A 922,746-nucleotide genomic window follows, 5' to 3' on the forward strand; every position below is an offset into this window, starting at 1 on the left:
AAAAGAGATTGGGGCGGCAGACGGAGGGTGCATCCACGAGCTCAGCACGAGTCGAGGCAAAACGCGACCAGATCGCACGTGCGGAGATGCTGCGTGTGTGATCATGAACGCGATGCGAACGCGGCTGAGGATGAGAACTCATGAGCAGCATACGACGCACCCCCAGAGAGGTGGCGAGATTATAACCCGATTTCTGGAAACGTAAGCTGAATTTATGTTGCAGGCGAGAGTAGTTCCGGAACGGCGGAATGCGATTGTGCTTATCTTGCCGCACGCGGCCACGGTTCCAGCATTCGGAGTTCAGAGTACAATTCCGCGGGTGCGGAGAGCGTCGATGAAATGCTTCCCCGGTGAATTGCACGTGTGGTGGATCGATCTGGATGGACCGGCGCGAACAGATGCGTCGCTGAGAAATTGTCTGTCCCAGCAAGAACGAGCCAGGTCGGAACGGTTTCGCACGGTCGAGTTGCGCGAGCGCTGGACGGTAGCACACGGAGCATTGCGCACGATACTGGCTCAGTATGCCGAATGCGATCCGCAGGAATTGGTGTTTGACTGCGGGCTTCACGGTAAACCCGAGCTGGCCGGAGATATCGGACGCAATCTTGCTTTCAACATGACGCATACGGGCGGATTGGCGTTGGTCGCCGTCACCCCGGGAATACGGGTTGGAGTGGACGCCGAACAAGTGCGCGCAGGAGTCGAAGTGAAAGACTTGAGTCGCCGATTCTTCGCGCCAGCCGAAGCAGCAGAAGTCTTGAGCATGCCCCAGGACGAGCAGGTTGCAGCCTTCTTCCGTTGCTGGAGCCGCAAGGAAGCACTGTTGAAAGCGATGGGAGGCGGGTTGTCGGTTGGACTCGATCATTTTCGGGTGAGCGTGCGAGCGAATGAAATTCCGCGCGTCATTGAATCGAACGGCCAAGTCCAAGACCAATGGACGCTGCTGGAACTTAGTAAACAGGGCGTTGCTGTGGCTGTCGCGCTTGAAGGCGGGAACCTCGCTTTGCGCCAGTTCACTTTCAACTGCATGAATCAATCCATTCCCAAATCTGGGCAGACTCGTTCAAGCTGAATTCCCTGATTGTGCAATGCCTTGCATACCGATGCTTGACGAGTCGCTAACCCACTCAGAAATTGCGAGTTCCAATTGGACAAACGTTTGCACGTCAGCCATGTGGCTGGCTGTAACAGCGACATAATCTGTGCTGCTTGTGATGCAAGCAAAGGCAAACGATCCGCCTTCGAAAGGACCTCGTGAATCTGCTAGGGATTAGCGGCTTGGATGACTCGGCTCCTTACAAGCAGGAGCACTGGCCAGGACTCGACCCCAGAGAATATCGAATCGCGCAAGGATACGATTCGGCTGCGGCCCTGGTGTGCGATGGACGGATCGTCGCAGCGGCGGCACAGGAGCGCTTCAGCCGAAGGAAACATACAGGTGAGTTTCCGATCGACGCCATCCACTACTGTCTCAGCGAGGCAGGACTTTCGATCGATGATATAGACGGAATTGCACACGGGTTCGATTACAGCCCATTCCGACAAATGTATTCGCTGAATGCCGATTCAGCAGGACTGTACGAAAAGGTCTTTTCGAAAGAAGCGTTTGTCGGGCACGTGCAGCAGTGGTTTCCTGAGTTCGAAGCACAAAGAGTGCATCCCGTGGGACATCACCTGGCACATGCAGCGAGCGCAGCATTCACCTCAGGATGGGATGAATGCCTAGTGATGATCAACGACGCCATGGGGGAGGTGCAGAGCCTCTCGGTGTATGAGTTTGTGGATGGACAGTTGAACAAACTGCACGAACTCTCAGCCAACGACTCAATCGGGATTCTGTATTCGTTGGTAACGCTGCATCTGGGATTCGATTTCAATTCGGACGAGTACAAAATCATGGGTCTGGCACCGTATGGCGATCCGGAGCGCTTCCGCGCGTTCTTCGAGCAGACGGTTGAGTTGAGGTCCGACGGATCCATCCGAATACCGATATTGCGACTGAACCGGACGAGGGATGAGCGCGAGAACTACCTCGCAACGAGAGCGTATGTCGACGAGCATCTGATTCCACGCCGCTCACCCGAGGCGGAAATAACGCAGGAACACAAAGACGTCGCGGCGGCATTGCAGGAATGTCTCGACCGTGTGGTGCTGCATGTCTGTGGACACTTTGGAAGAGAGACTGGACTGCGGCGCATTGCACTTGCCGGAGGTGTGGCGCTGAATTGCACGGCCAACGGAAAGCTGATCGACTCGGGACTGTTCGATGAAGTGTATATCCAGCCCGCCGCAGGAGATGATGGAATCGCATTGGGAGCGGCGCTGTACCGAGCATCACTTTGCGACGAAGTACAGAACGAGCGAATGCCTGTGCCGCTGCTCGGACCTTCATACGCGCATCCGTGCGTAGAACGGGCAATCGCGAAATTCGCGGACAGAATCACGGTGCAGCGGTTCAAGTGCCTGGACCAGACATGTATGGAGGCGGCGAAACTGATCGCTGCGGGACGAGTCGTGGCGTGGTATCGCGGACGAATGGAATATGGGCCGCGAGCACTCGGCAATCGGTCGATTCTGGCTGATCCGGGCCATCCGGCGATGCGCGACCGGATCAACGCAATGGTGAAAATGCGCGAGGCGTTTCGTCCATTCGCTCCAGCGTGTTCGGAGGAGGAGGCGCATCGCTGGTTCTGCGTGGCTCCCGGAACCAAGATGCCATACATGATCACGGTTGTCGATGTAAGACCGGAGCATCGCGCATCGCTGCCAGCGATTACGCATGTGAATGGATCGGCGCGACTGCAAACCGTCTCGGAAAGGGATAACCCCGAATTCCATCGCCTGCTGCAAGCTGTGGGACAGACCACAGGGAGAGAGATGGTTCTGAACACAAGCTTCAACGTAAAAGGTCAGCCGATTGTGAACAGACCGGAAGAGGCGATTGGAACGTTTCTCGGCACCGGCATTGAGTATCTCTTCCTGGAGGACCGCCTTGTCTCCCGCAGAAACAGTTAAGAGCAAACTAGAGCCCGGATCGCAGGCGACGACAATTGCGCAGACCTTTGAAGCGCAAGTAGAGAGCACGCCAGATGCAGTGGCACTAGTGTCGGCAGGAAGAAGCATCACTTACCGTGAACTCGACGAGCGCGCGAATCAGCTTGCGCACTATCTGCAGGAGATGGGCGTCGGGCCGGAAACACTAGTGGGAATCTGCGTGGAACGGTCGCTGGAGATGGTCATTGCGCTGTTGGCGATTGTGAAGGCAGGCGGCGCTTATGTACCGATGGACCCGGAGTATCCGGAACAGCGAATTGCATGGATGATCGAGGACTCGGGAGCGTCGATTGTCATTGCGACTGAGCGCACTCGAGCGGGAATCGCATCGGCGAAGAATGTCGTGTGCATGGATCGAGACGCTCAAGCGATCGCCATGCGAGATCGCAATCGCTTCGCATCGGCAGCGCGAGGGGAAAACCTCGCATACGTAATGTACACGTCGGGCTCGACGGGGAAGCCGAAAGGTGTGATGGTCGAGCATCGGAACGTACTTAACTTTTTCAATGGCATGGATCGCGTGATTGGATCTGAGCCGGGCGTATGGCTTGCGGTGACGAGCATCTCGTTCGACATATCGGTGCTTGAGTTGTTCTGGACGCTTGCACGCGGATTCACCATCGTGATCCATGGCGACGAAGGTACCCAAACCATCGCGGAGGAGATTCGCCGTTACGACGTCACTCATATGCAATCAACACCTTCGCTCGCGCGCATGGTAGCCATGGACGCGAACGGATTGGCTGCGCTGGGATTGCTGAAGAAGTTGCTTTTGGGCGGAGAGGCGCTGCCGGCATCGCTGGTACGAATGCTGCGATCGACGTTCAGTGGAGAGCTGCACAATATGTATGGACCGACCGAGACTACGATTTGGTCCACCACATGCCCGGTGGTCGGGTGTCCAGAGACGATCTCGATTGGCGCGCCCATTGTAAACACTGACGTGTACGTGCTCGATTCGGAGATGGGACGGGTGCCAGTGGGAGAAGTTGGCGATCTGTACATCGGTGGTGATGGCGTTGCTCGCGGATATTGTAATCGTCCGGAACTGACGTCAGAGAAATTCGTCGAAGATCCGTTCAAGCCGGGTAGCCGCGTCTATCGCACGGGAGATGTCGCGCGATTCTTACCCAATGGAAAACTGGAATTCCTTGGGCGTCAGGACTTCCAAGTGAAGTTGCGCGGACACCGCATCGAGCTGGGCGAGATTGAGTCGGCCCTTGAAAGCCAGCCAGCAGTCGCACAGGCGGCAGTGGTCGCACGGCAGTTCAGGGAAGATGACACCAGGCTCATTGCTTACATAGTTCCGCGACAAGGTGCCTCCATCAGCGCGACAGAGCTTCGCACAACATTAGGTGCCATGTTGCCGGAATACATGGTGCCTGCGAATTTCATTATGATCGAGCAGTTCCCTCTCACTGCAAATGGAAAGATCGATCGCAAAGCGTTGCCGGATCCTACTCCAACTGAGAGATCGGAAACGACTGCAGAACCTCCGCGCAGTGAGTTGGAACGCGTGATCGCGACTACATGGAAAGACGCACTCGGTGTGGACGGCGTTGGACTCGATGAAAACTTCTTCGACCTCGGTGCACATTCGCTGATGGTTGCCGAAGTACATATTCAGTTGCAGCAGCAATTGGGGCGGGAATTTTCGCTCGTCGATCTGTTTCAGTTTCCTACCGTAGCAGCACTGGCAAATCACCTCAAGGGCGTGCAGCCCGCTCCGGCGCTGTCGAACCGCACAGCACGGCGGCTGAACGCGAGGCAACGAGTACGGGCAGCATGAGCGATTCAGCAATTGCGATCATCGGAATGGCCGGACGGTTTCCCGGTGCACGCAATGTGTCCGAGTTCTGGCAAAACCTCAAGAACGGGGTTGAGTCGATTCGGAGCTTGAGCGACGCGGAGTTGCTGAGGGCAGGTGTTTCCGCCGAGGAACTCGCACAGCCAGAATATGTGAAACGCGGCGTAATCCTTGAAGACATGGACATGTTTGACGCGGGATTCTTCGGCTTTAGTCCGAGGGACGCGGCGATCATGGATCCACAGCATCGTATTTTCCTAGAGTGCGCATGGTCTGCACTGGAAGATGCTGGACACGTGCCGGGAGTGCGCGAGGAAGGATCAATAGGTGTTTTCGCGGGCTCGGGAATGAGCTCGTACATGATCCACAACCTGCTGACGAATCCTCAACTGGTAGCGAGTGCCGGGCTGTTCCTGATTCGCCAAACGGGAAACGACAAAGATGTGCTCGCTACGCGAGTGTCCTACGAATTGAACCTGCATGGGCCAAGCGTTAGCGTGCAGACGGCGTGCTCGACGTCGCTGGTTGCGGTTCATATGGCCTGCCAGAGTCTGCTCAACCAGGAATGCGACATGGCGCTCGCTGGTGGAGTCACGGTGGAGTTTCCGCATGGGCGCGGATACTTGTATCGCGAAGGCGAGATCTTGTCGCGCGATGGACACTGCCGCTCGTTCGATGCGGAGTCGAGCGGGACAGTGTTCTCCAGCGGCGCTGGGATTGTTGTCCTGAAGCGTCTGGAAGATGCAATTACTGATGGTGATTGCATTCGTGCTGTGATTCTGGGTTCGGCAATCAACAACGATGGATCGCGAAAAGTCGGATACCTTGCACCAAGCGTGGATGGACAATGCGAGGTGATTGCAGAGGCCTTGGGAGTGTCTGGGGTTTCCGCAGAAAATATTTCCTATGTGGAGACGCATGGAACTGGAACAAAAGTCGGCGACCCAATCGAGGTGAAGGCACTGACACAAGCTTTTCGCCAAAGCTCGATTGCGAAAGGCTATTGTGCAATCGGATCACTGAAGACCAACATCGGGCATCTGGATACGGCTGCGGGGGTAGCGGGATTGATCAAGACGACGCTCGCGCTTGAGCATCGACAGATTCCGGCAAGCCTTCACTTCAACAAAGCCAACCCGCTGATTGATTTCGAAACGAGCCCGTTCTTCGTGAATACGCAATTGCGAGAATGGAACGCTAAAGGGATACGTCGCGCAGGGGTGACTTCGCTCGGCATTGGCGGAACAAACGCGCACGTGATCCTCGAGGAAGCGCCACCAAGCAACGCGAGCAGTGACGAATCACGGCGCGCTCAGCTACTCGTGATATCGGGCAAGACCGCATCGGCAGTCGAGCAGGCGAGCAAGAATCTGAGCGCACATTTGCGGCAGCATCCGGAGATCGCGCTGCGAGATGTGGCGTACACGCTGCAGATGGGACGCAAGCACTTTGCGCATCGGCGAGCGGTCGTGGCGACAACCGTCGAGCAGGCGGCAGCAATGCTGGCGGGGGAAGATGCAACCGGAGTTGTGAGCGGTCAGGCTTCGACAACGCCGCTGAGTCCGGTATTCATGTTCTCAGGACAAGGATCGCAATATGTGAATATGGGCCGCGACTTATATCAAACTGAGCCCATGTTCCGAGAGGTTATTGATGATTGCGCACTGCGGCTAATTCCCTGCCTTGGTTTGGACCTGCGCAACCTGTTGTACCCGGAACAGAGAGATGAAGCGGCGGCGGACTCTGCTGATCCCAGAGTTGGAAATTCGCCAACACTGGGCCACCCTGACAATGCTCTAGATGAAGCGGACGCGCAGCTATCGAATACCCGATACACGCAGCCTGCATTGTTCGCCATCGAATACGCGTTGGCACAGTGGTGGATCTGCCATGGCGTCAACCCATCGGCAATGATTGGGCACAGCATTGGCGAATATGTTGCGGCTTGCGTTGCTGGGGTGTTCTCGCTGGAGGATGGGCTGAGACTGAGCGCGATCCGCGGGCGCATGATGAGCGAGATGCCGACGGGTTCGATGCTTTCGGTGGCGGCGGCGGTCGGGGCTATGCCTTTGGCGCCCGAGTTATCGATAGCTGCGATCAATGGTCCGGAGCAATTCGTGGTATCGGGCGAGGACGATGCAATCGACGCGTTTGCAAGCGAGTTGCAAGGGCGCTCGATTACGTGTCGAATGCTCCACACCTCTCACGCGTTCCACTCGTCGATGATGGATCCGATGCTCGACGCGTTCCGAGCGCAGGTGCAGGGCGTCAAGTTGCATGCGCCGAAGATTCCGTACATCTCAAACGTGACAGGGACGTGGATCAAGGCTTCAGAAGCTACCGATCCCGAATACTGGACGAAGCACTTGCGGCAAGCCGTCCGCTGGGCAGATGGTGTCTCTGAGTTGTTCCGCGAATCGGGACGAGTGTATCTGGAAGTTGGTCCGGGGCAAGTGCTCACATCACTGACACGAGCGCGTGCGGATCGTCCTGCAGCTTCTAAAGTGATCGCATCAATGCGACATCCTCAGGAGAGCGCAAGTGACGCCGCGGTGTTGCTCAAAGCTGCAGGACAACTGTGGGCGTCCGGAGCACCGCTTGATTGGCGCGGTTTTCACACACATGAAGAGCCACGCAGGGTGCCGCTGCCAACCTATCCGTTTGAACGACAGCGCTACTGGATTGAGCCTGGAAGAACACCCGTCACCGTAGATGCTTCGCAAGTGAAAGAGACATCGAGCGAGGAACAGTGGTTCCATCGGCGGGTTTGGAAGAAAGCTCCCATTGAGCAACAACCTGCGTCAACGCCGGAGTGTTGGCTACTTTTTCTGGATGACTTAGGGCTGGGAGCGGATGTTGCGAAGCAACTGAAATCCGCTGGCCACGAGGTGATCGCCGTCTCTGCAGCGAACAAGTATCGACGGAGATGGTCGGGGTCGTATCTGGTCAGGCCGGGAGTGCGCGAGGACTTTGACGCATTGTTGAAGGACATCGGCAAGCATGAGCACATGCCAACGCAGGTTGTGCATCTGTGGTCCGTTACCGACAACGAAGGTTGCCATTGCGTCGATCGAGAGCTGGACTTGAGTTTCTACAGCTTGATTTTTTTAGCGCAGGCATGGGGTGAGCAGGACCTTGGTCCGGTGAACATTTCATGCGTATCAAATGGATTGCAGTCGGTGGCAGGCGAGCACGTCGTCGATCCAGCACGGGCCACGTTGACCGGGCCCGTGAGAGTGATTCCGAAGGAGTTCCCGGGTGCGCTGTGTCGCAATATCGACTTCGATGGTGAGCTCAAAGAGCGTGAGAGAGCCGCTGCCTCGATAATCAGCGAGTGTGTTCATCGCGATGCCGAAAGCTGCGTAGCGTATCGAAATTCAGAGCGCTGGGTGGAGAGCTTTGAGACAGCAAACGTTAAGCCGAATGCGGCAGGCATTCGACTGAAAGAGAAGGGCGTGTACCTGATCACCGGCGGCATGGGTGGAATTGGGTTGGAGTTGGCCGAACATCTGGCGCAGGCTGCACACGCAAAATTAGTGCTGGTAGGACGCACAGCGTTGCCCTCCGCAAAAGAATGGCAGCGCATACTCCACGACAAGAATGGTGCAGTCGAGATCCGCGAGAAGATTGCGAAATTGCGCAGGATCGAATCGCTAGGCGGTGAGGTTCTGACAATCACTGCAAACATCACTGATCGGGAACAGATAGAGGAGGCGCTGGAGGCGGCGCGTGCGCGCTTTGGAAACATTGATGGTGTGATCCACGCAGCGGGTACGATCGATGATGGTCCGCTGCAGACCAAAACACGAGAAGCTGCAGGGCGAGTGTTGGCCCCGAAGGTTCAAGGCACGATCGCGCTAGAGAGAGCTTTGCGCGGCAGCAAGCCCGAATTTGTGATTTTGTTTTCGTCGATCAGTTCGATCATGCCGCCTGGGGGACAGGTGGACTACGCCGCAGCGAACGCCTTCCTGGACGCTTTTGCTTTGAGTGGCACAGAACAGACGTTCACGGCTGTGAACTGGGCGAGGTGGGGCGAGGTTGGACTGGCAGTGCGCGATGAGCAATTGCCAGGATTGAGCAGGCGGTTGGCGCAGAACTCGTCCGAGATGGTGTACGCCGCGAACCTGAGCTGTTTGAAAGATTGGCTCGTAGCGGAGCATCGATACAAGGACGGCGAGGCGCTGATTCCGGGAACTGGTTACATGCAATTGGCCGCAGCGGCTTTGATCAAAGACAGATTCGAGAGCGGAGTCGTGCTGGAGGATGTGTTCTTCGTCGCTCCGTTGAAGGTTGCCGCAGATGAAGCCAGGGACGTGCGGGTGCGTCTGAGACGGCAGCAGAACGGCTATCAATTCTCAGTGCTCGCCAAGGCAAATGGCTGGACAGAGCATGCAACAGGGCAGGTTGCACGTAATCGGCAAAGCGCTCCTGCGGACAGAGACGTGGATGACATTCGCCGCAGATGTTCGCGCAAGCGAATTGATTTCGATGAGCAGCACAGAACCAAGCAAGAGCGGTATTTTGATTTCGGCCCGAGGTGGCGCAACCTAAGGAGCTTACACGTTGGGCAAGGGGAAGCACTCGCCGAATTACAGCTTGGCCAAGAGTTCACCACCGATCTCGACAAGTGGTGGATGCATCCCGCAGTGCTCGACCTCGCGACAGGCTCGGCTCTGTATTTGATCCCTGACTACGAGAGTTCCGATGCTCTCTACCTGCCACTGTCGTACAAGAGGCTCACTCTATACCGACCATTGCCAGCGCGGTTCTTCAGCCACATACGCTCCGGCGCAGACAATAACGCGCAGCGCGATGCTGCGGTATTCAACATAACCCTACTCGATGTAGAAGGCCGGGTTCTGGCCGAGATAGAAGAGTTTTCGATGCGTCACATCGCGAACAGCGCTCAAGCTGGCGAGCAACTTCAGCCCACACTGATCGCTAACGTGGACGATGCTCTCGAATATCAGGGAATGTCGACGGCAGAGGCGATCAGGGCTTTCGATGCAATCCTCTCGTTGGATATGTCACCGGGCATCATCGTTCATCGTGGAGCACTTCGAGAAAATGTGCCTGCAATACCGGTGGCTGTCCCACCAGAACGCAAGACTGCAAACAACGGCAATAGCGACATTGAGAGCATGTTGGCGGAGTGGTGGCAGGAGTTGCTGGGCGTGGAGAAGGTCGCCCCCGACGACGACTTCTTCGACCTGGGCGGACACTCGCTCGTTGGGGTTCGTTTGTTTGCCAAAATCAAGAAGACATACCAAGTGGATCTGAATCTCGCGGTACTGTTCGAGGCTCGCACAGTGCATCGCCTGGCGGTGCTGATTCGCAAATCGCTCAAAACCGAAGCTGCTGAGCCGAAGAAGTGGACGGCGCTGGTTCCGATTCAGCCGAAAGGATCGAGGGCACCGATTTTCTGTATGCACGCGGTAGGAACGAGCGTGATGTTTTACCAGAACGTAGCGAAGTATCTCGGGCAGGATCAACCGCTGTACGCTCTCCAGTCGCCGCTGGTCTCGGACGGCAGAGCGCGCGAAGTTACTGTGGAAGAGCTAGCCTCGATCTATGTGAAAGAACTTGAAGAGTTCATTCCAGAAGGAGATTTCGTTCTGGGAGGATGGTCTTTTGGTGGCATGATCGCGCTCGAAATGGCTCAGCAACTCAGTGCACATGGCAGAAAGCCCAGCGCTCTTATCGTGTTCGACACCATCATTCCGGGCAGTTTCCAATATCGAGACGCAAGTGCTCAAGTGCAGCGACACTGGGAGAACTTTCTGGAGAACGGACCGCTATACCTGCTTCAAAGACTTCGATCAAAAGCTGTTTACTTGTCCTCGCGAGCGGCGCTGAGGTGTTGGAAGCGCGCAAAAGCCTTGGCTTGTGATCTGTACGATAAGGCGGGTCGCGAGCTACCAGCAGCGCTGCGCACCTTCCAGATTGAGGAAGCGCACTACCGGGCACACGACCTCTACAAACTCAGTCCTTATGCCGGGAAAGTAACGCTACTGCGAGCAACGGACGTGGGCCAGACGGTCGCGACCCTCAAAAATATGACGCTAGGCTGGGACAAAATAGCCACGGAAGGGCTCGAAATCCACGATGTACCCGGCTGGCACCTGACAATTTTTGAAGAACCGAACGTGCAAGTTCTAGTAGAAAAGCTCAAACTGTCCCTGCCAGCGTAATAGCACTCTCATTCCTTCAATGAACAAGCCGGGTTGCGGGTTCAATTGGCGCGACCGTAGAATCGAAAGTGCGAATCTACAAGGCTTATCTGATCTGATTTCCTACGAAGGAAGACAATGGCGCTCGATCTGTATAACTCTCTAAGCGGCAGAATTGAAGAATTTGCTCCGGCGGATGACAACACTGTTCGGTTCTACGCGTGCGGCCCCACTGTGTACGATTACGGCCATATCGGCAATTTCCGCACGTTCGTAGCGGTGGACATGTTCCGCCGCTACATGCGCCAGAGCGGGCTGAAGTTGATGCACGTAATGAATATCACTGACGTGGACGACAAGATCATCAAGAACGCGAACCAGCGCGGCGTGCCGATTGGCGAGTACACCAAGAAGTTTGAGAAGGCGTTTCTGGAGGACATGGAAACCCTCGGTATCGAGATGCCCGAACGAATCTCGCGCGCCACGGAACATATCACCGAAATGGCGCGATTCATTCGCAAGCTTGCCGACAAAGGGTACGCTTACCAGGCCGAGGATGGTTCGTGGTACTTCCGCATCGCAAAGTTTCCTGAGTACGGCAAGCTGAGCAAGAAGGATTTCGGCGGGATGATTGTCGATGGCGGCGGAAGAACCGACGCTGACGAGTACGAGAAGGATGACGCAAGAGATTTCGCGCTCTGGAAAGCTCCGAAGGAAGGCGAAGCGAGTTGGGACACGGAGATTGGGCGCGGCCGTCCGGGCTGGCACATTGAGTGTTCGACGATGGCAATGGAGTATCTGGGCGAGACATTCGATCTCCACGCGGGTGGCGAAGATCTGATGTTCCCGCACCACGAAAACGAGATTGCGCAGAGCGAGTCGCTGACGGGGAAAACGTTTGCTCGGCACTGGATGCATGTTCGTTTCCTGCTGGTAGAAGGTCAGAAGATGTCGAAGTCGCTGGGAAACTTCTTCACCCTGCGCGACCTCGTACTTATGGGACACAAGCCCTCATCGATCCGTCTGCTATTGTCGTCAGTTCCCTACCGCAAGCAGTTGAACTTCACCTTCGATGGACTGGTACAGTCGGCGAATTCGGTGGAGCGCTTCAGAAACTTCAAACTGCGGCTTGAGACCGATCACTGGCCCGAAGGCTCGAACCCGGAGATTTCGGAGATGGCGACGAAGGCTGTCGCCGAAATGCAGAAAGCGCTGGATGACGATCTGAACACGGCGCAGGCGCTGGCGGCGATTTTTGACTTGGTGCGCGACGTGAACGCTGCGGCCGATCACGGCAAGGTGAAGAAAGACGACATTCCGGCATTGCTCGACGCACTGGCAAAGTTCGATGAAATCTTTGCTATATTGAAAGATGAAGACGGTGCCCATGTGAAAGCTATTGTGGACTGGGCCAAGGCAGAAGGTCTGGAAGATAAGATCAGCCCGGCAACGCTGGAGATCGCGAAGAGTGCAGCATTGAGCGATGCGCAGGTCGAGGAACTGGTCGCCAAGCATTCGGCTGCGCGCAAAGCTAAGGACTTCAAGACGAGCGATGCAGTCCGTGATGAACTTCTGGCTCAAGGCATTGTTCTGGAAAACACCAAGGATGGTGTGAGGTGGCGCCGCAAGTAAGCGCAGTACGCGATTATCAAGAAGAGCGGCCTGAGGGCCGCTCTTTTGCTGGTGCCGGTGGCTGGTGACCTTGAATGGTGGCGCAGATTGGAACTGTGTAGGGGGCCTTCGCTCCGCTCAGGATGACACTGGTTTTGCGAGACGATCAGATGCCCATTTTTAGCTAGTCGCCATTGGGTTCGACGGGTTCGAGTTCGAGAGCGTCTTCTTCAGTCGCCTGGTGCTTTACCTTTGCTCCTGTTACGAGGATGACAGACAGGATGACGACGACAGAGCCGGCAAGCATGTAGCGATCCATCTTTTCGCCATGGAAGAAGCAGCCAAGAATCAGAGCCACGATCGGGTTCACGTATGCGTAGGTCGCCACCTTCGTAATCGCGACATTCTTCAGCAGCCAGACGTACGCCGTGAAGCCGATGAGGGATCCGGCGAAGATAAGGTAAACGACAGCCCAAAGAGAACTCGCGGCCCAGGTTGCGTGGCGGAAGTCGCCCGACACGATGGACAGTAAGGTGGCGATGAGTCCGGCAAAAAGCATTTGCCAGCCGCTTGCGGTGTAGGGATCGACCGTGATGTGCCAACGCCGAGTAAGAATCGAACCGCTTGCCCAACTGATGCTCGAGAGCAGGACGAGCACAGAGCCAAACAGCTGACGCGCTCCAAAACTGGTGTGGCCGGAGATGTCGGGCCAGAGCAGAATGGCGACTCCTAGGACTCCGAGTGCAATGCCGGCAATGCCACGGGCGGAAAGCTGGTCGGAACTGTGGCTGAGGCGCTCAAGGATCAGAAACCAAAGCGGCGTGACGGCGATGAACATGGCCGCAAGACCAGTCGGCATGTAGGTCTCTGCCCATCCAAGGACAATGTTGGATGTGACAAGAAGCAGGATTCCGATTACAGCGAGCCGAACCAGATCGCGGCGCGGAATCATGATGCGATTGCCACCAAGTGCACGAATGCCGAGCATCATCAGTCCGGCGACCGTGAACCGCAGACCTCCCATAACGAGAGGCGTCAGGTGGTCAACCGAAAGTCGAATTGCGAGATACGTCGAGCCCCAGAGCACATAGACCAACGCAAAAGCGATGACTACATGCAGACGTCTGGGAGTTGTGTTGAGAGTCATGGGATACATCAACTTTATCAGGTTTGAGGGCGGGCGTAGGAGCGCAGCACAACAGAGCGCATGAGCACTTGTAAGTTGGACTTGCAAGCGGCAGAATCATAACGACATGCATGGACGTGGGTTCGAAGAAGGTTCGACTGTTTTGCTTACGCTGCATTCCCCCCGGCAGAAGTACTTTGGCATTCTGCTCAGGCTGGCTGCGGCAGGCGTGGAACTGCGCGGCGTGTCACTGGAATCATTGGACGATCTGGCGAGACAGATCAAGGCAGGCGAACGGGCGGGAGCCATGACCCTTTTCTTCCCAATGCACAGGGTGGAGCAGATGGAACTGGACATGGCGGCAGGAGATCTGCCATCGCTGGCCGAAAGCTTTGCCGCAAACGCCGGACGCACAGTGGAGGAAGTTTTCGGGACTGGAGAGAAATGGGACTAACGAACCAGTTCTGGACGGCTCCAAACCAGTTGACGCTGATGCGTCTCTTCTTCATACCGTTCATCAACATTTGCATTGTCGACAGGAAGTACCAGACTGCGCTGATTCTGGTGGTGATTGCCGGATTGAGCGATGGACTGGATGGGTTGGCGGCGAGGCTTCTTCATCAAAAGACCAAGCTGGGCGAGTATCTGGACCCGATTGCCGACAAACTGCTGCTGAGTTCGTTGTTCCTGGTCATGAGCTTTAATCAGCTCATTCCGTGGCACTACACAGTGTTGGTGTTTTCACGCGACCTGTCGATTCTGGTCATTTCGGCTCTGCTATATATCGTGGGGCTCAGGGATTTTCGACCAGGGATTTTCGGGAAAGCTAACACGGCTTTTCAGATTGCGGCGGTGTTCGTTGCGTTACTCGCGAAGGTTTACCGGACAGACATCATCCTTATGATTCGCCAAGTGCTGCTGTATGAGGTATTTGCATTCACGCTGGCGTCGGCGCTGCACTACGTGTTGCTCACGGGACAGAGGTTGAAGAAGCTGCCGACGGTGAAGTAGAAGAGTTCCCAGAAAAGTCAAAAGCCCCACATCTGCTGACTGCGGCAGATATGGGGCACCTTGTACCTAAGATTCTTCTTGCTACCAGGGCGAGGGGCCGGGGTGGTATGAGTGGCCGTCGAGGACGTGGTGTTCGCCTTCATTTGCCGCGTCAATGATCTTGTACGGGGCTGGAATCTCGAAGAGCGGCGCGGGTTGATCCCCACGCGTAACCCGAGTAATGGTCGTGACGATTTCGCCTGCCCACGGGTCGCGATGCATGCTGCGCATGACAAGTTCGAGTTCCGGCGAGAACCACTGTTCACTCACGATGTCGATGGGACGGTCGTTGCCGATTTGTCCAGCAGGCAGCGTGGTAATCACCCGAGTGCCGACCGTGCGGAAGCCAAGGATCTTCTGCTCCCCGAGGTTCTCGGTCCGCACTGGATTTGGAGCGGCCAAGAACGGCTGGTCGATGCGCATGGCTGGCGGGCTTGACTCGGCGGACTCGGCCGGGAGAAAGCTGGTGTTCAACTGCGCGGGGACGGCCCCATTGGGCGCGTCAGGCGCACCGTGATGCCGGGTTGTGAATCCGTGCAAACGCCAATGGGATGTCCCACTGGCCGGTGCGGCTGAAGCTGGGGTGGTCGAGCCACTTGCGGCTGGCTTGGCTTCGGTCGAGAGCAACGGAGTGCCCGCGCCTTGTGTATTCAAACGTGCCACGTAAGCCGGGCCAGCATTGAGTTCGTATCGGTGCGCGACCATCTCTTGCGGATCGAGCACATAACCATAGCCGAGCTTCTGATCCACGATAGTGATGAAACTCGCGGCCGTTGCTGTGGCGGATACTCCGGGCATGGAGAGCTGTGATTCGCGGCGAATCCGACCGATGGCATCGCGATAGATGGTCGAAGTAGTAGAGCGCGAGATGCGATTGCCGTCAGTAAAATTCTGGTGATGCTCGGTTCGAAATTCAGCAAATACAGGCTTGCCAATGGTCGCCTGGGCGCCCAAGGGGCTGGAAAGTCCGAGTAAAGCCGAAGAAATAGAGATAGGCGGAGGCGCGATCTGGACGGTAATGGGAGGAGCGTTGTTGTTGGAGGTCGAAGCAGTCGATGCCTCACCGGTGGTCACTGGAGAAGCGGAAACCTGTGCAGCGGAATCCTGGGCCATCGCCAACTGAGGCAATGCAAGCAAACATGCGAGCGAAAGCGAAGCTGCGTTAATCAGACGGACATTCATTTCCGTGGAACTCCTGTAACATTCGCGACGATCCTACAAACACTGTTCACGATACCCGTTCGCGACATAACTTCCATAACCTCAAAACTGCAGTCCATCTTTAACCTTCTTCAACTACCCTCGTACCCGCTTGAAACTAGAAAATTAGTTGGCCACGCGAATCGCGCGAGCCACGCCGTCGGGACCAACTACAACCTCGGCATTCACAAACGCATTGCCTACAGTCTGACCGACGTTGGGCTTAACCTGCCCAACCGGAACTTTGATTTTTACCACCTGCATCGGTCCGGAACAGATGACCGGATCGCAATACATAAGATTGGAATAACCGGGCCACGTCGAACTGGCAGACTGCGCAACACTGGTTGCTCCGGTGCTGGCAAGTCGCATCACTGGTGCGGCGTTCGGGGACATCTGCGTCACGGGTGCGGATTCGTAGTTCTGCCCTCCGGCATAGGCCATGACAGGTCGGGCCGATGCGCGCACCGCAACCGGAGCCGAGGACGGCGCGGAACGGAATGCTACGGAAGCAAGTTCTGACTGTGCGGCCTCAAGCTGCGAACCGATGGAGCGAGAACGCTGCTTCGTCGGGCGTGCCGAAGGCTGGGCAGCACGAGAACTAGAATTCGAGGCAACAACTGCCTTGGCAGACTCTGGCACGGATTTGCTGGGCTGAGCGGGGGCAGGCGATGTAGCGATTGTAGGCGCGCTGACAGTCGGAGTCCCTGTCCACAAGTGAACCGCCGAACCGAATACGGCAAAGACTAGGGCTGCGGCAGCGGCTCCGCTCAGCCAAGTGCGCGATATCGAGAAGCGTTCTGACCAAGCACGCGGTGACGCCCACTCCAGAATGGGGCGGTGTGCCGGAAGCGTGTGCAGGCGGGTAGCCGGAGCAGCGTCAGAGACAGGCGTTGCGTTCCAGGCGGCGCGCCGTTGCTGAAGTCGGCGATAAGACTCCATTACGGCGCGGTCCGTGGCACGCGAAGGCCCGGCAGGCCCCGCCGCAGCCAACTTGCGAAGGTTGGCTCGGAGGCCAGTACGGGCACGCAGATGCGAATTGCACCGTTCACACCGCTGTGCATGCTGGTTCGCCTCGGGATGGAGAACGCCGGAGAGCATCTCGTCAATTTGAGCGTCGAAGTCTTTGCATCTCATAGCAAACACCCTTGAATGAGTCCACCAGCCTGTTTGCCAGAGGGCTGGATACGAGTTTCGAGTTTTTTTGCGAGCAGGCTGTGAGCGCGATTCAGGCGCGAGCGTATCGTTCCTAAATTGCAGCCGAGCTGGGCACTGGCATCGGCATAGGACATTTCACAGAGGTCGCAGAGGACAATTACTTCGCGGTAGTGTGGCGGCAAGGACTGTACGGCTTCTCGGACCAGGTCGACAGTTTCACCTCGAAGGACCTCGGCGATCGTGTCATGCGAACTTTCCAGAACAAGCTCGACCTCTTCTCCCTGCTCGTTCTCAGAGGTAAGCGACTCTTCCCGCGCCTCAGAACGATAGGCACGGCGGACAAAGTTGCGGGCAATGCCAAGAAGGAAGGACACCACCTGGCCCTTGGTTTCGTCGAACTTCTGCCCCTCCTCCATCAAAGTAATGAAGGAGTCGTGGGTAATATCCTCAGCCAGTGACACCGAACCGGTCATATGCAAGGCGAATCGGTACACATTCCCTTTCAAACGCTCGTAGAGCGCAGCAAAGGCTTGCTCGTCACCAGAGATGGCGAGGCGGAGGAGTTCGGGCTCCGATAGGACATCGGTCAAGGGCATCGAGCTCACGGCGTTGCGGACAACGTTAGGTCCTACCAGTATTACCGAGAAGGCAGGGGTTAGTTCCACAAAAGTGAGATGAATTACAGGAAATTTACGGGATCAGATTGAGCAAGGCTGAATAACCAGAGCAGGAGTAGCGCACAAATCAATTGGAGACCTGCGAATCCTAAGTGCCCACTGCAGGTCTCCCTATCTTCTTTATCTCGCAGTCCTCGGGAGCCGCAATGGTTCGAGAAGAACTCTCGGTACGAGGTCGGAACCAGGTTTCCTTCCTTCTCTTACAATCTTCTTCTTTAACCCCGACGCATCCATACTGCAGAACCTCGCAAATCCAGATTGCCTGAAACACCTGACACCCAGCGCGAGAGTCAGTCGCGGTAAACAGCATCCGATGTCCACAATTCGCGGAGGAATCGTCAAAGTCAGTACGAAATGCGAAAGTTCATGACCACATAATGCATGGACTTGCATCTTCGCTGGCAAACACCCGCTGTTTACCTGCATTTAGGACGTGTAACTTCGGTTATAAAAGTGCACGTATCGCGCACAAGTCGTGCCGTTTCGAACGGAGCGTCAACCACAAACATGAACGAATCTACACGAAAGTCAGTTCCCCCAGGGCCTGAATGCATGTCGATGAACGCTATTGATCACCGCACCGCCGCTCGCTTTCCACTGCAGATTCCTGTCGAGGTGCTGTTTGACGATGGCGCAAAAGTCAGCGTCTTCACGCGTGACATAAGTGCAAGTGGAGTGTTTTTGCAGGTAACAAAAGATCTGGAATTGAGAGACTCCGTCCGGTTTCTTGTCACTTTCCCAAGTGAGATCACTACGTCCTGCAGGATATTGACACTCTGTGACGGAATGATCGTGAGAAAAGAATCCGCAGGAGAATGGGAGGGAGTAGCAGTAAAGATCGAACGTTACGAATTCCTAGGCTCGACTCCATAGACCCTCAGAGTACCTCCTAGAAACGACGAGCAACTTCGGTTATGAGAAATCGGCTTCTGCTAAAGAGCTTTCTAGCTGATAGATGATACTGTCTCCCCTTCTGCACGCATAACCAATGCGGGCACGCTCCTTGCCCTCGCCAGTGATCTTCCATTCCCCTTTGTCGCAAATGAGACTGAGTTGATTGCGAGTGCGCCACCAATGGTTTATCTCACCGGGCTTGGCATGCCACGCGTTCTGTTCTGTGATGAACTTGCTGACGTGTTGAAGCAGCGCGTGGTACAGCTCTTGTCCCTTCTCACTCTGAATGTAGTCGGGATGCACGAGAATGCTGATCATTCCGTGCTGCTTGCGGATGAGTTCGATCTCTTGAATCCAGAGGTCGATTGAATGCTGCTCAAGTATGTGGAGCAGAGCGTAATCCTGAGTCGTTGTAACTGGAATCTCAAGCATGGCATCAACGAAATATGGGAATACAGTGCAGCATCCCCCCTGCTGTGGGTCCAGGTGAGCTACATTCGGCACCGACATGTCGTATTCAAACTCTAAGGCGTGGAACCACTGCTGATTCCGATACATTGCCCCAGAGCGGAATCCCTTCGACTTGAATTCCTGTCCGTAACGGTTGATTGTGGCGACGCGCTTCGTAAACTCGTGCTGGTCGAGGAAGAGGTTCCCATCATGGTTGAGATCGTGAACGTTGATCTCAAACCCGCGTCGACGGATGCTATCAAGTAACTCAGTTCCGACTGGATATCGCGACTCCGGAATGATTTGGAAAGATCCGGTGATCCCATACGACTCGTCGATCTCCATCAGCGCAGAACAAAAATCCGCACCAGAACGCGTCTCCACATCGTGCGTTACAACCAAACAACTTTCGTGCCCGTCTGGCCAAAACCAGATGAACGGCATGACCTCAAGTCCCTGTGACTTCATCAGGATTGCAAGCTGCCGCTTTCGCAGGTGCTCGACGGTGCAGTCCACTGGCCAATGCGGAAAAGGATTCGTTTCCCATCCGGAGAAGTACAGGCGCTGAATGTGCTTTCTGATGTTAACGGGCAGTAGTGGCCGGAAGGTGTAATAGATGGAGCGCAGGACAGACTCCATCGCAACCGAGCGCTCACTCGATGGATAACGCTCCAGCAACAGGTTATCTATGAGTTCGTCCGGATTGTAAGGAAAAAGGGAGTTCGGGGAGGAGACTGTGTGACCAACTGAAGATAAGAGGGCTTTAGCAGTAGGAGCGCCGGCGCCCAGCGATGACGAGCCATAACAAACTGTTCCGTCCTCAAGCTTGAAGAAGCCCGGCGGACTGGTTACAACATTGTTCGAGGTTCCAGGGAGATTAGATTCCGGGATCCGAAAATGCTCAATTAGTCGTCGCATGCATCCATGGGCCGCGGTTTGCCGTTTGCAACCGGGACCCGCATTTTCGGCTTCAGAGTCGCACCGATCAGGCACAAACGATTAGATGCCCGCACTAGCCGAGGTGTCTATACAGAAATCTGCCAGACGCAGCCAATGCGGCGTCTGGCAGATGAGCAAAGATCTGCGATGTAACGTGCGAAACCCATTCCGGATACATGGGATTCTGACGTTCGTGCCCACCCTGACGGAAGTAGGTCAGTTGCGTACGAACACCACCAAGACGGTCTTTGAACGTCGCCAGTCCTTCGTTGTGAATATCCGATCGTCCAAGGTCGAGCGTACGCATTCCATTCTCAACGGACTCCTGTATCGTCTTCCAGAACAGAAACGGCACGCCGCCGAGATGATTGAATCGATCGTTGCTGCAACCGTACTTGTACGTGACCGTCTTACCAAACGTAAGAGTAAGAAGTGAGGCGACTGGAATGTCGTCTTTCCACGCTACGCGAATTGTAAGGCTTTCACCGAGACAGCTTATGAGATTGCGAAACCAGTCGTACGGTTGAGGGGGAAGGCTATGTCTTCTGCGCGTTTGCAGCAGCAAGTGATAGAAAGCCGAAAGCAGGTGTTCAGAGCGTCCGCTCTCGTATCGCAGTGCCTCTCGATCCGCTCGGCGAATCTTTCGCTGTATGCAGTCCTTGTGCATTCTGCGAAAGATGTTCTCTATCGAATCTTCAAGCGACAACGTGTGAAGGTAGAATCGCTCCGATGGATTGAGCCCCGCGGAATTGGGAGAGTTCGCTAAAGTGAGAGGGCGGAACTCGACGTACTTGATTTCTCGACTGAGAACTTGAGTACGGATATGGTTGAGGAGCTCCGTTTGCGCTTCGGCGCCTCCCAGCAGCTCACAATGATCGGAAAATGGGAGCGACACCAAGCGCCGTCCGGTAATCCAGCTATCCACAGTACAAAACACAAAACCGTTTTTGAGTCGACTGCCGGGCGGGGTAGTAGTGAGAACTAGAGGGACATACTCATATGTCCTGCGCAGCGCTTCCAGCCACGCGGGAGAATGAAATGCCCCTGCACGCGGGTGTTGTGATACGAATTCACTCCACCTACTATCCTGCAGCGGATTGATCTCGTAAACGGCCATATCTTCATAACCGCAGGACTACAAGCGCTAGATGTTATCTGATGCCATGAAGCTGGTAAACCCATAATCGGTGTTCGCAACACCGGTTCCCCCAAGGAAAATACCCATTCCCGGGCTCCCGCTACTATAGGTGCTGTCGGTGGCTTGCAGAACCTGAACCCCGTTGATATACGCGGTGATGACGTTCCCTACAATCGTCGCCTTTACTACGTCGCCTTCCTTCACACCGAACTGAGCACCGCCTGCTGAATTTAGGTATGTGAATTTCCCAAAGGCACCGTCCCAACGCACGATCTGAGTATAGGCATTGGAGGTTTTCAGGCATCGGAAATTGATTTCGTAGCCAGTAGAAAGGTGAGCGGAGAGTGAGCTACGAAGTCTTATTTCTACCTCTTCGTACACAGCCTCACTTTGGTTGACGCTATGAACCGTTGCTTCTGCCACTTGGTTTGCGCCCCAGGTTCCGGTCAACAATGCAGTGGAGTCATCGTAGCTTGCAGTGCCGGATTCGGTACCGTAGGCGAGGCCGGGCTTAGTCGCGATGTCTGCCCAGTCAAGTCCGACACCCTTGCCACCTATCCATTGACCATTCTCAGAAATCGGGTTTTCGGCGGCGGCGAAATTTGTTGTGTAGGTCCTTGGCGTGGCAGGCGTTGGAGTTGGAGTAGGGGTGGGCGTTGGAGTTGGAGCTGGCGTGGTGGGAGGGGTTGGGGCAGGACTCTCAATCGTACCCGTGTTTGAACTGGTTGCCGAACTTGCACCGCGACCGCAATACAAGCTCAGGCAAACCGTCATGACTACCACGCCCAACACCACGTACGAGGAACGCGCCAGCCGAGGCAATCTTTCGTAATTGATCATTCAACTTCACCTGATCTTCGGATGGTGCATTTGCCCTCGATTCTTACGCCACTAGAATCTCGCCATCGAGGGGTGCAGGTTTCTGAAAGCTTCGGAAGAGACCCACGTAAAATGACTTCTGCCCCATCACAAATAGCAGGATCGTCAGGTAGGTGCAGAAGAACACAAACACACCTACAAGAAGCCGTGGAAGTGGAAGCAGGTGAGGACCGTAAAACAGTTGTAGTCCACCCGCTACTGCGGCGGAAACGAGCCCTGCCGCAAACGGGCGAGCAATGACATGTAGCAAGTCGCGGAGAGATATTACGGTGCCACGGGTAGCCCAGCTCATCAAAGGAATGACGGAGAGCATCATGACACAGGAATACGAGAACGCGACACCAATCGCTCCGCGAGCAAGCCCGATGGAGAATCCCGTAATCATGAGCGGAGCCAGCACTAAGGCAATCTTCAGACTGCGTCCGACCAAGCCAATTGAAGGCAGCAGCCACCCTAGCGGATTCAGCATTGCGAACGCGAGGGTGGTTGGTGCAAGCAACCGGAATACGACAACTGCCGCACTCCACTTCGCGCCGAGAACTACCCGAATCATGTCTTCGGCAAAGAGCGCGCAGGCAAACGTGATTGGAATCGAAAGCGAAAGGATAATCGAATAGCCTTTTAGAAAAAAGTTCCGAAGGCGTGACGGCTCATGCTGGACACGCGAAAGCGCTGCGAATGCGACCGCACCCGCAGCAGAATTCAGATTCTCAGAAGGAATCGTAATCAGTTGATACGCCCTGCCATAGATTCCTAGTGCCTCGACTCCACAGAAGCGACCCAACAGAACCTTGTCGGTATTGTTGGCCAGGTACATGACGAAGCTGTTGAGAGTGACAGCACTCCCGAAGCGCATCATCGAACCAATGCCGATGTTCAGGTGCGCTCTGCCCGGAACCCACCGAGTCAGCGTCCATACACACACTGTATATACGAGCGGAGTAACCGTCGTTGTCGCGACCAAAGACCAATATCCCAAACCATGGGTCGCCATTGCCACGCCGCTTCCGGTGCTGACCAACAGAGAACAGATTTCGAGGATCGACAGTGTGGTGAATCGCACCTGTCTCTCAAGTATCGCCGTATGCTGAACGCTAGCTGCATTGAAGACAAACGCTGTCGCGAGAACAGCGGTGACTCCCAGCAGCCGCGGCTCATGGTAAAACGCGACCACAAGTGGCGAGACGGCTAGAACCACGCAACAGAGAACCACGCCGACTCCCAAGTTTATCCAAAATAGAGTGGACGACTGTTCTTCGGTTAGGGTCGTTCGCTGCACTGCGGCCGCAGACAGACCAAAGTCTCGGAATACGGTAAACACTCCGAGCACCGATGTAACCATGCCGACCAATCCAAAATCCTTCGGATCGAGGAGGCGCGCGAGGATCATCAGAGATCCCATTCGCAATGCGAAGTTCGCTGCCTGCGCGCAAATCTTAGCTGCTCCGCTCCGCAGCGCGCGCTCTTTCAGATCCTGCATGCTTGACCCCAACTGCTTAACGTCATAATCCTGTGCTCCTTTTGAAGTATTGTCGGGGCTAGAGAATCATCTTGCGGCAGTAGAAAGCTTCGGCAAATCCACTGGGAGCATTGCACTCCATACCCCGAAGACGCATAAGCGCAAGGAATGTGTTCTCCTCAAACCAACGTTTCGTTCGCTGAGAGGAAAAACTCTCCATCAAGATCGCGATCTTCTTCTCATACTGCTCCGTCCGAAGTGGAACGAAGACACTCGGTCTTCCCATGTCGCCGTCATACTTCGGTATCTCGTACTCAAGAATGAAATGGTCGCGGAATGTGTTCCACGTCAACTCCGAAATGAGTCGATGATCCTGATGGGCATCTTGGCTGTTGTGAGTAAAAATGAGGTCGGGCGAGATGGGCTTTAGTTCTTCGAAAAAGCTCTTAACGTGGGCACCGACGAATGGCATGCAGGTGTCAGGAAATTCCTTCAACAGCAATTGCTCGAGGCGATCGGCACCGACGAAGCAGCCAGCAGCCTTTTGTGCCTCCGTGCGGCGAATTCCGCAGGCGCTGAATACGACCCAATGGAACACTGCATTTGGATACTGTCGAGCTAATCGAAGAATCGTACCGCCACAGCCGATCTCGATGTCATCGGAGTGTGCGCCGAGGCATAGGATCTTGATCGGAGCGTCACTACCACCGGGAAAACTGAGATTGATCATTCTTAACTAGGCGCTTTCAGCCAGATTCACAGCAGCACTGCTCAGACTACGGGGCCGGTCGAGTCCGGCGAGCGCGCGTTGCGCAGCACCCTCACCACTCTTGAAAGCCTCATCGGTCCAGAGATATCCCCACTCGCCGTAGCGACCGCAATACGAAATGCCGATGTCATCAAGGTAACCGTGGACGGTCTTCACGGCCTCTGCACGTTCAAGATCAAAAATGATGTTGGCGTGTTTGAGATACATCGCCTTCGAGAATAGGATCTGGTCGTCCTCATGGAGGAGTCCGGCACGGCGAAGATCGCGAATAACCGGCTCGATCCAGTCTTCAACCTTTCCGGAGAATGGCCTGTATTTATCTGAGAAATACACCTCGGCCTGGATGCTCCCAGTACCGGGAGGTGCGTTTCTCGACGTAAGCATGTGCGGGAATCCAAGGCGAGTAAAGCAGATGTCCTCGTCATAGAAGTACGTCATGTGCGCACGAGAGATGTCTTCGCGATTGATGCCGAGGTTCACCAGCACACATGACGAGCAGGCAAGACGCTTGGAGGCCTCAACAACATCGCTTGGCGCGCTGGGAATCATGCGGACCAGATCCGGAAGAGGAACCGATGACACAAGCGCGTCGTATTGGGCCACCGCACCATTGGCGAACCGGACCTCTCTCGCATTCGGGTCTATATTGACGACCTCGTGATTGAGATTCAGATTCCCCATGGGTACGAACTGGCTGAGGTAACGCACAAAACCGCCATCGGTCGGGTAGCGGAAATGAGTAATGTAATGTACCTGCGGAGGAACGGACGAGATTGCGCCACGCAACATTTCCTCGAGGCTGGGCCGGTGAATGCGTGGTCCAAGCCAATCGGTGCTGAGATTTTCAGCGCTGGTCAGGTGATACTTTCGCGTGTAGCGCATTGGAAACTGTTCGGCGAAAGTGCGGCCGAAGCTTGCTAGCAACCAATCGGCATAATTTCTGATTGGTCGTTCCGGGGCCTGGCGCTCCTCCACAAAGTCTTCGATCGACTTAATCACGACGTCATCAGGTAGGCCGCGAAGATTGACTTGTACCGGATGAGTTGGCCAGTATCCACGCCAATAATTGTTCAGGTGAATCTGGATCGTCTCGTACCGTTGATCCACGCTATTCGCAAAGAGTTCCTGGATGCGTGGGTCCTTGGTGTAAGAAATGTGCGGCCCCACATCAAAGATGAATCCATTGTCGTGTCGGAACGAAGTAGTATGGCCACCATAGTATGAGTTCTTGTCATACATGACAGGGGTGACGCCCTCGGAATGGAGTCTATGTGCGGCTCCGAAGCCAGCCATTCCGGTGCCCAGAATAAGAACTTTTGGCGTAGACATCCTTCGCACCTCTACAGCCTTGGATGAGAATTGTGCTCACAATTGTTGGTATTAAGGTTGGAATCTCTTGCATCCTCCCCAGGGCGATAGTGCTCGCACGCTTTTGAACTTAGTGATTGGAATTCTTCGATTTGGTTACGCGTGAACGCCGCGATATCCTCTCCCCTGCTGCAGGAGCGATACCAGTCCGTAATCCATTTCAGAGCTTCTTTCAATGTAAGGACGGAACTCCATCCAAGAATCGTTCTTGCTTTCGAAGCGTCCAACTTAAGAGCATGCGCTTCGTGTGGATGGCTTGACTTGTCTTGCACCCAACGGGCATCGTCGCCCCACTGCTGTACCAATTCATCGGCAATCCACGAGACGGGCTTCGTGTCAGAATCAGGCGGGCCGAAGTTCCATCCGGAAGCGAACTGCGCGCCGTCTTCCAGAAGTCTTTCAGCGAGCATCAGGTATCCGTAGAGTGGTTCCAATACAAACTGCCATGGGCGATAGGCCGCCGGATTCCTGATGAGGCACGGCTTGCCACACATGAAAGCCCTCATCAAGTCAGGAATTAGTTGGTCGTACGTCCAATCCCCTCCGCCAATTGCATTACCCGCACGAGCGCTGCCTACGGCGATTCCGTGCTCAGCAATCAACTCGGGAGGAAAGAATGATTCCCGATAGGCATGGGTCACAAGCTCCGCACATCCTTTGGAATTTGAGTACGGATCTCGGCCACCCATGGGTTCGTTTTCGCGATAACCCCAGGGCCATTCGCGATTCTCGTAGCATTTGTCGCTGGTGACATTGACGACAGCACATGGCTGCTTCAGTTGCCGCAATGCCTCGAACAGGTTCACAGTTCCCATCACGTTAGAGGAATAATTCTCGATGGGATCTGCGTAACCTCGGAGAACGCTGGATTGTGCCGCCATGTGAATGACGACTTCAGGACGACACTCGGCTAGCGCGCTTTTGAGGCGCGCATAATCCCTGATGTCACCACGTATGGAGTGGATTGCCGCGCTTACGCCAGCCTGTTCGAAAAGGCTTGGCTGCGTGGGAGGATCGAGTGCGTAACCGGTAGTCTCGCAGCCAAGAGAATCGAGCCAAAGGGACAGCCAGCTTCCCTTAAAGCCGGTGTGTCCGGTGACGAACACTCGACGCCCTTTCCAGAAGGAACGATTGATCATGTTTTAAGTTGCACGACACGCAATCACCCGGCGATAGCGGGCGTGCGCTGGAAGAAATTAGCGACCGAGGGGTGCCGGTTCAGGTGATTCCTGCGTCTCTTCAGAATGCGCAGGCCATAGTTCAAACTGCTGCCGCCACAGCGTCTCGACCAGCCCCGAGGGCTTAGCTTCTAAGTCCCTGAACGAGAGGACCTCGTCTTTAGCAACATCACGCATCAGGATGCGACCTTCTGAAAGCGCGATGGGCAAAGCAGAAATGCTTCGGGCCTCTGTCGTGTTTTCGATCAGCCCATAGGTGCAGAATCCACCAATGCCGTCGAGGCGCTCGCCTGCCTTCAGGTCGCGTTTCGCAACGGCAACCACCTCGCAGACGGGACCACCGATCGGAGCGACGGTTGCGTCCTGATGAATCATTGCTCGGCCGATCGTTGAGGCGATCTGTAGATGAGGCAAATGGAAAGGCGTGTAGAACGTATAGAACGGTCCATCTCCCAGCTTGTAATAGCTCAACTGCACTTTTTTCAGCGGGTTGTCCTCATAAATGACAACGAACGCTCCAGTGTGAGGAGCAGCTCCGAGGGCATAGTCAACCAATCCTGTTTCGAGCAGTTGTTCAGGCGGCAGAAGCCCAGAAATCTCGCGAACGTCTGTGCAGCTAGGACCGTACATTCCGCGCCGTCCTGCATGGAATCCAGTTGCGTTGGCCAGGACAGTCGTTTCCATGGACAACTTTGTGGAATCTGCAAATGACGTAACCTTCTTTACGTCCTGACCGTTTCTTTCGGCAAATGCTCGCTGCGTGTCAGGATTTCTGTAGTAGTCCACCATGCCCTTGATGTTTCCGGCAGCAACGGGGCGCAGCCCCAGCGTGCGGAGATAACGGAGCAGAGTCATGGCAACTCCGGGCTCGTCTCCGTCCGTGTGGGTCAGCACCACACCCGCCTTGTCGGCCTTTGACTTCAGAATGGGACCGATTAGTGAATCGAGTTCAGCGTTGACCAATACAACATTCTTACCATGATCAACTGCATCAAGCACGACCCGAGTCGCAGGTTCTACCGATCCAGTCACTTCGAGCACGATGTCAATGCAATCGCAACGTGTGAGCACCAAAGGATCGTCGGTGATAACAGGAACTCCGCGCGAAATGGATGATTCCGCCGCGCTCGCCGAATCGGCGCGATTCCACTTCTCGATGCCCGCTTCTCGGAACGCACGCTCCCCATGTTCAGGAGTGCGGTTTGCGATCGCTACGAGCCGCATGCCGGGAACGGGGGTTCCGAGTTGCAGTGCTACCGCTCGCCCTGTCGCACCGGCCCCAATCATTCCAACGCGAATCGGACGGCCGTCGATCTCCAATTGCTGAAGCGCTGTATCAACGTTCACAAGATCCTCCCAAGGTTGGCCGTTCAAGCGGCAGAAGAGCTCACTACGAGTTTTCCTGCCAGTGCCGCGTGATGGTTTCGTGCATCTCCATTTGTTCTCTTCCACAACGCCCACGGACCCGACGACGCGGTATAGAGACTCTCAAGGTGTTGTCTGTCCTTGAAGGTATCCATACTTGCCCAGAAACCGTCGTAGCGATAGCCAACCAGTTGCTGTTCGTTCACAAGTCTTTGGAACGGCTCAGCGACAAGTTCCTCATCCTGGCGGATGTAGTCGAAGATCCTGTTCTTGAAAATGAAAAAACCACCATTGATACGCATATCGACATTGCTGATGGCGTCGATGTTGGAGACCAGATTTTCATTTCCCTCTTCGAGCGTTACCACATGGTAGCTGAGATTAGGCCGCACGCAGAGAAAGCTCGCGACCTTGTCATGCTCGTGAAAGTGCTCCAACTGCGATGGAAGGTGTAGGTCAGTCAGTCCGTCGCTGTAATTGGCGAAGAACTCTTCTTCACCTTCAAGGTATTGTTCTACTGCCTTCAGCCGTTGGCCGATATTGGTATTCAGTCCGGTGTCGGCAAACGTGATCTTCCAGTCCTGGATATCGCTGTTGAGTAGCTCCAACTTCTTCCCGCCACTGGAAAGGACAAAATCGTTGGAGACACACTCGTTGTAATTGAGGAAGTAATCCTTAATCACATCGGCGCGATAGCCTAGACAGAGTATGAAGTCGCGATGCCCGAAATGAGCATAGTACTTCATCACATGCCACAAAATCGGACGATACCCAATTTGCACCATCGGCTTCGGGATGTTTTCTGCGTCTCGAATCCGGAGTCCCAAGCCTCCACAAAATAGAACCACTTTCATTGTTGCCCCCCAATTCCACTAATCCTTTTGCATCCACGCCGGAACAATCTCTTTGCCACTCGAAGTGGCTTTCTTCTGAACAACCCGATACTCGCCAGATGCCCGGGTCAGCGCGATTCGCTTCCGAAGTTTCTGAATTGCCAATCCTGGGTTGATCGCTTCTTCAAGGATCATTGCGACGCCTGCTCTGAGAAGGTCGGTTCGATGAAGCGGGTACCCGAGTTCCTCAAGTCTGCCGCGGTGGTATCGCCAGAACTCCTGATCCCGCGATTTCGACCACAGGTTCACGACGAGATAACGATGGTATGCGTGCAGCGTCTTGCGAATTTGATCTGTTACTTCGTGTGGCGACAGGTAATAGCGCCCGTACTGAATCAGGTCATTGAGCGCAGCTGATAAGTAGCGATTGATCTTGAGTGATTCGGCAGTTTGCGTTTCACTGTGGATCCGCTCGAATGCCAACACCTCGTACACAAATCCGAAGTCCGAAGTTTGTAGACAGACATAGCACGCACTCGTGTCTGAATGCGGCGAAGAGTTGGGATAGAACATCGGGCTGTTACGAACCAGGTCACCGCGGTACATCAGTGAGGTCGGACTCCCGATCCCGAACACAGGCTGTCCATCTACGAATACCTGATTTTCGAGGAAATACTGACGACCGATGCTGCGGCCATCGAAGACTTGTGTCGGGTAACGAAACCCTTGCCACTTCACGACTGTTCCGCTGACTTGGAAACAACCAACAATTCCTACCGACGGGCTTGCCTCACACAGTTCGACTAATCGCTCAATGCACTTGGGAAAGATCGCGTCGTCGGCGGAAACCACTTTGCAGTACTTGGCTTCCGGCGAAATCAGGCCAAATGCCTTGTTGTGATTCGAGATGACATCCAGAAATTCGTCGTTGGAATAGACGCGAATCCTTTGATCTATCTCCGCGTACTTATTCGCGATTTCCAGCGTTGCATCTGTGCTGCAGTTATTGACGATGAGGTATTCGAAGTTTTGATAAGTCTGCTTCAGAACACTCTCTATGCACTCCCCTAAATAGGAAGCTCCGTTGAAGACCGGGGTGACGACACTAACCAGCGGTTGGTCAGGTGTTTTCATATCTGATCTCTAGTCCGAGGGATTGTTCAGCGTGCGACGCAGCTTTCGACTAAGGGCCAGTTGCAATCCTGTTGAGATATGGCGCTGACAGGCAACGGCCAATGGATTTTGAAGGCGGGATCATCAAAGCGCACGCCGCGAGCTTTATTTGGCGTATAGACGGCTGATGCCATGTAATGCATCTCGGTGTCGTTTTGCAGTGTTTGATATCCGTGCGCACAACCTTCAGGCAGATACATCATTCGACCGTTCTGTTGCGTCAACTCCATTGCATACCACTTCCCGTAAGTCGGTGAGGTAGGCCTCACGTCGAGTACAACGTCGAACATTGCTCCGCTGGTGCAACGAACGAGCTTTGCTTCAAGTGCTGGTGCAATCTGATAATGCATACCCCGCAGTGTGCCCTTCTTAACGCTTGATCCAAAGCTGGCCTGCAAGGGAACAAAGTTGATGCCATGATCTGCGAATTCGTTCAGACACCACGCTCTCATAAAGTGCCCACGATCATCGCTCCTAACCACAGGCTCAATGACGAATGCACCGGGTATTCCCGTCTCAATGAATCGAAGTGAATTGCTCTCGTTAGCAGCCATGTATTGCACCAGTGGTGAGGTAAATGCGGAATTCACATGCACGAAGAAGGAGCTGTTGCAGCACCCTCGAGCTCGGACTTTACTTCCGGAGCGCTCGAGTTAACTCTTTCCAGCCAAATCTCTCTCCAATACGGATACATGCTCTTGGGACAGAGCATCCGGCACGGACTGTAACGCGCCTGACAGACCACGTCATCAAGCACAATGCCGGGGGTTTTCATCTCGACCATGTTCGCAGTCTTTTCATCTATAAGACGGGATATGCTCCTAAGAACGCGATAGGTCTTGCCACAATAAGGTACGAGCTCAGCGTCCCAGTACATTCCACGATTCCGGTTAGAGCTATCCACGGTCTTCAGTATCTCCTCCTGCGTCTTGATGCGAACCAACTCACCTGGCTGCAGATTGAGTTTGAGGGATGGCGTCGGCTCACCCTCAGGAATACTGCCGGAAGTGCGGGGAAATGGAGTGCCGCCCCACAATTTATGGAATTTGTTGTAGAACCATCGCATGGCCGGACCCAGTCCAATGCCTGCTTGGCAGAGATGGTAATAACAGGAGTAGACCAGCGCATCTACTACGCGCCGCAACGGTACATTTCCAGAGGTGTAGTCCTCGATGTACTGATTGATGTCCCACCACGCCAAAGGCTTGGTAGCGTTCCGGATGCGTGTGGCCTGACAGATATATTTCGGAGCCGCGCCCGAGTAGACCACCTTGGTGTGCGCCCAAACTGCTGCTTCGGTACAGCCAGGGTTCACACTGCTCGAGCCTATATCCACCAGTGTTGCGGTGTGGTCCTGTGGCGCGGGGATGCGCTTCAACCAGGCAGTCTTCCAGTACAGCAGACATCCAGCTTGGCAACCATCATGCGCTTCTCCATCACAACGCGTTTTCAAGTGCACAGTGTTCTCAAGCCGCCGCGTGTGGTATGGGTACGAAGTTGAGTAGTCGCAGGTCTTATGCGCTCGCTTGTGGACCTGGAACCTTTGTCCGCAGAAGCGAAACATCTCCGGCATAAAAGTCATTCCCTCCAACTCTCCGTTCTCATCGAGAGTTTTCAGGACCTCCTCCTTGCCGAGGACCTCTACCCAATCACCAACACGCAGTTTCTTGATCATGGATGCGCGAAGACTCCGATTACGCGACCTTCTTTTGCGCAATGCCCACGGACGACGGTGCCGCCATTGTCTTTTCGGCGTATTCGCCCACTGCCTGCACCACGTATCGTAGCTGTTTATCGCTGAGCTCTGGGTACACAGGAATTGCTAATGACTCCTTCGCCGCCTTTTCACTTTCAGGGAACGCGCCTTCCTTGTATTCGAGGTAGGCGAAACACTCCTGAAGGTGCATAGGAACTGGGTAGTAGACTTCGCTGCCGACTCCCTTGTTCTTTAGGTGTGCCTGTAGCTCGTCGCGCGAGGAACTGCGAACCACGCATTGATTGAAGATGTGACGATTGGTCACAACAGACGGCAATTCGATCGGAAGATCAAGTTCACCAAACAGCTTGGTGTACTTGCGGGCATTCTCCTGACGCGCGGCCGTCCAAGAATCAAGATGTGGCAGCTTTGCGAGTACAACGGCTGCATGGATAGCATCGAGCCGGAAATTTCCGCCGACGATCCTGTGATAGTACTTTGGCTTAGACCCGTGTCCGCGGAGGATTCGCAGCTTCTCCGCACGCTGCGGATCATTGGTGACGATCATTCCACCATCGCCAAAAGCACCCAGATTCTTGGATGGAAAGAATGAGAAGCAGCCGTAGTGCCCGATGGACCCGGCGCGCCTTCCCTTGTACTCAGCACCAACGGCCTGAGCTGCATCTTCGATCACCACCAGATTGTGCGCGCGAGCGAGATCCATGATCGGATCCATATCTGCCATTTGACCAAAGAGATGAACCGGCAGGATCACCTTGGTTTTCTCGGTGATCTTAGAGGCGATCTGTGAAGGCTCCATGTTGTACGTGAGTGGATCGATGTCAACGAACACCGGCTTTGCTCCGAGCCTAGAGATCGCACCCACCGTAGCAAAGAACGTGTAGGTCGTGGTGATCACTTCATCACCCGGACCAATACCTTCCGCCATCAAGCAGGCCAGCAACGCGTCGCTGCCAGATGAGACACCGATGCCGAAGGCACACTGTGAGTAGGCCGCAATTGCGCTCTCGCATTGCTCAACTTTGGGACCGAGAATGAAGTGCTGCGTATCGAGCACCTCAGCAATGGCCGAATCTATTTCATCTTTGATAGTTGCGTACTGAGCCTTAAGATCGAGCAGCGGAACATTCATATTTTGCTTTCTCTTTTGTCTGCTTGTAGGACTTGATTCCAACTCTTAACTCGGCAGGTAGAGGAGCTTCTTCATCGAGGTCAAGACAGCGCAACACCCCGGGGTCAACCTCTGAGTACCTGTACCCGCTTTCTGGACAACGCATGACGCCAGCCGAGTCCGGGTCCGTGAGTCGATGACCATGCCGACTCATCCAACCGACCTGGCGCGCGGGGTTTCCCATGACCAACGCGAAGTCCGGAACATCCTTTGTTACAACTGAGCCTGCGGCAATAAAGGCGTAGCGCCCAATCGTGACGCCGCATACGATGGTTGCATTTGCACCGATCGTGCAGCCTCTCTTCAATGTTGTTGGCTCATAGAGCGAGTGGCGATTTACTTGAGAGCGGGGATTCGTGACATTGGTGAGAACGCAAGATGGTCCTAGGAAAACATCGTCTTCGATCACGGCACCGGTATAAACAGAGACGTTGTTTTGGATCTTCACATTGTTGCCAATGACTGTTCCACCATCTACGTTTACGTTTTGGCCGATAACGCATTGCTCACCGACCTCAGCACCTTTCATGACGTGAGAGAAGTGCCAGACCTTCGTCCCCTTGCCGATTGCTGCACCATCATCGACAAACGCCGAGGGGTGCACAAAGTAGGGACGCTCTGGCCTGACTTCGATCACAGGCATTTGAATGCTGGTACCGGGCCTGCCCAGCGCGCGTTCGCACGCGTCCAGAACGCGAAGCACCCGCAAGCCTTCCGCTCCGTTGCTTACCGGTGACGTTCTGCTTTCAATGCAGTCCAGGAAATGCAGGCATTCTTCCCGCAGTGGTTCCTTGTTTTCGATCTCGACGACTTCGCCATTAGCTTTGATTGCGTTCGGAATTCGGTTCTTCCACTCAACCTTATGTGGATACAGGACCAACTTGTGCTCCGCCGTATCATCGAACACTGCCATCTTTTCCGAGCCGACGACGACCAGGCGCTGCTCTTTTATTGGATGGAGCCAACTGACGAAGATATGTGCCTGCACTCCGCTGGGGAATTCGAAATGACTGAGAGTGACGTCGGCAATAGCCGAGTTTAAGTAGGCGCCACCATGGCAGGTCAAGCGCGTCGGCATCTCATCGAGCAGAGACAGAATTACTGAAATGTCGTGCGGCGCAAAGCTCCACAGAATGTTCTCTTCGCTCCGAATCTTCCCGATGTTGAGGCGGTTTGAGTATAAGTAGTTGATCTTGCCGAGTGTTCCATCACTGATTAGCTGCTTCAGTTTCAGAATCGCTGGGTGATAGCGGAGAATGTGACCGACCATGAGGATGCGCCCGTTCGCTTCCGCGATACGCACGAGTTCTTCTCCCTCATTCACATTCACTGCCAGGGGCTTCTCAACAAGCACATCCTTCCCTGCAAGCAGGGCTCGCTTGGCCAAGTCATGGTGAGTCACCGCAGGGGTTGATAGTGCCAAAGCCGTTATCGATTCATCTGCAAGAAGTGCCTCAAACTCGCGATAGAACTTGATTCCCGAGTACTGGCTGAGACACTTCTGCTCGACTGCCGCTTCTCCATCACATAGCGCCGCGAGTGCATTCAATTCATAAAAGTTCCGGACCAGGTTTTTGCCCCAGTAGCCCACTCCTACCACGGCAACCTTGGGGCGCGAGTTTATGGTCGGCGTAACATTCATCGATTCGTGTCTCCAGTAACAAATTCATAGAAGCGAACTGAAAAGCGGTCAGCGCGCCAGATCATTGCGGTTCGAGAACGCTTGGGACATTTGAAGATGTTGCAAGCTAGGCGGGTACCTTGATGCCGGTTGACTGAACAGGCTCGACAGAGTATCCGGTAATCGCAAGTTCCAAGGATTGCTGAATTAGCTCAACGGAGATCACAACGCTGTCTCCGTTTTTATGTCGTTTCAGAATTCCTTCCACGCCATCGAGTGCGCCTCCGCGAATACGAACTCGCTGGCCGATCTGAAGGTATTCGCAGGATGACAGAGGAACTCCATTGGCGAGGACTGTCTGAATGCTCTCAATCTCGGATTCCGGTACTGCCGCAGGCATCCCATTGACGCTGACAAAGCGAAACACACCAGCGGTCCTCAGGATTTCAAGGCGCTCCGTCGGGTTCATGCTTAAGTTCACAAACACGTAGCACGAGAACAGTGGCAGCTCTACCGTTTTTGTCCGGTCGCTCCATCGATGCTCCTGTTGCAACGTTGGGACGTATGCCTTGATGCCTCGTCGCTGGAGGTCGTGGCAGATACGCTTCTCGTGCCGGGCACGCGTTTGAATCGCATACCATCGGGGTTCCACCGTGAAGCTATGTCCGGTTGCTGATACAAAGGCAGCGACATTATCTTTGTGCCCTTCCATAGCTTCGCCCTCTGAGTCACATGTCGTGACCCAATTCCATAGAATTCGCGAACCGCCTGACCATGGGTTATCCGCCCAAAGGACTGCCTTATTTCGCAACATCACGCGGCAGAAGCCATAGTGCAGTTGAGCAGCCAAACCAACACTTTTGTTATTAGGTTCAGGACGCAATCAGAGTGGGCGTACTCAGGTCGGAACAGCGCCATGTTCTGCACCAACTCCGGGGATCAGCTCCAGAAGAGCTGCGGAATGGTCCCGAGTAGGCAAGAATTTGCATTCCCAAGCGAAAGTCGGTGCCTCAGGTACCACAACGCAACGGGAAATCCTCGGTGTTCATCCGAACGCGTCCTCAAAAACCCCGGATGGGGTGCGTCGTGTGCCTTAGCCCGTTTGGGCTGGTGGGAAATCGAGTGACTCAAAGGTAGGAAAAACTTTTCACAATTGCCTATTGCGTTACTCTTTTGCGCTCCTGCTCAGGACTGCATCATACGGGTGGTGGGTGTCTGTTTCCATTCGGTCGCATGTTTTGCTGGATATAAAGGAAGCTATTTTAGCTATGCAAAAACCAAAGGCAGAGTGAATTGGCAACCACCTTGCAGTCAGAAAGCGTATGGAAGAAGAAGAGCAATCAATCAGTTTCGAGAAGCTCCTCGGAGTATTTCGGCGACGGTTCTGGTGGATAACCGTCCCGGCCTTGCTTGGGCCAATATGCGCCATAGCCCTTTCCTTCGTGGTGACGCCGGTCTATACGTCGCAGGCGTTCGTGCTTGTTGAGCAACCCAAAGTCTCGGACAAGTTCGTTACCCCGATGATCACGGACGAACTTGATGCGCGCTTAATGACCATGAAGGAGCAGATTCTCAGTCGAACCCGACTGGAGCCCATCATTCAATCTCTCGCACTCTATAAAGACGCTCGCAAAGCTTCCATGGAAGACAAGGTCGAGAAGTTGCGCCGGGCGGTTGACGTCAAGACGATTCGCAATGAAAACGGTAGGGCTCCGTCGGGCTTCTACATTATGGCTGAGACCGACAACCCTCGTACGGCGCAGGCCGTGTGTTCCGAGATTCTGTCGATGTTTATGAGCGAGAACCTGAAGGTACGTCAGCAACATGCTGCTGGAACCACTCAGTTCTTGGCCGACCAGCTTGCGGAAGCAAAGAGCAGGCTTGATGAACAGGACGCCAGACTCGCCGAGTTCAAGAGAAAATACATCGGGCAGTTGCCAAGTGACGAGCAGCGCAATCTGGAGATGCTCACTTCAACGAGGGCTCGCCTTGAATCTGCAAACCAGGAACTTAGCCAGGCACAGCAGCAGCGCATCGTGCAGGAATCCGTACTCTCGCAGCAGTTACTCGCTCGGAAGCCATTGCCGAGTGGCGCAAACCGCAGTGAGCTTCAAACACAGATCGCGGTTCAGCAAACAGCTCTCGCTGGGTTGAAGGCAAAGTACACTGATGCACACCCTGACGTTGTCAAGGCAAAAGCTCAGCTTGCTCAACTTCAAGAACAGTTGAAGGGTGCCGCTAATGCCCCGCCAGATCCCGCCCAACAGAAAGAAGACTTGGCGACCGAATCACCCGAAACACGCCAGGCACGTGTGTCCCTGAGACTAACGGAAGAGATGATCCGCAGTAAGAGAGCCGAGCAATTGCGGCTTGAGCAGGACGTCAAGACGCTGCAGGGGCGCTTGCAACTAAGCCCGGGCGTGGAAGAGCAATATAAGTCTCTGACGAGAGATCATGACGCTGCGCTGCAGTTCTACAACGAGATTCTGAATAAGAAAACACAGTCAGAAATGGCAACGGACCTGGAACGCCGCCAGGAAGGCGAGCAGTTCCGGATGCTCGATCCTCCAGATTTGCCCGCTAAACCCACCTTCCCTAACCGTCTGAAATTCATGGCCGCCGGGCTTATTTTCGGTCTGACCCTCGGGTCCGCATTTGCCTATGGGATTGAGCGCAGGGAGAACTTTATTCGTACCGAGCAGGATGTTGTAGATGTTCTCGGACTCCCTGTTTTGGCTGGAATTCCAGAAGTAGTACCACGGGAAACTGACAAAGTTGCATCAGTTCCGTTTAAGAAGGCGAAACGCGATATTGGTTCTGAACAGAATCACCGGATCAGGGCGTGATCATCCATGTACGAAAAACATTTCAAGCTCACGAGCGCGCCATTCAACCTGAACCCTGATCCACGGTTCCTCTACGTGACGGAACCAATCAGGGAAGCTCTGGCGACGCTCGCCTATGGAATTACAAATCGCAAGGGATTCATTGTTCTTACCGGAGACGTTGGAACAGGTAAGACTACCTTACTGAATGTCTTCATGCAGTGGTTGACGAAGCAGGCCGCCGACAGCGCATTCATCTTCAATCCCAGAATGCGCCCTGATGAGTTTCTTGATTTCATGATGGCCGACTTTGGGATTTCCTGCGATGCGGCGATGAAGAGCCGACGCCTGCTTGCCCTGAACAGTTGGCTTTTGGAAAGGCACGAACTCGGACGTCCAGTGGTTCTGGTCGTCGATGAGGCACAGCAAATGTCTGCGGACACGCTTGAGGAGCTCAGACTGCTCACCAATCTCGAGACTCCTACGCAAAAGTTGCTGCAGATCGTGCTATCCGGGCAAACAGAACTGGAAGAGATCCTCGCACGACCGTCGCTGCGACAATTGCGGCAGCGGGTCACCTTGCGTTGCCGAACGTTGCCTCTTTCCCAGTCTCAGACGGCAGAGTACATCATGCGCCGCATTCGAGTGGCGGGTAGGCAAGACAACGATTCAATCTTCTTGCCCGAAGCGATTGCCCTGATTCATCGATATTCAATGGGAATCGTGCGCCTGATCAACTTGCTATGTGATCACGGAATGATTGGTGCTTTCTGTGATGGTGAGCAAAGAGTTTCCGCCCGGCACATCGAAAACGCGGCGAGTGAGCTCCAGATTAGTAGAAAGCATAGTTCGCTTCATGTGACGAATGATGACTTCACAGAAGCTTCCGTGAGCACAACGTTGAAGTCGCACGACTACGACCCGCTGGTGAAGGGAATCTATAAATGAGCCGCATCCACGAAGCTCTGCAAAAAGCTCGTCAGCAAGGCGTGAGCATTAGCTCGGATATTCCGAACGTTGACGATATTATTGCCGCAAGATTAACTTCCCCCGAACCAGAACCGGCTGGCGATATCACAGCCAACGCCGTCCCTGTCGGAATGGTTGAGACCGTCAGCGATCCCGTACCAAACGAAAGCAGTGCGGCAGTCAACGTCAGCTCGATTGTTGGAAAGTGCCCAACTCGCAACTGGCCTATCCATGGCAGGAATCTTGTTTTCCTTGGCAACGACTCTCAGGTGGCTGGACAGGAGCAATTCCGCACGCTTCGCTCTCGCCTATATCAGATTCAGCGTGCGGGATCATTGCAAGTACTTTGTGTGACCAGTGCTGTTCCAGGGGAAGGCAAGAGCTTCGTATCCGCCAATCTAGCGCACGCCTTTGCGCTACAGGGTGAGCATAAGGTGCTTATCATCGACGCCGATATGCGGCGTGTCGGGGGCCTGTCAAATATTCTGGAGTGTCCAACCGGCCCCGGCCTTAGTGATTACTTGGCAGGAAGTATTAGCGCTGAAAGCGTAGTTCAATCTGGATCGCTGGAAGGTCTTTACCTAATTCCTTGCGGAACGCACGTAGCCAACTCCGGAGAGCTCGTGGGTAACTCGAGATTCCATCGATTGATTGAGGTTATGAGGGCTTCGTTCGACTGGATTCTCATCGACACGCCGCCGGTCGTTCCTTTGTCGGACGCCCGAGTTATCTCCGAAGTGAGCGATGGCGTGCTGCTCGTCGTGGGTGCGCGATCTACACCTGCAACACTGGCGAAACGTGCGATGCAGGAATTTACGCGCGACAAGCTACTGGGTGTTGTATTGAACCGCTCGGCTGAAGGATCAGCGTCCTACTACTCGTCATATGGATATGGGTATCACTATGGAAAACCAGCAGCCAGCCAGACGGGTAAGGCTGGCTAAGGCCTACCTGTACTAGTGCGCGCCACTACCTCCGAGGACGGCGAGCGGCGTCTGCAGCAGGATTTTCACATCAAGCCACGGTGACCAGTTTCGTGCATATTGCAGGTCAAGCCGGACCATGTCGTTGAAGCCGATACGGCTTCTTCCGCTAACCTGCCATAGTCCTGTTATCCCGGGCTTGAGTTCAAGAACCCTACGCTGGTGCCAAAGATCGTAGCACTCAACTTCGTAAGGGATCGGGGGCCTTGGGCCTACGAGCGACATATCGCCGCGCAAAACGTTCCAGAGTTGAGGGAGTTCATCCAAGCTCGATTTCCGCAGAAACTTGCCAATGGGAGTTACGCGAGGATCGGTGGTGAGTTTGAAAACGCCTTCGCCCTTGTCGTTTTTGTTCTTGGACGCTGTGCCCCTGATGAAATCCTTCACGTAGTTTTCGTGAAGCGACGCGTCGTTTTGCGCCCTCATTGAACGAAACTTCAGGAAGGTGAAAGGCGACCCTCCATAGCCCACCCTCGTCTGGCGAAACAACACTGGCCCTCGAGATCCGCATTTTACGGCCAGCGCGATCGCAGCCATCAAGGGCGATAAAGCAATGAGCAAAGCTGCGGAGCCCACTATGTCCATCAAGCGCTTCACACGGAGTAGCAGTCTCGTCTTCCTGGACGGAACCGCCGTTTGCCCATAGATGCTCTTTGTTAATTCATCAACTTTGTGGACCGGACTGGCTAGATCTATTGGAAGTATGTGTACGGAGGCACCCATAATCTCCGTTACTCCACTTTGCTTAAGTGCAACCTTCAGCTTTTGCAGGATGGCTTCTTGAGCAAGCTCCGGCGTTGTATTCCCGAGCTCTGGGAACAGAACTCCAAGAACGGAATTCTCTTCATACCATCCTAGAGAGTCCGTCTCCCGAGTAGTCGTAGAGAGCGCAGTCGCGATGGGCAGCACACTGGTCTGCTGGCGTTCGAACCCGGCGAGCAGCCCCAGAATGAACCGTTTCTTCGATCGCTCTGCGCGACGACACTCAATTGCGATCTGGTGCAGGAACTGCTGCTGCGACTCTATCGGCTTCACGTGGAAGGCGAGCGTCGGCTTGGGAACAGAGGCATTCACAGTTATGTCCTTTTGACGACGGTACTGCGCGACGAGCATTACAAAGAATGCAATTGCACTTCCATAGTTCTGCTTGCGCAGTGATCGACAGCTCAGGGTTCCAGAGGGCGCTACCTGAAGAAACTGAAGGACATGCAATCACCTCTGTTTTGACGTCCTGCACTTGTGCCGGGTTTTTGCCCAACGGCTCGGAAAAGTGCTTTCCGTTGCTGCAACTCGTTTCCTACTCTCTTCCTCTATTGGAGTATCGAAATGCACCAGATTTTCGATCGGCAGGTTTGTTCGGCAATCGATGTGCACAGGATTGAACATGAAAGGAGGGCCAGGTGGGAATTGATATTCACCCGCGGCCACGACTGTTAATCCATCACGCGACATTCGCCATCATTTGCGTAATTGCGGCAGCGAATATTCACGAAAATCTGCTTGCATGGTTCGCAGTTTCGCGAACAAGTGAGCAATCATCCAATCTGTGGTTGATCCCCCTGATCTCTGCTTTTCTGCTATTCCAAAAGCGACGGGAGATATTCGCAAACACACAGGCTACTCCGTTGGCGCTCGGTCTGGTCCTGGCCGGATTGGCAATGGAGACCATTGGATTGAGTTCATTGCCGCAGGTCACCGCGTCGGATCAAATCGTCCTGGCGGTTGTTGGATTCCTGATAGCGGTTGGTGGTGCCTTCGTCGCCTGCTACGGCAGCATAGCGTGGCAAAAAGCGTGTTTTGCTCTCGGCTTTTTGCTCTTCGCGGTTCCCTTCCCTGACTGGATACTGAATTCTGTGGTGCGGTGGCTACAATGGGGATCGTCCATCGTAGTCAGTGCTCTTTTCTGGATGCTAAGGGTTCCCTTCGTGCGTGAAGGAACAAGCTTCTACCTAAGCAGCGGGCTGGACATAGACATTGCGCCTGAGTGCAGTGGAATACGCTCCAGTTACGCCCTGCTAGTACTGTCGTCCCTACTCGCCTACTTTTTCCTCCGAAAGAGGTCATACCGATTTCTGCTCATAGCGGCCGTTCTTCCGCTGGCCCTGATCAAGAATGGCATCCGCATTGTCACCCTGTGTCTACTGACAATGCACGTGGATCCTTCCATCATCAATGGGCCGCTGCACCAGAAAGGCGGATTTGTATTCTTTGGGTTGGCTCTAGCTATGGAGGGCGGACTCTGTTGGTTCCTGCAAGATCGTGAGCGCCGGAGCGAAAAACTCCTGAGCCGATAACAACGAAAAACTCGAACAGTGCCGCAGGTTCACGTGCGCTGTTCGAGTTATTGAAAGCCCGGAGTTTGGTCTAACGCACGGTTGCTTTGCGCTTCAAAGATGAAGCACCTAACAACATCGCTGTCCCAAATGCCAGAAGGCTGCCGGGTTCCGGAACTGACTTTTGGTGACCTGGAGGATCGCCATGGCCGATTCGACCTAGGCGACCATTCCAATGTCCACCACGCGCCTCAACTCTGTACATGCTCGTCGAAGCTACATCAGTTCTGACCGGGAGCCCCTTATTCCCAAGGGTATGCGCCTCTCTATCCGCGAATGCGGTTAGTGATAACGCAAGAATGCAAATAGCAACTGCTTGGGTCTTTTTAAGCATTTGCGGCTCCACAACTGCAAGGTACATCACGAACCTATGATGCAACTTACGTGCCAGAAGGTTTGTATCGCGATTTGAATGACTTAGGTGTCCAGGCCGTGTTTCAGTATGCAATCATTTGCGGAAGAAGAACGTAATCCTGCCTGCTTAGACCGCTTCTGAGTTTTCGATTGTCTGCTCTATTTCAGTAGGTTCGGAATCAACGGCGGCTGCCTTCTGCGTTACCGCACGAAGCCGCGGAATACCGTTGTCGCGGATTTTATACATAAGAGCGCGATAGCTGATCTTCAAGGCTCGTGCGGCGCTAGTCCGGTTTCCATGATGTGCGAGCAAGACGCGGGAGATGATTTTGTATTCCAGTTCGCGCACCGCACGACGAGTAATCTGCTTCAGGGAGATGTCGCCGTCCAGCGGAATTTCAGGCGTGTAGATTGCGTTTTCTTTACGACTGACGTCCGCAAGCGACGCATCTTCCTGCCCGAAAATCACATACCGACGAATCACATTCTCAAGCTCGCGGATATTTCCGTGCCACTGGCATTCCATCAGCTTCTTCATACCAGCTTCGGAGAAATGCGGAGTCCTGCGGCTGAACACGCCATTGTAGTGATCGACAAAGTAGTTAGCCAGCATTGGAATGTCGCCACGTCGCTCCGCCAATGACGGCAGTGTGATAGCGATTCCATCAAGTCGATAAAAGAGGTCTTGTCGGAAAATGCCGCTCCCCATGTCGTCTTCGAGGCAATGATTGGTCGCGGAGACGATGCGTACCTCAACTTTGTGCTCCGTCTCTCCGCCAATGCGGCAGAACTTTCCATCTTGTAACACCTGCAAGAGCTTTGCCTGTAAACCCGCATCCAGATCCCCAATTTCGTCCAGAAAGAGAGTTCCAGTATTGGCAGCCTCGAAACGCCCCGCCTTCCTTGTGTATGCACCGGTAAAGGCGCCACGCTCATACCCGAAGAGTTCGCTTTCCATCAGGGAGCCTGGAATCGCCGGACAATTCACTTTCACGAATGGACCGTTGCTCCATGGAGAGTTAACGTGCACAAGTTTTGCGATGATCTCTTTCCCAGTACCACTCGCGCCACGAATCAGAACTGGGATATTTGTCCTTGCAGCTTGCTCCAACTTAGTCCGGACAAGTTGCATGGTCGGCGTCGATCCGAAGATCACATCCAAGGGCGGCATGTCCTGGCCTGCGACAAAGTAACGCTCTCCTCCATCCGCGGTTCTGAGCATGCGGCAATAGCCTCCCACGCGGTTTGGAGCACGTTTCAAACCAAACCAAACACATCTCCGGAACCAGAACCAGCCGATTTTCAGCAGATTACAGCGCTACCTCAGATTTCTAATTGCACGATGTCCTTCTGAACAGGCACACACGTTACGCAGTGGGAACTTTTTTTCCACTCTCGAAACCAAAAATGTATCCACGATTCGCGAGCTATGGACTTGGCACTACGGTATGAACCTCCGAAGAGAAAGCGCTTTCCTCGCTGTCGCTCCCCACTGAAGTCACAACATAATAGTATGTAGTCCCTGCCTGAACATTTAGATCCGTATAGCTTATTCCGCTAATCGCACTCGAAGTTTGTTTGGTGTATGGTCCGCCGGATTGGAGTGCCCGGTATGCGTTGTATCCGAGCACCGGAGACGGCGAGGCCACCCAACTGAGAATCACTTCGTGAGAGGACGATACCGCGCCAGTTCCACTCACCGGTATGGACGCAACATAAGCGCCGCCATTCTTAATATAGATTGCGCCACTGACGTCTCCAGCCGCTGAGGGAGCAAATTGCACTTGCGCCGAGGTGCTTTGATTTGGAGCAAGCACCAGAGGGAGAGAAACCCCACTCAGGCTGATTCCTGCTCCGCTTGTAGAAATCGAATCGACTGTAATGTCTTGCCCTCCGTCGTTCGTCAGCGCAAGGGCTTGAGCGCTGGCCTGCCCGACCGCGACCGTTCCGAAAGACACAGCGGAAGGTGCTGCCGTCAACTGTGCTGCAGTTACACCAGTTCCACTCAGCGCAATAGTCTGCGGACTCTGTGAGGCATTGTCGGCTATGGAAAGCGTGCCTGTCCGGATGCCTAGACCTGTTGGCTTGAATGTTATGGCAACGGTGCAGGTTGATTTCGGAGCCAGGTTCGCTCCGCAATCATTCGATTGCTGAAAGTCGCCTGTAATCCTCACCCCAGAGATGGATAGAGTTTGATCTCCGCTATTTGTAAGCGTCGCGCTCGCGGATGTGCTCATTGAATTCAACGCTTGGCTGCTAAACGTCACGCTCGTCGGGGACACTGCTGCCACAAATGACTGGGCGCTACTGTTACTTGCAGGAGACGATGCTCCCCCGCAACTCGCTAAAACAAAGCTAGATATAACTGCCAAGAACGACAGAAGACGGTTCTGATGAAAGCGGACGAACTGCATCATCACCTCAGGAATCCTGAACAGCTGGGCAAAGCTGATCAACTTGTAATTGCGATCTAGAGTTAACTCTGCATTCAGGAGGGCCGACAACTTACGAAAGGGTCGAGGAGGTAATAACGCGTATGCGTGAACTTAAGTTAGCCGTGTTTCCAGGTGCTTCATTTCCCTGTCGTAATCGTCGCCCCTGCCCACAAACAGAGCAGTAGAGCCCGAATCGACGAGTTGCGCATTTGTACCTGCTAAGTAGCCTGATCATACATGGCGCAAGCGCAAATGCGATCCAAAGAGACATCCCCAAGGTACATTGTTCGTACACTTAGGGACGTTTCCCGGATCGCTTTAAGGTATTACTTCTAGGTGTTTACGGAGTCGGAACAGATGCGGCAGCCTGCGTCGAGTAAGTGCTTTCGTTACCCGAAGCATCTACAGCCGTCACCACGTAGTAGTAAGTCTGACCGGCGGACACGGTGGTGTCCTTGTAAGACAGACTGGAGTTGAGGCTGCTGTTGATCTTCGTGTACCCACTACCTGACTGGGTCGAACGGTACACGTTGAATCCGTTCACTGCCGATGACTCCGTCCAGGACAGTGCTACCGAGTGCTGCACGGCCTGTCCAGTACCACTGAGCCCAACCGAGAGTGTCGGATTTGACGCATTGCTCTGGATGGCAAGCGTGCCTGAGAAGGTTCCGGTCGTATTTGGCTTGAAGGCCACGGAAAGAGTGATCGATCCGCCCGCAGCGACTGTTGCAGGCAGAGTGGCTCCGGAGACCGTAAACGCCCCATTCCCAGTACTGATCTGTTGAATGGTTGCGCTTGCGCTGCCGGTGTTGGAGATCACAATGTTCTGGGTGCCTGTACTGCCAACGTTCACACTGCCGAACGAAAGCGAGGTGGCACTTGCTTGCAGCGTTCCAGTTGGAGCTGAGGATCCGGTACCCGTCAGCGATACCTGCTGCGGGCTGGATGCTGCGTTGTCCGTAAAGGTGATTGCTCCAGTTCGGGTGCCGGTAGCAGTTGGAGTGAATGTGACCGTGATTTTGCAGCTCGCCTGCGAGGCCAGGCTCGTGCCACAACCGTTTGTCTGCGCAAAGTCACCCGAGGCGGCAATTGCGCTGATCGAGAGTGAGCTCGATCCGGTATTCGTGAGCGTGATCGTCTGCGCCGCACTAGTCGTATTCACGACTTGGCTGGCAAAAGTCATGCTGGTGGGCGAGATAGTGATTGTCGGCGTCGTCGCTCCAGTCGCGCTACCCGTCAACGAGATCTGCTGTGGGCTGGACGTAGCATTGTCGACGATCGAGATGGCTCCCGTGCGCGTACCGGAGGTGGTCGGAGTGAAGGTGACCGAGATGGAACAGCTGCTGTTTGCAGCCAAGGTCGACCCGCAATTGTTGGTCTGAGCGAAATCGCCTGAGCTAGTGATGCCGCTAATCGAGAGTGGAGCAGACGATGTGTTGCTCATGGTGATCGTCTGCGCGACGCTCGTCGTGTTAACCACCTGGCTGCCAAAGGTCAGGCTCGACGGCGACACAGTCACGGTGGGAACAACCGCCTGTCCAGCACCGGAGACGTTAACGGTTGGCGAACTTGAAGCATTGCTAGCGACGGAAATGCTGCCCGAGATGGTGCCGGTTGTTGTGGGAGCAAAAGTCACCGTCAACGTGGCCGACTGTCCTGCGTTCAACGTCAGCGGCAGGCTGATGCCACTGGTTTGGAAGCTGGTGTTGTTGCTGTTCACCTGCGAGATTGTGACGCTCGCGCTTCCGGTATTGGTCAGAGTGGTAGTTGAGGTCGCCGTTTGGCCGACCGTAACGTTTCCAAAGGATAGGCTGGACGGGGATGCGCTCAGCGTTCCCGCCGTAGTGGCTTGAGGAACGGATTCATAAGCGCCGATGTCGTACCCCGCGCCTTGTGGCCGCTGCGCGCCGGCGTAATCTGTCGAGAGGCTTACAGTAGTGCCAGCGTCGATTGCCGGACTACCTGACGTGAGACTGTAGTTGTTATTCGTCACGCTTGTGAACAGAGGGTCTGCAGAGACGCTGGAGGTGAACACGCCAGGGGCGGTGCCGCCACCATAGAACAGGTTGTTCGAACCCGTGACCACGGACTGATTCGTGTCTGAAGATAGATACTGTTGTCCGCTCGCCACATCCACAATGTTGTTTGTGAAGTTCACGGCGCCAACCGCGCGCAGAGCTCCAGCCATCGTGCCGCCAAATGATCCCGCGTTGTAGATTGTGTTGTTGTAAATCTGAGCAGGCGAGTCGGAACCACCAATCAGGATCGCAGCATACGAGGGTGTCTGTGCTGTGCCGGGTGCCGGGCCGTTGCCTGAATTCACCAGAATATTGTTGTAAATACTAACGGCGCCAAGCGATGGATCGATTGTGCCCAATGCGATAGCAGTGCAACGCGTGTCGTGAATGTAGTTGTCGTGGATGTTCAGCGAGGACTGAAGCGTGCTGGTTGCATGCGCAGCGACTGCGTTACAGCCGCGCGTGTTGGCGACTGTGTTCCAGCCGATCTCAACTCCAGTTGTGTCGAGCAGGTACAGCGAAGCGTAGTAGACCTCACTCGTGCTTGCAGTGGTTCCGTTATCGTGAAGGTTGTTCCCGAGGAATGCCAGCGCAGTTCCGCTATTCGTGTTAACGCAGGCTCCAGTCGTTGATCCATTCGGACAGGAAATATCGTTACCCACAATACGCAAGCCAGTGGCATTGTTCGTGGCAATAGCAGCCTGCGCACCACGAAGTGTCAACCCTGAGAGGACCCAGTAATTGGCAGTGACGTTGATTCCGGTGGTCACGGCGGTTGTGGAACCGACTGTAACGGCGCTCTTCGGATAGGCAACGATCGCCATGGGGGCCGCTGCCGTGCCAGCGCGCGTGAGATTCAGCGCACTGCTATTTGACTCGACTGCGCTGTCGACGTATCCATTCTCCAGGTACACGATATCGCCAGGCTGCATCGTGTTCTTCGCATATACAACCGTTCGCCATGGTCTGGAGTACGAACCTGATTGCTTGTTGCTTCCGCTCGTGGATACGAAATAGATCCTGCCGGAACGAACGGTGAACGGAACACTGTTACTCGCTATTCCGCCGACGGTAACGACGATGTTTCCCGACTGTGCCGATGATCCAAGTTGGAAGGTAATTGAAGTGTCAGTCCAGGACTGGTAGCTGGCTGCATTTCCACCACCGATCGTTACGGCCGATGCCCCTTGCGCGGTGCCGAATCCTTTGCCATAGATTGTGACAAAAGCGCCAGCATTGTTCTGGCCACCTGTATTTGGACCGGACTTGAGGTTCGAATAGAAGATGGTTGGAGACACGCTTTGCGCAAGCGCAATGGATGTCAAAAATATAGAAACGGTGAATACAAGGAAAACTTTCTTCAAGACGTCCAACTTCCTGTCGGGATGCGAAAGCCTTCTGCTTATCGCCGGTCACCGAAAATAGAGTTTTCGACGAGCCGGTTCCCAGACCGAGGAAAGCCGACTCATTCCGTTGGCGAGACACACTTTCACTGCTCGGCTCCAACAACAAAGGTCGTTTGAGAACGACTTTGCGTGGGTGTGCCTACCCGGGTCGATTCGCTTCGCAGGATGCCTGCGTCAGCTCACGGCCGCACGAAGTGGCACGCGCATTTGGTGTGTTCGCAAAGTGACAGTAACAGAGAAGGGATTAGAGGTATTAAGAATACCAGAGTACCTTGAACGCTAAAGTGCTATGCACTTCGACCAATGGGTCGTGTCCAAACAACCTATGCTATTGGGGTGCCAGTACGGCGAGGCCCTTACAGCACGGTACCGCTCACAATAGAGGGTGTGTGCACTATGTATAGGTATTAATCTCTATCTTACTGGCCTTCAATTAGGAGATTACCCCGAGCGCTTATGCACAGGTGCCGTTGAGCCGGTCATAAGTCACCGGAACACTAGAGCTAATAGGCAGACGCACGCTCAGCATGCCGCTCGGAGATTTTGCGTTGATTAACCACTGATCCATTGTAGCTAGGTGATTAGGGCTTTGCCCCATAGGATCTGCAGATGGTTCTCAACATGTCCGGATGGTCACCAACATTAATTTCAGATGAATGAGAGCCGAGTTCGGCCGTTAGTCGAGAGAAATGTGGTGAACCATCTGGGAAAATAGTTGCACACCAGAAGCCAGCGTAGTAGGACCACCGATTCCGGTTTTCGAAACTGCGCTGCTCCCCAACACCGCAATTACTGAACAGCAACATACGTTGTGTGGCGCAGTGGCACGCCCCCCACTCTCTTGGTCGTTGGCACGAGTCTTGCTCCATCAGGACAGAAGAGGATTTCTGCCTCGTCTCACGGCTTCAGGCGAGGCGAGAGGAGCAGGCGTAAATGAAGAGAATCGTTCTAGTCATGTTGCTCGCCGTCGGGCAGATGTGGTCGCAATCGTCGTTCGCTCCGTCCAGTGAAGGAAAGACACCTAATTCGGCAACGAACCCACAAACGCTGCTGCCAGCGTCGGAATCTCAGTACCTGATTGGAACCGAGGACGTCCTTCAAGTAAACGTGTGGAAGGAGCCAGATATTTCGAGCACGGTTCCGGTCCGTCCGGACGGCAAGATATCTCTTCCCTTGCTTGGTGACGTACAGGCCGCGGGACTGACTCCGCTGCAATTGTCTTCTTCTCTTGTCGATCGCCTCAAGCAGTACATCTCGGAGCCACGTGTCACCGTGATGGTCACGGCGATGAATAGCCGTCGTGCTTATGTCATGGGGCAAGTCACCAGACAAGGGGCGATAATCCTTGTCTCCAGACTGACAGTACTCCAGGCACTCTCGGCCGCTGGCGGCCCATCACAGTTTGCAAGAACGAAGAAGATTTACGTCCTGCGTGCCGACGGCAATAAACAACAGAGAATTCCATTCAACTACGACGAAGTGATCAAAGGTAAGAACCCAGAGCAAAACATTGTTCTCCAACCTGGTGACACGATTGTCGTACCGTGAGGCGATTATCCGTGACAATCCATGAAGCAGTCCGACTCGTAGTGATGGCTTCGTGCTTCGGCATCGCGCTACAACTCCCAGCGCAAGACGTGCCAGTTCCACCGACGCAGGGGACTCTGACCCCGGTACTCGTAAACGAACCAGCCTCCACCGAAATCACCGCTGATGACCGCCCGCTCTCAGGCGGACAAATCGCCGGGATCGGTTCCTGGGGAGAGCGACACAGTTTCATCGTTCCATCGTTGCGCGTTTCCGAGACATGGGACGACAATCCACTACTGCTCAGCAATACCAAGGAAACTTACAGGTCCTTCACCGACCTCGGCGCCACACTGCAGTGGCGACAGTTACTCGGCAACACGATGGAGTTTCGCTATTCCGGAGCATTTCGATACGACACGAGAGCTCGCCTCCAAGGCTATGACCAGATAACTCATGCTCATGGAGTTGCACTCTCGAAGACGATTGAGACTCGGCGATGGCGCGTGCTGATAGATGATGAGGCGTCTTACTCTCAAGGTTCTGACTTTGGAAATGTCGGCATGGAAGGGATGGGCACCATTGCGGCTATCAGTGGCCAATGGGGAAACATCAACAACATGCAACTGCCATCGACAGCACTTCGCCCTGATGTTCAACCCGACCAAAGCATCCTGACGGGTCGAGCGGGAAGAATTGCAAATACGACCCTAGTAGAACTGGATGCCAGGCTGAATCCACGCAACACCGCGACCATCGCCGGTTCGTACGGCATCTTGCGCTTCAACACGCACGGCCTAAGGGATATCAGTCAAGCTTCGGCTGTTGCAGGTTTCAACCGAAAGCTATCGCCTCGAGACTCAATTGCGATTGAAGGCGTGTTCACAAGGTTTGATTTTGCAGGCACCAGCAACTTCATCTCGACTGAGTATGCCTCGGCTGTTTACGGTAGGCGAATATCTGGAAAGTTCAGCATTCAGCTAGGCGCGGGACCACAAGTGATACAGTCGCACTTCACTCCTTCAAGACATAGCTATGTTAGCTGGGAGGGCCGGGCCCTCGCAGAGTATCGAGTGCGGCGTGTAACTCTCACCGCCAGTGCGCTTCGTAGTGTTTCGGCTGGAGCTGGCGTTCTTGAAGGCGCGATGGCGAATACAGCGTTGGTGACGGCCAACATCGAGCTCGCCAGACATATGTCTATGGCGCTTGAAGGCGGTGTTTCTCACAACGAGCAATTGGACTCGTCGCAGAGGTACAACACTCAGTTCACAGGCATCGTCCTCAATCGCGAGTTTGCACGCTACCTTAGTTTTTTCTTGAGTTATGACTTTCAACGCCAAACAACGAACTCCTCTTGTGTCGGACCTTTCTGCAGCTATACAGGATCGCGCAATGTCTTCGGAGTCGGCTTTGCCTGGACACACAGGCCGATCGGAATTCGTTAACTGGAGCAATCGTCTCAATTTGCAGCAGGGGCAATGTCGAGCCACTTGCTTTCCCAGATGCGCAATGCTTTGCAGAGCATCGCAGAAGCAGATTGAGTGAGTTGGAGCGCATGCGCCACTTAGTCTACGTTGCGCTCTCATCGTCGGTGTGAGTTGCAGCACTCAACGGGTTCCTTATATCTGGCAGACGAATTGCACTTCGCTGTGCGGCCACGTTGGCGGTTGGGCTGAAGCTCTGCTTTCGCCATGATACTGAGGAGGAAAAATGGAAAAATCACGCGCAGCCTCGGCTCTGCGAATTGTCAAAGAGACGCAGCAACCGCTTGAGATAGCCGAGTCTAAGCCAATTGTTCCATTGCTATCTGCCAACCCAATCACGAACCTGCGCATCTGCCGCGCCGAAAAAAAGGCATTGTCAGTCGGCGTCATTGGCTTTGGATATTGGGGACCGAACATCGTCCGCAATTTCAATTTACAAGATGAATCACGAGTCTCAATCGTTTGCGATCGCCGCCCTGAAGCGCTGGCAAAGGTTGCAAAGTCATATCCCGACATGGAAGTCACATCGGACGTTCTCAGCGTTCTGCGCTCTCCTGACGTCGATATCGTGGCGGTTGTCACTCCCGTATGGACTCACTTCGAACTTGCGAAGGCTGCACTCGAGAACGGCAAGCACGTATTCGTGGAGAAGCCGTTTACTTCCACATCTGAACAGGCAGAGCAACTGATCGAACTTGCTGAACGCAAGAATCTGAAGATCATGGTTGATCACACGTTCCTTTTCACCGGCGCAGTCCGCAAGATCAAGCAACTCGTTGATGCTGGTGAACTCGGTGATCTCTACTACTACGACACCATGCGAGTAAACCTCGGCCTGTTCCAGCACGATGTGAACGTTATTTGGGATCTCGCGCCGCACGACCTCTCCATCATGGACTACATCCTTTCGAACAAGCCTGAAGCAGTAGTTGCCACAGGACAGAAGCACGTCAACGGCGTCGAGGATGTTGCCTTCATCACGGTGTACTACAGCGACAAACTGATCGCACATGTCAATGTGAACTGGCTTTCACCGGTGAAGGTGCGAACGACTCTCGTGGGCGGCGATAAGAAGATGTTGATGTGGAATGATCTTGAGTCCGACGAGAAGATCAAGATCTACGACCGCGGCGTGCAGATGAACACGCGCGAGGGTGTTTATGACCTGCTAGTAAGCTATCGCTCCGGCGACATGTGGGCGCCACAGATTGAAACCACGGAAGCGCTCAAACTCGAACTCGGATATTTCAACGAGTGCATCATGCAGGACAAGACTCCGATCAATGACGGACAGGCAGGACTCCGCTGCGTGAGAATGCTGCAGGCTGCCGACGAATCTCTTCGGAACCGTGGAGCGCAGGTCATCCTATGAGTGAATTCATCAGCATCGCCCCGGATGTAAAGCTGGGCGAGGACGTCAAATTATCGAAGTTCATCAACCTCTATGGCTGCAGCATCGGCGAGGGGACAAAGATCGGTGCGTTTGTCGAAATTCAGAAGAATGCTGTCGTGGGCCGAAACTGCAAGATTTCGAGCCATACCTTTGTCTGCGAAGGTGTCACCATCGAAGACCAGGTTTTCGTGGGCCACGGTGTCACCTTCGTAAATGACTCTTACCCGCGCGCGACAACTTCAAATGGCGAATTGCAGACCGAGAAGGATTGGGCAGTTGAAACCACTTTAGTGAAGATTGGTGCCTCGATCGGTTCTGGCTCGACCATTCTTTCCAACGTGACCATCGGGGAACATGCGCTTGTCGGCGCGGGGAGTGTCGTCACCAAGGATGTTCCGGCTTACTCGATCGTTGCGGGCAATCCGGCCCGCGTGCTGCGTTATCAAAATTCCGAGGCCGTCGCAAAATGAACAAGTCAATTCCATTCCTGGATCTTGTAGCCCCTCATGTTGAGCTTGAGTCAGAGTTGCTGGCCGTACTTAGGAATGCCATTCATGGCGCAGCCTTCGTCGGCGGTCGGCCGCTCCTCGATTTTGAGGAACGCTTTGCCGTATTCACCGGCGCTAAGGAATGTATCGGAGCAGCCAGCGGGACCGATGCTCTGCTGTTCGCGCTGATCGCTGGCGGCGTGAAGCCCGGGGATACAGTCCTCACGGTCGCTAATACATTTATCGCTACGGCGGAGGCGATCACCCAGGCTGGAGCGTTCCCTGAGTTTATCGATGTCGATGAACAGACCTACAACATGAGTCCAACCGAGTTGCGCGCCTACCTTGAGGTCTGTGCAATCGACGCAGGCACTGGCCTGCGCCTCGGAAGAAGGACGGGCACACCCATCACCGCTGTGTTGCCGGTCCACCTCTTCGGCCAAGTTGCCGACATGGATCCTATCGCTGAGATCGCTGAAGAGTTCCACCTGATGCTGTTCGAGGATGCGTGTCAGGCGCACGGTGCCGAGTACTTCTCTAAGCAGCAGAATCGTTGGCTCAAAGCAGGCTCAATTACGAAGGCAGGCGCGTTCAGCTTTTACCCGGGAAAGAATCTCGGGGCGTGCGGCGAGGCTGGGGCGATCACGACGGATGATCCAGACTTGGCGCACAAAGCTCGAATGCTCCGCGATCACGGACAGCCCAATAAGTACTACCACGACCTAGTCGGATACAACGGCAGAATGGATGCAATTCAGGCCGGATTCCTGAACGTAAAGCTGAAAAGGCTGCAACAGTGGAACGATATGCGAAGGACCGCGGCAGCTCGCTATACCGAAATGTTCAGTTCGGTGCCCGGCGTCGTCACTCCGTTCGTACCAGCAGGGTCTAGGCCTGTATATCATCTATATGTCATTCGGGTAAGCAATCGGGACCGCGTCCAAGGCGAACTCGCGAAGGCAGAAATTGGCACAGGAATTCACTACCCGGTGCCTGTTCACCTGCAGATTGCCTATTCCGAACTTGGCTATGACAAGGGCGATCTACCGACTACCGAACATCTTGCATCTGAGATCCTTTCTCTTCCAATGTTCCCCCACATTTCGGAAGAGGATCAGTGCCGGGTCGTCGAAGCCGTAGCGAATGCGATCGAGAATGAACGGCACTTCTCGGTGGCTAGCTAGGTACTCTCCCGATTCGGGAAGCATATTGCTCGCCATGGTCCCTACTTCGCCCCGTCTTCGGGGCAAAGTAGGACAATGGCCTCAATCAATTTGGGCACAGATGGTGTGTGGGCAATCAGGTTAGAAACGATTTTCCTGGTATGTGCACACGCTTGCATCCTTCTTTCTCTGGTTGACATCTTATCTACTCTGAAATAGAGTGCTGTGCCCACGAATCTGAAATGACTCTCTCCCCCTTGCCAAGGATCAATATGTTTTGCAGCACGTTCATGGGTTGGCTCGCAAAGGTCACATGCTTTAACGGCGGAATTTGATTTGAGGCGTTTATGACAACGAATTCGAACGAGAGCTCACAAGCCTGGTCGTCCCGTAGCAAAGGCCAATCACCCAACTCGTCTGGTCGGCACTTGGTAATTGTGGGCAATGAGTCTGGCGTGTTGTCCTATTTGCGCGGTGTGTTCGTGCGCGATGGCCTACAGGTTATGCTTCTCAACCCGGAACAGGCCATCCTGAAACTGCAAAAGGGATTTGCGCCTGATGTCATTCTTCTCGAAATGCTGGGAAGCCAAGCGCTCCAACGACTGACAAGTCTCCGTGAGGCCCTGCCCACGGTTCCCATCATCGTTTTCTCCTGTTTTCACAATTCTCAATTGATTGTTAAGGCAATGAAAACGGGAGCCTCTGACTACTTTCAACTTCCCTTTGACATCACCGCACTGAAAGAGTCAGTGCGACGCTTCATTGCTCTTGTTGAGGGCGACCAGGATCACCAGGCCACAAACGAGACCTTACTCTTCAATGACACATCTTTTGTGTGTGCCAGTCCACGAATGAACGAAATACGTGGGCAGTGTGCAATCCTCGCCCGCGTGGACCTTCCTGTTCTCATCATGGGCGAGAGCGGCACGGGCAAGGAGATCATCGCGCAGTACATTCACAAGATGTCTCCCCGCTCTCATCGTACGTTCCTGAAAGTGAATTGCGCCGCAATGCCTGCCGACCTGCTCGAAAGCGAGTTGTTCGGATACGAGCAGGGCGCCTTTACCGGAGCGGTTCGCTCGAAACCTGGCAAGTTTGAGATATGCAATATGGGCATGATCCTCCTGGACGAAATCGGGGAAATGCCCCCTCCACTGCAATCGAAGCTGTTACAAGTCCTGCAGGATGGAACCTTCTCTCGCCTTGGTGGCCGTACCAGTATCAAAGTTGACGTGCGGGTCATTGCTGCTACGAACATCGATATGAATGCAGCTATTGCGGCCAAGACCTTCCGCGAGGATCTGTACTACCGCCTGAATGGATTCTCGATCCACATGCCACCACTTCGCGAGCGCAAGGAAGAGATTCCGGTCATGATTCGTCACTTCATGCGCAAGCTTTCGGCTAAGTATGCCCGCCAGCCACTCACGATGTCTGAGCAGTTGTTGCAGGCGTACATGGAACACGACTGGCCCGGGAACCTGCGCGAACTTGAGAACTCCGTCAAGCGATTCCTGGTCTTGGGCGACGAGAAACACATCTTAGCCGAGCTGAGAAACTCCCCTCGGAACCGTTTCACTGCTGCCGCCCCGCAGACGACCGTGAACGTGGACGCGGTTGGTGGACTGAAGAAGCTCGCCCGGAGCGCCATGAACGAAGCAGAAACAGAGGCCATGGGCGAAGTATTGCGTCGGAATAATTGGAACAGGAAGCAGGCCGCAAGTGAGTTAAAGATCAGTTATAAAGCACTGCTCTACAAAATCCGCCAGTACGGGCTAACACCTAACCGGGATTCCGAGCCGCGTGCTAAAGCGGTTGGCGAATGATGATGAACATGAACGCCCAACGTGCCATTGCGATTGATACTGCAGCGAATAAGCACAAGGTTGTAATCACGAATCAGGATGGGAGTGTCATCAAAGGGTATCTTTGCATTGACACCCCTACGGATCTGAATTCGCTTGCTCGCAACTTGCATACCTCTTTCCACACAGGGTTGAGAGCTTGCTTCGTTCCAGAGGACGGCGCATCGCCTGAAGTAGATTGGGCGCAAGTAAAAGCGGCCTTCTTCGTATGCTCATTTCAAGGTGACACTGAGCATGAGATGGTGCGCTTCTACTCCAGTGGTCCCGAAGTCCAGGACATATGGGTTGAGATCGGTTTTGCTGACGGCGAGATACTCGAGGGTTGCATTCGAAACTCAATCGATCACTTGAAGGACGATGGATTCTTTCTCTATCCCTCTACCCCAGACAGTAACAACCTGCTGGTTTATGTAAACAAAGCTGCGATCGTGAGCTATCGAGTTCTTGGATTCCACATGCTTGGCGATGAGGAGTAAGAGACTCTCGGTAAGCAAAATACAAAATCCCTGGGGGCGATCCCCAGGGATTCTGTTTTTGTGGCCTGTGTGGAGCTAATTCGCAACTGCACTGAGTCCGCTTGGAGGAGTCAGTGTGCTTGCGCTTGAGGTGGTGGTGCTGTAACAGTTGTCCGCATTGAACGTCAGCAGCCCGCTTGATCCTGTCGTTGAGCCCTTCATAACGTTCAGGTAGCAATCCTGCGCCGGAGTTGAATAAGCATGTCCCGCGAGGTTTGCCACGTTACCGCCCGTCACGTCCGGTCCAATTGCCGGCCAAGCCTTGCTGGAAGGCCACCAACTGGGCTTCGAGGGCAGGTAGAACGACGCCGGCAGCGCTTGGCTCGATGGAACTGGGTTTGAATAAGAACTCAGTCCACTTGGCACTTCCGAGGAGTTCCAGCGAACGCCCGCTGTCACCGTGTCGTAATTGCCCCAACGCATCATCGTGCTAGCAACCATTGTGTCATCGGGAATGGAGCCTGAACCGCAATTTCCACCCCAGCCCAATGCAAAGATCGATGTTTCACAACTGTTCGAACTCGGAGTCGCGGAGGTGTAGTTGTTGTGATACCCCGGAGTTCCCAGCACGTTTCCAATGACGTTGTAGTACCGGTTGAAGTCATTGAGAATGATCGCGTTGGTCTGCATGTCTTTCTGCACGCCATTCGTCAATGCCGTATCGCGCCCGTTCCAGTAGTTGCGGAACGCCGTGCCGAAGTTCGACGTACCATGCACGTTATCGCTTGTCATGCCGACGCCCACGTTGCCCTCATATAGAAGGTAAGCGTCGCCTACTGAGTGCTGATAGGTGCTGGCCTGCTGCCAATCGTTGGCACTTCCCGCCGGAGTTCCCGAATAGTAGTCGTCGACGGCGTAGTTGTAGGCGGCAACTGATCCGATGCTTCCCTCATTCATGATCGGGAAACCAATATGCTGGAAGATGTTGTTCTCGATCAGGTTGTCACCACCGACAAAGGTGTCAGTCGCATAGTGATCAGAGGTTGGAGGCGAACCGTAGAAGTAGCTGTCACGAATCGTCGTATGCGTGGTCTGATACATCCACACGTGCTTCTGTGCCACGTTCACCGAGCGCACATTCTTGATCCAGTTCTTGTAGCCGTTCAGGATAAAGACGCCGTTCGTACAGCAAGCTGAGTTCGGAGAGTTATCGATTGTAAGGTTTTCAATGCCATCTCCCTGGATTGGCAAGCCGTTATCCCACCACGCCTGCGGAGACTTGCCAGACGAGATGTTCGGCATGCGGACGCCTGGAGTAATACCAATCGTCCAAGGGCCAGAACCGGAGATAGACGTAACGGTAACAGGCTGCACCTGGCCCCGGCCGGGGCGCCCATTCGCGGAACTTCCTGACGTGCTGCAAACTCCCGACGTACTGCAGACATAAACATTGCCGGTGTCGCTCGAGTCGTCGAGCTGATCAAGGAATATCTGACTGCCTACCTGAAGATTGCTTATGCTTCCTTTGCTGAATGAACTCAGCGTGATTGTGGTCGTGCCCTTCGAGTACCCAGCACTCCATGTCGCCTGGTTGCTGTAGTTCTGATCTCCGGCATCGCCCGTATCAGCGGTCATCAAACAAATCAGAGCGCCGCTCCATCCTGCACATCCGCCGCCTGCGGAAAAGGACAGGATCGTCTTATCGGGACCGGCCCCTCGCAGAGTCACATTGCTTTTGTTATTAAAGACAATGCCAGCACTCAGGTTATACGTGCCTGCGTTCAGCATGACGACTTGACCAGCCGGGCAGGCCGCAATCGCTGAATTAATCTGAGATGCCGTTGCACCAGGACTCAATGTCGAACAGATCGTGGTGCGACTCGGAATTGTTCCGGCACCGGCGCCTGACCAGTCGATAGCGCGACTGGAAGCAACGACTCCAGACCAGTTCTGTGCAAGGGAGTACCCCGACAGACAGAACAAAAATGTTAAAAACAGGAGCGAGCGTTTCATATGACCTCACTGAACAGATTGACTTCTCCGCTCCGCGTCCAAACTCCTCCAGACGAAGAACAACAGAAGCAGCGTCATAGATGGAACACGCAACGTTCGCTAGAACGCGCGTCAGAATACGGCTTCCATCTGCCAAGCAGCTGACGTTCAGTCATACTATTTTGCGAATGCTGGCTCCGATACGGGCCCTACGTCTTAGGTGCACACGTGAAATTACCGTAGGTGAAGACCGGGAAGTAAGTAAGTCAACCTTATCTGAGGAAAAACATCCTGCAACAACTCTGCTTTGCCGTTTCAGCAACTTACAATTCACCGCGATCGATTGTTTTCGAGTGCCGAAACTCCGTCGCGAAAAAGCTTTCCTCCTAGGCAATACCTCCTCCAACTTGAGTTCGATCCGAAAGCATCTTGTCCCACGCCCTTTTTACGTACCATTTCATTGCAGGCAAAACCACCTGCACTCTTTTCGCGGAGAGGCGTCCAAACAGTGCGTCGATCCAGGCGTACTTCCACGACAGCCGCGGGATTTCTAGTTTGCCGCCGAAACTTTCGGCCATGTTTTCGGCCTTGTTTACGATGTCGGGCCTTTCTGGATAGAAGTGTGACAGCCAATTCTGCAGATATCTGACGCACACCCTGTGCACTCTGGGGCTGTCCTCCAAGCTCCGCAGACACGAAACATGCAACTCCATCGAATGCCATTGAGCGTCCATCTTTGCATTGGAGCGCCCAATGTAGCTCAGCGAGTTTGTTCCGGTCGAGCGATAGTAAACATTGGCATCGGGCACGAATCGAACGCCATCGCTCTTGAGCAGTACTCGGCAGAAGTACTCCCCGTCATCATCCACCACCATCTTCGGATCCCAAGGTCCTGCAGCTTCTGTTAGCTCGCGACTTACCAGCCATGTCGAAGTCTGCATGAAGATGTTCTGCTCCATCTTTCTGATCAAAAATTCAGCAGGCGAAAGATCTGCCCATAGCTCAGTCGGAACAAACTCCGCGCGTTCAGGCCTGTACATGAATCGGCCCCACGGTGAGGAAAAGAGCGTGCGAATACTGGGAGTACGCGCCACAACCTGCATCTGGCGTTCTATCTTGTCCGGTGCCAACAGATCGTCGGCATCAAGCCACTGGATATAATCGCCGCGACAAAGTTCGAAAGCAGAGTTTCTGGTGGCCGCCGCGCCCCGATGCTTCTGCGCTGAGACTTGCACCCCGTAATGCTCAAACTGCCGCGCAACTTCGACTGTGCGGTCGCTCGAGCCATCGTCCACCACGATGATCTCCTTTGGCTCCCACACCTGCGCAATGGCCGAGCGAATTGTGCACGCAATCCACTCTTGCGCGTTGAATGCGGGAATAAGGATTGAAACGAGCGGTCTCAATTACGTGCCTCGCAGCCTGCCTCTAGCAAGTCGATGCACCGAGTACATCCAGAGCTCGATCGACTCGCAGAATATGTGCCCCGGAAGCTACTGAAAGTCGCACGACCTCCTCGAAGAACGCAGGCGTGCAACCGTAAGGTGTGGGAGTGTCAGACACATCGTGTGTGGCGAAGATTAGCCATCCTCTCACGCTCTTGTTTTGGTGAATGATGTCGCGAATTGCCTGTATATTGTCACGGCTCTTCTCCAGAAAATATGCAGAAAGCTGATTCAGATCCGCAACACCCGTATTGATATTCTGGCCACTTCCCCGGCAGCTTCGAAAGTACTTCGCGATTCTTGCTTTCGTGAGCGGTCTGGGGGGACTGATCGGATACGAGAAGCTCGTAAACTCCGCACCGGGTATCAACGCTTTCAGCGCATCGCGGTTCTTGATAATGGAATCTTCGAAGGCGTCGGTATCTGTCTCCCACGCATTGCAGTGCGCGTAAGTATGGCACCCCAGTTCGTGGCCACGTTCTTTTACCGTCCGCAGATCCGCAATCGAAAACATCCGTCCAGATGGCTCCTGCGCGCCTTCCAATCCCAGCGACACATAGTAGGTGCCAAACAAGTCGTAATGGTTCAGGATCTCTCCACCAGCAAGAATGGCCGAGCGGGGGAAATCGTCAAATGTGAATGAAATCAGCGGGCGCTGCGTACCAATCGCCAACTGGCGTTTGAATACAAAGCTGGCAGATTTTCTCTGATAAAGTCCACGGACTCTCGTGCTCAGATTATTCAGAAGCATGCGATCTCACCACCCGCTGTTTTTAGCTCCGTGCCATCTCTGGGAATACAATCTCACCGAGCGACCCAGTGGAGTCACAGGATAGGGCTGCAGTCTCGGTACCGCTCCTTGTACGGGCAAGGGCTTCGATTCAGATACGGAGCGATCGGGAACCCGCTCTTTCTCAACCCAACTCGAAGGACTGTCCATGGCCGCAAGCAGCAAGAAGAACCACATCGGATTGAGTATTCGGATAGAAGATTCCGTGAAGTTATATACAAGAGCCACGACGAAATATGCTGCCCTCAGCCCAATCTTGTCTGGATTCTTTGGCAGTGACATCATGATGTTTCGATATGCCTTCACTATGACAACACCCAACAGCGCAAGACCTATATAGCCAAGATTCAAGTAAACTTCGAGATAACCGTTGTGCGCTTCGTTCGGGTGCCACCAGTAGTGGGCCCAGATCTTGTCGAGTCGTGACCCCATCCAGAAGCTCTCAAATCCGCAACCGATCAGCGGATTTCGATTCATCGGGATGATCAGCGTCCAGAGATCAGTTCGACCGGTAAGGGTCGGATCTCGCCCCATGCTCTGCACAACCTCGGCACCCATACTTAAGAAGAGCGTCGAAGCCGCAACGCACAACATCGCGGCCATCGCTATCGCAACCAGCGACTTTGACCGCGCGAACGCTCGAACCCTTGTCAGCAGTAAAAACCCGACAGCCATCAAGAAGCACGACAGCGAAGTCATCGAGTCGGCAACTTTGAACAGGTATGCCACAAAAACAAGAATTACGCCGTGTGCCAGGAGCGTTCTGGTCTTACGCATAGCTTTCGGATTGCGTAGCCATTCCAGTATCCGCCACACACTAGCCAAGCCAAATAGCAGGACGAGCAGTCCAAGTTCTTGCTTATGCGTGGCCACCCCGGTGTAATACGACTCGACCGACCAGTGACTGTAGCCTCGCCCAATGGCCGGATAGTACTTGCAAAACAGCACCGAGGCCGGAATCAAAACGAAACCGGCACGCGAGAGAAAACGCTTAAGAGCAGCGAGTCCCCCCGGGTCCGTAAGGACAATCAGCACCATGACAAAGTCGCCGAGTGACTTGATCCAGCGCTTAAATGCCACGTCCGGTGAGTCGGACCAGAGAATGCTCAAGGCGCAATAGGCGAAGAAGACAAGGACGGGAACATTGGATCTCAGCAGTCGCTCGACCCTTCCCCATCGTCGCGAGAGCATGAATAGCCCAAGTAGCAGCAATGCTGTCAGAAGGTTTCGATCAAGAGGGCTGCCATCAGATGAATCTAACGTTACGCTATATCCACCCCACCCAAATGCCGTCAACCACTGCGACACCATTCGCGAAGACGCAATCGAAATCCAAACGACTGGAATCCAGAGTGCGCCCGATGTGCGCGCCTTCTTATCCCTGTTCAGATGAAATAGGCCAAGGACCCCGACTATGAATAGAGCAGTGGCAGTGTTTACCGACACTCAACAACTCCCAGGAAAGACTTCTGTGGAACATTTGGCTGCGAGTCTACAAACAAGCGATGGATCAGTTCCAGTGTGAGAACCTTATGAATCTCGGAGGTATAGTTCCGGTCTCCCTTGATGTGGTGCCGCACTAGGCGCTCGACGTTTCTCGCCTTCAGATATGGCCGCGATAGCGTGCGTGGGTCGAGCAAGATTTCTTTCACATACAGAGAGAGAAAGTCTCGATACCACACTCTGAAGTGAGTGAACTTGTGCCTGCCTAGAAACAGCTTCTCCAAATGCAGTGGTGCGAGTAAGTGATCAACTCGAGCTAACCACTGCGGCATTCCGACGTCGTACGCGTACTCGGCTTTAAACGTAAAATCCAAAAGTCTTCTGGACATTGCCGAATAGGTTCGCCCGTGGCTCCCGCTCAGACCGCGATCTGTTCGGATTCGAGCCAACGCAGGGTTGCCGTCCGCAATCAAACGCAAGCTGACATCATTGCTCCGAGCCGCCGATTCTGGTGCACGGAACACCGTTTTCACAAACTCGTTATCAAGATAAGGCGAACGCAGACATAGTTGTGTCTGCTCTAGTGCAAGCAATCCATAGTGCGACCACGGAGCCTGCTTAAACACCGCAAAAGAGAGAGGATGTCCCTGAACCATCTTTGAATATGTATTGCGGGCCTGCTCAACAAGCGAAAAGAATCCTGTATCAAACCATTCTGCACTGGGCTCCGATGGCTTAAAGGCACGAACACGGCGAAGGACCTCGCCGCCATAGTTGCCAGTCATTCGAACTGGTGCAATCTTTGCGGCCTGTTCGTTAATGTACAAGTCTGGAGCGTGGTTGACGGCCACACATCCATCCGTCAAATTAACCGTGCGCTCTGCGTAATCGCCGAAGTTCGACAGAAAGTTCGAGCCTACGGTCACGACACTATGCGGCTGCTGGCACGACTGCGCAACCAGCCTCGAAATAACAACGTCCTGAGAGTCGCGAAATGACCCACCGAACGAATAGCACGGCAGAGAACCTGGAGGCTCTCTCATCCATGCCATGATCATTCTTGTATCGAGCCCCCCGGTCAGCGACATTCCAACGTTCTGTCGCCCACCGAAATATCGTGGCAAGCTACCAACAAACGCGTCACGCAGTTCGCTGTAGTAATTTTCTGGTGAAAGTGTCTCTTGCTGTTCCCATTCTCGCGCTGCGAAATACGTCGCGCGTTCCACGCGTCCTCTACGGAATACCCATGCTGATGCGGGCGGCACAAGAGAGACGCCCTTGAACAGGGTCCTGTTCTCCAGAACGCATCCACACGAGACGAATTCTCCTAACCCTTGCGAATCTATCTGCCGTAGTTCAGGGCGTACCGCCAGTATCGCCTTGGCCTCGCCCGCAAAGTAGATTCCATCGCCCGATTCATGCCAATACAGACGGTGCATTCCATATCGATCATTGAAGAGCATCGATATTCCTCGCGCTTTATCAACCACGAGGCCATGGAATCTTCCATTAAGGCTCTTGGGAAATTGCGAATCCTCCTCGTATCGCTCCATCAGATACTGAAGCTCGCTACCGAAACCCTCAGCGTCAGATCGTGTGCTGTTCGGCTGCGAGTAGTCTTCTCCTGAAAAGATCAGGACTACATCGTTGTTCCCATTCCGGACGGGCATGTGCTCTGCGAAAGCGCCTTGCAGCACCGACCAGCCCACATATACGCCGCTGTCCTCATCAACCCATGTGCCAGTCACATAGGACTTCCCATGCCGCATGGATTCGAGCATCTGCAGCAGTTGCGGCTCCGCGATCCTTCGCGGCAACCGCGTGATGAGGCCGACAATCCCGGGCATCTCTCTAGGCCACCTTCGTGTCTGGCTGTAGCTTCCTCGTGTACCAGCTCGTTCTGAGGTCTCGCAGCTTCTCCACCAGAGGTTCCGGCAGGCGCTCAACGAGCCGATGATGCAAGCCAAGTCTCAGTGCGACGCTTCCCAGCGGAGTCAAAGGAATGTAATAACGAGGCAATTCGCAGCGCTGAAATCCGTTGACGTCCTTGAAATTCGTCAGGCTATCTGGACGTTTCCGGCCATAGGTGAAGTTCTGATAAGCAAGAAACTGAATTCCCCGTGCAGCACACGCGCGAACCGACTCGGCGATCAGCGCGTTCGTTGTTGCCGTGTCCCGATGTTTAATCATGGAAACGATATTCATCAGATTGGCGTGCGTTCGATTCTGATCAGTAACAATCTTCACGAAGCCTATCAGCACATCGCCCAGATATCCCCCGATAAAGATACTGCGATCAAGGAACGTTGCTTCTTCACGGCGCACCGTCTCTAGGTCCTTACCGAAATGCTTGTTCGCCTTACCTTGCCGAATCGGACTCTCGTTGTAAATCGCCCAGATGCCGCGAACGAGATCATCGTCGAAAGGAACCTCGCGGAGTACGACTCCTCTCTTTGCTGCCTGACGTGCACGATTACGAGCCAGCGTGCGGATCTGATGATTCCACCAGTGATCGAACGTGGAGACCGGGATTACTGCCATGTTGTCCCATTCCATCACGTATTCGAACTTGGGCGAGGTGTGCGGCATGATTTGCATGAAGGTGAAGATATCGACCCTCTCGCCTGATTTCCGCAAGCCATCCAGCATGATCTCTGGATTGTCGAGGAACTCATATTTGTCCAATTCCGGGCTGCAAATCCTGAGGATCTGCCCTCGGATGAGAACGTCTTTGTCACACACTTTCACAGAATTTCTCTCCTCTTATGCTTCGCCGACCATGCTCTGTGGTGAACGTTGATTATTGAATGAGCGACTCATGCTCTCGAACACTTGCACCAAGCTGAGAAAAAATGGAGTCCATAATCTTGGCCGTTAAAATGATCTCCCGGTACGGAATCGGCACAGGAGTGCCATCCGTAATCGAGCGATAGAATGACTCGATCAACGTCTTCATTCCGGCTTTCATGTGAAAATCACGAACGAGGAAGCTATGTAGGTTCGTGAAGAGATTGCCGAGATGTTGCCCCGCAAAGATTACCGGCGGCAGGAAATGGTCAGCATAGCTCTTGAACTTTGCTCCCCGGAGTTTGAGCAGGATCTCATGATCCTGGTCTAAGATGAGCCCGTTCTTGTCGCCATAGATGCGAAACACATTGATCGTCGGTCGCATCTGCGACGAGAACGTGAAGTATGCCGTAGTACCGCTCTCCTCGCTGATGATCACCCGCAACTCATCGACGATCTCCTCCTCGCCCATATTGCGAAGAAATGGACTCACTAATCCGTGCGCGATGACCGTTGGTGAGTCGCTCGTCAGAAACTCGGCGATTCTAGCGATGCCGTGACTAATGATGTTGTGTAGCAGCTTTCCTGGCAGCTTGCGCACCCAGTGTTGCCTGTCGCCCAACAGCGCTCGTGCATAGGCCTGTCCGAACTCGTAACAGTAGTAGCTCTCCATGTGCACTGGGCCATTTCCGAGATATCCGTTGCGCACCAAGGAGCGCATTCTCTCAGCAACGTGGCTGAACTGTGCGTCGTGTCCCGCCGTGATTTTGACGCCACGCTGATTCGCAAGATCGATCAGCGATTGGGTTTCATGCGCATAGAGTGTGAAGGGCTTCTCAAGATAGACGTGACATCCCCACTCAATGCATGTCTTCGCAATACTAAAATGCGTTTCAGGCGGAGTGGTTATATGCACGACATCGGGCCGCGCCTTCGCGAGTAATTCGTTCAAATCGGCATAACATTGCTCAATGGGGAAACGCTGAAAGAGCTGAGCTGCCATGAGCGGCTCTCTGTCGCAGACTCCAACAATGCGGCATCCCTCTATTCGCTGTATCTGAGCCGCATGTGAATCCGCAATCTTCCCACATCCAACGATCGCAACTCTAAGCATTTGATCTCCGGGTACGGCAGTATTGGAAGAAGCGGCTAAGTCCTTCCGCCGTTGAGACCGCAGGAGTCCAGCCTAACTTGCTCTTGAGTCTTTCATTGCTGTACCGAGTCCTCCTCCAATACGCGTTCCAGCTTTTGCGATTGAACGCCGGAGGCAACTGTCCCTGCGACCAGTTCGAATATTTTTCCCACAGATAACACAGTGCGTAGCTTGCGAAGTGAGGAACGTATATCGACTTGAAGCTTCTTACCTGGCGTTTATATTCCCGCAGAAACTCGCGACTTGATGGAAGATCGTCATCCACGACGTTGAAGACTTCGCGGTCGGCTCCGGCCATTACACCCGCCAACGCAATTGCGTCCGCACAGTTGTCCACGTATGTGAGCGGGATTGAGTTTGATCCACCAAGATGCACAAAGAATCCAAATGTGTCGATCCCAACTCGATTCGTGACCGAACTCTTACCTGGCCCATAGACGCAACCGGGGCGGAGAATCACATAAGGGATCTCGACCTTGTCACAATACTCGGAGACGAGCTGCTCCTGTCTAAGTTTGGCGAAGCAGTATGCTTCTCCACGGTCTTCCGGATGCTCCTCTACCGGACAGGTTTCATCCAGCCATCCCGGACGTGTTCTATGAGTGTTGCTATAAACTGCAAACGAACTTACGTTAACAAAGCGCTGAATGCGTCCTTGGCGATGTGCGGACTCAAGTAGGTTTCTCGTGGTCACCACCGAGTTCATGAAGGCATCAGGGAATGACTTCTCTCCCGTGCCAGCCGCAAGATGAAGAATCACGGCTGCCCCTGCAGTAGCTCTGTCACAATCTGCGGGCGATAGTAGATTCCCCATCATGATCTGAACGTTCGCCCCGCTTTGATTGATGACAGCTCTCAGATCTGCTGTGTTACTTGATGGCCGAGCGAAGCAGCGCAGATTGCGAAACCCTGCATTCAACAAACTCCTCACGACGCGAGCTCCGATGAATCCGGTCGCACCAGTCACAAGCAGAAGATCATCCGGTCCGACGATATAGGTGCTGTCGATTCCCATTTCCTTCACTCTGTTACGTACTGTCCCTTTATTGGATTGATACCGACGAAAGCACTTAGCTTACCGAGATGATCAAACAGCTTCAGCAGAACGCTCATGAATCGGTGGTGCCCCATCAAAAGCATGAACGGAAGCGCAACAACATATACCAACACTGCGACAACCGATTTTGCAGCCCCGAGCAAATTGAATGTGGGATGAAGACGCGAACTTGCGCCCTGTAGCAACGCCCGTCGCAGCATGAATGTTCGCTTCCAACGAATCGGAGGCACAACCTCGTATGCCAGTGCCTCAGAACACCAAACAAACTTATGCCCCTCAGCGATCATGCGTCGAAAGAAATCCTGATCTTCTCCCGTGCGAAACTCCGGTCTGAAGTTCTCGGAAGTAGCCGACAGCACCTTCTTACTCAGCAGGAGATTTCCGGTCCGCCCTTTTGGCCAGTCGATCACGAGTCCGGTCTTGTAGTTTGGTCGATCGTAGAAGTGCCCTCTTACAACCCAGCTTGGAGGCTTTTGGTCAAATCGCGCCAGCACAGGACCAAGTGAGCCATCGGCATCGCAGTCGACACAAGTCTGAAACAAGTTCAGCAACCAATTTCGGATTGGCAGCTCATCATCGTCGATGAATGCGACGTAGTCTCCATCAGCGTTCGCTATCGCCCTGTTGCGAGCCATGGCGATATTCTGCTGCGGCTCCATGCAATACTTTGTGGGAACCATCGACTCTTTCGAGAATGCCAGAACCTCAGCCTCGGCTGATCTCAGTCTGTCGTTATCGACCACCACTATCGACAGTGTGAACAATCCGCCAGTCTCCTGCCGAGCTAGTTCCCTCAACAGTGGGCCGAGCAGTTCTGGCCGTTTGTAGGTGCAGATACAAACGCTAATGTGTTTCACGCTCATGACCTTCAGGCTTGCATGCGAAGTTTTTCTTGAGACCGCGTAACCGAGTTTGCTCGCGCGACGTCGCGTTGGTTATAGCTGTAAGGGTGAAATAGCATATCTTTCAGGCGCTGTATTTGATCCCTTCTCCTCAACTGAATGAGATCCTTCGGCATGCTCGGCGTCACTCCCCGGATGATTGCGCCATAGTATCCATAAAGCATCAGCAGCCCGCCTATGATGTACGGCCTGTTCTTCATCTGCAGAATGCTGCGGAAGAGTTCAAAACCCGGATGGCTGCCAAGGAGGTAGTCTTTCTTACCGCGATTGATCAGTCTTTTGAGAATGTCCGCATGGTCCCCACTGCCGACATTGCGATGGTGGAAGCAGCTCTTTTCTTCGAAACGTCTGGTCTGCCACCCTTTTGCCTGCGCACTCAAGACAGCGATAAAGTCGATCCCACCCGTCTTAATGGCGAGGTATCCACCAATCTCTTCGAGGCATTCGCGGCGAAACATCTGGCATGCGCCTGAGACGTGCGTACAGCTCTTGAAGCGATCGTCGTGCGAAGCATGGTCTTCGCGATACGGTGTGCCAGCCACACCAAGATTTGGATTCTCTGCGAACTTCCTCACCAGAAACTCCAGGTAGTCGCTCTCGAACGACACATCCGCATCAAGGTTGCCGATAATTCCGTAGTTGATCGAAGCAACACTCGCAACGCCAAGATTGAAGGCCGCCGCCTTTCCTGCAAAGTGTCTCTGCGATCGGTCAGAAAGCTGTATCAGATGGATCCAGTCATGTTGCGCCGCATATCTGCTGACGATACTGTCCGTAGCATCGGTAGATCCGTCGCTCACGATGACCCATCGCGCCGGTCGAACCGTCTGCGAGATAACTGACTTTATCGTCTGCTCAATGAATTGCGCCTCGTTCCACGCAGGAGTAATCAGCACATACGGCGGCAGAGTAGCGCTGCCGCTGGGAGTGATAGCTCGCGGACCCATCTCTGTTTCCTGCTTTGAGCGATTCACTATCATGACTACCTCTGCGTCGCTTCTTTCTCTTCTGCCATACTCTCCGCGGTGCTCGCCTCGCACGCCCCAGCAAGGTTATCGACCACATCGAGATATCGTTTCTTCATGATCTCCCAGCGAATGGGTTGATATTGCTCTTTAGCTCTGCTCGCCAGTTGTCGACAAAGCGTCCGATCGTTGTAAAGCCGTACCATTTGCCGTGCGAGATCTTCCGGGTCGTTCGGCTCGAAGTATGCGAGTGAGTCCTTATCGAAATAGTGACGTATCGCATTGAGCCTTGAAACAATGACCGGCATCCCCATCCAGATGAACTCTGGCAGCTTGTTGGGGAATGCAAAGTCGAGGAACACATCTTGTCTTATCGGCAGGACTCCGACGTCGCATTGACTCAACCAGTTCGGAATCGCGTTTGCCGGAACTTGCCCGACCAGCCGAACTTTCGAGCTGATTCCCAGACTTTGCGCCAGTTCTCCCAATGCATCCTTTTCGGTTCCACTGCCTAGAATCAGCAACTCCGCCCCAGGCATGATGTCGTGAACCAAGGCGAATGCCTTGATCGCGATGTCCAATCCATAAATGGGTGTCAGCGTGCCGTGATACGTCATGACAAAGCGGCTTGGATCTGTAAGGGCCATCACAGCTCTGCTGCCAAACCTTGCAGTGTCGACCGAATTCATCACCACCGTTGAGTTCTGGCGTGACAGCCCACGGCTTACCAGGAGATCTTCGATCGGCTCATTGATTGTCAGCACATGGTCGGCGAATTTGAAGCTAATCCTCTCCAGAAACGTGAGCAGTCGAATGACTGGGGACCGTCTCGGAATCCCATACTTCGACATGTAGAACTCGGGAGTAATTTCGTGCATGTCGAGGATCAGTTTCGCGCCCAACACTCGCGTGAACACCCCGGCAAAGACTAGGAAATCCGGAAGAGTGTTGAAATCTATGACGCTGTAGCCTCGTCGCAACATCAACAACGGCAAGCGAACCGTGGCCCATGCAAAAAACACTCCGTACTCAAACGCGTATCGGAGCAACGAACCGCGAAGCTTGCCCAACGAAATCGTGAAGACGTTAACGCCATTCAGCGTGTATTTCTTCTTCCCAGAGGAAGGACGTAGCGCGAGAACATCGACGGTGTATCCCGCCGCAACCAACGCCTCGGCTTTGCGCCTCACTCTGGAGTCGGAATCATAGACATTCTGCACGACCAGACAGACACTCTTCATAGGCATCAATCTCACGACGCAGCACGGTTAGATAGGTTGATGTCTCTCTTCTGTAGGCGGGAACTGAACTCCACGTCCTCGCCATTCCACGGAAGGTCAATGAAACTGGAGCCCGTCTGACGGTCTTCACACGATTGAGGCGAATGAACTCTGAGCCTCAAGGCAGGCGTGCTGCCATCGTCTTCGCATTGCAGATAGCATCTGACACCGTCATCTTCCAACAACTCAAATCGCACATTACGGCGCTTGGAAAACCACGACACCGCCTGACTTCCACTGGCGAACCACGCATGTGAGAACCGCAGGGTTTCCACAAGCCTCTTGTAGAAATCGCCCCAGAACCTCTCTGGGCCATGGCTTCTGTCATGCCATAGCAGGGTGAGCACTCCGCCATTCGCGCGAGCATTCTCGACGAGCTCTTCGCATCGTTCCCAAGCCTCAGCTTCCGAAAGGTCCAATTTGTCTGGATAGAACAGTGCACCATCCTGAATGTGCATCGGCAACTCGAGTAGCCTCGTTGCACTAAGTGGCCGAAAGACCTGCACAGTTCCGTTCCGATATCCGATCGTATCGTTGTAGCCTGACGTTGAGTCGTACGCAAAGCCACACTCTTCCAGCACGCGATGCGTATGAGCGTCCTGCAACAACCAGTGCATACGAATGCCCACATGCGACGACTTTGTCGCATGTGCGATCTTTGAATACTCAATGCGCCCCTTTACGACGCTGTGCCATGCATCGATCCCGTGCACACCAATCTCGCACCCGTTCGACTTCAGTTCACCAAGTCGCGGCAATGCATCTCCAATGTCGTATGCACAGCCGCGCCGACTAGCTGCAGGGCTCTGCACTCGGTCGCCAGCGCATCGCTTGATCGGTATCAGAAAGTACGTCGCGGGCAGACCTTTCTCTGTCTCCAGGTACCATCCGAACGGCTCCCAATAGTCGCGAACAAGCCCCAGATGCACAAGTGGTAGAGTTGCTGCTGCTTTCCAACATTGCAGGACTCGTTTCAACGACATCCTGCCGCGAAGGAATTTTCTGACAGCCCCTACCGTTGACCTATACAAGAAGCCCCACATCGTGTGGTCAAACTTGTGATTGCGAATTCCAAGAAAGTCGATGTCGTGAGTGAGACACACAGTGAAGTCATACTCTGCCGGGACCGGGGGAACTTCCATCAACGGCACGCCCGAAGCGACGATGCATTGTCTGAGAATGTCAATCTGCAGGTCGAGAGACGGAACATCCGCGAAATCGATTTGTTGGCCATCTCGCAACAGGTTCCGGACTTCTTGGAACAAGTCGAAGCCGAAGCGGAACATCGACGGTCTGCTCTCGTGGTCGATTCGCGCTGCGGCAACAGCGCCGTTCACAAAGGCTGTTTGCGACATCCTCTCAGTCACATGGAACGTCGCACAGTCTCCACTGATCGGTACCTCAATTCCCTGCCACTCCAGCATTCCTCCAAGACAACGCGCCTGCACTGCCAATCCGTACTCTTGATCGACGTTCTTTTCCTTCGCCCCGTACACCACTAGCAAGGCCGTATCGACCTTCGGCAGTACATCAACGGTCGCCAGAACGACGTCGTAGTATCGTCCCTCTTCATACACACTCCACGGTGTCTTGAAGAGCTCGAAGAACTCTCGGACTACATCGTTTTGGTCGGGATTGCAGATGACTCCGATCAAGTCAGAATCTCCGTGGATTATCAGTGATGCAGTTGATTGGGTGACAGATCACGTGAAACAAGAGGAGGAATCGTCAGTGCGACGTTCAGGCCCTTTGAACCTGGGTTTTGGTATCGAACACCGAACTGATCAGATCGATACACTTTTCTGCCGCTCTGCCATCGCCATAGAGCATTGGGCGTGTCTCAGGGGGATAGAACTCGCGGACGGCATTCTGAATCCTTGCCCGATCGGCACCGACTAATCGGTTCCAGCCAGCCTCGACTGTTTCTATCCATTCAGTCTCGTCGCGCAACGTGACGCAAGGAACGCCCAGCCAGTACGCTTCTTTCTGCACTCCGCCCGAATCCGTCATAACCATACGTGCATAGCTCGTCAGCGCTACCATCTCAAGAAATCCCAGCGGCTCTAGCAACAGAAGATTCGATTGGGTCTTAAACCCACATTCATCAATGATTCTTCTCGTCCGGGGATGAACTGGAAACACCACTTGCTCATCGAGTGAATTGAAGGCCTCGAGGATGCTGGAGAGCCTCGATCGGTCATCCGTGTTTTCGCTGCGATGCACCGTAGCCAGGAGATAACTACCTTTGCTCAGTTGCAATCTCCGCAAAATGTCCTGCGCATCCGCCTTGGTCCTGGCCCAGTTCAACACGTCCAGCATTACGTCACCAACCACATGCACGTTTTTGGAAATGCCCTCAACCGCGAGGTTGTTCACTGCCGTTTCGCTCGGACAAAACAGAAGGTCAGAAAGATGGTCCGCCACCACTCGATTGATCTCTTCCGGCATGGTCCGGTTGAAGCTTCGCAGCCCTGCCTCGACGTGAGCAATTGGAACCGACAGCTTCGAAGCGGCAAGAGCCCCGGCCAGAGTTGAGTTCGTATCGCCGTAGATCAACAGGCAGTCGGGACGTTCTGCCACGAGTACCTCTTCAATCTTTCGCAACATTTCGCCAGTCTGGAAGGCGTGGGATCCTGACCCGACGCCAAGGTTGAACTCCGGTGGCCGTAGCCCTAGGCCGTCGAAGAATACTCCCGACATCTCGTAATCGTAGTGCTGCCCAGTGTGTACCAGGATCTCCTGATGGCGTTCTCGCAGCTTGTTGCTGATCGCAGCTGCTTTTACGAATTGGGGTCTAGCTCCAACGATCGAGACAATCTTCATCACACACTCTTGTTTGGATTGAGTAACGGGACTACAGGTTTGTTTTGCTTCCAGAAGAAGGCGTTCAACATCAATTCACAGCTTCGCCCTCTGAGTCCCAGACGGCAGGACCCCATAAGGCACAGCGGTGCATTGAGCACTGCCGTAGAAGTCAGTTGCACATTCGGTACCAAATTCCCGGACCTGCTATTTAGCTGGTTGCCCTGCGTTGAAGATCAACCTGCTTCACAATTGCCCGGCTTATCGCGATCCTTTACTCAAACTCTGCCCTTCAGGGGAGCTCTCAGCACCATTTATGAGGCGCTTACAGCCATTGCGGATTGGGAACGAACGCATTTGCCATGGAAAGCGCTGGCTCGGGTGGAAAACATTTTCTCCCGCTTAAGGTAAGTTCACGAGCATCGAACAACGCGCAAGCAATTCTGGTTCAAGCTTGTGCAACTGTTTGCATAACAGAAACGCTCCTCCGGAACAGGTCCGTTGGAGCGCTTCTTAATCTGTTGGCTGAATTCATCAGTCGTTGAGGGTCTCGAAGCTAGTCCTTCCCCATCGAGATCTCCTGATGACGCTGTAAGTACGTCCACGCGCTACGAACGATCTCCTCTAACTTAGTATGCTTCGGTTCCCATCCAAGCTCTGCGCGAATCTTTTCTGAGCTTGCGACAAGCGTGGCTGGGTCTCCAGGCCGCCGTGGCTCGACTGTTGCAGGAATCGCATGCCCGGTCACCTTTCGTGCGCATCCGATGACCTGTTTCACGCTGAACCCCTGTCCGTTGCCCAGGTTGTAGATCAGCTTCGTTGGCTGATTACGCGAATACAACGCATTCAGTGCCAGCAGATGAGCGCTCGCGAGATCTGACACATGAATGTAGTCCCGCACGCATGTTCCATCCGGCGTGTCGTAGTCCTCGCCAAAAATGCTGACCCGTTCGCGCTTTCCACTTGCCACTTGGAGAATGATCGGAATCAAGTGCGTTTCCGGATCGTGATGCTCGCCGAGAGTCTCCGTCGCTCCTGCCGCATTGAAATACCGCAAGCTGGCATACGACAGCCCGTACACGCGATTGAACCAATCCAGCATTCGTTCTACAAGCAGCTTCGATTCGCCATAAGCATTCGTAGGCAGCAGTTTGTCTGTCTCTCGGATTGGCGTTCGTTCCGGGTCTCCGTACAGTGCAGCGGTGGAGGAGAAGACAAATCGCCGAACCTTGTGCGCCAGAACTGCTTCGAGCAGGGTGAGAGCATTCGCCGTGTTATTTCGGAAGAACTTCGCCGGATCGCGCATTGACTCCCCAGCCTCGATCCACGCGGCGAAATGCATCACGGCTTCCGGCTTATGTTTTTCGAATACAGCATTTAAAGTCGTGCTATCGCCTACGTCTCCCACCTCGAGCGTTGCGCTCGAAAGCACTGATTCGCGATGCCCTTTGCTCAAGTTGTCATAGACTACGACTTCGTGGCCGGCAGCGACCAGTTGCGAAACAACCACGCTGCCAATGTATCCGGCACCGCCGGAAACCAAAACTTTCATTTCTTCATTCCTCCGCAAGAGCTAATAACGCCAGCTGGTCAAATCAGCTCCGGCCGGTGCAGTCTTAGCCATGCGTTCCAAGATTTTGTCCAGGTACATTGTGTTGTAGTGCAGGCGAGTCAGGTAGTTCGGACGTGTCGGATCGCCGTTCCAGCAGTGTTCTGCGCGGTCTCCATATTTGACTTCGCCTTCGTACGGGGGGTTTGTCGTCGATTTCAGGAAATCTTCCATGAAGTAAACAGCGTCATTCAGAAAGTAAGTATCCGCGCTGCCACAGTACAGATGCAGTTTGCCGCGCAGTTTCGGGCCAAGCGTCGCCCAATTCTTTTCTAGAATTGCCCGAAGATCATAATGCTCGCGCCAATACTCAGCCACATCGTGATCGATCACACCCGTTCGCTTGTCAAAGATCTGCTTCGGATACCCGTCGTCACCCACCGGCGAATACACAGCCTGCCAAATGTCGAACTGTTCTCCCGAACGCCCGTGACTTCCCAGCGCGAGTTCGTAAGCGTTGTTCTCCTCCAATGTGAGAGTCGTGTGGCCAAGGTAATCGCGCATCGCAGGTTGCGCCACGCGCTTATGCGCTCCTTCAATGTAGAACGCGTTTTTGTCGTCGTACAGATTGATCACCTCATATGCACGGAAGTCCACCGGGTCGGGGCATGCTGCAAATGCTCCGTTATAGTGATCGGGATAGAAGATCTGCACGGCCAACGACTCCCAACCTCCCGTTGATCCGCCATAGAGGAAACGAGCCCAGCCCTGACCAATCGCGCGAAACTTCTTCTCGATCGCCGGAATCAGCTCTGTCTCGATTGCATCTCCGTACGGCCCCACATTGGCCGAATTCACGGCATATGAGTCGTCGTAGTAGGGGTTCGCGTGTTGGATCTTAACCACAAGGAAGCGCGGGAAGTCCTTCGAGATCCACTGCTGATAGTTCTTGTACGACTCTTCCTGCTGAATGCGGTTATAGCCCGAGATGCGAAACCGCTCGTTGTAGTCAGGTTTCAGATTCGGGTCTGGCGGCTCAGTTCTGAAATCGCTGAACTCACTCACAAAGTGGTCGTGCGAGATAAACAGCGGATAGTGCGCCTCTGTATGCTCATCGAATCCCTCCGGCACCAGCACCAGCGCCGAAAGATACATCGGTCTTCCCCAGAACTTAGTCAGCAGTTCGCTCTGAATTCGAAGGTGCCTCACATACTTTGTGTCCTTCGGTTCAGGAATCGGCGGAATCACCTGATCCATGACAATCTGAACCGGTGCAGAGTCCGCTCCAATCACAACCTTGCGAGGTTTGCTGTAGAGGTTCCCCGGAGCCAAATTCCAATGCTGCCCCTCCCCACGATCCATCGGCAGCTTCACTGTTTTTCCATCTGCACGATGAAACGTTTCATATCGATGCAGAACAGCTTGCACGTAATACTCGCCCTTGGGCAGGTCGCGCAAACTCCTCACCGGATATCCGTCGGCGCGAGCATCCACTACAACAGCCTGTCCAGTCTTCATTCCATCCACGTCCACGCCAAACATGATCTGAGACTTCGGCGTGTCGTCAATCTGCATTCGCGGCTCATCGCTCGGGTCCGTCGAGAGTAAAACGTACAGTCGCCCGTCGATCACATCCTTTGTCCCGGAAAAGCTAACCGCAAATCGTGGAGAGTTCGGCTGCGCCCATGCGGCAGTCAGAGATGACATCGCCAGCAGGAAGGAACAAAGCGTGCGTACGCAAATTCGTGAGCTCAAGGTCATGCGATAGTTTAACTCCAGGGTTGCTTCCCGACGGCACGCGCCAAAACTGAGGCGAGAAAACGCGACAATTCTCGATCATTTACCGCCGAGTTTCTCCCGAGTAACCGATGTAGTAGAGTAACCCCACTGTGTAGAAGGCCGCGAAATTCCACCGGCCACCTTGGAGCAAATAATCATGGCAGTCAGCGCAGTCGCACGATCCGTGTTCTCTTCCGCGCAGCTCGTCTCTATGCTTTCTACCATCGTCGATCAGCGACGTATTTTGACGCGTCCTCTCGACCTCATCGCATACGCATCCGACGCCAGCTTTTATAGGCTCATTCCCAAAGCAGTCGTGCTGGCGGCCAGCGAGCAGGAAGTCGCGAAGCTTTTTCGATTCAGCCACGAACACGGCATTCCAATTACCTTCCGCGCTGCTGGGACAAGTCTCTCGGGACAATCCATTTCCGATGGCCTACTCGTCGAGGTCGCACGCGGATTTCGCGATATGGAGGTACTCGACAATGGTGCCCGGATCCGACTTCGCCCAGGTGTCATCGGATCTCAGGCAAACCGCGTGCTGGTTCCCTACCGAGCTAAGATCGGCCCTGATCCTGCTTCCATCGCGACCTGCACCGTCGGAGGTATTCTCTCCAACAACTCCAGCGGAATGTGTTGCGGCGTCGATCAGAACGCATACCACACCCTCGCGTCACTGCGATTCGTCCTGCCCTCGGGCACGATGATTGATACCGCATGGAGTGACGCGGAGGAGAAGTTCCGCAGCCTCGAGCCCGCTCTCGCACGCGGCATCCTCGAACTGAAATCCCGGATCGAAGCTGATCCAGCATTGGCCGACCGCATCCGTCGCAAGTACCGCACCAAGAACACCACCGGGTACGGCATCAACGCCTTCCTCGATTTCGATCGCGCCGTCGACATCTTCGCCCACTTGCTGATCGGCGCTGAAGGCACGCTGGCGTTCATCTCCGAAGCCGTTCTGAACACCGTTCCCGACTTGCCGGTAAAGTACACCGGGCTTCTTCTTTTCCCCGATCTCTATGCAGCCTCCGAATCCATCGTGCCCTTACGTCAGGCGGGAGCAAAGGCGTTAGAGATTATGGATCGCGCTTCCCTGCGCTCGGTCGAAAACCAGCCTGGCGTTCCCGCGATACTAAGAACTCTCGATGCAAAAGCCGCAGGCTTGCTTGTTGAGTTCCAGTCAGCCAGTGAATCCGGACGTGCGGAACTTGAAGCACTTGCTGGGGATTCCACCTCTCGTCTGCGCCTGCTTGAGCCTGCCGAGTTCACTCACGCGCCGGCCGCGCAAGCAGCACTCTGGAAGATTCGTGCCGGAATGTTCCCCTCGGTCGGCTCCGTGCGCAAAAGCGGAACCACCGTCATCATCGAAGACGTTGCGTTCCCGATCGAGTACCTCGCTCCCGCCGCTTCCGACCTCACTGGCCTATTCCATCGTCATGGATACGACAACGCCATCATCTTTGGTCATGCGAAGGACGGAAATCTTCACTTCGTTATCACGCAGTCATTCAACAATGAGGCTGTTATCGACCAGTACTCGCGGTTCATCGATGACGTGGTAGAACTCGTCGTCAACCGCTACGACGGAGCGCTCAAGGCGGAGCACGGAACGGGCCGCAACATGGCTCCATTCGTCCAGACCGAGTGGGGAGCCGAAGCCTACGACATCATGTCCAAGCTGAAGTTGTTGGCAGATCCCACCGGCCTGCTAAATCCCGGTGTCATCATCAACGACGATCCGCATGCGCACATTCACGATCTAAAGCAGTTGCCCACGGTCGAGCCCGAAATCGACAAGTGCATTGAGTGCGGATACTGCGAACCCCGCTGCCCTAGCCGTGACCTCACCACCACTCCACGTCAACGCATTGTGGTGCGCCGCGAAATGAAGCGACAGCAAGAGCTTGGTGGCAGCGAGTTTCTCGTGCAACTTGAGCGCGACTTCCCTTACATGGTGCTCGATACCTGCGCTGCCGACGGAATGTGCGCCACCACTTGCCCCGTAAGCATCGACACCGGAAAGCTCACAAAGCGCTTCCGCTCCCTGCGCAACTCTCCATTTTCAAAGCGCGTTGCCATGTTCACGGTCAAGAACTTTTCCCTGCTCGAATCTGTCATTCGCTTTGGACTTCGCGCCGCACACTTCGCCCAGCGCATCATTGGTCTCCGAGCGATGCAGGTGATCACGCGTATCATGCGCAAGGTCATCGGCCCCAACATGCCTGTGTGGACGCCCGACATGCCTTACGCTGTCCGCGGCGGCATTCCACGCACAAGCCGCAAGAATGCTCAGGCCGTCTACCTTCCGGCATGCATCTCGCGAACGATGGGCAGCCTTCCTGGTGAGCGCAGCGAGAAATCGCTCATGCAGACCACCATTGCTGTTGCCGAGCGCGCAGGCGTTCATCTCTGGATCCCCGAGGACGTTGCCGGAAACTGCTGTGGTACGCCGTACTCGTCTAAAGGTTTCGACGATGCCTTCCACGCCATGGTCAATCGCACCATCGAAAATCTATGGCGGTGGTCCGAAGAAGGTCGTCTGCCGGTCATGATCGATACCAGCCCATGCACCTACGGACTAGTCCACGCACGCGAGCACCTGACTCCAGAGAATCAGCTTCGCTTCGATCGCCTGAAGATCATCGACAGCATCGAGTTCATGCACGATCTCGTTTTGCCAAACCTGCATGTGACGCGGCCGGAGACTTCGGTTGTGCTGCATCCTGTCTGCTCCGCGATGAAGATGAATCTGACACCGAAGCTCGAAGGCATCGCACGCAAGTGCAGTGCAAGTGCTTATATTCCGCCCAATGCCGGATGCTGCGGTTTTGCAGGAGATCGTGGATTCATGTACCCCGAGCTGACTGCCTCTGCAACCGCTCCCGAAGCTGGAGAAGTCAGGGCACACGCGCACGACGGCTGCTACTCCAGCAGTCGAACCTGCGAAATTGGTATGACTCGCTCTACTGGCGAGATCTACCGCTCCTACATGTATTTGCTTGAGAAGACAACGCGAGCGTAGCTTGTAAAACGAAAGGCGGTTCCCCGCGGACCGCCTTATCTTCTATCCTGCAGTTTGCTCATTTTGCGCTAGTACTTCTTCCATAGCGCAAATACAGCGCCGTACAATCGTCCAACAGAGGAGCTTTCTGGCGAAATTCGTGAACCGCGCCAAAGAGCTTGCTCAGCGAGAACTCTGTTTTCAGTGCAGCTTCTAGGCCATCGTTCCCGAAGAAATTCCCCACCTGATCCTCTGCCTCGACCACACCATCCGTGAATAGCATGATGCGATCCCCATCGCGCAAATGCGCACGCCCGCTCGTAAACTTCACAGGCGAGAGCAGCCCGACCGGCAAATTCTCGTTGTCCAGCGCTCGAATCGCGTCACCGGAGCGAAGTAGGGGTTTCACGTGTCCGCAGTTGATGTACTCAACCACGCCATCCTCGAACAACTTCATCATCACTAGCGTCGCGTACTTCTGGCCGACGATCTTGTCATAGACGTACAGGTTCAGGGCTTCCGCAATCTGCTCCAGTCGCAACCCCTGCTGCAGTTGAGGATAGATCGCTCCCTGTAGCACCGAAGCCAGCAGCGCGGCCGAGATTCCCTTGCCCGACACGTCGGCGACCACCACCGCAACACAACCCTCCAGCCGAATGACGTCGTAGAAGTCGCCCCCAATCTCCTTACAGGAGATGTTTCTAGCCTCGACTTCCGCGAACGGCAGCGACGGAATTTTTACCTCCATCAAGCTGCGTTGAATACCTGAGGCAATCGCCAACTCTCGCTGATACGCCAGTGCTTCCTGCTCCGACTTCACGAGATATGCGTTTTCGACCAGTGCCGCAGCCTCTCGTGCAATGGCGCGAATCAGTTCATGGCTCACATCAGGAAGCTTGCCTTTTTCGATTCGGCTATCCAGGTACAGAACACCCATTGCGCCGGTAGCATTGCACCCCACTCCACGGAACTGCGATTTGCGCAGCGGGATACAAACAATGCTGCGAAGATCGTGGGCAATGATGCTTTCGCGGCCCGTCATTCCGGGATCGCCCATGCTCATCACAAATTCCGAAGCCGACGAAATCACTTCATGCAGCACCGATTGAGAAATTCCCTTTGCTTCCGTCAGGGTATCCCCGCGCTCAGTTCGCCCTGCGGCCAGCGACAGCGTACCGTCTTCGTTACAGAGAAACACAAATCCGCGCTCCGCTTTCGTCAGACGCAGCGACGCTTCCACCAGCGTCGACAGCACTTCGCTCAACACCGAGGAGTTGTTTAGCGCGCGCGCACCTTCGATAAACATGCTCAGCAGATGCAGCTCTCCGGGTTTATCCGAGGATGTCTGCCTTGACATGATCATGGACAGCATTTCGCCTCGCGGATCTGCCATCAACCGCTCGCCTGTGGGATGCCGCGAGTCTTTGAACACCAGATAGCTTCCGCCCATCGTGCCGAGTTCTATTCGGTCACCACCCTGCAAACAGTGTTGCTGCACGGCTTTACCGTTGACGAATGTCCCGTGGCTGCTGCCGAGATCCACAAGGTAGTAATCGGAGACGCGACGTTCGATCTGCGCGTGATTCCGCGAAACATGGGGTTCAGCGATGACTATGTCACGATCGGCGCGGCGCCCAATCGTCACTACCGGCTTCGTCAGCGGATAACGCGATTGCGTGCCGTCGAACACAATGAGTAACTCAGCCTCTGCCGACTCTCCAACCGACGCACTGGTCATCAAACCACCTCCACCCAGAATTCCCAGCCCCAAGTGCTTCTTGTGAATCGTTGGATGCCGTCCCACATATCAGGACGCTGCCGCGTTGCCCCGACATTTACGGCCAGCTCCGCTTCCGAACCCCGAATTTGCTCAGCTCTAAATTGCTGCGTACATTACAACTTTTCCGAGATGCTGTATCCTGAAGAGCCAAATCAATGGTCGTCGTCACAGTCGTGAAGCGGCCGGATGGAACACTGTTTCTCCGAAACCGCTCGTAGTGCGTTGAAGGAAGAACATGGAACACAACTTACTCACCGCCCGGCTCACTCGCTCCGTGCTTCTCTCGGAGAAAACCAAACACCTCGAGTTCGAGGTGGAGGACGTCCCCGAGTTCCCCTTCTTAGCGGGACAATTCATTTCCGTTCGCGAACCTCGCGGCGAAAAGTTCGTCACCCGCGCCTATTCCATAGCCTCTCCACCCCGAAAGAACAACACCTTCGACCTTTGCCTAAACCGCGTGGACGAAGGCTTCATGTCCAATTTTCTTTGCGACCGCACTGTCGGTGAAACCGCGCACTTTCACGGCCCGCACGGCCTCTTCGTCCTCAAGCCCGAGGTCCAGGACGTGATTCTCGTTTCCACGGGAACCGGGGTGGCACCGTTTCGAAGCATGGTGCACCACCTCTTCGGACTGGATGGGACAGGAGAACAGCGTCACAATGGCCGCCAGGTCTGGGTCGTCTATGGAACGCGTTATCCCAGCGATGTCTATTACCAGGAAGAGTTTGAGCAACTCGCCGCCGAGCAGCCCAATTTCCACTACATTGCCAGCCTCAGTCGAGCGCCTGAAAGTTGGACAGGAGCCCGGGGCTATGTTCAGGAGCACGTTCGCCGCATCGTTGGAGACCGCAAAGATATGCATGTGTATATCTGCGGACTCAACGAAATGGTTTCCGCCGTTCGCAAGCTGCTAGTTGAGGAATGTGGCTGGGACAAGAAGCGCGTCATCTACGAACGCTACGACTAAGAACCGAAACAAATAGCGGCGACCTTGAAGGGGGAGAAGGTCGCCGCATTGCGAGTAGCCGTTCATCGGCTGCTCAGAGCCCTGAACTCTGGATGCCGCTTACGCCTGTGCTGAGCCAGGGCGTGTTCCAGCGGCTAATACTGCAAACTGCAGTTCTTCGCGCTCCATATCCAGGTGTTCATGCAGCCACTCCCTGCACAAGTTCCTGAGACGCAATGGAGCTGAAGCCTCGTCCCTACTGAGGTCCAGTTCAAGCTTGAACACCTCGGCCATCATCCCCAGTTCAGCTTCACAGTGATCTTCAAGCAATGGGAATGACATCTTCTCCAGAAACTCTTGCTCGTGAGCAAGATGGAGCAAAATCGCCCGTGTTAGATTTTCGGAAACCAATCGAATCTCGCCCAAGTCGCTTCCATACAGAATCGCCCTATCAAGTTCCGAGTACCTCCGCTCGATCTCCGAATGTTCCTCGTCAAGAATCCCCAACCCCACAGGCATCGTTAACTCTTGGACCTTGCTTGCCATCTGGTCTCCTCACGCCCTACATGTTGCAATTGAGCTTCCCATTGTCTGTGCCCCGTCTTAGCCGCCCCTCGTGTCTACAAGCGATTCATGTTTAACAACTTACCTGCAGGAGCCACATCGGATCGATCCGGAGCGGCCAGCTGAATCGGCAAACCTTACCTTATTAGTTGGAACAACTTTCCTCTGTCCTCAGTCCCAGCAACGTTGCGTGGCTTCTCCTTGCATCCTCGGCACGAATCGCCTCATCTATTAAGTTGACAGTAAGTCACTCAGGTTCTATCATCGCAACCATATTAGGTCTGAGTTGGCGTCCAGCAGGGCGCGCTGTCGGGTTCGGTACTCCTGTGGAAGTGCCAACCTCAACATAGCCAATGATTTACCGCAGGAGGCAAAGGAACACATGGCAAAGATTATCGGCATTGATCTGGGAACGACGAACTCGGTTGTAGCCGTCATGGAAGGTGGCGAACCGAAAGTCATCCCCAACGAAGAAGGTGGCCGGACTACCCCATCGGTTGTCGGTTTCACCAAGAACGGGGAACGTCCTGTCGGCCAAGTAGCCAAAAATCAGGCAATTACGAACCCGGAGAACACCGTCTTCTCCATCAAGCGCTTTATGGGGCGCCGCTACGATGAAGTTAGCGAAGAGATGAAGATGGTGCCGTACAAGGTCGTACAGTCGGGCGACCACGTCGCTATCGAGGCTCAGGGCAAGGAATACACGCCTCCCCAGATCTCGGCCATGATCCTGCAGAAGCTGAAGAAAGCTGCAGAGAACTACCTGGGCGAGCCTGTGACCGAAGCCGTCATCACTGTGCCGGCATATTTCAATGACTCGCAGCGCCAGGCCACCAAGGACGCAGGCAAAATCGCTGGCTTGGATGTCAAGCGCATCATCAACGAGCCCACGGCAGCGGCACTGGCCTATGGCTTGGACAAGAAGAAGGATGAAACCATCGCCGTTTACGACTTCGGCGGCGGCACCTTCGATATTTCGATTCTGGAAGTCGGTGAAGGCGTCATCGAGGTGAAGTCCACCAATGGGGACACTCACCTCGGCGGCGACAACATCGACCAGCGCGTTGTTGGCTGGCTGGCTGACGAGTTCCGTAAGGAATACGGTCTCGACCTGCGCAGCAAGGGCAATGAAATGGCCATGCAGCGTCTGCGCGACGCCGCTGAGCGCGCCAAGATCGAGCTTTCGACGACCATGCAGACCGAGATCAATCTGCCGTTCATCACGGCTGACGCTTCCGGTCCGAAGCACTTGGTCAAGACGCTCACTCGCGCCAAGCTCGAAGAGATGGTCCGCGACTTGATCGACAAGTCGATCCAGCCTTGCACCCAGGCTTTGAAGGATGCTGGTATCGAAGCCAACCAGATCGACGAAGTCGTGCTCGTCGGCGGTCAGACGCGTATGCCGATGATCCAGCAGCGCGTGAAGGAGTTCTTCGGACGCGAACCGCATCGTGGCGTGAACCCCGACGAAGTCGTTGCCGTGGGTGCTGCCATTCAGGGCGGCGTGCTCCAGGGCGAGGTCAAGGACCTGCTCTTGCTCGACGTGACTCCGCTTTCGCTCTCAATCGAGACCTATGGTGGCGTGGCGACGGTCATGATTCCCCGCAACACGACGATCCCGACGCGCAAGAGCGAGGTCTTCTCAACCGCGGCTGACAACCAGACCTCGGTAGAGATTCACGTCCTCCAGGGCGAGCGTCCGATGGCAGGGCAGAACCGTACGCTGGGCAAGTTCCATCTGTCCGGCATTCCGATGGCGCCTCGCGGCGTGCCTCAGATCGAGGTCACGTTCGACATCGACGCCAACGGCATCCTGAACGTAACGGCCAAGGACACTGCGACCGGCAAGGATCAGAAGATCGTCATCACTTCTTCCAGCGGTCTCAGCAAGGAAGAGATCGACCGCATGGCGAAGGAAGCCGATGCGCACTCGGCAGAAGACAAGGCGAAGCGTGAAGAAGTCGAAACGCGTAACCAGCTTGATGCCATGGTTTACCAGGTTGAGAAGATGTTGAAGGAGAATGGCGACAAGATCTCTGGTGGCGAACGCGGCGAAGTCGAGAACGCAGTCGGCGATGCCAAGAAGGCCCTCGAGTCTGGCGACCACAAGCAGATGCAGGTCGCGCGCGATCGCCTGCAGGCAGCATCCCACAAACTTGCGGAAGCGATGTACAAAGCCACTCCCCCGAGTCCCGAAGCCGGTGCGCAGCAGCAGGCTGAGCAACCGAAATCGGAGGCGAAGAAGGATGATGGCGTAATCGACGCCGAGTACGTGGATGTGGAGGACAAGAAGTAAGTTTTCAGATGATCGCGGCCGGAGCGATCAGTCGCTCTGGCCGTTTTGCAAGCGGGCAGTTTTACGCTCGCGGAAGGGGAATTTAATGAATTTTGAAGTCAACGGCATCCCGTACTATCTGACGTTCGACCAGGGACAGGCGGAGTGGTTTTTGTTAACGCCGTCTCGCGCGGGCATCGAGTCAGTGGACATCTACCATGACGGAGCGCTGCTGACTGGGCCAGCAAAGCCAGAGCAGTCCAGTGGCGGCGCAACCTGCATGAATTAGAGTTCCCCGAATCGGTGTTATGAAGTGAGACTGCCCCTGCCGGCAGCCGCCTGCATGGTGAGCGTCCGGGCAGGGGCATCGTTTTGGAGTAAAAAGTTTGGGCTTAACGACGAGTTCTGACGATAGATAGAGCAAGCCAGTCCGGAACGAAGAATTCCTTGGTGCAGATGCCACGGAGAAGTATTCTGGACTGCAAGGATTTGTCCACGGAGACGAGCGAGTAAACAACAATGGCCGCAACGGATAAAAAAGACTATTACGCCATTCTCGGATTGAAAAAGACGGCCACGGCTGATGACGTGCGCAAGGCGTTTCGCAAACTTGCGCGCAAGTATCATCCCGACGTAAATCCGGGCGACAAAAAGGCGGAGGAGAAGTTCAAGGAGTTGTCGGAGGCCAACGACGTCCTGAGCGATCCCAAGAAGCGGAAGATCTACGACCAGCTCGGCTTCTACTCGGACAATATCGACCCGAAGGCTGCCGAAGCATACGCCCAAAGTGGCGCGGGTGCGGGCAATCCTTTCGGCGCCGGTAATCCGTTCGGTGGCGGGAATCCGTTCGGCGGATTCAACCAGCGTGGCCAGAATGTCGAATTCGATTTGCGCGATTTCGATTTCGGTGGTGATTCGCAACGTGGAGGCCATGCTGGCGGCTCCAGTTTCCGCGACATCTTCTCCGGCATCTTCGGCGGGGCCGCGGCACAGGAACCGATGCCGTCCTCCGGCTCCGATGTCGAGTACAAAGTTCAGGTACCTTTCTGGGAAGCGATTCGCGGCGGCGAAATGAAGCTCAATATCCAGCGCCCGTCGTCCATGGGGCGCATGACGCCCGAGCCGATTTCGTTCCGCATCAAGCCTGGCACCCGCGATGGACAGCGCATCCGGCTTGCAGGAAAAGGAAATCCCGGAGCGCGTGGTGGCGCTGCCGGCGATCTTTATATCATCGTGCAGATCGGCGAACACCCCGTTTTTCAACGTGAAGCCGACGACATTTACATCACAGTCCCGATCCTGCCATGGGAAGCCGCGCTCGGAGCAAAGGTTGAGGTGCCGACAATCGATGGCCGCGCCATGTTGCGCATTCCACCCGGTACCCAGAGTGGACAAAAGCTGCGCATGCGCGAGAAGGGTGTGCCCTCAGCGACGAAGCCCGGCGTGACCGGAGATCAGATTGTTAAGATCCGCATCGTTGTGCCCGAAATACCGAACGTCGAAGCCAAGGAACTGTGGCAGAAGCTTGAGAAGCTGCATCCCGACAATCCGCGCGCGGAGCTGTGGAGCAAGATATAGCTTCAGGATAGGCAATCAGCAACTCGCAAGCTAGAATGTTAAGCAAATTCGACCTATGACGAAACGAAAAGGCAAAGGCGCATACATGATTTCGGTGGTGGCCGAGATGTATGAGATCCACCCCCAAACATTACGCCTGTACGAGCGGGAAGGATTGCTGAAGCCATCGCGAAGCGACGGAAACACACGTCTTTACACCGAGGATGATCTCAAGCGCCTGGAATTCATCCTTTCTCTTGCGCGCGACCTCGGCGTCAACATTGCTGGCATCGGAATCATTCTCAATATGCGCGAGCGCATGGAGCAGATGCAAGTTCAAATGCAGGAATTCGTGAAGTACGTTCAGCAGGAAGTCATGACCCGAGCCAATCAGGCGATGCCGAAAGAGGGTCTTGTGCCTCTCCGCCGCCCTGTTGTGATTCCGCCCGGCAAAAAGAAATAGCAGGGTTTAGCAAAAAACAAAAGGGTCGCTCTCGCAGCGGCCCTTTCTCTATTCAACCTCGCGAAACTTTGCGTTCTACTTGATCCACCCAACCCACACGGGTTTCCCTTTTTCGTCGCGCATCACCATCACGTCGCCTTTGCGAGTCACTTCGCGCACGAGCATCAGTTGATTGCCATCCACCGTCACTGGCGCGGCTACGACTTGGACTTCATCACCTTTTTCGAAGGTGATCTCCATTTCCTTCAGGAATTTCTGCGGTGCGACCCACAGGTCAACTGCGCCCTTGTCGCTTGAGATCAAAAGGTGGACAGTGGAATCTCCGTCCGTTTTAACTTCCTGCACAACGCCCTTGATCTTAATTTCGCTGCTCTTGTCGTATTTGAGCGTCGTCGTCGCACTTGCCAACGTGAACGCGATCAGAACAGTCACTGCGATTACCAATACCGATTTGAAGGAAGCCGGCCGAAACATGGTTTACTTCTCCTTTCGGAGGCAGGTATCGGGCAGTCGCAGCACGTTTCTGCTGAATACTGCGGCGCGCGGGTGGTTGGGCTTTCATTCCTGTCTCCCAACCCGGCGGGCGACGGACACATCCATCATCGCTCGTTTCAGGTCGCAAACAACGTAGTCCGCAACTCTATTTTGCTCAGTGAGGCCTATCACATCGGCCCGTGATCATGAACCTGATTGGCCGATCACTGCAAGCTGCTGTTGATCTTTTCTTCTTACCCTTCGATCTCCCTACCACGTGTAGTGAACCGTGTAAATCACGGTCTGCGAACCCTCGGCCGCGATCTGCACTGGAAACTCGATCGTATTGCTGTCGCGCTTATTGAAGGGTGCCGATTTGGAGGTGATGTCCCAGTTAGCGCTGCGGTATAAGTGCTCCTGGACGATTACTTCCACCGGCTCCTTACGATGATTCTTCACCGTGATTTCAAACGATTCGTCGGCCCACATGTGGGCATTCTCAACCTTGAAGTCCGTGCGCCGTCTCTGGCCGGTGATGTCGAATGCGTTCCCTGTGTAGAGACGCAAAGTCTCACCGCGAGGCGTGTGGTCGATCGTGTTTTCACCAATAAACTCCAGTTGGCCACCTTCGTCCTGACGGTAGAACCGCACCCTGCCTTTCGGCAAAGGCATGCCGAGACCGTTTTGCTCCGTGTTGAGAATCTCGCGCATTACCCAAACCTTGGGCTGCGAATCGACGCCGAAACTACGTTGCTGCATGAAGTATTCCGGCTGCAAGTACTGGCCCGGCTGCGGCTGCCAACTGAATCCCGAGTAAACATAAACACGCTTGCTGGGGACATGGCTCTTGTGCAGGAATTCAACCTGTTTGTTTTCGCCATCCTTGATCGTTGCGGGACGTTCAAGCGTGTACAGGTGATATTCGTCGAATTCCTTCTCCGTGACTTGCGGTTGGGCTACTCCAGCTATTACCGCCCCACGGGGTATTCCGCCACCCACGCCCCCGCCAACGCCCTGGGGCTGAATCTTGCTGACGTCACCTGCCATGAGTTTTATGCGTGCATTATCGAAGGATTTTCCGCTGTGGTTGTTGAGCGAAACCCATCCAATCAAATCCAGTGCGTCACCCGTCGCAGGGGCGATAGCGTTATAGTCGGCCTCCCAAGTCATTCCGCCGCTCACATAACTGAGTTCGCAGGTTGTGCTGCCCGCGGTATCGCTTTCCAGTTGCCAGTTGATCTGCGGATGCAGAATCGAGGGGTCGGCAGGAGGTGGAAACAGCGGTGTACCGGGCATCGAGAAACGTAGCTGGCCGTCGACCTGGAAAATTGGCTCATCAGCATGCGCCGTGGGCTGCCCGTAGTAAGTACCTTGAGCGGGAGTGTTCCCATAAACGCATGGAGTATTCGGAGTGCAAAGCCTACCTGCTCGTATGATTTTTGCCGGAATGATCTTACTTTCGCCACCGCTGCAGGCAAGGAAATTGATAGTCTGGCCTTCAAACATTGAAAGCATCTGCTGTTGCGAAATAGGCGGCTGATAGGTCTGCTCAACCACCCGAGGCGCACGCCGTGGCGTACAGTCGCGCAACATCACGGAGCCGGGTTCGAGTTGCGCGGTAACTCCGCCGAAGTGGACCGTATTGATGCCTGCTTTGAGGTCAAGCTTGATGTGGTCGCGGATAACAGCGAAGTTCTGGTTATAGACGGTAAGGGCTGGGCCGTCAGAATCTGGAGTTGCCGCTTGTGCGCCAAAAAGTGGGGTAAGGACGAGCAGAATTGGAAGCCAAGGCTTCATCGTTCTCTCCTGTTCAGAAAGTGGACACCGAACCAGAGTTGAAACGACTATACTCCCGCGAGAGCGACGTGCGTAGTCGAGACAGATTCCTGATTCCTATTCACCGGCCAAGCCAGTCCTGTTACGCGACATAAACACACGTTGAGTAAGTTCGCGGAAAGATTCACTCCAATCCAACACCTCCGCAGCGCGTCCAATTAAGTCCAAATTGATCCGGAGCTTCATTCAGGGTTGCTCGCCCGCTGAATTCAGGAAATAATCACACATTGAGTTTTCCCCAAAAGCAGGAAACGATAAGTGCGCTGGCCTTTCTCCTACCGTTACCTCACGCGCCTCGACGTCCCCACAACGGCGTCCGAGCGTACTCGCGTGGAATCGGTGCTTGGAGCGTTGCGCGCGGTGCTCGCTGTACTCGCGCTCATTGCCTTCTCCATGGAGACGCCCGAGCCCGCTAGGTTTGCGCGCGTTGTTTATGTCCTGCTCGTCATCTGGGTACTGCACAGCGTTGCGGTTTACATCTGGGTTTCGAATCGCCCCATCACTCGAGTCGCCCTGGTTGCGCTGCACATAGGCGACATCGTCTGGCCTACCCTGATTACCGCTTTCTCCCACGGTTCCAGCTCTCCGTTTATCAGCATGTACTCTTTTGCGTTGATTGCGGCTGGCTTTCGCTGGGGCTTCCCTGAGGCGCTTTTGACTTCCGTATGTGGCAGCATGGTTCTGGAAATCGAGGCCTTCTGCTTGCGCGGCACTCCCTGGGGAGAATACGAAGGCAATCGCCTTCTGGCTCGTTCCGCTTATCTTTTGGTTCTCGGATACCTGATTGGAATTCTCGGCGAAAACGAAAAGGAACGCCGCGCTGAATCCGGCGTAGTAAACCGATTGCTACACGCTGCCCGCACAGAACACAGCATGGGCCTTGTTGTGCAGACGATCTGCGATGAATTCCTGAACCTGTTTTGCGGAAGGCGAGTTTTTCTCGTCACACACGATCTGACTACCGACCGGGTTTACCTTTGGGAAACCGACACCGACCACGGATACGATACCAAGTCGTATTTCAGGGAAATCGATACTGACGATCGTCTGCAATATCTTTTGCCCGACAAACCTTCAGCATTCTTCTGTAGCAAAATCTCACCGACCGCGCTCCGCATGCTCACCCTCAGTCCGAAGGCGCAAGCTCACGTGGTGAACGAATGCATTCCCGAACTTCCGTTCTTGCCAGAGAACACGGATTCACTTCTGGGCGTACGTTCTAAACTCGGCCATGAATGGAGTCTGCGACTGTTTATCGCTGATGCCAAGTTGGGGAGAAATATGCTCCAGGAACTGGCCTTTGCCAGCGCCCTGTTCGAGCAAGCGGCCACCGCCACATACGGTGTCTATCTCACTCGGCGACTTCGCGCCCGAGCCGGGGCTCTTGAGCGTGCGCGTGTCGCGCGCGAACTCCATGATGGCGTTGTGCAATCGCTGATCTCGGCAGAGATGCGAGCCGACATTCTCCGACGCCGCGCAGAAAAACAATACCCGCCCATTGCACCTGAGGTAGGCTCTCTGCAAAGCCTGCTTCGAATTCAGGTCGCCGAACTCCGCGAGCTTATGCATCAACTGAAGCCTGTCGAGGTAGAACCCGATCAGTTGCTCGATCACCTCGCCGAACAGGTTGACCGGTTCCGCCGTGACTCAGGAATTTCTGCGCGCTTCGTCTCTACCGCTGAAGATATTCACCTCACGACACACGCATGCCGCGAAATACTGCTGATCGTTCGCGAAGCTCTGGTCAACGTGCGCAAGCATGCCAAAGCCGAAGACGTGCTCGTCACCTTCGGGCGACAGGACGGCTTCTGGAGATTGAGCATCAGTGATGATGGCGTTGGCTTCGGCTTTGAAGGTACACTGGCGGGAGCAGAGTTGATGAGATCCGCCCGGGGCCCGGCAATCATAAAAGAACGCGTTGCCAATTTAGGCGGAGAACTGTGCATCAATTCGCAGGCTCCACGTGGTTCGCAGTTGCTGATCAAGCTTCCACTGAAAAGCTACATCTCACATGGACAGTAAACGATGGATAACAAAGTAACCCTGATTATTGCCGACGATCACACGATCTTTCGTGACGGCCTACATCGCCTGCTCGATCTGGAAGAAGGTTTCGAGGTAATCGGAGAAGCTGCCAACGGAGCCGAAGCCGTTGCCATGGTGAGCAACTTTCACCCTTCGATTCTGCTCCTCGACCTCGCCATGCCCAAGTTGCCGGGTATCGAAACTCTGCGCGAGCTTTCGCAACAGAATCTCTCCACCCGTTCCATTCTTCTGACTGCCGCAATCGAGCGCCGACAAATTATCGAGGCGCTGCAGATGGGTGCTTGGGGTGTGGTGATGAAGGAGTCCGCGACAGAGCTCCTCCTCAAGGCGATCCGTTGCGTCATGGATGGCAAATATTGGGTTGGTCGTGAGCCTGTAACCGACATGGTCCAGTACCTTCGCGAACAAACCGCGCTACTCACGCCGTCGAAAGCCCGCACCATGGGCATCACTCGTCGCGAAAGCGAGATTCTGAGCGCCATCGTGGCTGGTCTCAGCAACAAGGAAATCGCACAGAAGTTCGCGCTCAGTGAAGACACTGTGAAGCATCACCTCACCAATATTTTCGACAAAGTTGGTGTATCCAGCCGCCTTGAACTTGCTCTATTCGCAATCAACAACCAGCTCATTGAGAACTGATTTCGGGGCCTTAGTTCTGTAGTGGTAGCTCCAGATTTGTCACGTGGTGGCGTGAGTTCCATCACATCCTGAACCCGCCCGCTGCGCCACACTTTACGCGATTGGAGGATTCCATGCCCCCGACCGTGAGTGACACGCTGCAGGTACTCCGCTACGAGCTAAATTATTTGGAACTAGGCGGTATGGAGCGAAACTTGGAGTTAGCTTCTGCTAAGTCGCCATTCCAGGGGACTTTCGCTTGCCTGAACTTCAAGGATCCCGTCCGGGCGCACGCCTGCACAGAATGTGCTCTCTTTCAATTCGTTCCGGAACATGAACAATCTGAGGAATTGCCCTGCCACTACATCCCTCTCAACGACCTCGGCGAAACCGTTGCTGGGCTTCTCGTCCAGGATCGTCGCAAGATGATCTTTGTGCTTGAACAATGGCTTCGGAAGACAATCGCGACACTCGAAGCCTCTGAGACTTCAAATGGGAACGGCACAGTGCAGCAGCAATAGCTCTATCCTTCTCCGCTCGCAAATAAGGGGAGCCGCATGGCTCCCCCCTTTTTTGCTAATTCCAACGCAGCTATTGCTGCTGAGAACTCATTGACCCTGCGCTCTTTTTGCCCGTGCTGGCGCCCACCTGCGATGCAACCTGCTTTGCTGTGGACAGGTGCTGCTCAAGAATCGGCAATGTCTTCTGCGCCCAGGCCTTCACTTCTGGATCCTTGCCATTCTGAGCTTCCTTCCGGAACTCAGACACGTCGGACTCGTGGTCTTTCACCATTCCCTGCATGTACGACTTGTCGAACTCCGCTCCAGTCTTCGATTGGAGCATCTTGGCTTCGTGCTTGTCTTTCATGTTTGGGCTTGTCGGCAGCGTGATCCCCTTCTTGTCCGCGATCTGTTTCAGTTCGCTGTTCGCCTGAGAGTGATCCGTCACCATCTTGTCGCCAAACTGCTTTACCGCATCACTGCCACCGTTCTGCTTTGCGAGATTCCCCAGCGTAACCTCAGCCACTCCGCCTTGCGCAGCCTTGGTGATGAACGCGTGATCGGGGCTCTTCGCTGCGCCTCCACTCATGCTGTCGGGCATCGTATTGGTGTCTGCCGAAGCGTTGCTGCCCATCGTGCCCGGCTGCCCCATTGTTGTTGACTGGCCTTGCGGCCCCATTCCCTGCTGTCCCATGCCCTGCTGTCCCGGACTTGCTGTGCCGCTCTGGGCCATACACATACCGCCCAGAGTAGCGACAGCCAGAGCATGCAAAATCATTCGTTGTGCCCTCATTCGGACTCTCCTTTTGTATCTGTTAAGACGAGTGGTTTGTCCCTTTAGAGAGGCTTGTAATGCGGCGTGTTGCACAGGGAAACGGCATTGCAGATGCAATAGCATCAGCGACACCTGTCGCTCGGGCAGTGAATTCAGGAAGCAGGATTTCGCTACTCTTTGCTGCTGCTGGCGCCCTTCGTGGCGTTTGGTTCCACATCCTGCGGGAAGGACCTGATGGTCAGCGCCTCTGACTTTTCAGTGTCTTTGCCGTCAGCAGTCGTATGGTGCACAGTCAATTTGCCCTTGATAATCCAGTATCCTTCGTCAGCGGGCGTCTTTGCCGGCCCACGTTCAACGTTTCCAGAGAATTGGTACCAAACTCCATCGGCCGACTTTGTTCGGAAGCTCAATACGTTGCCGTCCAACTTCGCCTCGGCGAAAAACTGGTCGATGAACTCAGCCTTCTCCAGGTCCTCATCTTTGAAGTGCGAAACCAGCCCTGTCACTCTGCCATCGTTCACTTCGATCTGTACAAACTCGCCTTCGTGAACAAACGAGTACAGCCCAGTGATGTCTCCCGGCTGTGGCTGCGCCGCCGAGGTTCCCTGTGCTACTGCACCAAGAACCAGTAAGAATAAAGCGATTCCAAGAGCTTTCTTCATGTTGCAATTGAGTATAGTCGAGCACCGGAAATTCAGCGCTATTCAAGGCTCGCGATATAATCCCGAACTTACACGTGGCACCCAGATCTCAAATCCGGAGCCAGAACAGCACTCCTGTCCAGGGCGCAAGCCTGGATCGCGACCAAGTGCGACTCCTGATCGCTTGGCCCAATCCTTTTGCTGTATTCGCCGAGAACCTTATCCAGCGAATCTCCGGCCGGGTCACGCCGCGAAGGTTGACCACCACGGCTCCTGCATACGATTTCTGGAGCGGCGTAGACCTCGCTACCCCAATCCCGGCACGCGGTCTGCTCGACTCCGTTTTCGTCCACGCTGTCCTGCTCGGAGCGCTCTACTCTGTTTCGATCTGGCCCCATCCGAAGGCGCATCTTGCCTCTCCACTCGCCCGCGCTGCACTGAACGGTTACACCATCAGCGAGTACCTTCCCGAGTTGCACGGCGCGGCGCCTTCTCGCCCAGCAGCCAAAGGCAAACACGACCCTGCTCCCGCAAAACAGGAAATCGTTTCACTCCCCGAGACGCCGGACAATTTTCGCCAGACCATCGTTGCGCCTCCGAAGGTGAAGCTCGATCGCGACATCAGTCTCCCAAACATCGTCGCCTACATCCCCGCAGCTCCGGTTCAACCACTCAGTGCCAGTCAGCAGGAATCGGCCAAGCTTCGCCTTCCGGCCTTCATGCCCCAGGTGGTTCAACCCGCCGCCGACACCAGTTCCCTGCGTTCCACGTCGAAGCTGCCGACATTCCAAACAGTTGTCATCGAACCCACGCCCGACGTGGCTACCGCCTCACCGCGTCTTGCACTACCCAGCTTCCAGCCCAAGGTGATCGAACCCGCCCCTGCTGTTAGTAACCTCGACCGCCGCGCCACGAACCTTGCGCACCTAGCCCCTTCGATTGCTGAGCCCATCCCTGAGTCGCCACAAGTCGCCAACGCGCAACGTGCTTCCGGCCAGATCATCGCTCTCAATCTGCATCCCGTAGAAGTTCACGGCCCGGTAGATATTCCTTCGGGCAATCGAAGCGGCACGTTCGCTGTTTCCCAAACTGGCCGACCCAATGCAACCGGAACTCCCGGAGCAGACGCCCCGACTGGTGCAGGGTCCTTAACATCGAAAGCGGCCGCGAATGCGCCAGCAGGAATCCACGTCTCTCCCGCCCTGCCGTCTTCTCCTGTCGCCGCTCCGAACTCAAACGGCACACATGCAGGTGGTGCCGACGCTGATACGCGCGCCAAACTCATGGCCGCAATGCATGCTCCGCTCGCCTCGATTCCACGCCAGCCGCTCGCCCACGAAAGCACAGAAGCTCGCAACGATGTCGAAAAGCGCGTCTTCGCCGGACGCCGGTCCTATTCCCTGCTCGTGAACATGCCCAATCTCAACAGCGCTACCGGCAGCTGGATCATTCACTTCGCCGAACGCGCTGCCAGCACACCGCACACAGCAATCGCCGCTCCGGAAGTCATCCGCAAGCCCGATCCTGCCTATCCAGCCGATGCAATTCGCGATGGCGTACAGGGCACGGTCATCCTCACGGCAGTGATTCGTGCAGACGGCAGTGTCGCCGATGTCGCTGTTGCGAAGAGTGTCGACCCACGACTCGACCGGACCGCCGTGCAGGCACTCTCGCACTGGGTATTTCGCCCTGCGCTCAAGGATGGTCACGCCATCGACCTGGAGGCAGTGTTCACTGTCCCATTCCGAACAAGTGCCGTTGCTAGGTTTTGATCAGAGAATTTGCTGTCCCGCCGCAGCGCCCGCGCGCTGGCTTTCGATCCTTGCGATCAGTTCGGGATTCGCACACACTTCGTAGTAAATGTAGTCGGCCCAGCGCACGAATTTGAAATCGCGCACTTCGACCTGTGCCGCTCTTCCCCTGCGCACGATAATCGGATGGAAAACGCCTGCGCTCACCGGAACCAGGCCGCGATAAAGTTGCACGTGATCCGATCCCCATGGCATCGGCAATTCCATCTCAAACTCTTCCAAAGAAATTTCGTTCTGCATCTTTTCAAATGCAGCCCTGGGCAGATGAATGCCGCCCACGTTATACGTGAGCAGAAAGTCTTCCAACGCTCCCGCCACCGCTTCTTCATCAGCAGTCTGAAACACAAACACGTTGAAGATCGGGTTGCTGTCCTTGACGTGGTGGCGCGCACGCTTGTGGCACGCACTCAAACGGTCACTCAGGTTCAATGCTTCCGAAATCATGACCTGGTGACTGCCATCCATCAAATACATCGGCGGAGAGCTTTGATACGCGATACCGATTCCGATCTCCAGCTTCGGCAACCCGCTTTGAGCCGATGTCCTGTTGTATGCCCGAACAACCTCCAGAATCTCCCGGGCCAGCACGCAAGTTTGAGCCACGCCAAATCCGCGCTCGCCTTCTTTCTCCATCATCGCGAGAATGACTGCGTCGCCCTCGATGAACACTTTCTGTGCCCCATACTTCGGCAACAGCTTGTTCACTGGCTCAAAGAAGTTCAGGCTGAAAAACGACGCCGGGTTCAGTCCCCGCTCCAGCAATGAGCGGGTCAGGAAACTTGAATCCCTCACGTCGGCCTTGAGCACCACATGGTTCTTGACGCGCTGTTCGACCGGGCGTTCCTCTTCCGGCAGCAAATACTCGTACAGGGTTCCGTTGATTTCCGAAAGCTCGCGCAGCCTTGAGTTGTGCAGCAGATTCACAGACTCCAGCGCACGCTCCAGCACTTCTAACTTCTTCACATCCCGGTGGAAGCGCGATAGATCGATCAGGTATCGTGCGGCGTATCTCATTCGCTCGTTGTTTCCCGCCGAGCGTACTCGCTGTGCCGCTGCCCGCAGTTTCTCCTGAGAGCGGCCCGCATGAGTCTCCAAAACCTCCTCGACCCTGCGCAGTTCGTCCTTCATGATCAGCGCACACTTCAACTGCTGGGGTGAAATCACCGCTCCATACTCTTCGATGATCGGCACCGTTTCATATGCTGCAACTACATACTGAAGCAGGTCCGCCTCTTCCAGCGCATCCACCCATGCTGAAGTAATCGCTCGCTGCGCCTTGGCCCGTGGCGAATCATCAGCCAGTCCGCTGAACATCAGTGCTTTTGCATTCTCAGGATTGTTCAGCAGTCCTTCAGCCGCATCTTCGCTTTCCGCCACATCAAGATCTCGCAGGAAGTGCTTTGCCAGCGAAGCCACTCGTATAAACTGGTCTCGGTCTCGGTCGAAGCTGCCAAAGAGCGCGTAATTCGTCGCCCTTATGAACGGATCGTTCCACGCATCGGGAAATAGCAGCCTGTTTGCCAGCACCTCGTATCCCGGCGGATCATGATCTCCAAAAAGCGAGTGCCTTGTGCTCGCCACGGTCTCGCGCTCGACCTCTGCCATTGTCGAAAGAACGTCTTCCGCAACCCGGCGCAGCACTTGTCGTTTATTCACCTGGAATCGCAGAAACCGGTCGCGCAGCACCATCTGGTGCAACTCCAGATGCCTCTCTGCGCGTTTCTTCAGCGTTTCGCGACAGCGTTCCAGGACGTTGCTGAATTGCAACACCAATTCCGTGCGCAGGAACTTTATCAGTCCCACGCGGCACAGCAGATCGAGCTCAATATCGTCTGCTTGTCGTGCGCGACGTAGAGACGCAAGCTGCAGTCCGCTTAGAGCCTGTTTGAATTCTGCTGGGTAATCGACTTCCGTTTTGGGTAGGGCGTCGCTCTTGATATGCGCGCGTCCATAAGGAGAATCCCCAAACGGATTCTCATCCTGCACTCGCGCCAGTTGTTGAACATCCCCGTGCTGCTCGATCAGGTTAGAAAGGTGAACGGACGCAATCTCAGCGAACTTCCCACTGAGATATACGTCCGATCGAAGATTATCGACACCCGCCACCAGCCCCCGAAAAGTGAGTTCCGGAACATACGGAGTCAGCGTGAACTGACCCGCAATTTCAGATATCTTCACCCGTCCGAAAAACGGCAGCGGCGACATGCGACCCTTCTGCTTCGCAGGGAATTTGTAAGCTGACTGTGCGACTTTACCACATCACATCCTTGGACGGGAGCAACAGTTTCACCGTGCTACCGAGTCACCTTACTGCTGTCCCAGAGCTTTTCGTGCCTTTTCGAATTCGTCTCCGGATTTCCACTGAACCATCTGCTTTTGCTCCGCCGCCCGATAGCCCAATGCAATCCCGAACCGTGCCATCACTGCGTTCGAGCGATAGTCGTAAGTGTCCTTGTATTCATCCGTCGGCTGGTGATAGCTCTTGTCCATTGCATCGCTGTTCGCCTTTACCCACGACTCCGGATGTCCACCAAAGTGGTCACCGGTTTCAATCGAGAAGGCCGGCACGCCCAATTTGGCGAAGCTGAAGTGGTCCGAGCGATAGTACCCGCCGTTTTCCGGATGCTCCGGTTCCAGTATCTTCAGCTTGAAGTCTGCCGCCGTTTTCTCAAAGATGTGCGTGAAGTCCGTACGCTGATATCCCTCAGCCTCCACTTCCTTCGGAATTCCCAGCGGCTTGATCGAGTCATAGTTCAGGTTCAGCACGATATCCGTTAGCGGCAGCGGCGAATGCTTGCCCAGGTATTCGGATCCCCACAATCCTTGCTCTTCGGCCGTCACGGCAGCGAAATACATCGACCGCTTCGGCTTTACCGGAGATTCTGCAACTGCACGCGCCATTTCGATAATCATCGCCGTACCGCTCGCGTTATCCAATGCGCCGTTGTAGATGTTGTCTCCCGGCTGATTCGGACGAATCCCCAGGTGGTCATAGTGCCCGGTGTAAACAATCGCCTGCTTCTTCAGCTCCGGATCCGAGCCGGTCACTTTGCCGATCACATTCTTTGACTCAAAATGCCGGATGTTCGTGATGACGTGCGCGTTCACCTTCAGCGGCAGCGGCATCGCCCGAAAACCCTTCTGCTCCGCCGACTTCATCAACGCATCCAGATTCTGTCCGGCGTCGGCCAGCATCGTGCGCGCCACATTCAACTGCACCCACGAAGCCATCGCCAGTTTTGGATCCCTATCGCCGGCCAAACCTGCGCGTTCTCCTGACCACGAACTGCGCACCACATCCCAACCGTAGCTTGCCATCTCGGACTTGTGGATCAGGATCACGCCTGCGGCTCCCCGCCGACCTGCTTCCTCAAACTTGTAAGTCCACCGCCCGTAATACGTCAAAGCCTTGCCGCCGAAATACTTCGGATCATCCGATGTCGGCTCGTTCACCAGCATCAGCAGGACCTTGCCCCTAACGTCCGCTCCGGCATAGTCATCCCACCCAAATTCCGGTGCCGTAATTCCATAGCCCACAAAAACAACGTCCGCATTCAGATCCGTCGTCTCATGCTGGTCGAGATTGAACACCACCACGTCGTCGAGCAGCTTCAGATCCATCACTTGCTTGGGAGTCTTCACTGCGACGGTCGTTCCGGGCAGCGTCGTCATGCCCACCATGGGAACCCGCTGGAAATACGTTCCGCTCTCGCCCGCCGGTTCTACGCCAGCCTTCTTGAACTGCTCGGCGATATACTGCGCTGCCAGTTCTCCGCCCTTGGAGCCGGTGCCGCGCCCTTCCAGTTGATCGCTCGCAAGATATTTCACGTCCGCGCGGATTCGTTCTTCCCGCACATTGTGCAGCGCCCCAAACATTCCGCTGGCCTGCTGACCGCCAGATACAACATGTCTTGCACGCGTGTGTTTAGCCGTACGAGCTGCCCCCACGCAACTCAATGCGATACAAACCAGAAAAACACCCAACACTCTGCGCATAGAAATGGGACTCCCAGTCCTCAGAATCTGAATGTACATTTTCGTGTTTATTGTACGCTGCTGCTGGCCTGTGGCGTGCCAGCCATCTTCCGCAAGATCTTCCTCGTCAGCCCCGTAATCGGCAACTCAAACGCTCGATTGCGTGCGACCCAGCGCCCATTCATTTCGCCGCGAGCACACAACGCTTTCAAGCTCAGTCGCACAACGCGCACCTCGTAGTCCGTGTCGGTGATCGAGTGCCTCACTGAACCAACCGTCTCCACATTGTCATCGGCCCCCGGCGTCCATTCCGGAAGCTCCCACATGCCCGCCATCTTCTGCTCATGCGATGCCCGCTGAACAAGGTACACGTGTCCGTTGCGCTCAATGAGCGCTCGCGTCAATTGAACTCGCTTCCTGGGCGCCTGCGCCTTGCTCGTTTCCATCCCCGGAGCCACGCACCACTTTCGCACCGGACACATCAGGCACTGCGGATTCAGCGGCGTGCAAACCGTGGCTCCCAACTCCATCATGGATTGGTTCCAGTCTCCGGGAGCACATGGGTCCAGCAATTCCTGTGCTCTCCGCCACGCCGTGCCATCAGTTCTTGGCTCGCCATCGAACCGAGTCAGCACGCGCTCCACATTGCCATCCACTACTGCGACTGGTTCGCCATGCGCGATACTCGCAATCGCCGCCGCCGTGTAACGCCCCACTCCGGGCAGGCTCCTGAGGCCTTCAGCAGTTTCCGGAATCTTTCCCCGAAGCTCCGAAACAACGACCTGAGCTGCACGATGCAGCATCCTTGCGCGCCTGTAGTAGCCCAGGCCGCTCCATCGCGTCAGGACACTTTCCTCGCTCGCCTGTGCCAGAGTTTGCACATTTGGAAACGCCTCCATGAACGCACGATAGTGCTCCAGGACGGCTGTTACCCGTGTCTGCTGCAGCATAATTTCCGACACCCAAACCCGATATGCGTCGGTATTTTCGCGCCAAGGCAACTCGCGCTTATGTTGTGCATACCAACCAAGAAGTGCATCGCGCAGCTCCGTCACGGGAGCCTTTTTCTTGATCTCTGGTTTTGCTGTTTCGTTTGCCATCCGTGAGCAGATTGTAACAAGCGCTGATTGCCCGAAGCTGTCCACCATCAACCAACTTTGCTCCACAAGAGGCTTTGTGTTCTGATGCTTTGTATGAAAATAAATTCAACCGCGGTTCTCTTACTTACTGCCAGCATGACGTTTGCTGTCAGCGCCATCGCCCAACAGACACCCGCCGCTAATGCGCCCGCAGCCACACCTTCCAGCACCCTGTCTGACAAAGACAAGGCCAGCTATGCCGTGGGTATGAGCGTCGGCCGTACTCTTGAGCGGGACGGGATGGATGTCGATCCGGCCATGGTGACCCGCGGCATGCAAGACACACTCAGCGGCGGCAAGGTGCTATTGACCGACGACGAAGCTCGCACCGCCCTCGCCAAACTTCAACAAGACGCACACGCCAAGCAGGAGACAAAGATGAAGTCAGCCGGTGACACCAACAAAAAGGAAGGCGAAGCGTTCCTCGCCGCCAACAAAACCAAGCCCGGCGTAAAGACGCTCCCCGACGGCCTGCAGTATAAGGTCGAAAAAGAAGGCACGGGCCCCAAGCCCTCCGCCACCGACACTGTCGAGTGCAACTATCGCGGCACCCTGATCAACGGCAAGGAATTCGACAGCTCCTACAAGCGCGGACAGGCCGCCACCTTCCCCGTGAATGGCGTCATCAAGGGATGGACCGAAATCCTTCAGCAGATGCCGGTCGGCTCCAAGTACCAGGTCTTCATTCCCTCCGAACTAGCCTACGGTGAGCGCGGCGCCGGTCCCGACATCGGCCCCAACTCTACCCTGATCTTCGAAATCGAACTCCTCGGCATCAAGGGCAAGTAAATCAGTTCTGCAGCAAGAAAAAGAGCCCGCCAACCGGCGGGCTCTCTCTTTGAAACCTTGAAACCTACTTATCGATCTGGACAAACTCAAACCGATCCAACTGCTCTTCGAAAGGAATCGAGAATTTCTTTTCGATCTTTTCGCGGTAGGTCGGGCCCGAGTTGTACGTGCAGAACGGATACAGCTTGCCGTCCGGCGCAGCGTAGTGAATCACGCAGCGCTTCACGCGCTCCACATCGTAGTTGTAGTTGTCCTGGAAGTGCATTCCGGCAACCAGCAGTGTGCGGTAGGTGAACGTGCCGTCCATACCGTCGCGGCCCAGCTTCTTGTTCGTCATGCCCTGGATCGTGTTGAGGAACTTCTCAAAGGTCAATCCCGGAGGTGCGAGCTCGGCCTTGAAGTGCTTCTTCAGATCCATCCAGCCCTTTGCGCCGTTGTAGTACTTGGCAAGGCCGGTGAACTTCTTGCGCGACAGTTCTTCGATATCCTGCAGCATCGAGGGAATGTCCACAAACTGCGTAACCGGAACAGCCTTCTTCGACTTTTCATCGACGAACATGTAGGTCCCGAGCGAGCAGTGCGGGTGGCTTGAAATCGTTGGCACGCCGCGCTGTTCAACCGCCGCAATCAGTCTGCTGAAAGGCACAACCGCGGTCAGCGGGAACCAGTCGTTATACTTATCGAACATCCCCGTCTGATCGCTCAGAGAGTGCGCTAGATCGGTCAGAGTGAAGCGCTTTGCTTCAAGTTCCTTCTTCGAGATACGGCCCGTAAACGCCACCGGCTGGAAGCTGATACCGCTCACCGTGTCGACGTTTTCGATCGCCAGCCGCAGAATGTCGCCCAACTGGTGATCGTTCAAGCCCTTCACAATCGTCGGCACGAAGACGATCTTCATTCCCGCCTTGCGGCAGTTTTCAATGCAGGCCAGCTTCTTATCCAGCAGCGCCTCGCCGCGAGTCTTCATGTAAACGTCGTCGCTGACGCCATCAAACTGCAGATACAGTGTCGCCAGTCCGGCTTCCTTGCACTTCTGCGCGAACTCCAGGCTGCTGCCGATCATGATGCCGTTCGTTGCGGCCTGCAGGTGGGTGAAACCCATTTCTTTGGCCATTGCCAGGATTTCAATGAATTTCGGGTGAATCGTCGGCTCGCCGCCTGAGAACTGAACCACGCGGCCATCCACCGGACGCTCGTTGCGCAGCGCCATCAACATCGTGCGCACCTGCTCCATATCCGGCTCGTACAGGTAACCTGCGGCGTTCGCGTTGGCGAAGCATACCGGGCAGGTCAGATTGCAGCGGTTCGTCAGGTCAACGTTCGCCAGTGCGCTGTGCGAAGTGTGCAGCGAGCACAGTCCGCAATCATCCGGGCACGAAGCCTCAGCGCCATTGTCCACTGCCGGATTGCTCAATCCCGCGTTATCGCCGAACTCCCACTCTTCCATCTTCAGATAGAGAGCAACATCCGAGTACACGCAATCCTTGAAGTCGCCGTGTACCGGGCAGGTCTTTTCCATCATGACCTTGCCGTTCTCTTCGAAAATGCGCGCCGGGATCTTCTGCACGGGCTCGCATTCCGGGCAGAGCGAGGTCGTCGTCTTTGGTAACCCCTTCTGCAACTTCTGAATTGCACCACCAGTCAGCGTCTTTTCAGGTTGCAAAATCTTAAAATCCGGCCGTTTCGCCGATGCAAATGGGGTGCTCAAGGCTTGTCTCCGCTCTACTTGAATTAGTGGGTAGTAGATATACTCCCGCGTGTAACCAGTGTGCATGTTGCGTTGAACCCGGCACAGTGGCAGCGGTCACTTCCTTCAGTGAGGTCACTTTTCAGCGAATCGCAATTCTGAGCATTGAGTGGCGATTTCAGGAACCTAACGAACGCCTTCGGGGTCATACCTTTCAGCAGCAGAAAGTTTGAGTATCCAGGATGCGTTCATCGCCAGCATTTTCTCTTCGCCCTGAACGCTCCCTGGTCATAGGATTAACCCGATCCAAGGAGACTGCATGAGACGATCGCTTGTTACCCTGCCCCTGGCCCTACTCGCTCTGCTCACGTCCGCTATCGCTCAACCCGCTGCAAAGTCGGCGAAGCCTACCGTGAAGCCCCCATCTCATGCCGAAGCCTCAGAAGCCACCGAGCTTCCCATCCACCGCGTCGTCCTCTACAAAAACGGTGTCGGCTACTTCGAACATCAGGGCCACGTCACCGGCAGTCAGGAACTGAACATCCGATTCACCACCGCCCAACTCAACGACGTCCTCAAGTCCCTTACCGTCGTCGATCTCAGTGGCGGACACGTCGGCGGCGTCCGTTACAACTCCATCGCCCCCCTCAGCCAGCGCCTCAGCAACCTGCGCCTCCCGCTCGATGGCGACACCGACCGCGACGGATTCCTCAAAGCCCTTCGCGGCGCTCGCGTCGAGGTCCACGCCTCTGCCTCCTCCGCCACCGGACGCCTCCTTTCCATCGAAGAGGTCACGCGGACCGATAAAGAAGGTAACGAGATCAAGATTTCGCAGCTCTCGCTCATCTCCGACTCCGGAGAGCTCCGCACCTTCGACCTGACGCCCGCCACCTCCGTCCGCATCCTCGAAGGCGACATGAACCGCGAAGTCGGACGCTACATGTCTCTGCTCGCCAGCGCCCGCGATAAAGATGTCCGCCGCATGACCATCTCCACCACCGGCGACGGCCCCCGCGATGTTGTCGTCAGCTATATCAGCGAAGTCCCCGTCTGGAAATCGACCTACCGCATCGTCCTCCCGCAGAATGCAAACGGCAAGCCCCTGCTGCAAGGCTGGGCCGTGGTCGATAACACCGTCGGCGAAGATTGGCGCAACGTCCAACTCTCCCTCGTCGCCGGAGCGCCTCAATCCTTCGTCCAGCAAATCTCTCAGCCCTACTATGTCCGCCGTCCCACCGTCGAACTCCCCAAAACGGCCCAACTCACCCCGCAAACCCATGAAGGTTCGTTGGAACCTCAACAATCGGAAGCCTTGAACGCACCAGCCGCCGTCCCCAAAATAGTGACGCCTGACAGAAAGGACAAATCAAGTGGCTCGGCAGGTGGTGTGGTTGGTGGTGTTCTAGGCAAGCCTGGTGCAAGTCATTACGACCGCCTCGAGCGAAACGCGATTTTGGCAGCTACTACGGACACCGAAGCCTATGCGCAGTCCGTCGATTCCACCGCTTCCGGCGAAGCCCTCGGCGACATGTTCGAGTACGCCATCAAGCAGAACGTGACAGTCCTTCAGAACCAGTCTGCCCTCGTTCCCATCGTCCAAGCCCGTGTCGATGCCGAAAAGGTCACTCTCTGGAACGCCAACGACCACACTCCAGTTCGTGCCCTCTGGCTCACCAACTCCAGCGGCCTCACCCTCGATGCCGGCAGCTTCAACATCGTCGAGGGCGGAGCCTTCGCCGGAGAGGGCCTTCTCACCGAAGTCCACCCCAACGAGCGCCGCCTTCTCTCCTACGCTGCCGACACCGCCATTCGCATCAAGTCCGAAGGCGCATCCGAGCAGCGTCCCTACACCCGGCTCCGCGCCGCTCGCGGCATCCTCTATCTCACCCGCGAACTCCGCGAAACCCGCACCTACACCGTCTCCAACTCCGACACCATTGACCGCAACGTCGTCATCGAACACCCCGCCCGCTCCGGCTGGCACTTCCTGAATGCCGATCTCAAACCCGAAGAGTCCTCGAACTCCTATCACCGCTTCCGCGTCAAAGTCGCTCCTTCGACCAGCCAGAAACTGGTTGTCGCCGAATACTACCCGCAGCAAACCACCTACGCCCTGACCAACCTCGACGACAACACCATCCTCTTTATTCTCAAATCCGGAAACGTCCAGCCCGACGTCGAATCCTCTCTTCGCAAGCTTCTCGCCAAGAAGGGCGAAATCGCCGCCATCCAGCGCCAGCTTGAAGATCGCCGCAACCAGGTCGAGCGCATAAACCGCGAGCAGGCCCGTATCCGGGAAAATATGAAGTCCCTCAAGGGCAGCACCGAGGAAAGAGCACTCCTCCAGCGCTACGTTTCCGGCCTCAACCAGCAGGAAGATCAGCTCGCAAAATTAAATTCTGAAATTTCTGCAAAAGAAGTGGAACTTAATGCCCGCCAGAGCGAATACGAACATATGGCTGAGTCGATGACATTCGACCAGGCTTCGTAGGTTCCTCCTCCTAAACGACGTTTCGTCCGCCGACGCTCGGCGGACATTTTTTTGCTTCGAGGTTCGGCACCCGCTCCAGCGCCGCCATCGAGTACCCCGCCACATGCGGCTGAAAGATGACGCGATCCGAATAAATCGCCAGAATGATGATTAGCGCATAAACCACCACCGCGGTTGTCAGCAGAACTCGCACGCATGCGATCATCACTCTCATCAGTCCTCCTCGCGTAATCAGGGAGTATAGATCAGCGCAAAACAAAACCGCCGGAGTCATCCTCCGGCGGTTCTTATTAGACTTGAGCTCTTACTAATCGCCCATCACTTCCTCAGTCTTCTCTTCCTTCTTCACCGCAGGCTTGCCGAGCGCGTCAAGCGAAACGAATCCACCTACCTCCGGAGCCTTCTCGCCCAAAACGTGCTGTTTGTACAGAGCCATCATCTTTGCGTTTTCGGCTTCCTGCTTCAGCTTGGCATCGCGCGCCCGCATCTTCTCTTCCCTAGCGGTCTTCGCCACGCCCAGCTTATCCAAAGTCGTATTGCGACCGGCGTGCACGTGCTCTTCGTTTAGCGCCAGCGAGTGTTCCGTACTTTCCAGACCCACCTTCTTGCCGCCTGCGAAAATCTCATGCCGTCCATGCTCCTCGTACCACTTCGTCAGCGTGGCCGTCATGTGCATCTTTTCGATGATGTTTCTCCAGCCCACACCCGTGTTGTACGCGCAGAAGCTAATTTCGCCTTCCTGCGTCGCGTACGGAATAATGCACTGCTCCGTGCGCCTGAAGTCGTAGTTGAACAGATCCTGGAACCACATTCCCGCGATGAACAGGAAGTTCCAGCGATCCGCCCTGCGCTTCTTCACGTCCTCAAGCGTGCGATCCGGACTCGACTTACCGTACTTGGCCTCAGCCTTCTTCGTAGCCGCAAACGTCTTATCAAACTTCTTCAGCAGGTCGGTAAACTTGAAGTGCGTCGGCGACTGGAACGGATCGTAGTTCCGCGCCAGCGCGAGCGCCATGCCCAAATTCGACCAGAACGGGCTGCGCGCGCCGTCGCTAACCTTCGCTACGTCCTTCGCAACCTGGTCGGCGTGGATGAATTTCGTGACCGGCACCGCTTCCTTCGTTTCCTTGTCGATCATCAGCGCCATGCCCACGCCGCAGTTCGGATGGCATCCGCAGTTCAGCGATCCCCAATCCTTTTGTCCGCCGTGCACCACGTCGGCCCAATCACTGAACGTGCCCATGAACGAAATCGGGAACCAGTCTCTTGCGGGTTCACCCAACCCCGTCTGGCCTTTCACGTCATGCGCCAGATGGCTCAACGTGTACCGCTGCGCCAACCGCCGCTCCTCCGTGATCCCTTCGTCGCGTCCCGTAAACGATACCGGCTGGAACGACAGGAACGAAATCTTCTTCGGATTATCCAGCGCAAACTGAATGATGTGCCCCACCTGCTCGTTGTTCACGCCGTTGACAATCGTCGTCACCGGAACGATCTCGACGCCCGCGTTGTGCAGGTTTTCAATCGCCCTCAGCTTCACGTCAAACAAATTCCCTACCGCGCGATGCGAGTTTGCCGCATTACCAATGCCGTCAAACTGCAAATACGCATACCGAAGCCCGGCTTCCGCTGCTTTCCTCGCAAACTCCGGAGACTTTGCAAACTCGATGCCGTTTGTCGCCGCCTGCACCGAGTTGAATCCCACCTTGCGCGCATACGACACCGCGTCCAGGAAGTACGGAGACAGCGTAGGCTCGCCGCCAGAGAACTGCACGCTCATCTGTCGCTTCGGCTTGATCGTGATGGCATCGTCCAGCAGCTTTTTGATTTCTTCCCACGAGAGCTCATGCACAAAGCCCACCTGGTTCGCGTCCATGAAGCACGGATCGCACATCATGTTGCAGCGGTTCGTCAAATCGATCGTCAGCACCGAACCACGTCCATACTTCACCGTCGAAGTGCCGTGGTTGTGCAGCTTTTCGTCGTTGTGCGCGCGCATGTCGCGGCCCGGAAACGACTCTTCCAAATGCCGGAAGAAATCCACATCCATCGCCATCAAATCTTCGAAGTGGCCATGCTTCGGGCAGTCCTTCACCATCAGGATTTGCCCGTCGCGCTCGATGATTTGTGCCTTGATCTCGCCAACCTTCTCGTTCAGCAGAATCTCGTACGGCAGCTTGCCATCCACAATCTGCTGTCTTATTTCCGGCACGCACTTCGGACACAGTGAATCCGTGGTTCGCGGCCATCCCAGTGGCGGCTTTGTCTTCTGGTAGGACTTCAGCAGCGGCTTATCCGCCCACCGAGGCGTAACCGAAGGATTGGGGTTGATGCTGTTCAGCTTGTCAAAGACCACCCACGCACCCTTCGCAACATACGTGAAAGCCTTTTCTACATACTTGATCGGCTTATGCATGAACCGCTGTCTCCTCTGCTCTCTGTGTAATTTCCTGGAACAGATCTGCCCTGCTCTCAAAGCAGTGCTACAGATCGACAGCTTCATCCTAGAGCGCTCACTCTAGATACCCAATTCCTATTCCACGAACTGCTGGATTAAGCGGTTGACCTGCGAATTATCACATCAAGCGGTGACCACGATCACACCTTAACCGCTTGAAAGCAGACATCTTCCCCATCATCTCCGCCCCTCCGCCCCATGGAACTGCCACTCCCAAATTCGCGTATCATCTCCTGAAAGCTTGCTGGAGTGCACAACCTATATATCTGTCCAGCAATCAAGGGAGAAGCCATGTACTGCTCAAACTGCGGCAAGAATCTTGGTGAAGGCGCAGCTTTCTGCCAGTTCTGCGGAACGCGTCAGGCCCCGCTGCCGCCTCTGCCACCCCCGGCTGTGACCCGCCGTTTTGCCCGCTTCAGCTCCGATAAGAAAATCGCCGGAGTCTGTGCTGGAGTGGCCCGCTATTTCGACCTCGACCCTACGTTGGTCCGTGCTGTATGGCTTCTTTGCGTTCTGCTCGGCGGAACCGGCCTGCTCGCCTACCTGGTTCTCTGGATCGTCATGCCACTCGATCCCGAGTACCCCATGCTCCCCGCATAAAACGAAAAGCGAAGGTGGCCCAGAGTTGGCGCCGTTCCAACTCTGGGTGCTAGCGCTCATGCACGCCGATGGTGGCTGGGAGATTTTTGTACAAGCAGTCCGATGCGTGCCTGAAATGCCGACACATTGGTACTTACGTATGCCTTCTGTCGGCATATGCGCGGTAGCAACAAACTCCGCCTAACTTCTGCTCACCCGCAATCCCCAATTCACCATTGACCATCGGTGTTCCACTTTATTGACCACCCGCGCCCCAGGCTGCAGAATCAAACTGCCGTGGATACCGCTGTGTCGCAGAACATCTTTGTTTCCAATGCTTATCGCCTGCGTTTGGCGATCGTGTACTCCGTGCTGTTCACACTTGCCCTGCTCGCCGTAGGATGCGGCGGCAAGAAGCAGACTGCGCGCAACGTTCCCCCCACCCCGTCCATCTCGACCGAGAAGTCGTCCAAAAAATCTAAGTCCGACGACAAACTTGCTCGCGATAGCGCCCCGTTGCGCTCGGCTCCCGGCATCCACGTGGACCCCAATGCCAAGGTCATCTGGACCGAAATAGGCTACGCAAGCTGGTACGGCCCCAACTACCACAATAAAAAGGCAGCCAACGGCGAAATCTATAACCAGTACGAGATGACCGCCGCTCACAATACCCTTCCCCTCAACTCCATCGTGCGCGTCGTCAACCTCGACAAGAACATCTCGACCGTAGTCCGCATCACCGACCGCGGCCCTTTCGTCTCTGATCGCATCATTGATCTATCGGTCGCCGCCGCCAAAGCCGTAAACGTGTACCTGCCCGGCACTGCCCGCGTTCGCCTCGATGTGCTTGAAGCCCCGCGCCCCATCGAGAAAGGTGGACGCTGGTGCGTCCAGATCGGAGCCTTTCAAACCCAGTCAGCCGCCATTCACCTGAAGCAGCACCTAATGCACCGCTACCCCGACGCACAGGTGCTCCAGTTCAAGGGCCCTACCGGCTACTGGGTCCGTATCCGCATGCCGCAGGACGATAAAGAAAAAACCCGCGACGTCTATGCCCACACCCAGGTCGACGAAGGCGCCGTCTTCATGGTCCGCCTCGACTAACAACTCGACTCATAAGTTGTGTCATCCTGAGCGCAGCGAAGGATCCCTACCTCACCAATATGCCGCACAGGTGGCCCACTCAACGCTCTTTTCGTTCAGTGGGGCTTCTGACTTTGCCTTTTGTGGTAGATTTCTCCCATGAACGACTGCCTGTTTTGTCAGATCATCGCTGGCAAGATCCCCTCGAAGAAGGTGTACGAAGACGACAAAGTCTATGTGTTCGAGGACATCAAACCTGCCGCGCCGACGCACGTTCTCATCATCCCCAAGCGGCACTTTGCTGGATTGAAGGAAGCAACTCCCGAAGATGCCGAGATCATCGGCTATTGCAATCTTGTTGCTGTCAAGATCGCTCGCGAGCGCAATATCGAAGACGGCTACCGCACGGTGCTCAACGTCGGCCCACGCGCTGGACAATCGGTCTTCCACCTACACCTGCACCTTCTTGGTGGACGCGACCTCACCTGGCCTCCAGGCTAATCAAGTGAAAAGAACACGAGGGTGCCCCATCCTAAACTCGTTCCTTTCGAGTTTAGGGTGGGGTTTTTGACTTGCTCTTGCAGTTGTTTTTGATCTTACGAAGTCATCCTGAGCCGCAGGCGAAGGATCCCTACCACCGCACCAGTCTCCACCGCCGCCCAAGGTCACCCGCAACGTTCGATTCCATGCTGTCGAGAAGAAAGCCTACGCCGCTCTCACCGTCCTCGAATCGTAAAAAGACCTGCGCCACACGACCGAAAGCAACGCCAGTGATGGAACGGTTCTCACGAATTCGTCCACGGCTTCCCGCACATCTCGCGCCTGATCCGGAGTCAATTCGTCGAGAAATGGTCTGTGGTCGCCGACAGGAATTCCGTGCAGCAGCGACCTTGCGCGATTCGAAACCGCCTCGCTCGCCATCTGAAATTGTCTATCCCCGAGCACGCCCTTCGAGTCCACCCATGCCGAAGCCAGATAGCTCGGGAACGGCGATAGCGCCCGAAACAGGCTCATCACTCGCTTGGTCTTCATCGTGCGCCGAATATCGGCATAGATGAGCCACACGCGTAATCCCGCATCGCGTTCGTTAGGAACATGCAGCGTGATGAGTCGTGAAAGGGCGGGAGCCTGCTTGCCCGAAGTGATTCTTCCCCGCTGTCCGCCTTCCAAACCCAACCGCATCAGTTGCGCAAACAGCAACAGTCTCGGCAATGTGCGCACGAAGATCCCGACCACTCCGGCAAGCACCGGCATATCGTCGGTAGCAATCTTCTGCTCGGCCAGCATTCGCTCTTGGTCGCGCAATTTCCATGACCCGACCATCGCCTGCGTACGCACGAAATCGTCGAGCGTAGCCGATGCTGCGCAGAATTCGCGCGACGCCGCTACTGGACCAAGATCTCGCCACATCTTCTTCAGATAAGGCGGCACAACTGTGAGAGTTTTAAAAAGACTCGGTACAAACGGAAGGTCGAAGTTTGTCCGGATCTCCGCATATAGTCTGCGTAGTTCCGGCCCCACTTCATTTTCTTCGTAAACGCGGGAGAAAGACATTTCGGGAAATAGCGCTGTGCACACGCGCTCTCTCCCGCTTGGATACGAGAATACTGCGACTGGTTGCCGCCAAGCTGCGCTACCCTTCCGGCGCAACCGGAGGATCAGCGTTTAGAACTGTCTAGTATTCCTGAAGCTCAGCTTCGCTCGTCGCATGGCGTCGCAGCAATTGCGGCAAGTTCTGCGAAAACGCCGAACGCGGCAGTACCATATCGCAGCCTGACTCTTGAGCTTTCATCTTCAGCTCGCCTTGCAGATGCGACAGGAAGCCGATAATGTTCGTTTCTTTCTTGAACTTTGTCTTCAGCTTCGAAATCAAGGTCAGCGGTTTCAGCGTGTGATGGTTCAGGTCGACGATGATCAGCGCAGGCTTTTCTTCGGTGTTCGCGACGTGCTCAAGCACTTCCTTGTCGCTCTTCACGAAGTTCACTTTCACATTCAGCTTGCGGGCCGTTTCCTGAATTTTCGCCATGAAGAAAAGGTCATCGACGAACGCAAAGATCGGACGCGACACGGTGTTCTCCCCGACTGGCACAGCTTCGTACCCAAGTCGTCCGTTGCTGTTATCACGCTGAAGCGTGCGGTACGAGTGGTCCATCGGAGCGCTATATATGCTCGCATCCGGAGTCTTGTGATTCACCACCGACCGAAACGCGTGCTTGTTGCCGTTCCCGTTTCCATTGCTGTTCCCGTTGGGCTCGGCAAACCGCTTGCGCGGCTGTGGCTTTGATTTGAACTGTCTTTTCATTGCTTGCTTCCCTTGTTGCGCTGGCTTATGAGAAGCATGGGGCTGGCCTTGGTTGGACTGCCCTGATTCGCTCTGGACTGGGTTTGCGTTCTGCGATGCGGTTTGCGCTCCCGCACCCTGACCACTGCGACGTCCACGACGCCGCTTGCGTCCTCTCCCGCCATTGGGAGCGGGATGGTTCGATCCACTATTCATATTTTCAGGCTTCTCTAGTTTCAGCTTCGAACTCGTCAGCGGCACACGATGGTATTACGGTTTGTTTTGGCGCCGTCTGGATGTGTTTTGTTTCTAAGTGTTGCGGCTATGGCTTGGATCAGCAGCCGCTAACCCAGATTAAGTTACTTAACCCGGAAAGGATACCCGGATACTACTTAACGCTCCTTGGAATGAGCAAGCCGAATGTTACCTTCGGTTGTGGATAATTGGCTGTTTTTTACGGCTGCCAACCAACATCCTTTAAAGATGCCAAAATCGCGGTACGCGTCGCTAAGGAACTGAAATTGTTGTCCGTTCCTCTGAGGTACGTGCCTAAGGTGAATCTGTGAACCACTCTACCGGGGTGGGAGTGGTGGGCGCTGTAGGATTCGAACCTACGACTTCCACCGTGTGAAGGTGACACTCTACCGCTGAGTTAAGCGCCCATCTACTGCTCACATCGGATTGTAGCAAACCCGCCCGATTTGGCAAAACCGCCCCTGTGAGTTTCCGAAGGCAAGTTTCCTGCCGTTCGGGCATAATAGCCAAGTAAGACCCACTCGAATGCTCTGGAACCGCGGCAAACCTAAAAACCCGGCCCCCGAACAACCGGCACCTGAATCCGAAAATGCCCCGCAACTTTCGGACCCACCCCGTGTTCCAAATGACATGAGTAGCATGGCCATTGGCGGTGCGTATCCCACCTCGGGCAATGTCCGTGATGAGCAGCAGCTTCGCTACAGCGATCCCGCTTCTCTCTCGCAAATGGACGACGCCCAGGTCATGCTCAGGGTTCGGGACGGCGATGATGCCGCTTTCAACTACCTCGTTGATCGCTATCGCAAAGCGATGATCGGCTTTATGTTCCGCATGGTTCATAACGCCGCGATTGCCGAGGAGTTGGCGCAGGAAGTCTTTCTGCGCGTCTATCGCTCGCGTTCAAGCTACTCGGCTGATGCCAAATTCACGACCTGGCTCTATCGGATCGCGACCAACTTGGCCGTCAACCACGCGCGCGACAACAAGAACGAACGTCCCGAAGTAAAGGCCAGCCTCGATGAGACTGATGAGGATACCGGCCTGTCCATTGATGTTGCCGACAACCGGCCTAACATCGAGCAAGACATATTGCGTCAGGAACGCCTTCGGGCGATCCGTAAACACGTCGAGGCACTGCCGGAGCGCCAACGGCTTGCAGTGATGATGCACAAGTACCAGGAAATGGATTACCGGCAGATAGCCGAGGTGCTGCACCTCAGTGAGTCTGCCACGAAGAGTCTTCTCTTCCGCGCCTATGAAACGCTACGCGAAAGCTTGAAAGATTTCGTATAGAGGCCGCCATGAATTGCAGAAGTATTCACGATCAACTGCCTGACGTTGCACTGGGCACAAACCCGGCACCGCCTGAGGTCGAAGCTCATCTCGCCACTTGCCGCGAATGCACCGACACCCTCGAAGCGTTGCGCTCGACCATGCACCTGCTCGATGAGTGGGAAGCACCCGAGCCCTCCGCTTACTGGGATGTCCGCATGCAGGCCCGATTGCGCGAAGAGCAGCAGAAAGCACCTTCTGGATGGTTGCAGTGGCTCCGTCGTCCTGCCATCAGCATGGCTGCTGCCTTGAGCCTTGTGCTCGGCATCGGCCTCTATCAAGCCGGACGCTTTATGCGCAACAGCGAGAATCCGCCACAGAACGCAACGGTCCAAAAGATCGTGCCGACCGGAACCGCTGTGGCCGATTTGCAATATCTTGATAATCATTCAGATATGCTGCAGAATTTCGACGCCCTCGATGATCTCGACGGCGACGATGATGCGGATACGAGCAATTAGCTCGAAGGAAAGTTGAATCATGCGCGCCAGGTTTCTGACCATTGCTCTGCTAACGCTTGCTGCTGCAACGCCTTCATCGGCGCAGCACTGGCGTCAGCAGTCCGGTGCGCCTCAAGCGGCCCAGAGCGCTCATCCGGAGCACAACCAGCGCTCTGCGCCAGCTTACCGGGAATCCTCTCGCCCAGAGTACAGCCAACCGGCCTATCGCGAGCCTTCCCGACCGCAATACGGCAATGGCGAACCTTCCCGACCGCAGCAGCCATACAGGGAACCCTCGCGTCCGCAGCAGCAGCAACCTTATCGTGCGCCTTCTCGGCCCCAGCAAACGTATCGTGAGCCCTCGCGCCCGCAACAGCCCTCGTATCGTGAGCCAATGGGCCCGCAACAGACGTACCGTGAGCCAATGCATTCGCCGCAGAATGCCCAGCCCGGTTACCGCGAGTCTGCTCGTTCCCAGTACGGCCAACCTGCATACCGCGACAACGGACAGCGCCCGCAACCGATGCGTCAGCCTCAGGCCCGCGCTCCCTACGCTCAGCACAATGGTCCGGATCGACCCGCCGTGCGTGCGCCTCGTCCCGGCATGGAATCCCGCCCCGTGGCACGTCCGCCCGTAAGGTCCAATATCGCGCCGCGGATGCCTTATCAATCGGCCGCACCGCAGCGCAACGCGGCTCCTCCGGCGCGCGATGGATACCAGCAGCAACCGCCGCGCAACTTTGACGCACAAAACAACGTGCCGCGCCCGCCCACCGCTGCGCCTCGACCATTCGTCCGAGGACAAGGCCCGCACAATGGCGATTGGCTGCGCAACACCCTGAAAATGCCGCCACAGGAGCAGGAGAAGCGGCTTGAGCAGGATCAGCATTTCCGCCAGCTTCCGCCACAGCGGCAGCAGGCGTTACGTAACCGCCTGCAGAATTTCAATTCCATGCCGCCCCAGCAGCGCCAGCGCGTTCTCAACCGAATGGAGATGATGGAGCACCTCCGCCCCGAGCAGCAGCAGCAAGCTCAGCAGCTCTATGGACAGTTCCGTTCCCTCAACCCTGATCGTAAGGACGCCGTCCGCCGCACCCTGCGCGAGATGCGCAGTATGCCACCCGACGCACGTGAGCGCATGCTGAACTCGCCCGACACTCAGACCCAGTACTCACCGCAGGAACTCCAAATGTTGCGCGGCTTCAACGCCCTCGGCTTCGCCGGATCGGACCACTGATTTTCGGTGCTTGATCATCTACAGGTGCCCCAGGTTCACGAAGCGAAGCGAAGTTAACCTGGGAACAGAGTTAACTCGGAACAGCAAAAGCGCGCCCCGCAGGACGCGCTTCCCTCTTTCCGCTGATAACTCCACCTATCCCTTGAAGTAGTTCTTGGCCAGGAACAGCACGTTCGCCGGACGCTCCGCCAGTCTCCGCATGAAATACGGATACCACTCCGTCCCAAACGGGATATAGCACCGCACGCCCCATCCATCCCGTGCCAAGCTTTCCTGCAAATCGCGTCTTACTCCATGCAGCATCTGGAACTCGAATGCCGACTTCGGAATCCCTTCCTTGATCGTCCATTCCTTGATGGTGTTGATGATGAATTCGTCATGCGTCGCCAGTCCATGAAACACGCCGCTCTTCAGTATCTGCTTTGCCACCCGAATGTAGTTGGCGTCCACATCATGCTTGCTGGGGTAAGCAATCGCCGGAGGCTCTTTGTACGCACCCTTGCATAGCCTGATCCGAATCCCTTCCTCGCACAGCAACTTCGCATCGTCCGCCGTGCGGTAGAAATACGCCTGCAGCACCGTCCCAATATGCCCTGCAGCACCCGGCCGCCTATGCAGTTCGCGCACAAAATCCAGCGTCCTCTGCGTATAGGCCGAGCCTTCCATGTCGATCCTTATAAAGCTGTTGATGGCCGTGGCATGATCGAGCAGATCGATTACCGTTTCGCGCGCCAACCCTTCGTCCACATCCAGCCCCATGTGGGTCAGCTTCAGACTGACGTTGGCATCCAGGTTGCGCTTCTCGATCTCGTCGAGCAACTGGTGATAGAGCGCTTTGCTATGCAGCGCCTCTTCGCGGTTGGTTACATTTTCCCCGAGATTATCGACCGTAACTCGCACGCCCACGCGGTTCATTGCCACGGTTGCGTTGATCAAGTCCTCCACGGTCATGCCCGCGACAAAACGCTTGGAAACCTTCTGCCCGAAAGCTGAGTTTTCGGCGATTGAGCGAATGCCTTTGCTCTCCGACATCGCTATAAAAAAGGAACGCAGCATGCTGCTCCCTCCGGCCCGGTCGATATGAAAAACCCTGAGTGCATCGCGGCAGCCCAAACCGCGCCAACATCCCGGCGCGAATCTGCTCAATCACGGTGACTCTGCTACGTATCATAACTCCGGCCCAAGCTGCTGCCATCCGTAAAAACCTCTAGTGTTCCAATCAGCACTAGTCTTGGGTTTTCTCTCGCTCTCTTGTGTCACCTTGAGCGGAGCGAAGGTGGGTGGCCCGAGTTGCGTTTTTCCAACTCTGGGACTCGCACATCTGCACGACGTTCTTCGCTCATCCTTGAACATGCCCTTACGACTCAGTTTTACGTTGGCCCGTCATCCTGGAATTTCTGACATCCATTCACACAATGTGAAAGAATCAGTTAGCACTGACAAACTCCCGTGAAAGTGGATAGCCTGCGGCATTCGTGGCGGCGTTCATCCGCGTTCAAAATGGGCACCAGTGGGAACAACTTCTAGATGCGAAAAGGCTTTACGAGAAATCCACAAGCGGACGAGCCCGCGACACACGTCAAGAACTACATAACGCCGAGCGGACTGCAGCGTCTCAGAGATGAGCACCGGTTTCTGCTTACCAGGGAACGCCCGGCCGTAGTGGAGGTGGTGGCGTGGGCTGCCAGCAACGGCGATCGCAGTGAAAACGCCGACTATCAGTACGGCAAGCGGCGACTGCGCCAGATCGATGGACGGATTCGCTTTCTTTCGAAGCGAATCGAAGCCGCGGAAGTAGTCGACCCCGAAGCTCCGAGAGCGGGACAGGCGCAGACGAGGGCATTCTTCGGAGCTACCGTGCGCTATGAGAATTCTGCGGGAGAGGAACGAGTGGTCAGCATTGTGGGCGCCGACGAGGTCGATCTCAACCGCAACCACATCAGTTGGATGTCACCTCTGGCACGCGCGTTAATGAAGTCGGCAGAGGGCGACAGCGTCGTTCTTCGAGCGCCGGGCGGCACAGAATACCTGACCGTGCTGGAAGTGTCTTACGAGCGCATTCCGGTGGAACCGTTCCGCGAACCACCTGGATCCCAGGCCTTGGCGAAGGGACTCCCTCCCGACGCCGATACACCTGACGAGGACGATACGAACCCGCAAACGTAGCGAACACCTATCACGCCGGGTGGCCCAGAGTTGGCGTTTTTCCAACTCTGGGAATCACGCACAGAGCACACTGCTCGAGTTTCAACACAGCAACCCAACAGTAACGGCGCTTACAGATTGACATCCTTGCAGCCCATCATGATGCCAACGCCCAACCACTCGCGCCGCCTCTGTCAACCCCCATTCCGTGCTCCCTTCCGTCCAAACCACTGATTCGACTTTAAATAGAGTTCCGGCCCTCCTGAGGGGATCACCCCTCCCCATTTGCTATTCTGGATTTAGCACATCAATTCATCCGATCTAACTACTCTGTTTTCAAATTTTTGCCGGGAAATATTGGGGGGTACCCACCGCACCATCGTGCGCGGTGTTTCTGTTTATGCTCAACAAGAAGAAAAACTGCGGACACGTTCTCGCCAACGGAGAAATCTGCCAAGCCGTTCCCATGCGCGATTCAAACTTCTGCTATTGGCACCACAAGGCTCGCGCGCGCAACCGCCGACACGACCGCATCGCCGGCCCGATCAGCAGTGACGCAAACTCAGGAATCGAGCTGCCCCTTCTCGAAGACGCCAACTCCATTCAAGTCGCGATTCAGGAAGTCATGCAGGCCATTCTCGACCGCCGCATTGATAGCAAGCGTGCCGGACTCCTGCTTTATTCCCTCCAACTCGCCAGTTCCAACGCGCGCAACCTCGACACCTGCCCGTCTGATTTCCGGGAAAGCATCGGCACGATTGGCAGCAACGACGAAGGCCCAATCGATCACATCGGCCACGATGACCGAGAAGAATCATGCGATGGAGATTGCGATTCCTGCGCCGAGGAAGATTGCAACGAGCGCGAATCCGACGAAACACAGGAGTCGAATGACGCCAGCTCTGATCAGGATAATCAGGCCAGCAATGCACAGCAGAAAGTCTGTCAGGATGATTCCTCTAGCGATCCCGCTGCGTCCAACAATCTCGCTTCGCTTCCGCCAAAGAAGCCGCCCGTTTCCGTCAAGATCCCAAATCCAACTGGGCGATCATCACGCAATTCCCGAACGCAACCGTAGCTATCTTGGAGCAAACTCCGCAGCAAAGTAGTCGAGATTTGCGCCGTTTGCGGATTGCGTCCGCACGATGCGGCAGTTCTGGAACATATTCTGGCCGCCCTCAATGTAGTGCAACGCAATCGTCAACGGCGTTCCAGGACTGAACTGCTGCATGCTGGCGAAGAACACGCCGCCGCGGCTCATGTTCAGCACATCCACGACTATCGCGTCCTTCGCTGTGCGCACGCAGGCCTTCACGTTCCTACATGGAATTCGCGGATGACGCCGCCGTTCCTGCTTCTGCTCGGAAGAGTGGACCAGGTAATGATCCGGTCCAAGAATGATGTCGTCCGACAGGCGTCCGGAATAATTAGGAGTTCTCTTGCTTTGTTCCCACATGCGCAACGCCCCTCAAGCGATTCGGAATGAGGCCCTGAAACTGTGGGTAGATGTTACTTCGAAATGCTCTTCGCGCATCCAGAGAAGCCGCAGGAGTATCAAGGTAAGCACTGCAACGAGCGAAGGAGCGCATCTCCAGCAAGCAGGCGATATCTGCATCTCTGGCCGCGAAGCTATCTTGCGCGCGCCAGCACAATCGTCATATCGTCCGGCTGCTCTTCCCCACCGATCCAATCGGTCACCGCGTTGAGGATCGCTTCCGAGATGCGTGGCAACGGCAGATCGCGGTTCTCATGGACGATCTGTGCCAACCGCTCCTGCCCGAACTCGCCGAAGTCGTTCTCCGGCTCCGTAATGCCATCGCTGTAGCAGACCACGATGTCGCCCGGATTCAGCGTTACGCGCCCCTCGGGATACGTGATGTCGCCAAACAGGCCAACCACCGTTCCACCATCCTCCAACAGGCGAATCGAGCCATCGGAGCACACGATGATTGGCGGCAAGTGTCCTGCATTGGAGTATGTGAACAGCCGCTTCTGCTGGTCATAGAAGCCCAGGAACATGGTCGCGTACTTCTGTGCGGGAGTGTTGCGGTAGAGCTGCTGGTTCAGCAGCGCCAGCACCGTCGCAGGAGATGGGCAGCAACTGGCGTCGTCGTTGAGCATCCTCAGCGTCCGGCTTCCCTGCGCCGCTGCCATCACGGGAACCTGCTCAGCCAGAGTATGTGCCCTGACGAATGCATGCACCGTGGCCATCATGAGCGCCGCCGAGATACCTTTGCCGCTGATGTCGCCCACCGCGAGTCCCACTGCGTTGGGCCCAACGCCGAGGAAATCGTAGTAGTCGCCGCTCACTGTGCGCGCTGGCAGGCAGACGCCATGCAGTTCCAGCCCATCCAGGTCGGCGACATCCCGGGGGAACAGCAGGTCCTGCACTTCCTTGGCAATCGACAGCTCGCTCTCGATCCGCTGCTTCTCCTTCTGCTCTGCCAGAAGCTTCTGGAGCGACTCGGTCATGGAGTTGAACGAGGACTCCAGTGATGCAAGCTGGTCGCTTGAGCGGACTTGGATGCGGTGGGAGAAGTCGCCTCGGTTCACGTGTTGCGTGGCGTCGTAGAGCTTAGCCACAGACGAGGTCATTGTGCGCGTTAGCCGCACACCAATGATCAGCGCTACCACCTCAATCAGGGCGAAGATGACAGCAACAGCCACCAGCACAGCCACGATGCCATTCGTCAGGTCTCCTAGCGTGCGGAACAGGCGATTGTAGAGCAGTGATGGCCTCGTGCGAACCGTCAGGAGCATGCTCGTCGGCTTGCCCGTCTGCCAGTGAACGGCTTGCATCGTGGCAGCCAGTGCGACCTCCAGATCCAATCTGGAGGACGCCTCTGGCATCAGTCCAGCACTGACCTTTGGTGACTTGGCCGATGCCTGATCCTTATCCCCAAACAGGGTGATCACGCCCATGTTGGACACGATGGTCTCTAGATGCTGCGGGTCCAGAGGTAGGCTCGAGACCAGCACGAGGTCGCCGCCGTCCGGCAGCCGCGACCGGTTCACTGCGCGCAGGTACAGCTCACCATCATCCAGGATCAGCGCGCTGTCCGGGACGTTCGACGGAGGAGGCGGTGGCGCACTGTACTTACCGTCACCCACCAGAGTCTGCACTTGGCCCTTGTAGTACGCCGTAACCTGGCGCCCGGGAAACACCTCATTGCTGATGGAGAGCTGACCCGAATCCAGTGCTCGGCTGCGGCGCAAGGCTGTCGCCGCCTCGGTCACCAGGGTCCGATTGGCACTCTCCAGCCGCCGTAGCTCACCCCGCACGTCGGTGGTCACCACGAACGTCGAGAACTGCCCGGCGAACAGGTAGCCTGCCGCGATGGCCATGGTGCCCAGCAGCACCAGAGGGATGACCCCTATGAATACGTATGTGACGATGAGGCGGTTACGTAGCCGCCACATGAACCGGTGCCTGAATCCCCGATACCCGATCACCAGCAGCATGCCCACGAATAGCAGGAGCAGTAGCCGGTACAAGCCGGTGGATCCGTGAACCCCAACTAGGGTCCACAGGGCAAGGACTCCCCCGGCCCCCGCACACAGCCGGGCCAGCCGAGATCGGGGCACCAGCCCCCACCCCTCTAGGGTCCCCCTCACGGATTTGAGTGACATTTTCGCCATGCTCGTCAGACTGCCGCATTATAGCTGTAACCGGGTGGGCAGTTTGCCTGCCCGGTCATTTACAATCCTGCGGTGCGGGATTTTGCTCCAAAATCGGCTTTCTGGATGATCCTCGTCATCCATACGCTGGGGCACGGGTCTCTGGTTCCGCTAGCAGCACAGCAATCCAAGCCTGCGAGGGAAAAGCCAAAGTTCCAGGTAAGCTTTGTGAATAGCTGCCAACCTGCTCAGTCGGATCTGGAAGAAATGGGGAAAGCTCTGGCGAGAGTAGAGGATCGACCGGCATTCTCCTCAGACTTTGAGGTCGCACGAGGGGTGACGACACTGACCGAAGAAGAGGCACGTGCGACTGGAGCTCCGGAAGGCACCGCAACTGTACCCTCGAATTGGGTGCGGATCCGTAAGGAGTTTCCGGAAAAGTCAGACCTGACGACGGCTCAGTACTCCCTGATTGTGGATGGCAAGATAACAAGTGAAGTGCTGGCCATTCACTTGCGCCAGAGCAAGGGGGGCGAGGATGGTGACATCCTGCAGATCCTGATCTCGAATTCCGTTTCAGCGACTCCGGCAATGGCTTTGAAAGCGAACACAGCCGCAGATCGGATAAGGATTGAGCGCTTTGGAAAGTCGTCCCTTATGCTGACACATTGCACAGGAATAGATCAGTCCGCATACGAAAAGACCTTTACGCTCGCAAGCTCAGTTCTGAAGAAATACCGCGCTGCACTGGAAGTGAGAACCGTGGTTCCCGCCGAACTGGCGCATCTGCCCCGGGGCAAAGAATCCAAAGCCGCCGCGGGGAATCATTAAAGAAGTAGGACTGTGAGAGAACGATGACAGATGAAATTCGTAATGTGGTCATTCTTGGTTCGGGTTGTTCGGGGCTGACCGCCGCTATTTATGCGGCGCGAGCAAATCTGAAGCCTCTTGTACTTGAGGGACATGAGCCTGGAGGACAGCTCTCGATGACAACACTCGTTGAGAACTTCCCAGGCTGGCCTGAAGGGATTCATGGGCCAGAGCTGATCGAGAACATGCGCAAGCAGGCGGAGAGGTTCGGCACGGAGTTTCGATTGGGACATCTCGAGGCCATCGACGCAAGTCAGCGTCCATTCCTGTTGACCGTGGGCAAGGACCAGTACAGGACACACTCAATCATCGTTGCCAGCGGAGCGAGTGCACGGTGGTTGGGCTTGCCAAGTGAACAGGCACTCATTGGGCACGGCGTTTCGTCATGCGCAACATGCGATGGATTCTTCTTCAGCGACAAAGAAGTTGCAGTGATTGGCGGCGGCGACTCCGCAATGGAAGAAGCACTCTTCCTTACGCGCTTCGCCAGCCGGGTAACCCTGATTCATCGTCGTGATGCGTTCAGGGCCAGCAAGATCATGCTCGACCGAGCGAAGGCGCACGACAAAATTCATTTCATGACTGGCACGGTCGTTGAAGAAGTGATGGACGTGAATGCAAAAGAAGTTACTGCGCTGAAGCTGCGTAACCTGCTCACGGGCAAAGTCTGGGATTTTCCAACCAGCGCAATGTTCCTGGGAATAGGACACACGCCGAACGCTGCGATGTTCAAGGGCATTCTTGAAACGGACGAGGACGGATACTTGAAAACTCGCGATTACGTTCACACCGGCGTGCCTGGAATCTATGCGTGCGGAGATGTCGCGGACCGGCGTTATCGCCAAGCAATCACCGCGGCGGGAACTGGATGCATGGCCGCAATCGAGGTGGAGAAGTATCTGGAAGACACCGGGCACTGAGCATCGGAAATACATTTACAAAAGTAAACGCCCCGTCCTGACCGCATGATTCCCACTCAGGACGGGGCATTGCATTGTGCATCAAACCTGTTCCATCTTGGCCGTGAAATGTCTGAGGAATGGTGGCTCATAGGTAAGGTGCAGACCACGGATTTGCTCGCGCTTGTTCCAGACCTCAGTTATGACTTCGATGACGTAGTCAATATGGCTCTGGGTGTACGTACGACGAGGGATTGCGAGCCGCACCAGATCCATTTTCGCCGCCTTGCCAAACATCAATGTACCGATCTCGACAGAACGGATACCGCCTTCGAGATAGAGTTCTGCAGCGAGCGCCACTCCCGGGAACTGTTCTAGAGGAATGTGCGGGACGAAGCCGCGCGCGTCAAGATAGACCGCATGGCCACCCGGCGGGAGCACGATTGGAATTCCCTGCTCCGCCAAGTGGTTTCCCAGATAGGCGGTCGATGCGATCCGATAGCGCAGATAGTCCTCATCAACGGCTTCCTGCAATCCTACGGCGATAGCTTCGAGATCTCGCCCGGCCAAGCCGCCATAGGTGGGGTATCCCTCAGTGAGAATCAGCAGGTTCTTCTCCTGTTGAGCGAGGACATCGTTGTTCGTGCAGAGGAATCCGCCAATGTTCGCCATACCGTCTTTCTTGGCGCTCATCGTGCAACCGTCACCCAGCGAGAACATCTCCTGAGCGATCTCTTTCGGAGTCTTCTTGTCATATCCCGGCTCGCGCAGCTTAATGAAGTATGAATTCTCCGCAAAGCGGCAAGCGTCAAAATACAGCGGGATCCCGTGTTTTCTGCATACTGCGCTGACCGAACGCGCGTTGGCCATTGACACTGGCTGCCCGCCTCCAGAGTTGTTGGTTATGGTCAGCATTACGAGTGGGATGCGCTCGCGTCCGAAACGGGCAATCGTCTCTTCAAGCGCGACGACATCCATGTTTCCCTTGAATGGATGCACAAGGCCAGGTTTCTTGCCTTCAGGAATGACGAGGTCGACCGCTTCGGCACCGACAGCTTCGACGTTTGCACGAGTAGTGTCAAAGTGTGTGTTGTTTGGCACGATGTCGCCGTGCTTGAGCATAGTGTTAAAAAGTATGCGTTCAGCAGCACGCCCCTGGTGGGTGGGAATCACGTGAGTGTAGCCGAATATGCTCTGGACGGAATCACGGAAGCGGGTATAGCTACGACTTCCAGCATAGCTTTCATCCCCTTCCTGAATAGCGCCCCACTGATACGTGGACATCGCACCGGTGCCGGAATCCGTTAGCAAATCGATCAGCACATCCTCGGCAGATAACAAAAACAGGTTGTAATGCGCGGCACGCAAAAAGCGCTCTCGATCTTCTCGCTTGGTCCAGTGGATTGGTTCAACACTCTTGATTCGAAACGGTTCGATGATTGTGCGAATGGGCATGAAAAGTCCTTTTTAGGCAAACTGGACATTGTAGTGCGAGGAAGAAAAAGGGAGAAGAACTCTATGTGGGTCAAAACAATTGGCCTGTAGACATCAGTCCACAGGCCCGTTGTACTCGTAATTCACGCTATTCTCTGAAGTCGAAGTTGATGACACAGAAGTCACCTTCAAATTTGGCTTGCTTTACGGCTTGTTGCGCTGCAGAAGCCAAAATTGGATTTCCGCCCAAAACCTTAACCTCGCGGACGCTTCCAGAAGGAGTGAGCTGAAGTTGCAGACGTACGGTGCCAGAGATCCGCATTTTGCGGGCTACATCTGGGTAGGCCACTTTGATGGGGCCGCTTTTGCTTCTGCAGGTTGGTTCTTCTGCAAAGGCCACGGCCGATAAGAGAACGAGGGCCGTTGCCATGATGAAAATAGCCTTTTGACAGCTCTTAAGCAGTTTCTTTCTATGAATTGTCATGGCCCTGAGCCTGAAGAGTAAGTTCCTGAATCTATGATAAGGCATTCTCGGCTCTTACCTTCATTACTTTAGGCCGTGCACTATCAAGCTTGATTCCCCCAACGGACTATGAGTCAGAGGTCTTGAGAGATCAAGGCTTGGTACTGCTCCTCGGAGAGAGGCACTACCGAGAGGCGTCCCTGGCGCAACAGAGGTGAATCGGAAAACAATGAACTCTGCTTAATCTGGGACAGAGCAACTGGAACATGGATGGGAGCTCCAGCCTTAATCGTCACGATGGGAGTTTTTGGGTCGCTGGCATCTACCGAGAGTACCTGTGCGGTGCCGACTGCTTGGCGTTCTTCCCCTGTGTGATAGATCACCAATTTGTCGTCCTTCTTCATCTCTCTCAGATGTTTGACTGCGGCAGCATTTGTTACGCCGTCCCAAACGGTTTCTTTGTCACGCTGCAGTTGCTCAAAGGAATAAACGGTGGGTTCTGTCTTTAGAAGGTAGAACATAGTCAGCATTTGTAGCACAGGTTCGTGCATCGCCGGACGGAATTCCTCATCTTTAACTCAGGTATGAGCGTGGACACATTTTCCGAACAGGCAATTCGTGAACGGCTGGCAGCCATTCCGGCGGTAAAGACCTTTGGCTATCAAATCGAAGAATTGGCCATTGGGCGTGCGGTGCTAGTCGCGCCTTACGACTCCAGCCTCGACGGCATTTACCAGTGCTTTCATGGTGGCCTACTCGCGACATTGGCAGATTCAGCAGCAGCAACAGCTGTGCTCACTGTGGCCGGAGCCGAAGCCAAGACAACTACTACCGATATGAATATTCGTTTTCTCGCGCCCTGCCTGACGGATGCTCGCGCAACGGCTCAGATCGTCAAAGCCGGAAGAACACTGTTGCTGGTTGAGATCAACATCCACGATCTGCGAGGCAATCACGTAGCTGTAAGCCACGCCAGCTATATGCGATTGCGCAACGGTGCGTAAGCTGCAAGCTTGTTACTGCACTCGGTCTTTCGGAAGTGGAATTCGCAATACGAGCCGCTGCACTTGCGGCACCAGTACATTGAGCTGTTCCTGAAGTAAGCGCCATTCCTGCAGCGCATCCCGATGCTGATTGCAACGGACAGCTATTTCCAATGCTTCCGCCGTCATCGAAACACTGCCAACTCCGAAAATCATAAGGCTGTTTCGCAGCTGGCGTGCTGCTTCATCAACTTCCGGATGAGTGCAGTTTTGGATTCCAGAGCGCATGGAATTCATGCAAGCCGGCAGCTCAGACAGAAACCGAAGGCAAAGCTGAAGCAGCAATTTAGGATCGCCTCCTGCGTGAGCAAAGAGGTGATCACAATCCACGGTGATGGAATCGGCTGTAGCGGACTCCACTTGCATCAGCTTCGAGAGATTCTCATTCATAAGCAATCTGTTGCTACCGGGTTTATCGGCAGAACAATTTGAAATCTAAAGCGGTTGCGGGCAGACAAAGAGAAAGCCGTGTGCACTGAATCTCTTATAATGCGCAACTTTTCACTTCGGCCTGAGTTCTTTCAATCAACTTCGGATTCTGAAAGCTTTTCAGACGGTGCTCTTGGAGGTGGCACGACCGAGGTAGTAGTATCGGATGCAACGGCCTTAGGATGGCCTCAGGGGTGAAACTGATTTCCAGGAAGTGATCTGCTCGGAGAGGGGATTTGTATTCTCCATTCCTGGCATGCGTTTTGCCTGTACACACGGCATAAGCCGGGATACCCGGCGATTACGACACACTAGGAGACGATTCAGTGAAACGCTTAATGACGATTACCGCTATGCTTGCCCTGAGCACGGGCATGCTGTTTGCTCAAGATGGCGCAACTATCTACAAGAAATGTGCTATGTGCCATGGTGCTAATGGTGAAGGCAAGTCTGCTCCCGCCATCAAGGGCAAAGACGTGACTTCCGTCCTTACAAACGGCGGTAAGAAAGCACCTCATGCCAGCCGTTACGGTGGACTTACCGACGACCAGGTCAAGGCAGTCGCAGCGTACGTCAAGAACTTGAAGTAGTCACTTATTTCGCGCTTCGTCCCAGGCCAGCCATCTTCGGCTGGCCTTTCATATTTCCGCTGTTCTGGTCGCAATAGAAAAGAGCCGGCGACCGACCGCGCCGGCTCTCTCAACTCGGAAAAGGCAGTTACTGCATTCTTACTCTGCGGCTGCGCTGCTGCAGCAGAGAAGGAGGTACACCAAACTTTGCGCGGAAGAGGTTGGAGAAAGTTGGCGCGCTGTGGTATCCAACTGCACGGCAAATCGCGGACACAGGAGTGTCGGTCGTCTCAAGAAGTCTATGCGCCATCTGCATGCGCCGGTCTGCGAGCGCACGTAACGGCGTGATGCCATAAACCTGGCTGAACACGCGATGGAAATGATGTGGTGACATACAGGCCACGCGCGCAATCTTTTCGAGACAGAGCTCTTCGTTGTATGCGTCCTGAATGTAAACGTAGGCACGCTGAATGCGGCGATACAGTTCAGCCCGCGTTCCAGGTCGCACGCTGTCGATTGATTCAATCTGTCGGCTGGCTGCGCTGTAGACCAGCACAACACATTCGGCCACGGCGCGGAATTTGTCTGCCACGCTTTCGAAACTGTCGCCTCGCAGACAAGCACTGCTCAGAGAACGAAGCTTTGGGCCGATCTCAAACGCGGTTTCGTGTTGAATGCACTCCGGAAAACGCACCACGATTCCATCGCGATCAATATCGAGCGAAGCAGTGAGCGGAGCGCTGAAACTGCGCGCAATTTCCGACATGTACTTCTGTTCAAAGACCAGAGACACAGCACGAGGCGATGCACTGGACTCCACGGTTGTTTCGCCCCGCTGGCCCTCATTAAGCACAAGGAATGTAGTGGGGGAAATATCGTAGTGGCCACGGTCGGTACGAATCTTGTAACGATCCTGCAGCGAATAGCGCAACGAGAGCGGGCTGACAAACGACTGTGTGCCCGGGCGCAGAAGTCCACTGGCGAAAAGATTCTTGCCCACCACAGTCTGGTCGGTCACCTTTCTGGCGTCGTGATCTTCTACACAAACCATGTTCAAATCGTTCATCTGCAATGCTTCGACTTCAAGTCCGTTCAACATTCTGCTACTCCCAGGCTTAGTGATCTTTGTGATCATGTTCCCTACCCATTGGATTGCCGTCAGACTTTCTCAAAGTTCCCGGAAGATTGAAAAATCGCAATTCTTTACAAAGTCTTTACATTTGCGACTTTCGTGCCTATGAATGCAGACCGCAGAACAACACCAACTCTGCAAATAGCGCTATGTCCATAAACACGGTAATTGCGAGAAAGTCGCTAGTAAGAAGACGGGAAAAACAGGCGCAAAGTTTACGGGCCGGCGCGCTAAAAGCAAACCGGCCCGAAACAATTCCAGCAATCGAAAACTACTCAGTGCCCCATGTGCACATCGCCCGCCTTGGGCTTTCGCGCGAGCAAAACCAGCGGCATGACTGCTAAAGTGACGACCGCCATAATGAGGATCGTATCGCGATATGACAGCACTGCTGCCTGTTGCTGCATTGTGCCGTATATGGCTCCATAAGCGCGCTGCATCGCTCCTGGCCCGGAACCCACCTGCGCCGCATACATCGCGCTCATATTTCTGAGCATGTCCTGCATGTGAATAGTGTTTGCTGTGTGGGAGGCGAGATTGGACTGATGGACCTGCATCCTTCGAGCAAGCATGGTCACAACAAATGAGATTCCAAAGCTGCCGCCAAGGTTGCGCGTCAGATTGATCATCGCCGAAATCTGGTTGTTCTGCTCCTGCGGCACACCCATGTACGAAATCGTATTGATGGGTATAAAGAGAAACGCCAACCCTATCGACTGATAAACCCGGTACATCATTGCAGTCTTGAAGTCGATGCCAACGTATATGGAGCTCATATGAAACATCGAGAGCGCCAAAGCAATGAATCCCGCCGTGATGAGTTTGCGCGGATCGACTCGAGAAACAAGAAAGCCAACTACGGGCATCATCGCCATTACGACAAGACCACCGGGTGAAAGTGCCATTCCCGCAAGCTGAGCGGTGTAACCCAGCACAGTTTGGAGGAACTGCGGAATGAGCACGGTTGTTCCGTAGAGCACCGCACCAAGCGCAAACATCAGCATATTGCTGACGGCAAAGCTACGATTTTTAAGTAGTCTCAGGTTGAGAATCGGATGTTCTTCTCGCCACTCCCAAACGACGAAAGCGATAGAGGCGATTATCGTCATTGCCGTGAAGAACTGAATGAAGTGCGACGACATCCAGTCTTCGCGTTCACCCTTATCAAGCACAACCTGCAGCGCTCCGAGTCCAACCGAGATCAGCGCCAATCCCATGTAATCCACGGGCGCATGTTTTGCTCGCTCACGTGCATCATTTATCCACGGTGGATCTTCGACCATGCGCGACGACAGGAACAGGGAGAGAATTCCGATCGGCACGTTTATGAAGAATATCCAGTGCCAGGAATAGTTGACGGTAATGTAGCCGCCGAGCGTCGGTCCAATTGCAGGCGCGAGAACCACAGCCATTCCGTACATGGCGAATCCCATGCCACGCTGCTCGGGCGAAAATGTGTCGGCGAGAATCGCCTGCTCGCTTGGTCCAAGCCCTCCGCCGCCCGCGCCTTGCAGGACGCGGAAAAAGATCAACATCGGAAGCGAGGTCGATATTCCGCACAAAAGAGAGCTAAGCGTAAAGAGTAGAACGCAGGTCATGTAGAAACGTTTGCGTCCCATTCGATCACTCGCCCATGCGGAGATCGGAAGCACGATGGCGTTTGAAACCAGATAGCTGGTCAACACCCACGTAGATTCATCCTGTCCGGACGATAGCGAGCCAGCGATGTGTGGCAATGCTACGTTTGCAATAGATGAGTCCAACACTTCCATGAACGTAGCGAGCGTTACCGTCATCGCTACTGCCCATGGATTGTGACTGGGGCGCCATCGGGGGCTGGCGCCTACCGAAGAAACTTCACTCAACGAACTCGCACCTCGGGAACCACGGAAAGCCCTGGACGCAAACGAGCATCGCGGTTGAACTCAGACTTGTTTCTGTCGTCAAAGTCAATGCGGACGGGAACGCGCTGCACAACCTTCACGTAGTTGCCCGTTGCATTTTCAGGCGGAAGCAGGCTGAACTTCGCTCCGGTCGCGCCACCTACGCTGGTGACGTGTCCACGGAACTTCTGTCCTCCAAGGGCGTCCACGCTAACCTCAACGGCCTGGCCTGGTTGCATATGTTCAAGCTGCGTTTCCTTGAAGTTGGCCGTGACCCAAATATCGTGGAGTGGCACGATGGAGAGCATCTCCTGCCCAACCTGCACGTTTTGTCCGACCTGCGCGTTGCGATTACCGACTACGCCGTCAACAGGCGCCACGATCTTTGTGTAGCCAAGATTGAGTTCGGACTGATCGAGTGCAGCCTTTGCGCGTGCAGCCTGAGCTTCACCAGCGCGCGCACGAGCTTCGGTGACGGATATCTGCTTAGGCGTGACTTTTGCGTTAGCAAGGTTGGCCTTTGCCTGCGCCAATCGCGCCTTGGCTTGGTTCACGACTTCCTGTGCAGAATGAATTCCGGCTTGGGTTGCGGTCACTGTAGCGTTAGCAGAAGTAGCAGCAGCGACAGCCTGATCGTACTGTTGCTGCGAAATCTCCTTCTTGGAAACGAGTTGCTGATAACGCTGCAGATCAGCATTTGCCGTTTTCGCATTGGCCTGAGCTTGAACAAGGCGCGCCTGCGCTTCTTCAACCTGCTTGGTAGCACCTTGAATGGCAGCTTCAGCATTCAGCACATCTGCCTGTGCGGCGCTAATCTGACTGCTGGATCCCACCTGTGAGATGGGCACGTTGAAGCGTGCCGCCTCAGAACCGGCAACCGCATCCATGTAGTCAGCTTTCGCGCGCTCGACGGCGACCTGATAATCACGATCGTCGATCTCGACCAGGACGGTACCAGCTTTTACAAACTGGCCTTCCTCGACATTAACCTTCGTAACATGGCCGCTTACGCGAGCGCTGATGGGATAAATGTAGCCATCGACCTGAGCATCGTCCGTGTTCTCAAACTTGCGACTGTGCCACCAATAAACAAGGGCTCCGATTACGGCCACAACTACAAGGACGCGAAGCACGGTGGAAAGCCACGGCTTGCGCTCGAATAGTCCAGCTTTACGCTCGGTCTCGGCCGGTGGATTTTGTTGTTCGTTCGCCATTCAATTTCTCCAAAGACTATTAAGGCGGGCTGCCATTCGGCGCCGCAATGAATTCAATCTCTACTTCGTAGGAGCAGGCGTGGGCTGCGCTCCGGGAGCGGCAGCATCGTCACCGAGCACCTGCCGCAATGTCTGCTCAGCAGCACCTATGGATCGCGCCAACAGGACCTTCGCGATGTTGTGCGCATAGAGGCTGCTAATGTACTGCTGATTCGCTGTAGCCAAGGCTTCTTGAGCCTGGATTACTTCGATATTGTTAGTGACGCCAGCCGAGAAGCGATCCTGAGACTGTGTCAGCGTCTGTTGCGCGTAGTCGAGCGTTGCACGGGCGACCTCAACCTGCTCGGCCGCGGCTCCAACGTCGAGAATCGCATTCGCCACATCTTGCTCGATGCGTCCCTTGAGATCGTCGCGTTGCGCTCTGCGCTGCTGCAGCACAGAGTCAGCCTGCCGGATATCGGCCTCGATCCGTCCGCCCTCAAAAATGGGAACACGCAACCCCGCAGTAACAGTCCAGGTCGAGAACGCATTGGAAGGATGAGTGCCGAGGGCACCGTAGTCGCCGCTCAATCCAATCGTGGGAAGGCGTTCAGCTTCGGCAGCTCTTTTCTGTAACTCGGCCGCTTTTACCTGCTGGTCTGCAGCGAGGAAGTCGGGCCGCGATGCGAGAGCACGTTGCAGGGCAACGTCTTCTGACAATGCCGGAAGCGGCTTGTATGGCACTCGGCTCACCAGCTTGATTTCTTGGTGTACAGGAAGCCCGAGCACGCGCAATAACGTGATGCGTTGCTTTGCCAGATTATTCTTCGCTTCGATCAGGTTCTGCCTGCGCACCTGCAGTTCGACACGCGCGCGAAGTGTGTCCACGTTAGGACTCAACCCAGCGTTCTCGCGATCAGTTGCGAGTTGGAAGAGCGCCTCAGCGGTTTTCAGCTCCGCAGTGGTGGCATCGACCTGACTTTCAGCGGCGATCACGAGCAGGTAGCTGGCGGCAACCGCGAGCGTGACTGTTTCTTTCGCAGAAGTAAAGTTGTATCCCGCAGCACGCACATTGGCAGTAGCTGCACGAGTGTTCTCGATGTTGTGAAAATCCAAGAGGCTCTGGGTGGCCGAGATTCGCGCATCAGAGTTGCTGACACGAACCGAAGGAGGGACATTCAATCCTAAGCCTGACAGATTGAAACCTTGTGCCTGAATGTTTCCCTTGATGTTGCTCTCTCGCAGCGAGCCGTCAATGTGAGGCAGCATGTTGCTCAATTCACGAAGGCGAGCGGCTCTGGCTTGGGAGGTCGCTTGACCGCTGAGCACAATTCCGAGGTTGTAACGCAGGCCCCTGTTGATGGCGTCTTCGACAGATAGATCCAACACACCGGGCTGAAGCTTCCCCTCCGGAACGCTGCCGGAAAAAGGACTCTGAGTGCCGGACGCGAGTAGTTGGTCCAGCGATTGCGGAACATTGAGTGAGGAAGCACCACCGGAAAGTTGCTGAGCGCTGGCGGGGACAGACAAAAGCGAGAAAAGCAGCCAGCCGTGAATAAGTCTTCCGTGCATCATTGAATCTCCAACCGACTTCGACTATCCTAGAAAATCATACGCTTGATTTAATTGTCAAACGAATGGATTCACCATTGCCGTACAAAGATTCTGAAAAGCGCGAAGGAAATGCCCAAGCCTGAAAAACAAAAATGCGCCCTTGGACGCTCCGCGTGCCAGGACCGAAGTGAACGAACTCGCCAACGCCTTATCGAGGTAGCCGTAGAGGTGTTCTCCGAGCTCGGCTATGAGGCCGCGAGTACACGAACGATTGTAGAACGGGCACAGGCGAACCTGGTCTCGATTCCCTACTATTTTGGCAGCAAGTTGGGCCTTTACCATGCAGTCGCCGAGTACATCGGATCCAACATCATCCAACGTTTTGGTCCGACGTGCGAGCGTGCACGGCAGGGCCTGTTTAAGCCCGGCCTGACCAGAGCTGAAACTCTCGACATGTTCATTGATTTCATGGTCGAGTTCGCCCAGATGATGCTGGGCGAAGATACGCCGAGTTCGTGGGGACAATTCATTTACCGCGAACAGTTTGATCCGACCGAGGCGTTTGAAATCATTCACGCCAAATTTTCACCGTTGCTTGATACTGGATTCGAGTACGTGTCGCGCCTGACGAACCGGCCAGCAACGGCTCCTGAGACCCGCATCCAATTCTTGGCTATTCTTTCAATGATAAAGTTCACGCGGGTGGATCGCGCCTCTGTGCTTAAGACAATGGGCTGGAAGAGTTTCGGCAAGGAAGAGACCCGGATCGTGGAAGACATGCTGCGCCACAACATGCACGCGTTATTTGCCCATTCGGCTTGAGTTTGCGAGCATTGAACGGCCGAATTTGCCTGCCCGGTTCTGCATCTGATTCCGAGGTCGGCAGAATCAGTTACCATACAGATGGAGGATGTTGCTAAATGGCAGTTCCAGTCTCTCAAATGTGGGCGGTGAGCAGTTATGTGCTCAAGAACCGGCTGCAAGGGCGTAAACACTACCCGCTAGTCGTGATGCTGGAAGTGCTCTTTCGTTGCAATCTTGCCTGCGCCGGATGCGGCAAGGTGCAATACCCCGCTCACATCCTGAAAAGCCAACTCACACCTGAAGAATGCTTCCGCGCGGTCGAAGAGGCCGGCGCTCCCATCGTGAATATTCCGGGAGGCGAACCGCTGCTGCATCCGCAGATCGGCGAGATCGTGCAAGGGCTGATCGATCGTGGCAAGTACGTGTACCTGTGCACCAATGCGCTTCTCTTGAAAGAGAAGATGCATCTGTTCAAGCCCAGCAAGTACTTCACCTTCACAGTGCATCTGGATGGCGAGCGCGACCACCACGACTTTTCGGTTTGCCGCGAAGGCACATACGACATCGCGGTAGCCGCCATGAAAGAGGCCATCGCGAAGGGCTTCCGCGTGACGACCAATTCAACGCTGTTTGATGGGGCCGATCCGGTGAGCGTGCGGCGCTTCTTCGACGACATGATGGAGATGGGCGTCGAAAGCATGATGGTTTCGCCGGGCTACAGTTACGACAAGGCCCCCGACCAACAGCATTTTTTGGCGAAGGAACGCACTCGCGAGTTGTTCCGGCAGATATTGAGCAATCGCAAGCGCAGTTGGAGATTCAACGCGACTCCGCTGTTCTTCGAGTACCTGATGGGCAAGCGCCAGTACGACTGCACGCCTTGGGGCATTCCGACCTACACGATGTTTGGCTGGCAAAAGCCCTGCTACCTGCTGCAGGACGGTTATGCGGACAGTTTCAAGGAACTGATCGAGGGAACGAACTGGGACAACTACGGGGAAAAGAGCGGCAATCCGAAATGCGCGAATTGCATGGTTCATTGCGGGTACGAGCCCTCGGCAGTGAACCACACATTCGGCTCGCTGGGCGGACTGGCGGCAACCGTGAAGGGAATGCTCTCAACGTACGACGATCCCGAGGCGCTCGCGGCGTTGCAGGCTCCACGCAAGGCACAGCAACCATCGCTGGTGCAAATTGAAGACGCTCCGCAGGAGACCCGATGAGCACCCAAGAAATGACTACGCAGGAGATAGACGACGTGACGCGCGAGACATTGCAGGGATGGGTTCCGGCACTGGCAGATGAAAAGGAATTACGCTCCGCACTCGAACAGGCGTTTGATTACCGCGGCGATGTGACAATCACACTGAGGAGCGGAGAAACAGTTGTAGGATTCGTGTTCGATCGCCGACCGGGCGACACACTGGCAAACTCGTACGTTCGCGTGCTGCTGCAGGACGGCCCCCATAAACGTGATATTCCTTACGCCGATATCGCAGGCCTAGCATTCTCGGGACGCGACACGGCGGCCGGCAAGAGCTGGGAAGCGTGGGTAAAGAAATATACGGAAAAGAAGGATGCGGGCGAGACCGACATTGGCCTACATCCGGATGAACGCGAGTAGACGCGAGTTCTCCACAGCTTTGCGTTACGCGTTCATTTTGTTATATTGAAGCTGGTTCCTGTGGCGCTATCGTCTAGGGGTTAGGACGTGAGATTCTCAATCTTAAAACCCGGGTTCGATTCCCGGTAGCGCTACCAATACCTCTTCCAAGGACTTCCAAGAACGTCCAAGCAAGTCCAGAAAATACTGAAAAACAAAGAGATTGATGCTTCGATGAGTCCATCGGGGTGCAACTCTGTCCGTTGACAGCCGGGGGCAACTGGGGCAACATTCTGGGGGCAACTGAATTTTGCCCAAGGAGTTGCCCCAATGCCCCTCACCGACGTCGCGATCCGCAATGCCAAACCAGCGGCCAAATCGTTCAAGCTCTACGACACTGACGGGCTCTATTTGGAAATTTCCCCTTCCGGCGGAAAATGGTGGCGGCTGAAATACCGCTTCAATGGCAAGGAGAACCGGATCTCGCTCGGCGTCTATCCCGACGTGAGCCTGAGCAACGCTCGTGATCGCCGGGCTGATGCACGAAAGAAGCTGGCGAACGGCATCGATCCCAGCCAGGACCGCAAGGAACAGAAGATCGCCCAAGCCGAGCGGGCTGAGAACTCTTTCGAAAAGGTGGCTCGTGAGTGGTTCGAAAAGTTTTCGACGGTCTGGGCGCCGGCGCATTCTGCAAGAAAGCTCCGCCTCTTCGAGCGCGACATCTTTCCATGGATCGGGAAACGCCCGATCGCGGAAATTGCAGCCCCAGAATTACTGAGCGTCTTGCGACGGATTGAGAAGCGCGGTGTGCGGGAGACGGAACGCCGTGCGCTGGTCGCCTGCGGACAGGTATTCCGATACGCAGTCGCCTCCGGTCGCGCAGAACGCGACCCTTCGCGGGACCTGCGCGGTGCACTTCCCCCTGTGAATGCAGAGCACTTCGCCGCGATTACAGAGCCTGAGCAGCTCGCTCCAATTCTTCGAGCGCTAGATGCCTACGAGGGGACGCCGACCGTGCGCTGCGCCTTGCGCCTGATGCCCATGCTCTTCGTGCGCCCCGGCGAATTGCGGACAGCGGAGTGGGCGCACATCAACCTGGAGACGGCCGAGTGGCGTTTTCTGGTGACGAAGACGAAACGAAATCATATCGTGCCGCTGTCGAAACAGGCGGTGAAGCTCCTGAAGGAAGTTCAACCGATCACGGGAGAGGGAAAGTACGTTTTTCCAAGCCCACGAACCAACACCCGGCCGATGAGCGATAATGCAATCCTTGCTGCCATGCGAAGCATGGGAATCCCAAAGGACGTCACGACTGGCCACGGCTTCCGTGCCACAGCTCGAACAATTCTGGATGAAGTGCTTGGCGTCAGGATTGACTTAATCGAACATCAGTTGGCCCACGCGGTGAAAGACCCAAACGGGAGAGCTTACAACCGGACCGCATTTTTACCGGAACGGCGTCAGATGATGCAGATTTGGGCCGACTATCTTGACCAGCTGAAAGCTGGAAAGGCGCTGCCCAGCTCTGAAAAGCGTCAAAAAACTGCTCACTCCAGACGAGGCGGAGCGATTCCGATCACTGTGAATGAGGGGCTAGGCGGCGCGCTCGGAAAGCACAGTTCGCAGGTTCGGACGAGACTCAAGGACGCGGTCGCGCGCCCAGTTTGAGATCTCTTCTTCAACCCATCCCACTGCCCTGCCACCGAGCTTGACCGGGGCAGGAAAATCCCCTGTCTTGATCCGTAAATAGATCGACGACCGAGAAAGTCCGGTACGGCGCTTTACTTCAGGAAGGCGCAAGAACGCCATTGGCAAATCTCCCTTCATTTCGTCGCCCTAGATAAAGGCGTCCTAGGTTCACGGTTTGAATGTGGCGCGAGCGAAGCCGTCTGTCTAATGAAATCCATGCACCACGCTATGCACTGCAGGAATAACGGTGCGTATCGCAGCTTCCGACAAATAGTGATCCCGCTCACATACAGCTCCGATCGGCCCATATCACCGTAATTTGTGCAACCGCCAAATCCAGAGCAGCATCGAAAGTGCATCTCGGGTATGTAGCCGCTGATGGAGCGCAATACATACATCCCCCCAAGGGTTCTTGTTTGAGAATTGGCCATGGTGCTACCCGAAATCCGCTTGCTTCACGCCGCTATCGTATTGGCGGAAGAGCTCAACTTCTCTCGCGCAGCTGAGCGACTGAGAATCGATCAATCCACGCTCAGTAAACGGATTATGGAGCTGGAAGGTCTGGTCGGGCTGCGCCTGTTCGCTCGCAATCATCAGGTCGTAGAGCTGACTGAACCTGGTCGCCATTTTGTGCAGGAAGCTCGAAACGCTTTGCTGCATGCCGAGCGCGCGGTCCTGAACGCCACGGCTGCATCGCGCGGTGCCGAAGACGTTCTAAACATCGGGAAGTCTGCCTACGTTGACCCATACATTGTCACCACGCTGCTGTCCATTCAGCTTCCCCTATTTCCGGGATTGAAGATCAAGCAATGGAGCAATTACTCGCATGAACTGGCGCATCAGGTCGCTTTGGGAAAGCTGGATCTAGCGCTGGTCATTGCGGTTCCCGATTCAGCCAAGCTGAACCTTCTCACCGTCTCCGACGCTCCGGCTTACATTGCACTGTCGAGAGAAAGCCCACTGACGGACAGACCAGAGCTTCGCCTCGAAGACATCTGCGAGCATGACTGGATCTTGCCCGCGCCCCACGTGAATCCGTTTTTGCAAGAAATGCTTCAGAGTGTGAGGACCGAGAGGAAGATCAAGCCTCCGGAGGTGCATCACTTCATGAGCGTCGATGAAGCATCGGAGCTGATTTTGGCGCACAAGGGAGTCGCGTTCTTGACGCGCGGAGGGGCATGGCGGATCGCTCGCGACGGAATCACAATGCGGCCTTTGGCGGAGGATCGCCTTCGCTTGCAGACGAAGCTCGCGACGCGAGCTGATAACAAGTCGCGTCTCGTCACTGAATTCGTCCGCGCCGCCGGACGAAGACTGGCGGGCACCCGTCCGGCGCAGCAGGTCCGTTTGCCTTTAGCGGGATGAAAATCTGCCAGGAGCACTGCCGCCCGATTGTGCGCCTTCGTCTTCCCGAATCACTACATTGAGCGGACCTTCGAGTCCGCATTTCGGGCACAGATAGACGCCCGAAGTAAGCGCCCTGCCTTCATATTCTTCTCTTCTGAATGCGCTTCCACAATGAATGCATACATGGAAGTGGTGCAGTCCCCGCTTGTTTCCATTCGAATCGCTCACGGCTGTACTCCTTATCTCCCGCTCGAAACGTTTGCGGGTAAGTTCTGTTCCCTCAGGTACATACCGGGAATATTCAAATTGTATGCCTGAATTGTCGCTTCCCGTAAGCGAAACGCCCGTGACGATCGCGGCTCAAAGGTGAGATTGGGAGGGATGGACTGCTGTGCGTTCTTCAGTCTGAGTCAAAGAAAGGCCGAGGATGTTGAACCCTCGGCCCGTGCGCAGGTCAATGAGTCGATCAAAAACTCCTACTTGTTGGTACCGAAAACGTAGTGCAGTCCGAATCGCACCTGGAACGGCTCCTCCGGATGCGAGACGTTGGAGAATGTCGATGCGGCGCTCGGAGTGATTCGAGATTCGTAGGCGTAGGTGATGTCGTCGTCGCGGCGGTTCAGTAAGTTCAAGAACTCCGCCCCCAAGCGCCAAGACTTGTTAATCCGATAACCGATATCCCCGTTGAGCAACGCTGTCCTTTTCGAGCGAAACAACCCGTCCGAGGTCAAATCGCGCGGACCGAAGTAGCGAAGCCGCAAGCTCCCCGAGAACCGGTTCACGTCGTGCATCGTGATACCCGATGAAATTACCAACGCAACCGCTTCGGGTACACGCCTGCCACCGGGACTGTTCGGCGCGGCATCATCTCCATCGATCTCGGTAAACAGAGCTTTCGAGTTTGCAAGGTCAAAATCAAAAGCGAAGTGTTCGAACGGAGTGTAGTAGTTCGCCCATTCGATGCCGTAGCGGTCGCTCGGCTGCCGGGAAGCAGTCGTGCCTCCGGTGTCGCCGGACTGCTGCAGTTCGGAGGCACTGTGGAGATACCAGACAGAAACCGTGCTTTGCATGTGCGGGACGGCCAGAGTCCGCACGCCCACTTCCGCGCCTTTGGTGGGGATCATGGGCGGGATCTTGTCGGCGGGCGTGTTGGGGTAAGGATTCTCGCCTGAGATTGGTTCCACTGTTTGCGTCGTGCCGCGCCCGTCGTTGCTATGAAAACTAGCGCCACCCTGAACGTAAAACTCGGTATTCGACCACGGGCCAAAGATCAAACTTGCCTTCGGGCTGGGGAGCGTCTTTCTGGCGATGCCGTTATTGGCTGCCGTCACGAGACTGGTGACATCGAAGCGTTGCACGTCGCCACGCAGCTCCACAACCGAGCGGAGTTTGTTTGCCCACTGAATCTTGTTCTCCGCGTAGAGGCCCAACTGCGTATCGGCGAAGCGATCCTCTTGCGTGGTCGCGGGCAGAGTTGTTCCTGTCTCAGCGTCAATCTTGTCTACGCGCAAGCGATTCTGGGCCTGGAAAAGTCCGTTGTGTATCCAATCGTTGCGGAGTTGAAAGCCGATTGTGTTTTCTACCTTGCGGCCAAACCACTGGCTATAGATCGTGTGACGTGCGTCCAGCCCAGCCACCCAGCGCTTGTCCGCCTGTTCGAACTGATCGCCTCGAACGGGATCGTCCAAGTAGTAGGTGAAATCAGAGAATAGGTCGAGGTCGTAACGGAAGCCGTATGCCATGATCTTCGTCAGGGAGTTCGTTCCCTGGCGATGCCATTCCGCCTGCATGCTATAGCGACCTGAGTTGCCACCGTCGGTCGGATTCAACGTGCCGTAAAAACCAACGAGGGATTGAGCGGCTACGGGAATTTGATCGCTCGAATGCCAGTTCCCGTGATACGCACGCGCCGTGATGCTGAAGCCTTTCGCCTCTTCGCCCTGGCTATAGGTCAAAAGACCATTGAACTTGTAATAGTTGTCCGGATGCGTCCATGGACCATCATCGTGGTACGCCTCGCCTCCATACAGCAAGTTGCCTTTGCCGAGTTTCTGCGACACCCCGAACACCGCCCGCCCAAAGCCATACATGCCGCCTTCCACGTTGAAGAAGTTCTGCGGCAACGTCTTGTAGAAGATCAGGTGCGAGTTTCCCGCGGAACCATAGTTGCCGACATCAGCGGAGTAGGGGCCTTTCTGAAAGTCCACTCTCTCTACAAACTCCGGGATGACGGTGTTCATGTCCGCATAGCCCTCGCCATGCGCGTGCGACGGCAGGTTGAGCGGCATGCCGTCGAGGAAAATGGCAATGTCTGTCCCGTGGTCGAGGCTGAAGCCGCGAAGGAAGTACTGGTTCGCCTTACCTCCTCCAGCGTGTTGCGTGATGATGACGCCGGGGATTGTCTCCAAAACTTCTCCCGAACGAAGAATGGGGCGGTCCTGAATCTGGGTTGCACCCACTGTTCCCTGTGTGGCTGAATTGGCGATTCCGATGAGGCTGTCCTCGCGCCCCTGCACTTCAACGGTGGTGTTCACAGAACCTACCGCGAGGGATATACGCAATGGTGCAGGTGCCTTGCCGGATTCTATGGTGAAAGGGAGTTCTTTGGTTTCAAAACCAGAACCAGATACCAAAAGCCGGTAGCGGCCTGCCGCAAGCCCGGAAACAGAGAAAGAGCCACTCGCATCGGACACTGTCGCTCTTTGTAAAGTGCCGTCTACGCTTCGAACCTGAACCGTAGCCCCGGCAATCATTGCGCCGGATGCATCAACGACAGTTCCCGTGAGCTGGCTATCGGTGGCGGCGGTGCGATGGGCGTGCTGCGATTGAGCGGAGGCGTTGAGCGCCGAACATAGGAAGACAAATGAAATTGCGCACGAGATGAGCGCGGATCTGAGACTACGACAACGACTGCCTTGAGCCATCTACGGTGTTCCTTCGGGAGCCTCCGCCGCGACCGACCGCAAAGAGATCCCGAAGAACCCATTACGTCAGACTAGGCTCGCACGAGGAAATCCCGATCACTGACAAATTCTCTTTAAAAGGAATGTTCCCACACGTAACACGATTTTGTACATCGTATGCGACACAACGTTTCGAATATCGTGCTACGACGCTTTGAATCTCGCTGGCGCACTAGAGATCCTTGCCAGTTGAGGTCATCACCAGTTTGCCGTGCTTCACACCTTTTAGGCTGAGCATGTGATCGGCCATGTGTTTCACCTCTCCTGCTGGGCCTTTCATGATTACAACTTCAAAGCAGTTTTTTGGGTCCAGGTGCACGTGCGTTGCCGCAAGCACATTGTCGTGATGATGATGCTGCGCTTCGGTGAGTTTCTGCGAGAGCTCTGGGCGGTGATGGTCGTAGATCATGGAAAGCGTCGCCACTACCTGCTTGTTCTCGTTCACTTCTTCGGCCACCAGGGTGTCGCGGATGAGATCCCGCAACGCTTCCGAGCGATTGCCATAGCCCCGCTTCGCAATCAACTTGTCGAACTTCTCAAGCAGGTCCTGCTCAATCGAAACCCCAGTTCTGACCAGTTCAGCAGCCATTCCAGTTCTCCTGATCCCAATTCTATCGGAGCATTGCATGAGAGAACGAACACTCCCGCTTTCCAACTACGTGCTCCTGATCTCGCACGTCGGGTGGGTCCAGAGAACGACCTTCCGTCGTAACGGAAGCACCAAGGAAGGGTGGGAAGACGGGCTGCGCACAGAAAAATGCGGAGCCGTGAATCTCTGGCTCCGCACGGGAATTGAATTGGCGGTCTAGGCGGCGGCCTTCTTGCTGGTCTTGGTGTTCGGCTTCGGTGTCGACTTCTTCGTCTCCTTCTCCTTTTCCTTTGCCGCAAATTCCTGTTTGACTTTCGCGGCGATAGCGTCCGTATCAACCTTGTAGGCAGTAGCCGCATCGCGCAAGACCTTCGAGGCGTTGCCGCGCGAAGCCGAGAGCAGAATGACGGACTCGACCACGACACGGCCAAGCGTGCCTTCCTCGGAGCGGCGGAGGAAGGCCAGAAAGAGCTTTCCGATGGACTCGCTTTCCTTTGCCTTCTTGATGCCGTGTTGACGTGCCAAAACCGTGATACGGTTCTCGTCGAGCAGGCCTGTGAGCCGTTCTGCCGCAAACAGGAGATCACGTTTCGTGAGCCGCAATGGTACCGCCGCAGCGATTGCGGACAGAACTCGCAATCCAGTGGCGTTGGCGATAGCTTCCTCCTTTCGCCGTTTCTCCTGCTCTGCCTTCCATTGCGCATCGCTGGTGCGTGAGCTAACGGACGGTTTGGTATGGTGCACGGGGCAAGAAGGATTGGCACACACCTTCTGGATTGTGCCAACGTCGCTGCCTTCGGTGATGATGGCCTCCTTGGTGTCCTTGCACACCTTGAATTCCGGGCGCTTGGCCTCGTCCTTCGACTTCGGCTTGTCATCCCGAATTGCGGTGTACTTGTTGCGCGGCAAAACCGGGCTGCCTTCCTTCTGCACCCCGTAGGCCGTGCTGACTTGAACAAGCTGCGGCTTGGCGGCAATCAGCTGGGCCACATGCGCTGCGATCTTCGCCCGATAGCACGCCGGATCGGTGCAGCGGTCGCCCTGCTTTCCAAGGTCGTCCCCGAAAAGCAGTTTGTTGTGTCCTGTGCGCTTCGGGCACTCGCCGCAAGTTCCTGCTGTCGAGACAAGCTGCGCATCGCGCTTGTCGAACGGCGCGTCCTTGAGAACAAGCAGAACGTTGTTCTCAATCCAGAATTGGAGGTTGCGGAGCGGTAGCAGAATGCGCGTCGGCTTCTGCTCGCCGTTATAAACCTCCTTGAAGCAGGCCGAAAGCGCGGCCTTCTGCTGCTCGGGTGGTAGCTTCGCCAAAAGAAGCGCATGGCCTACGCCGATTTCGTTGGCGTAGAAGGCGTCCACGGCGGCGGGGATAAGCTCAGTCAACTTCAACCTTGCTGCAACGAACGAAGGCTGCTTGCCAACGCGAGCGGCAATCTGTTCGATGCTGTATTTCGGTTCCTCCAGACTGAGCAAGGCGCGAAATCCCTCGGCTTCCTCCATCGGGTGAATCTCGGCGCGAATGAGGTTCTCGACAAGCTGCGCCTCCAAGACCTCAGCATCGGACAGGTGAACAATGCGTGCCGGAACGGTCGAGACTTCTGCGATCTGCGCGGCACGGTAGCGACGCGCTCCAGCCACGATCTCGAAGCTGTTCTCGGCGAGTGGCCGAACGAGCAGAGGCGAGAGTACGCCTTGGCTGCGGATGCTGGTGGCGAGTTCTTTCAAAGCCGCATCCTCAAAGATGCGGCGCGGATTGGTTTTCGATTCGTTCAATGACGCAAGAGGTAGGTCGCGGTACTCGCTGGCATTCAGAACAGTGGTATCCATCACAAGCTCCTTTCGAGCGGTTGAAGGGTGAAGGCGCACGGAGCGGAAAGAAGATCCGCTCCGCAGGGGGAGCGGACTAGCCGCGAATCGAGCTTTCCGCTGGAACGATGCGTTCTTCGGCTGCTTCCTCGGGGAGAATGGCTGCGAGGATTGCGCCAGAAGTGCGTTGAATGACTTCAAGACTCTCGGCCAATAGCGCCGCATTTCCGGCGTACATCTGGATGTAGTCCGAAGATGCGGTTCCCATCTCAAGGCCGATAGCCTGACCGACAATGAAGGCGACGGCTTCGGCTTCCGTCTCGCGCACGGTGGCCGTGGTCATGGTGCGGCGTTCGGTCTTGTGCAAGAGTTCGTGCGCAGTTTCGTGAACGAGCGTGGTAAATTCCTCGGCCTGAGACTGGCCGGGCAGAAGGGCGATTCGTCCGCCGTAGCTGACGCCAAGAGCGGGGGCAATCCTCTCGTTGAATTCGAGCGCGATATTCTGCGCGTTCAGGAAGTCAATCAGGCGTTCGCGGTGTGCGCCCACTTCGCCGTTGATGGTGTGCTCGAACTTGGGAAGCTCTGCGCCTTCGGTCTGCGCAAGGTCGAACACGTAAACGGCACGGAAGCCGATCAGGAAGGGCGCGGGCTTCGTCTCCTGATTGGGAGTGAACCCCTGCTCTGTGCCGTCCTTCTTGCGCCGCTTGGCAATCATGGGCGCGAGAATCTGAATACCTTTCTCGCCTTTCTTGACGAAACGGCCCAATTCCTTCCATGTCCCAAAGCCAGCCACACGGGTTGCTGTCGGGCGCTGCCGTGCGATGGCGAGAATGTTGCCAAAGCTGTAGCGGTGGAAGCGCGCCATGGCGGCGAGATAGGCGGTGAGTGTCTCGCTCTTGCCTGCTTCAAGCTGCTGAATCAGGAAGTCAACGGCTTGCTTGATAAGCTGCTGCGCGGGGTTTTCGCGGTCGGTCGTGCGCTGCTGATAGGGCGACTCGCTCGTGCTGCGGAGCGCCGCATTTTTCCTGTGCGGCGCGTTGTTGTTGGTGGTCGCTGCTGCGTTGGCGTAAGGCATCGTGTTCTCCTGATGGCCCGCATGGGGCGGATTTGAAGGAGGGCGTCTGCCTCAAACCAAATTTCTTTGTTTGAGTGCCCCCGCTTCATGGCTTTTTGCAACGGGCGGGGGCGGGAGGGTTCGGTCAAGGGCGCGTGCGGTTGGCGTTCATCGGAGCGAAGCGGAGATCCTTGACGGGTTCATCCCGCCCATGCGAGACCGTTGCCTGAAGCGGGAGCACTCGGGAACGAAGAAGAAATTAGGTCCCTTCCGCATCGTTTTCAAGGGGCGGCGTTGCGGGCAGGAACAGGCCCGCAGAGGTGGGGAGCGGAAGACGCCAGAATCACCGGCGGCTGAAGCGAGGGTAGGATGCCTCCTCCCTACTATTCACACGAGTGCGGAAAATATACTCTTGACGGAAAAGCACTACCCCGCTCTTGTTGTTGTAGGGCTGGAATAGGAGATTGCCATTGGTCAACCTATTGGAGTTACGAGAAGGTTGTCGCTTTGAATCTTTCTGCAAAGCATTGCTGGTCGAGAAATATGCGCGCTTTCAAGCGTTTTCGCCGCCGGACGGAGGTGTCGATGGCTACGACGAAGATTCAGAGACCGTCTTCCAGTTCTACTTTCCCGAACAAGCACCGCGAAAGGACAAGATTGTCGCAGATATTGGAAAGGCTCTGAATTCTGGGGGCCGCTTCAGAGCATGGGTGCTGATCCTTCCCAAAGACCCAAGCCCAAACCAAACGAAATGGGTACAGACAGCTTTTTCAGGAACCTCGATTCAGGCAACTGTATGGGGGAAGACGCAGATTGAGAAACTGCTACGGGACCATCCCGCTGTTCGTGATGCTTTCTTTCCCTCCGAGGTAAAGAAAGCTATCAGAAGTCTTGCGAAGGGTAAGAAGCCGTGTACTGGAGATGCCGAAGAATGGCAGGCGGTCAACGCAGAGGAGTGTGAAGAGCTGAGAGCACTCATGGAGCGTCTGGCGGAAGAAGGTGCGAAAAGAAAACGCCGTGAGGTGTCGCGCAGTGACTTTGGGCGTGAATACGGAGAGTTTAAGAGCCATTTCAGACTATCTTCTTATGACCGACTCAATCGGAATTTGATGGGCGACGCCAGGCAGTATCTTGAACAGAAGTTGTATGCACGTCGCCAGGGGGAACCGAAGTCAGCGCAGCGCAAGCGAAGGATTGATGGTATTCACGGTATCAAGCAAGCATTACGACTTTCCGAACTTGAATATCGTCGCGAGCTGGCGATTGCTGCTGGTGCTGACTCATTGAGAGAGATGAGCTTGGAACAATTGGAATCGGTGTTTCAGCACCTTAAGAAAAGGCAAAGGCTGCATGAATCGCAACGATCCTGATGTCCACTTTGTAATTCTATTACTCGCCAACCCCTCCAGGAGAGTTTCGACGGACGCTCTATGAATACGGATGGATCACATCTCAATGAAATCCGGGTCAAACTTGCGCGAGCTGAAAAGCATCTTGGTGATGTCCTAAGCGCGTTGGCGAACCACAAACGAGGCGAGGTTACGATTGCGATGGAGAAGGACGAAGCACTCCAGATGGCAGTTCAGCGAGTCCATCTGGTTCCTAATTTGTCGCCCGAAATAAGTGCAATCGCTGGGGACTTTTTCTCGAATGTTCGCGCCGTTCTAGATTACATCGTCTGGCAACTCGTTCTAAGCAATCCGCCCAACGAGCCGGGGCCAAGCAATCAATTTCCTGTCACAGATTCAGCCAAAGGGTTTTCAGATCAAGTCGATCGAAAGAGGTTACGAGGAGTTCCGGAAAAGGCAATAAGGTGACAAGGCGCTCCCCGATCTTGAACGATTCGACACGCTCGCGATGCGACTGAACTCGCTTAACGCGCAGCATACAGAAGAGCTGCACAGCTTTACTCAGACTTACGAAGACGAGCTTCATGGAATTCTCGACGTGTTTATGGACGTCATCATTGACGTCGTGGGCCAAATGGCTCAAGCAAAATATGGTGCAGGGCATCAGCTCAGTTCTGAGCAACGAAAAGAAGAGGGCCGGCAACTCCATAATCTTCTATTCACAGCGTTCAAAAGCGAACGAACCAAAGATGTAATGCCGACTCTTCACATTCTGGCGAGCATCCATGCGGCCATCAGGTGGAACCGGCAGCAGCAGTTCAAGGCGAACGACTTCTTCGACTTTCAGCACGCTGCTGCCGCCCTGGGATATTGCGATGCGTTCTTCACCGAGCGATCCTTGCGAGCACTCCTTACCGCCAGCCATATTGCTCTGGACCGAAGGTACACGTGCGTTGTCATTGCGAGCCCTGAGGAAGCAGTCTCCTACCTGCATGCAATACTGGACCCAATTGGCTAGTATCGATAGCTGGGTCGCTTGGAGGGCAACCCCCGTTGCGATTCTGACCAAGGTGCTACATAATAGGTCAAGAAAGTGGACCTATTATGAAAGTAGCAAACGAGCCGGAAAGAGAGCTGTATCGGATTGCGGAGGCCCAGGGTGGGTACTTCACGACCAAGCAGGCAGCTTCTCTGGGGTATGGCAGCAACAAGCGGGCTTACCATGTTCAGGCAGGCAACTGGCTCCGTGAGCACCGTGGCATTTATCGTCTAGCCCTCTTTCCAGAGCCGGAACGAGCTGATCTGATCCTGTGGTGGCTATGGTCTCGCGATCGTAGCGATGAGCCAACCGGGGTTTACAGCCACCTGACCGCCCTGAGTCTGCACGAGCTCACAGACGCAAATCCGTCACGTCTGGATATCACAGTTCCGCCTTCATTTCGGCGAGGAGTACCGGTCCCAAAGATCCTGCGCCTTCACTACGGTCAGGTCCCCGATGCGGAAAGGGAGAATCTGTTTGGCGTTCCTGTCACGAACGCCCTGCGCACGATTATCGATGTGTGGGAGGACGGGGCGCTTCCAAAGGCGACGCTGCGGCACGCGTTTCAGCAGGCGAGGTCAACCGGGAAGATCACGAGGAAGCAGGCAGCGGATCTACAGCATGATTCCAGGTTCGCGTCGGTTGCGCGGGATTTGAACGCATCATGAACGAGAAGAACAAATACGCGACTGGCGCTGCGCTGCGTGCAGCTCTTGAGGAGCGGCTGAAGCAAATTGCGAAGGCGGAGGGCACGGACCTGCAGAGATTGCGACGCCAGGTCGCCTTTGACCGTTTTCTTGCGCGGCTGTTCGACAGTGCCAACACACAATGGGTTCTCAAAGGTGGCTATGCGATGGAACTTCGTTTCCGTCTTGCTCGCGCCACAAAGGATCTCGATTTCACGGTGCGCACAACGTCTCCTTCATCGGAGGACGCGGTGCTCGACCATCTGCAAGAGGCTGGGCAACGCGACTTGAATGACTTCTTTTCTTTCCGAGTTGGCGCTCGCATGAAGGACCTCGACGGTGCACCGTATGGCGGCTCCCGGTATCCGGTGGATGCGATGATGGCGCAACGAACCTTTGCGTAGTTTCACCTGGATGTGGGAATCGGGGACGTGGTGCTTGATCCCTTGGAGCATATTCAGACACGAGATTGGTTCGGTTTCGCCGGGATTCCTCCAGCATCGGTGCCGACCATCCAAAGAGAACAGCAGTTCGCTGAAAAGCTACACGCCTACACGCTCCCTCGCGCAGGAGCAGTGAATAGTCGAGTTCGCGATCTGGTTGATATGGTTCTCCTGATACGGTCTGGTGCGCTGGATACAGCGGTTGTTGTCGAAGCAGTTCGACGAACTTTTGATCGCAGAGGAACCCACCCGCTTCCGACCACATTACAGCCGCCCCCACCCGATTGGGACAAACCGTTTCAAGCACTGGCTGAAGAATGCCAACTCGACCTTTCACTGGGCATGGCATTTGCGGAGCTATCGCAGTTCGTGGCAATAATGTTGCAATGATGCGGTCGAGTAGAAACGGGCAGTGTGTCCAGTCAGTCCGTATGTGGTTGCTGTAAAATGGCGTCCGTGCGGCTTATCAGCAGAATTCTGGTTCTTCTCGTCACCGTAGCAGCTCTGCAGGTTGTGGCGGATGCTCGAGAGGTTGAGGGTACCGTCCCGCTTGTGCGAGGGGTACGGCACCGGGTATATGGTTCCTTGAGGAATTCAGTGCTGATTGTCTCGAATGGTCAGGAACAACGAACCCTGATGGTTGATCGCCACGGTCGCTTTCACGCCGAACTGCCCGAAGGAAATTGGAGAGTAATCGATGTTGCTCCCGAGGACCGTAAGCGGGTACAGACTGGTCAGACATTCGAAGTTCCTTCCGGTCAGCACACCCTGAAGATCAGAATCCCAATGCGGCTACGCTGAAGCCCCTTCGTTCGGGTCACTCCCTCCTCGATAATCGATGCTCGTAGGTGAAGCTCCCACCTTTTTCTTTCTTTGCAGTTCCCGGTGCGTGCGAGGTTGCTTTCGTTGTCGTCAACAGCGGCTTATGCTATTCACATGCAGGGGGCACATTGCGCATCCTGATTATCGAAGACGAACGGAGACTGGCGGAGAACATCGCACGCGGCGTGCGAGAGAGCGCCGGTTACGCGGTGGATTGTGCCTTCGATGGTAAGGATGGCCTCTACATGGGCGAGTCGAACGCCTACGATCTGATCATGGTGGACCTGATGCTGCCGTATGTAGACGGATTGACGGTCGTCCGAAGCTTGCGCGCGAACGGTTCTACCGTTCCCATTCTTGTACTGACGGCTCGCGACGAAAAGGAATCTGTCGTAAGGCTGCTCAACGCCGGCGCCGATGATTACGTCACCAAGCCCTTCGACCTAGGAGAACTAATCGCTCGGGCCAAGGCACTGATCCGGCGGGGTAAGGGCAAAAGCGATGCCGTGCTTCGGTTTCAGGACGTCGAGATCAACGTCGCGAACCGCGCGGTCACCCGCGGGGGGTCGCCAGTTCTTCTGACCGCGATGGAGTACCGAGTACTGGAATATCTTGCCTATCGACATGGTGCAGTAGTCTCCAAGTCTGAGTTGCTGGAACATCTCTATGATTTCAACTGGGAGAAATTCAGCAACGTCATTGAAGTCTATGTTTCTGGACTGCGCCGTAAGCTGGGAGATGCCGGTAACGAGAAACTGATTGAAACGCTGCGTGGGCAGGGTTACGTCTTGCGAGGATAAGTGCGGGATACTTCGATACGACGGCGATTGCTTACGGCCGTGCTGGTTACCCAAGTCCTGCTGACAGTAGGGCTGGTGCTGATCGCTGTTACCCTCACGCGCCGACAACTGCGAACCGCATTCGATGCCGGACTGCATGGCCGTGCGATGAGCGTTGCCGCACTGGTGCGCTATTCCGAAGAAGCGGCACCCATGCTGGTATTCGATCAGGAGATGGTTCCGCCTCCGCTCGACCGACAACATCCCGACCTGTATCGCATACTCGATCCAAACGGAAAAGTACTGGCTATCTCGCCGAATTGGCCGGCCGGATTTGATCCTGCTCCAAGGCAGGGTCGCGAGTACTGGAACTTTCGCGTAAATGGAGAAAGCTACAGGGCACTGCGCCTGGCAAACGTCCCTGTGCTGGACCGGGAGAGCACCGATCCGGGAACGAGTGCGACCCTGACAGTCGTCTATGCGGCGCCTACCGAGGAATTGCATGAATCAGTCTGGCGTGTGGAAGTGCTGTTCGGCGGAGCTAGCTTGGTGCTGCTTGTCGTTGCGACTTTCGCAGCGGTGTGGGCCATCGGGCGCGGGTTGTCTCCGCTAGCCACGCTCGCTAGGAGCGCTGCCAAGGTCTCGTCGTCGAATTGGGAGTTGCGTGCCCCTCCAGAATCCCTTCAAACAGCCGAGTTGGCTCCGCTGACGCAGGCGATGACCGCAATGCTGGCGAACTTGCAGCAGGCGTTCACGTCGCAACGGGAGTTCCTGGCAGATGCGGCTCATGAACTGAAGACGCCCGTGGCGATCCTGAAATCTACGCTCCAGTCGCTGGTGCAGCGGTCGCGGACCGCTGACGAATATCGCGCCGGCGTCGAAGCCGCTCTCGAAGACACTACGCGTCTCGAGACACTCGTGCACTCGATGTTGCGGCTGGCGCGGGCCGAGCAGAGGGCGACTGGAAATCTGCGGCGCGACCTGGAAGAAATCGATCTGACGTCGACTTGCGAGATGTCGATCGCGCACGTGCGAAAGATCGCGGAGGCTCGCGGCATCCAGCTGGAGCTTTGTCGTGACGGCGAGCCGAAACTGCGGGCTGACGCCGAGGACATGGAATTGGTGTGGGGAAATCTGCTGGGCAACGCCATCCAGTACAGTCCCGCTCATTCGACGGTTTGCATGACCATCGGCCGTGACGGCGACTACGCCGATGTCGCCATCAAAGATGAAGGGCCGGGGATTCCGCCGGAACAGGTCGAGCGAATCTTCGACCGATTCCACCGCGCAGATACGTCGCGCGCCCGGAGCACGGGAGGGTATGGTCTCGGACTCGCAATTTCCAAGGCGATCGTCGAAGCTTATGGCGGAAGCATCACGGTCAAGACTGCGGCTGGAAATGGTACGACCATGATCGTCCGTTTGCCGCTGCATTCCTGATTTCAGGGTGGCTTAAGCTGCCGTTTTTTACCTTGGGGGCGTCGTTCAACACAGGAAGGTAGGACCCTTCCGAAAGGACGCCTCATGAACCGTTACTTCGTAGCATTGACCTCCATCACGTTGCTTCTCGTCACCACAGGCTGGGCGCAAAAGTGCAAGCGGTCCGATCTCCAGAAGCAAGCAATTGTGACTGAAGCACAAGCGACCAAGACCGCGCTTGATCGTGTTCCGAATGGCACGATCAGGGAGTGTGAATTGGAGAAGGAAAAGGGGAAATTGGTTTGGTCTTTCGACATCTCCCAACCCAGCACCAAAGACATCACAGAGGTTCAGGTGGATGCCAAGACGGGAAAAGTCGTTTCCGTAGAGACGGAGTCAGCGGCGGCGGAAGCGGCGGAAAAGAGTAAGGAGGCACCCAAGCCGAAGAAGTAACGACAGCATCGGCACGACACTGCGGTTGGGAGCGGCAACGCCGTCGCCGCTCCCAACCGCTCGAAGCAAATTCAGTTTCGCTTAAGGTTTCTCGTACTATCGTCATAACAGCGAAGTGTGAGGCCAAAAGTGAAGCTACGCTGCTTATCCCCGATCGTTGTGGTCAGCATTTCTGTGTTGTCCTGGTGCCAGACCGCGCGTCCAACCATCACGTTTCAAGACGCATTGCAGAGGGCGAAGGCAAACAGCGTCCAGTTCCGAGCGGCCATCACTGAGGCCGGACTCGCGCGCGAAGACCGCGTGCAGGCGCGCGCTGCTCTGCTGCCGAATGTGAGCTACACCACGGGCGCAATCTACACTCAGTCCACACGGGAGAACTCTCCGCGCTTCATCGCCGCCAACGGCGTGCGCGAGTACATCAGCCAAGGCAATACGCACGAGAGCATTGGCTTCACGACCGTGGCCGATTATCGCCGTGCTCATGCCGCAGAAGCGCTTGCGAAAGCGAAGGCCGAAATCGCCACGCGAGGGCTGGTTCTCACCGTGACCCAGAGCTATTACGGCGCAATCGCCTCCCAACGAAAGAGGGCGAACGCCGAGCAGGCCGCCGCCGAGGCGCAACGCTTCCTCACCATCAGCCAGCAGTTGGAAAAGGGGGGCGAGGTCGCCCACTCCGACGTGATCAAGGCGCAGCTTCAGGCCAATGATCGTCAGCGCGATCTGCAGGAAGCACGACTAGCGGAAGAGAAAACGCGCCTGGATCTGGCGGTGCTCGTGTTCCCGGTTTATACCGAAGAGTTTGAACTGGTAGACGACCTCCGATTTGCCGCACCGCTTCCACAGTTCGCCGAAGCCCAGGGACTGGCAGCGAAGAACAACCCTGAACTGAAGGCGGCACTCGCAACCGTGCAGGTCGCGTCCAACGAACTCCAGGCGGCCATTGGCGGTCACCTGCCAACACTAACGCTGGACTACTTCTACGGCATCGACGCTCCGAACTACGCAACACGCACCGATGGAGTCCGCAATCTGGGATATCAGCTCTCCGCGACTTTGCAGCTGCCCATCTTCAACTGGGGCGCGACGCAGAGCAAGGTTCGCCAAGCGCAGTTGCAACGCAAGCAGGCGCAGGTGGAAATGAGCGCCGCGCAAAGGCAGGCCGTGGCCGACCTGCGGCTGTTCTACTCGGAAGCTTCGGCCGCCAAGGATCAGATCGAAACTCTGCGCCAATCTGCCGATCTCGCGGCAGAAAGCCTGCGCCTTACGACGCTTCGCTATCAGGCAGGCGAAGCGACGGTGCTTGAGGTGGTGGACGCGCAAAACACCCTGACCCTGGCCCGCAACAATTTCGACGACGGTGAAGTTCGCTATCGAGTCGCGCTCGCTAATCTGCAGACACTGACAGGTACTTTCTAGGATGAACATTCAAAGCCGTACACGAATCTCGATCATTGCTGGTGTCGTTGTTGTAAGCGCGGCAGCCATCGCCTACATCTCGCGTTCGAAGGAAGCGCCGGCACCCGAGCCGGTTGTAGCGGTCCAAATGGCGAAGGCGGAACGCAAGTCGATCGAACAGGTGATCTCGACCGAGGCCATCCTGTTCCCGCGAAATCAGGCGGCAATCACGCCCAAAATCGCCGCGCCTGTCCGCAAGTTCTACGTTAATCGCGGTTCGCGCGTTCAGGCCGGACAACTCCTAGGCGTTCTGGAGAACAGCGATCTCGCCGCCGCTGTCACCGAGAACAAGGGCGCCTACGAACAGGCGCAAGCGACTTACGAAACTACCACCGGAGCAAGTCTGCCCGAGGACATGCAGAAGGCCGAACTCGATTTGAAAACGGCGCAGCAAGCCCTCGACGCCGAGCAGAAACTCTACGACAGCCGACAACTTTTGTTCAAAGAAGGAGCGCTCCCCCGCAAAGAACTCGACCAAGCGGCAGTGTCGCTAGTGCAGGCCAAGGCGCAATACCAGCTTGCCGAACATCATCTCGCGGCAGCGCAGGCCATTGGCAAGCCTCAAACCCTCAAATCCGCAGCCGGGCAACTTAGTTCGGCGAAGGGCAAATTCGAGGGCGCCGCAGCACAACTGAACTATTCCGAAATCCGCAGTCCGATCGACGGTGTAGTAACCGATCGCCCAGTCTATCCGGGAGAAACGCCGGCTGCGGGCACGCCGTTGCTCACGATCATGGACACATCGTCGGTGATCGCCAAGGCGCACATCCCGCAGGAAGAGGCCGCCGCGCTGCACGTAGGTGACGCGGCAACGATCATCGCCCCTGGCGAAGTAAAGGCCGAAGGAAAAGTAGCGCTGGTCAGCCCGGCCCTCGACCCGAACAGCACGACCGTCGAAATATGGATCGAGGCTCCAAATCCGCACGCGACGCTGCGCCCTGGCACTACGGTTCAAGTCCAGATGGTGGCGCGCGTCGAGAAGGATGCGCTCACGATTCCGGCTTCCGCACTTCTTAAGAGCCCCGAAGGTGCGACCAGGGTGATGGTGGTTGGCGGTGATGGTCTTGCCCACCAGCGCGAAGTGCAGACCGGCATTCGCGACGCGAACGACGTTCAGATCACAAAGGGACTGGACGCGGGCGAAACCATCGTCGCGACCGGGGCATACGGGCTTCCGGACAAGACCCACGTGAAACAGGGTGAGGCCCCCGCGGCGGCTAAGCCGGAAGCGGAAAAGGAGTGACGAGCGAATGAGCTTCCGATCACTGCTGGACCGAGTCCGAACCTTCGGCGCGCAGGATGAACGCTACTGGTACACGCGCTACGCAAAATCGCTCGTCTTCCTCATCGTCATACTCGCGTGCGTTGGCGCTTATCTTGCGTTCACCATACCGGTGTCCGTTTTTCCCACCACGGATTTCCCCCGCGTGGTGATCGGCGTGGACAACGGCGTGATGCCCATCGATCAGATGACGGTCACGATCACCCGCCCGATCGAAGAAGCCGTGAACAGCGTCCCCGGGCTTCGGGACGTGCGCTCAATCACCAGTCGCGGTTCCGCCGAAGTCGATCTCTTCTTCGATTGGCACGTGGACATGGTGCAGACGTTGCAACTGGTTGACGCCGCACTCTCCCGCGTCCGCACAACTCTTCCGGCGACCGCGAACGTCGAGACGCATCGCCTGACTTTCGCCAGCTTCCCCATCATCGGCTACAGTCTGACCTCGGACACAATGCCCCAGACGCAGCTCTGGGAAATGGCGACCTACGATCTCAAGCCGCGCCTCAATCGTCTGAATGGCGTCGCCACGGTGGTCGTGCAAGGAGGGCAGGAGCCCGAGTTTCATATCACGCCCGATCCGGCGAAACTTCTCGCGGCAAACGTCACGGTCACCGACATCCTCGATTCGGTGAAGCGCACCAACCTGATCGATTCGCCCGGATTGCTGGAGCAGAACCATCAGCTCTACCTGGGGCTCATCAACGGACAGGCTCGCGATCCAGAGCAAATCGGACAGATCGTCGTCAAGAACACGCAGGCGGGCATCCCCGTTCGCATCGTTGATGTCGCGACAGTCACGCCGGGAGTCAAGCCTGTCTATACCATCGTCACGGCAAACGGCAAGCCAGCTGTGCTGCTCAACATCAGCCGTCAGCCCGACAGCAACACGGTCGATGTCGCCAAAGAAGTGCACGCGGAAATCGAGCGCATCCGCGCCTCGCTTCCACCCGGCATCAAGCTGCAGCCTTTCTATGATCAATCGGAACTGGTGAGCGAGTCGATCAAGAGTGTGCGCGATGCCATCCTGATCGGGTTGATCCTGGCCTCGGTCATCATGGTGCTCTTCCTGCGCGACTGGGGCACGTCCGTCGTCGCGGCATTGGTGATTCCGGTCACGGTGCTGGTGACGTTCATCGCGCTTAAGCTGCTTGGCGAGAGCTTCAATCTGATGACGCTTGGCGGGCTGGCCGCAGCGGTGGGACTCGTCATCGACGACGCCATCGTGGTCGTCGAGAATATCGCGCTTCACCGCGAAGCCGGTCAAGGACGTCTCGAAGCCATCCGCAGCGCACTCTCGGAAATTACGCCGCCCTTGATCGGATCGACGATAACACCCATCGTCGTCTTCCTGCCGCTCATTGCCGTAACCGGTGTCACCGGACTCTTCTTCCGCGCGCTGGCCATTACCGTGGCGGTCTCGCTGCTGACCTCGCTTATCCTTGCCTTGACCTGGACACCGACGCTAAGCCAGTACTTCATTCGCAAGGGACACGAATTAGAGCAGGGCGCCAACTCACAAGACGCCGCGCACCTGCTTGCCGCCGAAGAGGCCACACTCGGCGGAAGATTCCGCAAGCTACTCGACTTTTACGAAGGCTGGCTGCGCTTCGCCCTGGAGCGTCCACGGTGGATCGCGCTGTTCAGTGCCGTCCTTGTTATCGCGTCTTTTGCCTGTTACAAGGCGCTGGGTTCCGACCTGATGCCGGAGATCGATGAAGGCGGCTTCATTCTCGACTACCTCACCCCGGCCGGCACCTCGCTGCAGGAAACGAATCAGATCGTCGGGCATCTGGAACAGATGATTCGCGAGGTTCCGGATGTCGAATCTGCATCGCGGCGAACCGGTCTGCAACTCGGCCTTGCTGCCGTCACGGAAGCCAATAGCGGTGACATTGCCGTCAAGCTGAAGAAGAATCGCAGACAATCAACCGAGGAAATCGTCTCGGATCTCCGGGCCCGTATTGCGAAGGAAGAGCCGCGCGCCGAAGTCGAGTTCATTCAAATCCTGCAGGACATGATCGGAGATCTGTCCAACGCGCCCGAACCGGTCCAGATTAAGCTGTTCTCCAACGACGCCGCCGCGCTCGAGCAGTGGGCTCCGCGTGTCGCCACCGAGATTGAAAAGATCAAGGGCGTGGTCGATCTCAAGAACGGCATCGAGAATACGATCAGCGGTCCAGCCACAGTCTTTCAAGTGAATCCGACCACCGCGGCTCGCGCTGGATTTTCGCCGGCCGAAGTGGCAACGGATTCTGCAGCCATTCTCGAAGGCGAACCTGCCGAGACGCCCGTGATCGCCAACGACCGCGCCTATACGATTCGCGTGCGTTTCCCTGAGGCGAACCGTGCCTCGCTTGCCGCGATGAGCAACACGCTTCTGGTCAGCAGTGCCGGGCATACGGCCACGCTGGGCTCGCTGGCGTCGGTTACGGAACTGCCTGGTCAGACCGAGATCCGTCGCGAGAACTTGCAGCGTGACGTCGTTGTCACTGCGCGCCTGGAAGGCCGCGATCTCGGCAGTGCCATCGCAGCCGTACAGAAGGCCGTCAATGATCTTCATTTGCCACCCTCGATTCGCGTGGTTTACGGCGGCACCTACGAAGAGCAGCAGAAGTCTTTCCATGACCTGATGTTCGTGCTCGTGCTGGCGATCGTTCTCGTCTTTGTGGTACTGCTCTTCGAGTTCCGAACCTTTGCCGCACCGCTGGCGATCCTCGCGTCGGCTTTGCTCTCCACCTCGGGCGTGCTGCTGGCGCTTCTGATCACCGGCACGACATTCAACATCTCCTCCTTCATGGGCCTCATCATGGTGATCGGCATCGTCGCCAAGAACGGCATCCTGCTGCTCGATGCCGATCAGAAATTCCGCGCGCTCGGATACTCGCCGCACGACGCCATGATCCAGGCAGGTCGCCGACGCCTGCGCCCAATCGCCATGACCGCCTTGGCAGCGATCGCCGGCATGTTGCCGCTCGCGCTCGCACTCGGCGCCGGGTCCCAGATGCTGCAACCTCTTGCCATTGCCGTAATCGGCGGCATCACCATTTCGATGGTGCTGTCCTTGATCATCACTCCCGCTGTTCATTTCTACCTCAGCCATGCTGAAGGAAGGTGAAGTCCCAAATGAAGAGATCGGTCGTTTGCATTGTTGCAGTTCTCATCGCACTGACGGCGGTTTTATCCGCGCAGAACGCTACTTACAAGCAAGTCGCGAAGTTTACGATTGGCGGTGAGGGCGGCTGGGACTACATCACCTACGAACCCGAAACCAATCGCCTGTTCATCGGCCACAACAGCGCTATCTATGTTGTGGACGCAGCGACCGGCAAGAAACTGGGAGAAGTCCCCGCCGCCGGGGCACACGGAGCAGCCATTGCTGCCGAAAAGGGCCTCGGCTTCAGTTCCAACGGCCGTGCCGGAACCGTGACGGTATTCGATGCCAAGACGCTTGCGCCCAAGACAGACATCAAGGTCGGCGAAAATCCCGATGCCATCATTTACGACAAACACTCGAAGAAAGTGATCGTCATGAACGGCCGTAGCAAGGACCTGATGGCGATCGATCCCGACACGCTCAAAGTTGTCGCAACCGTTCCGCTGGGCGGCAAACTCGAATTTGCCGCCGCCGACAGCGGCCACGTGTACGTCAATGTTGAAGACACGGGCGAGATTGCCGTGGTTGATTCCAAGACCTGGAAGCCAACCGAGCGATGGAAACTCCAAGGCTGCGAAGAACCGTCCGGCCTCGCTATAGACGACAAAGCAGGACATCTGTTCTCGGTGTGCGGCAACAGCAAGATGATGATCGTCGATACAAAGACGGGCAGAACCATCGCGACCCTTTCGACGGGAAATGGCACCGATGGCGTCGCCTTCGATCCCGCTGCCGGTCTTGCCTTCTCGTCCAACGGCGAAGGAACGATGACAATCGTCCGCGCCGCCAAGGGTGGGAAGTACGAAGTGGCGGCAAACGTCCCGACCGCGCGTGGTGCTCGTACCGTCACCGTCGATCCAAAGAGCCACCGCGTCTATTTGCCAACGGCTGAGTTCGGTCCGCCAGCAGAGGGACAGAAGCGACCCAGCATCAAGGCGGGAACGTTCACGGTTCTCGTGTACGCGCCGGAATAGAAGTGAATCCCTCTAGCTGCGCACAGGACTAGACGATCCCGTACCTTGATCTCGACCGGGTGTGGATTGTGCACTACAGCTCAAAACAGCACGATGATAGCGCTCCTCGGGTTCTTCCTTTCGCAACATGGAGGGACTCTAGCAATGGAAGGCGCTGAACGGAGAAACTAGAAAATGCGTGACGCACATCCGCAGTTTTTGCACGTTAACAAAGCGGACGTGATCACGCATTTCATTTTTTCAGATTCGCAATTGTCGATTTCTGAAAGAATCTGGGAATCGTATCGATGACACGGAAAGGCGTGGGGGCAACACCTGGGGCAACAAAAAGCGAACAAAAGGCGAATTGCTCAATATTTACAATAGCCTAGAGATACCCCCTTGTGCCCGGTAGCGCTGCCAGCTAATCTGAGTTTCTTCGGTTTCCATCTCGACGCGACCATCATCGCTTCAACGCAGCAGTCGCACGTTCGCCATCGGGAATGTTGTCAGAGCTGGTCCTCCGACTTCGGCCTGTCATAGCCGATAGCAGTGTACTTGCTGCCGCGGAATAACAGGGCAGAACAGCAGATGGCCTGCCGCCTGGCTGAGGCAATCACAAAGAATGTGATGAGCATTCTGCACTATGGAGAGGAGTCGGTCTCTGCACCGTGCTCGTCGTGCCCAAAAGGCCCACCTCGCGACAGCAATGTCAGCCTCTCGGCGAGGATGCGGCGAGCACGAAAGAGGCACGCACGTGTTTAGTGCTAAATTCATCTACTTGTTTCGTCCATTCTGGCGTAAAACTTCCCCAATTTTGTGACGAGGCTTTCGCTGCGGAGGAACGCATATTTCCTCTTCTCTGACAGTCTTTATCGTTGACGACGAAACTCTAATCGCAGACACGTTAGCTGTGATCCTGCGGAATTCTGGGTACACTCCTCACGTCGCGTACAACGGTAGACAAGCTCTCAAACTCTTGGACACCGAAAGTCCGCATTTGCTTATTGCCGACGTGATGATGCCGGGGATGGACGGTGTCGAGCTTGCAATTGAGATTAAGAAGCGGTGTCCGGAGTGCAAGGTACTGCTGTTCTCGGGTGCGGCTAGCGGCGACGTTGTTATTGCGAAGGCACGTAACGAGGGCCATGAATTCACCTTCCTCTCCAAGCCTATTCACCCAGCCGATTTACTGAAGTCAATTGGGAAGACGTACTAGCTACTGACCTGTCTGACCTGAACACCGAAATGAAATCAGTTGGCCTGTCTGTGAAAGATAACGCCAACAGTTAGCTGCTTTGTTTGGCTTGATCTGGCAAAAACACGGAGAAGCATGTGCCACCTTGTTGCTTGCTGCGGACATGAATCGTTCCGCCCATGCGCTGAACAATCGCATTCACGATCCAGAGTCCGAGGCCAACTCCCTGCTCGCCTTTGGTCGTAAAAAACGGGTCGAAGATGCGCTCACGAATGGCCGCAGGCATCCCCGAACCATTGTCAGCTACAGTAATGCGAAGACCATGTACCCCGGGGCTATTCAAACGTCGCGAGCGGGCAGCCCGTACAGTGATCGCCCCCTGACAGTTCAGAGAGTCAATAGCGTTGGCGATCAGCGTCGTGAAGATCTGCCGAATCTCGCCGGGATATCCAACGACGGGACCATCCAAAGAGTAGCGCTTCGTGATTGTCACGTCTTTCTTGCGAAGGTTCTCCCCATGGAACTCCAGGACTCTGTCTAACAGTTCCTCGATATTGATCGAGGTTGGTAACTGTGATTCCCGATAAAAGCTTAGAGACTGCTTGGTCAGGTAAACAACCCGGGAAAGCAGCTTCTCGGCCTCGGATACATGCAGGCGATCTTGTTCGCTGATTCCTGCGGAACTTCCCACTAGCGCCAAGAAATTCGTGATTCCCTGCAACGGATTGTTGATCTCGTGAGCCAAAGACGCGGCCATGCGTCCGGCGACGTTCAGCTTTTCCGATCTGATTAGAGCAGCTTCTGCAAGCTTGCGTTCCGTGATGTCCTCGATCGCGACGAGAATCATCGGTGGAGCATCATCAGCCTGGATCAGCGCTCGGGCATTGATCAGCATGATCCGGCGCCCGATGTGCGGAAAGTCGTGCTCCACATGAAAGTTGGAAATTTCAGATTTGCTCTCCAGCAGGGTTTGGAGCGATCTGCGGAGATCCGGAATGTTCCAAGCCCCGTCGGCCAATTCATGGAAGAAATGGTTGACTGCTGCTCCGTGCGGCACATTGAATGCACGCAGAAAGGGAGTATTGGCGGCGATGACGCACAAGTCGGGATCAAGCACGAGCAGAGGCTCTCGCACTGTATCGACAATTCCGCGAAGAAATGCGCTCGATTTCTTGAGCTGCTCGTTGAACTTCTTGATAGCGTCAATATCGATCAGGTTGAGCACAACCCCGTCGATCCTGTTCTCGATCGTGCGATAAGGGTGGATCTGCAATGAGTACCAGTGTTTCCGCTCATCCTCCACTTCGTGCTCAGTGGGCTGGAGACTTTCGATGACCTGACGAATCGCCGGTTCAAGGTCAGGCATCGTCACATTCAGCCTGAGGTCAGAAATCGGCCGCCCAATATCACTGGCAGCCACCTTCAACATCTTTTCTGCGGTTGGCGTAAAGCGGCGGATGCGCAGGTCCCCGTCCAACATGACCACCGGCAGGCGGGTGCTGTTCAGCAGATTGGAAATGTCATTGCTCAGTTCGTTGAGTTCAACATTGCGGTGACGCAGTTCCTCGTTTACGGTGTTCAGTTCTTCGTTGGTGGATTGCAGTTCCTCCTTGGATGTCTCCAACTCCTCATTCGTGCTTTGCAGTTCCTCATTCGAAGATAAAATCTCTTCGTTAGCCGACTGAAACTCCTCCCGAGTTGCCTCTTCCGATTCGATGGCATCATGCAGCGCCTCTTGCGCCGCAGCTAGTTCCTGTCTCAGCTTCTGGACTTCGCGGCCGTTCACGGAGTCGGTGCTTGTGCCCTTGCGGCGTGATTCGGAGACGGCCGCCTTGGATGACTTTCCGACCTCGAAAAGTACCAGGTAGAAATGTTCCTCAGGAGAAGTTCGAGTTCCCGCCAGTGGAGCCACAGTGATGTCCAGAAGGCTCTTCTGCCCATCTTCCTCGAAAGCCACGTTACTCTTGCGGACGGGGAGCCCTTTCTTCTTGGCACCATTGATCAAGGTGCGCAATTCGCGAGCTAGCCCCTGCCGCGCCAGTCTTAGAACGTTGAGAGTGGGCCGACCGGGTGCGGGCTCCAAGTATGGCGCTGTACGTCCCCTGAACTGGACAACCTCCAGCGCTCCATTGATTACGACTCCTACCGGCGCACGATTCCTCAACACAAAACGGTCGGCTTCGGCTTGCACGTCTAGCTCGTACGGGGAAGTCCCCTGAACCTCCGCCCGCCCGAGGGCTGGGAGCACTCCGCTCTCGACGGGTGATCGTAGCTGCGAGAAGTCGTAATGCAAGCGCGAAGCGACTGGATTCTTGGCGAATACCTTGTGTTTCTTGTCAGTGGCGGAGAACAGAGAGGAAACGCGGAGACGCTTTCTGAATTGCCTAAGAACAGAAAGCCGGTGGGACGCAAGGCGTAATGCAGAATCGGGATCATTCGCTTCTGCAGGGCCGGTCCCATGTAAATGAGCATGTTTCGGCACGCCACGAGGTCCATTTGGGAAAACGGCGGGTCGTTGGCCACATTTTGCCGTGCGAAGACGCACATTTCGCGAACTGCCTTGACCACCCGATAGCCTTCATCCGTCTTGATAAAGAAACGCCGCAAACGCTCAGCGGACACATCATCGACAATGTGCTCGCTGGACACTCCAGCCCGCGCCTTCTGAATTCCTTTCTCGTTCAGGTCTGTGCCGAACAATTGAATCTGAAAGTCTGCGGCCCGGTCGCCCAGAAACTCGAGCAGCGTTATCGCCAGCGAATAGGTCTCTTCGCCGGTAGAACATCCCGGCGCCCACATTCGAATCGAACGATTGTCGCCTTTAGCCTTCAGGATAGCGGGATAAATATGACTCTTCAAAAACTCGAAGCTCTCCGGATCACGGAAAAAACTGGTCACATTGATAAGGATGTCGTCGTACAGGTTCAGAACTTCTTCCGGGTGATCCTTCAGGTGTTTGGCATATTCCGCCAAGGACTCATACCTGAGAATTGCCATGCGGCGTACGGCGCGTCGGTGGATCGTATTCGGCTTATACTGGCCGAAGTCAACGCCCCCGCTTCTCTTGAGTAGCTCGGTGATCTCTTGGAACGCGTCCTTTGCGGCGGGCGCTGGCTTTTCCTTCAGACCGCCTTGTTGTTTGGCATAGGGATGGCGCTTTATCCGTTCGAGTTCGTGTGCAATCTCCCGGGGTGGCAGCACGAAGTCAATGCAACCGGATGCAATAGCGCTGCGAGGCATGCCGTCGTACTTCGCCGTGGCTGGGTCTTGGGCAAAGTTCAGTCCCGCTTCTGCCTTGATGGCCTCCACGCCGAGAGCGCCATCAGAGCCGGTTCCTGAAAGGATGACGCCAATCGCTCCGCTCTGCCGGTCCTCAGCCAGGGAACGCATGAAAAAATCAACCGACAGATGCTGCCCTCGGTGTGATTCCCGCGGCGACAGAACGAATCTGCCCTTGGAGATCGCCATGAAGGCGTTGGGCGGAATTACATACACCCGGTTCGGCCTGACCTCGACGTCGGGCTTGACTTCTTCAACATGCATCTTTGTTGTCTTAGAGAGAATTCCAGACAGCATGCTGTGATGTTGAGGATCGAGATGCTGAATCAGTACAAAAGCCATCCCGGTGTCGGCGGGCAAGGCGTGGAAGAATTCTGAATAAGCATCCAGACCGCCAGCCGACGCTCCGATCGCGACGACAGGGAACGAAGAGCCCTGCACGACGAATTCAGCAGCGTTATCCTCACTGAAAGTCTCAGACTTCGCTTTGGATGTGAGAGAGCTCGCTCTTGCTGGGCGAGAGCCTCGACGGAGTGCCATTAGAAGTCTCCAGGCTTGCAGCGGGACTTGTGCTAGGGATTATATACCGCGGGCGTCAGCGCACGATTCGTCACGCAATTGCTTAGGAAGCCCGACCAGCACCACACTGTCTTCCGCTCTAGGTTTGACTTCCCCACCTCCCGCGCGTAGGGTTCGTAGTTGGGGTATGGCTTCCAGCCCTCGATCAGACTTACTGAGCTAGGTCGGTCTCTCTGCATTGCTTCCCACCTCAGCCTTCTTTCTCCAGATGAGCAGGTTGACCTGAATCGCAACGTAGACGCGGTTGGGAGCGTGCGAGAAATGAGGTTTTGTGCCGATCCAGAGTACTGACAGAGCTGCCATAAAGGTCGAAATTGATCGACTTCACCAGATCGCAGGCAAGGTTGACAACAGCGTAGGGCGGGGCGTTTCACGGCGCATCCTAGAGCTTGAGCAAAGACTCAAGCAGATTTTCAAGCTACGTCCTGCCGGGTAGAGATATTCGAGATGCGGTTGCGGCGTAGCAGAGTGCACAAGTGAATGCGAGCTAGAGCGTGTAACAAATCGTCGTCCGGGGCACCGATGAAGGCAATTGCAACAGGTAGTGATAATCGAGAGATTTACTCAGATCCGGTAGCCTGAAGGCGGGAGGGCTGGGGGATTCTCTAGCGTGCCTCTGGGATCTAGCGGAGTGAAAATCGAGAACACGGTGCCGCTCCTTTCGGGCTTTGTGGAAGATCGAACGCGAATAAGTCCGCCATGCCTTTCAATGATGCCTTTGCTGACCCACAACCCTAGTCCGGTCCCCCGAGATCCCTTCGAGGAGGCGAAGGGTTCGAATAACTGAGTCTTGATCTCCGTACTCATGCCTTGGCCGTTATCCGCCACGGTTACTCTTACGCCGTGTTGACCCCTGTTGGCATGCACCACGTCCGCTCGCGAAGAACAAGGCGACCTCCAGCGCGGCTCGCGTCCAAGGCGTTGCCGATCAGATTCACGAATACCTGTCGAAGCTCGCCAGGGTTGCAGAAAACCTTTGCCGCGTGTTGTGAAACGGCGCTCGGCAGAAATCTGTAAATTGGCGATCCGGCTCTGATAAAGCGCAAGTACGGAATCCAGGATCGCGGAAACACTTGCTGCTCTTTCGTCTCGCTCTTCTTGTTGAAGCTGAGCGTTTATCTGGCGATCTCAGCGACTCGGGCCAGCTCCTTGCCGATGCGGGTAATGTCGGATCGCGGCGATTCAGCAATTTCAAGAACTCGGCCCGGCAACCCGATCTGCCGGTTGCGCACGATACGAATTTTGCCCCAGCGAACTGATATCGGACTGCGGACGCTCCGGGCCTTCATGAAAATGTTCCGTTCAGGAGCGACGACGTACCGCTGACGGGATCGACTGCGAAGGAGAGATGACCTTTGCACGAAGCTTGCTTTGAGGAAAGTCTCGAGGATTCAAGGTCACAATGAATGCGGCGTTGCCGGTCTCCGCACAGGCGCAAAATGGATCATCGTTCGGGTCGGGAGATATGGATGAAGTTTTGCGGAGCGAGATTTCAACTCCTTCCTCTCGAAGCAAGTTAATGAAACTGCCGATAGTTGCTGATTGAACTTTGCAGCGTTTCAGAATTTCCTTGTACTCGGCGAGAATATCCTCCGTGTACAGCCATTGAAAATGGCCTTCCTCGATCCACTTCAACAGCAAGATGCCGCTATCGGTCTCAGGATGCAATGGCGCGCCGCGAAACGCGGCCGCGCCTGCAATCACGACAGATGTATCTACAACCCCTTTAGGCAGTTCTTTTTGCTTGCGCGACAAGTTTGATCTCCGGCTGTTTCTTTCGCTCACTCCGATAAGTTCTTATCTTCTTCAGAATGTCCTGGTCGGAAATCGCGCCGATCTCATTGCCAGCCTGTTGTAAGGTCGTCAGGAATTCTTCCTTCCATCCCCGTCGCTTGCGGCCTCGAGGAAGGTCGCACATAGTCTCTGCGAGTGGCATGCCTTCTTCGAGTTCCTTCTTCAATTCGCTCAGCGGTATTTTGATCTCGATCGGGGACCGCCCCTTTCCAGGACTCGACGTCAAAAGCAGATCATCCCAGTTTGTCGTGATCAGATTCACGCGTGAAACTTCTTTCGTTAATTGTGCCAGGTATTCTGTCGCTGGACGGAGCGAGGCTTTTACATAGAAAGCCACCTTCGCCTGCAACAGTAGATTTGAATCAAACCAGAAAACGTCGGCCCGCCTCCGAGGCCGCAGCACACCGAGCTGAACGAAATTCTGCAATTCTTTTGGAGGAACACCGAGAACCGCGCTCGCCTGCTTGAGTTTCAATTGAACTGCTTGCATAGACATCTCCAAATTTCCGTCTACAGTTTAGACGATAAATTACGGAAATGCGATCTAGAATCTAGTTGGAATAGTATTCTTGGAATCGATCCGGAGCCTCGGAAAACCGTGGGGGCAACACGTGGGGCAACAAAAAGCGAACAAACGGCGAATTGCTCAATATTAGCAATGCCTTAGAGATACCGCCTTGTAACCGGTAGCGCTGCCAGCTAATCTGCCTTGTTGTGCCTTCATCTCGACACCGCCATCACTGCTTCAACGTAGCAGGTGATTGATATCGCACACGACCCCGCCCCGGAAATGCCGATCTGATCTTTCGCCGAATTGCTTCGAACCTCAGCGGGTGTCCCGACGGCGCGCTCAATATGCCTTCGCGTTGACATCGGCGGGGCCGTACCTCTTGCGCGCTGGACGGGCATGCAAGCCAAGGCGCTGAGCCCAGGGATTCCAAAAGCTGATCGACACTGACAATCTCTGTAATGTCCCCGCGGCCTCTGCCCTAAATCGGGAAGAGGCGGGATTAGTCGGCTTCATTGAGTAGAACGGCGACATGCACGCACCCAGCCCACTTTTGAGCGTCGTGCTACACGACTGATCCCGAACTTTGTCTTTCGGTCGTCTTCTGGGAAAGGGATAAAAAACGAGCATACAATCGCAACAGGTGTAGGATTCAACCCCACGGTTCGCTGGACCATTTGCAAGCCGACGAATGATGCTGTCGTCACAAACTCGAGATTTGGCCCGGCGGCTTCTTGCTTCCGAAGCTGTCGCGGGCAGCGCCTCCAAGCCAATGTCGTCTGCGGCCGTTCGCGTCTGTGAAAAGTTGCGCCCGCCAGTATGCGCATTCGCGGGAGTTGAGGGTTATCGGTCGCTTCTTTCTCGTGCTCTGAAACTGGCCCGTGCTGAAGCTCCCAGCCTTAGCTCAGTGCAGATCACGAACGATGGATACTTGCAAGACTCGCGCGTGATCGAACCGCAAGATGATCGCGATGACGAGGGAGCAGTCATTCTCATCGCGCAGTTACTTGGGCTGTTTACTACCTTCCTTGGCGCAGCATTAACGTTGCAACTGGTGCACGATGCATTCACTGACGTCAAGGTCACGACTGAAGCAGAAGCTCCCATCGCTTTTGAGATCATTCAGCAAGAAGTTCAACAGCTCAAGAATGTCAGCGACCGCCTTGTGTTTCTGGCGGACCAATATCCCGTTGTGGAAGACGCATTAATGACGATTTCGGGGAACATCCGTGACACGGCTACCCTGCTGGACGTATTTATTCGCATCAGAAGCAAATCTAGCGGAACGTCGAAGGACACAACGGGACAACAATATAAGATGTGAGCATCTGCAGAAATCTTGACACGTAGTTGAAAGAAAACGAGTAGCATCGAGACTCACGCCGTCCGGGTTCCCCTTTGCACGCAAGCGAAATGATGATTTCTCCAGAAACGCGAGATTTGGCCCAGCGGCTTCTTGCCTACGAGGCGGCCGTCGGCAACGCCTCCGCGGCAGTGGAGCCGGTGGCTGTTCGCGTCTATGACAAGCTGCGCCGGCCCCTATCTGCACTCGCCGGAGTAGCCGGTTTTTGGGCGCTCGCGTCTCGTGCGCTGGCGCTGGCCAAAGCGGAAGCTCCCGATCTTAGCTCTGCGCAAATAATGCCGGACGGATCCTTGCAGGGGCTCGCCGAGGTTACGCCGCAAGTCAAGCAAGGCCAGAACGGCGACGGCGGCACCATTCTCATTGCCCATTTACTCGGGCTCCTTTTTACCTTCATCGGCGGAGCGTTAACTTTGCGGTTGGTGCAGGATGCTTGGCCGGATGCAGCCTTGAACGGTCCCGATTCGAGGAACGAGAGAAAAGATGAACCCAGAAGATAAAGTCACAATACGGAAACTACCGACCGGAGTTCCGGGGCTCGATGAAATCGTCGGGGGTGGTTTCCCCGAGTTCTCTTTCAATATCATCGCGGGCGCTCCGGGAGGCGGCAAGACCACGCTGGCGCACCAATTTGTTTTCGCTAATGCCACCCCGGAGCGTCCTGCGATCTATTTCACTGTCCTCGGCGAGCCCGCTATAAAGATGCTGCGATACCAGCAGCAGTACACATTCTTTGATCAGACGAAGTTGGCCAGTTCCGTCCGTTTTATCAACCTGAGCCAGGTCGTATTGGAGAAGGGCCTGGACGCGGTTTTCGAAGAGATCACCAAAGAGGTTGAGAAGTCCAGCCCCGCCTTTGTGATCGTGGACTCGTTTCGTACGATGTTGCGGAAGCCGCAGGGCAGCGAGCGCGAAATGGAATTACAAGCCTTCATTCAGCGCTTAGCCCTGTTCTTGGCCAGTTGGCAGGCTACAACATTTCTGGTCGGCGAATACGCCGAGGATGAGCTGCGCGATAATCCTGTGTTCACCGTCGCGGACGGCCTATTTTGGTTGAGTCAATCGGCGGAGAGAAATTCCGTTGTACGGAAATTGCAGATTATAAAGCTGCGCGGACAGGCCTCCGTTCCCGGCTTGCATACGTTCCGGATTACCGAAGCCGGGCTGCAAGCCTTCTCGCGTACTTTTGGACTGACTGGACACCAGAGAAACCCACCCGGCAAGCGGCGCCTTTCCCTCGGCATTCCTGAGTTGGACAAGATGCTGGGTGGCGGCATTCCCGAAGGCGATAGTGTCCTCGTGACCGGTGCTTCGGGAACTGGAAAGTCGGTATTAGCAACTCAATTCATTGCCGAAGGCCTACGCCAGGGTGAACCGGGCATTGTGGCCGTCTTTGAAGAACGACCGCAAGCGTATGCAGACCGGGCGGGCAGTTTTGGTTTGGACTTGGAAACACCGCAGCACGATGGGAAACTCGTGATCCTCTATCTCCGTCCTCTGGATCTCTCGGTGGATGAGACCATGCACTCGATTCTCGACGCGGTTCGGAAGATTGGCGCCAAGCGTTTGGTAATCGATTCGCTGGCGGGCTTTGAGATGGCGCTTTCGCCGGGCTTCCGCGAGGATTTCCGTGAATCGCTCTACCGGATGATCTTCGCTCTGACCGGAATCGGCGTAACGATCCTAAGCACGGTCGAGGTGGATGAGTCCTTTACCGAGTTCCCCTTCAGCACCTACTCGATCTCTTTTCTCACCGATGACATTATTCGGCTTCGGTATGTATCCATCGACGGCCAATTACGCAAGATCATGGTCATCGTTAAGATGCGCGGGGGCAATCACAGCAGAGACATTCGCGAATATGAAATTACCTCTAAGGGAGTAATCATCGGCGAACGCCTCACAGATTATCAACGTCTTATAACGGGGATCCCTGAGCGCATATATCGGCTTGGTCAGAGGGGAGAGGTGTCCCGTGAACCCAAAGCCAAGAACAAAAGCTGACTACAAGACCGCGAATTCCGGACGCAGCCCCAAAGGTCCTGATCCGGCACCTTATCTGCCCGGCCTGGGACATTCAATCTTCGAGGGTTCGCCCCTACCGATCACCCTCCTGGTGGGGCCCAGCCGCGTGGTGCGCTACGTTAACGGCGCCTTCCTTCGAATGACAAACAAATCCAAAGACCAGGTCATCGGGGTACCCTTCGCCGAGGTGATGCCAGAAGACGCGTGCTTGCCTTTCTTGGACCGAGTCTATCTGACGGGAGAAGCCGAAATTTATACCGGACAGGAAAACTCTGGCGCTCACTCATTGTATTGGTCTTATGTACTTTGGCCGATTCTCGGCCCGGATGCGCGTCAGGTGATGGGGGTCGTGTTCCAGGTGACAGAGACCACGCGTTTTCACCAGCAGGCAACCGCGATGAATCAGCAGTTGCTGCAATCAGGGCTGCGGCAGCATGAGCTCACGGAAGAGGCGGAGAGGCTGAGCGCCCGACTCCAGATGGAAATCGCGGAGCGCAAGAAGATGGAAAAGGCGCTGCTAGAGAGCGAAAAGCTGGCTGCGACGGCGAGACTCGCTCACACAATGGCTCATGAGATCAACAATCCCTTGGCAGCGATTACAAACCTCACTTTTCTACTCTCCCCACTGCAAACCAGTCCTGAAGCACAAGCTTACCTTGCCACTCTCGACCAGCAGTTGAGGGGACTGAGTCGCATTGCGACCCAAATGCTTAAATTCAATCGCGACCACAGTAAGCCGACCAAATTCAGCTTGGGAGAACTGCTCAACGAAATAGCGGATTTCTATAGAAGTCAGGCCGACGAGCGAGGCGTGGTTGTGAACCGGTGCATCGAGGCAGAGGGACTGATCTCGGGCTCTCGAGGCGAAATCACACAGGTCATTACGAACCTTTTGCTCAACGCGCTCGCCGCTACACCCAGAGGCGGGCAGATCAGCTTCCACCTGTATCCTGCACCTCCCTGGCTTTGCGAAGCTCGTCATGAATGTGGTTATTGTCTTGCGGTTGCCGATAGTGGGACTGGCATTGATCCACAACTTAAAGCGAGAATCTTCGAGCCGTTCTTCACAACGAAAGGAGAGAAGGGATCTGGGCTGGGGCTGTGGCTGAGCATGAGTATCGTCAACCGCTTACACGGCTCGATACGCGTCTGGAGCACTCGACGCCCGGGCCGTTCGGGAACCTGCTTTTCGGTTTTTCTGCCTGCCCATGGAGAGAACTTCGCGCCGTTTCGTCGCAGATTACGAGCGGTAGATTTGTCAGCAGAAACCTAGCCGCTCTTCCCTACGCTTCCCTCTTCTCTAGCTGGCGAGACTATCTCACTACAACTCCTCTGACCCCAGCGAATAGAAGGCACCCCGACCAAGAAGCCTTCGTGGTGGTTCAAGAACCTCAGCATTACGTTGCACGATCACTCTCAGATCAGGAGCTTTCTGACCGCCGACTTTGCCCGATAGCACTCGACGAGAGGCAACGATGAGGACTGCCAACCATGCCCGTTTGAGCACTGAATACCGGAACAAAGCGCCCTCCTCTGCTTCTTCGTTTTGTTGATTCACCTTCCCGCTCGACAGTTTGCTCGCAAGTCGCGATCATCGGTTAGCCTAAGCTGAACCAATGGCCGCATCGTGAAACCCGCAACTACGAGACGCACAGACGCGCTCAGTCAACGGTTGGTCTTAGGCGGCGTCGACGGCAGTAAATGCGTCTCCTCCGGCCAATTGAGCCATATCTCGCTGGTTATTCATCTGCATCGCCTTGTTTCGCGCGTGTTCAGCGCGAGAGAAGTAAAGCACATCACGCAATTTCAGCCGCGCTTTGTGAAGTTGCGATTTGCTGTTGCCGATAGAACAACCAAGCATCTCGGCAATTTCATTGTGCTCATATCCCTCGACGTCATGCAGCACGAAGATCATGCGATCCCGGGAGGGAGAATATCAATGGCCCGATCCGAAACAATTCGGTCGATGGAGCCTTGGAGGTTGTTGTCTTTCGTTCCGTGCTCTCTTTTGGGGAGCTCCTCCTCATTCACCTCCAGCGCCTCATCGAGGGAAATCTCTTGAGGTCGCCTCTTGCGCATGTGCATTAGGACGATGTTGGTAGTGAGGCGGTGCAGCCATGTTGAAAACGCCGAATCGCCACGAAAAGTTGCTATTTTGCGGTGGAGTTGGAGGAAAGCTTCCTGTGTGAGGTCTTCAGCCATCTCTACATCACGGACCAGGCGAAGGCAGAGCGAGTAGACACGCCTCTTGTGAATACCGTACAGAAGTTTGAAACACACTTCATCGCCTAGCTTGGCCTGCGCGATGGCTTCGGTTTCCAATAACGACTTTGTTGCTGTCATGGAACGTCCCTCAGATGCACACAGGTTGGAAGGTTGTAATTGGGAAGCTAATCCAGCAAGAGTGAACGTACGCTACGCCCGAACTGTGGATACGAGATGAAGGCCTTCAAACGGTTTGCCATGCCCGCTGGCCAGACCCCACCAGGTTGAAGGTCAATAGCGCCGAATGCCATGATGGATAAAACCTCCGCCTATGTGGAAGCTGAACCCAAACAGCCACAAGATCCCAAGAAACACAGAACTTGTCCAAAGCACTTCTCTTTCTATCCCAGATCGTGTCCACTCCTATTCGTGTGCACCCGAGTGTTGAAGCCCTTCTCGGGTGCACTCGTCTCGGCAACGACTACTTGTCTGCGGCTACAGCCTGGCCTTTTGCGGTTTTCACTGCTGCCAGGAACGAATTGGCCGCGGCCGGCGCTTTCACTTTCCCCAGAAGCACGGCGTTGGTGGTGACACGAGGGCCGTAGAAGGTCTTCATGGAATCATCGTCCCGGCGAACGGAGGCTCCGTTAACCGTGATCCCGGCAAAGGCACCCCTGGCTCGCGAGTAGGTCAGGATCTCTGTCTCCATCTTCCAATTCGTATTGGCTGAAGCGTGACGTCCAACGGGTCCTGCCGCCGCCGATGCATCTGCTCCAACCTGGAACTTGCTCGCCAGCAGTTTCTGCATGCCCTTTTCGTTCTGGATGATCATCACGAGATCCACGCCTTGGACACCGATCTGCGCTCCCCAGCTGCCGCCTGCGACGGTGAAAAATGCTGGTGCACTCCAGCCCTCGGCCGTTCGACAAGTTGCAACACCTCTGCCGTGCGCGCCCCCGAATACAAAGCCACCTTTGATCATGTTCGGCACAACGGCTACGCACTTTGCGTGATCAAGAACTTCTTCTGGAATGCCGTTATCCGGCGCTGCCATGATCGCTTGCATCACTTCGCCTGCCTTTTGAAGGCGTTCGGTCGATGACTCACGATTTGACTGCGCCCAACTGAAGCTAGTCATCCCGAGCAACGCAATTACCAACATAAATTTCTTCACAGTTCCACCCTCTTCTACCTGCGCCACATCCTTGCGCTGATCGCGTTGCGCGTGCGAGGTACTTCTGAGGTTAGCTAAGGGGGAGCGCGACCGTCTGAGCTATTGTGCTCAGTGGCCAGCGCACGGCCGCCGGCGCAGCAGAGTGGCTCACAACGAATTAAAGGAACAGGATTGATCATCATTCCAATGCATCTAATGGTTTAAGACTTCTGGTTTAAGACTTCAGGAACTACCTTCATGCTTGCCGGTTAATGTTTACCCTCTCCAAAGGGCAAGGAACCTTTTGAGCAACAATGCTCAAGTACCCTCGCCGGGATGAGCTATACTCCGCGCTGCATCTAACGGCTTGAAGTTTGCTAGGAGCTTCCAATGGCCGTCAAACAGCCGCTCGCAACAGTCAGTAGCACTCGCAAGAATTCAAACAAGACGCGCGCCCGACAGTGCGCAGTGCTCGCCGATCAAGCGCCATTGAGTGCTGCAAGCGTGGGTGCGTCTGATTCACTCTCAGGTACCATCCCATTCGAACCACGGCTGTTTCTGACACAGCTCACGTCTGGAAAGACAACTCGTGAATACCACGTCGGTGAATTCGTCTTCTCGCAGGGAGACGCTGCGGATGCGGTGTTCTACATCCAGAGCGGCAAGGTCAAGCTGACGGTTGTGTCTAAACGGGGCAAAGAAGCCGTTGTCGCCATCCTGCTGGAAGGCAGCTTCTTTGGCGAAGGCTGCTTGGCCGGCCAAAAGGTTCGCATGTCAAGCGCCAGCACAGTTCAGCGGAGCAACATCATTCGAGTGGAGAAGGCGGTGATGTTGAAGATGCTGCACCAGGAACCGGAATTTGCGGAGCGCTTTCTCGCCCACCTGCTTTCCCGGAACATTCGCATGGAAGCGGATTTGGTAGATCACCTCTTCAACTCCAGCGAGAAGCGCCTTGCGCGGCTTCTTCTGCTGCTGGCCAACTTCGGCCAGGAATCCCAGCCCATACCCGTTGTCGCGAAGATCAGCCAGGAAACACTGGCCGAGATGATCGGAACGACCCGATCGCGGGTCAGCTTCTTCATGAATCGGTTCCGCGATATGGGCTTCATCGATTACGACGGCGGTGGCATGCACGTCCACAGTTCGCTCGTTAGCGTCGTTCTCCACGACTAGGAAAAGGCCAGTCGGTCAGGATCTCTCAGCGGAAATACTGTTCACCGCGATCACATCATGGGTGACTTGAGGTCGGGGCGGCCCTGTGGTTTGTTGCGTTTCTTCGGACGCCGAGAACCCTTTTGAGTACCGTCGAAAGCTGCGTCGCGGGCCTTTGCCACGGACTGCTCATCGGAAATCATCTTTTTCGATGCCCGGAGCGTCTCTGCCTCTTTCGCGTTTACACGTCCGACGATCTGCCGGTTTTCACCTGTGTCTGCCATAGCCTGAACATCCTTTCTCTCAAGTCCAATCGCAAGACTGTTTCGCTTAGTGCCGCGGATGAATTCTTTGACTTGTGGAGCCGATCGTAGCCTCGATAGGCTGAGTGCCCGCGGTGCCTGTAGTCACATAGTCCTCGTAGTCGATGCTCAATTCCGCGCGCCCACCAAGTCGAATCGTCGTGACGCTACGGTTGTGGGCAGGAAGCCAGAAGTCGCTCACCTTGGTGTACTCCTGCAGGATTTCTGTCTTCGTGGTCCAGAAAGATGGGTTCTTTGCAGGCTCGGCCTGCAGTCGCACTACGGCGAAATCCTCCGCGTCGACCCATATACGACCGCGGTAGAGAAACTTGTCCTTTGTCCGGGGCGCTACGCTAAGAACGTACATCAGACCGGTTGGTCCGGTTTCGCATCCGATCAGCGCAAAGAGATAGTTGTCGGTGCTGAGTGCTGAGCGCCGCTGCACATCCGGGTCCATCGCCTCCTTTTCTGCTTCCAACAGCTTCTTGAATACCTTGTCGATAATCACCTTCGCGCCTGTCGACGACTCAACGGTGAATTCCTTCGTCGCGGGTGATACGTACCTTGCGCTCACAATCATTTCGGCGTTACGAGTTCCTGGGAACCCGTGGTATTGAACCCGGTAGATTCGGGTTCCTTGATACGAGCGAAGCGCTTGGGCTCGCCGACGATTCATATCCGTCAGGTTTTGAATCACTTGTTCTGCTCTGAGTGAAGCCTCGGGAATCGTGGCGCAACTGTTCGGTTCTTGAGCCTGAGCGGACTGCAGCGGTCCCGCGCAGAGCGACAACGCGAGGGTCAACAAAGCAATGAGAGATTCCTGTCGAAGGTCTGAGGTCCCCACACGACGATAGATTCCACGCAGGTGCATAACGTCGTCTTCAGCGGGCTCGATATTTTGCAACAGCGTCAGCATGCCGATGCTTGGGAGTGAACGATTCCAACGCGACGATGAACAACGTCAGGAGAACTCCATTTGTGACCAAATCTGTTTCCAGAGATATGGCGAGAGGCAAGACCGAACTGAACAAACCAGCGATCGCAACAACTATGGGGATCCAGATCCAAAAGAGCTTAGCGGACTTGTCCTCGCAAACGAGAACCCGGACAACTGCCACCCAGATGCCGAGAGTCAACACGACGAATGTCACGCTCACCATGGATGATCCTGATTCATAGGAGCGCTCAACCGGGAGTCTGATCAGCGCCAATATTGTCTGACTTCATTGTCTGACTTCAGCGCGCTGAAAACTGGTCAAGATTGACCAAACGTGATTTGCCCGCCAGACACGAACATCGAGTGGCTGTAATCAATAAATTCTGCCCTGAAGTGAGCAAAAGTGAACAGTTATGAACTTCCCGGGAATGCGATGGTATGCACTGACAGAAGCTTCGTGGTAGAAGGCGGGCCGTCCATGACCAACACCTCCAAACACCGCATCCTTGTGGTCGACGACGAGCCGAGCGTTCGCGAGGCGTTCGCAGTGTTGCTCACCGATTCAGGATACGAAGTCAGTACAGCTGAACACGGCTTTGACGCTCTTCTGCGACTCAGGAGCGCTACCCCAGATGTCATAATTTCGGACCTGAACATGCCCCAGATGTCGGGATTTGAGTTCCTCTCTGTTGTGCGTCGCCGCTTTCCTGAAGTTACGGTGGTCGCCAGCAGTGGAGCTTACGAGAAGGGCGATCAAGTCCCAGGAGGAGTTATCGCCGACGCTTTCTACGCCAAGGGACAGCATCGTCCGGCAGAGCTGTTGAAGATTGTCGCCGAATTGATCGAGACCAGAACCACGAGCGCGGTGAACCATCAACGCCAGTCAGCACCTGTGTGGATACCGCGCAACGGTAAGGACTCCAAGGGAGTCCCATACACAGTTTTGACCTGTACAGATTGTCTTCGATCATTTCCATTGAGAGTATCGCGCAATAACATTCAGGAAGTTCAGGAAACGCCCTGCCTCTTTTGCGCAACCCCCGTCCGATACATCGTCGATTTCTCTCTCGCCGTTAAATCTCCAAAGCACGACATAACAGCAGAAGAAAACCCAGGAAAGGTGAAGAGCTCCAAAGCAGATACTGCTCCGAGCCCAGCTTCCGTTCGCACACACCTTGATTCTCACTGATGCATGCCGGCAGCGTGCAAGGCGCGTTTGGGCCGGCTAGGACTCACCTGATGAAGGTTCACCTGGTTAATCCGAGTGACGTCTCGTTTGGAACTGCCGTCATTACACCTCGATGGCTTTACGTGATCGCCGCCGCCACGCCGAATTCGTTTGGGGATCCGCTACTCGTGGACGAAACGCTGGAGCAAATCGACCCGCAGCAGATTCAAAAGGGCGACGCTGTCGGCATCAGCATACATACGGGAAATGCGCTACGCGGCTATCAAGTTGGCAAAATGGCACGCGAGCGTGGTGCTTATGTGATATTTGGCGGAATTCACGCAACCCTGTATCCAGAGGAGGCGCACGAACTCGGCGGTGCGCACGCGGTAGTGAAAGGGGACGGGGATGTTGTTTGGTCACAAGTGCTGGAGGAGTGTTTGAACGGCTCTCCCAAGCGCATTTATGAGGGCGGCCGAATCGACGCATCCTCGTTTGTGCCGGCTCGTTGGGATCTGATTCCGCGCAAGTCGTATATGTGGGCTTCCGTGCAAACAATTCGGGGGTGCCCCAAGCATTGCTCTTTCTGTTCCGTGTGGCGAACCGATGGCCAGCGTCCGCGACAACGATCCTCCGACGTGGTAATCAAAGAGGTCGTTGAGTTGCGGCGCTTGGGCTTTCGCTTTATTGCACTCGCAGATGACAATTTCTATCCCGTAAGCCTCTCTGACTTAAAAATGGCGGCGCGCCAGAACCCGGTACGGCTCCACGAACTCAACCGCATCCGCGCAGAGCGATTTGAACTCATGTCGCATTTGGCGCAGCTGCCGCCGGACACGGTCTTCTTCACCCAGATCACGATGGAGGCTGCCGAGGATCCGCAGTTTCTGGAGGCAATGAAAGCGGCGCACATCAAGGGTGCGCTCGTCGGAGTCGAGTCGGTCACTCCTGAAGGCTTGAAGGACGTCTACAAGGACTTCAATCTGGCAGGAGAAAATCTGGTGGAGCGCCTTCAGACCTTTCGCCGTCACGGTGTTCATGTGCTTGGCTCCTTCATCTTTGGGCTACCGAGCGATCGGCCGAGCACATTTGACGCCACCGTGGGCGTTGCCCAGAGAGCGGATCTCACCTTTGCTCAGTTTCTGATGTTGACGCCCTTCCCCGGCACAGTGGACTTCAATCGCTGGGAGGCAGCCTTCGGAACCGATGTCCCCGAGGTCGCGGGTGTTCCAATTACAAGGCGTTGGCTCATTCCGCACGCAATGCGGCCCAAGCTCTACTCTCCACATCCGCTCATGTCAGCCGAGGAAATACGTAAACGCACGCAAGAGGTTTGGGACACCTACTACAGTTGGCGCTCCATTTGGAAGCGTTCCTACTTCCTGCGCTCGCTCAAAGGCCGCCTCGCGTTCCTCTTGATTTCTAGAATCTATCGTCAGATGTACGCCGACACCGGAATAGCGAGCGACAGCGCGCGTGTGGCTGGGGCGGCTCGTTGGGCACGCTGGCTGGCCAAGCCGTGCCGACAGCTATTCGCGGGGCGACCGCTGCCATATTTGCAAGTACCCAAAAGCGGAGACGAACACGCAGCGGCGGACAGGGCAGCAAGTGAATACGTGCGTCCTGAATCTCCGCTGAAGATTCGCGCGTAACTTTCTTCAGGGAGTCCAGCACCTCACTTGTTGCAGTTCTCCGTTATGAGCAATCTGGACCAGTGCCACACACGTCGCGACCTGATCCCTTTTAGCGGTCTTTCGTCTGAGTGCACTGGCGACGAACGCAACCCTCGCATCTCAACAATAGACCACAGACTTTTGGGATCTGAACTCTTCTCCCACTGATTGAGAGTTCCCCTGAGGCAGAATGGCATTGGCGTGAGAGAAATTCTGACTCTCGATCTCGTTGCACTCGTAGCACCCACAATGGCCCGGAGCATTAAACACTGGATACACTCCCTTGGTGGACTGGGTTTTATTCCTCTCGGGTTACTCGACAATTCCGTGATCCCACTTCCCGGAAGCATGGACATTCTGACAATTTTCCTCTCGGCTCAAAAGCAGCAGTTGTGGCTTTATTACGCTTCAATGGCAACGATTGGTTCGGTACTAGGAGGCTTCGTCACCTATCGGCTCGCGAGAAAAGGTGGACATGAAACGCTGGCGCGACGGTTTCCGCCGCACACATTGAAAAGGGCGTATGACATCTTCAGCCGTTGGGGCTTCGGAGCCATCGCCGTTCCCGCATTGTTGCCGCCGCCTTCGCCCATGCTTCCATTTCTGCTCGCGGCCGGGACCATGCAGTACCCGCTCAGCAGATTCCTGTTCGCGCTGACGGTAGGCAGAATGCTCAGGTACGCGATCCTGGCGTTCTTGGCCGCCCGTTATGGACGGCAGATGCTCGCTTTGATCGCGCAACACTCCTATCCAGCGCTCTTCCTGATCATGTCTCTGGTTGTTACGGCTGCTGCTGCGCTCTTCCTGATTTTTGTCGGCAAGAAACAGCACAGGGCTAAGAACTAGCCCCCTCGATCTCTCTCGATCAATGTCACGCCACCCTGCCCGCGGCCGCTGTGAGCGATATTGCTCAGAACTTCTTGGCGAATCTAGTTACGGTTAAGCATGGGCGGTTGAACCACAACATTCCGGCACAAGTTCGAGGAGGTCTGAGATGACGCTCAGAGGCTGGGTCACAACGCCGATTTACACACATGGCGAACGATGGAGGCGAAAGAGCATGCACTTCGAACGTGAGCCGACCCCCTTAGAGGCACAGGGACGGTTGGGTGAGCAATGCGAAGAGGAACTCCGGGACAAACACGCGGGCTCTCGAATGGACGACGATGGCTGTCCGAACGCCGGACGCACCTCTTCAGGTGAAGCAACCGAAAAGGAGAGCCAGAGCTCGTGAACTGCAGGGCTCTTCACGATATGGATCATCCAGTCAGAACTCTGCTCTACGAGGTATTTATACTTGCGCCCTTGCGGTTGCTGCAGAGGGTGTTCGACGCGAGCGAACGTATCGTCAACTGCTTGTCAGATCTCGTTACTCGCTACAAAACTTCGCGAGCCCCGCGGACTGGGAGGGTGAAGGCGAAATGAAGGGAGGCCAACCTTGCGGTGTTACTGGGAAAAGGTGGGCATACTCGGCCCAATCTATGACTCGCTAAGCCAAGGCTTCAGTGATCGCGAAATCGCAAGCAAGTTGAACATTCCAGAAGTCAAAGTACGCGGCTGCATTTCCTGGTTGTTGCATTTTTTGAAGTGCCAGACGAGGGCGGAGCTGGTTCTCTACGCTTTGTCCGCACAACAGGGGACGTGGGGTCTGCGAGCTGCAGCATAAGAGGAGTACGTCATGACGATCCTTACCAATCCGCATGCGATGGAGCAGGCCCAGCTCGACCACGCTTTGCAATACGCTGTGGTCCAAAGCTGGGATGATTTGATGCCGGATCGAACTTCAGGAGCGATTCATATCGAATACGAGACCGGCGATGACGGATCTCTTGATTTCGTGAAAATCTGGTCCTCAACGGTCAGGGGCCACTGGAACCTAGTCTGTGAGTTTTGGGTGCGGCCGCTTTGGTCCAATGCCACTGGCATACGCTTTGCCAACGATTACTACTCCGCAGACCTCGCGCGCACCCTGGAGTTTGTAATCAAGCATGCAGACGCATTCGCGAAGCTCCCTCATCGGCCTGGATTCCTTCAGGTCTCTCCGCCGACAGAAGAGGAACGAAAAGAAGCACAACGCTGGACGACGGTGGCCTTCAATCAGGACGGCGCGCTGCCGAAAGACCAGGACGTCGCCGCGTGATTCGCTAGCCCGAGAGGAGCTTACATTTATGGACGAATCTTCGAGCCTCAAAGCAGGATCTATGCTGATCCGGGGAGATTTGCTGTTGCCAAAGTTACTCAATGCAAGAGTAAACGCGTACTTGCTCGGTTGGCGGTCCGTTGGAAACCTCGATAGCTATGGCTTGAGCCATATGCTTGACACGGTTGGACTGCACCTCTTCTTCGTTGTCGGACAGGTCAAAAGCGTGGCTTTTGGCTGGGGAGAGAACTCTCTCCGAAGAGCCGTCAAGCGAGTTGCGGAAAAGGTCGGAAGGCTCGAGTTGAACTGTCTCGAACTGACCGAAATAAAAAGTAAGCATTTCCTCGGCGTGCCGTACTTCGCGCTTACAGCGCACACTTATCACATTCAACGAGGCCGGGAAATGCAAAACACGGAACAGCGCCGACTAGCGCTCCAATAGGACGGAGACATTGTTCCACCCGCCTCGGCAAGCGGAATCTCCGAAGTAGTGTTGGCGACATCGTCTTTCGAACGCATTCGCCCAACCCAGTTTGATGAGCTGTTTCGATTAGTTGCGACTGGAGTGTCCAGCCGGCTCAATATCGGTGCTCACGATGTTTTCGTGTGTGCAACGTTTCTCGAGTATCTTTCCGATGTTCAACCCGTATCGCTTGGATTACTAGGCAGGCCCTTTGCTGCGTGCGTATTCCGGTTCGGCACCTTTGACAAGCGTCGCACTGTCTTCTGCTCTGAGTTTGACATCCCTTGCCCCCAAGCGTAGGTTCGCAATTGAGGAATCTCTTCCAGCCCTCCAACAGACTTTCTGAGCTAAGTCAGGCTCTCTGCAATGAATCTCACCTTAGCCTTCTCCGACGCGACACTTCCGGAGGTCCTTGGTTTGCTCGTCAAGTCTCTATTACGCTCAGGCCAAACACACTGAACGAATTCAATACGATGCTTGAGAACGAGATAGTTCCGCTACTGCACAAGTAGCCAGGTTCAACGATGAACCTGCAATCCACAGCGAAGGTTGAGCGCACGTGACCGCGATCAATCTGTGGAACAGGAAAGAGGACGCAGGCTAGTACGCCCCCCGGAGTGGGAGCGTGCGAGAAATGAGGGGTTTGTGCCGAACCAGAATATTGACAAAGCTGCCATCAAAGTCGAAATTGATCGACTTCACCAGATCGCGCACAAGGTCGACAACAGCATAGGACGGGGCATTTCAATGCGTATTCTAGAGCTTGAACAAAGACTCAAGCAGATTTTCAAGGTACGTCCTGCCGCGTAGCGATATTCGGCCACATTTTGTGATTGTCGCACTTTCTGAAGTGCCGGACGCGTAAAGGAGTAGTTATGACGCACGTTACGAATGTGCATGCGATGGAAGCGGCTTGGCTCGATCGGGCCTTTGAATACGCTGTGGTCCAAAGCTCTGCGCCGGTTCAAGCGCAAGGTGCAGCAGGAAGACATCATCAAGGATGTTAAGCGTCACTCCTACTATTTGAAGCCGGGCGAAAGAGCCACGCTAAAACAGGCACTGGCGCGCAAGCGCGCGCGAAAGAAGAATCATCGAGAACAACCTTTTCGCAACGATTCCTAGACGCAGGCACTTACATCAGGTGCTTGCTGCATGCACGCGACGTGAGCGGTTCGGAGGTATTCAAGGTCCAACACTTGAGCGCGTCTTCTAATCGGCAAAGGCGGAAAGGGTCGTGAGATGTAGCGTCGGCTCGTCGGAAGCTCCAAATCGCTGGTAGTACGGCTGACGCAGCAGATGTTAACCCAACTCTTTGAAGGCAGAATTGATGATTAAACCTAAATGCGTCTGCGAACATGAGAGGCGAGATCACCGGCGCCCCCCAAATGGTAAGAGTAACTTCGGCGAATGCAAAGTTTGCTTGTGCCCGATGTACGAGAAATACGTATCTCCGGCAGTCACTCGCACGGAATTCAGCGATCATTCTTCCTTGCGGAGCGATGCGCCTTTGATCGAATGAATTTTGGAACGTCTGGAACGCAAAGAAAGCCCGCAAGGCCTGAAGGTAATCGAGGAAGAGCTGCATTGGTTGGGTGAAGATTCCATCACGCATGAGAGACTGTTGCGCGCCCTAGAGGTCGAAGTTAAAGAGCCTCACCCACGAATCGAGAGTGTCGGCGAAGGCGTTTACTGGCTGGCTGACAAGCGCACTCCAAGCGGATGGACACTCTTCGGCGACGAACGAATGCTTCCTTGTTTCTATCGGGAATATCCTCCCGACATCTCATGGGAAAGAGTCGATCAGCCCGAAAATATTCTGCATCCACCGAAGATATAAGCGACTATTTGGACGGCAAGGCTCGCGCGATACTCCATGCGCCAGCGCGCTCTCGTGCGTTGTAACTGGCTGCGGCCACGCTGGCGTTTGCCCAAGCACTCTGTGCGCGACTTCTTCCCCCTCTGATGTTTCGACATGGCCTATGCGTCTCGCAAGTCAACCGAAACGGGATGCGGACCTCACCGCAGTAGGTCAAGAAACTTGACCTATTACGGGGGCGCTACCTGAGCAGCAACATAGGTATATATGCATTGCGAAGGTTGCTGAATCGCACTGGAGGGATAGGCAGATGTGGGGGCAACAGGTGGGGCAACAAAAAGCGAATAAAAGGAGAATCGCTCAATGTTCACAATAGCCTAGACATACCCCCTTGTTCCCGGTAGCGCTACCATCGCCTCTACTTCGCCTGTTTCTTCCTGTAAAACATTGAACATAGGGTTAGTTGCGGTGGTTCGATAAGAACCATCGGCATAACTCACGCCCTGAGGAAATAGAACCTGTTGTAGCCGTTGGCGAAGTTCTAGGCTCCCTTGATTCCAAGTCCCAGCGGCATTGATGAGCAGGTTCTCGGCAAAATCCAGCAGTTCTTCGATTTCCAGTTCATCCTGCCGAGCGTCATTGACCTTCATTTCAAGAGTCAAGATGTCCTGTTCAAGTTCTTCCTTCATGTGGCGATAGTCATCTTCGCCGAGCGCACCACGGTAAACATAGGCTTCATTCAGCTTCCACTTGTCTTCACGCCGTTGCCTGAGTTCACGCTCAAGGTTATCCCGCAGCACAAGCGAATCGTTGAACTTTGCCTTGTATGTGCAGATAACGCTCTCCCTGAATACCTTGACGTAATTGGGATTGGGACGGAGTTTTTGTAGATATGCAACGAAGTCACCTTCCAGACGTTCCTTTGCGACGCTCACTCGCGAATCGCATTTCTTGTTCTGGCAGTTGTAGTACGCATACTTCTCGCCAGTACGACTTGTCGAATTGCTGCCCGTCAGAGGCTTTCCACAAGAGCCGCAAAGGACGAAATGACGAAGAGGAAAGTCTGGATGGGCGCGTTGGCGCGGCGCAATGGATGGTCGCCTACCTGCGAGAAGATGTTGTACCTTGTCGAACACATCTTCAGGAACAATCGCATCGAAAGTGCCTCTCTCAGCGAAACGCCAGTCAGTTCCCGCGCCTCCTTTTGTCCCCTGAACAACGATGCGACCCGCATAAAGCGGATTCGACAGCATCCTGCGGAACGTCTCCGTGCTCAGACGCTTTCCATTCCACGTCCTGAGTCCCCGGTCGTTCACCCACTCAAGTACAGCTTGTCGCTTATGTGCTCCCGTCGCATATCGCTCGAACGCCTCACGAATGAGTGCAGCGCGGTCTGGGTCGAGCGCGATGGTCTTTACTCCACGAACTTTGACGTTCTGGTATCCGAGCGGTGCCTTGAACGTCCATGCGCCTTGACGTAGGCGCGTTGCCATCCCTGTGACGCTACGTTCCTTCCTCACGGCGTTGTCATACTCGGACTCGCCAGAGAGGATGGTTTCTAGGAATCTCTCTTCTGGACGCTCTCCAATGCCCTGTGTGGCCGACCTGAGTTTGATGTCCCAGCCACCAAGCATACGCCTGAGTCCCGAATGGTCTTCTGCGTTTCGTGCGAACCGCTTTACGTCATAGACAACGAAGTAGGAAGGGCGCGGTCTAGCTTCACGACAATAGCGTAGTGCCTCTGCCAACTGCGTTCGGTCTGCCGTCTTCGCGCTCTCGCCTTCTTCGCGAAACACCTTTAACACGCGCCAACCGTTGCGCTCACAGAACTCCGTGCAGATACGCTCTTGTGTCTCCAAACTGGCGTTCTCAACTTGTCGTCCACTAGAAACGCGGGTATATATCAATGCGTATTCGCATGTGAGCGGTGTTCTCTCCGGTGTTGCGGTGCGTGGCATAGATTTCTCCGGTGCAAGAAGGGGACACGCCCCAGAGGCGCATCCCCGATTCTCTGGATTACAACCTACCTCTGCTAGGCAATCGCCCAAACTGGCGCGGATACCTCTAGCATTGGCGTTGGCTGCTCGACAGCAGCGGTCTTACGCTGCCTTCTTTGCTCCACGAGTGCGAATACGACGACATCAGCTAGGGCCATAGAGCCATCGGTTATGTTTTCCAACTGGGCATTGCTAAGTGTGCAATCGTCGCCCAGTAATTCTCTAACCTTGTCGCTGCTCAATCGCTTCGACTCGTTATGGTTGAAACGTCCCTCTATCACCTGTGCTTGCACAGCAGTGCGGGGACGCACCCGCCGCAACGAGGACATTAGTTCTGGGTGTCCTCACTCGGCAGGTAGTTTCCTGCTTTAGGCATTACCAGCAACATACCACCTGTGACACAAGTGGTTCAATCCCCTAGAATCTAGAGTTTTGCACAGTGTGCAGTCGGTCTGATTTCCGAGGAGGTACGAATCGGTGCGCTGAGGAAGCTCTCAGAAACGATTTCGTACCAAATCACTTCCGCGTTACCCTTGTAAGCTGTTGAAAACACGGACTCGTGGAAATGCGGAAGTACGAACTTGAGCCTATTTTTACGCATAAATGTGACGGTAAGTTATTTATTTACTAAAGGATACAAGGAAATCGAAAAACGTGGACATCGTAAAATCCGGTAATTGTCTTGCGTATGACCCGAATTTCAGCAATTTTCAATTCGTCCGGTGTCCAATACAAAGTATGCGACAAAGAAAGGTCTCCTATCTGTCCTTCGCGGTAGCAGTCTCAGTGTTGTTGCTCTCGACAGCGGCGTACCCACAGGTTTCGACCGCGAACCCATACCCAAACGAACTCAAGCATTTCACGTTCTATCGTCGCCATCTTGCTCCCTTACGACCTTACCTATCTGAAAAGGGCGAAGTCATTCAGCGTCTTGGCTCTGACCAAGGGGCAAACTTCGCAGGGTGGCGAATCGCCGTGTACTGGGTGGGGGAATACAAGTCGAACACTGCTAACGGTCACCTTTGGAAAGAAGACATCACTGGCAAACTGGCGAGTTTACAACTGATACCGACAAGTCCCGTCTCGATGAAGAATGTGCGATTTCCAGCAGCGTTTCGCCATTCGGTCGGGGGAGTCTCTGAAATCAACGTATCTTGCGACATCTACACTGACCCCTTCGGACTGCAATACTGGGTCTATTCGCAGGACTCGAAGGTTACGAAGAAAGGCGACCTGATGAGGGTTGTTTACGGGCCGAGCGATAGCACCAGAAAGCAGGTGGAAGGAGAGTAGGGGGAAACCTGTTGACACTGTCTGCGCCACTATCAAACTTGCGTGACACCTACGCATGGAGTGCAGGTTCGATTGCGCCCTACCATGACCTGCCACTGCATACTTTGCAGTCCACATGGTTCCATACAATGTGGGTAGTATCAGGAGCACTCGCCAGCACTCAGCAGCCGCGCCATTCGTGCTCCCCAGCCGCTAGATACGGGCTACTCAAGCGAATTTGCGAAGCATTTCCATGCAGTTTAGCCACCTAAGCACTTGGTTCCAGTTGGAACACAGGTGGGCCCACCCGCATTGATAAACAAAGCCGCCGAAAGGGCGGCTTTGTACTTTGCAGGTGCGTGGAGAACACTCAGATCGCAAAAGAAGCTTATGCCGACCTCTCGCCCACACTCGCTTCCAAATCGACGAGAAGCTGATCCAACTGCTCAAATTGCACGGGGTACCCGCTGGTGCTTCCGGAGGCGATCCCTTCGTCGAGCGCTTCTTTTGAAGGATAGAGGTCGTGCAGGACCACGACGGTCTCACCAGCGTTTTCTTCGAAGGTCACTGTCGTGACGGCGCCGGGTTCCTCCCCTTCGTCGTTCGTCCAAACGATGCGCTTGGGCGGAATCACCTCGACGTAGCGACCAAAGAAAGGCATTTGTTCCCCGGTCGAGGGATGGCGGAAGACCAGACGGTACTTGCCCCCTGTACGGACATCAAGCTCGCAGGAAAGTAAGGAGACTCCGAATGACTTCGGCGCCCACCACCGCTGGAACAGTTCTGGTTTCGTCCAGGCACTGAAAACCACATGTGCCGGGCCGTTGAAGATTCGAGTGACGACGAGTTCACGATCAGACTTGCGTTCCACGGTCGTGTTGTTCTTGGTCGCGTTGGTGTCGTTATCTTTTCTTTTGTCCATGGGGTTTCTCCTTCTGTTTTAATTCCTCGACGATCTTGTCTAGTTCATCAAAGCGTTCGGCCCACAGCTGCCGATATCTCTCTATCCATTCCGCCTCTTTGTCCAGCGTGTGCAGGCCGAGCCTGCAGGTCCGCACACGCCCGACCTTTTCTGTCGTGACGAGCCCCGCTTGCTCGAGGACGCCGACGTGCTTCTTCATCCCTGTCAGGGTCATGTGGAATTTTTCGGCAAGGGCGGTGATCGATGCGTCCTCGCGTACGAGCTGTTCCAGAACGCCGCGCCGGGTGGGATCCGAGATCGCGGCGAAGGTGGCATCGAGAATGGGCTCCATATACTGAACCATGTGGTTCAGTATATGACAGGACGCGGCGATATGCAAGGGGCTCAGCGCGCACCTGGCTGCCCGAAGTCAGCGGGGGCGCGAGCGCCCTTTCGTTTGTCCAGTTTGTCCAACTTTGGGCACCTTTTCTGTTTCGATCAAACATGTCTGTAACTCATACTGACCAGATGAGCGTGCGCGAGAGATTTGTTGTCGAATCAATTCAGATCAAGGTGGAGGAACAGGTTGAACGAACGGAACATCTGATTGGGCTGGTGCCGCCGGGTAAGGCGCAGTGGAGTCCTGAGTGGGGCGAGAACTCGTGTGATCTGGGGCATCTGCTGGGGCACTTGCTGGAGTGTCTTGCAGGATTCTGTGCGGTGTTTAACGCGATGTTTCCAGGGCGGCTGGAAGGGGTGGAAGAGCTTCGCGGGCAGAAGGTGAATCATTGTTGTGCGCCAGCAGAGGCGCTGGCTCGCTTGGGGGCTTATGCAAAGGTGATCAGGCGAGGATTCGCGCTTTGCGCCGATGAGGACTTAAGACGCGAGCTTCCGACGGTATTTGCGGCCGCCGAATCGTTGGCGACGTTACTGCTCGGGAATTTGGAGCACCTGATCAATCACAAGTATCAGCTCTTTGCGTATCTGAAAATTTTGGGAGTTCCGGTCAGCACACGAGATCTGTACCAGTTTCGTGGCGAGGGCCGTTGAATTTCAGGACCGCGCGAGACGCTGAAGCGCGGTCCTGAATGTCGTTTACGACGTAGACTGCGACATGTCTGTTTCGGCTTGAGACTTTGCCTTTTTGGCTTCGGCTTTGGCGTTGGCTTCAGGTTTGAGAGTTTGGATGGCCTTGCCGAGCGACTCAGAATTGGCACCGGTCATCTTCGATTTCAGGTCGGAGAACGGAATATTCAGATTATGAGAAACATGAACGGCGGCAACGCATTCGCCTAAATTCTTGAATCCGGAACAGGCTTGCTGGGCTGTCATGCCGCTTGGAAGCAGTTTCTCAATGTTTGACGAGAGTTTAGGGCTCTTGGTCAGCGCGGTATCGGGCGCTTGTTTCGAAAAGGAGGCCGTCGAGGGCTGGACCCCGCTGTTCGCATGCCCAGAGGACATTGCCGACCCCGTGCTGCTCATGTGTCCAGTGCCTGCTCCCATGCTCGCGCCACGACCCGCGCCATGCTGAGCGAATGCCGATGTGCAAAGCCCCACTGCAAGGATTACTACTCCTGCCCAATCCTTCATTTGCATATCTCCAACGTGAAATTGACAACAGTGGCACGTGGCTAGAACCCAGAGCGCCTGGAAGAGTTTCGCGAGTTTTTGAATTTTATTGAACGCTGTCTCGAGGCAAAACAGAAAAGAAGGCAGCAGTCGTTCTGGTGCCCAAGGAAATTAATTACCCAGGAAAATGGAAGCGTAACTGGCGATGAGTGGCAATGGCATATCCATTGACCTTCGCCGGGACAAAGATCCAGCGGCGGAGTGTTTCCATGATGTTTTCTTCGACACCGTTGCCAACAGCTTGTAGTACTTTGACCTGCGAGATCGAGCCCTGATCGTCGATGACGACGTCGAGCACCAGATCCTTGCCACGAAGGGCCTCGGGGATGTTGCTGTGAAGAATCGGCGGGTCAGGGGTAAACACCGGCAGCGCCTTCTTGATGGTGTGGTGGAACATGTAGATGGTGCCGGGTGTGGAATTCATGCGCCACGAGGGAAATGGCACGACTCCCTGAGTGTCGTCACCCTCGGAGTTCTCACCGTCGGACTTACTGGCCATTTCGTCCGCATTAGGTTCAGTCTCGGTGGTTTTGGTAACTTCCTCGAGTTTTGGTTTTGAGAGGTCGGCGCTTTCCGCTTCTGGCGCGGGCTCGGACGGTGCAGGCGTGACGGTCTCTTTTTGGAAGTAGATCGGAGTGACGTTTCGCGCGCTTACTGTGGTGTGACGGAAGGAAGCTCCCGCCATCCTTGGATACGGGAGAGTGCAAAGCAGTATTAGCGCCGCAGATTGCAGTCCGAAAGAGAAGACAAACGACCAGGTTTGCTTTGAATTAGGTTTGCCATCAACGCACGTAAACATAGAGAGATACGGGGCAGTATAGGCCGCTCACTTCGTTCAAGAAATCAGAGCTTTGCCTTAACGCCGTTCGAGGTAAATACATTAACGATTATTGATCAGTGTACCGCGATCAGGGCTGTCGAGTGAATCCGGATTTCTCCAATCATTCCTTGCCAGCCTCGCGCGACCGTCGAACCTCATAAGACTTGAGGTGAGCATATGCGATTCGAAGCATCGGGCTGGCAATTCCCTTTTCAGCTCCACGTCGCAAGAGGTCGCCAATCATGTGATCGGCTTCAGTACGGCCCTGTCGCTCGATATCACGGAACATCGAAGCTGCCAATCCGGACCCTGGGGAGGTAAGCAGCTTTTCGCTCTGGCGAAGTGATGCATCGCTCGGCGGCTGTTCGTGAGCCGTGGCGATGGAAGCGCATTCAGCGAGGATCGTGGAAGCAAGGTCGGCGGCGCCCGCTGTGACAATATCTCCAACCGGTGCGCGCATCAGGGAGGTAATGCTCGCCAGCGAGGCGATGAATACCCATTTTTCCCACATGTCCTGAAGGATGTCGTTGCTGAGGCGCGCTGTGAAGCGAACCGCTGAGAACGCTGACGCAATGGCCTGAATGCGTTCGGAATTGCTTCCGTCTCGCTCACCGTAGGTAATGACGTGAAAGTCGTTTAAATGCGCGATCCGTCCGCCCGGTTCTAAAACGGTCGAGATCATAGCCAGTCCGCCAATCACTCGATCTGCGCCAAACTGCTTATCCAAGACGTCCAGATGACGAAGTCCGTTCAGAAGCGGGAGGATCACCGTGTTCGGGCCCACAGCGGGCGCAAACGAGGCGATCGCATCATCGAGGTCGAATGCCTTGCAACTGAGCAGAACCAGATCGAATGGTGGCTTGAGGTCCTGCGCCAGAACAATGGAAGGGTTCGGGATGTGAACGTTTCCGCATGGGCTCAGAATCTGTAGGCCGGAGCTTGCCAATGCCGCGGCCCGGCGGGGCCGAACAAGAAAAGTCACGTCCTGCTTTGCTTCCACCAATCTTCCACCGAAGTATCCGCCGATGGCCCCGGCACCGACCACAAGGATGCGCATAGTCCGACCTCTTAGCGTAAGTTGTCAGTTCTAAGATCAATTGCGAAGTCAGAAGGATTCAAGCTTTACGTGTCGCGCAACCCGGAGCGAAACTCGTCCGCTCCGGCGCGCGGTTATTTAGACGTGAACGTGGAACAGATGATCTAGACAGAACAGCATGGCCACTCCCACGAAGAGCAGGAGAGGCATCCTGATCCCGGGCTCACGGTTGACTTCGGGCACGATGTCGGAGGCGGCGACGTATATGGTGACTCCAGCGGAAATTGGCAGCCCAACGGCCACTCCATGTCGAACCATTACCATGCTTAGCACCCCGAGCAGGGTTCCACCACCGAGCACAATAGATGAGGAAAAGGCTCGTAGCGCGCTGCTTCCACTCGCAAGCATCACCGAGGAAACGGTAAATCCCTCAGGGACCTTGTGGAGGAAGATCGCGATGAACACAATCCAACCTAACCAGTTCGACACCAGAAAGCCGGAGGTAATCGCAATTCCGTCGAAGAATGCGTGGATCACTAACCCGAAGACGACAGTGACGCTCTTGTGTTCCGAGACAAACTCGTCGTGATGGGTCTCTTCTCCAAAATGGAAGTGCCCGGAAACGACGTGCTCGCAAAAATGGATGATCAGGTAGCCCAATAGGACCAGGAAGCCGGCCCGTCCACCGCTGCCCCCCTCCAGTCCCACTGATGCGGGTACCATCTCGGTTATGGCAGTGGCGAGCATGAACCCCGCCCCAAGCGCCATGAAATATTTCAGATAGCGTTGCTCCCACTCGCGGCGAGCAAGCAGCGCACCTCCAGCAATGTTGGCGGCCCCGGCTGTAAGTCCCAGAACGACACTAAGCGCGATAGGTGTCATCGGTTAGCCGCTATGCCGGATGTGAAGAACATCGCCATCTTGCACGATGTATTCCTTGCCTTCCAGGCGCAACTTTCCAGCTGCGCGAGCGGCTGATTCTGACCCGAGTTCCAGAAGGGTATCCCAGTGAATTGTTTCGGCGCGAATGAAATGCTTTTGGAGATCGGTGTGAATGGCACCTGCGGCGTCCTGCGCCCGGGTATTTTTCTCGATTGTCCAGGCACGGCACTCATCTTCACCAACAGTGAAGAACGAGATGAGGCCAAGCAGTTCGTAGCTCTTTCGTATCAGGCGCGAAAGACCGCTTTCCGTAAGTCCGTAGCTGCCCAAGAACTCAGCCGATTCTTCATCACTCATTTCAGCGAGTTCAGCTTCGACTTTTCCGCAGATGGCGGTAACACCAGTATTCAGCTTCGTGGTGTATTGGGTCAGGTTGTACTTCCCTACGGCCGCTTCGAGATCGGTTCCAAGCGTGGTGCTCTCGCTGATGTTTAGGACGTAGAGGATCGGCTTCTCGGAGAGGAACATGAAGCCGCGCACGATCTTCTTCTCCTCTTTCGTCATCTCCATCTCGCGTAATGGGCGCTCAGTCTCAAGAAATGCCTTGGCGCGGATCAGAAGCTCGTTTTCCTTCTCAAGCTCAGGGGTCTTGCGCTTGAGCAGATCCTTCTTCATACGTTCGAGACGCGATTCGACCTGTGCGAGATCGCTCACCATGAGGTCGAATTCGACGTTTGAAATGTCACGAACCGGATCGAGAGTTCCGCCAACGTGCGGGATGGCATCGTCTTCAAACACGCGCACAACGTGCATTAGAGCATCGACCGTGCGAAGGTTGGCGAGATAGGCGGATTCCTTCAACGCCTCTTGCCCGATGGCACCCATGTCGGCGAACTCAACCTGTGCATGCACCAGTTTGCGAGGATTGCATTGTGCGGCCAGCCGGTCGAGTCGATCGTCTGGCACAGTCGCGATTCCGATATGCGCTTCGCGCGGATTGGAGCTGCGGTTGGAGACGTCCGCCTTCGTAAGTATCTTGAACAGCGAAGTTTTGCCTACCTGGGGCAGGCCAATAATTCCAGTCTTCATAGGGATGATGGTCGATTCCGTTTCACGATTCGCGCCGGACGAGACGGCTTGCGTTACAAATTGGCGCGACAACAAGGCCCACAGATGAACGCGTCCTCATCCATGATAAACGAGAGAAGGGATTACGAGCTGAGCCTTGTGAAAAGACGTGTTTTGATTTGCAAAGGAGAGGCTCAGTAGCGCCTCGCACTCAAACTCTGCTCGTGAGCAACCAGCAACAGCAGCACGAGTCCACAAACGAAAACAGTCCCCTCCATGCGGGTGGACCACACGTGCAGGCGATTGAACTGTACCCGACGCGGGTCATCGTGCGGAACGTTGTCCACGACCACCATCTGATCGCGCAAGTGATTCATTCGCCGCTCCACACCGAAGTGAGCAAGCAGCGTGATTCCCAACATGGCGACAAGGAGCAGATCGCGCCCGTGAAATGCAGTGTCATCACGCTGCAACATCCCGAGCAGAATAGAAGTTAAGAGGAATACGACGCCGCAAATGATTCCGATCCAATGCAATTGATAGAGAGAACGAGTCACAACCATGCCGGCCAATTGCCGCGTCGGCAGAATTGAAAACAAAGCGGGCGCTACTACGGCAGCAAAAAAGAATATGGAGCCGAGCCACAAGGCGAGCGAGAGTAGCTTGAAAAAACGAAGAATGGTCACGAGCACTCCGAAATGAAAGCTGTTTATACGGGAACAGGAACGCTGTCCACGACTTCGCGCAAGATCTGCTCCGACTGTTCAGCTCGGCGCAGCGTTGAGGTGTAGCGCGCGCTAAACACAAGCCGATGTGCAAAGGTCGGAATCACCAAGCGCTTGAAGTCGTCAGGTGTGCAGTAGTTGCGCCCTTCGAGAAATGCCATCGATTGGGCCGCGTGGTAAAGCATGAGCGAGCCTCGGGGCGAAACGCCGAGCGAAAGCTGCTCATGTCGGCGAGTGCGCTCGACAATCGCGAGCGAGTAATCGATCAGCGAATCGTCAACACGTACAGCGGAAACTTCGTCCTGAAGCGCCAGAACGTCCTCCACCGAAAGCACTGGCTGCATGTCTTCGAGACGGGCAGCGCCTACCTTTCCGCGAAGAATCTCACGTTCACCCGCGGCTTCAGGGTAGCCCATGCGGGCGCGAATCAGAAAACGGTCGAGCTGAGACTCAGGAAGTGGGTAGGTGCCGTGGTGCTCCACAGGATTCTGAGTGGCTATTACCAAAAACGGATTCGGCAACGGGTGTGGATGGCCATCGACGGTCACCTGACGTTCGCTCATTGCTTCGAGCAACGCAGATTGCGTCTTGGGAGTGGTGCGATTGACCTCGTCAGCCAGCAGTATGTTCGTAAAAATAGGGCCGCGTTTGAACTCGAAACGCTCCTCTGAGGTCGAATACACGGAGATGCCGAGGACGTCGCTGGGAAGCATGTCGCTGGTGCACTGCACGCGACGAAAATCGCAGTCAATTGCACGTGCGAGTGCATGTGCCAAGGTCGTTTTTCCTACGCCGGGCACACCTTCGATGAGCAGGTGTCCACGCGCAAGAATTGCTACCAGGGCGAGTCGAACTACGTCATCTTTGCCACGAATGATTGAGCGCAGAGCGCGCTCCAGTTCAGCCGCGTGTTGAAGAGTGCTACCCGACGCCTGCGACATTACTCGATTGTATCTGCTCTGGATAGGCGGGCGAGAGCAAAACGCCCGCCTTCTCCGAGCTTTGTGTTAGAAGCTACTGGGCTGCATGTTCGTGAGCCGGGCGATGCGCTCAGCTGTCGGCGGGTGTGTCGAGAACAGATTGCCGAAGCTGATTCCGCCTAGTAGCGGCTGAATGATGTACATGTGTGCTGTTGCAGGTGAAGCCTGCAGCGGAACCCGCGTCGCGTAGCTTTCGATTTTGCGCAAAGCACTCGCAAGCGCATATGGGTTGCCGGTGAAGTGCGCGCCAGTGGCATCGGCCTGATATTCGCGTGAACGCGAGACCGCCATCTGGATGAGCATAGCCGCGAGCGGAGCAAGGATCATCATGGCCAGCGCCCCAATCGCTCCACCACCGCCTTCGCGATCGCGGTCGCGACCGCCACCACCGAACATGGCCGCGTACCCAGCCATGCGGGCCAGGATGGTCACAGCGCCAGCAAAGGTGGCCGCAATAGAGCTGATCAGGATGTCGCGGTTGCGAACATGCCCAAGTTCGTGAGCCAATACCCCTTCCAACTCGTCATCTGATAGCAAATCAAGAATGCCTGCGGTGACCGCCACGGAAGCATGCTCCGGGTTGCGGCCTGTTGCAAAAGCGTTGGGCGAGCCCGTTGGGATGACGTAGATCTTCGGCATAGGAAGGCCGCTCTTGGCGCAGAGGCGCTCCACAATCTGGTACACGCGAGGAAGTTCTTCGCGTGACACAGCTTGGGCGCCGCTGGAAAGAATGGCCAGCTTATCGCTGAAAAAGTACGAGAAGAAGTTCATCGCACCGGCCAGGCAAAGAGCCATCACGGCACCATGTTGCCCGCCAAGCGCCTGCCCCACCATGACAAGGAACACCGTCATCGCGGTGAGCAAAAATGCGGTTTTGAGATTGTTTCCCATGGCTGTCTATGTAGATGCTACCCCAATGCGGTTAGACGCGCCAATGAACCGAAGGCGAGCAACCGCATCGGGAGCGGCAACCTGGGATAAGCCTAGATCAGGCGGCGGAGTCTCGGTACCAGCGCCTTTCTTCTTGTTCGCGCTCTTCGGTGTAGTTCGTGAAGCCGGACGCCAGGGTACCAGTAATCGCCGTCGCTTCAAAGAAGCGGGACTGCGCATCATCATCAAAGCCCATCAGGTTGGGAATGGCGGCGGAAATTCCAGCAAGGCCAGCATCGATTCGCCCGTGCGTCTCAAAGCTCATGGCAGAAACCAGTCCTCCGGGATAGTCCGTGAACACCGCATTCAGGAGTGTCCCCGCACCGCACAGGATGGCTGATAATGCTGCCCTCTTATGATTGCGCCAGAATAGAGCACCTGCGGTGAACAGTAGAGCTGCAACGGAGTAATCCACCACAGCATGCGTCCGAGGGCCAAGTACTTTTGGCAGACGATTGGAGACGATAGATGCACCTTTGTGCAGCAGGGCCATGTCAATTGATCCTCTGCCATTCAAGATGCGTACTCAGGGCGAGACGTTGGGCGGGAATCCAGGCCCACGGCAACGCAAGTGAGCCTGAATAGCTATGCTTTTCTAGTGCGAGATAGCGCGCGCTGAAGTGTTTGCTCCAGCGCGGATCGAGCCTTGTCGTACTCCTCGGGCGAAAGCTTGCCTTGCTGACGCTCGACTTCAAGTTCGAACAGCTCTTCTTTCAGCGCTGCAAGAAGCAAGTTGCCCTGCGTAGGTGATGGCGCCGACGCGACTGCGACTGGGGCGCGAGTTGATGCTTGAGCTAGGGCAGGATTGGATGATGCTGCCGCATCTTCTTCGGCTTCGGCCTGCTTCGTGCGCTCATGAGTCCAGATTCCGCCTCCGATGAGCACCGTTAGCAATAGACCAAGAATGTACCAGCGATATTTTGCAAGTGCATCCGGTGCATCAATGGGCTTGCCAAGTCCACCTCCCGGACGATTGTCGTTTGCAGCGCCGCCACCCATCGCCCCTCCTCCTTGGCTGGGAGATGCGTCAGCTTGCTCGTCCTGTATGGTGCCCGTGCCGGATACCGAATAGCTGAGATCCTGACCGGCCCTGGCCTTCAGACTGACCTGAACGTTGCTGCCCGGCTGGTTGGTCATCGCTTGGAACTGCTTGCCGTCTCTGGCGGCGAAGGTCATGGTTGTAGGAAGAACTAGGACGTAGTGATCGAAATCCCGTGTGAGGGCAGGAGTCACTGAAAGCTTGCCGCTATAAGGCAGGTGGTACGAGACCTGAAAGCGCGTCTCGCCGGGCTTGAGCGGATACGAGAAAGTATAGTGATTCTTCTGTTTCCCGGGACTCGTCGTCGTGCTGATGGGCTGCCCGTTGGGGCCTTGCGCGTCTGCACCGTCAATCTGCGCTCCATCAGGAAGTACGAACTCGAAGGTGGCCGGAGCTGCGAGAGTTTTCGGCGGATTGCTTGCGTTTCGAATGGCAAACAGCTCTATGCCCTGCAACGTGGAACCCTCGGTCTGGAACCGGACCACGTCGGCAGCGCCGCTGATTCCTTCCACCGAAGTTGCGGCCTCATAGACGCTTACATCGACGTTTGTCGATCCGGGCGGCAACATCTTGAAGTAATTCACGCCACCCCGCTCTGCGCGCACAAGTCGCGGTCCCTGGGCAGCGGGAGCTTCAATCTTGAACTTTCCTTGTGCGTCCGTTTTCGCCGTTCCTAGCTCGGCCATTCCAGCTGTAGGATCGACAAGCGCAACACTGGCCCCAGCAGCGGGTTTCCCCGTGGTCGCGTTAGTGACGGTGCCCGAAACGCTATCCGCAAAGGACGCAGTAGCCAACAGAACCAAGGTAGCAAGTACAGACGTGAGGCGAGTGAATTTGCGCATCAGGCATGCACCTCGCGGCGGTGGCCGGTTTCCTGCTCAAGCTGTTCGATTTCGGCGAGGATGTTTGCGGCTTCCTGCTCCATAGAGTCGCGCATAGAACTGAAATCCGCTTCGCTGAGCTTCCCTGCTTTGTATTCGAAATTCAGGTCGCGAAGATTCTCGAACGTTTGCTCCTTGCGCTCATAGAGGAACGAGAGCCGCGTCTTCTCCTCGGCATGTTCGGCGCGCGAGGGCTTGAAGACAAAAGCAAACATCAGTACAGCAATGGCAACGCATACGAGAATGAGGAAGCTAGTGCCGGTACCATCCGGCGGAGTGGCCTGCATTTGAAGCATTGCTATCAAAGCGTTGTCTCCTCGCGTGCGCGGCGTCGAAACTCATCGATTTCGCCGGGAGCAGAACCTGCGGAACCCGCAGAGGTAGGCGGAGTTGGCGGGGTGCGTCGTTTCCAGGCACGAACGACCAAGATGACGGCAGCGAGCGCGGCAATGAAGATGACAACTGGCATGATCCATGCCACGCGATTGAAGCCGGTAGTAGTAGGTGCCGAGAGCACAGTGGGTCCGTATTTCGCGACAAAACCGGCAAGGACTACGTCATCGCTGTCACCGCGATCCATGGAAAGCTTGAGTTCGCGGCGCATCTCTTCGGAGGTGGAACAGCCGACGTGGTTGCACTCAAGCAGTACCTGTCCGCAGCCGCACTGGCACATCAGATTATGTCCGAGGCGGTCAAAGCGCTGGCCAGTGCGATCTCCCGAAGCGCCCATCAAAACGAGTGCGCTCGCGATGAGCAACATCAGCGTCCAGCGGTGCAGCGTGTTGCGCAGGAACGTGTTCATCAGTCCGATCCGGCCTCCACCGGCGCACGACTTTCGACGACTCGATCGACAGTGGCAAGCGAGCGTTCACGAGAAGGTTCCTGTTTGCGCTTGGCCTGCATGTTCGGGAACAGGGCAATTATGGTGCCGATCAATATGAAATGCGCTCCCGCCCAGATCCACCAGACCAGCGGATTGAGATGGGCTTTGATGATTGGCCGTCCATTCTCAGGATTCTTGCCCGTATAGACCAGGTAGAGGTCTTCCATAACGGTGGAGCGATTGGCAACGATGGTGGCCGGCTGTCCGCTCGCTTTGTAGAATCGCTGCTCCGGGAACATGGTCGTGATCTGCTTCCCGTTCTTATAGATGTCGAGGATGGCCCATTCGCTCGAATAATTTGGCTTGTCGTCCTGCGTGTAGGAACGGCAGACGAGCGTGTAGGGACCGATGGACATCTTGTCACCGAAGCCCAGTTCCTGCTCGGTGTTCTGATAGAACGCGACTCCGGCAAAGCCGATCATGGTGACGATTACGCCGAAGTGCACGATGTACCCGCCGTAACGGCGCGTGTTTCGGCGAGTCAGCAGATACATGCCGTGGAAGATATTGCTGTTGTTGTGGCGCGCGATAACCCTTCCGCCGCGAATGAATTCGCTGAAGATAGTCGACGCAACCAGCACGGAAAGCATGATCGTCATCAGCGCGTAGAAGTAGCTGACATCTACCCAGGGCTTCATGCCACGGGCAGCCAGCACAACTCCAACAGCGATCGCGATCAGTGCGGGGACCAGGAAGTTCTTGCGAATACTTTCGGTCGAAGTCTTGCGCCAGGCAAGCAAGGGACCCACGGCGGTCAGCAACAGCAGGCAGAGCGCGATGGGAATGTTGACCTTATTGAAGAAAGGCGGGCCGACGGTGACCTTGTGCCCGGTAACCCATTCGCTCAACACCGGAAAGAGCGTTCCCCAGAGCACAGCGAATGCCGCCACGAGCAGCAAAACATTATTAAAAAGGAAGCTGGATTCGCGCGACACCAGTGACTCAAGCTTATGTTCGCTCTTCAGGTGCGAGTGGTTGCGAACGTAAAAATAGGTGCAGGCGGCGAAGGTCAGCGCCAGGAATACGACGAAGTACGGGCCAATGTCAGATTCGGCAAAGGCATGCACAGAACTGACTACGCCCGAGCGCGTGAGGAATGTGCCGAAAATCGCCAACAGGAAGGTGGAGAAGATCAACCACATATTCCACACCTTCATCATGCCGCGCTTTTCCTGCATCATCACGGAATGCAAGAACGCTGTGCCGGTGAGCCACGGCAGCAGCGATGCATTCTCAACAGGGTCCCATCCCCACCAGCCGCCCCAGCCCAGAACCTTGTAAGCCCAGTAGGAGCCGAGGAAAATACCGCAGGTCAGGAATAGCCATCCCACCATGGTCCAGCGGCGGGTGATGTGAATCCACTTCTCGCCGGGATAGCGCATGATGAGCGCGGCCAGAGCGAAGCTGAAAGGCACGGTCATGCCGACGTATCCGAGATAGAGCATGGGAGGGTGGATCACCATCTCGGGATATTGCAGCAGAGGGTTCAAGCCGTTGCCGTCGGGCGGGATAGTTCCCGCGACCAGAGCAAACGGGTGCGCGGCGAAGTTCACCAGCGCGAGGAAGAAGATCTGCACAGCGCTAATGATGACCGAGGCGTGCGCGACCAGACGGGTGTCGACCTTGTGCCGAATTCGCAACACCAAGCCATAAGTAGCCAGCAGCCAGCACCAAAACAGCAAAGAACCTTCCTGTCCGGACCAGAGCGCAGCAAACTTATAGGGCGCGGGCAAGGCGCGGTTGGAGTGGTGCAAAATGTAGGCTACCGAAAAGTCGTTATGAAACGCACAGTAGACCAGCACCGCGGAAGCGACAGTTACAGCCAGAAACACCGCGATTCCAGCACGACGGGCCGTTTCGCTGAGCCGATCATCGTTGCGCAACAGCGCAAACAATCCAGCGGCGAATGCGTAAACGCTTAATGCCAGCCCGAGCAGTAAAGTAAAGCTTCCAATTTGAGGCATTTTGGTGAGGGACAACAAATCTGGAGTTATTGTGCACGATAACTGGACTATGTCACAAGCCCAGTATCAAAGCGGAACCGCAATGAGTACGAGTGCAAATTCGACAAGCACGGAAAGGTATTAAGACGAAATCGATGCTGAACTAAGGTCTGATGACCTTATTCTGGGCAGGTCATCATAACGGAATCCTTATGGAAACCGAAAAATGAGACCTCCCGATTTTACTGAGTTCGCGAAAGCGAACTCTTTTTTATGACCGAGTTCTCCAGCTCACTTGCTTCCATCTTTCGACAGTGAGTTACGAACCGTTTGGATGAAGTCCTCGGGAGGAAATGGCTTCTGCTGGACATTGACGTTCAGCCCCACGTATTCATCCTCAATTCCAGGCATGCCGCTCAGAACCACGACCGGCATAGCAGGCTGTGTAACGCGCAGTTCGCGAACTAGTTCGGCCCCGGTGCGCCCAGGCAGGAAGTGGTCCGTCACGACCACGCCGATCTTGTCACCGAAACTGCGCAAGAAAGCGAGTGCGCTCTCGACGTTGGTTGCCACGTGCACGATGAACCCTGCATTGCGGAGAATAGCTTCCCTGATCCGCAACTGCACAGGATCGTCGTCAACCATTAATACTTGTAGCGGGTCCACTATGACTTGTACTTTGCGCGCACTTCGGCTTCTGCGCGATGCCAATCTGCCTCGTGAGAACCATGCTGCCCACCGCGTGCACAATAAAACTCATAGGCGCGACGACGAATTTCGTCATACAGGTCAGCAGCCGTGGGCTGGGGGGTACGAGCGGGCTTCGGCTCAGGAATGGGCTCCGGAGCCTTTTTAGCAATCTCCTCGGCAGCAGACTTCTTAGCTACCTTGGGCGTAGCGCTCTTTTTCGCAGAGGTCTTCTTTGCCGCAGCGGGTTTATCGGCAGATTTTTTCTCTTTCGCCATCCTTCGCAAATCTCCCAATATCAATTCAGGTCGATGAAGGCTCATCGGTCCTGCGTGTGTTAACTATAACGCGTGTTGACCTTGTCGCAAATTCTCGGCTGAAATTGGCTCAGATTCAAAATTCCACTAAGAAACGTCTACAGACTGACTCGGAAATGATCCTGTGCGCATTTGACATGCTACAAGGGCGTAAGTTCATCGTAGATCTGCGCTTCCAGTTGTGAGCGTTGTCATAGCGGCACAGCACCTAGGTGCTGTTATCATGACAATACAAGCGATCGAGTCGGCCCATGGGCGCGGCTTGGGCACGACCGAATCTAAACGTGGGGCGTCCTCAATGCAAAATCAACACGACCAGTACGTGGTATCGATCCAGGCGGAGCCTTGCCGCAAGAAGACCCGCTACCATTGGATGATCTGCTGGAAAAACAATCCCGATGAATTGATCTCGTGGGGGCATGCTCCGACGCAGGAACTTGCTGAAGCCGAAGCTCGCAACGAGGTTCGCGACCTGGAGGCTGGGATCACTGACGGCGGTCGCGTCCAAAGCACCAGCTATACAGCGATCCACCACTGCTGAAGTCCCAGCATAAAGATGTTGCATCCGGCACCCCTGTCACGAGTTACCGGATGCGGACGTTGTGGTTATTCCAGCACCTGCACCTCTATTCCAGACGCGTGACCGGGTTCGTGATAGATACGCTCTGTCGCCTTGTGGAAGTCCTCAGGCTTCGCCTTAGGAATATCGACAAAGGTCTGGGGGTTCAAGTCCACCAGCGGAAACCACGAACTCTGCACTTGGATCATGATGCGATGTCCACGCCGGAACGTGTGGTTGATGTCCGGCATGGTGAAATCGATTTCCTCCACCTTCCCCGGAGTGAACGCTTCAGGCTTTTCGACGCTGTGTCGGAACTTGCCGCGGAACGGCTCACCTCGGATTAACTGCTGCCAACCTGCCAAATCGGTCTCCGGGACAGGAACGTCCTTCAGTCCGCGTCTTTCGCGCTCCTCCACATCATGCTGCGGATAAACATCGATCAGCTTAACAACGAAATCCGAATCGGTCCCCGTCGTGGACACAAACAACTTCGGTGCAACCGGGCCAGCGATGGTGATGTCGTGTTCCAATGCATCGCTCTGGTAAACAAGCACGTCAGGACGCGTTGCAGCAAACCGCTGATCGCTCACCATGTATTCTGAGGGCACGTCGAAAGTCTGATATCCAACGAACGGCACAGGCTTGGACGGATCGCTTACGTATTCATCGAAGCTCTTCTCGCTGGGAGCCGTGAACGTAAGTTTGTTCCCCGCTTGCAAATACAGCATTCGTCTTGCCGCGTTGCGCGGAGGCCATGCATCGTACTTGCGCCAGACGTTCGTTCCCGTTTCAAAAACGTAGGCCTTCGGCAACTCCTCTGCGGTCTTGCCCTTCAGGTACTTCTCGAAGAACGGTAGCAAGATGTGAGCGCGGAAGAACTCGCCCGTGTTCTGAGCGAAGTCGGCGTTCCCGAGCTTGTGTCCATCAAGCCGCGCCCATCCACCATGAACCCATGGCCCCTCAACGAGCATGTTTGTCGTATCCGGATTCAGCCTGCTAACAGCACTGTAGAGCGACAGCGGTCCTTGAAGATCTTCAGCATCAAACCATCCACCGACGGTGAGAACGGCGCAATGCACGTTCTTCATGCGGGGAGCCAAATCGCGCTCCTTCCAAAAGCCGTCGAATGTCCAGTGGCTCAGTTGCTCGTTCCATAGCGGATTGGAGCCTTTGAGATACTTGCGATCCAATTCCGCTAGCGGTCCATTGCGGAGGAAGAAGTCATAGCCACTACTAGTGCCAAACTTCATCGGAGATCCGAACGACTCCGACGTGGGATTCTTCTGCGGGAAGAAGACCGTGTAAAAGTCGAAGTTCGCGGCCAGCATGAAAGCACCATTATGGTAGGCATCGTCTCCGTGATACAGGTTCACCATGGGTGCCTCGGGCGATGCAGCCTTGATTGCCGGATGCGAGTCGATGATGCTGGCAGCCGTGTAAAAGCCCGGATACGAGATTCCCCAGATACCGACCTTGCCGTTGTTGTTGGGAACATTCTTCAAGAGCCACTCGACGGTGTCGTACATATCCGTGGTCTCGTCCACATCCTTCGGCCCTTTGTTTTCCTTGTATGGAGACTCCTCTACAAACTTTCCCTCGCTCATGTTGCGGCCGCGGACATCCTGGGCGACGAATATGTAACCAGCATTCATCAGTTCGGTGGGGCCGAGACGCTGAGGATAGTTGTCCACTCCATACGGCCCGACGCCATATGGAGTGCGTGTCATCAGGAACGGCCAAGGTTGAGACTGATCTTTCGGCACATACACGGAGGTGAAGAGATGCACTCCGTCGCGCATCGGAATTCGATATTCATACTTCGTATAGTGCTGGCGGATGTCGAACGACGGGGCTTCCTGTCCAACTGCAATCGAGCACAACAACAATAAAGCAGAAAATAACGGGACGATTCCCAAGTGCTTGCGCAAAGTTCACCTCTTGCTTGTATTCGTTACGGATGACAATGGAAGAGCGGCCATTTACGGCCGCTCTGTTGCAGAGTATTGAAGCCGTTTTTACTCGACTTCGTGCTTGGCTGTGTAGCCCTCTCTGTATAGCAGTATGGGCTTCACGTCCTTGCCTTTCTGATCCTTCACTACCAGAGCTTTGTCTGTTCCCGGTTGGACAAGCTCGACCTTTAGCTTCCGGTAGCTCCCGTCGAGTTTGGGATTTGTGGGCCGATACGTGATCGTGTACTGGTTCCGTACCGCCGCGGCGATCTCGCGGAAATCCTCCGGCAGTTCGGCCTCAAACCGCGGGTTGAACCATCGTCCGCCCGTCATCTTGGCGAAGGTACTCATCTGGTTGTCAGCCTGAAGGTAATCAAGCTCGCGGAGCGATGAGCCCATTCCGCCACCGCTGCGGGCTTCCATGTAGGTGCGCCACAAGAATCCAGTACTAATCGAGTAGATCGTGACATTGGGCGTCGCTTTGATCTTCTTCAGAATCTTGTCGTAATTGATTTTGCTGAACGTGTCTCTACCGCTGCTGACGAGAATGACTTCCTTGCGTCCCTCGATGCGCTCAAGCCTGTCCAGAGTGTCATAGAGTGCGTCGAACAGGTTGGTTTCGCTGAAGCCCGGAATACGCAGGGTATTCAGTGCACCGTAGATCGCTTGCTTGTCATTCGTGAAGTCCACCAGGATGCTGGGCTTCATGTCGTACTGAATCACCGCAACGTAGTCGTTCTTCTCTAACTGGTCGGTGAAGGCATAGGAGGCGCGCAGTGCGTCATAGAGAAACTGCCTGCGGCTAACTTCGAAAGCCGGCGTGGAAGCAAACTCAACGAGCAAAACCGCAGTAAAACCGCCCTTCGTGAGCCCAAAGCTCTGAATGGGTTGGACGACGTTGTCCTCAAGTACCCGGAAGTGCTGCTTCTGCAGTCCAGGAATGAATTGCCCGTCCTTGGTCAGCACCAGCGCGTCCACGGTTACCAGCGGTACATCAACGTTGATGGAATAGCTTGGCATCCCCTCAGTCGGCTTCGGCGCTGGCGGCGGTGCGGGCTTCGCCTGCTGACGGTCGGGATTCACTTTGGGGATGGCATACGGCCCGGTGTCGCTCTGCGGACCACCAGCTTCAGGCGGGACTTGTTGTTTTTGGGAGTTCTGATTCTGCGCACCAGAACTGCTCGAATCTTGTGTCGCTGAGGTGGTGCTCTGGGCTGTTAAATTTCCGGGTGCGATTGCGAGACAAGCGACGACGACGGCGAGCCCGCAGATTGAACTAAGTTTCCAGACCTTGGAAGTGAAGCTCTTTCCCACGGACATAGTATGTGCATCCCCGGAGGACTCCAGCAGAGTCTTTGGTATTATAGATGCACCATCTCCACGGATCAGAAATTCTGCCTCGCGCCAACCGTGCGGTTCGCAAACCCAAGTAAGGACAGCCTAACTCCCGCTCTACCCAAGCACACTGAGTGGCTATCCCGAGCACGTCCGAATAACGTGCCGTGTTCTCCAACGTTCTGCTGCTGAAAGTGGGCACTCCAGATTCGACTGCCTTTACAGTCCTGAGTTCCGGACACGATGATGGCGGACAAACCCCGGGTTTCGGGGGAGGCATCCTAAGTCAAGCGTTGAATCCCGCGCGAAAGGCTATTGGAGGAATTATGAAGGCACGCTGGATCTTCGTTCCACTTCTATGCCTCGCGCTGCTACCGCTATCGGCAGTGGCGCAATACGTTGGCCCATCGCCTTACCCACAGGAACCCGCCCCGCCACCTCACGATCGCGACCATGATCGAGACCGCGATAGGGACCACAGAGATCGAGACGATAGAGATCGGGACGACAGAGACAGGAATCGCGACTGGGAACACGACAGGCGGTTTGAAGGCCGCAATCCCGGCTATCGCCAAGGATTCCGTGATGGAATTGGTGACGGCCGCGCTGACCGCGATGCCCATCGTCGTTGGCATTATGGCCTCGGCTATAAACATCCAGATCGTGGATACCGCAATGAATTCGGCAATCGGGGCGACTACAAGCGCGACTATCGCAGCGGATACGAGGAAGGATACCGCGAAGGTTACGGCCAGCGCCGCTGAACTGCAAAGGGGCCGTGATTCACGGCCCCCCAGGATCATGCACTCTTTTCGTCGTCGATATGAAACTTTTCTCTAAGATCCAGGGCCACGGGATCGCGGGCAATTGCAGGAAACAATTTCTTCAAAGTGCGATCGATTCGCGCTGTGCAGTCCAGCACCATTGCCTTGTGCTCGCAATCTCCGTCGCCGTAGTGGGCAAGAACGATCACCTCGAGCGAGTTGCGGATCGCATGATTTAGCTCAGCCACTCGTCGAATTTCATCTGCGATGATCTGTCGCCGTTCCAGAACCCCGAGCAGCAAAATCCATAGCGCAAAACCTGCGCCAATACCTACTATTGTCGCCTGTAGTGCTGCATGCAAATTCGGGGCGATATGCACTGTAAGCAACCAGCGCGAGACCAGAAACTCGAACATCCCAAAAAAGAAAGTGATCGCAGCCACCGCGACCCATAACCGGCGCCGACGCTCGAGCACATACACAAGCACCTTCGAAAGAGTCGGGCGCATAGCTCCCCCTCTAACCAGGAGACCCATCCCTGAGGCGAGTTCCCGCCGATGAACTTCGCATGGTAAAAGTCACCCACGCCCACTCTCGTGGCGAGATGACAGGAGCCGGCATCAACTATCACCAGAACTCGCATTTATAGCGAGTTACCACTTTAGTGTCGGTGACTGCTATCACGGTTTGGGGTGATTGCGGTACTCCGGTCAACGCGACTCAATATGAAGCCGTCAGCGTGACGTTGTCGAGCCAGACATTGTATGGCGTCTGCTTGTAGTCCCCATCCAATTGGAAAGCCACATTCAGGTCACTCGAATTCCAGTTTGGCTGCGGATTGAGATAGATATCGACAGGGTACGTATTACTGTCCACTGTGACGCTGATGTAATGCACCTGGTTGTTAATCCGCTCGAACTCCCATTTCAGATGGTGCCACTCGTTCGACGAAAGTTGCGGACAAGGCGCAGAGGATCTAACCCATTTCTGCCCCTTCGGATCCCATACGTCCCATTTGTGAGTGTTCAGGAAACTGCATTCCGTGCCCCACGTGTAACGCAATCCTTGAAAGCTTTGGTTCAGGTCGAACTCAAGCGCCTCGGACACCGCCGCATTATCCATATAGAAATCCATCTCATACGTGAAACGTGACAGCAGAGTGCCACCGCCCACCGACACCCACCACAGTGCATTGGAATATCCTTTCGGACCACCAATCGTGAATTTGGTCGAGGAGCCACTCAGAGACGGCGAGGTCTGATTCAACACTTGAGTCGATGTTGCGTTTCCCAATCCGCTAGCGCAAGGCTGCCCGCCACGCGTCGCAGTACACCAAAGCCAATCAGGCAGCTTCTGCAGTTGGCTCATTACTGTGGGCGATACCTGTCCATTCACACTTATCGATACGGGCGTCGCAGCAAGCTGGTTGTTCTTGACGTCGTATGCGGCGAGCGTGATTTGGTGCTGTCCCTCAGGCAGGAAGATCCATTTGTTCTCGTACGGCGCGGCGAGACTATCGAAAACGCTGGTGTTGCCATCGAGTAGCAATCTCATGTGATCAACGTTTTGAACTTCGCCAGGAGATCCACCAATAAGAACCGGAGATGTGACGCTAGCTGCCGCGGGAATCGTAATAGCAGGTCCACCGGACGAATTAGTGGTTGTCGCTGGAGTCGGGGTCGCAGACGGTGCAGTGGTGGGAGTGGATGCGCTTGAAGCTACTTGACCGGTTCCGCAACTTGCAAGGACGATAAGCAAACTACCGAGAAGTCCGCCTGCGCAAGCTCGCATAAAGGGCGCGCAGGAAGCTCCAGAATGAGCGTCGCAACTCATTGGGTTACTACCTCACATAAAGTTGGTGGCTCTTGAGTAGATGTGCGACAACATTCGCAGGCTGTACCATCCGTCGGCGGAAAAAGAACGACCGAACAGTTCTCGCGCTCACGAGCACTCCACGCCAATTCTCATCATTTGAGGACTAACTCGAACTAAGATGTGAGCGATGATTTTTGATTAGCCATTCATTGCGCTATGACGCTTTGTTTGCGCGCAGTTCATCCGCTGCATTCGTTCCGATGTCCTTGCTGATGGATACTGCGCAATCTATATTGCTTAGCACGTTGCAATACTGCTCGTCTGCTCAGAGCCTCTGCAATACTTTTTAGAGCAACTGTCTTGAGTTTACGGGAGGAGTTCCTGACACGCACTCGTCAAGCTGTCCATTCAGGTGCACGCTTATGATGCACCTGCTCCGACTTGCATCGTGGCTAGCGTGAGGTATCTACGCGACGATCCCCGCCTACTGGATGATGGTGCATCCATTCGCACAACGCTGGCGCAAAGCTCGGCGCAAGTTGGCAATACTTGGACCGCTGTGGCTGATGACGTGGTGCATAGCATGGGCAGTCTCCTTTCCATGGCGAGAGACTATGCTTTATGAGAGCTATCAATCATGGCTCGCAGCATTTCCGTTGTGGGCGGTTTCTATACTTATGTATGTCAATACAGTACGTGAGTTCTCTCTGATGCGCGTTATTGGCAAGCCCGAGTTGGACCCACAGCACGACAGGAATGAACTGATCACCTCCGGCGTGCACCGCATAGTTCGACATCCCATGTACCTCGGGCACGTCTGCACCATGCTAGGGTTCGCAATCGGGGCCGGGACTCTGGCGTGCTGGGGTCTATTGGCCTCTGCTCTGATCACTGGAGCCGTGATGATTGCGTTTGAGGAGCGTGAACTTCATTCACGTTTTGGCGCAGGCTGGGAATCTTACTGCGAAAAGACTCCAGCAATTCTCCCACTTCCTAAACACTGACGAGACGCTCATTCCCCTTCAGCTTCTATAATCAGGAATATGCGCTTTGAAGTTTTTATCGCCGCCAGGTACCTCCGTGCTAAGCGACGCCAAGCGGTGATTGGAGTCATAACGGCCATCTCGATTCTCGGTGTCGCTGCCGGAGTCGCGTCGCTCATCATTGCTCTAGCCATCAATAACGGCTTCCGCGAAGACATGCAGCAACGCCTTCTCGGCTCGACGTCGCACGTCAACCTTATGCGAGTCGAGAACGACGGCATTCACGACTACGCTGCCTTAAAGGATCGGCTGGAAAAAGTTCCTCACGTGCAGGCTGCTGCCCCTGCGGTGTATGAGCAGGTTCTGATTTCACGCGGAGCGCAAGCCAATGGGGCTGTGCTGAAAGGGATCGTTCCTGCCGATGAGAGACGCGTAACTGCTCTGCTCAACACAGTGCACGAGGGCAGCGCACAGCCGCTGACCGATGCTCAGGACCGACATCAGCAGGAGGCACAGGCCCCACCATCGCCGACCAATTCGGTTGACTCGGATCCTTCCTCTCTGCAAGGCGCCGCCGACCGGATCGCGTCTATGCCGCCCATAGTTCTAGGAAAGGATCTGGCACAGAATCTGGGAGCGACCGTCGGCTCAGTCGTGCTTGTCACAAGTCCACAAGGTGAGTTGACACCCTTCGGCATGGTTCCCCGGTACATGCGATTCAAAGTGGTTGGAGTGTTCCAATCCGGTTTCTATGACTACGACTCGACCTGGGCTTTGTGCTCTCTGGCCGACTCTCAGCAGTTATTCAGCCTTGGGGACATCGCCAGCGTTCTTGAATTCAAAGTTGACGATATCTACAAAGCGGGATCAATCGGCAACCAGATCGAGGCTGCGGCAGGCAAAGGCTTCCAAACCACGAACTGGATGGATCAGAATCGCGCGCTCTTCCGCGCTCTGCGATTGGAGCGGGTTGTCACATTCATCACCATCGGACTAATCGTGTTCGTAGCGGCGCTGAACATCCTCATCTCACTGATAATGATGGTTATGGAAAAGACCCGCGATATCGCCGTCCTGGTATCGATGGGAGCCCGACGTGAGCAGGTCCGCCGCATTTTTATCTGGCAGGGATTGCTTATAGGCATCATTGGTACTGCTCTGGGGCTGATCGTTGGTTGCACAGTCGCCGTGCTTGCCGGGCACTATCACTGGATCACCCTTTCCGCCGAGGTGTACGCCATAGACTATGTACCTTTTGCACCCCGGATCATCGATGCGGTGATTGTTGCTGTCGTTTCGCTTGCAATCAGCTTCATAGCAACGGTCTATCCATCGCAGTCAGCCGCCCGCGTGTTGCCGGCCGAAGCGTTGCGATACGAGTAGAGGACGGCTCTGCCGCCCCGGATTTCGGGACGGGAGGTCCCGTTTCATCTGTCATCATCCCGATACGGAGCCAATTTGGCTCCGTATCGGTTTTGGAACTCATCGCTCGGTAATCACCGAATCCGGGTTCCCCATCGTGCTCTAATGAATAGGCAAGTCGGTCAGAAACGAAGTCGCAAGTTCACCAGTAAAAACAATCGTTTGCACTGCTTTGAATTTGCACCAGGGAGAACGTAGGGTGCATCCAATAGGAAAAGACGAGATCCTCCGAGTCGAGGGTCTTCGCAAGGTTTATCCCTCAGGGACAACAGACCTTGTGCTCTTTGACAACCTGTCTTTCCGAGTTCGTGAAGGCGAAATGCTGGCGATCGTAGGCCAAAGTGGGGCGGGCAAGTCGTCTCTGTTGCATATTCTGGGCGCACTCGACACGGCTAGTGACGGCGAGGTTTTCTTCAGCAACATCCGCTTGACTTCCTTGTCCGAGGTTGACGCCGCTGAATTTCGCAATCGGCAAATCGGGTACGTATGGCAGTTTCATTACCTGCTTCCTGAGTTTACGGCCCTTGAGAATGTGGCGATGCCGTTGTACCTTCGCGGCGAAAGCCGTCGCAAAGCAGAGGCCGAAGCAGCCAAATGGCTGGACGAGGTAGGGTTGGCGGATCGAGGCCACCATCGTTCCGGAGAACTTTCTGGCGGCGAGCAACAAAGGGTGTCGCTGGCAAGGGCTTTAGTAACGTCTCCCCGGATGTTGTTAGCCGATGAGCCGACTGGGGATCTTGATAATCGAACGGCCGAGTCCGTTTTCGAACTGATATCGAGACTCCACACCGACTACAGTTTGACGTCAATCATTGTCACGCACAATCTGACGTTCGCAAGCCGTTGTGGGCGGGTTCTTTCATTGCAGGGCGGCACTGTTACCGAAGTTAGACCCGAGTCATTATCGTCATCCCCGGGTTCATTGCCTTAGCGGTCATTTAGTGGCATATTGGCGTAACACTCACGAGCTGCGGATCAAAGAAACACTGGCCGCCCTTTTTCGCGGCAGCAAAAAAGACAGGGTGTAGTATTTTTTCCGATCGGCATTTCGTCGATCGGTCGGAATCCGCCAAGCGGATTCTGTCACGGTCCTCGGAGGAGGTTCTCCGGTGGTACCAGGGGTGGGGCAGGAGAAGGTCGCCCGTCATCGGTAATGGCCGAGGCGGAGGGACTTGGAGATACAAAATGTTTGAACGGTACACCGAAAAAGCAAGGCGCGTGATTTTCTTCGCACGTTATGAAGCCAGCCAGTTTGGCTCTCCGTATATTGAAACGGAGCACCTTCTGCTTGGTCTGCTGCGCGAAGACAAGGCGCTGACCAATCGCTTTCTACGCCAGCATTCCTCGGTGGACTCTATCCGTAAGCAGATTGAAGCCCACACGACGGTTCGGGAGAAGGTGTCTACCAGCGTCGATCTGCCGCTCAGCAATGAGTGCAAGCGCGTGCTTGCGTATGCCTCGGAAGAAGCCGAGCGACTAAGTCACAAGCACATCGGCACCGAGCATCTTCTGCTTGGCCTGTTGCGCGAAGAGAAGTGCTTCGCTGCAGAAATTCTGGCCGAGCGCGGTCTTAAGCTTGCCGCCATCCGTGAAGAATTGCAGCGCACAACGCAGGAAAAGGTGCAGCAACAGCCACAACGCGCCGCAAACCGCGAGTCCTCATTGCTTGCGGAGTTCTCGCGCGACCTGACGCAGGCCGCGATGGAGAACCAGCTTGACCCGCTTGTGGGTCGCGATGGCGAAGTGGACCGTACTATTCAGATTCTATGCCGCCGCACGAAGAACAATCCGGTGCTGATCGGCGAGCCCGGCGTGGGCAAGACGGCAATCGTCGAAGGTCTGGCGCAGCGCATCGCCGACGGCGAAGTACCATCATTCCTCGCCGACAAGCGCGTGCTCGCCCTCGATCTTTCGCTGATCGTCGCTGGCACCAAGTATCGCGGTCAATTTGAAGAGCGGCTCAAGACGATCATGAAGGAGTTGATCGAGAATCAGAACTCCATCATCTTCATCGACGAGCTACACACGCTAGTAGGCGCGGGCTCGGCAGAAGGTTCGCTCGACGCCGCCAACATCCTGAAGCCCGCCCTGTCTCGCGGCGAGATTCAGTGCATTGGCGCGACGACACCTGGTGAGTATCGCAAGTCGATCGAGAAGGATCGTTCGCTTGAGCGCCGCTTCCAGGCCGTGAAAGTGCCGCCGCCAAACGAGTCGGACTCGATCAAGATCCTGATGGGGATCAAGGACCGCTACGAGAAATTCCACGCGGTCAGCTACACGGACGAGTCCATCAACTTCGCGGTGTCGCATTCGAACCGCTACATCCCGGATCGCTTCCTGCCCGATAAGGCCATTGACCTCATCGACGAAGCGGGTGCGCGCGTCAAACTGCGGCAGTCCGCTTTGCCTGAAGAGATCACTGAGGTACAGAAGCGAATCAAGTTCATCGTTCATCGCATGGAAAACGCCATCGCGAACCATGAGTTTGAGAAGGCTCGTTTCTATTCCGATGAAGAACGCAAGGAGCGCGAGAACCTGCGTGCCCTTCGCGAGAAATTCCACCTTGACGAAAGCTCCACGGGAATTGTGCAGCGCGAGGACATCGAAGAAGTCGTGTCCCGCTGGACGGGTGTTCCGGTAGCGGCAATTAAGGAAGAAGAGTCGGCAAAGCTGTTGCGCATTGAAGAGGAACTGCACAAGCGTGTGATCTCGCAGGCAAAGGCCATTTCGGCTCTAGCCCGTGCAATCCGTCGCTCGCGTGCAGGGCTCAAAAATCCAGGACGTCCGATTGGCTCGTTCCTGTTCCTCGGCCCGACCGGCGTCGGCAAGACCGAAGTCGCAAGGACCCTGGCGCAGTTCATGTTCGGCAGCGAGAAGAGCCTGATTCGCTTCGATATGTCGGAGTACATGGAAAAGCATTCGGTCAGCAAGTTGATCGGCTCGCCTCCGGGATACGTGGGTTACGAAGAGGGTGGTCAGCTTACCGAGCGCGTAAAGCGTGCACCGTATTCGGTTGTGCTGCTCGACGAAATCGAGAAGGCGCACCCGGATGTGTTCAACATCCTGTTGCAGGTCTTTGAAGACGGTCAGTTGACGGACGGTCTCGGCAATACCGTGGACTTCAAGAACGTCATTCTGATCATGACCTCCAACATTGGTGCTCGGCACATGATCAAGCGCGAAGGTCTGGGCTTCTCGTCGAACAAGGACGAGAACATCAGCGAGAAGGTCGAGGAGATGGTACGGAGCGAGGTCAAGAAGACCTTCAATCCGGAATTCCTCAACCGTCTGGATGAAGTCGTGATCTTCAACGCCCTGAGCGAGCAGGATCTGAACCAGATCGTCGAACTCATGGTCACGCAGTTGAACCACAACCTGGCGCAGCGCGCGATCACGATAACTGTCACAGAAGACGCCCGCAAGTGGATTCTGGACAAGACGATCACCGACCGCAGCTACGGCGCTCGTCCTCTGCGCAGGGCTCTCCAGAAGTACGTGGAGGATCCTTTGTCCGAGGCGTTAATCCAGGGCAGCATCAAGACGCGTCCGGCGTTTGTCGAGGTCTACCTCGAGAACAACCAGCTTTTCTATCGCGAAGTAGGCGAAGAGAAGACGGACGGCGCTCTGCTCTGCAACAACTAACGCGTCTGAGGCAAAGAAACGCCGCTGGAGCAATCCAGCGGCGTTTCTTTGCCCATTAACAATTGTTAGCTAGCCCGTTTGCGTGGCGACCTATCACCTACCGGCCGCGAGTCAGCCGGAGATATCTTTTCGGACCCGGGAACCGGCTTATAAGCCTTGGTGTCGAGCCCATCACCGTCGAAGATCGGAGACTCAACCAGTTGCAACCCAGCATGCTTCACGATCTGTGTAGCATTCTCTTCCCCGAGTTCCTCATCCACCCCCGTGGAGTCATTGAAGAATTGATCGACCAAGCCCGGAGTCGGTGCAATGGTGCCGATGGAGAAGGCGGGCTTGTCCATGGTCTCCAGCGCGGCAGTGAACGCCTTCATGTGGGTGATTTCGCGGGTCATCAGGAACTGCAAAGCTTCCTTGGAACCAGTATCATCGGTGAAGTTAATTAGTCGTTCATAAACGATTTTGGCACGGGCCTCGGCAGCGATATTGCTTCGAAGGTCAACAGCGAGGTCGCCGGTAATCTTGAGATAGTCGGCAGTCCATGGATCGCCCATGGAATTAAACAGTGCGACGCCACCGCCGCCCGCGATTGAGACAAGGGGATCAGCCTCGGCCGCCTGCCGTCCCGTCTTCATCGGCTGCAGGTGCATCCGGATAAGCGCGCCAACAACTTCAAGATGGCTGAGTTCCTCGGTACCGATATCCATGAGCAGATCTTTGCGCTCGGCATCTTCGCAGTTGAATCCCTGAATGGAGTATTGCATTGCAGCGGCAAGTTCCCCGTTTGCGCCGCCAAACTGTTCCAGAAGCATGTTGCCGAACCTGGGATCCGCTTCGCCGATTCTCACGGTGTACATCAGCTTTTTTACGTGATGGTACATATGGCTCCTTGTGGGCGATTTCTCCTTTGAGAGGGTTTGGAGCCAAGCCACGTTGCACGCGAGAGGTGTCAAACAGGTTAAAGATTCAGCAATATACAACATAAAAAATCTGCGACACTGACCCGGTATTTTGAAACTTCTCTCACGTGAGGACATCTATTGAGTATGCAACTGCTTGTGTATTCGGCCCCCTGGTGCTACGACTGCCGCGAAGCGAAGCGCTTCCTCGACAAGAACAAGATTCCCTACACGGAAATCAACATTGAGACCACTCCCGGCGCAGCCGAAGAGGTCATCCGGCACACGGGCAAGCGCGCGATTCCGCAGTTTGTGGTTGACGGCAAATGGGTACAGCCTTATCGCCCAGGCCGAGGTTTCCTCTATGAAGAGATGAGCGAGTTGCTCGGCGTTTCAGAAGACAACGCCACAAGTCTGCGTTAAGCAGCAAAGTTTGCACGGCCCGGTTCCCTTTTCCGCCGGCACCAGACAAGTTCAAGAGAAAAGGACCTCCTGTATGAGGCCGGGACGCTCCCGGCCTTCTTTTTTGCCCACACGATCCTCTCTTCGTGGGCATCCGGTTGATAAAATAGATAATTCAGCCCTCAGATAGGAGTTCGTCTTGATACCTCGCTACACGCGCCCAGAAATGGGGAAGATTTGGAGTGACGAAAACAAGTTCCGCACCTGGTTGCAGGTCGAGGTCGCGGCCAGCGAAACCTTGGCAGAAGCAGGCATTGTGCCGGAAGCTGCGGCCCGCGCCATTCGTGACAAGGGTGCTGCATTTGAAGTCGCCCGCATTCACGAGGTTGAAGCAGAGGTGAAGCACGACGTGATTGCCTTCACCACGGCCGTGGCGGAGAAAGTCGGGCCAGAATCTCGATGGCTACACTACGGACTGACCTCCAATGACGTAGTGGATACAGCGCAGGCACTTCTTGTGCAGCAGGCGTCCGTCATTTTGAGAGCGGATATCGAGAAATTCCTGGAAGTTCTCGAGCGTCGCGCCTTCGAGTTCCGACATACACCGCAAATCGGACGCACTCACGGAGTCCACGCCGAGCCCATCACTTTCGGACTGAAGATCGCCAATTGGTACAGCGAGATGAAGCGCAACCTTGAACGCTTTGATTTCGCTACAGGGCAGATGCGGGTCGGCAAGCTGAGTGGAGCGGTCGGTAACGGTGCGCACCTTGATCCAAAGTATGAAGAGCTAATTTGCAACCGGCTCGGGCTAGAGCCTGCTGCGGTGTCGTCACAAGTTATCCAGCGTGATCGTCATGCCTTCTACGTCGCAACGCTCGCAGTGATCTCCTGTACGCTCGACAAGATCGCGACCGAGGTTCGTCATCTGCAAAAGACCGAAGTACGCGAAGCGGAGGAGTACTTCAGCGAGAAGCAGAAGGGGTCTTCGGCCATGCCGCACAAGCGAAATCCGGTCACGTGCGAACAGATCTCCGGTTTGTCGCGGGTTATTCGCGGCAACGTGCAGGCCGCATTTGATGACGTTGCACTGTGGCACGAGCGCGACATCTCGCACTCCTCCGTGGAGCGTGTCATTCTGCCGGATTCGACGATTCTCCTTGATTACCTGCTTGCCAAGACGACCTACATTGTCGACACAATGCTCGTCTATCCGGAGCGCATGTTGCGCAACTTGAACTCGACGGGCGGACTTGTGTTTAGCGGTCAATTGCTGCTCGATCTGGTGGAAGCCGGGGTGCTTCGTGAGGACGCATACCGTATCGTGCAACGCAATGCGATGAAGGCATGGCGGGAGGAAAAGAACTTTCGAGAACTGGTCTCCTCCGACCCCGAGATAACCTCGAAGGTTCCCAAGGAGACGCTGGATTACGCTTTTGACCTTAACCGTCAATTGCGAAACGTGGACAAGATATTCGAACGCGTATTTCCGAAGCAGGAATCAGCAGCAGGTCAGAGCAGCGCGTCATCCACAACTAGGAGCTGACCTCAGTCAGAGCAAGTCACTGATATGGAAGGCGCGAACGGAACGCGCCTTTCGCATTTTCACTTCCAAGCAGCCGCACAGAAAAGGTATTAGGCAGTAACATAGTCGATCAGCATGACGCAGATTCTTGACGATATTCATTCCCCAGCCGACGTTAAGCGCCTTTCTCTCCTCGAACTGAACCAGCTTGCCGAGGAGATTCGCAACGAACTCATCACGGTGCTTGCTCGCAACGGCGGCCACCTCGGCCCCAATCTTGGGGTCGTCGAACTGACGATCGCCATGCATTACGTCTTCGACACGCCCGAGGACCACTTCCTCTTCGACGTGAGCCACCAGGCATACGTCCACAAATTGCTGACCGGACGGCGCGATCGCTTCTCCACGATCCGCACGCCGGGTGGTCTGAATGGCTTCATGCTTCGAACCGAAAGTGAACACGACAGCTACGGCGCGGGACATGCAGGCACAGCCCTTTCTGCTGCGCTGGGAATGGCCGTTGCACGAGATCGGCTGGGGGGCAAAGAGCATGTTGTAGCACTCGCCGGAGATGCTGCGTTCACCTGCGGAATTACGCACGAGGCGCTGAACAATATTGCTTCGCAAACTAAGCGTCTCATTATCGTGCTGAACGATAACAAGTGGTCGATTGATAAGAACGTAGGCGCCATCGCGACCTACTTCAACAAGATCGTCACTACGCCGCAATATCACCGACTGTATGAGCGCGCGGCCAAACTGGTCGAAAAAGTGGGCGGAAAGTCCGCTGCGCAGGTTGCGCGAAAAGCCGAAGAGGCCGCCAAGAGCATGCTCTGGCCATCGGTGATCTTTGAAGAATTTGGCCTGAAGTACTACGGGCCTACAGATGGGCACGACATCGCAACACTGATCCGCACGTTCCAGTTCCTTAAAAAGCTCGAACGCCCAGTGATCTTGCATGTAATAACGCAGAAGGGCAAGGGCTTTGAGCCTGCGATGGAGAAGCAGAAGAAGTTTCACGGGCTCGGACCTTACAATCCGGAGACTGGCGAAACCAAACCGCTCAGCCAACGCACCTACTCCGAAGTCTTCGCCGATTCCCTGTCGCAATTGGCCAAGAACGATAAACGCGTCATCGCCATCACGGCTGCAATGCCTAATGGAACCGCGCTCGATCGATTCCGTGCCGTGCATCCGGACAAGTACTACGACGTTGGAATCGCCGAAGAGCATGCAGTGCTGTTTGCCGCGGGAATGGCTACGAAGGGATTCAAGCCGTTTGTCGCGATCTACTCCACCTTCTTGCAGCGAAGCTTCGATCAGATTGTTCACGATGTGTGCCTGCAGAATCTCCCGGTCATCTTCTGCATGGATCGCGGCAGCCTGAGTGGAGACGACGGCCCAACGCATCATGGTCTCTTCGACATCAGCTATCTGAGAGGTATTCCCAATCTCGTGCACATGAGCCCGAAGGACGAGGATGAACTCGCCGACATGTTGTACACGGCTTTGCAGCACAACGGACCGATTGCGATTCGCTATCCTCGCGGAGTTGGTCCCGGCACGCCGGTCAAGGACGAGCCTATCGCAATCCCGATTGGACAGGCGGAGTTACTGGAGCACAGCGGAAACGACCGCGTCGCAATCTTCTCGCTCGGAACAATGCTTCCGGTTGCACGTGAAATGGCCGAAGCCCTTGCGACAGAAGGCGTCTCCGCCGCTGTTGTCAATGCGCGTTTTGCCAAACCGCTCGACACCGACATGATTGCGCACTTTGCGCAGCGTGCCGAGATACTGGTCACCTTGGAAGATCACGTTCTCGCGGGAGGTTTTGGCAGCGCGGTCCTCGAAGAGTTGAACCGGGTAGGACTGAGCACACCAGTGATTCGCGTCGGCTGGCCCGATCAGTTCATCGAGCATGGGAAACCAGATGACCTGAAGAAGAAGTACGGGCTCACCGCAGAAGCTGCGCTTGCGCGCGTACGGCAGCAATTGAGCATTGCTGCCGTGCAGGGCTCATCGCGCTACTGAACGCGAAAGCTTCGCAGCATCCTCTGAAACGTCCCTTTCAGTTGTGAGTAGTCACGGTCGGGCGCGGTAAAGATCAATGCCACGCTCGATCCGCCTTCGCGCGGAATTGTCACTAGCCAGTCGCGCTCGCGCAAAGGACCGTTGCCTCCACGCAAAGGACTGTCCCCGACGAAATCGTAGGCGATCGCTTGCGTTCCATTGACGCGTAACCGGTTCGGGCCACCGATCACCTTCATCCCCGGATTACTCTGCACAATGTCATCAGCGAGCGCACGTGCCACTTCGCGCACGTCTCCCGCTTGCGATTCCGACCTCGTGGCGCGAATTGACAATCCGTATGCAATGGCTCCGTTCGATCCGACACCGGCTGGAGGAGCGACGATTATTCCTCCCTGACTGTTGGATAGTTCCCAGTTCGAAGGATAGTCAAATTCAACTCCGCTCTGCCGGAACTGACTCCATGAACCGGATGGACGAACCTGCTCATAGCTAACGCCCTCGATGCCTCCGGCGGACGGAGCTGAGGATGCAGCGCCGGAGTCCGGTCCTCCGAGATTCCAGGGGCCGCGATGATTTGCGATCTGTTGGGCCGTGAATGCGTGCATGTTGTCGGCGACTCGCTTCATCGAGACGAACTCAGCACTGTCCCTTCGCGGATAGCTTTTTGCCGGGAAACGCTGGATTGCCTGCCGCACGCTTTCAGCACGATTTCCAGGATTCGGGTGATCACTCAGGAACTGGATACTGTTGCCGCCCTGCTGTCCAAGCTTCTGGAAGAATTCAGCAAGAGCGTATGGATTGTAGCCAGCGTCGTACATGATCTGCGCGCCGAGCAAATCAGCCTCGCTCTCATCCTCGCGGGAATACTTCATTGAGATCGCTCCAGCACCAAGCTGGATAGCGCCCGAAGCAAGGTTCCCCGCCATTCCATTTCCAAGCAAAACGCCTGCGACAATTGCTCCCAGCGCGCCTAACGTTTGGGTCGTTTGCTGCTTTCCCGCGTCGCGAGCAGTGTGTTGCATTACGACGTGGGAGATTTCGTGCGCCATTACACCAGCAAGTTCGTCTTCGTTCGCAGACTGAATGCTCCCCAGATTTATGAAGATCGGGCCACCAGGAAGCGCAAAGGCGTTGATCTCTTTCTGCGCGATTACATGGAATTCAAAGGGCCAGGCGTATCCTGGTGCTCTCCGCGTCAATCGGGCGCCCATGCGCTGAACAAATCGCGTAACAGGACTACTGTCAGGCAACACAGGCATCTGCTTGTAAACTTCAGCGACAGCCTGGTGACCTACTTTGATCTGCTCTTCCGGACTGACACGGACGCCGCTCAGTTCGGGAACGACTCGTCCGTTCTCATCCTGACGGATGTGTTGCGCGATTGCGGCGGGGGATACAAGAGAGAGAACAACCGTGAGGACTACAGCTCGGAACATGTAGGGATAACGAAATCTCATCGCACTGGCCCCTCTCAATTGAATTTAGAATGCAAAACGCACTCTATACAAGCAATGAGGGAATGGCATTGGCCATTCCCTCAGAACTCATGAACTTTCTGGCTCAAGCTATTTGTGCTCGAGCAATGGCCCACCGGAAGCCGCCACGTCGCGACGCGCAGGACGTCCAGCTTTGGCTACATGCTGCGAAGTAAACTCCGGTCCGTACTTTTCTAGCAGCACCGGGACAAGGGCACCCTCAGCCTCTTTCACAAACGTCATCGTACCGATTTCATTCAGATCGATGCGGATGAAGTCTCCGAGTTTGATCTGCCCCGTCGCGACTAGATTCGCCAAGGGGAACACTATGTTCTTCTCAATGGAGCGCTTTAAATGACGTGCTCCATATTTCGGGTCGGTACCCTCGCGCAGAAGAAGTTCTTTCACTTTCGGCGTGCAACTAAAGACGAACTGATTGTTGCCAGTTGCCTGTAAGATCCGCTGCTGTACAAGTCCCAACTCGATCTCGAGGATCTTTTCGAGATGATCCTGACGAAGCGTTTTGAAGACAACGACCTTGTCGATGCGGTTCATGAACTCCGGCGAGAACTTGCGCCGTGCCGCTTCGATGGCCGTACGGTTCATCTTGTCATCAATCTTGTTGTCGATTTCGCCACTGGGCTGCGCGAATCCCATGCTGCCGTTCAGTAGCTCATTCATTTCACCAGCGCCCAGGTTGGACGTCAGCACGATTAAACACTGTGATAGGTCAACACGCCGGTTGTCACCGAGCGTGAGAGTGGCCTTGTCTAGGATTCCAAGCAACAACTGCCAAAGTGCGTCACTCGCTTTTTCGATTTCGTCAAACAGTAACAGCGAGAGCTTCAGCCGGTCAGTATGCCACTGGTTCAGTGCCTCCTGCGTGAGCAGGGGGTGAGTTTCACGATGTCCCAAGTATCCTGGGGGAGATCCAATCAATTTCGCTATCTCGTGCGAATGCTGGAATTCAGCGCAGTCGATTTTTACGATCGCGCGAGGATCTCCGAAGAGCGCCTCTGCAATCGCTTCTACCACACGGGTTTTGCCCGAACCAGTTGGCCCCAGGAAGAGGAGGTTGCCAACGGGACGTCCAGGCGGATTTAATCCCGCCAGAAACATCTGGTAGATCTCTGTCACTTTTTCGACTGCATCATCCTGACCCACGATTTTGCGCCGAATGGCGTTATCAAATTCTTGGGCGTCCGCCGAGCGCCGTGTAGGGTCAAGAGCCGCATTGAGTCCGGTTTTCATAATCTTACCCTGTGTGTGAGGGAAAACCTCCGGCATTAGAGGTCGAGTTCTGAGATGGAGAAACGGGAGTTCCGCGTTGTATCTGTACTTTTCAGTGCTGAATACGTTCCCAATAAGAACCGCTGAACACTCGCCCCAAATCCACTCGTTGCTGTTGTTAGATGCAGATGCGTGCCAAAAGAATCTTTGTAGGTTTGCGTATCCGAAAGCCTCGCTCTCTGCCCCGAACACATTTGATTACCCTTGAAGGAAAAATAGTGCGGAACTCAGGTGATCTACTCTCATTGCACAACGTACTTGCGTGCTAGTATCCGGCTCAGATTCAACTCTGGATTTAGCCCATGTCTCGGAAGCAAGTCGCGCTCTCAGTTTTCACCTCGGCCGCTATTTTGATTGCGGTACTCGTTATCATCCTCAAAGTTTCGCCTCGCTCACACACCGTAAAAGCGGCCACAGTGGCGTCCGCGCCTGCAGCACCTGCTCCCGACACGAAGCCCGCCGCTGCACCGATGACGACACCTCCCGCACGAGTGGTCCCATCGGATACGCATATTCACAAGGTTGCAAAGGGTGAGAGTGTTCCCGGACTCGTTCACCACTATCTGCCGCTGACCACCTTCATGACCGGCAGCGAATTGGAAAAGGCGATTCGCGCCGCCAACCCCGACATTAAGGGCATTTGGCCGAAACCGGGCTCCGAAATCACGATTCCTTCGTATAAGGAGAACTGGTCGGAAAAGCCCGTACTTATTTCCAAGAACTTCGAAGTGCGCGCAGTGTATCTGACCGGTACTATGGCCGGAAGCGCGAAGGGTCAGGAGATCATCCGCAAGTGGCGCGAGGCCGGCGGCAACAGCGTGGTGTTCGATATTAAGGACTCGGACGGTTCGATCAGCGTTCCTACTGGCCTGCCGTTAGCACCCGATCAGAAGGGCTACCCGATCCGCAACCTGCCGAAGTTCACGGCGTTCCTGCACTCGCAGGGTATGCATGCAATCGCACGCATTGCGATCTTCCGCGATGAAGCACTGGTTGCGAAGCATCCTGAACTGGCCGTGCAGTCACGGCGCGGCGGCGCATGGCGCGAAAACGGCAAGCTCGTTTGGACAGATGCTTCGAATCCGAAGATCTGGGAATACAACATCGGACTTGCAAAGTTCGCCGCCGCTAATGGCGCGGATGAAATCCAGTTTGACTACGTCCGATTCCCTGCCGAAGGCGATCAGAAGGACGCAAAGTTTGTTTTCGAGTCGCAGCATCCTGACTGGAAGCGCGCAGACGTAATCGCTGCATTCCTTAAGAAGGCGCAATCTGAGTTGAAGCCATCTGGCGTGCTCTTCTCGCTCGATGTCTTTGGCGTGATGGCGTGGCAGCGTCCGGTCGACCTGTCGCACACCGGCCAGGACATTCCGCAGATGGCACGGTATTGCGATGTAATGTCGCCCATGATCTATCCGTCGCACTTCTACGGTATGGACGGCTATAAGCTTCCTGGCGACGCTCCAGAGCACTTCATTGGCGAGTCGATGGCACGCTTCCAGAAGGTGACGGCTGATACCGGCGTGGTCCTGCGCCCCTGGCTGCAGGCTTTTGGATGGAAGACAAAGACGTATTCGCCCGAATACATTCGTGTTCAGGTTGCAGTCGCAAAAACCAAGGGCGGCAACGGCTTCCTCTTCTGGAACGCCAATAACGACTACAGCAAGCCATACGCGGCGATGCCTGAAATGCGCCAGCAGAAGGCTAAGTACTTCCGTGGAGACGAGGTTGCAACCTATAAGGAGACTGCAGCACCAGCCAGCAGCACTCCTGATAACACCTCTCGCCCTGTTGCAAACTAGCCCAGCTTCACCGATCAGAGTGCAATTCCGGGCTGCCGGTTTGCACTCTGACCGTCCCCGCCTATAATGAACAGGTTGGCCATGACCCCCAACCAAGGTCCCATCCAATACGCGCTTGTTGCCTACGTGAGGAATGCGCTCGGGGAGTTCGTCGAAGGACTTCGCCGGGAACTCCATCCCGTACACGCGCACTTGCCTACGCATGTGACGGTGCTCCCCCCGCGCCCATTGCAGGGCACGGAAGAGGAAGCAATTGACATGCTTCGCCGCATTACGTCCACAGTCGCGCCGTTTGAGGTGGAGCTCGGTGAGGTGGAAAGCTTCCTTCCGGTTACGCCAACGGTGTTCATCCGCGTCAGCTACGCCGGGTACAGAATGCGAGAGCTACACGACCTGCTTAATCGTGACGGATTGACCTATACTGAACCGCTTCCTTATATGCCGCACGTGACCGTGGCGAAGATGGATACCAATGAGCAGGCAGAAGAAGTGCTCCGCAGCAGTAAAGAACGGTGGTCCAACTACAAGGGCTCGCACCGGATCTGCGTGAAGCACCTCACCTTCGTTCGCGGACGCGACCATACCTGGACCGATTTGGCAGGAATGGATCTAGCCGCTCCAAACCGATAAGCACCGCTACCCATAAGACGTACGACGAGTGGGACACGGCCGTACATGCCCCTCTTTCGCATTGCATATCCAGCGGGTACAAAGCTTAATAATCTCACGCTACGCTACTTGGAATCCGAACGGAGCCGCCAGCCGGGCCCGGGAGATTCGTTGGCAAAAGGGCGTTGCAGTGAGGGTCACGATGCATATCGTCGTTTACGGCGCTGGATACATTGGAACGGTTCTCTCGGCTTGCCTCGCGGATTTTGGAACGCCAATCGTTTGCTGCGACTCCGCCACCGACAAGATTCTGGGACTTGCGCAAGGGCACATACCGTTCTACGAAAAGAACCTCGAAGAGATCGTAAAGCGCAACGTCCGCGCGGGCCGACTTACGTACTCAACCGAAATCGAGGCGCAGGTATCTCGCTCGCAAGTCATTTACATCGCGCAGGACGATCCTGAACAATCCGAGGCAGTGGCGCTTCGCTTTGCTCCATGCATGCAACCCGAATCGGTGATGCTGATCTGCACGCCGACGCCGGTGGGGACAGTGACGCAAATTGCGCGCAAGATTTGCGCTCTAGGCTACGACATCACCGTCGTGGCGCATCCGCTCACGCTGACTGAAGGCTGCGCCGTCGAGGACTTCAACTGGCCGGACCGCCTGCTGTTCGGCACCAGCCGCCCCCAGGTCATCTCAACGCTGAAAGTAATTTATCGGCCATTGGTGATGCGGGGCACGCCAGTCATCGTCACGAATCCTGAAACAGCGGAGTTGGTGCGCGAGGCAGCTACAGCGTTCATCGCCACGAAGATCTCGTTCATCAACGAAATGGCATCTCTCTGCGAACACGTCAATGCCGATGCGCTCGATCTCTCGCTGGCACTAGGCTTGGATAAACGAATTGCGCCGCGCTGTCTTCAGGCGGGCGTAGGACTGGGTGGAACGTACGTTGAGAGCGACATTTCAAGCCTCAGCTCGCTCGCACAGCGCAAGGGAGTGCAACTGCAAATGCTTGAGGCGGCACAGACCGTAAGCCGACAGCATGCAGAGCGCACATTGCGGATCATTTCCGGAGTTCTGCCAACGTTGCGCGACAAGCGCCTCGGATTGCTCGGCCTTGCAATAAAACCCCACACCAGCTCCGTTGCCGGCTCCGCCTCAGTGGCACTTGCTCGCCAACTGGTGGAAAACGGCGCAGTCGTTCGCGCATACGACCCGTTTGCAATGTCACATGCTGAACGCGAACTCGATACGGCAGTGTCCTTCTGCGATTCACCGTACAAAGCTGCCGAAGGAGTGGACGCACTGATTGTTGGCACCGGATGGCCGGAGTTCCGCAGCCTTGATTTCGTCAGGATGAAGCCAACACTTCGTCGCCCTCTCATCGTGGACACGAAGAACCTGCTCGATCCCGAAAAGCTTCGCGGCTTGGGATACGAGTACATGGGAATCGGCAGAATGCATTCTTAACCTGTGCGCTGTTAGGCCCTAATAAATATGGAACGACCTGAAGCATTGGCCCGGAGCAATCCGGGCCCTTTTTCTATGGTTGAGAACTGCTCTTTTCCACAACACGCTTTCAGCACGCGGTATTAGGACCAATCGCGTCTGCTATAATCAATTTCGGTTCCATGGTGGGTATAGTTCAATGGTGGAACGCCGGTCTGTGGCACCGGATGCTGTGGGTTCGAGTCCCACTACCCACCCCAAGAGATATTTGAAAGCCTGCAACTTAGCAGGCTTTTCCTTTTTCTATATCCGCGTGAGCGGAGTAGCATGCAACAGCCATGCAAGCACGGTCAGAAGCCCCGCGTAATACAGTTGGACCGTGATAGATCCATCCTCAGGGTTGTCCTTTTGAAACGCTTGCCATGCGAAACCTGCAGCGACGAAGAGCAATGAGGCTTCACCTACCCACCAGAACAGCAAAAGGCTGAACACCAGCAAACTGCCTCGTCCGACCCTGTCCAGTGGGCGAACGGCCCCCGCCCCATCCAGTATCCAGACGGGAATCAGGTTCAGCAGGTTCAACCATCCTCCGGTATGTGCCAGAGCGGCCCACAGCGGGTTCTGAGTACGCCAGAAGATCAGCGCGGCTACAAGCGCGGCAAGGGTTCCGGCGGCGGGACCGGCCAGAGACACAAGAGCCCGCACCTCGGTCGAGACGCCGAGAGCCTGCCATTTAACATAGGCTCCCAGACCGGGGAGGAACACTGGCATTTCGGCAGGCAATCCTCTTCGCTTCACCTCCGCGAAGTGCCCCATCTCGTGAAGGAGGATCATCACTGCAAAGCCAACACCGAACCAAGCGCCGTACAGCGCCCAATACACTCCGAGGAAGGCGACGAAGCTGAACAGAAACTTCATCTTGAACAGCGCGAACAGCAGCGTCTTGCCTTTCGCCAGAAGCACCGCAATCGGAGCCAAGGGCCCTAACCGCTTTGCCCAAGAGTTTGATTTGGAGCGAGGTTTTTCGGTTCCAGGACTCTGCTGAAGAACCTGAATGCGGTTCTCGATCCACTGCGCCTGCTTCGAGTCCGAGGGCAAAAGGTGCCATGCACGCTGCCACAGGTCGCGAGCCTGCAAGAAGTTTCCCTGCTGCTCTAGCTCAAGAGCCTGCGTGCGCAGTTGTTCGAGTTCCGCGGCATACACCAGCGCGTTGCACTGCGGACAAACCTTGTCGCCAGGCTGCAAGGGCCCGAAACACCGATTGCATTTCAACTCTGACATGAATCTTTAGTATGGTCCTTCGACGGCAGGCATCGCTGGACCTGCCGCGATCTGCCAAGCGATGCGCATGCCCACGGACAATATGAGGACGCCGATGATCCCGTTTATTGGACTGCTGATCAGTGAAAGAAACGGCGATGCCAGCCCGTATAGCACAAGCATTCCCAACAAAACGCCTGCCCGGCCCAACGTGAATTTCTGCGCTAGATTGCCGCCACGAGACTGCGCAGGAGATGTCTGGTTGCCATCGATGTTCTGCGTCTGCACCTGCGCGGTATGCGGTTTGGCGTGCACATACTGCGCGATGGCAATCGGAATAGCCGAAACGGACACCGCCGCATAGGTCAACACAAGAGCTGCCCACTGGTAGCGTCGGCCTCCGATGTTCCGCGAACCTTTCATCATCGCCCTGCCGACAAGCCACCCGACCGCTAGCGAAACGAAGCCGATCTCGACATGGAACAGAATGCCGATAGCCGCGTACAGAATGAGTCCGAGCAGAGCTCCGCCAACGCCGAACAACATGGCGCGGGAGAACGCTGCATGCGTGTCTTTGGGCAACTGCGACCTCACGCGCTCCGAACATGGTCCGCAAGCGCGCGAGCCGTTGATGCGGTAGTAGGTATCGGCAATTGGCTGGCGACAGATGCAGCACGCATTTTCCGCAGGCTGCTCATGGAATTCGGCGGTATCGAATTGCGGTACGTGCTGCGAATCATTTGTCTCTGTCATTGGCGAACGCTAACACACCCCGGAGCACAGGAAAACCGAAATCCGCTTCTGGAGCAGGTGATGATTAGTTCATCCCGCAGCCACCGCCGCCACAGGAACCTGCAGGCATGCCGCAGGGCATCTTGGGCAGCGAACTGGACGAACGATCCGTACCATGCGCCGCAAACGTCGAGAGCTGCTGTTCGAGGTCCGTGCTCTTACAATCCGGACACTCCGACTGCTTAGAACCATAGACAATCGCTTCGAACTTCTTCCCGCAACCCTTGCAAACGTATTCAAAAATGGGCATAACGACCTCCGCGACACCGCTATGCATGTGGGCAGGCCACCCGCTGCGGCGAAACTGATACATTCATTATACGGGCGCTGCGCACCCAAAAAGATATCCATGTCTAGTAAGGAAATTGCTCAACCCGCAAACTTCGCCGGCATCACCAGTGACTTCGTACCCCGCCATTTTCTGCGCGGAGGTCACATCCAGACCATCGCCGGGAACTTCATGCGCCGCATCGACCAACTGCCCGCGCCTGAGGAGCGCCTGTTCCAAATCGAGCAGGACGTTCAGATCATGTGCCATTGTCACTGGCATCCCGATCGACAGCAACGCCTGACGCTAATGATCGTTCATGGCCTCGAAGGCTCCAGCAAGTCTGGGTATGTGATTGGTACCGCTAACCGCGCCTGGGCCGCAGGCTGGAACATCGTTAGGATGAACATCCGAGGGTGTGGCGGTACTGAGCACCTTTCTGCGACGCTTTATCACTCTGGCCTGTCGCAGGATGTCGAAAAGCTCGTCACAGAAATGATCGCCGCGGACGGACTGGAGCGTGTCGCGCTCGTCGGATTCTCCATGGGAGGCAACCAAGTCCTTCGCGCGGTCGGAAAATGGGGCACCGACACTCCGCCACAGGTAGTCGCTGCCGCCACTGTTTCTCCAGCGTGCGACCTTTCACTTTCGTCCGACCGCATTCATGCTGCCGACAACTGGCTTTACGAATGGTGGTTTCTGAAATCGCTGCGTCGCAGTTTTCGCCGCAAATCAGCCATGTGGCCAGGCCAATACGACGTGAGTCTGCTGAAAAACGTGCATTCCGTTCGCGACTTCGATGACCACATCACAGCAAGGTACATGGGATTCACGGGTGCTGACGACTACTATGACAACGCCAGTTCATCTCACGTGGTCGACCGGATCGCCATTCCAACGCTCGTCATCCATGCCGAAGATGATCCGTTCGTGGTCATCTCGAATGAAACACGGCGCAAATTGAACCAGAATCCCAACGTTACGTTCCTAGTCACGGAACACGGAGGCCATTGCGCTTTTGTCGCACAACCGAATGGGCATGGCGATGACGGGCGCTGGGCCGAACGCAAGGTAGTCGAATTCCTGGCGCGGGTCGAACGCCGCAATTCGCAGCAAGAGCGTTAATGGACGCAGACAGCAGCATTGAAGTCGGCCCTTCTGCACCCGCCCTGGAACTTCCATGGGCAGATCCCGACGGCCGCGTTGCGTACTTCGATCTGCGCCGAGATCCAAAAGCTCTTGAAGAGAAACTCAGCCTCGTTCCTGAGGCACAACAGTTCCCTGCTCTGCGCGACTTCCTCAAGACCGTAAACTCCCCACAGTCACCGTGGCAAACCGCCAAATGCGACGTCTGGTGTGAGGAGTGTGATCCCGCAGAAAACCTCTACTGTGCCAGTTTCGCCCAGAGCTCTTACGTTGACGTTGTTCTGGCCGAGAGCTTCAGAGCCGAGCGAGACGACCTGAAACTACATCAGCATCTGGCACAAGTGCTCGCCAAGAAACTCGAAGAAGACGAAGACTTGGCGGCCTCGGCAGAGATCGTTCTGCGGCGCTGCTATTTCCACCCGGACACGACGCCGGAAGCCATGAACGAATCCGAGACTGGCTATTGCCTTACACTATTCATTACCGGATACGGGACCTCCAGCGATGAAGCATCAAGGAATTGGGACCGCGCAATAGCCTTCACCTGCTCGTGCTTACTCGCACTACCCCTGCACGAATCGCCGGAACTCAGCTAGAATGATTTCGGGCGCCAGCCCATTCAAGATGGGAGCGTAGCTCAGCTGGATAGAGCATCTGCCTTCTAAGCAGAGGGTCGCAGGTTCGAATCCTGCCGCTCCTACCATTAACTCTTATTTTTCCAGATACTTAGAAGGAATCGCCAAACAGGGCTTATTGCTTCAATCGGGGAGTGTGCCCAGTCTTGTGCCCACTCAGCCGAGAAAAGGCATCCATAACGGCATTCTCGGACGGATGAACATAGCGCTGGGAAATGGTGATGCTGGAATGTCCAGCGATACGCGCCAGCGTCCAAGCATCGCACCCAGACTCACCCAAGCGGGTTAGGAACGTGTGACGGAAGCTGTAAAGCACCCAAGGCTTGATGGGCTTCTGCTTCTCCTCTTCGCGCGTGATTGTCTTGTTTTCCTCCGCAATGGCCTTGTTCACCGTTGCGAACGTGCCAGCGTGTTTCTTCTTGAGACTGCTGGATTCGATATGCCCGCTCTTTGTGGGAGCAGTCCACACCCAGCCCTCATCCGGCTTCTTAGCCTTCTCCCAGCGCGCGTCTAGGACAGTCCGAACCCTCGGAGTCATAGGAATGAGACGGCGGGCCGCAGCGGTCTTTCCGTGCGTAACCAGCAGTGTTCCGAATCTGCCATTCGCCCAAGTGAGGGACTCCCAGCGAAGCCGAAAGCATTCCTCTGGGCGCATCCCCGTATCGACTAAGACAGTCGCAACATCGGCAAGCAGAGCAGGGGCAGCGGAGAGATAGCGGGCTTCTTCCTTGTCGCTGATAACCCGCTCTCTGTGACGCTCTCCCCGTAGCATCTGAACCTTTGGCGCAACCTTCGTTGCTCCCCATGCGACAGCCATTTTCAGAGTGCGACGAAGGACTCTTAGGCACGCATTGATAGAACTGGGCTGCAATCCCTGTGTTTGCCGATGCGCGGCAAACTCCGCAATCTTCTCTCCGGTGATTTCATCAAGTGAGCAGTCGGCAAGACTTGCATAGCCCTTGATGGCTTTCAGGCTTGTCCTATACCAGCCCTGCCAAGTCTTAGGTGAAGCAATCTCGAACTGAGCACGCGCCCACGGTTCAAACTGACGATCAATGAAATCCTTGAGCGTGGTTGAACCTTCATGGCGATGCTGCCAATTGCCCTCGCACTCATGCGAGCAGAAAACACACTGCTTGCTCTTGCCGATGGCTCGCGTTTCATCAAACCACTTGCCGCATTCCACGCAGCGGGCCACTCGCTCACAGTCAAGTTGCTTCTTTGCTGTTTCGCGTTCCGCTTGCTCACGCGCCAGTCCAGCGCGCCTTTCTGCTTCCATGTTGCGCGCCTTCTTGTCGTTTCCCTGCTTTGTGGACTCGCGAATCATCTCGCCATGCCACATGAACTTGTACCAGTAGATTCCTCCTCGCTTGTAGATGCTCATTTCTTTCTCCGTTCCTTGGCTTTGTGTTTCGGGTGTTTGCGGTAGTCACGCATCGCTTCAGCTTTCTCTTCCGCTGTTCGCTTGCTTTGAAAATGGGCCGATCTGCACCTATCTGAGCAGTAACAGCTCTCTCTCTGTCGCTCCGGCAATTTGAATTTGCCGCAACCGGGGTTATCGCAGATGCGAATTGGGAGAGCGTCCGTTAATTGGAGTTCGTCCTCTTGGAATTTCAGAATTTGGTCCCGCAAGAATGTACAGATTGGACTCATCACTGATTGGCAGTAGCTAATGCTCGGAAAGAAGAAAACTGGATAGCCGCTCTCTCCAACTTCGTCGAACTCTTCGTTCGCGTCCATTGACCACGAGATCCCATCGCATCCTTCCTTTAGGAATTTGACTGCTCGCACGGCAAGTTCGCGATTCTGTTTAGGTGCGCACATCCAGAGAAGCAGATTCCTAAAGTCCGAATGGTAGTGCAACGCCCAAAAGCGAAGGCTCTCCTCCAGTTGTTTCCGACCTTCTCTTTTCGCATTGCGCCGAACTTCTTCAATCTCCTCCCAATGGAAACCCACACTTTGTGCACCTAAGCTGCGGTCAACGAGCGCCTTGACACCTTCGAGAGAGGAATCTGAAAGTGTGAAATCCGCATTTGCGTAATCGACGATATCCCGCCAGATCAAACGTTCGCGTTCAGAAGCGCGTTGTTTCGTTAATCCCCTCAAGCGACCCTCCTAACGTTAAGCACTTCAAAAGCACTCTATACAGTAATAACGATAACGTATTGCTTATCGTTAAGATGGATGCTAGCGTTGTTGTGCTGAGTTGTCAATTCAAATCTGGAGGAGGGAACAAATGGATCGGCTCTTGTCTATTGAGGACGCCGCAAAAGCGCTTGGTGGAATTTCAACTTGGACTGTTCACGGATGGTGCAGTAAGGGGCATCCGACCTTTGGACGTTTGCAGCGCACGAAAGTAGGAAACCGCACAATGCTGCGTGAAAGCGAATTGGAGCGGTTCATAGCGTTGTGCAATCAGCAGCCCAAGACAAGCGAACCAAGCGGAGAGGAGCGCTGCCAATGATCGACGAGGAGCGGGCACGCGAATGGGAGAAGCGGGCACTTGGAATCTTGGTGCGCGATCACGGAACGAACGAGGAAAGCGCATATGTCGCTTCTGCTTTGCTCGCCATGATTACAGACTGGCGGAACAGAAACCGGTGCGACGAAACGCGAGTTCTCCATGAGCTTCAGACTGTGCCGGAAGGCGAGGACGGGCAATGAGCATCAGAATCATTCAGCAGTTATTAAAGATTGAACTGCCGAAGTGCGAAAAGGCGGTAGCGATTGCGTTGGCATCGCATTTGAGCGACAAAAGACCACAGGACGGAGCGTGGCCCAGTCAGAAACGCTTGCAGGCTATGACGGGATGGGGGGAGCGTTCTATTCAGTACGCTCTGCACGACTTGCAAGAGTCCGGCATTGTAGAGCGCATTCGATGGAAGCCAGTTGCCGGAATCTCGATGCCTGTCTATGCCGTTCACCCAGAGCGCGGGTCGATTCACCCGTACTTCATCGAACCAGAGGACGAAAGCCCGCCGCAAAGTGAGTTGCCCTTCGCGGCTGAGGGCGCAAGCTGTGCGGATACTCCCGCAAGGGATGCGGAGGGTGCCGCACGCCAGAACGTCACACCCCGCACAGGATGCACCCAATCAACCCGTAATCAGGTTCTGAATAAGTCAGAGAACAGTGCTGCGCCGCAAAACGATTTTGAAGATGAAAAGCACGGAGAGATGACAGACGAAAGATTCCTCGCATTCAAGAAGCGTATGCGTAGAATTGCACTCGATAAGTTCGGCACCTGTGAGGAGCTAGATCACCCAGTCTGGGAAGAATTGAGAGCGAAGTTCTTCCCACCAGATTGGAGAGGGTAGCCTATGAGCGGAGTTCGGCAGAGGTACCCTTTCTCTCTCCGTTGGGGGGCAGTCGGGGGAAAGCCCCCTTCTGCCTCCGCTGCCCGCCCTAGGTAGTCAGAGTCAACGAGCCTTAGTGTTTAGGTCTTTGCAATGTTTGCACAATCTATATCCAGCAGTTCCTGGGCGACGCTCTCTTCTGGGGATATCTTGTCCGGGTGCGCATTTGTTGTTGTTGTGATAAACGCGATCTGCGGCTGTTTTTTTCACTTCATTGATGGAGTTGAAAGGGTTGATCGTCACTGGGCCATTCTCCGTGTTTACGTGTTGGATTCTCTAGAGCATCGCGCATTAAATGGACGCCACTTTAGCGCCTTATAAGTGGCTGTTAAGATCCATTTGGACGCCAGATAACGCGCACATCACAACCACAACGAGGGTGAAATACAAGCACTTACTCACTGATTTAGCGGGGGCATTCAGATTTCAAGCCCCCCGGCGTCGCTTCGAGCTGCAGAAAACTCGCGGAACGCAGATGCGTGTAGATTGATATTCTCCATACGCATCTAGAAAATGCTCACTTCAATGGCAAAGCTCCTCCGCTATTCCCCGTAGTTGGGTCAAAGAGATATAGCACCTCAGTTCCCGGCAGTTGTGGAGGATAGAAAGCGACGGTGCTCCCAAACGTTCCAGACATTAGAAACGCGTATCCAGTCTGGGTACCCTGCATTCCGAATGCCTGTGGACTAGGATTCACACTTGGAGCACAGCTATATTGCCCGGAGAAAGTGGCATTTGAAGTCTGAGAGACGAGAATCCCTGTGTCTATTTTCTGGTAAGGACAGGAAACACCAAGGGGAAAATTTCCAAAACTGTTATCGTCGGTCGTACCGCTAAAGGTGGTGGACGGAATATTCCCAACAGGCGCAGCCGTGAACGTGCCTGCCACAAGTCCGGGCGTAGTCGTCGAGAACGTGCCAGTGAATGAACTGCCTGAAACGCTACCTTTGAACTGACAATTTCCCATTGTTAGCGAAACGGATTGACCACTCACGGACGCCGTCACTGTTTGCTGAGGTGAGTAAACCCCCGAACACGGCGATCCGGCGGTATAGTACAAACCCGGAACGTTGTACATAAATGCAAATGCGCTTGTCACTACGTTCTGCGAATTGAAATGTGCCTCAACGACAATTTGAATGGGATCTGTCGGCGTGCCTGACTGGGTGGCGACAATATGCCAATCGCCTGCGAGTGATACCGTTTGCGGGGGCGGCGTCGAGCTTGAGCTGCTGCCGCCACCACCGCAACCGATTCCGAGTAGGGTACTGACCAAAGCGAACGCGAGAAGGTGGAAGCGTTTCAAGATATCCCTTCCTATAGGCAAACGAGATATATGCGGGGGGTAGCTGGAGGACCAGCCGCGCCGATAATCGTATGTCTCTGATTAAGGGATGTCCAGCAACAAACACTCTTTCCGCCTTTAGACTGTGCCCAGTTCTGTGCCCAGTGGCGGGTTGTTTTCGCTCGTATCCTTAAAAACGAAAGAGTGAGAAACCCGCATAAATACAGGGGAATCTCACTCTGGCAAAACCTAGCTAAACTGTTGATTCTTCGTGCGGCAATTCCTTCTAAGCAGAGGGTCGCAGGTTCGAGTCCTGCCGCTCCTACCATAAAACTCAAGAGATCGCAGCCTGGCCTGCGACGAAGTTCTGGAGCACATTTCCGGAAGGCGAAAGCACTGCGAGGTCAGCGCGTCCTCCTGTACGCAATCTGCCCACCGTTTCGTCTCCAAGTACATTGGCCGGATTTGTGCTGGCCAGCCGTGCGCACGTATTCAGGGGCCATCCAGAGAATTCCATCACGTTTCGAACTGCTTTATCAAGGGTCAGCACACTTCCTGCGAGATGACCTTCGGATTCGGCGCGCGAGCCCTCGACGATGACCTCAAATGTCCCGAGTTGGAACCGGCCATTACCCATGCCTGTAGCCGATATTGCATCTGTTACAAGCACAGCCCTATCAGACCCCTTGCACTGCAGGAAGATCTTGATGACACGTGGATCGACATGGACTCCATCGGCGATTATTTCGGCCGAAAGTTGTGCATTGCTTAGCGCCTCGCCCAACACTCCGGGCGAACGGTGGTTGAGCGGTCGCATGGCATTGAATGTGTGGGTGACATGGGTTGCCCCAGCAGCGATAGCGGCCTTCGCATCTTCTGCTTCTCCGTCCGTGTGCCCGATGGAAATTTTCACGCCGCGGCGAACCGCCTCACGGATCACATCGAGGGCTCCCGGAAGTTCCGGTGCAATAGTGATCAGCCGAAGGTATCCATCTGCAGCACGATACACGCGATCGAAGAATTCGAGGGAGGGGTTCAGGATGTTGGCCGCAGGATGCACGCCTCGGCGCTGCTGGCTGATGCAGGGACCCTCCAGGTGAATTCCAATGGGGCGAGCCCCTTCCGCGAAGTTCCAGTGCCGAATCTGCACAGCAATTTTCTCTACGGACGATACAAGTGCATCGGTTTCGGCTGTTACCGTAGTGGCGAGAAATGCAGCGACCCCCTTGGAGGAAAGGAATGCAGACATCTCCTTCAGCCCACTGTCACTGGTCTGCATCACATCGTATCCAGCAGCCCCATGAATATGAATGTCAACGAATCCTGGAACAAGAACAGCACCCGGAAAATCCAAGTGTCTGGCCCCCGCAGGAATCGGATGTGAATCCCGCGAAGTAATAGAGAGAATATATCCGTCTTCGACTAGGACTAGAGGCGATTGGATATGTTCTGGAGAATACAGTTCTGTTGCCGTGATTGCATCGATCATGATTTGCCTTACTATTCCAAACTAATGCAGCGATTGTGGTCAAAAACATTATTCAACAAATGAGAAAAGAGGAATTGCAGCAGAAGCGTAACGCTGGGCATGAACGAGGCCCGATTGAAGCTGCTTTTACGGCCTGCACTCCGGCATCGCCGTGTGCGGGAACTCTCTCACCCAACCTCTAGGCAAGCTTTGTGCTTAACGCACTGCATCGCCAGTCGCGCTGCGCCGAACAATGCTGTGCGTTCCTCCAGGATGATCTTCACTGGAAACTGCGACATCAGTTCAGACATGCCATCCTTTTGACGGAAGGCTTGCATAAATATGCCATTCTGCATGGGCAGGCGCAGCTTCGCCGCGATACCACCACCGACATAGATTCCGCCGAGCGCCATTGCACGAAGCGCAATATTGCCCGCTTCTGCACCGTAAACAGCAAGAAACACGTCGAGCGCTCGTTGGCACAGTTCGCAATCATTTCGTTCTGCGGCGGCAGCAATTGCGCCTGCCTTGTCCTCGCTGCTCGCTATTTCAACTTCGGCGGCACAGGTTCCATGGCCCTTCGTTTCGCGTAGAAACTCGTAGATATTCACCAATCCTGGGCCTGAAAGCAATCTCTCTACGCTGACCGAGGGCGCCCGCCGCGACATCCACTTGTAGATTTCAGCCTGCAGTTCATCTTGTGGCGCGAAGCCCGCCATTCCGCCTTCGCTGTCCATTGCAACGTGCTTGTATCCGTCCCAATAGAGAATACATTCGCCCAAGCCTGTGCCTGCCGCGATCAGGCCCGCATGACCTTTGCGGCCCGCGACTCCATGTTGCAGTGTTACGAACTGCTCTTCATCTATATCCGACACTCCGGTTCCGGTTGCCACAAGGTCATTGCACAAACGACAAGGAAATCCGAGATCGCACTCCAGTTCGGCGCAGTCAACGGTCCAGGCGACATTCGCCATGATCGCCCTACCATCAACGACCGCACCGGGGACTCCGAACGCACTCGCACTCACACGGCTGGCCTCAGGTAGAAACTGGCGCACCATTGCGACCAACGATGGAAATTGCTTCGTGCAGTAGCGTTCAATCTTCAGAAGACGCGGACGTGGTTCTGCTTCATCGAATAGTCCGAGGTAAGTCTTGGTGCCTCCGATATCGCCCGCCAAAATCATTCAAGAACTCCAAATTGTTACAGCAAATTTCTGAACTTCATCAGTGGTGATTGAACAGGAAGGCAGCGACAGGTTCATCGCTGCCTTCCCCTCTGCGACTTCTAAGCCTCTAGAAGAGGATTTTCGCGGCGAGTTGGATAGTACGACCGTCGCGAGAGCCAGTCACCTTCCCGTAGGTCGAGGATCCGACTGTGGTCCCGATCGTGGTCGGGTTGCTGTGGTTGAAGAGGTTGAACGACTCCACACGGAACTGCATGTTGACCTTCTCGACAAGACGCAGGTTTTTCATCAGGGCCGTGTCAAAGCGCCACATCCCAGGTCCGTTCACCGCACCGCGCCGTTCGGTCGGCACGCCGCTCAGATCAATTCCGGGGCCCGTTGGGTAAGCAAAGGCTGCGGTATTGAACCACTTGGTCCAAGAATGTGGTGCATTACTGTTCGGGTCGGCGACCTGGTTGGGACGGATGCTGGAGATGCTTCCCGCGCCAGGAGCATGATAGCCGCTGGCCATCACATCGCCTTCCGCTGTCGAGTTCCCGATGACCGTAAGCGGCAGACCGCTTTGGACGGTCAGGATGCCGGAGAGCTCCCATCCACCGAGAACGTGTCCAGCAAATCCCTTTTGGCTCTTGAGCCACGGGGTGTCATAGACAAAGTTGGAGCTGAAGACGTGACGGCGATCGAGCTGCGAGCGACCATAGTCACACTCGATACAGTAGCTGTACATGATGCCCGTCGAACGGTCGGTCTGCATGTTGGTAAGGGCTTTAGACCAGGTGTAGAAGGCGCCGAAGGTGGTATTCGTGCCGAACTTCTTATTCACCGAGGTCTGGAGCGCATGGTAGTTTCCCCTGAATCTCGGAGAGATCTCGCCGATGGACATGAAACCCACGTACGGACGATATGCGTTTAGAGCTTCCTGGCATGACGAGCTGTTCGAGTAAACTCCGTTCGCCTTCAGACATCCCTTACCTGGCGTACCAGACAGCAAGCCGGCGGCTGCCGCGACTCCCGGCTTCACCTGATTGATATCAATCAAGCCCGTCAGGTGCTTCGAACTGCTGCCTATGTATCCTATATCCGCGAACCATCCCTTGCCGAATTCCTGCTGCACATCGAGGTTCCAGGACTCAGTGTAAGGAGTCTTCCAGTTCGGGTCGGTACCGTAGATGCTCAACGGCAGCGTGCCAGCGCTGGCGATGTCGGGGTTAGAGATAAAGGATCCCAGGATCGAATCGCTGGAATTATTGAAAATATTATCTTCGATCAAGCCGGCGGCAACCGAGTCATAGAACAAGCCGTAGCCGGCACGAACCGAAGTCTTTCCCTTGCCGGTCGGATCCCAGACGATTCCAACGCGCGGCGCAATGTTCGCCTTGTCTTGCTTCGTGATGGACTCACCATAAGGAGAGTTCACGCCGCCCACAATGCAACCGTTGCCATTGGCGCAGTTACCCGTGCCAGAGACAAGGTGTCCAGTTGCATCCACTGCCTGTGCCTTGGCTGAGCTGTATAGGTTCTGGTCGAACGAGATCAGGTTCTTTCCGTTCGCCCACGGGGTCTGGAAGTAGGAGTAGCGCAGTCCATAGGTGAGGGTCAGGTTCGGGCGTATACGCCACTGGTCCTGACCGTAGAATTCCCAGAGGTTCTGGCGCATATCCGCCGTGAAGTCTAGCGAAGACTGGGAGAAATTCGAGTCGGCGAAGCCGAGCAGGAAGTTGGCCCAATCATTAGTAAGGCCATCGTTGTCTGGCTGTGCGTCGCCGTTGAACTCGTAGGTGCCGGCGTTATTGCCTGCGGCGTTTTCCTTCTTCTGATAGTGGTTGAAAGACATGCCAAACTTCATGGCATGTTTGCCCTGCGTCCAGCTGAAGTTGTCAAAGAGGTTGTGGTTGCGGTTGTAGTCGCGGTACTGACCAAAGCTGCCAATCGTACCACCGAGGGGATCATCGAAGACCACGGAGGGAATCCGATTCAAGGTGACTGAGTAGGGTAGCTTGACTGCCGCGGCGATGTCGGGTGAATTAGTCCGAGAAGCCAGACCCGTCGGATCACTCTCGATGGCGCCATAGGAGTACGCGTAGCCGACCTCGTTATATAACTTCTCCGAGATCTGGAACGTAGCGCGGCCCATCAACTGCCGACCGGGAGAATTCGTCTTGGTATTGCCCACGCCCGGCAGGTTCGCCTGCGGTCCGAACAATCCGAATGGCTCTTCGGTAGGGATTGAGTCGTTGATGAAGCGGCCCATCAGGGCGACCTTTGAATTGAGGACGTGGTCCAAGCGGTACAACTCTTCGCGATAGTTGAAAATGCCAGGTTCTACAGCGATCAGTTGAGTGCCGCTGCGGTAAACGCCCGGCATCTTCGCGATCTTGCTGTAGATATCCTTGATGTAGGCAGCCGAGATGGGATTGATGTTGGAAATCGTGTTGCCCGTAGCAGTACAGGCGCCAGTAGCATCGACGGCCGTACAGACCGTAGTGGTGCCGAAGTTGCCCGCCAGCATCGCGTCGGTCGGGTAGTCGTTCGTTTGGGTAATCGGAGTTGTTACGCGGCGAGCTTCCTCGGAAAAGAAGAAGAAAGTCTTGTCCCTGCCGTTGTAGAGGCCAGGAATGTAAACCGGTCCCCCGATAGTCCCGCCGAAGTCGTTATAGCGAAGGACAGGACGAGCAACCTTTTTGAAGTTGTTATAGGGACTATTGGCGTTCAACCAATCGTTGCGGAAGAACTCATAGAGTGATCCGTGGAGCGCATTGCCTCCAGAGCGGGTAACGACGTTGATCTGGCCCGCGGCTGTGCGTCCAAACTCCGGACTGTAGCTGCTGCGCTCGATCTTGAACTCCGAGATAGCATCGACGCTCGGATACACCAGCAGGGTGATATTGGAACCGTGGTCGACGTTATCGGCGCCGTCAATCGTCCAGTTGTTCTGGCTTTGGCGCTGACCGTTGATGGCGAAGCTAACTACGTTGACCTGTCCGGTGGGGTTCGTCGTACCGACATAAATCTGATCGGCGGCGTTGCTCGTGACGCCCGGTTGCAACGTGACCAACTGCTCGTAGTTGCGATTGTTGAGCGGAAGTTCGCGAACTTGGTTACCAGCGATCAAACCTTCCACGGCCGCAGTATCAAGATTTACCTGCGCGGGTTCGGCTTCAACCGAGATAATTTCGTTTCCAGATCCCGGTACAAGTTGCGCATCCACCGTTAGGCGGTCACTTACATTCAGCACGATGTCTTTGTGTACTACCGTGCGGAAGCCCGTGGCCGACACAGATACAGAGTAGGTGCCGACGGGAAGCAAAGGGGCAACATATTCGCCCGCAGGTCCCGTGTGCAAAGTACGTATCGCCTGATTGCGATCAGTGTTTGTGACCGTGACCGACGCGTTGGGGATTACCGCGCCGGTAGAGTCAGTAATGGTGCCGCGGATCTGTCCGGTGATTTCCTGTGCGTGAACCACCAGCGATGCCGAGAGCACCAGCATGAGCACGAACAGCATATTTCGTAGGCGCATTCAGCCTCTCCTAAAACTCAGTTACAGATTGTTGTGCCCAACTTCCTCGACCATTTCACGAATTTGATCGTTTATGGTCGTTACAGATCGAAACAACGTACCTCCATCGAAGTGACTCTGTCAACAATTATTAAGCCCGAGAATCAACACTGGCAGCGCCCGCAATGCTCAGATACAGCACGTCCCGGAGGCGCCGTGCGTTGCAAATAACTAAGGATTGCAAGGAAGGCGATCGACCTGATATGTTCACATTCGTTCAGGCAAGCACGGGGATTAGTGACCGTTTCTGCGCTCTGGAGGCGGAATGCCGTGCCGCCAACAGGAACTTGCCCATGTCTGCTGCCACGACTTCTACGCCCAAAAGCGGAGCCCACCTCCGACGCTCGCTCACTCTCTGGAACCTGATCATCTACGGCATCATCATCATCCAACCGATTGCGCCCATGGGAATCTTCGGCGGGATCGCGAACAAAGCTCATGGGCATGTAGTGACGACCATTCTGATCGCAATGGTCGCGATGATGTTCACCGCGCTCAGCTACGGCAAAATGGCGCGTGTCTATCCGAGCGCAGGTTCTGCCTATACATATGTGGGCAGCGAACTGAGCCCCATGCTTGGTTATCTGACGGGATGGAGCATGGTGATGGACTACCTGCTGAATCCACTGATCTGCATCATCATCTGCAGTGACCTCTCGCAGAATCTGGTTCCGCACATTCCGCATGCTGTATGGATGGTGTTCTTTGCCCTCATGTTTACGGTGCTAAATCTGCGGGGCGTAAGGACCTCTGCGAAGTTGAATAACTGGATGGCGGCCGGAATGACAATTGTGGTGGGCATCTTCCTGGTCGCGGCGTTTCGGTATGTGACTGGAATGCAGCCCAAGATTCCTGGCTTCTACACTCGGCCGTTCTACGATCCGGGAACATTCTCGAGCACCGCTGTCTTCCAGGGCACCTCGTTGGCGGTTCTCACCTACATTGGCTTCGATGGCATATCTACTCTTTCGGAAGAGGTCGAGAATCCTCGGCGCAACATACTGCTGGCGACTGTACTGGTTTGCCTAGTCACTGGCATTTTGAGTTCGGTGGAAGTGTATGCAGCGCAATTAGTCTCGCCGTGGACGCATCCGCTGGCACAAGCTGACACGGCGTACGTGGATGTTGCGGGCAAGGTGGGCGGACTGCGGCTCTTCCACCTGCTAAACCTCACACTGCTCGTTGCAAATATCGGCTCTGGCATGGGAGCGCAGTTGGGTGCCGCACGCCTTCTCTATGGGATGGGTCGCGGCGACGCGCTACCAAAATCATTCTTTGGCAAGGTGGACGAACGCAGCGGAGTGCCGGCAAATAACGTCCTGCTGATTGGTGCGCTTGCCCTGAGCGGCGCGTTTTTCATGTCGTACGAATCCGGCGCAGAACTGCTGAATTTCGGAGCATTCATCGCGTTCATGGGCGTGAACCTAGCGGCTTTTGTGCGCTATTTCTTACGCGACCGTAATCGCGGCTTGGGAGCGGTCTTCTTTCATGTGTTGTGTCCGCTTGCCGGATTCTGCATTTGCGCATTCATCTGGTGGAATCTGGCATGGAAGACAAAGATATTCGGTGCGCTCTGGTTGGCAGGAGGCGTAGCGTACGGCGCTTTCAGAACTCGCGGTTTCCGCAGAGAGTTGGTGGTATTCGACGCTCCTGCCGAGTAGGCATGGAGCGTCGAAAGCCGCCTGTTAGTTACTGCTGTTGGAAGTGAGATTGTTTCTGTTTGTTAGTATGCGCCGCTTGCGGCCGCGACTTCGACGGTGCCAAGGTCTGCGCGTCGGCATTCCATCCCTCAACCCTGATCGCATACCGGGAAGCTGCGGCGTCCGGAATCGTAAACTTCAATTCGCGGGACTCATTGGGAAGCAGCGAAACAAAGTTGTCACTCCAGAAGATGGGCGCGAGGAGTTTGCCTGTCTTGGAGTCGACTGCGTAAGCCTGAACAAGGAATACAACGCCTTTGCCACGGTTCGTGAGTCGAACTACGCCCTTGCCTGTTGCCTGCTCCTGCACTACCGCGTGCAGGTCCGCTTTCGGAAGCTGTTGCAATGCGCTCATGTCACCGTACTGCGTCGCAGGAGTGTAGAAATAGTTGCTTTTGTCCCACTGCAGGTCGGCCAACGTTTTTGTGAGCACGTAGAAGTTTTCACTGACTAACTTGCCCTCGGTATTGCGTAATTCCAGCTTGAGGAATGAAGCTTCGGGCTGCTCCGGAATAGTGATGGTACGCACTACGGAGTCAGGCGCAAGATCCAGCGATTGCTCTTTCAAGAAGCTTTCATTGCCCTCCAGCGTCAACACACGCGCCGTTACCTTCAGCGCATTCTTAGCCGAAAGGGTGGAATTTACGACATCGACAGTACGTTCGCCATAGCGATACTGCACGTGAACCGGCTCATTCGCTTTTCGAGTACCGAAGTAGCCTCCAGCGGGAACCAGGTAGTAGTCGTAGAGGTGCCACATGAAGGAAGGCCAGGCGTTATTCAGCATCCACTGCACAACGCCCGTGGACGTGTACTTGTTTGCCGAGTACGCTTCGAACATGGCGCGCTGGCCGTCGTAAGCCATCCACTGCGACTTGCGGACGTAGTCTTCGAGACTGTTTGCCTTTCCTAGTTCGCTCTCCATGGCGGAGTTGAATATGTTGTACTGCCCAAACTTCCCTATCGCAGCATGGAAGTTCCACACTTCATCCTGCGGCCACAAGCTCTTTTCCGGCAGAGTTCGTCGAATGCTACCGATGGGCGGTATGGCCGGACCGGGGCTGGTCTCGGTGTTGAAGCCGTACGCACCACCAAGTTTCGCAGTGTCCAAATACCAATACTCTGGCGGCACGTAATCGTACGGACCTGACATCTTCACGCCGCTTGCGCCTGTAACGCTGGTTGGCTTCGCCGAGGCAGAGCTGACGAACGGGTTTACCCAATCCCGCTCCTTCAAGATGTTGACGTAGTCGGTTTCCACGTCGGCCGGAGGCGGACCATCACTGCCATTCAGCCACACGAACACACTAGGGTGCGCGCGCAAGCGACTAATCTGGCTGGCAAGTGAAGCGTTCGCGATCTTGTGATCGTCGGTTGTCCACTTGTCCCAGTGCTCCCAGTGATCACAGCAACACCAGCCTGCCATCACAAGAATTCCCATCTGGTCCGCAAGATTGAAGAAATCTTCGGAGCCAAGCTTGCCCTCGAGACGCACTGTGTTCAGTCCCATGTGCTGGACATACTCAAGCTCCTGTCGAATGCGCTTCTCCGACTCTCTATAGAACAGATCTGGGGACCAACCCGCGCCACGAATCAGGATGTTCTTGCGGTTGATGCGGAATTGGCGGTATCCCTTGGCATTCAAGTCTCCTTGCACTTCGCGAATGCCGAACCGAATCTTCTTCTCGCTAGAGATTCTTCCGTTTACACGAGCTGCTAAGGCAAGTGTCTCAAGATGAGGAGTGCCATACTGCGCGGGCCACCAGACCTTCGGATTCTTTACGTGCAGTTGAGGATACGTTTCGGGACCAAAGCGCACGACCCGTTTTTCATTTGCCCCCAACTCTAAATCTCGCTCTACGGATGTGCCGCACAGTTGCGCCGTGATAGTAGCCTTCACCGGGTGTTCCGTTGCGTTCTCAACATCAGCAACAACCGTGAGGTCGGCGGCCGTCAGGTTGTCGTTTGCAAAATGCGAACTGACGGATGGATTGCGCACGATGATCGGGCCAGTTTCATAGAGGTACACCTCGCGCCAAAGCCCCATGCTCTTGTCCGCTGGCCCGTGGTTCCAATCTACAAAGTTGATACCGAGGTCGTTTTCCGTCTGTGCGAACACTTCGACGGCGAGCACATTCTTGCCGGGTTGCAGCAACGGTGAGATCTCGAAGTCATAGGCACGATAAGCTCCCGCAACCTGCCGAGTGTCGGCCAGCTTGGTTCCATTCAGCCATATGTTGGCACGGTAATTGATACCTTCAAATCGCAGCCATGTCTTGCCGCCTGCGGGATGGGGCGCAGAGAACTCCTTGCGATACCACCACGAGCAATGGTACGGACTGCTCTCCGACATAGGAAGATTGGTGAAGATCTTCCCGATCGGATAGTCCGTTCCCGGAATGTCACGCAGATTCATGCCGAAGAACGGATCTTTGAATTGCCCCGCTGCAATCTGCGAACCCAGCACTGTGTTCGGAACAGTCGTATTGATCCAAGTTGAGTCCTGGTGGAATGCCTTTGTGCTCAGCGTTGCACCATCAAAGTTCTGCCCGCAAGAAGAATGGAGTTGCCATCCTTCCCGTAAAGGTATGCGAGTGTCTGGTGCAGGAGTGGGCGCTTTTTGAACACTCTGGGAGAGTCCAATCAACGGAAACAGAAACAAGATGAAGGCAAGTAGAAACGGACTGCTATGTCTGGAATGACCGGCAGCAATGCTATCCATAAATTGACCTCGGTCGGCAACAGCAGGCTCAAAAATCGAACATAAACGGAACTAAAAAAATCAGGTCGTGCACGGCAATAATGGGAATCGCCCTGACACGACCTGTTGGAGGTTATTCGTTCGGCAATGAATAGACTCTCAACCGCAACTCTCGGCCGGAGAGAGTCAATCCTGCCTTACGAACTTGACCAAGTGGCGAGGACGATCCACGTTTACGTTATTGAGTATTGCAATGTGATAAGAAAGCAGTTGCAAAGATACGATTTCCAGTAACGGAAGAAGAAGTTCCGGTGCTTTGGGAATTGTGATCAGGCTCCGAACGAACTTCTGTGCCCAACTATCGCCTTCAGAGGCAACGAGAATCACCTGGCCAGACTGGGCGGAAAGCTCTTCAGCCAGCGCAACGGTCTTCTCGTAGCGAACCATGGACTCAGCATCCGTCTTATCGCGAGTCGCAATGATGATTACCGGGGTCGAATGATCGAGCAAGGCTGTCGGGCCATGGCGCACCTCGCCCGCGGCATATCCTTCCGCATGGATGTACGCTGATTCCTTCAGTTTGAGGGCAGTTTCCAGAGCGATAGGGTGATGCACTCCACGTCCTAAAATGAGGAAGCTCTGGTGCTGGTAGTAGCTCTTCGCAATGCGAGCTGCCTGCTCATCCATGTCCTCGATAGAGTCTTCCATCTTGCCGGGAATCTGCTTCAGTTCTTCTACTAGCGATAAGAGTTGCACATCGGAAACGGTGCCGCGCACTTTGGCGAGATAGAGCGCGAACAAGTACATTGCCGTGAGCTGGGTGGTAAAGCTCTTCGTCGCAGGGATCGCAATCTCTTTGCCCGCATGGGTGAACATAGCGCCATCGCTCGCGCGCACAATGGTGGAGTCTTCGACGTTGCAGATTGATAACGTCGGGAAGCCTGCATCAGCGGCGGTCCGCTGGGCGGCGATCGTGTCCCCTGTCTCTCCAGACTGTGTGATTACGACTGCAAGGCTATGGAGAGGCGACACCGGTTTCCGATAGCAGTACTCGCTTGCATGTTCCACGTCAACGGGGATGCCCACCAGGGTTTCGATCATGATCTTGCCTGCTAATCCGGCGTGGCGGCTGGCTCCGCTGGCAACAATCGTGATGCGTTCAAGAGATCGCAGTTGTTCGGCCGTGAAAGGGTCCCGATCCAGCGTGATGTTTCCCTTTGCATCAACGTGAGAACGGATTGTCTCTTGAATCGCGTCAGGTTGCGCGTAGATCTCCTTCAACATGAAATGCGCGAACGGTGAGGACGGCCCTCCAATGACGCTTTGCGTATGAGACATTCTAAAACTCCTTCATTATCTTGAGTGCTGGAACACTGCCTCAAACTCCTGCTTTTTCCTGTTCAAAAGATCACGAACTTGTGTTCAACTATGATCGTTTTGAGTTCGTTACTGATCGAAACTAGCTCTATAATGGGTCTTCTGTCAACACGAAAGATCACACGAGCGACAGAAGACTAGGGATTGAACAGGTATTAAAAGAGATCACAACTTGTGCTCTGTAGTGATAACTTCGTTTCATTGCTGCCAGACGAGCACGTGAACTTTCGTTCTGAAACTTCAGAGCTGAGGAAGAGAGTATTCATGCACATTCCGGCTGCACTACTCGAAATTCGAACCATATTGGCGGTCGCCGTTATGTTTTGTGCTTGCGTTGCAGTTGGAGAATCATCGGACGCAGCGGCCAGTTACGTCGTCTCTAAACCTGTGATCAATATGTATTCCCTGGCTTCGACCGATGGAGAAGTTATCTCGCAAGCTCTTTACGGCACCAGCGTGCTCGAAGTTGCGAAGAATGGCCAGTGGATCAAGATTCGCACCGCAGATGCCTATGAAGGATGGGTTGCGGCATCGAACGTGACGGTGCTGCGTGCAGAATACGCTCCGCATGGCAAAGGGGTTCAAGTTATCCAATTGAGTGCGAATGTTTACCGTGAACCGGATGTGACGAAACATGCTCCGCTGCTGAATCTGCCTTGGGAAGCTCGTTTGGAAGTAGTCCCCGTAAAGGTTGGAGGTGGCGAGCGATGGCTGCAAGTAAGACTGGTCGATGGCCGGACAGCGTACGTACAGCGCGGCGATGTTGCAGAGAATCCTGCTGTTTTGAACATTGATGAGACCGTTCAACTGGCGCGCAAGTTTCTGGGCATTACCTATACCTGGGGTGGAACTTCCACCTACGGATACGACTGCTCAGGGTTCATGCAGATGCTCGTTCGCCAGCGCGGAATCATCATGCCGCGTGATGCCGATGCGCAGGCAAGCTGGAGTGGAGTGGCTCCCGTCGAGCGCAAAGATCTGAGACCCGGAGACCTGCTCTATTTCGGTGAATCCACGGGAAAGATCACGCATACGGGCATGTACATCGGAGGCGGCGAATTCATTCATGATACGACGCACGCACATCCCTCTATCCAGATCAGCAAGCTAGATGATGAGCCTTGGACGAAACTGCTGGTGGCTGCACGGAGAGTGAAGCAATGAATCGACGGGATTGGTTGAAGGCCGCAGGTGCAATCGGAGTGAGCGCGGCAATGGGAACAGACTTGAACGCCACAAACATGACTACAACGAGCGGCAAGGCAGAAGTGAAAGCCGAACTGAAGCGTCTCACGCTTCGCCACACATGGACAACGACTATGTCCTCCAGCGCCTATCGTGACACCGTTCACTTCCAATACAAGCGCGATGGGATCACCGGACACGGCGAAGGCGCGCCCATCATTCGCTATGAGGAGTATCCCCAGCAGGCGAAGCAAGCCATTGACGCAATCGTTGACCGAATTGCAACCGGCGATCCCATGAAGTTTGAGAAGTTTCTTACCGAGGCACGTCGCGCTCTTGGGGACAAGCAGCATGCAGCGATGGCGGCCGTTGATATCGCAGTTTGCGATTGGATCGGCCAAAAGCTGGGAATTCCGTTATACGAGTATTTCGGACTCGACCCGGTTGATACGCCTGTCACCACGTTTTCGATTGGGATCGACACACCCGAGATTACGCGGCAGAAGACGCGTGAAGCAGAAGCCTTCCCTGTTCTAAAGGTCAAGGTTGGGTTGAAGACTGACGAGGAAACGATCGAAGCCGTACGCAGCGTCACCAAGAAACCCATTCGCGTCGATGCCAATGAAGGCTGGACCGACAAGGAAGAAGCGATTCGCAAGATCAATTGGCTTGAATCACAAGGTGTGGAATTCATAGAACAACCCATGCCGGCGCACATGTTCGAAGAAATCAAGTACGTGCGCAGCAAGGTCCACATCCCAATTATTGCGGACGAGGCTTGCACCGACGCATCGAAGATTCCCCACCTTGCGGAAGCTTATGACGGAGTCAATGTAAAGCTCGATAAATCCGGCGGCATCATGGAAGCCTACCGATGGATCAAGCTGGCTCGCGCCTTGAATCTGAAGGTAATGCTTGGCTGCATGATCTCCAGTTCATGTTCCTGCACCGCCGCAGCCCATTTGACGCCTCTCGTGGACTACGCAGATCTCGATGGAAATCTACTCATCGCAAACGATCCCTACGAGGGCGTGAAAGTGCACAACGGTAAGTTGATTTTGCCAACGGGACCGGGGCTAGGGTTGAAGGTACTGCCCTCTTAAGGACCAACGCTGAACCAGTGAAGTTTCGCAGTACCGCCGATATCGGCAAACGGGAGATACCAGTGAAGCGTCGTTCTGAAATTTCTAAATTCGTGCTGTTTGTCCTGATTATTACGACCTGTTGCTACGGATTATTTGCTCAGACTGCATCGCCGGTTCAGAGTCAGACGACTGCGAGTCCAACCATAGTGTTTTCCGGCATCGATCAGACCATGAACGATGCAGTCTCCAACGGCTTAATTCCGGGCGGAGTCGTGCTCATCGGACATGACGGAAAGATCGTCTACCGCAAGGCTTTCGGAATGCGATCCCTGGAGCCGGTGAAAGAAGCCATGACCGTCGACACCATCTTCGACCTGGCCTCTCTGACAAAATGCATTGCCACGACGACCTCAGTGATGAAGCTAGTGCAAGAAGGAAAGGTTCGGCTCAATGACCCTGTAGCCGCTTACTTGCCTGAGTTCGCCAAGAACGGAAAAGAGAGCATCACGGTTCGCCAGTTGCTCACGCACTTCTCAGGGCTTCGAGAAGACCTGGATCTGAAAACTGCATGGGCCGGTCGTGATACTGCGTATCAGATGGCGATGGACGAAAAGCCTATCTTCCCTCCCGGATCGCGTTTCCTCTATAGCGACATCAATTTTGAAACGCTCGGCTTCATCGTCGAAAAGGTCAGCGGCACAACTCTCGCTGACTACGCGGCAAAGAATGTGTTCGAGCCCTTGTCGATGCACGACACCCGATTCGTCCCAGCTCCCCAAAGCCGTGCTCGAATTGCTCCCACCGAATATGACGACAGCAAGGCGATGCTTCGTGGCGTAGTCCACGACCCAACTGCTCGCAGGATGGGCGGAGTGGCTGGGCATGCAGGTCTGTTTTCAACTGCCGACGATCTCGCGAAGTACGCTCAGGATATGCTGACCGGATTCCACGTCCTCTCCGCGCTTACGGTAGAGAAGATGTCCACCCCGCAGCAGCCTCCAACTGCGGCTTCCCTTCGCGGACTTGGATGGGACATTGATTCTCCGTTTGCGAGCAATCGCGGAGAGTTCTTGCCGATCGGATCCTTCGGACATACCGGTTTTACCGGAACTTCCATATGGATCGATCCTGTCACAAACACTTACGTCATCGTTTTGACCAATGCAGTGCATCCGCACGGAGGCAAGTCAGTTACTTCCTTACGCGCACGCATCGCCTCCGAAGCGGTGCAGAGTCTTCAGCTTTCGGTTCCTGAGGCGCAGAAGCTTCGCTTGTCCAGAATCACAGGCTACAACGAAGCGATGACGGGTTCGCGCTTAGCGACTGTCCGAAATGGTTCGGTCCGGACCGGCATCGACGTGCTTGAGAGCCATAGCTTCACCGAATTACGCGAACCTGGAGCTACCAAGACCAGAGTTGTACTCGTCACGAACCATACCGGAGTTGACTCCCATGGCGCTCGTACCATCGACGTTTTGGCAAAAGCTCCAGGCATCGAACTCAGCGCGATCTTCAGTCCTGAACACGGAGTTAACGGAAGCCTGGACACCACGGCCATTTCCGATTCCAAGGATTCCGCGACCGGAATCCCCGTGTACAGCGTTTATGGAGACACAAGCGCCAAGCGGCACCCCTCACTCGATGTTGTGAAGTCCGCTGATGTGATCGTTTACGACATACAGGACATCGGAGTGCGTTTCTACACCTACGAGACCACGCTCGGTTACTTCCTTGAAGCAGCCGCAAACACCGGCAAGAAGATCTTCGTTCTCGACCGCCCGAATCCGATCAACGGCGTCTATGTGCAGGGCCCTATCAGCGACAAAGGTCGCGAGAGCTTTATCAACTATGGCCAGGTTCCGGTTCGTCATGGAATGACCATTGGTGAACTGGCGCGCTTCTACAACTCCGAGCACGGAATTAATGCGCGGCTAACGGTAGTTCCAATGGAGGGATGGCAGCGTGGTGATTGGCTGGATTCCACCGGACTTCTATGGATCAATCCCTCGCCGAACATGCGACGCCTCGCAGAAGCCGAACTCTATCCTGGTATCGGCATTCTGGAAGCGACAAACATTTCAGTGGGACGCGGCACCGATACTCCATTTGAACTCGTAGGTGCACCGTGGATTCACTCGTTAGAGCTCGCCTCATATTTGAACGCGCGTGCAATCAGCGGCGTGCGTTTTGTCCCCCTCGAATTCACGCCGAGCGCAGAAGTGTATGCGCAGAAGAAGTGTGGCGGCGTGAACATTGTCATCACTGACCGAAACGCGTTGGATGCGCCTGAGCTCGGAATCGAAATCGCTTCGGCGCTGCACTCGCTTTATCCGGACCACTTTGAGTTAACGAAGCTCGATCACTTGATGTACAACGACTCGACGGCCAAGGCTATCAGCGCCGGGCAGGATCCTCGGCGTGTGTGGATGGACTGGAATGATGCCATTGAAGGTTTCAAAGCAGTCCGTACCAAGTACCTGTTGTACTAGGAAGGTCTGCAGCAAGGAGGGCCTATGAGTTTGATTCTCGGTATCGATGGCGGCGGAACCCGTACTCGATGTGCGGTGGCGGACGACACGACCATTCTTGGTCGCGGGGTATCCAACGGTTGCAATATTGTAAGGAATGGCGAAACCACGGCTCGCCTATCAATTCAATCTGCAATCGCGGAGGCACTCGGCAATGCGCACGTCGAGCCCGAAGCCGTAGAAGCTGCGTGCATTGGGGTTGCGGGAAGTGCCGTTCCGAAGGTCGCGCAGGCGATTCTTGGAATTATGAAGAGTATCCTTGCATGCCCGATCACTTTGGTTGGAGATCAGGAAATTGCTTTTGAGGCAGCATTCGGCGATGCCCCTGGCATTCTGGTGATCGCGGGGACCGGGTCCATTGCCTTCGGGCGAGATGCGGACGGCAACTCGGCACGCGCGGGTGGGTACGGGTTCATCGTTTCCGATGAGGGATCGGGCCAATGGATCGGGCGCACCGCGGTATCGAGCTGTCTACGGTCACAGGATGCGGGAACCCAATCATCTCTGATGCCGCTGTTCCTGAATGCTTTCAAGGTTTCGAGCGTCGGAGAGTTGATCCAGGCCGCAAACTCCGTCCCCCTCCCCGACTTCTCAAAGCTTTTCCCCTTGGTCCTCAAAGCTGCGGAAGCCGGAGATACGGTTGCTTCCAAGGTGCTGAAGAGTGCAGGGCAAGAGCTTGCAAACCTGGCGAAACTTGTGGCAGAAAGGCTAGATCTGAAGAGCGACAGCTTCCACGTAGCAATGACCGGGGGCGTTTTCGAACACAGTGCAATGGTACGGGCCGAGTTCCAGAACGCGCTAAGATCCTCGGCCCCTGAATCAACGATCCTCAACGGAGTAGTTGAGCCGTTGATTGGTGCCCTGTCTCTCGCTCGCAAACAAGCGAGGGTCCAAGGCGAAGTGCTCAGATAGATGGTCGTTTAAGGTGCCATGTTGCGCCCCAGGTCAGAGGCGTTCTCGACCGTCTGGAAGTACCGGTATGCCTGCAACGCAATGTTGCTGATCCCGTCCTCCGCTGCAACTTCGTTGTGGGCATAACTGGTCATCACACTGATCACAAACGGGTGGTTCTTCAGCAAAACAACTCCCGAGTCATTTCGTACACCCGAGAGCGACCCCGGCTTGTTTGCGATCTTCAGATCTTCAGGAAGCAGCCGTGGTATGTCGCTTGACTTCTCCGTGCAAAGCCGACGGAGCAGGTCGGCAGTAAGTTCTGGGTTAAGGATCTTCCCACGATAAATCAACTCGAACATTGCCGCTTCTTCGCCCGGAGTGGATATATTTTCGCGACCCTCTTGTGCGGCGCGAGTGTCCATCATTTTCCGGCGCAAGCGTGTGCGGTGTAGTCCGAAAGAATCGAGCATTCGGTTCACATTGTCTTGCCCCACCCGATCGATCAGGACGTTCGCTGCCGTATTATCGCTAACCGCTATTACAATTCCTGCTAGGTCGGCGTTCGTTACACGGCTCACTCCAGGGGTCAAGTTCTCCAACACGCCACTGGAGCCAACAATATCCTGCTTCTGGACAACATAAAGATCAGAGAGATGTGCCCCCTGCCCGCTCTGGGATTGCCGATACAACTCCACCAGCACTGGAACTTTGATCGAACTGGCAGCCGGGAAGGTCTCGTCGGCGTTGATACGAAGTTCATGCCCATCGGATAGGTCTCGTATTACCACGCCCATAACGCCATCGAAGTTGCGCTCAATGGTCGTTACATTCTCGACCATCTTCTGCCAGAGCAAGTCTCGTGTGTGCAGCTTTGGCGTTGTCACCCCAGAAACTTCAGCCGACACCGGCGTGTTAGCCAGAACGTTCTGATGGCTCTGGCCGGTAGCGGACGCTACGGCCAACATCACCACGAAAATCAGCTTCTTCATTCCTTCTCCGCGGGCTATCTCTTGCTGTCCATTCATTTCCAAGAGGCGCGCGCAACACAACTGCGCGTCCACAGCCAAGAGTCCTAATTTGATTTCAGTCGATTGTCATTCACGAACGTAAATTCCGCAACGAATCTGACACACACGCCTCAGAAAAATAGGTGGCGCCCGTTTCACAATTCGTCTTCAATCTAGCCAAGAATTGTCTGGATCAGGAGAGAACGATGATCTAATATGATCGTTTACGATCACGAACGAACGGAGAACAGGCAGTTATGGGTCTGAATTTTCTGGATATTGTTGTAATTGCAGTGTATTTGGCCTGTGTCACGACGTTCGGGATGCGCTTCCGGAAGAAGCAAAGCACCCTTAAAGGCTACTTCCTCGCGGAAAAGACGATTCCCTGGTGGGCGATTTCGCTGTCGATCGTGGCAGCGGAGACGAGCACCCTCACCATCATCAGCGTACCCGGCATAGCGTACGAGAAGGACTTCAGATTCCTCCAGCTTGTGATCGGATACCTGATTGGTCGCGTGATCATCAGCCTTCTCTTGATTCCGCATTACTTCCGTGGTGATCTCGTAACTGCGTACCAGCTCATCGAGCGACGGTTTGGCCAGAAATTGAGGTCTCTCACTGCGGGATTGTTCCTTATAACCCGCGCCGCAGCGGAAGGTGTCCGCATCTTTGCTGTCGCGATCGTAGTTGGGATTGCACTTTCAAGTCTCCTCTCCGGATTCAGTGATTTCGGGCGCGACGTCGCGGCAATCGCCATCGTCACCGTCCTGACGTTGCTCTACACATTCAAGGGCGGCATGGCCGCAGTGATCTGGACCGACGTGGTTCAACTTTCGGTTTACCTCACAGGAACGCTGATTGGATCTTTCACGATCCTCCACCTTGTCCCCGGTGGATGGCACACCGTGTACGACATCGCCGCGTCTGCCGACAAATTCCGCGTCTTCGACTTTTCTTGGAACTTCTACACGACTTACACCTTCTGGTCCGGAATCATCGGCGGAGCCTTCCTGACTACAGCCAGCCATGGCACCGATCAACTAATTGTGCAGCGTTTGCTTTCGTCCAGAAGCGAATGGCAGTCCAAACTCGCATTGCTTGCCAGCGGCGTTCTCGTAATGCTCCAGTTTTCGCTGTTTCTCTTCATCGGCGCGATGCTCTACGCTTTCTACAAGCTGTTTCCGCCGGTTTTGGCCTTCACGCGATCCGACACGATTTTCCCGACATTCGTCGTCACCCGGATGCCACATGGGATTAGCGGTCTGCTGATATCCGCAATTCTCGCCGCTGCTATGTCAAACCTGAGTGCGGCTCTTTATTCGCTATCGTCCACCACCGTCGTCGATTTCTATTCCAGGTTTGTTCCAAATGCGAGCGAGAAGCATCGTGTCTTTGTCTCGCGTATGGCGACCGTCGGGTGGGGAGTCATTCTCTTTGCGCTTGCAATCGTTGCGCGCCGTGGCGGAAAGGTGCTTGAGGTCGGTCTGTCCATAGCGTCCGTGGCGTATGGATCCTTGCTTGGCGTATTCATGTTAGGCGTGTTGACCAAAAAAGCAACCGAGAATGGCGCAATCGTCGGCATGCTCTGCGGCTTTGTTCTGAACATTTACTTATGGCAGTTCACCAAGGTTCCTTTCACTTGGTACGTTCCTCTTGGAAGCATTACTACGTTTGTGATCGGCTATGGCGCGAGTTATCTCAAGGTTTTGTATACGCCAAGTGATCTGGAAATCAACGATGCGAGGCGAAGGGTCTAATGCGGCTTAATGGACTAAAAACGGAGAAGCAGAATCGCGTCTCCACCGATCTGGACAGACTGAATTCGTTAGAAATTGCGACTCTGATGAACCGGGAGGATGCCAAAGTATTGAAGGCTGTCCGCCAGGTGCTCCCTTCCATTGCCGAAGCTATCGATGTTGTCTACGATCGCCTTTCGCGCGGCGGGCGCCTCATTTACGTGGGTAGCGGTACCAGCGGTCGAATCGGCGCGCTGGACGCATCCGAATGTCCGCCGACGTTCGATACCGATCCAGAGATGATTCAGTTTGTAATCGCCGGTGGTGAACGTGCTCTGGCGAATGCAACCGAGGCAAGCGAAGATTCGGCTGAGTTGGGTATTGCTGATATCGCAAGCCGAAAGCCCGGCAAGAAAGACGTTGTTGTCGGACTTGCGGCGAGCGGCCGTACGCCCTACACCATCGCGGCATTGAAATACGCGAAGAAGAAAGGCTCTGCCACCGTCGCAATCGTGTGCAACCCCGGCTCCGAAATGGCAGAGGTTTCGGATATAGCCATTGAGGCTGAGGTTGGTCCTGAAGTCCTTACCGGATCGACTCGTCTGAAGGCAGGCACGGCAGAGAAGCTGATCTGCAACATGCTCACGACCGGCGCGATGGCTCGCCTCGGCTACATCTACGGCAATCTAATGGTGAACGTTCACCTCAAGAACGAGAAGCTGGTCGAGCGCGGAATTTGCATTGTCCAACGAATTGCCAAGGTCGATCGGGCTGTTGCGCTGAGCACATTAAAAGCTGCGGACATGAAGGTGTCTCACGCTATAGTTATGCTGTGCGCAAGCGTTTCTAAAGCAGAAGCCATTCGGCGCTTGAAACGTGCCAATGGGAACATTCGCAAAGCAATTCAAGGCTGAATGCCATCAGTGGGAGAGAAGAGGTCACATCTCTTCTCGATGGTATTCCAGACTATTGGCTCAAGATGCCCTAGACCGTAATGATTTTGATCCCAGCTTTACGCAGTTCGTCGAGGACCCTCTCGGGTGCCTGCTTATCGGTGATTACTTGCTGAATTGAGGTAATTGGCACGATTGATGACAGGCTGCGGCGTCCTAACTTACTGGAATCGCATACGGCGACGACCTGCTGCGCTGCGGCTACCATCTTACGATTCAGAGCCGCTTCCAGCATGTTCGAGGTGGAAACTCCGAGCTGTGGATCGATTCCCTCCACGCCCATGAATAGTATGTCGGCTTTTAAGTGCGTCAGGGCTTCTTCAGCAAGCGGCCCGATCAGAGAGAAAGAGTTCTTCCGCAACATTCCGCCCGTGAGGATCACGTCCACCGTTGCTCCAGCGAGTTCGCCAGCAATATTGATTGCATTGGTGATTACAGTCAGTTGCTGAAAAGCGCGGAGTTGACGTGCAATTGCCGTGGTCGTCGATCCGGAGTCCAGCAATACAGACTGGCCCTCCTTCACCAACTTCGCTGCGGCACTGGCAATCCTCAACTTTTCGCGAGGGTGTTGTAATTCCCGTTCGATCAGGCTGTGATCAGCTTCCGAGCCGTTCTGGATGCAGATTGCCCCACCATGGGTGCGTTGTATGAGTCCACGTTCCTGCAGCGAATCCAGATCTCGCCGGATGGTGATCTCAGACGTTCCGAGTTGTCGCGCCAATTCAGAGACAATCGCACGACCATTTCGCTGTACCACTTCAACGATTCTGCGTCGCCGTTCTTCGTTTAGCATGTGATCGGATCTGTCTGTCTCTTTGCGAGTTATTGTACGAAGTTGTTCGTTGTCAATCTATCACGCATCCCCAATTTGGCGAATCCAAAAGTTAGTATGGCGTGGCAGGCTCCCATTTGCGGCTTCTGCTGACGGGGGCCTGCCCTTCCCTTACGAGATTGCCATCTCTTTTTTCTTCTCACGCTCAAAATACTCTTCGATTTCCTCCAGTGTTTTACCTTTCGTTTCTGGTAGGAAGAACGCTGCGGTGACGAAGTAGATCACCGTGAATCCTGCAAACGCGAAGAACATCGCCGCGTAGCCATACTTTCCAACCGTGGGCAGGAAGATCGCTGCGATCGTGGTCGAACATGCCTGGTTAACCAGCATGGCAATGCTCATTCCGTTGGAACGAATTCTGGTAGGCATCAGTTCCGAGAGCGCCAGCCACACGCATAATCCCGGACCAACCGCGAAGAAGGCCATGAAGGTGAACAGGCTAACGGCGACCAGCCATCCGCTCCGCTCATCAGGGATTGGAGTGATTAGAGCATTCTCAATCTTCAGCGGCGCTTTCCGAGCAGCAACGAGATCGCCGAACGGATTTGAAAAGAATGCCAAGACCTTGTTAGGCGGAATGCAGCTCTCACGCGTCAATTCAAGTGGCTTTGCTACCGGGTCGTCTGAACGAACCACCTTCGTGGCCGCGTGGAAATCTCCGTAGGAGTAGATCACGAGGAACGACGTCGCGCGGTTGGCAAGGGCTTCGCTCGCGTAGGATTTCGACGATAGTAGGTCGCTCGCGATGTTCCTGTTGTAGAGCAGAGATATCTGATGATCCCCATGAATACTGGATTGAATCGCATCGGCAACATCAACGCGCTGCTTTTCTGTCTGGCGGAACAGTATGCCCACGCAAATCAGGGCTACGATCACTCCGGCGCTTCCCAGCGACAACAGGAACTTACGTCCTTTGCGATCCACCAGCACGACGCCGGCAATCGTCACCAGGAAATTTATCACGGTGAATGCAACGTACCCCCAATGCGCCTGCACGTCCGAGAGCCCGCTCTGCAGGAGGATGTTGGTGTTGTATCCAATGATGCAATTGACTCCCGTCAACTGATTGCAGGCGAGAATGATGCAAGCCAGCACGAACGGAATCACGTACTTCCGGCGCAAAAGCGATCCCATGGCTTTGGTTGTGCCCGCCGCACCTGCCTTTTCATTCGAGGCGACTTCTTCCATTTCCTGAAGTTCGGCCTCAGCCTGATCAGCGGTTCGAGCGCGCAGCAGGGCGGCTAATGCAGCATCTTTTCTGCCGCGCCGGAATAGCCATCGTGGAGATTCCGCCACCATCAGGCTTCCAATCACGAAGAAGATTCCGGGAAGCAACGATACCCAGAAGATTCCACGCCAAGCCATGTCTTTGAAAGCGAGAAGCTTCGCAGGATCACCAAGCTTCGCAACAATATCTACGCGAATGCTGAAGAAGATACCCACGAACGCGGCACACACAATTCCGAGGGTGAGCAACCACTGAAAGATGCCGGTTCCCCTACCACGACTCGAGGCGGGCAAGCATTCTGCCAGGTAGAGAGGTACGACCACCCCGATCAGTCCGGCGCTCACTCCCTGCAGCACACGCCCAAAGACCAGTGGGCCATATCCGTGGGAAAGCGCAATCATCGGAATGCTGATGACAAACAGCACTCCGCTCCAGAACATCAGCGGCTTGCGCCCCATCCGATCGGCCAAAATGCCGGCGAATAGAGTTGAGATCACACTGCCCAACAATACCGCTGCAACAACTATGGATAGCTGCCCTGAATTCAGACCGGATGTGGCTTCGAGGTATGGCAGTGCACCCGCGATGATTCCAACGTCCACGCCATACAGCAGGCCACCGAGACCTGCGACTAATAAGAGGAATTGATTGTAGGCAGCTTTCTTCCGTTGTGCCGTAACGCTGTTTTCACCTATCGATGCAGAGGTCATAAGTCCTGTTCTTCGATCATTGGGTCTGGTGTTCTAAGCCAGATCCGGACATCTGTTTGTTGAAATTGGCCGCGCCTCTTTACGCGGCCTCATTCCATGACTATTTCTTAACCACAGCGACCTTCGAGGAAGTGGACGGACCGAAGCCACGCTCAACGATTCCAGGAATAGTGACCGGCATGTGTCCTTGAGCAGAAATCTCTCCGAACAGTACACGTACCGCGCTGATTGCCGATGTGGTTGTATTAGAGAATGTACACAAGTACGTCTGTACTTCGGGGATTGCCGTTACGATGTATGGGTTACCAAAGGCTACCACCGCCGTCTTCGGTGCTGCGGTTTTCACAATTTCCGCCAGCAGGTTACTGGAATCATCGTCCAGGCCGGCCGAACCAACCTCTTGTCCCTTGCTGCGCACAGTACGTCCGCCGCTTGGAAAAGCTTCAGCAATCGCTATGACCTTGGTCGCCTTCCCGACCGCCGTAAGAATTTCCAATCTCTGAGACTCGGACGTCTTTCCGTCGACACTGAACACGTTTACACCGGGCAGTCTCGACCTAAATTGTCTCAGAAGCATCCGTCCGTTCTCGTAGGCACGAATGTCGTCGCCAAAGAACACCAGCACAGTGCTCGGATCGACCTGTTCCGATTGCGCCTTTACGGGGGTGATCGTGTTTGAGGCAAGGACTGTACTTCTCAGCGGCAGGACCTGGTGGTTATCACGAACCAACGTCACTCCGCGATCCGCAATGCTCTGCGCCACAGCAACATTCTCCGGCTTTGCGATCTCTTTTGAAACCTCCGAAAGATCCACGAACCGGTTCTTCTGCAGTCGGAGTGATGCTTTCATGCGCAGAATCTTCGTCACGCTCTCGTTGATGCGCGCCTCGGAAATCTCGCCCTTCCGAACTGCCTCCAGCAGGCCGTTATAGGTGCCCTCAATATCCAGCGGAACGATGACCATATCGTCGCCAGCCTTCACGGCCTCAACTGCGGATTTTGCAGAGATCTCCGCATTAGTTCCAGTGAAGAATTGCGTGAGCGCGCCCATTCCCATACCGTCAGTCACTACAACACCGCGGAACCCAAGCTGTTCTTTCAGAAGTCCGGTGACTACGGCGCGGGAAATGCTCGCCGGACGCTTCGGATCAGGTTCGATTACCGGCACGGCCATGTGTGCCACCATCACGGCATCGACTCCCGACGCGATGGCCGCTCTAAATGGAGCCAATTCGAGGCTATCGAGCCGCTTACGATCTCCATCGAAACTAGCCAGGGTCAAGTGCGTGTCGGTGTTCGTATCACCGTGGCCGGGGAAATGCTTGACTGTCGTCAGCATTCCAGCGCTGTGCGCACCGGCGATATAGGCGTCCACCATTTCGCTCACCTTCGCCGGATCCTCACCGAAGGACCGCGTATTGATGATCGGATTTGCCGGATTTGAGTTGACGTCGGCTACAGGAAACCAGTTCCAGTGGACGCCGATCGACCGCGCCTCGCGAGCCGTAATCTTGCCGAATTGGTATGCGGAATCCCTGTCCCCTGCTGCGCCAAAAGCCATTGCGTGCGGAAAGGCCGTGGTTCCGTCAATACGCATCGAAAGCCCGCGCTCGAAATCTCCGGCAATAATCAAAGGGTATTTTGAATCACGCTGTAGCGCGTTGGTGATCGCGGCCGCTTCGATTGGTTGGTTCCTCATCAGGGAGGCGTCGTCGCCTCTCGTCGTCAAACCAAACCCTCCGAGATGATACTTTTTGATCGCATCGCGCAGTTGCAGATAATCGGGACTTTCAACATTCAGAAAGCGGATCGGTGCCCAGATCATCAACATCTGGCCTACCTTTTCCTCGATTGATAGCTCCCGAATAGTCCGAGTAACCCACTTCTCGCCGCTTCGGTCAATCGCCACACCCGTGACCTCATGCATGCTCTTCGCGCGCACTTTGGTCTTCGGCCCCGCGGCCTGCAATGACGTACCACTCAAAAGTGCCGCAATCAGCACCCAACGGATTCCCCGGTTCCAGCACGCTGTGTCCATGCGTTCGAATTCTCCCTAACCATACGGCCATGCAATGAGCAATAATCTGTGAGGCAAAACATGCGCATGCGCAAGCCAATAAAATGAAAAGCTCGTTCTATCCACCAATTCCGTTCGCGTGGCCATTTTCTCGCGCACGAAAGCGGTTTTATGGTTGACATCCTGAGTAGCAAAAAGCTACCGTTTCTGTCCTATTCAGTCACAAACGAACACTTTAGTTCACAATGAGTGCTTCGTAACAGAAAAAACTTGTACCACTTGTTACTGACGTGTCGTTTAGGGAGGCACTATACATGCAGAAACTTTGTTACGTGGCGTTAGCCCTTTTCCTCTTACTGGGAGGGTTGACTCTACAGGCGCAAGAAGTAACTGCAACTATTGTTGGTTCAGTAAAGGACACTTCGGGCGCGGTTGTCCCGGGTGCTCAAATTACTGTGGTCAACACGGACCGAAATGAAGTAGAGCGCGCGATTACCACCAGCGATTCCGGTGACTTCGTGGCCACACTCCTGCCAATCGGTCATTATCGCGTAGAAGCCACCGCAAAATCGTTTAGCAAGGCGATTCTCCGTGGCATAGAACTCAACGTCAGCGATCGCTATACCGCGAACCTCGTTCTCCAGGTCGGCTCCGTCAACCAGGAGATCGTCGTTGAGGCCAATCCCCTTCAAGTCGAACTGCTGTCCCCGACCGCAACCGGTCTGCTCAGCGGCAACGAAATCCGTCAACTTTCACTGAACAACCGCAACTACGAACAGATGGTTGCCCTCATGCCCGGCGTCAGCTATGGCGGCGGCGATCAGCTCTATATCGGTACGACGAACCCTTCCGGTCAGGCCAACACGGTCAGCTTCTCCATCAACGGTGCGAGAAATAGCGCGAACAACTGGACAATTGACGGTTCGGACAACGTGGACCGCGGCTCCAACCTCACGCTGATCAACTATCCCTCGGTGGACGCCATTGCCGAGTTTAAGGTTCTGCGCGGCCTCTACAGCGCCGAGTACGGGCGCGGAGCCGGCCAGATCAACGTCATTACCCGTTCGGGTTCCGACCAGCTCCACGGATCGGCCTACGAATTCGTTCGTAATGACGCATTCAACGCCAATGACTACTTCCGTAAGCGCAGCACGAACAAGGCAATCAACTCCACCCCTGCCCAGCTGCGTTATAACAACTTCGGCTATACAGTGGGTGGCCCCGTTGTGCTTCCGCATCTTTACGATGGCCGACACAAGACGTTCTTCTTCTTCTCTCAGGAATATCGTCGCGTAATCAGCTATTCCAGCTATTCGGGAATCCTGTTACCTACAGCCTCCGAAAAGCAGGGCGTCATGGCGTACGACACGTGCGTCGCGTTTAATTCTGATGCGAAGCACACCTGCGCTACGAAGCTGCCCGCCGGAACCCCGATTACCTCTCTGACTTCTATCAACCCGATTGCTGCCGCCTATCTAAAGGATATTTGGGCGAATGCTCCCACTCCAGACGATTCGGTTTCGCATCAGTCGACCATGACCGGCCGCAATGTGTTCAACAATCGTCAGGATCTCGTTCGTATCGACCAGAACTTCGGAGCCAAGCTCTCGGTGTTCTTCCGCTACATCAACGATACGATCCCAACTGAAGAACCTTTCGGTCTGTTTGGCCCCAACAGCTATATACCCGGTGTGGCCAATAGCACGACAAAGTCGCCGGGACGGCAGTTTGCAGTCCGTGCCAACTACACACTGAGCAACAACCTTGTGCTAGAAGGCGGCTACAACTTCTCTCGGTCTTCGATCATTAGCACCATCAACGGAACGATGAACCCGGACAACTCCACCGATATCGCTTCGGCGGTAAAAAACGTTCTGCCGTACACCCCGAGTCTGAAGCGCATACCTAGCATTTCCGGCGCGTACGCGGCACTCGGCGGCTACGGACCTTACGAGGAGTACAACCGAAATCACGCAGGCTTCGGTAACCTGGCTTGGATTCATGGCAAGCACTCCGCCAAGTTCGGAGCGGTATGGAATAACTACAGCAAGACGGAAAATGCCGGGGCAAACAACTCTGGCACCTTCGCGTTTGACGCAACCGGCGCATACACGACGGGAGATAAGGTTGCCGACCCGTTGATTCGCAATGCGCAGTCATGGGTCAACTTCCTGACCGGACACGTTGCCACCTACAGTCAGGTTGCAATGGATCTGACACCCTACATCCGCGAGAAGCAGTTTGAAGTGTATGCTCAGGATGAATGGCGTCTGAGAGACCGCGTGACTCTGAGCTATGGCGTACGTTATAGCTACTTCCCTCAACCCTACAACAGCAACGACCAATACTTGTCCAACTTCGACCCACAGAGCTACAAGGCTGCCAACGCGGTCAAGATCGACCCCGCTACTGGCAACATTGTTGTGAACAGCGACGGAACTCCGACGCAAGGCTCACTTTACAACGGCTTGATCTTCGCTTCTGGCCCGATGAAGAACTCACGGTTCGGAGATAAGGTCGGCGAGTCCTCCAGTGGATTCTTCGCGCCTCGCGTTGGTGTTGCTTGGGATCCCTTTGGAACAGGCAAAACCGCAATCCGCACTGGATATGGCATGTTCGCCCAGCCAACTTTGGTCGGCATCTATGAGCAAGACATGTTCACGAATCCACCTTACTCAGCTGCACTGTCCATTCCATGGACGTCGATGAGTAATCCGGGTGGGGGCGCCGCCGCAGTTTCGGCTTCGCCAAAGGCTCTGCGTGGAGTTCCCGTTACGGGCACCATGCCTTACACCCAGCAGTGGAGTTTCGACGTACAGCAGCAGTTACCGGGCAACACCCTGTTTGATGTGGGCTACTACGGGTCCAAGGATACGCACCTCATCGGTATCGTTGACTTGAACCAGCCGAAACCGGGTGCCTACGTCACTGCCGGGATCAGCAGCTCTCCGCTGACCTCCTTAAACGTTAATCGCATCAATGCCATTCGCCCCTACTTGGGATACGGCTCCATCAACACTATTCGTCCCTGGTTTGGTGGCAACTATCACTCACTGCAGGCCTCGTTGGAAAAACGCTTCAAGGGCGCGTCAATCGTCAAGGGCAACTACACTTGGTCTCACGGTTTGACCGACTCGATGAGCGATCGCTCCAATGCTCCTGCCAACGTTTACAACATCCACCAGAATTATGGTCCCACCCTGCTCGACCGTCGTCATGTATTCACCGGCACCTACATTTACGACATCCCCTTCCTGCACTCGCAGAAGGGAGTTGTAGGCAAGGTGCTTGGTGGTTGGCAAACTTCGGGCGTTGTCTCCGTTGCTACGGGACTTCCCATGAACATCAGTGGAAACATTCCGACCGGTGGTACCAGTTCGGTGGATGCCGCCGGACAGGGTTGCATCGTCTCGGCCAGCAGCTGTCCGATTCGTCCGAACATGGTCGGCAATCCGAACTCGGGCGGTGCGCGTTCTGTGAAGCAGTGGTTTAACACTGCCGCTTTCCAGGCAAACACCACTCCGGGTCAAGTCAGCACCAGTCCGTCGGGAGCTATCATCGGTCCTGGCTTCTGGCGTGTCGATATGTCACTGTTCAAGACCTTCAAGTTCACCGAAAGCACGAACCTTGAGTTCCGCTTCGAGACCTTCAATGTCTTGAACCATGAAAACTTCAACACAGTGAACGCGTCGTTCGGTAACTCACTGTTTGGACAGGTAACCGGATCGCGTGACCCCCGCCAAATCCAGCTAGGTGCGAAACTGCACTTCTAGTTGTTTGGTTACACACGCGTCTTAAACTTAAAGGAGAGGCAGCGGAGTTCATCCCGCTGCCTTTTGTCATTTTCCGCAAATTTAGACATGCCAGTTCTAGTCGCGGAACTGAGTCGCCGTAAGTTTGCCTTCCAGCCATGTTCGCCGGTGTTCAAATGTGTGTCGTTTGCCCATCACGCATCGAGTACACTAGCCTGTCTTGATCCGAGGTCAAGGAGAGTGCGTTTAATGGACGAGGCCGCCCTAGCAACAGAGGTTATCGCCGAAATCGCTGCCGTAAAACGGATTCCCTCAGAGAAGATCACGCTCGACAGTACGTTCGACGAACTTGAAATGGATAGCCTGGATGCTATGAATCTGCTCTTCGCCCTTGAAGAGCGGTATGGGGTCTCGATTCCAGACGAAGCCGCTTACTCGATCAAAGGCGTCCGCACGGCGGTGGCTGAATTACAGAAGGTGCTGGCGGAAAAAGCCGGGGCACAGGGTCAATGATGCTGTTCTGAGGGTGAACACCTGCATGAACGAATCTCGCCGCGTCGTGATCACCGGGACGGGCATTCTGTGCGCCTTGGGCACCACGGCTTCCGAGTGCTGGAAAGCGCTGTGCAATGGGCGCTCGGGAATTGCGCCAGTCCAATCGGTTGACATGCGAGGGTTGCGCTTTCAGAACGGTGCCGAGGTCCGCGATTTCCGATCAGAAGATTATTTCGAACCGGCGCGGTGCGACCTGATAGATCGTTTTGCGCAGTTCGCAATTGTTGCCGCGCGCGAGGCCGTTTGCAGTGCCGGGTTTGATGTGGCGAGCGATCTCCCATTCGGCGACACCAGTTCTCAAGTAGCCGTCATAACGGGAACATCCATGGGGGGCCAAACGAGTCTCGATCGCGGCTTCGCGGCGATCTACAAAGAGGGCCGTTCTCGCCCTCACCCTTTTACCATTCCGCTCACGATGTACAACGCAGGCGCAAGCCACATTTCCATGGAACTGGGTACGACCGGGCCGACCTTCACCATCTCCACTGCCTGTGCCTCGGCATCCCACGCGATTGGGCAGGCATTCTGGATGGTGCGCTCTGGGGCTGTGAAGGTAGCCATTTGCGGGGGCAGTGATGCTCCGTTTAGTCCGGGAATTCTGCGTGCGTGGGAGGCGATGCGCGTGGTGAGTCCTGATGTGTGCCGACCCTTTTCTCGTGACCGCCGGGGACTCACTCTCGGCGAAGGTGCAGCCATGGTCGTACTTGAACCGCTCGAGTCGGCATTGGCCCGCGGAGCGCACATTCTAGGCGAGATCATTGGATTCGGCATGTCCTCCGATGCGGGACATCTCACACAACCGAATGTTGACGGCCCGGCCAGCGCGATATCTGCAGCGCTCCACGATGCTGGCATCTCACCCGAAGTGATTGGCTACATCAATGCTCATGGAACTGGCACATCCGCAAACGATGCCACGGAAACGCAGGCAATCCGACGGGTGTTCGGGGCGCACGCTGAGTCGCTCGCCGTAAGTTCAACTAAATCCATGCACGGACATGCGCTGGGTGCCGCCGGGGCGTTGGAAGCATTCGCGACACTGATGGCTTTGCGGGAGGGAGTGCTTCCGCCGACCATCAGCTTCAACGAGCCCGATCCAGATTGCAACCTCGACATTGTTCCCAACATCGCACGCCATAAGCAGGTCGAGTATGCCCTATCAAACTCGTTCGCCTTTGGAGGGTTGAACGCAGTATTGGCGTTTCGACGATGGGACGATCAGGAGGCATTTTGAAGCGGGTTCCGCAGCGCGAGGTGCTGGACGGAGACACTGAAACACAGGAAGCAGTTCTCGAATCGTTGCGCGACCTGCGCATGGTCAATCGCTGGTTCGGCGGAGTCAGAACCACCACCAATCTTCTCCGACGAGCGTTAAAAGCCTCTCACTTGCGTTCTGCCTCCGTGCTCGATGTTGCTTCGGCAGATGGATACGTAATCACTCGGGCCTCAGAACGCCTGAAGCGAGAAGGGCTTGATATACGGCCCGTATGCCTTGATCGTCGTGGACTTCACCGTGAAGCACATTGTTGCGAGCAAACTGTCGTAGGTGACGCGCTTGATCTGGCGTTCCCTCCCTCGACCTTTGATTTCGTGACCTGTGGACTGTTTGTACACCATCTCTCTCCTGACGAGGTCATCCAGTTCGTAAATGGCGCGCTCGCTGTTGCGCGCCACGCGGTAATAATCAACGACCTTCGGCGTAGCCCTATTCACCTTGCGCTTGTTTATGCAGGCACTCCGCTATTCCGAAGCCACATCTCTCTTTACGATTCGGTGGCTTCAGTGCGGCAGGCCTATACTCCGAAGGAATTACGTGAGCTGCTGATCAAAACCAATGCCTCAAGGTTCGAAATGTGCACGAATTACCTGTATCGCATGGGAGCCATCCTCTATAAGTAAAAACGCAAGAGTCCATGGTTATCTAAGAGTCTTCCGCCCCAGTTTTCCTCACCTGTCCCGTTTAAAATTGATTCACATGTCTGAACTGAAAACTCTTTCCCCCGAAATTCTCCTACATATCTCGCAGACGATCGACGTCCCCATGCACGGACTGGTCGCTGTCATCGAACTGCTCGACGGTGGCGGTACGGTGCCGTTCATTGCCCGGTATCGCAAAGAGGCCACCGGCAATCTTGACGAAGTAAAAGTCCGCGAGATCGAAGAGCAGCTTGCTTATTTCCGCGACCTTGTCGCTCGCCGCGAAACCATCCTGAAGTCCATCGAGGAACAGGGCAAGCTCAGCGATGAGTTAAAAGCGCGCATCGAAAAGACATTTGATAAGAGCGAGCTTGAAGACCTGTATCTCCCGTACAAGCCGAAGCGCCGCACCAAGGCGACCATTGCGCGCGAAAAGGGACTGGAACCGCTGGCCAACTATCTGTGGGCGCAGCAACCGGCAGAGCTTCCGCTGAATGAATATGCAGCAACCTTTGTGAGTGAAGAAAAAGGTGTCGCCAACATCGACGAGGCTCTCGAAGGAGCCCGGCACATCGTTGCTGAAATGATTAGCGAAGACGCCGACCTGCGCAAAGCGCTGCGTCAACTCATGCTGGACGAAGGCATCGTGAGTAGCCGCAAGGCGACCGACGCCGTCGATGAGCAAGAGAAGTTCAAGATGTACTACGAGTACCGCGAGCCGGCCAAAACCATCCCTTCCCACCGAATGCTGGCCATTCGTCGCGGCGAAGCCGAAAACATCTTGTTCTTCCTTCTTGAACTCGATGCCGAGCGGGCTCTTGGACTAATCTCGTCGCACGTGTTGCGCACCACAGGCGATTGGACTCCGCAGTTGACGCTTGCGATAGAAGATGCATGGAACCGCCTGCTCAACTCATCCATCCAGGGTGAAATTCGCCTCGAGCTTAAGAAGCGTTCGGATGCTGACGCTATCGCCGTTTTCCGCGAAAACCTGCACAACCTGTTGCTCTCGCCACCTGCCGGACCTATCTCAGTGCTCGGCATCGATCCCGGCCTGCGTACGGGATGCAAACTCGCGGTTGTGGATGAGACTGGAAAATTCCTGGATCACGATGTGATGTATCCGTTCACATCGAAAGACGGACCGCAACAAGCCGCAAAAGTTCTTGAGCGGTTACTCTCGAAACACAATATCCGAGCAATCGCGATCGGCAACGGAACAGCCGGGAGAGAAACTGACCAGTTGGTGCGCGATTTCCTGCGGGAGCACAATCTCGACAAGGTCTTTGCCGTCACGGTGAGTGAGAGTGGCGCCAGCGTATATTCCGCTTCCGACCTTGCCCGTCAGGAGTTCCCGGATCTTGACCTTACGGTGCGCGGAGCTATCAGCATTGCTCGCCGTCTACAGGATCCTCTGTCCGAACTCGTCAAGGTGGATCCGAAATCCATTGGAGTCGGCCAGTATCAACACGACGTGGATCAGCGCAACCTTCAGCAGTCACTCGAAGCGGTCATCGAAAGCTGCGTAAACCGCGTCGGCGTCGATCTAAATACATCTTCATGGACATTGTTGCGCTACGTCGCCGGAGTGACCGAACGCACGGCGGTTAACATTGTGAAGTACCGCGATGAAAATGGGCGTTTCCACTCGCGGGCACAACTGATGAGCGTTCCCGGCGTAGGTCCGAAGACGTTCGAGCAGGCTGCAGGATTCCTGCGTATCCGTGATGGCGAAAACCCGCTCGACATGACCGCTGTGCACCCGGAGTCCTATCCAGTCGTCGAGCAGATTGCCAACAACCTCAACACCCCGATACCTGAGCTGATCCGCCGCCCCGAGTTGCTGGAGAAGGTGAACCGCGATCAATTAACGGTGGGAACGTTCACGCTGAACGACATTCTTGAGGAATTGAAAAAGCCGGGACGAGATCCTCGAGACAAGTTCGTGGCACCCAGCTTCGCCGAGAGCGTGCGTGAAATCTCAGACGTGCAGCCCGGCATGGTGCTCGAAGGCGTCGTGACCAATGTTACGAAGTTCGGAGCATTTGTAGATATTGGCGTCCACCAGGATGGATTGGTTCACATCAGTGAGCTTTCCAATCGCTACATGAAGGATCCGAATGAGGCTGTGAAGGTCGGCCAGATCGTAAAAGTGAAGGTGTTGAGCGCCGATGCAAAAACAAAACGCATTGCGCTTTCCATGAAGGCACTGATGGAACCCGCTCCACGTCCGCAAAAGGGCCAGAACAAACCACAGCAGAAGGATCCGCTCAGTATGGAGCAGAAGCTATCGATGCTTTCCTCCAAATGGAAAGTACGGTAGGCACAGTAAAGGGAGCCGACCGGCTCCCTTTTTTGATCTGAAATCTGCACCCGCGCGCTTTGCTCTAGTGAAGGGTGAGCCATATGCGGGCCAGGCTGATAAGGGCGATACTCACACCAAAAAGGAAGAACAGGTTGTGGGCTGTCCGCTTCGATAGCGGGGCGGGCATCGGCACACCCCTTTGACGGAATGCGGAAAAGAGCGCCAGGTCCTGCTCGCGGATGAAGTCTGCTAATTGCACGTGAAACAGAGCAATGGTGAGACCGACAAGGACGCGAGTAAATTCCATTAACATGGTACAAATACTATGTCGCGTGATGCTTGCGGGCCATCCGGCAAAGTCCTTAAGAAAAGCCTCACAAAACACTGTTCGCCTGACGTGCTAATATTTTCACTTCAATAGCTTTACCTCAAAAAATGCCAACTGATCTTCAAAAGCTCGTTCAACTGCAGGAAATCGATGGCGAGATTACGCGACTGAGCGCGCGGCTAGCTACGGTTCCCAAGACGCTCGCCCGCATCGATGCTCAATTGGCCACCGCTCGCAAACGGGTAGAAGATGCCCGTGCAGCGATAAAGGCTGGAGAGGCAAGCAAGCGCAAGTACGAGCAGGAAATTCAATCCTTAAACGATCAGATCATCAAGTTTCGAAGCCAGTCTTCCAGTGTCAAGAACAACGAACAGTACAAGGCATTGCTCTCCGAAATAGCTCACGCGGAAGGCGAAATCTCGGCCTATGAAGAGAAGATCATTGACGTCATGGTCAAGGCCGACTCGATTCAGGCGGAATTGACAGCTGCAGAGTCTTCCCTGAAGACAGAGTCCACGGAGATCGAGCGCCAGAAATCCGAGGCCGAGAAAGCCTCTGAGGCAGACCGCTCAGCACTTGAAGCTGCGCAGTCGAAGGCTGATGTGCTGCGAAAAGAGATCGATGACTCCTTGCGCGCGACTTACGACCGCATTCACAAGTCCCGCGGATTCGCTATGGCCGAGGTCGTCGAGCATCGTTGTAATGCCTGCCAGTTCATGCTGCGCCCACAGGTTGTTTCCAATGTGCGTGCGGCGCAGGACATGGTTACCTGCGATTCGTGCGGAAGAATTCTGTACTACGTTCCGGAGCACAATATTAAAACCGCTGCGGCAAATGCTTCAGGCATTGCCCACCAAGCCGAACGCGAGTGGATGTTTGTGCCCTCAATGGGCGAGCAGGGTGCTTTCGTCGTATTCATAAATCACAAGGGCAATGCAAGTATGAAGGCCTACGATGCGACGACCGGCAGGGTGATTTCGCGTCGTGTTGAAAAGAACGCAAACTTCCAGAGTATCTTTGCCCACGAGATTCAAGGCGCCCGCAACCTCTTCGTTGACGAAGCGAACCTCGACGAGAAATACAAGGAAGAATTGCCGCCTGAAGTACTCGACGATCTTCGTCATCAACTGCCCAAGTCATAGTCCGCGAGCCTAGTGCTCCCGAGTACCTATAATTCGCGATGAAGTCTCAGAAAAAATCTTCTACCGCCCCGGTTGCGCGGGTAATTGTCAATGCGCACGCTGTATCTCGCCTCCGCTCCGGGCATCCCTGGATCTTCAAGTCGGACATAGAACGCGTTGAGCTGGCGTCGCCCGGTGCCCTCGTTCGTGTCGAAGACCAGCGCGGAAAGCCGTACGGATCAGCGCTCTATAGCTCTCGCTCTCAGATAGCCTTGCGGATGATCGCGCCTAATCCTGTGGAACCCGACAAATATCCAGACATGCTGCGCTACCGGATACGTCAGGCTATTGCGTACCGCGCTCGTGTTGTCCACGATTCAGATGCATTCCGCGTTCTTTTTAGCGAAGCGGACATCACTCCTGGGCTCATCGTGGACAAATACAACGACGTGATCAGTTTCCAGGTACAGACGCAGGCAATGGATGCGCCATTCGCTCGCGAAATTCTGATCGAAGAGCTCAAAGAGGCATATAAGCCCGCGACAATTCTTGAGCGAGTCGATCCGCGTATCCGAGAACTTGAAGGGCTAGAACCGCGCGAGGACCAGGTTGCGTACTCGCGACTGAAAAAGCCTAAGACTGCGACTCAGATCCACATGAACGGTCTCGCATTTCGTTACGACGGCAGTGCGGGACAAAAGACCGGGGCATTCCTCGACCAACGAGAGAACTACGCCGCCGCTGAGCGTTATGCCCACGGAAATGCTCTTGAAGTCTGTACGTATCAGGGTGGATTCTCACTCCATCTCAATCGCACCTGCGACCATGTAACGGCTGTCGATATCTCGTCTGAAGCCTTGGCTGTTGCCGAGCAAAACAGAGAGCTCAACGAACAAAAGCCAATTGAGTTCATCGAGGCTGACGCCTTTGAGTTGATGCGTCAGTATGCCGATGCAGATCGACGCTACGAGACTATCGTGCTCGACCCTCCGGCCTTTGCCAAATCCAAGAAAAACGCAGAGGATGCAGTGCGCGGCTACAAGGAACTGAACCTGCGCGCACTCAAGATGCTGCGTAACGGCGGAGCACTCATCACCTGTTCCTGCTCGTTCCATGTCAGCGAGCAGGACTTTCTCTCCATGCTCTCCTCAGCCGCTCTCGATGCACGCCGAAACCTGCACATCACCGAAAAGCGCATGCAGGCAGTGGATCATCCGGTTCTGCTCAACGTTCCAGAAACTTATTACCTGAAATGCATGATCTGCTCTGTGTTTTAGCACGCAAATAAAGGCCGCCATTGAAGGCGGCCTCCGCTTCTGTGCTTTGTTTAGGCATCGGAAGCGCAACGGCGATCTTAGTCAGGTTGACTACCCGATGCGAGCATGACGGCCATGCCGCCCCTTATGCATCTGCTGCAGCTTGTTCATCTGGTCAGGACTCAGAATCGTCGACAACTGCGTCTTTGTGTTCTCGCGAATTTGTGTGAGCTGCGCCAATTTCTGATCGTTGTTGAGTGACTTGTTTTCCAACACAGCCTGTCGCTGCTGATGCGCCATCTGGAAAACCTGCTTCATCTTGCTCTGCTGGTCGGCATTCAATCCAAGCTTCTCGGCAAAGCGTTGCTTTGCGGCCTCACGACGGCTTCCGAAGGCAGCCTGCTGCTCTGGCGTCAAAACCGACTTCATCTGTTCGCGCGTGCTGGCACGGAGTTCCTTCAGCTTGGCCTGCTTCTGTTCCTCATTCAGCAACTGATCATGACGAATTACTGCCGCCTGATCGCGTGCTGACATGCGCATGTCCATCAGTTTTTGTTTCTGCTCCTGGCTCAACTGGAGCTTCCCCGTTGAAGGAGTGCCCTGGACTGACCCTTCCGGGGGCGGCGTTGTCGGCTGTTGTGCGAACAATGCGCCACCGATCATAGTCATTCCCAATAGCAATACCGAGGTCTTCATCCAATCACGATTCATATCTCATTCTCTCCACTCTGCGACCTAAGCACTTTTTGGAACTTCGTGCCGGTACCAGACGAAACCCCTAAGAGCGGTACTAGTTGCGTAAAGAAATGCAACACAATGTTCCGCAACATCTGCGCTGTTGATGGGTTTTTCCTAGACTGGAAGGCCTGCCTGTGCTGCAATTAAAGGGATCCTCTTATGCGAAGTGAAGTTCTAGAAATTTCCCGAGGCCTCTCGCCAGTTCCCGTCGGCGATCTCAAAGTCCCCGTCCTGCGCCCGGACGAAACCGTCGCGTTTTCACTCGTGGTTCCCACGTTCAACGAACGCCATAACCTTGCCGAGATTATCGCGCTTCTGAAACCTGCAATCGAATCGCAGGTTGGTGACTCCTACGAGATCATCGTCGTTGATGACAACAGCCCGGATGGAACCTGGCAGCTCGCAGCGGAACTTGCTTCACAGGATCCCCACATCGTTGCGATTAGACGGACCGAGGAACGCGGCCTTGCAACGGCAGTAGTGCGCGGCTGGCAGGCATCGCGAGGAAGACTTCTCGGCGTGATCGACGCCGATCTGCAGCACCCGCCGGAGGTAACTGCCAACCTGATTGCCGCGATCAGCGATGGTGCCGACTTGGCAGTCGCGAGCCGCGATGCTGAAGGTGGAGGCACGAGCGATTGGAGTGTTCTGCGCCTGATGATCTCGCGGGGTTCACGCGCATTGGGCAGGATTCTGTTGCCGGGCGCATTGAGTTCAGTGTCTGACCCGATGACGGGATTCTTCGTTGTCCGGCGCACCGCACTGCAGAACGTTGCTATGTCGCCATGCGGCTACAAGATTCTCGTTGAGGTATTGGCGCGTGCGCACCCGAAGAATGTCGTAGAGGTGGGATATGTCTTTCGTTCGCGTCAGCGCGATGAGAGCAAAGCCTCGATCAAGGTCTTCTTCGAGTATGTGCAGCATCTGTTCCGGCTGCGGGCCAGTGTTCGCACTGTGAGCAACTAGCTAGCAGCAGAATTTAGGAGCCGCACTCCGCGACTCAATATAATCACAATTCAGCTATTACTGTGGCTCCGGATCAGTTTGCTTTGTGGTACTTGCGCTCTTCTCGCGTGAGTGTGCCGCAGCCGGAGCCTCACTCTTTGTCACCGACTCTTTGCTCGGCGCAGGCGCGTCTTTCTTCACTGGCATTTGCAAGGTGTGAACCACCGACGGATCGTCCCTAAGCTTCACGTACAAGGTCTTTCCCTTGGGCCGAGGAACTTCGACCTTCAGGTCCATCGCATTCTCGCTGACTTCTGTCGCATGCTGGAACTGCGAGTCGGACGCAACCGCCTGTAGTAGAAACAGGTTCGTGCCACTCAGGGTACACGGTTCGTCTTGGACCGCCGGGCAATGTAGCTCGCCCAGTTCCGGCAAGCGCACTAGGGTTACGAGCGGCTGCCAGTCGCCCTTCGCACCATCGCCCGCAATCGGGCGGAACCTCAATGTACCAAATGACGACGCACCGAAGGTCTTGGGGATCTCCAACGTCGCCATAACGGTGTGTGCGTTTTGGCGGATCACTCCGCCATTCTCAAGGCTCAACTCGGTGTGATAGAAGCCATCCGTACTTGCAACTTCTACCTTCTCTGCCTTGTCGAACGTGCTAGGCTGTTCCGACTTCAGCCGGAAGTGCAACTTTGCGTCCACCGGCAAGTCGTCTTCGCTGTCGAGATGAATTGGCGATGCGGCTGGCTCGATAACCTTGCTCATGAGAGATAGTTTTGGACGTGCCGGCAAGACATTTCCGCGAAGTTCCAACACGCGTCCATCCTTCAGCTGCACATGCGTTGTGAGCGACTGCCGCTCTTTCAGCGAGAGCTTTTCAGGCTTTTCCGCCGCCATCGGCAAGCCTTCTGGAGCGTCGGAACCAGCAGCCGTCCAGCGCATTCCCGCAGCGTCGAGCGAAACCACCTGATCTAGGCAGGTTCCTTTCAAAATTCCCTGGCTGTCACCCGCGTGTATTGCGAACTGATCCAATCGACATGCCTCCTCATATACCCGCAACGGCACATCGGTTGGCTTCTCAACTCCGTATTGCTTTATGACTAGCGCGCTTTCTCCAGCCGGGAAACGAGAGAGGGGCAGTTGTACCTCAAGGTCTTTCCCTATCGACTTCCACTCGGCCTTCTTTACCTCGCCTTTCGCACCGCGGAAATCGACGTTCTCTACGCACACACTGTTTTCCGAGTGCACATGCAGCGACCTGTCGTGTCCGGCGATAGAGGATGTCTTCTCTTCCTCAGGAATCACCCAAACGGCAGAAGAATCGGATCGCTGTAGCTTGTAAGTCGGTCCCTCGAACGGCTCAAATCCCCACTGCCCATGGACCCGTCCTTCAAACGAATATGACATCCAGCTCAGATCAGGAATTTGCCCGGTCGGAACAAACCCGCCAAGCAGCGCATTCGCCGTCACGGGAATCTCGACCGACTTTCCGTCCTTGTTTTCCAAATGAAGAGTCAGATGATGTGCCAAGTCGGAAGAAAACACCAGTGGCGCGCCCTCGGCCCCCATCACCAGCTTGGGATTCTGAACGCAGTACGTCATGTCGGTAGGAACAGCTTGCAGCAGCGGTTTGACTGCCTGCTGCACGACCGGAAGCCCAATCACGATTACCGACTGTGGTTTATGGAACGACGGAGGATAGTTCAGCCGCAAGTGCAGTTCATCGCCCTGCGGTAGGGCAAGCGCGGAAATGTACTGATACTTGGCCGTGTGCAGGTTTTCCATCAACCTTGCCAGATCGACCACCACACCCACATACGGACTGTATGCGCCACCGCCAGCGACTCGCGTCGTACTAATTGCTCCTAATAGATCCGATCCGGCGCCCTGCGTCAAGGTGGAAACCATTGACTGCCCATGGCCGTCATCGAGCACAAGCTGATCACTGTTCTGCATCAGACATGATGCCTGTTGCAAGCTCGGCTTGGTAAAACACTGTTCGTCGACCTTGATGCTCAAGCTGCGCGCCAGCGTCAGTGCGCGGTCATGCAGGAGCTTGGAGTCGAAATCGTTCGACTCGCGAATGGCAGCCAGATACTTGTCCAGTCGCGCTCGGTTCAAGCTGGCGAGTTGAAGATCCTGAGCGGCTCGGACGAAAGCGCCAGGCTTGCCCTGCACGGCGGATCTCAAGGTGCTGAAGTCACCGCCGGTCTGAGGTGCCAGAAAGATCAGCGCCTGCTGCGCATCTTTGGGCACCGTCACTACGGTTCCCTCCTGGCGCACGTTCTTGCTCCAGGTCTCAATGCGTGTAAACCATTCATCAGGAGGAGGATTCGTGGCGCCACGCAGGAAGGCGACGACCATCAGGTATCGTGCCCGTTGATCGTCGGGCAGCATGGGATGGATCCACAGGCGATCTCCGGCGAGCAGGTTCGGAACTTCGGCAATCGGCAGCGTCTTGCCCGCGCGTGTTACCGTAACTTCCACCCGCGGCCCGATCAGATCGAATGCGCCCGCATCTGCCCAAGCCAATCCTGGCAGCAGAACCAGCGCAATCCCGATTAGCCAATGTTTCAGACCCGACAACCTGTGAAATTCCTCCATGTTCCTATCATATTCCGAGCTGTGGGTTTGCACTTACCCCCGAACCAAATTCATATAGATTGAAAATGCGTCAGTGCCAAACACTTACGAGTGCAACTTCTAATCCGACACCGAAATGTCCGAATATGCAAAATCGAGAACACGCGAGTATGAGATATGCACGACAACAAATTGGCAGCGATGCAATCCCTGTGCGATACTAATTCTGCTCAGGGCTAATAAGTTCGGCTACCAATAGTGGCCCTGAACCACCTCAGCAGCGCAGTTCAATGTTTGCAGGCTATACTCCTGCCGCATCTGCGTGGCGAGCCGGGATGGCGGAACTGGCAGACGCAGCAGACTCAAAATCTGCCGACCTTCGTGGTCGTGGGGGTTCGATTCCCCCTCCCGGCACCAAAACCATTTATTCCTCTACATTTCTCTCCTACACAGCGCTGTTTCGCTAAGTCTCCCACTCGAAGCCCAAATCAGTCCGCCGTATCGAGAACTCGCATATCTCAGGCAACAGTAATCCTCTTTCCCGCATACAGGATTCCAGTACGCGTACATGGGCCCGAACTCCTAGGAGGAATCAATGAAGAAGAACATGTTTTTGACCACCCTGCTGTGCCTCGCGTTCAGTGGAGCTTTTGCGCAGACCACACGGACGCTGCCGGGAGGGACCGAAATCAAAGTGCGAACGGATACTGCCGTTCCTGCGCACCCCAAAGCGGGCGCGGCCTATGCCGCCACCGTTAGCAACGACGTGATGAACAAGGCAGGCAGTGTTGCGATTCCGCGCAACTCACGCGCGCAACTCGTAGCAACCCCAACCAGCGACGGAAAAGACACCATCCTCGATCTCCGGGCAGTGACCATTCAGGGTCGGAGGTACATCATCACAACTGCTGGAACCTCGAACACCTCCAGCGGATCTGGATTCGGAGCCAATCAGAGGACAGCTAAGTATGTCGGTGGCGGAGCCGCGGTGGGAGCCGTGCTCGGAGCGCTCTTCGGCGGCGGCAAAGGTGCAGGCATTGGAGCTCTCGTTGGAGGTGCTGGAGGTGCTGGCGCACAGGCCTACACCGGGCGAAAGAAAGACATTCCGGCGGAAACAGAGCTGACCTTCAAGACCGCGCAGGAGCTCCAACTGCGCGCTAGTGCGAAGTCCACGAAATCCGGTCTGAAATCGAGACCAGCGCAGTAAAGCGTGATGGGATGCCGAATTGGCCACTCGGCATCCAAATCTCCCTCAGGATTGTCGGGCGATTATCTCTGCGGCGAGAGCGGAGGGATTGAGTCTTGATCAAGATCGAGCAAAGAATAGGCCTCTGCTCTTGAACGGACAACTCGCACATTGCCTTCTGCATTCGGCTCAGCGAATGCCTGAAACACTCTAGCCATTCCGAACGCAAGATCACTTGGGGCAAGAATCACACGTCTCGAGGTGGTAGAGAAGATTCGGCTGCATGCACTTCCGATCTCAGCCATGGCGTTGGGCGGCAAGTCGAAAGCTCTAACATCGGAGAGATCTACGAATTCATCAAAGCGGGCTTCAAATCGTGGAGAGCGGTCGATCTCACTTACAACATCAGCCAAGTCCTGGTAGCTCACCACATCAAACAGATTGGTGATCACGCGTTTACTCTCGGGCTGTACAAGCACTCGATGTCCCAACAGGATTCCTTCACTCCTTACGACCGTCAGATGCGGGTGTGACGCAATCTACCCGAAGCGGGTTGGCGGCGTCGCCTGTAACGAAACTCGATGAGGTCAAGACAAGTTTCGACTTCCAGAATTTAGCTTCGCTTCCAGAATCGGATCGAGTTTAGAAACCAGTGCACTAAGCGCGAATGGCTTTTTAAGAATTGTGTCCCCGAGCTCGCCAATCCGATATCGATCGTCTGCATAGCCTGTCATGTATATGACTTTTAGATCTGGCTGACGATCAAGTAGCACTCGTCCCAGATCTCGTCCGTTCATTCCAGGCATGACGACATCGGTGAGCAAAACATCAATCGCGCCACCCATCTCATCAACAACTTTCAATGCCTCTAGTCCATTTGAAGCACCAACGATCTTGTGTCCCTTCTGTCTTAGGAAGCTGGAAATCGCCTCTCGCAAAGCCCTCTCATCCTCAACAACCAAGATGGTCCCTTGCCTACTCTGGGGTTGATGTAGGGCAATAGGCGCTTCGCTTGGCACTTTTGAGCTATGAGGAAGATAGATCGTGAACGTCGTTCCCTGTCCTACGGCGCTTGTAAGCGCGATGTGACCACGATTTTGCCTCACGATGCCATATACAGTCGCAAGCCCCAGGCCAGTGCCCTTCCCCACTTCCTTTGTAGTGAAGAACGGCTCGAAGACCCGAGACTGCACTTGCGGAGTCATTCCGTGTCCTGTGTCCGTAACGGATATAGCGGCGTAGAGTCCTGGGCTCAGTGCGTACTGCAAGCATTCGTTGCAGTTCGTCGTCACCTCTTTCCGCTCCAACCGGATGCTGAGCTTTCCGCCCTCATGCATTGCGTCTCGAGCGTTGACACAAAGGTTCATCAGAACCTGCACGAGCTGGCCTGCATCGCCTTCAATCAGCAACGGTTTGCTCGGCTCGGAAAAGGACAGCGAAATATCCTCTCCAATGATTCTAGTGACCATCTTCAAGGTTTCGCGCGTGACTGCACACACATCGACTGTGGATGGAGTGACCACTTGCTTTCTGCTGAAGGCTAAGAGCTGCTGTGTCACTCCCGTGCCGCGACTTGAGGCATCGAGTATGCGTTGCACGTTCTCTTGCAGTTCACGGTCGGGACCAAGCCTTTCCCCCAAGATCTCTGCGTAGCTTTGGATGACCATGAGCAGATTGTTGAAATCGTGCGCTACACCTCCGGCAAGCTGCCCGATTGCTTCAAGCTTTTGAGCTTCTCGGACCTGCGCTTCGAGTAGCTCTGCCTTCTTTCTTTCTGAAATGTCTCTGACAATCTTCGACGCACCTATCACTCTTCCTTGAGTGTCGGTGATTGCAGAAATGGTCAGTGAGACAGGTACAGGATGACCAGACTTGTTCAACCGCACAGTCTCGAAATGATCGAGTCGGCGTCCGCTGCGGGTGCACTCAAGGATTGCTTCAAACTCACTCGCGCGCTCAGGCGGAATCAGATGGCGGTCTGTCCGGCCAATCATCTCTTCGGCCGTGAATCCATACAACCGCTCTGCACCTCTGTTCCAACTTTGAATGGTTCCATCAGGTGCGAGAGCGATGATTGCGTCATCGCTTGTCTCGACGATTCTCGCAAGTCGTTCGGCCTTCTCGTGCGCTAAATGTTCTTCTGTGATGTCTTCGATTACAGCGAAGAGAAACCAGGGTTCGCCCGTTTCTGTTTTCACACAAGAGGCTGTAACGCGTCCCCAAACAATATTGCCGTCCTTCTTGCGATATCGCTTTTCGCAAGTGAATTGCTTGCTCTTGTCGGAAATGCTCGAAGTCACAAGCAGCTTTGAACTTTCGACATCGTCGGGGTGAGTGATGTCGAGGAATGTCTTCTGAAGAAGTTCCTGGCCGGAGTATCCCAACATACTCTGAAAAGCGAGATTTGTTTCCAGCAGGCGTCCGTCAAGCGAGACTCGAACAAGTCCCGATGCGGAGTTCTCAAAGATTGCCTCAAGGCGTGCGTTCGCATCCGCCAACTGGTTCTCCGCTCTTTTCCGCTCCGTGATGTCCGTACACACCACGAGGACGCGATTCCATTCTCCAACAGTCTCGATGGGACTAGCCGAGACAATAAGCCATCTGTCTTCTCCCGACCTAGTGGCTACGCGTGCCTCATATCGACTACTGTGCCCCGCAGTTCGTAGCCTTTGCTGCTCGCGAAGTTTTTGATGCTCATCCGGATGAAGAAACTCAATGGCTGGTCTACCGATAATTTCTTGGGGGCTGTAGCCTAGGAACTCGGCACCGTTCGCATTTACGTAGAGAACACGAAAGTCGCGATCAAGCAGGAGTATTCCTTCAACTGCTGTTTCCGCCAACTTTAAAAAGCGCTGCTCGCTTTCCTTCAGTCGAGCTTCGGCGTCGCGCTGCGCAGTTATTTCGGTTGTACCGCCGACTGATAGCACCGGCATTCCGTCAGCGTCATACGACGTCATACAACGTGCGACCACCCACGAGTAAACGCCATTGGTTCGGCATAGCCGATACTCGCAACTCCAGGAAGGCGCCCGCTCAGCTAGCGCTTTGCCAATAGACTCCAACACCGCATTCCGGTCGTCGGGATGAATTAGTCCGACCCACGCCTCAAAAGACAATTCGGGCATGTTCGCATCAGTGTGTCCAAAAGACTTGAATTGGGAGGAGACGACGAATTTGCCAGCTTTGTGGTCGAGCTCCCAAAGCATGTCATTCGTCGCTGCCGCAAATCGGCCAAAGCGGTTTGTTTCGGAACTCAATGTTCCCCCTTCGGCCACCTTGACCCGGTCTGTCTCACTCCGAAAAGAAGTGAGGTCTTCTTCATGGCTCGACATAAGAAATGTATAGATTGTAAAGTCCGTGCATATTCAATCTATCGGGTGTTCCGCGTAGTTTTAGGCGCCCCCGGCAACAAAATTGTGCGGATCGAATAACTTTGTTTGCTATCACTTATCTCATCAACCCGAGTGTTAGTTTGCACTGAGAGCGCGATGCGCCAAACTATGCCAACCTTAAGATGTGATCCTAAAATACACACTGAGATTAATAAGTCTCATTGAAATCTACCCGCCAGGCTCGCCAACGCACGGGCTAGTAATTCAATGGTGGAACAATACAAGTTGACACAGGAAAAGCCGTCCAGCACCCCTACCTAAATCGGCTCTTGCCCCATGATGAAACGCGTGGTAATGATGATCTGCTCTGATCTGGAGCTCTCAAGGTAAGCACTGATCTGTGAAGCATGTCATGTTTGCAGGAGAGTCTAATGTCACAAGCGAGTTCACTTTGTGTCGAGCCGGCCACGGCACACCCCGTCGTGAATAAGCCTTCGCCGCACTTCCCTTTGCTTCACGTGTGCTTGCTTACCTATGTGATTTACATCTTCTCGCAAGTTGATGTCCCTGACCCCGATTTATGGTGGCACCTGCGCAATGCCAAGTATCTGCTGAGCACGGGACATTTGCCTGTTGCAGAGACGTATTCCTTCACTGCAGCCGGTGCTCCAGTACTTCCCTTCGAGTGGCTTTCTGAACTGGCGTATTACGGTGCATATAAAATTGCGGAACTGCCCACCGTTTTCGGACTCGTCTTCCTACTTTGCTCCGGCATCTTTCTTGGCGTCTTTTACCTCTGCACTCGTGCGAGCAACAGTCCAACAATCTCTCTGTTTGCGACGATCGGCGGGTCAATACTTGCTAAGGTCTCTATTGGCGGGCGTACCTTGTTGTTCGGGTGGCTCTATCTTGTAATCCTTCTCGTTTTGTTAGATCAGGTCAGAAGAGAGCGTTATCACTGGCTCTGGGCAATACCGCCTCTATTCTGCTTCTGGATCAACTCTCACGGCTCCTGGCCAATGGGCATTGTTGTATTCGGCATTTTTATAGGCTCGGGACTGTTCGAAGGCACTTGGGGCAATGCTAATGCGACTCGCTGGTCTTGGCACCAATTGCGCTTGCTTCTCATGACAGCGGTCGGATCTGTAGTTGCGCTCTTCGCGAACCCATTCGGGTTTCGTCTGGTTGCGTATCCATTCCGCGTAATGTTCGGAGGCGGTTCTTCTACTGGCCCAGCTACGATTCAGGAGTTCGCATCTGTTGACTTCCATACGCCACTGGGAAAGCTTGCGATGATTCTGATTCTAGGCACGCTTGTAATCGCAATCTTCTCAAAGCAGCGCTGGAGGTTGGACGAAATTGGACTCATCATTCTGGCATTCTACTTCTCGCTCACGAACGTACGATTCCTGTTCCTCGCCGGAATTCTAGCTCCCCCCATTTTTGCCGGACACCTCAAGTTTCAACAGAACGCGACCGACGGAGAAAATCAAAAGCTTGAGATCTCGAACGAAAATCAAGTGAACAAATGGCTCGTGAACGCTATAGTTCTCGCGCTGTTTGCTTTTCTCTTCGTAAAGACAGCGCCTCGCGACTGGAAACTTGAAAGTCTCGTGAACTATCCCGATGGAGCCCTGGCCTACATGAAATCGAACGACATTCAGGGCCGTATCTTGCACGATTGGGACTGGGGCGGGTACATCATGTGGAATGCGCCGCAATTGAAGGTCTTCATCGATGGGCGAGGTGATCCCTATTCGACAAACGGTGTGTTCGCAGATTACTGGTCAGCCACAACCGGCAATGATCCTCAAGCTGTCCTCGACAAATACAAAATCGAATACGTGATGATGCCGCCCGACTCGCGATTGTCGAAATCTCTGAAGCTGAATTCGTCTTGGTCACAGATATACAGCGACAAAAGCAGCGTTCTATTTCAGCGACAAAGAAGTCTCAATAATTGAATTCATCGATTTTGAGTATCAGTCTCAAAACGCGCGCTCAACTTTCATATCAATGAAAGCACCGCAACCGCTCCTGCGCCGTTTGATTTTCCCGGGCATCTCATCCGCAGATGCCACTGTACGTCTTCAAAGCCGAGCAAGCTGTCCCCCGACCACTTCGCGAAGTCTTCGAGTTCTTCTCCAAGGCTGAAAACCTGCAACAGATCACGCCTCCGTGGCTCCACTTCAAAATTCTTGATATCAATCCATCACCCGTTTGCCTCTGGGTGTCCTCGGCCGAGTTGCACACGCCCTTAAGGTTCAGCGTGACGTGCAAGAAATCTTCGCGTACCGCCGCCAGGTCATCAGAGAGCTTTTCGAGACTACCGAAATCCCTCCTTCCCTGTTGCAACCGTAGTCTGCAGCCGAGCAACAACATCACCCGTGCTGGATGCAATGCGTCGGCTTAACTGTGGGGTTAATGATTCGTGGACTCCCAGCACCTTCTCTTCCGTACTCGTCGCGAGTGCAACGCGCTACACTGTTTCCATTCATATCGGAGGCCCCATGCTTATATCACGACGGCGTCTCATCGCGCTGCTTGGCAGTATTCCGCTTGTTTCGAGTGCATTCGCCAGCAAAACCAGCGCGCCACTTCCTGCGCTGCCCGAACCGGAAGTCATCCCGCTTTACCCCGGAGCCGCACCTGGCACTGAGCAATGGACGCAGAAGGAAATAACGGAAACAAACGGTGACTACTCGCTCATCCGCAACATAACTCGCCCCTCGCTGCTCGCCTACCATCCTCCCAAGCCCAACGGAACGGCTGTGATCCTCACACCAGGAGGAGCTTTCTACTTCCTAAGCATCTCGAACGAAGGTTACGACACTGCACGCAAGCTACTCGCGGCCGGATTCACTGTCTTTATCCTCAAGTACCGCCTCATCCCGACGGGACCAGGGTGGCATGCAGAGCTGGAACGTAGCTTAAGTGAACCCGGATGGGAGAAAACACTGGCAGAGAAGGTCGGAAACTATGCCGTAGCTGACGCTCAAACGGCGTTGCGCCTGGTGCGATCACGCGCACAACAATTTCACATCGATCCAACGCGCATTGGAATTCTGGGCTTCTCTGCCGGAGGCTACGTGTCGATCCGAGCCGCGGTCGAGCACACATCTGAGAGTCGGCCCGACTTCTTTGCCTGCATCTATGGCGTAAAGCCAGTCGAAATGTCAGCGAATGCCGCCAATCTTCCTCCGCTATTTATGGTCTGGGCAGATGATGACCCGCTGGTCACCGTCCAGAAGAACGCGATTCCGCTGTACCAGTTTTGGAAACACTCCGGCGCACCAGTTGAGTGGCATCTCTTCTCGAAGGGAGGTCATGGTTTCGGGTCCCTCGTCAACCACCGCCCGAGTGACCGCTGGCTTGAATTGTTTGTTGACTGGATGAACTCGCACAAGACTTTCGCGACTGCGAAGCGAACCTAACTTGCTTCAGAATTCTTAGTTGTAGTGGCAAGAATCGAGCAGAGGCCTAGCCTCTGCTCTCACCCGTTTTGATCATCAAGCTACGCAGCCCATGTGCTTTGTTTCCGGCGATCTTGGTCCCAGCCTCGTCTTGCTCCGGAATCATCGGTGTACTCTGTCATTCCGGCGATTACAGTTGCTAAGCCGCCTTTGCGCCATCTGCCCACGGATCCAGCACTACCTTTGTGCAACTGTCCTGCTTGTCGCGAAACATTTTATACATCTCTGGTGCCCTATCGATCGGGACACGATGACTTACGACGAAGCTAGGATCGATTTCACCTTTCTCTATCTTCTCCAGTAGAGGTTTCATAAAACGCATCATGTGCGTCTGCCCCGTCTTCATCGTCAACGCCTTGTTCATAAAGGCGCCCATAGGAATGTTGTCCACAAATCCTGCGTACACTCCGGGGACAGACACTGTCCCGCCTTTTCGACATGCCTGAATCGCCTGTCTCAGCGCAATGGGACGATCCGTCTCGATTCGCGCCATCTGTTTCGCACGATCCATCATGTACATCAGTCCGTGGTCATGAGCCTCCATGCCAACAGCGTCAATGCATCGATCAGGGCCAATGTTGCCGGTCATGTCTTTCAGTGTCTGCACCACATCATCGACTTGCTCGTAATTGATCGTCTCGGCGCCTCCCGCTTCGGCCATTCGCAATCGATAGTCAAAGCGATCTATTGCGATCACGCGCTCTGCTCCCAGCGTGAATGCTGAGCGAATTGCGAATTGCGCGACTGGACCAGCACCCCATACCGCAACAGTGTCTCCCTGCTCGATCTCTGCATTCACTGCACCGAAGTAGCCGGTCGGGTATATGTCGGAAAGGAACACGACCTTCTCGTCAGAGATTCCTTCCGGCACTTTGATCGGCCCCACATCCGCGAACGGCACGCGTGCGTATTGCGCCTGCCCACCTGCGTATCCGCCGAGCATGTGCGTATACCCAAACAGGCCCGAAGGAGAAAAGCCCATCATCTCTTCAGCCATCCAGTAATTCGGGTTTGAGTTGTTGCAGCATGACCACAGCTGGCGTTTGCAGAAAAAGCAATTTCCGCACGCGATCGTGAAAGGCACGACCACGCGGTCGCCCACCTTCAATTTCTCAGGCTTGATGCCAGGGCCGACCTCCACGATTTCCCCCATGAACTCGTGTCCCATGATGTCGCCCTGCTCCATCGTGGGTACGAAGCCGTCATAGAGATGAAGGTCGGAGCCGCAGATGCAGGTGCTTGTAATTCTGACAATGGCATCGCGCGGATTTAGGATTTTCGGATCCGGGACGGTTTCGACTGTCATCTTTTCTACGCCCATATAGCAGACTGCTTTCATGCGGTCCTCCCACTCTGTGCAAAGGCGTCTCTCAGGTTTGATCCCTTGGGAATCGGTTGCGTCGGGTCGGCAAGTCTCATTACTCGTGTCACGACATCGCGTGGTCCATGGGACTGGCCTTCCGTCGTCGGAATCTCGCCGGCTTCCATGATCGCCTCCAACCTACGCATGTCTTGACGTATCGCGAAGCTCGCTCCCTTGTTGAAGAATCGCGCGAGCATGTTGCTAGTTCCGGCCTTGGGATGAAAGTAGATGCGCGTGCTGATGAGCGTTCCGCGCCCAGCCGGAGCTTCCCGAAACTCCACTCTTCCTTCGACTTGAACATCCGATTCTGAGAGCGACCGCCAGGCTATGAACTCGTTCTCGCGCTCGTCCGTGATCTCGGCCTCCCACCGTACAGGCCGTCCCAAAGGTCCGATGGCCACCCATCGCGAGCGCCGATTGTCGAACACGGTTACTGAGTGCAGCCTGTTCATAAAGCGAGGCAGGTTCTGGAAATCTCTCCAGAATTGATATGCATCTTGACGTGAGCAATTGATCAGAAGGCTTGTTGAGGCTGTCGTCTTCTTGGTTGCATTTCGTTGCTTGCTGCCGAGCAAGGCGATTGTGCCACCGCTTGCGGCCAACGCAACTCCCAATGGCGATCGGCGACTTATGCCATACAGTGCCAAGGCACCACCGCCGATCCAGGCGCCCCATTGCCGGGCGGACACCGCTCCATTCCTCGCACGCCCAGCATCCGCGATGCGTGTGCGTAACATTTCAAGCATATCTGTACGACCTTTGTGTGGAATTACAGGTTAGACTGCGTCACCGCACACGTCGATGCCCGCCCTGGGCTAATTAATTCCGTGCTTCCCTTCGGCAACATCGAACGACTCTGCGTTCTGAGACTCGGATGTTGTCTCGACGCATTACACTTGAGTAGAGGAGAGCTAAGATTGTTCGATGCTGTCATTTTCGACTGTGACGGAGTGCTGATCGACAGTGAGGTTGTCGCTTGTCAAATCGCGGCCGAGGAACTCACTAACCTTGGATACGTCATCACGGCGGAGGAAGTAATCCGTCGCTTTGCTGGTCGTACCGCGCGAGAAATGGAGGCCGAAGTCGAGAAGGACTGGGGGCATCAGATTCCTGACTCTTACCGCCTTGCAGTAAGGGAGAGGCGAGCAGATGCTTACGCAAACAGTCTGACCGCAATTTCAGGCGTGCCAGAAGCACTCAATTCCCTGCCTATACCTGTGTGCGTAGCATCGAGTAGCTCCCCTGAAACACTCCGTGTCGGGCTTACTGCGGTAGGACTTTACGACCGATTTGCGCCAAACATAGTTAGCGCGAAGATGGTTGCGCGCGGAAAACCAGAACCGGATGTTTTCATCTTTGCCGCTGGCTGGATGAAGGCAAGTCCGTCACGCTGCATAGTGGTAGAAGACAGCGTCCCGGGGGTGCAAGCCGCGGTGCGCGCCGGAATGCTTGTGCTCGGGTTCTGTGGAGGCTCGCACTGTGGTGCAGAGCATGACCAGCAACTTCTAAATGCTGGAGCCTCATTTGCATTTCACGATATGCGTGACCTGCCCTTGCTCGTAGCGGAAAAGAGTACGCCTGAACCAAAAACCCCTGAAAGCTAGGCACGGGCTCGCAGGAATGCTGCTGTATTGCAATCGCTTCCTGTCTCGATACAGGTTGTCCCTAGTCCCGACGACTCCCTTGAACACTAGCCTCGCTCTGCTCAATTGCTGAGGCAACAAAAACACATCTTTCTTGCCCCCTAGAGGCACACTGGGCGCATGTCGCCGAATACTGTGGCGCGCGATCCCCCCGAGAGCCCGAGAGATTGCCTCCGCCACGAGGACTACGGGGGACTGACCATTTCTCTTGACAGTTCATTCCTCTAACGATTAACTGGAACCGTTACCATATCTTTCCGTCCTAATGGAGATACTACGTGCAGATAGTTGCGGGAATTGATCTTGGCGGAACTGCCATTAACTACACCTTCGTCGACAAAGACGAAAAGTTCCTAATTGATGGGTTATGCGAACATCCGGCTCTCACCAAGCAGGGGCCCGAGGTCTGCTTACGTCAGATCACTGAAGGCCTGAAAATCGCAGCTAAAGTTGCAGGGATCGCAGTTTCCGACATTGTTGCCGTCGGCCTAGATACACCCGGTCCGGCGAGTGCAACCGGAACACTTTGCGCTGGCGGGCCACCGAATTTCCTGAATCAGGCTTGGGGAGATGTCGATATCCGCGGCCGCCTGGAACAGATGTTGGGCAAACCTGTGACATATCTGAACGATGCCAATGCTGGCGCGATCTGGGGACACTACTCACTGTTCGGATCCAAAAGCAAAGAAACCTCGATTTCAGTCGTGATCGGGACGGGCACTGGGGGAGGCGTGATCATTGAAGGCCGCGCGGTGAAAGGGCGTGTGGGCTTTGGAGGAGAGTTGGGGCACATGCTCATTCCGTACCATATGATCACGGGAATAGACGGGATGAAACCCCTCTGCAATTGTGGCCACATCGGCGACCTCGAATCATTCGCTTCTCTGACCGCTATCGAGAAGAACCTACTTCCGTACTTCCTCCAAAAGTACCCTGGACACGAACTCGCCAAAGTGGGCAACCTGCATGACGCGGCTAAACTCGTCCGTGGGTTGGCAGACAAAGGCGATGAGTTGAGCAAAGAAATCTTTCGCGTGCAAGCCCATGCGATTGGGTTGCTATTCGACTGCATGGTGTATACGTTCGATCCAGACGCATTCATCGTAGGGGGAGGAGTACTCGAAGCAAGCCCTGAATTCGGTAAGTGGTTCTTGAATGAAATCCGAGTGGGCATGCCAGAAGAACACGTGGAGCAGTCCGACATTCCGATTTACTCGATGCCCAATGGCGATACGGCAGGAGCGCGCGGTTCCGCTATCGAAGCACTGACCATGGCGAGGCAAAGTGGATTGATCTAGCTTTCCAAGCGCCAACGAAAAAAGACGGCCGCACCTGACTAGGGCGGCCGTTAATTGTTTAGTGGAGGAAGAGGATTCACAGTTGATCTGTCTGACGTTTGTCGGGGGTGGCCTACTGGTTGTCTGATTTGTGCATGCACAAATACTCCAGCACACGGTCGGGTTGAATGCTGAACTCTCGCACTTGAGCCGGAATGACTACGGCTTCTCCAGGCTTGAAGTGAATCGGAATTGCATCGTGACATTCAAGCGATCCTGATCCCGCAATCGCCACAATCACACGCGCAGAGCTTGCACCGGCTTCTGCTGAAATTGTCTGCGTTTCCGATGTCTTGTAACCTTCAACGACGAAGTGGGGACAACTGACCAGGACATTGCGGCCATTTACGACTTGCCGTGAAATCTTCCCAGCGGCTGTCTTTGTTCGCATCACCTTAAGTCCTTTTTCAGTGTGCAATTCGCGCGGACGACCGTAGTCGTACAGCCTGTACGTGGTGTCGGAATTCTGCTGTGTTTCGAAAATGATCATGTTGGGACCGACGGCATGCACGGTCCCGGCATCAACGTACACCATGTCGCCGGCGGAAACATCAATCCAGTTCATAACGTGCTCGGCCGTGTTGTTCTCGATTGCGCGGCGGAAACTTCCGATGGTTGTACCCGGTTTCACTCCAAGTCCAACCTTCGCTCCGGGTGAGGCCTGTGCCACGTACCAGCACTCGGTCTTTCCACACGGCTCACCAACGTCATGAGCTAACGAATCGTCTGGATGTACCTGGATCGAGAGCCGATCGTCTGGAAACAGCAACTTTATAAGCAACGGAAAGCGATCTTTCGGCGAAGGTGCCACCCCAACAACATCAGCACCGAACTCTCGGCAGAGATCACCAATAGTACGCCCTGCATAACGGCCATTCACGACCTTGCAGCTGTCCGCAGTTAGCCAGACTTCCCCGATAGGCTTCACACCTGGTGTAGAGGCAAAGAATGGACTCAGATCGCGGGTACCCCATATGCGCTCATGAAACTCGGGTTGCAATAGAAACGGGTATAGGTCACACATGATTTCCTCAATGCAATAGAACTGCGGATTACCTTCTTGTCGTGCCGGTCATCGGGTTTGGAGGAAGAACAGCCGAGGTTCCCCAAGCCATGTTGGGTTGCGATCCCATATCGAAGGCGAGAGTTCCACCTGAGATGATCTCTTCGTGAGTAATCCAGCAGCGATTCAAAGGCTTTCCGTTGAGTCGCACGGACTGAACATAGCAATTTGTGGCAGACGGATTGTTTGCGGTGACAACAAATGCTCTGCCGTGAGAACAGTGCGAGTCGAGCGGTATAGTGACCTTTGAAAAAAGTGGCGATCCGAGAATGTAGGTGTTGGTGCCGGGGCAAACTGGATAGAATCCCATTGCGCCTAGTACATACCACGCTGACATTTGGCCAACGTCATCGTTGCCACAAATGCCATTGACTTGGGAATGGTATGCCTGATCAAGAATCCTCCGAACCCATTTTTGCGTAAGCCAAGGCTTGCCTGCGTAAACAAACAGGTAGGGAACATGGTGCACAGGCTCATTCGAGTGGTTGTAGTACGGGTTCCACCCAAAGCTCTCAGGAGTACTGTTGAACAAGCGATCGAGGGTTGATACGAAGTAATCCTTCCCCATCAGGGCGATCAACCCGTATACATCGTGCGGCACAAACCAGGACTGCTGCAGAGGATTGCTTTCTGTGCATCCTTGGCCGAACGCTGTCTCGCCTTCCCATTGCATCCATTGCCCATCACGATGACGAGCTCGCATGCTTTTAAGCTGCGGGTCGAAGATCTTTTTGTAATTCAACGCGCGCTGACGAAACATCGACGCATCCGCATCTTTCCCCAGATCGTGAGCAAATTCTCCCACGCACCAATCGAAGTACGCGTTGTCCAATGTCCATGAAACTTGATCGGGAACATAGCCGTTCTGCATATAAAAGTCATTCTGCGGCCTATTTGTATCCGATCCTAAACCGCAGGCGGTCTTACGACATGCAGCGTACGCGGCTTCCACATCGAAGCTTTGAATGCCTTTACGATAGGCGTCCAGAATAACCGCGAGCGCAGGGTCACCATCCATGCATCCGCTGTACGCGTTCATGATCTCCCATCGCTCAAGGTACCCTTTTCCGCTAAGGCGCGAGATCTCGATTAGCGATGAGATCGCGTCGTTGACAAGAGATGGCCGAAGAATGGTCATTAACGGAAATTCTGCTCGAAATACATCCCAACCGCTGAAAATCGTCCGATAGGTAAATTGCCCCTCCTGATGGATTGCGCCGTCCGCACCGATATAGCGTCCATCGCTGTCAGAAATCTTTCGCGGGTCGAGCATCGCGTGATAAAGCGCGGTGGAAAACACTTCTCTCTGCGAATCTGTTCCGCCTTCGACTTCAATCGTGTCTATGGCTTTGCTCCACGACCGAGAGGCCGCCCTTCTGACGCCATCGAAGTCCCAATTAGGAATGTCGTGCTGGAGGTTATTGCGCGCGCCATCAACATCGACGAACGATATTCCAGACTTCACGAGGACTTTTTCATCGGGCGAAGTTTCAAAGGTGGCGAAGAACCCCATGTGAGAGTGTTCCATTTCCTTGCAGCCTTCGTGAACTTTTGCCTGCTTCACCAGTTCATAGTAGGAGTCTGAATGGAAACGGTCGACGATAAGAGAATTGCCCTCCACCTTCAGGAAGTCATCTGGGAGATCGATGGTCCACGTGCCGAATTCTCGCATTGCCTTTGAAAACTCGGTCCGGAAGTGAATCGTATAGTTGACCTTGCCAGCACCATTGCCCCAGCCTCCGCCGCTGTCGGGACAACGCATCCATCCTTCTACCGTGTGGTCATCGACCACACGGACATACTGCCTGGTCGAAGTTCCTCCGATACGACGCGCGAGATCCATATGAATTCTCGCCTGATCTGATTGCGGAAAAGTGAATCGCAGAATGCCGGAGGACTGCGCGGCTGTCATTTCCGCCCTGATATTGAAGTCGTCGAGAGTAGCGGCGTAGTACCCACATTTCGCAACCTCAGTCGCGTGCCTGTATGCGGAGCGCCAGCCTTCGCCTGAATGATCAGGACGGCCACACGCTGCCTTGAATTCGCCGGTGAACGGCATAATCTGCAGGTTGCCGAAGTCGCCGAACCAACCCACACCGCTCATCCGAGTGAAGCTGAAGCCTTCGATGCTGGTGTGTTCGTAAGAGTACCCGGAAGCGTTGTCTCCGCCCGTGATAGTGTCCGGTCCCAGTTGCACCATTCCAAAGGGAAGAGTTGGGCCAGGGTAGGTTTTGCCTTCTCCCAAAGCTGCGCTGGTGCTTGCTCCGATCAACGGATTGATGAAGTCAATGTTGTTCTGCGCGTGGATGCTGGCAAAGCCAACTCGCGTGGAGATGAGACCCAACAGCGATAAACGCGTAAATTCACGCCTTGTAAGTTCAAAGCCCATACTGTCCTCGAGTTACTCGTTTTCTGGGAAATGCAATTCGTAGGGTGCGAATGCCAAAGCGGGGAATGGAGAGTGAGACCCGATAACGTCCTTCGTCAGTGCGCACTGCGGACAGCTTTTTCGTGATTCGCCCATCCAATTCCATGAGTTCAACGCTTTGCGGGCGAAAACCAAGTGTCACTTCATGTTCAGATTGCGCACTCTCTGCATTGAACAGACGAGCTTCAAGAAATTGATTACGGATGCGCACGGCGGAGAGGCAGACTCCTTGTCCATTCAGACGGATAAGAGACAACGCGGCTTTATCACCGAAAGCTTTTCCGGTCATTAACTGTGGAACAATCGGTTCTTCGAGCTTCGCGGTCTCTCGCCAAAGCTGCGCTGAATCCCAGGTTCCACGATGGGGCATCAAGGAATATCGCGTTTGAACCTCTCCCCGAAGTGGACACTTTCCCCACCAGAAGCCTCCTTCCCACCCCCAGCCGATTACCAGTGCGAGGGGATAATCAGGGCCATATGTGTATGCGGTGGTGTGGTCTGAAAACAGTGCGAGACCATAGTCCTGTGACGCTTCGGCAATGTCCACCCAGTTCAACAGGATGTTGTGCTTGATCTCATCCCAGCGCTGGAAGTATGTGTCTGCATTGCGGCTTTTGCAAACATCGAACGCGCCGTTCTTGAACAGGCTGCAATCCTGAAGAGCTACTGGGAAGTAAGCTTGCAGTTTCCAGCGGCCATCGTTTGGCGAGCGCCTCCGCTCACTACCGCGCTCTCCAGGCTTGATATCCCAAGGGTCTCCAATCCACGTGTCCTCGTCGAAGTGGAAAGCCACCTCGAAGTCGACTCTTCGCTGTCCTTCAACGAGCGTGATGGTCGTCTCATACGGGCACCCACCAACCTCCCCCAGAACACGAATTCGAGCTCGGATTGGTCCTGATTCAACCACCTCAATGCGGGCCGTCTTCTCCGCGCTGCTTCGCCATTGCTTTTGCGCTATAAAGTACCCTCGGTATTCATTGAACAGACCATCGTGAGGGCAGAACTCTTTATCCAATTCTTTCGAATAGAAGCTTGTAATCGCCCCACCACGATTAGGGTCGAGACGAAGCCGGTAAAGATCACTTTCGAGAACCAACACCCCATCCTCGCCGTGCGTGATGCTCGTGCTGCCCTTGCGTGCTTCCGGATGTGTGTCGTAAACGGGGGTGACCTTGTACGTGCTAAAGCCGAACGAAGGCACTTTGCCCCGAAAAATGAGAGTGGCAGTGTTTATGCCCGCATCTGCTGAATCGGGCTCGCGAGCCGCGACTTCACCTTTTGCACTGAGCTCTTGCAAGGCACGCTCTTCAAGATAGCGGCGGCGTGCAGCAACCTGAGATGTGATGACCTCGCCAGAATCGTCAGTAACTCTGAACGACTGCGTCTTACGATCCGAGGCGATGATCACTTCAACCAGATCCTCTCGATCGCACGCCAACGTATTTATGATCCGGAGCCACTGGGCACCGAGAGGATGATCGCTTTCTTCGCCGACGCCACGACTAGCGGTTAGCGCGGATTCCTGAATGATGGCCTCTGCCTCTTGTTGCGCTTCAAATGTCTCGGAAGCGACCTGAAAGGCCCATGCTTGACGTCCGCTTCGAGTGGTTGCAGTAATCCAAGCGTCATGGAACTGGCTCCAAAGCACACTGTCCCAAGCTTTTGTCATTCGCTCCGCCGGCCATGTGTAATCTGCATACACACAGGCCAGAGCAGCAACCTTCTCGGCGTTGAGCAAATGCACTTCTGCCGCGCGCGATTGACGCGCAATCTTCTGAATTGTTTTCTCGCCCCAAGGGAGGGTGGCAAGGATGTCTTCCATGCTGAAGCGCCAATCCTTGCGCGGCTCTTCTGCAATGGTGTGAATGTATTCCCGCCAGGTGGAGTAGCGGATGAAAGGGGCACTTACACGCGGCTTTGCCGACCACCCAAGGTCTTGGAAACACATTCCGACCGGGTGTGCGATGCCATGTGAAACGCACTTTTCGAGGTAAGATTTCGAGCCGCTGACAGCTTCCGTCTCGTAAACCTTTTCCAAATCCTCACAGCCGTAACGTGGCACTGTGAGGATGGACGTGCCATCCGGACCAATCCAATTGACCAGCTCTGCATCAAAGCCCTGAGTGTAACCACCCCAAGCAGTACTAGCGTTCTTGAGGGATGCGCCATTAAAACCAAATGACCGCAATAGTTGTGGCATGCACGAAGCCCAGCAAGGCTCCTGCACGGCATAGGTGACCAGCGGAGTCGAGGGAAAATGCTTATTAATCAATTCCCTTCCGCGTTCTATCTGACGAATGTTGCTCTCGCCTGAAATTGCCCAGCCATATGGTTGCGCAAACGTCGCAGCCACGATTTCAATCCGAGCAGAAGTCGCGGTATTTGCCAGATACTTCTTTAATTCAGCCAGAGCTTCAGGATCTTCCCTCTCCAGTACGTCCCACGATGTTGGCTCTACATCAAGAGAGATCTTCCAACCGGGAAGCGCTTGCATCGTCTCGAGAATATCCCGCCAACATCCAGGGGGCATGTGCCCACGCACCCCTCCGTGGTACCCGTCGATGTAATACAGCACCGGAGCCGAGTTTGGCATTCCAAGGGCCGCAGCGTGACTGGATATCACTAGAGCGCCCGCGCTCTTTAGAAAAGTTCGGCGATCAATCATCTTGCGAAATCCCAAGGAGAATCGAGGAGCATTAGTCTTACAAGCCGACTCATCTGGGTTTCGCTTCCGCTTTCGCCGTTTCCGGAGAAAAAGCATCAACGAGCGAAATGACATTGATCTGCTTTTCTATCTCTTCTAGCACTCCAGGAGCGGTAATCGATATTTCTCTTGTCTCACCTGGGAGCAGGTCGAAATAGTTGTCCGACACCTTTGCATCGATTTTGCTGAAACTGATGTAAACGTCACGAGCGAGCACATCAGAAGACAATCGAAGCTTATACGAGCTGCCGTCACGGACGAGGGTTCGCTTGATGTTGGCGGGTAGCAAATGGACCTGCTTGGTAGGTTGGAGATATAAGAGGTTGCGCGAGACAACGTTCCCTTCTACCAGTACCTCAGCGGAAACAAACACCTGCGATAGGTCCTGATGCAACTGGACGATCGATTCCAAAGGAAGCTGCATGTAACGCGCAGCAGAAAGAGGAGGCAGGGTCACCGTCTTCACTTCCTGCTTTACCAGCGCGCCCTGCATCGTCACCACCTGAACCCGCAATGTCGCCGTGGTGGGCTGCATTTTGTCGCTGACAACGTGAATATCTACATCCCCATCCTGCAACGTAGGTGAAACAAGTAAAGGGTTGTAGAAGCGCCGCGCATAATACTGGAGAGCCTTCCATCGCCCGTAATAGTCAATGCTCGACCATGATGCGACCGGCCAGCAATCGTTGAGCTGCCAGAAGAGCGAGCCTGAAATCCGGGGGCTATTGCGCCTCATGTGTTCAGCGCCGACCTTTACGCCCTCAGCCTGCAATATCTGGCTGACATACAGGAATGATGCGAAATCCTTGGGTTCGGCATAATCCCTAAGAAGGTAATCGTGAATGATCGCGTTACCTTCATTGTTCTTCTGGTGCGCCAGCATTACGGGAGTGAAGATGCTCGCACGATCCTCCGGGAGCGTAAACGATTCAACTGTGCGCAGCTCGGGGAACGACTGGAAGCCATATTCCGAGTTGAACCGGCTGAAGTGCTTTTCGTAATTACTGAAAGGCTCTCTGCCGTGCCAGATGCTCCAATCGTGCGCGTCGCCAGCTTGAAATGTGTCCGATGTCTCCTCGTAATCAGCACTTGGCGAACTTGGCCAGTAGGGAATTTCCGGGTCCTCGCGTTGAACGACGTTTGAGATGATGCCGCTGAAGACCGTGAGATAGTTCTTCCAAACCTGCAGACGACCTTCGGGAGATAACCCGCCGAGAAACGCGTACAGAACCGATTCGACTTCGTTATTTCCGGACCAGAGGGTGATGCTTGGGTGATTGCGGAGTCTTCTTACCTGATACTCCGCTTCCTGCTCTACGTTGTGCTTCCAATCGACAGATCCGGGATACCAACTGCTGGCAAACATGAAGTCCTGCCAAACCATGAGACCGAGTTCATCACAAATTTCATAGAACTTGTCCGACTCGTAATATCCTCCGCCCCACAGGCGGATCATGTTCATGTTGGCGTCTTTCGCCGATTCTAGGACTCCGCGATACTGCGCTTCCGTGACTCGATTTGGAAAACTGTCAAACGGAATTACATCGGCTCCCTTTGCAAAGATCGGGATGCCGTTCACCTCGATCCCGAACGAGCGTCCCCACTGGTCACGCTTCCTATTCAGAACAACTTTGCGCAGTCCGGTATGAACTATTTTCGTGTCCGAAATGCCTGAATTAGTTTTCAATACCGCTTTGAAGGCATATATCGATTGCTTGCCGTAACCAGCCGGGAACCACAGTTCCGGTTTGACTATCTCAACCGGAATACTCAGCGCGTTCTCGCCCACATGCAAGGCAACTTTCCGCCCGGTTTCGAAATGCTTCCCTCCTTGCGAATAGCTCACAAGAAGTTCTGCGGGTGTGTTGGCGCCCGCCACAACAGAGACATCCAACCGCAGGTGCGCGAGATCGGCGGTGACATCTGGCTGCATGATCTGGAACTCAGCAATGCGCGCCTCGTCCCAACTTTCGAGATACACGGGGCGCCATATTCCGCTCGTGACAAACCTCGGCCCCCAATCCCATCCATACTCGTAGGCAGCTTTTCTCAAATACGACTTTTCGGGGATGTGAGTCTGCGAGTTCTGCTTATCTTCTGCGACTTGCGCCGCAGCAGCCTTGCCGGGGTGATGGAACTCAACCCGAAGCTGATTTGCGCCGGGATGCAGCAAGGACTTCACATCGACGCGCCAGCGCCGAAACATATTGTCGGCATTGAACAGGAGAGAATCGTTCAGGTATACGCTTGCAGTGGTGTCCAGCCCTTCAAAGACAAGGTCCAGATGCTTCCGCTTGAGCATATCGTTTGTCGCATGGATCGTCGTACGATAGCTCCATCCGGTGTTCTCTATCCATTGCAGCTTCGATTCATTGTCACGATAGAAAGGATCCGGTATCAGCTTGTTTTTCAGCAGATCAAGATGAACATCTCCGGGGACCTTAGCCGGAAGCCACTGCGCCTGACCTTCAGTTGTTTGCTGACGGAACTCCCAGTTCGAATCTAGAGGGACGATCTGTCGTTCATGCGACGATTCAGCCAACGCCATTGCGGCTAGAGACAGTAGTACGCAAGCGAGTACGGCGCAAGACGCAATGTGTGCGCCAAGCCTGCAACATAGGGTGCCGCGTTTAGCTTTTTCCGAGCTCGAAGTTTCCGACATCAGGGCAAGTCCTCTTTGAAGAAGTGGAACCGGTACCATACTAGAGGAGGGGTTCTCGCTTGGCAACTCCATTGTGCTCCGTAGCGCAGTTATTCTTTGTTGTTGGAGTGACTCGTGGGATACAGCGACGAATAGCACGGAACACCTGAACATCAGGAACGTGGGAACGATACCAGTAAATCAGCTTCTTTGCGCATTGCAGGAGTGTTATTCTAGGACCTGCTAAGGGTAGGCGTTTTAGCTCTGACACTGTGCATGAGCTCCCTTGGCAGAATCTGGCAGGCACAGCAGGACATTCAAAAGAGCGCAGGACGTTCAGTTGAATGTTCGCTGATTACACTAGCTAATATTCTTCAGAACGGCGCGAAATAATGAGCGTAAAGAGCGGTCGACCTACCCTGCATGATGTTGCCCAGGCTGCCGGTGTTGGCACCACTACCGTTTCGCGCGTCATCAATGGCGGTTACTACGTAGCGCCTGAAATGATGGCTCGCATCCAGAAGGTAATTGATGAGCTTGGATATCAACCTAACCAGGCAGCGCGATCACTGAAGAATGAGCGATCACGTACGATCGGACTCATCGTTCCGTCCATCACGGATCCTTTTTTCGCCCATTTTGCCGGGGTTGCAGAAAGCATTGCCCGTAAGCAGGACTACGTCGTGATCCTGCTTACCTCGCAAGACAAGGCGCAGGTTGAAGTGGACGACCTCCGAATTTTCGAAAGGCACCGGGTTGATGGACTACTGCTGGTGCCACCACGATCGAAATCAAAACCGCTGCTTGATAATCTGCAGCGCCTGTCTATACCGGTGGTCGCCATCGATCGTCCAATCGCAAACCGAAATTACTCCAGCGTGCTTTGCGATAACAATGTGGCCGCACAACACGCAGTACGCCATCTAATCGAGCACGGGCGCAAACGAATCCTGTGCCTCGGCGGGGACCCGAACCTCTACACAATCCGGGAGCGCGCCAAGGGATACACAAGCGTGACGGCATCTCACGGACTGGAAAGCCTGGTCGAGATGGGAGCATCGGATTTCGAATCTGCTGCGCGGATCCTATCGAAATACTTGAATAAGGGATCGGGAATCGACGCTATTTTTGGCCTTTATAACCAGTCGACGATACACGCTTACCAGGTATTGCAGAGCAAACACATTGACATTCCGCGACAAGTCAGTCTTGTAGGATTCGACGACTTCGCACTGGCGTCTGCACTTCGTCCATCGGTCACAGTAATGCAGCAGGCGGTGAATGAGCTTGCCCGGACCGCGACACAGTTACTGTTCGATCACATGAGCGGGGAGATTACATCGCCGCAGCAAATCGAGATTTCATCCACACTTACGATCCGGCAATCTTGTGGATGCCATTCAGGAAGCTAAGTGACTGTCGGTATGGATAGCAAGTCTCACAGCGTCTAATAAGGCGCTGTGAGACTCTTGCGCAGGTAACTGGCTACAAGGTCTATACAACTATCGGCGGAGGCCGACTGAGATAGACATTCCGTAACGAGGAAGCCGTGTAGAGCGCCGAGCCACCTCACTACAGTCGTCTCCACCCCAAGTTGAATCAGTCGGGCAGCAAAGTCTTCACCCTCATCGCGCAACACATCGTACTCGCAGGTGACGATGAGAGTCGGGGGAAAAGCTGCAAGCGCTTCATCCCTGGCACGAATCGGGGATGCAAGAGGGCTTACACGCGCTGATTCGTCCGACAGGTACTGGTCCCAAAACCATGCCATCGTCTCCCGGCTTAGGTTCGGGTTGTCGGCGAACTCCTTATAGGAAGAAGTCGAGAGCGAGCAGTCCACGACCGGGTATAGAAGAACTTGCCGGCACGGTAACGGCAATCCGCGGTGCTTAGCAAGCAGAATGCAAGCGGCAGCCAGATTCCCTCCTGAACTGTCGCCGCCCAACGCAAACCGCCGGGCGTCGAGACCTAAAGCTGTTGCCTCGGCTAAGACGCCGTATATCGCACCCAGGCATGATTCGAGCGGCTCCGGGAACCCATTCTCAGGGGCGAGCGGATACTCTATGAAGGCGATAGCAGACTGGGAACGTATCGCCAGTTCACAGATGAGACGAGTATGCGTATGGAGATCGCCGAGAACCCATCCGCCGCCGTGCAAGTAGAACGTAATCGGCAGAGGAGTCTTCGCTTGCTCGGGCCGGATGATGTGAACCGTACAGCAATGGCTCTGATATTTCTCAGCTTTAACACTAAAGTCCTCGAGCTTCGAAGCCTGCCCCGCACGCATGCGAGCGCGCTCTTCGGTGACAGGAAGTTGGCCCAAGGGCGCTTCACCCTTCAGTCCCTCCAAGTACTGGTAGTCGGGGTCCGCCAACCGCACATAATCTTCGTGGTGCGCACCTTCAGTTCCGAATGCACATTTTCCGGACCTTGCCGGGGACTCAGCCTCTTGCATATTAGTGACGCTCCTCGGCAGTCTTTTTGTCTGGCTCCGCCTTGAACTGAGCGTCTAAAAACTTCCATATGTGCTGGAACGCTTCGAGGGTTTGGTCGTCAGAGAAGCTTCCATGTTGCCCTCCGGCGATTGTCACCAGTTGGTTCGCCACGCCAGCGCGATCGAGTGCCTCACGTAGCCGAACTGCCTGGGTATACGGCACCGTAGGATCATGGTCGCCATGGACCGTAATCACAGCAGGCGTAGTCGAGTTCACATAAGTGAGCGGTGACAGATGCTTTGCGATATCCACTCTGCCGGGCTGGGCTCCTAACCAAGCCACCGCATACGTTTGGCGATTTGCTCCGTCGAGGATGTCACTAACGTCCGTAATGCCATACCAGTTCACTACCGCGGCTACTTTCAACGGAGGCTCGTCAGGTCCAGCAGGACACTGGCTATCGAGATCTGTATTCTCCGGAAGCATTCCCACGATTAAGGCAAGATGTCCGCCCGCCGAGTGGCCGGTTGTGACAATGCGGTGAACATCAATGTGGTACTGATCTGCGTTTCTATACACCCAGCGGAGAGCACAACGCACGTCTTGTACGGCAGCAGGTGCGAGCGACGCACCTGCGAGCCTGTATTCAACGTTCACAACGTTCCAGCCCCGCTGAATATAGGGAAGGAACAAGTTTGCAGCTCCGTTCTTCTCGCCAATAACCCAACCACCGCCATGTATGTACACCACTGTCGGAACAGGACCGGTCGACTTTGTGGGATGCCAGACGTCCAAATGCACAGGAACGTTATTGAAGACTCCGTAGGTAACATTCGAACTGATCGCATAGTTGAACGAGGCAAGTTCGGCCCAATTGTCCGGAGAGTTCTGCGCCGCTGTGGCCTGTCCACACAAGACGGCTATCAGCACAACAACCATGACGCAAAAACTATGTTTGCTGTTTTGTTGGATTATCAATTTTGAACTCCGTGAGTTTTATTAACGGCGCGACCAATAGAAAGCCGCAGCGTGAGCGTCTGATGCGGCTCGAGATGAAGTGCAGCAAGCGATCTGGGCGTAATATCCCGATCTTCAGTCATGTTGGTTTCAGCAACAAAAGTAGTAGGAAAAGCGAATCTCAGGCTTACATCCACCCTTTTCCCGGCGATCTCCTGGAGTCGGAGCATGTAATCACCCGGTCTTCCATTGCGGCTCGGCTTAAAACCCTGCACGATCACGTTTGGCGCGCTGAGCGAAAGCAATGAGAATTCCCATTGAGCGGGGCGAACTCCTGGCGGTAGCAAGACGGCGACACATCTGGCGTCAGATTCGGCACCGAAATGATAGGCGGAAACTGGATCTACTGGCCCGCTGGTAGTCAAATTAAAGGTGTAGAGATAGAGGTCTGGATAACCAGGTTCATACGAATCGAAGCTGACGACACCTTGATCTTTCGTATCGCCTTGATCCAGCTTTATCAGAGCTTTGGCTCTCAACCCTCTATGCACAGGCGATGCTGACTTTCGCTCGAACACGTCAAAGAACGACTGTCTTTGCGCAAGCAGAATCGAGAATTGTCCCTTACCAGCACCGTCGCTCCAAGCGACGGTGTGACGTGGATCGGCGGCATCACTCGGCGCTCCAGGCAGAAGGTCTTGGGGAACACGGTATAGACCTTCGCCATTCTCAATCCACTGCTGGGGTTGTCCATCGAAGGAAAAGACGAAATCGAACCCGTATTCGTCTGAGGGCTGACCATATTTAACAAAGCGCATTTTGCTGCGCTGGAGTGTCTCGGTTAACTCCACCCGGGGATCGTCAACGGGTAACGTGATTACCGTACGAGGCCGGAGATCGTCCTGCCGTTCAATCACGATTTGATCAGCTAAGGGACCACGCTCGTGACGGATACTCACCGACTTTGTCGTAATCGGCTCATCTCGAAGATCAGAAGTTCGGACCAACTCAGCAGCACTATCGCCTCGCGTTACATCCACAATCGTCCGGCCAAGACGACGATCGAGAATCCGGCTGATCGAACCAGTCACCGGGTTCACTTCAACCTGAAAATACGGGCTCTCCAGTGATGGCTTCTCGCCGGGCTTTGGGGTCCGCTCTTCTGCCTTACCTGGTTCCAAGCTATACGTACGATAGCCCATGGATGGGATCTGGCGCGCTTGGAAATAGAGTTCACCATCCACAAGACGCTGCGACTTCATTGCCTCCCCGGTGCGTGCATCTCGGACCGTATAAGGTCCGTCAACATGGGGAATGCGGACCAGTTGCGACGCCGTCCAGCTGAGAGGGTTGTAAACAATCAGAAGTCGCCGATCCCGCATGGTGTCAACGGCGGTGGCGAGCTTCTCAACTCCCGCTTTTAGCAAGTCGGAGGTGGAACTGACTGCTGACCTGAGGGACTCTGAATATTGCCGATTCTGTTCGTGCACTTCATCGCGCGTCAGGAGCTTCGGCCAGCCTGACTGCCCCGATCCATTGTGCTCGTCATACAGAAACAACTTTCGATAGTTCGACGCAATCGTCTGCTCTGGATAACCCGAGCCTACTTTTACATTCAGCAGCGACCACAGCGCTTCCGTTTCCGGCAGCCGGTCCTGGAGCCAACGTGCATCCGCGCTCATTGCAGGGGAGTTGAGCTTTACAGCCGACCACGAGCCAGCCCAGTCGCCGCGGTAAACAGGAAAAGTGTCTCGATGTTCCTGCTCTATGTATGAGAAGAACTCTGAGGGGGTGGCGACTACGAGTCGCGGAGTCTTCCCTGCAGCATTCCACGCCCGAACATTTGACAGCAATCCATGCAGCTCATACTCGGGCCCAATGCCATCGTGCATGTATAGAAGCGCAATAGCGGAATGCTGAAATCCGGCGTCTTTGTACTGCTTCAATAGCTTGTCGATCCCGCGCTGCATGATTTCCAGTTTGGGCAGCGCAGACCATTCCTTCGGATAGAACTTGGTATGTAGATATGGGTCTGCCGCGTCTGGATCGACGTAGTAGTCGGTCATTCCCTCGGTGTATCCACCATTCTTGCCCTGTGTCTGCCAAAGAAGCACGCGGCTGCCATCCGGCGATTCCCAGTAGAACGGCATTTTGCCGGGCCAGAGGTCGGTTCCACCGCCGAAGATGGTGTTGGAACCTGTAAGCAGATATTTCACGCCAGAACGGGCAAGAACCTGCGCGACGCGGGAAGAGAACCCCGGCATGTCGTTCATCATGGCGACATGTGCTTGGATACCGAACCGTCGCTCTGCATCCCTGGCGGCGTATGCGAGCCGGTTGAGCTCCTCGGAGCCCATAAACTCGGTATGCATACTTCCCGCAGCAGCCGAAAGCTCGATTTGCCCTTTGCGGACAAGCGCAGCCAGACGAGCAATCTGTGCGGGATCCTTGGTTCGCTCAAGCCACGCCTGGACTTGCCACATGCTCTCGACGGTCCAGCGAAATTGTGGGTCAGATTCGCAAGCATCCAGGACGCTATCAAGATGAGGTTTGATCGCATCCATTTCCTGCTCGGGAGGGAGCAAAAAGCCGAGATCCCAATGGGAACTGGGAATGATGTAAACAACCTTTACCGAGCCGGAAGGTTGCGGGTTTCCGGCACAGGCTATTGCCGTCAGTACACAAGCCAGCAGGATCGGTATTGTGCGCAAGGAACGCTTGGTACTGAGAGCCATTTTTGTGGTACCGTTTCCAGCAATGAACAGTTGTTTTATAGCACCGTGGCAGTTGAGTGTCAATTTAGCTCCTGTTGAATTGCGCTGGATTACGTTATTTGAGCTGTCGGGCACACAGTTCTATGAGGCAGCAAGCGCACAAGTGTCACATCCCGGACCTTTGGTATCGCTACCATCGCGTAGCCGATGCAAATATAACCGGCATGCATAATAATTTCAGACCTGGGCGGAATTGGATATGAAATTGAAATCGCTACTAATAAAGAGTACGGCTGTCGGAGCGCTGGGCGGCTTTCTGTTTGGCTTTGACACAGCGGTGATCGCCGGCACGACACACGCTTTGTCGGCAACGTATGCCCTCTCTTCCGGAGCGCTGGGCCTGACGGTTTCCATTGCACTCTGGGGGACCGTCATCGGCTCGTTGTTAGCAGGAATGTTAGGCCAGAAAATTGGCGGCAAAGCCGCGCTTTCGTTAATGGCTCTGCTGTATCTAGTCTCGGCGGCCGGCTGCGGATTGGCATGGAACTGGGGTGCACTCGTCGTATTTCGATTTGTTGGTGGACTCGGAATTGGCGGCTCTTCAGTGCTTGGTCCTGTTTACATAGCTGAATTAGCTCCGGCAAAAATGAGAGGAAGACTTGTCGGAGTTTTTCAGATCAATATCGTGATCGGGGTACTTCTGGCATACACCTCTAACTTCGCAATCGCGCAAGTGGGATTGGGAGCCGCGGAGTGGCGTTGGCAGCTTGGTGTTGCTTCCCTACCCGCACTTATCTTTCTAGTACTGCTTTTCGGGGTTCCTCAGAGCGCGCGTTGGCTTGTCTCACAAGGGCGGGATGCTGAGGCTCGCGAAGTGTTGAGTAGTATGGGATCAGAAAATGTCGGCACAGAACTTCGGGTAATCCAAGAGTCGATGGTCACCGAAGTAGGCAAGAGCGAACCACTGTTTCAGCGCAAATACCTGCTTCCTATCTTTCTCGCCGCCACTATCGGCATGTTCAATCAGCTTTCCGGCATTAATGCGATTCTCTACTACCTGAATGACATTTTTGCGGCAGGTGGATACAGCCGAGTATCTTCCGGACTTCAGTCAGTGGCAGTGGGCGTGATGAACTTGATTTCGACGTTTCTGGCAATGAGCGTCATCGACAAACTCGGGCGCAAGACACTGCTACTGACCGGCTCGGTTGGCATGGTGATCGCTTTATCTGGGGTTGCGTCTGTCATGTTCCACAGACTTCCACAACACATGCTGTTTCCATTGCTCGCTGCGTACACCTTCTCTTTCGCCTTCTCGCAGGGAGCGGTGATCTGGGTTTACATCAGCGAAGTATTCCCGACCGTGGTGCGGTCCAAGGGGCAAAGTCTGGGGACATCGGTGCACTGGATTATGAACGCATTGATCTCGGGCGTTTTCCCAATGGTCGCCAGCTACTCAAAGGCATATCCGTTTGTGTTCTTTGCCTCTATGATGGCAGTACAGTTCTTTGTCGTGCTAATGATGTACCCCGAAACCAAGCAACTTACGTTAGAGGAGTTGCAGGGACAATTGGGATCCTAAGAGCTGAGATACGTCTGGATGCAGAATGCAGTCCTCTGCCTCGTAGGCTAACGCTACGAGGCAGAGGGGTTCATTAACCGCGAAAAGGATTACTGGGCAGGCCGTGCGAACGTCACGCGTACCAATCTGATTTCCTGAGCGAGGAACCCGGTGTTCCGTACATAGGTGATGTATTGAACATTCCCATTCTGTTCTGCAAACTCTGGATGTGCCAGTCCAGCGTAGTTTGCGTCACCGGTCTTTGAAGCCTGCCCCGTGAACAACTTCGTCTGATCGGACCAAGGTCCCCAAATGTGATCCGCGGTCCGGTAATAGACGTCATCGCTGAAGATACCGCTGTAAACAGCCATGTATTTACCCATAGCGGCGTTGTAGAAGACCGAATTGCCTGCGGCACCACCTTGGAATACAGCCGCAGCGGCGCTCGGATCGGCACTCCAACTCCCATCAGCCGCGTAATAGGTCCATGCCGATTCCGTCGTAGCGGAATCAACCGGGGCCCGGGCGACGCCGCAGTTCTTCACAAGGAAACCCGTAACGCAGCCAAAGGCGTAGAGATATCCTCCATCCAGCAGTGCACCATCTCCGTACGAAGTTGCGTTGCCTTGCCAGAGCAGCGTCGGGTGCTGCGTCCCGGAATTTTCAATGACACGCGTTACGACTCCGGTGCTTTTCGACCAGATTGCAATTCCTGTGCCGACGGGTTGGAACGAAGTTAGGTCTCCTCCACGCATCACCGTGCCGTAGAACTGGTAGATCGTGTCCGAATTCGGCACAGGAATGATCGGCCCTGGCCACAGGGCGTATTCCTCACCGCAGGTAGTGGCAGGCACCGCAGTACAGTTGCTGGAATCGTGCACGGCATTGAACTCTTTCTCGTCATCCGTGAGCGCAACGTACTCCGTCGGATGTCCTTTACTATCGACGTAGTCGTGATTCAGATATATCCCCTGAGATGCATCGAGGCTATCGGTCCAAGCCAATGTATTGCTTATGAAGTTTTTTCCCTCGGCGTTTGCACTCGACATGGCGGTGTCGTTAAACGCCCAGTAAGATTTCCCATCTATAGCCGCACTGAACGTTCCATCGCGCCCATTGATTACCGCATTTTGGCGCACAATGCCCAGATCTTCGACATACGGGTACTGCACCTGCACGGGAGCAGCCTTGATAGTGAACACGGCTGATCCGGAGGTACCGCCTCCGGGAGTTGGACTCATAACAGTAATGTCTGCTGTTCCTGCGGTGGCAATATCGCTGGCGGTAATGGCGGCCGTCAGTTGCGTGTCATTCACGTAAGTAGTAGTGCGGGCACTGCCGTTCCATTGCACCGTTGAACCAGATACGAATCCTGTGCCAATTGCAGTGAGAGTAAACGCGGCTCCGCTTGCAGTAGCACTGGATGGCGTCAGCCCGGAAATGCTCGGAACCGGATTGCTGGTTCCCGTCGTTGGCGGCACGGAAGTAGTACCGCCTCCTCCGCCGCATCCCTCCGAGATTGCGAGAAGAACTAACATCATGAGTACAGATAGCTGCTTTGCCGACGCACGTAGGACGCCACTGCCACGAAGCGGGCTAAAGGTTTGCATCACTATTTCTCCAGGATATTTCGATTAAAACTTTGGGTTGATCAGAAAGACTATGCCGCTTTTCCAAGAAGTTGCGAACAGCCAGTCAACCCCGCGCGGAGCGTGCATAGATGATCGACCTCGTAGCGCAAAGCCTTGCACCTCAAAGTCGAATGAGCGCAGAAGAAGAGTAAGTTGACGGGATTGAGGTTTCTTGTCGTGTGCAAGCCGGACCTCTCGATCCGGCTTGCGGTTTCACGAATTAGAAGTTTGCATCTTCACGGAATGGCTCCCGCTAGAACACAATCTTCGAAGAGAATTGAATCTGACGAGATGTGCCTATTCCAATCAGATTCCCAACGGTACCTCCGCTCACGCCGAAATTAAGCCCGTGAACGATTGGTTGCGAATGCCCCAATCCGTTTGAGCTAATTCCAGAGCCGGGGTTACCGAAATTGGGGTGATTGACCACGTCGAAGAACTCACTACGGAATTCCCAGGTGACGTGTTCTGTCAGTTTCGTATTCTTGACGATACTCAGGTCAGGCTGGATGAATCCAGGGCCCTGTCCATAGTTACGTGGACAAGTCCCAAAGTTACCGGCATCAGGCACGATCGACTTGTCATTGAACTGATTGCCAGGCGTAGAATAGCCAATTGCTTTCGGCGAAATCCCAGTGCAATCCGGGCGACGACCGCTTGCAACCGGAGTGAAGTCAGTATTGTCGGTGTAGCTGAAATTGACTCGAGTTCCAGCCCTACCTTGGACGAAGGTGCTGAGCTGCCATCCATTACCAATCGCAGCAGGCACTTTCGGAACACGCGGAACGTTATAGATTCCACCGAACGAGAAGTTGTGGCGAACATCTCCATCGCTTCGCGCCCAATCTGACGTGAAGTCGCGCGGATTCTGGTAGGCCTCAAACAATCCCATGAAGTCATCGTACATACGCGAGTAATTGTAGTTGCCCTGGAGGTTGAGTCCATGCGTCATGGTACGGACACTTACGTTGAACGCGTTGTACAGTGAATTTGCCCTCTGAGTGCTAAGGCTGATGCTGGCAAAGCTGTTGCTTAGATAACGGCTCGCATGAGAAGGGCTATTGGGATCATAGCCATTCAATTCGATCGAGTTGTTCATGCGCAGTCCGCGATTTCCGCGGTAGGTGGCATTAACAACCGTGTTCTTCGCGACCTCTTGTTCAACACTGATACTCCACTGTTCAGAGTAAGAGTCGCGCTGATGCCGATCGATCGCAGTCATGTTCTGGGCAGAAGCAGGACTGCAATTGGGAACCGTTGCAGAGACCGGGAATTGAATGCTTAGCGCCGGGGTGCAGGTATATCCCAAGAACCAAAGTTGCCAGAAGTTGATGGAAAAGTTCTCCTGAGTGTTAGCTGCAACATTCAGAGGACTTCCGGCTGAGATCGGCAGGAAGAACAGACCGAAGCCTCCCTTAACCGAGGTCTTGCCCTTGTTAGTCGGATCCCAAGCGAAGCCGATGCGAGGAGCAAAGTCCACCCAGGAGGGTTCATACATTTGGGCCGTTCCTGGCAGAAGCGACAGGGTATCAATGTCGAAGTTCTGCATCCTGTGCGAAGGATCGTGCGCGACCGTGTTGTGGTCATAACGAAGGCCAAGATTCAGCGTGAAGTTCGGACGCAGCTTCCAGCTGTCATTCACGAAGAATCCCATCATCGTGTTTTTGATATGCGTCAACGGATAGCCCTGACGCGTCCATGACAGACCGTTTGCGTCTGCCAAGAAGTATTCCGGTCCGCCCTGGGCGTCTAGACAGCCATCTGTGCCTTGTGGTTGCCCATGGCACGGCTTGACCGAAGCGGCTTCCACCACAGGACCGCCGGAGAAGCCGATGCTGTCCTGCATGGTGAGTTCACGGGCTACATCGTTCCAGCGAATATCCAAACCGAACCGGAATTCGTTTCTGCCCACAATCTTGGTGGCAGTATCAATAGCATCGTAAGAGATTGCGGGCTCTTTGGAAGCCCAGAGCTGCGGATTAGGAAGAGTTCCGAACCCGACATTGCCCGAACCACCACAGAAGAAGCAGCTAAAGATCGGGAAGCCAGGCTCTCCAGCATCCTGATGGGAATGCGGACTGTTCACAGAGAATCCAGCTTCATTCAAGAATGTGGAGGAACCGGTGTAATTCCACGTCGCTTTTCCGAGCTGCGCTAATTGTGGCGCATCGGCGTTCTGCCCGATTGCGAGACCATAGGTCCCATAGGTATCACTGATGTTGTAGTTATAACGGACAGCGAAGTTGTTCTTCGGCGAGAGCACGTAATCCATCTTTATTCCATACGAATTCTCGCGAATAGAGTTATATGTTGACCCGGTTAGAACATCAAACCAATATCCGTAATCGATACCGTCGCGAATTGGAGCGCGACCGGCGTTTCCACGCGGGATCTTATCGACAACCGGTTTCATTGCGGGCACAGCCAACGCACGCATTCTGTCGTTAAGGACAAAGTTCGGCATCGTGGAGAGCGTCGTGACCCGCTGTCGAACACCCTCATAGTTTCCAAAGAAGAACAGCTTGTCTTTCACCACTGCTCCACCGAAATTGCCGCCAAACTGGTTAAGGCGGAGTGGAACGGCGGTACCTGTGTAGAAGTAGTTCTTCGCGTCTAGCGCGTCATTACGGAAGAACTCGAACACTTCGCCATGCAGTTGGTTGCTGCCTGACTTCGTGATGACATTGATGATTTCGCCAATGGCACGACCGTACTCAGCAGAATACGGACCAGAGCTCACCTTCACTTCCTGAATGTTATCTACGCTGGTGCGGGTGATGCGGGCATTGCCACGACCGAACGTACTGAATGTCGTGTTTCCGTCAACACGGGTGGCGTCGGTGCCATCCATCAGCATATTGGCGCCATTCTGCCCACTTACGAACCCACCGAGAGTGTCGCTATTGACGGCACTTCCGGTGTTCTGAACCGCGCCAGGAATGAGTGCGAGCAATGAGACGAAATCGCGACCATTGATTGGCAACTTGGCGACTTGATCGGCAGTAATGGTCGACCCCGAAGCGCTGTTCTCTGTGTCCACCTGGACGACGTTCGCCTGAACGTTAACGACCTCACTCGCCGCACCAACATCGAGTATGACGTTCTCGGCGCGAGTCTCGTTTGCATGTAGGATGATATCGGCGATATTGCCAGTTTTGAATCCAGTCTTTGTGAATTTCAACTGGTAAACGCTGACCGCGAGTGAAGGAGCGTAATACTCACCGTTGGAGTTGGTAGTAGTTGAAAAAGTGCGATTTGTCTTTGCGTCAGTGATGGCAACCGACACTCCAGGAATTACAGCACCGGTCCGATCTGTGACATTACCACGGATGGTACTCGTATCCAGTTGAGCGAAGGACTGGGCACTGAGACACAGTAGAAGCAGGCTCAACGATAGGAAGACAGGCTTAAGAGCGCGGCCAATCGCGCTGATCCCGCCACCCACGCCTTTGCCCTTCGGCGACAGCAAGTGGAATAAGTTTGGCATTCACTAGCCCTTTCAAGTGGTCGATATATGGTACCGATTCCATTTATCTGGCCTATAAATATCTTTAATTGCTTACTATTGTCAAGGAAAATTGAGGACCAGAGGCCATTCTTTTTGCTCTCCACACCCATCTGCCGACGAATCATTGTGGTAACGCTTCCACTTACGACCGCAACACAGATGGCGTATCGACCTGCGGTGCACGGGCGCTCCTTCACCGCAGGTCGATAGGATTTCTCGAGGAAACTATTGCCGAGAGAGATGCCGCCTGGCTGCGTGGATTACCACCACTATTTTACGTTGCAGAGAATCTTAGGCGGACTCCTTCACTGAGCGCGGAATGGGAAATGGAACTCCCGTGATGCGCCTTACCATTCAGCGTGACCCGGTCGTAATACGCTCCGGGTTTCTTTCTGTCCGCTGCTATGCAAATCTCGCGACCATCCGGGAAGCGGATATCCGCCTGGTCGAATAGCGGCGCCCCAAGCACCCAATCAGACGTTCCAGGGCACATCGAAAACAGGCCGAGCGCGCTCAGGACATACCACGAGCTCATTGAACCGGTGTCTTCATCACCCGGGAAGTTCTCGGGGCTGTAGAGCTCATTGAGCACGCGATGCACCCAGTATTGTGTCCGGTCGCGTCGGCCAGCGACGGTGAATAGGTAGAGAACATGGTGCACTGGCTGATTCGAATGCGCATACTGCCCAAAATCAACCGCAGCCATTTCGGACATTTCGTGGATCTCTTGTCCATAACTGCCCACATGAAACACTGGAGCCTGAGTCAGCATTTCCTCCAATAGAGAAACAAAGGAAGATCTACCCCCCATGGCGTTTATTAAGCCCTGAGGATCATGGGGCACGGAAAAGCGATACTGCCACGCCGAACCTTCGACGTAGGTTCCTCCCCATGTATGTGGTTCAAACGGTTCCAGCCAACTGTCGTTAGAAAGCTTTCCGCGCAGGAACTTCGTTTTCGGATCAAAGATGTTGCGCCAGTTTCTTGATCGCTTCTCGAACATCTCCGCATCTTCGTGCATGCCCAACGCACGTGCCACCTGAGCGATACAAAAATCCCCATACGCAGAATCAAGTGTCTCGACCGCTCCATCCCCAACTAAATCGCATGGAACATAACCTAGCCTTGCGTATTCCTCCACAGCTTGACGACCGTGCCCAAACCCAAAGCTGTCCTTTTGCGTTGCATGCTTCTTCAGGCCTAAATATGCTGTTCGGAGGTCAAAGCCCTTGATACCCTTGGCAGCTGCATCTCCAAATACCGAATCAATCGGGCTCCCGGTCATGGCGCCGCGATACCCAGGACAAGGGAATTGCGGCAAAAATCCCCCTTCCTTGAACGCGTTTACCCACGCCTGCAAAATCTCTCCCAGCCGCTCCGGATAAAGCAACGTCATCATCGGATACCAGGATCGATAGTCATCCCAGAAACCGTGGTCCGCATACATCACGCCCGGTTCGACTGCTCCGCTGTAAACGCTGTAGTGGACGACGTTTCCGGACTCATCGATTTCGTGCCAAATACGAGGAAAGAGTGAGGCACGGTATAACGCCGAATAGAACACCTTGTGCTGCGCTTCGGTTCCTCCTTGGACGCGGACTCGCCCCAGTGTTTCCTCCCACTTAGATCCGGCTTCTGTGCGCAATTGCTCGAAAGATTTCTGCCCGACCTCGCGTGACAGATTCCGCGCTGCCTGCTCGAAAGAAATAAAGGAAGTTCCTACGCCTAATTCGATTGCCGTCCCTGCCTGCGCAGCAAACCGCACAATCGCGACCTTGCGCCCTTCCAACTCTTTCACTTCGAATCCCGTGATCTTCGTGCCAGTTTTTGCTACGTAGTATGTGGCAAAACCAGCAGGGACTCCCCCACGGTTGTCGCGAGTAAGCGCAGTTATAATGCCAGTCGATACATCGCAGCGTACATCAGAATCCTTGCCCGGAATATCAATGAAAACACCTGCAGGCCCGGACTCCTGAAAGGTGAACCGCATCTTCGAACACCGCTCAGTAGGAACGAGTTCGTAGGTGCACCTATAGCGTGTAAGACGAACGTTCAAATAATGAGGGGAGACCTTCAGTTCCTCAGCACGGTAGGATGACGCACGTCTGGACGCTTCCGGCGCAGGCTCACCATTGAACGGAAGAAATGTCGCACTCCCGTAGTCGCCTAGCCATGGACTTAGCTGATGGGTGCACCGCACCCCCTGCAGCCTCAAATCGTTCGGCTGAAAGAACCATGGACTGCCATCGCTTGACTGGAGTGCCCAATGAGCCATACCAAAAGGAACAGCGACAATTGGTAAGGTGTTTCCACGCGAGAAAAGCGGCGTGGAATTGGTTCCCTGCAGAGGATTGGCTAAGCTCACAAGTGGAATGTGTTCAGCTTGTTTCGGTGACTTTGATTTACCTCCGACAGCATCCTTTTCGCGCCCGCCACTCGCCGCTGCCATAGGTTCTAGCGAAGCGGAGAGAGCGAGTGCTCCTCCGAGCTTCAGGAAACTGCGCCGCGAACTCCCACCACTATCTTGCATTCACTCCTCCCGATGAGTGCCAACCACACTTGTCCTGGCTGAAAAATCGCAAAAGCTCCTACCTTGCTTGAGCAACTTGCTCAGTGATTGAAACCGAGGATGCTCTTGCTGCAGGAACTCGAAAGGTGACTACTTGTCCGAAGCGATCGGACGAATTCGCCCATTGCGCTGAGCTAGACTTCAGTTCTTTGTCCGCGACTTTCTTAACCGGCTTGCCATCCACGAGCACCGAACGCGCAGCATAACCGTGAATCTTCACAAGGAACGTCTTGAGCGCAGGAGTGAACGAGCCCTCCGGACGGTCGAAGTGCATATGAATTACGTTTCCGTCGCTGGAGACAGTGATAGGTTGCCGATAGTACACATCGTGCTCGTAGGCGTAGGTCTTTCCGTCGTCATCATAGTAGACAAAGCGGCTCGAAGCCGGACCGGGAAAAACTTCGAGTGTGACCTCTTCAGTCGGCAACTGATCGACATAGTCCACGGGATCCTGCGAGGCGACGATTGATCCAGCGCGGACAAAGAGCGGTATGTCGTCCCACGACGTTGGGTCCATGTTGTAGTCGATTACTTTGCCACCGGTAAACCGTGCGCCGCGGAAATAGTCGAACCACGTACCTTCTGGGAGATAGACCTTTTGCACCGATGCCTGGGGCGTCAAAACGGGTGAGACCAGGAATGCATCGCCGAACATCCACGAAGAACTTTCATCGGCGACATGAGAGTCATGCGGAAATTCCCAGAACAATGGGCGGACGATTCCAACACCCGACTCGCTGGCCAGTCGCTCATAAGAATAGATGTATGGCAAAAGACTATAACGAAGACGGATTGCTCGAGCGGCGGCAGCTTCGGCCTTTTCACCATAGACCCAGGGTTGACGTTTTTCTCCAAATCCTCCATGTACGCGATAGACGGGGACGAAGGCGCCGAATTCCATCCATCTGGCATAGTTCTCGGGAGATGGGTGACCATTGAAGCCACCAATGTCCATTCCCCAATGCGGTTCACCGATGTTCAGCGTAGATAACATGCGCACTGGTTCGCGCTGCATATTCTCAAAACCGGTAGTGATATCGCCAGACCATTCCGCATATCCGTAACGTTGCGCACCGAGATAGTAGTTGCGGTTGATCGACCAGACCCGCAGGTCAGAATGAGCACGTTGCCCCTCGTAAAGCGCCCTTCCCATGTTGAAAAACTGGAAATTACGGAAATGCATTGTCTTGCCGTCGTCAAGGCCGGTGGAGTCAGCTTCATCGTTCCACCAACCCACCATGCCAGTGTCGAACGCGGGTTCAAGATGCTTCCAGAACCATTCCCGCACGGCAGAGCTATCGAAATCCACGTCCCTCGCAGCCTTGCCGGAAAGGTAATCCTGATACGGCGGCTCGTCACTATAGAACAGGCCGTGTTTCTCTGCGTATGCAGCTGCCTGATTCATCTCGGTGCTGTTCTTCTTTTTCAGAACTATGCGTGGCTTCAAAATTCCCGCAACTTTGACTCCGGAGGCTTGCATCTTCTTGGCAAAGTCTCCGCTCGTCCCATCGGGGAAATTAGTGTCGTTCCAGCGCCACTCACCATAGTCGTCATCGCCCCATGCTTTCCAGTCGTTGTCGAGAATGAAAGCATCGAGCGGGATGCGCTTCTCGCGATATTGGCGAACAAGTTGCTCGATTTCAGCTTCATTGGATCCCCATTGGCTGTTGAGAAATCCAAGGGTCCATTTCGGAGGCAGTTGTGGGCGTCCCGTCAAACTAGCCAGCGAAGAAATGACCTGCATCGGCTCACCGACAATCACGAAGTACTCAACATCCGAACGAGAGCCGCCTCTGAAAGTAATCCTGTCACCTTTGGCTTCAAAGCTCCCGCCATCTGAGTCAATGAGTACTCCATAACGCGTGGTGAAGAAGAACGGTGCGCCTCCACCGCCTTGGAAGCTTGCTGAAACCGCTCCTCCTTCATTTCGCAGTAGGGTGCTGCTCTTCTCCAGAATGCTGATTCCACTCATTCCGTACAGCTTTTCGCCCGATGTATGCACGAAAGTAACTGCGTGAGATCCCGCGTCAGTCAGGGGCAAGGCTTGCTTCACGATCGTTTGGCCATGTGCATCGCTGATCGAGATTCCTGCCGGATCCGACTTGTCCAGCACGACATTCATCATCGGTGAGGTAATTCTCACCGTCTGGCCATCATCACGAACCTTGATTCCCGACGATGGGACAATCTTGAGATTAGGGTCTATAACCAACGTGCGCGGGCTTTTCCTTCCTCCGGGTTGAATATCGACGCGAATGACGTTGTCACTCAGCGCCTCAATCTCGATAAACCCCGTTGTGGTGCAAAGCTGAACCTGGTTTTTCGTGCTCTGAGACCAACCTAGGGCTGTGCACAGTACCAGTGCTACTACGCCTAGCAGTTTCCTTTTCAAACAGACCATTCACTCCTCCCATTCATTAATCGCACGCGTTACCGACTGCAGAGGCTGAGCACAGGCTGGCGCACAATGGTAACGATTCCATTTATCTCACGGCTATGAATATCTACATTGCGCTGCCCTGTCAAGGAGAGTGACGGCATTACCGCAAGCGAATCCGCGCTCCATAAATGTGTTGACCGCCCCAAGCCTGACATGGTATCGATACCATAGAATTCAGAAATGAAGGCGTTTGGCCAATTGATGCCCGTCCGGAAAGCTGAATTGCTCTCCTGGCGGGAACGGTCTTTTGCACAACATACTTTAAAGAGGTTACAGATGCGGAAGAGTGCACTACTTGTATTGCTAGTTCTCGCCTCCTTGAGTGCTGCATGGGGCGCAGACGACGGCTTTTACCTAAAGAACGGTGACCGCGTAGTTTTCTACGGAGACAGCATCACCGAGCAGCGGATGTACACCATGATCGCTGAGACTTATGCCATCACGCGGTACCCTCAACTGAACTTTACGTTCGTTAACTCGGCGTGGGGCGGAGACACCGTGGCGGGTGGAATGGGAGGCCCCATCGACACGCGACTTCAACGTGACGTGTTCCCGTATAAACCAACCGTGATGACCATCATGCTGGGCATGAATGATGGAGGATACAAGGCCGCGACGGCCGAAAACAACGAGAAATATTTCTCGGGGTACAAGCATATAGTCAGTTCGGTCCGCTCAACGTTGCCTGCGGTTCGCATCACGGCGATTCAGCCCTCTCCCTACGACGACATTACTGGCCCGCCCGCTTTTCCTGTGAGTGGCGACATTCAATACAACAACGTCCTGATAGGCTTCGGCAAGTGGATTGCGAACTATAGCAAGGCGGAGGGCCTTGATGTAGCCGACCTGAACACCAACATGGTTAAGGCGCTCATTAAAGCCCAACAACTAAAGCCGGATACCGCGAAGGAGATCATTCCCGGGCACGTGCATCCCTCTTTTGCAGGTCACATGCTAATGGCTGGAGATCTTGTGAAAGCGTGGAAAGGGCGAGCGATTGTCGCCGCGGTCACGATCGATGCTTCAAAGAAGACTCCTAAAGTTGCTTCAGCGCTGCACGCAACGGTATCTGATTTGTCAGGTGGCAACGGCATCCGATGGACGGAACTCGATGATGCATTACCTCTGCCCTTCGCGCAGTGGCAGAGCATGTGGGGAGGAGGACCGGCGGTCGGATTGGTGATCCAGAGCTCAGACATCACTGAGGTGATGAATCAAGAGCCTCTCAAGGTGACGGGGCTTCCTAACGGAGTGTATTCGCTCAAGATTGACGGCGAGGCAGTCGGTGCTTTCAACAACGATGAGCTAGCCGCCGGAATCAATCTTGCTCTCTTGAAAACACCGATGACCGAACAGTCCATGAAAATCTACGAGCTCACCCAGACTCGAAACGACATACATTTCGATAAGTGGCGGAATATTCAAGTGCGACTCTTCGATTACAAGCTTCCGGAATCGCGCTCCACTCTTGAGTCGATCGACTCTCTCGAAGGTGCTGTCGCAAAGTTGCAGCATGAGGCAGCTCAGCCCAAAGCTCATACATTTGAGCTGTCCCCTGTGATGTGATGCCGAGCCCTGTCTCGCAACAGTAGTGCGCATTCCTATAGGGTGCAGCTTACACAAAGAGCTGCACCCTATAACTCAAGATGTCCATTGATCACGATTCTTCTAGCCCCCGCCAACTCACACTCGTCAGTTCCTTCGCGCAATCATGTCACCGTGACCCTGCACAGTCCAGGTTTGGTATCCTCCGATCTGGAGAGAACACGTCATGAGTTGAAAACTCGGAGATTGAAATGTTCGCCACTCACACGACACTGACACACAAGATTAGAATTTTGGTTGTTACTGGCCTTTTCTCATTCTTACTCCCTGCGCCAACGGCTCAAGCCGAAACAATTCCTTCCGATGCCAAGTGGATAGCGGCACTCGGCGAAACGGAGCACAGCCCAGAAGTCGCTTCATTTCGCAAAGTGATTTCGTTCAACACACTCCCACCAAGCTATCCGGTACATGTCAGTGCCGATAATCGCTTTCAGCTATTTGTGAATGGGCAGCGAGTCGGCGAAGGTCCAGCGCGTGGAGACCGCAATCACTGGCGTTACGAAACCTTTGATATTCGCTCTTTTCTACATCACGGCGACAATGCAATTTCAGCGCGAGTTTGGAATTTCGGAGATCAATCTCCCGCGGCACAGGTGAGCGTACGTACAGCTTTCCTTCTATGGGTTGACCGCAATAACGATCAAGCGGCGAATACAGATGCGAGTTGGTCCGCCCGTGTAGAGCGTGGATGGCACGCTCATCTTCAGGGCTTCCCTGCGACTCCAGGGGAAACCGTGGATGCCCGAACACTCGATGCCCACTGGTATGTTTTGCCTTTCTCCGGCAACTGGTCCCCTGCGGTGCCGGTAGCGAATCCGCTTCTTGCGAAAGACGCGAAAGGATCTGTGCTCGACTACACATGGCATCTCGTTCCCGATATGCTTCCGCCAATGGAGTATGAGCAGGTGAGTGCGGGGCGCGTGATCCGAAGCACTGGTGTACAGGCAAGCGCCTTTCCCGAGCAGCCGGTTCATATTGCTGCTCATACCCATGCATCCATTCTCCTTGATCGCGAGACGCTTACCACAGCATATCCAGAACTACTTGTCGGATCAGGCGCAGACGCAAAGATTCGTTTGACGTATGCCGAGGCACTTGTTGACGAGAAAGGATCGCGGGGAAATCGAAGCGAAGTATCCGCAAAACATATGGACATGGCTTCCCTTCACGACGAGTTCATCCCCGATGGCAGCGCCCGTTCGGCGTTCTCGCCGCTGTGGTGGCGGACATGGAGATTCTTGCAGATCGATGTCGACACGGGCGAGCAGCCACTAGATCTGCTCGGAATGGGCGCTCACTTTTCGGCTTATCCGTTGGCGGAAAAAGCCACATTCCACAGTGACGATAGAGAGCTCCAGAAGATTTGGGAGGTAGGATGGCGCACACTGCGCGTGAATGCTCACGAAACACTGACGGACTGCCCTTATTGGGAACAGCTCCAATACGTCGGCGATGCCCGTGTAGAAGCACTGATGACTTATGCCGTGTCCGGAGATGACCGTCTCGGCAGACAGGCGATCGAAGCCTTAGCCAACTCCGTTCTTCCCGATGGATTAACCCAGAGCCGCTATCCGAGTAACGGCGTTCAGGTCATTCCTCCGTTTTCACTCCTGTGGATTGGAATGGTGCACGACTACTGGGAGTACCAGCCCGATACTGAACTACCCCGCAAAGTTCTGCCCGTCGCCCGCTCTGTCATCGATTGGTTCGTGGACCATCAGCGCTACGACGGTCTGCTAGGCAAGATGCCACAAAACGGTTTTGAGTTCTGGCACTTTGTGGACTGGTCATTCGCCCCCATCGGTGCACCTCCTGAGGACGCCGACGGTGGCTCTATCCCAGAGACACTACAATTTATCGCAGCTCTCCGGGATGCCGCCGATTTGGAGGATGCAGTAGGCGACCCAGCCCAAGCAAGAAACTATCGAGAAAATGCAAGACGCACAGCTGCCGCGGTATATCGCCTGGGTTGGGATGAAACGCGCCAACTGCTGGCTGATACCCCGGCCCACCGCGAGTTCAGCCAACACGCGAACATATTGGGAGTGATATTAGACGTCATCCCTTCGGGCAAGCAACAGCAGGTAATGCAGACGATACTCGCGGACGAACTTGCTGGAAAGCCGGCATACCCCGCGACAAAAAATCTGACGGCTGCGAGTTACTATTTCCGCTTCTATCTCGCTCGTGCAATCGATCACGCAAACATGGGTGATTCTTACCTGAAGCTTTTGGGGCCGTGGAAAGAAATGTTGAACCTTGGACTGACCACATGGGCGGAAACTCCGGAACCAACTCGCTCCGACGCTCATGCGTGGTCTGCACATCCCAACTACGACCTGCTGACCATTGTGGCAGGCATTCATCCGGGTTCCGCTGGATTCAAGCGAGTTCGCATCGCTCCACATCTATCTGGCCTAACAACGCTGAATGCATCTATGCCTCACAGCAAAGGGGAAATACATGTGTCCTATATCAAGACTCAACAAGTGATAAATGCAACCATCACTCTTCCTCCCGGTCTGAGCGGAGTGCTGGAATGGAAGGGGCGTACATTCTCCATCTCTCCAGGAAAGCAGACTCTGGCTCTGCAATAATACAGTGGTGTGCCGTAAGCGACTTACAAGCTTACGGCACACTCAGCGCGAAGCTACACCCCACCGCACCTTCGCAGAATAAACGCCTGTTGATGCTTCTCTTTTCTTGTCCGAACTTGAATTCGCCTTCGCAGCTTGCATCGGCACTTCTCGCACTCGCAAGCGCAGACTTGCTTTGGCTTTGATCGCCCTTGCCCTCGCTTTGGCGGGCTTATCGTCAAACCGTTCTCAAAATGGGCCGGTTCGGGTCTCCTGTTGAGTAGTACCAGTGACGTCACTGGGAGTCGAGGAAGTTGCGAATGAGTGTCACCGTGTAGGCTGGACGCTCTTCCATCAGCCAATGCCCTGAGCCCGAGACGACCGCTTCTTGAACATTGGTCGCAACGTGTCGCATGATCACCGCTTGTAGCGGACCAAACGACTTCTCTCCGCCAACAGCCAAAACAGGCATTGTCAGCTTTACCCGCTCGAAAGCTTCATTGTCTTTTGCGTCTTGAGAGAACGCTGTGAACTGGGCAAACCCAGCACGCATTCCGCCCGGTTGCGCATACGTTGCGGCAAAGAAATTTCTGGTCGCTTCGTCAGGCTTAGAGGGATCGCCCGTAAAGTCATTCCAAATTCGGTCGAAGTAGATACGCTCGCGGCCCGCTACGAGCCGTTCGGCATCAGGACCATGAAAATTGAAATGCCAAACTCCGGGGTTAAGCAGAATCTCCTTCCATGGCTCAATACCTGGAATCGGTGCGTCCATTACAACCAGTCTAGTAACCTTGTCGGGATAGGTTGCAGCGTAGGCATAAGCCACCATGTTGCCGATGTCATGTGCAACCACAAAGGTCTTGTCATATCCCAGCCCGGTCACAACGGCACGAATGTCCCGGGCCTGCGTTTTCTTGTCGTACCCACCTTCAGGCTTCGACGACTTGCCAATTCCGCGAAGGTCCGGCACCACGACTGTGTGATCCTTCATGAGATCCGCCGCTAGAGGAGCCCACGAGTCGCTGTTTTCTGCATATCCGTGAATGAGCACGACCACGGGCCCCGCTCCTCCCCAGCGTACGAACATGTCCGCCGCTTCCGGACTGTGAATGGTTTTTGCATGAAAACTAGATGGCAGCGAGGGTTGCGCGTGACAGAACGTCACGCCGATAGCAACAAAGGTAATGGCCAGAAAACGTCGAATCATCATTCCTCCGCAGGCAAGCGTTCAGGCTCCAGTGCGAATTCAAAGTGCGCGCTGGACATAATAGATGCGGTTCTGCCCGGCTCAGGACCAACCCAATAACAGTTTCATGACATTACATTCATGGGCGCTGCCGCAATGTATTTCCAGGGATGAGGCAACGCTACGAGAACTTGCCCACCGACAGTACGCGGATCTTTACCGGTGCCCAACACCCAAGCCAGAGGTTTCCAATCTGCGAATTGCGTTAAGCAATATGTTCTCAACGGCCCCATGGATCAATTCTGGATTCCCCTCGACCTTTGCGTGTGAGGTGGGGACGTACTCCGCAGTTACATTGTGTGCTGCAGCTTCGAAAGTGCAGTCGTCTACGACTTCTTGAACGAGTGATTCAACCGGGATGGGAATCTTCTTTCGGGATGTCGGATCGCCCTGTTGATCAATTTACGCAACTGCCTAAGGACCTCAAATCCGTCCAGCACTGGGAGCATGCCATCCAGAATTACAGGTCGTGCGTGCCCTCAAGAACGCATGAACGCCATCTCTCCCGTTGTGCAGGCAGTCGATCGCGAATTCAGTTCACTTGGGAACAGATCAAGAAGGTCGCGTTGAAGTATGGGGCGAAGTTCAAGTAGGTCAACTAATCGATTGGAAAGCGGACACCTCCGGATCGCCGACCACCAGACCTAAACTGCGAGTCATTTGGTAAGTCCCCCACGCCACACGAACAGCCAACCTCTCCGAAGGTGGAACTGGTTGCGTTATGCGGTATAAGTTCGACAGATAACTCTGTCTCGATTTCGTGCAAAAGGAACGCGGCGGCTTTTTTGTGAGGCTTTCTCCCTGGGAACTGAGCATGGCATCAGGCCCTACGTCCAGCGCATCGAAAGCCAAATGGAATTTCGTCGATTGTGGATTGCTCTCGCCGTAGTCCTAATTGTCTCGTTCGCCGTCCTTGGCGGTGTTGGTTATCAAGGAATCCGGACCGCTCCTCCGATTCCGAGCAAAGTCATTGCACAAGACGGGACAGAGTTGTTTTCCAGTGCGACGATCCTCGACGGGCAGAACGTCTGGCAATCGCTTGGAGGGCAGGAGATTGGATCCATTTGGGGACATGGTGCGTATGTAGCGCCCGACTGGACGGCCGACTACCTGCACCGCGAAAGCGTGCTGATTCTAGACGGCTGGGCACAAAGGATGGGAGAGAAGGACTTCGCATCTTTGCCTGGTGAACAACAAGCAGCGCTGCGCGAACGTTTGCGCGAGATTATCCGCCGTAATACGTACGATCCGGCAACCGGGGTGATCACCGTTCCCAACGAGGAAATGGGAGCGTTCCAGTCGCTCAATAGCTACTATGCAGATATTTTTAGCAATGGCCGGAATGACTACGCTATTCCTAAAGGCGCACTGACCGATGTGAAAAAGCTTCACGACATGGCTGCCTTCTTTTGGTGGACAGCATGGGCATCTGCAACCAACCGTCCAGGACAGGATGTCACATACACGCAAAACTGGCCGCATGAGGAGCTCGTGGGCAACACACCCACGGCAAGTGCGGTCGTTTGGAGCGTAGTCAGTTTCGTACTGTTGTTGGCTGGCATTGGAGGTATGGTGTGGTATTTCGCCAGTGAGGAGGAACGAAATGTACACCTCGGGGATATGCCGCGTACAGACCCGCTCCTCGGGTCGCAACCGACTCCCTCGCAGCGAGCGACCATCAAATACTTCTTCGTCGTGGCGGCTTTATGGGTTGTGCAGGTCGCACTTGGAGCCGTTACTGCCCATTACGGTGTGGAGGGAGCGGGATTCTATGGCATTCCACTCGCATCCTTCTTGCCGTACTCGATTTCACGCACATGGCATCTGCAACTTGCCATTTTTTGGATCGCCACGTCCTGGCTAGCCACTGGTTTGTACATCGCCCCCGCAGTCGGCGGCAGAGAACCAAAGGGCCAGAGGCTCGGAGTGAACGTCCTTTTTGTAGCACTGGTTGTCGTTGTGGTCGGCTCCCTTACAGGTGAGTGGCTCGGTATTGAACAAAAGCTCGGAAATCTTTGGTTCTGGTTGGGCTCTCAGGGGTTCGAATACGTGGATCTCGGCCGCGTGTGGCAGATCCTACTGTTTGTAGGACTTGTGTTCTGGTTGTGGCTGATGTGGCGGGCTTTGAAGCCCGCTTTGCAGCGGCGCGATGAGAATTTCGGACTGTTAACGATGTTCGTCATTGCCGCCATTGCGATCCCTCTGTTCTATGCCGCCGGCCTTATGTATGGACAACGCTCTCACCTGGCGATTGCCGAATATTGGCGCTGGTGGGTCGTCCACCTCTGGGTAGAAGGCTTCTTCGAGGTATTTGCGACAGTTGTCATCGCGTTCCTGTTCACGAGACTTAAGTTGCTGTCGGTTCGATCTGCAACTCGTGCTGTGTTGTTCTCGACCGTGATCTTTCTGTCGGGCGGCATAATTGGGACATTCCACCACCTCTACTTCAGTGGAATGCCAAATTCCGTTCTCGCACTCGGTTCTGTGTTCAGTGCCTTCGAGGTTGTTCCACTGGTTCTCGTCGGATTTGAAGCGTGGGAGAACATTCGCCTGGCACGAGGCACCGTCGATGCTCCTTGGACAACAGCTTACAAGTGGCCGATCTATTTCTTCGTCGCGGTTGCGTTTTGGAACTTCGTCGGCGCGGGACTGTTCGGCTTCTTCATCAATCCTCCCATTTCCCTGTACTACATGCAGGGGCTCAATACCACACCAGTTCACGGACACACCGCGCTATTTGGCGTCTACGGAATGCTGGGGTTGGGCCTGATGCTCTTCTGCCTGCGAGCTCTGAAGCCCGGACTTGCATGGAAAGACAAGCCGATTGCGATTGCGTTCTGGTGCATCAACGTCGGTCTAATGGCGATGGTGCTGCTCAGCATGTTGCCGGTTGGTTTCCTGCAGGCGTGGGCGTCGGTGAAGTTCGGCACGTGGTATGCGCGTTCAGCCGAATTCCTGCATGGGCCCGGGATGAACACCTTGCGCTGGATGAGGGTACCGGGCGATTCGCTGTTTGCAATCGGTGCTCTGATCCTGGGCTGGTTCGTTCTTGGGCTTGTAGTCGGATACTCCTACGACGAACGCGGATACGTAGCAGAAGGCGAAGGCGTCGTTCGTCCGAACCTTCATTCAGAGCATGCTTCGCACGACTAGCCTTCGGGCTGGGCAAGGACATCGTCAACATCTGGTGTTACGGGAGGAGCATCAAGATGCTCATCTCCGAAGCGCACTTCAGAGAGGCCCGCGACTTGTAGAAGAACACAGGGACTACCCTGACTTTTACAATTTCGTGACAATTTGCGAAGGCGGCGCATCTAGTCTGAAAGCTCTGTCATTCCCCTCTCAGAGAGGCTGCTTCAAGCTGGAGACGCAATGGACCGAGTGCTTATCGTTGAGGACAGCAAGCCATTGCAGAAGGCTTTGCAGCGACTGTTTGAAACCGACTCTCTGAATGTTGATATCGCACCGGATGGTTTGACCGGGCTTGCTACCTTTCAGGAGAAGTTCCCCTCGGCTGTCGTGCTCGATCTAAAGCTTCCAGGGCGATCCGGAAAAGAGCTATGCCGCGACTTCAAGGCCAGCGCACCGGAGGTGCCCATTATTGTTCTGAGCGCGAATTCGGAGATCGAAGACAAAGTCTTGCTGCTGGAATTGGGCGCTGACGATTACGTGACCAAGCCGTTCAGTCCTAAAGAACTGCTGGCGCGTGTGCGACGGGCAATGCGCCGATCCGCGGAGAAGCACGCATCCACCCTTTCCAATCACGTGGAGGCGTTCCCGCAAGACACCCTGACTTTCGGAGAAGTCAAAGTGAACTTCACCACGATGGAGGTCCTGCGCACCGGCGAGCAAGTTGCTCTCACTGCGCAAGAATTCAAGGTATTACGTTTTCTATCAAGGACACCGGGGAGAGTTGTCTCACGCGAGGAGCTGCTGAATGAAGTCTGGGGGTATAACAACTATCCGACCACCAGAACCGTCGACAACCACATACTTCGTCTTCGACAAAAACTGGAAGCGGACGCGACCAATCCAGAGTTCTTTCTAACAGTACACGGAGTGGGCTACAAGTTCGTCAGCGAACCGGCATCGCCGCGCAGCCCTCACTAGATGGCCATTCGGCTTCGAACCCGGCTTGTCATTGCTACGCTCGTAATCATCGGAGCGTTGACCGCGTCTAGTTTGTTCATTGTGCAACGAACTGTTCGAAGCCAGGTGCGCAAACAAGTCGGTGAAAGCTTGCTGGCTTCCGAAAGCCTGCTTCAAACTGTGCAGGCGGACCGCGAAGACCAACTATCACGCACGGCCGCACTTCTTTCGGAGTTGCCCACCTTAAAGGCGCTGATGGCGACGCAGGACCGCTCTACGGTTCAGGACGGTTCTGAAGCGTTTTGGAAGTTGTCAGGCGGAGATGCATTCCTATTGGCCTCTCCTGACGGTCGCCTATTGGCGAAACACTTCGCAAACGATACTTGGTCAGACGATGTCACGATTGCGCAACTTCGTGCCTCTGTGGAACGCGGGGAGCGCTCAAGCTGGTGGCTTGATCATGGCCGGCTGTACTGGGTCTTCTTCCACGGATTGCGTGCTGGGTCCATGGAGGAAGCGCGCGACCTCGGCGTAATTGCCATTGGATACGAGGTGAACGAGGGGTTAGTTTCGAGGTTAGCAACGAGTTCGCGCAGCGAAGTCGCGATGCTCGCCGGACCAAACGTAATAGCGTCGACGATTCCTGTTTCAACTCATGTGGAGTTACAACTGGCTGCGACCAGTACTCCTCGTCAGAGCGAGTTGCGAGTCGGAGCGAAGCCGTACTCAATCGGAGCTGTTCACCTGCAGAAACATGACCCAGCTGTTGTCTGCTTTGTGTTGGTACCGCTCGGTGCTACGCGGGCCTTTCTCGAGCACATCAATCAAACCATCTTTGTACTCGGTTTAGCGGCAGTTATGATTGGGGGCATCGTATTCAGCATCATCGCGCGTGCCATGACACAACCGCTCGAAAACGTAATCGAGGGTATTCAGGCGCTCTCATCCGGAGACTATCAGTTCAAGATCAATGCCAAAGGAAGTGCGGAGGTCGAACAATTGGCATCTGCATTCTCTGCGATGCGGCCGAAACTACTGGAGTCGCAGCGGAATCAACTCGCCGCCGAGCGCATTTCCGCATTGGGACGCACCGCCTCTTCTATCTCACATGACCTTCGTCACTATTTGGCGGCCGTCGTGGCGAACGCCGAATTCTTATACGAAGCTGAGCAGCTGAAGCTCGATCGAAATGAGATCTACAAAGAGATCAAGACGGCGACCGAGCAGATGCTCGATCTCATCGATTCCCTCCGTGAGCTTACGCGCGAACAGTCAAGCCTACAGCCGGTGAGTGCTGATTTGGCGGTCTGCGCACGCCGAGCCATCGATGCAGTAAACGCGCGTCAGGATTTTAGTAATAGCGAAGTCACCGTTCGGGTCGATGGCGAGACGAGTGGCGTATTTGATCCACACAAAATTGAGCGCGTGTTCTTCAATGTAGTTCTGAACTCATGCGAAGCAATGGCGCCCCATGGAGGCCACGTCCTCGTAAACATCTCCGGCGAAAGAGATGGGTTCATCGTCCGCGTGCTCGACGACGGTCCGGGCGTTCCACCGGCTGTCCGCGAGAGCCTGTTTGAGCCATTCGTGAGTTCCGGCAAGAGCAACGGCACTGGGTTGGGGCTCGCAATTGCGAAGAAGATACTGCATGACCACGGAGGTGACATCGTGGTGGAGTCCACGTCTGAGCATGGCACAACGATGCTGATCAGGATGCCGCGAGAGTTTTCCCAAATCACGACAGACCGGCAGGTCACAGTTCACGGCAACGTGTAAGTGGGCGCTGGCTCGTACTCGTGGCCGAACTTATTCTTATGGCCCTCTGCCATGCTGGGCGCTGCCGCAATGCTCATGGTCTTGAGGCGAACCTGAGTGCCACTGACGGCCACCTTTCGCGAAAGCTTCTTGAGTTCATCACTCTGCGCACGTTCCGCCCACACATGCACTTCGTATTCACCCGTCGGAACATTCTCAATGGCAAAATCGCCAGCCTTTTCGGTCACAGCATAGTACGGAGTGGTTAACGCAAGAACAACTGCACTCATCTCCGGGTGAATGTTGCAGAAGATATATGAGGCTCCAGGGCGTCGGAAGCTCACCAGCCTCGAACTGCCACTCTCGTATAGCCCGAGGTCAAAACGTGTTCCGTTGTAGACCGAGAACACGTTGTGAAAGAACGGATCCTTGTTTGGAAACTCTACAGATGCACCAACTGGGACAACGAGCAGGTGTGGAGCGAAATGCTTGTCTTTTTGCGTCAGACGATATGTGTGCTGTTCTTGCGGTTTAGGCGGCGGCGCATCCAGTGGTTGCAGCCACACGACCACGCTAGAGCTATCGGCCAGCGCACCGTGCTCATCCGCGACGCGGACCTTGCCTAGTACCAGAGTCTGTGCCGTGAGCGAACCGCTATATAAGTAGAATGCGATTGCTAGTAGAGTAATTCTCCGCATTAGAACTGCACTCCAACACCCAGGTTCAGATGTTCTGCGGTTTGCGCCCGGGTCGCAAAATCAGTTCGTATATGCCTGTACTCAAGCGAGACGAGCAGATTTGATCGCAGGTGCTCGATTACATTGACCATCGCCGTCCGGTTCTGGAATATGGCTGGGTACTCCCTCCCCGATTTGCCGTGCAAGTCGGCCGCGAAAGGATTATCCAGTCCGAGAACTCCATTCAATTCAATCTTCCTGGTGGGTGAGTACTTCAACTGCGTCCAGCCACCAATAGTGTTGACGGGGCGAACCGTTGACGCAGCTAGCGTCGGGTCTCCCGTGAAAGCGACGCTCTGTCCGACTCCTCCCCACAAACCTCCAAGGGCACGGCCTCGGAAGAATTCGCCGCTGAGAGCAAACTTTCGCGGCAATGGAATATTCCAATCCAGAGTCCCAGCCCATGCCGTAACGGTTCTGCCAAATCCATAGTCCTGTTGTGCAACGTACGCGCCAGCGCCGAACTCAGCAGGTCGCGAACCTCCGCGCGTCCAGCTTTGGCGAATGGCGAACGCGGGTCTCCGTGATCGTTCTCCGGCCTCTGGGTCACGTTCGAATCCCGAAGGCGTCTCTCCGTCGAATGGATCGAGTATCCCGAACTCAAGCTTTGCACCCGATTGCTGGCCAGGGCGCCAGCGACGCTCGCCAACAATCTGTGGCGTCCAGGTCCAGAGGTTTCCAGAGAAGCCCATTGCAGGGATGCCGAGCGACGCGAGAGATGACGGAGAATTCGGCGAGACGAATGGCTGATCCTGCCCGAATCGCAGCGACCACTTATCCCAGCGCATTTCCGCACGCGCCACTCGCATGCGGACCAATCCCATCGCGGTGGCGTCGAGTTCGCTCGGGAATCCACCGAAGAAATCAAATTGGAGCTCCGCTGTCGTCTTTGCGCCCCCAATCTCAGGCCCGAGTATCTGAAGCCCAATGAGAGTCTGGCGCGCCGTACCGAACACACTTCCGGCGTTCTGTCCGGCTGTGGGGTGGAGAGCGAGGTTCGGCACATCGATGCTGTCGACCTCCCCACGGTTCATACCTGCGTTGAAGAGGATCATGCCGTCGAGCTTCAACTTGAATTTCGATGCCGTTTCAACTTTCGTCTGCTCGTGCTGCTCGACGCGTGATTCAAGTACTCGCTGATTTTCCTCGACCATCGCAACGCGATCGCTCAATGCTTCAGCGGGATGCGGTGTTTGCTCCTGTCGGATGCGACCGATCTCCTCGCGAAGAGCCTTGACCTCAGCTCTGGCTCGCTTGAGCTCATCTCGAGTTTCTCTTAGCGATTCGCTTAGGTCGCGCAGTCCTGCGCGAAGATCTTGCAGAGAATCTTGTGACGGAACCTGCTGGGCAAAGCCAGTTCCGACCAAAGACAGGAAGCACGACAACAACACTGGGAGGCGCTTCATCATTCACCCCTGGCGATTGATGCAAATGGCCCCGATCGTCAGGCGCGAATACATCGGCACCGGGGCAACGTCTGCGCAAACAGATCGCCGGCCCGGTGCGCCCTCCGATCATTCCGAATTCCCACGTAACTCAGAATTGGATGCAGTGATCTTTCCCAGCAGACCATCATTCTCGTCGTTTGGCCCCGCAGTGAAGTAAAGGTCAGTGCTGGCCCCGTTTCGGGCCGCGCCTCCCGCGAAACTGAGAGCCCACAGACCGTTGATCACAATCGGACTGTTGCCAGAGCCAAGCAGAATACCTTCGTGGCGACCTGTCATCGTGTTGTAGGCGTGGATCGTGCCGTCTCCGAAGTTGCCGATGAGCAGACGGTGGCTGAAGGTGCCAAAGTCGGAGGGTGACATCGCAATTCCCCAGGGAGCATTCATGAAAGCACCGTGCTGCAGTCGGAGAAGCTGCCTGCCGTTGAGATCGAAAACCCCCACCTGTCCCAGTCCCGCCCCGTGCTCTTCATCCTTCGAGCCGGACATGCGATACGCAAACGTCACGACGATACTGCCTCCAACGTTCTGAATTCCAAACGGCGCCAGCTGCAAACCATTCACGTCCTGCGTGCCTTCGAAGTGGAATGCACCGTCCCCAATCCCTAGCTGATTGAAGTTGCCGTCGTAGACTTCGACTTTGCGATTCTGGAAATTTGTTACGTAAAGGCGAGGGCCGCTGTTGGTCATTGCGATTGCGCAACCCTTATAGACCGCCTTTCCCGCGTGGTTGACTTTCAGAATCGCCTTCGTCCCGTTGACGCTCGGATTCCAGCCCGAGATTGTGCCGTCTTCAGTCACGAACAGAAACAAGGCTGGCTTTCCTGGCGCGACTTCGAATCCCTTTGTGAAGTTAAAGACAGTTCCCGTTGGCGATGACGGCGTGTTCTGTCCCGGAGGAGCAGGAATCGTCACAACCAAGCTTTGTGGCACTCCAGCCGCATCGTACAGGGTTGAAAGACCGGTACCGTTGTCGGACACCCACCACGGACTTCCGCTGCCGCGCGCGAGTCCCCATGAATTCACCAGGTGCTGGTCAGTGTTCAGTGCCGTGGGCGAAGCATTCGCGGAATCGCGAGTCAGGTCGGTTCGAGTGTAGTGTTGTGCAGTTGCTGCCGGAGCCATGAACAGCACGAGCGCCAGACCGCAAATCGCGTGATAGTGTCTCACCAGTTTCATTTGTCACCTCATTGGCGAAGATTCTTTTACATTCGGCCCCATGCCGAACCGTTGCGTGAGACTCTATTGCGCACTCGCCGTCTCTATGTCACAGGGCTGTCACAACGAGGTCATTTCTTGAGCTTTGCGTAAGGGAAAGATTAGAGGCAAATACCGCATACAGAGAACCCGCAGCGACGGAAACTGTGGGCATCAATAGTTTGTGATTCACGTTATTTAGAAGAGACGCTCTTGGAGGAGAGTTCGTCGGCCCACTGGCAAAACACCGCGACGTCTTCACGTGTCAGCTTCGAGGTCGGATGCATGAAGCGATACGGTGAGGGAGGCATGTGACCCTTCGAAGCTGCATCGCACATATCCTCCACCTCATTCGCGGTTGGACCTTTGGAGCCGGGCGCGAACCATTTCGTGAAGTCCAGATGCTTGCGACCTTGGCGCACGTCGTGCTGGATCATCCATGAGACCGGCGCGATGCGGCTGTACCAGGGCCATGCGGTCTCCGCGGAATGGCAGTCCTTGCAGGAACGATCTACAACAGACTTCACCGAAGCAGGTACATTGCTCGAAAGCTGCATTCCCCCCGCAGAGTTAGGCACCGTCGCTGGGCGATGGATGCCCTGCGCAGCGAGGAACAGAACGGCAACACCGAAGATTACATGTGCTTGCACTTTCATTCGTCACCTCGAAACGATCAACTTCATGTGCATGTCTTCGTGCCCACGGCCACATTTCACCGTGCACTCCACGAGATACTCGCCCGGCTTTTCAGGAGCTCGGACCAGGTAGTCGTGCGTTCCCTCGAAAAGGCGAATATCCCATCCTTGATCGCGAAGATCGCGAATCACGAGGCTGTGCACGGCTCCGTCGCGTGCACTCTCCGTGCCACGCTGGGCGGTGATGCGCAGTTTGAGCATTTCTCCAGTTTTCGCTCGAATTGCGGGCGACTTCTCTCCTGCAACCCGGAATGCATTGTCGCTGCTCGCGGTGATCTCGATGACCCTTCCGTCTTCGGCCGCTAGATGAAGCTGCATCATGATGAAGATCGCAAGAATCACAACCTTATTTCTTGGCCACATCGGACTCCTCCTTGCCTTGCAGGTAGCGGGCAATAGCGACCGCATCTTTCGTTTGCAGATTTGCACGGACCCGCATATGTCGTAGCGACACTTCAATGCGGCGATCGGAGAGCTTGGGCCACTCGCTGTGGCAGCGAGTGCAGTTTGAGCGGTACAACTCGTCTCCGTTAGGCGTGCGCTTGGTATTGATACCGAATCCGGCACAGGCAACCGCGGAGAAGACGAGTAGCGGACATACATAGCTAATCTTTGCGTTTGTCATTACGACTCCTACTGAATGAAGCGAAGGTTTAGGGCGACTGTGAGAATGTTGCGATTATCCGGAGAGCCAAACTGGCGTCCGTAAGCGGCCTGCACACGGAGCAAGTCAGTCAGGCGATAGTTCCATCCCGCGAAGATCCGCTCGGCACTACTCATATCGCTCGCGGCTTTAGGCGCGAAGAACTGTTCACCGCGAAACACCGCTTGTCCGCGGCGCAACCAGCTTGGATGTCGCGAACTGGACAGCCTCCAAGCAGCTTCTGCCCAATATCCCTTGCCCGCAGGCCCGGAGAACAAAGACTCTCCGCGGAAATCGAGCGGCAGCCGTCGCAGGTTCCAGGTGATGTCTGTGCCAAGCGCGTTGAAATGTGCTCCCGAGAGTTTGCGTTGGTACGAGAGACCAATTTCAATTCTGTGTCTGGAGTTCACAGCCGCTGTTCGAAACCCGGTCTGGCGATCAGAGCCTGCAATTGTGTGGTCGACGAAGGCGGAGTAATAAGTGATGAACGTGAGTTGATTCGTGGCGTTCAGAGAAAAATTGCCGCGCAGCTCGGCCCCGTTATTCGAGTTGTCAGAGAAGTCGAAAATCAGCGGCTCTGCCGAGAGTGTGCGTATCCACCGAGCGTCCATGCGCTCTTTGTATATGTTGAATGGCGTGGCGAACCTCCCCAGCACCAGCGTCACATTGTTCGACACGAGATAATCGAGTTGCGCGTATTCCAGTGACTTGTCTACCGTTACCGGCGCTAGCTTCCCATCGTTCCATGTGATTCCGGGTTCCGCTTCGAACTCGGCTTCGATGAGTGCGCGAGCCCCAAGCGGGATCAGCACAATCGGCGCGATCACCGGCGTAGCGTTCTTCTGATGCGGGTCAAAGGTGGATTCAACCCCGATTCCGCCAGCAACGATCGGAATGGGCACGATCTTTTCGAAGTGATTGGCAGTCGTCTGCGCATTCTGGTCGCGATCCTGCCCAGCGACGCTGGCCGCAAGTAGCGCAAGCAGAGCGAAAGTGGCTTGGAAGCGATTCATGTCTGTTCTCCGAATCCAGGTCAAAGCTGACTACATCGAGGCTATGACCTATTGCCCCCCTGCTTGTCACGTTTCGGTAAACAGTGAATCAACACCGTGCAATGAAATTGTGTTGAAGGCCGTGCCACAATGTGGAACAAGTCGGCCGCATCTCTGAAATCGACTCCCATTCCAAGAGGAGGATGAGAAGCGGCATTGCAACCCGGAAGAACATGATTGGGCATGTCCTCACAAGCGGAAAAGCTGGGGGAAGCGAGAATAAACAAATCGGCGCAGGTGTGAAGGAGCGACCAACGGAATAGCGCGCTATGGGCTTTTGGCAAGACGGAGAAGAGTTGGGTTCTCGTAAGTCCGCGTTTTGCAATGCCGGGAAACTAGGCGCTCAGCAAAAGAAGGAAGCGCCAGCATGCGCCGACGCTTCCTGTTCAAAGCAGCCTTCGACTAGAACTGCAGACGCGCACCCAGTTGCAAGACGCGCGGTCCACCGCCTCCCAACCCTGGATTCCCCTGAGCAACGTCGGGAGTTTGTGAAATTACTCCTAGCGGGTAGGGATTGCCCGTGCCGGGATCGGCCCCGAATGAGAGCGAACCATTCGGTAGCGCGAAGTTGGGGTGATTGAAGATGTTGAATGCCTCTGCGCGAAGCTGCAACTCGAGATTTTCGCGTAGACGCGTTGTCTTTACCAAGGAAAGATCAGTATTCCAGAAGCCGGGCCCATAGATCTGATTACGCCCCAAGTTTCCAAAAGAGCCATCCGTTGGCTGAGTGAACGCCGCCGGATTCAGATACCCCGTGCTTGGCGTCCAGTGCGACAGAATCGGATTCACGCCTTGAACGAGGTCCGGACGCTGGCGATAGTTATATCGTCCGCTGTTATCGTAGGAAGTCACGATCGGGATCGGACGGCCCGTCTGCACGGAGATGATTGAATTCAGCTGCCATCCTGAACCAACCCACGAAGCCCCAATCGGCAAGTTCGGAACCGCGTAGTTGAGTGCGGCAGTGAAACGCTGCCGCGTATCAAAAGTAGAGTTTCCGTGCTCAGCGTGCAGGTTGAAGGAATCCTGAGGGAATGCCGCGCCTGCCGTGAAGTCGATTCCATCGCTGGCATCGTCGATCGAATGCGACAACGTGTAGGTTGCGAACCCCGACAGTCCATGCAAGCTGCGCATTCGCAGAGTCGTTTGCAGGGCGTTGTAGTTGGATGCGGCACTCGTCGCAAGTATGGCGATCTGACCATAGGCCCGATTGGGGTAGTTCCCATCGGCATCTGTCTGATTCGCATCGTACAAGCGAGTCAAGTGCGTGCCCTTGGACCCGACGTAGCCAATTTCAAGCGAAGTGGAATTGCCGAGTTCACGCTGTAGGTTCAGGTTCCAGCTCTGGGTGTATGGAACTGTGAAGTGCTTGCCAGTGCCGAAGACGCTGTCCGCACCGTCATAGCCAACGTATGCAGAGTCCGCTCCCGTTGCCCAGTTGTAGCTGTCAAACCCAAGCGGCAACACGGGTTTTGGTCCGATCGGATTCGTAGTGATTCCAGCGGCGTTAGTGTAGTTGGCAATGAGAAGATTTTGCGGAATGTAATCAAAGTACAAACCGTACCCACCACGCAGTACGGTTTTATCAAGCACACGATACGCGAACCCGAGGCGAGGCGAGAAGTTTGTCCACTTGCCATCGTAACCACTGCCCTGCACGAGCGTGCCCCTGGCAAAGTTGTAGTTCGAAATCAGGCCATTCGACTCACCCAATGGCCCAAAATACTCCCAACGCACGCCGAGGTTCAGAGTGAGGCGATCGCTGATGCGATAGTCGTCCTGAGCGAACACTCCAAAGTTGTTGTTCGTCGTTGTCCGTTGTGTGTCTCCCGTATCGATGCCGGTATAGAAGTCACCCAGATAGAAGCTCGCGAGTGTGTTGACGACAGAATCAGGCGAATAGAGATTTGCACCGGTGTCCGGATCCGTCTCGAAATTCACATCGAGCAGGCCGCGCTCCAGATTGTTGTTGTAGGAAACAACGAGCGCACGGCGATACTCTGCACCAAACTTCATCGAGTGCTTCCCTTTTGTAAGGGAGAAGTTGTCAAGAATCTGCGCGGTCTGACTCGTGCGTGCGCGGGGAATGCTGTAGGCAGAGGCCCCAAGATTTTCGATGACGCCATTGAAGTCAATTTCGGGCAGACCTGTAATTCCCTTGGTCAGATTCAGTCCGATGGAGTTCGGATCCCAGTTAGCATCGGCGCCGCGGAACGATGTGTTGTAGCGCGAATAGCCGAACCGCAATTCATTCAGCGTGCTTCCACCCAACATCGAGAGCAAACCTGCCGATACCACCTGGACGGTAGTTGGCGACACCTGTGCAAAGCGCGCAATGCGCGAGCCGGCGCCGTATCCCAATCCGCCCAACGGGAACGTCTGATCACTGGAACTATAGACGTAATTCGCAAATGCACTTTCGGTGCTGCTGAACTGGTGATCAAGCTTGCCAATGAAACTATTCAGATCGTTCTTGTCGTTGACTGTTCCGTTGAGCTGCCCAGTGTTGGACGTCGGAAAGAACGCAAGAACCTTATCCAGAGCCGGGTTCACGCTGGACACATAGGCAAAGTCCAGATTCGGATTCGCAGGATTATTCGGATTTTGCGCTATCGCTTTTGCAGAGGCGATCTGATCCGCTGTCGGAACGGTTAGGATGAAGTCACTGGTCACCCGCTCACGTTGACCTTCATAAGCTCCGAAGAAGAACGTCTTGCCCTTGACCAAAGGACCGCCTAGAGAGCCGCCAAACTGGTTGTTCTTGAACGGGCTTTGCGGATTGGGCGTGCCGTCTTCGTTGTAACGCGTGTTGAAGTAGTTGCGCGCGTCGAAGGCCGAATTGCGCACGTATTCAAACGCAGAGCCGTGGAAACGGTTACTACCAGATTTGGTGAGAATGTTCACCGTCGCCCCACTGTTGCGCCCGTATTCCGCAGGCGCCTGCGTCTCGAGATTAAATTCCTGTATTGCGTCGATCGGCAGCAATGACGCGGGCGCACCCGTGATACCTACCTGGTTCAGCGCCGAGTTGTTGAAGAACGGATCGTTGTTGTCGGTGCCATCGAGCAGATAGTTGTTCGAGCGATCGCGATTGCCATTGATATTGAACTGTCCGAAGCCCTTCTCGGTTCCGGCTACGCCCGAGCCTTCAACCGTAACGCCCGGGGTGAGGGCTACCAGCTTGCCGAAGTCGCGACCATTCAGAGGAAGATCAACCACAAGTTTGTTTTCGATAACTTGGGCAAGGGTGTCGCGCGTAGGCTCGATCAAAGGCGCGACAGCCTCAACCTGCACCTGTTGCGTATCCTGCTTGACGTGAGAGAGTTCGAAAACGATGTTGGTGTCGAGGCCCACACTGACTTTCACCTGTTGCTTCACCGGCTGAAGTCCAGCGCTCTCTGCAGACACCTCATAATCACCAGCAGACAACTCGCGAATGCTAAAGTTACCTTCACTGCTCACTGATACTGAACGCGTAGCACCTGTTGCGAGATTGCGTGCCACGACAGTAGCCTGCGGCAACACAGCTCCAGTGGCATCATGAACCTGTCCAGTGATACCTCCGCGGAACGATTGTGCACTCGCCGCAATAGCCAATGAGATCAACAAGAAAGGTAAGAGTAGAAATTGAATCTTTATCTTGTCCACTTGCATGCTCCTACTCCGCGGCTGCTTTCGCCGGGATTGTGATCGGTGCGGGAATCTTCACAGGGAAACGCTCAGCAAAACTCCCCTGATTCACAGCCAAGCCCAGTCGCCCACGAGAGTCGATGTAGAACAACGGGGAGCCGGCCGGCACGTCACTGAAAGTCTTTACGAACGGGAACTCATACGACTTGCCATCGATAGCTACCGGAACCTTTGTTCCTAATGTGTATCCGAGTTTTGAGAAGTCTTCCCGGAGAACATTGGTAACGAGATTGCCGAAAGGACCGTCCGTGCCAATCACCGAGGCCGAAAGCCCTTGCGAGTTGACCGTTGCTTTGGCGACATTCAGGCGCACGAGTTCTGAGGCGTCGAGTGCTGGTCCTACTTTCGTCCAGTCTTCTCCATGCGCAATGTGTGCGCCAACCGGCGAGAAGATGTCACGCCCATGGAATGTTGAGGAGAGCTGTGCTCCGATCATCCAATTCGTATTGGTGATGTCACGCGCGGCTTCGATTCCATCCTGGTCGGCAATCAAGGTCAACAGCCCGTTGTCAGGAACCACGAAATATTGGCCTCGCTTTGAGAGAGCCACGATGGCCTTGCGAGTGCTACCCACTCCGGGGTCTACAACGCCAACAAACACCGTTCCTTTGGGGAAGTATGGAGCAGTTCCGGCAAGGAACCTTGCGCCTTCCAGAATGCTAAACGGCGTAACATCGTGCGTAAGGTCAACTAGCCGCAAGCTCGGCTCAATTCCCAGCATTACGCCCTTACAGATTGGAACTGCGTCATCAACGTGACCGAAGTCCGTCATAAACACGATGGTGGGTTGCGCGGTTGTCCTTGTCTGCGCCTGTAAAGAAGCAAACGATAGGAGCAGTAAAAGCGCTAGCAGTGCTAGTGTGCGAAAGCGCGAGTGCATTGCCATGAGTAGCAAAAGTCAGGTCCTTTCTAGCTCGATGTAGTGCAGAAATAGCGAAGCCCACGTACTGTAGAGGCGCGTGGGCAAAACTGAAAATAAGAATGCAGTAGAGGTCGCTGTTCACGCGCAGGATTGTGTAAGTACGCAGAGCGCACAACACATTCGACAAGTCCAGAGGCGAGAACTCATTTTCGTTCCGACTAGCCAAATTGGCTAGCGTCTACTTACAACAAATCCTAAGGCAGTTTCGGAAGAATGTCGAGGCTGTGCATCTGGCATGATGCTCAGGAGAGGATGCGAGCATGGAACTTCTCGCGCGGCAAAGATCCATACAATTGCGATTTCCACATCCTCTGGATTCATGAATCCCGTAAAGCAGCTGATAATAGCTTTGCCAGCAAGTCACTCTAGCTGACTGGCTGACGACCAAAGGACACCAGATTGTCGAGGATGGTAGTCTTTGCCATCGCAACCAGAACACAACTATCATTTACGATTCGAATAAGGGAAAACAGTTGAATCCAGCAGCAGAAGCAGAAGCATACGAGTCCATCGCGTTCCAAGTTACGTCTGTGGCATCGAAGGAGAAGGCAGGCGGCACCCACATCGGAACAATTGAATTGAAATCCGCCAATGCAAAGGGCACTTCGAAGATCACGATCATCGGTGATGACACCTTAGTCAACGAGTACAGACTAGGCGAGTTCTATTCAATGAAACTGGTGAAAGATCAGGCTGCGATAGAAGCGCAGCAGGACTACTACGAGCGCGTCCAAGGGAAGTAAAAAGGTATTGGCTACGAGCAATCGCTGAAGGATACCTCGTATTGCTGACTGACCTCCACCGTTCGAAGGGGGTCAGTGTTTTCGCCGCTGCCTCGTCTTTTCTACTTGTGAAGACTTTCCACCAAAGAAGAAGCAGACCGAGGTCTGCTTCTTCTTTCTTCTTCCAGCAAAAGTAAGTATTAGTGTTAGCTACATCCGGACGTGGACCCACAGGACTGGCATCGATAGCACGAGCCGTTGCGAGTCATGATTGCGCCGCACACATGACAGCTCGGAGCATCGCCCATATCCACCACCTCGCTCAGCGCATCGGCGGCATGCTGACTCTTGCTCGTAACCGGATCGCCGTAGAGCGATGCCTGCGCATCCGCGGTAGCCGGAGCTGCAGGAGCGGCTGCGGGAGTCGAATGTCCCGAGGTATGCGGACGAAGGTCGTCGAACAAGCTCTGCTGCTCCCCGGTGAGGAAACGCAGATCGAGCCAGCGGAAGATGTAATCCATGATCGAGTTGGCATAGCCAATCTCAGGATTCTGTGTCCATCCACTCGGTTCAAAGCGGGTGTGAGCAAACTTATTCACCAGCAACCGCAACGGCACTCCGTGCTGCAGCGCGATCGACACAGCGCAAGCGAAGCTATCCATTAATCCGCTGACGGTCGAGCCTTCCTTGGCCATGACGATGAACAGTTCTCCGGGACGACCATTCGGATACAGTCCAACCGTGAGATAGCCCTCGTGCGATCCGACCTTGAACTTGTGCGTCACCGAGAAGCGCTGATCCGGCAACTTGTGTCGACGTGCGCTAGGCGGACCTTCACGATCCTCCTCTTCTTCTGCTACGACAACCGGCTTCTTCTCGTCCTTCTTTGTCGTCAACACCTGATTTTGCTTCGAGCCATCGCGATAAATCGCCACGGCCTTGATGCCCATCTTCCATGCATCTACGTAAGCCTCGATGATGTCTTCAACCGTGGCCTCGTTGGGCATGTTAATCGTCTTGCTGATTGCGCCCGAGATGAATGGCTGTACAGCCGCCATCATCTTCAGGTGTCCCTTGGGATGAATGCTGCGCGTCCCCTTTGCAGGCTTGAAAGCGCAATCAAACACTGGCAGGTGCTCGGGCTTCAGTTGCGGAGCGCCTTCGATCGTTCCGTTCTGGTCGATGTAGCTCACGATTGCATCTGCCTGCTCTGCCGAATAGCCAAGCTTGAACAGCGCTTCAGGAACCGTGTTGTTGACGATCTTCATCATGCCGCCACCAACCAACTTCTTGAACTTAACCAGCGCCAGGTCAGGCTCAACGCCCGTCGTGTCGCAATCCATCATGAAACCGATCGTCCCCGTAGGAGCCAACACCGTCACTTGCGAGTTGCGATAGCCAAATTTCTCGCCATGAGCCAGTGCTTCGTCCCAAGCCTTCTGCGATGCGTCGATCAGCGACTTCGGAACATTCGCCGTGCCGATCTTCGCCACTGACGCGCGATGCATGCGGATCACATCCAGAAACGGCTCGCGATTAATGAAATATCCGGGGCAGGCGCCATCCGTGTGCTCAACCTTGGCGGTCAACTCCGTCGCCGAAGCAATCGCCGGAACGGACTCCGCGATCTTGGACGACTGCAGATACGCTTCGCCGCACATAATTGCCGTCAAGCAGGCAGCGTAATCGCGCCCTGCTTCGGAGTCATACGGAAGGCCAGTTGCCATCAGCAGTGCGCCGAGGTTGGCATAGCCTAGTCCGAGCGGACGGTAGTCATGAGAGTTCTTCGCGATCATCTCTGTCGGATACCCCGAGTGATCGACCAGAATTTCCTGAGCCGTGATCAACACATCAATTGCGTGTTTGTACGAATCCACATCGAACGTGCCGGTCTGCGCAAACTTCGCCAGGTTCAGCGATGCCAGATTGCACGCCGAGTCGTCCAGGAACATGTATTCCGAGCACGGATTGGAAGCATTGATGCGCGCCGAGTTCTTCGACGTATGCCATCGGTTGATTGTCGAGTCGTACTGCATTCCCGGATCGCCGCACTCCCACGTCGCCTTGGCGAGCCTGCTCATCAGGTCGCGCGCACGGAAGGTCTGTACCGGCTTACGTTCGCGCACCGTGCGCGTAATAAACTCCTTGTCCTCCACCACGGCCTGCATAAACTCATCCGTCACGCGAATCGAGTTGTTGGCGTTCTGGAAGAAGATCGAGCTGTACGCGGCACTATCCGGACCGCTCGCGTCATAGCCCTCGCGAGCCAGCGCAAACGCCTTGGCTTCTTCCTTCTGCTTGCATTCGATGAAGTCCACGATATCCGGGTGATCGATGTTGAGGATCACCATTTTCGCCGCGCGACGCGTCTTGCCGCCCGACTTGATGACGCCAGCAAATGCGTCAAAGCCTTTCATGAAGCTCAGTGGTCCCGAGGCCTGTCCGCCACCCGACAGAACTTCCATCGAGCCACGCAGCGGTGACAGATTCGTGCCCGTACCCGAGCCCCACTTGAACAACATACCTTCAGTCTTCGCCAGCGTCAGGATCGAATCCAGCGAGTCCTGCACGCTGTTGATGAAGCACGCCGAGCACTGCGGATAGCTGTATCCGGTGACTCCAAACTCAATGCGCTTCGATTCTGGACTCCAGTGCCAGTTCTGCGCATCGGAGTTCGGCTCCGTACGGTCGCAGCCCACGTTGAACCATACCGGCGAGTTAAACGCCGCATACTGGTTCAGCAGCATGTGCACGAGTTCATCGTGGAACGTATTTGCGTCTTCCTTCGTGCGGAAGTAACCGTCCATGAAGCCCCAGTCGCGAATCGTCTCAGCTACGCGCGATACCAACTGGCGAACTCCGGTTTCCCTCTGCTCCGTGCCAATCTGCCCATGCAGATATTTGCTGGCCACGATGTTCGTAGCCGTCATCGACCAGTCTTTGGGGACTTCAACGTCCTTCTGCTCGAAAATGACGTTCCCCTTGCTGTCCACGATCGACGCCGTGCGCAGCTCCCATGTCAAACGGTCGTATGGCGAGACACCGGCCTGGGTGAAGTGACGCTTGAATGTCAGACCCGGTGTCTGACGCTTCTGCTGTTGGGCAGCGGCCGTGCGCTTGCCGGCGGCGTCGGGGGAGGACGCGGAATCCGGACTGGCGGCGGAGGTTTTCTCAGTTACTTCGGCCATTTGTATGACTCCTTAAAGACTTTTGCGCTGCTAAATCCGTGGTCGAAACGACTGCAACGGCATTCAAATTTGTTGCCGGTCTATTTGGGGACAATACCCCTGTGGCGAATCGCAGTAGCACGACTCACCCGGCCTTCAACCGGCAGTCTTACGCTCCATGGCTCCATGTGCGGAGATCATGAGCAATTGCTTTTGAGAGATAGTGCTTCCGGCTAGCCGTCATTCATGACGACGACAGCCTGCTCGATCTTGTCTTCCGAAGCAGCGCAAAGCGCTTGCAGAGGCGGATTTCGGAGATCGCAATTCAATCGACAACAACTGCTAGGATGCGAAACATAGCTCTTTATGTTGTGCCAGTCAAGCGCATACCGCAACATGTTGTATTCTAATTCAGAATTCCCACTTACACCGACCCAGCCGCTGAGGATATCTCCGGAATTCTGAACTTACCTTCATCAACATTCCGGCTAAACCACAGCGTCTGAAACACTTGCCTGTTTGTCGGTCCAAATCAGGGGAACAAATAGGCGAGCTACTCTTTGGTCGCAGTCCTTTTGCGCAAGAGTGTCGGCTGGCAGATGCGAGACTAGAACGCCTTTTCGGCCAGGTCAATTGCCTAAAACCAGTGCAGTGTGGAAAGCGATGTGGAAAAGGAAGCTACAAACCTCACAGCAAAGTAGATAGCCACAACGCTGATTTATCCCCAATATGTTGTGGTGTTCAAAACTCAAGCCGCGATTCTGCCCGCCTCACCCCAGGACGGTACAATGGTCGTGATGACTAGGAACCGCATTCTCAAGCCAATTGTCTGGATCCTGTGCCTCGCTCCGCTTATCCGGCTCGTCGTCGGAGCCTTTACCGGAGACCTTGGTGCCAATCCCGTCGAGCGCATCACTCACCAAACCGGGCTTGCGGCTCTCATTTTGCTTTTTGTGACTCTGGCCATCACGCCGCTCCGAAGACTTTCGGGCATTCTCTGGGTGATCCAATACCGCAGGCTTTTGGGCCTGTTCTCGTTCTTCTACGGTTCCCTGCACTTGCTGACCTATCTCTGGCTCGACCAGGAATTCAGCATCTCTGCCATGGCCCACGATGTCGTCAAACGCCCCTTTATCACCGTCGGAACGCTCGCCTGGCTACTGCTGCTGCCTCTCGCCATTACATCTACTCAGAAATCCATTCGCGCTCTCGGTAAGAACTGGACACGACTTCATCGGCTTGTGTACTTGGCTGCTGCCGCCGGAAGCGTTCATTTCTACTGGCTGGTCAAGCGCGACAAGCGCGAACCGCTGATCTATCTTGCGGTGCTGACTGCCCTGCTTGGCTGGCGTTTGGCAATTCGCGCAGTCGCGCCACAGAGGCAAAAAGAACAAAAGGCTGTCAGCGTTAACTGATCAATCCTACTCACGCTGAAATATGTTGTGGGGACTCCTGACTGCCTTGGTTCTTCACAACTTACCTGCGACACCAGCAGGCATCCCGGTCGCATCCAATTGTGAAAACACCGGCCGATTGGAGATGCGATGGGACTCAAATGTGAAACCTGCGGGACCGTGAATCCCGCGACGAACCGCTATTGCGGCCAGTGTGGAAGGAGATTGGATCGCACCGTCGCGGCCGACTTTCCAGAGGAATTCTGGCGCGACTCGGATCAGACTCGCGAGGAGGCTAGCGAGGGGGCGAATGATCTTCCTCCCGAAGTCGTTGAGTACGACAACAGCGTTCCGCTCATTGCGCCGGAAGGAACCGATCGCCGCCTTCACACCCCTCCCGAAATCCTCCACCAAGCTCACGAAACCCTGGAACGTGAGGCCGAACTTCACAACTACGCTCACCACTCGGGCGAAACTCATTTCGACGCTCGCTCGCACGACGTCGACCGCGATCTGATCCCGCCCACGCGCGACCAGTTCCTGCGATGGGATATGCCAACCCGTGTCGAGGAGCCCGGAGACGACAACGTAGCCGCCAACTACGACCGCCCCTCCTCAACAATCGCGCACGAAGATCAAGAGTATCTAGTCGCAGCAAAACCCGAACGCCCGCGACGCACCGGTGTCAGCGGCCCATCCTTCCTGGGCCTCACGGATGATGTTGTCATGGAAGATGAAGAACCCATTGAAGCCCGTTCGCACACGGCCCGCAACGTAGCCCTTGCAATCATCGCAGTCGTAGCGGTGCTTGCGGCTCTCGAATGGCGATCGATCCGCGACTACGGACTAGCCTACATTCAGAACGGGTCCATGAAGGTAGCGCGGCGCGACAAGTCCGCGCCTAAGAATCCGCCCGCCGTTGCAGCAGACAACACGGGACTCGACCTCGGATTGTCCCCCGCTCCTGCCAAACCGGGGACGGCTCAGCCTACGCAAAGTAGTCCGAATGCCGACCATCCTCTTCCGCTGAAACAGGCAGAGAACACGCCGCCTCCGAGCACACCAAGTTCTGCATCCCCCTCAGCTACTGCATCGTCTACCCCAGCACCGTCCAACGCGACACAGAACTCGGCGCCAACGAACACCACGGCCGCGAACTCCTCGCCTGAGCATGCCAATCCCGCGCCTGCCGCGAACACTGCACAACCGCCCGCGATGAGTTCCCCTGCACCAGACGTTCCCGAGAGTCGTTCGGCTTCGCTCGCGCCTGAATCAACCAAAAAGCCTCGCACACTCGCAAAGACCGTGAACGCCAAAGCCGACCGTAATGCATCGCGCCGCAACGCCGCCCCCGCGCCTGCATCATCATCCGCTGGAGCCGACGAAATGAGTCGTGCAGCTCGTGCCAGCGATCCCGAAGCCCGTGCCGCCTGGCTCTGGAAGGCAGTGGGCAAAGGCAGTCGCCAAGCACCGGTCGAATTGGCAAGAATGTACGAACGTGGAGTAGGCGTAGTGCGTAGCTGCGATCAGGCTCGCGTCCTTCTTCGCTCCGCCTCAGCCAAAGGCAATGCGGAAGCGCGAACCGAGCTCCGCCGCCTGCCACTTCAGGGCTGCTACTGACCAATGAGGATTGAAAGGGCTAACTCGTGCCTTTCGAGTTTAGGATGGGGCAGTTGACCTTGCTCTTGCAGTTGCCCTTGCTTGCAGTTTCCTGCCTTTGTAGTTGCTGTCATCCTGAGCCGAAGGCGAAGGACTGCTACGCCTCTCACATCTCACCTACAACCGCAGGTCACCTGCCACAAAATCGCCCTACCTTGCCAGCACCTTCGCGCGATCCTCTGCCCCCAACCTCTCGCACGCCGTCCTCAACACCAACCTCGGAGCCTGCTCTCGGATCGACATCAACAGAGGCATCGTGCGCGCACCGTCGTATCGCGCCGTCTCTCGCAGCAGCCACGCCAGTCCTTTTCGCACCATGTCGTCTTCGTCTTCCAACAGAGTCTGCGTGATCCTCTGAACCTCGTCCCAGAACAGCCCCTGATTTGTGCCGCGCAGCAACGCCACGGCAGAGGCCCTCCGCTTCCACCGATTGTCCGCACGCGCCCACAGGAAGACGACCTTCACCCGGCGTGGATCGGCCACGATCATTGGCCCGATAAGATACTGCACGAGCGCATCATGATCAGCCCACGTGCTCACGCGATCAAGCCATTGCTCAAACAGTTTGAAATGTGCAGGAGTTAAATCATCGATATAGGGCTGTAGCAGCAGAACCGCCAAGACCTTCTCTTCCAAGACGCGCCCGTGAAACAAATCATCGGCTACGTTCACCAGGTACTCGAGCCCTTCTTCGCCATGTATTACGCGCCCCATTCGGCGCGACAGCTTTCGAAGCTCTTTCGTGTACCATCCTCGCGACTGGATCTCTTCTTTGAAGAACCACTGCACCTCCGCCGTATGCGGAGCGCTTCCCCCATCCACCAACACCCGCCGCAAATGATCGGCGATATAGCGAACCGGCTTTGACATGTGCTGTATTGAACCACAAGGTTGCCAACGAAAACAGTGACTGAGATAGCGCGAAAACGCGAGGGTGCCCCATCCTAAACTCGTGCCTTCCGAGTTTAGGATGGGGTAGTTGACCGTGCTTTGTTTTAGAGCAGTGGCCCAATAGCCTCATTCAGCATGTGGAGTATGTGAATGTGCCACCGGGCGCGATTTACTCGTAGAACGCCGCGACCTTCTCCGCCTTTGGCTTCGGAGTAACCAAGCTCACTGCCACTAGCGCGACCACGCTCACGATCAGTGCCGGGAAGATTGCATCCCTCTCACCAATCACACGCGGCAAGTAGGCCTTCACCGAATCCCACGCCACTGTAATCGCCGTTCCTGACAACAGACACGCCACTGCGCCTTCTTTCGTCGCGCGACGCCAAAAGAATGCCGCCATCACCACCGGAGTTATCGCCGCAGAGTAAATGGTGTACGCATACATCGCCTTCTCGAGTACCGAGGTCAGCTTGATTCCCTGCACCAGCGCCCAGATCCCGAGTCCCACTACGAGCACCCGCGACACCAACAGCACGTTTTTCTGCGAAGCATCCGGACGAATGAATCTCGTGTACACATCGTTGATCAGGTTCGTCGCCGGAGAGAATAGATAATTGTTCGCAGTCGAAATCACCTTAGCGAATACCGCGCCCATCAGCAGCGCCCCAACCATCGCCGGCAGGTAATTCCTCGCTGTATATGGAATGATCTCCCTCGGCGCGAAGTCTTCTGCGCCTGCCTGCCCATGCGCCCTCAGGAACAATCCCGAGCCTATTACTGCCAGCGAAACGATCAACGTCTCTAGCACGACGGTTCCGAAAACCCAACCCACCACGGCCACGCTTGCGTCCTTCTCAGTTTTGGCCGAAAAGAACTTCTGATACATCGACTGATTGCCGATCATCAGCAGGAACGTCGGAAAGAAATATTCCAACGCCCTAGTCAGCCCCGCGCCCACGTTCTGCTGCCCCGCACCATTCCTGCCCCACTCGCCAAACAGCGTGAAGTGCGTCCACGGAAGCGCCGCGTGCAGTCCCGACCATGCGCCCACCTGCCCGAACAACGCCGGCAGCGCAATAAATCCAATAACGGTTATCAGCATTCCGATCACTACGTCCATGTAGGCGACCGAAGCCATGCCAGCAAGCGCCGTAAACACGATCACGAACGCCGCAATGATCAGCGTGCCTTGTGTCTTCGCTATGGTCGGAAAGATCAGGTGCATGATGTCGCCACCTGCGCGGAACTGATAGCTCGTGATCGCCGTGTAGGCAAACAGAATTGCGATCGTCCCCAACACTCTTGCCGCGGTGTTGTAACGTGCTTCCAGCAGATCAGGAATCGTGAACTGCGCAAATTTTCTTGCCCGCGGTGCTACGAAGTAGATAATCAGCAGTCCTGCCCAACCACCCGCTGGCTGCCACAAAGCTGCGAAGCCATTGCGGAACGCATTCTCCGCTCCAGCAAACAGCGACCCTGCGCCAATCCACGACGATAGCAGCGTGAACACCAAAACATAAGCGGGAAGCGAGCGTCCGGCGACAAGATAATCGGCCTTGGTCTTCACCTTGCGCATCTGCCAAACACTCACAATCAGCAGCGCGCTCACGATCACCGTGAGGACCACGGCATAAAGATTCAGCATCTGCACTCCGACAAACGGCAAGATATAAGACGTGAGTAGAACGAGACTATCTTACATGCTGGACGGAATCGAAATCAGGGTGGCCCATTCAAGCCTTCAGTTGGCTTGAGTGGGGTATGGACTGTCCTACCAATATGAGCAGTCAAACTGTTCATCGGTGAATTGGCGCGAACAGACGGACTAGAGCCCCAACAGCTTCTTCACCTGCTCCGCCGTGACTCCACGCACCGCGATCAACTTATTGCGCCCCGTCTCACCGGACACAATCTCCACCGCTGACTTCGCCACGCCGAATACTTCCGCCAGATACTCGACAACTGCCTGATTGGCTTTACCATCCACCGGAGGCGCTGTAATCGCGAGCTTCACAGCATCGCCCATCAACCCGGCAAATGCGTTACGACTCGCCCTCGGCTGCACCCGCAAAGCGAACTGCGCTCCTCGCGCCGTGTCGCGTACCGTGAAGGCCATTACCCAGCCACCGCAAACAAAAACTCAATCACCGCAAGCAGAGCCGTCGCCAGCGCCGCAGGCTGATGCAGTACATTGCCCGGGAAGCGGTACAACACTCCGATGCACATGCCACCTGCCAGAGCCGTGACCAGCGCCGTCGTCCATCCCAGAAAGTGATCTTTGCCGCGTTGCGAACGCACGGCGTTCATCAGCCCCATCGACACAATCGCGACAGCCGCGCCGCCCGTCCATGGGCCGCGCAACAGAGCGATCTTTGGTACCCAAGCCGCAAGAAAATGCGCTCCACCAAGCAGCACCAGTGCCCAGGCAAATAGCGTATCGATCCACTTCATTGAGCCGACTCCTCGTACGGTGCGGGATAAGAACGCGATCCGAAAATTGCTGTTCCCACGCGTACGCAGGTCGAGCCTTCCTCGATCGCCACCTCAAAATCGTGCGACATACCCATCGACAGTTCCTTCAACTCCAGCCCACTCTGCTCTCTCAACTTGTCCCGCAGCTCACGCAAGCTTCTGAAGTATCCTCTTGCCCCATCTGGATCTTCTGTATACGGCGGCACCGTCATCAGTCCTTGAATGGTCACGTTTTCCAGCTTAGGCTCTGCCTCCAGAATTCTCCTCAGTTCCTCGGAATCCGGAGCCACGCCCGATTTTGCTTCCTCGCCGCCTACGTTCACTTCAATCAGTACGTCGAGCTTACGATTCAGCTTACCTGCTGCCTCGTTCAACCGCTCAGCCAGTCGCAGCGAATCTACGCTGTCCACTGCATGAAACAGCTCAGCCGCCTTCGCAGCCTTGTTCGACTGCAAATGCCCAATCAGGTGAAAGCTCACGCCCTCGCCTGCTTTTGCAGCTTCCTCGTACTTCCCTGCGAATTCCTGCACGCGGTTCTCGCCAAATAACTTCTGCCCAGCGGCAATCGCCTCAAGAATGGCTGATGCCGGATGCGTTTTTGAAACAGCCATCAGCGCCACATCGCCCGGTTGACGCCCTGCTCGCCTTGCCGCCTGCGCGACTCGCTCGCGCACCTCTGCCAAGTTCTCTTGAATGCTCATAGTGTCGGAACGATTGTAACGCCCGCCCAGCTTTGCCCTGAGTGACCTAGGGTCCTGTCCCGCTCGGAGTCGTTTTCTCAGAGAACCGCGGCCGCGGACTAAGGTGTGTTTAAGGTCCGCAGTCCTGCGTTCGACTACTTATCGGCAGCAACCCTGAAAAGTAAGCTGTTCCCACGCTCATGAAAAAGCTACTGGGAACATTCTTATCAGCGATCCTGCTGTTCGCCGCCGTTTCGTGTGCTCCGTTCGGCGCTGATCCGTTTCAAGCCGAGGCCAAGACCCGCAACGCGTCTCAGTCGGGAGCCCGCTTCGTTGAAGCAAAGAACAGCTCCCAGTCCGGCAACAGTCGCGGACGCATGTTCCGCGCGCCATCCCGACCAGCAGAGACATTCGGGCGTTACATCAATCCGCTTCCCATCTCCTTGCCCGATGGCTCCACCATGGAGAGTTGCCCCGATCCATCGATCATTCATTCGCAAACTCCGGGTGACGATGCCTGGTATATGTACTGCACGAATGAAGTTTTCCACGATGGCAGCTCCATGCACCTCATGGCCATCTCGCGCTCGACTGATCTCGTCCACTGGTCCTATGTTGCAGATGTCTTCCGCGCGATGCCAAGCTTCCTTCCGGCAAATAGTGGACTCTGGGCCCCCGACATCCAGTACCTTAATGGCAAGTACTATCTCTACTACTCCAGTTCTCTCAGCCCGAATGGTCCAGCCATCTACGTAGCCACGAGTGATCGTCCTGAAGGTCCTTTCAATGCCGTGTCCGCTCCGGTGATTGCTCAAGAACAGCAACCCGACGGCCTCTGGCGCGACTTCATCGATTCCAACGTAGCGACCGAAGACGGCCAGCACTACATCATCTACGGCAGCTTCCGAGGGGGCATTGCGGCACGCCAACTCTCCGAAGATGGTCTGTCAGCCGTTCCCGGCACCGAAACGCAAATATCTCCCGCGTACCGATATGAAGGCAGCTACATCGTCCAGCACGACGGCTACTACTACCTGTTCCTCTCTGCCGGAACCTGCTGTGCCGGATCGGGCAGCGGTTATGGTGTCTTCGTCGGACGCGCCTCTCACGTGACAGGTCCTTACGTAGATAAAGACGGCGTTTCTCTGATGGATCGCAACGTAGGCGGCACGCCCGTCATGGCGATGAACGGCAATCGCTGGCTCGGCCCCGGACACAACGCGACCTTCACCGACCCGAGCGGCCAAGACTGGATGCTCTACCACGCAGTCGATGCTAATCAGCCCATGTTTGCCGGTGGATGGACTCGCCGTCCAGCGATGATTGACCCGATCGAGTGGATCGATGGCTGGCCGACCGTTCGCGCAGGCGCCGGAGCTTCCGACGAACTCGAACCCGCTCCCGCACGCACTGCAAATGCCGCGCAACTCACAGCCACCCCCACGCAGCCGGAGTCCATGGGTGCGCTGCTCTCTTCCTACACTGTCGATTTCCGGTCCGGCCGCTTGCAGGGGAAGTGGAACTGGATCCACGGTGCGCCCGGCACCCCCACCGGCATCGAGAACGGTGCGCTCGTATTCCCGACCCAGCCCGGAGATATGCGCGAGGATCAACACAACGCCTCACTGCTCGCCGAATCGGCTCCTTCGAGTGACTATGTGGTTGAAGTGAAGCTCAGCAACAATCTTCCCGCTTCTGGACAGCACAACTTCGTTGGGGGCGGCCTCATGATCTACCAGGACGACGCCCATTACCTCAAACTGACCCTGCAATCCATTGCCGACACTATGCAGCTTGAGTTTGCCCGCAAGAACGGACCCGGAACTTGGGGCCGCTCCTATCTCGCATCGGCAGCGCCCGAAACCTACCTGCGCATCGCGCGCCACGGCTCCGTGTACACCAGTTACTCGTCCCGCGACGGAGTTCAGTGGACCCGCGGGCCAAGTTGGACGCTCAATGCTTCCTCGCCCCGCATTGCCCTGATCAGCGCTGGAGGAGCAGGCTTCGTCACCCGTTTTGAATATGTTCGTGTGGGAGAACGCCAGTAGTATTCGGCGTTCTCCATCTTGCCAGATTCGCTGTATCCCGCATTCGTCTTTTCGCTCCCGTGACACAATGAAAGATTGCAGAACGCAGGGCCATGTGCACCCGCCATCGCCTTCGCGTTCTCGCATCAAACAGAGACACAGGACTGCTTCGGGCAGTTCCTACGAGGGCGGTGCTGGAACCATGACGCGAAATCTTCTGTTACGTACGCTTAGTGCTCTTATGCTGTGCCTGTTGTCCTTGCCTCTTTTTGCGCAAGAGGGTGAAGGTCCGCTCAACAACATTCCTCCAAAGGGCATCACGGTCGAAGAACTCATTCATCGTTTTGCGACGAAAGAAAAAGAGTTCAAGGTCGCGCGCGAGCAGTACACCTGGACACAGAGCGTGAAGGTGCAAACGCTCGAGGGCAACACAGTCGATGGCGAATACCAGCAGGTGTTCGACGTACTTTTTGATAACAATGGCAAACGCGTGCAGCAGGTGAAGTTCGCGCCGCAGAACACGCTCACTCGCATCGACATGACTCAGGAAGACCTTGATGACATCGAGAAGCGCATGCCGTTCACGATGACCATCGACGACCTTCCCTATTACGACGTCAAGTACATCGGGCAGCAACAGGAGGACGAACTCAACTGCTACGTGTTCGATCTCAGCCCGAAAAAGATCGAGAAAGGCCAGCGATATTTCGAGGGCCGCATCTGGGTTGACGACCACGATTTACAGATCGTGAAGACCTACGGCAAGAACGTGCCCGACCTCGTAAAGCCCAAGAAGAATCAGGAGAACCTGTTCCCGCGCTTCACAACCTGGCGCGAGCAGATCGACGGCCAGTACTGGTTCCCCACCTACACCAAGGTCGATGACAACCTGCACTTCTCGATGGGCGATATCCATATCCGACAAGTCGTGAAGTACGAGAACTATCGCCGCTTCGGAACGCAGACCAAGATTTTGTATGAGGGTCAGGAAGTGCAAGGTCCGGAGCAAGACCAGAAGAACAGCACTCCCCAGAACTCGCCCAACAAGAAGTAGTCGTGCCTAAAAGCTAGAGCGCTGCATCGTGGCGCTCTAGCTTTCCTTTCATCATTCGCAACGCAAAATCGATCACCTGCGGCTCAAAAGGCTTGTGCACTATCGCGGAGATTTCCCTCCGTCGAAGTGCCGATTTCAAGTGACCGTTCTCCCCTTCAGTACAAACGACGATTGAGCAATCCGAGTCAATGGAGCAAAGAGTCTCAAGCGCGCCGAGCGATTCTGCGCAAGTTGAGAGGTCGGCAACGACCATCGCCACCGACTCATGCACGCCCTGAAACAGATGCACCGCTTCGTTTGCGTCCTTGAGCGTTAGTGTTTCAAACCCCATGTTGTTCAGCATTGCCTGCATTCTCTCTCTGGCCGAGTCGTCCTTCTCTACGATGAGGACAGAATTCCGCGCCGCCTTCGAATGCGCTTTGGGCTGCTCCTCTTGCACGCTCAACTTCTTGATCTCTCTCGCCAGTTCGCCGACCGAATTCACGCGGGAGACATTCAACGAACTCAGTCGTTCGCAGTGGTTTTCACTCCCGACAAGCACCTTGTGAATTGCCGGGCTGATCTGTTCGAGCATAGTGAGCGCTTGCATTTGCTCTTCAGAGGATGTCCCAGCACACGGCAGCACTACAGCCGTGATTCTCGGCACTGCTCTAAGGGCTGCTGCGGCGCTTGCCCGACTCGTAGAGGCAACTACTTCGCACAGGCCTAGTCTCAGCAGTTCATGGCTCGCTGCAAACTTTGAACCGGGAATTTCCATGCATAGAACAACGGGCAATTTCATCGTGGCTTTGATAGATGCGCCGTCTGCCCTGCATCGGATTCCTGCAGCCCATGAACGTTTTAAAGTTTTTACTTTGCTGAAAAATGTCGAGCGAACATGAGGCGAGGACGCCCCGCACCTTGCGTGCGAGGCCGTCATGAACTTCGGTCAACAGCGGATGGGTTGGATAGGAACTATGCGGCGTTGGGCAGAGAGCGATCGGCAGCAGTTTGGATGAACTTCTTCATCACGTTGGCCCACATCACCTTCTTGCGTACAGCGCTTTCCTTCACTGTTCGGCCAGCGGCAAACATCGAAAGCAGAACTTTGATCTTGACCACGCGCAGAATCTCCCGCTCCTGCTCCGTTGCTCCGTAAGCGTCAAGAAAGTTCTCCTGCACCTCGGTCGTGATTGTTCTGTTACAGAAAGGATATTTCTCCAGCGCTTCAACACATGCCAGAAACGTTGCTGGGTCCGTGTACGTGCTGCCGTCTTCTTCCATCCTGGCGAAGTCACTGAATCCGACTCCGTTCTCAAGCACTACAACGTTCAGCGGCGAGAAATCATTCAGTACCGTCGAATTCGTCAACGGCTTCCGAGCGCGGTCAAGGATGGCTCGTGTGCCAGAGAGAATCTTCTTGATCGAAGCGTCATCAAGGCCCTCCCCCTTGCAGCTATGGCACAACTTCTCTAATTCAAGTTGCAGCGCATCGCCATCTAGCGCTTTCGGAGGCTTCGCTGTCACTCGCTGGAATGATCGTAGCCATTTTCCGCTCGCCGTTGATGCGCTCTGCAAAAGGCCTACGCCCATGTACCCCGGCAATAGTGCGGCTTTCATGATGATCGACTGCAGAGGAATGCCGGCCAGCTTTTGGCTTACCACTGCACCCATCTCGCTGAAGTCGCCAATCGGTCTGGGAATGCCGGAAAGATTTTTCTCTATTGCAATGCTATGGACAGAGCGTAAATTCTGCGTTTCAGCCGCTGCGAGGGCGCGAGCCCCTGCGTGTCCGTTTTTTCCAGCGCGATAGAGTTTGGCCGCAAATCGCTCACTGCCATTGGAGAAATCGATCACAAGTTCGTAGATGTAGTGATCTGATTTTGGCGTATGGCCCACAACTCGAACCGCTCGGGGCTCACCTAATTCAGGAAACCACTGTGCCGCGCTGCTCCGTAACGATTCCGCAATCTGCTCCATTGCATTTTCTGGCATTGCTTCTCCAACCGCCTCGCACTTCCGACGAGAAAAACGGACAGACTCAAACAGCGATATATATGTTTGATGCGAATGCCTGTGCAGAGCTGAAGGTACTAAGGTGAGATTGCGGACAAAAGCAGCTTAGCCTTGTAAATGGCGGCTCAAAGCGAATTTGTTCTCGCGTGTACTCAGGGGCCAGGGGATTGGCCCCTGTTGAGTTAATAGAACAGATACTTGCGCCACTTCGCATCACTGCGTCCCATCATTCGCATGAGATGACGGCTCGTGTGCAATGAAAACGGACGCGGTTCCTTCAACGGACGCATGCCACATTCATGAGCCAGAGCATTGCCCTTCTTGCGATTGCACTCGTGGCAGCATGCGACAAGGTTCTCCCATGTCGAGAGTCCACCTCGTGATCGCGGAATCACGTGATCAAGCGTCAGTTCACTTGCCGGGAGCACAACTCCACAATATTGGCACGTGTTGCGATCTCTCAACAGAATGTTCTTGCGCGACAGTGCTCGTGTCTGGTGCGGAATGCGACGGTATTCAAGCAGTCGAATAACCGACGGCACGCGCATGGCGACTCTGGCAGAATGCAGAAAATGTCCGTTGATTTCCTCGGTCGCGGCTACACCTTTCAGCACAAGAACGATGGCGCGCCGGGCCGCACACACATTGATTGGTTCGTAGGAAGCATTTAGTACTAGCACGGGAGCGTGCATCGCCGTATATCCACGCTCGGCGAGATCATTATGCGAACGGATTGCTCTGTGACTCTCCATTGGCGTTAATCCCCAAGTCAGGCTGCACACGTGTAGCGTGCCAGCCAACTGGTTGCTCTCCAAAAGACAATTGGATGCCACGACGCTGGAGGAGGGTTCCCGGCGCCGTGCCCAATGCAGACGGCCCCGCTACGGATGGACCCGTCGGAATTGGACGGAAAGACGAACTATTCAAATCTGATTCGGCTTCCAACAAAACAGCGCTGGATCTCTCCAGCGCACTCTGCTCTGACCGGCCAAGCGCTCGCGCCGGAGTCACAACCCACACGCGCGCTGCGCCTGCATGTCGCAGTTCGCGTGCGCACTCTGAGGCTGTTGCTCCAGTCGTAAGCACATCGTCGACTAGCAGAATCTCTCGACCCTTCACCCGATCGCGCGATGTCACTTTGAACGCGCCTCGGATCTGCTGCTTTCGCTGTTCGGCGGTCAATGCCACCTGCGATTCCACGAATCGCACCCTCAGCAGCGACGTAACATCTAGGGTCACCTTTCGTCCTATTGCCTGCTCAATGCCGCGATGCGCGGCCCGCGCGATCAGTTCGGCTTGGTTGAATCCCCTCGCGCGCATTCTCACCTTGTGCGCCGGCACTGGAATCATCAACAGTTCCGGCACATCGATGTCGCCTTCAAGTTGCAGACAAGCTTCCGCCACAAACTTCCCTAACACATTCGCCACAGGACGTACCCGCTCATACTTCAGCAAATGCACCAACTGCCGCAGCACGCCCGTGTAAGCGCCATAGTTAACTGCTCGCGCAAACAATGGACTGTCGGAAGCGCATTCCGGACAGCAGGCATCGCCAAAGGCCGCATCCGTCGCAGCCAGCACGTTGCCGCAAACATTGCATCGCGGAAGCACAATCGCTTGGACGGATTCAATACAGGAAGGGCAGACCGGAAGACGTGAAACAGAGAACAGGGATGATTGGCAGATCCGGCAATCGGAGGGGAACAAGGCCGCAAGAAGGCTTTTGACCGCATCTCCCACAATTCGAGGAGCCAGCGGTTTTGCCTTCGGTATTATGTCCCAGCTACTGCTGAAGACCGGCCTCCTTTGAAAACATCAGAAGCGTTTACGAGGTATATAGACGAACTCAAGCTTCAATACGCACGAGTATACCACTTTGAGTCCTGCCCAGAACCCAACAGCCACGCCGCGACCAATTCTTCAATCGCCATAATGCTGCCATTGTTGTAGCAGCCGTTGCCCCACCTCTGCCGTTGCTTTTGCCTTCCGAGTCATCCTGAGCCGCAGGCGAAGGACCCCAGCCACCGTTGGCACTTCTCCCCCGCCCCGGGTACTTGCACCGTCCCCTTCTCCTGCCCCGAGCACGAGAAATGTTGTTCATAAACTCACCCTGCCGTAAACCTGATTTCGGCCCTTCCGTCCAATGAAATGAACGGCAATGGCTGAGACTTGTATAGTTCCGGTGATGACCCAAGCGGGATGGACCGCCGCTGAATTCGATGACATTGTGCGCGAGCACCAGGCACGTATTTATCGCCTGCTCTGGTGTGAACTGCGCGATGACGAAGCTGCGGCCACGCTCACGCAGGACTGTTTTCTCAAGGCTTATCGTGCCCGTGCCGATTTTCGTGGCGAATCGAGTGTCAGCACATGGCTCATTCGCATTGCCGTGAACCTCGCGCGCGACTATCAGCGCAATCGCCGCCAGAGCTTCTGGCGTCGCATGCTCGGCACCAACGAGAAAGAGGCGGAACTGGCGACTGAAAACGCCATTGACGCCACGCCTCGGGCCGACCGCACGTTGATTGCGCGTGAAGAGTTGCAACGCACGATGGCCGCGGTGAAAACGCTCTCCGCACAGCAGCAGACAGCATTTCATCTGCGCTTTATCGAAGAGCTTTCCATCGAGGAAGTCGCCGACGCAATGGGTGTCGAGATTGGAACCGTAAAGTCACATCTGTCACGGGCCGTACAAGCCTTGCGACAGCAAAGGAAAAAGAAATGAACCATCTCAGCGATGAACAATTGGCGCAATGGCTGGCGGGGGAAGCCGATCACGAAACCGAGTCGCACCTCCACCTTTGCGATGAGTGTCGCGCTGAAGCCACAGCCTTGCGCGACGGTGTCTCGCGATACGCCTTCGCTGTCCGCCATCAGGCCGCGCAGGCAGAAACTGCGCACATGGTTCCCAACTTCGCTCCAAGAAGAGTCCTGGCGCTGCATCGATTGCGCTGGGCAAGCGCCGGAATTTTGGCGCTAGCGCTGGCGGCACCAACGGCTTGGATGCTACGTTCGCGCCCCCCCGCGATAGCATTCCAGCCGCCCGCCAGCGCGCCTTTAGTTCCTCGCACTGTGCCGCAACCAACTCCGTCGCAATCTGTACCTGCGACTGTTGCGTCCACACAGCGTGCCGCACAAATCAGCGATGACCAGTTGCTTGAGGAGATCAACAAAGATCTCAGCCGAGAGATTCCCGAGGCTCTTGCTCCGGTCAGCGCAATCACCACGGCCCGTAACGAAATAGCCGCGGCTCGTCTGAACACAGGCACGACCGGAACGGTTTCCGATTTTGAAGGAGAAAGCAAGTGATTCGAAAGCTGCTAGTTACGTCTTTGTTACTCTGCGGCGTCGCCCTGGCCCAGCCGTCACATCCCGGACCTCAAGGTGGCCCCGGCGGTCCAGGGTTTGGGCCTCCGATGCACGGCGAAATGCATGGCATGCTACCCCCGGGCCGCTGGTGGAAGGATGCTGAGGTCGTCAAGAATGTCGGCCTCAACGATAGCCAGGTTCAGAAGATCGAGCAGATCTTCCAGGACAATCGCATTAAGCTCGTGCACATTCACGCCAGCTTGCAAGAGGAAGAGATAAAGCTCGAACCTCTCCTTGAAGCTGATAATCCGGACGAGAATGCCGTCATGGGCTCAATCGACCGCATCACCGAAGCACGTGCCGCGCTCGAAAAGGCAAACGCGCAGATGGCGTTTGCCATTCGCAGAGTGTTGACTCCTGAGCAGTGGAAGAAGCTGCGCACTCAGCGTCCACATCGTGAACACTTCCCACCACCAACAATGGGCCCGCAAGGTCGATTAGCGCCAGGCTCGCGCGGTCCGGAAGGCGCGCTGCCACCGTCCGCAACTCCTGGTGATAAGCAGGCCGCGCCAGACGGCGATCGTTAGACCTGTCTACCTGCCCAACCTGCGGTGATACCTCCAGATCACCGCAGGTTGTTAATCCTCACAACCACGCACCCCAATATCCTCTGCGCTTCGGCAAACTTGGTCCGTCCTTGCTACTTCCTCGCGTAGCTGCATATACTATCGGGTTTGCCTTCGGAGCGAGGATAGGGAAAACCCTGCTTTCTTCCATCGCCATCCGAAGTCAAGTCGTAGAATCAGGGGAGTGTATGCCAACCGCAATTGATCCGCACATGGAAACAAATCCTTGGGAAGCCCAAGCCGCACGTTTTGAACTCGCTGCCCGAAAACTCAACCTCGACCCCAGCCTCTGGAAAATTCTCAGCCAACCATCTCGCGAAATCACCGTCCACATCCCGGTTCAAATGGATGATGGCCGGATCGAGTTGTTCACCGGATACCGCGTACAGCACTCTATGGCACGTGGTCCTGCCAAGGGTGGCATCCGTTACGCGCCCGAAGTCAATCTCGATGAGGTCCGCGCCCTGGCTGCTTGGATGACCTGGAAATGCGCCGTCGTGAACATCCCATTTGGCGGGGCCAAAGGCGGCATCATTTGCGATCCCAAAACGATGTCCCGAGGCGAACTCGAACGCCTCACCCGTCGCTTCACTGCTGAACTAATCGAAGTCCTCGGCCCCGAGAAAGACGTCCCCGCCCCCGACATCAACACCAACGAACAGACGATGGCCTGGATGATGGACACATATTCCATGCACATGCGACAGACCGTAACGGCCGTCGTCACCGGCAAACCCATAGAGATCGGAGGCTCGCGCGGACGCCGCGAAGCTACCGGACGTGGCGTAATGCTCGTCACGAATCAAGCGGTGAAGAAACTCGGCATGCTCCCATGGAACACACGAGTCGTCGTGCAGGGCTTCGGCAATGTTGGTTCCCATGCAGCCCTTCTGCTACACGAGCAGGGATACCCGATCGTGGGCATCGCCGAATGGAACTGTGGACTGTTCAACCCAAAGGGCATCAATGTCCGCGAACTATTTGCGTACAAGACTGCCAATGGCACTATCCTCGGGTTCCCCGGAGCCGAACCCGCCGATCCTCGCGAACTTCTCGTCTCAGAATGCGAAGTGCTCGTGCCCGCTGCAATCGAGAACGTGATCACCACGCACAACGCCGGTAAGATCAAGGCCAAGATCATCGCCGAAGGCGCCAACGGTCCTACGACCGCCGCAGCCGACGAAATCCTACAGGAGAAAGGTGTCTTTATCATTCCTGACATCCTCGCCAACGCCGGCGGCGTCACCACGTCTTATTTCGAGTGGGTGCAGGACCGTCAGGGATACTTCTGGAAGGAAGACTTCGTCAACTCAGAGCTTGAACACATCATGACGACGGCGTTCCACGATGTCGTGCGCTACTCTGAAACACACGATGTGAACAATCGCATCGCAGCCTATATGCTGGCCATCGACCGCGTCGCGTCTATCATCAAAACTCGCGGCATCTACGCCTAGCATTTGCATCAAGGCCATACAGCCACTTCTGCCTCATCTGGCACAGGTGGCTGTATGGCCTTTGCCTTTGCTTTAGGGTGTCATCCTGAGCGAAGCGAAGGATCCCTACTTCGCTCCCATCCCTCCACAGCCGCCCCAGGTCACGAGACTCTCAATCTCCCTAACCTCGCCATCACTTCTCTGCAGCAAGCACCTCACTTGGAAAGATCTGCGTCTCCTTCGTATTGAAATCGAAGCTCACGACAACCCACCCCTGTTCCGTCCTGTACACAACGAATCTCGCGAATAGCGGTCCCCGATCGAAATCCAGAATCAAATAGATAATCCGCGTTCTCGATGACAAATCAATTGTGGTCACCGGTTCGAATCCGCGATACAAGCCGTACAACTCTTGCACCTGCCGCAGATTATTCGCCTGTGTCATCACCTCGCGGCTACCTTCCAGCGGACCGTTTTTGATCCACGAACGCACGGCCTCATCCGGACCATGGTCCTTATACGACTGCAAGCCCGTCAGAATGACGTACGGCACTTCATCATGCATACGCTTTCGACCCGCTACCGATTCCTGCCCAAACGCCGCAACTGCGCTCCACACAACAGCACAAAGACAAATGAAATACACCGTCTTCCGCATATGTCGCCTTTCAGTGCTGAATCATTCCGCCGAGTATATTCGCGCTTCAAAATCGTGAGTAATAGATTTGTTAACTTTGGTGTCGAAGCGTAACGACGGCCTGAGAACCTGCATCCCTCATGACATGGTCAACCTGCGCCACGGAAGCCTTGCGCCCGCTCACCGCTCCGCACTTGTCGTCCTGTTGTTGGCTCTCTTCACGATTTCTGCAAACGCCGCCACTTCGGCCGATACCGTTTGCCCTCGTCCATCTTTAGGCTCAGCCATCACACCGCCTTCCGAGCTTCGCAGCACCAACGGAGTCCTCGAACTCAACCTTCACTTCCGCACCGCGGTAGATGACGCGGGCCTCACGCGCTACTGCTACATCACCGATGATGGACACGAGTCGCCGACCCTTCGCGTGAATCCCGGCGACAAACTCATCATTCATTTCTCCAACGAGTTGCCCACCTCCGACTCGATGTCTTCCATGGCGGGCATGCAGGCCGTCCTCGCCACAACCGACGATCCATGCAACGCCATGACCATGTCATCGTCCTCCACCAACCTGCACTTCCATGGCATGAACGTCTCACCCGGATGCCATCAGGACGAGGTCATCCACACGTTGCTCCAACCTGGACAGACCTTCGACTACACGCTCGATATTCCTGCCAACGAACCCTCTGGCCTCTACTGGTACCATCCACACCCGCACGGCTTCAGCGAAGCACAAACCCAAGGCGGAGCCACCGGAGCGATCATCGTGGAAGGCATTCAGAATTCGGTTCCCGCGCTCGCGTCACTTCCCGAACGCACACTCATCCTGCGCGATCAACTCATACCCGACGCAGGGGTAAATCCGGACGATCCCGATATGCCTGCCTGGGACCTCTCGCTCAACTACGTCCCTGTGCAGTATCCGAACTACACTCCAGCGATCATCCAGACGCAACCTTCTCAGCAGGAGTTCTGGCGCGTGGCCAATCAGGCAGCCGACCTCATCTACGATCTCCAGATTGTCATCAACGGATCTCCGATTCCCGTGCAGGTCTATGCCATCGACGGCGTGCCCGTCAGCGGAAGTCCCATGACCGAAACCAGCATCTTCCTGCCACCCGGCAGTCGTGTTGAATTCGTCCTGACCACGCCATCTGTCAACGACACGGCACAGCTCATCACGCAGGACTGGGACACCGGCCCGGATGGCGATCGCGATCCAGCGCGTAAGATTGCCGACATCAAGGCTTTATCCAGCGCACCAGCACTCGCCAAGCTTCCCGCCGCGCAGTCTGAGACTAATGGAAAAATCGCGAAGCGCTTCGCAGCTCTCGCCGAAGCCACTCCTGTCGTCGAGCGAAGCCTCTACTTCTCCGAAAACGCCCTGGAAGGTGATGGCGAAGCCGAGTTCTACCTCACAGTCGCCGGACAGTATCCGCAAGTTTTCGATATGAACCAATCGCCCAACATCGTTGTCCACCAGGGCACCGTCGAAGACTGGACGATTCAAAACGCCGCCGCTGAAGACCACGTCTTCCACATCCACCAGATTCACTTCCAAGTCCTCGAAGTCGATGGCCAAGCGGTAAACGATCCCGCCATTCGCGACACCGTCAATATCCCTCACTGGAACGGTACCGGCAACTACCCCAGCGTTAAGCTCCGCATGGATTTCCGAGACAGCAACATCGTCGGAACTTTCCCATACCACTGCCACATCCTCGAACACGAAGACGGCGGCATGATGGGCCTGATTCAGGTCCTGCCTGCTGGCATCAGCACCAATTCTGCACTTACATCTTCCATCCAGAATGTCGGACTCAACTCAATGGTCCAAATCACCGGAACCATCACTCCTGCGAGCACGGGATCGGCTGCGCCTGCGGGAACCATGCGCTTTTTGATGAACAATCAGAGCGCGCTGTGGGATGTGGGGGTCACCAACGGACAAGCCGTTCTCTCGACCAACATCACATCCACCGGCACTCACACTTTCACCGGAATCTACCAAGGCGACGCAAACTACAACGCCTCACAATCCGTCCCCATCACGATCAAGGTCCCCGAACGAAATTTCAGTCTTGCTTCGGCGAGTGGGATTATTGTTGCCGCCGGAAACTCCTCGTCAACAGCAATCACTGTCACGCCCACCGGAGGCTTCACCGATCAGGTTTCGCTTGCCTGCACGCTCCCGGCGACCATGACCGGCGCAACCTGCTCCTTTTCGCCGTCCACCGTTGCCGGACAAGGCAGCGCGACGCTCATCGTGGCAACTACCGCGCCTAAACCCACCACTGCGCAACATCACAGCCACGGCCCCTTACTCGCCGCGTTCGCGCTTCCTCTCGGATTCGTCTGGTTAATGCCGTTGAATAGATCACGACGCCGCCAATGGATCGCACTGCTCATTTCTTCGCTCGGACTCATACTTCTGGCATCCTCCTGCGGATCAGGCAGTAGTTCGAAACCCGTCCCAGTCACGCCGACTCCCGCCGGAAGCTACATGGCCACAGTTACCGGCACCTCCGGCACCGGAGCTTCCATGATCACCAACCAAATTCAAGTTGTAGTCAGAGTTCAGTAGCAACTACGCAAACACAAAGCCCCACGCGCATCCACGTGGGGCTTTCCTGTAGAACTTAGAATCGTTACCTGATTCCAACCACGGCCAGCATCCGTCCCGTCACCCGATCCTTCCGGTACGAGAAGAACAGATCAGTCCTGCACGACGTGCACAGATTCATTGACTGAATATTCTCTTCCGGCACTCCCGCGTCCAGCAGTTGACACCAGTTCGCCTTTACCAGATCCAAATGCCGCGACATCGCAGGTTCGCCGTGCCCCGGAGCTCTCTGATTCAAAAACAACATCGGATACTTCGTCTTCAAGCTCCAGCTATCGAACACATCCTCGAACAGTTCCTTCGAGTACGCGAATTGTGAATCGAACCGAGCCTCCACCTCTTCGCCAATTTCATAGCAGCACGCGCCAATTCCCGGCCCGATAGCCGCGACCAGGTTCTCCGGCTTCGATCCAAGCTGACGACGCATCTCGCCGACGCCCTTCTCCACAATGCGCTGCACCGTCCCGCGCCATCCCGCATGGAACACGCCAACAGCTTTGCGCTTCTTGTCAGCCACGATCACCGGAAAACAGTCCGCGACCTTAACACCCACTAGCACTCCTGTGCTATCCGTGATCAAACCGTCGCCGGCTGTCTCCACGACATTGTTCTTCCGCAGCCTGGCCCACTCGGGTCCCCTCGCGCCGTAGACGCGGTGAATAGCGGCAGAATGTACCTGGTTCAGTAGCACCAGTGGCCAAAGCTCGCCATCCTCTTTGCGCGCCTTCAGCTTGCGCAGTAACCGCTCGCGATTTCGCAGAACGTTCTCCCGCGTATCTTCCTCGGTAAAGCCCAGATTAAGCTGCTTTTCGCCATACTCTTTCGTTACGCCGCCCTGCCGCGTGCTGAATCCGTGCACCAACCATGGAATCTCGGCCAGCTTCTCGGACGTGAGCACCTTGACCGTCGGAGCTTTCACTGGACGTGGGCTTGAGCGTTCGCGGTCGCGCTTGGCGCGCTGAGTCTTCAGCGCAGAAGCCGTCCGGCCCCTGGAAACAGTTTTCTTCTGAATTGTCATGTAGTCTCGATTGTAGCCGATGCTACCACCTTAACTCTGTGCGCAAAATCCGGTGTCTCTGGACCGATTTGCAATGCCATTTCACATTTTTTGAGGTACCCTACAAAATCCTTAGCGGACCGCCCCGGTCCGTTTGCAGGGTTCCTCTTTGTGGGATTAGAGTTTTAAACATGTACGAAGATTTCACTACCGTCGAGCGTTGGACCGGCAGCTCGGTCCACTGTATTTACCAGTGCATCATGATGGCGATTGCAACGCGCCACGCTGATGCTGTCGATGTGAAGTTCCTCGTTAACGGCCGCCCCGTGTGGATCGCTCTCGCGCATCCCGCTTGGGCTGAGCACAATAAGCGAACAGGACACGTCATCACCGATCCACTCGCAGTTGAAATCGCAGGACATTATCTTAGAACGATTTTAGAAAATGGCGAGGAGAGCGGGCGCGATCTTTACACCCTCTCCACTACCGAAACGCTCGAACATTTGGACGCGGTTTTGAAGGAGGCGAAAGTAATCGCCAGTTAGTAGCGCTTCTGATCATCTGCCGTGTGTTGTACGACGAAGTTCCGCGCTGAAGTACGTTGCCAGACATTTTTACTTGTACCCAGTCATTCAGCATTTATAGGAGACCTTTATGTCAACAGCCACACAGTCAACCGGAAAACATTCCGTGCCCCTGAGCAAGAACAAACATTTGCTCAGATGGGTTGAGAAGATCGCGGAATTGACCAAACCCGCTGCCATCCACTGGGTTGACGGATCGCAGGAAGAGAATGACGAGCTGTGCGCGCAACTTGTCGCCAATGGCACTTTTACCAAACTCAACGAAAAGCTCTGGCCCGGCTGCTTTTACGCGCGTTCTGATGCAAGCGATGTGGCCCGTGTCGAAGATCGCACCTTCATTTGCTCGCAGTCGAAGGACAATGCTGGCCCCACCAACAACTGGGAAGATCCGTTTGTCATGCGCAAGAAGCTCAAGGGCCTCTTCGATGGCTGCATGGCAGGCCGCACCATGTATGTTCTGCCGTTCAGCATGGGTCCTGTCGGTTCACCCATGTCGCAGCTCGGGGTTGAGCTCACCGACTCGCCTTACGTAGTCGTCAACATGCGCATCATGACTCGCATCGGCCTGCCGGTCTTCAAAGAGATCGACAAGGACGAAAAGCGTGTCGTCCCCTGTGTCCATAGCGTCGGCAAGCCGCTCGCCGCTGGAGAGAAGGACGTTGCGTGGCCCTGCAACAAAGAAAAGTACATCGTCCACTTCCCTGAAGCGCGCGAGATCTGGTCGTTCGGTTCCGGTTACGGCGGCAACGCGCTGCTCGGCAAGAAGTGCTTTGCCCTGCGCATCGCCTCCACCATGGCCCGCGATGAAGGCTGGATGGCCGAGCACATGCTCATCCTCGGAGTCGAGAACCCCGAAGGCGAAAAGACCTACGTCGCTGCTGCTTTCCCGAGCGCCTGCGGCAAAACGAACTTCGCCATGCTGATTCCGCCCGACGGCTTTGAGGGCTGGAAGATTCGCACCGTCGGCGACGATATCGCCTGGATTCGCCCCGATGCCAACGGTCAGCTTCGCGCCATCAATCCGGAAGCAGGATTCTTCGGCGTCGCTCCTGGCACTTCATTGAAGACGAATCCCAACGCCATGGCCGCCTTGGCGAAGAACACCATCTTCACCAACGTCGCACTCACTTCTGAGGGTGGCGTGTGGTGGGAAGGTATGAGCGAGCCGCCAGCCGAGTGCACCGATTGGCAGGGGAATCGCTGGACACCGCAGATTGGCAAGGAAACCGGCAAGCCCGCCGCGCATCCGAATGCCCGCTTCACCGCGCCTGCGAAGCAGTGCCCGACCATCGACCCCGACTGGGAAAATCCGAACGGCGTGCCGATTTCGGCATTCATCTTCGGCGGACGGCGCCCCACGACCATGCCTCTTGTTTACCAGGCATTCAACTGGAGCGCAGGCGTTTACACCGGAGCCACCATGGGTTCTGAAATGACCGCAGCCGCTGCCGGCACTATTGGCAAAGTGCGGCGCGATCCGATGGCGATGCTGCCCTTCTGCGGATACCATATGGGAGACTACTTCCGTCACTGGATCAAGATGGGCCGCAATCTGGCTGTTACGCCGCGCATCTTCCACGTGAATTGGTTCCGCAAAGGCGAAGACGGCCGTTTCCTGTGGCCCGGCTACAGCGAAAACATGCGCGTCCTCAAGTGGATCATCGACCGCGTCCACGGCAAGTCGCTCGGCAAGGAAACCCCGATTGGCTGGGTTCCGCGCTACGAGGACATCGAGTGGAAAGGGTTCGACTTCCCCAAGGAGACCTTCGAGCAGCTCCAGACCGTTGATCGCGAAATGTGGAAGCGCGAGGTGATTGGACACGAAGAGCTGTTCATCAACCTGCACGACCACCTGCCGCCCGAGATGGTCTACGAACGCGAACTCCTCATCTGTCGCCTCTAACGAACAGCAACGCACGAAAGCATGCCGCTGGCCTCAAACCAGCGGCATGCTTCTTTTTGCACCCGGCCTTGACCACTCCGCCCGAAAGAAAGCGAGTTGCACCCAATTTGTGATAGATGGACTTACCCGGTTTTGCGACAGGTATCTGTTGGTTTCTTGAACTCTTGTTGATATCGTTGCGGTTACAAACAATGGGTAAAACAGAGAAGACCATCTGATGATTATGAAAAGTTTCGTACTGTTATCGATCTTCGCTGCATTTCTCTCACTATCGTTATCGGAAGCACAGGCCTGTCCGGAAACAAATTGCAAGAGCGGGCGAATTGAAGTGGAACGTGAATTTGTAGTCACTGCTACAAACGAAGGCAAGCCATTAAGCGGCGTGATTGTTGAGGTGACGACTGAATCCAAAGGGGAGACTTTAACGGCCTTCTCAGGTGAAACCTCAACGGATGGGAGCATACGAACGAGGAAGGTCGATCCGGGCGATTACTGGATCACGATTTCTTACCTCGGACACGAATCATTGCAATGCATTCGCGTGCCTGAAAAGCCGAGCAAGAACACGAAGAGAGAATTCAAATACGAATGGGGTGCTGGAGCTCCGACAACAAAACAGGTTGCGGGCAAGTTAGTCAATTCAGAAACCCTCGCGGGCATCGCTGGCGCCAGGCTGAAGCTTCGGAATCCTGCCGGCACTTCTGTGACGGCAGTGTCGGGGCCGGGCGGAAGCTTCGACTTCAAAGATACGCCACCGGGCACGTACGTCCTTCAGGTGGCCCCTGGCACCGCTAAGGACGGAACGCGTTACATCGATTCCACCTTTGTTATCACCGTATCACCAGAAGCGAAGGCTAAGCAGCTAACCGTGAAGCGGAGAGCAGCTCCTTACGGCGACTGCCGAAACCCGGCAACAGATCTGGAGCTGGAAAACAACTAGCTGGGTCGCGTTATTGCTCGCCCACGCCGGTGGCCCACCCTCGATATCCAAAAAGATTGCTTCCGACTCTAAACCTTTTCCAGCGTGAGATGAGTCGCGTATTCCGAAGCTTCTCGATTGGTTACGGAAAAACCAAGCGCGCGCAGATCCAGCCCCTCAAACAATGGTTCCCCTTGACCGAGCAAAACAGGCACCGACGCGAGATGCAGGGAGTCGATCAGTCCGGCCTTGAGATACTGCCTCACTGTCGAGACGCCTCCTCCTATCTTGACGTCTTTCGGGCCTGCAGCTTGCTTCGCGCGCTCGAGCGCTTCCTCGATTCCGCCGGTCACAAAGTAGAATGTTGTCCCGCCTTCCATCACCAGAGGCTCACGCTGGTAATGTGTCAGAACGAAGGTTGGCGCATGATAAGGCGGATTGTCGCCCCACCAGCCTTTCCATGAGTCATCCAGCCATGGGCCGCGCACGGGGCCAAACATGTTCCGACCGAGGATGAAGGCCCCGAAGTTGTCCATCGCCCGATGGGCAAATTCATCGTCGATGTCGTCGGCCGATCCGCCCTCTTTCCCCTGCATTGAGCGGAAGCTCCGCGTATGAAAGAACCACTGAAAGAGCTCGGGGCCACGCTTCCCCAGCGGATCGCTCTCGCTCTGCTCAACCCCAGCGCCGTACCCATCGAGCGAAACCGCAAATCCCGCTACACGAACTTTTGACATCTGTGTTCTTTCCTCCGCGATTCTTGTGATGCCGATCTAGAGTCTTTTTACGCACTCACATCTTCGCCTAAGATGCCGCCTCATGACGCCGGACCAGCCTACCTGTCGCAAAATCGCCAGCTCACTCCCAAACCCACCATCACGTGAGCATGTCTCTACGCCTTCCTGCCCTCTAAACGTCTGCTTTGCTTTTGCTCTTCCCCGCTACTCACAAAATCCCCACCAACTCCTCCGCTCTGTTTATCATGGTGGCAGAGTATCTCTAATACCTTGTAATGCATAAAGCACGCGTGCTACCTTGCGCCATCGTGTTTCTTAAGCAATCGCGCGCCTTTGAGGATCCTGAATGAGCTCACAAACCGTCCGACCCCAAGCCCCCGCGTTCCGACCTTACGTACCAGCTGACCGCCAAATGCCCGAATTCACCCTTCGAGCCGTACTTCTGGGCCTCATTATGACGGTGGTTCTCGGCGCAGCCAACATGTACCTCGGACTGCGCGCCGGCATGACAATTGCCGCAACGTATCCGGCCGCGGTCATTGGCATGGCTTTGCTGAAGCTGGTCAAGGGCAGCCTACTCGAAGAAAACATGGCCCGCACCATCGGCTCCATCGGTGAATCCGTCGCCGCCGGTGCGACGTTCACCATCCCGGCCTTTGTCATCAGTCAGATGTGGCCCGCCCTCGGCGCCGCCAACTTTTGGCAGGGCGCGGCTCTCATGATGGTTGGCGGAACCCTCGGCATCCTCTTCGTCACCCTGCTTCGCCGCGTCATGGTCGAGGATCCCGAGCTCCCCTTCCCTGAATCCGTGGCCGCCTCCGAAATCCATAAAGCCGGACAGCAGGGCTCGCGCGCTGCAAAGATCCTCTTCGCCAACATGGGCGTCGGTGCCGCCATCTTCTTCGCCGGAGCCGTCAACATCTTCAACGCCAGCAAAGAAGTGCTGGTCAAGATTCCTGCTCTCTCCTTCGGACTCAAACTCGGACGCGGCACTGCTGCTCCCGTCGTCGCCACCGGCGGCGCGACAACATTTAGCGCCCCTGCCGTCAGCCCCGCCTACCTCGGCGTCGGATACATCATCGGACCCCGCCTCGCTGCCCTAAACTTCGCTGGCGGCCTCCTCGCCTGGGGGCTCATGGTTCCGCTCCTCACCTACTTCCTCGGACCGCAGATTTCTGCGAGCGCCGCTGCCGCCGGAACGACCGTTGATTGGACAGCCATCTCCAATGGCGTCTGGTTCTCGATCGTCCGCCCCATCGCCGTCGGCGGAATGCTTGTCGGCGCGGGCTTCACGCTCTTCCGGATGCGCAAATCTCTCGGAATCGGCATCCAGCGCGCCGTCAGCGACCTCAAGAAGACCGGTCAGGCCAAACAGTCCTCCCTCCGTTATGAGAAGGACCTCAATGCTAAGATCGTCTTCCTCGGACTGGGCATCGTCTTCTGCGCCATGCTGGCTCTCTACTTCTTCTTTACGAAGGTCATCGTCGGAGCCGCCGTTGCCGCGGTCGTCATGATCATCCTCGGCTTCTTCTTCGCCGCGGTCTCCGGAAACCTCGTCGGCATGATCGGCTCGTCCAACAACCCGGTCAGCGGACTGACCCTCTGCACCTTGGTCATCGCCGCGCTGCTCATGATCGCCATCGGCGTCAAGGGAACAGCCGGAGTCGTCGCCGTTCTAGGCGTCGCTGCCGTCATCTGCGTCTCCTCGGCCGTCGCCGGAGAAATGCTTCAGGACCTCAAGGTCGGACACATCCTCGGAGGCACGCCCTCCAAGATGCAGCTCGGCGATCTTATGGGCGTTGTCGTCAGCTCCATGGCACTCTTCCCTGTGCTCATGATTCTCGACCAGGCCTATCACTTCGGCAGCAAGGAACTCCCCGCCCCGCAGGCTGGACTCATGGCTTCGCTCGCGCAGGGCATCGTCGGCGGCAATATGGCATGGCCTCTGGTCATCGTCGGAATCCTCATGGGATTCGCCCTCATCATGGTCGAGGTCAAGAGCCCCATGCTCTTCTCCGTCGGCATGTACCTGCCGCTCGAAACCACGTTCGCCATCTTCGTCGGCGGCGTCATTCGCTGGGTCACCGACATGATGCGCGACAAGGGCGTTTTCAACGACGCGCAGAAAGCCCGCATCGACAACGCCGGAGTCCTTACCGCCAGCGGCCTCATCGCCGGTGAAGCTCTCTGCGGCCTATGCGTGGCGGCCGTCAAAGGCCTCAAGGCCAGCGGCAAGATCCACTGGGATCTCCCGGTGGTCTTTGCTCACCCGCACATCCTGAGCGGTCTCATCGCGCTCGCATTCCTCGCCATCCTCATGGTTCAGGTTCCCCTGCGCAATGCCGGACATCCCGACGAACCCGCGCCGCCGACCGCCATCATGTAACCGAAACTAGCACCCGAAACGTAAAGGCCCGCCGATCCTCCTATCGACGGGCCTTTACGTTTCGGGTGCCCCAGTGAACGTTCAGTTCGTTGAGTGGGGCGGTTGCTTTTGCCCTTCTAACCTTGGAACCTCTGATCATTCGACCTCGCGAAACCTCTCCAACCTTGGCCAAACTTCGCGAAACCTACACCTTCTATCTCACCGCCGCATTGTGCTTTTTCCTATATATATTCCGGCTCGCCCTGTTCTGTTCCCGATTTAGCTTCGCCTGCTCCGCTTTCGTCAGATGGCCACCATTCTTCGCCATGTCGCGCTTTTCCTCGCGAACAATGTGCTGTTGCTGCTTTTCCAACTTCGCGGCCTCCTTCGGTGTCAGTTGTCCGCTTCTAACCCCGTTCGCAATGCGATTCTGCTGGTTCTGTTCGCGCCTATTGACTTCATTCACTCGCGGATGCCCCGGATCGACCTTGCCGGGACCTGCGCCGATGGTGTTGGGATTCTGAGCGTAGCCCGGGACGGCTAGCATTCCGCCAAGGGCCAGGGTTGCTATCGAGTAAAGCAGTGTACGTTTCATGCAGCTATAAACGTCGCCACCTCTCCAAAGTTGCGAAAGTATATTTCTTATTTGCGAAGAAACTCTTTCGCATACCCCGGGTTTGAACCTGCTTGCTCTTCCCTGCGTATCACACAGTGCGCGTTACAATACTCCTATGGATCTGCACGCGATTCAGCAAGCCCTGCAAGAACAGAACTTCGATGCCTGGCTCTTCTACGACCACCACCATCGTGACGAAATCGCCTACTCCATCCTCGGACTCCCCGCGCTTCACGTCACCCGGCGATGGTTCTACCTCATCCCCGCCCACGGTGAGCCCATCAAGCTGAATCATCGCGTCGAACCGCGCCACCTCGAATCTCTCCCCGGCCAGCAACAGCACTACGGCGCATGGCGCGAACTGCACGAGAAGCTTGCCGCGATCCTCAAACCATACAAGCGCGTTGCGATGCAGTATTCGCCCAACAACGACATAATGTATGTCTCGCTGGTCGATGGAGGCATGATCGAACTCGTCCGCAGCTTCGGCGTAGAAATCGGATCATCCGCCGATCTCGTCTCTCGCTTTGAAGCCACACTCACCGAAGAGCAGATTGCCTCGCACTTCGCTGCCCGCGATTCAATAGACAAGATCATGGCCGCCACCTTCCACGAAATCGGACAGCGTGTACGCCACGGCAGCGGTTGGGACGAATGGGGCGTGCGCCAGTGGATCGGCGAAGCCTTCCAGCGCGAAAACCTCGTCACCGACGACCTGCCCATCGTTGGAGTCAATGAAAACGCGGGAAATCCCCACTACGAACCCACCGCCGAAGTCCACCGCTCCATCCACAAAGGCGACCTCGTTCTGCTCGACATGTGGGCCAAGAAGAACACACCCAGCGCCATCTATTACGACATCACCTGGACCGGCGTCATCGGCGAACCCTTGCGCAAGCATCAGGAAGTCTTCCGCATCGTGCGCGACGCCCGCAAAGCCGGAGCACAAAGAGTGGTCGACGCCTTCGCCTCGGACTCCCGCATCGAGGGCTGGCAGGTGGACGAAGCCACCCGCTCCGTCATCGACAAAGCCGGATACGGCGACTGGTTTGTTCATCGCACCGGACACTCCATCGGCACCAGTGTTCATGGCAACGGCGCCAACATGGACAACCTGGAGACCCGCGATACCCGACAGATTCTGTCGAATACGTTATTCTCAGTAGAGCCGGGAATTTATCTGCCAGAGTTCGGCGTGCGCAGTGAAGTGGACGTCCTCGTGCATAACGGCGCCGCCCAGGTCACCGGCAAGCAGCAGGAAGAACTAGTTATTATTTAACCGAAATCGCGGAAGGTGTTTCCGCCGCCGCTGTAATAGTTCGGGAACACGTGTGTTGGAATCGATTTAATGGCAAACGAAAAAACAATCGCAAACGCGTCACCGCAAACCGGCATGATGCACCTCATCGCGCCGCTCGCCGGATGGCTCATCCCCGGCGCCGGACATATCATCCAGAAGCGCTGGATCCGCGGCGTGCTCATCTTCTTCAGCGTCACCATCATGTTCTTCAGCGGACTCGGCATGCAGGGCAAGGTGTACGGCTTCAACCTTGGAGACCTGCTCGACATGCTCGGCTTCATCGGCGATTTCGGCAACGGCCTGCTCTATTTCATCGCCCGCTCGATGGACTGGGGCGCTGGAGCCATTTTCCGCGCCACCGCTGATTATGGAACCAAGTTCGTGGTCTGTGCCGGACTGCTCAACGTGATCGCCGCCATCGACGCTCACCACATCGCGATTGGGAAGAAACAATGACGCTCAACTTCTCTCACTTCACAGCCGCGCTCATCTTCTCTATCTGCGCCTCCACCGTCTTTGGAATCACCCAGCGCGATGATACGCGCCAAATGATCCGCTATGGCCTCTACTGCTTCGCTTGGTTCATCGGCGGAGTTCTCGTCGCCAGCTGGGTCATGTGGTTCCTCAAGCGCTAACTTTCCTCCAAGCAGAATCACCAGGGTGCACCATCCTAAACTCGTCTTTTCGAGTTTAGGGTGGGGTCGTTGCCTTTGCTCCTGCCTTTTCCTTTGCTCTTGTTTTTGTTTCTAGACGTGTCACCCTGAGCAACGCGAAGGGCCCCAGCCGCCGCTCCAGTCTCCTCCTCCGCCCGGGGCCATCTACCTCCAACTCCGGTTGGGGTTGGCGCTTTTGCTTTTGCTTCTCAAAAGGTGTTTTCCTGAGCGCATTACGTCCCGTTCTGAACCAGCTCTCTCCAAGGTTCATACCTTTTGAAACCCCCGCCCCCGCAATCTCATCCATCACGGTGGAGGATTTAATAGATGGCAACCGAAGTTAAAGCGCTGGCATTCGAAGTTCCCGCCCTCACACATGCCTACGAAGCGCTCGAACCCTACATTGACGCGCAGACCATGCACCTGCATCACGACAAGCACCATCAGACCTATGTCGACAACGCCAATGCCGCCATTGAGAAGGCGCCAGAGTTAAAAGGCAAGTCTGCCGAAGAGATCCTGAAGAACCTTAGCTCCGTTCCCGAGGCCGTCCGCACTGCCGTGCGCAACAATGTCGGCGGACACGCCAATCACAGCATGTTCTGGGCCATCATGGGCCCAAACGCCGGAGGCGCCCCCACTGGTCCCATCGCCGATGCCATCAAACAAACGTTTGGCGACTTTGCTCAGTTCCAAGAAAAGCTCAACGATGCCGGAGTGAAGCAGTTCGGTAGTGGCTGGACGTGGCTTGCCCTCGGTTCCAGCGGGCTCCAGGTGCTCTCCACGCCCAATCAGGACAGCCCGCTATCCCAGGATCTCTCCCCCATCATGGGCAACGATGTCTGGGAGCACGCCTACTATCTGAAGTATCAGAACCGTCGCGCCGAATACCTGAAAGCCTGGTGGAACGTCGTCAACTGGGCCGAGGTAAACAAGCGCTATGAAGCTGCCCTGAAGAAGTAAATCGACACACATGTCGATCATCCCCAAGCCCCGTCCCGCGACGGGGTTTTTCATTCATCGCTCCTTTGAATGCCAGCGCACACCCACTCGTGCCAGCGTCGGAGGTGCTGTTGAAAGCGTCGGCGTGCGTGCCACGGCATACCTGCGATCAAGCAGATTATCAGCGGCGATATAGGCACTGAATCCCTTCGGCAGCGTTCTCCAAATCGCTGCATTCATCACGAATGCGCTGTTCAACGGAAACAGATTGCGGTCGTCGTCAAACTGCCGTCCGAAATATCGTCCATCAAGCACCACGGCCCATGCTTTCCTGAGATACGCCACTCGCAGCGTAGATGAATGCCTCGGCACCTGTGGAATCCACAACCCAACCAGCTTCGGATCTGCCGAGAAGCTTGTCACCGTCGAGTGCGAATACTGGTAAGCCGCGTCAATCTGAAGTTGCCGAATCCGCACGCTTGCCGCTGCTTCCATTCCTGTCGCGCGCAGGCTCCCAAGGTTCTGCCTCTGCCGTGTAATCAGCGTTGGCGTTGATGCGATCGTTACATTCGCGACAGGATCATTAATTCCGTTCCAGAATCCCGTTGCCCGAAACGACGTCATAGAGTTCGGCGCGAACAGCACCGAACCCTGCACCACCGTTGAGCGCTCATCCCTCAGTGATGCATTTGCAAGTGTCGATACATTGCCTACCCTGAACGCCCGATACAGCTCATTCAGTGTCGGTGCGCGAAAGGCTCTTGCCGCAGAAGCCGAAAACGTCCATCGCGCATTCATCGCGTATGACACGGCGATGCGCGGATCAAACACCACCGCACTGCGTGAAGGCAACGCTGTTTTGACCGCCGTCGTCTGCGTTCCCAGAGGGGTCACGATGGACCGCGCATTCTGATCCGACCAGTTATCCACCCTCGCCGATGCCGTCACCATCAATCGTCGGGAAACGCGCACACGATCTTCAATAAACGCTCCATACCGCAGTTGCACTCCGCCACTGCGAAGATACGATGTGGCCACTCCCGCCTGATACGCGAATTCATCACTCTCGCCCTCGACGTGTCTCGCATCGAATCCCGCCACCAACAACTGCCGCGTTCTTACCTGACGCGACCACAGCAAACTTCCGCCCACCTGCTCAGCGGGTATTCCCTGATTTCGCGTCAGCGACTCCCTATTTCGATCCGCGCTGATCGAGGTAAATGTCTGCCGCAGCGTTTCCGTCCCGCCAAACGCGCGCACTGCAAACGATCCCCACTCTGCGCTGTTTGTATCCATACCCGAGCGAAGTTCGCGCAGCGTGGCTCCGTTCGTCTGTAAATGCGTTCCGTTCTGTCGCGACTCGCCATACATCGAGCCGCCCACAAACCAAGCCGCCTCCGAGCTAAGTTTTCGATCCACCCTCAGCACAGTGCCCACATTTGTCGAACTCGCATACCAGTCCGCCGCGCCGCGCAGCCGCAACGGCACAGGGACGTATCCATTGGTTGAAGCCCCAAACACCTGGGCCGATCCCGCCCACTTTCCACGCGCCCCCACCACCGATGCCGATCCACTCGGCGTATTCAAATTCCCCCACGAGAGATCAACGGCCTCATGCATTGCGTCTGCGTTCGCAACTGGATGCGGCGTGATAATGCTGATCGCACCACCAATCGCATCACTGCCATACAGCCCGCTTCCGCCTCCCGTTTGTAGTTCCACTCTCTCCGGAGCCGTCACAGGAACGCGTTGCCAATACACCCATCCGCCAAATGGATCATTCAGCGGAATTCCATCCTCCACAACCAGCGCGCGGCTTGCAGCACTCGATCCCGTGCCCTGTAGAGAAACTCCCTGTGTCGTTGGATTGGCTGTCCATGATGGCGCTCTTCGAAACAGCGAAAATCCCGGCGCCCCACGCAGTGCTTCATCCAGCGAGAACGCAGGAGTCTGCCGCAGCGTGCGTGCATTGAAGGTTGTAGTTGCTGGAGCTAGCGTCTCACTCTCCGCGCTCACGCTGACTAACTCTTCCGGCCTTGCAATCTCCATCCGAATCCGCAGTGCTGCTCCTGTGATCGCCACGCGCTCTGCCGAAAATCCCGGAGCACTCACCGTCAACTCGCCATCCCCGCGTGCCAGACGAAATCGTCCCTGCCCATCACTGCGCACAACGTGTCCTGCCCCATCGCGCACCGTCGCGCCCACCACCACGTCTCCCGTCGGTTCGATGACCACGCCCTCGACCTCACGCTCTTGCGCCTGGGCAGCCACAGCCAACAACACCAACATCAGCAATGTGCAATGAATTCGTCTTCGCATCGAACCCGTAGTGGGAGAAAGTTCCCTGACAAAACTGGATGCAAGCTGCTGAACCCCGTTTGCCCTGCCTGTTGCGTATTCAAAACTACAAACGCGAATCAGGTGGCCCAGAGTTGGCGATTTTCCAACTCTGGGACTGTTTACACTCCGCCCTACCTGCGCTCAACCTTTCCCAAGCATCCTCGTTTTGCTCCCTGAAAATCCCGCGCCATCTCACCCCTCATTCGAACCTCTCTCACCCCGCTCTTACTTTTTTGTAGCCACTCCGTCCTCTCCATACATCTCACCCTCTGACATGAACAGCAGCCGCGAATACGATTTCGACTACATCGTCATTGGTTCCGGATTCGGAGGCAGCGTCTCCGCGCTCCGCCTCACCGAAAAGGGATACCGCGTCGCGGTCATCGAAATGGGGCGCCGCTGGACGCCTGAAAATCTGCCACGCACCAACTGGTCTCTCAGCCGCTGGTTCTTTCGTCCCAATCTTGCGTTGCGCGGATTCTTCAACATGCGCTTCTTCAAGCACGTCACGATCCTCCACGGATGCGCCGTTGGTGGCGGCTCCATCACCTACGCCAGCACGCTCCTGGAGCCGCCCGAAAAAGTCTGGGACATGGGTTCGTGGGCCGGGCTCTCCAACTGGAAATCTGAAATGCCTGCGCACTACGACACCGCTTCGCGAATGCTTGGCGTATCCGAAAACAATATTCTCGGCCCCGCCGATCACCTTTTGCGCAAGGCCGCCAATGAATATGGCGTAGGCGCGACGTTTTACCGGACCAAAGTCGGTATCCTGCAAAGCCCCGAAGGACAGCCCCGCGCCAAGCACATTCCCGATCCCTACTTTGGTGGCGAAGGTCCTGACCGCATTACCTGCAACGGCTGTGGCGGATGCATGATGGGTTGCCGTTTCGGCGCAAAGAACACACTCGACCAGAACTATCTCTACCTCGCAGAGAAACGTGGCGCGCGCATCATCGCCGAAACCAAAGTGGTCGATGTTCGCCCACTCGACATAAACGGCAGCGCTGGCTACGAAGTCCACACCATCGACTCGCTAGCTTTCCTCCGCAAGCACCCACAGCGTTTCACTTGCCGTGGAGTAGTTTTCGCTGCATCCTCGCTCGGCACAACTGAACTTCTCTTCAGCCTCCGCGAAAATCGATCCCTGCCACTCATCAGCCAGCAATTGGGTAAACACATTCGCACCAACTCCGAATCGCTCATCGGAGTTCGCATCCCCGGCTGTAGCGACGATCTTTCCAAGGGTGTAGCCATCGGCTCGGGCGTGTACATCGACGAACACACGCACATCGAGGCCGTGCGCTACCCGAGCGGCGCCGATGCCATGTCCTTCCTCTCGACCATACTCACGGGGGGAAGCCCCGGTTCCGGCCGCATCCTGCTCTGGATGAAGAACATCGCCTCCTCCCTCCTGAGCCATCCCGTAAAGACCATCCGCCTTCTCCAGCCCTTCGGATGGGCGCGTGAATGCATCATCCTTCTCTGCATGCAAACCATCGACGCGCACATTGATATGCACTTCGAGCGTCCATGGTTCTGGCCCTTCCGTAAGTTCCTCGTCAGCAAAGGAGAGCGCGTTCCCACCTACATCCCACGTGCCAACGAGTTCGCCCAGAAATTTGCACGCATGGCCGGAGGCACAGCAATGAGCATGCTTCCCGAGATTCTCTTCGACGTTCCCGGCACTGCGCACTGCCTCGGAGGATGCGTGATGGGACGATCTGCCTCCGAAGGCGTAATCGACGCACAGCACCGCGTATTTGGCTATGAAAACATGTACGTCTGCGACGGCTCTGTGGTCTCGGCTAATCTCGGAGTGAATCCAAGCCTCACCATCACTGCTCTTGCCGAACGTGCGATGAGCTACATACCATCTCGCACCGAAGCCGAAAACTCCAGCGCCTCCGCCTCCGTCGTTATGTGAAGAGCACGATTTCGCGAAGCAACGCCCAAATATTACTGCAATGCGGTACGAGTGTTCGGTTCAGGTGCTCCAATGCTGGCGTTGTAAGGCAAAATTTCGCTAACCGGCTTCAGTCCCAGTGTCCGCTGTATAACCCGAGCGCCCCATAAGCCGCCGTCAGCTAGAGTGCGTTCTGTCGTGTCGCCGCCAACTGTCTGGCTGAACTCCACCCACAGGTGTTGACGGAACAGAACGTCATGAGGCTGCGATACACATCGGGCATCATGCTTGTTGTAAGGATCGCACAAGAGCGTTCCCACGTATGCGAATGGCCACCTTGTGACGTGATTGTCGTCTGTGTCAACCACAACGTCTGGATTCGCCAGATGTGCATTGGCCACGAACCAGTGGGCCGCGCAAAACACCGCTTCTCCTTTGCGATTCTGCGTGGGCGTTTCCGGAGGCCAGATGACCGTTCGGTTTTCCAGGATGAGGACCGCTGCTCCAGATTTCGCCAGCGTAAATGCGTATGGCATCAAGTCGCGTGTCCTTGTTCCTGCCTGCAAACGCGAGTGCGACATCAACACCCCACCCAATGCCGATGTGGAAGGATGAAAGTAGATCGCACTGTTGTTCCCCCATGGTCCACTGAAAACTACTCTCTCAACTATCGAGTTCCCCTGAACGCTAGACGATGTCACGGTCGCGCTCTGGCACAGCTTGTCTTGCGCGCACCCTATCGAACTCAGTATCAGCAACACGCCAATAGAACGAAACATAGGCATTCTCCTATATCAGTCGATTCCGCGTGCACTACGGAATAACGTCAGCCTTATCCCCTGTATACCAATCCGTGTGCCTCGATATCTCTGCACACTGAAGACATACCGTGTCCTGCCATGCAAACTTGCAGGATGGACAAACTCCCTTTGTCTCGAAAGTGTTCCAGACGTGACCGCACTTGCAGACCCAGTGATTTCCCATCCCCGGTGTCCATTGACACTTGGGACATCTAACGCCAGGAATCACATCGCCCACAGTCAAAGGTCTGTTGAGATGCCGTTGTGGTCGGAATTCCCGTTGAACTCCCTGGAATTGGGGCAGGCCCGCAGTGGCAGCAAGCATCTCAATCTCTGCATACAGCCGCACATCTTCGTCGATTATCTGGCTGAGGTATTTCGCAGCATCCTGTCCCATTGCTCGGCCCGCCTCATACAGGACTTGGCGGAACTTACATGTTGACGGCCAGAAATGCTTTGGCGCTTCGTTCAGATCTGCTGGATTTGTGTCGGATCGATACTGCTCAATCGCGTACTGAATGGAACTGGCGAAATTGCCCGATCTCCGATCTTCAAGCAGAGAACGCATATATGGAAAATCCTTCGGGTGTCCTGCCATTCCATATCCACAACTCTCACCCGTGGTAGCCTCAGCGCGCCGCTTCTCGGCCTCCTGCTTGACAGACTCTGTGCCATCAGGAAACCGTCGCGCCGCTGCAGCTAGCTGTGCGTATCGCGCTATCAACGACTCGGCAAGGTCCGGGTCCAACTTCCGCAAAATGTGGAGCACACGAAAAAGCAAGTGCTCCCGTACTGACATGATTTCGACGCTGCGCTCAGAATCATATGTGGCCGATATTCCACTATCTGGCTGCTCCTCCAGCAAACGAACAACATCGCGAATAACACCTCGGGCCTCGGACTCCTCAAGCCGAGTCCACGACCACGAGAAAAAGTGGATGAAATGATCTGTTGGATGTTCGCGTCCGACCGAAATCGCCTTATGCAGAATTGCCTGTTGCTTCTCATAGCTCTGCAGTTGCTGCAGAAGTGACGAAGCTGCAAAGTATGGAAAATCTGTCGCGGACTCGTACCCAATAACGTAATCGACTGCCGCGTCAACTTGCCCATGATCGATCATAATTCGACCAATCGTCTCTGGCGCAAAATGCCCGTGTGTCCGGCCAGCTTCAATGCTGCGCAGTAACTCCGGAGCAACTGCAGCGGCGATTTGTCGAGCCTCTTCGAGAAAGAATTGCCGCTCGCGCCCCGGAAAGCTGCGAATCTCGCCTAGCGCAGATTCAAACACCTTCGGGGCCCGGTCGCGATTCAAAGCTGTAGTGACCCGCGCAATCCTCATCAATGCCCCAGCCCGCACAGCAGGAGCCGAGTGTCGGGCTTGATCCTCGAGTCGGTCTAATGATGTCTCTATCGGCATCGAGGGATTCTCGCACAGATTAGCGACGGCCACTCGCATTCCCCATCTCAGAGTGGCATTCGGGATGGTCAACAACAGCGCGGCTTTACTCAGGTTTTTCATCTCGTCACCGAAGCTCCTCGCGCCCTCTAGCACCACCTTCACTTCGCTCTTCGAAACTTTGAAACCTTGCTCAACCTTGTATCCTCGAATCACTATGGACTACGTAAATTTCGGCAAGACTGGACTCAAGGTCTCGCACATTTGTCTCGGCTGCATGAGCTACGGCTCACCCGAAGCCGATCAGGGTGCGCGTCCCTGGGTGCTCAACGAACAGCAAAGCCAACCCTTCCTGCGTGAAGCGCTCGACCTAGGCATCAACTTCTTCGATACGGCCAACGTTTACTCCAACGGTGCCAGTGAAGAAGTGGTCGGCAAATTTCTAAAAGCCAACACACGCCGCGAAGCCGTTGTCATCGCGACCAAGGTTCACGGCGTAATGCGCAAAGAACCTAATGGACGCGGGCTCTCTCGAAAGGAAATTTTCTTCGAACTCGACCAGAGTCTTCGCCGACTCCAGACCGACTACGTCGATATCTACCAGATCCACCGCTGGGATTACGAAACGCCAATCGAGGAAACGCTCGAAGCTCTGCACGATGTCGTCAAAGCCGGAAAGGTCCGCTACCTCGGCGCATCTTCGATGTACTCATGGCAATTTGCTAAGGCACTTTATCTCGCCGACCTTCATGGATGGACGCGCTTCGTCTCCATGCAGAATCACTACAATCTGCTTTATCGCGAAGAAGAGCGTGAGATGATTCCGCTCTGCCTCGAAGAAAAGATTGCTGTCATTCCGTGGAGTCCTCTCGCCCGCGGACGCCTCACCCGCCCTTACCAAAGCGATGCGACCAAGCGCCTTCAGACCGACAACTTCGGAAACAAAATGTATTCAGTCACCGAGGAGCAAGACCGCCGTGTCATCGACCGCGTAGGCGAAATCGCCGAGCAGCGTGGCATTCCACGAGCTCAAGTCGCGTTGGCGTGGCTGCTGAGCCGTCCCGGAGTAACCACCCCCATCGTCGGAGCCACCAAGCCCGGTCAACTCAAGGACGCAGTGTCCGCTCTCGACGTGCGCCTTACTCCAGAAGAAATCGCCTCGCTCGAGCAGCCCTACACGCCTCACCCCGTCCTCGGCTTCAGCTAATCAACAAAAAGCTACATCAGATCAGCAATCCGCGGGTGCCCCACCTTCGACGCGTGTTTTGCGCGGCTAAGGTGGGGGAGCAAAATGCCTGCGGCTACACCAACCCTTGAAACCGCCCTTGAACGCGCAAATGTAATTTCTTTGTCACTGAGCTCCCGTTCGCCGTGCTCCGCCGTAACATAAATGTATGGAGCCTACTGATCAGACTGTTGGGGAGGAGATAGCCAACAGCATCTCGCACGGCATCGGAGCCGCACTGTGCATCGCCGGACTCGTCCTGCTGCTCATGCGTTCCATCGCTGCGGGCGACCCGCGCATCATTACCTCATGCGCCGTCTTCGGAGCCTCGGCGATCATTCTCTATCTCGTCTCCACGCTCTATCACTCGCTCAGCTACACGCGCGCTTATCGCGTCATGCGCTCGCTCGACCACTCGTCGATCTACCTGCTCATCGCGGGAACCTACACGCCTGTCACGCTCATCGGTCTTGGCGGCGCGCTTGGCTGGACTCTCTTTGCCATCGTTTGGAGCTGTGCCTTCATCGGCGTCATCATCAAGTCCTTCGCCACCGGACGATTTGAGGCCATCTCCACCGCCATGTATCTCGCCATGGGATGGACTGCAATCTTCGCCATCAAATCCATCTACATGCTTTTGGCCCATCCCGTATTTGCCATGCTTCTCGCCGGAGGCTTCTGCTACTCTGCCGGAATTCCCTTCTACGCCTCCAAGCGCAAATACATGCACTTCATCTGGCACATCTGGGTTCTCGCTGGCACAGCCTGTCACTTCGCCGCTGTGTATCTCCTGATTTGCAAATAATGTAGCTCACCCGGAGATGCCTTCAATTCGGCATCTCTGGAATTTCCCGCCTCGTTTTGTAAACCTTCATCTACTCACGAATTTCTTCTTACGCCTGCCACTTGGGCCAACACACCCCATTCAACAACCATCCAAGCTCCTCGTTGTATCAACTTCACAGGCAGGTTTGGCAATGCGAATTTCGGCTACGATGAGGGGCTCTTTTCTGCTGTGCATCATGTCCTTCCTGATGCTTGCATTCGCTGCTTGCGGCACAGGCCGTTCCAGCACCACCAACAACGGCGGTTCAGGAGGAACTGGCGGCAGCGGCGGATCAGGCGGCTCCGGTGGATCGGGAAGCCCTACCGTTTCCAGCATCGCTGTCGCGCCCAGCGCGCCCTCCATCCAGGTCGGCAAGACGCAGGCTTTCACCGCCACCTGCACCATGAGCGACAAATCCACGAACGATTGCACCAGTTCCGCTTCGTGGAGCAGCAGTAGCACAAACGTTGCCACCATCAGCGGAGCCACAGCAACCGGCGTTGCTGCCGGAACCACCACCATCACCGCGGCCAGTGGCAACATCACTGGGTCGACGAATCTCACGGTCACGACTCCTGCCGGCTCGCACGTGATCAATCACATCATCTTCATGGCGCAGGAGAATCGTTCCTTCGACAGCTACTTCGGTATGCTCAACGCATATCGTGTAGCGCAGGGCCTCCCTGCCGATGTCGATGGCCTCCCTGGAGCCGAAACCGGAACTCCTCAGCCCGACTGCACCAACATGGTCGCTTGCAACAAGGGGTTCGCGACGAAAACACCCGTGCCCGTGTTCCACATGGTTTCGCAGTGCACATACAACATGAGCCCCTCGTGGAACGAGAGCCACATCGACTTCAATCTTTCGAATTTCCTCTCGATGACAGCCAAGAATGACGGCTTCGCCTACACCGGCGGAGGCTTCGCTTCGTCCAATGGACTGTGGGACACTGACGGACACCGCTCGATGGGCTACTACACCGACCGCGAGCTTCCCTACTACTACTTCATGGCGACACAGTTCGCCACCAGCGATCGCTTCTTCGCTGCCGCACCCACGCGCTCGCAGCCCAATCGTCTGTACCTGTTTGCTGCGACATCACAAGGCCACATCTACGAGCCGTCTTCCACCACCGGTGGACAGCTTACGGCCAAGACGATCTTCGATCTTCTTCAGGCCGCCGGCCTTTCTTGGAAGATCTACTACGAAGATTACTATCCGGACCACGTGACGCCTGATAGTTACATTTACAACTTCTCCACCACCAACAAGATCCTCAACGGCCATCTTGTGCCCATCACCGAGTACTTCAGTGATGTAAAGAACGGCACGCTTCCAGCCGTTTCCTTCATTGAGAGCGGTTACGTTCAGGGCTTGGACGAGCATCCCGAGAACCCAATACAAATGGGCGCGCGTTACGTTTCCAAGTTGATGAATGCGCTCGTGCAGAGCCCATCATGGCAGGATTCGGTCTTCTTCTGGACCTTCGACGAGGCGGGCGGACTTTATGATCACGTTCCCCCGATGATGCCTGTTCCCAATCCGGATGGCATCAAGCCCGTCGACTACAACCTGAACAACAAGGACATCTGCTCCAGCACGCCCGATAACCCAGCATGCGATTTCACTCGTACCGGATTCCGCTTGCCGTTCCTGGCCATCTCGCCGTTCACGAAGCCGCATTACGTTTCGCACACGCCGATGGACTTCACTGCGATCCTGAGATTCATTGAAGATCGCTTCAACCTGCCACGACTCACCAAGCGCGACGCAGCCCAGCCCTCGATGGACGAGTTCTTCGACTACGCCGGAGTGCCAAATCTCACACCGCCCACTCCGCCCGAGCAACCCGGCCCCGATTGCGACGGACTTGCACGCACCTGCACGCCGAACTCAATACCGCAGGCTCCCTGCTACAAGGACCACCTGCCATAAAGTGTCCAGGAATGGGTGAACACCAGAATGTCGTAATGGGTAAGCACCAGAACGTTGTGACGATGGGGCGAGCACCAGAATGTTCTGGACATGGGGTGAGCGCCAAGCTCACCCCATCGCACGAACCCAAGCACCGCGGGTGCCCCATATACGCTTGCCTCTTTTGGCAAGCGCATGTGGGATCTAACAAAGAAGCGCGCAGCGCCTTCCTAGTTTCTTGTTGCAGTTGCAGTTGTTGTTGCAGTTGCTTTTGCCGTTGCTTTTGTTCTTGCTTTTGATCTTCGGTGTCATCCTGAGCCGCAGGCGAAGGACCCCAACCAGTTCACAACCCGCCACCCCCGCCCCAGGTCACCTACCACCAACCCGCACCTACCTCGCCAGCCTCTCGTCAACGAACGCATCGCCTTCGAATCCCCACGCGGCCACCAACGCCGTAATTCCGCTCGCTGCATAAATCATCGCAATGACCATGAACTGATAAATTGCTGTGTACACCGGATCGCTTCCCGTCAGCAGCATCCCCGCTGCAAATCCCGGAATCCACACAATCCCCAGCGATCGCAGAGAATTCAAACTCGGGATCAGTGCCGCGCTCGTCGCATTCTTCGCAAATGGCAATGCGGCGATCTTCGACGTTGCACCCAATGCCAGCGCTGCCTCCACCCTTCCTGCATTCAACTTCAAATCGCTCGCATAACGCTCCAGCACTTGCGAACATGTGTTCATCGAGTTGGCGATGATCATCGACCCCAGTGGCACCAGAGCAGTCGCCTTGAACTCGATCACGCGAGTCAACGCCATCGTCGCAATCACCACCGACGAACCCGTTGCAATCGCTCGCAGACACACCATGTACGAGGATGTCACTCCGCCCTTCGCACGTTCCGCAGTCCTGCGCTGAGCCATCCTCGCTGCAGTGGCGCACATAGCCGCTAACGCCGGAACGCTCCACCACGCCGCTCCCTTCAGCAACCAGACCAGCACCAACCCAATGGCCATCATCTGTAACAACCCGCGGGCCAGCGCCGTCCCTGTTTCGCCTGCCAACTCCAACTTTCGCCAGCGTCCCAGCCAGGCCACGCCCATTGCGAGCACACAAACCACAAGCGCCTGCCCCAGCCCAATCGCCACCTGCGAATGCATCCAGTGCTCCATCATCTTTGCATCTCCAGATCACCTCAGGGTGCCTACACTTCCACAGCCGCGCCTTCGCTCAGGACTCCGTCTCTCATCACCAGAGTCCGCTGCGCCAACCTCTCCGCCTGCGCCGTGTCATGAGTCACCATCAGACACGCCCCTTCCACCTTCCGGATCGCCGCTGTCAAAGCCGCTTCCACCACAAGCTTCGCGTTCTCATCCAGCGCCGATGTTGGTTCATCCAGCAGCAGCACCAGCGGACGATTTGCCAGCGTCCTCGCCAGCGAAACTCTTTGCGCTTCGCCACCCGAGAGCCCAGCCACCTCGCGCGCAGCGTAACCGCTCAGGCCAACTGTCTCCAGCAACTCATCGACTTCGTCATCTTTCATCGCCTCTCCGCAAAGCGACGGCCCGTAGCACACGTTATCCCTCACGGTTCCCGGAAACAGGTATGCCTGCTGCATCACCATTCCCAACCGCCTACGCAGCTCGTGAACATCCATCGCAGTCACATCCGCGCCTTCCAGCAGCACGCGACCATCCGTTAGCGGATCCAGCCGATTCAACAATCGGAGCACACTCGACTTCCCCGCACCACTCGGCCCCGTGATGGCCACCACTTCGCCCGCCGCAACGGTGAAGCTCGCTTCGCGCACGATCACCTTTCCCGCCACTTCGCGCCTCAGCTTCTCTGCCCGCAGCAGGACCATCCTCTCGTCCATCGTTTTCTCCGTCCAGCTCTTCTCCCGCAACAACGTCCTAATGTACGCTTTCAAGTTCCAATCTCGTGGGGAGAATCATGGAATCCCATTCTCGTCGAATCTTCGCCGCCCTGTCAGTGCTTTCAGCCATACTCGCGGTCGCCTTCCTCGCTTCCGCCCAGCAGCACAAACCCGCAACTTCGGCTTCTAAAGACAAGCTTGCCGAGGATGTTTATAAGAACATCCGCTCATTCCGTGGACGACCAGCATCCGAAATCATCCCGACCATGCAGTTCATTTCCAGCTCTCTCGGCGTGGACTGCAGCTTCTGTCACGACATGAAAGCCTTCGACAGCGACACCAAAGACGAGAAGCGTACCGCGCGCGAAATGATCGCCATGCAGCAGTCCATCAACCGGTCGCATTTCAAAGGTGAGCGCGAAGTCACCTGCAACACCTGCCATCATGGCGAAATGCATCCAGCTGCCACGCCCGCTCTGCCCGAATTAAACGCGCCAATTCCCGTCCCGACTGCCTCGCACGAGCACGCCCATCCCAAAGCCGTGCCCGCTTCGCCGACCGAGTACCTCGACGCCTTCCTCCAGGCCGCCGGAGGAGAATCCGCGCTCGCCAAGCTCACTTCTTTGACCCAACATGGCACCGCTAATTTCGGCGCTGGCCCTCTATGCGAATACTCCACTTACACCCGCTCCACAGGCCAGCACGCAACAGTGCTCACCATCCCGCAAGGCGACGCAATTTCCACCTTCGACGGACATTCCGGCTGGCTCATCTATCCGGGACGCCACGCCCGCCCCATGAGCCCTGGCGAAATCGAGAACAGCCGAATTGAATCCGACCTTCTCTTCCCCCTCAACTTCAAGCATCACTACACGCAGTTCCGCGTCGGCCGCCCCGAGAATTTCAACGGCACACAGGCTAACGTCGTGACAGCGGTTCGACCGGGCCAGCCTCCCGTGCGTCTCTACTTCGATCCCAACACTCACCTGCTCATGCGGGTTCTCTACTACGCCGAAACCCCACTCGGCCGCAATCCTTCGCGCATCGACGTCCTTCACTACACGCAATTCGAAGGTGTGCAACTTCCGTCCGAGTGGGTTGTTACCTTGCCCTTCTCCCGGACCACCTACAAGATCGAACACTACGACGCTTCTCCCATCCCCGACTCCCGCTTTGAGCCGCCCTCCTCTATGGCCTCCACCGAATGACCGCTCTCATGCGAACGCGCCGAGTCCTGAATGCCCCTCGCGCACACTTCCGCCCTCCCAACGACAAGTTGCGGAAGCTACCTGCTGCAGCTTTTCCTGCTTTCCTTTCATCTAAGGGTTTCGCTATTGCAATTTAGAAGCACCGGTGAGCTATGGAAAAGATTCGCAAATCTGATCAAGAATGGCGTCGTTCTCTCACTGCAGAGCAATACCGAATTCTGCGCGAAAAAGGTACCGAAAGGGCTTACACCGGCCAATACACCGACACCAATATTCCGGGCGTGTACCTTTGCGCCGCGTGTGGTCTCGAGCTTTTCCCATCCGAGACCAAGTACCACTCCGGCTGTGGCTGGCCCAGCTTCTACGATCCCCTGAACAGGGAAAACATCGAGGAGCATGAAGACCGCAGCCACGGCATGGTCCGTACCGAGGTGACCTGCGCCCGTTGCGGAGGCCATCTTGGCCACGTCTTCCCCGACGGCCCTCGCCCAACCGGAATGCGCTATTGCATCAACTCCGCCTCCCTGCGCCTCAACAAAATAGACGACAAGGGCAACAACTCCGGCAAATAGCAAATAGAAGAAGTGGCGTCTTTGCTCCCTTCGAGGGTGCCCCATCCTAAACTCGTATTCTTGAGTTTAGGGTGGGGTAGTTGGTCTTGCTCTTGCCTTTGCTCTTTGCCCGGATCATCCTTGGCCTTTGTTCTCCTCCTCACACCTTAATACCTGCGCCAGAGGGCTCAGCCATACCCTCGGTTGACGAATTCTCTTGAGCGACCTAGCCTTAAAACATAATTCCCGCTCTTTTATTTATTGCAAGGAAGGTCTAATGGCTACTTCTTCCACCTCAAGTTCAACCCGTGTTCTCAATCACGAGCTGCGTTCGCGCATCATGTCGGCCGACGAAGCTGCTGCGCTCATTCGCAACGGCGACAACATCGGCATGAGCGGATTCACCGGCTCCGGATATCCAAAGGAGCTGCCCACCGCTCTCGCGCGCCGTATGCAGAAGGGCCACGATCAGGGCGATCCTCTTCGCGTCGGCGTCTTCACCGGAGCTTCGACCGGCCCCGAGCTCGACGGTGCTCTTGCAGCAGCCAACGGCATGCAGGTCCGCTTGCCTTATCAGTCCGATCCCGCCGTCCGCCAGCGCATCAACGCCGGCGACATGGAGTACATCGACATCCACCTGAGCCACGTCGCCCAGTACATGGAGTACGGATTCCTCGGCAAGCTCGACATGGCTGTCATTGAAGTCGCAGCGGTTTACGAAGACGGACGCGCCATCCCTTCGACTTCGCTCGGCAACAACAAGGCCTGGCTCGAATGTGCCGACCGCGTCATCCTCGAAGTCAATTCCTGGCAGTCGATCGACCTCGAAGGCATGCACGACATCTATTACGGACTTGATGCTCCTCCGCGCCGCGAGCCCATTCCTCTCACCCGCGCTGGACAGCACATCGGCAGCCCCTACCTCCACATTCCTATCGAGAAGGTAGTCGCAGTCGTCGAGACCCATGCGCCCGATCGCAACACTGCTTTCAAGGAGCCCGACAAGGCTTCGCAGCAGATCGCCGGTCACATCCTTGAGTTCCTCGATTGGGAAGTGAAGAAGGGCCGCATGCCCGTTGACCTTCTGCCTATCCAGTCCGGTGTAGGAAACATCGCCAATGCCGTGCTCTTCGGCCTCAAGCAGGGAAAATTCCAGAACCTCACCGCCTACACCGAAGTCATTCAGGACGGCATGATCGAGCTGATCAAGTCCGGCAAGATGGTCTCGGCCTCGGCGACCTCCTTCTCGCTCGGTCCTGACATGATCAAGGAGGTTTACGGCAATCTGCGCGACTACCGCCGCAACGTCGTCCTCCGCACGCAGGACATCTCCAACAATCCGGGCATCATCCGCCGTCTCGGCGTGATTTCGATGAACGGCATGATCGAGGCCGACATCTACGGCAACGTGAATTCGACTCACATCATGGGATCCAAGATCATGAACGGCATCGGCGGCTCTGGCGACTTCGCCCGCAACGCCTACCTGTCCATCTTCATGGCCCCATCCCTCGCTGCTAAGGGAACCATCTCCACCATCGTTCCCATGGTGAGCCACGTTGACCACACCGAGCACGACACCCAGGTCCTCGTCACCGAACGCGGATTGGCCGACCTGCGCGGTCTCTCGCCCAAGCAGCGTGCCCGCTTGGTGATCGAGAATTGCGCCAGTGAGGAATTCAAGCCGCTGCTGGCCGACTACTTTGATCGTGCGCAGAAGCATTCTGCCGGACAGCACACGCCCCACATCTTGACCGAGGCTCATGGATTCCATGAACGCTTTCTCAAGACCGGCACCATGCTTCCGTAAAGGTTATCAAGACACGAAAAAGCCCCGCATCCTGAGATGTGGGGCTTTTCTTTATTGCGTTAGTTCTGCGCTAAGAGGCTATCGCTTCGTCCCTGCTCTGACTGTCGGGAAGGAATATCAAGAACACCGTTCCACTCTTCCCCGGTCTAGTACTGCTTTTGACTTTCAACCAGCCGCCATGCTTGTTCACAACATCTCGCACGATAGCCAGCCCCAACCCTGAACCACTGTCTCCCTTCTTGCTGAAGAACGGTTCGAAAATCGCGTTCAGGTCTTCTCTGGCTATTCCGCACCCATTGTCTGCAAACGTGATCCGCAAGCCACGTCGCTGCTGCCCTGACCATTCTCTTCCCGCTAACACTCGAGCGTGCAACTGTCCACCCCTGGACATCGCATCCGCCGAATTCAGCAGTAAGTTGCTAAACACCTGTCTGAGTTCACCCGGATAAACCGGAAGCTCCGACTCTGTACGGTATCGCTTGTGCACTGAGATCTCGCCTGCATCCAATCTTCTCGAATACAAGCCAATCACCGAATCCATCAACTGGGGCACATCTGCCATCTTCAGCGCAGCAGGATCCTTGTACTGGTACAGTGCGCTCTGAGTGATTTCCGAGAGTCGCTGAAGCTCTTCTTCAGCTAGCGACAGGCACTCGCGACCTCTCTGAGTTAATGTCGCCTCTTCTTCCACCATGTACAACAGACTCAGAACCGACTCCAGTGGATTGTTGATCTCATGCGCAAGTGAAGCCGCAACTTCGCTTTGCACTAGTTTGTTTTTGCTCTGCAAGGGCCACCTTGACCACAAAGTAGGCTCGCGAACACCCCTTTACATTCTGTGGATAGTTCGTCCGATACCGCAGCAATTCCAATGGTTGCTTTAACCTGCGCGTGGCGCTCTCGAACCCTCTCGCATCGTCGCTGCCCGCGCGTGCTGTTTTGCAAGTACCGATACTGCCGCTCAGCCGTGCTCCGCCCACTACAGCCCGGAAAAGCACTACAATGATCTCCCGAGAGAGGAACCCATGACTGCCTTCAGCCGTGTAGTCAGAATCAGGCTCGCCCGATTGCTCCCCGTAATCCCCTTTATCGTTCTCTGCACTTCGTGCTCTGACTTCTGGGTATCCGACACCTCGACCGCCTCCGTTACGGTCAGTCCCACCGCGCTCATACTTAAGGCAGCTACTTCTGCTGGCAATCCCGGAGACAGTTCCACAGTTGCGCTCTCGGCCACTACCGTCGGCGGAGCCACATCCGACCAGACCACCGCAGCCACATGGACGAGCAGTGCCCCGAACGTCGCCAGCGTCAATGCAGGCAAAATTACCGCCGTCGCAACCACCGCAGACCAAACTGCGCAGATTACCGGCAAGCTTGGCGGACAGAGCGCAACTGTTAACGTCCTGACTTACACCGGATCCGAGCCCACCACCATCGTGGTCAGCTTTCCCAGCTCTGTTTCCCCCAGCGTCATCAGCCCCGGCCAGAAATTCAAAGTCACCGCTACGGCAGCACTCAGCGGCAATTCCTCGCATGACATCTCCAATTACGTCACGTGGACGAGCAACACTCCGTCGGTCGCGACGGTCGACGCCGCCGGAAACGTCACTGTCCTCAGTTCCGCAACCGCAGGAAACACTTTCGCCATCACCGCGACCGCCACTTTCGCCACCGGCACTGCCCAAGGCACCTCCACAACATTCAGCATTCCGACCATACTCTAGTAGTTCTTGGGTCCGCGACCGCTGAACGGGCTCACCCTGCTGAGTGCCCCACGTTCGCGCCGTCTTAGGCGCTAACGTGGGAATGCATCAGCTCACGCCCTAGTCCACAACTGAACGACACACCTCACAATCCCACACAGACCCTACCTCGCCCTATCTAACTTGACATACCCCATGAGGGTATATATAGAATACCCTCAGGGGGTATACAGATGTCGGAAAACACTGCTACACACAAGTCGCTCACACTGGTCATAGAAGGAATGCATTGCGGCGCATGCGTTCGCCGCGTTTCGAATGCGCTCGCTTCCGTACAGGGAACGACAGTCGACGCTGTCGAAGTCGGCTCCGCCAGCGTGTCTTACGATCCAGCCATGATTTCGCCTGCCCAGATCGCATGGGCCGTCAACCGTATCGGCTTCAAGGCTGAAGTACAGCAGGAGATGTGATGTCCGACACTGTCGCGCTCACACCAAAACAAGAGCGATCACAGGCTCGCGCAGGCAAGCAGCGGATCACGATCCCGGTAACCGGGATGACCTGCGCGGCCTGCCAGTCGTTCGTGCAACGCACGTTGGAGGAGCAGCCCGGAATCACCACAGCCACCGTCAACCTCATGCTGCACAACGCGACCGTCACTTTTGATCCCGGTATCACCTCGCCAGAGGCGATCGTCGAAGCTGTGCGCGGGACGGGATACGGGGCCGACCTTCCTCATGAAGCGCAATCGGCGGTTGAACTTCAAGAAGAGCGCGATCGAGAACAGCGTCGCGAGTACGAAGCTTTGAGGAACAAGGCGGCATTCAGCCTTCTCGCGGGTGCTCTCGCCATGACGCTCTCCATGCCGCTGATGAATGCCGGACATCACGCGCACAGTCCCGAAGTAGCTGATCCGCTTCTTCGCTGGTCAATGCGCGTGCTCGATCCGGCTCTTTCAGCGGCGCTGCCTTGGCTGTACAACATTCCTCTCGCGTTCATCAGTTCCCTTCTGCTCGCGCTCACTGCGACCGTTATGGCGTGGGCGGGGCGTCGATTCTACGTCAAGGCCTGGTCGGCGCTGCGGCATCGCTCGGCTGACATGAATACACTAGTGGCCCTAGGCACCGGGGCTGCGTTCCTCTTTTCTGTTGCCGCGACATTTGCGCCTCACTGGTTTTTGTCTCACGGCGTCGCGCCCGATGTTTACTACGAAGCGGTCATCTTCATCATCGCGCTCGTTCTGGTCGGCAACACATTGGAATCCAGAGCCAAGGGACAGACCGCTTCGGCACTGCGCAAGCTTGTGCAACTTCAACCCAAGACTGCGCGCGTTGTGCGCGATGGTGTCGAGCTAGACCTGCCAATCGAGCAGATCGGAACCGACGATGTAGTCCTCATCCGACCTGGGGAACGAGTTGCCGTCGATGGCGAAGTCGTCTCGGGAACTAGCTCTGTCGATGAGTCAATGCTTACGGGCGAGAGTTTGCCGATTGAGAAGATGCCGGGTGCGCGCGTCATCGGCGGCACGGTGAACAAGAGCGGCGCGCTGCAAGTGCGTGCGACAAACCTGGGTTCCGCGAGCACGCTGGCGCAAATCGTGCGCCTGCTGCGTGATGCCCAAGGTTCTCGTGCTCCAATCCAGCGACTGGCAGACCGAATCAGCGGGGTCTTTGTCCCGGTCGTGATCACGCTAGCACTGATCACCTTTGCAGCATGGGTTCTACTCGCACCCGACGCGTCGATCATGAGAGCGTTCGCCGCCGCAGTAACGGTGTTGATCATTGCGTGCCCATGCGCAATGGGTCTCGCTGTCCCTACCGCGGTGATGGTCGCAACCGGACGCGGTGCAGCCGCAGGCATTCTCGTCAAAGGTGGCGAACCGCTACAACGTCTGGAAAAGATCGATACCGTCGTCCTCGACAAGACCGGAACAATCACGGAAGGCAAGCCGTCCGTCACAGATGTCATTGTGCCAACAAACTCACTCGGACCATCCCGCGACCAAGTATTAACGATGGCCGGATCGCTCGAACGTTATTCGGAACACCCTCTCGCCGCCGCAGTCGTGGAGTTCGTCCAGGACACTGGCCTGCCACTCACTGACGCAGCGCAATTCGAAGCGCACGCAGGCCATGGAGCAACCGCCGCAGTAGGTTCTGTGCACGTAGCTGTGGGGAATGCGCTGCTGATGCAAAACATTGGAGTCGCGATCGAGGCTCTCGAACGCGATGCACAGCGCCTTGCCCGTGAAGGCAAAACGCCGCTCTATGTTGCTATTGATCACAAGCTTGCTGGCATTATCGCCGTGGCGGATCGGGTTAAGCCGACGTCTTCACAGGTAATTCAGTTACTGCGAGAGCAGGGCCTGAAGGTCGTGATGCTGACTGGCGATAACGCACTCACCGCCTCCGCGATTGCCGAGCAGGTAAAGGTCGATGGCGTCCTTGCCGGAGTTCTTCCCGATGGTAAACTCGACGAGATAAAACGCCTTCAAGCCAAAGGACAAGTCGTCGCGATGGTTGGTGACGGCGTGAACGATGCTCCGGCACTGGCGCAAGCAGATGTAGGCATCGCGATGGCAACTGGCGCAGACGTGGCTATGGATGCTGGTGACGTAACCCTCATGCGCAGCGATCTCGTCGGAGTGGCGCAGGCCATTTATCTTTCTCGGTCGACGATGCGAGTGATGCGTCAGAACCTGTTCTGGGCCTTCCTCTATAACGCGATCGGAATTCCTATTGCGGCGGGCGCACTGTATCCTGCATTTGGCATACAGCTTAGCCCGGTGCTCGCCAGCGCGGCGATGGCGCTCAGTTCCGTGAGCGTTGTATCCAACAGCCTGCGCCTGCGTCGACTGAAGATGCCCGCAGCTCAATAGTGAACTTGAGAGTGACACATATGGCGAAACTTGATTCAGACAACTCTAGTTGCGAACATCACAAGGCCGAGCATGAAGTGCCCGTCGCTGGCCGAAAGGCCGTCGCGGTTGACGACGATATCAAAGCCGCGAACTTGAAACGTCTTCGCCGCATTGAGGGGCAGGTTCGCGGGTTGCAGCAGATGATCGAAGGTGACCGGTACTGTGCAGACATCGTCACCCAAATCTCAGCGGTGCACGAAGCACTCCGCAGCGTCTCGCGTGAACTCATGCGAAATCACCTGAAACACTGCGCGACCAAGGCCATTAAGGGATCGCCCGAACAGGCAAACGCGATGTACGACGAGTTGATCGAACTCATCTACAAGCACTCGCGATAGCAACACGAGTCTCCAGAAAGTGAATGAGTGGGTTGCGAAGCGTGTTGCAACCCACAACTCGGTGCTCCCGCAGAAAGTTTCATGGCCAGATGCACGGCTCCCAATATGCTCTCCCGTTTCCATTCCGGTTCCCGTACATCACTCGGCACTGCTTCTGAGTCATTTGACTGACTTCGCTGATGTACAATTTCAATGAAGGCTTAGCAGCCAAATTCGCAATCATTCCAGAAAACTACATACATAAATGTCTGAAATCAGAAAAATTGGCATCTGTACCGGCGGCGGAGACTGTCCTGGACTTAACGCAGTCATTCGTGGCGCCGTAAAAACCGCCATCCTCAAGTACCGCTATGAGGTAATTGGCATTCGTGACGGCTTTGACGGCCTCATCTGGCCGGAAAAGAGCCGCCCCTTGCTGCTCAGCGATGTGAGCGGCATTCTGCCTCGCGGCGGAACAATCCTTGGCACGACGAATCGTGGCAATCCCTTCGCCTATCGTATGAGCAACGACGGCTCTGACAGCGTCCGCGACATGTCTGACGAAGTCATTCACAACGCCAAGGTGATGGGACTCGACGCGCTGATCGTAATCGGAGGCGACGGTACCCAGAAGATCGGACTTGAACTGGCCAAGAAGGGACTGCCTGTTGTCGGCGTTCCCAAGACCATCGATAACGATCTCTCGGCCACCGACGTCACCTTCGGCTTCGACTCCGCCATTCACGTGGCGACTGACGCCATCGACCGTATTCACACCACGGCCGAATCGCACCACCGCATCATGATCGTCGAAGTGATGGGACGAGATGCAGGATGGATCGCCCTCCACGCCGGTATCGCTGGCGGGGCTCACATCATCCTGCTCCCGGAAATCCCCTTCACCATCGAGAACGTCTGCTCGTACATCAATCAGCGGCACATCTTCGGCAAGAAGTTCACGATTATCTCGCTCGCCGAGGGCGTGAAGGTTCCCGAAGAGATCATGAAGGACGCTATCCAGCGCTATGGATCCGTTCCAAAGGGCATCAGCGTCGGCAACCTGATCGGCGAAGCAATCGCCCAGTGCTCCAAGAAGGAAGTGCGCGTCACCGTGCTCGGACACACCCAGCGTGGCGGCTCGCCCTCTCCCTACGATCGCATCCTGAGCACTCGCTTCGGCGTCGCGGCTGTGGACCTCATCGCACAGCGCGGATTCCTCAAGATGGTCGCCCTCCGGGGAGGCCGCATTGAGTTCGTCGATATCGCCGAGGCAATCGGCAAGATGAAAGCTGTCGATCCGAACGGCGACCTCGTTGCCACCGCTCGTGCGGTCGGCATCAACTTCGGCGAAAACTAAACTCTCCTCACCCGGTCTGGCCCATCAGCCAGGCCGGGTGATTCACTTGCCTATTAGCTTCCACGACACCCTCCTGTTGCCTGAAAATTTACATCCGAGTCAATGGTTGAACCAAAACAGCCGGCTCATTGTCGTCCGAGTTATCTTTTTCAGTTTCTCAATTACTTCTCAGACAATCCCTCGCACTTCTTAAATCTATTCCCTAAGTAGTCAAATCTCTGTTCCTAAGCTATTCACTGATACGCCAATGGTTTATCTGCGCCGCGAACGTGAGTTATAGTGGAGTTTCATCCAGAAGAGAAGCCCTTGTATTTTCTGAAACATCGCTCCCGTCCGCTCGCCATTCGCCTCCCGCTTGCAACCGCGCTCCTGTTCGCGCTGCTTTTTGCTGCCTGCAAGCATGGAGGCCCAATCACCGGCGGCGAGACCATGTACGTTTCTGCCCCACAGGGCAATCTCCGTGACCACGTCGCCACCGTGTATAACCGAGTCGGATCGGTGAAGAATGGCGACAAGGTCGAAATCCTGGAACGCCAAAAACGTTTCGTCCGCGTTCGCACTGCTGATAAGCAGGAAGGCTGGATTGAATTGCGCGCGCTCGTTTCGAGCGATGTGTACGACGAATTCCAAAAGCTGGCCAAAGACAATCGCAACACTCCCATAGAGGGCCGCGCCATCACTCGCACCGAACTGAACATGCACGTTACGCCGGGCCGCGAGACCGAGACGCTTTATCAGCTTCCTGAAAACTCTAAGATCGAATTGCTCAAGCGCTCCACGGCTGAGCGCGCCACGGCTGAAGAAATCGCAGCCAAGAAGTCTGAGGCCATAGCGAAAGCCGCAGGCGAACCCAGCAAGACTCCCAAGCGCGCAACGAAGCGTCCTCCCGAGCCAGAAAAGAAGAAGAGTTCGCTTCCTCTTCCGCCGCTGCCGCCCACACCGACACCACCGCCCGATGCACTCGTAAAATCGGCGCTACCTATTGAGACATCAGCTTTCGGAGCAGTCCCCGAACCTCCGAAACCAAAGCCATTTGACGACTGGTGGCTAGTGCGCGATCAGCAGGGTCGTGTTGGTTGGGTGCTGGCGCGCATGGTCGATCTCGACATTCCTCTCGACGTGGCGCAGTACGCTGAGGGCCAACGCATTCAGGCCGCGTTCGTGCTCAACACGGTTCAGGACGAGGAGAAGGGCCAAGTCGCGCAGTACCTTGTTCTGCTTCAAGAGAACAAGGACGGTATTCCGTACGACTTCAATCAGGTCCGCGTATTCACCTGGAACCTGAAGCGGCATCGCTACGAGACGGGCTATCGAGAGAAGTACATCATTGGCTATTTCCCGGCGAAGGTCACTACGGAAGACTTCGGCAAAGAAGGCATCATGCCCGTGTTCACCATCCGGAAACAGAATGTGGATGGCTCGATCAGCGAACGGAAATATCGCGTGATCGGCAACATCGTTCGCCAGGTGCTTGCTCCGGGTGAGCAACCGCCGCAGAGCGCCGTATCCCCCGACGCCCCGAAGAAAAACCCTGCAGATGCAAAGGGTTCGCCACGCGGAAAAGCCGGAACGCATCGCAAGAAGAAGGGTTGATCTGCAGGGCAACAACTCCAACTTATCTCTCGGCTAAACCATCCTTGCAGGGCCAAAACGAATCTTACTCGCTAGGTGTAAAACGGGGGGTAAATGGCGTTATGGCCGAAAAAATTAAGAAACTCGACCTCCAAAGGGACTATAAGAAGTTTCTATATTTCATCGACGGTCAGGGGAATGTCTGCAGTAAGCCTAAGAACGGGGAAGGCGAATCGAAGGTCCTGATTGAGCACGCGGTGGACCGCGACAACCAGTTCCTGTACTTCATCGACAAAGAGGGTGACATCTCGCGCTCGCCTCGCGGACAAAAGAAGAAGGCGGCTTAAGCCGGAGTACATTTTGTCCAGAGCTCGGGTGTGCTCCACGGATGGCTCGGGTTGGAACATGTATGTGTTCCGCGACGGCAGAAGGAAGATTGCCGGATCCGAGCTGGTAACAAATGTTCAGAACGCGCTGTTACGCTGGCGCGAGGCGGAAGAACACGATCAGCAAGAGTTGGCCCTAGCAGCACTGATCGCCTCGGGCGAACTTGAATGTGCTCTGCTGGATAGTTCTAATTTGTATTCACCAACAGCCTCGGAGATCACCGAGGCTGTTGCAATTGCGTTCCTAAACGGCACAAGAGATTCGCTTCCATCAATCTTGGAGAAAGCCGGGCAGATCTCTGCCGAGGGTCTGTATGAGGTAGCGGTACAGGAAGGTTTCGCCTACTATGCCCTGCATCCACTAAAAGTCAAAATGCTGCTTGACAGCTTGGCCCTCGCAGACAGCGTAGCGGTCATCGGCATTCGCAGCATAGGCGTAACCCTCAGCGCGGTGGCTTGTGCCACGTTGCGCTCCCGAGGTCTCACGTGCCCGCGAATTACGGTTCGTCCGACCGGACATCCATACAACCGTAAGCTGGATTCAAGTTCGCCATTTTGTGAATGGATTGAGAGTTCGCATGCAGCCGAGTATCTGATTGTTGATGAAGGCCCGGGCATCAGCGGCTCCTCTTTTCTTGCTGTTGCCGAAGCTCTCGTTGCATGCGGTGTCTATCCGGACAAAGTGCACATGATTGGCAGCCGAAGCATGGATCCAGCCTCTTTGCGCGCAGACAATGCAGCCGAGCGCTGGGCGAGATTTCACTTTCATGTTCTGCAAAATGCACCTTTGCCTCCTGCGGGAGCCGGGGAGAGTCTCTCGGGTGGAACTTGGCGGCACTTCTTCCCTTTCAGCAACGAGTTGGCTCCGGCATCTTGGCCCGCTCTTGAACCTGCAAAGTTCCTGTCCTACGACCGACGAAGCATCTTCCGATTTGAAGGATTTGGGCACTTTGGTTCAGAGATAGGTTCACGGGCGCGGATTTTGGCCGAGCATGGATTCGCGCCGCGCTATCTGGGAAACCGATGCGGCTTCGGCCAGTATGAAGTGGAAAGCGGTCGCATGCTCAGCGCAAGCGACTGGTCCGACGACGTGCAAGGGAGAGTTGTTGACTACCTCTCACTGCGCTTGAGAAGTTTCGCGACCGACCGTGAACAAACTCCAGAGCTGGAGAAGATGTTGCGCTGGAATTGGAAGCTGGAGTTTGGAGAAGAGCTGAGCGAATCCGAGTCACACCTTGCCGCTCAATATGTGTTGTTTTGCGATGGGCGCATGCAGCCTCACGAATGGCTGCGCACGCGCGAACGGAAGCTGCTGAAGCTCGATGCGGGGGCTCACGGCGACAATCACTTCTTCCCCGGCCCGTGCGATGTCGCATGGGACGTCGCCGGGGTGATTGTGGAGTGGAACCTTGAGGGCGAAGCGCGCCATCGCTTCATTCGCGAGTATGAAGCACGATCCGGAGACCGAGTTACCGGGAGACTCGCGCCTTACTTACTGGCCTACACCATCTTCTCGCTTGGTTGGTCGAAGATGGCATCGCTTGCAGCGGCAGGTGAATACGATGAAGCGCTGCTCACCCGCGACTATCTACGATATCGTGAGTTCGCACTGCGTCTGCACCCGATCGCTGATTCCGAAGTTGATCCGACAGAACAAACGGAAAAGGCCGAACCCTCGCTGGGTCCGGCCAAAATCGCGTAATGCCTGAATTCTACTTCGAATAGAAGTCTGATATCGCGGTGACTACCTGCTGCTGTTCTTCCATTGTCAGTTCGGGGAAGATCGGCAGTGCGAGCACCTCTTTGCAGGCGCGTTCAGCTTCGGGGAAGTCGCCCGGCTTGTATCCGAGGTACGCGAAACACTGCTGCAGGTGCAGCGGAACGGGATAGTAGATCTCGCAGCCGATTTTGCGGCTTTGCAGGAAGTCGCGAACCTCGTCTCGACGGTGAGCGCGAATTACGTACTGGTGGAAGATGTGTTTTGCCTGCGGAGCAGTCGTGGGCAGAGCCACTGGAGTCGAAACATCGACATGAATCGATGTACCACGCGTACCTGTGAGTCCAGCTTTCTGCAGCAGGTCGTCGTACGTGGCGGCAATCTCGCGACGACGCTCATTCCACTTATCAATAAAGGTCAGCTTAATCCGCAGCACCGCTCCCTGAATGCCATCCATGCGAGCGTTCCAGCCGATCTCTTCGTGGTAGTAGCGGCGCGCGGCTCCATGATTCCGAAGGCGCTTCATGTGTTCGCCCACCTCAGCATCCACGGTGGTTGCTGCTCCGGCATCTCCGAAGGCGCTGAGATTCTTAGTGGGATAGAAGCTAAAACCTGCCGAACGGCCCAGCGCTCCAGCATGACGTCCATTCCAAGTGGCCCCAAATGCCTGGGCCGCATCTTCTACAATAACCAACCCACGTTTTGCGGCAACGGCATCGAAAGCGTCTGCGTCCACACACTGTCCATAGAGATGGATAGGCATGATGCCCTTCAGCTTCTCCGGATGCTGAGTGTCAATGACGTGCTCGACCGCACTGGCAGACAGATTGAAAGTGGCAGGATCAATGTCGGCAAAGAGGGGACGCGCTCCGCAACGGGTAATGGAGCTTGCGGAGGCGAAAAACGTGAAAGGTGAAGTGATGAAGCTGTCGCCTGCGCCGACGCCAACACCGGCGAGGGCCAACCACAAGGCATCCGTTCCAGAAGAACATCCCACGGCGGCCGCGGCCCCGAGGTACACTGAAATTTCGCGCTCCAGCGCCGCTACTTCGTCGCCGAGCACCAGTGACTGCGATTCGCAGACCTGATCAATGGCAGCACGCACCAGTTCACGAATGGTGACATACTGGCGCTTGAGATCGAGCATGGGAACGGGCGTAAGCTTTGTGGCAGAAGAACTTGTCATGAAGGGATTGCACTCCGGATGTTCGTAAACTGATTTTAACACCCGGGGTGGGCGCGGCCATGCAGATGCTGGAATGTGACTCTGATCACAGCGGCGCGTGATGGTATTTCACTACAAATGTAGTATCTGAAATCCAGTCTGGTGGTGGGGAATCAATCCTTCGCTGTTGCAGGGCGAGGAAAGAGGAAGCTTGGCGACCGCAGATCAGAGCGTAATGGACCCGGCGCAGAGTAGCGGGCCAGTGTCGCGTCTGAAGATCATAATTCGCGGGGCTGTGCAAGGCGTGGGCTTCCGGCCATTCGTGTATCGTCTGGCGACAGAGCTTGGCCTGAACGGCTGGGTGAACAACACTGCTAATGGCGTATTTATTGAGGTAGAAGGGCCGCGCCAGCATGTAGACCCGTTTCTGCTGCGAGTAGAACGCGAGAAGCCTGCTATCTCTTTCATCCAGAGCCTTGAAAGCAGCTTTGCTGACCCGGTCGGGTACGAGAGCTTTGAAATTCGCAAGAGCGAAGGCGGCGAAAAGACCGCTCTAGTACTGCCCGATATTGCGACCTGCCCTGAGTGTCTGCGGGAAATACTCGATCCGACCGACCGACGTTTCCGATACCCGTTCACGAACTGCACAAACTGCGGCCCACGATACACGATCATCGAAGCACTTCCCTACGACCGTCCACGCACGACGATGAAGAAGTTCACAATGTGCCCCGCGTGTCAGCGCGAATATGGCAATCCCATGGATCGCAGGTTCCACGCGCAGCCGAACGCCTGTCCGGAATGCGGTCCGCAATTGGAACTATGGGGCATCTCTGGAGAGGTGTTGGCGCACCAGGATAGCGCCCTGATGGGAGCTGCCGAAGCGATTCGCCAGGGCAAAGTTGTGGCAGTGAAGGGACTCGGCGGATTTCACTTGATGGTCGATGCGCGCAATGAACAGGCTGTGCGCACGTTGCGCGAACGCAAGCATCGGGAAGAAAAGCCGTTCGCGCTGATGTATCCCACGGTGGAAGACGTGCTCAAGGAATGCGATCTTTCGCCGCCCGAAGAACGGTTGTTGCGCTCGCCGGAATCGCCGATTGTGCTGGTGAGGCGCAAGAGCATCGAGGCATCGAGTTTGGCTGCGTCCGTCGCGCCGGGGAATCCGATGCTAGGTGTGATGGTGGCCTACACACCCTTGCACCATCTGCTCATGCGCGATTTGGGCTTCCCTGTGGTGGCGACCAGCGGCAATCTGAGCGATGAACCGATCTGCATCGATGAACGTAACGCGCTGGAGCGGCTGAGCGGAATAGCCGATGCGCTGCTCGTGCATGACAGGCCGATTCTTAGGCATGTCGATGATTCGATTGTGCGCGTGATGGCCGGGCGTGAGATGGTGATGCGTAGAGCGCGTGGATTCGCGCCGCTGCCTGTGCGTCTCGAAGAAGAAATGCCGAAACTCCTTGGGGTGGGTGCGCACCAGAAGAACACTGTCGCTTTGTCAGTGGGACGCCAAGTATTCGTTAGCCAGCATATCGGCGATCTCGAGACAGATCAGGCTAGTGCGGCTTTCGAGCGCGTGATCGGCAGCCTTGAGAATCTGTACGAAGCTACGCCTGAAACAGTGGCCTGCGATCTTCATCCGAACTACATCTCGACCGGATACGCGCATCGGGTTTGCGCAGAGCCAACGGGAGTACAGCATCATTACGCGCATGTCTTGGCGTGCATGGCGGAGAATGAGGTCAAAGCTCCAGCGCTTGGCGTCGCCTGCGATGGAAGCGGATGGGGACCGGATCAGACGGTTTGGGGCGGAGAGTTTCTAAAGATCGATGAATATGGATATTCTCGCATTGCTCGACTGAGACCATTCCGGCTGGTGGGGAGCGAACGGGCCGTACGTGAGCCGCGCAGGTGTGCGGTGGGCATGCTGTTCGAAGCGATAGGAAACGAGTTTTTTGGGCAAGAGTCGCTGTTCCCGGTTCGGGCGTTTCCTGCAACAGAGCGCAAGATTATTGAACGAATGCTGTGCCAGGGATTGAACAGCCCGTGGACATCGAGCATGGGGCGTCTGTTCGACGCCGTGGCTTCGCTGATCGGGCTGCGGCAGATATCGCGATTCGAAGGGCAGGCTGCGATGGAACTTGAGTGGGCCGCGGCACAGAGTGATGAGCGCAGCGTGTACGAGTTCGAGATTGTCGGGCCCTCAACCGCCGATGCGCCTGCGGAGTTGGATTGGGCTCCGATGCTCAGAGGTATTCTTGCCGAAGTTGAGCAGGGCGTGAAACAGCAAACGATGGCGAAGAAGTTTCATAATACGTTGGCTGAGATGATTTCGCGTATGGCGGCCCGGAATGCGGGAATGCCAGTCGCGTTGAGCGGTGGATGTTTTCAGAATCGATTGCTGACCGAGTTGACGGTTATTCGACTGCAGGCCGAACGTGTGAAGGTTTACTGGCATCAGAGGATTCCGCCGAATGATGGTGGCATAGCGTTGGGACAGGTAGTGGCGGCAGCACGAGAATTGCGATTGAAAAAGATTGCGAAGGAGCGGATATGTGTTTAGCAGTGCCCGGAAAGATTGTCAGCGTGAGCGGCGAGGATCTGGCGCGACAGGCTCGCGTGGATTTTAGCGGAGTGCTGAAAGAAGTGAATCTGGCCTACGTTCCGGAAGCTAAGATCGGCGACTACGTGCTGGTGCATGTCGGCTTCGCCATCAGCGTGGTGGACGAAGAAGAGGCTGGCAAGGTTTTTGGATATCTCAAAGAGATGGGCGAACTTGGTGAGCTCGGAGAGTTGTCGCCGGATCCAGGAGTGAAGCAGTGAAGTTTTCATCGGAGTATCGCGACGCCAACGCGGCACAAGGTTTCGCGCAAGAAATTCGGCGCATTACGACGCGTCCATGGACGCTGATGGAGATATGCGGCGGACAGACGCACGCCATCGTGAAATTTGGGATCGACGAATTGTTGCCAAAAGAAATCGAACTGGTGCACGGGCCGGGGTGCCCGGTGTGCGTCACCCCTCTGGAGTTGATCGACAAGGCAGTGAAGATTGCTGAACGCCCGGACGTAATCTTCTGCTCGTTTGGCGATATGCTGCGCGTGCCAGGAAGCGAAGTCGATCTGTTCGGGATCAAGGCGCGGGGCGGAGATGTGCGTATTCTCTACTCACCACTTGATGCGCTGAAGATCGCCAAAGAAAACCCGACGAAGGAAGTTGTGTTCTTCGCCGTGGGATTCGAGACGACAGCTCCAGCGCACGCGATGGCCGTTTACCAAGCAAAAAAGCTGGGCATCACGAATTTCTCTGTGCTGGTATCTCATGTGCTCGTACCTCCGGCGATGGAGGCGATTCTGGGTTCGCCAACGAACCGCGTGCAGGGATTCCTCGCCGCGGGACACGTCTGCGCCATCATGGGATACGACGAGTACCTTCCCATTGCCGCGAAATACAAGGTGCCGATCGTCGTTACCGGATTCGAACCACTCGACATTTTGCAAGGCATCGCGATGTGCGTAGCGCAACTAGAGCAGGGACACTACGAGGTCGAGAATCAGTACACACGCGCGGTTACGGAGAGCGGTAATCGCCCGGCGCAGCATTACGTTAAAGAAGTATTCATGGTAGTGAACCGCAAGTGGCGCGGGATCGGCGAGATTGGATCGAGCGGACTTGGATTGCGTCCTGAATATGCGGAGTATGACGCCGAACTCAAGTTCAACGTCGGCGATTACACGGCAGAGGAAAGCTCGCTGTGCATCAGTGGCTTGATCATGCAAGGGCAGAAAAAACCGCATGAATGCTCGGCTTTCGGCAAGCAATGCACGCCGGAAAAACCGCTGGGCGCACCAATGGTCTCGAACGAAGGAGCCTGTGCCGCGTATTATCGGTATCGGCGCGCCGAGTTGGCGACAGCCGGGAAGGTATAACGGATGAGCACCATCAAAGATTTCACGCTGAACTGCCCCATGCCAATCACGGATTATCCGACGGTAACACTGGCACACGGCGGCGGCGGCAAGTTGATGCACCAACTGATCGAAAAGATGATTTTGCCAGCGTTCAACAGCCCATTGCTGGAGACGCGGCATGACGGCGCGGTGTTTGAGTTGGGCAAAACGCGTCTGGCATTTACGACTGATTCCTACGTGGTGCATCCGCTGTTCTTCCCTGGAGGCGACATTGGCTCGCTGGCCATCAACGGCACTGTAAATGACCTGTCGATGTGCGGCGCAAGGCCGGTCTACCTGAGCTGTGGGCTGATTCTCGAAGAAGGCCTGCCGATGGAAACGCTCTGGGCCGTGGTGCAGAGCTTGAAGCAGTCAGCCGAAACCGCTGGCGTGCAACTGGTCACGGGCGACACGAAGGTAGTCGATCGTGGCAAGGGTGATGGCGTGTTCATCAACACTGCGGGCGTCGGCGTGATCGAACATGGATTGACGATCGGGCCGGCAAGTGTGAAGGCGGGTGACGTTGTTCTGCTAAGCGGTGACATTGGCCGTCACGGAATTGCGATCATGGCGACTCGCGAGGGCCTGGAATTCGAGTCGGCAATCGAGAGCGACTGCGCTCCGCTGAACGGCGCGGTACAAGCGCTGATTGCAGGCGGCGTTGAGGTTCACTGCCTGCGCGACCTGACGCGTGGTGGACTCGGCACGACACTGATCGAAATTGCCGAAGCGACAGGATCGCAAATCCTGATCGAGGAGATGAAGATTCCTGTGCGCGACGACGTCAGTGGAGCGTGCGAAGTGCTCGGATTCGATCCGCTGTATCTCGCGAACGAGGGCCGCATGATTGTCTTTGTGCCGGAGGCGGAAGCCGCGCGGGCGTTGGAGCTTTTGCGTGGCGATCAGCACACGGCGGGTGCAGTTGAGATTGGGCGCGTTACGGAAGATCGCGGCGGTGTGGTGAAGATGAAAAGCCGCATCGGCACAACGCGCGTCATCGACATGCTAAGTGGAGAGCAATTACCGCGAATCTGCTAGCAGGGTTGGTGAATCAAAAGATTGTCGTCTCCTGCGGCCCTTCGGGGCCGCTCTTTTTGCGCCAATTCTCGATGTCGCAAGTCTGCGATACTCTGATGTCGAGGAGAATTCGATGACTGGCATTCGGCGCTATTCCTACGTACTCGTTGACGTATTCACCCACTATGCACTCGAAGGCAACCAGCTTGCGGTATTCACCAACGCGGGCGGGCTTACGGATGCCGAGATGCAGGCGCTTGCCAAAGAAACGAATCTGTCAGAAACGACTTTTATCCTGCATCGCGAGCCACAGATTGAACGGCAGGATGGTGTGCGAGTCCGTATCTTCACCACGCAGGAAGAACTGCCATTCGCCGAACATCCGACACTTGGAACAGCTTGGGTTCTGGCTCAGGAGCGCAAAACGAATCGAATCGAACTCGACTTGAAGGTAGGCAAGATTCCCGTTGAGTTCACGTTGACGGCCGACGGATCGCTCTCGGGCGAGATGCGACAGCGCGATCCTGAATTTGGCGAGCGCTATCCAGCAGATGTCATTGCCGAAGCAACTGGTGTGCCGCTGGAAGACTTCGACACGTCGCTGCCGATTCAAACAGTTTCTACCGGAACACCTTTCACGATGGTGCCGCTGAAATCACTCGCAGCGATGCGCGATTTGCGTGTCGATCAGAAGAGCGCGACCGAGTTCACCAATGAACACGATGGCAAGTTCTTTTATTTCGTCACTCGCGAGACGGTGACTCCGGGAGCCACGCTACATGCTCGCATGCAGTTCTATAACGGCGAAGACCCGGCGACGGGTTCCGCGGCAGGATGCTGCACGGCATGGGCGGTCCAACACGGCGTGCTCGCCAGCGAGACGCAAGGCTTGATCGAGCAGGGGCTGGAGATCGGACGGCCAAGTTTCATCCGAATTCGCGGACGCAAGGTTGGCGATGGTGTCACAGATGTACGTGTAGGCGGCGAAGTGGTAGAGGTCGCTCGCGGCGAGTTTGCATTGCAATCAATAGCAAAGTTGTAGGTTTTGAAGGCGTTTCGCAGGGTTGCTCTTTACGGCATCGTGATCAGAATGCAAATGGCTAACTTTGCACTTGTCAGAATCGAAGCTTCTACATACGATTCCTGACACCGCTAAGCCTGACGATGCGCCACATCGCACGATCCATGCAGTCTGGATCACAGGTGAGATAGAGCCATTCACGATGACTGTAAAGAAGACAATTCTGTGTGTGGACGACGAACAAAGCCTCTCAATCCAGAAGGTCACGCTTCAAACGCGAGGCTATCGCGTGATGACCTGCAACACCGCAGTACAGGCGATGGAAATCTTCAAGAACAGTAGTGTGGACTTGATCTTGAGCAATGCGCACCTGCCCGATGGTTCTGGCACAGACATGGTGACCCGCATGAAAGAGCGGTCGCCTGAAGTGCGAGCCATCCTCTTGAGCGGGAATGTGAACCTGTGCGATGCGGACCCTCTGGTCGATTTGCTCCTACGCAAGGGAACGTTCGCACAGGCGGAACTTCTGGAGCGTATCCGACTCTTGCTGGTGAAACGTCGCGGGCCTCGCCGCACTTTGACTTCAGCGATTGTGAGTCGCGCCCAAGCCTGCTAGTGGATCAACCCTAGATTCGGGCCTTAAGGTGCCTGTAAGGGAACACGTGTGCCTGTGCCATTCAGTTGCTGATCAACCAGAGAGTACTTAGAAAGCGGAGTTGTCTCTCGTCATCTATTCGGCTGTGTACCAATTGCTTGCAAGCATTCAACTAGGTGAAATCCAGCTCTCGCGGTCACGTAAGGCCCTAGATCACCTAAGGTTAAAACCCAAAGAAGAATAGGACTTTCTGCGGCTATCGTGGGGTACTCCGGGCCATTAGTCTCTTGCGCTGGTACTCGATACAACTTCCGCAAGGAGTGTTCGTTTTGAAGAGACAACTACAACTCGCAGCGAGCGTTATGTTCTCCGTCTCTGCCGCGTTTGCCGGGGTATCAGTTTCCTCGCCCACCTCGGGACAAACTACAGCGTCACCGATGCATGTGGTCGCTTCGGCGACTATGTCGTATCCAGTTACCACCATGCAGGTTTACGTTGATGGCAAGCTCGTGGATCAAAAAAGCGCGACGTCTCTCAACGACTATGTTTCTGTTGCGACCGGTTCGCATTCGGTCGTCGTGCAGTCATGGGACACGCACGGCGGGTATGCGAAATCCGGCACAATCACCGTCAATGTAGGTTCAAGCAGCAGTGGTGGCGGCACTACAACTACAAGTTCAGGGTCTACGACTTACTCCAACATTGACCAGCTTAGCGGTTGGTCTAACTGCGGCGCCTGCGCCGGGATTGGCGGCAATGGCCCAACTGTTCCCTATTCGATGACCCAGAACATAAGCTCGCCTTCGATGGACGGACGAGCAATAAAGTTCTGGATCGGCGGCTCGACTCCCTACGGCAACGCCCTGTGGTGGAAGCAACTTGGGGCGAATGGAGGGACATCGCACTTCGCCTACGACGTTTACTTCTACTACACCGATGCAAGTGCGCCACAGGCACTGGAGTTCGACGTCAACCAGTCTGTCGGCGGAAGGAAATACATTTTCGGCACGCAATGCAACGTGGCCGCAAAGCAATGGGATGTGTGGAATACTTCCGGCGCGTACTGGATGCACACAGGCGTAGCCTGCACGGCTCCGCCCACCTACACGTGGAATCATCTGGTGTGGCAACTGGAGCGGGTGAACGGCCAAACTCACTTCATATCGGTGACGCTGAACGGCGCAACCCACTACATCAACCGGTACGGCGGATCGAGAGGATCCAGCGTGAACGAACTGAACGTTGCATTCCAGATGGACTTGAATGGCAGGCCCACGCCGTACACGGTGCTTCTGGACAAGGTGACACTGAAAGCCTGGTGAGCAATTCCTGATGCGAAATCTAAAGGCGGAGCGCAGGTGCTCCGCCTTTGTCGTAATGCCGATAGCAGGTGTGCGATAGCGCTCGTGTAATATGGATAAGCACACTCATGGCACCTATCATTCAAGTTGAGAACGTCACCAAGACTTACCACGTTGGCAAAGTCAACGTTCAGGCAGTGCGGGGCGTTTCGTTCGAAGTAGAGCGGGGAGAATTCCTGACCGTCGTAGGCCCCTCGGGCAGCGGCAAGTCTACCCTCTTTTATATTCTCGGCGGATTGGCCCAGGCCGATTCAGGACGCGTGCTGATCGACGGCACCGATTTTGCGAAGACAACCGATTCGGAGCGTACCCACCTTCGGCGCGACAAGATCGGCTTCGTTTTCCAGAAGTTCAACCTGCTGCCCACGTTGACTGCACGCGACAACATCAACATCGCAATCAACATTGCGGGGGATAAGGGAAATCAGGACCAGGAATACTTTCACAACATCACGAAACTGCTTGGCATTGAGAAACGCCTTGATCATCGCCCCAGCGAATTGAGCGGTGGCGAGCAGCAACGTGTGGCGCTGGCCAGAGCATTGATCAACAAACCTGCAATAGTGCTGGCCGATGAGCCTACGGGTAATCTTGACACCCAGAATTCAAATGCGGTGCTGGAGATGCTGCGTCGCTCGAACCAGGAACTCGGACAGACGGTGCTGATGATTACGCACAATCCCGAAGCCGCCCGATTTGGCCATCGTATTCTGCATTTCCGGGACGGGCAGGTGGTAGGGGCCGAGGTGGTTCCGCAGTCGCAGTGGACTGAGGCAAACAGCAAATAGCCTTATATATCCACAGTTTCAGGGCCAAGTGCGTTTGACAGAGCAATGTGCTTTGTCTAAGATTGAAAAGTCGAGCGGGAGTAACTCAGTGGTAGAGTGCGACCTTGCCAAGGTCGAAGTCGCGGGTTCAAATCCCGTCTCCCGCTCCAGAAATTTCTAAACCCTCGCCGCCGTGCGAGGGTTTGCCGTGAAAGACGGCTGCTCTCCAAGCCTGTTCTAAGCTTTACTTTTCGCTTCAAGGCGCGGTAGCCAAGTGGTAAGGCAGAGGTCTGCAAAACCTTTATTCGGCGGTTCGATTCCGCCCCGCGCCTCCAAAATTCCCAACAAACAGACAGAAACTCTCAGTCGTGAATCGTTGCTTCCTGATTGCATCCTTCCTGATTCCCAAGTGAACACGAATTGCTGAAAGCCTGCTTCGGCCGCAGCATTGAGGCCAAAACGCTGTTCACGTACCCCATAGCGGACCTAGTGGGCCGGACCAAGCAACGCTCAATGCAGAAGGCCGTACACGGCTACACCGTTTGTTGTGCCGACGAAAACTTGTCCATTCACGATCGTGGGCGTGATGAACTTATTTCCTGTGCCAAGGCTGTCGCGAGAAGCATTTTGGCTGCTGTTGTAGAGTTCCTGTGCAATGTTAGAGGCGTTGTAGGCATGCAGCACGGCGGTGCTGCCGTTCTCAACTGCCCATACGATTCCATCCGATGTGCCGTTGGCCGAGACACTAGGAGTTGTCCCTGGATACCTGAAACTAGTGCCACTTTCGGCAGAGGGAGCAGTGGATAGTTTTGCATTAGCAATCGAAAAGGCTTTCAATCTGTCTCCCACCGCTCCGAAATACAGAACGTTGTTGAAATACGCTGGCATCGAAAACACCGAACCGCCAAGTTGGCCCGCGATTTCCTGATAAACATCGTTCTTCTGGGGATCGAACCTTCCCATGGCGTTACGATCCACTACATAGATATGCGCGTCCTTGCCTGCCCCGACAGCTAACTGGCGAACGGCACCCGAAGTATCCTTCAGATCAGGCAATACGATTGCGCCGCCTGAACCAAGGTCCTGATCGACGCTTGACTGCTGCACAGTATTGAACGGCGAGAAGTAGTCCGCAACCGCAAGATGGTTGTTGGCAGTCGAGAGCTTGATGAATGAGTTGCCAAAATTCCCATGACTTGGGAACCCGTTCGCATCGAGTATCGTGTCGAACGTGCCATTGGCATCAAGGAAGTAGATGTTTCCGCCCGCATCGGCAGCCATGGCAGTTCCGCTCATCCAAATGGAGCCTTCGCTTCCATTGGGTGTGAGGTTGATTGCGGATGTCTGATTCAACGTAGTTGTGTCGTATCCAATTACCCATCCCGTATAAGGCTGGATGTCGCAATGCGAGGTCCAAGCCGTATAGATAACGCCGTTCAGAAGCAGCAGTCCTACGCGCTCGGCATACTGGCCGGGATCGAAAGCAACGCTTCCTCCCGAACTGTTTTCCCCGGTGCCCAGGTAGGAGGCCTATATTTCTTTCGGACCGCCGAGTTGTTCTGAGCCGGTCGCAAGATCGAGGGCATGCAGTCGCTGATGATAGCGGCCGGTGGAATCCTTTGACATAGCTACGACGTAAATCGTGCCATTTGTGCCGCGTTGGCGATCAATGACAGGTGTAGAAGTGATGCCAATCTCAGGTGTGATCTGGCTGCATCCATGATCGTCGCTTGGAGTTTCATTCGCTCCGAGTACGGATGAGTGCCATAGCTGCTGGCCGCTCGAGCCGTCGAATGCAAACACGCTGTCGTGCTCCGTCACCACGTAAACGACATTCCGATTCTGGCCCGCGACGTTCAGGTTGGATACGTACAGCGGTTGGCCATCGACTTTGCCGTCAGCAGGTAGGAAACGAACTTTGCCGAAGCTGGAGGAGTTCACTGTTGCCAAGGTGAGTGATGTTTCCTGCAGATTCTGGCCAGTGCGGGCAAGGTCGTTGTGATATGTGAGCACATCGGCAGCACCTGTTTGCGGCGCGCTGGTGGGACTCCCAGTACCTGTACTTGCAGTCCCTCCGGTAGAACTGCCGGTGCCACACGAAACCCACGCGGCCGCAACCAATGTCGCGGCTGAGATGAGCACAAACGATAGCCAGAATCTCTGCATCGCTACCCGTGGCAAGACTCTCTCCAATGACGCAGAGAACTCTGATGAAGCGCGACGAGTGCGGGTTTCCGGGCGGCGAGGCTGAATCACTCGGGTGCCTAAGTCTGTGCTGATGAGAGTAGGCAGATGGGTGCTGTTTAGTCAGCGAGAGCGCGGCGGAGAATCCAAATGTTGCATTTGAAAATGAACGAACCGACTACACCGTCCGGGATGATCGGCTTGAGTTCTGAATTGAGCCAGTCACACACACTGGCGTGGGTCTCACGCCCGGAGTGAATCGCCGCTATGGTGTTGCTGCGGGTCAGCAGGTAGGAGATGAATTTCTGACGAGAGAACGGGACGTGATGTTCGAACGATGCTCGATGCGCAACGGCAAAGCCGTGCTGAGAAGCAATAAGTTCGTTCATGTCGCGCATCCCACGACGCGAGGGGCGGAACCGCTTGGCATACTGCGTCCGCATCCAGCGCTTGCATTCGGCCACGCCTTCGAGATGTGTCGTGAAGTGATCGTTGTAGACGACGAGCACTCCATCGTGACCGAGTCCACGCTGGCACTGGCTGAAGAACTTTGACTGATCAAACCAGTGCAACGCAGAACCTACGGTAATGATGTCGAACTCACCTTCTGTGCAGGGAAAGTCCTCCGCGCGTCCAAGCCGATAGGTGATGCGAGGATGCGGTTGCGCGTGGCGCAGCATCGGTTCGGAAGCGTCGATGGCCAATACGCTTTCCGCAATCTCAGCAAGAGCGATAGAAGACTGTCCCGATCCGCAGCCAACGTCCAGTGCTCGAGCGAAGCGCGACAACCCGGTAAGCTCACAAACTCGGCTCACCACGCTCCGGTGAAAAAACGGTCGAACGTTCGCGTAGTGTGCGGCGACTTCAGTGTTCGTGAAGTAATTCGGGTCGCTGGGTGACGACAAGCGAGAGTTTGCCTGTGGTTCGGATTGGGACGGAGTCCACACTCTTCATTGTTATCACATTGTTGTTCTGTCGCGGAGCTTTCGCCTTGTCATCCTCTGCGGGATGACGCCAGCGTGCGACGTTGAAAACGTAAATGGCGAGGCAGAAAAGATTGGCCGGGATGAATCCGAGTTGTGCAGTCTTGAGGCCGATAACACAGATGATGAAACTATTCACTCCGGCCACAATCCAGCCCTGCCACATCCGTCGCCCCACCATGAGAGTGGAGACGATGGTAAGTAAGCATGAAATGTAATCAAGGCGGAACATAACCATGACCAGAGTGCCCCCGCTTCGGCTCTATTGCAATGCAAGGTAAACCGTAGGTGATCGAGAGTTGCGCCTGAGGAGAGTAGGAGCAATTGCTGAGTGGCATGCCACAACAGAGGGTAGGAAGGGCCGGACTGCTCCGGCCCGTTTCGTTTCTAGACCAGAACAGGCTGTTCTGCCGCGACATCGAATTCGCGGCTTTGTTCCTCGTGTCGCAATACGCGCAATGCGCCCTCGATCAATGCGTGCAATTCGTCTTCACCCGCATAGACCTTCACGGGAGCGATCCACTGTACGGCATCAACGATGGCGGAGGTGAGACGTGAGCTATGGGACATTCCTCCGGTCAGCAGGATGGCATCAACTTTCCCATGCAGCACACAAGCCATGGCTCCGATCTCTTTTGCGATCTGATAGGCCATTGCACGGAATACCAGGCTGGCGCGTTCGTCTCCGCGATCAATGCGCTGCTCGATTTCGCGAAGATCGGCCGTGCCAAGATAGGAGATCAGCCCGCCTTCGCGGGTGAGCATGGTTTCGACTTGCTTTCGGGTGTACTTCCCGCTGAAGCAAAGCTTGACCAACTCAATTGCAGGAACCGATCCCGCACGCTCGGAGGAGAAGGCGCCCTCTTCGCGGGAGTTCGTTGCGTCGATCATGCGTCCGCCGACGTGAGCGCTGATCGTGTGTCCGCTGCCGAGATGAGCGACCACAAGACGCAGTTCCTGATACGAGCCACCCACTTCGTTGGCAAAGCGGCGTGCAATCGCCTTGCAATTCAATGCATGAGAAAGGCAAGGACGAACGAGTTGCGCACAACCGGACAGCCGAGCCTCCTCCGCCCATTCGTCTACTGCAACTGGGTCGACGATATAGGCAGGCACATCGATTCGCTCAGCGATTGCGTGCGCCAGGAACGCACCAAGATTTGAAGCATGCTCTCCACGCTCGGCTCGGCGCAACTCTTCTAACATGCGTTCATTCACGCGATAGGTGCCACCCTGCACCGGATGCAGCAATCCACCGCGTGCCACAACAGCAAGCAACCCATTCAGCCGCATGCCGCTCGCTTCCAACTCATCCTGCAAGCACTGAAGGCGCAACTCCAACTGGGAAAGGACGTCTGGCCCGCACGAAGCAAGTTCCGCCTTGCTGTGTTGCAGGTTCCGAACGAGCAATGGTTCGCCATCGAGATAAAGTCCGAACTTCGTTGATGTAGAACCGGGATTAATGGCTAGAAGATTCGGCCGAAGGGTCATGATTGCACCTCATGCTTGAGATGATTATGTGCTTTGAAGAGAACTCCAAGCGCCATGGCGTTGACCTTGTCATCCGAACTTTCAACCCGTGAGGGAATGAGAACCGGAACCCGGGCTCCAACGACTACATGGGCACACTGCGAATGACCGAGATACTTCACTGCTTTACCAAGTAAATTACCAGCTTCAATATTAGGCACTACCAAACAATCGGCTGCACCTGCCACGGGGTTGCTGATGCCCTTAGCCTTTGCTGCACTAAGGACAAGCGCATTGTCCAGCGCCAGTGGGCCGAAAACTTCAGCATCACCGAACTCACGACGTTCGCACATCGCCGCCAGCTCCGCAGCGTCGATGGTAGAGGGAACGGAGTCCGTAACAGCTTCGGTGGCGCTCATGATTGCAATCTTGGGGCGATCTATACCGATGCAATTCAGGACATCGATGGCGTTCAACACGATCTGTCGCTTCTGGTCGACTGTGGGGAGAACGTTCAATCCGCCATCGGTGATACCGACGAGACGTTTCTGTCCGCCGAGTGTGTCTTCGTACAAAAGCACGTCGCTTAGCAGTCGTCCGGTGCGTAATCCAGCTTGCCGTTCAAGCAAAGCTCGCAGCAGTTCGTCCGTTCGCAGATGCCCCTTCAGCAGGATGTCCGTCTCTCCGGAGGCAGCCATTTGGCAGGCCAAACATGCGGCCTGTTTAGCTGTGGGAACCTGAATCATCTGCGCTTTTTCGAGCAGGTTTTCGAATCCTAAATTCCGTGCACGCGTCTCGATCTTCTGCACGTCACCAAGGAGTTGTGGAACCGCGATGCCAAGCGCAAGCGCGTCAGAGGCGGCGCCTAGGGCCACATCATCCTCTGCGGCGACAATAGCCACCCGAAGCGCCCCGATTGCACGTGCGTGTTCTCTAAGCTGAAGAAAATCTCGGATTGCGGCTGTTGTGACAGACGCTGAATTCATCAAGGGTCCCTTTTTCCGGTTGGAAAGCTTGACCTAGTCCTCCGCAAAAGTCTGTGCGCTACATCACCACACAATGACACTAAGTCCTGAGCACTGGGCCGATTAGAGCAGGGTGAGGCATCTCACCCCCGGGTGCGCGATTTTCCGTTTTCTAGCCCCCATGCTCCAGAAATTCTAAAAAATGAGCAAGAAGGTAAACGTCTGAAAAGCTGAGGCTTAGCTCAGATTCCCAAAACCGAACAGATTGGCACTCCGGTTGCAGAATTGTTCAAGGTGGGCGACCTTGCCCATTCAGTGAAGGAGAGGTTCAGATGGATAACGCATACATGCCGGCGCCGGTGTTCGCAGATCTGCCCAAGCCCCGAACCGGGGCTCCCAAGAAGATCAAGATCGGCGAGGTCGCGCGACACTTCGACGTGTCTGTGGATTTGCTGCGCCTCTACGAACGCGAAGGATTGCTCATTCCTCTGAAATCGGAAAAAGGAACGAGGTACTTCACGGAAGCTGATTATCCGTGGATTGCCACCGTACTGCGCCTGGTTCGCGAAGCGGGCCTGAACTTTGCGGGCATCCGGCACCTGCTGGCGTTGCTTCCCTGTTGGGAGATTCGTCACTGCGGTGAAAATAGGCACCACTGCAGCAACTCAGCGGGAGCGAGCACTCCGTGCTGGATGAATCACAGTTGCTGCCGACCGGGCGACTGCTATGCGTGCGACATCTATCGCGCCGCATACCAATGCGAAAATCTCAAGGCCTTTGTCGTTAGTGGACCAGCATAGGCCTGCCATTACTGACTGCGGGGAGCGTCCGCATCCGGCTCCTGAACAAAACGAACATTGTGGCGGACATCGGCGCCGCTGATCCAGAAGATCACGTCCTCCGCGATGTTTGTGGCGTGATCAGCAATTCGCTCCAGCGAACGCGTGATTAGCAGAACGTCCAGGTAAGGCCGAATCTTGTCTGGATTGTTCTTCATCTGCTCGACTAGAACGACAAACGCTTCGTCCTTCATGCGATCGACAATGCTGTCCATTTCGAGGACCGCTTGCGCGACGTCGGTCTTCGCAGACAGAAATGATTCCAGAGCGCGGCGAACCATTGTCGAGACAGCTGCAGTCATGCGCCCAATATCGACCGGGACATCCATCTCCGGATCCTGCAACAAGTCCAATGAGCGTTGCGCAATGTTCACGGCAAGATCGCCCACTCGCTCAAGATCTGAATTGATCTTCAAGACCGAGAGAACGAATCGAAGATCCGTTGCCATCGGCTGTTGCATTGCGAGCAGATCGACTGCAATTTCGTCAATGTCGCGCTCGCTCTGATTAATCATCTTCTCGCGCTCAAAGACCTGCTGAGAGAGCCGAGCATCGCGCCTGCGATACGAATCTGCCGCCAGTTCGATGGCAGCTTCGGCCATTCCGCCCATCTTGAGCAAACGTTCTTTCAATTCATCCAAGCCCTGCTGAAATCGCGTGCGCATTATCCAAACCTGCCAGTAATGTAATCCTCCGTTCGCTTGTCGGAGGGTGTAGTGAATATCTTTTCGGTCTTGTCGTACTCGACGAGTTTGCCCATCAGGAAGAACCCAGTGTGATCGGCAACGCGCGCGGCCTGCTGCATGTTGTGGGTTACTATGACGACGGTGTATTGCGTTTTGAGTTGGAAAATCAGTTCCTCAATCTTGCCCGTCGAGATCGGATCGAGCGCACTGGCGGGTTCGTCCATCAGGAGCAATTCGGGCTGTACAGCCAGAGCGCGTGCAATACAAAGCCTCTGCTGCTGACCTCCGGAGAGCGATGCGCCGGACTTCTTCTTCAGCACATCTTTTACTTCCTCCCAAAGCGCGGCCATGCGCAGGGAGTGCTCTACGATTTCATCGAGTTCGTGACGGTTGCTGTAGCCATTGAGCCGTAGTCCGGCGGCCACGTTGTCGTAGATCGACATGGTCGGGAACGGATTTGGCTTTTGAAATACCATTCCGATGCGACGGCGCACATCAACGGCCAGCGTGTTGGGCCCATACACGTCAATGTCACCAACCTGCACCGATCCACTGACGCGTGCGTCAGCAATCGTTTCGTGCATTCGATTGAGACAGCGTACAAAGGTCGACTTCCCGCAACCGGAGGGTCCAATCACAGCGGTCACTGCATTGGCACATATCGATATATTGATTTCATGCAAGACCTGTGTCTTTCCAAACCAGGCATTCAGGTCTTTCACTTCAATTCCAACACCCATCGGTGAAGGCTCCTTAAACTTTAGGCGTGGTCCATGCGTCCACGGCTTGTGACAACGCGCACGGCGGAAACGGCAACCACAATCAAGACAATCAGTATCAATGCTCCGGCCCAAGCTTGACGGTGCCACTCATCGAATGGCGAAATGGCGTACGCGAAGATCTGGATGGGCAAGGCCGCGGTAGGCTGATTCGGATTCAGATTCCAGAACTGATTTCCGAAAGCCGTGAAAAGCAGTGGCGCGGTTTCGCCGGCCACCCGAGCGAACGCGAGCATCGCACCGGTGATCACACCCTTGGACGCAGTTCGCAACGTTACTTGCAAGGTCGTTCGCCACTGTGGAATGCCGAGTCCGAGTGCAGCTTCGCGAATCGTATTCGGCACCATCAGCAGCATCTCTTCCGTGGTGCGCGCAATCGTGGGAATCATCATGACTCCGAGCGCAACGCCACCCGAAAGTGCAGAAAAGTGTTGCTGAGGAAGAACCACGAGAGCATAAACGGCAATGCCAACCACAATGGATGGGATGCCATTCAACACGTCAGCCGTAAATCGAACAGCAGTGACGAGGCGCCCGCGTCCGAACTCCGCAAGATAGATCCCAGCACCAATCCCGAGCGGCACACCGATAAGCGAGCCAAGGCCCAGGATCATTACTGAACCGATGATGGCGTTGGCCATACCGCCACCGGATTCTCCCACAGGGCGCGGAGTGTGCGTCAGGAAATCGAGGCTAATAGAGCCAATTCCCTTGTAGACGAGATATCCGAAGATGGCCACCAGCGGCGCTAAGACAACGACCGACGCCAGGGCTGCCAAGAACACGAAACACAGATTGGAAAATCGACGAGTCAGGCTGAGCTCACGCGAAACTTTAGGCATTGGCTCTCACCGAGTGTCCACGAGTAATGGACCACACCAGCAGTCGTGCGCATGCATTCACAATGACGGTAACTATGAGCAGCGCCAGGCCGATCTCAACCAGCGCACTCAGATAAAGATCGTCAGTTGCCTCTGAGAATTCATTTGCAATCACCGAGGCCATGGTGTAACCCGGCGCGAAGAGCGAGCGCGCAATCTCGGGACGATTGCCTATCAGCATCGTTACCGCCATCGTTTCGCCGATGGCGCGCCCCAACCCAAGAATGATTCCGCCCATGATGCCCGCGCGTGCATTGCGAAGCACCGCCATACGCACCATCTCCCAACGTGTTGCACCGAGCGCCAACACAGCTTCACGCTGACTCTGCGGCACGGCTACGAGGACCTCACGCGTGATGGAGGCGATGATGGGAACGATCATGATGGCCAGGATGATTCCTGCGGCCAGCATTCCGATACCGAACGCCGGACCTTCGAACAACCCAGTCCATCCGAAGAAGCGCGCTAGGAACGGCTGCACATTGTTTCGCAGAATAGGAGCTAATACGAAGATTCCCCATAGTCCGTAAATGACTGAAGGAATCGCGGCCAGCAACTCGACGGTGAACGAAACGATGCCACGCAGCTTTCGCGGGCACAGTTCCGTGGTGAAAACGGAGACTCCTACGGCGAGCGGAACCGCGAGCACCAGAGCTACTAGCGATGAAACCAGAGTTCCGTAAATGAACGGCATCGCGCCAAATTCGCCGGACACCGGATCCCATACTCGCCCTGTAAAGAATCCCAGACCAAAACGCGAGATCGAAAGAGAGGAGCGCTGAGTTAGCTCATAGAAGAACAGCACTAAAACTGCAATTACGGATAGGGAACATGCAAGCAATGAGTACCGAAAGACTATGTCGATGTACTTGCTGATCTTGCTTGTATGCAGGTGAATCTTCGGCGCCTGTGCTAAGACGGGCTGCGGCTCTTTCCGTTCGGCAGCCACAATCGCCTCAGGTACTGGGAAGCTGCTCGGCGGGCGAAAGTTCGGATTGGGACTGATGCTCACAACCTGACGGTATCAAACGATTGTTAACATCAGATGAAAGCAGACCCGCTGAAGGTGAAATCCTTGTTGAACATCCCGATTTGACACGAACGAAGGAGTATTGGGCTCCGACTGGCATACACCGCGATCGAACACGCTCAAAAACAAAACCAGCGTGAGTTGTCGACTCACGCTGGGCAGCTTCAGTCCACCTTCGAGGCAGCCGAAAGTATTTACGGGAAGATGTAGCGCATGGTGGTAAACACCGTGGTATCGTTCCCGCGCGGCGCTCCACCTACACCGGCCCACGTTCTGCGGCTGATGTAATCGCCCTCTATGCCATAACGCAGAGTGCCCATGGGGCCTTTGTAGACGTCGTAATAGCCAAACACTTTCCCGTTCCAGATGTTCTTGTTGTTGCCGGTGCAAGCAGGAAGAGTGCCACCGGCCTGCGCTGCAGTTTCGAAGAAGCAACCTGTGTTCACGTTCGTCGGCGAGCCGTAACCGGCGAGTGACAGAGCGCCAGTAGTTGTGTTCACGACTGCATAAGTGGTCTTGTCATAGTATTCGTTGCCAAACAGCGCATCGATCTCGAGTTTCTTCGTGGGGTGAGTTTCGAATCCACCCAGCACGCTCCAGCTCATGATCGGACGCATGTCGTTATCTCCGCCCCTGAACCCAGTCGGGTTCGAACGCACGACGAAGTCAAACTGACCTGAATCTTCGTAGCGACTGATGCCCCTACCCCAAAGTCCCTGCAGTATGAAATCAACCTTCTTGGGCTTGATCGGAATCACAGCGCCAGCGCCTGCGCCATAGCCGAGCGCGGTGTTATTGAATCCCGCAGTCGTTGCGGTCGGCACAACGCGATCGCGGAAGATGCGAGCGAGTCCCTTGATTTCGTAGTGACCAGCCTTCGGACTGTCATACGCAATTTTTGCAATGATGTCCGGAGACAAGTTGAGCGAGTACAGAGGAGTCTGCGCGCAGGTCACGACCAGCGTTGTAGCGTTCTGCGTGCAAGATGTAACGACGGTGTTGCCGTACAGGCCCACGCCAGGCGTCGCCAATCCCGCGACAGCAGAAGTCGCACCGGAGTTGAGGGCGGAAGGATTAGCCAAACCGACAGCAACTGAGAAGTCCTTAGCAACCGTCTTTGAAACGCGGATTTCAGCAAAACGGCCCCAATCATAACCAACCGAGTACTGAGCCTCGATGATGTTGGGAATCCAGAGGTTCGCGTTATCTGCGTCGGTTCCCTTGCGGTTCAGCGTAATAAGGTTCCACATCTGACCGCCCGTGATCGTCCATCCGTTTGCAAACTTGGCACGTCCCCAGGCTTGGCGCATACGTGGCGTATAGCTCGAGGTCTGGTTCAGATTCGCCGTGGTGCTGGTGCCAAAGAAGTCCATTTCGAAATAACCAGTCAGCTTCGTCGTGCCGGCGTCGGCATCAGCGCGCAAGATGATGCGCGAGTCGCGAGCGGTGAAACCAAACTCGCTGAGCTTGGTATTCGGCTGGTTTGCCAGCGGAATCGCGTTGAACGGAGTCGCCTGATCGGATACAGTCGCCTTCGAACGGTACACACCTGTCATTTCGAGGAAGCCGCCCGGCGTAATGCGAACACCCTTGTAAGCGATACTGTTGGGATGTTCAAGTTCGGCGACACGCTTCCCTTCTTTCTCGACAGTTACGTTGGTAGTGTTCACTGCGGTCTTTACGTCTGACAAGTCAGAGCTAACCTTCTGCACCTGCAGGTTGCTGTTGTTTTCAACAGCAGCGATCTTTGCGTCGGCTTGTTGCGCAGTTTGCTGAGTCTGGGTCAACTGCTGCTGTGTTTGCTGCAACTGTTGCTGCGTCTGCTGCAATTGCTGTTGCATCTGCTGCATCGCGGCCTGTTGCTGATCGACCATCTCTTGCAGATGCCGCAGTTTCTCGGCAGTCTCATCTCGCTTAACAGGTTTTGCGGCGCGATGCTTTGTGCTCTTCTTAGCGGCTGGCTGGGTATCTGATGGCGCAGGCCCCGCTAGGCACATTGCGGATAGCGCAAACACCGCCACCACCTTCTGAAAGTTCCTCATCTCTCGACGCTCCAATGTTCAACTCCTCGCTTTTCTCCTCCATCCAAGCACGGCAAAGGGAAAGCGAGTGAATGTGGTGTGGAAACAACAAAAGCCCAGAGCAAGGCAGGCTCTGGACACAAGAAAGCTGAATGATTCTAGAGTAATCTGCTTAGATGGGGAAGTATAAAGTGAAAACTTTACGTTTCCCGGCATCGGGTTCGACAACGAATTAAGGTGCCTTCCTCGCAGTTACACGTCGCTTAATAATTGGTCGATGCAGCTCTGAAAATGAAATTTTGAATAATACAAAAGTACGGATGGGTAACATCCGCAGTTTTGTATTCAGCAACTCTGTTTTGAACTTATGGGATGTATTAACGGAACGAGGTCATTACCATGCTCTGGTTAGCCTTCGGACGGCCGCCAACTCCCGGCCAAGTGTTTTTGTGGGTGTAAGAATACTGCATGCCATAACGCAGCGACCCATATCCGCCTTTATAGAAGCTGTACCAGAATCCTGTAGCTCCTTGTGCACGGTCTTTCATAGTCGCGCCGCAGGAGAAGTAACGAGGGCATTGTAAGGGACGCTAAAAATAACAATGCCGGAGTGGCCCATCTCTGGCCGCTCCGGCTTCATTCTTTAGCTTGTTGTATTGCTAGAAGGTGTAGACCAAGTCGTACTGTCCACGCTTCAACCAAGGATTGGCAGTTGCCCGATTAGAGCTTGCCGAGATTAAATTCGGATCGAGATAGCGACCGATCCACTGCGTGTAGGAGAAAACTGTGTTCGGGCGAATCTTGTAGCTGAAGAACAGCTTGTGCTGCAGGGTATTAGTTGGAGCACGCTGGTCACTTTCCGCGAAGGAAGCAATAACTGCATCCTGCTCGGAGCGTGTATAGGTGTAACCAACTTGCAGATCGCCCTTGTTCTTCAATTGTCCAAGACTTACCTCTGCATACAGCAACTGATCGTGTTTGCGACCGTCCTTAGCGCTGCGTCTGGAATTCAGGTTCTGCTCGTACTCGGCAAGCCAGTTGAATGGAAGCTTGTCGATGCCCGTCTTGATGACGTTGCTGAGAATGATGTCGCTGTACAGGTACTGCGAGCAGAAGGTATACGTGGTGGCGCCCGCTACCGGACAAAGAGCATTTGTCATGCCGTTGGGAGCAAATGCCGCACTCGTCGTCTGCGTAGCAAGGGTGCCAGTTGAACTGAGAGTGGAAAGCTGTGGTGCATGAAAGTTCAGTATTGAGTAGGACGGAACCATTGTCCAGGGACCAAGCACTAACTTGCTGGACACAGCCCCACCGTATACCCAGGAATCCGTGCGCGGGGCCGCGCCAGAGTTGTTCTCGCGCAGGACCAGTTGCATTCCGGTGAAGTTCAACTCTTTTGCAATCGGGTTCTTCAACTTCAGCGATACTTTTTCAGTTATGCCTTCCGGGTTGATATCAGGATCAAACGTGGGGTTCGTCCGATTCCACGAATACGCCCACTTACCACCCGTCACGCTGAGCCACTTGTAATTCGAAGGATTCCACGTGATGAATCCACGATCGACGTTTATCGGTTTACGGGAAAAGTTGTCGCCAAGTGTCTGATTGGTCGACGTGGGATCAGCAGGATCACCGGTCGCAACGAAGATTCCGCCAACGAAGTCCTCGTTGAGCTTTCCTTCGGTTCCAATGCGTAGACGAACACGGAAGCGATGTCTGTCTGGCGAGGAATTCTGGAAGAAATTTTCGTAGCGGAACCGTGCATCACCAGACCAACGGAAGCGACCCAGTGTCGATTCCAACACGCCCACGCGCTTCTGCTCTTGCTGCGCGGTTTCGGCAGTATTGGTCAGAGTGGTGCTCACGTCCGACATATCTGCCTGGACCTTCTCGACCTTCGACTTAACTTCCGCCGATGACGATTCGAACGTCGCAACCTTGGACTGCGCTTCAGCCGCGTTATTCTGAGCATCGTTCGCGGCCTTCTGTGCGTTCTGGAGTTCTCGCTGCGCCTGCTGTAGCTGCTGGTCACGCTGCAACATCTCTTGGTTAAGCTTGTCGATTTGCGCTTGCTGCTCTTTGAGTGCCTGCTGCACTTCGCGCAATTCCTTTTGGCTGACTTGAGCTTTGTGAGCCGCAGTCTTCTTCTTCGGCGCAGGTCCGCTGTCGGACGGTGTCGGTTGCGCCAGCGCAATGCTGGCTAGAAGAAACAGAGATAGTAGCTGCTTTACCGCTCTCATTATTTTGTTCCTCTGTGAGTTAGACCGGGTGGATATGCCGTTTAACGATTCGCTCATTCTTAGTGGATCGTATTGACCGTAGCCAACACCTTCGTCGCGACTTCCTTCGGGAGAGGTGCGTAGGTCAGCTGGGACGCCATGGATTGACCGTCATTCACCATCCAACTCAAAAAGTCATGGAGCACTCTTCCCTTTGCTGCGTCCCTCGATTGTTGTGGGATCAACAACCACGTGAAGCTCGCGATGGGGTATGCATCTTTGCCTGAGGGATTGGTGATCGAGACGCGGTAGTCCGACGGCATCTTGCCCGCAGCCGACGCGGCAGCGGCAGTAACAGACGTGAGCGATGCCTTCACGAAATTTCCACTCTTATTGCGCACGACACCGTACGAGATGTTGTTCTGTACCGCGTAGATCAGTTCGACGTAACCGATTGCGCCCTGAATCTGGCGCACAGTTCCAGCAACACCTTCGTTGCCCTTACCGCCGAGACCGACCGGCCACTTTACGCTCGTGCCCTTGCCCACAGCGGAATTCCATTCCGGGCTCACCTTAGACAGGTAGTCGGTAAAGATGTAGGTGGTGCCGGAACCGTCCGAACGATGCACAACCACGATGGACTGATTGGGAAGAGGTACTCCAGGATTTGCTTTAGCGATTACCGGATCACTCCAGTTATTGATTCGGCCCATGAAGATGCCAGCAAGAATTTCCGGTGTGAACTTCAGTTCCTGCTTCACGCCTGGAATGTTGTAAGCGGGGACAACAGCACCAAGCACAGTGGGGATATGCAGCACCTTGCCGCTCTTGTGTTGCGAAAGCTGTTCATCGGTCATAGGACCATCGGAGGCGCCGAAATCAACGGTGCCCGCGATCAACTGCTTAATGCCTGCACCCGACCCGAGCGATTGGTAATTGATGTGAACGCCCGGATGCGCTGCACTGTATTGCGTGAACCACTTCTGGTAAATCGGATTGGGAAAAGTTGCACCAGCTCCATTCAACGACTGTGCGGAAGCGGTTACGCACATCAGCATCGCGCAAAACACAAGCTTCAGAATTCGTGTCACAGATTGCTCCTTCCTAAGTTCCTAAGGAAAGTATCTGTGTACACTCGTTACGGCATCGTTAAGCTGAGATGAATTTCCGGTTACATCCAGAGTTGTCTCTTGGGTAGGTAGGCATGCACATTGGGAGACGCGGATTGCGGCTGGGAATATGGCACGCGTAATGCGATTACATTTTGCTCTTCATATGATCGAGGAAGAGTTGTTCAACCGGGCGATCATAAGTGCGCAGCACGTGACGCACGGTGCGGCCGCTGACAAGGTGGCAAACCTCTTCGGCCATATTCTTGACGTGATCTCCGGCACGCTCAATTTCTTGGGCCATGAAGAGCACATGAAAGCTATCAAACCTCGGCTGCCCTTCTGTGCGATCAAGGTGCCGGAACGTAACCACGTTTCTCAAGCGGTCGATTTCTGCATCTGCGCGCAAAACGTTCACTGCCTTGTCGAGCGACTGCGTTCTGAATGCAGCCTCTACATCGCTCAACATACGTTCGAGGCGTGAACTCATCACCATCAAGTCGCGCAGATCGTCATGGTCCATTTTCGAAGCCACCGCCTCGGCATGGTTCACGAAGCTCAGAAGCAGATCCCCGATGCGCTCCAGTGAGATGGTGAACTTCATGCAGGCGAGCAAGGTTTTCGCCTCGTTCTCAGCGACCCGCGTGATCGTAGATGTCACAAGATCATCGATATCGCGATCGAGGGAATCAAGCTCACGCTCGCGGTCGCGCACTTCGCCGTAGCGCTGAGTTGATAGCGTGGCAATTCCCTCAGCAGCAGCAAAAGCCGCACCATGCGCCACGCGAAAAGCGTCAAGCGTAAGTTCGATTAGATGAGATCCCGAGTTGACTTCGGCCTTTGGCTCGCCCATGAGAGCACTCCCCTATTGCCAGGCGGACGGCAACATTCACCAAAATCGTATCCTCACTCCCGGCCTTGAATGAAGCGAAATCTACGCACACGGCATTGCAGCCAGATGAGCGCCGCATAAATATCTCATAAATTCTGGGAAGCTAGTCAGGAGTTACGCGAGCTTCTGGAAGCGAGAATACGAATGTGCAACCGTGGTGAAGCTCACTTTCGGCGGTGATGGTGCCACCATGCGCGAGGATGATGTGCTTCGCAATTGCAAGCCCGAGCCCGGTGCCTCCACTCTCACGCGAGCGGGCCTTGTCCACGCGATAGAAGCGCTCGAAAAGACGCGGCAGATGTTCACTCGCGATTCCGGGACCGAAATCCCTCACATAGAACTGTACGAAGCCTTCGACATCGTGCGCTCCTATGATAATGCGCTCTCCCTGACACGCGTACTTGCATGCATTGTCGATCAGGTTCGAAAAAACCTGGAATACGACGTCGCGATCGGCCGAGACCATCTTTAGGGCTTCATTCACGACGTCCAGTTTCATCCCGGTATCGCTTCGATGATCGTGAAAGTAATCTGCCGCATCGTGCAAGAGTTCGGCAGCCGAAACAGGACGCAGTTGCAGCTTCTTATCGCCCGATTCCACGCGAGTTAGAATCAGCAGGTCTTCTGTGATCCGGGCCATGCGCGACGCATTCTTGCGAATGATCTCAAGGAAGTCTCGCTCCACTTCGGGCGACGCGACTCCGTCCAACAATGTCTCGGCGTAGCCCTGTATCGAAGTCAGGGGCGTGCGTAGCTCGTGCGAAACATTGGCAACGAAATCTCTCCTGGTTTTCTCCAGTCTTTCGGAATCCGTCAGATCATGCAGCACGGCGACGAGTCCGCCCGACGACATAGGCGCGATGGTGGCCGCAAAGACTCGTCCGGGAACGAAGCTCTTGACCTGCACGGTGACAAGCTTCCGGCTCTGCACTGCTTCCTGAGTGGAGGCAAGAAAGTTGGGATCGCGCACAGTCTGCACCACTGGCTGCCCAAGCCTGACGCCTGTTGGTGTAAGCATCTCCATGCGTCGGTTCGCCCACTGCGCGCGTCCATCTGGAGACATCGCGATCACCGCTTCCTGCATACTATTGAGCACCGTTTCCAACTCGCTGCGACTGTCCTCGACCTCCTTAAAACTTGCCTGCAACTTGCGAGCAGTTGTGTCCAACGCTTGCGCTACGCGGCCAATCTCGTCATTCTGATACTCCGAAAGTCTCGCGGAGAAGTCGCCTTCAGCGATCTTTGCCGCAAATTCCAGTATTCTCTCCAGACGCTCGCTTATGCTCTTTGCAGCCCACGCGGCCAGCAGAATTGAAATGAAACATGCTAAAGCAGACGCAAACATCAATGAGCGCCAAACTACTTTGTTTGTGTCTTCTATCGCACGAAGAGGAACAGCAAGCCGCACTGCTCCCCCGGGAATCGGCTCAGCAATGTAGAGCAGATCGACTCCGAGGGTGTGGCTTCGGCGCGTGTCCTCGCCGATTCGGCCTTGAAGAGCTGCCTGGAATTCAGGTCGCCGTGAGTGATTTTCCATCGCCTCGGGAGCAGCATCGCTGTCGGCCACCACGTGTCCCTGGTTGTCGATCACCGTGGCGCGCGCGCCGGCTGCGGCGGATGCTTCCTTCGCAATCTTTTCGAGGTCTGCTCCCGAAGAGCGTGCCGATACGATGCGCGAAGCAAACATGGAAGTCTTCTGCCGCAGGTTGCTATCGATCTGTGCTCTAAGAGACTCTTCCCACGAATGGGTGATTGCAACATCCACGATCAACGTGGCTGCGGCAATTACAAGACTGAAGACAAAGACCAGCTTGAAGAAAATGCGGTTCTTCACTTCGCGGCCTCAAACCTGTAGCCTGCGCCACGCACCGTGCGCAGATGATGAGGCTCTTCCGGATCCTTCTCAATCTTTTCCCGGATGCGTCGCACATATACATCTACCGAGCGAGGCGTGACGTAAGCCGTATCGCGCCAAACGGCATCAAGCAATTGATCTCGCGTGAAAACCCGTCCCGGATGTCGCGCCATGTATTCCAGAAGTCGGAACTCGGTGGCAGTCGTTGCCACTTGCTCTCCCCGCACCGTCAGAGTCATGGCACCGCTGTCGATCTCGATATCTCCCGAGGTGATGATCTCCGGTGCCGAGGGGCGCTCGAACCGACGCAACACCGCTTTCACCCTTGCTACCAACTCGCGCGGACTAAAAGGCTTGCTGACGTAATCATCCGCTCCGAGTTCGAGGCCTAATACACGATCGCTCTCATTGGTTTTGGCGGTAAGAAAGATTACGGGTGTGCTTGAGATGGAGGCGTCCTGACGAATGCGGCGGCAAAGCTCAAACCCATCTCCACCGGGGATCATGATGTCCAACAAGAAGAGAGCAGGCTTGTCGCGGCCCGCGTCCTGAATCACTGCTGTTGCACTCGCGTACAGCCGCACGTTGAAACCGGCAGCTTCAAGATGATGCTTCACCAGCCGGGCTATATCCGCTTCATCCTCGACCACATAGATAAGAGGTCTCATCGCCTCCATTGTATTCAGGTGCAGCCATGGCGGGAACCACCGGAAGCGGCTTTTCACATTCCTGTAACAATTCATCCCAACTTTGAACCTAAATAGAAAAGGGAGGGCAATTGCCCTCCCTTTCGACAGCCCACAACCTGATCAGCGGAATGGGTTGATGTACGAACTCCAGCCACGGGTGAGATAGTCAGACAGTGTCAGCGTCGCAAGGATGATTAGAAAGAAGATCGCCGAAACGACTGCAACCTTTGTAAGCGCCGTCGAGTAGCGCAATTCCATGAAGAACAACAATACGAGTAGCGCCTTGGTGGTGGCGATCGTAAGAGCCACAATGGCATTCAGGGGGCCAAGCTCAAGGGTGGCTACAAACACGGTCAATCCCGTCAATATGAGCAGTGCGACCCAGACCATTACAAAGGTCTTTACGGTAGGGTGTGCGTGTTCTGTCATTGTCCGTTCTCCTACCCGTTATGGTGATGGCTGATCAAGTAGAGCAGCGGGAAAAGGTAAATCCAGATTAAGTCGACGAAGTGCCAGTACAAGCCGACCATCTCCACGGGAGAATTGTACTCAGGACTGAAGCGCCCCTTTGCATTTGCGATCAGCAACCACGTGAGCAGACCAGCGCCAATGACCATGTGGAACGCGTGCATTCCGGTCATTGCAAAGTAGAGCGAGAAGAAGATCGAAACCTGTCGAGGATCGTAGTTGCCCTCGTGCTCGAAATGAAAATTCGGTCCGGGAACTTCGTGATGTACCCAGTGTCCGTGATACTCAACCGCCTTGATTCCAAGGAAGGCGAAACCGAGCACAAGCGTGAGTATCAGGAAAAGCGCCGTCATCTTGCGGTTGCCAATCTTTGCCGAGTGCACTGACATCACCATGGTCAGCGACGAACAGATCAGCACCGCAGTATTGATGGCACCCAGAGAGATTTCCATCGTCTGGCTGCCAGCCACCCACGCGTTGTAATACGAGAGTCGGTAGATCAGGTACGCGGCAAACATGCCGCCGAAAAACATAATCTCCGTAACAAGGAACAGCCACATGCCAAAAGTGGACGTTGCTTTCTGCTGGTCCAGGTCGGCAAAGTGATGCCTAAGATTGTGTACTTCGGTCGGGCTATCCGGCAATTTCAACCCCCTTGTTGCGCGTATCGATCTCGTCGTAGTTGTAGGCTTCCCAAGTCACAACCGGAGTCTCTTCAAAATTGAATGTTGGTGGCGGCGAAGAAGTCATCCACTCCAAGCCAGCCGCGCGATAAGGATTCGGCCCAGCATCTTTTCCGTACTGCAGGCTCCAAATGAAATAGATCATCGGCATGATGAAGCCGACAGCGAGAATCGAAGCTCCAGCAGTTGACAGCACATTCAGCACCTGGAACTCGGCGGGATAGGCGTGATAGCGCCGAGGCATTCCCATGTAGCCAAGCAGGAACTGCGGGAAGAAAGTTAGGTTGAATCCTACAAACACCAGTACGGCGCTGAGTTTTGCAAACGCCTCCGGATACATCTTGCCCGTGATCTTAGGCCACCAGAAGTGCAAGCCGCCCATGAAGGCCGTAACCATGCCTCCCACCATGACGTAATGGAAGTGAGCAACGACGAAATACGTGTCGGTCACGTGTAGATCGATTCCAACCGAAGCGAGGAAAACGCCCGTCAGTCCGCCAATCGTGAACAGTCCGATGAATGCAAACGTGTAAAGCATCGGAGTCTCGAATGTGATTGATCCTTTGTAGAGCGTCGCCGTCCAGTTAAAGACCTTGACCGCGGATGGGATCGCCACAAAGAAGCTCAAGATTGAAAAGATCAGCGCAGCGTAAGTAGAGATTCCGGCGACAAACATGTGATGCGCCCAGACCAAGAATCCGAGCACCGCAATAGCAATCGACGCCATTGCCACGAAGTCGTAACCGAAAATTCGCTTCCGCGAGAAGCAGGCCACAACCTCGCTGATTACTCCCATGCCAGGCAGAATCATGATGTACACAGCAGGATGTGAGTAGAACCAGAACAAGTGTTGGAACAGCAGCGGATCGCCACCTAATCGCGAATCGAAGATGCCGATGTGGAACACGCGTTCGAGTGCGACGAGTACCAAGGTGATCGCCAACACCGGCGTACCTAGCACCATGATCACCGAAGCTGCATAGTTCGACCAGATAAACAGCGGCAGCCTGCGCCAGGTAAGCCCTGGTGCGCGCATGCGGTGAACGGTCACAATGATGTTCAGGCCGGTGAAGATCGAAGAGAAGCCGGTAATGAACACTCCGAGTGCGGCGGTCACTACATTCGTATTTGAGAATGTAGTAGAGAACGGAGTGTAGAAGGTCCAGCCCGTATCAACGCCGCCAGTGATAATGGCATACAGGATGAACGCCGCTCCGGTGATGAAGATGTACCAGCTCGCCAGATTCAATCTTGGAAACGCGAGGTCCTTGGCGCCCACCATCATCGGCACGAGGAAGTTCCCGAGCACCGCCGGAATCGACGGGATCAGGAACAGGAAGATCATGACCACGCCGTGCATGGTGAACAGCTTGTTATAGGTATCCGCCAGAACCAGGTCGCCCGCCGGAGTCAGCAGCTCCAGACGAATCAGCATGGCAAAGAAGCTGCCCACGAAGAAGAACGCGGTAATCGAAATCAGATACAGCAGCGCGATCCGCTTGTGATCAGTGGTCAGCAACCACGACTTGATCCCATAATCCGCGTTCAGGTAATTCGTCGCTTTTGGTTCGACAGGTAGTTTTGCGGTTTCCATCATTCACCCTTTACTGCTTTGCCCCGGGCTGAGCCGGTGCGGCTTTGGTCGTTGGCGGAGTCGAGGGCTGATCACTCTTCTGGACCGTGCCCTCGTTCTTCGGGGCAACTGGATAGACTCCAGAATTAGGTTCGCTGACTGGTAGCGGCAGGTTTGCCGTTCCATTACCCAAGGCTTTGACGTATGCCACAAGGCCGATTACTTCTTCTTCGCTGAGCTGACCTTCAAAGGTCGGCATGATGTTCTTGAAGCCGCTCGCGATCTTCGCTCCTGGATTCAGAATCGATTCGCGAACGTAGCTCTCATCTGCTGTAACCGAGCGTCCATCGTCGAGCAATACGGGTTTACCAAATACCCCGATCAGGTTCGGTCCACGCCCAGCGGCGTCTGCGCGGTGGCACATGGAGCAGCCATACTGCTGGAAGCTCTTCTCGCCCGCGGATGCCAACGATCCATCTACCCCGCTCGCGGCCCAGCGATCGTAGTCAGCAGGATCCATCACGACCACTTCGCCGATCATGCCTGAGTGCTGAGTTCCGCAATATTCGGCGCAGAAAAGGTGATAGCGACCCGGCTTCGTAGCATGGAACCAGGTTGAGGTATAACGTCCCGGCAACACATCAGCTTTGATGCGGAAGGCAGGAACAAAGAAGTCATGGATGACATCCTGAGACGTCATAATCATGCGCACGTCGCGGCCAGCCGGAACGTGCAGTTGATTGATCTCGCGCGGCCCTTCTGTATGCTGGAACTTCCACATCCACTGCTTGCCTACTGCATAGATCTCCATGGCGCCCTTTGGTGGACGTGTCTGCATGAAGAAGATGACAGACGACCACACAAAGATGATCATCACGATGCCAAGCGGAATGCCGGTCCAGAGCAGTTCCAGCGCCGTCGAGCCGTGTATCTGTGTTGCCTGTGGGCTGCGATCCTTTCGATAGCGCACAGCAAAATACAGGATCAACAACGATATTAGAATCGTGAAGAAGGCCGTAATCGCCACAAGGGCGAAATACAGTGCGTCAACGTGTCCGGCCATCGAGCTTGCTCGGGCCGGAAATAGTGGCAGATTTGACCACATATCTATTTATGCCCGTCCTGTTCCGATTCCGTGATCTTGCTTCTCTTTGCGAAACAGCAGTACAAGACAACTACCCAGCACGACAACCGTGGTTACACCACCCAACCGAACGATGTTGGTGATGGTTGCGCCATAGCGCCCCGTGCGTGGATCGTAGTGATAGCAGTACAGCAATACCTGATCGGCAAGCGAACCGATCTTGTTCTGCGAAGCCTCGACGATGCCAAGTCGCATGTCTTTCGCTGAGTACTCGACGCCGTAGTAATACTGCGCGACTTTCCCCGTAGGTGTGATCAGCATGATTCCTGCGGCGTGCGCGAACTGCTGGAGCTTTGTGTCGTACCGGTACCGGAATCCGACAGCATTCGCCAAAGCCGAGATCTGCGCCTGCTCACCTGTGAGGAAGTGCCATCCTTTGCCTGCCGCTGGATTCCCCAAGCGCTTCAGGTACATTTCCTTTTTGTTGGCGGCGAGCTGTGGCGTCTCGCGAGGATCGATGCTGACGGTTACAACCTCGAATTCCTGGCCCGGAACAAACTTGATGATTTTCAGCGCTGAAGTAAGTCCGTTTAATACTTCGGTGCACAGCATGGGGCACTCGTAGTACACGAGATTCAAAATCACCGGACGACCTTCATGGAAGTAGTCGCCCAGCTTCACCGCCTTACCCTGTTCATCTTTGAACTGAAGGTCCAACGGAACCTGCTCGTTGAGGCGCTGGTCGATGCCCACGCCCTCGAGTCCCGGAGGTGCGACTGTCTTGGTTTCGGGCGGGGTGAAGTACTGCGCCATCGCCGTTGCTGACATCGCGACAGCCATAGCCAGGCTCAATGCCACCTTGCGAATTGTGTTATGAACCGACATGATTCCTTGTCCTAAATGCTCCACATCACTACTTGCTGCGCTGCGGCCTCTCTGAATTGAAGTTCATCTGGTAATCCGGCTGAGGAGCTTCCGTTACGGGAGGCTTGGAGTACTCTCGTCCAGCGCCGGAGTAATTCGGAAGTACCGCATTTGTTCCTGGACGAACAGGGAGCTTCGTTGCAATCTCTTTCATCGCCTGATCAATGGGCATGTGCGTGTTGCCCTGTGCGTCCTGGTGCGCTTGCGCATTCAGAGCAGCATTCTCCGCCAGCAAGAACCTGGTCATATCAACTGTCTCGTCTGCTTGAAGGCGTGGCTCCGGAAATTTCGTGACATTCACGTTAGCTGTGTTCGTCATGATGCCAGCGCGCGGCGCAACTGCCTGCGGCGCTAGCGGGCTCTGCTCCGGGTCATGCTTATCGGCGACCTTTGTCATTCCGACGTACATTCCCAACACGCCAAGATGAATGGCAACTCCGAAGATTGCGAGCACGAGGAAGAAGATCAGGATTCCCCGTGCACTCATGTCACTCTTGTCGTAATCGACAGTAGGATTGCGATCCGAACCGCCGAAATGTCCGTGATTAGTGGCCATTGCTTTGCTCCCAAAGCCGCGGCAACATAGGCTCAGTAACCACTAGCAAGGGCCTCTTTCCATATTCACGGAAGAACAGTCCCAGCCAGATGCCCACGAGCGCGAGTGGCGCCGCGAAATACGTCCAGTGATATGAGAGTTGGTGTGACTCCGGCGCCGTTCCAGGGAACGGATTCGGAGCTACCAGCCAGTACAGGTCCACATAGCGCATCACGATCACCAGCAGTGCGACGGGCACCAGTTTTCGCGCATCACGCTTCAACTCGCGCGAAAGCAACAAAGTGAAGGGTAGTGCGAACTGCAAAAAGACCAGCAATAGCGCGACGATCTGCCATCCGCCGTGAATTCGATCCAGGTACCACGTGATCTCCTCGGGAAGATTGCCCGCCCAAATAATCAGCCACTGCGAAAAGCTGAAGTACGCCCAGACCATCGTGAACGCCAGCATCAGCTTGCCGTAGTCATGCAGTTTGTCTGGCCCGAGAATTTCCGTGAACGGTGACTCATGGCGCATTGAACACAGGATGACGGTCATCAGCGACATCACGGAAAGCATCTCGCTGATCATGAAAAACATGCCGAAGATCGTTGAGTACCAGTTCGGGTCGAGTGACATCACCCAGTCGGTGCATGCCAGCGTGATCGTCAATCCATACACTAAGATTCCCGGCGCGGACCAGCCTTTCAGTCCCTGCCACACGCGAGGCGAGCTATCCACGTCCTGGGCGAAAGATCCGCGGCGCAGTCTCCACGCCCACAGGTTCCACAGGCCGAAGTAGATCACCGCACGAAGTGTCCAGAAGTGATCGTTGAGATACAGCGCCTTCGCCGCGACTTCCTTGTGAGAAGCCACGTATGCCGGGTCGAGCCAGATATACAAACTGTGGCGACCCAGCCAGATCGGGATGAACAGAACGGTCAGTAGAGGGATGTTTGCAATCGCCGCTTCCATTACACGACGTCCGATCATCCACCAGTTGCCGCCCGTTAGGTGACCAAGCATCAACAGCGCGAGCGAACCCAGCGAGAACCCGAGTATCAGCATGTAGCCAATCAGATATCCGCGATAGAACTGCGCGCTAGAGATAAATGCTCCGGCAATTGCTGCAATGGCACCGACGGCTCCGATGGCAAGCCATCGTGTCGAGAGCCCACGCGACTTCGCGGGTGCTTCAAATCTATAGGAAGCGGGATAGGTCGTTGCGCTCATGCTATTTCGCCTCCGGACGATCTGTGCCTGCGACACTGCCTGGCTTCGTTACCGTTCGCGGCGAAATCACTTGCTTCTCCTCCGCAACCTCGGTCTTCACTGGATGAGCCAGTTGCAGAGCGCGAATGTAAGCCGCGATGCGCCAACGATCCGCGACAGGAACCTGGGCCGAATAGTCGCCCATTGCGCCCCAACCGTTCGTCATTACATTGAAGAAATGTCCTATGGGTGCCTTCATCAAGCGCGGCTCGTAATAGGAGGGAGGATTTTTGAAGCCACGCTGGACAATCATTCCATTGCCGTCACCTAGCTGCGAGTGGCAAGGAGAGCAGTAAATGTTGAACCTCTCTCGTCCTCGTTCCAGATCCTGCTCGGTAATTGGAAACGGAACTTGGTCTGCTTCCTGGCCGTTGATCTTGCCCGTGTAGAGCAAGGGATCGTCCTCCAGTTGTCCACGTGCGATCGTGCCTTCCACCGGCGCGCGCGCCGAACGCATATCTGGGTAGAATGCGTTCTCTCGCAACGGAATGAACTTGGGCTGGTTGTGCATGTCCTCTCTGCATGAGGCCAGCAGCATCAGTCCGGCTGCTGTCACCAGAGCCAGCGCAATCTTTCCTGCGAAATTTCTGATCCTGCTATTCGTGAGTTCGTATGTCATATTCAGTCGGCGACCTCCGCAACATCGAGTGCATTCGTCGCCTGCAGGAATCGTGTTGTCTCGCTCAGATCGAACTTTGGGTCTTCCGCCTCAATACACAGAAAGAATCGATCGCGGCTCGCCGACGAGAAACGCGGATGATTGAAAATCGAGTGATAAGGCTGCGGTAATCCGTTCAATGCCAGCATGCCGACGACTGCCGAAATACCCGCGAACAGAATTGTCATCTCAAACGTGATGATCACGAACGACGGCCACGAATTCAGAGGACGTCCTCCAACGTTCGTGGGATAAGCCCACACGTGCACCCAGTACTGGAGCAGGAAGCCGCTTAACCCGCCGAGTATTCCGCCAACAAGCGTGACCAGTGGCACCTGCGTCTTCTCGAAACCGATTGCGTCTGCGATCTCCTCGATTGGATATGGAGTGTAGGCGTCCATGCGGCGGTATCCGGCGGCGTGTGCCAGCTTGCAAGCAGTGAGCAAGCTGTCCGGCGTATCGAACTCAGCCACCACACCGTGCAACTCAGTCATGAGCGGCTACCTCCTCGCTGAGTTTTGCTTCGGGCAACAACATGCGCATTTCAAAGATGGTGATCATTGGCATTAGCCTGACGAACAGGAACATGGCGCAGAAGAACAATCCCAGAGTGCCAACAAACACCGCGTAATCCCATCGCGTCGCCACGTACATGCCCCACGAAGATGGCAGGAAGTCGCGGTGCAGACTCGTAACGACGATCACGAATCGCTCCAGCCACATGCCAAACAGAATCACCAGCGACGCCAGGAACAACAGTGGCGGATTCAGCCTTACTTTGCGAATCCAGAGCACTTGAGGAATGACAATGTTGAAGGCGATCAAGCACCAGTAAGACCACGCCATCGGCCCTAGCGCACGATTCTTAAACATGAACTGCTCGTAGATGTTTCCCGAGTAGAAGGCGTAGAACGCTTCCATCGAGTAGCCGTAAGCCACAATCAATCCCGTACCCAACATGACCTTTGCCGCGTTGTCGAGGTGGCGGAGCGTCATCATGTCCTGCACGCCATAGAAGCGGCGAATCGGAATGGCCAGCACCAGCACCATTGCGAATCCCGAGTAAATGGCGCCAGCAACGAAGTACGGCGGGAACACTGTTGTGTGCCAGCCCGGCAGGATCGAAATTGCGAAGTCGAATGAAACGACGGTGTGAACTGAGAGCACCAGCGGAGTCGCCAGTCCGGCAAGCAATATGTACGCGCTCTCGTATCTCTTCCAATGTCGCGCCGAACCACGCCATCCCATCGCGAGCAGTCCGTAAATCGCTTTCGCTACTGGATTCGTTGCCGTATCGCGGAATGTCGCCAGGTCAGGAATGAGTCCCACAAACCAGAACAGCGCCGAGATCGTTGCGTAGGTTGATACCGCGAAAACGTCCCACAGTAGCGGGCTGCGGAATTGCGGCCAGATGCTCATCGTGTTGGGATACGGGAACAGCCAGTACGCGAGCCATGGGCGGCCAGTGTGAATCAGCGGGAAGATACCGGCGCATGCCACGGCAAATAGCGTCATGGCCTCGGCAAAGCGGTTGATCGAGTTGCGCCATCCCTGCTTCAGCAGCAGCAGAATCGCCGAGATCAACGTACCCGCGTGGCCGATACCGACCCACCACACGAAATTCACGATGGCGAATCCCCAGCCTACTGGAATGTTGATGCCCCAGATGCCAACGCCGCGATAGAACAGGTAGGCTGCGGCAAACATCAGCAGGTTCAGCAGGCCAAAGAAGAGCGCGAAGCCTCCCAGCCAGCCCAGTGTCACTGGCCGGCGTAACACAATCGAGACGATCTTGTCCGTTATCGTCTCCAGCGTGTGGCCGGGGGTAAGCACGGGTGCCTGCCCGGGCAGCAGCCGTTCGAGTGTCGTGGAAGCCTTGGTCTCTGGAGATTGTTCCATGATCCTTTATGACTCCAACTCAGGGTTCGGGTTCCGCACCGCGCCTAAGTAAGTGGTGCGCGGGCGTGTGTTCAGTTCTTCGAGCAATCCGTAGTTCCGCTGCAACGCTTTGAGCTTCGAAACGCGGCTGTTCGAATCATTCAGATCGCCGAAGACGATTGCATCAGCCGGGCAAGCCTGCTGGCAGGCGGTCATCACTTCGCCGTCGCGTACTTTCCGGTTCTGCTCTTCGGCATTGATCCTCGCGTGTGTGATGCGCTGTACGCAGTAAGTGCACTTCTCCATCACACCGCGGCTTCTTACTGTCACGTCGGGATTGCGCTGGAATTTCAGCTGTGGCGTATCGAAATCCTGGAACAGCAGGAAATTGAAGCGACGCACCTTGTACGGACAGTTGTTTGAACAATAGCGGGTGCCCACGCATCGGTTGTAGACCATGTCATTCAGGCCTTCCGACGAGTGCACCGTGGCCGTCACCGGACATACAACTTCGCACGGAGCGTTTTCACACTGCATACATGGCACCGGTTGGAAGTAGGTGTTCGGGTTCTCAGGCGATCCCTCATGGTAGTTATCGATGCGCAGCCAGTTCATATGGCGACCACGTTTCACCTGATCTTTGCCCACCACAGCGATGTTGTTCTCAGCCTGGCATGCCACGGAGCAGGTCTTACACCCGATGCAGGCGTTGAGGTCAATCGCCATGCCCCACTTGTGTTCTTTGTACTCGTAAGGCTCGTACAAAGTGAGACCCGGCGCTGGCGCTTCAACCATCTCGTGCACGAAGCCCGGGTTCTTCATGAAGTCCTCGAGTGTGGCCGCACGAACAATCGCGCGCCCGACCATGTTCTGGAATCCTTGCGGAGACGCTAGCCCATAATGCCCGCCCGTGGCGGTCATCTTCACTCCACCCGCATTCCAGAGTGCATTCGAAGTTCGTAACTGGTAGGCGCTGAAACCAACGCCCGATCCGACACGCCCGGCCTTCTCGCGCCCGTAGCCGAGAGTCACGGTGATCGCGTCGTCCGGATGGCCCGGGGTCACCCAGATTGCGGCTTTCACCTTGCGCCCGTTCAGTTCGAGTTCAACTTCATCTTCAGCTTTGAGATTCAGTTTCTTGGCCGTGGCCACGCTGATCATCACTGGATTGTCCCAGCAGACCTGCGTCATGGGCTTTGGCGTTTCCTGCAACCATCCGTTGTTTGCGAAGCGTCCGTCGTAGACAGTTGGATCGCGGCGGAACATGATCTCAAGGCCATTCGAAGGCTGTGCGATCGCGGGTAATGTCGCAACTCTTGCCGTCAGTGTCTTCGGAGCCGCAGCCGAGTTCGCTATGAAGCCGTCATGCAGAGAGCGATCCCACCATGCCTTGAAATCAACCCCCGCATGTTGCGACTGCCAGTAGCGCTGGACCAAGTCGTAGCTCGTGGCCTCGTTCTCGTTCGTCAGGAACTCGATCAGTTCACTTTCGCTGTGCCCGCCATAGAGAGGCGCAATCAGTGGCTGAATGAAGCTCACAGTGCCATCAAACGAGCGCGTATCACCCCAGTGCTCCAGAAAGTGCGATGCGTTCAGATGCCAATGGCAGTACTTGGAAGTCTCATCCTGATAGAGTCCAAGGTGAATCCGCAATGGCACCTGGTTGAGAGCATTGTAGAAGTCAATGTCCGTAGGGGCGTCGTACACAGGATTTGTGTTGAGCACGACCAGCATGTCAACTTTGCCGCTGCGCATCTCGCCCACAAGCTGACGAAGCTGATCAAGCTTTGAAACATTCGCAAACGGGTCGATCGGATCAACGTAGCTCACCGTCTTACCCGTTGCGCCCAGTGCGCCATTGATTGCATGAGCCAGCGCATGCACTGCCGGAGGCTGCGCGTCTCCAACAACGACCAGGACAGCACCGCGGTTCGCTTGCAGATCCTTCGCGAGTGCGCCAGCAAACTTCTTGTGTTTGTCGTTGAACGCACCGCCTGCCTGCGCTACTCCCAGTGCCGTAGCCAGAGCTCGCGCGAACGGCTCTACTTCACTGGCCTTCACGTGCAGGCGATGATCCGCCTTTGCCGAAGTGTTTGTCGGAGCGCTCTCGACCGTGTAGAAGCGCAACATCTCTTCGTGCAATTCAGGACGCCGACGCGCAGCAAAGTCGCGCGCATATTTATGGAATCCAGGGAAGCCCGAGGACAGAAAGTCCGCGTCGAGCGAGAGAACTATCTTGGCCTTCGAGAAGTCGTAGATCGTCTCGACCGGCTGCCCAAACGCAAGCTGCGCGCCCGCATACACGTTGTCGCGATTGACCGCTTCCCACTGATACCACTTCGCCTGCGGATATGCCTTTAGAAAATTCTGCATTTGCGCTACGAACGAAGGCGAGGAAGTGGCACCACTCAGAACGCGAAGTCTTGCACCCTGATTTTTCTTGTGCGCTTCAATCACGCCACGCAAACTCGACAGCACATCCGGCCACGAACGCGATTCACCGAGATAGGTGTTCACCTGCGACCGATCGGGATCGTACAGATTGAGCACGCTGGCTTGGTTGAATACATCCGTTCCACCCAGCGACGATGGATGCTGTGGATTGCCCTCGACTTTCGTCGGTCGTCCTTCGTGGCTCTCGACCAACAGTCCCGTACCGTAGACACCCAGCGGCATCGCCGTCGCGAAGAAGAGGGGTTTTCCCGGAACCACGTTGTTTGGCTGCCGCACATACGGAACAATCGGTTCGAGAGGCTGCTTCGTACAGGCGCTCAACCCCGCAAGAGCCAAGGACGCGCCCATGATCTTCATGAAGTCGCGGCGCGAGCTCTTATCCGTCCACTCTGAAGCGTGCTTGGGAAATTCGCGATGCAGCATCTCCTCGAACTCAGGAGTTTGCGCCAGTTCATCCAGCGTGCGCCAATACTGGGGTCCGCGGGCTTCGCTCAGTTTCTCGCGCACCTCGCTCAGTTCAAGCTTGTTTCGCTTGCTGGGACACACATCCCCAATTCCAGTTTTCTCGACCTTATCCATTCGCTTCGATTCCACTCGTCAGAGTCTCTGCTGTCGCTGTTGCGACCATTGCGAAATGCGATGTTTGCTGCACGTAAAGATCATCAGCGGTGGCACGTGTTGCAACTCGTGATGTCCCGTGGCGAACGCACATTGTTCACCTTCACCAAGTACGTTCCCAACCCATCTGGCCCCGTCTGGCTGGTGAACGTCTTGTACGTGTCGCCTTCCTTGATCGTCACCGGATGCGATTGCGAAGGCTCCTGGTACGCCATGTTAAAAATCTGATCGCCCATCGTGGATGGGTCTTTGGGATCCGGCTTCACGTAGTGCGGGCGCAGATTCTTCTCCGGTGCGCGATGGCAGTTGATACACCACTCCATCTGTAGAGAAGCCTGGTTGTACATCAGGTTCATTTTGTCCACGCGCCCGTGACACGCGTTGCAACCAACGCCCTTGTTCACGTGAATGCTGTGATCGAAATATGCGAAGTCAGGCAGATCGTTCGCACGCGTCCAGCTCAGGCTGCGCCCCGTCCGATAGCTTTCGCGGACAGGCTCAAGCATTGGAGCCGCCGTCCATATCTGCGAATGGCAGTTCATGCACGTCTTCGTTGGAGGAATGCCGGCGAAGCCCGACACCTCGACCGAGGTGTGACAATAGCGGCAATCGATTCCGAGTCCCGCCACGTGATGTTGATGCGGGAAAGGAACGGGTTGCGGGCGCGCAACACCTGCATAGGTGAAGTAGGGCGAGCGTTGCAATTGCAAAGCTGCCCACAGAAGGCCAACCACCAGAATCAGTCCACCAAGGATGGAGGCCTTAGCAATCGAATTCGCACTGCGATGAAAGATCTGCGCCATGTATGGGAGTTGTCCGTTACGTAGCTATCTGTTCGCTCGAAATCCGGAATGAATTGCGATGATGCGACGACTGCGTTAATCCTCAAATCGCCACCTTTGCTCATCGCAGGTGTGATGCATTACCCATTGTTCCGTGAGCCGCGTCACAAGAACTAGGGATTATAGCAGGAGCACGGAACTTGCTGTCTTGCGCGGGACGAAATTTCTCGCCCGGCAATATTCAGGATTTTGTTCTTGGAGAAAACGTAAGATCTTTCGAAAACGAACGTGGGCACGGTGCTTGGCTGCCTCATAGACTAATCTTTCTTCAGTCTGCTCGCGGAAAGCTCTACCCGGAACATTCTCATGCCCTGGATTCAGGTGGACCATTCCCGCGAACAATTGTGAGATGCAGCGGATAGGTAAATGACTGCACTTTCAGCGGTGGAAAACAGGCAAAATCCCTGCCAGTTCCGTTTTGAGACGCCGAACTCAGAAATTCGGTCCCGCGCGGGACGGCTTCTTGCTTGGCAAAAAGAAAAGGCGCGGTGTCATCCGCGCCTTACATCTTCTCTCAGCTATCTGCTTTTAGCTTCGTAAATAGAAATCTACCGTCACTTCCATCTTCACCGGGATAGGCTTGTCGTCCTTTTCAGCCGGTTTGTACTTCCACTCTTTCACCGCGATGATAGCGTTTTCGTCGAGGCCGTATCCAAGCCCTTTGACGACCTTCGCATCGACCACGTCGCCCTTTCTATCAATCGTAATCAGCAGGGTTACTGTGCCCTCGATCTTTCTCTTTTTCGCCTCCGGAGTGTAATCCGGTGTGGCCACCTCAGACAGTCTCGGAGGAGTGATATCGTCGGTCAGCGAGACCGCCTCGTCAGTCGCCGCTACGGTCTTAGCTTTGGCTTGCGCAGAGCCCGCAACCGGGACGATGCTCATCACAAGCAGAACACTGAACATCACTAACAGAATGCGTTTCATGGGACGCCTCCGCGCCGCGACCATACCGCGGCACCATGATTGTCTACCGCCCCACATTTCACCGCTGTTCTCAACCTCGCGCAGTGACCCAGCGCACATTGCTCTCGCCCACTAACGGCCCTTTGCCAAGCTTGGAATCAGTACCCGAAGCTGAATCGCTACCGCGATGAGCAGCAACAGCGATGTCTTCCCGTCCAGAGAACTAACGTACCAGTACTTTGAACAGCAAAGGTCATGATCCCCATCGACACGCTCTATGCCACTTGCTCATCCATGTCGCAGCCGTTCTCTGCAGGCTCCACGCTGATGTGGCAATGTGCCCGGCCCTGCATCAGTCGTGGCCCAATCAACCCAGTGATGTGCTGAATTGCAGCATTCAGATCCTTCAGTTCCATTTGCTTCAGATCGATTGTGAATTCCAAGTCAAATCGTTCTCTCCGGCTATCGCTCGGCCCGGTCAGCAGCGGCAGGGCATTCCCCAGCATCGCCGAGATGTTGAGCAATGACTGACTTCCACACAGCGGACATTCATTCAATCGGCTGTCACTCAACGACTGACATTCCATGCAAACAACCGCATTCTGCAAAGGAACTGCGCCTACATCTGCTTGTTTTCTGGCTCCGAATTGCATACGGCTCACCCCAAAAGTCTGGCTAGTATATGTCGCGAGCTTGCCGCGGCTGTTTACCCGCGAGGTTCTAAGAGTGCATTGTGGGGGCTTCAGGCAAAAGAAAATGCGCACCTGAAGGTGCGCATTCTGTGACCTGATCCTTCCGGCAGAACCGGAAGTAAGCTCCATTTGACTAAGCCTTAGGCTCTTCTCCGGCAGCCTCGCCGCCGCCTGCCTGGGCCTGCTGCTCTTCCATGGCCTTGCGGGTTTCTTCGGCGCGCTTTGCGCGAACTTCGGCACGCTTTTCACGCTTCTCGTCGATCGTCTTCTCGCTGCCGAGAATTTCGATAAACGCCTTCGCTCCACCGTCGCCCTTGCGGAAGCCGGTGAGGATGATGCGTGTGTAACCGCCATTGCGGTCGCCAAAACGCGGTCCGATAGAGCCGAACAGCTTGTCAACGGCATCCGGCGTCATCAGATACGCCGCTGCCTGGCGGCGTTCTGCAACGCCACCCTTCTTGCCGAGTGTGATCATCTTCTCGGCATGCGATTTGATTGCTTTAGCCTTGGTGACGGTCGTCTCGATGCGCTCCTCAAGAATCAGAGAAGTGACGAGATTTCGCAGCAAAGCCCGCCGGTGGGAAGTGTTCCGGCCCAGTTTCCAACCTGCTACACGATGACGCATGACTCAATCCTTAATATCGCCGGAGCCGCTTAGAATCCGGCTGAACTTAACTCCCCGGCAGTGCCGGGCGGTATGCGGAAGCGCCGTGCGGCGCATCCCGCCACAAAATTAGAAGCCCGGGTTGCTGTCTCCAGAGCCATACGTTGGAGGCACGCTAGTGCTGCCGCCCATCGTCGACTGGCTGGTCGCAACGGCATTGCCGTGCTCGTCAATCTTCATTCCAAGGCCAAGGCCCATCGAAGCAAGGATTTCCTTGATTTCGTTGAGCGATTTGCGACCAAAGTTCTTGGTCTTCAACATCTCAGCTTCGGACTTCTGCACCAGCTCGCCAATCGTCTGGATATTCGCGTTCTTCAGGCAGTTGTAGCTGCGAACGCTCAGCTCCAGCTCTTCGACCGAGCGGTTCAGATTCTCGTTGCGGATCTCCGGCTTGTTGTCGGCCGAAATTCCAGCAGCTTCAACTTCCTCTTCGAAGTTGATGAAGATATTCATGTGGTCCTTCAGCAGCTTGGCTGCCAAGCCGATCGCGTCGGCAGGCGAAACCGAACCGTTGGTCCACACTTCCAGAGCCAGCTTGTCGTAGTCGGTGATCTGACCGAGACGGGCAGCCTCGACCGAGTAGTTGACCTTGCGCACGGGCGAGTGCACAGAATCAATCGGAATGAATCCGAGCCCGAGGTCCTCGTCGAAATTCTTATCGGCCGAAACGTAGCCACGCCCCTTCTTCAGGCGAAGCTCCATGTCCAACTTTCCACCTTCGCTGACGGTCGCGATGTAAACGTCCTTGTCCAGAACTTCCACATCGCCATCCGCTTCGATCATTCCGCTGGTGATGACTCCAGGCTGATCGGCGCGCAGATAGATCATTTTCGGCGCATCTCCCGAAAGCTTAAACGGGATCTGCTTCAGATTGAGGATGATGTCCGTTGCGTCTTCGACGACGCCAGGAATGGACTGGAACTCGTGCAGCACGCCTTCGATCTTCACCGCGGTGATCGCTGCTCCCTCGATCGAGGACAGCAGAACGCGCCGCAGCGCATTTCCAATCGTGGTGCCGAATCCGCGCTCGAACGGCTGCGCCCAGAAGTGACCGTACTTGTCGGTCAGCGATTCAGAGTCCATCGCCAAGCGCTTTGGTTTTTGAAAACCCTTCCAGAGCATGTATTTTTCCTCTTTCTTCGGCCGTTTGGCACCGCGGAACGCTTACACCGCAGGCTGGTCTGGTCCGAGATAGGGTAATGCGGCACGAATCCTGAGACCGTGCCGCTGTAATTAGGTTGCTCGACAACTCCGACACTTCCCGGTATCGTCGCGCTCCGCGAGCCGATACAGCCACGAGCTGCAGGCGTTCAGCCTGCGCCCGATTACTTGCTGTAAAGTTCGACGATGAGCTGCTCGTTGACCGGCAGATTGATTTCATCGCGCCGGGGCAGAGAGAGCACGCGACCCTTGTAGTTCTCGCGGTCAATCTCGAGCCAAGCCGGGGCTGTCTGATGCGCAGCGAAGTCCTTCGCCGCTTCAACAATAGTGAGCTTACGGCTACCCTCGCGAATGATTACCTCATCGCCAGCGTTGATCTGGAACGATGGGATATTCACCTTGCGACCGTTTACCGCGACGTGACCGTGACGCACGAGCTGGCGGGCCTGACGGCGCGCCACGGCGAAGCCAAGACGGTAAACAACCGAATCGAGACGGCGCTCAAGCTGCTGGAGCAGGATTTCGCCGGTAACGCCCTTTGCGCGAGCGGCCTTCTCGAAGTAGTTGCGGAACTGGCCTTCCTGCGCAAAGTACATGCGCTTGGCCTTTTGCTTTTCGCGGAGCTGGAGTCCGTAGCCGACGATCTTTGCCTTTCGATCCTTGCCATGCTGGCCAGGGGCAAAGTTGCGCTTCTCGACTGGACACTTTTCCATGAAGCACTTTGCACCCTTCAGGAACAGCTTCGTTCCCTCTCGACGGCAAAGGCGGCATACTGCGTCTTTATAGCGAGCCAACTTATATCTCCTCTAGTCTGGGAGCGGTTTACAGGAGTTGGGGTCCTTTCTATCCCGCTCAAATCTTTGTCGACCGGCATCAGGGTCACACATGACCTATGCCGGGAGCCGCACAACGGCGGCAACGAAAGCTCAATTACACACGACGCTTTTTCGGCGGACGGCAGCCGTTGTGCGGAACCGGAGTGACGTCCTTGATGGTACGCACTTCGAGTCCAGCCGCTGCCAATGCGCGGATCGCCGACTCACGTCCCGAGCCGGGGCCCGAAACCTTCACATCGACGGAGCGAAGACCGTGATCGCGCGCTGTATTAGCGGCGTTCATTGCGGCCTGCTGCGCGGCAAATGGCGTGCCCTTGCGGGAGCCACGGAACCCGAGCGAACCGGAGCTCTTCCAGGAAATCACGTTGCCCGTGGGGTCGCTGATCGTCACGATCGTGTTGTTAAAGGAAGCGGTAATCATCACCATTCCGTGAGGAATGTGTTTACGCTCCTTCTTCTTGAACTTTTTGCTCTTGCCCTTCTTATCCGACGCGGAAGCGCCGGCGCCAGCTGCTTTTGCCATATTCCGTTCTCAATTCCTGTTCTGGGGTTACCAGTAAGCGCTTTCCATACGAACCGACGGATGCGGCCTGCGGAAAGACGCGACCTAGCGGCAAGCCGACTTACTTCGTCGCCTTCTTCTTGCCAGCCACCGTTCCCTTGCGCGGACCCTTGCGAGTGCGAGCATTGGTGTGCGTGCGCTGTCCGCGGACAGGCAGGCTGCGGCGGTGACGGTTGCCGCGATAAGAGCCGATTTCGATGAGCCGCTTGATGTGAAGCGAGATTTCCTTGCGCAGATCACCCTCGACCTGGCCTTCGTTCTCGATCACCTGACGAATGCGGTTCACTTCGTCTTCGCTCAGGTCCTGGATCTTCTTGACCGGGTCGACCGTTGCCGTGCCCAGAATCTTAAGGGCGCGAGGCTGGCCGATACCGTAGATGTAAGTGAGCGCGATGCGTGCCTGCTTGTTGCGGGGCAGATCGACGCCTGCAATACGTGCCATGTGTGTGTCCTACTCCTGGTTGAGCAGACCTAGGTTAGCCCTGGCGCTGCTTATGTTTCGTGTTTTCGCAGATCACACGCACCACACCGTGGCGGTGAATGACCTTGCACTTGTCACAAATCTTCTTTACTGAAGCCCGAACCTTCATAAGCCATTTCCTTGTTCGACTAATTCACGCTCAGACCGTCCGGTGCCACGAGGACGACATAACGCTGTTGCCAGCTCTGTAGCAAGACTTCACATCAGAGAAGGCGATTTGAGAGCCTTGCGGCCCTCTACTGCAAACACGCAAAATCCCGCGAGCCCCAAACATCTGGGCTCTTGCGGGTCTGCGCGAACCTTTCCGCTATTTGTAGCGGTAAACTATCCGTCCGCGATTCAAATCATAGGGCGACAACTCAACGGCGACTCGGTCGCCGGGCAGAATGCGGATGAAGTTCTTGCGCATCTTGCCCGACACATGCGCCAGCACTTCGTGATCGTTTTCGAGCTTCACCCTGAACATAGCATTGGGCAAGGGCTCGATGACCATCGCCATTACTTCAATCGCGTCTTCCTTACTCATCCAACCTCAATCTGTTTTCAGTATCGAGCAGTCACTCGAACCCTGAATCTAAGCGGTCAGTATCACCGGACCGTCTTTTGTGATCGCCACGCAATGCTCAAAATGCGCGCTCGGCTTGCCATCTTGAGTTACCGCTGTCCACTTGTCATCCAGCACCCGAACCGATGCACCGCCTGCATTCACCATTGGCTCGATCGCGATGACCATACCTTCGCGCAGTTTGAGCCCATGATCGCGAACGCCGTAATTCGGAACCTGCGGATCCTCGTGCAACTTGGTCCCAATGCCGTGCCCAACAAACTCGCGTACCACGGTGAAGCCTGCAGCTTCGACAAACTCCTGCACTGCAGCGCCGATATCACCGAGACGGTTTCCCGCCTGTGCAGCTTCAATCCCTTTTTGGAGCGACTGCTCGGTGACGTCCACCAGCTTGCGAACTTCATCGCTGATGCTGCCTACCGGAACCGTCACGGCCGAATCGCCGTAGTAGCCGTCGAGCACCACGCCACAGTCGATGGACACAATATCGCCCTCAGCGAGCTTACGCGTCTCTGAGGGAATGCCATGCACCACTTCCTGATTCACCGATGTACAAAGCACGCAAGGATAGTCGTAATACCCTTTAAATGCAGGCTTTGCACCTAACTCGCGAATTTTCTTTTCCGCTGCGCGCTCCAGGTCCATCGTGCTAACACCTGGCGCCACCAGCACCTTTACTGTGTCTAACACCTGGCGAACAATGTGGCCACTACGCCGCATTTTCTCTATTTCGCCGGCAGACTTACAAACTATCGCCATGTTCTATTGCCTTGAAGGCTTGGGACGTAATCACGTCCAAATCCGCCGCACCGTCAATTACCGTCAGCCGCTTTCGCTGCGCATAGTAATTCACTAGCGGCAATGTCTGTATTTCGTAGTTCTTCAGCCGCTCGACGATGACGTCATCACGATCGTCTTTTCTCGTTACAAGTGCCGTACCATCGATGTCGCAGATGCCTTCTACCTGCGGCCGCTGAGAGGTGTGAACATTGTAAATCCGTCCGCACTTAGGACAGGTTCGACGCCCGGTGAGCCTACGCAATAGGAGATTATACTCTACCGTTAACTGGATCACAACCAACTGCTTACAACCGTTTGGAGTTTCAAAGAAGTGATGCTCGGCAAGGTACTTGTCGAGCCACTCGGCCTGCATCACCGTCCGGGGAAACCCGTCCAGAATGAATCCGAGTGCACAGTCCGGCTGTGCCACCCGGTCAGCGACCATATGGCACACCAATTCATCGGGAGCGAATTCGCCACGTTCCATCAACGCTCCCGCCATTTTCCCCTGCTCTGTTCCGCGGGCTATATTATCCCGCAGTATGTCTCCGGTGGAGATTTGCGGTATCTCGTAATGCTCTGAGATCCGCTTCGATTGCGTACCCTTACCAGCGCCCGGCGCTCCCAAGAGAATCACCGGGCCCACTAGCTTCTCTGCCTTACTCACCATGCGTACCGGAACCGCTTCTGCTTCCATCGCGTAGCCTCCGACACTTGATCTAATCCCATGCCGAGGCTAGGTACTTTACCACGCTCTGCGGCCTCTAATGCGACCACTTTTTGGCGTAAACCCTTCGTAATGGCGCATGATCAGTTGCGATTCAATCTGGTTGACCGTGTCCATTGCCACACCTACCACGATCAGGAGCGAGGTACCACCGAAGTAGAAGTTCACATTAAGGCCGTGCAGAATCCAGTTCGGCAGACGATCAAAGAGCGCGCCGCCCATCCACACCGGCAGATTGTTAAGATGAATACCAGCAATCATCCATTCCGGAATCAGCGAAATGATGATCAGGTACAACGCTCCCACCAAGGTGATACGGGTAAGTACGTCATTGATGTAGTTGCTTGTACGTGCGCCTGGACGAATGCCCGGGATAAATCCGCCGTACTTCTGCATGTTGTCACTGACGTCCTTCGGATTGAACACGATCGAGACATAGAAGTAGGCAAAGAAAAGAATGCCCACCGCATACAGGAACGTGTGCAGCGGTTCGCCCCAGCCGAGAGCCTTACTCAGCCCAGCGAAGAAGCTGCCGAAATACTTATTGTTCTGCAGAGCGTAGCCAACTGTCTGCGGAAGCGTAAGCACCGAGCTCGCGAAGATCACGGGCATAACGCCGCCGGAGTTGACGCGCAAGGGCAAGTGGGTAGACTGACCGCCCATTACCTTACGGCCTACAACACGCTTTGCATACTGCACCGGGATGCGACGTTCTGAGCGTTCTACAAACACGATGAACGCAACCACCACGACCATCACGGCTAACAACACCAGGATGCCGATTGGCCCAAGCGCTCCACCGCTGCTGGCTTTCTGCCACAGTTCGACCACCGCGCGAGGCAGACCGACGACGATGCCGGTGAAGATGATCAGCGACATACCATTGCCGATACCGCGCTGTGTGATCTGCTCACCAAGCCACATAATGAATGTGGTTCCGGTCGTCAGGGTCAGGATCGTCATCAATACGAACCCAAAACCAGGATTGCGCACAAGCTGCTCGCCGCCAATACCGCGCTCGAGGGTCATTGCAATTCCGAAGGACTGCAAGGCGCTCAGGATAACGGTTAGATAGCGGGTCCACTGGGTGATCTTCTTGCGTCCCAGTTCGCCTTCCTTCTGCAAGCGAGCCAGTGGCTCATACACCACGGTTAGCAACTGCAGAATGATCGACGCGGTAATGTAGGGCATGATGCCCAGGGCGAAGATCGTCAATCGACGCAGGTTGCCGCCACTGAACAGATCGACAAAGCCAAGCAAACCGCCACTGGCGCTTTCGAACAGACGAGAGAGTGCGGCAGGGTCGATGCCGGGTGTTGGCAGGTGGCCGCCGATGCGGTAAACGGCGAGCAGGGCAAGCGTAAAGAGAACGCGCTTGCGGAGATCCGGAATTTTAAAGATGTTCGCCAGCTTCTCGAACATGGTGAAAAGGGCCTCGATGCCTATGCTGTTCGGGTCTCGACCATTCCTGTCGGAGTAATCGGACCCAGCCCGCCTGTTCGCTGCAGGCGGGCTCGGGTGATCTTACTTCTTGCCGCGTTCGATCGGAGCAGGCTGCTTGACTGCGATGATCTCAGCCTTGCCACCCGCGGCGGTAATCTTCTGCTGTGCCGTTTCGCTGAACTTGTGAGCGTGCACGGTGATAGCGGTGGTGAGTTCCCCAACTCCCAGCACCTTCACCAGGCCCGTCTTCTTGCTGATAACTCCGCGTTCGAAAAGAACTTCCGGAGTCAATTCAGCAACGCCCAGCTCTGCCAGTCGCGACAGATTTACTACCTGGAATTCCTTCTTGAAAATGTTGACAAAGCCGCGCTTTGGCAGGCGGCGGTGCAGCGGCATCTGGCCGCCTTCAAATCCGCGCATACTGCGCGAGCCCGAACGGGAGCGCTGTCCCTTGTGTCCACGGGTCGAAGTCTTACCCATGCCGGAGCCCATACCGCGGCCCACACGCTTGCGGTTTTCGTTCGCCTTCGCTGGCTTTCGAAGCGTTGACAGATTCATTGTTCGTTTCCTTGCATGGTGCCAAACATGCCGATGGGCTGTCTGTGACAGCCGAACATCTCCGCAATGATTCGGAGTGTTCCCCGTGGCGAGCGGACTGTTTCCTGGCGCCGCTGGCTAGGCCAGCGACTCGGTTTGCGAGTGCTCATTCGGCGGCTTGTAGCTTCGCCTTCAGCACTCGTATCGGGTGCCAATCCTTCGATCTTCGGCTTACTCGCCGATGATCTTCACCAGATGCGGCACCTTGGCAACCATGCCACGGATCGAGAGGGTGTCCTCGCGCTCGATCACCTGGTTCAGGTGAGTAAAGCCGAGGCCCTTGATAACGAGGCGCTGTTTCTCAGGTGTGCTGTTCTGGGAGACGACCCACTTCAGCTTCATCTTGGTGCCAGCCGCAGCCTGCACCCTAGGAGTCTTTGTCCGTTGACGTGGCATGGTTTAGAGCTCCTCCACGGCCTTGCCGCGATTGGCGGCAACTTCGGCACGGTCACGCAGCTTTCGCAGAGCGTCAAACGTAGCCTTGATCACATTGTGTGGGTTTGTCGTGCCGATCGATTTCGTCAGCACGTTCTGAATACCCGCCGAGGTCATCACAGCGCGCACCGCGCCACCGGCGATCACGCCAGTACCTTCGGGTGCGGGCTTGAGCAGCACACGGCCCGAGCCGTAACGGCCGAGCGAAATGTGCGGGATGGAAGTCTCGGTCAGGTTCACCTTAATCAGGTTCTTCTTCGCCGATTCAATTCCCTTGCGGATCGCCTGGGGAACTTCCTTGGCTTTGCCGGAACCATAGCCGACCACTCCGGTGGCCGGATCGCCGATCACTACCAAGGCTGCGAACGACATGTTCTTACCGCCCTTGACGACCTTCGTCACGCGGTTGATGTTCACAACCTGGTCCTTCAGGTTGTACTGACCGGCATCGAGCTTTTTCTTGACGATTGCCATTTGCTATCGATTCTCCTGGAGACCGCGCCTGCGATCTCCGAAATCATGCGGACTAACGGTTTTCACCTCGCCCGCTTTAACGTCGCACCCTGTCGAGCCTTCGCGGCTTTCGGGACTAGAACTTAAGACCGGCCTCGCGGGCAGCATCGGCAATCGCCTTGATGCGTCCGTGGTACAGATAACCGCCGCGATCGAAAACTACCGCTTCGATACCCTTCGCCTTGGCGCGCTCAGCGACCAGCTTTCCAACCTGCTTGGCTGCGGCAATGTTGCCGCCTGCAATGTGCTTTTTGCCGTCCTTGCCCTGTTCGAGCGAGCTGGCGGAGACGATCGTGGCGTGCTTCACGTCGTCAATAAGCTGCACGTAGATGTGGTTGACCGAACGATACACGTTCAGGCGCGGGCGCTCAGTGGTGCCGGCGAGCTTCTTGCGGATCCTTGTGTGGATCTTCTCGCGCGTTGCGTTCTTGGAAGTCTTTGTCAGCATTCTTCTTGTCCTTCGCTCCGGCCTTCTTCCCGGGTCTCGAATCAAGCAGCTTACGCTGCTTTCTTCCGGTACCGGGGACCGGTCTGTCCCAGCGAATAACTTCGCCGAGGTTGTGCGGACGCCCACCGGATTCTCGTCCGAGGGCTTAGCATTGCAGCCGGAACGGGATTGGATTTCCGCCGCTTCGGCTGCGAAGCTTCGCAGTGTGATGGCGAGAATCGATTCTCGCCGTTTGGGCTCAGCTCACAACGTGAGCCTTCACCCTGATCCTTTACTTGGCGCCAGTCTTGCCGACCTTCTTCTTCAGCTTCTCGCCAGCGTAGCGCACGCCCTTCTGCTTGTACGGGTCAGGCGGACGCAGTGAACGCATTTCGGCCGCAACCTGGCCGAGTTTCTGGCGGTCGATGCCGGTCAGCGTCAGCTTGGTCTGCTTCGGATCGATCGTAACGTCGATGCCTGTAGGCAGCGGATACTCGATCGGGTGCGAATAGCCGAGGCTGAACACGACGATTCCCTTGCCCTTCATTTCTGCGCGATAGCCGATTCCAACGATTTCCAGATCACGACTCCAGCCGTTGGTTACACCAACAACTGCGTTGTTCACCAGCGCGCGAACCAATCCATGAACGGCGGCCTTCGAGTCATCATCGCGCTTTACAAGCAGCGTACCGTCTTCCTGCGCCAGCGTAACGCCTGCGGGAAGATGGTTCGTAACGGTCCCCTTGGGACCGTTCACTGTGATGAGGTTGCCCTCAACAGTGTACGTGACACCCTTGGGCAGAGGAATGGGCTTCTTACCAATTCTTGACATTACTCTCTCCTACACCGCCGTGACCTTCGCCACGGTGGGCTTCCGGACCGGATTACCGGCCTCGTCTGCACCGGGCGCCAGCAGCCGGAGCGGCATCTTTCGCCGCGTACCCGGCTGCGAAGCCCGTGTCTGTTAGTAAACCTGGCAGATGACCTCGCCGCCCACGCCTTCCTTGCGGGCCTGCTTGCCACTGCGAACGCCCTTCGGGGTGGTCAGAATGGAAATGCCCAATCCGCCGAGAATGCGGGGAATTTCGTTGCGATTGACGTACACACGGCAACCGGGACGCGAAACGCGGGTGATGTTCGTGATCGCGGCAACGTTATCAGCATTGTACTTGATGTACACGCGGATGACCTTCTTGCCGTCTTCTTCGGTCGCCTTGTAGTTGGCAATGTAGCCTTCTTCCTTCAGCACGCGGGCGATTTCCAGCTTCAACTTCGAAGCAGGCGCATCAACCTTCTGGTGCCGGGCCTTAATGCCATTGCGGATCCTGGTCAGGAAATCTGCCACCGGATCGGTAAAGCTCATTCTCGTTCTCCTGAATTCGTGCGCCCGTTCTCTTTCTTGCGCGTGCTGGCCTTGCGCAATACTGCACCGGATTACCGGCTGCCCTCGCTTTTGCTCAGGCTACAGTGGAAAGAACCTGCGGCGACGTTCTATTCCTGCTCAGCAGGACGGTCCTACATACGGACCACGTGCCAGCCATTGCGGGGCTCACCCCCGCGGGTCAGGGTCGACTTCAGGCATTTGGCGGCCATTACGGTCGCGATGCCATTCGCCTACCAGGACGACTTCGAAACTCCAGGAATCTCTCCACGCAGGGCGAGTCCGCGGAAGCACAGCCTGCAAAGGCCGAACTTGCGCAGATAGGCGCGCGGGCGTCCGCACAGCTTGCAGCGGTTGTGCTGACGCGAAGAGAACTTGGGCTTCTTATTGTCCTTGGCGATGCTGGATGTTCTAGCCATTGTTTCCTTTACTCAATTCACCTCGAAATGCTGCATCACGCTCGCATCCCGAAGCCGCGTTTCAATGCTATAGCTTGCAACCGTTCTCATGGGAGCGTTTCCGCTCCCATGAGAGGGAACTTAAGCGCCTGCTTGGCGGAAGGGCATTCCAAGTCCACGCAGCAGAGCGCGAGCATGCTCGTCGGTCTTCGCTGTGGTGACGATGGTGATGTTCATACCCTTCTGGTGCTCGACCTTTGCGTAGTCGATCTCAGGGAAGATCAACTGGTCACGCAAGCCCAGCGTGTAGTTGCCGCGTCCGTCAAACGAACGGGAAGGTACACCGCGGAAGTCGCGTACGCGCGGCAGCGCAACATTCATCAGGCGATCCAGGAACTCGTACATACGATCGCCGCGCAGGGTGACCATGCAGCCAATCGGCATTCCCTCGCGCACCTTGAAGGCGGCGATGGACTTCTTTGCACGGGTCACAACCGGCTTCTGACCGGTGATCTGGGCCAGTTCGGCCACGGCCGGATCAAGAACCTTGGCGTTCTGCGTTGCTTCGCCCACGCCCATATTGACAACGATCTTCTCGAGCTTTGGGGCGGCCATCGGATTGGTCAGGCCCAGCTCCTTCATCAGCGCCGTGCGCGTTTCCGCGAAGTAACGTTGACGGAGGCGAGCCGAAGCCGCGTTATTCAGCTTCGGACGTGCCGGCTTGGAACCCTGCTCGGGCGCCTCGGCAGCCTCCACCTTGGCGGGCTTCTTCGACTGCTTGGCCTGTTGTGGCTGCTTCGGTTTTGCATCCTTCGTTTCTTTTGCTGCCATTCTACTGTTCGCTTTCTCTCACGGTCCCGGAGTGGTTACCGTTGCGTGAGGTGGTCAATTGAACCGGCCTGCGCCGACTCGGTAATGTCTACTTCTTCTCGAGCGTCGTCCCGCACTTCGCGCAAACGCGTACTTTGCTGTCGCCACGCACTTCGTGGCGAACCCGAACCGGACCGCAGGTGCCGCACACCAGCATCACGTTGCTGATGGAGATCGGCGATTCCTGCTCTGCGATGCCGCCCTTGATCTGCTTCTGGGGATTCGGACGAACGTTCTTCTTTACTATACTAACGTGTTCGACCAGCACCTTGCCTGTGCCAGGAAAAACACGCAGTACGCGCCCTTCTTTTCCCTGGTCGCGGCCGGTGATGACCTTCACGGTATCGTTACGGCGGATGTCAACGGTTGCCATGCTTTCCTCTCAAAACTTTCAGCGTCTTGGGCCGCTCCGACTGGAGCTCCCGAGGGCGGCCGCTGAAGCCGCCCCGAGCCTAGATAACTTCCGGAGCCAGGGAAACGATCTTCAAGAACTTCTTCTCGCGAAGTTCGCGGGCGACGGGACCAAACACGCGGGTTCCGACCGGTTCGCCATCGGCGTTGATCAGAACTGCGGCGTTCGTGTCAAAACGAATATAGGAACCGTCGCGACGACGAGTTTCCTTGCGGGTGCGGACGATCACGCACTTCACAACTGAACCCTTCTTCACGTTGCCTTCGGGCGAAGCTTCCTTCACCGCAGCTGTCACTACGTCGCCGATCCGGGCCCGGAGTCCGGTCGATCCGCCAATCGGCAGGATCATCTGCAGCTTACGCGCCCCACTGTTGTCGGCCACCTCAAGGATGGACCTCATAAACACTGCCATGGTGCAATCTCCTTCAGACGTTTGTCAGCATCGTACCCTCGCCGGGCTCACACCACGGCAAGGGACTCACGATTGCGACTAGCTAGCCTGGTCCGGCGTTTCCTGTCCGGCTTCAGCGGTTTCAGCGTTCACGGCGGCCAGCGCCGAACGCTTCACGATGTCCTTCAGTGTCCAGCGCTTTAAGCGGGACAAGGGGCGCGTCTCCTCGATGCGAACGAAATCACCCGTGCGCGCCGTCTGCTGTTCATCGTGTGCGTAGAACTTTTTCGAGCGCTTGACCACGCGGCGATAGAGGGGATGCGCCTTCTGGCGGTTCACCTCGACCACGATCGTCTTCGCCATCTTGGTCGAAACGACCTGGCCAACCAGGACTTTGCGCTGTCCTACGGTCTTCTCGGTTTTCGTCTCTTCTGCCATGGCTACTTCTTCTCCGATCCGGTCTTTGCTGCGGCCAACTGCTTTTCCCGCTGAATGGTCAGCACGCGGGCAATGTCTTTCTTCAACCCACGCATCTTCTTCAAGCTTTCCGTCTGCCCCATCTTGAGCTGGAACTTGAGCTTGAAAAGCTCTTCGCTGAGCTCGGCCTTCTGATGAGTCAGCTCGGCGTCTGTAAGGTTACGAATCTTTTCCGATGTCATTTGTTCTCTTCTCTTCACCCCCGGCGGAGTCTAGCCGCCGGCGTCGGAATCTATGTTCAACAACGGGGTCTGGCGTAATCACTGGAAGGGCCTCGCGGCCCTCTCCAACGCTTAGTGAGCCAGAACCTCGCGCTTCACGAACTTGGTGATCAAAGGCAGCTTGTGCGAAGCCAGGCGCATTGCTTCCTGTGCTTCTGTCACGCTAACGCCTTCCATCTCAAACAGCAGCTTGCCCGGACGAACCACTGCAACCCAGTGATCCGGCGCGCCCTTGCCCTTACCCATACGGGTTTCGGCAGGCTTCTTCGTGACCGGCTTGTCAGGGAATACGCGGATCCAGATCTTGCCGCCGCGCTTAATGAAACGGGTCATTGCCACACGGGCCGCCTCAATCTGGCGGTCGGTGATCCAACCCGGCTCCATGACTTTCAAGCCAAAATCGCCGAACGACAGCTCAGAGCCGCGCCAGGCCTTGCCGCACATACGACCGCGCTGTTGCTTGCGGTACTTGACTTTCTTCGGCATCAACATAAGCAGTTTCCAGTTGCCAGTTTCAAGTTCTGGCCACCCGCTTGGCGGATGTGCCTGCCGGATTCACCAACGTTCTTCCAGGAACTGGCCTCTGGAGAACTTTCCGGCTTGCTTACTAGAGTCCGGCGGTCGCGGTCTGCGGCTCGCGGCGACGCTGGGGCAGGATCTCGCCTTTGTACACCCAAGTCTTCACGCCAATCTTGCCGTAGGTCGTGTGCGCTTCCGCAAATCCGTAATCGATATCGGCACGCAGAGTGTGCAGCGGCAGTCGACCCTGCAGATACCACTCGGAGCGAGCGATTTCGTTGCCGTTCAGGCGGCCCGAAACGCGAACCTTGATACCCTTGCAGCCGAAACGCAACGCGCTGTCCACGCTCTTGCGCATCGCACGGCGGAAACCGACGCGCTTTTCGAGTTGCAGTGCAATCGACTCGGCGACGAGCTGAGCATCCAGCTCAGGCTTGTGAACTTCGAGAATGTCCACAAACACGTCGCGGTTCGTCTTCTTCTGCAAATCGGCCTTAAGTTTGTCGATCTCAGCGCCCTTGCGGCCGATAATGATGCCCGGACGCGCGGTGCGAATGATGATGCGCAGCTTATTGCCCGGACGTTCGATATCGATCGAGCTGACACCTGCCGACTTGAGCTTGTCCTTCAGCTCGTCCTTCAGCTTGATGTCCTCGACAAGGAACTTGTCATAGTCGCGATCCATGTACCAGCGCGACTTCCACGGCTTGGTGTAGCCGAGTCGGAATCCGTAAGGATGGACTTTCTGTCCCATAATTACTCGTCTCTCTCGCGGCAGCCTACTCGGGCCTAAGCCCTGGCGCCACCGCTGAATTGGATCTTCGCGATCCAGTGATGCCTACGACTTCGCCTTCTTCGGCGCGGTCTTCTTGGCAGCTGTCTTCTTCGCCGCCGCTTTCTTCACGGCTGGCTTACGCGTAGACTTCTTCGCCGGTGCTGCTGCCGGGGCTTCTACTTCGGCGGCTGCAGCGGGCTTCGTCTTCTCCGCCAGCTCGATTTCAATGTGAGCCATGCGCCGCTGGTAGCGGTATGCGCGGCCCATCGGGGCCGGGCGGATACGCTTCATGCGCGGGCCTTCGTTCGCGATGGCGTTCTTGACATAAAGATTGTCGAGATCGACATCCAAGCCCTTTTCGGCGCTCAAGTAATTGGCGTTCTCCACGGCCGAGCGCAGCAGCTTCAGAACCGCAGGCGCAATACCCTTATTGGTAAACGCCAGCGTGTTCAGCGCCGTCTCAACGCGCTTGCCCTTGATCAGCCCGAGCACCAGACGCGCCTTCTGCGGAGATACCCGAACATACCGGGCTTTCGCTGTGAATTCCATGTTCTCTTCCCTTCAAGTCTCATTCGCGGACGTCCCGCAGGACGCCCATACATTTCGCCAAATCAGTGAACCGGATTAAACCTGCGAACTACTTCGCCGGCTTTGCCGAGGTTTCTGCAGCCGCCTTCACCGAGTGCCCCTTGAAGGTACGGGTGAAGCTGAATTCGCCGAGTTTGTGGCCGACCATGTTTTCCGATACATACACGGGAATGAACTTGCGCCCGTTATGTACCGCAATGGTGTGGCCGAGCATCTCCGGAGTGATGGTCGAACGGCGCGACCAGGTGCGCAACACCTTCTTCTCGCTGCGCGCGTTCATCCCTTCGACTTTTGCGATCAGGTGCGAATCTACAAACGGCCCTTTTTTCGTAGAACGTGCCATTGATAATCCCTTCCTACTTGCCGCGACGCGACACGATGAACTTGTCGGTCCGTTTGTTGTTGCGGGTCTTGTAGCCGCGAGTCGGCTGGCCCCACGGGGTTACCGGGTGACGGCCGCCGGAAGTCTTACCTTCACCACCACCATGCGGGTGATCCACCGGGTTCATAACTACGCCGCGGTTCACCGGACGCTTACCGAGCCAGCGCGTACGGCCAGCCTTGCCGATGGAGACGTTCTCGTGATCGGTGTTGCCCACCTGACCCACCGTCGCCATGCAGTCGACCAGCACACGGCGGGTTTCGCCTGAAGGCAGCTTCAGCAGGGCGTATTCGCCTTCCTTCGCCACCAATTGAGCCTGCGCACCGGCCGAACGCGCCATCTGCGCGCCCTTGCCAGGCTTCAACTCGATGTTGTGAACAATCGTACCGGCCGGAATGTTCTTCAACGGAAGTGCGTTGCCAACGAGGATGTCGGCATCGGGACCGCTGATAATCTTTGCACCCACCTTCAGCCCGAGAGGCTGCAGGATGTAGCGCTTTTCACCGTCGGCATAGTGCAGAAGCGCAATGCGTGACGAGCGGTTCGGATCGTATTCGATGGTTGCGACTGTTGCCGGAATTCCCTGCTTGTCGCGCTTGAAATCGATCACGCGGATCTTGCGCTTGTGGCCGCCACCGCGATGCCAGATGGTCAGGTCGCCCGAATTGCGGCGTCCACCCGAACGCATCTTCGGCTCGGTCAACGGCTTGTGCGGCCGATTCGTCGTCAGATCGTCGTTGACCTGCGAGCTCTTAAACCGCAGTGTCGGAGTGATCGGTCTGTAAGTCTTGATCGCCATAGTTCTTCTCTTCCAGATCCCTTCCGTTCTTCTGGCGGGATCGCTTTAGCCGGGCAGATAGGGTTTCGTTCTCCTGTCCAGCGGCGTCGCGCGTCGTTGCGCGACCGCTTCGGCCTGGCGTTAGCGACCGGAGGTCCATTTTTCCGAACCGTTCCCGTCGCTACGCCGCACAGAAATTACAGGTTCTGTGCGTACTCGGGCATCTTCTCGCCCGCGGCAAGCCGTACATAGGCCTTCTTCCAGTCAGGACGGAAGCCGGTGAACTTGCCACGACGGCGCTCCTTACCCGGGAAGTTGGCAGTGCGGACGCCGGCAACCTTCACCTTGAAGGCTTTCTGCACGGCTTCCTTGATTTCCGTCTTCGTGGCATCTGCGGCGACTTCGAACACCAGCGTGCTCTCGGTCTCCTTGACGCCCAATCCCTTTTCCGTGATGACGGGCTTACGGACGATCTGGTAAGGGGACTTAGACATTCTCCACCTCCGCCTTACGCTTCGGGGCCGAGGCCTTCAGCGAGCTCTGCAGCTTTTCCAATGCGGCCTGCGAGAACACGGCCAGCTCATGGCGAAGCAGGTGATATGGGTGAACTTCCGGACCGTACAGCATCTCAACGCCTTCAATGTTGCGGGTCGAGAGCTCCAGGTTCGTGTTCAGGTTCGAGCCTGCTTCCACAACCAGCGCGGTCTTCTTGAAGTTCAGGGTGGCCAGGGCCTGACGGAACGACTTCGTCTTTGCTTCCTTCAGCTCAAGCGAGTCAACAACTACCAAGTTGCCGTCCTGCAACTTCGCTGCGAGAGCCGAACGCAGTGCACCCAGCACCTTCTTGCGCGGGAACGCAAAATCGTACGAGCGGGGCTGTGGTCCATGAACCGTGCCGCCATGACGCCAAATAGGGGAACGAACGCTGCCCACACGGGCGCGACCCGTACCCTTCTGCTTCCACAGTTTCTTACCTGAACCAGAAACCAGCTTGCGGTTCTTGGTGGCATGCGTGCCCGCACGCTGTGCGGCACGGAAATGCTGGACCGACTCCCAAAGCAGGTCTTCGTTTACTGCGCCGAATACTTCCTCGGCGAGCTCGAAGGCTCCTACTTTCTGGCCGGCCAGATTCACAACATCGATGGTTGCCATCTTGTTTCCTTTGCTTGGTCAGCATCTTCGGCTGACCTTGAAGTTCCTTCCGTCAATTTGGAGCCGCGAAAGGAATCGTCTTAAACAGGCAACCCACATCTGCCGCAATAGCAGATGTGGGAACCAGAATTACTTGCCCTTGGCAGCGCGCTTCGAAGCCTTCAACGGGTTGATCGCCGTGCTTTCGCCGGTGAATCCGCGACGCTCTCTAGGCGGCTTCTTGGCCTTGCTGATAACGACGTAGCCCTCTCTTGCACCCGGTACTGCGCCTTCAACTACCAGCAGATTTTCTTCCTTATCGACGCCCAGCACGCGAAGATTGCGCACAGTGACCGTCGCATCGCCCATGTGGCCGCTCATACGAGTGCCCGGGAAAACGCGGGACGGGAATGAAGACGCGCCGATCGAACCCTGAACCTGGAACATGTGCCCGTGAGCAGCCGGGCCGCCACCGAACTTATGACGCTTCACAACGCCCGCGAAGCCGCGACCCTTGCTGGTACCGGAGACATCAACGAACTTCGTTCCGTCGAACAGATCGACGAGGACCTTGTCGCCAACCTTCACCTGACCGTCGGAGCCGTCTCCGTCTTCCACCGCGACTTCCTTCATGAACTTCACCGGGGGAAGATTGTTCTTCTCGAAGTGGCCCTTCATCGCCTTCGTCAGGCGCGAGTCCTTCACAAACTCGACCAGGCCAATCTGAGCGGCGTCATAGCCGTCAGTAAGCGCGGTCTTTAGCTGTGTGATTACACAGGGGCCTGCCTGCAGCACGGTCACAGGGCGAACTTCACCCTTGTCGTCGTAAAGCTGCGTCATGCCAACTTTCTTGCCAAGAATTCCGTTAACTGACATCTTCTTTCTCCATCATGCCCGCGTCTGAGTCACGCAGGGCACTGTGAGGACTTCGCCACTTGGGCGAAGTCACTTATTTGTGTTCTTTGCCGTAAGCCTTGATTTCGACGTCGACACCGGCGGGTAGGTCGAGCTTCATCAGTGCGTCGACTGTCTGCTGCGTCGGTTCCAGAATATCAAGAAGACGCTTATGTGTGCGAATTTCAAACTGTTCCCGCGACTTTTTGTCGACGTGGGGCGAGCGCAGCACACAATATTTGTTCTTGACTGTCGGAAGTGGGATCGGGCCGGCGATCTGTGCGCCGGTGCGGCGCGCCGTCTCGACAATTTCGCCTGTCGACTGGTCCAGAACTCGATAATCGTAAGCCTTAAGACGAATGCGGATTCTTTCTTTGCCTATCACTTGATTGATCCTCAAAGATCGTGCGGTCTTATAGTCGCCGCGACTTCTCTAGAATTTCGTGAATCTTTACCGAACCGAGTGCCCCAGACTTGCCTGCTTCTGGCAAGTCCGGGTGCCCAATTACAGAACTACAGAATCTCGGAGATCGTACCCGCGCCCACGGTACGGCCGCCTTCGCGAATGGCGAAGCGCAAGCCCTTTTCCATGGCCACCGGAGTGATCAGTTCCACTTCGATCGTAACGTTGTCGCCAGGCATCACCATCTCGGTGCCTTCCGGCAACTTCGCCACGCCCGTCACGTCCGTCGTGCGGAAGTAGAACTGCGGACGATATCCATTGAAGAACGGAGTGTGGCGGCCGCCTTCTTCCTTCGACAGCACGTAAACTTCGCCCTTGAACTTCGTGTGCGGCGTGATCGATGCAGGCTTCGCCAACACCATGCCACGCTCCACGTCTTCCTTCGCAATGCCGCGCAGCAGCAGGCCGGCGTTGTCGCCCGCCATACCTTCGTCGAGCTGCTTCTTGAACATTTCGACGCCGGTCACAACCGTCTTGCGGGTGTCGCGGAAGCCCACGATTTCAACTTCCTCGCCAACCTTCACCTTACCGCGCTCGATACGGCCCGTAACCACCGTGCCGCGGCCCGAGATCGAAAAGATATCTTCGATCGGCATCAGGAACGGCTGATCAATCGCACGCGCTGGCAGCGGAACGTTCTTGTCCACCGACTCCATCAGCTCGTCGATCGTCTTTTCCCACTTCTCTTCGCCGTTCAGCGCGCCCAGGGCCGATCCGCGAATCACCGGCAGATCGTCGCCCGGGAACTGGTACTTCGACAGCAGTTCGCGAACTTCCATCTCGACCAGGTCGATCAGCTCAGGATCTTCAACCGCGTCGCACTTGTTCAGGAAAACCACGATGTAGGGCACGCCTACCTGGCGAGCCAGCAACACGTGTTCCTTCGTCTGCGGCATCGGACCGTCGGTCGCCGCAACCACCAGGATCGCGCCGTCCATCTGCGCCGCACCGGTGATCATGTTCTTGATGTAATCGGCGTGGCCCGGGCAATCCACGTGGGCATAGTGACGATTGGCCGTCTCGTATTCCACGTGCGCCGTCGCAATCGTAATACCGCGCTCGCGCTCTTCCGGCGCATTGTCAATCGAGTCAAACGAGCGGAACTTGATGTTCGGATTGTGCTTCGCAAGCACCTTCGTGATCGCCGCCGTTAGCGTCGTCTTCCCATGGTCAATGTGACCAATCGTTCCAACGTTCACGTGCGGCTTGCTGCGGTCAAATTTCTCTTTCGCCATTGCTTCCAGCTCCGTCTTATTTATCGCTGCCGGCCGCTATCGGCCCGCGCTGTGCGCCGCGCATTTACGCGCGGCGCGGTTAAATCTACTTGGCTGTCTTACCCTGTACCTTGGCCACGATTTCTTCGGCCACCGAACGGGGGGCTTCTTCGTAACGCGCAAAGTGCATGGAGAACGTCGCGCGGCCCTGCGTGTTTGAGCGCATGTTGGTCGCGTATCCGAACATTTCAGCCAGTGGAACAATTGCCTTGATGACCTGCGATCCGGCGCGATGCTCGATTGCCTCGATGCGTCCGCGACGGCTGTTCAGGTCGCCAATAATGATGCCCACGTACTCTTCCGGAACTACAACTTCAACCGACATCACCGGCTCCAGCAGAACCGGGCTGGCCTTGCGCGCCGCTTCCTTGAAGGCCATCGACGCCGCAATCTTAAACGCCATTTCGTTCGAGTCGACTTCGTGATAGCTGCCGTCATACAGCGTGGCCTTGATGTCAACCATCGGATAGCCCGCCAGTACGCCGCCTTCCATCGCTTCCTTAATGCCAGCTTCGATCGGCTTGATGTATTCCTTCGGAACAGAACCGCCGATGATCGCATTCTCGAACTCGAAGCCCTTGCCTGCCTCGTTCGGAGCCAGACGAATCTTCACGTGACCGTACTGACCGCTGCCGCCCGTCTGACGGATATACTTGCCTTCCGCTTCCGAGTTCTTGCGCAGCGTTTCGCGGTAAGCCACCTGCGGCTTGCCGACGTTGGCCTGCACGTTGAATTCGCGCATCATGCGGTCGACGATAATCTCCAAGTGGAGCTCGCCCATACCGCTGATGATCGTCTGCGCGCTTTCCGGATCGGTGTGTACGCGGAACGTAGGATCTTCCTGGGCCAGCTTGTGCAACGCCACGCCCATCTTCTCCTGATCGCTCTTCGTCTTCGGCTCGACGGCGACGTGAATCACCGGGTCGGGGAATTCGATCGTTTCCAGCATGATCGGCTTGTTTTGATCGCAGATCGTGTCGCCCGTCGTGACGTTCTTCAGGCCTACAACCGCGCAGATGTCGCCAGCGAGCACTTCCGAAATCTCTTCGCGCTTATTGGCATGCATGCGCAGGAGGCGGCCGATACGCTCGCTCTTGCCACGATTGACGTTGAACGCCTGTTCACCCGACTTCATGATGCCCGAGTAAACGCGGATAAACGTCAATTGTCCGACGAACGGATCAGTCATGATCTTGAACGCCAGCGCCGAGAACGGTTCCTTGTCGTCAGCCTTGCGATGTTCTTCCGCGCCGTTGTCGGGGTTCTTGCCCACAACCGGCGGAACATCCAGCGGCGAAGGCAGGAAGTCGACCACTGCGTCGAGCAGCGGTTGAACACCCTTGTTCTTGAACGCGGTGCCAAGAATCACCGGGAAGATCTTGATCGCGATCACCGACTTGCGCAGCGAGTCTCTCAACTCGTCCACAGTGATCTCTTCGCCCTCGATGTATTTGCCCATCAGAGCGTCGCCCGGATCGTTCTCAACAATGGTTTCCACCATCAACTGACGCATCGCCTGGGCCTTCTTCAACAACTCAGCCGGAATCTCTTCCAGCGTGTAGTCGGCGCCCATGGTTTCGTCGTGCCAGTAGATGGCCTTCATGTTGAACAGATCGATACAGCCCTTGAACTTTTCGCCCTGACCAATCGGCATCTGGATCGGCACAGGCCGCGCCTGCAGGCGCTTGCGAATCGTGTCAACAGCGTGATCGAAATCCGCGCCCATCTTGTCCATCTTGTTGATGAAGCAAATGCGCGGCACAGCATACTTGTCAGCCTGACGCCATACGGTCTCGGACTGAGGCTCTACGCCATGGACGGCGTCAAACACAGCAACCGCGCCGTCGAGAACACGCAGCGAACGCTCCACTTCAGCAGTGAAGTCGACGTGACCCGGCGTATCGATGATGTTGATCGTGATGTCTTTCCACTTGCACGTGGTCGCGGCCGAGGTGATCGTAATGCCGCGCTCCTGCTCTTGCGCCATCCAGTCCATGGTGGCCGTGCCTTCGTGTACTTCACCAATGCGATGCAGGCGGCCGGTATAGAAAAGGATGCGCTCGGTCGTGGTCGTCTTGCCGGCATCGATGTGCGCCATGATGCCGATATTCCTGCAGCGTTCTAATGGAACTGTTCGAGCCAAAGCTTCTACCTGTTTCCTTTACGTCATGCACGGCCCTTGAACTCACCCGTGCTGGTTGCTGTCATCTCAGCCCGTCAGGCTGCCACCGCTTCTGGCACACACGACCGGAGCGGCATTATTGCCGCTCCGGCCATGTAGTTCTGTTTACCAGCGATAGTGGGCAAAGGCCTTGTTGGCCTCAGCCATGCGGTGCACGTCTTCCTTCTTCTTCATCGCGGCGCCCTTGCCGTTTGCGGCATCAAGCAACTCGTTCGCGAGCTTGTCGATCATGCCCTTTTCAGGACGCTGACGCGAATACGAGATCAGCCAGCGAATTGCCAGCGAGGTGCGACGGTCCGGATTCACTTCGACCGGAACCTGGTAGTTCGCGCCACCGACGCGGCGAGTCTTTACTTCCAGCAGCGGCTTGCAATTCTCAACAGCCTTCTTGAACAGCTTCAAAGCCTCGTCGCCGCCCTTTTGTTCGAGCTGCGTCATAGCCTTGTAGAAGATGCCCTGCGCGGTGCTCTTCTTGCCGTCCCACATCAGGTTGTTTACGAACTTGTTGGCCAGCGTCGAGCCGTAGATTGGATCCGGCATTGGCTCGCGCTTTGCAATATGGCCTTTTCTAGGCATTCCCTACTCCTCTTCCCTGCCTCTTGGGCGGTACTCCCAGACGTTTCCCTGTCGAGACGCCGGGCGGTTACAGGCCAGCAGCCGAAGCCGCAGGCCAAATCGTTAGGACTTCGGACGCTTGGCTCCGTACTTAGAACGGCCCTGCCGCCGATTGGCAACGCCCACCGAGTCCAGCGTGCCACGGATTACGTGGTAGCGAACGCCCGGAAGATCCTTCACGCGGCCGCCGCGAATGAGCACAATCGAGTGCTCCTGCAGGTTGTGGCCAACGCCAGGAATATAGGTCGTCACTTCGATTCCGTTCGTCAGGCGCACACGGGCCACCTTACGAAGAGCCGAGTTCGGTTTCTTTGGCGTCTGGGTGTAGACGCGGGTGCAGACTCCACGCTTTTGCGGGCAAGCCTGCAGTGCAGGACTGGCCGTCTTGTAGCGGGGCGCCTTGCGGCCCTTACGCACCAACTGATTAAACGTAGGCACTCTTGCAGCTCCTTTATTCGGACGCACTCTGGCGTCACTAGCGGACGAGCCCGCAAACGGGCACCGCCGCTCAGAACCCTTTTATTTCTTCTTAGGGCTGGTCAAACAATCGCTTGCGCGGCGCTCGACCATACTCTCCGCCGACTTCACGCGGGGAATTCTTTACGTTTCCTGGATAGAGGCAGCGACGGTGACACTTGATTCCGGCTCACTATCTCCGGGAGCGTTCCGTTTCGCAACCTGAATCTACATAGCCTGTGGCATAGCACCACCGGTAGCGCAGATTCGTTTCAGCGAGGAAGCCCAAACAGCAGACGCCGTGAAGCGCCAATCGGGCTGGTCGTACTAATGAAAGCTCGACTAAAAGTACACAGACAAGCCAGACAAACTCGCAGAACCTCTAAAATATATCAACACGCCTCTTCGCGGGTCAACCAAAGCACAGGAAATTCAGGCAGTTTTCAGCGTTTGTTCACAAAAGAGCGCTTTGCTCTTCGCTCGGCAAGCAAAAAACCATTCACTTGGCGGTTAATAGCGTAAGAAGCACAAGGTGACGGGTTGGTGAATACTTTTGGCGAGTTGACGGCCACCATTCACCAGAGAGTCACTACGCCGCCCTTCAACTATACACTTCAGAGTTAACTCCACAGCTCCGCATTCGGGCACAACCTTCGAGGGCCCGGGTCCATCTCGATTCGAGATATGGAAAGCCATGCGAAATTTCTCGGACATCCGCTTCACCAAATGCTGATTGCCTTCCCTTTAGGACTATTGGGAACAGCTACGGTATTTGACGGCATCGGCAAAGCCACAGACAACGAACGCTGGCACGAGGCCAGCCAATACATGCTCGGCGCAGGGCTGATTACTGGAGCAACCGCTGCGGTGCCGGGAGTCATTGATTTTCTGGCGATTCCTATGGGAACGCGGGCGAAGAACGTTGGGCTACTGCACGGACTTGGCAATGCGGTGGTGACGGGATTGTTCGCGGCCAGCTGGTTTGCACGCAGGCGGCGTCCAGAAAACCCCGGACCTAGCGCTCTTAGTTTCTCTGTTGCCGGAACTCTTCTGGCGCTGGTGACTGCCTGGCTCGGCGGAGAACTGGTGGATCGACTCGGAGTGGGAGTAGATGACGCCGCGCATCTAGATGCACCAAACTCGCTCATCCAAGAGAGCGGGGAGATGCCGAAGGCAGCTTAGAAATCCGGGGCACGGCGTCGCACGTGCCCCTGCTTACTGCGGGGCGGCTACGCCGCCCGTGTCAACGGTTGATTCTGATCGTGAACATAGTGGTGTGCTTGAGATGCTGATGCGGCCACTTCGAAACGAGGCGTCCACGCCGACCATTCACAGTTCTGGCAATGTAAGCAATAAACAAGGCGATCTCCGACATTCGCGGGGACTATGACAATTGAGGGTTCACTATCTTCCATACCTATGAAAGATGCGGCGACACTCGATGGAGATAGATCAGCACTGGATACTGGCGCTGATTGGCGCTGACAGATAAGTGCTAAGTACCAACCGCCGTGCTTGTTTTCAAGGTGATGGAATGCTCATTCTGCACTCGACGGCGCGGGATTCTCGAAGTTAGCTAGCGTCTTTGCCGAGGGCGGCTACGGCATCGTGTCGCGTGCGCTCGAGTGCTTCCTGCATTTGGCGGTAACAGTCGTCCATCTGTTCGCGAGTGGCATCCTGCGGTACATAGATCATCTTTGCCCAACGCACATGTACACGCGAGAACGGACGCGGAATCATCATGGCGTCCCACGATTTCAGTATCCATGGGCGCTGGCAAGCGACATAGAAGCAGAGGATCGGAGCGCCGCTCATGTGGGCCAACTTCACGGGACCGAACTTCGCTTTGTAACGCGGGCCGCGAGGTCCGTCGATGGTGAAGGCCGCAATACGTCCATCGGCGAGAGCGCGATTCATGCCGAGCAGAGCGGCAGAGCCGCCACGCGAACTCGAGCCGCGCACCGCAACAAAACCGAACTTCTCGATGATGCGCGCGATATATTCGCCATCGAAGCTGAGGCTGGTGATGACGGCCATACCGCGACTGCGGAAGCACCACGTTGCAGGAATTACGCAACGATGCCAAAAAGGTCCGATCACAAACGGAGGTGGGTTGCCATCGGTCACTTCACCGCCCGGTTCAGCAGAGAACTCATAGCGCAGTGTGCAGCCGATGAGCGAGATGAGCAGGTATCCGAGCCAAGAGATAAACCACAACGCAATGCGCTGTCGCAGCGTGAACTGTTGCGATTCAGTCGGAACCTGGGTGGATGAGGTGCTCACAACAAGATTGTATCGTGTGGCCGATTCATTATCGGCGTGCGGCGGCCCAGGCGAGAGCGGCCTTGGTGCGGCGTCCGATGGATGGGTGCGAATGGAATAGAACTTCGATCCAGCGAGAAGGTTCGCGCTCGGCGAGATTCTGAGCCGCGAGCTTTTCCATCGCGGAGCAGAAAGGCTTGATCGAGGCGATTGACTTCCATGCGTAGAGATCGGCCTGGCGCTCGTTGAATCGCGAGTAGGCGTTCATCACGGGCATAAGCACTACAGAGATCGCTGTGGCGACAAGAATCATCAGCGGCAGATTGGCAAAGTCGATTTGGGCGTAGTGGCGATCCCAATCAAGCCATGCCCAGCGGATCGCGAGCTTCAGGCACCAGAAGCCAAAGAACGAGATCACGGCCTGCACGGCAATTCCCTTGAACATGTGGCGATGTACGTGGTGACCTAGCTCGTGCGCGAGGACAGCTTCGATCTCATCGTGATCGCAGGAAGCAAGCAGGGTGTCGGAGATGACGATGCGGCGTGTGTGGCCAAGTCCCATCAGAGCGGCATTCGCCTTCCGTGTCTTTTCCGAAAGCATCCACTCGTAAACCCCTCGCACTTTGGTTCCAGCTTTTTCGCTCAGGCGCGTGAGGCGAGCCGTGAGTTCTTCATCCTCAAGCGCGTGAAAGCGGAAGAAGATTGGGAACAGCAGCACAGGAGCGATCTGAGCCATCAGCACGGTCAACACCATGAACAGTGCCCACGCTATTACCCACCACCATTGCGGCTGCAGGCGGATGAGGAAGTAGATGAGTTGGACGAGCACCTGGCTGATCACGAAGCTGAGCATGAAGGCCTTGAACTGATCCCATAGCCAGCCGCGCAGTCGTTGATTGCTGAGGTGAAAGCGGTGCTCAATCAGAAAGCTGTAGTAGTCCAATCCAACGCTGATGAACTTGGCCAGCAGCAACAGAATCGTCGTGTAGACGAAGACCGAGAACACATGGTTGTCGCCAGCAATGCGAACTGCGAAGTTGCGGAAATCGCTGGTCCAGTCAAAGGCAAGCACTACCCCCATAAGGGCAATTCCAAGCGCGAGGTCAGCCAGACCGAGACGGCGGAGAAGCCGATTGTAGCTGCGGGCTTCAGCGGAATCCGTCGGCGTCCCGCGTTCGCCGGAGGTAGGGGAATTGTTTTCCATGCGCGTACAAACAGTTTACAGGAACCGGGTGTGGCGTCCTAAGTGACTTTCAGACGACCCCGAATCGGCTAGGCGGGTTCAGGGTTGGTGTAGCCATGGACATTTTGCTTTCCCACCTTAGCCGCGCACGAACGCGCTCCGAAGGTGGGGCACCCGGGCACTCGTACTTCTATTTGAGTGCGGTGACGGTTGCTCCCGGCGGCATATCCAGCTGGAACTGCTCGGACTTCAGCGGCTGATTCAGAGTGAGCTTCACCATCTTGAGGGTGATGCTGTACTCCTCCTGCGGTCGTTGTATCTCGATCAGTGATGGATATTTAACACCGTCATAGTCCTGCACATTGAAGTAGGTGACATCGGTGGCCACGGCTCCGTTGTCGTCATAAATCGTCTGACGGTAGGGCTGCAGGTCGGCGCGATTGAAATAGATCTTGCGATACAACGTCCAATTGTTTTGCGGGCCGCGACGAATCACCACGATGTGATAGTTCGGCTGCTTCACCTGTCGATGAGTCTTCTCATCCTTGACCGGCTGCTCGCCCTGCTCGAGGACAGAGATCTCGGTTTTGGTATCAATATGAGGCAGCAGCAGCGCGTCGTAGATCACTTGTGGACGCAGGTTCTCCAACGGATTGTTGCTGATCTTGGTGACCTGGTTCTGGCCGGTGATGAAGCGATTCTTCGGCGGGATTGAGAGCTTAAATTGCGCGCCATCGCTGACCATGTCAAACGCCTTGGTGCGCACGATGGGAAGCAGTCCAATCATCCGCAGCATGGCTGGCTTCTCAGCGAGAATGTACCCACGAATCTGCTGGTATTCGACAACCTTGCCCTTCTTTTCGCCGCCGACAGTGGTGTCGATATCCACGGTCGCATTCATCGTGCGGACGCTGGAAGCCAGTTGCTCCACTTCAGCAATGAGTTCCTGCTGGGTCGCAGTTTTCAAAGGGACTGACGAGCGAATGGGCTCCACGTGGTGAGAGCGGAAAAGGCAACCCGTCGTGGTGCAAAGGGACAGGATACTGAGGGCAAGCGTCAGGCGGATTCTTTCCATTGCGAAGAAGGCGTGCTCCCATTAGTGAACCTACAGTATATAGGCTGAGAGCCGTGTAGGTCGTGGCAACGCCCACCGAAGCTATGAAGATCACGCTTCAGAAAGGCTTTGGTAAACGAAATCAGCAGGATAGGATCAGTGCGACTCTGGGTCCCCTGACGCGTTCGCAAGCTTCTGCTTGCGTCCGGCCATCACTTCGGGCGGAGGCTCGGGGAACTGCTCATTGGGCTTCTCGGCTATGGCCACTTTCATGACCTCGATCCAGATGGGCAGGGCGGCCTGAGCACCGGTTTCCTTGTTGCCTAACGTCTTCTTCTCGTCGTAGCCCACCCATACACCGCAGGTGATCGAAGGAGAGAAACCAACGAACCATGCGTCAGTGAAATCGTTGGTAGTGCCGGTCTTGCCTCCGAGTGGGTGATTCAGTTTGCTGGCCGCAAAGCCTGTGCCGTGTTGTACGACTCCCTGCAGCAGCTCGACCATGACGCGGGCGGAGTGAGCACTGATGACGTCTCGCACATCTGCGAAATTCTGCTCCATGATGTGTCCGTCATAGTCGGTGACTTTGCGAATGGAGTGTGGAGCGAGACGTACGCCATCGTTGGGGAAGGTCGAGTACGCGGCGGTGTGTTCAAGCAACGTGACTTCGGCGGAGCCAAGCGCCACGGGCAGGAACGGCTGAATGTCGGAAGTGATTCCGAACTTGTGAACGTAGTCGATGACGGTCTTGATGCCTACGCGCTGCGCGAGACGTATGGCAGGGATGTTGCGCGAATCGGCCAGCGCGCGACGGAGAGAAATCGCTCCCTCGTACTTCCCATCGTAGTTGTGAGGCGACCATGTGCCGTTGGCGCCGGGGAAACTGATCGGCGAGTCGAGGATCGTGTCATCAGGCATCGCTCCCTGCTCAACCGCAGCGGAGAAGACGTAAGGCTTGAACGACGATCCTGTCTGGCGGAAAGCTTGAGTGGCGCGATTGAACTTCGATTCATCGAAGTCGCGGCCGCCAACCATGGCACGAATTTCGCCGGTGTTGTTGTCGATGGCAACGAGCGCGGCCTGCGCGCCGGAATCCTGCTCAAGAGCTAGCTCCAGCTTATTGTCTGGCTGGACGGCGGTGACGCGGACGTAAATGACATCGCCGATGGAGAGGATTTCGTTGGGCGAGTGATGGCTGGTCCAGGCCATGTCGGCAGGACGAATCAGACCGCGATACTTACCAATCTTGACTTCGGCTATCTGCTGCGTGGTGTTGACGACCAGCGCGTGAAAATAGCTGCCAGGCTCGGGACGATGGTTCCAATCGGGATGATCGTAGGTCAGTGGATCTTCACCGGCAGCAATGACGTTGCGCACGTGACCTTTCCATCCGTGACGACGCTCATAGGTTGCAAGGCCATCGAGCACGGCGCGATTGGCGACCTTCTGGAGTTCCATGTCGAGCGAGGTGTAAACGCGCAGGCCGCCTTCGTGGACCTGATCGGTGCCAAACTTCTTTTCGAGATAGCGGCGGGTGTCTTCGACAAAGTAGGGCGCGAAGCTGTTGGGATCGGACTGAAGGTGCAGCGCTATAGGACGACTCTTGGCTTCCTGCGCCTGCTGCGCGCTGATACGGCCATCCTCCATCATGTTGTTGATGACAAGGTTGCGGCGGCGCAAAGCCTTTTCGGGATTGTTGATCGGCGAATAGGCGCTGGGGCCCTTGGGCAGTCCGGCGAGCAGGGCCGCTTCTTCGATGGTCAGCTCTTTCGCGGGCTTACTGAAATAAAACTCGGAGCCAGCCTCGAATCCATACACGCCGTGGCCGAGGAATATCTGGTTGGCATAGAGCGTGAAGATCTGATCCTTCGTAAAGCGCCGCTCGATCTGGATGGCCATCATGATTTCCTGAACCTTGCGCCCGAACTTGCGATCGGGGGTGAGGAACAGGTTGCGCGAGAGTTGCATCGTCAGGGTTGAGGCTCCCTGCGCGCGAGATCCGCTCGAGACATCACGATATGCTGCACCCAAGATACGCCAGAGGTCGATTCCCCAGTGGCGCTCAAAATCCTTGTCTTCGATGGAAATGACGGCGTCACGCAGGACCTTGGGATAGTCCTCGTAGTGGGCAATGACACGGCGCTGCAGGGCGAAGCTGCCGATTACGTTCCCCTTCTGGTCGTAGAGCTCGGTGATTGAGCTGGGACGATAGCGTTCCAGGTCGGTGACCTGGGGAAGATCGGTGGAGTAGACGAACAGCAGCCCGGCAAGGGTTCCGAACATGGCTGCCGCAACAATTGCGAGTCCAAAAATGACGCGATGAACCGTCCGTGTACGATCCACGGGCGGAGCTTCCACCGACTCATTGCGAAGCAGCGTTGTCATTTCAGGAGTGAGTAAGGCCCAGCATAGCACCACTGGGTCGCCTGCGAGGACAGGCATACCCCTGAGGACGGGAAAAAGTAAGACTCACTCCTCGGGCTCCAACGTATGATGCCGGGCTTCCATCCAATTCTGAAGAATTAGGACGGCAGCAAGTTGATCCACAACCGCAGCGCGTTTCTTGATGGACATATCGGTTTCGCGCAGGACGCGATTGGCCTCAACCGAGGTAAGCCGCTCGTCCCACAGGTGGATGGGAAGATCGATATGCTGCTCAAGCACGGATACGAATTCCCGCATCTTTTCCGACTGGCGACCCTCGGCTCCGCTCATGCGGAGAGGCAGTCCCACAACGAGCTCCACCACGTCATACTTGCGGATGACTTCCTGGAGCGCAGCAAGATCGGTACGCTTATTCTTGCGCCGTATGGTTTCTAATCCTTGGGCGGTGATGCCCAGCAGGTCGGTTACGGCCAGACCAATGGTTCTGGAACCAACATCAAGGGCCATAACACGACCGTGCGGGTTTTGGTTTTCGTTGTGGGGCACAAGGCAAGTATAGTTCGAGTAGGTATGCTGGAAGCCATCCAGCATAAACAATGGCGGGAGAGGGACAAATGGAGCGCGTAAAGGGCGGGCTAACAGAGGAAACCACCGGAAAAATTGAGGAGTTGGTTCCGGCGCTCGAAACCTCCACAAAAATGTCCACGCTGACCGATGCCGAAAGACTTCGGCATGCCCGTATCCAGAGTACTTCGTTGGCGGTGTTGGCCGTAGGCGGCGTGCTGACCTTGATGTACCTGGCCAAAGTCGTCCTGATCCTCACGCTCTCGTCAATCCTGATTGCGTTTATGCTTGCCCCGATCGTGGAACTCTGCCAGAGAATGCACCTGCCACGTGCATTTGGGGCGTTGGTGGCAGTGCTGATCATGTGCGCGGCCCTGTATGGCACCTTTTACGTGACCTACAGCCAGGCAGACGACTTTATGTCGGAGCTACCGAAATACTCAGGGCGGATTCGCGGGGTGCTGAACCAGATAAGGCAGCGAGCAGAGCGCGTAAGGCAGACAACCCGGACGGTGATGCCTGACGAGAAGCCGGAAAAAGGAACGGTCAATGTAAGACAGACCCATAACTGGGTGGACGATCTTACCTCGGGCGCGGTCAACGTTTCCGAGATCGTACTGATGGCAGCCTTTGTGCCGTTTCTCGTGTTCTTCATGCTGAGTTGGCAGGACCACGTCCGATCATCGACAGTGATGCTTTTCAGTCTTGAAAACAGAAACACGGCTTATGTGACCTTGGGACTGATTTCCCAGATGATCCGCGGATTCATCGTAGGGAACGTCGTGATCGGCATCATCCTCGGCATCACGAGCACAATCGCGTTCTGGATCCTTGGAGTACCGTACTTTTACGTGATCGGAATCGTCAGCGGCATTGTGAGCCTCCTTCCCTACTTTGGGATTGTGCTGGCGATCTTTCCGCCGGTGGTCGTGAGTCTTAACTCGATGACTTTGCGGCACTTTATGGCTATCGCCGCCGTGGTTGGTATCAGTCACCTTGTCGCCCTGAATGTGCTCTACCCCAAAATCATTGGGCGGCGTTTGCAACTGAATCCTCTGGCTGTGACCTTGGCTTTGCTCTTCTGGGGCTGGCTATGGGGAGCGATGGGGTTGATCCTGGCTGTTCCGTTGACGGCAGCAGTAAAGATCATCTTCGATCACGTCGAAAACTTGCGTTCGTGGGGAGCCTGGCTAGGCGAGTAGAAACAAATTCGCGCAGCCCTCAGGCTGCGCTGCAGGACAAAGTGCGGCACTAGACTTCGATCGTCGCGGCCTCCGGCCAGCGGAGCTTGCACTTGCACAGTGCCTTTCGGAGTTCCTCTTCGACTTCCTCTTCTTCAAGACCGCGTGCCATTGCCATCTCACTGATGAGAAGGAAACGGGCGCGCTCAAGCATCTTCTTTTCCCTGAAGCTGAGCGGCTTCTGAGCTGCCAGAACCAGCAATCCTTTCAACACCATTGCTACTTCGAGCAGGGAGCCGGTTCGCATCTTGTCCGAATTTTCCTTAAAACGGTTCTTCCAATCGGAGCTGCTTTCGCATTTCCCGTCGGCCAGAAACTCGAGAATCTTCTGGGCTTCCGAGTTTTTTACCACTCGGCGGAGCCCTACAGCCTCGGCGTTTTGGAACGGGACCATGACCTTGAGACTACTGGAGCGAATGCGAAGCAGGTAAAAGCGCTCGACCGAATTACCGATCGTGCGGCTGGATATCTGCTCAATTACACCTACCCCGTGGTTTGGGTAGACTACCTTCTCGCCGACAGTAAATTGTGTTGTGCTCATGCAAGGACCCGGGGGTGCCGGGCAGGTTACCTTGGTCATTATACGTTGCGCATAGAGAGAGGGTCAATCGAGCAAATGCCTGCGCCCTGTCCTAGGCCGGATAAGGCGAGTTATAATTGGTGCTTGTACTCCCTCTCATGGGTAGTGAGCCGTATCCAAAGGGTTTTGATCGGAAATGTCTGAAAACGTAAAGAAGAAGCTCCAGGAAGAGATCGACGTACTGGAACATGAATTGAATCATGAACTTCCAGCCGAACTAAAGAGAGCCGTTGCGCTCGGTGATCTCTCCGAAAATGCCGAGTACCACATGGCAAAGCAGCGGCAGGAGTTCGTCCGTGCCCGCCTGGGAATGATGAAGAAGCGGATGGCGGAACTCTCCCTCATGAACCTGTCCAACATTCCCCGGGACAGGGCTGCGCTGGGATCAACCTTAGTGGTATTCGATTCCACGAAGGACGAAGAGATCGTCTACAAGCTGGTTACCAGTGAGGAAAGTGACGTCACCAAGGGAATGGTGTCGACGACATCGCCCATTGGCCGCGCACTGATGGGAAAGAAAGAGGGAGATGTGACCACGGTCGTCACCCCCGGCGGAACTCGTGAATTGGAAATCCTGAAGCTGACCACGATGCACGATGCCGAGAACGGATCGGGAATCCAAGCATGACCTGGACCAGCGCCGTTGGGAAGTACTGCGGAGTTGTGCTTTACAAGATAGTGGACGGGCTCGCGCTCGCCCGCATATCACCTAACGTTCTGACCTTTGTAGGACTGGTCATCAACGTAGCTGCGGCGCTGTTCTTCGGATTCGCCAGCTCAGACAATAACCAGCCGCGCCGTTTCGTATATGCAGGACTGGTGATCATCGGGGCAGGCATCTTTGATATGGTCGACGGACGCGTAGCGCGTGCGACCAACCAGGTAACCGTTTTTGGTGCATTTTTCGACTCCGTGATCGATCGCTACTCGGATGTGGCGATCTTCTTTGGTCTGCTGGTTTATTACGCTCGCGCGAACCGCTTCTTCTACGTGGTGCTGGTGGCGTTCGTGATGACCACCTCGGTCATGGTGAGCTACACGCGTGCCCGGGCAGAGTCGCTGATTCCAAAATGCAAGGTCGGTTTCATGGAGCGGCCGGAACGAATCGTGCTTGTGATAATTGGGGCGCTGACGAATCATATGGCTCCGGTCCTCTGGGTGCTGGCTGTGCTCTCGACGATCACGGTGATACACCGCATCCGGTACACGTACCAGCAGGCGACTCTTCGGCAAGCCGCCTCTAGCGTAACGGCTTCTGTGTCGTAAGAGGTTCAGTAATTCTGCGAATGGTCCGGCTTCGAGCCGGACTTTTCTTTGCCGTTCCGGTTGCGTAAGTCCGATTGGGACGGGTGGTATTCTGTAGCGTTCAAATTCCGAGGTGATTCTTGTCGTTGTCTCCCATCATTCTTGTACACGGTGGCGCATGGGCCATCCCCGACGAGGCCTGCCGGGCACACCAGGAGGGCGTAGAAAAGGCCGCTGCCGCCGGATGGAAAGCGTTGCAGCGTGGGGCTTCGTCGCTGGACGCGGTGGAAGAAGCCGTGGCAGTGCTGGAAGACAACGAAACATTTGACGCCGGACGAGGAGCCTTCCTGAATCGCGATGGGAAGGTCCAACTCGATGCGCTCATCATGGACGGTGCCAGCCTTAAGGCTGGTGGTGTCGGATGTGTCGAGCGTCTGCGCAACCCGGTGCGAGCGGCACGTGTGGTGCTGGAGAAGAGTCCGCACATCTACTTTGTTGCCGAGGGGGCGGAGCGCTTCGCCAGCGAAAACGGAATTCCGCTGATCGAAAACGAGGAGTTGGTGCTACCACGTGAGGTGGAACGCTGGAAGAATGCCGCCGAGCAGCGCTATTTGAGTGTGCCAGCGGAGTTCGCCGGGGGCATGGATTCGCATGATACGGTTGGGGCTGTCGCACTGGATGTCCACGGGAATATTGCTGCCGCGACCTCGACTGGCGGCACGCTGAATAAAGCTCCGGGACGAGTGGGTGACTCTTCACTCATCGGCTGCGGGTGCTACGCCGACAATGAAACCGCTGCTGCTTCAACGACCGGATGGGGCGAGCCAATGATGAAGCTGGTATTCGCCAAATGGGCCGCGGATCGCGTCACCACGGAGAGCGAGCCTGCGAAGGTTGCTCCCGAGGCAATCGAGTATCTGCATCGGCGGCTGAATGGACATGGCGGGATCATTCTGCTGGACCGCAAAGGACGGATCGGAATCGCACACAACACGCCGCGCATGGCTTGGGCCTGGCGCAGCGAGGCTGCGACTGAAAGCGGACTGCAATCGCCGCAAATGAGATATGAGAAAGTTTAGATCGACTCGCATCGCGCAGATCGTAAAACTAGCTGCCAGCATGATTGTGCTGGCGGCTTCGCTTTTTGCGGCGACTCCACATTGGACGGCGGCCACGTTTCGCGGATTGCAGCTGGGACGCGCAAAGCGAGGCGATGTGGTGCGAGTGATGGGGAATCCGGACGCGACGAACCACGACGCAAGAGGCGACGAACTGGTGTATCGCGGACGTGGCGACCACAAAGGCGACCTTTCGGTGCGGGTGGATCGGGCGGGCGTAGTCACTGAGATTCAAGAGGCGTTTCCGATCTCCATTCCGAGAACGCAGGTCTACAAAGAGCTTGGAAAAGATGCGGTAACTGCGCACTTCTCGCGAGCGAAGTGCGCGGGGGATGCGCTCTATCTTCATGCGCGTGGGCCAATCGAACTAACCCTTTTTCCGCAGCACGGAATAGTGCTCTGGCCCGATCAGTACGGGTATGATTTTGCGGCAATGCTGTATGTGGCGAAGCGACCAGGGCTGGCGCGAGTTCCAGTTTGTGTCATGAAGCACTAGGGCGGCTCGTTGGTGCAGATATGGGCGTTTGCTTTCCCACCTTAGCCGCGCAGAAACGCGCGTCGAAGGTGGGGCACCCGCGCTAGTTCCAGTTGTGTAATGAAACACCAGGAGTTCCAGTTTGTGTTGTGAAACACCGGTCAGTTCAAGTTTCTGAGCCGGTAATCATTTCTACAGCTACACTGTTCCCGGAGGATGCACCGTTGCGCGTAAGACTTCTTGTTTGTGTTCTGCTGATGTGCCTGGGCGGCTGCAAAAGCCACAAATCAGCGGGCCCGGAGCGGCGTTTTCCGATTGAGGGGCGAGTGGTGGCCGTTGATGCCAAAGCGCATACCCTGACGCTCAATCATCACGAAGTACCCGGGTATATGAAAGCCATGACGATGGGCTTTCGCGTGAAGGATGAATGGGTCTTCAATGTGGCGCACCCGGGTGACACGGTGCAGGCGACACTCGTGGTGGGCGACGACTCGTATCTCGAAAATGTGTCGATCACTCAAGGACGCGGGACAGCTGACACTTCAAGCACCTCTCCGATGCACCTTCCACAAAAGGGTGAGCCGGTTCCGGATTTCCAGTTCATCGATCAGCAGGGACGGAAGATTCACCTCGCGCAGTTCCGGGGAGAACCGCTACTGGTCACGTTCATTTATTCGCGCTGCCCTCTGCCGGATTACTGCATTCGCATGAGCAACAACTTCGCTGAAATTGCTGAGTCGCTGAAGAAGAATCCGCAGGCGTTTGCGAAGCTGCAGATGCTCTCGATCAGCATCGATCCTGAAGTCGACCAGCCGAAGGTTCTCGAGCAGTATGGAAAAAACTATGCCGCAAACATCGATCCGGAACTGAAGCATTGGACCTTTGCAACAGGCAAGCAGGAAGACATTCGGAAGGCCGCGCAGTATTTCGGACTGTCCTACGAGAACCAGAATGGCCAGATCATTCATGACCTTCGCACCACGCTGATCGATGCCGATGGAAAGATCGCAGACTTCTATGCGGGGAACCAATGGAAGGCTGGCGATGTTGCAACGGAGTTGGCGCAATTGCAAAGGTAGTTGCTGAACGCGCACGTACCAGAGTTTCTGCGCAGTTGGTTCGACGCTCCGCGGCCGCGGTACGACATCTTTCGATAGTTTAGCGGCATCAATCCACCAATGAGCATTGGGGTGGGACAGGCTACACGGAGGGCCGCGGAACTGGTATCGGGAGATAGGTTTGGAGTTGCGCTGCGGCTGCTGTTTCCCATCGCGCTGATGGAAATAGCACTCTGGGCTCCACTGCGTTTTGGACTGCTCTTCGGAGTCGGAGCACTCACCTACATCACATGGCAACTCTGGAGGGCGGCGAGCAATAGCCGCACACTCGGGCTGGATTGGCGAGGACTTGTGCGGGAATCATGGCTGCTCGGTGCAACCTTCGCGCTGGCGTTGCTGATACTGGCGACAGCATTCTTCACAGGATCGCTGCATCCGTTGTGGGGACTGGAACACCCGTGGTACGCGATGGCAGCCTATGCCATCTGGGCATTCATACAGGAGTTCATGCTGCAATGCTTCTGTGTGCGGATGCTGAGGGCGTTGGTGTCGCGAGTGACCTCGCTGCTGCTGTCGGGAGTGGTGTTCTCGGTTGCGCACTTGCCGAACATTAGTTTGACGCTGGTGACGTTCTTCGCCGGGGTGGCGTTCACGTTTATTTATCTGCGCAAGCGAAACCTCTATGTGGTCGCGGTGATACATGCAGTGCTCGGGTTGACATTGGCCGTGAGTGCGCCCGACCATTGGTTTCATGGGTTGCGAGTGGGCCGAGACTTCCTCGAAGGTCACTCGGCCATTGCAGCTCAAATCGCTCCCAATCGTTAATCACGGTCTGACTCCTCCAACAAATTCTGAAGTGGCTTCTTGTGCTTCGTTGCGCGCGACTGCTGTTTCGTTTTTGCGTCGGGAATCGCGCGCGTGGTCTTGGGCGTGCCAACGGTTTCTCGTGCGGCATCTTTTACGGCCTTCACCTTGCTGAAGACCTGTTTCTTCGGTGTCATTTGGAACCTTTCTGGAGAATTTTTCTAAAACGATAATTATTCTTAAACAATAGCTACTCTCATCTGCTATGATCCTGGACATGGGAAATCCCCCCGAAGTGAATTTCAAGGAAATCTGCCGCGAAAAGCAATTAGCGGTCACGCATCAGCGTCTGGTACTGCACCGGGCACTGATGCAGATGACGGACCATCCGAGTCCGGAACAGATTTTCGATCGTGTACGAACTGAACTTCCTTCCATTTCGCTTGCAACTGTTTACAAGACGCTGCACACGTTTCTGGAGGCGGGGATTATCCAGCAAGTGAGCCCGCATCATGGTTCGCTTCGGGTTGAGCCAAACGCACAACGGCATCATCACTTCATTTGTCTTGAGTGTCATAGCATCACGGACCTTGTTCATACGCAAATCGACGAGGCTCCGCTGATGGACTCGGTTCCACATGGTTTCCAGGTCGAGAAGATCTCGATGGAAATCCGCGGCTTATGCAGACACTGTGCGGAGAATAACAAATCCGCTCCGCAAGCCTGACACGTAAGCCGATTCCAAAACAAACATTTTCAAACGATAAAGGAGATCCCTGCTTATGCTAGGAGTTGGAGAAAAGTTCCCTAATTATTCGCTTAACGCAGTCGTCAGCACGGAAAAGGGCAAGGAATTCAGCACGATTACCGACGAAAGCTATGTCGGCATGTGGAAGGTTTACTTCTTCTGGCCCAAGGATTTTACTTTCGTATGTCCTACTGAAATCGCCGGATTTGGCAAGCACGACAAGGAGTTCAAGGATCGCGAAGCGCAGTTGCTGGGCGGCTCGATCGACTCGGAATTTGTACACCTCGCGTGGCGCAAGAATCACGAGGATCTGAAGAACCTGCCCTTCCCGATGCTGTCGGACCTGAAGCGCGACCTGACCTCGCAGCTCGGCATTCTCGATCCGGAAGCCGGTGTTGCACAGCGTGCGGCCTACATCGTGGATCCGAACGGCATCATCCGCTTTGTGTATGTCACCGATCTGTCTGTGGGACGCGAACCGAAGGAAGTGTTGCGCGTGCTGGATGCGCTGCAGACCGACGAGCTCTGCCCCTGCGGTTGGCAGAAGGGTGAAGAAGTTCTGCACGTCTAAGACACGGTCGAATTGCGGTGGGCGCGGCCACGGTCGCGCCCATTCCTATCTGAAGTCATTCATAAGAACCGGAGAGATTGCTTGATTACGCAAGAAGCTGAACTGATCGAAACGTTACTGGAAAGCCTGCCTGATTACGCCAAGGACCTGCGCCTGAACTGGTCTTCGCTGGTGAACGCCTCGGAACTGAACGAAAACCAGAAGTGGGGATCGTTTGTGGCCGCAGCGGTCGCGGCGCGAAACCCGAAGCTGCTGGCGGCGGTGGAAGCGGAAGCCGCATCTCATGTCTCACCCGAGACGATCACGGCCGCAAAGGGCGCTGCGGCGATCATGGGCATGAACAACATTTACTACCGCTTCCAACACCTGAGCGACAACGAAAAGTATGCGACGATGCCCGCGCGGTTGCGGATGAACATCATGCGCACTCACGGAGCGGATCATGCGGATTTCGAGTTGTGGTCCCTGGTGGTGTCGGCCATCAATGGATGCGGCAAGTGCGTTAGTTCGCATGAGAAGGTTCTGCTCGACAAAGGCATTTCCGAGGAACTGATTCTAGCGGCGGTGCGGATTGCATCGGTCGTGCATGGAACGGCGGCGCTGGACGCGCTGATCTAAATTCCCACCCGGTGTTGCTGCGAAGGTTCTACTCTCCCAGGTTAACGTCCAAAAGCAGGACGTGAACCTGGGGCACCCGCCGCTTGATCCCGCTACTCTGTAAATGTTGCTTTTCAGGGCAATATTTACGCCGGGAGCGCAGGCGTCCCGATCGTATCGAAAAGAAAAGCAAAGACTTCCATCGGCGTTTTTTGGCACGCGAACTGCCTGCACAGCAATGTGTCTGGTTAGTCCAATGGCCGGTGGAAAGCAATGGGGAGCGCAACTGATTGCGTTGTGATTGAAGTTAGCGGAGTCGAATCGATGATCTATGGACCGCTATTGGGGTGTTTCCTCGCCATGAAGAAACGAGGTCTTGAAGCAACTGCCGATACTTTTTTCGAACTGGCATGTGCACCGCCGTGCTGGACGCCGCCCAAAGAGCGCAGACTTCTCTCCAGACGGAAGCCGAAGCGTCCTTGCATGAGTTCGAGTTAGTTGTCGCAAACAGGGCAAGCCACGCTCATCCCAAGAAAGGACTCGGTCCTGCGCAGGCGTTTCGCACTAACTATTCCTGTTCAGCAGCGTCGGGAATTGGGTCGGCATAGACGGTCAACCATCGGTTCGGCCCTAGCTTGTCGGTCTTTACATACCACCTGTAGCTAGTTTCAGACGAATCCAGAAGCCACACGCCGCCAGCGTGTCGAAGCTCAGGGTGGAAGCGGGCGATGAGCCTAGCGACGTGATGCCGCGTTGCGCTTTTTGCGGATTCGCCGTGCAGAATCTCTTCTCGCGTACTCAAGTCTTTGCCGCGAAGATCTCCCTCAACAAAGGTGAGTTTCACTCGCATAAGGGCTTTGGCCGTTTCGTTGTACACAATGCGATTTGTCTCAGCAAACTCGGACAGGTGCCCCAGAGTTATCTATCCGCCGATCGATTCCAGAGTGTGGGCAGTTGCTGGAGTGAGGGACACCGCCCTGCCGTCAGATGCTGCTCATTCGACGCAAACCCAGAGCTGGAACAAAACCAACTCTGGGGCGCCCGCCCGCGATTACTCATTCACTCAATGAAGTTATCTTCGACCCATCGATTCGCGACAACAATCGCGTAGATGCCGCTCCAGTTTCTCTGCCATTGCCAGCCCTTCTTTGTCCCCGGAGCATTCGCCTCAATGTATGCGGTTGCTGCATCCGCTGACAACATCTGATTGCAGTTAGGACAGCGTGGCTTAGCACCCCTCTTGAATCTCCCGCCGCAACTGCAAGGTAGGAGGTATCGTTCCAGGTTTGAACACATTTCTTGTTGGCCTGGGCAATCGGGTAGCAGAGGCATTCGCTTGTCCCAAGCTGAGAGTACGGCAGTCGTGCCGCAGTGATCGCAATAGCCGTACACGCAATCGCCAAAACCGCAGTGCAGCAACCAGTACCCGAACTCTTGATTACAGCGATCGCAGGTTCCTATGCTGAGTTCGCGTTCTGTACCTGTTTCCATAAGTTTACGAATGATAACAGGGCAAGTCGTGAACAATCCCGACGCGGAAATGGTACTTCAGCGGATGTTTTTCGACTCCACCTCGTTCGACACTCCATGCATAACCCTGCGGGGTGGCAGGGTTATGCTGTGAGTCACGTGATTACTCGCCACATCCATCCGGACCGGCTACAGCTCCGACCAGGACTTCGGTGTCGAGGTAGTTCTTGCCTGCTTCCAGCGCGCTTTCATTCATCTCGGACAGTTTCGGATTCTTCACAAGCTCACTGAGTACCTTTTGGGCTGTGGCAAATGGCAGGCAATCAGTGGATTCAAGGAAGGCTCCGAGCATGACCATGTTGGCGACCTTGGGAGAACCGATCTGGTCGGCCATTTCATTGGCTGGGATGCAGGTGACGTTTACGCCTTCGAACTTCAGGTCTTCGGGAAGCGCATGCCCGTTGTAGAGCAGGACTCCGCCCGGCTTTACCTGCGGTCCGAACTTGCGCAGTGAAGGCTCGTTCATCGCAACCAGGACTTCAGGATGCGTGATTACGGGCGTTCCGATGCGCTGGTGCGAAAGCGTTACGTGGCAGTGAGCGCTGCCAGAGCGCATTTCGGGACCGTAGCTCGGGAGCCAGCTTACTTCCATCTGCTCGCGCATGCCCATTTCGGCGATTAACTGACCGAGAAGCAGAACGCCCTGGCCGCCGAATCCTGCGACCTTCACGGACGTGGGACGGGTGTGCTGGCGATGCGATTTGCGTTCAGCTTCTGTCGCGGACTTGCCCCTTGTGCCGAAAAGTTCAGCCACGGATTTCTGCGGCACAGGAACGGGGACGAACTCCGGCTTGCGGTCGCGGAAAACTCCGAGCGGGAACTGTTTCATGAGCACTTCGGAGACCCAGTGACGCGCTGCCGTGGGCTCCATTTTGAGGATCGTCGGACAGGGCGAGAGGATCTCGACCATGCTGAATCCTGCTCCCTGCTTTTGCAGGTCGAGGGCTTTCTTGATGGCCTTGCGAGTCTGCAGGACGTGCTTCGCATCGGTGATGGCGACGCGCTCGATGTAAGCAGGTGCTTCGAGTGTCGAGAGCAATTCGGCCATCTTAATTGGGAAACCGTCGTTGTTTGGGCGACGTCCCCACGGAGTGGTCGTGCTGGTTTGGCCGATCAGCGTGGTCGGAGCCATTTGGCCGCCGGTCATGCCATAGATGGAGTTATTCATGAAGATGACGGTGATGTTTTCACCACGGTTTGCGGCATGAACAATTTCGGCCGTACCGATGGCGGCAAGGTCGCCGTCTCCCTGATAACTGATGACCATCGACTCGGGATTCGAGCGCTTGACGGCCGTAGCGACGGCGGGCGCGCGACCATGCGCGGCCTGCACGTTTCCGGTATCGAAGTAATAGTAGGCAAACACTGAGCAGCCCACCGGACTGACAATAATGGTCCGATCCTGTGTGCCCAATTCTTCGATGGCTTCGGCTATGAGTTTGTGAGCTACGCCGTGACCGCAGCCAGGACAATAGTGCGTCTGGTGCTGGTTTTCATCCTTGCGCTCGTAGCTTTCGAAGAACACCGGCGACTTGGACTGCGAAACTTTGTATTCACTCATCGCGGCCCCCTATACCAACACTTCCGTGTGCGTGAACAACTCCGTTAGACACTCTTCTGCCGACGGAATATGGCCACCCACTCGACCGAGGAACTCTACTGGTTTGCTTCCATTGAGTGCGAGCTTAACGTCTTCGACCATTTGTCCGGTCGATAGCTCGACAACCATGACGTTACGGGCAGATTTCGCCGTCTCCTGCAATGCTTTGGACGGGAAAGGCCACAACGTGATGGGACGGAATGCTCCGGCCTTGATTCCCTGCTGGCGAGCAAGATCGACAGCGGAACGCAGCACACGCGATACGATTCCGTAACCAACGAGAAGCACCTCTGCATCTTCGGCGCGGTAGGTTTCCCAGCGGCACTCGTCACGCTCGCAGACTTTGTACTTCTCTTCGAGGTGGCGGATGTGCGCTTCCATCTGGTCGGGCGTGAGATGGATGGAAGAGACAAGACCGCTGCGAGTTTCTGCCGTGCCCTTCACGGCCCAAGGCTTTTCAGGAGGAACCGCCTCTGTTATTTCGAGATCGAGTGGCTCCATCATCTGCCCAATGCAGCCATCGGCCAACACTACGGCGGGATTGCGGTACTTGTCTGCCAGATCAAAGGCAAGCATGGTGAGCGATGCCATTTCCTGCACGCTCGAGGGAGCAAGCACGATGTTGCGATAGCATCCGTGGCCGCCGCCCTTGGTCATGGCAAAGTAGTCGCTCTGCTCGGGAGCAATGCTGCCGAGGCCCGGACCTGCACGCATGACATCGACGATGACGCATGGAAGTTCGGCGCCAGCGAGGTAGCTCATGCCTTCCTGCATCAGGCTGATTCCAGGACCGCTGGAACCTGTCATGACGCGCTGGCCTGCGGCTGCCGCGCCGTAAACCATGTTGATGGCCGAGACTTCGCTCTCAGCTTGTAAGAAAGTCCCTCCCACTTGCGGGATTAAGAGTGCTGCGTACTCGGCAATTTCGCTTGCCGGAGTGATGGGGTAGCCGTAATAAGACCGGCAGCCCGCCATGATTGCTGCCTTCACTACTGCCACGTTTCCCTTACACAGTTGCCGCATGGCGTACCTCGCTGTGTTGCATCACGAGCTTGTAAACGGTGATTGCGCCGGGTTCTGGGCAAACGAAGTAGCAGATCCCACAACCCGTGCATTGATCAGCCTTCACCTGCGCTGGATGCACCCCGTAATGGTTCAACTCCTTGCTCAACTCAAGGCACTTCGGAGGACAGGCTTCGGCGCAAACGCCGCAGCCTTTGCACTCCTCCTGGTTCACCACGACTTTCCCTTTTGCTTCGGGCATCGTTCACCTCGCCGTTTGGGCAAGCGCTCGCGGCCCCCAACCCATTTCCCGCACCTGATCTGCAAGCTCGGCGCGGAACTTGGGGTGAGCAATCTCGATGAGCGCTTCGGCACGCTGTCGCACGTTCTTGCCGTGCAGCTCAGCTATGCCATATTCAGTCACAACATAGTGCACATCGGCTCGCGTAGTGACCACGCCTGCTCCATCATGAATGCGTGGCACAATGCGCGAGATTGCGCCGCCTTTTGCCGTTGAGGCAAGTGCAATGATCGGCTTGCCTCCGCGGCTGCGCGCGGCACCTCGCATGAAATCCAGTTGGCCTCCGAACCCGCTGATAAAGCGGCTGCCAATGGAATCTGCTACGACCTGTCCGGTGACATCGACCTCGATGGCAGAGTTGATGGCGACGACGTTCTCATTTTGCGAAATGATGAACGGATCGTTGCAATAACTGCTGGGCTCGAAGTCGAAGATCGGATTGTCGTCCACGTACTCGTACCACTCACGAGTACCGAGGGCGAATCCCAAGGTGATCTTGTTGGGGTTGATCTGCTTTCGGGCACCGGTAATCACGCCATTGTCAATCAGCGGAATGGCGCTCTCGGTGAGGGTTTCGGTGTGCACGCCGAGATCGCGGCGGTCACGCAGGTAAGGCAGGATCGCATTGGGAATTCCGCCAATGCCGACCTGAATGCAGGCTCCGTCGTCGATCAACGAAGCGACGTTGCGGGCGATCAGCCTGTGTTCGTCGGTAGGTGGCTCGGGGATGATCTCCGGCAGTTCCTGTGAGACTTCGACAATGGCATCGAACTCACTCACGTGCATCGCCGTGTTGCCGAAAGTTCGCGGCATGCGGTCGTTGACCTGCGCAATGCGAATTCGCGCGCAACGCGAAGCATTCAAGGTGGTCTCGACCGCGACGCCCAAGCTGCAATATCCATGACGGTCAGGGGGCGAAACGTGCACAAGAGCTACATCAACATCGATACGATGCTCAGTAAAGAGGCCCTCGACCTCGCTCAAATGTATGGGGATGTAGTCGGCGCGGCCATCCTGCACAGTCGTGCGCATGTTGGCCCCGATGAACAAAGCATTATGACGGAAGCTCCCGGCAAACTCCGGCCGATTATAAGAAGGATCGCCAAATCCGAGGAGGTGGATCACCTCGACGTTGCGAACCTGGCTCGCACGGCGAGACAACGCCTCGAGCAATACAAGCGGAAAACCCGAATTTGCATGTACGTAAACGCGCATGTCGCTCTCAATTGCGCGTACGGCTTCTGCGGCCGTGGTTAATTTATTGTTGTAGTCGGCTTGCCATGCCATACCTGAAAACTTCCTCACGAATGCCGTTCCCCTTACAAATGAATGGCCGGCTAATCGCCGGCCTTAATGCCCGCCTCATTGTCGAGCGTAATCCGCTCGTGGCCACGTACGGCGAAATACATGGCCCTGTCAAAAAACTGATCAACCATCTGGATCAGCTCAAGTTCGCCAAAAATCTGAGCCGTCGTCTGGAGATCTTCGTTCTCTTTAATGTATTCCCAGAGATTTTCCTTCACGAGCACCATGCACCATAGGAGCTGACTGACGGGAATGCCCTGTTCGGCCCGACGCATTCCTACCATTTGGTAGCGGCGCTCGATGTCTTTCTCAGTCCTGGTTGATAGCCACTCGCTGAGGTGGGAGTAAACGCCTCCAACCAGCATTTCGAATTCAGCCGGGGAGACACACTTGTATCCTTCACAACGCTCGGAGCTGGCGATCTTGCCTTCGAGCCTTCTGACGAGAGCCTCTGAATGCGTCTCGATGAGCCGCATGAGCCTGTGAGCTAGCATCGTCATAACTGCCTCCACGCTACTTCTAAATCTGGCCCGACGTCTCGAATCCGACCCTCTTGAGCACTCCAGGGGACCGTATAGTCTGGTCGTTTCTTGACGGCTCAGCCGTGACTCGAATCACTTTCCAGAGTGACTAGAGTCACGAGACAAAATCCCCGATTTATGTGGCACTTACGTTGATTTCGCATATGTCTTCTGGTCACTGAAGACAATAAAAATCCCCGGAGGATGTTGTCCCCCGGGGTGAGTTGCTCGTGAGGCTTTAGGGCCTCACTGCCGTCTTTCTGGTCAGGCCAGGAAGAACTCTTTGGTGATCTCGACGTACTTGTCGGCCGGAAGCTCTTTGGACAGTTCGTTGTGCGCCACACCGCCGTCCTGCGCCAGAGCCAGGTTGCCGTGGCTGGTCGGGATGTACTTTGCAAGCTTCTTCGCGCTGTCATCCATCAGGCTGCGAGCCATATTGCCGCTGAGCAGGTTGCGGAAGTTCGTCTTAGCATCCGGTGCCTGAACAGTCATCAACCAGCCGTTGCCATAAGGATCGGCGGTCAGCGTGTCAGGGTGACGGACCACTTCGTCGTTGACGTCGCTCACGGTTCCTTCGATCGGGGAAACCATCTCGACCAGTTCGCCGTTGACTCGGAAGCTCCAAACCTTCTGTCCCTGACGGATCCACTGACCACGCTGCGGCAGGGTGACGTCCTCAGCCTTTCCGATAAGCTTGGCGGCGAAGTCGTCGATGCCGGCGCGAACCAGATTGGGGCTCTCGCCAAGTGCCCATGCATGTCCCTGGTGGAAGCGGAGGTGCTCGGGAACTTCGAAACCGGCGATGATGGGCTGCGGCCTGCGATCGCCCGCTTCGGCGCGAGGCGCGGTCTGAAGGACGTATTCCGGAGCTTTCTTGCCGATGACGCGCTCGATGACCAGGAACGTTACGAAGAGTGCCAGAACCAGAATGACTGTCATTTTCTTATCCCTCCGCCCTTGTGGGCTCTCGTTTGAGTTTTCGCGGCTCCCGACTCTTCAGTGGACTCGTCCGCGTTACGCCCCTAGTAAATGCAGTCTGATGGCCAATCTGAGCAAACCGGAGGTAAGTGTATGGATTTGCTTGGCTTAGGTCGCTTACGCCGAATGCGGAGAGGAATTGCTCTCCCTTAGTTCTGTTGCAAATCGCAACACGAAAAAGCGTTGACACTGGTTTCGGATGCGGAACTGAGCTCGAAGAATCAATAACTTAGGATGGGGTGGAAAGGGACCGATTGATTTCACTACAACTGTTGTGGTTTGCAACGGTCGTGGAGGTTATCCACAGGATGCGAGTGCAGACGCAGGCAAAGAAAAACCCAGAGCTGGAGAAACGCCAACTCTGGGCTGCTTTCCGGGTGATGTGACTACTTTAGTCTTTCGGCCACGATCTGTTCGACACGCTCGATGACCTGCTCGATATTGAGTGAGCTGGAATCGACAATGACGGCGTCCACGGCAGGCTTAAGAGGAGCGGTCGCTCGGGTGGAGTCGCGGCGGTCACGCTCACGGAGGTCCTGACGCAGCTTCTCAGCCTTCGCCGGATCGTCTTGCGCGTTGGCTTGCGTTACCCGACGGCGTTCGCGAACGCTGGGGTCGGCTTCGAGGTAGATCTTTACTTCAGCTTTCGGAAACACGACGGTCCCAATGTCACGGCCTTCCATGATGACTCCGCCGTTGGCTCCCATGTCGCGCTGGCGGGCAACCATCCACTCACGAACCTCGGGGTGGGTGGAGAGGCGGGAAGCAGCATCGGTCACATCGCGCTCGCGGATGCGGGTGGAGACATCACGGCCATCGAGCAGCACACGATTACCCTCCGGCGTGGGCTGCAGCTCGATGGTGGAGCGATTGGCCAAGGCGAGCAAGGCGGCTCCGTCGCCAACCGAAACGCCTTCTTCGATCGACTTTAAGGCCAGGGCGCGGTACATGGCACCCGATTCGAGATTTACATATCCGAGGGACTTGGCAAGCCGGGAAGCAATGGTGCTTTTGCCTGCTCCGGCTGGGCCATCAATCGCGATTACGAGCTTTGATTTCTCTTCGTTCATTCTTCTTTTGAATCCGGGGGATTGGGGATTTCGGTGGTACGCCTTTCCGGCTTGGGCGAGGACTTTGCGGCCGTAGGCTGTACGTTTCTGCGAATAGGGCGACGCGCGATGGGCTGGCCCGGGCGTACAAGGGGCCGCGGAGCTGGCGCAGTCGGCTTTGGCGGCGGGATGTGCAACATGGAGCGGCTTCCGACGTGAGTGAACTGAAACTCTCGCGCTGCCAAGAGGGCGTTGACAGCCTCGCGCACACGGCCACGTCCGATGAAATGGCTGAAGAACTCCTCTACTTCCGTCTGTTCTGCCGCGACGACGCACTCAATGTACTTGGAGACCAATGCTGTGAGCGCCTCTGCAATGGACATATTCATGCCCTCGCGGACTTCGTCGGGACACCAGCGCAGCAACACGTCCCAATACGCACCTTGCTCGGCGCGATAATCCACACGGGTGATGCGCAGCTTCATGGAGAGTTCGCTGAGAGCGCGATCAATGGCAGCCTCGGAAAGCTCGCCACCAAGGATTTCGCGCATGCGATTCTTCGTGATTGGGCCTTCCTTTTGAATAACCTGAAACACATGAGCCGCGAGAGGCGAATATTCCGAACGCGTGCCGGTCTTAATGGGTGCGCGCGGGTTGCGGTCGCCTACAAGACCGTAGAAATAAGGGAATACCGAGGCGGAGACCAGAAAATCCGTGTCTCCGAACAACGGCGCTTCGAAGGCATGTTTCTGGCGCAGGGTGCGCACCATGACTTCGGTGGCGTCCTTGGCCCGAGGATCGGCAAAGGCATGCTGCCATGTCGGAAGGCTTTCGTTTGTGCCGGCCCAGGCTCCGATGAAGGTTGGTACCAGCACGGACGGACGCAGCGGATACATCAGGCAAAAGCCGACGCTTTCAACAAATTCGCGCGCGTCGTCCTGCGTCCGGATCGGTTGGCCATTCGTGCGCCACTTGGCGTCGCGTAACTCGCGCAATTCCTGCTCTATCATTCCTACCTACTGAGGGGTGCGACTGCGATTTACCGAAACTGAGGAGCGCAGGTCGCTTAGATTCGCTTAAAGGCTTTTTGAATGTCCTTAACAGAATACCGCAGCACGACCGGTCTGCCGTGAGGACAGCTCATTGGATACTTTGTTTTTGCCAGCTCGCCCAGCAACCACTCCATTTTTGTTGTATCGAGGGGCATATTGACTTTAATGGCGGCATGGCAGGCAATCGAGGCAGCGATACGGGTGCGGATCTTTTCGAGATTCAGCGCCTGCTCCTCGCGCTCAAACTGCTCCAGTAACTCTTGTAGCATGTTCGAGACTTCGTCGGCAGTGATGCCCGCCGGAGCCGACTGAATGGCGATGGTGCGAATACCGAAGGGTTCCGCCTCAAAGCCGTTGCGCCGCAACTCATCTGCAATGTCGGCAAAAATGGCCTGCTGCGCGGGTTTCAACTCAACAATAATGGGCATGAGCAATCGTTGAGCCTCAACATGGCGCTGCGCCCGCTCTGCCTGAATCTTCTCAAACAGCACGCGCTCGTGCGCAACGTGCTGGTCGATGATCCAGAGTCCCTGAGGATTGATGGCCAGGATGAACGAGTCGCGGATTTGCCCGAGCGGCTTCAGCGTGCCCAGCATTGAGAGATCCATGGGATCGTCTATGCCATCAAGCGGCAAGGCACAAGAGGACGATGTTTCGGGAACGGCTTCTTGCGATTCCTGACTGGCGCCCTGCGAGCCGAAGCTTTGCTGAGCCATTTGAGCCGCTCCCACAGCGCCATTACCCTGAACGGCGACCGATCCCGTAAACGGCAAAGGTTCGTTGCGCGGCGGCAAGGGTTGGGAGACGAGCGCGAATGCGCCATCCTGAACCGCAGCCTGCGCAACTTGCAAGGGATCGCCTACGGGTACCGCACCGTCATCGGGGCGAAGCGCGGGAGTTAACGCTTCGCGTGCGGACGGAGCAGCGGTGATTTCAGGAGCGAACGCCGGAGCGGGACGAGCTGCCATAAGTGCTGAACGCACGGCTTCGCGCACGAAGTCGTGCACAAATGTCTGCTGGCGGAAGCGAACCTCGGTCTTCGAAGGATGCACGTTCACATCGACCTCGCCACAAGGCATTTCCAGAAACAGCAGGACGACCGGAAAGACAGTGGGCGGAATGATGTTGCGATAGCCCTCGAGAATGCCGTGCATCACGACTCGGTCGCGGATAAGGCGACCGTTGACGAAGATGAAAATCGAGTTGCGATTGAGCTTCTGCACTTCCGGCTTGCTGATGAATCCGTGCACTCGAACATCGCCCGGAGTCGGTGGCTCATAGTCGGGCTCACGACGCCACGGCGGAGGCTCGGGAAGTCCGACACGCTCGAGCGGAATCTGCGCGGCAATTGGAACCAGTTCGTCGAGCGTCTCCTTGCCAAAGACCTGATAGATGCGCTCGGAGTGCGTAGCCACGGGAGGTGCGACGAGTATGGCATTCGTCGTGGAATGCAATTCCCAATGCATCTCGGGGTGGGCGAGTGCGTAATGCGTGACGAGCGAAGCTATGTGCGAAAGCTCGGTGGACTCAGACTTCAGAAATTTGCGACGCGCAGGCGTGTTGAAGAACAGATCGCGAATGCTGATGGAGGTTCCTGCGGGTAATCCCGCTTCCTCAACGGTCAAAATGCGACCACCGGCGATTTCCACGACGGAGCCGCTCGGTTCTGTTGCATCGCGGGTCTCAAGACGCAGTCGACTAACGGATGCGATCGACGGCAAGGCCTCTCCGCGAAATCCGAGCGTGGCGATCGTGAGCAGGTCTTCGTCGTTCTTGAGCTTGCTGGTGGCATGCCGCTCGAAAGCGAGCAAAGCGTCATCGCGCATCATGCCGCACCCATTGTCGGTGACCTGGATGAGTTTGCGCCCGCCTGCCTCGATGTCCACACGAACGCGGGTGGCTCCGGCATCGAGAGAATTCTCGATCAATTCCTTGACGACGGAAGCAGGACGCTCGACGACTTCGCCAGCGGCGATTTTGTTTGCGACATGTTCGGAAAGAACGTGAATGCGACCCATACGAGGCTGAAAGCTCCATCTCGCGAAAAACGAAAGTAACTACCGATGCGGGAGAAGCACTGAATAAGGCTATCACGAGCGGGGACTGCTAATTCAGCGGCTTTTGATAACGTCGCAACACTCACAACGCTCGCCGAATCACTGTGCGAAACGTGATTGCAATAGCTGCGAGCAATACTCGTCTAGTGACTCTGGCGATGAAAGGTGTTGTAATCAGCGAAATTAAAACAAATAGCCATCATTCGCGCGATGTGTCATGCGTTGCGTGGGCAAGGCCTGTTGGAAGGTTGTCGTGTTTAGATTCGGCATTCGCTTATCAGTCCTCTGCTGTCTGATGTTGTTTTGCTGTCCTGCTTTTTCACAGAGTTCACTTTCCGGAGCCATTTCAGGCACTGCCCGCGATCCTCATCGGGCCGCTGTACCAGGTGCACATATCTCGCTGCAAAACTTGGACACGGGCGCAAGCTGGCAGACTCAGACCAGCAACCTCGGCACGTTTCGAGTGGGAGAGTTGCCTCCCGGTGAGTACAAACTCGAAGCGAAGCTTGAGGGCTTTGCTGAATGTCGGTTGGTGCGCGTGGTGGTCGAGGTTGGACGTGTTACGGAAGTCGAGATTAGCTTTGCGCTTGCGGCGGCGAAGGAGTCGGTGGACGTGCGAGCCGATGCTCCAGCCGTGAACACGGTGCAGCAGGATTTCGCCTCGAACGTGAATGAGCGCGAGATCGACAACCTGCCAATCAATGGACGCCGATGGTCTAACTTTGCGCTGCTGACGCCGGGAGCAAACCTTGATGGAAACTTCGGGCTGATCAGCTTCCGCGGAATCAACGGCCTGATGAACAACAGCACGGTCGACGGCGGTGATAATAACCAAGCCTTCTTCAGCGAAGAGCGCGGACGCACACGCATCAGTTATGTAATAAGCCAAGCATCGATACGCGAGTTCCAGGTCAACACGTCTAATTTCTCTGCCGAATATGGCCGGGCGGCAGGTGCGGTGGTGAACTCCGTCACCCGCAGCGGCGGGAATCATGTGCATGGACAGGCGTTCTACTACATTCGTGACAATTCGCTAGGTGCGACGAACGCCTTTACGGTGGTTCCAGTTCAAGATGCAAGCGGCAACTGGACTACCGAGAAGATTAAGCCTCTGGATCGGCGTCAACAGTTTGGTGCATCGGTGGGCGGGCCCATTGTGAAGCACAAGCTGTTCTTCTTCCTCACTGCCGATGCGCAACGCCGCGATTATCCGGCGGTCGCTGCCGCTGCTCACCCAGACAGCCTGTTTGCAGCTGCATGTGTAACACAGACACACTTCGGCAAGCTGAGTGCCAGCGATCAGGCGAGGGTGCGAGTGTGCAGCAGCGATGAAATCAATACGTTGTTGAAGAAAGTGATGCCCCTGGGCAGCACGGATACGGCTGCAATTGATGCGTTTCGCGACGGCATCAACTACCTGGCAGGACTGCTTGGAACCATCCCGCGCAGAGCGGACCACCAGATCCTGTTTGGCAAGATCGACTACCACCTGACGCAGCATCATTCGCTTGCGCTTAGCTTCAACCGCATGCGATGGAACTCCCCTGCGGGCGTGCAAAGCCAACCGGTAGTTAAGATCGGGAGAGCGAGCTTTGGAAACGATGGCGTAAAGGTCGACATGCTGAACGCACGTCTGTCATCGGTGCTCGGCAGTCACGCGACCAGCGAGTTGAGGTTCTCTTGGGGACACGATTTCGAATTTCAGGCGCCGCAACATCCAGCGTCGAGTGAACCTATTGGGTCGAACGGCTTCGCACCCTCTGTTTCCGTTTTGTCAGATTCGACAGGCTTCACATTTGGAACTCCCGCGTCGATGCCCCGGCGTGCGCTGCCCGATGAATATCGCAAGCAGCTTGCGGAAACTCTGACTTGGGTACATGGCAAGCACGTGCTCAAAGCGGGCTTTGATGCGAGCGGCGTTCAGGATGAAATGAACAACCTGTACGCAGCGAACGGAAGCTACAACTACGAATACCGCAACTACTTCATGGCCGACCTGTACCAGTGGCAGCACAATACGGGGACCAACTATCGCGGATACAGCAGCTACAAGCAAGGGTTCGGCAGTCCGGCGTTCACATTTCACACCTTCGACGGCGCTTTCTTCCTGCAAGATCAGTGGCACGTGCTGCGGCGACTGGTTCTGAATTTTGGATTGCGCTACGAGTATCAGGCACTGCCCGATCCCCAGATTCCCAATGCCGCATTACCGGCCAGCACTTCATTTCCATCGGACAGCAACAATTTTGGTCCTCGACTTGGATTTGCGTGGGATTTGACCGGAGATGGTAAGACCGCTCTGCGGGGCGGATATGGCATGTACTACGGGCGCATCAGCAACTCGACCATCTCGTCGGCGATTACGGACACGGGCACGCAGCGCGCGCAGCGCAGCTACAGCTATTGCTACGACGTGACGAGCTACTGTTCGTTGGTTGGGCCGATTTTCCCCGCAGTGTTCTCGGCGGATCCATATGCGGCTAGCGAGGGCGGAGACGTTGTGGTGTTCTCGCGGAGGATGCAGAATCCGCAGATACATCAGGCGGACTTGATTCTGGAGCGGCAGATTGCCCATCACACAGTGCTCTCTGCCTCATACCTGCTGAGCCTCGGACGTGAGCTCCCGAACTTCATCGATACCAATCTTGATCCGAACAGCCGCAAGAATGTGACTTACACGTTTGCTCCTGACTACTTCACCGGAGCCGCCGGGCCATACAACGGACACACACTGACGGTTCCGGTATTCACCGGAAGGCTGAACCCGAACTTCGAGACGATCACGGAGATCCGCTCGAACGTGAACTCTTCGTACAACGCACTGGTGCTGCAATTGAACCGCACGATGGGTTCGGGATTGAGTTTCAGGATGAACTACACGTGGTCGCACGCGCTGGACTTCAACCAGAACTCGACCACCTTCGCGACGTATAACAACACACTCAGCCCAATTCCATTCACATACCTCTACGATGGCACGCCACACTATATATCCAAACCCGATTACGGAACGTCCAACTACGACGTTCGCCATCGTTTTACGGGGAGCATGCACTGGAATCCGAGAGTGTTTCAACAACGCGAATCAGAGGCACATCGCTGGGCGCGGGCTGCGTTGGACAATTGGATGATCGCACCGATCGTACACATCGCCACGGGCAGGCCTTTTAGCGATTACGTCAGCGGTCAGGCTCCGATCACGACGTGTGAAGGCTGCCTTGGATTCATGGGAGCGGGAGGAAACACGCGCTTGCCATTCATCGGACGCAACACGTTCCGCTACGGCAATCTGTACAACGTCGATTTGCGGATATCGCGCTCCTTCCGTCTGGTGGAGCGGCAAAGGTTGGAGTTTCTGGCCGAAGCATTTAACCTGCTCAATCATCAGATTGTGACCGACCGAAGCGACAGCTTTTACAGCGTGTACAACAACTCGCTGGAGTACTACTCGGGCTTTGGCACGCCCACGGCTGCGGCCAATACGGTCTATCGCGAACGCGAACTGCAACTAGGCGTGCGCTACCACTTCTGATAATTGGCAGTGACCCGGTCGCCAGCATCACGAGGTAAGGTGACCGGAGTCACTGCGATGCGACAGATATGAGCAGTTAATGCTGAGCGCATTGGTGTCATGCGTAGCTGGGATCCGCTCCTGGCAGCAGCGCCTTAGAACGAGGAACACGGACACAAGCGCCAGGAGATCAGAACGTAGCGCAGTTCAATCGGGAGGAGGTTCTCGATGAACAGGAAGACGCTCATCTCGCTGGTGATTATCCTGTTATTCTCCTGCTGTCCAACCCTATCGCAAACTGGAACCAAGCGGGCCCGACCATTGCCCTACGAGTATGGCCGTGTCGTCATCAACAACTACTCCGAAAAATCCAATATGGCCCCGGTGGTCTTCGAACACTGGATTCACCGCTCGAGGTACACCTGCCGTGTGTGCCACGTGGATGTTGGATTTGGCATGAGGGCCGGAGCCACTGGAATTAACGCGCAAGACAATGCACGCGGGTTCTACTGCGGCGCTTGCCACAACGGCAAGACGGTTGTCGCAGGCAAGACCGTTTTCCAGGCATGCACGCGCCTGACAGCTGCCGATGATCGCAAGCGGTGCGAACGCTGCCATTCATACGGGAAGAAGGTTGCGAGCGACTACGACTTCTTCGCCTTTAGCGGGCCTCTACCAAAGGAACGTTTTGGAAACGGGATCGATTGGGAGAAATCCGAAGAGCTTGGATTGATTCATCCACAAGCCGTGCTCGAAGGGTTCTCCGTCAATCGCAAATCGCTGAGCGCGCAAAAGGACTTCGCGCTGAGTCCAACTGTAGAGGGCATGCCGAACATCATCTTCTCGCACAAAAAACACACGGTATGGAATGGATGCGAGCTCTGCCACCCCGAAATATTCATGGGCGTGAAGAAGGGTGCGAGGAAGTACACGATGATGGACATCTCCGAAGGGAAATCCTGCGGAGCTTGCCATGTGACGGTCGCATTTCCATTAACTGATTGTCAGCGCTGCCACTCGAAGCCGGTTTAGCCGGAGGCAATATGCTGAATGCCAAGAGTGTCGCAGTTGCGCTGTTAGTGTTTGGGCTCGTCGGCACGTGCAACATTCGCGCGTCCGACTCGCCCCGTTCCTCCGTTGCAAAGCAGGAGCAGGCCCAAGAGGAGTGGCAGAAGGATTTCGAGGACGTTTGCTCGAAAACAGATGATGCCATGACGTTTTCCATCGAGGAACTCGCGGTTTTGGTTCGCAAGTGTGATGTTCTTGCCCCAAAGATCGAGAAGCTCGATGCAACGAGGAAGAAAGTCTTCATGGGACGACTGCGAATGTGCCGAGGCCTATATGCCTACGTACTCGAGTCCAAGAAGAACGAAAAGAAATGATGCGATCTGGCTGGTTGTTCTCGTCTGTGTGCTTTTGCTATTCACATCCAGAGCCACCGCACAGATCTACCTGCCGGGAGCTCCGCCGGCTCCCTCAGACTACGGCAGAGTGATTCTACGCGGTTCCTCGGCGTCCGATCCGGGCCCAGTGGTGTTTGATCATTGGCTACATCGCGCGAAGTTCACCTGCCGCGTTTGTCACGTGGATATCGGATTTGCGATGAAGGCAAACGCATCGGGCATTACGGCGAAAAGCAATCATGAAGGGTTCCATTGCGGCGCCTGCCATGATGGCAGGAAAACAATCGATGGCGTGACCGTTTTCTCCTCGTGTGCTGAGGGAGCGACGAGCGCGCAAGATGGCTGCGCTCGATGCCATTCGGCGAAAACCAGTAAGGTTCGGAAATACAACTACAACGCGTTCACGGCAAAGTTGCCCAAGGGCATTTACGGCGTGGATTGGGTCGCGGCAGAGCACTCCGGGATGATCAAACCCATAGACTACGTGGAAGGAGTGTCGGCGAAGAAGCAGCCAATTCAGACCAGGGAGGACTTTTCGATCAATTCCTCGCTGAGCTGGGTGCATCCGATCAACTTCTCGCATGAGCAGCATTCGAAATGGAATGGCTGCGAGCTCTGCCATCCTGAAATCTTTCCCACCGCAAAGAGGACGGAAGTGAGCTTCTCCATGTTTTCCAACCTCGATGGCAGACGCTGCGGCGCATGTCATGCGAGAGTCGCTACGCCGCTGAACAATTGCAATCGATGCCATGGTCGCGCGCCCATGTGGGTTGAACGCTGAGCGACGAACTAATCGTCATCGGCATCCTTGGACGCGGGAAAGACATTATGTTTCGCCTTGGGCATGCGCTTTTTGCCCATGGTTGCGCGCCATAGGATCGCATTCAACTTCGTGGCGTCGGCCTTGTCTTCTGTGCTGAAGTCGAGCATGGCACTCTGCTTGGCGTCTTTTGTGTCAGGCGGATTTGTATCGTACAAACTGCCATCATTCTCATGGCGATGATCAGCGTCGAAAGCGGGTTGATCACCGGCCCCGGTGAACAGGCCAGCAATGGGCGCAGCCTGCGCGTCGTTGTGGCTCATCGGCGGCATACCAAGCAGATCTTCAATGGTGCGAATCATGCTTACGGTTGTGTAGAAGTCATGCTCCACGATCGTCTTTGGGCCGCGCGGCGCGTACTTGCTGATCACGAGCGCAATGGAGCGATGCGCATCGACATGGTCGGGCCCGTTCTGCCCGTCATCTTCGAGCACAAGGATGGCAGTGTCATCCCAATACGGTGAGTGAGAAACAGCTTCCACCACGCGGCCTAGCGCAAGATCGTTGTCCTTGAGCGAAGCTTGCGGGGTGGGCATCCCAGCGCGTGCGCCGAAAGTGTGATCGTTGGGCAGGCGCAGGACAACGAGATTCGGCAATTCGTGGGCTTGGCCGTGAGCATTGCGTGCGGTGACGAAATCCTTGAACTCGCGCAGAAATTCGTCAGCGCGATACTGATCGGGATATTCGAGACGGAAATCGGCGAAATGCGGATCGAAGTGATCGACGAGTTCCGGCTTGGTCGGCACATTGCGCGCCATGAGAGGAATTGCCCACGGCCAGGGACTCGGCGCTCCAGGAGTAGCTCCCATGTACGGCGGCAGAGGCTCACCTTTGTTGATGGACTTGCGATCGCAACTTGCGACAGTCGTTCCGGTCGATGCGGGAGAAGTGGACGGAACCGCATCGTTGCACCATTCGGTGTTTACGAATTCGCCGTAGTGCCGGTAACTGAGGTGCGAGTGTGCGGCATTGGCCCACAAGTATCCGGTCGAGGGCTCATCGACATCGGCAATGTGCTGCAGTAGCGGATACTCGCCGACAACCATACCTTCGAAATCGTATGAGCGCTGGCCGTTGTGATAGTTGATGGGCCAGATCTTCTCTGTGTAATCGCTGGTGATGGCGGCGGTGGACCAGACGTGTCCGTTTCCGCTGATTTCTCCGGAATCGTAGAAATTATCAAGCACCCCGAACTGGCGGGCGAGTTTGTGATGGTTCGGAGTGATTTCCTCGCCGAACATCGTCAAAGAAGGATCGCCGTTCCCGACTCCGAGATCGCCGAACATCTGATCGTAGGTGCGATTCTCCTTGATGATGTAAATGACGTGCCGGATAGGGTTCTGAGTGTGTCCGCTATTGCGGAAATCGAGCTTAGGCTGACTCTCCTCGATGAGGTTATTCCGCATGACCGCCTGCGAATAGGCGGACAGCTTGCCGGAAATCTCCTTCTCCTTGAGCTGCGCAACGGAGCCGTGAGTCAGTTCGGCGATGTACACCCAGCGCTTCTTGCTCTTTGGGTCTGATGGATCGGGGATGTTTCCGTTTGGGCCAGTTCCCTGCCCTTTGCCACTGCCGATGATCAGTTCGTCATCGGCGAAAGCCAGAGCGGTGGGATAATACTCGGTCGGAATAAATCCTTTCGGATGCGCGAGGCGTGATTGGTGCTTGGTTGGCAATACGGCAACCGAGTTTGTGCCTGCCTCGGCCACGTAGAGATCGCCTCGGGGGCTCAGAGCAAGCGCATTGGGATACGCACCACCTACGCGCTGCTTGGGCAACCGCACATTGACTCGCGAAACAACCTTGGACGTTATTGTGTCGACGGCAACAACCTCATCCGCGTTGGCGAGAGTGACATATAACGTGTGGGTCGTGGGCTGATAAAGCATTGCCGTAGCGTGCGCTGACGACGTCGGAGAACCTTGAGGCGCGTCGAGTTCGATGCGATGCACAGTGCCACGCTGGAGATCGAGTTCTGCTATGGAGGCGGTGTTCCAGAGACTCACCCAGGCTTTCTGAATTCCATCGAAGACGACAGTGTATGGGAGCGTGGCCGGAATCCATTCGGTGCGGGCGTCGCTGACGTCGAATGTCTTCAGAATCTCACCGGACTTCGCGTCCATGAGCCACACCTGGTCACTAAGATTTCCAGCGACGAGCAACCGCTCAGGGACAGCGTCGTGCGCGGGTAGAACGGCGAGGCCCGCAGGATAGGGGATCATGCGTCCCTTCCCTAGTGGTGAGCGCGATGGATACTTGCGGCCTTCCGGCAGCTTCTGCGTTGGAATTTTGAGGAAACGACTGGGAGCAAGATGACCATCATGGAACGAATACACGGCAATTCCGCTGCCGGTTTCTCCACCTTTGCGGCCCTCAGAATCTGTCATCGAGGCCATCGATGCATAAAGCTCATCGCCACGGGGACTGAACGCAAGTCCGAAGAAATACGTTTGCTTCAGCTTGGGCCGCAAGCGCTCGTCAGCAAAATCGGTGAGCTTGTTTGTCTTGCGATCGAGAATCGTGATGGACTGCCCCATGTGCGACGGGGCGGTGCCGAATCCAGTATTGAGAAGCGCAACGTAGCGCTGATCCGGACAGACGGCTGCGGCCGTGGGCAGACTGTTTGTCCGGCGCGGCGACCCCGGAGCGGCAGTGAACAACACCTTGCTGCTGGGAAGCTGAATCTTTTCTGTTGCAGGCGCGGGTTGCTGCGCTGAACAAACAGCACAGGCGAACAGAACCAGGGCGATTACTTTCTTCACCACGTTCTCCAAGATGGCGCAGCAGTAGCGTGTTCAGCGCATTCCTTGCTGCAAAGACGTTCAGCGTTTAGGTCGTTAAACTCCGAAACGCATCTCTGCACCGCGTCGAACGTGGCACAGCACTTCGTTGACCTCGTGATCGATGTTGTCATCACCAGTCACAACGATGTCGGCGAATTCGCGCGAGGGATAAACATACTGCTTCGCCATCGGGGCTACAGTCGTATGGTATTGCTCCAGCACGCTTTCGCGGGTGCGTCCACGTTCGCGGATGTCGCGCTCAATGCGACGCTCCAGGCAGATCTCCTCACCGAGATCGACAAAAACCTTCGTTCCTTCGAGTTTCCGCAGCTCTTCCCAGTAGAGGGCGAACAGTCCCTCGACAATGACAAATGGCCTGGGGCTGAGCTCCTCGGTTTCTGCCGTGCGGGTGTGGGTTGTGAAGTCGTACACGGGGCGATGAATCGTTTTGCCACTGTGTAGCTCGCGTGCCTGCTCCAATAGCAGAGCGGAGTCGAGCGCGGCAGGGGCGTCGAAGTTGTAGTGCGCGCGCTGCACGAGGCTCAAGTGATCTAACTCGCGATAGTAAGAGTCCAAATGAAACAATGCCGCATCCAGCTTTTCCGCCAGATGCTTCGCGAGATAGCTTTTCCCCGCGCACGACGGTCCTGCAACTCCGATGAAATAAGGCTTCATGATCCTGCAATCCTGCAAAAATAAAGCGGCCCCGAAGGGCCGTTCTTGTTACCTGCTTGCCCCCACAATCCTTGGGAGAACCGCAGTAAGTAATGTGATGAATGTTCCGCGAACCCGTTCGCCGGTTTCGAGCACTTCTTCGTGATTGATTTCTTTGTCTGACAGTCCTGCGGCCATGTTGGTGACGCACGAAATGGCAAGCACTTCGATTCCCATGTGCCGCGCCACAATCACCTCAGGAACCGTCGACATGCCAACCAGGTCGGCGCCAATAGTGCGCAGATAGCGAATCTCAGCAGGCGTTTCGTAGCTGGGCCCGGCCAATGCTGCGTAGACACCTTCGGGCAAATCGATGCCAAGCTCGCGAGCGGTCTCCTGTGCTATGGCGCGGAACTTCTGCGAGTATCCTTCGCTCATGCCGGGAAACCGTGGCCCAAAACGTTCCTCATTTGGACCGTTCAGCGGATTGCTGTCTTGCAAATTGATGTGATCGCTGATGAGAACCAGCGCTCCCTGACCGTAGGCCGAATTAATTCCCCCGGCGGCATTGGTCAAAACGAGCTTCTTGATTCCTAAACGCCCGAGCACGCGCACTGGGAAAGCCGATTCACGGCTGCTATAACCCTCGTACTGATGAACGCGGCCCTGCATGGCTAGCACGGTGAGGCCGCCGATTTTGCCAATCACCATGCGGCCTGCGTGACCAATTGCAGTGGAGCGTGGAAAATTGGGAATATCGCCGTAGGGAATGACAACCGAATCTGTCAGGCTGTCGCCGAAGGAGCCGAGCCCGGAGCCAAGCACGACGGCGATTTCCGGCGCACCGAGATGCGGCTTCTTGGACAGATGAACGCGAATTGCCATGGCCGCCGATTCGGCCCGTGTGTACTCATCCAGCGCCAAGTGCCGTACATCTGAGTGCGTGCTCATAGAAGAACTCCCACAATGCAGGCCGACATCAGGTTAGCCATGGTTCCCGCAAGCATCGCCTTGAAACCAAGCCTAGCCAGATCAGCTCTGCGCGAAGGCGCCAGTGCGCCAAGACCGCCGATCTGAATTCCGATGGAGCTGAAATTTGCAAAACCGCACAAGGCAAACGTCGCAATCGTAAACGAACGCGGATCCAATGCGGCTCTCTGCGGGCCCAGCATCGAGAACGCAACCAATTCGTTCAGCACCATGCGCGTTCCCAAGAGGTTTCCGATTGCCAGGCAATCGTGCCACGGCACTCCGATGATAAAGGCAATAGGGGCGAAAAGGACGCCGAAAATCTTCTCAAGACTCGACGGAAACCAGTTCATGCCGTGATGAGCGAACACATTGTGCGTGCCACCCAAAAGCGAGTTGATCAGGAAGATGATTGCCAGGAACGAGATGAGCATGGCGGCAACATTCAGCGCCAGTCCGAGACCGTCACTCGTACCCTTGGCTGCGGCTTCCAGAACATTGCTGGCCCGTTCTTCCTTGGGCAGTTCGGCTCCGCCTGCAGTCTCCGGAACCTCGGTTTCGGGCACCAGCATTTTAGCCACGGTCAGAGTTCCAGGAGCGGTCATAATGACTGCGGCAAGCAGATGCTCAGGAGCGACGCCGGTCGCGATGTAGGCAGCCATGATGCTTCCGGAAACGTGCGCCATTCCGGCGGTCATCACCACCATGAGTTCCGATTGAGTAAGGCGTGGGAGGAACGGACGAATCGTGAGCGGCGCTTCGGTTTGGCCCATCACGATGGAGGCCGCGACGTTGAGGGATTCTGCGCCGCTGGCACCCATGGTTTTCTCCATCACGACGGCGATCACCTTGATTATGATCTGCATGATGCCGAAGTAGTACAGGATCGAGAAGAACGCTGCGATGAAGATGATGGCCGGAAGCACCTGGAAGGCAAACATGAATCCGAGATTCGAATTCTGAGCGCCCGCCTCCCCAAACACGAATTTGGAGCCCGCAAACGAGCACGCGAGCAGTCGCTTTGCACCTTCGCCCGCCTTGGCAATGGCGATTTGCCCCCAGACTACTTTCGTAACAAAAACGGCGAACGCAACCTGCAAGCCGATACCGATGGCGACTACGCGCCAGCGGATTGCTCTACGGTTGGTTGAAAGCAGCCAAGCGAACGCGAGCAACAAAAGCAGCCCAAATACTCCAGTCAATCGTCCCATTACATCCCTCTCAAATCCGGGTTAAGACTTGCCCTGAATCACTTTCTGAACTAGCGGCCGCGGCTCCGGCTTGCGACCGGTGATGGTGTAGGCAGCGGCAATGACTGGCTTCGCCTCGGCAAAGCGTTCGGCTGAGTTGTAATGCACGGTGCAAAGCGGTTCGCCTTCAGAAACCGCATCGCCCACCTTCTTGTGCAGCACGAGCCCCACAGCAGGATCGACCGAATCTTCCTTCTTGAAACGACCTCCACCGAGAATCACACCGGCGATACCGACGCGTTCGCATTCAATGGCCGTAACAAATCCACTGGCAGTAGCGAGAATCTCCTCGCGATGCGCGGCCTGGGGCAGTAGCGATAAGTCATCCATTGCTCGAACATCGCCACCCTGCTCGATAACCAACTCGCGGAAGCGCTCAAGGGCCCGCCCGCTGCGAATGATCTCCATGGCGAGCGCCCGGCCTTTGTCCTTATCGGCTGTGCGTCCAGCGACACAGAACATCCATCCGCAAAGCTCCAGCGTGAGGTCGACGAGGTCTTCCGAGCCTTCGAACTCGCCACGCAGCACATTTACGCACTCGACAACTTCAAGCGCGTTGCCCACGTAGCGGCCCAGCGGCTGATCCATGTCGGTGATGAGCGCAACGACTTTCTTCCCCATGCGCTCGCCGGTCTCAACCATGAGTTCGGCAAGGAATTCGCTGTCCTTCGGGTCTTTCATGAATGCGCCGGAGCCGGTCTTCACATCCAGCACCAGAGCATCGATCCCCTCGGCCATCTTCTTGCTCATGATGGAAGCGCAGATGAGGTTGGGGCTTTCGACTGTGCCTGTTACGTCGCGCAAGGCGTAGAGCTTCTTGTCGGCAGGAGCAAGCTCTTCGGTCTGGCCGATCATGGCGCAGCCGACCTTGGCCAGGATGCGCCGGAACTCGTCAAGCTGCAGATGGACATTGAATCCGGGAATGGATTCGAGCTTGTCGAGCGTGCCCCCAGTGTGGCCGAGTCCGCGGCCGCTAACCATGGGAACGTTTACGCCACCGACAGCGACGATCGGAGAGAGAATCAGTGAAGTCTTGTCGCCAACGCCACCCGTGGAGTGTTTATCGACCTTGCTTCCGGGAAGGTCACTGAAATCAAGAACCTTGCCCGAACGCAGCATGGCATTGGTGAGTGCCGCAGTCTCGGCCCGGCTCAAGCCACGCAACAGCGCCGCCATGAGAAAGGCGGAAACCTGGTAGTCGGGAAGTTCGCCACGAGTGTAGCCGGAAACGATGAATTCGATTTCTTCGCGCGACAGTTCTTTGCCGTCGCGCTTTTTGCGAATCAATTCGACAAAAAGCATGTGAGGCCATTCCGGGGCGAACGGTGAGGACGTCCCGACAGTTTTACATGAGACAAATTGAGCTTATCGCAGGCGGGATTCCTCGCAAAGCAGATTCTTGAACTCTGGTTGCAGGGAATCAAAAAGAAGCGGGCCATACCCACTTGGGTAAGGCCCGAAGAAAAAGTGCATGTCTTGTCTTACTTAGCGCTCATATTACTGCGCCCCAAGTTCCTTGACAATGGCGACGCTGGCACTTGCACCAATCCGGTTAGCTCCAGCCTCAACCATGCTCAACAAATCGGCGGTCGTACGGATTCCACCTGCGGCCTTTACGCCAATTTTGTTGCCTACGACACCACGCATTAGAGAAACGTCGGCGGCTGTGGCGCCGGCAGTCGAGAATCCGGTAGACGTCTTTACGAAATCAACTTCTGCAGCCGCGGCGAGCTGGCATACCAGAATTTTCTCTTCCGTGGTCAACAGCGCCGTCTCGATAATCACCTTCAGCAGGGCGCCCGAGCGGTGACAGACATTCACAAGGGATTGCATTTCCATCTGAACCAGGTCGCGGTCGCCACTCTTGAGAGCGCCAACGTTGATCACCATGTCGAGTTCGCTGGCACCCAACTTCAAAGCGTCATTGGCCTCGGCCAGCTTGGAGGTGGAAGTAGTTGCTCCCAGCGGGAAGCCGATCACGGTTCCAACCACGACAGAGGTTCCATGCAACTCAGCCTTGCACTGGGCAATGTTCGATGGGTTCACCATGACGGAATAAAAACCGTACTCCGCCGCTTCGCGGCAGAGCTTGGCAACCTGCTCGCGAGTGCCTTCCGGTTTCAGGAGAGTGTGATCGATAAGTTTTGCCGCCAATCGCCAATCCTGGCGAATGGCTTCAGCGGAGGGATTCAAACTGATTGTCTGCGACATCCTGATTACCTGCTTTGACCGGGCGTCGGCCTTACACGAGTAAATTCTGACCCCGGATAGTGTACGACTGCGACGCCCCTACGGGACGATGCAAATGTCTGCCAGATTACGATAGCGCTCGGCGTAATCCATGCCATAGCCCACAACAAACTCGTCGGGAATCTCGAACCCGACGTAGTCGGCATAGATAGGCTGTTGGCGGCGGCACCGCTTGTCGAGCAAAGCCGCGATTTTGAACTGCTTGGGATGGTGCGCAAGGATCATTTTCTTCAGGTACGTCATGGTCAATCCGGTGTCGAGAATGTCTTCAACGAGAATGACGTTCTTGCCCTCCATCGACTGGTCGACGTCCTTCAGCAATTTCACTTCGCCGCTATTTTTCTTCTCATTGCCATAGCTCGAGACAGAAATGAAATCGAACGTAGCATCAAGATCAATCTGGCGTGAGAGATCGCTGAGAAAAATGGCCGCGCCCTTCAGCACTCCGACCAAAACCACCGGTTCACTGGCAAAATCCTTTGTAATCTGCTTGCCCAGGTCACAAACGCGGGCAGAAATCTGATCGCGGGAGAAGAGTACTTTAAGTTCGGACACGTTGATCTGCTCCAAAAAAGGCCTATTTTTGTAGGAAACGGGAAAAGGGATAGTAGAAGGTCTGAACAAAAGTTGCAAGCTTGCAATTTCATTTCAATACAGGGTGTGACTTCGGTGCGCGACCGGAAATATCATTCCGCGATATCATTCAACTACAAGGGGCCAACTGCCTCTGGAGGAAGCCATGCGCCGGCGTAGCGCGGGACAGTTGTCCAAATTGTTTTTGATAGTTCTTATCACCGTGAGTGCCTTTGGATCGCAGATCCAGGTGTTCAAAAACTCTCCGGCTCGTCCAGCGACCGCAGCTCCACAGATTGCCAGGGAAAAGCAACACGAGCAGGGAGAGGGGCGCACAGAAGAAACCCCGGAGATGCGCGCTGAAAAAGCCCTGAATGACGCGCATGGAAACAGCGGAGCGCTTTACGCGATGCTGAAGGAAATGCCAAAGGGCGGCGACCTTCACAATCACCTGACAGGCGCTGTTTACGCCGAGAGCCTGATTCGATTTGCAGCCGATTCTCAGCTCTGTGTCGACCGCGTATCTCTCGCGTTGACGCCTTCCCCTTGCCAGCCTAACCAAGCAGAAGCCCGCCAGGCGTTCACCGACCCGCAACTCTACCAGGAACTGATCGATGCTTGGTCGATGCGCGATATGAAGCCCGGAATGAACGGGCATGACCATTTCTTTTCAAGCTTCGACAAGTTCCATCTCGCAACTGACCAACATCTGGGCCAGATACTCGCCGAGGTGACGCGCCGCGCTGCCGACGGGAACGTTCAGTATGTGGAGCTAATGCTTTCTCCCGACCATGGACGCGCCGCCTCATTGGGCAACAAGCTCGGTTACGACGCTGACTTCAACGCGATGCGCCAGAAGCTGATGGCAGCGGACTTTACCAGTGCAGTCGAGGAAGCGCGCAAGAATCTGGACGCGATGGAGGAGACGAGAAAACAGGAGTTGCACTGCGCGACTCAAGCAGAAATTCCGCACGGCGGCTGCTCGGTGCACGTACGGTACATCTACTCCGTCGCACGCGCATCCAAACCGGCTTCGGTGTTTGCCCAACTGCTGATGGGCTTTGAGCTGGCAACCCGCGATCCTCGAGTGGTCTCGGTGAACATGGTTCAACCCGAAGACTGGTACGTCCCGATGAACGACTTCCGTTTGCACATGCAAATGGTGAACTATCTGAAGGGCTTCTATCCCAACGTGCACCTTACGTTACATGCAGGTGAGCTTCGCCCGGGACTGGTGCCTCCCGATGGGCTGCGTTCACACATTCGTGAGTCGATTGACGTTGGCAAGGCAGAGCGCATCGGACACGGCGTGGACGTGATGTACGAAGAGGAACCTCACGAACTGCTGGCCATGATGGCTCGGCGCAACGTGATGGTTGAAATCTGCCTGACGTCAAATGACGGCATTCTCGGCGTGCGGGGACGGCAGCATCCGCTCGCAATGTATTTGAAGGCGGGAGTGCCCGTAGCGCTGGCTACCGACGACGAAGGTGTTTCGCGCTCGGAGATGACGCGAGAATTTGAACGCGCCGTGCTTGATCAGGGACTCGACTACATTACGCTAAAGAAGATGGTACGCACGAGCCTGGAACATTCCTTCCTGCCCGGAGCAAGCCTGTGGAGCGACGGTCACAAATTCGTTCCAGTGCGCGAATGCGGCAACGAACGTCCGCTGGGAACCCCCAGCGCCGGATGCTGGAAATTCCTGAACCTCAGCGAAAAGGCTCGCGAACAATGGCGCTTGGAACATCGCTTGGCGGAGTTTGAAAGCAGGTTCTAAATGAAAAAGGCCGCTCGACTGAGCGGCCTTTTCAATTGAGCAATGCCCTTATCTCAGGCGAAAACCTTCCGGCAGCAAATCCTTTGCAAGCGTTTGCGCCATATCGCCGCTGTGTGCGCGGTAAATGATCACCGCCTCCGGACCGAATTCGAAAATAACCTGACGGCAAGCGCCGCATGGAGAGCAGATTGCGCCTTCGCTATTCACGACAGCAACGGCGACGAGGTCGCGTTCCCGGCTAAGGGCTCCAGCGGCAACCGCCGAGAATATTGCTGTTCGCTCGGCACAGTTAGTAAGTCCGAATGAGGAGTTCTCGACGTTGCACCCAGTGAAAACCTGACCACTCTGGGTGAGAATAGCCGCTCCCACTTTGAATTTGCTGAACGGCGCATACGCGCCCTCGGACGCGTCCTGCGCCTTTGCCAGCAATTGATCGATCTGCTGCTTTGTCAGCTCAGCCATGTTATTTCACCGTCGCTTTGGGTGCGTTGCAAATACGGGGCTCTCGCTTTTCGCCATGCCATGGTTCTGGCTCTTTGGCGGAATCGACCCATGCCGTGTACCACATGTTCAGCAACATCTGTGCACCGCGGCCAAACTGCTGGCGGATAAACTCGCGCGATTCCGGCGTGCCTTTGCCATCGAAACCGCAAGCCTTCTCCAACGCGTATGCCTGGTCGACTTTGCCCCGCGTCTCACGCAGATAACCGATGTAGTCCTCGAATGGATTGTCAAGATGCTTGGGCGCGCCAACCAGGTCCATTACGTGCGTGACCTCTGGATTGGCATTTACGAATCCCGTTTCCATCTTCGAGTGGACGTCGTGAGCAGTAGTGTATCCATTCGGATTGGGGCCAACCCATCCGTTGTACTGAATGGAGGTGTGCATCGGGTTCGATCCGTCGCCCACGTAGTGACCAAGCCATGCGGCATAGAAGATCGCATTCGCCTCGGCGTCAGCCGTAGAGCGTCCGGCGGCTTGCGCATGACGATACTCGCGGAACGCAACCTTGAGGCGATCGAAAATTTCAATTGTGATGTAAGGCTGGAATCCGATCTTTTCCGGCTGCGGCACATCTGTTCCAGGATGCTGAGCACGGTACTCATACACGGCCTGCACGAAACGATAGCGGTCGGGCGGAAGCTGCTTCATCCAGTCCACATATTCCAAGTCGATGAAGTGATCGGGAGCCTGCGCGTCATTGAGCGGCTTTTCGAGATTTGAGCGCCAGCGATCGGGCTCGGGCCCATCCCAAGCGATGTGGTTGGAGGCCGCCTTCAGGAACTGAGGCATCTCAGCCGTAACCTTTTCGGCTGCGGCACGATTAATGGTGGTGTGTCCCACATCGCCCCATCCCGGGGCCAGCGTCGGCACGAGTGTGGCCGTCGCAACAATCGATAAGCAAAGAAGTAGTTTTCGCATAGGAGCTCGCCTTCGAACTCTAGCACTGCGAACTGAAATTTCAAAGACAAGGAATTTTGCTGCGGGCAAACAAAAGCCCGCACTTTTGGCGGGCTTGAATACTCGTTGCTGCGGGAAACTACTTAACTGCGCCACGTCCCATGGCGGCCGTAGCTGACTCGCGCTGCTTGACGAGATTCGCGATGTTCGGCTCAAAACAGCGGCGGCAGCGCGCTTCGTACATCCCGGCAGCGCCCACAACTACCAGTTCGTCGCTCTCGACCAAACGCTGCGTGTGCTTGGCCGGATTGCCGCACTGCATGCAGATGGCAAGGGTCTTCTGAATCTCATCGGCAACGGCCAACAGCTCAGGCATGGGGTGGAATGGGCGGCCAAGATAGTCCGTATCGAGTCCGGCGATGATTACGCGTTTCCCCATATCGGCCAGTCGCAGAGAAAGATCGACAATGCCCTCACCGAGGAACTGTGCCTCGTCGATGCCGATTACTTCGCTGCGCCAATCCAGAACCGACTCCATCTCCTTGGCATCGCGCACGCACTGGCTGGAGATCTTGAAATCGCTGTGGCTGACAATCTGGTCCTCCGAGTAGCGCTTGTCCACACCAGGCTTGAATATCTGTACACGCTGGCGCGCAATCTCCGCACGGCGCAGTCGCCTGATCAGTTCTTCGCTCTTGCCGCTGAACATAGGACCGCAAACTACTTCGATCCAGCCGATGGTTCCCTTGGTGAAATTCATTTAGCCAATCCCTTACGCACCTGCCACCATGCGTAACTAAAAAATATTGCCAGCACCCACGAGATACCGACAAACAGCATCCGCACCCAACCTGCCGAAAGACCTTGCAAAATGCCGATGCCTCCGGCTATGGCCGCAATCCACCACAGCAGCGCGACAAAACCGAGCCGGCGTCGCGCACCGGCCACTGTCTTCGGGTCGAGTTCCGACTGCGTCATGTCTTCACCTCAATTGTAATTTCTATTGCTCGGCGAAAAGCAGTGACCTGCCCGGGGGAGTCTCGCAAGCATTCTCTCACGCAATCAGGCGAATGCCAGCTCGCGCGAGCGCTTATGAATCAAGAATTCATACAGTTCTTCAAAACTCGAGAAAACGTGCGAAGCGCAGCCGAGAATCCAACCGCTCACCTGTGCATGGGGCACTTTGGTGACGAGATAAACAGGCACACCGCGACGATAAGCTGCCGTGAGCTCGCCCTGTGTACCTGCGCCCTTGCTCGCGTGCTCGTCCCAATAGGCGACCAGCGCATCGCAACGTTCTTCAACCCAGTCGAGATCGTATTGAATGATCTTTCGGATGGTTTGCTGAAAGCGGGGGAGGTCGGTTTGCTTCCAGCCGCGAAATTCCAGGACTTCCTGATCGGTCAGGTCTTTTTTCTCATCTAGAGCGGGATCGTAAACTTCATGCCCAATCTCGTGAAGAAAACGCGTGACCTCGGCCCGCCATGCTTTGCCATGATCGGGGGAGTATTCAATAGCACCACATAAATAAATCAGCATTTGAGGGAGCCCGCCAATATTGGCAGGAAAGCTGATTGTCGTTCGCCGCGCACCTCAAGGTCAACCACAATCTGCAGTGCATGCGAAAAAGAAAGGGCAACCGTGCGGCCGCCCCTTCAAAATCTCAGCGAAACAGGTTGGTGCGCGCAAGGTCGATCACTTCATCTCCACGACCGTTCAGGATCGCGCGGACCATGTATAAGTTGAAATCCACAACCTGATTCAGCTTGAGCGATGGAGGCATGGCGAGTTCCTGACGATTCACGCGCACGTCGAGCAGCGCCGGGCCATCATGCGCGAACGCCCGTTCGAACGCCGGACGTATCTCTTCCGGAGACTCGCAGCGTATTCCAAGAATGCCCGCGCCCTCAGCGACCTTGGCAAAATCAGGATTGTTGAGAGACACGCCGTGATCAAGGAAGCCGCTCGCTTTCATCTCCATTTCGACGAACCCGAGCGAACTATTGTCGAAGATCACGACCTTGATGGGAAGATTCAACTGTTTCAGCGTGAGGAGATCGCCCATCAGCATGGCAAACCCGCCATCGCCGGAGAGAGTTATCACCTGACGGCCCGGATTCGAGATTGCCGCACCAATTGCCTGCGGCAGAGCATTGGCCATCGAACCATGCGTGAACGATCCAAGTAGTCGCCGCTTGCCATTCATCTTCAGATAACGCGCAGCCCAGATCACAGGCGTGCCCACGTCAACGGTGAATATCGCGTCCTCTGCCGCCGCAGCGTTCAGTTCCTTTGCGAGATATTGAGGATGAATGAGCTTGCTGCCGGGAGTTCCCGTCGCCAGATCATCCAATCCCTTTCGCGCTTCGGCGTAACTGCGGAGCGAGCGTTCCAGGTGGTGTCCGTCGGTATTCTCCTTCAGCAGCGGCAAAAGAGCCTCGATCGTCTCCTTGATGTTGCCAACAATGCCGAGATCTACGCGAGTACGACGGCCTATCTGCTCGGGGCGCGAATCGATCTGGATGATCTTCGCGCGCTCGGGATAGAACTGCTGGTAGGGAAAATCGGTTCCCAACATCAGCAGGGTGTCGCACTCCTTCATCGCGAAATACCCGCTGGAGAAGCCGAGCAGGCCGGTCATCCCCACGTCGAAGGGATTGTCGTACTCGATGTATTCCTTGCCGCGCATGGCGTGCACAATTGGAGCTTTGAGCTTCCCTGCCAAGGCCACAAGTTCGTCGTGCGCTCCTGCACAACCTGCGCCTCCGAATATCGTCACACTCCGCGACGCATTCAACGTTGCGGCGAGTTCTTGCAGCAGAGCATCACCAGGACGAATTGATGGGCTTTCCTGCCGAAACGAAGTAATGCGCAACTGCTCGTGCACCGCATTCTGCAGTGCGATGTCTCCGGGCAACACAATCACCGCCACTCCGCGCTTGGAAATTGCGGTCTGCATAGCAATCTCGACAACGCGAGGAATCTGCGTCGGTGAGGACACCAGCTCGCAGTAATGGCTGCACTCCTTGAACAGCGATTCCGGATGCGTTTCCTGGAAATAGTTGCTGCCGATTTCACCGGATGGAATCTGAGCGGCGATAGCCAGAACCGGGACCCGGCTGCGATGGCAATCGAACAGCCCGTTGATGAGGTGCAGGTTCCCCGGCCCGCAGCTGCCTGCACAAACGGCCAGCTTGTTGCTGAGGTGAGCCTCGGCACCAGCGGCAAATGCTGCGACTTCCTCATGGCGCACAGGAACCCAACTCATATCCTTGCGCTTGCGTATCGAATCCGTGATTCCATTCAGTGAATCACCGGCAACTCCATAAACCCGCTCGACACCGGCGGCGGCGAGCGATTCCACAATTACGTGAGCAACGGTTTTAGACACGAGCTTCCCTTTCTAGAATGGCGGCGCAATGACGTGTCAGCGCTCGCCTCATGGCACAGCACGAAACAGAATTGGCTGGGGGGTTTAAAAGTACGGACCGGGTTTCTTCGTGATTATCTTGCATTTCAAGACGGAGACTGCTCTGCGTTGGCAGTCTACATCTACTTTGGATTGTTCCAGATGCGAAAACGACGCAAAAACAGCAATGCGAGTTGCGAGTCAATCACTCAACAGTGAATAGATTCGGCAACACCTCGCCAGCTCGGCCTTCAAACACTTTCGTAAACGCACCCGCATTCGCCGGATTTTCAGGCCCAACGTAATACGTCCGAACAAGCTCGCCTCCGCTGGTGAGGCGATCATTTGCCCAGTGCACGAAGCTTGCCGCAGGCTGCACAACGCCCGACGTGCCCACGACGAGCATCACCGTGCAACGATTCAACTGTTCGAAAATCCGCTCCATGTGAAATGGCACTTCGCCGAACCACACGATGTTTGGACGAATGCGTCCTCCGCAATCGCAGAATTTGTGATCGGCCTTGCTCTCGAAGAGCGTGGTGTCCTGGTATGGCTCTCGCGTGCAACTGTCGCAACAGCTCGCGAAAAGCTCACCGTGCATGTGCACAAGATTGCGGGAACCAGCACGCTCGTGAAGATTGTCAACATTCTGAGTGCAGAGAAAGAAACGATCGCCGACTCTGCGTTCGAGAGCGGCAAGCGCCTTGTGCGCGGAATTTGGCTCAACATTGGCCGCAACCTTGCGACGCAGCGAATAGAAGCGCCAGACGCGCTCCGGGTCTCGCTCCCAGCCGTGAGGTGAGGCGACATCTTCGACGCGCTCACCTTCCCAGAGGCCATCCGAGCCGCGGAAGGTCGCCAGTCCACTTTCGGCACTGACACCCGCTCCGGTTAGAACAAATACATGGTCGTCGTCGCGAAGCTTGATTCCATGCTGCATTGGCCCACTTCTAGTTTGCACGAAGCCCTTTAGATTGCGCTTGGAGAGATGCTCCGAAGTGCTCAAGCACGTATGGCCAGTCGTGGCCGCCGGGATAGATATGCGCTTCGTGCGGAATCCCGCGCGCGGTAAGCAGCTTGTTCAACTCCTGCGTGCCCACGTTGAAACCATATCGGTCATTATCCCCGCAATCGAAATAGATGGTTAGTCGCCTAAGCGACGCACTCGGCGCAGTCTTTTCCAAGTAGAAAGCCGAGTTCTTTTCGTAGAACGACGGGTCGGGAGGATTGCCGAACAGAGCGTTCATCAGGCGCTGCTGCGGTTCTTGAAGTGGCTGATGCGGCAGGCGTTCGATAAGCGCAGGCATATTTGCACTCACGGCAGTGAACTTGTCCGGATACTTGAATGCATAATGCAGAGCTCCGAATCCACCCATGGAGACACCCATGATTCCGCGTTGCGCGCGCGTGGTGCCGATTCTGTACTTCTTCTCCATCGCTGGCAGAAACTCCTGCATGAAGAAATCTTCGTAGCGGAATTTGCCGTCGCGTGAGTTGATGTAGAACGACGAAAACCCGGCAGGCGCGACCACGACGAATTCACCGATCTTCCGCTCCCGCATGAGTTGGTCGTAGATCGACCATCCGCCTAGGTTCACCAGTGACTGTTCATTGTCGCCAAGGCCATGCAGGTAGTAAGTCACCGGATAGCGTCGCGCCGCATCTCGAGCATAGCTGGGCGGAAGCATCACGCAATAGGGCACTTCGCGCGAAAGAATTTTGCTCTGCAAAGTAGAGCACTCCACCTTACTTTTCGCGCTCGACTGAGCGAAGCACAGGGATGCGCTAAGGCAGAGAAGCACAGCTAAAAAACAACGACGAACAGCCTTCATCTCACTCCAAGCTAGATAGATATTCATCAATATTGTATTTACTCGTATCGCAAAGCCTGCACCGGGTCGAGACGTGCAGCGCGCGCTGCCGGGTAAATTCCAGCGATGATGCTGACCAGCACGGCAAACAATATGGCTCCAGCGACCAGCCACAGCGGGACCGACCACAGATTCTCGGCTGGCATTTTCATTCGATGCAGGTAGAGGTTGGTTCCGAAGTTAATCGCACGCCCGATGATCCATCCCAGCACCACACCGAGAGCACCCCCGATCACCCCCATGGTGGCGGCCTCGGCAAAGAACAGCTTCTTTACGTCTCCGTCGCTCGCGCCCAGGGCTTTCATGATTCCGATCTCGCGACGCCGCTCAAGCACGGCCATCACAAGGGTGTTCACAATAGCCAATGAAGCCACCGCCAATGCAAGCGAACCAAAGATGCCCAGGAACATGTCGAGAACGGCAAAGAACCGACGAATACTCTTCATTGCATCGAGATACGAGTATGCAGAGTAGTTCATCTTCTTCACCGCATCCTCGACCTGATCGGCGTAAGTAGATGACTTCATACGCACGGTGAGCATTGCGTAGGTGCGAGCTCCCGGAGTAGATCGCACGAGTTGCTGGGTATCGGCAGGCTGCATCAGGTTCATAGCCTCGGCCGTCTGCGTAGGCAGAAATACGCGGGCTCGGCTAATCATGCGCATGCCGCCGAAAGGCTCCTCTTCGAGAATGCCTGCAATCGTGAATGGCTTTTCCTTGCGCTCGATGCTGAAGCTGTTGCCACCTCCGCCGGTCTGCCGCTCGGCGTAGCGGATTGTTAACGTCTTCCCCAGCACTGAATCCGGATTCTGTGGATCGAGTTTCTTGGCAAAATCGCGCTGAACGAGAACTTCGTTCGCCATCGAGGAGGTGAAGAAGTGTCCCTTCAACTTCTCGATCGCGTCTTCATCGCGAGCTGATTGCGGAAGCCCAGCCAGCATCGTGAAATTCGTCTTATCGCCATAAACGATCTCCCCCATGGCGCGCACCTCAGGCGAGACCTCTTCCACTCCGGGCAGAGCTGCGATCTTGGCGCGCGCTTCGTCATTAAGCAGGGGGCTTTCTTCGGGCTTAGCGTCGGCGTTTTCCTCCGCGTTGCGGATATCGGCCTTGCTGGTAACGAAGACGGTCTGGAACATTCCTGACCTCATCAGTTGGTGGTTCGCGAAGCCCTGCAGTCCTATGCCGAGCGAAAGCATTGCGACCAGCGATGCGACGCCAACCGCGATTCCAACCGTCGTAAGCAGATTTCGCAGCCGAGCGTTTCGCATGTTGCGGGCTGCAAGTTCCATCAAGTCCTGGCGGATCATTGCAGCACCTCCACCGCAGAGAGTTTGCCGTCAGCCATGTGCAGAGACTTGCGAGCATAGCGCGAAGCCAGCGCTGGATCGTGCGTCACCATGAGCACGGTGACTCCCATCTTTTCGTTCAAGTCTCGCAGCAGTCCCATGACCTCCTGTCCGTTGTGGCTGTCGAGATTTCCCGTGGGCTCGTCAGCCAGCAGAACTGAAGGTCGATTGGCGAGAGCCCGGGCAATCGCTCCGCGCTGCTGTTCGCCTCCACTGAGTTCCGAGGGCTTGTGACTGGCGCGATGCGCAAGCCCGACATTGGAGAGCAACTCCATTACGCGCTCGCGTCGGCCGCTGCGCGGAGTTTCGGCAAACCGCAATGGCAGCTCAATGTTGTCGGCCAAGGTCATGGTGGGCACGAGGTTGAAACTCTGGAAGACCATGCCGACCGTAAGTCGCCGGTAGCGGGCCAGCGCCTCGGAATCCATCGTACTCAGGTCGCGCCCGTCCACGACGATGCTGCCTGCACTCAGGCGATCAAGCCCGGCCAGCAGGTTGAGCAGAGTAGATTTTCCTGATCCCGAAGGTCCCAGCAATGCTGCGAATTCGCCTCGCTCGATGGTGAAACTCACATCGTCCACAGCGCGAACGGTGGTCTCCCCCATGGTGTAGAAACGGCTGGCGCCTCGTGCCTCGATGGCGAGTGCGCCCGTGTCTTCGCTCATTCTTCCCTGCTTCCTGCACTAGGTCGTGTCTAATGTATTGGACGCAACACTCAGAAATACGGCTCAAGGCTCAACTCGGTTCTGCTATTTTCCGGCCAGAACTCAATTTTTGCGTTGACCGGCCATGCGCACTCTGGTTAGGATGATTGCAAATGTCAACTCTGCTGCATCATCGCCACCATCATCACCATACGGCGAACGTGTCGGCGGAGTGGCGTGGAAACCTGTAAAAGGCAATCATCCAAGCACTGGCCCGCTGGCGCACTCGAACCAGCGGGTTTTTTCTTTTGCCCCGCAGGTCAGAATGCAGCAAGCATAGCCAGTCAGACAAGGAACAAACAATGCAGATCGATTTTGACAAGATGGGCGGCCTTGCCCCTGCCATCGTTCAGGACGCCGACAACGGCGAAGTACTTATGGTCGGCTTCATGAACCAGGAGGCGCTCGAAAAGACCCTCCAGACCGGCTATGTCACGTTCTACAGCCGCACTCGCAACAAGCTCTGGACAAAGGGCGAGACTAGCGGAAACCGCCTTCGCCTGACCTACGCCGCGACTGACTGCGATAACGACACCGTACTCTGCAAAGTGCGCGTCGAGGGTGACGGGCTTGTTTGCCACGAGGGAACACGCTCCTGCTTCACCAAGCCGATGACGATTGCCAGCAGCTCGGAGGTCAGCAATGCGTAAGATCCGGCTCGGTATCCCCAAGGGTTCGCTGCAGGACGCAACCATCTCATTGTTTGCTGCTGCTGGATTCAAGATCTACGCCAACGGCCGTTCCTACTTCCCCACCACTGACGATCCCGAACTGGAATGCATGCTGATCCGCGCGCAGGAAATGGCCCGCTACGTTGAGCAGGGCGTGCTCGATGCCGGACTCACTGGGCTGGACTGGGTAGTCGAAAGCGGGCGTAAGGTCGAAACCGTCTGCGATCTCGTCTATGCCAAGCAGAGCCGCGGCAAGGTGAAATGGGTGCTGGCGGTACCAGAAGACTCGAACGTGCAGCGCGCCGAAGACCTTGAAGGCAAGACGATTGCCACCGAACTCGTCGAGGTCACCAAGAACTACTTTGCCTCGCGGAACGTCAACGTGATGGTCGATTTCAGTTGGGGCGCGACGGAAGTGAAGCCGCCAATGCTGGCAGACGCCATCGTCGAAGTCACCGAAACCGGAAGCTCGCTTCGTGCAAACCGCCTGCGTATTGTTGAGACAGTGCTCGAATCGAACACTCAGGTCATTGCCAACCGCAAAGCTTATGCCGATGACTGGAAGCGACAGAAGATCGACAACATTGCACTGATGTTGCAAGGCGCAATCGCCGCCCAGGGCCGCGTCGGATTGATGCTCAACGTGCAACAGCCAAATCTGAATGCCGTTCTCTCAGTGCTGCCCGCCCTGAACTCGCCTACAGTTTCCGCCCTCAGCAATTCCGAATGGGTTGCGGTGAATACTATTCTTGAAGAGAACGTCGTGCGCGACGTGATTCCGCGACTCAAGGCAGCGGGCGGCACCGGTATCGTCGAATATCCGCTGAACAAGGTGGTGATGTAATGAAGCTTCTCAATGGCGAAGAGGCGGCACAAGCCGTAGCTTCGCTTGCTCATCGCTATGAAAAGTTTGACCCCGTCGTAGAAAAGGCCGTGGCCGACATCGTGGCGAAGGTCCGTGCCGGGGGCGACGCTGCGCTGCTTGGTTATGCTCGCAAGTTCGATGGACTTGCACCTGAAGCTTCCATTCGCGTTTCTGCAGAAGAGATGCAGGCGGCGCTCGGCATGGTGAGCGAGAGCTTTATTCGCGCCATTGAGACAGCGGCAAAGAACATTCGCAACTTTGCAGAGTGGCAACTGCCGCGCCCGTGGATTCGCACGATCCATCCCGGATTGCGCGTAGGGCAGGCAATCCGACCGTTGGATTCTGTCGCCTGCTACGCTCCTGGCGGGCGCTATCCTTTGCCCTCGACCGTGCTGATGACCGTGATCCCTGCGCAGGTCGCAGGCGTGAAGCGCATTGTCGTTGCCTCGCCTCGGCCCGCACCGGAAACACTTGCGGCCGCCGCGCTGATCGGAGTGACAGAGTTCTACCGTGTCGGTGGCGCACAGGCCATCGCGGCGTTCGCCTATGGCACTGAGAGCATTCCACGCGTGAACAAGATCGTTGGCCCGGGCAATACCTACGTCACGTTGGCAAAGAAGCAGGTCGCATTCGACTGCGGCATCGACTTCCTCGCGGGCCCGACCGAGATCGTGTATTGCGCGACAGAGGGCAATCCCGAGTTCATTGCCAGTGACATGGTCGCTCAAGCGGAGCACGATCCTGAGGCTCTCGCTATTTTCGTGACGGCCAGCACGCGTCTGGCGAAGGGTGTCATCAAGCATGCGATGGCGATGGCTGAGAAGAACGACATTGCAAAGCAGTCGCTGGAGAGGCGGGGCGTCGTGCTTGTGGCGAAAAGCCGCAAGCAGGCATTGGAGTGGACGAACGAACTCGGCGGCGAGCACGTCAGCATTCCGCCCGAGGACGTTTACGACATAACCTGCGCGGGGTCGATTTTCCTTGGCGACTACACTCCTCAATCGATTGGAGACTACGCCAGCGGGCCGAACCATACGTTACCCACAGGCAATGTCGCGCGCTACCGCGGTGGCTTGAATGTCATTGACTATGTCCGCATCATCACTATTCAAGAAGCCAATCGCAAAGGACTGGAAAGGATCGCACCCACGGTCACTCTGCTTGCCGAAGCCGAAGGGCTGAAGGGCCACGCTGCGAGCGTGAACGTGAGGTTAAAGAAATAAATGACAAAGTTACGTGCTCGCCGTACGGTCGAAAATCTGAAGGAGTATCACCCTCCGCTCGGAGGCCGCGAAGGGCTGCGGCTCGACTTTAACGAGAACGTGGATGGGTGTTCTCCGCGAGTTCTCGACATACTGCACTCCATCACGCCTGAAACACTGAATCGCTATCCCGAACGCTTTCCTGGCGAACAGGCTGCGGCACGCCATCTGGGCGTCGCGCCTGAGAACGTGTTGCTGACGAACGGTGTCGATGAGGCCATTCACCTGCTCGCCGAGACCTATCTCGAGCCCGATGACGAGACACTCATCGCGGTGCCAACGTTCAGCATGTACGAGATCTACGCACTCGCGACTGGATCGACCGTGCGCACGGTGCAGTCACCCGAGAATTTCGAATTCCCTGCCACTGCGTTGCTGAACGCTATCACCCCGAAGACTCGCCTGATCTGCGTCGCAAATCCCAACAATCCGACCGGATCTACGGCGACACGCGATGAACTGCTCGCGATTGTGAATGCCGCTCCGCAGGCTGCCGTGCTCATTGACGAGGCTTACATCCACTTCGGCGGCGAGAGCCTGATGGATCAGATCGACAATATCGACAACCTGTTCGTCAGCCGCACATTCTCCAAAGCCTACGGGCTGGCCGGATTCCGTCTGGGCGCTCTCGTGGGTTCAACGGCGCAGATGAAGATGTTGCGTCGAGTCGCTTCGCCTTACAACGTGAACGGCATCGCGCTTACCTGCCTCAGCGCCGCACTGGATGACCACGAATACATTGCGAACTACATTGCGCAGGTGATCGAAGGCCGCAGCAGCCTTGAGCGCTTCTACCAGGAACGCGACATTCCTTACTGGCCGTCGCAGGCCAATTTTGTGCTCGCTTATTTTGGCGAGTATCGGCAGGCGTTTGTCGCCGAAATGCGCCAACGCGGAATACTCATCCGCGATCGCAACAGTGATCCGGGATGTGCTGGATGCGTTCGGATTACACTCGGCAATCGGGCGCAGACACAACGGCTTTTGCACGAACTTCCCCAAGCACTCGCGGCCATCGGTTTTACGCCGCAATCTCGTCCCGCACTCGTAGCCAAGGAGGCACAATGACACGCACGGCCAGCACTTCCCTGCCCCGAGGCGCTGAACTCGAACGCATTACAACCGAAACCCAGATCGTGATCGCCCTCAACATCGATGGCACTGGAATTTACAAGGTCGAAACGGGCATTCGGTTCCTTGATCACATGCTGGAATTGTTCACCCGGCACGGCGGCTTCGATCTTGCACTGGCTTGCCGCGGCGATCTCGATGTAGATCAGCACCACACTGTAGAAGACGTGGGTATCGCTCTCGGCGAGGCTTTTGACCGCGCATTGGGCGACAAAAAGGGCATCATTCGTGCCGGTTATTTTTTGATGCCGATGGACGAAACCCTGGGAATCGCCGCCGTTGATCTTAGCGGTCGCACCTCATGCGTAGTGGACACCAAAGTTCGCGTGCGATTGGTCGGCGATCTGCAGAGCGAATTGGTCTTCGACTTCTTCGAGGGCTTCGCACGCGGGGCACGAGCCAATGTCCACCTCAAGACGATGTATGGTCGCTCGAATCACCACAAGATCGAAGCGCTATTCAAGGCATTTGGGCGCGCACTGCGGGTTGCCTGCAGCAAGGATCAACGACTGGCGGAGATGCTGCCATCCACCAAAGGGCTTCTCTGATGATCACCCTCATCGACTACAAGGCGGGAAATCTCACGAGCGTTCGCAAGGCCTTCACCTACCTTGGCGAGGAGTCGGTTATCACGGACGATCCCGAGCAGGTGCGCAATGCCCAAGCACTCGTCCTCCCTGGTGTCGGACACTTCTGCACGACAGAACGACTCGCCGCGAGCGGTGTTCGCAATGCAGTAGCGGAAGCCATCGAGCGCGGCACGCCTTTCCTTGGGATTTGTGTTGGGATGCAGTGGCAGTTTGAAGGCTCGACAGAAGCGCCGGAGACTGCAGGACTGGCCCTATTCGAAGGTGCCTGCGAGCGTTTTCAGACAAAGCTTAAAGTGCCACATGTTGGCTGGAACCAGATTCGTCGCACTCCGGGCGGAGCGAAATCGCGTCTGCTCGGAAATGTGCCGGATGATAGCTTCGTGTACTTCACGCACTCGTATCGTGCACCTGTGGTCGATGGCGTTTCAGCCGTCACAACGTATGACGAAATTTTCGCCGCTGCCGTTGAGCGCGATAACGTTTTCGGGGTGCAGTTTCATCCTGAAAAATCGGGCGACACCGGACTGTGCATCCTGAAAAACTTCTGCAAGATTGCCGCAGAAAGGAGAGCGCGATGACCACAGGAATTACAAAGCGAATCATCGCGTGTCTGGATGTGACCAAGGGCCGTGTTGTGAAAGGCGTGCAGTTCGTGGACCTCATCGACGCAGGAGATCCAGCAGAGTTGGCGCATCTTCACGCCGCAAGCGGCGCAGATGAGATTGTGTTACTCGACATCACGGCGACCAGCGATGCACGTCCCATCCTGATCGATGTTGTTCGCCGAACTGCGCGCCAACTCTTCGTGCCGTTTACTGTCGGCGGCGGCGTGCGTTCCCTTGAAGACGCGGGTGCGCTTTTCGACGCCGGAGCCGACAAAATCAGCATCAACTCCGCGGCGATAAAGAATCCCGCGATCATCACGGAAATCGCGGAGCGCTTCGGATCGCAGGCGGTGATTGTCGCTGTCGATGCCAAACGCAAGCCGGATGCCGATTTCTCCATGCCGGGTGTTGTTCCTGCCGAGGTGTATCTTGCCGGGGGCCGCGTCCCGACTGGGCGCGACGCTGTGGAGTGGGCTCGCGAAGCCGAATCGCGTGGTGCGGGCGAGATTCTGCTCACGTCGATGGATTGCGATGGCACCCGCAATGGATTTGACTGCCCACTGACGGCAGCCGTGGCGAAAGCCGTGAACATTCCGGTGATTGCAAGTGGCGGCGCGGGATCGGGCGATCACTTCGTGGATGTTTTCAAAGCCGGATGCGCCGACGCAGCACTAGCTGCTTCTATCTTCCACTTCGGCATCCATGACGTGCGGCAACTCAAGGCACAACTGCAGGGCGAAGGCATACCGGTTCGCCTTCCCTGCTGATTTCGTAGGTTCAGGAAAGACAGGAAAGAAATGCTGATTCCCTCGATTGATTTGATGGGCGGCAAAGTCGTCCAGCTTGTTCAGGGCGAACGCAAGGCGCTCGAATTCGACGATCTTCAATATTGGATCGACCGCTTCCTCCCTTACCCCATGGTGCAACTCATCGATCTGGACGCTGCGATGGGCAAAGGCGAAAACACCGCGCTTATCCACCAGATTTGCGAGCACCTTCCTGTCCAGGTCGGCGGCGGAATCCGCTCGGTCGAGGCTGCCTCGAAGATGCTGCAGGCCGGAGCCAAAAAAGTCATCATCGGTTCAGCGTTGCTCAAAAACGGTGCTGTCGATGTGGAAATGGCGAAATCTCTCGCCCACTACGCTGCCCCTGCACGTTTACTTTTCGCTGTTGATTCGCGTGGCGGCAAAGTGGCTATCAAGGGCTGGAAAGAAGGCACCGCGCTCACTCCCGCCGAGATGATGAAGCAGACAGACGAATACTGCTCAGGCTACCTGTATACACATATCGATACGGAAGGTACCATGAGCGGCTTCCCCATGCATGTCATACCGGAACTGAAAGCTGCCACCAATCGCAAGCTGATCGTTGCCGGAGGAATCAAATCCATGGACGAAGTGAATCAACTCGATGCCGCCGGGGTGGATGCCGTGGTCGGAATGGCTGTGTACACAGGCGCGCTCAAGGCCTGATTAACTTATGTAATTGGCCACGCACAATGAAGACACTCGCGTATTCGCTAATTGTCCTTCTTGGCATTTCGAGCCTCACAGCAGCGCAAGAGCGCCAGATTGCTGCGACCCCGTTGATCGACCGTGAACTACCAACATATGTTGTCAGAGATGTAACGGTGACTGAAGCCGTTGGTTCGTTGGCAATGATCGCTCAGCCGTTACGATTCGGAATCGAAGAGGTCTTGAGAGAACATTGGGCCGACCAAGTGTCAACTACAAGGATTACGTTGCGTTTGAGAAATGTAACAGTCCGCCAAGTGCTTGATAGCTTGTGCACATACGATTCGCGTTATACATGGTCTTTGGATGGTGGAACAATAAACATATTTCCGCGTGCCACGCTAAATGACCCTGTCTATTTCATGAATCAGGTCGTGCCCGCAATAGATTTTGTTGAGCTCAGAAGTGCCGACGACTCATTAGGCCCACTCGCGCGAATATTTCCAGATCATCAGATAGGGTATATGCAAGTGGGGGGCGATCCTTCTTATGATCATCCGTGGTCTGCATCCTTCAAGAACATACCGGTGCGACGCCTAATTAACAGGGTTTCTGAGAATATAACCTCCTCATCATCATGGGTCTTCAGCGGCTCGAAAGATCAACGATTCTTCACGTTCGAAAAGGGAGGGTTCCGCTCAGAAAGCCCGCGAAGGTAAATCTGCCTGCGTAATCTGCCCTTTTGGGAGCCTCTCTAATAAGGCTCAACAACTTAGCGAAATTCTCCAATCCCATGCCTGAGCTGAAGAATCCAATGTTCTAGACGACGTACGATAGCGGCTCATCTTATGTTTTGATACCCTTTTTGTTTGGGTTATCGCCGCTATCCTACGTAGCAAAGTCCCGGCACTCTTCCGGGCTAGGAGCAATGTGTCACAAGCTCACGTAATTGAAGTCAATCCTGAAAATCAAACCCGAGAACTTGTATTCGATCTCTTCCGGCGCTGGGGATATCTGCAGGCAGATCTCGATCCCCTCGGCCATTTTCCGCGCCTTGACTACCCAGAGCTGAAGCTCAATGGCCCGGATGCCGCCCGCGCACGGGAAATCTATTGCGGTACCGTCGGTGCCGAGTTCATGCACATACCCGACCCGGAGCGCCGTCAGTGGATCATCGATCACCTTGAAGGCCCTCAACCCGAGGTGGATCGTCAAGCCATCCTGAAGCACCTGGTCGAAGCCGATATTTTCGAGCAGATGCTGCAGACGCTCTACATCGGCACAAAGCGATTCTCCATCGAGGGGAACACCGCTCTCATGCCTATGTTGGAGGAAATCCTCTCTGGAGCCGCCGCAAAGGGTGCCGAGGAATGCATCATTGCCATGAGCCATCGCGGACGCCTCGCAGCCGTATGTAACACGGTCGGACGCGCCCCGAGCGATATCTATGGCGGATTCGAAGACGTGGATCCGCGCTCAACCTTGGGTGGTGGCGACGTTAAGTACCATCAAGGCGCCACCGGCTACCGCGAATTCAATGGCAAGCGCGTCCGCATTCACCTGGTCAGCAATCCTTCCCACCTCGAAGCCGTTGATCCTGTTGCGCTCGGTCGTGTTCGCGCGAAGCAGACTCGCCGTGGCGCGGAAGGCAAGCAGCAAACGCTGCCAATCATCTTGCACGGTGATTCAGCGTTTGCAGGACAAGGCATCTGGGCCGAAACGCTGAACATGAGCTACCTTCGGGCTTACGACGTGGGTGGTACGATCAACGTGATTGTCAACAACCTGGTCGGATTCACCACCAATCCGACTGATTACGCCAGCGGACGCTTTGCCAGCGATCTCGCCAAGCGCTTACCAATCCCGATCTTCCACGTTAACGCCGAAGATCCCGACGCCGTGGTCCGCATTGGCCGACTCGCGCTGGAATATCGATACCGGTTTGGCTCTGACGTTTTGATCGACCTCATCGGCTACCGTCGCCACGGACACTCTGAAATCGATGATCCCACGATCACACAGCCGATCGTGTACGCGAAAATCAAGGCTCACCCGCCGCTGTACGAAATCTATGCAAAGCGGCTTGGGGTCGATGTCTCTGCCCAGGTCGAAGCCTCCAAAGCCCGCTATCAGCAGGCCAAGCAGGAAGCAAAGAGCCTGACCAAGAAGCCAGTCCTCTACAAACTTCCTGACTACTGGAGTAATTTCGTCGGCCGCAAGTGGCGACCAGAACTTGAGATCGACACTGGTATGCTCCAGCAGGACATTACCCAACTCGGCTTGAAGCTCTGCCAATATCCCGAAGGATTTCATATCCATCCCAAGGTTGCCGCTCTGCTGAAACAGCGGCAGGAGATGGCGACCGGTAAACGTGCCATCGATTATGGTTTTGCCGAGGCTCTGGCCTTTGGGAGCCTCGTCACCAGCGGAGTTCCTGTGCGCATGAGCGGCCAGGATTCGCGCCGTGGCACGTTCAATCATCGCCACTCCGTGCTGATCGACACGGAGAACGAAAGCGAGTACATGCCTCTGCAGCATCTCGCTGAAGATCAAGCGTTTGTCGAGATTTACAACTCGGAGCTCTCAGAAGCCGCCGTGCTCGGATTCGAATACGGATTCAGCCGTGACTATCCCGAAGCACTCACGCTCTGGGAAGCGCAGTTTGGTGATTTCGCCAACGGTGCGCAGATAGTCATCGATCAGTTCATCAGCGCCGGAGAAGAAAAATGGGGGCTGCTTTCAGGACTCGTCCTGCTGCTGCCTCACGGATACGAGGGTCAGGGGCCGGAGCACTCCAGCGCGCGCGTCGAGCGCTATTTGCAGCTTTGTGCACGCGACAACATGCAGGTCTGCCAGCCATCTTCGGCTGCGCAGTTCTTCCATTTGCTACGTCGTCAGGGACTGCGGAAGTGGCGTAAGCCCCTTGTCTGCTTCACTCCGAAGAGCATGTTGCGTCATCCCGATGCGGCCAGCGACCTTGCGGCACTCGCGGCTCCACGCTTCCAAACCGTGGTTCCCGACACGCAGGTCGATCCAGAAGCAGCCACTCGCATTCTGCTCTGTACCGGCAAGATTGGGCACGATCTGCAAGGTGAGCGTCGCCGCTTGAAGAACACCAACACAGCTATCCTGTTCCTCGATCAGCTCTATCCTTTCCCGGAGCAGGACATTCTGAACGCGCTCGCGCCCTACAAGAATGCTCATGAACTCGTCTGGGTGCAGGAAGAGCCTGCAAACATGGGAGCGCTCACCTATGTGAGGCCGCGACTGCATCGGCTACTTGGAGAGGGATTGCCGATTCGTTCCATCAAACGCCAAGCTGCCGCCAGCCCAGCAACCGGCTCGGCCAAGGCGCACCAGATGGAGCAAAAAACGATTCTCTCTCTGGCGTTTGCTAACTAGAACTTCGTACGTACAAAACAGAATGCCGCTCACACTCGAGCGGCATTCTCTTCTCACGCTTGGCTCTCAGCGCAAGCTGGCCTCCGCAGGCCGCTGTTGCGAGTTAACTTCAATCGCACCTTCATGCAATCTCTCAAACCGGAATGGGGTCTCGGGCGTGAGTAGTGGAGGCTTCATCCTGGCCGCCTGACCACTGCATTTTCGCTCAGACGCAAGATCATTGCGCGAGTCTCCGCTCACCAGGCAAAATTGTCCGCGGGGTCTTTGTAGAGGCGCGAATCGCGGGTGCGGAACGAGTTTCCCGCTCCATTGCTTCACGATCGGCGCAGCGTAGTTTTCATCTACCTTGATTTGAGGTCCTGTCTGCCCGCTATTCGGAACTCCTGTTTGTGCAACGCAGGCGACGGTCCAACCGCAACACAAAAGCAATCCAATCAAACGGAATCGCATACGGACCCTTTCCGCGCGAATTGTAACGCCGGGGTCCTGATGCCGCTTGAGTTTTAACTATTCCCGCTTCTCATTAGGCAGAGGGCAGTGACGCACTTGAGATTTGAAAATTGAGAAATTTTATTTTACTGTATGTCCATACCGATCGAGCGCCAGCATCCTAGGAATGGGAGGGGAAGATGATGAATGAGACCATTGTCCAAGGGCTTCGGCCCTATCTGATCGGTGAAAAAATCCGCGCTCTGCGGCTGAAGAAGAGCATGGGACTGGTCGAACTGGGCAAGCACACCAGCCTCTCCGCTGCACTGCTCTCAAAAATCGAGCGCGGAAAACTGATTCCCACGCTTCCGACATTGCTACGCATTGCGATGGTCTTCAGTGTTGGCCTGGAGTACTTCTTCGACAACAGTCGGAACCGACACCTCGTTGAGGTCATTCGCAAGTCGGAGCGCAAGCGCTTCCCGGAACACCCAGATGTCGACTTCAGTTCGTATTGGTTTGAGAGTCTAGATTTCAAAGCCAGCGAACGCAAACTGAACTCATTCTACGCAGAGTTTCAGGTTGTTCCATCGGATAAGTTGAAGCCCCACCAGCATGCAGGCACCGAGGTGGTCTTCGTGATCGAAGGAAAGCTGAACCTGAAGATTGGAAAAGACGAGTTCGAATTGGATGCGGGGGATGCAATCTACTTCGATAGCTCTATGCCGCACTACTACGCGCGACTGAACCAGGAAGGTGACTGCAAAGCGCTGGTTGTCACGGCGCCGTAGCCGCGGATTGGCGCTTTGTAGCCCTTGAACACCGGAAATCGTGCAGCATCCACAGCTCGTACTCTCACGAGGTGTTCTGTGTGAGTTAAACTAAACAAGCCTCGCTGTCTTCCCCGCGTAGCGGGCCTGTAGCTCAACGGTCAGAGCAGAGGACTCATAATCCTTTGGTTGTAGGTTCGAATCCTACCAGGCCCACCAGATCGCTCAACCCACCTCACTACGCGGCATCGCTCTCTGCTTCAGCTTTCTTTTCTTGGTAATGCTGGATGTTCTCGTAGATATGATCGGGAAACTTCAGATCGCGATAGACATTGCATAAATCCGGGTCATCGGTGTTTGGGCAGATTGGGAACTCCTGCTGAGACTGCCACTCGCGAATACGTTCTGGCCGTGGTGGATTGTAGTCACGCGACTCGACTTGATGAATCAGCGCTTTAGCTTGCGTTTCATCGAATCCCGGATTCATGCAGAGCTTTGAGAGCAGCTCGTCCTCCTCAAGAAAGTGACGTGCGATCATCGCAAACACCAGTCTTCCGTAATGACCAATGTCCTTCTTACTTTCGAGCGATTCAAGTAGATGGGACATCATGCCGTTTGCCCGCAGAGCCTCAATGCCCGTCTTCTCGGGTGCATCCTGCTTGCGGGTGGTTCCCTGTTCATTCGCTTGACTCTGTGACATCGTCGCCTCCTTCGCTTTTTCTTCCCTAGCATTGGATGCCGCAAGGCAGTGTGCCGCGACAGCTCAGATATTCATCGCAGAACTGCGCCAAACTGGCGTGTACTCACCCATGCGACCCATTTCGAAATCTCAGGATGTCGGCGAAGTTGATCCAGGGTGTTGTACTCGCGTTCAAGTTCCCTTCTCGGAGAACAGCGCATGAATCTGGTTGTGACATGGGCGGCATACAAGGACAGTTTCGTTGCGTTCGGACGAGGAGGTATCTCGTTTTACTCTCTTGTTGCTGTGCCGGGTGCGCGGAATCAGATGGTGCCGGGTCAGGCGCATTCCCTCTCGTCTGCAAAGAGCACAATCTCCAATCATTGACTGATTTGATGATCAGCCGTGTGCGCTTGGTGAGGCATCATTCCTGCACAAGTTCCAATGGCCAGATAAGAACATCAAGGAACGATGCAGTGCAGCAGGTGCGGGGACGTGCCAGTCTCGATTCCGAGCGGTTGCGTCATCGTGTTGCGTACGATATTGGCGGCAGCACTCTGCAGCGGCATTGGCCAATGATGAATGTGTGCGCGATACACCTTCCCGCGCCTGACGGTATACAGGCAATAGCGCTCCGTCAAGAACCTCCACGCTCTCTGCCGGCGGTGCCCAAGGCAGTACATCCGAAGCTGGCTCATAGGACACTTCAAGCTTCGCAGATCGAGCAGACTGCATGCGCTCTGACGTGTAGTGAACTTTGGCATCATCGATCTGCATCGACATCTTTGCTTGGAAATATGGCAAGAAGTAAGTCAGCCTCGCACCAAGCACCGCGGACAGATTCGCTGCATCAAGGCTGAAAAAGAACACTCCCCGCACTCCGTGACAGGTCACATAAGTGCGCACGTTCACTTCTTGGAATTTTGATAGCACAGGCAATGCGCGCGGGCGCAAGCGACGGAGATGAAAAGGCGTCACCGCTACATAAGCTGCCCCCTGCCACGGATCGAGTTCCAGTTGAGGTGGCACCAGCTTGCGTATCAGCTTTGCATCAACGATCCAATGAGCAAAGAGCAGGCGATGCCATTCCTGGCGCATGATCCACGGCTTTTGCGGCAGGGGGAATGGGCGATGGTCTATACACTTCAAAATTTCACGAGCGCTTGCCAATTGCGTTTTCTTTCCGCTGACCCAGCAGCCAAAGACAATGGTGTACTGACGGATTCGAGCCACCGCTGCCCTGCATCAAGGAGGTCGGCGCCCAAGTCATGGGTCCAGTCGATTTGGAACATTTCTAATGACGCTGCCGCAGGCAGAGATGATGCCCGTCTGCTCTTTCTCTGGCATGGGCTGCTCAAGGCTGGGACAGCAATTCGGGAGAATCTGGCCCGCGCTTTTCTTGTGGCGCAATAACACGGGTTTGGCCTTATTCCAAAAGTGAACGGCTGGATTCAGCGTCCCCAAACAGGTATTCGTAGCAGCAAAGAATACGGGATCGGGACAAATCTGGCCAAAATACTTGTTAAATTACACATCTTGAGCCCCTGCTTGGGCATCAAATGAATCAGCAAGCCAGAGCAGTCCAAATTTTCTATTCCTTTTTCATCTTCCGCGTTAGCGAGTTCAGAGAGACTGTGTATCTATGCTGTCGAAGTGTTTCAATACGCATTGCTCCGCTACATTCCATCACCTTGGACAGGGACGATTATTCAAAATCGACTTCTCGGAAGCACGTCGAAAAGGACTAACGAAGGTTGGTGAGCCGACCGAAGGTGAAGCGACCCGGAGCAAAACGTATCCGATAGAGTATTTCTGGCTGTGTGAGATCTGCGCAGCTACTATGAATCTCACACTCAGCGACAGCGGAAAAGTGCGTTTGGTCCCAATACAAAAAGCCGTACCAGCTTCCGCCCCCAGCATTCGCAAGGCACGCCAGGCTGCAGCTTCCTAGCTGATCGGAGGCTTGCTCTCCGCAAGCAGAGTTCTAGAAGCTGGTTCGGTAAACTGAAATGACGGGCGCGTGTAGAGTCCTGCTATAGCGTTGTACCGAATCTTGAGAAGCTCAAGGAACATCTTCACGCCATCGACTAGAGGATTGATCTTCGAGCGATCATCATTGGCCCACTCGACCGGGACCTCTGTCATTTTCAGCCCGAACTTACGTGCAATAAAAAGGAGTTCGGGATCGAATCCCCAACGCTCAATCTGCTGGCGCGTGAAGATCACCTCGGCCGCACTGCGGCTGAAGGCTTTGAATCCACACTGGGTATCCTTGTAGGGCAATCCGAGCACGAACCGAAGCAACACGTTGTAAGCACGTCCAACGAACTGTCGCACAAGCGACTGGCGCTTTGTTTGCGTTTCGGCCAGCAGCCAGCGCGAACCAAATGCGACGTCCGCGCCCTTCTCAATGGCGTCAACCAGCTTGAGCGATTCGTAAATCGGCGAAGAGAAATCCGCGTCACTGAACATCAGAATGTCGCCGTGCGCGTTCAGCATTCCATTTCGGACACTGTACCCTTTTCCACGATTTCCAGGATTCTCGACCAACCGGAGTTCAGGTGCATCGACCATCAACTGCCTTACGATCTCGGCTGTGTCATCACGAGAGCCATCATTGACCACAACGATTTCAAAGCTCCAATTGTGCGCGCGACCGAAGGCAATCGCCTTTTCGAGTCCCGGACGTATGCGCGCACTCTCGTTGTACGCAGGCAGAATGATGGAATATTGCACTGACATTGAATTTTTAGACGCACTCAGATTGTAAAGCAGTTGTAAGTGCGATCCTCGCAAATACAGCTTAGATTAAGCAGCGGTTTCGCGCAAAGCGAGCATTGAGAAGAATTCCGCGACGATCGATTCATCCCACAATCCTTGCCGTGCTTCGGCGTGCATCGTTTCGCGAGCCTGCTCATGACTGTGGGCGGCCTTGTATGGCCGTTCCGTGCGAAGAGCGTCGTACACATCGACGACTTGAAGGATACGCGCCAGCAATGGGATCGATTCTCCGGTGAGGTGATCGGGATAACCAGTGCCATTCCAATGCTCGTGATGGTGACGAATGATTGGAACCACCATGCGTAGCGATCGCAGAGGCTTACAGATGTTCTCGCCGATGATCGGATGCTGGCGCATGATGCGCCATTCTTCCTGGGACAGCAATCCGTGCTTCTTTAGAATGTCATCCGAGATCGCGATCTTGCCCAGATCGTGCAGAAAACCTCCGCGTCGCAACGCGAGTTGTTCTTCATCACCGAGTCCCATGTGTGCCCCAAGTGCGCTGGCATACTCGGCGAGGCGTTCGCAATGCCCTTCCGTATAGGGATCGCGCGATTCGACGCTGCGACCTAATGTGCAAAGGACGGTGTCGGCGTTTTCAAGTTCGTCGGTGTAGTCTTTGACGCGCAGCAGCGAAGCCACGCGAGCGAAGAGTTCGACGGGGAATATAGGCTTGTTCAGAAAATCGTCTGCGCCGGCTTCGATGCCGCGAATCTTATCTTCGCGGTCACTCAGACCGGTGATCATGACGACCGGAATCAGACGAGTCTCAGGGTTGTCCTTCCACTCACGGCAGAGTTCGTATCCGCTTTTTCCGGGCATTATGACGTCGAGCAACACCAGATCAGGTGTTGCATTCTGCATAATCTCTTCGGCTTTCTCTGCATTATCGGCAACTGCTACTTCATAGCCCTGGCGGGTAAGTAGCTCCTGCATCAGCAGAGTATTGTCGAAATGGTCGTCCACGACGAGAATTCGCTGGGAACGGTGACGCGTCCTCTCTGCCATTTGTAAGTGTGAGCACTATCGTCAGGTGATTGGTTGCCAAGGTGACGAAAGAGAATTGCGGAAAACTGAGACGAGAGCTAGCCTCGAATTGTAATGAATCTACGACAACTTCGCTCGATTCTCTTCTTGTTGTTCGTACTCACGCCAATGGCGGCAATGGCCGCGGGCAAGCCAAAAGTGCACGTAATCAGCTATGGAAAGATCATGACGGTGCGACTGTATCTCGGCCCCGATGAAGATCACACTACTCCGATGAGAGTGCGCGCACTGTATGTGGACTCTAAGCTGAAAGAATTCGTCACGGGCGACGTCCACGATGTGACCGATCGTCTCTTCGTAGTGCGACGTGCATACAGACTGAATAACAATTTGCCGGTGGACGAATCGAAGGCTCCGAACTGGGTGTGGCAGCGCGGTGGATGGCTGATGGTGGATCGACTCACCGGGCATGTATCGCAGGTTTCGCTAGTGGAGTTCGATCCGTTCTATTCGCATGCGACGTGGTTCCGGGACTACGTGGCATATTGCGGAGTGAGCGACAACGGCGAGAAGTTGAGCGCCGTGGTGATGCAGTTGGGCAGGAAAAAGCCGGTAATGAAGAAGGATCTTGGCGCCGCGAGCCAGGGAGATATGCCGGATTCAGAGTGCGATGCTCCGACATGGGAGAAGAGGCCAACGCGTGTGACTTTCCTTCCGAAACACGGGGAAAAGCAGGCATTCACGATCTTCGGACACGCGTGGGATGCCGCTCCGGGGTCGGAAGAGGAGTAGGCGGTTATATACTCCGGAGTTAATGGTGAAAAACGGCTATGGTTACCGACTCGGCAATCGTTTTCCGAGAGACATCGAGACCATTAACCAGTTAATCAGCCAGAAGCTGTCGAGGGTTAGAGATTGGTAAACCGGGCCAATTGGCCCGGTTTGTTTTCTGGACAACAGAGGCCCCGACCGGAACTCAAGATTGAGTTTCGGTGGGGGCCTTCGTCGTAACGGAGAACTAGTCTTTCGGATTAGGAAGAGGCAGTGCGATGGTCTCCCCGCTCCTGTGAAGTTCGAGTGTGTACTGTTTGGCGCGCTTGCCGTTGAGCGGGAAGTACAGGTATCCGGCAACGGGCTGCGTCAGATTGCCCTCGGGCAAGGATTTGTCGCGAAGCTCCATCAACATGACTTGGCGGTTAATGGGCATTCGACGAGGGTACGATCCATCGGGGCCAACACCGACTCCTACGCCGGTGCCAACTCCACTTCCCCAAGGGCCGTGTTCGTAGCCGACGCCGACACTCGGATAAAAGCGCGGGCCGCCCGACTTGTTGCCGAGATCGGTGAGGATGTCATCGGGAGTCGCCGGGAAGAATGCCTGATCTTCCTTGTTGGCACGAAGGGTGAAGGACTCGGTCCGCAGATCGACAGATTGCGACACGGCGGGATAGAAGCCGACTTCGACTACAAGGAAGTGCTTGCCAAGCGGAGTGCTGAAGCGGCGCTCAACTTCATCCTGCGAGAGCAGACGGGCACCAACTGCGAAGTTTGCTTCCTCGCGATAAGCCGGATAAGCAGAGGCTTCGGGGCGCGGTCGCACTGTGTGCTGAACAGGCCGCTGCGGTGCCATTCGGACGTGCGGTTGCGGATAGTACACGGGAGGAGCCTGTGGTGCAGGCGGTTGATCCGGGTAGGGTGCCTGCTGCTGTGGGTAGGGAGGCTGTTGCGGATAAGGCTGCTGCTGAACCTGACCTCCGCCATAGGTGGTCTGATCCTGCGGATTGGGCTCCTGTTGCTGCGGATACTGGTCCTGAGGATATGGCTGTTGCTGAGTCGGCGGATGTTGGTCCTGAGGATACGGAGGCTGTTGTGCCGAGTACGACGGCTGAGCCGGTGCGGGCTGCTGGTCAGGGTACGGTGACTGCGATTGAGGCGGATACTGCTGGGCCTGCGCTGGCGGATAAGGCTCGGGAGCTGGCTGCTGCTGATCGTAGGTCTGTTGCTCGGCGGAGTCCTCATTGTACTGTGCGTTGGCCTGTGCCTGGGCGTCGGCCTGCGACATGCCCGCAGGCTCAGAATCAGTGGTGGCCGGAGTTTGCGCGGGTGGACGTTCCTGATAATCCGGCGGGATCGAGGGAACGCCGGGCGTCTGCGCGGCGGCCGAAGCTAGCAGCGCGAAAAAAGCGAGAGTGCAGACGAATGGCTTCATTGGTGGCCTCTTTTACTGTCTCTGTTGCTGCGGAGCCGGAGCGGGTGCCGGAGGCTGAGCCGAATTGGCATCAGGCGGCGCTGGCTGCTGGTTCACTGCAGGCGGCGGAGGCGGAACGTCATTGCGAGTGGCGTGCGCACCGGGTTTTTCAAACTCAAGCTTAATGCTGCGTTCCGCGAGCACGTAGATCTTTTCGCGCTGAACATCTGGACCAATGCGCTGCTCGATGTTGTAGGTTCCTGGTGCAAGATAAATCGTCTTGAGATCGTGAGCGCGTCCGGCATAGGCTCCGTTGATGTAGATCATGGCGTTGGGATCGGGGCTCTTGATGTGAACCTCTCCCACGGGGCGTCCATAGTAGCCGTAGGCCGGATAAGGATACGGGCCGTAATAACCATAGTAGGGATAGCCCCAGGGACCTCCCCAATAGTAAGGATAGTAAGGTCCACCGAAGACTCCAACGCCGACGCCAACGCGCGTGCGGGCAACGGCCGAGGCGGGAAGCATTAGCGCCACGGCTAAAGCCGCGAACACAACTGCCCGAAAAAACCGAATGTGGTACATACAAACACTCCTGCGTAATTCCCCAATACTGCATTGCCTTGAGCAGAGTAGAAGGTTCCATTTACCGAACTGAATCAGGGCTGCTCCGCTTAGGCTTCGCTTCGATAAACCCGTTTGCAGTGCTGGAGTTGCGCAGAATCGGGCTTTGAGTACTCGAATCTTCCGAAAAGGAGGGAGGGCAGATTTTGAATTGGCGACTGTGGGAGGCAGAAGATATAGCGACAGCATGGCCTCACTAAACCCATCCAACAACGCTGAAAGGTGTTGCACTTGGTGTTTGGATGGTGGTGGGGTGAGATAGTGCAGGGTCGCTAGGGCGGGACGGTATAGACGAGCTATTCTTCGGATTCCGAATCTGCTATGGCGTACACCTTTGGAACTCGGGATTCCTTGGCTGGTACTTTATGAGCATCGGCCGCATTAGCGGTTTGAAAACACCACATCAGAAACAATAAGCATCCGAAAAAAGCAGCCATTCCAAAAGCCGAGCCGTTTCGAGCAACCACGATGCTTGCGAGTATGAGCGCGAACAAATCAATCGCTAAGTTCATGGCTCTCTTCTGATCCAGCTTGTGTAACGGGAGCATTCTGACGAATGCCGTAGCAAAGCCGAACAAGCCCTTCCAGAGAGCCTCCCACCCGCTGCTTTTATCGTTGCCCATTTCGCAGTTCACGTATCCCCATCAAAGATGTGACTGTCACTCCGAATGAGCCAACAGCGAGCGTAAACCAGAACAATGATGGTCCGAGCGGAACTGATAGTCCTGCCAAGCCCAGACCGATGAAGCAAACCGACAATAGACCGGAGATACTGGCAGACAAGGTAACAGAACGTGGCACTTTCATTCGCACGTTGACCTCACTTCTATCAGATTCACCCGGAATGCCTTCAGATGCACCAGAATTTCTGGCGACTTCGCATTGTAGCTCTTTTTTGGCGCCGTCGGCCCATATTGAAACTACGGAACTGTTCAATTGTTCAATCGCCCATTCGTTTCCCGATGCGGTGGTTGATGAGTAGCGATCCCTTGTCTCGTACGCATCAAGTACTTCCTTCCGAACAACGAGTCGAAGCCCAAATGTGTCCGTCTGCTCGGTATGCAGTTCAGCCGGGGTGCGAAGCGCTGTGTTCACCGACTCATTGTGCGCTCTGTCGACATCAACCCACACCACTGGAGTACTACTGTACACAGGGGGTGTGAATGGCATCCTCGATCTCCGTCAAAAACTTAGGCCTTAACGTTAAAAAATGAGTGAAGCGCGATAGGACGGTTTTCGGTCCATCCTGAAATGGAGCATCGAAATGGTAGTTGAAATTGACAACGGCCGCGTGCGGATTTTTCCATGCACAATCCACGGCGATTTGACTTATATAGTCATCAACTTTCGCACTGATTCTAAGTCCAACTGAATCTGTACTTCCTCCAATACACCGCTCGATAGCTGACTTATTCAGGTAGCGATCAATAAGCAGGTCGACATAAGACTGTGACGACTGCACAGTCTTAATGAAATTCAATCCGATTGCCTCTATCTTGGCGTGATCATTCACTTCGATAAGCTTCAGAGCTATGCGATCGGCGACCGAAGGAGCGTTTGAGGGCATTCTGTCTTCAATTACGATCCGTCTGGCAGGAGTGATGACCTGAACTGAATAGCGTTGGTAGTGAACTTGCGCAATGCCCTCGACCACAACCACCTGAGTAGGAGTTTCATTTACGATGTCGCTAAAGAGCGACGGAGCAACTATCTTGGGCTGAAGATTATCAGCCACGATGGTTATGTTTGCCCCGTTGAAGATTGTGTTCGGCATAGACCTCTCTCGGAAACCTTAATCCTAAGACTAAGTTCCTAAATAGCGAAAGCACTTTCTTTCGCGTGTCGACCGACAGTAACCATCTGAGGTATGTGTCTGGAACTACTTAAGTGTAACCTACGGGTTTCATAAATCCCAGATTTACGCAATTTAGCAAATGGGAGATGTCGAATTTCATTGAAATTGGAAACAGAGACCTAGGATCGTAGGATCCGTAGTCCATGGCGTTTTCTTGATTCCGCTTCGCTCCATGAGCCTGGGGCCCCCAAACTAGTAGAAAGATCAAAGACAAAAAGAACCCCTGCCGAGTGTTCGGCAGGGGTGGCAGTGATCAGGAGATCGAAACTTTGCTACTGCTATTTAACTACGGAGTAGGAACAGTGGCGCTGACCTGAGATGAGTATGAGCTCTCAGCGCCGCTGGTATTAACGGTTGTTGCGACGTAGTAATACTTGGTTCCGGCCGCGACGTTGCTATCGGTGTACGTGGTGCCTGTGACGGGAGTGCTGGTGAGCTTGCTGTAAGAGCCGGTAGACGTGGTAGCACGATAGACGTTGTAGCCCTTGATGCTGGATGACGAGCTGGCCGTCCATTTCAAGGATACGTAGTGGCTATTTGTGGGTGCCGATACTCCGGTGCCGTTCATGGAAAGTGCGGCAGTGGAGTTGGAGGCATTGCTGAGCACCGAGAGGCTTCCGCTGGTGGTGGCGGCAGTGGTCGGTTTGAAGGTGACGTTGAAGGTTGCGCTCTGTCCGGCTGCGAGGGTGAGAGGCAGAGTGATGCCGCTGACCGTGAATCCGGTGGTGCTGCTGATCTGTGAGACGCTAACGCTGTTGTTGGACGCCTTCAACGTGACGGCCTGGGTGGAACTGCTGCCAACGGTGACGTTTCCGAAGCTTAAGGAAGTGGGACTGACACTGAGCGTGCCTGCGGTGGTGTTCGAGACGGTGATGTTACGCGCCGTCTTGTAGATGCTCCCCGCGCTGTCCCAAGCCTGCACGACTACATAGTGAGCTCCGGCAGACATGGGGAGAGACGTGTTGACCGAGGCCGAATTCGTGAGGTACTGGCTGATGTTGTCAACGTAAACGCGCATTGCGGTGATGGTGCGTCCCGAGGGGGCCTGTCCCGAAGCGACGATCTGCACGGGCGAGGTGACGGTGGCTCCGTTGACAGGCGAGGTGACCGTTACGCCCGCTGTGGCGGTGCCAACGTTAATGCTGATGCTCTTGTTATAGGATTTGCCGGACTTATCCCAAGCAACGATGGTGACGTTGTGCGCGCCGGTCGAGAGCGCGAGGGAAGTGTTGAGGCTCGCGGCGCTAATCGTGTATTTGCTAACGCTATCAACGTAGATACGCATGGCGGTGATGGGATAGGTGGTGCTTCCGCTGTAGGCGGAGGCGACGAAGGTGACGGGGGAGGCGACGGTTGCGCCAGCGGTTGGCGAAGTGATGGTGACGCCAACGGTGGTGGCAGCGGCGGTGGCATTGGGGGAAACGCCGTTGGGTGAAGAGATAGACGTATTGAAGAACTCAGTCATCAGAGGCGCACTGGCAGCGGCTCCGGGGAAGGATGTCGCTCCGAGAGCGGAAAGGACGGTGCGAAGTGTGCTCTGGTGCTGGTACACGGTGGTGGACTTATGTCCGAGCACGGCCTGTGGACCGATGACCAGCGTGGCGACGTGTCCGCCACCGTGGGCGGTGTCGGTGGAGGCGGATTCCTGGAAAGTGATGATTAGGATGCCGTCCTTCTGGAAGTTGGAGTCGGCAAGAAGAGGAGCGATGTTCTGCTGGAGCCAAGTGTCGGACTGCTGCAGCGTTCCGCTTTGGCCGTTGTTCACGATGTTGGGAACGATGTAGCTGAATTCGGGCAACTGGTTGTTCGCGAGATCAGTCGCGAATTGCGAGAAGGGCACGAGATTCATCTTCTGCGTGCTGCTGTTCTGCACTGTGGAGAAGTAGGCAAATGGATTATTGCGCACCGCGTAGTTGCCGGTGTTTCCTCCGGTGTAGCCAGCGTAGGGGAGACCTTCGGCGTAAGACTTCCACGTCTTGCCCGAGAGCATCAAGGTGTCAACGATGTTGTCGGCCTTCACCGGGAAACTGGATGGTGTGACAGTGTTATCGGTGGTCAGCGTGGCTCCGGTGGTCAACTCGAAGGAGTCTGCAATGCCCGGATGCGCATTGGCATAGTACTGCGTAGCGAGCCCATACTTCGTTGCCAGCGAGTTCAGGTACGGCATGGCGCTGTTTCCAATCACGCTCGAATAGCTGCGATTTGCTTCCACGACCATAACGACATGACTGCTGGAGGGGATTTGAGCGAATGAAATCGCAGTTATCAAGAATAGGAATGAAACGGTAAGCCAGGTCCTCATCAACACCTCGCGGTTTGGATATCAACTCGGACGAGGGTACTGGTCCATCTATTCTGGTTATATGAAGGATTGCACTAGGCAGTCTGTGTTTTCATGCCCAACGTGCGCTTGGGATGAGCACCTAGTCAGGACCGATTTCCTGCGTAAGGATTGGTCAGGTTGCTTACCGAGCAGTGATCAGTTGGAGAACGCAATTGTGCTCGGGTAATAGCAGTACAACGAAAGCAAACTGCATGGACGAGAAGCTCTCAAAGCCAGAGCTTTATCATCAGATATGTGAAGGCTGGAAGGAGATCTGCACTTATGGCGCAACATAATGAGATTCCACGTCGCGAGCTTGGCAGCACGGGAGAGAAAGTGTCGGCAATCGGCATGGGTGGATGGCACCTGGGTCTGCCGAAGGTGGATGAGAAGCTTGCAATCCGCATGATTCATGAGGCAATCGATCGCGGCATCACGTTCATGGATAACTGCTGGGACTATAACGAAGGAACCAGCGAGATGCGCATGGGGCGCGCACTGAAAGAGAACAACTCGCGCGAGAAGGTCTTCCTGATGACGAAGATCGATGGCCGCACAAAGAAGGAAGCAATGCGGCAGCTTGAGCAATCGCTGGAGAGGCTCCAGACTGACTGCATCGACCTTGTGCAGCACCATGAGATTCTGCGCTACGAAGATCCGAATCGAATTTTCGCTGAGGATGGCGCGCAGGAAGCTTTGCTAGAGGCGAAGAAAGCCGGCAAGCTGCGCTATATCGGATTCACTGGACATAAGGATCCGCGGATTCATTTGTACATGCTCGAAGTGGCGATGGAGAACGGATACAAATTTGACGCAGCGCAGATGCCGTTGAACGTGATGGATGCGCATTTCCGGAGCTTTTCGAAGATGGTGGTGCCGGAGATGGTGAAGCAAGGCATTGGCGTGCTGGCGATGAAGACTCTGGCGAACGGGTCGATTGTGAAGTCGAAGACAGTAACGCCGGTCGAGGCGATTCAGTATGCTCTGAACCTGCCGACATCAACGGTGATCTGCGGGATCGACAGTTTGGAGATTCTGGACCAGGCGGTGAAGGCGGTGACGACATTCAAGCCATTCACAGAAGAACAGCTCAAAGCGCTGCTGGCGAAGACGACGAAGGCCGCGATGAAAGGCGAGTTCGAGCCGTTCAAGACTTCATCGATTTATGACGGAACGGCGCAGAATCAGGATTGGCTGGGAGAGGAACCGCAACGTCTGAAGGCGCTGATGATGCAGTAGCGTTGGGGCGATGATTGGGGGCGGGGCTCATCAAGCTTGTTCAGTTGGAGAATAGGGGCCGCGCCCCGGTTTGCGTACATTGAAACTAGCCTGGCAGGATCGACGATCGGTGCCTGGCTTCTCGGTGCTAATAGCAACAGACTGAAATTATCTAGCTCCGGCTTAGACGATCGTAGGCTCGCAACTTGCTTAAAGAAATCGGTTTACGCTTGGCCAAATCAAGCCCACGGAACCTTCTCCACCTGCCCCTTCCAGCGTCTCAGCATGGTGCGATTCCCATATTCGCCGCTATATTCGCATGCGGAGAGGATCGCCAGTTCTACATACCATTGTGCAAGACAATAGGCTTCATAGTAAGGCAATTGTTCATTTCCAGCAGAGAGCTTCGGTGGGTGGGTTAAGCGATTGCGGATGAAGGTGAATACTTCCGGACCATCTAATGTCCTTGAGTTTCCCAGAGCACGAATTTTGGGCAAACCCTCAGGGATCGTCCTGGGAATTGAAAGCATGTTTAACATCAACCGCAACTGATCGGCTGCGGTGAGGTTGCGAAATCCAGCTTCTGAAATCGCATTGCGTTCACGCACCAAGACGTGCCAAGCCAAACGCTCGAGAGCGGCCTGTAACAGGATACAGGCACCATCCGGCCCAACATTGTTGGTATCCGCACGCGCGAACCAATACACCACATGTCTGATTGCATCGAACCAGTTTTCATTTTGCAGTTTCTCAAAGAACTTCTCGTGAACCTGGCCAATGCAGTTGCCGTGATGTTCGTCTAGCCAACCCGATGGCTCGCGCCAACGACTGACCCTGCCGGTTCCCCATTGTTCAAGTGCCATCTCACCCTTCTCATCGAGCGCAATTGCGAGGGAAAATCCAACCCACTGACCGCGACAAAACGAAAGAAAGAGCGCCAACTTCGAAAGGAAATCTTGCGCCTCCTGATCCGTGAATAACGAACCGTCCTCGCGCGAGAACTCTGCCTGATGGGTTATTCGGAATTCGTCGTTGGCCTTCATTCTTGGAATGGAAAGTGATTTTTCAGTAACGGCGATGAATTCAACCTTCCAGCCACCAGCTTTCAGTGTGAAGTTCAGGTCCGCTGGCGTCCCCATCCAATAATGCGCGAAGTTTACAATGACAAACCTGCCAGAACGAAGCGCACGTGATTTTGAGAACCAGCACGGAGTTCGCAAGGGCTGCAAGGTAAAGGAGCTATGTCCTTCGGAATTCCACGAATTCTCTCTAATCGCCACGTCCAATGACCGAACACCCGGAATTTCCAACTGCACGTCATCTGCAATTATCAATGGCGGCAATTCCCCAGAACGACTTTCGCATTTGATCTCCAGATCCTGCTTGCCGACAGACTGCTGATAGACACTACAGTCTACTGTCGCGTTTGCATTTCCATAACGCAATTTGCCGATGCCGGACCAGAGCGGGTATTGGGTGCTGTAATCCATAAGGGAATGGGCTACTCGAGATTTTTAGTCGAGTGGGACAGTGGGGTGTCAAAATTTCCGCTATCGCACTTGTCGATCAGTATATTTGCAAAAGAGAAAGCCGCATTGCTGCGGCTTATTCATAGCGAAATCTGAATCAGGCTATCCGGCGCGACGCTCGTCGGCAAGCAGTTCGTCGAGAGCGGAATCGAGAGCGCGGCCGAGGTATCCGGCGCGGTTGGTCAATTCGCTTTCGATGCCTTCGTACTTGCGCTTGAGCTGGTAGTAGTCGTCGGCAAGGTTGAGCGCAGCCAGCACGGCTATGCGTGCAGAGTCCACGGTATTGGTGTGCTGGGCTACGGCGCGCATCTTGGAATCGACAATGTCGGCCAGGCGCTGAATGTAAGCTGGATCAGAACCGCGCAGATGATAGCTCTCGTCGTAGATTTCAACGCGAATGCTTTTTTCTGATTCTGCCACTTGGTTCCCTCGCTTTCCCCCGCTTAATCGAGGTCACGCAAAAGTTCAACATTAAAGCGCACAAAGCGCAACGTAAAACAACGACCTCAGTACCTGAACGATCGTACCGCAATCATGCAGGGCACTCCCAGGAAAACGGGGAGGTCGCGCTCGAGCTACTCCTCGAGGATGGAATCAACATCGCCGAGAAGCTTCTCGACGCGGCTGCGAACCTCGGCACGATCACGCTGCAAGGATTCGAGCTCTTTGCGGGTGGCGTCAGCCTCGGCGGTTTTGGCGGTGAGCATTTCACGCGTTTGCGCCAACTCCTGCTCGGCCGCGGCTTTTTGAGCGCGGGCGGTCTTGAGCAGTTCGATAGTGCGATAAATCTTTTCTTCCAACAGATGGAAATCGCTGTTGGTGCCTTCAAATGCGAACTGGCCTTCAGCCAAGGAAGCCATGAGTACCCTCGGGGAACGTTTCGGAACTGTAACTTTGGGCAGTATAACGCGTCGGAAGCCGCTTTGGATGTGGAGAAGTCGTAATCCAGAATGAGATGTTCGCGATTTAGCACATCGAGAGCTGAAGAAATTGTCTGCGTTTCGGGCGGGAAAGGCGAGGCGATGCGGTAAGTTTGCTATCCCAGGTTATCCGCGCAAAGAGCGCGCGGCGAACCTGGGGCACCTGGGGCACCCGGCACCCGGCTGGAGGTTGGTGACCTGGAACCGGTAGCGAAGATCGGAGCGGCGGTAGGGGTCCTTCGCTGCGCTCAGGATGACACCAGAGATTCTTGGAACGACGCATAAAGAAGCATGTTCTGGAAGTCGCTGGTTAGCGATGGCAATCCCGAATAAGGGCTATGTTGTAGCTGTAAAATTAGCAATTGCGGAAGTTTGGACAGGAAGTTTTGTGCAACCCCTGCTGTGGCGGAAGTTCTAATATGGATAGGGTTGTCTCAGCCCTGAAGGCAAAACGATGAAATCGAAAATTGCGCTGTTGCTCACGTTGATTCTTTCGCTGGCCTGCTATGGGGTGGCCGAAAGCAAGACGGACAAGGCAAACAAGACGGACAAGCAGGAAAAAGGCGAGTTGGACTTTCCGCACGACGGCAAGACTGACGACGTAAGCGCAATCGGCAACCGCAATGTGGGATGCAGCAAGGGTCTGGGAAACTGGTATTCGCTGGAAAGCCAGGTATCGATGGGCAAGAGCTTTGCCATGCAGGTGGAGCAAAGCGCCAAGCTGATTAGCGATCCGGTGATCAATGAATACATCAACCGCATGGCCCAGAACATCGTTCGTAACTCGGACGCGAAGGTTCCGTTTACGGTCAAGGTGCTGGACGATGATTCGGTAAACGCTTTTGCCCTCCCTGGCGGGTACTTCTACGTGCAGAGCGGTCTGATTTTAGCGGCCGACAATGAAGCCGAACTGGCGGGCGTTATGGCGCACGAGATTGCCCATGTGGCGGCGTGCCATGCTGCGCGTCAGCAGACACGCGGCAATTTGGCAAACCTGGCATCGATACCGCTGATTTTCATGGGCGGAGGGCTGGGATATGGATTGTATGAAGCCGCGGGCATTGGCGTGCCGTTGACGTTCATGAAGTTCCAGCGCAACTTTGAGGCGCAGGCGGACTACCTGGGCGTGCAGTATTTGTATGCCAGCGGATATGACCCGCAGGCCTTCCCGCAGTTCTTCGAAAAGATACAGGCGCTGGAGAAGAAGAAGCCGGGCGCGATTGCGAAGGCGTTTGAGACGCATCCGCCGACACCGGCGCGCATGGAACACACGCAGCATGAGATTGAAACGATCCTCCCGTCTAAGCCGCAGTACGTGGAGGACACTTCGGAATTCCAGGAAGTGAAGGCGCGATTGGCTGCACTGGAAAATCGCCGGAAGCTAGATCAGGGCAAGGATAAGGGTCCGAGCCTGAGAAGAGCTTCGTCATCGCAGAACGATCCGAACAGCAAAACAGACGATTCGAAGAGCGGAGATGATCGTCCTACGCTGAAGCGGAGAGACTAAGAACAAGGTTCGCGAGGTAAGCCCTCCCGGTTGGGAGGGCTTTTTATTATTGCGCGCACTGGGCGTGTAGATGCTTGGCTCGCTCGCCACGTCGACACCCAGAGTTGGAAATGCGCCAACGATGGGCCACCTTGCGTTCGCTATTTCCCAGTGAGTTGGGCGAAGGCGGCTGGGAACTGCGAGGCCAAGGTGCCGTACATGCCTGCAAGCCAGTTGTTCATGTCGGACCACTTCCATCCGGCAGTGAGGCCGCCATCGACGACAATGGCCTGTCCGGTAACGAAGCTGGACTCGTCGCTGGCGAGCCAGAGCGCGAGATTTGCAACGTCGTCGGGAGTTCCGAAGCGTCCGAGTGGGCCGTGGGAGAGGCATTCGGAGATGGTCTCGAGCGATTTCTCGACTTCCTGTTTGGAAAGCGGGATGCCGTTAACGAAGATTGGCGTGGCAATGCTGCCGGGGCAGATGCAATTGACGCGAATGCCAGATTCCGCGAGTTCGAGAGCGGTGCTACGAGTGAGGCTGATGACTCCGGCCTTGGCTGCGCTGTAAACGTGATTGGAATAGCCTCCGGCGATGCCAGCGACGCTGGATGTGTTGACGATGGTGCCCGAGCGCTGCTTCTTCATCACCGTCGCCGCGTGCTTGATGCCAAGGAATGTTCCGCGGAGGAGAACGGCGATCTGAGACTCGAACTCCTCGATTGGAGTTTCGGTGATGGGACGTGTGGCACATCCAAAGCCCGCATTATTGTAGAAGCAGTCGAGGTGGCCAAAATGAGCGAGGGTGGCATCGATAAGCCGACGAATGTCGGATTCGCTGGAGACATCGGTGTGCTGAAATATGGCGTTTTCGCCAAGAGCCTTGGCTAGATCAGTTCCCTTCTCTTCCTGGAGATCAGCGATGACGACGCTCGCTCCTTCGGCGACGAATTTGCGAACCGCAGCCTCTCCGATGCCGCTCGCACCTCCGGTAATAATGGCGACTTTGTCTTGAAGTTTAGGCATGAGGAAGTCCTCCGGGGAGGGATTGTAGGCCCGGAAGAGGGGTGGCGGTGAGGGATTCGGAGCGAGAGTTTCAAAATGAACGTTGTCTCGGGTTAAAGCGGCCGAGCGGACTGGCGAGCAAGTGACCTGGCGCCTTGTGGAGGTGGAGGCGTTTGTAGGGGTCCTTCGCTGCGCTCAGGATGACAACTCAAATACAACAATATGTCTAGAGTCCGGCTTCGATGCGGGAGCGCGGGTCGAGGTAGTCGCGCATGGCGTCTCCGACGAAGTTGAAGGCGAGGACGGCGAGCATGACGGCTCCGGCGGGAAACAGGATGACGTGTGGAGAGTCGAACAAGTGCGAACGTCCGTCGTTGAGCATGGCTCCCCAACTGGGGACCGGGGGCGGGACGCCGAGGCCGAGGAAGCTCATGGTGCCTTCGGCGAGGATGGCTCCGGCCATTCCGATGGCGGCCTGAACGATGACGGGCTGCATGATGTTGGGCAGTATGTGGCGGACAAGGATGCGAAGGTCGGTCGCTCCGAGGGCGCGTGCGGCTTCTACGAATTCGCGTTCGCGGGCGGCCAAGACTTGAGCGCGCACGAGGCGGGCGTAGCCGACCCATCCTCCGATGATGAGCGCGAGGATTAGATTCCAAAGGCCGGGGCCGAGGAAGGCGACAAAGGCGATGGCCAGCAGGATTCCCGGAAACGAGAGAAACGCGTTCATCACGATGACGTTGACGAAGCGGTCAAGGCGGCCTCCGTAGTATCCGGCGAGAGAGCCGACGATGGTGCCGAGAAGCAGCGATCCGGCAACGACCGAGGTGCCGACAATCATCGAGATGCGGGCTCCGTAGAGGATGCGCGAGAGGATGTCGCGGCCGAGTTCGTCGGTTCCGAAGAGATGGTGGGGCGACGGGCCCTGCAGGCGCGAAGGCAGGTCGATGGAAGCTGGATCGCGCGGGGCGATCGCCGGGCCGAACAAGGCGGTGAAAATGAAAAGGATGATGATGAGGGCTCCGAAGGTCGCAAGGGGGTTGCGGGTAAGGATGCGAGCGAAGTTGGAGCCGGAGGGGTGCAAGGTTTCATGATAAAGCAAAGGGGAAAGGAGACGTGGATGTTATAGACCTGAAAGTGGTGCACCTCTTGTGTCATTTCTTCATTGGCGGATGCGGGGGTTGAGGGCGGAGTAGAGGAGGTCGGTGAGGAAGTTTACCGCTACGTAAGTGAGGCCGATGCAGAGGAGGCATCCCTGGACTAGGGCGTAGTCGCGGTTGCTGATGGCGGAGATGGTGAGGCGTCCGATGCCGGGCCAGGAGAAGATGGTTTCGGTGACGATGGCTCCGGCGAGCAGGGCTCCAAACTGGAGGCCGATAACGGTGACGACGGGGATCATCGCATTGCGAAGGGCGTGCCGATAGACGACTGTGCGCTCGGTGAGTCCCTTGGCGCGAGCGGTGCGGATGTAGTCCTGTCCGAGTTCTTCGAGCATCGAGGTGCGGACCATGCGAGTGAGGATCGCCGCGAGCGAGGCTCCCATGGTGATGGCGGGGAGGACCAGGCTACGCCAGTTTCCTGTTCCGGACACGGGAAGCAGATTGAGCTTGATGGCGAAGATGAGGATGAGGATGGGGCCGAGAGCGAAATTGGGAAACGACAGGCCGAGAAGGCTTACGAAGCTGAGCGAGCGGTCGTCCCATCTGTTCCGACGGGTGGCCGAGCGAACTCCGGCGGGAATGGAGAGCAGGATGGCGACGGAGAGCGCGGCCAGGGTCAGCGAGAGCGTCGCGGGATAGGCTTGGGCGACGAGGTCCTTCACAGGTTTGTTGAGACGCAGTGAGCGTCCGAGGTCGCCATGAAATACTCCGCGCCAATAATGCACGTATTGTGTGGGCAGCGGTACGTCGAGTCCGTAGGCGTGGCGAGCCGCCTGAATGTCTGCTCCGGCTGCACCTTCGCCGAGCATGGCTTGGATGGGGTCTCCGGGGACGAGGTGGATGAGCAGAAACACCACGGAGACGACAAGCCAGACGACGGGCAGCATGTAGGAAAGACGAACAAAGAGATAGCGAATCATCTGATTACCATCAATCTTATTCCCATCATGCCGGGCGCCTCCCGGGAGTGTCTGCGTCGAGGGTTTCGGTGCCCTGCGGCGCATCGGGGACGAGATCGACCTTTACGACTCCGACGCGTCGGCCCTCCATCTCGACCACAGTGTAACGACGCTGCTGATACAAGAAGGAATCGCCGGGCTTGGGAATGCGCTGGAGTTGAGTTAGAACAAACCCGGCGAGCGTCTCAAAACCTTCTTCGCGAGGAAGACGGAGGTTGTACTGCGTCTCGAGGTCGCGGATGTTCAGCGCGGCATCGAGGACAAGCGAGGATGAATTGCCGAGGTTCGCGCGCGGGGCAACGTCGAATTCGTCTTCAATTTCGCCGACAAGTTGCTCAAGGACGTCTTCAACGGTGACGACACCAACGGTCGAGCCGTATTCATCGACCACAACAGCGAGGTGACGGCGACGATGTTTGAACTCGTCGAGCAGATCGGGCAGAGGCTTGGTTTCAGGCACCACGAGCACATCGCGCATAATGTGTCGCACGGCGAGCGAAGGCAGCGTTGCAGGCGCGGATGGCGAACGGCGAAGGCGGAACTGCATCCAGCGCATGAGGTCCTTGGAGTAGAGCACACCGATGATGGCTTCCGGGCCGCGTGCGGCATCATAAACGGGAACGCGCGAATGTTGCTCCTCGACGATCTTGACAATGGCTTCTTCCAAGGGCATGTCGCCGGGGACGGAGAAGATGTCTGGACGCGGGACCATGATTTCGCGGGCGGTGATGTTGTCGAGGTCAAGCGAGCGGTGAAGGATGTCCTGCTGAAGGGTCGAGATCAGTCCGTAGCGATGAGAAGCAGTGATGCTGAGTTTGAGTTCTTCGGGCGTATGCACGCCGCCTTCGCGAATCTGGTTCCAACCAAACCAGCGCAGGACAAAGCGCGAAGACGCGGCCATGGTGCGCGTCGCGGGGCTGAACACGGTAATAAAAACATCCAGTGGCGCGGCAACGGCGAGGGCGACTTGTTCGGCTTTCTGAAGCGCGATGGACTTGGGTACGACTTCGCCGAGGATGACGTGCATGTAAGTGATGGTGGTAAAGGCGAAGAGCGTGGCGAGTCCGTGGGCAAACAAGTGCGCGTGGGGCAGGCGCGAGAATGGGACTTCGAGCACGCGAGCCATGGCTTCTTCGCCGATCCAGCCGAGAGCGAGGCTGGCCATGGTGACGCCGATCTGGATGCCGTTGAGGACTTCGTCAAGTTTGAGGTGAAGCTTGCGGATAGTACGCGCGCCGATGCGCCCCTGGTCGATGAGTTGTTGCACGCGGGTGTCGCGGATTGACACCAGGGCGTATTCGCCAGCGGCAAAAAAGGCATTTGCCGCAACCAGCAGGATCACTGCAATGACCCGCATCAGCACAAACGTGGACAAGAGCGCTCCTCAAAAGCAGTGGTATTGGATTTTAGCAAGGTTTCGCAAGGTGTCGCGAGGTAGGCGAGGTTTCGCGAGGAAAAGGCAAAAGTCAACTATCCCTCATAAACTCGAAAGGCGCGAGTTTAGGAGGGGCACCTGGCAGCGCTCAGCGCAGGCTTCGTCTCAACAATAGGAAGAAGATGCCCAGGATGGTGCCTACTATCGCGGCCAGCAAAAGGAAGTCTGTTCCGCTTCCGTCAACGTAAGCTTTGTAGATAAGGGACACGGTAAGGACGACATAAAAGATTACGGCGATGCCGTAGCCGAGAAGTATTGGCCGCGAGAGCTGGGGGAAGGGCCGGTTGCGCATGGCTTGATAGAACTGTTTTTCAGGAGTGTCCGCAGGCGGCTCGCGTCCGCTTACAGGCTGCGGAAGTATCTGTTCACGCATTTTGTAGCGCCTGCGTGCAGATCCTTCATCTGGAGGGGGCGTATTTTGCGACATTCTCGCAGCCTCTCAAAAACCGGTGGCCTTGGATTTTAGCATCGGGAGGTGCTGGTTCGGTTAAGGTGCAAGCAGTGTGCGTACCCCACATATGCCAACTGCAGGCATATGTGGGCCACCGGGCGAATTCCACGAGTTTAGGATGGGACGCCGATACAAAGGCAAAGTCAAAAACAAAAGAAGAAGAACCTCTGGAGCGCGCTGCGCGCGTTCGGTGTTAGAGCCCACATGCGCTCGCCAAAAGAGGCGAGCGTATATGGGGCACCCACGGCGCTTCGTGAAAATTAGTTTGGAACCGGAGGAGGTGGGCGTTCGTACATGAGGGTGTAAGCAGTTGAGTCTCGTGTTGCAGAGTTCGTGGAGGCGATCATGGCAAACGGCAACGGCAAGCGCCGGCGCAAAACGATTTGGATTGTGGCACTCATTGCTGTGGTGTGCCTGGTGGCTGTCGTTGGATTAACGGCGGCACGAAGCTCGGGCACGAAGATCGATCCGACGAAGCTGGCCAAGGTGGAGCGCGGCGATCTCGTCAAGAGTGTGGTGGCGACCGGAAAAGTCGAGCCGATCACGAAGGTCGAGATCAAGAGCAAGGCCAGCGGCATCGTGAAAAAGCTCTACATCGAAGCGGGCGATCATGTGAAGGCCGGGCAGGTGCTCGCCGAGCTTGATCGCGTGGAGATGGAAGCGCAGGTTCGGCAATCGGAAGCGCAGTTACAATCGGCTCAGGCTACGCAGCGTTCGGCAGAGGCTGACTTGTCGCGCTCGAAGGTGGATGCGGAGGGCGTCGATGTTCCGATGCTGAAGCGGACTTATGAGCGTGCGCTCTCGATGGCGAAGGATGGAGTGGTGTCGCATCAGGCGCTGGATGATGCCGAGAAGAATTATCAGCTCGCCGTAAATAAGCAGCATGTGGCGCAAGCGCAAGTGGTGGTGAACAACGCTAAGGTGCTACAGGCGCGGGCTGATGTGAGGCGCGCAGAAGCTACTCTGTCGCAGTTGCGCGAGCAACTGAGCTACACGACGATTGTGGCTCCGATTGATGGCATTGTGCTGTCGCGTGATGTCGAAGTGGGCGATGCGGTCAGCTCGATTCTGGTGATGGGTTCGTCGGCGACGCTGGTGATGACAATTGGCGACACGCGCGAAGTGTATGTGAAAGGCAAAGTAGATGAGAGCGATATAGGCAAGGTCTATTTGGGACAGCCAGCGAGGATTCGCGTGGAGTCATTCAAGGACAAGACGTTTGAAGGCAAAGTGACGAAGATTTCTCCGATGGGCGTGGAGAAGGAAAACGTTACGACCTTCGAAGTGCGGGTCTCGATCAACAACCCAGGCGGGGAGTTGAAAGCCATGATGACGGCGAACGCCGAGATGATTCTGGAAGAGCACAAGAACGTGCTGAACGTTCCGGAAAGTTCGCTGATTTACGACCAGAACAAGTCGGCTTCGGTGGAGATTCCTGATGCGAAAGCAAAAGAAGGAAAGGCCAAAGTCGCAGTGAAGGTTGGAATCTCGAATGGAGCGAAGACGGAACTTCTGAGCGGGCTCAAGGAAGGTCAGCAGGTGGTATTGCAGTAGGGCCAGATGAGTGGCTTCGCGAGGTAAAGGCAAGAGCAGGAAGTGGTGAACCTGTGTTCGGAGCGGAGATCGGAGGCACAGTCGGGGTTCTTCGCTTCGCTCAGGATGACACGAACTTCAAGAGCAAAAGCAAGGAGAAAAGTACGCCTGCTGCGATTCGTGGCAGGCGTTTTTTATTCGTGAAAGAATTGGAGTGAGTTGCATGGGAGGAACAATTGGCTGCTGGACGGCTGGTGACGCTTACGACGGATTTTGGAGCTTCGGATCACTTTGTGGGAACAATGAAGGGCGTGATTCTAGGAGTGAATCCCGCAGCGGAGATCGTGGACATATGCAATGCCGTTAGCTCGTATGACGTGCTGGATGGCGCGCTGACGATCGCGCAGGCCTACAAGTACTTTCCCGCAGACACGATCCATGTCGTGGTGGTCGATCCGGGAGTCGGCTCGACGCGTAGGCCGCTGCTGGTGGCGACCTCGAAACACTATTTCATTGCGCCAGACAATGGCGTGCTCTCACTGGTGATGGAGCAGGAAGAGCGCGTGTCGGTAAGGCACATCACAGCGGAACATTATTTTTTGCAGCCGGTAAGTAACACCTTTCATGGGCGGGATGTGTTCGCTCCGTGTGCGGGGTGGATGAGCAAGGGAGTCGAAGTAGCGAAGTTTGGTGAGGAGATCACGGACTACGTGCGATTCACGCTGCCGAAACCAAAGCGGGTGGCAGAACGCGCGGCAAAAGGCGCGGTGCTAAAGGTGGATAAGTTCGGGAATCTGATTACGAATTTCACACCGGACAATGCAGAAGAAGTCTTTGCCGCGGGCGCGCAGATGAGGATCACAGTAGGCCAGTCGAAGGCCGAGGGGATCAGTAGTAACTATGCGCAAGGGAAGCCGGGAGAACTGTTTGGAGTATTGAACAGCATGGGCTTTCTGGAGATTGCGTGCAATCGCGGAGCCGCAGCGCATGTGGCAAAAGCAGGCAGAGGAAGCGAAGTGCTGGTGGAATGGTAATGCGGCTGGGTGGTGAGTGACCTTGAGCAGTGGTTCAGGTTTGTATCGCGGTAGGGATCCTTCACTGCGTTCAGGATGACACGAAGGTCAAAAACAAGGTCATTGCTTCTTCGTTTCGAGGTAGTTCTTCAGCAAGAGGGCGCTGTTGTGCTCGGTGTCGCGGGCGGCGTAGATGAGAGTTACACGGCCGTGGCGGGAGGCGTCGAGGATGGGTTTCCAGGCGTCAGGGTTGGCGTCGAGTTCGGCGCGATAGCGTTTTTGGAATTCAGTCCACTTCGCGGGATCGTGCGAGAACCACTTGCGCAGTGCGGGGCTAGGTGAGACGTCTTTGAGCCAAGCGTCGAGAGGGAGATCGTCTTTCTTGATCCCGCGGGGCCAGAGGCGCTCGACAAGGTAGCGGATGCCGTCGGATTTACTTGCTGGATCGTAGGCGCGCTTGATTTCAATCATCCTGCAGGCCTCAAGACGTTAGATGATTATCCCCAATCCTGCGTCGAGGGGTTGCGGGGCTTCACGCGGGCGTAGTTGGACATCTTCGCGGTCCAGAGGAGAAATCGCCACATCTGGCGGTACTCGCGGGACATCAACTGTACGATTTGCAGCAGACCAAATTTTTCCATCTTCAAACCTGTGTAGGTTTCAAGCCGCCACTTGAGATAAGGGCTGCGCCATGGGGCGAGACGGTGTCCGCGAGTTGCGTTCCAGAGGAAGCGGAGGATGTACCACATAAGAAAAGGGTAGCAAAGGTGCAGCGCGGTTGGCGAGGACGGGCTGCGCAGAGGTTTCGCAAGGCTAGGGCAAGGTCAAGGTCAACTACCCCACCCTAAACTCGAAAAGAGCGAGTTTAGGATGGGGCACCCTCGAGATTTTTCTTTATGACAAGTCGTACTTTTTCATCATGTGGCGGAAGCTGCGGTAGCTGAGTTTCAGCAATTCGGCGGCACGGGTTTGGACTCCGTTGGAGCGGCGCAGCGCCGATTGCAGAAGGCTTTTCTCGAGGTCGGCTATGTAGCGCTCAAGATCGAGACCTTCGGGAGGGAGTGCCACGCCAAGGGCTCCGGCGTTACCAACGGCAGAAGGAATTGCGCTCGCGCTGGAGTTGGGCAGATCGACGCGAAGCTCTTCTTCGTTAGAAAGAGCGACGGAGCGCTCGATAGTATTTTCGAGCACGCGAACGTTGCCCGGCCAGTCGTATCCCTTCATGAGTTGCAGGCTTTGAGGTGAGAGGCGGACAACGTTCTTGCCCATTTGGACGGCGAACTTTTTGAGGAAGTGATTCGCGAGCAGCACGATGTCGTCTCCGCGGTCGCGAAGGGGCGGGACTTCGACGGGGATGACGCTGAGGCGGTAATAGAGGTCCTCTCGGAATTGGCCTTCTTGTACGAGCTTTAACAAATTTTTATTTGTGGCAGCGATAACACGTACGTCAACGGGCATCTCCTGCCCGCCGCCAACCGGACGAATACAACGCTCCTGCAACACGCGTAGCAGTTTGACTTGCATGCCGAGAGTTGTTTCGCTGATTTCATCGAGGAAGATGGTTCCGCCGCTGGCGAGTTCGAAGAGGCCGCGCTTGTTGGAGGTGGCTCCGGTGAAGGCTCCCTTGACGTAGCCAAAGAGTTCGCTTTCGAGAAGCGTTTCGGGGAAGGCTCCGCAGTTGACGCTGACGAATGGATTGCTTGAACGGGGCGAGCATGTGTGGATAGCGCGCGCGACGAGTTCCTTGCCAGTGCCACTCTCGCCACTGATGATTACGGTGCTGTTGGTGGTGGCTATGGTTCGGATCGTCTCTTTCAACTTACACATGGGCTCGCTCTCGCCAATGATGTTGTCGAGCGAGTTGCGTTGTGCAGCGTCGCGTAGAAGTGCGGCGTTCTGCTGGCGGAGTTGCGACCGATCCATCGCGAGGGCCGCGGCGCTCAGAACGTCTTCGAGGAGCTTGGGGCCTTTGCGAATGTAGTAGAACGCTCCGGCGTTGAGCGCCTCGATGGGCACTTCGCTGTCATCAACGGCAGTGATGACGATGACCTGTGTGTCGGGCGAAACGCGGCGCGAGTGCTGTAGAACTTCCATGCCAGTGACATTAGGCATGCGAACGTCGGTGATGACAATGTCGTAGAGACTGGAGTCGATCTTGCGACAGGCCTGCTCGCCAGAGGTCACGGTCTCAACGCGGTGGCCCTGGTTCTGAAACGCGATCTGCAGCATTTGGCAGATGGAGCGTTCATCATCACAGACTAGGATGTGTCCCATCAATTACCTGCTTTCATGGCTGTGACCAAGCCCGTGGATGTTGGCTGCATTGAGCGAAGCACGAGGTGCGGCGCTCTCGGAAGGAGCCTGAGCGAAGAGCAATGTGAATTCGGTTTGCCCTGCCTCGGAGCGCACGCTGATGTGCGCGTTGTGAGCCTGGATGATGCGATAGACGATGGCAAGTCCGAGGCCTGTGCCGCCTTCGAAACCGGACTGGAAGGGCTCGAAAATCTTTTCGAGAATATGCGGCGGAATGCCCGCCCCGCTGTCGCGAAAACGTACGCGCCACTGGTTCTCGTATTCATCGAGCAACACGGTCATGGTGCCACCATTAGGCATGGCACGCATGGCGTTGGTGGCGAGGTTCCAGAAGACCTGCTTCAGCTTATCGCCGTCACCCTGAATGAAGGCTTCAGGAACGGCGAAGAGGTGCTCGATGTTGATGTTTGAATCGCGATTGCCGAGCAGGATGAGAGTATCGGCAAGCAGCTGACAAAGATCTACGCGGGCGTTCTGAAAACCACGATCACGCGAGTAGGTGAGGAAGTCGGAGATGATTGCGTTGAGCCGCTCGGATTCGCGCGTAACAATGTCGAGCAGCGCTCGTTGATCGTCGGTGAGCGCGGGAACGCGGGTGAGCATCTTCACCGATCCGGCAATGGACGAGAGCGGATTGCGAATCTCGTGGGCTATGCCGGAGGCAAGGCGTCCAACGGCGGCAAGGCGATCACGCAATTGCAACTCGTGCTGCAGGCGGCGGATCTCGGTGAGATCGGTAAAGGTGTAGATGTAGCCGATGGTGGCGCCTTTGGTGTTCTTGAGCGCGCTGCACCCGAGGCCAAACATCCTGTCAGCACCGCCCGGGGTGCGTGTGTGGACTTCAATGCGAGGAGCTCCGGGACGAGGCAGGGGTTCGAAGAACAGATGGTGGGCGTTGAGGCGCTCAAACTCCGATTCGCTGCGTCCGAGAAGTGCCTGCGCGGCGGGGTTCACGAGCTTGATGTTGCCTTCTAGGTCGGTGGTGATCAGTCCGCTGGAGATGGACTGGACGATGTTCTCCTGAAGAGCCTGAAGGTTTTCGAGCTCGGAGCTTTTGTCGGCCAGTTCGCGCCCGGCCTGGCGCATTCGGTTGGCCAGCTTGTTTGCAAGGTAGGCCACCGAGACGTACGCAAACAGGTTGATGAAGATGATGGCCTGTAGCGATTTGAGATCGGGCCGAGTGTAGGAATAGGAATGGATGAGCTCGAAATACGAGAGCTCAAGCATTCCGCCCATCATGACGAACGAGAGGCCAGCGACAATGTATGCCCAACTCTCGGACAGGAGCGTGCTGGCAACAATGATGATGAGCGGGTACAGGAAGTTGAATGAAGTATCGATGCCACCCGTTGTGTAAATAACGATGGTTGCGAAAATCAGGTCCGTAACAACCTGCAACTTCGACTGCAAGCGCCAGTCCGCCTTGCGGACGAACAGGAATATGTGTACTCCCGCGACCAAGTACCAGGCCAGAATTACAGATACGAAGAGGCGTCGGTCGACGTTGGTCGTCGTGAGAGTGGTGATCGCCAGTTCGATGGCGAGCAGGACCGTGATGATAATGACGCGGACCTTGACCAGCCATTCCAGCCAGATCCGCTCATTGATTCCTGATGCCATGCACCTTCCCCCGATTAGCCTGCGAGCTTGGCAATCATGGAGAATAACGGCAAGTACAGCGAGATAACAACACCGCCCACAGCTACGCCGAGGAAGCTGATGAGCAGCGGTTCCATCATCGCCAACATATCGCGCGTGGCCGCATCTACTTCATCTTCGTAGAAGTCCGCGATCTTCTGAAGCATGCTGTCCATGGCACCGGTAGCTTCGCCCACACCGATCATCTGCGTGACCATGTTGGGGAAAACTCCGCTCTCGCGCAGAGGATCGACGATGGTACGGCCTTCCTCAATGGAGCTTCGAACCTTCATCAGAGCACGCTCGAGCACGGCATTGCCCGAAGTGCGAGCGGTGATAGCAAGGCCGTCAAGAATAGGCACGCCGGAGGAGATGAGTGTTCCGAGGGTGCGGGTAAAACGGGCCACGGCAATCTTACGGAGAACCTGTCCGAAGATGGGAAGGTTCAACATCAACTTATCGGTTTGGAATAATCCCTCGGGCGTCTTGCGAATGTATTTGACAGCCACAACCAGCAAACCGACAGCGAGAAAGATGAGCCACCAGAATTCCTGAATGAACTTGGAAAGATCGATGACGAACTGAGTGGGCGCCGGCAGAGCCACGCCGAGTCCAACGAAGAGGTTGGCGAAGATCGGCACGACGAACTTGAGCAGGGCTCCGACTACGAGAAGAGCAATAACAATGACCGAGACAGGGTAGACGAGCGCAGACTTAATGGCGGCCTTCATCTTGACCGCTTTTTCGACGTAGGACGAAATGCGCTGAAGAATGGTGTCAAGGATACCGCCAGATTCACCTGCCTCAATCATATTGGTGGTGAGTTCGTCGAAGATCTTGGGATATGAGCGCAGGGCGTTTGCCAGTGTCGAACCGCCTTCAACCGAGCCTCGAACCCCAAGCAGCGCCTGCTTGAACGTGGGATTCTCCTGGTTGTTACCGAGGATTTCGAGACACTGCACCAGAGGCAAGCCTGCATCGATCATGACGGAGAACTGGCGGAAAAAGACAGCTAGTTCCTTGGCCTTGACGCTGCGTGCACCAATCTGGATGTTGAAGCTCTTGCCGCCCTTTTCCTTTATGACCTTGGTCTGAATGCGTTCGCGGGCCAGCGCGGCTCGAAGCACCTGCTTGTTTTCAGCGGCACGCTCGCCCTGCACTTTCTCGCCTGTTGAACTGACTCCCTGCCATGTATAAACCGGCATTGTGACCTCTCTGCTCCATCGAACTTAGGTGCTACTTGCGCCCTACGTAGCCAGCGGTGGACTTAGCCCCGTTGTTGGCGCGATTGATCATTTCCTGCAACTCATCGACGTTGGAGGAGCGCGCAAGGGCTGTCTCCAGCGTGATGGCCTTCTGCATATACAAAGTCATCAGCGACTGATTAAAAGTCTGCATGCCATGCTTGTCCTGACCGGACTGCATGGAGGAGTAAATTTGGTGAATCTTGTCCTCGCGGATCAGGTTGCGGATGGCAGGGTTGGGAACCAGAATTTCCATGGCCATGGCGCGGCCCTGGCCTCCAGCCTTCGGCAGCAACGCCTGGCAGAGCACGCCTTCGAGCACGAGCGAAAGCTGTGCACGAATCTGCGGCTGCTGGTGCGCCGGGAACACGTCGATCACACGGTTGATAGTCGATGCCGCTGAGTTGGTGTGCAGCGTGCCGAAGGTCAAGTGTCCGGTTTCCGCGATGCGCAGCGCCGCCTCAATGGTCTCAAGATCGCGCATTTCTCCGATGAGAACTACGTCAGGATCTTCGCGGAGTGCAGCGCGGAGCGCTGCCCCAAACCCCTTTGTGTCCTGGTGAATTTCGCGCTGGTTCACAAGGCAGTTCTTGTGCGGGTGCACAAACTCGATCGGGTCCTCGATGGTGATGATGTGTTCGTGGCGCTCGCTGTTGATCTTGTCGATCATGGCAGCGAGAGTCGTGGACTTACCCGAGCCAGTAGGACCCGTAACCAGGATCAAGCCGCGCGGGCGGTCGCAGAGCTTCGCAACCACGGGCGGAAGGTTGAGCTGATTGAAGCTCTTGATTTCGTACGGAATGACACGAAAGACAGCCGCGACGGCTCCGCGCTGGTTGAAGATGTTGGCACGAAAGCGAGCGAGTCCCTTGAGACCGAAAGAAAAGTCGAGTTCGAGGTCTTCCTCGAAGCGATGCTTCTGCGCATCGGTCATCACAGAGTACGCGAGTTGCTTGGTGTCAGCGGGAGCCAGCGGGGGCATATCTAGCGGCTGGAGGTGTCCGTGAACACGCACCTGCGGCGGCGAATTGGTGGTGACGTGAAGATCGCTTCCGCTGAGTTCAAGCAACTTCTTTAACAAATCGCTGAGTGTTACCGGCATCCCTACTCCGTGCTTTCCTTAGTCTTTATAGAACCGTTTCGCGCAGAACCTCGTCCATGGTGGTGAGGCCTTGCAGGATCTTGATGACTCCGCTTCGGCGCAGCGTGATCATTCCGTTCTCGACAGCCTTCTTCTTGAGTTCGAGCGACGATGCACCGATCAGAATCAGTTCCCGCAACGAGTCGTCGACTTCCATGACCTCGTAAAGCGCGGTGCGGCCCTTGTATCCGGAACCATTGCACTTTTCGCACCCACGACCCTTCATGACGCGGGCGGTGCGAGCTTCCTGCTGCGTGAAGCCGGCCTTGAGCAACACGTTGGTCGGAACATCTACGGGCTGGGTGCAATTGGTGCAAATGCGGCGAATGAGGCGCTGGGCCACGATGAGGTGTATTGACGTGGCGACAAGGAACGGCTCAATGCCCATGTTCATGAGGCGGGACACAGTCTCGGGCGCACCGTTGGTGTGCAAGGTGCTGAGTACGAGGTGTCCGGTGAGAGCGGCCTTGATAGCAATTTCAGCAGTCTCGAAGTCGCGGATTTCGCCGACGAGAATGATGTTGGGATCCTGACGCAGGAAAGAACGCAGGGCGGCCGCGAAATTGAGGCCAATCTGCTCCTTCATCTGAACCTGATTCACTCCCTGCAACTGAAATTCAACCGGGTCCTCGGCGGTCATGATGTTGGTATCGGGCTTATTGAGCAGCGAAATCGCCGAATACAACGTGTTCGTTTTGCCGGAACCGGTAGGGCCGGTGACGAGCACCATTCCGTATGGCTTGAGGATGGCTTTGGTGAATTTCTCAAGCGACTCGGGCTCGAAGCCAAGCTGCGTCATGTCGAGGCGCAGATTATCTTTGTCGAGCAAGCGCATTACGATCTTTTCGCCCCAGAGCGTTGGCAGCGTGCTGACACGCCAATCGAGCTGGCGGCGACGCCCGTTGATGCGCATGCGGATCATGATGCGTCCGTCCTGCGGGAGGCGCTTTTCGCTGATGTCGAGTCGGGCAAGAATCTTGATACGGGAGATGATGGCATCGCGAAGTTTTTGCGGTGGCTTCATCAACTCCTGGAGTAGGCCGTCGACGCGCAGACGGACACGGTACTCTTTTTCATAAGGCTCCAAGTGCACGTCGCTGGCCCCGGCCTTGACGGCTTCGGCGAGGATGACGTTCACAAGGCGAATGATGTTGACGTCTTCTGCGGCCGCCTCGAGATCGGCAAGCGAGGCTTCTTCGCCTTCAAGATCCCCGTCCTCGGCATCGAAATCGTCACTGTAGTCGGCTAAGGGGTCGCCAGCATCCGGATCCTTCTCGATGGTGCCGGGTTCGGGCGCATTGTAGGCGTATTCAATCGCTTCCAGAATGGCCGTCTCACTGCCTACCAGCGGCTCGATGTTGTATCCGGTGATGAATTTCAGATCATCGAGCGCCCGATAGTTAGTCGTATCCACCATAGCGACCTGAAGCGAAGTGCCCACACGTCCGAGAGGCAGAATCTTGTACTTACGCGCAACATCGATCGAGACCAGTTTCACGATCTTGGGATCGATCACATAATTATTAGGATCGAATGCTGCGACTTGAGGACCTTTCGGTGGCGTTGCCAAATCTATCCTCACTTAGAAAAATCAAAATTCAGGGTGGCAGGGCTCCGCAGGCAGGCGAATCCCGTCAAAGACAAAGTGCGCGCATTGAGCCACCGTTGACTGCAGAGTAGCAGCTTGACATTAATTGTCAATTGGATGGAACTCGGAAAGTCATGACGAAGGGACTACAACGGGCTGGAACCCGGACCAAACCGGTTCTACACACTGGGCACCTGAAGAAGCAGGGAGAACAAATCCGGCGCATATTCCTTACTTTGGAAGCCACGATGGGACGCCAGCACTGGTGGCCAGCGGATTCGGCCTTTGAGGTAGTCGTCGGCGCCTACCTGGCTCAAAACACATCATGGAATAACGTCGAACGAGCAATGGCCAACCTGCGCCAAGCAGGAGTGCTGTCGTTGGACGGTATCCGGCGGATTCCAGTCGAAGACCTGGAGCTGCTGGTGCGTCCGGCAGGGTACTTCAGGCAGAAGGCGGCACGGCTCAAGCTGTTTGTCGCTCATTTGGACGCGAACTATGGCGGCTTGCTGGAGAAGATGTTTCAGGTTCCGACTGAGGAACTGCGGAGAGAACTGCTGGGGCTGACCGGGATCGGACCGGAGACTGCTGACTCGATCCTACTGTATGCAGCGAACCAACAGGTCTTTGTGGTGGACACGTACACGCGACGCATCTTCGGCCGCCACGGGTTGGTGGCTGAAGACGCACCATATGAGGAGATACGTCTTGCAGTGCAGGAGGCTCTGCGCGAAGCGTGCGTTCCGCTGGAAAACGGCAAAGGTGCAGCATCACTGCCCGAAGAATTCGTGATTCACGCGCCATCGACCGCTTCGCAGATGAAACGAAGCGAACTGGCGAGAAGATACAACGAATTCCACGCGTTGCTGGTGCAGACGGCAAAACACTTCTGCGTAAAGGGAACGCCAAAGTGCGAAGGATGCCCGCTACGCGGAATTGAGAGTGAATTTCCGGTGTGATGTCTTCGCACCCGAAAGTGACCAGCACACGAATGCTAGAGCGCAGACCTGATCTCGGCAGCGACCACTCTGAGCGCGGACGCACAATAGACTGGACCTTGATGTTTGGTACGCAAAACCCTCGGCGACAGTGTCGAGGGTTTTTGCTTATTTCTTGACTGCATACGTCAGATGTGCAAAATCATTAGTTCCAAATCGGGAACGTTCCCAAGGAGCATTCGGCTTTTCACTTATGCCCAGCGCGTTTGCGCCATACTGTAGGGCGTTGTTGCTTGGCAGCCCTGTCTGGGATAGGAGTCTGCAATGAAAGCAAAACGCGTCTTGTTCGTCGACGACGAGGCGGGCATTCGACTAACCTTCCCGGAAATCCTCAAACTAAAAGGCTTCGAGGTCACAACCGCAGCTACGGTTTCCGAAGCACTGCGCGAGATCACCACAAAGCAGTTCGATATTCTGATTTCCGACCTGAACATTGGAGAGCCCGGAGACGGATTCACAGTAGTCAGCGCGATGCGGCGCACTCAACCGGATTGCATCAACCTGATCATGACCGGGTTCCCGGCTTTCGAAGATGCGCTATCCGCCATTCAACGCCAAGTAGACGACTATGTGGTGAAGCCAGCGCGAGTGGATGAGCTTGTCACGTTGATCGAAAAGATCGCGCACAAGTCGGCCCCTCGGGAATCAAGGCAGCCGATGAGATTGGCCGCTCTACTTCACGAACACGCGGAAGAGATCAGCGCAAAAGTGCTCCTCAGGATGAAGGTAGACCCCACGCTTGCTTCCATGCCCCTGACGGATGCACAACGCATCGATCATCTAGAAGCGATTCTTCATGAACTTGCAACCCAGTTGGAGTCGCCTGACCCGGACGAGCCAACAGACCAGTCGTTGATTGCCAGTTTCGAGCATGGGAAGCAGCGTATGCACGACGGCTACAGCATCTCGATGCTGGTGAGTGACATGTCTCTGGTGGACGAAGTGGTTTATGACGTCGTGCGCGAGCGGTTGCTGATGATGGACACCAGTCATCTCGTAATTGACCTGAAGCGCTTCAACCTGGGGCTGCAAACCAGCTTGAAACGTGCCATCCATGCGTTTTGGGCTGAGACTGGTAGTCCAGCCACGCGAACTCACCGGGAATAGAGACTTGCAGAAACCTTATCTGCACCACGTATTTGCTTTTCCACGACAAATCGTGTCTTTTCTGCACTAGAATCACAGTCGAGAGGTTTCGTTGACCACGCCTCAGCCAACTCGCTCGCGGCGCCGCCGGCTTTCGTGGCTTGGTGCCGGAATAGCCCTGCTGGTATTTGTGATCTTCTCGCAGCAGTGGTTCAACCTGAAGTTCCTGCGTCCGGATTCCCTGATTCAGACATTTGTCTTTGCGGCACTCTCGGCGCTGATCTTTCTGGCGCTGGTGGCGCTGATCTTCGTGCTGCTGCGCACACTGCTAAAGCTCTATCTGGAGCGGCAGGCCGGAGCGGCAGGGTCGCGATTCCGAAGCAAGATGGTGCTGGGCGCACTGGTGCTGTCATTCGGGCCAGTGATCGCCATGTTCCTCTTTGCCTATGGGCTGATGAATCGCTCGATAGACAAATGGTTTTCGCAACCGATCGAGGAAGTGCATGGTCGCAGCGCTGCGGTCGCCGAGTTGTTGATCAGTTATGCAGGACAGAACGCGCAGGCACAGGCGCGGGCAATTGCGACCAGTCCAGAGGCACTGAAGACATTTCACTCCGGAAAATTCGGCAGTTTGGTGCAGCAGTTTCGGGAGCATGAAACCGTGCTGCAAGGCGGATTTGCGCTGGCGATCTACAAGGGAGAACTAGAAGCCAGCTTTGGAGCTCCGCTACCGTGGAGTGCGCTGCGCAACGCGCTTCCGAACGTGACGACACTCGGCAACAAGTCTGGACAATTCACGCTCAACAACCGCGAATACATTCTTGGCGTGGCTCCGGTAGAGAACCTTGGGTACGTGGCAATCGCACTGCCGCTGCCGGACAATTACAGCCAGGCACTCTCACAACTGGATCAGAGCGAGCGCAGGTATCAAGATCTACGCCGCAACAACAAGCTCATTAGACAGACGTACATGCAGGCACTGCTGCTGATCACGTTGCTGGTGCTGTTTGGAACAACGTGGTCTGCACTGGCACTGAGCAAGGTTGTGACGCGCCCGGTGACAGCTTTGGCCGAAGGCACGCAGGCAATTTCGGCAGGCAAGCTCGACTATCGAGTAGATGTGTATGCGGGTGACGAGCTTGGACAATTGGTGGGTTCGTTTAACACTATGGCCGCCGAGTTGGAGAGCAATCGCCGCCAACTGCAAGATGTGAATGCCCGACTCGAAGAACGCAGGCTGCACATGGAAACCATCCTGGAGAGCATTCCTTCAGGCGTGCTCTCGATGGACGATTCGGGACAAGTGATGCGAGTGAATGCTGCGCTGATTCGCATGTTCCAGCCGAAGGGAGTGCAGCAACAAGGCATACAAAGCGGATTGCGACTGGCAGATCTGTTCCCTGCAGATACCGACGTCGCTGACGATATTCGAAGGCTGACGCGCAAGGCTGACCGCATGGGCACGACAACCGCGCAAATGGAAATTTCGAATGGCGAACGAAGCCTCGAGGTGAGCGTCACGGTAGCTTCGATGAGCGGAGGTCAGCAACGCAGACGCCTCGGCTACGTGATCGTTTTCGAAGACATGAGCGATTTGCTGAAAGCTCAGAAGCAGGTTGCATGGCGCGAGGTAGCGCGCAGGGTGGCGCACGAAATCAAAAATCCGCTGACGCCGATTGCACTCTCGGCCGAGCGCATCAAGCGACACATTGAACGCGGAGTACGCGACGAAGCACAATCGCGATCCATCATCGAAAACTGTACGAATACGATCAGCAGCGCCGTGGAATCGGTCCGAAAGCTGGTGGACGAGTTCTCGACCTTGGCGCGATTTCCGCAATCGCAACCTCATCCAGCAGACCTGAACCACATTGTGATGAACGCCATGTCGCTGTTCGATGGGAGGCTCGCGGACGTGAATGTGAGGCTGGATCTTGCACCGGACCTGCCGAACGTGATGGCCGATCCCGAGGCGATCAAGCGAGTCGTGGCGAACCTGGTGGACAACGCTGCCGAGAGTATGAAGAACGCTGTGGTGCGGGAAATCCGCATTTGCACGTCGTTGCTTGATACGCGGGACGCAGTCGAGATTGAAATTGCCGACACGGGCGAGGGTGTTTCAGCCGAGACGAAGGAGAAGCTGTTCCTGCCCTACTTCTCGACCAAAGCGCGAGGCACGGGACTCGGGTTGGCAATTGTGGCGCGCATTCTGGAAGATCACAACGCAACGATCCGCGTGGAACAGAATCATCCAGTAGGAACGCGGTTCGTGGTGGAACTTCCGGTGGCGACGAACTCTGGAGCATCTGCCGAAGAAGAAGCTGAAACTCGCGAGCAAGCTTAAGAAGGAAAGGAAACGATGACGCACATCCTGGTGGTGGACGACGAACCGAGCATTCGCGAGACGCTGGGCGGCATTCTTGAAGATGAAGGCTATCGCGTGACTCCCGCCGAGGATGGCGAGAGCGGGCTGGCACTAATTCGCGACCAGCATTTTGATGTGGTGCTGCTGGACATCTGGATGCCGCAGATGGACGGCTTGGCCGTGCTGCAGCAGGTGAAAGATTTGGAAGACCGTCCGGAAGTGGTCATGATTTCCGGACACGGCACCGTGGAGACTGCCGTGAAGGCCACTAAGCTGGGCGCGTATGACTTCCTAGAAAAACCGCTGTCACTCGATAAGACTCTGATCGTCGTGAAAAACGCAGCCGAAGCACGCAAGCTACGCACGCAGAACCAGGAACTGAAGCGCCAGATGTCGCACGCCGAAATCGTTGGCGAGAGTATTCCGATGAAGGCGCTACGACAGCAGATTGGGTTGATGGCAGCGACGAACGGACGCGTGCTGATCTACGGCGAAAGCGGGACGGGCAAAGAGTTGGTGGCGAGAGCGATCCACGCACAGAGCCTGCGCAAAGACGAGATGTTTGTGGAAGTGAATTGTGCGGCGATTCCCGAAGACCTGATCGAGAGCGAGCTATTTGGCTACTGTAAGGGCGCGTTCCCCGGAGCCGACACGGAGAAAGAAGGCAAGCTGCGCAAGGCTGATGGCGGAACACTCTTCCTGGACGAAGTGGGCGACATGAGTCTGAAGACGCAGTCGAAAGTGCTGCGCATGCTCGACGAAGGACGATTCGCTCCGGTAGGAATGGAGGACCCGATCACAGTGAACGTGCGCGTGATCGCCGCGACAAATAAGGATTTGGAAGAGGAGATTGCGCGAGGAAATTTCCGCGAAGACCTGTTCTACAGGCTGAACGTTGTGCCATTTGTGGTGCCCCCTCTGCGCGAACGCAAAGAAGATATCCCCGTGCTGGCGCGACACTTCCTCAAGGAATTCTCAAGCCAGTACAGCCGCAGAACGAAAGAAATTACAGACGATGGAATCGAAGTTCTGACGCGTTACTCCTGGCCAGGAAACGTTCGCGAGTTGCGCAACGTGATTGAGCGCGTGGTGATTATGAATCCGACGGTGCAGAGGCTGGAACGTAAGCATTTGCCTTCGATGCTCTATCGCGAAGGAACAAGGCGGTCGCTGGGCGAGTTCAGCACGCTGCACGAAGCTCGCGCGGCCTATGAGCGTGATTACATTCTGAAAAAGCTCGACGAAAACAACGGAAACGTGAGCCGCACAGCCGAAGTTCTGGGATTGGAACGCAGTCATCTTTATCGCAAGATGAAGGCGCTGGGAATCGCCGTAAAAGAATAGCTACAGAACAGGGGCAAGCGCCTCGAGTTTGTGGATGGTTTCCAGAGTCTCGCTCAGGCGCGCCTTGCCCACCTCCTTCTCGAACTCTGCCTGCAGTTTGTCGAAGGCGCGAATGACGCGCAGAGCACATCGCTTGCCCTGCGGCTTCAATGACAACAAATAGGACCGGGCGTCGGAGGGATCGATCTCACGCTGCAGGAAGCCCTTGGCCTCAAGCGATGAAATGCAATGGCTCACGTTGCCGCGAGTGGTCGCAAAGGTTTCGGCCAATTGCGAAGGCTTAGCCGAGACCGGAGCATCGAAGAAGATGGCAGCGAGAACGAGGCCCTCGAGGAAGGTAAGACTGTCGGCAGCTAAAGCCTGGCTGGCGAGGGCATCGAAACGACGAGCGGCTCGGTTGACGGTGAACATAGGGCTTTGTCGAAGGAAAGCATCGATGCGCATGGTTTCATTCTACATAATTGAACCGTTCAACTATTAAGCACCTTATTTAAGCATCATTGAAATGGCAGCTACTCGCAACCAGAATGAACGGTGGTATTGGAACCGGAGTTGGTGACCTACTTGGTGGAGGAGATTGGACGGCAGTTGAGATCCTTCGCTTTGCTCAGGGATGACACCCGTAAAGGAAACAAAAGCGAGCAATCACATGAAGATTTGGGCATTCATACTCATTTGCTGTTCGGTAGCACTAGCACAAGGCATTCCGGAAGCGAGCCCGGCGACGCCGGATGGGAACAAGCCACTTCACCACCAAGAAAAGGTAGTGGTGACGGGAAGCTACGACGTCGTTCCGCTGGAGGAAACAGACCGCAGCGTGAGCACCGTGGAAGTGGGCCAGTCTCCGGCTGAGTATCGCAACTGGGCGGACGTGCTGCAGCAGGATTCTTCTCTCGACGTGCGTGAGCGCGCACCGGGGACCTCGGCCGATATTTCTATTCGCGGATCATCGTTCGGCGAAACATTGATACTCGTGAATGGATTGCGTCTCAATGACGCGCAGACCGGACACAACAATCTGGATATTCCCTTCCCTTTTGAGTCGGTACAGCGGGTCGAGGTGCTGAAAGGCTCGGGCTCGACGCTGTACGGTTCGGACGCAATGGGTGGAGCAGTGAACTTCATAACGCGGGTGCCGGAAGCCACCGAGGTCAGACTGGGAGCGGGGATCGGGAACTTCGGGACGAATCAGCAGAACGGTGCGCTGACGTATGCGCGGAAGCAGTTTGCCGAACAACTGACCTTTGTGCGAGAGCTTTCGACTGGATTCATACAGAATCGCGATTACCGTAACCTGGCAATCGCCTCGGAGACTTCGATTGGCACAGCACTGGGGCGCAGTGATGTTCTGCTGGGTATCAGCGACCGGCCTTATGGAGCACAGGGCTTTTATGGGAGCTACCCAAGTTGGGAGCGCGGGAAGGGCTGGCTGGCGGCGTGGACTCAGCCGATTGGAACGCAGACGATTGCTGATTTCGGATATCGGCGGCACACGGATGAGTTCGTGCTGTTTCGCACGAGGCCATCGGTGTACGAGAACAACCACGTAGATGAGTCGTACCAGGCAGCACTGCGCAGATTCGAAAAGCTTGGGGAGACCATGCGCGTGTATTACGGTGTGGACGGCATTCGCGAATCGATTGCCAGCTCCAATCTTGGACGACATCAACGGGATCAGGGTGGATTCTATGCAGCTTTCGATGCGAGGACGCTACGCAGGTTCTCAGTGAACGTAGGTGCGAGGGAGCAGATCTATACAGCAGGGCGGCAGGTTTTCAGTCCATCTGTTTCGGGTGCGTACTGGGCGAGCAGCCGGATAAAGCTCCGGGCGTCGGCGTCGCATGCTTTCAGGCTGCCGACTTACACGGACCTTTACTACAGCGATCCGGCGAACATTGGGAACCCCAACCTCAAACCGGAGTCGGCATGGAGCTTTGAGGGCGGAGTGCAGATTGCGATTACGCGGGGACTGGTGCTGGATGCTGACGTGTTCCATCGACGTGACCGCGACGTGATCGACTATGTACGCGCGACGAATTCAACGGGTCCATACACGGCAGGAAATATCGACAACTTGAGCTTCACGGGAACCGAGATTGATCTGCGGTGGGAACTGCCGCGGCAACAGCGCGTTGAACTAGCATACACAGGAATGCACGGTTCGGCGGCGACGCTGAATGGGATGCAATCGAAATATGCATTTAACTATCCTGAGCACTTGGCGGTGGCGACTTGGTGGAGCCGGGCGGCTGGATTCGATTCGCGATTTCGCGTCATGGCCTTGCAGAGGTTTGAGACCGGTGCTTATCCACTGGTGGAGTGGACAGTGGGTCGCGAATTCCGCTACGTGAAGCCTTACGTGCAACTGACAAACCTCACGGACACGAGCTACCAGGACATTCCCGGTGTGCCTATGCCGGGTCGTGGCGTGATTGCAGGGCTGGAGTTGAGGTGGAAATCGAAGTAGATATTTGACCACTATCCCACATTCGCAGAAATGGCGGATGTGGGCACCCGTTCGATACAAAACCTCTCATCGATATCATCCTTTCTGAACTAAGGTGTGCCCTCTAGGTGGCCTTTCAAGACGAATACCTCTAAAAATCCTAGATGAACAAACACCTGCCTGCCGATATCACTGAAAGCTTGCTGCACTGAAATACTTTGCACCGCTCTCGAGGGGAAATGTCGTTACGTCAAAAACTCATCGCAATTAACTCAACTTCCATCGTGCTGATCGCGATTCTCAGCCTTTCCTCGCTGGCATCGATTTCAAAGCTCGATCGCAACTTTCAGGAGACCGTTGACCAGACGCTGGTCAAGATTGAACTGAACGGGGATGTCAATTCCTCTCTCAACGAAATCCGTGCGGCGAACCGCGGAGCCATGCTCGGCTGGGTCTCCAAAAACCCGGCAAAGGTGCAAGACAACGACCGGATTTTCCAAGAATCCGTTGAGCACGTTAGAAGCAATATCGCGGCCCTTAAGCCATTGACCATCACTGCCAAAGGGCAGGCTGAATTGTCGGAGTCGCTGAGCGATCTCGATGCAATTGAACGACACAGGTCCGCATTGAACCAACTGTTTGCTCAGGGCAAGACGGAAGAGGCTATCAAATATTCGGCAGAGAACCTCACTCCGTTGTTCAATCGTCTGACCAAGGATGCAAAAGAACACATTCGTCGATCGCACATGTTTCTAGAAGAAGATAGAGCCTCGAACAAACAGGTGATTCGCTCGGCCAAACTTCTTATTGGCGTTTTATGGATGATAGCGCTCGCAATTGCTGCAGTGATCTGGAAAATTCTGGACAAGATTAGCAAGAACCTTAACGGCCTTTCAGAGGAACTTCATGCCGGAGCGGAGCAGGTAAACGTTGCAGCATCGCAGATTGCAAGCTCATCGCAAGCCTTAGCGCAAGGCGCTTCCGAGCAAGCAGCGGCAACGGAGCAAACCTCCGCGTCTAGCGTAGAAATCAGGTCGATGTCTCAGCAGAACGCTGAAACTGCTAGGTCCGCTTGCGATTTGACGCAAGAGTCGGCTCGAGAAGTCGAGCAGACAAGCTCCAAGCTCTCTGAACTGAAAGTGGCAATGTCGGCGATTGGCAAATCCAGCGAAAAGATTGGCAGCATCCTGCACGCAATTGATGAAATCGCATTCCAGACGAACATATTGGCGTTGAACGCGGCGATCGAAGCCGCGCGTGCGGGCGAGGCAGGAATGGGTTTCGGCGTGGTCGCGGAGGAGGTGCGCCAACTTGCAGCAAAATGTGCGAATGCCGCTCAAGACACCACGAAGCTGGTACAAGAGTCGGTCGCGGCAGCCGAAAATGGGAAGATGCGTGTTGACGAAGCCAGTGTGTTGATTGCGCGAGTTACTCAGCAGTCCACTGCAATACGCGAGCTCATCGAGCAGGTTTCGTCGGCGAGTCAGCAACAAGTAACGGGACTGGGGCAGATCTCTGAGGCGGTGCACCAGATTGAGCAGGTCACTCAGACAACTGCAGCATCTTCGCAGGAGAATGCTGCTTCGAGCGAAGAACTGAGTGCTCAGTCTGTGGCTTTGAAAAGTTTACTGCAGCAACTCAGACTGCTGATCAACGGCAACGCCAAAGTGCATGTAGCTTAACGCGTCACTGCTAACGAGAGATGCGAACCTATTCGATCTTGGCGCGGACATTTGGAACTAAGGTCGCGGGCTAAGTAGACCCGCTGAATTCCTCGCTTGAGTCGGCTGTCTCAATTCCCCAGGGGCGGCCGACAAAGCCTCTGTTGTAATCCTTGCGAGGCCCACCGCATCGCTCGCCCTAGTGCAGTGAACTCATCACACAATCGAAGTTGGGTTATCACACGACACAGTGACGGCGTGCGTAGGAACTGCCCTGAATGTGGTGTACACCCGTGTACACTTTCGGTCACAGGACACTGCAGATCCTGGCTGACCGGCAAGGAATAGGGGCTATTCAAATCTAAAACTCTGGTGGATTCCGTTCATTTTCTCCCGGGGGAGGAGAAGGCTGATGCTGAATCGTCGACAATTCTTGAAGTCTGCAGCCATGGCGAGTGCTGGAGCGCTGGTACTTCGTGACCGAGCCTGGCCGTACGCACAAAGTCCCACCAACATTCGAAAGTTTGTGACAACTCTGCCGGGGATTGGACCCTCGGCGCAAAACGAAATTGGCCAGTACATTCCGCTGGCCACGAAACATTCTGTGAACTTCGCGGGAAAGAGCACTGATCTCTACAATCTTGCGGCAACAAAGTTCGGCCAAGTGATGCATCCGGACCTGCCGGGGCCAACAGATTTTTTCGGCTACACCGACGTGTTCAACAGAACGCAGAAATACTTGGCGGGGGTCATCGTTGCGAAACGCGGAACGCCAGTCCTGTTGACCGTGACGAATCTCATTCCGGACAGGCACATACTGCCAGTCGATCCCACGTTGATGGCTGGGCCGAACGGTGAGATGGTCGGCGACCTGCCAACCAACAGAATTACTACTCATCTGCACGGCGGGCTGACGCCATGGTTCAGCGATGGAACACCTTTCCAGTGGTACACGCCGACGGGAACGCATGGCGCAAGTTTCATGAATGTGCCTGGGTACCCATCGGTGCCAGGGACGGCGAGTTACTACTATCCCAATGATCTGAGTGCGAGGCTGTTATGGTTTCACGATCACGCGGTCGGCCTAACACGACTGAATGCTTATGCGGGGCTTGCGTCGGCATACATTATCGTGGATGACTTCGAACTGGCGCTTGTCAGTTCGGGACTGCTGCCAGACTTGGTGGGCATTCCGCTGATTATTCAGGACAAGAGCTTCGTTGCGAGAGATATTCGTCGTCACGATCCTACCTGGCGGTGGGGTGGTCCGGACTCGCTGTGGTATCCGCATCAGTATGAGGTAAACGACTTCGAGGGTGGAGTCCCCAACCCGAAAGGACGTTGGGATTGGGGGCCGACGACGGATGAGCCATCGCAAGGGACTATGCCTCTGCCGCCTGTTTCGGTTGTGCCGGAAGCATTCTTCGACACTACGCTAATCAACGGCGGCCTGTACCCGAAGCTTCATGTAGCTCCGAAGCGGGTGCGATTCCGCATGCTAAATGCGGCACAGGCTCGCTTCTATCACCTGAGCCTATATGCGGAAGACAAGTCGAATCCCGGCGAAGCGAAGATTGGGGTCGCTGGACCAAAGATGTATCAGGTGGGGACGGAAGGCGGATTCCTGACGCAAGTAGCGGTGCACGAGAACAAGACGCCAATTCCTATGGATCCCGGAGATCCAGAGGGCGCATCGGCGATTCCAGATGGACCTTTCAACCTGCTTTTGGCTCCGGCAGAGCGCGCGGATGTCATTATCGATTTCAACGGCGTTCCTGCGGGTTCAAGTTTCATTTTGTACAGCGATGCACCGGCGCCCTTCCCCTCTGGAGACAGTCGAAATGATTACTTCACGGGGGACGGAGATCAAACCGCGAGCGGTGGCGCGCCAAGCACCAAGCTCGGCTATGGTCCGAACACGCGCACTCTGCTGAAGATCGTTGTCGATGCAGGAACGGGAGACAGCATTAGCACGGCAGCGTGGCTGGCAGAGTTGAATGTGCAACTGCGCACCAACTTCCTGAATGGAAATCAACCGGGACTGCTCTACACTAACAGCGATCCTTCGGTACCGGCGTTTCCGTTCACCGGTGTGCCGACGCGCATGCTCACGCTCAATGAAGATTTCGACGAATACGGCCGATTGATTCAGATGCTGGGGACCTCGACGCAGAGCGGGATCAACAATCAGGGAATCCCTACTTGGTCGCGGCCTTATCTGGCGGGTGTGACGGAGAACCCTGCCGCCGGAGGGACAGAAGTGTGGCAGATTATGAATTTGACGGGTGATACCCATCCGATTCATTTCCACTTAGTGAACGTTCAGTTGATCCAACGACAGTCGTTTGAGGGAGATCCGAATAACTGGAGTTACACGGGACCACCGAAGCCTCCGGATCCGAATGAGGTGGGGTGGAAGGAGACTGTGCGCATGAATCCTGGAGAAGTGACGACAGTGATTATGAAGTTCGATCTTCCGAGTCTGCCCACGGACGCTATGCGCACCGCAGTCAGTCCCCGGACGGGTGGACATGAATACGTATGGCACTGCCACATCCTTGAACATGAAGAACACGACATGATGCGTCCACTGATCGTCGGTTGACAACAAGGGACTGAGTGTTACGCGACCGGCGCTGGAGAAGCGCCGGTCCTTTTTGCGCGCTTATGAGGCGATGACTACATCCAGTGCGCGTGGCCCGTGCACGCCTCGAACACGAATCATCTCGATATCGACGGTGGCTGAGGGTCCGGCAAAAAAGGTGAGCGGAGTCGTCGCCACCGGTTGGAGTTTCGCAATTGCGTCAGGCATGAACTCCACGATCTGATCCTCACGAACAATGCAGAGTTCGTAGTCCGGGACGAGGCTCAGCGCACGGCGTCCATTGTTAGTCGATGACAGAACGATCGCTCCGGTCAGAGCAATCGCGATCGTGCAACCGGTGATGACGCCCTCGACACGAGTTAGTTCATCGTTGGAAATCGCAGGATCGCGATTGAGTTCGAGTTCACGAGGGAGCCACTCATCGGGAACATCAGGTGTCACGACTAGTCGCCGTTTGCCTCTCTCCTGCAGAACCCTGAGAACCGTGCTACTCACGTCGTTCATACTAGTCACGTGTGATGGGGCGCCATAGTGGTCGAGACGCGACCGAAACAGTGCGACGCGATCGTTAGCATCGGATGATCCATCACGTCGGAACTGTCGGGGGATGCTCTGCCACTCTTGCGATAGGCGCTGGTCTCTCCCCCAAAGCGCCGACTCAGGCGCGTCGACCGCACGCTTGATTCGTCCAAGTATGGCCAGCTTTGCGGCGTGATTCTTTGCCGATGTTCTCATGCAGCTTTCTCCGCTTCTCGAGTTTTCCACCATTCGCGAAAACTATGCGGCGGAATGGCGATGAAGTCGCGCGTACGCGTCCACGCTGTTAGTCCCGGGACGTAGGGTAGTACTCCCTGTTCCACCATGGGTCCCTGTCCGATGCGCGCCAATCGGTAAGCGCTTTCCAGGAGCTCAGGATGTTCGAACAACCGCAGTGCGGCCTGCATGGCAAGATTCTCTCTGTTCAGCGATCCTACAAACGACTGGCGCTCTTCCGCCACGACCTCCGAACGCAAGTGGATGAGCACTTCAGGAATGTTGATCTTTACAGGACACGCTTCATAACACGCGCCGCACAGCGAGGACGCATACGGAAGAGAACGTGCCCCTTCGAGTGCGAGCAATTGAGGCGTCAGGATTGCGCCAATCGGTCCCGGGTAGACGGATCCATAAGCGTGACCTCCGGTGCGACGGTAAACGGGACAAGCATTCAAGCAGGCAGCACAGCGAATGCAATGCAAAGCTTGGCGGCCCTCTGCGTCAGCGAGAACGTTGGTGCGTCCATTGTCGAGTAGAACGACGTGGAATTCTTTGGGCCCGTCCTCTGGATTCACGCCGGTCCAGATCGATGTGTAGGGACTCATGCGCTCGCCCGTAGCCGATCGCGCAATCATCTGTAGATAGACTTCGAGATCCTGGAACGTCGGAATGATTTTCTCAATGCCCACAAGACTAATGAGCACGTCGGGAAGCGTAAGACACATTCTGCCGTTGCCCTCGCTCTCCACAACGACGAGCGAACCGGTTTCAGCAATGGCGTAATTTGCTCCGCTAATGCCGATCTTCACGCGAAGGAAACGTTCGCGCAGGTAACGACGAGCAGCTTCGGCCAGAGCGCTTGGCTCAGACGTCAGGTGGTCGATGCCAAGCTCTGCGAGCGGCATCTTCGACTTGAATATTTGTTCTATTTGCGAACGGTTCTTGTGCAGCGCTGGTACTACGATGTGGGTCGGATAGTCTCTTCCAAGCTGAATGATGAGGTCGGCCAGATCAGTTTCAAACGGTGTTATGCCGGAGTTCTGCAGATAGGTATTGAGTTCGATCTCGTCCGAAGTCATCGTCTTTACCTTGATGACCTCGCGTCCGCCGTAGTCGAGTACCAGATCGCGGATGATCTCACGCGCTTGGTCGGCATCTTCAGCCCAATGAACGTGGCCGCCCGCTTTGGTTACCTGCTCCTCAAAGCGCTCAAGGTAGATGTCGAGATAGCGCATGACGTGACGCTTGATTGCACTGCCGGACTCGCGCAGTTGCTCCCAGTCAGGCATTTCGGCAACCATGTTTCGGCGCTTGCCGCGAATGGTGTCGGTGGCTCGCCGCACATTGTGCCGAAGTTGTGTGTCCTGCACTGTCTCGCGCGCCGCTTCAGGAAAAGGCAGCGCGGTTTCAGTCATGCCAATCCTGACCTTCATGCAAATGGCTCCTGTTCGGTTGAAGCGAGGACCTCTGCGATATGAGCCGTTCTCACGCCGGTTCGCTCGCGATGCAGAGCTCCGAAGATGTGCATCAGACATGAATTGTCAGTGGCGACACACACCTCGGCTCCGCTGTCGAGCACTGTACGCACTTTGTCGGAGAGCATCGCTGCCGAGGTATCGGCGTTCTTAATGGCGAAGGTTCCGCCGAACCCGCAGCACTCTTCCTTTTCGGGCAATTCGGCGAGATCTAGCCCGCGAACATTGCGCAGGAGGCGGTAAGGCACATCTCCGAGATCAAGCACGCGGAGTCCGTGGCACGAGGGATGATAGGTGACCCGATGCGGATAGTAAGCTCCGACGTCGTCTGTCCCGAGATGCCTCGCCAGCAACTCCGAGAACTCGAACACGCGCGGCACTATCTCGTTTACGGCGGCCATCAGCGCGAGATTGCCAGTCTCAGCCGCAAGTTTCCGATATTGCGTTCGGATCGTCGCCACGCAGGAACTTGAAGGAATGCAGATGACTTCCGCATCTCGGAATGTATCCACGAAGCGTCGCATCAGCACGGTTGCTTCTTTGGCATAACCCGTATTGCTGTGCATCTGCCCACAACAGGTTTGCCCCATGCGAAATTCGACTTGATGTCCCAGGCGCTCCAGCACCTTTACGACAGCACGCCCGGTCTGCGGAAATACGAGATCGTTATAACAAGCGACAAAGAGTGAAATCAGCACAGGGCACCTGCCGTTTCTCAGCCGTGTTGGATACGCATGAACGCCGTGAGATGTGGATGGCTGGCAGCCAGATGTCTCTCCGAGAACCTAAAGCATTCCGGCAAGTCCGGCCAGCGAGCCTACCGCACCGCAAGCACTCTTCGAGATTGCCTTGTAGTCGGCGTGCTTTGCATGCATTACGGCGCATTCTGCATGTCGCAAGTTGGTCGTGCGGTGTATCCTGAGTTCATCGGCAGAGCTTCTGAATCAGGAGAAGAACGATGGAAGATCAGATCTTGCGGCGTACCTTTCTTAAAAAGAGTGCGATCGCACTCGGTGGTATTGCCGTATGTAACACAACCGGTTTCGGCAGTGAAACTCAACCCGCACAGAGCAAGTCTCCCGTCTATTTTACGAACGACATCAGCGGTGATGGACTGCTGAAGGTGTACTCGAAGATCGCACAGAACGTGAGCGGCAAGGTAGCCATTAAGATTCACACCGGCGAGCAGCATGGCCCCAACATTCTGCCGCGCGATATGGTGAAAGCCCTCCAGCAGCACATTCCCAATAGCAGCTTGGTCGAAACGAACACCTTATATAAGGGCAATCGATACACGACGGCTGACCATCGCGAAACTCTAAAGATTAATGGCTGGGACTTCTGCCCGGTGGACATTATGGACGAGGACGGCGCGGTGATGATCCCCGTCAAGGGTGGCAAGCACTTCAAAGAAATGTCAGTCGGCAAACACATGCTGAACTACGATTCGATGGTGGTGCTCACTCACTTTAAGGGACACATGATGGGCGGGTTCGGCGGTTCGCTGAAGAACATCGCCATTGGCTGCGCAGACGGGCAAATTGGCAAGAAGATGGTGCACGCTGCCCCGGACAATGAAAACTACGCTGCATGGCTTAAGGGCGAGCCATTCATGGAGAACATGGTGGAATCGGCCAAAGCCACGATGGATCACTTTGGCAAGAAGATCGTCTACATCAATGTGCTTCGCAACATGTCCGTGGACTGCGATTGCGCGGGCGTAAGCGCGGCTCCGCCGAAGGCACGTAACCTCGGCATCCTGGCCTCGACAGATATTCTGGCCGTCGATCAGGCTTCGATTGATATGGTTTACAAACTACCCGAAGCAGAACTTCACGACCTCAAAGAACGCATTGAGTCCCGCCAGGGTCTGCGCCAGTTGTCCTATTTGAAAGAACTGAAGATGGGCAATGATCAATACGAATTGATTACTCTTTAGACTTATTTACTGATTCCCAAGCAAGTACAAAGTAGCTGTGTTAGTGACGCGATCTCTCAAGGAACGCGTCACTAACACGACTCTCCCTAGCTATCCATCCGCCGCGAATCGACTCTCAACGACTACTTCCGGCGTACTGCTCATCGGTGACCTTCTCCAACCAGTCAACGACTTTTCCGTCTAGTGACTCGGCAATAGCTATGTGCGTTATGGCAGTGGCGGATGTTGCGCCGTGCCAGTGCTTCTCTCCAGGCTCGAACCAGACCACATCGCCGGGACGAATCGCCTCAACAGGTCCGCCTTCGTGCTGTGCCAAACCGCATCCAGCAGTGACGATCAACGTCTGACCGAGCGGATGCGTATGCCATGCGGTCCGAGCGCCGGGCTCAAACGTAACGACTGCTCCCCCAATTCGCGCAGGCGCATTACGATGAAACGGTGAATCAATTCTCACGGTTCCTGTGAACCATTCTGAAGGTCCTTTTACCGACGACTGCGATCCCACTCTAATTATCTCCATGCTTTGCTTCCTTCCTAGTCTTGTACACGCTCAGGCTCTGACGCAGGATTTTCGATGAGAGCGCGCACACTGCACGCCCCATCTCTCATGCGGCGCTTATCGCCCTACCAGCTTTTGCAGATGCTCGGGATAGCGAGCACCCCGCAGTTCGATCTTCGATGTCGCTTCATCCAGTTGCCGCACATCATCAGGCGACAGCGTCACGTTCGCGCCTCCTACGTTTTCTTCCAACCGATGCAGCTTCGTCGTGCCTGGAATCGGCACGATCCAGGGCTTCTTGGCCAAGAGCCAAGCAAGCGCGATCTGCGCGGGTGTCGCGTTCTTCTCTTTTGCAAACTCGCCAACCAGATCAACCAAGGCCTGGTTCGATTCGCGATTCTCTGGCGAGAAGCGTGGAACGATATTGCGGAAGTCAGTCTTATCGAACTGCGTGTCCTTGTTGATTGAACCAGTAAGGAAGCCCTTTCCGAGCGGGCTAAAAGGAACAAAGCCAATGCCAAGTTCTTCCAGCGTTGGGATGACTTCCTGCTCGGGCTCTCTCCAGAACAGTGAATACTCGCTCTGCAACGCCGTCACGGGCTGAACGGCGTGTGCGCGGCGAATTGTCTGGACGCCGGCTTCAGACAATCCGAAATGTTTCACCTTGCCTTGCTGAACGAGTTCTTTCACTGCACCTGCAACATCTTCGATGGGAACCTGATCGTCGACTCGGTGCTGATAGAAGAGATCGATAACGTCCGTCCTTAGGCGCTTGAGCGATGCTTCCGCGACCCGCTTGATGTGCTCAGGGCGGCTATCAAGTCCAACATTCTTTCCATCTTCGATCTTGAACCCGAACTTCGTTGCGATCTTCACATTTTTCCGAAATGGCGCAAGCGCCTCCCCAACCAGTTCTTCGTTTGCGTACGGGCCGTAGACCTCGGCCGTGTCAAAGAACGTCACGCCGCGTTCATAAGCACCGCGGATCAAGTTGATTCCGGTTTCCTTGTCGACAGCCGGGCCTAGTCCGAAGCTCAGGCCCATGCAGCCCAGTCCGATTGCCGATACTTCAAGATTGCTCTTACCGAGTTTGCGTTTCTGCATTCATAACTCCAATTCTTGCGATGTTGCTGTGTCTTGCGAGTGTGGTTACTCGGCCTTGAGCGAAGCCATATCGATGGAGAAACGGTACTTCACGTCAGACTTGAGCAGGCGTTCGTAGGCTTCGTTGATCTTCTGTATTGGGATGACCTCGACATCAGCAGTGATGTTGTGCTGTCCGCAGAAATCCAGCATTTCCTGCGTCTCCGCGATGCCCCCAATTGGCGAGCCCGACAGGCTCCGCCGTCCCATCAGAAGTCCGAAGGCAGATACCGGCAGTGGCTTCTCCGGTGCACCAACCAGCGTGATATTGCCATCGCGGCTCAGCAGATTTATGTACGCATTGATGTCGTGATTGGCCGAGACTGCATCGAGAATGAAATCGAAGCTGCCGACGTGCTTCTGCATCTCGTCTGCGTTCTTAGAAATGACAACTTCGTCAGCCCCAAGCCGCAGAGCGTCTTCCTTCTTGCTTGGTGAAGTCGTGAAAACGACAGTGTGCGCTCCAAGCGCATGCGCGAATTTCACGCCCATGTGGCCGAGTCCGCCAAGACCTACGACACCAACTTTCTTGCCCTTTGTCACACCCCAGTGCCGCATGGGCGAATAGGTCGTGATTCCTGCGCACAGCAGCGGTGCTGCTCCTGCAAGGCTCAGTTTAGCGGGAACGCGCAGCACGAAATGCTGGTCCACAACGATGCTTTCCGAGTAACCGCCGTACGTCACTCCTCCGAGATGTTTGTCGGGGCCGTTGTAAGTAAGTGCTGAGGCACGGCAGAACTGCTCAAGTCCTGCCTGGCACTCGGGACATGTGCGGTCCGAATCCACAAGGCATCCAACTGCGGCGAGATCGCCGGGTTTGAATTTCGTAACAGCCGAGCCAACCTTCGTGACACGGCCTACGATTTCGTGCCCGGGCACGCACGGATACACGGTCGGCATCACGTCTTTCCACTCGTTGCGCACCGTATGCAGGTCGGAGTGGCAGACACCGCAAAAGAGGATTTCGATTTGTACGTCGTTGTCGGTGGGATCGCGCCGCGTGATGGAGGTTCGTGCAAGCGGCGATTTGTCAGAGGCAGCAGAGTAAGCTTTCGCGTCGATCATGTGCTTACTGTAGATTCCATTCGCCTCCCGCGTTATGCAGGTGGCGCCATAATCAATGCGGAGTGCGCCAATCGAGAGCAGCCGCTGAGGCCAATTTGAAAACAGGAATGCCCGTAACATCCTCAGCACGGGCTGAATCCGGATTCTTAGGTCGCACTTACCCATTGCGGAACTCACAAGTCTGGCAGCCCATCAACCCCGAACTACATCGTAGCGAAGCCAGAGAGCATCGCCTTCACGTCGTTCGACCGCTTTAAGCTTTAACGGAACTGCCGTGTGGTTACTAGCAGCGATTCCGTCAAATACTGCTGGAATCTCATGTCTTCCGTCGATGCCGGGCAACAACAAAAGGCTCACCTCGTCCACGAGTCCTTCCCTCAGGAAGCTACCGTTGATGTGGCCTCCACCCTCCAACATCAGTGTGCGGATTCCGAAGTGCTCTGCCAGAAGTGCGGCAGCCTGAACCAAGTCAACCGCTCTCTGCCCTGCGACGATGTATGAGATCTGCTTCTCCCGCAGCATGGAGAGATAGTCTGTCGCGACTTGCTCGCTGACGACGCAGATGAGGTGATCGCCACCGACATCATTGCTCTCCCAAGCCAACCTTCCATGCGTATCGACTGAGATTGCATGGGTATCAGCGCGCCGCGCCACATGAACAGGTTGGGGTCCGGCGGGCGTGTTCGCTGCCGACGTGAACGGCTCGGCTTTCGCAAAGTGCTGCTGCATGGTCGTGCGTCCGCAGATCCAGGCAGTTCCACCGAGTTCGGAATGAAGCGCCTCGTATTCACCGGGACGCATAACATTTTTCAAAGCAGTGCCATCGATCTTGCCGTCGATGGATGAAGCCATGTGACAGATGATGTAAGGTCGCTGAGTGCTCATGAAACATCCCTCTCATGCTCGTGGACTTCCCTCGAGTCGTGTCGGCATCCTATGTCAGATTGTTCCACATGGACCTGCCTCGATGAGCTCTTCTCCAGAGAAGCCATCCGTGTTGGAAGGGCACGGCGAGGTGAGCGCTGCCTTGGCGCGTAACTGGCGGCCTTCGAGCTGGAACGAATTCTTCTAGCTGATAATTCTCAACGCGCCAGCAGATCCGGAGCCCAGTTCAGGAACACGCAACGACGGCATCGGTTTCGCGGCGAAAAGCTTACGGCAGGGCTTTGCAAGTCGTCGTGCCCATGTTGCTGCGCTGGAATGGCGTGCGCTGTCTGTTGCGAATCCGGTATTCGCATACATCTGGCGATAGAGTTTGGAAATCAGCAGGAACGCGAGACGCGAGCGCAATCTCTTGGTGCAGTCTGCACGCGTCCAGATTGGTCCGAGACTGTAAAAGCGATTCCATACCCACTGCATTCGGGTCCGTATCTCTTCAGGTTGCATCGTGGGGTGCGGAATGAGGATCTTGGGGCGCCGATGTTTCGGAATCAACCAATACCGGGTTATGGGAACTCCATCCACCTCCAGAGGAGTCTCACCCTGCTCCTTTTCCCAGCGTTCGAAGTCAACCGTACCGGGCAGAGGCGTAAGCGTCACGAATTGCGCGAAGGCAAGCTTCGCCTTCACGGCAAGGTCAAGAGTTGCCTGGAAGGTATCGGGCCGATCTGTTTGAAGTCCAAAGATGAAGGACCCCAGGATATATAAGCCGTGATCCCGGAATTTCTGAAGCTGCTCGGCCAGCCGGTCTCCGGCAAGATTGAAGTCTTTATAGATACCTTTTAAGCCTTCTCGTGTCACGGTTTCAATTCCAACCAGCGCGCCCTTAATGTGAGCCCGTCTCATGGCTTCGAGGTATTCGGGATCTTCGGCTGCTTCCATTGTGATTTGTGTCAGAAAAACCATGTCGTCCGGAAGTTCCGCCATGGCTTCCATCAGCGCAAAGCGCTCCTGGCGGATGGCGCGCAGCTCAGTAACACGAGCTGCATTGTTCTGCCGTTCCGCTAGTTTCACATCGGTGAGAGACACCGGATAAAAATTGTCGTCAGCAAGGGCGACAAAGCGGAAGCCCAAACGACGTAGCTGCGTGAGCTCTTCAATTACCACCTCCGTGGAGCGCTGTCGCGGACGTTGTCCATCGGTTCGCCACACGGAACAGAATGAGCAGTGCTTCGGACAGCCGCGAACCGTCTGCACGGATCCCCACATGTATCGATCTTTCGGCAGCAGATCCCAACGCGCAGACTTGAGATGTTCGCCCGGAACGCGTCCACCTTCGTACACCCTTCTTAACACTCCTCGTACGCAGTCCGTCACAACTTCGCCCCAGGCAATATCTCCGTCTCCACGCACGACCGCGTGCGCCCCGCCCTGCTCCAGTACTTCATCTGGAAAGAGAGTGGCATGGATCCCGCCAAAGACGACGGTAGCTCCACGATCGCGCAATGCTCTGCCAAGTTGATATCCGCGCAGGGCGTTCGTTGTGTGGATTCCAATACCGACTATGTCTCCGCGCTCGATCTGCGAGATTTCAACCGGGCTCAGTGATTCGTCCCATATAACCGGATCACCGAGTTCGCGAGGCGTAGCCGCCGCCAGAACAAATAGCCAACGAGGTGTGATAACCGACGTGCCGAAAGCTGTATCGCTGGGGTTGATAAGATGCACTCGCACTTGCTGAGCTCCTTGTGGCCATAGTTGGAACAAATGGAATCACCAGCGCGGCCCGTGAGCTAGATTCCCATCCCGAATACTCTCGACTATCAGATGCCGGTGATTGGCTGGGCTTGAGAAATAAGTCACCCGAAATCGAATCACCACTATGTGCCACAGCGTGGGCGACCTGGCTCAATAGCGATGGTCGCGGTGCCGCCTCATTGAATCTTGGACAGAATCGCCGGCAGCCTCTTTCGGGCGCGCCGCGTTAACGTTGATCCGGTGCTCATCAACAACGGTATCGTTGAGGTTTTCTATAGCTTGGCGCGCATGATCTTCGCTACTCATCTCAACAAATGCGAATCCACGCGGCGCTCCAGAATCTCGGTCGATGACGACCGTTACAGTTTCGACAGTACCGAAGCTCTCAAACAGTGACCTGATGTTGCTCTCAGTTGTTGTAGCTGAGAGGTTTCCGACAAAGATGTTTTCCATGACTTTTCCTCGACTTTATTCATCCGGAGTCGCAGATTCTCAACCACAGTTCGTGTCCAGGAGTGGCCCACCTTTCCGGATCACAGGGCGACGATCATGATTGGAAACACTTCCGTAATTCTGACTTCCTAATCCGTTACTCCAAATCTGCTCTAGTCTTGGAATTTCACGAATCTGCTTCAATGCCTTGAGTTTGATGCTCAAGCAGAGCACTGCAGAACGCACAAAGCTGAATAACGCTTCGGCTGACCGCGGAAATTGCTGAAATGGGAGTCGTTCAGACCTCGATGCGGAAAAAGTTCTCTGTGCGTGTGGGGAGGTGGAATAATCAGTTGTTTCGATATCGAGAATTGATTCCGGTGATCACATCTGCACAAGCCGCACCAAGATGCCGCTTCGCACTAAGATGCAGCTTTGAAAATCTCGCCCCCAACGTCCTCAGAAACAGCTCCGATCTGTATCAGCAAGCCGAGTCGGTCGATGCTGTTCCAAGCATGGACAATCCGACCGTCCTTGATGCGCACCAGAGAGATGCAGCTGAACTGCACATGCTTTCCGGAGGGCGTGACACCGAACGCGCTGCCCGAGTGAGTTCCTTCAAACGTCACGCGCACAGCAACTTCGTCATCTTCGGCGAGAAGATCATCGACCCTCACCTTCAAGTCGGGTATTGCCGCGCGAAGGCTGCTCTGAAAGGCTGAGAAAGGCGCATTGCCGCGGCTTTCGGCACCATCGCGGGTCAGACCATAAGCAACTGTTTCAGAGGAACGCATGTGGTCGATGAGCTCTGTGCGCTTCTGGTTCCACACCTCTTCAAACCAGCGCTGAATGAGAGCTTTGTTCGCGTTCAGATCATTCATGCCACTTCCTCGCTTCGCGACGCTTCAGCCCGAGGCTGCGATCGATTTCTGCGAAAATTGAGGGTGCATACCGAGCACGCACCCTCAACGCTTAGCGGTGGGCGAGAGCCGGAACTTCGGCTTCACTCACATCAACATCCCTGAAGTAGGTTTCGATCTCGTTGATGATCTGTGGACCTCTCCGGGTGCCGAGTCGGTTCGCTCCCGCCGCAATGGCCATGATGGTCAATTGCGCAGGGTTATAAGAGCCGTAGCCGGAGAACTTCACCCCCACATTAGGAGGTACTGTCTGACGCATAATTCGGACGTGCTTGATTGCAGGACTTCCTCCGCGTCCAGTTGAACACTTAACGAAGTCAACTCCGGCGTTCACCGCGCACTCGCAGGCAGTCTTCACCTCATCGTCACTGAGCATCGCCACTTCCAGAATCGACTTCACCTCCAAGCCGGCATCGTGACCAACCTTGCAGATCTCGGCGATGTCGTTTGTGTAGTAGGTGTAGTCCTTGTCTTTCAGCCGTCCGATGTTGGTGACCACGTCGATGCAGGCCGGACGTCCGCGCAGAATCCTCACCATCTCCTGAGCCTCGTGCACCTTGAGGCTGGTGGGAAGAGCCCCAAATGGAAAGGCGAGCACCGCCCCAGTCTCAATTCCGGTTCCTTCCAATAGGTCGGCAGTTAGTGACACCCAGAACGGATTGGGATGAACGCCCTTGAATTTGTACTGCATCGCGATCTTGCAGCCTTCGCGAATTACGCCCTCGGTTGTATCAGGGTCGAGGATGGCGTAATCAATCATCCCCGCAAGCTTTTCCGATGTATATTCCACACCGTTGATTCGCATCATTCTTCTCCTAGGTCGAGTTCTATGCCTCAGAGGACGCAGAACGTGATACTTACCGTAAAGGGCAAGAGTCGCTCGAATTCTGCGCCCCCTTGTAAATCGCTGCTAGAAGACGCCTCCCGCAGCCAGAGCTTTGTACGTGTTCACAAATCGGCCGTAACCTTCGTCATACGCTCCGCTCGTCTTCGGGTTCGGGGTGTATTCCTTCGTAATGTGGACAGCGATATCGACAGCCTCCTTGTAGCTGCTGTAAACACCAGCTCCCACGCCAGCATACAGAGCTGCGCCCAAGGCACCGGTCTCATGTGTCTGCAGGACGCAAATTGGCTGCTGGTAGATATCGGCCTGCATCTGCACCCACAGCGGAGACTTCGATCCGCCACCGGTAAGACGGATGCGGTCGATATGGGTTCCCGCCCTCTTTTGCGCTTCGATAATGTCGCGCATCTCGTAACAGACGCCTTCCATTACGGCACGTGCCATGTCAGCTTCGGACGTGGCGAGCGTCATTCCGATAAAGGTTCCCTTCGCCTTTCCGTTTGCACGCGGCCCACCAGCGCCCTGGAGATAAGACAAGAAGGTCACGCCATGAGCTCCGGCGGGAGACTTCTCAATTTCATGATCGATTAGCTGATAGGGGTCCTGTCCAAGCACCCTGCCTGCCGCCTTTTCCAGTTCGCAGAAAGTATCGCGATACCAGCGGAAGCTGCTTGCGGCAGCATTGGCAAAGGCCTCAATGGTCCAGTTCTTCGGACCAACATTTCCTTTGACCACGAGCACCTGGTTCGGGTCGCGAATAGGTTTGTCGGAGACCACAAAACAAGACCCGAATGTGCCGAGCACCATCGCGCAGGAACCGTCTTCTATAGCGCCGCAGCCAAAGGTCGAACAGTTCTGGTCATGCGCGCCGACGCATAGCAGCGTGCCTTCCGGTAGCCCGGTCCTTTCGGCGATGCTGCGTGGAACATTCCCAACTACCTGCCCGCCCTCGGCAAGCTTCGGATGCTTCCTCATGTCGATGTCGAACAGGTCCATGATCTTCTGGCTCCAAACATGGCGATCAACATCCATCAAAGCCGTCCGGCTTGCAGAAGAAAGATCGGTCCAATACCCATCGGCCCCGAACTCGCGCATGAAGTAGTCCTGATGCGTGGACCACATCGCGATCTTCTCGTAGAGCTCCGGTTCGTACTTGCGAATCCAAAGATACTTGTTGACGCTGAAGTTCACTCCCGAGAACGGATCGCCAGTGATCTTGTAGAAGTCCGCTCCGCTGATCTTGCTTTCGATCTCTTCTTTGAATTCATGGCCGCGGAGGTCCTGCCAGCCAATGAAGGGACGCAGCAACTTGCCGTTTTTGTCCAGCGGTCCGGTTACACTTCCCTGGCTGGATAGGCCCATCGCAACGATTTCTTTAGGGTTGATCTTTGCGTTCGCGATGGCTGCTTTGCACGAGTCAAACAGCGCCGGAGTGATGTCTTCTGGAACCTGCTCGACCCAACCGGGCTTCGGATAATAGCAGGGATACTCACGATAATCGCTGCCGATTACATTTCCTTCGAGGTCGAAAATGCAGGTCTTACATCCGGTTGTACCCTCGTCGATTCCCACTAGATACTTGCCCATAATCGCTTTCTCCTTGTCGTCGAAGTCAATCTCCAAGACTGCTTATGAGTGGGTGGCGGCAAATTCGGAAGATTTAGCGGAGACCAATTCAGGAGCGAGGGCCGAGAGCTCATCAACAATCCACGGCGCGCTGCGCGTTCCTATCCGGTCGGCGCCGGCCATCAGGCAGCCGAGCGCGACCATCGGAGTCCAAAAGCTTCCGGTTCCGGCTATCTTTAGCTTGATGTGTGGTGGCGCAGATTTCCGCATGAGGATTACCTGCTCCAGACTCGGGCCCTTCTCGCGTCCGGTGGAAGATTTCACCCAGTCGGCGCCTGCTTCCGCAGCCAGCTCGCATGCAATGCGAATCTCTTCGTCGGTGAGGAGTCCGACCTCCAGAATGGCTTTGCACTCGGCGCTGCCATCGTGCGCAATCTTGGCGACCTCCGCGATGTCTTGCCGGTAATACGCATAGTCTTTGCTCTTGAGCTTGCCAACGCTGGTCACCATGTCGATGACCCACGGTTTACCCTGAAGCAGCTTCGCCCCCTCCCTGGCTTCGGCCACTTTTATCGAAGTTGAATTCGTCCCAAACGGAAAACTCACCAGGCACCCCGTCTCAATGCCGGTGCCCTCCAACTCACTCGCAACCAGTCCCATCCAGACTGGATTTGAATGAAACCCTTTGAATTTGTAGCTGCGTGCTATACGGCAACACTCTCGGATGTCGGACTCAGAGACATGTGGATTCAGCGATGAAAAATCCATCGCCTTGGCCAGCGCTTCCCTACTCAGATCGACGCGCCCAATTCTCATAACGCTCCTCCTTCAGCTTGGGGTAGAACGATGAACCAACCCATGGAACCCGCTCCAAACTCACGGCGTCTGGCGCGTTCGCGGATCGAGCTACCGGACTTATTCGCCAAAAAAGAAAAACCGTCCCCGAACGATCTGCAGAGGGCGATCGTTCAGGGACGGTTTTGTATAAGTGCTCTACCGCCGGGCGAAACTATGCCACCGGTCACGAGAGAGTGTCAAGCCGAATGCAAATCCGCTTCCAGAGCGCTGGAGACATCCTGAGAGAAGCCAGCCCGCCGGGTATTCAGATCAGAGTAGCTGAAAGGAAAAAGCTGAGGCATGAGGAGGAGATCGAAACAAGGCCCAAGACACGACGAAGCTGCTGCGCTGGAGCGGTTTTGAATCTCGAATGATGAGATGAATGAAAAGGCGAGAATGGTAGACCCGATTGGACTCGAACCAACGACCTCATCCGTGTCAAGGATGCGCTCTAACCAACTGAGCTACGGGTCTACATCACTGAATGACTGTAGCTTATCAGGGTATGCGGCTCCGATGCAACTGACCTCCAACACAACATTGAAACGCCCGTCGAGAATGCCGTTTATGCAGTAAAGTCGCGACCTTTCGAGGCTTCACTCACATCCGCTTTCGCATGACTAGATGAAGATTTCCGCAGGCGGCTCAATCTCAAATGGAGAGCTTCCGCGCTTGAAAATGCGTGCGCCTCTCCTACCCTTCAGCAGTATCTTCCCATCCTTCATGCGAACATACGATCCCTCGCGCAAGGCCACAACAGGGGGCTCGTTTTCTTCAAGGTACTGCAGCAGGCGTTCTTCGCGAGTCTCGCCCATGTGCGTAGAGTTCGGCTCGGGATCGACGTAATGAGGATTGATCTGGTATGGAAAGAGGTTCAAGGCGTCCAGAGAGGGCGGTTCAACAATTGGCATGTCATTCGTTGTGCGGATCGTCGGGCCTGCAACATTTGATCCGGCGCTTGCGCCCATGTAGATCATCCCCTCACCCGCCCGCTTCCGGATGGCTTCGATCAGATTGAACTCGTATAGAGTTTTCAACAGACGGAAGGTATTCCCCCCTCCGACGAAGATTGCATCCGCGTCATCAAGCGCTCGGATCGGATCTGTGTAGTCGTCGATCGACGTGCACTCGAATCCCATGGCACGAAAGCGCGCTGTTGCCTTCTGAGCGTACGCAATGCGATCTGCCAATGCATAGGGAATAAAGATGACGTGCCGTGAATTACCAAGGATGTCCCGGATCTCTTGCTCCGCGTGGTCGAGATATCCGGTGCCGAAAACAGTGGAACTGCTAAGCAGAAGCAGACTTAATTGTCGACTCATGACTTAAGAAACTATCAGAGTCAATGCGGTGTGGACAAAATTCTATGCAGGGCTCTGGTTTTCGGTCTTACGTCTCACGAGCATAGGCCCCGGAGCGGGCATCTCTACCGAATGCGGCGCACCCCCCGCGAGCACGTGCGTTTTGGCCTCCTCGACTGTGTTCGTTATCTTTAGGAGCGATCCATTCTGAATCACGAGAACGGCGTCACAGCTTTCGAGTGTGCTCAGGCGGTGCGCGATCATGAAGGTGGTCCGCCCAGACATCAGTTTCTCCAGAGCATCGATAATGAGCTGCTCGGTGCGCACGTCCACGGCGCTCGTGGGCTCATCGAGAATTAGCATGGGGGAGTTCTTGAGGAATGCGCGGGCAATCGCGAGGCGTTGACGCTCACCGCCGGAAAGACGCGATCCACCATCTCCAATGACGGTGTCGTACCCTTTTGGCAGGCGCTCAATAAAGTCATGAGCATTGGCCAGCTTCGAAGCCTCAATCACCTCGGCACGCGATGCTTGCGGATTCCCATAGGCGATGTTGCCAGCCACAGTCGTCGAGAACAACATGGGCTCTTGCAGAACAATCGAAAACTGCTGTCGTAGTTCGGCAAGCTTGTAGTCGCGAAGATCCTTGTCGTCGACGAAAATCGCCCCGTCGGTCGGGTCATAGAAGCGCGTCAGCAAATTGACCATCGTGCTCTTGCCTGAACCGCTCGGACCTACGATCCCCACACGCATGCCGGGACGAATGTGGAACGAAATATCGTTCAGGATGCTGCGTGCGCCCGCAGAGTACTGGAAAGAAACATTTCGGAACTCCACCTCACCCTGCACACGGATTGGATCCTTCGCTGGAGGACCATCCTGCAGTTCAGGTGTCTCTTCAAGCAGCGCAAAGGCGCGATTAAGACTGGCGATCGACGACTGCAATTCCGGAATCTTGGTGCTCAATGTCCGCAACGGCTCGTAGAGCTGTGCCATGTAAGCCATCACCAGCAGGAATTCGCCAACGGTCATCAGGTGCTGACGGACCTCGGTGACTCCCATTACCAGTGCGACGGCGGTGGCCAGGGCCACGCAAAATCCGATCAGAACATGGAACCCGGCTTGAATCGATGCAAGCCTTACCTGCTCGCTCATGCGCTGGCGCGATTTGCGGCGGAAGAGTTCGTCTTCGTAAGCCTCGCGGCCGAAAGCTTTCACAGCACGTAAGCAACTCAGTGCTTCGTGCAATACCAACATCGCAGAGCTATCGAGTTCACGTATTTCGTCATAGCCCTCGCGAACTTTACGGCTCGAATTGCGTGCCAACACAAAAAGCACCGGGGATAGAACTGCTGCGATAGATGCGATCCGCCAACTGATCCTCGTGGTGACCAGCAGCATGGAAACAAACGTGAATATCGAAGACAGCATCGGAACCATTCCCTGAAGGAAAAGGTTCTGGATGGCCGGAGCGTCGTACTGAATGCGGTATGCGATGTCGTTGGCACCGCGACGCTCGTGGACCGAAAGGCTCAGGCGCTGAGTATGAAACAGCAGTTGAGCTCGAAAATCGTTGACGAGTTTTTCGCCGGTATAAGTCGATAGCAGCCAGCTCAGCAATGACTGGAAGCAATTCACCAGCGCGATGGCCAGCAGAAGTATGGCGCAGATCGCCAGCCCGCCATTCGGAACCGTCAGCCAGCGATGTGGCCAAGGTAGCCGTTGCAACCAGACAGGCAGCGTGCGGGTACCGAGGACGCTGTCCACCGCGATCTTCAGAGGTAGAGGCGCAAGCAGAGTTGCCGGTGTCGAAAGCAGGCATAGCAGGCTGATTCCAGCTAGGTGGGGCCAACACGGGCGTGCCACTTTCAGAACCTGCCGGAGCAGGGATGGGTGTGCACGATGCTTCGAACTCGATGGATCCATGAAAGCCGGAAACGCCTCACAGCGCGGGATGGGAACAGCATAGTTTTCAACACATCTGCTCACAATCGGGTTGAGCTACTAGGTCAGGAGTATTTGCCCTTAATCCCTCTCAGGTGCCAAGGCAAGCAGCAATTTAGGTTGGTGGGGGAAAGGTTTGTTGCTGGAGGCCCGCACGGCGCAATCTCCTGGGCTCTTTCCCTGTTGCTCGAATGGGAACGCATCCGGAACGGGAAGTGACACACGATAGTAAGCCCTGAAATTCTCAATCTTTGCTAAACATTTGCGACGCGACGCGTGATGCTTACCTTGTCAGCAGACACCGGAGTTCTTCATGCGAATCCTTGTGATAGAAGACGACGCGGCGCTTGCCTCCTACATTCGCAAGGGCCTCGAAGCTGAGCATTACGCCGTGGACGTTGCACTCGACGGCGAACAGGGTTCATTGATGGCCAATGACCTTGAGTACGACCTGCTCATCCTCGACCTGAACCTCCCCAAACTCGACGGCATTTCCGTACTCAGAAATCTACGCCCGAACAATCCTCAAGTGCCAGTACTCGTACTTACCGGACGCCCTCGTGTTGAAGACCGGATTCAGGCACTCGATAGCGGTGCTGATGATTGTGTCAACAAACCTTTCTCTTATTCGGAACTCTCAGCGCGGGTACGCGCCTTGATGCGTCGGGGACGTCCGACGGTGGAATCAGTATTGCAGGTTGGCGACCTGCTTCTTGATCGAGTGGAGCGCAAAGTAAAACGCGGTGGGCGCAACATTGAACTAACAACGAAAGAGTTCTCGTTGCTCGAGTACCTGATGCGCAACGCGGGGCGTCGCATCACTCGGTCGATGATCATCGAGCACGTCTGGAATATCAGTTTCGATACGAGCACAAACGTCGTAGACGTCTATATCAACTACTTGCGGAAGAAGATCGATGAAGGTGCCATTTCGCACCTGATACACACGGTCCGCGGCGTCGGCTATGAACTCAGCGACAAGCAAGGTGAGGTGGCATGAGTCGCGAACGTGAATTCATCAGCGAGACATTTCATGTGCTCGCACAGCCGATTACCGCGCTCCGCACCACGATCGAACTCGGTCTAAGCAAGGAACTGAGCGAGGATACCGCGCGAAACATCCTGGAAAGCTGCCTGGGGCTAATGGATCGACTCATGCAGGATCTCGCGATCTTTCGCGAACTATCCAGCTTGGATGATGTTCCGCCGCTTGATGCCCATGACAGTGAGGCAGTACTAGAGAGTTGCGTGGATGAAATGAGGGTCGTCGCGGAAGCAATGCACGTTCGTCTCACGATTCAGGCAGACGCATCAACTATTGAATGCAATAAGCCGAGTTTGAGGCGCGCGATGTTTGTGTTGCTCGACGACGTGATTGCCGCCGCAACTCCGGGAACCGAGATTTCGGTCAACCTTCGGCAATGCGAAAACGGAATGATTCTTCAGGTTCGTCCGGGAATGTCGCAAGGACAACGCCAGAAACTCTGCACGAAGCTACTAGAGTTCGCAGGTGGAACCGATATTCGCATAGAGCAACGACAAGTTGCGATCACATTTCAGCGAGAGTCCCTACAGACAACATCTCGCAATCCCCTTTCTTGATAAGCAGGTTTTAACTCTGCAGTGACGTGTTTCGAAGAATGAGGCCGTAGAACGAACCCATGAGCGCCGTACAGAATGCCCTCCACATATCACACCCAAACCCATCCATGCTGGTCGTCACTCCCAACAAGGAACTACGCCGACAACTTCTGGAAGGCCTGCGCAGGTTCACTTGCGCAATCGAAGCCGACACGGGGGCCCAATCGCTATACCTGCTGGAACGGCGTGGAGCGCGCATCGTGATACTCGATCGCAATCTGCCTGATTTGAACTGCGAGGAACTAATCGGTGTAATTGAACAGCAGTTCCCCGGAACGCAGGTGTTGCTGCTGGACGCAGCCACAGGACACGTCGAGTTGACGGACGACCTGCGCATAAGCCCCGCCTATGAGTGGCTTTGCGAAATCAACCAATCTGCTGCGCCGGCTGAAGGTCCATCGGCAGCGACCGACCACAACATGCCTTTGCCCGGCATCGTGGGATGCAGTGAAGTAATGCAGCAGCTAGCGACAACTGTGCGACTGGTCGCTCGTCACGACACAGCGGTGCTACTCACGGGCGAGACTGGCGCGGGCAAAGAACTCGTTGCGGAGGCGCTTCACACGTTGAGCCCACGTTCTGACAAGCCATTTGTGACCGTGAATTGCGCCGCGATCCCAGAAGCACTGGTCGAAGCCGAGCTGTTCGGACACACCCGCGGGGCATTCACCGGAGCGGTTCAGGCACGCCTGGGCAGGATTCATTCTGCCCAGGGCGGCACGATCTTCTTTGACGAGATCGGCGAACTACCGCTCGCGAGTCAGTCGAAGCTACTTCGATTCCTCGAGTGCGGTGAAGTGCAACGCCTCGGAACGAGCGACATCTTCAAGCTCGATGTGCGAGTAGTTGCGGCGACAAATGTGGATCTCGAAAAGCGAGTGCAGGAAGGATCGTTTCGCGAGGATCTTTACTACCGCCTGTCCGTCTTCCCGATCGAACTGGCGCCACTTCGCGAACGCCGCGAGGACATCGCGCTGCTCGCACGTCACTTCATCGCTCGCTTCTCTGGCATCGCATCCATTCAGCTCAGCGCAGAAGCAGAAGCCAAACTCACGGCTCACACTTGGCCCGGAAACGTTCGTGAGTTGCGCAATGTAATGGAACGCGCGTTCGTCCTCTGCAATGGTAGTCCTGTCATCGCCCCCGAGCACATCATGTTACGCAAGCCCGTGCGTTCTGTTCCTCAATTATCAGTAACTTCTTAGCTGCCGATGCCGACCTTGGCAATTCTCTTGCACCTGATTGGAAGAAAGATCGATCGAGGTCATTCGATGAAGGACTGGTACGTCATTCCGGAAGTTATAGGCAGCAATGCATCATTGCGGATGGCCGCTGTGCAGGCAATTGATGCTGTGGAGATGCAACGTCATTTTGTGGTCGAAGGCGAACCCGGCAGCGGACGGCGCATGCTCGCGCGTAGTGCATGGAACCATAGGCAGCCCGGCAGTCGGTCGCTCTTTACCATGGATTGCCGCATGTTTCGCGCTGATGGAGCCGAATCACTCCTGTTCGGCGAGCACGCGCACATTGCTCAAGGTGCGATTCAACTGGGCAAGCTCAACTTAACTGCCGGGGGCGGACTTCTACTTCTGCACGCAGAGATGTTGCCCAAGCAAACTCAGGAACGCCTTGCTTCGGCGCTTGATCAGTTCCAGTCGCGCTCACATAACGAAGGTATCCAGCTATTAATGACCTGCGCCTCGCCTGATAGCAACCCGCTTCTATTACACCCGAGGCTTGCTGGACATCTGCTGCGCATACAGGTTCCAGCATTGCGCGAGCGAGTAGAGGACATTCGCGCCATTGCGGAATCGTTTCTCCGCAACGCCTCTCCATTTGAGCAGATTCACTGTTCGCAAGCGCTGATAGACCGATTCTGCCGTTATGAATGGCCCGGCAACGTGACCGAGCTACGTTCAGTGCTTCGTCGATTGCTTCTCGCTCCACATGAAGGTCTGCTCGATGTTCATCACCTTTCCGAGTTGATGTGCCGCGACGATACCTGCTTCGCGCTGTTGCGCGATGCACCTTACCCCGCTGCAGACACATTGGATAGCAACTTTATTTTCCAGAATGTGGCCCCCAAAACGTGGAGCCTGCAATGAGTCTGATCGACACGCCCCTCATAGGCCGACTGAGCCGGGTGCTGGACACAACTGCGTACCGCAGCGGCGTTATAGCCGAGAACATTGCGAATATCGATACGCCTGGCTATCACGCACAAGACATCGATTTCAGAAGTCAACTGGATTCGCTCATGAGCGATGGTAGCCAGGCGGCCCAGCCTCGCACGGTCGAGGTCAGCGGACTCACTGAACGTCCAGACGGCAACAACGTAAACATGGATCATGAGGGGCTTGCGCTTGCTCAGACCCAGTTGCAGTTTCAGACCTGTGTCGCATTGATGAAGTCGGAAATTCATCGCCTCAGTGCAGCTATTCACGAAGGAGCTTCTCAATGAATCTGTTCGGCGTCATGGGAATCAGCGCATCTGGACTGAGCGCGGAGAGGACTCGAGCGGAAGTAGTGGCGAGCAACATGGCCAATGCCGAGAGCACTCGCACACAAGAGGGCGGCCCTTATCAGCGCAAAGAGGTCGTATTGCAGAGCGCTGCGCCGTCGAGTTTTCGAATGCAGCTCGTGGGCGCCTCGCAGTCAATCGCGAACACAAGCACGCCAGGTGGCGTAAGGGTACGCGCTATCGTGCCTGACAACTCTGCTCCGGTCATGCGCTATGAACCATCGCACCCCGATGCAGACAGCAACGGGTTTGTAGCCTATCCAAATATCAACCCCGTGTTGGAAATGGCGGACCTGATGGGCGCAGCCCGCGCATATCAAATGAATGCTTCAGCGATTCAGGCAGAGAAGCAAATGATTCAGCAGTCGATCGAACTCCTGAAGTAAGTCGTAGAGGTGATATGAGCATTCCTCCAATTTCACTAGGAAGCACAGCAGGCGTTTCCCTGTCCGGCGTCTCACAAGCAGCAACACCTGCAAGCAACTTCGAAGCGACGCTCAACTCGGCCATTGATCAGGTCAACGCGCTTCAGGCGACCGCCGAGCAAAAGGTCACGGGCATGCTCTCCGGAAGCGGACAGGATCTTCACTCAGCAACGCTTGCCGTGGAACGCGCAACGCTTGCCTTTGACCTGATGCTTCAGGTTCGCAACAAGGTCGTGAGTGCTTACCAGGAAATTCAACGCCTGCAGTTCTAAGACACAGTTATGAGCGAGTCGAGAAGTTTCGGGCAGGTTGTTACGCAAATGCGCGCATTCGTTACGAGTCTTACGCCGCGTCAGCGCATGCTGCTTGGTGGCGGAGCTGCGCTCGTAGCCGTCGTACTGCTTACCTTCGTGCACTTCTTGTCCGCCCCGGATATGGCTACGCTCTACTCCAACATGGAACTGGCTGATGCCCAATCCCTCGGGCAGCGCCTCGCGGCAAAGAACATCCGTTACCAACTATCGCCGGATGGCAAATCCGTCCTGGTGCCGTCGGACCAATTGGATAAGGCTCGACTGGAGATCGCTTCGCAACCGACGCCCAACAGCGGTCGCTTGGGTTTTGAGCTGTTCGACAAGACGAACTGGGCGACGAGCGATTTCGATGACAAGGTCAATTACCAGCGTGCCGTCGAAGGTGAACTGGAGCGAACCATACAAAGCATGAGTGGCGTCTCATCAGCGCGGGTCCACATCGTAATGCCGCCCGACTCCATATATTCGGGGCAAGAGCGACAAGCCAAGGCGGGAGTGATCCTCAAAGTGAAAGATCATCATGTTTCATCCTCGATGCGAATCGCCGTTCAGCGGCTTGTGGCGAGTGCGGTGGACAAGCTCGATCCGCAGAATGTGACGGTAGTAGATGCTGAAACAGGCGAGCGAGCGAACGATGTAACTGCCCAATCCGCAGGTGAAGAGCGTACCGCCGAGGAAGTGCTTGCCGATCGCCTGGTCCAGACATTAGCGCCCGTTGTTGGTGCCGACCATGTTCGTGCAACGGTACACGCCGAATTTGATCCGAGCACAGTTGAGGAGCAGCAAGAAAGCTATGATCCAGAGAAGACCGTAGCACTCACGATGCAAAGAACTGAAGAGTCAAATGGCGCTCCTAGGCCGGGAGGCGCAGCGGGAACGGCGTCAAACGTCCCCGGCGGAGGCTCTGCAGCCAGAACGACAGCCGGCGAAAATGTGGCACTTTCAAAATCAGAAAATGGCACCTACGCCGTCAACAAACTCGTACGGCATTCGACGCAACCGGCTGGGCGCCTGAAGAGGCTGGCAGTCGCAGTGCTTGTCGACGACAACTACAACCCCACGAACAAGGCCAATCCGCGTCAGAAGCGCTCCCCTGAAGACCTGAAGAACATTGAGGACATTGCAAAAGCTTCTGTCGGATTCGACTCGACCCGTGGCGACATACTGACCGTCGCGAACATGAGCTTTCAGATTGCGCCCGTGGATGCGCCCGCGCCTCCGGGATTGATCGAGAAGATACGAACGGGCCTGATCGAATGGAACAGTTATGTCCGAATGGCATCACTGCTATTGATTTTTGTGCTCACGTATTTGGTCATACTCCGGCCAGTCAAGAAACAGATCATGCACTCGTTCGCCGCCAACGGAAGACAGGCTCGCCCGCAACTGAACGCGGAGAGTGCCACAGGCGCACTGGGCGGAGATGCAGGCGAGTTCCCCGCAGGTGAGCGTCCTCGGCTTTCGCAACTTAAGGACGAGATCGCGACGCGAGTTAAGCAGGAACCTGCATCTGCTTCGCGCCTTGTCCAGAGTTGGATTCGCGATGGTGAACGAAGATGACTCAGCCTTCGCTTCCCGCCACAAACTCTGGAATACGCAAGGCGGCTGTGCTTCTAGTGTTGCTTGGCGAAGAGGTCGCCAGCCTCATCTTCCGCAATCTCAACCAGGACGAACTACAGCGTGTAACGCAAGAAATCGCGGAGATGGGGACAGTTGATCCGGAAGAGGCCACTACCATTCTGGATGAGTACTACAACCTCGCGGTCGCTCAGGAGTACGTTGCGCAAGGCGGAACAGAATACGCGCAGCGACTCTTGGTGAAGACTCTCGGCGAAGAGGGCGCACGCGCCATGCTCGATGCCGTCACTCGCGCCCAAGAGCTAAGCGCGAGTCAGCTCGACTCGCTCCAGAAAGCCGATCCACAACAGCTTGCCAAGTTTTTGCAAGGCGAGCATCCGCAGACGATCGCACTCATCATGGCTCACCTCGATCCCAAGCAGGGTTCGGCGCTGCTAATGAAACTCAGCGAGGAAACCCGTGCCGCGGCAGTAAAGCGATTGGCCGAACTGCGACAGTTCTCACCCGAGATGGCACAAAAGGTTTCCGTCGTGCTGCACCGCCGCTTGCAGGCCCTCGGCGAACAGAGTCGCCGGGCCTATGCAGGATTCAAAGGAGTCGCCGATCTACTGAACCGCATGGACCCAACATCCGCAAAAGGGATTCTCGAGCTGATCGAGCACGACGACACGAAACTCGCAATGAGCATTCGCAATTTGATGTTCACCTTTGACGACTTACTGGGAGTTCCCGACGTGGGTATTCGCGAGTTGCTGTCGCAAATTGACAAGAAGACGCTGGCACAAGCTTTGAAAGGTGCGTCTACTCAACTGCGCGATCACCTATTCAAATCCATGTCGTCACGCGCGGTCGAGATGCTCAAAGAAGACATGGAGACTCTGGGCCCAGTCCGCGCAAAGGATGTACTCAAGGCACAGCAGGAGTGCGTTGCCGCCGCGCGAAGGCTTGAGGCACAAGGAAAGATTCAACTGAAGCAGGAGACTGAGGATGAACTCATCGTGTGATCAAGCGAATCCAACCTCAAACGAGCTTGCAACTGCATCGTACCCAGCCCTTGTTTATCCCGACGAAAATGCGGCAACCATCTCATCCAGGGAGGCTGCCGAAACATCTCTCAGCACTGCCATAGAAGAAGCAGATCGGTCGCATAACGCCGTTGAACTGGAAGAAAGACTTGATGAACAGCGGCGCGCACTTATGGAGCAAGCTCAACGTGAGACATCTAATAGGCTCGCTCGCGTTCGTGCGGAAATCTCCAAAGGCCTTGCCGAGTTTGAGCAACAGCGGAACAAGTATTTTCGCCAGGCCGAGAAGGAAGTAGTAGGACTTGCGCTTGCCATTGCAAAGCGCCTCGTTAGACGCGAGGTCCAGATTGATCCTCAACTCATGAGCAGCCTTGTTCGATACGAACTGGAGAAGCTCGATGCTCGCACTCACGTTTGTCTCTTCGTAGCTCCCGAGAGTGCGGATCAGTGGCGCGCGGTCATGGCTGCGGCCGAGCATGAATTCGAAGTTCAGGAGGACAAGTCGCTTTCTGCCGATGAGGTGCGCATTGAAACCGAGCTCGGCGCGACAACGCTCAGCTTTGAATCCGAGCTTAAAGAGATCGAGCGCAGGTTTTTCGATTTGCTATCCAACCGCGCAAACTTCGGCGACACGCTGTCGGGCCTCGTGCAATGATCCTCGACTGCTACCATCAGGCGCTCAATGACATTCCGGCTCGCGTCTGGAGCGGGCGAGTCTCAAAGGTAATCGCGGGCGTTGTTGAATCGAAGGGTCCGTACTGCGCCCTTGGAGATTGCTGCGCAATTCGCGATCGATACGGCAATACCTTCGACGGTGAGGTTATCGGGTTCCACGGATCGACCGTACTCTCGATGCCGCTTGAACCCGCTAGTGGCGTGCGCTTTGGCGATGCAATCTCAACATGGGGTGCACGTCCCACAATCCGAGTTTCGGAAGAGATGATCGGACGAGTGCTCGATGCTCGCGGCAGAGTCCTAGATCCAGGCGCCCCACTCTCGGGCGGCGAAGCCATGAGCCTGACTCCTGCCGTCCCCGATCCATTTCGTCGTGAACCAATCAAGACCGCAATCGGCACGGGCGTTCGCGCCATTGACGCGTTCCTTACCTGCGGCCGCGGGCAAAGGGTCGGGATTTTCGGAGGAAGCGGTGTTGGAAAAAGTACTTTGATGGGCATGATGGCCCGCGGTACTTCGGCTGACCTTACTGTTGTCGCGCTCATTGGCGAGCGCGGACGCGAAGTGCGCGAATTCCTTGAGGATGCCCTCGGCGAAGAAGGCAGGCGGCGATCCATAGTCATCGTCTCAACATCTGATCAGTCGCCGCTGCTGCGCATTCGAGCGGCACAGGCTGCTCACTCCGTAGCGGAATACTTTGCCAATCGCGGCAAACAAGTGCTGCTCGTGCTCGACTCCATCACTCGATTTGCAATGGCACAGCGCGAAATCGGACTCGCCACCGGGGAGCCCCCGACATCCAAAGGCTACACACCATCTGTCTTCTCGCTGCTGTCCCAAATGGTTGAGCGCGCCGGGAACTTTCGAAGCGGTTCGATCACCGCCTTTTACACCGTGCTCATGGAAGGCGATGACCAAATGGATCCCATCGTCGATGCTGTTCGCTCGCTGCTCGACGGCCATATTCTGCTCGACCGCAAATTGACTTCAGCTGGCCAGTATCCTCCCATCCATTTGCTCGACAGCCTGAGTCGTCTGATGCCCGCTGTGTGTTCCAGTGAGCACCTGACAAAGGCACAGCGACTCCGGCAACGCCTCTCACACTTCACCCAGTCCGAGGATCTGATCAGGATCGGCGCTTATCAGAAGGGTGCTGATCCCGAGTTAGACCTTGCCATGAGGATCGTTCCGAAATTGCGTGCCTTCGCTCGGCAGCAACCGCTCGAGCGTGCAGAACTTCGCAGCACCATTGACTCGTTGCTAGCCCTGGAAGACTGATGACATTTCATTTTCGAGTTCAGAATGTGCTGCGAATCCGGCAAATGCTCGAGCACCAATCGCGCGAGCGCCTGGAGCAAACTTTGTCCCAGATACGCCGCATGGAAGAGAGCACCGCCAACGCGGCCCAGTGGATACAAGAAAGCACAAGCCTTCGCCCAGCCAACACTGAAATACCCGCGGCAGAGATACATTTCATGCAATCTGTATTGCGTCAGGCAAAGCAAGCAATTGCCTATTGTGATCAACAGAAGCAGGCACAGGAAGCGGTTGCGGCTCGCTTAAGGAGTGTTTATCTTCGTGCTCGCCGTGACTTCGAAACTTTGGAAGGTCTGCGCGACCAGGCTCTGCGTCATTTCATCTTCGAACAGGAGCGCCGCCAACAGGCTGCACTCGACGAAGCTTTTCTTGCGAAATCTCGCAGGTCCTCCGCGGTTACCGACTCTGACTTAGTCCATGACAAGAATCTAACCTAGCGTCGTCGTGATTGGACTCCCAAATGCATCTTCTCACGATGCATGAGCACGTTGCCTGTCATACCAACTGTCACCACCGCCGGAAGTGCGCTCCCCGACGCTGCGCATTCGACCACAGGTGATCCATCCCAATTCCGCGCGGCACTTTTGTCCGCCACGCAGGATGACCCCGCGACCGGTACGGCTGCACCAACAACGTGCGGCGGTTCCATCTCCAAAACGCAGATGTCAAACAACTCCGCGCGAGTAGAGATTCCCAACTTTGCCGAAGTCGTGTCGGCGGGCGAAATGCCAGTGTCCAGCACCGATCAAGCTCCCGACTGTTCAGAACCCAAACATAAGACCACGAAGGAATCCACCGCACGGCCCGCGAGAGACAGAAAAGAAGAGGATGTTGAGGTAGATCAAAAGTGCCCGAAAACAAGCAGCGAAGCCGCCTCTCCTGCCGTACAAGTACCGTTCGCTCCTCCGCCAACTATTATGCAGAAATCAGGCTTCTCTAACTCTGCGCAACCGCTTGAAACAGTTACGCCCCAGGCATCGGATTCCATCGGAGCTCCGACGGATTGCGCGAGCGCAACTGCAGTGTCCAGCACTCTATCTGTGTTGACGGCACAATCTGAATTGGCCGGGGATGGTTCCAACACGTCACATCGCGCGAAGGCGGTCTCTACAGCAACCGATTCCGCTCCGGATCTAGCGCCTGCGACTACTCGCATTTCTTTCCCAACTCCTACTCACGATACGGGCGTTAGTAAGAACGAAGTAAACCCAACGAACCGTGCGCAAGAAGAGCACGAGGGCACCGCGCCTGGCCTATCTCTCACTCAAATTCCACACCAGGTTTTCGTCAGCGAACGCAAACCAGGTCGAATAGAGTCAGCAGCGAAGGGTATGACAAAAGCGACTGACGCTCGCAAACTCGCTGAGCAAGTACGCGAGCAGTCCCCTCAGGCCGACACTTCGCAAGCAGCACAGAAGAATGCTGCGTCTTTGCCGAATGCTGTAGTTCTTGGACACCAACTGACATCGTCGCCGCACGCGTCTGATGCGCCACAACAGGTACTCTCGCAGGCACGCACAGATTCTCCGCTCCCGGTCTCGATCCCCTCCAATGCGCCTGTACCACCAACAGAGCACGATTTTGACAATTCGCGGACGAAGCTTTCTGCGTACCCGATTAGCGATCCACCGCAACTGGTGAAGTCTGGAGAGCTTCATGTAAGGACGACGAGCAGTGAGTTGAAGATCAGCGTCCAATTACCAGAGCTAGGCAAGGTCGATGTGCGTGCCGTCAGTTCGCATGACCTAACTACTGCACACATCACCACGTCGCACCAGGACGCTCTCCAAGTCCTTGCAACAGAGCGCAGCGTTCTTGAGCATGCGCTTCAATCGCGCGACACCATTCTGGGCTCGTTGAGTTCGCAACCACAAAACTCTCACTCGCATAGTCAGTCCAGTGGACAGCACGGAAATCAAAACTACCCCGGCCCGAACATGCAAACTACGTCGCAGCGGATCAATTCAGACTCCGATTCGTCCGACAGCCCCGGAGCCACAAACATCCTGCCGGACTACTCGCGTATCAGCATTCGAGCATAGAGATTCAAGGAGAAGCCGTAATGAACATCAATCCCATTTCATATGCAGCCACTAACTCCTCAAGTACTTCGACTAGCTCCACTACAAGTACCGCTGACACAACCAGCATGTTCATGAAATTGCTCACCACCGAATTGCAGTCGCAGGATCCAACTCAGACCATGGACCCCACGACGATGGTCACCCAGATGGTGCAGATCAACCAATTGAATGATGTTGCCGGAATCTATTCACTTCTGCAGAGCCAATCTGATGCGAGCACTGCGGCCACGCAGTCCGCGCGTAGCGCCGTTGGAGAAAAGTAATGCCCAACTTCTCAATTCCACTATCAGGACTTACTGCAAGCTCAACTGCACTCTCTACGATCTCGAACAATCTCGCTAACCTGAATACCACGGCGTACAAGGGTGTAAGCGTCAACTTCCGCGATATGTTCTATCAGTCCCTCGGCACGAGCGGTTCTGGAGATCAGATTCAGGTTGGCGCAGGAAGTGCGATCGCCTCGGCTAACACGAACTTCACCGGCGGCACCACACAATCGACTGGCGTGAATACCGACGTAGCCATTACGGGCAACGGCTTCTTCGTTGTACAGAATGGCGACCGCACGCTGTACACACGCGCAGGGGATTTCACACGCAATTCAAGCGGATACCTGGTCACAGTCGATGGATACCAGGTGATGGGGTATCGCGCCACAAACGGCGTCATCAACACAAACGCGGGACTTGGTCCCATCCAGTTGCGCGATGGACTGATAAATCCGCCCTCTTCAACTTCGAGCATGTCGATGCAAACCAATCTCAGCTCTGATGCAGCGGTTGGAGACACATACAACACCAGTGTCACCGTCTATGACTCACTGGGCACGCCGCATGTACTCGGGCTCACATTCACCCGTACGAGCACTGGCTGGAATTACGACGCTACACTTCCTAGCAGCGAAATCTCCGCAGCAACCGGTACCAACACCACTGTGCAAAGTGGTGCTCTCACCTTTGACAACAATGGCACGCTTACAAGCAAAGCTCCAGTTGCGTTCGACATTGAGAATCTCGCTGATGGTGCGAGCGCATTGCAATTCACCTGGAACCTTACAGACAGCGCGGGACAACCCCTCCTTACTCAGGTGTCCGGCGCAAGCGGCACTAGCTCGACGCATCAAGACGGATCGACCAGCGGCACACTTACAGACTTCTCGATTGGATCGGATGGCACCATCACTGGATCGTTCACAAATGGGACGAAGATACTCGGGCAAATTGCGCTGGCGAACTTTGGCAATCTCGAAGGACTCAGCAAGCAAGGCAACAACAACTATGCCTCCACGATTTCTTCCGGTGCGGCCGTGGTCGGAGCGCCTGGCACGAGTTCTCTCGGAACTCTCACCGGCAAGTCCCTGGAACTCTCAAACGTTGACATGTCTCAAGAGTTCTCAAACCTAATCATCGTCGAACGAGGGTTTCAGGCAAACGCAAAGTCGGTGACAACCTTCGATCAAATCACGCAGGACACCATTAACTTGATTCGATAGCGCTCCCCCATGCGGGCCCCGAGTAAGTAATCAAAGGGGTCCGCCCTTCCTTAGAACATTCTTACCAAACCGTTTGCAAATCGGCCCGGCAATTGCACCCGCTCAGTTTGTGCCAACTGAAGCTACGAATTCCGAAAGCTCGGAACACGCCACTGCACTTGCGTTGGGCAGCAGCACACTTGTACCGAGCACAAAGAAGGACTGGGAACCTTTTCAGTCCCTGCCATGCCAACTCTCGCTCGAAATTCCTGTGCCCGGTTTTACAGTGTCCACCTTGCTGCGGCTCTCATGCGGAGACGTTATCGACACGCATTGGCTTCAAGGAGCTGATGTGCCTTTGCGAGTGAACGGAAAGCTAATCGGCTGGACCGAGTTCGAAGTCATCGAAGATACGTTGGCAGCCCGTCTTACACAAATCGCATGAAACGTAATCACCCATCCAAAGCACGTCACCAGAACGTTCCGTCGCAAGCCGCCAGCATGCCTCGCAATTACGAGATGCTGACTTTCGAAGATCAGCTAGACAACTCTTCTTCCGGATGTAGTCAGCGATCAACTTTCCATCACTTTGTAGGACAAGCACAGCACGCGATCGCTCACCTTCTTAAGTACACCTGCAAAGCACTTCTAAAGCGCCGACAAGCTCGGCGTTCTCTTTCGTTGCTTGAAATGCAGCAACTCGGAGAAAAGAGATTTGTCGCAGTCATCCGTGTGGGCAGGCAGAAGTTTTTGGTGGGTGGCGCTCAGGGATCCGTCTCACTGCTGGCTGAGCTTGATTCACAGCGAACCGAGATCGGCGCTCCTCATCCGCTCGCGCAGGAGACTGCATGAGGCGCCTCTCTTCGATTGTTGGATTCGTGCTTCTATGGTCTTGCTCTGCGTCGGCGCTTGCCATTCCAGCAGCCACCACGCCACCACCGATCATCAACATCGCCGGCGGACAAGCTCCGTGGACTATCGTTGTCATCCTGACTTTCCTTACCCTGATCCCCGCACTCTTGCTGTCCATGACGCCATTTATGCGGCTGCTGATCGTGTTCCATTTTCTTCGACAGGCTCTCGGGACGCAGACTACGCCGACAAATCAAACGCTGATCGGACTCGCCTTGGTTCTAACCTTCTTTCTCATGCAGCCCGTTGGCGCGGCAATTCAGCAGCAAGCAATCGTTCCGCTTGAACAGGGGCGCATCACGCCGATCGCGGCTGTCGAAATCGGCTCACGTCCGGTGAAGAGCTTCATGCTGCGCTATGTGCGACAGAAGGACGTAGCCCTTTTCCTGGAACTTGCAAAGGAGCCTCGCCCCAAGACACCCGATGACCTTTCAATGCGGGTTGTAATGCCCTCCTATATCCTCTCCGAGCTCCGTGCCGGATTTCAGATCGGCGCCGTGTTGTTTCTTCCCTTCCTTGTGATCGACATGGTCGTCGCTTCCATCACGACCTCCGTCGGAATGATGCAACTGCCGCCTGTCGTTATCTCGACTCCACTGAAGCTCTTACTGTTCGTCATGGTCGATGGCTGGAACCTGCTCATCGGCTCACTGATGCGCAGCTTCAACTGATATGCCACTAGAACAGGTCGTCCAACTCGGCCGCACCACACTGCAGTATGCCATTCTCGCAGCGCTTCCCCTGCTAGGTATCGCGACAGCAGTCTCGGTTGTCATCAACATCCTCCAGGTGCTCACCAGCGTGCAGGATCAGACTGTGTCAACTGTTCCTCGCCTACTCGCCACGGCTCTCAGTGCAATGTTTCTGCTGCCATGGATGTTGCGCCATCTGGCCGCGTTCACCATCCACCTCTTCTCCGACTTCCGCCCGCTCTTGCAATGATCCCCATCCCCACATTTGAAACGGTTTTGGCTGCAGCTGTTTTCATCGGACTGCGCGTCTCGGGCCTGATGCTATTCGCTCCCGGACTGAGTAACAGTGCCATTCCTGCACGCACAAAAGTGATGTTTGTGCTTGTTCTCGTGCTACTGCTCTGGCCCGTTGTTCCGGTCCCTTCGCTTCACATTTCGCCAATGCAGTGGACGAACATCGTGATCGGTGAGTTGTCCCTCGGAATCATTATTGGCCTACTACTCAACTTCGTTTTTGACGCCGCGCAGTTTGCCGGGCAGGTCCTCGGAATGCAGATGGGTTACTCATTGGCTACGATGATTGATCCGCAGTCGCAGGCCGATTCGCCCGTATTGTCGGTGTTCTATCAAACGATCGTCTTATTCATATTCTTCGTTCTCGATGTTCATCACTGGCTGTTACGCGCCCTTGTCGCAAGTTTCTATTACCTTCCCGCAGGACAGTCTGTCCTAACCTTCGGTCGAGTGAATGCGCTCTTCCACACTGCCTCCGCCATCTGGCTGCTGGGCCTGCAAATCGCTGCACCTGCACTGATCGCGACAATAATTGCCGATTTTGTACTCGCCTTTATCGGGAAAGCCTCGCCGCAATTGCCAGTGCTCTTTGTAGGCATATCCATTAAGTCGGTCTTAGGAATGCTTGTAATTATGGCGACCATGGCGGCGTGGCCGCGCTACTTCTCGGTTCAGTTCGCGAACGCTATTCACTGGACCGAGCAGATATTGCAACTGACCCAGTAGGAACGAATCTTGGCGCAAGACAACAAAACTGAGAAAGCAACAGAGTACCGTCGCAAGAAAGCGCGCGAGGAAGGCCAGGTAGCGCGCTCTCGGGAACTCAGTTCCACGGCCGCGATGCTGACGGGCATCTCGGTCATGGTCGCCCAAGGTCCTAACGATCTCTTGCATTGGCGCCAGTACTACTGCGCTGCTCTCGACGAGGCCGCGACTCGCCAACTCACGATCGTCACTCCACTGATTCCATGGACGGCACAGTTGATCTTCTACTGGTGTTGGAAGCCTCTTGCGGCCGCGTGGGGTGTTGCAACGCTTGTGTCACTCGCTCAAGGTGGATTCATATTCGCGCCCAAACTGCTCAGTCCTGATATTCAACGGCTCAATCCCACAAAGAGGCTTGGACAGTTGTTCGGAATAACCACGCTTGTACAGCTCCTGAAAGCCCTCATACCAACTACTGCGCTTGTCTACATTGCTATTCAGATTCTGCGTAGAGAGTTGCCGAGTCTGGGACGCGGACTCTGGGCATCGCCGCGCCAGCTTTCATCGCACTTGTTCCAAGTCACTTTCGAAATCTTCTGGAAGTCATCTCTCATCCTGCTCGCGTGGGCTGTCGTGGACTACATCGCCATGCGCCAAAAGTTCGAGGGCGATCTGCGCATGAGCAAGGAAGACATTCGCGAAGAAGCGAAGCAGATGGACGGAAATCCCGCGACGAAAGGACGCATTCGTCGTCTGCAGCGACAGGTCCGTCGCACCCGCATGATCCAGGCCGCGAAGAAGGCGACCGTCGTGGTTACAAATCCAACGCACTATGCGGTCGCCCTGGAGTATCGCGATGACATGGCAGCTCCGACCGTCGTAGCCAAAGGACAGAACCTGCTCGCGCAGCAGATCAAAGAGATCGCCCGATGGGAGGAAATTCCGGTCATCGAGAATCCGCCCCTAGCTCAGAGCCTGTATCGCACAGTCGAAGTTGGGCAGGTGATACCCCAAAAGCTTTACGCCGCTGTGGCAGAAATCCTGGCCTACGTCTTCCGAATGAACGCACAGCAACACGCACGGAGAAAGTCCTAATGGCGGAAGCCAAAAAGTCGCTCTTCAAAAATGCAAATCTTGACTGGATTGTGCCGGCAGCGGCCGTTTCAGTCGTCTTTGTCATGATGGTGCCATTGCCAAGTTTCCTGCTGGATCTTCTACTGGCGATCAGCATCACAGGCTCTGTAATTGTTCTTCTCTCGGCTGTTTACATCCTGCGCCCCGTACAATTCTCCGTTTTTCCTAGCTTGCTACTGTTGCTCACTCTGTTTCGTCTCTCGCTCAACATTGCTAGTTCGCGGCGCATTCTCCTGCACGGCAACGAAGGAACGTCCGCCGCAGGTAACGTGATTGCTGCGTTTGGACAATTTGTAGTAGGGGGCAATTACGTAGTCGGCTTCGTCCTGTTCATTGCCCTCATCGCTATCCAGTTTCTCGTGGTCAGCCATGGCGCGGTGCGTACTGCCGAAGTCACCGCTCGCTTCACGCTCGACGCGATGCCAGGAAAGCAGATGGCCATTGACGCAGATCTCAATGCCGGACTCATCGATGAGCACCAGGCACGCGCACGTCGCGAGGCGGTTGCGCATGAAGCCGAGTTCTATGGCGCGATGGACGGAGCGGCGCGTTTCAGCCAGCGTGATTCTCTCGCGACAATCCTGCTCACGGCTATCAACATCGTCGCTGGATTCCTCATTGGCGTCTTTCAACTCGAGATTCCGTTTCGCGATGCACTGAAGACCTACACCGTGCTGACGGTTGGCGATGGGCTTGTCACGATGATTCCTTCGTTGCTAGTTTCCATCGCCGGAGGACTCGTCGTCACGCGCGCCTCTTCCATTCAGTCACTCGGTGGCGATCTCGGATCACAGTTATTCACGCAGCCACGTGTTCTTTGGATTGCTGGTTCTGCCATGCTCGCCATGGCCTTGATTCCCGGCATGCCCAAATTCAGCTTCCTTCTCATGGTGGTAGTGCTTTGGGCAATGGCTTGGCGACTGCAAAAGATGCCCGCAGCCGATTCAAAAACTGCGACCAAGGCAGGAGCCCCCGCGGGAAACAAACCGGGCACCATTCAATCGGATTCACTGGAGGCATTACTGGCGCTCGACGATCTGTCGCTTGAGGTCGGATACGCGCTTGTGTCACTCGTGGACGCGAATCAAGGCGGACAACTACTGCCTCGCGTCCGCGCACTCAGGAAGCATCTCGCAACCCAACTGGGATTCATCATTCCTAGCGTTCACATCACCGACAACCTCCGGCTGCGTCCACGCGAATACACCATCTCTCTGCGAGGCGTTGAGATTGCGCGTTGGGAAATGGTCGAAGGTCAGATGCTCGCAATCAGTTCCGATCCCGAACCTCCGCGCTTGCCTGGCATTGAGACCAAGGAACCCGCTTTCGGAGTACCCGCCCGATGGATCGCTCCGTCCCTCCAAGAGCAGGCGATTGCTGCGGGCTATTCAGTGGTTGACCAAACCTCAATACTCGCGACCCACATTTCAGAGGCTATTCGTCAATACGCACACGAGCTTCTGACTCGCGCAGAAACCAAGCGACTGCTAGAACGTCTGAACGATTCGCACCCCAAGCTCCTCGACGAGCTCGTACCGAAGCTGATGACCCTCGGCGAAGTGCAGCGCATATTGCAGCAGCTATTGCGCGAGCAGGTTTCTATACGCGATCTCGGCACGATTCTGGAAACCCTTGTCGAAACTGCTACGGCGAACAAGAATCCCGTGGCTCTCGTTGAAGCCTGCCGACAAGCATTGGGCCGCTCACTGATCAAGCCTCTTCTCAACGACCAGGGAACACTACGTGTCATAACACTAGATCCGCGCACCGAAGAAGAGATATCTCAGGCGCTCACTCCCCAACTACCTGCAGCCGGAGCCATGGCTTTACAACCCACGTTCATCCGGCGACTTCTCGCGGCGCTGCGCAAGTTGGTTGGCGAGAACGTTGATGTTGCCACCCCTGTCATTCTCTGCTCGGCAAGCACGCGCTTTCATCTCCGGCGGCTGCTTGAGCCATTTCTTCCGAAGATTGTCGTTATCTCTCACGGAGAGATTCCCGCACTCACACCAGTGCAGTCCATCGGAAGTCTGACCGCATAACTATGACCAACTCGTCCTCGGAGGTCCGCCATGACCAACACCCACAGTAGCTATGCCCCATCTCCGCTTGATGAAGCTGAGCGGAATCGCATTCTTATGGAGCAAATGCCGCAGGTGCGCTTTATCGCCCGTCACATTCATGATCGTCTGCCACAGCATGTTCCGATGGAAGACCTTGTCCACGCCGGTGTGCTTGGATTAATGGACGCGCTCTCGAAATACGATGAAGCGCGACAGGTGCAGTTCAAGACCTACGCTAAGTTTCGGATTCGCGGAGCCATTCTCGACAGCCTCCGTGAGCTTGATTGGAGCCCACGCGATCTCCGAAGAAAAGCCCGTCTCATCGAAAGCACGACGGCTCGTCTCACCCATGAACTTGGACGTGCGCCAACTGAGATCGAAATCGCGACAGACATCGGCATCACGCTCGATGCGTTCCAGCGCTTGCTTGGCGAACTGGACGGACTTGATCTTGGCAGCTTTCACGTAGAGGGCGGCGAGCGCGATGGTGACGAAGACATCTGCGAGTATCTTCCCGGCAATCCAGAGGAGAGTCCTTACTTCCTCACCATGAAGTCCGAATTGTGCGCCATGCTGGTGCGTGGCATAAAAGAGCTGAGCCAGAAAGAGCAGCAAGTGCTCTCGCTGTACTACTACGAAGAGCTCACGATGAAGGAAATCGGAGCGACACTCGGTGTCGGGGAGTCGCGCGTCTCGCAGATCCACTCTCTTGCCTTGCTGCGACTGCGTACTTCCCTTCAGCAAATGCTTTCTGGCAACGAGATCTCGCCCCAGGTTGCCCAACAATCGATCCAGAACGTCATGGAGGGCTCATGGAAAAAGTTCTAAACCAGGACGAGATAGACGCGATGTTCCGAGCCGCGCTGGGACGCAGTTCCTCCACAGCCACCACGGCGGATTACAAACCATGCGATTTCAAGCGAGCCGGTCAGATCAAGAAAGATCAGGTACGCGCGATTAGTAATCTGCATGAGGGCTTTGCGCGGAATCTTACCAACGCTCTGGGCGCATACCTGCGCGTGATTTTCGAAGTGAATCTCGTATCCGTAGAGCAGCTTACCTATCGCGAGTTTCTACAACGTGTTCCCGATCTCGCTTACCTCGCCAGCTTTCAGGTACGCCCGCTGGCGGCCACCGCCACCATGAATCTCGAGCCATCACTGGTCTTCCCCATCATCGACCTGCTGCTCGGAGGTGTTGGCCGCATGAGCGATCAGGAACGGGAGATAACCGAAATCGAAGAAGGTATCATGGAGGGCATCGTCCGCATTCTCTGTGGAGAGCTGCAGCGCGCATGGTCCTCACTTGGCTGCACCTTCGAGTTCGACGAACGCCTGCATCCTACCCAGCTTCAACGATTGATGCCTCCCGGCGATAAGACACTTTGCCTCAGCTTCGAAATTCACATGCCGGAATCGCATGGTGTGATGAACGTCGCTTTCCCTGCCGTGGCCTCAAACGCTCTCTTGCGGCGCCTCAGTCAGGAAGTCGGCTACAGCCGCCATCGTGGTCCAAGCGCTGCTCGGGATCGCATGAAGGAACACGCTCTCGATTTTCCCTTTCAGTTCGCACTCGAAATGGCGCCGAAGAAAATCTCAATTCGAACACTGAGCGCTTTGCGTCCCGGAAATGTCATTCCGTTCTCCCAGCGCACAGACGCGCCAATCTGTGGAACCGTCGCGGGGATGTCGCTCTATGAGGCATTTCCAATCCGCACTGGAAATCAGCGTGCCTCCAAAATACACGGCAGGGTGCCAGCACCGACGCAGAGTGTGCGCTCGGACTCTTCTTACGACGAGCAGGATACACAATGACCGATCACTCTACACCTGGCACAGCATCGATAAATGCAGCGTTCGTCCAGTGCTTCTCTGATGCTGCTTCCGATGTACTTTCGCAGATCGCAGCCGCGAGTCTCAATGCGACATCGCGAACCTTGTCAGCAGCATCCACAGATGCCGAGGTCACAATCGAACTGCGTGTGAGCGGCTCGCTAGTCGGCCAATGCCAAATCTCTGTATCGGACTCAACGTGCACCCAAATGGCACGACTGCTCACCGGTGCCGGCACGGACTCGGCTGAGGCCCGCGATGCAACCGCCGAAACGATTCAGCAGATTTCGGGCAATGCCGCTGATCGCCTCCGTCGTGAGTTCGGCAGTTTAGAGATCCAGTCGCAACCTACGGAGCAAAGACTTGAAAGTAGCGAGCGCCACCTGATTGCTGTCTCGCTCGATTCAGGAGATCTACAATTTGTACTGAACATTGCAAACCTCACTATTGCGAATCGTGATGCACCACTCGAAACGGCACCAGAGAGATCTGTGCTCAACGCCTCTGCTCAGAGTAGCGCGACACTGCAGAACGCGTTGCCACCCAGCAATCGCAACTTAGACTTGCTGCTGGATATCGAACTCGCAGCCACCCTTCGTTTTGGAACACGAGAGATGCCCTTGAAAGACATCATGGAGCTTTGCTCCGGCTCTGTGGTCGAACTCGACCGCCATGTAACTGATCCTGTGGATCTGTTGATCGACGGCCGGGTGATCGCGCTCGGCGAAGTTGTCGTAGTCGATGGAAATTACGGCCTCAGGATTCTGCAGGTTGCCACCGCAAGCGAAAAGATCGCCTGTCTCAACTGACGGGCAAAGGAGAGATGATGTACGCGGTTGCAGAAAGACGATGGAGAATTCCCGCAGCGTGGAGGCAACTTGTGCCCCGGTGTAGTTGTCCGCGGTGCGACACGGGCGCAAGCTGGATGGACGTACTGCATCGCCCAAACGGATACTGGCTCAACGAGCGGGAGTGGGTATGCAGCGCTCATTGCCTGGAAGCGGTGCTCGAAGCGCAGCTGCTTGAATGCTTTTTCCAACATGGACGCCCAGCCCCCATTCGCACGAACATGCCGATGGGTTTAATGATGCTTAGACGAGGAGCCATCTCCGACTCGCAACTGCATCAGGCTCTCGATCTCCAGCGCCAATCCGGCGACAAGATTGGCGCATGTTTGCAGCGTGTCGCTCCCGTCTCTTTCGATGACATCGCTTCCGTTGTTGCTACACAATGGGGTTGTCCCGTGTTCCCGCCGGAGAGCGTGCAACCAGCATGCTCAATGCTTCTCCCTCTCAGTCTCATCGAACGCTATCGCATGTTGCCTGTGCACCTCGTCGCACAAGGACGTCGCTTATTCGTCGGATTCTCCGATGAAGTCAATCACACCGCACTGGCGTGCATTGAGCAGATGCTCGGATGCGACACGGAAAGCTGCATCATTCCCGAGCCAAAACTCGCGCAGGTACTTGAGTATCGCAAACGTGACACCGATGGAGAGATCACCGTGAGTCGTCCGGGCACAGCCCTTGAAACCTCCCGCATGATTCGCAGCTATGCGCAGCAAACCGGAGTGCGTGCCGTTCGCTTTTGCACCATAGACGGGAACGTCTGGGTGCGCTACCTTTCTCGGCGCATGCATTTAGACCTCGTATTCGAAAAGCTTTACGGCCATTAAAGTGTGCCGCTCCCTTGCCGATACATGCAGTGAGCGGCATTTATGAAAACTCATCGGTGCATTCAAACCACGCACGCTACCTCGATTCCCTCAACAGCCAGGTTCAGAGCAACACAGTTGCTCGCGATCGACACACTCGTTGGTCGGCACTCCATAGACCTCGCATTGCTCTGCTATTTGATTAAGAAAGACGCCGTGCTCGCTGCGGAGGTAATGCGTTCAGCGGCAAGTGGATTCGCCTCCCCGTGCCTCAGAGTTGAGGACGCAGTCGTTCTCCTCGGCAGCAGGCGTCTTCTACAGATTATGTCCAAACCCGCGCGTTTCTTCAGAACACCTCATGACTCACACGATTCTGTTCGCAGTCGCGTTATTTGTTTTCCGCAGGCTTGCGCTCGGAGATCGAGAAGGTAGCACAATGAGCCAGATCAAAACTCTTATCGTCGACGATTCATCTGTCATGCGCAAAATTGTCGAGCGCTCTCTTCGGCAAGCCGGACTAGATCTTGCCGCCGTCGCCGAGGCGGGCAATGGAGCCGATGCACTCGCCCTGCTTGATTCGCAATCTGTTGACCTCATCCTGAGCGACATCAACATGCCGGTGATGAACGGGCTCGAGTTCGTGCAACATTTGCAGAGCATCGAGAGGCTTCGCAGCATCCCCGTAGTGATGATCACGACCGAGGGAAGCGAGTCGAACGTAATGCAGGCCCTTTGCTTCGGCGCCAAAGGATATATCCGAAAGCCGTTCACACCCGACCAGGTAAAGGAACACGTTCTCCCGGTGTTGGGCTTATGAGCGACATAATCTCGGCTCATCACGCTCCAGTTATGATCGACTGCGCTATATGGACATCTCTCCTCGAGCTTTCCGTGCATGAAGTCTTTGAAATGATGGTCGGCACACATCTCACCCGTTGCGCTGTATCGCGCAACGCGAAAGCTCGAGAGTTTACTGCCTTGATCGGACTGGCGGGGAGTCTGCGTGGTGTACTCAGCATAAGTTGCAGCCACGTCGCAGCCCGCATCATGGCTGGCATGATGCTTGTGATGCCTCCCAACGAAGTTGATGATGACAGCTTGGACGCTCTCGGTGAGATCGCCAACATGGTAGCGGGAAACTTCAAATCGAAACTCAAAGGAATTGGGGATCGATGCATGCTTTCTGTCCCGACCATCATCACCGGGACTGACTACACAACTCGATCCTTAGTCGATGGCACCCGAATGAACGTAACTTGCCTGTTCGACGGCAATCCCCTGCTCGTCACTCTTGAAATTCACGAATAGCTCTTCATAAGAATTCTCCAATCGCCGTGGCACTCCGCTTGCTATGTCATGCAGCGGAGTTTTTGGAATGAATAACGGCATCTACGCTGCGAGCACTGGACTTCTTGCTCGCATGCAGGAACTCGATGTAGCAGCGAACAACCTCGCCAACGCAAACACAACAGGATTTCGCCGCGAGTCCGTCAGCTTCAAAACACAATTGATGACGGCCACCTACGACGCTTCATCGCGCGCGGTCAGTTCCTTCGGAGTGCTTACCCAGCCCCGAACTGACTTCTCACAAGGCTCATTACAGCAGACCGGCAACCCCTTGGACGTTGCGCTCGAGGGCTCAGGATACTTCACCGCGCAGTCGCCCACCGGTGTCCAATACACACGAAACGGCAGCTTCCATGTGACCCGAACCGGAGCACTCGTTACTTCGCAAGGCTACGCCGTACTCGGAGACAGCGGTCCCATCACGTTGCCGTCAGGTGAAGCTGAAATCAGTCCGACCGGCGTCATCTCAGTCGATGGTGATATCGCGGGGCAACTGAAGGTGGTTGACTTCGACTCGAGTGTCCCGCTCACATCGCTGAGCGATGCTTATTACTCTGCGCCTTCAGCCGCAGCCACCATTGCCTCGAAGGCTACTGTTCGGCAGGGCTCGCTTGAAAGTTCAAATGTGAACCCGGTTGCCTCTGCCATTGGCCTCATCGAGATTCAGCGCAATGCCGAGATGATGCAACGCGCGCTTACTACTTTTCACACCGAGTTCAATCGGATCGCAGCCGAAGATCTGCCCAAGGTCTAGGAGTCGCCATGTTTCGCTCGCTCTACACCGCCGCCAGTGGAATGACGGCACAGCAAACCAATCTGGACAACATCGCCAACAATCTCTCCAACGCCAACACTGCCGGGTTCCGCAAACGTCGCGTGCAATTCCAGGATCTTGTGTACCAGAACATGATCACGCCCGGGGCCGCCGCCACGCAGCAAACAGTTTCGGCCGGACTTCAGATCGGACTCGGAACGCGTGCTGCAGCAACCGAGATACTGCAATCGCAAGGCGACTTTCAGCAGACAGGAAACTCGCTGGACCTTGGCATCCAGGGCCTCGGATACTTTCAGGTGCTCACTCCCTCAGGACAAATTGCTTACACCCGCAGCGGCAGTTTCCACCTGGACTCGCAAGGCAACGTCGTCACGTCCGATGGAGACGCATTGCAACCCGCCATCACCATTCCCGCTGATGCCACGGCAATCACGATCGGCTCCGACGGAACCGTGTCTGTAACTCAACCGGGGCAAACGCAGTCACAGCAAATCGGACAGATACAGTTAGCGACCTTCCCAAATCCCGGAGGACTGAACAGCATCGGCGGCAACTTGCTCATGCCAACCAGTTCCTCTGGAGATCCGATCGTGGGCAATCCGGGTGGGCCAGAAGGTATCGGAAAGATCGTACAGGGCTCGCTCGAACAGTCGAATGTAAACACGGTCGAAGAATTCATTCAGATGATCCTCGCCCAGCGTTCCTACGAGGCCAACTCGCAGGTAGCAAAAGCTGCCGATCAGATGTTCCAGGAAGTCAATCAGCTTGGAAAGTAATACGATGCGATCTCGATTCAGCCCACGCTTTCCGCTCGCATCTGCGCTGCTCTGTATCGCGCTCCTTGCAGCTCCGGATGCCCACGCGCAATCTTGCGCAGATCGGGAGACTACCGCGCGATGGGTCTCGAATCAGTTGAGTGAACAAATACACCCGTCTGACATCATCGATTCAACACTTCCCGCTAACCCAACTGGATGCCAACTTGCGCGAGTCCGCCACACCAGCACCGGGGCAGAGGCCGTTTCCATCCACTGCCCGAACCAGCTGCCTCGCATGGTGCTGCTCGCAAAGAGTATCAAGTTGCAGCCGACTTCGAATGCGAACCAACCTCCGGCGCGACGCCAGTTTGTAGTGCATCCCGGCTCTCCCCTTCGTGCTGACTGGAACAACAACATCATGCAGCTTCACGTGTCAGTGGTAGCTCTTGAGCCGGGCGAAACGGGATCCGAAATCAGAGTGCGGGTGGCGCGTTCCAATCGGGTTCTGCGCGCGCGCATTGTTGACGATCACTCCGCCATTATCGTGCGTGCAGAAATTTGAATTGGGGAGTCTCTGTGAACAGAATTCATCATGTCGTCATTCTGGCCGTGGTTTTCGTGGGGCTTCTTCCTCCCGCATTGCAGGCCGGCAAGAAGCAGGAAAAGCCAAATGACTCGCTCGAGCAGTACATCCATGCCCTGCCCACCGCGATTGCAACGCAACCGCCGAACACGCGCGGCAGTCTCTTCACGAGCAACGGATTGTTACTCCAGCCATATTCGGACGTAAAAGCTCACGTTATCGGCGACACCATAGCTGTACATATTTTTCAGTCCACCACCATTTCGCAAAGTGGAAGCGTGGCGAGCCAGCGCACCTTTGATCATTCCAGCGCAATCACCGGCGCAGGAGGGCAGTCCTTGTCATATCTCAATCCGCTTCTCGCAGCAAACTCCAACACCAAGCTTACTGGAACCGGAACAACCGACAGCAAGAGTTCGTTGAACACAATCCTCACTGCCCAGGTCGTAGCCGTGCTCGCGAACGGATCGATGGTGATCGAAGCCCGCCGCCAGATGCTCGCCAATCAGCAGCACGAGAGTGTAGTTCTACGCGGAGTTGTGCGCCCTGCAGACATCGCTCTCAACAATTCAGTCTTTTCATATCAGCTCTCAAACCTGCAGCTTGAGGTCAAAGGCAAAGGCGTCATTAGCGACTCCGTGCGCCAGCCCAACATCGTGATGCGGACGTTGTTGCGGTTCATCGGTTTCTGATCGGATCACCATGAGTTCGAAAGACATGCTTCGTGCAGTTCTCATCATCTTTGCCCTGACCTCAACGGCCATTGCGTCCGAGACTCCGTCTTCACGACACGTACGCATTCGTGAAATCACTACCATTGAGGGCGTACGCGAAAACTCGCTCATAGGCTATGGTCTCGTTGTTGGACTGCACGGCACAGGAGATCAGAAGCAGACTGTCTTTACGACACAGATGCTGAGCAACGTCATGCTGCGTATGGGCATGCAAGTGACGCCTACTGCGATCACGGTAAAGAATGTCGCAGCAGTCTTCGTCACATCATCACTTCCTGCGTTCGCTCGGCCCGGAACGCAGATGGACGTGATCGTTTCATCCATTGGCGACGCCAAGTCACTCGAAGGCGGAACGCTCCTTCTCACGTCGCTGCACGCTGAAGACGGAACGATCTACGCCACGGCGCAAGGCCCTCTCACCGTCGGAGGTTACAGCGCGGGCGGCGGAGGCGTAAGCAAGCAGGTAAATCATCCTACTGTGGGACGCATCGCAAACGGCGCCATCGCCGAACGTGATGCCGCACCCGATCTACATAATCTCGCTTCGTTGTCACTCCTGTTGCGCGAAGCAGATTTCGTAAACGCTCAAACCGTCGCGCAAAGTATCAACACCGAGTTCGGCAAAAGGGTCGCCTTTGTCGTTGACAGTCGCCGAGTCGAGATCACCTGTGCGGGGCAGGATGTTCCGGCGATGATGGCGCGCATTCAATCTATTGCGGTCCAGGTAATTGCGCCCACTCGCGTCGTTATCAACGAGAAGACCGGGACCATCGTCATGGGACACGATGCCCATCTCAGCGCCGTCTCGATTCTGCAAGGCTCTCTCTCAATCGAGATCGCTACCACGTATCAGGTCTCTCAACCTAATCCGCTTAGCAAGAACGGCGAGACCACAGTGGTGCCAGAAACATCTTTGAATGCGAAGGACGCCCCGGCAAAACGGATTGAGTTAAACGAAGGCGCAACCGTGGAGCAACTTGTCAACGGATTGCAGGCCATCGGCGCCAGCGCGCGCGATGTCGTCTCCATACTTCAGGCGCTCAAGGCAGCCGGAGCCTTGGAAGCCGATCTGGAGATCCTATGAGCGTCCCACAAATCTTGCCGAACGCCACCGAGATTCTGCGCGACCCCAAGCAACTGCAGACGCATTTGCGAGACCAGCGTGCGGCAAAGGGGGCTCAGGAGTTCGAAGCCTCCCTCTTCAGTTCGGTGCTCAGCGACATGGAGAAGAGTCTTTCCATAAAAGACGACGTTAACGATGATGCCGGACATGAAACCTGCGCAGCTATGGGAGTCCAGGCGCTCTCTCAATGCCTCGCCCAACGCCACGTGCTTGGCATTGCGGACATGATCGAGCACTCACTCGGAATCACGTGCACCGACGCCCATTCCGAAAAGGGAGCCCGGACCGAATTGGCGCACGGCCAGCAATGAATTTCATCTTTTGCTCAAGATACTCAAGTTTGACGATTGCCTGTCGATAGGACCTATTAGAAGGAGCGAAGAAGCACTATGGATCTCCGAATTCAACAACAGACACAGCCCGACCTTGATCCCGCAACGAACCTAAAGTCCGCTAGCACACAGTCAGCATCCACTCGCAGTACCAGTGCCTCTCAATCTGGTGTTCAGGAAGGCGACTCGCCCCAAGACACCGCCAATATCAGCGGAGCAACCGTCCAACTTTCTGGCGATGTGCCCGTTCGCCAGGAGCGCGTCGACGAACTACGCGCTCAGATCGAAGGCGGCACCTACACGGTCAACGCGCATGCAGTTGCGCAAGCAATGTTCCAGAACCTCTTCCGGAGCTAGTGCATGCAACCGCGAATGCCCGAAAAGGAAACTCACAACAATGCTGACGAAACGCTCTCTGAACTGTTCTCAGCCATTTCCGATGCTCACCAAGCACTCATCTTGTGGGATGTGAGCTCCCTTGAAGCTGCCGTCGAGCGCCAGCGCGGCCTGGCCCAAAAGCTCACAGAGTATCGTGACAATTGCCGCGATACGTCGTTGAGTCTGGCCCATAGAATTCGGCAACTGACTCGCGAGTACGATCGTCTGTTGCGCCATTCCATCGAATGGGTTGGAACGAGGCAGACCGTCTTGCACCTCCACGGGGCCGATTCATGCCTTCGGGCTTCCGTGCACTTCCGAGGTTGATAAATGTCTGGACTCACTGCTGATCTGTCCGTTTCTGTGTCTTCCCTGCTTGCGGCGACCGAGGCTATGGACGTCACCACAACGAACATCTCGAACATGAACACAGCCGGTTACGCGCGCCGTCGCGTCGTCCTCGAAGAGTCGAGCACAACGGGAAATGACGCCACAACGACCGGAGTGGACGTTAAGACGATTCAGAGTTTGCGCGACAACGTACTTGAGCTCAGGATCAACTCTGCAACCTCGCAACAATCTCTGAGCAGTACTGTCTCGAGTTCGCTGTCTGCTGTAGAACTCTGCTTCAGCGATTCTGCGTCAGGATCAATCGGCTCTCGGCTCGATTCGTTCTTCAACTCTTTGCAGTCGCTTTCGGCCACACCCACAAGCAGCACGCTTCGATCAAATGTTCTTACTGCCGCTAACAATCTGGCTTCAGCCTTTCAAACTACCGCGTCTGTCATCAGCGACACCCAAGCTCAAATGGATGACGCTGTGGTGCAGGACTCCAGCGACGTCAATTCCTTGCTGCAGAAGATTGCGGTTGCAAATGACACGATAGCTTCGGCGCAAGCCACAGGACAAAGCTCAAATTCCGCTCAGGATCAACGTTCTGCGTTACTGTCACAGTTATCTCAACTCATCGACTTCAAGAAAATCAACAGCGACGACGGTCTCACTCTCACAACCTCCAACGGAACTCCACTGGTTGTGGGATCGAAAGCCTACGCGCTTACCAACTCGCTGAACTCGGCTGGAGTGAATGCAGTTTACTCGGGCGGTGTTGATATAACCGACGACATCCAGGGTGGCAGTCTCGGAGGCTACCTGCGAACACGAGATAAGACTCTCTCCTTCATGTCCACCGATCTCGATCAGTTCGCATTTCAGCTCGCTCAAGCAGTAAACAACGTCCAAACATCCGGCTCTGACGCGAACGGCAATACTGGACTTGCTTTGTTCAATCCTCCTGATACAACAACCGGCACATCAATCGGTGCGGCATCGTCCATAGCCGTCGCGCTATCGAGTGGATCTCAGCTCGCCGCGGCAGTAAGTGGCGGCGCCTCCGGAGACAATTCAAACGTCGCAAACATGCTTGGTCTGCAGACTAAGGCCATCATCAATGGAAACACGCCTTCGTCTGCATACGCCGACATGGCATTCACGGTTGGCAATTTGATCTCGCAGGCTAACACCGATGCCACAGCCACCGGCAACATCGTGAAGCAATTGCAGAATCAGCAGGGTTCGATCTCAGGAGTTTCACTCGACGAGGAGTCTGCGAACTTATTAATGTACGAGCGCAGCTTTCAAGCAGCAGCAAAAGTCATCACAACTATCGACACCCTCATGGGCAATCTGCTCGATATGGGCGTCAACAATCCGGGTTACTAATAATGAGAGTCAATCCAAACTACACGGCCGATATGGTGGCCTTGCTCAATCAATCACAGCAGAACGAGACCACTGCTCTTCAGTCGCTCAGCACTGGACGCCGCGTGAACAAGCCTTCCGACGATCCTGCAGCGGAAGCGGCAATGATTGGCGAAATTTCAAAGTCCTCTGCTGTCGATCAATACACCGCAAATTCCGATTCACTCAAAGAGGTACTAAGCACGGCAAACAGTACGCTCAACTCTGCTATCACTCTGATGCAACGCGCGGTGAGTCTAGGAGTTGAGGGTGCGAACGGCACAATGAACCAGACCGATCTCGCAGCAATAGCGTCCGAGATATCTGGCATTAAGGACCAGATGCTTTCCCTCGCTAACACTTCTTATGCAGGACAATACGTCTTCGCAGGCACTGCCACTGGGTCTGCGCCCTACGTCGCCGACGCGAGCAATGCCGATCAGATCAACTACGTGGGAAATGATCAGCAGAACAAAGTGCAAATAGGCACTGGACTTTCTGTCGCAGCAAATCTTCCTGGTAGCGACATCTTTTCCCAGCCAGGCGCAGACGTCTTTGACGCATTGCAGTCGATGGTCGATGCGCTGCAATCAGGAGACTCCGCCAGCATCAAAACTGCCGGAAACTCCATCACCAAAGCTCTCGATGCCGTGAATACTTCTCAGGTATTCTTTGGCAACACGATCAGTGAACTCAATTCCAACGAGAACTTCCTCAGTCAGGAGAAGGTCAACATCACCACCTACCAGGACACGCTCGTCGCCAGTGATGTTGCGACTGCCACGACTGATGTCACGCAAGCCGAATACGCCCGGAGCGCAACGGTTGCTGCGGCGGCCAAGATGAATCAGGTCAGCCTTCTCGATTACTTGCACTAAGCTCCAAAAGAAAAGGCCGCATCTTTGCGGCCACTTGCTATTTACTTCCGGCTCTAGGCACTCCACGCTCCACTTTGAACGATCGTCTCGTCCGGAACCGCCCAAGGTTCCGAAGCGACGATCGCAGGCTGGCATTGTTCTTTCACTTTCACCCACAGCTCTCGAACCTGCAGCATCGATTCCAAAATCTCTTCGAAAAGTCGCACGCGACATTTGATCTGCGCCTCGAGTATCTTCGCCCGTGCAAGAGAGTAGAAGCGGTAGAGGTGTTGTGCTGCATCGCCGCCCGTCTCCATCTGTAACGTCCCTTGTAGTTGCTCCAGGGCGCTGAGGGCGTGCAACAGCGCATGAGTCCGCTCTTCGACATCGCCCGTGCCAAGATGCTGAATCGCCCTTTGAATATCAGCGATAACAACGTCGTAAAGCATGATCGTGCACTCTACACTGCTTGCGCCCCTTATAGCAGCTTCTCGATAACTTCTACTGACTTCCGCTTGTGTCATCGTGTTTTCCTAGCTGTTACTGCTCGTCGTGGTTCTATAACCCAACTCGGTATTGATCTCGTCCATCGTCGTGGGAAATGTCTTCAACAATGCATCCAGAGTGCTGTACTTCGCGATCAGGGTTTGGCGAACTGTCACCAGGTTTGCTTCGAGATCGTCGACATTCTTCTGATCCTGGTCGTAGTTGCTCTTGAGGCTGTTGATGTCCAGCACGATAGGACTGCCTGTAGGATCGGTCAGTTCGGAAAGCGTAGAGGAGAACTGCTGTACGAAGCAAGAGCTGTCCGTGCTCTGAAAGAAGCTCTTTAGATCGGTGTAGTTGTTGTCCAGCGCGCTAGCGAACTTTGTCCCATCAAGCGAGAGCGTGCCATCGTCGGCCATGGTTATACCGAGCGAACCCAAGGTCTTGAACGTCGCATTTCCACTCGTGACAACTGAAATAGCAGAGAGTAACAACGACTGTACGTCTCGGGCTGCGGAATCCGTCTCCAACACGCCTGCCGGCGAGGAAGATGAACTCGTGGATGTTCCCGCCGCGTACTGAAACTGATTGTTCAAGTCGGTCACTGCAGCGTTGTAGGAACTGATGAAGCTGTTCACAGCTGCCGTGATCTTATCCGTATCCGGAGCCACCTCGACAGTAATCTCCTGCTGCGACGTGCCGGACACATCAAGTGTCACACCTTGTATGACGGAGGAAATCTTGTTACTGGATGAGGTGATCGGCACGCCATCGACTGTCAGGCTCGCATCTATTCCCGGAACCTCCGTGAAACTCAACTCCGCAGGTGCCGACACGACAGATACACTTGCTGCCGAACCAGAAGCAGTGGAAGTCAGTGCCAAACGCGATCCGATCGAATCCGTGATCACGGACGCTGTGACTCCCAAGTCTTGGCTATTTATATACTCTGCCGCGGCTGAGAGTGTGGTGGTCGTCGCGGTCGTGGCGTTGCCATTCGCATCCGTTGTCGTGTCACCCGGAACGTTGATGGTTTGCTGCTTGCCGCCAATGCTTAGTACCAGCTTTCCCGCGGTGATGGTCGAACAGGAGGGACTAAGCGCATCGGAGTAGCTCACCCCAGTGGTCGCCACTCGGGATACCGAGATCTTATGGGTGCCCATTGCCGCACTGCTCGTAGCGGTTGTCGAAAGGACTGACATATTGGAAGAAGTTGCGGTAGGAGTGGTAAATACCCCATCAAATTCCGTGAGACTCTGAAACGAGTTTTGAATGGCGGCCACTTCCGTCTGTAGCGTTGCGAGCGCAGCTTCCTGGTTCGTGATCGCCGTTTGGTCGTTCTTCCACGCCGTCTCAGGAGACTGATCATTCGCGATAATCGCGTCGACCGTTGCGGTGACGTCAATTCCCGCGCCGCTTGTGTAACTAGTACCTTGTATTAGCGCTGTGCTGCTTGTTGACGATGTGTTCATATCTATTAAGACCGCTCATCCAGTAAGTTTCCGGTCGAATCCTCCTCTACTTCGCACAGCTCAGTATCCTGCTCAGCTTCGGCGATCTGCGTCAGTCGGGCGGTGTCATTCCTGGCCTCAGTAGAATCGCGTCTTTGGCTTTTTCACCGCGCCTGCGCTTCCATTTTTCTTCGAATTCTTCCCGCTTGCGCCAACGCAGTGCACCTTGCTCAGCCGAGGCGACCTCCGTTGGGGGCTGCTCATCATCGGTACGCACGTCGCGTTCCCTTTTCGTTAAAGAAACTTGAGGAACGGCGCTGGGCGGCGAAGTATCGCGACCGACCGGGTTTGCGAACTCAATTGACAAGCGGATCTCCTGGACGAAAAAAGGGTGAAGCCGACGAAGGCTTCACCCCAACTGGCAGCTTGCTTACTGAAGAAGTTTTAACAGCGATTGCTGCATCTGGTTCGATTGCGACAACGCGGAGATACCGGTCTGGGTCAACACGTTGTACTTCGTCATGCTGCTGACTTCAGTCGAGATGTCTGCAGAGCTGATGCTATCTTGCGCCGAGGTTAGGTTCTGAATCTGTGCGTTCTCAACGTTTACTGCTGCATTCAACTGGTTTATTCCTGCGCCGATGTTGCCACGCAGCGCCGCAACTTGCGCGATAGCCGTGTTGATTGCCGTCAGTGCAGATTGGGCGCTTGTCGCCGAAGTCAACTCGTTGCTCGCGATACTTACGCCGTTCATGTTGCTCGAGCTCAGGGAATTCAGGTTGACATTGATGCTGCCACTTCCTGTGCTCGTGGCATCGCTAAGGAACACACTGAATGTGCTCGAGTTGTTCACTTGCGAAGCCGTCTCGGCCGCCGAGTCAGAACCGAGTTTCAGCGTGCTGGTATCGTCCTGCAAGTTCGAGGTTGCGTCCTTCGCGGTTCCGTCCGTCACGGCCACTTGCAGGTTGCCCTTATCATCAAGCGAAGCCACGAGCGCGCCATTGCTGTTCGTGTTGATGTCGTTGATCAGGTCGCCCACGGTCTTGTCGGAAGACGACGACGTGAACGATGAGCCGAGCGAAGTTCCCCATTTCAGCTTCACCTGGCCTGCTGCAACTGCCGTTGCCATGCCTGACGCATTCGTGGCGGTGAACTTTACCTGCGAATAATTCGCGCCGCTTCCGGAGAACACAGCCGAACCGTTATAGGTCGTCTGGGATCCGATATTGTCGATTTCATTTTTGATCGACGTGAATTCCGTATTCAGTGCCGTGCGCTGGCCTGCGGTCACCGTGCCGTTCGCCGATTCGGTTGCTAGGGTTACTGCACGATTCAGCAGCGTCGTGATCTGCGAGAGGGCACCATCGGCGACCTGCAACTTACCTACTCCGTTGGTCGCGTTTGCTGACGATTGCGTCAGGGCAGTGATGTTCGCCGACAATCCATTCGCAATCGACAATCCGGCTGCATCATCTGCGCCAGAGTTCAGCTTCGAACCAGACGACAAACGGTACAAGGTCTTCTGCAATGACGTGTTGGTCATCTGCAACTGATTCTGGGCGGTAAGGGACGCTACGTTATTCAGGACGCCTAATGACATGGTGATCTCCTTCTTGCGCTCGTGCGACGCCGGCCCGATTGCCGGTTCTCTCCGACGAGGCTTTCGTGACATACACCAGAGTTATCGGCGAGGTTCTTTGAACCTTTAGTGCGCGGTAAAAGTGAAGTCTCTTGCTAAAGCTTGCCTCTATTCGACCGCAGTCGTTTTCATAATCGCTGCCCTGGCGAGCATTGAAAGCCTGTCTGGGATCGCGTACGTTCTTCTTCCCGGAGCATTCGTCGCTGCCCTTATATTTCCGCAAGGCATAGACTCCGATCATGGATCTCTCTATCTTGCATTTGCTGCCGCGATCGACGTACTGATTTTGGCGCTGCCACTCGGTTTGATTTTAGCGGGACTCAAGAACGCAAGACGTGCCTCCAGCAAGAACCCTAAGTAGCGCCCCGCGGCAGGAGCTATTCGAGTGGATGAACCTCAACCATATGATCTTCCAGCTCTCCCTGAGAGTGCGCAACGTACTCACAGTCAGGGCACCGCAGATCAGCATTCAGATCCGAGTCGGGTTGAGATTTCAGCGGGAAGGGGATAATTACGGCCATACCCGAAGATATGCATTCCAGCTCACCTTCACAATGAGCGATATCACTCATTGTTTGTCTCAGGAATCTACTAGTTCAGCCACTTACAATCAGAGTTGAGTCTCAGCCCTGCCGAGCGCAATCAGTTCCGTATGGCAATGCGCGACGTTATAGGATCAATGCATGATGGAAGGAATAGAGAGCAGAAAGTGAAAGACTGGCCAGCATATCCGGTTGCCCGCCGCGTCTCCGAACTCATTTACCCGCGATTCCTGCACGGGCTTGCCAACAACGACGGTCCTGATTCGCCTCATCGCCCCGAGATTTCTGACATTGAGGGCATGATCGATGCCGCATTCTGGGCCAGCCTGCGACGCGAGGAAACTTACGTGCCCACGATCTCGGCAGCTTTCCTTGATCCTGATTCGGCCCATTTCCCGCTTCGTTTTGCCCAGCCCCTGCCATTTGCGCCCGGTGCACTTGCCCGCCTGGCTCCCGCCGTCGAGCGCCCCGGAGTGCATCTCGGTGTGTGGCGACGCGACGGAGAGCTTCAGGTCTGGGGCACGGTCACTCGCATTCCCAAGTACTGTTTCGTCGTCGAGGTAACCTCGCCCGGCCTGCTGGTCATCAAGGAAAGTCGCGGCGAGGACACGGGAAAGTTCGCCAACGTTGCTGTGCTCGAGGGCGATCTCATCAAGGTACTCAGTGAAGACTCCATGAACTTGCCTGACTGCCTGCCGATGGTTCGCAAGATGCTTGGCTTCGGTACCGAAAGCAACCCCGGCGACGATCTCAACGTTCTGGTGCAACTCGCAATTTCCATGCGAATGCACGGCCGCGGTGGTTCCCTACTCGTCGTCCCCGATGGCGGCAATACGTGGCGCGAGTCTATCTTGCAGCCCATCCAATATGGCGTCTCACCGCCGTTCCTTGGCCTTCCACAATTGCTCGCCTCCGGACCGGCCGCACCCGATGCGGCATGGAAGAACGCTCTGCGCCGCACGGTTGACGCCATCGCCGGACTCACTGCTGTTGATGGCGCAACCATCATGAACGACAACTATCAACTTATGGCCTTCGGCGCAAAAATCGGACGCCGCCCCGGAGGCACTCGTGTCGAGCAAGTCGTGGTCACCGAACCCGTCGCTGAATCGGCCCCTGAAATCGTTCATCCTGCGCAGCTTGGCGGCACCAGGCACCTTTCTGCTGCACAGTTCGCACAGGACCAGCCAGACTCCATGTCCCTCGTCGCTTCGCAGGACGGACGCTTCACCATCTTCGCCTGGTCGCCTTGCGAACAGATGGTCCACGCCCGCCGCATCGAAGCCCTGTTGCGTTAGGAGACAAGCCATGTGCCGCAACATCCGAGAGCTTTTCAATTTCGCGCCGCCCGCCACCGAAGAAGAGATCCGTGCGGCCTCGCTCCAATATGTGCGCAAGATCAGCGGCTTCAACAAGCCTTCAAAGGCGAACGAAGCCGCGTTCCTTCGCGCAGTGGACGAAGTGGCGGAAGCCTCCACTCGTCTTCTGAGTTCTTTGGAGACAACCGCCGCGCCGAAAGACCGCGAAGAAGAAGCCGCAAAAGCAAAGGCCCGGAGCGCTATGCGCTTTCGGGCCTGACAAAAGCTTTGTCTCCAATGGACTCAATGCAGCGTCGGAGGCACACCCCCGGACCTGATCTTTTCCATCAAGAAGACGAGCAGCGTCGCGCTGATGGCAATCACCATCAGCCCATCGTATAAATCAGCGAAAGCCAGCAGATGAGATTGCTGCTGCACGATCTTGTCCAGGATTCCCATCGCCACGCCCATGCCATCGCCCGAGTTTGGAATTCGCATATGCACGTAGCTGCGCACGGCGTACAACTTGGCAAGTAAGAGATGGTTTCCCGGCGTCAGATGCTGCACCAGAACGTCTTGGTGGAATTGGCTTCGACGCGCAAGGAACGTACTGACCATCGCGATACCCACGCTGCCACCCACGTTGCGCATTAGGTTCAGCGTACCTGTGGCTGAGCCGATTTGATCACGTCGCAGCGGTGCCGTTCCCGCCACATTCAGCGGCACAAACAGGAATCCCATCGCGGAGCCAGCCAACACCTGTGGCCAGAAAACGAACGATGGCGAGATGTCCAGAGTGATTCGCGACAAGCTGAACGCTGCGAATCCAAAGATGAGGAATCCAAACACAACTATGTTGCGCGGCTCCGTCTTGAACACCATCTTGCCAACCAGCACCATCGAGATTACGGCGCCGATGCCGAGCGGAGCTGTCGCAACGCCCGCCACAAGCGAGGAATACCCCATCAACTGCTGCAGAAACTGAGGTGTCAGCAGACCAATCGCGTATATCAGCAGGCTCGTCAGGAAGATCATCACCGTGGCCATCGCAAAGTTGCGCACACGCAGGATGCGCAGATCGACCATAGGCTTTTCTGCTTTCAACTCGCGGTGTACGAAGATTACGAATCCCGCGAGGGCCAGCACAGCCATCAGGCGAATGAAGCGCGATGCCATCCAATCGTCTTCCTGCCCCTTATCGAGAAACACTTCCTGACATCCCAGCCAGACTGACAATGCGGTAAACCCTACAATGTCGAGCGGCCCCGGTTCGGAGTTGCGCACCCACGGCGGATCCTCAACCGTTTTTTGAATCGCCCACATCGCGGCAACACCAAACGGAATGTTGATGTAGAAGATCCATCGCCACGAGTAGTTGTCAGTCAGCCATCCTCCAAGCACCGGCCCCACTACGGGCGCTACCACCACGCCCAATCCGAACAGGGCCTGTGCCGCTCCCTGCTGCCGTGCTGGGAAGCTCTCCATCAGAATCGCCTGGGAAATCGGCGCCAGAGCGCCTCCGCCTATTCCCTGCACCACGCGCATGAAGAGCAGCATCGGCAAATTAACCGAGAGTCCGCAGAACAGCGAAGATAATGTGAACAGGAAAATGCAGAACAACAAAAAGCGCTTCCGCTGAAAACGATTTCCGAGCCAAGCAGTCAGTGGCAGCACAACGGCATTAGAGATCAGGTATGACGTGAGCACCCATGTAGCTTCCGAGTACGAAGCCGACATACTTCCTGCGATGTGATTGAGTGCAACGTTGGCAATGGAAGTATCCAGCACTTCCATGAAAGTCGGAATGATAACGGATAGCGCGATGAGCCAGGGATTAACTGCAGGCTTCCATGCTTCGTGCTCTGCAAGGACAACGGCTCTAGCTGCGGATGCCATTTCCTCTTACCTTTTTTCCCGCGTGCGGCGCTGGATGAAGTTTTAGAAAGTTCTCTACTGCCTCTCGTACACGAACTCGGACCGCACGTTCGCTGAGTTCCACATCTGGATTGAGCATCGCATTCAGCACGAAATCTCCGAGCACAAAAGAGACAAACTGCGCTGCCGATTTTTTGTAATTTGGTCCGCCAATGCGCCGTGATTGCAGATATTCAGCCAACAGGTTGTAGCCACGCTCCACGCACTCCTTCCAGAGTTCGCGCGCAAGGTCCGGAAAGCGATGCGTTTCGGCGACCACAATGCGATGCAGCGCAACGAACTCGGGAGCGCTGAACATGTTCAGCACGTTGTAGCCGATCTCTGTCAGAGCCTGCCGTGGCTCTTTTCCTGACTCGATGAAATACACATGCCGGGAAAAGATTTGCTCCGTGTGCGCGCTCATCACGCCGACAAAGAGGTCTGCCTTCGTCGGAAAGAGGGCGTAAAGCGTCTGCTTTGAGGTCTGTGCTCGTCGCGCAATTTCATTGGTGCTGGCGCGCTCAAACCCCTTCTCCAAGAACACTTCAGTCGTAGCATCCAGAATTCGCTCGCGGTAACGCTCCGCTTCTCCCATCACTGGGCGGCCACGCGGAACCTTGTTTCTCGCGGAGTTCGAGGCCTTGCAGCTCTTATCAATCTTCACTAGAGTACCAATCAGTACATTTATCCAACAGCCAGAAAGTATATGTACCGTACAGTACTATTGCAAGCCGGAAGCACCCGTATAAGTTTCAGGCTTGGACCTTTAGCTTGGCCGACGCGAATTAGCTCTTTACTGCCGCGACCTGCAAAGGCTTCTTTTTGGCTTCATCGGCTTGCTGACGAGTGATTGACCCTCTGCTTAGCATCGAATCGATCACGTCGTTACGCCTCCGTAAAGCACGATCAGGATGCAAGATAGGCGAGTCGAGATGTGGAGACCGTGCAAGCCCGACAATGAGCGCTGCTTCTAATAGGTCCAAATCTCTAGCGTGCTTATGAAGGAAATGGAGCGCTGCGCTTTCAACCCCGTCGGCTTCCGCACCCGTGTAGATTCGGTTCGCATAAATTGTAACTATTTCTTCATCGGTGAATCGATTTTCAATCTGATTTGCAGTCCGGATCTCGGCGAATGCCCTGGGGAGAGCTTTACGTTGCCTATAAACGAGGTTCCGGCTCAATTGCAACGCATACCAATCGTTTTGTGAATCCGCCTTCTGGAAGACAATGCCTACGAAGGCTCTGCGGAGTACGCCGCGATGCAGATCGCCATTTACGGCGTTGATTGCGGCTTGCAGATTTGCGGAAAAATCTGAATGAGGGATGACGGGCACACTGACCACACGCTCGTGCTCTGAACAGAACACTGTTGAGTCCGAATGTGGGGCAAACAATTTCAACTCTGAAACGTCAGGCAAGTCAGAGGTATAGAAACAGAGCCAGAGCACGATTCCACAAACTACAGTTCCCGCCAATGTCGCAAGTACCGCAAGGGCTTTCGCGAGGATTCGCAGCGCATTTCGCAGCATGCTGTTCCCTCCGGAATACAGCCATCACTTTCTCAAGAACTTCGCAAACTTCCTTGCAGCTTCGAACTTCTTGCGAAACTCCGCATCGCCGAGCGACTCGCGGAGCGTTCTCAGTTCCGCTTCTATCGCCTCAAGTGCCGAAGCGATATTCTCGCGATTGCTGGTCGCGATTTGCTCCCACATCGAAGGATCGCTTTCCGCGAGTCGCAGCATACTGAGCAATCCTCCGGCGTGGATTTCGAGTGCCGGATTATCGGGAGTGCCGAACGCGCGTTCCAGTGTCATCGAAAGAGCCGTTGAGAGCATCTGCGGAAGGTGACTCGTGTATGCCAGCGTGCGATCGTGCTCTTCAGGCGAATTGAAGACAACACGTGCGCCTAACGCCTCCAAAGCTGAGCGAAGTTGGCGGTGAGATGTGGCTTCCTCTGAAGGATCGAGCGGCGTCAGCACCCACACGCAACCCGAGTAGAGATCGGCTGAGGCGTGATCCAGTCCTGACAGCTCGCGCCCTGCCAGAGGGTGTCCCGGCAGGACTCGCTCGTTGGCTTCAGCGCCGAAGATTTCGCGTGCGGCAGAGGCGAATGCAGCCTTCGTACTTCCTACGTCGCTGACGAGCGCTCCCCTCTTGAGTCTGGGAGCAATCTTCCGAAGCAGATTAATGCTGGTCTCAATAGGAGTGCAGAGAAAGACAAAATCGCTTTCGGCCACTGACTCGGCCGGATCGCCCGTACCGAAATCGATTGCGCCAAGTTCGATAGCACGCTTCTGCAGAGCTTCGCGGCCGCAGCCGACTATGTGCTGCGCCAACCCGCACTGCCGCAATGCAAGCGCCAGCGAGCCACCCATCAGGCCGAGCCCGACGATGGTGACCCGGTTCAGGCCCGCCGGAGTTGAACTCACGGGCGCTCCAACACGTCGGGCGATTGCAGTCTGCGCATCGCGGCCAAGATGGCCGTGTAGATGGTCGCCAGTTCCTCGTCAGGCATGGGACCGTTGTTGCAGCGCGCCACATTGGCCATCACGACAGCTTCGCGCTTCGGTTCGTACACCGCAAGATGATTCTGCTGCTTGAAGCGGCCAATTTCGAGCACGCAGCGGGCGCGTTCGTTGAATAGCTCAACCAGCTTCTCGTCGATCGCATCGATTTCATTGCGAAGTTTATTCAGGTCGGTCGGCGTCATCTCTCTCCCGCTATGTTCGTGTCTATTCTCCGTACTGCTTTACCCAGGCGTCCTGCTCGGCTTGCAAAGCTTTGTCGATCCAACCGATGTAGCTCCGCCCGCTCTCATCCTTGCCAACCCACACGCGAGTTGAAGGATCGATGTGTCCTTCTCCGCCCGCGAGCGAAACCTTCTGGTCCGCTTCGATCGCTGCGCGCGCAGCAGCCACATCGGTCGGGAAGAACTGCGAAGTCATCAGCCGGTCATTGAAGAACGTCAGCACCAACTCTCCGGTCGCCCCGTCGAGTTGCGCGTTCTTCTTCGAGATCACCAGCAATCTGTACGGCGGACGCGTGTCACTCGGCAGCGGCTTGCGATCCAGCAGGATGTCGAAGTTCCCGCCCATCATGTCGAGCTTGCGCTCGGCTGTCTGAAGACTCTGTCCGCTGTAGAGGCTGCCGGCGAGTCTACTCGGCTTGAAGTCCTTCTCACTCTGCCGCTTGCACGAAGCTCCCAAGCACAATGCGACAACCATGGCGCAGCATAACAACCGTCTATCGTTGGTCATAATAGCTGCTGAAAGTATAAATTCACCGCGCCAGAGTTGCGAGCTAAGGTGCGACACAACCTGCACATTGGCCTGCGCGTCCAAGCGGTTAGGTCAGTGGACGCCTTATGCCAGACTCGATGCACGCCGGTGACATCGTCACCCAATCCGTGGAACTTATGTGCGAGGACTGTCGCTTCGTCGTCCTGGTGGGTCGAGGTGCGCGCATCCCACCCTGTCCGTGTGGCGCATCGAATTATCGTGAAACTTCATTGGACGAAACCAAACCTAGATCTCATCGTTCGCGCAAGAGAAGGTCGGTAAGAGCACATAGCAAACGGGTAGCATAACCATTTACCTTGATGCAAATAGCGAGAACCTCCTCTATTTTCAAAAGAGTGAATAGTCTGACACGGCGACCACCATTAGCTAATCAAATACCACAATCCCCGAATCCTATTCACTTTTCATGCAATCGATTGAATTGTGACCTTCGCCTGAATGGCATGCAGAAGATCACGATCAGATGTAGCATGTTGGGTCGCGCTTTCGGGCGCGCAAGCTAGGAGCTAACGCAATGCAAAGATCGGCAAAAGCCCATTGGCAGGGCGGACTCAAAGATGGACGCGGGACTCTGACCACTGACAGTGGAGTCCTTTCGCAAACGCAGTATTCCTTCAGCACTCGTTTTGAAAACGGAGCGGGCACAAACCCCGAGGAACTCATTGCAGCCGCACACGCCGGATGCTTCTCCATGGCCCTTTCTGCGCAGTTGGATGGGGTGGGGCTAAAAGCGGAATCGATCGACACGACAGCCGCACTGACGCTCGAGAAGACGGACGCGGGATTCACGATCACCAAGATCCACCTGGATCTGCGTGCGAAGATTCCAAACGCTGACGAAGCAAAGTTCCAGAAGGCGGCAGCCGACGCCAAGGCGGGATGCCCCGTGTCGCGTGTGCTCAAAGGAGCTGAGATCACGATGGATGCCAAACTGGTGTAGCCATCAACTTCGCTCAACAGGACTCGGCCTCCGGCCGGGTCCTTTGTTTATTGATCTGGCTCTCCCCTTAGACCAGCAAACATCTGCGATACGCCCCACATCCAAACGTGAGAAGAATTTGTTACTAGGTCCGCATATTCCAGCGGAACCGGATGGTGCGCTTTTGAAGATCACTCTCTTCGGCCTGACACTGTCTTCCTCGTGGGGCAACGGTCATGCCACTCCTTATCGTGCTATCCTGCGTGCTCTTCACCGTCTCGGACATCGTGTCACGTTCTACGAACGGGATGTTCCCTACTACGCAAAGCATAGAGACTTTGCCGAATTCAAGTACTGCGACCTGAAGCTCTATCCATCATGGAACGAGATTCGCTGTCAGGCACTGCTAGAGGCTGCTGAATCCGACGTGGTAATCAGCGCCAGCTATGTACCCGAAGGTGCGCGGATCGCAGATGAGCTGCTTGCATTAGATGGTCCGCTTCGCGTTTTCTACGATCTAGACACGCCGATCACTTTGCAGCGATTGGCAGAGGGCAATCTGGATTACGTCCGGGCGGAGCAGCTTTCGGAATTTGATCTCGTGCTGTCGTGGACTGGAGGATCTGCTCTCGAATCGCTCACAAGGGACTTCGGCGTGAAGCTTGCGAGGCCGCTCTTTGGCTGCGTTGATCCTGATGTGTACCAGCCGGTGCAGCCGCGAGATGATCTTCGCTGCGAACTCAGCTACATGGGGACGTACGCTGCTGATCGTCAGGCCAAGCTCGATGAGTTCTTCCTCGAACCGGCAAGGCAGAGACCAGCGTCATCGTTTTTGCTGGCAGGCTCGCTATATCCGCCGGAGTGGCAATGGGCCGAAAATGTTCGCCGAGAAGAGCACCTTACTGTGGCCGATCACCCCGCACTTTATTGCTCGTCGCGCCTGACACTGAATCTCACGCGTGAAGCAATGGCCGCTTCGGGCTACTGTCCTTCTGGAAGATTCTTTGAAGCAGCAGCCTGTGGAGCACCGATCGTGAGCGACTGGTTCCGCGGACTGGATCATTTCTTCGAACCCGGCAAGGAACTGCTGATCGCAAGCGATGCACAAGACGTTTTGCGCGCCCTTGATATGCCTGATACAGACCTACAGAACATGGCACGGCTTGCACGTGAGAGAACTCTCGATGAGCACACGGGACAGCAGCGAGCACAGGCGATGCTGGCTGCGTTTGAAGAGGCTCGTTCACCGCATCCAAGCAAACCAGAGATGGAGGCCGCATGATCGGCATAATTCCCGCCGCAGGAGCTGGCTCGCGCATTCAGCCACTCGGATGCAGTAAAGAGCTGTTGCCGGTTGGCTCGCGGCTGATCGCCGGAGTTGAGCGCCCAAAGGCAGTGTCGGAATACCTGGTCGAGCGCATGATTGCTGCCGGTGCGAACAAAATCTGCATGGTGATTTCGGCAGAGAAGAGCGACATAGTTCGCTATTATGCGGAACGCGATTACGCTGCTGAGATTTTCTATGTCGTGCAACAGAAACCGCACGGGCTGTGCGATGCGCTGTTTCGTGCAGAGCCCTTCGTTCGCGCAGACGAATCAGTGCTGATCGGACTTCCGGACACGATCTGGTTTCCGGAAAATGCATTCCGTGCCTCGGTTGAACAAGGCCCCGACATAAGCCTTGTGCTCTTTCCGGTGGTGAATCCCGAAGCTTTTGACGCAGTGCTGTGCGACGAGATGGGGCAAGTGGAACGCGTCATAGTGAAGCAACCAGATCCCGGTACGAATTGGGTATGGGGCGCAGTGACAGCGTCTGGGCGCGCATTCCACGAACTACGGCTATTGTGGGACGCCCGGCACCGAGAAGATGAATACCTTGGGCACTTGTTGAACGCTTACATTGCTGCGGGAAACTCGGTGCGTGCAATCAGCAATGGCGAGCGCTACATGGACGTGGGGACGATGGAGGGCTATCATAACGCCCAAGATTATCTGCGGGCGAGGAACCGTCAAGGCGCGGGACATACGACCGAGCAGAAGCTAAGTGCCGCATAGTTCTGCGACGACAAAAAAGACGCTCGCATCTAGAAACTATGTCCACAACGATAGAGAAAGACCGCACTTCATTCGAAACTCGTCAACTCGGAAATTCAGATCTGAAGCTTACTCCGATTGGGTTCGGAGCTTGGGCCATTGGTGGCGGTAACTGGGAATTTGGCTGGGGACCGCAGGAAGATCGCGAGTCAATCGAAGCTATTCTGCGAGCGCTGGATGGCGGAATAAACTGGATTGACACCGCTGCTATCTACGGTCTGGGACACTCCGAAGAGATTGTGGCAAAGGCGCTGGCGCAGACCTCGCACAAGCCATACGTTTTCACGAAGTGCTCGATGCGATGGCACGAGAATCGTCAGATTTATCGCAGCCTGAAGAAAGATTCTCTTCGCGAAGAGGTGGAGAACTCTCTGCGAAGACTCAAGGTGGATGTGATCGATCTGTACCAGGTTCACTGGCCAGATCCTGACGCTGAAATCGAAGAAGGATGGGAGGCGCTGGCGCGCATCAAGGAAGAAGGCAAGGTGCGCTACATCGGAGTATCAAACTTCAATGTCTCGCAAATGAAGCGGGCACTGAAGATAGCACCTATCACTTCGCTACAGCCTCCGTACTCGCTGGTGAATCCGGCAGTGCAGGACGAGATTCTTCCCTTCTGCAAACAGAACAACATTGGCGTGATCAACTACTCGCCGATGGCGAGCGGTCTACTGACTGGCAAGATGACAGCAGAACGAATTGCAGCTATGCCTGAGGATGACTGGCGCCGACGCGCTCCGCAGTTTAAGGAACCTAAGCTCTCGCGGAATCTAAAGCTGGTTGAACTGCTGCGCGAGATTGGTAAAGTTCACAACGTGGAGCCTGGCGTGGTAGCAATTGCCTGGACGCTACGCAATCCGGCGGTGACGGCAGCAATTGTTGGCGCACGCAGGGCGAGCCAGGTGGATGGAGTTCTTCCGGCGGCGACCTTCAGATTGAGTGATCAGGAGTACGCGAAGATCAACGATTTTATGAAGGCAAATCCGGCGTAAGGAAAACCAAAAAGCAAAGTCAAGAACCCCACCCTAAACTCGAGAGCACGAGTTTAGGATGGGGCACCCTCATTCTCTTTACCCAAACATCTTGATGAAGAGCACGATGGCGATGGTGAAACCGACGCCGATGACGAAGCGGCGCACGATCACCTTGCCGATGCGGCGTGCGACACCTGCGGCGGCGTAGCCTCCGAAGAGCGCGGCAAACATCATGGCGAACACGTAAGGCCAGACGACCATGTGCGAGGCCGCAAACAGAATGGACGCGATGCCGTTCGTGCAGAAGCCGAGAAAGCTAGTGTTGGCGCTCATCTTGAGGATGTCATCCATTCCCATGAAAGCGAGCACGGTGAGCATCATGATGCTCATGCCAGCGCCGAAATAGCCTCCGTAAATGCCAACTGCGAGTTGTGCAACGGTCGCGCCGACAATCCAGGTAGTGCTGCGCTTGCCGTCTGGGTGAGTAGTGGATTGCAGTCGGCGCTGAATGGGAGCCTGCACGGTGAACAATACAGTTGCGAAAAGAATCAGAAATGGGACGAGGTGGTCGAAGACTCCGGGCGGTGTACGGCGAAGAAGGTATGCTCCGATGAGCCCGCCAATGACGCTGGGGATTGCCAGCAAGCGGAAGCGAGGGTCGGTGTCTCGAATTTCGCGTCGGAAGCCCCACATGCTCCCTAAGGATCCCGGCCAGATAGCAACCGTGCTGGTTGCATTTGCGGCGATGGACGGGAGTCCCAGGCCAATGAGCGCTGGGAACGTGACAAGTGTGCCGCCTCCAGCCACGGAGTTAATACCTCCCGCAAGAAAAGCGGCGGCCATGGCGATCAGGATGTGTGGCAAGGAGAGGGTCACGTGTGAGAGGAGAAGGCTCGACATGCTGATGTAAGAGTATCAGCGTGAATGTCCGAGGTGAAATGACAAAGGGCAGCTCTGGGCCGCCCTTTGCTATCTGTTTGCAATTGCTTTAGACCATCACGGTCTTGCCACGCGAGAGAGCCTGCAACGACTCGTTGAACGGTGCCGTTGCAACGCCCCGTTCGGTAATGATCGCCTTGATGTAGCGCGCGGGCGTAACATCGAATGCCGGGTTCTCGACGGTGACTCCGGTCGGAGCCATCTGCTTGCCGCCGATGTGCGTAACCTCGGTGGCGGCGCGCTGCTCGATGGGAATTCCGGAACCATCTGGCGTTTCGAGATCGATTGTGGAGTACGGGGCAGCGATGTAAACCGGGATGTTGTGTTCCTTCGCGAGGATTGCGACGGAGTAGGTGCCAATCTTGTTCGCGGTATCTCCGTTGGCAGCAATGCGATCAGCCCCGACGATTACAGCCTGAACTTTGCCCTGTGCCATCATCGCTCCGGCCATGTTGTCGGAGATGAGAGTGACGGGGATATTGTCCTTCATCAACTCCCATGCGGTCAGGCGCGCTCCCTGCAGGAACGGACGGGTCTCATCGGCGAAGACGTGAATCTTCTTCCCGGCTTCAACGGCGGCACGAATGACCCCGAGCGCGGTGCCGTAACCGGCAGTGGCCAGAGCTCCTGCATTGCAATGGGTGAGCACTCCGCCGAATTCCGGAAGAAGAGGCGCACCGTTAGCTCCCATGGCGCGGTTGGTCGCAATGTCTTCAGCGTAGACGGACAGAGCTTCATCGATAAGCGCCTGCTTTATGAGCGGGATGGGACGTCCACTGATGTCTTCGAAACGGCGCTGCATGCGTCGAATGGCCCAGAACAGGTTCACGGCCGTTGGGCGAGTTTCGCCCATGGTGCGACAGATCTGCCCGATGCCGTTACGGAATTCCGAAATACTGGTCACATCGAGATCGCGTGCGCCAAGGGCAATCCCCATGGCGGCCGCAACTCCGATGGCAGGCGCGCCACGGACAATCATCGTGCGGATCGCGTCAGCAACCGCTTCGTAATTGCGGCAGGTGACCCAGACCTCTTCAGTCGGCAACTTGGTCTGATCGATGAACAGAACACCAGCATCGGTCCACTTCAGGGTTTCAATCACAGGAATAGATCCAGTCAGTTGGGTTAAGTCCTAGTGTAAACGGTTGCCCTCGAAATATGAAAATGGCTGCTGATCTTAAGTGGCCGAAAAGTGACTGGATCAGAGTAATCAACCTTAGCTGTTTTGAAAGAGACCCTAAACCATGGAAAGTTGCCGCTCGAAGTGCTAGAAAAAATATGGACGCCCCAAGCGACGTTCTTTGGAGGATGCACAGTTGAAGAAGACAATGATTGCCGTTCTCGCTGGCGCTCTGCTGCTTAGCGCAGCGATGCCCGCGTTCGCAAAGAAGCACCACAAGCACCACCATCATCACCATCACACTCACGTGGCTCAGCAGGCCCAGTAAAACTTCCGCAGTACATGAGAAACCCTCCGCCGAAGCGGAGGGTTTCTCTTTGTGGGTGAACTATTCAGCAACTGGCTCGGCTGCGAGCTTATGCTGCGGGCGAAGGCTGCGCGCCATCTCGATGATCTGAATGCAATACCCATCGGGATCGAAGACCAATGCCCAACGGCCAAACGGATCCTGGCGCGGGCCGACGGCAATCTTGCCGAAACGGCGGCGGATTTCGGTGACCGCCTTGTCCATGTCCTCGACGTAGATTCCGATGCTCATGCCCGTGGTAGGGCTGACCTTGACCTCATCACCATCCGGATGAAGTCCGATGATGATGTTGCCCGCATCAAGTTGGCTCCAGTTGTCCTGATGGATGAGGAGTTTAAGGCCGAGCACATCGCGATAGAAGGCGACACTACGCTCCATGTCGCGCACAACGACCATGATGAGACCGAGTTTGCCAAACATCATTCCAAGATTCACCTCGGGCCACGCGTACAGATTACGGCCACGCCAACATCGTAGTCCGGGGCGGCAATAGAGGCAATTCTCAGGTCAGACCTGCTGTTTCAGGTGCTCTGCCCGGACATCAGAAGCAGTGAAGATGGAAACGAATGGCGCCGGGGAAGCAGCTTGCACCACTGCAGGACGGCCGTTCGATTCTTCTCGCTCGACGAGGCACATGACGCCAGCAACTTCGAACCCAAACTCGCGGGCAACCTCGATTGCCTGAATGGTCGAGGCTCCCGTGGTGCATACGTCATCGACGATGACCACGCGAGCACCTTTCTCGCGGAAGCCCTCTATGCGCTGACCAGTGCCATGGGTCTTTTCGGCCTTGCGCACGAGGAACCCATGAATCAATCCATGAGTCGCCGGGTGAGACTCCTGCGCGGAACGCAGATGAGTTTCCTGCGCGCTGAGCATGGAAACAGCAACAACGATGGGATCAGCTCCCATGGTGAGTCCGCCAATGGCAAGCGGATTCCAATTACGGCGCTCGATCTCATCGAGAAAAACACGGCCGGTAAGGCGCGCGCCTTCAGCATGCAAGGTAGTTGTGCGGCAGTCGATGTAGTAGTCGCTGGTGCCGCCGCTGGAAAGCTTGAAGTTACCAAGGCGGAAGGATTGTCGAGCGATGAGGGATAGGAGTTCCTGGCGAGCGTCGGACATGGCTTTCAACATAGCAAGCGAGGAAGAACTGAGCAACTGCAAGACGAATCAATTGCCCCACTCAACGAAAAGAGCGTTGAATGGGCCACCTAGATTAGTGCGGAGTGAAGTTGGTGAATCCGTGGGTCTCGACGAAGAGCGCGGCAAAGAGCGCTCCGTTGTATCCGACGTGGACCAGCGTGGAGCAAGCTAACGATCGGAAACGCCAACGAACCACGGTGAGAATAGCTCCGACGAGGATGATGCAGGAGACCTGAATCCATGCTCCGGCGAGTTGCTGTCCGTGTATGGCTCCGAAGAGTACGGAAGTGGCAACCAGCGAGAGAACGGCACCAGCGTGGCGCGCAAGCGCGGGAAACAACAATCCCCGGAACAGCACTTCTTCGACAAACGGAGCGATAAAAACTCCAAAGATGCTCATAAGCCATGCGTCGGCTGGCGTGCGCAACATTTTGTCGATGGGAAGCTCGGGAGGCGTTGGAAGAAAGCGCGCGCTGAGCAGAACAAGCATTGCAAGCACGGAGCCAGCAGCAACAAATGCGGACCAGCGCTGGGGCCATCGCCAGGAAAGCGCGCGAAAAAATCCGATTCCGAAATGATGTGAGAAAAGTCGCCAGAGCGCAATGAAAACGAGGAAATAGGCCGCAAATTGCGCGGGCACGAGTACGCGCGGATTGCTGGCAAGGTCGACGGTTTTAACGTGACTCAGCGAGGGGATATGGTGCGACACCACGATGGCCACGGCTCCGCAAAACACAATCGCAACCAAGGTTGCGGCGAAGGTGACGGCGACCATGAGCATTCCGAAGACCGGTTCTGGCTCGGGAGCCAAGGGCCAGGGACGAGGGGCGGATTGTGGGGGAAACTGTTCGCTCGAGGTGGACACGGATCACCGACTGCGATTGTACAAGAGTAGATGCTCGTTCGGGAGAGTACGGGATGGCGTGGTCGGGAGGGGCATTCCGCTAGGGAGAGAGCACGGGGCGGTGGTAGGTGACCTGGAATGAAGTCTTGTTATGCGAGAGCGGTAGGGGTTCTTCGCTGCGCTCAGAATGACAGCGACAACAAGAGCGGGGCAAAAACAACACCCCCGCCCTAGCGTAGCCAGGACGGGGCACCCTGAAGTTTCTCTCTTCCCTGCTAGGCTCCGGCTTTCTTTTCGATCTTTGCCCAAGTGTCCTTGAGCGGCAGGGTGCGATTGAAAACCAAGTGGCCGGGCTTGGAGTCGGGATCGACGCAGAAGTAGCCGATGCGCTCGAACTGGAAGCGATCTTCGACTTTAGCCGAACTAAGAGAGGGCTCAAGCTTGGCGTTGGGGATGACTTCGAGGGAATTGGGATTGAGGTTCGCCGTGAAGTCTTCTCCGGGAGCCAGATCGCTCGGATCCGGTTTGGTGAACAGCTTGTCGTAGATGCGGACTTCGGCTTCGATCGCGTGTTTGGCCGAGACCCAGTGAATGGTGGACTTCACCTTGCGACCATCGGGCGAGTTGCCGCCTCGGCTTGCTGGGTCATATGTGCAGTGGACCTCGACGACATTTCCGGCATCGTCCTTAACCACGGACTGAGCGGTGATGAAGTAGGCATTGCGCAATCGGACTTCCTTGCCGGGCGACAGGCGATAGTACTTGGGCGGCGGAACTTCGCGAAAGTCGTCCTGCTCGATGTAGATTTCGCGCGAGAACGGAACCTGACGATTTCCGGCCGAGGGGTCTTCGGGATTGTTGGCGACGTCAACGAACTCTTCGCCTTCAGGATAGTTGTCGATAACAACCTTAAGCGTGCGCAGAACGGCCATCGCACGAGGCGAGCGCTTGTTGAGGTCTTCGCGCTGGAAGTGCTCAAGCATCTCGATGTCGGTAGTGCCGTTGGTGCGCGAGGCTCCGATGGATGCGCAGAAAGTGCGAATCGCCTCAGAGGTGAAGCCACGGCGACGAATGCCGGAGATGGTTGGCATGCGCGGATCATCCCATCCGCTAACGCGCTTTTCCTGCACGAGTTGAAGCAACTTGCGCTTACTGAGCAAGGTGTAGGTCAGATTGAGGCGGTCGAACTCAATCTGCTGCGAGGGGAAGATACCGAGCTGCTCGATGTACCACTTGTAGAGCGGCTGGTGATCGGTAAACTCAAGCGTACACATCGAGTGAGTGACGCGCTCAAGCGAATCGGACTGGCCGTGTGCGAAATCGTACATCGGATAGATAGACCACTTATTGCCCGTTCGATGATGCTCGGCGTGCAGGATGCGGTACATGACCGGGTCGCGCATGTTGAGGTTCGGCGAGGCCATGTCGATCTTGGCGCGAAGGACGCGCGAACCGTCAGGGAACTCGCCGTTGCGCATGCGCGTGAACAGATCGAGATTCTCCTCAATGCTGCGATTGCGATAGGGGCTATCTTTGCCGGGTTCGGTCAGCGTGCCACGGTGCTGGCGAATCTCTTCAGCGGTGAGGTCGTCAACGTACGCTTTTCCGGCCTTGATGAGTTGCAGCGCCCATTCATAGAGCTGGTCGAAATAGTCGGAGGCATAGCAGAGGCGGTCCCACTCGAAGCCGAGCCAGCGAACGTCCTTCTGAATAGAATCGACGTACTCCTGCTCTTCCTTCTCAGGATTGGTGTCGTCGAAGCGCAGGTTCGTCTTGCCCCCAAACTCGTCGGCCAAACCAAAATCTAGGCAGATGGCCTTGGCGTGTCCGATGTGGAGGTAGCCGTTGGGCTCCGGAGGAAAGCGCGTCTGGACGACGGCGTCGCCGTACTTCTTCGTCTTCAAATCCTCGACGAAGATGTCTCGGATGAAGTTGGAGGGACGAGGGGCAGACTCGGCCTGTGTGTTGGCGGCAGCTTTGGATTCCGGCTTTGTAACGTTCATGACTCCATTCCTTAAAGGCAAAAAACTTCATGAAAACTACGCACTAGAGCCTGGCGCTGGCCTGTGCGATTCGTTGCAGGCAGACGTCGCGTCCGAGCACTTCCATGGTTTCGAACAGTGGCGGCGCGTTCTTGCGTCCACAGACGGCAACACGGATGGGCTGGAACATGGGTCCGGCCTTGACTCCGAGACGCTGGGCGGCATCGCGCAGAGCTGACTCAAGTGAGGCGTGGTCAAAGGGCGTAGCCGCCAGCAGTTCCTGTGCCTCAGTGAGAATTCTGCGAGCCAACGTAGCGTCGCCTTTCTGCGGGATCAACTCGCTGTGATCGTAAGGCGGAAGCTCGGCGGCAAAGAAGAAATCTGCCGTCGTTGTAACGTCTTGCAGGAACTTGATGCGTTCGCGAATGAGCGGTGTGACCTGCTGGACCTTCTCGGGCGTGAACGGGATGTTCGCGCTTTGCAAGTAGGGCTGCAGACGCTGGGAAAGCTGCTCGACCGGAAGCGCGCGGATGTGTTCAGCATTGAGCCACACGGCCTTGGGGTCGAACGGATCTTCCTCGGTGAAGTTCACCACAGCATTAGCGCGATTCACGCCTTCGAGGGTGAAAAGCGATTGCAGCTCAGGCAAGGTCAGGAAATCGCGATCGTTCTTGGGCGACCAGCCAAGCAGGCACAGGAAGTTGATGAACGCCTCAGGCAGGAATCCTGCGTCGCGATAAGTGGTGACGCTGACGACAGGGCCATGCCGACGCTTCGAAAGCTTTGTGCCATCGGGAGCGACGAGCAGCGGCAAATGCGCAAACTGCGGGATCTCGGCCCCGGCTCCTTCGAAGATCAGGAGGTGCTTGAAGGTGTTAGAAAGATGATCCTGCCCGCGAATTATGTGGCTGATGCGCAAGTCGGCATCGTCAGCGCAGGAAGCGAGATGGTAGGTCGGCATTCCATCGCTGCGCAGGAGGGCAAAATCTTCAACCTCGTCGGCGAGTTTGGTTTGCTCGCCATAGACCGAGTCCACGAAGCGGAGAACGCGGTTTTGTTCGCGAGGCACACGGAAGCGCAGAGCGAAAGGCTCTCCAGCCTGAGCGCGGCGATCGCTTTCTTCGCGAGACATGTCGCGCATACCGGGATTGAACAACCATGCTCCCTGCGGGCCGGACTTATCGGTGTCCTCGGCGTGCGCGGGCGTGAAATCGCGGTAGGCGAGGCCCTTGGCAAAGATAGCTTCGGCGACTTGACGGTGAAGAGCAAGGCGCTCGGACTGTTTGTACTCTTCGTCCCAGGAAAGACCGAGCCAGCGCAGGCCCTCAAAGATGGACTGGACGCTCGCGTCAGAGTTGCGCTCGACGTCGGTATCGTCGAGACGGAAGACCATGGTGCCGCCGTTGTGGCGGGCATAGAGCCAATTGAAAATGAAGGTGCGCGCGGAGCCCACATGCAGAAATCCGGTGGGAGAGGGCGCAAAACGTACTCTCAGCATAAACATCGAGTATAAACCGCTGGCAGACGATATGGGTGGGAGAGGAACAGGCCGGCGCTAAATGGAGTGATGGGGTCCCACATCCGCTCACGCAGGGCGAACGTGGGCCAGTCAAGTCGAGTCTATGCAGCCTTGGGCGGAGTTTGCTGGGGCTGCATGACTTCGGGTTGCGGATGGGCCGCTTCGGCACGAAACAGCCGGAGCTTATTGCGCCGAGCGAGTTTTAGCTTTCGGAGCCTGTGATGCCGTGCTTTGTCACCATTCTTTGAAGACATGTATTCACCTTCGCGAAAATTACCTGAAAGTAGGATGCACACAAGTGAAGCGGCGCAAGGCCCAGAACAGTGGCCCATCAGCTTCCGTCCGATACAATGGATGGAAGGATCAAGAACAAATGAAGCTGAAGTTACCTGAAGGCCGTTTTGAGGCCTACCTGTTTGATTGCGACGGTACGATCGTCGATTCGATGCCACTCCACTACATTGCATGGAAATTGGCTCTGAAGGATTGGGGTTGCGAGTTCGATGAAGAACTCTTCTATAGCTGGGGCGGAAAGCCCGCGATGGAGATCATCGCAGAGCTAAACACTATGACCGGACTTGCCATGCCGGTGCAGAAATTGGCCGAACGCAAGGAGAGCCTGTACTACGAGTTGCTGCCCGAACTGCGCGTCGTGCCGGAAGTGCTGGAGCATATAGAGGCACAGCAGGGGCGAATTCCGTTTGCTGTTGTTTCCGGCGGCAGGCGCGATTCGGTGACGAAGTCTCTCGGCACACTTGGACTACTGAACAGATTTGAAATGCTCGTGTGCGCTGGGGAGTATCCCCGGAGCAAGCCTTATCCTGATCCTTACCTGATGGCTGCCGAAAAATTGGGCGTGGCGCCGGAGAAGTGTCTTGTGTTTGAAGACACGGACATGGGTATCGAGGCGGCAACGGCAGCGGGTATGGCTTCAGTGCGGGTTCCGACACCGCTGGAGCGGCGAGAGGCAGCGCAGGCAGTGTAAAGGCTGCTGAGATGCTGCGGGTTTGCGGAAAGCGCAGAGAATACCGTAGAATGAATTGTTCGGGACGGATTTCCAGTTCCAGTTTTGACTACAAGGACATAAGGTAAGTATGGCGAATCATGTTTCGGCGCTGAAGCGCGCACGACAGACGGAAACAAAAACGGCGACCAATCGCGCCAATAAGTCGCGTATGCGTTCGGCGCTGCGCGATCTGCGCACCGCACTGACCTCCGGCGATAAGACCGCGCTGGAAACGACTTTCCGTGAGACGGTATCGGCTCTGGACAAGAGCGTGCAGAAGGGCATTCTGCACAAGAACACGGCATCACGCTACAAGAGCCGCCTCTCGGTTCGCGTGAAGGCCGCAACCAAGTAAGCAAGATTTTGTTAGAGACGGCAGGCTTCGGCCTGCCGTTTTCGTTGTGCGCGAATGTTTGTGGCTAGTACTCGAGCAGAATTTCCTGCTGCCAGACAGGAGCGTGTTCTTTAGGTTCGGCGGCAAGGTCGAGGATGAGATTCTCAAGCACGAGGCGCTTGCTGGGAGGATTCGTGCGCAGGGCGGCGTCAGCACGAGAAATGAGACGGATGGCGCGGGTCAGTTCGCGGCGAGATTTATAGCGGCGAGCCTGACGGATGACGTCTTCGGCGGCAAAGGGTGGAATGCGGAATCCTTGCCATAGGACCTGGTACAGAGCGCGAGTGTCGCGAACATTCCGCTCAAGGATTACGAGCATCTGGCGGAATGTGCGGGCCAGCATGTAAAGGTGGCCAATCGCAGCTTCGTCGCCGTCTCCTGTGGTGAGCATGGCGTCGAGGATCTCAAGGGCGCGGGGACGGTTGTGCGATGAAAGAGCGTCGGTAAGTTCGTAGAGGGTGCGTTGCTTGGCCGCAAGCACCATGGTTTCTACATCGCCGAGGGTGATGCGTTTTTTCTCTCCAACATAGAGCAGAAGCTTCTCGAGTTCGTTGGAGATCATCATCATGTCGCCACCAAGCGAGTCGACGAGTTCGTGCGACGCGTCGGAGTCAATCTTGGCCGAGTGCTGAGAGGCAGTTTCGTTAAGCCACTTGATAGCTTCGCTCTCGTCAACTCGGGCGAATTCGACGACGGTGAGCGAGTCACCGAGGGTTTCGCGAATCTTCTCGTAGCGCTCCTTGTCGGTCATCTCCATGCGACGAACGTCGGCAGGAATGCTGATGTGATCGGCTACAAGGATCAGAAGCGCGTCGGGATTGGGATTCTTTGCGTAATCGGCAATCGCAGCAAATTCGGAGTCGTGCTTGCCCCGGCCGTAGAGAGATTTGACTCCACGAACGAAGAACACCTGAAATGGAGCCATCAACGATGGAGTGCGGGCGCGATCGAGAACCTCAACCAGTTCACAGGACTCAAGATCGAACTCGTAGAAGCTGAATTCTCGCAGTCCTTCGGGAATGAGGTGCTTGAGGATCGCGTCGCGACATGTGCGCCGGAAGAATCCCTCATCGCCCACAAAAACATAGCCTGCCTGCAATTTGCGCGAGGTTACATCGTTGACGAACCGTTCGACTGGAGCGAAAGCCTTCACTTCTAGAACGCCTCCAGTATGTTGCTTACCAGGGTTCGCGAGAAGTCGCGGGAGATGCGATCGAGAGCAGGCCCCTGCTCCTCGAAGAAGCTGGAGAGCTCATTGGAAATCTGGTATTGGTCGCGAAATACGTAATTCGGATTGCTGTAGAGAACGCGACCGTCCTGCGCGGTCAACGTCACGTTCATCATGACCGTGACCAAGCCTGTGGCGGCGCGGCCCGTTGTGGAGTCGTACGCAACCGGCGCTACTTCGACCGAGGTCACTGTGCCTTTGAGCACTGCGTCGGCGTTGGCTTCAGAGTGCACAACGCGATACCGGGTACGCGTATTGAACTCGCGAATTACGGCGTTGGTGAGGTTGGTCTCTATGTGATATGTCCGCGTCTGGTTGGTAAACGACGGCACGGCGAGCATCTTGACATCAGGCGGAAGCTGCGACGCCTTTCCTGCAGCGTGATAGCCGCAGGAAACAGTCAGCAGAGACAGCGAGAGCAGGACTGCTACGACGAGCCGAGAGGCGCAGAACGACAGGTTCATTGCAGTTGGCCTCGCGGACGCGTTTGCACCATGCCTTCAGCGCACTCAACGGCCTGAAGAGCCGAAATTCGAAGATTGTCGCAGGCAGCCCAGATCCAGAAGCCTTCGCCCGAACTGTCAGGACGAACACTGGCGAGGATTTCCGACGAACCAGCGATGTTCACGTTGCTGGGGAGATCTTCCTCGGCGTTGGTCACTGTGATGTGCGGGCCAGCAAGGGCCGCCTCAAGATCAGCAGTCGGAACGGTGTTTCTGGTCCTGATATACAGGGCGATGATGTAGCCGTGAAAAACAGGCGCCTGAACCAGAAGCAGTGCCGGGCGAATAATTTGGTCGTGCGTGATGATCTTGAAGTGACGCGCTATGCGCGCTTCCACCTCGCCCAACGTTGGGCTGGCATTCGCTCCTGGTTGTGCTGACAGATTGAACGCCACCTGGGTTCCGAACGTTGCAGTCGGCATCTGCTGAAAGCTGAGCAGATTGATCGTCTGGTCGTGAAGTTCGTCGAGCCCGCGACGACCATATTCGGAAGCAGGCTGCGTGACAACAGCGGTAGCCATTTGCAGCGGCGCTGCTTTCTGCAATCGCGACAGCAACATGGCCAGCGCAATGGCTGCAGGATGAGCGATCACGACCGGTGCGGATTGCAAGGCGACCTCGGGTGTGCTGCCAAGTTCGCGCTCTACCCACGGGGCGCGGAAAGTGATGTCAGTGTTGTTCTCCAGGGCGTAGCTGAGATCAATGATCTCCGAGCCGGAGTCGCGCACCGTAGTCCAGGTCTGCGAGATGTATGACTCGTCTGCCGTGAGGAAAGAGAAGTCGACGCCTTCGAGATGCTCAGGCAGTACGCCCTGAATCACCGTGGGCTCATCGTTCACAGCGTCGAGTTGTCCGAGAGCTTCGTCCTCATCGAGCAGTTTGTAATCAACTGCGGGAAAGCTGCGTTCGCTCAGTACATCACGAACTTCCTTCCCTTTCAGGGCAGAGGCTCCGACGAGGGCGACGCGAAACAAATTGGAATTTCGGGTAGTTGTCATGATTCACCAAGAACCGGCGGGGGTGTCGGCGAAACAGGATTTTTCCGCCGCAATGCATACGTGAGCCGGAAGAATACACCCGAAAGCATATATGTAACCGCAAGAACGATGAGAACGTAGTGATGGAAGAACCAGATCGCAGTCAGGATGAGCGCGAGAATCACCAGAAGTCGCGAGGCCTGACGGTTTCGGAAATCAATGCTCTTCGCACTCCAGAAACGCCAAGTGCTGACCATCAGAAATGCGCAAAGGAATATGTACGCCATCCAGATGGTTGATCCCCACCACGCCTGTACGGGATAGCCACGGAAATAATGCACAACAGCGGCGAGACAGCCCGCTCCACCAGGGATGGGCATGCCGACAAAGTACTTTCTGTCAGGACGGCCGGGGTTCTTCGGCTGCGGATTCAGCGTGATATTGAAGCGAGCCAGACGGCAAGCACCAGCCGTGAGGAAGGCGAATGCGACAATCGCTCCAAACTGAATCAGTTTGTCGCGCAGGTCCACATCAAGAGCGGCCGGAAGACAAAGGAATCCCCACATCCAGGCAAGGATTGCGGGCGCCACGCCGAACGTAACCACGTCGGCAAGCGAGTCAAGTTCCTTACCAAAGTCGCTGGTCGTATGTGTGAGGCGCGCGATGGCTCCGTCCATGCCGTCAAAAAAGACAGCAAAACCGATGGCGATAGCTGCGTGATCGAAATAGGCCGAACCGGCGTGCAGAGGGTCAGCTCCGCCGTCGATCATGCCCAAAGCGTGAGCCGCGCCTACAGCAGTTTGCCCAATAGCGTAAAAACCTGCCGCAAGATTCGCCGTCGTAAACAGCGAGGGCAGAATGTACATGCCCTTACGCAATCGGCGCGATTGCCCGTCGGTCATGCGACGGTTTGGCAATTCCATTTCAGAGTTCTCCTTGCGTCGGCGGCAGGACGGCAAGCGTCGAAGAGCCGCAATGCACGGCGTCGCCCACTTTTACCAGCACCTTGGCCTCGGTAGGCATAATGACGTCACAGCGCGATCCAAACTTGATGAGCCCGATACGCTCGCCACGCGCAACGCGATCCCCGATTTGGCGCGAAAAGACGATGCGGCGCGCCAGAAGTCCGGCGATCTGCTTGAAAACAATGCAGTAGCCTTCCTCGGTTCGCAATGTACAGACATTCTGCTCGTTCTCCTCGGCCGATGCCGGATTCATCGCATTCAGATATTTGCCGCGATGGTACTGAACGTCAGTGATGACGCCAGCGTACGGAGAACGATTCACGTGGACGTTGAACACGTTGAGGAAGATGCTGATGCTGAGTCGCGATTCGCCGTTGACCTGAATATCGGTAACCGAGGTCACCTTGCCATCGGCAGGTGAAACCACCGCACCAGGCGTGGACGGAATGACGCGCTCCGGGTCTCGAAAAAACCAGAGGAAAAAGGCCGCCAAAAGGAGCGGCACCACCGAGAGCAGAGGCGTAGTCCAATAACCAATCAGGATCGCCGCTGCAACTAAAGCCAGCGCGTAATAGATTCCGTCGCGTACCATGAGGACCTCTCGATTATATCGAAGCGCGACGCCAGATTGGCCCTGAAACGGTGCAGGGCTCGATAAGGTTACTGCTCATCCAGCAATTTGACTATTGTGCGCTCAAAACTTTGTCGCACCTCTTCCATTCGACCCGTTGCCGGACCGGAAAACCCTGCATGGATGAGACGCACGCGACCGTGACGATCAAGGAAGATCGTGGTTGGGTAGGCACCGAAGTTTCGCAACTGCGGCAGAGTCTTCGCAATCTGTCCGGAGTCGGTGGTTCCGGCAAGCAGCAGCGGGAACTGGATTCCGTACTTCTTCTGGTAAATACCAATGAGGCGCTGGTTGCGGGTGCTATCTTCCACGTATTCGTAGCTGAGACCGACAATTTCGAGGCCGCGCTCATGGAACCTCGTGTAGAGAGACTGCAGGAGCGGAGCTTCGTCGTGGCAGTTCGGGCACCATGTTCCGAAAACATCAACCAGCACCACCTTGCCGCGGAAACGAGGGTCGTCCTGCGTGATGGTGGCGCCGGACGGATCAGCGCCATGAAAGCGAAATGGCGCCGCGGGATCAGCGACGGTAGTTATGTGCTCCGATTCGTCGAATCCGGTCGAGGCAGATGGTGCAGTTCGGGTGGCTACAAAATGCAGTGTGCTGGTGGGCGCCTCGTGAAATACACCTTCCATGCGATCGGGCGAGACAAGGCGACCATCGAGACGAAGTACGTGGATGCCATCGAAGCGAGAGAGGTGAAGCCCTGCGTCTTTCGTTGTAGTCGGGCGCGGGAAGACAAACTCCGCGAAGGCTACTTCTCCAGAAAGCAATCCGTAGTCTCCGCTGATAGGAGCAATCGTTCCCTCGACATGGCTGCCAGACTGTGTGAAGTGCGCAGGAGCCGAGGGCTCGGCACTGGGCTTGCCGGACTCGTCGGTGAAAGTAAATTGCCAGTCGCCGGAAACATTGGCATCCACCTTGGCAGGGTCGGCATGAGGGACAATGGCGTTGCGATCACAATGCGCACTAAACGGATAGCGCGAAACAGATGAGCCCTTCTGACGTTCGTACTGGCCTTCGAGTGCGTTGCACGCAGGCGAGGTGCACCGAGCTGTCAGCGTGGAATCGTACTGGTCGAGATGCAGGACGACTTCGTGCAATTTAGTGGAAGAAAACTCGATGCGTTCGGCTGCCGACGAAAACGGGATTCGGTCACTGCCATTTACAAGTTCGGCATGCAGGCCTGAGGAGGTCTTCTCGATCCGCAGAGTGAAAGGAACGCTGTACCCATCGCTCTGTCCGGGCCGCGAAGCCGTGAGTTGAGCCGACCAGTTGCACGCAAGATTCGGGAGCGCCGCCTGCTCAGCCTGAGCCATGCAGCCAGCAAACAGCATAGAGGCGAGTACGAGAGCCTTTTGCATACTGCATTTGAACATACTCGTAATTTCGAGGGAAGCAGGCCAGAGCTGGCCCGGACGAAAGGCCCCTGTAAATGGCGAGAGGATGACCAGCCACATGCGGGCGGAAGTGGTCATCCTCTGGCACGGAGTTTTACGGCTCGGCGAGCGCAATGCGCTCAGGGGCGCCGGTTACTCAGGCGATTAATTGAGCACGAGCCCTGAGGGACTCCATCTGATCCTTAATGTGCAGTTTGAGCTTTTTCAGCCGGATTTCTTCGATCTTTTCTTCTTCGGACAGGTACTTTTTGTTGGCGAGAGATTCGATACGCTGGGAGTAATTGCGGTGTTCATCTGCCAGCTTGCGAAATTCATCGCTGCTGGCCAGGAGCTGTTCGCGTACTGGAGCTTCCATCAGCACCTCCAAGCCTGAAATCAGGTGTCGTAACGCTAGCATTGGGGTCGGAAGTGGGCAACAAAAATCGCAAGCTAAATTGTGAGCGGCAGCACCAGGATTAGTGCATCTTCAGCGGGGTTTTCATAATAGCCCTTTCGGCATGCCAATTGGTCAAAACCGGTGATGGCATAAAAGTGACGGGCCGATAAGTTTGAGGCTCGAACCTCAAGCAAAATACGCTCGGCGTTTGCGGATCGTGCGCCGGCGAGCAAGGCAGAAACGAGCTGCGTTCCGGTTCCGTGCCGACGGAAGCTGGGCAGCACGGCAATGTTCTCCAATTCCCAATCTGGACCGTTCTGCAGAGAGACAAGGAATCCGACGTCACTTTGGCTTTGCAGGTCGCGAGCGATCCAGGCGGAGCGGCGGGGAGAGTCGAGGCGAAAAATGTCTGCCCACTGCTGGAGAGTCCAATGGGCTGCGGAATCGGCGGCCTCGCTTATAGCGATCAGCGACGGCAAATCAGATTCGCATGCGAGACGGATTTCCATGGCTAGCGCTGAACAACGCCGAGCTTTGAAGGCGAAACGAGTTCGGCATCGGAGCGGCGGACGTAGTTGGCATCGAGCAAAGAGGTATCGCTGCGCTCGCCAGAGACGAATCTGCGATAGGCGATCTGGGCAAAAATCTCGGGCGACGGGCGTGCAATCAGCTCAGTCAGGAGACCAGATTCTTTGAGCCGAGCGGCCAGAGCTTCATCGGGTGTGAATACCTGCTGCGCCGAGCCGTCCGCAGCGTAACGGGCTACGAAATCAGACACTTTCGAGATTGCTTCGCGTTCGACGAGAACGGGGACGCCAGAGCTGACGTCGTATTCGGCGGTAAAGACCTCGCTACGTTGAGCATCAAGTGAAACGAGAACCTTGCCCTGAACTCCGGAGGCAAGCGCCATTGCCTCAAGAACAGAGATGGCGACAACCGGTCTGTCAAAGGCTTCGGCCAATCCCTTCACGGTAGCAATAGCAACGCGAAGGCCGGTGAATGATCCCGGGCCACTGGCCACGGCGATGAGTTCCAGTGAGCTTTTCTGAAGATCGTGCCGGGCGAGCATCTCGGCGATTGCGGGCACGAGTACCTCTGAATACCGGCCACCCGGGAGCGAGGAGGAATCCAGCGTTTCAAGGCCGTGAGATTGCGCACGCAGAAGTGCAACAGTTCCCTGCCGCCCTGCGGTATCTATTACGAGAGTAAGCACGACGGCACCTAGCGCGCGAGCTTTCCGACGATGCTGTCGATGAGCGAGTAGGGGTCGCACTGCTGAGCGGCAACCTGCGTGGCGTATTCGCTGACGGCTTCGTCTGAAAAAGCTTTGTGAACAATGCGGCGGAGCACCTCGTCGCGCAACATTTCGCGAAGACGATTGCGCCAGTTGGCGATGCGCCGCTGCTTTCCAATCTCACTGGTGGTTAGGAACTCTTCGTATTGATCGATGGCCGCGGCAAGCTCCGGGATTCCAGCGCCGGTACTGGCAATCGTCTTCACTACGGGCGGAGTCCAACTATCGTTGCGCATGGAAAGCGACTGCATCGCTTTCACTTCGCGCTCCACGCGTTCAGCGCCCTCGCGGTCGGCCTTGTTGATGACGAAGATGTCAGCGATTTCCATGATGCCAGCCTTGATGGACTGGACGTCGTCACCCATGCCGGGAACGAGAACAACGATGGTGACGTCAGCGAGTCGAACAATGTCCACTTCATCTTGTCCGACGCCTACGGTCTCAATAATGACAAGGTCGCGTCCACTGGCATCGAGCACGGTTGCAACATCGGCCGTGGTGCTAGAAAGGCCGCCCAGCGCGCCGCGGGTGGCCATGCTGCGAATGAAGGTTCCGTCATCGCCGGTATGCGACTGCATGCGAATGCGATCGCCAAGAATCGCGCCGCCGGTGTAGGGCGAAGTCGGATCGATGGCAATAATGCCGACCGTCTGCTGGCGCTTTCGGTACTGAGCAGCCAGAGAATCAACCAGCGTGCTCTTGCCTGCGCCGGGAGCCCCGGTGAGTCCGACAATGCGAGCACCGCCAGAGTGCGCGAATAGAGCTTTCAACAAGTCGTGCGAATCAGAGGTCCGATTCTCGACCGCCGTGATGGCACGCGAAAGGGCGCGGAGATTGCCCGCGCGAATCAGTTCAACCCAAGTTGCGATAGAGGGATTCACGGTATAAGTTCTCGGTTTTAGTGTAACAAAGCGACGGAGCAAACCTGCACTGGGAGGCGCAGATACGAAATTGATTAGCGATCCAGCAGATTGCGCGCGATGACCAGCCGCTGGATTTCACTCGTGCCTTCGCCGATGGTGCACAGCTTCACGTCGCGATAGAACTTCTCGGCGGGATAGTCCTTTATGAACCCGTAGCCGCCGTGAATCTGGACAGCCTCGTTGGCGACCTTCACGGCAACCTCGGACGAATAGAGCTTAGCCATAGAGGACTCAAGGGTGGTTTTGCAGTGATTATCCTTGAGCCAGGCCGCGCGCATTGTGAGCAACCGGGCGGCATCGATCCCGGTCGCCATGTCGGCAAGTTTCCACTGAATCCCCTGAAACTCGCTGATGGCTTGGCCGAACTGCTTGCGCTGGCGGCTGTACTGGAGTGCGCAGTTGTAAGCTCCGGTGGCCATACCAAGGCCGAGCGCCGCAATGGAGATGCGTCCACCATCGAGGACTCGCATAGCGTCAACGAAGCCCTCTCCTTCCCTGCCGAGCAAGTTCTCATGTGGAACTTCGCAATCTTCCAAGATCAGCTCAGAGGTGTCGGACGCGCGAAGGCCAAGCTTATTCTCCTTCTTCCCGGCACGGAAACCGGGAGTACCGCGCTCAACGATGAATGCGGAGAGACCTCGGGTGCCCAGAGATCTATTAGTCACGGCAATGATGACCGCCACGTCGGCATGACTTCCATTGGTGATGAAGGTCTTGGTGCCGTTAAGTATCCAGTGGTCGCCTTTGCGGGTTGCGGTGCAGCGCGCTCCACCAGCATCGGAACCACTGCCCGGCTCCGTGAGCGCCCAGGCTCCGATGTACTCTCCTGAGGCGAGTAGCGGGACGTATTTCCGCTTTTGGTGCTCGGTTCCGGCAATGAAAATGTGGTTCGTGCAGAGAGAGGTATGGGCAGCGACGATGATTCCGACAGAGCCATCAACCTTCGACAGTTCCTCGATAGCGATCACGTACTCGATGTAGCCGTATCCGGCTCCGCCGTATTCGTCGGGGAAGATACAGCCCATGAGGCCGAGTTTTCCGAGCTGCTTCAAAGTTTCGAGGGGAAAATACGAGCTCTCGTCCCACTCCTGCACATGAGGGGCAATTTCGCGCGCCGCAAACTCGCGCACGGTGCTCTGAAGCTGCAACTGCTCATCGTTGAGTTGAAAGTTCACACGTACTCCGTTGCTATGTCGAGGCCACTGACCTGAGCCCGAGGGCCCAGAGGTGCTTACACTCCCAAGTTCAGAGTCATAGATGCAGAGTGAGAGCCGAATGCCGCACGGGAGAGTTGCGCCTACTCCCGATTCGGCGGCGGGTCGCCTGCCGGAGGTGGGGCAGAATCACCGGAGGGAGGCATCGGGTCACCTTCCGGTGGAACAGAATTTTCGGTTGCGGGATCCGGATCGCCTACAGGGAGTCGCTCGTAATCGCCGGGATCGTGCTCCGGTTCGCGGCGGGCGGATTGCATCTCGGCAGGAATAGGCACGGCATCGACCCGGGCGAGGTACTCAGCTTCTTCCACCACGCGCATGACCAGGTTCTTGATCCCAGCCTCGAGAGCAGGCTTGATCGTGCGGCCCAGCAGCTTAACGGTGCCGCCCGAAAACTGCTGCAAAGTTCGCACCTCGGTTGTGTGCGCCTCATCGAGCCAACGAAAGACATAGATTTGCTCGCCTGCGATTCCCTTGCCCTCTCCGCGAAGATGAACGAACACAGGCGGGTCCACATCCATGATTTCGGGCGTGAGTTGGAAGGACATTGGCTTTTGCATCTGGATGGTGAAGCGCGAACCCTTGGTCCACGGGTCTCCACTTACCCAGCGGACATCGCTGATGGCTTGGGGATCCCAGCGCGGCCAGCGTTCAATTTCTTCGAAAACCCTCCAGAGGTGGTGCGGAGCACACTGTGCAATTGCGGCATATTCAATTGTTAAAGCCATGGCAGGGTTGGATGCGACCGGAGGCAACCTGCGTCGCTCCGGTCGCCGAACCCTAACCTAAGCAGTAACCCGCGACTGGCAGATGGTACGGAGCTTCTGGAGAGCGTTCTTACAGTCCGCACGAGAGACATTAAGGTGGGTGACGAAGCGAACCGATTGCGCGTTGACGGTTCCGGAGAGTACGCCTTCAGCCTTGAGCGCAGAGACGATCTCAGAAGAAGATTTGCCGGTCCCGCTGATGTCGCAAATCACGATGTTCGTTTGAACGGTGTCGAGGTCGATCGTGATTCCGGGAATCTCGGCCAATCCCTTGGCGAGAACGCGAGCGTTCTCATGGTCTTCATGAAGGCGAGTGGGGCCGTACTCAAGCGCAATCAGGCCAGCGGCGGCGAGAATTCCGGCTTGGCGCATGCCACCACCGAGCGCTTTGCGAATAGAACGCGCTTCTTGGATGAATTCCTTGCTGCCAACCAGAAGTGAACCAACTGGCGCGCCCAATCCCTTGGACAAGCAGAACATGACGGAATCGAAGCTACGAGTGACTTCCGCAACAGGCTTGCCGAGATAAGTGGCGGCATTAAACACGCGGGCTCCGTCGAGATGCACAGGGATTCCGCGTTCGTGAGCCTTGGCGCAGATGTCGTCCATTACCGCAACTGGCGTGACGGTGCCTCCGGCCATGTTGTGTGTGTTCTCCATCTCGACAAGGCCAGTTTGCGCAAGGTAATAGGTAGGGCCCGCGATCTTCGGGGCGATCAGGTTCCAGGACAGGATTCCCTGGGGAGCAGCGATGGGCCGAGCAATGCATCCGCTGAACCAGCTCAGCATGGCCATTTCATAGTTGAAGATGTGGCCCCGCTCCTCGCACAGGATTTCTTGGCCCGGACGGGTGTGCAGTTTGATCGCGATCTGGTTGCCCATGGTGCCGGATGGAACAAAGATGGCAGCCTCGCGTCCAAAGATTTCGGCAGCGCGAGCTTCGAGGCGGTTGATGGTTGGATCTTCGCCGTAAACGTCGTCGCCAACTTCGGCGGCGGCCATGGCGCGGCGCATTTCGTCGCTGGGCAAAGTTACGGTGTCACTACGAAGATCAATCGAAGGTGTGCTCATGAGTGCTCCCCAAAAAGGTGTGGAATAGAACAGTCTAAACGCTAGTCGCGCAGAAATGCTGTAAAGACTTCGTTCGAAAGCAGACGTCCGCGGGGGGTGAGGCACACAAAGCCACCAGTCGACGCTAGCAGCTCGCGTTGAATGAGGTCGGCGATGATCGGGCGATAGAACGCGAGAGCCTCCGGGCCGAAGTCGCGCTCGATTGCGGCAAGTTCGACTCCGCGATTCATGCGTAGGCCGAGGAACCAAGTTTCTTCGAGCGCTTGCTGGCGGGAGATGAATGTGCGCTCGGAAGGGGCTCCGGCGAGCAAGGCCTCAAGCGAGTCAGGAGTGGCGAATCGGACGGCAGAATGAGGATCGGACGCTGTTGGAGTGGTGAGCATGGAATGAGCGTCAACGCCGAATCCGAAGTACGGGAGACGTTGCCAGTAACGCAGATTGTGACGGGATTCGTGTCCCGTGCGAGCGAAGTTGGAGATTTCGTATTGCGAGACACCGGAAGCGTTAAGGCGTTCGCAAGCCCGCTCGTAGAGAGCAACGGTCAGATCTTCATCGGGAACGTGGTGAGCGTGGTAGCGCGTGCCTCCGGCGATGAGTTCGCGTCCGAGACGGGAATCTTCATCGATTTCGAGCATGTAAACGCTGACGTGCGGGACTGCGAGCGATAGGACTTCGTCCAGCGAATGCTCCCAGCTTTCACGTGTCTGGTAAGGCAGGCCCGCGATCAGATCAATGCTGATTTCCGCTATGCCTGCTTGGCGAAGGCGCGCAACATCCTGAAGCGTGATTTCGCGGGTATGCACACGGCCAACTGAGCGCGTTTCCTGATCCACAAACGACTGTACTCCGAGGGAGACGCGATTCACTCCGGCGCGAACTAGGCTGTCGAGAACTTCGTCGGACAGTGTACCCGGTGCCACTTCGACCGTGAACTCAGCCTTTGGGGAAGGCGTGAATACTTTAGCGATCGCGGCGAAGAGGCGGTCGAGTTGGTCGGGCGAAAGCACACTTGGAGTGCCGCCTCCGAGGTAGATAGAGTCGAGGACCGGGTCGAACTTCGATCCGATTTCGGCGGCTACTGCGGGTGCGTTTGCAATCTCGCTCTCGAGGTGAGCGATATAGCGATCGAAGCGCTCACGCGAAAAAACACCCGAGGCGAAGTTGCAGAAAGAACACTTCGTCCGGCAGAAAGGGACCGACACGTAAACGGCGGAATGGACTTCAGAGGTCATGCCAGAGCCTTAAGTGTATCGCCAGTGCTTACTCCGCATGTACGGTGGCGGTTCGCGAGTGGTGGACGCGAACTATGAAGACAGCCACGAGAGGCATGATGAAGCAGAGGGTTCCGAGGAGCCAGAAAGCATCGAGGTAGGCCATAGCTCCGGCTTGCTGCTGAAGACTGCCGTACAACATGCGGGCTGCACGGGAGGATGGTGCGGCCAGCCCATTGCCGTGCTGCGCCAGGTACGATCCCAGTTGCGCTTGCTGGGCCTGGATACGGGCGCTGGAGATGTGTTCGCCCAACCGGAGTTGGTGGAACTGCACCCGGCGGGCGAGAACGGTCGTGACCGCGGCAATTCCGAAGCTGGAGCCGAGGTTGCGCATGAGGTTGTAGAGCGAAGAAGCAGCGTTATTGCGTCCCGGCGGCACGCGCGAAAAACACGTAGTACTGATGGGCGTGAACAACGATGCCAGCCCGACTGAAGACATCATGCGAACGAGCGTGAACGTCGCATAGTCGGTTTGAAGTTGCAGCCGAGCAGTAAGCCAGAGAGAAGTTCCGAGCACAAAGAAGCCAAAAACAATCATCGGGCGTGCACCGACGCGCCCCAGAAGCATGCCTGCCATCGGCATTCCAAAGATGAGCACGACTCCGGCAGGCGATAGCACCATGCCGGCACGCGTAGCAGAGTAGCCCATCAAAGTTTGCAAAAATTGCGGCAGAAGTACGGTGCTGCCCGCGAGCACGAAGCCAAGACAGAAGATGAGGATGTGCGAGAGCGTGAAGTTGCGCTCGCGGTAAAGCTTGAGATCCACAACCGGGTTCTTGATGACCAGTTCTCGAATGACAACAGCAACCAGACAGACAACCGCAACTGCCGCAAGCACCCGGATTCGATCGGAGCCGAACCAATCGTCCTCCTGACCCTTGTCGAGAACGAATTCAAGGGAGCCAAGCCCGAGAGCGAGGAGTCCCATGCCGGTCCAATCCATTGAGAACAGATTGTCGCGTGTAATCGGCTTGCCTGAGAGCGCCGGAGGATTGTGGATGAGTCGCGAAACGAGCAGAAGAGACAGGATTCCAACTGGCACATTGATGTAGAACAGCCAGCGCCAACTATAGCTGTCGGTGATCCAGCCGCCAAGAGTGGGCCCAATTGCTGGAGCGAAGACCACGGCCATTCCGTAGATCGAAAACGCCATACCGCGCTGGCTCGGCGGAAACGTGTCGGCGAGGATAGCCTGCGCGGAAGGCTGCAGTCCTCCGCCTCCGAGTCCCTGCATGATGCGGAACAGAACGAGCAGGCTCAGGCTGGGCGCGATGCCGCACAGCAATGAACTTGCAGTGAACAGCACGACGCACCCCATGTAAAACTGCTTGCGCCCGAAGACTTCGGTCAACCATCCGCTGAGCGGCAGGATGATGGCATTGGCAATGAGGTACGAAGTGAGCACCCAGGTGCTTTCGTCGACGCTCGCCGACAGAGATCCCGCGATGTGCGGAAGTGCCACGTTCGCGATGCTGGTATCGAGCACTTCCATAAACGTGGCCAGCATGACGGTCATCGCAATAAGCCACGGGTTAACTTCAGGAACAGTGGGCGTCACCTCGACGGCGGCGGAGGTTACTACCGGCACTTCTCGAAAACCTCCGTTGCGTTTGTGACCACGCTTTTAAGGAATGCTTCGCGGGATGCAACAACTTTCTGGCCCGAGATGAGCAGGAGGACGGCTCCGTGCATGGAGGCGAGCAGGGTGAGCGTATAGATTTCCGGATCGAGAGGCAGATTGTAGCGGGAGATGCACTCGGATACGGCGGTCTTGAAGCGTTCGCGGAGATAGCGGCGCGATGGCACATCGATGCCAGCGAAACTCGAGTCAACGAAAGCGAACCGGTAATGGCTGGGATGGGCGACACAGAATCGGATGAAAATCAGCATACGGGCGCGCAACTGTTCGACAAGCGGAAGATCGGGATGCGGCCGCTCGAGATTGCGGATCATGTGAGCGAAAGATTCTTCGCAAATCGAAAGCAGCAGTTCCTGCTTGCTGGAAAAGTGCCGGTAAACGGCCATTGGAGAGCATCCCGCTTCCTGGCCAATACGGCGCATGGACACGTTCTCGTATCCTTCTGAGGAAAAAAGTCTGCGCGAAGTTTCAAGTATCGTTTCGCGGAGGCTTCCGGGTTGGGTGTTCGCGTTCATCCCTGTTTACAGTGTACACACTTTGTTTACGCTGTAAACAAATGATGATCAGAAACTCATGTGGACAAAGGACGTGATGAAAACAGAGATGTTGAAACGCGAATCGCCCTACCTCCATCTAAAATAGGAGAACATGGCTGCAGAGGAAGAAGTACTAGGTAAAGCTTACGACCGCCGGATTGTGCACCGGCTCATTGGGTATCTGCGCCCTTACTGGCTGCAAGTTGGGCTGGCGATGGCGGCTATCGTGTTGAAAGCAGGAGCGGATGTTCTTGGCCCCTACCTGACGAAGACCGCTATCGACAAGTACCTGTCCTCGCACGCTGGTGGACATACATTCCTGGACCGCTATTTGAGTCCGCAGCCGCTGGTCGGAATCGCGCAGATTGGCGGATTGTTCCTCGGCTTATTGCTGCTCGGGTTTGTCTTTGAATTTCTGCAGACATACTTAATGCAGTGGACCGGGCAAAAGGTCATGTTTGACCTGAGAAGCCAGATCTACCGCCATCTGCAAAAGATGGACATCGCCTTCTTTGACCGGAACCCGGTTGGGCGACTCGTGACCCGTGTAACAACCGATGTTGACGCTCTGAACGAGATGTTCACCTCGGGCGTGGTGTCGATTGTCGAGGACGTCTTCGTTCTCGCTGGAATTCTTTGGGTGATGCTGTCGATGAGTTGGCGGCTGGCACTCATCGCTTTCCTCGTGATGCCGATCATCATTGTGGCCACCCAGATTTTCCGCAAAGCTGTGCGAGACAGCTATCGGCGGATTCGCGTTGCTATCGCCCGCATCAATTCATTTCTGCAGGAGCACATCAGCGGCATCATTCCGCTGCAGCTTTTCAATCGCGAACGCAAGTCGTATGAAGAGTTTGAGGCCGTGAATGCGCAGCACATGACGGCATTCAAAGACGCGATCATGGCTTATGCGCTCTACTATCCCATCGTCGAAACGCTTTCATCGATTGCTATCGCCTGCGTGCTCTGGTACGGCGGACACAGCGTGCTCTCAGGAGTGACGACGCTAGGCGTGCTGGTGGCTTTCATGCAGTACGCCCAAAGGTTCTTCCGCCCAATCCAGGACCTGAGTGAGAAGTTCAACATTCTGCAATCGGCAATGGCGGCTGGAGAGAGAATTTTCAAACTGCTCGACACCGAGGCCAAGATCGTGTCTCCCGAAAACCCGAAAGAGCCGAAGGGGCCGGGGCGGATCGAGTTCGATGACGTCTGGTTTGCATACCGGCATGTTCCGATCGAGAAGGACGGAAAGGTTATTCCCAGCGAGGAATGGGACTGGGTGTTGCGCGGGGTTTCGTTCACCATCGAACCCGGAGAGACGGTTGCAATTGTCGGCCACACGGGCGCGGGCAAGACTACTCTGATTTCGCTGCTGCTGCGCTTCTACGACGTGCAGAAGGGCGCGGTGAAAATCGACGGCGTGGACGTGCGTGAAATGAATCTGCAAGATTTACGGCGGCGCTGTGGCGTGGTTCTGCAAGATCCTTTCCTGTTCAGCGGAACGATCGCCGACAATATCAAGTTGGGATCGTCGTACGTCACGCGGGCTGCGGTGGAACAGGCAGCGGAAGAAGTGAACGTAGCTGATTTCATCCAGTCGTTGCCGCAAGGATTCGATACGCCACTGCAGGAGCGTGGAAATACGCTCTCGACCGGGCAGAAACAACTCGTGTCGTTTGCACGCGCACTGGCGCATAATCCTCGAATCCTGATTCTCGACGAAGCGACTTCGAGCGTGGATACAGACACGGAATTCCGAGTGCGCGATGCGCTGACAAGGCTTGTCGAAGGTCGCACGTCGCTGGTCATTGCCCACAGACTTTCAACGATTCAACGGGCCGACAAGATAATCGTGATGCACAAGGGAAAGGTTCGCGAGATGGGTACCCATCAGCAATTGCTCGCTTTGAAGGGTGTGTATTGGAAGCTTTATCAGTTGCAGTACAAGGACCAGGAACTAGGGACCGCAGTGGCGGCCGTTCCGCTGCAACCGGCTCCGGAGGCCCGCGCGGATTAGCGTCGTCGGCGTAAGTCGAGCACAATGCGTTGCCGGAGGGAAGAGGTTGGAGCGTGCTGACTGTTCAGGTTTCAAGGAACTAGAATTGCGGAGCGCGCGAATACGATCATGACTCGTGAACAGGCCCAAAGAATCACCAAAACGCTTGCCGACGCAACACGCTTCGACATCTTCCAGCGTATCGCCTCTTGCGACGGCAACGAGCTTGCCTGTTCCGGCCTACGCTCCGGCCTCGAGATTACTCCTGCCACGCTTTCGCACCATGTGAAGGAACTCACCGAAGTAGGACTCATCCAGATCCGGCGGGAAACGAAGTTTATGCATTTGAGAGTCAACCAGAAGACCTGGAAAGACTATCTCGCCTACCTCCAGAAGATCGCGTAACGAAACTTTCATCACTTTTCCTCGAATCCTCGCCTCCACATGGTTCATCAGTTAGACGTGCATCGAACTATTCGATGAACATCTAACGGTTGCGAGGAGAAAGAGACGATGGGCAAGCTGAGCGGAAAAGTGGCAGTTGTGACGGGATCTTCGAAGGGGATCGGGGCAGCAATCGCCAAGGCGCTGGCGAAAGAGGGAGCATTCGTAGCGGTCAATTATCGGTCTGACAAAGCAGGGGCCACGGCCGTTGTGGATGAAATCGTTGGCGCAGGCGGCAAGGCACAGGCGTTTCAGGCAGATGTGGCCAAAGCTTCGGAAGTAAAGAAACTCTTTGCAGACGTGAACACCAATCTGGGGCACGTAGATATTCTCGTGAACAATGCAGGTATTTACGAGATGTCACCGATCGAGCAGTTTGCGGAAGAGAGCTACCACCGGATGTTTGACACGAATGTGCTCGGAACACTTCTTGCGACCCATGAAGTTGCGAAATACGTGAATGGAAGCGGAGCATCCATTATCAACGTGAGCTCGATTGCATCACTTACTCCGATGCCGGGCGCTTCAGTTTACGGTGCGACGAAGGGCGCTGTGGATGTGATTACAAAGGCGCTGGCCCGCGAACTTGGAGGACGGAAGATTCGCGTAAATTCGCTGTCTCCCGGACTGGTTGAAACCGAAGGCGTTCGTGCGATGGTAGGTGGGAACGTGCAGGAAACCGACTTTGCGAAGGAAGCAGTCGCACACACTCCGCTCGGCCGTATCGGCACCCCCGAAGACATTGCGAAAGCAGCCGTGTTTCTTGCGTCGGATGACTCGCAGTGGATCACTGGAGAGATTGTTCCCGTCAGCGGAGGAGCCCGCGTTTAACGGAACGCAACAGACATCGGCAAGGTCACATGTCGCCACTGTTCGAGAGACGATATGTGACCATTGCATTGGGCCAAGTATAAGCCGGCATCTTGCCGGTGAGTTGCACGCCGCATCTACAACCTGCCGGTTGTGGCGGCCATATAGGACTGGCACAGCAGCACGAGTTGCTCGCGCGATCTACGGATTGTGGCTGGGGACGGCGCATTCTCTAGGAGCCAACGCATCGTGCCCGCCATCGCCGCAAGCATTACATCAATGGCAATCTTATCGGCTCGCGAATGAGCCCCTGGATCTGTTTGAAGCATCGCTTCAACGGCTCGACGGGTACGCTTCCCGATGCCTTTGATCAGCGCGGGGCCACCGACCTCCGAGACAATCGGGTAGAGAGCGACAGAAATGTCGGCGCGCTCCATTTTGGCATCAACGAAAGCCTCGACCATCGCCTTGATCATTTCCGAAAGCGGCTTATGACGCGCATTCTCGCAAGCGGCTTCAACCTTTGCTGCAACGGCATTCAGGTGATTTTCGAGAACAGCGAAGAGCAGAGACTGCTTGTTCGGAAAGTACTGGTACAGAGTTCCTACCGATACTCCAGCGCGTTCCGCAACTCGCGTCGTCGTCAAACGATCCAACCCGTGGCTGATCAAAATCTGAATGGTCGCCTCAAAAATGGCTTCCACGGTTACAGCCGCCCGCGCTTGAGTGGGCGTTTTTCTTGGCTCCAATGCAGCTAGCGAGTTGGCTGACATAATGCGAACTCCAAACCTGAAGAATCCTTCATCAAATGATTTTAAATAGAAATGTACAGGGAGAGCAGGAATGGCAGAAAAGAATACTTCGGCTGGCAGGTTCACGTTGCCCGGCACAACAACTGCTGTGAACCGAATGGGCTACGGCGCAATGCAACTTGCAGGACGGGATGGCAACAAGTTGGTGTGGGGGCCTCCACCGGACATAGATGCAGCAATTGCGCTGCTACGAGAAGTCGTCGCCAGCGGTGTGAATCACATCGACACGTCAGACTTTTATGGGCCTCACGTCACTAACCAGATCATACGAAATGCGCTGTCGCCGTATCCTGACGACCTTGTGATTGTCACCAAGATCGGTGCACGTCGCGGCGAGGACGGATCATGGATTCCGGCTTACTCACGTGAGGATCTCACTACCGCCGTTCACGACAATCTTCGCAATTTGGGAGTAGACGTTCTCGACGTCGTTAATCTGCGAGTCATGCTCGATGTTCATGGTCCTGTCGAGGGATCGATCGAGGCACCGCTGACTGCTATGGCGGAGCTTCAGCAGAAGGGATTGATCCGTCATATTGGCGTAAGCAACGTCACACTCGCACAGGTCGAGGAAGCACGGCGAATTGCTCCAATCGTGTGTGTGCAGAACGAGTACAACCTCGCGCATCGAGCGGACGATGCGCTGATCGATGATCTAGCGCATGATGGCATTGCATACGTGCCGTTCTTTCCTCTGGGCGGCTTCACGCCACTGCAATCTGCCACTTTGACGGACGCCGCAGCGCGCCTGGACGCCACACCCATGCAGCTTGCACTTGCGTGGCTGCTGCATCGCTCGGCAAACATTCTTGTAATTCCCGGCACATCTTCTCTCGCTCATTTTCGGGAGAACATGCAGGCAGCAACGCTGCAAATTCCCGCTGACATTCTCAACCAGCTTGATTCCATCGGTACGAAGGAGCGAGTTCACTGATATGCGAGTTTTCGTTACGGGTGCCACAGGCTTTATTGGTTCAGCAATAGTCCCAGAACTCATTAACGCGGGCCATCAGGTTCTCGGCCTTACACGCTCCGACGCTGGCGCCGAAGCACTCGCAAGAGCGGGAGCGCAGGTGCATCGCGGAGACCTTGAGAACATCGAGAGTCTGCGTGCCGGAGCCGCGGTGTGCGACGCAGTGATTCACACGGCGTTCAACCACGATTTCTCGAATTACAAAGTGCATGCGGAAAACGACCGTCGCGTGATTGAGGCGATTGGATCCGTACTTGAGGGCTCTGGCCGTCCGTTCGTCGTCACCTCAGGGACAGCAATGGGCAACTCGCGGCCGGGTCAGATGGCCACGGAGAACGATGAGCCATCGAGCAGTTCGACGGTGCCCCGTGCTGCCTCTGAAGAAGCTGCGGCGGCGGTGGCAAGTCGGGGTGTGAAGACGATAGTGATGAGACTTTCGCAGATTCACGATACGACGAAGCAAGGGCTCGTCACGTACGTAGCTCGCATCGCTCGCGAGAAGGGTGTTTCAGCGTACGTTGGCGATGGCCTAAATCGCTGGTGCGCCGCTCACCGGCTAGATACCGCAACGCTATTTCGTCTGGCACTGGAGAAAGGCGTCGCGGGCGCAAGATTCCATGCGGTGGCCGAAGAAGGCGTGCAATTCCGAAACATCGCTGAGGCGATCGGCCGTGGTCTCAAGGTTCCAGTTGTTTCACTGTCGCAGGAGGAAGCGTCCGGACATTTCGGCTGGGTGGCACCCTTTGCGGCGTGGGACATGCCGGCCTCCAGCGCACAGACTCGGCAGATGCTCGGATGGAATCCTACAGGACCGGGACTGATTTCGGACCTCGATAATATGCGCTATTCCTGATCGCAAGTGATGAAGAGCTATCTCCAATATTGCGGATGAACGCTTCGGGGGGCACCGAGGATATTCCTTGTGCGCCCCCTTCGTTCGCAACATGAACCACAAAGGTAACTAGCAGCGAGGAAGCGCCTTTTATCGAGGCCGATGCTGCTTCTAAGTTTCGATTAGAAAACTTTCAGTTCTCATTCAGAGGTGTTTTGTTGATAATGATCTCCTCCGAAAGAAATGACGCCACTGGCACCATCTGCGACTGAGCAGTCTGCAGTTATTGAAGAGTCCCCCGCACTCGGCGCCCCTCCTAGTCCCCCGACACGAAGTCATCGATGGATTTGGATCGTCTCCACACTCCTCGCCGTCATGATAGTTGGCTCCCTTTTCCTCGCGTTCAGAGCGCGGCGTGGATCCAGGGCATCACGGGTGACGGCCGTTTCGACTGTCGCACCGGAAGGCACGCTCCGACTTAAGGGAACGACGCAAGCAGTGGAGTCCCGCACAGTACTTGCACCTCGACTTGCAGGGCAGCAGATCGGTGCGCTGGTGATCACAAAGCTGGCTGAAGCAGGCACGCACGTCTCCAAGGGAGATTTGCTCGTAACTTTCGACCGCCAGGCACAAATCAAGAACCTCCTCGACGCGAAGGCGGACCTCGCCAGGTTTGAAGCCCAGGTTGCGCAAGAGCGAGCCAAGGAAGATGCGGCTCGTGCTGCGGACGAGACCGAGCTAAAGCTCGCCGAAACGGCGCTTCGTAAGGCTCAGATCGAGATGCAGAGGGTTGAGCTCTTTTCCCGAGTTGACGCTGAGAAAGCACGCGCGACACTCGAGGAGGCGAAAGCGACGGAGCAGCAACTGAAGGAGACCTTTCAGTTGAAGAGGCAAGCAGCACGAGCCTCCATTCGGATTCTTGAACTGCAACGCGACCGCAGTCGTGAATCCATGCAGCATTCGCAAAAGAACGCTGAACTTCTCGAAGTACACGCACCGATTGACGGAATTGTTGTCCTGAACACCATTTGGAAGCAAGGGACGATGGGAATTGTCGCAGAAGGCGATCAGGTACAGCCAGGAACTCCGTTCCTGCAAGTCGTGAATCCATCCGTCATGCAGGTCTCGGTGCAAGTAAATCAGCAGGACTTCCGGTACTTGAAAGTTGGGCAGAAAGCGATGGTGTCACTCGACGCGTACCCCGACCTGAAATTTGCCGGGACTCTTCAGGAAATTGGTCCGGTTGCGACTCCCGGAAGCTTTTCTGAGTCGATTCGCACTTTCGGAGTCGTGTTCTCAATTGAAGGAAACGATCCAAGGCTGATGCCCGACCTCACGGCCGCGATTGATCTTGATTTACCGGCCTCCCCCGCTGGTCAAACTGGCGCAGCGCGATGAATCCGAAAGGGCGCACATTCCTGGCAAAGAGAAAGCGATCATTAGTCGCGCTTGGCGCAATTGTGGCGTGCGTAATTGTATTCGCGGCATTTCATCGCTCGGGGAAGAACTCTACCGTGGAAACCGCGGTGGTTGCCAAAGGGGAGTTTGTCGACACCCTGCGGATTCGTGGCGAACTGAAGGTACTGAAGACGATCACGATCACAGCGCCTCCGGATGCCGGGAGCCTGCGCATTGTCAGCATCGTGCAAGACGGTTCGCACGTGAATCAAGGCGACAAGGTCGTGGAGTTCGACGCAAGCAGGATGACTCAGGATTTGGCGCAGAGTAAATCAACGCTCGCGTCCTCTGAGGCAGAAATGAAGCAGATTCGAGCTCAGGGAAGCCTCACGGAAGAAGCGGACACGACAGCCCTGATCAAGGCTCGGTACGACTTGCAGGCTGCAAAACTGGAGGCCAGTAAGGAAGAGATCCTCTCGCAAATCGAAGGAGCAGAGGCACGCTTAAAAGTGGAAGAAGCCGAGCAAAGGCTGCACGAAGCAAAAAAAAAGCTGACCTTCGATCGCTCTTCCAACAACGCCGGCGTGAAAGGAAAGCGCCAGGCTCGTGAGAAGACGTTGTATGACCTGCATCACGCGGAACGCAGCCTTAAGTCAATGGTGCTGGTCGCGCCCGCCCCGGGCACTCTCACGTTGCTCAAGATGTGGCACCAGGGAGGAAGAGCGCCATTCCGGTCAGGCGAGCAGGTTTGGCCCGGAGCACCGCTCGCTGAGATTCCAGACCTATCTACGCTTCGCGCTTCAGCCCGCGCTGATGAAACCGAACGCGGACGACTGAGGGTTGGGCAGCCAGTTAGCGTGCAACTGGACGCGATTTCCGATCGCCAACTTCGTGGACATATCGCAAAGATCAGTACGGTGGCGTCCGTCGATTTCGCTAGCGGATGGCCTTTCCCGAGAAACTTCGACCTTGAGATTGTTCTGGATGAAACGGATGCGAAGCTGCGCCCAGGAATGAACGCGCAACTGATCGTCGAGCTCGAACGCATTCAGAATGCGACAACGATTCCAGTCGAAGCCTGTTTCCAAAAATCCGGCAAGACGGTGGTCTATGTGCAGATCCAGAACAAGTTTGAGGAGCGCGAGATTGAAGTCTCGAAACGCAACTCCACGGCAGCTCTGGTCACGAAAGGTCTCAAACCGGGCGATCGCATCGCGCTGAAAGACCCAACACTCAAGGAACAGTAAGACACAGATGACAAAAACTGCACGGCGGCGAACTTGGACGGGGCTCGGACTAGTGGTGGTTCTGGTCGCTGTCGGAACCATGGCACGAAGCTTCAAGCCCGCAGCGCTTGCCGACAAAGATGAGGTTCCGGTCGTTCAGGTGCAACGAGGCGATCTTGATTCGCGCATTTTCTCGAAAGGCGAGTTGCGCGCCGTGCAGACCGCGATCCTTACCGCGCCTCCCGTAGGTGGCGGAGCCTTGCAGATCAGCCAGTTGGCTCGGACCGGCACGGTGGTAAAGAAGGGCGACGCCGTCATCGAATTCGATCCGGCAGAGCAGGAATACGTCATGGAGCAAAGCCGCTCGGAAATGATGCAGGCCGAGCAGGAAATCATAAAGGCAAAAGCAGACTCATCCGTTCAGGTCGCGAAAGATAAAGTCGAGCTGCTCAAGGCTCAGTTCGCGGTCAGAAGAGCAGAACTTGAGGTCTCGAAGAACGAGCTGATGAGCAGCATTGACGCCAAAAAGAACCTGCTTGCTCTAGAACAGTCCAAACGAGTGCTGGCACAACTGGAGCACGACATCAAATCGCACTCCGCCTTGAACGAATCGACTCTGGCGCTTGCTCTTGAGAAGCAGAACAAGTCTCAGCTCTCCATGTCGGTTGCGAAGCAGAACATTGAGAAAATGCACGTGACCTCACCTATGGACGGCGTTGTCGCCATCGAGCGCAATCTGGATTCCACTGGCGGCATGATGTGGTCGGGAATGATTGTGCCCATTTACAGGCAAGGCGATCAGGCGCAGCCGGGACGAATCATCGCGCGCATTATCGATCCGACCGAAATGGAAATGACAGCGACCGTGAGCGAAAAGCAACGTGCCACTGTAAGCGTTGGACAGTCGGCCGAAATCCATTTCTATGCGCTTCCCGGCCTCACCTTTGCTGGAAAGGTCAAAGCCGTTGGCGACATGTCAACTCGCGACGTGTGGACGGTAGAGAACGGCGGCAAGTACACACTGACTGTTCAACTCAGCGGCACGGATCCGCGACTGCGTAGCGGAATGACCGGTGAAATCTTGCTGCAAGGCGAACCCAAGAAGAATGTTTTGTATATACCTCGCCAAGCTCTGTTCTCGAAAGATGGAAAGAGAATCGTCTATCTGAAAAAGGATGGGAAGTTCCAGACACAGGTCGTGACGGTGAAGGCCGAGAACGAAAGTCGCGCAGCGATCGAAGGAGTCCGCGAGGGCGATACGGTCGCAATGGCTAACCCAGAACTTCCGCACAAGCAAGCTAGCACAGCGCCAGCAGCGCCAATCGCAGGTGGGAGGCCGTGATGTCCATGTTTGCCTCACTTCGCCAACGGCTCCACCTTCCGAAGCAGATTGCTCCAGACGTGGAGCTAGCTTTGCAGAACCTGCTGGTCCATCGTCTTAGGACGTTTCTGACGATGCTGGGCATGATTTTCGGCGTCGCAGCAGTGGTCTCGATGCTTTCCATCGGTGCTGGCGCTCGTCAGAAGGTGATGGCTCTCATTGAGCAGATGGGTGTCCACAACATCATTGTCGAAGCGCACGAAACAACAGACTGGCAGGCCTTCCAAAAAGTCCGAAAGATTTCGCCCGGACTGACCTTACAAGATCATCGCGTCATTCGCGACAGCATTACCGAAGTCTCGACGACGTCAGCGCGAAAGAAGTTCTCGCCGACAAAGCTCATTCCAAAACCTGAAAACGAGCTGCCGACCGTATTCGGTGTTGAGCCCAGCTATCTGCAGATTGCGGGGCTGCACATCAGCGAGGGTCGGTTCTTCACTTCGAGTGAGCAGGATGAAGCCGCGCCTGTGTGCGTGCTTGGAGCCGGCGCGAAGACGATGGTCTTCGGCGCCACGGATGCGCTTGGAAAATATGTGAAGGTCGATGATCAGTGGTTTCGCGTGATTGGAATCGCAGACGCCTTACTCAGCGCTCCAAAAACAGATGTTTCCGGACTGCCTTCACAGGATGCGAACACCATCATCTATGTCCCGCTGAACGCGGCGATGTTCAGGCTTGAAAATTCCTATAGCGACATCCGCGACGAAATTGACGGTATTTATCTCCAGCTCAAGCCCGACGCGGATTCGGTCAAGGTAGCCGAGGGAGTTCGGGCAATTCTCAACAGTTCGCATCACGACGGAGGCGACTATAGCGTCATTGTTCCAGCCGAGCTTCTCGCTGAGCAGAAACGCACCGAACGGCTTTTCAGCGCTGTGATGGTCGCCATCGCGTCTATATCGCTTCTCGTGGGCGGCATCGGAATCATGAACATCATGCTGGCCAGCATTCTTGAACGCACTCGTGAGATTGGCGTTCGACGCGCGATAGGTGCAAGACAGTCCGACATCATCAGCCAGTTTGTGATGGAGGCCGTTGTGATTTCATTCGGCGGCGGACTTCTGGGCGTTGCTTTCGGAGTCGCGATTTCGCGGCTGATCGCGTGGCTTGCATCCTGGTCAACAGTCGTGACCCCGACATCAATCCTGCTGGCATTCCTCGTTTCCATCAGCGTAGGACTGATCTTCGGAAGCTACCCAGCGGTAAAGGCAGCGCGGCTGAATCCAGTTGATGCTGTTCGGTACGAGTAGTAGACGATTCTAGAGTGGTTGAAGCAATCGCAGAGTTTGGAGCCCGGTTGAATGAAATCTTTCCTTGCAACTGCTGTCCTGATGTCTGCATTACCGTTCGCGGCTTACTCTCAAACTGCATATCGCCATGGGGAAAGCTTTCGGCAACTGGCGAGCCCAAAGATTTTCATCAACACCCTGCCGGGGCCTCAGCACTTTGAGGATCATGTGGTTGAGGGGAAGCTGCGACTAAGCCTGCAGGATGCGATTTTCCTCACGTTGGAGAACAACTCCAATCTGCGGGCCCTGGAACTTCAAGTAGAATCCAGCAAATTCAACGTGCTGCGAGCTCACTCTCCATTCGATCCAGGTATCACTGCCACGACGTCTGCTCAGCGTGCAACGTCGCCGAGCTACACACAGCTTGCAGGCGCGTCGACGGTGAGCGCTCTTACACAAAGCAGCGAAGTCGATTTCACGCAAAGCTTCCAGACAGGCACAAACATAGCGGCAGGCTTTAACACATCGCGGCTGTCGAGCAACAGCACATATAACTATTTCAATCCTTCAATCAATTCGACGCTCAATTTCAGCATCTCGCAGCCATTGCTACGAAACCATTGGCTTTCAGCAAATCAGGCTCAACTCTTGATAGCACGCCGGAATCTGCAGCAGTCGCGCGCTACCTTCTACGCGCAGATTAGCGATACGGTTCTGGACGTCATTCAGCAATATTGGAGTGTTGTGCAGGCTCGTGGCGGCGTGGATGTTCAGAGCAAGTCTCTCGAAGCCGCTGAAGCCACCTACAAGCGCGACAAGAGGGCGCTGGAACTGGGTGCGCTGCCCCCGCTAGATATCTATCGATCACAGGCCGAAGTTGCCTCTAGGCGGGTATCACTCATCCAGGCGCAATACAACCTCAAGCAACTGGAAGATCAGCTTCGGTTGACGATCGGAGCGAACCTCGACCCAGCCGTCCGCAAACTCGACCTTGAATTGACTGAACAACCAGCGGCAGACGAAAGTTCGCTGAGAAACGAGGAGATCGACTCCGTTCTGCAGAGAGCGCTTGCTCAGCGCCCGGAAATCGAGGCACTGCATCAGGCACTCGCGAACAACGGCACGAACATTCGACTTGCCCACAACAATCTTCTTCCGGACCTGCGCGTGACCGGCAGCTACGCATCAAGCGGCCTCGGCGGCAATCAGTATGACCTTAGCTCAACGCCAGCACTCTTACTGTCGCGTGCCGGATTTGGAGATTCGTTAAATCAGGTTTTCGGCTTTGGATCTCCGACCTATGGAGTCGGAGTCACGCTCAGTCTTCCACTCAGGAACCGGGCTGCTCAGGCAGACCTCGGCAACGCTCTGGTGTCGCAACGCAGTAACCTTTACGCAGAACGTCGGCTGAAAGAACAGATCACACTTCAGGTCAACACCGCCGTGCACCAGCTTGAGCAGGCGAAGCTGAGCATGAATGCCGCGAAAGAATCTCTGGAATTGGCGCAGAAGAATCTGGGAGCAGAGCAAAGGAAGTACGAACTTGGGGCGCAAACAATTTTCTTCGTCCTCGATGCTCAGTCACAGGTGGCCGCAGCCGAACTCTCGTTACTGCAAGCGCAAGTGAACTACAAACTATCGCTGGCGGTGCTGGATCACGCGACCGGAGAACTGTTGGAGCCTTTCCACGTCAAGATTTCTGAGCTTTCGCAGTAGCGGAACGTTCAATAGAGATTGGGGCGCTTTCATCTTGCGGGTGATTCACTGGTGAAAGTGGCCGAACAGATCATTTGATAATGGCCGGCGCTTCAAGAAGCGCCGAATTGTCCCCGCGCCTGATATTCTGGTCGGCGCACATGTCCAACACCACACATTCTGAGGAGCGTCGGAATTTGCGCGTGCTGATCTCGGCCGGAGAGGCTTCAGGCGAGATGTATGGCGCACAGTTGATCGCGGCTCTTGGCCGATTGCGCCCCGGCGCAGCCGAGTGCTCTGGCATGGGCGGCGAACGCATGCGTGAAGCTGGTTGTGATCTTATCGTGCATGCACGAGACGTGGCGGTTGTTGGCCTATTTGAAGTATTGAGCCACCTCCCGGGAATCTACGCGCAATTTCACAAGCTACTGGCAGAAGTGGACCGGAATCGGCCTGATGTTGCCGTGCTGATCGACTTCCCAGACTGGAACTTCCGGCTGGCGCGCGAACTGCATCGGCGCGGGATTCCCGTGGTGTACTACGTCAGCCCGCAATTGTGGGCTTGGCGCAAGGGACGGCTGAAGCTGGTCCAGCGATATGTGTCGGAAATGCTGGTCATCTTCCCCTTTGAGCGCGAGTTCTACGCAGAGCACGGGGTCGAAGTGGAGTTTGTAGGACATCCGCTGGGCGAGTTGCAGCCGCCGACCATAAGCCGAGAGGAATTCGCCGAGCGCTGGGCATTAGATACTCAACGAACATGGATCGCCCTGCTGCCCGGAAGTCGTCGCAAAGAGCTGCGATTGAATTTCCCAGCCATGCTGGGTGCGGCTGAGCGGTTGGGAAGCGAGTTCCAGTTTCTGATGCCAGTGGCGAGCACGCTTGACAAGCGTTGGGTCGAGGAGCAGATTCTGCTTCATGGACTTAAGGTGAATGTAAAGCTCACCGACGATGCTCGGGCAAGCTTGTTGCATTCAAGGGTCGGCATAGTGGCGAGCGGCACGGCAACCGTGGAAGCAGCGCTGATCGGTACGCCTTTCGTAATGGTGTACCGGGTGGCCGGGCTGACGTGGGCAATAGGCAGGCACCTAGTAAAGCTCCCACATTACGGGATGGTGAACCTGGTGGCTGGCCGACGCGTCGTGCCCGAACTGATCCAGGATGGGTTCACGCCCGAGACAGTCGAGCGCGAAGTGCGGGTCTTACTGGAAGACGGAGAGGCGAGGCAGCGCATGAGCGAAGCGCTGGCCGAGGTGCGAGCAAAACTGCGCGGGGCACTCGAATCGGCAGTTGATTCGGAAGGCGTTCGCGTTAGCTCAGCGGACCGGGCAGCGCGGGCGGTATTACGCGTTGCTGAATTGCGATCCTAGAATGAGAACCGCTCGGAATTCAGAATAGCCGCCCAACATCTTTTATACGATTTTTTACATCAACTAGAGTTGTGCTACTCAGCAGGAGCGATATGGCAATGCGATTGGCAGGACGGGCAGTAAAGCGAGCCGTTCTAGCGACGTTATTGGGACTGATATGCCTAGGGACGGCTGCATCGTTGAACGCCGCCGAAAAACCCAGAATTCAGGCAGAAGACTACACGATCGAGGCCAAGGTCTCTCCGCAGTCACATAAGTTGTCCGCGCGGGCTACGGTGAAGTTTGTTGCGCTGGACGACATCAGCATTGCGACATTTGAGCTACATAATGCACTTCGCGTAACGCAGGTGACAGACGATAAAGGCAATGCCCTGCCCGTAGAACGAGTTTCGCAGGATTCCACTGTGCGTGTTTCGCTGCCAAACGGAATGAGCAAGGGACAGGAATCCACACTAACCTTCGACTATGAAGGTGTTGTGACATCGGCGGATGACAGTCCGGTTCCGGGCTTGAAACTCGCCTATGTGGGCGATCCGATCACCTATCTTCTCTACTCCGGGCGTTGGTTTCCTGTCACGAACTACGGAATAGACCGATTTACTGCGAAGTTGAAAATTTCGGCTCCGCAGGAGTATGCGGTGATTGCCAGCGGAGGTGCAGGCAGCGCTCCGACGCACACGGAAACTGCTACGGCAAAGATTTCGACTGATGATGAAGCGGAATCTCCGAAGTTGAAGACTCGTGGAGCGAAGTCTCCCGCGAAGAAAGCGAAGACGACCGCGGCAAGCACGGCTAGCCCTGCTAAATCCGAACCGGGGATGAAGACAACGAGCTTCACCTGGACGAATCCAAGCTTCCCGGGAACCGTGGTCATTGGAAAGTTCACCGACACGCCCGTGACCGAAGCTGGGATGACGGTGCATGTGTTCTTCCTGAAGGACAAGCAGGAGTTCGCGCAGCAATACGGCGAGACGGCGGCCAAAGAGCTTGGCTACTTCATCACCATTTACGGCGTGCCTATGAGTTCGGAGCTGAAGCTGGTTGAACTGCCCGATGATTCAGTGCCGACGGCGTGGGCTCCGGAGATGGCGGCGATTGCAGCGAGGAACATCAACGCGAAAGTGAACTATCGTCTGCTGGCCAATGCGATTGCACACCAGTGGTTTGGGACGATCGTCAGTCCGGCGAGCCGCAACGATTGGTGGATACAGGACGGCGGCGCACGCTACAGCGAAAGCCGCTATATCGAATATGCCGCGGGAACTGCCGGAGCCCAGGAAGCGGTAAAGGATATGGCAGTGGGCGCGCTAGCGTATGACAGCGTTCCGCTGGGGCAGATCGGCACATTAGACACCTTCGATCCGGTGTTCCAATCGATGGCTAACGACAAGGGCGGCATGGTTTACCACATGCTCCGCTGGGTCATGGGCGATCAGAAGTTCGATAAATCCATGCGAACGCTGTTCCAAACCTACGCGGGCAAGCCAGTCGGACTGAAGGATTTGAAGAAAGTAACCGAGGACATCCAGGGCGATCAATTGACCTGGTTCTACTCGCAATGGCTTGATTCGACCGGCGCGCCGGAATTCAAGAACAAGTACACGGTGTTCCGCGTTCAGAAGGGATTCCGAGTGGTAGGGCAGGTGAAGCAGGACCTCGACCTGTTCCGGATGCCGGTGCAGTTGAAGATCGATACGGATGGTAAGTCGGAAGACAAGACGATCGATGTCGTGGGCACCGACTCCAGTTACACGATCGAGACCTTTGGCAAACCGCGTCGCATCACCATCGACCCCAACAACTGGGTGCTGAAGAACTCAGGCGATCTGAAGCTGCGAACGGCGATTATGCGCGGGCAGCAACTGGTTCAGCAGGGGAATCTGGCAGAGTCGCTGAAGGAGTTCCAGAAAGCGATAGACCAGAACAAGAACAGTTCGCTTGCGCACTATCGGATCGCAGAGGTCTTCTTCCTGCAGAAGAACTATCAGGCCGCGGCAAATGCATATCGCGACTCGCTGAACGGCGATGGCGAGCCAAAATGGACCGAAGTCTGGAGCCATATTCAGCTCGGAAAGATCTTCGACATTACCGGCCAGCGTACACGTGCCCTGAGCGAGTACAAGCAGGCACTGCAGACAAACGACAATACGCAAGGAGCTCTGGACGAGGCACGCCAGTACATGGCAACCGCATTCGAGAGAAAAGACCAGTAGAGTAAAGCTGAGAACAAAGGCCGCGCTCCTTCCGAGCGCGGCTTTTCTGCATTTAGGCGAGGTTAGAGTCTAGCAGCCGAGAGTTCCTCTCCCGTAACGGTGTAGCTGGATGCCATCCGGGCAGCGACCTCCTTGGCAACGGATAAGGCTCGCTCGCTGGTGAATGGCGAAGGGTGGATTTCGGCATGGTCATTGGAGAAATACATGCCGACGATGGAGTCCGCCTTTGCCGAGGTATCGGTTAAGTCGAGTGCCCGGCAGTTACTCACGATGACGGTATCGGGAAGACAGATGCGATCAAGCAGGCAGAACATCTCCAGCTTCGATTCGGGTTCGTCCGGTCCCGTTTCCATGACGATCCGTGCCCTTCGGGCCGCATCTTCGATGGTAGTAACGCACTCAATACGCGAGAAAGCGGTTTCGGCCAATTCACGCGACACTGCACCAGAGTTTACGTCCTGATCCAGTGTCCGCCGAATTTCGCGGCGTGCAGATTCCAAAGAGGTCGGGAACAGATCTTCAAGAACAACATGGAAACCGGCGAGAGCAGCGCGACGGGCCAGGGCCCGTCCTACTCTACCGGAGCCAATCACCGCAATGGTTTCCGCATCGATAGCGGACATGTCTATTTCTCCAACTGGTCTACCATCTTCGTGAAGTTCGGGTCAGAGTTGCGCATATATTCAGCCAACTTTTTGCGCTCGTCGGGGGTAATGAAAACTGCGCCAGCCACGATGCGCCGAAGTGTTGCCGCGATGTCGTCCACATAATTCATCATTCGAATCAGTTCACCGCTTTGTGCCATTTTGCCTCCTGAAAAGTTGGTTGTGCTTCGATTGCTTAAAGCGCAGCAAATCAGTATTGTCTGCGTTCGCGGAGCGTTCGTCAAAGGCACCACGACGCAGCAACACACACGAGGGCAGTCTCCGCATCTAATCGAATCGGATGCAAGATTTGCGAAGTTCGAACGGCCCAAGCATGCGCTCACAAACTCTTCCCTCCCCTGAGACGTCAAACGAAGCTTTGGAGTTCCTGCAGCAGGTGGCAGAGAGTCAACGGAGCGTCCGCCCCGGCTCTGCCTATCGTCTTCAGTTCAATCACAGATTTCGCTTCACGGATGCAATCCGCCTGATCCCGTATTTGCACCAGCTTGGGGTCACAACGCTGTATGCTTCGCCAATTCTCGCGGCGCGCGCTGGCAGCATGCACGGATATGACATCACCGATCACAACAAAATTAATCCTGAAATTGGCACCGAAGACGAACTGCGAGAGATGGTTGAAGAGCTACGCAAGCACAGCATGAGCCTGCTGCTTGATGTGGTGCCGAATCACATGGGCGTGGGCTACGGAAGTAATCAGTGGTGGCACGATGTGCTGCAGAATGGCCGAGCTTCGGAATACGCAAACTTCTTCGATATCGATTGGAACCCTCTGAAACCAGATCTGCGCAATAAGGTGCTGCTCCCGGTGCTTGGGAACCAGTATGGAGAGGAACTCGAAGCTGGACGGATCTGCCTGGTGTATGCCGATAGCAGTTTTCGAGTTCAATACTACGACAAGACTTTGCCGGTCGATCCCCAGACCATTCCGCTGATTTTCCGTGCGATGGGGGATTTGCGGCAGCCTGAAGATACGGCACGCGAGCTACTTTCATTGCTCGCAGCATTTGGGGAACTGCCCTCACACACAAACTCGGAACCGGAACGCACCACTCGACGACAACGCGAGATTCCTTTTCTGGTTCGGAGGCTTTCCGACCTCGTGGAGCGCTCGGAAGCCGTGCGCGAATACGTAAACGCCGCCGTGGAGCGCATCAACGGGAAACCGGGCGATCCTCACAGCTTCGACGCACTGCATGAACTGCTCGAAGCCCAGGTATATCGGTTGGCGCACTGGCGCGTTTCTGCCGAAGAGATCAACTACCGCCGATTCTTCGATGTGAATGACCTGGTTGGGCTGCGAATGGAAGACCCACAGGTCTTTGCCGCCACGCAGAAGCTGATTAGGCGCCTACTGGCCGAGGACGCCGTGATCGGATTGCGTATCGACCATCCGGATGGAATGTTCAACCCGCCGCAGTACTTTATGCGGCTGCAAATGTTGTTTGCGGCTGCGAAAATCTATGGCGGCACCCCGATTGGAGAAGTTGCAGAGAACGGAATCGAACTGAGCATTCAAAACGCATTCGGACAGTTCACGATTCAGCCGGGACAAGAGCCATTCTATGTCGTGGTTGAAAAGATTCTCGAGCCGGGAGAATCACTGCCACGCGAATGGCCGGTGAGTGGCACCGTTGGGTACGAGTTTGCCAACGCGGTAAACGGGGTCTTCATCGATTCGCGAAACCGCAAGAGTTTCACCAATCTATATCACCGACTAATAGGCGAAACGCTGAACGTAAGTCGACTGATCTACCAGGCGAAGAAACTGGTGATGCTCACGGCATTGTCGAGCGAAGTCAACGTCCTGAGCCACATGCTGGACGAGATCAGCTCGACGAATCGCCGCGCGCGAGACTTCACTCGCAAGGTGCTGCGCGATGCCATCCGCGAAACCATTGCATGCTTCCCCGTGTACCGCACCTACGTCGATGAACGAGGCCACATCAGCGAGCGCGACCGGGGATTCATCGCCGAAGCGATCAACCGCGCGAAACGAATCAACAGTTCGATGGCGTCACAGGTGTTCGATTTTCTCCAGGACATTTTGCTGCTGCGTGAAGACACCGGGGGTACGCCGATTCACGGCTACAGGAAGCAACTGTACTTCTCGTTGAAGTTCCAACAACTGACGGGCCCCGTGATGGCAAAAGGGCTGGAAGATACTGTTTGCTACGTTTACAACCGCTTCATTTCCGTGAACGAGGTGGGCGGAAATCCTGGCTCGTTTGGTGTGAGCATCGAGGATTTCCATCGGGGCAATCAGGAGCGCGCTTCGCAGTGGCCCCAGGCTCTGTTGACAACTTCGACGCACGACACCAAGCGAAGTGAAGACGTGCGCATGAGACTCGACGTGCTGAGCGAGATGCCGCGTCCGTGGGCGGCGCAGGTGATGCGCTGGCGTCGAACAAATCGTGCGAAGCGGAAGACTTTCGAGGGCGATCAGATCGCTCCCGACAATAACGAGGAATATTTCCTGTACCAGACGCTGGCGGGAACCTGGCCGATGCCGAAGAAAGCATCGCTAACTCCGAGCGATTGGGTATTGAGTGACGAAGAACGGATATCCTACGTCGGGCGAATTCAGACCTACATGGAGAAGGCTGTCCACGAGGGCAAAATCAACCTGAGCTGGATCAATCCCAATCAGGAATACACTGAAGCGCTGCTGACATTTGTCGAACGAATTCTTTCGCCCGGAACAGAATCGAAGCCGAACAACTTCTTGCGGCTAATGCACGAATTCATTCCGCGCGTGGCGTGGTTTGGAGCGCTGAATTCAATAGCGCAGACTACCATCAAACTCACCGTTCCAGGCGTGCCGGATATATATCAAGGGCAGGAGTTGTTCGATTTCAGTCTGGTTGATCCAGACAACCGGCGACCTGTTAGCTTCGACAGAATTCAACAATATTTGGATGATCTTGAAAGACGAACGCCTGGCCCAGATGTAGCACAGGAACTGTTTGACAACTGGACCGATGGTCGCCTGAAGCTATGGACGACGCACCGCATACTGCGCCAACGATGCGAAACTCGGGATCTCTTCCGCCATGGCACCTACGCGGCTCTGCACTCTGAAGGAGCACGTCGGGAACACGTGATTTCGTTCGCGAGGTGTCACGAAGGAAGAATCGCGCTGACTGCTGTACCTCGGCTTCTATTCACTATGCTGGGCGGAGAACCCAGACTTGCGACGCGGGATGACTGGGGGAACACGCGAGTGCGCGTTCCCCAGGACTTCAACGACCGCGAGCTACTGAACGTGCTCACGGGAGAAAGAGTGACCATTCAGGACGGCGAAATGCTATGCGGAAAAATCTTCGCCAGCTTCCCTGTGGCCATCCTGATCGCCTGACGGGCGACGGTCAGTCACCTCGGCGAGAGTCGAAAGCTTCTGCGCCAACTCCGCTTGGAGAGCGCCGGGCGCGTAGCGCCATGACCAGTTGCCGTCACCTTGACTCGGGACGTTCATGCGCGCTTCGGAACCAAGGCTGAGAACATCCTGCAACGGCACAACGCAAAGATTCGCCGTGGAACTCTGAGCCAGACGAATCATCGCCCAATTGACGCCATCCTGCGCATCACCGAGCAATGAGGATGCGAACCTGCGCTCGTTTTCGGAGCAGCACTTCCACCATCCCAAGGTAGTGTCGTTGTCGTGCGTGCCGGTGTAAACCACCGTGTTCGGCTGATAACGATGCGGGAGATAGATGTGCGCACCGGGGTCGCCGAAGCCAAACTGCAGCACTCTCATGCCGGGCATATTCAGGCGGTCGCGCAGAGCATAGACATCGGGCGTAATCATGCCCAGATCCTCCGCAATAAATGGCAGGTCGCCAAGCTGCTCACGCAACACGCGGAAGAGATCATCGCTCGGTCCATCGACCCAATGACCATGAACGGCAGTCGGTTCGCTGTTGGGAATCTCCCAGTACTGCTGGAATCCGCGGAAATGATCCAGTCGAATGATGTCGCAGCTCTGCAGAGCCCAGCGCATGCGGCGAACCCACCAGTCGTAGCCTTGCTGCTTCAGTTCCCACCAACGATAGAGCGGATTACCCCATCGCTGGCCAGTTTCGGAAAAAGCATCTGGAGGGACACCCGCGACGCAGTCGGGCTCAAGTGTATCGGCATTAAGCTGAAAAATCTCGGGGTGCGTCCAGACATCGGCAGAATCGTAGCTAACGAAGATCGCCACGTCTCCAATGATCTTGACGCCCTTGCGCCGACAATACGCATGCAAGGCGCGCCACTGCTCGAAGAAAGCGAATTGCAGGAAACGGGCGCGGTCGAGTTCGTCATGAAGTTCCTTGCGAACTGCCGCGATTGCTTGAGATTCACGATGCGCGAGGTCGTAGGGCCATGTGTTCCAACTCCGCTGCTCGTACCGCAATCGCAGTGCGTCGAACAAAACGTAGTCCTCGAGCCACCAGGAGTTTTCAGCCACAAAGCGGTTGAAGCGTGCGCGGTGTTCTCCGGCGGCATTGCGGAGGAACGATTCCGCGGCTTCAAGCAGCAAAGGAAGCTTCTGCTTATTCACTTCTTGGTAGTCAACGCGTCCTTCATACACGTCCAGTGAGCGGACTCGGTCGTGAGAGATGTATCCGCGATCAGCAAGACGCTGCAGGCTGATGAGGAGAACGTTTCCCGCAAACGCAGAAGTGGATGAATACGGAGAATTGCCGATTCCGACGGGGTTGAGTGGCAGGATTTGCCATAGCCCCTGTTGCGCAGAGCTGAGAAAGTCTATGAATTCGTACGCGGCAGGGCCAAGATCGCCGATTCCGCCGTGGGAGGGAAAGGATGTGGGGTGCAGTAATATTCCAGAGCTTCTGTGGTCGAGCATGGGATCCAGAGTCTTGAGATTCAGCAGCTGAAACTTCGTTTACAGCGGTTTCCAAGGTGTCCGAAGGCTCGGGCCATGGCCGCTGCGACTAGCAGCAGGCTAAGGAAGGCCAAGATCCGGAAAGGGCACAGATCGCGGGAACCGCTCTAGTAGGATGCGCAGACAGAGTTCGCCGTCCCAGTATAACTTCCAAATATAAGAAGGGGAGGGTTGCCCCTCCCCTTCTTACTCAGTGTAGTTCTATTTAGTCTTTCACAGTGCTGAGCTGTTCCATTTTCTTCTTGTCGATCACGATGCGTCCTTCCTTTTCGAGACGATCGCGCAAAGAAGAAACGAACACTTCCTCAGCTTCGCCGCGCTTGCGTTCAAGCAGCGACGCCTTGATGCGGTCTTTCAGCGAATCGAACTCGGCTTCCGAGGGCAACTGCTTGTCGAGCAATGCAATGACGGCGCCCTTCTGACCGAGGTTGATCGCCTGGCTGATGTCGCCCGGCTTCATGTCAAACACCTGCGGAATCGCAGATGATACGGCCCCGATGTCGGGCACCTGACCATCAGGAGCAACCAGATCACTGGTCTTGACGGTGGCGCCGACTGACTTGGCGGCCTCGCGCAGATTATGTGTGGCGTGCGCCTTGTCGCTGAGCTCCTGCATCTTCTGACCGAGCATTGCCTGGGCCTTCTGCGACTTCAACTGAGCAGCGATGCGGTCCTTCACCTGATCGAAGCTCGGCGTTGCGGGTGGCTTCACTTCGGTGACCTGAACCACGGCCGTTCCCTGCTGCAACGGAACCGAGCTAGGTGCTGCGTTCGGCTTCAGACCAAAGACTGCATCCATGAACTGAGGTCCACCGGGAACTCCGGGAATTGCATCGTTGCGGGTGACAAATCCCGTTTCCTGAACCTGCAGCCCATTGCTGGCAGCAGCCTTCTCAAGACCACCAGACTTGGCTTGGTTCTCTACGTTGCGTGCCAGTTGTTCAGCCGCCTTCTGATTCTTCTGCGCCGCTACGATCGGCTCGATCTCGGAGCGAACTTCATCGAGCGAACGGGCATGAGCTGAAATCTTGTCGTCAACGCGAATGATCTCGTAGCCGTAGCTGGTTGAGATGAGATCAGAGGTCTGCCCCTTGTTGAGGCTAAACGCGACCTTCTCAATCTCAGGAGCGTTACCGGAACCCTGAACCAGGTTTCCGACCGAACCGCCTTCCTTCGCGGTGGCCGTATCATCGGAGTACTTCTTCGCCAGTGCGGCAAAGTCGCCGCCCTTCTTGAGCTGGTTCAACACGTCCTGCGCCTTTGCCTTTGCGGCATCAGCCTGCTTCTGATCCACCTGACCATTTGGTCCGGGCAGCGGGAGCTTGATGAGAATGTGACGAACCTTTACCGACTCAGGTACGCGGAACTCGGCCGAGTGCTGACGATAGTAGCTTTGTAGCTCGTCATTGCTAGCCTTCGCAGGATTGGGCAAGTGCGCGGCATCTACCACGACATACTTGAAGCGGCGCTGCTCTGGAATCATGTTGGCGAACTGCTGCTGGTTCTTTTCGTAATAGGCGCGCAGTTCTGAGTCGTCAACATTGACCGACTTTTCCAAATCCGAAATGCTCAAAACTGCATAATCGAATTTGACCTTCGTTTTGTATCTCAGGAACGCGTCGTGAACTTCGCTGTTGGAAACGAAGACTCCAGCACCGATCACGGAACGCACCTTGCGAAGCGTGAGCTGATTGCGCAACTCCTGCTCGAACTGAGGCACGCTCAGGTTGAACTGTGTCTCGACAAGGCTGCGATACTGATCAACACCGATGAAGTTGCCGTTGGGATAAAGCGCCTGCGACAGACCGCCATGCTGCATCTCATAACGCAGATCATCGTCAGTAGCTTCAAGGCCTAGCCGCTTCGCTTCGCGCAGGTAGATCTTCTGCAACACGACGGCGTCGACAGCCTGGGGCATGATGTACGGCTTGAACTGCTCGGGGAAATGGCGCTGCTGCATGATGTTGCGCGCCACCTGTTCAACTTCCTGAATGGTGACATCCTGGCCATCAACTTTGGCTACAGAGTTGGCACTGACTGAGCCACCACTGAGATCGGTGAAGAAACTACCAGTTCCAGGAATAAGGGTGACAACCATCATGATGCAGACGATGGAAAGGAAGCCGACGAGAAGCACTCTTTGAACGCGGCCTTTTGTTTGCAGGAATCGAATCATCTTCCAACTGGCTCCGAGATTTAAAGGGCGAATACTGGATTATAAACCAGTGGGTTGCATCGACCGCATCTCTTATATGCACAAAGACCTTATGGCCGAATTACCGCCCAATGAGTCGAGGTTGCGCTTCGATGCCGGAATTGCCCATTCTGACGCGCATAGCTTTGCCTGTGGGACGGAGCGCATGATGTAATGGATTCCACGTCTATGTCCCAGAAGAAACAGGGGTTTCGCCGAAACTGGATCGCCGCACGACGGCGCTTGAGAGAACTGGGCATGATTGCCCATGGATTGATGGATACGAATCACGTCGTGATGGCGCACATCATCCCCATGCGGCGATGCAACTTGGCTTGCGCCTACTGTAATGAATTTGACGCGACCAGCAAGCCTGTTCCGCTGGAAACAATGTACGAGCGCCTCGACCAACTGAAGCGCCTGGGCACTTCGATCGTCACCATCAGCGGCGGCGAACCAATTCTGCACCCCGATCTCGATGACATCATTCGGCGCATTCGCAAGAACGGAATGATTGCCGGCATGATTACGAACGGTTATCTGCTGACTGCCGAGCGTATCCAGCGACTCAACAAGGCTGGACTCGATCATATGCAGATATCGATCGACAATGTGATGCCGGATGACATTTCGAAGAAAAGCCTGAAAGTTCTGGACAAGAAGCTTCAACTGCTGAGCGAGCACGCGGAGTTTCACGTGAACATCAATAGCGTCGTCGGGGGCGGCATTCATAATCCTCACGATGCGCTTGTGGTCGGACGTCGTGCACGTCAGCTAGGCTTTACGTCGACAGTTGGCATCATTCACGACGGCGATGGGCAATTGCGACCGTTGAATGGAGAAGAACGCGAAGTCTTCTTCAAGATGCACAATCTCGCTCGCAAGAATTACTCACGGTTCAATTGGTTTCAGACGAACATCGCGAATGGGAAGCCGAATGAGTGGCGATGCAGGGCAGGCGCACGCTACGTGTATATCTGCGAAGACGGGTTGGTGCACTATTGCTCACAACAGCGTGGCTACCCCGGTGTGCCCCTGATGCAGTACACAAAAGCCGACGTTAAACGCGAATTCCGCACGGCTAAGGGATGCGCTCCGAACTGCACGGTGAGTTGCGTACACCAGGTGAGCTATATCGACTTTTGGAGATCGCCACAGACATTGCAGCCGCAGCCGCGATCAGGTGAGGTAGGCGAACTTATCCAGATTCAGAGCGATTAGGACGGACGACTTCGCGAACTGCTCGATCGCGCGAGAGAAACTTGAAAGAATCCAGCATCTTTCCACAGCTAAGTTAGTCAATGCGTTGCACGATCTAAACACGTTTGCTAATATCAAAAAGGTTCCTGAGCCAATCAGTGCCGCAGTAAACAAGCCGGTCCAATGCAATCCTCTGCTTCGGTCCGCACACAATTCAAAGAAGGGCGCGTAGCTCAATTGGCAGAGCAACTGACTCTTAATCAGTAGGTTGAAGGTTCGATTCCTTCCGCGCTCACCATCTAAATCAAATCCAAGTTACTTATTAACCGCTTACAACGCACTGTGAAGTGCAGGTACGCATACGAGCATTGTCGGGGTCAAGCGGACGCTGACCTACTCGGCTTTTTGCCAAGTTCTTTCAGTCTGGCCATCAGCCTTGGGGAGTTATCTTTGCTGCATGACGAGCCGCTCGAGTGCGGTTGTCGCAGAGTTGTTGAATTCGAATACCTGACTTAATTATTCGCGAATACGAGGCGAGTGTTTTCGCTGACGGGATCTTGAATTGCAGAGAAGTTCTTCCGCTTCCATTCGAATCTGAGATAGATGCGATCTTGTTCTTGCTTACATTGCGCTTGCAACGACTGGTTTGCTATGTAGCTATTCGACATACCGTTCCAGAAGCACCTCGGGGCGGACGCCCTTTGCCATCTCAATATCAGAATGGCTCGAAGATCCGCCCCGACGAGGCTTACTGCTGAGAATGCTCCACGAACGGACTACGGAAGGTAGAACCGTATCGTGGAGAATCCCACGGCATCGTTTCCAGTGGGGGATGTGCCTATCCCGCTCCACAGTGAGCGATGGAAGTAGGCAAACTGGTTACCGTATTGCAAAGTGCCGTAGGAACCTTTGTAGAAGCGATACCAGAAGCCGCCCGTGACCTCATAGATGTCGCGGTTGGGGCCAGAGCAACTGTTCATGGTGACTTCGTTGCTCGCGACGCAGGCGGTGGAGTACGGAGTGAGACGAGAACCGTATCCGGCAGTTGCACCGCCGCGGAGCCCGCTCAGGTCGTAACGTCCGGTATATTCGTTTCCGCCATAGACATAGATGTCCAGCTTCGGGCTCGGATGAACCTCGATCCCGCCCATGAAGTGAGCTGCGCGAAGCGGGAGCAGCTTACCATTCACAGGATTGATCGTAACGTCGGGCATGCTGCCGGTTGCGTAGCGTCCAATGCCACGGCCTGCCAGACCTTCAAGAACGACATCGACCTTCTTCGGGACCACAGGCAGTATGGCGCCAAAACCAATGCCGCCACCGTAGCTAACATTCGTGACACCAGGAACCCCAGTTGTTCCGGCAATGCGGTCACGGAAGATGCGGCCGAGGGCCTTGATCTCATAGTGGCCGAAAGCTGGATCGAAAGCGACTTTAGCAATCAGGTCGGGAGCAACATTGGTGGACTGTCCAGCGCTGTATCCCTTGAGATACGGCGAGAGCAATACGCCACCAGCAGCGTTGGGATCATCGGCAAGTCCCTGAATGTTCGCGGGAACAAAACTGGCCGAGTAAGTCTGTTCGGGGTTGGCTACTTCGATAGCTGCAGTCGCGAGCGGACTGAACTTCTTGGTCACGCGTACGGCGGTCTGACGCACGAAGTTAAAGCCCACAGCATAGTTGCCATCAGCAACGTTGGGGATGAATTCCCCGCGGAGTGCGATTCCTTTACGGCTGGTCGTCAGCAGCGTCCAATATTGGCCGGCTGCGACTGTCCACCCACCCGGCAGTTCCGCCTGTCCCCAAGCCTGACGCAGACGAGGAAGGAATGCATTGGTCTGGACCTGGTTTGAAGTGGGACCCGCGCCAAGAAAGTCCATTTCGTAATAACCGCTCAGCGTAGCGCCCTTGGCCTTGCCTACAGCCAGCAAAGTCATACGCGATGCGCGGGCGGTCCCACGAAATTCGGTGAGGTTAGCATTGCTGGTCCCGTCGAGGGGTGCTCCACCATAGCTGTTCGCAACATCGGCATTCTCGTTGCGACTGCGTGCAATGAAGGTGGCTTCGAGAAAGCCTCCCGGGGTAAGACTTACGCCCTTGAAATGAATCGTTGCGGGGGATTCCAGATCTTTGACGCGTTTTTCTGTGGCTTTTACAGTTTCGGTTGAAGCTGCGATCGCCGTTTTTACCTCGGCAACTTGCGCGGTGGCCTGCGCTGCTTCCTGCTTGGCCGAGGCGGCCTGCGTGCTCACGGTCTGGACGTCGGTCCTCTGAGATTGAATGACCTCGATGCTCTGTTTCAACGTCTGCTGCAACTGATCGATTTGCGATTGCTGAGTATCAATCTTACCTTCGGCTGCCGCTAGCTTTTGCTTGAGCAGTTTCAGCTCTTCAGCCGTTTCGTTTTTGGTTGTGGTTCTTGTTGCGACAGGCTTTTTGCCCGTTTTCTTCTTTGCACTGCCATTTGCTGCAAAAGCAACAGACGATGCAACTAGAATGAGGACGATAAACAGTACCAGTGACTTACCTTTCACTGCTCCTCCTAACAAAATTGCTGACAAGACGACATCATTCTTTTGCCGCGCCCGGAACATTAAGTTTCCAGAGCTTATGGCACCCAGCGCACATGACCTCAGAAGAGTCGTGGGCATGGTGACAACTCGTACACGCGATGTCACTGCCGTAATGCGAAGCATGCGGATTACGCTTGGGAAATTCTTTGTTGGCGGATTTTTCGGCTAGCTTTTCGACTGGACCGTGACAAGCAAGGCAGCGTGAGTTTTCGACGGCTGCGTCGGAAACCGGCAACTGCTTGCCGTGACATCCTGCACAATCCACTTGCGCTTTGAAGTGCAAGTTGTCAGTGAAACCAGAAGACGCCCAGGAAGTCATCTTTTGCTTCATTAGCTCAAGATCTTCCTTGCTGACTGGATCCCAATGGGTTGACGTTCCGATAAGTCCGAAACTCTTTCCGGGCACGAACTCGTGGCAAGTCGTGCATTCGAGTTTCTGTTTAGCGGCGTGGCGCTGGTGTATAAGCGTCGAGAAAGCGTTCTTTTCCGCTTCGCCGGAATGGCCGATGTTGTGACAGGAGACGCATTGCGCCAACCCGCCGCTAACTTCGGCGTGCCCCTTGGGAAGCACCTTGGTCATGTCTTTGTGGCAGGCAGCACAGGGATCACTCACCCCGTAGAACGTGCCGCAAAGGACCAGTATCAAACACGGAATAAGGAAAAAATAGAATCTCTTCATAAGTTGGGATCCATAACCGCGCGAGACCCGGGCTTGCAGGGGGAGGGCCTCGCGCGGGCAGATGCCTAGCTCAGTACCGGCTCCTTGGCGGCATTGGTTCCGGCAACACGGCCGAACACCGTCGCATCGATCACGGCGTTACCACCGAGGCGGTTTGCACCGTGAATACCTCCGGTGATTTCGCCGGCCGCATAGAAGTGCGGAATCGGTTTCGACCAGATGTCGAGCACCTGTGCCTTGGTGTTGATGCGCACGCCACCCATCGTATGGTGCACGGCGGGCCACTGCGGAATGCCGTAGAATGGGCCTTCCACGATCGGGATCATCACGTTGGTGAAGTTACGGTTGAACTCGGGGTCCTTGCCGTCCTTCATGTACTGATTGTGCGTCTTGATGGTCTGCTCAAGAGCATCGGCTGGAATGCCCAGCTGATTAGCCAATTCGGCCAGAGTATTGGCCTTCTTGATGCGGCCGCGCTGCACGCCCGCCTCGACCTCTTCCTTGGTACCCATCTTCGGAACCATGGCTTCGCAGAAGATCGAGAAGGTCGGCTTCATGCCGGTGTTCAGTTCGGCGCGGGAGACCACATCGCGGCGCTCCATCTCGTTGACGAAACGCTTGCCCTTTTTGTCCACGTAGACGATGCCAAAGCCGGGTCCACGGAAGGGATACACGGCTGTTGAATCCAACATGCCGGTTTCCGGTTCAGCATACGGATAGAGCTGGATAAACGCCATGTGGATGGCTTCGGCGCCCACAGCCTGCGCGTAGCGCATCGTTTCACCGGTCGCGCCCGGATGATTCGTGGAGCTGTAGCCGGGGCCGAGAGATGGGTTGTAGATCATGCGCATAGGAACGTCGCGGCTGAATCCACCGGAGGCCAGAACCAGGGCACGGGCCGCCTTGATGTTCAGCACCTTCTTGCCGCGCTTTACTTCTACGCCCAGCACAGGGCTGGTCGGCTCGGCATCGGCACGGTAAATCCAAGTGATGGTGGAGTTCAGAGCGATCTTCGCGCCACGCTTCTCGGCGATCTTACGCAAGGCTTCCGTGTAGCCACGGCCAACGCCTTCAACGCAGGTGTGCGTGCGGTATTTGGAGTGTCCGCCGGTGCGGTTCACAAGTTGACGGAGCTGCAGGCCACCATCGTCAATCATCCAATTCAGCGCAGGGGTGGCGCCTTCGGTCATGATCTGCACTAGCTCGGGGCTACCAAAGAAATCTCCACCCTTCAGGGTGTCCTTGGTGTGCGTCTCGACGCTGTCCTCGCCCAGACCTAACTTCTGGCGAAGGTGGAACTCATCGTCCCAAGAGTTGTACTCACCACCGTTGATGATGGAGTTACCACCATACACCGGCATCTTCTCAAGCACTACAACCTTTGCGCCGGCACCCGCTGCTTCAGCCGCCGCGGCCAATCCGGCGAAACCGGAACCCACTACCACTACGTCCCAAGTTTCATCCCACTTGACCGGAAGCTTCCGAACTTCTGCTTCCGCAAGTCCGGGAACGGCCATGTTAAGGGCGAGGCCACCACCTACAGCGGCTGCTCCCGCGGCGATGGATTTTAGAAGAGAGCGACGACTGACATTATTAGAATTATTAGACATTTATTCTTCTCCGTATCGGGTACTTCTCGCGTGAACACAGCTTCCATGACCGCTCTGCAAACTCAGTCACACACAGTATCCGGCGACACCTGACAAGTAAGCACAAGCGTACCCGCGCACGGCATCAGCTCAGCGGGGAAACATTGGGGGACTTTCGGGTATTCCTCTATACCCAATGTCCCTGATCCGTGGTAGGCTCTGACTTACAACGATCAAATTGTGTACGGCATTACTACTGGACGAATTCTTGCCGTAGAGAGGTACAACGCTTGCGGTGCCCAGTCGATGGGCGCTGGACGAAGTTGAGTGCTTGCTCGTACGACGATCGCAATCTGTTTTCCGCAGTCTGTCGGAGATTGGCTGTTGAACTATTCAGACATAGAGACAATCGGAAATGAACTGCAGAGGTTCGACGGGGATTTTCGGGATTCAGTCTTCGAGCGAGTCTTTGATTCAGCAACAGACGTCCTAATGATCACGGACAGTCACGGCAAAGTCATACGGACAAATCATAAAGCTGCCCAGCTGTTCCCACACAATTCAGCTGTAGGACGTCCCTTCTGGAATACTCTTGGGTTCAAGTGCATCGACCTCGACGGTGCCAAGGACCAACTCTCAGATACTGAATTGGCACCGGGTTCCCCCGCAAGAACCTACACATGCAAATCCACTAATTCAGTATTTGATATACGGTTGGTTGGCCTCGAAAACGGCAAAGATGACAGCAACAGCTATCTGCTAATCCTCCACGACATCACCTATCTGAGTACCTACCGTTCTCAGCTGGAGAACCACATTCGAGAACGGACCATGGTGTTGGAGCGATCGCAAAAGCTCTTGCAGACTGTTTTTCAAGGAGTCGGCAAGGGGATTATCGTGGTCGATGACGAACTCGAGATCGTCGAGTCAAATCAGAAAGCATGTGAGATTTTTGGCCGTAACGAAAACAATATCGTCGGCGCCCATATTCGGGCGCTATGCCGCGACGATGACCAGCACGTGCTGACCACGTTGCTAGACACTCTTGAAGAGTACCAAATCGTTAGCAAAGAACTAACCGGAGTTTACTTTGACAAGAGCACATTTCCCGCTGTGTTCACGGTCAGCAAGATTTATCATGACAACAAGCAACTCTGGATCGTAATCACTGAAGATATTTCTGAGCAAAAGAGACTTGAGCAACAGTTGCTTGCCGAAAAGGTTCTCACCGAAGAGGCAAATATAACGTTGCGAAACGTGCTGAAGAATATCCAGAATGAGCAACGTGATCTCATAGGGAAAATCTCTCGCACAATAGCAAATGACATTATTCCAGCACTGCATAAGCTCGAGTTTGACTTCAAGAGTGAATCACATATTCATTGCTTGCATTATGTCGAGTGCTTACTGGTGTCGCTCACTCAGGGAACGGAGGCCGAAGTGTCTCCAGCAGTTCTCAGACTGAGCAAGACTGAACTTAAGATATGTAAGTTCATTCAAGCAGGGCTTGGTAGCAAAGAGATTTGTGCAGAAATGAACTTGTCTTTTGACACAATCCAAACTCACCGGAGAAACATCCGAAAGAAGCTCGGACTTTCCGGATCAAGAGACGTGAGTCTGTACGGCTTTTTGTCAACCTGCAACCTTTGACGCCCTTGTGCTTTTATCGGCCGAAAGGATGGCCCAAGTGTTCGATGAAGTTTTTGATGTGATAGTGATCGGATCCGGTTTTGCAGGTCTATCTGCCGCGATTGAGGCACGGCGAGCAGGGTGCAACGTCGTGGTCATCGAAAAAATGAGAGTTCCGGGCGGCAATTCAGTCATTAGTGCCGGGATGACGGCCGTTGCAAATTCCCCGCTTCAAGCAACTGCGCATATCGTTGACTCACCCGCTCGGTTAGCTAATGACATGTTGGCTTCAGGAAAGGGCCTTAACAATCCCTCGCTTCTAAAAGTGGTTACCGAACAGTCAAGCGAAGCACTGTTATGGATGCAAGACTATCTTGGCATCACCTTCAATGATTCATTGCTTCATGGTGGCGGACATTCCGTACCGCGAACCTACAGCATTGCCTCCAGTATGGGGGGGGGCGCAACAATCGTTCAAGCGATGCTTGTGAAGTGCCGTGAATTAGGTATTTCGGTACGCATGCGCTGTGCTCTGAAGGGATTGATACAAGATGAGCATGGTAGGGTAATCGGCGTCGATGTGGCCAACGACTATAGCTTCCCAAAGAATGATAGCGGGAAGCGAGAGACGTTGAAGGCTGAACGAGCTGTAATCCTTGCCTGTGGAGGATTTTCCCAAGACGTTGGGTTTCGCACGACCCAAGATCCGCGTCTGAATGGTGAGTTCGACACAACGAATCATCCTGGGGCAACCGCAGAAGCACTGGTGATAGCGCTGAAGGCTGGTGCGACTCCCGTCCACCTTTCATGGATCCAGTTAGGTCCTTGGACATCGGCGGATGAGAAAGGTTTTGGGGTGGGAGCTCTGTTTGGCGTCTGTATTGGATTCCCCCATGGAATCCTGGTGGATGCGGCTACTGGTAAACGATTCATAAATGAGCTTACCGATCGCCTTTCAAGAACTCAGCATATGTCGATGGTTGGAAGAATTCCGATTCTGATCGTCGGCGGAGACGCAGCACAGCAATACCCGTACTTGCGGCAGAGTCTTAAGAGGAACGTAGTCAAGCGATACGATTCCATCGATGAGCTTGTGGCAGGTCAGTCCATCGACAAGGAAAATCTGCAGCGGACGATAAATGCCTATAACAATTCCGTGCTGATGGGAACCGATTCGGAACTTGGCAAGCCGTTGACTTCTCAAAAGCGATTCACAGTATCTCCTCCGTTTTTTGTAATGCGACTTCGACCCAAAGTTCACTATTGCAACGGCGGTATCCAAATCAATACGCGAGCACAGGTGTTGAAAATCGAGAATCATGAACCCATTCCCGGCTTATACGCGGCAGGAGAGATGACGGGCGGGATCAATGGTGCATCTCGTATTGCCGGAATGGCGACGACTGAGTGCGTTGTATTTGGAAGAATTGCTGGTGCAAATGCCGCGAACGAGAAGAAGGAAAACGAGCGCTTTCTGTCCGGCGCTTCAGGAAAGCTGTAGGTAGGGCGAGAGGATTTGAACGCCCCACCCTCTGTTCTAACCAGTAATGCACATCTGTGTTATGACACCGCCCTCGCACGCTGCATCTCGCGCCAGCGGGCTGGAGGAACGCCCTCCCAGGTCCGAAAGGCACGAACAAATGAATTCGCATCATTGAAGCCCAACAGGTACGCCGCTTCGTTCAACTCAAGCACTGAGTTGTTCAGATATTGGCGGGCTAGTTGATGCCGAGCTTCCTCAAGCACTTTCTGAAAACTTGAGCCTTCTTCCTGAAGCCGCCGCTGCATGGTGCGTGAGCTCATGTGTAGCGCATCAGCAATGTCCTCGATAGTCGGACGACGGCCCGTAAGCTTTTCCTGAATGGCGATGCGGACCCGGTCCACGAAGTCCTCATCGAAGTTTTCTTGCTTCAGTTCCTGCTCGAATTGTGGAGCCAACAGGCCAAGCAATTCAGCGTTCCTCGTGACGAACGGCAGTTCGGCATCTTTTGCACGAAACACAATCGCATTGCGCCGAACACCACAAATGACGGGACACCCGAAGTGCCGCTCAATGGTCTTCAAGTGTTTTCGTTCCTGAATCAGTTCAATCCGCAGAGGCGTCATGCGAGACCCTGTGCCGACGCGAGCAATCGAGAGTACCCAGGCGAAGGCGCACTCGATAAACATCGGAGGTTCTTCGTCTGCGAGCAGCCAGTGGAACTGAATGCTCCACTCGTCGTTGTCTCTCTCCTGGATGATTTCTTCCGGGCAGGTGAGCGGTTTGTAACGACCCATGCAGTCAATCGCCTCGCCCAAGTTCTCCGACGAGAGCGTAGCGACGCCAAGCGGATGAAACCGCTCGATCCTCGTCTCTGTACCTAACTGCAATCCGATGCTTGGGCTGGGACTGATCTCAGCAATGGCACGCCAGAATGCATGAAGCTCTTCTGTCTTTAGAAGCACGCGTGGCTCTCTGACGCAATGCTGCGACAATCCAGCCCTCCTAAGAACAGCGGAAGTACTCACGCCTAGCTCTTCTAGCTTCTTGAACATGCTGCCTGACACTCGAAAATGCTTATACATATGTGTTAACCGTCTTGGGTGCTAGCGTGCGATGCTGGGCAGTTCGGGCTCGTACTCAACCTACATTACGAGTTTACGGAATTGTCACTTGCCCCGATATGCAGATCACGACATTTTACATGCGAACTGCGCCGAGACTTCATGAAGGCGAGTCGCTACTACTCTGCTTGGGCGGGATGGACACCTTAGGACCCAAAGGACGGAACACGCGCAAAGAATGCGCGATAGCTCTTGCGGAGATACTTCACTTCTACCGCATCTACCGCAACGTTTGTCACAGTTCCGTGAGCAATATCGCCCCCAAGTGCAAATCCTGCATTGAGTAACGAATCGAGATTTCGATAAGCGGCAACGACTCAGCTGTTTAGCTTTGTAGTTCCTTCGGCACCCGAATTGCTGCTCTGTACCGTGCAACCAACGAGAGATTGCAACTGAAAACTGCAGCAACAAAGCACGGCCTCATCAACTGTAACGAACGGGCTGGGGCAAAGAACCTACCCATGTTCTCGACCTTACGAGGCGCTCTGTTTAGGCCTTTATTCATGTATTGAAGGAGATTTAATGGCAGTTATAACCCGACGACATTTTCTGGAACTCTCGCGAAATGCCGCTGCGGCCCTCGGAGTTTCCGCGTTTGTGCTATCGAGCTGGGAGGATGCTTTCGCAAGCCCCACAGCTCCCAGCGTGATTTGGCTGGAGGCGGCCGCTTGCAGCGGTTGCTCAGTTTCTCTGCTGAACCGTGTCTCGAATACATCGCCAACTTCGGTCGGCGACCTTCTGGTCAATACGATCAATCTGCAATATCACGAAACGTTGATGGGCGCTTCTGGTGACACGGCAGTATCCGTCATTCAGGCGGCACAATCATCGGGTAATTACATCCTTGTTGTCGAAGGTGGAATTCCCACCGCGTACAACGGATGCGCGGGATGGGCATGGTCTCAGAATGGATCTTCGGTAACAATGCAGACCGCGGTGCAGAATCTGGCGGCTAAAGCACGGAGCATCATCGCGGTCGGCACATGCGCGTCGTTTGGAGGTATTGCAGCCGCCGGTGCAAATCCTGCGGGCATAAAGTCTGTAAGTGCAGCGACCGGCAAGAAAGTGCTCAACATTCCCGGCTGCCCCGCCCATCCCGACTGGATTGTTTGGGCCATCAGCCAGGTAATATCCGGCGCGACCATCACTGTAGATTCCAACAGTCGCCCCAAAGCCCTCTATGGCAACAGCGTTCACAGCCTCTGCCCACGCAGAGGAACGTCACTGGCCACCGCGTATGGTCAAGACAACCATTGTTTGAAGAGTCTAGGCTGCAAGGGACCACAGACGAACGCACAATGCCCCAGCATCGGTTGGAACAACGGTCAGAATTTCTGCACCAATACCAACAGCCAGTGCTTGTCCTGCACCAGCCCGAATTTCCCCACATCACCGATGCGCTAACGAGCGCCCAAAGACGTGTTGGCCTGCTCTAGTTAAGCAGGAACACTCAGAGGAGTTGTTGTACATGGCTGTAACTATCAGTGTGGATCCGATTACACGCATCGAGGGCCACCTCAAAGTTCAAGTGACCATAGACACTGTTAATGGCACTCAACAAGTTATCGACGCACAAGCATCGGGCACTCTATTCCGTGGTTTCGAGAAGATCCTCGTAGGAAGAAATCCGCTGGATGCGCCCGACATTACGCAGCGAATCTGCGGGGTGTGTCCTGTATCGCATGGCATGGCAGGCTGCATGACGCTCGAAAATGCAGCAAACGTGAAAATTCCAGACAATGCGCGCATCATGCGTAATCTGGTGCTCGGCGCGAATTATCTTCAGTCGCACATCCTGCACTTCTACCATCTCGCTTTACTGGACTTCATAGACGGACCGGGCGCCATGGCTCCCTGGACACCAAACTGGAATGTGGATCAGAGAATCGCTGCGGGCAGCGCAGATGCAAACTCATTGCATACAAACTATCTGACTGCTCTCGACATGCGCCGCAAGGCTCACGAGATGGGATCTCTTTTCGGAGGCAAGCTGCCGCATCCACCGGCTTTTGTTCCCGGAGGGTTCACTACAACTCCGCGCGCAGCGCGCATTACGGCGTTCCAGAACTACATTTCGCAATTGATTACGTTCATTCAGAACACGTACCTGGGTGATGTTCAGAAGATCGCAAACTACTATTCCGATTACTACAATGTGGGCCGTGGATACGGCAATCTTCTCTCGTACGGCGTATTCGATCTGGACTCCACCGGTACGAACAAACTAATGACAGGTGGCCACGTCGCGAACGGCTCCACCACTGTACAGTCTGTAAGCACGACCGCAATCACTGAGCAGGTCACTTATGCGTGGTATGCGGACAGCGGCAATAATCTGAACCCCTCATCGGGCGTAACGGCGCCGCAATATCCAAAGACGAACGGCTATTCATGGCTGAAAGCGCCCCGCTACAGCGGAACTCCATACGAGACAGGCCCTCTGGCCCGAATGTGGATGAATGGCGATTATCGCCACGGGATTTCCGTGATGGATCGTCATATGGCACGAGCACAAGAAGCCATCAAAGTCGCAAACGCTTTGCAGTCGTGGGTGCAGCAACTTACTTCAAGCGGTGCCGTCTACAACACCTACACGACACCTTCGAACGCTTCCGGATTCGGCCTTACGGAAGCTCCTCGGGGTGCTCTTGGACACTGGATTAGCATCTCCAGCGGGGCAATTGCGAACTTCCAAGTCATCACTCCAACTTGTTGGAACGCTTCTCCGCGGGACACCGCTGGGGCGCGTGGACCGCTGGAGCAGGCATTGGTGGGCACGCCAGTCCAAGACACAGCTCGCCCGATCGAGGTCTTGCGGGTGATCCATTCATTTGACCCATGCATGTCGTGTGCGGTGCACGTCATGCGTCCTGGGAAGGATTCAAAAGTGTTCGCAATAAACCTGGATCTCAAGTAATGTCTAAAACAATCAACCCGTCCAAAGCTCATGCGGGTGTCCGTGTCTTCAAGACGCGGGCACCGCGCGTACTCGTCATCGGACTCGGGAACGAGTTAATGAAGGATGATGGCATTGGAATTCACGTTATCCGCGAATTACAGGGCAGAGTTCCGGAGCGATGCAAAGCAGTTGAGGTGGGGACGGCGGTTCTCGACGCGCTTCACCTATTCGAGAGGGCTGACATCATCATTGCCATTGATGCGATGCAGGCAGGATCAAAACCTGGCACACTGTATCGACTGGAACCATCTGCATCTGATCTGCCTTCAGGATTGACCTCCATGCACGAGATGACTTTTCTCTCATCTCTCACTCTGATCCTCAGTAAGCCGAAGGAGATTGTTATTTTTGGAATAGAACCAGCAGAGATCAAGTTTGGTATGGAGCTAAGCGAAACTCTTCAGCCTCTTGTGGCGCAAGTGACCGAAGTAGTTCTGGCCACGATACGCGAAGGATCGCAACCTAGCTCGACGGAAACCGCACAGGAATGACATTCCTGTGCAATGACGGCCTAAAACAATGATCGGGTTAAACGTTTTGGTGCCCCTTGTTAAGAAGAAGTTCCTATAAAAACGCAGGGTGTTCACGTTGTGGGTGAAGCCGATAAACCCTAACCCGCTATTTATTCATTTATCGAATTAGAGTCTGAAAACTCCTGTGGTATAAACAATCAGCAGAAACTCACTTAACAGTTCAATCTGGGAACTCAACTGGCAAGATTAGTTTGTTTGCGAGCCCTGTTCCCAAGCCATAGTTCGGAGGCTGTAGATTGGCCCATTGGAACTATATGCCTGCTCTCGGTCACATCGCCTTTGCCTTCTACACACTGATCATTCTGGTGGGCGGCGGGCTTGCAGTGACTTCACGTAGCCTCGTCAGAGCTATGGTTGGACTCGTCACTTGCCTGTTCGGAGTGGCTGGTCTCTACCTCTTGCTCCTGGCAGAGTTCGTTGCTCTGATGCAAATCCTCATCTATGTCGGCGCCGTCAGTGTGCTGATCTTTTTCGCCATCATGCTAACTCGTGCATCGGCTCAAGGCGAAGAAGCTGCCGGTCCGGGCTGGCGTGGAATGTTGCGCGCAATACCGGCTTTCCTGCTGCCCATCCTGCTGCTGATCATGCTGCGGGTTTACGGGGTAACTGGGGCGCAGACGCCGAAGGATGTACCCGTGAGTGCACTAGGGGCTGGACTGCTCGGGGCCTACACCCTTCCCTTTGAACTCATTTCAGTGGTGCTGCTGGCCGCGATAGCTGGCGCAGTGCTGCTAGCCTTTGAAAAGCGAGGCCCGAATTGAATCCGCTCGTCTATTACCAGGCCGTAGCCGTACTGCTCCTGGGCTTGGGGTTCTATGCCTTGGTCTCCCGGCGAACCCTCGTCGGCATGCTGATCGGCGTGGAACTGATGCTCAACGGTGCGGGGCTCTCCATTGTGGCCGCTGCGCAGCTCACCCCGACGGACGCCATTCTAGGGCAACTCGGTGCTCTGCTTGTTATGGGCTTGGCAGCCGCCGAAGCCACCCTCGTCCTTGCCATCGTGCTAGTTGTTTCCAAACGCTTCGGGAATGCCGACGCTGACGGCCCCCGGGAACTCAAGGGTTAGTTCATGCCAGCCACCTCCCTCATAATCGAAAGCGCCCGGGTCCTGATTCCGCTGGGCATCACCTTCCTGGCACCCTTTGCCCTGTGGTTCTGTCGCAAAAACATTAACCTCCGCGAGGCGGTTTCGTTCGTTGCTGCAGCACTGTCCTTTGCCAGCATCGTTTCGATGGTCCCGGCGGTATTGCGTGGTGGGGTCTGGACCTGCCAATTGCTGAGTTTCTTCCCCGGTGTCTCTATCCGATTCGCCGTGGATGGCTTGTCGCTGATCTTCGGCTTGGTGGCCACTTTCCTCTGGTTTTTCGCCACCTGCTACAACGTCGGCTACATGCGTTCACTGAACGAGCATGCCCAGACGCGCTATTACTTTTGCTTTGCTTTGGCCATTTTCGGCGCTGTCGGTGTGGCTTTTTCGGGCAGCATCGTGACCCTGTATCTCTTTTATGAGGTGATCACTATCTGCACCTATCCGCTGGTCGCCCACCATCAGGACGAAGAGGCGTATCGGGGTGCACGCAAATATCTGGTCTACCTAATGGGCACGAGCAAGCTCTTTCTGTTGCCCGCGATGATTCTGACCTACGTTCAGTGTGGCACGCTGGATTTCAATTTGGCCGACATATCCAAGGGCATGTTCCCGCCGGATGCGAATCCGACGCTGGTGACAATCACCTACTTCCTCTACATCTTCGGACTAGCCAAAGCCGCACTGATGCCTCTGCACAATTGGCTACCCTCGGCCATGGTTGCGCCCACTCCGGTGTCGGCATTGCTGCACGCTGTTGCTGTGGTCAAGGCTGGCGTCTTCGCCGTATCGCGCATCATGCTGTCAGCTTTTGGCGTGGACTTGCTTGCTCGCCTCGGACTGGGACTCATCACTGCCTATCTGGCCGCATTCACCATCGTGGTTGCCTCGATCATTGCGCTGACCAAGGATGACCTCAAAGCCAGACTGGCTTACTCCACCGTGAGCCAACTCTCATACATCATCATCGGCGTAGGCATGCTCACTCCGCTCGGCGTAAAGGGCGGACTGCTGCACATTGCTCACCACGCGTTCGCGAAGATTACCTTGTTCTTCGCCGCCGGTGCCATCTACGTCGCGACGCATCTGAAGCAGATTCCGCTCATGGACGGACTTGGCCGCAAGCTGCCGTGGACCTTTGGAGCATTTGCGGTGGCCTCGCTCTCCATGATCGGCATGCCTCCAGTTTGCGGCTTCGTGACGAAATGGTATCTAGCCAACGGCGCCATCGACATTCACAATAACATTCTGCTTCTGGCGTTGCTCGCCTCCACTCTGTTGAACGCCGGATATTTCGTGCCTGTGATCTACCGCGCCTTTTTCCGTCCGCCAGCGCCCGGCGTGGATCATTCCGGATTCAAGGAAGCGCCACTCGTCATGGTTGTGCCGTTGTGCCTGACGGCGGCGATTTCAGTCGCACTGGGACTCTTTCCGACACTGTTCACGTCGCTCGTGAACTCGTTTGGCCGATTCTAGGGAGAACGGTATGCAGGAACCTAAGCTAATTGGAAGTTGGCTCGAAGCGGCCCGGGAGAAGGCAGGCACCTTCAAGATCCTGCTGTTTGTGGTGCTGGCCGCGATGGTTTTGCTCAATTTCCTGATTCTGCCATATGAGGCGGAATTTGCCGCCGAAAAGCTGCCTGGCTTCTGGGCGCTGTTTGCGTTGGCAGGAGCAGTGATTATGGTCGTGGTGCTCAAAAAAATCGTTTACCCAATTCTTGCTCGCCCCGAGGAGGATACGAATGAACGGCCTTGAGCACCTCGGTATCCACTTCTTCTTGCACCCTGCGATTGGCTTCCTCGTATTGGCCGGGATATTGGTCTTCCTGAAAAATAGCCAACACAAGATTTGGCGCTGGCTACTACTGCTTCCTCCAGTGATGGCCATCGGCGCGGTGGTCGCACTCACCATGACCAACTCGGGCCCAAGGGACTTGGCTGTAGTCTCCTACCTTGGTCAAACATTGCACATGGGCCGCGTGGATACGCTGTCGCTGGTCTTCGCGCACGTATTCGCAATCCAGTCACTGATTGGCTTCATTTACGCCCTGCATGTTTCTGATCGCGCCCAGCACATTGCCGCATGCCTTTATGTAGCCGGGGCATTTGGAAGCGTCTTCGCGGGTGATTACCTCACGCTGTTCATCTTCTGGGAACTGATGAGCATTGGCTCGGTGTTCCTGGTCTGGCTGCGTCGCACCCCGTCATCCACCGCCGCCGGATTCCGGTATCTCCTCTTCCATATCTTCGGTGGACTCTTCCTCTTGGGTGGCCTTCTTCTGCGCCACGGAGCACTGGGCACTTTCGCATTTACCGCCGTTGCTCCCGATGCGGCCCGCTACTTCGATTACGTCATTCTCGTCGGCTTCCTTGTAAACGCTGCCTTCGTGCCGCTGCACGCGTGGCTGCCGGACGCCTATCCCGAGGCCACCATTACAGGCGCAGTATTCATGAGCGCCTTCACGACGAAGACCGCCGTCTATGTCTTGGCGCGCGGATTCGCTGGATTCGAACTGCTGGCCATCGGCGGAGCTGTCATGTGTCTCTATGGCGTCTTCTACGCCACGATTGAGAACAACGCACGACGCATCTTGTCCTACCACATCGTTTCGCAGGTCGGATACATGGTGTGCGGCATTGGAATCGGGACAGCGATGACCGTCGATGGTGCCTGCGCCCACGCTTATGCCCACATTTTGTACAAGGGCCTGCTCTTTATGGGCGTCGGGTGTCTGCTTTATTCGGCTGGTTCAGCGAAGCTGACCGAGCTGGGCGGATTGGCGTCACGACTCCCGCTCGTGATGATCGGCTACATGGTGGGCGCCGTGTCGATCTCGGGCATGCCGCTCTTCAACGGATTCGTAAGCAAGACGATGACGATCGCTGGCGCGGCGGAAGCCCATCACACATGGCTGGCTCTTGCCATGGAACTTGCCGCCGTGGGCACATTCCTTTCCGTCGGCATCAAGCTTCCATACTTCGCGTTCTGGGCCAGGCCGAAAAATGACATGCCGCTGAAGCCCATTCCCTGGAACATGTATCTCGGCATGGGTATCGCGTCGTTGCTCTGTCTGTTCATCGGCCTGTTCCCAGGCACGCTGTACAAGTTGCTGCCGTTCCCGACGGAGTACACGCCCTATACGCCGTGGCATGTGCTGCAATCATCGTTGCTCCTTGGATTCACGGGCCTCGGGTTCTACCTGATGCGAAGGATTATCCCTCCACACCCAAGCCGCAACCTTGATTTCGACTTCCTGTATCGGCTGATCGGTCGCGGGTTCATCAAGGTCGTAAGTGTTCCTGTAGCGGCCCTGGATAACATCTGGACCGAAGTCTATGCACGCATCGGCTTGCGGGGATTGCTCAGCATCGGGCGTGGTACGAGTGCATTCGACAGCAAGGTGATCGACGGAGTGCTGGATGGCTTGGCTCGCGCAGTCCGCGAGGACGGCGGTGTGGCAATAGCCCGGACTGAGACCGGAAGGATCCAGGATTATCTGGCTGCTGCCGTCGCATTGGGCCTGATCATTTTCGTGATTGTCTGGTTTGTGAAGCTTTAAGGGACTAACAAATGACGATGCAATTCGGCTTTCCGGTGCTGACACTGCTGATCGCGCTGCCAATCGCGGCCGCCGCAGTTCTGCTGTTCTTGCGCCAGGAGCGGACCATACGCCTGTTGACCTTGGTCGTGGGCATTCTGGAATGCACACTCTGCCTACGACTGCTCTCCTATGCTCCACAAGGTGCTGCGTTCCAGTTTGAAGAGAAGGCCAATTGGGTTCCGGCCCTCGGCATGACCTACCACCTCGGGCTGGATGGATTGAGCCTCTACATGGTCCTGTTGACCGCGCTCATGCTGCCGCTGTGCGTGCTCGGGTCCTGGACCTACATCAGCAAGCGCGTCAAAGAATTTCATTTCTGCCTGCTACTGATGACTTCCGCCTGCATTGGCGTGTTCGCGGCCTTGGATTTTGTTCTGTTCTACGTCTTCTGGGAGGCCATGCTCGTTCCCATGTACCTCCTGATTGCCGTGTGGGGCGGACCTCGTCGGCGTTATGCCTCGATCAAGTTCTTCCTCTACACGCTCGCGGGTTCGACTTTGCTGCTGGCCGCAATCGTGGCGTTCCGACAAGTCGGCGGATCCTTCTCCATCCCCGAACTTATGGAGAAGAGCTATTCGTTCAAGTTCCAGATGTGGGCGTTCCTGGCGATGGCCTTGGCTTTTGCCATTAAGGTTCCCATGTTCCCCTTCCACACGTGGTTGCCCGCCGCTCACGTGGAAGCTCCAGCAGCGGGTAGCGTTTTGCTCGCCGCGATTCTGCTCAAGATGGGCACCTACGGCTTCCTGCGCTTCTGCTTGCCGCTGACTCCGGCCGCCTCGGTCGTGGCGGCGCCTGTGATGATCGCGATCTCCATCGCGTCCATCCTCTACGGAGGCTGTATTGCTCTAGGACAAACCGATATCAAGAAGCTCATTGCTTACTCGTCAGTAGGACACATGGGCTTTGTCACACTTGGCATTTTCCTTTTCAGCGTGAGCGGAATTTCCGGGGCTATCCTGCAGATGCTCAACCACGGCATCACCACAGGGGCTCTGTTCATGATGGTGGGACTGCTGTACGAGCGTAGCCACAGTCGGGAGATTGCGGACAATCAAGGCTTGGGCAAGCACATGCCCGCCTTCATGTTCCTGTTAGGACTCTTCTCCTTGTCCTCGCTGGCCTTCCCCGGAACAAACAGCTTCATTGGCGAACTTCTCGTGTTGATTGGCGCTTTCAAGGGGAATGTCTGGATTGGGTTTGCAGCGATACCTGGGGCAATGCTGGCCGCCGCTTATATGCTGCGTTTGCTTCAGCGAGTGACTTGGGGTGCGCCAACTTCTTTCAAGCCGTCCTGGTCGGACCTGCGAGTTCGCGAGTGGGTCACTCTGGCGCCTTTGGCCGCACTCGTTCTCTACATTGGCCTGGCACCGGCATTGGCAATCAACACTATGCAGCCGTCCATTGAACGCGTCCTCGCCACAATGAAAACCAAGAACACCGCAATGGGCCTTCAGGACCGGAACCTCGCCCAGCGTCTGCACCTGCCCAACCTGTCCGTAGCAGACGGCCGGGACCCAATCCAGAAGGAGCGCCCGTAATGATCACGACCAAGCTTTTGCCGGAACTGTGGCTGCTCGGAATCATCTGCATGCTATTCGTGGCCAGCCTAAGCGGACGCAAGCGCTCTGTGCTGTCTTGGCTACCTTGGGCAGCCATTCTTGGCGTTGTCATGGCTGCCGTCTCGCTCGGGGTGCGGGGGCAGATACTCTACAACATCTATTCGTTCGACGGCCTGTCCCAGTTTTTCAAGCTCGCGATTGCCGCCGGCTTCGCAATCGTCACGGCTATCGCATGGGGCAAACGTGATTCCGAGGACTTCACTCCCGATTACTTCATGCTGCTCGGCGTCTCCGCCTGGGGCCTCATGGTGTTGGCGTCGTGCGTTGAGCTGATCACGATGTATCTGGCGCTGGAGCTGTCTTCGTACAGTCTTTATGCTTTGATTCCCATCCGGGGCAAGGATCGGCGCGCCGCTGAAGCGGGCGTGAAGTACATCCTCTTCGGTGCTGCGGTAACAGCCGTGGCTCTGTTCGGTCTGTCCTACATCATGGCGGCCAAGCACACCACCTATCTGGCGGTGATGGCTTCGTCCTCGTGGAGCTTTGCCGACGCACCGCTGGCCGTGATTGGCCTGACACTCTTTCTCGCTGGATTCTTCTACAAGCTGGCGCTCTTTCCGTTCCACTTTTGGTGCCCGGACGTCTATCAGGGCGCGAAGAACGAAACCGCAGCGTACGTCGCTACCATACCGAAGCTGGGCGCCGTGTTGGTGCTGGTGCGACTGGCGGCCCTGTTTACTCCGGGCATGCAGGTGACAAACCTCTTTGCCGTTCTCGGTGCGCTTTCCATGACTGGCGGCAATCTCGCTGCGCTAGTTCAGCGGGATCTCAAGCGCCTGCTCGGTTATTCCTCGGTGGCCCATGCCGGGTACGTGATGCTTGGCCTGGCTGCAGGTTCGGCTGCAGGACTGGCGGCGGCTAGTTTCTACGTCCTGGCTTACATACTGATGAATCTGGCCTGCTTCTTCGTCGTATGTGCGGTGTCGCCGTGTGGTGAGAATCCGACCTTGGACGATCTGAATGGCCTCTACCGCCGTGGCCCCGCGCTAGCAATGATTCTGGCTGTGGCGGCCTTTGCTCTAGTCGGACTGCCTCCAACTGCCGGGTTCACGGGCAAGCTGTTTTTGCTTTCAGCAGCTTGGGATCAGGGCTATCACTGGCTGGTCATCGTGGCCGTGCTCAATACGGCTATCTCGATTTACTACTACCTCGGCATGGTACGCCACGCATACACAGGTGAATCGGAGGCTCCGGCACTGAGCCTTTCCAAGGGCCACCTCGTGTTTGGCAGCGTACTGGCGGTGATTGTTCTGCTCGTCGGCATGCTGCCGACAACGGTTTATGGACTGGCTGTGAGAGCAGCCGCTGCATTGCATCCGTAAGTAGCCCTAACCTGTGATTCGTCACACAGGATTGTGAGCGATATCACTCGACGATGTTTGAACCGTGGTTACGATGTGATTCAAGGAGACACGGTCGTATGGTGTTTAACTGGTTTCAGGCGGCAATCCTGCTCTTCTTCATGGGTGGGTTGTTGTTCGCCAGCGGTCCGTTGATTGCCGGCGTGGTTCTGGCCCCCCGGGCGAAAGGTGGAGCCATCAGAGAGCCCTTTGAGTGCGGCGTGCCGACTCATGGCCAAGCGTGGGGAAAGTTCAGCATTAACTATTATCTCTACGCTCTGATCTTCTTGGCTTTTGAAGTCGACATTCTCTACCTGTTTCCCGTTGCCGCCTCTTACGGCACGCCCCAAGGCTTGAGTTCCTCTATCAAGCTGCTGATCTTTATCGCGGTGCTGGCCGCCGCTATCGTTTACTTCAAGCGCAAGGGAGTATTCACATGGCCCCGCAAGATCGAGATTGCCCCGCGACCGTAGCCACGATTCAACCGCCCGTGGTGGCTGTTCCGGCAGTCCAGAAATTCGTTGATATCTGCCGAGCCATGTCGATTTGGCCCATGACGTTCGGCATCGCCTGTTGCGCCATTGAAATGATGGCCGTTGGTATGGCTCGCTTCGATATGGCGCGCTTCGGGTTCGAGGTGTTCCGTCCCTCGCCACGCCAAGCCGACCTCATGATCGTAGCTGGCACGGTGAACAAGAAGATCGCTCCCGTGGTGAAACGGCTCTATGAGCAGATGCCCGCACCGCGCTTTGTTATGGCATTGGGCAACTGTGCAATCTCAGGCGGCCCCTTTGCCACGCTTGATGGTCAGTACAACGTGCTCACAGGCGTGGACACCATTATTCCAGTGGACATTTACATCCCCGGCTGTCCTCCGAGGCCTGAAGCCCTGTTGGAAGGGCTCTTCGCTATCCAAGAGAAGATCACCGGTCGGCGCTGGTGGCCGGAACCCGAGGGAGGCCAGCGATGATTCCCGAATGTGTCGCCGGGATGAGCGCCACTCACGTTGTCGAGATGGACTACGCCACGACGGGCGTGGTGGCCTCAGTAAGCCTGAGTCCGGAAACCATTGTTGACGCAGTAAAGATTCTCGATAACCAGGGCTACCTGCTTGAGGACGTCACCGCCTCGGACCTGAAGGAAGGTTTCGAGATTACCTATCACTTCAGTCTGTTTGAGGGAAAGAGCCGCCTCGTTCTGCGCCTGATCGCGCCTCACGAATCGCCCAAAGTGCCGAGCATTTCTGGCATCTATCCCGGAGCGGACTGGCACGAGCGCGAGTGCTTTGACTTTTTCGGTATCGAATTCACCGGACACCCCAATTTGCATTATTTGCTGCTGCCCGAAGATTTCGAGGGCCATCCGCTGATCAAAGCGGAAACGGCACGCAAGGGCCTTGTTGACGTCATGCCCCAATCTTGGCTAATCGCGGTCGGTTTGGTTAAGCCAGAGCCTCCCAAGGTCGAAAAGCCCGTACCTCAAGCTGCGGCTGGGGCGAAGGAGTAATCATGCACGCCTTTGATTCCACCGCAATGCGTGGCGACCGTTCTTCAGCCCGCTTCGAACCGGGCCCGACCGACGACAAGATGATCCTCAGCATGGGCCCTCAGCACCCCTCGACACACGGAGTGCTACGCATTCTGCTGGAACTTGATGGGGAATACATCCTGCGTGCCGAGCCAATCCTTGGATACGTGCACCGCATGCACGAATGGATCGGCGAACGCGGTACCTATATTCAATTCATGCCCAACATGGGCCGGGTTGATTACCTGCATGCGATGGCCTGGAACTGGGCGTACGCAGGAGCCGTGGAGCGTCTGTCCGGTCTCGTCGTCCCTGATCGCGCAGAATACATACGGGTCGCTGTGACCGAGCTTAACCGCATTGGATCCCATCTTCTCTGGTGGGGTGCCTACCTTCTCGACTTGGGTGCGTTTACCCCAGTCATGTACGCCTTCGACGACCGTGAACAGATACTGGACATCCTGCAGGCTGTGACTGGTTCACGCCTGACGTATTCGTACTTCACGATTGGCGGAGTCTCTGACGATGTGCCAGCCGATTTCAGCAAACGCTGCATGGAATTTGTAGCCCGGTTGCGCTCGCGACTGCCAATGTATCGCGACCTCGTCACCGACAACGTGATCCTGCGCGGTCGTTGTGAAGGCATTGGCAATCTGTCCGTGGATATAGCCCGCAAGTACGGCGCTACTGGCCCGGTGCTGCGTGGTTCCGGCGTGGCTAGCGACTGCCGCAAGAGCGAACCGTACGGCGTCTATGACCGCCTCGAGTTCCGCATCCCCACTTACACCGAGGGAGATGCCATGGCTCGGTACAAAGTGCGGCTCGATGAGTTGGAAACGAGTTGCGACCTGATTGAACAAGCGGTAACCAATATTCCCGAAGGACCGATCACCGCTAAGATCCCGCGCATATTCAAAGCGCCAAAAGGCGAAGCCTGCCTTGCGGTGGAAGGTGCACGCGGCAAAATTCTCGTCCACGTGCGGTCCGATGGCGGCACCAATCCCTATAGGGTCAAGCTGCGGGCTCCGGGATTCTCGAACATGAGCCTTTTCTGTGAACTTGCAAAAGGCACGCTGCTATCCGATGCCGTGTCCATTCTGGGCAGTCTTGACCTCGTCATCCCGGAGATCGACCGATGAACGCATTCTTTTCACTCCTAGCTCATCCGGCGGCACGCATCGTCTTGTGGCTAGTGCTCATGTTCGCCTTCATCGGACTGAACGCTCTCATCCTCGTATGGGTGGAGCGCAAAGTGGCTGGCTACGTTCAGTTGCGTCCCGGCCCACTCCACGTTGGCCCTAGCGGCCTGCTACAACCTCTGGCGGATGCCGTAAAGCTCATGGGCAAGCAACTGGTTACACCGGCCGCTGGCGACAAAACCCTGTTTTGGGCTGCGCCGTTGCTGGCATTTGCTCCAGTTACGGTTTGCTTCCTGCCAATGCCCTTCGACCCGCGCTTCAATCCCATACAAACGAACCTCGGGTTGGTGCTCATCCTCGCGTTCTCGGGCCTCGGCGTGGTTTCTCTGTGCTTAGCCGGTTGGAGTTCGAACAACAAGTGGAGTCTGCTCGGTGCGGCTCGCGCCGTGGCCCAAGGAGTGGCCTATGAAGTGCCGTTATTGCTCTCGGTGATGGCCGTGGCCATTTGCGCTGGATCACTGGACCTTTATGCCATTGCGGGACATCAGGGTGCCTGGCCATGGCAGTGGTACGCGCTCAAGAACCCATTGGCGTTTATGATCTTCCTGGTCTGCGCTGTAGCCGAGACGAATCGCGCCCCATTCGATCTGCCGGAAGCCGAATCCGAACTTACTGCGGGATTCCACACCGAATACTCGGGAATGGGATTTGGCATTTTCTTCCTTGCCGAATACGCCAACATGGTTATCGTCTCTGGCGTTGCTGCCGTGCTGTTTTTAGGCGGATGGCAGGGACCGTTTCTTCCCGGTGCATGGTGGTTTCTGCTGAAGATCTACAGCATCCTTCTTTTCATTATCTGGCTGCGCTGGACCTTCCCTCGTGTGCGGTTCGATCAGCTCTTAAACATTAGCTGGAAGTGGCTAACACCACTGGCGCTGCTCGACTTGGCGCTGGCCGTGCTGTTAGCCGGGTTGAGGTCATAACATGTCGGTCACGAACATAAAGAACGTGCTGAAGGGGCTGAAGAGTCTAGCCATTGGACTTGGAATTACCGGACGCGCATTTGCTGCTCCAAAAGTCACCGTGATCTACCCGCAAGAAGAAGTGAAGAACCTTTCTTCCTATCGCGGTCACATAGAGCTGATCGGGAAAGAGGAAAGCCCAGACGTGCCAAAGTGTGTAGCATGCGGCGTCTGCGCCAAGGCGTGTCCATCGAGTTGTATCGCTGTTCTTTGCCCGATTCCGGTTAAGGAAGGCGAGGTCGTCAGCGATCCGCCGAAGATGGGACCGGCTCCACAAAAGGGCTCCAAGAGCCCTGCACAGTTCACGCTCGATTTCTCGCTTTGCAGCCTCTGCGGTCAATGCGTGAAAGCCTGCAGTCACAGCGCTCTGCGGTTTTCAAACGATCCCTACATGGTGAGCTTCGATCGCAAGGCCTTCCACATGGACCTTATCGCGCGACTGCGTGATCACGCCCCCGAGAAGGCCCTGCCTGCTGTCGAGAGTTCCGAAATTGAAGCACACGCATCCTCCGAGAATGCCGTCAACGGCTGATTCGGTGCTACCTGCAATCTCCGCGTCCTAATGGCACTCGGGTGAATTCATTTCTCAACCCGAGTGCGCGAATCTATACACGCGCTCAATTGAGATTCGCTGTTCCGTAGATCGTTCATTACTGCCCTCGCGTTCGCATTTAAGTAAATCCAGCTCCAATCTTTCGTCTGTCGAAAGCGCGTCAGAATGTGCAGCCAGCGAAGCCGAGATACAGCTACGCTCAGGGTATTTGACATCACATTGACCGGCGTATGACGAACATCATCCTCATTGGTGCTGGGAACGGCGGCAAAAAGCTGGTGGAGCTGTTTCGCTCAGACCCGACCGTCAAGATACTTGCGGTTGTCGACAAAAACGAGCGAGCTCCGGGGCTTGTGCTCGCGCGCGAAAGCGGTATTCCTGTTGCGACCGGCTACAAGAAGCTAGTGGCGACAACCAATGCCGATCTCGTTATCGACGTCACAGGAGATGCGACCGTCGCGCGCGAACTTCACGCCATCAAGCCTGAACATACAGAGGTCATTGGGTGCAATGCCGCTCTGTTTCTGTGGAATCTTCTTGAGACCCGCAAACATACCGAAGCACTTGAGCGTAAATATCAGCTCGCCATGCGAGAGTTAGAGGCGCATTCGGATACCGAATTCATCATCGGCACCAATCCGAAGATGAAAGAAATCTCACGGCTGATCGCGAAGGTCGCACCTACCCCTACAACGGTTCTCATCCGAGGGGAAAGCGGAACGGGCAAAGAGCTTGTCGCAGGAGCGATTCATCGCGCTAGCAATGTAAAGAATCAGCCCTTCGTTACTCTCAACTGCACAGCACTGTCCCCTTCCCTTCTGGAGAGCGAACTATTTGGCTACAAGCGTGGTGCATTCACAGGCGCTTTCACTGACAGAAAAGGACTGTTCGAAAAAGCGCATGGCGGAACAATGTTGCTCGACGAGGTAGGCGACATGTCGCTCGAAACCCAGGCCAAGCTGCTCCGGACACTTCAGACCGGCGAAATACGCGCAGTTGGCGACGTCCATACGAAGCAAGTTTCGGTAAGGATCATCGCAGCCACGAACCGAGACATCGAGAAAGCTATTCGTGAGGGCGCGTTTCGTGAAGACCTCTTTTATCGGATCAACACCTTCACCATTACCCTGCCACCACTGCGAGAGCGAATCGAAGACATTCCTTTCCTTGCCGAATACTTCCTGCAACGCGCGAGGGCAAAGGTAAATAAGCGCGTCGACTCGATTTCGCCTGAGGCAATGAATCTTCTTCGCAGCTATTCATGGCCCGGCAATCTGCGAGAGTTGGAGAACATCGTCGAACGCGCCGTTGTGCTCAGCTCGACTCAGACGATTGATCCCGAACACCTACCCCTGCACGTGCAGGACGTGACCGTCGAAAAGACGACTCTTGGTTTTAAGCCTGGAAAATCGAAAGTGATCGAAACATTTGAACGACAGGCGCTACAGAGTTACCTACTCCGAGCCGAGGGCAATATCTCCAGAGCTGCCATGCTGGCGCACATACCACGCCGGACTTTTCATCGTCTCCTCGCGAAATACCATTTGCATGCAGGCGAACTGAAGCGGCACCGGGACAATGGTGGCACACAACTGTGACAGCCGCGTCACAGTGAACCTCAGCCAACAAAATCGCGAAGGCAGGGCGGGCAGCTCAGACTTTTTGACAGGCCGAAAAGCTGGGTGAGACACGACTGGCACACTTGATTTCGCTGAAGAAACCATTGTCTACGTTTCCACGCCCCTCCATGTGCAGTAACCCCTTCCATCGATAACAGCTTGCGAGCAATTCAGCATGCGCCGGCGATAACTGCTCCGTGATGGCACACCACTTGCCTTATCCATGACACACACTGGCAGCCCAGTGATGTTGAGGAGAGAGCATGGCTACGATGGACACACCGCGCAAGAAAGCACGTTGGGCAGCGGGCGTTACTCCCTACGCCGAGATGGGATATTTCAACACAAACTATGAACCCAAGCCGACCGATGTGTTGTGCGCGTTCCGGTTTGTGCCGCAGGAAACGGTAGAACCAATCGAGGCCGCTGCGTCCGTTGCCGGTGAGTCTTCAACTGCAACATGGACCGTTGTATGGACCGATCGCCTAACTCCGCACCAGAACTATCAAGGCAAGTGTTATCGCGTTGATCCGGTTCCGGGCACCGATCAGTACATTGCATACATCGCCTATGACCTCGACTTGTTCGAGGAAGGAAGCATTGCAAACCTCACGTCTTCGATCATCGGAAACGTATTTGCGTTCAAGGCCCTGAAATCGTTGCGCCTCGAAGACATGCGGATTCCACCGCACTACGTTAAGACATTCCAGGGGCCGCCGCACGGCATCGTGATGGAACGTGAGTATCTCAACAAGTTTGGTCGCCCACTGCTCGGCGCTACGGTAAAGCCGAAACTTGGACTCTCTGCCAAGAACTACGGTCGTGTGGTGTATGAAGCACTTCGCGGTGGTTTGGACTTCACAAAAGACGACGAGAACATCAACAGCCAACCGTTTATGCGCTGGCGTGACAGATTCCTGTTCTGCATGGAGGCTGTGAATCGGGCGATGGCCGCTACAGGCGAGATCAAGGGCCATTACCTGAACGTGACCGCCGCAACAATGGAAGAGATGTATGAACGCGCGGACTTCGCGAAGGAACTTGGTAGCGTGATCGTGATGATTGATCTCACGATCGGATACACGGCGATTCAGTCAATGGCGAAGTGGGCGCGGCGCAATGGCGTCATTCTGCATCTCCATCGCGCGGGACATGGAACCTATACTCGCCAGAAGTCGCATGGAATCAGCTTCCGTGTAATTGCCAAGTGGATGCGACTTGCCGGAGTGGATCACCTGCATGCAGGCACCGTTGTAGGCAAACTGGAAGGGGACCCGAACAACGTTCGCGGCTATTACAACACGCTCCGCTGCAACACGATGGAAGCTGACCCGACGCAGGGCTTGCTGTTCGAACAGGACTGGGCCTCGATGCCCGCCGTCATGCCGGTTGCATCAGGTGGAATTCACGCGGGCCAGATGCACCAACTCCTGCACTATCTCGGCGAGGACTGCGTGCTGCAGTTTGGCGGTGGCACCATTGGGCATCCTGACGGCATTGCGCAGGGAGCTACGGCGAATCGCGTCGCGACTGAAGTCATGATCCAGGCGCGAAATGAGGGACGCGATTATCTGTACGAAGGACCGGAAATCTTGGACCGTGCGGCCCGCTGGTGCCCGGAATTACGCAAAGCGCTTGAAACCTGGCGCGATGTCACTTTCGACTTCCAGTCCACTGACGTTCCCGACGCAGTCGGAACCCTAACACTGTAGAGCTATCGCGGAGGAAGATGATGCGCATCACGCAGGGAGCATTCTCATATCTACCTGACTTCAAGGATGAACAGATCCTTGCACAAATGAAGTACTGCATTGAAAACGGCTGGGCGATTTCGATTGAGCACACGGACGACCCGCATCCACGCAACTCGTACTGGGAAATGTGGAAACTTCCGATGTTCGACATGAAGGACCCGATGGTTGCACTGGCATCTCTGAATGAGTGCCGAAAAGAATTCCCAAATCGCTACATCAAGGTGAATGGATTCGACAGCAGCAAGGGTCGGCAGACCACCGCTTTGAGCTTCATCGTAAATCGTCCCGCGTCCGAGCCCGGGTTCAGTCTCGAACGCAAGGACGGTGCAGACCGGCGCGTTCAGTACACGATCCATCACCGTAACGCCATAGAATTAGAGCAGTAGGAGCCGAAGGGAAATGGAACCCACGCAGACAGGGGGAGTGCGTCCAGTGCACGACGGAGCTGAATATGTTGACATCGGTGCAGCACATCGCGACTCAAATCTGGATGAAATTCTGAATGAGATGGACCGCGAGCTTGTAGGTCTGCAGTCGGTTAAGGCCTACATCCGGCGGCTGTCATCGCTGCTTCTCATTTCGCAAATGCGCGAAAAGGTGGGCCTCGCGACGCAGCGCCCGACACTGCACATGAGCTTTACCGGGAATCCCGGTACGGGCAAGACGACTGTGGCGAAGCGCATGGGGACGATTCTTCGCCATCTTGGATTCCTTCGCCGTGGGCATCTTGTCGTAGCCACTCGCGATGATCTGGTAGGGCAGTTCGTCGGTCACACGGCTCCGAAGACGAAAGAGACAATCAAGAAAGCAATGGGAGGCGTGCTCTTCATCGACGAGGCCTATTACCTGCATCGTCCGGAGAACGAGCGCGACTATGGACAGGAAGCGATCGAGATGTTGTTGCAAGCTATGGAAGACATGCGGGACGACCTCGTAGTGATCCTGGCGGGTTATCCCGATCGTATGGCCGGGCTGTTTCGGAACAATCCTGGCTTTCGCTCCCGGGTCGCGCACCACATCAGCTTTCCCGATTACACAGCAGAAGAACTGCTCGTAATAGGAGAGGCGATGCTGGCGGAACAGAACTATGCCTTGGATGACGGGTCAAGGTTGGCATTCATCGAATATTTACAAATGCGAATGAAACAGCCGCAATTTGCAAATGCACGAAGTGTGCGCAATGCCATCGACCGAGCGAAGCTGCGGCAGGCGAACCGGATTATCGAACAAGGCGGCTGCATTTCGCGCGCGCAACTCATGCGCATTTCAGCCGAAGACATCCGCCAAAGCCGCGTATTTCAAGGCGGAATCGAAGTAGCAAGCTGACCCACGTACAGCGAAATTCATTGTGCCGTAAGGAGTCTGTAATGAGAAAGCGACCAATCGTACTGGGAATCATCGGAGACAGCGCTGCCGGCAAGACCACCATAACTCAGGGGCTCACTCGTCTGCTGGGACCGGAGCGGGTCACTCATATCTGCACGGACGACTATCACAAGTACGACCGCGCCGAGCGCGCAGTCCGTGGAATTACGCCACTTCATCCTGATTGCAACTACCTCGACATTCTGGAATTGCATCTCGAACGTGCACACTATGGCGAGCCAATGCTCAAGCCAGTGTACGATCATCGCACGGGAACTCTTGTCCGCCCTGAGTACGTTCAGCCGCGCGAATTCGTCATCGTTGAGGGATTGCTCGGTTGTCACACGGCAGCCATGCGAGCTTTTTACGACGTGAAAGTCTTCCTCGATCCACCCGAAGACTTGCGCCGGGAATGGAAGATTAAGCGGGACACAACGAAACGCGGATACACGCCAGAGCAGGTATTTGCCGAGTTGGAAAAACGCGAAGCGGACTCCAGAGACTACATTCGTCCGCAACGTGAATACGCGGATATCGTCGTGCGGTTCTATCCAGATGTCACCGAAATGCAGGACGGTACAGACAGTCATCTGAACGTGCATCTGGTGCTACGTCCCACAATTCCTCATCCGGACTTGAGCTATTTGTTTGATCAGACGGCAAGAGACTCTGCTATACGCCTTGTAATGGGGCGAGATTGCGGCCGTCCCGTCGATTTTCTGGAGATTGATGGCAATGTGGAACGAGAGCGCGCCGAAGAACTTGAGAACGAGGTTTGGAGTCATCTGCCCGGTCTTCGCTCGCTGCGCGGAGATCAGTTCGGCGAGTATAACGACCGCGGAGAAGTTCGTCATAGTGACCCCCTGGCGTTGACGCAACTGCTGATCACTTTTCATCTGTTACGAGCACATTCAGGAAAAGGCCCACAGGTTTTCGCTCGTCCGATTGCTGCTCTAAACCGGCTACGCACGATTCAGGCCGAGGAAGTACGAGAGCTGGAATCGAAAGCGAAAGCTCTCTGAGTTAGCGGAGATCATCTTTTCCGAACCGAAAATTGTCCGGGGAGCATCCATAAAGTTCAACTCGCGCTGTCGCCTTTGGTGCAGTGACTCTGATGAGGAGAACTAAAGAATGTCATCCTGGCCCACCCCAAGCGCGCTCGACGCCAACACCCAAGCGTTCCCGAGTTTGACTGACTCGCAGATTGGGCGACTACGTGCCGTGGGAGAACTACGTCACTTCAAACCAGGTGACATTCTGTTTCGTCCCGGAGACAGTGAGGTTCCATTCTTCGTCCTGCTGTCGGGAAGCATGGAAATTGTACAAGTCGATTTCCAGGGCGAGCGAATGGTTGCGTGGCATAGCGCAGGCGGATTCACGGGCGAGATCACGATGATATCAGGACAGCGCTGTCTTGTTCTCGGACGCGTGTCGGAGGAGGGTGACTTTCTCGAGATCAGCGGCGATGGATTACGAACGATTGTCGCAACCGATGCGGAGTTGGGCGAGGTCTTCATGCGGGCGTTCATCTTGCGACGCATCGCACTCATCAGCAATGGACTAGGCAATGTGGTCGTCATGGGTTCGCGTCACTGTGCAAACACGCTGAAGATCCGCGAGTTTCTCACGCGCAATGCGCATCCGTACACCTACATCGACCTCGATACAGACAAGACTTCACAGGAATTGCTGGATCGCTTCGAAGTGAAGACGCATGAAGTCCCAGTTGTTCTGTGCTATGGCCGTACTGTTCTGAGAAATCCATCAACGCAACAGCTTGCCGACTGCCTGGGATTCAACGTCAACATCGATCAATCGCAGGTTCGCGATGTAATCATCGTAGGCGCAGGTCCGTCTGGCTTGGCAGCGGCGGTATATGCAGCCTCGGAAGGGCTGGACACGCTCGTCATAGAAACGCATGCTCCCGGTGGCCAGGCTGGTTCAAGTTCTAAAATTGAGAACTACCTCGGGTTCCCCACCGGAATCTCCGGGCAGGAACTCGCCGGTCGCGCTCTCGCGCAGGCTCAGAAGTTCGGCGCGCAGATGATGGTCGGACACGAAGTAGTGCAACTCAACTGCAAGCAGCGTCCTTACGAGATCGTTCTGGACAACGGAAGCAAGCTGGCCGCACGCTCGATCGTCATCTCGTCCGGTGCGCAGTACAACCAGCCTCCGATCACTAACTTGAAGAGGTTTGAGGGGCAGGGTGTGTATTACGGAGCGACTTATATGGAGTCGCAACTCTGCACAAATGAAGAGCTCATCGTAGTAGGCGGAGGAAACTCTGCCGGACAGGCGGCGGTGTTCCTCTCGCAAACTGCCAGTAAGGTTCACATGCTGGTTCGCTCCGGCGAACTCTCAGACACGATGTCGCGTTACCTGATCAAACGCATTACAGACAATCCTGCCATCGAACTCCATTTCCACACTGAGATAATCGGATTAGAGGGGAACAATCACCTCGAATCTGTTACATGGCTAGACAAGGTGAATGACGAGGCCTCAACGCACAAAATTCGGCATGTGTTCATCATGGCGGGCGCGTCTCCACGGACGGAATGGCTTCAGGGCTGTGTCGCAATGGATGACAAGGGTTTCATTCTGACCGGTAAGGATATGGAACTCTTCTCGCAGAACATCGCTCAGTTTCCATGGCCGCTCACCCGCCCGCCGCAGCTACTTGAGACGAGCCTTCCCGGCGTATTCGCCGTTGGCGATGTACGGGCGGGCAATGTGAAGCGGGTCGCCTCCGCCGTGGGAGAAGGAGCCATCGCCGTACACCTGGTTCACGAGACGCTGGGGGAACTTTAGCCAGCATTTCTGCTTCTGCTCTAAATTAAAGTTCGGATTGCCCTTCGGATAACAGGCCGGCGTGCTGTGCGTCACAGCTTCGCGGTTTTGGACCGCGATAAGCTTCAACGTTCCAGGCGAATGGCATGAAAACCGCAGATTCCCGCCCACAGGTTAACCCGTGGATCGTCACTATTGCCGTCATGTTGGCGACCTTTATGGAGGTCCTCGACACGACGGTCGTTAACGTGTCGATCCCCCACATCTCAGGGAATCTGAGCTCAACTTATGAAGAGGGGACTTGGGTCGTCACCTCTTATTTGGTCTCGAATGGGATCATCCTGCCAATGTCCGGATGGCTAGCCAGCTACTTCGGACGCCGACGGATACTCCTGACGTGTGTTGCAGGATTCTCCATCGCCTCTCTTCTTTGCGGCATGGCTACTAGTCTTCCGCAACTCATTGTCTTCAGGGTTTTGCAAGGCTTGGCAGGCGGAGGATTGCAGCCTCTAGCGCAGGCAATCTTGCTGGAATCATTTCCCAAAGAAAAACATGGGCAGGCAATGGCAGCCTATGGCCTTGGAATCATCGTGGCGCCGATCATTGGCCCAACCCTGGGCGGTTGGATCACCGACAATTACACATGGCGCTGGATCTTCTATCTCAACATTCCGGTGGGCACCGTCTCAATGCTGATGATGGCCCGCTTCATTCACGATCCTCCCTACATCAAGCGAAACCGTGATGCCAGTGTCGATCTGTGGGGAATGGGCTTGCTTGCGCTCGGTCTAGGGTCGCTTCAGATTCTGCTTGATACAGGACAGCGCAAAGACTGGCTAGGTTCGCGCGACATTCGCCTAGAGGTACTCGTCTGCTGTGCGGCGTTGTTAATCTTCGTCATACGCGAGTTCCATGTTGAGCATCCGATCGTGGACCTGCGAGCGCTTGGCGATCGATCGTTCACCGTCGGCGTGTTTTTGATGTCAGCTATCGGCTTCGTGCTCTATGCCAGCCTCGTCTTGCTACCGCAATACCTGGAGACCTTGCTTAACTATCCCTCGATGCAAGCCGGACTGGCGCTATCACCACGAGGGCTTGGTGCTTTCGCACTGACATTCGTTGTAGGCGCAATCGCCAGCCGGGTCGATGTCCGCAAACTTCTTGTCATTGGATTTATTGTCGGGGCCGTCACGATGTTCATGTACGCCCGACTGAATCTGCAGGCTGGATATTGGGACATCTTCTGGCCGCAGGTGCTACAAGGCGGAGGCATGTCCTGCGTGTTCATTCCGCTTTCTGCTGCAGCCATGTCGCACCTGCCCAAGGAAAGAATGGGCAATGCCACCAGCATTTTCAACCTGATGCGAAACATTGGCGGCAGCGTCGGCATCGCGATGATGACAACGTTCCTTGCGCGCCGACAGCAATTCCACCAGAGCCGGCTCGTGGAGCACATCCGCGATGGCCAGCCGCAAGTAACGGCAACGCTGCACCAGTTCACGCAATACTTCACACTACGAGGTTCGGATCCCGCAACAGCATCACGCCGCGCTTTTGGTGCCGTTTTCGGGCAAGTTCAGCAACATGCCGCCATGCTGTCCTTTGTGGAGGCTTTCAAGATCATGGGCTTGGTTTTCCTGCTCATGATCCCTTTGACGTTCCTGCTAAAGGATCCGAAAAAGAACGGAGCCGCAGTCAAATCCGCATCATCGGCTGGAGCCGAGGAGAGCCAACCAGAGCTGCTACATGCCTGATTGAAGCCTATTTCTCTCCGCTATGTTCGGGGAAACGAATAGGTTTCGAAGGCTAAGGCATCTCGTCTGCCTGCATTGTGCCGCTGATCACATTTTTGGGCGAGACTTGGCGCTATCCTTCCGCAAGGAAGTCAAGAGCGCTCTCGAGATTCGAGCCTTGTATATGCCTCTGAAAAGGCGATGCCAGGTGAGAGCAGAAGATTGCCCCAGTGAAGCGGCGTCGAGGAGATCGCAAACAAATGTTGTTTACGAGGGCCTGTCATGTCAGATGAAGTGAAAATTGGGGCCGAAAACAGTTGGAGTCCGAAGATCGTCGCTTTTGTATGTAACTGGTGCACCTACACTGGCGCAGATCTGGCGGGTACCAGCCGACTGAAAATGGATCCGAACGTTCGAGTCATCCGACTGACGTGCAGCAGCCGGGTCAATCCCCTGTTCATCATCAAGGCTTTCGAACGCGGAGCGGATGGCGTCATCGTGAGTGGCTGCCACACAGGCGACTGCCATTACAGTACGGGCAACTACTATGCCCGACGTCGTTTCGCCGTATTGCACGACCTGCTCGAATTTATGGGAGTCGAAGACGACCGCGTCACTTTCTCCTGGGTTTCGGCCTCGGAGGGCAACAAATGGCAAGAGGTCGTGAACGAAACCACCGCCCGCGTAAAGACACTTGGCCCTTGCAGTCTGGTGCAATTGCAGAAAGGCGGCGAGTAATCCATGACTGAATTACAGGAACTCTCCCGCAAACTGCTAAGCGAAGGCACCGTCAAGGTTGTCATTGGATACGAAGAAGGCCCTCGAGGCGTGCGTCCTGCATTCATCACCGATGCTGCGCAGTGTGACAAGCTGGTATTCGACAAACGGTGTGTCCACAACCTGTCAACATACCTGAACCCGCGGCGCAAGCACATTGCCCATCTTGGAAAGCCTGCAATCGTTGTTAAAGGATGCGACTCCCGCTCCGTCGCCGGCCTGATTCGTGAAAAGCAGCTTGATCGCAGCAACGTGGTCATCATCGCCATGCGCTGCGGAGGCGTTCTCGAAAGCCCAGCAATCGATTCCGAACTGACCAGCGAGACCGTGTCGGTGCGTTGTGCAAATTGCGACGTTCGCGAACCGAAGCTGCACGATCACCTGCTTGGCGAGGTTCCACCCGCGCCACCTGTCAATCCCAAGCGTGACGAACAGATCGCTGCTCTTGAAAAGATGACTTTCGAAGAGCGCCGCAAGTTCTGGGACGAGCAACTGGCTCGGTGTATCCGGTGCCATGCCTGCCGAGAGGCTTGTCCGATGTGCTTCTGCGTGCAATGTACGGCGGACAAGGGACAGCCTCAGTGGATTGATCCCTCGCCAACTCCTCGCGCGAACCGCGCATGGCAAACGATGCGAGTGTTGCATCAGGCGGGGCGTTGCGTGGATTGTCTCGAGTGCGAGCGCGCCTGTCCTGAGCATATTCCACTCGGATTGCTCGCCCGCTACGTTGCCGATTCGGTGAAACAAAGATTTGACTATGTGGCCTGCGAAGACCCCACTGTGCCCACGCCCTTAGGCGTTTTCCGCACAGATGACGACGAGGAGTTCATCCGGTGACGCGCAGATTCCTAACTCAAGAAGACCTGGCGCAGTTGGTTGCCAGCCTAGTCGCCTCAAACACCCGCGTTATCGCCCCGGTTCGCGCCGCCGATGATCCAAACGCCACGGACTACCTCCCAATCCAGAAACTGGACGATGCGGCCCTGGAAGTTCGCGTGACACGGCGCTCGCTAAAAGAGTTTTTCCTTCCTGCGAGCGAGGTTCTGCTGCAGTACCGGAAAACACAACATGGAGTCGAGATCCGAGAGGTGCCAACAACACCCGCGCCTCAGGTCATTCTCGGTGCGACGCCCTGCGATGTCGCCGGTCTGGAAATCGTCGACAAGGTGATGAACTGGGATTACCGCGACGAGCTCTGGTTTGGCCGACGCGAAGCGACCACGATTGTGAGCATGCTTTGCTCCGTGATGGACAAGACCTGCTTCTGCACTGCCGTTGGGTTGGGACCGGATTCTTCCCGGGGAGCAGATGTGATGCTCATTCCCGTCGAGGGTGGCTACGTTGCCGAGATCGCGACGCCCAAGGGGGAAGCTCTTCTTCAGCATTGCCCTGAAGGCAACAAGATCGGTGACAGTTCACTATCGCAAGCTGAGGCGGCTCGGCAACTTGCCGGAGAGAAAGTTGAACAGAATCTCGCAGCGATTCCCGCCGAGTTCTCCGGTTGGCTTGCCTCGCACTACGAACACCCGGTGTGGAAGACCATTGCCCTGCGCTGTCACGGATGTGGCGCGTGCGCGGGCGTGTGCCCCACCTGCCACTGCTTCGACATAGTGGACGAGCATGACAGCGCCGATGCAGGTGTCCGCCGCCGCAACTGGGATTCCTGCCAAACGGGAAAGTTTACAGTCCATGCATCGGGACACAATCCGAGACAAACTCAGAGCGAAAGATTCCGGCAGCGAATCGAACACAAGTTTTCGATCTATCCCAGCCGGTTTGGCGAAATTCTCTGCACTGGCTGTGGCCGCTGCGCCCGCGTGTGCCCAGGAGGAATGGACCTCCCAGAGATCGTCGGCGACCTTGTTGCCCTGTCGAAAGCTGAGTCTGAGGGAAGTGCGCAATGAATATCTACCAGCCACACTTGATGCGGATCCGCGAGATCACCGACGAGACCATCGACACTCGCACCCTGAAACTTGAATTCGAAGACTCCAGCATAGCGGAACAGTTTCAGTTCTCGGCAGGACAATTCGGTGAGTACTCGGTCTTTGGCGAAGGCGAGAGCACGTTCTGCATCGCTTCTCCTCCAACGCGTTCGGGTTACATCGAGTGCAGCTTCAAAGCAACCGGCAAAGTCACGAGCGCCCTGCGCCGCCTTGCTGTAGGGGACACCATCGGCTTCCGTGGACCTTACGGCAATCACTTCCCTCTCGAACAGATGAAGGGACACTCCATCGTATTCATCGCTGGTGGCATCGGCCTTGCCCCGGTACGTTGCGTCATCTGGAATGTGCTCGACCTGCGCGATCAATTCAAGGATGTAACCATCGTCTACGGCGCTCGTACTGTGGCCGACTTGGTTTATAAGCGTGAACTCGAAGAGTGGGCAAAGCGCTCCGACGTGAAACTGTGCCTTGCAGTCGATCCCGGCGGCGAAACACCCGACTGGAAAGGTCTCGTTGCCCGTATTCCAACCGCGGTGGAGCAGACCCTGACCACCTCGGTAGATACGTTCGCCGTGATCTGTGGCCCGCCCATCATGATCAAGTTCACTCTACCCGTGCTGGCCAAACAAGGATTCCCGGGTGACCGGATCTACACGACGCTCGAAAACCGAATGAAGTGTGGCCTTGGCAAGTGCGGCCGATGCAACATCGGATCAACGTACGTCTGCAAGGATGGCCCGGTATTCACCGCGGATCAGATTAAGGCTTTGCCGCAGGAGTTCTAGATGCGAGACAGTATGCGCGATCACGGAAGGCTTTTATGAACGGCGAATCGAAAATTTCGGCTACGGCAATCGAGAGCAGCCCGGTGATCGATCGCGTCGGCGTTTACTTCGTCGCTCCCGAACAGAACTCTTCTGTCGCGGTCGATCTCAAGAGCCTTGCCCAGTACGCAAAGAAATTGCCCAACGTGGTGCTCGTTCGCACGGTGGACGGAGCGCGACTCGATCCCGAAGCTTTAGCTTCTGAGCTTTGCAAATCGAAGCTGAATGCGGTCGTTGTGGCAGCGGAGCATCCGGGGTTTCATAAACCTGCCTTTGCGCGCGCGCTGGCCCTTGCCGGAGTTGACGCAACACGAGTTCGCCTCGCATCCCTGGGAGAACGAGGCGATTGCGTTACCCAGAATGCTGCCGAGGCCCTGCTCGCTGCCACGTTGACGGGGCAACACTATTCCCCATCTCCAGTTGCAGCGGCTTCCGCTCCAAACACAGCAACGCTCATCATCGGTGGCGGTGTAGCAGGAATCCAAGCGGCACTCGAAATTGCCGAATCTGAGAACAAAGTCTATCTCGTCGAGCGAACCGGAACGATCGGTGGACGCATGGCAATGTTCGACAAAACGTTCCCAACACTCGATTGCGCCGCCTGCATTCTGACTCCGAAGATGGTCGCCGTCGGTCAGAATCCGAATATTGAGCTAATGGTCTTGTCGGAAGTCCAGCAGGTGAGCGGCACTGCGGGTAAGTTCAAAGTCAAAGTTCTGAAGCATGCGACCCGCGTCGACGCTTCGGCGTGCGTGGCATGTGGTGAATGCGCTCACTGGTGCCCAGTTTCGACTTCGAGCGAGTTCGACATGGGGATCGCAAGCCGTAAGAGCATCTACATTCCCTTCCCGCAGGCCGTGCCCAACGCGTACGTCGTCGATCCCGAGCACTGCACCTGGGTACAGAGTGGCGGCAAAAAGTGCGGCGCGTGTGTGAAGAAATGCACCAAGGGAGCGGTTCATCTTGACGCGAAGGACGAGGTAGTCGAAATCGAGGTGGGCAGCATCATTGTCTCCACCGGATTCGACACACTCGATGCAACAAGAATCGCCCGTTATGGCTACGGCACCTTTCCAAATGTCTTGACCTCGCTTGAATTCGAGCGACTGACGAACGCTTCCGGCCCGACCGGCGGCAAGATCGTCATGAAGACGAAAAAGCTGAACAAGCGAACCAAGACCGAGGAATGGGTTTTCGAACCCGATGGCCCGAAGCCGAAAGCTGTCGCCATCGTTCATTGTGTCGGTTCCCGCGACCGGAACTACAACTCGTATTGCTCACGCGTCTGCTGCATGTACTCGCTGAAGTTCGCTCATCTGGTGCGCGAAAAACTTCCTGAAGCCAACTGTTACGAGTACTACATTGATATGCGCGCTTTCGGAAAAGGATATGAGGAGTTTCATGAGCGCATCCGCGAAGAGGGCGTACACCTTATCCGCGGACGCACTGCCAGCGTGAAGGAAATCGACTCGCAGCTCTACATCCACGGCGAAGATGTTGTTGCCGAGCATCTCATGACAACCCCCGTAGACATGGTGATCCTGTCCGTCGGCTTGGAACCCTCGCACGGCTCCAAAGAAGTCGCAGAGATGTTGCAGATCACGCGCGACTCGGATGGATGGTTCCGCGAGCTCGACTACAACGCCGAACCGAACTCCACGGGAAGACCGGGCATTTACGTCGCTGGCGTTTGCCAGGGCCCGAAGGATATTCCGGACACGGTAGCTCAAGCGTCTGCCGCAGCCGCTGAAGCCTTGCGTTCAATCGTTGGCAGCAAGAGCAAGTTACAAGAGAAGTCTGTCCCGCAAAAGGGCGCTTGAAGAAAGACATCTCGTTCCTACAAAGGGGCGAGATGAAGAAGGAAGAACATGGCCGTTCGCGTAAATCCGAACCTGATCGATGAACTGGAGCTCTTCGGGGCCAAGGACGTCGCCAAGTGCTACCAATGCGGCAATTGCAGCGCAGCCTGTTCGCACTCGGACGACCCTTACGTTTTCCCGCGCAAGTCGGTGCGCTACCTCCAAATGGGTTTGGAGAAGCCACTCCGGTCCGCTCTCGACCCATGGTTGTGCTACTACTGTGGAAAGTGTTCGGAGCAATGTCCGCGTGGTGCCGAACCCGGCGAAACGATGATGGGCATTCGTCGCTGGCTCACCGCTGAATACGATTTCACCGGCCTTTCGCGGTTACTCTACCGTTCTTGGATCTCGGAACTGATCGCCGTTCTCGTCGTTGCATTTCTGGCTGGCGCTGGCTTCCTGACTTATGGTCTGTTCTTTGGCAGCGGGAGCATTTCTGCTTACGATGGACCGCACGCGTTCCTGCCCGCCCATGCCATTCACGTTTTTGACTGGATCATGGGTATCACGCTCGGCATTCTGCTGCTGATCAACTGCATCAGGATGTGGCATTTCACAATGCGAAGCGAACACGCCGTCCACGTGCCACTCTCGATGTACTTGCGATTCCTGCCGCTGCTCCCAATCCACTTCTTCACCCAGAAACGTTTCCGTCATTGCGAAGACAAGAAGCCTTGGGCCAATCACTTCATACTGATGCTCAGCTATTTGACGATGCTCGTGCTTATCATGCTGTTCCTGCGCGACATGCAATCAGGCCCGCAGATCAACTGGTACGCCCACAGCCTCGGCTACTTGTCGGCTATTGGACTGATCGGGACATCTATCTTCGCGGTTTACGGACGCATAAAGAAGGACGCCGCTTACCACAAGCACTCTCATGAGACCGATTGGATCTTCCTCGGACTCCTCCTCTTCGTGTCCATTACCGGAGTAGTGCAGCACATTCTGCATCGTGCAGGGCTTCCGATGGCAGCAAACATCACCTACATAGTGCACTTGATGGGCGTGGTTCCAATGCTCGCGCTTGAGGTTCCGTTCAGTAAATGGTCGCACCTGGCCTATCGCCCACTGGCGGTGTACTTCGCACATTTGCAACAGGAAGCTCACAAGCAAACGCTTCCGAAAATTGAGCAGACACTCGAGCTGCAACCACGGGCGTAGGGAGCAATTATGGCGGAAGAACGGATTGGCGTTTACGTTTGCAACTGTGGTACGAACATAGGCAAGATCGTCGATGTTGCCGCCGTCGCTGAATGGGCTGGCGCTCTTCCCGGTGTTAATGTCGCCCGCTCCTACAAGTACATGTGCTCCAATCCTGGCCAGGAAATGATTCAGCAGGATATAGAGGAACACAAGCTCACGCGCATTGTCGTTGCTTCATGCAGTCCGCGCATGCACGAACCGACCTTCCGCGCAGCCATCAAGCGCGCGGGCCTGAACCCGTACATGCTCGAGATGGCCAACATCCGCGAGCAGTGCAGTTGGATTCACGAAGACACGGTTGCTGCAACCGAAAAGGCGAAGGCTCTCGTTCACGCTGCGATTGAGCGCGTGAAGTTCAATGAACCGCTCGAAAGTCGCCCGGCTCCGATGTGCCCCTCAACTCTTATACTCGGCGGAGGCGTGACCGGGTTGACCGCTGCCCTCGAACTTGCAGACGCCGGACAGCAGGTTTACTTGGTCGAAAAGCAGGGCCAACTCGGAGGCAATGTTGCGCGACTGGATCTAACTGCGCCATACCTCGACTCCGCCCAGGAAATCCTTCGCACTTGGATTTCTCGCGTCGAACGTCATCCCAACATTCGCTTGTTCCTCAACTCCGAGCTAATCGAACTGAAGGGATTCAACGGCAACTTCAAACCGCGTCTGCGAACCGAAGACGGCGACACACTTGAACTCGATGCCGGATCAATTCTCGTTTGCACGGGCTATAAGGAATTCGACGCCAAGCAAGTCCAACAGTATGGGTACGGCCACCTTCCAGACGTCGTCAATTCGTTCGAATTCGAAGCTATGTTGCGGAGCGGCAAGATACTGACGAAGTCGGGCAAAACTCCGCGGTTTATATCGATCATCCACTGCGTGGGATCACGAAGCGAACAGTTCCACGGCTATTGCTCCCGCGTTTGCTGCACGACCGCTCTCAAGTATGCTCTTGAGATTAAGTCGGCGCTTCCCAATACCCGAGTTTCGAATCTCTACACAGACATCGAAGCGTTTGGCAAGGGATGCGAGGACTTCTATCGCAGGTGCTCCGAAGTTCGAACGTCGTTCGTGATGTTCGCCAAAGGTCAATTACCCACGATTCGCCAAGCTTCGCCCAGTGATGGATGCAACATGCTCATCACGTTAAAAGAGCAACTCTCTAGCGAAGAGATCGAATTGCCTGCCGACCTCGTTGTGCTCATGGTGAGCATGGAACCCAGGGAGGATGCGGCACACGTCGCACGACTCGTGAACATCAGTTGCGACAAGGAGGGCTGGTTCATCGAGAGCCATCCGAAGCTCGATCCCGTTGCGACAACAACCGATGGCGTGTATATCGCCGGAGCGTGCCAGTTTCCAAGAGACATTCCTGAATCCATCACGCAGGGACGTGCGGCGGTTGCTCGAATTCTCGCAAAAGTGGCCCAGGGACAGATTACGGTCGACGCAGTGTACTCCGAAGTACAGGACAAGCTCTGCGCCGGTTGCCGTGCCTGCAATTCACTTTGCCCTTACGGCGCAATTGAGTTCAACGAAGACAAGCATGTCAGCCATATCATCAGTGCCGTATGCAAAGCTTGTGGCTGCTGCGCCGCCGCTTGCCCATCAGGTGCTATCAAAGTGCGTCACTTCACCGACGAGCAGATTTACGCCCAGATCGAAGGCGTTCTCGAAGAACTGCAGTAATCTTCCTGCAAGGGAGCTGAGATAAGAAGACCGCCTCACTCCCTATCTCGCGCTGACGATCAAATACTCCTCGAATGCCAATCCGACCACGCGGATATGGTCTGGCTGGATTTCCAGCAGATTGATCCTCGGCACTGTGTTCGACGGACGTGCAAAGTGCTCAGCTGCAAGCTCCACAGGGATTGCACCTTCGACAGCGGCAACTTTTGCCATTGGACCGTCCACCTCTGCCGGGCGGGAGGCTCGATCTGCCCACTCATGTTTCAGCTTCAATCCGCGTGAGAGCAGGAAAGCCAGTATCTGGCTTGCCACTTCAAATCCAGCATGCTCGAGCTCGCCATTTTCCGGCAACATACCAAGCCAACTTGTCCCTAGCCGGTAAGTAAAGCCCCACAGAGGCATTCCGTTCAGGGCAATTCCCGGAAACAGCGACTCGCCACCGAACCCCGGCACAGCCAATAGCGAATGCTTTGCAGGATCTGTCCACGCGCGCACCGGCAGCCACATGGCATCCGCGGCTTCGCTCTCATCCAGACGCGTGGGCAGTTCTTCCGACACGGTGAACACATAAGGAGCGACAAGTACAAAAGGGCCTGTCCGACGCCTGGCGAGCACAGCAGGGAGTTCGGCGACCATATTCTCTCGTTCGAGATGAATTCCGCACTCCTCTTCTAGCTCGCGCAGGGCCGTATGCAGAAGATCGGGGTCGCTAGGCTCGCGCCTCCCACCGGGAAACGACCAATGGCCTGACCACGAATCTTCTTTCCTTTCCGAGCGACGAATCAGCAATACAGATTCGCTCGGAGTCTGCGCTTGCACAATTGCGACTGCTGCTATCGGTTCTGAGAGGTCCATGCTTCCTTATTTCGATGCACGATCAGTTTGCTCGCTTCCAGACGTTTGCCTCCTGTGTTGAAGCATTCTTCACGAGCCGAACGCGAACAGTATTATCGACCACTTCGACAACCGGATGCATTTTTCTGACGCATTGTTCGCAAAGCCAGATGTAAGACGTTTTCTGCTTCAGATCGCCAGACTTGCTTCCGATGTCGATGTCCAGACGGAACAGTTTCCCATTTTGACGAGAGGGATTTGCACACAATTTGTTCGCACATTTGCACGCCATAAGGACACCCTCGCCTTGGCGTATCAATCTAGATCAGAACACATCCAGCGTCTATTCCATACGACCTCCTGCAACGTGAGATTGCTCACACCCATGTTGCGATAACTGGATAGGCTCTAAAGTTCTCTCCATTGCGTCCGATGTGCAACTTGAAGGCTGATTGCTCAAGTGCCATGGACGAATTCATACAAGACTTCTTGGTCGAGGCTGCCGAAATTCTCGACCAGCTCGATCGCGATTTCATCGAGTTCGAAAAGACTCCGGATTCCAAAGAGTTGATCGCGCGGATCTTTCGCGCAGTTCACACTTTGAAGGGCACAGGCGGAAGCGTTGGTCTGCAGAAGCTAGAGTCGGTGAATCACGTTGGCGAAAACATACTTTCCCGCATCCGCGATGGCAAACTGCAGCTGAACGAGAACATCACCTCCGCATTGCTGAGGATGATCGATGTAGATCGACAATTGCTTGCCTCCGTGGCAAGTTCGGGCGCCGAAAGTGCCGTGGGCCTGGACGCAATCATTGAGTGTCTTTCCGAAATTCTTGAGCAGAATGACATTCCTCGCGACGCTTCAAACTCGCAAAAACAGATCCAGCCAGACCCGACTCCGAAGCTAGGAGAAATCCTGATCGCGCGTGATGCGGTCGCCCCTGAATCTATCGCTGCGGCTGTCGAACTCCAGCGAGAAGGTGATCCGAGGATGCTCGGCCAGATCCTTGTCGATAGCGGTGCGGCACCGAACAAAGCGGTGCAAGAGGCACTTCAAACACAGGCTCAGATCCATGAGGACGCTACAAGTAGCAGTATTCGAGTCGATGTATCGCTCCTCGACAGTCTCATGAACCTCGTCGGCGAACTCGTGCTCGCACGGAATCAGGTATTGCGGTTCACTTGCGGCCACAGCGATGCCGCTTTCGTGAACACGGCGCAGAGGTTGAACCTGATCACCTCCGAATTGCAGGAAGCTGTGATGAAAACCCGCATGCAGCCCATTGGGAACGTTTGGAACAAGTTTCCGAGGATCGTGCGTGACATATCCAATTCCACAGGGAAGTCCGTCCTCCTGCAGATGGAGGGCAGCCAGACTGAACTCGATAGAACAATCATCGAGGCCATCAAGGATCCGCTTACTCACATGATTCGCAATTCACTTGATCACGGAATAGAGCTGCCAGAACAGCGTGAACGATCAGGAAAAACACGACAGGGACAGCTTTCCCTTCGGGCTTTTCACGAAGGCGGGCGAGTGAATATTGAGATTTCTGACGACGGAGCGGGATTGGATCTTGAGTCTATAAAAGCGAAGGCGATTGAACGCGGGATGCTACAGCCGCAGGATGTTGCGAAGATGTCTGACCACGCGGTCGCAAACCTGATCTTCCTGCCAGGCTTCTCCACTGCCAAACAAGTCACGAATATTTCAGGACGCGGCGTAGGTATGGACATCGTCAAAACTAACGTCGAGAAAATTGGTGGAACAGTCGACGTGTCGAGTGTGCTGGGGCACGGCACCACCTTGAAAATCAAGATTCCGCTCACGCTGGCGATCATACCTGCCCTCATCGTAACCACAGGCGGGGAGCGATTTGCCATACCACAGGTCAACCTGGTCGAGTTGGTCCGACTTGAAGACAGCGACTTGCAGAGCGGCATCGAAAGGATCCAAGACGCGACTGTTTACCGGCTTCGCGGAACCCTGCTTCCCATCGTCTACCTCGCCCACGAATTGAAACTCGAAGGAAAGAGCGCAGTTCAGGCCAACCATGGCGAGATGAACATTGTTGTGGTCCAGGCCGAAGATCATCAGTTTGGACTTGTCGTCGATGGCATCCTCGACACCGAGGAAATCGTCGTTAAGCCTCTCTCTAAGCACCTTCGGAGTGTTCCGTGTTTTGCTGGAGCCACGATCATGGGAGACGGACAATTGGCTCTCATCCTCGACATTGTCGGACTCGCGAGCAAGGCTTCCATTGCCAGCCAACCTGCAACGCGACACGGCAACTCCAAGTACCCCGAATCGGAGGAAGCGCGCCAACACGACTCTTGGCTGGTATTCCGTGCGGGGCAGCAAAATCGGCTGGCGCTGCCACTTTCGGCAGTATCTCGCCTCGAGGAGATTCATCCCAACCTCGTCGAGTACTCAAGCGGGCGCGAGGTCGTTCAGTATTGCAACGACATCATGCCACTGATAAGTGTTGCCGACACGCTGCGGCTCCCGCAGTTACCGCGCAAGAATGCTCCTCTTCAGGTTGTGGTGCACTCATCTGAAGCAGGCACCTCTGGCCTTGTTGTTGACGAGATACTCGACATTGTCGATGAACCTGCTTCCATAACTCGAGGTATAGAAGACCCTCGCCTCGTTGGAACTGCGGTGATTCAACAGCACGTCACGGACCTGCTGAATGTTCCTGCGCTTCTTTCCTCCGAAATCACAAAGGGAAGGACAGCATGAGTTCGAGACCTCAGCAATTCTGCACGTTCTTCATCGATGACCTCATGTTCGGAGTCGAGATTGAAACAGTGCAGGAAGTAATTCGCGAAATGGAGATGGCATGCGTTCCCCTGGCGCCCGGAATGGTCGCTGGGCTAATGAATCTGCGCGGGCAAATAGTCACTTGCCTAGAACTGCGCCGCCGTCTCGGAATTGCGGAGCGTTCAAGGACTCTTGCCGCTATGCACGTTGTTGTAGTTACCGGCGATGGGCCGGCGAGCATCCTGGTCGATGAGATTGGGGACATTGTCGAGGTTCAGAGCAGTGACTTCGAATCTGTTCCAAGCACTGTACCCCAGGCCAACGTCGAGTTGATTCGCGGTGTTTACAAGTTGAAGGACAAGTTGCTCCTAGTGCTCAACGTACGCAGTGCCGTCGATGTAAGCGCAAATCCTAGCGCAGAGATTCATTGATCGATCTTATGCAAGAACTGGAGAACGTAGCATGACAGCTAATGGGTGGATACTCCGCAAAGTTCAAGGCAAAGCGCTCCTGGCGGACGAAATGTTGCGCCTCAAGAACGCTGCAAAAGCTGGAAACACGAGCGCCAGAGCTGAAGAGACAAAGTTCAGCGGTCACGCTCGTGATGTCGTGGTCGAGGTGAACCAGATGCTCGACGCCTTCGAAGAAAAACTCAACCGATACAAATCGATCATCGATGCCGTTCCCTTCCCGATTCACGTTTTAGACAAGCAGATGAATTGGGTATTCCTCAACAGAGCATTTGAGAAGTTGATGGTCGAGAATAAAATCGTGCGCAATCGCGAGGATGCCATTGCGAAGCCATGCTGCAGCGCCAGAGCGAGCATTTGTGAGACACAGAGTTGCGGGGTCGCTCAACTCAAGAATGGCGTTGGCGAGAGTTACTTTGATTGGCTCGGAGCGCACTGCAAACAGTACACCTCGGAACTCCTCAACACGGCTGGCGATCACGTCGGCTACGTGGAAGTCGTTCAGGATCTTACGCCTCTTGTGCGAGCCAAGAACTACACCGCTGCCGAAATCAATCGTCTTTCTAGAAACCTCACAAGCCTCGCACAGGGTGATTTCAATCTCGACATGCAACCGGTGCAAGCCAATGGTTGCGAGGAAGAAGCGCAACCTTTCGCGACCATCAACGAGTGTCTCGATCGCGTGAAGGATGCAATCCAATCCTTAGTTCGAGACACGGAGTCATTGACCATGTCGGCGGCCCAAGGACACATTTCGGTTCGCGCCGACAGCAGCAAACACCAGGGCGAATATAGGAAAGTGATTGAGGGCATCAACAATGCCTTCAATTCGATTTCAGCGCCTTTGCTCCGGTGTGTCGATCATCTTGAAAAGCTCAGCCATGGTATCAACGGAGCGCAGATTACTCGCGCGTACAACGGTGAACTCAAGCTCCTGACCGATGCGTTGAACAAGCTGTTCTCTACCATTGAGCAACTTGTCGCAGACTCCACATTGTTAGTGCGAGCGGGAACGGAAGGCAAACTCTCCGCTCGCGCCGATGCGAGCAAACACGAGGGCGACTTCCGCAAGATCGTCGAGGGCTTTAACTCAACGCTCGACGCCGTAGTCGGACCGGTGCAGGAAGTAAGCTCGGCTTTGTCCAAACTCGCGGCGGGAGACTTCACAACCCAGGTCACGACTGAATACTCCGGAGAGTACGAGAAACTCGTGACCGCAGTAAACACAGTCTCTCGGTCAGTGAGGTCTGCCTTGGAGCAGATCGGGCGTAACGTCTCTGGACTGGCTCATGCAGCCGAGCAACTAGACACAGTGAGTCAGTCCATGAGCGCTAATGCAGATGAGACCGCCACTCAAGCCAGCGTTGTCTCTGCGGCTGCCGAACAAGTCAGCAATAACGTCCAGACCGTTGCCACCGGCGCCGAGGAAATGAGCGCCAGCATCAAGGAGATTGCAAAGAGCACCGCCGAGGCCACACGCGTCGCGCACTCCGCCGTACGCACAGCAGAAGGTACAAACGTCACGATTTCGAAACTGGGACAGAGCAGCGCAGAGATTGGTCAAGTCATAAAGGTCATCACATCGATCGCCCAACAAACCAATCTGCTCGCGCTCAACGCAACAATCGAAGCGGCGCGTGCCGGTGAGGCTGGCAAGGGATTCGCCGTGGTTGCCAACGAAGTAAAAGAACTCGCAAAAGAGACGGCCAAGGCCACTGAAGATATCAGCCAAAAGATCGAAGCCATCCAAGGCGACACAGATGGCGCTGTATCCGCGATAAGTCAGATCAGCCAAGTTATTGGGCAGATCAGTGACATCCAAACAACCATCGCCAGCGCAATCGAAGAGCAGAGTGCAACAACCAACGAGATTGGCCGCACGCTCTCCGAGGCTTCCAAAGGAAGCACGGAGATAAGTAGAAACATCGAAGGTGTGGCCGAAGCTGCCCGTGCTACTACCGTGGGCGCTTCCGACACTTCGAAAGCGGCGCATGATCTTGAACATATGGCGGCCGAACTACAGTCCCTTGTTTCGAAATTCCGCTACTAGAAATGTATTTCGCACAGTCGCAATACGTCACGCTTCTCACGACTGTGCTGTCTCAAAACCTTTTCCGAGAATGCAGGTAACTGGATGAGACATCGGGTACTCATTGTCGACGACTCTGTTGTGATGCGACGCATCATCAGGCAATCACTCGAATGCGATCCGGCAATTGAGATCGTCGGAGCCGCTGCGAATGGCAGGATTGCACTGGACATGGTGGAGCAATATACCGTTGACGCCATCACGCTCGATATTGAAATGCCCGAGTTGGACGGGTTGCAAACCGTTCGACAGCTCCGGTCCAGAGGAATACAAGTTCCGGTCATTATGTTCAGCACTCTTACTGAGCGTGGAGCCCTGGCCACGCTGGATGCGTTAGGTGCCGGGGCGGACGATTATGTCTCCAAGCCATCAGGCCTGGACGTTCAGCACAGCATCCAGCGCATCCGGCAGGAACTCATACCAAAGATCAAAGCTCTCTGCTGGAAACGGCCTCACCATTCAGGTGCCACTGCAATTCAACCGTCTGATGGGCGAGATGCGACTCGCGGCTCCCAGCCTTATTCGCGCGTGGAGGTCGTAGCAATCGGAACCTCCACCGGGGGACCTAACGCCTTATCCGAAGTGATTTCGCGTCTACCCGCAGATTTTCCTGTGCCGATCGTGATTGTTCAGCACATGCCACCGACTTTTACTCGCTTGCTTGCTGAAAGGCTCACTGCGATATCAAACCTACCAGTGCAGGAAGCATTGCATGGAGCTACGCTTGAACCCGGTGGAGTTTGGATTGCACCGGGTAACTATCATTTGCACGTGCGGCGAGATCACGACACAGTGCGTCTTGCGCTCTCCCAGTCAGCTCCTGAGAACTCTTGTCGGCCTTCTGTTGACGTTCTGTTTCGCTCAGTGGCCGAGACATTCAATTGCAATGCTCTCGCCGTGGTAATGACAGGCATGGGGCAGGACGGACTTCGAGGCTGTGAACACATCAAGCACGCAGGAGGAGAAGTGATTGTGCAGGATGAGCCCACTTCCGTCGTGTGGGGCATGCCAGGGTTTGTGGCGAAGGCAAATCTCGCCGATCGCATTCTGCCTCTCACTGACATATCCGATGAGATCTTGCGCAGAGTCGTTCGTCGCCGGAGATCCTCCTCCAGCCACATACAAGCTTGTTTCAGCAGTGCAACGGAGTAAGCATCGTGCTTGCAGCAGATGATTTCGATTACTTGCGACATTTTCTCGCGCAACACTCTGCCGTAGTGCTCGATGACAGCAAATCCTATCTAGCAGAATCGCGACTGACCCCATTGGCATTTCGCGAAGGCATCGATTCGGCCCAGGAACTTGTTTCCCGCATTCGTCGTACATCGTTTTCCGTGCTGCACAAGAAAGTCCTCGACGCGCTAATGAACAATGAGACTTGGTTCTTTCGCGATCGCCTGCCGTTCGAGGCTTTGCGTGATGTAGTTCTTCCGGAACTACTGAAGAAGCGCACCACCACACGACGACTCAGGATTTGGAGTGCCGCGTGTTCTAGCGGACAGGAGGCGTACAGCATCGCCATGCTGATTGCGGACAAGTTCGCGGGGCTGGCCGACTGGGATGTCTCCATTCTTGCTACTGACATCTCCGCTGCGATTCTCGAACGTGCGCATTCCGGTCGCTACAGTCAGCTCGAAATCGGCCGTGGACTTCCACCTCAATACCTGGCGAAGTACTTCACTCCCGAACGTTCGCAATGGGTCCTGTCTCCCAAGATCCGGAACATGGTCGAATTCCGCCAACTCAATCTCACCGCGCCATGGCACTCAATGCCAAAGTTCGACGCAGTCTTCTTCCGCAACGTCATGATTTACTTTGAAACGGATACTCGACGCGATCTCCTCCTAAGGCTCGCCTCCACGATGCAACCGGATGGGTATGTTGTGCTCGGGGCTGCCGAAACCACCTTCGGGCTCTGCGATTCTTTCGTTCGTACACCATGCAACAAAACCGCGTTCTATCGGTTGAAGACATAGTTCCCGTCGGCACGACACGCCAATCTCAAAAGCTTGCCGCCACGGAAGGCAGAGTTACTCCCCACAGTAACTGAGCCACCCACCCGTTAGTGTTACCCATTCAATTCGAGTAACACTCCGAGGATTTCCCTGCGCCGAGCCTCAGCCCACTTTGAAGCATCTTCAGCTACTCTGGATACATCATAATGCGTGTGGTTAATAGCCGGCTTGCGCCCTCCCCTTCCTTTGCGCCCGGCGGAACTACGGAAAGTCCGCGTGTTCAGCGAATTGTTTGCATGTAGTCCGATGGGATCGCCCATCGCCGCCCAGGAGGGTTTTGTATGAAGCACCTTGCGACACTTCTCATCGTTCTCACCTGTATCGGCTCAATTTCATGTGGTGGAGGCGGATCGAAGACGGCCTCGACGCCGACACAGAGTGCCACTATTTCGGCCATCACAGTTGGCGCCAGTTCCTTGTCCGTCGTTGCTGGCCAAACCGTCCAACTCACTGCAATCGCCACTTACAACGACAACACCACGAAGGACGTCACCGCGACTGCGACCTGGAAATCATCGGACACCACGGTTGCCACCATCAGCGCATCTGGACTGGTCAGTACCTTAAAGGCTGGGCAGTTCACCGCCACCGCAACCTTCGATAATCTCTCGGGCACATCGAAGACAATCGCGGTCACCGCGCCGACACTCGCCTCCATTGCGATCTCGCCCGGATCTGCGTCCGTCTCCGTCGGACAGACTAAGCAGCTAAAAGCTACCGGAACTTATTCGGATGGCTCAACGCAGGACATAACGAGCAGCGTAACCTGGTCTTCCAGCAACGCCGGCATTGTAACTGTGAGTTCTGCGGGACTCGTCACGGCCGTTGCTGCCGGAACCGCTAACATCAGCGCCGCATCCGGCAACGTCAACAGTTCGGCCGCGTTCGTGGTGACCGCAACTCCGGCTCCCGCAGTTTCGTCGCTCATCATTACGCCCACATCGTCGTCTGTCGCCGTCGGTGCGACAAAACAGTTGCAGGCATTGGCTACATACTCCGATGGGTCCACAAAGGATGTCACCAGCACCGTGACATGGTCCTCCAACAGCCAAGGTGTTGCCACCGTAACTGCCGCCGGATTGGTGACTGGTGTTGCGGCTGGAAATGCCACGATCAGCGCGGTTTCTGGTTCCTTAAGTGCGACGGCAGCCATCACCGTTACAGCGGGGAATGGGCCAACGCTGTCATCCCTGGTGATCGCGCCCGCAGCTACAACACTTGCCACTGGGCAGTCGAAGCAGTTGAACGCCACTGGTATCTATAGCGACGGAAGCACACAAGACCTCACCGCATCTGCCACATGGTCATCGAGCAATGAATCCATTGCTACTGTCAACTCTTCCGGAGTTGTGACCGCAGCCTCAGTCGGAAAGGCCACTATTACTGCCACCTCGGGGTCCGTGAGTACAACCGCAACGGTGACAGTCACCAACGTTGTGTTGACCTCCATTGTTGTCTCACCGACAAACGCCTCCATCGCCATCGGACAGACGCAGCAGTTCTCAGCGAATGGCATCTACTCCGATGGAAGCGCCGTGGATATCACCAACGCGGTCACGTGGGGTTCCGATGCGCCCGGTGTAGCTACCGTCGATGCCACGACGGGATTGGCCAGCGGTGTCAGTGCAGGTACAGCCAACATTACGGCTACCGCGGGAACTGTAGTGGGCTCAACCGCCCTCACCGTAACGCACGAGGTCCTGGTATCGATCGACATTTCGCCGGACGATCAGTCCATACCCGTTGGCGGTCAGGTCCAGTACACCGTAACGGGCACGTTCAGCGATTTGTCCACGCAGATACTAACGAATGTCAGCTACAGTTCGTCCGATCAGAACATCGCCACCGTTGATCCTTCAACAGGTGTCGCGACTGGCGTGTTGGCCAGCACTACTGCGATAACGATTACGGCCAGCGTAGGCAGCATCACCGATAGCACTACACTGACCGTGTTGCCACCAACGCTTGAGTCGATCAGCATCGACCCTGCCAGTTCGACTCTTGCGGCTGGCACTACTGAACAGCTTGTGCTCACTGGCGTGTTCAGCGACGGCAGCACAGAGACGCTCACTCAGGGTGTCACCTGGAGTTCGTCGGCTGCTTCAATCGCGAGCATCGACGGGAATGGGCTCGCGAAAGCGATCTCTGCTGGGCAGGCCACGATGACAGCCGCATACAACGGCCAAGCCGCAACCGCGACAGTGACGGTCGAAGTTCCGACGCCAAGTTACGTTTCGGTCACGCCGGGGTCTGCAAGCATCGGCATAGGTGGGACTCAGCAATTCACCGCAACCGCAGTTTTCGCTGATGGCAGCACGCAGGACGTGACGGCCCAAGCCGAGTGGGTGTCCTCGTCCGCCGTTGTCGCTCTCGTCAGCAATACTGGATTAGCCAACGCCCTGAGCATGGGAACGGCGCAGGTCACTGCGGTATTCCAAGGCGTCACGGGAACGGCCACCCTGAACGTCACTTCGGCAAAACTGATCTCTATCGCTGTGTCGCCGAGCACTCCCATCGTTCCGACGCACACGAAGATTCAGTTCACTGCCATAGGCACGTTCAGCGATAACACAACCATGCCGCTCAGTGGAGTTTACTGGCGCAGTTCTTCGCCAAGCCGCTCCAACATCAACGGAAGTGGTGTCGCGCGAACCAAGAAGTCGGGAGATGTGGTCATCTCGGCAACTCTGAACGGAATGACGGGCAAGACAACGATGACGGTCACCAGGTCCTCCTTGGTCTCCGTAACCGTAGCTCCTGATGCAGCGACAATTGCACCAGGAACCGTTCAGCAGTTCACTTTGATCGGGAAGTTTGCTGACGGCACAACGGTTGATGTGTCGAAATCGGCGTACTGGCAAACCTCCAACTATCACTCAGTGGTCATCTCCAGTTCAGGAGTGGCCACCGGAGTGGCAGCGGGTCAGGTGACCATCACTGGTAACTTCCGTGGGCTGACTGACTCGACGACGTTGACTGTGTCAAGTGCTTCGATAGTGAGCGTAGCTGTCGCACCAGCGTCTGCCTCGATTGCCTTGGGCTCGTCACAGCAATTCAATGCAACTGGGACGTTCAGCGACTCCACCACGCAGGACATAACGTCTGTCGCGCAATGGGGCTCTGCCAATCCTGCGGTCGCAATCGTGAACTCAACCGGTCTGGCCACCAGCGCCGGACGTGGGACAACTACTATCAAAGCGACGTTCAAATCAGTTCTTGGATCCGCTTCCCTGACAGTAAATTAGTCCTCCTACGCACAACTGCCCTCCCCTTAAGGGGAGGGCGTTCTTTTTTGCTCACAAGCTGGAGTCAAGAATCTTCCAACTATTTTGTTGATGAACATGGGGCGTCATCGCCAATGACGGTAGCCCACTTACGGACTCGCCAGGATTTCACTAATCCGTTCTGAACGTAAGGATCCGAATTGGCAAAAGCTTCAGCAATCGCCGGACTGTCTCCCTTAAATACGAGGATGGCCGCATCGGCAGGATCCACCAGTGCGCCCCCGAGGAGCAGTTCCCCGCGCGCGTTTGCCTCTCGTGCAAGTTTTAGATGAGCATCGCGAAACTGCGCTCGTCGTTCGACGTAGTCGTCCACGACGTCATAGAAAAGTATGTGATGCATGGCAGGACCTCCACTCGGTCGCTTGCCATTCTAAACGGTGCACTCAATCTTACGACTCGCAGGTGAGTGCGTTCATAATCCGCGAGACACGATCAGCGGCGTGCTGGAAGTCAGCCCCGCCACCATGAATCGTCGGCCCCTGTCCGCGCATGTCACGCACCGTGAACTCATAGTGGCCCTCCCGAGGTCGAACAATTCCCACGAAGGCTCCCCTGTACAACTTGTAATCGCTCTCCCGCCCGGTCATCGCTACACCCTCACTGCTGTCGAAAAACATTGCTCATCGCTCCCCGGATGTCATTAGGCACGAGATGTGCCAAAGGAGCCTTGTCGCTCAGCCCTCGCCCACTCCGATAAGTTCTCTTCCTGTGCCATCTCCAGATCTGCGATTTTGCTAGCACCCCGCCTGAATGGCGCACTCCGGGAAGAATTACATCCGGTCGTGTCGAATTGTCGTGCTGGGGGGTCTTCTTAGAAGAGAATCGCAAGCCCGACTACCTGAATCTAAAATAGGTAGAATAGAAGAAAGGATGGTGCCGCCTCCCGACGGTAGTCCGCATCGACCTTACACCCGGGTTTTCGAAATGATGATAGTTCCTCTGAACGTAGCGTCGCTCATTAGCTCAATCGTGGGCGCAATTGTAGTCATGATTTGGCGTGTTCGCGAATCGCGTACTGCGGTTTCCGCGAAGAAGATCATCATCCCTCCTCTTGGCATGGCGACGGGGTTCATGATGTTCGTCGTGCCTGCCTTTCGGGTTCCCTGGACTTGGGCTGGAATCGCGTTCCTGGGTGGCGCACTCGGACTCGCCTACCCACTTCTGCGCACCTCGCGTCTCGTCCGTGAAGGCGATACTGTGATGGCTCAACGTTCGCGCGCCTTCTTCGCAGTGATCATCGTCCTTGCTGGAATTCGCGTAGCCGCTCGTGGTTACCTCGACCACGTGCTGAGCGTGCAACAGACCGCAGCATTGTTCTTCATTCTGGCATTCGGGATGATTCTCCGGTGGCGTGCACAGATGTTCTTCCAATATCGCGCTCTCATCAGCGAAGTGCAGTCGTCCTAGTTCCCCCAGATCAGTTGCAAGTCGCAACGCGGCGGTGCCTACCGCCGCTTCATTACACTGGATTCAACTCTCCCGAAGCGCTTTAATAGGTATGCACAATCGACAGCCATGCTTTTCAGCCTCTGGCTTCAGGACAAGCCAATGAAGCGCCTTGCACTTTTATTCTTCTTTCTTTCCTCATGGGCCATCGCAGAGCCTCAGCCCTCGAACTTGATCGCCAACATTCCGCACCGCACCACTTTCAGTCTCAATGGAGCCTGGCGCATCATCGTTGATCCTTACAACACTGGTGAGGGTGCCCAGTTCTACAAGAACGCCAAGCCGGCCACTAATCGGAGTCTTGTAGAGTACGACTTCGACGCGTCCCCGATGCTGAACGTTCCCGGCGACTGGAACTCGCAGCGTGATAGCTTGTTGTTTTACGAGGGTACTGTTTGGTACAAGCGCTCGTTCAAGTACCAACCCCGGGAGCACGTTCGCACATTCCTGTACTTCGGTGCGGCGGCAAATCGTGCAACCGTTTATCTCAATGGGGAAGAACTGGGACAGCACGAAGGCGGCTACACACCTTTCAACTTTGAAGTCACCGGAAAGGTTCACGAGGGCGAGAACTTCGTCATTGTCGAGGTGAATAATCAGCGACGCAAAGACGCCATCCCGGCCACAAATACCGATTGGTGGAACTACGGCGGCCTGACCCGGGATGTGGCTCTCGTTGAGGTTCCCGACCAGTTCATCCAAGACTACTTTGTCCAATTGGGCAAGACCTCTGCTACCGAGATTGCCGGATGGGTACGCCTCAACGGCAGCACCGGCGCGCAGCAAGTCACCATCTCCATCCCAGAGATCCAAGCCAAGAAGGTTGTCACAACAAATGCGGCGGGTTATGCCGAATTTCGTTTTGCGGCGAAGCCCACCCTCTGGTCCCCCGAGAATCCGAAGCTATACGACGTCGCAATCTCCAGCACCCAGGATCAAGTTCATGACGAGATCGGCTTTCGAACGATCGAGACACGCGGCACAAAGATTTACCTCAATGGCAAGCCGATCTTCTTGCGTGGCATCTCGATGCACGAGGAGGCTCCGTATCGTGGTGGCCGCGCGTTCTCGACCGAAGATGACCGAACGCTGCTTGGTTGGGTGAAAGAGTTGGGGTGCAACTACGTTCGTCTCGCGCACTATCCACACAACGAAGCCATGACGCGAATGGCGGACCGCCTTGGTCTGCTTGTCTGGTCAGAAGTCCCTGTGTACTGGGACACGGCCTGGACCAACCCCGCAACACTCGAGAACGCGCAGGAGCAGCTTCGGGACAACATGGCGCGTGACCACAATCGCGCATCAGTTGCATTCTGGTCCATCGCCAACGAAACTCCAATCTCCACCGAGCGCACCGAGTTCCTGACAAAGCTGGCCACCTACGCACGATCGATGGATAACACTCGCCTACTCACAGCGGCCCTCAACCACACCTCACACCCAGCACCCGGAACGCGCGTACTCGATGACCCGATTGGCAAGCAGTTGGATGTGCTAGGGATCAACGAGTACCTCGGCTGGTATGAAGGGAAGCTCGAGGACACCGATACCATCATCTGGAAGAACGCATACGACAAGCCTCTTCTTATAAGCGAGTTCGGAGCCGAAGCACCTGCTGGCAATCACGGTGATCGGGATAGTTTTTGGACCGAGGAGTTCCAGGCCAAGTTCTATGAACACCACATTGCGATGGTCTCGAAGATTCCGTCGCTTGCGGGAATGTCACCTTGGGTGCTGATGGATTTCCGTTCGCCGCGTCGGCTTCTTCCGGCAATTCAGGATTATCGAAACAGGAAGGGGCTCGTTTCTGATGGGGGCGAGCACAAGAAGGCATTCTACACGCTACAGGAGTTCTATAAGAAGAAAGCTGCTGAAGCCTCAAACTAACCAGATTGCGCTGAACCCGTATTTACTCTTGTAAATGCAGGCTCAGCGCATTTTTTGTCGCTACTGAAGTGAAGCCATGTCGATAACAAAGCGGTATTTCACGTCACTGCGAATCATCCGCTCGTAGGCTTCGTTGATCTTGTCCATCGTGATCATCTCGATATCGGCAACAATATTGTTCTTCCCGCAGAAATCAAGCATCTCTTGAGTCTCCGGAATACCGCCGATCAGCGAGCCCGCGAAGTTCCGACGCTTGAAGATCAGCCCAAAGACCGAGACAGGCAGAGGCTGTGGAGGCGCTCCTACCTGTACCAGTGTGCCTTCTCGCCTCAGCAGATTTAGATACTCGTTGATGTCGTGCGGAGCAGATACCGCGTCCAGAATGAAATGAAAGCGATTCGCCGCCTTCATCATCTGATCCTTGTCTTTCGAGATGATGACCTCGTGTGCGCCAAGCCGCTTGGCATCTTCGATCTTGCTTGGCGATGTTGTGAACAGCGTTACGTTGGCGCCCATTGCTCGCGCAAACTTCACTCCCATGTGGCCCAACCCGCCGAGCCCAACAATTCCGACCTCCTGCCCGGGACCGACGTTCCAGTGACACAGTGGCGAATATGTCGTAATACCCGCACAGAGCAGCGGCGCAACCGCCTTCAGGTCCAAATTCTCTGGCACTCGCAACACAAAATCCTGATCCACAACAACTACCTTCGAGTAGCCGCCAAACGTGTGTCCGCCCGTCTGCTTTTCTGGACTGTTATAGGTCAGGATCATGCCGTTTTCGCAGTACTGCTCCAGACCTGCCTTGCAGCTATCGCATATCCGGCACGAGTCCACCAGACATCCGACACCGACGAGATCGCCCTCCTGGTATTTCTGCACATCAGACCCGACCGCCGAAACTCTTCCTACGATCTCATGTCCGGGAACACAGGGATAAATCGTGCCTCCCCACTCATCGCGCGCGGTATGAATATCAGAATGGCAAACGCCGCAATAGAGAATGTCGATTTGTACATCGGTGGGACCGGGGTCGCGGCGTTCAAAAGAAAACGGCGTTAAGGCCGTAGTGGGGGATTGTGCTGCGTAACCTTTCGTCTTGAGCACTCGGTGATCTCCTTGCTATTGCTTGAATACAAATTTGATGTGAAAGCTCACCCGAGGGTTCAAACCGCCCCGGCTACGAGCCCTCCAGAACACCCGCCAGACCTTTGATGTTCTTCACTACAACCTGCCTCGCGTCCACTTCGATGAGCCCTTCTGCCTGAAGTCTCGTCAAGTTGCGCGACACCAACTCGCGCACAGTGCCAAGTTGATTCGCCATCTCTTGATGGCTCGCCGGAAGCATAAACTCGATTCCTCGCTGTGTCTGCTTGCCCTCGGTCTGCGCAAGCCTCACAAGCGTAGAGACAAGTCGCTCTCGAATTGTGGTGAACGAAAGCTCTTCGATGATCCCCACCAAACGCCTGAGTCTCGCTCCAACTTGCGCCAGCACCTTCAGCGCAACTTCGGGGTGCTCCATGCAGTACGCCTGGAAGTCGCGACGCGAAATGAACGCAATCTCGGCATCGTCCACCGCAATGGCAGAAGCGGGATAGGGGCCCCCATCGAACACCGGCAACTCCGCAATTGTGCCGCCGGGGCCATCGACAGACAGCACTTGTTCTCTGCCGCTCGCCGAAGTCTTGAAGATACGAACTTTTCCGAGAGCGATGATGTGCAATCCTTTACACGGCTCTCCTTCAGAAAACAACAGTTCACCCTTTTCGAAGTTCTTTCTCACAGTTCGTGCCGCGAGGAGGTCGAGTTCAGATTCAGAGAGGTTAGACAGCAGCGCCGATTGCTTCAAAACTGCGGCCAAGGTCGCTCGGTCAGTTTTCATCGGAAGAATTCTATCAGGGAGCCTGCATTGCTCAACACGACACCCGAAATCTAATCCCAACACCGCAGCAAAGCGTTGCGACTCGGATCTTGTATGGCTTCACGAAATGCTTTTCTTCCGCGTCCGGCCACTCACTCGTGTATGCCCCAGCACCGGTGAGAATGTATGAGGCCGTCTGACTGGCAACTCGCAGCGACAGGCACCCCCTCCAACGGCCCATGGAACAGAGGAATTTTTGGAGTGGATTCGCAACAGGTGCCGTCGCGGCGCTGTCTGGCTTTTGGCTGTACGGTTTGATGGGGCGAGGTGGCGACAGCCGGATTGTGCGTCTGGAAAAAAGCGTTCAGATTGGTCGCCCGGTACATGAGGTGTTCGAGGCATGGGGAGATCTGAGCCGCATACCTCAATTCACAGACCTGATACGCCGAGTGACGGTCTCCGGTAATCGATCCACCTGGAACGCCTTCGTAGCCGGGCGCGAATTCGAGTGGGAGGCTGAACTCGTGCAGGTGATCCCCAATCAAGCAATGGGGTGGAAGAGCACCAGCGGGACAAAGCACTCAGGACGTATCGTGTTTGCGCCCGTCGGAGACGACACCGTAGTTCACGTGCAAATGAACTACGCTCCTCCTGCCCGCGCGCTCCGACCGCTGCTCTCACCGATCGCCGGTCAGATGGAAGGATACATCGAGCAGGGTCTTCGGGATTTCAAGGCTTACATTGAAGGTTCACGTTCGGAGCAGGGTTCCGCTACTCTGGGCGCCACCGGAACGTACGGCCCGGAGCTCGCGTCGCCGAAACAGAACATTGAGTTTGGCCCTCCCGACACTCCCGTGGAGTACACGCGTCCAACCGAGCCCACGTATATGAACAGTAGGAAGAACAAGTAGGCACGACAGAACTGTTGCTGCCGTTCCCTCCTTCTCGTGAACGAGGATCAAGGTTCTCGTTCACGATGCTACAGCCCTATCCCTGAGGACAACATGGCAAAGAGTGCAGCACAAGTCATCATCGAAGCCCTGATTGAGTGCGGCGTAAAGAGGATCTATGGCATTCCCGGTGATTCGCTGAATGGGATCACGGAGGCCATCCGGCAATCAGGCAAGATCGAGTGGGTGCACGTACGCCATGAAGAGGAGGCGGCATTTGCTGCCGGAGCCGAAGCTCACGTCACCGGCAGCCTCGCGGTATGTGCAGGCAGTTGCGGCCCGGGAAACATGCACCTCATAAACGGCCTGTATGATTGCCACCGCAGCCGGGTTCCTGTGCTCGCGCTTGCTGCCCAGGTTCCAAGCGATGAACTCGGCAGTGCCTACTTTCAGGAGACTCGACCCGAACAACTCTTCCGGGATTGCAGTCACTTCGCGGAAATGGTCGGCTCATCCGATCAGATTCCGCGCTTGCTCGGAATCGCGATCCGCTCTGCAGTTGCCAAACGTGGAGTTTCCGTCCTGATCGCACCTGGTGACGTTCTGCTCGGAAATTGTTCAGAGCCGCTCCATCCTATTGCAATCAGTGGCACCCCTCCCTGCGCGACTCCAGATCAAGCCGATGTCGAACGCGCAGCCGAGATGCTAAACCGCGCAGCCCGGGTAACGATCCTTGGAGGAATCGGATGCACCGGAGCACACACCGAACTGATATCGCTTGCCGGTCATCTTCAGGCACCGATCGTCCATGCGATGCGAGGGAAAGAAGTCATCGAGTACGACAATCCCTACGATGTCGGAATGACCGGATTACTCGGCTTTTCATCGGGCTACTACGCCATGATGAACTGCGACACACTGCTGATGCTGGGCACTGACTTTCCTTATCAGCAGTTCTATCCGCAGCACGCGAATATCATCCAGGTCGATACTCGCGGAGAACAGATCGGGCGCCGCGCGCGGGTCGATCTCGGATTAATCGGCGACGTGAAGCATACGATTTCGGCCTTAATGCCATTGCTTAAGAAGAAGACTGATTCCGCGCACCTGACGACCTCTGTCGATCACTATCACCGAGCGCGCAAGCAACTTGAATCGCTTGCTGTCGCTGAAAGCGACAATGTCCCGCTACACCCGCAATACGTCGCACGGGTTATCGACGAATTGGCTGACGATGATGCGATCTTTACCTGCGATGTTGGCACACCAACCATCTGGGCAGCTCGGTACTTGCACATGAACGGCAAGCGCCGGTTGATCGGTTCCTTCACTCACGGCTCAATGGCCAACGCACTTCCGCAAGCCGCCGGAGCACAGGCTATCGATCGCAAACGGCAGGTGATCGCACTCGCTGGTGATGGTGGCGTAGCTATGCTGCTGGGCGGTTTGCTCACACTGCATCAAATGCGGCTTCCGGCCAAGATCGTCGTGTTCAACAATGCCTCGCTTGCTTTCGTCGAAATGGAAATGAAAGCTGTCGGTCTTCTCGACTTCGGAACCGAGCTGCGCAATCCCAACTTTGCGAAGCTGGCTGAGGCTGCGGGACTCTACGGCGTGAGAGTGGAAAGCGCGAATGACCTCGAGGGTGCGATAAGAGATGCCCTGAAGCACAATGGCCCAGCGGTGATCGATGTCGTTGTGCATCGCCAGGAACTCTCCATGCCTCCACACATCAACATGTCGCAAATGGCTGGATTCGCGATGTATCTTGCGAAGGCCGTCCTGAACGGCCGTGCAGATGAAATTGTCGACCTCGCCAACACCGAACTGTTCCGATAACTTGAGTATGACTGAATTATCTAAGATTGAAATTGACAGTAATTTGCGTATCTACTTCGATCGGCTCGCCATTCAGCATGTACGGTCTGTACACCCACTGCTGCACCGCTCCGATTGATGCGGGAAACAGTGCGCTCGGACCCGAGATAGGATGTAGCTCCTTTACACGTCCATCCTTGCCGATTACGGCATGGAGCACAACGGCTCCCTGAATACCTCTTTGCTTCGCTTCGATCGGGTAAATAGGCTGTACCCTGCGCTGAAGTAACCCGGTAATCACCCCTCCCGCAACTCTGACGCGCTGCGGAACCTGATTGGCGCTCGCAGGATTGTCATTCTTTTGAGCAGAGTGGTTATTCGTGAGGTCAACCGGCACAGCTGTCAACTCACTCACCTTGTCCTTGAAATAGAAGTCAAAAGGCAGTTTCGTAGTAACCTTGGTCGGCTTGCCATCGCTAATGAACGGCTTGAACTTGAATTGCTTGGCAGCTCTCACAGCTGCGTCTGTCAATAACGGATCTCCACTCAGGACTTCCACGCCCTCGACATCGCCACTCTCCGATATGTGTAAGCGCACCATGACCTCGCCTTGAATACCACGCGTCCGCGCCTCGATAGGATAAGACGCCCTCTGCACATGAACAATTTCCAGAGATTTCGAATCTGCCAGCCGTGGCGCAGCCACCCCAGAGGCGCTATTAGCAATGGTCGCATTGGCGCTGAGATCATTACTCGACTGTGTGGAAGGTGTTGGAGTTTGCGCAAGCGCAACACCGGACAAAACGAAAACCAGAGCAGTGCAATTCCAGAGACATGTCATGATCTTCGGAATACTACCAGAACAGGTTGGCCTCTCCGACCTTAGTTCTTTACGCTTTCTGGTTCCGCGCCCGTTCGCTTCAATCTCCAGACTTAACGAGGGCTTCCGGCATTGAACTATTCTCGACCTTTTGGATCCCGTTCCGGTCCTGCGTAGTCAAAGCTACTTACCCCCGGCTCTGTGCGCTTTCTCCCGAATTTTTCCCAGCCGCTCTCCCGCTGCGAGCAGCGTGTCGGACTTCTTTGCAAAATGGAATCGGATAAGGTGCCGAACGGGATCATGAAAGAAGCTCGATCCAGGAACGCCCGCCACGCCAACTTCACTCGCCAGCCACTCTGCAAAAGCGACATCATCATCCCAGCCGAACTCGGAGATATCCACCATGACGTAATACGCCCCCTGCGGACGCGTATAGGTCAGTCCCGCATCATCGAGGCACTTGAGGAAGAGATCCCGTTTTTCAGTGTAGATTGCGAGAAGGTCGCTGTAGTAGCTGTCCGGCAACTCCAGACCCGCGATGGCGGCAGCCTGCAACGGTGCTGCAGCACCTACGGTCAGGAAATCGTGCACCTTGCGCGCTTCATTGATCACCGCTGGAGTGGCAATCACATATCCCAGTCGCCATCCAGTGATGGAGTAGGTCTTTGAAAGCGAGCTACACGAAATTGTGCGCTCGAGCATTCCAGGCAGCGTGGCAAAGTAGGTATGGCGATGAGGCTCGTAAACGATGTGCTCGTAAACCTCATCTGTCAGGACAAAGCAGTCGAACTCCTCTACCAGAGCGGCAATGTGGAGCAACTCTTCTCGCGTGAACACCCGCCCCGATGGGTTCGAAGGATTGCATAGCACCACCGCTTTCGGGCGCTGTTCGAAAGCTCTCCGCAGTTCGTCTGGATCGAAACAGAAGTCTGGAGGATGCAGCGTGACGTGGATGGGCTGAGCACCTGAAAGGATCGCGTCTGCAGCATAGTTCTCATAGAACGGCGAGAACACGATGACTTTGTCGCCCGGATTGCATGCAGTCATCATCGCCACCATCATCGCTTCCGTGCTGCCGCAGGTCACGACGAAGTTCTCGTCTCCGTCCAGCGGAATCTGCATGAACCGGGACTGCTTGCGCGCCAGAGCTCGGCGGAAGTCCGGCGCGCCCCACGTCACCGCATACTGGTGCGGGCCTTTGCGTGCCGCGTGCTCAAGCGCAGTCAGCAGTGACTCGGGAGGATCGAAGTCCGGAAACCCCTGTGAAAGATTGATAGCGCCGTGCTCATTTGCGACCCGCGTCATCCTGCGAATCACCGACTCTCCAAACAGACTGGTTCGATGGCTGGTTTTTGGCATGGAGTTTCAGAACCTTACCTGTCTAATGTACGACAAAGCTTCGCCCGGAGGCATTTGCGCCGATTTTGTCTGCAGCGGCGCAGAGCTCGTCTGAATTAGCATTCTTCAGCTACTACGTTCCCCCCGGACAACAACACTCCCATTGAGTACATCCCAACGCACTATGAAAAAGTCCAGTAGCCTTCGCAAAGGCAACGGGATCGCCGCAGGTCCAAGTCCGGCAACCACCGCACATCTCAGAGCAGTCGAGCGGCAGCCATTCAGCCCCAATTCCGTCCAGAAGAAAGCACGTATCGAAGATGCTATCAAGACGGTAAGTGTGTGCCCCTACTGCGCGGTGGGGTGCAGCCAACTGGTGTACGTCAAGGGCGGCAAGGTCATCGATATCGAAGGCAATCCGGACAGCCCGATCAACGGCGGGACGCTATGTCCGAAGGGTGCGAACACCTTCCAGTTGAACGTCAATCCTCACCGGGTCACCGAGGTCATGTACCGTGCGCCGTACTCCGAGAAGTGGGAGAAGAAGTCGCTCGATTGGGCCATGGACCGCGTTGCCGAACTGACGAAGGAGACGCGCGAAAAAGGATTCATTGAGAAGAATGAGAAGGGCGACGTTGTCAACCACGTGCGCAACATGATGTGCCTTGGTGGCGCGACGCTCGACCTTGAAGAGAACTACCTGATGAAGAAGTTGTTGAATGCAGGCCTGGGCATAGTTTCAATCGAAAACCAGGCCCGTATTTGACACAGCGCATCCGTGCCCGGTCTGGGCACTGCATTTGGTCGCGGCGCTGCCACCAATCTTCAGGAAGACCTGCAGAATAGCGATTGCATTCTGATCATGGGTTCGAACATGGCGGAAGCCCACCCAGTCGGATTCCGTTTCCCCATGAAGGCTCGCGAGCGCGGAGCCAAACTGATCCACGTAGATCCGCACTTCTCGCGCACGTCGGCTATGTGCAACCAGTACGTGCCGATCCGCACTGGGACCGATATCGTATTCCTCGGCGCACTGATCAACTACATTCTGCAGAATGAACTCTGGTTCCGCGAGTATGTTCTTGCTTACACCAACGCCAGTGTCATCATTAGCGAGGATTTCAAGGACGCGGAAGACCTGGGCGGATTCTTCGACGGCTACGACGCCAAAACCCGAACCTATGACCCAGAGAAGATCAACTGGAACTATGCCTCCGACGACGGCACGCCGAAGACCCACACCCATGCTGACATTAAGGCGGAGTCATTCAGTGAGCGAGCAGGCGCAATCTCGACGCACAAACCGATAAGCGATCCTACGCTTCAAAATCCGCGATGCGTGCTGAACATCCTGCGTCGGCACTACGCTCGTTATACTCCGGAAATGGTGGAGGAGATTTGCGGGTGTAAGAAGGAAGACTTTCTGCAAGTCGCCGAAACCATGTGTGCCAACTCCGGCCGTGAACGCACAACATCGATTGTGTATGCCGTTGGTTGGACGCAGCACAGCACCGGGGTGCAGATGATCCGCGCAGCAACCATCGTCCAACTTCTACTGGGCAACGTTGGGCGCCCCGGCGGCGGAATCATGGCCATGCGAGGGCACGCTTGTATTCAGGGCTCCACCGACGTTCCGACTCTTTACGAGTTGCTGCCCGGATACCTGCTGCAACCCGCTACCCTGCGCCAGCACACAAGCCTCTCTGACTACATGAAGAAGGAGGCTGTTGAGTTCGGATACTGGGCAAACCTTCCCAAGTTCATGATCAGCCTTTTGAAGGCGTGGTACGGCGACGCGGCCACAAAGGAGAACGATTACGGCTTCGATTGGATTCCGAAACTAGACGCGAACTACTCTCATCTCGCGCACATCGTTCGTATGGCCAAAGGCGAGGTCGAAGGCATGTTCCTCATGGGCCAGAATCCCGCCGCGGGAGCTCCCAATGGGAACCTGCATCGCCATGCTTTGCGAAACCTGAAATGGTTGGTCGTGCGTGATTGGTTTGAAATTGAAAGTGCCTCGTTCTGGTATCTAGGCCCCGAGCATCCCGATCCGAAAACAATCGGCACAGAGGTCTTCTTCATCCCCGCAGGTTCGAGTACCGAGAAAGAAGGAACTTTCACCAACACGCAACGTCTTCTCCAGTGGCACGACAAAGCCGTAGATCCTCCAGGCGATTGCCGCTCGGATGCGTGGTTCATGTACCAACTTGGCATTCGACTGAAGAAGCTCTACGCAGGCTCCACCCTGAAGCGCGATCAAGGTCTTCTCAATCTCACGTGGGACTACGATCAGGATCATCCCGAGATACTGCCGGACGGAAGCGAGAGCCGCATCCAAGGAGAACCTTCAGTCGAGAAGATTCTCAAGGAGATGAATGGCTACACTGTGGCCGACCACAAGCAGGTGAAAAGCTTCAACGAACTCAAGGACGACGGATCCACCGCGTGCGGAGTCTGGATATACAGCGGAGTCTTCCCCAGCGACGACAACAATCGTGCGCGCTCGCGCAAGACGGATCCCAACAATTACGTCAGTCCCGAGTGGGGCTTCTCGTGGCCACATAACCGCCGAATTATGTACAACCGCGCTTCAGCCGATCCCGAAGGCAAGCCTTGGTCTGAGCGCAAGAAATACGTGTGGTGGGACGAACAGCAAAAGCGCTGGACAGGATATGACGTGCCCGACTTCGAACCGGACAAAGCCCCGTCTTATCGTCCGCCCGACGACGCAAAGGGCATGAAAGCTATTGGCGGCGACAAGCCGTTCATCATGAAGTCTGACGGTTGCGGATGGCTATTTGCGCCCACCGGAACTAAGGATGGTCCGCTGCCCACTCACTTTGAACCGATCGAGTCGCCGGTTCCGAACCTACTTTACCCGCAGCGCGACAATCCTACAGTAGAGCTCTACAACGTTCCGGGCAACGAAAAGAATCCGGCACTCGATCCCGAGTTCCCCATTGTCGCGACCACTTATCGACTCACTGAACATTACCTGAGCGGCCCGATGAGTCGCTTCGACAGTTGGCTTAATGAACTCCAGCCCGAGATGTTTGTCGAAATCAGTCCCGAACTCGCGGCCCAGAAAGGCATCGAGCACGGTGGCTGGATGACCGTGTGGAATCGGCGTGGCTCGATGGAAGCTAAAGCCATGGTGACTCCACGCATAAGACCGCTCCGGGTGAATGGGCGCACGCTGCATCAGATCGGAGTGCCCTTCCACTGGGGATTTGCGGGCGAAACTCCGGGAGGAATCGCTAACGACCTGACTGCGATCGTTGCCGACCCGAACGTTAGCATGCACGAAGCAAAGGCGTTCACCGTAGATATTCGTGCGGGACGGCTACCTCGTCCACAAACAGTAAGCAATATGCGACCGGCCCCCTGGCCCGAGCACGGCCCTTCACCCGATACGCCTAAGTCCGATCAGCCCGAAGGTCAATTGTTATGAACCAGCAGCTTGTGCAGATCGCTAACGAAGTCGAGAACGCTTGGAGCCGACCTGCTCCTCCTGCAGTGCGGGAAGAGACAGGTTTCTTCACGGACACGACGCTGTGCATCGGATGCAAAGCATGTGAGGTGGCATGCAAGCAATGGAATCAGCTTCCAGCCGATGGCATGCAACTCACTGGCACGAGCTACGACAACACGCTCATGCTGAGCGACACGACCTGGCGGCACGTAGCCTTTGTCGAACAATTCAATGGAACAAAGCACGACCGCGAAGCAAAGCACGATGGAGCGCTAGACCGTTGGCTCATGATGAGCGACGTCTGCAAACACTGCGAAGTCGCTCCATGCCAGGAAGCTTGCCCGACAGGCTCAATCATCTACAACGAGTTCGGCAATGTTTACGTCCAGCAGGATATCTGCAATGGGTGTGGCTATTGCGTAGCGGCATGTCCATTTGGCGTGCTTGCGCGCAACAAACTTGATGGCCGAGCACACAAGTGCACCTTGTGCTACGACCGCCAGAAGATCGACATGACGCCCGCCTGCGCAAAGAGCTGCCCTACCGAATCCATTCAGTTCGGCCCACTCAAGAAGCTTCGCGAGAAGGCGAAACAGCGAGTTGAGGAGCTGCATGCTCGAGGCGAAACCGATGCTTATCTATACGGCGCCGAGTCGAACGGAGAATACAGCGCGCTGAATTCCTTTTTCTTACTCAAAGATAAACCGTTCACCTATAACCTGCCCGAAGCGCCACGTCGTCCAGTGGCTCACATGAAACGGAACTACATTTTCAGCTTTGCCGTGTCGCTGGCACTCACCGCCATGTCGGCCGTGCTCTTCCACCGAGGAAGCTAAACGTGGCTGATCGAGGATTACTTCCGCAACCCGAGCAGTTTGAGAAGATCACTCCGACGCTGGAGTTAGTCCGCAACGTTAAGCCCCGCAACGACGCTACTCGCGGCTACGAGGACGTCCCCATCCTGAAACGGCCTGTTTGGGGTTGGGAGATTTCGTTCTACTTCTTTGTCGAAGGGGTTAGCGCTGGGATCTATACGCTCGGCACCGTCGCCGACCTCGTCGGCCTAAAGCGCCATCGCGACACAATCGGCTACGGCCGCCTGCTAGCGCTCTTTGCCATGATGCCCGCGCCGGGTCTTCTCATTCTCGATCTTGGACGCCCTGAGCGATTCCATCACATGCTGCGAGTGTTCAAGCCGCGCTCGCCCATGAATCTTGGCACGTGGGCACTCACCAGCTATGCTGTGTTCACCACTCTTCGCGCCGCACACGGACTTGCACACAAGCTGCCCCACATTCCGTACCTTTCCAGGTTTCTGGAGCTCATTCCCGAGCGTTTTGCAAGCGTCATGGGATTGCCCGCAGCGCTCACCATGCTCAGTTATCCTGGTGTCCTGCTTGAAAGCACCAGTATCCCTGTGTGGGCCCACGCGCCTTATCTCGGACCGCTCATCGCAGCAAGTTCCGTAGGCAGCGCTGCCGCCGCTATGTCGTTGGTGGGCGAATTCACCGGCGACGAGTTGGCGATCAGGCATGTGATTAAAATGGAGAACGCCAGTGTTGTTGCGGAGGGTGTATGCCTGGGCGCATATCTCGCCACAGCCAAGAGCGCAGCCAAGCCGCTTGTTTCAGGAGGTCAATCTAAGCTCTTTTGGTTGGGCGCCGTCGCACTCGGAATGATCGTGCCCACAATTCTCCGTCGCCGAAAATCGCGAGTGGCCCGAATTGCCAGCTCCATCATGACCTTGGTTGGCAGCTTGACCCTGAAGTGGGCAATCACCCACGCCGGGCCAGAGTCATCGCAGGATCGCGGCCTAGCCGACCAAAACGCCAGGCGGGGAAGTTGGAAGCCTTAATCCTGGTCAGCAACCTCGCACTGCGATCTTGCAGAAAGCATAGCCTCCGCAGCATACTGAACCGATGCACGCGCGGACGACCGCGAAGATGCGACAGTTGCTCACAACGTGACCACACCTTCGAATCCCGACATCTACAAGCGCCTTCCATCGGTCGATGAACTGCTCCGGTCCACGCAGGTCGCGCCTCTTGTGCCCAAATTCGGTCGGACCACAGTAGTCCAACAGCTCCGCACTGAACTTGAAAACTTGCGATCCCAGATTTCGAAAGGTGTTCTAGGGGACTCGAAACTTGATGCGGCAATCGCTACGCTGCCCATTGAAGTGGCGGCGAAGCTGACTCGCTCAACAGCGCCCTCCCTTCGCCGTGTCATCAACGCCAGCGGGATCGTGATTCATACCAATCTCGGACGTGCACCTCTATCCGCTGAAGCTATAGCGCGAATGGTCGAAGTAGCCGGCGGCTACAGCAATCTTGAATTCCACTTGGACAAAGGCGAAAGAGGCCATCGCGACCAGCACGCACAGCACTTATTTTCGCAACTGCTGGCCCGCGAGGGCGTTCATCAGAAATCCACGCTCGTAGTGAACAATAACGCGGCAGCAGTATTGTTGGCCTTGTCATCGCTCGCGTCAGGCGGCGAGGTCGTCATCTCACGCGGAGAACTCGTAGAGATCGGTGGCTCTTTCCGAATCCCTGACATAATGACCCAGTCAGGAGCTGTGCTACGGGAAGTCGGCACTACGAATCGCACTCGCATAGAGGATTACAAGTCCGCGATCAACGAGAACACTCGACTTCTGCTTCGCGTTCATCGCTCCAACTTCGAGATCGTTGGCTTCACCGAACAGCCATCCCTGCAAGAGCTTGCAGATCTTGCACGGCAGCACAAAATTGCCCTGATGGAAGACCTCGGCTCCGGAGCCTTGGTCGATCTCGCGCAGTACGGAATTCCAAGTGAGCCCGACGTGTACTCGTCCTTGCGTAGCGGAGTTTCGCTCGTGACGTTCAGCGGCGACAAACTGCTTGGAGGTCCGCAGGCAGGTATAGCCATTGGTGAGCTTGAGTTGATAACTAGAATGCGCAAGCACCCGCTATTTCGCGCGCTTCGCGTTGACAAGATGTGTTACGCGGCTCTGGAGGCTACGCTTGCGGCTTACCTGCGCGAGCAACACGAGCAAGTACCAGTGCTGCAAATGCTATCTATCCCTTCGGAAACGATCCGCGAACGATGTGAAGCGCTGGCGACGGACATACCGTCAGCTTCTGTGTGCCCGACGCGCACCATGATTGGCGGAGGTGCCGCTCCGGAAAAATCGCTTCCAAGTTTTGCTGTATCAATCCGACCAGCGCTCGTAAATGCAACAGAGCTGGCAAGCAGGTTGCGAAATCAAGAAACGCCAGTTGTCGCCAGAATTGAAGATGAACGTGTGCTGCTCGATTTGCGTACCGTCAACCCTGATGACGATCGACTTCTAGCGAAGCTATTGGCACAAGCTCTGGAGAGCCTGCGTTCACCGGCCTCCGTGAATCACTAGTCATCCTGCAACTCTGCAACGGCTTTATTTCTTCGGTCCAGTCGGGAAATCCTTTGAAAGACTCTTGATGATTGACTCGGACGGCAGTCCGCCTTTGCATCCCGGATGGCCAAATCCGCTCGGACTGGAACCATCTTGCTGGATGTCGAGAATCATATTGTCATTTTGATCCGGTGTGACGCCTCGAGGTACAGCGTCGAGTTTAAGTTGATGCCGCACTTTCCAGGCAATCACATGATCGGCGCACGAAGTATCTCCGCTGAGTCCCAACCCTCCCACCATCTTTCCCTGACTGTTGTAGAGCGGAAGACCTCCTCCAAAGACGATAATTCCGCCGATCTGTTTCCCAACCATCGGATCATTGCTCTGTCCGTAGCTGTTGGGATCGCCGAAGATCGCGTTGGGATTCGGAGGTGCACTGGTTGCGAGGCTGTAGAGGCTTTTTCCTGGTTGTGCGGGATAGTACAGATTTGCCGTGGACAGGCCGAAGTTTGGCCCACTTAGCGCGTTGGCCGTGTTTGCCTTCTCGGCGGAGATCAACCGACTTCCGGGCCATTGATCGCTGGCTTGGTTGCCGCTGAACACAACGGCGCAGACCACACCGTTGCGATTCACGATGCTGGCCCATTCCTGATTTCCCATTCCACCGTTTCCCTTCTGCCCCTGCTTCGCCACACTCTGCACAACTGAACGCAGACTGTCATGATCGGGCAGTTCCTCGCAGCCCGACGCCTTCGACTGCGCCGACGCAAAGGGCAGATGGAAAAAAGACAAGGCTCCAAGCAAGAGAGCGACCCGGCAGATGCTATCCGATTTCATAAGGCTCAACTTCGTCATGAAGCCTTATGAATGTCTCGCCGTAACCCGTGTTGCTTCGAGAACGCATCAACATTGTGCGGGAATATGGAGATTATGCACTCTGTTCCCTAAATCACGGCACCTGCGATCAATGGAAGCGGCACCTCTGTACAGCTAGGGCGCCCCGCCCACTCTCAATCTGCAGAGCGCCCGAGCGCCTATTCCTAATCCATCTTCCAGCACAGCGGCTCAATCCCTCACCAACCATTAGTGAGGAAGCGGGTGATGCGTGTCATTCCGATGTTCCTTCTGTTGATGGAGGAACAAAGGAAGCGCAATCAGAACCAGCGCTGCGACTATTCCAAGTCCTGGAAGATTGAAAATCACGAACAACGCGACGGGGATGGCCAAGAGGATGATGGCCAGTATTTCGATGGAGAGTTTCATGGCAGCAACCTCCTTTCCACCGAGTTCACTTCATAGGCGAGCTACCCCATTTCGCTGTTTTGGTTTCGAAAGTTTCGGCCTCCCAACTATAGCGTCCACCGTTTCCCCCTTTCGAAAGTACCGCGTTCAGGCGTTCGAGCCAACCGCACTCTAGCGCTCCACCCCATTACGCGCATGTCACTACGCCATTTCAGTGACAGCAGGCATCGATCATTGTGATTATGTTTATGGGACTAAACGACTACAAGATGATTCGTTCATCCCCCGTGCGACGCGTGACGTGCTCTCGATCGAGATATTCAAGCAATGGAATGGCGTATTTGCGAGAAACTCCGGCAACGTCCTTAAATCGAGATACATCGATCTTCGGCGACTGCGGTCTAAGTGCCGATACAGTCTTCTTCAATTCGTCCAGGGCTTTGCTGTGAAAGACGAGATCCTCATTCACCTTGATCAGCACTTTGTCTCGCAGCAGCATTGTCACGATTGTCCTTGCCCGCGTGGAATCAATTTTCAGACCAGCCAGAACTTCTTTTAGCGACGGAACTTTCAGTCCCGCGCTCGCAAACGCCTGCTCAATCTTCTGCTTCGATGCGGCCTCTTCGTCCTTCATCTGCACACGATGCCCAGCCAGGCTCACCTGCTCTCCAGTTGCGGACAGCTTCTTGACCGCAAGCAGGTGCTCAAAGACTCCGGCGAAAACCTTTGGCTCCAACTTGCTCTTCTCCAGCAACTCTCCCTTGCTTATGCCAGCAGCAAGAGGATTCTGCACGTGGAAGTTCTGAACCATACCAACGATTTCGGCCGAGATCTGCTGAAACACTTGAGCTGAAATCAACACTTCCTTAAACCGGATTACCTCGGCACGAGGGACCTTTTCCAGCGCTTGCCTCAACCGATCAGCGCTCCAACCCGTTTCATAAGTTGCGTCATGCATCAGCAAACCACGCCGTTCGCGGCGAGCCACCAACACCTGCAATTTGTGAACGTCATCAGCCTTGCTGAGCTGATCGAGCATCTTCATGCGAGCTTCGATACTGATGCGCCGCATCGGATTCACATCCACAATTGTGCCACCGCCGATGGTAATGACCGGTGAAAACTGACGCACGATGAAACGATCTCCGGGCGCGCACGCGACCGGAGATGCAGTCCGAAGTTGCGCCCACGCTGTTGTACCGGGAGAAACCTCATCGTCCTCATACAACGAGACTCTGGCAATCGTCTCCATTGTGTACAGGTGCAGATGAACTTCGGCATGGTTCTTCAGTGGGCTTACACCGTTTAACAATGTAAGTTGCACATCAAGTCTGCACGATGGGCGTAGCAGTCCTGGCTGGGCCAGTACCATTCCGCGCTGCACCTGATCTTGCGCGACACCGGCGATGTTCAGCGCCGTGCGCTGTCCGGCAAGGGCACTCTCTGACTCCGCTCCATGAACCTGCAGTCCGCGAACACGAATTCTGCTGCCCACAGGGAGAAGCTCAACTTCCTGTTCCTTTCGCAGTTGGCCAGAAATCGTTGTTCCGGTAACAACAGTTCCGAAGCCCTTCATACTGAACACGCGGTCAATCGGCAGTCGAAACGGTGCATGCGCATCTTTTTGAGCCGTCTCCATTGCGACTCGTGCAAGTTCCTGCTTCAGGTCTTCAAGCCCGTGCCCGGTCTTCGCACTGACGGCAATCATGGGAGCGCGCGTCACATCCAAAAACGATCCGCGCACAAACTCTTCGACCTCCATGCGGACCACTTGCAGTGTCTCCTCGTCCACTAGATCGGCCTTAGTCAGCACCGTAATTCCGTGTGAAACCTTCAGCAGGCGACAGATATCGAAGTGTTCGCGAGTCTGCGGCTTGATCGAGTCTTCGGCAGAAATAACGAACATCAGGATGTCGATCCCGCCAACACCTGCAAGCATGTTCCTGACGAATCGCTCGTGCCCAGGGACGTCCACGAATCCGACGCGCACGCTTGCTTCGGGCGTAGGCAGAGCCATGTGCGCGAAGCCCAGATCGATCGTGATGCCGCGTCGCTTCTCTTCTTCAAGGCGATCAGTATCGATGCCCGTTAAGGCACGCACGAGCGCGGTCTTGCCATGGTCGATGTGGCCGGCAGTGCCGACAATCACAGACTTCATGAGCTTAAGTTATGCCAAAGTCCCGCGCCTTCACAAGCTTGAGTTGTCTCAGCATCTTTGGGAGGGTGAAGAAATGGCGGAAGCGCGTGTGAGTCGAACACACCAGAGACAGGGTGGACCTGCCTCTCACCGGTTTTGAAGACCGGGAGCATCACCGGACACTACTCGCTTCCTTGAGACTCAAGGACCGAAGTCGCAATTGTAACGTCCCACGAACTTACCGAGCAACGCACGTAGCTTGTCCCGCTACAGAAACATCTTTGAAGAGAAACTCTGTTGCTGACCATTGTTGCATCGTCTTTTGTTTTATTCGAAATCTCAAGCAACCGCTCACAGACGTACTCAGTCAAATGCCGTATCCCGAACTGCCCTCAGTCATCACCGAGGGGCTGGCCAACCATAGCTCATTCCATCGCAGACGGTGCGATCCAGTAGAGGAGTGCGAAATGGCCAATACATCTCGTGTCGACGTTTCCATCGAAAACCTACGCCCCCGATCCGAAGAAGAAATCTTCCAGTTGATTGCCGCCGAGCGCGAGCGCTTGCTTCACGAGCGAGGCTTGTCATCAGGTCCCTCCGCGCATTTTGCGAGACCAGCAGAGAGGCCGTTCACGGGCGACGAGCGCAACAAGGTCACCATCCTCTTCGGTGGCCTCACATGGAAACACGAGAAGGTGATCCAGGCAGTGTTCCACGGCAGCGGGTACAAGTGCGAAATCCTTCCTGTTCCGAATGTCTCTGCGTTCCAACAGGGCAAGGAGTATGGCAATAACGGACAGTGCAATCCTACATACTTCACTGTCGGCAATCTCGTGCAGTATCTGAAGTTTCTCGAGTCGACCGGGAAATCTCGACAGGAAATCATCGACAACTACGTCTTCTTCACCGCCGGTTCGTGTGGCCCCTGTCGATTCGGAATGTATGAGTCTGAGTATCGCCTGGCTTTACAGAATGCTGGGTTCGACGGCTTCCGCGTACTGCTCTTCCAGCAGGACGACGGGGTGAAGGCCGCCTCGGGAGAAGCAGGACTGAAGTTTTCCGTCGACTTCGGGATGGGGATGTTCAATTCGCTAAACCTCGGCGACATCATGAACGAGATGGCATATCGCATTCGCCCTTACGAGGTAGAAAAAGGAAAAACGGACAAGGTGTTTGGGGACGCGATGGATACCCTCTGCACTATGCTCCGCGAGCGTCCGCCGTACGAGTTTGCGGAGCGGAGCCCGATCATGAGAAATCACCTGGATCAAAAGAAGGATGCGAAATGGTACAGGACCATGAATTCTCTCGGGAAAGTTTGGGAGCACCTCTATGGCGAGCCATACAAGGACGCAATGCGGGAAGTTCGCGAGCAATTAGAAACTATCGAAGTGGACCGTTTGCGCGTGAAGCCCGTCGTGAAAATCATTGGCGAGTTCTGGGCACAAATCACGGAAGGTGACGGAAACTTCAACATGTTTGCGTTCCTTGAGCGTGAAGGCGCGCAAGTTCTTGTCGAGCCGATTGGCACTTGGGTGATGTACATGATGTACCAGGTGAAAGAGCGCGCCCGCTTCCGGCGCGCCATCGATGCGCCCTACAGGAACGTTCGCTGGTACGAGGCAAAGAAGCATCTTGCAAATGAGCTCAGCTTCCGCAAGAAGTGGCTGATGATGACGGTTGGTGAACGGATTTACGATCGTCAATATAGGCGAGTAATAGAAGGGCTAGGCGGACTTGCGCATCAGTTGGTTCCGCAGAAGGAGCTGGCTGAGTTGGCCAATCCGTTCTACAACCAATTTGCCCGTGGCGGCGAAGGACACCTTGAAGTCGGCAAGAATGTATACTACACAACCAATCGCCTGTGCCATATGGTGCTCGCGCTCAAGCCGTTCGGCTGCATGCCCTCAACTCAGTCGGACGCCGTGCAATCAGCGGTCGCGAACCGCTACAAAGAAATGATCTTCCTCCCAATCGAAACCTCCGGCGAAGGCGAGATCAATGCGCACAGCCGAGTGCAGATGGCTCTTGGAGAAGCAAAGGTCAAGGCACGCCTGGGTTTCGAGGAAGCGCTTGCGAAGTCAGGCCAAAGGCTAGAAGACATTCGAGAGTATGTGGATGAAAATCCGAAGCTGCGTAACGTCTTCTATCACGTGCCACACCGTCACGGAATCACAGGCGAGGCAGCCAACTTTGTCCTCCACGTGGGCGACCTGATGCGCAGCCACCCCCGAATCTGGCCGGTATCACGTCCTGTCGCAGCATAGTTCTATTTGACGCGATGCAAACCCCGCCGCAGAGTCGGCGTGCCTTTAAGAGTGGGGAATCTTCATGAGCCACGAGCACAGGCCAAAGGGCATTGACGTTGCACTTGATTCGCTCGTAAGTAGTCCGCGCAAAAGTGCGGCGGAACCGCGCCTTATCACCAAGCCACAACCTTCCGGAAACATCTCGTATTTCGTCGGCTTGGATGTGGGCTCCACGACGGTGAAAGCCGTAGTGGTAGACCCTTCTACCGATGCCATACTCTGGCAGGACTACCAGCGGCACGAAACGAAGCAACCTGAAAAGGTTCTCGAATTCTTGTTGCGAATGCAGAGCGAAATCGGAATTGCGCCCGGCAATACCCGCATATTCGTCACCGGCTCTGGCGGCGGTTCACTTGCAAATCTCGTCGGCGGGAAGTTCGTCCAGGAAGTGACGGCAGTGTCCTTGGCCGTTGAGAAGCTACACCCTGAAGTGAACTCCGTCATCGAACTCGGCGGCCAGGATGCCAAGATCATCGTCTTCAAAGAAGATGAGAGCACCGGGCGCAAGAAGAAGATTCCGTCGATGAACGACAAGTGCGCAGGCGGAACTGGTGCGGTGATCGACAAGATCAACGCAAAGCTGAAGATCCCGGTAGATGAGCTTTGCGATCAGGGCTACCACGGCGTCAAGTTGCATCCTGTCGCTGGAAAGTGTGGTGTCTTCGCCGAGACGGACATAAACGGATTGCAGAAACAAGGCATTCCACCTGATCAACTCATGGCGTCATTGTTCGACGCCATTGTATTGCAGAACCTCAGCGTGCTGACCAGGGGGCACACACTTCGCCCACACGTTCTGCTCCTCGGAGGTCCCAACAGTTTCATTCGCGGCATGCGCGAAGCCTGGCAACAGAACATCCCCCGAATGTGGGAAGAACGAAAGGTCGAGTTACCCGAAGGAGCTAAACCGGAAGATCTCATCAAGGTTCCACAGAACGCGCAATACTTCGCTGCGCTCGGTGCAGTTGAATTCGGTAAAGACGAAGAACTCGAAATCGGAGTTTATCGCGGCACTGAATGTCTCGAAGATTACATCCAGGTCGGGCGCGAGCAAGAGAAGGCGGCTTCAGGAGCAGAAGGGCTAAGCGACTCCGAAGAAGAACTTGCGGACTTCAAACGCCGTTACGCAGTAAAGAAGTTCACACCGGAGCAGTTCGAACCCGGCTCGGTCGTTCGCGGATTCGTCGGAGTGGATGGTGGCTCGACGTCAACCAAAGCAGTGCTGATCGACGAATCAGGCAATATGCGCTGCAAGGCCTATCAACTCTCAAACGGCAATCCCATCCAGGACACAGTCGATATGTTCTTTGCTCTCCGCGAGCAGGTAGAGGCACAAGGCGCAACCCTCAATGTACTTGGAGTTGGCACCACTGGCTATGCAAAGGACGTTTTGAAGGACGTTCTCCGCGCCGATGTTGCTCTGGTCGAGACCGTTGCCCACACAGAGTCTGCGATGCGCTTCTATGAGCATCCAGACTGCATCGTCGATGTAGGCGGACAGGACATCAAGTTAATCGTTCTGAAAGATGGCCGCGTAAAGGACTTCAAACTCAACACTCAATGTTCCGCCGGCAATGGCTACTTCCTGCAGTCCACTGCAGAGTCGCTTGGCATAGAAGTTGAGAAGTATGCCGACATCGCGTTCTCGGCTGAGACAATGCCTCTTTTCGGATATGGCTGCGCAGTCTTCATGCAGTCAGATATCGTGAATTTTCAGCGCCAGGGATGGCAGCCAAAAGAGATTCTCGCAGGCTTGGCGGCAGTGCTTCCGAAGAACATCTTCCTATACGTCGCCGCTATTCCGAATCTATCGAAGCTGGGTTCGCGCTTCATCCTGCAAGGCGGCACGCAAAAAAATCTTGCCGCAGTGAAAGCTGAAGTCGATTTTGTGAAATCTCATTTTCACGGACAGGGTGAGCCTGACGTGATTGTGCATGAGCACTGTGGAGAATCGGGTGCGATAGGTGCTGCCGTTGAAGCGATGCGACTCTACAACAACGGCCATCGCACCGAGTTCATCGGCGTGGACGCCGTGCAGAAGATCGCCTATCGCACGACTCGCAACGAAGACACTCGTTGTTATTTCTGCAAGAATAATTGCCTGCGCACATTCATTGACGTGCATGTGGATTCCGTTCAAGCGAGCGATAATCCTCTGGCGGTCTTCAAATCCAAGGTTCCGCTTCAGGCGGGCGAACGACGTCTGATCATTTCGACTTGCGAGAAGGGGCAGGTCGAAGACGTGAATGCCATGCGTGGTATCAAGGCCGGACTGGAAGCAGTAAAGAACGCCAACCCAAACTACGTCGAGATCGCTTCCCGCGAAGTCTGGAAAGCACGCAATCCGGCATCGGTTGCCGACCCCATTCCTACTGTTCGCCCCTGGACCTCCGCTGCCGGCAAGCGCCGTCTCGAACTAATGGAAAAGCGCAAGACCATTCGCATCGGGATGCCTCGCGTACTCAACATGTATTCCTACGCACCGCTCTTCAGCGGATACCTCGAAGCTCTCGGGGTCCCAGGAGAGAACATCGTCTATTCGGATTTCACGAATCGCGAAATGTATAAAGCCGGAGCGAACCGCGGAGCGGTGGATCCATGCTTCCCCTCAAAAATAGGGATCCCGCACATCTACAACTTGATTTACGCGAAGCACGCGAAGAAGCCATTGGACGCCATCTTCTTTCCCATGATCGATGTGCTCACGACGACGTTGAAGGTTTGCACGGGATCGAATGCGTGTCCTACGGTTACCGCTACTCCTAACGCGGTAAAGGCGGCGTTCACGAAGGAAGGCGATCTCTTTGCGGAGAACGGAATTCAGTATCTCGATCCGATTCTGAATCTGGCGGACCGCAAACTGTTTGGCCTGCAAATGTTTCGTGCTTGGAGTCATGTACTCGGAGTGTCTGAGGACGAGAATGAACGCGCGATCGACACCGGTTTCCGAATTCAGCAAGATTTCGATTCTTCCATGCGCAGTCGGGCCCGCCAAACCTTAGACGAATTGGAACGTGACAATCGCATCGGAATCGTAATGCTTGGCCGCGTCTATCACCACGATCCCGGGGTGAATCACGAGATCATGGACGAATTCCAGAAGCTCGGGTACCCAATTTTTTCGCAAAGCTTCCTGCCTCTCGATGATGATCTCTTAGGCAGGTTGTTCGCCGAAGACGTCGCCACAGGCAGGATCAAGCACGCGCTCGATATAAGTGACGTTTGGAAGAATGCCTACTCGGCAAGTACAAATCACAAGATCTGGGCCGCAAAGTTCACTGCACGCCACCCGAACTTGGTCGCCCTTGAAGTCTCAAGCTTCAAGTGTGGCCACGATGCGCCGATCTACACGGCAATTGAACAAATCATCGAGAACTCCGGAACTCCGTACTTCTCATTCAAAGACCTTGATGAGAACAAGCCCACGGGCTCCATCAAGATCCGCGTTGAGACAATTGACTATTTCCTGAAGCGCTATCGCGAAGACATTCTCAAGCGCCAAGTGGCGTTGCAGGAAGTGGACCAGCAGTTAGCAAACCTCGAGGTGCTCCTTCGCGCAAAGATGCAGCAGATTGCAGCATAACGATACAGCGGAGCTTGACTATGCTTGACGGCAAGAAGATCATGTTCGAAATCTTTCGTGAGCGCCAGGACGGGGAGTATCGAGTCGTTTACTTCACCGAACTTGGCGAGCACGAAAAAGAAGATGCGCTCTCGGACGCGATGAACGGACGGCATGTGTTTTCGGGCTACTTGCTGCACCGCGACAGTGAGCATGCGAAGTCAGTGGTTACTCAAGTTCTGATCCGATTGAACGCTGGTGAAGCGCTCACTGACGAGCAACTCGAATCCGAGCTAGGAGGAGTCTGCGTTTAGCGTGCGACGGCGCTTGCATGCAGGTTCTCATCTCCTAAGATGACTGAGATTCGCTGATCACTGCTCGACTCGGATCAGCGGCTTCGTCTTGGACAACACATCTCCGATGTTGGATGCATTGATCTGTTCAGAGCGGAGAGCGCTGACAAGAGAATCCGCATCAGTTGCTCCGAGAGCGATGAGCAGGCCCCCTGCCGTTTGCGGGTCGTAGAGAAGCGACTCCAGGTGCTCAGGTACGGAATCGCCTTGCACGCAGCCACTTGCAAACTCACGATTGTTCCTCAGGCCGCCGGGAACGAAGCCGCGCTCAACGCACTCCAAAGCACCGGGAAGCAACGGCACTGCAGAAGCAACGATGCGAAGACTCGCATCGCTACCCAAGGCCAGTTCGCGAGCGTGTCCGAGCAGTCCGAATCCGGTGACATCGGTCATGCCATGAACGTCGTACTGAAGAGCAATCTCTGAGGTTCGTTTGTTGAGTGTCGTCATGGCCGCTGTCGCCGCGGCGATCCACTCAGGAAGTGCCTCTCCGCGCTTGATAGCGGTTGAGATTACTCCGGTCCCCAATCCCTTGGTGAAGATTAGCTTGTCACCAGGACGTGCGCCGGAGTTTGTGAGCAGACATCGAGGATTGATGGTTCCAGTGACGGAGTAGCCGAACTTGATCTCCGGATCGCGAATGCTGTGGCCGCCAATCACGGCGCATTCAGCTTCGACCATCTTACTGAGGCCGCCAGCAAGTATCTGCTCAAGGATTCCGGAATCTTCCTTCTCGGGGAAGCAAACCATTGCAAGTGATGAGATAGGCTTTCCGCCCATCGCATACACATCGCTCAAAGCATTAGTGGCTGCAATCTGTCCGAAGGTGTAGGGATCGTCGACAATGGGCGTGAAGAAGTCCACCGTTTGCACGAGCGCGAGGTCAGGAGTGAGGAGATACACTCCGGCATCGTCGGCTTTGTCGAAGCCAACCAGAACATTCGGGTTATCTTGCCGGGCTAATTTCCCAAGCACCGAGTCCAGCACCGCCGGACTTAGCTTGCTCGCTCAACCTGCGGCCTTGACCGTCTCCGTCAGTCGGACTCGCTTCTCTTGCGCCATCGCTAGATCGTACTACGGGACGTATTGTAAGGCTACCTCATCGCGGGGCCTGTCCTGCACGCGAAAGCCGCGCACGGTGATAACCGGACAAGGAGCGTCAGAGATCACTCCGTAGGCAGTCGCCCCTAATTGATGAGTGCCAACCGGACCAAGTTGAGCGTGCTTGTGGCAGAGTCCCAACACGATCAGATCGGCGTGCCGCTCCTCGGCTGCTCGGACGATGCACGAGTCGGCCGCACCGAATTCAACTGCATACTGCAGGCGTTCCTCTGGACGGGACGGCATGTGCACATGGTTGAGGCCTTCGGTGACAAATTCCGCCTCCATGATCCTCGCCGTGAGCGGCTCTGATTTCATTTCCTGCAAGACATGCAACAGCGTTAACTTGCTCTGGTTTTGGTGAGTGAGATACAGGGCGTATCGGAGTGCATTCAGCGACTCAGGAGAGAAATCAGTTGCGACGAGGATGTTGGCGAATTCGACATTTTCGACTACGGCTTTGATAGAGCGTGGACCGACCGTGAGCACAGGACACTCTGAAAGTCTGAAAATCTCTTCGGCGACAGATCCCCAAATTATTTTGTTAAGCCCACGCCGCCCATGTGTTCCGATTGCAACCAGATCGACCTGCTTCCTCTCGATGAGATCAGAAAGAACCGGCCAGACATAACCGTGGTCAGCAAAGACCTCGTGTGCGACTTCCTTCAGGCACGAGGAATTCGCGGATTCAATCAGTTGATCGCGCACGCTTTGCTCGGCTGCCTGCAGCACTCTATCTCTGACGTCTAGAGGCAGGTCCTTGTATCCATCTGGTGTCAGGACGTGTGCCATGAGCACCTGGGCGTGGTGCAGTTGTGCAAGCTTGTAGACATACGGCAGGACTGCGTCAGAACACGGGGACAGATCAGTCGGATAGAGGATAGTGTTAAGCGACAACGTCTGAGGCGCTGGGTCGCCCACCGGAATATCACTCCTTGGCACTCGCGGAACATGGCTAAGAACTTGTGCCAAGCTGTGCGGTGACGGCGGAGTGCCGGTGATGATCTCTGCTCCGCTTTGCACGATCTCGGTTATAAGATCGGCGCCAGCATCATCAAGCAGACAGAGCTTTGCGAGATTCAGGATGACAGACTTCTTCTGCATCAGCACGGACAAGACCCTGTAGTAGCAACGCATCTCGTCTACGTCATTGCCGATCAGCTCGCCGCTCAAGACGAACGTAGCCAAGTCTTCTTCGTTGTGGATGTCGATCTTGAGCATGTGCCCCTCCGTCCGTGCACAAGGTCGGGGTTTGTCGTAAACTCAACGCCGCTCCGTGTGCGCAGGCGCCGCCTTGGAACCAGCTCCAGATTTCAGAAACTTAATGCCTCCTAGCCCCAAGCGTTGCGCGGAGCATATGTCCAGTTCCACTCACAGTCAGTGCGTGAAGTCACATGAGAGATGTGACAATCCATGGTTTCAGCAATGCGCGGGCCATTCAGAAGTATGATCACGATGCAAGTCCTGTTACTTCACCCTCATTGAATACGGAGCATGGGTGCGGTAACCAGGATATGTGCTCTACTGCCGTAGAGATTCGGGAGAGATGCAGTTGGCCAAGTTTCTGCGCGCAGTAACGCGTACTGCCGCACTCGCAATCCTTGTACTTGCAGCGGCTGGTGCCGAGATGCCGGCTGCACAGGAATCGCCCAATCTGAATTTGTTGGAAAAGTCGATTGAGGTTAGTCGCAAGGACTGGGAGCAAGCAGATCGGTATGATTACTTCAATCGAGAGCTCAAAGGGAGTAACAGCCGAACATACGAAGTGATGATGCTCGACGGATCGAGGTATTCGCGCCTGGTCGAGATAGATGACAAGCCGCTCTCAGCGGAGCAGGAAGGCTGGGAGCGAGATCGACTGAAGGCGGAGATAGCTAGGCGTAAGTCTGAGACCAGGCAACAATGGCAGCAGAGGATCGCAGAGTACAGAAAAGAGCTTGATCGCAACCAACTGTTTTTGCAGGAACTCCCGAAAGCTATGGAGTTCAAGTCTCTTGGGCAGCAAGTAATCGAGGGCAGACCGGTGTACGTCTTCGAAGGTCGTCCGAAGAGTTCGTATCGGCCGCCGAACAAAGAAGCCAAGGCTCTGACGGGGATGCGAGGTCGCTTGTGGATCGATGCTGCAACTCTTCACTGGGTGATGGTGCATGCAGAGGTATTCCGGCCCGTGTGGATTCAGAACTTCGCTCAGGTAACTCCCGGCACGAGCTTCCACATGGAACAGAAGCCGATAGCGTCGGGCCTGTGGATGCCGAGTCGCTTCACAATGCGGGTCAAAGCCAAGGTGCTCTTTGTGTTCACACGGGATGCACATCAAGACTCGACTTATTTTGGGTACCACGAATCGAACACTACTCCGGAGTTAGACGACGAATGATGTAATTCCCTGGCACCTTACGAGACAACCTATTCTGTTCCACGCTCGTGTGCGGGAATATCGAGAAGCGGCTGCCTAAGACTCTGACTCATTCCGATAACAGTAGCCATGATCACAATCATCAATGTTCCGAACACAGGCACGATGATTCCAAAACGCGGTCCCATGCTCCTTGCAGCGAGTCCGACAGCAGGCGGAGCGCATATGCCGCCCGTGAGGGCAATTGCGAACATAGCGCCAAAAACTGTCCCGGCGAACCTTTGATAACGATCTCCAGCTATCGCTAATACGGTTGGATAGATTGCTGCGAAAGACAAACCTGAGAGGACCACACCCGCAGCCATTCCTGCCGGATATCCATGGCACGCAAATATTGTCACTGTTCCAGCGAGTGACCCGATGGCGCTCACCATGACGATCTGTTGCTTGGAGAACACCTTGAGTAATTGAGCCGCGATGATGCGACCAACTGCCATTGAGAGCTGATATCCAGCTAGTACGAGCGTTGCCCAACGCGCTGTCGCGCCTGCTTCTCCAAGCCACGTAGAAGTGAATGTGCTCATCACCTGCTCGTTCGCAGATTCGAAGAACAAGAGGAATGCGAATAGCAGAACTCCCGGATAAGCAATTACCTTGACGGCCTGCCCCAGTGAAAAACTGTGCGCCTCTCGGGCAGGCGGGAATGGCGAAAACAGGTACATCAGGCCACATAACGCGGAGAACGATGCGGCTACGGTGATCGCCGACCCAGGGGACATTCTTACCGCGAGCAGCGGCACAAGAACACCTCCTGCGCCGAAAAAGACCCCGAGGATGTTCAGCATAGCTCCGCGATTGTCATCATAAAGTTCAGATACAGCAGCATTCGTCGAGGTGTTCAATCCACCGCCCCCGAAGCCGAGCAACAGCGCTGAAGCGCACGCGAGTGAAAAGGAGTCCGCCGCTCCAAAACTCCAGAACGCTGCCGATACCAGAAATGAAGAAGTAGCGAGGACCAACCTGTTACCGAAGCGATCGATGATTGGCCCCACAATGACCGTTGAAAGCCAGATTCCGAGAAACAACAACGAAGAAAGTTCGCCCTGTTTCAAAACGTCGACGTGCAGGCGGCTTCGGAACTCAGAAAAGCCAAACAGTGTTCCTAGCAGAGTGAGAGAGAAGCCAAACTCTGCCATTCCGGCACACGCCGCCATGAACAGATATCCTCGCCTAGATGGAATCATCGTTACCCCTGGTCAAAGACTCGAGCTAACTTCACTCATATTGGTGCTGCTTTATCTATATTGAAGAACTCATGCTGAATGCGCGCACCCTACTGTTATTGGCGGAGCTTCTTCGCTTTCTCTGTCCTGCTCGGAATTGCAATGCGTCAAATCCAAGATAGGACGCACCGAGGAGATTCGCGTCATTACCCAACCTGCTCAGCACGATCTTTACTTGCTTCGCGGCTAGCGGCTGAGCCTGCTTTAGTGCAACTTGCTTCATTTCCTTCCAGAAGCAATCGGCCGCCTGAACAAGGCCTCCACCGATCACGACCACCTCAGGATCGAAGAGACTTATGACCGTAGCGACAGCCGTACCCAGCAATTGAGCCATCTTGCTCCAGACCATCTGAGCGGCTGCGTCGCCTTCTCGTGCAAGCTGTGCGATGTTGTAGGAGGTCAATTGTGCTTCAGGCAATTCGCTCATTCGACCACCCAGACCAGTCTCAATCAAAGCACTGGCGAGTCGGACAATTCCCGGGCCTGACACAAACGTCTCGAGGCACTCAATCTCACCGGAGTCGCTCGGGGTATGCGGAGCTAGCGCCATCCATCCGGCGCAGCCAGATAACCGGTGAGCGCCACGAGCGAGCTTTCCGTCCACAAGGATTCCGGCACCAATTCCGGTACCCACGATCATGGAAACTACGTCAGACTTGCCGTGCGCGGCTCCCTTCGGAGAGAACACCTCGCCAAGCACTGCACCCGCTCGGTCACTATCGACCGCAACTGGAACGCCAAGCCTCTCCTGCAAGAGTCGCCCCAAAGCTATTCGCTTCCAGCCCTCGATGTTCGGTGCCCAGACAGTGCCGTCCTGACGCACCAGTCCGGGGACGACGACACCAGCCGCGGAGACTTGCAGTTCATTTGCAGAGTCGTTTATCAGGTCAACTGCTAAGCGGACCATTTGGCCAACGGGAGCAAGCCGAAGTGATTCGTCAACAGGCTCGGTGCGCCGCGCTAGAATTGTGCCCTCTCGGTCTACGATTGCCACACAGACCTTCGTGCCACCCAGATCGATGGCTAGTACTGCACTTCGCTTCGGCATCGCCATTCACCGGAGAACGCTCATATTGCGCATTCTCCGACCTCCTGCGGGTTCGGACCCGCCGCAACGTATTCGAAATGCGAGCCGGCCCCGGTGACTGAACGGGGTCGGCTCTGGGAAGCAACTACCGGCGCAGCGACCGTTCGTACTCCTCGTAGACTTTCGCGTAGTTGTCAGGCGGAATTCCCGGAACGTTGGGAGAGACGAACACTGGCGGTGTTTTGCCGAGCTTTGCCAAGTTCGTTGCCGTCTGCGACATAATCGCCATGCCAATCATGACGGTAGCGATTGTCGAGCTTGCCCCGACTGGCGCTTTCCAACCCTCGATTTTGACCAGTGCGTCTTCCGGAGGACAGCAGTTGTCAATCACCACATCGCTGCAATCGGCGAGTTTCTTTCCGCTCGAGTGATCTGCTTTGCGAACCTTGTAGTTTGCCATCGAGGTGACACAAACAACCTTGAGTCCGCGCTTCCTCGATTCCATTGCAACTTCGATTCCGGCCGCGTTCAGGCCACCGTGCGAGAAGATGAGCATCACATCTCCGCTCTGGATTGGCTCGTTTTCGAACAGCAACTGCACATACCCTTCGCGACGTTCCAGCCATAGCAATCCCTTAGCCCCGCCAGACCCGATCACGTTGGTCCACATCAGCCGCGAATCCATGAATGGCCTGAACCCTGGGTATGCACCGTAACGGGGAAACATATCCTGCACCGGCAGCACTGAATGGCCACTGCCAAACATGTGAACCAAGCCCTTGTTGGCTATGGCTTCCGACATCAAAGCTGCGGCCTGTTCGATGTTCTTTGCCTGAGTATCCCAAATAGCCGAAATAACTTCCGCGATCCTATCCTTATACTGATAAAGACTCACACTTCCTCCTCAACATCTTGTCTTCCAAGAATGAAAAATTCTAGAAATCTACGCGATAGACACGGGCGCTTTCACCGGGTATGTCCATTGCCAACCCCAGCGATTTTTCTTTGAGAGTGACTGCTTCTCCGGTCATTAGCTCCGTCACTGCCCGTGGTGCTTTCTCGTTCGCATCGGCAAACTGCACGTGTGCTTGCGTTTTGTCGTGGTTCAGAAAAACGAGCAACTTGCCTTTCGGACTGCTCATAACCCGCAGTTCCACGAATGAGGACGCCTTCATCTGCGGGTGAGAGACGCCTGCCCATTGAGCAAGCAAATCTGCCAGAGGATGATTTGCAACCGGAGTCAACGCGTTAGGCTCACCCGCGAAAGTTCCAAGGATCACGATGCTTCCACGGCCATAAGCCTTCTCATACGCGGCGGGAGTACCATCTTCGAATTTCGCGACGACCTTGGCTGAAGGATCCAACTGTTCAAATTGCTCTTCGAAACTCATGCCCGGGAAACTAGCCGTTCCCCACTGCACACTGAACTGCTTACCAGGAAGCACTTGAGATTCGCGTACTCCCGTCATCTTGTGCCAACCAAATCCGGGGAGGATAGGTTGCGCGTGTCCTTGTTCATCAACCCAGCCCGGCCGCGCTTCCACAAACAGGTGACCGCCATCTGCAACATACTGTCTTAGTTTGTCCGCCATCTCTGCGGTGAGCAGCAGCGGGTAAGGAACTATGACCAGCTTGTAAGCATGCAACTTCTCAACATCCAACTCACGTGCACTGGGGAAATCGACGGGAATATTGCGTTCGAAGAACATGCGGTGGTAGCCAGCAACTGCGCGATGCATGGAACGCCGGTCTCCATATGCCTGCTCTCCTCCTAGGAGCGGAACAAGTGGGTTGAAGACGACCGCCACCTCTGCAGACTGCGGCTTTGCAGTAAGAATGAAGTCAGCGTTCTCCGAGATTTTGCGGGCGACAAATCCTGCTCGCTGACTACGCTCGGTCAGCTTGCCATCCAAATTGATAAGCCCGTAGCCGAGGGATTCATACCCTGTACTCATGGGATAGAAGGCATAGTAGTTAATGGCTTTTGCGCCGCGTGCTACCATTCCCCAGGTGTAGAGTTCAAGATCGCTGGGCGTAATCGGATTGCCCGAAATCGTGCCATGCACTCCGTAGCCGCCCTGTAGCTCTCCGACGTAGAACCCTTTGTCGCCGGTGATTGCGCGGGTCATATCCATAACCAACGCGCGGCGCTGAAGGTTCATATCGTGCTCAGGCGATGTGAGCTTCGGATAGAAACTGGTTCCGAAGTAATCGACGGAATTCTTCATCAGGTAGTCATCTGACGCATCCATCGCATCCGCCATGGTACGGAACACTGGAGAAGGATTCGGGGCGTGGCTGGTGGTGACGTGGATCTGGTCGATATCCTTGATCGCAATATTGCGCATCTTGAGATCGCCCGCAATCTTGTCCGCTATAAACGTGCGCCAATCTATAAAGTCGGTATAAGTAAGTATCGTTCCAAAGCGCGGCGGTTCTACGTCATCCCACTTCTCGAATGTTCGGTACCACGCCTTGTTCAACGCTTCTAACGTTCCATACTTCGCCTTTAGCCATTCCCTGAAGCGAGCCTGGGTGTAGGGGCAGTAACAGAATTGTGGGCTGGCCATGTACTCTGGCTCGGCCCAATTCATCACTGCGGGTTCGCTCCACAAGTCCCACGCATAAAATGCGGGGCTCTTGGTTGCATGTTTGGCCGCTTCCTGAAAGTACTTCAACATAACGCGGCGCACTCCGGGATGATCGAAACAGTACCCGGGTGCAGCCTGCGACTTCACTACCAATCCGCCCTGAGACATGAAATTTCCATCAGGGAATCTCTTACCCACCCATTCCGGTGCGGAGTCAGCGTAGACCTGGATGATCACTTTCAGACCGACCTCGTCTGCAAGTTTCAACATCAGATCGAGATTCTCGAAGTGATACTCTCCCTCGCGCGGCTCATTCGTCGACCACTCGGTCCACGTGCGAACCGTGTTGAATCCCAACTTCTTAATACTTACGAGGTCTTCTCGCCACTCGTTTTCCGAGTTCGCCGTGATCGGGGATAGCATCGGGGCGCGAGCCTTGCCACCGCTGTACCATGTAGAGACCGGAAAGAAAGTTGGGTTTCCGTGCGTTGCTTTCTCGTTGGGCGCAGGTGTCGCGGGAGCGACCTGTCCATCAGCTGCGACAGCCAAGATTCCAGTTAAGACTGCGAGAAAGCATATTGAACTAAGCCTGAGCTTCATTTGATACAAGTCCTCAAACTACAGTTGCTGCTTCAAAAATGCACTGTGCGAATGTCGGAATACTAACACCCGCACAGTGCCTTGGGCACAAGTTACATCAGAAGTAGAGTTTCAGCGACAACTGCATCTTTCGCGGCTCGCGAGCATGATCATACGTTCCCGCGGTTGGGTTATCTGGTGTGTATGACCCATCTGCATTCTTCTGATAGGTGAGGGTCGAGTCATACGAAGCGAATTGCGTATGGTTGAAAACGTTGAACGCCTCAGCCTTGAACTGAAGGTATCGCTGCTCCGTAAAGACGATGCGTTTCGCCAAGGTGAGATCAAAGTTACTGATGCCAGGTCCGCGCAAAACCCCATTAGGAACGTTGCCAAAGTTCGGGTGTCCATAGGTGTTTTGCGGCGTTGGGGCAAAAGCTGCTGGGTTAAACAGCAGTTTCTCGCCGTGTGGTCCGTAAGCTGAGCTATGCGGTTTTCCTACGAGCAGACCTTTGTCACTGTCAGAGGATCCGGTGACATCAGGATACGTATCATCCGTGACATATGGTGTTACCGGCCCGCCACTGACGAAGCTGGAGATCCCGCTGACTGTCCAGTTGTCCGTGAACCAGCCTAAGGGTTTGCTATGCAGCTTTTCGCCTAACCTCGGGAGATCGTACGAATAATTAATCACCAGAGACTGAGCGCGATCGTATGCCAATGGTCCGTAGTTGAAACTACGAGGATTGAAATATGAGCTAACCGCATCACCATCACCGCTTGTAACTCCGAGGGTGTGCGACCAGGTGTAGGCGCCTCCTACCTGCAGACCCTTCCTGAACTTTCGGTCCAACTTAATCTGCAGGGCATTGTAGTTGGCGGTGCCGGTGTTGAGCTGCGCGGTTATATCCGCATAGCCCGGATAAACTCGCATGAAGTTATCTGAAAGCCCAGCATTCGCCGGGTTAAGACGCGCACCAAGCGTGATTGGGTTGATGTTCTTATCAATCCACAGATGGCGTGAAATGCTGCCGACGTAAGAGGCATCCAGAACCATGTTTGACGGGAGCTGTTGCTGAACGCCCACGCTGTAGTTTGTTACCGTCGGCGTTTTTGCGCGACCGTAGTACGCCCACGCGCCACTGGTCCACCAACCTCCGCTCGGGAAGCGATAGCCGCCAGCCGCGCTCAGTTGGTCGAGCTTCGTGTAGTAAGTATTGGAGGTATATCCGACCGGAGCGCTACCGGCGGAATAAACTGCTGGCAGAATCGAGCCGCGGTCCTTGAAGATTCCTGCGCCAAGATGCAGAGCAGTCTTCCCGTTGCCGAAGACGTCATAGGCTAATCCGAAGCGCGGGCCAAAGTCTATTGCAGAGGTCTTGGCCAGCCCATCCGGACATCCGTTCTTACCTGCCTGGCATGAACCATTGTTGAAGTCTCCGCTGCCGGGAACAAGTGCACCAATCGCCACTGCGGGAACGTAAGTGTCAGTAACCTTGTCGTATCCCTGTTTCCCATCTGCGGTCGGATAGTACAGACGCGGGGCCTTTTCCGTGTTGTACAGGGCCGGGTTGAACGTTGATGCCTTGTCGTTGTAGTCGATCACCGGCCCCAAGTGGTAGATTCGCAGACCGAGGTCAAGCGTCAGGCGGGGAGTGACCTTCCAGTTGTCTTGGAAGTATCCTTCCAGATTGTTGAACCACCAATCGCCGCTTCCACCCTGCGAGCTTTCGGAGTAGCTGTTGACGGTTCCAAGCAGCGCGTTCGCAAAACCATCGTTGGAGTCGAGCGGGTTCACTGTGTTACGCGCAAAACTTAGGGTGCCGCGTGCGGTGGTCCACAGTGGAGAAACCTTTCCGGTTCGCTCGAAATAGACGCCCGCCTTGAAGTTGTGTTTTCCCAGCGACTTGCTCAGGTTGTCCACGAAGCTGTAGATGTCGTTGGTATTTTGATACGGGAATGACCCAATCACACTGATGTTTGCAGGAGTGTAATGCAGTCCTCCGAAGGAGATATTCGGAAGATAAGTCGTATCGTCGAACCACTGCGGAATGCCGAGCTGCGAACGCTGCCACTTCGACGGATCGCTTGGCAAAGCTGATAGGTGATTGTGACTCCAGCCGAAGTTGAACTCGTTCACCAGTGTGGGGGAGATTATCTTGGTGACGTGCGCTGACAAGCCGCGTCCTGGCTGGTCAAACGAGATTGGCGTCAACAGCCAGTTCATGCTCGTTACCCAGTTACCCCAAGGCTGATTCTGCTTGTCAGAGTCGTTATTGAAACGGAAATACGCGGTGAGTGTGTCAGAGATGTTCGCATCGATGCGGAACATATCCGCGCGGCGCTTGTACAGGCCGCTATATTGCGACAGGTAGTTGCCCCTGTAAGCGCCCTGAGGATTCGTATAGTTCTGCTCGGGGAAGAAGTTCAGAATACTATGTCCGAGCTGGCTCCATCTCTCCTTCGGGATTATGTTGCCGTCGAATGGCTTGCCAGTTGTCGGATCTTTGATGACGATCAGATTTCCGTTCTTATCCAAGCTCTTCGAGAAGTTGCCACTTCTCTCCAGGTCGGTTGGTACGGAAACAATCTTTGCTGATGCAGGCTGCTTCCAATTGCTCCACTCTTCGGACACAAAGAAGAACAGCTTGTTGCGATGCGTATTGAACTTCTTGGGAATGTATAGCGGGCCGCCTAGTGTGAAGCCACCAATTCCCGCGCGCTCAATTTGTTTCTGCTCATCGTAGTGATTAACATCCCACCCCGCAGCATTCATGCTTTCGTTGCGAGCGTAGAAATATCCCGTTCCGTGGAAGGCTTGGGTACCGCTCTTCGTGATGACCGTTACGGCGCCACCTGCGCCGCGGCCATATTCTGCCTGGTAGTTAGAGGTAAGTACTTTTACTTCTTCGATCGCGTCAGAGGAAACAGTGAAATGTACGGTCTGGTTCGATCCTGTGTCCAGGTTCGTGATTCCGTCAACAGTGAAGTTCTTTGCACTATCGCGGTTGCCGTTGATGTTGGTACCTGCTACCTGATCCGGCGTCGAAATGACGCGAGTGGATGCACCCGTGTCCACGACTCCAGGCACCGTCTGCAACAGAGCAAACATGTCCCTACCACGTAGGGCCAAGGTATCCAACTGAGCGCCCGTAACTGTGCCAGCCTTCTCTGCGCTGGCCAACTGAATTGCGGCGCTCTCTGCAGTTACAACAATCTCCTGCGCGGCGCTACCGATGTCGAGCTTGATATTTCCAAGTGTGCGAACCTGTGCGGCTTCGACCGCGATGTCCTTCAGCGTCTTTCCTGCGAAACCACTGGCCTTGATTTCAAGCGAGTAGTTGCCGCTTAAGACATTCAAGAAAGTGAAAGACCCACTTGAATCTGTTTTGGTCGTGAATCCTGTTTTTGTGCCTTGGTTAGTCAGTGTCAATGTCGCGTCGACCACAACTGCACCTGATGGGTCAACGATCACGCCCTTTAGAGAGCTGGACACGTTCTGCCCGAAGGTAAATATGGACAGAAATGACACGACCACAAGGATCGACAGCCTCTTCAACATATGCCTCCTCCTGAAAGTACCCACGGCGCACATCCGTATCGAATATGCTTCGAGTACTGAGGTCTACCGCCTCATCGTTGGCGACATTCACGTCAAGTAAGAAATCTGTCAAGAAGTATTCGTGCCGTTTGAATGAATAACTGTGAATAACTTAATAAGTGCCGTTACTGCAGCTTCTTACAACAGCCCAGCAAGGGGCTGAAACGGCTTAAAAAGTGTTCCACAATGGCAATATTGAAAAGAGGGTTTTCTATTTTTGCTTCGAAACGAGCTCTATCTTGCGGGGGAAAGCGGTCGAAAAATCCACTAGAAAACCATCATCACAAGACGTCGTTCCCACGGAGAATTTCAGCTTTGAGTCCGGCTCACAGGAGGAGTGTCGGTGGGTTAGCTTGACGACGTAAGCACTGGTGGTTCGTCGGAAACATCAGCTGGCTTCTCGGCCTCATTCGCGTTCTTGTGGCGACGCGTTTTGGATTGAGTTGCAAGTTTCCATGCCAAGCGAGCGGCACCCAGCAGATTAGCGTCTCCTCCGAGCATACTTACTCGGATTCTCACCTGCCTCGACGAAAGGGGTTGCGCCCACTCGCGGGCGGTTCTATTCAATGACGGCATGTAAAGGTCAGCCGCACCCGACACACCTCCACTTACTATCACGACCTCCGGGTCGAGGATGCTAATGATGTTCGCTACTGCGCGACCTAGCATGTTTCCAGCTTCCTCAAAGATCGCCAGTGCGTCAGGATCTCCTTGACGTGCTGCTTCTGCCACGTTTCTTGCAGTGATGTCGGAAGCGTTGAAGTCACCGAGTAATCCGCTGGTGCCGGACTTGATAACGCTGTTGGCAGCTCGGGCGATGGCAGACCCAGCAGTAAACGCTTCCAACTGGCCCATGTGCCGTGCTTCATTCACATGTTTTTCGGTGACGACCATCCACCCAGCGCATCCCGAAAGTTCATGCGCTCCGCGAACTATCTCTCCGCCTGCAATGATGCCCGCACCGATTCCCGTTCCAATAATCAGCACCACTGCATTGGATTTCCCTTTTGCCGCACCCATCCATGTTTCGCCGAGTGCGGCGGCATTGCGATCACTCTCAATCGCGATCGGGATTTCCAACGCGCGCTCCAGGCGCGTTTGGAGCGGCATGTGCTCCCATCCAGGTATGTTCGGAGCCCACACCGTGCCGCTGGAACGAACCAGTCCCGGAACAGCGACGCCACCAGCAGAAAAGACGCTAGACACATTACCGGTACGCGCAAGCTCTTTTGCTAAACGACGAATCTGACGAATGGGGCCTGATTTTGAGGTGTTATCGACCGCCTCAATCGAACGCGCCAATATCTTTCCTCTGCGGCTCACCACGGCCGCAGCAAGTTTCGTCCCGCCGATATCAACGGCAAATGCGAACTTCTCGTCAGACATTAGACCTCCACTGCACACGTCGTTTGTTCATCGGAGTGTCAGGCGGAGCGTCGTGCGATTCTTCACCGTCGCCGCAAGACATCCAACGAAAATTGCCAATGTGGCGCCCTCGGGAATGGAACTTGGCTTTCTCGCGTTCTCCACATTACCTCATTTTTTCGAGTCACTAAAGATGCAAGTGTCCTTATGCGCATGTGGCGAGCTAGGTCATGTCATGACGTATGTTCATGATTCGCAATTAGAACGCTGCGGAAGAGATTGCAAAGAGCGGACAAGGGCGGGATGAAAGTGGTGGGAGACAGGCGGTTGTGGCTAACGTCGCCCGACTGAACTCTGGTTGCAGTGCTACGCTCACAGCTCAAGATCAGACCGGTTATTCCGGCTGTCGCATCAGGCAGCGTTCTTCGTTGCAAAGGGTGAACCGGACACGACTCGAAACGCCAGGAACTCGCGGCCTTCTTTTGTAACAAAAGCGCGTGACTCTTCGAGGCGAATCAACTGCTCCTGCTGAAGAAAAACAAGCCATCCTCCGAAGCTGGAGCCATCGTAGATCTCGGGATAGCTCTGAGCTGAACGCAGGTAATAGGAATACATCTCGGTAACGGAGACACCGCTTCGTCCGGACTTTGCGAGACGCTGCAGAACAGGAGCCTGTGTTTCCCATATGATTGCCTGGTCGGGATCGAATGCCTGCGCGACAGAAAAGGCAGAAAACGGCGTCTGCACCACCGCGCCCAAGGTCCGTGTGAGTTCACCGTTCAGGCGGCGCTGGGTGATGACACAGCGAGGAATCGCACAGCCAAGAATAATCAGGAGCGCGATAGCGAGGAATTCGATCATCACGGTCTGGCTCCTTTCGCACCGCGATTTGCAATGAGTGCTGGATCTGCCGCCCGAAGCAGAGAACGACAGCATGCAAAACGCGCCGGATAGTCAACGCCCGCTGAGGCGGCCCTATCTCATGAGGCAGTGAGCGTAGTCACGTTCCGCCTGGATTGCAGTGATGGTGATCACCGCTGCTCTGTATGGTCGTGAATCTCGGAAAATGCGGGCCAAGGAGGACTCCAGTAAACTGCTACGGCGGAGACAATTGAGTATGGACCTTTTGGAACTGGTTCACGGCTGTACTTTCGACGACTTCCTCTTTGTTCCACAATATGGCCAGCTCTCACGTCGCGACCCGAGTCGAGTTGATCTTTCGAGCCGCTTCACGCAGCGTATCTCTCTCAAGCGGCCTTTGGTGTCAGCCAACATGGATACGATCACGCGCGCAGCAATGGCGATTGTGCTGGCAGAAGAAGGCGGCATCGGCATCATCGATCGTGGATTTCGCGCAGGCGACATTCAACCGCAAATTGCGGAAGTCGCCGCTGTGAAACGTACACAGCACGGCGTGATCGCCGACCCACACACGATCAGGGGTGAGCAGCGAATCGACGAAGCCATTCGCAAGATGGAGCGAACTCGCGTGGGCACTCTGGCGGTTGTTGATGCGTCCGGGCACCTGACCGGCTTGCTGACAAAGCGCGATGTACGTTTCGTCGATCCGGAGAGGCTTGTCTCTGAACGCATGACTCCACGCGAGCGACTGATTGTCCACACTGGAGTTATTGCGCTCTCCGAAGCCGAGGAGGTCATGCGTGAGAAGAAGGTGAAGAAACTTCCCTTGGTCGATGGCCAAGGCAAGTTGCTGGGCATCATCACTGCAAAAGATGTGATGAAGCATGAAGAACAGCCGTTCGCAACGCGAGATGCTCAGGGGCGTCTTCGCGTAGGTGCTGCGGTCGGTGCCACAGGAGACTACCTGGAGCGTGCAGCGGAACTGATTCGAGTTGGGGCAGACGTACTCGTCGTGGACATTGCGCACGGACACTCAAAGGTGATGGAGATCGCATTGGAGCAACTGCGAAAGCATTTCAACGATGTCGAGCTGATTGCTGGCAATGTTGCTACAGCCGAAGGTGCACGGTTCCTCGCAGAACGCGGCGCGAATGCTATCAAAGTCGGCATTGGCCCGGGTGGCGGGTGCACGACTCGCCTGACGACGAACTTTGGAGTGCCTCAGGTCGAGGCACTGGTGCGCTGCAAAATGGCGGTCCCGGAAGATATTCCTTTGATCGCAGATGGAGGAGTAAAGCGCGATGGAAGCATCGCGCAGGCGCTTATGTTTGGCGGTGACACTGTCATGCTCGGGTCTGCGTTGGCAGGCACGGAGGAAACACCCGGCGAAGTCGTACTGAAGTCCGTGCTGGAACCAGAATCCCAGAAAATTGTGAAGGTACCGTTCAAGGTGTTCCGCGGCATGGCTTCGGTCAGTGCAGTGCGCGACCGACTCGACCTTGAAGAAGCCGAGCCTCGAGAGGTAGAGGCAATTGGTGCCGAGGGAATCGAGGTCAGTGTACCTGCGCGAGGTTCCGCGCGGTCGGTCGTGCAATTGATCCTGAAGCACCTTTGCTCATCTATTAGCTATGGCGGAGCCGAGGGCCTGTGTGAGTTGCGAAAGAAGTTCTGGGCAGATCCGCAGCAGTACCTCGTTCGACTCACAGCCGCATCCAGGACCGAGTCGTTTCATCGCTAGTACAAGCAAGGCCAGAACTGCCTGGGGGCCGAGACCGGTCCCAAGGGCCTAATCAAGGTCTAAATGAATCTACTCACGGGTTGAGCTTGTACGAGCGCCCCATTGCGCCTGCGCCGGACAGATACTTTCGGGCACGGACCAGCTCGGCAATCTGCCGAACATGACCGAGGTCATGCAGCACCCATTCGTGCAGCATCTCGGACAGCGTAATCTCCCCGTACTCCCGGTGCAGGGCCTTGTGCTCGCCAGCAGCGGCGGGCAAGTCTCGTAAGTACTCGATGTTTCTTTCGCGCTGTTCCACAAAAGTAGCGAAGGCATGCTTCCAATCGGCGCCGCGGTAGAGGTCGAGATACATCTGCGCGTCGTCCGCCTCGAACTCCGGAAACTGTTCGCTCATGAATCGGTCCACGCGCATGCGGTAGCAGTGGCCTTCAGAGTGCGACAGGTGCGCGAGCACTTCGGCTACCGAGAAGCGGTCCGGCGCCGGTTTCCATCGGGCATCCTCGTCCGATAACCAAGCCAGAAGGCCTCGGATTACTCTGGGAGTGGCCTCCAACGGATCGAGGCAAGGCAGTTCATTCTTCGGCATGGCGTTTATCCTATGATGTTCTGGTCTCAAGGTGACGTGAAATCGGGTATGTGAGTTCACACATGACGCGATTGTTTTATGCACCGCCGCTTCGCCTTCGTTAGTCGCCGCCTCTGGCTGACGGGGTTAGTTTGCGGATAACGAACTCTTGGAAGATGCTGCTCACCACGCGTTCTGCCGTGCTGATGGCGAAGTTACCTAGGAAGAGCCCGGCACCGCGATTCGACGAAGGATAGTAGGCATTTGAGATTGCAGACGACGCCAAGTCGCCGCCGATACTCGAATAGTTGGGCTGCCACTTTCCATTGTCGCCCTTACAGACGAAAGGATGAGATATCGCTCGAAGCGCGCGCGATTTCTTGGTTCCGGTGCCTTGATAGAAATAGCGTGGATCCTGATGCAGCAGCGATGGCAGGATCGCACCACCAATCATAATGCTAGTAAATCCGTCGGCTGCGCTCGCACCAAATCTTTGACCGAATCCCGTGGCTCCCTGACGGTAATCGGGACTATTCCCAGCCTGTTCAGTGCCTGCGAGTACACCCACGCCAATTGCGGTTACTGGATCGGTCGCCACCTTCCACGCTAAAGCAAACTTGAGTTTGGCCGTCAAAGGCTCTGGATTTCGGTCATAGACGACATAGAAATTTGGGATGATCCCAAGAACACGCTGATGCTCCTCGATCCTGACCTGCTCCGTTGCAATTTCTTCGGCATCGTATCGTACATCTACACTGGTCTCTACCTGTTGCAGACGTAGAACGGCACCCGTAACGATCTTTGATTCACCAGGACGCAAAGTGAGTTCTGAAGTCCACTGCTGAAATCCCGGCGCGGTAACCGTCATCTGAAGAGCAGTCTCTGCAGCAACATCTTGGAATTCGAAAAAACCATTGTTGTTGGTTTTCAGTTCCTTTCTGTAGGCTCCGCTGGCGTCTTGAAGAAGAACAGTCGCGTCAGGAACAACGCTCTGATTGCTGTCCGTGACGGTGCCGATCACGATGGCTGTTTCGTGTTGCTGCACTTCGGATGGTTGCGCGGACAAAGGCAATGTCAGTGCCGATGTGAGTGTGAGAAGGATGAGTATGCGAATCGAATCGAACATTCAGGAACTTCCAAAGATAGACTTACCTGCGCTCAAACCCCACTAAGCGCATGAGCACAAGCCTGGGTATGTCATGCCACCACAGAAGCACGGAGCTAGTATCACGACTCTCGAACATCCGTGAGCGATAGTCTTGTTACAGCAACCCAGTTGCCACATGGAAATCCGCACAGGTGTTGGGGAAACGTGCGATAGGTGACGAAAACTGTGACGTATTGCGGGCAGTGTGCCCGCATTTGGGCAGTGATACGAGTGCGGTTACTGGCGGAATTAACGGCGCAATCGCTTAGTGGATCGTGGATCACTGGGCCGTGCGAGGTATTCCCAGTTTTCGCATCTTGTTCTGCAGGGTCGTTCGTTTCAGCCCCAAACGCTCGGCGGCTCCACCCTTGCCAGAAACTCGCCCCGAGGATGTTCGCAGCGCCTCCATGATGGCCTGTCGCTCCGCTTGCTCAAAGCTCGAGGCTGAGGGCAGAGGTCGCGAGGTCCCGCACTTCAACTCCTGTATGGGCACATTCAGTTCGCTACCTTGGGTGAGGATGACCGCGCGCTCGATGAAATTCTCCAACTCGCGGACGTTGCCAGGCCACTTCGCCTTACTCAGCGCATTCATCGCTTCTTTCGAAATGGTCTGTATGCGCTTCTGCATGCGGCGCGATAAACGTGAGACGAAGTAGTGCACCAGGAGTGGAATGTCTTCTCGCCGCTCTCGAAGCGGTGGTATCTCGATTGGGAAGACATTGAGACGGTAATACAAATCTTCCCGGAATTGCTGGTTGCGGATCATTTCCGACAAATCGCGGTGCGTCGCTGCAATCAGACGGACATCAACTTGAACCGTTTTATTGCTTCCTAAGCGCTCGAATTCCTGCTCTTGCAAAGCTCGTAACAACTTGGGTTGCAGGTCCAATGTGATATCGCCGATCTCGTCAAGGAACAGGGTGCCGTGGTCGGCGATTTCAAAGCGGCCGCGCTTCAGCATGAGAGCACCGGTGAAAGCGCCCTTCTCGTGTCCGAACAGTTCGCTTTCCAGAAGCCCCGAAGGAATCGCTGCGCAGTTGATCCGCACGAATGTGCGATCTTTTCTCGAGCTGAGACTATGAATCGCTCGAGCGATCAACTCCTTGCCGGTGCCGGTTTCTCCATGCAGGAGCACCGTTGATCCAGTGGGAGCAACGATGGCGACTTGATCTAGAACCTGGCGTAGTGCAGCACTTTTGCCAACGATGTCTTCGAAGTTGTATTCCGAGCAAATCTCGGATTCGAGGTAAAGTCGCTCTTCCTCCAAGCGATCTCTGGATGCAGCGAGACGACGATAAGCGAGTGCATTGTCGACAAACAAAGAAACCTGTGTCGCTATTTGCGCGAGAAGGTCCAGATCGTCCTGGCTAAAGTGATTCGCACGCCGACTTCCTAGTGAGATTACTCCGAGTGGTCCGGTTGCACCAAGCAGCGGTGCAACGGCAACACTTTCGATACATTCAGTGGTGAGGTGCTCCCGCGCAGCAACAGGAAACTTCTCTATGTCGCGCGGAGACAACAACTCTGGATGCCGAGTGTACATCCTGTTCAGATCTTCTTCGCTTAGGTCACTTGCGGGTATCTCCTTTTGCACGCTTCGCCCCGGAAAATTCAGAACTACGCATTCGAGGCGAGTGCGCCGCTCGTCTATTAAGAAGAATCCTGCAAAGTCGATTGCGAAGTATTTGAGAAGAGACGCCGAGGCAGCGCGGAACAAGGTGTCTAGTTCGAGGTGTGAAACTAGTTGATTGTTGATCTCTAAAAGCAGCTGCAGACGATCGCGTTCTTCTAACAGTTTTCTCTGGTAGAACTCAGCGGCATCTGTGGCGAGCGCACCCTCGATCGCTGCCGCGATGTGAGATGCAATCGAGCTCATCAGCTCGAGGTCCTCTGCGCTGACCTCGCCCACACTGTTCTTGCTGAAAGTTAGTGCACCGAGTTTTCTTCGAGATGTCGAGATCGGAAAGATGTATCCGGATTTCAGCTCGCCACGCCAGTTATCCTTTGGAATTTTGGGGATCTTAGCAAACTCGGCTTGGAGGTCGGGAATATAGATCGGCTTCTGCTCATTGATAGCCGCTTCAACCGCGGTGCCCGCAAACGGCGCTTCGGTCCCAATCTCAATGTGGTGAGGTTCTGGACCACTGTCGAATGCGAACAAGCGAACCGAGACGCCGTCTTCAGTGAGAAGCAGAATGCTGACCGCGTCAAAGGGAACGACGGTTGAAAGCAAGCTTCGCAAACTCTGCAATACGGCTTGCAGGTTGGGTTGGCTCGCGATTGCGGTTGAGACCTCTAGTAGAGTTCGGTAGCGGCCCAGTTTACGATTTGTGTGTTGTACAGTCTCGGTCATAAGAGTTTACGTGCACTCTAGAATCAGAGTGCACGTATTTATCCTGGGCATCAACACCTGTTGGTGGGAGCCGAATTCCGACAGGTGGAGATGCCTAAGCGCCTCCTCCAAGTACTTTGTAAAGCGTTACCAAATTACTTTGGCGAGCAAGCCTTAGATTGACCAATCCCTGCTGTGCCGCGTACATGGAACGTTGTGCAACCAGCACGGTGAGGTAACCGTCGATTCCTGCCTTGTATCGCAAATCGGAAAGCCGATACGTTTCTTCCAGCGTACTGACCAAAGCCTGTTGGGCCTGTTGCTGTTCGGTGAGCCTCGACCGCAATACCAAGGAATCACTCACCTCGCGGAAGCCAACCTGAATAGCCTTCTCGTATTGAGCAACTGCTATGTTCCGGTCGACACGTGCTGTTTTCAAGCTTGCTCTTCGCGATCCGGCGTCGAAGATCGGCATGAGGATTTGCGGTGCAAAGTTCCAGGTTCCGGGGTCATGCGTGAACAGGTTCGAAAGCTGTCCGCTCATAACTCCACCGCCGGCGGTAAGCGCGATACGAGGAAATAATGCAGCGCGCGCTGCGCCAATGTTGGCATTTGCTGAAAGTAGGACGTGCTCTGATGACAGAATGTCTGGTCGTCGGAGCAGAACGTCTGAAGGCAGTCCTGCCGCGAGTTCTTTCGTGACACCGTCTGAGGGGAGCGTACTCGGCAACAAATCCTCCGGAACAGCGGCTCCAACTAGCAGGTTGAGAGCGTTTTGATCCAGCGCAACTTGCCCCGTGTATCGCGCGATATCGACCTGGGCGGCTTCCACCTGGCTTTCTGCCTGACGCAGATCGATGTCGGAGCCGATACCTGCGTCTCGTGTCTGCTTTATCAGGTTGTAGGAGTCCTGCTGCGCCTGGTATGTCGCTTGAGCCAGATGCAGGTTCTCCCTGTCGGCTGCTAATGCGAGATAGGACTCTGCGATGGATGCTACCAACGAGATTTGGGACGCATTCCGCGCCTGTTCGGTGGCGAAATACTGCTCCAGCGCTTCGTGCTTGAGGCTTCGAATTCGGCCGAACAGGTCGAGTTCCCAACTGACGCTTCCACCGACGTTGTACTGCCGATACGTGTAAGGCGAACCCGTAGACGAAAGGTCCTTCGGGACGCGATACAGATCTGCACTCGCCGCAGCGTCAAGTTCTGGATATTGCTGGGCGCGCTGGATCCGGTACATCGCTTGCGCGCGCTCAACATTCAGCGCTGCAACTCGGAGATCGCGGTTGTTCGACAGCGCAAGCGCGATCACCTCTTGCAGTTTCTTATCCGTGAAGAAGTCCTGCCACTTCGTGGATGTCGCAACGGTACCCGCATTACTGTTCGTTACGGGGACGCTCGACGGCCACTCTGCAGGCACTGGCGATTTGGGGTGTTCATACTTTTGCGCATGAACAGTCCCCGAGAGAGAGGCTGCGATCAGCAACAATGGTAAGAATGTCCTGCACATATCAGTCTCCCTCCTTAACTGCGGGTTCCAACGGTACGCCAAGCTCTTGCGCGCCTTTCTGGTGACGTTTCCGCTCGAACAATCGAACGATCATCACGAAGAAGAGCGGTATGAAGAAGATCGCGAGGAACGTGGCTGTGATCATTCCGCCCAACACGCTGGTGCCGATGGCCTTTTCTGCTCCGGCACCTGCTCCTGTTGCGATTGCCAGCGGCAGGACGCCCATTCCAAATGCCAGTGACGTCATAACGATCGGACGCAGGCGGAGCTTAGCGGCTTCGAGAGTCGCCTCCATCAGACCTAATCCTTCTTGAATACGAATACGCGCGAACTGCACGATCAAGATGGCATTCTTCGTGGTCAATCCAAGTACTGTGAGCAGACCGATTTGGAAGTAAACATCGTTTGGCAATCCTCTGGATGAGGAAGCAAGCACTCCACCAATCACACCCAAGGGCAAAGCGAGCAGGATAGAAATTGGCACAGACCAACTCTCATACAATGCCGCGAGCACAAGAAATACGACCAGCACCGAGAACGAATACAAGAGCCCCGTTTGTGCATGGCTCATACGCTCCTGATACGAAAGTCCGGTCCACTCGAAGCCGATGCCTGCAGGTAGTTTTGAAGCGATTTCCTCCATGGCCTGCATTGCTTCTCCGGAACTTTTGCCAGGCGCCGGCTCACCGAGAAACTCCAGTGATGGGAAGCTGTTGTATCTCTCTAACCGAGGGGATGCGTATACCCAGCGGTCAGATACCAGCGAGGTAACAGGCAGAACGCCTCCCTTGCCATTGCGAACATACAAGCGATCCAGGTCGGTAGGAAGCATACGGTACGGAGCATCAGCCTGCACATAGACTCGCTTGACGCGTCCACCTTGAATGAAGTCGTTGACATACGCACTGCCAAACGCTGCCGAGATTGTGTCGTGAACGTTGCCGATGGGAACGCCCAGTGTTCCCGCTTTTTCCCAATCCACATCAGCCCGGTATTCCGGAACGTCATCCAATCCATTCTGCCGATTACGTGTTAGCCTCGGGTCCTTTGCGGCCATGCTGAGCATTTGGCGACGGGCTTCCATCAGCTTCTCATGTCCCAGACCTGCGCGATCCTGAAGCATGAAATCAAAACCGGTGGACATCCCAAGCTCAATAACAGCCGGAGGCGGGACGGCAAATACAATCGCCTCCTTGAATTGAGAGAACGTCCTCATCGCTTTTTGCGCAACAGCGGTAACGCGAAGGTCTGCACCTTTTCGCTCGTCCCAGTCTTTCAACATCACAAACGCCATGCCCTGATTCTGTCCGCGACCTGCAAAACTTGTTCCGGCGATTGTCATGCATGACTTCACTGCGTCTTTCTGATCATTCAAGTAATGAGACTGAACCTTATCGAGCACCTGCTGCGTTTGTTCTTTTGTTGAGCCCGGAGGCAACTGCACAGTGGTCAACACAATACCCTGATCTTCATCCGGCAGATACGCGGTTGGCATGCGACGGAAGCTGAAGATCATTGCAACAACAATCACTGCAAACACCGCAAGGTAGCGGAGCTTTTTCCCCAGAATGTGGCCAACAATGGCCGTGTACTTATCACGAACAAAATAGAACAGGCGATCGAAGCCCAGGAAGAAGGGACGAAGCCAGCGAACTCCATCTTCGGCGGCCTCATGACCTCGTTGCACCGGCTTCAGTAGCGATGCGCACAGCACTGGCGTCAGAATCAATGCAACTAACACCGATAACAACATCGAAGTGATAACAGTCGCAGAGAATTGGCGGTAAATGATTCCAGTGGATCCCGGGAAGAAAATCATTGGAGCAAATACAGCCGAAAGGACAAAGCCGATTCCGACTAGCGCACCCGTGATCTCATCCATCGATTTACGAGTAGCTTCCCATGGCGAGAGCCCTTCCTCGCTCATCACGCGCTCTACGTTTTCCACCACTACAATCGCATCGTCGACCAGCAGGCCGATGGCGAGCACCATGGCAAACATCGTGAGCATGTTGATGGAAAAGCCGAGAAATCCCAGCACTCCAAACGTTCCCAGAATAACGACGGGAACCGCGATCGTGGGAACCAGGGTTGCACGCATGTTCCCCAGGAAGAGATACATGATCAAGAAGACCAGAACAATAGCTTCGAGAAGGGTCTTCACCACCTCGGCAATGGCCACCTTGACGAATGGCGTAGTGTCGTACGGATACACTACCCTGGTGGCCGCAGGAAAGTACTTCGACAACTCCTGCATTTTTGCCTTCACTGCCGCTGCAGTGTCGAGCGCATTCGCGCCCGCTTCCTGACGAATTGCAAGGGCCGTAGAAGGTCTTCCATTGAACTTCGAGCTCACATCGTAGAATTCCGTACCCAATTCGGTGCGCGCCACATCTCTAACGCGCACAATCGAGCCATCCGTATTGGTACGGAGTGGGATGTTGCCGAATTCTTCCGGAGTCTTGAGAAGTGACTGAACGACAATCGATGAGTTGAGCCTCTGTCCCTCAACTGCTGGCAGTCCGCCAAATTGTCCTGCCGATACCTCGACATTGTAGGAGCGGATTGCTGCTACGATGTCGTCGATCGTCATGTTGTACTGAGTGAGTTTGTCGGGGTTGAGCCAAACACGCATCGAGTACTGTGAGCCGAACGCCTCGACTTCGCCCACACCGGCTACGCGCGCCAAACTCGGCTGGATTTGCGAAATGGCGTAGTCAGACAGATCGTTCGAATCGACCGATGGGTTGTCGGAGACCAGCCCCACCAACATCAGATAATTCCGTGTTGACTTGCTGACCGTAACGCCTTGCCGCTGCACTACCTCGGGTAAGGTCGGCATGGCAAGCTGAAGCTTGTTCTGCACCTTTGACCATGCGACATCTGCATCTGTACCGGGAGCAAACGTCAGCGTAATCGCTCCCTGGCCAGACGAATCGCTGGTGGCGGACATGTAAAGCATTTTGTCGAGGCCAGTCATTTTCTGTTCAATGATCTGGACCACGCTGTCTTCCACCGTCTTCGCAGAAGCACCGGGGTACGTTGCGGTAATCGATATCGACGGAGGGGCAATTGGTGGATATTGGGAAATTGGCAGGTTATAGATCGCCAATGCGCCACCAACCATCATGGCAATGGCGATCACCCACGCGAATACCGGGCGGTCGAGGAAGAACTTAGACATTGCCTCTCCTTACATCTGCGAGAGGTTGTTTCTCCTGCTTCTGAGGTGTCGTGTCTTTGTACAGAACGGAGCGGACTGGGTCCCCTGCGCGCACCTTCTGCAATCCCTCCACGATCACACGGTCTCCGGAAGTAACACCCGAGCTGACGAGCCATTTGTCGCCAATTGGGCGCTCCAGTTGAACAACGCGTTGTTCGACCTTGTTGTCGCGTGTAAGTACGAATGCGACTGGCGTTCCCTTTGCATCGCGCGAAACGGCCTGCTGCGGTAGAAGAATTCCCTGGTCGTTCGCACCTTCCTCGATACGGGCATGCACAAACATTCCCGGCAAAAGCACATGATCAGGGTTAGGACAAACGATGCGCAGTGTCATCGATCCGGTCGTGGGATCGACCGTAACATCACGGAACTGCAACGTGCCTTGGATCGGGTACTGAGTGCCGTCCTCGAGCAATACCATCACCTTGCTCCGTAATGCGCCATCGGCCTTCAGTTTCCCGGCCTGCAAGCGTTGACGCAGTTTCAGGACCTCGGAACTGGACTGAACCACATCGATGTAAATGGGATCCAACTGCTGAACCGTTGCGAGCGGAGTAGGCTGATATGCGGTCGCCAGGGCCCCCACGGTCACGTTGGAGATACCGATGTGACCGGAAATTGGTGATTTAATCGGCGTGTACGAAAGATTGATGCGAGCGTTTTCCAGAGCTGCGCGACTGGCCGCGACAGAAGCTTGTCGTGCCGCGACGACTGCCTCAGCCTGCTGGAGTGCAGCGTGTGAATCGTCGTATTCCTGCTGCCCAACAGCATGAACTGCGACCAATCCCTTTAAACGCTGTTCACGAGACTGGATGGCGGGAAGATTGGCTTTCGCGGTCTGAAGGTCGGCTTCGGCAGTCGCCACCGCGGCTTTGGCTTGCTCGTACGCGGCTTGATAAGGCGCCCTGTCAATCTGATATAGCAACTCGCCCGCTTTCACATTCGCGCCTTCGTGGAAAAGCCTCTCCTTGATCAGACCATTTACCTGCGGACGAATCTCGGCAACAAGAAATGCCGCAGTTCTTCCCGGCAGCTCCGTCGTCAGCGCCACTCGTTCAGCACGAACATCTACATAAGCGACTTCAGCCGGAGGAGGAGCTGGCGCTGCCGCTTTGGACTTGCAAGATGAAACGAACAAAACAGCAACACTCAGCACTAACGCCAGACTCGCTCCCGCGACAACCGACGCACGCGGCTGGCGAAGACATCCAAAAGTACGCATCAAAAATCCTTTCAATCGAGTGACACTCAACCGACCAACAGACTGCTTCCTAAATGCCAATTCAGCCGAACAAAATCGGAACTTAAGCGCGAGTCACTGCGCAGCATTGGCAGCCTAACCTCACGCACACATCGCGTGACTAGGAGCTTGCGGCGGTGAATTTCACGCTGTCGTTAGCCCGAGATGTCCCGAAGTTCGACTCTAGGCATGGGCACGCCTGCGCAAGTGCTACTCGCACGCACTGTGCCATGTGGTAATTGCCTTTAAGCTGCTGATTCTGTTGGATAGTCGCGTGATTTGGGCACATGCCAAGATGCCCAAATACGGGCATTGCCGCCATATAGGCAGCGCCGCCGGCCCGATCGGGCTGCTTCTTTATCGTTGCTGATGGCACTTTAGCGTGGCACCATCAAACGACAGCTCTGGCCTGACAGCCGTTTCAGCTACCGCAAAGCTCCATATAGGAGAACACTGATCGCATGTCGGCGTGCTGCGCTGAAGAACTCTGACCTTACCTGTTTGCTGGAATGTACGAAGAAGCAGATGAAGACTTGGTGCCGAAGAAGGGACTCGGTTGGCAAAATCCCGTAAACGATTGATTTGCTTGCAAGTGTCTGATCTATAGACTGTTCTGGCCGCTCCGAGAGATTCCATATAGTCTATGAATTCCATCAACCTGCCTGGATTCACCCTCGTTTACCGTGCTATACCGTGCTATGGATTCCTGGAGTCGGATGAGCTCTGTTGTGCTTTCCATTCCTTGTGCTTAATACCTGCACGGATTATGTATAAGGTGCACATATTGCAAGCGCGCACAATTCTAAAAGAGCGAGACTGACAGCATTTGTGTACATGCTGTGTACGTGGCGGCTGTTATTCTTCACTGTTGCAACGCGTTGAAATCCTGACCGCACGCGGGTTCGGGATCGTCGATATTCGAATGAGCCGAGAGGAGAAGAGGTGACGTGCACATATTATGACCGGTAGCATGGATACTCTTAACGCATTCGAATGCTCTCTCTACCTTTATGGCTACTGAGGACATGCTTAAGAATATCCCGTCCATCGAAGCTCATTGGGGTTACCTGCCCCCTTTCTCTCAGCCATTCATAACTGGACTGGATATTCTCAGCTTTTTACCCCCGCTCCGCATTCCTGGCCCAGAAGGACCTGGAGATTTTGGCGATGCTAAGATCGCGTACGAGGTGCCTCTAGGCTCGACTGATGCCACTTCCACATGTAGAACTTGGCATCGCTGATTGAAAGCTTGCAGTAGAATCCTCGGTTTCTCGCTGCCTTCATCCTGCTAGCGCCGCGATAATCTGTTCCTCCCTTTGTCTTCAGAATAGCGAACCCCTCGTCTTCTCTTGCGAGGACCTCTTTCCAGCTTACCCGTACTTTCCTCTGGTACAGCTTCGAGTTTTGTTAGCGGTAGCATCAGACCGTTCGCCAAGGTTGAACGAGAGCAGCTGGACTGGGAAAATGGAATGGGGTTTTACTGAAAGCACCAACACAAAGCCGATTGCTCGTTAAAAACCGGCTCGGCTGATTCTTCTTTTAGCTGCCTGATTCTGCAGTGGTTCATATATAGCAACTTGCACCTGCTCTGCAGCACCCATTCTGGGTTGGCGTGTCCCTACTCACCCAGTGCGCAAGCATCGAATGGCTTTTCGGCTACTTCGGCGGACCCGCAAGCAAGCTATCGAGTGTCGCAATGGTGCGTGCATAATCGTTCAGCGTCAAAGCAGCCTCAATCTCTCCTAATCTCTCATTCAGCGTTTTCCCGAGTTCAGACAATGAGACATAGCCATAAGGGAAGCCGAAGATCACAGTCAAAATCCTCTCGACCAAGTGCCAATCGGAAGGTGAATGAGAAGGGGCGATATCGACTGCGACGCATCCGCGATCTGTCGTTACTCTTAAACGAATACTCTGCACCTCGATGATGAGAATCGTCGAGCGCCCATTGATAGGATACCAATCATTTGCGACAATCCGGGCTCCGTGTTGCTCGAATAGGTCGGCGAAACCGCTACGGATGTCGCGCTCAAGCTCCTCGTTAGGCCCTCTAGAAACAAGCCGGTCGCGGGCCTTTTTCTCCGCGCGAAGGACAAGCGGGAAAGCTAAGAAGCGCAGTGCCTTTCCTAGCACTTGTCCCCAGTGTGTCCGGTTCACAACATTCTTCCCGTTGTCCTGCCGATTAGATTCCGGAGTTAAAAGGGCCATTGGTATCCCTTGCTCTGCAAATGCAGCAGTTCCAAGGCCCAGTAGCTGTTCCATGAGAATCTATCAGCACCTGAAGCATTGATTATTCGAGCGCCCTGATTCATTACGCCATTCAAGAACGCTTGGTTAGCCTGCCATCCAACACCCATGCTCTCCAACCTGGCGAAAGTCTTCATGCCTATATTCAGGTATTGAGCTCCCGACTCTTCGGCCACGTTGACAAACTCTGGATACCGCCCTAAAACGACAGCACCCGATCCGGCAGCAGCGCCAAAGTACGCTTGGGAGGTTCCAACCGACCAAGCGTACGCACCCGGAGCCGCTCCAGCCGCGAATGGGATGGCAAGAACACCACCTGTAGCAACCAGCGCAGTGTTTGCTGCACCGCTTGCATTGTTCCAGATCGAAGCACATCCGGGACAATGCCAGATGTCCATGCCAACGGCCACATCCCCGCTGTTTGCGGGAAAAGGAAGTCCGGGATCATTTGCTACAGAGGACGAACCTGCTCTGCTAACGACAGCACCGTTGATACTAGATGAAACGCTGCTTTGAGCGTCGGTTCTGACGGGCTTAGGCGCGGGCGGTTTCGAGTGCCCACCGCCGCCTCCGAACAGTCCAAAGAAGCTTGTTATACCGTCCCACACGCTACCCCAGAAGCCATCGTCACCCCAGAAACCATCGTCAACAGAATCCCCCGAGTCATTCCCGTCGTCCCCAGAACCACTGCAGTCCTCAGGATAGCAAAGAGACTCTTGCCCAAGAGGATCGATCGAGCGGAGTGGTCGATTCTTGACATAGCTATAGCGATTCCAACTCTGCGGGTCAGCTGGATCTGCCGCAGTCAGACCCGCTTTATCTGGGGATAGCCAGCGTCCTTGTGCCGGACTAAAACCACGCGTGGGAAAATTGTAAATTCCGCTAACTGTGTCCTCGCTTTGGCCCGTAAACGAGCGGTCCGGCGTTCCAGCCTCGACGTATGACTCGCCGAATGGTGCATAAGCACCGCTATAGTAAATACCTCCTGCCGGTGTAGATGCGAATCGAGAACTTCCCAGCCAATCCGGGTGACGGATGTATGCCAATCCAGTGTTGCTCTTATATACTGCCGTTGCGCCACCAGGCAACGGCACAAACGCTCTAATTAGAGCACTCCCGCTTACAAGAGCAATCTTGCCTCCGGACGGACCATACAATATTTGAGTATACGAACCGGAGTTCGACTGTTCTACAGCTCGTCCTAGCGCGTCGAACGTTACACTTATAGTATCGATAGCCACCAGGTTGCCATCCGCATCCCATGAATAGCTATGCTGGTCATCCTGCTTTACATTTCCATTGTTATCGTATTGCACAAGAACAGAAACGTCGCGATTTGTAGAGGGAGAATAGCTAGCCTGCGTCGCCCCGTTGTGACCAAACTTGCTCACATTGCCAAACGGGTCAAAATTGAATGACTGCTGCCAAACTGTGGTCTGGGTGCCTGACGCGAGACAATTTGTATTGGATATCCTGCCTAGGTCATCAGTTCCGTAGGTGCACACTTGCGAATTCGCAGGGTTGAATGGGTCATTACTGGCAAAGCTCCTCAAGGTACCGTTAGGATTCCAAGTCATAGAGCCAGTAACAGGCAGCTCGGTGCCAATTTGATATTGATAGCCGATCATCCCGCCGGTTTTTGGATCGAACACAAAGCTATCCGTGTCGCCAGAACTGTAATGAAGAGCAGTGGCCTGACTCGCGGGACTGTATGCAGTGCTATTCACAATGAGATTGCTTCCAGCATTGACGTCATTGGGTCTACCCTCCCCATCAACACCGTATGAGATGGACGGTACGGAAGGTATTCCACCGAGAGTCATCGGCAGCCCATTGGCCCAATATCCCGTAGTGTACGCGTGCGAATAGCCTCCACTATGAGGCGTCTTTTCGTACACATCCGTCGTTTCTCCCCTTGGAGAATAGCTGAAGAATACGTCGGTAATTGCAGATGATTGTGATGTCCCTGTGTACGCCTCTACAAGTCGCCCAGCGGCATTGCTCATCGCAACCCCGTTCACACTTCCTATGTCATACACGAAGTTCTTCGTCGGGGTGCTCGAAGAATTAACGATCGGATACCATATTTGAATGGGACGATGAAGAAGATCGTAGGCAATGCAGGTTACGTTTCCCATCGCGTCGGTCTTCTTGACTAAATCTCCATTATGCGTACCACAAGTGGAATCAGCATCATACGTGTAGCTAGTGGTACCACTCTCCGGATTGGTCTCTGAAACGATACGTCCAAGCCAGTCATAGCCGAGGTGACGGTGTTGCTGTAATGATGAGGTAGCTTGTGCGTTCTGGATTACATCCGTGATCCGGTCCAACGAGTCGTAGACATACCTTGTCCAATAACCCGTCTGAACAGTCGATTGAGCACAAGAGCCGCTTCCTGTTCCGGTGGTCAACTCGCATACAGAGGTTAGGCGACCCAATCCATCAAACTCGTTTTGTCGCTGCTTCGCATTTTCGCAATTCGGAGCTGGCCCTCTGGTAATTAACACGTCATTGTTGCCCGACAAATACGAGTTGGTTCTGAATCCGCCTCCAGCATCACTCTTCTGAACAATCCTCGAAGCGGCATCGTAGACGATCGATTGGCCTGGACCATTTGATATTGCTTGACCAGAACTCCCGGAGTACGGCATCGAAACGAAGGCAGGCCGCCCGACCGAATCGTAGGAATAACTGACTGTATCGAAAGTTGGAGAACCTGGCGCTTGACGTATTTGGCTGGTTAGTGTTCTTCCAAACGGATCAACCGTCGTTACCACATCACTGACGGAAGTTCCACTGATTGCCATGCTTGTTTCTACAGATGCTGGTGTTCCAACCGACGCCGCAACATAAGAATAGCTAATCACATTCTGAGCAGCATCTTTCGACGAAGCTGGTCTCCAAAAATAAGGATCGTTGTACGTTTCTGAAGTTTGTTTATTATTTGCGTCGGTCGATGTCAACTGTACTCCACCAGTACAATCCCATGTAGCTTTTGCGCTCAGTCCGGTTGGACCGGTGACCACGGAAGGAAAAGCGTTTCCGCAATATCCATAGGTGTAGCTGGTGGGATTGGTGGTGGTATTGACGTCGTATGCTTCCCTTACCAAGCCCGTATCGTAATACTTGAATGTCGAGGTTAAGCTGGCAGAAGCAGAAGTCCATCTTTTTATGCTGGTGAGATTGCCACGCGATCCAGAGATGGAGATATGTTGGGGCGAGCTTGTCCCCGCAAGGCTACTCTCGTCATACCAGTAGTCCGTCCGGGCGACCAGCGTGTTATTTTGAGCGGTCCCTTGATAGATCAAAACCGACTGAGGCTTATCTGTAATTCCATTGCTCAGATCAGAATTGTATGTGACTGTAGTCTCACGGACCGTAGGCGCGGATCCACCGCTTTGAGGAAAGTCATTCTCAACGACATCGCTAATCAACCCTGATCCATAATATTGAGCACTGTAGTTAACATACGATGTCCGCTGCATTCCGCTCGGCAATTGTGTGGTTGTAGTGATTGCTCCAATGGGGATACTTGGGCCGTACTGATCATAGGTACGGGTCGTCTTGCTCAACATATTGTTACTTGAGGCACTTCCCTGGTACACCACCTGTTCCGTCATATACAGGTTCGGTTGCGGGTTGCTCTTGTGCTGAATGCCCCATACGCCGTTTTCCAGAATCTGTGCTGATACCTGAGTAAACGCCTGAAACTTGCTAATGGTCTGATTGCCTTCAGGATCTGTTACCGTAGTGATGCAAAGGCCGCATGCTGGATCATTTACCCCTTGTGAGATTCGCTGATATGTCCAAGTGCCGCCGGGCGAAAGCGTCCGAGTTAGCGTTGCGGTAGACCCATCGCTGTAGATTCCGTTGTTATTTGTACCACCGCTATACTCATATGCGATAACGCCACCGATCGGCAATACTACCTTTGCAATTCTTCCCGTTACACAAGTCGGAGATGTTCCGTCGACTGGAGTGCAAAAACCCGGCGTAGTTTCGTAACTAAATACGTAGCTGGTTCCATCAGGAAGACCGATACTACTCACTAACCATTCTGAAAGCGGACCGAATTCCTCGATACCCGAAATGCCGAAGTTAGTTTTCACGGTGTATTGTGAGAAATTGATCGTGTACGACGCTGACCGTCCAGATGGTGCAGTGTAATTTAGATAAATCGTCGGGTCAGTCGACGTAGGACCAGCTTGAGTGAGAACGGGCACCGTACTTGAAAGCGTGTCAAAGAACTGCCCGCTAGAGTTTGCTGTAATCTGGTTGCCATTTGCGTCAGTCCGTGCGTTGTTTGTACAAGGCACCCAGGCGTCCACTCCAGTGCAGTCCGAAACGTACTGATGGCCTGAACCTGATTTAACGCTCGTATTTCCGCTGGCATCGGCGTTGAGCGTGTAACCGGATCCATCCCCAGCCATTGCAGTGAGCTTAGCACTCGTTGTTACACCACCGCACGAGTTAATGGAGCTCCACGTGTTTCCAGGAAAAGCATGCGCGGTACCTGAAGCATCTACATAGCTGTAGGTGGTTGTCGTGGTCGTGGTGGTGCAATTCCCAGAGATGCTCGTACTTAACGCCGGACTGCTCTTCACATACCCAAAGATCGAGCCTGTGCCAGAAACCCACCCCCAACTCGATGAAGGAGTCCATTGGACAGTTGAGGTCAATCCATTCACTGAGGTCACAGGGGTCCAGATAGAACTGTCATACGTCAGATCGTAATTGAATGTGAGGCCACGGCCAGCTTTGTGCAATACCGGAACCGCAAAATGGACATTGAGATTTCCTAGGTTGATGACATCAAAGGGACCGCCCGCAAAAGTTCCGTATAATGGCTGCCCAGTGGCAACCTGCGCTCTTGATGAGATACTCAGAAATAGTACAGTTGCGACAAGAACTCTAGCGCAGAGTTTCATAGCTCTTCCTTCTTTACAATTCTGTCCAAGTAAATCGAGCCAACAGAGATGAGAATCCGCCTCGTTATCTCAATGACACTCCAGTTACTTCTAGGGTCAACACAAGGGACCCTTGCTGGTATCGCCGAATTGTGGTCGGGACTAAGACGCCGTTCAGTAATCGGTAGTTGAGAAATCCGACCTCAATTCGCAAATTTGTCGATGCATCATTATCGGGGTGAGCATTGAATACTGTGGTAACGGGAAGAAATGTCGCGGCATCCAGATAGAAATCCATTGCACTCAGGCGTTCTGTCCGAATAAATGACTCGGGGGTAGCCTTATAGATGTACGAATGAAGATGTTCAACCTGGACTCCATCACGTACCTCTTTACCGACATATGTAAGCACCACGCCAGGCGGCGTTCCCAATGCTCCAAGCGGCGGGAAGAACCACGCTGCATCCGTTAGACAGTTATGTTGGGCCAGCGCGCCTACTTTGCCATTCGGTAAACTCCACCTGCCATGCGGGATACCGTTCTGGGCAACTCGGACGATGGATGTCGTCCCCTCGGTTAAGTTCAGCTCGACCTTACTTTCCTGGTTGCTCGCAGATAGAATGAAGGTTCCTTGCTGGCTCGAATTCAACTTCGCGTTGCCAGTAAGCGTAACTTCCGTCAGACCGACATTCCCTGTCATTGCGGAAATTGACTTCGAAGCGAGCATTAGGGCTTGAGTATCACTAACGGGAGCTTGGCTCTGAGCCTGAGTGCAGGGAAACAAGCCTACTATCAAAAGCAATATACAAACTGAGCGCATAATCAAACTCCCAATGGAAATTCTTCGTTGACTCCAAGCAAATCTCCACATGCCTGCAATTCTCCTGAAAAAGCGTCCGAACAACCAAGTCTCAAGTTCAATTGACAGTGCATGCTGTTGTTCCTGAAACGTTGAAGGAGGCCGAACTAGTCTCTCCCGCCACATTGACAACCACCGGGGCAGATCCATCCGCAGCATCCGAAGGAACTGCGAATACGATCGCGTTGTTGCTCCAATGCAGTACGGAGACGGCGGAACCGTTGAACGATACTGAACTTTCAGCTTGCGTCAACCCGAAGTTATTTCCGACTATGGTGACAATGGAACCAGGGGGGCCGGATACAGGCGAAAGAGCTGCGATCTGTGCCGGCTCCAGAGCCGGATTGATCACAATGCTCAACTGGGCACTAACACTGTTTTGAGCGGCATCTGTTGCAAACACTATGAAAGTACTAGCACCACTTGTTGTCGCCGTGCCAGAGATTGCACCGCTGCTTGCGAGCGTCAGTCCGCCAGGCAAGTTACCGCTCCCTAGTGACCAGGAATAGGGAGCTACTCCACCTGTCGCCTGCAGGGTGACGGAATAAGACCAATTCTGGATTCCATTCGGAAGTGAGGTGGTCAGGATTTCCTGATTAGTTGAGCTTACCGTGAGCGCGAGAATGCCCGAGGTGGCGGCGGAATAGGTGGCATCTCCGGAGTACACCGCTGTGATGGCATGATGCCCGACAAACAATGACGTAGTCGTAAACATCGCGAGGCCGCCGCTTGCGGGTAGGGTTGCTAGTACTGTTGTGCCATCCTCAAATGTAACACTACCTGTTGCCATGTTCGGAAGGGTCGCAGTAAACGTGACACCTGTTCCAAAGCCGATATTTGTATTTGTGGCGGACAAAGTGACTGCACTTACAGTCACCAGCAAGTTATTTGAAGACGATTGATAGTAGTTTCGATCCCCTGAATACATTGCATTTATCAAATTAAGGCCGGATGGTAACGTCGTCGTAGTGTATGTGGCTGTACCGTTTGAAACCGGTACTGGGTCGCCTAACGATTCACCATCTTGAAACGTCACGGTACCAGTTGCATCGGCAGGAAGCGTTGCAGTAAGCGTGACTGCCGTTCCCGCTGGAACAGCAGTCTGGGATGCAGAGAGCGAGACTTGCGGGGTAGTGAAGCTCCCGCCAATCACTCGTACTGCCTGATTTTCCTCAATGAAAATGTTTCCCGAGCTGTCGACAGCAAGGGTTACAAAACGTACTTCGGCTGCAGTCGCGCCCCCCCCATCGCCAGAATAGCCGCTAACACCTGTTCCAGCAATCGTCGAGATATTACCCGCGGAGTCTACCTTGCGAATACGAGCGTTTTGATAGTCTGCAACAAGCAAGTTTCCCGATGAATCAATTGCCACGCCATATACAATTCCCAAGTCCGCATTAGTGGCCGGGCCGCCATCTCCGCCGTATTGACAATTGCCTGTTCCGGCCACAGTGGAGATGTAACCTGTCGGCGTTACTTTTCGGACACGGCAGCTAATTCCTTCTGCGATGAACACGTTGCCACCGGAGTCTACCGCTACACCTACGTCCCTTATCGATGCTTGGGTCGCTTGCAATCCGTCTCCGGAATATCCAACAGTACCGTTTCCTGCAATCGTCCGAATCTTTCCATCAGAAGAGGTTACCTTTCGTATGTAGCCACTGTCTGCAATGTAGAGGTTCCCAAAACTATCGACTGCGACGCTCGAAGGCGAATTGAGCTTTGCACTCGTAGCAGCACCGCCGTCGCCGGAATATCCAGCAGTGCCCGTTCCCGCTACTGTGTAAATCGAACCTCCAGTTACCTTCCGGATTGCATTATTTCCGGAGTCTGCAATGTATAGGTTTCCGGACGAATCCACGGCAATTCCCGAAGGTTGGTACATGGTCGCACTCGTTGCTGGCCCCTTATCCCCGGTATAGCTTCCCGCGCCTGTACCCGCAACCGTCGTGGCAAAACCAGTGGAGAGCGTAAGCTTTCGGATCTGGTTATGTCCGTGGTCCGCTATGTAAATATTGTCGGCGCTATCAGCGGCAAGCCCCCATGAACTCGCGATAGCGTCTGTTCCGACTGTGTTTATAATGCCAGGTGCAAGCAGTGGAGCAACTGTTACTGTGCCGTTCGCAAAGCTGAGCCAGTAATTAGCCGCAGTCAATGACCCTTTCTCGATGAATATTGGATAAGTTCCAAACGGACTGGTGGTTGTTGCGGCTGTGCTTAGAACAGGCGCGCCAGACAGAACGGAAGCGGCTGTGTCTCCGTTCAGAAAGCCGGTGGGCGTAAATGTCAATGTCGGGAACGGCCGATTGTAGAACTGAGTGAAACTGTTCGCGCGGACAATCAACATTGCTTTTTCTGCGGTTGTGGTCTCGACCACATTGGTTGCTGCCGCGTAATTACCGTTCCCCGCTTGTGAATAGGTGACTGTGCACGCTGTCATGCCGCTTGTCATCGTGAACGTCGCGCCGGCGCGCGTGCAGCCGCCTGATGCGCCATAACCCACGGTAAGCCCGGAACTGGATGTTGCCGCCACCGTGAACTGCGTCCCGTAAGCGGCGTTCGCAGGGGCCGGTATCGCTACCGTTATCGTTTGTGGTAGCGTCGTTGCGCTTACGGAGCCCCACGATGTTGCGCCTGCATAATTTCCATCTGACGCTTTGGTTACAGAAACAGAGCACATTCCCGTGCCACTCGTCATCGTCACAGTCTGACCCGATAAGGAACATGCTCCGCTTGCTGCGTACGTCACCGCTCCCAAGCCGGTGCCGCCGGTGCTATTTACCGTAAATGTTGCCTGGTATGTCTGCGCCGTCAGCGGAACCCCGGTGAGAGTCAGCGAAGACTGGGGAGCAAGCACTGCGCTTGTATTGCTGGTCACATTCGTCGCAGCCGCATAGTTACCGTTCCCTGCCTGTGAGTAGGTCACGGTGCACGCCGTCGTGCCGCTCGTCATCGTGAACGTCGCGCCACTGTTCGTGCACCCGCCCGATGCGCCGTAGCTCACTGCAAGTCCAGAACTCGCCGTGCCGCCCACTGCAAACTGCGTGTTGTACGTCGCACTCGTAGGTGCAGCCGTCGTTACCGTGATCGTCTGTGCAGCCTTATTCACCGCTTGCGTTATATCAACGCCCTTTCCGTTGTAGTTTGAGTCGCCAACAGAACAACCAATGTCGTGTGCGCCAGCACTTAAGTTCGAGGCTGTCCAACTGGCAGAACCACCAAATGACGGTACCGAACCCTTCAGGGGGCCGTCCACGTAAAAGGCAAGCACGGAACCATCCGTAATGGCTACTCCTCCAACTGATCCTGTACAAGTAAACGTCACCGATTGTCCGAAGACCGATGGATTCACCGATGCTGTAAGAACTAACGAATCCACAGTCGCCCTACTTACCGTCTGTGTTAGTGCCGCAGCATCAGAGGCAAGCACGTTGGTATCAGCGCCGTAGTGTCCCACAATGCTGTGCGTTCCAACACTTAGGCCGCTGTATGCAAGGCTCGCATATCCTCCCTTGCCCGTGCGCGTAAGCGAAGCGGTTGCAACGTATGGACCTGCCGATCCTGAACGTTCAAGTTGGGCACCAGCGACGTACAGGACCACCCCTGAAGAATTCGCACTTGACCGGATCAATGTCATCAAATCGCTGCACGAACTCGAGGGATTAACCGTTCCTGCAATTGAATAGCGCTTCCAAGTACTACTGACTGTTATCCACGAGAAAGCTCCAGACCAAGGTGAACACTTTTCAACAGCGTACAACTGCATAGTCACTGTCCTATCAGCCCGCAGCCAAACACTGTACGTATAGGTCTTGCCAGCAGGGTTTTCACCAAGGAAAAACTGTTGCAGATCCTGGTAATCTCCTCCATTGGGAGTAGGATCGTAAACGATCCGGGCCGCTAGCATCGACGGCATAGGGCCATTGGTAAAGGCCGGATCATATCGCGGCCCTCTTGTAGGGGTGCCGCCCCAACCATACATCCACGGACTTCCCGCACCAACTCCCATTGAGAATGTGGAGTCGAGCATTATGTTTGTTGCGGAAGTAGCCGCCCCAATAGTGGCATTCCCGATAGAACTTCCATCGCTGGTTACATTGATCGTCCCTGTCGGAGCTTGACCGCCAGTGCTAACCAACGTTTCAAACGAGACGCTTTGCCCGTACGTAGACGGCGTTAGAGATGTGGAGATGTCAGACCAACTCTGAGCTTGCTGAACATTCAACGAAAACCCCTGTGATGTTGAGGTGGGGTAGGTTCCATCACCAGGGAACGCAGCAGTAATCGTATGAGTCCCCATGGGCAAGACTGTAGTTTCTAAATTTGCTGTGTAAACGGTGGTCGTTGCCGATCCGCTCGATGTCGCGACGTATCCGCTGGGGCTCCCACTCTCTTCAAACTGCATACCCCAGATGTGAACAGAGCATCCTACGGGAACCTCGACAAACGGATCCACCTCATTACTCGCAGTAGAATCGGTAAAGTCGTATGTAACCCAATAGCGCTGCCAAGAGGTAGTGACGTTTACATGTCGACCAATCCCGTCCCAATTCGTGCTATTTTCCATTCCAAGGCCCGGCGAACAGGCGGTGTCAGCACGAAGCCAGACTGAAAATGTGAAGGTGTGCCCGAAGACCGATCCGCTCACCGGATATAACGCAGACGGCTTCGCTTGCACGACTGTATGATCAGATCCGGACGGCACAACCTTCACAGCGTCATTACTGCCATCTGGAGCTGCAACATTGGTCGTCGTGTGAGTTGTATTGGGATAATCCCAGATGCTCCAATCCCCGCCATTTGTGCCACCTGCGGATGGGCTCACGAGGTTGGTGACAGACTTCGAAACAATGTTGCCAACACCTATTGAACTGCCATCACTGTAGAACGTGAACCCAGCGTTCGGTTGAGTCGGTACCGGCAACTGAGCCGTGAATTGCGCCACCATTCCAACGCGAGATGCCATCTGGATAACGGGACCATACCAAGCCATCGCTTGCGGTGCACTAACCGTTAGGCTTACCGTATTCGAGCTCACGGCATTGTAGTAGCCGTTTCCAAGGTAGTTCCATTGAATCGTATGCGTTCCAGCAGTCCAAGTTTTCTCAATTGTGCGCGATGCGTTGCCTGACGCATCTAGGGTTTGATTACCCCAATCGTCACCGTCAACTCGGTAATTGACCTGGCCACACGCACTGTTGCAGTTCACATGAACATACACGTTTGTAGTCCGGCCATAGAGGATGCTTGGTGCATCAATCGTTACAGTGGCGGTCGGCGTCAACTTGCTGACACTGATATTGAGTGGAACGCTCGTAGAATTGAAGTTTGTATCGCCGGAGTAGACCGCATTCCCTCCATATGTGCCCGCCGCCGCAGTCGCGGTCAGAGTTCCAGGGCTAGTGGCTCCACTGCTGAGAACTGTTGAATTATTCCAGATCGAAGCGGGCCACTGAACACTTCCGCTCGCTCCACTGCCGACCATCGCAGTACATACGTACGTGGAAAGGTACGCGACAGGGTTCGGCGTGCACGATGCGCTCATACTCGGAGTCGCCTTGTTCACAGTCAAAGTCACCGAGTTACTTCCCCACCCCTCGTTGTAATTCGTATTACCACTGAAGTACGTCCGAATAATGTGTGTTCCGACAGTTCCTGAAGGCACGCCCGTCACAGTGACGTTGCCGCTTGCATCGAGAGTTTGATACCCCGGAGACTGATCGGCATAGTCAGAGTTCACAACTGCTGAACCACATGCCGAGTTACAGCTCACATGAATTGTGACGGAATATGTTCCGCCATAAGCGACAGGGTTTGGAGAAACCGATGAGATGCTCGCCGTGACAGTCGCCTTTGTGACGGTGTATGTGGCGCTTCCGTTAACCGAATTGTAATTGCTGTCTCCGGAATAGGCTGCATTCAAGGAGTACGTTCCAGGAACCCAATCATTGAATCCGGCGATGCTCGCATTTCCGGATCCATCAAGCACTATGTTATAGACTTCGCTCTTCGCAGTTGTGAACTGAACCGATCCAGTACCTGCCGACAAATGCGCGACACAAGAGGTGGACTGCCCATACGCAAAGGTGCTTGGCGTACACCCAAGTGTCATTGTTGGAGTCGCCTTATTCACGTTGACCGAAGCTGAACCTGTCACTGTGCTGTAGTTCGTCGTATCGCTCGGACTGAACGTCACACCCTGCGACGCTATGCCCGCCCCGGGCCTCGTGTCTGGTGTCGTCCATGCGAAAGTGCCACTCACGGAAGCCGCACCTCCGCTCAACGTCGATGACGAGAGTGATTGTCCGTAGGTGATCGATGTCGCTGTGGGCCACGCCGTCACGGTCGGCGTCGCCTTGTTCACCGTCTGTGTCAAGGACGACGAAGTAGCTGAATTATTTTGACTATCACCCGGATAAGTTGCCGTAACTATGTGGCTGCCCGCGGATAGTGTCGTCGTTGTCAACTGTGCTAAATAAACACCGCCCTGCAATGCTCCGGGAGTAGCAGTGCCGAGCACCACCCCACCATCCATGAAGGTTATCGATCCGCTTGGGGCGGCACCATTGCTAAAAGCAGCTGTGAGGGTAACGGTTCCCAAGTATGTCGAAGGATTCATTGAAGAGCCGACCGAAATGGTTGGAGACGACTTAACGCCGGAGATGACGGTAATAGTGGTCGACGCACTTGAGTTCCCGTAATTGCCAGTACTAGAGGAAAACGTTCCTGTAACTGTGTGCGTACCAGCGGTCCGAACCGTGTACGAGCAACGTCCGGACGGAATGCTGCCAGAACATCCGGTGCGATCGAACGAGTCAATAACTCCAACACTTCCACCATCGGGCGGCGGTGACACGGTCCAACTGCATGTGACTTGATTCAATGCAACAACCGTCTGCGGGCTGCAACTGAGGTTGAAGTTCGTTCCACTTATAAAGAGCGGCTTGATCCCCGAATCAGCGATGCTAGAGCTGACAGAGCCACTCATTGATGACTGATCCTCGGCGACACAAAAAGGAGCCGCCATCCATAAACAGGCGAGCATTGCACACGACAACCACACATTCCGCATTTACCACTCCGGGGGGGGTCTTTGGTGCACGGCCTTCCCTACGATTACTTGCAAAAAAGTAATCTGTTCAGGAACGGGCACCAAGGCGCTCGAACTTGGGGGGGCTCGGGTAGCCAGCGTCTTTGGAGACTAGTGCACTAGGACGTTGTACTTAAACACAGCGACAGGTTACGTCCTGCTAATCTGCTTTTGCAATGGAAAATCTGGAATTGCGAGTTACTAAAGTTTGTCGAGCCGAAGTTGGCGTCGCGATATCCACCGTGCTACTAGCATATTAGAAACTCTGCGTTCGGATTTGTATGGCACCACAGAGGTAATGCAAACAGGAAATGCGTTCAATCAACTGTGAGATTGCGATTATGTTCGTTCAGTGGCACTAGGGAGCGTATGCCATGGAAAGTGACCCGCTGCCCAAAAAGCACGCACGTCCTCAAGTTCTGTATGTCCCATTGTGGCAGTGCGTGATGCACTGCATGTCAGATACTTAAGATGAGGCTGCCTGCAGTTCATTGGTTTCATTCTCAGTGAATATCCAGCGTTAGCACTGAAATAGCAACACGGTTGAGCGATGTTTTAGCGCAGTAAACGCTCCGAGATATCTGAGGTATACGTTTGGCCATCTCAGGCCATCGATTGCGACGGCCTGTTTTCAGCCATGTTTTTCGCCTCTTTAACGATCTTGCTGACCATCGCGCGGGAAATGGAATGCGCTTTGGCGACCTCTGTCAGGGACATGCCACGAGCGCGATCTCGCAGAACCGCGGTGCGATCAATGTCTAGTGGACGCCGTCCGATCTGTCGGCCCTCAAGTCTTGCGCGCCGCATGCCAGCCCGCACTCGTTCGATGATGAGGTTGCGCTCGAGTTCCGCGATGGCGCCGATGATGACGACGACCGCACGCCCAAGCGGGCCGCCAGTGTCGATGTTCTCTCGGAAGCTGATGAACTCGATGTTTAAGCGATTGAGTTCGTCGAGTGTGTCCAACAGATGCCGCACGGATCGAGCAAGACGATCGAAAGCCCAGACAATCACAACGTCAATACGTCCGCGCCTCGCATCGCGCATGAGTTCATCGAGACCGGGACGCTTCGCCTTCACCCCACTGATCCTGTCTGTGTATTCATGAACGATTTCCAGTCCGCGTTGCTGGGCTAGTGCTCGCAGGTCGTGAAGTTGAGTTTCAGGGTGTTGATCGACGGTAGATACACGAAGATAAAGAGCGACTCGTTTCATGCGGTTGCCTTCATTTCAGAGGAGTGGTCCTGTGCGGTACGGCTGACTGTTGCGAGCAAGAAGATCTGATCTTTGTTGATCATGAGCATACTTGCCAGAGAGTGGAGCAGGTTGTCATCATTTGGCACCCAGCCGGACTCGAGTGCGCACCACTGACGTTCGGTGAGGCCGGATAGTTCAGCAGCGCGCATAATGCTAAGCCTTAATTGGGTTCGGCGCTGTTCGACAAATGTCGCCAACAGACGCGCAGGGATGAATGCATAGTTCTCTTCGGAAGCCATATGTTTGTCCTGAATGTCAGTTCAAAGAAGGAAGTAGATCGTTAGGAGTGAAAGAGGAATTTCAAACGAGGGTTGAATCCAGAGGGGCTCAAAGATCACGGCAGCGACGCGGCGGATCCTTCCGAGACTCCTGTGCTTTCTCCTCTGCCAGCAGCACCTGTAGATGAGCTTGAAGACTCGCAATCCGCTGGCGGTTTCTGAGTTGCTTCTCACGCATGCGCAGTTGCGCATGTCGCAGTAATGCTCGTGTCAGTCGACCGCGTGTCCGTCGGATTCGACCTTCAAGGGAGTTGCGAGAAGGAACAGGACGGCGGCATTTGTTTCGTCGTGCGTGCCCGACGTGCAACCCGCCGCAGTACTCGCAAGGATAGATGTGAAGATGCTCAGTCTGAGGGAGACGGCTGGCATGGATTATCGCGCTAAGGTAGTTAGAATGGCAGAGCTTTCGCCTGCACGAATTCCATTCGTGCCAATGCAATGAAGTTTTCTCCTTGTGGTTGGATTGCCTTAAAGCAAATTGGAAGAGGAGCGTCTTGAAGTACTGCGTTTCGTGCGGATGGAAATAGGCCAGTGATCTGGAAGAGATCAGAAGAGCGGACGCTTGCGGGGAAATGGGTTTGGACGAAATAGGTTGGACGATCTACGCTAATGCTCGCAGTTGCAAGCTAGACAGCGCGCACAAATCAGCCAGCCGCATTTAACACAGCGTGGTGTCTCGGGATCGCGACTGTCGAGAGGTTGCTTGCAGAGGCGGCAATGATTTACCCGCCAAGTCTCCGCGCATTCTGGGTTGCTACAGATGAGGAATGAACTTCCCTTCGCAGTAGAACCGCAGCGGAGACAAAGATTGCGAAACTTTCTTTGGTGTCGAATCCCGCTTGGACCTAGCGCAGTTGGCGATTTCTTGGACGGATGCAGGTCAATCGCGAGTTCGGGCGCTTCAGCCGTGGAGTCGCATCTTCCGCAACTGGGACAAACGGTCTGCGACTCGTTGCATTCGTCAAAAGGCGTGTTGCAAACAGCACAATAGTTCATGGTGCTCCTAAGTGATTGGTTGGTGAGTGGGAATAGAGAAAGGAGAAACGAATAGAGGTCAAGAATGGAATGTATGCATCCGACCGCAGGTGCAGGCCGCGAGATGTCTCATCTGGAGTTCATAGCAGTTTCAGTTCTCCTGTGATGATTTGAAGACGCTCGTTTGTGTCCGGCCCGATACCGACGCATGTAAAGGTTCCTGGCTCAAGCTGCGTATGCCCCGCGTCCCGGATTCGCGCAACAATCAATCCGGCCGCTTCCGCTTTGCTGGCAACTGATTCAAGCTCATCTTCGGAACCAACCTTGCACACAATCTTCGTCTGGATCTCATTTATCCAGCTGCGTGCTCTGTTACGAGCCTCTGAGTGATTCATTGATTTCCAAAATGCAGTCACGGCGGCGTGGGCCACCTGCCCGCACATTTTCCCTTTGCGCATTTCTGTGTCGGTTCGGATCACGATTACCTGTTTGTACAATTTTGGTTGCTCCTCTTTGATTGTTATTAGTCAGAATTTAGTCAGTAAGTAGTATGAGCCGACCGAGTCGTGCTGATCATCCCGTCACCTCGTCGAATGAAAACTGCGCGGTAAAGCCGGGAGTGTTGCAGAATCGCTATAAAGGAGGCAAGCAGGTGACTGATGGAGCGACAACGGTCGGATTATGAACATTTTCCGATGAACGTGAGCAGTGGTGGGTAATCTTTGCTGCTCCAAAACAAACAAGAACGGCTACGATCTAATACTCATGATGGACTTATGAGGCGAGCGCCTCTTCTGCGATCGGCCCCTCAAAGAGATTTAGTCGAGAATTGCCAATTGAGTCTCATCTGGTTGCTGCCGTTCTAAAGTCTTTACCAGACCGAAGCGGACTGCCAAAGGAACTCGAAGATTTCGTGGTTTCTGCTTCTTGGCAATCTCCAAAAGACGATTTCCCTTCGAACTCTCCGGGGGCTTCTCCTGGCCGAAACGAACTGCTAGCGGCACACGAAGTTGCCGTGGCTTCTGTTTCTCCGCGATTTCCAGTAGACGATTCTTCTTCATATTTGCTAACCAGCGTACTCTGTTTGCGCATGCCTTCGCGGTTCCTGTGACCGCAAAGCTCTACCTAGCCCCGACCGACCGCGTGCAAATATGTCGCAAACGTGGCGAGATACCAGCGGGCATCAGAACAACATGAACAGCCTAAAAGAAAGAGGCAGGGCTCAACCGCCCTACCTCTCTGTCTGCTTGATACCTACGAGCCAGCATCGACAATCCAACGTCGCTCCGGATTATCGTTTCTGATCGCCAGCTTATACTTTTTCATTTGTCCTCCGCGTAGGCGTATCTAATAAGGAACGAACCATCCGGGATACATGCCGGAGCGAAACGCCTCGCCGATATTCACTACGGTGAGTCCGCCATACTGCTGTTTCACACTTTCAGGAAGGTTCGTGACCGGCAGAACCTGCTTTCACTTTCGGCCAATCCTCGCGTGCAAGCTCATCGAAGAAGAACACTGCTGCCTCGCGCGGCCCGCTGAACACAGGTGCAGCTTGCATCGCACTCGCGTCTACCATCCAGTTGACATCCGCCGGGAGTTGCAGTTCCAAGAGAGCATCGCTAACCGGCTGGTTGTATATGAGAAACGTCAGTTCCAGAACGCTGACGTCTTTCCCGTTCGCGTGCACGATGACATTAAGTTTCTTCAGCAGCTTAGTCGCCGCATCGAACGTGTACACGCGGATGTGATCGGAAGAATCAATTGTCTTGTTCTTCATCCAGTCGTTATCGAAGTTGCCTCGGGCTTTACGGTTGATCGTAAGCGTAATCTCGCCATTGGCTTCTGCTAGCTCTGCCTTGGTGGCACCAGCCTTGGCCGCCGCAAGTTTGTAGTCCAGCACTGTGTCTGGGCTCAGCAGCGGACGAAGCCATTCAACGAATCCGGCCTGGGATGTGCCTTTCATCGCTTCGCTATTGTTAGGCAAATACATGAGAGATTGCTGACCATCCATGACAATGACACGACCAGGTTTCTCAACCAGAACCAAGAAGCGCGATACCGGCCCTGTTCGAGTTTCCGAAGGGCAACAGTGGAAAAAACATTATGAGCAAGACCGCAGCGCATGCCACCAATATCCATCTTGGCCATGCATTGCGCTTCTTACTGATTTCTATGCTTTTCTTTGCAGCTTCAGTCCTGATTGCTGTCATCGTTCGCTCCAAGAATTGATGTGAAGCTGCGATGTGCTTCGTCGGACGGAGCATGTCCCACGCTGCATGACCGCGATGCCATTCACCTCGACACTCAGCACAGTCTTTCAAGTGCTCGCGCAACTCACTCGAATCGGATGCACCGGCATCAGGTTGCATTGCTGCGCGTTCTTCAAGAGCGAGAAATTGAGCGAATCGGCAGCAATACACCAGTGCCGGTGAATATTCGATTGATAGCCGCAACGCATCGCAATGATGGCATCTTATCTCAGTCCCTTTACCAAATAGAGTTGGCTGAGAGCGTTGAAGTAAGAATAGGCATAGGATTTGCCGTCAGGAGTGAATGGCGCATCTACCAATGCAACCCCGGCTGGGTCGAATGGCCCGATCTTCTTGAACAACTCGCGGCGGCCCGTGGTCAGATTTACGCGCATTACATCCGCCGAATAGCTACCGAGCACTCCAACGAGAGCCGAGCCTCCGTCAGGCGATACAGAAAAGATTGTCTCGTCGGGATGGATGCCTGGAACAGGGCGCGGCGCACCCTGACCAGCAACGGGATATAGCGCCACCGAATCGGAAAAGCCAAACACGAACTTACCGTCCGCAGTGGGAAAGGATCCGCTCACTCCCTCGGGAGATATCGGTCGTGCAGTTCCCGAATCGATCGCTTGCACATAGATGCGGGATTTGTGACCTGGTTCCGTGCCGCCGAATACGACATTCTTGCCATCCGGGAGAAAACGCGCGTAACTCCGGTCAATGGAATCATGCGTGATCTGCTTCGTCTCCCCTGGGCCAAGGGGAATCAGAAAGAGCTGACGGGGAATGTGCAAGATAAGAGACGAGAGAATCCACTTCCTGTCCGGAGAGAAGTCGTAGCCCACGCCATCGCCAACACGCACGGGCGATGCGCCATCGCTCGAACGAACATAGACATCGTAATCAGGTCCGCTATTGGTGCCCTCTTCATTTAACAACACCTGACGCCCGTCAGGTGAAATGGCCGACGCGTCACACGGGTGTGACCAGAAAGATCGGCGGCCCAGAGCTGAAAGTTAGTGCTTTCTTCCGCGCTGGTGAACCATACTTCTTTGCCAGAGGGAGACCAATTTACCTTCTCAATGGCCGACTGCCGCCGGGATAGCAGCCGAGTACGTCCGGCAGAATCTACAATCGCCACACTGCCTGCACTGTCTCCCAAGGTGGGATGCTCGGCGAATGCCACCCAGGCTCCATTTGGCGAGACGCGCACGTTGGTCACCCAGCCAGTGGCAGCCTCATATAGGATGTGGCCGATGGGGTACTCGATCCGAAAGTGTCCGTCCACGTATCGAGCTACAGCGATCTGGTTATTAGGGCCCCAATCCGCGTCCATGACATCGTTCATCATAGGACGAGGACCGGCGCCACTTAGCGGCGCTCTCGCCAGCAAGCCAACCTTAACGTTCCTAACAAGCTCTCGTCGCTCCCGGATCAGGAGCATTTCTCCGGTGCGAGAGATGGATTCAATGTCAGCGTCTTTCAAGCCCAGGCTTACAGGGGCGTGACTGTCGGGCCCGAGTGAGAAAAGTTCGGTTTGCATTCCCATGTGCGCCGAACTGTAGATGATAGTTTGCTGGTCAGGTGCGAAACGGGCAGAAGAGATGAACTCGCGTCGAAACGTGAGCTGACGATAGCTCGGCGGCTCAGCAGGATGGGCGTTCCAGCGAAAGAAAAGCAACGCCACCGCCGCACACAGGACTCCGATCACTCCAAGCAGCGCGGGAACGAGCCAGTGCCCTTTCCGTTTTGTCACCTCAGGCGCGACGGTACTCGAAGACCCGGCTGCAGGCCGTTGAACGGAAGACAATGCTTCCAATGCGAACGCGATGTCGCGTGCAGACTGGAAGCGATCGGCCGGATTCTTTTCCAGGCAATGGTAAACGATGCGTTCCAGTAGCGGAGTCACTTCTCGATTTGTGGTGGACAATTCTGGAGGCTCTTCCTTCAGAATCGCACTTACGAGATCGGCAGTTGTGTCGCCGCGAAAGGCACGGTTGCCGCTCAGCATTTCATACAACACCGCGCCGAAGCTAAACAGATCAGAGCGCGCGTCAACAGTGGCTCCTCGGCATTGCTCGGGAGACATGTAACCGAGCGTTCCCAACAGTGCACCGCTACCCGTGGCGGGAGCGAGCGTCGGCTCCGCCGACAAGCCGGAAGCACTCGGTTCCGGCATGGTCAACTTGGCCAAACCAAAGTCGAGAATCTTCACATGACCGTCCCGGGTGATGAATAGGTTCTCCGGCTTAAGGTCGCGATGGAGGATGCCGTGATCGTGGGCGGCAATAAGTCCGCGTGCGGTCTGGATAGCATAATCGACCGATTTGCGTATGGATAGCGGACCGCTCATCAGTCGCGCTCGTAAGGTTTCTCCTTCGAGCAGTTCGGAGACGATGTACTGAGAATTGTCCTGGCTGCCAATGTCGTACACGGCAAGAATATTCGGATGGCTGAGCGCAGCCGTAGCTCGCGCCTCCAGCTCAAAACGACGCATTAGCTCGGAATTGGCCGCCGGCAATATCTTGATTGCCACTTCGCGGTCTAAACGCGTATCGCGGGCGCGATAGACTTCTCCCATGCCTCCTGCACCGAGGGCGGCGATGATCTCGTAAGGGCCAAGCTTTAAGCCGTGGGCGAGAGGCATTTGGGGGGCAATCATAGAACGATCGCAGATGAGGCTGTTATAGGTCTGGGCAAGATCTGATACTGTCGGGGCAGTTCGAGCTCACTTGGCCGAAAAAAATCGCACCAGAGCGCGTCCTTGTGCCAAGAGGAACGCGGGCCCCATCTGGCAGTGAACCCTCTCTGAGCCCAAAGACTCTAGGTAAAGGCGAAATCGCAGGACAACGGTCCGGTTCAAAGCAAGTCGGGGCTCGGAACAATACCAGGTGATGAATTGCTCGATCGCAAACTTGTAGTTTCTCCTCGACTGAGGAGAGCTAAGGCTATTGAGTACCGCAGATCTAGCCTGATCCAGATCTGGAAGCTTCAAAACGATCTTGTGGCAGGGTGGCCGTTTGTTCCTTTTGCGCATATGAGCGGCCTCCACGCCGCTGGCATGCACAAAATAGACTGTGCCAAGAAGTCTGGCTCGAAAAACGTGTGCCGATTTCGCGACAGTCAGCCTTGCATCTCAGAATGGTTCGCGCGAATATGCTGTAACCTTTGTTGGTACGGAGCGTCTTAAACAGAATGCTGACTCCACTCCAACCCGCAGGCTCGTCACAGACGAGGCTAACGTTCGCAATCTCTCTGTGCTTGCACTTGGCAATTTTCGGTATGCTGCTTTATCGTCCTGAGCCAAAGCTGCTCCGGTCGTCGCAGGCGTTGAAAGGTGCGGGCGGGCGAGGCAGCATGAGCGTGGTCTATATGCCGGGACCCAGCGTCGCCATGGTGGCTAAGGCTGAGCGAAAACCGGAGGAGGAGCGCAAGCATGCGAGCCTGATGCCACAGCCCGCTCCCCGTAAAGCGGCGCCTCAACGGGTAGAACTCGCGGCTTCAACCGACCAGAATCTGAAACCCGGAATGCCAGGTTATGTGCTGGGCGGGCTCGACTGGGGATTCGCCGAACAGCATGACGTCCGCATTGCGTTGCCCGTAGTTGCGCCTGACCCGCCCATCGCCCGCGGCAAGCTGCCCAACTGGATCAATGGCGACGTCATCGTGGAAGTGACAATTGATGAGCAGGGTTCTGTGGTCAAAACCAAGTTGCTCCAAGCGGTTGGTTTTGGCCTGGATGATATTGTGGTCGCGACTCTGCGGGGCTGGCGCTATACTCCCGCCAAGGTAGATGGTATCGCCGTGGCCTCGCTGCAGGACGTGCACTTCCACTTCCCGGCCTAGCATTACGGGACCTGCAGAGGGACGGAAGGCGATTTACCTCTTTTTGAGATTTGCGGTGCGGATTGCTTCCGGGTTGGCGACCAACCGCCCCTAAACATGTCAGTGCGCGCGCTGCCCTGAAGTGACTAAATCTCCTGCGCGTTTCAATGGACTGAATGCGGACCAGTCGTGTCGTGCTGGTGTCCCATATCAGAAGATCTGCGCTGTTGATTTACGCACAATTTCAGGCGATGATCGAATCGTACTCAGCTCCTCAACAACATCATGGGCTCGACACCTACTGAAACCGGCAGGAACACGTTTCCAAAAGAGATGGTGTTTCAACGAACCTGGCGAACCTATCAGGCTCGGCTACTGGATCGACTCGATTCCTATCTGGACGACAAGCGTTTGCATGTTGTCGCCGCGCCAGGTTCGGGCAAGACCGTATTCGGACTGGAAGTTGTTCGCCGGATCAATCAGCCGACGCTCATTCTGGCTCCTACAATCACCATTCGCAATCAGTGGGTCGAACGACTGGTGCAGCACTTCCTTCCTTACGGAACACCTCAACCCGATTGGGTTTCGATGGACGTACGCCATCCTCAATTACTGACGGTCGCGACCTATCAGGCACTTCATTCGCTCTGTTCCGGAGAACGGGAGAATGCTGACGAATCCGAAGCGGAAGAAGAGAACGGCACCTTCGCAGAGGTGACGAATGGGAATGGGAACGGGAATGGAAATGGAAAGCCCGCGATTCACGTCGAATTGCCGGAGTGCCTGTCTTCTTTCAAGACACTTGTTGTAGATGAGGCTCATCACCTGAAAGCGGAGTGGTGGCGAACCCTGACATTCGTCGCCGAGCGTCTTGATCCGACCGTCGTCTCGCTCACCGCGACTCCTCCTTACGATGTTTCTCCTTACGAATGGCAGCGATACGAAGAGCTCTGCGGACCAGTTGACGCCGAGGTCGCTGTTCCGGAACTTGTTCTGCAGGGCGATCTCTGCCTCCACCAGGATTACGTTTATTTCAGCGTCCCCGCACCGGACGAACAGAAAACTCTCGCAGAGTTCAGAGCGTCAGTCGATGCTTTCGCAGAGCGCATTCGCCAGAACCGAGACTTTGCTACGGCGATAGCGATCCATCCTTGGATAACGAATCCCGACAGCCATATCGAAGAGATCCTCAATGATCCTGAGTATCTGTCGAGCATGGTCGTGTTTCTCAATGCTGTTGGCGAACGAGTGCCGCGAGAAGTGCTGCGTGCCTTAGGTGTAGGTTTCAAGTGGATTCCCAAACTCGGTCTTGAGTGGCTTGAGATTCTGCTCACTCATTGTCTGTACACAGATGCTGAGAACTTCAAAGGCATTGAATCCACGCTCAAGGCAATCCGGCATGAACTAGCAGGAATCGGCGCAATCGAACGCCGCAAGGTGGTGTTGAGGAATCCGTCAGACCAAACGAAACTGCTGACGACTTCCAAAACCAAATTGCAGTCCATCGAAGAGATCGTTCGGATCGAATCCGGTGCGCTCAAAGACGAGCTGCGCTGTGTGGTCCTCACTGACTTCATCAGGAAGGCGGAGCTTCCAAAAGCTGCCGCCGATCATGCGGAATTTGAAGATATCGGAGTCGTCCCGATTTTCGAAACACTTCGTCGCGCCAATATCGAAGACATGCGTCTGGGCGTCCTCTGCGGATCTCTCGTGATTGTCCCCGAAGCCTCCAAAGAGCTTGTGACCAAGGCGGCGGCTGCAATCGGGATCAGGCACGACGACCTCACGCTTCAGCCAATGTCGCACGACCCCAGCTACTTGCTTGTCGAGATCGCAGGAGATTACCGCCAAGGTTCTGTTCGCCTGATTACGTCTGTGTTCGAGCAAGGTGGAATCACCGCGCTCGTTGGTACTAAATCGCTCTTGGGCGAAGGCTGGGATGCGCCGACAATCAACACGCTAGTACTGGCCAGTTTTGTGGGATCGTACGTTCTCTCCAATCAGATGCGCGGGCGGTCGATCCGCATCGATCCTGCGTCTCCGACAAAAACAGCGAACGTGTGGCATCTTGTCTGCGTTGAGCCGGGGATCTTTGGTCCTGGTGACGATTATGAGCTTCTGGTGAGACGCTGCAATGCCTTCGTCGGCGTTAGCGCAACATCTCCAACCATCGAGAATGGCACTGAAAGATTGGGCCTCGGCCATCCTCCATACAATGAACAGCAAATAGCGGACCTCAATACCCACACAGTTCGCCGTGCACTTGATCGTGAGGGTCTTCGCCGCTGTTGGGAGGAGGCGCTTGCCTCCGGATCGCTGAAACAGATGACGGACGGTCTGAAGGCAGAAGAGGAAACATTGCCGCGCGGGTTCGTTCTCAGCAACACAATTGCGGCCATGCTGGTACAGGCGGGACTGGTTTTTGTCACAGTCCTTTCTGAGCTGTCGAGACGCCCCATGGCGCACAATTCAAATCAGGACTCGCTCCACTACCTCGCGGTCATTGCAGCTATTGCTGCGGCCGTAAGTTTGCCTTGGGCGTTGCTCGCCTTGTGGCGCTTCATCCGGCATGGCACGCCGGAACGGAGCATGAAACAAATCGGGTCGGCAGTTCTCGACGCCTTGCAATACGGAGGATCGATCAGCAGCACCTCGGGAGATTTCCGGGTGTACGCGAACCGCAATCAGGATGGCTCTATTTACTGCTGGATTGGCGGCGGAACAGGACGCGATCAGACCATTTATCTTCGCGCGTTGCGCGAAGTGCTCAGGCCAATCGAGAACCCCCGTTACCTGCTAGCACGCACACGGTTCTGGCGATTCTTCCGCGAGGATTACTTCGCAGTGCCAGACATCCTCGCACGCAAGAAGGAATTTGCCGAGACATTCGCAAAGAAGTGGCGCAACCGTGTCGGCCCGGTAGAGCTTGTATACACGCGTACTCCCGAAGGCAGAAAACTGCTACTCCGCGCAAGAATGCATTCTCTTGCCGCGAGCTTCCAGAATCGGGCTGAGCGCGTAAGCTGCTGGAAATAGCGCTTTAAGAGAGGCGCCGAAGTGTCCATGGGATCGCTACAGACATGCCCGGCACTCGTTCCTTCTATTCGGGTTTGGACAGTAGGTCTGTTTGTCCTCGGTTGAAGAGCAATCTGTAGCCCAACCAAGCCAAGGCGGGCATACCAAAGATTCCAAGCGTCGCTGGGAGCTTCCCTGAGATCGCATCTGTTTCGAACAGCAGCACCGCCGCAACCACGAGTGCGACAGACAGCAGAAGAGCAATCATGAAGAACAAGGCTGCTTGCCAATTGAGCTGCTTGGAATCGTTCGACCCCACGGAGAAGTGGCCAGCAATCATCGCGGGCTGAACAGCCAGCACGAGCAAGATGATTTCTATGGCAAGGGTGACACAAAATTCCACTGACTGGCCCAGCTTCATCGCAAGTACGGTGACGTAGATCAGTGCTAAAGGAGACCACGCAAGCACTCGAATCGCATTTGCCTTCCACATCACTTTGGAAATCTCCGTGTACCCCACAGGGAAACCTGCATAAGCTGGCGTAAGATATCCGGACGTCGGTGCTCCAAAGAATCCCCACCAAAATCCCCCGAACAGAGGTGCCCCCCACATCGCGGCTGCTATCAAGGGGAGAAAATACACCCACGCCGGTCCACTTGGTAAAACCATCGTGAGCGCGAGACCTCCGATTGTAAGGAGCGCGGCGCTCCGCCATCTCTTCGACCAGGCGCCTAACTGATCTCCCAACATGAACTCCGCTACGACCCTCTGCCGTTTGCTAAGAAGCCTAACGGCGAGCCGTTCTATCCAGCCAGCTCGTTCCCAATTCGCAGGTTGGAGGAAATCTCCCTCCCACAAATCAGACCCAGCCTCCACCGGCTTTGCTTGGCCAAGCTGTAGCTGCTCCTCATCATCGGAGCCTTCGAACTGCCTCACGTTGGCAAATTCATCCAGTGTCTGAGCACTTAGTTCTTGTAGAAGTTGATTTTGAAATGCCTTGTGCGCCACTGGAATCAAGGCAGCTAGGATGAACGCAGGAATAATCCAGCTCACATTTCCATCGGCTATGCCTGCCAGACTAGCGAAGCCATGCGATATCCACCCACCAGGAATGAACAGCACCGCTGTCCACAACGTTTGAACTGCAGAGGCTGGCAGCCAGAGACAACCGATGATCAGAAGGTACAAAGGAGTGGACACTCCCACTCTCAAGACCTTCGGAGCAAATGCAATAAGCAACATCGCAAAGCAGAGGCCACATGCAGTCTGCAGAATCGATGAGATTCCAGCGGCGAAAACCAGTTGACCATTAATATGGTTTGAGCTGATGAGCACCGCACCATATGCAAGAAAGTAGACGACCGTCGCTCTACTCCAGGACCAGACGGACTTTCGTACCTCGTGCCAAAGGAAGCTCTCATCTGAAAGCGGAAGGTAGACCAGAACCGCGCGGTCATATCCACTCAGAGCGCCCGACCTTAGCATTAGCGCGCGGAAGATCGTGGTCGCAGCCGAGTAGACGGCTATCCCTAACAGTACCAAGATTCCGCGCCCATTGTTGATCGCGCTCATTACAAGCACAAAGCCGAAATAAAGATAAGGGAGTACCTTCTGATAATCACCGTGCAAAATACGTTTGATCCAACTAGGTCGGTGCCTGCGGTAGTCTCTCCAGAGATCTGCGTCTTGACGCATCTCCTGCCGTGCCGCGGTGCGAATACGAAGCTCAAGATCCTTCGAGCCGAGCTTCATTGAGCGGTCTCCCTCAACTGCTGGAACAGTTTTTCCAGCCCGCTCCCATCACCTCGCTCGCCAGACACGGCTAAGAGATCATGGAGGGGTGCAAAGTGGCGCACCTCACCGCGATCAATCAAACAGACCCAATCTGACAACTTCTCTGCGATATCCAATATCTGCGTGGAGTAAATCACCGTTCTACCCCGGCGCGCAGCCTCTCTCGCCTCACGTTTCAGGGCAGTAATGCCGTTTGGATCCATGCCTGAAGCGAATGGTTCATCAAGAAGAAGCACATCGGGATCAGCAGCCAGCAAAGCTGCGAGTGCCGTCTTGTACGCTTGGCCCCGGGAAAGCTGCGCCATGGGAGTGTCAATCAGAGGCATCAAGTCGAACTCTCTGAGCAACGCCATCACCCTGGGTTCGATTGCGGGATCGTCCTTCTCATACACTCTCAACACCATCCCGATGTGACGTAGAACTGTGTTGTGAGGAAAAGCAATCGGGAAATCAGGCAGAAATGCCATCCGTCGTCGCAAGGCAAGATTACCTCGCGTGAATCTTTCCTCGTCGAAGTAAATGTGCCCCGACGATTGGGCCACGATCGCGCCCAAACAACGAAGTAGAGTCGTTTTTCCTGCTCCGTTGGGACCCAGAATGGAGACAATCTGGCCAGGCTCTACAGTCAGCGACACGTTTTGTAACGCATAGACCTTGCCGTATTTCTTGCAAACCGCTTGTAGCCGTATTTTCATGATGGAACACTGAATCTAGCTCTGTAAGTGCCTAAGTTCAAGCGGAACGTTCGAAGCCGCAGGTGAGTTAGTGGCGGTATCTGACGCGACCACAATCACGTGGCTCTGTTAATTCTGTGTGATCCATACCAGAGTACGAATAGAATATTCGGGAGTCTGTCGCTAGCATGATTCGGCTTTGCGTGCTTCGCACATTAGATTTTTGCGCGTTAATGCTCTCCAGCAATCTAGAGGCAGCGTTTGAAGCGCGTCCAGGAGATGTCCTCCGTGCACATAAAAACGCAATCCCTATGTCCATCCTGCTTACGGACGGTGCCCGCCGCGAAATACACCGAAGGCAAAGACGTCTTCCTCGAAAAGACGTGTCCAGAGCATGGCCAATTCGTTACGCAGATTGGCAAAGATGCGAAGCGATTTTTTGATAAGACTTTCGACGTTGCGCGAAAGCCCTTTACTGCACTATGCACCTTTAACGGCAACTGTGGGGAGGATTGCGGGTGGTGCGACAAGCACCTTCAGCATGTCTGCACTGGACTTATTGAAATCACAGAAGCATGCAATCTCTCCTGCCCCGTTTGCTATTTCGGCAAACAGTCGAACCGGCACCTCTCCATTTCTGAATTCAAGGACCGCCTCTACACGCTCATGAAAGTGGAGTCCGGACATCTGGAAGTGCTACAGCTTTCCGGAGGCGAATGTCTCATTCATCCTGATTTCTGCCAAATATTGGATGAAGCCCTGCGCGAAGATATCGGACGGATTCTGATCAATACGAATGGGCTTTTGCTGCTTACGAACGAAACGATATTCAACAAGATCAAAGAAAACAAGGACCGAGTCGAGATCTACCTTCAATACGACGGCACCGATGATGACGTTTACCAACTCTTGCGCGGGCGTTCACTAACGAAGGTTAAGCAGGAGATCATCGCCAAGCTCAACGACAACGCGATCAAGATCTGCCTGGCCGTAACGGTCTGCAGAGATAATTTGAAAGATGTTCCCGCCATTCTAAAGCTCGCTACACACACACAACACATATCGGGCATAACTTTCCAGCGTTTGACGAAGGTAGGCAGGGCTCAAGGCACGCACATCCCCACTGTTTTGCAGGAAGACATTCTACTGGCAATCGACCGTAGCGGGCTTATGGGTTACAAGGACATGATTCCCTTGCCGTGCTCGCATGAGAACTGCACATCCCTCGGATTTCTCTTTTGCATGGGCGACAAGACTTACTCGCTGGGCGACTACGTGGACTACACAAAGTGCACCGACAAACTCTCGAATCGGATTGCCTTCGACAAGACGATACTCGACTACGTAAAGAAAGACATCTGCGATTGCTTCATCGGGCGACTACTGGGTTCGACGTTTCTGCTTGAAAAGCTGCGCGAGTTTGCGAGCGGCGGCGGGTCAAGCTACAAAGACATGAAGATCGTGCGAATTCTCGTGAAGAACTTCATGGATGCCAACACATTTGATTCTGAACGAGCGCGGAAGTGCTGCACCGGGGTATCCGCGGGGAACGGAAAGGTCATTCCCTTCTGTATCTACAATGCGCTGAAAGGACAAAGCCAATGGTAGAGAACCGGGATGAAAACTCGAATGGAGAACCAGAAGAGCAAGAGATTTCCACCGGCAGCAAGATAGCAGCCTTCGTGATCACGGTGATCGTGCTCCCGTTTCTTTTTGCAGGAACCTGTTTTCCTATCGTGTCCGCCTTCGATAAGCCGAACAACGCAATGCGCACCTTAGGGATCGGCGCATATTGCGGCGCCTTTCTCGCTCTTATTTCGTTTGTAGCTGTTCGTGCAAAGAACCCCGGAATTCGATGGGGAGTCATCATCATGGGTTCGATTATCGCCGCCATCATGCTCATCATGTTTGTGCTGGTTAGATAAAATGCCCGCTTACGTCCTTTTCTCGCTACTGGGCATGATTGTTGCAGCCGCCGTTTCAGCGTGGCTTCGTCTCCCGAAGCCTGCGACCGCAAAGCGCATTGAAATATATGTCGCGGCGGCATCAGGTGTTCTGATCGGAGCCAAGATTCCTGTCTGGATTTCGTATGGTTTCAGCCGCGATCTGATCTTGTCCGGCAAAAGTTATCTGGGCGGAATCCTCGGAGCATTTGTAGCGCTGAACATCTACAAGGTTGTTACTCGCCAACAGGACCAGGCTCTCGGCGGGCGCTTTGCAATTCCGTTGGCCACCGCTGCGGGCTTTGGCAAGATCGGATGTTACTTCAACGGCTGCTGCGGAGGGCAAGCTTTTGTTCCGGCTCAGTTGATCGAAAGCACTTTTCAGTTTGTTATAGCTGGCCTACTCTACCTGTTCTATCGGCGCACACGGCGAATCGATCTACTCTTCCCGATCTATCTCGCTTCGTATCTGGCAATGCGGTTTAGCATCGAGTTCGTGAGAACAGAGCCGCGAATCCTGATGAATCTCACGATTTATCAGTGGCTTGCCGTGGCCTTCCTGCCCTATCTCGTGCATATCTTGTACAAGCGAAGGACGCGCCATGCTTGAACTGATCCGTGTCGTCGCCCAAAGATCTGCGAATGCTCCGCTATTCACTGTCGGAATGCTGCTCATCTACCTCACCGGGCTTTGCTTGTTGCTCGCCGTCATTTTCAAATTCACGGAACACTCCGCGAAACCGCAGAGCCTTGCCAAGGCTCGCAGGCATCCGTTCTCGACCAGAGAAATCCTTGCAAGCGTGCTCGTCCTTTTTCCTTTCTGGGTCAACAGCATCGGGCAGCTCCGGATGACTCGCAGCCTTCAGTACATCTACTTCGGAGTGGGAGTGGTGCTGATCGTCTTGGCTACGGTGTGGCACATCTGGGCAAAAGCAAACATTCGTACCATGTGGTCGAATGGAATCGAGATCAAGAAAGAGCACGTGCTGATCACGACGGGAGCCTTTGCGCTGGCGCGGCACCCGATGTATGCATCGTTGCTGCTATGGTGCTGGGGCGCGAGCCTGGCGATGTTCAATTGGGTAACTCTGATAATCACGAGCCTCGCAATTCTTCCGCTGATGATCGTGCGAGCCGGAGCCGAGGAAAAAGAGCTGACGATCAGCCAACCTGATTACCGCCTCTATCAAGAGAACGTACGCATGCTTACGCCTACGTTGAGCGGGTGGTATGCCGACGCTGTGAAGGTAGCGGCAATACTATTGTTCGGCTTTTCCGTGTGGCATAGCATCACCCTTTCAAGCCTCGTACTGCTTTTCGCGGTTCACCTTTATCTCGGCTTCAGCTTGAGGCCAGAAAAGGTTGCGTTCTCGTACCGGTCAAAGTCCGGAATGATGGTTGTGTTCTGGGCGATCAGCTTGCTCTGGCATCCTTTCTACTATCTGCTCTATCTCGTTCTGGCGATGTTCATCTACGGGCTAAAATTCAACTGCCCCTGCATGATCGTCTACAACAAGTACCACCGATGCCCCTGCTTCGACTTGGCGGGAAGATGCTTTACTAAGAATCACGCTGCGCGATAAGAGAGCCTTTTCGGGTGGGTGAAGTCCCCGGGTTGAAACACGCGAAGAGACCTACGTCAGCGCTCAAGCGCGCGTGTTCTCGTCATTCCTCGGCATGGACAAAGTTCGAAACTCAAGATCAAACCTCGCCAAGTATTTCCTCAGTCTGTCCGCATCGTTTGCGACACTCTTCTGCTTTCGCGAATTGTTGAACAGAGCACGTCCGGCTTCGGACAACGAGCGGCTTCGAATGCAGACCTCAATCACTCGGAAGAGTTGAGCACGGTCGAATTCGTCGAGTTCGCTGTAGCGTTCCTCTCCGAGCAGACTACGAAGTCGTTTGTCATCTTCGACTCCATCGGAACCCCTCCATGACGATTGAAGCCGACGAATCTCTTCGTCCACAATGTCCATCGAGATTCGGCCACCGGAGGCTAGAGTCGACATCCGAGCGACAGCCGCGTTCAAATCTCGAAAGTTTCCATCCCAGCTTGCGGCAGGTGAAAGCGCAAATGCTAAGAATCTGTCTCGTGCTTCCTTGTTGAAGGTGACTCTACGGCCATTCTTCTCCGCGAACTGATCAAGTTCAAAGTTCAGATTTGGCTCAATGTCCTCTGGCCGACGTTGAAGCCCGGGGAGTGAGAACGTCCAAAGATTGATTCTCGCCAGCAGGTCTTCGCGAAACTTGCCTTCACGAACTGCCTTGAACAGGTCACGATTGGTCCCGGCAATTAGCTGAAAGTCGCTGCGCGATTCCTGATCCGATCCAAGCGGGAGAAAGGTCTTCTCTTCCAGCGCGCGGAGCAGCATCGCTTGCTCGTCGAAGCCTAGTTCGCCGATCTCGTCAAGGAACAGTACGCCTTGATCGGCGGTACGCAGCAAGCCCGGGCGATCTTTCTGAGCACCTGTGAACGAGCCCTTTACGTGCCCGAAGAGTGCAGACATTGCAGCATCGCCTCTTATGGTCGCGCAGTTGACGTCGACAAATGCACCCTGCACTGCGCGTCTCGCTCGCTTCAACTCGTAAATCCGACGAGCGAGCTTTGACTTGCCTGCACCGGTCGGTCCCATGAGTAGCAGAGGGTCACGGGTGGCAATCGCAACCTGCTCGATTCTGTCGATCAGTTTGTTGAAGGCGGCATTTCTAGTCTCGATGCCTCCCTTAAGATATGAGACGCCTTCTTTCTGCTCCTGCTGGAAGCGAGACGCGATGCGGTCGTACTTGCCCAGGAAAGATCGTGGAGATATTCGGCTCCCGCTTCGGAGTTCGTCTCGATTGCACGCAGTCGCCCATCGAACAGCTGAGCACGCGTCAGATGATGATTGTGAATTGCTTGGCCCAATGCTCGCGAACCGCTGTGCAACATAAGCCAAAGGCGCTCCTCTTCATCGGCCTGAATCTCAATGAAGTGATTGCCGCTGCCAAGGCTCGCGAACTCGACTACTCCTTCATTGCGACGAATCGATTCGAGGCCGGGATGACTGAGCGTATCGTTTGCCAATGGCTCCGGCATCGGAAGCGCAGCTTTGCGATTGCGACGGCGTGCAGGCACAGCGCGCCCGAGTCCGGCCAATACCTGACCAGCGACTCGCGGCGAACTGAGTGCTGCGGCTTCGACATCCAACGCGACAGCGAGCATCCCGCAACCAATATCACCACCGACCGCCTGCGGGTAGATCAATTGTGCGGTCGCAACCGCGACACCGATACAAACGTCGTTGCCAAGATGCACGTCAGGCATCACGGCTACCTGCTGTACGTCGGGAGCGCGCCGGAGACGCTCGATTGCCTCCGACACGTCCTGATCCATTGGTGTTGCCAGCCAAGTCTTCATCGGAGCGAGATGTGATTCACTCATTCTCGCCTCCTTGGAAAAAGACCGGCACGAATGACAGTTCCGGCGCGCGCTTTCTACTGATCGCCGAGGCCACCTCAGATCGCAACTGTGGTGCGGCACGACGAAGCGCGCTGATCGCCTCAGCGAGAGGACGATCAACCGTCAGTCCTATTTGCACCAAGAGGTGCCCGCAGTTCGGAGCTGGAGAAACTTCTTCGACGAAGATATTTCTCAGTTCGTCGCCGAAATTGCCGTCCTCCAGCGCAAGATTCAGGGCTCGCTGTACCTGACGACAAAACTGTTGTGTTTTCCGTTGCGCCTGCTGATTGGCAGACGACCTTCCAGACCTATCTTCACGCAGAGCTTCTGCGAAGTCCGGGTCGACAAATTCTGATTTACTGCGATGTTTCTTGTATTTCAAAACAAGGCTCTCCATGGCGCACGTAGGAGCCTGGATCGCAGGCAAAAGAATGCACTGCGACCATCAACTTATTGGTTGAAATGATGGGAGCCAGCCCAGCAAGCCGGGCTCAGACTTAAGCTTTGGCGGCGGGCAGGCTCGACGTCACTGGGCGGGTTGTTGCAATCGGCGACATAATTTCCTCCGCTACGTCGAGTGTTGAATAGCTTACAGCTTCATTATTGACGTTGCACATGTTTGATGCAAGCGAGATCGGCAACGTCACTCATCAAACCGATGAACACCGGGATGTCTGCGTGCGATTACGATCAGCTTTGTGATCCGTCACATGATTCCGGACGAGTGACGGGCAAACCGGAAGTAATTCTCGATTGTCGATAACAGGGCTTAGCACTCATTGACGACGGCCTGGGCATCGGAGGCGGACGGGTATCCGAAGCCTTCGCATCGGGAAGAACAAACGAGCCACGAAGGGTCTGTTCAGGCGCTGTTGTAAGTCATTGAAATCAGGCACTCGCGATTCATAGTCTGAGCTGGTCACGAAACTACAGTTTCGTGGCTCAGAAAGTGGGCGGCCGCTCGTAGATACGGACGTGTATTCTCTTGACACTCCATCAGAGAATTCGATGAGATGAACAGGTTGTATGGGGTTACAATTCCTATTCTTCGGAGTTGATGGGCGTCAAGTCCACTGTAGGGAGAACGAAGAGTCGCCATGACTCGCCGCAGGTACGCGATGTTCCGTTCCGACATTGATTCCCGAGATCTGGCCATGTACACCCCGGCCGAGGTCGCGAGGTTTGTTGGCGTAAATGAGCGCACTCTCGGAACGTGGATTCACGGCAGGTATTATCAGACCTCATTGGGGCAGAAGTGGTTCGAGCCACTGATTACGCCAGCTGATCCGGAGAACGGATTTCTTTCTTTCTTTAATCTTGCCGAAGCGCACATCCTAGCGGCGACTCGACACACGCACAACGTGCCACTCAATCGAGTCAGATGGGCGATCGACACTATTCAGAAGAAGTATCCATCTCCTCACCCGCTGATATCTCGTGATTTCTTTACGGACGGCAAGGACATTTTCATTAAGACGATCGATGAAACTGAAAACCTGACAGTTCCAGGAAAAATGAATTTCAAGGAGATCCTGGACATGTTTATCCGGCACATCGAGCGAGACAAGGACTTACTCGTAAACAAGGTATATCCGGTGCTAATCGGTCAACCAGAAGACAAAGCTATAGCGATCGTCCACAATGTATCCTCTGGAGAGCCCATTATCAGCGGAACAGGTGTCCCAGTGTGGGTTGTGTTTAATCGAGCGAAAGCAGGAGAGTTGCCCGAATCTATAGCGGAGGATTTTTCTATACCGCTGGAAAAGGTCTATCGGGCCATTAAATACGTTGAGCGTCCAGCGGCATAGTAGCTTTGAAAAGACTATATTTTTAGACCGAACTCACGGGAAGCAAATGGCCGCCATCCTCCGGAAGGTCGGATTCAAAGTGAAGTCTATATTCGAGGTGTACCCCAATGGCGAACACGAGCGCATTTCGGACCCTGAGTGGATAGCGTTGTGTGCTAAGAACGATTGGATTGCTATCACCGGGGATAAACAAATCTGTATTAAGCCCATCGAAAGACAAGCCGTGATCGAGTCCAAGTTGAGGGTGTTTATTCTCCAGGACAGCAATAGCCTTCCGGAAGAGTGGGCCGCTGCGATTATTGTTGGTAGTGAAAAGCTACAGGGTGTGGTTCGGAAGAACAAAGGCCCATTTTACGCATCTATTAGCAAGCGGTCAGACTCTCTGGTCAGCGACGCAAAATTGCTTGAAGAGGTGAGCCAGGAACAACAAGCAGCTGACCAGGAGACGTCCGGAGGGCTTTCTGGGCCTGGTCCCAGCGTGACAGCTCCGACATTATCTGTTCAGCAAATTTAAGAGGTGACTACAGGGTCAGCGACCTCCGACCACAGCGGGAGTTCTCGCCAATTATTTGGGAAGTTCATCGCAGCGAGATCAATCTGCGGATTCGCTGCTAGATGTGCAAGCAATGCCTTCCTCCAACGTGACCTAGGAGATATTGTCTTCATCAGGTACGCCAACATGACAAGTACACAGTAGACCCTCTCGGCTGGAACCCCAGCATACTTCCATTCTTCGAGAAGCTCTGGCTTAATCGATATCTCTCGATTCCAGAATCTGCCGTGGTGCGCACAGATATTTCGGACGTACGTTACACATCCTACCCAGCTCACAAATTGGCTTTGTGAAACCTGCAGTCCTACGCCCCTGGCAATCTGCTTCCGAAATCGCTTCGGTAAGTTTGATATTGCGCCATTGAGTACACCTAGCGTGATAAGCTCGGTCGCCATCCAGACCGGCAGATGAAGTTCTTCTGCATACTTAGTTCGATAGTGATTTATGAAGGGAACTTCAGCGGGATTAGCCAACTTGTTGAGCTTATCCATGAAGTTCTTGTGATCGAACCCCTGTGCAGGTGTTCCTGGAGCAGTCGATGGCACGTATGGTGAGTAATTCGCAGGCTCTGCATACCCGAACACACCCAGCTCATGCGCTGTGACATATGTGAATGAGGCGCGTAATGCAATTTCAATTTTATCCACTGCCCGCATTACAAGCAGCCGTAATCGCGCATCGAACTCATACAGCTGGGTTACGTGGTCGAAGGACGTTTCTGCGCGAAACTCATCTTCGCCTGGTTTTCGGAACGGAATGAAATATGCACTTAGCCGGAAGTATCCTATCGTTCGCAACCAATGAATGGCCTCGTTTCGGTTCGGAACCGCCAGCCCCCTACCAATGAGCTTCTGGTCGAGCTGTTCGTCATACGTGAGGGCCTGTTTGCCGTATCGCATAGGTTTTTGCGGCAAAAGAATAGCCGCCAATTTCAGCGTTCCTGTTCGCACAGGTAGAGGCTCGGCGGCTCTGCTACACATATGATGCGATAGCCTTCAACTAAGCGTCAATGCTTTTTTACAAAAAATGCCAATGCTAATCCCGCACGGGTACTCTGAAGAAAAAGCGGAACTTAGCTTTAGCTTGCATTCATGCTTTGCCAGCCGAACTTTCTATGGATACCGATATTGCACCGTAGGCGTGTCAGCTTGCAAGTGAAAACCCCCGCATCAATGTGGAGTCGATCACAAATCTACAATTCAGACTTGCCTGCAGAAACAGCGAAACGAAATAGCCAGAATAAATTCGAGTCATCGTCTGTCATTGGCAGCGCTATGGCATCGCTTACGGCATGTGATCCAGTGATCCGAGACTGACTTGCCCCACGCTCACTCGCTCTCACTCCCTTGCTACCACGGTGTCATACAACCCGTAGTGTGTGAGCCCCTCGTGGCTTTCGATACCCGTATACCGCAGCGAGGCATCCTCATATCGACGGAACGCGAAGACCGCTTGGTTCATCTGCTCAGTGTTGAACACCTTCAGGTTCACCAGCAGATGGAAGTCGTTTACCGTCAGGCCGGTGACGGCCAGAAACAATTCAGGCTCCAGTTTGGTGATCACGTCCTGGAGCGTGTTCTCGCGGAAATCGGTCAGGTACATGAACGCAGGAATGCGTGTCGCAAACTTAATCAGCTTTTCCTGCACCAGTTTGCGCTTGGACTTGTATTCCTTCTCCTCTTCGGTAAGCTGCTTTTCCTGCTTTGCGGTCAGGTCCTTGTCCTTGGCTTTGTTCTTAAGCTCCTTGACCTTCTCGCTCTTGTTGATGATGGTCTCGATGATGTTGTCACCCAGCGAGCGCCAGCCTTCAATACGCTCCACAGCAGCCATTGCTTCGGGGTTATCAAGCACCCGGCGCAACGTGTCGTTGTCCACGTTGACCAGCAGCGCGCTCTCCCATTTGCGCGCCAGCAGCGTAGCCGAGGTGCCAGCCATCGCAATATCCAGAATGCCGCCCGCATCGATCTGGGTCATATTCGCGCCGTCATAGGCAAGTACCGGTAAGAACGAGACGAGGTCCTTGACGGCGTTTTCCGGATTCGGTTCGTTTGGTGAAAGTCCGATACCGTATTCGGAGAGCTGACGCAGTGCGCGCGTGGGCGCAAAGTCGAAGACGAAGCACGCGGGTTTTAGGACTTCTTCCTCGTTCGGATTGTCGCCATTTGGATTCTTGATTGACCACGGAGACTGCACGCGGAAGGCAGCCTGGAAGTAAGTTTCCGGGCTCTTCAGATTTCGTAGCATCAGAATTGAAGACCACTGCGGAACTGTCACGCCTGTAGTGAGCTTGCCGCATGACAGCGTAATCGTTTTCGTCTCAAAGCCGCTCCCGATGGCCTTACGAACCGGAGATAGCGCGTCGAGCCCGATCCCTGCTGCAGCTCCCGCCGCCACAACCGCTTCGTACTCGTGCCAAAAGACATTGTGCTTTTCGGCGAGCAAGTTCGCCATTGCATGGCAAGACGCTACGTTTGGCAGAAACCAGAACGAGTGCTGTAGGTATGGCAGCAGCCGGATGTCAGAATACGGGAACGGTGGGCGCGTGCCAGTCTTAAGGCTTTCGACAACTTTCGACGCGTACTGGCCTCGGATGATGTCGAGCCACTTTTGGACATCGTCTTTGTGCTTGAACTTCGCACTCTTGCCAGTACCGGTCGCATCAAAGAACTCGTTCAGGTCGAACTCGTCGAACTCCCCACCGCTGGCGACCGCCAGCAGTTCATCTGGCATCTGGTAGGTAAGCAGACGCAACTGCGGCAGCGCCCCGTATGGGTTCCACGTGTCGGGGTGTTTGACAGCGAACTCTTCTTTGGCACGCTGTTCGTCGGTATAGGTCCAGTTGAAGATTTGCTCTTCAATGAACTCGCCCGTTGCCAATGCCCTAAATGGTGTGCCCGAAAGATAGAGGTACGCTTTGGTGGTGATGGGTAGGAATTCGGCTTCCTTTTCCGAGAGTACCGCCAGATCTTCGTTAACGTGTTCCAGTTCGGTGGCGTATTCGCGCTTAGCCTCCTTCTTCGCAACCGCTTCCTCTTCGCCCTCGAACAACTCCTTCGCAGTATCCCGCCAGGCGCCGAAGTGGTACTCGTCGAACACCACCAGATCCCAATTCACCTCATGGAGCCATTCGTTATTGGACTTGATGTTGCCCGCCTCGTCGCGGCCGAGCAAGTCTTGGAAAGAGCCAAAATACACAACCGGTTTTTTGTGGTCGATCTGCCTCGGGTCACCACCGGATGATTTCGACAGGTACTGCCAACCGTCGAAGTCCACGTGGCTCTCAAGGTCTGTCTGCCACGCATCCTCCACTGCAGGCTTGAAAGTCACAACGAGTACACCCTTCGCGCCGAGTTTCTTGGCGAGTTGGTAGGTGGTGAATGTTTTGCCGAAGCGCATCTTCGCGTTCCACAGAAAACGCGGAACGGCGTGCATGTCCTCTGCCCAGCGCGAGAGGAAGTAAGCGTGCGTTGCCTTTACCGCTTCAGCCTGTTCACGTCGCATCGCGAAGGTCTGGTAATGGTTGCCAGTGAACCTCTGCCCAGTACGCAGTTCTGTCAGCACGGTCCTCACGTCCTTGACCGTGCAGCGCATCCATTCTAGTTCGGGGTTCGCGAACTTCTTCTTGACCAATGCTGCGCGTACCTCGTGATCGCTGAAGATGGTTCCGTCGTCTCGCTCCGCCGATTCATTCAGTTCGATCTTGTAGTTCTTGATGGCTGCAGTCTTGACCTGTTCGGCGACGCGCTGCTTCACGTCGCGCGTCGTCTGGCCCACCTTCAGAAGACCATTATGCGCATCATCGGCAATCGAGTAGGCATAGATGCGTGGCCGGGCCTCTGGTTTGGGCGCGAGGATTTCCTCGATGGTCTTACTCATCACCCTCTCCCATGGGGCGGATCATGCTTTCGATGAACGCGATTTCGCGTTTCGTGATGCCGTATTTCTCATACAGCAGATCGTCTGTCCAAGTCCTGTCCCACGATTGCTGCGGCACCCACGAGTAGGTCGAACGCAGCGCGTGCTGCGTGATCTTCCGCAGGGATACGAGAAACCGGAACAATCGTGTGGAGATATAAGACTGCACGCTTTTCGCTTGACGCTGATTCTTGAACGGACCTGCGACGAGATACGTTTGTGTGCAAACCGACTCAGGCGGAGCAACAATAGACGGACCCAATACCATCGCAGGGATCGCGCCGCGTTCGCCGTATGCCTCTGGAAGAAGAACTTTCCACTCGTCAATCAGGTGCGCGTTCTTACGAACGCTAGACCGGAGTATGAATCCCACGGTTCGCTTTCCCCGATCAGTTAGATAAAGGGCAACAGAATTCTTAAACGGTTTGTCCTTCCATCCGTTTATGTTCGTGGGCAATCCGAACGGCGTATCGGAGCTGATGATGCTATCCATCGTTTTTTCGGACTTGGCACGAATCTTATTGAGAATTGCCAACGAACGTTCGTCTCGAACGAAGATGTCGTGGCTTCCCAAGTCCCTAATAACGGACGGTTGAAGCTCCTCTCCTTGGTAAAGCGTGTACTCGCAATCGCCCTGATGGTCTTTGTCCCAAAGAAAATAACCCACGCCGCCTTCAAAATCGACACCCGGGAATGCCGTTGACATCTTGGTGTAGTCAACAAGATGGCTGATGTGCTTGCCTGTCAGCATCGTCTTGCGGAAATCGTCCATGCCGCGCCCACCAGCCATCCACCTGGACGGGATCACCATAGTCAGAAAGCGCGGATCGAGCTTCAAAGCCTGTTCTACGAAGAGGTGGTAGATAGAGGAGTCGCTTGAACCACCTGCACCGCCCTTCATTTGATAAGGCGGATTCCCAATGATCACGTCGAACTGCATATCGTCTCCAAAGAACTCGGCTAGACTGGTCTTGATGTCGTCGGTGTGAATGAACGCGTAGGCGTGAGTCTCAAGTCCGTCGCCACGATCGAAGGTTTTCTGGCCTGCCCCGCAAAACTTGCACCTGCCGTCCACCCATGTGTGCTCCATTCGCTCGAACCATATCTTCCCCGTCTCGCTTTGGAAGCCATTAGCAATCGAGTGCGGGCCGTTGGCGTGCTTCGAGCAATATAAGCTGCGCCGCGCTAGCAGGCTGGTGAGGTAGGTAATGCCGATGCCAAATACTTGCCTGGTGAGGATATGATCGACGCGCTTCTGGAGATCGGGAATTTCGGCCGACAGCCCCTTGGTGAGGCGGCTGGTGATCTCGCGCAGAAAGATGCCCGATTTTGTGAATGGATCAAGGAATCTCACGGTGCTATTCGACCAGAGGTCCGCTCCGCCATTATTTGCCGCCCAAGCCTCGGCAAGAGTGTCGAGCATCCGGTTCGCGAACTCGGGTGGCGTAAACACCTCGTCATTGGAAAGATTGGCTATGCAGGTCAAAACATCTGGGTTGCGCCCGCGAAGTGAAAAGCTTGCCTGACCGTTCACAGGGTTTTCTCCAAGCCATTGTCCGAAGACAAGCACGCAAGCTCACGCACAGTCATCGGCGGGTATGTTTTTATCGGCGTGAAGATTTCATGCTTGCCGAGATGGGCGAAGAGTGAACCTTCCTGACTGAAAGAAGACATTTGCGCAAGAGCCTCCAAGCGGAAGTCGCGGCGCTGGAACTTGCCCTTGCCGAGATAACCCCATTCGGCAAAGGTAATAGGCTTGTCGTCATGCGTGCGCATCGTCATCGCGTCACCATGCACGAGGTTCTGCGACAGGACATACGAAGCGGCCAGATGAAGTTCATCCGCTTCTGTCAGATTCAGGTAGTCGGCAAAGACCTCGAGCATATTTGCGCGACACTCAGCGATATTGTCCGGCAAGAGTTCAATTCCGTAGGTGCACATCACCGCCAAGAGCGCGTAGAGGCCCTTCTCAAAATCAGACTTCCCGTACTTCGCCTCTACGGCGGCGAGCTTACGCTGCAAAACCGGGACGAGGAAATTGCCACTACCGCAGGCGGGCTCCAGGAAGCGAGAATCTATACGATCAGTCTCGCCCTTCACTAGGTCCAGCATGTCTTCGACCAGCCACTGGGGTGTAAACACCTCTCCGTGGTCTGCAACCCGTTTCTTTGACTTGATCAAATTCATAGTTGTATCCCAAATCTCCCATTGCACCTATTCAGAGCTCATTGCTGCAACCCGGCTCTTGTTCGGAGTTGGAGCTACTCCGTCGGATGACTCCAATGGAGGTTCTTTGAGAGCGTGTCCGGCGGTCGCCGGAGGGTGTTCTTGAACTCTTGATTCGTTATCTTCTCTGCGTTTGCCTGATTTGCCATCTATTTGGAGTTTTCGCAAGCAGGGCACTGATGCTTATTGCTCGAAACGACGCATCATCAATTATTTAGAATGAGATCACCGGTTCCATTATGTGCCGAGGGGAGTTGATTTTAAACAGGTTTTCTCGTGCGCCTAGTTGCCGCCTTCGGAACAGCAAGGACTGATCGTTTGGGCTTAGGTAGCCCTGCGTTTGGTGCGTCCGCCGGCACCGCTCATCTCCGGTGCTTTTGCGATCGACTTATGCGGACATACCTGAAGCAGAGCCGAATGGGGGAGGGAAGGATTTCGAACACGCCGCCAAACATCCGTTGGCGATTGAATGCGCCAAGCGTGTCTCTCAAACTCCTTGGTAAGCTCTACCTTGGCTGAGCGGACTCCAATTGCCAGAATCCGCTCGCAGTTGAGATGTTTTACTTGCCCCAAGAACTCGGGTTCAGAAGCGTGTATTTCGGCAGAACTTCCATAAGCTCCGCAACGTCGTAAAAGAAAAGCGCGCGGCCTTGAACTTCAGTATAGAAATTGTCGCCCTGTCGCGTACTGATGGACTAGAGCTCCCCTTGCGGGCCTGATTCGAGAACCTCGCATGGAGAATCCAAAACATCATCTGTGATGGTCTTCTTGGAATGCAAGATAGACTCAAGCTGGATCCCGGTCTTTGCAAGCAATTCACGAAAAGTAAGCACTCGATCTCCAATAGAAGTTGTTCGATAACGGTCAGCATTATTCTACATTTCGTACGGCCGCTTCGGCCAGAAGTGTTGTGCTGCGGGAAGGTTGCTGCAACCTATCCTGCAGAGCGGGGTCGTCACCTAAATTTCGATGACTCGACGCCAATGCTCTTCAGTCAGCGCGACTTGCTACAACTTTCCTGCGCCACCTGGAGCTTTCCACCGTGTTCTCCTTTGGCTGTGCTCACGTACGTTTCAGGAACAAATCAACGCTTTAATCAATCTCTGGTGAGCGATGTGCGATCAGAAGCGCAGCATGGAATCTTCGGGCGGCTAGCATGAATTCGCGTCGTTCTGTTTTGATCCATGACGACTTCCATGTTCCTCGGATGCTCTTGGAGATTTTCAACCCCTGGTTGATTCCCGTCCACGTCCCACCAAAGCAGGCCTCAACCATGCAAGTGGTTTGGCTTTTGCGAATTCTCCTCAAACTGTACCGAAGTTCGATACGCGCCGCCCCGCTCGCGGCTCAGAGCTGGAAAATCGATCTGCAATTTCCTGACGAGTTCTAGTCGCCCGCGATGTCTTGGCGATGACTCGAAATCGCAAGATTACTCAGTAATGATGCGAACTTTCAAACGCTCTATATCACTGCGGAATATCCCGAAACTGCCGGGAGAATATTACAAGTCCATCGCTGAAACCGGGTTAGGCGGACGGGATATTGTTGAAGAGTTCGGGATTCGTTCGGCCGCGCAACATCTGGTCGAGCTTTGCCGACTACATCAGCCTTGGACTGATTGGCACTATGACGTTGACGCCTGCGTCAATGTCGCGACTAGGCTTGACGTGGACAATCGCGGAAACATGCTGGGGTTCAGCTTCAGGTACGGCAAACCGTGCGTAAGCGCCAGTCGCCGCACTGCAATTACCTATGCGACGTTATTCAACTGCGGCGAAACTCTTAGGCTGCTCGACAAGTTGACACAAGTTCGCCCTGACTTGACTGCGACTCCCGAGTTTGCATCCATTCGCGCTATAGCTCTCGGTGATAAGCGGCCTCTGCTGGTTGAGGTGCGTGATATGGAAGTTGCTACACTGCAAACCGAGCAAGGCAAGGACTGTGCGGAGACCTTGCACTTCATTGAGGATACGCTCGCGGATGAAGAATCGGCTGAGTATTGGGACGCAATACTTCAACAGAGGAATTTCGAGTTATTGAAGCCAGCTTTGCCACACCAACTTCGGTTTTACGAGGTGAGGAAGCGAGAGCAAAGAGAGGACGAGAGCGAAGCTGAAGCTGTCGATCTTGAACCGTTTGGGGTAACTGCGGGGAGTTGAAAGAACTTCGCGCGACTGAACTTTGGGGGCCAGTCCGGGGGGATGAACGGCGCGTGAGCGTCCAGCCCAAGGTCCTTCTTTCTTTCGCACGCGATCAGTTCAGGCCACCGGAGCTTGGCCAAGACACTGAAATCGCATGCCCCCTTCATCAGAGGCAATTGTGTCGAGCGCATGTTCGATCGCGATACGGGAAACGGGCATAGGACTATCTCGGCCCCATTATCACCAAGATACGCCGGCGTGGCAAAGCCCTACCGAAGCGAGAGGAACTGACAAGCCATCAGGACCGCGAACATAGGCGGCAATGGGTGCAGCGGTGTCGACAGTCGGCAGAGTCGCTTAACGGTACCTGTCGAGAAGTACGACAAACCACGGACTGCGAAAAACGCGGCTTGAATAGCCTTGGCGAAGGATCGACGATGTGCCAGAGTCTAGCGGGGAGAATAGCGTCGGAATCCATTCACGTGTTTTGGATGGCAATCTTCTTGTCGACTGTCGACAATCTCGAACTCCACAAAACTAGAGTAATGGCGACAGGTTTCTTGCCCCTTTGAAAGGGGTAGACCTCGCAGAGCCATGAGGCCATGCTCTTGATTTGAGGTTGAGCGCGCACGGGAAGCTCTGTTGAAGGCACGATTTCATCTGCTGATCGAGCTGAGTTGGTGGGCGGTGATCGATTTGATGATCCGGGAGGCTGGCGGCCAGTCCTCCCGGTCTGATTAACGATCCGAGTTTAGGTCAGAACCGGAATCCTTCAAGAGCTCAATCAAGCGCTTGTATTCCTCCGAGCCGATATGCAGTTTGGACGCAAGTTCCGCATTCCTTGCCAAAAGGCGAGTGCGACTGCGGACCAGCACTTTCTGGTGAATACCCACCACGATCCTTGCTACCCGCAAGCTGCGCAGTCGGTTAGGTGCGCATGCGTCGAACGCAGCAATACGCCGGTCAATTTCCCGTACACAGATCTGATTCTCAAGATCTCCCATTCTCAGTCGAAGAAATGGCTGAATGTTAAGTGCGGCGGCGCGCTGCACCGCCGGCAATTGCGTATCCTTGCTCTTCCTCGTGAATTCCTGAATGCGAAATCTGCAGCAGTCTCGACGGAGCCGCAGTTCGCCGTCCGAAAGCTCGGCCTGTCGTTGTTGGCTTTTCTGTCGCGAATCGTGCACTTTCCCTCCTTATTTGGTATGGCCTAGAGTTGCCGAAATTGAGCTGCGTTGTGACAATAAATCTGCCGCATTGAGCCAGTGTTCTGAACCTTTAGCCAAAGGGAGATTGCAATTCTCCCCCAAAACTATGTATCCCATGGTCATTACGTGCCGGAAGCCGAACGCTCCCCTCGATTCGATTCCGCCACTGGTCACGCAGAATTTTGGCGCGATGCCGAGCCATTCCGAAGTTCGTGCTTCCGAATCGGGCGGCGTCAACCGAAATGGTTGCTTCTTGGGACTCAGTTGGAGAAGTTCCCGCCACTTCGGCCAAGTGTGCGACCGTTTTGCAGTATCGAAACTGTAGAATCCGATCTCCTCATTGGTGAAGCCAAATGTGTGGAGGAACTCAACATACCTGACAGCTTCGAGATGCTCAGAGCAATTGTGGAAGACCGGTACCGTGAGTTCGTGCCATACACGATGAACGAAGGTTTCGATTCCGGCCAGCGTTATCTCTCGTGTGCTCTCTGCCGCCGCCAATTTAATGAGGACCGGTTCGTACTGACGCACAATAGCAAGGTCCTCTTCACGGTCAGGTCTACGAGGGCACGCAGTCCGGACCGTCGCACCACTCGAAGATTTGAACAACTCAGCGCGAGTCCGATACCCGCTTCCCGAACGGAGATCGCGTGCGTATCGAGCCCGCTGAACCACGCCGGCAGGGTCCACCACACGGTGGCCATACATTGCAGCAATCTGGTCGAAATCGCGCCCAGAAGTCTCAACATCCCACACCAGATTCCAATGTGGTGAAAAGGAATCTACATCGCTGGATGGAGCTTCTCCAGATTCCCGCTCAGCGACTGCGGGGCTCGTCGTTTTACCTTTGGGCCTTTCAAGTTCGGCCGCTCTCCGAAAGAGGCCTAGGGCGACATTCATCGGGTTGACGAATGGCTTCCAAGAACGCAGTGTACGTTCAGGAACTCCGCTTGCGAGTTTCACCAGTGCCGCGTCTGGTTGCATGCTATGAGATTCCGCCAAATATGCTCTTAACAGGTATGGCGCGAGATGAAAATACGATTTCAAACTCGTCGACGGGCATCCATGCCCGAGGACTTCAGTCATCACGAACGCTTGTTTTTTCGTGAGACTGTCGTGCCCGTAGAGCAACGGAGCATTGTTGCGCCATTGACGAATCCACGAGGAGCTAGCCAACGACTCAAAAACGAGATCGGGATCACATGTAAGATCAGCGGACAGAAGACCGGGCAGGCCAAACGAGCAGCAGGTGTGTCGGCCATGATGATACCTGACGCTATCACTACAAATGTGACGAAGTGCATCGTCGATGCGGTCATATACATCTTCGGGTAGCACTTGACCGCCGCCATCTGCAAAAAGAAAGTCCGTCGATTGGGCGCCTTCCCGAAACCGGTCGATATAGAACTGTCTGAGTCGCTTCTGCGCTGCCTGGTCGTTGATGAGAGCAACGGGACAAATGCGCTCCGAATTGTCGCTCTTGAGCGTTCGTGCGTCCGAGGGCACAACGACGATCGCAATCGGATTATTCTCGACATCCACCAGCACGTCTTGCATCAGCAGGTATAGCGCCTCGCGACGTCGGAATCCGCAGTGGGCTAAATCGAGCAATACGGGCGCCGCACGCTTTTGAGATGCTGATGTCCATGTAATGTTGATGTACTCGATTGCTGCCTCACGCTCCTCAATGGTGAGAATGTTCGCATCAACATCGCTCTCGCGACTGAAGACCATCAACAACCCTGGGTCCGTGAGCTCCGGCATTCCGTACCCCTTCAGAAAACGGTGAAGGTGGCGGTACGCACGAGCGAGCGAGGCAGCCAGGCGGACATTGTGCCTTATGGCCTCAAGCGACTTCGAATAGGCTCCCTCAATCCGCTCCACGCTGGCTTCCCGAAAATCATCGCCACTCTCGAGTGAATCTTCGGATACGAACTGCGGCCCGAGGTGACGCGCGACAAGAGTGACTGTTTCCAATACTCCCCGCACGGTCCAGCGGTCTCCATTGTCGGTTCTGATCGAGAGCAGTAGGTGCGCGAAATCGGCAAGAGCGCCAACGAAGCTTTTGCCAATTGCTGCTGACACCTTCGCTTTCGAATTTTTCAAATCGTTGACGTCGAACAGTGACCGAACAGTTCCAACGTATTCTGGGTCGTCATCTTCTGGCGTGATGACGCGCAGGGTTTTGCCACGATCATCCTCAAATCTCATCAATAGCTGTGGGGGCCTGCCTTGATCGATTGATAGGATCGGAGTGTGGTTACATAAGTAAGAGACTCCGGATGGCGTTAGCCGCTCAAGTGTTCTGCGCGAGAATGACTGACAGATGATTTCGGCACTCGCAATTCGCACGAACAGCGAAGGCATTTCGAGAATCGCGAACACCTGCGCTGCGCGACGAAGACTGCCCAGACCTTTCAGGAGTCTTTTGCCATGCAACGGCGCGGCTTCCACAAATCGCTTCCGAATAAGAGCGATGATCCGATTCCGCAGAATGCGGTCCGTACAGGGTTTGCCATCCGGACCATCTTCGAGAAGATCGGCTACAGATTCGAGCGAAACGTTCTGCCACAGAACGGCGCTCAATGGATCCGGTTGCCACCGAAACAACCGCGGGATTCTCGTACCTGACAGGTAGAGTTCGACATGCAGTTGGGCGGGTGTAGCAAGTGTCAGAACATTGCGATGCCGCACCGAGCGAACTAGCGCGAGTAGATATTTAACACCTATCAGGCCCCCGAAAAGCACTGCTGATATAACGAGAAACTCCACCCCGAGTTGATTCAGCCTGCCCTCGCGTGCTGCGTTTCGTAGTTCGCGCGTCAAAACTGCTTTCCAAGCTTTGTACTGAGCTTCTGCTTTGGCTCGATTGTGCCGCAGCAGATTGTCCACCTGGGGCAATTGACTCGGAATTGATGGCAAGAAGACTGGCTTTCCTTCTAAGTACTGCCAGAAGCGGCACGCCTTCCGCAGAACCCAGAGAAAGTCCGCGCACATTCCCCGGTCATTTGCCTCGGCGATCACAAGCTCCTCGAGATCTTTGACCTCCGACTTGTTCCAAGGCGCGTTGCTCCGCCCCAACAGAGCGTCGCCCACGACACACTTATGCGACCGCAGAAATGAGATCACCAGAGGTGCTGTTACACGAGCCTGCTTGTCAGTTAGTTCAAGGCGGCTTAGATCATCGAATACATTGAAGCTCATCAGGAAGATCTCCAAACGGAACGGGGTGAAGGCCCAGATTGGGCAAAATGTGGTTCAGTGCTGCGGTGATTTGCTCGAGGTATCTGTGTGGATGAAAACACGAGTGTGGATCGTACATGTGCTCCCCGAAGAAGCCGTGCCCCAAGCAGGTGTCGCTTACCTCTGAGCCACACAAACCGCCTTCGGAGTTGTAAGGGCGGCGAAGAGCAGTTGCGATGCAGTGGCGCCCCCAGTTCATAACTACACCGCATCGATTGAGGACTTCGGTGAGTGTGCCTGGCCGAATCTCCCGAGGCTGTAACTGCTCATCCAGCAGGAATGCACCCTTTCTTTTCCAACGCGATGAAAGTTTGAGGCTAGATACGACCCGCTTTGAATGGTCTTCAAGGTGCGCTGCCTGTTCTAGCATTCCAGCCGTCGCAACCAGAAGTCGCGCATTCGATAGACCCTTGTCGTGCGTTGTGGCGCAACTGTGCGCCTGATCAAACGATGTGAATGGGAGGTATGGGTCAACAACTGCCCGACTGGCACCGCCGAATAGCGTGGTGAAGCAGATGCTAAAGAAAACGAACGCATTATGCCGTCGATAGAATGCGAGTTGTTCGTTCCGGAACTCAGCTTCTGACCAAGCAACTATGTTCCGCACGGTTTCCGGGGAGGGGGAAAACGGACTCCCCACCACCAACGACTGCGGTGCAGCGATGAAGTCCGTCCTGCATACGTGAGCGAAGCCAGCACTCTTAAGCTCGCCACTCAACATCCAAGTCGCTTTCGCAAAGATGTTCTGGAGATCTCTGACCTCAACAACAGGATAGAAACGCCTGGACCTTGCGAGGTAATCGTTCCGGTGCGTCAGGTAGGACTCGGCAACGCTATCCGAAAGTGTGTATTGCCGCTGCCACATGGGGCGGGACATCATTTCGAGTGAGAGAATTCGAGCACATCCCCGGCCACTTTGTAATGCAGAAAACTCGTCTCGATACCAACCGAGTGGGCGATTGAATACGCGTATCGCTGAGCTGGAGGCTGCTTTCCGCAATGCATTCACGTCTCCGCCGTAAAGTTGGTCTGCGGCAGTGACCGCGACCAAGCGCCACACATCGGTCAGGTCGGGGAGCGTGATCGAGTCGACGAACGTATAGGCCCGATCAGCACCTTTGTAATGCTCAGGATCAATATCGAGAGCGATTATTGGCACGTGCCATTGGCCAATCTGCGTGGAATTATCTCTCTCAATCTCCAGGCCGATGAACTGTTGCGGCAGGTTGGCTGCGCTGCACGATACCCGAAGCTCCAGGAGTTCGCTTGGCAGGAAGCCTGTCCAATTCAAGCCAGATAGAAAGGCGAATAATTCTCGGCCTTCGGCAGTCGCGTCATCCTGCGCAATTCGGAGCCGGTGTGCGCTCTCGATGAAATGCGGATTCGAAGATGAGATTAGGTTCCGCTGATTTACGAGGGCGAGATACCCAGCTTGCGTCGCGCTGCGAGATTTTCGTGTGTGGTGAAGTAGCAGATCAGTCGAGGCGAGTGTCTCGTGCGGATCAACGCCAGATTCAACATGCTCGCGATATTGCACCTCGTCCGCGTGCCATCGGAAAGGAATCCGAACCCGGATTCCGTGCAAGCGGCTTTCAAAGTCCGCAGTTCCTCCGATCTCCAAGCATTCCTGGGCACCATCATCGACATCGGAACAATCCGGCGTATTCTCATTTGACGGGCCGTGCTCGTCAGGTTTTCTCGATTTGGACCGCCTACCCTGAAATCCACGTTCGACTTCGATCTGCCATCCCTTGCGCAACGCACCTTTTTCATCGCAGGCTCGCTCAATGAAGCGGGCCATGGAGATCAACCCGTTCGCAATCTTCGTACAGATACGCTCGCCGTCTTCGCGACTGTCTGCCACTCCTTCAAGTGCGCCGTCTTCGATCTCTTGAGCCGTCGAAATAAATGACGCTGCTGTTTCATAGAATGGAACGTTGACCGGCAACAGGTTAAGCGCCGCGGTCCAAAGCTCCTTGTTTTCGTTCGGAGACGTGAGTTGCCGACCGTAGTACAGCGGCTTGTACAGTCGCTCGCGGTAAAAGCCATCAATGGGTTCCTCGCCCGCTCGCCACATTTTGCGAGGCAACCACCTTTCGACGTGCATCGCGTGAGCGATCAGTAATGGCGTATGCACAGCGAAATGACGGTTGCTGAGGGTTTTGTCAGCAGTCACTTGCCAAAGGTTATGGGCGGCTGCAAATACCTTCTTCGGCCTAATGGGGTTCTTTCCCTCAATCCTCAGGAACTGCTCCGCCGCACCGGTGGCCAAGTCGGCATCTGGGAAAATCTCTTTCGCCAGTTGCGAAGGATCCTCGGAAGCCCATGACAGAGCGTCCTTGCACTCTTCGATTGCAGCACGGTTCCCGTCTTCAAGCGAAAAGCACGCAATTGTGTAGTCCATAATGTCATTGAGTGCTGCCGTAATCCCAATGAACCCGCAGAGGCCTTGACGCGGAAAGTTCAGCAGATGGAGCAAGACCCAAAGGAATCGGGCTTTCACGCCACGCCTCCGCGCAGCGGCAAGAAGCCGAAGTAGAGCTTGATTACTTGGCTCGACAATGTCGCTCACCGTTCGCCTCCGGAATGCAGCAGGGTACAGGGCTCATACACGCGATAAACGTAAGCCGAAACGTCAGTGTGCCGATCAACGACAGCGAGAAGGCCGAGTTTCACGAGCTGTGGGACGTGCCTCTGTACAGTTCGTACGCTGATCCCAAGCTTTCTGGCCAGCCAGGTGTAACCCGCCTTCACGATTCGCCCTATTCCTGATCGCGCTCTACTGGAATCGTGAAGAAACCGGTACAACTTCGACTGATTCTTGTTCAACCGGTAGCTCTGAGCAATTAACAGCAGATCATTGTCAGAAAGAACGGACAGTGACTGATGTTCTGGAGAATTCGGCGAAGTTGCAGTATTCCGAGCAGCTGTACTGGTGCCCTCCACTACATCACCATCACACGGCTGCAACTCTGCGGAAGAAGGGTCTGGGCAGTGCGTCGCAAGCGGGGCATTGGTGTCGCAGTCCAGGTCAGGGCAACCTTCAAGATGAGCAGGTTGGCATTGGTCATGTTGTGATCCGGCCAGATCACTGAAGAGCGGAAGCTGCACGTCGCATGCGGAGACGGCGACCCGCCGACGCTTGTGGGTGGTCCGTTCTTGGCTACTCACGATTCCACTTTCCGCGCCGACGAGAGCGGAGCCACTGGGCCGTTTGAGCAGGGTCAAATCTAATCGCAGACGCGACCGAAAAGGATGGAATCGTTCCCGCAGAGACCATTTTGTACAGGAGCTTTGGGGAGCATTCCAACAGAGCGGCCAAGATCGGAACCGTGAGCGCCTGCTCCATCTCTTCGATTCGTTTCGCGATATCCATCGCTGCAAATCTATCGAGTATTTGAACTTTGCTCGAGAGCTCGAACAAACTTAGCTGGTCTGAAAACAGAACGATTGTCGACCATTTGTTTACAGCAGCTTACAGCCCAAATCCTGAAGGTATTTCCGAGTCCCATTCGGATGATTGAGAGCCTATGCCCAGCGGCGTCTAGAGGAATCTCCCAATATCGGCATCGCACTTGCCTCTGTTAAGCTCTGGTGCATACACGATAAACACATTTGTGGACCGACTATGACTGCCTCCATCGATTACTTTCGTAACCCTGCCCGCGCAACGATACTTCAAAGACTCGCTCAGCCCGTAAGTAATTGCCAAGAGTCCGAACGATGCACCCGGCGTGGCACTAAGACAGCATACTGCGAGATACGGGGGGAGCTTTATGATCAGTTTGTGCAGTGGACTACTAAGCTCTTTGAGCTTAGCGACGTTTCGAAGTGGCACGTACTTCGCACTGCCCTCCACACGTTGGAGGATGAAGGTGCACTGAAGGCATGTACCTTGCAAGCTGTTTTCATCGTCGCGTTCTCAGAAATACGCGATCAAGCTTTCTTGAAGAAGGCACTGGACTACGACACGCCGCGTGAACGCGCCCACGACAAAGTGAAGCAGGCAAGAACTCTGATCAGCAAAGTATCGGACCACGTCAAAGAGTGGACGCACAGACAACCAGAGCGACAAGCCGTACAAAACCACAGCATCTACAAACAAGCTTTAACAGGATTTGTGCTTGATGCGCTTTCAGCTCTCGACGAGATTTACTCACTCGAAGAGAACGTAATATCAGGAAAAGTCACTCGATTGGTGAACAAGGTCACCGCACGCCAACTCAAGATTGATCTCCTCGATCCAGCATCACGGCAATATGGCGAGCAAATGTGGGATGCACTCGCCACACTGACACAAGCAGCCAAGGCACTGATCATAGAGCCAGATCCTCAGAAGGCAGTGATCGAACACAGGACTGGGAATGCTCTCAGGCTAGAGACAAGTAAGCTTTCTGCAGAGGACATCGATAACCTTAGAAAGTGGTTCGATCACCAGATGTCGGGACTATACGACCGCATAGAGAATGATCCTGACCAGGTTGGGATCATCAACGACATTATGGCGGCAGAAAAACCGTTCTCCCCACTCGCCACCTACGTAATTCAAGCTAGTTTGAAATACAAGGAAGACGGCATCGCTCAGCAAATCACAATGGCTAAAGGTGGTTGCTCCAGCAAACCGAGCGAAGAGAGCCGCGGCCGCAGTCACGCGAAGTGACCAAATGTCGCAGCTAATCGTGTGTGCACTTCTTTACCTTTTAGCGGCGTGAGGTACTTTGCAGTCATCTCAATTTTCGTATGGCCTAAAAGTGCCTGCACAGTCCGGATATCCAAACCGCCACGAAGCGCCCAAGTAGCGAAGGTACTGCGGAACTTCTTCACTGTGAAGTTCTCGCATTCGTTCTTTGAAACGCATGTGGGGCACTTGCCACAATTGAGACCTGCACGGTGGGCGGTCCTCTTCACTGCATCAAGGAACTTGAAATTTGGAAGGTCGGAGGCGGTGCCGAACACAAACCTCGCATTCGGGTTTTTCTTGTGCCAAGCCTCGAGTTTCGCGAAAAGGGACGATTCGATTGGCAGTTCGCGCGGTTTGCGGGTCTTCGTCCGAAACCTAAAATCCTTCCACTTGCCTTCAACGAGCAAGGCCAGCTTCTTTTCGCCTTGTATGGTGAATGTCGAGTGCCCCCAGTTCACATCTGTCCACTCAAGGAAGGCGAGTTCGAGTTCGCGGCATCCTGTTTTCAAGTAGCTTTCGAAGACGAGACGATTCCTGTCGCTGCATGCAGCCAAAAAGCGATTTACTTCTTCCTCCGTATACTCTTCTGGAACAGGATCTTCTTTCCTAGGCCTATGCTCTTTCGCAACGAGTTCCTTGTGGTCGATTCCGCAAGATTTCAAGAATGTTGTAATTGCTGAGTAGTAGTTCGAAACAGTTCGAGCTTCACAACCTCGCTTGCGCAGCGCATCGCAGAACTTGAGCAGATCGACTTCCTCAATCTGGTCCGCAAACGTCTTCTTTTTTGTAATCTCAAGAAACTCCTTCGTCAGATTCTCATACTGGGTCACGGTTTCGGTGTCATGATCGACAAGCCGCTTTTTCTCCAGGAACTTGTCGCGTGCAGTGGCAAGATGAATCCGGTTCTGCGCTTCTGGAACAAGTTCTCGGCCGGCCTCGGCGGCGGCACGTTCCGCGTCGAGCACAAGGATCTGATTATCGCGGGACGTAATTGCTTCCTGGAGGTCCTTACCTACGCCTTTGAAGATTGATTTTTTGCCTTCATACCAGCGTAGTTGGTATTCCCCATACTCGAGCACTCTTTGGCCCGACGGAATTTGCAATTGCTCGTCCCATCCGCGACCTTTTTTGACTGGATTGATACGGAGGCGGCGCCATCCACTTTGGGTTCTGCAATACCGATACAGAGCAACTTTCAGATTGGCCATCGAGAGGCTCTCCTTGGCCAATTCTACCGTGCTAAAACCGTGCTAAAAGCAAAACGCCTTTGGAAGTCATTGATTCCAAAGGCGATAAAATTTCTGGTGCCGAAGAAGGGACTCGAACCCCCACACCCTTGCGAGTACATGGACCTGAACCATGCGCGTCTGCCAATTCCGCCACTTCGGCACGTTTTCAGAGGCGGTTCTGAGGATGAACCAGCCTTCCTATTGGCTTCAGTTGGGATTGTAACACACGGGTTGGTTTTGTCGAATTCGAAGCTGTGGAAGACTTTAGCTCGTTGAATGTAGCTGATTTGCGACATCCATCAGACATTGTCGAGCGTCACTCAATCCAGAATCGAGAGCGGATCCAGCGATCAATTAAGTGCCGGAAATGGGGGTCGGGGGCGGTCCGAGTTCCGCGCTCATTCTTCGCCCCTTGTTTAGATTGTGTGTCACAGACGTGGATTTCTAGCCCGAACATCAGAAGTTACACATTCGTTTCCGGACAGCAAAAGGAAATCTCCTCCACTGCATCCTACTCGACGTAAACGCGGGGAACGCGAGGCGAAAGCCCGCACAGTATCTCGTACGTGATTGTGCCAGCCAAACGCGCCATGTCGTCGGCCCCAACTGAGCAGTGCTCCGAACGGCCGATGAGGAGAACTTCGTCGCCGATAGCGGTCTCTGGAATGTCCGTCACGTCGATCATCGTCAGATCCATGCTCACGTTGCCCGCGATAGGCGCATAGTGATCGTGCAAAATGACGCGTCCCTCGGACGACAGACGACGGATGAAGCCGTCTCCGTAGCCGACCGGGATTACAGCCAGGCGTGTGGGACGCTTCGCGCGCCACCGTCCGTTATAGCCAACGGGCGTGCCAGAAGCGATGTCGCGAAGAGAGATAACCTTCGTCTTCCAATTGAGTACGGGACGAACCGGCAGAAGGGCAGCGTCGGCACCTGGTCCTTCGCATTTCAGGTTGTATCCGTAAAGAGCAAGGCCCGGTCGCGCCATGTTGTTCCAAGTATCGGGGCGAGCAATGGTTGCGGCAGTGTTGGCCAGGTGACGATAACGCGGTTGCAGTCCTGCTTCGGCGAGGATGGCCACAGCCCGGTTGAACTCGACCCGCTGTTTCTCTGCGGCAGGTGAGTCGAGAACTTCCGATTCGGAAAGATGACTGAAGACGCCTTGCAACTCAACCACTGGTGAAGCGGCAATCCGCGCAGCGAGCGCTGGAAGCTCCGCCAATGACACGCCGAGGCGCGACATGCCGGTATCGACCTTGAGATGAACCGCGACCTTGCGTCCCGCAGGTCCTGCGACTTCGACTGCCTTTTCCAGTGCCTCGATCTGCTCGATCGTCGCTAGCGCGGGCGTCAGGTTATAGCGCAACAGCGTCTCTTCCTCACCACGCCAAAAGCCGGTCATGACGAGAATCGGCAACTGCACGCCTGCTTCGCGCACAGCCATACCTTCCTCGGTCGAAGTGACACCGAGCCATTGTGCTCCCGCTCCTTCGAGCGCCCGTGCGGTTTCGATGACGCCATGACCGTAGGCGTCGCACTTGATTACGCAACAAGGTGTAACGTCGGGGCCGAGATGCCGCGCAATCACACGGTAATTTTCAGCCAGTGCGGAAAGAGAGATCTCAGCCCAGTTTGGGCGCGTGTGCATAGAGAATTTCTGCTGTGTGGATGACAAGGCGATTCAACCCTTACAAATACAAATTCAGTATAGCTCTCCCACATCACGCCCGTGCGGCCATAAGCGGCATTCATAGGAAACATAAGGGGAATTGCGGTGCGAATTCAGAGTCCGATCGCATCTGTGCGCAGTCTTTGGAGTAAAGCGGTCATTCCCTGAACAGCGAAATCAGCGGTACAGGGAATAAATCTGCTGTCTCGCGGTTGTGCATGAAACAAGGCGCAGCATCGAGAGCGGCGCCGAACTTTCAAAAGGAGACACGAGCATGAAACATCTCAAAGCTTTCGCAACCGCGCGCAACTTGGCCATGGTACTCACACTGGCAACAACGTGCGTATCAAATGCCGCAACACCAACTTCTGCACATCAACACAAGATCAACGTGCGACATCTCGAGATCAAGTCTCCAACCGAAGTGGGAGGGGTGCTACTGCCAATGGGAGAATATGAGGTTCGCCAGGTCAACACGGCACAGGGCGCCGAACTTCAGTTTGTTCGCGAGTATTGGAATGAACTCGCGTCCGAACTAGTGCAAGCAAACGAAGAGCAGGTCGTCGCACAGGTGAAATTCACCGAGCAACCGCTGGAAGCGCGTCCGAAGCACACCGAACTGGTGCCGGAAGGAAATAAAGACACTGTGGCACTCGAAGTTCGCGGAAAGAATGTCGAGTACGTGCTTGGGCAGGCGACTCCGCAACTGAACGCAAGCTACAACAACATTGGGCAATAACGACCGAAATCGCTATTGCCCCAAAGGGCTAGTCGTGGAGCCACTCTTCGCGCAACAGGTTTTCAAAGCGCGTGGAGCCCTTGATGAAGGCGAGCTGAATGGTATCTGTCGGGCCGTTACGCTGCTTGGCTACGATCACTTTGGCTTTGCCTTCCAGCTCCGGGTTGTTGCGGTCGTAATACTCGGGTCGATAGAGGAACATCACGATATCGGCGTCCTGCTCGATCGAACCTGATTCGCGAAGATCGCTCAGTTTGGGTTCGGCGTCTTTGCCACCACGACTTTCAGGAGCACGGCTTAACTGCGAAAGCGCAATCACCGGAACCTTGAGTTCCTTTGCAATTGCCTTGAGTCCGCGCGAGATTGCCGAAACTTCCTGTGTACGGTTTTCGTAGCGGCGGCCACCTGGGGCTGATGCCGACATGAGCTGAAGGTAGTCGATCACGATCAGGTCGAGACCTTCTTTGTCCATCGATTTGCGACGCGCTTTGGCACGCAATTCTGTAAGCGAGATGCCAGGCGTGTCGTCGATGTACATGGGGGCCTGTATGAGCTTGTCGAGCGCCCCACGCAGCTTGTTCAGATCCTCGCGGGCGAGGAATCCAGTGCGCATTTTATGCGCGTCAACACGTGCCTGTGAACAGAGCATACGGTTAAGCAGCGCTTCCTTCGACATTTCGAGCGAGAACACCGCGACGCTCTTGCCCCCCTGCACAGCGCAGTTCTCGGCGATATTGATAGCAAACGCCGTCTTACCCATCGAAGGACGAGCAGCGATGATGATGAGGTCCGACTGTTGCAGTCCGCTGGTCATATCGTCCAGATCGGTGTAGTAGGTCTCGAGCCCCGTGATGCGTCCGCCACGCTGAAACAGCTTATCCAGGTCGCCGCCAAAGGACTCCATGGCGATCGTCTTGATATCCGTGAGCTGCTGGCCGCTACGCTGTTCCGAGATGTTGAAGATGCTCGACTCAGCGGCATCAATCACCTCGGATGCAGTGCTCGCCTGCTCAAGCGCCTGGGAGATCACACCGTTGGCAGCATGAATCAGGTTACGCAGCATCGCCTTGTCGCGCACGATGCGAACGTAGTGCTCTATTGACGAGCGTCGCGGCACGCCATCGGTCAAGGACGCGAGATATGCTGCTCCGCCAACCGCCTCCAATTCCTTGTAGCGCAGTAATTCCTCAGTCAGCGTGACGATGTCGATCGGGCGGTTCGTTTCCGACAGTTCGATAATGCGCTGATAAATCCGGCGATGAGCATCGAGGAAGAAGTGATCGGATTTCAGCGTGGAAAGAGCTTCGTTCTGCAGGTTATTGTCTAGCAGAATGGCGCCGAGGATGGAGCGTTCGGCCTCAGGACTGGCTGGGAGACCGCGATCGAGACTGAAATCTGTGACAGGCATAAAAATCGGTAATCAGATCAGAACAGCAGTGAACAATTGCGGAACACTGTTCCGATGGTATTTCGCAATCGCCGTTGTAGCAAACGCCACATGCTGTGCAAACCGCGTAAGCACTTACAGCCAAAGTAGAAACAAAATTCCGAAAGCTGAAAGTTGACCCGGAGAGGCCAGCCGCCTCTCCGGGCCATGAACGGTGCGCTTCGCGCTGCGTCGAGTGACTTGCTCCCGCCGCCTTGCGGAAACTGGGAGCCTCGACTGGAGCATACTCCGCGGACTTTGGTCCGTTGCCGGAGGGCCCTTGCCCGACTCCCCTTCCGTCTCGTCGGACGGCGATTCCCTGTTGCCAAGGTGCGATGCGGATGCTGGTGTTCGGATTTCGCGCTCCCGTCGGCTGCGATTGCTCGCGCCGGGCCGAGGCAAGCCTGCGTTCCCGCAAGTCCGAAAGTGCCTTCCACCAACTGGGTCCGTTCGCTGCTCGCCGCCTCCCGAGCCGGGAAGCACCACGCAGAACGTGCGTACCGTTGCGTTGATAGGAGAATGCAATAACCCGCGAAGGAGTGAAAGACGAAAACTATCCACCACTGTGGGTATGCTGTGCCAAACGGTGGAAAACTGTGAACGCGCGTGGAAAACCCGGTCGAAACTATGGCGCGGGGTCTGGCTCTATGGTGCTGCGGAAGCGCCGAAACAACTTCAGCGAAGACTCCACGATGTTATCTTCCCTCTGCCGCTCTTTCATAGCCGATTTCGGCTGCTCTACCCCGCTCCACAACACCACCCGGTCACGCGCGTCGAGTATGGTTAACCGGATCTGCGTGACATTGGAAGGAGTTATCGGCCGCGAGGTCTTTGCGCCGGTGCGCGAGTCTCCGCTGCTAACGCTCACGCCAGAATCTGCTACTGGTGCCGAGATGGAAGCGATCAAGTCGGCTTTTTCGCGTTCGCCGACGATCATGTAGCGTCCCCACCCCTCGAAAGCCTCTCCGATCACATCATTTGGCAGGCGTGCACCTGAATGCTCGACAAACACCGTCCGCCCAGCCATCAGTCGAGCACGCGGTGAAAGCGGAGCAGGACGATCAGGCTGCTGTGCCGCGCCTGGCAGAACCGCAACGAGGGTGCAAGCAAGAATCAGCAGGGCTATTCCAGTGAAAGCCTTAGATAAATCCGCCGAAATTGATTTCATCATCCTCACCAGCTTTTCAGATATTTCGCCATTGCTCGAATTTCGCTATTGCTGGCCTTCACCTGGTGCATGATGGCGAATCCAGGATTGAGCGGTTTGCGACCGAGGCGGCGATAAACGGCTTCCGGATCGCGAATGAAGTCCTCAACTGTTGCCTCGTCGTACTGAGGCAAGATGTTCGCCAGATTTGGGCCACCACCGGAGAAGTGACAACTCGCGCATCCCAGGCGTGCAAACGAGCGCTGGCCAAGATCCAGTTCGTAGACGTGATAACTCGCCCATAGCGCGAATGCCGCAACTGGCACTCCGACAATCCATTTCAACTTCGAGCGCAAGTTCACTCCTCATGTGCCGACAAGCTCGGCTCCAAATCACTGCTGGGCTGAAAGAAAATAGGAAATCGCTTTGACGTCGCGAGGCGCAGCAGCAACTCTCGGCATCGGCACATAACCGGCATTCAGCGGCTTGTGATCTCGTTTGGCGTAAATCGTTTCAGGATCGCTGATGAATTGAACGAAAGTCTTTCGATCATACTTGCTGCCGACGCCAGCGAGCGAGGGTGCGCCACCCGCGCCGTGACACGTGGGGCAACCGAGGCGAGTGAATGCTTCGCGACCTGCCGAAATCTGGTGGTCCCGATAGAGCAAGAACACGCAAACAACAAGGCAGATACCAAGCACAATCCATTGCCAGGGGCGCAAGTTCATCAGGCACTCTCCTCGGACTCATCGAGTATGCCTCAACCCGCACGAGGCGAAAAGCTGCAAGTTTCAGGCCCGCTACTTTCGGCAGGAGCATTCTTTCGATAAGCTCTATTCGGCACCCATGCAACACGTCTTCCATTTCGCCGCTTATCTGTTTGCGCTTCTTACCCTTTGCGGACTCGGATATCTCTTGCTGTCCCTCTGGAGTGAGTTGAGATTCCTCCAGCGGCGGCGTGCGGCACGCGAGCAGGCGACAACAGACTTCGCGCCTGCGGTCACCATTCTGAAACCGCTACGCGGCAGCGACCGGCAAATGTACGAAAGCTTCCGCTCCCATTGCCTGCAGGATTACCCGCAATACGAAATCATCTTCGGAGTAAATGACGCGGAGGACGAAGCTCTTGCCGATGTGGAGCGCCTACGCCGCGAGTTCCCCACTCACGATATTCGTACTGTTGTATGCAGCGAAGTCCTTGGCAGCAATCGAAAGGTGAGCAACCTGTCGCAGATGATGGGAGAGGCTAAATACGACCACATCATCATTAACGACAGCGACATCCGCGTGCCCCACGATTACCTGCGCCGCATCATTGCTCCAATGCACGATCCGAAAGTTGGCATGGTGACTGCGCTCTATCGCGCCGAAGCCGGGCGCAGCATCGCTTCTCGAATGGAAGCCGTCACAATCGCAACCGACTTTGCTGGTGGTGTGTTGTGCGCCGTGGAACTGGAAGGCGGGCTGCACTTCGGCCTTGGTTCTACGCTGGCGTTCAAGCGCGAAGCAGTCGAGGCGATTGGCGGGTTGGCCGCTTTGCTCGACTACCTTGCCGATGATCACGAACTGGGCCGCATGATCTGCGACGCGGGATACAGTGTCGTTCTCTCCGATGTCGTCGTCGAGACCTTCCTGCCCGAATACAGTTTCCGCGCAATGTTCGAACATCAGTTGCGGTGGGCGCGCACCGTGCGCGATCTGCGCAAATTCGGCTACATAGGCGTCCTGCTGACCTTCGGATTGCCGTGGGCGATTCTCGCCGCAGTGTTTGCAGGAAGTGCCACGTGGTCGCTCGCGTTGTTGGCCGCTGTAGCTATCGCGCGATTTGCTTCGGCCTACCTGCTCTGTCGCCCAATCCTCAACGACAGACGGACGTTGCGCGATCTCTGGCTCGTTCCGGCACGTGATGCAGTTGGAGTAGCGATTTGGTTCGCCAGTTTCGGCGGCGACACGATCGTGTGGCGAGGTGAAAGATTTCACCTGAAAGATGGCAAACTAACTCGCGCCTAGTGTCCTCGTCTTCCCTAACTCGGCCGCGCTTCTTTCGCGCGCAACACATTCACGATGCGGCCGCCGGGAGTAAATCGATACAGCTCACCGCGCCAGCGGAAACTGCTTCCCCCGAGATAACTCGCGCCCCAGACGAAGAATCCGAGCAGGTCCCGCAGCGGGTACAGCCAGCAGAATTTCAATGACCGCCGATCACCAACGATTCCGTAACCGATAGCGAGAGACTGCACAACGCGATTCAGCACGCTCCAGCCAAGCAGAATCAGGCCCATGGTGAGATGCCCAATAGCCGCAGCCGACAACAGGCCGAGAATGCCGAACGGCATGGCGAATGTAAGCCCTGTGCCAAGGTGTCCCTTCGGGCGCGAGTATCTTGTGCTCTGCATCCATCGCGTTTGCGTAGCAAAGGTCTTGAGAAATGTCGTAGTGCAGAGGACGTGATCGATGCGATAGTGCGAGAGAACGACCGTGTAGCCGGCGCCGAACACGCGGTTTCCAAGTACGAAATCATCGGAGTAGTACTCGGCGGTACTTGCAATTCCTCCACATTTCTCGAGAGCGTCGCGCCTCACGGCCATCACCGGGCCAAGCGCAAATTGCATTCCTTCGAGCATGTCGGCCGTTATCACACCCGAGGTCATTTCCACCGACATTCCGAGCGCTTCTAGCGTCGACCAGAAGTCGCCCGCCGATACGCCTTCATACAGGCAGGTAACGAGACCGTTCTTTCGATCGAGCAACGGAGGAATCACGTTCCGCAGAAAGTCAGGTCGTACCAGGACGTCGCTGTCGCTGATCACAAGGTATTCGGCGGTGGTCGTGGCGATCATCTTGTCCATTGACCAGACCTTCGCACTTGGCCATTTGGGTTCGCCCGAAAGAACTACACGTGCCGTAACGCTGGGATATCGCGCACGCAGACGTTCGACAACCACAAGCGCAGGATCCTCGGCTGTGCGGCATCCGAAGACAATCTCGTATGCCGGATAGTCTTGCACGAACAGGCTCTCGAGGTTCTGTTCCAGTCGCGGTTCCGCACCGTGCAGAGGCTTGATTACCGAAACAAACGGCAGATTCTCTGTGGGAATGCTTTGTGCATGCGCGGTCTGCTCGCGAGCGATGCGCCGAGTGCGCACGGCTGCCACGAGCGCCAGGATGAGAAACACCGTGGAGGAAACGGTTCCCGCAAGTGCAACGGCTAGCAGGATGCGCGAAATGATTGAAAGCGAACCAGCGGTGAGAAGGGCAAGAAACATTGAACAGGCCGTGAGACTAAAGATCGATGAAAGCATTCGCTCTCAGAGTCTCACGAATGATGGGCGGAATCAATTTCCGTTCATGCACAAGCAACAGGCCCGGAAGCTCCGGGCCTGTGACGTGCTGTGCTCCTGCTACGCCGCGCGCCCGCGCGAGGAACGGGTGTGCGATGGTTTCGCTGATTCACGCTTGTTACTGATGCTTGTAACCTTGCTGCTCTTCTTCGCCGCAGGCTTTGCTTCCGTGCTGCGATTTCCGCTGCGGCCTTGAGACTTGCTTGCCACAGATGAGCGCCCGGAACTGCTGCTCGATTTCCGCGATGATCCACTCATCGAACGTCCGTTGTTATTCGCCGAACGACCGGTCGAAGACTGCCTCGCACTGCCGCTGCGAGACGATGACCCTCTACTGCTGGATGACCCTCTACTGCTCTTCTCGTTGGCGGCTTTTGCCGTTTGGCGACTGACTATTTTGTTGAAATTGCTCTTCTGTCCGTTAGCGGTCGTTTCCTGATGCAGCAATGCGAGACCTTGCTCGTCAAATTTCTCGAACCATTCATCCCATGAGATTTCTTCAAGCGAATCCGCCCCGGAGTAACCCGGGAAATCCAGCCGAAGAATGCCGACATCGTTGCGGGCTCCAGTCCTGCGTACGCAGGATGGTTTAGCGCCACGCTCCTCTGCCCATTGCCGAATTTCGTCGTGATCCGTGGTTGCCGTAGCTGCTGCCTTCGATGGCATGTCTCCCTCCGTAACCTGCAATTACATCTGCGACTTATAGGTGCAGTTGGATGCAGGCGGGAGCGGCCCCGTGGGACATCGAAAGCTCGATTTGATTGCTGCTGGAGCGGTGTTGCGTTATATCTCGGTCAAGGAAAGAACCGCATTCGCTCCGATGTACCCCTTGCGACGAAACCAGTCCGTCATTCGTTCATTCAGGAACTGGATTGGGACACGTGAGCCGACCTCGATCAAACCATCGGCGACCGGAAGCGTGTCGTCAAAAATCTGATCGTTCGTGAAACTGCGCATAGAAAAGTTGTCGAGCCACTTGATGGGAGCCGGAGCCAGAGCTCCAGCATTGTCGTACTCCACGCGAATCTTGCGGGCGAACATGGAAGCAGTATAGCGCCGGGGAGAACCTGCAGGAACTTGGAGCGATCGCGCCCCACATCCTGCGTTCTGGACGCTCGACGCGGGGCGCAAGAAAGAAGGCGATGATCAGCCGAGATGAACCTTCTTCATCTTGCGTCCGACGCGAAAGACCTTCTCAGCCGGGATCGTGATCTTGAAGTAGAGCTCTTTGTAAATCTCACCGTCGATCCTGACAGATCCAGCCTTGATCTTGCGCTGGGCATCGCTGTTTGAATCCGCCAATCCAGCCCGAACAATCACCTTATCGATCTTGATATTGGCGATTCCCCCATCGACGGCGCCCATTTCCGAGGCCGTGATCTGAACCTCTTCCAGGTTCTCCGGAACTTCGTCCTTCTGGAATTGGCGCGACCAGTTCTCCTCGGCGGCTTCTGCTTCTGCAGCAGAGTGGAAGTCGGTAATGATGCGCTTTGCCAGATCCTTCTTCGCGCGCATCGGATGGAGCACACCTGAATCCACATCAGCTTTCAGCTTTTCGATTTCCGGCAGCGTGAGATCGGTAAGCAACTCGTGGTAGCGCCACATCAACTCGTCGCTGATCGACATCAGCTTGCCGAACATCTCCTGCGACGTTTCCGTGATGCCCACATAATTGCCATACGACTTCGACATCTTGCGCTCGCCGTCCAAGCCTTCGAGCAGAGGCATTGTGAGCACGATCTGCGGCGGAAGTCCGAAATCGGCCTGCAGTTTGCGCCCCATCAGCAAGTTGAACTTCTGATCGGTACCGCCGAGTTCCACGTCACATCGCAGCGCGACCGAGTCATAGCCCTGCATCATGGGATACAGCAGTTCGTGAACGCTGATCGGCTTCTCTTCGTTGAAACGCTTGTTGAAGTCCTCGCGCTCGAGCATCTGTGAAACCGTGAACTTAGCCGCAAGCCGCACAAACTCTTCATATCCGAGTTTCAGTAGCCACTCCGTGTTGTAGCGAACCTCGGTCTTCTTCTCATCGAGGATTTTGAAGACCTGCGCCTTGTAGGTTTCGGCGTTGGCGTCGATCTGCTCGCGTGTGAGCGGCGGGCGAGTCGCATTGCGTCCCGTTGGATCGCCAATTAGGCCGGTACCGTCGCCAATCAAGAAGATGACGGTGTGGCCCATATCCTGAAAATGCTTCAGCTTGCGAATGAGCACGGTGTGTCCGAGATGCAGGTCGGGCGCGGTCGGGTCGAACCCAGCTTTGATGCGCAGCGGCTTGCCGCTTTTGTACGACTGCTCGAGGCGCTCGCGAAGATCGCTCTCACGAATGATTTCGACCGAACCCTTACGCAGGTAGGCCAACTGCTCATCAACAGGACGGAAAGAGGACATGACACATTAATTATATTGTGAGCAGAGATGGGTTTCGCAAGGTTTCGCCATAACAAGGATTCCTCATCGTTGTTGCTGATATATTCAGCCCATGCTGAAAGTGAAATTGCTGACCGACTCGGCCAAGGTGCCGACCATTGCACATCCCGGCGAAGACCTCGGATATGACCTCTTCGCCAGCGAAGCCGTGACAATCCCTGCCCGCGGGCACGCTGTAGTTCCCACCGGAATTGCCATTGAGCTGACGAGTGCCGCCGGCGAGCCTCTGGGGGCACTGTTGCGCGACAAGTCTTCCATGGCTGCACGTCGCGTTACCTGCACCGGCGGTGTGATCGACGCTGGATACCGCGGCGAGGTCCGCGTCCTGATGGAGAACCTTGGCGACACTCCAGCCGAAATTCACGCTGGAGATAAGCTTGTTAACCTGATTCCCTACCCCGTGCTGACGACTCCGGTTGAACTCGTCGGTGAGTTGGCGGAAAGCAGCCGCAAAGCAGGCGGTTTCGGGTCCAGCGGAAGGAAGTAGCCGGACCCACTCGAAATCCGTTGCTGCTGGTTGCACGCGAGCATAGAATCCCGAACGAATCCTTAGAGCATTCATAGACCGTCGTGCAAGGAGCAATCATGTTTGGAGGAAAGATCGGGCTGCCGGAAGTGTTGATCTTTGTGGCTGCTGCAGTGCCTTTTGTCGTGCTCGGACTAGTGCTTTTGTGCCAGTTGCAACTGTTTTCGATCAGGCGGGACGTGCAACGGATTGCCGACTCCCTCGAACGCACGCAACATACGAAGGTCAGCTAGGCTATCGACCTGATGTCAGTAAAGTTTCAAATTCTGCCCTCGTATGGGTAGAATTGATTGTTCGCCATGGCTGGAACTCTCTGGCCGGGGCACGACCCGCCTATTAGGACAGATTGACCGTCCGAGGCCAGTAATTCTCAAGATTTATAGATTGGAGCAACATCCGATGGCGATTCCTGCCACACAACTCCGTCCGGGCATGATCATCAAGCACAACAACGAGTTGCACTCGGTATTTACCGTGGAGCACCGCACCCCGGGCAATCTCCGCGCCTTCATCCAGGCCAAGCTGCGCAACCTGCGCACAGGAGCGATGTTCGAGCACCGTTTCCGCTCGGCTGACGCAATCGAGAAGATCGCGGTAGACGAAATTAAGATGGAGTATCTGTACAACGACGGCGATACGTACTACTTCATGGACATCAACACCTATGAGCAAACGCCCCTGGGCCGTGACACTCTGGGTGATGCCGTCGATTACCTGACTGCGAATCTCCAGATCACTGTTGAGTTCTACGATGGCAAGGCCGTTGGTATCGACCTGCCGCAGACTGTGGAACTTACGGTCATTGAGACCGAACCTGGATTGAAGTCGGCGACAGCTTCGAGCGTCACCAAGCCTGCGAAGACCGAGACCGGACTCGTTGTGCAGGTTCCACCATTTGTGAACGAAGGCGAACGGATCAAAGTCGATACTGCCGAGGGCACCTACCTATCTCGCGCCTAATATCTTGACCACCAGCGCGCCTGGATACAGGCGCGCATTTTTCGTTAGGGAGAGCGATGGCTTCCAATCCAATTTATCGCCGATATCTCGTGACCGGACGTGTGCAAGGCGTGGGCTTTCGCTGGTTTGTAGAGCGTGAAGCACGCCTCATCGGTGTCGGTGGGTGGGTGCGAAATCGCGATGATGGTGCCGTGGAAGTACTTGCCTGCGGTACGAATGACCAGTTGGGCTCGCTATATGACAAGCTGAAAATGGGTCCGCGTGCTGCCCGCATTGACGGTGTCGACGTTGAGGACTGCGCCCCTTTCAGTGGTTACAAGACATTTCAAATCGAAGAAACACGGTGAATCATCTTGCCAATTACTAGACCAGCGGTGTTGGATTCGGAAGACCTGAAGAAACTTATCCGCGAGATTCCTGACTATCCCAAGCCGGGCATTCTCTTTTACGACATCACCACGCTCATCAAGGACCGTGCAGGTTTTGCGCGCGTTGTCGACTACATGACCTCGCCCTATCTCGACAAGAACATCGACCTGGTACTGGGCATGGAAGCGCGTGGCTTCATATTTGGACCCGCGATGGCGTATCGGCTCAACGCTGGCTTCATCCCTGTTCGCAAGGCAAAGAAGCTGCCCGGTGAAACCGTCAGCTACACCTACGCGCTTGAATACGGCACGGACACTCTGGAGATTCATAAGGACGCCATTCAACCCGGACAACGCATACTAATCGTCGATGATCTGCTGGCAACTGGAGGGACGGCAGAGGCTGCCGCGAAGCTGGCCAACAAACTTGGAGCCGATATCTGCGGCCTCAGCTTCCTTGTCGAACTCGATTTCTTGAACGGACGCCAGAAGCTGGCTCCCTATGACGTGTTCTCGCTCTTGCATTACGACAAGTAGCGTTAGCAAGTCTTCCGACAAAAGCCCGGCTACATTGCCGGGCTTTTAATTTTTCCCCGGTTTCTCAGGCAATCTGCCGCTGGTTCCACCGCCGCGCCGCAAGCGCGCCGAAGGTCGTAAGCGGGCTCTTGGTTGCGGTGCTCTCGCTTTCTTTGCCTCGATGCCGGGTTTTGCTGCTTTGCGGGTTGGTGGGCATGAAGCGATTCACCACCCCAAGCGCCCGAATGGTTGTAGCCGGAGCCACGCCATGCGCCAAGGCAGCAATCTTCGCCGGCATTCCCAAGATCAGTTCAGCATCACCCCGCCGAACAGCCTGCACGATCCTACGTGCTGCGCGTTTAGCGTTCATCGACAATCCTGGCGTACTCGCCGAAACACCGAACCATGTATATTCCGCCCGATGGTCGCCCTTAAAGAACGCATTCTCATGTGATCCCGTACGCATTAATCCGGGAATCACCGTTGTCACCCTGATCCCTTTGTCGGCAAGCTCTGCGGTAATGCCTTCCGAAAATCCGGTAATCGCAAACTTCGCCGCCGAATACGGCAGCAGGTGCGGTACAGAAATTCGGCCGCCAATGGAAGTGATATTCGCGATTTGCCCCTGGCCACGCTGCAGCATGTGCGGAATCACCTGCAAGGCAGTGTGAACCGGGCCCCAGAACATCACGTCCATTGCTTCCTCGAAATCCTCAATGGTCTGGGCGTTCAAGGGACCGACGGAAATGGTGCCTGCGTTATTGATCAAGATGTCGATCTTGCCGTAATGGGCGACCACTTCGCGCACCATGCGTTCAATGTCATCTCTCTTCGAGATGTCGCAATTTATGGAAAGGACTTCGGCGCCCATCGCGTGAAGTTTCCCCTTTGCCCGTTGGAGTGCCTGATCGTTGCGGGCGCATATCGCCAGTCGGCAGCCATTCGAAGCGAACTCTTCGGCCAACGCAAGTCCAAGTCCCCGACTGGCTCCGGTGATCAAAACCACCTTGCCACTTAGCGGCACATTGTTGAAGGCGTTCCATAATCGGCGCCCCACGGCCAGAGTACCTACTGCCCCCAACACCCCTGCAGCGCCTAACCCGAAGGCACCAGCTACCATGGTCTGCAACAACGATTTCCGGTTCATGGCGACTTGGATGCATCGAATCCTCCGAAATTTGTCGTTCTGCCCTGCAAACCCGGAGCCGCTCAGAAAACGTTCGCTCAGGGTCAACCTTCCGTGGCATTGCAGGCTCTAAGACTGAGTACTGCCACAACGTCGAATTACTCGGTTCAGGAGACCCTGAGATGAAGAAGTTACTCTACACGGCTTCGGTAGCGCTGCTCGGCTGCGGAATGGCCTTTGCGCAATCAAGCACCACCTCCGACCAGTCGTCCAGTACAACCAGCTCAACCACGCAGACGCCTTCGGCTACGACCCCGCAGACGAACTCTCCGGACTCGATGGGCAGGGAAAATCCCCAGAGCGGACAAAACCCGGATTCACAGAAAAATCCGAGCGCTGCCGGCTCCATGAGCGGCAACACCGATACCAGCAGCACGGCAGGTACCAGCAGCTCTGACCAGTCTGGTATGAGTGATCAGTCGTCCTCCGCGAAGAAGAAGCACCACAAGAAGAAGTCGACTACGACCACCACCGACACCCAGAGCACCACGACCACCACGACTCCAAGCTCCACTGAGCAGAAGTAACAATGGAGTAGCGTTGAAGCGGGCGCGGCTAAATGCCGCGCCTTTGCTTTATCCATTCGACTCATGACGAGCTCCCTTGTTCACGTGACCCCGGTCACTGCAAGCCCTGATGCGTAGCGCTACCCTCTCCCAAATCGTGTGAGGAGCGCTATGCCACATCCGCCGATAGTCGATGCCCTTTACTCCATCCCCAGGTCTGGCACGGCGCAGCAAATCTCCGACTGCATTCTCTTCAGTCAAGATTTAGCTCCTCGCATGACTCGCGACGGTATCGCCGCAGCCGTGGTGGCTCCATGCAACTGTGCTCAGTGTCAGCACCAGTGGAACTGCGCAGATCGCAGAACACACGAAGTCAGGACTGCGGTGAAGCGAAGTCCACAGCGCCTGCGCGGACTCGCCTGCTATGACCAGTTGCGGATAGGCGAGAGCCTTCGCTGGATAGAAGAAGGCATTGCAGCGGGTGAGATCACCGGAGCTTATACAAAGGCGGAGTGTAGCGTGTCAGGCCTGGATGCCGCGCGCATGTATCCGCTGTATGGGACTTGTGCCAAACTCCACGCGCCTATGATCATTGAATTTGCAACCGACAGAGGCTGGGAGCATCATGCGCCAGATGTCGAAATGATCGCGGCTGATTTTCCTGACCTCGACCTGCTGTTGGCCCCTCCGACGCAGACTGACAGTGAAAGTGTGGCCGGAATCATGCAGCGATTTCCGCATGTCGGCGTTCTGCTTTGCCCCGACGAACTCAAGAACAATAAGCCGCTTTGTACTTTCATTGAGTCCTGCGGTCGGGAAAGAGTGTTGTTCCGGGCAGGTGTGAGCACATGGAGTGAGGCCATCAACGCCGCGCTACAGCTTGATCTTGGGCCAACAGCACTGACAGCATACTTGGGCGAAAACTGCACGCGTCTATTCCATTTCGAATCCAGCGTCCTGGCTCACGCATAACCCTCATTCCAAACAAAAGCTCCTTCAGCAAAAGCCGAACGAGCTTTTTTGTGTCTTGCAAATTACCAACGGCGATATCCATCCCAGTCGCGATCCCGATCCCGCCAGCGATAATCATTGTAGCGGTCGCCGCGCCAGTACGCGTTTGAACGATACTGTTCGCGATAGCCACGCTCAAAGCCTTCTCGGTACTCGCGGTCGTGGTGGTCGCGATACGGGCCGTGATCATACAGGAGGAACCCGCGGCCGTGCCGTGCGTCGTCGCGTCCCGAATGCTGCCCATCGCGATACCCGTGTCTGTATTCGCGCTGTTCATGATCATCGTCGTAGTTGTTGTAGTAGCCCCACTGTACTGGCTTCAGAGTAGCAACCTGCTGTGCATGGGCGCTCCCGACCAGGGTCCCAAGACTTAGGGCTGCAGTCGTCAAGATCATTTTTAGCTTCATTTCGTATCTCCTTAACCCAGTCGCTACGTGGCGCCCGTGCGCTGTGTTGAGATAACGAACACGGAGTTTTCAGACAAGTTGCGAAGTAAAAAATTGCAGGGCTAGAAGCCCCGATCGATTGCACTTGATATGCCAACAATTGTCGCTGTTTCGCTTGCGCTTCTTGCCGTGCATCCATAGCATCTAACTCAACGGTGCCGGCCTGCGAGGTTGGTGATGGGGTGGAACACCACTGCGAACCGATATTTCTCAATCGGGTGCCCCACTCGACAATTGGTCTGGTGTGCTGATCCCTAGTCGGATCGGCCTGAAGGACCACGGAGGGCGCCCACCTGGTGCGGTCGGGTTCACAGCAACCCCACCTCACACGGCTAAGCGGACTGGCACCTAAAAAGTATTCTCAGTAGCTAAACTCTTTTCTTCCCCTCACCAAGGTGGTTTTCCCTGCGACCGCGCGGCGCATGTTTCCATCTACAATAGAAGCGTGTTCCCTCATCTCTTTCATATCGGCTCGTTCGCACTTCCTACCTACGGCCTGATGGCCGCATTCGGCATGGTGTCCGGCTTGGCAGTCGTATTTCACCTTGCTCGCTTTCGCGGCCTCGACCCTGATCAAATGTGGAATCTGGGTGGAATTGCAGCATTCAGCGGCATTGTTGGCTCCAAGCTCCTGATGCTCATCGTTGATTGGCGTGATTATGCCGCCGATCCGAGCCGCATCTTTAGCACTGCTACGCTTCAATCCGGTGGAGTCTTCTCCGGCGGGCTTGTACTGGCCATATTCTGTAGCTGGTGGTACGTGCATCGCGAGCACATACCGTTTCTCTCAGCAGCCGACGTGTTTGCACCGGGAGTGGCCCTCGGCCATGCATTTGGACGTATCGGATGCTTTGCGGCAGGTTGCTGCTTCGGGCGCGAGACACATGTGCCCTGGGCCGTGACGTTTCACAACACCTGGGCAGCAGATTTCTCCGGCACTCCTTTGAACAAGCCGCTTCATCCGACCCAGCTCTATGAGTTCGTTGCCGAGCTTATTAACTTCGCCTTCCTGTACTGGCTGTGCAAGCGCAAGAAATTCGAGGGCCAAGTGATTGCCCTGTTCATGATCATCTACGGCACCGAGCGCTTCATCTTCGAATTCTTCCGCGGCGATCCGGGCCGTGGCGAAGTTTTCGGAGACCTGATGAGCGGAACACAGCTCATAGCACTTGGTCTCGTGATCAGTGGATTCATCATCTACCTTCGCCGGACGCCGTTGCGCAGTTTCCAGTCCGCCGTGTCCAAGCGCGCAAAGGCTGAGGCCCCGAGCGCCACACGAGCATAGCTTCACCTGCTATGCTCAAAGACGATGCCACGCAAACCCAAGCTTCCTGAAATGGAAATCGAAGACGTTCTGCCCGCGACACCCCAAGAAGAGGAGTCCTCCGCGCCAACTCTGTTCAATGTGACAGACGAAGACGCAGGCGTGCGACTGGATCAATACCTTGTGGCGCAGATCCCGAACGTGAGTCGTGTTCGCGTGCAGCAACTGGTGGAGCAGGGCAAAGTGCTGGTGAATCAGCACCCTTCCAAGGCTTCGCTCAAGCTCAAGGGCACCGAGCAAATCGAAATCATTGGAGAGGTCGAGGCAGCTCCGCTCAAGGCTTTCCCCGAAGACATTCCTCTGGACGTGGTGTACGAAGACAAAGACCTCGCCGTAGTGAACAAGCCCGCGGGGATGGTTGTCCACGCCAGCAATGGCAGCGCCGAAGATGTCCGCAATCGCGGCACGTTGGTGAATGCTCTTCTATTCCGATTCCAAAAGCTGAGCGAAGTTGGCGGGGAGCTACGTCCCGGCATTGTGCATCGTCTCGACAAAGATACGAGTGGCCTGATCGTCGTCGCCAAGAACGACCTTGCCCATCGCAAACTGGTTGAGCAGTTTTCGTCGCGGCAGGTTCATAAGACTTATCTGGCCTTGGTTCACAACTGGCCGAAAAAGGACGAGGGAACGGTGAACGATCCAATTGGTCGCGACCCTCGTAACCGTACGCGGATGAGCACCGCCGGAATCGAGGCTCGTACGGCGGTTTCGCATTACAAAGTCATCGAACGCCTGCTCACGCCCTACGGGCGATACGCCTTGGTCGAAGTGCGAATCGAGACTGGGCGGACTCACCAAATACGTGTACACATGTCTTCAATCGGACACCCAATCGTAGGAGATACCCTCTACGGCGCGCCGCAGATTATCCTGCCGAATACGCTTGCGCGCGAGCGCCACGGGAACGCCATAAGTTCGCGCACTGAGGCGAAGAAAGCCCGTGTGCATGGCACAGGTGCCGCCAGCCTGTCACTCGGTCGCAATTTCCTTCACGCGATGAGGTTAAGCCTCAAGCAGCCCAAGACCGGAAAGGCGCTGGAGTTGGAAGCCCCGCTGCCCGAAGAGCTCGAACTCTTCATCGAAAAGCTCAGGCAATCGGCCGAAACGCTAGACTGATCCTCCTATCGCCGTGTGGGGATTTTCCTGTTCCGGGCCTGAACGAGACCTTACCCATCCTGAGTCTTGCAGTACCGTTATAAACTTGAGCATATGACCAAGCTGGCATCCGCCCTGTTTAGCGCCGTTCTACTGATTAGCTCCGCAGCATGGGCACAGAACACGCAGGATCTGCCTTCGGCCCCGTCCGCTGTACAACCGCGGTTCCCGGGTGCTCCGGCCAAACCTCCGGAGAAACCGGCCCAGCCCGCACCGGCAGCCACCACCGACACCGGCCTGAGTACTCTTCCCCCGGCCGCTCGTCCCACGGCACCGGAAAGCACGCCTTCGGCCACGCAGCAACAGGACACTGATAGCGCCAGCAACACGAGCGGACAGCAGGAGCAGGAGGGTAAGAAGCCTGACACCGACTCGACATTGCTCCCCAGCGTGTCCGACGACGGCCCCGCGCAACGTTCACAAGGCGGAGCGCTGCAGGAGTCCGATCCGGGCGTGTATCGCATTGGCGTTGAAGTTGACTTGGTCGACCTGATTTTTACCGCCACCGACAAGCATGGCCGCTTTATCAAGGACCTGAAAAAGGAAGACGTACGGCTGCTTGATGAGGGTAAGGCCCCAATCCGCATCGATGCCTTTGAAAGTGAGACCGGACTTCCTCTCCGTGTAGGGCTCTTGGTCGACGCCAGCAACTCAATCCGCGACCGTTTCCGTTTTGAGCAGGATGCCGCAGTGGAGTTTCTGCACCAGGTGGTTCGTCCCAAGACGGATCGCGCCTTTGTGGTCGGATTCGACTCCATGACCGATCTCACTCAGGACTACACTGACAACACCAACGCCCTCGCGCACGGCGTGCGAGTTCTGCGACCCGGTGGTGGAACCGCCCTGCATGATGCGATCTACCAGGCGTGCGAGAAGCTCGCGAAGGCTCCCCTCCGTGGACCGGCGCGCCGAGCAATCATCCTGCTGAGCGACGGAGATGATAACCAGAGCCGGCACACGCGCGAGGAAGCCATCGAAGCCGCGCTCCGTGCCGAAGTCATCATTTACGTGATCAGCACGAACATCACCGATTCCGACAAGAAGGGCGACAAGGTTCTAATGCGCTATGCCGAAGCCACAGGCGGCAAGGTCTTCTTCCCGCTTCGGTTGGAAGAGGTTGCGAACGCATTTGCCGAGATTCAGGATGAGCTGCGCAGCCAATACGTGATTGCGTATAAGCCGCAGAATTTCGAGCAGGATGGGCGCTACCGTGCCATCTCAATCGACGCGCCCCGCAGACCCAACGTCAAGATCCGCGCTCGCAAGGGTTACTACGCGCCGAATCGCAAACAGTAATTGAGTTCGCGCCCGAGGCCTACTCCTTGGGCGCGAAATACCCTTTCCTGGCCTGCACTTTGTAATCGGCATTCACCGCTTTCAGTTCTAGCTTGCGATACTTTCCATCCGCTACCGTATTCGTCGGGACATAGCCAATCATGTATTGGCTGCGGAGTTCGGCGCCGATCTCATCGAATGCCTTCCGCAGCTTCTTCGGATCGTTGCCCACGTCGATTACCCGTCCCCCGGTCTGCTCCGCGAGCTTATGCATTTCATGAGTGCCCGGCATGAAGTTTGCGCGGTCGGCAATCATAATGACGTAGACGATCACCTCCGAGCGTTGTGCTGCCTCAATGGCGTTGGGCAGCGTCTCGTCGCTTCCCTGGTCGCCACCGTCCGTCAGCAGAACCATGGCTTTGCGCCCGGTTTCTTTCTGTAGCTTCTCATTTGCCGCAAGGTACACGGCGTCATAGAGCAGCGTTCCCTTGGGTCGCAAAACCGGAATCGTGCCCTGACCCGCACCTGCAATTCCTCCAGCGCCGCTGCCCCCACCGTCGTTGATTCGAGTCTTGTCCAACGCCCGGCGCAGTTGCGCTGCATCGTTCGTGTAGTCCGCGAGCAGATCAACGTTGATATCGAAGTTGATCAGGAAGGCCATATCTTTGGGAGTCAACACATCCCTCAGAAATGCCGCGCCCACTTCCTGCTCCATCGGCAGAACACGGGTCTGGCTGCCACTCGTATCGATCAGCAGACCAAGCGTGAGGGGTTGATTCGACTCGGCAGCGAAGTATTTGATCGTCTGCGGTTTCCCATCCTCGGAGATCTGGAAATCCTCTTTCTTCAGGTGGGGAATCAGCGCGCCATGCTTGTCTTTGACATTGAAGTACAGGCTTACCAACTGGACGTTGCTCTTGAAAGTCGCAACCGGCTGATCCTGCTCCGCCGTTTTGTCCCTCAACTTTGGCGTGTCCGGCGCCGAGTAGCCATTGTCGTCCGGAGCATTCGAGGCCTTTGGAGGCTCCTTGGGCGGGCGCTGAGCCTGCATCCCTGTCGATGACATCAAACAAGCAACGAACGCGAGGATAGCGAGTATTCTGACTTGCCTTAGGATGAGCATAGCTTCTCGACTCGTGCGACGTAGTCTAGTATGTACGTAGCTAGCGTGACTGCAATATAAGATTAGTTGCCTATGGAAGTACTTTGGCAACGTCAAATGTCAATGCGACTTGCGATTGGCAATTCTGAATCCGAGTCCAGTTCTGCGGAGGGTACTATGCACCGCCCACGGTGTTTCGCCATTTTGCTTCCAATACTTCTTGCGACATCTCTGACCCTGTTTGCCCAGCAGACTTTGCCAGATGCGCCTAAGCCGCAACAGGCACCGCAGACGCTGCCCGATGGTCCTAAGCCCAATATTCCCGTCTCCACAACGGACTCTGGACGGGGTGAGGCTAGTTCGGTGGACACAGCGAAGGAAGCAGAGAACGAGAACGCGACGCCCGTGCGCAACCCCAATACCGGGCGAGTAATCCCGTCCAACCGCAAGGCAAACGCGAGCAGCAGCGGATTCGATGAGGTCAATGGCACCATCAGCGTCAACGTCAACGCCGTTCCAGTGCCGGTGACAGTTAAGGACGCAAACGGACATCTATTCCCAGGTCTGACAATCGACAATTTCTCGGTCTATGAGGACGGCGTGAAGCAGCGAATCACCTTCTTCACCAGCGATCCGTTCCCGGTTTCAGCCGCAATCATTGTTGACATAGGTATGCCTGAGATCGCCCTGCGCAAGGTGAAGGATACCTTTGGCGCGCTGACCGGAGCTTTCAGCCAGTTTGATGAGGTCTCGATCTACACCTACGGCAACACCGTCCGTCAGCAGCAGGACTTTGTAGCTGCTTTTGGTGACACCACCAATCACACACTGGCAAAAATCAAGCAGGTTGAGGGACGAAACGCCGGACCTACCGCCTACAACCCAATGACCGTCGGTCCCTCCGTGAATGGACGCGTATTTGACCCCGGCCAGCAGCGCAACTCCATCGAGACTGCTCCGCCAAAGAATGCCGAACCGTCGCGCGTGCTGAATGACGCCCTGCTCCAGGCCGCACAGGATCTAGGACGTCGTCCGAAAGCACGTCGCAAGGTCATCTTCATCATCTCCGACGGTCGCGAAATGGGCTCGCGAGCCGGCTACAAGGACGTGCTCAAAGTCCTGCTCACGAACAACGTAAGCGTGTACGGTGTGGCGGTCGACGAAGCAGCGATTCCTGTTGTGAGCAGACTGAACAAGATCCACCTTCCCAAGCAGGGCTACAGCAACGTTCTCCCCAAGTATGCTTCGGCGACCGGCGGCGAAATCTTCAAGGAGTTCACGTCTGAGGCGATCGAATCTGCCTATGGCAGCGCGATGGAACAGTCGCGTAGCCAGTACACGCTGGTGTACAACACGGACGCGACCAAATCCACCAGTTACCGCAAAATCGAAGTACGTGTAGGCGGTTACGGACCTAGCCTGAGGATTTATGCTCGCGACGGCTACTATCCAGTTCCCCAGAAATAACAAGGTTTTAACCTTCGGCGCCCCGGACCAGTTCCGGGGCGCTTTTTCCGATACGCGTTCTACACAGAACGAATTAGACGTAGTACTCAGGATGGCACGGGTCACAATGTTTACAGCTAGATAGCCCGTTTTGTGTGGTATAACCCAACTATCTGCTCTGTTCAGAGCAGTGCAATCGGAAACTCCCGCGCATACCCATGGATGCGACCGATTGCGGCATCAAGGGATGCCGTTCGAGGCTAGGCAAGGGGAATCATTGAGCTTCATCAACTTCGCTGCGCGCGAGATTAACTGCAAGATTGTCTACTACGGCCCCGGTTTGGGTGGGAAGACAACCAACTTGCAGCACATTTTCGACAAAACAGGCGAGCAGCAGAAGGGCAAAATGATCTCGCTTGCGACCGAAACCGATCGCACACTGTTCTTCGACTTTCTTCCACTAGATTTGGGCACCATCCGCGGATTTAAGACCCGATTCCACCTCTACACCGTCCCCGGACAGGTGTTCTACGACGCTTCTCGCAAGCTGATTCTGCGTGGCGTCGATGGAGTCGTGTTCGTGGCCGACTCCCAATCAGAGCGCGCCGACGCCAACGTCGAGGCCTTGGATAATCTCGTCAGCAACCTGAAGGAACACGGATACGATTTCGCCACGATTCCGTACGTGCTGCAATTCAACAAGCGCGACCTGCCAAACGTGCTCTCTGTGGACGAAATGAAGCGGCAACTCTTACGTCGCGACGAACCGACTTTTGAATCAGTAGCGTCTCAGGGCATCGGGGTATTCGAAACCCTCAAGGAAATTGCACGTCAGGTATTGGTCGAACTCAAGAAGTCCTAATTTCTTCTTCGTAATAATTGGTTGTATCTTTCCCTCTGATAATGCAATCGAATGTTGCAGATGATTCGAAACGATTCAGGATCCCCGCAGTGAAATTCAGATTCAACGAACCGAAGTCCTCCGAAATTACTCCAAAGTCTCTCTACGTCGACCGCCGACGTTTTCTGGCCGCTGCTGCTGGGTTTGGTGCGGCCGCACTCTCAACCGACAAACTCATGGAGCTATTTTCGCCGTCGGTTGAGGCGCATGCAGGAAACGCATTGCAAGCCCGCAAGAGTCCCATCAGCACCACGGGGGAGAAACTCACGCCCTTGCAGGATGTCACCCACTACAACAACTTTTACGAGCTCTCGACCGACAAGGAGACCCCGGCCAAGCTTGCCTCAGGATTCCACCCCCTGCCCTGGACAGTGCAGATCGATGGTTTTGTACGCAAGCCACTGAAGTTGGACTTCGATTCCCTGATGAAACTCTCTCCGCTTGAGGAACGAGTTTACCGGCATCGTTGCGTTGAAGGCTGGTCCATGGTGATCCCCTGGATTGGCTACCCGCTCAAAGCGCTGCTCGACAAGGTCGAACCAACTTCACAGGCAAAGTTCGTGGCGTTCACCAGCGTCTCTCGCGCAAGCGAATTACCCGGCCAGCAGCGAAGCGTTCTGAACTGGCCTTATAAGGAAGGACTCCGACTGGATGAGGCGATGAACCCGCTCACCCTGCTCACCGTCGGACTCTACGGCGAGACGCTTCCCGGCCAGAATGGCGCTCCGGTTCGCATCGTCGTTCCATGGAAGTATGGATTCAAGAGTGCGAAGTCAATTGTCAGGATCACTCTGACCGACAAAATGCCGACTACAAGCTGGAATGAAGCCAATGCTCACGAATACGGCTTTTACTCCAACGTGAATCCTCAGGTTGATCATCCGCGATGGAGCCAGGCGAAGGAGCGTCGCATCGGCGAACTCTTCCGTCGCAACACGCTGATGTTCAACGGATACGGCGATTTTGTCGCCAGCATGTATAACGGAATGGATTTGCGAAAGAACTTCTAGTTCGAGCGGCTCGCAAGCCAGTTTGCGGGCCTTGCTTTTGCCTCCCCTGCTTCTCCCGCACAACTCCGCACGCGATGATCTGCACCCAACCCGAGGTGTGCCTTCAGGCGCAAATGTGAAGAGAGTGTGCAAGTCATGAGCGAGATGCGCAAAGAACGCGACAGCATGGGCGAGATCGCAGTACCAGCCAATAAGCTATGGGGAGCTCAAACACAGCGATCGATCGAATATTTCAGTATCGGCCACGACCTCATTCCGCGCGAGATGATCACCGCGTACGCCATCCTGAAGAAAGCCTCGGCAAATGCAAATCATTCCGGAGCGAGGCTCACGGCTGATCAGCACAAACTGATCGTGCAGGTTTGCGATGAAATCCTCGCAGGCCAGCACCAGGACATGTTTCCACTGCATGTCTGGATGACCGGAAGCGGCACCCAGTTCAACATGAACATAAACGAGGTCATCTCCAATCGCGCCTCGCAGATTGCCGGAACGCCGCTCGGCAGCAAGAACCCAGTGCACCCGAATGATCACGTGAACATGTCGCAATCGTCAAACGACACCTTCCCGGCTGCGATGTACATCGCCAGTGCCGTAGCCACCAAGCAACGCCTGATTCCGGCCTTGCGCTTGCTTCACGACTCCATTGCCGCAAAGGCAGAAGAGTGGAAGGACATCATCAAAATCGGACGCACGCACATGCAGGACGCCACTCCTCTCACCCTTGGGCAGGAGTGGTCAGGCTATGCTGGCCTGCTGGCCGAGGACTTGGATCGACTCGAACATTGCCTCACGGACGTATATAAGCTCGCGCTCGGCGGGACAGCCGTTGGTACCGGCATCAACGCATCCGAAGGTTTCGCCGAAGCTGCCGCAGCCGAGATCGCCAATCTCACGGGCCAACCCTTCATCACCGCGCCCAACAAGTTCACGGTCCAAGGATCGCATGATGCTCTTGTCCAACTGTCTGGAACCCTGCGCACCACGGCCGTTTCTCTCTACAAGATCGCGAACGATATCCGCCTTATGTCCTGCGGCCCACGTGCAGGATTCGCTGAGCTAATGATCCCGGAGAACGAGCCCGGATCCTCGATAATGCCTGGCAAGGTGAATCCCACGCAGGTGGAAGCCCTCACTATGATCGCCGTACAAGTGATGGCCAACGATGTTGCCGTAGGATTCGGTGGCGCAGGTGGCTACCTGGAAATGAACGTCTACAAGCCCCTGATGATCCACAACATCCTCCAGTCCATCACGCTCCTCACCGATGGCTGCACAAACTTCCGTCGCTTCCTTGTCGAAGGCACGCGACCCAACCTCGCCAAATTGAAGGAACACGTCGAGCGCTCGTTGATGCTAGTCACGGCCCTAGCTCCAGTGATCGGCTACGACAAGGCGAGCGAGATCGCGCATCACGCGGTCGAGAAAGACTCGACACTAAAGGCTGCGGCACTCGAACTAGGTTACATCAGCGAGGAGGATTTCGATCGCATCGTCGATCCGGCGAAGATGGTGCGCCCCGGCACCCGTTGAATCACTTCAGATGGCGTCAGAGATGGTGGATTGTCGGGCTCGCTCGCCGAGGGTATCATGGCCAGTTATGAACAATGCCGCACGAGACAGAGTTCTGCATGCGCTTGCCCAGAACTGGCAGGCTGAAATGCGTGGATTCCACACTTACAACGCATTTTCGGAGAGAGACGACGATCCCATCCGCAGGCGCATTCTGCGCAACCTTGCTGAAGCCGAAGCGCGCCATGCCTCCATGTGGGCCAAGCGAATCATCGAACTCGGCGGCCATACGCCACAATACGATGGATCTGCCGGAGGCGATGCCGATAGCCTCGCCAATCGAGTGGGCGGCACTGGCGTCGCCTTGCGTAGGTTGGAAATCGACGAGAGCCGCGACATTGCGCGCTACGGCAAGCAACTCGAAGAGCTCGGCGACGAACCTAGCATATCTATCCTGCACGAGGTGATTGCCGACGAACAGGAGCACTACCGCGAACTCGGTAGCCTTATTCGCCAACACTATCCATCTTCTGCCGTGGCCGAAGTAAAGGCCGATCCCAAGGAAGAGATCGCCGAACTACTCGCCAAGCGCTCGAACTCCGGCAAGCAGGCCGCTGGATGGATAGGTGATGCAATATACGGGGTCAACGACGGCCTTGGAGCCATTTTCGGAATCGTATCCGGCGTCTCCGGCGCAACCTTGGGCAACTCAAGGTACGTGTTGCTTGCGGGCATCGCAGGCATGGTCGCCAGCGCGTTGTCCATGGGCTCCGGTGCCTACCTCGCAGCCAAGAGCGAAGCTGAAATCTACGAAGCCGAACTCGCGCGCGAGCGCGAAGCCATGGAAATGAACGGACTCGAAGCTCGCGAACTCCTGTCGCTCTATTACCAGGTGAAGGGACTCCCGCAGGAAGACGCGGATCGAACCGTCGAGCACATAGCCAAGAACCCCGAACAGATGCTCCGAGCATTGGCCGCCGAGCGACTCAATTTGACCGAGGAGGCCCTGAGCAATCCAATCACGTCCGCCTTCTCGGGCACGTTATCGACGGCTATTGGCGCGTTCATCCCTATCATTCCGTTCTTTTTCATGAGTGGGTATCCAGCGGTCATAGTTTCCGCAATTGTGTCTCTGGTTGCGCACTTCGCGGTGGGTGCCGCGAAAACCCTCATCACGGTGCGCTCCTGGTTTAGCAGCGGCATGGAAATGACAGTAGTAGGAGCGGTCGAGGGCATCGTGACCTACGTGATCGGTATTGGACTAGGGAGACTGGGCGCTTAGGCCCGGTCTCAGGTGCTCTGCCGGAAATGCACAGCAGGCTTTTTGCGCAGGCTTGCTGCTCTGTTATAATCCAAATCAACGCGTAACCGCGCCAACAGTCGGGGAGTGGCTCAGCCTGGTAGAGCACCTGGTTCGGGACCAGGGGGTCGGAGGTTCAAATCCTCTCTCCCCGACCAATCTTTTCTCAAGCAAAATCAGGAACTTACAAACTCCTCATTTGGAGCTTTTGCTATTTTGGGTCACCCAAAAAGTCACCCAAAGCGGATGCTTCTGTTCAACGACACTAACTGATAACTTTAAACTATGGCCAAGAAGCAGCCGCTCTGGAAGAATTTAGAAGATGTTGTACGGGCCATCGTAGCTCGCCATAAAAACGTCTTCGAACTGGAAGCCGTCCACCCAACGACGGGAAAACTGGACGGAAAATCTGGGTATTGCTGGAATATCGAGGTAATCGGGTACACGCGTGGCGAACGAAAAGCTGTCATCTTTGAGGTTCGTCGCAAAACTAAGAAGAACATAGAACCAGAAGAAGCCGGAGCTTTGGCATATCGAGTGGAAGACTCAGGCGCGGACAAAGGATATTTCGTCACCCTTCTTGGGCGGAGCCTCTCGACTGGGGCACAGAAGATTGCCGAACACGAAAAAATCGGGCATGTACAAGTATCAGTCGAATCCACGCCCGAGAATTACATAATGCGTTATCTGAACCAGTTCTTTCTCGGCCTTACAGATGACATGGGTGCGATGGTCGACCAAATACGAGGAACGCTTCGGATTCTGGACGAAAATGGGAATGTAATTTCCGAAGAGGAGCTTAGAGGTTAGCGAGAACGCGCAGGTTCCCGGTTTTCCGTTCCGACCTTGCTCGCAACTGAGCTGAGTTCTGGCCAGTTACATTTCGCCACGAAGGGGGGCTGAGTCTGAGACAGAATATCTTCTACTCATGGCAGTCTGACCTTGATTCAGCGTTAAACCGAAATTTCATCGAGGATGCTCTAAAGAAAGCTGTAAAGGAAATCGGGCGTGACAAGACTCTTAGGGTCGAGCCGGTGATAGACCGCGACACGGCGGGACATTCTGGCGCTCCCGACATTGCAAACACCATTTTTTCGAAGATTTCAGAATCAGATGTTTTTGTATGTGACGCTTCAATCGTCAACAGCCGCAGGTTCTTCCAACCGAAAAGACTGACTCCAAACCCAAACGTGCTGACAGAATTAGGGTACGCAGTTGCACGGTTAGGATGGAATCGAATCATTCTGGTGCAAAACTCCGCGTACGGTGGGCCGGAAGCACTTCCATTCGACCTTCGCGGTCGCCGAACAGTCACCTACGAACTTGCTAGCCGTTCAAGAGACCGTGCTGCATTGAAAGCAGGTTTACGTGACAGGCTCGCAGCCGCAATCAAGGAAGTGTTGAAAGTTGACAAGAAAACGTCCCGATGGTGGGGATTTTGGGAGTTCTCTTCAGCCGGAGGCGGTGGAACACTGTTCATCTATGAAGTGGGGTCTACTGGCTTCTTATTTCAGCTTGTCGTCGTCAATGGCGCTCACACAGGAACCCTCACTGGCGGATTTGCGCGATTTATTAGCACCGACTCAGCATACGCCATCATTCAATCCTCCGACCCCAGTCGCCCATGTGAACTGTCGTTCAAGAGGAATGCCGAAACAGCGGAGATGACGGTTCAGGAAAGCTATTGTCACGATTTTCATGGGATGGGCGTGAGCTTTGATGGCCGCTTCTCACTCGAACAGGAGTTGCTCTTCGATTTCGGCTTTCTCGACGAACTTGACTTGGAGCGGCTCTACAGAATTACGGGCGAGCATTTCAAGAAATTGAGACCCCGGTTCGTTCGTGTCGCAGAGGAAAAAAGCGAAGACGAATTCGCGGCTCGCGTATTCTGCGGCGGCGTCGCTGGCATGTACACCATCATGGAAGGCATCATTATGCGGGGTGATGGCGGCCAGTTGTGGGTCGCGTTCATTGACGACGGCGTCGTTCGATACTTCACGACTGAACACGAATTCAAGGACAAGCTACCATTGACTATCGAGAAATGGCGAGAGTCATTCAAATCTGTACCCGTTGAGTTCAATTCTCCCGTTGTTTCAATTCCCGCTGATTTCTGAGTTGCCTTCCGTTCGTTAGGTCGAGGTTCCCAACACGAGACGAGAATTCTGTCCCCACGACTACCCACTAATTGGGCTTGCCATAAATTAGAGACTTGAAAACTGGCCTCCCATTCCTCTTCTCCCCTGTCCGCCACACCATTCCCGTGGCGACGCTCCAGTCGAGGATGAACTTTATTATGCCCTCAGGGTCACAAGACCAGTCGGCGTAATCTACGCCGGTGTGTGTCCACATGCCCGATGTCCGGAGCCTGTCGCCAATAGTTTCAACAAACTCTTTCGGCAACCCGGTCAGCGTACAAATGCTTTCACTGCGCGGTCCCAGATAGAGCGCCGCCACCATAACCACCGCAGCTTCGCGGTCTTCTGAAGTGGCGTTCTTCGGGACAAACTGAGCTACTGTTTGTTGTATGTGCGACAGTGTTTGATTGCTGGCATTGATATCGGTACCGGGTTTCATTGTTCGTCTATTCTCCGTAGTATCTTGCTATTACTCGCTCGTTTCATTTCCCCAAATCAGCTTCCCAATTCCTTCGACCGCCGCTGCCCTCTGTTCCCACCATGAACCCGTGTAGATGTTCTGCGTCACATCCACTTCGGAATGCCCCATGTTGTCGCGGGTTACTTCAGGGCTTGCGCCCGTGCGCATTGAAAGGCTCGAATGCAGGTGGCGCAGGTTGTGGAAGGTGCAAGGGGGCAAGTTCAACTCCTTGAGCGTTGGCTTGAGTTGGCGATTGAGCATGTTGCGCCTGCTAATGGGTGAACCATTGCGGGCACAGAACACGAGGTCATCGGGTTTGCGCCGTTTTGTGAGCTTCCATGCCGTTTCGAACCACTTCTTCATAGAGCCATTCAGCGGTACATCGCGGTCACCCGATTCGGTTTTCGTATCATCAAACTCGCCTTCGTAGACGCGTTCCCGAATCTCGATTCGGTCTTTCAAAATTCGTTTCCAGCGCAACGCTGCAACTTCACCGAAGCGAAGTGAGCCGTTCACCATGAGGGTAACGAGAGCATTTGTTGGCCACGGCAAGGCTTCAATCAAATTGCGAATTTCGGCTGGCGTAAGCATCGTGCGCTGGTGCTGATTGCGCGATATGCGGGGCAGACGAACCCCGACAGCGGGGTTGTCTCCCAACAAGCCCCAACGTTTGCCTTCATTGAGAATGGCGCGGAAACAAGCGTGGAGGTTCTTAACCGTCTTCGGTGCCAGCTTCGTTTGCGCGTTGATGAAATCTTGAACCGCAATACGACGAATCTTGGTTAACCGTGTCCTACCGAATTCGGGGATGAGGTACGTTTCCAAGAAGAATTCGTAGTTCATCCGCGTCGAGTTCTTGAGGTGGCGGGATACCTTGTCCCTGTACAACTTCACGAGGGATGAGAACGTGTCCCCATCTGTAGAACAGAGCTGCGGTGAATTGTTGCGCTCGTTTACCTGCTCCATGAATTCATCAGCGCGCTTTTGGGCCTCGCGCTTGGTGGGCACGTACTTCTTCGACCACTTTTTCCCGCGCTTCGTGCGTGGAGTGGTGGTGTAGTCCCAATAATCAATGCGCCACTTATCCCCGAACTCCTTAACCTTTACGTCCTGATACCGTTCCCTCAACCAATGCCTCCTCGAACCGAGGAGAGGACCGGTAACAGTGAAACCAGGGAAATTCAAGCTGCTTGACCCAAGTGCGCTCATGCCGTTTGCTCTCCATGCGCACGCACGAACGAACGCAATTCACCACAACGGCAGCGAACGTAACGCCCAACGTGGAACAAAGGGAGGTCGTTCTTGTGTTGATAAACCCAACTTGCAGGGACGCGGAGCAGGTGCGCGATTTCTGGCGGAGTGAAGATGAAATCGCAAGAACCATTCCCCGTGCAATCGTGTTCCAGAAGCAATTTGTTCTTCGACATTGAAGCCCGTGTCAACCAGCCCGTATTCTCCAGCCCGAGCTAGGCCGAAGTTCGGGGCTTCCAAGCAACGGGGCGTGGTTCGAACGATTTGGTTATCGCGGGATGCGTGCAGTATTCGAGGACGTAGAGATGACTGCTTTTCATGCCCTACGGTACGTTAACGTGGAAAAAGGATATCAGTGATTGGAAGGTACTGATTTCAGGTCAATTGTGCTCTGACTATTTGTTCGATGAAGTCCATGATTTCTTCACGGATGGTCATTTCCCGGCCATATGTTCGTTCGAATATCTTCTTTTTAACTTCATGCCGCTTGCGAAAGTTCTTGAAGCGAACACCATAGTTCTCACGTGCTTTGATAAGAGCAAGGAAGTTCTTCATGTAGGCATCGCTGCCTCCTTCCTGCCACCCCAATTCGGCTAACAGCTTCCGCTTCCCCCAGACAACCCGCATTGACTTGGAACGTGTTCTGCTTATAGTCACGAGCTAATTGTCTCTTTTTCATCCAGTTACAGCAACTGATAACCTTTTCGCCATTTTATGCACCTATGGGCGTCACCCCACTGGGTGCCTTAACAAATAATCTCCGCGAAGGCGACGATGGAAATTTCCCTGAAACACGAAAATGTGATGAACTTCATCAATCAACTCCTTGGAAATCAAGGATTTATCGTTTCGAACACGTTCTACGAAGGTATCGAGGACGCGGCGCGGCTGTCGAAAATCACGCACATCGCCATAGATGATGCTACGGCTACCTTTCGGCTGGACTGCGACAACTTAGAAGTGCGGGTGAGCCACTCCCAATTGTTAACGTTTCTCGAAAACCAAATGAAAGATGCGCGCCATGGAATTTGGAACGGCGATGCGCTCTGCCTCAGCCCAGAAACTCGTGCGTGCGCATTCCTGAAGCAAGTCGTCGGTGCGTCATTAACGAACAAATTTATAAGGTTCACCGCTTGCGAAAAGACGGAAGAAGAATTGGCGTGCGATGCGCGTGCTGCGGGTGCGTTCGTTGAAGCAGACAAAGTCAAGCGACTCAAAGGGAAAGCGTAGACCCGGCCACCATGACTCCCAGGACATTAAAGTGTAATCAGAAGCTGGTCTTCATCATCGCCTGCGAAGACGGCTTAAAACTCTCGGCAGAAGCGCGGGCGAAGCATTATCACGTATTGCTTGCGCTCTTGCGGTGCTGCAACCAACACACCCCAGCGAAATGCTGGCCGTCACTTCCAACCATTGCAAGGCGCACCCACTATGGGTTGACCACGGTAAAAACTGTCTTGGCCGACCTCACGCGTTGGGGCGTTGTGTCAATCGAACATCGTTTTAACAGCAGTAATGTTTACACGATTCACTGGCACAGTCTTGAAGGTGCCACACACGTTCAGAGCGCACTCAAGAAGCAGGAAGGAAACATAGTAGACGTTTCGGGGTCGCACATAGTGGACGCTTCAGCAGAAAACATAGTGGCCGTTTCCACACCCGACATAGCAGACATCGGGTCGTCTCCTAAGGTTTTAGAAGTAAAAGATATGAACTCTTCTAACGCGCAGGTGATTGAAAGCACGAGTTCAAAAAAGGAAGACGTTCTTCAGATTTGGCAATCTTGGAATGAAGCGATTGCTTCATCAACTCAGTTCACAGGCACTCCGATTCCTTCATCGCTCACCACAAGTGAGGGCGACGTGACTGCGAACACCCTATTCCGGGCAATCAACACATGGATTCAAGCCAATCCTGATTGGCGCGAGCGATGGCAAATGGTCATCAACGAAATTCCTATCAATCGATGGTTCAAAGGATTCCCCAAGAGCAACGGAGAACTCTGGCACCCGACGCTTAGCGAAATGTTCGTTCCTAAGGGTGGCTACTTCAAGAAAGGCGTGGGATACGTGGCGAGCAATGGCAAAGATATTGGTGTGGAACGTGCTCTTTCCGGCGAATTCGAATCGATGCGCCTCCCAACGGCAGTGAACACCAAGAACACAGCACATTCGCAATCAGCGATAGATATTCATGCCAAGCGGAAGGGATTCAGCCAGCTTGGGGCGAAGGTAAAGGTAAATGAATAATTCGGATTTGGAAAAAGCACTAATACAGGCGCTCGCACCAACTGAGCAGTCAGCAGCGAAGGAGCAACAGCACGGGTTGCTCTACGATGTGGAAGCACGTCGGGCAGCACGTAATGCCGCCCAGCAGAAATGCCGGGAACGGATAAGGCAGACCGAAGCACTCGTGAGGAGCTATTCGTACACCTGTGCGGTCTGCGGAAAGAGTGCCACATTCGAGACTGTTAAGAAGCTGAGCCACATTACGCTTGATGGCGCAGACGTTGATGTGCCTCCGTTCAAGTTGGCGTATGGCTCAATTTACTTCGTGGAAGACGGGAAGCCCGTGATGCAGGGCAATCCACCGTTCATCGTGTGTTCCAATGAATGCAGGTTGGCTTGGATTCGCAAGTACTGGAAAACTTGCCCAACGATTAAGTATTGGCTGAAGATGACCACGACCGTGCCACGCAAGGTTTACGTGGCCGGAAGTCTGGAAGAACTCAAGAATGACACCGCCGATGAAGCGGGCATCACGAATTGTGACGCCCTCGATGAAATCCAGGCTGAACTGAATGGCGAAAAGGGCTTCTATCTTTTCGGGGATTCAGGGTGCGGAAAGACCACAATCGCTGCCTGCATCGCGAACCAGTACGTGTTGAACGAGAAAACGGTGAAGTGGATCTCGTACAACGACCTTCAAGAGGCATTGGAGATGAAGTTCGCAAACGCCGTCTTGGCTGGTTTCATTTACCGCAACGTAGATGCGGAATACGACAAGGTGATTTCTAAAGGAGCACCTTGGGATGTTGTGGTGCTGGATGATATCTCGAACGATTTCCCGCCAAACTCACCCCAGCACGCTCGCTTGAAGCGTTTGTTCTCCCAGTGGTACGAAATACGTTGCAAGCTGATTATCACCTCCAACGTAGACATTGAAGAGATTGGAAATGCGATTGGGAAAATGGTGTTCAGTCGTCTCATGGAGATGGTTCACTTTGTGCCGCTGCCAAAAGTGGACTTTAGGGTAGTGCAGTAGTGTTGGGTTGTTGCTCAGCTTGGCGGAATGGATGAAGCCCCGGAGGTTCGCTCTGGGGCTTCGGCCTTGTTTTCGATTACAGTAGTTTCGATATGAGCTTGGCCGCCTTGACGTTCGCGCTTATGCCGCGTCGGTCATAAATCAGCGTTGTGCTGATGTTGCGATGGCCAGCGAGCTTCTGAACCACGGACAAGTCGGCACCCGCTGAAAGCAAATCCGTGATGAACGTGCGTCGAAGGTCGTGTAGAGAAAAGTGCTCCACGCCCGCCTGTTCACCCCTCTTTCGGAAAATCAGTGCCAATCCGTCATCTGACATCCGGCGGTGGCTGAGCTTTCCGCCCCGAACAAACGGAACGAACAACGGCCCATCCCAATCACTACGGACATTCACCCACGCATCCATAGCCACCTTGACGCTTTCGAGTACGAGGCCAAGCCTCGGTTTTCCACCTTTGCCATCAATGCTCAGGGTTCCTTCCGACGTATCGTAATCTTCGAAGTTCAACCCGACCAGTTCAGAGCGGCGAAGCCCGATACCATACAGAACTGAAAGCAAAGCCGTGTCCCGAACTCCGGCAATAGTTGTATCCGCAGCGCAAACGTCGAACAGCTTCTTGAGTTCTTCGTTCGTCAAAGCGCGGCCACGGGGTTCATCCTCAGCACGGATGGAAGCAATGTCACATGCACGGGCGCAATCATCATGGCTCATAAGCCCGAGCCGCCAACACTCCTTGAGCACACCCCGCACGGCGGCGAGGATTCGCTTGCAGGTTGCAGGTCTGTATCGGGTCAAGAGCCAGTTCCTTACTGCGGCAGTTTGGTTGTAGCGAATCGAAGGCCAGTCCACTTGGTCGGCCTTGGCTGGTCGGCCCAAAAGAAAGGTGGCCACTGTATCCAGAGCATCCTTCATTCCCCTACGTGAGCCGATGCCGAGGTGGTCGATATAAACATCCACCGGGCTTGCAGAAGGCCGCCGGGTGCCTTCCAGAACGGCCTGATGGGGTTTAGGCACTAAGAATGGAACACTCATTTGTTCTCCTTGAACGGTGTGGGAATGGTCGGTAGAAGACCTTTTCACATTTCCAATCTGTTGGTGCGAACGGAAACGGCAAACACCTCACGAGAGAACTGGGACACAACGAAAAAGCCCCAACCATCTAAGGTCGGGGCATTCAACCGGGTCGGCAACTAGGCTTCGGGGTGGGTCTTCGGTTCATCGGGCTTGGCCACCACGGTTAGCTTCGGGGTGGATTTCGGTTTGGTTTTCTTCGCTGTTGCCTTCGGGACCTTCTTTGCGGAGGCCTTCTTCGGTTCCGAATCTTTCTTGGCTTTGTTGCGCCGAACGAATCGAATCAACTTTCCACCATCAATGCGGATGCCTTTGTTCATGGCAACGCTGCACTTGGCTCGAATGGACTTCGTCGGGTCTTCCCCTTCTGCGTTGTAATGCCCATCGAGGGCTTTGGCCATTTCCAAGTAGCTCTTGCCTTCATCCCACATCTTCTTCAGCCGTGCCCAGTTGAACGGCGCCCGCTTTTGCGTTTCCTTCTTCGCTGCTTTCCCCATCGCTTCTCCTTGTGCTGGCAATCCCAGCGGGAATACAGCGATAGGTGCGTCTCCATCCACAGTCGCTCTCAGTGCGTGTTAACGGGCCACGCTCTCAGCGATAAGACAATCTCTTTTGTCAAAGGCTCACCGACCCTTCGGGACACGATATCGAAACCGATTTTCGCTGACTGGCCGTCCGGAAAAGCTCGCAATTTTTTTCAAATCTCGACCCTCGTTTTTGAACGCACATTGAGGTAAACGATGCTTTGTCACGCACCCGTGGGCATGAGTTCATCAACCTCAGCCGATAACAAACCCTGCGTTGTGAAGTTCCCATTTGGGCGGCTCGTGGCCACACCCGGTGCCCTTGAATCATTTCAACGAACAGGTGATAGCCCCATTCACTTGTTGCGCCGACACCTTGCAGGTGATTGGGGCAACTTGGACGAGCATGACCGATTGGAGAACGAGCGTTCACTAGCGGAAGGGTTCAGATTGCTTTCGGCATATCACCTGAAAGACCGAACGAAGGTCTGGGTGATAACGGAAGCTGACCGCTCATGCACAACGTTTCTTCTGCCCGACGAATACTGAAGAGGCTACCGTGGCCAGTGACGCACCTACGCACATGAGCGACCTAACGAAGAAAGACGAAGAAATTCTGGGGAAGCTGTTCGAGATGGCCGGGTACTGTGAGGCGATGCTCGGTATTCGTTTCAAGAAGATAACCCCGCGACCCGATAACAAGCACCTTGTCCGACTGCTTGAACAAGTGGCCTTTCACGTTCAGGATATTTCAAACGAACTGCACGAATTCGCACGTGGCTGGGGATACGAATAAGCAGCCTCTGGCACATCATCCATGTTCCGCAAGAACTATACGAAGTTGATGATGTGCAGATTGCCGCAACTATCTTGGCAACTTCGGGATGCGTGGAATTTCGTTCAAAGTAACCACCCGCTCGCCATTTGTGCTGGCAACCCCCAATGCGAGCACGGCGACTGAGGTTCCACGTTCCCGCACTTCACTACGGCCAATGAGTGGCCGATTTCCTCACGCAACCCTCGGGTTTCGTTGCAGATGCGGAGAATCGAAGAAGGATTTACCACCCGCCCAAGGGTATCGGGAACACCTCAGGGACCGGGGTTCCACGTTCCCGCACCTATAGACATCCGATTATTGGCCTATTCGCTCGCAACTCACGGACGGGCTTGCAGATGCGGCGAATTCTGACTGCCACTCAAAGGTACTGAGGACTCATCAGCGACAAAGGCTCCACGTTCCCGCACCTCTAGACAACCCTTGATGCGCACAGTTGTTCCGCAACTGTGGGACGTGCTTACAGATGCGGAGTATTCCGATGGTTTTGGTCGCTCGTCCAAGGGTATCCGTTACAAGCAGGCTATAGCTGTCTCGAACGCGCAATCCTGAGCCAATCTTTCGAGCTTCCGTTTTGAAAGAGTCAGTCCCCACTCCGGCGGGCTTTGCTTGCCCTCGCCATAATCGCGACTTTCGAACAAAGGATTTGGGGATGTCCCGATAGCAGAGGGCAGGAGAAACAGCTTGGGTTCCTCACCATTCACAAACTGAACAAGTGCCAGCAGCAGCGATGGGGAGATTAGGAACTTCTCCTTTGGAAGAAAGATGTACGGGGTGTTCTTTGAGGGGAGCCGATACGATTTCACCTGAACATCAAAGTGCCGCGCATCTCGGGTTCGAACGACGAAATCAATACCGTGGTCATCGACCTCGCTAGTGAATACGTCACACCCGAACAGCACAAATTCCATCTTGGCGAGATATTCAGCATATTTGCCAAGTTGCAATCGATTCAGCCGCGACCAATCGTGCCGATTGTCAGCCTGAGACATGTTCATCCAATAATCCTTATTTAGCTGTTGCCGCTCGCGACTTGGCGGGCAGTTGTTTGGTTATTGGAATATCGGGATTCCCGATGTACCAAACTTCGGTAGAGACCCTGTTCCTCTCAACAACATCGCGAATACTACGCTGTACGGGTGACAGCTTACTCGTGCCGCACTTCACTTCAATGAATGCAATCTGCTTCACTTGACGCTCTACGGTTAGCCCATCGAAAAGCACGTAATCAACAGGGTCGGAGATACAGCGCATATCACGAGGGTCATATTGGAAGGTGCGGAAGCACGGAGCCAAGCGCTCAAGCAATTTCCCGAGCAGGGTCGCCCGCGATTGTTGTACCGCCACCTTGTTCGAATCTTTAATGAGTTTTTGCACCTCGGTGTTGCTGGACAAGATTTGCCGAACCCGATTGCGTGCATCACGTTCCAGCCGGTTTTCCCTATCGCGAAGGTCGCGTTCAGTGAGGCTTAGCTCTTCCTCTCTTTCCGCAATTTCAACTTCACGCTCTGCGACTTCCGACTCCTTTTCCGCGAGTGCCGCCTGTTGCTTTTGCAGACGGCGCAACCAATCCCGAGGGGGTTCGGGGCTTGTGCTGATTGCAGCATCGGACAGTCGGAATACGCACCCACAATCGGGGCAGCGGCCCCAAAGATGCCGAGCAGTCTTAAAGAAGGCCAACAGGTCTCGCACGAATCCGTTATCAGCCATCCACGCCTCCTATCGAGAGATTTCAGCCTAGCCACAACGTTGACCCACGGCAATACAAAAGAAACGGCAGCGGCTTTCCCACCGCTACCGTCTTATTTACTTCTTCTTATTGTTGTTTCGGTTGAACAGCAGCCCCGGCAATCTGCTTCGGCTAACCAACGTCCCGTTCGGAGTGACCGTCCCCGTCTTCCCCACGTTCCCAACGGGCTGGTCGTTACTGTTGTAGACGTGCTTCTTTCCATCGGGCAGGTTCGAAATCGAGCCAATTCGTTTCCCAAACCCGTCCCAAACGTTCTTCGCCATTCGAAAAACCTCCTTGGGCATAGGTGCGAGCGTGGCCGAACCATGCCTCAACCGAGTGAGAGGCCAGCCGAAGAGGGACGCACCAATGGGCAGGAGGAAGCCCGTGGAACTACTAAAAAGAATTCAGGAACTGCTTCGAACGAAGGACGTAACCGCCGATTTCGACGGCGATGATGAACTGACCTTTCTCGCCAGAACTGGCCCACTCAGTGTTCGCATGAGAATCAACGTTCGGAAGGAAGCCGTCATGGTCTGTGCCCACATCCCGCTGTTCGTAGCCGAGCATCGCCGCCAGGCGATGTGCGAGGCAATGTCTCTTGCAAATTTCCAATTGAGATTCGCGAGATTTGAGATGGACTCGACAGACGGGGAACTTCGATGCCGTACGGATATGCCGCTGTATGACAGCGTTCCAACCGACGAGCAGTTAACGCGATTGATGTACGGAGTGTGGAGCATCACTGAGCGGTACGGCGCGGCACTGGTCGAAGTCATGATGACGGATATACAGCCTTCCGTTGCAATCCAGCGTGCAGAATCAGGTCCTGCCCCGAATGTGCGCCCTGTCGGGCAAGCGAATTATTCAGTCAATTGAGAAGACCCGAGTAGCACATTCTGGAACTTCCATTAGAATCGAAGGGAGATTCCAACCCATGAACAACTACGATACCTGGCTGAATGACGTCCGTACGGCTTTGGCGAGCATCAACATGCCTTTTGATGAATGGCAGCAATCCTGCCGATTCGACTTCGAACGTGAATTCAGGGCCGGAACATCGGCGAGTGTGGCGGCATCGAAAGCGAACCGATATTGGTGGCACGAGCAAAATAGGCGACTCGACCAAGACTGCAGAGAGACTTCGAACTGCTGGCTGCCGCGTCGACATTCGGGCAATTGCGAGCCTGTTTAGTTTGCTTTCCCAGCAAGTCCCATAACAGGAAGCGGTTTCTGACAAATTGACGTGCAGGTTTTTTGCGAAAGAACTCTGTTTATACGTTTCGACAAGAGTGGCAAAATAAAAGCGAAAATGGCCAAATGGGTGGAATCATCGGCGGCAGAACGAAAGATATCGGCAATGGTTGTGTCGTTACTGCAGTCTGCCGAGCTGTCAGAAAAGCAAATCTGCGAGTTCTTGGAAGCTCTTCCCTTGGAGGCTACTGGCGGGAGGCAAGTCGCCGATGATTCCGTTGACAGGGTTGTCGCGAACGTGTTCGAAGAGGTGCCACAACTGAGGGCTGTTGATTTTCGGAGGGCGTTCCCATTATCAGATGACGACCTCACGGCCAACTTATTGGGAAGAATATCCCAAGATGCCTCTCTTCAGTTTCACGACCCATTGCAGTACGGAGTTGTTGCAACGCCACACGTGCTCGCGCAGGACATGGTGGACCTTTCGGCTGCCGCCTTGATTGCCGAGCGTCTTGAAATAGACCTTCGAACTGCAATGCAATACATCGACGCGCCAGAGGCGTGCCCCACAGCGGTCGTGCGACAGGTTCGAGAGATTCTGACAAGCGCGACATGGTGGGACCCTTGCATCGGGGCGGGAGTCTTTCCAATCTGCATAATAAAGACTGCCGAGCGATGGAAGCTCGATGCCGCGGCTGTGGCACGAAATATCCGTGGAACTGACCTCAACCCGCTCTCGGTGGCTGCGACCCGAGTTCGAATGGCGTTGGCATTGGCGACCTGCGGGATACCACTCAATGCTGATGCGGTGGAGCTTCGCGGTTTTGAGGTTGCCGATTCGTTGAAGCTTTCTTCGGAACAACCGACCATGTACGGCGGGCAGTGGGATTCTTTTGATGTGGTGATTGGCAATCCGCCATACGTCCGTGCCGACAGGCTTAGCCCGTCGTTCAAATCATTTCTCCGAGAAAGCTTCCCTTCAATTGCGACAGGGACAGTTGACCTCTATAACTACTTCATTGCGCTTGGTCTATCTGCTTTGCAGGACTCTGGAATTTTATGTTTCATCTCGCCAGCAAACTTCCAGAAGAGTAGATACGGGCGCACGACGAGACAATACGTTTCCAGAGTAGCTGCAGTAAGGGCGTTATTCGATTTCGATGAGCTTCCTGTATTCGAGGGCGCAGGAGTACACCCCAGTGTTTATGTGGTTTCCAAAGCACGTGCGCAGGCACAATTCATTGGCGTAGGTTTCACGGAACTGCCTGAAGCGAAGCCGCTCACCGCCGGAGTTTTGAACGGTGGCTGGATGCCTGCAGCTTCGGTAACTGAAACCGGTTGGAGACTCGCTACAGCATCCCAGCAAGACATTCTGGAACTGTTGCGGAAAGAAAGCGTGCCCCTCAGTGAATATGCTGGTTCCATCTTATCGGGCATAAAGACGGGCAAGAAGAATGTTTTTCTTTTGCCCAAGTCTGACGCAGAGGGATTTCTTCAGGATGGAGAGTCACGGAATTTCTTAAAACCGCTTCTTCGTCCTGTAGATGTTCGTCGCTGGTACGTGGATTGGGACGGGACACAATTGCTTCGGATTCGAATGGGGGAGATTGTCCCTGATACATCCCTTCTCATCACGCATCTACGAGCGCATGAGGACGAACTTCGCAGCAGACAAGATGTTCAGGGGCATCCGACATGGTACGGACTTCGCGCTTGCAGTTACTATGAAGCGTTCGAACAGCCTAAAATCTTGTTTCCAGACATTGCTTACGGTTGTCGGTTTGTGATGGACACACGTGGGTTTTACGTACCTGATGGTGCGTTCCTAATCCCGTGTGAGGATTACTTCTTGTTGGGATTATTGAACAGCTGTGTTGCAGATTTCTTTTTCCGAGCCTCGTGTACAAGTATTGGAAACGCGCAACACGACGGGCGCATTCGATTTAAGAAGGCTTACGTCGAGCATTTTCCGATACCCAAAGTTCATGCCAGGAACAAACACTTAGCAGATGGTATTGAAGCGCTCGCACGACAGTTGAGTAGTTCGCCCTCACAGATTGAGGCGGAACGAGAGATTGACGAATTAGCCCTCCAACTCTATAACGTGCCCTCACGTTTGCGGGCAACCCTTATTCGAACGGAGCTTGCGAATGTCCAGTGAATCAAGATATGCCGCGGATATCCGTGGCGTCGCGACGTGCGTTGACCTGTTCTGCGGCGCTGGAGGGCTTAGCCTCGGATTTGCTCAGGCTGGTGGAATTCCCGTCGCCGCTGTCGACGCCGACAAAGCCGCAATGGAAACGTACCGTGAGATGTTTCCCATTTGCAAAGAGACGCACTGCGGAGCTATCGAGGATTGGCATCCTTCGTCTCAACTCGGTTCCCTGGACGTAATGATAGGCGGCCCTCCATGCCAAGGCTTCTCCTTAGCTAGAGGCCTGAGGTTTGTTGATGACCCCCGAAATTCACTGTACAAGCACTTTGTCCGTCTAGTAGACCGTCTTCGCCCCAAGTGGGTCGTCATGGAAAACGTTCCGGGGATTTTGAATATTGGCGACGGTGTCATTTACCAGCAAATCTTAGAAGATTTCTCTGCCGTCGGTTACTGGTTGGAGTGTCGAGTAATCAATATGGCGGAATACGGCGTACCGCAGACGAGAAGCCGCGCCATCTTCGTCGGGAGCCGAATAGCAAACCACTTTGATTGGCCTATCCCGTCTCACGCTGCTCGTCTGGACTCCAATTACGGCCTATTCACTGAAAAGAACGCCTTTGTTTCCGTGGCACAGGCACTCGGTGATTTGCCTTGGCCGATGGGAACGTACTTTTCGCATCGTGCCAATTCGCAGATGCGAGGACCACGAAACAGGAAGACAGTTTCAGACCCTGCCTTCACTCTCCGTGTACGGGGAGATGAGTTCGCGCTGTGTGAGCATCCTGCCACAGGTGCGTTTGCGCCCGGCCCATTGCCCGACGTACGATTCGGATACAGGGATGTCGAGAATGCGTTCCAACGGGAGATGCGTGAACCCGCGCCGAGTTGGATAAACCACGAGCATTCGGAAGACAGAATAAAGACGCCCGCTCCGAGACTAAAGGGCACAAGGAAACTGGCGGTTAAAGAGCAAGCTCGCCTTCAGACATTCCCTGACTGGTTCCGGTTTTCTGGAACTCCATACGCACAAGGTAGGCAAGTAGGAAACGCTGTTCCACCTCTATTTGCAAGGAAGTTGTTTGAGCGAATTCTGTCCTCACTCGGCGATTCCGAAAGCGGTAAGGATGGAGTTCGCCGCCGAACGAAAGTGCGCCTCAAGTAAGCCTTCGTTGGTCGCATTCAGTTCGATGCAGCAATTGCAACAGGCTGGCAGCAGAAGACCATTCCCTGTCACTAAAGCCAAGTGGCGGGAATGGAACAAATTCGAGTATCGCTCCAACTGCCCACTTGCGACCTCGATGCTCTTATTTACGCTGCACTCTATTACTCCCAACACGTCCAAATCCACAGGTTCGGATGGTTGTCTGCTGATTATGGGGATGTTGGGTGCATTCTTAATACGGAGCTTTCCAGATTGCAGTGGCATCCCGTTCTTGTTGATTCCATAACGTAGGCTCTGCCCCTCAAGGAACGGTAGTTCACAAGGGATTTCGGCCTCTACGAACAATATGTCTGGGCGTTCGTCATACTGGCTGTGTGTGAGCAGTTTGTGATATGGACAGCCCTCACGGAAAAGGAGCACATTTCTCCTGTTTCGCGTTAACGTTGCCTTGGGGATTAGTGACTGAACGAAAAGGTCGCTCAATGACATGTCGGCTCGCGGGCGTCCCGAATGCCCTGCTTGAGCGGCATTGTGATGTGGAATCTCATTCCTCAGCGGGAATGCCCACCCGAGGCCATGCCGGTTCGCGAGCGGAAATCTCACATCCCAACCGATGCGTGATGCTTCGGCAAGAAGCGCTGCCGTCGTTGTCCACTCGAATGCGACCCCTTGGTCGAGAGGTCGCTCCCACAAGTTGCCCCACTCAAATAGCGAGAACAATTCAGGCACTAAGCGCTCAGCGACTCGCCTGAGTATCGGGCCGTTCGCTGCACACATCATTTCACCGAGGCCAATTTTTGAGATTTGAGGAATGCCTTCAGTTCGTCGATGGAGAAGTAGACATCCCATCCCGTAGTGACAAGGCGCGTGACAGCATACGCAGGCGGGTTCATGCTTTTATCCATGTCGACGAACATTATCAGGGGAATGCCCGGGTAAGTTTCTCGGAAAGTGCCTTTAGAGAACGAGTGCTTCACGGTCAGTCCCACGTAGGCCTCTTCTTTGGCCCTGCGCGGAAATTCCTGCTTTCGCAGATACTTGGCCTTGATTATTGCCAGCTTTTCACCAGTCTTGCGGTCACAAACCACCTTTAGGTTCTCGTAAGATGCGACGCCATTCGTTCCAAACGATGATTGATAGCCGATGGGTTTCGCCAATCCCACTTCTTCAAAAGACGTGAACACGAATTCATCTCTCAGAGCCTCTTCGACGTAGAGGAAGCTCGGGCGCATCGTCGTTCCGTTCTTGCTCTCTAGTTTCAGTGAGGCTCTTACGATGCCCTTAGCCTCGGTGCTCGCAATGGCATCGTGCAGAGCCTTTGCGCTCTCAATGCCGCCCCGTCGGCATTTGCGTTCAAAACCCTCGACCAACGCTCGGTTTTGGGCAGTGGAGAAGTCACCCAGATAAAGTCGGTGCTCGGTCACTCCCGCAACATCGAAATCTTGAGCGTATCGGACACCCTCAGGTTGGTGTACACGCACCAAAATCCTTCGCGCTAGCAGCCGCTCCGGCATAGGAAGCGTCCAGAGTTGTTCTATATAACTGGGGAGAGTTTGACCGCGACCAGGATTCGGAATGCTACCGTCCACCCAAGCGTCCCAATCGGAGAGGGCATCCAGAGCACATTGCAGGAATGGCTTTTTCGCAAACAACCGTTTGATGGTTCTTGCCATGAACTTGTCGGACGTGGATGCACCCACGAGGACCTTCTGCGCGACTTCCTTAATGCCCGCGCCGCCCAACTTAGCACTTCGAAGTGCTTGCGCCAGTTCTCCAGAGCGGGTGTCCCGAAGTCCTTGGAGCAGGTCGGCTTGTTTGTCTGCTAATCCATTCGCTGGACATCCCTGCTCATACCAAGCCGTCAGCTCAGCTAGCATCGACCGAACTGCCCGTGCAATTGGTGACTGGCAATCTTTACAACACTTTCCTAAGGCCCTGTACTGTTCTTCTTCGGTATCTTTCCCAGTCAGTATCTTGTCGAGGTCCTCAAAAAGGTCATCCGCAGAAATGCTGTCATCGAGGTAAAGAGAAATGTCGAACGAGCTTTCTTTTGCGACCTTTGTCCATCCGTAACAATAGGAGGCGTGCCCCCACGTGATGTGCAGAGTCCGGAACTTCATTCGTTCAGCCCGTAATGCCCTGCGTAATCCGAGTGCCTCTATCAAACTCTCCCGCAACTCGTAGGTCTTATTGGCTTCCGCAACACCCAACGTGTTCCCCTTGTAGCACGTTGTTTGCCCCCACAGTTCTAGTTCTGTTCTTCCGAGCGTCGAATGTGCAGTGAATTGAAACTTTGCATAGTGGTCAAAAATGTCGCTGCAATCATCGCGAACGAACTCCACTTGACTATCCGGTTCAACCACATTGGCCACGAACCCGCGGTTATTGAGTGCTTGTGAAAAGCTTCGTATTAAGAACGACGATAAGAGTTCAGCTTTTGCGTTTCGTTCAGTCGCAAACGTCTGTCCAAACATGTGCGACGGCATATTGCAGCGCCTCCGATGGAATAAATCCAAAGTACTCGCCCTCAAATCGAAGCGCAACAATATCTTGAAGGCTGGAAGGGGCGATAATGGGAGTGCGTAATGACGGAGCAGGGTAAATTGACGGGACGTGCAGTCGGCTCTATGGCTCGGCTATCGCGAAAGGCAGCACGCGTCACAGCCAAGCTGGAGGCTCGGTACGGCTCACCAAATCACAACAACAAGCAAGACCCTCTGGATGAATTGATTTTCATCATTCTTTCGCAGATGACAGCTCGTCCGAGCTATGAGCGAACATATGAAAAGCTCAAGGCGGCAGCGGCGGAATGGGATTCCGTCAGGCGGATGCGGCTCACCACCCTGCGTAGGCTAATCCGCGGTGCTGGCCTCAGCGAGCAAAAGGCTCCGCGAATCAAGGCGATTCTGGAGAATATTTTCCGCGACTGTGGGACTACATCGCTCAATTTCCTCTCCGGGATGACGTCCGCAGATGCAGAGTCATACTTGTGCAAACTGCCGGGGGTCCACCTTAAGACAGCGAAGTGCGTTCTGATGTATGCCGACAACAGGGCTGTGCTTCCCGTCGATACCCACGTTATGAGGGTGGCAAAACGTCTGCAACTGCTGCCCCAAAGCGCAACACTGCCAAAAGCGAATTTGGAGCTGGAGAGGATTGTCATTCCTGAACTGCGATACAGCTTTCACGTAAACGTTCTAGCGCATGGCAGAGAGCTTTGTACCGCAATTGCCCCGCGCTGCACTGAGTGCCCGATAAAGAGGGAATGCAATCACTCGTCTCAGAATTGCGCAACGAGGTAGCGCCTTCTTGCGTCAGAGAAAAGAGCGACCTAGCCTACGGTTCCCTGATTCCAATCGGCCCGTTCCAGGCGTTCGATTCCCGCTTCATCGAAAAATCGACGGAATTCTCTCCGAGGGCACGCCACGCTACCTCTGAACGTGGCGGGTTGGCAGCGAAAGCCCCGAGCATGTGGCTTCACAGACGACCACGGCATGTAAGCAACACAACATGGTGTTTGCGAGGCAGTGCCCGAGAAGTAGGGGATTGCCAGCACCATCTCAGGGTGCGTCTGGCTCAATTTTCCAACATATCCATAAACATTCTTCGCGGTCTTCTGTTCAGTTGGGTACTTCCCCTTGACCTGAACTGGTCTCAACAGAGGAACCCCATCCACTACTTTTGAGATTACGAAGTCGAAGCCCTCATCTCGATGCGGGAAGTAGATGTTCCAGCCAGCGTCAGCGAGGCGGCCCGCGACGTAGAGTTCGGCAAAATAGTCGGATACCTTCACTTTGGATACGCTCTTCGGCTTTCAGGATTGTGCTGCTTCAAAGGTTCTCACTGCTTCGCAACCTATACATCCAGAGACAGCAAGTCCCAGTTTCGCTTGCAGCACTACTCACCAACTCTCATACTCCCGCAAGATGAACCAGCACGTCCATCACCCCTCCCTTTCCGTTGCTCTTCGTTGAACTCAGCACACTCTCAAGGGAATCCCGTGACAATCCGTTTCTGCTGTCCTTGTACGAATAACTGCCCGTTCCCAAGTAATTCTGCACAGTCGGAATCTCGGCGAGTAATCCGTTCCACGCATGTTGCCATGTCATTCTCTTCACTGTCGTATGCGGGTGATGCAATGCCTGAACGGGGTTGCGGCGATGTGCTATCGCCTTGAACCGTTCCTTCACTTCGGCCCGCCACCCCATCGCCGTTGCATCTGACCGTGGATTGAACATCGTCAGGTCATGGCAGCCTAAGACCATCGTTTCCTTGCCATTAATCTTCAAGAAATGAGAATCGAGGTCCTGAATTCGAAGGAGACCGCGTGCTTGGTTAGGTGTGGGATATGACTTGCCAGTGAAGTGCAGGTCTCCAGTCTTGAGGTTTGCCACGAACACCAATTCTGCGTGAGGCTGGGGGATGTGGTTGTCTGTGCTGGAGATTTTCGCTTTCTTCGTGTCCACCCCAACGGTGATGTAGTCGGCTATCTTCGCAAGTCTCCGCCGCAGTTCATTGGAGAGCAACTGTTCGACAGTAATCTGCCCGAGCTGCTTCAACTGCTCAATCGCTCTATCGTTGGGAAAGCGGTTATCGGCTTGAATTGGCAGTGAATCCGGCCACGGAAATACAAGAAATGCCCCACAAGTACACAAGCAATCTACACGCACATTTACAGGCCAGTTCTGAGCAATTTCGTGCAGCAGTTTTTGTCCAAGAGATACGTTACCCGTCCACGGCCCATCAATGACCAACCTGCCTAGTGTCGCTTGTTTAGGGACACGGAATTCCAAAGACCAGAAGTTCGTTCGCTCCCCAATAATTTGGCGAAATGTGACGAGGTCGTCGGGATTCGATGGACTCAGAGCGCACCATTCACATTCAGCAGCGTGCAGCCGAACTGTCGGGAACATTCCCAGAACTTGGGGGACGAAATCTCGAAGTGTGTCGTACCAAGCTCTTTGTTCATCCCGAAAGGGCGGCGTATTGTCGCGGGCATCTATCCGCTCGCAAAGTTCCATCCAACGCGAGCGTTCGAAGCCGTAAACGCCGTCCGTCGGATAGAGGCTCAGTGACAACTTCCGACTCGCAGTAAAGTGCTGCGACTCATCGAACTCCACGAGGAACCCGGGGGCAGGTACAAAGAAGTCGCAATTCGGCAGCGATTCTGACCTGACGAACGACTCATGCCCTCGTTGTTTCTGAAGCGCTTCGAGGATAGCTTTCAACCTTTCGTAAACCGCCGTCCCTCTGTACGGCGCTAGCGTTGCCGATGTGTTGAGCCGTGGGTTTTGCTGCACGTCACCGTAAACAGCAGCTAGAAGCTGTTTGACTCTCAGTTTGCACTCGGGACAGCGTTCGGTGTGTTTCGTTTTGGCAATTTGCGTTTGCTTCGGGCGAGTCGGCACTGGGGCTGTCGATGGGATTTTCTGGGGCCTTGCTTGGACAGCCTGCCCATCGTAACGGCCAATCACGAAGCCGCGACGCTGGAGGAATGTGTTCGTCTCTGTTCCGCCGTTGAAAACGAGCGAGCTGAGTAGGGTGCCCGCTGCGTACTTGTGCGCAAGGGCGACTACATACTTAGCTGGGTAATTGGTGCTGTTCCGCCTCACGAAGAACTTCTGGGCATCACGCCCAGACGGCACTCCGGCCCGGTCGATTTCATCCATCGCGGCGAGGATGTGCTTCGGCTGAATGCACTTAGGAATCATTTAACTTTGTGTCGCACTGCGTCGGTAGCGGTTCCACCAATATCGAGGGAAACTGATAACACCGAGTTCGTGCTGTGCCTCGTCACGGACGATTCGAATCGCACGCTCTGCTTTCTCGTAGACACGCTCCAATGATTGATGACTGCCTTCACTCGTAACGTCAGCAGTCACTGTCTCCTCTACGGCTGCAAGCGCCTTGGAGGAAACCAGATAACCTTCGGAGTACATTACCTCTTTCAGGCTCCACGATGTTTTATTGGAATCCGCATCTACATGTCCGAAATCATCGAAAGCTTCGCGTCTCGCGAGTTCGGCCATCGTGTTGAATTTGATTATTGAGAGCTGGCGAACAATGTCGTCGTAAGCTGCCTTCTTCGCCTTCCACCACTCTTCGCGCCTAAATCGTCGGAACGAATAAGCAGCGCCGAGATAGTTTGTTAAGAATGCCGTGGTTATTGCCGCGAGAAGCGGTGCAACCAGATACTTGAGTATGTCTGTGTTCCACAACGACGAAAAGTGTCCGAACAAGTTGTCATCCTCGGAAGGGCCTTTCAGAACAGTTTGGGAGCGCGGTTGTAGAACTCCTCTGCCTCGTCCAAGTCCCTTATTGTGAATACGGTTCTCAACTCGGGATTTCCACGTCCAGTTCCAATCTCGACTATCTCAACACCACCAATCCGCGCTTTCGTCTTCTGTAGGGTGTGGTCGTACTTCACCTTGTAAGTTTTCCCTTTGTGCTCAAACCATAACTGACGGTTTTCACTTCCGCCACCCGCCCACCATTCCGTACCAACAGCACGTTCAATCCCTTTAATGATGAAGCCCGCCCACGCCGCGACCCGGCGAACGTGATTCGACCCGTTGTAATCGCTGAAAAGATAACTGACAAAATGTTCCGCGATGCGGTCTGCTGAAGCGTTTTCGAGGATTGGCATATATATATGCTCCGGGGTTGAAGCTGCATTGTCTCTGGAACGCTGAAACTTTTCAAGGATGTGTCCAATTCGGAAATGCGGATTCAAAATGAGGCTTGTGGGTAGTGAGAACGCGTAGGAAAATCGAATGCGAGTTCCAGCACAATTCGGGGGATACCTTTGGCTACGCTCGAACATATTCGAGGCATGTTATTGGAGGAAGCTGCGTTATTTTTGCTTGAGAGGGCCGGATATCGCACGATTTCTGATGCGCGAACTGACCCAACTCTGCGAAACGGCAGCGCGGGTATTGAGGTATGTGGGAGAGGTGGGCAACACCAAATCGACGCAGTGGCTGATAATGTCGTTCACCACCCGTTTAGCTACCCTCAACGACTTCTTGTCGAAGCGAAGTGTTACGCGCCAACGTCGCGTGTTTCCATCCCAGTGGCTCGCGCTGCGGTCGGAATCATCAAGGATGTGAATGAGTTTTGGGAGACCAGAGTCGGTGGAGTTCCCAAACAGCGCTACCACTATCAGTATGCATTGTTCTCCGCCAGCGGATTCACCAGCGACACCGAACTGTACGCATTTGCTCATGATATTTACCTTTTCCCGCTCGCAGACTCAGCATTCTTCCGCCCGGTGTTGGAGGCCATCCGCTCGGTTACGGAAGCGACAATTGACAGAGCAGGAGGAGCGAATCTTGTTCTGAAGAGTCTGCGCAGATTCGTTCGACAGAGGCTCCAAGGAGCTCGTCGCGTTCGAACGGTTACAACGGTGCCCGAATATCGGCTTCCCGAAATTGAACAATTTCTCCGAGCAAGCCGCCAGCTGAGATTCGCTCTTGTCACGGTACTCGGCTCACGTTTCCCGGTGTTCCTTGTACCGAGTCCAGCTATTCGAGTCTCGGGGATTCGAAATGAATACGTGGTTCGAGTTTTTCGGGACGACAATGACTCAACGTGGTTTTTGCGAGACCCCGACACGAATCGAGACTTGTTTTCATTCGACCTCCCCAAGAAGCTGTTCTTGGAATACGCGACGGAAGATACGCTGACGGACGAGGCAGCATTGAATTTGAAGCAGCAGAACATGTCTAAATTTCACGCGTACTACTTGAACGGCACTGCAATTCGCCTTATTACGTTCAGAATTGACAGGGAGTGGCTTCAGACGATTCGAGAGAGATTGACGGCTCAGAACTAAACACGCGAAACAATCCAACGAGCCGCGAGACAGAGATTGCGGAACTACTATGGGACGAATTCCAGAATCCAACCGCCGCTACCGGAGCAAACAGGAGTTGTGCCGTGACGTGGCCTTCGTGTTGAATTCCGACCTGCATTACGGCACGAAGTGCGTTGTGCTCGACAACGCGATGTGGGTGTGGAGCGAATTTGACGGGAAATATGAGGGATGCAAGTTCTGGTCGGCTGAGGCAGCACGGCGGGCTAAAAAGGAGAAGTTGATTCATGACCACGCTGTGCCGAAGAAAGTGCTGATGGAGTTGTTGTTCCGCATGAATCGTCCGACTCCGGAGACCGTTCAGCGATTTTTCGAAGCGTGCTGTTTTGGAGCGGTGATAACAAAGGCCGAGGATGAAGCCCTGAACCGGCTTGGGCTTCGCTCAAAGATGCCTTCACCTTGGGACGGCCAAGACCCTTGGGCGAGGTACAAGGCAGCGGGAATCGAACTCCAGAAGACGGCGGCATTCGCAGCATCGGGGGACGCGTGCAACACCGATATGTAGGCGACGTGGGAGATTTCGGAAAGTATGCATTGTTGAACGCGCTCGCTGCATCTGGTCTTCGACTCGGTGTTATTTGGTACTTGAATGGCCGTGAGGAGCACAATTCCGACGGTAAGTTCACCACGTTTGACAACCTTGCTACTCTCGCCCCCGAACTGTTTCAGAAGCTGAATACGATACGAATTGAAGGCCGTCGACTTGAACGGGTCGAGTCCGGCGGCATTCTTCCCAACAGGACGCAGTTCGCAAGTGACCCACTCCCATATCCCGAACGCCCGTGTTATTCAGAGGTGCGTAGAGCCTCGCAACAGAAGCTTAGGCTCAACTGGTTTGCCGATGTGCTTCATCGGGTATCAGATTCGCAACTCGTATTCCTTGACCCCGACAACGGTATTGCTACGCCGTCAGTTAGATTGCACAGCACCAAGGCCTGCAAGTACGTTTTTCAACACGAGATTGAAACGCTCCTCAAGTCGGGCCAAAGTGTAGTGGTTTACCAACACCAGCATCGTAATGGCACGTTAGGGCAGCAGGTCGAAGCTAGCCTCAGACGGTTCTCTGCAATTGCTCCTGGAGGCTTCGCGATTACGTCGCACGCCTTCACCGTTCGAACCTACCTGATTTTTCCAGCGAACAGTATCCACGCGGAGGTCTTGGCCAAATGCACGAGGGACTTCTTGAATAGCGATTGGAAAAGGCTGTTCCGCCCAGCACGTGACAAGGAGTGAAAGCGACTTGGCCATCACCCATAACTATTACGGATACAAACTGACGGACGACACTGGTTTTGCTCCGTGTGTCACCAATTCAATCTTGACATTGGCGTGCTGCAAGACGGACGTGAGAAAGCGTGCCCCGAACAACAGTTGGATTGCTGGCTTCGGAGGAGTTCGATTCGGAGTTGGCAAACTCATTTACATTATGCAAGTCGCGTACAGCCTCGATTTCGGGGAGTATTTCCGTAACCCAGAGATGAAAGGCCGTTTCGATAATATCTATCGACGGGTAAACGGGGCATACCAACAAATTGCCACCGCTCGCTGCCACACGATGCCGAGAGAGATTAAGCATGACCTCTCTGTAGACCGGGTTCTGATTGCTACGCGTTTCGCATATTTCGGAAAAGAGAAGATTGATGTCCCGAGTCGGTTTTCCGAATTCGTTCCTCGGGCGCGCACTTACTCTTATGTGGATGGCAGTCGAGTAGACGCTTTCGTAAGGTGGGTGTTTTCTCACGGGTCGGGTATCAAAGGTGCTCCGCACAATCCTTTGTTGCCGTCCTCCACGACTCTTATTCAGATTCGTTGAAAACGTATTTCCAACGACGACCGTCGCGCCGTTGCCGGTAGCACAGATAATTTCGTTTATTCGAACTGAGCCGAGGTATAGCAATGCCCTCTACAAAGCTCTTAAGCTACAGCAACATGCTTGACCGTCTCGGAAATGGCACCAAGCATCTCCTGCTCGGCAACGGCTACAGCATCGCTTGTGATAATCGGTTCAACTATCCCAATCTGTTCACCTATGCCTGTAATCATGGCCTGTCTGAGCGCGCCAAGAGTCTTTTCGACAGATTAGGAACTAATAACTTCGAAGGCGTAATGCGAATGTTGGAGGACACAATTTGGACGGCCAAGAAGTACGAGATGAAGGACTCGAAGGCTCTCGCTCGAATGAAGAAGGACCTCGAAGCGATTAAGAATGCACTGGTCGAAGCTATCGCGGAAACTCATTTGGAGCACTCGGGCAAGGTGCCGGATGAAAAGAAGGATTGCTGCATCGCATTTCTCAATGACTACTTCAATGTTTTCACCACCAACTACGACCTACTGCTCTATTGGGTGACAATGCACGCTCCCTCCCATATGAGGCAGCAGGACGGCTTCCGTGCGCCTATTGATTACTATGAGGAAGAACCGAATTCCGACCCTGAATATCTCGTTTTCCGAGAACATGCAGGACGACATCGTGCCATTCTGTTCCTGCATGGTGCCCTACACGTCTTCGTAGAAAGTGGCGAAGTGCGGAAACATAGTTGGAAAGGAACGGGCACCCGGCTCGTTGACTTAGTTCGAAAAGGCCTCGTCGCTGGGCAGTATCCACTGTTCGTTGCCGAGGGGAATCCAGAGAAGAAGCGACAACAGATTCAACGCAGTGGATATCTCTCGTATTGTTTGGGCAAGCTCGAACGCATCGAAAGCCCGCTGGTGTTCCTTGGTCATTCACTAAATGAGAGCGACCAGCATATCCTCGACACGGTATCCGATAATGAGAAGGTTAAGACCATTGCGGTAGGGCTGTTCGACGACCCCGAATCGTTCAAAGGCCTTTCTGTCATCAATGCTGCCAAACAGATGCAAGTAAGGCGCAGGAAGTGGAAGGGATTCCCACAACTAGAAATTGTGTTCTTCGACTCGAAAACTGTCCCAGTGTGGAGTGATTAAGTAGCCGAGGAGAGGGAACGTCTTTCGTCATCTCCTCCGTAAAAGGAGAAGTCGCTTGCCAGTGTGGAATCGTGACGCGCTGTACGCCGAAGTGTGGGAACAGCCTCTTCTCAAGGTAGCTGCTAAATATCACATCTCTGACGTGATGCTTGGGAAGGTCTGCCGAACGCTCCATATTCCGTTGCCGGGCCGGGGATACTGGGCGAGAAAAGCGGTAGGGCAGAAGTTAAAGCGTCCTCCTCTGCCAAAGGTAAAGAACCTTCCAAAACTGACGTACATCGAGCGTAGCGAGTCCATGACAAATCAGGCTGAACAGCCAGCCCCCGCACACCCAGAACCGACTGATAAGGAATACCTCACAATCAAGGAGTTCGAATCGAGGCCGTGGTCGTGGCCACAGGATGCTCCGAAGCACAAGCTAGTCATTGCCGCAGAAAAAGCGCTGAGACGAGGAACCGTCGATGATAAAGGGCGATTGCAACGGCATTGGGAGACAGCGCCTTGCCTCGATGTGCATGTATCGGGCGCACAGCTCGAACGGGCACTCAGCCTGCTGAATGTGTTGATACGGACGCTTGAGGCAGAAGGGATTTCCGTCAGCGTTAATAACGGTAAACACGGAACTACCGCGCTCGTGTTCGGCCAGTCCATCTCCTTCTCAGTGGTGGAGAGATACAAAGAAAAGAGTCGTCGCGTGGTTCAGGAGTCACCAACTTGGACACGCAACGCCATTGAATACGAAGCATCAGGCCAACTGGAATTTCGGATTGATGAAGAGCGGTGGCATGGTGTCCGATTCCATGACCGGAAGAAGCAGAGGCTCGAACAGGCTATCCCAGAAATTGTGGGCGCAATTATGCGCGCAGCACGTGGGCGAATTCTGCAAGCCGAGCGGGAGCGATTAGATGCCATTGAAAGGAGGAAGAGGGAAATCGAACGGCTTGAACTCTCAAAACAGATTGGAGAAGAGGAGAAGAAAGTACACGAGCTTGAAGAGTGGGCAGATAAGTGGTCAAAGGCCTCCCGAATCAGAGAATTCATTAGTGCGTTAGAAAGGGTCTGGCAAGAGCAAGGCGCAGACCTTTCGCCTGAATCGGACAACGCGAAAAGAATTCAGTGGATGAAGCAACAAGCTGACCGCCTCGACCCACTGGTTTCAAGCCCCCCTTCCATTCTTGACCGGAAGAATGAAGTGAACCGCTATTGGTAAGCTCCGCTGATTGGGTCACCCACTCTAGGTCACCCATAAGCCCAGAAATGGCCTTTTTCGGCAGAAATGAGAAGGGCTGGCAGAAATGTAAGTTGTTGAAGACAAATCAGAGAAGGTGTCGAGCCACGTTTTCGGGACCAGGGGGTCGGAGGTTCAAATCCTCTCTCCCCGACCATTAATTGTTGATTCGGTTAGGCTTATTCTCGCGGTTCCCTCAACTATCACATTCTAAACGGCAAGTTTTGTGTCCTAGTTGTGTCCTTCGGGGTGTAGCTGGACACATTTCTGGCCTCACTTCGTTCACTCGCGCCCTGCCACCTTCCCCAACTCCTCCCTGAAATACACCAATCCCGGAATCGTCCCACCAGACCACGCAACAGTTCCGACCACCTTCATCCCATGCCTCTCGTAGAAAGCACACGCTGTCGTGTTCTCCTTGCGCACCGTCAAGTACAGGTCTCCGCCTGACGGCACGACCACCTCGGCACAGAACTTCTCAAAGGCTCTTCCAGCCGCCCCGCTGAACTGCTTCGAGTTCACGATTTGATGAAGCATGGCCGCACCTCGCGGCACCTGTACGTCGCCCACTCTCGTTCTCTTCTTGTAAATCTGATACGTGATGACGACGCCGTCTTCGTACACGCATTGTCCGGCAACAATTCGCCGAAGCAGAGCGTCCTGCCGGATGTGCGGGAACACTTCGCGGTGGGCTCGGAAATGGCCGAAGATTTCCTTCAACTGGTCTGCGGTAGCTTGGTGCATTTGTTCCAGAGTACCGTCTCAGAGGCTTCAAGACGACCACATAGTTGCATCTTCACTGCCGGACCTGCTATGTCCGGCGGTTTGCAGGTGAGCTAGAATAACTATGTGGCTTTAGGCTGACAGGGTTGGCAGTCGGGGGTTCGATTCTCTCGGCGGCAGTTGGCTTCGCGCTCCTTTTGGTACTGGCTGTTGCAAGATACATAAACCTCAATCTGGCACTTGAGAGCAACGGAAGCGAAGGGAAGGTGAAGCCTATGGCAAACAATGACAATCACAAGTGGTGTGCTGTTCTTGAGACCACTTGGAGCGTCGGAGTCAGCACCGTAGCTGGTGCCCTGCCAACCTAAGGCCACACCCTGTGCAAGGTGCTCCATGGGTCTTGAGCAAGAACTAGCCAGCCTGAATGAGTTCTACTTCTTCCGCGAGTTCACGTACGCCAATACTACGTTCAGACCTAAGCCTCAGGCGGAAGTTGAACTTGCGGACAGCGTCATCTGGCTGGACGAGTTGCTGTTCATTTATCAGGTAAAAGAGCGAGAGATTGTCCACCCACGGAACGGCTGTTCCGGTCGCAAGCGGGAGCCAGAAGCACCGAACGGCTAAATGCAAAGTGTGCGAGAACCCAGAGTGCAAGAGTGAACGGACGTTTTTCTTCCGTGAGTATCCTAACGACAACTATTGCAAAATCCGGTGTCGAGAAAGAGCCAAAGAAATCCGTCAAGAGCAACGGGACGCGCAGAAGCCGCCGAAACCGTTTATACGTACAGTTGATGAACGCGAAAAAATGAGCCACAGCGCAACAAGGCGATGGGCGCGAGAACGTGCACAGACGGGCAGACCAAAGTAGAACCACGTTGGCTAGATGCACGGAGGGGACAGGGCGAGAAACGCGCCCTGTCCCTCCGTGTGTTTCCGCCCAATATTGCGAGTTAGAACTCGGAGGCGTCCCGCACCTCCGGACATCAGGTTTCCTTTTGTTTTGCATTGCAAGCTGGACGCGGTATGGTCCGCCTTTCGGGGGACACGTTGACCATCTTCAAGCGCGGTACAGTGTATTGGTTCCACTTCGAGTTCGACGGCAAACGCATTCAGAGGAGTACAAAGCAACGAAACGCAGCCGCAGCAAGGCAGATTGTGGCCGTGTATCGAACTGCACCAGTCAAGACTAGGTCATCGTGCACGATTCCAACCCTTTATTGGGCGCGATGAAGGATGTTTCTCGACTGGTTGAGCATCACGCTCCACGGACGACCACATAAACTCGCTCCCGAAGAAGTCCACATTAATACCGCACCTACCTTATTCTGCTTCTCTTTCCACGGAAGACAAAGTATTTCCATTCTCTTCCTGCAAACCACTCGAATAAGCCTCCCCTCAGTAATTAACGGCCATGACTAGTCCTGCGGATAGCGCGGGACTGACTGAGGCTAAGCGTTGCAAAGTACGTCACATACCGATTCCGCTACATTTGCCGCTAAACAGTCTGAAGCGGGGCGGCGTGACAGCGCGTTTCATGTAGGAGCGGATTCTTCTAGGGTCAATGACGCTACACCAGGCGAAGCGGAACCAACGAGTACGCGCCAGCTCAAGAGCGAATGTCAGAGCCCAAGAGTTAGAATGCTTACCGAGCCTTGAACCGAATCAACGGAATGGATATCGTTCCGTGGCTCGACGCCGTTATCAGCGGGGCAGCATTAAGTTTACTCGTGGGAAGTATATCGGCAGGTGGCGAGAGGATGCCGTGGAGCCTGATGGTACCGTCAAGCGCATCAATCGCAAGAAGGTACTGGGCACTAAGGCTGACTTCTCCACCAAGCGCGAAGCGCAACGAGCACTGGATGTGCTGCTTGCGCCCGTGAACTCGTTGGACTATCGACCAGTCCATCGAATTACCTTTGGGGAGTTCGCTGGACGCTGGATTGAAAAAGTGTTGCCAACCTACAAGACGGGCGGCTCACAGAGTACGGCCAGAAGGCAGGTGAGGAACCGCCTTGTTCCGGCGTTTGGCAATTTCGAACTGCAAGACATCAACCGCTGAGGTACTTCAGAGCTATATTGCGGCTCTCCAGAAGCGCGGCAATAGTGGGAAGTATATCCGCAACATCGTCTCGACCTTCTCCGCGATGTGGGACACCGCCGTTGCGTGGAACTACGTAACTCACAAACCAGCACAAGGTGTCATTCTTCCACCGTGTGCAAAACCCAAGTCCGAGCAATACACCGTTGAGGAAACGATGGCGATGTTTCACGCAGCCCCGGAGCCTCTACGAACCTTCTTGTGGATTGCCGGGGAGACCGGGATGCGCCCTGCTGAAGTCTGCGGTCTCGACGCTGAGTACATCGACTTGGAAAACCGGGTCATCTCAGTATGTCAGTCGGTGAGCGAGGGCTACATTGTGACTCCAAAGACAGCGGCTGGCTACCGGGACTTCGCCATTTCCCATGAGCTGGCGGAGCACCTGCGCAGTTTCCTCAACGGCAAGCAGCAAGGTCTCCTCTTCCACACAAAGCAGGGTCGCCCATGGCGGGAGACGAAGGTAGTTGAACGTAAGCTGAATCCGTTACTGGACAAACTGGGAATTGAGCACAGCGGCAAGGGGCTGAAAGCCCTGCGGCACTGGAACTCGACCGAGATGGACAGGGCTGGCGTTCCGGTTAAGGTGCGGCAGAACCGATTGGGACACGACGACCCGCGCACCACCCTTGGGATGCGGAATCGCGGCGGCTACACGCACATGGTCAGTGCCGATGACCGGGCGGTGGCAGCACAGTTCGGCCAAATGTTCGGACGAGTTTTGTGTCCAGATGTGTCCTCGTCAGCACCGCCGCCAAGCAGGACTGACTAGCAGTTGTTGTATTTACAAGTAGTTGCGGGACATCCGCGAGAATAACCCGGTTGGGGGTCGGAGGTTCAAATCCTCTCTCCCCGACCATTTTCAAGATTTTGAATCATTGAACGTTAAGAGCTCCCTGTTGGGAGCTTTCGTCGTCTTGGTTCAGCATTTTAAGAATGCCGATATCCGTGGCCAATACCGTTGCACAGTTCTAGTGGTGCTCAGATGACCGCCTTTCGAAAGAAGGGTGAGCTTCGCCCCAGTCTGCTTTGCGAACTTATCCACGCCATTCCACGGCACGTACGGGTCATTTTTGGCATGGAACATCATGATTTTGGACCCGTCTATTTCCCTGACGTGATGCATAGGGTTGAAGAACGTGCCGCTGTGCAGTTTGTTCCAGTTCTTCTCTGAGAGCCGGTATCCGTTGCCAAATGCTTCGCGGATGTATGCCGCATAGCTCGGGTTTGAAGTCTCTTTCTCCTGTTCCTCACCCAGTATCGACCAGTCCACCACAGGGCAATTTGCGAACACCTTCTTCACTCGTTCGTCCATCGAGGCCAGAATGGCCGCAGCCCCGCCGAAGCTGCCCCCAATAACGAAAATCTCGTCGGGATCGACTTCGAACTGCTGCCCAAACGCACTCTCGCTCACTCCATTCGGCAATTCGCCTATTACATCGAGAATATCTTGGTGCGGTGACTTCTGAAGGAACTGACCTCCGCTCTCCCATGCCCCGCGCCAGCGAGGATAGAAGACCCAGTAGCCCTTCTTTGAGAGGAACTCAACCAGCGGTTGCTTACTAGGCATCGAGGGCATTCCGTCACAAAGGATGATTACCTTCTGCGTTCTTCCTTTCCGGCTTGGCGGCAGGAATTCCGCGACGATGTCGTTCTTGAATCGAGTCCTGAACATAGTGAGCAAATCAATCTAGTTCATTTCATTGAATTGGACGCCAGCATCTCCACGCCGTCGACGCTCGCATCCCTGGTCGAAGCCGTGATCCTTTCAGAGTAGTAGATAACGTCAGTCCGAAATAGTGCCAATTCTAGTTCTGTCCAGCGAGATAATGAGCACGTCCATGCTCACCGACACGCCCCCCAGAAATCGCATTACAGAATTTGCCAAAAGCGACCGGATGCGGACGCTCGAGCTACCAAACAACGATGTCTTGCCGACCCTAGCGAAGTCCGTCGACGCGGCGATGCTGACCGAGAAAACGCGCGATGTCCGTTCCGCGTGTTTAGATTTCCTTTCCGAAGCGTCCTCGTTCTACGGCGTCCCGGACTGCGGAGTCCGCGTTTTAGCTGCGCGTCCACTCACGGTCCGCGAACACTGGACGACCGAACTCTTCGGCGACTACCACATTGAGAAGATGTTCATCCGCTTATGGATGAGGACGGCAGTTCGCAAGGAAGTGACCTCGTTCGGGACATTCCTAAACACGCTGTGCCACGAATTCTGCCACCACCTCGACTTTCATAAGTTCGATTTCGGAGATTCATGGCACACTCGAGGTTTCTACGAGCGCACTGCCTTGCTTTATCACCATTCGCGAGGTACACCGCTGAAAAAACTAATATGGGCACCCGTGTCGGGTGGCAGGTGGAGGATTGATTGGCAGAGGACGAGGCACGGCTAGTTCTGGAACGCGTAAGCACGCAGGTTCCGCTGAAAGCATTTCGGCATCAAATGCTGTGATACATCTTCTTCAGAACGCGTTCGGGAGGTAAACATGAAGTCGTTATCGGCCAGACAACCTCGACACGGCGTGAAAGTGGGTTCTGGTTGGCGACAACGCCGGGCCAGATGGCAGCAGGAGTTGATTCGGGCTTCTATACAGTCAAGCACGTCAGCCCATGCAAAAGCTCCGAAGCTCCCCAACACGCGGGGATGAGTACTATTAGCCGCTGATCGCTTGACCATCAATTGCACGCTGCGTTCACTTGCTCTGTACCAGCGCCGCGCCGAATATCTCATCACCGCTCTTGAATCCGAGCCCTGGGTGGTTGTCAAAGCGAACCACACCTACAACTGCTTTATCCTGCACAGCCGACTTCACCATCGCCGCACCCTCCACTCCAAATCCTCCACAGAGCTCCAGTGCAGTAACTCCTGCGCTCACCAGAGATTTCGCTGCCTCTGCCGCATCTTCGTAGCTGCTTACGCCTACAACCGTAAGCTCGACCACAGGCGTATTCACGACCGCGCAGTGCTTCTTCGGATCGGCTTCCGGCGCGATGAATATGAATGCTGCTTTTAGTGACATGCTCCTCTCCTTTGTCACAACCGCAACTAGATGTAATGTCTCGGCAGTCGGCGCACGGTTCGCATCGTGCGCCGAGTTGTCAGTCATTTCGCTGGCGGATACACTTCAGCGGGTTTCGGCCATTTGAATTCCGGCACTATCTTGTAAATCTCGGCGATGACGCCCAGATCATCTCGCGAATCAAGATACGTATAAGTCAGACCTTCCCAGCTCCCTCCCTGGAAGATGTTCTTCCCTTTTGCGCGGAAGAAGTCCATCGTGTTTTCGTAGTCCTTCACGCCGAATGCTATGTGGTGCAACCCTGGGCCATGCTCCTTTAGGAATTCGTAGTAGATGCTCTTGTCGTCTTTTGGCTCAATCAACTCCCACTGCACATCGCCTATGTCACACAGTGCGAGTCGCATGGCATAGTCAACCCGCTTACCGCGAATAATCATGTCGCTCACTGTGTTTGGGTTGAATTCATAGATATTCCAGGGGCCTATGCCATACTCATCTGCATACTTCCTCACTGCTTCGTCGCAGTTCTTCACTACGACCGCGACCTGCAGAACCTTCTCAAACACTGGCTTCGCAGGCACCTTCATTGCCGATGTCGCCATAACGCACCTCCTGACGTGCGTGAGCCAATCTCATGCAACCTGCTGATACCCGACGACGACTCGCGTCGAGTCAAACAATGCTTCCGGTTTCTCCAGAGTCTCTTTTAGAGTTCCGAGGAACTTGGCAGCATAAGCTCCATCCAGAACGCGGTGATCACAGGACATATTGATCTGCATCATTCTGGCTATCACGACTTGTCCATCCCTCACCACGGGCACACTCTCGACCATTCCCACAGCAAGAATCGCCGACTGCCCCGGCGGAACCAGTGCCGTAAAGCTTGCGATTCCCAGCATTCCCATGTTCGAAATCGAAACCGTCCCGTCAGCCAGATCCTCCTGTGTCAGTGCTCCTGCTTTTGCGCGATCGACGGCATCTCTGCTTTTGTCGGCAATCTCGTCGAGCGAAAGACACTGGCATTGGTGGATGACAGGCATTACCACTCCCTCATCGAGCCCGACAGCTACCGCGACATTAACGTCACGATGCAGGATCAGAGACTTATCAGCGAATGTCGCATTCACTCTCGGAAACTGCGGCACTACGACGGCGAGCGCCTTTACAAGCACATCGCTGATTGACATCTTGGCGCCTGCCGCTTTGTTTGCGCGATACAGCCGCTCAGCCATTTCCATGTCGATCTTCACGTTTACATAAATGAGTGGAATCGAACTCCACGAGGTCGTCACCGTTCGTGCGATGGCCGCGCGAGTACTCGTGAGCGGCTCCATTTGTTCAGGTATTAGTTCCGAAACCGTAACCGGCTCATCTTTCTGCGGCAACTCTTCCACAGTCGGAACACCCCCTGTTTCCGCCGCAATGAACTGGTCGATTTCAGCTTCGCTGACTGACGCGTCGGCAATGATTCCTATCAATGTACCTACCGGCAACACGTCGCCTACTTGCGCAAGCTTCCGACGCAAAACGCCCGGATGACTCACCTCGACAGTGTTTACGATCTTGTCTGTCTCTATCTCGGCCACATCGTTGCCGGGCTTTAGCTCCGCGCCAACCTCAGCGAGCCAGCCAACGATCGTCCCCTCCTCCATCGTGAGGCCAAGCTTGGGAATTGTGATCTTGTGGATTGTGCCCATGTTTCAATCCTTTCTGCAGTACCGGACCAAGTCAGTTGAGATCAATTGCACATGAATGCAAATCTGGTGAAGCCAATCCGTGGTGATGCGATTGGCTTCATCAGAAGACGCTGGATTACCGTGCGCCGACTGCTACCCGATGGGCGGTAACAGCGTGTACCGCGGCTTCGATTTTTGCCGCGTTTGGAATGTACATATCCTCCAATGTGTCAGCAAACGGCACTGGCACATGCGGAGGCGTGACCATGGCAATTGGTGCAGTAAGTGAATAGAACGCATCCTGAGCAACGATCGCCGAGATATCCGCAGCTAGCCCGCAGCGAGGAGACGCTTCGTCCACAACCACCAGCTTCCCGGTCTTTGCGACGCTCGACAGAATGGTTTGTTTGTCTAGCGGCGAAGTGGTGCGCGGATCAATCACTTCGCATTCTGTACCTTCCTTGGCGAGTGCCTTCGCCGCCTCGATCGCCATATGTACCATGCGGCCGAAGGCGACGATGGTTACATCCTTGCCAGTGCGAGCAATGTGTGCTTTGCCAAATGGGATCGTGTAGCTTTCTTCCGGAACCTCGCCCTTCATCCCATACAGTGCTTTGTGCTCGAAGAAGATCACTGGGTCATCATCCCTGATGGCTTCAATCAGCAGTCCCTTAGCGTCATAAGGAGTGGTTGGCAGAACGACTTTCAACCCCGGCACATGAGTGAAGATTGGATACAGGCATTGCGAGTGCTGGGCTGCAGCACGCAATCCTGCGCCATACATAGTGCGAATCACGACGGGCGTCTTCGCTTTTCCGCCAAACATGTAGCGGAACTTTGCGGCTTGATTCAGAATCTGATCGAAGCACACGCCCATGAAGTCAACGAACATAATTTCCGCGACGGGTCTCATACCCTGAGTTGCTGCTCCAATGGCAGAGCCAACGAAAGCAGACTCAGAAATGGGAGTATCCAGCACGCGGTCGCCAAACTTTGCATAGAGGCCCTTTGTAACTCCGAGAACACCGCCCCAAGCATCCATCACGCCCGGGCTGCCATGTCCTCCAACGTTGTCTTCGCCCATTACAATGACCGTGCCGTCACGTTCCATCTCCTGGGCAATTGCCTCATTGATTGCGTCTTTGTACGTGATTGTCCTCGACATTTTGCCCTTCCTTTCCGTTAGTAGGAGATGTAAACGTCGCTGAGTACCTCCGCGGCGGCAGGTTTCGGGGCAGCAATAGCTTTCGCCACTGCGTCTTCGATCTCGGCATCGACTTCCTTATCTACAGCGTCGAAGTCAGATTGTTTCAACACGCCCTCAGCAATCGCTCTCTTTTCGAAAACCTTCAACGGATCGCATTCCTCCCGCAGTTTCTTCACCTCACCGGGCGCGCGATAAGTCATCGCATCGCCTTCGAAGTGTCCATAGAAGCGGTTCGTTTTGCATTCGAGCAGGGTTGGGCCCTTACCCGCACGTGCGCGTTCAATCGCCGTAGCTGCGGCCTCGAACACTGCAAAGAAGTCAGTGCCGTCAACCGTGATTCCAGGCATGCCGAAGGCAGCAGCGCGATCAGAGATGTTTGCAGTTGGCACGCTGTATTTCACGCCCGTAGATTCGGCGTAACGATTATTTTCTGCAACGAAAACAACGGGCAGATTCCACACTGAAGCCAGATTCAAGCTCTCCAGAGTTGTGCCCTGATTTGACGCACCGTCGCCAAAGAAAGCGATGGCCACGCCACCATTCTGCTTGCACTTGAATGCCAACGCAGCGCCGCACATAAGGGGCGGTCCACCACCAACGATTCCATTTGCGCCCATCATGCCGCGATTCACATCGGCAATATGCATGGACCCACCTTTGCCGCCGCAACTTCCCGTGGCCTTGCCGTAAATCTCAGCCATCATGCCGACGATGTTCACGCCCTTGGCGATACAGTGACCGTGACCACGGTGGGTGCTGCCAATCACGTCGCTGTCCTTGAGGTGCATGCAGACGCCCGTTGCAACCGCCTCTTCTCCGGCATAGAGATGAACAAAGCCGGGAATCTTTCCGGTCGCGAACTCCACATGCACTCTCTCCTCAAAAGCCCGGATCGTCTTCATGATCCGATAGGCTTTTAGCAGCTCGTCCTTTTTCAGTGGTGTCGCCATTTCTGCTCCTTTCCGACGCAAGTTCTGGCCCAATGTGAAAAGAACGTGTCGCGACCAACTCCGCTTTGATTACGCTTCAAGATGAAACACGCAAACACACGCACACCTCAGCGTGAGCCCGGAATCGGCCACGACTCGGCACACAAGTGCAATTCATGTGCCACGCACTAAATCAATCTGGGCTGAATCATCTCGTCTGACGTCTTCGCCACGAGCAGAAATACCGCACACAATCTGCGAGACTTGTACGCCGCCCGTCATCTTTTACACCTCTGCGTATCAGCACATGTCTTGATCGCCTGAAACGCAGACTCATCCTCATGTGTCCCTCTGACACATCGCGTGTCGCAGCCTGAAACATGACACACATACGTGCTATGAGTAGCGGGATCTGTGTCCTCTGTTTCAGTGTGTAGATCGCGATAACACGAGCAAAAATCCCGACTTATCACTCCGCCAATCAAGAAACCAACTTTGGACACCGTCTTGCAACACTGCACCCGAAATGCAGGGCTCTTGTTTGCTCAAAGAAAGAGTTGAATAACCGCCATCCAGACGAGAGCTATGGGTGACTAAGTCGAAAAAGGGAACCTGCGGAAGTATGGCGGTTGGATGAGGACCCAAACGAAGCGCGGGCGAGTGTCATGGATTCGTCCTGACGCCCGAGCGGAACAAAGGAAACTCAGCGAGGTCTGAAATTACTTTTTGGCAGGTGACATTATGCGATTCAATTCACTGCTTCGCGTTCTTCGCGTTCGTCCCTTGGTGCTCGGACCACTTTTCGTTGTGACATTAATTGTGATTTGTCTCTGGCCGACGACCGCTGTAGCGGGCGATCAGCCACTCACAACGGGGACGGAAGTTATCACTCAGCAGGTGTCAGACAACGCCACTGCGGCACCCGTGGAGCCAGCTCCAAAGCACGTCGATTCGGGACTGTTCCATCAGGACACAATGTTCAACTGGGGTCCGGAGCGCTCGAACTGGGCTGAGCATGGCTTCACCTTCAACCTCCACTACATCTCCGATAACTTCGGCGATATAAGTCATCCCAAAGGCACACCCGAGGCGTTCGTTCACTGGCAACGTATTCGTGCCACGGTCGATTTCGACTTTGGCAGACTGTCCCACATCAAGGGCTTCAGTCTTCATGCAACCGGTGTTTGGCAGAACGGACAGAACCTCGGCTGCATCATGAGCCAGGCCGGCGCTTATGGATGCAGTCTCTCGAACCCGAGCGGAATCACCAGCAACAACCAGTTCCGTCTCGACTCGTTGAACATCTCGCAAGCCTTTTTGAATAACAAGGTGACACTAACGGCTGGTCTCATGGCCTCCCAGGACTTCTTTGGCATTCAGGAGTATGGCGGGGCCTACATGATGGAGCCGATGGACTACAACTTCGGAAACATGGGCAATGTCCGTGCTTCCTATGACCCACAGACCGGCCCTGGTGCGCAAATCAAGATTGCCCCCACCAAGCGCTTCTATGTCAAGACTGGCTGGTTCATGCCATCCGACAATGGTGAGCGACATCCCTATCCTACGGGCTTCAACTACAAGAACGGAACTTTCGGCTCGACCTCCGACACAGAGTTCGGCTTCTACACTGATCCTGCAGTCTCCGGCTCTCGCAAAACCTACCCAGGTCTCTTCAAAGTAGGTTTCATTTACAACGGTGGCAGGGATTTCATTGACTACAAGGCCCAGAAGTTCGTTAGCGGCAACTACACCTTCTACGTACAGGGCAACCAGCCTGTGTATCGCGTCGAACCCGGAAGCAATCGTGGCCTCGACCTGACCGCTGGCTTTAACATTGGCCCACAAAACAAGAGCATGGTGCCAGCCGAATTTGATTTCGGCGTCGTATTCAATGGCCCCATCACCCATCGTCCAAAAGACAGTGTTGCATTCGCGCTTGTGTACAACAAGATCGGGAGCGACTACAACCGCGTCCGCAGCGCACTGCTTTCAAACACCGCCTCCCTCAGCGATGAGAAGGCGATCGAATTCAACTACAAGGCTCAGTTTGGCTGGCTCATGATTCAGCCTGTGATCCAGTACTACGCGAACGTCGGAGGACGCAGAGACGGCTCGGCTGCCGTTGCAGGATTCCGTCTACAAACGACGTTCTGATTGATGTTTGTTGGCGTCGTTATTCGCGGTACTGCAGTCCGGGCCAGATAGACACAGGAGGTGAAAGTCTATGAAAGAGAATTGGCTCAGCAAGTACATCATGGAGTTCATCGGTACGTATCTGATCGTGTTCTTCGGATGTGGCGCTGTAATGGTCGCCATATACGTCGGAGCGTACAAAGATCTGACTCCTGTAATGTGGATGTGGGCTTTCGCAGTCGCCATCCCAGTGTATGTTGGCGCTGCGGTTTCAGGGGCTCACTTCAATCCTTCTGTCACAATCGCTCTCGCAGTATGGCGCAAGTTCCCGTGGGCAAAAGTCCCCGTTTACATTGCAAGCCAGATTGCAGGAGCGTTCTGCGGTGCGGCCACTCTGTGGTTCGCGCTCTTCAAAGGATTCGCAGCTCCCTTCGAAGCAGCCAACCACCTCGTACGTGGACAATTCGGCAGCCAATTGAGCAGCATGGTGTTCAGCTGTTACATTCCCAACCCTGCTGCCGTCGGATTCACTCCTGAGGCGTATGCAAAGGTCCCGCTCTATGCTGGATTCCTTTCGGAGTTCATCGCGACAGCTTTGCTAATGTTCCTGATTCTCGCGCTTCTCGAGGAGCGGAACAGCCTGAAGCCGACCATGATGTTCTTCCCGTATGCGCTCGGGGTGGTGATCTTCCTGCTGGTCGGCATCACCGCTCCAATCTCGATGGCATCGCTGAATGGCGCGCGTGATCTTGGCCCTCGCCTCCTTGCTTACTTGCTTGGATGGGGCAAGATGGCGTTCCCAGGCCCTCGTGGCGAGTTCTGGATCCTGACCGTCGGACCGATCTGTGGCGCAGTCTTTGCCGGGTTTGTTTACGACAAAATCTGCGTACCACTTTTCGCCAGCTTCGCACCCGCAGTTGTGGAGGCCAAGGCCGAGACGAAGCCAGAGGCAAAGCGCGCAACCGCGGCATAGCTTTTCTTCATTGCTCGCATCGTGGCAATGAAGTGTGCAGATTGATGGAGGTTCATGATGAGTCCGAAAGTTGCAATCGTCCAGTGCGAACGCCCGGAAGGAAATACCTCCTTCATCGCGGGTAAGTTCGTCCGTCGAGATGACGACATCGTGAGAATCAAGGCTGCCGTGAAGCAAGCCGTTGAACTCGCGATCGGATCGCTCGACGCCATTATCAAGCCAGGTCAGAAAGTACTGATTAAACCGAACCTGGCCTTCCAGGCACCGCCCGAAAGTTTCGCGGTTGTCGATCCACGCATGATCGAAGCCGTTGTTTCCTACGTGAAGGAGAACTCCAAGGCAGGCGAGGTGTGGCTAGGCGACAATCCGTCGCTCGGCATGCATGTAGGCCGTGCGAAGCCTGCATTCCAAGTCTCCGGCATGGAGGAAGCCGCACGACACGGTGGTGCAGACAAGGTAATTTACTTCGACGAAACAGACGTGGTCGAAGTGAATATTCCAGATGCAAAGGTCTTCAAGAAGGCAGCGATCTTCAAACCGGTTCTCGATGCTGACGTGATCATCAATCTGCCCAAGATGAAAGTTCACATCGCGGGTGGAGTCACGCTGGCCCTGAAGAACTGGAATGGCCTGATTCCCAACGTACATCCCAGCGCGCAACAACAGGGAGCACATCGCATCGATCTCGGCCAAAAGTTTGCAGACCTGTATCGTGCGGTGAAGGCCGACCTTACCATTGTCGATGGAATCATTGGCATGGAAGGCCAAGGCCCGCATGCTGGAGTTCCCAAGGAGATGAATCTTGTCATCGCAGGATCTGACATGGTCTCGACCGACGCCATTTCCTGCTACGTGATGGGCTTCGATCCAATTGAGATTCCTGCCATACGTTGCGCTGGAACCGAGGGACTCGGCGAGATCGACGTCAAGAAGATCACCGTCGTTGGTGTCGCTGCCGACACCGTACGTAAGTTCTTCCGTCGCCCCAACGACAACCCGGTGGGCATGTATCACGGCCTCACGGTCTTTGCACAACAGACCTGCCCAGGCTGCTATGTCAATGTCCGTGGCGCGCTCGACTCCTTTGCGAATAGTGGCATCTCGATGCCCGACTTCCTGAAGGAGCGTGGTGAAGTCGTTGTCGTCGCCGGAGGCTTGCCGGACTTCGACCCACAAATTGCCAAAGGCAAACACCTGTTTGTCTGCGGAGATTGCTGGGAGTATTTCCCGACAGCCGAGAACATTCGAAAGGCCACAAAACTCGCCAAGACTGTGACCTATTATCCGGGATGCGCACCCGTCTACATCTTTGCCCAACTCAATACGGATCTGCAGCAATTGGCAAAGACGGGATCGGTCGCCCGGACTGCTCACTGAGCAAACGACTGTTCTGCTGAAGTGGGAAGCGTGCCAACGCTTCCCACACTTTTGAGGAGCGACGAACATGACCCACGAAGTTGTTGTTCCTAAGTTTGCAGGCGGCGCTCGACAAATCACGCTAAAGCACTGGCTTTGCCATCCGGGAGACAAGGTTGATGCTGGCGCCCAACTTGCCGAAGCAGCCACCGACAAGATCGCCATCTACATCGATGCTCCCTCCTCTGGCTCTGTGCTCGAACTGAAGGTCAGCGAAGGTCAGCGTGTGAACGTCGGTCAGGTGATTGCTGTCCTTAGCTCTTGAGGAGCATGACTCCAATAACTGCACATCGAAAGGAGGTTACCAATGAACGACGGTCTCGCAGGCAAGGTGGTTCTGGTAACAGGCGCGAGCATGGGCATCGGAAAGTCATGTGCGCAGGCCTTCGCGGAGCATCGATGCTCAGTTGTGATCTGCTCGCGAGGCAAGCAGGCACTGGAGAAGACGGCAGAGGAAATCAGGCAAACCGCAGCAGAGGTCATGGCCGTTCAGGCCGACATATCGAGCGCCGAAGACGTCAAGCGAATGGTCTGTTGCGTACTCCAGCGCTTCGGAGAAATCGATGTTCTGGTGAATAATGCAGGATACTTCCCCATCAACATGTTTGAGGACATCACCGAGGAAGAATGGCGCAAGGTCATCGACATCAATCTGACCGGCACGTTCCTCGTTACGAAGGAAGTCTACGGCCACATGTCGCAACGACAGCAGGGGAAAATCATCAACATCGCTTCCGTCGCCGGACGCGTCGGTGGCATCGGACTGGTGCATTACTCGGCAGCAAAAGGTGGAGTGATTGCCTTGACCAAAGCACTTGCCCGAGAAGCCGCTGAGCTCGGGATCCAAGTCAATGCAATCGCTCCGGGAATCATCGACACCGACACAGCCAAATCAACATTCCCCGGCTTTGTTATGGAAGAGTACGTGAAGCATGTCCCGTTGCATCGCCTCGGCAACGAGAATGACGTGGCGGGCTTGACGCTATTTCTATGCTCTGCTGCGAGCGATTACATCACTGGCCAGGTTTTTGCAGTGGATGGTGGCTACACAATGATCTAGCTATCACGCTTCCGCAATCGAGATGCCGGCGACGGCTTGCGTTTCGGTGAGTTCATAGCGGTCGATCGCTGAGAGCCCGAATACGCGAGCGAATTCTCGCAGAAAGCAATCTCTGACGTCTTTCACCGTAGCCGAAGTAACTCCGACGGCGTGCAATGATGTCACGCCTTTATTCCTGAGACCGCACGGAACAATCAGATCGAAGTAACTCAGATCTGGCGATACATTGATTGCGACTCCGTGCTGCGTAATCCCATTCTTAATCGCAATCCCCAACGCGGTAATTTTCGCCTGCCCAATCCACACGCCGCTTGCACCTCCGACTCTGCTGGCACTCACCCCAAACCCGCCCAGCAGGTTAATCACAACTTGCTCAAGTAGCCGCGCGTATTCATGAACGTTTCCCGCAACATCGCTCAGCGGAAGAATCGGCGAAATCACAAGCTGTCCCGGTCCGTGATAAGTGATGTCTCCACCGCGAGTTACTTTTCGCACCTCGACTCCACGCCGCTGCAACTCTCCCGATGACGCAAGCAAGTGCTCCATCGAGGCAGATCGTCCCAACGTGATTACGTGAGGATTCTCCTGAAAGATGATGACGTTCGGAATCTCTCCCCTGCACCGCCGCTCATGAAGGTCGATCTGAATATCGAAAGCTTCCTCGTAACCGATCAATCCAAGATCCAGCCAAGTTGTTTCGCCGATCATTCAATCACGCTCCCTACCCCGTAGTGCTTAAGCCTGCGATACAGCGTGCTGCGCGAAATCCCAAGGAACCGCGCCGCCTTCTTGTACTCGCCATAGCGATGCAGCGCTTCCATGATCATTTCCTTCTCCATGCTCTTCATGTTGAACGCAGTGCCGTCCATCGCATTCTCCCGAATAGGGGCGGGCACATACTCTTGCAGAAATTCCGGCAGATGCTGTATCTCGATCACATCACCTTCAGCCAAACTTATCGCGCGTTCAAGCACGTTCTCTAGCTGCCGCACATTCCCAGGCCATGTAAACCGACCCAGAATGTCCATCACTTGGCTCGACACGCCTTTGACCACTCTCCCGTATCTTGCAGCAATGTATGAAACGAGATGGTCTACCATGATTGGGATATCACTTGGTCGTTCTCTCAGAGGCGGTATATCGATCTTGAAAACGTTCAGCCGATAGAACAGATCTTGGCGGAAGTTACTGTTCGGAGCGTCCGCCGAGAGATCCTTGTTTGTCGCCGCTATCACCCTGACGTTGACCGGAATGGATTTGACTCCACCAATCCTCGTTACCGAGCGCTCTTGCAACACCCGAAGCAGAACCGTCTGAATGTTGGTTGGCATTTCGCTGATTTCATCCAGGAAGATCGTGCCGTTGTTCGCCAACTCAAACTTCCCCGGATGCCCAGCTCTATTCGCGCCGGTGAACGCGCCACCTTCATAGCCGAACAATTCGCTCTCAATCAGCGTCTCTGGAATTGCAGCGCAGTTAATAGCAATGAACGGCTGCCCTGCCGCACTGGCGTTATGAATAGCTTGTGCGAAAAGTTCTTTTCCTGTCCCACTCTCTCCTTGTAGCAGCACCGTGCAGGTATTCCTTGCCGCAACTTCAGCCAGGTGAATTGCGCGCTGCATGCTCATGCTCTGACCCAGGATGTCGTTGAAGGTGAATCGCGCTTCTCCGCCCACGCAGTGAACCATCGTTCTCCGCAGGCGAGTCGCTTCCTTCAAGAACGCAACCGTGCCCACCACCTCGCCATCATCACACCTCAGCGGCTTCAGCATTACTCTGCAGTGCACGATGCCGTGATCGGATTCCGACACAGCATCTAGCTCTTTGCCCGCCCTTCCTTCGGCAATCACTTTCTTGAATATTGAATTGGCTTCGAGTAATTCCTCGAACCCGTCTCCATTCCGTCGCGACACCTCAACGCCCAATATTCTCGCGGCTTCGGAGTTTGCAGCCTGTATGTGGCCGTGCGAGTCAATCGCGATTACCCCATCCGCACATATGTCGATCGCTGCCTTTGCGATTGCGCTCGCCAATAGCGTCTGCTTCCGCCGATACTCGCTCTGTAACTGAATTGAGATAGCCTTCGCCGCAGCGACCAACATGGCGAGTGTGTCAGGATTACACCTATCTACGGATCGGATTGCTCCAAGCACTCCGACTAAGTTCCCAGCGCCGTCGAATACCGGAGCGGCTGAAGATACGTGCTCGTGATTCGCATGAATGTAGTGCTGTGCGCCGCTGACCTGCGTTGCTCGCTCTTGCCTAATCGCGAGTGCGACAGCACCTGTGCCCGCCTTCCCTTCATTCAGCATTTCGCCAGGAAGCAGATACACGTGATCTTCGTCGCGCACACCACCTTTGCAGAAGGTTCGCAGAATCACGCCTTCGCCATCCGTTACGAATGCGATCAACCGAGCCATGCTGGATACCTGATCCAGTTCCATGACGATCGCGTCCGCAATCCGAATCAGTTCCGCATTCGCAGCGATTCGGCGACCTAGTTCGCTATCCGTTACGCCGCAACTCTGTCGTGTCATCGGATCAAGGCCGAGTGTCTTGCAACGGGTCCATGACTCGGCGATGAAAGATGCCACGCTTGGAACAATTTCCCCGGCAAGTGTGAACCTGTTCCAAGCGTGCTCTTGCTGCTCAAGCTCGATCTTTGTCTTGTCCATGTCAGTCCTGTGGACATTCAATCTTCATTGCTGAGTCAACTTCTAACAGTTAGCACTGGGCAATGCGCCAGGGATGAAACTGCAGAGGCGATTGCCCAAGGCAAATGCGTAAGCATTGATCGCGAAGCTCGATGGGCACCCATAACAATCAGGTCAGCCTGCCTATCCTCTGCAATTCTGAGTATCGTTTCAGCCGCATGCCCGCACTCCACAATCGTTTCGGGCTCCAATTCATACAGCGTTCCCGATGAGACGAAACCATTCATTTCCTTCCGGGCACGGTGGACATACTCAGTGATCAGCGAACTCATGACTTGAGGTGTAGCCGCTCCTACATTGAAATCCGTGGGTACGACGTCATCAACGTTTGTCACCACATGCAAGATACTTAGGTGCGAGTTGTACATGCGAGCCATTGCAACGGCGTAAGGCAATGCATGCTTCGAGCCAACTGAGAAGTCAGTCGCAAGCAAGATCTCTGCATGCCGCAGAGGTTCTTTGCCTTTCTTAACTGCCTGTGGTCCCACTGTAAGCACCGGACATTCAGCTAAACGGAATACTTGTTCAGCTACAGAGCCAAGCAGCATTTTCTTCAGGCCGCGGCGACCATGCGTTCCAAGCACAATCAGGTCGGCCTGTTTATCTTTGATTACTTCAGTGAGAACATCCCACAACTGCCCACGACGCACCGTTACAGTCGTAGGCACCTTGCCGAACGGTTTTGCGTGAAGCAGTTCTTTGATTGAGTGTCGAGCGGCATCGCGATCTGCATCCATTTCAGGAAGCGTACCCAGCGGCATTTCGATCGATGGCTCGGGCGGAATAACATGGACAATGTGGATCGCAGAGCCATAATGCTCAGCGATGTCACGCAGATACGGGCACGCCGCATCTGAGCAGGGAGAGAAATCGGTTGTGAACAGGATATTCTTGATCGACGGGAGTACTGACGTCTGCGCGAGACTGGACATGGGACACCTCCTCTCGGAGACAGTTCCCAGGCTCTAACTTAGGACGATACGAATTTAAAAGCTGTGACTCGTATCACCCGAGAGTTGATCACCGTTCGGAAACCACAACTTCTTACTTCGGAACTTACTTTCTCTTATCCAGTTATTCTTATACTTACCTACTTGCTTTCGCTGTTCCGGACGTACAGGTGTTCAGACTACAGAAACAAGAAACGGCGCGAATCGCTCTGATTCGCGCCGCTCGCAACCACTATCTCTGTTACTTAGTCACCAACCGTCGACGGCTCAGCTATTTGTTCAAAGTCCTTCTCATAGCTGTGTCCTGCTTCGTAAGAGTGACCTGTTACCAGTCCCACCACGAAGTACGCCAGAATCAGAGCACCAATTCCGAACAATACATCGCCCGGAACTCGCATCCACTTAAGCGTACTCATGTACGGTCCATGCAGGAACTCGGACGAGCGCGCATACCATGTCCCCTGATCGACCGACGCCCAGGCTTGCATCAACCCAACCGGCAGTACGCTCAAGATCACCATTGCACCCAATCCAACGTTGATCAACCAGAATGCCAGTGCGATCGGCTTCTCTTTCCACACTAGCCCCGGCTTCAGCGCACGCAGGCAGAACAGCATCAACCCGAGCCCGAGCATTCCGTACACACCGAACAGCGCAGTATGTCCGTGGACGGGAGTAGTGTTAAGCCCTTGCACGTAGTACAGAGCGACTGGAGGATTGATCAGGAAGCCGAACAATCCGGCGCCAACAAAATTCCAAAATGCAACTGCGACGAAGAAGTACACGGGCCACTTATACGCGCCAAGCCACGGAGCATTTGGATTCGCTTTGGTTAGCCTGATATTCTCCCACGCTTCTTTGCCAACCAACACCAGCGGCACAACTTCAAGCGCGCTGAACACCGCACCCAGAGCCATTACCGAAGCAGGCATACCGGTGAAGTACAGGTGGTGGAACGTTCCGATGATTCCTCCCGAAAGGAAGATCACAGTCGAGAACAGTACAGCCTTCGTCGCGCTCTTCACGGAGAGCAACTTGAGCCGCGTGAACAGGAACGCAATCACCACCGTTGCGAAGACTTCGAAGAATCCTTCTACCCAAAGGTGAACAACCCACCAGCGCCAGTATTCTGCAGTGACCAGGTGTGAGCGTTGTCCATACATCAAGCCCGCAGCGTAGAACGTGGGTATCGCGATTGCCGATACAACGAACATCATCAGGAGTGCGAAATTCTCATCACGCTTCGCCAATGCAGGCTTCAGCGCGCGATACATCAACCACAGCCAGAACAGGAGTCCGCCGAAGAGCAGAATCTGCCACAGGCGGCCAAGATCGACATATTCGTATCCTTGCGATCCGAGCCAGAACCACAGGTTCCCAAGCTTCTGCTGAATGCCTAGCCACTCGCCCGCAAGCGATCCACCGACCACCAGCACGAGCGCGCCAAACAGGATGTTGACGCCGAGGCGTTGTCCCTTCGGTTCGGTTCCACCCACTGCTGGAGCGATGTAGAGGCCCGTGGCCAGCCATGATGTTGCAATCCAGAAGATCGCAATTTGCAGATGCCATGTACGCGTGATGGAGTAAGGCAGCCACTTCGCGATCGGAATACCAAAGAACGCGTTGCCTTCAACTCCGTAATGCGCGGTAAGCACTCCTAGCCCGATCTGCAATACCCACAGCGCAGCCACAATAAAGAAGTACTTTACCGTTGCGCGTTGCGAAGGCGTCGGATTCAGCCCAAGTAGTGGATCGGTGCGCGGCTTCAAGTCCTTCTCTGGAGTTTCATGCTGTGAGCCGAAGTACCACACGAGTGCGCCAACTCCAGCGAGCAGCAGCACAAAGCTGATCAAGCTCCACACAATTGCGTTTCCGGTCGGACTGTTTCCGACGAGCGTCTCGTGCGGCCAGTTCTGCGTGTAGCTGACGCTCTGCCCCGGACGATTCGTCGACGCAGACCACGCCGTCCACCAGAAGAACGCAGCCATCTGCTCCTGCTTCGTTGCATCCGTCAGCGCGCCTTGAGGAATCGCATAATCACTGCGGCCATTCTGGAACACTCCGGCGTAGTAAGCCGCTAGTTGCTTGTACGCTACAGCCTGTGCGGGATCAATCGTGATCGTGCCCGTTTCAGCATCGTAGGTATTCCTGCGCATCAATTGTTCGAGACGGCCACGCAAGCCGGCCTGCGCTTCCACCGACAAAGCCGCGTAGTTTGCAACGCCTTGCTGCCGCGCCCATTCATCCAGAATGATCTCGCATTCGCGGTGAAGATAATCTGCCGTCCAATCCGGAGCGACGTATGCACCGTGTCCCCAGATCGAACCGATCTCCTGTCCACCGAGCGACTGCCACACGTTCTGGCCATCCATCACGGTTGGGCCGTTAAACAACACTTGCCCATCGGTGGTTACTAGCTTCTGCGGAAGAGGGGGAGCACTTTGGATGCCCTTATAACCCACTCCACCCAACACCGCAAACGATCCAATAAGCACAACAGCCAACGCTATCCAAAGCCGCTTGAACTTCATCTCTTTCTCTTTCTCCTCGTCTCTCTTGTGCCTACTTGCCCTGCTCGAGTTCCACCGTGCGGGGGAACAGAATGTTGTTTTCGAGGTGAATGTGCTGATGCAGATCGGCCTCAAACTCGGCCAGCCCCTGAATCAGTGATCGCGTGCTCATGCATGCATCCGCAGGAATCTCATAACCATTGGTAAGCTGACGTAGTCCGCGAAGTGCCTCTCCAGCGTTATCGTGTTCAAACATCATCATGCGAATCGGATTCTCGACGGTTCCGAAGCAAGACGACGGCGTCGCTGAATTTTTCTGAGAGCGCGAATTCTCAAGCTGCTCGATGTAGGGGAACAGAATCTGCTCTTCCTTCATCAAGTGCATGCTCAATTCCTGAGCAAGCCCGCTGAACACTTCGTACACGCGAGCCAGTTCAGGCTTGTTTCCGCCGTGCTTCGAGGCGACTTTGTTAGCCAATTGCAAAAGACGCGGAGACTCGCTGACGACGTACGCGTGATGCGTACTCTTAATGTGAGCGACCAATTCCGTGAGCGACTGAGTAGTCCAGTCCGTTGCTTTCTGCTGGCGGTTCGCCGCTTGCGAGGCTGCGCGCTCAATTTGCGCTGCAACTGCCTCTGGATTAGTCCCGGCCTTCCGGCATGCATCTTCGAACGGGAGATGTCCGCCGCAGCAATAATCAATTCCCAGTGATTCCAAAACCGCAGGTGCCGCTGCGTTCTCCAGAGCTACTTCACGAACCGACTTTGTGAGTTGTGTTTGCATTTCCATCCTCCTTACCCCAGTGACTGCATTCTGCTGGAGCGGGAAAATGA

805 protein-coding genes, 13 tRNA genes, 1 other RNA gene and 3 pseudogenes are annotated in these 922,746 nt (G+C 55.3%); 380 read left to right on the forward strand and 442 right to left on the reverse strand.

All coding sequences use genetic code 11. From position 1 onward, the window contains the following. The first annotated feature begins 334 nt into the window (after nucleotides 1–334). The 5 genes from AC6IZD_RS12060 to cysS all read left to right on the forward strand — a co-directional run bounded on the left by AC6IZD_RS12060 (nucleotide 335) and on the right by cysS (nucleotide 12,663). Entirely contained in the window at nucleotides 335–1,072 is a 738-nt protein-coding gene (locus AC6IZD_RS12060) for a 4'-phosphopantetheinyl transferase family protein (protein WP_497783562.1), read from the forward strand. Between the two features lie 182 nt (nucleotides 1,073–1,254). Then, the gene (locus AC6IZD_RS12065; RefSeq protein ID WP_497783563.1) at nucleotides 1,255–3,015 is read left to right on the forward strand and encodes a carbamoyltransferase family protein; all 1,761 of its coding nucleotides are present in this window, start codon (nucleotides 1,255–1,257) and stop codon (nucleotides 3,013–3,015) included. Continuing rightward, nucleotides 2,993–4,843, forward strand: a complete 1,851-nt coding sequence (locus AC6IZD_RS12070; protein ID WP_497783564.1) for a non-ribosomal peptide synthetase — start codon at nucleotides 2,993–2,995, stop codon at nucleotides 4,841–4,843. Before AC6IZD_RS12065 ends, AC6IZD_RS12070 begins: the two co-directional genes overlap by 23 nt. Then, a complete protein-coding gene (locus AC6IZD_RS12075) occupies nucleotides 4,840–11,052 on the forward strand; it encodes an SDR family NAD(P)-dependent oxidoreductase (RefSeq protein ID WP_497783565.1) in 6,213 nt (2,070 codons plus the stop codon). The genes AC6IZD_RS12070 and AC6IZD_RS12075 overlap by 4 nt, the downstream gene beginning before the upstream one ends. A 117-nt stretch (nucleotides 11,053–11,169) precedes the next feature. Then, nucleotides 11,170–12,663: a cysteine--tRNA ligase gene (cysS, locus tag AC6IZD_RS12080; RefSeq protein WP_497783566.1), complete on the forward strand. Its 1,494-nt coding sequence runs from the start codon at nucleotides 11,170–11,172 to the stop codon at nucleotides 12,661–12,663. 163 nt (nucleotides 12,664–12,826) lie between these two features. Here cysS and AC6IZD_RS12085 read toward each other — a convergent pair whose 3' ends face one another. Further along, nucleotides 12,827–13,789 carry an EamA family transporter gene (locus AC6IZD_RS12085; protein ID WP_497783567.1) on the reverse strand — a complete coding sequence of 321 codons (963 nt, stop codon included), beginning with the start codon at nucleotides 13,787–13,789 and terminating at the stop codon, nucleotides 12,827–12,829. Nucleotides 13,790–13,895: 106 nt separating this feature from the next. Between AC6IZD_RS12085 and AC6IZD_RS12090 the strand changes: the two genes are divergently transcribed. Both AC6IZD_RS12090 and AC6IZD_RS12095 read left to right on the forward strand, forming a co-directional pair. Beyond that, complete coding sequence (locus tag AC6IZD_RS12090; protein WP_497783568.1) at nucleotides 13,896–14,222, forward strand: hypothetical protein; 327 nt, start codon at nucleotides 13,896–13,898, stop codon at nucleotides 14,220–14,222. Next, complete coding sequence (locus tag AC6IZD_RS12095; protein WP_497783569.1) at nucleotides 14,213–14,779, forward strand: CDP-alcohol phosphatidyltransferase family protein; 567 nt, start codon at nucleotides 14,213–14,215, stop codon at nucleotides 14,777–14,779. Before AC6IZD_RS12090 ends, AC6IZD_RS12095 begins: the two co-directional genes overlap by 10 nt. Nucleotides 14,780–14,860: 81 nt before the next feature. On the opposite strand, the gene AC6IZD_RS12100 is transcribed toward AC6IZD_RS12095, so the two are convergent. The 3 genes from AC6IZD_RS12100 to AC6IZD_RS12110 all read right to left on the reverse strand — a co-directional run bounded on the left by AC6IZD_RS12100 (nucleotide 14,861) and on the right by AC6IZD_RS12110 (nucleotide 17,766). Next, on the reverse strand, nucleotides 14,861–16,000 hold the full coding sequence (locus AC6IZD_RS12100) for a hypothetical protein (protein ID WP_497783570.1): 1,140 nt from the start codon (nucleotides 15,998–16,000) through the stop codon (nucleotides 14,861–14,863). A gap of 144 nt (nucleotides 16,001–16,144) precedes the next feature. Beyond that, a complete protein-coding gene (locus tag AC6IZD_RS12105) occupies nucleotides 16,145–17,155 on the reverse strand; it encodes an anti-sigma factor family protein (protein ID WP_497783571.1) in 1,011 nt (336 codons plus the stop codon). Then, on the reverse strand, nucleotides 17,152–17,766 hold the full coding sequence (locus tag AC6IZD_RS12110; protein ID WP_497783572.1) for an RNA polymerase sigma factor: 615 nt from the start codon (nucleotides 17,764–17,766) through the stop codon (nucleotides 17,152–17,154). The genes AC6IZD_RS12105 and AC6IZD_RS12110 overlap by 4 nt, the downstream gene beginning before the upstream one ends. Before the next feature lie 594 nt (nucleotides 17,767–18,360). On the opposite strand from AC6IZD_RS12110, the gene AC6IZD_RS12115 reads away from it, so the two are divergent. Further along, the gene (locus tag AC6IZD_RS12115) at nucleotides 18,361–18,726 is read left to right on the forward strand and encodes a PilZ domain-containing protein (protein WP_497783573.1); all 366 of its coding nucleotides are present in this window, start codon (nucleotides 18,361–18,363) and stop codon (nucleotides 18,724–18,726) included. Nucleotides 18,727–18,765: 39 nt separating this feature from the next. On the opposite strand, the gene AC6IZD_RS12120 is transcribed toward AC6IZD_RS12115, so the two are convergent. The 15 genes from AC6IZD_RS12120 to nusG form a co-directional block, all read right to left on the reverse strand. After that, a complete protein-coding gene (locus AC6IZD_RS12120) occupies nucleotides 18,766–20,115 on the reverse strand; it encodes a polysaccharide deacetylase family protein (RefSeq protein WP_497783574.1) in 1,350 nt (449 codons plus the stop codon). Nucleotides 20,116–20,209: 94 nt separating this feature from the next. Continuing rightward, complete coding sequence (locus AC6IZD_RS12125; protein WP_497783575.1) at nucleotides 20,210–20,803, reverse strand: GNAT family N-acetyltransferase; 594 nt, start codon at nucleotides 20,801–20,803, stop codon at nucleotides 20,210–20,212. Nucleotides 20,804–21,280: 477 nt separating this feature from the next. After that, complete coding sequence (locus AC6IZD_RS12130) at nucleotides 21,281–22,114, reverse strand: hypothetical protein (RefSeq protein ID WP_497783576.1); 834 nt, start codon at nucleotides 22,112–22,114, stop codon at nucleotides 21,281–21,283. Nucleotides 22,115–22,157: 43 nt separating this feature from the next. Continuing rightward, complete coding sequence (locus AC6IZD_RS12135; protein ID WP_497783577.1) at nucleotides 22,158–23,633, reverse strand: lipopolysaccharide biosynthesis protein; 1,476 nt, start codon at nucleotides 23,631–23,633, stop codon at nucleotides 22,158–22,160. A 58-nt stretch (nucleotides 23,634–23,691) separates the two neighbouring features. Continuing rightward, on the reverse strand, nucleotides 23,692–24,342 hold the full coding sequence (locus tag AC6IZD_RS12140; protein ID WP_497783578.1) for a PIG-L deacetylase family protein: 651 nt from the start codon (nucleotides 24,340–24,342) through the stop codon (nucleotides 23,692–23,694). Nucleotides 24,343–24,348: 6 nt separating this feature from the next. Further along, nucleotides 24,349–25,710: a protoporphyrinogen/coproporphyrinogen oxidase gene (locus tag AC6IZD_RS12145; protein ID WP_497783579.1), complete on the reverse strand. Its 1,362-nt coding sequence runs from the start codon at nucleotides 25,708–25,710 to the stop codon at nucleotides 24,349–24,351. A gap of 11 nt (nucleotides 25,711–25,721) precedes the next feature. Further along, nucleotides 25,722–26,888, reverse strand: a complete 1,167-nt coding sequence (rfbG, locus tag AC6IZD_RS12150) for a CDP-glucose 4,6-dehydratase (protein ID WP_497783580.1) — start codon at nucleotides 26,886–26,888, stop codon at nucleotides 25,722–25,724. A 57-nt stretch (nucleotides 26,889–26,945) separates the two neighbouring features. Then, nucleotides 26,946–28,274 carry an NAD(P)H-dependent oxidoreductase gene (locus AC6IZD_RS12155; protein WP_497783581.1) on the reverse strand — a complete coding sequence of 443 codons (1,329 nt, stop codon included), beginning with the start codon at nucleotides 28,272–28,274 and terminating at the stop codon, nucleotides 26,946–26,948. 23 nt (nucleotides 28,275–28,297) lie between these two features. Then, nucleotides 28,298–29,146 (reverse strand): glycosyltransferase family protein, encoded by an 849-nt coding sequence (locus tag AC6IZD_RS12160; RefSeq protein WP_497783582.1) that lies wholly within the window; start codon nucleotides 29,144–29,146, stop codon nucleotides 28,298–28,300. Between the two features lie 18 nt (nucleotides 29,147–29,164). Further along, the gene (locus AC6IZD_RS12165; RefSeq protein ID WP_497783583.1) at nucleotides 29,165–30,259 is read right to left on the reverse strand and encodes a glycosyltransferase family 2 protein; all 1,095 of its coding nucleotides are present in this window, start codon (nucleotides 30,257–30,259) and stop codon (nucleotides 29,165–29,167) included. 26 nt (nucleotides 30,260–30,285) lie between these two features. Beyond that, on the reverse strand, nucleotides 30,286–30,852 hold the full coding sequence (gene rfbC / locus AC6IZD_RS12170; protein WP_497783584.1) for a dTDP-4-dehydrorhamnose 3,5-epimerase: 567 nt from the start codon (nucleotides 30,850–30,852) through the stop codon (nucleotides 30,286–30,288). Between the two features lie 32 nt (nucleotides 30,853–30,884). After that, the gene (locus AC6IZD_RS12175; protein ID WP_497783585.1) at nucleotides 30,885–31,973 is read right to left on the reverse strand and encodes a hypothetical protein; all 1,089 of its coding nucleotides are present in this window, start codon (nucleotides 31,971–31,973) and stop codon (nucleotides 30,885–30,887) included. 19 nt (nucleotides 31,974–31,992) lie between these two features. After that, nucleotides 31,993–33,147 (reverse strand): DegT/DnrJ/EryC1/StrS family aminotransferase, encoded by a 1,155-nt coding sequence (locus tag AC6IZD_RS12180; RefSeq protein ID WP_497783586.1) that lies wholly within the window; start codon nucleotides 33,145–33,147, stop codon nucleotides 31,993–31,995. Continuing rightward, complete coding sequence (locus AC6IZD_RS12185) at nucleotides 33,122–34,828, reverse strand: Gfo/Idh/MocA family oxidoreductase (protein ID WP_497783587.1); 1,707 nt, start codon at nucleotides 34,826–34,828, stop codon at nucleotides 33,122–33,124. Before AC6IZD_RS12185 ends, AC6IZD_RS12180 begins: the two co-directional genes overlap by 26 nt. 106 nt (nucleotides 34,829–34,934) lie before the next feature. Then, nucleotides 34,935–35,519 carry a transcription termination/antitermination protein NusG gene (gene nusG, locus AC6IZD_RS12190; protein WP_497783588.1) on the reverse strand — a complete coding sequence of 195 codons (585 nt, stop codon included), beginning with the start codon at nucleotides 35,517–35,519 and terminating at the stop codon, nucleotides 34,935–34,937. Nucleotides 35,520–36,129: 610 nt separating this feature from the next. On the opposite strand from nusG, the gene AC6IZD_RS12195 reads away from it, so the two are divergent. Genes AC6IZD_RS12195 through AC6IZD_RS12205 form a run of 3 tightly spaced genes read left to right on the forward strand, consistent with a single transcriptional unit; the run spans nucleotide 36,130 to nucleotide 39,545 of the window. Next, nucleotides 36,130–37,653 carry a GumC family protein gene (locus tag AC6IZD_RS12195; RefSeq protein ID WP_497783589.1) on the forward strand — a complete coding sequence of 508 codons (1,524 nt, stop codon included), beginning with the start codon at nucleotides 36,130–36,132 and terminating at the stop codon, nucleotides 37,651–37,653. Nucleotides 37,654–37,659: 6 nt separating this feature from the next. Further along, nucleotides 37,660–38,580, forward strand: a complete 921-nt coding sequence (locus AC6IZD_RS12200) for an ExeA family protein (protein ID WP_497783590.1) — start codon at nucleotides 37,660–37,662, stop codon at nucleotides 38,578–38,580. Then, entirely contained in the window at nucleotides 38,577–39,545 is a 969-nt protein-coding gene (locus AC6IZD_RS12205; protein ID WP_497783591.1) for a CpsD/CapB family tyrosine-protein kinase, read from the forward strand. The genes AC6IZD_RS12200 and AC6IZD_RS12205 overlap by 4 nt, the downstream gene beginning before the upstream one ends. Nucleotides 39,546–39,557: 12 nt before the next feature. Here AC6IZD_RS12205 and AC6IZD_RS12210 read toward each other — a convergent pair whose 3' ends face one another. After that, entirely contained in the window at nucleotides 39,558–40,796 is a 1,239-nt protein-coding gene (locus AC6IZD_RS12210) for a sugar transferase (RefSeq protein WP_497783592.1), read from the reverse strand. 188 nt (nucleotides 40,797–40,984) lie between these two features. On the opposite strand from AC6IZD_RS12210, the gene AC6IZD_RS12215 reads away from it, so the two are divergent. After that, nucleotides 40,985–41,878: an exosortase/archaeosortase family protein gene (locus AC6IZD_RS12215; protein WP_497783593.1), complete on the forward strand. Its 894-nt coding sequence runs from the start codon at nucleotides 40,985–40,987 to the stop codon at nucleotides 41,876–41,878. A gap of 70 nt (nucleotides 41,879–41,948) precedes the next feature. Here the strand turns inward: AC6IZD_RS12215 and AC6IZD_RS12220 are convergent, their stop codons facing one another. From AC6IZD_RS12220 to AC6IZD_RS12235, 4 genes are all read right to left on the reverse strand, one after another. Continuing rightward, a complete protein-coding gene (locus tag AC6IZD_RS12220) occupies nucleotides 41,949–42,278 on the reverse strand; it encodes a PEP-CTERM sorting domain-containing protein (RefSeq protein WP_497783594.1) in 330 nt (109 codons plus the stop codon). A gap of 120 nt (nucleotides 42,279–42,398) precedes the next feature. After that, a complete protein-coding gene (locus AC6IZD_RS12225; RefSeq protein ID WP_497783595.1) occupies nucleotides 42,399–43,493 on the reverse strand; it encodes a sigma-54 interaction domain-containing protein in 1,095 nt (364 codons plus the stop codon). Nucleotides 43,494–43,698: 205 nt separating this feature from the next. Next, on the reverse strand, nucleotides 43,699–44,688 hold the full coding sequence (locus tag AC6IZD_RS12230) for a choice-of-anchor D domain-containing protein (protein WP_497783596.1): 990 nt from the start codon (nucleotides 44,686–44,688) through the stop codon (nucleotides 43,699–43,701). A 358-nt stretch (nucleotides 44,689–45,046) separates the two neighbouring features. Further along, nucleotides 45,047–48,088: a beta strand repeat-containing protein gene (locus AC6IZD_RS12235; protein WP_497783597.1), complete on the reverse strand. Its 3,042-nt coding sequence runs from the start codon at nucleotides 48,086–48,088 to the stop codon at nucleotides 45,047–45,049. A 975-nt stretch (nucleotides 48,089–49,063) separates the two neighbouring features. Between AC6IZD_RS12235 and AC6IZD_RS12240 the strand changes: the two genes are divergently transcribed. The 7 genes from AC6IZD_RS12240 to AC6IZD_RS12270 all read left to right on the forward strand — a co-directional run bounded on the left by AC6IZD_RS12240 (nucleotide 49,064) and on the right by AC6IZD_RS12270 (nucleotide 56,526). Next, nucleotides 49,064–49,678 (forward strand): polysaccharide biosynthesis/export family protein, encoded by a 615-nt coding sequence (locus AC6IZD_RS12240; protein WP_497783598.1) that lies wholly within the window; start codon nucleotides 49,064–49,066, stop codon nucleotides 49,676–49,678. Nucleotides 49,679–49,689: 11 nt separating this feature from the next. Continuing rightward, on the forward strand, nucleotides 49,690–51,102 hold the full coding sequence (locus AC6IZD_RS12245; RefSeq protein WP_497783599.1) for a hypothetical protein: 1,413 nt from the start codon (nucleotides 49,690–49,692) through the stop codon (nucleotides 51,100–51,102). 265 nt (nucleotides 51,103–51,367) lie between these two features. Next, nucleotides 51,368–52,513: a Gfo/Idh/MocA family protein gene (locus AC6IZD_RS12250; RefSeq protein WP_497783600.1), complete on the forward strand. Its 1,146-nt coding sequence runs from the start codon at nucleotides 51,368–51,370 to the stop codon at nucleotides 52,511–52,513. Continuing rightward, nucleotides 52,510–53,004, forward strand: coding sequence for an acyltransferase (locus AC6IZD_RS12255; RefSeq protein ID WP_497783601.1), 495 nt, complete (start codon nucleotides 52,510–52,512; stop codon nucleotides 53,002–53,004). Before AC6IZD_RS12250 ends, AC6IZD_RS12255 begins: the two co-directional genes overlap by 4 nt. Continuing rightward, nucleotides 53,001–54,206, forward strand: a complete 1,206-nt coding sequence (locus AC6IZD_RS12260) for a DegT/DnrJ/EryC1/StrS family aminotransferase (RefSeq protein ID WP_497783602.1) — start codon at nucleotides 53,001–53,003, stop codon at nucleotides 54,204–54,206. The genes AC6IZD_RS12255 and AC6IZD_RS12260 overlap by 4 nt, the downstream gene beginning before the upstream one ends. A 326-nt stretch (nucleotides 54,207–54,532) precedes the next feature. Next, on the forward strand, nucleotides 54,533–56,011 hold the full coding sequence (locus AC6IZD_RS12265) for a sigma-54-dependent transcriptional regulator (RefSeq protein WP_497783603.1): 1,479 nt from the start codon (nucleotides 54,533–54,535) through the stop codon (nucleotides 56,009–56,011). An 8-nt stretch (nucleotides 56,012–56,019) separates the two neighbouring features. Continuing rightward, nucleotides 56,020–56,526, forward strand: coding sequence for a DUF6982 domain-containing protein (locus AC6IZD_RS12270; protein WP_497783604.1), 507 nt, complete (start codon nucleotides 56,020–56,022; stop codon nucleotides 56,524–56,526). A 75-nt stretch (nucleotides 56,527–56,601) separates the two neighbouring features. On the opposite strand, the gene AC6IZD_RS12275 is transcribed toward AC6IZD_RS12270, so the two are convergent. From AC6IZD_RS12275 to AC6IZD_RS12345, 15 genes are all read right to left on the reverse strand, one after another. Next, nucleotides 56,602–58,518, reverse strand: a complete 1,917-nt coding sequence (locus AC6IZD_RS12275) for a hypothetical protein (protein WP_497783605.1) — start codon at nucleotides 58,516–58,518, stop codon at nucleotides 56,602–56,604. 365 nt (nucleotides 58,519–58,883) lie between these two features. Continuing rightward, nucleotides 58,884–59,903, reverse strand: coding sequence for a glycosyltransferase family 2 protein (locus tag AC6IZD_RS12280; RefSeq protein WP_497783606.1), 1,020 nt, complete (start codon nucleotides 59,901–59,903; stop codon nucleotides 58,884–58,886). A gap of 22 nt (nucleotides 59,904–59,925) precedes the next feature. After that, nucleotides 59,926–60,693: a polysaccharide deacetylase family protein gene (locus AC6IZD_RS12285; protein WP_497783607.1), complete on the reverse strand. Its 768-nt coding sequence runs from the start codon at nucleotides 60,691–60,693 to the stop codon at nucleotides 59,926–59,928. A gap of 6 nt (nucleotides 60,694–60,699) precedes the next feature. After that, a complete protein-coding gene (locus AC6IZD_RS12290; RefSeq protein ID WP_497783608.1) occupies nucleotides 60,700–62,178 on the reverse strand; it encodes an O-antigen ligase family protein in 1,479 nt (492 codons plus the stop codon). Then, nucleotides 62,169–64,022, reverse strand: coding sequence for an asparagine synthase-related protein (locus tag AC6IZD_RS12295; protein ID WP_497783609.1), 1,854 nt, complete (start codon nucleotides 64,020–64,022; stop codon nucleotides 62,169–62,171). The genes AC6IZD_RS12290 and AC6IZD_RS12295 overlap by 10 nt, the downstream gene beginning before the upstream one ends. A gap of 4 nt (nucleotides 64,023–64,026) precedes the next feature. Then, on the reverse strand, nucleotides 64,027–64,923 hold the full coding sequence (locus AC6IZD_RS12300) for a hypothetical protein (RefSeq protein WP_497783610.1): 897 nt from the start codon (nucleotides 64,921–64,923) through the stop codon (nucleotides 64,027–64,029). 52 nt (nucleotides 64,924–64,975) lie between these two features. Continuing rightward, nucleotides 64,976–66,076, reverse strand: coding sequence for a Gfo/Idh/MocA family protein (locus AC6IZD_RS12305; protein ID WP_497783611.1), 1,101 nt, complete (start codon nucleotides 66,074–66,076; stop codon nucleotides 64,976–64,978). Then, nucleotides 66,069–67,130, reverse strand: a complete 1,062-nt coding sequence (locus AC6IZD_RS12310; RefSeq protein WP_497783612.1) for an NAD-dependent epimerase/dehydratase family protein — start codon at nucleotides 67,128–67,130, stop codon at nucleotides 66,069–66,071. The genes AC6IZD_RS12305 and AC6IZD_RS12310 overlap by 8 nt, the downstream gene beginning before the upstream one ends. A 5-nt stretch (nucleotides 67,131–67,135) precedes the next feature. Then, entirely contained in the window at nucleotides 67,136–68,029 is an 894-nt protein-coding gene (locus AC6IZD_RS12315; protein ID WP_497783613.1) for a glycosyltransferase family 2 protein, read from the reverse strand. An 11-nt stretch (nucleotides 68,030–68,040) separates the two neighbouring features. Then, the gene (locus tag AC6IZD_RS12320; protein ID WP_497783614.1) at nucleotides 68,041–69,054 is read right to left on the reverse strand and encodes a glycosyltransferase family 2 protein; all 1,014 of its coding nucleotides are present in this window, start codon (nucleotides 69,052–69,054) and stop codon (nucleotides 68,041–68,043) included. A 2-nt stretch (nucleotides 69,055–69,056) separates the two neighbouring features. Next, on the reverse strand, nucleotides 69,057–70,280 hold the full coding sequence (locus tag AC6IZD_RS12325; protein ID WP_497783615.1) for a glycosyltransferase family 4 protein: 1,224 nt from the start codon (nucleotides 70,278–70,280) through the stop codon (nucleotides 69,057–69,059). A gap of 11 nt (nucleotides 70,281–70,291) precedes the next feature. After that, nucleotides 70,292–71,974: a polysaccharide deacetylase family protein gene (locus AC6IZD_RS12330; RefSeq protein WP_497783616.1), complete on the reverse strand. Its 1,683-nt coding sequence runs from the start codon at nucleotides 71,972–71,974 to the stop codon at nucleotides 70,292–70,294. An 85-nt stretch (nucleotides 71,975–72,059) separates the two neighbouring features. Further along, nucleotides 72,060–73,142 (reverse strand): non-hydrolyzing UDP-N-acetylglucosamine 2-epimerase, encoded by a 1,083-nt coding sequence (wecB, locus tag AC6IZD_RS12335; RefSeq protein ID WP_497783617.1) that lies wholly within the window; start codon nucleotides 73,140–73,142, stop codon nucleotides 72,060–72,062. Between the two features lie 535 nt (nucleotides 73,143–73,677). Continuing rightward, the gene (gene galE, locus AC6IZD_RS12340) at nucleotides 73,678–74,673 is read right to left on the reverse strand and encodes a UDP-glucose 4-epimerase GalE (protein ID WP_497783618.1); all 996 of its coding nucleotides are present in this window, start codon (nucleotides 74,671–74,673) and stop codon (nucleotides 73,678–73,680) included. A gap of 21 nt (nucleotides 74,674–74,694) precedes the next feature. Then, nucleotides 74,695–76,431, reverse strand: coding sequence for an alpha/beta hydrolase-fold protein (locus tag AC6IZD_RS12345; protein WP_497783619.1), 1,737 nt, complete (start codon nucleotides 76,429–76,431; stop codon nucleotides 74,695–74,697). A gap of 175 nt (nucleotides 76,432–76,606) precedes the next feature. Between AC6IZD_RS12345 and AC6IZD_RS12350 the strand changes: the two genes are divergently transcribed. Continuing rightward, nucleotides 76,607–79,474 carry an FAD-binding and (Fe-S)-binding domain-containing protein gene (locus AC6IZD_RS12350; protein ID WP_497783620.1) on the forward strand — a complete coding sequence of 956 codons (2,868 nt, stop codon included), beginning with the start codon at nucleotides 76,607–76,609 and terminating at the stop codon, nucleotides 79,472–79,474. Nucleotides 79,475–79,532: 58 nt separating this feature from the next. On the opposite strand, the gene AC6IZD_RS12355 is transcribed toward AC6IZD_RS12350, so the two are convergent. Then, complete coding sequence (locus AC6IZD_RS12355) at nucleotides 79,533–81,191, reverse strand: SpoIIE family protein phosphatase (RefSeq protein ID WP_497783621.1); 1,659 nt, start codon at nucleotides 81,189–81,191, stop codon at nucleotides 79,533–79,535. A 277-nt stretch (nucleotides 81,192–81,468) separates the two neighbouring features. Between AC6IZD_RS12355 and AC6IZD_RS12360 the strand changes: the two genes are divergently transcribed. Then, entirely contained in the window at nucleotides 81,469–82,200 is a 732-nt protein-coding gene (locus tag AC6IZD_RS12360; RefSeq protein ID WP_497783622.1) for a ferredoxin--NADP reductase, read from the forward strand. A gap of 99 nt (nucleotides 82,201–82,299) precedes the next feature. Here AC6IZD_RS12360 and AC6IZD_RS12365 read toward each other — a convergent pair whose 3' ends face one another. Further along, complete coding sequence (locus tag AC6IZD_RS12365; protein WP_497783623.1) at nucleotides 82,300–82,725, reverse strand: hypothetical protein; 426 nt, start codon at nucleotides 82,723–82,725, stop codon at nucleotides 82,300–82,302. A gap of 364 nt (nucleotides 82,726–83,089) precedes the next feature. Here AC6IZD_RS12365 and dnaK point away from each other — a divergent pair, with 364 nt between their 5' ends. The 4 genes from dnaK to AC6IZD_RS12385 all read left to right on the forward strand — a co-directional run bounded on the left by dnaK (nucleotide 83,090) and on the right by AC6IZD_RS12385 (nucleotide 87,038). After that, on the forward strand, nucleotides 83,090–85,039 hold the full coding sequence (dnaK, locus tag AC6IZD_RS12370) for a molecular chaperone DnaK (RefSeq protein WP_497787582.1): 1,950 nt from the start codon (nucleotides 83,090–83,092) through the stop codon (nucleotides 85,037–85,039). Nucleotides 85,040–85,124: 85 nt separating this feature from the next. After that, nucleotides 85,125–85,307 (forward strand): hypothetical protein, encoded by a 183-nt coding sequence (locus AC6IZD_RS12375; RefSeq protein ID WP_497783624.1) that lies wholly within the window; start codon nucleotides 85,125–85,127, stop codon nucleotides 85,305–85,307. 230 nt (nucleotides 85,308–85,537) lie between these two features. After that, nucleotides 85,538–86,596 carry a DnaJ C-terminal domain-containing protein gene (locus tag AC6IZD_RS12380; protein WP_497783625.1) on the forward strand — a complete coding sequence of 353 codons (1,059 nt, stop codon included), beginning with the start codon at nucleotides 85,538–85,540 and terminating at the stop codon, nucleotides 86,594–86,596. A gap of 55 nt (nucleotides 86,597–86,651) precedes the next feature. Further along, the gene (locus AC6IZD_RS12385; RefSeq protein WP_497783626.1) at nucleotides 86,652–87,038 is read left to right on the forward strand and encodes a MerR family transcriptional regulator; all 387 of its coding nucleotides are present in this window, start codon (nucleotides 86,652–86,654) and stop codon (nucleotides 87,036–87,038) included. A gap of 75 nt (nucleotides 87,039–87,113) precedes the next feature. Here the strand turns inward: AC6IZD_RS12385 and AC6IZD_RS12390 are convergent, their stop codons facing one another. Both AC6IZD_RS12390 and AC6IZD_RS12395 read right to left on the reverse strand, forming a co-directional pair. Continuing rightward, nucleotides 87,114–87,512, reverse strand: a complete 399-nt coding sequence (locus AC6IZD_RS12390) for a MamS/MamX family magnetosome protein (RefSeq protein WP_497783627.1) — start codon at nucleotides 87,510–87,512, stop codon at nucleotides 87,114–87,116. 270 nt (nucleotides 87,513–87,782) lie between these two features. Continuing rightward, nucleotides 87,783–89,309 (reverse strand): DUF4139 domain-containing protein, encoded by a 1,527-nt coding sequence (locus AC6IZD_RS12395; RefSeq protein WP_497783628.1) that lies wholly within the window; start codon nucleotides 89,307–89,309, stop codon nucleotides 87,783–87,785. Between the two features lie 297 nt (nucleotides 89,310–89,606). Between AC6IZD_RS12395 and AC6IZD_RS12400 the strand changes: the two genes are divergently transcribed. The 3 genes from AC6IZD_RS12400 (at nucleotide 89,607) to AC6IZD_RS12410 (ending at nucleotide 92,533) form a co-directional block, all read left to right on the forward strand. Continuing rightward, nucleotides 89,607–91,370: a sensor histidine kinase gene (locus tag AC6IZD_RS12400; RefSeq protein ID WP_497783629.1), complete on the forward strand. Its 1,764-nt coding sequence runs from the start codon at nucleotides 89,607–89,609 to the stop codon at nucleotides 91,368–91,370. A 3-nt stretch (nucleotides 91,371–91,373) separates the two neighbouring features. After that, nucleotides 91,374–92,033, forward strand: a complete 660-nt coding sequence (locus tag AC6IZD_RS12405; RefSeq protein ID WP_497783630.1) for a response regulator — start codon at nucleotides 91,374–91,376, stop codon at nucleotides 92,031–92,033. A 113-nt stretch (nucleotides 92,034–92,146) separates the two neighbouring features. Continuing rightward, nucleotides 92,147–92,533 (forward strand): hypothetical protein, encoded by a 387-nt coding sequence (locus AC6IZD_RS12410; RefSeq protein ID WP_497783631.1) that lies wholly within the window; start codon nucleotides 92,147–92,149, stop codon nucleotides 92,531–92,533. 70 nt (nucleotides 92,534–92,603) lie between these two features. Here the strand turns inward: AC6IZD_RS12410 and AC6IZD_RS12415 are convergent, their stop codons facing one another. Both AC6IZD_RS12415 and AC6IZD_RS12420 read right to left on the reverse strand, forming a co-directional pair. Then, on the reverse strand, nucleotides 92,604–93,305 hold the full coding sequence (locus AC6IZD_RS12415) for a DUF4142 domain-containing protein (RefSeq protein ID WP_497783632.1): 702 nt from the start codon (nucleotides 93,303–93,305) through the stop codon (nucleotides 92,604–92,606). Between the two features lie 152 nt (nucleotides 93,306–93,457). Next, nucleotides 93,458–93,949, reverse strand: a complete 492-nt coding sequence (locus AC6IZD_RS12420) for a hypothetical protein (RefSeq protein ID WP_497783633.1) — start codon at nucleotides 93,947–93,949, stop codon at nucleotides 93,458–93,460. 146 nt (nucleotides 93,950–94,095) lie between these two features. Here AC6IZD_RS12420 and AC6IZD_RS12425 point away from each other — a divergent pair, with 146 nt between their 5' ends. After that, nucleotides 94,096–95,700, forward strand: coding sequence for an energy transducer TonB (locus AC6IZD_RS12425; protein WP_497783634.1), 1,605 nt, complete (start codon nucleotides 94,096–94,098; stop codon nucleotides 95,698–95,700). Here the strand turns inward: AC6IZD_RS12425 and AC6IZD_RS12430 are convergent, their stop codons facing one another. From AC6IZD_RS12430 to AC6IZD_RS12440, 3 genes are all read right to left on the reverse strand, one after another. Continuing rightward, nucleotides 95,701–97,944, reverse strand: coding sequence for a hypothetical protein (locus tag AC6IZD_RS12430; RefSeq protein ID WP_497783635.1), 2,244 nt, complete (start codon nucleotides 97,942–97,944; stop codon nucleotides 95,701–95,703). It lies immediately after the preceding gene. Between the two features lie 102 nt (nucleotides 97,945–98,046). Further along, a complete protein-coding gene (locus AC6IZD_RS12435) occupies nucleotides 98,047–99,615 on the reverse strand; it encodes a M28 family peptidase (protein WP_497783636.1) in 1,569 nt (522 codons plus the stop codon). A gap of 167 nt (nucleotides 99,616–99,782) precedes the next feature. Continuing rightward, entirely contained in the window at nucleotides 99,783–100,814 is a 1,032-nt protein-coding gene (locus tag AC6IZD_RS12440; protein ID WP_497783637.1) for an A/G-specific adenine glycosylase, read from the reverse strand. Nucleotides 100,815–100,907: 93 nt separating this feature from the next. Between AC6IZD_RS12440 and bamJ the strand changes: the two genes are divergently transcribed. Then, complete coding sequence (gene bamJ, locus AC6IZD_RS12445) at nucleotides 100,908–101,642, forward strand: BamJ family beta-barrel-assembly machinery protein (RefSeq protein ID WP_497783638.1); 735 nt, start codon at nucleotides 100,908–100,910, stop codon at nucleotides 101,640–101,642. Nucleotides 101,643–101,706: 64 nt separating this feature from the next. Here the strand turns inward: bamJ and tes are convergent, their stop codons facing one another. After that, on the reverse strand, nucleotides 101,707–103,350 hold the full coding sequence (gene tes, locus AC6IZD_RS12450) for a tetraether lipid synthase Tes (RefSeq protein ID WP_497783639.1): 1,644 nt from the start codon (nucleotides 103,348–103,350) through the stop codon (nucleotides 101,707–101,709). A gap of 298 nt (nucleotides 103,351–103,648) precedes the next feature. On the opposite strand from tes, the gene AC6IZD_RS12455 reads away from it, so the two are divergent. Next, nucleotides 103,649–105,820 (forward strand): hypothetical protein, encoded by a 2,172-nt coding sequence (locus tag AC6IZD_RS12455; RefSeq protein ID WP_497783640.1) that lies wholly within the window; start codon nucleotides 103,649–103,651, stop codon nucleotides 105,818–105,820. Between the two features lie 10 nt (nucleotides 105,821–105,830). Here AC6IZD_RS12455 and AC6IZD_RS12460 read toward each other — a convergent pair whose 3' ends face one another. Further along, entirely contained in the window at nucleotides 105,831–106,034 is a 204-nt protein-coding gene (locus tag AC6IZD_RS12460) for a hypothetical protein (protein WP_497783641.1), read from the reverse strand. Between the two features lie 93 nt (nucleotides 106,035–106,127). Then, a complete protein-coding gene (locus tag AC6IZD_RS12465) occupies nucleotides 106,128–108,236 on the reverse strand; it encodes a radical SAM protein (RefSeq protein WP_497783642.1) in 2,109 nt (702 codons plus the stop codon). Nucleotides 108,237–108,569: 333 nt separating this feature from the next. On the opposite strand from AC6IZD_RS12465, the gene AC6IZD_RS12470 reads away from it, so the two are divergent. From AC6IZD_RS12470 to AC6IZD_RS12480, 3 genes are all read left to right on the forward strand, one after another. Further along, complete coding sequence (locus AC6IZD_RS12470; protein WP_497783643.1) at nucleotides 108,570–108,878, forward strand: PspC domain-containing protein; 309 nt, start codon at nucleotides 108,570–108,572, stop codon at nucleotides 108,876–108,878. A 288-nt stretch (nucleotides 108,879–109,166) separates the two neighbouring features. Next, nucleotides 109,167–109,961, forward strand: a complete 795-nt coding sequence (locus tag AC6IZD_RS12475) for a septal ring lytic transglycosylase RlpA family protein (RefSeq protein ID WP_497783644.1) — start codon at nucleotides 109,167–109,169, stop codon at nucleotides 109,959–109,961. A 138-nt stretch (nucleotides 109,962–110,099) separates the two neighbouring features. Then, complete coding sequence (locus tag AC6IZD_RS12480) at nucleotides 110,100–110,441, forward strand: histidine triad nucleotide-binding protein (protein WP_497783645.1); 342 nt, start codon at nucleotides 110,100–110,102, stop codon at nucleotides 110,439–110,441. 204 nt (nucleotides 110,442–110,645) lie between these two features. Here AC6IZD_RS12480 and AC6IZD_RS12485 read toward each other — a convergent pair whose 3' ends face one another. From AC6IZD_RS12485 to AC6IZD_RS12495, 3 genes are all read right to left on the reverse strand, one after another. Beyond that, nucleotides 110,646–111,518, reverse strand: coding sequence for a halocarboxylic acid dehydrogenase DehI family protein (locus AC6IZD_RS12485; protein WP_497783646.1), 873 nt, complete (start codon nucleotides 111,516–111,518; stop codon nucleotides 110,646–110,648). A gap of 97 nt (nucleotides 111,519–111,615) precedes the next feature. Then, nucleotides 111,616–112,242 (reverse strand): hypothetical protein, encoded by a 627-nt coding sequence (locus AC6IZD_RS12490; RefSeq protein ID WP_497783647.1) that lies wholly within the window; start codon nucleotides 112,240–112,242, stop codon nucleotides 111,616–111,618. Nucleotides 112,243–112,808: 566 nt separating this feature from the next. Beyond that, nucleotides 112,809–112,883, reverse strand: a tRNA-Val gene (locus AC6IZD_RS12495). 118 nt (nucleotides 112,884–113,001) lie between these two features. Between AC6IZD_RS12495 and AC6IZD_RS12500 the strand changes: the two genes are divergently transcribed. From AC6IZD_RS12500 to AC6IZD_RS12510, 3 genes are read left to right on the forward strand one after another with little or no spacing between them, the layout of a single operon-like run. Then, complete coding sequence (locus AC6IZD_RS12500; RefSeq protein WP_497783648.1) at nucleotides 113,002–113,769, forward strand: RNA polymerase sigma factor; 768 nt, start codon at nucleotides 113,002–113,004, stop codon at nucleotides 113,767–113,769. 8 nt (nucleotides 113,770–113,777) lie between these two features. Then, nucleotides 113,778–114,269, forward strand: a complete 492-nt coding sequence (locus AC6IZD_RS12505; protein ID WP_497783649.1) for an anti-sigma factor family protein — start codon at nucleotides 113,778–113,780, stop codon at nucleotides 114,267–114,269. Nucleotides 114,270–114,288: 19 nt separating this feature from the next. Beyond that, a complete protein-coding gene (locus tag AC6IZD_RS12510; protein WP_497783650.1) occupies nucleotides 114,289–115,485 on the forward strand; it encodes a DUF3106 domain-containing protein in 1,197 nt (398 codons plus the stop codon). Nucleotides 115,486–115,620: 135 nt separating this feature from the next. Here AC6IZD_RS12510 and AC6IZD_RS12515 read toward each other — a convergent pair whose 3' ends face one another. Continuing rightward, nucleotides 115,621–116,541, reverse strand: coding sequence for a proline dehydrogenase family protein (locus AC6IZD_RS12515; RefSeq protein WP_497783651.1), 921 nt, complete (start codon nucleotides 116,539–116,541; stop codon nucleotides 115,621–115,623). Between the two features lie 471 nt (nucleotides 116,542–117,012). Here AC6IZD_RS12515 and greB point away from each other — a divergent pair, with 471 nt between their 5' ends. Next, nucleotides 117,013–117,651 carry a transcription elongation factor GreB gene (greB, locus tag AC6IZD_RS12520; RefSeq protein WP_497783652.1) on the forward strand — a complete coding sequence of 213 codons (639 nt, stop codon included), beginning with the start codon at nucleotides 117,013–117,015 and terminating at the stop codon, nucleotides 117,649–117,651. A gap of 379 nt (nucleotides 117,652–118,030) precedes the next feature. Beyond that, on the forward strand, nucleotides 118,031–118,708 hold the full coding sequence (locus AC6IZD_RS12525) for a hypothetical protein (protein WP_497783653.1): 678 nt from the start codon (nucleotides 118,031–118,033) through the stop codon (nucleotides 118,706–118,708). On the opposite strand, the gene AC6IZD_RS12530 is transcribed toward AC6IZD_RS12525, so the two are convergent. Next, nucleotides 118,709–119,086: a PilZ domain-containing protein gene (locus tag AC6IZD_RS12530; RefSeq protein ID WP_497783654.1), complete on the reverse strand. Its 378-nt coding sequence runs from the start codon at nucleotides 119,084–119,086 to the stop codon at nucleotides 118,709–118,711. It lies immediately after the preceding gene. A gap of 173 nt (nucleotides 119,087–119,259) precedes the next feature. Then, nucleotides 119,260–121,125, reverse strand: a complete 1,866-nt coding sequence (locus AC6IZD_RS12535; protein ID WP_497783655.1) for a PP2C family protein-serine/threonine phosphatase — start codon at nucleotides 121,123–121,125, stop codon at nucleotides 119,260–119,262. A gap of 249 nt (nucleotides 121,126–121,374) precedes the next feature. Between AC6IZD_RS12535 and AC6IZD_RS12540 the strand changes: the two genes are divergently transcribed. Both AC6IZD_RS12540 and trxB read left to right on the forward strand, forming a co-directional pair. Next, on the forward strand, nucleotides 121,375–122,079 hold the full coding sequence (locus AC6IZD_RS12540; RefSeq protein WP_497783656.1) for a hypothetical protein: 705 nt from the start codon (nucleotides 121,375–121,377) through the stop codon (nucleotides 122,077–122,079). A 23-nt stretch (nucleotides 122,080–122,102) separates the two neighbouring features. Then, nucleotides 122,103–123,038 carry a thioredoxin-disulfide reductase gene (gene trxB / locus AC6IZD_RS12545; RefSeq protein ID WP_497783657.1) on the forward strand — a complete coding sequence of 312 codons (936 nt, stop codon included), beginning with the start codon at nucleotides 122,103–122,105 and terminating at the stop codon, nucleotides 123,036–123,038. A gap of 81 nt (nucleotides 123,039–123,119) precedes the next feature. Here the strand turns inward: trxB and AC6IZD_RS12550 are convergent, their stop codons facing one another. The 3 genes from AC6IZD_RS12550 to AC6IZD_RS12560 all read right to left on the reverse strand — a co-directional run bounded on the left by AC6IZD_RS12550 (nucleotide 123,120) and on the right by AC6IZD_RS12560 (nucleotide 125,465). Next, nucleotides 123,120–124,472, reverse strand: a complete 1,353-nt coding sequence (locus AC6IZD_RS12550; protein ID WP_497783658.1) for a tryptophanase — start codon at nucleotides 124,470–124,472, stop codon at nucleotides 123,120–123,122. A 127-nt stretch (nucleotides 124,473–124,599) separates the two neighbouring features. After that, on the reverse strand, nucleotides 124,600–124,935 hold the full coding sequence (locus tag AC6IZD_RS12555) for an energy transducer TonB (RefSeq protein WP_497783659.1): 336 nt from the start codon (nucleotides 124,933–124,935) through the stop codon (nucleotides 124,600–124,602). A gap of 113 nt (nucleotides 124,936–125,048) precedes the next feature. Next, a complete protein-coding gene (locus tag AC6IZD_RS12560) occupies nucleotides 125,049–125,465 on the reverse strand; it encodes an EVE domain-containing protein (protein WP_497783660.1) in 417 nt (138 codons plus the stop codon). Between the two features lie 39 nt (nucleotides 125,466–125,504). On the opposite strand from AC6IZD_RS12560, the gene AC6IZD_RS12565 reads away from it, so the two are divergent. Continuing rightward, nucleotides 125,505–125,918 carry a PaaI family thioesterase gene (locus tag AC6IZD_RS12565; RefSeq protein ID WP_497783661.1) on the forward strand — a complete coding sequence of 138 codons (414 nt, stop codon included), beginning with the start codon at nucleotides 125,505–125,507 and terminating at the stop codon, nucleotides 125,916–125,918. A 12-nt stretch (nucleotides 125,919–125,930) separates the two neighbouring features. Here the strand turns inward: AC6IZD_RS12565 and AC6IZD_RS12570 are convergent, their stop codons facing one another. Then, a complete protein-coding gene (locus tag AC6IZD_RS12570) occupies nucleotides 125,931–126,347 on the reverse strand; it encodes a hypothetical protein (protein ID WP_497783662.1) in 417 nt (138 codons plus the stop codon). 365 nt (nucleotides 126,348–126,712) lie between these two features. On the opposite strand from AC6IZD_RS12570, the gene AC6IZD_RS12575 reads away from it, so the two are divergent. Continuing rightward, the gene (locus tag AC6IZD_RS12575; RefSeq protein WP_497783663.1) at nucleotides 126,713–126,976 is read left to right on the forward strand and encodes a c-type cytochrome; all 264 of its coding nucleotides are present in this window, start codon (nucleotides 126,713–126,715) and stop codon (nucleotides 126,974–126,976) included. A 127-nt stretch (nucleotides 126,977–127,103) separates the two neighbouring features. Here the strand turns inward: AC6IZD_RS12575 and AC6IZD_RS12580 are convergent, their stop codons facing one another. The 4 genes from AC6IZD_RS12580 to AC6IZD_RS12595 all read right to left on the reverse strand — a co-directional run bounded on the left by AC6IZD_RS12580 (nucleotide 127,104) and on the right by AC6IZD_RS12595 (nucleotide 132,738). Further along, the gene (locus AC6IZD_RS12580; RefSeq protein WP_497783664.1) at nucleotides 127,104–128,054 is read right to left on the reverse strand and encodes a helix-turn-helix domain-containing protein; all 951 of its coding nucleotides are present in this window, start codon (nucleotides 128,052–128,054) and stop codon (nucleotides 127,104–127,106) included. Nucleotides 128,055–128,362: 308 nt separating this feature from the next. Continuing rightward, entirely contained in the window at nucleotides 128,363–129,883 is a 1,521-nt protein-coding gene (locus AC6IZD_RS12585; RefSeq protein ID WP_497783665.1) for a DHA2 family efflux MFS transporter permease subunit, read from the reverse strand. 65 nt (nucleotides 129,884–129,948) lie between these two features. Then, nucleotides 129,949–131,184: an HlyD family secretion protein gene (locus AC6IZD_RS12590; RefSeq protein ID WP_497783666.1), complete on the reverse strand. Its 1,236-nt coding sequence runs from the start codon at nucleotides 131,182–131,184 to the stop codon at nucleotides 129,949–129,951. Between the two features lie 60 nt (nucleotides 131,185–131,244). Continuing rightward, nucleotides 131,245–132,738, reverse strand: a complete 1,494-nt coding sequence (locus tag AC6IZD_RS12595; protein WP_497783667.1) for a TolC family protein — start codon at nucleotides 132,736–132,738, stop codon at nucleotides 131,245–131,247. 108 nt (nucleotides 132,739–132,846) lie between these two features. Here AC6IZD_RS12595 and AC6IZD_RS12600 point away from each other — a divergent pair, with 108 nt between their 5' ends. The 5 genes from AC6IZD_RS12600 (at nucleotide 132,847) to AC6IZD_RS12620 (ending at nucleotide 136,792) form a co-directional block, all read left to right on the forward strand. Then, entirely contained in the window at nucleotides 132,847–133,539 is a 693-nt protein-coding gene (locus tag AC6IZD_RS12600) for a CerR family C-terminal domain-containing protein (protein ID WP_497783668.1), read from the forward strand. 98 nt (nucleotides 133,540–133,637) lie between these two features. Then, nucleotides 133,638–134,744, forward strand: a complete 1,107-nt coding sequence (gene hpnH, locus AC6IZD_RS12605) for an adenosyl-hopene transferase HpnH (RefSeq protein WP_497783669.1) — start codon at nucleotides 133,638–133,640, stop codon at nucleotides 134,742–134,744. Next, the gene (locus tag AC6IZD_RS12610; RefSeq protein ID WP_497783670.1) at nucleotides 134,741–135,145 is read left to right on the forward strand and encodes a hypothetical protein; all 405 of its coding nucleotides are present in this window, start codon (nucleotides 134,741–134,743) and stop codon (nucleotides 135,143–135,145) included. The genes hpnH and AC6IZD_RS12610 overlap by 4 nt, the downstream gene beginning before the upstream one ends. A 62-nt stretch (nucleotides 135,146–135,207) precedes the next feature. Then, nucleotides 135,208–135,282 (forward strand) — tRNA-Glu (locus AC6IZD_RS12615). 172 nt (nucleotides 135,283–135,454) lie between these two features. Further along, a complete protein-coding gene (locus AC6IZD_RS12620; protein ID WP_497783671.1) occupies nucleotides 135,455–136,792 on the forward strand; it encodes a tyrosine-type recombinase/integrase in 1,338 nt (445 codons plus the stop codon). Here the strand turns inward: AC6IZD_RS12620 and AC6IZD_RS12625 are convergent. Further along, nucleotides 136,718–136,951, reverse strand: coding sequence for a helix-turn-helix transcriptional regulator (locus AC6IZD_RS12625; protein ID WP_497783672.1), 234 nt, complete (start codon nucleotides 136,949–136,951; stop codon nucleotides 136,718–136,720). The two genes, AC6IZD_RS12620 and AC6IZD_RS12625, sit on opposite strands and share 75 nt — an antisense overlap. 291 nt (nucleotides 136,952–137,242) lie before the next feature. On the opposite strand from AC6IZD_RS12625, the gene AC6IZD_RS12630 reads away from it, so the two are divergent. Then, the gene (locus AC6IZD_RS12630) at nucleotides 137,243–138,178 is read left to right on the forward strand and encodes a LysR family transcriptional regulator (RefSeq protein ID WP_497783673.1); all 936 of its coding nucleotides are present in this window, start codon (nucleotides 137,243–137,245) and stop codon (nucleotides 138,176–138,178) included. Nucleotides 138,179–138,636: 458 nt separating this feature from the next. Here the strand turns inward: AC6IZD_RS12630 and AC6IZD_RS12635 are convergent, their stop codons facing one another. The 3 genes and pseudogenes from AC6IZD_RS12635 to nikR form a co-directional block, all read right to left on the reverse strand. Continuing rightward, nucleotides 138,637–140,694, reverse strand: coding sequence for a TonB-dependent receptor (locus AC6IZD_RS12635; RefSeq protein ID WP_497787583.1), 2,058 nt, complete (start codon nucleotides 140,692–140,694; stop codon nucleotides 138,637–138,639). A 24-nt stretch (nucleotides 140,695–140,718) separates the two neighbouring features. Then, a pseudogene (locus tag AC6IZD_RS12640) lies at nucleotides 140,719–141,084 on the reverse strand (carboxypeptidase-like regulatory domain-containing protein); the annotation flags it as partial. A gap of 211 nt (nucleotides 141,085–141,295) precedes the next feature. After that, on the reverse strand, nucleotides 141,296–141,712 hold the full coding sequence (gene nikR, locus AC6IZD_RS12645; protein ID WP_497783674.1) for a nickel-responsive transcriptional regulator NikR: 417 nt from the start codon (nucleotides 141,710–141,712) through the stop codon (nucleotides 141,296–141,298). Nucleotides 141,713–141,749: 37 nt separating this feature from the next. Between nikR and AC6IZD_RS12650 the strand changes: the two genes are divergently transcribed. Further along, nucleotides 141,750–141,932: a hypothetical protein gene (locus AC6IZD_RS12650; RefSeq protein WP_497783675.1), complete on the forward strand. Its 183-nt coding sequence runs from the start codon at nucleotides 141,750–141,752 to the stop codon at nucleotides 141,930–141,932. Here AC6IZD_RS12650 and AC6IZD_RS12655 read toward each other — a convergent pair. Together AC6IZD_RS12655 and AC6IZD_RS12660 are read right to left on the reverse strand one after the other, a co-directional pair. Further along, a complete protein-coding gene (locus tag AC6IZD_RS12655; protein ID WP_497783676.1) occupies nucleotides 141,929–143,536 on the reverse strand; it encodes a ParB/RepB/Spo0J family partition protein in 1,608 nt (535 codons plus the stop codon). The two genes, AC6IZD_RS12650 and AC6IZD_RS12655, sit on opposite strands and share 4 nt — an antisense overlap. Before the next feature lie 76 nt (nucleotides 143,537–143,612). After that, nucleotides 143,613–144,590 carry an ArdC family protein gene (locus tag AC6IZD_RS12660; protein WP_497783677.1) on the reverse strand — a complete coding sequence of 326 codons (978 nt, stop codon included), beginning with the start codon at nucleotides 144,588–144,590 and terminating at the stop codon, nucleotides 143,613–143,615. 449 nt (nucleotides 144,591–145,039) lie between these two features. On the opposite strand from AC6IZD_RS12660, the gene AC6IZD_RS12665 reads away from it, so the two are divergent. The 13 genes and pseudogenes from AC6IZD_RS12665 (at nucleotide 145,040) to AC6IZD_RS12725 (ending at nucleotide 159,622) form a co-directional block, all read left to right on the forward strand. Continuing rightward, nucleotides 145,040–145,939: a hypothetical protein gene (locus AC6IZD_RS12665; protein WP_497783678.1), complete on the forward strand. Its 900-nt coding sequence runs from the start codon at nucleotides 145,040–145,042 to the stop codon at nucleotides 145,937–145,939. A gap of 487 nt (nucleotides 145,940–146,426) precedes the next feature. Beyond that, on the forward strand, nucleotides 146,427–146,936 hold the full coding sequence (locus AC6IZD_RS12670; RefSeq protein ID WP_497783679.1) for a hypothetical protein: 510 nt from the start codon (nucleotides 146,427–146,429) through the stop codon (nucleotides 146,934–146,936). Nucleotides 146,937–147,022: 86 nt separating this feature from the next. Beyond that, nucleotides 147,023–147,625: a type IV toxin-antitoxin system AbiEi family antitoxin domain-containing protein gene (locus AC6IZD_RS12675; protein ID WP_497783680.1), complete on the forward strand. Its 603-nt coding sequence runs from the start codon at nucleotides 147,023–147,025 to the stop codon at nucleotides 147,623–147,625. After that, a pseudogene (locus tag AC6IZD_RS12680) lies at nucleotides 147,622–148,476 on the forward strand (nucleotidyl transferase AbiEii/AbiGii toxin family protein). The gene AC6IZD_RS12675 and the pseudogene AC6IZD_RS12680 overlap by 4 nt, the downstream one beginning before the upstream one ends. A 207-nt stretch (nucleotides 148,477–148,683) precedes the next feature. Next, nucleotides 148,684–148,887 carry a hypothetical protein gene (locus AC6IZD_RS12685; protein ID WP_497783681.1) on the forward strand — a complete coding sequence of 68 codons (204 nt, stop codon included), beginning with the start codon at nucleotides 148,684–148,686 and terminating at the stop codon, nucleotides 148,885–148,887. A gap of 149 nt (nucleotides 148,888–149,036) precedes the next feature. Further along, nucleotides 149,037–149,708 (forward strand): response regulator transcription factor, encoded by a 672-nt coding sequence (locus tag AC6IZD_RS12690; protein WP_497783682.1) that lies wholly within the window; start codon nucleotides 149,037–149,039, stop codon nucleotides 149,706–149,708. Beyond that, on the forward strand, nucleotides 149,709–151,127 hold the full coding sequence (locus AC6IZD_RS12695) for an ATP-binding protein (RefSeq protein WP_497783683.1): 1,419 nt from the start codon (nucleotides 149,709–149,711) through the stop codon (nucleotides 151,125–151,127). It begins immediately after the preceding gene. Between the two features lie 84 nt (nucleotides 151,128–151,211). Continuing rightward, nucleotides 151,212–151,559, forward strand: coding sequence for a PepSY domain-containing protein (locus tag AC6IZD_RS12700; protein WP_497783684.1), 348 nt, complete (start codon nucleotides 151,212–151,214; stop codon nucleotides 151,557–151,559). Between the two features lie 129 nt (nucleotides 151,560–151,688). Then, a complete protein-coding gene (locus tag AC6IZD_RS12705) occupies nucleotides 151,689–152,975 on the forward strand; it encodes a TolC family protein (protein ID WP_497783685.1) in 1,287 nt (428 codons plus the stop codon). Nucleotide 152,976: 1 nt separating this feature from the next. Next, nucleotides 152,977–154,257 (forward strand): efflux RND transporter periplasmic adaptor subunit, encoded by a 1,281-nt coding sequence (locus AC6IZD_RS12710; RefSeq protein ID WP_497783686.1) that lies wholly within the window; start codon nucleotides 152,977–152,979, stop codon nucleotides 154,255–154,257. A gap of 7 nt (nucleotides 154,258–154,264) precedes the next feature. Further along, nucleotides 154,265–157,411, forward strand: coding sequence for an efflux RND transporter permease subunit (locus AC6IZD_RS12715; protein ID WP_497783687.1), 3,147 nt, complete (start codon nucleotides 154,265–154,267; stop codon nucleotides 157,409–157,411). An 8-nt stretch (nucleotides 157,412–157,419) separates the two neighbouring features. Beyond that, entirely contained in the window at nucleotides 157,420–158,424 is a 1,005-nt protein-coding gene (locus AC6IZD_RS12720) for a YncE family protein (RefSeq protein ID WP_497783688.1), read from the forward strand. Between the two features lie 853 nt (nucleotides 158,425–159,277). After that, a complete protein-coding gene (locus tag AC6IZD_RS12725; RefSeq protein WP_497787584.1) occupies nucleotides 159,278–159,622 on the forward strand; it encodes a response regulator in 345 nt (114 codons plus the stop codon). A gap of 70 nt (nucleotides 159,623–159,692) precedes the next feature. Here the strand turns inward: AC6IZD_RS12725 and AC6IZD_RS12730 are convergent, their stop codons facing one another. From AC6IZD_RS12730 to AC6IZD_RS12750, 5 genes are all read right to left on the reverse strand, one after another. Next, complete coding sequence (locus AC6IZD_RS12730; RefSeq protein WP_497783689.1) at nucleotides 159,693–161,792, reverse strand: PAS domain-containing protein; 2,100 nt, start codon at nucleotides 161,790–161,792, stop codon at nucleotides 159,693–159,695. 2 nt (nucleotides 161,793–161,794) lie between these two features. After that, nucleotides 161,795–163,420, reverse strand: coding sequence for a chemotaxis protein CheB (locus AC6IZD_RS12735; protein ID WP_497783690.1), 1,626 nt, complete (start codon nucleotides 163,418–163,420; stop codon nucleotides 161,795–161,797). A gap of 603 nt (nucleotides 163,421–164,023) precedes the next feature. Next, on the reverse strand, nucleotides 164,024–164,329 hold the full coding sequence (locus AC6IZD_RS12740) for an ATP-binding protein (RefSeq protein WP_497783691.1): 306 nt from the start codon (nucleotides 164,327–164,329) through the stop codon (nucleotides 164,024–164,026). A gap of 432 nt (nucleotides 164,330–164,761) precedes the next feature. Beyond that, nucleotides 164,762–165,214 carry a PIN domain-containing protein gene (locus tag AC6IZD_RS12745; protein ID WP_497783692.1) on the reverse strand — a complete coding sequence of 151 codons (453 nt, stop codon included), beginning with the start codon at nucleotides 165,212–165,214 and terminating at the stop codon, nucleotides 164,762–164,764. Then, nucleotides 165,186–165,743, reverse strand: coding sequence for a hypothetical protein (locus tag AC6IZD_RS12750; protein ID WP_497783693.1), 558 nt, complete (start codon nucleotides 165,741–165,743; stop codon nucleotides 165,186–165,188). The genes AC6IZD_RS12745 and AC6IZD_RS12750 overlap by 29 nt, the downstream gene beginning before the upstream one ends. Nucleotides 165,744–166,452: 709 nt before the next feature. Here AC6IZD_RS12750 and AC6IZD_RS12755 point away from each other — a divergent pair. From AC6IZD_RS12755 to AC6IZD_RS12770, 4 genes are all read left to right on the forward strand, one after another. Next, nucleotides 166,453–167,085: a hypothetical protein gene (locus tag AC6IZD_RS12755; protein ID WP_497783694.1), complete on the forward strand. Its 633-nt coding sequence runs from the start codon at nucleotides 166,453–166,455 to the stop codon at nucleotides 167,083–167,085. 89 nt (nucleotides 167,086–167,174) lie between these two features. Then, nucleotides 167,175–167,621, forward strand: a complete 447-nt coding sequence (locus tag AC6IZD_RS12760) for a hypothetical protein (protein ID WP_497783695.1) — start codon at nucleotides 167,175–167,177, stop codon at nucleotides 167,619–167,621. Next, a complete protein-coding gene (locus AC6IZD_RS12765) occupies nucleotides 167,605–169,125 on the forward strand; it encodes an ATPase domain-containing protein (RefSeq protein WP_497783696.1) in 1,521 nt (506 codons plus the stop codon). The genes AC6IZD_RS12760 and AC6IZD_RS12765 overlap by 17 nt, the downstream gene beginning before the upstream one ends. After that, complete coding sequence (locus AC6IZD_RS12770) at nucleotides 169,097–170,419, forward strand: two-component system sensor histidine kinase NtrB (RefSeq protein ID WP_497783697.1); 1,323 nt, start codon at nucleotides 169,097–169,099, stop codon at nucleotides 170,417–170,419. The genes AC6IZD_RS12765 and AC6IZD_RS12770 overlap by 29 nt, the downstream gene beginning before the upstream one ends. Before the next feature lie 405 nt (nucleotides 170,420–170,824). Here AC6IZD_RS12770 and AC6IZD_RS12775 read toward each other — a convergent pair whose 3' ends face one another. From AC6IZD_RS12775 to AC6IZD_RS12785, 3 genes are all read right to left on the reverse strand, one after another. Further along, nucleotides 170,825–171,061 (reverse strand): RNA polymerase sigma factor, encoded by a 237-nt coding sequence (locus AC6IZD_RS12775; RefSeq protein ID WP_497783698.1) that lies wholly within the window; start codon nucleotides 171,059–171,061, stop codon nucleotides 170,825–170,827. After that, nucleotides 171,058–171,489, reverse strand: coding sequence for an RNA polymerase sigma factor (locus tag AC6IZD_RS12780; RefSeq protein ID WP_497783699.1), 432 nt, complete (start codon nucleotides 171,487–171,489; stop codon nucleotides 171,058–171,060). The genes AC6IZD_RS12775 and AC6IZD_RS12780 overlap by 4 nt, the downstream gene beginning before the upstream one ends. Before the next feature lie 343 nt (nucleotides 171,490–171,832). Further along, the gene (locus AC6IZD_RS12785; RefSeq protein WP_497783700.1) at nucleotides 171,833–172,513 is read right to left on the reverse strand and encodes a lipid-binding SYLF domain-containing protein; all 681 of its coding nucleotides are present in this window, start codon (nucleotides 172,511–172,513) and stop codon (nucleotides 171,833–171,835) included. Nucleotides 172,514–172,894: 381 nt separating this feature from the next. Between AC6IZD_RS12785 and AC6IZD_RS12790 the strand changes: the two genes are divergently transcribed. Then, complete coding sequence (locus AC6IZD_RS12790) at nucleotides 172,895–173,677, forward strand: Crp/Fnr family transcriptional regulator (protein WP_497783701.1); 783 nt, start codon at nucleotides 172,895–172,897, stop codon at nucleotides 173,675–173,677. Nucleotides 173,678–173,727: 50 nt separating this feature from the next. On the opposite strand, the gene AC6IZD_RS12795 is transcribed toward AC6IZD_RS12790, so the two are convergent. The 3 genes from AC6IZD_RS12795 to AC6IZD_RS12805 are packed head-to-tail and all read right to left on the reverse strand — an operon-like array spanning nucleotide 173,728 to nucleotide 175,169. After that, entirely contained in the window at nucleotides 173,728–173,940 is a 213-nt protein-coding gene (locus AC6IZD_RS12795; protein ID WP_497783702.1) for a hypothetical protein, read from the reverse strand. A 46-nt stretch (nucleotides 173,941–173,986) separates the two neighbouring features. Further along, the gene (locus AC6IZD_RS12800; RefSeq protein ID WP_497783703.1) at nucleotides 173,987–174,874 is read right to left on the reverse strand and encodes a hypothetical protein; all 888 of its coding nucleotides are present in this window, start codon (nucleotides 174,872–174,874) and stop codon (nucleotides 173,987–173,989) included. Then, entirely contained in the window at nucleotides 174,840–175,169 is a 330-nt protein-coding gene (locus tag AC6IZD_RS12805) for a hypothetical protein (RefSeq protein WP_497783704.1), read from the reverse strand. Before AC6IZD_RS12805 ends, AC6IZD_RS12800 begins: the two co-directional genes overlap by 35 nt. Before the next feature lie 204 nt (nucleotides 175,170–175,373). Between AC6IZD_RS12805 and AC6IZD_RS12810 the strand changes: the two genes are divergently transcribed. The 8 genes from AC6IZD_RS12810 to AC6IZD_RS12845 all read left to right on the forward strand — a co-directional run bounded on the left by AC6IZD_RS12810 (nucleotide 175,374) and on the right by AC6IZD_RS12845 (nucleotide 182,176). Continuing rightward, nucleotides 175,374–176,084: a response regulator gene (locus tag AC6IZD_RS12810; protein WP_497783705.1), complete on the forward strand. Its 711-nt coding sequence runs from the start codon at nucleotides 175,374–175,376 to the stop codon at nucleotides 176,082–176,084. Then, nucleotides 176,084–177,715, forward strand: coding sequence for a B12-binding domain-containing radical SAM protein (locus AC6IZD_RS12815; protein WP_497783706.1), 1,632 nt, complete (start codon nucleotides 176,084–176,086; stop codon nucleotides 177,713–177,715). Before AC6IZD_RS12810 ends, AC6IZD_RS12815 begins: the two co-directional genes overlap by 1 nt. 369 nt (nucleotides 177,716–178,084) lie before the next feature. Further along, the gene (locus AC6IZD_RS12820; RefSeq protein ID WP_497783707.1) at nucleotides 178,085–178,582 is read left to right on the forward strand and encodes a YqaA family protein; all 498 of its coding nucleotides are present in this window, start codon (nucleotides 178,085–178,087) and stop codon (nucleotides 178,580–178,582) included. An 832-nt stretch (nucleotides 178,583–179,414) separates the two neighbouring features. Continuing rightward, a complete protein-coding gene (locus AC6IZD_RS12825) occupies nucleotides 179,415–179,876 on the forward strand; it encodes a hypothetical protein (protein WP_497783708.1) in 462 nt (153 codons plus the stop codon). Between the two features lie 28 nt (nucleotides 179,877–179,904). Continuing rightward, nucleotides 179,905–180,318 (forward strand): hypothetical protein, encoded by a 414-nt coding sequence (locus tag AC6IZD_RS12830; RefSeq protein WP_497783709.1) that lies wholly within the window; start codon nucleotides 179,905–179,907, stop codon nucleotides 180,316–180,318. Between the two features lie 666 nt (nucleotides 180,319–180,984). Then, nucleotides 180,985–181,149 (forward strand): hypothetical protein, encoded by a 165-nt coding sequence (locus AC6IZD_RS12835; RefSeq protein ID WP_497783710.1) that lies wholly within the window; start codon nucleotides 180,985–180,987, stop codon nucleotides 181,147–181,149. A gap of 87 nt (nucleotides 181,150–181,236) precedes the next feature. Beyond that, nucleotides 181,237–181,461 (forward strand): 30S ribosomal protein S21, encoded by a 225-nt coding sequence (gene rpsU, locus AC6IZD_RS12840; RefSeq protein WP_497783711.1) that lies wholly within the window; start codon nucleotides 181,237–181,239, stop codon nucleotides 181,459–181,461. A gap of 400 nt (nucleotides 181,462–181,861) precedes the next feature. Continuing rightward, nucleotides 181,862–182,176: a hypothetical protein gene (locus AC6IZD_RS12845; protein ID WP_497783712.1), complete on the forward strand. Its 315-nt coding sequence runs from the start codon at nucleotides 181,862–181,864 to the stop codon at nucleotides 182,174–182,176. A gap of 356 nt (nucleotides 182,177–182,532) precedes the next feature. Here AC6IZD_RS12845 and AC6IZD_RS12850 read toward each other — a convergent pair whose 3' ends face one another. Together AC6IZD_RS12850 and AC6IZD_RS12855 are read right to left on the reverse strand one after the other, a co-directional pair. Next, on the reverse strand, nucleotides 182,533–184,113 hold the full coding sequence (locus AC6IZD_RS12850) for a recombinase family protein (RefSeq protein WP_497783713.1): 1,581 nt from the start codon (nucleotides 184,111–184,113) through the stop codon (nucleotides 182,533–182,535). Between the two features lie 74 nt (nucleotides 184,114–184,187). After that, nucleotides 184,188–184,481, reverse strand: coding sequence for a hypothetical protein (locus AC6IZD_RS12855; protein ID WP_497783714.1), 294 nt, complete (start codon nucleotides 184,479–184,481; stop codon nucleotides 184,188–184,190). Nucleotides 184,482–184,890: 409 nt separating this feature from the next. Between AC6IZD_RS12855 and AC6IZD_RS12860 the strand changes: the two genes are divergently transcribed. Further along, on the forward strand, nucleotides 184,891–185,445 hold the full coding sequence (locus AC6IZD_RS12860; protein ID WP_497783715.1) for a hypothetical protein: 555 nt from the start codon (nucleotides 184,891–184,893) through the stop codon (nucleotides 185,443–185,445). Between the two features lie 367 nt (nucleotides 185,446–185,812). On the opposite strand, the gene AC6IZD_RS12865 is transcribed toward AC6IZD_RS12860, so the two are convergent. Both AC6IZD_RS12865 and AC6IZD_RS12870 read right to left on the reverse strand, forming a co-directional pair. Then, entirely contained in the window at nucleotides 185,813–186,346 is a 534-nt protein-coding gene (locus AC6IZD_RS12865) for an SRPBCC family protein (protein WP_497783716.1), read from the reverse strand. Then, a complete protein-coding gene (locus AC6IZD_RS12870) occupies nucleotides 186,327–186,677 on the reverse strand; it encodes an ArsR/SmtB family transcription factor (RefSeq protein ID WP_497783717.1) in 351 nt (116 codons plus the stop codon). The genes AC6IZD_RS12865 and AC6IZD_RS12870 overlap by 20 nt, the downstream gene beginning before the upstream one ends. Before the next feature lie 152 nt (nucleotides 186,678–186,829). Between AC6IZD_RS12870 and AC6IZD_RS12875 the strand changes: the two genes are divergently transcribed. Continuing rightward, on the forward strand, nucleotides 186,830–187,375 hold the full coding sequence (locus AC6IZD_RS12875) for a DinB family protein (protein ID WP_497783718.1): 546 nt from the start codon (nucleotides 186,830–186,832) through the stop codon (nucleotides 187,373–187,375). Nucleotides 187,376–187,420: 45 nt separating this feature from the next. Here the strand turns inward: AC6IZD_RS12875 and AC6IZD_RS12880 are convergent, their stop codons facing one another. The 15 genes from AC6IZD_RS12880 to AC6IZD_RS12950 form a co-directional block, all read right to left on the reverse strand. Then, a complete protein-coding gene (locus tag AC6IZD_RS12880; protein WP_497783719.1) occupies nucleotides 187,421–187,915 on the reverse strand; it encodes a hypothetical protein in 495 nt (164 codons plus the stop codon). A 154-nt stretch (nucleotides 187,916–188,069) separates the two neighbouring features. Continuing rightward, nucleotides 188,070–188,639, reverse strand: a complete 570-nt coding sequence (locus AC6IZD_RS12885) for an energy transducer TonB family protein (protein ID WP_497783720.1) — start codon at nucleotides 188,637–188,639, stop codon at nucleotides 188,070–188,072. A gap of 256 nt (nucleotides 188,640–188,895) precedes the next feature. After that, nucleotides 188,896–189,831: a 2-dehydropantoate 2-reductase gene (panE, locus tag AC6IZD_RS12890; RefSeq protein ID WP_497783721.1), complete on the reverse strand. Its 936-nt coding sequence runs from the start codon at nucleotides 189,829–189,831 to the stop codon at nucleotides 188,896–188,898. A 117-nt stretch (nucleotides 189,832–189,948) separates the two neighbouring features. Next, a complete protein-coding gene (locus AC6IZD_RS12895; protein ID WP_497783722.1) occupies nucleotides 189,949–190,692 on the reverse strand; it encodes a ZIP family metal transporter in 744 nt (247 codons plus the stop codon). Between the two features lie 3 nt (nucleotides 190,693–190,695). Then, nucleotides 190,696–191,781 (reverse strand): redox-regulated ATPase YchF, encoded by a 1,086-nt coding sequence (gene ychF / locus AC6IZD_RS12900; RefSeq protein ID WP_497783723.1) that lies wholly within the window; start codon nucleotides 191,779–191,781, stop codon nucleotides 190,696–190,698. Between the two features lie 173 nt (nucleotides 191,782–191,954). Beyond that, complete coding sequence (locus AC6IZD_RS12905) at nucleotides 191,955–192,446, reverse strand: DUF4149 domain-containing protein (RefSeq protein ID WP_497783724.1); 492 nt, start codon at nucleotides 192,444–192,446, stop codon at nucleotides 191,955–191,957. Between the two features lie 23 nt (nucleotides 192,447–192,469). Beyond that, nucleotides 192,470–193,426 carry an AAA family ATPase gene (locus AC6IZD_RS12910; RefSeq protein ID WP_497783725.1) on the reverse strand — a complete coding sequence of 319 codons (957 nt, stop codon included), beginning with the start codon at nucleotides 193,424–193,426 and terminating at the stop codon, nucleotides 192,470–192,472. Nucleotides 193,427–193,492: 66 nt separating this feature from the next. Further along, nucleotides 193,493–194,356, reverse strand: coding sequence for a zinc metalloprotease HtpX (gene htpX / locus AC6IZD_RS12915; RefSeq protein WP_497783726.1), 864 nt, complete (start codon nucleotides 194,354–194,356; stop codon nucleotides 193,493–193,495). 97 nt (nucleotides 194,357–194,453) lie between these two features. Next, nucleotides 194,454–194,888, reverse strand: a complete 435-nt coding sequence (locus tag AC6IZD_RS12920) for a hypothetical protein (RefSeq protein WP_497783727.1) — start codon at nucleotides 194,886–194,888, stop codon at nucleotides 194,454–194,456. Nucleotides 194,889–194,980: 92 nt separating this feature from the next. Continuing rightward, the gene (locus tag AC6IZD_RS12925; protein WP_497783728.1) at nucleotides 194,981–196,276 is read right to left on the reverse strand and encodes a carboxypeptidase regulatory-like domain-containing protein; all 1,296 of its coding nucleotides are present in this window, start codon (nucleotides 196,274–196,276) and stop codon (nucleotides 194,981–194,983) included. Continuing rightward, nucleotides 196,276–196,620 (reverse strand): hypothetical protein, encoded by a 345-nt coding sequence (locus AC6IZD_RS12930; protein WP_497783729.1) that lies wholly within the window; start codon nucleotides 196,618–196,620, stop codon nucleotides 196,276–196,278. The genes AC6IZD_RS12925 and AC6IZD_RS12930 overlap by 1 nt, the downstream gene beginning before the upstream one ends. Further along, nucleotides 196,617–197,117, reverse strand: a complete 501-nt coding sequence (locus AC6IZD_RS12935; protein ID WP_497783730.1) for a cytochrome c-type biogenesis protein — start codon at nucleotides 197,115–197,117, stop codon at nucleotides 196,617–196,619. Before AC6IZD_RS12935 ends, AC6IZD_RS12930 begins: the two co-directional genes overlap by 4 nt. Then, entirely contained in the window at nucleotides 197,117–199,177 is a 2,061-nt protein-coding gene (locus tag AC6IZD_RS12940; RefSeq protein ID WP_497783731.1) for a heme lyase CcmF/NrfE family subunit, read from the reverse strand. The genes AC6IZD_RS12935 and AC6IZD_RS12940 overlap by 1 nt, the downstream gene beginning before the upstream one ends. 255 nt (nucleotides 199,178–199,432) lie before the next feature. Further along, a complete protein-coding gene (locus tag AC6IZD_RS12945; protein ID WP_497783732.1) occupies nucleotides 199,433–199,786 on the reverse strand; it encodes a response regulator in 354 nt (117 codons plus the stop codon). A 20-nt stretch (nucleotides 199,787–199,806) separates the two neighbouring features. Beyond that, nucleotides 199,807–200,106, reverse strand: a complete 300-nt coding sequence (locus AC6IZD_RS12950) for a DUF2934 domain-containing protein (protein WP_497783733.1) — start codon at nucleotides 200,104–200,106, stop codon at nucleotides 199,807–199,809. 262 nt (nucleotides 200,107–200,368) lie between these two features. Here AC6IZD_RS12950 and AC6IZD_RS12955 point away from each other — a divergent pair, with 262 nt between their 5' ends. After that, nucleotides 200,369–200,686: a hypothetical protein gene (locus tag AC6IZD_RS12955; protein WP_497783734.1), complete on the forward strand. Its 318-nt coding sequence runs from the start codon at nucleotides 200,369–200,371 to the stop codon at nucleotides 200,684–200,686. 65 nt (nucleotides 200,687–200,751) lie between these two features. On the opposite strand, the gene AC6IZD_RS12960 is transcribed toward AC6IZD_RS12955, so the two are convergent. After that, entirely contained in the window at nucleotides 200,752–202,635 is a 1,884-nt protein-coding gene (locus AC6IZD_RS12960) for a CocE/NonD family hydrolase (protein WP_497783735.1), read from the reverse strand. A gap of 87 nt (nucleotides 202,636–202,722) precedes the next feature. Next, a complete protein-coding gene (locus AC6IZD_RS12965) occupies nucleotides 202,723–203,976 on the reverse strand; it encodes a VWA domain-containing protein (RefSeq protein WP_497783736.1) in 1,254 nt (417 codons plus the stop codon). Between the two features lie 182 nt (nucleotides 203,977–204,158). On the opposite strand from AC6IZD_RS12965, the gene AC6IZD_RS12970 reads away from it, so the two are divergent. Further along, nucleotides 204,159–204,755 (forward strand): hypothetical protein, encoded by a 597-nt coding sequence (locus AC6IZD_RS12970; RefSeq protein WP_497783737.1) that lies wholly within the window; start codon nucleotides 204,159–204,161, stop codon nucleotides 204,753–204,755. Between the two features lie 35 nt (nucleotides 204,756–204,790). Here AC6IZD_RS12970 and AC6IZD_RS12975 read toward each other — a convergent pair whose 3' ends face one another. Together AC6IZD_RS12975 and AC6IZD_RS12980 are read right to left on the reverse strand one after the other, a co-directional pair. Further along, nucleotides 204,791–205,264 (reverse strand): hypothetical protein, encoded by a 474-nt coding sequence (locus AC6IZD_RS12975; protein ID WP_497783738.1) that lies wholly within the window; start codon nucleotides 205,262–205,264, stop codon nucleotides 204,791–204,793. 211 nt (nucleotides 205,265–205,475) lie between these two features. Continuing rightward, a complete protein-coding gene (locus AC6IZD_RS12980) occupies nucleotides 205,476–206,309 on the reverse strand; it encodes a hypothetical protein (protein WP_497783739.1) in 834 nt (277 codons plus the stop codon). A 938-nt stretch (nucleotides 206,310–207,247) separates the two neighbouring features. Between AC6IZD_RS12980 and AC6IZD_RS12985 the strand changes: the two genes are divergently transcribed. From AC6IZD_RS12985 to AC6IZD_RS13000, 4 genes are all read left to right on the forward strand, one after another. Next, complete coding sequence (locus AC6IZD_RS12985; protein ID WP_497783740.1) at nucleotides 207,248–207,574, forward strand: methyltransferase family protein; 327 nt, start codon at nucleotides 207,248–207,250, stop codon at nucleotides 207,572–207,574. A gap of 39 nt (nucleotides 207,575–207,613) precedes the next feature. Continuing rightward, the gene (locus AC6IZD_RS12990; RefSeq protein ID WP_497783741.1) at nucleotides 207,614–208,936 is read left to right on the forward strand and encodes an FtsX-like permease family protein; all 1,323 of its coding nucleotides are present in this window, start codon (nucleotides 207,614–207,616) and stop codon (nucleotides 208,934–208,936) included. Nucleotides 208,937–209,174: 238 nt separating this feature from the next. Next, on the forward strand, nucleotides 209,175–209,906 hold the full coding sequence (locus tag AC6IZD_RS12995) for an ABC transporter ATP-binding protein (protein WP_497783742.1): 732 nt from the start codon (nucleotides 209,175–209,177) through the stop codon (nucleotides 209,904–209,906). 254 nt (nucleotides 209,907–210,160) lie between these two features. Next, nucleotides 210,161–212,617, forward strand: coding sequence for an ATP-dependent Clp protease ATP-binding subunit (locus tag AC6IZD_RS13000; protein WP_497783743.1), 2,457 nt, complete (start codon nucleotides 210,161–210,163; stop codon nucleotides 212,615–212,617). Between the two features lie 65 nt (nucleotides 212,618–212,682). Here the strand turns inward: AC6IZD_RS13000 and AC6IZD_RS13005 are convergent, their stop codons facing one another. Then, complete coding sequence (locus AC6IZD_RS13005) at nucleotides 212,683–213,495, reverse strand: manganese catalase family protein (protein WP_497783744.1); 813 nt, start codon at nucleotides 213,493–213,495, stop codon at nucleotides 212,683–212,685. 165 nt (nucleotides 213,496–213,660) lie between these two features. Between AC6IZD_RS13005 and AC6IZD_RS13010 the strand changes: the two genes are divergently transcribed. The 3 genes from AC6IZD_RS13010 to dxs all read left to right on the forward strand — a co-directional run bounded on the left by AC6IZD_RS13010 (nucleotide 213,661) and on the right by dxs (nucleotide 217,471). Next, complete coding sequence (locus AC6IZD_RS13010; protein WP_497787586.1) at nucleotides 213,661–213,936, forward strand: glutaredoxin family protein; 276 nt, start codon at nucleotides 213,661–213,663, stop codon at nucleotides 213,934–213,936. A gap of 178 nt (nucleotides 213,937–214,114) precedes the next feature. Continuing rightward, nucleotides 214,115–215,461 (forward strand): adenylosuccinate lyase, encoded by a 1,347-nt coding sequence (purB, locus tag AC6IZD_RS13015; protein WP_497783745.1) that lies wholly within the window; start codon nucleotides 214,115–214,117, stop codon nucleotides 215,459–215,461. Between the two features lie 114 nt (nucleotides 215,462–215,575). Beyond that, nucleotides 215,576–217,471 carry a 1-deoxy-D-xylulose-5-phosphate synthase gene (gene dxs, locus AC6IZD_RS13020; RefSeq protein WP_497783746.1) on the forward strand — a complete coding sequence of 632 codons (1,896 nt, stop codon included), beginning with the start codon at nucleotides 215,576–215,578 and terminating at the stop codon, nucleotides 217,469–217,471. Here the strand turns inward: dxs and AC6IZD_RS13025 are convergent. Both AC6IZD_RS13025 and AC6IZD_RS13030 read right to left on the reverse strand, forming a co-directional pair. Continuing rightward, nucleotides 217,465–218,928, reverse strand: coding sequence for a M48 family metalloprotease (locus tag AC6IZD_RS13025; protein WP_497783747.1), 1,464 nt, complete (start codon nucleotides 218,926–218,928; stop codon nucleotides 217,465–217,467). The genes dxs and AC6IZD_RS13025 overlap by 7 nt on opposite strands. Nucleotides 218,929–219,036: 108 nt before the next feature. Next, nucleotides 219,037–220,197, reverse strand: a complete 1,161-nt coding sequence (locus AC6IZD_RS13030) for an AAA family ATPase (RefSeq protein WP_497783748.1) — start codon at nucleotides 220,195–220,197, stop codon at nucleotides 219,037–219,039. A 341-nt stretch (nucleotides 220,198–220,538) separates the two neighbouring features. Between AC6IZD_RS13030 and AC6IZD_RS13035 the strand changes: the two genes are divergently transcribed. From AC6IZD_RS13035 to AC6IZD_RS13050, 4 genes are all read left to right on the forward strand, one after another. Then, complete coding sequence (locus AC6IZD_RS13035; protein WP_497783749.1) at nucleotides 220,539–222,038, forward strand: putative glycoside hydrolase; 1,500 nt, start codon at nucleotides 220,539–220,541, stop codon at nucleotides 222,036–222,038. A gap of 81 nt (nucleotides 222,039–222,119) precedes the next feature. After that, nucleotides 222,120–222,668, forward strand: coding sequence for a 2'-5' RNA ligase family protein (locus tag AC6IZD_RS13040; RefSeq protein WP_497783750.1), 549 nt, complete (start codon nucleotides 222,120–222,122; stop codon nucleotides 222,666–222,668). 181 nt (nucleotides 222,669–222,849) lie between these two features. Beyond that, on the forward strand, nucleotides 222,850–224,124 hold the full coding sequence (locus tag AC6IZD_RS13045) for a UDP-glucose dehydrogenase family protein (protein WP_497783751.1): 1,275 nt from the start codon (nucleotides 222,850–222,852) through the stop codon (nucleotides 224,122–224,124). A 164-nt stretch (nucleotides 224,125–224,288) separates the two neighbouring features. Further along, nucleotides 224,289–224,363: transfer RNA gene (locus AC6IZD_RS13050), tRNA-His, on the forward strand. Nucleotides 224,364–224,406: 43 nt separating this feature from the next. On the opposite strand, the gene AC6IZD_RS13055 is transcribed toward AC6IZD_RS13050, so the two are convergent. The 3 genes from AC6IZD_RS13055 to AC6IZD_RS13065 form a co-directional block, all read right to left on the reverse strand. After that, nucleotides 224,407–225,384: a site-2 protease family protein gene (locus AC6IZD_RS13055; protein WP_497783752.1), complete on the reverse strand. Its 978-nt coding sequence runs from the start codon at nucleotides 225,382–225,384 to the stop codon at nucleotides 224,407–224,409. Between the two features lie 6 nt (nucleotides 225,385–225,390). Next, nucleotides 225,391–226,116 (reverse strand): hypothetical protein, encoded by a 726-nt coding sequence (locus tag AC6IZD_RS13060; protein WP_497783753.1) that lies wholly within the window; start codon nucleotides 226,114–226,116, stop codon nucleotides 225,391–225,393. Nucleotides 226,117–226,180: 64 nt separating this feature from the next. Then, nucleotides 226,181–226,405: an FmdB family zinc ribbon protein gene (locus AC6IZD_RS13065; RefSeq protein WP_497783754.1), complete on the reverse strand. Its 225-nt coding sequence runs from the start codon at nucleotides 226,403–226,405 to the stop codon at nucleotides 226,181–226,183. A 99-nt stretch (nucleotides 226,406–226,504) separates the two neighbouring features. Here AC6IZD_RS13065 and AC6IZD_RS13070 point away from each other — a divergent pair, with 99 nt between their 5' ends. The 3 genes from AC6IZD_RS13070 (at nucleotide 226,505) to AC6IZD_RS13080 (ending at nucleotide 228,272) form a co-directional block, all read left to right on the forward strand. After that, nucleotides 226,505–227,548, forward strand: coding sequence for a YheT family hydrolase (locus AC6IZD_RS13070; RefSeq protein ID WP_497783755.1), 1,044 nt, complete (start codon nucleotides 226,505–226,507; stop codon nucleotides 227,546–227,548). Next, nucleotides 227,548–228,165: a hypothetical protein gene (locus AC6IZD_RS13075; protein ID WP_497783756.1), complete on the forward strand. Its 618-nt coding sequence runs from the start codon at nucleotides 227,548–227,550 to the stop codon at nucleotides 228,163–228,165. Before AC6IZD_RS13070 ends, AC6IZD_RS13075 begins: the two co-directional genes overlap by 1 nt. A gap of 30 nt (nucleotides 228,166–228,195) precedes the next feature. Next, nucleotides 228,196–228,272: transfer RNA gene (locus AC6IZD_RS13080), tRNA-Arg, on the forward strand. A 47-nt stretch (nucleotides 228,273–228,319) separates the two neighbouring features. Here AC6IZD_RS13080 and AC6IZD_RS13085 read toward each other — a convergent pair. Continuing rightward, nucleotides 228,320–229,588 carry a tyrosine-type recombinase/integrase gene (locus AC6IZD_RS13085; protein ID WP_497783757.1) on the reverse strand — a complete coding sequence of 423 codons (1,269 nt, stop codon included), beginning with the start codon at nucleotides 229,586–229,588 and terminating at the stop codon, nucleotides 228,320–228,322. A 1,076-nt stretch (nucleotides 229,589–230,664) separates the two neighbouring features. On the opposite strand from AC6IZD_RS13085, the gene AC6IZD_RS13090 reads away from it, so the two are divergent. Together AC6IZD_RS13090 and AC6IZD_RS13095 are read left to right on the forward strand one after the other, a co-directional pair. Continuing rightward, the gene (locus tag AC6IZD_RS13090) at nucleotides 230,665–230,868 is read left to right on the forward strand and encodes a hypothetical protein (RefSeq protein ID WP_497783758.1); all 204 of its coding nucleotides are present in this window, start codon (nucleotides 230,665–230,667) and stop codon (nucleotides 230,866–230,868) included. Further along, entirely contained in the window at nucleotides 230,865–231,518 is a 654-nt protein-coding gene (locus tag AC6IZD_RS13095; RefSeq protein WP_497783759.1) for a hypothetical protein, read from the forward strand. The genes AC6IZD_RS13090 and AC6IZD_RS13095 overlap by 4 nt, the downstream gene beginning before the upstream one ends. Nucleotides 231,519–232,074: 556 nt before the next feature. Here AC6IZD_RS13095 and AC6IZD_RS13100 read toward each other — a convergent pair. The 4 genes from AC6IZD_RS13100 to AC6IZD_RS13115 form a co-directional block, all read right to left on the reverse strand. Continuing rightward, the gene (locus AC6IZD_RS13100) at nucleotides 232,075–232,863 is read right to left on the reverse strand and encodes a hypothetical protein (RefSeq protein WP_497783760.1); all 789 of its coding nucleotides are present in this window, start codon (nucleotides 232,861–232,863) and stop codon (nucleotides 232,075–232,077) included. Nucleotides 232,864–233,176: 313 nt separating this feature from the next. After that, nucleotides 233,177–234,331 (reverse strand): N-acetylglucosamine-6-phosphate deacetylase, encoded by a 1,155-nt coding sequence (gene nagA / locus AC6IZD_RS13105; protein ID WP_497783761.1) that lies wholly within the window; start codon nucleotides 234,329–234,331, stop codon nucleotides 233,177–233,179. Nucleotides 234,332–234,498: 167 nt separating this feature from the next. Then, complete coding sequence (gene glk / locus AC6IZD_RS13110) at nucleotides 234,499–235,497, reverse strand: glucokinase (protein WP_497783762.1); 999 nt, start codon at nucleotides 235,495–235,497, stop codon at nucleotides 234,499–234,501. A gap of 109 nt (nucleotides 235,498–235,606) precedes the next feature. After that, entirely contained in the window at nucleotides 235,607–239,017 is a 3,411-nt protein-coding gene (locus AC6IZD_RS13115; RefSeq protein ID WP_497783763.1) for a TonB-dependent receptor domain-containing protein, read from the reverse strand. A gap of 242 nt (nucleotides 239,018–239,259) precedes the next feature. Between AC6IZD_RS13115 and AC6IZD_RS13120 the strand changes: the two genes are divergently transcribed. Next, a complete protein-coding gene (locus AC6IZD_RS13120) occupies nucleotides 239,260–240,717 on the forward strand; it encodes an APC family permease (protein WP_497783764.1) in 1,458 nt (485 codons plus the stop codon). Nucleotides 240,718–240,745: 28 nt separating this feature from the next. Here AC6IZD_RS13120 and AC6IZD_RS13125 read toward each other — a convergent pair whose 3' ends face one another. Next, the gene (locus AC6IZD_RS13125; RefSeq protein WP_497783765.1) at nucleotides 240,746–243,478 is read right to left on the reverse strand and encodes a glycoside hydrolase family 2 protein; all 2,733 of its coding nucleotides are present in this window, start codon (nucleotides 243,476–243,478) and stop codon (nucleotides 240,746–240,748) included. Nucleotides 243,479–243,643: 165 nt separating this feature from the next. Continuing rightward, nucleotides 243,644–244,795 (reverse strand): isomerizing glutamine--fructose-6-phosphate transaminase, encoded by a 1,152-nt coding sequence (locus AC6IZD_RS13130; RefSeq protein WP_497783766.1) that lies wholly within the window; start codon nucleotides 244,793–244,795, stop codon nucleotides 243,644–243,646. A gap of 303 nt (nucleotides 244,796–245,098) precedes the next feature. Between AC6IZD_RS13130 and AC6IZD_RS13135 the strand changes: the two genes are divergently transcribed. The 4 genes from AC6IZD_RS13135 to AC6IZD_RS13150 all read left to right on the forward strand — a co-directional run bounded on the left by AC6IZD_RS13135 (nucleotide 245,099) and on the right by AC6IZD_RS13150 (nucleotide 250,544). Beyond that, complete coding sequence (locus tag AC6IZD_RS13135) at nucleotides 245,099–245,998, forward strand: C40 family peptidase (RefSeq protein ID WP_497783767.1); 900 nt, start codon at nucleotides 245,099–245,101, stop codon at nucleotides 245,996–245,998. Beyond that, nucleotides 245,995–247,122 (forward strand): dipeptide epimerase, encoded by a 1,128-nt coding sequence (locus AC6IZD_RS13140; protein ID WP_497783768.1) that lies wholly within the window; start codon nucleotides 245,995–245,997, stop codon nucleotides 247,120–247,122. The genes AC6IZD_RS13135 and AC6IZD_RS13140 overlap by 4 nt, the downstream gene beginning before the upstream one ends. A gap of 62 nt (nucleotides 247,123–247,184) precedes the next feature. Continuing rightward, nucleotides 247,185–249,593, forward strand: coding sequence for an exo-beta-N-acetylmuramidase NamZ domain-containing protein (locus AC6IZD_RS13145; RefSeq protein ID WP_497783769.1), 2,409 nt, complete (start codon nucleotides 247,185–247,187; stop codon nucleotides 249,591–249,593). Nucleotides 249,594–249,617: 24 nt separating this feature from the next. After that, complete coding sequence (locus tag AC6IZD_RS13150) at nucleotides 249,618–250,544, forward strand: N-acetylglucosamine kinase (RefSeq protein WP_497783770.1); 927 nt, start codon at nucleotides 249,618–249,620, stop codon at nucleotides 250,542–250,544. A gap of 8 nt (nucleotides 250,545–250,552) precedes the next feature. On the opposite strand, the gene AC6IZD_RS13155 is transcribed toward AC6IZD_RS13150, so the two are convergent. Then, entirely contained in the window at nucleotides 250,553–251,515 is a 963-nt protein-coding gene (locus AC6IZD_RS13155; protein ID WP_497783771.1) for a serine hydrolase, read from the reverse strand. Between the two features lie 275 nt (nucleotides 251,516–251,790). Here AC6IZD_RS13155 and AC6IZD_RS13160 point away from each other — a divergent pair, with 275 nt between their 5' ends. Both AC6IZD_RS13160 and murQ read left to right on the forward strand, forming a co-directional pair. Beyond that, the gene (locus tag AC6IZD_RS13160) at nucleotides 251,791–253,290 is read left to right on the forward strand and encodes a sodium:solute symporter (protein WP_497783772.1); all 1,500 of its coding nucleotides are present in this window, start codon (nucleotides 251,791–251,793) and stop codon (nucleotides 253,288–253,290) included. Further along, a complete protein-coding gene (gene murQ, locus AC6IZD_RS13165) occupies nucleotides 253,290–254,183 on the forward strand; it encodes an N-acetylmuramic acid 6-phosphate etherase (protein WP_497783773.1) in 894 nt (297 codons plus the stop codon). Before AC6IZD_RS13160 ends, murQ begins: the two co-directional genes overlap by 1 nt. A 70-nt stretch (nucleotides 254,184–254,253) precedes the next feature. On the opposite strand, the gene AC6IZD_RS13170 is transcribed toward murQ, so the two are convergent. The 3 genes from AC6IZD_RS13170 to AC6IZD_RS13180 all read right to left on the reverse strand — a co-directional run bounded on the left by AC6IZD_RS13170 (nucleotide 254,254) and on the right by AC6IZD_RS13180 (nucleotide 259,030). Beyond that, nucleotides 254,254–255,015 carry a DeoR/GlpR family DNA-binding transcription regulator gene (locus AC6IZD_RS13170; protein ID WP_497783774.1) on the reverse strand — a complete coding sequence of 254 codons (762 nt, stop codon included), beginning with the start codon at nucleotides 255,013–255,015 and terminating at the stop codon, nucleotides 254,254–254,256. A 150-nt stretch (nucleotides 255,016–255,165) separates the two neighbouring features. Beyond that, the gene (locus AC6IZD_RS13175) at nucleotides 255,166–256,992 is read right to left on the reverse strand and encodes an MFS transporter (RefSeq protein WP_497783775.1); all 1,827 of its coding nucleotides are present in this window, start codon (nucleotides 256,990–256,992) and stop codon (nucleotides 255,166–255,168) included. Between the two features lie 100 nt (nucleotides 256,993–257,092). Next, nucleotides 257,093–259,030 (reverse strand): glycoside hydrolase family 3 protein, encoded by a 1,938-nt coding sequence (locus AC6IZD_RS13180; protein WP_497783776.1) that lies wholly within the window; start codon nucleotides 259,028–259,030, stop codon nucleotides 257,093–257,095. 293 nt (nucleotides 259,031–259,323) lie between these two features. Here AC6IZD_RS13180 and AC6IZD_RS13185 point away from each other — a divergent pair, with 293 nt between their 5' ends. From AC6IZD_RS13185 to AC6IZD_RS13215, 7 genes are all read left to right on the forward strand, one after another. Next, complete coding sequence (locus AC6IZD_RS13185) at nucleotides 259,324–262,782, forward strand: TonB-dependent receptor (RefSeq protein WP_497783777.1); 3,459 nt, start codon at nucleotides 259,324–259,326, stop codon at nucleotides 262,780–262,782. A gap of 228 nt (nucleotides 262,783–263,010) precedes the next feature. Then, nucleotides 263,011–263,274 (forward strand): acyl carrier protein, encoded by a 264-nt coding sequence (locus tag AC6IZD_RS13190; protein ID WP_497783778.1) that lies wholly within the window; start codon nucleotides 263,011–263,013, stop codon nucleotides 263,272–263,274. 25 nt (nucleotides 263,275–263,299) lie between these two features. Beyond that, a complete protein-coding gene (locus tag AC6IZD_RS13195; RefSeq protein WP_497783779.1) occupies nucleotides 263,300–264,550 on the forward strand; it encodes a beta-ketoacyl-[acyl-carrier-protein] synthase family protein in 1,251 nt (416 codons plus the stop codon). Beyond that, the gene (locus tag AC6IZD_RS13200) at nucleotides 264,526–265,215 is read left to right on the forward strand and encodes a methyltransferase domain-containing protein (RefSeq protein ID WP_497783780.1); all 690 of its coding nucleotides are present in this window, start codon (nucleotides 264,526–264,528) and stop codon (nucleotides 265,213–265,215) included. The genes AC6IZD_RS13195 and AC6IZD_RS13200 overlap by 25 nt, the downstream gene beginning before the upstream one ends. A 76-nt stretch (nucleotides 265,216–265,291) precedes the next feature. After that, nucleotides 265,292–267,556, forward strand: a complete 2,265-nt coding sequence (locus AC6IZD_RS13205) for a Tex family protein (protein WP_497783781.1) — start codon at nucleotides 265,292–265,294, stop codon at nucleotides 267,554–267,556. Between the two features lie 417 nt (nucleotides 267,557–267,973). After that, nucleotides 267,974–269,008 (forward strand): zinc ribbon domain-containing protein, encoded by a 1,035-nt coding sequence (locus AC6IZD_RS13210; RefSeq protein WP_497783782.1) that lies wholly within the window; start codon nucleotides 267,974–267,976, stop codon nucleotides 269,006–269,008. A gap of 38 nt (nucleotides 269,009–269,046) precedes the next feature. Beyond that, nucleotides 269,047–270,264, forward strand: a complete 1,218-nt coding sequence (locus tag AC6IZD_RS13215; RefSeq protein WP_497783783.1) for a class I SAM-dependent rRNA methyltransferase — start codon at nucleotides 269,047–269,049, stop codon at nucleotides 270,262–270,264. 90 nt (nucleotides 270,265–270,354) lie between these two features. On the opposite strand, the gene AC6IZD_RS13220 is transcribed toward AC6IZD_RS13215, so the two are convergent. Continuing rightward, nucleotides 270,355–270,954, reverse strand: a complete 600-nt coding sequence (locus AC6IZD_RS13220) for a hypothetical protein (RefSeq protein WP_497783784.1) — start codon at nucleotides 270,952–270,954, stop codon at nucleotides 270,355–270,357. Between the two features lie 186 nt (nucleotides 270,955–271,140). Between AC6IZD_RS13220 and AC6IZD_RS13225 the strand changes: the two genes are divergently transcribed. Continuing rightward, nucleotides 271,141–271,947, forward strand: a complete 807-nt coding sequence (locus tag AC6IZD_RS13225; RefSeq protein ID WP_497783785.1) for a polyprenol monophosphomannose synthase — start codon at nucleotides 271,141–271,143, stop codon at nucleotides 271,945–271,947. A gap of 57 nt (nucleotides 271,948–272,004) precedes the next feature. Here the strand turns inward: AC6IZD_RS13225 and AC6IZD_RS13230 are convergent, their stop codons facing one another. Continuing rightward, complete coding sequence (locus AC6IZD_RS13230) at nucleotides 272,005–274,518, reverse strand: hypothetical protein (RefSeq protein WP_497783786.1); 2,514 nt, start codon at nucleotides 274,516–274,518, stop codon at nucleotides 272,005–272,007. Nucleotides 274,519–274,844: 326 nt separating this feature from the next. Between AC6IZD_RS13230 and AC6IZD_RS13235 the strand changes: the two genes are divergently transcribed. Then, nucleotides 274,845–274,932, forward strand: a tRNA-Leu gene (locus AC6IZD_RS13235). 178 nt (nucleotides 274,933–275,110) lie between these two features. Next, a complete protein-coding gene (locus AC6IZD_RS13240) occupies nucleotides 275,111–275,722 on the forward strand; it encodes a hypothetical protein (protein WP_497783787.1) in 612 nt (203 codons plus the stop codon). A gap of 62 nt (nucleotides 275,723–275,784) precedes the next feature. Here the strand turns inward: AC6IZD_RS13240 and AC6IZD_RS13245 are convergent, their stop codons facing one another. Next, nucleotides 275,785–276,153 carry a hypothetical protein gene (locus tag AC6IZD_RS13245; protein ID WP_497783788.1) on the reverse strand — a complete coding sequence of 123 codons (369 nt, stop codon included), beginning with the start codon at nucleotides 276,151–276,153 and terminating at the stop codon, nucleotides 275,785–275,787. A 135-nt stretch (nucleotides 276,154–276,288) separates the two neighbouring features. Continuing rightward, the gene (locus AC6IZD_RS13250; RefSeq protein ID WP_497783789.1) at nucleotides 276,289–278,958 is read right to left on the reverse strand and encodes a PAS domain S-box protein; all 2,670 of its coding nucleotides are present in this window, start codon (nucleotides 278,956–278,958) and stop codon (nucleotides 276,289–276,291) included. Between the two features lie 506 nt (nucleotides 278,959–279,464). On the opposite strand from AC6IZD_RS13250, the gene AC6IZD_RS13255 reads away from it, so the two are divergent. Together AC6IZD_RS13255 and AC6IZD_RS13260 are read left to right on the forward strand one after the other, a co-directional pair. Continuing rightward, nucleotides 279,465–280,997 carry a hypothetical protein gene (locus AC6IZD_RS13255; RefSeq protein WP_497783790.1) on the forward strand — a complete coding sequence of 511 codons (1,533 nt, stop codon included), beginning with the start codon at nucleotides 279,465–279,467 and terminating at the stop codon, nucleotides 280,995–280,997. Between the two features lie 546 nt (nucleotides 280,998–281,543). Further along, nucleotides 281,544–282,467 (forward strand): alpha/beta hydrolase, encoded by a 924-nt coding sequence (locus AC6IZD_RS13260; RefSeq protein WP_497783791.1) that lies wholly within the window; start codon nucleotides 281,544–281,546, stop codon nucleotides 282,465–282,467. Between the two features lie 178 nt (nucleotides 282,468–282,645). Here the strand turns inward: AC6IZD_RS13260 and AC6IZD_RS13265 are convergent, their stop codons facing one another. Together AC6IZD_RS13265 and AC6IZD_RS13270 are read right to left on the reverse strand one after the other, a co-directional pair. Next, entirely contained in the window at nucleotides 282,646–283,845 is a 1,200-nt protein-coding gene (locus tag AC6IZD_RS13265) for a zinc-dependent alcohol dehydrogenase (protein WP_497783792.1), read from the reverse strand. Then, nucleotides 283,842–284,606 carry an SRPBCC family protein gene (locus AC6IZD_RS13270; protein ID WP_497783793.1) on the reverse strand — a complete coding sequence of 255 codons (765 nt, stop codon included), beginning with the start codon at nucleotides 284,604–284,606 and terminating at the stop codon, nucleotides 283,842–283,844. The genes AC6IZD_RS13265 and AC6IZD_RS13270 overlap by 4 nt, the downstream gene beginning before the upstream one ends. 180 nt (nucleotides 284,607–284,786) lie before the next feature. Here AC6IZD_RS13270 and AC6IZD_RS13275 point away from each other — a divergent pair, with 180 nt between their 5' ends. Further along, nucleotides 284,787–285,473, forward strand: a complete 687-nt coding sequence (locus tag AC6IZD_RS13275; RefSeq protein ID WP_497783794.1) for an HAD family hydrolase — start codon at nucleotides 284,787–284,789, stop codon at nucleotides 285,471–285,473. Nucleotides 285,474–285,790: 317 nt separating this feature from the next. Next, on the forward strand, nucleotides 285,791–286,810 hold the full coding sequence (locus AC6IZD_RS13280) for an ROK family protein (protein ID WP_497783795.1): 1,020 nt from the start codon (nucleotides 285,791–285,793) through the stop codon (nucleotides 286,808–286,810). A 112-nt stretch (nucleotides 286,811–286,922) separates the two neighbouring features. On the opposite strand, the gene AC6IZD_RS13285 is transcribed toward AC6IZD_RS13280, so the two are convergent. Genes AC6IZD_RS13285 through AC6IZD_RS13300 form a run of 4 tightly spaced genes read right to left on the reverse strand, consistent with a single transcriptional unit; the run spans nucleotide 286,923 to nucleotide 295,706 of the window. Continuing rightward, the gene (locus AC6IZD_RS13285; RefSeq protein WP_497783796.1) at nucleotides 286,923–287,873 is read right to left on the reverse strand and encodes a type I phosphomannose isomerase catalytic subunit; all 951 of its coding nucleotides are present in this window, start codon (nucleotides 287,871–287,873) and stop codon (nucleotides 286,923–286,925) included. A 28-nt stretch (nucleotides 287,874–287,901) separates the two neighbouring features. Next, nucleotides 287,902–290,301: a GH92 family glycosyl hydrolase gene (locus tag AC6IZD_RS13290; RefSeq protein ID WP_497783797.1), complete on the reverse strand. Its 2,400-nt coding sequence runs from the start codon at nucleotides 290,299–290,301 to the stop codon at nucleotides 287,902–287,904. Beyond that, a complete protein-coding gene (locus tag AC6IZD_RS13295; RefSeq protein ID WP_497783798.1) occupies nucleotides 290,291–293,005 on the reverse strand; it encodes a glycoside hydrolase family 38 C-terminal domain-containing protein in 2,715 nt (904 codons plus the stop codon). Before AC6IZD_RS13295 ends, AC6IZD_RS13290 begins: the two co-directional genes overlap by 11 nt. 49 nt (nucleotides 293,006–293,054) lie before the next feature. Then, nucleotides 293,055–295,706, reverse strand: coding sequence for a beta-mannosidase (locus AC6IZD_RS13300; protein WP_497783799.1), 2,652 nt, complete (start codon nucleotides 295,704–295,706; stop codon nucleotides 293,055–293,057). Between the two features lie 371 nt (nucleotides 295,707–296,077). Here AC6IZD_RS13300 and AC6IZD_RS13305 point away from each other — a divergent pair, with 371 nt between their 5' ends. Continuing rightward, the gene (locus tag AC6IZD_RS13305; RefSeq protein ID WP_497783800.1) at nucleotides 296,078–297,097 is read left to right on the forward strand and encodes a LacI family DNA-binding transcriptional regulator; all 1,020 of its coding nucleotides are present in this window, start codon (nucleotides 296,078–296,080) and stop codon (nucleotides 297,095–297,097) included. A 35-nt stretch (nucleotides 297,098–297,132) separates the two neighbouring features. Here the strand turns inward: AC6IZD_RS13305 and AC6IZD_RS13310 are convergent, their stop codons facing one another. The 3 genes from AC6IZD_RS13310 to AC6IZD_RS13320 all read right to left on the reverse strand — a co-directional run bounded on the left by AC6IZD_RS13310 (nucleotide 297,133) and on the right by AC6IZD_RS13320 (nucleotide 301,812). Beyond that, nucleotides 297,133–298,065: an alpha/beta hydrolase gene (locus AC6IZD_RS13310; protein ID WP_497783801.1), complete on the reverse strand. Its 933-nt coding sequence runs from the start codon at nucleotides 298,063–298,065 to the stop codon at nucleotides 297,133–297,135. A gap of 76 nt (nucleotides 298,066–298,141) precedes the next feature. Further along, a complete protein-coding gene (locus tag AC6IZD_RS13315) occupies nucleotides 298,142–299,098 on the reverse strand; it encodes an alpha/beta fold hydrolase (protein ID WP_497783802.1) in 957 nt (318 codons plus the stop codon). Beyond that, nucleotides 299,095–301,812, reverse strand: a complete 2,718-nt coding sequence (locus AC6IZD_RS13320) for a glycoside hydrolase family 38 N-terminal domain-containing protein (RefSeq protein ID WP_497783803.1) — start codon at nucleotides 301,810–301,812, stop codon at nucleotides 299,095–299,097. The genes AC6IZD_RS13315 and AC6IZD_RS13320 overlap by 4 nt, the downstream gene beginning before the upstream one ends. Nucleotides 301,813–302,050: 238 nt before the next feature. On the opposite strand from AC6IZD_RS13320, the gene AC6IZD_RS13325 reads away from it, so the two are divergent. Then, nucleotides 302,051–303,373: a sugar porter family MFS transporter gene (locus AC6IZD_RS13325; protein ID WP_497783804.1), complete on the forward strand. Its 1,323-nt coding sequence runs from the start codon at nucleotides 302,051–302,053 to the stop codon at nucleotides 303,371–303,373. A gap of 89 nt (nucleotides 303,374–303,462) precedes the next feature. Here AC6IZD_RS13325 and AC6IZD_RS13330 read toward each other — a convergent pair whose 3' ends face one another. The 4 genes from AC6IZD_RS13330 to AC6IZD_RS13345 form a co-directional block, all read right to left on the reverse strand. Continuing rightward, a complete protein-coding gene (locus tag AC6IZD_RS13330) occupies nucleotides 303,463–304,962 on the reverse strand; it encodes a DUF5005 domain-containing protein (RefSeq protein WP_497783805.1) in 1,500 nt (499 codons plus the stop codon). A 274-nt stretch (nucleotides 304,963–305,236) separates the two neighbouring features. Next, complete coding sequence (locus AC6IZD_RS13335) at nucleotides 305,237–308,470, reverse strand: TonB-dependent receptor (protein ID WP_497783806.1); 3,234 nt, start codon at nucleotides 308,468–308,470, stop codon at nucleotides 305,237–305,239. Between the two features lie 295 nt (nucleotides 308,471–308,765). Beyond that, nucleotides 308,766–311,021, reverse strand: a complete 2,256-nt coding sequence (locus tag AC6IZD_RS13340) for a GH92 family glycosyl hydrolase (protein WP_497783807.1) — start codon at nucleotides 311,019–311,021, stop codon at nucleotides 308,766–308,768. A gap of 58 nt (nucleotides 311,022–311,079) precedes the next feature. After that, nucleotides 311,080–313,461 (reverse strand): glycoside hydrolase family 31 protein, encoded by a 2,382-nt coding sequence (locus AC6IZD_RS13345; RefSeq protein WP_497783808.1) that lies wholly within the window; start codon nucleotides 313,459–313,461, stop codon nucleotides 311,080–311,082. A 315-nt stretch (nucleotides 313,462–313,776) separates the two neighbouring features. Here AC6IZD_RS13345 and AC6IZD_RS13350 point away from each other — a divergent pair, with 315 nt between their 5' ends. Both AC6IZD_RS13350 and AC6IZD_RS13355 read left to right on the forward strand, forming a co-directional pair. After that, entirely contained in the window at nucleotides 313,777–315,066 is a 1,290-nt protein-coding gene (locus tag AC6IZD_RS13350) for an SGNH/GDSL hydrolase family protein (protein ID WP_497783809.1), read from the forward strand. A 230-nt stretch (nucleotides 315,067–315,296) separates the two neighbouring features. Continuing rightward, entirely contained in the window at nucleotides 315,297–317,702 is a 2,406-nt protein-coding gene (locus tag AC6IZD_RS13355; protein WP_497783810.1) for an alpha-L-rhamnosidase-related protein, read from the forward strand. A 274-nt stretch (nucleotides 317,703–317,976) separates the two neighbouring features. Here AC6IZD_RS13355 and AC6IZD_RS13360 read toward each other — a convergent pair whose 3' ends face one another. Next, entirely contained in the window at nucleotides 317,977–318,891 is a 915-nt protein-coding gene (locus AC6IZD_RS13360) for an alpha/beta fold hydrolase (protein WP_497783811.1), read from the reverse strand. 888 nt (nucleotides 318,892–319,779) lie between these two features. Between AC6IZD_RS13360 and AC6IZD_RS13365 the strand changes: the two genes are divergently transcribed. From AC6IZD_RS13365 to AC6IZD_RS13375, 3 genes are all read left to right on the forward strand, one after another. Then, a complete protein-coding gene (locus AC6IZD_RS13365) occupies nucleotides 319,780–322,080 on the forward strand; it encodes a nitric-oxide reductase large subunit (RefSeq protein ID WP_497783812.1) in 2,301 nt (766 codons plus the stop codon). 219 nt (nucleotides 322,081–322,299) lie between these two features. Next, nucleotides 322,300–323,037 (forward strand): response regulator transcription factor, encoded by a 738-nt coding sequence (locus AC6IZD_RS13370; RefSeq protein WP_497783813.1) that lies wholly within the window; start codon nucleotides 322,300–322,302, stop codon nucleotides 323,035–323,037. After that, the gene (locus AC6IZD_RS13375; protein WP_497783814.1) at nucleotides 323,038–324,792 is read left to right on the forward strand and encodes an ATP-binding protein; all 1,755 of its coding nucleotides are present in this window, start codon (nucleotides 323,038–323,040) and stop codon (nucleotides 324,790–324,792) included. It begins immediately after the preceding gene. Here the strand turns inward: AC6IZD_RS13375 and AC6IZD_RS13380 are convergent. From AC6IZD_RS13380 to AC6IZD_RS13420, 9 genes are all read right to left on the reverse strand, one after another. Next, nucleotides 324,777–325,469 (reverse strand): carboxypeptidase regulatory-like domain-containing protein, encoded by a 693-nt coding sequence (locus tag AC6IZD_RS13380; protein ID WP_497783815.1) that lies wholly within the window; start codon nucleotides 325,467–325,469, stop codon nucleotides 324,777–324,779. The genes AC6IZD_RS13375 and AC6IZD_RS13380 overlap by 16 nt on opposite strands. Further along, the gene (locus AC6IZD_RS13385; protein ID WP_497783816.1) at nucleotides 325,469–326,917 is read right to left on the reverse strand and encodes a hypothetical protein; all 1,449 of its coding nucleotides are present in this window, start codon (nucleotides 326,915–326,917) and stop codon (nucleotides 325,469–325,471) included. The genes AC6IZD_RS13380 and AC6IZD_RS13385 overlap by 1 nt, the downstream gene beginning before the upstream one ends. A gap of 105 nt (nucleotides 326,918–327,022) precedes the next feature. After that, nucleotides 327,023–328,132: a TIGR03118 family protein gene (locus tag AC6IZD_RS13390; protein WP_497783817.1), complete on the reverse strand. Its 1,110-nt coding sequence runs from the start codon at nucleotides 328,130–328,132 to the stop codon at nucleotides 327,023–327,025. Between the two features lie 212 nt (nucleotides 328,133–328,344). Beyond that, entirely contained in the window at nucleotides 328,345–328,806 is a 462-nt protein-coding gene (locus tag AC6IZD_RS13395) for a heme-binding domain-containing protein (protein WP_497783818.1), read from the reverse strand. 3 nt (nucleotides 328,807–328,809) lie between these two features. Next, the gene (locus tag AC6IZD_RS13400; protein WP_497783819.1) at nucleotides 328,810–329,208 is read right to left on the reverse strand and encodes a cupredoxin domain-containing protein; all 399 of its coding nucleotides are present in this window, start codon (nucleotides 329,206–329,208) and stop codon (nucleotides 328,810–328,812) included. Then, nucleotides 329,192–329,470, reverse strand: a complete 279-nt coding sequence (locus AC6IZD_RS13405; RefSeq protein ID WP_497783820.1) for a hypothetical protein — start codon at nucleotides 329,468–329,470, stop codon at nucleotides 329,192–329,194. Before AC6IZD_RS13405 ends, AC6IZD_RS13400 begins: the two co-directional genes overlap by 17 nt. Before the next feature lie 8 nt (nucleotides 329,471–329,478). Then, a complete protein-coding gene (locus AC6IZD_RS13410; protein WP_497783821.1) occupies nucleotides 329,479–330,501 on the reverse strand; it encodes a hypothetical protein in 1,023 nt (340 codons plus the stop codon). A 441-nt stretch (nucleotides 330,502–330,942) separates the two neighbouring features. Next, entirely contained in the window at nucleotides 330,943–334,188 is a 3,246-nt protein-coding gene (locus AC6IZD_RS13415) for a TonB-dependent receptor (RefSeq protein ID WP_497783822.1), read from the reverse strand. 10 nt (nucleotides 334,189–334,198) lie between these two features. Next, entirely contained in the window at nucleotides 334,199–335,116 is a 918-nt protein-coding gene (locus tag AC6IZD_RS13420) for an SAM hydrolase/SAM-dependent halogenase family protein (protein WP_497783823.1), read from the reverse strand. Nucleotides 335,117–335,625: 509 nt separating this feature from the next. Here AC6IZD_RS13420 and AC6IZD_RS13425 point away from each other — a divergent pair. Further along, entirely contained in the window at nucleotides 335,626–335,895 is a 270-nt protein-coding gene (locus AC6IZD_RS13425) for a hypothetical protein (protein WP_497783824.1), read from the forward strand. Nucleotides 335,896–336,080: 185 nt separating this feature from the next. Here the strand turns inward: AC6IZD_RS13425 and AC6IZD_RS13430 are convergent, their stop codons facing one another. After that, nucleotides 336,081–339,062 (reverse strand): vitamin B12-dependent ribonucleotide reductase, encoded by a 2,982-nt coding sequence (locus tag AC6IZD_RS13430; protein WP_497783825.1) that lies wholly within the window; start codon nucleotides 339,060–339,062, stop codon nucleotides 336,081–336,083. A 767-nt stretch (nucleotides 339,063–339,829) separates the two neighbouring features. Here AC6IZD_RS13430 and msrQ point away from each other — a divergent pair. Continuing rightward, nucleotides 339,830–340,456, forward strand: a complete 627-nt coding sequence (gene msrQ / locus AC6IZD_RS13435; protein ID WP_497783826.1) for a protein-methionine-sulfoxide reductase heme-binding subunit MsrQ — start codon at nucleotides 339,830–339,832, stop codon at nucleotides 340,454–340,456. 129 nt (nucleotides 340,457–340,585) lie between these two features. Beyond that, the gene (locus tag AC6IZD_RS13440; RefSeq protein ID WP_497783827.1) at nucleotides 340,586–342,055 is read left to right on the forward strand and encodes a hypothetical protein; all 1,470 of its coding nucleotides are present in this window, start codon (nucleotides 340,586–340,588) and stop codon (nucleotides 342,053–342,055) included. A 189-nt stretch (nucleotides 342,056–342,244) separates the two neighbouring features. Here AC6IZD_RS13440 and AC6IZD_RS13445 read toward each other — a convergent pair whose 3' ends face one another. The 5 genes from AC6IZD_RS13445 to AC6IZD_RS13465 form a co-directional block, all read right to left on the reverse strand. Then, complete coding sequence (locus AC6IZD_RS13445) at nucleotides 342,245–342,964, reverse strand: DNA alkylation repair protein (RefSeq protein ID WP_497783828.1); 720 nt, start codon at nucleotides 342,962–342,964, stop codon at nucleotides 342,245–342,247. 190 nt (nucleotides 342,965–343,154) lie between these two features. Then, nucleotides 343,155–344,630, reverse strand: coding sequence for a sodium:solute symporter family protein (locus tag AC6IZD_RS13450; protein WP_497783829.1), 1,476 nt, complete (start codon nucleotides 344,628–344,630; stop codon nucleotides 343,155–343,157). A 180-nt stretch (nucleotides 344,631–344,810) separates the two neighbouring features. Further along, on the reverse strand, nucleotides 344,811–345,101 hold the full coding sequence (locus AC6IZD_RS13455; protein ID WP_497783830.1) for a DUF167 domain-containing protein: 291 nt from the start codon (nucleotides 345,099–345,101) through the stop codon (nucleotides 344,811–344,813). Then, complete coding sequence (locus AC6IZD_RS13460) at nucleotides 345,101–345,436, reverse strand: hypothetical protein (protein ID WP_497783831.1); 336 nt, start codon at nucleotides 345,434–345,436, stop codon at nucleotides 345,101–345,103. Before AC6IZD_RS13460 ends, AC6IZD_RS13455 begins: the two co-directional genes overlap by 1 nt. Beyond that, nucleotides 345,433–346,158 (reverse strand): YggS family pyridoxal phosphate-dependent enzyme, encoded by a 726-nt coding sequence (locus AC6IZD_RS13465; protein WP_497783832.1) that lies wholly within the window; start codon nucleotides 346,156–346,158, stop codon nucleotides 345,433–345,435. Before AC6IZD_RS13465 ends, AC6IZD_RS13460 begins: the two co-directional genes overlap by 4 nt. Before the next feature lie 179 nt (nucleotides 346,159–346,337). Here AC6IZD_RS13465 and AC6IZD_RS13470 point away from each other — a divergent pair, with 179 nt between their 5' ends. Together AC6IZD_RS13470 and AC6IZD_RS13475 are read left to right on the forward strand one after the other, a co-directional pair. Next, nucleotides 346,338–348,185, forward strand: a complete 1,848-nt coding sequence (locus tag AC6IZD_RS13470) for a glycoside hydrolase family 43 protein (RefSeq protein WP_497783833.1) — start codon at nucleotides 346,338–346,340, stop codon at nucleotides 348,183–348,185. 181 nt (nucleotides 348,186–348,366) lie between these two features. After that, on the forward strand, nucleotides 348,367–349,218 hold the full coding sequence (locus AC6IZD_RS13475) for a LolA-like protein (protein WP_497783834.1): 852 nt from the start codon (nucleotides 348,367–348,369) through the stop codon (nucleotides 349,216–349,218). Between the two features lie 13 nt (nucleotides 349,219–349,231). Here AC6IZD_RS13475 and AC6IZD_RS13480 read toward each other — a convergent pair whose 3' ends face one another. From AC6IZD_RS13480 to AC6IZD_RS13495, 4 genes are all read right to left on the reverse strand, one after another. Further along, nucleotides 349,232–349,807 carry a response regulator gene (locus AC6IZD_RS13480; protein WP_497783835.1) on the reverse strand — a complete coding sequence of 192 codons (576 nt, stop codon included), beginning with the start codon at nucleotides 349,805–349,807 and terminating at the stop codon, nucleotides 349,232–349,234. 365 nt (nucleotides 349,808–350,172) lie between these two features. Further along, the gene (locus AC6IZD_RS13485) at nucleotides 350,173–351,192 is read right to left on the reverse strand and encodes a hypothetical protein (protein ID WP_497783836.1); all 1,020 of its coding nucleotides are present in this window, start codon (nucleotides 351,190–351,192) and stop codon (nucleotides 350,173–350,175) included. 203 nt (nucleotides 351,193–351,395) lie between these two features. Next, complete coding sequence (locus AC6IZD_RS13490) at nucleotides 351,396–351,965, reverse strand: HNH endonuclease (protein ID WP_497783837.1); 570 nt, start codon at nucleotides 351,963–351,965, stop codon at nucleotides 351,396–351,398. Continuing rightward, the gene (locus tag AC6IZD_RS13495; protein WP_497783838.1) at nucleotides 351,934–352,824 is read right to left on the reverse strand and encodes a ComF family protein; all 891 of its coding nucleotides are present in this window, start codon (nucleotides 352,822–352,824) and stop codon (nucleotides 351,934–351,936) included. The genes AC6IZD_RS13490 and AC6IZD_RS13495 overlap by 32 nt, the downstream gene beginning before the upstream one ends. A gap of 547 nt (nucleotides 352,825–353,371) precedes the next feature. Between AC6IZD_RS13495 and AC6IZD_RS13500 the strand changes: the two genes are divergently transcribed. The 4 genes from AC6IZD_RS13500 (at nucleotide 353,372) to AC6IZD_RS13515 (ending at nucleotide 356,605) form a co-directional block, all read left to right on the forward strand. Then, entirely contained in the window at nucleotides 353,372–353,938 is a 567-nt protein-coding gene (locus AC6IZD_RS13500) for an RNA polymerase sigma factor (protein WP_497783839.1), read from the forward strand. Beyond that, the gene (locus AC6IZD_RS13505) at nucleotides 353,935–354,522 is read left to right on the forward strand and encodes a hypothetical protein (protein ID WP_497783840.1); all 588 of its coding nucleotides are present in this window, start codon (nucleotides 353,935–353,937) and stop codon (nucleotides 354,520–354,522) included. The genes AC6IZD_RS13500 and AC6IZD_RS13505 overlap by 4 nt, the downstream gene beginning before the upstream one ends. Continuing rightward, complete coding sequence (locus AC6IZD_RS13510; RefSeq protein ID WP_497783841.1) at nucleotides 354,519–355,109, forward strand: Spy/CpxP family protein refolding chaperone; 591 nt, start codon at nucleotides 354,519–354,521, stop codon at nucleotides 355,107–355,109. The genes AC6IZD_RS13505 and AC6IZD_RS13510 overlap by 4 nt, the downstream gene beginning before the upstream one ends. 227 nt (nucleotides 355,110–355,336) lie before the next feature. Continuing rightward, entirely contained in the window at nucleotides 355,337–356,605 is a 1,269-nt protein-coding gene (locus AC6IZD_RS13515; protein WP_497783842.1) for a Glu/Leu/Phe/Val family dehydrogenase, read from the forward strand. Between the two features lie 172 nt (nucleotides 356,606–356,777). On the opposite strand, the gene AC6IZD_RS13520 is transcribed toward AC6IZD_RS13515, so the two are convergent. After that, nucleotides 356,778–357,242, reverse strand: a complete 465-nt coding sequence (locus AC6IZD_RS13520; RefSeq protein WP_497783843.1) for a hypothetical protein — start codon at nucleotides 357,240–357,242, stop codon at nucleotides 356,778–356,780. A 79-nt stretch (nucleotides 357,243–357,321) separates the two neighbouring features. Between AC6IZD_RS13520 and AC6IZD_RS13525 the strand changes: the two genes are divergently transcribed. Further along, complete coding sequence (locus AC6IZD_RS13525) at nucleotides 357,322–359,808, forward strand: multicopper oxidase domain-containing protein (RefSeq protein ID WP_497783844.1); 2,487 nt, start codon at nucleotides 357,322–357,324, stop codon at nucleotides 359,806–359,808. A gap of 64 nt (nucleotides 359,809–359,872) precedes the next feature. Here the strand turns inward: AC6IZD_RS13525 and pgeF are convergent, their stop codons facing one another. Then, nucleotides 359,873–360,865, reverse strand: coding sequence for a peptidoglycan editing factor PgeF (gene pgeF / locus AC6IZD_RS13530; RefSeq protein WP_497783845.1), 993 nt, complete (start codon nucleotides 360,863–360,865; stop codon nucleotides 359,873–359,875). 170 nt (nucleotides 360,866–361,035) lie between these two features. Between pgeF and AC6IZD_RS13535 the strand changes: the two genes are divergently transcribed. From AC6IZD_RS13535 to AC6IZD_RS13545, 3 genes are all read left to right on the forward strand, one after another. Continuing rightward, the gene (locus AC6IZD_RS13535; RefSeq protein ID WP_497783846.1) at nucleotides 361,036–361,389 is read left to right on the forward strand and encodes a hypothetical protein; all 354 of its coding nucleotides are present in this window, start codon (nucleotides 361,036–361,038) and stop codon (nucleotides 361,387–361,389) included. A gap of 109 nt (nucleotides 361,390–361,498) precedes the next feature. Next, complete coding sequence (locus AC6IZD_RS13540) at nucleotides 361,499–363,331, forward strand: phosphoenolpyruvate carboxykinase (GTP) (protein ID WP_497783847.1); 1,833 nt, start codon at nucleotides 361,499–361,501, stop codon at nucleotides 363,329–363,331. Between the two features lie 328 nt (nucleotides 363,332–363,659). Beyond that, entirely contained in the window at nucleotides 363,660–364,271 is a 612-nt protein-coding gene (locus AC6IZD_RS13545) for an MSCRAMM family protein (protein ID WP_497783848.1), read from the forward strand. A 68-nt stretch (nucleotides 364,272–364,339) separates the two neighbouring features. Here the strand turns inward: AC6IZD_RS13545 and AC6IZD_RS13550 are convergent, their stop codons facing one another. After that, on the reverse strand, nucleotides 364,340–364,987 hold the full coding sequence (locus tag AC6IZD_RS13550) for a dihydrofolate reductase family protein (RefSeq protein ID WP_497783849.1): 648 nt from the start codon (nucleotides 364,985–364,987) through the stop codon (nucleotides 364,340–364,342). A gap of 346 nt (nucleotides 364,988–365,333) precedes the next feature. Between AC6IZD_RS13550 and AC6IZD_RS13555 the strand changes: the two genes are divergently transcribed. Beyond that, nucleotides 365,334–367,373, forward strand: a complete 2,040-nt coding sequence (locus AC6IZD_RS13555; RefSeq protein ID WP_497783850.1) for an OPT family oligopeptide transporter — start codon at nucleotides 365,334–365,336, stop codon at nucleotides 367,371–367,373. A gap of 193 nt (nucleotides 367,374–367,566) precedes the next feature. Here the strand turns inward: AC6IZD_RS13555 and AC6IZD_RS13560 are convergent, their stop codons facing one another. Next, nucleotides 367,567–367,947, reverse strand: a complete 381-nt coding sequence (locus tag AC6IZD_RS13560; protein ID WP_497783851.1) for a hypothetical protein — start codon at nucleotides 367,945–367,947, stop codon at nucleotides 367,567–367,569. Nucleotides 367,948–368,083: 136 nt separating this feature from the next. Between AC6IZD_RS13560 and AC6IZD_RS13565 the strand changes: the two genes are divergently transcribed. The 4 genes from AC6IZD_RS13565 to AC6IZD_RS13580 all read left to right on the forward strand — a co-directional run bounded on the left by AC6IZD_RS13565 (nucleotide 368,084) and on the right by AC6IZD_RS13580 (nucleotide 370,884). Beyond that, complete coding sequence (locus AC6IZD_RS13565; protein ID WP_497783852.1) at nucleotides 368,084–369,247, forward strand: M24 family metallopeptidase; 1,164 nt, start codon at nucleotides 368,084–368,086, stop codon at nucleotides 369,245–369,247. 69 nt (nucleotides 369,248–369,316) lie between these two features. Continuing rightward, the gene (locus AC6IZD_RS13570) at nucleotides 369,317–369,724 is read left to right on the forward strand and encodes a DUF6677 family protein (protein WP_497783853.1); all 408 of its coding nucleotides are present in this window, start codon (nucleotides 369,317–369,319) and stop codon (nucleotides 369,722–369,724) included. After that, on the forward strand, nucleotides 369,721–369,903 hold the full coding sequence (locus AC6IZD_RS13575; protein WP_497783854.1) for a hypothetical protein: 183 nt from the start codon (nucleotides 369,721–369,723) through the stop codon (nucleotides 369,901–369,903). Before AC6IZD_RS13570 ends, AC6IZD_RS13575 begins: the two co-directional genes overlap by 4 nt. A gap of 345 nt (nucleotides 369,904–370,248) precedes the next feature. After that, on the forward strand, nucleotides 370,249–370,884 hold the full coding sequence (locus tag AC6IZD_RS13580; RefSeq protein WP_497783855.1) for a superoxide dismutase: 636 nt from the start codon (nucleotides 370,249–370,251) through the stop codon (nucleotides 370,882–370,884). A 54-nt stretch (nucleotides 370,885–370,938) separates the two neighbouring features. Here the strand turns inward: AC6IZD_RS13580 and AC6IZD_RS13585 are convergent, their stop codons facing one another. Then, the gene (locus AC6IZD_RS13585) at nucleotides 370,939–373,182 is read right to left on the reverse strand and encodes a TonB-dependent receptor (RefSeq protein ID WP_497783856.1); all 2,244 of its coding nucleotides are present in this window, start codon (nucleotides 373,180–373,182) and stop codon (nucleotides 370,939–370,941) included. A gap of 295 nt (nucleotides 373,183–373,477) precedes the next feature. Between AC6IZD_RS13585 and choxAB the strand changes: the two genes are divergently transcribed. Beyond that, entirely contained in the window at nucleotides 373,478–375,130 is a 1,653-nt protein-coding gene (gene choxAB / locus AC6IZD_RS13590; RefSeq protein ID WP_497783857.1) for a cholesterol oxidase, read from the forward strand. 32 nt (nucleotides 375,131–375,162) lie between these two features. Here the strand turns inward: choxAB and AC6IZD_RS13595 are convergent, their stop codons facing one another. Together AC6IZD_RS13595 and AC6IZD_RS13600 are read right to left on the reverse strand one after the other, a co-directional pair. After that, on the reverse strand, nucleotides 375,163–375,888 hold the full coding sequence (locus AC6IZD_RS13595; protein WP_497783858.1) for a hypothetical protein: 726 nt from the start codon (nucleotides 375,886–375,888) through the stop codon (nucleotides 375,163–375,165). Between the two features lie 34 nt (nucleotides 375,889–375,922). Further along, on the reverse strand, nucleotides 375,923–377,521 hold the full coding sequence (locus AC6IZD_RS13600; protein ID WP_497783859.1) for a hypothetical protein: 1,599 nt from the start codon (nucleotides 377,519–377,521) through the stop codon (nucleotides 375,923–375,925). Nucleotide 377,522: 1 nt separating this feature from the next. Between AC6IZD_RS13600 and AC6IZD_RS13605 the strand changes: the two genes are divergently transcribed. The 3 genes from AC6IZD_RS13605 (at nucleotide 377,523) to AC6IZD_RS13615 (ending at nucleotide 381,292) form a co-directional block, all read left to right on the forward strand. Beyond that, on the forward strand, nucleotides 377,523–378,512 hold the full coding sequence (locus AC6IZD_RS13605) for an aldo/keto reductase (protein ID WP_497783860.1): 990 nt from the start codon (nucleotides 377,523–377,525) through the stop codon (nucleotides 378,510–378,512). A gap of 187 nt (nucleotides 378,513–378,699) precedes the next feature. Beyond that, entirely contained in the window at nucleotides 378,700–379,335 is a 636-nt protein-coding gene (gene trhA, locus AC6IZD_RS13610) for a PAQR family membrane homeostasis protein TrhA (RefSeq protein WP_497783861.1), read from the forward strand. A 172-nt stretch (nucleotides 379,336–379,507) separates the two neighbouring features. Then, nucleotides 379,508–381,292, forward strand: coding sequence for an alkaline phosphatase family protein (locus tag AC6IZD_RS13615; protein WP_497783862.1), 1,785 nt, complete (start codon nucleotides 379,508–379,510; stop codon nucleotides 381,290–381,292). 369 nt (nucleotides 381,293–381,661) lie between these two features. Here AC6IZD_RS13615 and AC6IZD_RS13620 read toward each other — a convergent pair whose 3' ends face one another. Continuing rightward, nucleotides 381,662–382,450 carry an ABC transporter permease gene (locus tag AC6IZD_RS13620; RefSeq protein WP_497783863.1) on the reverse strand — a complete coding sequence of 263 codons (789 nt, stop codon included), beginning with the start codon at nucleotides 382,448–382,450 and terminating at the stop codon, nucleotides 381,662–381,664. Nucleotides 382,451–382,479: 29 nt separating this feature from the next. Further along, complete coding sequence (locus tag AC6IZD_RS13625; protein WP_497783864.1) at nucleotides 382,480–383,151, reverse strand: ABC transporter ATP-binding protein; 672 nt, start codon at nucleotides 383,149–383,151, stop codon at nucleotides 382,480–382,482. A gap of 77 nt (nucleotides 383,152–383,228) precedes the next feature. Here AC6IZD_RS13625 and AC6IZD_RS13630 point away from each other — a divergent pair, with 77 nt between their 5' ends. The 3 genes from AC6IZD_RS13630 (at nucleotide 383,229) to scpC (ending at nucleotide 386,720) form a co-directional block, all read left to right on the forward strand. After that, nucleotides 383,229–384,359, forward strand: coding sequence for a c-type cytochrome (locus tag AC6IZD_RS13630; protein WP_497783865.1), 1,131 nt, complete (start codon nucleotides 383,229–383,231; stop codon nucleotides 384,357–384,359). Between the two features lie 152 nt (nucleotides 384,360–384,511). Continuing rightward, a complete protein-coding gene (gene msrB, locus AC6IZD_RS13635; RefSeq protein WP_497783866.1) occupies nucleotides 384,512–384,931 on the forward strand; it encodes a peptide-methionine (R)-S-oxide reductase MsrB in 420 nt (139 codons plus the stop codon). A 256-nt stretch (nucleotides 384,932–385,187) separates the two neighbouring features. Next, nucleotides 385,188–386,720 (forward strand): succinyl-CoA:acetate CoA-transferase ScpC, encoded by a 1,533-nt coding sequence (gene scpC / locus AC6IZD_RS13640; protein ID WP_497783867.1) that lies wholly within the window; start codon nucleotides 385,188–385,190, stop codon nucleotides 386,718–386,720. Between the two features lie 70 nt (nucleotides 386,721–386,790). On the opposite strand, the gene AC6IZD_RS13645 is transcribed toward scpC, so the two are convergent. Next, a complete protein-coding gene (locus tag AC6IZD_RS13645) occupies nucleotides 386,791–387,489 on the reverse strand; it encodes a sensor histidine kinase (protein ID WP_497783868.1) in 699 nt (232 codons plus the stop codon). Between the two features lie 256 nt (nucleotides 387,490–387,745). Between AC6IZD_RS13645 and AC6IZD_RS13650 the strand changes: the two genes are divergently transcribed. From AC6IZD_RS13650 to AC6IZD_RS13685, 8 genes are all read left to right on the forward strand, one after another. After that, on the forward strand, nucleotides 387,746–388,444 hold the full coding sequence (locus AC6IZD_RS13650) for an Ig-like domain-containing protein (RefSeq protein WP_497783869.1): 699 nt from the start codon (nucleotides 387,746–387,748) through the stop codon (nucleotides 388,442–388,444). A gap of 212 nt (nucleotides 388,445–388,656) precedes the next feature. Next, nucleotides 388,657–388,893 carry a heavy-metal-associated domain-containing protein gene (locus tag AC6IZD_RS13655; RefSeq protein WP_497783870.1) on the forward strand — a complete coding sequence of 79 codons (237 nt, stop codon included), beginning with the start codon at nucleotides 388,657–388,659 and terminating at the stop codon, nucleotides 388,891–388,893. After that, nucleotides 388,893–391,301 carry a heavy metal translocating P-type ATPase gene (locus AC6IZD_RS13660; protein ID WP_497783871.1) on the forward strand — a complete coding sequence of 803 codons (2,409 nt, stop codon included), beginning with the start codon at nucleotides 388,893–388,895 and terminating at the stop codon, nucleotides 391,299–391,301. Before AC6IZD_RS13655 ends, AC6IZD_RS13660 begins: the two co-directional genes overlap by 1 nt. A gap of 20 nt (nucleotides 391,302–391,321) precedes the next feature. Further along, nucleotides 391,322–391,681, forward strand: a complete 360-nt coding sequence (locus tag AC6IZD_RS13665) for a metal-sensitive transcriptional regulator (protein ID WP_497783872.1) — start codon at nucleotides 391,322–391,324, stop codon at nucleotides 391,679–391,681. Nucleotides 391,682–391,925: 244 nt separating this feature from the next. Then, a complete protein-coding gene (locus AC6IZD_RS13670; protein WP_497783873.1) occupies nucleotides 391,926–393,017 on the forward strand; it encodes a 6-phosphofructokinase in 1,092 nt (363 codons plus the stop codon). Nucleotides 393,018–393,323: 306 nt separating this feature from the next. Further along, nucleotides 393,324–394,610 carry an SH3 domain-containing protein gene (locus AC6IZD_RS13675; protein WP_497783874.1) on the forward strand — a complete coding sequence of 429 codons (1,287 nt, stop codon included), beginning with the start codon at nucleotides 393,324–393,326 and terminating at the stop codon, nucleotides 394,608–394,610. A gap of 101 nt (nucleotides 394,611–394,711) precedes the next feature. Then, nucleotides 394,712–394,936, forward strand: a complete 225-nt coding sequence (locus AC6IZD_RS13680) for a hypothetical protein (protein WP_497783875.1) — start codon at nucleotides 394,712–394,714, stop codon at nucleotides 394,934–394,936. Between the two features lie 13 nt (nucleotides 394,937–394,949). Next, nucleotides 394,950–396,677: a hypothetical protein gene (locus AC6IZD_RS13685; RefSeq protein WP_497783876.1), complete on the forward strand. Its 1,728-nt coding sequence runs from the start codon at nucleotides 394,950–394,952 to the stop codon at nucleotides 396,675–396,677. 10 nt (nucleotides 396,678–396,687) lie between these two features. On the opposite strand, the gene AC6IZD_RS13690 is transcribed toward AC6IZD_RS13685, so the two are convergent. Next, nucleotides 396,688–397,878 carry a DegT/DnrJ/EryC1/StrS family aminotransferase gene (locus AC6IZD_RS13690; RefSeq protein ID WP_497783877.1) on the reverse strand — a complete coding sequence of 397 codons (1,191 nt, stop codon included), beginning with the start codon at nucleotides 397,876–397,878 and terminating at the stop codon, nucleotides 396,688–396,690. A 190-nt stretch (nucleotides 397,879–398,068) separates the two neighbouring features. On the opposite strand from AC6IZD_RS13690, the gene hypF reads away from it, so the two are divergent. From hypF to AC6IZD_RS13740, 10 genes are all read left to right on the forward strand, one after another. Further along, nucleotides 398,069–400,426, forward strand: coding sequence for a carbamoyltransferase HypF (gene hypF, locus AC6IZD_RS13695; RefSeq protein ID WP_497783878.1), 2,358 nt, complete (start codon nucleotides 398,069–398,071; stop codon nucleotides 400,424–400,426). Then, nucleotides 400,417–400,686 carry a HypC/HybG/HupF family hydrogenase formation chaperone gene (locus tag AC6IZD_RS13700; RefSeq protein WP_497783879.1) on the forward strand — a complete coding sequence of 90 codons (270 nt, stop codon included), beginning with the start codon at nucleotides 400,417–400,419 and terminating at the stop codon, nucleotides 400,684–400,686. Before hypF ends, AC6IZD_RS13700 begins: the two co-directional genes overlap by 10 nt. Then, complete coding sequence (hypD, locus tag AC6IZD_RS13705) at nucleotides 400,683–401,792, forward strand: hydrogenase formation protein HypD (RefSeq protein WP_497783880.1); 1,110 nt, start codon at nucleotides 400,683–400,685, stop codon at nucleotides 401,790–401,792. Before AC6IZD_RS13700 ends, hypD begins: the two co-directional genes overlap by 4 nt. Nucleotides 401,793–401,795: 3 nt before the next feature. Then, a complete protein-coding gene (gene hypE, locus AC6IZD_RS13710; protein WP_497783881.1) occupies nucleotides 401,796–402,851 on the forward strand; it encodes a hydrogenase expression/formation protein HypE in 1,056 nt (351 codons plus the stop codon). A gap of 112 nt (nucleotides 402,852–402,963) precedes the next feature. Further along, nucleotides 402,964–403,872, forward strand: a complete 909-nt coding sequence (locus tag AC6IZD_RS13715; protein ID WP_497783882.1) for a PhzF family phenazine biosynthesis protein — start codon at nucleotides 402,964–402,966, stop codon at nucleotides 403,870–403,872. A 70-nt stretch (nucleotides 403,873–403,942) separates the two neighbouring features. Further along, nucleotides 403,943–404,467 carry a response regulator gene (locus tag AC6IZD_RS13720; protein WP_497783883.1) on the forward strand — a complete coding sequence of 175 codons (525 nt, stop codon included), beginning with the start codon at nucleotides 403,943–403,945 and terminating at the stop codon, nucleotides 404,465–404,467. A gap of 308 nt (nucleotides 404,468–404,775) precedes the next feature. After that, nucleotides 404,776–405,768: a hypothetical protein gene (locus AC6IZD_RS13725; RefSeq protein ID WP_497783884.1), complete on the forward strand. Its 993-nt coding sequence runs from the start codon at nucleotides 404,776–404,778 to the stop codon at nucleotides 405,766–405,768. A gap of 107 nt (nucleotides 405,769–405,875) precedes the next feature. Next, a complete protein-coding gene (locus tag AC6IZD_RS13730; protein WP_497783885.1) occupies nucleotides 405,876–406,595 on the forward strand; it encodes an ABC transporter ATP-binding protein in 720 nt (239 codons plus the stop codon). Nucleotides 406,596–406,669: 74 nt separating this feature from the next. Continuing rightward, a tRNA-Gly gene (locus AC6IZD_RS13735) sits at nucleotides 406,670–406,744 on the forward strand. A 90-nt stretch (nucleotides 406,745–406,834) separates the two neighbouring features. Further along, nucleotides 406,835–406,909 (forward strand) — tRNA-Cys (locus AC6IZD_RS13740). 175 nt (nucleotides 406,910–407,084) lie between these two features. On the opposite strand, the gene AC6IZD_RS13745 is transcribed toward AC6IZD_RS13740, so the two are convergent. The 6 genes from AC6IZD_RS13745 to AC6IZD_RS13770 all read right to left on the reverse strand — a co-directional run bounded on the left by AC6IZD_RS13745 (nucleotide 407,085) and on the right by AC6IZD_RS13770 (nucleotide 412,197). After that, nucleotides 407,085–407,927, reverse strand: coding sequence for a hypothetical protein (locus tag AC6IZD_RS13745; RefSeq protein WP_497783886.1), 843 nt, complete (start codon nucleotides 407,925–407,927; stop codon nucleotides 407,085–407,087). Between the two features lie 177 nt (nucleotides 407,928–408,104). Then, nucleotides 408,105–408,755, reverse strand: coding sequence for a hypothetical protein (locus AC6IZD_RS13750; RefSeq protein WP_497783887.1), 651 nt, complete (start codon nucleotides 408,753–408,755; stop codon nucleotides 408,105–408,107). A gap of 122 nt (nucleotides 408,756–408,877) precedes the next feature. Further along, a complete protein-coding gene (locus tag AC6IZD_RS13755) occupies nucleotides 408,878–409,573 on the reverse strand; it encodes a class I SAM-dependent methyltransferase (protein ID WP_497783888.1) in 696 nt (231 codons plus the stop codon). Nucleotides 409,574–409,622: 49 nt separating this feature from the next. Continuing rightward, nucleotides 409,623–409,979, reverse strand: coding sequence for a hypothetical protein (locus AC6IZD_RS13760; protein ID WP_497783889.1), 357 nt, complete (start codon nucleotides 409,977–409,979; stop codon nucleotides 409,623–409,625). A gap of 149 nt (nucleotides 409,980–410,128) precedes the next feature. Beyond that, entirely contained in the window at nucleotides 410,129–411,232 is a 1,104-nt protein-coding gene (buk, locus tag AC6IZD_RS13765) for a butyrate kinase (RefSeq protein ID WP_497783890.1), read from the reverse strand. Next, a complete protein-coding gene (locus tag AC6IZD_RS13770) occupies nucleotides 411,229–412,197 on the reverse strand; it encodes a phosphate acyltransferase (protein WP_497783891.1) in 969 nt (322 codons plus the stop codon). The genes buk and AC6IZD_RS13770 overlap by 4 nt, the downstream gene beginning before the upstream one ends. Nucleotides 412,198–412,508: 311 nt before the next feature. Here AC6IZD_RS13770 and AC6IZD_RS13775 point away from each other — a divergent pair, with 311 nt between their 5' ends. Next, entirely contained in the window at nucleotides 412,509–412,976 is a 468-nt protein-coding gene (locus AC6IZD_RS13775) for a helix-turn-helix domain-containing protein (RefSeq protein ID WP_497783892.1), read from the forward strand. Between the two features lie 8 nt (nucleotides 412,977–412,984). Here AC6IZD_RS13775 and phoU read toward each other — a convergent pair whose 3' ends face one another. The 60 genes from phoU to rpsL all read right to left on the reverse strand — a co-directional run bounded on the left by phoU (nucleotide 412,985) and on the right by rpsL (nucleotide 463,141). Further along, a complete protein-coding gene (gene phoU, locus AC6IZD_RS13780; RefSeq protein WP_497783893.1) occupies nucleotides 412,985–413,680 on the reverse strand; it encodes a phosphate signaling complex protein PhoU in 696 nt (231 codons plus the stop codon). After that, nucleotides 413,680–414,441: a phosphate ABC transporter ATP-binding protein PstB gene (pstB, locus tag AC6IZD_RS13785; protein WP_497783894.1), complete on the reverse strand. Its 762-nt coding sequence runs from the start codon at nucleotides 414,439–414,441 to the stop codon at nucleotides 413,680–413,682. Before pstB ends, phoU begins: the two co-directional genes overlap by 1 nt. A gap of 20 nt (nucleotides 414,442–414,461) precedes the next feature. Further along, a complete protein-coding gene (pstA, locus tag AC6IZD_RS13790) occupies nucleotides 414,462–415,322 on the reverse strand; it encodes a phosphate ABC transporter permease PstA (protein WP_497783895.1) in 861 nt (286 codons plus the stop codon). Next, entirely contained in the window at nucleotides 415,315–416,310 is a 996-nt protein-coding gene (pstC, locus tag AC6IZD_RS13795; RefSeq protein ID WP_497783896.1) for a phosphate ABC transporter permease subunit PstC, read from the reverse strand. The genes pstA and pstC overlap by 8 nt, the downstream gene beginning before the upstream one ends. 275 nt (nucleotides 416,311–416,585) lie before the next feature. Continuing rightward, nucleotides 416,586–418,433, reverse strand: a complete 1,848-nt coding sequence (locus AC6IZD_RS13800; RefSeq protein ID WP_497783897.1) for a hypothetical protein — start codon at nucleotides 418,431–418,433, stop codon at nucleotides 416,586–416,588. Nucleotides 418,434–418,789: 356 nt separating this feature from the next. Continuing rightward, nucleotides 418,790–418,960: a hypothetical protein gene (locus AC6IZD_RS13805; protein WP_497783898.1), complete on the reverse strand. Its 171-nt coding sequence runs from the start codon at nucleotides 418,958–418,960 to the stop codon at nucleotides 418,790–418,792. 111 nt (nucleotides 418,961–419,071) lie between these two features. Beyond that, nucleotides 419,072–420,652: a putative porin gene (locus tag AC6IZD_RS13810; RefSeq protein ID WP_497783899.1), complete on the reverse strand. Its 1,581-nt coding sequence runs from the start codon at nucleotides 420,650–420,652 to the stop codon at nucleotides 419,072–419,074. A gap of 59 nt (nucleotides 420,653–420,711) precedes the next feature. Then, entirely contained in the window at nucleotides 420,712–421,722 is a 1,011-nt protein-coding gene (gene pstS / locus AC6IZD_RS13815; RefSeq protein WP_497783900.1) for a phosphate ABC transporter substrate-binding protein PstS, read from the reverse strand. A 166-nt stretch (nucleotides 421,723–421,888) separates the two neighbouring features. Next, nucleotides 421,889–422,593: a phosphate signaling complex PhoU family protein gene (locus tag AC6IZD_RS13820; protein ID WP_497783901.1), complete on the reverse strand. Its 705-nt coding sequence runs from the start codon at nucleotides 422,591–422,593 to the stop codon at nucleotides 421,889–421,891. A gap of 142 nt (nucleotides 422,594–422,735) precedes the next feature. After that, nucleotides 422,736–424,319, reverse strand: a complete 1,584-nt coding sequence (locus AC6IZD_RS13825; RefSeq protein WP_497787587.1) for a sensor histidine kinase — start codon at nucleotides 424,317–424,319, stop codon at nucleotides 422,736–422,738. Between the two features lie 143 nt (nucleotides 424,320–424,462). Continuing rightward, nucleotides 424,463–425,155, reverse strand: coding sequence for a winged helix-turn-helix domain-containing protein (locus AC6IZD_RS13830; RefSeq protein WP_497783902.1), 693 nt, complete (start codon nucleotides 425,153–425,155; stop codon nucleotides 424,463–424,465). Nucleotides 425,156–425,296: 141 nt separating this feature from the next. Beyond that, complete coding sequence (locus AC6IZD_RS13835; RefSeq protein WP_497783903.1) at nucleotides 425,297–425,605, reverse strand: cytochrome C oxidase subunit IV family protein; 309 nt, start codon at nucleotides 425,603–425,605, stop codon at nucleotides 425,297–425,299. A gap of 11 nt (nucleotides 425,606–425,616) precedes the next feature. Then, complete coding sequence (locus AC6IZD_RS13840; protein WP_497783904.1) at nucleotides 425,617–426,288, reverse strand: cytochrome c oxidase subunit 3; 672 nt, start codon at nucleotides 426,286–426,288, stop codon at nucleotides 425,617–425,619. Beyond that, the gene (gene ctaD / locus AC6IZD_RS13845; protein WP_497783905.1) at nucleotides 426,278–427,924 is read right to left on the reverse strand and encodes a cytochrome c oxidase subunit I; all 1,647 of its coding nucleotides are present in this window, start codon (nucleotides 427,922–427,924) and stop codon (nucleotides 426,278–426,280) included. The genes AC6IZD_RS13840 and ctaD overlap by 11 nt, the downstream gene beginning before the upstream one ends. A gap of 7 nt (nucleotides 427,925–427,931) precedes the next feature. After that, a complete protein-coding gene (coxB, locus tag AC6IZD_RS13850) occupies nucleotides 427,932–429,005 on the reverse strand; it encodes a cytochrome c oxidase subunit II (RefSeq protein ID WP_497783906.1) in 1,074 nt (357 codons plus the stop codon). A gap of 6 nt (nucleotides 429,006–429,011) precedes the next feature. Further along, nucleotides 429,012–429,869 (reverse strand): SCO family protein, encoded by an 858-nt coding sequence (locus tag AC6IZD_RS13855; protein ID WP_497783907.1) that lies wholly within the window; start codon nucleotides 429,867–429,869, stop codon nucleotides 429,012–429,014. Nucleotides 429,870–429,897: 28 nt separating this feature from the next. Further along, nucleotides 429,898–430,464, reverse strand: a complete 567-nt coding sequence (locus tag AC6IZD_RS13860) for a hypothetical protein (protein ID WP_497783908.1) — start codon at nucleotides 430,462–430,464, stop codon at nucleotides 429,898–429,900. Beyond that, nucleotides 430,454–431,674 (reverse strand): hypothetical protein, encoded by a 1,221-nt coding sequence (locus AC6IZD_RS13865; RefSeq protein ID WP_497783909.1) that lies wholly within the window; start codon nucleotides 431,672–431,674, stop codon nucleotides 430,454–430,456. The genes AC6IZD_RS13860 and AC6IZD_RS13865 overlap by 11 nt, the downstream gene beginning before the upstream one ends. Before the next feature lies 1 nt (nucleotide 431,675). After that, nucleotides 431,676–432,332, reverse strand: coding sequence for a c-type cytochrome (locus AC6IZD_RS13870; RefSeq protein WP_497783910.1), 657 nt, complete (start codon nucleotides 432,330–432,332; stop codon nucleotides 431,676–431,678). Between the two features lie 2 nt (nucleotides 432,333–432,334). Further along, nucleotides 432,335–432,865 carry a DUF3341 domain-containing protein gene (locus tag AC6IZD_RS13875; RefSeq protein WP_497783911.1) on the reverse strand — a complete coding sequence of 177 codons (531 nt, stop codon included), beginning with the start codon at nucleotides 432,863–432,865 and terminating at the stop codon, nucleotides 432,335–432,337. After that, nucleotides 432,858–434,270 (reverse strand): NrfD/PsrC family molybdoenzyme membrane anchor subunit, encoded by a 1,413-nt coding sequence (nrfD, locus tag AC6IZD_RS13880; RefSeq protein WP_497783912.1) that lies wholly within the window; start codon nucleotides 434,268–434,270, stop codon nucleotides 432,858–432,860. The genes AC6IZD_RS13875 and nrfD (AC6IZD_RS13880) overlap by 8 nt, the downstream gene beginning before the upstream one ends. Nucleotides 434,271–434,276: 6 nt before the next feature. After that, nucleotides 434,277–437,297, reverse strand: a complete 3,021-nt coding sequence (locus tag AC6IZD_RS13885) for a TAT-variant-translocated molybdopterin oxidoreductase (protein ID WP_497783913.1) — start codon at nucleotides 437,295–437,297, stop codon at nucleotides 434,277–434,279. A 68-nt stretch (nucleotides 437,298–437,365) separates the two neighbouring features. Then, nucleotides 437,366–438,124 carry a cytochrome c3 family protein gene (locus AC6IZD_RS13890; RefSeq protein ID WP_497783914.1) on the reverse strand — a complete coding sequence of 253 codons (759 nt, stop codon included), beginning with the start codon at nucleotides 438,122–438,124 and terminating at the stop codon, nucleotides 437,366–437,368. Nucleotides 438,125–438,691: 567 nt separating this feature from the next. Further along, complete coding sequence (locus AC6IZD_RS13895; protein WP_497783915.1) at nucleotides 438,692–439,090, reverse strand: energy transducer TonB; 399 nt, start codon at nucleotides 439,088–439,090, stop codon at nucleotides 438,692–438,694. A gap of 254 nt (nucleotides 439,091–439,344) precedes the next feature. Next, the gene (locus AC6IZD_RS13900) at nucleotides 439,345–439,656 is read right to left on the reverse strand and encodes a hypothetical protein (protein WP_497783916.1); all 312 of its coding nucleotides are present in this window, start codon (nucleotides 439,654–439,656) and stop codon (nucleotides 439,345–439,347) included. Nucleotides 439,657–439,894: 238 nt separating this feature from the next. After that, complete coding sequence (rplQ, locus tag AC6IZD_RS13905; protein WP_497783917.1) at nucleotides 439,895–440,386, reverse strand: 50S ribosomal protein L17; 492 nt, start codon at nucleotides 440,384–440,386, stop codon at nucleotides 439,895–439,897. Nucleotides 440,387–440,494: 108 nt separating this feature from the next. After that, entirely contained in the window at nucleotides 440,495–441,547 is a 1,053-nt protein-coding gene (locus AC6IZD_RS13910) for a DNA-directed RNA polymerase subunit alpha (protein ID WP_497783918.1), read from the reverse strand. 203 nt (nucleotides 441,548–441,750) lie between these two features. Then, nucleotides 441,751–442,380, reverse strand: coding sequence for a 30S ribosomal protein S4 (gene rpsD, locus AC6IZD_RS13915; RefSeq protein WP_497783919.1), 630 nt, complete (start codon nucleotides 442,378–442,380; stop codon nucleotides 441,751–441,753). Nucleotides 442,381–442,516: 136 nt separating this feature from the next. Continuing rightward, complete coding sequence (gene rpsK / locus AC6IZD_RS13920) at nucleotides 442,517–442,945, reverse strand: 30S ribosomal protein S11 (RefSeq protein ID WP_497783920.1); 429 nt, start codon at nucleotides 442,943–442,945, stop codon at nucleotides 442,517–442,519. A 100-nt stretch (nucleotides 442,946–443,045) separates the two neighbouring features. Continuing rightward, nucleotides 443,046–443,426: a 30S ribosomal protein S13 gene (gene rpsM, locus AC6IZD_RS13925; RefSeq protein ID WP_497783921.1), complete on the reverse strand. Its 381-nt coding sequence runs from the start codon at nucleotides 443,424–443,426 to the stop codon at nucleotides 443,046–443,048. Between the two features lie 34 nt (nucleotides 443,427–443,460). Next, complete coding sequence (rpmJ, locus tag AC6IZD_RS13930) at nucleotides 443,461–443,574, reverse strand: 50S ribosomal protein L36 (protein WP_497783922.1); 114 nt, start codon at nucleotides 443,572–443,574, stop codon at nucleotides 443,461–443,463. 198 nt (nucleotides 443,575–443,772) lie between these two features. Further along, nucleotides 443,773–443,991 (reverse strand): translation initiation factor IF-1, encoded by a 219-nt coding sequence (gene infA, locus AC6IZD_RS13935; protein ID WP_497774641.1) that lies wholly within the window; start codon nucleotides 443,989–443,991, stop codon nucleotides 443,773–443,775. A 48-nt stretch (nucleotides 443,992–444,039) separates the two neighbouring features. Beyond that, nucleotides 444,040–444,789: a type I methionyl aminopeptidase gene (map, locus tag AC6IZD_RS13940; RefSeq protein WP_497783923.1), complete on the reverse strand. Its 750-nt coding sequence runs from the start codon at nucleotides 444,787–444,789 to the stop codon at nucleotides 444,040–444,042. Next, the gene (locus tag AC6IZD_RS13945; RefSeq protein ID WP_497783924.1) at nucleotides 444,773–445,507 is read right to left on the reverse strand and encodes an adenylate kinase; all 735 of its coding nucleotides are present in this window, start codon (nucleotides 445,505–445,507) and stop codon (nucleotides 444,773–444,775) included. Before AC6IZD_RS13945 ends, map begins: the two co-directional genes overlap by 17 nt. A gap of 48 nt (nucleotides 445,508–445,555) precedes the next feature. Further along, nucleotides 445,556–446,959, reverse strand: coding sequence for a preprotein translocase subunit SecY (secY, locus tag AC6IZD_RS13950; RefSeq protein WP_497783925.1), 1,404 nt, complete (start codon nucleotides 446,957–446,959; stop codon nucleotides 445,556–445,558). Nucleotides 446,960–447,061: 102 nt separating this feature from the next. Next, a complete protein-coding gene (gene rplO, locus AC6IZD_RS13955) occupies nucleotides 447,062–447,538 on the reverse strand; it encodes a 50S ribosomal protein L15 (protein WP_497783926.1) in 477 nt (158 codons plus the stop codon). A gap of 210 nt (nucleotides 447,539–447,748) precedes the next feature. Continuing rightward, nucleotides 447,749–447,973 (reverse strand): 50S ribosomal protein L30, encoded by a 225-nt coding sequence (gene rpmD / locus AC6IZD_RS13960; protein ID WP_497783927.1) that lies wholly within the window; start codon nucleotides 447,971–447,973, stop codon nucleotides 447,749–447,751. A 3-nt stretch (nucleotides 447,974–447,976) separates the two neighbouring features. Next, nucleotides 447,977–448,486: a 30S ribosomal protein S5 gene (gene rpsE, locus AC6IZD_RS13965; RefSeq protein ID WP_497783928.1), complete on the reverse strand. Its 510-nt coding sequence runs from the start codon at nucleotides 448,484–448,486 to the stop codon at nucleotides 447,977–447,979. A 115-nt stretch (nucleotides 448,487–448,601) separates the two neighbouring features. Then, entirely contained in the window at nucleotides 448,602–448,973 is a 372-nt protein-coding gene (rplR, locus tag AC6IZD_RS13970) for a 50S ribosomal protein L18 (protein ID WP_497783929.1), read from the reverse strand. A 271-nt stretch (nucleotides 448,974–449,244) separates the two neighbouring features. After that, the gene (gene rplF, locus AC6IZD_RS13975; RefSeq protein WP_497783930.1) at nucleotides 449,245–449,784 is read right to left on the reverse strand and encodes a 50S ribosomal protein L6; all 540 of its coding nucleotides are present in this window, start codon (nucleotides 449,782–449,784) and stop codon (nucleotides 449,245–449,247) included. A 132-nt stretch (nucleotides 449,785–449,916) separates the two neighbouring features. Beyond that, nucleotides 449,917–450,315 (reverse strand): 30S ribosomal protein S8, encoded by a 399-nt coding sequence (rpsH, locus tag AC6IZD_RS13980; RefSeq protein ID WP_497783931.1) that lies wholly within the window; start codon nucleotides 450,313–450,315, stop codon nucleotides 449,917–449,919. Nucleotides 450,316–450,566: 251 nt separating this feature from the next. Continuing rightward, nucleotides 450,567–450,752 carry a type Z 30S ribosomal protein S14 gene (locus AC6IZD_RS13985; protein WP_497774653.1) on the reverse strand — a complete coding sequence of 62 codons (186 nt, stop codon included), beginning with the start codon at nucleotides 450,750–450,752 and terminating at the stop codon, nucleotides 450,567–450,569. Nucleotides 450,753–450,872: 120 nt separating this feature from the next. Then, entirely contained in the window at nucleotides 450,873–451,562 is a 690-nt protein-coding gene (rplE, locus tag AC6IZD_RS13990; RefSeq protein ID WP_497783932.1) for a 50S ribosomal protein L5, read from the reverse strand. Between the two features lie 88 nt (nucleotides 451,563–451,650). Then, nucleotides 451,651–451,974, reverse strand: a complete 324-nt coding sequence (gene rplX, locus AC6IZD_RS13995; RefSeq protein ID WP_497783933.1) for a 50S ribosomal protein L24 — start codon at nucleotides 451,972–451,974, stop codon at nucleotides 451,651–451,653. A gap of 79 nt (nucleotides 451,975–452,053) precedes the next feature. Next, entirely contained in the window at nucleotides 452,054–452,425 is a 372-nt protein-coding gene (rplN, locus tag AC6IZD_RS14000; protein WP_497783934.1) for a 50S ribosomal protein L14, read from the reverse strand. A gap of 78 nt (nucleotides 452,426–452,503) precedes the next feature. Beyond that, nucleotides 452,504–452,842 (reverse strand): 30S ribosomal protein S17, encoded by a 339-nt coding sequence (gene rpsQ / locus AC6IZD_RS14005; RefSeq protein ID WP_497783935.1) that lies wholly within the window; start codon nucleotides 452,840–452,842, stop codon nucleotides 452,504–452,506. Between the two features lie 2 nt (nucleotides 452,843–452,844). Then, nucleotides 452,845–453,063: a 50S ribosomal protein L29 gene (gene rpmC / locus AC6IZD_RS14010; RefSeq protein WP_497783936.1), complete on the reverse strand. Its 219-nt coding sequence runs from the start codon at nucleotides 453,061–453,063 to the stop codon at nucleotides 452,845–452,847. Nucleotides 453,064–453,174: 111 nt separating this feature from the next. Further along, nucleotides 453,175–453,594 (reverse strand): 50S ribosomal protein L16, encoded by a 420-nt coding sequence (gene rplP, locus AC6IZD_RS14015; RefSeq protein ID WP_497774659.1) that lies wholly within the window; start codon nucleotides 453,592–453,594, stop codon nucleotides 453,175–453,177. A gap of 115 nt (nucleotides 453,595–453,709) precedes the next feature. Further along, nucleotides 453,710–454,375, reverse strand: a complete 666-nt coding sequence (gene rpsC / locus AC6IZD_RS14020; protein ID WP_497783937.1) for a 30S ribosomal protein S3 — start codon at nucleotides 454,373–454,375, stop codon at nucleotides 453,710–453,712. An 84-nt stretch (nucleotides 454,376–454,459) separates the two neighbouring features. Further along, complete coding sequence (gene rplV / locus AC6IZD_RS14025) at nucleotides 454,460–454,945, reverse strand: 50S ribosomal protein L22 (RefSeq protein ID WP_497783938.1); 486 nt, start codon at nucleotides 454,943–454,945, stop codon at nucleotides 454,460–454,462. Between the two features lie 88 nt (nucleotides 454,946–455,033). After that, entirely contained in the window at nucleotides 455,034–455,327 is a 294-nt protein-coding gene (rpsS, locus tag AC6IZD_RS14030; protein ID WP_497783939.1) for a 30S ribosomal protein S19, read from the reverse strand. A gap of 13 nt (nucleotides 455,328–455,340) precedes the next feature. Continuing rightward, nucleotides 455,341–456,165, reverse strand: coding sequence for a 50S ribosomal protein L2 (gene rplB, locus AC6IZD_RS14035; protein ID WP_497783940.1), 825 nt, complete (start codon nucleotides 456,163–456,165; stop codon nucleotides 455,341–455,343). Nucleotides 456,166–456,341: 176 nt separating this feature from the next. Continuing rightward, on the reverse strand, nucleotides 456,342–456,638 hold the full coding sequence (locus tag AC6IZD_RS14040) for a 50S ribosomal protein L23 (RefSeq protein ID WP_497774664.1): 297 nt from the start codon (nucleotides 456,636–456,638) through the stop codon (nucleotides 456,342–456,344). Then, complete coding sequence (gene rplD / locus AC6IZD_RS14045; RefSeq protein ID WP_497783941.1) at nucleotides 456,631–457,296, reverse strand: 50S ribosomal protein L4; 666 nt, start codon at nucleotides 457,294–457,296, stop codon at nucleotides 456,631–456,633. The genes AC6IZD_RS14040 and rplD overlap by 8 nt, the downstream gene beginning before the upstream one ends. 129 nt (nucleotides 457,297–457,425) lie before the next feature. Then, a complete protein-coding gene (rplC, locus tag AC6IZD_RS14050) occupies nucleotides 457,426–458,151 on the reverse strand; it encodes a 50S ribosomal protein L3 (protein WP_497783942.1) in 726 nt (241 codons plus the stop codon). A 73-nt stretch (nucleotides 458,152–458,224) separates the two neighbouring features. Beyond that, entirely contained in the window at nucleotides 458,225–458,554 is a 330-nt protein-coding gene (gene rpsJ, locus AC6IZD_RS14055; protein WP_497783943.1) for a 30S ribosomal protein S10, read from the reverse strand. A gap of 128 nt (nucleotides 458,555–458,682) precedes the next feature. Continuing rightward, nucleotides 458,683–459,867 carry an elongation factor Tu gene (tuf, locus tag AC6IZD_RS14060; RefSeq protein WP_497783944.1) on the reverse strand — a complete coding sequence of 395 codons (1,185 nt, stop codon included), beginning with the start codon at nucleotides 459,865–459,867 and terminating at the stop codon, nucleotides 458,683–458,685. Between the two features lie 85 nt (nucleotides 459,868–459,952). Continuing rightward, nucleotides 459,953–462,049: an elongation factor G gene (gene fusA, locus AC6IZD_RS14065; protein WP_497783945.1), complete on the reverse strand. Its 2,097-nt coding sequence runs from the start codon at nucleotides 462,047–462,049 to the stop codon at nucleotides 459,953–459,955. Nucleotides 462,050–462,193: 144 nt separating this feature from the next. Further along, nucleotides 462,194–462,664, reverse strand: a complete 471-nt coding sequence (rpsG, locus tag AC6IZD_RS14070; protein WP_497783946.1) for a 30S ribosomal protein S7 — start codon at nucleotides 462,662–462,664, stop codon at nucleotides 462,194–462,196. Between the two features lie 102 nt (nucleotides 462,665–462,766). Next, nucleotides 462,767–463,141: a 30S ribosomal protein S12 gene (gene rpsL, locus AC6IZD_RS14075; RefSeq protein ID WP_497783947.1), complete on the reverse strand. Its 375-nt coding sequence runs from the start codon at nucleotides 463,139–463,141 to the stop codon at nucleotides 462,767–462,769. A 702-nt stretch (nucleotides 463,142–463,843) separates the two neighbouring features. Here rpsL and AC6IZD_RS14080 point away from each other — a divergent pair. Then, a complete protein-coding gene (locus tag AC6IZD_RS14080; protein WP_497783948.1) occupies nucleotides 463,844–464,341 on the forward strand; it encodes a DUF2231 domain-containing protein in 498 nt (165 codons plus the stop codon). Nucleotides 464,342–464,731: 390 nt separating this feature from the next. On the opposite strand, the gene AC6IZD_RS14085 is transcribed toward AC6IZD_RS14080, so the two are convergent. The 5 genes from AC6IZD_RS14085 to ruvX all read right to left on the reverse strand — a co-directional run bounded on the left by AC6IZD_RS14085 (nucleotide 464,732) and on the right by ruvX (nucleotide 470,550). Then, on the reverse strand, nucleotides 464,732–465,442 hold the full coding sequence (locus tag AC6IZD_RS14085) for a lysophospholipid acyltransferase family protein (protein WP_497783949.1): 711 nt from the start codon (nucleotides 465,440–465,442) through the stop codon (nucleotides 464,732–464,734). A gap of 28 nt (nucleotides 465,443–465,470) precedes the next feature. Next, entirely contained in the window at nucleotides 465,471–466,625 is a 1,155-nt protein-coding gene (locus AC6IZD_RS14090; RefSeq protein WP_497783950.1) for a M48 family metallopeptidase, read from the reverse strand. Nucleotides 466,626–466,794: 169 nt separating this feature from the next. After that, on the reverse strand, nucleotides 466,795–467,679 hold the full coding sequence (locus AC6IZD_RS14095) for a LolA family protein (protein ID WP_497783951.1): 885 nt from the start codon (nucleotides 467,677–467,679) through the stop codon (nucleotides 466,795–466,797). Nucleotides 467,680–467,814: 135 nt separating this feature from the next. After that, nucleotides 467,815–470,100, reverse strand: a complete 2,286-nt coding sequence (locus tag AC6IZD_RS14100; protein WP_497783952.1) for a penicillin-binding protein 1A — start codon at nucleotides 470,098–470,100, stop codon at nucleotides 467,815–467,817. A 27-nt stretch (nucleotides 470,101–470,127) separates the two neighbouring features. Next, on the reverse strand, nucleotides 470,128–470,550 hold the full coding sequence (gene ruvX / locus AC6IZD_RS14105) for a Holliday junction resolvase RuvX (RefSeq protein WP_497783953.1): 423 nt from the start codon (nucleotides 470,548–470,550) through the stop codon (nucleotides 470,128–470,130). A gap of 107 nt (nucleotides 470,551–470,657) precedes the next feature. Between ruvX and AC6IZD_RS14110 the strand changes: the two genes are divergently transcribed. Continuing rightward, nucleotides 470,658–471,809: an AI-2E family transporter gene (locus AC6IZD_RS14110; RefSeq protein ID WP_497783954.1), complete on the forward strand. Its 1,152-nt coding sequence runs from the start codon at nucleotides 470,658–470,660 to the stop codon at nucleotides 471,807–471,809. 49 nt (nucleotides 471,810–471,858) lie between these two features. Here the strand turns inward: AC6IZD_RS14110 and AC6IZD_RS14115 are convergent, their stop codons facing one another. Continuing rightward, nucleotides 471,859–472,389, reverse strand: a complete 531-nt coding sequence (locus AC6IZD_RS14115; protein WP_497783955.1) for a CarD family transcriptional regulator — start codon at nucleotides 472,387–472,389, stop codon at nucleotides 471,859–471,861. Between the two features lie 175 nt (nucleotides 472,390–472,564). On the opposite strand from AC6IZD_RS14115, the gene AC6IZD_RS14120 reads away from it, so the two are divergent. The 6 genes from AC6IZD_RS14120 (at nucleotide 472,565) to AC6IZD_RS14145 (ending at nucleotide 477,149) form a co-directional block, all read left to right on the forward strand. Beyond that, a complete protein-coding gene (locus AC6IZD_RS14120; protein WP_497783956.1) occupies nucleotides 472,565–473,056 on the forward strand; it encodes a GreA/GreB family elongation factor in 492 nt (163 codons plus the stop codon). Beyond that, on the forward strand, nucleotides 473,053–473,694 hold the full coding sequence (locus tag AC6IZD_RS14125) for a CDP-alcohol phosphatidyltransferase family protein (RefSeq protein ID WP_497783957.1): 642 nt from the start codon (nucleotides 473,053–473,055) through the stop codon (nucleotides 473,692–473,694). The genes AC6IZD_RS14120 and AC6IZD_RS14125 overlap by 4 nt, the downstream gene beginning before the upstream one ends. 119 nt (nucleotides 473,695–473,813) lie before the next feature. Further along, entirely contained in the window at nucleotides 473,814–474,752 is a 939-nt protein-coding gene (locus tag AC6IZD_RS14130; protein ID WP_497783958.1) for an isoaspartyl peptidase/L-asparaginase, read from the forward strand. Beyond that, a complete protein-coding gene (locus tag AC6IZD_RS14135; RefSeq protein WP_497783959.1) occupies nucleotides 474,739–475,287 on the forward strand; it encodes a hypothetical protein in 549 nt (182 codons plus the stop codon). Before AC6IZD_RS14130 ends, AC6IZD_RS14135 begins: the two co-directional genes overlap by 14 nt. Nucleotides 475,288–475,523: 236 nt before the next feature. Continuing rightward, nucleotides 475,524–476,345: an SCO family protein gene (locus tag AC6IZD_RS14140; RefSeq protein ID WP_497787588.1), complete on the forward strand. Its 822-nt coding sequence runs from the start codon at nucleotides 475,524–475,526 to the stop codon at nucleotides 476,343–476,345. A gap of 99 nt (nucleotides 476,346–476,444) precedes the next feature. Continuing rightward, the gene (locus AC6IZD_RS14145) at nucleotides 476,445–477,149 is read left to right on the forward strand and encodes a CPBP family intramembrane glutamic endopeptidase (RefSeq protein ID WP_497783960.1); all 705 of its coding nucleotides are present in this window, start codon (nucleotides 476,445–476,447) and stop codon (nucleotides 477,147–477,149) included. Here AC6IZD_RS14145 and AC6IZD_RS14150 read toward each other — a convergent pair. Next, nucleotides 477,146–477,325, reverse strand: coding sequence for a hypothetical protein (locus AC6IZD_RS14150; RefSeq protein ID WP_497783961.1), 180 nt, complete (start codon nucleotides 477,323–477,325; stop codon nucleotides 477,146–477,148). The genes AC6IZD_RS14145 and AC6IZD_RS14150 overlap by 4 nt on opposite strands. Before the next feature lie 98 nt (nucleotides 477,326–477,423). Here AC6IZD_RS14150 and AC6IZD_RS14155 point away from each other — a divergent pair, with 98 nt between their 5' ends. From AC6IZD_RS14155 to ahpD, 3 genes are all read left to right on the forward strand, one after another. Continuing rightward, nucleotides 477,424–477,855, forward strand: coding sequence for a Fur family transcriptional regulator (locus AC6IZD_RS14155; RefSeq protein WP_497783962.1), 432 nt, complete (start codon nucleotides 477,424–477,426; stop codon nucleotides 477,853–477,855). 55 nt (nucleotides 477,856–477,910) lie between these two features. Beyond that, the gene (locus tag AC6IZD_RS14160) at nucleotides 477,911–478,447 is read left to right on the forward strand and encodes a peroxiredoxin (RefSeq protein ID WP_497783963.1); all 537 of its coding nucleotides are present in this window, start codon (nucleotides 477,911–477,913) and stop codon (nucleotides 478,445–478,447) included. 81 nt (nucleotides 478,448–478,528) lie between these two features. Next, nucleotides 478,529–479,065: an alkylhydroperoxidase, AhpD family gene (gene ahpD, locus AC6IZD_RS14165; protein WP_497783964.1), complete on the forward strand. Its 537-nt coding sequence runs from the start codon at nucleotides 478,529–478,531 to the stop codon at nucleotides 479,063–479,065. Between the two features lie 547 nt (nucleotides 479,066–479,612). Here the strand turns inward: ahpD and AC6IZD_RS14170 are convergent. The 11 genes from AC6IZD_RS14170 to mutL form a co-directional block, all read right to left on the reverse strand. Further along, entirely contained in the window at nucleotides 479,613–479,921 is a 309-nt protein-coding gene (locus AC6IZD_RS14170) for a hypothetical protein (protein ID WP_497783965.1), read from the reverse strand. A 182-nt stretch (nucleotides 479,922–480,103) separates the two neighbouring features. Then, nucleotides 480,104–480,535 carry a hypothetical protein gene (locus tag AC6IZD_RS14175; RefSeq protein ID WP_497783966.1) on the reverse strand — a complete coding sequence of 144 codons (432 nt, stop codon included), beginning with the start codon at nucleotides 480,533–480,535 and terminating at the stop codon, nucleotides 480,104–480,106. A gap of 142 nt (nucleotides 480,536–480,677) precedes the next feature. Continuing rightward, nucleotides 480,678–482,135, reverse strand: coding sequence for a 2-oxoacid:acceptor oxidoreductase family protein (locus AC6IZD_RS14180; protein WP_497783967.1), 1,458 nt, complete (start codon nucleotides 482,133–482,135; stop codon nucleotides 480,678–480,680). A gap of 9 nt (nucleotides 482,136–482,144) precedes the next feature. Beyond that, complete coding sequence (locus AC6IZD_RS14185) at nucleotides 482,145–483,197, reverse strand: 3-methyl-2-oxobutanoate dehydrogenase subunit VorB (protein ID WP_497783968.1); 1,053 nt, start codon at nucleotides 483,195–483,197, stop codon at nucleotides 482,145–482,147. Then, nucleotides 483,181–483,438: a 4Fe-4S dicluster domain-containing protein gene (locus AC6IZD_RS14190; RefSeq protein WP_497783969.1), complete on the reverse strand. Its 258-nt coding sequence runs from the start codon at nucleotides 483,436–483,438 to the stop codon at nucleotides 483,181–483,183. Before AC6IZD_RS14190 ends, AC6IZD_RS14185 begins: the two co-directional genes overlap by 17 nt. Nucleotides 483,439–483,441: 3 nt before the next feature. After that, nucleotides 483,442–484,764: an acetyl-CoA hydrolase/transferase family protein gene (locus AC6IZD_RS14195; protein ID WP_497783970.1), complete on the reverse strand. Its 1,323-nt coding sequence runs from the start codon at nucleotides 484,762–484,764 to the stop codon at nucleotides 483,442–483,444. A 50-nt stretch (nucleotides 484,765–484,814) separates the two neighbouring features. Then, on the reverse strand, nucleotides 484,815–485,282 hold the full coding sequence (locus tag AC6IZD_RS14200; RefSeq protein WP_497783971.1) for an RsbRD N-terminal domain-containing protein: 468 nt from the start codon (nucleotides 485,280–485,282) through the stop codon (nucleotides 484,815–484,817). Between the two features lie 285 nt (nucleotides 485,283–485,567). Then, on the reverse strand, nucleotides 485,568–486,242 hold the full coding sequence (locus AC6IZD_RS14205; protein ID WP_497783972.1) for a glycine cleavage system protein H: 675 nt from the start codon (nucleotides 486,240–486,242) through the stop codon (nucleotides 485,568–485,570). Nucleotides 486,243–486,667: 425 nt separating this feature from the next. Beyond that, nucleotides 486,668–487,351, reverse strand: a complete 684-nt coding sequence (cmk, locus tag AC6IZD_RS14210) for a (d)CMP kinase (RefSeq protein WP_497783973.1) — start codon at nucleotides 487,349–487,351, stop codon at nucleotides 486,668–486,670. Further along, complete coding sequence (locus tag AC6IZD_RS14215; RefSeq protein WP_497783974.1) at nucleotides 487,348–488,340, reverse strand: AlkZ-related protein; 993 nt, start codon at nucleotides 488,338–488,340, stop codon at nucleotides 487,348–487,350. Before AC6IZD_RS14215 ends, cmk begins: the two co-directional genes overlap by 4 nt. A gap of 56 nt (nucleotides 488,341–488,396) precedes the next feature. After that, on the reverse strand, nucleotides 488,397–490,400 hold the full coding sequence (gene mutL / locus AC6IZD_RS14220; protein ID WP_497783975.1) for a DNA mismatch repair endonuclease MutL: 2,004 nt from the start codon (nucleotides 490,398–490,400) through the stop codon (nucleotides 488,397–488,399). Nucleotides 490,401–490,734: 334 nt separating this feature from the next. On the opposite strand from mutL, the gene AC6IZD_RS14225 reads away from it, so the two are divergent. The 4 genes from AC6IZD_RS14225 to AC6IZD_RS14240 all read left to right on the forward strand — a co-directional run bounded on the left by AC6IZD_RS14225 (nucleotide 490,735) and on the right by AC6IZD_RS14240 (nucleotide 496,134). Next, nucleotides 490,735–493,971, forward strand: a complete 3,237-nt coding sequence (locus AC6IZD_RS14225; RefSeq protein WP_497787589.1) for a TonB-dependent receptor — start codon at nucleotides 490,735–490,737, stop codon at nucleotides 493,969–493,971. 207 nt (nucleotides 493,972–494,178) lie between these two features. Further along, entirely contained in the window at nucleotides 494,179–494,982 is an 804-nt protein-coding gene (locus AC6IZD_RS14230) for a c(7)-type cytochrome triheme domain-containing protein (RefSeq protein ID WP_497783976.1), read from the forward strand. An 11-nt stretch (nucleotides 494,983–494,993) separates the two neighbouring features. Further along, nucleotides 494,994–495,332 carry a hypothetical protein gene (locus AC6IZD_RS14235; RefSeq protein WP_497783977.1) on the forward strand — a complete coding sequence of 113 codons (339 nt, stop codon included), beginning with the start codon at nucleotides 494,994–494,996 and terminating at the stop codon, nucleotides 495,330–495,332. A gap of 109 nt (nucleotides 495,333–495,441) precedes the next feature. Continuing rightward, nucleotides 495,442–496,134: a c(7)-type cytochrome triheme domain-containing protein gene (locus tag AC6IZD_RS14240; RefSeq protein ID WP_497783978.1), complete on the forward strand. Its 693-nt coding sequence runs from the start codon at nucleotides 495,442–495,444 to the stop codon at nucleotides 496,132–496,134. A gap of 8 nt (nucleotides 496,135–496,142) precedes the next feature. Here the strand turns inward: AC6IZD_RS14240 and AC6IZD_RS14245 are convergent, their stop codons facing one another. The 7 genes from AC6IZD_RS14245 to hpt form a co-directional block, all read right to left on the reverse strand. Beyond that, the gene (locus AC6IZD_RS14245; protein ID WP_497783979.1) at nucleotides 496,143–498,935 is read right to left on the reverse strand and encodes a bifunctional YncE family protein/alkaline phosphatase family protein; all 2,793 of its coding nucleotides are present in this window, start codon (nucleotides 498,933–498,935) and stop codon (nucleotides 496,143–496,145) included. A 75-nt stretch (nucleotides 498,936–499,010) separates the two neighbouring features. Next, on the reverse strand, nucleotides 499,011–499,631 hold the full coding sequence (gene udk, locus AC6IZD_RS14250) for a uridine kinase (protein WP_497783980.1): 621 nt from the start codon (nucleotides 499,629–499,631) through the stop codon (nucleotides 499,011–499,013). A gap of 48 nt (nucleotides 499,632–499,679) precedes the next feature. Then, a complete protein-coding gene (locus tag AC6IZD_RS14255) occupies nucleotides 499,680–500,561 on the reverse strand; it encodes a purine-nucleoside phosphorylase (RefSeq protein ID WP_497783981.1) in 882 nt (293 codons plus the stop codon). After that, nucleotides 500,558–501,790 (reverse strand): NupC/NupG family nucleoside CNT transporter, encoded by a 1,233-nt coding sequence (locus tag AC6IZD_RS14260; protein WP_497783982.1) that lies wholly within the window; start codon nucleotides 501,788–501,790, stop codon nucleotides 500,558–500,560. The genes AC6IZD_RS14255 and AC6IZD_RS14260 overlap by 4 nt, the downstream gene beginning before the upstream one ends. A gap of 21 nt (nucleotides 501,791–501,811) precedes the next feature. Then, on the reverse strand, nucleotides 501,812–503,131 hold the full coding sequence (locus tag AC6IZD_RS14265; protein ID WP_497783983.1) for a thymidine phosphorylase: 1,320 nt from the start codon (nucleotides 503,129–503,131) through the stop codon (nucleotides 501,812–501,814). Nucleotides 503,132–503,326: 195 nt separating this feature from the next. Further along, nucleotides 503,327–504,040, reverse strand: a complete 714-nt coding sequence (gene deoC, locus AC6IZD_RS14270) for a deoxyribose-phosphate aldolase (RefSeq protein ID WP_497783984.1) — start codon at nucleotides 504,038–504,040, stop codon at nucleotides 503,327–503,329. A gap of 78 nt (nucleotides 504,041–504,118) precedes the next feature. Next, entirely contained in the window at nucleotides 504,119–504,634 is a 516-nt protein-coding gene (gene hpt / locus AC6IZD_RS14275; RefSeq protein WP_497783985.1) for a hypoxanthine phosphoribosyltransferase, read from the reverse strand. A 184-nt stretch (nucleotides 504,635–504,818) separates the two neighbouring features. On the opposite strand from hpt, the gene AC6IZD_RS14280 reads away from it, so the two are divergent. Continuing rightward, nucleotides 504,819–506,432 (forward strand): adenosine deaminase family protein, encoded by a 1,614-nt coding sequence (locus AC6IZD_RS14280; RefSeq protein WP_497783986.1) that lies wholly within the window; start codon nucleotides 504,819–504,821, stop codon nucleotides 506,430–506,432. A 48-nt stretch (nucleotides 506,433–506,480) separates the two neighbouring features. Here AC6IZD_RS14280 and AC6IZD_RS14285 read toward each other — a convergent pair whose 3' ends face one another. From AC6IZD_RS14285 to AC6IZD_RS14330, 10 genes are all read right to left on the reverse strand, one after another. Further along, nucleotides 506,481–506,894 (reverse strand): cytidine deaminase, encoded by a 414-nt coding sequence (locus tag AC6IZD_RS14285; protein WP_497783987.1) that lies wholly within the window; start codon nucleotides 506,892–506,894, stop codon nucleotides 506,481–506,483. A gap of 1 nt (nucleotide 506,895) precedes the next feature. After that, nucleotides 506,896–507,855, reverse strand: coding sequence for a phospholipase C/P1 nuclease family protein (locus AC6IZD_RS14290; protein WP_497783988.1), 960 nt, complete (start codon nucleotides 507,853–507,855; stop codon nucleotides 506,896–506,898). Nucleotides 507,856–507,973: 118 nt separating this feature from the next. Beyond that, nucleotides 507,974–508,594 (reverse strand): thymidine kinase, encoded by a 621-nt coding sequence (locus tag AC6IZD_RS14295; protein ID WP_497783989.1) that lies wholly within the window; start codon nucleotides 508,592–508,594, stop codon nucleotides 507,974–507,976. Continuing rightward, nucleotides 508,591–508,812, reverse strand: coding sequence for a hypothetical protein (locus AC6IZD_RS14300; protein WP_497783990.1), 222 nt, complete (start codon nucleotides 508,810–508,812; stop codon nucleotides 508,591–508,593). Before AC6IZD_RS14300 ends, AC6IZD_RS14295 begins: the two co-directional genes overlap by 4 nt. 84 nt (nucleotides 508,813–508,896) lie before the next feature. Next, nucleotides 508,897–509,373: a nucleoside 2-deoxyribosyltransferase gene (locus AC6IZD_RS14305; RefSeq protein WP_497783991.1), complete on the reverse strand. Its 477-nt coding sequence runs from the start codon at nucleotides 509,371–509,373 to the stop codon at nucleotides 508,897–508,899. A gap of 124 nt (nucleotides 509,374–509,497) precedes the next feature. Next, entirely contained in the window at nucleotides 509,498–511,225 is a 1,728-nt protein-coding gene (poxB, locus tag AC6IZD_RS14310) for a ubiquinone-dependent pyruvate dehydrogenase (protein ID WP_497783992.1), read from the reverse strand. Nucleotides 511,226–511,448: 223 nt separating this feature from the next. Next, complete coding sequence (locus AC6IZD_RS14315) at nucleotides 511,449–512,183, reverse strand: SIR2 family NAD-dependent protein deacylase (protein WP_497783993.1); 735 nt, start codon at nucleotides 512,181–512,183, stop codon at nucleotides 511,449–511,451. A 10-nt stretch (nucleotides 512,184–512,193) separates the two neighbouring features. After that, nucleotides 512,194–512,973 carry an alpha/beta hydrolase gene (locus AC6IZD_RS14320; protein ID WP_497783994.1) on the reverse strand — a complete coding sequence of 260 codons (780 nt, stop codon included), beginning with the start codon at nucleotides 512,971–512,973 and terminating at the stop codon, nucleotides 512,194–512,196. Between the two features lie 140 nt (nucleotides 512,974–513,113). Further along, a complete protein-coding gene (locus AC6IZD_RS14325) occupies nucleotides 513,114–514,424 on the reverse strand; it encodes an ABC transporter permease (protein WP_497783995.1) in 1,311 nt (436 codons plus the stop codon). Then, nucleotides 514,421–515,128, reverse strand: a complete 708-nt coding sequence (locus AC6IZD_RS14330) for an ABC transporter ATP-binding protein (RefSeq protein WP_497783996.1) — start codon at nucleotides 515,126–515,128, stop codon at nucleotides 514,421–514,423. Before AC6IZD_RS14330 ends, AC6IZD_RS14325 begins: the two co-directional genes overlap by 4 nt. Before the next feature lie 287 nt (nucleotides 515,129–515,415). Here AC6IZD_RS14330 and hisI point away from each other — a divergent pair, with 287 nt between their 5' ends. The 11 genes from hisI to AC6IZD_RS14385 all read left to right on the forward strand — a co-directional run bounded on the left by hisI (nucleotide 515,416) and on the right by AC6IZD_RS14385 (nucleotide 526,565). Further along, nucleotides 515,416–515,817, forward strand: coding sequence for a phosphoribosyl-AMP cyclohydrolase (gene hisI / locus AC6IZD_RS14335; RefSeq protein ID WP_497783997.1), 402 nt, complete (start codon nucleotides 515,416–515,418; stop codon nucleotides 515,815–515,817). Beyond that, nucleotides 515,810–516,682: an ATP phosphoribosyltransferase gene (gene hisG, locus AC6IZD_RS14340; RefSeq protein ID WP_497783998.1), complete on the forward strand. Its 873-nt coding sequence runs from the start codon at nucleotides 515,810–515,812 to the stop codon at nucleotides 516,680–516,682. Before hisI ends, hisG begins: the two co-directional genes overlap by 8 nt. Continuing rightward, nucleotides 516,682–517,926 carry a histidinol dehydrogenase gene (hisD, locus tag AC6IZD_RS14345; protein ID WP_497783999.1) on the forward strand — a complete coding sequence of 415 codons (1,245 nt, stop codon included), beginning with the start codon at nucleotides 516,682–516,684 and terminating at the stop codon, nucleotides 517,924–517,926. Before hisG ends, hisD begins: the two co-directional genes overlap by 1 nt. Next, nucleotides 517,927–519,033: a histidinol-phosphate transaminase gene (gene hisC, locus AC6IZD_RS14350; protein WP_497784000.1), complete on the forward strand. Its 1,107-nt coding sequence runs from the start codon at nucleotides 517,927–517,929 to the stop codon at nucleotides 519,031–519,033. Continuing rightward, entirely contained in the window at nucleotides 519,030–519,644 is a 615-nt protein-coding gene (hisB, locus tag AC6IZD_RS14355; RefSeq protein ID WP_497784001.1) for an imidazoleglycerol-phosphate dehydratase HisB, read from the forward strand. Before hisC ends, hisB begins: the two co-directional genes overlap by 4 nt. Beyond that, a complete protein-coding gene (gene hisH, locus AC6IZD_RS14360) occupies nucleotides 519,644–520,264 on the forward strand; it encodes an imidazole glycerol phosphate synthase subunit HisH (RefSeq protein ID WP_497784002.1) in 621 nt (206 codons plus the stop codon). Before hisB ends, hisH begins: the two co-directional genes overlap by 1 nt. After that, on the forward strand, nucleotides 520,261–521,058 hold the full coding sequence (gene hisF, locus AC6IZD_RS14365) for an imidazole glycerol phosphate synthase subunit HisF (protein WP_497784003.1): 798 nt from the start codon (nucleotides 520,261–520,263) through the stop codon (nucleotides 521,056–521,058). Before hisH ends, hisF begins: the two co-directional genes overlap by 4 nt. A gap of 30 nt (nucleotides 521,059–521,088) precedes the next feature. Beyond that, a complete protein-coding gene (locus tag AC6IZD_RS14370; RefSeq protein WP_497784004.1) occupies nucleotides 521,089–521,763 on the forward strand; it encodes a 1-(5-phosphoribosyl)-5-[(5-phosphoribosylamino)methylideneamino]imidazole-4-carboxamide isomerase in 675 nt (224 codons plus the stop codon). A 912-nt stretch (nucleotides 521,764–522,675) separates the two neighbouring features. Then, nucleotides 522,676–525,147: a 2-oxoglutarate dehydrogenase E1 component gene (locus tag AC6IZD_RS14375; RefSeq protein WP_497784005.1), complete on the forward strand. Its 2,472-nt coding sequence runs from the start codon at nucleotides 522,676–522,678 to the stop codon at nucleotides 525,145–525,147. A 629-nt stretch (nucleotides 525,148–525,776) separates the two neighbouring features. Continuing rightward, entirely contained in the window at nucleotides 525,777–526,367 is a 591-nt protein-coding gene (locus AC6IZD_RS14380; protein WP_497784006.1) for a helix-turn-helix domain-containing protein, read from the forward strand. A gap of 122 nt (nucleotides 526,368–526,489) precedes the next feature. Continuing rightward, nucleotides 526,490–526,565: transfer RNA gene (locus AC6IZD_RS14385), tRNA-Ile, on the forward strand. 19 nt (nucleotides 526,566–526,584) lie between these two features. Here the strand turns inward: AC6IZD_RS14385 and AC6IZD_RS14390 are convergent. The 5 genes from AC6IZD_RS14390 to AC6IZD_RS14410 form a co-directional block, all read right to left on the reverse strand. Beyond that, the gene (locus AC6IZD_RS14390) at nucleotides 526,585–527,046 is read right to left on the reverse strand and encodes a hypothetical protein (RefSeq protein WP_497784007.1); all 462 of its coding nucleotides are present in this window, start codon (nucleotides 527,044–527,046) and stop codon (nucleotides 526,585–526,587) included. 171 nt (nucleotides 527,047–527,217) lie between these two features. Further along, complete coding sequence (locus AC6IZD_RS14395; RefSeq protein WP_497784008.1) at nucleotides 527,218–527,409, reverse strand: HNH endonuclease; 192 nt, start codon at nucleotides 527,407–527,409, stop codon at nucleotides 527,218–527,220. 15 nt (nucleotides 527,410–527,424) lie between these two features. After that, nucleotides 527,425–528,258, reverse strand: coding sequence for a YqjF family protein (locus AC6IZD_RS14400; protein ID WP_497784009.1), 834 nt, complete (start codon nucleotides 528,256–528,258; stop codon nucleotides 527,425–527,427). 714 nt (nucleotides 528,259–528,972) lie between these two features. Further along, a complete protein-coding gene (locus AC6IZD_RS14405) occupies nucleotides 528,973–529,767 on the reverse strand; it encodes a dolichyl-phosphate beta-glucosyltransferase (RefSeq protein WP_497784010.1) in 795 nt (264 codons plus the stop codon). Between the two features lie 66 nt (nucleotides 529,768–529,833). Beyond that, the gene (locus AC6IZD_RS14410; protein ID WP_497784011.1) at nucleotides 529,834–530,814 is read right to left on the reverse strand and encodes an HD domain-containing phosphohydrolase; all 981 of its coding nucleotides are present in this window, start codon (nucleotides 530,812–530,814) and stop codon (nucleotides 529,834–529,836) included. Nucleotides 530,815–530,907: 93 nt separating this feature from the next. On the opposite strand from AC6IZD_RS14410, the gene AC6IZD_RS14415 reads away from it, so the two are divergent. Next, on the forward strand, nucleotides 530,908–531,585 hold the full coding sequence (locus AC6IZD_RS14415; protein WP_497784012.1) for a hypothetical protein: 678 nt from the start codon (nucleotides 530,908–530,910) through the stop codon (nucleotides 531,583–531,585). Between the two features lie 226 nt (nucleotides 531,586–531,811). On the opposite strand, the gene AC6IZD_RS14420 is transcribed toward AC6IZD_RS14415, so the two are convergent. The 5 genes from AC6IZD_RS14420 to AC6IZD_RS14440 all read right to left on the reverse strand — a co-directional run bounded on the left by AC6IZD_RS14420 (nucleotide 531,812) and on the right by AC6IZD_RS14440 (nucleotide 537,762). Next, a complete protein-coding gene (locus AC6IZD_RS14420) occupies nucleotides 531,812–533,002 on the reverse strand; it encodes a hypothetical protein (protein ID WP_497784013.1) in 1,191 nt (396 codons plus the stop codon). A 12-nt stretch (nucleotides 533,003–533,014) separates the two neighbouring features. After that, on the reverse strand, nucleotides 533,015–533,566 hold the full coding sequence (locus AC6IZD_RS14425) for a hypothetical protein (protein ID WP_497784014.1): 552 nt from the start codon (nucleotides 533,564–533,566) through the stop codon (nucleotides 533,015–533,017). 335 nt (nucleotides 533,567–533,901) lie between these two features. Continuing rightward, nucleotides 533,902–534,228, reverse strand: coding sequence for a hypothetical protein (locus AC6IZD_RS14430; RefSeq protein ID WP_497784015.1), 327 nt, complete (start codon nucleotides 534,226–534,228; stop codon nucleotides 533,902–533,904). Between the two features lie 518 nt (nucleotides 534,229–534,746). After that, nucleotides 534,747–535,379 (reverse strand): hypothetical protein, encoded by a 633-nt coding sequence (locus AC6IZD_RS14435; protein ID WP_497784016.1) that lies wholly within the window; start codon nucleotides 535,377–535,379, stop codon nucleotides 534,747–534,749. A 367-nt stretch (nucleotides 535,380–535,746) separates the two neighbouring features. After that, nucleotides 535,747–537,762 carry an alkaline phosphatase family protein gene (locus AC6IZD_RS14440; protein WP_497784017.1) on the reverse strand — a complete coding sequence of 672 codons (2,016 nt, stop codon included), beginning with the start codon at nucleotides 537,760–537,762 and terminating at the stop codon, nucleotides 535,747–535,749. Between the two features lie 303 nt (nucleotides 537,763–538,065). Here AC6IZD_RS14440 and AC6IZD_RS14445 point away from each other — a divergent pair, with 303 nt between their 5' ends. After that, nucleotides 538,066–539,022, forward strand: coding sequence for an aldo/keto reductase (locus AC6IZD_RS14445; RefSeq protein WP_497784018.1), 957 nt, complete (start codon nucleotides 538,066–538,068; stop codon nucleotides 539,020–539,022). Nucleotides 539,023–539,240: 218 nt separating this feature from the next. Here AC6IZD_RS14445 and AC6IZD_RS14450 read toward each other — a convergent pair whose 3' ends face one another. From AC6IZD_RS14450 to AC6IZD_RS14460, 3 genes are all read right to left on the reverse strand, one after another. Continuing rightward, on the reverse strand, nucleotides 539,241–540,491 hold the full coding sequence (locus AC6IZD_RS14450; protein WP_497784019.1) for a YopA family protein: 1,251 nt from the start codon (nucleotides 540,489–540,491) through the stop codon (nucleotides 539,241–539,243). 141 nt (nucleotides 540,492–540,632) lie between these two features. After that, nucleotides 540,633–540,950, reverse strand: a complete 318-nt coding sequence (locus AC6IZD_RS14455) for a cell division protein ZapA (protein WP_497784020.1) — start codon at nucleotides 540,948–540,950, stop codon at nucleotides 540,633–540,635. Nucleotides 540,951–541,105: 155 nt separating this feature from the next. Next, nucleotides 541,106–541,390, reverse strand: a complete 285-nt coding sequence (locus AC6IZD_RS14460; protein ID WP_497784021.1) for a hypothetical protein — start codon at nucleotides 541,388–541,390, stop codon at nucleotides 541,106–541,108. Nucleotides 541,391–541,904: 514 nt separating this feature from the next. On the opposite strand from AC6IZD_RS14460, the gene AC6IZD_RS14465 reads away from it, so the two are divergent. After that, complete coding sequence (locus AC6IZD_RS14465) at nucleotides 541,905–542,957, forward strand: M48 family metallopeptidase (RefSeq protein WP_497784022.1); 1,053 nt, start codon at nucleotides 541,905–541,907, stop codon at nucleotides 542,955–542,957. A 140-nt stretch (nucleotides 542,958–543,097) separates the two neighbouring features. On the opposite strand, the gene AC6IZD_RS14470 is transcribed toward AC6IZD_RS14465, so the two are convergent. From AC6IZD_RS14470 to AC6IZD_RS14490, 5 genes are all read right to left on the reverse strand, one after another. Then, nucleotides 543,098–543,961, reverse strand: coding sequence for an SDR family NAD(P)-dependent oxidoreductase (locus AC6IZD_RS14470; protein WP_497784023.1), 864 nt, complete (start codon nucleotides 543,959–543,961; stop codon nucleotides 543,098–543,100). Nucleotides 543,962–544,166: 205 nt separating this feature from the next. Continuing rightward, nucleotides 544,167–545,024, reverse strand: coding sequence for an ABC transporter permease (locus AC6IZD_RS14475; protein WP_497784024.1), 858 nt, complete (start codon nucleotides 545,022–545,024; stop codon nucleotides 544,167–544,169). 78 nt (nucleotides 545,025–545,102) lie between these two features. Next, nucleotides 545,103–546,020, reverse strand: a complete 918-nt coding sequence (gene nikB, locus AC6IZD_RS14480) for a nickel ABC transporter permease (protein WP_497784025.1) — start codon at nucleotides 546,018–546,020, stop codon at nucleotides 545,103–545,105. Between the two features lie 25 nt (nucleotides 546,021–546,045). Then, the gene (locus tag AC6IZD_RS14485; RefSeq protein WP_497784026.1) at nucleotides 546,046–547,434 is read right to left on the reverse strand and encodes a hemolysin family protein; all 1,389 of its coding nucleotides are present in this window, start codon (nucleotides 547,432–547,434) and stop codon (nucleotides 546,046–546,048) included. A gap of 148 nt (nucleotides 547,435–547,582) precedes the next feature. Then, on the reverse strand, nucleotides 547,583–547,867 hold the full coding sequence (locus AC6IZD_RS14490; RefSeq protein WP_497784027.1) for a hypothetical protein: 285 nt from the start codon (nucleotides 547,865–547,867) through the stop codon (nucleotides 547,583–547,585). Nucleotides 547,868–548,290: 423 nt separating this feature from the next. Between AC6IZD_RS14490 and AC6IZD_RS14495 the strand changes: the two genes are divergently transcribed. Both AC6IZD_RS14495 and AC6IZD_RS14500 read left to right on the forward strand, forming a co-directional pair. Further along, nucleotides 548,291–549,499 carry an efflux RND transporter periplasmic adaptor subunit gene (locus tag AC6IZD_RS14495; RefSeq protein ID WP_497784028.1) on the forward strand — a complete coding sequence of 403 codons (1,209 nt, stop codon included), beginning with the start codon at nucleotides 548,291–548,293 and terminating at the stop codon, nucleotides 549,497–549,499. 215 nt (nucleotides 549,500–549,714) lie between these two features. Next, nucleotides 549,715–550,512: an SAM hydrolase/SAM-dependent halogenase family protein gene (locus AC6IZD_RS14500; protein ID WP_497784029.1), complete on the forward strand. Its 798-nt coding sequence runs from the start codon at nucleotides 549,715–549,717 to the stop codon at nucleotides 550,510–550,512. 99 nt (nucleotides 550,513–550,611) lie between these two features. Here AC6IZD_RS14500 and AC6IZD_RS14505 read toward each other — a convergent pair whose 3' ends face one another. The 7 genes from AC6IZD_RS14505 to pilB all read right to left on the reverse strand — a co-directional run bounded on the left by AC6IZD_RS14505 (nucleotide 550,612) and on the right by pilB (nucleotide 558,397). Next, nucleotides 550,612–550,962 carry a DUF488 domain-containing protein gene (locus tag AC6IZD_RS14505; RefSeq protein ID WP_497784030.1) on the reverse strand — a complete coding sequence of 117 codons (351 nt, stop codon included), beginning with the start codon at nucleotides 550,960–550,962 and terminating at the stop codon, nucleotides 550,612–550,614. Nucleotides 550,963–550,988: 26 nt separating this feature from the next. Beyond that, complete coding sequence (locus AC6IZD_RS14510) at nucleotides 550,989–551,132, reverse strand: hypothetical protein (RefSeq protein WP_497784031.1); 144 nt, start codon at nucleotides 551,130–551,132, stop codon at nucleotides 550,989–550,991. A gap of 253 nt (nucleotides 551,133–551,385) precedes the next feature. Further along, the gene (locus AC6IZD_RS14515; protein WP_497784032.1) at nucleotides 551,386–552,765 is read right to left on the reverse strand and encodes a sigma-54-dependent transcriptional regulator; all 1,380 of its coding nucleotides are present in this window, start codon (nucleotides 552,763–552,765) and stop codon (nucleotides 551,386–551,388) included. 3 nt (nucleotides 552,766–552,768) lie between these two features. Next, entirely contained in the window at nucleotides 552,769–554,424 is a 1,656-nt protein-coding gene (locus AC6IZD_RS14520) for a two-component system sensor histidine kinase NtrB (protein WP_497784033.1), read from the reverse strand. A gap of 14 nt (nucleotides 554,425–554,438) precedes the next feature. Beyond that, nucleotides 554,439–555,647, reverse strand: coding sequence for a type II secretion system F family protein (locus AC6IZD_RS14525; protein ID WP_497784034.1), 1,209 nt, complete (start codon nucleotides 555,645–555,647; stop codon nucleotides 554,439–554,441). Between the two features lie 31 nt (nucleotides 555,648–555,678). Next, complete coding sequence (locus AC6IZD_RS14530; RefSeq protein ID WP_497784035.1) at nucleotides 555,679–556,788, reverse strand: type IV pilus twitching motility protein PilT; 1,110 nt, start codon at nucleotides 556,786–556,788, stop codon at nucleotides 555,679–555,681. A 25-nt stretch (nucleotides 556,789–556,813) separates the two neighbouring features. Beyond that, nucleotides 556,814–558,397: a type IV-A pilus assembly ATPase PilB gene (pilB, locus tag AC6IZD_RS14535; RefSeq protein WP_497784036.1), complete on the reverse strand. Its 1,584-nt coding sequence runs from the start codon at nucleotides 558,395–558,397 to the stop codon at nucleotides 556,814–556,816. 152 nt (nucleotides 558,398–558,549) lie between these two features. Between pilB and AC6IZD_RS14540 the strand changes: the two genes are divergently transcribed. From AC6IZD_RS14540 to AC6IZD_RS14555, 4 genes are all read left to right on the forward strand, one after another. Further along, nucleotides 558,550–559,374, forward strand: a complete 825-nt coding sequence (locus tag AC6IZD_RS14540) for an endonuclease III domain-containing protein (RefSeq protein WP_497784037.1) — start codon at nucleotides 558,550–558,552, stop codon at nucleotides 559,372–559,374. A gap of 303 nt (nucleotides 559,375–559,677) precedes the next feature. Next, the gene (locus AC6IZD_RS14545) at nucleotides 559,678–560,520 is read left to right on the forward strand and encodes a response regulator (protein WP_497784038.1); all 843 of its coding nucleotides are present in this window, start codon (nucleotides 559,678–559,680) and stop codon (nucleotides 560,518–560,520) included. Between the two features lie 91 nt (nucleotides 560,521–560,611). Further along, the gene (locus AC6IZD_RS14550) at nucleotides 560,612–562,843 is read left to right on the forward strand and encodes a sensor histidine kinase (RefSeq protein WP_497784039.1); all 2,232 of its coding nucleotides are present in this window, start codon (nucleotides 560,612–560,614) and stop codon (nucleotides 562,841–562,843) included. 15 nt (nucleotides 562,844–562,858) lie between these two features. Next, complete coding sequence (locus AC6IZD_RS14555) at nucleotides 562,859–564,208, forward strand: sigma-54-dependent transcriptional regulator (protein WP_497784040.1); 1,350 nt, start codon at nucleotides 562,859–562,861, stop codon at nucleotides 564,206–564,208. On the opposite strand, the gene AC6IZD_RS14560 is transcribed toward AC6IZD_RS14555, so the two are convergent. Beyond that, entirely contained in the window at nucleotides 564,209–564,652 is a 444-nt protein-coding gene (locus tag AC6IZD_RS14560; RefSeq protein WP_497784041.1) for a MarR family winged helix-turn-helix transcriptional regulator, read from the reverse strand. Nucleotides 564,653–564,857: 205 nt separating this feature from the next. Here AC6IZD_RS14560 and AC6IZD_RS14565 point away from each other — a divergent pair, with 205 nt between their 5' ends. From AC6IZD_RS14565 to AC6IZD_RS14575, 3 genes are all read left to right on the forward strand, one after another. Next, complete coding sequence (locus AC6IZD_RS14565; RefSeq protein ID WP_497784042.1) at nucleotides 564,858–566,675, forward strand: TonB-dependent receptor plug domain-containing protein; 1,818 nt, start codon at nucleotides 564,858–564,860, stop codon at nucleotides 566,673–566,675. Nucleotides 566,676–566,893: 218 nt separating this feature from the next. Next, on the forward strand, nucleotides 566,894–568,336 hold the full coding sequence (locus AC6IZD_RS14570; protein WP_497784043.1) for a HAMP domain-containing methyl-accepting chemotaxis protein: 1,443 nt from the start codon (nucleotides 566,894–566,896) through the stop codon (nucleotides 568,334–568,336). Nucleotides 568,337–568,727: 391 nt separating this feature from the next. Beyond that, on the forward strand, nucleotides 568,728–570,920 hold the full coding sequence (locus tag AC6IZD_RS14575) for a multicopper oxidase domain-containing protein (RefSeq protein WP_497784044.1): 2,193 nt from the start codon (nucleotides 568,728–568,730) through the stop codon (nucleotides 570,918–570,920). Between the two features lie 60 nt (nucleotides 570,921–570,980). Here the strand turns inward: AC6IZD_RS14575 and AC6IZD_RS14580 are convergent, their stop codons facing one another. Genes AC6IZD_RS14580 through AC6IZD_RS14590 form a run of 3 tightly spaced genes read right to left on the reverse strand, consistent with a single transcriptional unit; the run spans nucleotide 570,981 to nucleotide 573,849 of the window. Beyond that, nucleotides 570,981–571,655 carry a LutC/YkgG family protein gene (locus AC6IZD_RS14580; protein ID WP_497784045.1) on the reverse strand — a complete coding sequence of 225 codons (675 nt, stop codon included), beginning with the start codon at nucleotides 571,653–571,655 and terminating at the stop codon, nucleotides 570,981–570,983. Next, on the reverse strand, nucleotides 571,652–573,109 hold the full coding sequence (locus AC6IZD_RS14585; protein WP_497784046.1) for a LutB/LldF family L-lactate oxidation iron-sulfur protein: 1,458 nt from the start codon (nucleotides 573,107–573,109) through the stop codon (nucleotides 571,652–571,654). Before AC6IZD_RS14585 ends, AC6IZD_RS14580 begins: the two co-directional genes overlap by 4 nt. Next, on the reverse strand, nucleotides 573,106–573,849 hold the full coding sequence (locus AC6IZD_RS14590; RefSeq protein ID WP_497784047.1) for a (Fe-S)-binding protein: 744 nt from the start codon (nucleotides 573,847–573,849) through the stop codon (nucleotides 573,106–573,108). Before AC6IZD_RS14590 ends, AC6IZD_RS14585 begins: the two co-directional genes overlap by 4 nt. Before the next feature lie 260 nt (nucleotides 573,850–574,109). Here AC6IZD_RS14590 and AC6IZD_RS14595 point away from each other — a divergent pair, with 260 nt between their 5' ends. After that, nucleotides 574,110–575,090: a DUF362 domain-containing protein gene (locus AC6IZD_RS14595; RefSeq protein ID WP_497784048.1), complete on the forward strand. Its 981-nt coding sequence runs from the start codon at nucleotides 574,110–574,112 to the stop codon at nucleotides 575,088–575,090. Nucleotides 575,091–575,205: 115 nt separating this feature from the next. Here the strand turns inward: AC6IZD_RS14595 and AC6IZD_RS14600 are convergent, their stop codons facing one another. From AC6IZD_RS14600 to AC6IZD_RS14660, 13 genes are all read right to left on the reverse strand, one after another. Next, nucleotides 575,206–575,610 carry a (R)-mandelonitrile lyase gene (locus AC6IZD_RS14600; protein ID WP_497784049.1) on the reverse strand — a complete coding sequence of 135 codons (405 nt, stop codon included), beginning with the start codon at nucleotides 575,608–575,610 and terminating at the stop codon, nucleotides 575,206–575,208. 96 nt (nucleotides 575,611–575,706) lie between these two features. After that, on the reverse strand, nucleotides 575,707–576,693 hold the full coding sequence (locus AC6IZD_RS14605; RefSeq protein ID WP_497784050.1) for an aldo/keto reductase: 987 nt from the start codon (nucleotides 576,691–576,693) through the stop codon (nucleotides 575,707–575,709). 45 nt (nucleotides 576,694–576,738) lie between these two features. Beyond that, nucleotides 576,739–577,797 (reverse strand): NAD(P)-dependent alcohol dehydrogenase, encoded by a 1,059-nt coding sequence (locus AC6IZD_RS14610; protein WP_497787590.1) that lies wholly within the window; start codon nucleotides 577,795–577,797, stop codon nucleotides 576,739–576,741. A gap of 192 nt (nucleotides 577,798–577,989) precedes the next feature. Further along, nucleotides 577,990–578,682 (reverse strand): RibD family protein, encoded by a 693-nt coding sequence (locus AC6IZD_RS14615; protein WP_497784051.1) that lies wholly within the window; start codon nucleotides 578,680–578,682, stop codon nucleotides 577,990–577,992. 183 nt (nucleotides 578,683–578,865) lie between these two features. Next, a complete protein-coding gene (locus tag AC6IZD_RS14620) occupies nucleotides 578,866–580,410 on the reverse strand; it encodes a B12-binding domain-containing radical SAM protein (RefSeq protein ID WP_497784053.1) in 1,545 nt (514 codons plus the stop codon). A gap of 174 nt (nucleotides 580,411–580,584) precedes the next feature. Then, nucleotides 580,585–580,887: an RNA recognition motif domain-containing protein gene (locus tag AC6IZD_RS14625; RefSeq protein WP_497784055.1), complete on the reverse strand. Its 303-nt coding sequence runs from the start codon at nucleotides 580,885–580,887 to the stop codon at nucleotides 580,585–580,587. A 401-nt stretch (nucleotides 580,888–581,288) separates the two neighbouring features. Further along, on the reverse strand, nucleotides 581,289–581,747 hold the full coding sequence (locus tag AC6IZD_RS14630) for an ester cyclase (protein WP_497784057.1): 459 nt from the start codon (nucleotides 581,745–581,747) through the stop codon (nucleotides 581,289–581,291). Nucleotides 581,748–581,838: 91 nt separating this feature from the next. Continuing rightward, on the reverse strand, nucleotides 581,839–582,594 hold the full coding sequence (deoC, locus tag AC6IZD_RS14635; RefSeq protein WP_497784059.1) for a deoxyribose-phosphate aldolase: 756 nt from the start codon (nucleotides 582,592–582,594) through the stop codon (nucleotides 581,839–581,841). 102 nt (nucleotides 582,595–582,696) lie between these two features. Next, nucleotides 582,697–584,217 carry an FGGY-family carbohydrate kinase gene (locus AC6IZD_RS14640; protein WP_497784060.1) on the reverse strand — a complete coding sequence of 507 codons (1,521 nt, stop codon included), beginning with the start codon at nucleotides 584,215–584,217 and terminating at the stop codon, nucleotides 582,697–582,699. 42 nt (nucleotides 584,218–584,259) lie between these two features. Next, nucleotides 584,260–585,012 (reverse strand): deoxyribose-phosphate aldolase, encoded by a 753-nt coding sequence (gene deoC, locus AC6IZD_RS14645; RefSeq protein WP_497784061.1) that lies wholly within the window; start codon nucleotides 585,010–585,012, stop codon nucleotides 584,260–584,262. 418 nt (nucleotides 585,013–585,430) lie between these two features. Continuing rightward, nucleotides 585,431–585,507, reverse strand: a tRNA-Val gene (locus AC6IZD_RS14650). Nucleotides 585,508–585,653: 146 nt separating this feature from the next. Next, entirely contained in the window at nucleotides 585,654–586,355 is a 702-nt protein-coding gene (pepE, locus tag AC6IZD_RS14655) for a dipeptidase PepE (RefSeq protein ID WP_497784062.1), read from the reverse strand. 42 nt (nucleotides 586,356–586,397) lie between these two features. Continuing rightward, on the reverse strand, nucleotides 586,398–588,200 hold the full coding sequence (locus AC6IZD_RS14660; RefSeq protein WP_497784064.1) for an ABC transporter ATP-binding protein: 1,803 nt from the start codon (nucleotides 588,198–588,200) through the stop codon (nucleotides 586,398–586,400). A 391-nt stretch (nucleotides 588,201–588,591) separates the two neighbouring features. On the opposite strand from AC6IZD_RS14660, the gene AC6IZD_RS14665 reads away from it, so the two are divergent. The 39 genes from AC6IZD_RS14665 to flgL all read left to right on the forward strand — a co-directional run bounded on the left by AC6IZD_RS14665 (nucleotide 588,592) and on the right by flgL (nucleotide 619,263). Beyond that, a complete protein-coding gene (locus tag AC6IZD_RS14665; RefSeq protein WP_497784066.1) occupies nucleotides 588,592–589,278 on the forward strand; it encodes a response regulator transcription factor in 687 nt (228 codons plus the stop codon). Then, nucleotides 589,275–589,880, forward strand: coding sequence for a sensor histidine kinase (locus AC6IZD_RS14670; protein WP_497784068.1), 606 nt, complete (start codon nucleotides 589,275–589,277; stop codon nucleotides 589,878–589,880). Before AC6IZD_RS14665 ends, AC6IZD_RS14670 begins: the two co-directional genes overlap by 4 nt. A gap of 59 nt (nucleotides 589,881–589,939) precedes the next feature. After that, nucleotides 589,940–591,124, forward strand: coding sequence for a sigma-54-dependent transcriptional regulator (locus AC6IZD_RS14675; RefSeq protein ID WP_497784069.1), 1,185 nt, complete (start codon nucleotides 589,940–589,942; stop codon nucleotides 591,122–591,124). 66 nt (nucleotides 591,125–591,190) lie between these two features. Then, on the forward strand, nucleotides 591,191–592,024 hold the full coding sequence (locus AC6IZD_RS14680) for an AAA-type ATPase lid domain-containing protein (protein ID WP_497784070.1): 834 nt from the start codon (nucleotides 591,191–591,193) through the stop codon (nucleotides 592,022–592,024). Then, a complete protein-coding gene (locus tag AC6IZD_RS14685) occupies nucleotides 592,021–592,380 on the forward strand; it encodes a flagellar basal body rod protein FlgB (protein ID WP_497784072.1) in 360 nt (119 codons plus the stop codon). The genes AC6IZD_RS14680 and AC6IZD_RS14685 overlap by 4 nt, the downstream gene beginning before the upstream one ends. After that, nucleotides 592,377–592,826, forward strand: a complete 450-nt coding sequence (flgC, locus tag AC6IZD_RS14690) for a flagellar basal body rod protein FlgC (protein ID WP_497784073.1) — start codon at nucleotides 592,377–592,379, stop codon at nucleotides 592,824–592,826. Before AC6IZD_RS14685 ends, flgC begins: the two co-directional genes overlap by 4 nt. Before the next feature lie 14 nt (nucleotides 592,827–592,840). Continuing rightward, nucleotides 592,841–593,137 carry a flagellar hook-basal body complex protein FliE gene (gene fliE, locus AC6IZD_RS14695; protein WP_497784074.1) on the forward strand — a complete coding sequence of 99 codons (297 nt, stop codon included), beginning with the start codon at nucleotides 592,841–592,843 and terminating at the stop codon, nucleotides 593,135–593,137. Nucleotides 593,138–593,146: 9 nt separating this feature from the next. Then, nucleotides 593,147–594,739 carry a flagellar basal-body MS-ring/collar protein FliF gene (fliF, locus tag AC6IZD_RS14700; protein WP_497784076.1) on the forward strand — a complete coding sequence of 531 codons (1,593 nt, stop codon included), beginning with the start codon at nucleotides 593,147–593,149 and terminating at the stop codon, nucleotides 594,737–594,739. Then, nucleotides 594,736–595,761 (forward strand): flagellar motor switch protein FliG, encoded by a 1,026-nt coding sequence (fliG, locus tag AC6IZD_RS14705; RefSeq protein WP_497784078.1) that lies wholly within the window; start codon nucleotides 594,736–594,738, stop codon nucleotides 595,759–595,761. Before fliF ends, fliG begins: the two co-directional genes overlap by 4 nt. Next, nucleotides 595,745–596,437 (forward strand): FliH/SctL family protein, encoded by a 693-nt coding sequence (locus tag AC6IZD_RS14710; RefSeq protein WP_497784080.1) that lies wholly within the window; start codon nucleotides 595,745–595,747, stop codon nucleotides 596,435–596,437. Before fliG ends, AC6IZD_RS14710 begins: the two co-directional genes overlap by 17 nt. Then, nucleotides 596,434–597,735 (forward strand): FliI/YscN family ATPase, encoded by a 1,302-nt coding sequence (locus AC6IZD_RS14715; protein ID WP_497784082.1) that lies wholly within the window; start codon nucleotides 596,434–596,436, stop codon nucleotides 597,733–597,735. Before AC6IZD_RS14710 ends, AC6IZD_RS14715 begins: the two co-directional genes overlap by 4 nt. Continuing rightward, a complete protein-coding gene (locus tag AC6IZD_RS14720; RefSeq protein WP_497784083.1) occupies nucleotides 597,735–598,211 on the forward strand; it encodes a flagellar FliJ family protein in 477 nt (158 codons plus the stop codon). Before AC6IZD_RS14715 ends, AC6IZD_RS14720 begins: the two co-directional genes overlap by 1 nt. A gap of 42 nt (nucleotides 598,212–598,253) precedes the next feature. Beyond that, nucleotides 598,254–599,816 carry a flagellar hook-length control protein FliK gene (locus tag AC6IZD_RS14725; protein WP_497784085.1) on the forward strand — a complete coding sequence of 521 codons (1,563 nt, stop codon included), beginning with the start codon at nucleotides 598,254–598,256 and terminating at the stop codon, nucleotides 599,814–599,816. Nucleotides 599,817–599,836: 20 nt separating this feature from the next. Continuing rightward, a complete protein-coding gene (locus AC6IZD_RS14730) occupies nucleotides 599,837–600,121 on the forward strand; it encodes a flagellar hook capping FlgD N-terminal domain-containing protein (RefSeq protein ID WP_497784086.1) in 285 nt (94 codons plus the stop codon). Then, on the forward strand, nucleotides 600,121–601,350 hold the full coding sequence (locus AC6IZD_RS14735; RefSeq protein ID WP_497784087.1) for a flagellar hook protein FlgE: 1,230 nt from the start codon (nucleotides 600,121–600,123) through the stop codon (nucleotides 601,348–601,350). The genes AC6IZD_RS14730 and AC6IZD_RS14735 overlap by 1 nt, the downstream gene beginning before the upstream one ends. A 109-nt stretch (nucleotides 601,351–601,459) precedes the next feature. Next, on the forward strand, nucleotides 601,460–601,774 hold the full coding sequence (locus AC6IZD_RS14740; protein ID WP_497784088.1) for a FliM/FliN family flagellar motor switch protein: 315 nt from the start codon (nucleotides 601,460–601,462) through the stop codon (nucleotides 601,772–601,774). Further along, nucleotides 601,771–602,181, forward strand: coding sequence for a flagellar biosynthetic protein FliO (locus AC6IZD_RS14745; RefSeq protein ID WP_497784090.1), 411 nt, complete (start codon nucleotides 601,771–601,773; stop codon nucleotides 602,179–602,181). The genes AC6IZD_RS14740 and AC6IZD_RS14745 overlap by 4 nt, the downstream gene beginning before the upstream one ends. Further along, on the forward strand, nucleotides 602,178–602,912 hold the full coding sequence (gene fliP, locus AC6IZD_RS14750; protein ID WP_497784091.1) for a flagellar type III secretion system pore protein FliP: 735 nt from the start codon (nucleotides 602,178–602,180) through the stop codon (nucleotides 602,910–602,912). Before AC6IZD_RS14745 ends, fliP begins: the two co-directional genes overlap by 4 nt. A gap of 1 nt (nucleotide 602,913) precedes the next feature. Continuing rightward, nucleotides 602,914–603,183: a flagellar biosynthetic protein FliQ gene (locus tag AC6IZD_RS14755; RefSeq protein WP_497784092.1), complete on the forward strand. Its 270-nt coding sequence runs from the start codon at nucleotides 602,914–602,916 to the stop codon at nucleotides 603,181–603,183. A 26-nt stretch (nucleotides 603,184–603,209) separates the two neighbouring features. Next, on the forward strand, nucleotides 603,210–603,953 hold the full coding sequence (gene fliR / locus AC6IZD_RS14760; protein WP_497784093.1) for a flagellar biosynthetic protein FliR: 744 nt from the start codon (nucleotides 603,210–603,212) through the stop codon (nucleotides 603,951–603,953). A 9-nt stretch (nucleotides 603,954–603,962) separates the two neighbouring features. Further along, complete coding sequence (locus tag AC6IZD_RS14765; RefSeq protein WP_497784094.1) at nucleotides 603,963–605,027, forward strand: EscU/YscU/HrcU family type III secretion system export apparatus switch protein; 1,065 nt, start codon at nucleotides 603,963–603,965, stop codon at nucleotides 605,025–605,027. Continuing rightward, the gene (flhA, locus tag AC6IZD_RS14770) at nucleotides 605,027–607,108 is read left to right on the forward strand and encodes a flagellar biosynthesis protein FlhA (RefSeq protein WP_497784095.1); all 2,082 of its coding nucleotides are present in this window, start codon (nucleotides 605,027–605,029) and stop codon (nucleotides 607,106–607,108) included. Before AC6IZD_RS14765 ends, flhA begins: the two co-directional genes overlap by 1 nt. 30 nt (nucleotides 607,109–607,138) lie before the next feature. Further along, on the forward strand, nucleotides 607,139–607,957 hold the full coding sequence (locus AC6IZD_RS14775; protein WP_497784096.1) for a FliA/WhiG family RNA polymerase sigma factor: 819 nt from the start codon (nucleotides 607,139–607,141) through the stop codon (nucleotides 607,955–607,957). Then, complete coding sequence (locus tag AC6IZD_RS14780) at nucleotides 607,942–608,943, forward strand: flagellar motor switch protein FliM (RefSeq protein WP_497784097.1); 1,002 nt, start codon at nucleotides 607,942–607,944, stop codon at nucleotides 608,941–608,943. The genes AC6IZD_RS14775 and AC6IZD_RS14780 overlap by 16 nt, the downstream gene beginning before the upstream one ends. Next, nucleotides 608,940–609,770, forward strand: a complete 831-nt coding sequence (fliN, locus tag AC6IZD_RS14785; protein ID WP_497784099.1) for a flagellar motor switch protein FliN — start codon at nucleotides 608,940–608,942, stop codon at nucleotides 609,768–609,770. Before AC6IZD_RS14780 ends, fliN begins: the two co-directional genes overlap by 4 nt. 275 nt (nucleotides 609,771–610,045) lie before the next feature. After that, complete coding sequence (locus AC6IZD_RS14790; RefSeq protein ID WP_497784100.1) at nucleotides 610,046–610,636, forward strand: hypothetical protein; 591 nt, start codon at nucleotides 610,046–610,048, stop codon at nucleotides 610,634–610,636. Between the two features lie 42 nt (nucleotides 610,637–610,678). Further along, nucleotides 610,679–611,047: an HDOD domain-containing protein gene (locus tag AC6IZD_RS14795; protein ID WP_497784101.1), complete on the forward strand. Its 369-nt coding sequence runs from the start codon at nucleotides 610,679–610,681 to the stop codon at nucleotides 611,045–611,047. 4 nt (nucleotides 611,048–611,051) lie between these two features. Continuing rightward, nucleotides 611,052–611,432: a response regulator gene (locus tag AC6IZD_RS14800; protein WP_497784102.1), complete on the forward strand. Its 381-nt coding sequence runs from the start codon at nucleotides 611,052–611,054 to the stop codon at nucleotides 611,430–611,432. Beyond that, nucleotides 611,429–611,923: a chemotaxis protein CheX gene (locus AC6IZD_RS14805; RefSeq protein ID WP_497784103.1), complete on the forward strand. Its 495-nt coding sequence runs from the start codon at nucleotides 611,429–611,431 to the stop codon at nucleotides 611,921–611,923. Before AC6IZD_RS14800 ends, AC6IZD_RS14805 begins: the two co-directional genes overlap by 4 nt. 67 nt (nucleotides 611,924–611,990) lie before the next feature. Then, nucleotides 611,991–612,716, forward strand: coding sequence for a flagellar basal-body rod protein FlgF (gene flgF / locus AC6IZD_RS14810; protein WP_497784104.1), 726 nt, complete (start codon nucleotides 611,991–611,993; stop codon nucleotides 612,714–612,716). A gap of 8 nt (nucleotides 612,717–612,724) precedes the next feature. Continuing rightward, entirely contained in the window at nucleotides 612,725–613,513 is a 789-nt protein-coding gene (gene flgG, locus AC6IZD_RS14815; RefSeq protein ID WP_497784106.1) for a flagellar basal-body rod protein FlgG, read from the forward strand. A gap of 4 nt (nucleotides 613,514–613,517) precedes the next feature. Next, the gene (locus tag AC6IZD_RS14820; protein WP_497784108.1) at nucleotides 613,518–614,057 is read left to right on the forward strand and encodes a flagella basal body P-ring formation protein FlgA; all 540 of its coding nucleotides are present in this window, start codon (nucleotides 613,518–613,520) and stop codon (nucleotides 614,055–614,057) included. A 14-nt stretch (nucleotides 614,058–614,071) separates the two neighbouring features. After that, nucleotides 614,072–614,770 carry a flagellar basal body L-ring protein FlgH gene (locus AC6IZD_RS14825; protein ID WP_497784110.1) on the forward strand — a complete coding sequence of 233 codons (699 nt, stop codon included), beginning with the start codon at nucleotides 614,072–614,074 and terminating at the stop codon, nucleotides 614,768–614,770. A 10-nt stretch (nucleotides 614,771–614,780) separates the two neighbouring features. Further along, nucleotides 614,781–615,896 (forward strand): flagellar basal body P-ring protein FlgI, encoded by a 1,116-nt coding sequence (locus AC6IZD_RS14830; RefSeq protein ID WP_497784112.1) that lies wholly within the window; start codon nucleotides 614,781–614,783, stop codon nucleotides 615,894–615,896. Next, nucleotides 615,893–616,246, forward strand: coding sequence for a hypothetical protein (locus AC6IZD_RS14835; protein ID WP_497784113.1), 354 nt, complete (start codon nucleotides 615,893–615,895; stop codon nucleotides 616,244–616,246). The genes AC6IZD_RS14830 and AC6IZD_RS14835 overlap by 4 nt, the downstream gene beginning before the upstream one ends. A gap of 78 nt (nucleotides 616,247–616,324) precedes the next feature. Beyond that, the gene (flgM, locus tag AC6IZD_RS14840) at nucleotides 616,325–616,624 is read left to right on the forward strand and encodes a flagellar biosynthesis anti-sigma factor FlgM (protein ID WP_497784114.1); all 300 of its coding nucleotides are present in this window, start codon (nucleotides 616,325–616,327) and stop codon (nucleotides 616,622–616,624) included. Nucleotides 616,625–616,627: 3 nt separating this feature from the next. Further along, complete coding sequence (locus tag AC6IZD_RS14845) at nucleotides 616,628–616,972, forward strand: hypothetical protein (RefSeq protein ID WP_497784116.1); 345 nt, start codon at nucleotides 616,628–616,630, stop codon at nucleotides 616,970–616,972. A 3-nt stretch (nucleotides 616,973–616,975) separates the two neighbouring features. After that, a complete protein-coding gene (gene flgK, locus AC6IZD_RS14850) occupies nucleotides 616,976–618,367 on the forward strand; it encodes a flagellar hook-associated protein FlgK (RefSeq protein ID WP_497784118.1) in 1,392 nt (463 codons plus the stop codon). A gap of 2 nt (nucleotides 618,368–618,369) precedes the next feature. Beyond that, on the forward strand, nucleotides 618,370–619,263 hold the full coding sequence (gene flgL / locus AC6IZD_RS14855; RefSeq protein ID WP_497784119.1) for a flagellar hook-associated protein FlgL: 894 nt from the start codon (nucleotides 618,370–618,372) through the stop codon (nucleotides 619,261–619,263). Between the two features lie 53 nt (nucleotides 619,264–619,316). On the opposite strand, the gene AC6IZD_RS14860 is transcribed toward flgL, so the two are convergent. From AC6IZD_RS14860 to AC6IZD_RS14870, 3 genes are all read right to left on the reverse strand, one after another. Then, nucleotides 619,317–619,766, reverse strand: coding sequence for a flagellar export chaperone FliS (locus tag AC6IZD_RS14860; protein ID WP_497784120.1), 450 nt, complete (start codon nucleotides 619,764–619,766; stop codon nucleotides 619,317–619,319). 9 nt (nucleotides 619,767–619,775) lie between these two features. Beyond that, nucleotides 619,776–621,200 carry a flagellar filament capping protein FliD gene (gene fliD, locus AC6IZD_RS14865; protein ID WP_497784121.1) on the reverse strand — a complete coding sequence of 475 codons (1,425 nt, stop codon included), beginning with the start codon at nucleotides 621,198–621,200 and terminating at the stop codon, nucleotides 619,776–619,778. A 409-nt stretch (nucleotides 621,201–621,609) separates the two neighbouring features. Further along, a complete protein-coding gene (locus AC6IZD_RS14870) occupies nucleotides 621,610–622,851 on the reverse strand; it encodes a flagellin N-terminal helical domain-containing protein (RefSeq protein WP_497784122.1) in 1,242 nt (413 codons plus the stop codon). 676 nt (nucleotides 622,852–623,527) lie between these two features. Between AC6IZD_RS14870 and AC6IZD_RS14875 the strand changes: the two genes are divergently transcribed. Together AC6IZD_RS14875 and AC6IZD_RS14880 are read left to right on the forward strand one after the other, a co-directional pair. Further along, entirely contained in the window at nucleotides 623,528–624,658 is a 1,131-nt protein-coding gene (locus tag AC6IZD_RS14875; RefSeq protein ID WP_497784123.1) for a putative sensor domain DACNV-containing protein, read from the forward strand. A gap of 10 nt (nucleotides 624,659–624,668) precedes the next feature. Then, on the forward strand, nucleotides 624,669–624,938 hold the full coding sequence (locus tag AC6IZD_RS14880) for a DUF2277 domain-containing protein (protein ID WP_497784124.1): 270 nt from the start codon (nucleotides 624,669–624,671) through the stop codon (nucleotides 624,936–624,938). Nucleotides 624,939–624,961: 23 nt separating this feature from the next. On the opposite strand, the gene AC6IZD_RS14885 is transcribed toward AC6IZD_RS14880, so the two are convergent. From AC6IZD_RS14885 to AC6IZD_RS14910, 6 genes are all read right to left on the reverse strand, one after another. Then, on the reverse strand, nucleotides 624,962–626,554 hold the full coding sequence (locus AC6IZD_RS14885) for a DHA2 family efflux MFS transporter permease subunit (protein ID WP_497784126.1): 1,593 nt from the start codon (nucleotides 626,552–626,554) through the stop codon (nucleotides 624,962–624,964). After that, a complete protein-coding gene (locus AC6IZD_RS14890) occupies nucleotides 626,538–627,236 on the reverse strand; it encodes a TetR/AcrR family transcriptional regulator (RefSeq protein ID WP_497784128.1) in 699 nt (232 codons plus the stop codon). Before AC6IZD_RS14890 ends, AC6IZD_RS14885 begins: the two co-directional genes overlap by 17 nt. Before the next feature lie 121 nt (nucleotides 627,237–627,357). Then, entirely contained in the window at nucleotides 627,358–628,101 is a 744-nt protein-coding gene (locus AC6IZD_RS14895; protein WP_497784130.1) for a transglycosylase domain-containing protein, read from the reverse strand. A 24-nt stretch (nucleotides 628,102–628,125) separates the two neighbouring features. After that, on the reverse strand, nucleotides 628,126–629,001 hold the full coding sequence (locus tag AC6IZD_RS14900; RefSeq protein WP_497784131.1) for a prephenate dehydrogenase: 876 nt from the start codon (nucleotides 628,999–629,001) through the stop codon (nucleotides 628,126–628,128). Then, nucleotides 628,998–629,282, reverse strand: a complete 285-nt coding sequence (gene pheA, locus AC6IZD_RS14905; RefSeq protein WP_497784133.1) for a chorismate mutase — start codon at nucleotides 629,280–629,282, stop codon at nucleotides 628,998–629,000. Before pheA ends, AC6IZD_RS14900 begins: the two co-directional genes overlap by 4 nt. Nucleotides 629,283–629,304: 22 nt before the next feature. Continuing rightward, nucleotides 629,305–629,829, reverse strand: coding sequence for a hypothetical protein (locus tag AC6IZD_RS14910; protein ID WP_497784134.1), 525 nt, complete (start codon nucleotides 629,827–629,829; stop codon nucleotides 629,305–629,307). A 556-nt stretch (nucleotides 629,830–630,385) separates the two neighbouring features. Here AC6IZD_RS14910 and AC6IZD_RS14915 point away from each other — a divergent pair. The 4 genes from AC6IZD_RS14915 to AC6IZD_RS14930 all read left to right on the forward strand — a co-directional run bounded on the left by AC6IZD_RS14915 (nucleotide 630,386) and on the right by AC6IZD_RS14930 (nucleotide 633,876). Further along, nucleotides 630,386–630,811, forward strand: a complete 426-nt coding sequence (locus AC6IZD_RS14915) for an OsmC family protein (RefSeq protein WP_497784136.1) — start codon at nucleotides 630,386–630,388, stop codon at nucleotides 630,809–630,811. Nucleotides 630,812–630,974: 163 nt separating this feature from the next. Further along, nucleotides 630,975–632,072, forward strand: a complete 1,098-nt coding sequence (locus AC6IZD_RS14920) for a CgeB family protein (protein ID WP_497784138.1) — start codon at nucleotides 630,975–630,977, stop codon at nucleotides 632,070–632,072. Beyond that, nucleotides 632,069–632,845, forward strand: a complete 777-nt coding sequence (locus AC6IZD_RS14925; RefSeq protein ID WP_497784140.1) for a sugar phosphate nucleotidyltransferase — start codon at nucleotides 632,069–632,071, stop codon at nucleotides 632,843–632,845. Before AC6IZD_RS14920 ends, AC6IZD_RS14925 begins: the two co-directional genes overlap by 4 nt. A gap of 38 nt (nucleotides 632,846–632,883) precedes the next feature. Next, nucleotides 632,884–633,876 carry an aldo/keto reductase gene (locus tag AC6IZD_RS14930; protein WP_497784141.1) on the forward strand — a complete coding sequence of 331 codons (993 nt, stop codon included), beginning with the start codon at nucleotides 632,884–632,886 and terminating at the stop codon, nucleotides 633,874–633,876. A gap of 78 nt (nucleotides 633,877–633,954) precedes the next feature. Here AC6IZD_RS14930 and AC6IZD_RS14935 read toward each other — a convergent pair whose 3' ends face one another. Together AC6IZD_RS14935 and mtnA are read right to left on the reverse strand one after the other, a co-directional pair. Beyond that, nucleotides 633,955–634,758 carry a sulfite exporter TauE/SafE family protein gene (locus AC6IZD_RS14935; protein WP_497784142.1) on the reverse strand — a complete coding sequence of 268 codons (804 nt, stop codon included), beginning with the start codon at nucleotides 634,756–634,758 and terminating at the stop codon, nucleotides 633,955–633,957. Between the two features lie 88 nt (nucleotides 634,759–634,846). Further along, a complete protein-coding gene (gene mtnA / locus AC6IZD_RS14940) occupies nucleotides 634,847–635,899 on the reverse strand; it encodes an S-methyl-5-thioribose-1-phosphate isomerase (protein ID WP_497784144.1) in 1,053 nt (350 codons plus the stop codon). 214 nt (nucleotides 635,900–636,113) lie between these two features. Here mtnA and AC6IZD_RS14945 point away from each other — a divergent pair, with 214 nt between their 5' ends. Beyond that, entirely contained in the window at nucleotides 636,114–636,245 is a 132-nt protein-coding gene (locus tag AC6IZD_RS14945) for a hypothetical protein (RefSeq protein WP_497784146.1), read from the forward strand. 60 nt (nucleotides 636,246–636,305) lie between these two features. Here the strand turns inward: AC6IZD_RS14945 and AC6IZD_RS14950 are convergent, their stop codons facing one another. The 6 genes from AC6IZD_RS14950 to AC6IZD_RS14975 form a co-directional block, all read right to left on the reverse strand. After that, nucleotides 636,306–636,707 (reverse strand): VOC family protein, encoded by a 402-nt coding sequence (locus AC6IZD_RS14950; protein ID WP_497784147.1) that lies wholly within the window; start codon nucleotides 636,705–636,707, stop codon nucleotides 636,306–636,308. Nucleotides 636,708–636,791: 84 nt separating this feature from the next. Continuing rightward, the gene (gene pyrE / locus AC6IZD_RS14955; protein ID WP_497784149.1) at nucleotides 636,792–637,409 is read right to left on the reverse strand and encodes an orotate phosphoribosyltransferase; all 618 of its coding nucleotides are present in this window, start codon (nucleotides 637,407–637,409) and stop codon (nucleotides 636,792–636,794) included. Nucleotides 637,410–637,503: 94 nt separating this feature from the next. Next, nucleotides 637,504–638,295 (reverse strand): CPBP family intramembrane glutamic endopeptidase, encoded by a 792-nt coding sequence (locus AC6IZD_RS14960; protein WP_497784150.1) that lies wholly within the window; start codon nucleotides 638,293–638,295, stop codon nucleotides 637,504–637,506. Nucleotides 638,296–638,549: 254 nt separating this feature from the next. After that, the gene (locus tag AC6IZD_RS14965) at nucleotides 638,550–640,277 is read right to left on the reverse strand and encodes a glutamine--tRNA ligase/YqeY domain fusion protein (RefSeq protein WP_497784151.1); all 1,728 of its coding nucleotides are present in this window, start codon (nucleotides 640,275–640,277) and stop codon (nucleotides 638,550–638,552) included. A 43-nt stretch (nucleotides 640,278–640,320) separates the two neighbouring features. Beyond that, the gene (gltX, locus tag AC6IZD_RS14970) at nucleotides 640,321–641,754 is read right to left on the reverse strand and encodes a glutamate--tRNA ligase (protein WP_497784152.1); all 1,434 of its coding nucleotides are present in this window, start codon (nucleotides 641,752–641,754) and stop codon (nucleotides 640,321–640,323) included. Between the two features lie 122 nt (nucleotides 641,755–641,876). Further along, nucleotides 641,877–642,029 (reverse strand): hypothetical protein, encoded by a 153-nt coding sequence (locus AC6IZD_RS14975; protein ID WP_497784153.1) that lies wholly within the window; start codon nucleotides 642,027–642,029, stop codon nucleotides 641,877–641,879. A 119-nt stretch (nucleotides 642,030–642,148) separates the two neighbouring features. Here AC6IZD_RS14975 and AC6IZD_RS14980 point away from each other — a divergent pair, with 119 nt between their 5' ends. Further along, nucleotides 642,149–642,760: an HAD family hydrolase gene (locus AC6IZD_RS14980; protein ID WP_497784154.1), complete on the forward strand. Its 612-nt coding sequence runs from the start codon at nucleotides 642,149–642,151 to the stop codon at nucleotides 642,758–642,760. Nucleotides 642,761–642,869: 109 nt separating this feature from the next. Then, a complete protein-coding gene (gene rpsT / locus AC6IZD_RS14985) occupies nucleotides 642,870–643,136 on the forward strand; it encodes a 30S ribosomal protein S20 (protein WP_497784155.1) in 267 nt (88 codons plus the stop codon). A 64-nt stretch (nucleotides 643,137–643,200) separates the two neighbouring features. On the opposite strand, the gene holA is transcribed toward rpsT, so the two are convergent. The 16 genes from holA to AC6IZD_RS15065 form a co-directional block, all read right to left on the reverse strand. Then, nucleotides 643,201–644,328, reverse strand: a complete 1,128-nt coding sequence (gene holA, locus AC6IZD_RS14990; RefSeq protein WP_497784156.1) for a DNA polymerase III subunit delta — start codon at nucleotides 644,326–644,328, stop codon at nucleotides 643,201–643,203. 2 nt (nucleotides 644,329–644,330) lie between these two features. Beyond that, nucleotides 644,331–644,867 (reverse strand): LPS assembly lipoprotein LptE, encoded by a 537-nt coding sequence (gene lptE / locus AC6IZD_RS14995; protein ID WP_497784157.1) that lies wholly within the window; start codon nucleotides 644,865–644,867, stop codon nucleotides 644,331–644,333. Beyond that, nucleotides 644,864–645,904, reverse strand: a complete 1,041-nt coding sequence (locus AC6IZD_RS15000; RefSeq protein WP_497784158.1) for an Asd/ArgC dimerization domain-containing protein — start codon at nucleotides 645,902–645,904, stop codon at nucleotides 644,864–644,866. The genes lptE and AC6IZD_RS15000 overlap by 4 nt, the downstream gene beginning before the upstream one ends. Then, entirely contained in the window at nucleotides 645,901–646,806 is a 906-nt protein-coding gene (locus AC6IZD_RS15005; protein WP_497784159.1) for a CDP-alcohol phosphatidyltransferase family protein, read from the reverse strand. The genes AC6IZD_RS15000 and AC6IZD_RS15005 overlap by 4 nt, the downstream gene beginning before the upstream one ends. A gap of 1 nt (nucleotide 646,807) precedes the next feature. Continuing rightward, a complete protein-coding gene (locus AC6IZD_RS15010; protein WP_497784160.1) occupies nucleotides 646,808–647,440 on the reverse strand; it encodes a phosphatidylserine decarboxylase family protein in 633 nt (210 codons plus the stop codon). 68 nt (nucleotides 647,441–647,508) lie between these two features. After that, nucleotides 647,509–648,957, reverse strand: a complete 1,449-nt coding sequence (locus AC6IZD_RS15015; RefSeq protein ID WP_497784161.1) for a TlpA disulfide reductase family protein — start codon at nucleotides 648,955–648,957, stop codon at nucleotides 647,509–647,511. A gap of 58 nt (nucleotides 648,958–649,015) precedes the next feature. Beyond that, complete coding sequence (locus tag AC6IZD_RS15020; RefSeq protein WP_497787591.1) at nucleotides 649,016–649,234, reverse strand: HP1242/YdcH family protein; 219 nt, start codon at nucleotides 649,232–649,234, stop codon at nucleotides 649,016–649,018. Nucleotides 649,235–649,308: 74 nt separating this feature from the next. Then, complete coding sequence (locus tag AC6IZD_RS15025; RefSeq protein ID WP_497784163.1) at nucleotides 649,309–649,764, reverse strand: GNAT family N-acetyltransferase; 456 nt, start codon at nucleotides 649,762–649,764, stop codon at nucleotides 649,309–649,311. Between the two features lie 2 nt (nucleotides 649,765–649,766). Beyond that, complete coding sequence (tsaB, locus tag AC6IZD_RS15030; RefSeq protein WP_497784165.1) at nucleotides 649,767–650,528, reverse strand: tRNA (adenosine(37)-N6)-threonylcarbamoyltransferase complex dimerization subunit type 1 TsaB; 762 nt, start codon at nucleotides 650,526–650,528, stop codon at nucleotides 649,767–649,769. Further along, on the reverse strand, nucleotides 650,477–651,430 hold the full coding sequence (gene meaB, locus AC6IZD_RS15035; RefSeq protein WP_497784166.1) for a methylmalonyl Co-A mutase-associated GTPase MeaB: 954 nt from the start codon (nucleotides 651,428–651,430) through the stop codon (nucleotides 650,477–650,479). The genes tsaB and meaB overlap by 52 nt, the downstream gene beginning before the upstream one ends. A 74-nt stretch (nucleotides 651,431–651,504) precedes the next feature. After that, nucleotides 651,505–652,647: an acyl-CoA dehydrogenase gene (locus AC6IZD_RS15040; RefSeq protein WP_497784167.1), complete on the reverse strand. Its 1,143-nt coding sequence runs from the start codon at nucleotides 652,645–652,647 to the stop codon at nucleotides 651,505–651,507. Between the two features lie 122 nt (nucleotides 652,648–652,769). Beyond that, entirely contained in the window at nucleotides 652,770–653,414 is a 645-nt protein-coding gene (locus AC6IZD_RS15045) for an SRPBCC family protein (protein WP_497784168.1), read from the reverse strand. Nucleotides 653,415–653,471: 57 nt separating this feature from the next. Further along, entirely contained in the window at nucleotides 653,472–654,524 is a 1,053-nt protein-coding gene (locus AC6IZD_RS15050; RefSeq protein ID WP_497784169.1) for a threonine aldolase family protein, read from the reverse strand. A 41-nt stretch (nucleotides 654,525–654,565) separates the two neighbouring features. Continuing rightward, nucleotides 654,566–655,756 carry a radical SAM family heme chaperone HemW gene (hemW, locus tag AC6IZD_RS15055; protein WP_497784171.1) on the reverse strand — a complete coding sequence of 397 codons (1,191 nt, stop codon included), beginning with the start codon at nucleotides 655,754–655,756 and terminating at the stop codon, nucleotides 654,566–654,568. A gap of 28 nt (nucleotides 655,757–655,784) precedes the next feature. After that, nucleotides 655,785–657,383, reverse strand: a complete 1,599-nt coding sequence (locus AC6IZD_RS15060) for a DHA2 family efflux MFS transporter permease subunit (protein WP_497784172.1) — start codon at nucleotides 657,381–657,383, stop codon at nucleotides 655,785–655,787. Next, complete coding sequence (locus AC6IZD_RS15065) at nucleotides 657,374–657,949, reverse strand: TetR/AcrR family transcriptional regulator (RefSeq protein WP_497784174.1); 576 nt, start codon at nucleotides 657,947–657,949, stop codon at nucleotides 657,374–657,376. Before AC6IZD_RS15065 ends, AC6IZD_RS15060 begins: the two co-directional genes overlap by 10 nt. Before the next feature lie 133 nt (nucleotides 657,950–658,082). Here AC6IZD_RS15065 and AC6IZD_RS15070 point away from each other — a divergent pair, with 133 nt between their 5' ends. From AC6IZD_RS15070 to AC6IZD_RS15080, 3 genes are all read left to right on the forward strand, one after another. Then, nucleotides 658,083–659,987 (forward strand): ABC transporter ATP-binding protein, encoded by a 1,905-nt coding sequence (locus tag AC6IZD_RS15070; RefSeq protein ID WP_497784175.1) that lies wholly within the window; start codon nucleotides 658,083–658,085, stop codon nucleotides 659,985–659,987. Nucleotides 659,988–660,095: 108 nt separating this feature from the next. Continuing rightward, on the forward strand, nucleotides 660,096–660,371 hold the full coding sequence (locus AC6IZD_RS15075) for an ArsR/SmtB family transcription factor (RefSeq protein WP_497784176.1): 276 nt from the start codon (nucleotides 660,096–660,098) through the stop codon (nucleotides 660,369–660,371). A gap of 108 nt (nucleotides 660,372–660,479) precedes the next feature. After that, entirely contained in the window at nucleotides 660,480–661,241 is a 762-nt protein-coding gene (locus AC6IZD_RS15080) for an SDR family NAD(P)-dependent oxidoreductase (protein WP_497784178.1), read from the forward strand. Nucleotides 661,242–661,357: 116 nt separating this feature from the next. Here AC6IZD_RS15080 and AC6IZD_RS15085 read toward each other — a convergent pair whose 3' ends face one another. Beyond that, nucleotides 661,358–661,993, reverse strand: coding sequence for a TetR/AcrR family transcriptional regulator (locus AC6IZD_RS15085; protein ID WP_497784180.1), 636 nt, complete (start codon nucleotides 661,991–661,993; stop codon nucleotides 661,358–661,360). Nucleotides 661,994–662,063: 70 nt separating this feature from the next. Here AC6IZD_RS15085 and AC6IZD_RS15090 point away from each other — a divergent pair, with 70 nt between their 5' ends. From AC6IZD_RS15090 to AC6IZD_RS15130, 9 genes are all read left to right on the forward strand, one after another. After that, complete coding sequence (locus AC6IZD_RS15090; protein ID WP_497784182.1) at nucleotides 662,064–662,966, forward strand: aldo/keto reductase family oxidoreductase; 903 nt, start codon at nucleotides 662,064–662,066, stop codon at nucleotides 662,964–662,966. Nucleotide 662,967: 1 nt separating this feature from the next. Then, nucleotides 662,968–663,858 carry an SDR family oxidoreductase gene (locus AC6IZD_RS15095; protein WP_497784184.1) on the forward strand — a complete coding sequence of 297 codons (891 nt, stop codon included), beginning with the start codon at nucleotides 662,968–662,970 and terminating at the stop codon, nucleotides 663,856–663,858. Nucleotides 663,859–664,272: 414 nt separating this feature from the next. Beyond that, complete coding sequence (locus tag AC6IZD_RS15100) at nucleotides 664,273–665,235, forward strand: HlyD family secretion protein (protein WP_497784186.1); 963 nt, start codon at nucleotides 664,273–664,275, stop codon at nucleotides 665,233–665,235. Next, entirely contained in the window at nucleotides 665,232–666,482 is a 1,251-nt protein-coding gene (locus AC6IZD_RS15105; protein ID WP_497784188.1) for an efflux RND transporter periplasmic adaptor subunit, read from the forward strand. The genes AC6IZD_RS15100 and AC6IZD_RS15105 overlap by 4 nt, the downstream gene beginning before the upstream one ends. A 7-nt stretch (nucleotides 666,483–666,489) precedes the next feature. Beyond that, complete coding sequence (locus tag AC6IZD_RS15110) at nucleotides 666,490–667,803, forward strand: efflux RND transporter periplasmic adaptor subunit (RefSeq protein WP_497784190.1); 1,314 nt, start codon at nucleotides 666,490–666,492, stop codon at nucleotides 667,801–667,803. After that, a complete protein-coding gene (locus AC6IZD_RS15115) occupies nucleotides 667,803–669,092 on the forward strand; it encodes an ABC transporter permease (RefSeq protein ID WP_497784192.1) in 1,290 nt (429 codons plus the stop codon). Before AC6IZD_RS15110 ends, AC6IZD_RS15115 begins: the two co-directional genes overlap by 1 nt. A 51-nt stretch (nucleotides 669,093–669,143) precedes the next feature. Continuing rightward, entirely contained in the window at nucleotides 669,144–670,787 is a 1,644-nt protein-coding gene (locus tag AC6IZD_RS15120; protein ID WP_497784194.1) for a TolC family protein, read from the forward strand. A gap of 140 nt (nucleotides 670,788–670,927) precedes the next feature. Continuing rightward, nucleotides 670,928–672,133 carry a lipid-A-disaccharide synthase gene (lpxB, locus tag AC6IZD_RS15125; protein WP_497784196.1) on the forward strand — a complete coding sequence of 402 codons (1,206 nt, stop codon included), beginning with the start codon at nucleotides 670,928–670,930 and terminating at the stop codon, nucleotides 672,131–672,133. 92 nt (nucleotides 672,134–672,225) lie between these two features. Beyond that, complete coding sequence (locus tag AC6IZD_RS15130) at nucleotides 672,226–674,346, forward strand: M1 family aminopeptidase (protein ID WP_497784197.1); 2,121 nt, start codon at nucleotides 672,226–672,228, stop codon at nucleotides 674,344–674,346. 62 nt (nucleotides 674,347–674,408) lie between these two features. Here the strand turns inward: AC6IZD_RS15130 and AC6IZD_RS15135 are convergent, their stop codons facing one another. Continuing rightward, nucleotides 674,409–674,969 carry a 3-hydroxyacyl-CoA dehydrogenase NAD-binding domain-containing protein gene (locus AC6IZD_RS15135; RefSeq protein ID WP_497784199.1) on the reverse strand — a complete coding sequence of 187 codons (561 nt, stop codon included), beginning with the start codon at nucleotides 674,967–674,969 and terminating at the stop codon, nucleotides 674,409–674,411. A gap of 2 nt (nucleotides 674,970–674,971) precedes the next feature. Beyond that, nucleotides 674,972–675,151: a hypothetical protein gene (locus tag AC6IZD_RS15140; protein WP_497784201.1), complete on the reverse strand. Its 180-nt coding sequence runs from the start codon at nucleotides 675,149–675,151 to the stop codon at nucleotides 674,972–674,974. 236 nt (nucleotides 675,152–675,387) lie between these two features. Between AC6IZD_RS15140 and treY the strand changes: the two genes are divergently transcribed. Next, nucleotides 675,388–678,366 (forward strand): malto-oligosyltrehalose synthase, encoded by a 2,979-nt coding sequence (gene treY / locus AC6IZD_RS15145; RefSeq protein WP_497784203.1) that lies wholly within the window; start codon nucleotides 675,388–675,390, stop codon nucleotides 678,364–678,366. Here the strand turns inward: treY and malQ are convergent. Together malQ and AC6IZD_RS15155 are read right to left on the reverse strand one after the other, a co-directional pair. Beyond that, nucleotides 678,316–679,857: a 4-alpha-glucanotransferase gene (gene malQ, locus AC6IZD_RS15150; protein ID WP_497784205.1), complete on the reverse strand. Its 1,542-nt coding sequence runs from the start codon at nucleotides 679,855–679,857 to the stop codon at nucleotides 678,316–678,318. The genes treY and malQ overlap by 51 nt on opposite strands. Nucleotides 679,858–680,101: 244 nt before the next feature. Beyond that, entirely contained in the window at nucleotides 680,102–682,072 is a 1,971-nt protein-coding gene (locus tag AC6IZD_RS15155) for a peptidyl-prolyl cis-trans isomerase (RefSeq protein WP_497784206.1), read from the reverse strand. A 207-nt stretch (nucleotides 682,073–682,279) separates the two neighbouring features. Between AC6IZD_RS15155 and AC6IZD_RS15160 the strand changes: the two genes are divergently transcribed. Both AC6IZD_RS15160 and AC6IZD_RS15165 read left to right on the forward strand, forming a co-directional pair. Then, nucleotides 682,280–683,311, forward strand: coding sequence for a radical SAM protein (locus AC6IZD_RS15160; RefSeq protein ID WP_497784207.1), 1,032 nt, complete (start codon nucleotides 682,280–682,282; stop codon nucleotides 683,309–683,311). 201 nt (nucleotides 683,312–683,512) lie between these two features. Beyond that, nucleotides 683,513–683,588, forward strand: a tRNA-Lys gene (locus AC6IZD_RS15165). Between the two features lie 478 nt (nucleotides 683,589–684,066). Here the strand turns inward: AC6IZD_RS15165 and AC6IZD_RS15170 are convergent. The 3 genes from AC6IZD_RS15170 to AC6IZD_RS15180 form a co-directional block, all read right to left on the reverse strand. After that, the gene (locus AC6IZD_RS15170) at nucleotides 684,067–685,824 is read right to left on the reverse strand and encodes a hypothetical protein (protein WP_497784209.1); all 1,758 of its coding nucleotides are present in this window, start codon (nucleotides 685,822–685,824) and stop codon (nucleotides 684,067–684,069) included. A 34-nt stretch (nucleotides 685,825–685,858) separates the two neighbouring features. After that, a complete protein-coding gene (locus AC6IZD_RS15175) occupies nucleotides 685,859–686,542 on the reverse strand; it encodes a cytochrome c3 family protein (RefSeq protein ID WP_497784210.1) in 684 nt (227 codons plus the stop codon). A gap of 65 nt (nucleotides 686,543–686,607) precedes the next feature. Then, nucleotides 686,608–688,152, reverse strand: a complete 1,545-nt coding sequence (locus AC6IZD_RS15180; protein ID WP_497784212.1) for an FAD-dependent oxidoreductase — start codon at nucleotides 688,150–688,152, stop codon at nucleotides 686,608–686,610. Nucleotides 688,153–688,515: 363 nt separating this feature from the next. Here AC6IZD_RS15180 and AC6IZD_RS15185 point away from each other — a divergent pair, with 363 nt between their 5' ends. Together AC6IZD_RS15185 and AC6IZD_RS15190 are read left to right on the forward strand one after the other, a co-directional pair. Further along, nucleotides 688,516–689,781 carry a PAS domain-containing protein gene (locus tag AC6IZD_RS15185; protein ID WP_497784214.1) on the forward strand — a complete coding sequence of 422 codons (1,266 nt, stop codon included), beginning with the start codon at nucleotides 688,516–688,518 and terminating at the stop codon, nucleotides 689,779–689,781. Nucleotides 689,782–689,818: 37 nt separating this feature from the next. After that, entirely contained in the window at nucleotides 689,819–691,261 is a 1,443-nt protein-coding gene (locus tag AC6IZD_RS15190) for a flavocytochrome c (protein WP_497784216.1), read from the forward strand. 59 nt (nucleotides 691,262–691,320) lie between these two features. Here AC6IZD_RS15190 and AC6IZD_RS15195 read toward each other — a convergent pair whose 3' ends face one another. Then, a complete protein-coding gene (locus AC6IZD_RS15195) occupies nucleotides 691,321–692,325 on the reverse strand; it encodes an AraC family transcriptional regulator (protein WP_497784218.1) in 1,005 nt (334 codons plus the stop codon). Nucleotides 692,326–692,886: 561 nt separating this feature from the next. Here AC6IZD_RS15195 and AC6IZD_RS15200 point away from each other — a divergent pair. From AC6IZD_RS15200 to AC6IZD_RS15345, 30 genes are all read left to right on the forward strand, one after another. Continuing rightward, nucleotides 692,887–693,768 carry a hydrogenase small subunit gene (locus AC6IZD_RS15200; protein WP_497784219.1) on the forward strand — a complete coding sequence of 294 codons (882 nt, stop codon included), beginning with the start codon at nucleotides 692,887–692,889 and terminating at the stop codon, nucleotides 693,766–693,768. A 64-nt stretch (nucleotides 693,769–693,832) separates the two neighbouring features. Beyond that, nucleotides 693,833–695,281: a nickel-dependent hydrogenase large subunit gene (locus AC6IZD_RS15205; RefSeq protein WP_497784221.1), complete on the forward strand. Its 1,449-nt coding sequence runs from the start codon at nucleotides 693,833–693,835 to the stop codon at nucleotides 695,279–695,281. Next, the gene (locus AC6IZD_RS15210; protein ID WP_497784222.1) at nucleotides 695,281–695,814 is read left to right on the forward strand and encodes a hydrogenase maturation protease; all 534 of its coding nucleotides are present in this window, start codon (nucleotides 695,281–695,283) and stop codon (nucleotides 695,812–695,814) included. Before AC6IZD_RS15205 ends, AC6IZD_RS15210 begins: the two co-directional genes overlap by 1 nt. Nucleotides 695,815–696,092: 278 nt before the next feature. Further along, nucleotides 696,093–696,617 carry an NADH-quinone oxidoreductase subunit J family protein gene (locus AC6IZD_RS15215; protein ID WP_497784223.1) on the forward strand — a complete coding sequence of 175 codons (525 nt, stop codon included), beginning with the start codon at nucleotides 696,093–696,095 and terminating at the stop codon, nucleotides 696,615–696,617. Beyond that, entirely contained in the window at nucleotides 696,614–696,922 is a 309-nt protein-coding gene (gene nuoK / locus AC6IZD_RS15220; protein ID WP_497784225.1) for an NADH-quinone oxidoreductase subunit NuoK, read from the forward strand. Before AC6IZD_RS15215 ends, nuoK begins: the two co-directional genes overlap by 4 nt. A 3-nt stretch (nucleotides 696,923–696,925) precedes the next feature. Next, the gene (locus tag AC6IZD_RS15225; protein WP_497784227.1) at nucleotides 696,926–698,419 is read left to right on the forward strand and encodes a monovalent cation/H+ antiporter subunit D family protein; all 1,494 of its coding nucleotides are present in this window, start codon (nucleotides 696,926–696,928) and stop codon (nucleotides 698,417–698,419) included. Nucleotides 698,420–698,429: 10 nt separating this feature from the next. Then, nucleotides 698,430–698,699, forward strand: coding sequence for a hypothetical protein (locus tag AC6IZD_RS15230; RefSeq protein WP_497784228.1), 270 nt, complete (start codon nucleotides 698,430–698,432; stop codon nucleotides 698,697–698,699). Then, nucleotides 698,686–700,503, forward strand: a complete 1,818-nt coding sequence (locus tag AC6IZD_RS15235; RefSeq protein ID WP_497784230.1) for a Na(+)/H(+) antiporter subunit D — start codon at nucleotides 698,686–698,688, stop codon at nucleotides 700,501–700,503. The genes AC6IZD_RS15230 and AC6IZD_RS15235 overlap by 14 nt, the downstream gene beginning before the upstream one ends. Before the next feature lie 11 nt (nucleotides 700,504–700,514). Then, complete coding sequence (locus AC6IZD_RS15240) at nucleotides 700,515–702,083, forward strand: complex I subunit 4 family protein (protein ID WP_497784232.1); 1,569 nt, start codon at nucleotides 700,515–700,517, stop codon at nucleotides 702,081–702,083. After that, the gene (locus AC6IZD_RS15245) at nucleotides 702,083–703,486 is read left to right on the forward strand and encodes an NADH-quinone oxidoreductase subunit N (protein ID WP_497784234.1); all 1,404 of its coding nucleotides are present in this window, start codon (nucleotides 702,083–702,085) and stop codon (nucleotides 703,484–703,486) included. Before AC6IZD_RS15240 ends, AC6IZD_RS15245 begins: the two co-directional genes overlap by 1 nt. Before the next feature lie 98 nt (nucleotides 703,487–703,584). After that, a complete protein-coding gene (locus tag AC6IZD_RS15250; protein WP_497784236.1) occupies nucleotides 703,585–703,977 on the forward strand; it encodes an NADH-quinone oxidoreductase subunit A in 393 nt (130 codons plus the stop codon). Then, entirely contained in the window at nucleotides 703,941–704,474 is a 534-nt protein-coding gene (locus AC6IZD_RS15255; protein WP_497784237.1) for an NADH-quinone oxidoreductase subunit B, read from the forward strand. Before AC6IZD_RS15250 ends, AC6IZD_RS15255 begins: the two co-directional genes overlap by 37 nt. Beyond that, complete coding sequence (locus AC6IZD_RS15260) at nucleotides 704,471–705,010, forward strand: NADH-quinone oxidoreductase subunit C (protein WP_497784239.1); 540 nt, start codon at nucleotides 704,471–704,473, stop codon at nucleotides 705,008–705,010. The genes AC6IZD_RS15255 and AC6IZD_RS15260 overlap by 4 nt, the downstream gene beginning before the upstream one ends. A gap of 2 nt (nucleotides 705,011–705,012) precedes the next feature. Then, nucleotides 705,013–706,170 carry an NADH-quinone oxidoreductase subunit D gene (locus AC6IZD_RS15265; RefSeq protein ID WP_497784241.1) on the forward strand — a complete coding sequence of 386 codons (1,158 nt, stop codon included), beginning with the start codon at nucleotides 705,013–705,015 and terminating at the stop codon, nucleotides 706,168–706,170. Continuing rightward, a complete protein-coding gene (gene nuoH, locus AC6IZD_RS15270; protein ID WP_497784243.1) occupies nucleotides 706,167–707,153 on the forward strand; it encodes an NADH-quinone oxidoreductase subunit NuoH in 987 nt (328 codons plus the stop codon). The genes AC6IZD_RS15265 and nuoH overlap by 4 nt, the downstream gene beginning before the upstream one ends. Before the next feature lies 1 nt (nucleotide 707,154). After that, complete coding sequence (locus AC6IZD_RS15275) at nucleotides 707,155–707,724, forward strand: 4Fe-4S binding protein (RefSeq protein ID WP_497784245.1); 570 nt, start codon at nucleotides 707,155–707,157, stop codon at nucleotides 707,722–707,724. A 251-nt stretch (nucleotides 707,725–707,975) separates the two neighbouring features. After that, entirely contained in the window at nucleotides 707,976–709,343 is a 1,368-nt protein-coding gene (locus AC6IZD_RS15280) for a sigma-54 interaction domain-containing protein (protein WP_497784246.1), read from the forward strand. 284 nt (nucleotides 709,344–709,627) lie between these two features. Beyond that, complete coding sequence (locus tag AC6IZD_RS15285; RefSeq protein ID WP_497784247.1) at nucleotides 709,628–711,076, forward strand: form I ribulose bisphosphate carboxylase large subunit; 1,449 nt, start codon at nucleotides 709,628–709,630, stop codon at nucleotides 711,074–711,076. 17 nt (nucleotides 711,077–711,093) lie between these two features. Next, a complete protein-coding gene (locus tag AC6IZD_RS15290) occupies nucleotides 711,094–711,504 on the forward strand; it encodes a ribulose bisphosphate carboxylase small subunit (RefSeq protein WP_497784248.1) in 411 nt (136 codons plus the stop codon). A 13-nt stretch (nucleotides 711,505–711,517) separates the two neighbouring features. Further along, a complete protein-coding gene (locus tag AC6IZD_RS15295) occupies nucleotides 711,518–712,444 on the forward strand; it encodes an AAA family ATPase (protein WP_497784249.1) in 927 nt (308 codons plus the stop codon). Nucleotides 712,445–712,485: 41 nt separating this feature from the next. Beyond that, on the forward strand, nucleotides 712,486–713,505 hold the full coding sequence (locus AC6IZD_RS15300; RefSeq protein ID WP_497784250.1) for a phosphoribulokinase: 1,020 nt from the start codon (nucleotides 712,486–712,488) through the stop codon (nucleotides 713,503–713,505). 109 nt (nucleotides 713,506–713,614) lie between these two features. Beyond that, entirely contained in the window at nucleotides 713,615–715,294 is a 1,680-nt protein-coding gene (locus AC6IZD_RS15305; RefSeq protein ID WP_497784251.1) for an FAD-dependent oxidoreductase, read from the forward strand. Between the two features lie 125 nt (nucleotides 715,295–715,419). After that, on the forward strand, nucleotides 715,420–717,027 hold the full coding sequence (locus AC6IZD_RS15310; RefSeq protein ID WP_497784253.1) for a DHA2 family efflux MFS transporter permease subunit: 1,608 nt from the start codon (nucleotides 715,420–715,422) through the stop codon (nucleotides 717,025–717,027). Between the two features lie 261 nt (nucleotides 717,028–717,288). After that, entirely contained in the window at nucleotides 717,289–717,744 is a 456-nt protein-coding gene (locus AC6IZD_RS15315) for a hydrogenase iron-sulfur subunit (protein WP_497784254.1), read from the forward strand. Nucleotides 717,745–717,747: 3 nt separating this feature from the next. Beyond that, entirely contained in the window at nucleotides 717,748–718,620 is an 873-nt protein-coding gene (locus tag AC6IZD_RS15320) for a 4Fe-4S dicluster domain-containing protein (RefSeq protein ID WP_497784255.1), read from the forward strand. Beyond that, nucleotides 718,617–719,687 carry a 4Fe-4S dicluster domain-containing protein gene (locus AC6IZD_RS15325; RefSeq protein WP_497784256.1) on the forward strand — a complete coding sequence of 357 codons (1,071 nt, stop codon included), beginning with the start codon at nucleotides 718,617–718,619 and terminating at the stop codon, nucleotides 719,685–719,687. Before AC6IZD_RS15320 ends, AC6IZD_RS15325 begins: the two co-directional genes overlap by 4 nt. Next, the gene (locus AC6IZD_RS15330; RefSeq protein ID WP_497784258.1) at nucleotides 719,684–720,514 is read left to right on the forward strand and encodes an FAD/NAD(P)-binding protein; all 831 of its coding nucleotides are present in this window, start codon (nucleotides 719,684–719,686) and stop codon (nucleotides 720,512–720,514) included. Before AC6IZD_RS15325 ends, AC6IZD_RS15330 begins: the two co-directional genes overlap by 4 nt. 35 nt (nucleotides 720,515–720,549) lie before the next feature. Continuing rightward, the gene (locus AC6IZD_RS15335; RefSeq protein ID WP_497784259.1) at nucleotides 720,550–722,373 is read left to right on the forward strand and encodes an FAD-dependent oxidoreductase; all 1,824 of its coding nucleotides are present in this window, start codon (nucleotides 720,550–720,552) and stop codon (nucleotides 722,371–722,373) included. A gap of 48 nt (nucleotides 722,374–722,421) precedes the next feature. Further along, nucleotides 722,422–723,576, forward strand: a complete 1,155-nt coding sequence (locus AC6IZD_RS15340; RefSeq protein ID WP_497784260.1) for a 4Fe-4S dicluster domain-containing protein — start codon at nucleotides 722,422–722,424, stop codon at nucleotides 723,574–723,576. Nucleotides 723,577–723,585: 9 nt separating this feature from the next. Further along, nucleotides 723,586–725,307 (forward strand): CoB--CoM heterodisulfide reductase iron-sulfur subunit A family protein, encoded by a 1,722-nt coding sequence (locus AC6IZD_RS15345; protein ID WP_497784261.1) that lies wholly within the window; start codon nucleotides 723,586–723,588, stop codon nucleotides 725,305–725,307. A gap of 42 nt (nucleotides 725,308–725,349) precedes the next feature. Here the strand turns inward: AC6IZD_RS15345 and AC6IZD_RS15350 are convergent, their stop codons facing one another. Then, nucleotides 725,350–726,162 carry an NUDIX hydrolase gene (locus AC6IZD_RS15350; protein ID WP_497784262.1) on the reverse strand — a complete coding sequence of 271 codons (813 nt, stop codon included), beginning with the start codon at nucleotides 726,160–726,162 and terminating at the stop codon, nucleotides 725,350–725,352. Between the two features lie 444 nt (nucleotides 726,163–726,606). On the opposite strand from AC6IZD_RS15350, the gene AC6IZD_RS15355 reads away from it, so the two are divergent. From AC6IZD_RS15355 to AC6IZD_RS15380, 6 genes are all read left to right on the forward strand, one after another. Then, the gene (locus AC6IZD_RS15355; RefSeq protein ID WP_497784263.1) at nucleotides 726,607–728,883 is read left to right on the forward strand and encodes a chemotaxis protein CheW; all 2,277 of its coding nucleotides are present in this window, start codon (nucleotides 726,607–726,609) and stop codon (nucleotides 728,881–728,883) included. After that, nucleotides 728,880–729,335: a chemotaxis protein CheW gene (locus AC6IZD_RS15360; RefSeq protein WP_497784264.1), complete on the forward strand. Its 456-nt coding sequence runs from the start codon at nucleotides 728,880–728,882 to the stop codon at nucleotides 729,333–729,335. The genes AC6IZD_RS15355 and AC6IZD_RS15360 overlap by 4 nt, the downstream gene beginning before the upstream one ends. Nucleotides 729,336–729,366: 31 nt before the next feature. Beyond that, the gene (locus tag AC6IZD_RS15365) at nucleotides 729,367–731,424 is read left to right on the forward strand and encodes a methyl-accepting chemotaxis protein (protein ID WP_497784266.1); all 2,058 of its coding nucleotides are present in this window, start codon (nucleotides 729,367–729,369) and stop codon (nucleotides 731,422–731,424) included. Nucleotides 731,425–731,508: 84 nt separating this feature from the next. Beyond that, the gene (locus AC6IZD_RS15370; RefSeq protein ID WP_497784267.1) at nucleotides 731,509–732,615 is read left to right on the forward strand and encodes a protein-glutamate methylesterase/protein-glutamine glutaminase; all 1,107 of its coding nucleotides are present in this window, start codon (nucleotides 731,509–731,511) and stop codon (nucleotides 732,613–732,615) included. Between the two features lie 5 nt (nucleotides 732,616–732,620). Next, the gene (locus AC6IZD_RS15375) at nucleotides 732,621–733,439 is read left to right on the forward strand and encodes a CheR family methyltransferase (protein WP_497784269.1); all 819 of its coding nucleotides are present in this window, start codon (nucleotides 732,621–732,623) and stop codon (nucleotides 733,437–733,439) included. 320 nt (nucleotides 733,440–733,759) lie between these two features. Beyond that, the gene (locus AC6IZD_RS15380; RefSeq protein ID WP_497784271.1) at nucleotides 733,760–736,723 is read left to right on the forward strand and encodes a beta strand repeat-containing protein; all 2,964 of its coding nucleotides are present in this window, start codon (nucleotides 733,760–733,762) and stop codon (nucleotides 736,721–736,723) included. A 79-nt stretch (nucleotides 736,724–736,802) separates the two neighbouring features. Here the strand turns inward: AC6IZD_RS15380 and AC6IZD_RS15385 are convergent, their stop codons facing one another. Both AC6IZD_RS15385 and AC6IZD_RS15390 read right to left on the reverse strand, forming a co-directional pair. Then, complete coding sequence (locus tag AC6IZD_RS15385; RefSeq protein WP_497784273.1) at nucleotides 736,803–737,102, reverse strand: YciI-like protein; 300 nt, start codon at nucleotides 737,100–737,102, stop codon at nucleotides 736,803–736,805. Nucleotides 737,103–737,151: 49 nt separating this feature from the next. Continuing rightward, entirely contained in the window at nucleotides 737,152–737,379 is a 228-nt protein-coding gene (locus AC6IZD_RS15390) for a hypothetical protein (RefSeq protein ID WP_497784275.1), read from the reverse strand. A 307-nt stretch (nucleotides 737,380–737,686) separates the two neighbouring features. Between AC6IZD_RS15390 and AC6IZD_RS15395 the strand changes: the two genes are divergently transcribed. Continuing rightward, the gene (locus AC6IZD_RS15395) at nucleotides 737,687–738,169 is read left to right on the forward strand and encodes a CcdC family protein (protein WP_497784277.1); all 483 of its coding nucleotides are present in this window, start codon (nucleotides 737,687–737,689) and stop codon (nucleotides 738,167–738,169) included. Nucleotides 738,170–738,310: 141 nt separating this feature from the next. Continuing rightward, nucleotides 738,311–740,095, forward strand: a complete 1,785-nt coding sequence (locus AC6IZD_RS15400) for a glycoside hydrolase family 2 protein (protein ID WP_497784278.1) — start codon at nucleotides 738,311–738,313, stop codon at nucleotides 740,093–740,095. Nucleotides 740,096–740,155: 60 nt separating this feature from the next. Here AC6IZD_RS15400 and AC6IZD_RS15405 read toward each other — a convergent pair whose 3' ends face one another. Together AC6IZD_RS15405 and AC6IZD_RS15410 are read right to left on the reverse strand one after the other, a co-directional pair. Continuing rightward, entirely contained in the window at nucleotides 740,156–741,202 is a 1,047-nt protein-coding gene (locus AC6IZD_RS15405) for an NAD(P)-dependent alcohol dehydrogenase (RefSeq protein ID WP_497784280.1), read from the reverse strand. Between the two features lie 73 nt (nucleotides 741,203–741,275). Further along, the gene (locus tag AC6IZD_RS15410) at nucleotides 741,276–741,977 is read right to left on the reverse strand and encodes a Crp/Fnr family transcriptional regulator (protein WP_497784282.1); all 702 of its coding nucleotides are present in this window, start codon (nucleotides 741,975–741,977) and stop codon (nucleotides 741,276–741,278) included. 218 nt (nucleotides 741,978–742,195) lie between these two features. Between AC6IZD_RS15410 and AC6IZD_RS15415 the strand changes: the two genes are divergently transcribed. Together AC6IZD_RS15415 and poxB (AC6IZD_RS15420) are read left to right on the forward strand one after the other, a co-directional pair. After that, nucleotides 742,196–742,867 (forward strand): SRPBCC family protein, encoded by a 672-nt coding sequence (locus tag AC6IZD_RS15415; RefSeq protein ID WP_497784283.1) that lies wholly within the window; start codon nucleotides 742,196–742,198, stop codon nucleotides 742,865–742,867. Between the two features lie 93 nt (nucleotides 742,868–742,960). After that, nucleotides 742,961–744,685, forward strand: a complete 1,725-nt coding sequence (poxB, locus tag AC6IZD_RS15420; RefSeq protein ID WP_497784285.1) for a ubiquinone-dependent pyruvate dehydrogenase — start codon at nucleotides 742,961–742,963, stop codon at nucleotides 744,683–744,685. Nucleotides 744,686–744,701: 16 nt separating this feature from the next. Here poxB (AC6IZD_RS15420) and AC6IZD_RS15425 read toward each other — a convergent pair whose 3' ends face one another. Next, nucleotides 744,702–745,505, reverse strand: coding sequence for an energy transducer TonB (locus AC6IZD_RS15425; protein WP_497784286.1), 804 nt, complete (start codon nucleotides 745,503–745,505; stop codon nucleotides 744,702–744,704). A 162-nt stretch (nucleotides 745,506–745,667) separates the two neighbouring features. Continuing rightward, nucleotides 745,668–746,843: a pyridoxal phosphate-dependent aminotransferase gene (locus AC6IZD_RS15430; RefSeq protein ID WP_497784287.1), complete on the reverse strand. Its 1,176-nt coding sequence runs from the start codon at nucleotides 746,841–746,843 to the stop codon at nucleotides 745,668–745,670. Nucleotides 746,844–747,006: 163 nt separating this feature from the next. On the opposite strand from AC6IZD_RS15430, the gene AC6IZD_RS15435 reads away from it, so the two are divergent. The 5 genes from AC6IZD_RS15435 to selA all read left to right on the forward strand — a co-directional run bounded on the left by AC6IZD_RS15435 (nucleotide 747,007) and on the right by selA (nucleotide 753,691). After that, nucleotides 747,007–747,588: a hypothetical protein gene (locus tag AC6IZD_RS15435; protein WP_497784288.1), complete on the forward strand. Its 582-nt coding sequence runs from the start codon at nucleotides 747,007–747,009 to the stop codon at nucleotides 747,586–747,588. Between the two features lie 12 nt (nucleotides 747,589–747,600). Then, nucleotides 747,601–750,276, forward strand: coding sequence for a molybdopterin-dependent oxidoreductase (locus AC6IZD_RS15440; RefSeq protein WP_497784289.1), 2,676 nt, complete (start codon nucleotides 747,601–747,603; stop codon nucleotides 750,274–750,276). Continuing rightward, nucleotides 750,273–751,133 carry a 4Fe-4S dicluster domain-containing protein gene (locus AC6IZD_RS15445; protein WP_497784290.1) on the forward strand — a complete coding sequence of 287 codons (861 nt, stop codon included), beginning with the start codon at nucleotides 750,273–750,275 and terminating at the stop codon, nucleotides 751,131–751,133. The genes AC6IZD_RS15440 and AC6IZD_RS15445 overlap by 4 nt, the downstream gene beginning before the upstream one ends. A 2-nt stretch (nucleotides 751,134–751,135) precedes the next feature. Next, the gene (gene nrfD, locus AC6IZD_RS15450; protein ID WP_497784292.1) at nucleotides 751,136–752,152 is read left to right on the forward strand and encodes an NrfD/PsrC family molybdoenzyme membrane anchor subunit; all 1,017 of its coding nucleotides are present in this window, start codon (nucleotides 751,136–751,138) and stop codon (nucleotides 752,150–752,152) included. Between the two features lie 108 nt (nucleotides 752,153–752,260). After that, entirely contained in the window at nucleotides 752,261–753,691 is a 1,431-nt protein-coding gene (selA, locus tag AC6IZD_RS15455) for an L-seryl-tRNA(Sec) selenium transferase (protein WP_497784294.1), read from the forward strand. A gap of 24 nt (nucleotides 753,692–753,715) precedes the next feature. Here selA and AC6IZD_RS15460 read toward each other — a convergent pair whose 3' ends face one another. The 4 genes from AC6IZD_RS15460 to AC6IZD_RS15475 all read right to left on the reverse strand — a co-directional run bounded on the left by AC6IZD_RS15460 (nucleotide 753,716) and on the right by AC6IZD_RS15475 (nucleotide 757,246). Next, complete coding sequence (locus AC6IZD_RS15460) at nucleotides 753,716–754,510, reverse strand: heme-binding protein (protein WP_497784295.1); 795 nt, start codon at nucleotides 754,508–754,510, stop codon at nucleotides 753,716–753,718. 246 nt (nucleotides 754,511–754,756) lie between these two features. Continuing rightward, nucleotides 754,757–754,936 (reverse strand): hypothetical protein, encoded by a 180-nt coding sequence (locus AC6IZD_RS15465; RefSeq protein WP_497784297.1) that lies wholly within the window; start codon nucleotides 754,934–754,936, stop codon nucleotides 754,757–754,759. Nucleotides 754,937–755,177: 241 nt separating this feature from the next. Beyond that, nucleotides 755,178–757,073 (reverse strand): selenocysteine-specific translation elongation factor, encoded by a 1,896-nt coding sequence (gene selB, locus AC6IZD_RS15470; protein WP_497784298.1) that lies wholly within the window; start codon nucleotides 757,071–757,073, stop codon nucleotides 755,178–755,180. A gap of 74 nt (nucleotides 757,074–757,147) precedes the next feature. Then, a tRNA-Sec gene (locus AC6IZD_RS15475) sits at nucleotides 757,148–757,246 on the reverse strand. Nucleotides 757,247–757,519: 273 nt separating this feature from the next. Here AC6IZD_RS15475 and AC6IZD_RS15480 point away from each other — a divergent pair. The 3 genes from AC6IZD_RS15480 (at nucleotide 757,520) to AC6IZD_RS15490 (ending at nucleotide 763,237) form a co-directional block, all read left to right on the forward strand. After that, nucleotides 757,520–759,319: a hypothetical protein gene (locus AC6IZD_RS15480; RefSeq protein ID WP_497784299.1), complete on the forward strand. Its 1,800-nt coding sequence runs from the start codon at nucleotides 757,520–757,522 to the stop codon at nucleotides 759,317–759,319. 64 nt (nucleotides 759,320–759,383) lie between these two features. Further along, entirely contained in the window at nucleotides 759,384–762,944 is a 3,561-nt protein-coding gene (locus tag AC6IZD_RS15485) for a BadF/BadG/BcrA/BcrD ATPase family protein (protein WP_497784301.1), read from the forward strand. Between the two features lie 20 nt (nucleotides 762,945–762,964). Then, nucleotides 762,965–763,237 (forward strand): hypothetical protein, encoded by a 273-nt coding sequence (locus AC6IZD_RS15490; RefSeq protein ID WP_497784303.1) that lies wholly within the window; start codon nucleotides 762,965–762,967, stop codon nucleotides 763,235–763,237. Nucleotides 763,238–763,294: 57 nt separating this feature from the next. Here the strand turns inward: AC6IZD_RS15490 and selD are convergent, their stop codons facing one another. After that, the gene (gene selD, locus AC6IZD_RS15495; RefSeq protein WP_497784305.1) at nucleotides 763,295–764,338 is read right to left on the reverse strand and encodes a selenide, water dikinase SelD; all 1,044 of its coding nucleotides are present in this window, start codon (nucleotides 764,336–764,338) and stop codon (nucleotides 763,295–763,297) included. Between the two features lie 12 nt (nucleotides 764,339–764,350). Beyond that, nucleotides 764,351–765,598 carry a universal stress protein gene (locus AC6IZD_RS15500; protein WP_497784307.1) on the reverse strand — a complete coding sequence of 416 codons (1,248 nt, stop codon included), beginning with the start codon at nucleotides 765,596–765,598 and terminating at the stop codon, nucleotides 764,351–764,353. Nucleotides 765,599–765,929: 331 nt separating this feature from the next. On the opposite strand from AC6IZD_RS15500, the gene AC6IZD_RS15505 reads away from it, so the two are divergent. Beyond that, the gene (locus AC6IZD_RS15505) at nucleotides 765,930–766,754 is read left to right on the forward strand and encodes a hypothetical protein (protein WP_497784309.1); all 825 of its coding nucleotides are present in this window, start codon (nucleotides 765,930–765,932) and stop codon (nucleotides 766,752–766,754) included. Between the two features lie 29 nt (nucleotides 766,755–766,783). Here the strand turns inward: AC6IZD_RS15505 and AC6IZD_RS15510 are convergent, their stop codons facing one another. From AC6IZD_RS15510 to AC6IZD_RS15540, 7 genes are all read right to left on the reverse strand, one after another. Beyond that, nucleotides 766,784–767,977, reverse strand: coding sequence for an MFS transporter (locus AC6IZD_RS15510; RefSeq protein WP_497784310.1), 1,194 nt, complete (start codon nucleotides 767,975–767,977; stop codon nucleotides 766,784–766,786). Nucleotides 767,978–768,032: 55 nt separating this feature from the next. Then, nucleotides 768,033–769,064 (reverse strand): ROK family protein, encoded by a 1,032-nt coding sequence (locus AC6IZD_RS15515; RefSeq protein ID WP_497784312.1) that lies wholly within the window; start codon nucleotides 769,062–769,064, stop codon nucleotides 768,033–768,035. A gap of 124 nt (nucleotides 769,065–769,188) precedes the next feature. Next, nucleotides 769,189–769,938, reverse strand: coding sequence for a sugar isomerase domain-containing protein (locus AC6IZD_RS15520; protein ID WP_497784314.1), 750 nt, complete (start codon nucleotides 769,936–769,938; stop codon nucleotides 769,189–769,191). A 40-nt stretch (nucleotides 769,939–769,978) separates the two neighbouring features. Then, complete coding sequence (locus AC6IZD_RS15525; protein ID WP_497784316.1) at nucleotides 769,979–772,183, reverse strand: beta-galactosidase; 2,205 nt, start codon at nucleotides 772,181–772,183, stop codon at nucleotides 769,979–769,981. 148 nt (nucleotides 772,184–772,331) lie between these two features. Beyond that, nucleotides 772,332–775,775 (reverse strand): carboxypeptidase-like regulatory domain-containing protein, encoded by a 3,444-nt coding sequence (locus AC6IZD_RS15530; protein ID WP_497784317.1) that lies wholly within the window; start codon nucleotides 775,773–775,775, stop codon nucleotides 772,332–772,334. A gap of 387 nt (nucleotides 775,776–776,162) precedes the next feature. Continuing rightward, the gene (locus AC6IZD_RS15535) at nucleotides 776,163–777,200 is read right to left on the reverse strand and encodes an ROK family protein (protein WP_497784321.1); all 1,038 of its coding nucleotides are present in this window, start codon (nucleotides 777,198–777,200) and stop codon (nucleotides 776,163–776,165) included. 390 nt (nucleotides 777,201–777,590) lie between these two features. After that, nucleotides 777,591–778,043: a hypothetical protein gene (locus AC6IZD_RS15540; protein WP_497784322.1), complete on the reverse strand. Its 453-nt coding sequence runs from the start codon at nucleotides 778,041–778,043 to the stop codon at nucleotides 777,591–777,593. Nucleotides 778,044–778,296: 253 nt separating this feature from the next. On the opposite strand from AC6IZD_RS15540, the gene guaB reads away from it, so the two are divergent. Next, nucleotides 778,297–779,778, forward strand: a complete 1,482-nt coding sequence (guaB, locus tag AC6IZD_RS15545; protein ID WP_497784323.1) for an IMP dehydrogenase — start codon at nucleotides 778,297–778,299, stop codon at nucleotides 779,776–779,778. Nucleotides 779,779–779,851: 73 nt separating this feature from the next. Here guaB and AC6IZD_RS15550 read toward each other — a convergent pair whose 3' ends face one another. From AC6IZD_RS15550 to AC6IZD_RS15620, 15 genes are all read right to left on the reverse strand, one after another. Next, the gene (locus AC6IZD_RS15550; protein ID WP_497784324.1) at nucleotides 779,852–780,367 is read right to left on the reverse strand and encodes a DinB family protein; all 516 of its coding nucleotides are present in this window, start codon (nucleotides 780,365–780,367) and stop codon (nucleotides 779,852–779,854) included. A 100-nt stretch (nucleotides 780,368–780,467) separates the two neighbouring features. Then, complete coding sequence (locus AC6IZD_RS15555) at nucleotides 780,468–781,472, reverse strand: carboxypeptidase-like regulatory domain-containing protein (RefSeq protein ID WP_497784325.1); 1,005 nt, start codon at nucleotides 781,470–781,472, stop codon at nucleotides 780,468–780,470. 301 nt (nucleotides 781,473–781,773) lie between these two features. After that, the gene (locus tag AC6IZD_RS15560; RefSeq protein WP_497784327.1) at nucleotides 781,774–783,846 is read right to left on the reverse strand and encodes a sigma 54-interacting transcriptional regulator; all 2,073 of its coding nucleotides are present in this window, start codon (nucleotides 783,844–783,846) and stop codon (nucleotides 781,774–781,776) included. Between the two features lie 94 nt (nucleotides 783,847–783,940). Next, nucleotides 783,941–785,335 carry an efflux transporter outer membrane subunit gene (locus tag AC6IZD_RS15565; RefSeq protein WP_497784328.1) on the reverse strand — a complete coding sequence of 465 codons (1,395 nt, stop codon included), beginning with the start codon at nucleotides 785,333–785,335 and terminating at the stop codon, nucleotides 783,941–783,943. 1 nt (nucleotide 785,336) lies between these two features. Beyond that, nucleotides 785,337–788,519: an efflux RND transporter permease subunit gene (locus AC6IZD_RS15570; RefSeq protein ID WP_497784330.1), complete on the reverse strand. Its 3,183-nt coding sequence runs from the start codon at nucleotides 788,517–788,519 to the stop codon at nucleotides 785,337–785,339. Then, nucleotides 788,512–789,780 carry an efflux RND transporter periplasmic adaptor subunit gene (locus AC6IZD_RS15575; protein WP_497784332.1) on the reverse strand — a complete coding sequence of 423 codons (1,269 nt, stop codon included), beginning with the start codon at nucleotides 789,778–789,780 and terminating at the stop codon, nucleotides 788,512–788,514. The genes AC6IZD_RS15570 and AC6IZD_RS15575 overlap by 8 nt, the downstream gene beginning before the upstream one ends. Before the next feature lie 1,674 nt (nucleotides 789,781–791,454). Then, complete coding sequence (locus tag AC6IZD_RS15580) at nucleotides 791,455–792,006, reverse strand: hypothetical protein (RefSeq protein ID WP_497784333.1); 552 nt, start codon at nucleotides 792,004–792,006, stop codon at nucleotides 791,455–791,457. Further along, nucleotides 791,994–796,976: an RHS repeat domain-containing protein gene (locus AC6IZD_RS15585; protein ID WP_497784335.1), complete on the reverse strand. Its 4,983-nt coding sequence runs from the start codon at nucleotides 796,974–796,976 to the stop codon at nucleotides 791,994–791,996. Before AC6IZD_RS15585 ends, AC6IZD_RS15580 begins: the two co-directional genes overlap by 13 nt. 64 nt (nucleotides 796,977–797,040) lie before the next feature. Then, complete coding sequence (locus AC6IZD_RS15590) at nucleotides 797,041–797,655, reverse strand: hypothetical protein (protein ID WP_497784336.1); 615 nt, start codon at nucleotides 797,653–797,655, stop codon at nucleotides 797,041–797,043. Between the two features lie 217 nt (nucleotides 797,656–797,872). Further along, on the reverse strand, nucleotides 797,873–804,802 hold the full coding sequence (locus AC6IZD_RS15595) for an Ig-like domain repeat protein (protein WP_497784338.1): 6,930 nt from the start codon (nucleotides 804,800–804,802) through the stop codon (nucleotides 797,873–797,875). 705 nt (nucleotides 804,803–805,507) lie between these two features. Then, nucleotides 805,508–806,119 (reverse strand): recombinase family protein, encoded by a 612-nt coding sequence (locus AC6IZD_RS15600; RefSeq protein WP_497784339.1) that lies wholly within the window; start codon nucleotides 806,117–806,119, stop codon nucleotides 805,508–805,510. Then, entirely contained in the window at nucleotides 806,116–806,400 is a 285-nt protein-coding gene (locus AC6IZD_RS15605; RefSeq protein ID WP_497784340.1) for a hypothetical protein, read from the reverse strand. Before AC6IZD_RS15605 ends, AC6IZD_RS15600 begins: the two co-directional genes overlap by 4 nt. Nucleotides 806,401–807,554: 1,154 nt before the next feature. Continuing rightward, entirely contained in the window at nucleotides 807,555–807,911 is a 357-nt protein-coding gene (gene pth2 / locus AC6IZD_RS15610) for a peptidyl-tRNA hydrolase Pth2 (protein ID WP_497784342.1), read from the reverse strand. Between the two features lie 321 nt (nucleotides 807,912–808,232). Further along, nucleotides 808,233–808,475 carry a hypothetical protein gene (locus tag AC6IZD_RS15615; RefSeq protein ID WP_497784344.1) on the reverse strand — a complete coding sequence of 81 codons (243 nt, stop codon included), beginning with the start codon at nucleotides 808,473–808,475 and terminating at the stop codon, nucleotides 808,233–808,235. A gap of 380 nt (nucleotides 808,476–808,855) precedes the next feature. Further along, complete coding sequence (locus AC6IZD_RS15620) at nucleotides 808,856–809,407, reverse strand: hypothetical protein (RefSeq protein WP_497784346.1); 552 nt, start codon at nucleotides 809,405–809,407, stop codon at nucleotides 808,856–808,858. A 113-nt stretch (nucleotides 809,408–809,520) separates the two neighbouring features. Here AC6IZD_RS15620 and AC6IZD_RS15625 point away from each other — a divergent pair, with 113 nt between their 5' ends. Together AC6IZD_RS15625 and AC6IZD_RS15630 are read left to right on the forward strand one after the other, a co-directional pair. Continuing rightward, complete coding sequence (locus AC6IZD_RS15625) at nucleotides 809,521–809,646, forward strand: hypothetical protein (RefSeq protein WP_497784347.1); 126 nt, start codon at nucleotides 809,521–809,523, stop codon at nucleotides 809,644–809,646. 118 nt (nucleotides 809,647–809,764) lie between these two features. After that, nucleotides 809,765–809,830 (forward strand): annotated as a pseudogene (locus tag AC6IZD_RS15630) (hypothetical protein); the annotation flags it as partial. Between the two features lie 60 nt (nucleotides 809,831–809,890). Here AC6IZD_RS15630 and AC6IZD_RS15635 read toward each other — a convergent pair. Beyond that, nucleotides 809,891–810,610: a TolB family protein gene (locus AC6IZD_RS15635; protein WP_497787604.1), complete on the reverse strand. Its 720-nt coding sequence runs from the start codon at nucleotides 810,608–810,610 to the stop codon at nucleotides 809,891–809,893. Further along, nucleotides 810,601–812,331 (reverse strand): protein kinase domain-containing protein, encoded by a 1,731-nt coding sequence (locus AC6IZD_RS15640; protein ID WP_497784348.1) that lies wholly within the window; start codon nucleotides 812,329–812,331, stop codon nucleotides 810,601–810,603. The genes AC6IZD_RS15635 and AC6IZD_RS15640 overlap by 10 nt, the downstream gene beginning before the upstream one ends. Nucleotides 812,332–812,864: 533 nt before the next feature. Here AC6IZD_RS15640 and AC6IZD_RS15645 point away from each other — a divergent pair. Then, complete coding sequence (locus AC6IZD_RS15645; protein WP_497784350.1) at nucleotides 812,865–813,515, forward strand: energy transducer TonB; 651 nt, start codon at nucleotides 812,865–812,867, stop codon at nucleotides 813,513–813,515. A 264-nt stretch (nucleotides 813,516–813,779) separates the two neighbouring features. Beyond that, nucleotides 813,780–816,530, forward strand: coding sequence for a DEAD/DEAH box helicase family protein (locus tag AC6IZD_RS15650; RefSeq protein ID WP_497784352.1), 2,751 nt, complete (start codon nucleotides 813,780–813,782; stop codon nucleotides 816,528–816,530). 64 nt (nucleotides 816,531–816,594) lie between these two features. On the opposite strand, the gene AC6IZD_RS15655 is transcribed toward AC6IZD_RS15650, so the two are convergent. Beyond that, nucleotides 816,595–818,262: a hypothetical protein gene (locus AC6IZD_RS15655; protein WP_497784354.1), complete on the reverse strand. Its 1,668-nt coding sequence runs from the start codon at nucleotides 818,260–818,262 to the stop codon at nucleotides 816,595–816,597. Next, the gene (locus tag AC6IZD_RS15660; protein WP_497784355.1) at nucleotides 818,259–818,999 is read right to left on the reverse strand and encodes an ABC transporter ATP-binding protein; all 741 of its coding nucleotides are present in this window, start codon (nucleotides 818,997–818,999) and stop codon (nucleotides 818,259–818,261) included. The genes AC6IZD_RS15655 and AC6IZD_RS15660 overlap by 4 nt, the downstream gene beginning before the upstream one ends. A gap of 267 nt (nucleotides 819,000–819,266) precedes the next feature. Here AC6IZD_RS15660 and AC6IZD_RS15665 point away from each other — a divergent pair, with 267 nt between their 5' ends. Genes AC6IZD_RS15665 through AC6IZD_RS15680 form a run of 4 tightly spaced genes read left to right on the forward strand, consistent with a single transcriptional unit; the run spans nucleotide 819,267 to nucleotide 822,504 of the window. Then, nucleotides 819,267–820,586 carry a radical SAM protein gene (locus AC6IZD_RS15665; protein WP_497784356.1) on the forward strand — a complete coding sequence of 440 codons (1,320 nt, stop codon included), beginning with the start codon at nucleotides 819,267–819,269 and terminating at the stop codon, nucleotides 820,584–820,586. After that, entirely contained in the window at nucleotides 820,580–820,903 is a 324-nt protein-coding gene (locus tag AC6IZD_RS15670; protein WP_497784357.1) for a hypothetical protein, read from the forward strand. Before AC6IZD_RS15665 ends, AC6IZD_RS15670 begins: the two co-directional genes overlap by 7 nt. 1 nt (nucleotide 820,904) lies before the next feature. Then, on the forward strand, nucleotides 820,905–821,531 hold the full coding sequence (locus tag AC6IZD_RS15675) for a prolipoprotein diacylglyceryl transferase (RefSeq protein WP_497784358.1): 627 nt from the start codon (nucleotides 820,905–820,907) through the stop codon (nucleotides 821,529–821,531). After that, complete coding sequence (locus tag AC6IZD_RS15680; RefSeq protein WP_497784359.1) at nucleotides 821,524–822,504, forward strand: methyltransferase family protein; 981 nt, start codon at nucleotides 821,524–821,526, stop codon at nucleotides 822,502–822,504. The genes AC6IZD_RS15675 and AC6IZD_RS15680 overlap by 8 nt, the downstream gene beginning before the upstream one ends. 63 nt (nucleotides 822,505–822,567) lie before the next feature. Here AC6IZD_RS15680 and AC6IZD_RS15685 read toward each other — a convergent pair whose 3' ends face one another. The 3 genes from AC6IZD_RS15685 to AC6IZD_RS15695 are packed head-to-tail and all read right to left on the reverse strand — an operon-like array spanning nucleotide 822,568 to nucleotide 824,742. After that, entirely contained in the window at nucleotides 822,568–823,713 is a 1,146-nt protein-coding gene (locus AC6IZD_RS15685) for a sigma 54-interacting transcriptional regulator (protein ID WP_497787592.1), read from the reverse strand. Then, nucleotides 823,605–824,342, reverse strand: a complete 738-nt coding sequence (locus tag AC6IZD_RS15690) for an RtcB family protein (RefSeq protein ID WP_497784360.1) — start codon at nucleotides 824,340–824,342, stop codon at nucleotides 823,605–823,607. Before AC6IZD_RS15690 ends, AC6IZD_RS15685 begins: the two co-directional genes overlap by 109 nt. Beyond that, on the reverse strand, nucleotides 824,335–824,742 hold the full coding sequence (locus tag AC6IZD_RS15695) for a hypothetical protein (protein ID WP_497784361.1): 408 nt from the start codon (nucleotides 824,740–824,742) through the stop codon (nucleotides 824,335–824,337). The genes AC6IZD_RS15690 and AC6IZD_RS15695 overlap by 8 nt, the downstream gene beginning before the upstream one ends. 715 nt (nucleotides 824,743–825,457) lie before the next feature. Here AC6IZD_RS15695 and AC6IZD_RS15700 point away from each other — a divergent pair. Next, nucleotides 825,458–826,168, forward strand: coding sequence for a DUF433 domain-containing protein (locus tag AC6IZD_RS15700; RefSeq protein WP_497784363.1), 711 nt, complete (start codon nucleotides 825,458–825,460; stop codon nucleotides 826,166–826,168). Then, on the forward strand, nucleotides 826,149–826,682 hold the full coding sequence (locus AC6IZD_RS15705) for a PIN-like domain-containing protein (protein ID WP_497784365.1): 534 nt from the start codon (nucleotides 826,149–826,151) through the stop codon (nucleotides 826,680–826,682). Before AC6IZD_RS15700 ends, AC6IZD_RS15705 begins: the two co-directional genes overlap by 20 nt. Here the strand turns inward: AC6IZD_RS15705 and AC6IZD_RS15710 are convergent. From AC6IZD_RS15710 to AC6IZD_RS15725, 4 genes are all read right to left on the reverse strand, one after another. Beyond that, nucleotides 826,679–827,620 (reverse strand): Abi family protein, encoded by a 942-nt coding sequence (locus AC6IZD_RS15710; protein ID WP_497784367.1) that lies wholly within the window; start codon nucleotides 827,618–827,620, stop codon nucleotides 826,679–826,681. The genes AC6IZD_RS15705 and AC6IZD_RS15710 overlap by 4 nt on opposite strands. Nucleotides 827,621–828,059: 439 nt before the next feature. After that, nucleotides 828,060–830,597 carry a GIY-YIG nuclease family protein gene (locus tag AC6IZD_RS15715; protein ID WP_497784369.1) on the reverse strand — a complete coding sequence of 846 codons (2,538 nt, stop codon included), beginning with the start codon at nucleotides 830,595–830,597 and terminating at the stop codon, nucleotides 828,060–828,062. Continuing rightward, nucleotides 830,590–832,170, reverse strand: a complete 1,581-nt coding sequence (locus AC6IZD_RS15720) for an Eco57I restriction-modification methylase domain-containing protein (protein WP_497784371.1) — start codon at nucleotides 832,168–832,170, stop codon at nucleotides 830,590–830,592. The genes AC6IZD_RS15715 and AC6IZD_RS15720 overlap by 8 nt, the downstream gene beginning before the upstream one ends. Beyond that, nucleotides 832,167–832,823 carry an N-6 DNA methylase gene (locus tag AC6IZD_RS15725; protein WP_497784372.1) on the reverse strand — a complete coding sequence of 219 codons (657 nt, stop codon included), beginning with the start codon at nucleotides 832,821–832,823 and terminating at the stop codon, nucleotides 832,167–832,169. The genes AC6IZD_RS15720 and AC6IZD_RS15725 overlap by 4 nt, the downstream gene beginning before the upstream one ends. Before the next feature lie 1,478 nt (nucleotides 832,824–834,301). Between AC6IZD_RS15725 and AC6IZD_RS15730 the strand changes: the two genes are divergently transcribed. After that, on the forward strand, nucleotides 834,302–835,021 hold the full coding sequence (locus tag AC6IZD_RS15730; RefSeq protein ID WP_497784373.1) for a hypothetical protein: 720 nt from the start codon (nucleotides 834,302–834,304) through the stop codon (nucleotides 835,019–835,021). Nucleotides 835,022–836,199: 1,178 nt separating this feature from the next. On the opposite strand, the gene AC6IZD_RS15735 is transcribed toward AC6IZD_RS15730, so the two are convergent. Beyond that, nucleotides 836,200–839,415 carry a site-specific integrase gene (locus AC6IZD_RS15735; RefSeq protein WP_497784374.1) on the reverse strand — a complete coding sequence of 1,072 codons (3,216 nt, stop codon included), beginning with the start codon at nucleotides 839,413–839,415 and terminating at the stop codon, nucleotides 836,200–836,202. Continuing rightward, on the reverse strand, nucleotides 839,393–841,957 hold the full coding sequence (locus AC6IZD_RS15740) for a hypothetical protein (protein ID WP_497784375.1): 2,565 nt from the start codon (nucleotides 841,955–841,957) through the stop codon (nucleotides 839,393–839,395). Before AC6IZD_RS15740 ends, AC6IZD_RS15735 begins: the two co-directional genes overlap by 23 nt. A gap of 47 nt (nucleotides 841,958–842,004) precedes the next feature. On the opposite strand from AC6IZD_RS15740, the gene AC6IZD_RS15745 reads away from it, so the two are divergent. Both AC6IZD_RS15745 and AC6IZD_RS15750 read left to right on the forward strand, forming a co-directional pair. Beyond that, nucleotides 842,005–842,226: a hypothetical protein gene (locus tag AC6IZD_RS15745; protein ID WP_497784376.1), complete on the forward strand. Its 222-nt coding sequence runs from the start codon at nucleotides 842,005–842,007 to the stop codon at nucleotides 842,224–842,226. A 1,015-nt stretch (nucleotides 842,227–843,241) separates the two neighbouring features. After that, entirely contained in the window at nucleotides 843,242–844,114 is an 873-nt protein-coding gene (locus tag AC6IZD_RS15750) for a hypothetical protein (protein ID WP_497784378.1), read from the forward strand. Here AC6IZD_RS15750 and AC6IZD_RS15755 read toward each other — a convergent pair. The 3 genes from AC6IZD_RS15755 to alr form a co-directional block, all read right to left on the reverse strand. Continuing rightward, the gene (locus tag AC6IZD_RS15755; RefSeq protein ID WP_497784379.1) at nucleotides 844,102–845,343 is read right to left on the reverse strand and encodes a tyrosine-type recombinase/integrase; all 1,242 of its coding nucleotides are present in this window, start codon (nucleotides 845,341–845,343) and stop codon (nucleotides 844,102–844,104) included. The two genes, AC6IZD_RS15750 and AC6IZD_RS15755, sit on opposite strands and share 13 nt — an antisense overlap. A 94-nt stretch (nucleotides 845,344–845,437) precedes the next feature. After that, nucleotides 845,438–845,524 (reverse strand) — tRNA-Leu (locus AC6IZD_RS15760). Nucleotides 845,525–845,875: 351 nt separating this feature from the next. Then, nucleotides 845,876–847,015 (reverse strand): alanine racemase, encoded by a 1,140-nt coding sequence (gene alr / locus AC6IZD_RS15765; protein WP_497784380.1) that lies wholly within the window; start codon nucleotides 847,013–847,015, stop codon nucleotides 845,876–845,878. Between the two features lie 295 nt (nucleotides 847,016–847,310). Between alr and AC6IZD_RS15770 the strand changes: the two genes are divergently transcribed. Further along, nucleotides 847,311–847,775 (forward strand): hypothetical protein, encoded by a 465-nt coding sequence (locus AC6IZD_RS15770; protein ID WP_497784381.1) that lies wholly within the window; start codon nucleotides 847,311–847,313, stop codon nucleotides 847,773–847,775. Between the two features lie 28 nt (nucleotides 847,776–847,803). Here AC6IZD_RS15770 and dnaB read toward each other — a convergent pair whose 3' ends face one another. The 4 genes from dnaB to AC6IZD_RS15790 all read right to left on the reverse strand — a co-directional run bounded on the left by dnaB (nucleotide 847,804) and on the right by AC6IZD_RS15790 (nucleotide 851,076). Then, entirely contained in the window at nucleotides 847,804–849,183 is a 1,380-nt protein-coding gene (gene dnaB / locus AC6IZD_RS15775; RefSeq protein WP_497784383.1) for a replicative DNA helicase, read from the reverse strand. Between the two features lie 643 nt (nucleotides 849,184–849,826). Then, entirely contained in the window at nucleotides 849,827–850,372 is a 546-nt protein-coding gene (locus AC6IZD_RS15780) for a hypothetical protein (RefSeq protein WP_497784384.1), read from the reverse strand. Between the two features lie 2 nt (nucleotides 850,373–850,374). Further along, nucleotides 850,375–850,704: a c-type cytochrome gene (locus tag AC6IZD_RS15785; protein WP_497784386.1), complete on the reverse strand. Its 330-nt coding sequence runs from the start codon at nucleotides 850,702–850,704 to the stop codon at nucleotides 850,375–850,377. Between the two features lie 36 nt (nucleotides 850,705–850,740). Further along, on the reverse strand, nucleotides 850,741–851,076 hold the full coding sequence (locus AC6IZD_RS15790; RefSeq protein ID WP_497784388.1) for a c-type cytochrome: 336 nt from the start codon (nucleotides 851,074–851,076) through the stop codon (nucleotides 850,741–850,743). A gap of 118 nt (nucleotides 851,077–851,194) precedes the next feature. Here AC6IZD_RS15790 and hpnI point away from each other — a divergent pair, with 118 nt between their 5' ends. After that, a complete protein-coding gene (hpnI, locus tag AC6IZD_RS15795; protein WP_497784389.1) occupies nucleotides 851,195–852,358 on the forward strand; it encodes a bacteriohopanetetrol glucosamine biosynthesis glycosyltransferase HpnI in 1,164 nt (387 codons plus the stop codon). A gap of 14 nt (nucleotides 852,359–852,372) precedes the next feature. Here the strand turns inward: hpnI and AC6IZD_RS15800 are convergent, their stop codons facing one another. The 4 genes from AC6IZD_RS15800 to tyrS form a co-directional block, all read right to left on the reverse strand. After that, nucleotides 852,373–853,650, reverse strand: a complete 1,278-nt coding sequence (locus tag AC6IZD_RS15800) for a glycosyltransferase (RefSeq protein WP_497784390.1) — start codon at nucleotides 853,648–853,650, stop codon at nucleotides 852,373–852,375. Between the two features lie 99 nt (nucleotides 853,651–853,749). Continuing rightward, the gene (locus AC6IZD_RS15805) at nucleotides 853,750–854,355 is read right to left on the reverse strand and encodes a hypothetical protein (protein ID WP_497784392.1); all 606 of its coding nucleotides are present in this window, start codon (nucleotides 854,353–854,355) and stop codon (nucleotides 853,750–853,752) included. A 117-nt stretch (nucleotides 854,356–854,472) separates the two neighbouring features. Next, nucleotides 854,473–854,730 carry a hypothetical protein gene (locus tag AC6IZD_RS15810; protein WP_497784393.1) on the reverse strand — a complete coding sequence of 86 codons (258 nt, stop codon included), beginning with the start codon at nucleotides 854,728–854,730 and terminating at the stop codon, nucleotides 854,473–854,475. Nucleotides 854,731–854,835: 105 nt separating this feature from the next. Next, entirely contained in the window at nucleotides 854,836–856,080 is a 1,245-nt protein-coding gene (tyrS, locus tag AC6IZD_RS15815) for a tyrosine--tRNA ligase (protein ID WP_497784394.1), read from the reverse strand. Nucleotides 856,081–856,171: 91 nt separating this feature from the next. On the opposite strand from tyrS, the gene AC6IZD_RS15820 reads away from it, so the two are divergent. The 5 genes from AC6IZD_RS15820 to AC6IZD_RS15840 all read left to right on the forward strand — a co-directional run bounded on the left by AC6IZD_RS15820 (nucleotide 856,172) and on the right by AC6IZD_RS15840 (nucleotide 858,510). After that, nucleotides 856,172–856,606, forward strand: coding sequence for a dUTP diphosphatase (locus AC6IZD_RS15820; protein ID WP_497784395.1), 435 nt, complete (start codon nucleotides 856,172–856,174; stop codon nucleotides 856,604–856,606). 98 nt (nucleotides 856,607–856,704) lie between these two features. Then, entirely contained in the window at nucleotides 856,705–856,878 is a 174-nt protein-coding gene (locus AC6IZD_RS15825; protein WP_497784397.1) for a hypothetical protein, read from the forward strand. Nucleotides 856,879–857,044: 166 nt separating this feature from the next. Beyond that, nucleotides 857,045–857,605 carry an elongation factor P gene (gene efp, locus AC6IZD_RS15830; RefSeq protein WP_497784398.1) on the forward strand — a complete coding sequence of 187 codons (561 nt, stop codon included), beginning with the start codon at nucleotides 857,045–857,047 and terminating at the stop codon, nucleotides 857,603–857,605. Between the two features lie 56 nt (nucleotides 857,606–857,661). Next, nucleotides 857,662–857,952, forward strand: coding sequence for an acylphosphatase (locus AC6IZD_RS15835; protein ID WP_497784399.1), 291 nt, complete (start codon nucleotides 857,662–857,664; stop codon nucleotides 857,950–857,952). 12 nt (nucleotides 857,953–857,964) lie between these two features. Continuing rightward, complete coding sequence (locus AC6IZD_RS15840; RefSeq protein WP_497787593.1) at nucleotides 857,965–858,510, forward strand: adenine phosphoribosyltransferase; 546 nt, start codon at nucleotides 857,965–857,967, stop codon at nucleotides 858,508–858,510. A gap of 64 nt (nucleotides 858,511–858,574) precedes the next feature. On the opposite strand, the gene AC6IZD_RS15845 is transcribed toward AC6IZD_RS15840, so the two are convergent. Continuing rightward, nucleotides 858,575–859,636, reverse strand: coding sequence for an SDR family NAD(P)-dependent oxidoreductase (locus AC6IZD_RS15845; protein WP_497784400.1), 1,062 nt, complete (start codon nucleotides 859,634–859,636; stop codon nucleotides 858,575–858,577). A gap of 161 nt (nucleotides 859,637–859,797) precedes the next feature. Here AC6IZD_RS15845 and AC6IZD_RS15850 point away from each other — a divergent pair, with 161 nt between their 5' ends. After that, nucleotides 859,798–860,202, forward strand: a complete 405-nt coding sequence (locus AC6IZD_RS15850; protein ID WP_497784402.1) for a hypothetical protein — start codon at nucleotides 859,798–859,800, stop codon at nucleotides 860,200–860,202. A 363-nt stretch (nucleotides 860,203–860,565) separates the two neighbouring features. Next, nucleotides 860,566–861,153 (forward strand): amidohydrolase family protein, encoded by a 588-nt coding sequence (locus AC6IZD_RS15855; protein ID WP_497784403.1) that lies wholly within the window; start codon nucleotides 860,566–860,568, stop codon nucleotides 861,151–861,153. Between the two features lie 62 nt (nucleotides 861,154–861,215). On the opposite strand, the gene AC6IZD_RS15860 is transcribed toward AC6IZD_RS15855, so the two are convergent. Next, nucleotides 861,216–861,599 (reverse strand): hypothetical protein, encoded by a 384-nt coding sequence (locus tag AC6IZD_RS15860; RefSeq protein ID WP_497784404.1) that lies wholly within the window; start codon nucleotides 861,597–861,599, stop codon nucleotides 861,216–861,218. 196 nt (nucleotides 861,600–861,795) lie between these two features. On the opposite strand from AC6IZD_RS15860, the gene ssrS reads away from it, so the two are divergent. The 4 genes from ssrS to AC6IZD_RS15880 all read left to right on the forward strand — a co-directional run bounded on the left by ssrS (nucleotide 861,796) and on the right by AC6IZD_RS15880 (nucleotide 865,413). Next, nucleotides 861,796–861,985, forward strand: a non-coding RNA gene (gene ssrS / locus AC6IZD_RS15865) — 6S RNA. A gap of 98 nt (nucleotides 861,986–862,083) precedes the next feature. Then, on the forward strand, nucleotides 862,084–862,923 hold the full coding sequence (gene lgt, locus AC6IZD_RS15870; protein WP_497784405.1) for a prolipoprotein diacylglyceryl transferase: 840 nt from the start codon (nucleotides 862,084–862,086) through the stop codon (nucleotides 862,921–862,923). Between the two features lie 24 nt (nucleotides 862,924–862,947). Then, nucleotides 862,948–864,078, forward strand: a complete 1,131-nt coding sequence (locus tag AC6IZD_RS15875; protein ID WP_497784407.1) for an RluA family pseudouridine synthase — start codon at nucleotides 862,948–862,950, stop codon at nucleotides 864,076–864,078. A 93-nt stretch (nucleotides 864,079–864,171) separates the two neighbouring features. Continuing rightward, a complete protein-coding gene (locus AC6IZD_RS15880; protein ID WP_497784408.1) occupies nucleotides 864,172–865,413 on the forward strand; it encodes a VWA domain-containing protein in 1,242 nt (413 codons plus the stop codon). A gap of 19 nt (nucleotides 865,414–865,432) precedes the next feature. Here AC6IZD_RS15880 and AC6IZD_RS15885 read toward each other — a convergent pair whose 3' ends face one another. Continuing rightward, complete coding sequence (locus tag AC6IZD_RS15885; protein WP_497784409.1) at nucleotides 865,433–866,458, reverse strand: VWA domain-containing protein; 1,026 nt, start codon at nucleotides 866,456–866,458, stop codon at nucleotides 865,433–865,435. Between the two features lie 213 nt (nucleotides 866,459–866,671). Here AC6IZD_RS15885 and AC6IZD_RS15890 point away from each other — a divergent pair, with 213 nt between their 5' ends. From AC6IZD_RS15890 to AC6IZD_RS15925, 8 genes are all read left to right on the forward strand, one after another. Further along, nucleotides 866,672–867,961: a VWA domain-containing protein gene (locus AC6IZD_RS15890; protein WP_497784410.1), complete on the forward strand. Its 1,290-nt coding sequence runs from the start codon at nucleotides 866,672–866,674 to the stop codon at nucleotides 867,959–867,961. Nucleotides 867,962–868,217: 256 nt separating this feature from the next. Next, nucleotides 868,218–868,802, forward strand: coding sequence for a GTP-binding protein (locus AC6IZD_RS15895; RefSeq protein WP_497784411.1), 585 nt, complete (start codon nucleotides 868,218–868,220; stop codon nucleotides 868,800–868,802). Between the two features lie 89 nt (nucleotides 868,803–868,891). Beyond that, nucleotides 868,892–869,851 (forward strand): protein-methionine-sulfoxide reductase catalytic subunit MsrP, encoded by a 960-nt coding sequence (gene msrP / locus AC6IZD_RS15900; protein WP_497784413.1) that lies wholly within the window; start codon nucleotides 868,892–868,894, stop codon nucleotides 869,849–869,851. Between the two features lie 135 nt (nucleotides 869,852–869,986). Next, nucleotides 869,987–871,384: a class II fumarate hydratase gene (fumC, locus tag AC6IZD_RS15905; protein WP_497784415.1), complete on the forward strand. Its 1,398-nt coding sequence runs from the start codon at nucleotides 869,987–869,989 to the stop codon at nucleotides 871,382–871,384. Between the two features lie 67 nt (nucleotides 871,385–871,451). Continuing rightward, nucleotides 871,452–872,645 carry a VIT1/CCC1 transporter family protein gene (locus AC6IZD_RS15910; RefSeq protein WP_497784417.1) on the forward strand — a complete coding sequence of 398 codons (1,194 nt, stop codon included), beginning with the start codon at nucleotides 871,452–871,454 and terminating at the stop codon, nucleotides 872,643–872,645. A 99-nt stretch (nucleotides 872,646–872,744) separates the two neighbouring features. Continuing rightward, a tRNA-Pro gene (locus AC6IZD_RS15915) sits at nucleotides 872,745–872,821 on the forward strand. A 127-nt stretch (nucleotides 872,822–872,948) separates the two neighbouring features. Continuing rightward, on the forward strand, nucleotides 872,949–873,473 hold the full coding sequence (locus AC6IZD_RS15920) for a hypothetical protein (protein ID WP_497784419.1): 525 nt from the start codon (nucleotides 872,949–872,951) through the stop codon (nucleotides 873,471–873,473). A 380-nt stretch (nucleotides 873,474–873,853) separates the two neighbouring features. Beyond that, entirely contained in the window at nucleotides 873,854–874,780 is a 927-nt protein-coding gene (locus tag AC6IZD_RS15925) for a hypothetical protein (RefSeq protein WP_497784420.1), read from the forward strand. A gap of 67 nt (nucleotides 874,781–874,847) precedes the next feature. On the opposite strand, the gene AC6IZD_RS15930 is transcribed toward AC6IZD_RS15925, so the two are convergent. The 3 genes from AC6IZD_RS15930 to AC6IZD_RS15940 form a co-directional block, all read right to left on the reverse strand. Further along, complete coding sequence (locus AC6IZD_RS15930) at nucleotides 874,848–875,240, reverse strand: hypothetical protein (RefSeq protein WP_497784421.1); 393 nt, start codon at nucleotides 875,238–875,240, stop codon at nucleotides 874,848–874,850. A gap of 30 nt (nucleotides 875,241–875,270) precedes the next feature. Further along, a complete protein-coding gene (locus AC6IZD_RS15935) occupies nucleotides 875,271–876,389 on the reverse strand; it encodes a tyrosine-type recombinase/integrase (RefSeq protein WP_497784422.1) in 1,119 nt (372 codons plus the stop codon). Nucleotides 876,390–876,887: 498 nt separating this feature from the next. Continuing rightward, nucleotides 876,888–877,067: a hypothetical protein gene (locus AC6IZD_RS15940; protein WP_497784423.1), complete on the reverse strand. Its 180-nt coding sequence runs from the start codon at nucleotides 877,065–877,067 to the stop codon at nucleotides 876,888–876,890. Between the two features lie 219 nt (nucleotides 877,068–877,286). Between AC6IZD_RS15940 and AC6IZD_RS15945 the strand changes: the two genes are divergently transcribed. The 3 genes from AC6IZD_RS15945 (at nucleotide 877,287) to AC6IZD_RS15955 (ending at nucleotide 879,776) form a co-directional block, all read left to right on the forward strand. Beyond that, complete coding sequence (locus AC6IZD_RS15945) at nucleotides 877,287–877,742, forward strand: hypothetical protein (protein ID WP_497784424.1); 456 nt, start codon at nucleotides 877,287–877,289, stop codon at nucleotides 877,740–877,742. A 206-nt stretch (nucleotides 877,743–877,948) separates the two neighbouring features. After that, nucleotides 877,949–878,761, forward strand: coding sequence for a hypothetical protein (locus AC6IZD_RS15950; RefSeq protein WP_497784425.1), 813 nt, complete (start codon nucleotides 877,949–877,951; stop codon nucleotides 878,759–878,761). Continuing rightward, on the forward strand, nucleotides 878,754–879,776 hold the full coding sequence (locus tag AC6IZD_RS15955) for a hypothetical protein (protein WP_497784426.1): 1,023 nt from the start codon (nucleotides 878,754–878,756) through the stop codon (nucleotides 879,774–879,776). The genes AC6IZD_RS15950 and AC6IZD_RS15955 overlap by 8 nt, the downstream gene beginning before the upstream one ends. Nucleotides 879,777–879,852: 76 nt before the next feature. Here the strand turns inward: AC6IZD_RS15955 and AC6IZD_RS15960 are convergent, their stop codons facing one another. Both AC6IZD_RS15960 and AC6IZD_RS15965 read right to left on the reverse strand, forming a co-directional pair. Continuing rightward, complete coding sequence (locus tag AC6IZD_RS15960; RefSeq protein ID WP_497784428.1) at nucleotides 879,853–880,806, reverse strand: tyrosine-type recombinase/integrase; 954 nt, start codon at nucleotides 880,804–880,806, stop codon at nucleotides 879,853–879,855. A gap of 158 nt (nucleotides 880,807–880,964) precedes the next feature. Further along, nucleotides 880,965–881,342, reverse strand: coding sequence for a hypothetical protein (locus AC6IZD_RS15965; RefSeq protein ID WP_497784429.1), 378 nt, complete (start codon nucleotides 881,340–881,342; stop codon nucleotides 880,965–880,967). A 586-nt stretch (nucleotides 881,343–881,928) separates the two neighbouring features. Here AC6IZD_RS15965 and AC6IZD_RS15970 point away from each other — a divergent pair. Beyond that, nucleotides 881,929–882,165 (forward strand): hypothetical protein, encoded by a 237-nt coding sequence (locus AC6IZD_RS15970; RefSeq protein ID WP_497784431.1) that lies wholly within the window; start codon nucleotides 881,929–881,931, stop codon nucleotides 882,163–882,165. 551 nt (nucleotides 882,166–882,716) lie between these two features. On the opposite strand, the gene AC6IZD_RS15975 is transcribed toward AC6IZD_RS15970, so the two are convergent. From AC6IZD_RS15975 to AC6IZD_RS15985, 3 genes are all read right to left on the reverse strand, one after another. Next, nucleotides 882,717–883,202, reverse strand: coding sequence for a DUF4365 domain-containing protein (locus tag AC6IZD_RS15975; RefSeq protein ID WP_497784432.1), 486 nt, complete (start codon nucleotides 883,200–883,202; stop codon nucleotides 882,717–882,719). Nucleotides 883,203–883,212: 10 nt separating this feature from the next. Next, nucleotides 883,213–883,914 carry a Holliday junction resolvase-like protein gene (locus tag AC6IZD_RS15980; protein ID WP_497784433.1) on the reverse strand — a complete coding sequence of 234 codons (702 nt, stop codon included), beginning with the start codon at nucleotides 883,912–883,914 and terminating at the stop codon, nucleotides 883,213–883,215. Between the two features lie 96 nt (nucleotides 883,915–884,010). Beyond that, nucleotides 884,011–884,217, reverse strand: a complete 207-nt coding sequence (locus tag AC6IZD_RS15985) for a hypothetical protein (RefSeq protein ID WP_497784434.1) — start codon at nucleotides 884,215–884,217, stop codon at nucleotides 884,011–884,013. A 103-nt stretch (nucleotides 884,218–884,320) separates the two neighbouring features. Here AC6IZD_RS15985 and AC6IZD_RS15990 point away from each other — a divergent pair, with 103 nt between their 5' ends. The 3 genes from AC6IZD_RS15990 (at nucleotide 884,321) to AC6IZD_RS16000 (ending at nucleotide 888,444) form a co-directional block, all read left to right on the forward strand. Next, nucleotides 884,321–884,812 (forward strand): YbjN domain-containing protein, encoded by a 492-nt coding sequence (locus tag AC6IZD_RS15990; RefSeq protein WP_497784435.1) that lies wholly within the window; start codon nucleotides 884,321–884,323, stop codon nucleotides 884,810–884,812. A gap of 850 nt (nucleotides 884,813–885,662) precedes the next feature. Next, complete coding sequence (locus AC6IZD_RS15995; RefSeq protein ID WP_497787594.1) at nucleotides 885,663–887,288, forward strand: Eco57I restriction-modification methylase domain-containing protein; 1,626 nt, start codon at nucleotides 885,663–885,665, stop codon at nucleotides 887,286–887,288. Then, nucleotides 887,278–888,444, forward strand: a complete 1,167-nt coding sequence (locus AC6IZD_RS16000) for a DNA cytosine methyltransferase (RefSeq protein WP_497784436.1) — start codon at nucleotides 887,278–887,280, stop codon at nucleotides 888,442–888,444. Before AC6IZD_RS15995 ends, AC6IZD_RS16000 begins: the two co-directional genes overlap by 11 nt. Before the next feature lie 776 nt (nucleotides 888,445–889,220). Here AC6IZD_RS16000 and AC6IZD_RS16005 read toward each other — a convergent pair. Beyond that, on the reverse strand, nucleotides 889,221–890,930 hold the full coding sequence (locus tag AC6IZD_RS16005; protein WP_497784437.1) for a hypothetical protein: 1,710 nt from the start codon (nucleotides 890,928–890,930) through the stop codon (nucleotides 889,221–889,223). Between the two features lie 99 nt (nucleotides 890,931–891,029). Between AC6IZD_RS16005 and AC6IZD_RS16010 the strand changes: the two genes are divergently transcribed. Continuing rightward, on the forward strand, nucleotides 891,030–891,746 hold the full coding sequence (locus AC6IZD_RS16010) for an endonuclease III domain-containing protein (RefSeq protein ID WP_497784438.1): 717 nt from the start codon (nucleotides 891,030–891,032) through the stop codon (nucleotides 891,744–891,746). A 29-nt stretch (nucleotides 891,747–891,775) separates the two neighbouring features. Here the strand turns inward: AC6IZD_RS16010 and AC6IZD_RS16015 are convergent, their stop codons facing one another. The 4 genes from AC6IZD_RS16015 to AC6IZD_RS16030 form a co-directional block, all read right to left on the reverse strand. Further along, complete coding sequence (locus tag AC6IZD_RS16015; protein ID WP_497784439.1) at nucleotides 891,776–892,237, reverse strand: DUF4365 domain-containing protein; 462 nt, start codon at nucleotides 892,235–892,237, stop codon at nucleotides 891,776–891,778. Nucleotides 892,238–892,355: 118 nt separating this feature from the next. Further along, nucleotides 892,356–894,155: a ScoMcrA-related endonuclease gene (locus AC6IZD_RS16020; protein ID WP_497784440.1), complete on the reverse strand. Its 1,800-nt coding sequence runs from the start codon at nucleotides 894,153–894,155 to the stop codon at nucleotides 892,356–892,358. After that, nucleotides 894,156–894,683: a hypothetical protein gene (locus tag AC6IZD_RS16025; protein ID WP_497784441.1), complete on the reverse strand. Its 528-nt coding sequence runs from the start codon at nucleotides 894,681–894,683 to the stop codon at nucleotides 894,156–894,158. Nucleotides 894,684–894,706: 23 nt separating this feature from the next. After that, on the reverse strand, nucleotides 894,707–895,090 hold the full coding sequence (locus AC6IZD_RS16030) for a hypothetical protein (protein WP_497784442.1): 384 nt from the start codon (nucleotides 895,088–895,090) through the stop codon (nucleotides 894,707–894,709). Nucleotides 895,091–895,249: 159 nt separating this feature from the next. On the opposite strand from AC6IZD_RS16030, the gene AC6IZD_RS16035 reads away from it, so the two are divergent. The 6 genes from AC6IZD_RS16035 to AC6IZD_RS16060 all read left to right on the forward strand — a co-directional run bounded on the left by AC6IZD_RS16035 (nucleotide 895,250) and on the right by AC6IZD_RS16060 (nucleotide 900,476). Then, entirely contained in the window at nucleotides 895,250–896,278 is a 1,029-nt protein-coding gene (locus AC6IZD_RS16035) for a hypothetical protein (RefSeq protein WP_497784443.1), read from the forward strand. A 49-nt stretch (nucleotides 896,279–896,327) separates the two neighbouring features. Continuing rightward, nucleotides 896,328–896,822 (forward strand): hypothetical protein, encoded by a 495-nt coding sequence (locus tag AC6IZD_RS16040; RefSeq protein WP_497784445.1) that lies wholly within the window; start codon nucleotides 896,328–896,330, stop codon nucleotides 896,820–896,822. Then, nucleotides 896,804–897,550 carry a hypothetical protein gene (locus tag AC6IZD_RS16045; RefSeq protein ID WP_497784446.1) on the forward strand — a complete coding sequence of 249 codons (747 nt, stop codon included), beginning with the start codon at nucleotides 896,804–896,806 and terminating at the stop codon, nucleotides 897,548–897,550. Before AC6IZD_RS16040 ends, AC6IZD_RS16045 begins: the two co-directional genes overlap by 19 nt. Next, the gene (locus AC6IZD_RS16050) at nucleotides 897,537–898,130 is read left to right on the forward strand and encodes an Nmad2 family putative nucleotide modification protein (protein WP_497784447.1); all 594 of its coding nucleotides are present in this window, start codon (nucleotides 897,537–897,539) and stop codon (nucleotides 898,128–898,130) included. Before AC6IZD_RS16045 ends, AC6IZD_RS16050 begins: the two co-directional genes overlap by 14 nt. Nucleotides 898,131–898,213: 83 nt before the next feature. After that, nucleotides 898,214–899,266 carry a DUF4917 family protein gene (locus AC6IZD_RS16055; RefSeq protein WP_497784448.1) on the forward strand — a complete coding sequence of 351 codons (1,053 nt, stop codon included), beginning with the start codon at nucleotides 898,214–898,216 and terminating at the stop codon, nucleotides 899,264–899,266. A 295-nt stretch (nucleotides 899,267–899,561) separates the two neighbouring features. Further along, nucleotides 899,562–900,476, forward strand: a complete 915-nt coding sequence (locus tag AC6IZD_RS16060) for a hypothetical protein (protein ID WP_497784449.1) — start codon at nucleotides 899,562–899,564, stop codon at nucleotides 900,474–900,476. A 300-nt stretch (nucleotides 900,477–900,776) separates the two neighbouring features. Here AC6IZD_RS16060 and AC6IZD_RS16065 read toward each other — a convergent pair whose 3' ends face one another. Then, the gene (locus AC6IZD_RS16065) at nucleotides 900,777–901,238 is read right to left on the reverse strand and encodes a hypothetical protein (protein WP_497784450.1); all 462 of its coding nucleotides are present in this window, start codon (nucleotides 901,236–901,238) and stop codon (nucleotides 900,777–900,779) included. 372 nt (nucleotides 901,239–901,610) lie between these two features. Between AC6IZD_RS16065 and AC6IZD_RS16070 the strand changes: the two genes are divergently transcribed. The 3 genes from AC6IZD_RS16070 to AC6IZD_RS16080 all read left to right on the forward strand — a co-directional run bounded on the left by AC6IZD_RS16070 (nucleotide 901,611) and on the right by AC6IZD_RS16080 (nucleotide 904,084). Next, nucleotides 901,611–901,841, forward strand: a complete 231-nt coding sequence (locus AC6IZD_RS16070; RefSeq protein WP_497784451.1) for a hypothetical protein — start codon at nucleotides 901,611–901,613, stop codon at nucleotides 901,839–901,841. Nucleotides 901,842–902,901: 1,060 nt separating this feature from the next. Then, nucleotides 902,902–903,276 carry a hypothetical protein gene (locus AC6IZD_RS16075; protein WP_497784453.1) on the forward strand — a complete coding sequence of 125 codons (375 nt, stop codon included), beginning with the start codon at nucleotides 902,902–902,904 and terminating at the stop codon, nucleotides 903,274–903,276. After that, nucleotides 903,230–904,084 (forward strand): tyrosine-type recombinase/integrase, encoded by an 855-nt coding sequence (locus tag AC6IZD_RS16080; RefSeq protein WP_497784454.1) that lies wholly within the window; start codon nucleotides 903,230–903,232, stop codon nucleotides 904,082–904,084. The genes AC6IZD_RS16075 and AC6IZD_RS16080 overlap by 47 nt, the downstream gene beginning before the upstream one ends. A 150-nt stretch (nucleotides 904,085–904,234) precedes the next feature. Here AC6IZD_RS16080 and AC6IZD_RS16085 read toward each other — a convergent pair whose 3' ends face one another. Beyond that, nucleotides 904,235–904,882: an alpha/beta hydrolase family protein gene (locus AC6IZD_RS16085; protein ID WP_497784455.1), complete on the reverse strand. Its 648-nt coding sequence runs from the start codon at nucleotides 904,880–904,882 to the stop codon at nucleotides 904,235–904,237. A 259-nt stretch (nucleotides 904,883–905,141) separates the two neighbouring features. Between AC6IZD_RS16085 and AC6IZD_RS16090 the strand changes: the two genes are divergently transcribed. Continuing rightward, on the forward strand, nucleotides 905,142–905,714 hold the full coding sequence (locus tag AC6IZD_RS16090; RefSeq protein WP_497784456.1) for a hypothetical protein: 573 nt from the start codon (nucleotides 905,142–905,144) through the stop codon (nucleotides 905,712–905,714). Nucleotides 905,715–906,014: 300 nt separating this feature from the next. Here the strand turns inward: AC6IZD_RS16090 and AC6IZD_RS16095 are convergent, their stop codons facing one another. The 5 genes from AC6IZD_RS16095 to AC6IZD_RS16115 all read right to left on the reverse strand — a co-directional run bounded on the left by AC6IZD_RS16095 (nucleotide 906,015) and on the right by AC6IZD_RS16115 (nucleotide 910,174). Further along, nucleotides 906,015–906,341, reverse strand: coding sequence for a DUF6506 family protein (locus AC6IZD_RS16095; RefSeq protein WP_497784458.1), 327 nt, complete (start codon nucleotides 906,339–906,341; stop codon nucleotides 906,015–906,017). Nucleotides 906,342–906,424: 83 nt separating this feature from the next. Further along, entirely contained in the window at nucleotides 906,425–906,943 is a 519-nt protein-coding gene (locus tag AC6IZD_RS16100) for a VOC family protein (protein ID WP_497784459.1), read from the reverse strand. A 30-nt stretch (nucleotides 906,944–906,973) separates the two neighbouring features. Continuing rightward, entirely contained in the window at nucleotides 906,974–908,038 is a 1,065-nt protein-coding gene (locus tag AC6IZD_RS16105) for a dihydrolipoamide acetyltransferase family protein (RefSeq protein ID WP_497784460.1), read from the reverse strand. Between the two features lie 115 nt (nucleotides 908,039–908,153). Continuing rightward, entirely contained in the window at nucleotides 908,154–909,182 is a 1,029-nt protein-coding gene (locus tag AC6IZD_RS16110) for an alpha-ketoacid dehydrogenase subunit beta (RefSeq protein WP_497784461.1), read from the reverse strand. Between the two features lie 17 nt (nucleotides 909,183–909,199). Then, the gene (locus tag AC6IZD_RS16115; RefSeq protein ID WP_497784462.1) at nucleotides 909,200–910,174 is read right to left on the reverse strand and encodes a thiamine pyrophosphate-dependent dehydrogenase E1 component subunit alpha; all 975 of its coding nucleotides are present in this window, start codon (nucleotides 910,172–910,174) and stop codon (nucleotides 909,200–909,202) included. Between the two features lie 720 nt (nucleotides 910,175–910,894). Here AC6IZD_RS16115 and AC6IZD_RS16120 point away from each other — a divergent pair. From AC6IZD_RS16120 to AC6IZD_RS16140, 5 genes are all read left to right on the forward strand, one after another. Further along, the gene (locus tag AC6IZD_RS16120) at nucleotides 910,895–912,310 is read left to right on the forward strand and encodes a carbohydrate porin (RefSeq protein ID WP_497784463.1); all 1,416 of its coding nucleotides are present in this window, start codon (nucleotides 910,895–910,897) and stop codon (nucleotides 912,308–912,310) included. A 70-nt stretch (nucleotides 912,311–912,380) separates the two neighbouring features. Then, the gene (locus AC6IZD_RS16125) at nucleotides 912,381–913,262 is read left to right on the forward strand and encodes an MIP/aquaporin family protein (protein WP_497784465.1); all 882 of its coding nucleotides are present in this window, start codon (nucleotides 912,381–912,383) and stop codon (nucleotides 913,260–913,262) included. A 54-nt stretch (nucleotides 913,263–913,316) separates the two neighbouring features. After that, nucleotides 913,317–914,639 (forward strand): DUF362 domain-containing protein, encoded by a 1,323-nt coding sequence (locus tag AC6IZD_RS16130; RefSeq protein ID WP_497784466.1) that lies wholly within the window; start codon nucleotides 913,317–913,319, stop codon nucleotides 914,637–914,639. Nucleotides 914,640–914,706: 67 nt separating this feature from the next. Beyond that, nucleotides 914,707–914,943 (forward strand): biotin/lipoyl-containing protein, encoded by a 237-nt coding sequence (locus AC6IZD_RS16135; RefSeq protein WP_497784467.1) that lies wholly within the window; start codon nucleotides 914,707–914,709, stop codon nucleotides 914,941–914,943. A 42-nt stretch (nucleotides 914,944–914,985) separates the two neighbouring features. After that, nucleotides 914,986–915,738: an SDR family NAD(P)-dependent oxidoreductase gene (locus tag AC6IZD_RS16140; RefSeq protein ID WP_497784469.1), complete on the forward strand. Its 753-nt coding sequence runs from the start codon at nucleotides 914,986–914,988 to the stop codon at nucleotides 915,736–915,738. A gap of 3 nt (nucleotides 915,739–915,741) precedes the next feature. Here the strand turns inward: AC6IZD_RS16140 and lipB are convergent, their stop codons facing one another. The 5 genes from lipB to ric all read right to left on the reverse strand — a co-directional run bounded on the left by lipB (nucleotide 915,742) and on the right by ric (nucleotide 922,696). Then, nucleotides 915,742–916,446 (reverse strand): lipoyl(octanoyl) transferase LipB, encoded by a 705-nt coding sequence (gene lipB, locus AC6IZD_RS16145; protein ID WP_497784471.1) that lies wholly within the window; start codon nucleotides 916,444–916,446, stop codon nucleotides 915,742–915,744. After that, a complete protein-coding gene (locus AC6IZD_RS16150) occupies nucleotides 916,443–918,413 on the reverse strand; it encodes a sigma-54-dependent Fis family transcriptional regulator (RefSeq protein WP_497784473.1) in 1,971 nt (656 codons plus the stop codon). The genes lipB and AC6IZD_RS16150 overlap by 4 nt, the downstream gene beginning before the upstream one ends. A gap of 35 nt (nucleotides 918,414–918,448) precedes the next feature. After that, nucleotides 918,449–919,384, reverse strand: a complete 936-nt coding sequence (locus AC6IZD_RS16155; protein WP_497784475.1) for a universal stress protein — start codon at nucleotides 919,382–919,384, stop codon at nucleotides 918,449–918,451. A 263-nt stretch (nucleotides 919,385–919,647) separates the two neighbouring features. Beyond that, nucleotides 919,648–921,933 (reverse strand): nitric-oxide reductase large subunit, encoded by a 2,286-nt coding sequence (locus AC6IZD_RS16160; protein WP_497784477.1) that lies wholly within the window; start codon nucleotides 921,931–921,933, stop codon nucleotides 919,648–919,650. Between the two features lie 31 nt (nucleotides 921,934–921,964). After that, nucleotides 921,965–922,696: an iron-sulfur cluster repair di-iron protein gene (gene ric, locus AC6IZD_RS16165; RefSeq protein WP_497784478.1), complete on the reverse strand. Its 732-nt coding sequence runs from the start codon at nucleotides 922,694–922,696 to the stop codon at nucleotides 921,965–921,967. Nucleotides 922,697–922,746 lie beyond the last annotated feature (50 nt).

The sequence above is a fragment of the Koromonas humicola genome, from assembly GCF_059726255.1.

Bases quoted from the DNA above. Each gene is read 5' to 3' on its own strand.
- AC6IZD_RS14745 (WP_497784090.1), top strand. From the start codon at position 601,771: ATGAAACGTAATCACCCATCCAAAGCACGTCACCAGAACGTTCCGTCG.
- AC6IZD_RS15090 (WP_497784182.1), top strand. From the start codon at position 662,064: ATGGCAGAAAAGAATACTTCGGCTGGCAGGTTCACGTTGCCCGGCACA.
- AC6IZD_RS16095 (WP_497784458.1), bottom strand. From the start codon at position 906,341: ATGTCACTAAAAGCAGCATTCATATTCATCGCGCCGGAAGCCGATCCG.
- AC6IZD_RS15975 (WP_497784432.1), bottom strand. From the start codon at position 883,202: ATGAACATGTCTCAGGCTGACAATCGGCACGATTGGTCGCGGCTGAAT.
- AC6IZD_RS12675 (WP_497783680.1), top strand. From the start codon at position 147,023: ATGAAAGTAGCAAACGAGCCGGAAAGAGAGCTGTATCGGATTGCGGAG.
- AC6IZD_RS14860 (WP_497784120.1), bottom strand. From the start codon at position 619,766: ATGACACAAGCGGAAGTCAGTAGAAGTTATCGAGAAGCTGCTATAAGG.
- AC6IZD_RS15000 (WP_497784158.1), bottom strand. From the start codon at position 645,904: ATGACAACTACCCGAAATTCCAATTTGTTTCGCGTCGCCCTCGTCGGA.
- AC6IZD_RS16085 (WP_497784455.1), bottom strand. From the start codon at position 904,882: ATGCCTAGTAAGCAACCGCTGGTTGAGTTCCTCTCAAAGAAGGGCTAC.
- AC6IZD_RS14775 (WP_497784096.1), top strand. From the start codon at position 607,139: ATGACCAACACCCACAGTAGCTATGCCCCATCTCCGCTTGATGAAGCT.
- AC6IZD_RS12120 (WP_497783574.1), bottom strand. From the start codon at position 20,115: ATGCGACGACTAATTGAGCATTTTCGGATCCCGGAATCTAATCTCCCT.
- AC6IZD_RS12075 (WP_497783565.1), top strand. From the start codon at position 4,840: ATGAGCGATTCAGCAATTGCGATCATCGGAATGGCCGGACGGTTTCCC.
- AC6IZD_RS13550 (WP_497783849.1), bottom strand. From the start codon at position 364,987: ATGTCAAAAGTTCGTGTAGCGGGATTTGCGGTTTCGCTCGATGGGTAC.
- AC6IZD_RS12285 (WP_497783607.1), bottom strand. From the start codon at position 60,693: ATGCTTCTGAATAATCTGAGCACGAGAGTCCGTGGACTTTATCAGAGA.
- AC6IZD_RS13045 (WP_497783751.1), top strand. From the start codon at position 222,850: ATGCATATCGTCGTTTACGGCGCTGGATACATTGGAACGGTTCTCTCG.
- AC6IZD_RS14175 (WP_497783966.1), bottom strand. From the start codon at position 480,535: ATGGAAACAGGTACAGAACGCGAACTCAGCATAGGAACCTGCGATCGC.
- AC6IZD_RS13010 (WP_497787586.1), top strand. From the start codon at position 213,661: ATGCAACTGCTTGTGTATTCGGCCCCCTGGTGCTACGACTGCCGCGAA.
- AC6IZD_RS12100 (WP_497783570.1), bottom strand. From the start codon at position 16,000: ATGAATGTCCGTCTGATTAACGCAGCTTCGCTTTCGCTCGCATGTTTG.
- AC6IZD_RS12090 (WP_497783568.1), top strand. From the start codon at position 13,896: ATGCATGGACGTGGGTTCGAAGAAGGTTCGACTGTTTTGCTTACGCTG.
- AC6IZD_RS12175 (WP_497783585.1), bottom strand. From the start codon at position 31,973: ATGATCAAGAAACTGCGTGTTGGTGATTGGGTAGAGGTCCTCGGCAAG.
- AC6IZD_RS13570 (WP_497783853.1), top strand. From the start codon at position 369,317: ATGGCAAACGAAAAAACAATCGCAAACGCGTCACCGCAAACCGGCATG.
- AC6IZD_RS15780 (WP_497784384.1), bottom strand. From the start codon at position 850,372: ATGATGAAATCAATTTCGGCGGATTTATCTAAGGCTTTCACTGGAATA.
- AC6IZD_RS12275 (WP_497783605.1), bottom strand. From the start codon at position 58,518: ATGAAACGCTCGCTCCTGTTTTTAACATTTTTGTTCTGTCTGTCGGGG.
- AC6IZD_RS15880 (WP_497784408.1), top strand. From the start codon at position 864,172: ATGACCAAGCTGGCATCCGCCCTGTTTAGCGCCGTTCTACTGATTAGC.
- AC6IZD_RS13035 (WP_497783749.1), top strand. From the start codon at position 220,539: ATGTCTCGGAAGCAAGTCGCGCTCTCAGTTTTCACCTCGGCCGCTATT.
- AC6IZD_RS15250 (WP_497784236.1), top strand. From the start codon at position 703,585: ATGGTGTTTAACTGGTTTCAGGCGGCAATCCTGCTCTTCTTCATGGGT.
- gltX (WP_497784152.1), bottom strand. From the start codon at position 641,754: ATGCTGAGAGTACGTTTTGCGCCCTCTCCCACCGGATTTCTGCATGTG.
- AC6IZD_RS15180 (WP_497784212.1), bottom strand. From the start codon at position 688,152: ATGTCTAATAATTCTAATAATGTCAGTCGTCGCTCTCTTCTAAAATCC.
- AC6IZD_RS13775 (WP_497783892.1), top strand. From the start codon at position 412,509: ATGGATAACGCATACATGCCGGCGCCGGTGTTCGCAGATCTGCCCAAG.
- AC6IZD_RS14225 (WP_497787589.1), top strand. From the start codon at position 490,735: ATGTTGTTTTGCTGTCCTGCTTTTTCACAGAGTTCACTTTCCGGAGCC.
- AC6IZD_RS12135 (WP_497783577.1), bottom strand. From the start codon at position 23,633: ATGCAGGATCTGAAAGAGCGCGCGCTGCGGAGCGGAGCAGCTAAGATT.
- AC6IZD_RS13585 (WP_497783856.1), bottom strand. From the start codon at position 373,182: ATGCGAAGACGAATTCATTGCACATTGCTGATGTTGGTGTTGTTGGCT.
- AC6IZD_RS14665 (WP_497784066.1), top strand. From the start codon at position 588,592: ATGCGAATCCTTGTGATAGAAGACGACGCGGCGCTTGCCTCCTACATT.
- AC6IZD_RS13615 (WP_497783862.1), top strand. From the start codon at position 379,508: ATGCGAATTTCGGCTACGATGAGGGGCTCTTTTCTGCTGTGCATCATG.
- AC6IZD_RS15510 (WP_497784310.1), bottom strand. From the start codon at position 767,977: ATGATTCCATCTAGGCGAGGATATCTGTTCATGGCGGCGTGTGCCGGA.
- AC6IZD_RS14870 (WP_497784122.1), bottom strand. From the start codon at position 622,851: ATGTCACGAAAGCCTCGTCGGAGAGAACCGGCAATCGGGCCGGCGTCG.
- AC6IZD_RS12345 (WP_497783619.1), bottom strand. From the start codon at position 76,431: ATGACCTTGAGCTCACGAATTTGCGTACGCACGCTTTGTTCCTTCCTG.
- rplB (WP_497783940.1), bottom strand. From the start codon at position 456,165: ATGGCGATCAAGACTTACAGACCGATCACTCCGACACTGCGGTTTAAG.
- AC6IZD_RS13540 (WP_497783847.1), top strand. From the start codon at position 361,499: ATGTCAACAGCCACACAGTCAACCGGAAAACATTCCGTGCCCCTGAGC.
- AC6IZD_RS13325 (WP_497783804.1), top strand. From the start codon at position 302,051: ATGAAATTGAAATCGCTACTAATAAAGAGTACGGCTGTCGGAGCGCTG.
- AC6IZD_RS15210 (WP_497784222.1), top strand. From the start codon at position 695,281: ATGTCTAAAACAATCAACCCGTCCAAAGCTCATGCGGGTGTCCGTGTC.
- AC6IZD_RS14795 (WP_497784101.1), top strand. From the start codon at position 610,679: ATGAAAACTCATCGGTGCATTCAAACCACGCACGCTACCTCGATTCCC.
- AC6IZD_RS12735 (WP_497783690.1), bottom strand. From the start codon at position 163,420: ATGGCACTCCGTCGAGGCTCTCGCCCAGCAAGAGCGAGCTCTCTCACA.
- AC6IZD_RS15285 (WP_497784247.1), top strand. From the start codon at position 709,628: ATGGCTACGATGGACACACCGCGCAAGAAAGCACGTTGGGCAGCGGGC.
- AC6IZD_RS13450 (WP_497783829.1), bottom strand. From the start codon at position 344,630: ATGCTGAATCTTTATGCCGTGGTCCTCACGGTGATCGTGAGCGCGCTG.
- AC6IZD_RS15625 (WP_497784347.1), top strand. From the start codon at position 809,521: ATGAGCAAGACCGCAGCGCATGCCACCAATATCCATCTTGGCCATGCA.
- AC6IZD_RS13580 (WP_497783855.1), top strand. From the start codon at position 370,249: ATGGCAACCGAAGTTAAAGCGCTGGCATTCGAAGTTCCCGCCCTCACA.
- AC6IZD_RS15095 (WP_497784184.1), top strand. From the start codon at position 662,968: ATGCGAGTTTTCGTTACGGGTGCCACAGGCTTTATTGGTTCAGCAATA.
- AC6IZD_RS12795 (WP_497783702.1), bottom strand. From the start codon at position 173,940: ATGGCAGACACAGGTGAAAACCGGCAGATCGTCGGACGTGTAAACGCG.
- AC6IZD_RS13730 (WP_497783885.1), top strand. From the start codon at position 405,876: ATGGCACCTATCATTCAAGTTGAGAACGTCACCAAGACTTACCACGTT.
- AC6IZD_RS13215 (WP_497783783.1), top strand. From the start codon at position 269,047: ATGAAGTCTCAGAAAAAATCTTCTACCGCCCCGGTTGCGCGGGTAATT.
- AC6IZD_RS14145 (WP_497783960.1), top strand. From the start codon at position 476,445: ATGAGCATTGGGGTGGGACAGGCTACACGGAGGGCCGCGGAACTGGTA.
- AC6IZD_RS14200 (WP_497783971.1), bottom strand. From the start codon at position 485,282: ATGACGATGCTAGCTCACAGGCTCATGCGGCTCATCGAGACGCATTCA.
- poxB (WP_497784285.1), top strand. From the start codon at position 742,961: ATGGCAAAGAGTGCAGCACAAGTCATCATCGAAGCCCTGATTGAGTGC.
- AC6IZD_RS12550 (WP_497783658.1), bottom strand. From the start codon at position 124,472: ATGCCCATTCGCACAATCATCGAACCGTTTCGAATCAAGAGTGTTGAA.
- AC6IZD_RS15020 (WP_497787591.1), bottom strand. From the start codon at position 649,234: ATGGAAGCTCCAGTACGCGAACAGCTCCTGGCCAGCAGCGATGAATTT.
- AC6IZD_RS13170 (WP_497783774.1), bottom strand. From the start codon at position 255,015: ATGCTAAACGAAGAACGGCGACGCAGAATCGTTGAAGTGGTACAGCGA.
- AC6IZD_RS14460 (WP_497784021.1), bottom strand. From the start codon at position 541,390: ATGGCTTCCTTGGCTGAAGGCCAGTTCGCATTTGAAGGCACCAACAGC.
- AC6IZD_RS15430 (WP_497784287.1), bottom strand. From the start codon at position 746,843: ATGCCAAAAACCAGCCATCGAACCAGTCTGTTTGGAGAGTCGGTGATT.
- AC6IZD_RS12430 (WP_497783635.1), bottom strand. From the start codon at position 97,944: ATGTCGCCGCTGCCGTTTTTCGGACGGGTGAAGATATCTGAAATTGCG.
- AC6IZD_RS15885 (WP_497784409.1), bottom strand. From the start codon at position 866,458: ATGTCATCGACAGGGATGCAGGCTCAGCGCCCGCCCAAGGAGCCTCCA.
- AC6IZD_RS13260 (WP_497783791.1), top strand. From the start codon at position 281,544: ATGCTTATATCACGACGGCGTCTCATCGCGCTGCTTGGCAGTATTCCG.
- AC6IZD_RS15120 (WP_497784194.1), top strand. From the start codon at position 669,144: ATGAAATCTTTCCTTGCAACTGCTGTCCTGATGTCTGCATTACCGTTC.
- cysS (WP_497783566.1), top strand. From the start codon at position 11,170: ATGGCGCTCGATCTGTATAACTCTCTAAGCGGCAGAATTGAAGAATTT.
- AC6IZD_RS15680 (WP_497784359.1), top strand. From the start codon at position 821,524: ATGCTTGAACTGATCCGTGTCGTCGCCCAAAGATCTGCGAATGCTCCG.
- AC6IZD_RS12260 (WP_497783602.1), top strand. From the start codon at position 53,001: ATGAACAAGTCAATTCCATTCCTGGATCTTGTAGCCCCTCATGTTGAG.
- AC6IZD_RS15595 (WP_497784338.1), bottom strand. From the start codon at position 804,802: ATGAGTGGCTCTGTCAGCTCTAGCATCGCTGATTCGGGGATCAAGCCG.
- AC6IZD_RS12855 (WP_497783714.1), bottom strand. From the start codon at position 184,481: ATGTCCTCGTTGCGGCGGGTGCGTCCCCGCACTGCTGTGCAAGCACAG.
- AC6IZD_RS12590 (WP_497783666.1), bottom strand. From the start codon at position 131,184: ATGGCGAACGAACAACAAAATCCACCGGCCGAGACCGAGCGTAAAGCT.
- AC6IZD_RS12130 (WP_497783576.1), bottom strand. From the start codon at position 22,114: ATGATCAATTACGAAAGATTGCCTCGGCTGGCGCGTTCCTCGTACGTG.
- pgeF (WP_497783845.1), bottom strand. From the start codon at position 360,865: ATGACAATTCAGAAGAAAACTGTTTCCAGGGGCCGGACGGCTTCTGCG.
- AC6IZD_RS12225 (WP_497783595.1), bottom strand. From the start codon at position 43,493: ATGCTCAGAACCGCGGATGGAGGAGAGCGTTACTTTGTCGCAGGCCAG.
- AC6IZD_RS16090 (WP_497784456.1), top strand. From the start codon at position 905,142: ATGAGCACGTCCATGCTCACCGACACGCCCCCCAGAAATCGCATTACA.
- AC6IZD_RS15670 (WP_497784357.1), top strand. From the start codon at position 820,580: ATGGTAGAGAACCGGGATGAAAACTCGAATGGAGAACCAGAAGAGCAA.
- AC6IZD_RS13210 (WP_497783782.1), top strand. From the start codon at position 267,974: ATGCCAACTGATCTTCAAAAGCTCGTTCAACTGCAGGAAATCGATGGC.
- AC6IZD_RS14430 (WP_497784015.1), bottom strand. From the start codon at position 534,228: ATGGGCAACGATAAAAGCAGCGGGTGGGAGGCTCTCTGGAAGGGCTTG.
- AC6IZD_RS12935 (WP_497783730.1), bottom strand. From the start codon at position 197,117: ATGAACACGTTCCTGCGCAACACGCTGCACCGCTGGACGCTGATGTTG.
- AC6IZD_RS15890 (WP_497784410.1), top strand. From the start codon at position 866,672: ATGCACCGCCCACGGTGTTTCGCCATTTTGCTTCCAATACTTCTTGCG.
- AC6IZD_RS15425 (WP_497784286.1), bottom strand. From the start codon at position 745,505: ATGACATGTCTCTGGAATTGCACTGCTCTGGTTTTCGTTTTGTCCGGT.
- rpsS (WP_497783939.1), bottom strand. From the start codon at position 455,327: ATGGCACGTTCTACGAAAAAAGGGCCGTTTGTAGATTCGCACCTGATC.
- AC6IZD_RS15310 (WP_497784253.1), top strand. From the start codon at position 715,420: ATGAAAACCGCAGATTCCCGCCCACAGGTTAACCCGTGGATCGTCACT.
- flgM (WP_497784114.1), top strand. From the start codon at position 616,325: ATGGATCTCCGAATTCAACAACAGACACAGCCCGACCTTGATCCCGCA.
- AC6IZD_RS15940 (WP_497784423.1), bottom strand. From the start codon at position 877,067: ATGAAGAACTTCCTTGCTCTTATCAAAGCACGTGAGAACTATGGTGTT.
- AC6IZD_RS15730 (WP_497784373.1), top strand. From the start codon at position 834,302: ATGATGCGAACTTTCAAACGCTCTATATCACTGCGGAATATCCCGAAA.
- AC6IZD_RS12585 (WP_497783665.1), bottom strand. From the start codon at position 129,883: ATGACGGTAACGCTCGCTACGTTCATGGAAGTGTTGGACTCATCTATT.
- AC6IZD_RS13300 (WP_497783799.1), bottom strand. From the start codon at position 295,706: ATGTCGGAAACTTCGAGCTCGGAAAAAGCTAAACGCGGCACCCTATGT.
- AC6IZD_RS14315 (WP_497783993.1), bottom strand. From the start codon at position 512,183: ATGCAGCATGGAATCAAGCTTCGCGACGACGACCATGTATTTGTTCTA.
- AC6IZD_RS15320 (WP_497784255.1), top strand. From the start codon at position 717,748: ATGACTGAATTACAGGAACTCTCCCGCAAACTGCTAAGCGAAGGCACC.
- AC6IZD_RS12270 (WP_497783604.1), top strand. From the start codon at position 56,020: ATGAACGCCCAACGTGCCATTGCGATTGATACTGCAGCGAATAAGCAC.
- AC6IZD_RS14490 (WP_497784027.1), bottom strand. From the start codon at position 547,867: ATGCGTGAACAGATACTTCCGCAGCCTGTAAGCGGACGCGAGCCGCCT.
- AC6IZD_RS12265 (WP_497783603.1), top strand. From the start codon at position 54,533: ATGACAACGAATTCGAACGAGAGCTCACAAGCCTGGTCGTCCCGTAGC.
- lipB (WP_497784471.1), bottom strand. From the start codon at position 916,446: ATGATCGGCGAAACAACTTGGCTGGATCTTGGATTGATCGGTTACGAG.
- AC6IZD_RS13320 (WP_497783803.1), bottom strand. From the start codon at position 301,812: ATGGCTCTCAGTACCAAGCGTTCCTTGCGCACAATACCGATCCTGCTG.
- rpmC (WP_497783936.1), bottom strand. From the start codon at position 453,063: ATGACATCGGAAAAGATTCGTAACCTTACAGACGCCGAGCTGACTCAT.
- AC6IZD_RS14205 (WP_497783972.1), bottom strand. From the start codon at position 486,242: ATGACAGTCATTCTGGTTCTGGCACTCTTCGTAACGTTCCTGGTCATC.
- greB (WP_497783652.1), top strand. From the start codon at position 117,013: ATGCGAAAAGGCTTTACGAGAAATCCACAAGCGGACGAGCCCGCGACA.
- AC6IZD_RS14135 (WP_497783959.1), top strand. From the start codon at position 474,739: ATGAGAAAGTTTAGATCGACTCGCATCGCGCAGATCGTAAAACTAGCT.
- AC6IZD_RS13770 (WP_497783891.1), bottom strand. From the start codon at position 412,197: ATGAATTCAGCGTCTGTCACAACAGCCGCAATCCGAGATTTTCTTCAG.
- AC6IZD_RS15280 (WP_497784246.1), top strand. From the start codon at position 707,976: ATGACGAACATCATCCTCATTGGTGCTGGGAACGGCGGCAAAAAGCTG.
- msrQ (WP_497783826.1), top strand. From the start codon at position 339,830: ATGGTCGTGATGACTAGGAACCGCATTCTCAAGCCAATTGTCTGGATC.
- AC6IZD_RS12500 (WP_497783648.1), top strand. From the start codon at position 113,002: ATGCTCTGGAACCGCGGCAAACCTAAAAACCCGGCCCCCGAACAACCG.
- AC6IZD_RS13875 (WP_497783911.1), bottom strand. From the start codon at position 432,865: ATGACTGAGTTGCACGGTGTGGTGGCTGAGTTCGATACGCCGGACAGC.
- AC6IZD_RS12880 (WP_497783719.1), bottom strand. From the start codon at position 187,915: ATGAAGGATTGGGCAGGAGTAGTAATCCTTGCAGTGGGGCTTTGCACA.
- AC6IZD_RS14725 (WP_497784085.1), top strand. From the start codon at position 598,254: ATGAGCACGTTGCCTGTCATACCAACTGTCACCACCGCCGGAAGTGCG.
- panE (WP_497783721.1), bottom strand. From the start codon at position 189,831: ATGCGCATCCTTGTGGTCGGTGCCGGGGCCATCGGCGGATACTTCGGT.
- AC6IZD_RS15465 (WP_497784297.1), bottom strand. From the start codon at position 754,936: ATGAAACTCTCCATCGAAATACTGGCCATCATCCTCTTGGCCATCCCC.
- AC6IZD_RS15265 (WP_497784241.1), top strand. From the start codon at position 705,013: ATGCACGCCTTTGATTCCACCGCAATGCGTGGCGACCGTTCTTCAGCC.
- AC6IZD_RS12560 (WP_497783660.1), bottom strand. From the start codon at position 125,465: ATGCACGAACCTGTGCTACAAATGCTGACTATGTTCTACCTTCTAAAG.
- AC6IZD_RS12240 (WP_497783598.1), top strand. From the start codon at position 49,064: ATGAAGAGAATCGTTCTAGTCATGTTGCTCGCCGTCGGGCAGATGTGG.
- rpsM (WP_497783921.1), bottom strand. From the start codon at position 443,426: ATGGCACGTATTGCAGGCGTCGATCTGCCCCGCAACAAGCAGGCACGC.
- flgL (WP_497784119.1), top strand. From the start codon at position 618,370: ATGAGAGTCAATCCAAACTACACGGCCGATATGGTGGCCTTGCTCAAT.
- pstB (WP_497783894.1), bottom strand. From the start codon at position 414,441: ATGGGTGTTGGAATTGAAGTGAAAGACCTGAATGCCTGGTTTGGAAAG.
- AC6IZD_RS15590 (WP_497784336.1), bottom strand. From the start codon at position 797,655: ATGACAGGGAATGTCGGTCTGACGGAAGTTACGCTTACTGGCAACGCG.
- AC6IZD_RS14640 (WP_497784060.1), bottom strand. From the start codon at position 584,217: ATGGGCAAGTATCTAGTGGGAATCGACGAGGGTACAACCGGATGTAAG.
- AC6IZD_RS13005 (WP_497783744.1), bottom strand. From the start codon at position 213,495: ATGTACCATCACGTAAAAAAGCTGATGTACACCGTGAGAATCGGCGAA.
- AC6IZD_RS15140 (WP_497784201.1), bottom strand. From the start codon at position 675,151: ATGGCACAAAGCGGTGAACTGATTCGAATGATGAATTATGTGGACGAC.
- AC6IZD_RS12460 (WP_497783641.1), bottom strand. From the start codon at position 106,034: ATGAGAGTGATGATCGCATGCGTGCGAGTTCTGCTGACAACCGCGGTG.
- AC6IZD_RS15485 (WP_497784301.1), top strand. From the start codon at position 759,384: ATGAGCCACGAGCACAGGCCAAAGGGCATTGACGTTGCACTTGATTCG.
- AC6IZD_RS15575 (WP_497784332.1), bottom strand. From the start codon at position 789,780: ATGCGTACTTTTGGATGTCTTCGCCAGCCGCGTGCGTCGGTTGTCGCG.
- AC6IZD_RS15240 (WP_497784232.1), top strand. From the start codon at position 700,515: ATGACGATGCAATTCGGCTTTCCGGTGCTGACACTGCTGATCGCGCTG.
- AC6IZD_RS14980 (WP_497784154.1), top strand. From the start codon at position 642,149: ATGAAGCTGAAGTTACCTGAAGGCCGTTTTGAGGCCTACCTGTTTGAT.
- AC6IZD_RS13160 (WP_497783772.1), top strand. From the start codon at position 251,791: ATGGGTCTGAATTTTCTGGATATTGTTGTAATTGCAGTGTATTTGGCC.
- AC6IZD_RS12195 (WP_497783589.1), top strand. From the start codon at position 36,130: ATGGAAGAAGAAGAGCAATCAATCAGTTTCGAGAAGCTCCTCGGAGTA.
- AC6IZD_RS13200 (WP_497783780.1), top strand. From the start codon at position 264,526: ATGGGACGATCAGGAGGCATTTTGAAGCGGGTTCCGCAGCGCGAGGTG.
- coxB (WP_497783906.1), bottom strand. From the start codon at position 429,005: ATGTGGTCAAATCTGCCACTATTTCCGGCCCGAGCAAGCTCGATGGCC.
- AC6IZD_RS12355 (WP_497783621.1), bottom strand. From the start codon at position 81,191: ATGACCAGTGCGTCGGTTGGAGAGTCGGCAGAGGCTGAGTTACTCATT.
- AC6IZD_RS16125 (WP_497784465.1), top strand. From the start codon at position 912,381: ATGAAAGAGAATTGGCTCAGCAAGTACATCATGGAGTTCATCGGTACG.
- AC6IZD_RS12180 (WP_497783586.1), bottom strand. From the start codon at position 33,147: ATGAATGTTCCGCTGCTCGATCTTAAGGCTCAGTACGCAACTATCAAA.
- nuoH (WP_497784243.1), top strand. From the start codon at position 706,167: ATGAACGCATTCTTTTCACTCCTAGCTCATCCGGCGGCACGCATCGTC.
- rpsC (WP_497783937.1), bottom strand. From the start codon at position 454,375: ATGGGACAGAAAGTCCATCCTTACGGATTCCGACTCGGCTACACCAAG.
- AC6IZD_RS15560 (WP_497784327.1), bottom strand. From the start codon at position 783,846: ATGACCGAGACTGTACAACACACAAATCGTAAACTGGGCCGCTACCGA.
- mutL (WP_497783975.1), bottom strand. From the start codon at position 490,400: ATGGGTCGCATTCACGTTCTTTCCGAACATGTCGCAAACAAAATCGCC.
- AC6IZD_RS14185 (WP_497783968.1), bottom strand. From the start codon at position 483,197: ATGCGGCAACTGTGTAAGGGAAACGTGGCAGTAGTGAAGGCAGCAATC.
- AC6IZD_RS13055 (WP_497783752.1), bottom strand. From the start codon at position 225,384: ATGTCAGAGTTGAAATGCAATCGGTGTTTCGGGCCCTTGCAGCCTGGC.
- AC6IZD_RS15580 (WP_497784333.1), bottom strand. From the start codon at position 792,006: ATGGCCCTTTTAACTCCGGAATCTAATCGGCAGGACAACGGGAAGAAT.
- nagA (WP_497783761.1), bottom strand. From the start codon at position 234,331: ATGATCGATGCAATCACGGCAACAGAACTGTATTCTCCAGAACATATC.
- cmk (WP_497783973.1), bottom strand. From the start codon at position 487,351: ATGAACGAAGAGAAATCAAAGCTCGTAATCGCGATTGATGGCCCAGCC.
- map (WP_497783923.1), bottom strand. From the start codon at position 444,789: ATGGCGATAGTTTGTAAGTCTGCCGGCGAAATAGAGAAAATGCGGCGT.
- AC6IZD_RS13855 (WP_497783907.1), bottom strand. From the start codon at position 429,869: ATGTCGGTTCATAACACAATTCGCAAGGTGGCATTGAGCCTGGCTATG.
- AC6IZD_RS14295 (WP_497783989.1), bottom strand. From the start codon at position 508,594: ATGAATTTCACCAAGGGAACCATCGGCTGGATCGAAGTAGTTTGCGGT.
- AC6IZD_RS13465 (WP_497783832.1), bottom strand. From the start codon at position 346,158: ATGAGCATTCAAGAGAACTTGGCAGAGGTGCGCGAGCGAGTCGCGCAG.
- AC6IZD_RS13690 (WP_497783877.1), bottom strand. From the start codon at position 397,878: ATGACAAGTTCTTCTGCCACAAAGCTTACGCCCGTTCCCATGCTCGAT.
- AC6IZD_RS14755 (WP_497784092.1), top strand. From the start codon at position 602,914: ATGCCACTAGAACAGGTCGTCCAACTCGGCCGCACCACACTGCAGTAT.
- AC6IZD_RS12650 (WP_497783675.1), top strand. From the start codon at position 141,750: ATGAGAGAACGAACACTCCCGCTTTCCAACTACGTGCTCCTGATCTCG.
- AC6IZD_RS14415 (WP_497784012.1), top strand. From the start codon at position 530,908: ATGAATCTACGACAACTTCGCTCGATTCTCTTCTTGTTGTTCGTACTC.
- AC6IZD_RS14610 (WP_497787590.1), bottom strand. From the start codon at position 577,797: ATGATCGACGCGAAAGCTTACTCTGCTGCCTCTGACAAATCGCCGCTT.
- AC6IZD_RS12140 (WP_497783578.1), bottom strand. From the start codon at position 24,342: ATGATCAATCTCAGTTTTCCCGGTGGTAGTGACGCTCCGATCAAGATC.
- AC6IZD_RS14420 (WP_497784013.1), bottom strand. From the start codon at position 533,002: ATGAAGCCATTCGTCTGCACTCTCGCTTTTTTCGCGCTGCTAGCTTCG.
- AC6IZD_RS14680 (WP_497784070.1), top strand. From the start codon at position 591,191: ATGAAGGACTGGTACGTCATTCCGGAAGTTATAGGCAGCAATGCATCA.
- AC6IZD_RS12620 (WP_497783671.1), top strand. From the start codon at position 135,455: ATGCCCCTCACCGACGTCGCGATCCGCAATGCCAAACCAGCGGCCAAA.
- lpxB (WP_497784196.1), top strand. From the start codon at position 670,928: ATGTCCAACACCACACATTCTGAGGAGCGTCGGAATTTGCGCGTGCTG.
- AC6IZD_RS13125 (WP_497783765.1), bottom strand. From the start codon at position 243,478: ATGGATAGCATTGCTGCCGGTCATTCCAGACATAGCAGTCCGTTTCTA.
- AC6IZD_RS12395 (WP_497783628.1), bottom strand. From the start codon at position 89,309: ATGAAGCCTTGGCTTCCAATTCTGCTCGTCCTTACCCCACTTTTTGGC.
- AC6IZD_RS13065 (WP_497783754.1), bottom strand. From the start codon at position 226,405: ATGCCCATTTTTGAATACGTTTGCAAGGGTTGCGGGAAGAAGTTCGAA.
- AC6IZD_RS15600 (WP_497784339.1), bottom strand. From the start codon at position 806,119: ATGAAACGAGTCGCTCTTTATCTTCGTGTATCTACCGTCGATCAACAC.
- AC6IZD_RS15200 (WP_497784219.1), top strand. From the start codon at position 692,887: ATGGCAGTTATAACCCGACGACATTTTCTGGAACTCTCGCGAAATGCC.
- AC6IZD_RS16010 (WP_497784438.1), top strand. From the start codon at position 891,030: ATGACGGAGCAGGGTAAATTGACGGGACGTGCAGTCGGCTCTATGGCT.
- AC6IZD_RS16135 (WP_497784467.1), top strand. From the start codon at position 914,707: ATGACCCACGAAGTTGTTGTTCCTAAGTTTGCAGGCGGCGCTCGACAA.
- AC6IZD_RS13460 (WP_497783831.1), bottom strand. From the start codon at position 345,436: ATGAAGTGGATCGATACGCTATTTGCCTGGGCACTGGTGCTGCTTGGT.
- rplQ (WP_497783917.1), bottom strand. From the start codon at position 440,386: ATGCGTCATCGTGTAGCAGGTTGGAAACTGGGCCGGAACACTTCCCAC.
- AC6IZD_RS15080 (WP_497784178.1), top strand. From the start codon at position 660,480: ATGGGCAAGCTGAGCGGAAAAGTGGCAGTTGTGACGGGATCTTCGAAG.
- AC6IZD_RS12790 (WP_497783701.1), top strand. From the start codon at position 172,895: ATGGCCGTCAAACAGCCGCTCGCAACAGTCAGTAGCACTCGCAAGAAT.
- AC6IZD_RS13650 (WP_497783869.1), top strand. From the start codon at position 387,746: ATGACTGCCTTCAGCCGTGTAGTCAGAATCAGGCTCGCCCGATTGCTC.
- AC6IZD_RS15615 (WP_497784344.1), bottom strand. From the start codon at position 808,475: ATGAAGAAGAATCGTCTACTGGAAATCGCGGAGAAACAGAAGCCACGG.
- AC6IZD_RS13470 (WP_497783833.1), top strand. From the start codon at position 346,338: ATGAAAAAGCTACTGGGAACATTCTTATCAGCGATCCTGCTGTTCGCC.
- guaB (WP_497784323.1), top strand. From the start codon at position 778,297: ATGGACCTTTTGGAACTGGTTCACGGCTGTACTTTCGACGACTTCCTC.
- AC6IZD_RS12405 (WP_497783630.1), top strand. From the start codon at position 91,374: ATGGATAACAAAGTAACCCTGATTATTGCCGACGATCACACGATCTTT.
- AC6IZD_RS13565 (WP_497783852.1), top strand. From the start codon at position 368,084: ATGGATCTGCACGCGATTCAGCAAGCCCTGCAAGAACAGAACTTCGAT.
- AC6IZD_RS14925 (WP_497784140.1), top strand. From the start codon at position 632,069: ATGATCGGCATAATTCCCGCCGCAGGAGCTGGCTCGCGCATTCAGCCA.
- AC6IZD_RS13760 (WP_497783889.1), bottom strand. From the start codon at position 409,979: ATGGTTATGTTCCGCCTTGATTACATTTCATGCTTACTTACCATCGTC.
- AC6IZD_RS14790 (WP_497784100.1), top strand. From the start codon at position 610,046: ATGATGCTTAGACGAGGAGCCATCTCCGACTCGCAACTGCATCAGGCT.
- pheA (WP_497784133.1), bottom strand. From the start codon at position 629,282: ATGACGCCGACCGACCTGAATAAACTTCGCAATGAAATCGATGCGATC.
- AC6IZD_RS14330 (WP_497783996.1), bottom strand. From the start codon at position 515,128: ATGAGCGAAGACACGGGCGCACTCGCCATCGAGGCACGAGGCGCCAGC.
- AC6IZD_RS14570 (WP_497784043.1), top strand. From the start codon at position 566,894: ATGTCGTTACGTCAAAAACTCATCGCAATTAACTCAACTTCCATCGTG.
- AC6IZD_RS12700 (WP_497783684.1), top strand. From the start codon at position 151,212: ATGAACCGTTACTTCGTAGCATTGACCTCCATCACGTTGCTTCTCGTC.
- AC6IZD_RS13670 (WP_497783873.1), top strand. From the start codon at position 391,926: ATGTCTGAAATCAGAAAAATTGGCATCTGTACCGGCGGCGGAGACTGT.
- AC6IZD_RS12455 (WP_497783640.1), top strand. From the start codon at position 103,649: ATGAGACGATCGCTTGTTACCCTGCCCCTGGCCCTACTCGCTCTGCTC.
- AC6IZD_RS14530 (WP_497784035.1), bottom strand. From the start codon at position 556,788: ATGCCGGTAACACTCAGCGATTTGTTAAAGAAGTTGCTTGAACTCAGC.
- AC6IZD_RS12800 (WP_497783703.1), bottom strand. From the start codon at position 174,874: ATGCTGACGCTGTTGCAAAATATCGAGCCCGCTGAAGACGACGTTATG.
- AC6IZD_RS15920 (WP_497784419.1), top strand. From the start codon at position 872,949: ATGGCCAAGAAGCAGCCGCTCTGGAAGAATTTAGAAGATGTTGTACGG.
- AC6IZD_RS13835 (WP_497783903.1), bottom strand. From the start codon at position 425,605: ATGACAGAACACGCACACCCTACCGTAAAGACCTTTGTAATGGTCTGG.
- AC6IZD_RS13985 (WP_497774653.1), bottom strand. From the start codon at position 450,752: ATGGCTAGAACATCCAGCATCGCCAAGGACAATAAGAAGCCCAAGTTC.
- AC6IZD_RS14605 (WP_497784050.1), bottom strand. From the start codon at position 576,693: ATGCAGAAACGCAAACTCGGTAAGAGCAATCTTGAAGTATCGGCAATC.
- AC6IZD_RS15390 (WP_497784275.1), bottom strand. From the start codon at position 737,379: ATGTTTTTCGACAGCAGTGAGGGTGTAGCGATGACCGGGCGGGAGAGC.
- AC6IZD_RS15115 (WP_497784192.1), top strand. From the start codon at position 667,803: ATGTCCATGTTTGCCTCACTTCGCCAACGGCTCCACCTTCCGAAGCAG.
- buk (WP_497783890.1), bottom strand. From the start codon at position 411,232: ATGACCCTTCGGCCGAATCTTCTAGCCATTAATCCCGGTTCTACATCA.
- AC6IZD_RS16105 (WP_497784460.1), bottom strand. From the start codon at position 908,038: ATGGGCACAATCCACAAGATCACAATTCCCAAGCTTGGCCTCACGATG.
- AC6IZD_RS12220 (WP_497783594.1), bottom strand. From the start codon at position 42,278: ATGTACCTTGCAGTTGTGGAGCCGCAAATGCTTAAAAAGACCCAAGCA.
- AC6IZD_RS14515 (WP_497784032.1), bottom strand. From the start codon at position 552,765: ATGGGACACATCCTAGTCTGTGATGATGAACGCTCCATCTGCCAAATG.
- AC6IZD_RS15365 (WP_497784266.1), top strand. From the start codon at position 729,367: ATGACAGCTAATGGGTGGATACTCCGCAAAGTTCAAGGCAAAGCGCTC.
- AC6IZD_RS14710 (WP_497784080.1), top strand. From the start codon at position 595,745: ATGAACTCATCGTGTGATCAAGCGAATCCAACCTCAAACGAGCTTGCA.
- nusG (WP_497783588.1), bottom strand. From the start codon at position 35,519: ATGGAAGGGCACAAAGATAATGTCGCTGCCTTTGTATCAGCAACCGGA.
- AC6IZD_RS15295 (WP_497784249.1), top strand. From the start codon at position 711,518: ATGGAACCCACGCAGACAGGGGGAGTGCGTCCAGTGCACGACGGAGCT.
- flgK (WP_497784118.1), top strand. From the start codon at position 616,976: ATGTCTGGACTCACTGCTGATCTGTCCGTTTCTGTGTCTTCCCTGCTT.
- deoC (WP_497783984.1), bottom strand. From the start codon at position 504,040: ATGTCGCAGACAATCAGTTTGAATCCCTCCGCTGAAGCCATTCGCCAG.
- AC6IZD_RS14040 (WP_497774664.1), bottom strand. From the start codon at position 456,638: ATGTCTAAGTCCCCTTACCAGATCGTCCGTAAGCCCGTCATCACGGAA.
- AC6IZD_RS12865 (WP_497783716.1), bottom strand. From the start codon at position 186,346: ATGGACAAAAGAAAAGATAACGACACCAACGCGACCAAGAACAACACG.
- AC6IZD_RS13070 (WP_497783755.1), top strand. From the start codon at position 226,505: ATGTCTAGTAAGGAAATTGCTCAACCCGCAAACTTCGCCGGCATCACC.
- AC6IZD_RS12720 (WP_497783688.1), top strand. From the start codon at position 157,420: ATGAAGAGATCGGTCGTTTGCATTGTTGCAGTTCTCATCGCACTGACG.
- AC6IZD_RS13485 (WP_497783836.1), bottom strand. From the start codon at position 351,192: ATGCCAGAAAATGCAATGGAGCAGATTGCGGAATCGTTACGGAGCAGC.
- AC6IZD_RS13680 (WP_497783875.1), top strand. From the start codon at position 394,712: ATGGCCGAAAAAATTAAGAAACTCGACCTCCAAAGGGACTATAAGAAG.
- AC6IZD_RS16040 (WP_497784445.1), top strand. From the start codon at position 896,328: ATGGGACGAATTCCAGAATCCAACCGCCGCTACCGGAGCAAACAGGAG.
- deoC (WP_497784061.1), bottom strand. From the start codon at position 585,012: ATGAGAATTGGGCGCGTCGATCTGAGTAGGGAAGCGCTGGCCAAGGCG.
- AC6IZD_RS13505 (WP_497783840.1), top strand. From the start codon at position 353,935: ATGAACCATCTCAGCGATGAACAATTGGCGCAATGGCTGGCGGGGGAA.
- AC6IZD_RS15955 (WP_497784426.1), top strand. From the start codon at position 878,754: ATGAATAATTCGGATTTGGAAAAAGCACTAATACAGGCGCTCGCACCA.
- AC6IZD_RS12125 (WP_497783575.1), bottom strand. From the start codon at position 20,803: ATGCACAAGGACTGCATACAGCGAAAGATTCGCCGAGCGGATCGAGAG.
- pyrE (WP_497784149.1), bottom strand. From the start codon at position 637,409: ATGTCCGACGCTCGCCAGGAACTCCTATCCCTCATCGCTCGACAATCC.
- AC6IZD_RS13370 (WP_497783813.1), top strand. From the start codon at position 322,300: ATGGACCGAGTGCTTATCGTTGAGGACAGCAAGCCATTGCAGAAGGCT.
- rpsU (WP_497783711.1), top strand. From the start codon at position 181,237: ATGCGATGGAAGCGGCTTGGCTCGATCGGGCCTTTGAATACGCTGTGG.
- rplN (WP_497783934.1), bottom strand. From the start codon at position 452,425: ATGGCAGTGTTTATGAGGTCCATCCTTGAGGTGGCCGACAACAGTGGG.
- AC6IZD_RS12775 (WP_497783698.1), bottom strand. From the start codon at position 171,061: ATGATCTTCGTGCTGCATGACGTCGAGGGATATGAGCACAATGAAATT.
- AC6IZD_RS14495 (WP_497784028.1), top strand. From the start codon at position 548,291: ATGGCAAACGGCAACGGCAAGCGCCGGCGCAAAACGATTTGGATTGTG.
- AC6IZD_RS16130 (WP_497784466.1), top strand. From the start codon at position 913,317: ATGATGAGTCCGAAAGTTGCAATCGTCCAGTGCGAACGCCCGGAAGGA.
- AC6IZD_RS16100 (WP_497784459.1), bottom strand. From the start codon at position 906,943: ATGGCGACATCGGCAATGAAGGTGCCTGCGAAGCCAGTGTTTGAGAAG.
- AC6IZD_RS15045 (WP_497784168.1), bottom strand. From the start codon at position 653,414: ATGGCTTTAACAATTGAATATGCCGCAATTGCACAGTGTGCTCCGCAC.
- AC6IZD_RS14305 (WP_497783991.1), bottom strand. From the start codon at position 509,373: ATGCTGATTTATTTATGTGGTGCTATTGAATACTCCCCCGATCATGGC.
- AC6IZD_RS13265 (WP_497783792.1), bottom strand. From the start codon at position 283,845: ATGAAAGCAGTCTGCTATATGGGCGTAGAAAAGATGACAGTCGAAACC.
- AC6IZD_RS15050 (WP_497784169.1), bottom strand. From the start codon at position 654,524: ATGAGCACACCTTCGATTGATCTTCGTAGTGACACCGTAACTTTGCCC.
- AC6IZD_RS16065 (WP_497784450.1), bottom strand. From the start codon at position 901,238: ATGCACCAAGCTACCGCAGACCAGTTGAAGGAAATCTTCGGCCATTTC.
- AC6IZD_RS12875 (WP_497783718.1), top strand. From the start codon at position 186,830: ATGTCTGTAACTCATACTGACCAGATGAGCGTGCGCGAGAGATTTGTT.
- AC6IZD_RS15605 (WP_497784340.1), bottom strand. From the start codon at position 806,400: ATGGCTTCCGAAGAGAACTATGCATTCATCCCTGCGCGTCTGTTGGCG.
- AC6IZD_RS14595 (WP_497784048.1), top strand. From the start codon at position 574,110: ATGGAAGATCAGATCTTGCGGCGTACCTTTCTTAAAAAGAGTGCGATC.
- AC6IZD_RS16140 (WP_497784469.1), top strand. From the start codon at position 914,986: ATGAACGACGGTCTCGCAGGCAAGGTGGTTCTGGTAACAGGCGCGAGC.
- AC6IZD_RS15790 (WP_497784388.1), bottom strand. From the start codon at position 851,076: ATGAACTTGCGCCCCTGGCAATGGATTGTGCTTGGTATCTGCCTTGTT.
- AC6IZD_RS13910 (WP_497783918.1), bottom strand. From the start codon at position 441,547: ATGCTCTGGAAGGGTTTTCAAAAACCAAAGCGCTTGGCGATGGACTCT.
- AC6IZD_RS14425 (WP_497784014.1), bottom strand. From the start codon at position 533,566: ATGTACCACATTCGGTTTTTTCGGGCAGTTGTGTTCGCGGCTTTAGCC.
- AC6IZD_RS12465 (WP_497783642.1), bottom strand. From the start codon at position 108,236: ATGCATAAGCCGATCAAGTATGTAGAAAAGGCTTTCACGTATGTTGCG.
- ruvX (WP_497783953.1), bottom strand. From the start codon at position 470,550: ATGGCCCTTGATGTTGGTTCCAGAACCATTGGTCTGGCCGTAACCGAC.
- AC6IZD_RS14685 (WP_497784072.1), top strand. From the start codon at position 592,021: ATGAGTCTGATCGACACGCCCCTCATAGGCCGACTGAGCCGGGTGCTG.
- AC6IZD_RS15660 (WP_497784355.1), bottom strand. From the start codon at position 818,999: ATGAAAATACGGCTACAAGCGGTTTGCAAGAAATACGGCAAGGTCTAT.
- AC6IZD_RS13480 (WP_497783835.1), bottom strand. From the start codon at position 349,807: ATGCAAGCGCTCACTATGCTCGAACAGATCAGCCCGGCAATTCACAAG.
- AC6IZD_RS13225 (WP_497783785.1), top strand. From the start codon at position 271,141: ATGCGAAGTGAAGTTCTAGAAATTTCCCGAGGCCTCTCGCCAGTTCCC.
- AC6IZD_RS13890 (WP_497783914.1), bottom strand. From the start codon at position 438,124: ATGGCGCAGATCTTTCATCGCAGTGCGAATTCGATTGCTAAGGCCTCC.
- AC6IZD_RS13440 (WP_497783827.1), top strand. From the start codon at position 340,586: ATGGGACTCAAATGTGAAACCTGCGGGACCGTGAATCCCGCGACGAAC.
- fliE (WP_497784074.1), top strand. From the start codon at position 592,841: ATGAGCATTCCTCCAATTTCACTAGGAAGCACAGCAGGCGTTTCCCTG.
- AC6IZD_RS14265 (WP_497783983.1), bottom strand. From the start codon at position 503,131: ATGCTTTTTGTCGAATTGATTCGCAAAAAGCGCGACGGCAAAGAACTG.
- AC6IZD_RS14325 (WP_497783995.1), bottom strand. From the start codon at position 514,424: ATGATCCGCCAGGACTTGATGGAACTTGCAGCCCGCAACATGCGAAAC.
- AC6IZD_RS13155 (WP_497783771.1), bottom strand. From the start codon at position 251,515: ATGAAGAAGCTGATTTTCGTGGTGATGTTGGCCGTAGCGTCCGCTACC.
- udk (WP_497783980.1), bottom strand. From the start codon at position 499,631: ATGAAGCCTTATTTCATCGGAGTTGCAGGACCGTCGTGCGCGGGGAAA.
- AC6IZD_RS15370 (WP_497784267.1), top strand. From the start codon at position 731,509: ATGAGACATCGGGTACTCATTGTCGACGACTCTGTTGTGATGCGACGC.
- AC6IZD_RS14880 (WP_497784124.1), top strand. From the start codon at position 624,669: ATGTGCCGCAACATCCGAGAGCTTTTCAATTTCGCGCCGCCCGCCACC.
- rplV (WP_497783938.1), bottom strand. From the start codon at position 454,945: ATGGAATTCACAGCGAAAGCCCGGTATGTTCGGGTATCTCCGCAGAAG.
- AC6IZD_RS13190 (WP_497783778.1), top strand. From the start codon at position 263,011: ATGGACGAGGCCGCCCTAGCAACAGAGGTTATCGCCGAAATCGCTGCC.
- AC6IZD_RS14120 (WP_497783956.1), top strand. From the start codon at position 472,565: ATGTCTGAAAACGTAAAGAAGAAGCTCCAGGAAGAGATCGACGTACTG.
- AC6IZD_RS16115 (WP_497784462.1), bottom strand. From the start codon at position 910,174: ATGGCGACACCACTGAAAAAGGACGAGCTGCTAAAAGCCTATCGGATC.
- AC6IZD_RS15715 (WP_497784369.1), bottom strand. From the start codon at position 830,597: ATGAGTAAGACCATCGAGGAAATCCTCGCGCCCAAACCAGAGGCCCGG.
- AC6IZD_RS14215 (WP_497783974.1), bottom strand. From the start codon at position 488,340: ATGATAGAGCAGGAATTGCGCGAGTTACGCGACGCCAAGTGGCGCACG.
- AC6IZD_RS13560 (WP_497783851.1), bottom strand. From the start codon at position 367,947: ATGAAACGTACACTGCTTTACTCGATAGCAACCCTGGCCCTTGGCGGA.
- AC6IZD_RS15225 (WP_497784227.1), top strand. From the start codon at position 696,926: ATGCCAGCCACCTCCCTCATAATCGAAAGCGCCCGGGTCCTGATTCCG.
- fliN (WP_497784099.1), top strand. From the start codon at position 608,940: ATGACCGATCACTCTACACCTGGCACAGCATCGATAAATGCAGCGTTC.
- AC6IZD_RS14675 (WP_497784069.1), top strand. From the start codon at position 589,940: ATGAGCGCCGTACAGAATGCCCTCCACATATCACACCCAAACCCATCC.
- AC6IZD_RS15410 (WP_497784282.1), bottom strand. From the start codon at position 741,977: ATGAAAACTGACCGAGCGACCTTGGCCGCAGTTTTGAAGCAATCGGCG.
- AC6IZD_RS13455 (WP_497783830.1), bottom strand. From the start codon at position 345,101: ATGGCCTTCACGGTACGCGACACGGCGCGAGGAGCGCAGTTCGCTTTG.
- hpnI (WP_497784389.1), top strand. From the start codon at position 851,195: ATGCAACACGTCTTCCATTTCGCCGCTTATCTGTTTGCGCTTCTTACC.
- AC6IZD_RS15305 (WP_497784251.1), top strand. From the start codon at position 713,615: ATGTCATCCTGGCCCACCCCAAGCGCGCTCGACGCCAACACCCAAGCG.
- AC6IZD_RS15825 (WP_497784397.1), top strand. From the start codon at position 856,705: ATGTTTGGAGGAAAGATCGGGCTGCCGGAAGTGTTGATCTTTGTGGCT.
- AC6IZD_RS13400 (WP_497783819.1), bottom strand. From the start codon at position 329,208: ATGTGGCCAAGAAATAAGGTTGTGATTCTTGCGATCTTCATCATGATG.
- selB (WP_497784298.1), bottom strand. From the start codon at position 757,073: ATGAAGTCTGTGATTGTCGGCACTGCCGGCCACATCGACCATGGCAAG.
- AC6IZD_RS13330 (WP_497783805.1), bottom strand. From the start codon at position 304,962: ATGCAAACCTTTAGCCCGCTTCGTGGCAGTGGCGTCCTACGTGCGTCG.
- AC6IZD_RS15075 (WP_497784176.1), top strand. From the start codon at position 660,096: ATGACTCGTGAACAGGCCCAAAGAATCACCAAAACGCTTGCCGACGCA.
- AC6IZD_RS14895 (WP_497784130.1), bottom strand. From the start codon at position 628,101: ATGCTGCGAAATGCGCTGCGAATCCTCGCGAAAGCCCTTGCGGTACTT.
- fumC (WP_497784415.1), top strand. From the start codon at position 869,987: ATGAGCGAGATGCGCAAAGAACGCGACAGCATGGGCGAGATCGCAGTA.
- AC6IZD_RS15315 (WP_497784254.1), top strand. From the start codon at position 717,289: ATGTCAGATGAAGTGAAAATTGGGGCCGAAAACAGTTGGAGTCCGAAG.
- AC6IZD_RS13820 (WP_497783901.1), bottom strand. From the start codon at position 422,593: ATGGGCGAGCCAAAGGCCGAAGTCAACTCGGGATCTCATCTAATCGAA.
- flgF (WP_497784104.1), top strand. From the start codon at position 611,991: ATGAATAACGGCATCTACGCTGCGAGCACTGGACTTCTTGCTCGCATG.
- murQ (WP_497783773.1), top strand. From the start codon at position 253,290: ATGCGGCTTAATGGACTAAAAACGGAGAAGCAGAATCGCGTCTCCACC.
- AC6IZD_RS12165 (WP_497783583.1), bottom strand. From the start codon at position 30,259: ATGAAAACACCTGACCAACCGCTGGTTAGTGTCGTCACCCCGGTCTTC.
- AC6IZD_RS12830 (WP_497783709.1), top strand. From the start codon at position 179,905: ATGGACGAATCTTCGAGCCTCAAAGCAGGATCTATGCTGATCCGGGGA.
- AC6IZD_RS13135 (WP_497783767.1), top strand. From the start codon at position 245,099: ATGCACATTCCGGCTGCACTACTCGAAATTCGAACCATATTGGCGGTC.
- AC6IZD_RS14720 (WP_497784083.1), top strand. From the start codon at position 597,735: ATGACATTTCATTTTCGAGTTCAGAATGTGCTGCGAATCCGGCAAATG.
- AC6IZD_RS14580 (WP_497784045.1), bottom strand. From the start codon at position 571,655: ATGAGAACATCGGCAAAGAATCACGCCGCAAAGCTGGCCATACTTGGA.
- AC6IZD_RS15255 (WP_497784237.1), top strand. From the start codon at position 703,941: ATGGCCCCGCAAGATCGAGATTGCCCCGCGACCGTAGCCACGATTCAA.
- AC6IZD_RS14465 (WP_497784022.1), top strand. From the start codon at position 541,905: ATGAAATCGAAAATTGCGCTGTTGCTCACGTTGATTCTTTCGCTGGCC.
- fliD (WP_497784121.1), bottom strand. From the start codon at position 621,200: ATGAACACATCGTCAACAAGCAGCACAGCGCTAATACAAGGTACTAGT.
- AC6IZD_RS12625 (WP_497783672.1), bottom strand. From the start codon at position 136,951: ATGAAGGGAGATTTGCCAATGGCGTTCTTGCGCCTTCCTGAAGTAAAG.
- AC6IZD_RS15860 (WP_497784404.1), bottom strand. From the start codon at position 861,599: ATGAAGCTAAAAATGATCTTGACGACTGCAGCCCTAAGTCTTGGGACC.
- AC6IZD_RS15245 (WP_497784234.1), top strand. From the start codon at position 702,083: ATGATCACGACCAAGCTTTTGCCGGAACTGTGGCTGCTCGGAATCATC.
- AC6IZD_RS15005 (WP_497784159.1), bottom strand. From the start codon at position 646,806: ATGGAATTGCCAAACCGTCGCATGACCGACGGGCAATCGCGCCGATTG.
- AC6IZD_RS15985 (WP_497784434.1), bottom strand. From the start codon at position 884,217: ATGGCGAAGAACGTTTGGGACGGGTTTGGGAAACGAATTGGCTCGATT.
- AC6IZD_RS12205 (WP_497783591.1), top strand. From the start codon at position 38,577: ATGAGCCGCATCCACGAAGCTCTGCAAAAAGCTCGTCAGCAAGGCGTG.
- hisG (WP_497783998.1), top strand. From the start codon at position 515,810: ATGCGTAAGATCCGGCTCGGTATCCCCAAGGGTTCGCTGCAGGACGCA.
- AC6IZD_RS13385 (WP_497783816.1), bottom strand. From the start codon at position 326,917: ATGATGAAGCGCCTCCCAGTGTTGTTGTCGTGCTTCCTGTCTTTGGTC.
- AC6IZD_RS15960 (WP_497784428.1), bottom strand. From the start codon at position 880,806: ATGAGTGTTCCATTCTTAGTGCCTAAACCCCATCAGGCCGTTCTGGAA.
- AC6IZD_RS13175 (WP_497783775.1), bottom strand. From the start codon at position 256,992: ATGACCTCTGCATCGATAGGTGAAAACAGCGTTACGGCACAACGGAAG.
- AC6IZD_RS12490 (WP_497783647.1), bottom strand. From the start codon at position 112,242: ATGAAAAGACAGTTCAAATCAAAGCCACAGCCGCGCAAGCGGTTTGCC.
- AC6IZD_RS12600 (WP_497783668.1), top strand. From the start codon at position 132,847: ATGCCCAAGCCTGAAAAACAAAAATGCGCCCTTGGACGCTCCGCGTGC.
- AC6IZD_RS14540 (WP_497784037.1), top strand. From the start codon at position 558,550: ATGACGAAGGGACTACAACGGGCTGGAACCCGGACCAAACCGGTTCTA.
- AC6IZD_RS12540 (WP_497783656.1), top strand. From the start codon at position 121,375: ATGATCCTCGTCATCCATACGCTGGGGCACGGGTCTCTGGTTCCGCTA.
- AC6IZD_RS13290 (WP_497783797.1), bottom strand. From the start codon at position 290,301: ATGGGCTTTGAACTTACAAGGCGTGAATTTACGCGTTTATCGCTGTTG.
- rpsG (WP_497783946.1), bottom strand. From the start codon at position 462,664: ATGCCTAGAAAAGGCCATATTGCAAAGCGCGAGCCAATGCCGGATCCA.
- AC6IZD_RS16020 (WP_497784440.1), bottom strand. From the start codon at position 894,155: ATGATTCCTAAGTGCATTCAGCCGAAGCACATCCTCGCCGCGATGGAT.
- AC6IZD_RS12360 (WP_497783622.1), top strand. From the start codon at position 81,469: ATGGAACACAACTTACTCACCGCCCGGCTCACTCGCTCCGTGCTTCTC.
- AC6IZD_RS13475 (WP_497783834.1), top strand. From the start codon at position 348,367: ATGACGCGAAATCTTCTGTTACGTACGCTTAGTGCTCTTATGCTGTGC.
- AC6IZD_RS12780 (WP_497783699.1), bottom strand. From the start codon at position 171,489: ATGACAGCAACAAAGTCGTTATTGGAAACCGAAGCCATCGCGCAGGCC.
- AC6IZD_RS14730 (WP_497784086.1), top strand. From the start codon at position 599,837: ATGAACATCAATCCCATTTCATATGCAGCCACTAACTCCTCAAGTACT.
- AC6IZD_RS13865 (WP_497783909.1), bottom strand. From the start codon at position 431,674: ATGAGCGCAACGACCTATCCCGCTTCCTATAGATTTGAAGCACCCGCG.
- AC6IZD_RS12985 (WP_497783740.1), top strand. From the start codon at position 207,248: ATGTATGTCAATACAGTACGTGAGTTCTCTCTGATGCGCGTTATTGGC.
- AC6IZD_RS15945 (WP_497784424.1), top strand. From the start codon at position 877,287: ATGGAAATTTCCCTGAAACACGAAAATGTGATGAACTTCATCAATCAA.
- AC6IZD_RS13040 (WP_497783750.1), top strand. From the start codon at position 222,120: ATGACCCCCAACCAAGGTCCCATCCAATACGCGCTTGTTGCCTACGTG.
- dnaB (WP_497784383.1), bottom strand. From the start codon at position 849,183: ATGCCTGTCACAGATTTCAGTCTCGATCGCGGTCTCCCAGCCAGTCCT.
- AC6IZD_RS12480 (WP_497783645.1), top strand. From the start codon at position 110,100: ATGAACGACTGCCTGTTTTGTCAGATCATCGCTGGCAAGATCCCCTCG.
- nrfD (WP_497783912.1), bottom strand. From the start codon at position 434,270: ATGGAACAATCTCCAGAGACCAAGGCTTCCACGACACTCGAACGGCTG.
- AC6IZD_RS14470 (WP_497784023.1), bottom strand. From the start codon at position 543,961: ATGCCTAAACTTCAAGACAAAGTCGCCATTATTACCGGAGGTGCGAGC.
- AC6IZD_RS13700 (WP_497783879.1), top strand. From the start codon at position 400,417: ATGTGTTTAGCAGTGCCCGGAAAGATTGTCAGCGTGAGCGGCGAGGAT.
- AC6IZD_RS15380 (WP_497784271.1), top strand. From the start codon at position 733,760: ATGAAGCACCTTGCGACACTTCTCATCGTTCTCACCTGTATCGGCTCA.
- pepE (WP_497784062.1), bottom strand. From the start codon at position 586,355: ATGAGTCGACAATTAAGTCTGCTTCTGCTTAGCAGTTCCACTGTTTTC.
- rplO (WP_497783926.1), bottom strand. From the start codon at position 447,538: ATGAATCTGTCAACGCTTCGAAAGCCAGCGAAGGCGAACGAAAACCGC.
- deoC (WP_497784059.1), bottom strand. From the start codon at position 582,594: ATGATGCGAATCAACGGTGTGGAATATACATCGGAAAAGCTTGCGGGG.
- AC6IZD_RS12660 (WP_497783677.1), bottom strand. From the start codon at position 144,590: ATGCCTTACGCCAACGCAGCAGCGACCACCAACAACAACGCGCCGCAC.
- AC6IZD_RS15850 (WP_497784402.1), top strand. From the start codon at position 859,798: ATGAAGAAGTTACTCTACACGGCTTCGGTAGCGCTGCTCGGCTGCGGA.
- AC6IZD_RS13150 (WP_497783770.1), top strand. From the start codon at position 249,618: ATGAGTTTGATTCTCGGTATCGATGGCGGCGGAACCCGTACTCGATGT.
- rpmD (WP_497783927.1), bottom strand. From the start codon at position 447,973: ATGCCACGTCAACGGACAAAGACTCCTAGGGTGCAGGCTGCGGCTGGC.
- ric (WP_497784478.1), bottom strand. From the start codon at position 922,696: ATGCAAACACAACTCACAAAGTCGGTTCGTGAAGTAGCTCTGGAGAAC.
- AC6IZD_RS14280 (WP_497783986.1), top strand. From the start codon at position 504,819: ATGCGCCGGCGTAGCGCGGGACAGTTGTCCAAATTGTTTTTGATAGTT.
- AC6IZD_RS13390 (WP_497783817.1), bottom strand. From the start codon at position 328,132: ATGAAACTGGTGAGACACTATCACGCGATTTGCGGTCTGGCGCTCGTG.
- AC6IZD_RS14405 (WP_497784010.1), bottom strand. From the start codon at position 529,767: ATGTCAGTGCAATATTCCATCATTCTGCCTGCGTACAACGAGAGTGCG.
- AC6IZD_RS15335 (WP_497784259.1), top strand. From the start codon at position 720,550: ATGAACGGCGAATCGAAAATTTCGGCTACGGCAATCGAGAGCAGCCCG.
- AC6IZD_RS14525 (WP_497784034.1), bottom strand. From the start codon at position 555,647: ATGCCGGTTTATACATGGCAGGGAGTCAGTTCAACAGGCGAGAAAGTG.
- AC6IZD_RS15550 (WP_497784324.1), bottom strand. From the start codon at position 780,367: ATGCCGAAGAATGAACTGCCTTGCCTCGATCCGTTGGAGGCCACTCCC.
- AC6IZD_RS12255 (WP_497783601.1), top strand. From the start codon at position 52,510: ATGAGTGAATTCATCAGCATCGCCCCGGATGTAAAGCTGGGCGAGGAC.
- AC6IZD_RS12375 (WP_497783624.1), top strand. From the start codon at position 85,125: ATGAATTTTGAAGTCAACGGCATCCCGTACTATCTGACGTTCGACCAG.
- AC6IZD_RS14190 (WP_497783969.1), bottom strand. From the start codon at position 483,438: ATGCCCGAAGCAAAAGGGAAAGTCGTGGTGAACCAGGAGGAGTGCAAA.
- AC6IZD_RS12765 (WP_497783696.1), top strand. From the start codon at position 167,605: ATGAACCCAGAAGATAAAGTCACAATACGGAAACTACCGACCGGAGTT.
- AC6IZD_RS12105 (WP_497783571.1), bottom strand. From the start codon at position 17,155: ATGAGATGCAAAGACTTCGACGCTCAAATTGACGAGATGCTCTCCGGC.
- AC6IZD_RS13520 (WP_497783843.1), bottom strand. From the start codon at position 357,242: ATGCGGAAGACGGTGTATTTCATTTGTCTTTGTGCTGTTGTGTGGAGC.
- AC6IZD_RS15400 (WP_497784278.1), top strand. From the start codon at position 738,311: ATGAAGCGCCTTGCACTTTTATTCTTCTTTCTTTCCTCATGGGCCATC.
- ychF (WP_497783723.1), bottom strand. From the start codon at position 191,781: ATGAAGACTGGAATTATTGGCCTGCCCCAGGTAGGCAAAACTTCGCTG.
- AC6IZD_RS14300 (WP_497783990.1), bottom strand. From the start codon at position 508,812: ATGACGCAGTCGGAACTCGACCCGAAGACAGTGGCCGGTGCGCGACGC.
- AC6IZD_RS12785 (WP_497783700.1), bottom strand. From the start codon at position 172,513: ATGTTGGTAATTGCGTTGCTCGGGATGACTAGCTTCAGTTGGGCGCAG.
- AC6IZD_RS13900 (WP_497783916.1), bottom strand. From the start codon at position 439,656: ATGGAATGTCAGTCGTTGAGTGACAGCCGATTGAATGAATGTCCGCTG.
- AC6IZD_RS13130 (WP_497783766.1), bottom strand. From the start codon at position 244,795: ATGTCTCATACGCAAAGCGTCATTGGAGGGCCGTCCTCACCGTTCGCG.
- AC6IZD_RS15085 (WP_497784180.1), bottom strand. From the start codon at position 661,993: ATGTCAGCCAACTCGCTAGCTGCATTGGAGCCAAGAAAAACGCCCACT.
- AC6IZD_RS15395 (WP_497784277.1), top strand. From the start codon at position 737,687: ATGATGATAGTTCCTCTGAACGTAGCGTCGCTCATTAGCTCAATCGTG.
- AC6IZD_RS13575 (WP_497783854.1), top strand. From the start codon at position 369,721: ATGACGCTCAACTTCTCTCACTTCACAGCCGCGCTCATCTTCTCTATC.
- AC6IZD_RS14625 (WP_497784055.1), bottom strand. From the start codon at position 580,887: ATGGAAAACATCTTTGTCGGAAACCTCTCAGCTACAACAACTGAGAGC.
- AC6IZD_RS12115 (WP_497783573.1), top strand. From the start codon at position 18,361: ATGAACGAATCTACACGAAAGTCAGTTCCCCCAGGGCCTGAATGCATG.
- AC6IZD_RS15340 (WP_497784260.1), top strand. From the start codon at position 722,422: ATGGCCGTTCGCGTAAATCCGAACCTGATCGATGAACTGGAGCTCTTC.
- AC6IZD_RS15130 (WP_497784197.1), top strand. From the start codon at position 672,226: ATGGCAATGCGATTGGCAGGACGGGCAGTAAAGCGAGCCGTTCTAGCG.
- AC6IZD_RS13085 (WP_497783757.1), bottom strand. From the start codon at position 229,588: ATGAGCATCTACAAGCGAGGAGGAATCTACTGGTACAAGTTCATGTGG.
- AC6IZD_RS15460 (WP_497784295.1), bottom strand. From the start codon at position 754,510: ATGAAATCGGATAGCATCTGCCGGGTCGCTCTCTTGCTTGGAGCCTTG.
- AC6IZD_RS12810 (WP_497783705.1), top strand. From the start codon at position 175,374: ATGACCAACACCTCCAAACACCGCATCCTTGTGGTCGACGACGAGCCG.
- AC6IZD_RS12555 (WP_497783659.1), bottom strand. From the start codon at position 124,935: ATGACAATTCATAGAAAGAAACTGCTTAAGAGCTGTCAAAAGGCTATT.
- rplR (WP_497783929.1), bottom strand. From the start codon at position 448,973: ATGCTGACAAAGACTTCCAAGAACGCAACGCGCGAGAAGATCCACACA.
- AC6IZD_RS12815 (WP_497783706.1), top strand. From the start codon at position 176,084: ATGCATGCCGGCAGCGTGCAAGGCGCGTTTGGGCCGGCTAGGACTCAC.
- AC6IZD_RS15700 (WP_497784363.1), top strand. From the start codon at position 825,458: ATGACTCGCCGCAGGTACGCGATGTTCCGTTCCGACATTGATTCCCGA.
- AC6IZD_RS13945 (WP_497783924.1), bottom strand. From the start codon at position 445,507: ATGGAAGCAGAAGCGGTTCCGGTACGCATGGTGAGTAAGGCAGAGAAG.
- AC6IZD_RS12060 (WP_497783562.1), top strand. From the start codon at position 335: ATGAAATGCTTCCCCGGTGAATTGCACGTGTGGTGGATCGATCTGGAT.
- AC6IZD_RS12980 (WP_497783739.1), bottom strand. From the start codon at position 206,309: ATGAGATTGCTACTCGATGGCAACACCAGCGTTTTCGATAGTCTCGCC.
- AC6IZD_RS13500 (WP_497783839.1), top strand. From the start codon at position 353,372: ATGGCTGAGACTTGTATAGTTCCGGTGATGACCCAAGCGGGATGGACC.
- AC6IZD_RS13405 (WP_497783820.1), bottom strand. From the start codon at position 329,470: ATGACAAACGCAAAGATTAGCTATGTATGTCCGCTACTCGTCTTCTCC.
- AC6IZD_RS15500 (WP_497784307.1), bottom strand. From the start codon at position 765,598: ATGCTCAAGATCGACATCCACAACGAAGAAGACTTGGCTACGTTCGTC.
- trxB (WP_497783657.1), top strand. From the start codon at position 122,103: ATGACAGATGAAATTCGTAATGTGGTCATTCTTGGTTCGGGTTGTTCG.
- AC6IZD_RS15480 (WP_497784299.1), top strand. From the start codon at position 757,520: ATGGCCAATACATCTCGTGTCGACGTTTCCATCGAAAACCTACGCCCC.
- AC6IZD_RS14670 (WP_497784068.1), top strand. From the start codon at position 589,275: ATGAGTCGCGAACGTGAATTCATCAGCGAGACATTTCATGTGCTCGCA.
- AC6IZD_RS14510 (WP_497784031.1), bottom strand. From the start codon at position 551,132: ATGGAAAAATTTGGTCTGCTGCAAATCGTACAGTTGATGTCCCGCGAG.
- AC6IZD_RS12525 (WP_497783653.1), top strand. From the start codon at position 118,031: ATGCTCAACAAGAAGAAAAACTGCGGACACGTTCTCGCCAACGGAGAA.
- AC6IZD_RS15555 (WP_497784325.1), bottom strand. From the start codon at position 781,472: ATGTTCGATTCGATTCGCATACTCATCCTTCTCACACTCACATCGGCA.
- AC6IZD_RS14615 (WP_497784051.1), bottom strand. From the start codon at position 578,682: ATGAGCACTCAGCGACCTTACATCATCTGTCACATGGCTTCATCCATC.
- secY (WP_497783925.1), bottom strand. From the start codon at position 446,959: ATGTTCGAGAAGCTGGCGAACATCTTTAAAATTCCGGATCTCCGCAAG.
- AC6IZD_RS15980 (WP_497784433.1), bottom strand. From the start codon at position 883,914: ATGGCTGATAACGGATTCGTGCGAGACCTGTTGGCCTTCTTTAAGACT.
- AC6IZD_RS14435 (WP_497784016.1), bottom strand. From the start codon at position 535,379: ATGCCGAACACAATCTTCAACGGGGCAAACATAACCATCGTGGCTGAT.
- AC6IZD_RS14115 (WP_497783955.1), bottom strand. From the start codon at position 472,389: ATGAGCACAACACAATTTACTGTCGGCGAGAAGGTAGTCTACCCAAAC.
- AC6IZD_RS12390 (WP_497783627.1), bottom strand. From the start codon at position 87,512: ATGTTTCGGCCGGCTTCCTTCAAATCGGTATTGGTAATCGCAGTGACT.
- AC6IZD_RS12505 (WP_497783649.1), top strand. From the start codon at position 113,778: ATGAATTGCAGAAGTATTCACGATCAACTGCCTGACGTTGCACTGGGC.
- rpsE (WP_497783928.1), bottom strand. From the start codon at position 448,486: ATGGCAATCGTCAAGAAAAAGCTCGATGCCGGTCAGTACAACCTGAAG.
- AC6IZD_RS13355 (WP_497783810.1), top strand. From the start codon at position 315,297: ATGTTCGCCACTCACACGACACTGACACACAAGATTAGAATTTTGGTT.
- AC6IZD_RS12095 (WP_497783569.1), top strand. From the start codon at position 14,213: ATGGGACTAACGAACCAGTTCTGGACGGCTCCAAACCAGTTGACGCTG.
- rplC (WP_497783942.1), bottom strand. From the start codon at position 458,151: ATGTCAGTTAACGGAATTCTTGGCAAGAAAGTTGGCATGACGCAGCTT.
- AC6IZD_RS15640 (WP_497784348.1), bottom strand. From the start codon at position 812,331: ATGATTGCCCCCCAAATGCCTCTCGCCCACGGCTTAAAGCTTGGCCCT.
- hisB (WP_497784001.1), top strand. From the start codon at position 519,030: ATGACACGCACGGCCAGCACTTCCCTGCCCCGAGGCGCTGAACTCGAA.
- AC6IZD_RS14835 (WP_497784113.1), top strand. From the start codon at position 615,893: ATGAGCGTCCCACAAATCTTGCCGAACGCCACCGAGATTCTGCGCGAC.
- AC6IZD_RS13285 (WP_497783796.1), bottom strand. From the start codon at position 287,873: ATGTGTGACCTATACCCGTTTCTATTGCAACCCGAGTTTCATGAGCGC.
- msrB (WP_497783866.1), top strand. From the start codon at position 384,512: ATGGAAAAGATTCGCAAATCTGATCAAGAATGGCGTCGTTCTCTCACT.
- AC6IZD_RS12515 (WP_497783651.1), bottom strand. From the start codon at position 116,541: ATGCTGCGTTCCTTTTTTATAGCGATGTCGGAGAGCAAAGGCATTCGC.
- AC6IZD_RS13305 (WP_497783800.1), top strand. From the start codon at position 296,078: ATGAGCGTAAAGAGCGGTCGACCTACCCTGCATGATGTTGCCCAGGCT.
- AC6IZD_RS15810 (WP_497784393.1), bottom strand. From the start codon at position 854,730: ATGTTCGCCCGCAAGATTCGCGTGGAGTACGACAATGCTGGAGCTCTG.
- AC6IZD_RS14255 (WP_497783981.1), bottom strand. From the start codon at position 500,561: ATGAGCACGCACTCAGATGTACGGCACTTGGCGCTGGATGAGTACACA.
- wecB (WP_497783617.1), bottom strand. From the start codon at position 73,142: ATGAAGATTGTCTCGATCGTTGGAGCTAGACCCCAATTCGTAAAAGCA.
- AC6IZD_RS14140 (WP_497787588.1), top strand. From the start codon at position 475,524: ATGTGCCTGGGCGGCTGCAAAAGCCACAAATCAGCGGGCCCGGAGCGG.
- AC6IZD_RS16160 (WP_497784477.1), bottom strand. From the start codon at position 921,933: ATGAAGTTCAAGCGGCTTTGGATAGCGTTGGCTGTTGTGCTTATTGGA.
- AC6IZD_RS12580 (WP_497783664.1), bottom strand. From the start codon at position 128,054: ATGTTGAACGGACTTGAAGTCGAAGCATTGCAGATGAACGATTTGAAC.
- AC6IZD_RS12350 (WP_497783620.1), top strand. From the start codon at position 76,607: ATGGCAGTCAGCGCAGTCGCACGATCCGTGTTCTCTTCCGCGCAGCTC.
- AC6IZD_RS14150 (WP_497783961.1), bottom strand. From the start codon at position 477,325: ATGACACCGAAGAAACAGGTCTTCAGCAAGGTGAAGGCCGTAAAAGAT.
- AC6IZD_RS14370 (WP_497784004.1), top strand. From the start codon at position 521,089: ATGCTGATTCCCTCGATTGATTTGATGGGCGGCAAAGTCGTCCAGCTT.
- AC6IZD_RS15875 (WP_497784407.1), top strand. From the start codon at position 862,948: ATGCCACGCAAACCCAAGCTTCCTGAAATGGAAATCGAAGACGTTCTG.
- AC6IZD_RS13115 (WP_497783763.1), bottom strand. From the start codon at position 239,017: ATGCGCCTACGAAATATGCTGTTCGTGCTCATGCTGGTGCTCTCGGCA.
- AC6IZD_RS14440 (WP_497784017.1), bottom strand. From the start codon at position 537,762: ATGAGGACCTGGCTTACCGTTTCATTCCTATTCTTGATAACTGCGATT.
- AC6IZD_RS13025 (WP_497783747.1), bottom strand. From the start codon at position 218,928: ATGAGATTTCGTTATCCCTACATGTTCCGAGCTGTAGTCCTCACGGTT.
- AC6IZD_RS12990 (WP_497783741.1), top strand. From the start codon at position 207,614: ATGCGCTTTGAAGTTTTTATCGCCGCCAGGTACCTCCGTGCTAAGCGA.
- AC6IZD_RS12820 (WP_497783707.1), top strand. From the start codon at position 178,085: ATGGACATTCTGACAATTTTCCTCTCGGCTCAAAAGCAGCAGTTGTGG.
- hisD (WP_497783999.1), top strand. From the start codon at position 516,682: ATGAAGCTTCTCAATGGCGAAGAGGCGGCACAAGCCGTAGCTTCGCTT.
- AC6IZD_RS15110 (WP_497784190.1), top strand. From the start codon at position 666,490: ATGACAAAAACTGCACGGCGGCGAACTTGGACGGGGCTCGGACTAGTG.
- rpsK (WP_497783920.1), bottom strand. From the start codon at position 442,945: ATGGCAAAAGCAGCTGGCGCCGGCGCTTCCGCGTCGGATAAGAAGGGC.
- AC6IZD_RS16110 (WP_497784461.1), bottom strand. From the start codon at position 909,182: ATGTCGAGGACAATCACGTACAAAGACGCAATCAATGAGGCAATTGCC.
- fliG (WP_497784078.1), top strand. From the start codon at position 594,736: ATGACTCAGCCTTCGCTTCCCGCCACAAACTCTGGAATACGCAAGGCG.
- AC6IZD_RS12945 (WP_497783732.1), bottom strand. From the start codon at position 199,786: ATGGTTGACGACGATCCTGTGCAGTTGCGGATCAGGGAAGCTATTCTC.
- AC6IZD_RS15570 (WP_497784330.1), bottom strand. From the start codon at position 788,519: ATGTCTAAGTTCTTCCTCGACCGCCCGGTATTCGCGTGGGTGATCGCC.
- bamJ (WP_497783638.1), top strand. From the start codon at position 100,908: ATGAAAATAAATTCAACCGCGGTTCTCTTACTTACTGCCAGCATGACG.
- malQ (WP_497784205.1), bottom strand. From the start codon at position 679,857: ATGCTCGACCACAGAAGCTCTGGAATATTACTGCACCCCACATCCTTT.
- AC6IZD_RS13090 (WP_497783758.1), top strand. From the start codon at position 230,665: ATGATCGACGAGGAGCGGGCACGCGAATGGGAGAAGCGGGCACTTGGA.
- AC6IZD_RS13660 (WP_497783871.1), top strand. From the start codon at position 388,893: ATGTCCGACACTGTCGCGCTCACACCAAAACAAGAGCGATCACAGGCT.
- AC6IZD_RS12320 (WP_497783614.1), bottom strand. From the start codon at position 69,054: ATGATAGTGAATCGCTCAAAGCAGGAAACAGAGATGGGTCCGCGAGCT.
- AC6IZD_RS12385 (WP_497783626.1), top strand. From the start codon at position 86,652: ATGACGAAACGAAAAGGCAAAGGCGCATACATGATTTCGGTGGTGGCC.
- AC6IZD_RS15065 (WP_497784174.1), bottom strand. From the start codon at position 657,949: ATGAACGCGAACACCCAACCCGGAAGCCTCCGCGAAACGATACTTGAA.
- nikR (WP_497783674.1), bottom strand. From the start codon at position 141,712: ATGGCTGCTGAACTGGTCAGAACTGGGGTTTCGATTGAGCAGGACCTG.
- AC6IZD_RS15160 (WP_497784207.1), top strand. From the start codon at position 682,280: ATGTCCCAGAAGAAACAGGGGTTTCGCCGAAACTGGATCGCCGCACGA.
- AC6IZD_RS12920 (WP_497783727.1), bottom strand. From the start codon at position 194,888: ATGGCCCTGCTGCACAAAGGTGCATCTATCGTCTCCAATCGTCTGCCA.
- AC6IZD_RS15260 (WP_497784239.1), top strand. From the start codon at position 704,471: ATGATTCCCGAATGTGTCGCCGGGATGAGCGCCACTCACGTTGTCGAG.
- tyrS (WP_497784394.1), bottom strand. From the start codon at position 856,080: ATGTCCTCTTTCCGTCCTGTTGATGAGCAGTTGGCCTACCTGCGTAAG.
- AC6IZD_RS16150 (WP_497784473.1), bottom strand. From the start codon at position 918,413: ATGGACAAGACAAAGATCGAGCTTGAGCAGCAAGAGCACGCTTGGAAC.
- AC6IZD_RS12250 (WP_497783600.1), top strand. From the start codon at position 51,368: ATGGAAAAATCACGCGCAGCCTCGGCTCTGCGAATTGTCAAAGAGACG.
- AC6IZD_RS14575 (WP_497784044.1), top strand. From the start codon at position 568,728: ATGCTGAATCGTCGACAATTCTTGAAGTCTGCAGCCATGGCGAGTGCT.
- AC6IZD_RS12755 (WP_497783694.1), top strand. From the start codon at position 166,453: ATGATGCTGTCGTCACAAACTCGAGATTTGGCCCGGCGGCTTCTTGCT.
- AC6IZD_RS14390 (WP_497784007.1), bottom strand. From the start codon at position 527,046: ATGTCACAGAGTCAAGCGAATGAACAGGGAACCACCCGCAAGCAGGAT.
- rpsT (WP_497784155.1), top strand. From the start codon at position 642,870: ATGGCGAATCATGTTTCGGCGCTGAAGCGCGCACGACAGACGGAAACA.
- AC6IZD_RS14080 (WP_497783948.1), top strand. From the start codon at position 463,844: ATGGAAAGCCATGCGAAATTTCTCGGACATCCGCTTCACCAAATGCTG.
- AC6IZD_RS12610 (WP_497783670.1), top strand. From the start codon at position 134,741: ATGAGCACCCAAGAAATGACTACGCAGGAGATAGACGACGTGACGCGC.
- rplD (WP_497783941.1), bottom strand. From the start codon at position 457,296: ATGGCAACCATCGATGTTGTGAATCTGGCCGGCCAGAAAGTAGGAGCC.
- tuf (WP_497783944.1), bottom strand. From the start codon at position 459,867: ATGGCGAAAGAGAAATTTGACCGCAGCAAGCCGCACGTGAACGTTGGA.
- AC6IZD_RS15360 (WP_497784264.1), top strand. From the start codon at position 728,880: ATGAGTTCGAGACCTCAGCAATTCTGCACGTTCTTCATCGATGACCTC.
- AC6IZD_RS13395 (WP_497783818.1), bottom strand. From the start codon at position 328,806: ATGAAAGTGCAAGCACATGTAATCTTCGGTGTTGCCGTTCTGTTCCTC.
- AC6IZD_RS13410 (WP_497783821.1), bottom strand. From the start codon at position 330,501: ATGAATCGCTTCCAAGCCACTTTCGCTCTGCTTGCGCTACTTGCGGCC.
- dxs (WP_497783746.1), top strand. From the start codon at position 215,576: ATGACGCAGATTCTTGACGATATTCATTCCCCAGCCGACGTTAAGCGC.
- AC6IZD_RS12860 (WP_497783715.1), top strand. From the start codon at position 184,891: ATGCGACAAAGAAAGGTCTCCTATCTGTCCTTCGCGGTAGCAGTCTCA.
- AC6IZD_RS12955 (WP_497783734.1), top strand. From the start codon at position 200,369: ATGACAATACAAGCGATCGAGTCGGCCCATGGGCGCGGCTTGGGCACG.
- infA (WP_497774641.1), bottom strand. From the start codon at position 443,991: ATGAGTAAGGAAGACGCGATTGAAGTAATGGCGATGGTCATCGAGCCC.
- AC6IZD_RS13870 (WP_497783910.1), bottom strand. From the start codon at position 432,332: ATGACATACGAACTCACGAATAGCAGGATCAGAAATTTCGCAGGAAAG.
- AC6IZD_RS13860 (WP_497783908.1), bottom strand. From the start codon at position 430,464: ATGGCCACTAATCACGGACATTTCGGCGGTTCGGATCGCAATCCTACT.
- AC6IZD_RS15330 (WP_497784258.1), top strand. From the start codon at position 719,684: ATGAATATCTACCAGCCACACTTGATGCGGATCCGCGAGATCACCGAC.
- AC6IZD_RS12670 (WP_497783679.1), top strand. From the start codon at position 146,427: ATGCGACTGAACTCGCTTAACGCGCAGCATACAGAAGAGCTGCACAGC.
- AC6IZD_RS13490 (WP_497783837.1), bottom strand. From the start codon at position 351,965: ATGGAGAGTCACAGAGCAATCCGTTCGCATAATGATCTCGCCGAGCGT.
- AC6IZD_RS13825 (WP_497787587.1), bottom strand. From the start codon at position 424,319: ATGTTTGCTTCGCGCATCGTATCGGCACGCTCTTCGGGAGCAGACCTC.
- AC6IZD_RS12435 (WP_497783636.1), bottom strand. From the start codon at position 99,615: ATGTTTGGGGCGCTGCACAATGTGCGGGAAGAACGAATCCGCGCGGAC.
- AC6IZD_RS15845 (WP_497784400.1), bottom strand. From the start codon at position 859,636: ATGAACCGGAAATCGTTGTTGCAGACCATGGTAGCTGGTGCCTTCGGG.
- AC6IZD_RS12570 (WP_497783662.1), bottom strand. From the start codon at position 126,347: ATGAATGAGAATCTCTCGAAGCTGATGCAAGTGGAGTCCGCTACAGCC.
- rfbC (WP_497783584.1), bottom strand. From the start codon at position 30,852: ATGGCTGCTAACGAGAGCAATTCACTTCGATTCATTGAGACGGGAATA.
- AC6IZD_RS16070 (WP_497784451.1), top strand. From the start codon at position 901,611: ATGGGTCTTGAGCAAGAACTAGCCAGCCTGAATGAGTTCTACTTCTTC.
- AC6IZD_RS15835 (WP_497784399.1), top strand. From the start codon at position 857,662: ATGGCTTCCAATCCAATTTATCGCCGATATCTCGTGACCGGACGTGTG.
- galE (WP_497783618.1), bottom strand. From the start codon at position 74,673: ATGAAAGTTTTGGTTTCCGGCGGTGCCGGATACATTGGCAGCGTGGTT.
- AC6IZD_RS14935 (WP_497784142.1), bottom strand. From the start codon at position 634,758: ATGTCGAGCCTTCTCCTCTCACACGTGACCCTCTCCTTGCCACACATC.
- AC6IZD_RS15205 (WP_497784221.1), top strand. From the start codon at position 693,833: ATGGCTGTAACTATCAGTGTGGATCCGATTACACGCATCGAGGGCCAC.
- AC6IZD_RS15800 (WP_497784390.1), bottom strand. From the start codon at position 853,650: ATGCTTTCATCGATCTTTAGTCTCACGGCCTGTTCAATGTTTCTTGCC.
- fliF (WP_497784076.1), top strand. From the start codon at position 593,147: ATGAGCGAGTCGAGAAGTTTCGGGCAGGTTGTTACGCAAATGCGCGCA.
- alr (WP_497784380.1), bottom strand. From the start codon at position 847,015: ATGCACACGCGCCCAAACTGGGCTGAGATCTCTCTTTCCGCACTGGCT.
- AC6IZD_RS13605 (WP_497783860.1), top strand. From the start codon at position 377,523: ATGGACTACGTAAATTTCGGCAAGACTGGACTCAAGGTCTCGCACATT.
- AC6IZD_RS12470 (WP_497783643.1), top strand. From the start codon at position 108,570: ATGTACTGCTCAAACTGCGGCAAGAATCTTGGTGAAGGCGCAGCTTTC.
- AC6IZD_RS13180 (WP_497783776.1), bottom strand. From the start codon at position 259,030: ATGGACACAGCGTGCTGGAACCGGGGAATCCGTTGGGTGCTGATTGCG.
- AC6IZD_RS15690 (WP_497784360.1), bottom strand. From the start codon at position 824,342: ATGAGTGAATCACATCTCGCTCCGATGAAGACTTGGCTGGCAACACCA.
- AC6IZD_RS14585 (WP_497784046.1), bottom strand. From the start codon at position 573,109: ATGAAGGTCAGGATTGGCATGACTGAAACCGCGCTGCCTTTTCCTGAA.
- AC6IZD_RS12595 (WP_497783667.1), bottom strand. From the start codon at position 132,738: ATGATGCACGGAAGACTTATTCACGGCTGGCTGCTTTTCTCGCTTTTG.
- AC6IZD_RS12895 (WP_497783722.1), bottom strand. From the start codon at position 190,692: ATGACACCTATCGCGCTTAGTGTCGTTCTGGGACTTACAGCCGGGGCC.
- hemW (WP_497784171.1), bottom strand. From the start codon at position 655,756: ATGACCTCTGAAGTCCATTCCGCCGTTTACGTGTCGGTCCCTTTCTGC.
- AC6IZD_RS15565 (WP_497784328.1), bottom strand. From the start codon at position 785,335: ATGTGCAGGACATTCTTACCATTGTTGCTGATCGCAGCCTCTCTCTCG.
- AC6IZD_RS14180 (WP_497783967.1), bottom strand. From the start codon at position 482,135: ATGAGTGAATACAAAGTTTCGCAGTCCAAGTCGCCGGTGTTCTTCGAA.
- AC6IZD_RS14505 (WP_497784030.1), bottom strand. From the start codon at position 550,962: ATGATTGAAATCAAGCGCGCCTACGATCCAGCAAGTAAATCCGACGGC.
- AC6IZD_RS14950 (WP_497784147.1), bottom strand. From the start codon at position 636,707: ATGATGTTTGGCAAACTCGGTCTCATCATGGTCGTTGTGCGCGACATG.
- AC6IZD_RS15530 (WP_497784317.1), bottom strand. From the start codon at position 775,775: ATGTTGAAGAGGCTGTCGATCCTTGTGGTCGTGTCATTTCTGTCCATA.
- AC6IZD_RS15820 (WP_497784395.1), top strand. From the start codon at position 856,172: ATGCTGAAAGTGAAATTGCTGACCGACTCGGCCAAGGTGCCGACCATT.
- AC6IZD_RS13420 (WP_497783823.1), bottom strand. From the start codon at position 335,116: ATGGCAATGCACTCGCGCTTTCGCACACTAGCACTGCTAGCGCTTTTA.
- AC6IZD_RS15910 (WP_497784417.1), top strand. From the start codon at position 871,452: ATGAACAATGCCGCACGAGACAGAGTTCTGCATGCGCTTGCCCAGAAC.
- glk (WP_497783762.1), bottom strand. From the start codon at position 235,497: ATGATTTTGGCGGGCGATATCGGAGGCACCAAGACTTACCTCGGACTA.
- AC6IZD_RS13060 (WP_497783753.1), bottom strand. From the start codon at position 226,116: ATGACAGAGACAAATGATTCGCAGCACGTACCGCAATTCGATACCGCC.
- AC6IZD_RS15345 (WP_497784261.1), top strand. From the start codon at position 723,586: ATGGCGGAAGAACGGATTGGCGTTTACGTTTGCAACTGTGGTACGAAC.
- AC6IZD_RS15235 (WP_497784230.1), top strand. From the start codon at position 698,686: ATGAACGGCCTTGAGCACCTCGGTATCCACTTCTTCTTGCACCCTGCG.
- AC6IZD_RS15805 (WP_497784392.1), bottom strand. From the start codon at position 854,355: ATGCCATCGAAGGCAGCAGCTACGGCAACCACGGATCACGACGAAATT.
- AC6IZD_RS12365 (WP_497783623.1), bottom strand. From the start codon at position 82,725: ATGGCAAGCAAGGTCCAAGAGTTAACGATGCCTGTGGGGTTGGGGATT.
- AC6IZD_RS14260 (WP_497783982.1), bottom strand. From the start codon at position 501,790: ATGGGACGATTGACTGGAGTATTTGGGCTGCTTTTGTTGCTCGCGTTC.
- AC6IZD_RS13515 (WP_497783842.1), top strand. From the start codon at position 355,337: ATGCCAACCGCAATTGATCCGCACATGGAAACAAATCCTTGGGAAGCC.
- AC6IZD_RS12825 (WP_497783708.1), top strand. From the start codon at position 179,415: ATGACGATCCTTACCAATCCGCATGCGATGGAGCAGGCCCAGCTCGAC.
- hisH (WP_497784002.1), top strand. From the start codon at position 519,644: ATGATCACCCTCATCGACTACAAGGCGGGAAATCTCACGAGCGTTCGC.
- flgG (WP_497784106.1), top strand. From the start codon at position 612,725: ATGTTTCGCTCGCTCTACACCGCCGCCAGTGGAATGACGGCACAGCAA.
- AC6IZD_RS12305 (WP_497783611.1), bottom strand. From the start codon at position 66,076: ATGCTTAGAGTTGCGATCGTTGGATGTGGGAAGATTGCGGATTCACAT.
- AC6IZD_RS12715 (WP_497783687.1), top strand. From the start codon at position 154,265: ATGAGCTTCCGATCACTGCTGGACCGAGTCCGAACCTTCGGCGCGCAG.
- AC6IZD_RS14100 (WP_497783952.1), bottom strand. From the start codon at position 470,100: ATGCCTGTCCTCGCAGGCGACCCAGTGGTGCTATGCTGGGCCTTACTC.
- AC6IZD_RS14600 (WP_497784049.1), bottom strand. From the start codon at position 575,610: ATGGAGATAATTAGAGTGGGATCGCAGTCGTCGGTAAAAGGACCTTCA.
- AC6IZD_RS15175 (WP_497784210.1), bottom strand. From the start codon at position 686,542: ATGAAGAGATTCTATTTTTTCCTTATTCCGTGTTTGATACTGGTCCTT.
- AC6IZD_RS14555 (WP_497784040.1), top strand. From the start codon at position 562,859: ATGACGCACATCCTGGTGGTGGACGACGAACCGAGCATTCGCGAGACG.
- AC6IZD_RS15300 (WP_497784250.1), top strand. From the start codon at position 712,486: ATGAGAAAGCGACCAATCGTACTGGGAATCATCGGAGACAGCGCTGCC.
- AC6IZD_RS14445 (WP_497784018.1), top strand. From the start codon at position 538,066: ATGGCGCAACATAATGAGATTCCACGTCGCGAGCTTGGCAGCACGGGA.
- AC6IZD_RS15620 (WP_497784346.1), bottom strand. From the start codon at position 809,407: ATGTATTTGCCTAACAATAGCGAAGCGATGAAAGGCACATCCCAGGCC.
- AC6IZD_RS13185 (WP_497783777.1), top strand. From the start codon at position 259,324: ATGCAGAAACTTTGTTACGTGGCGTTAGCCCTTTTCCTCTTACTGGGA.
- rplF (WP_497783930.1), bottom strand. From the start codon at position 449,784: ATGTCAAGAATTGGTAAGAAGCCCATTCCTCTGCCCAAGGGTGTCACG.
- AC6IZD_RS13810 (WP_497783899.1), bottom strand. From the start codon at position 420,652: ATGAGAGCGGTAAAGCAGCTACTATCTCTGTTTCTTCTAGCCAGCATT.
- AC6IZD_RS13535 (WP_497783846.1), top strand. From the start codon at position 361,036: ATGTACGAAGATTTCACTACCGTCGAGCGTTGGACCGGCAGCTCGGTC.
- AC6IZD_RS12440 (WP_497783637.1), bottom strand. From the start codon at position 100,814: ATGGCAAACGAAACAGCAAAACCAGAGATCAAGAAAAAGGCTCCCGTG.
- AC6IZD_RS15070 (WP_497784175.1), top strand. From the start codon at position 658,083: ATGGCTGCAGAGGAAGAAGTACTAGGTAAAGCTTACGACCGCCGGATT.
- AC6IZD_RS14910 (WP_497784134.1), bottom strand. From the start codon at position 629,829: ATGACCAACGATAGACGGTTGTTATGCTGCGCCATGGTTGTCGCATTG.
- AC6IZD_RS14545 (WP_497784038.1), top strand. From the start codon at position 559,678: ATGAAAGCAAAACGCGTCTTGTTCGTCGACGACGAGGCGGGCATTCGA.
- AC6IZD_RS12975 (WP_497783738.1), bottom strand. From the start codon at position 205,264: ATGCGCCCGACTCTTTCGAAGGTGCTTGTGTATGTGCTCGAGCGTCGG.
- AC6IZD_RS14125 (WP_497783957.1), top strand. From the start codon at position 473,053: ATGACCTGGACCAGCGCCGTTGGGAAGTACTGCGGAGTTGTGCTTTAC.
- AC6IZD_RS16005 (WP_497784437.1), bottom strand. From the start codon at position 890,930: ATGCCGTCGCACATGTTTGGACAGACGTTTGCGACTGAACGAAACGCA.
- hisC (WP_497784000.1), top strand. From the start codon at position 517,927: ATGACAAAGTTACGTGCTCGCCGTACGGTCGAAAATCTGAAGGAGTAT.
- AC6IZD_RS12630 (WP_497783673.1), top strand. From the start codon at position 137,243: ATGGTGCTACCCGAAATCCGCTTGCTTCACGCCGCTATCGTATTGGCG.
- AC6IZD_RS14395 (WP_497784008.1), bottom strand. From the start codon at position 527,409: ATGATTGGAGATTGTGCTCTTTGCAGACGAGAGGGAATGCGCCTGACC.
- AC6IZD_RS12160 (WP_497783582.1), bottom strand. From the start codon at position 29,146: ATGAAAGTGGTTCTATTTTGTGGAGGCTTGGGACTCCGGATTCGAGAC.
- rpsQ (WP_497783935.1), bottom strand. From the start codon at position 452,842: ATGGCAGAAGAGACGAAAACCGAGAAGACCGTAGGACAGCGCAAAGTC.
- flgC (WP_497784073.1), top strand. From the start codon at position 592,377: ATGAATCTGTTCGGCGTCATGGGAATCAGCGCATCTGGACTGAGCGCG.
- AC6IZD_RS13805 (WP_497783898.1), bottom strand. From the start codon at position 418,960: ATGAAAGACCGTGCACAAGGAGCTACAGGATTCTGGTACAGCTTCTAT.
- AC6IZD_RS13655 (WP_497783870.1), top strand. From the start codon at position 388,657: ATGTCGGAAAACACTGCTACACACAAGTCGCTCACACTGGTCATAGAA.
- AC6IZD_RS14110 (WP_497783954.1), top strand. From the start codon at position 470,658: ATGGAGCGCGTAAAGGGCGGGCTAACAGAGGAAACCACCGGAAAAATT.
- AC6IZD_RS14560 (WP_497784041.1), bottom strand. From the start codon at position 564,652: ATGCGCATCGATGCTTTCCTTCGACAAAGCCCTATGTTCACCGTCAAC.
- AC6IZD_RS15195 (WP_497784218.1), bottom strand. From the start codon at position 692,325: ATGTATAAGCATTTTCGAGTGTCAGGCAGCATGTTCAAGAAGCTAGAA.
- AC6IZD_RS15135 (WP_497784199.1), bottom strand. From the start codon at position 674,969: ATGTCCGCTATCGATGCGGAAACCATTGCGGTGATTGGCTCCGGTAGA.
- AC6IZD_RS14805 (WP_497784103.1), top strand. From the start codon at position 611,429: ATGAGCGACATAATCTCGGCTCATCACGCTCCAGTTATGATCGACTGC.
- AC6IZD_RS15230 (WP_497784228.1), top strand. From the start codon at position 698,430: ATGCAGGAACCTAAGCTAATTGGAAGTTGGCTCGAAGCGGCCCGGGAG.
- AC6IZD_RS15435 (WP_497784288.1), top strand. From the start codon at position 747,007: ATGAAAAAGTCCAGTAGCCTTCGCAAAGGCAACGGGATCGCCGCAGGT.
- AC6IZD_RS13095 (WP_497783759.1), top strand. From the start codon at position 230,865: ATGAGCATCAGAATCATTCAGCAGTTATTAAAGATTGAACTGCCGAAG.
- AC6IZD_RS15675 (WP_497784358.1), top strand. From the start codon at position 820,905: ATGCCCGCTTACGTCCTTTTCTCGCTACTGGGCATGATTGTTGCAGCC.
- hpnH (WP_497783669.1), top strand. From the start codon at position 133,638: ATGGCAGTTCCAGTCTCTCAAATGTGGGCGGTGAGCAGTTATGTGCTC.
- hypE (WP_497783881.1), top strand. From the start codon at position 401,796: ATGAGCACCATCAAAGATTTCACGCTGAACTGCCCCATGCCAATCACG.
- AC6IZD_RS12530 (WP_497783654.1), bottom strand. From the start codon at position 119,086: ATGTGGGAACAAAGCAAGAGAACTCCTAATTATTCCGGACGCCTGTCG.
- AC6IZD_RS15515 (WP_497784312.1), bottom strand. From the start codon at position 769,064: ATGCCGAAGCGAAGTGCAGTACTAGCCATCGATCTGGGTGGCACGAAG.
- AC6IZD_RS13000 (WP_497783743.1), top strand. From the start codon at position 210,161: ATGTTTGAACGGTACACCGAAAAAGCAAGGCGCGTGATTTTCTTCGCA.
- AC6IZD_RS13195 (WP_497783779.1), top strand. From the start codon at position 263,300: ATGAACGAATCTCGCCGCGTCGTGATCACCGGGACGGGCATTCTGTGC.
- AC6IZD_RS14285 (WP_497783987.1), bottom strand. From the start codon at position 506,894: ATGGCTGAGCTGACAAAGCAGCAGATCGATCAATTGCTGGCAAAGGCG.
- AC6IZD_RS15355 (WP_497784263.1), top strand. From the start codon at position 726,607: ATGGACGAATTCATACAAGACTTCTTGGTCGAGGCTGCCGAAATTCTC.
- AC6IZD_RS13630 (WP_497783865.1), top strand. From the start codon at position 383,229: ATGGAATCCCATTCTCGTCGAATCTTCGCCGCCCTGTCAGTGCTTTCA.
- AC6IZD_RS15385 (WP_497784273.1), bottom strand. From the start codon at position 737,102: ATGCATCACATACTTTTCTATGACGTCGTGGACGACTACGTCGAACGA.
- AC6IZD_RS14780 (WP_497784097.1), top strand. From the start codon at position 607,942: ATGGAAAAAGTTCTAAACCAGGACGAGATAGACGCGATGTTCCGAGCC.
- AC6IZD_RS13335 (WP_497783806.1), bottom strand. From the start codon at position 308,470: ATGCCAAACTTATTCCACTTGCTGTCGCCGAAGGGCAAAGGCGTGGGT.
- AC6IZD_RS13220 (WP_497783784.1), bottom strand. From the start codon at position 270,954: ATGAATCGTGATTGGATGAAGACCTCGGTATTGCTATTGGGAATGACT.
- AC6IZD_RS13830 (WP_497783902.1), bottom strand. From the start codon at position 425,155: ATGAGACCTCTTATCTATGTGGTCGAGGATGAAGCGGATATAGCCCGG.
- AC6IZD_RS15770 (WP_497784381.1), top strand. From the start codon at position 847,311: ATGAAACATCTCAAAGCTTTCGCAACCGCGCGCAACTTGGCCATGGTA.
- AC6IZD_RS13360 (WP_497783811.1), bottom strand. From the start codon at position 318,891: ATGATGATTCGACGTTTTCTGGCCATTACCTTTGTTGCTATCGGCGTG.
- AC6IZD_RS12910 (WP_497783725.1), bottom strand. From the start codon at position 193,426: ATGTCGCAGGCGTCGGGTAGCACTCTTCAACACGCGGCTGAACTGGAG.
- ctaD (WP_497783905.1), bottom strand. From the start codon at position 427,924: ATGATGGAAACCGCAAAACTACCTGTCGAACCAAAAGCGACGAATTAC.
- AC6IZD_RS15105 (WP_497784188.1), top strand. From the start codon at position 665,232: ATGAATCCGAAAGGGCGCACATTCCTGGCAAAGAGAAAGCGATCATTA.
- AC6IZD_RS13895 (WP_497783915.1), bottom strand. From the start codon at position 439,090: ATGAAACGCATTCTGTTAGTGATGTTCAGTGTTCTGCTTGTGATGAGC.
- AC6IZD_RS12145 (WP_497783579.1), bottom strand. From the start codon at position 25,710: ATGTCTACGCCAAAAGTTCTTATTCTGGGCACCGGAATGGCTGGCTTC.
- AC6IZD_RS13340 (WP_497783807.1), bottom strand. From the start codon at position 311,021: ATGCAAGATAGTGGTGGGAGTTCGCGGCGCAGTTTCCTGAAGCTCGGA.
- htpX (WP_497783726.1), bottom strand. From the start codon at position 194,356: ATGGGAAACAATCTCAAAACCGCATTTTTGCTCACCGCGATGACGGTG.
- scpC (WP_497783867.1), top strand. From the start codon at position 385,188: ATGGCTACTTCTTCCACCTCAAGTTCAACCCGTGTTCTCAATCACGAG.
- AC6IZD_RS15930 (WP_497784421.1), bottom strand. From the start codon at position 875,240: ATGAAACCCGGTACCGATATCAATGCCAGCAATCAAACACTGTCGCAC.
- AC6IZD_RS15710 (WP_497784367.1), bottom strand. From the start codon at position 827,620: ATGCGATACGGCAAACAGGCCCTCACGTATGACGAACAGCTCGACCAG.
- AC6IZD_RS15290 (WP_497784248.1), top strand. From the start codon at position 711,094: ATGATGCGCATCACGCAGGGAGCATTCTCATATCTACCTGACTTCAAG.
- rplP (WP_497774659.1), bottom strand. From the start codon at position 453,594: ATGTTGATGCCGAAGAAAGTCAAGTACCGCAAGCAACAGCGCGGTCGT.
- AC6IZD_RS13255 (WP_497783790.1), top strand. From the start codon at position 279,465: ATGTCACAAGCGAGTTCACTTTGTGTCGAGCCGGCCACGGCACACCCC.
- AC6IZD_RS14290 (WP_497783988.1), bottom strand. From the start codon at position 507,855: ATGCGAAAACTACTTCTTTGCTTATCGATTGTTGCGACGGCCACACTC.
- AC6IZD_RS14820 (WP_497784108.1), top strand. From the start codon at position 613,518: ATGCGATCTCGATTCAGCCCACGCTTTCCGCTCGCATCTGCGCTGCTC.
- AC6IZD_RS13205 (WP_497783781.1), top strand. From the start codon at position 265,292: ATGTCTGAACTGAAAACTCTTTCCCCCGAAATTCTCCTACATATCTCG.
- trhA (WP_497783861.1), top strand. From the start codon at position 378,700: ATGGAGCCTACTGATCAGACTGTTGGGGAGGAGATAGCCAACAGCATC.
- AC6IZD_RS14565 (WP_497784042.1), top strand. From the start codon at position 564,858: ATGAAGATTTGGGCATTCATACTCATTTGCTGTTCGGTAGCACTAGCA.
- AC6IZD_RS14410 (WP_497784011.1), bottom strand. From the start codon at position 530,814: ATGGCAGAGAGGACGCGTCACCGTTCCCAGCGAATTCTCGTCGTGGAC.
- AC6IZD_RS16120 (WP_497784463.1), top strand. From the start codon at position 910,895: ATGCGATTCAATTCACTGCTTCGCGTTCTTCGCGTTCGTCCCTTGGTG.
- fliP (WP_497784091.1), top strand. From the start codon at position 602,178: ATGAGGCGCCTCTCTTCGATTGTTGGATTCGTGCTTCTATGGTCTTGC.
- AC6IZD_RS14230 (WP_497783976.1), top strand. From the start codon at position 494,179: ATGAACAGGAAGACGCTCATCTCGCTGGTGATTATCCTGTTATTCTCC.
- AC6IZD_RS15275 (WP_497784245.1), top strand. From the start codon at position 707,155: ATGTCGGTCACGAACATAAAGAACGTGCTGAAGGGGCTGAAGAGTCTA.
- AC6IZD_RS14965 (WP_497784151.1), bottom strand. From the start codon at position 640,277: ATGAACGTTACAAAGCCGGAATCCAAAGCTGCCGCCAACACACAGGCC.
- AC6IZD_RS13295 (WP_497783798.1), bottom strand. From the start codon at position 293,005: ATGATTGATCGCCGAACTTTTCTAAAGAGCGCGGGCGCTCTAGTGATA.
- AC6IZD_RS13380 (WP_497783815.1), bottom strand. From the start codon at position 325,469: ATGCGGAGAATTACTCTACTAGCAATCGCATTCTACTTATATAGCGGT.
- AC6IZD_RS15655 (WP_497784354.1), bottom strand. From the start codon at position 818,262: ATGAAGCTCGGCTCGAAGGATCTTGAGCTTCGTATTCGCACCGCGGCA.
- AC6IZD_RS13445 (WP_497783828.1), bottom strand. From the start codon at position 342,964: ATGTCAAAGCCGGTTCGCTATATCGCCGATCATTTGCGGCGGGTGTTG.
- AC6IZD_RS15445 (WP_497784290.1), top strand. From the start codon at position 750,273: ATGAACCAGCAGCTTGTGCAGATCGCTAACGAAGTCGAGAACGCTTGG.
- AC6IZD_RS14235 (WP_497783977.1), top strand. From the start codon at position 494,994: ATGCTGAATGCCAAGAGTGTCGCAGTTGCGCTGTTAGTGTTTGGGCTC.
- choxAB (WP_497783857.1), top strand. From the start codon at position 373,478: ATGAACAGCAGCCGCGAATACGATTTCGACTACATCGTCATTGGTTCC.
- AC6IZD_RS12380 (WP_497783625.1), top strand. From the start codon at position 85,538: ATGGCCGCAACGGATAAAAAAGACTATTACGCCATTCTCGGATTGAAA.
- AC6IZD_RS14930 (WP_497784141.1), top strand. From the start codon at position 632,884: ATGTCCACAACGATAGAGAAAGACCGCACTTCATTCGAAACTCGTCAA.
- AC6IZD_RS14830 (WP_497784112.1), top strand. From the start codon at position 614,781: ATGAGTTCGAAAGACATGCTTCGTGCAGTTCTCATCATCTTTGCCCTG.
- AC6IZD_RS14520 (WP_497784033.1), bottom strand. From the start codon at position 554,424: ATGGCATCAGGAATCAATGAGCGGATCTGGCTGGAATGGCTGGTCAAG.
- AC6IZD_RS13665 (WP_497783872.1), top strand. From the start codon at position 391,322: ATGGCGAAACTTGATTCAGACAACTCTAGTTGCGAACATCACAAGGCC.
- AC6IZD_RS12950 (WP_497783733.1), bottom strand. From the start codon at position 200,106: ATGGCGAAAGAGAAAAAATCTGCCGATAAACCCGCTGCGGCAAAGAAG.
- AC6IZD_RS12085 (WP_497783567.1), bottom strand. From the start codon at position 13,789: ATGACTCTCAACACAACTCCCAGACGTCTGCATGTAGTCATCGCTTTT.
- AC6IZD_RS12415 (WP_497783632.1), bottom strand. From the start codon at position 93,305: ATGAGGGCACAACGAATGATTTTGCATGCTCTGGCTGTCGCTACTCTG.
- AC6IZD_RS14380 (WP_497784006.1), top strand. From the start codon at position 525,777: ATGATGAATGAGACCATTGTCCAAGGGCTTCGGCCCTATCTGATCGGT.
- lptE (WP_497784157.1), bottom strand. From the start codon at position 644,867: ATGAACCTGTCGTTCTGCGCCTCTCGGCTCGTCGTAGCAGTCCTGCTC.
- AC6IZD_RS13030 (WP_497783748.1), bottom strand. From the start codon at position 220,197: ATGAAAACCGGACTCAATGCGGCTCTTGACCCTACACGGCGCTCGGCG.
- AC6IZD_RS15010 (WP_497784160.1), bottom strand. From the start codon at position 647,440: ATGGTACGCGACGGAATCTATTACGCGCTGGCTTTAGTTGCAGCGGCG.
- AC6IZD_RS14195 (WP_497783970.1), bottom strand. From the start codon at position 484,764: ATGGCATGGCAAGCCGACTACAACAATAAATTAACCACGGCCGCAGAA.
- AC6IZD_RS12925 (WP_497783728.1), bottom strand. From the start codon at position 196,276: ATGCGCAAATTCACTCGCCTCACGTCTGTACTTGCTACCTTGGTTCTG.
- AC6IZD_RS12200 (WP_497783590.1), top strand. From the start codon at position 37,660: ATGTACGAAAAACATTTCAAGCTCACGAGCGCGCCATTCAACCTGAAC.
- AC6IZD_RS13365 (WP_497783812.1), top strand. From the start codon at position 319,780: ATGGAATTTCGTCGATTGTGGATTGCTCTCGCCGTAGTCCTAATTGTC.
- AC6IZD_RS12230 (WP_497783596.1), bottom strand. From the start codon at position 44,688: ATGATGCAGTTCGTCCGCTTTCATCAGAACCGTCTTCTGTCGTTCTTG.
- rplE (WP_497783932.1), bottom strand. From the start codon at position 451,562: ATGGCAGCAAAAGAAACGAAGGATGCAAAACCGAAGCAGCCACAACAG.
- AC6IZD_RS15965 (WP_497784429.1), bottom strand. From the start codon at position 881,342: ATGGGGAAAGCAGCGAAGAAGGAAACGCAAAAGCGGGCGCCGTTCAAC.
- rpsH (WP_497783931.1), bottom strand. From the start codon at position 450,315: ATGAGCTTTACCGATCCGGTGGCAGATTTCCTGACCAGGATCCGCAAT.
- AC6IZD_RS16155 (WP_497784475.1), bottom strand. From the start codon at position 919,384: ATGTCCAGTCTCGCGCAGACGTCAGTACTCCCGTCGATCAAGAATATC.
- AC6IZD_RS12510 (WP_497783650.1), top strand. From the start codon at position 114,289: ATGCGCGCCAGGTTTCTGACCATTGCTCTGCTAACGCTTGCTGCTGCA.
- AC6IZD_RS15735 (WP_497784374.1), bottom strand. From the start codon at position 839,415: ATGAGCTTCAATGTATTCGATGATCTAAGCCGCCTTGAACTAACTGAC.
- AC6IZD_RS16060 (WP_497784449.1), top strand. From the start codon at position 899,562: ATGACAAATCAGGCTGAACAGCCAGCCCCCGCACACCCAGAACCGACT.
- hisF (WP_497784003.1), top strand. From the start codon at position 520,261: ATGACCACAGGAATTACAAAGCGAATCATCGCGTGTCTGGATGTGACC.
- AC6IZD_RS14095 (WP_497783951.1), bottom strand. From the start codon at position 467,679: ATGGAAAGAATCCGCCTGACGCTTGCCCTCAGTATCCTGTCCCTTTGC.
- AC6IZD_RS13375 (WP_497783814.1), top strand. From the start codon at position 323,038: ATGGCCATTCGGCTTCGAACCCGGCTTGTCATTGCTACGCTCGTAATC.
- rpmJ (WP_497783922.1), bottom strand. From the start codon at position 443,574: ATGAAGGTTCGGGCTTCAGTAAAGAAGATTTGTGACAAGTGCAAGGTC.
- AC6IZD_RS14845 (WP_497784116.1), top strand. From the start codon at position 616,628: ATGCAACCGCGAATGCCCGAAAAGGAAACTCACAACAATGCTGACGAA.
- AC6IZD_RS12325 (WP_497783615.1), bottom strand. From the start codon at position 70,280: ATGAAGAGTGTCTGTCTGGTCGTGCAGAATGTCTATGATTCCGACTCC.
- AC6IZD_RS13430 (WP_497783825.1), bottom strand. From the start codon at position 339,062: ATGGCCGAAGTAACTGAGAAAACCTCCGCCGCCAGTCCGGATTCCGCG.
- AC6IZD_RS12185 (WP_497783587.1), bottom strand. From the start codon at position 34,828: ATGAATGTTACGCCGACCATAAACTCGCGCCCCAAGGTTGCCGTGGTA.
- AC6IZD_RS12850 (WP_497783713.1), bottom strand. From the start codon at position 184,113: ATGCCACGCACCGCAACACCGGAGAGAACACCGCTCACATGCGAATAC.
- AC6IZD_RS15490 (WP_497784303.1), top strand. From the start codon at position 762,965: ATGCTTGACGGCAAGAAGATCATGTTCGAAATCTTTCGTGAGCGCCAG.
- AC6IZD_RS13240 (WP_497783787.1), top strand. From the start codon at position 275,111: ATGAAGAAGAACATGTTTTTGACCACCCTGCTGTGCCTCGCGTTCAGT.
- AC6IZD_RS12410 (WP_497783631.1), top strand. From the start codon at position 92,147: ATGCCCCCGACCGTGAGTGACACGCTGCAGGTACTCCGCTACGAGCTA.
- AC6IZD_RS14975 (WP_497784153.1), bottom strand. From the start codon at position 642,029: ATGTCTTCAAAGAATGGTGACAAAGCACGGCATCACAGGCTCCGAAAG.
- AC6IZD_RS15585 (WP_497784335.1), bottom strand. From the start codon at position 796,976: ATGAAACTCTGCGCTAGAGTTCTTGTCGCAACTGTACTATTTCTGAGT.
- AC6IZD_RS15155 (WP_497784206.1), bottom strand. From the start codon at position 682,072: ATGATTCGATTCCTGCAAACAAAAGGCCGCGTTCAAAGAGTGCTTCTC.
- AC6IZD_RS15025 (WP_497784163.1), bottom strand. From the start codon at position 649,764: ATGGAAATCCGTCTCGCATGCGAATCTGATTTGCCGTCGCTGATCGCT.
- AC6IZD_RS12655 (WP_497783676.1), bottom strand. From the start codon at position 143,536: ATGGATACCACTGTTCTGAATGCCAGCGAGTACCGCGACCTACCTCTT.
- AC6IZD_RS12750 (WP_497783693.1), bottom strand. From the start codon at position 165,743: ATGCAAGCAGTTCAATTGAAACTCAAGCAGGCGAGCGCGGTTCTCGGT.
- AC6IZD_RS13595 (WP_497783858.1), bottom strand. From the start codon at position 375,888: ATGTTTCGTTCTATTGGCGTGTTGCTGATACTGAGTTCGATAGGGTGC.
- pstA (WP_497783895.1), bottom strand. From the start codon at position 415,322: ATGCCTAAAGTTTCGCGTGAGCTCAGCCTGACTCGTCGATTTTCCAAT.
- AC6IZD_RS12295 (WP_497783609.1), bottom strand. From the start codon at position 64,022: ATGCCCGGGATTGTCGGCCTCATCACGCGGTTGCCGCGAAGGATCGCG.
- phoU (WP_497783893.1), bottom strand. From the start codon at position 413,680: ATGCGCACGCGATTTCAGCAGGGCTTGGATGAATTGAAAGAACGTTTG.
- AC6IZD_RS14450 (WP_497784019.1), bottom strand. From the start codon at position 540,491: ATGGATTACAGCACCCAATACCCGCTCTGGTCCGGCATCGGCAAATTG.
- AC6IZD_RS13620 (WP_497783863.1), bottom strand. From the start codon at position 382,450: ATGATGGAGCACTGGATGCATTCGCAGGTGGCGATTGGGCTGGGGCAG.
- AC6IZD_RS15995 (WP_497787594.1), top strand. From the start codon at position 885,663: ATGCAATACATCGACGCGCCAGAGGCGTGCCCCACAGCGGTCGTGCGA.
- AC6IZD_RS15015 (WP_497784161.1), bottom strand. From the start codon at position 648,957: ATGACCACTTCCGCCCGCATGTGGCTGGTCATCCTCTCGCCATTTACA.
- AC6IZD_RS13715 (WP_497783882.1), top strand. From the start codon at position 402,964: ATGACTGGCATTCGGCGCTATTCCTACGTACTCGTTGACGTATTCACC.
- AC6IZD_RS15535 (WP_497784321.1), bottom strand. From the start codon at position 777,200: ATGTCTGACGAGAAGTTCGCATTTGCCGTTGATATCGGCGGGACGAAA.
- AC6IZD_RS14735 (WP_497784087.1), top strand. From the start codon at position 600,121: ATGCCCAACTTCTCAATTCCACTATCAGGACTTACTGCAAGCTCAACT.
- rplX (WP_497783933.1), bottom strand. From the start codon at position 451,974: ATGGCAACCGTTGACATCCGCCGTAACGATACCGTGAAGGTCATCACC.
- AC6IZD_RS13350 (WP_497783809.1), top strand. From the start codon at position 313,777: ATGCGGAAGAGTGCACTACTTGTATTGCTAGTTCTCGCCTCCTTGAGT.
- AC6IZD_RS12710 (WP_497783686.1), top strand. From the start codon at position 152,977: ATGAACATTCAAAGCCGTACACGAATCTCGATCATTGCTGGTGTCGTT.
- AC6IZD_RS16055 (WP_497784448.1), top strand. From the start codon at position 898,214: ATGCCCTCTACAAAGCTCTTAAGCTACAGCAACATGCTTGACCGTCTC.
- AC6IZD_RS14630 (WP_497784057.1), bottom strand. From the start codon at position 581,747: ATGAATGATCTGAACGCGAACAAAGCTCTCATTCAGCGCTGGTTTGAA.
- AC6IZD_RS13800 (WP_497783897.1), bottom strand. From the start codon at position 418,433: ATGAGGAACTTTCAGAAGGTGGTGGCGGTGTTTGCGCTATCCGCAATG.
- AC6IZD_RS13075 (WP_497783756.1), top strand. From the start codon at position 227,548: ATGGACGCAGACAGCAGCATTGAAGTCGGCCCTTCTGCACCCGCCCTG.
- AC6IZD_RS15350 (WP_497784262.1), bottom strand. From the start codon at position 726,162: ATGGACCTCTCAGAACCGATAGCAGCAGTCGCAATTGTGCAAGCGCAG.
- AC6IZD_RS13270 (WP_497783793.1), bottom strand. From the start codon at position 284,606: ATGTTACGCACACGCATCGCGGATGCTGGGCGTGCGAGGAATGGAGCG.
- AC6IZD_RS15650 (WP_497784352.1), top strand. From the start codon at position 813,780: ATGGGCTCGACACCTACTGAAACCGGCAGGAACACGTTTCCAAAAGAG.
- AC6IZD_RS14800 (WP_497784102.1), top strand. From the start codon at position 611,052: ATGAGCCAGATCAAAACTCTTATCGTCGACGATTCATCTGTCATGCGC.
- AC6IZD_RS14160 (WP_497783963.1), top strand. From the start codon at position 477,911: ATGCTAGGAGTTGGAGAAAAGTTCCCTAATTATTCGCTTAACGCAGTC.
- AC6IZD_RS13625 (WP_497783864.1), bottom strand. From the start codon at position 383,151: ATGGACGAGAGGATGGTCCTGCTGCGGGCAGAGAAGCTGAGGCGCGAA.
- AC6IZD_RS12420 (WP_497783633.1), bottom strand. From the start codon at position 93,949: ATGAAGAAAGCTCTTGGAATCGCTTTATTCTTACTGGTTCTTGGTGCA.
- AC6IZD_RS15645 (WP_497784350.1), top strand. From the start codon at position 812,865: ATGCTGACTCCACTCCAACCCGCAGGCTCGTCACAGACGAGGCTAACG.
- AC6IZD_RS12870 (WP_497783717.1), bottom strand. From the start codon at position 186,677: ATGGAGCCCATTCTCGATGCCACCTTCGCCGCGATCTCGGATCCCACC.
- AC6IZD_RS16030 (WP_497784442.1), bottom strand. From the start codon at position 895,090: ATGCCAATCCTCGAAAACGCTTCAGCAGACCGCATCGCGGAACATTTT.
- nikB (WP_497784025.1), bottom strand. From the start codon at position 546,020: ATGATTCGCTATCTCTTTGTTCGTCTTTCCTACATGCTGCCCGTCGTC.
- AC6IZD_RS15725 (WP_497784372.1), bottom strand. From the start codon at position 832,823: ATGAATTTGATCAAGTCAAAGAAACGGGTTGCAGACCACGGAGAGGTG.
- AC6IZD_RS15755 (WP_497784379.1), bottom strand. From the start codon at position 845,343: ATGGCCAATCTGAAAGTTGCTCTGTATCGGTATTGCAGAACCCAAAGT.
- AC6IZD_RS14090 (WP_497783950.1), bottom strand. From the start codon at position 466,625: ATGGAAAACAATTCCCCTACCTCCGGCGAACGCGGGACGCCGACGGAT.
- AC6IZD_RS14885 (WP_497784126.1), bottom strand. From the start codon at position 626,554: ATGGCATCCGCAGCTAGAGCCGTTGTCCTTGCAGAGCACGAAGCATGG.
- AC6IZD_RS13120 (WP_497783764.1), top strand. From the start codon at position 239,260: ATGTTCACATTCGTTCAGGCAAGCACGGGGATTAGTGACCGTTTCTGC.
- AC6IZD_RS15415 (WP_497784283.1), top strand. From the start codon at position 742,196: ATGGAACAGAGGAATTTTTGGAGTGGATTCGCAACAGGTGCCGTCGCG.
- AC6IZD_RS12310 (WP_497783612.1), bottom strand. From the start codon at position 67,130: ATGGGAATCGACAGCACCTATATCGTCGGACCGGATGATCTTCTGCTT.
- flhA (WP_497784095.1), top strand. From the start codon at position 605,027: ATGGCGGAAGCCAAAAAGTCGCTCTTCAAAAATGCAAATCTTGACTGG.
- efp (WP_497784398.1), top strand. From the start codon at position 857,045: ATGGCGATTCCTGCCACACAACTCCGTCCGGGCATGATCATCAAGCAC.
- AC6IZD_RS12885 (WP_497783720.1), bottom strand. From the start codon at position 188,639: ATGGCGGGAGCTTCCTTCCGTCACACCACAGTAAGCGCGCGAAACGTC.
- AC6IZD_RS13345 (WP_497783808.1), bottom strand. From the start codon at position 313,461: ATGGTCTGTTTGAAAAGGAAACTGCTAGGCGTAGTAGCACTGGTACTG.
- AC6IZD_RS16000 (WP_497784436.1), top strand. From the start codon at position 887,278: ATGTCCAGTGAATCAAGATATGCCGCGGATATCCGTGGCGTCGCGACG.
- AC6IZD_RS14715 (WP_497784082.1), top strand. From the start codon at position 596,434: ATGATCCTCGACTGCTACCATCAGGCGCTCAATGACATTCCGGCTCGC.
- AC6IZD_RS12760 (WP_497783695.1), top strand. From the start codon at position 167,175: ATGATGATTTCTCCAGAAACGCGAGATTTGGCCCAGCGGCTTCTTGCC.
- rfbG (WP_497783580.1), bottom strand. From the start codon at position 26,888: ATGATCAATCGTTCCTTCTGGAAAGGGCGTCGAGTGTTCGTCACCGGA.
- AC6IZD_RS13555 (WP_497783850.1), top strand. From the start codon at position 365,334: ATGAGCTCACAAACCGTCCGACCCCAAGCCCCCGCGTTCCGACCTTAC.
- AC6IZD_RS14915 (WP_497784136.1), top strand. From the start codon at position 630,386: ATGCAAAGATCGGCAAAAGCCCATTGGCAGGGCGGACTCAAAGATGGA.
- AC6IZD_RS13140 (WP_497783768.1), top strand. From the start codon at position 245,995: ATGAATCGACGGGATTGGTTGAAGGCCGCAGGTGCAATCGGAGTGAGC.
- AC6IZD_RS12965 (WP_497783736.1), bottom strand. From the start codon at position 203,976: ATGTCCGTGGGAAAGAGCTTCACTTCCAAGGTCTGGAAACTTAGTTCA.